The following is a 922,746-nucleotide window of genomic DNA, read 5'->3' as shown; positions in this document are numbered from 1 at the left end:
ACGTCGTTGGCCGACACGGCACCGGCCTGGTCGAAGGAGCCGCCCACCATCAAGCCCGGGAGCGCGGCGGAGACGCCCGATCGCCAGGCGAAGGCGGATTCGGCACGCAGCGCGGCGAGGTCCTCGGTCAGGATGCGCAGAGGCGGTCCGGAACTGCCGCGTACCTCCATCCGCAACGTCCCCGCCGCCTCCGCCGGGAGCGCCAGATTGAGCAGGTTCACCCCGGCGGAGAGAGCGTGGTCGGCGACCAGCAGCCGGGAGGTGCGCTCCGTGGTGGCCAGGCTGACCCGCAGGTGTACGCCTGCGTCGCCCGTCCAGTCAACCGCCAGCCGGGACCGGTCGGCCCGTTCGGGACCGGGCAGCAACGTGGCCGTCAGGCCGGTCCCGGTCCCGGCTCGGGCCGCCACCGGCACCTGGGCGCCCGCCGCTCGGCCGTGCACCAGCGCGGAGAGGCAGGTCGCCGCCAGTGCCAGCAGCACGGCGGCGCGTCGACGGGTCGTGGCCCCGCGTCGATGACTCATGCTCGGGTTCCCTCCACCAGGTCGGACGGTGCCATTTCGGCACGGGACACGGTGACAGGGGAACCCGCCGCGGTTTGGCTCGGCTCGAAGCGGCACAGCTGATCCCAGATTCCCCCGTGTACGCACCGCCAGCAGCGCGCAGATCGATCCTCCACAATTTCTCGATCGCCTGTCAAGAAATAGCTGGACCTGCCATTCGGAGGCGACCTGACTTTACGTTGACATGAACTGGCCGACCGGAATAACTGCCCACCACGAGTCCGACGAAGAGGTACTGGTCGAGCGACGGGCCCCATTTTCCGAGAAGCACACAGCCGGCTTTTCCCGTACCGGCACCGGGCAGCGTCGCCGCCGTCGCCCCGCGCCCGCCCCCTGCCGGCCCGGTAGGCTTCCCACCTGCCCCGACGACCGGAGTGAACCGTGACGACGCCCAACCGACCCCCGACCGCCGAGCAACTCGACCTGGCGCCACATCCGGAGGGCGGCTGGTTCCGCGAGACCTGGCGCTCGGCACACGCCTTCACCCCCGACGGGTACGCCGGCCCGCGCGCCGCCGCGACCGCGATCTACTTCCTGCTGCAGCCCGGAGAGCGGTCCCGTTGGCACGTCGTCCGCTCGGACGAGCTGTGGCTGTGGCACTCGGGCGGTCCGCTGCGACTCCGGCTCGGCGGCGCGGCCGAGGTGCCGGCGACGACGCCGGCCGAGATCCGGCTCGGCCCGGACGTGGCCGCCGGTGAGCGGCCGCAGGCGGTGGTCCCCGGCGGTGTCTGGCAGTCGGCCGAGCCGGCGGGCGACCAGCCGGTCCTGGTGAGCTGCGTGGTGGCGCCGGGCTTCGACTTCGCCGACTTCCGACTGGACTGACCCTGAACCTGAGGCTGGGCGCGCCCCTGACGCTGGGCCCGACCCTGAGGCTGGGCCCGACCCCGAGCCTGACCCGACCGGCCTGACCCGACCGCCCGCCCGTCGCCTGCACCGAACGGACATGCAGGATTATTCCGCACGTCCGATATCTATCGCCATCTATTGATTGAGCCGGCCGGTCGTGCTCCAATGGAGCATATCGCCGCAGTACGGGGGCAACCGTGCTGCGTGTGTGGGATCCGGGCTAAACCCAGTATCCGGTGACCGGGTGTGACGAGATGCCACCACCACGCCCCGCACGCCCCACCGGAGTCGCCCGACCGCGCCGCCCGACGACGAACTCCCGCCGGCAGCGGTCGAACAGAAGGGATCAACTCGTGAAACTCCTGCGCAGACTGACGGTCGTCGGTGTCACCGCCGTACTGGCCGGCGGACTCCTGGCGGTCATCTCGCCGAACCCGGCCAACGCACACGGTGCGCTGATGGTCCCGGCGAGCCGGACGTACGCCTGCTACCGCGACGGCCTGACCCCGCAGGGCAACATCGTGAACCAGAACCCCGGCTGCGTCGCCGCGGCCAACGTGAGCGGCGTCTCCCCGCTCTACAACTGGTTCAGCGTGCTCCGCTCGGACGGCGCCGGCCGGACCCAGGGCTTCATCCCGGACGGCCAGCTGTGCAGCGGCGGCAACGCCACCTTCCGGGGCTGGGACCTGGCCCGTGCCGACTTCCCGAAGGCGCAGGTCAGCTCGGGCGCCAGCATCGAGTTCCGGTACAGCAACTGGGCCGCACACCCGGGCCGGTTCGACCTGTACGTCACCCGGAACAGCTGGAGCCCCACCCGCCCGCTGGCCTGGAGCGACCTGGAGCCGACGCCGTTCTCCTCCGCCACCAACCCGCCGCAGCGGGGCAACGTGGGCAGCAACGACGGTCACTACTACTGGACCGGCCGGCTGCCGTCCGGCAAGAGCGGCCACCACATCATCTACTCGGTGTGGACCCGGTCCGACAGCACGGAGACCTTCTACGGCTGCTCGGACGTCACGTTCTGACGCACCGACACGCTTGACGCACCGATGCCGCTGACGCACCTGCCGGGGCTGTTGTGACTGCCCTGCCGACGTATCGGTTGGTCCGGCGCGGTCGGCATGGGCGGGCCGCGGGCACATCACCCGCGGCCCGCCACCGGCCACCCTCCCCACCGGCCACCCCCGCCACCGGTACGTCCGGGTGGCACCGGGACGGCACGCTTGTCCCATGACGACCGCAGCCCCGCCCGGCACCTCCTACCACCGGCTGGCCCGCACCGAACGACACCGCTGGTGGCGCCCGCTGCTCGGCAGCCTGCTGGTCCTCGGCGGCACCTTCCTGGTGCTCTGCCTGCTGATCGGGATCGGCACCGCGATCGCCACCGCCACCGGACGTCCGACCGGTCCGGACGGCCTGCCGGCACTGGGCGCGCTCGGCGACCTCGTACTGCTGCTGGCCTCGATCGGCGCCGCCCTGCCGTTCGTACTCCTCGCGGCCCGCTGGGTGCAGGCCCGTCCGGCCGGCACGGTCTCCTCGGTACTCGGCCGGCTGCGCTGGCGCTGGCTCGGCTGGTGTGCCCTGGTCTCCATACCGGCGGTGCTGCTGTTGCTGGCCGGCAGCTTCGGACTGCTCGCCCTGACCGGCAGCGCGGACGGCGACGCCGGGGCCGCCGACACCGGTTGGCCGGGCTGGGCCGGTTTCCTCGGCGCACTGGCCCTGCTGCTCCTACTGGTGCCGTTGCAGGCCGCCGCCGAGGAGTACCTCTTCCGGGGTTGGCTGTTGCAGGCCGTCGGGGCGTTCCTCCGCACACCGTGGCCGGCGGTCGCCCTCCAGGCCCTGCTCTTCGCCTCGGCCCACGGCTGGGGCACCGGATGGGGCTTCGCCGACCTGGCGGTGGCGGGCGGCGTACTCGGCTGGCTGACCATCCGGACCGGCGGCTTGGAGGCGGCGGTCGCGCTGCACGTCGTGAACAACCTGGTCTCGTTCGCCGGCGCGGCGGCCCTGGGACAGCTCGGCAGCGATGAGACGGCCGCGGACGGCCCCTGGGAGATGTTGGTGGTGAGCCTGCTGGTGCACGCCGGGTACGCCGTCGTGGTGCTCCGGCTGGCCCGCCGCCGCCGGTTGCCGACCCGCTCACCCGAGCAACCGGCCCCCGCACCCGGAGATCCGGCGGCGATCGCCGATCCGGCTCCAGCCGGGTCGGCGCCGACGGGCCCGGCACTGACGGGCTTGGCACCGACGGGCCCGGCGCCGATGCCAGCACCAGCGCCGTCAGCTGGGGAAACACCCGGCCGACGGTGAGGTGGGGTCGCCACCACGGACCCCTGACACCCGACGGGATGGTTCCGGACCCTCAACTGCGGGGGTTGCGGCTCGGCCTGTCCCGGCCGGCGGGCAGGATGGACGCCGTGGACGGGAACGAGATGCTGCTGTCCCCGGCTGGGGTGGACCAGGTCCGGACGGCACTGACCAGGGCGGGCTACACGTCGAGCGGCATCGCCGACCGCCTCGGCCCGGCGGCCACCAGCGGCCTGGCCCGCAACGACTTCCGGGCGGCGCTGCGGGCCACCGACGACCGCGACCCGCTCGCCACCCTGATCCGGCTCTTCGTCTGCGCCCAGACCGAGCCGGAGCCGGCGGTACGGGCCGCCTTCGCCCCGCTGCCACTCGCCGAGGCGCTCGCCGGAGGGCTGCTCGAACGGGTCGGCGACGGCTTCCGCCAGGGCATCGACCTGGAGCCGTACGGCGACTCCTGGTGGATTCTCTCCGACGTGCCGGCGAGCGCCCGGCCGGGCCAGCCGCTCGCCGCCGACCACGTGCTCGGGATCGGCGGGGCGACCACCACCCTGGTCGGGGCGACCGTCCGACGGCCGGTCGGCACCGCCCTCGACCTCGGCACCGGCAGCGGTGTGCAGGCTCTGCACCTGGCCGAACACGCCCGCTCGGTGACCGCCACCGATGTCTCCGACCGGTCACTGCGGTTCGCCGCGACCACCGCCGCGCTGAACGGCCACCACTGGGAACTGCTCAAGGGTGACCTGGTCGGTCCGGTGGCCGGCCGCCGCTTCGACCTGGTGGTGAGCAATCCGCCGTTCGTGGTCGGGCCGGGCACCACCACGCACAGCTACCGGGACTCGGGCCGGGTCGGTGACGGGATCGCCGCCGAGCTGGCCGCAGCCGCACCGGGGCTGCTCACCGAGGGCGGCACCATGCAGTACCTGGCCAACTGGCTGCACGTGACCGGGGAGGACTGGGGCGAGCGGGTGGCCGGCTGGTTCGCCGGTACCGGCCTGGACGCCTGGGTCGTCCAACGCGAGGTCGCCGACCCGATGGCGTACGTCGACCTGTGGCTCGCCGACGCCAGCGAGGCGGCCGACCCGCACCGGGTGGCCGCCTGGCTGGACTGGTTCGACGCGCAGAAGGTGGAGGCGGTCGGCTTCGGCGTGGTGAGCCTGCGCCAGGGTGGGCACGCCGACCCGGTGGTACGGGTCGAGGACCTGCGGCAGGCCGTACAGCCGCCGATGGGGGAGCAGATCGCGGCCTGGTTCGACCGGCAGGACTGGCTGCGCAGCCGGGACGACGACGCGCTGCTGGCCACCCGCTTCCGGGCGGTCGACGGGCTGAAACTGCGCCAGGAGGCGTCGATGGGCTCCGACGGCTGGGTGGTGGACCGGCAGGTGCTGGCCCAGTCGCACGGGCTGCGCTGGACCGAGGAGGTGGATCCGCTGGTGCTCGCCCTGGTCGGCGGGGCCAACGGCCAGGTGCCGCTGCGCGAGCAGCTCGCGGTGCTGGCGCTGGCGCACGACGTACCCGCGGAGGATCTTGCCGACGCGGCCGGGCCGATCGTCGCGCACCTGGTGGAACGCGGCGTCCTCGCACCCGTGGCAGACTGACCGCCGTGCGGGCGGTGGTGCAGACGGTCAGCCGGGCCAGCGTGACTGTCGACGGCGAGGTGGTCGGGGCGGTCTCCGACGGGTTGCTGGTGCTGCTCGGGGTGACCCGCTCCGACACCGCGGTCACCGCCTCGACGATGGCCCGCAAGGTGCACGAGCTGCGCATCCTGGACGGCGAGCGGTCCGCCGCCGAGGTCGGGGCACCGCTGCTGGTGGTCAGCCAGTTCACCCTGTACGGCGACGCCCGCAAGGGCCGCCGGCCCAGTTGGGGCGCGGCGGCCCCGGCCGAGCTGGCCGAACCGCTGGTGACCGCGTTCGTCGAGGCGCTGCGGGACCGGGGCGCGAAGGTCGAGACCGGCCGGTTCCAGGCGCACATGCTGGTGGAGAGCGTCAACGTCGGCCCGCGCACCGTGCTCCTGGAGCTGTGAGCCGCCCCGCCCCGGCGGCGTGGAACAGCTCGGAAGAACGCGGAACAGGTCAGAAGAAGAGGCCGCGCTTCTGCATCGACTGGCGCAGCCAGCCGTCGAGCTGACGGACCCAGTCGGTCCGGTCCACCGTGGCGTGGTCGACGACGAACCGGCCGAACGCGTCACGCCCCTCGGTGAAGAGGCCGCCCCGCTTGTCGATCTCCAGCACGATCTGCAACTGCTGCGGTGTGGCCACGAAGGTCAGCTCGAGCTGGTTGATCGCCCGGGCGTACTGCGGGCCGGGGTAGAACTCGATCTCCTGGTAGAACGGCAGGCTCTGCTGTACGCCGTAGATGTGGCCACGCTCGACGTCGGCCCGGCTGAACCGGAAGCCGAGCTGGAGCAGGGCGTCGAGGACCCGCTCCTGGGTCGGCAACGGGTACACCGCCACCGGGTCCAGGTCGCCCTTGTCCACCGCCCGGGCGATCTCCAACTCGGTACGCAGTCCCATGGTCATCCCGTGCAGGTGGTGACCGCTGATCTCGGTCAGCGGCGTCTCCCACGGCACCTCGAAGCGGAACGGGATGTCGTGGCGCTGGCCGCTCTCCAACCGGAACGGGCCGGTCACCCGCTGCCGCTGGAACTCCTGGGTGGTGTTGTACTCACTGTCACCGCTCTCCACCTCGACCCGGGTCACCAGGCCGAGTGCGACGTACTCGACGTCCACCGGGTGGTCGCCGCCGGCAACGTGGATCTGGCCCTCCAGATGACCGCCTGGCCGGCAGTTCGGGTTGCTCAGCACCGTCTCGACCGACGGACCGCCGACACCCATCGCCTGCATCAACCGCTTGAAGACCACCACGTCCTCCATCCGTCGTCGATCTCGATCCCGTCTCGCACGGTAACCGCCATCGGCAAGTACCGCCCGGCACCGCACACCTTCGCGCTGCCGGGCCGAGCCGGGTCCGGTCGACCGGCCGACCGGCCGACCGGCTGACGGCTGACGGCTGACCCGGCCCGACTACCGATTGGTCGTCGGCCGACCGGCCCGGGCAGATGATCTATCGGATCAAGGGCAGGAAACCGGGACGAACCATCCCGGACAGCCTCCCGGTTTCATGCCAACCGGACGCTCTCCTCACCTCGGCTTCACGCCCTACCGGCCAAGCTATGTGTCACCAGCGCGATTGTCCGCTGGGACGCGCCACATTGTCGAAGCGGGGAGGCGACAGATGATGGTCCTGCAGCACAGCGAGAGCCACACTCACCCGGCCGGCGCGGCCGGCGCCGAGAGCGAGCCGGCGGGGGACGGTGGGCAGGTCGTGGTCGACCTCGACGCCACCGACGAGCGCGGCGCCTCGGCGGACCTGGTCCGGGCCTACCTGAACGGTATCGGCCGGACCAAGCTGCTCACCGCCGTCCAGGAGGTGGACCTGGCCCGGCGGATCGAGGCGGGGCTCTACGCCGAGGAGAAGCTGAACACCGACACCCGGGGCGAGTTGCCGGCGGAGCTGCGCGCGGATCTGGAGATCATCGCCGCCCAGGGGCGGGCCGCGAAGAACCACCTGCTGGAGGCGAACCTGCGGCTGGTGGTCAGCATCGCCAAGCGGTACACCGGGCGGGGGATGGCCTTCCTCGACCTGATCCAGGAGGGCAACCTCGGCCTGATCCGCGCCGTCGAGAAGTTCGACTACACCAAGGGCTACAAGTTCTCCACCTACGCCACCTGGTGGATCCGGCAGGCGATCACCCGGGCCATGGCCGACCAGGCCCGCACCATCCGCATCCCGGTGCACATGGTCGAGCAGGTCAACCGGATGGTCCGGACCCGACGCGACCTGGCCACCCAGCTCGGCCGGGAGCCGGGTGTGGCCGAGGTCGCCGCCGCGCTCGGCGTACCGGAGTTCCAGGTCATCGAACTGATCTCGTACGACCGGGAGCCGGTCAGCCTCGACCAGGCGGTCGGCGAGGACGGTGAGAGCGCCCTCGGTGACTTCGTCGCCGCCGTCGACCCCCGGGAGGAGCCCGGTGACGCGGTCTCGGCGGGCATGCTGCGCAACGAGGTGGAGATCGTGCTCGCCACCCTCTCGCACCGCGAGCAGGCCGTGATCCGGCTCCGCTTCGGCCTGGACGACGGCCGGCAGCGCACCCTGGACGAGGTGGGCCGGGAGTTCGGGCTCTCCCGGGAGCGGATCCGGCAGATCGAGAAGGTCACCCTGCTCAAGTTGCGCCACCCGTCCCGGGCCGACCGCCTGGAGGCGTACGCGAGCTGACCCGTACGACGCGCGGAGCCCTCGCCACCTGGTTCGACAGGGGCGAGGGCTCGCGCGTCGGCCGGGCAATGCGGACCGACAGGTCCCGGCGGATCGGGAAACTCAGCCGGGTGAGAGGCTCAGCCGACGGACGCTAGCCGATCGACAGGTCCCGGCGGCGGAAGCCGGCCAGGCCGAGCCCGGTCAGCGCGACCGCGACGGCGAGCAGCACCACAAGCGGCGTGCCGCTCGGGTCGGCGGCCGGCACCGCCGGCAGATGGGTGAACGGCGACAGGTTCAGCACCGGCTGCGGAAGCTCCAGCAGCGCACCGAGCTGGCCCAGCAGCACGCAGAGCAGGAACACCGACCAGGACAGCGCCACCGACAGCCGGGGCAGCAGCCCGAACAGCAGCACCACCAGACCGGCCAGGACCAGTGCCGCCGGTGCCTGCACCAGGCCGGCCACGGTGAGCCGGGCCGTCTCGCCGAGCACGTCGCCGCTGACCAGGCCGTAACCGACCCCGGTACTCGCGCCGGCCAGCGCCAGCAGCACGACCGTGCCGAGCGCGGCCCAGAGCAGGTGGCCGAGCAGCCAGCGGGGCCGGCTGACGGCGGTGGCGAGTACCCCCTCCAGGGTTCCGGCCGCCTCCTCGGACCGCAGCCGGAGTACCGCCTGCACCGCGAAGCCGGCCACCGCGAGCGCGAACATCGCCATCATGGTGCCGAGGAACGCGTCGATCAGCCTGTCGCTGCCGCCGAGTTGGGCGATCAGCTCGCTGGCTGCCTCGTTCTCGCCGACCAGGTCGTCCACCTCGTCGCCGACGGAGCCCATCGACAGTCCCATCACCACGACGCCCACCGTCCAGCCCAGCACCACGCCGCGCTGCAACCGCCAGGCCAGGCCGCTCGGCCGGAGCAGGCCCCGGGCTGCCGTCGCCGGCCCCCGGCGGACCGCCAGCACCCCGCTGCCGAGGTCGCGGTGGGCGGTCAACACGAACGCGCCGCCGACGGCGAGCAGCGCGAACCCGACGGTCAGGGCGAGCACCGGCCAGCGGTTGCCGTCGAACGCCTTGACCTGGTTGGCCCAGCCGAACGGGGAGAGCCAGGACGGCCAGGCGCTGACCACCCGCATCCCGTCGGCGGTGACGGTCCCCCAGGCGTCCCCGGCGGCCCTGAGCAGGAAGGCGAGCCCGACGAAGGCCGCCGCCATGCCGTTCGCGCCGCGCGCCGTACCGGAGAGCTGGGCGGTCACCGCGGCCACCGCCGCGAACGCCACCCCGATGCCGGCGATCGCCGCGCCGAGGGCGAACGAGCCGGCCACCGGCAGGTCGACGGCGACGAGTGCCAGCGCCAGCAGCGCCCCGCTGAGCAGGTTCGCCGCGACCGTGACGAGCAGGGCGGCGGTGAGCGGGGCGTGCCGGCCGACCACCGCCGAGCCGAGCAGCTCCGCCCGGCCGGTCTCCTCGTTCTGCCGGGTGTGCCGGACCACCGCGAAGGTGCTGAGCAACGCGGCGAGCAGGGCCAGCATGGTGTACGACTCGGCGGTGACCACCGACCCGAGGCTCGGCCCCGAGACCGGCCCGTTGAACGCCCGCGCGACCACGCTCGCGGCACTGGTGGTGGCGTAGCCGATCCGGTCGGCCTCGGTGCCGTAGAGGCCGGCGACGCTCTGCGCCACCGCCACGGTGACCCCGGGCACCGCCAGCGCCCAGACCAGCAGCTTCACCCGGTCCCGGCGCAGGGCCAGCCGGGTCAGCCGGGCGGTGCCGGTGAAGGCGCTCATCGGACGGCCGCCGGCACCGCAGGCCGGGCGGTGGTGGCCTCGCCGGCGTCGCCGTAGTGCCGCATGAACAGCTCCTCCAGCGTCGGCGGCGTACTGGTCAGGGTCCGTACCCCGAACCGGGCGAGGTGGGCCAGCACCGGGTCGAGCGTGCCGGCCTCGACCTCGAACCGGGTGGTGTCGCCGGAGACGGTCACCTCGTGCACCCCGGCGAGGTCGGCGAGGCCGTCCACCGGGCGCTCGGTCTGCACCGTCATCGGGGTCCGGGTCAGGTGCCGCAGCTCGGCCAGGGTGCCGGACTCGACGGTACGGCCGGCCCGGATGATGCTGACCCGGTCGCAGAGCGCCTCCACCTCGGACATCACGTGGCTGGAGAGCAGCACGGTCCTGCCGGCGTCGCGCAGTTCGGCGACGTACTCCCGGAACACCGCCTCCATCAACGGGTCCAGCCCCGAGGTCGGCTCGTCGAGGATCAGCAGTTCCACGTCGGAGGCGAACGCGGCCACGATGGCCACCTTCTGCCGGTTGCCCTTGGAGTAGGTCCGGCACTTCTTGGTCGGGTCCAGGTCGAACCGCTGCAACAGCTCGTCCCGGCGGGCCCGGTCCAGGCCGCCGCGCAGCGCGCCGAAGAGGTCGATCGCCTCGCCGCCGGAGAGGTTGGGCCAGAGGTTGACGTCGCCGGGCACGTACGCCAGCCGGCGGTGCAGCGACACGGCGTCCCGCCAGGGATCACCGCCGAGTACCCCGACCTCGCCCGCGTCCTTGCGGAGCAGGCCGAGCAGGATCCGGATGGTGGTGGACTTGCCGGCACCGTTCGGCCCGAGGAACCCGTGCACCTCGCCGGACCGGACGGTCAGGTCCAGCTCGTCCAACGCGCGGGTGGTCCCGAAGGTCTTCACCAGGCCGGCCACCGAGATCGCGGTCATGGCCCTCCCTTGCTAGTCGCCGATTGCCCTGTCAGTTGTCGAATGACCCGTGGACCGTGGGGTGCCCGGCGATGGTCCGCCCACCGCTTCCGACCACCGTCGATCCGCAGAGGTTGTCTCGCCCTCAGTGTACTGACCGATGGTAGGACGACGGTCACAGATGCCTGATCATCGGTCAGTGGCCGGTACGCTGGCCGGATGGACCGTCCGCCCGTGCCAGACACCCGGAGCCGGATCCTGCGTACCGCGCTGGACCTGTTCGGCGCCCAGGGCTACCAGCGCACCTCGCTGCGGCAGATCGCCGAACGGCTCGACCTGACCAAGGCGGGCATCCTCTACCACTTCCCCAGCAAGGAACACCTGCTGGTAGCGCTGGCCGAGCCCCTCGTCTCGGACCTGGAGGCGGCGCTGGACCGGGCGGCCCGGCTGCCCTGGCCGGCGGCCCGCTGGGCGGCGCTCGAGGGCTGGCTCGACACCCTGCTACGACACCGCCGCCCGCTGGGGACGCTCTACCACGACATGACCCTGCTCGCCCGGGGCAGCACGTACGCCCGGATCATGCGCCTCGCCACCCGGGCGTACGACCTGGTCGCCGGTCCGGGTGCGACCCGGGCGGAACGGATCCGGGCCATCCAGGCGACCGGGATGCTCGGCGACCCGATCGTGTTCTTCGCCGAGGTGCCGGACGGGGAACTGCGGGCCGCGCTGCTCGACGGGGCGGTCCGGCTCCTCGCCGAGCCGGCGCCACCGCCCGGCGGGGTTCGGTCGCAGTCGGCCCGGCCGTCGACCCGGAGCGAGCCGGCTCCTCCCGACGGCCCGCCGGGCGGCCGCCGGGACGGCCCCGCCGGAGACCGACAGGACGGCGCCACAGGCGACCGGCAGGACGGCACAGCCCTGGGCCGGCAGGACGGCACAGCCCTGGGCCGGCAGGACGGTCGGGAGAGCGGCCCGGCGGGCCGGGCGGCCGGTCCGGAGCGGGTCCGGCCGGGCCGGCGGCGGCGGGCGGGACGGCCACCCGGACTCGACCCGGAACAGGTACGCACGGCCCGTGCCATGCACGACGCCGGGCTGTACACGGTGGACCAGATCGCGGCCGGGCTGGGCGTCTCCCGGGCCACCCTCTACCGGCACCTGCGGGCCGCCGACCCGGCCCGGCACGTGTCATAACGAGACAGTTTCAAGACTAATTCGAGACGATTTTGCGACAGCCTGGCGAGGGGCGCGTCGGCCGTGGCGCCGCCCGGCTCAGAGCGCCGGATCCTGCGGGTCGAGATCGTGCAGCGGGAAGACCGCCTTGCGGGTCGCCATGATCGCCCGGTCGACCGCGTCCGGCTCGCCGCTCGGCTGCCACGGCTCGTACGAGCCGTCCGCCTCGTCGGTCATCCGCAGCGGCACCTCACGCTCCGGGCGGCGGTCCCTGGCCAGCGCCCGCCAGGCCGGCGGGGTGAGCGCGTCCGGCGCGACCGGCTCGCCGGTGGCCACCGCGAGCAGGTGCGTCCAGGCCCGGGGCACCACCTCGACCAGCGCGTAACCGCCGCCGCCGGTAGCCACCCAGCGGCCCTCGCAGAGCTCGTCGGCCAGCGCCCGCAACGCCAGATAGCTCGCCCGCTGCCCGTCCACGCTCAGCCGCAGGTCCGCCAGCGGATCGAGCCGGTGGCTGTCCGCACCACACTGGGTGACCAGGATCTGCGGCCGGAAGGCGCGCAGCAGCGCCGGGACCGTGGCGTGGAAGCCGCGCAGCCAACCCGCGTCACCGGTACCGGGGGGCAGTGGCAGGTTGACGGCGCTCCCCTCGGCGCCCGGACCTCCGGTCTCGTCGGAGAAGCCCGTGCCCGGAAAGAGGGCCAGCGGCGTCTCGTGCAGGCTGACCGTCAACACCCGGGGATCGGTGTAGAAGACCTCCTGCACGCCGTCACCGTGGTGCACGTCGACGTCCACGTAGGCCACCCGCTCGGCGCCCAGGTCAAGCAGCCGGGCGATGGCCACCGCCGGGTCGTTGTAGACACAGAACCCGGCCGCCCGGCTCGGCATCGCGTGGTGCAGCCCACCGGCCACGTTCACCGCCCGCCGGGCCTCGCCCCGCCAGACCGCCTCGGCCGCCGCCAGGCTCGCCCCGGCCACCAGGGCACTCGCCTCGTGCATCCCGTCGAAGATCGGATTGTCCGGTGTGCCGAGGCCGTACCCGGAGAAGAGCGGGTCACTCGGCGCCGCCCGCACGGCGTCGAGGTAGTCCGGCCGGTGCACCCGGGCCAGGGCCGCGTCGTCGGCCGGGGAGGGCGCGACCAGACGCACGCCGGGGCGGTCCAGCACGCCGAGTTCCCGGGCCAGGGCCACGGTCAGTTCCACCCGTACCGGATCGAGTGGATGGTCGCCCAGGTCGTACGCCAGCAGACTCTCGTCCCAGACCACCACCGTGTCGTCCGACATGTCGCTCATCGTCGCACGGCGCACACCGACGGGCCGTGATCGCGTACCGGAGCGCCGCGCGCCGCCGGTGCGACCGGCAGCCGGTTACGGCCCGGGGTTCGGTCGGCTGCCCCGGCCACCGTCCCGGTCTCCGACCTGCGGCTACCGGCGGGCCGGGGCCGGATCGCCCGGATCGGCGCCGAGCGCGACCGGCCGATCGGGATCGGTGATCCAGTTGCTCCACGAGCCGACGTAGAGGGCCGCCCCGGGACAACCGGCCCGGTGCAGGGCGAGTACCGCCTGCGCGGCGGTCACCCCGGATCCGCAGTACGCGCCGACCCGTACCCCGGGCCGGACGCCCGCCTCGGCGAACCGGGCCCGCAGCGTCTCGGCGGCGGGTAGCCGGCCGTCCGTGCCGACGTAATCGGTGGCCGGCACGTTCACCGCGCCGGGAATGTGTCCGGCGACCGGGTCGACCGGCTCGGTCTCGCCCCGGTAGCGGGCCGCGGCCCGGACGTCGACCAGGACTCCGCCGGCCGCCACCTCGGCCGCCGAGCCGGCGTCCAGCACCGGCATCCCGCCGGGGCGTACCGTCAGGTCCCCCGTGCGGGACGACGGCGGCCCGGTGCTGACCGGCAGCCCCGCCGCCGTCCAGGCCGGGAAGCCGCCGTCGAGTACCCGGACCTCGGCGTGTCCGGCCCAGCGCAGCGTCCACCAGGCCCGGGCCGCCGCCATCCCGTCGCCGCCGTCGTAGACCACCACCGGCTCGCCGGTCCGGACGCCGGCCGCGCGGAGTACCCGCTGCAACGCAGCCGGGTCCGGCAGCGGGTGCCGGCCGCCCTCACCGGGCGGCCCGGACAGCTCGGTGTCCAGGTCGACGAAGACCGCGCCGGGCAGGTGCCCGGCCAGGTAGTCGGTGCGGCCGGGCGGCCCGACGAGCCGCCAGCGGACGTCGAGTACGGTCGGCGGCTCGGCCGAGGCCAGTGCGGCGGCGAGCCCGGTCGGGTCGACGAGAAGGTCATCCGGTACGGACACGGCCTCCAGTCAACACCATCCGGTACACAACCGCCGGTTCGGCGGCACTGAATATCGGTGTCCCGAGGTACCATCGTGACCGGGAGGACCACTGACGTGAACGACCTAGTCGACACCACCTCGGGGTTCGTGTACCTCACCAAGAGTGACCGGGGATGGTGATTAAGATCAACGATCTAGTCGACACCACCGAGATGTATCTCCGCACCATCCTCGAGCTGGAAGAGGAGGGGGTGCCGCCGCTGCGTGCCCGGATCGCCGAGCGGCTGCGCCAGAGTGGTCCGACCGTCAGTCAGACCGTGGCCCGGATGGAGCGCGACGGCCTGCTGACCGTCGAGGACGACCGCCACCTCCAGCTCACCGCGCTCGGCCGGACGCAGGCGATCTCCGTGATGCGCAAGCACCGGCTCGCCGAGCTGCTGCTCGTCAACGTGATCGGGATGCCCTACGAGGAGGCCCACGACGAGGCCTGCCGCTGGGAGCACGTGATGAGCGACTCGGTGGAGAAGAAGGTCTACGAACTGCTCGACCGCCCGACCCGGTCGCCGTACGGCAACCCGATTCCGGGGCTGGAGGCGTTCAGCGCCAATCCGGACGTAATGGTCGAAACAGTCACCGAAGGTGAGCGGAACCTCGCCTTCCCCGGCCTGAGCGGCCCGGTGGTGGTCCGGCGGATCTGCGAGAGCGTCCAGAAGGACGGCGACGTGCTGCGGCAGTTGCACGCCGCCGGCGTCGACCCGGGCGCGATGGTGACCGTGGCCCAGGAGCGGGACGGGGTGACGATCGACCGCTCCGGCGACAAGGTACGCCTGCCCCGGGAGGTCGCCTCCCGGGTCTTCGTCGCCGCGCACTGACCGTCGGCTGACACCGGCGTTCTCAGAGACTGCTGGCGTCGATCTTCTTCGCCAGGTCGATCATCTTCGGTGCGAGGGCGTCGGCCTCGGCCTGCTCCTGCCCGGCCGGGAAGGTGAAGCGGAGGCTGACCAGCCGGCCGTTACCGGTGAGCCAACCCACCTCGATCGCACTTCCGGCACTCTTCGCCGGGGCAGTCGTGCTGCGATAGGCGGCCTTGCCCAGCCCCTTGACGGTCTTGCCGCCGCTCGGCACCACCTCGTCGGTGAAGATCGCGGCGTCGGCCGTGGTCGGCGTCACCGAGAGCGCCAGTTCGGGCCGGGCCTCCGCCTCGCCGCGCAGTACGCAGGTGTCGGTCCTGCCGTGCCGGCTGGCCGCCGCCACCTCGAACCGGGTGCCGATGGCCTCCTCGACCGCCGGATACTCCAACAACCGGCAGGCACCGCCGGCAGCCGACGCCGGCAACCGGACCACCTTCGGGGCCGGCCCGACCGGCTGCGGTGTGTCGGCCTCCTCGGCGCAGCCGGCGAGCACCAGCAGGCCGACACCGATCAGGCAGACTCGTCCGCGCACCTCGCACCTCCCGCCCACCCGGCTCGACCGCCGGGAAGTCCGTCGGACACCGTACGGGTTCGACGCGTCCGGCGAAAGCCCGTGCCGGCAGCCGCCGCACCCCGGCCGGTGGCATCGGCGGCAGCCGACCAGATCGACACCTGGGCAACAGGACCAGATCGACTGCGGACGAGGTGTGGCTGGTTCCCGGGCAGCCGGCTCAGCCGGTCGCGGGGGGTGCCGGGTCGTCCACGTACGGGCAGTGCCGGCAGCCGCGTCCGCAGCAGGTGCCCCGCCGGGCCAGGAAACCGGCGGTGAGCACGAAGAGCCCGGTCGCCGGGTCCCGGTAGCCGGCCTCGCCGGCCGCGAGCGCGGCGGCGTGGGCCGCCAGGATCCGCACCCGGTCCGGATGCGTCGACGGAAGCCGGGACGGATGCGGCTGGTCGAGGGGCCGAGGCGCCAACGGCAGCCGCCGCCCGCCGGTCTGCTCCCCCACCCCGTCCATCGCGTCGACCCTACGACACCCCGACCGACAGCTCACGCCGGCAGCCTGCGGCTATCCGAACCAGGTCATCGCCTGGCCGTGTCCCCGGGTCCAGGCCAGCGGCCGGCCGTCCAGTGCGAGCACGTTGTGGAACCCGTCGCCCGGCTCCGCCGGCAGGCCGTCGTACGGCAGCACCTCCGGCGCCTCGTTGGCGATCCAGTGGCCGGGCAGTCCGCGTACCAGTTCGACGAAGGCCGCCCGGCGCGGTGCCGGCACCTGGTAGAGCACGGCGGTGTGCAAGACCACCAGGGTCGCGCCGGCCGGCGCCCGCGCGGCGAGCGCCGGCAGGTCGTCCACCAGGTCGCCACGAAGCAGCAGCGGTGGGTCGGCCGCCGCTACCGCTGCCGCGGCCCGCAGCCGGGCGCGCCGGTGCGCGTGCTCCGGCCAGATCGTCGCGTCGAGCCAGGCGAGGTCGGCGGGTACGGTCACGTCCAGCGGGTTCAGGTCCAGGCCGGCCCGCCACACCACCTCGGGCAGCCGGTCCGGCGGCTCCGTCCCGGTGAGCGCGCAGTCGAGCACCGGTTCGCCGTCGCCGAGCGGCCGGTCGTCGTAGCGGTAGGCGTAGCGGTCCGGATAGAGGCAGAGCCCGGCCGAGGCGCCGACCTCCAACAGTGCGAGCGGCTGCGGCAGACGCGCGAGCACCGGCAACAGCAGGGCGCAGCGGCCGACCTCGTTGGTCTGGGTGGCCCGGTCGGCGACCTCGGCGGCGATCACCGGCCAGTTCTCCAGCACGTAGTCGTGGAAGGCGCCCGGGTCCTCGACCGGGCCACCGAGCAGGCGTACGACGCCGAAGAGCAGGTTCGGCTGCTGCTTGGCGGGCGGCAGCGTACCGATCAGGTCGAGCAGTTCGTCGTCGCGGGCGACCGCGAGGGAGAGCCGCTCGTAGGCGGGCGAGACACCCCGCGCCTCGCGGGAGCCGAACTCGACATACCGGCTGGCGATCGTCATGTCCCGATGATCGCAGCCGGCCAGGTGGCGGTCCGTCCCTCTCGGGTGTGGCGGGGAGGTGTCCCTGCTCACCCCTCCGGCCCGGTGTGCGGCGCGGCTAACTGACCCGACGCTGGACGCGCCACAGGCCGACCGCCGCCAGTAACGCGCTGGCACCGAGGTAGAGCGCCAGTTCGACCCATTGGAACGGCCAGAACCGCCGGTTGGGTTGGTAGGCGATGTCCACGTGCAGGTCGAGCCTGCCGAGGCACGCCGCGGTGTCACCGAACGTGCCGGTGGCGCCGGTCTTCGGGGCGTTGCTGAAACACGCGTCGAACGCGTCGTCGGAGAGTGGACGGCCGTCCCGCGTCAGGAGCTTGCTGGTGTCGGTGACCCAGGCGTCCGGCACCTCCAGCCCTCCGACGACCGGCCCGCCGGTGATGCTGCCCAGCGACCGGGCCCGGTTGACGACGTCGGCGGTCATCGACACGGTGACCCGCTCGGCCGGCAGGTAGTGCGGTCGCACCAGGTTCGGTACGGCGAACTGCGTCGCGATCACGGTCAGGAACACGATCGCCATCGCCGGTAGGGTGCGGCGCACCAGCAACCCGGTGACGGCGCCGAGGGTGAGGGCGAAGGCCGCGTAGCCGATCGGCACGATACTCCGCGCGCCGAACAGGAGCGCGCTGAACCGGTCGTCGGTCGCCTGGTCCACCGGAGCCGCCGCCCAGGTCAGCAGCGCGCTGAGCGTGCCGGCGACGGCCATGCCGGCAAGGCCGAGCACCGCCAGTTTGATCGCCAGCCAGCGGCGGCGGGGAACACTCTGGTTCCACACGAGCCGATGGGTGCCGTTCTCCAGCTCCCGGGCGAGAAGTGGCGCGCCCCAGAACGCGCCGAGGAACGCGGGTACCAGCCCGGCACCGGCGGCGAGGAACAGCATCGTCTGTGCGTACCGGTTCGGGAGCTGGGAGGGGTCGCGAACGGCGCGGATGTCCACGCCGAGACGCACCAGGTAGATGGCTGCCAGCACGAGCAGGACCACTCCGACGAACGCCTGGGTGCGGAACTGCCGCAGGCTCATCCTGATCATCGCGACACCGCCGTGTCCGCGCGGGGCGTGCGAGCCGCTCCGGCGGCTCGCGACATGTAGGCGAGGACGAGGTCCTCCAGCGTGGCCGGCACGGTATCCGGGGTCGCCGTACGGCTGGCCACCGCTGCGTCGCCCCGGACCACGACGTGGTCGTGTTCGGCCCAGACGACCTCGACGCCTGCGGGCGTCGAGGCCGGACCGTCGGCGATCCTGTGGTGCGAGGCGAGCAGATCCGGTACCGGACCGGCGACCTGGATGCGCGAGTCGCAGAGTACGACGAGGTAGTCGCAGACCTGCTCGACATCGCTCAACAGGTGCGAGGAGAGCACGGCGCTGGCGCCGAGTTCGGCTACGAACTCCACCAGGCTGTGCATGAAACTCCGGCGGGCCAAGGGGTCCAGTGCGGCGGCGGGCTCGTCGAAGATGAGCAGTTCGGGACGCTTGGCGGCGGCGATGGCCAGCGCGAGTTGCGCGCGCTGGCCGCCGGAGAGCCGGCCCGCCTTCTGCGCGGGGTCCAGGCCGACCTCGGCGATCCGCCGCTCGGCCAGCGCCGCGTCCCAGGACGGATTCAGCCAAGCGCCCATCCTGAGGTGCTCGGCGACGCTGAACGACGCGTACACCGGAGTGTCCTGGGCGACGAAGCCGACCCGGGCCAGGTGTGCCGCGTTGGCCGCCGGTCTGGATCCGAGGACTGACAACGTGCCCGAGGTCGGCGAGATCAGCCCGCAGGCCAGTTGCAGGAGCGTGGACTTGCCGGCGCCGTTCGGGCCGACCAGCCCGACGACATGGCCACGCGGAATCCTCAGGTCGCAGTCGGTCAACGCGGTGCGGCGACCGTACCGTTTGGTCAGCCGTTCGGCGTGCAGCACGAGTGGTGTTCGCATGAAGCTATCCTGCGAACGGCGGATGGGCCGGGCATCGGTCCAAAGCAGGGGCCGGTGAGGACGGCGCCCCTACTTTCGGCTGGTTCGGACACCGGTGGCGAGTTCATAGCGTCGTCGGCATGAACACGGCATACCGGAGCGCGGTGAATGTCACGCTGGGACTGGTCTTCGTGGTCGGGGTCGGGCTGACGGCGTACCTGATCGCAGACAGTTGGGGTGGGCTCTACTGGCTGTTCGACTGCCTGGCCGGGGTGGTGGCAGGAGTGCTCGCCCTGCTGCGCGGGCCCCGTCGGAGCTGGCCGGTGGCGGGTGGGCTGGCGGTCGCGGCGGTGGCCGTCGTGGTGGCCCGGATCTTCGATCTGCCGCAGGAGCCGGGACCGGTCACCGCGCTGGCCGTGGCCGTACTCGTCGGATCGGGAATCCGAACCCTGCCCGGACGACGTGCCGCGACCGTCGCGGCGGGCGGATTCGCGATCGTGCTGGGTACCTGGCTGACGGCGCTCCCGGACGCGGCGGGCTTTACCGTGATGACCCTCGTGAACCTGGCCAGCTGGCTGGTAGCCGTGGCGCTCGGCGTCGCCATGCGGGTGGCCGGGCGGACCTCGTAGCTTGAACAGGGTGAACATCTGGGACCGGCTGTTCGGGGCCACGGCCAGCGCCGCACCGGCCGCCGTATTCGCCGTCGCGATCGGCGTCCAGGCGGTGGCGGTCGCCCAGTCCTGGGGCATCCGGTACTGGCTCGTCGGCGGTGCGGCCGCCGTCGTGGTCTGTGTGCTGGCGCTGGCACGGCGGTGGCAGCGGACGTGGCTGGTGGTCGCCGGTCTCGGCACCGCCGGACTGGCCGTCGCGGCGGCCCGGTTGTTCCACCTTCCGACCGAGCCGGGACCGGCCATGGCGCTGGCGCTCGCCGTCCTCGTCGGGTCGGCGGTGCGGGCGTTGCCTCCCGTACCGGCCGGTTCGCTCGCCGCCGGCGGGTTCGCGGTGGTCGTCGGGGCCTATCTCGCCGCTCGGCCGCACTCCTCGGGCGCGTCGGCGGTCGTGGCGGTCAACGTCGCGGCCTGGCTGGGCGCGGTCACGGTCGGGCTGGCGCTGCGGCTGCTCGACGGCCGCGCGGCGGCCACCGCCGAGAGGGTACGCCGGGACGAACGGCTCGAACTCGCCCGGGAACTACACGACGTGGTGGCCCACCACATCACGGGCATGCTGATCCAGACGCAGGCCACCCAGGTCATCGCCCGGAAGAACCCGGGGCAGGTGACCGAGTCGCTGACCGGGATCGAGACCGCCGGCGCCGAGGCGCTGCGCGCGATGCGCCGGGTGGTCGGGCTGCTGCGCGACACCGAGGACGCGCCACCCGCCTCGGCCGGGCCGGAACAGCTCGGCGCACTCGTCGAGCGCTTCAACCGGCAGGGTCCGCCGGTGCGGCTACGGGTACCCGACGAACGCGCGGCGTGGCCGCCGGAGGTGACCAGCACCGTGTACCGGATCGTCCGGGAGGCGCTGACGAACGTGGCCCGGCACGCGCCGCACGCCAACACCGTCAGCGTCACCGTCGACCAGGATCCCGCCGGCATCAGCGTCGAGGTGATCGACGACGCGCCACCGGGTCCCGCCCGCGCCGCCCACCGCAGTGGCTACGGCCTCGTCGGCATGCGCGAACGCGTCGAGACCCTCGGCGGTACGCTGCGGGCCGGTCCCCGCCCCGGCGCCGGCTGGTCGGTACTGGCCACGCTGCCCACCCGTTCCGAATGGCCGCGATGACCATCCGCGTACTGATCGCCGACGACCAGGCCATGGTCCGGAGCGGCCTGAAGCTCATCCTCGAGGACCAGCCGGACATCGACGTCGTCGCCGAGGCCTCGGACGGCGTCGACGCGATCGCCCGAGCCCGCCGACTGCGCCCCGACGTCTGCCTGGTGGACATCCGGATGCCCCGGCTCGACGGCATCGAGGTGACCCGGGCACTGGCCGGGCCCGGCGTACCGAACCCGCTGCGGGTTATCGTCGTCACCACATTCGACCTCGACGAATACGTGTACGGAGCACTGCGCGGCGGTGCGGCCGGCTTCATCCTCAAGGACGCCGGGCCAGCCCTGCTGGTCGAGGCCGTACGCGCCGCCCACAACGGCGACGCGCTCGTCTCCCCGTCGATCACCGTGCGGCTCCTGCGCCACCTCACCGCACCGGCACCACGACCCGACAGGTCCCTACCGGCTCTGTCGGAACGCGAGATCGAGGTGGTTCGGAAGATCGCCCGCGGTCGCACCAACCTGGAGATCGGAGCCGAACTGTTCATCACCCTCAGTACCGTCAAGAGCCACGTCTCGACCATCCAGACCAAGCTCGGCCTCCGCAACCGCACCGAGATCGCAGTCTGGGCCTACGAGAACCGGATCGTCGAAACCGCATGAAGGCGACGTAGCCGTTCGCGGCACGACAGGGACGGGATCGGGCCTGCGGCCCGATCCCGTCCCTGTACAACATCAACCTGCTACCCGCACCTGCGGAACAGCATCAGACACACTTCGCCGAGTCAGCTGCAACCCGAGGTCGAGCCGCAACCCTCGCAGACGTAGCAACTGCCGGCGGGACGCATCTTCGTGCCGCAGGTGAAACAGAGCGGGGCGTCGGCCGCGGTGCCGAGTACCGCTTCGAGCAGTTCGGTGGAGGAGCCGGCCTGCACCGCCGGGCGGTCCGGCGTCGTGTCGACCGGCTGCTCCGCCGCCGGCTCCGGCTTGGCGGTCTCCACCGGCGCCGAGGCGGCCATCGCGGCGAGGTCAACCCCGCTCTCCGCCTCGGCCTCGGCCCGCAGCTGCGCGGCCCGCTCCTTGGCGGTGAAGATGCCCAGCTCGGACCGGCGCTCGTAGGGCAGGAAGTCCAGCGCCAGCCGGCGGAAGATGTAGTCCATCACCGAGGCGGCCATCCGGATGTCCGGGTCGTCGGTCATCCCGGCCGGCTCGAACCGCATGTTGGTGAACTTGCTGACGTACGTCTCCAGCGGAACGCCGTACTGCAGGCCGATCGAGATGGCCACCGAGAAGGCGTCCATCACCCCGGCCAGCGTCGAGCCCTGCTTCGACATCTTCAGGAAGACCTCGCCGAGTCCGTCGTCCGGGTAGGACGAGGCGGTGAGGTAGCCCTCGGCCCCGCCGACCGAGAACGAGACCGTCTCGGAGGGACGCTTCTTCGGCAGCCGCTTGCGCACCGGCCGGTACTCGACGACCTTCTCGACCGTCTTCTCCACCGCGACCGGCTCGACCGCCTTCTCCGGCTCCTTCTTGGCGGCGGAGAGCGGCTGGCCGACCTTGCAGTTGTCCCGGTAGATCGCCAGCGCCTTCAGGCCGAGCTTCCAGCCCTCGAAGTAGATCTCCTCGACCTCCTCGACGGTCGCCGACTCCGGCATGTTGACCGTCTTGGAGATCGCGCCGGAGATGAACGGCTGCACGGCCGCCATCATCCGGACGTGCCCCATCGGGGCGATCGAGCGCTGGCCCATCGCGCAGTCGAAGACGGCGTAGTGCTCCGGCTTCAGCCCCGGCGCGTCGACCACGTGGCCGTGCTCGGAGATGTGCTCGACGATCGCCTCGACCTGCTCCTCGGGGTAGCCGAGGCTGCGCAGGGCGCGCGGCACGGTCTGGTTGACGATCTGCATCGAGCCGCCGCCGACCAGCTTCTTGAACTTGACGAGCGCGAGGTCCGGCTCGACCCCGGTGGTGTCGCAGTCCATCATCAGGCCGATGGTGCCGGTGGGCGCCAACACACTGGCCTGGGCGTTACGCCAACCGTGCTTGTCGCCGACCTTGTTGCCCTGGGTCCACTGCCTGGTGGCCTCCCGGACGATCTCGGTGGCGACGGCACCGGTCGGCCTGATCGCGTCGTTCGCGGCGGCGTGCTTGCGCATCACCCGCTTGTGCGGCTCGGCGTTGCGGGCGTACCCGTCGTAGGCGCCGACCACGCCGGCCAGCTCGGCCGAACGGCGGTACGCGGTGCCGGTCATCAGCGAGGTGATCGCGGCGGCCACCGACCGTCCGCTCTCCGAGTCGTACGGGTGGCCGGTCGCCATCAGCAGCGCGCCGAGGTTGGCGTACCCGATGCCGAGCTGCCGGTATGCCCGGGTGGTCTCGCCGATCTTCTCGGTCGGGAAGTCGGCGAAGCAGATCGAGATGTCCATCGCGGTGATGACCAGCTCGACCGACCGGACGAACCTGGCGACTTCGAACCCGCCGTCGGCACGGAGGAACTTCATCAGGTTGAGCGAGGCGAGGTTGCACGAGGAGTTGTCCAGGTGCAGGTACTCCGAGCAGGGGTTGGAGGCGGTGATCCGGCCGGTCTCCGGGCAGGTGTGCCAGTCGTTGATGGTGTCGTCGTACTGCAGGCCGGGGTCGGCGCACTCCCAGGCGGCCTGGGAGATGGTCCGGAACAGGCCCTTGGCGTCGATGGTCTCGATCACCGCGCCGTCCAGCCGGCCGCGCAGGTCGAACTTCCCGCTGTCCTGGACCGCCCGCATGAACTCGTCGGAGACCCGAACCGAGTTGTTGGCGTTCTGGTACTGCACGCTGACGATGTCGGAGCCGCCGAGGTCCATGTCGAAGCCGGCGTCCCGCAGCGCGCGGATCTTGTGCTCCTCCCGTGCCTTGGTGAGCACGAACTCCTCGACGTCCGGGTGGTCGACGTCCAGGATGACCATCTTGGCCGCCCGCCGGGTCGCCCCGCCGGACTTGATGGTGCCGGCACTGGCGTCCGCGCCGCGCATGAAGCTGACCGGGCCGGAGGCGGTGCCGCCGCTGGAGAGCAGCTCCTTGGAGGAGCGGATCCGGGAGAGGTTCACCCCGGAACCGGAACCACCCTTGAAGATCAGCCCCTCTTCCTTGTACCAGTCGAGGATCGAGTCCATCGAGTCGTCGACAGCGAGGATGAAACAGTTGTGCACGCGAAGGTTGTCGGAAAGGTACTCCCCCGACTCGGTCTGGATGTCGTAGACCTCCATCGGGCCGAGCCGTTCGATCCGGTCGATCTGCAACCGCTTGGTCGGCTTCGCGGCCCGACCCGGCTTGCCGAACCCCTGCTCCAGCCGGTCCGACTTCCAGACATCGACGAACCCGATTTCGTCGGCGAAGATCTGCCGATCACCGTCGTTCTGAATCCCGAGCGACCAGCAACCGAGACGATCTTCCCGCTTGTCGGCCTTGTAGGAGACCCGGGAGAAGATCCCGAAGCGCAGCAACAGCCGTTGCAGGCCACGGACCAGCTTCTCGGACACCATGTCGACCGCCACCCGGGTGGAGCCTTCCCGCGCCGAGACGTACCCCTCGGCCTGGAAGATGCTCTTCAGGTACGCGGCGACCACCGGCAGCGGTGCCGCGAAGAGGGCGGTCGGCACCTCCATCGCGGTTCCCCGGTCCAGCAGGCCCCACTTGTCGACGAAGGGCCGCAGGTGCTCCCCGTAGAGGCGGGTACGCCGGCAGTCCAGGTTCTCGTCCTGGGTCGCGACCTCGCGCTCGTGTCGGTGTGCTCCCGGGAACACCTCGTCGATCGCGGTCACCACCCAGTCGAGCTCGTAGTCGTTCACCGTGATGGCCTCGATGGTCAGCGACCGGTTCGTGCCATGCGAGTACTGCCCCACGAAGCCGTCCGACTGCATCCATCCGGCCAGCGCCGCCTCGGCGATCTCCCGCAGTTGGATCTCGTCCTCGCCGTGTGCGTCCCGGCGGTGCCACTGGAGCGCGTCGCCGCCGACGAGCGTGCCGGCGGGCACGAACTCACCGCTCTCCTCACCCGTCGACTTCCAGACCAGATGGTCGGCGGTGACATCAAGCGTGTAGCCGGCCTTGGTGTGCAGCCGCAACACGTCCTTCACGCCGTTGGCCTTGACCGCGAGGATCCTGGTCAGCCCGTGGGCGTCGTAGACCTTGGTGCCGACCGCGTTCTCCTCGACGAGCCGGCCGATCGGCACCAGACCGCCGGGGGTACTCACCAGCGAGTCGTAGGGCTGACAGGCACTGACCTGCTGCGGCGACGCCGTACCGACGTTGAACCAGACCGGCGAGTTGAAGCTGAACACCTGGTGCAGCAGCATCCAGGTCAGCTCGTGCGCGAAGACCTCGGCGTCGGCCGGGCTGGCGAAGTAGCCGTGCCGCTCCCCCGCCGCCCGGTACGTCTGCACCACCCGGTCGATGAGCTGCTTGAGCGACCACTCCCGCTCCGGCGTGCCGACCGCACCCCGGAAGTACTTGGTGGTGACGATGTTCGCCGCGTTGACGCTCCACGACTCCGGGAACTCGACGCCCCGCTGCTCGAAGTTGATCGAGCCGTCCCGCCAGTTCGTCATGACGACGTCCCGGCGCTCCCAGGTCACCTCGTCGTACGGGTGCACCCCCTCGGTCGTCCAGACGCGCTCGACCCTCAGGCCGGCCGCCGCCGACGTCGCCCGACCACGTGACCTGCTCGCTGTCACACCTTCCCCCGACATCTCATCCGCCCCCTCACGCACGCACGACTCTTCCCGTCGTACGGCTTCGCTGATCTTTACCCGAAAGAACTAGTCGACCGACTGGCCCTGGCCCGCCGGCTGGACGGCCCCGCCACCGTCCTGCACCGGCCGGCTCCGAGCCACCGCCGCCGCCCGCAGCGAGTCGATCTCCCGCTCGAAGTCGTCGAGCGACTCGAACGACCGGTACACGCTGGCGAAGCGCAGGTAGGCCACCTCGTCCAGCTCGCGCAGTGGGCCCAGGATGGCCAGCCCCACGTCGTGACTCGGGAGTTCGGCCGCGCCCTTGGCCCGGACGGTCTCCTCCACCCGCTGGGCCAGCAGGGCGATCGCGTCGTCGTCGACCGGACGGCCCTGGCACGCCTTGCGCACCCCGCCGATGATCTTCGTCCGGCTGAACGGCTCGGTGACACCGCTCCGCTTGACCACGGCCAGCACGGGCTCCTCGACCGTGGTGAACCGCTTGCCACACTCCGGGCAGGCCCGCCGGCGCCGGATCAGCTGACCGTCGTCGGCCTCCCGCGAGTCGACCACCCGCGAGTCGGCGTGCCGGCAGTACGGACACCGCATCGCCGACCTCCTTCGCACCGCCGGAACCACCCGCCGGAGCACCACCGCGCCCACCGCCGCCCAGCGCGCGGACGACCCGCCCACAGGCAGCCGGCACCGGCGGTCCGACCACGACCGTGGCGCCCGCGATGTCGGGTGGTCCTGAGAGCTGTGGGTAGTGGAACCCCAACTTCTAGGCGACTTACACCCATGTCACTACTACATCTAGGGGTCGACCGTATGTCGCCGAACAGCCGAGGTCAAGTTGAACAGGCGTGGCGCGGCCCGCAAATCTTCCAACCGCGGCACCGGGGACGCGGTTACCGCCTCGCCGGCAGGATCAGCCGCTGACCGGGGTGCACCGTGTGGTCCTCCAGCCCGTTGAGCCGGCGGATCTCGTCGATCACCGCGAACGGCCGCCCGCCGGGCCGGTGCCGCTCGGCCACCGACCAGAGGGTGTCACCGGGCAACACCACCGCGGTCTCCGCCGGCCGGGCCGGGTCGGCCGCCCGGGAGGCCGGCGAGAGGACCGCCGCCAGCCCGGCCACGAGAAGCAGCAGCAGCACCGTCACGACCAGCCGGCCCCGGCGGGTCAGCCGCAACCGGCCGGCACCCCCGGAAGCCCTCGGGTACCCCGTCGGACCCATCGCGACCTCCAAGATCGAACATAAGTTCGAACGAACGGACGTACGATGGTTTATCAGAACAGGCGTTCGATGTCGAGCCGGCGGAAGCGACACGCCGCGCGGAATGTCGTACAGATGTTTGAAACTATGTGATCTCACCTATACGGTTTTGCACATCGACACCGGGACCGCGTGGCACGCGGCACCGGTGCCGAGCCTACGACGCACCACGAGCCGCCAAGGCACCCACCGCCACCAGGAGGACGACGTGTCGACCGACGACCGGACGAGCCGGCAGAAGCCCCAGAAGAGCGGCGCACCGGGCAGCCGGGCCAGCCGACGTACGGCCGCGCCGCGCAGCCGGGAGGGCGGCCCGGCCCTGCGTGCGGTCACTCCGGTGGTGAGCGCCTTCCCCGACCTGGTCTCGGCCGACCTCACCGCCCGGCAGCGGCGCATCCTCGAGTTCATCCGCGACTGGGTGGAGCGCTACGGCTATCCGCCGAGTGTGCGGGAGATCGGCGAGGCGGTCGGCCTGGTCTCTCCGTCGAGCGTCGCTTACCAGCTCAAGGAGCTGGAGCGGAAGGGCTTCCTCCGACGCGACCCCAACCGGCCCCGCGCCGTCGACGTGCGCCCGCCGAGCGAGCTGATCGACGACGAGACCGCCCGCGCCCAGCGCCCCACCCCGGCCTACGTGCCACTGCTCGGTCAGATCGCCGCCGGTGGCCCGATCCTCGCCGAGCAGGCCGTCGAGGACATCTTCCCGCTGCCCCGGGAACTGGTCGGCGAGGGCGAGGTCTTCATGCTCCAGGTCAAGGGCGACTCGATGCTCGACGCGGCGATCTGCGACGGCGACTGGGTGGTCGTCCGCCAGCAGCCCACCGCGAACTCGGGCGAGATCGTCGCGGCGATGCTGGACGGCGAGGCGACGGTCAAGACCTACCGCCGCCGCGACGGGCACGTCTGGCTGATGCCGGCCAACCCGGCCTTCGACCCGATCCCCGGCGACAACGCCACAATCATGGGCCGGGTGGTGGCGGTCCTGCGCCGAATCTGACGCCAGCGGATCAGCGGTAGTCGTAGTCGTCCGGGGGCCTGTTGGAGCGCTGCCGGGGCTGGCCGTACTGGCCGCCCCGGGGCGCTCCGCCACGCGGCCCGGCGCCCTGACCACTGCGCGGCTGGTCGCTCCACTGGTCGTCCGGACCGGGGCGACCACCCCGACCGTTGCCGTTGCCGTAGGTGCCGCCGGAGGGCTGCCCGCCGTAGACACCGCCACCACCGCCACCACCGGCCCGGGGGCGACCGGCCGGGGCGCCGCCGCTGCCGCCGTACACGCCGCCGCCCGAGGGACGGCCGGCGCCGCCCTGGGAGCGTCCGCCACCTCCGCCGCCCTGGGGACGGCCACCGGCACCCTGCGGTCGGCCACCGCCCTGCGGTCGGCCACCGCCCTGCGCACGGCCGCCGCCGCCCTGGGGGCGTCCGCCGCTGCCGCCGTACACGGCGCCGTCGCCGGCCGGCTTCGCGCCGCCGTAGCCAGCACCGCCGGCCGGCTTCGCGCCGTACACGCCGCCGCCCGAGGACCTGCCCCGGCCGGCCGGCTCGTAGTCGTCCGCCGGACGGTCCGAGCGGTAGCCGTCGTCGTACCCGCCGGAGCGCGCCGGCCCCCAGTTCGAGTCGTCGTCGTAGTCCGATCGCCGGCCACCGGGCTGCTCCCGGTCGCCGCCCGGCACCCGACCCCGGCCCGCCCTCGGGTCGACGTCGTCACCGTCCGGCCCGACGGCACCCAGACCGTCGTCCCTCGGCCGCTTGCGAGCCCGCACGATCCCGAAGATGCCGAGCCCGACCAGCAGAGCGCCGAGCACCCCCACCGCCGCGATCAGGTAGGTGATGTCGTCCAGGGTCAGCGAACTGGTCCAGGAACCCGCCGACTTCTTCGTGTCGGCCTCGGATCCGCCGGCGCCCGCCGCCGCCAACTCCTTCGCCGGGGTGTAGCTCAGTACCGTCACCTCCGCGTCCTCGTCGTTGAGCGAGGCGACGTCGGAGACGGTGAGGAAAGTCTTGCCGTCGGGGGTGTAGGCGATCGCCTCGCCGAACGGGTCGGCCAGGGCGGTCATCCGGGGCTTCCCGGTGGTCAGGGTCTTGACCAGGTCGTCATCCTGGACATCCCACTCGAAAGCGTCCGCGTACGTCCGCAGCACCACCCGGCCGCCGTCCGGCGAGCGGGCCGCGCCGGTGACGGTCACCCGGCCCGCCCCGCCGAACGGGTTGGCGGTGGTGGACTTCGGCAGGCTGATCTCACCGGCCTTCGTCAGCGGCACGCCCTCCTCGTTGTTCTTCTCCAGGGCCGCGCTCGGCTTGAAGATCTCCGCCTTGCCGGACGTCTTGGTGATGATCAGCGGTACGTCGTCGGCGCCGATCAGCAGCGCCTCCGCGTCATGCCGCTTGTTACCGGGAAAGGTGAGCCGGTGCAGGACGGGCTTGGACGCCCCGCTGACCGGCATGCTCCAGAGCACGACGCTGGAGCGCCGCTCGGAATCGTTGTCCCCCGTGTCGGCGATCCAGACGGTCTTGCCGTCCGCCGAGAGCGCGAGATCCTCCGGGTCGCGCGGATTGCTCGCGAACTGGACGGCCTTCTTCAGCTTGCACCTGGTGTCCAGCAGGAAGACCCGCTCCCGGGAGGCGTCCTCGCTCCCGTCGTTGACCAGCACGTAACCACTCGACGTAGCGATCATGCCGGAGAGTTCCGTCATCCGCTCGTCGGTGATGGTGCAGACCTTCTTGCCGGCAGCGGCGGAGGCCGCGACAGCTCCGAACCCGAGGCTGGCTCCGAGCAGGCCAAGGGTCAGCCCGAGCAGGCCGGAGGCAACCAGCACCATGGAGAGGACTCGCCGCATCCGCCCAGTGTCGCATGCGGATGCCGCCAACCGGGGAGGCGGCGTGATCGACGCTCCGTCACCGTCCAACGGTACGCGGGGTCATCCCACTACCTCCCCGTACGGGGCCAGCTCCGCGGCGAGCGCCTCGTCCACCCGTACGTGCAGTTTCGTCCCCTCCGGCAGGTGTGCGGTGCCGAGCACCTCGCCCCGGCGGTGCACCCGGGCCACCAGGTCACCCCGGTCGTACGGCAGTACCGCGCGGACCTCGACCGCCGGGCGGGGCAGCCGGGCCTCGATGGCCGCCCGGACGTCCTCGACACCGCCCCCCGTACGCGCCGAGACGAAGACCGCCTCCGGCCACGCCCGCTTCAACCGGAGCAGGGTCTCCTCGTCCGCCGCGTCGGTCTTGTTGACCACCAGCAGCTCGGGGAGCTTGTCGGCGCCGACCTCGGCAAGCACCTCGCGTACCGCCCGGACCTGCTCCTCCGGGTCGGCGTGCGCCCCGTCGACCACGTGCACGACGAGATCGGCGTCGGCCACCTCCTCGAGGGTGGAGCGGAACGCCTCGACGATCTGGTGCGGCAGGTGCCGGACGAAACCGACCGTGTCGGCCAGGGTGTAGATCCGCCCGTCGGCGGCGTACGCCCGGCGGGTCGTCGGGTCCAGCGTGGCGAAGAGAGCGTCCTCGACAAGTACCCCGGCATTGGTCAGCCGGTTGAGCAGGCTGGACTTGCCCGCGTTGGTGTAGCCGGCGATGGCCACCGCCGGTACGTTGTTGCGGACCCGCCGGGCCCGCTTGGTGATCCGGGCCGTCCGCATGTTCTTGATCTCGCGACGGAGCCGGGAGATCCGGATCCGGATCCGCCGCCGGTCGGTCTCCAGCTTGGTCTCACCGGGACCGCGCAGCCCCACCCCGCCGCCGGCGCCGCCACCACGGCCGCTACCACCGGCCTGCCGGGAGAGGCTCTCACCCCAACCACGCAGCCGGGGCAGCAGGTATTCGAGCTGGGCCAGCTCGACCTGCGCCTTGCCTTCCCGGCTCTTGGCGTGCTGGGCGAAGATGTCGAGGATCAGCGCGGTCCGGTCGACGACCTTGACCTTGGTGCGCTGTTCCAGGTTGCGCAACTGGGACGGGGACAGCTCACCGTCGCAGATCACGGTGTCGGCGCCGGAGGCCAGCACCACCGAGCCGAGGTCGTCGACCTTGCCCCGGCCGATGTAGGTGGCCGGGTCCGGCCGGTTGCGCCGCTGGATCAGGCCCTCGAGCACCTGCGAACCGGCGGTCTCGGCGAGCGCGGCCAGCTCGGCGAGGGAGTTCTCCGCCTCGGTCACCGAGCCTTCCGTCCAGACGCCGACCAGGACCACCCGCTCCAGCCGGAGCTGCCGGTATTCGACCTCGGTGACGTCGGCGAGCTCGGTGGAGAGGCCGGCCACCCGGCGGAGCGCCTGGCGGTCCTCCAGTTCCAGCTCGCCCGTGGTGACGTCGTCGCCATCGATGACGATGGCGTCAAGGTCCTCGTCCGCCAGCCGAACGAAGCTTTCCTGGTCTCGCAAGCCGTTCCTCCTGATCTCGTCCTGTCCGTCCAGCCCGTCCGCTCGCCGTCCGGCTGTCACCTTCCGGTGGTCGGCCCGGCCGGTCGGAAGTTGGCGGGTTCCGTACCCGCCACGCGCGCCGGGCGACGTTCGTCGCACTTGTCACGCTCTGCGCGCTGGTCGCAATCAATCGTTACACGCGCGCTCCCCGGACGCACCCGCTATATGCCCGGCTTCCGCCGGGTCGCCCGTGCCTCGCGGCGACGCTCACCCGCCCACCGCCGGAACTCCGCCAGGCACGCGGCCACCCAGCGGCCGAGGACGCGCAGGCTGGGCTGGACGGCGTTCGCGCCGACATGCTCCGCCAGCAGGCAACCCAGCAGGACCGGAACGAGGGCCAGCGCGAGCAGCACCCCCGGCCACCAACCGGTGGCGGCGTACCCGGCGAGCAATCCGACCATTCCGAGCGAGGTGAGCAGGCCCAGGCCGAGTGCCCCGCGCAGTAGTGGCGACACCAGCGGCAGGCACCGCCACGGTGTGCGCCCGCCGTGGCGCAGCAGCCGGCTCCAGAAGACGACCGGGACCACGACGATCAGTGCGGCGGCCACCCGTACCGGTACGGTGGCCGGCTCCGGCAGCACCGCGGCGGTGAGCGGAGCGGCCACGGCGAGCAGGCCGGCGCCGGCGGTCAACCACAGGCTCGGCCCGGCAAGCGCCCGGCGCACCGGCCAGATCATGGCCAGCGGGCCGGTGCCGGCCGGGTCGTCGGCGGCGAGGCCCTTGACGGTACGCATGAAGCCGTCGACCCGCCCCCGGTCGGCGTGCAGGAGCGCCAGCAGGCGGCGACCCTCGACGTTGTCCGGATCGCGCCGCAACGCCGCCCGGACCGCCGCCTCGGCCGCGGCCCAGTCGCCGGCAGCCCGTTCCACGTTGGCCAGGGTCAGCAGCGAGAAGACCGAGTCCGGGTCGCCCGCCAACGCCTGCCGGGCCGCCTCCCGCGCCCGGTCGTACTCCTTTTCGAAGGCGAGCGCGCGGGCCAGCGTCCGGTAGCTCCGGGATTCCTGTGGATCGAGTCGAATCCCCTCGGTGGCGGCCCGCACCGCCGCCTCGCCCCGGGAGAGCGCGAGCAGGCACTCGGCCCGTTCGACGTACGTGTCGGGGTAGTCGGGCGCGACGGCCACGGTGGCGGCGCAGACGGCGAGGGACTCGGCGTACCGCTCGCACATCCGGAGCAGGTATGCGAGCAGGACCAGCAGCTCCGGGTCGTCGGGCGTGGTGACCAGCCCGGCCCGGATCTGCCGCTCGGCGTCGGCGTACCGGCCGGACTCGAGGAGCAGCCGGGCCCGCTGACGCACCTGCGCGACCGGTTTCGATACCTCGGACATCAACACATCTTGCCGGTCCCACCGACGGTCCGCGCGGGGCAGGTCCGAGCACCTGCCCGGACCTCGGAGTCAATCATCTAGTGTGGTGCGGACTCGCCGGGCGTCGGCCGGCCGACGGACGATCCGGCCCGCGGGCGAGAATGTTACGGCGGCAGCGAGGCCGCGGTAGGACGACGGAGGACCACGTGGCGATCACCCGACTGCCGAGTGCCGGTTTCTCGATCACCATCCGGATCAGCGTAACGGCGGACGCCTCGGCCATCGGCCGGCTGACCACCTGCGTCGGCGAGGCCGGTGCGATCGTCACCGCACTCGACGTGGTCGACTCCGACCCCACCACGGTGGTCGTGGACCTCACCTGCGACACCGCCGACGCCACCCACGCCGACCAGGTGGTGAAGGCCCTGACCGCGCTGGACGGGGTGGACGTCCGGAAGGTCTCCGACCGCACCTTCCTGCTGCACCTCGGCGGCAAGATCGAGGTTTCCCCGAAGGTGGCGCTGCGCAACCGGGACGAGCTGTCCCGGGCGTACACCCCGGGTGTGGCGCGGGTCTGCCTGGCCATCGCGGAGAACCCCGCCGACGCGCGGCGGCTCACCATCAAGCGGAACACCGTGGCGGTGGTCACGGACGGCTCGGCCGTACTGGGACTCGGCAACATCGGCCCGGCCGCCGCACTGCCGGTGATGGAGGGCAAGGCCGCGCTCTTCAAGCGGTTCGGCGGGGTGGACGCCTGGCCGGTGGTGCTGGACACCCAGGACCCCGACGAGATCGTCTCGATCGTCCGGGCGATCGCACCGCAGTACGGCGGGATCAACCTGGAGGACATCGCCGCGCCGCGCTGCTTCGAGATCGAGAACCGGTTGCGCGAGATGCTCGACATCCCGGTCTTCCACGACGACCAGCACGGCACGGCGATCGTGGTGCTGGCCGCGCTCACCAACGCGCTCCGGGTGGTCGGCAAGAAGCTCGCGGACGTCCGGGTGGTCGTCTCCGGTGCCGGCGCCGCCGGTACGGCGATCATGAAGTTGCTGCTCCGGCAGGGCGTCGGCGACATCATCGCGTACGACCGCCAGGGTGCCCTGCACCGCGGCCTGGACGGGCTGAACCCGGCCTGGCAGTGGCTCGCCGAGAACACCAACCGGGACGGCTTCTCCGGTGACCTCAGGGCGGCCCTGAACGGCGCGGACGTCTTCATCGGGGTGAGCGCCCCCAACCTGCTCACCGGCGACGACATCGCCGGGATGGCCGCCGGCTCGATCGTCTTCGCGCTGGCCAACCCGGACCCGGAGGTGGACCCCCGGGAGGCGCGCCGGCACGCGGCGGTGGTCGCCACCGGCCGGTCCGACCAGCCCAACCAGATCAACAACGTACTCGCCTTCCCTGGCGTGTTCCGCGGCATGCTCGACGCGCACGCCGAGGAGTTCACCGAGGAGATGGCGATCGCCGCGGCCCGGGCCATCGCGGACGTGGTGGGAGCCGAAAAGATCAATCCCACGGTCATCGTGCCGAGCGTCTTCGACTCCCGGGTGGCCCCGGCGGTGGCCGCCGCGGTGCGGGCCGCCGCGCAGCACCCGACGCCCCCGCCGGCCGCGGATCCCGGGCCGGCCGACCTCCCCGAGATCGCCGCCAAGGAAGCCGCCCCGGCCAGCCCGCTGTCGGGCTGACCTGCTCCGGAGCGGAAGGCGCCGACCTGTTCGGAGTGGGAGCGCTCAGGCGGCGAGCGTGGCCAGGTCGACCTCGCCGTGCGCGACAAGCACAGCCGGGCCGGCCAGCCAGCAGCTCTCGTCACCGACGGTCACCGTCAGCCGGCCGCCGGGCACGTCCACCGCCACCACTCCACCGGTACGCCCGGCGTCGCGCAGCGCCACCGCCGCCACCGCACAGGCGCCGGAGCCGCAGGAGAGCGTCTCGGCCGAGCCGCGCTCGTAGACCCGCATCCGCACGTGCACATCGGCACCGTCGACCGGCTCGGCCGGAGCGACGAACTCGACGTTCACGCCGCTCGGGAAGGCCGCCGGGTCGAAGCCGGGTGCCCGGGTCAGGTCGAGCCCGCCCAGCTCGATGCTTGCCGGCAGTACGCAGACCAGGTGCGGGTTTCCGCAGTCCACGGCGGTACCCGCCAGGGTCAGCCCGCCGAGCGTCGCCACGGCACCCCCGGTGATCCGGGGCGCCCCGAGATCCACCGCGATCTCCCCGGCCGCCACCTCGGCCCGGACCACTCCGGCCCGGGTGGCGATCGGCAGGCTGCCGTCGACCGGCTCGGCCAGCCCGTTCGAGATCAGATATCTGGTGAAGACCCGGACCCCGTTGCCGCACATCTCCGCGACGGAGCCGTCGGAGTTCCGGTAGTCCATGAACCACTCGGCCGCGTCGGCGTACCCGACCGCGTCCGGGTGCTTCGCCGCCCGGACGACCCGCAGTACCCCGTCCGCGCCGATACCGCGACGGCGGTCGCAGAGCGCCGCCACGATCGACGGGGTCAGGTCGAGCTGGCTGTCTGGGTCGGGCAGGAGCACGAAGTCGTTACCGGTGCCGTGGCCCTTGGTGAACCGCACCCGTCCATCATCCCCGAGCGGCCGTCGGCCCCACCGGGCACCCTCGCCCGCCGCCGTCATATCAGCGGGCCCGACCGACTCTTCCACCCCGTCCGTCCCAGCCATCCGGCCCGTCACCACTTCCTCACCGCCGGGCCCGGGCCCGGCGACCCGGCCGGCCACGGCGGGTCAGCCGGCGACGCTGGACCGGCCGGCGAGGACGGGTCGGCGGGTGACACCGGGTCGGCCGGCGGCGGGTCGGCCGGCGGCGGGTCGGCCGGCGGCGGGTCGGCCGGCGGCGGGTCGGCCGGCGGCGGGTCGGCCGGCGGCGGGTCGGCCGGCGGCGGGTCGGCCGGCGGCGGGTCGGCCGGCGGCGGGTCGGCGAGGAGTGCCAGGGCTGCCTCGACCAGGTCGTCCCGGGCGCCGTCCAACCAGTGGATCCGCCGGTCGCGCCGGAACCAGGAACGCTGCCGCCGGACGAAGCGCCGGGTCGCCCGGACCGTGTCGACCCGCGCCTCCGGCTCGGAGATCTCGCCGTCGAGCAGCCGGAGGACCTGCTGGTAGCCGAGCGCCCGGCTGGCGGTCCGCCCCTCCCGCAGGCCCTGCTCCACAAGCGCCCGGGTCTCGTCGACCAGACCGTCGGCCCACATCCGGTCCACCCGTACGGCGATCCGCTCGTCCAGCTCGGCCGTCTCCCGGTCCACTCCGAGCTGCATTACGTCGCCGTAGTACGGCGTCGGGTGCGGCAGCGCGGCGGTGAACGGCGCGCCGGTCAGCTCGATCACCTCCAGCGCCCGCACGATCCGCCGCCCGTTGCCGGGCAGGATGTTCTGCGCCGCCGTCGGATCGGCGGCCCGCAGCCGGGCGTACAGCGGAGCCGGCCCGGACTCGGCGAGTTCCGCCTCCAGCCGGGCCCGGACCAGCGGGTCCGTTCCGGGGAACTCGAACTCGTCGAGCACCGCCCGGACGTAGAGTCCCGAGCCGCCGACCAGCAGCGGTACCCGTCCCCGGGCCAGGATGTCGTCGACCGCCGCCCGGGCCAACGCCTGGTACGCCGCCACGCTGGCCGGTTCGGTCACCGCCCAGATGTCCAACAGGTGGTGCGGTACCCCGGCCCGCTCGGCCGGGGTCAGTTTGGCGGTGCCGACGTCCATCCCACGGTAGAGCTGCATCGAGTCCGCGTTGACCACCTCGCCACCGAGCGCCTCGGCCAGCGCGACGCTCAGCCCGGACTTGCCGGTGGCGGTGGGGCCGACGACTGCGACGACCCGGCCACGCCCGGTCATGCCGACGCTCCGTCCGGCCCAGCGGATGGTGGCGGGGTCGGCGCCGACGGCAGCCAGTTCGCCACGAAGTAGCTGACCCCGTAGGGCGCGGCATAGTAGGTGAGGTCGCCGTGCCAGGGTGACCCGCTGCCGGCGGCGGCGAGTACCTGCCAGGGCGCCCGGCCGGCGACCAGCAGCCGGGTCGCGAGTTCCGGCTCCAGGCCGAGCAGGGCGGAGCAGTCGGCGTCCCGCAGTGCCGCGGCCGTCCGGTCGTCGTAGGGGCGGGCGCGCGGGTCGTCGTACCCCGGGGACCGCTCGCCCCGGCAGGCCGACCCGTCCCCCGACACCAGCAGCGCGACCCGCTCGGTCGGATTCGCGACGAGTTCGGCACCGATCCGCCGGCACTGCTCGACAGTGGCATCGGCGGCGACGACGCGCCCCCGGTGCGGCCCGGTCGCACCCGCCCGGTTCAGCAGCCAGGCCCCGACAAGCAGACTGAGCGGCAACCCGGGCCGGCCGGTCCGGGCCTCGCCGGGTGCCAGCCGTACCTCCCGATCCAGCCCGTACGGCCGCAGGCTGCCGAAGTCGCCGGGCCCGTAGTGGTCGCTCCGCTCCCCCGCTCCCACCAGGACGACGACGTCCGGCCCGGCCGTCAACATCCGGCCGACGGCCTCGACACAGGCCGTACGGAGATCATCCAGCTCACCGGCCGCGGCGGCGGCAAGTTCCGGAACGAGCAGCGGAGGATGTGGGCAGACGGCGGCGGCGACCAGTGGCACGCCCCCACCGTAGCGGGGGAGCGAACCTTACACCCGCAGGGCGGACGATCCGGGTGCGCTCTAGGACACCGTATGGTCACGGTCGACGATAGGCGCTCGACGCGGACCGGGTTGGACCTGTGACAATGCCGGGAGGAACTTCGCTGCGCCGTGGCGGCGACCGCCGGGGACCCCCATCCCCGGCAGCGCCGGGAGAACGAGGATGGGCTCATGAGTGACTGGACTGCCTTTGGACGGGTGGATGCGGACGGGAACGTCTACGTCAAGACGGCCGAGGGTGAGCGGATGGTCGGGTCCTGGCAGGCCGGTGCGCCGGAGGAGGGTCTGGCCCACTTCGCCCGCCGCTTCGCCGACCTGGTCACCGAGGTCGACCTGACCGAGGCCCGACTCAACTCCGGGGCGGCGGACCCGTCCGGATCGCTCGCCACCATCCGGCGGCTGCGGGCCTCGCTCGCCGACGCGCACGTGGTCGGTGACATCGACGCGCTCGCCACCCGGCTGGACCGGCTGGCCACCCTCGCCGAGGGCAAGGCCGGCGAGGCGCGGGCGGCCCGGGAGACCGCGCGGGCCGAGGCGGTGGCCAGGAAGACCGGTCTGGTCGAGGAGGCCGAGAAGCTGGCCGCGGAGTCCACCGGGTGGAAGACCGCGGGCGACCGGCTCAAGGAGATCCTGGAGGAGTGGAAGACCATCCGGGGGGTCGACAAGAAGACCGACGGCGAGCTGTGGAAGCGGTTCGCGGCTGCCCGGGACGGCTTCACCCGGCGCCGTGGGGCGCATTTCGCCACCCTGGACGCCCAGCGCAAGCAGGCTCAGGCGGCCAAGGAGGAGCTGGTGGTCGAGGCCGAGTCGCTGGCCGACTCGACGGACTGGGCCGCCACCGCCAACCGGCTGCGGGAGCTGATGGCCGAGTGGAAGGCCGCGCCGCGTGCCTCGAAGGAGGCCGAGGAGCGGCTCTGGGAACGCTTCCGCGGTGCCCAGGACAGCTTCTTCTCCCGGCGTAGCGAGGTCTTCTCGGCGCGGGACGCGGAGCAGCGCGGCAACCTGGAGCGCAAGCAGGCTCTGCTCGCCGAGGCCGAGGCACTCGACGTCGACGGCGATCCGCGTGGTGCACAGGCGAAGCTGCGGGAGATCCAGGGGCAGTGGCACGAGGCGGGTCGGGTGCCCCGGGAGGCGGCGGCCAATCTGGACCGCCGGCTGCGCGCGGTGGACGAGAAGGTCCGCCAGGCGATGGACTCGGCGTGGCGGCGTACCGAGCCGTCGGCCAACCCGCTGCTCGCGCAGATGCGCGACCAGGTCGCCGAGGCCGAGCAGCGGCTGGCCCGGGCTCAGGCGGCCGGTGACGCGAAGCGGATCCGGGAGGCCGAGCAGGCCCTCGTCGCCAAGCGCCGGTTCCTGGAACTCGCCGAACAGGCCAGCTGACCGAACGGGCCAGCTGACCGTCCACGCAGGACGGGCCGGCTGAGCGCCGCGGACGGGTTGGGTCCGCTGGAGCGGACCGTGGCCGCTGGAGCGGACCGTGGGGACGGACAGCGTCCGCGCCTGAGCGGGTGCACCGTCTCACCGGGCCGCCCGGTACGTCCGGGCGGCCCGCCGCGCTCCGGCCCCCGGTTCGTTCCGGGTGGCCTTCCCGTTACCGCCGCCCGGACGTACCGGGTGGTCTTTCCGTTCCGGGCGTCCGGCCGTCCGGCCATTTACAACCATCGAAGACCGTGATTCCATCTTGAGGAAAGCGCTTGCCTTCGCGGGTCGCCAGAACCGGCCGCCGTACGGAGGTGGCGCGGGCGTGGGAGCCATCGTCTCGAAACACGGCTTGGATCCGCGGCGCGGGTCGGCCGGCCACCGGGCGCCGCCGGGCAACGGCACCCGAGGTGACCGGTGCGGCGCGCGTGCGTCCGAACGAGAAGGAGAGCACGATGCTCGTACGACGGCGCCGGACGGCGCTGATCCTCGGCACTGCCGCCACCACCGCCGCGCTCGCCGGAGCGGGTGTCATCACCGCCGTCTCCGCCTACGCCGCGGTCGGCTGTTCGGTCAGCTACTCGGTCGGCTCACAGTGGCCGGGCGGCTTCAACGGCAACGTCACGATCACCAACCTCGGTGACCCGCTCAACGGCTGGACACTGCGCTGGTCCTACTCGGCCGGCCAGGCGGTGACGCAGGCGTGGAGCGCGAACGTGACGCAGAGCGGCAGCCAGGTCACCGCGACGAACGTCGACTACAACGGCAGTGTCGGCACCAACGCCAGCGTGTCGTTCGGGTTCAACGGCAGCTACTCGGGCTCCAGCAACCCGGCGCCGACCAGTTTCACCGTCAACGGCGTGACCTGCACCGGCAGCACCAACCCGGGTACCCCCGGACCGACCGCGACCACCCGGCCGCCGACCACCCCGCCCACCACCCCGCCGACCAGCGGCCCCACGCTGCCGCCGCAGACCGGGCTGGTCGGCTGGGCCACCCAGAACGGCGGCACCTCCGGCGGCGGCAACGCCGCGGCCACGACGGTGACCAGCGCGTCGGCGCTGACCAGCGCGGTCGGTTCCAGCAGTGCGGCGGTGATCAGGGTCTCCGGCACCATCTCCTGCTCCGGGATGCTCCGGGTCCGCTCCAACAAGACGATCGTCGGGGTCGGCTCCGGTGCCACCATCTCCGGCTGCGGGCTCAACATAAACGGCGACCGCAACGTCATCATCCGCAACCTCAACTTCCGGGGCTGGGACGACGACGCGATAAACGTGCAGGAGTCGGCGACGAACATCTGGATCGACCACAACAGCTTCACCAGTGGGTACGACGGAGCCGTGGACATCAAGCGCGGCTCGGACTTCGTCACCGTCTCCTGGAACCGGGTCTACGGCCACGACAAGTCGATGCTGCTCGGGCACAGCGACGACAACGCCAGCCAGGACCGCGGTCACCTGCGGGTCAGCTACCACCACAACTGGTTCGACGGGTCCAACCAGCGGCACCCCCGGGTCCGGTTCGGCAACCCGGTGCACGTCTACAACAACTACTACAACAACATCGGCGGCTACGGTGTCGCCTCCACCGAGGGGGCCGGCGTACTCGTCGAGGGCAACTACTTCGAGAACACCGACGACCCGTACCACCTCGGTGAGGGCGACTCGGGGCCGGGCAGCCTGGTCGCCCGGAACAACCACTTCGTGAACTCCGGTGGCGGGCAGACCGGCGGCAGCGTGGCCGGCATCCCGTACTCGTACCAGCTCGACAGCGCCAGCAGCGTGAAGTCGATCGTCACCAGCGGTGCCGGCACCGGCCGCATCGGCCTCTGACACCCGCAGCGGGCAGGGCTGCCGCCGTCGCCCGTCAGGAGGCGGCGGTGGCCCTGCCCGACAGACTCAGCCGTTGCAGGCGGCGGCGGTGGGCAGCGGCGGCGGCACACCGATGGTGGGCAGGCCGAGCGACACCCCACCGGTACGCGGTGCCCGCCCCGCCTCGGCCGCGTCCCCGGCCCGGGTACGCCGGTGGGCCAGCGGCTCCCCGTCGGCGTTCAGGTGGTGCGGTGCCGCGTAGCTGACCGTGGTGTGCACGATGTCGCCGGGCCGGATCCTCCCCTCGTACGAGCCGGCGGCGAAGTGCACCAGCCGGCCGTCCCGGGCCCGCCCGGAGAGCCGTCCGGTCCGCTCGTCCTTGCGGCCCTCGCCGACCGCGACAAGCACCTCGACCGGGCTGCCGACGAGCTTCCGGTTCTCCGCCCAGGTGATCTCCTCGACACAGCTGATCAGCCGCTCGTAGCGCTCCTGGACGACAGGCTTGGGCAACTGGTCCGGCATGGTCGCGGCCGGGGTGCCCGGGCGCTTGGAGTACTGGAAGGTGAACGCCGAGGCGAACCGCGCCTCCCGGACCACGTCCAGGGTGCGTTCGAAGTCGGCCTCGGTCTCGCCCGGGAACCCGACGATGATGTCGGTGGTGATCGCCGCGTCCGGCATCGCCGCCCGGACCTTTTCGATGATCCCGAGATAGCGGTCCGCCCGGTACGACCGGCGCATCGCCCGGAGCACGTCGTCCGAGCCGGACTGCAACGGCATGTGCAGCGAGTGGCAGACGTTTGACGTCTCGGCCATCGCCGCGATCACGTCGTCGGTGAAGTCCTTCGGATGCGGGCTGGTGAACCGGACCCGCTCCAGCCCGTCGACCTCGCCGGTGGCCCGGAGCAGCTTGCCGAACGCCAGCCGGTCGCCGAACTCCACGCCGTACGAGTTCACGTTCTGGCCGAGCAGGGTGACCTCCAGCACACCCTCGGCGACCAGGGCGCGTACCTCGGCCAGGACGTCGCCGGGACGGCGGTCCTTCTCCCGACCACGCAGGGCCGGCACGATGCAGAAGGTGCAGGTGTTGTTGCAGCCCACCGAGATCGACACCCAGCCGGCGTACGTCGACTCGCGCCGGGTCGGCAACGTGGAGGGGAAGACCTCCAGCGACTCGAGGATCTCCACCTCGGCGGCGGTGTTGTGCCGGGCCCGCTCCAGCAGCACCGGCAGCGACCCGATGTTGTGGGTGCCGAAGACCACGTCCACCCAGGGCGCCCGGCGGACGATCTCGCCCCGGTCCTTCTGCGCCAGGCAGCCGCCGACCGCGATCTGCATGCCGGGGTGCTTGTCCTTGACCGGACGCAGGTGCCCGAGATTGCCGTAGAGCCGGTTGTCGGCGTTCTCGCGTACCGCACAGGTGTTGAAGACCACGACGTCCGGATCGTCGGAGTCGGCGGCGCGCACGTAGCCGGCCCGCTCCAGCAGTCCGGAGATCCGCTCGGAGTCGTGCACGTTCATCTGGCAGCCGTAGGTGCGCACCTGATAGGTACGCGGGCTGCCGGGGGCTGCGGTAGTCATGACAGTGACAGAGTATCCGCAGGACCCGGGAAGCCCGATCCCCCGGGACGTCCACCCCTGCCCCGACGGGAAGGTAGCGCCATGTGCCGGAGCATCAAGACCCTTCGCCAGCCGTACGCCGAGGTCGTCACCGAGACGGACATCGAGGCGGCGGCGTTGCAGTACGTCCGCAAGATCTCCGGGTTCCGGGCCCCGGCCGCGCACAACGCGGCGGCTTTCGACGCCGCGGTGGCCGCCGTGGCCGAGGCGACCCGGAACCTGCTCGACCAGCTCGTGGTGAAGGGCGGCACCGGCCGCCCGGCGCCGACCGAGCAGGCCGCAGGCTAGCGACCAGGCCGCCCGGCGCCAACCGACCAGAACGCCCGGCAGGCGAGCGGGCCGCGCCGAGAAGGGCGACCGGGCGACCCCGGGTCGGGGGTCAGGCGGCGGCGAGGGCCGGGATCACCGAGTCCGGGACCCAGCGCGACCGCTGGCAGGGCGACCAGCCGCGGCAGCGCGGGCTGAGCACGGAGCAGAGCCGCTGCTCGGAGAGGACCTCGCCGTCCTCGTTCTCCCGCACCTCGTGGTGCACCGGTCGGATGGTGCCGTCCGCCGCCACCAGCAGGTGCCGTCCGGCGTCGAGGGTGTCGTCCGGCAGCAGGCAGGCCCGGCCCAGCCGCCGGGCGAACGCCGCGACGGCGCCCACCTCCGGCAGCCCCGCCGGCACCCCGTAGCAGTCGACGGAGGTCGGAAAGTCCCCGGGACGGTGCCACACGTCGACAAGCAGCGCGCCGGACGGCACCCGGGCCGGGTCGACCCCGCCGAGCGGCAGCACCGGTACGTCGAGCGCGTCGGCAAGCGCGAGGCGGATCTCCGAGGCGGCGACGCGCCTCTCCGTCCTCCAGTTCCACAGCTCGATCATTGCCGCCTCCTCGCCGTAATCGTTCGTGGCTGGATGCCGGTCCCACCTCGGGCATCCCCCGTCGGGCCGGATCACCCCTGGTGCCTGGGTGTAACGGCCTCACCCACGATGGTGCCGGGCACACCGGGTCGAGAGCGGCTAAGTTACCGGTCTGTGACCATATCCGCCGAAATAGACGAGCCTTGACTACCTATTGTAGTCGGAGCGGCACCTCGTTCCGGTGCGGCCTCGCCGGTGACGCTCACCCAGCGTGGCCTGTGTCGCCGGCCGGTCGGGCACCGGACAGTTCCTCAACCGACCATGCTCCGACCTGGACGGGTGCCGGAGCCGGGCTCCTCGGTCCGACTGGCGACCCGGGGACGACTGCTGAGATCCACGACACGCCCGACACACCATCTGGTGTTGCCCATCTGCCATCACACCCAGATATGGTGTTGCCCGCAGCTGGTTCGGCCGTCCTGACTGGTCGGTCGAGGCAACAGGGAACCCGGTGGAAGTCCGGGACTGCCCCGCAGCGGTGAGTGGGAACGACCGCCGTCAACCAAGCACTGGACCAGCCGGTCCGGGAAGCGACGGCCAGTAGGCGACGCCCCGGCGTCCTGCCCACGAGTCCGAAGACCTGCCAGCGCGCCGTACGCCGACCGGTGTGCGGCGGTCGGAGGCCGCGCGGGACGGCCGACGCCGGAGCCGGACGCGGTTGTCGCCGCGGGCCGGTGGCGTCCTCCCGCGCGCCCGACGACCTCGGGCGAGGCGTGAGGAGAGGGCCATGACGGTCGCGCAGGAGCAGACCGCTGTGCCGGAGCAGGATGCCGTTGGTTCGGGGCAGGCTGCGGGGCGGGAGCAGGTCGTGGTGCCGGAGCAGCGCCGGCAGGTCATGCGGGTCCGCAAGCGGAACGGCGACCTGGAGTCGGTGGACGTCAACAAGATCGTCCGGGCCGTGCAGCGCTGGGTCGACGACCTGGCCGAGGTGGATCCGCTGCGCGTGGCGACCAAGACGATAAGCGGGCTGTACGACGGGGCGACCACCGCCGAACTGGACAGGCTCTCGATCCAGACGGCGGCGGAACTGATCGGCACGGAGCCGCAGTACTCGAAACTGGCGGCCCGGCTGCTGGCCGCGTTCGTGGACAAGGAGGTACGCGGCCAGGGGGTGGCCAGCTTCAGCCAGTCCATCCGGTACGCGCACGGCCTGGGCCTGATCGGCGACGACACGGCCGCGTTCGTGGCCCGCCACGCCCGCAAGCTCGACGACGCCGTCGACCCGGACGGCGACCGGCGGTTCGAGTACTTCGGGCTGCGTACCGTCGCCGACCGTTACCTGCTGCGGCATCCCGAGACCCGGCTGGTGGTGGAGACGCCCCAGCACTGGCTGCTGCGGGTCGCCTGCGGACTGTCCCGGACGCCGGGCGAGGCGATCGGGTTCTACCGGCTGATGTCGTCGCTTGCCTACCTGCCGAGTTCGCCGACGCTGTTCAACTCCGGCACCCGGCACACCCAGATGTCGTCCTGTTTCCTGGTCGACTCGCCGCGCGACGAGCTGGACTCGATCTACGAGCGCTACCACCAGGTGGCGAAGCTGTCCAAGTTCTCCGGTGGCATCGGCATCTCCTGGTCCCGGGTGCGGGGTCGGGGCGCGCTGATCCGGGGCACCAACGGGCGGTCGAACGGAATCGTGCCGTTCCTCAAGACGCTCGACGCCGGGGTGGCGGCGGTGAACCAGGGCGGCCGGCGCAAGGGCGCGGCCTGCGTCTACCTGGAGCCGTGGCACCCGGACATCGAGGAGTTCCTGGAACTGCGGGACAACACCGGCGAGGAGGCCCGGCGTACCCACAATCTCAACCTGGCGAACTGGATCCCGGACGAGTTCATGCGCCGGGTCGAGTCCGACGGCGACTGGTCGCTCATCGACCCGTCCGACGCGCCCGAACTGCCCGACCTGTTCGGGGACGCCTTCGACGAGGCGTACCGGGCGGCCGAGAAGAAGGCCGTGCGGACCGTGCAGGCCCGGGAGCTGTACGGGCGGATGATGCGCACCCTCGCGCAGACCGGCAACGGGTGGATGACGTTCAAGGACGCCTCGAACCGGCTCTCCAACCAGACCGGCGAGCCGGGCAACACCATCCACCTGTCGAATCTCTGCACCGAGATCCTGGAGGTCAACAGCGACACCGAGACCGCGGTCTGCAACCTCGGCTCGGTCAACCTGGCCGCGCACGTCACCGCCGAGGGGGTCGACTGGGCGAAGCTGCGCGACACCGTACGCACGGCCGTGGTGTTCCTGGACCGGGTGATCGACATCAACTACTACCCGGCGGCGCAGGCGGCGGCGTCGAACCCCCGCTGGCGGCCGGTCGGGCTCGGGCTGATGGGCCTGCAGGACGCGTTCTTCACGCTGCGTCTGCCATTCGACTCACCGCAGGCCCGGGAGCTGTCGACCCGGGTCCAGGAGGAGGTCTTCCTTACCGCGTTGGAGACCTCGGCCGGGCTGGCGGAGCGGTTCGGGCCGCATCCGGCGTACCCGCAGACCCGGGCGGCCCGGGGTGAGCTGCACCCGGAGCTGTGGGGTGCGGAGCCGGCCCAGGCCCAGCGGTGGGCCGCGCTGCGGTCGACGATCGCCGCGCACGGCCTGCGCAACTCGCTGCTTGTCGCGATCGCCCCGACGGCGACGATCGCCTCGATCGCCGGCTGCTACGAGTGCATCGAGCCGCAGGTCTCCAACCTGTTCAAGCGCGAGACGATGTCCGGGGAGTTCCTCCAGATCAACACCTATCTGGTACGCGAGCTGAAGGCGCGCGGACTCTGGACGGCGCCGATCCGCGACCAGATCAAGCGGGCCGACGGCTCGGTGCAGGGCATCTCCGAGCTGCCGGCGGAGGTACGGGAACTGTTCCGCACGGCGTGGGAGCTGCCGCAGCGGGCGCTCATCGACCTCGCCGCCGCCCGCGCGCCCTACGTCGACCAGTCGCAGTCGCTGAACCTGTTCATGAGCGCGCCGACCATCGGCAAGCTCTCCTCGATGTACCTGCACGCCTGGAAGTCCGGGCTGAAGACCACCTACTACCTGCGGTCCCGACCCGCCACCCGCATCCAGCAGGCCACCGTCGCCGTCACCCCGGTCGTCAAGCCCCTTGTGACCATGAGTGACGACGAGGCGCTGGCCTGTTCCCTGGAAAACCCCGAGAGCTGCGAGGCATGCCAGTGACCACCACTCCCGATCTCCGTACCAGCACCGACACGAGTGAGCGGCGGATGCTGCTCGACCCGGGAATGGACCTGACGCTGCGGCCGATGCGCTACCCGCAGTTCTTCGACCGGTTCAAGGACGCGATCAGGAACACCTGGACCGTGGAGGAGGTCGACCTGCACTCCGACCTCGCCGACCTGGCCCGACTCTCGCCCGCCGAGCAGCACCTGGTCTCCCGGCTCGTCGCGTTCTTCGCCACCGGGGACACCATCGTGGCCAACAACCTGGTGCTGAACCTCTATCAGCACGTCAACTCCCCGGAGGGCCGGCTCTATCTCTCCCGGCAGCTCTTCGAGGAGGCGGTGCACGTCCAGTTCTACCTGAACCTGCTCGACACGTACGTCCCGGACGAGCGGGAGCGGTTCGCGGCGTTCGCGGCGGTGGAGAACATCCCGTCGATCGCCCGCAAGGCCGAGTTCTGCTTCAGGTGGATCGACTCCATCTTCGAGCTGCGGGAGTTGCGGACCCGCGAGGACCGGCGGGCGTTCCTGCTCAACCTGATCTGCTTCGCCGCCTGCATCGAAGGACTGTTCTTCTACGGCGCCTTCGCGTATGTCTACTTCCTGCGCTCCCGGGGGATGCTGCACGGGCTCGCCTCCGGCACCAACTGGGTGTTCCGGGACGAGTCCATGCACATGGCGTTCGCCTTCGACGTCGTGCAGACCGTACGCGCCGAGGAGCCGGAACTGTTCGACGCCGAGCTGGAGCAGCAGGTGCGGCAGATGCTGGCGGAGGCGGTGGAATGCGAGGTGCAGTTCGCCGAGGACCTGCTCGAACAGGGCGTCTCCGGTATGTCGCTTGCCGACATGCGCGAGTACCTCCAGCACGTCGCCGACCGCCGGCTGGCCGTACTCGGCATCGAGCCGATCTACGGCAGCCGCAACCCGTTCGCGTTCATGGAGTTGCAGGACGTCCAGGAGCTGTCGAACTTCTTCGAGCGGCGGGTCTCGGCCTACCAGGTCGGGGTGACCGGCTCGGTCAGCTTCGACGACGACTTCTGATCGGGGAACGTGTGGCCTGACGAGCACCGCGTGATCTGACGAGGGCCGCTGACCTGTCGAGCCGGACCGGTCGGCGGTCCTCGTCGTAGGATGGCGGTGCTCATTCGCCACGGTCGTACGCCCGGGCGTCGACCCTCTTCACGGTTCAGCCGCGCGGTACGCAGAGGCGCGGCTAGGCCATCGATGTCCAGCAGCGGCGCCGCATCGCGCCCATCGAGCCGGTCACCGCTCGCCGCGCATGAGCTGGTCAAGCTCATCAGACTTGATCCGGATCCGGGGCTTCTTCTTGCCAGTGCCGATCGGCACGGCGCTAAGCCGGCCCGCGTACACGAGGCGGTAGACCGTCGACGCCGACGCGTCGAGCAATGCGGCGGCCGCCTGGACCTTCAGCAGTCGGTGAGCCATGCATCGAAGTTGCATGTTCCTCGCTACCCGGACCGGACACCTTGTCTGAGGTCGCAGCGTCACGATCACTTCGCCGGGCGGTCAACGGACAGCGAGTCCGAATCCGGCTTACATAGTCCCAATAGCGTGCTGCGACCGGCGAATTCCGAGCCCGGAGGGTCGCCCATGACGTCGTCGCCCCGAATCGGGAGCAGCAGCCCGCAGGGAATCGCGTAGGAGGCGCTGGGACCAGGGTGACGCTTCGGTTCTATGACTCGACCGGCCAGGCGTGGGAGCGAGTAGACAACGGTGAGCCGGTGCGGGCAGGTGGTCTGCTCCCCGGTGGCCTCACCGGGCTGTCGTAAGCCGAGGCTCTACGGCAGCGGCAGCACGAGCACGTCCATCGGCGGGATCAGCTTCGGCCGGATCATGCCGTGCTGCTGCCAGCCCATCCGCTCGTAAAGCTGGCGGGCGGGCGCCGCCGGATTGCTCGCCAGGATCGCGTACGGCTCCGGCCGGCCGTCGAGCAGCATTGTCAGCAGCCGCCGACCGACGCCCTGGCCCCGGTACGGCCGGCGCACCATCCACTCCGGGATCGTCAGCTTCGGCACGCCAAGCAGGTGCTCCGGCGGTTCGTCGGCCCGCGGCTCCATCCACTCACCGGCCGGCATCGTGTGCCCATAGGCGGCACCGATAATCCGGTCCCCGTCCATCGCCCGGGCCAGGCTGAACCCGGGTTGCCGGCGCTGTGCACGGAACCAGCGCCGGAACTGGGCGGTGTGCTCCGGCCCCTCCTCGTACGGCGGTTCCGCGTACACCTCGGCGTACAGGCGCTCCAGCTCCATCGAGAGCGGGCGGGCCTGGTCGGCGTCGACCAGTTCATACACCAGGTCAGGCATGGTTGGCAGCCTACCGACCGGGCAGGGCAACCAGCCGGTCCCGAAGATCCTCGGCCTCGACCCGGCGCCGTTCGGTCTCGGGCACGGTCGCGACAACCTGCCGGGCGACCTGGTACAGCAGCGCGTTGTGCTGGTCGACGGGCAGGTCGTCGAGGACGTCGGCGGCGTACCGGAGTCCGTCGGCGACGTGTCCGGACTGGATCAGGCACGACGCGCGGTGCATCTGCAACTGCGCCCGCTCGCGTGCCAGGTCGACCGGGTACAGCTCCAGCGCCCGGTCCTGCGCGGCCATCGCCGCCGTCGTGTCGCCAACGTGCGTGTGCATGTATGACTCGGTGTAGCGCAGCCGGACTTCCGGCCAGCCGAACATCGAGTCCGCGTCGGCGACCACGGCGGCCGGGAGCCGGTCCGTGACGTCGCTGAGCGCCTGGAGTGCGGTAGCCGCTTCTTCAGCGCGGCCAGCGACGGCGAGCGCCTGAGCCCGGCCGGACAGCACTCCGGCGGTTCCCCGGCATGGCCGACCGCTCGCCAGCGTCACCGCCTCGTCGGCCAGGGCGAGGATCTGCGGGATGGGTCGGCGCTCGTAGGTGCCGTTCACGGTTTCCCAGTCCCGGGCCCAGAGCCGGGTATCGAGGTCGCCGGACTGGTCGGACTGCCGCCTGGCGGTGCGCCACCACCGACGGGCCATCGCCACCTGGCCGGTGGAGGCGAGCGCCATCGCCATGACGACCGCGAGCTGCCCGGCGGCCCGGAGTAGGTCGCGGTTGGCGGGTTCGGCCGACAGCATGTGCTGCAGCATGGTTAGGTCCAAGCCGAGCTGCTCGACCAGCAGGGCCGGTGGGGTTGTGTAGAACTCGCGGGCGTAGTCGGTGGCGATCTCGTGCCACTCGTCCGGGCCGGCGCCGATGCCGCTGTCGAGCCCGTGCCGGAGCGCCTCTACCGCGACCGCCGGGGACGACGCGCCGAGCGCCAGCCCCATCAGCACCGTTCGCCGCCGCACGTCGACCCCCGTTCCCGCCATGTTCTCCGTCCGGTGGGCTTCCACGAGCGCGCCGCCGGCACCGACCGTCTGATCGCAGATCTCCGCCCACTCCGGCGAGCAGCGGCGTTCTCCCCGCTCGATCTGCCCGACGTATCCGAAGTCGATTCCGGCGATTTCGGCAAACCGGCGCAGCGACATGCCGCGTTCCTGCCGGAGGCGACGAAGCATCTGCCCGAAGTGTTCCACAGACCCTCCCGGGGTGGTGTGGGCTGCTGTAGGGCCCACGCCGGACCACTGCTCACTGCTCGCGATCACGCTCGGTACCTGTGACCGTACCCACACGGAACAACGAGTGGTATCCCCAGGTCGGCGTGGTGACGGTCGGGCTGTCGGTTACCACCCCGCGTTCCGGCCGGTCCGGGCGGGGTTCCCCGCGCCATGCCCGGACCGGTCCCGCCATCCGCCCACATGAGCGGCGCTCGGAGATCAGTGATCCCGGGCGCCGTGGCGCACCCCCGGAGGTGACCGTGCTTCTGTGGCGTACCCGAGGTTGGATCTGGCGCCGAGCCGCCAGGGTCCACGACTACCGATGGGATCCGCAACTACGTCAGTGGATCCGCGTGCCGGGACCGACCCGATGACGTCCATGTTCGACGGCTGGTCGAGCACCCTCGAAGACCTGACCGCGCGTCGGTTCCTCCACATGCACCGCAACGGCGCCCACTGCTGGCAGTGCGACCCGGGTGGGCAGTGCCGCTTCCTGACCTGGGCCGTCGACTACTTCGCGACGGCTGGTGACCCGGTGCCCGCCCAGGCGACGGAGATCCTCGCCCGCGCCGCGCACCCGGACAAGGTGACACCGGCCGAGCTGCGTCAGGTGGCGCAGGAGATGCGCGGACGGCTCGCCGATGGCTGAGACGACGGTCTGCATGCCGTGCTGGCTGGCCGAGCAGTCGCCGACAACCACGCACGACTGCCGCAGCCGGATCACGACGGGCGCGCCCCGGGGCGGCTGTCTCGTGCTGCTCGCCGCCGTACGCCGCCGGGTCGACCGGACCGGCGCCGGGTCCGGCCTCGGGCGGCTGATATGAGCATGGTCCCGGAGTCCGCACCGGGCCTGGCCGTCGATTGGGCCTGGGCCACGATCACCGCGCACGCCGAGGGTCGGGACTGCAACGGCTGCCGGGGCTCGTGGTGCCCGACCGCCGAGTGGGCGCTCTGGGTCGTCATCACCGACCGGCTCGTTGGCCCGGACCCGGAGCGGCGTCGGCTCGTCACCGTGGTGGCCCGGCAGGTGATGATCGCGCACTGGCCGCGCACGGTCGACGGTTGCCGGCCGTGCGGGCTGGCGGAGTGCGGTCGGGGCCAACTCGCCGGGACCTGGCTCAACGTGGTCGGCGAGGTCGCGGTACCGAATTCGGTCAAGATCCTCTGGTCGACACCGCCGACGGTGCGGGAGCTGCGCCGAATCACCGGCCTGGACTGATCCGGTCCGGTCCGGTCCGGTCCGGTCCGGTCCGGTCCGGTCCGGTCCGTTCTGTTCGGTCCGTCCGGTTGGTCACGTCCCGCAGAACCTCCCGAACGGCGCGGCGCCTACGATCAGGGCTGGAACATCCAGCTGGTCGCGGAGGCGGGCAGGCGCCTGGTGGTCCTCACGGTCTTCAAAACCGATGCGACCGAGCAACTCGGTCGGGCGGGTTCGATTCCCGTACGCCTCCGCCAGCTTTACTCCCCGCACGGACCGCTCGCCCGGTTCGGGTCGCGCCCGAGCAGCGGACCGAGAAGGCGCAACTACCCGCAGTCAGATCGCTTTTACGGGCAGCGAGGATCATTGACCCTGGTGTTATCGCCCCGTGATGAACTCGATTACATTCCAGCACGTCAGGTCCCCTACAGTTGCGTAACCGATTCGGCCTGAATCCGGTGCGACAGCTCATGGGACGAGACAGGTGGGGGCATGACCGAGCGGAGCGAGGCGGGCGAAGTGGCCGGTGCGACGACCGACCGGCCGCTCATCAGGCTTGACGGGGTCAACAAGTGGTTCGGCCCGCTGCACGTGTTGCAGGACGTCAACCTCTCCGTGCACCGGGGCGAGGTCGTCGTGGTCATCGGCCCGTCCGGCTCCGGGAAGTCGACACTGTGCCGGGCGATCAACCGGCTGGAGCCGATCAACTCCGGAACGATCACGTTCGACGGCCAGCCGCTGCCGGCCGAGGGTCGGGCGCTGGCCCGGCTGCGCAGCGAGGTCGGGATGGTCTTCCAGTCGTTCAACCTCTTCGCCCACAAGAGCATCCTGGACAACGTGACCCTCGGCCCGATCAAGGTCCGCAAGGAGAAGCCGGTCGCCGCCCGAGAGCGCGCGATGCAGTTGCTGGAGCGGGTCGGCATCGCGAGCCAGGCGGAGAAGTATCCCGCCCAGCTCTCCGGCGGGCAGCAGCAGCGGGCCGCCATCGCCCGGGCCCTGGCCATGCAGCCGAAGGCGATGCTCTTCGACGAGCCGACAAGCGCGCTGGACCCTGAGATGGTCGGCGAGGTGCTGGAGGTGATGACCTCGCTGGCCAACGACGGCATGACGATGGTCGTGGTCACCCACGAGATGGGTTTCGCCCGGCACGCCGCCAGGCGGGTGATCTTCATGGCCGACGGCCAGCTCGTCGAGGACGCGCCGCCGGACGAGTTCTTCGGCAATCCGCGCAGCGAGCGGGCCAAGGACTTCCTGTCGAAGATCCTGACCCACTAGGTCGAACACCGGCCCCGAGCCTTTAGGTCCAGTGTGGAGCGTCGCTGCGGGCGCCGCTCCGTGAAGAGGAGGAGAAAGATAATGCGTATCGCACGCATGGCGGCGCTTACCGCGATGGCGGCGCTCGCCCTGTCGGCGGCGGCCTGTGGCGAAGAGGGCACGCCGACGCCGAGCGGCGCCGGCAACGGTTCCGACGCCCCGAGCACCGACACCTGCCAGACGTCCGGCACGACCTTCACCCCGGCCTCCAACGTGACGATCACGGGCAGCCCGACCTACGACAAGATCAAGTCGGCCGGCAAGGTCACCGTCGGCGTCAAGTTCGACCAGCCCTTCCTCGGTTACAAGGACGCCCAGGGCACCCGGTGCGGCTTCGACATCGAGATCGCCCAGTACGTCGCGAGCAAGCTCGGCGTCGACCCGGCGAAGATCGAGTACAAGGAGATCCCGTCGGCGAACCGGGAGACCGCGATCAAGGGCGGCGAGGTCGACTACTACGTCGGCACCTACTCGATCACCGACAAGCGGAAGAACGACATCTCCTTCGCCGGCCCGTACTACGTCGCCGGGCAGGCGCTGCTGGTCCGCAAGGACGAGTCGGCGATCACCGGCAAGGACACCCTCAAGGGCAAGAAGGTCTGCTCCGCGACCGGATCGACCCCGATCCAGAAGGTCCGGGACGAGGGCCTGACCGAGCCGGAGAACATCGTCGAGTTCAAGACGTACTCGGAGTGCGTGTCGCAGCTGCTCGACGGCAAGGTGGACGCGCTCACCACCGACGACGCCATCCTCAAGGGCTACGCGGCCCAGGCCGCAGGCGAGCTGAAGGTCGTCGGCGAGCCGTTCAGCACCGAGAAGTATGGCATCGGCCTGCCCAAGGACGACAAGGCGCTGCGGGACTACGTCAACGACCAGATCGAGGCGGCGTTCACCGACGGCACCTGGCAGAAGATCTACGACGGCACGCTGGGCAAGTCCGGCTCCGCGGCGACCCCGCCGACCCTGGAGCGGTACTGACAGTCGGGCAACCGCAACTGATCTGCTGACGACGCCGGGCGGGGAGTCCGCTTCCCGCCCGGCCCGGCGAGAACTGAGAGTGAGGCATGGGCGAGTTCTTCCGCGTGCTGACGGACAACCACAAACTGTTCGTCGACGGGTTCACCACCACCGTCCAACTCTTCCTGATCTCCGCCGTCTTCACCCTCCTGCTCGGCACCCTGCTCGGTGCGATGCGGGTCTCCCCGATCCCCGCGTTGCGCGCGTTCGGGGCGACGTACGTGAACGTGCTGCGCAACACCCCGCTGACGCTGGTCTTCGCCTTCCTCGTCTTCGCGGTGCCGAAGCTCGATGTCAACATCGACTACTTCCCGGCCGCCTGCATCGCCCTCACGCTCTACACCTCCGCGTTCGTCTGCGAGGTGGTCCGCTCCGGCGTGAACACCGTGTCCGCCGGGCAGGCCGAGGCGGCCCGCGCCCTCGGCATGACCTTCGACCAGGTACTCGGGCTGATCGTCCTGCCACAGGCGTTCCGCTCGATGGTCCCGCCGATGATGAGCGTGCTGATCGCGATGCTCAAGAACACCACGATCGCCGCCGGATTCTCCGTGCTGGAGGCCGGCGCCATCCCGGCGTACATGGCCGAGCGGGGTGAACCGCAGTTCGCCGTGCTGCTCTGGATCACGATCGGCTTCCTCATCCTCATCCTTCCGCTGGTCTTCCTGCAGCGGTTCCTCGAGCGCAAGTGGACGGTGGCACGGTGAGCCAGGCGACGGTTCTCTACGACCTTCCCGGGCCGAAGGCACGCCGCCGCAACGGCCTGATCGGGATCCTCACGATCGTCGGCATCGCCGGCCTGATCGCCTTCGTCGGCTACCGGCTCTGGGAGACCGGCCAGTTCGAGGCGCGCAAATGGGAACAGTTCAAGTTCGAGGCCGTCCAGATCGAGCTGCTCAACGGGCTCTGGGCCACCCTCAAGGCGGCCGGCATCGCCGCCGTACTGGCACTGCTCTTCGGCGCCGTGTTCGCCAGCGCCCGGCTCAGCGACAAGTGGATCCTGCGCGCCCCGGCCAGCTTCGTCGTCGAACTCTTCCGAGCCATTCCGCTGCTCATCCTGATCTTCTTCGGCTACTACGTGCCGTTGCAGTACGGCTGGCCGATCGACAAGCTCTGGGCCCTGGTCATCGGGCTGACCCTCTACAACGGCTCGGTGCTGGCCGAGATCTTCCGGGCCGGCCTGAACGCCGTGCCCCGGGGCCAGTCCGAGGGCGCGTACGCGATCGGCCTGCGCAAGAACCAGGTGCTGCGGCTGATCCTGCTGCCCCAGGCGGTCCGCTCGATGCTGCCGGCGATCGTCAGCCAGCTCGTCGTGCTGCTCAAGGACACCGCGCTCGGTTTCATCATCACCTATCCGGAGCTGCTCTACGTCGGCAGGACGATCGGCGGCCGGCTGTCGTTCGGGCTGCCGTACGTGCCGACGTACCTGATCGTCGCCGCCATCTACATCTCCATCTGCGGCCTGCTCTCGCTGCTGGCCTGGTGGTTGCAGAAGCGGATGACGCGTACTCCGAAGACGGCCGCCCCGCTGGTGCAGGCCGGTGACGACGTCGGCAAGCCCGCGAGCGGCACCACCACCGGCACCGTCTGAGACGGAACCAGCCCGCACGCGGGGGCGCTCCGTCGGGGCGATCCAGCCTCCCGCAGGCGGCGCCCGTGGCGGCGATCCAGCAGCCTCCAGGCAGCAGCCTCCAGGTGCGGGTCGCGGCGGACCAGCCCCGCAGGCAGCGCGTGTCGCGGCGGTCGGTCCGGTCAGCGGGCGATCTCGGTGACCCGGGACTCGCGTACCACTGTCACCCGGATCTGACCCGGATAGGTCAGCTCCTCCTCGATCTGCTTGGCCACGTCCCGGGCCAGCACCGCCGCACCGATCTCGTCGACGTCGTCCGGCTTGACCATCACCCGGATCTCCCGGCCGGCCTGCATCGCGAAGACCTTCTCCACCCCGGACTTGCCGGCGGCGATCTCCTCGATCCGTTCCAGCCGCTTGACGTACGCCTCCAGGCTCTCCCGGCGGGCGCCCGGCCGGCCGCCGGAGCAGGCGTCGGACGCCTGGGTCAGCACCGCCTCGATGGTCTGCGGCTGCACCTCGTTGTGGTGCGCCTCGATCGCGTGCACCACCTCCTCGGTCTCGCCGTACTTGCGGGCCAGGTCGGCGCCGATCAGCGCGTGGCTCCCCTCGACCTCGTGGGTGAGCGCCTTGCCGATGTCGTGCAGGAAGGCGGAACGCTTGATCAACGGTATGTCCAGGCGCAGCTCGGCGGCCATGATCCCGGCGATGTGCGCGGTCTCGATCAGGTGCTTGAGCACGTTCTGCCCGTACGACGTCCGGTAGCGCAGCCGGCCGAGCAGACTGACCATCTCCGGGTGGATCTCGGTGATCCCCACCTCGACCAGGGCGTCCTCGGCGGCCCGCTGGCAGAGCCGCTCCACCTCGTGCCTCGCGGTCTCGAAGACCTCCTCGATCCGGTGCGGGTGGATCCGGCCGTCGAGGACCAGCTTCTCCAGGGTCAGCCGGCCGATCTCCCGGCGTACCGGGTCGAAGCAGGAGAGCAGTACCGCCTCGGGGGTGTCGTCGATGATCAGGTTGACCCCGGTGACCGACTCGAAGGCCCGGATGTTGCGCCCCTCGCGGCCGATGATCCGGCCCTTCATCTCGTCGCCGGGCAGGTGCAGCACGCTCACCACGCTCTCGGCGGTCTGCTCGCTTGCCACCCGCTGGATGGCGTCGACCACGATGTGCCGGGCCCGCTGCTCGGCGGTGTTCCGGGCGTCCGACTCGATGTCCCGGACCAGGATCGCCGCCTCCCGCTTCGCCTGGCCCTCGATCGCCTCCACCAGCTCGACCCGGGCGGACTCGGCGGTCAGCCCGGCGATCCGCTCCAGCTCCCGCCTGCGCTGTTCCTCCGCCTCGGCCAGCGCCTTCTCCCGGGCGGCCAGCGCCGCCTTGCGGGCGGCCAGCTCGGCGGCCATCGCGGTCAGCCCGCGCTCCCGCTCGGCGAGCCGCTCGACCTCCTCGGTGTGCAGCCGCTCCCGCTCGTCCATCCGCTGTGCCCGGCGCTCCACCTCGGCCGCCTGTTCCCGGGTGGTGGAGGCGAGCAGCGAGATCTCCCGTTCGCCGCTGCGCCGGGCCGCCGCGCGTACCTGCTCGGCGTCCGCCTCGGCCTGCCGGTGCGCCCGGTCCAGCACGGTGTCGGCCTCGGCACGGGCGGCGTCGAGTACCCGCTGCGCCTCGGCACGGGCCGCGCTGGCCTCTGCCTTCGCGGCGGCGGCGTCGGCTCGGGCGGCAGCCGCGGCCGACTTGGCCGTGTCGACGCTCGACGACGCCTCGTCGGCGGCGGTACGCAGCGCCGCCAGCGACTGCTCCTGCCGGTCCTTCTCGGCGACGAAGGCAGGGTCGTCGGCTGCCGGCGCGGCGGTCACGGTCCCGATCCGGCGCAGCGCACGGGCGCCCAGGCTGATCGCGACGACCACCAGCGCGGCCAATCCGACGATGGCGGCCAGCAGCGCCCATTCGAGGCCACTCATGCCGGCACTCCGCTGCGCCGCGTGCCGCCATGAGGCACATCCGCACTGAACCGGCTGATTCGCTCGCGTAGCTCGGTCATGCCGGCACCCCGGCGTGACTGCACCCGCTACCGATCTTGGCCCGCTCGGTCATGGCCGCCTCCCCTGTGCCGTCCGCGCCGGAGGTCACGTCCATGGGTGAGACGTGCCCCTACGGCTGTCACGACGCCCGACCGAGGCGGCTGGCCGAGGGTACGGCCACCGGGCAGTGCCCCCCGGGGACACCGCCGACGACCGGGTGCTGCTGGTGCTGCGGTCACCGGACCGGCCCGTCCGGTGACCGAATATCTGGCCGGGTGAACCCGGCCGAAGTGATGCCGTACTGTTACGCGATCTATGTTGTGCGCTTAGCCTGCGATGGTCGGGAAAACTCGTCTAAGGCGAGGCTAGGTCGCGATGGGGCATTCGGTCAAGAAACTCATGATCCAGGCCTTCGCCTGACGGAGGGCGACGGCACGCTCACCACTCGCTGTTAGCGGGGCGGGCATAAGGGGGCGAGTCCGAAATCCGACTCCACCGTCGGGGCCGGCGCCGCTCGACTTTCGGTCGTCCCGAGGCCCGACGTTCGGCCGTGCCGAGAGCCCGGCCCTTCGCCTCTGGCTGGCGACCCGAGCTCTGCCGCGGTGCCGGCGCGGTCAACCGGCGCCCAGCGCCACCGCCGCCGCGACCAGTTCCGCGTTGCCGGCCGCCGGTGAGCCGTCCGGCAGGGTACGGATGTCCTCCAGTCCCATCCGGGTGGCGAGCCCGCGCCGGACCGCCTCGGCCAGCACCGCCCAGGTCGCCGGGCCCTCGCCGTGCAGCAACACCGGTGGGGCATCGACGGGGAGCGTGCCGAGGATCGCGGCGGCGTCGGCCAGCGCGTCGGCCGGCTCCGGGCGCATGCACTCGACCAGGACCCGCAGGCAGGGCACCCGCCACCGCCGATAGTCCGCCGCCGCCTCGACCGTCCAGACGCCGGCCTCGACGCCGACACCCCGCTCGTGCAGGGCGCCGGCCACCAGCTCGGCACCGGGCTCGTGCGCGTTCACCGAGGCGAAGTCCGGCAGCACCGTCCAGCCGCGTACCGCCGCCACCCGGGCGGCCGGTTCCGGCTCGATCCAGGCGCCGGTGCTGACCCCGACGGGCAGGCCGGGGCAGGCTCGGCGGATCGCGTCGACCGCCGCCGCGATGTCGGGGCCGGCCAGCGACTCCCGCCCGTCCCGATCCCGGGGGTGGACGTGCACCGCGAGGGCACCGACGAGCCGGCAGCGGGCCGCGTCGGTGGCCAGCTCGGCGGGGGTGATCGGCACGGCGGGGTGCTCGGCACGGCGTACCCCGCCGTTGAGGCATGCCTTCAGCAACACGGGAGGTCCCTAGAGCGCGTCTCGATCGGGTTCCGCGCCGGCTTCGGCCAGCGCGTCCGCATCGATCTGGTCGGCGAACTCGGCCGCCTCGGCGTCCCGGTCGGCCAGCGCGTCCTTCACCGCCCGGATCGCCACCCCGGGCGGGTAGCCCTTCCGGGCCAGCATCCCGACCAGCCGCCGGAAGACCGCCTCCGGCGAGCCGGTGGCGGTACGCAGTTTCCGGTCGACAAGTTGCCGGGCGGTCTGCGCCTCGGTCGACTCGTCCAGCTCGCCGAGTGCCTCGGTGGCGATGTCGGCGTCCACGCCCCGCTGGCGCAACTCGTTGGCGAGTGCCCGGCGGGCCAGCCCCCGACCCTGGTGACGACTGCTCACCCAGGCTCGGGCGAAGGCGGCGTCGTCGATGATGCCGACCTCGTCGTAACGGTCGAGGACCTCGTCCGCCACCTCCGCCGAGATGCCCCGCCGGGCCAGTGCGGCGGCCAGCTCGGCCCGGGTACGCGGGCGTACGGCGAGCTGGCGCAGGCAGATCTCCCGGGCCGCCTCCGCCTCGTCACGCGGCTTCGTCGGCGGCGACTCGGCTGCCCCGTCACCGGCCCCGGATGCTTCGCCGGGCCCGGCGCCCCTGCCGGGCCACCGCCCTGAGCCGGCCCCCTGGCCGGATGCTGCGGCCGGGTCACCGGACCTGCCTCGGCGCGAGCGGCCACTGCCGCCCGTACGGGCCGACGGGGCGGCATCCCACCCCCGGCCCGTACGGGCACCACGTCGTCCTGCCACGTCGATGTGGAGTCAGTCGACGTCAGAAGTCCACCGGCGGCAACTCCGGCCCGCCGGCCGCGTCCGCGCCGGAGGCCACCCCGACACCGAGCTTCTCCAGGATCTTCTTCTCGATCTCGGCGGCCACGTCCGGGTTCTCCCGGAGGAACTCGCGGGCCTTCTCCTTGCCCTGGCCGAGCTGGTCACCGTCGTAGGTGTACCAGGCACCGGACTTGCGGATGATCGACTGCTCGACGCCGACGTCGATCAGCGAGCCCTCCCGGGAGATGCCCTTGCCGTACATGATGTCGAACTCGGCCTGCTTGAACGGGGCCGCGACCTTGTTCTTCACCACCTTGACCCTGGTCCGGTTGCCGACCACGTCGGTGCCGTCCTTGAGGCTCTCGATGCGTCGCACGTCGAGCCGGACCGAGGCGTAGAACTTCAGCGCCCGCCCACCGGTGGTGGTCTCGGGGCTGTTGTGCACCATCACACCGTCAACGAAGTAGTTGTGGTTGCCCTCGACCTCGATGTCGAACCGGTTCATCGATCGGGTCTTCGGCTTGACCCGCACGTCGATGATCCGCGCCGGCACCGGCGTCAACTCCGCCGGCACGAACTCCGGCTGGACGACAGACCCGCCACGGAAGCGCGGAAGCAACTTGGACTCCATTGCCATCGGCACGTACGGCGCAACGATCTCCTGGAACCTGGCAGAGGCCGCAGTGGTGAACTGGATGAACGCGATACGCCGAGCACCCCGGCTCACCAGCTTCACATCCAGCTCGTATGCGTCCCGCAGGTGTTCGACAAGCCTTTCCCGGGTTCCCTCGGCCATCGCCTCGACGCAGATCTCGATCCGCCCCGAGCCACCCTCGGTACGCTGCTGGAGCCCCTTGGACCGCAGCGTGAAGCAGCCGTCGTCCATGTACCACACCGCGAGCGCGAGCGGCGTCAGAACCTTGAGGTAGTCCCAGCTCAGGTGCTTCTTCCCGTCGCCGAGGTAGACCGCCCGACGCAACTCGTCCAGCTCGGGCAGCGGTGTGAAGTCCGCGAAGACCGCTCCCCGGGCGTCGGTCCGACGCGAGTTCGGGATGTTGCCGAGCAGCGACACCTTCCAGTCGAGGTAGCCGGCCTGCTCGGCGCCGTGGCCGAGCCGGAACCGCACCCCGGACCGGTCATGCCGGTTGGGCGAGAGGTTGCCGTCACCCATCAGCGAGCCGAGCACCACCTGCCACTGCTGCTCGCTGAGCCGACGCTGCTCGGCAAGCATCACCCGGTCTCCGGCGATCAGCTCGCCGGCCTCGCGCCAGCCGCCCGGGGTCCGGACGAGGTGGTTGGCGGTGGCGGCGAACTGCGCCCGCCCGTTGCCACCGGACTTGGCGACCGTGAACTGGAGAAACTCCTCGGCCGGTCCGTTGTTGAACCAGTTGACGATCCGCTTGGGCTCCACCCGGTCGGTCTCCGGGTCGTAGGAGAGCACCTCCACGTCCATGCGCTGGTTTACGATCTTGCCGATCTTCTCCTGCGTGCCGTCCGCGAGGGTGACCCTCGTCGAGTAAGACATGCAGCCGAACATGACACCGATCTTTTCCCGGAGCTGGTTGATGAAGATCGCGGTGGTGCCGGTGTGGCTGAGCACACCGGTGATCTTCCGTAGCGCCTGGCTCATCAGCCGGGCCTGGAGGCCGACGTGGCTGTCGCCCATCTCACCCTCGATCTCGGCGCGCGGCACAAGCGCGGCGACCGAGTCAATCACGATGATGTCCAGCGCGCCGGACCGGATCAGCATGTCGGCGATCTCCAGCGCCTGCTCACCGGTGTCGGGCTGGGAGACGAGCATCGCGTCGGTGTCCACGCCCAGCGCCTTCGCGTACTCCGGGTCGAGGGCGTGCTCGGCGTCGATGAACGCGGCGATCCCGCCGGCCTTCTGCGCGTTCGCCACCGCGTGCAGCGCGACGGTGGTCTTACCGCTGCTCTCCGGACCGTAGATCTCGACGACCCGGCCGCGCGGCAGGCCGCCCACCCCGAGCGCCACGTCGAGCGCGATGGAGCTGGTCGGGATCACGGCGGTCTGGATGACCGGCCGCTCCCCCAGCCGCATCACCGAGCCCTTGCCGAACTGCTTGTCGATCTGAGCGAGAGCAAGGTCGAGTGCCTTCTCCCGGTCAGGTCCTGCCGCCATGGTTGCCACCCCTGCCTTCGCCGGCTGCTTCGCTGAGCTTTTCGTCACGCGCACACGCTAGGCGCTCGGTCCGACAGAAAACAGCCGGCTGGCCGCGACCTGTGGACGGGCACCCCGCTGTGGACAATAGCCGAACAGGTGTACGACTCGACACACGACACGCCAAACTACCGTAAGTGCCCAATCGATCACGTGGAGACGTACGTCGATCGACGGATCAGCGTAGCCGAGCCGGCACCCGGTCGGGGTACGCCGCGCAGACCGCCCGCCACACCACCACGGTCTCCTCGCCGGCGTCCAGCGCCTCCCGGACGGTCCGGCCGCCCAACTGCGGCAACACCTGGTCGGCGGCGATGCTGCCGGCGTACGCCGGACCGAACGCCTGCTCCAGCCGCGCCCAGAAGTCTGTCAGCCGCACCGGGAACTCCCCCTCCACCCCGGGCCCGCCGGCCCGGTCGCCTCACCCGTCGGCGCCTACCCGCGGCAGCGCCGTCCGCAACGCTAGCGCCAGCAGCGGCACCACGGCGACCGCCGCCAGCAGGTTGAGCACGGGATAGCCGGCCACCTGGATGACAAACCCGCTCAGCGCACCGGCGAGCGCCCCGGCCAGCCCCATCGTCAGGTCGGAGAGCCCCTGCACCGCCGGGCGCACCTCGACCGGCACCGACTCCGACAGCAGGGTCGAGCCGGCCACCATCGTGCCGGACCAGCCCAGCCCGAGCAGGGTGAGCCCGATCGAGATCCGGACCGTGTCGTGTCCGGCCGTCCCGGCGACCGCGCAGGCGGCGAGGAGCAGGCCGAGTCCGCCGAGGATCACCGCCCGCCGGCCGAGCCGGTCGGTGAGCCAGCCGACCACCGGGGCGAGCGCGAACATCCCGGCGATGTGCAGGCTGAGTACCAGGCCGACCACCCGGAGCAGGTGGGCGTCGGAGTGCCACTCGCCGAGGCGTACCGGGGTCATCACCATCACCCCGACCATCACCAGGTGCCCCGTCGCGACGGCGGAGATGCCGAGCCGGGCGGCCGGCAGGTCCCGGACCACCCGCAGCGCGCCGCGCAGCCCCTCGTCCCGCCGGACCGGCGCTCCGGAGCCCGCAGCACCGTCGGCAGCGGCGCCGGCCTCGGCGGGGATGGGGGCCTCGGCGGGTGTGGGGGCCGCGAGCCGGCGCGCGGTCAGCAGCGGGTCGGGCCGGAGGAACACCAGGAGTACGCCGGCAGCCAGCACGAAGGCCAGCACGCTGAAGACGAACGGGCCGGCCAGCACGGGTACCCCGGTCCAGGCCAGCGACCGGTCGGCCGGCGCTGCCAGGTTCGGGGCGGTGACCGCGCCGATGGTGGTGGCCCAGACGGCGATCGACAGGTGCCGCCCCCGGCGGGTCGGCTCGGCCAGGTCGACGGCGGCGTACCGGGCCTGGAGCCCGGCGGTCGTCCCGCCGCCGAAGAGCACCGCACCGACGAAGAGCAGCGGTACCCACGCAAGCATCGCCGCGACGACGATCAGGACCCCGCCCAGCGCACCGGCCAGGTACGCCACCGCCAGCCCCGACCGCCGCCCCCCGGTACGCATGATCCGGCTCACCGGCACGGCGAGCAGCGCGCCGCCGACCACCGAGGCGCTCTGCACCAGGCCGGAGACCGCGGTGCCGCCGAGCCGGGCACCGAGCAGCACGCCGACGGTCATCCCGATGGTCATTCCGGTGCCGCCGATTATCTGGGTGAGGCAGAGCAGCAGCAGCGTGCGGCGCTGGACCCGGCGTACGTCGAGGGGTGCCGTCCCGGCGGGTCGGCCGTCGACTCCGGTGTGCAGTTCCGTCGTCATGCAGCCCGCTCCCGTCCCCCGTCCGGACCCGCCACCGCCAGGCGCCGGGCGGCGCCCGTCAGCCGCGGCAAGGAGCGGTGGGCGGGGCCATCCTTACCCGCGGATCGAAGCACGCCCACCGGGAACTCTTCAACCCCGATTCGCCGAGGGCGCAACCCGGTCCGGCCGCCGTCACAGCCCCAGACCGCGGCCGATGATCTCCTTCATGATCTCGGTCGTACCGCCGTAGATGGTCTGCACCCGCCCGTCCAGCCAGGCCCGGGCGACCGGGTACTCCAGCATGTAGCCGTAGCCGCCGTGCAGTTGCACGCAGCGGTCGGCGACCCGGTTCTGCAACTCGGTGGTCCACCACTTCACCTTCGCCGCGTCCACCGCGGTCAGCCGGCCGGCGTTGTGTTCGGCGACACAGTGGTTCAGGAAGGTCCGGGCGACGGTGACCTCGGTGGCCAGCTCGGCGAGCAGGAACCTGTTGTGCTGGAACGCCCCGATCGGCTGCCCGAACGCCTCCCGGGACCGGGCGTGTTCCAGGGTGACCGCGAGCAGCCGCTCGGCGGCGACGACCGCCGCGACCGCGATGCCGAGCCGTTCCCGGGGCAGGTTCGCCATCAGGTGCTGGAAGCCCCTGTTCTGCACACCGAGCAGGTTGGCCGCCGGCACCCGGCACCCGTCGAAGAAGAGTTCGGCGGTGTCGTTGGCCTTCAGGCCGACCTTGGCCAGCCGGCGGCCCCGGGTGAACCCGGGGGTGCCGCGCTCGACCACCAGCAGGCTCACCCCGTGCGCGCCGCGCTCCGGTGCGGTCTTCGCCACCACCACGACCAGGTCGGCCAGTTCGCCGTTGGTGATGAAGGTCTTCTGGCCGGTCAGCACGTAGTCGTCGCCGTCCCGGGTCGCGGTGGTGCGGATCCCGGCCAGGTCGGAGCCGGCGCCGGGCTCGCTCATCGCGATCGCGGTGACGGTGTCGCCCGTGCAGAAGCCGGGCAGCCAGCGCGCCCGCTGCGCCTCGGTGGCCAACTCGTTCAGGTACGGCGCCACCACGTCGTTGTGCAGCCCGAACCCGAGCCCGGAGCAGCCACTGGCGACGATCTCCTCGACGAGTACGGCGTTGAACCGGAAGTCGCGCTGGCCACCGCCGCCGTACTCCTCGGGGATGTCCATCCCGAGCAGTCCGGCGGCACCGGCCCGGCGCCACACCTCGCGGTCCACGATGCCGTCGGACTCCCACCGGTCGTGGTGCGGCACCGCCTCGCGGGCCAGGAACGCCCGGCACAGCTCGCGGAAGTCGTCGTGCACGGACTCGTAGAGGTGCTGTTCCATGCCGGTCAGTCTGCCCGGTGACCGTCGGCGGCCCTGACCCTTGCCCCACCTTGACGCCTCGGCCGGCCCGTCGCGCCGTCAATCGGGGTCGGGCTGGCGCTGCGCCGCCGCCGGGTCACGCAGGCTGCCCGCGTCGGCGCGGTCGCGGAGGGCGGGAGCACCACCGCCGCCGGGCCGGCGCCGGTAGTAGCGGGACACCCCGGCGGCGAAACCCGGGACCGGGGCCGGGTTCGCCAGTTCCCAGTCGAGCGTGGCGAGGATCAGATCCGGGTCGTCGGCGCGTCTGGCGACGAGCCGGGCGGCGTGCTCCACGTCGGCATCCGTCGCATAGCCCAACGCCGCCAGTCGGCGATAGAGCTCGACGCCCCAGACGAGTCGTTGCCGGGACACACCCGGCCGGACATGCGCGAAGTAGGAGATCGACATCCGGTCGACATCGCCGCTGCCGCCGTCGGCGTCCACCCAGTGGATCGGGGTGTGCAGCCGGGGGTGCTCGATCTCCAGGAACTCGCAGACGTTGCCGTAGATCCAGTCTCCCCGCGGCACCGGCACCGGGACCTGCCGGCGATGGTCCCAGAAACGCAACTGCGAGTCGGTGCTGTGCACCTGCCAGGTCCAGTGGCCCATGTCCCGGTGGGGTCCGACCCTCACCACCCGGGACCGCCGACCACCGTCTGCCAGCAGTCTCCCGCCGACCGGAATCCGACCTCCGTCGACGTCGACCAGGGCGACCTCGTCGGTTCCCGCCGGCAACGCCGGATACCACTGGAATCGGAGCAGCCGCTCACCCATCGCCATCGGACCGGCGATGGCACCGAACGACAGCCCGAGATGTTCCTCGATCCGCTCCATCGTCTCCAGCGTGAGCAGGTCGAGCACCCGGTGCAGTCGGCGGGCGTCGGCCAGCCACGGTTCGGTGCCGGGAATCGTCAGGTGGTCGCCGTAGAACGTCGGCACGAGGAACGCGAGCGGATGCGACTCGGGAAGCGCCTGATTTATCACCAGGTGGCTGCGCACCTCGCGGAGTGCCACGGCACTCTCGTCGCCGTCCCTGGTGAAACCGTACTGGCCGGTGGAGGTCAGCTCCGCCTCGTCCGGTCGGCCCGCCGTCATCAACCGGGTGAAGTTCCTGGCACAGCTTTCGCGCAGCTCGAGCAGCTCGCGCATCAGGGGATCGTCGCCGAGGCTGTCTAGCCGGAGCCAGCCGAGTTCCGCCAGCGAGCCGACCTGCTCGGCCATCTGCTATCCCTTCACGAGCCAGGATGCCGTGGGTGCGATGTCGAAGGTTGCCTGCGCGCCGGTAACGATACCACCTCGGTCGATCTCCTCCCGGGTGGCGAAATAGATCCCCTCCACTGGCGAATACCTGTGGCGTTCCCTGAGCCGGCGCAACGCCGCCAGTTGCCGCTCGGTCGGCTGCAACTCGTAGATCTCCCCGACGATGAGCTGTTTGAGGCCGGAGTACCGGTCGTACCGCAGCGGCAGGTGGCGGGTGCCCAGGTAGGCGCAGTCCGTGAACGGGAAGTCAGACTGGTCGAGAATCTTTGTCGCGATCAACTCCTCATAGAACTCCCGTGTCGGAAAGAGCTCCCGGTCGCGGCGGGACTCGAACCAGCGCAGCAGCCGGTGCAGGTCCCTGCCGGGAAGGCGGAGGCGCAGGTCGCTCGAGCTGAGCTGGTCACGGGTGAAGCGGCTGTCGGGGCGGGCGTTGAACCGCCGGCTCAGTTCGCTGTCGGATAGCCGGTATTTGAACACCCCGCCAACCGGTTGGTACTGGGTGGTGATCCGGTGCCCTCGCACCAGCAGTTGTGTCTCGTCGACCGGAATGGCGATCAGGTAGGAGATGGAGACCCGCAACTCCCGGCGACGATAGATCGTGCCGGCGAGCAGGGTCGGCCAGAAGTATCGCGGCTCGAAGATCGCGATTCGCGCGACAATGTTGGCCAGGGCTATTCCGGCAATGCCGATCGACACTTCCAGAGCATACGCATCGTCCCGCCGCAGATAGCCGAAAAGCAGCGACGCCGCCAGCACCAGAGTGTTGAAGACGGCCATTACTCCGGCCATCCCTCGACGAAGGCGGTGAGCCGGTCCGCACACCGCCGACGAACGTCGTCGAGACTGGTCGTGGTCTCCAACGTGAACACCGCCGAGGTCGACGCGGCCAGCTCGCCGAGCAGTTTCGGTGAAATGTGATCGCTCATTTCTCGTAGGTTCTTCTCCGACACCCGGTCGCGGCCACGGCGGCGGTTGCGCGCGACCCGCACCTCGACCGGGGCGTGCAGGTATATCAGCAGGGTGCGCCGGGCCAGCGAGGAGTTGCGGGACAGCGCTGCCAGCCACTGCGGGACCAGCGGCACCTCGACAAGGGTCGGCGATGCGTGCGACAGGTCCAGTTGCCGGGTCAGGTCGGCCAGCGCGCGCTCCACCGCCACCTCCCAGGAGCTCAGGATCAACGCGGCGTCGTCGCCGAGCACCGCGCAGCCCACGAGCAGGCCACGCCGGTACATGTCCCGCAGCACGTCGTCGATGCCCAGCTCGAGGACTGCCGAGCGCTGTTGCAGGATCGGCCGCAGGACCTCCCGGACGGAGGTCTTCCCGACGGCCGGCGGACCGGTGACGACGACCAGCGGTTGCCCGGTCACGGCAGCTCGAAGACGAGCCGGGGCCACCGTTGCCGCCACCCCTTGGCGACCACTCGACGCTCGACCAGGGCAACCGTCTCCGGGTCGGTCGCGGTGGGGCGGACGACCAGGGAGAACAGGTCGGAGAGCCCGAACGGTGCCAGTATCTCGACGCCGTCGCGCCATGCCACCCCGAGGGCGGTACAGGTCTCCGGCCACCTGGTGATCGAATCGCCGGTGTCGGCGTACGGCGGATGGCCGTTGCGGCGATGCATCCGGGCCTGGTTCTTCACCGAGAAGTTCTCGGCAGGAAAACGCTCCCGCAGCGCCGCCTCGAACCGGCGGTCCACCGCAGGCTCGGTCAGTCCGGGGTTGAAGTAGACCACGTCGATGTCGTTCAGCTGCACCAGGCCGAGCCGCCCGTGCAACCGGTCCCACACCAGGTTCCGGACGAAGCCAGCGGCCAGCCAGCAGTCCGGCAGATCCAGTTCGCTGACGGCCGTCAGCAGCTTCCGATGACGTTCGTCTCCCAGCACCAGCTCCGCGAGCCGCATTTCGTGCGCGGGTACCTGTGAGGTCAAAGGCGATCCTTCGGACGACCCGGCCGTGGAAGTCTCCGATCAGGATAGTCGGCTCCGGACAGCCCGGATACGGCCGAGAGCGGCACGGCGCTGCCCGGTCCGGCCGGTCCCGCGCACCGTGGCCGCCGGGCGCTGGTGGGCTGATCAGCCGAGGGCGCCGGCCACCACCTTCAGGTCGGCGACCAGACCGGCGTACGCGGCGTCCCGGTCGTCGGCGCGCAGCACCGCGGACGGGTGGATGGTGGCGACCAGCCGGGTCGGTGCGACCGACTCCTGTTGCCCGGACGGCCCGACCGGCACCTTGGCGAAGTCCTGCGGTCGCTGCGCCGACTCGGGCCAGGGCAGGAGTACGCCCCGGGACTGGGTGACCCGGAACGACGGGCCGAGCAGCGCCTTGGCCGCGGTCGCGCCGAGCACCACCACGACCTCGGGGTGCAGCCGGGCGAACTCGGCGACCAGCCAGGGCCGGCAGGCGACGATGTGCACCCGGTCCGGCGTCTTGTGCAGCCGTCGCTTGCCGCGCATCTCGAACCGGAAGTGCTTCACCGCGTTGGTGATGTAGAGCTGGGTCGGGTCGATGCCCGCCTCGTCGACGGCCCGCCGCAGCAGATGCCCGGCCGGCCCGACGAACGGCAGTCCCTTCTGGTCCTCCATGTCGCCGGGCTGCTCGCCGACGAAGACCACCCGGGCGTGCTCGTCGCCCCGGCCGAAGACCGTCTGGGTGGCGTCCCGGTACAGCTCACAGCCCTGGCAGCCGCCGGCCGCGTCGCGCAGCTCGGCCAGGCTGCCGGCGTCGGCCGGGATGAACTCCTGCGCTCCGGGAGCGGTATCCGTCTCAGACATAGCGCATGTTCTACCCGCTACCCGCCGCCGCACGCACCAAGCCCGCCCGGCGTGGCGGGCAGTCAAGATTCTTGTTGATCCGTGGCGAGCTGCCGACCATGCTTCAACAAGAATCTTGACCAACCGAGGCGCGGTCAGGCGCTCAGCGGGGTGGGGGCGGTGGGTGCGGTGGCCCGGGCTATCGCGTCGGCCAGTGGCTCGATGTCCGGCTCGGCGAGCGGGCTCACCGTGATCCGGATGCCCGGGGCGCTGGCCAGCCGGAACAGCGAGCCGGGCGCCACCACGTAGCCGGCGTCGCGCAGCGCCGCGACCGTCCGGGTCTCGTCGGGGACCGGCAACCAGACGTTGATCCCGGTACGCCCGTGCCCGGTCAGCCCCCGCTCGGCGAGTGCGGCACGCAGCGCGGTCACCCGTCCGGTGTAGCTGGCCCGGGCCAGCGCGATCCGTTCGGCGACCGCCGGGTCCCGCCACAGCGCGAGGGTGAGCCGTTGCAGCAGCGTGGAGACCCAGCCGGAGCAGACCCGCAGCCGCCCCGCCACCCGGGCCACCGTCACCTCGTCGCCGGCCAGCACGGCCAGCCGCAGGTCCGGCCCGTACGGCTTGCTCGCCGACCGGACGAAGGCCCAGCTTCCGGTGGCGCCGGCCAGGGGGTGCAGCGGCTCGACGGAGAGCTCGGCGGCGTGGTCGTCCTCGACGAGGAGTACGTCCGGGTGGCCGGCCAGTTCCGCCCGCAGCGCCGCCGCCCGCGCCGCGGTGACCACCGCCCCGGTCGGGTTCTGTGCCCGGCTGGTCACCAGCACCGCCCGGGCCCCGGCGGCGAGTGCGGCGCGCAGACCGGCCGGGGTGGGACCGGCGTCGTCGACAGGCATCGGCACCGCCCGCAGTCCGAGCGTGGCGACCAGGTCGAAGGTGTTGGCCCAGCCCGGGTCCTCGATCGCGACCGCGTCGCCGGGGCTCAGGTTGCCCAGCAGCAGCAACTCGATGGCGTCCGACGCGCCGCCGGTCACCGTCAGCGCGTCGGCCGGCACCCCGTCGGCGGACAGCCGCTCCCGGGCCGCCTCGACGAGGTCCGGGAGCAGGCCGCCGCCCCGGTAGTTGACCGGGGCACCCGCGGTCTCGGCCAGCGCCGCCAGGTGCGGCCCGATCGGCGGCAGTAGCGCCGGGTCGGGCTCGCCGACCGACAGGTCGAGGGCGCCCGGCGGCGCGGGCAGCCGCAGCGCGGCCCGGCGGCCGGTGACCGGTGGCGTCGGGCGGACCCGGGTGCCGTTGCGCCCGGCGGTCTCCACCACGCCGCGCTGACGGAGTCCCTGGTACGCCTTGGCGACCGTCCCCGGGCTGACCCCGAGCCGCTCGGCGAGCGCCCGGACGGCGGGCAGCCCGGCACCGGCCGGCAGCTCCCCGGTGCGGACTCCCGCCTCCACGCTCGCCGATATCTCGGCTGCCGTCGTCCCACCGATCTGATAATGTGCTGTCACAGTTGACAGATTGTACTATAACAAAAGGCGGACGCAAGATGACCGAGCAGCCACAGCCGGGTGACGGGTCCGGGTCCTATCCGCAGACCGGGCGGACCATCGCCAGCCGGGGCAGGTCCAAGATGGACTACCGGCGGGACGCCGCGCACGACCTGCTCGACGAGGCATACCACTGCCATCTCGGGTTCACAGTGGATGGTGAGCCCCGGATCCTGCCCACCCTGCACGTACGGGTCGGCGAGACGCTCTACCTGCACGGCTCGACCGGCAGCCGGCCGCTGCTCGCCGCCCGGGGCGACGCCGGACTGCCGGTCTGCGTCGCGGTCACCCAACTCGACGGGTTGGTCTACGGACGGTCCCAGTTCCACCACAGCGCCAACTACCGGTCGCTTGTCGCACACGGCACCGCCCACCTGGTGACCGACGAGGCGGAGAAGCGGAACGTGCTCACCGCCCTGGTCGAGAAGGTCGGCCGGGGGCGCGCTGCCGACAGCCGGCCGCCGAGCCGCCGGGAACTCGCCGAGACAGCCGTACTGGCGCTGCCGCTGTCCGAGGTGTCGCTGCGTACCCGCACCGGGGGCGTACGCGACGAGCCCGACGACTACGACCTGCCGCACTGGGCCGGGGTGCTGCCGCTGCGTACCGTCGCCGGGCGGCCGGAGCCGGACGCCGGGGTGACCGCCCCACTGCCGGCGTACCTGTGCCCGGACCGCTCCCCCTGGCACACCCCGGCACCGATGCAGGGCAGCCACGTCCGGCTCGCCCCGCTGGCCGAGTCGCACGTCGACGCCCTCTACGCCGCCAGCCGCGACCCGGAGGTCTGGCCGCACCTGTCCGCCGCCCAGCCGGCCGACCCGGCCGGGATGGCCGGGATCGTCCGGACCGCCCTGGACGCGCACTGGCGGGGCGAGCGGGTGCCGTGGGTGCAGCTCGACGCGACGACCGGCGAGGTGGTCGGGACCACCTCCTACTACGAGATCGACCCCGAGCACCGCCGGGTCGCGATCGGGCACACCTGGCTGGGCCGGCGCTGGTGGCGTACCGGGGTGAACACCGAGGCGAAGCTGCTGCTGCTGGCCCGGGCCTTCGACGAGCTGGGCGCCGAGCGGGTGGTCTGGCACACCGACATCCGCAACGAGCGCTCACAGCGCGCCATCGAGCGGCTCGGCGCCACCCGGGAGGCGGTGCTGCGGCGGCACCGGATCCGGCCGGACGGCTCGTGGCGGGACACCGTGCAGTACGTGATGCTCGCCGACGAGTGGCCGAAAGCACAGGTCAGGCTGCGGGAAAGGCTTCGCGCGGCGGTCCCGGCGGGGCGATGATGACCGGCGTGCTGGGGATCACCGACATCTGGACCTACGTGCTGGGCACGGTCGCCATCATCCTGCTGCCCGGACCCAACTCGCTCTACGTGCTGACCACCGCCGCGAAGACCGGGGTACGCGCCGGCTACCGGGCCGCCGCCGGGGTCTTCCTCGGCGACACCGTGCTGATGGTCCTCTCCGCCGCCGGGGTGGCGTCGCTGCTGAAGGCGTACCCGCCGATCTTCCTGGTGATCAAGTATGCCGGTGCGGCGTACCTGGGCTATGTCGGGCTGACGATGCTGCGCGGCGCGTGGCGGCGCTGGCGTAGCCGGAACGACCCGGCGGTCGCGCCGCTCGTCGACACCCGGCCGGCGGCGGCCGTCCGGCCGTTCCGGCGGGCGGCGGTGATCAGCCTGCTGAACCCGAAGGCGATCCTCTTCTTCATCTCGTTCTTCATCCAGTTCGTCGACCCGGCCTATCCCTACCCGGCGCTGTCCTTCCTGCTGCTCGGCGCGATCGCCCAGGTGACCAGCGTGATCTACCTGACCATGCTGATCTTCGCCGGCACCTTCCTGGCCGCGCAGTTCCGCAGCCGCCGGCGGCTGGCCGCCGGGGTGACCACCGGGATCGGTGCGCTCTTCCTCGGCTTCGGTCTCAAGCTCGCCACCGCCAGCGCGGGCTGAGCCCGGCGGGCGCCACTGCGGGGCACGGCGCCCCGGCGATCCGGCACCCCCGCAGGCACCGGCACGGCGAACAGGAGCCGTCAGGTGCCGGCCCGGCGAGCCGGAGACCCTCAGGTGCCGCTGCCGCCACCGCCGCCGGCGGCTCCGCCCGCACCTCCGCCGATGCCGCCCTCGCCGCCGCCGATCGGCCGCAGCCCGCGCTCCGGGTCGTGACCCGCGGCCGGTGCGGCGCCGGACGGTTCCTCGCCGGCCGGGGTGCTGTCCCTGGTGTCGGTGCCGGACGGGCCGGTGTGCGACTTGTCGGGGTCACTCGGCCGGGGTGGCGGCGACGGGCGGCGCTCGGTGAACACCTGGTAGCCGGCGGCGGTGGCCGCGTGCCGCTGTACGGCGTACCGCAGCCAACTGTCCAGCACCGTGATCCAGTCCAGTTCGGCCGCGCCCCGGTGCGCCGCCCGGAACCGGCTGAAGCTGACGTGCCCGGCGCCGGCCAGCGCCACCCGGCGGTCCAGCGCGAAGAGCACCTCCACCCGCTCCGGGTCGGTGAAGAAGGAGACCTCCAGCTCGCTGAACGGGCCGCCGTACAGCGGCGCGGCCCAGTACGCGATCTTCTGGTGGAACGGCAGCCGCTGGTCGATCCCGGGCAGCCGCTCGGCGAGCAGCCCGACCTGTCGCAGCTCGAAGCCGAGTTCGGCAAGCGCGCCGAGCACGCCGGCCTGGGCGGGCAGCGGATGCACGTACACCGGCCGCAGGTCGCCCCGGTCGAGCAGCGCGCTTACCGCGACCTCGGTGCGCAGCCCCATCCGCAGGTTGAGCAGGCAGTGCCCGTCGACCACGGTCACCGGGGTCTCCCAGGGCACCGGCAGCTCGAAGTCGAGGACCCGGCGCTCGCCGGGGGCCAGCACGAACGCACCGGCGGCGGGCACCCGGTGGAACTCGACCGGCTGGTACTCCACCGCGCCGCCGGCCGGCTCGACCCGGGTGACCAGGCCGAGGGTGACCCGATCGACGGTTGCCGGCGACCGGCCGGCGGTGACGGTGACCCGGCCGGGCAGCGACAGCCCGGGCCGGGTACTCGGGTTCGGCAGCGTGGTCCGCACGGTAAGTCCCGCAGCCGGCGGAAGTTCCCCGAGACCCACCGTCACCACCTCCGGTGCTCAGCGCAGGCGGCGACCCCGCGGGATCGGGTCGGTCTCGTCGTCGAACTCGCCGATGACCTCTTCCAGCAGGTCCTCCAGGGCCACGAAGCCGATCGGGCGGCCCGCGCCGGCACCGTTGCTGACCAGCGCCAACTGCACCTGTTCGGCCCGCATCGCGGCCACCGCCTCGGTGACGGTCGCGGTCGCCTCCAGGGTGAACGGGACGGTCATCAGCTCCCGTGCCGTCGCCGCCCGGCCGGCGGTGGTGGCCCGGACCGCCTCCCGGACGTGCACCAGCCCGGCCACCTCGCCCGGCGAGTCGAAGACGGCCAGCCGGGACCGGCCGCTGGACCGGCACACCTCCTCGATCCGCTCCGCCGAGTCGTCGGGGCGTACCGAGACGATCGTCGCGACCGGCTCCATCACCTGTTCGACGGTGGTGCCCTGGAGTTGCAGCATGCTGGTCAGCATCTCGTGCTGGTCGGCGGCGAGCAGGCCGTGCTCACGGGACTGCTGGATCAGCATCCGCAGCTCCTCCGGCCCGTGCGCCACCGCCAACTGCTCCTCGGGGCGTACCCGGACCAGCCGCAGTGTCACGTTGGCCAGCCCGTTCAGTGCGGAGAGCACCGGCCGGGCCACCCGGGCGAACGCCCGGAACGGCAGCGCGAGCAGCAGCGCGGAGCGCTCCGGGTCGGTGATCGCCCACGACTTCGGGGCCATCTCGCCGACCACCAGGTGCAGGAAGGTGACCAGACCCAGCGCGAAGACCAGCGCGATGATGTGGCTCGCCGTGTTCGGCAGGCCGACCGCGTGCAGCGCCGGGCTGAGCAGGTGTTCGATCGCCGGCTCGGCCAACGCGCCCAGCCCCAGGGTGCAGACGGTGATGCCGAACTGCGCGCCGGCCAGCATCAGGGTCAGCTCGCGTACCCCGTCCAGGGCCGCCCGGGCGGCCCGGCCGCCGGACGCGGCGGCCTGTTCGAGCCGGTAGCGCTTCGCGGCCAGCAGGGCGAACTCGGCGGCGACGAAGAAGCCGTTCAGGGCGAGCAGCAGCAGCGAGATCAGCAGGGCCCAGGTGGCGCTCACGAGGACCGCTCCGCCCCGCCCTGCGGCACCAGGATCCGCAGCCGGACCGAGTCGGCGACGTGCCGGTCGACGGCGAGCACCTCGACGTGCGCCCGGGGCAGCATCGCCTCCTGCTCCGGTTCCGCCTCGGCGGAGAGCCTGATCTCCAGCCGGTCGCCGACCTCGGGGATCCGGCCCAGCTCCCGCATCACCAGCCCGGAGAGGGTGTCGTATTCGGGTGCCTCCGGCAGGGTGATCCCGGTGCTGTCGGCGACCTCGTCGATCCGCCAGCGGGCCGGCACCACCCAGGAGCCGTCGGCCTGCCGGACCGGGGCCCGCTCCGGCGGGTCGTCCTCGTCCCGGATCGGCCCGACCAGTTCCTCGGCGATGTCCTCCAGGGTGATCACCCCGGCGAAGCCGCCGTACTCGTCGACCACGCAGGCGAGCTGGCGGTGCCCGGCCCGGAGCCGGTCCAGCACCGTCGGCAGCGGCAGCGTCGCCGGCACCAGCAGCGGGGGTACGGCGACCGCCTCGACCGGGGTGCTGGCCCGCTTGGCCGGCGGCACCCCGAGTACGTCGGCGATCCCGACCACCCCGACGACGTCGTCCACTCCCTCGGCGCCGCGGACCGGGAAGCGCGAGTGTCCGGTGTCGAGCAGCTCGACCAGCCGGCTGAGCGGCTCGTCGGGCCGTACGGTGTGCACGTCGACCCGGGGCACCATCGCCTCGGCGGCGGTGAGCTGCCGGAAGTCGAGTCCCCGGTCGAGCAGGGTGGACATCTCGGCGTCCAGGTGCCCCTCCTCGCGCGACTCGGCGATGATCTGTTCCAGGTCCTCCGGCGTCGCACCGCTGGGCAGTTCCTCGACCGGTTCGATGCCGACCCGGCGCAGCAGCCGGGTGGCGGCGGCGTCGAAGAGCCGGATCACCGGCCCGGCGACGGCGAGGTAGAACAGCGTGGAGCGGGACAGGGCCCGGGCCAGTGCCTCGGCCCGGACGATGGCCAGGTTCTTCGGGGCGAGTTCGCCGAAGACCATCTGCACGACGGTGGCGATCACCAGGGCCAGCGCGACCGCGATCGGCGTGCTGACCGCGGCCGAGACGCCGGCCACCCCGAGCAGGTCGGCGAGGCCGTCGCCGAGGTACGGCTCGGCGACGTAACCGACGAGCAGGGCGGTGACGGTGATCCCGAGCTGGGCACCGGAGAGCATGAAGGAGAGCCGTCCGGTGACCGTCAGGGCGCGTTCGGCGGCGACGTCGCCGTCCTGGGCGAGTTGGCGCAGTTTGTTGCGGTCTGCGGCGACGTAACCGAATTCCTGGGCGACGAAGTATCCCGTAGCCGCGGTGAGCACGATGATCAGGACAAGACCGAGGGCGATCAACACGGGGGTCTCAGCGCTCCCCGCTGTCGCGGCCGGTACGAAAGGCGCCGGGTCCGACCCGGCTGGCTACAGCTGCCCTCCTGGACAGTTGAGTCGATCACCAGACCATCCTACCGAGCCCCGCCGGCCGCTGCCGGGCAACCGCCACGGGCTGTGACCAGCCGTTTCCCGGACCTCCGACCGGGTAGAGACGCCTGTCCCGATCTGCTTCGACCCGAGAACCCAAGGCCGGGCAGCCGAGAAGGGAGGCTCGTGTTGGGACGGGAGTGGTGCAACTGGTCGGGCAGTCTTCGGTTCACCCCTCGGGAGTTCGCCATGCCGGAGCACGAGGACGAGGTCCTGGCGCTCGTCGACCGGGCCAGGCAGACCTCGACCAAGCTGCGGCCGGTCGGCTCCGGCCACTCGTCCAGTCCGCTGGTCCGCACCGACGACGTACTGGTCAGCCTGGCCGGTCTGCCCCGGAGCGTTCGCCGGCACGACGACCCGGAGCTGGCCACGGTCTGCGGCGGGACGCCGCTCGGCGAGTTGGGCGAGTCGCTCTACGAGGCCGGGCTCGCCATGGACAACCTGGGCGACGTCGACGTGCAGTCGATCGCGGGTGCCACCGCCACCGGCACGCACGGCACCGGTCTGCGGTTCGGCAACCTCTGCACCCAGGTGGCCGGGGTCCGGCTGGTCACCGGCACCGGCGAGGTGTTGGACATCTGCGCAGAGCGCAACGCCGAACTGCTGCCGGCGGCCCGGCTCTCCCTCGGCGCGCTCGGCGTGGTGACCGAAGTGACCCTCCGGCTCACCCCCACCTACCAGCTGCGGCGACGCAACTGGTGCTCGTCGATCTCCTGGACCATGGACCACCTGGACCAGTTGCAGCGGCAGAACCGCAACATGGACTTCTACTGGTATCCGCGCACCGACACCACCCAGATCCGCACCCTCAACCGGGCCGGCGAGGAGCCGGAGGTGACCCCGCCCGGCGAGCCCCGGATCATGGAGACCGGCCCGAGCCACCGGACCATCCCCCGGCACCGGGACCTGCGCTTCGAGGAGATCGAGTACGCCCTACCGTCGGAGGCCTTCCACGCCTGCTTCACCGAGATCCGGCGCCGGGTCCTGGAGCGGCACCGGACCGGGGTCGCCTGGCGGGTGCTGGTCCGCACCATCGCCCCGGACGACATCTGGCTCAGTCCGGCGTACGACCGGGCCACCACGACGATCGCCTGTCTGCAGAACAACTCCCTGCCGCACGACGAGTACTTCACCGACGTCGAGGCGGTGTTCCGGGAGCACGACGGCCGGCCGCACTGGGGCAAGAAGCACTCACTGACCGCCAGGGACCTGCGCCGGGTCTATCCGTGCTTCGACAGCTTCCGGGAACTGCGCCGCCGGCTCGACCCGGACGGGGTGTTCCTCACCCCCGATCTCGCCCGGTTGCTGGAGTACGGCTGATGGCCGGGCTCGGCGGGCGGGTCTGGGTGGTGCCGGGCGGCCGGATCCCGTTCCCCAGCCACGGCGAGGAGCCGGAGTTCACCGGCTTCGACCAGTTGTCGGTGCTGAACACCGGGGACGAGCCGGCGCATCTGAAGATCACCGTCTACTACCAGGACCGGGAGCCGGTCGGCCCGTACCCGGTCACGGTCGGCGCCCGGCGGATCCGGCACGTACGCCTCAACGACCTGGTCGACCCGGAGGCGATCATGCTGGCCCGGCCGTTCGGCTGCGTCGTCCGCTCGCCGGTACCGGTGGTGGTGCAGTTCCTCCGCCAGGACACCCGGCTGCCCGGCTCCGTCGGGTTGACCGGCACGATGGCCTTCCCCGCCGAGCCCTGACCGTCGCCGCCGCACCCGCGGTACCCGCTCCGCCGCGGACTCCGACCGGAGATCGTCCGGCCCGACCGTTCAATCCACCGTGCCCGGCGCACGGTCCCGGTCGGCCAGTTCGTCGGCGTCCAGCGACTCCCGGCTGAACCGCCCGGTGCGGTAGGCGGCCCGGCCGATCATCTGCGCCGCGAGCGGGGCGGTGGCGAGTTGCAACCCGCCGATCAGGACCAGCGTGGCCAGCTCGGCGCCGTCGCGCAGGCTCACCGCGAGCGCCAGCAGGATCAGCAGCACGCCGAGCACCTGCGGCTTGGTCGCGGTGTGCATCCGGCTGATCACGTCCGGAAAACGGACCAACCCGATCGCCGCGACCAGGCTCAACAGCCCCCCGGCGACCAGGAAGATCCCGGTCAGCACGTCCAGCGCGACGGTCCAGCTCACGCCTCCTCCCCGGCGGCGAAGCGCACCAGGGCCACCGAGCCGACGAAGCCCAGGGAGCTGAGCACGATCAGGATCGGCAGTGTGGTGGCGTGCCGGTTGACGGCCGCCTCGGCGCCGAGCGCCCCGATCATGATCGAGATCAACACCTCGGCCGCGACCACCCGGTCCAGCAGGGCCGGGCCGCGTACCACGCGGAACAGGGCAAGTGCCGCCGCGCTCGAGAGCAGGAGGGCGACGAGGATGACGGCGACGATCACGATGGTCCTCCCGGTTCGGCGTTCTCGACCGTCGACCCGAGCAGCCTGAGCTCGGCCCCGGATCCGACGGTACGGACGATGCGGGCCTCCAGGGCCAGGACGCGCTCCCGGCTCCGGGCCAGGTCCTCGGGACCGCGCACGTCCAGCACGTGCACGTAGAGGGTGCCGCTGTCCCGGTCCGCCTCGACGATCAGCGTGCCCGGTACCAGCGACAGCACCTCGGCGGTCAGCGCCAGGTTGAGGTCGGTACGCACCCGCAGCCGGACGGCGACGATCGCGTTGCGGGGCCCCGGCCCGGGGCGTACGGCGACCCAGCCGACGTGCACGCTGGCGACCACGAGTTCGGCGACGAACCGTACGACGAACCCGACCAACGCCAGCGGCCGGAGCCGCCCCCCGAAGGTCACCCGGGGCAGCGGCAGGAAGACCAGGATCACCCCGGCCACCAGTACGCCGCTGACCAGGTTGCCGAAAGTGAACTCGCCCCAGAGCAGGCTCCAGGCCACGACCAGCCAGCCGACGGTGATCAGGTGGTCCCGCCAGCGTCGCCGGTCCGGAAGCCGGTCCCGCAGCGCCCGCCAGCGCAGCCGCACGGCGCCGGTCACGGCTTGCCCTCCGGTAGCACCGCCCGCACGTACGGAAGACGTTGCCGCAGGTCCTCGGCGGCCTCGCTGCTGACCTCGAAGAGTGGCCCGGCCGCCGCCGTCAGCCCGAGCCCGATCAGCACCAGCAGGGTGGTGGCGCCGACCATCGACCGGGGCAGCCGGGTCGGCTCCTCGGGATCGGCCAGCCGGGGCTGCCGCCAGAACGCCAGGCTCCACACCTTCGTCGTCGCGTAGAGGGTGAGCAGACTGGTCAGGGTGCCGCCAGCGACCAGCAGCCAGGGCATCACCCCGCCGGCCGACACCCCGGCCTGGATCAGCCCCAGCTTGCCGAGGAAGCCGGACAACGGCGGGATGCCGGACAGGCTCAGCGCCGGCACCAGGAACAGCACTCCGAGCAGCGGGGCGACCCGGGCCAGCCCGCCGATCCGGTCCAGGTGGGTGCTGCCGGCCCGCCGCTCGACCAGCCCGGCCGCCAGGAACAGCGTGGTCTGCACGGTGATGTGGTGCACCACGTAGTAGATCGCGGCGGCCAGCCCGGGTCCCGAGGTCAGCGCCACCCCGAAGAGCAGATAGCCGATGTGGCTGACCAGCGTGAACGACAGCAGCCGCTTGATGTCGGACTGCGCGATCGCGCCCAGGATGCCGACCAGCATGGTCAGCAGGGCCAGGGCCAGCAGCACCTCGGCGGCGCGGCCGTCCGGGAAGAGCAGCGTCTCGGTCCGGATGATCGCGTAGATGCCGACCTTCGTCAGCAGGCCGGCGAAGACCGCGGTGACCGGTGCCGGAGCGGTCGGATAGCTGTCCGGCAGCCAGGCCGCCAGCGGGAAGACCGCCGCCTTGATGGCGAAGGCGAGCAGCAGCAGCCCGTGCAGCGCCAGCCGCAGGTCCGGGGGCAGGGCGTCCAGCCGGCCGACCAGCTGGGCGAGGTTCAGGGTGCCGGTGGCGGCGTAGACCAGACCGATCGCGGTGAGGAAGATCAGCGACGAGACCAGGCTGACCACGACGTAGGTGGTACCGGCCCGGATACGCTCCTCGGTGCCGCCGAGGGTGAGCAGTACGTAGCTGGCCGAGAGCAGCACCTCGAAGCCGACGAAGAGGGTGAACAGGTCGCCGGAGAGGAAGGCGTTCGTCACTCCGGCCGTCATCACCAGATAGGTGGGGTGGTAGATGACCACCGGGGCGTGCACCCCGGGATCGGCCTGGTCCTCGCCGATCGAGTAGAGCAGCACGCAGAGCGTCACCGCCGCCGAGACCGCCAGCATCAGCGCGGCCAACTGGTCGGCGACCAGGACGATGCCGAGCGGGGTCGGCCAGCCACCGAGGCGTACGACAAGCGGGTCGTGCCAGTGCGCCTTCGCCAGCAGCAGGAGCGCGACGACCAGGGTGATGGTCAGGACGCCGACGCTGATCGCCCGCTGCACCACCGGCCGGCGGGCCAGCACCAGGGTCAACGCGGCACCCAACAGCGGCATCACCACCGGCAGCGGTACGAGGTATCTCATCAGTCCGGCCCGTCGTCGAGCCGGCGCGGCGGCGGCTCCGGGTCGACCTGCTCCGGGTCGGCACCGGGTACCCCGCCCGGCGGCGGCCACGGTCCCTCCCCGGCGTTGTCGTCCGGACCGGCGAGCTCGTGCCGCTCGGCGCGGCGGACGATCCGGCGGTCCTCCGGGTCGTCGCGTACCTCGTCGTGGCCGGTCAACTGCCAGCTCCGGTACGCCATCGCCAGCAGGAACGCGGTCAGGCCCAGGGTGATCACGATCGCCGTCAGCACCATCGCCTGGGCCAACGGATCGCTCATCTCCGCGGTCGGGGTGACCCCGAGGATCGGTGCCCCGCCGGACCGGCCGCCGAGCAGGATCAACAGGTTCGTGCCGTTGGTGAGCAGGATGGTGCCGATCAGCACCCGGCTGAGGGTGCGTTCCAGCAGCAGGGCGACCCCGCAACCGAAGAGCACCCCGACGACCAGCGCCAGCACCAGGTTCGGTCTCACCGCCGGCCCTCCTTACCGGCCGGTCCGGGGCCGGCGGTCGGGTCGGCACCGCCGGTCTGACCCGGGGCGGCGGCCGGTCCGGGTCGGCCGGCCGGGCCTGGTTCCGGGCCGGCCGGAGCGTCCACCGACCGCGGCGCCGGTCCCGGCGGCCGGTCCGTGCGCAGCCCGGTGCCCGGCTCGTCCTCCACCTCGATCTGCCGGTCCACCTCGGCGCCGAGGCTGCGCAGGATGTCCAGCATCAGGCCGACGACGATCAGGTAGACGCCGATGTCGAAGAAGAGCGAGGTGACCAGGTGCAGCTCGCCGACCAGCGGCAACTCCCACTCGAACTTGTTGCTGCGCAGGATCTCCCCACCCGTCGTCATGGCCAGTAGGCCGGTGCCGACCGCGACGAAGAGGCCGACCCCGAGCAGCATCCCGGCGTCGACCGGGGCCGCCTGGTCGAGTTCGTGCCGTCCGCTGGCGAGGTAGCGGACCGCGAGCGCGAGTCCGGCCACCAGACCGGCGACGAAGCCGCCACCGGGGGCGTTGTGTCCGGAGAAGAGCAGGAAGATCGAGAAGAGTACGACGGTGTGGAAGATCAGCCGGACGACCACCTCGAAGACGATCGACCGGCTTCTGGTCCGCAGCGTGGGCCCGGCCCGCAGCCAGACCCGCTCGGCACCGGGCGGCGGAAGTTCCTCCGGCCGGACCCGCTCCGGGCCGCGCCTCCGCTGGAAGATCAGGCTGGCCACCCCGGTCGCCGCCACCACCAGCACGGCGATCTCACCCATCGTGTCCCAGGCGCGGATGTCCACCAGGGTCACGTTCACGATGTTGCGGCCGTACCCGAAGGACTCCGCCGGGCCGGGAAACTCGGCCGCGACCGGCGGTGCCCGCCGGGCCCCGGCCGCGACCACCGCCGTCGCGCTCACCACCGTCGCGACCGCCACCCCGAGGGCGACCCGGAACCACCGACTGCGCCGCAGCGGGCGCACCGAGAACCGTTCCGGCAGCCGGCGCAGCACCAGCACGAAGATCACGATGGTGACGGTCTCAGCCAGGAACTGCGCCAGTGCCAGGTCGGGCGCGCCGTGCAGCACGAACAGGACACCGACGCAGTACCCGGAGACACCGGTCAGGATCACCGCGGTCAGCCGCCGTCGCGCCTTGACGGCGAGCACCGCGGCGACGGCCAGCACCACCCCGACGACGGCCTGGAGCGGGTCGTCCCAGGTGCCGACGTGCGCCGGCCACGAGCCGCCCAGCAGCGCGCCGCCCAGCACCAGCAACAGGGTCAGCAGGATGACACCGAGGTACTGCGGCAGCGAACCGCGCTGGGTCGCCCCGGTCACCACCACGGCGAACCGGTCGAGCCCCCGGCTCAGCACCTGGTAGGCGGTGTCCCCGTCGAACGGCGCCCGCACCCGGGCCTGCACCGCCCCGACCGGAGTCCGCAGCAGGAAGAGCAGCAGGCCGGTGAACAGCACCAGCAGCGACAGGACGATGGTGAGCCCCGATCCGGGCAGCAGGGCGAGTTCGTGCGGGATCGGCCCGAAGAGCCGGGGATAACCGGCGAGCGCCTCGCCGACCGTCCCGGCCAGTACGCCCAGCACCACGATGGCGACGGCGAGCACCGCGGCCGGGGCGAGCAGGATCGCCTCGACCGGCCGGGACGGGGTCGGCTCCGCGTGCGGCCGGCTCCCGAACGCCCCCCAGGCGAACCGGATGCTGTACGCGGTACTCAGTGTCGACCCGATCGCCATGACGGCGAGCAGTAGCGGATCGCCGGTGAAGGCGGTCAGGATCGCCTCCTTGCTGACGAACCCGAACAGCGGCGGTATCCCGGCCATCGAGGCGGTGGCGAGCAGGCCGGTCGCGAAGACCAGCGGCATCCGCCGCCAGAGCCCGGAGAGCACGGTCAGGTCCCGGGTACCGGCCCGCTTGTCGATCACCCCGACCACCAGGAACAGAGTCGCCTTGAGCATGGCGTGCCCGAGCAGCAGCGCCATGCCGGCGAGCGCGGCGTCCGGGGTACCGGCACCGAAGAGTACGACCAGCAGCCCGAGCCGGCTGACCGTGCCGTACGCCAGCAGCAGTTTCAGGTCGACCTGGCGCATCGCCGCCCAGCCGGCGGCCAGCATGGTGACGATCCCGGCCAGGTAGACGATCGGGCGCCACGGGCCGACCTGGGCGTAGACGGGGGCGAACAGGGCGACCAGGTAGACGCCGGCCTTCACCATCGCGGCGGCGTGCAGGTAGGCGCTGACCGGGGTGGGTGCGGCCATCGCCGCCGGCAACCAGAAGCTGGTCGGGAAGATCGCCGACTTGCTCAGCGCACCGACCAGGATCAGCACCAGCGCGATTCCGAGATACCCGCCGGACGGCGGGGGCCGGGCGGCGATCTCCGACCACCGGTACGTCCCGGCGTGCTGGCCGAGCATGACGAAGCCGACAAGCATGGCCAGGCCGCCGAGGGTGGTGACCAGCAGCGCCTGGTTGGCCGACCGCCGGCTGGCCTGCTGCTCCGGATGGTGCGCGATCAGCAGGTAGGAGAAGACGCTCGTCAGCTCCCAGAAGACGTAGAGCAGCAGCAGGTCGTCGGCGACCACCACCCCCAGCATGGCGCCGGCGAAGCCGACGAAGACGGCGGCGAACCGGCCGAGTCCGGGCTCGTCGGCGTCGAAGTAGCGGACGCAGTGGACCAGCACCAGTGCGCCGATCCCGCCGACCAGCAGCACCATCAGCCAGGAGAGGGTGGTGATCCGCAGGGCCAGCCCGAGGCCCAGTTCCGGCACCCACGGGTACGCCTCGACGACCGCCCCGCCGGCCGTGACCGTACCCGTCTGCCCGAGCGCCCAGCCGAACGCGGCGGCCGGTGGCAGCGCCAACGGCAGGAAGGCCCCCCGGCCCCACCGGTGCACCAACGCGGGCGCCAGCGCCGCAGCCACCAGGTGCAGCGCCAGCAGCATCAGCATGCGTACTCCAGGTAGGTGCCGGCACGGCCCGGCGGCGAGGACGTGGACTCAGACAGATCACACGGCGAAGTCCGGCTCGGCGCGCGAAATGGCGCGAAACCACCCGAGCGGGGCGGATCGGTGCGCGTACGACCAGCCGCTCCCGCCAAGAGGTCGGCGACCGGCGGCCGGGTGCTGGCCAGCCAAGGGCCCCCTGGCGCGGGCTCCCCTGGCGACGGGCTCCCCTGGCGACGGGCTTCCCTGGCGACGGGCTTCCCCCGCTGCGGGCTCCCCCGGCGCGGGCTCGTCTGGCGCGGGCTCCCCTGGCGCGGGCTCCCCTGGGGCGGGCTCCCCTGGGGCGGGCTCCCCTGGCCGAGAGCTGGCCGACCGGAGGCCCGCCGTCCGGAAGCCGCCGGAGGAGGGGCCGCCGGTTTGGCGAGGGCTACCGGGCCGGAGTCAGCCGACGGTGCACGGGGAGTCGACGGCGGGCGCCGGGCTGCCGTCGAGACGGGTCGCGGCCGCGCGGCGGTCGAGGCGGGAACCGGCGGCGGTGTCCTCGGAGGCGTCCGGTGTGGACGGCACCACCAGGTCGGGACGGCCGAGTTGCCGGACGATCTGGTTGATCACCTGCTGGGCGGCGCCGAGGGACCGCTTGGGCAGCACCCGGCCGCGCGCCGCCCGGCGCAGCACCAGGGCGTGCACCGCGGCCCGGACCCGGGCCCGGTCCGCCGCGCTTGCCGTGGCGGTGGCGGCGACCAGCTGGCGGAGGCAGTCGGCGAGCCGTTCGGCGAGTTCGAGGTCGTCGCCGCGCAGGCCGGCCCGCGCAACGGTCAGATAGGTCTCGACCCGACGGGTCAGCACGTCCGTGGTGGCGGGGGCGTCGCGCGGAACGCCTGTCATCCGGACCCCCTCTGGCGCCGAGCTTGGGTTTCCGAGAAGTTACTGTAAGTTGCACATCATTCGCAAGCAGTTAAGTGAGACTTAGCCCGCATCTCAGCCGAAAACAACGATCAACCGGGCATGCGGACAACCGTTCCGGTGAACCTGTCGGACCGACCGGGCACGATAGGCCGGTGAGCGATGTGCTGGCGGCGTTCGGCGCGGCGACCCGGGAGTGGTTCGGCGCCGCGTTCGCCGCACCCACCGAGGCCCAGGCCGGGGCGTGGCGTGCCGTCGGCGCCGGCCACAGCGCCTTGGTGGTCGCGCCGACCGGCTCCGGCAAGACCCTCGCGGCGTTCCTCTGGTCACTGGACCGGTTGACCCGCGAGCCGGCCGCGGCCGACCCCCGGCAGCGTTGCCGGGTGCTCTACGTCAGCCCGCTGAAGGCGCTCGCCGTCGACGTCGAACGCAACCTACGCGCTCCGCTCACCGGCATCAGGCACGCGGCGGCCCGGCTGGGCCTGCCGCCGCCCGAGATCACCGTCGGGATGCGGACCGGGGACACCCCGGCCGACGAGCGGCGGGCGTTCGCGCGCACCCCGCCGGACATCCTGATCACCACGCCGGAGTCGCTGTTCCTGCTGCTCACCTCCGCCGCCCGGGACTCGCTGCGCGGCGTGCGGACGGTGATCGTGGACGAGGTGCACGCGGTCGCCGGGACAAAGCGCGGCGCCCACCTGGCGCTCTCCCTGGAGCGGCTGGACGCGCTGCTGCCCGCCCCCGCCCAGCGGATCGGGCTCTCCGCCACGGTCCGCCCGATCGACGCCACCGCCCGGTTCCTCGGCGGCACCCGGCCGGTGACCGTGGTGCAACCGGAGACCGCGAAGACCATCGAGGTCAGCGTGCAGGTGCCGGTCGAGGACATGACCCGGCTGGACGAGCAGGAGGCGCCGGACGACGAGTTCGGCACCCCGCGCCGGGCGTCGATCTGGCCGGCGGTGGAGGAGCGGGTCTACCACCTGGTCCGGTCGCACCGGTCCACGATCGTCTTCACCAACTCCCGGCGCGGCGCGGAGCGGCTCTGTGCCAGGCTCAACGAGCTGGCCGCCGACGAGGCCGAGCTGGCCCCCGACCCGGGCGGCGCACCCGCCGCCGGCCCGGGCAACGCACCCGCTGCCGGCCCGAGCGACGCACCCGCCGCCGGCCGGAACGGCGCACCGGCGGTGCCGCCCCGGCTGCCGGCGGAGATCATGGCGCAGTCCGGGGCGGCGGCCGGGGCGGCACCGGTGATCGCGCGGGCGCACCACGGCAGCGTCTCCCGGGAGGAACGCCGGCACATCGAGGAGGCGCTCAAGTCCGGCCAGCTGCCGGCGGTGGTCGCCACCTCCAGCCTCGAACTCGGCATCGACATGGGCGCCGTCGACCTGGTGGTGCAGATCGAGGCACCGCCGAGCGTCGCCGCCGGGCTGCAACGGATCGGCCGGGCCGGACACCAGGTCGGCGCGGTCTCCCGGGGGGTGGTCTTCCCCAAGCACCGGGGCGACCTGCTCTCCTGCGCGGTGGTGGCGGAGCGGATGACCGACGGCGCCATCGAGGAACTGCACTATCCGCGTAACCCGCTGGACGTGCTCGCCCAGCAGATCGTGGCGATGGTCGCCCTCGACCCGTGGCGGGTCGCCGACCTGGCCGCGCTGGTACGCCGCACCGCCCCCTTCGCCGAGCTGCCCGACTCGGCCCTGCACGCCGTACTCGACATGCTCTCCGGGCGCTATCCGTCGACCGCCTTCGCCGAGCTGCGTCCCCGGCTGGTCTGGGACCGGGCCGCCGATCTGCTCACCGGCCGGCCGGGCGCGCAGCGGCTGGCGGTGACGAGTGGCGGGACCATCCCCGACCGGGGACTCTTCGGTGTCTTCCTGGCCGGAGCCGCGACTACTCCGGGTCGCGGCGCGGCGTCAGACGCGCCGAGCCGGAGTAGTCGTAGGGCCGCCCGGGTGGGCGAGCTGGACGAGGAGATGGTCTACGAGTCCCGGGTCGGCGACGTCTTCCTGCTCGGCTCGTCGTCCTGGCGGATCGAGGACATCACCCCGGACCGGGTGCTGGTCTCCCCCGCGCCGGGCCAGGCGGCCCGGATGCCGTTCTGGAAGGGCGACCAGCTCGGCCGCCCGGTGGAGCTGGGTCGGGCGCTCGGCAGCCGGCTGCGTGGCCTGGTCCGGGCCGACGACGAGGCGGCCCGTGCCGCGCTGCGCTCCGGTGGGCTGGACGACTGGGCCGCCGGCAACCTGGTGGCGTACCTGCGCGAGCAGCAGGACGCCACCCGCTCGGTGCCGGACGACCGGACGGTGCTCGTCGAGCGGTTCCGCGACGAGCTGGGCGACTGGCGACTGGCCGTGCACTGCGTGCTCGGCGCCCGGGTCAACGGCCCGTGGGCGCTCGCCGTCGCCCGCCGGCTCACCGAGCGGTACGGCGTCGACGCCCAGGTCGTCCCCTCCGACGACGGCATCGTCGTCCGGTTGCCGGACACCGCCGACGACCCGCCCGGCGCCGACCTGGTCGTCTTCGATCCCGACGAGATCGCCGCCGTCGTCGAGGAGTCGGTCGGCACCTCCGCCCTGTTCGCCGCCAGGTTCCGCGAGTGTGCCGCCCGCGCCCTGCTGCTGCCCCGCCGCGACCCGCGCCGCCGCCAGCCGCTCTGGCAGCAACGCCAGCGGGCCGCCCAGCTGCTCGACGTCGCCCGGGAGTACGCCGACTTCCCGATCACCCTGGAGGCGGCCCGGGAGTGCCTCCAGGACGTCTTCGACCTGCCCGGCCTGGTGGCGCTGATGCGCGAGGTGGTCACCCGGAAGGTGCGGCTGGTCGAGGTGGAGACGCCCCGGCCGTCGCCGTTCGCCCGCTCGCTGCTCTTCGGCTATGTCGGCGCGTTCCTCTACGAGGGCGACGCCCCGCTTGCCGAGCGGCGGGCCGCCGCGCTGGCGCTGGACTCGGCCCTGCTCGGTGAGCTGCTGGGCCGGGTGGACCTGCGGGAGCTGCTCGATCCGGCGGTGGTGGTCGAGACCGAGCGGCAGCTGCGCTGGCTGACCGAGCAGCGCCGGCCCCGGGACGCCGAGGACACCGTCGAGCTGCTCCGGCTGCTCGGCGACCTGACCGACGACGAACTCGCCGGGCGCGGCGTCGAGCCGGACTGGTTGACCGGGCTGGCGGAGAGCCGACGGATCCTCCGGATCCGGGTCGCCGGGCGGGAGCGCTGGATCGGCGTCGAGGACGCCGGCCGGTACCGCGACGCTCTCGGGGTTGCCCTGCCGGTCGGCGTCGCGCAGGCGTACCTCGAACCGGTGGCCGACCCGCTCGGTGACCTCGTCGCCCGCTACGCCCGGACCCACGGCCCGTTCGCCGCGACCACCTGCGCCGCCCGGTTCGGCCTCGGGGTCTTCGTGGTGGAGCAGACGCTGCGCCGGCTCGGCGCCGCCGGCCGGGTGGTCTCCGGCGAGTTCTCGCCGACCGGGGCCGGTCCGGAGTGGTGCGACGCGGAGGTGCTGCGGCTGCTGCGCCGCCGCTCCCTGGCCGCACTGCGCCGGGAGATCGAACCGGTACCGGGTCAGGCGCTGGCCACCTTCCTGCCCCGCTGGCAGCAGGTCGGCGCGGCGGCCCGGGGCGTCGAGGCGGTGGCCGCCGTGGTGGAGCAGTTGCAGGGTGTCGCGGTGCCGGCGTCCGCGCTGGAGAGCCTGGTGCTGCCCGCCCGGGTCGCCGACTACTCCCCCGGATACCTCGACGAACTCTGCGCCAGCGGCGAGGTGGTCTGGGCGGGCTCCGGTGCGATCGGCCGGGGCGACGGCTGGATCACCCTGGCGTACGCCGACAGTGCCGCCCTGCTGCTGCCGCCGCCGGACGAGGCGCTGGCGCTGACCCCGCTGCACGAGGCGGTGCTGGCGGCCCTCGACGGCGGGCAGGCGCTGTTCTTCCGGTCGCTGGCCGAGCGGGTCGCCACCGACGAGCGGATCACCGGCTCGGTCGGCGGGCCGGGCACCGGCTCGGCCGGCGGGCCGGTCGAGGACGCGACGCTCGTCGGTGTCCTCTGGGACCTGGTCTGGGCCGGCTGGCTCAGCAACGACACCCTCGCCCCGCTGCGGGCCGTGGTCGGCGGCGGTGGTGCGCACCGGCCGCGGAGCGCAGCGCCCCGGACCCGCTACCGGCGGCCGGGTCGCCAGGCGCTGCCGGCCCGAGGTGGACCGCCGACGGTCGCCGGCCGCTGGTCCCGACTTCCGGTACGCGACACCGACCCGACCCGCCGGGCGGCAGCGCTCGCCGACGTACTGCTGGAACGGCACGGGGTGGTCACCCGGGGAGCGGTCGTCGCCGAGGGGGTGGCCGGCGGTTTCGCCGCGGTCTATCCGGTGCTGGCCGCGCTGGAGGAACGCGGGGCGGCCCGCCGGGGCTACTTCGTGGAGGGGCTGGGTGCGGCGCAGTTCGCGGTTCCCGGTGCGGTGGACCGGCTGCGGGCGCTCGCCGAGCCAACCGAGTTGCGCCGCCCGGGCGGTGCGGCCCGGGTGCTGGCCGCCACGGATCCGGCGAACCCGTACGGCGCCGCCCTGCCCTGGCCGTCCCGGGTGGTCGACTCCGGCGACGGGACCGTCGGAGTCGACACCGGCACGACCGGCGGTACGCCTCCGGCGGGCAGCCCGGCCACCGTCGGCGGTACGGCCGCGACAGGTGGCCCAACCACCGCCGGCGTTACCGGCGCGCGGGCGGGTTCCGGCGTTACCGGCGCGCGGGCGGGTTCCGGCGCCGGCGGTACCGCGACCGGACACCGGGCCGGGCGGAAGGCGGGTGCCCTGGTGGTGCTGGTGGACGGCGCACTGGTGCTCTACGTCGAGCGGGGCGGCCGGACACTGCTCTCGTTCAGCGACGACGCCGGGGCGCTGGCCGCCGCCGCCTCGGCGCTGGCCGCCGCGGTCGCCTCCGGCGCGCTCGGTGCCCTGGCGGTGGAACGCGCCGACGGCACCTCGGTGCACGCCTCGCCGCTGCGTGACGCACTCACCGCGGCCGGCTTCCGGACCACACCACGCGGGCTGCGGCTACGCGGCTGAGCCACTGGCGGCTGAGCCGCTGAGGGAGCCGGGGCGTCGGCGGGACGAAGATCCGGTCCCCCGCTGACTTTACCGCGAGGTTAGGCTAACCTAACGAAGCGCCGCACTCGTCGTACCTGCGGCGACGCGTACCGAGAGGTTGGCCGATGACCGAGTTGTCCACCGCACCGTCGCTCGTCGCCCCGTGGCGGCTCTTTCCGGCCGAGGTCGTCCGGCTGCACCGGCTGAGCCCGTCCTTCCTGCGGGTGACCTTCACCGGCGACGACCTCGACACCTTCGCCGACCCCGGCTACGACCAGCGGATCAAGCTCGTCTTTCCGCTTGCGGCGCACGGCTTCCGACACCTGCCGACCGGTCCCGACTGGTACCCGCACTGGCGGTCCCTCCCCACCGAGTTGCGCAACCCGTTCCGCACGTACACCACCCGGGCGGTACGCCGGGAGGTCCGCGAGGTCGACGTCGACATCGTGCTGCACCCCGACGGCGGCCCGTACGGCGCGCACGGCCCGGCGGCCCGCTGGGCCGTGACCGCCGCACCCGGCGACCAGCTCATGATCATGGGACCGGACCACGGCTACCTCGGCGACCACGGCGGCCGGGAGTTCCAACCCGCACTGGCCGACCGCACGCTGCTGCTGGCCGGGGACGAGACGGCAGTACCGGCGATCGCCGCGATCGTCGAACGACTGCCGGTCGACAGCCGCGGCGAGGTACTGCTGGAGGTGCCGGAGCCGGCCGACGTACTCGATCTGCCGGCCCCACCCCTGCTGGCCGTCACCTGGCTGCCCCGGGCGGGCGCGGCGCACGGCAGCCTGCTGGTCCCGGCGGTCCGCGCCGCCGCCGAGCGGCTCCTCCCGGCGGACCGGCCGACCCAGATCGACGGGCCGGACGACGCCGCGGACGACGAACTGTGGGAGGTACCGGTCGGCCTCTCCGGCGGCGGGCACTACGCCTGGCTGGCCGGCGAGTCGGCCGTGATCCGGGCGTTGCGCCGGCATCTGGTCGCCGAGCGCGGCCTGGACCGCGAGTCGGTCGCCTTCATGGGCTACTGGCGACTCGGCAGGGCGGACGACGCTGCCTGACCACCCCACGCGGCGCTCACGGCCGGGCGTCCGCTCGGACCCCGGTCCAGCGCAGGTCGGTCGGCAGGTGGCTCATGTCGTTGAACATCACCAGGGTGGGTGCCAGGCCGGTGCGGTACTCGATCATCGTGAGTCCCGTGTTGGCGCTGTCCAGACTGAGCCATCGGATCGGCGGGGCCTGCAGGGCATCGCGTACCAGCCAGGCGATCGGGTACGCGTGCGTGACCAGGACCTCGTAGCTGTCGGGTCGGCCCGGCTCGGGCACCCGCGCGAACCGGTCGACCAACGCCGCTGCCACGCGGCTGCCCGCCGCCGCCTCGGCCTCGTCGTAGCCGTCGAAGAAGCCGGCCCAGGACCGGGGCATCTCGGCCACGCCCGGCACGTACGGCACGTGGTCGACGAGTTCGGCGGCCTCGGCGACCGGGACACCGGGCAGGTACCGGGCAAGCTCGTGGGCGCTGGCCGCGGCCCGTGGCAGCGGGGAGTGCCAGATGTTGTCGATCGGCAGGCCGGCGAGTCGTTCGCCCAACAGGGCCGCCTGGCGACGTCCGGACCCCTTGAGCTCCCCGAACGCGTCCGCGGCGCCGTGCCGGGCCAGGTAGAGGTGTCGGGTCGGCACCGCGGCGACCTACCGGGTTCCCTGTTCCGCGCCGCGGGCGATGCCGAGCGTCGAGAGCAGGTCCTCGTGCAGTTCCATCCAGACCGCGTGACACGATGCGACGCCGACCCCGGCCACCCACCCCGGCTCTCCCGCCCGGGCCCGGGCCAGGGCCAGGGCGAACCTCTCGTCGTAGCCGCCGAACCGGGCCAGCACCGCCGACAGGTCACCGACGACCCGGGCCAGTTCCCGGGCGAGCGTGGCGAGTTCGTCGAGCACCCGGGCGTCCCAGGCCGGATCGCCGTGGTCGTTGGCCGCCAGCCGGTCGCCGTGGCTGGGCCGCAGCTGCCAGTCGGTGCACGCCTTCACCAGGCGCCCGTTGAGCGACTCGAACTCCTGGTGCGCCCGCCGCACGACGGTCCGGGCACCGGCCCGGTCCAGCTCTCCGGAGAGCCTTGCGGAGTCCTCCTGGCGGCCCCGCTCGGTGAGCGTCCATCCGCCGGTACCGGCGAACTCGGCGTGGGTCACCCAGCCGTACGCCTCGTAGTCCTTCAGGAGTTCCGAAACCGTCTCCGGGTCGACACCGGTGCGCCGGGCGACGGCCGCGTCCTCGGCCAGTCCGGTCACCCGGACGGTGTGCAGGACGAGCAGTTCCGGTGTGGAGGCGTGCGTCATGACAGCGAGCATCCCCGCCGAGAGGGCGGAACGCCAACAGCCTCGTCGGGGAGACCGGTCACGGGACCGACGGCGAGACCCGACGGCGACGGCAGCGTCGCCGATCCCAGGTCGGGGTGGTCGACCGCTAGAGTCTGCGGTGTCCGGTCGGGTCACCGGTCCGGCAGGGAGAACCGGCAGGGAGAACCGGCAGGGAGACCTGGTGCTCATCGACCTGGCTGACGCCGAACCCGCGACGTCGGGCGGCAAGGCCGCCGTCCTCGGCCGGCTCCTCGGGGCGGGACTGCCGGTACCACCGGGATTCGTGGTGCCGACAGCCGTCTACGAAGCGGCGGTCGCCGGCCTGGACCTCGGCGGGCCCGGCACCGCGCGGCGGCGGATCGGGAAGTTGCCGCTCGCCCCCGCGCTTGTCGAGGCGATCTCCCACGCCCTCGCCCGGCTCCACCACCGGTCCGTCGCGGTGCGTTCCTCGGCTGCCGGTGAGGACACCGCCGACGCCACGGCGGCGGGACAGCACGACACGTTCCTCGGCGTCAGCGGGACCGAACGGGTGGCCGGCGCGGTACGCGGGTGCTGGGCCTCGCTGTGGTCCGAGCGTGCCGTCGGATACCGGCGCTGGCAGGCCACGCACGGGCCGGACCGGCCGCCGACGATCGCCGTGCTGGTGCAGCGCCTGGTGGACGCCGACGTCGCGGGAGTTCTGTTCACCGGGTCGGAGGTCCGGATCGAGGCGTCGTGGGGGCTGGGCGAGAGCGTGGTCGGCGGGCGGGTCACCCCGGACTCCTGGACGGTGCACGGCGACACCGTGCTCCACCGGGCACTCGGCGGCAAGGAGAACCGGCTCGACCGGGTGCAGGGCCGGGTCGTCGCCCGTGCGGTGCCGCTCGCCGACCGGGAACGCTTCTGCCTGACGGACGAGCAGGTCGCCCGGCTGGTGGCACTCGGCCGCGACACGGCGGAACTGCTCGGTGGGCCGCAGGACGTCGAGTGGGCGATCACCGACGGTCGGATCTGGCTCCTGCAGGCCCGCCCCGTCACGGCCGCGCCGCCGGCCGCGCCGGCAGCACACCCTGGACGACCGCGGCACGACCTCTTCCGGGCGGGAAACGGCGCCCTGACCGGTACGCCCGGCAGCCCGGGGGTCGCGGTGGGGCCGGCCCGGGTGGTCGACGGGCCCGGCGACTTCGCCCGGGTACGCCCGGGCGACGTACTCGTGTGCCGGACGACCGATCCGGCCTGGACACCGCTGTTCGGCGTGGTCGCCGCAGTGGTCACCGAGACCGGAGGCGTACTCTCGCACGCCGCCATCGTGGCGCGCGAGCAGCGCCTGCCGGCCGTGCTGTCGGTACCCGGGGCGATGGCCGCCCTGCCGGACGGTGCGACAGTCGAGGTCGACGGCAGCACCGGCCGGGTCACGTCGGTCTGATCGGCGTGAACGCCGTTGCCGGCGTCCCCTGCCGGGAACGGTCGCGAGATCGTGGCGGGCGGGTCAGAGCCGCGGTGCCACCTCGGCGGCGATCAGGTCCAGGTGGTCCAGGTCGGCGATGTCCAGCACCTGGAGGAAGATCCGGCTGGCGCCGTGCCGGGCGTACGCCTGGATCTGTTCGACGACCTGTTCCGGCGTGCCGGCGACGCCGTACGAGCCGCGCATCTCGACCGGGTCGCGACCGATCGCCTCGGCCCGGCGGCGCACCTCGGCGTCCGACCGCCCGCAGATCACCGCCAGTGCGGCGGAGAGCACCAGCGGGTCCCGCCCGGAGTCCGCCCGACCGGTCCGCTCGGCGGCCCCGGCCACCGCCGCGTAGCTGCGGGCCACCTCGTCGGCCGAGCTGAACGGCACGTTGAACTCGTCGGCGAACCGGGCGGCCAGCATCGGGGTACGCCGAACCCCCTTGCCACCGACGATCACCGGTACGCCCGCCGCCTGGACCGGCTTCGGCAGGGCGGGCGAGTCGGCGAGCCGGTAGTACGTGCCCTGGTGGTCGAAGGTCTCGCCGACCGGGGTACGCCACAGCCCGGTGACCACCTGCAACTGCTCGGTGAGCCGGTCGAACCGCTCGCTGAGCGGCGGGAACGGGATGCCGTACGCCAGGTGTTCCTCCTCGAACCATCCGGTGCCGAGGCCGAGTTCGACCCGGCCGCCGCTCATCTCGTCCACCTGCGCGACGCTTATCGCCAGCGGTCCCGGCAGCCGGAACGTCGCCGAGGTGACGAGCGTGCCGAGCCGGATCCGGGTGGTCTGCACTGCCAGGGCGGCGAGGGTGAGCCAGGCGTCGGTCGGACCGGGCAGCCCGCTGCCGCCCATCGTCAGGTAGTGGTCGGAGCGGAAGAAGCCGTCGAACCCGCACTCCTCGGTGTGCCGGGCGATCCGGAGCAGATCCCGGTAACCGGCACCCTGCTGGGGTTCGGTGAAGATACACAAGCGCATACCGTCACCTTGCCAGGCTCGGCTCGGGACGGGCCGGCCGCCCGGCTAACCTTCCGGCTGTGTCCGGATACGCATGGCTCAGCCTGACCACCGACTACGGCCTCTCCGACGGGTTCGTGGCGGCCTGTCACGGCGTCGTCGCCCGGATGGCGCCGGCCGTCCGGATGATCGACGTGACTCACCTGGTGCCGCCCGGCAACGTCGCCCGGGGCGCGGCGGTGCTGGCCCAGACGGTCGGACACCTGCCGCCGGCCGTACACGTCGGGGTGGTCGACCCGGGCGTCGGGACCGCCCGGCGCGGTGTCGCGCTGGGTACGCCCGGCGGTGTCCTGGTCGGGCCGGACAACGGCCTGTTGCCACCGGCCGCGTCGGTGCTCGGTGGTGTCACCGGGGCGGTGGAACTGACCAGCCCGGAGTGGTTCCCCGACCCGTCCCGCACCTTCCACGGCCGGGACGTCTTCGCCCCGGCCGCCGCCCGGTTCGCGCTCGGCGCCGCACTTACCGAGGCCGGTCCGGTGATCGACCCGGCGACCCTGGTGCGGCTGCCCGAGCCGGTGTTCGTCGAGGGTGCCGGCTGGCTGGAGGCCGAGGTGCTGACTGTCGACCACTTCGGCAACGTGCAGCTTGCCGCCCCCGGCTCCGCGCTGCGGCGGCTCGGTCCGGTGGTCCGGATCGGCGCACGGCGGGCGGTCCGGGGCGGTACCTTCGGCGACGCCCCGACCGGTGACCTCGTCGTGTTCGCCGACTCGGCCGACCGGCTGGCGGTCGCGGTCAACGGCGGCCGGGCCGACGCCCTGCTCGGCGTCACCCCGGGCGACGTACTCCGGCTGGAGTGACCGCCCCGGCCCGGCGCTCCCGGCCCGGCGGGGCGGCGGAGGATGGCAGAACCGTCTACTGTGCCCGTGCCGGGGCGCTGTGAAATGCTTACCCGCGTGGGGAAACACTCGATCGATGTCGCCGCCTGCCCGTGCTGCGCGCACCGGACCGGCGGAGGCACCTGCCCGGTCTGCTTCTGGACCGACGACGGTTCCACCGACCAGAATGCCGGCATCGCCCGGGGCGGCCCCAACGGTGACCTGAGCCTGTCCGACGCCCGGCTCAACTACGCCATCTACGGCGCGAGCCACCCGCGTTACCAGGACGCCGTCCGTCCGGCCCGTCCCGAGGAGTTGCCCTGATCCTGGGTGGACGGCGCCAGGCGGGCCGCTGGCGTCCACCTCGCCGTCCACCCGATGGGCAAGGTCATCGGATGTTTCGGGCGCGGTGCCCCGGCAGCGGTGTGCCGCTCGGGACCGCCCGAGGGCCGCTGCGGCTCCCCTGATCGCGGCAGATCAACTCTTCCCGGCCCCCGGTGCCGCTGGCACAGCTCCGCGCACCTTCGATAAGACGTCATACCAATTACGTTCAAGTTGTTCTATGATTTCGGCGCGGTGCTCGCCGGGCTCCTACCACACGAGGAACCAGCATGAACGTCTTGAACCTCCGCCGCGGACGGCTGGCGGCGATCGGCGCGCTAGCGCTCAGCATGGTCGGTGGCTCCGTCCTGGCCACCCAGGTACACGTCGCCGTCGCGGCGCCGGGCCCGTCCCCGGCCGCGGCCATCGTTCCGGGCCAGAGTGCACCGATCACCGGTGTCGCGTCCGGCCGGTGCATGGAGGTGCCGAACGCCAGCACCACCAACGGCACCCAGACACAGCTCTGGGACTGCACCGGCGCCACCAACCAGACCTGGACCTACAGCACCGACAAGCAGTTGACGGTGTACGGCAACAAGTGCCTGGACGCCAGCGGCGGCGGCACCGGCAACGGCACCCAGGTGATCATCTGGGACTGCCACGGCAACGCCAACCAGCAGTGGAACGTCAACACCAACGGCACGATCACCAGCGCCCAGTCCGGACTCTGCCTGGACGCCAACGGCGCCGCCACCGGCAATGGCACCAAGCTCATCCTCTGGTCCTGCCACGGCGGTGCCAACCAGCAGTGGAGTTCACCGTCGACGCCGCCGACCCCCACGCCGACGGTGACCCCGCCGCCGGCCGGCTCCCTGCCGTGTGACATCTACGCGGCCGGCGGCACGCCGTGCGTGGCGGCGCACAGCACGACTCGGGCGCTGTACGCCGGCTACCGGGGGAACCTCTACCAGGTGCGGCGCTCGTCGGACAACAGCACCCGGGACATCGGCCTGCTGGCCACCGGCGGCACGGCCGACGCGGCGACGCAGGACTCGTTCTGCGCCGGCACACAGTGTGTGATCACCGTGGTCTACGACCAGTCCGGCCGGGGCAACGACCTGTGGTACCAGGGCTCCAGCGTCGTCCCGGGCTCGCCGCAGAGCCGGCCCGCGATCGCCACCTCCGAGTCGTTGAGCATCGGCGGCAGCAAGGCGTACTCGCTGTACATCAATCCGGGCAACAGCTACTGGCGCGACGGTCACCTCACCGGCGTGCCGACCGGTGCCGCACCCGAGGGCATGTACATGGTGACAAGCGGCACGCACGTCAACAACGGCTGCTGCTTCGACTACGGCAACAGCGAGACGACCCGCAAGGCCGACGCGGCCGGGGCGATGGACGCGATCAACTTCAGTACCCAGTGCTGGTTCGGCGGCTGCTCCGGGACGGGGCCGTGGGTCCAGGCGGACCTGGAGTGGGGCCTCTTCCCCGGCGGCAGCCAGTCCTGGAACCCGAACCAGCGGGCCTTCCCGCACAGGTTCGTCACCGCCACCCTGAAGAACAACGGCACCACCCGCTTCGCCATCAAGGGCAGCAACGCCCAGTCCGGCAGCCTCTACACGCTCTACGACGGGGCGCTGCCGCCGGGATACAGCCCGATGAAGAAGCAGGGCGCGATCATCCTGGGCAGCGGCGGCGACTGCTGCAAGCCCGACGGCGGGGCCAACCTCAGCGCCGGCACCTTCTACGAGGGTGCGATGGTCGCCGGCTACCCCTCCGACGCCACCGAGAACGCCGTGCACGCCAACATCATCGCCGCCAACTACCGCTAGGCGGTCCCGCTACCACCCCGACCACCCGAACCACCCCGACGATCCCGACGATTTCCGCACCCGGTGGCCGGCGTTCCGTCCCGAGCAGGGCGGCGCCGGCCACCACCATCGGGAGACCCCCGCCCGCCCCGGCCAGGCCAGGCCCGGGGCGGCCCGCCCGTCGGCGCGTACGCGGCTTCCAGCGGTGTCGCTGGAGGAGGATGGTCGGGTGCCCGAAGGCGACACCGTGTGGAACACCGCCCGCGCGCTGCACCGCGCCCTGGCCGGTGACCGGCTGACCGCCAGCGATTTCCGGGTACCGCAGCTCGCCACCGCCGACCTGACCGGGGCCACCGTGCTGGAATCCGCCGCCCGGGGCAAGCACCTGCTGCTGCGGCTGCTGCCCCCGGACGACGGGACCCGGCTCACCCTGCACTCGCACCTGCGGATGGACGGCGCCTGGCGGGCGTACACCCCCGGGGAACGCTGGGCGGCCCGCCCCGCGCACACCATCCGGGTGGTACTCCGCACCGCCGCGGCGGTGGCCGTCGGCTACCACCTGCACGAGCTGGCCCTGCTGCCGACCGCCGACGAGCCGTCCCTGGTCGGGCACCTCGGACCGGACCTGCTCGGCCCCGACTGGGACCCGGCCGAGGCGGTACGCCGGCTCGCCGCCCAACCGTCCCGGAGCATCGCCGAGGCACTGCTCGACCAGACCAACCTGGCCGGGATCGGCAACCTCTACAAGTCCGAGCTGCTGTTCCTGCGCGGCGTCTCGCCGTGGACGCCGGTCCGGCAGGTCCCCGACCTGCCCGGCATGGTGGCGCTGGCGCACCGGCTGCTGATGGCGAACCGGGGCCGGTGGACGCAGAGCACCACCGGGTCGCTGCACCGGGGCCGGACCAGTTACGTCTACGGCCGCCGGGCCGAGCCGTGCCGCCGGTGCGGCGCGACGATCCGGAAACGGGACCAGGGCGAACGGGTCACCTACTGGTGCCCGAACTGCCAGCCCGAGCCGGGCCACCGCCCGGCCACCGGCCCCGGCCGGCCCGCCCACTGAGGTCCGCTCGATCCCGGCCGGATCGAGACGTTTTCAGCTGCCTGGCGACCGTATCCAACACTGGCCGTACGCGGTTGACTGCTTACGGATCGTCAGCAGCCCCGGGCCCGGCCGGACAGTACCGTCCGGGCTCCCGTGGCGCTGGCGGACGGAGCGATCCGGTCGAGCTGATCTTCCCGGAAAGGGGTGCGGTCATGTTCAGGAGGTTCGCGGCAAGCCTGGCGGTCCGGGCGGGACAGGCCAGGCGACCGAGCGGGGACAGCCCGCAAGCCGGCACCGGCCGGACCGCTGCGACGGTGGTGCCGGCCGCCCGGACCAGCGTAGACGCCCTGCCGGCGGCCACCCTCGACCCGACCGCTCCGCCGGACTACTTCGGGTTCGTGCCGAACTACGCCTACAGCCCGCTGCCGGTCTGCGACGCCGCCGGGCGGGTGGCGCCGGGCACCGGCGTCCGCAAGTTCGTCGCCGCCCTCCCCCGGCCCGGCGACGTCCCGAACGAACTCGGCAACCTGATCCCGGTCGCGGTGCCGGACACCATCACCTATCCGGGCTGCGACTACTACGAGATCGGGGTGCAGGAGTACCAGCAGCAACTGCACCCCGACCTGCCGCCGACCCGGCTGCGCGGCTACCGGCAACTGAACAACGGCACCGACGACACCGGGCACAACACGGTGGCGCCACCGCCGCGGCCGTACCACCTCGGGCCGCTGATCCTGGCCCGGCAGGACCGCCCGGTCCGGGTCAAGTACGTCAACCGGCTGCCGGTCGGCCCGGCCGGGGCGCTCTTCCTGCCGGTGGACCCGACCGTGCCGGGCGCCGGTACGGGTCCGCTCGGCGGCACCGAGCACTACCCGCAGAACCGCTGCGCGGTCCACCTGCACGGCGGGCGTACCCCGTGGATCAGCAACGGCGGCCCGGCCCAGTGGACGACCCCGGCCGGCGAACCGACGTCGTACCCGCGCGGCGCCGGTTTCGCCGCCGTACCGGACATGCCGGAGCCCGGTGCCGGGGCGAGTACCGCCTACTACCCCAACCAGCAGAGCGGGCGGCTGCTCTGCTGGCACGACCAGTCCGAGGGGATCGCCCGGCTGACCGTCTACTCCGGACAGCTCGGCCTCTACCGGCTGGACGACCCGGTGCAGCGTCGCCTGGTCGACGACGGCGTACTGCCGGCCGAGGAGGTCCTGCTGGTGCTCCAGGACAGGACCTTCGTGCCGGACGAGACCCAGCTCGCCGCCCAGGACCCGACCTGGGACGTGGCCCGCTGGGGTGGCCCGGGGAGCCTGTGGTTCCCGCACGTCTACATGCCGAGCCAGAACCCGTACAACGAGTCGGGGACGAACCCGATGGGGCGGTGGGACTACGGGCCGTGGTTCTGGCCGCCGTTCACCGGGCTCACCCATCCGGCGGCACCGAACCCGCACCACGACCCGCTGGCCCGGCCGTGGCAGCCGCCGGTCCAGCCGGGCACCCCGACCCCGTCGGCGGTACCGGACGCCTTCGGCGACACCCCGCTGGTAAACGGTGCCGCCTACCCCTACCTGCGGCTGCGGCCGGCGGCGTACCGGTTCCGGATCCTCAACGCCTGCAACGACCGCAGCCTGAACCTCCAGCTCTACTACGCGGCCTCGAACGCGCCGATGTGGGGGCCGGACGGCTCGCTGCTCGACGGCGGGGCCGGCGAGGTGCCGATGGTCCCGGCCCGGCCGAACCCGGACTTCCCGCCGGGCTGGCCCACCGACGGCCGGGATGGCGGGGTGCCGGACCCGAACGCGACAGGTCCGGACTGGATCCAGCTCGGCACCGACGGCGGGCTGCTGCCGGCGGTCGCGGTGCTGTCCAGCCAGCCGATCGACTACCGGTACGACCGGCAGGACGGCGCCGTGCCCGAGGTGACCGGGCACGCCCTGTTGCTCGGCCCCGGCGAGCGCGCCGACGTGGTCGTCGACCTCTCCTCCGTGCCGTCCGGGTCGAACCTGGTCCTCTACAACGACTGCCCGGCGCCGCTGCCGGGCGGTGACCCGCGCAACGACCAGTACACCGGCGCCCCGGACCGGACCCCGTCGGGCGGGCCACCGGGCACCCGCCCCGGTTACGGCCCGAACACCCGGACCCTGCTCCAGATCCAGGTGGTGGGGACGCCGGCCCCGCCGTTCGACGTCGACCGGCTCCGGGTCGCGCTGCCGGCGGCGTACGCGGCGAGCCAGCCGCCGCCGATCGTGCCGCAGCCGGCGTACGACCTGGCGTTCGGCACCGCCACGCCCCCGGACGGGTACGCCCCGGCCGAGGCCGGCTCGCTCACCTTCGTCCCGTACGGCGGCGGCACGCCGGTGACCCTGCCGTTGCACCGCAAGGCGATCGTGGCCGAGTTCGAACCCGGGTACGGCCGGCGGACCTCCCTGCTCGGCACCGAACTGCCGCAGTCCGGCTCGCTGGTGCAGACCACCATCCCGCTGACCAGGATCGACCCGCCGACCGAGGTGCTGCTCCCCTCCGATCCGGCCGCCCCGGTCGGCTCGCCCGGCGACAACAGCCAGCTCTGGAAGGTCGTGCACCACGGCGCGGAGACCCAGTTCGTGCACTTCCAGCACGTCGACGTCCAGTTGGTGAACCGGATCGGCCGGGACGGCACGGTCCGGCCGCCGGAACGCAACGAGTTCGGCTGGCGGGACACCGTCCGGGTGCATCCGTTCGAGGCGGTGGTGGTGGCACTCCGGCCGACGCTGCCACCGGCACTGCCGTTCACCGTCCCGGACAGCGTCCGGCTCGCCGACCCGACCCGCCCGGCCGGCGAGTCCGAAGGTTACGCCCAGGTCGACCCGCTGACCGGCGAACCGGCGGCGATGGCCAACCGGCGGCACGACCTCGGCTGGGAGTACCTCTGGCACTCGCGACTGCTCGGCCACGCCGAGGGCCGGATGGCCCGGCCGCTGGTGCTGCGCTTCTCTCCGGCGGCGCCGACCGGGCTCGCCGCCCGGCCGGAACCCGGCTCGGCGAGCGTGCTCCCGGCGATCGTCCTGGCCTGGACGGACAACTCCCGGCGCGGCGGCGCACCGGGGCCGCGCGCCACCGGCTGCCGGGTGCAGCGGGCCGTCGACCCCGGCTTCAGCCGGGACCTGCACACCTTCGTCGTACCGGCCGGGCAGAACCGGTACGACGACTCGACAGTCGTCCCCGGAGTCACCTACTACTACCGGGTACGGGCCGAGAACGCCGTCGCCCACTCCGGGTACTCGAACACCACGAGCGCGCAGGTGTGGCTGCGGGCGCCGACCGGACTGGTCGCCACGGTGGCGAGCGGTCCGCCGCTGCGGGTCGACCGGGGCTGGGTGAACCGCTCCTTCGCCACCACTGTGGAGCTGCAACGGGCCACCAACCCGACCTTCAGCAGTGGGCTGGTCACCAGTACCCGCCCGGTCACCGGCAGCTGCCCGGACACCCGGGTGACCCCGGAGACCACCTACTACTACCGGGTGCGTACCGGCTATCTCGGCGCGTCGTCACCCTGGTCGAACGTCTGCACGGTGGTTGTCCCGGCGGTGCCGCCGACGCCTACCGACCTCACGGTGACGCTGGACGGCACACCGGGGCCGGGCGGCGGCAGCGTGGTGCTGACCTGGCGGGTCCCGTTGACGAGCGTGGTCGGAAGTTTCCGGCTGCACCGGGCCGCCGACGCCGGTTTCAGCTCGGCGCTGGTGACGTCCCGGCTGCCGGGCACGGTCCGCTCGTTCACCGACACCGGAGTCGCCCCGGACACCGTCTACCACTACCGGATCCAGGCCGCCAATCCGGCCGGTACGTCGGCGGTCAGCGGCGCGGTCTCGATCCGCACCCCGAGCTGAGACCGGTCGGGTGTCAGGCCGCCCCGCCCCCACCACTGTCGGGTCGGGTCAGGACATCGCCTGGGTCGGGCCGGTACGGGAGCGCAGCTCCGCCAGCCCACCGGCCACCCCCCGGAGCAGGTCGGTCGCCTCGGTGAGCCGGGTCACCGACGAGTGGTCGTCGTACTCGCGGCCCTCCTCGGCCACGAAACCGGCCGCCGCCGCCACCAGCCGCTCGTACGCCGACACACCGCTGTCGAGCTGCGCCGTCAGGTGCCGGTGCGCGGCCTCCAGCTCGGCGCGGGTGTCGGCGGGCGCCACCCGTACCGCCCGGTCCACACTGGCCACCCGCTCGGCGAGGTCCCGGAGGGACTGCTCCGCCACCGTCGCCTCCAGCAGGGCGGGGCCGGCCGGGCCGGTGAGCCGTCCGGCGAGCCCGGCCATCGTGACCGCGGCCCGGTCCAGCCGGGCCCACGGCCCGGCCGCCGTCGAGCCGCGCAGGGCGACCCGGGCGCGCTGCCGGCGTACCTCGGCGAGGGCCTGCCGGCCGGCGGGCAGCCGCTCGACCGCGGCGACCAGCCGGGCACCGACCTGTTCCGGGGTGATCGGTTCGGGGGCCGGCGGCACCGGTTGGGCGGCCAGCTCGCGAAGGTCGGCCCAGCGCCAGACCGCCAGCATGACCGAACCACCGGCCGCCGCCGCCCAGGCCGCGTCCGGCAGGCCCAACCCCTGGTAGGGGGTGAGGACCGCCGCCGCCCCGCCAAGACCGCCCGCGAGCACGCTCCACCGCCGCACCGACCGGCGCAGGCTACGCAGCCGGCGCAGGTGGCGGGTACGCAGATCCGCCATCTCGACCCCACTCCCCGACGACCGCCGGCCCGGCCGACGGCTCCGCTGGTCGTTTCCCCCGCCGCTCCGCCTCCGGCCCGCCGGGTCCTGCCGGTCAGCCGGCGGCGCTGCTGCCGCCGCCGGTCTGCTTGTCCCGGCCCAGGCTGGCCCGGATCTCGTCCAGCCGGGCCACCCCGGCCGGGTCCGCCGCCGGGGGTGCCGACTCGACCGCCGGGTTGGCGGTCCCGCCGGCCAGCTTCTCGCCGGCCATGCTGGAGCGGATCTGCTCGAGCCGGGAGGCGCCGGCCAGGTCGAGGGTGGACTTCTGGATCTCCAGCATCCGCCCCTCGACCGAGTTGCCGGCCAGCTCGGCCCGGCCCATCGCGTTGGCGTAGCGCTGCTCGATCCGGTCCCGCACCTCGTCGAGCGAGGGAGTGTTGCTCGGTGCGGCCAGCGCGGACATCGACTCCAGCGACCTGGCCACACTCTCCTGCATCTTGGCCTGTTCGAGCTGGCTGAGCAGTTTCGCCCGCTCGGCCAGCTTCTGCTGGAGGATCATCGAGTTGTTCTCGACCGCCCGGCGGGCCTGTGCGGCAGCACCGATCGCCTGGTCGTGCAGGGTCTTGAGGTCCTCGGTCGACTGCTCGGCCGCGACGAGCTGGGTGGCGACGGTCTGCGCACTCTGCTCGTACTTGGTGGCCTCGGTCTCGTCACCGGCGGCCCGGGCCCGGTCGGCGAGCACCAGGGCCTGCCGGGCCATGCCCTGGAGCCGCTCGACCTCGGACATCTGCCGGGACAGCCGCATCTCGAGCTGACGCTGGTTGCCGATGACCGCCGCAGCCTGCTGGACGAGCGCCTGGTGCTGGCGCTGCGCCTCCTCGATGGCCTGCTGGATCTGCACCTTGGGATCGGCGTACTCATCGATCTTGGCGCCGAACAGCGCCATCATGTAGCGCCAGCCCTTGACGAACGGGTTCGCCATCTCCCGGTATCCCCTCAGTGTCATCAGTCCGGTGGCCGTGTCGGCCGGCCCGGTAAAGCGCCCGCACGACAGGATCTCCATCGTCCCAGGATCGCGCCACCCCGGCCTACGACCTCAGGGGGATATCCACCGGATATGCCGCTGGGGCCCACCGTAACGCGGTAGGCCCTCGGCGAGCCACACTTCATCGCCGCCGGGCTCGGCGCGGGACGGATCAGCCGGCATCGCGGCCGGTCAGCCGACGCAGACGACGTCGCGCTCGGGGCTCGCGGTGGGGCGGATCCGGCGGGTGGTCCGCAGGGTCGTCTTGAGCGGCGATTCCTGCCGTACCGTCACCGAAACGGTGCCGTCGGTCGCTATCTGCCGCACCGGCTCGGCGCCGAGCGGGTGCACGCCGCCGTCGGCAAGGGTGCGCACGGCCCGGTCGGCCAGCGCCGGACCGACCAGGGACGCCTCGACCAGCGCCGACTGGGCGGCGGGCTCGGTACGCGCCGGCTCGGCCGCCGCGGCCTGCCGGGCCGGCTCGGCGGTCCCGGCCTGGCGGACCGGCTCGGCCGCAACCTGGCGGGTCGGCTCGGCCGCCCCGGACTGTCGGGCCGGTACCGGGTATGTCGGAGCGGACCGGCCAGCCTCCTCGGCAGGTCCACCCGACTCCGGACGCTTCGCTCCGGCCCGCCCGGTGTCCGGGCTCTCCTGGACCGGCATCAGCACCCCGGGCAGTCCCTCGGCCAGCTCGACCGTGTCGCTGACGTCCCGGAGCAGCTCGGAGAGCCGGGCCCCCAACGCGTCGCAGATGGCGGCGAGCAGCTCGCTCGATGCCTCCTTCTGACCGCGCTCGATCTCGGAGAGGTAGCCCAGGCTGACGTTGGCGGCGGAGGAGACCTCGCGCAGGGTCCGGTGCTGCCCCTGCCGACGCGCCCGTAACGCGTCGCCGATCACCCGGCGTAGCAGGACCATCGCACCTCCCGTGTCGCGGGCTCAGACTCTCCCGGACGTCGGACCGGCGTCGTCACGTCGACCCCGCCGCGCTGCGGCGACACCGACCTCGCCGCGGGTGCGGCGCGCCGATCCGGCCGCGATGCGGGGGGTACCGCGACGTCGACTGCCCGAGCCTTCCCGCAACCGTACCCGCTACGGCCGCCGACGACATCCCGCCCCGCCAGTCGGGTTACGGCCGCCGGTCGGCCGCCGACCGACCGGCGGCCGTGGCTTCGAACGTGTCGGCGCTGGTCGCGAGGCGCCGGGCCGCGTCCGGGATGCTGCCAGGCCGCGTCCGGAATGCTGCTGCCGGGCCGCGTCCGGAATGCTGCCGGGCCGCGTGGTGCGGTGCCCGGCGGCCGTGCCGGGAGACGAGGTGAGATCAGCGGGCGCCGCCGACCGGGGTCCCGTCGACCTCGGCGTGCAACCGCTCGCTGAGCAGGTGCAGGGCGCCACTCACCGCCTCGATGCGGATCCGTAGCCGGTTGCCGCCGATGTCGAGCCGGCGCACCTCGGTGCCGGTGGGTCCGGCCGCCGCCACGAAGACGAGCCCGACCGGCTTGCCGTCCTGCGGTTCGGGACCGGCGACTCCGGTGGTGGCGAGGCACCAGTCCGCGGCACAGCGCTGCCGGCCGCCCTCGGCCAGCGCCACCGCCACGTCCGGGTCGACCGCGCCGCGCTGGTCGAGCAGTTCGGCCGGTACGCCCACCAGCGACGACTTCAACTCCGTCGCGTACGCCACCACGCCGCCCCGGAACACGCTGCTGACCCCGGCGATGTCGACGATCGTGGCGGAGAGCAGGCCGCCGGTGAGCGACTCCACCACCGCGAGCGTGGCACCCCGGTCGGCGAGTGCGTGCACCACCGCCGCCGCCGCGTTGTCGGCTGCCCGTGCGGGATCCTCCGCCATCCGGTCCTCCTGTCGATTCTCGGCCGGAACGTGCGGCCGGTACTGCTGTGCGTGCCCCGTCCTGCGGCGGCGGTCAGCGTGCCGGGCGACGCAGGCGCAGTGCCCGGACCACGTAGTCCAGCCCGGTCACCACGGTCACCACCACGGCGACGCCGAGGATCCACGGTCCTACCCAGGCGACGCTCTCCGGAACCGGCCAGAGGTACCAGACGATGGCCAGGATCTGGACAGCGGTCTTGACCTTGCCGCCCCGGCTGGCCGCGATGACGCCGTACCGGATCACCCAGAAGCGCATCAGGGTGATACCGAACTCGCGTACCAGGATGAGCATCGTGATCCACCACGGAATCCGGTCATACCAGGACAATAGAACTAGAGCGGTGCCGGTCAGGGCCTTGTCGGCGATCGGGTCGGCCACTTTTCCGAACGAGGTGACCAGCGCCCAGCGCCGGGCGATCCATCCGTCCACCAGGTCCGTCACCGAGGCGACGGCGAAGGTCAGACAGGCGGCCACCCGCCAGCCGGGGTGCACCATCGCGGAGGCGACCACCAGACCGACGAAGACGGGTACCAACGCCAGTCGGAGCGCGGTGAGCCCGTTGGCCGCGTTGACCAGCGGTACCGGGCCGACCCGTCCGGTCGGCACCGGATCGGCCACCGGGTCGGTCCGCACCGGATGGGCCCGCGTCGGGTCGCCGCTCGCCGGATCGGCATCCGCGGCGGCCCGCCCGGCCGGTACCGCCGACGCCGCCGCGCCCGGCACCGCCGCGCCCGGCACCGCCGCGCCGGGCACCGCCGACGCCGCCGCACCCGGTACCGGATCCGCCGCCCCGGTCACGACGGCGTCCCGCCGTCGGCCCGGCGGGACATCCCCGGCGGGGCCGTCGCTGCCACCGGGGTCACCCCGCCCCACGCGGCGCCGCCGAGATCATCTCCTCCGGCACGGCCACCAGGTCCACGCCCTCGGTGCCGGTGACCCTGGCCCGGACCAGGTCGCCCGGGCACAGCACGGCCAGGTCGACCCCGCCGCCGGTCGGCGCGACCAGGGTGGTCGAACCGTCCACCTCCGGGGCCTGGTGCGCCGCCCGGCCCTCCACGACGCCGTCGTCCACCGAGTCGACGAGCACCTCGACGCTGGAGCCGAGCCGCTCCTCGGCGCGCTGCGAGCAGAGCTCGTCGGCGAGCGCGGAGAGCCGGTCGTAGCGCCGCTTGACCGCGGCCGGCGACACCTTGCCCGACAGGGTGGCGGCCTCGGTGCCGTCCTCGTCGCTGTAGTCGAAGACCCCGATCGCGTCCAGCCGGGCGGCGGTGAGGAAGCGCTCCAGTTCCGCGACGTCCGCCCGGGTCTCGCCGGGGAAGCCGACGATCACGTTGCTCCGGGCTCCGGCGTCGGGCGCGAACCGCCGGACCGAGGCGAGCAGGTCGAGAAACCGGTCGGTCGAGCCGAACCGGCGCATCCGGCGCAGTACCGCCTCGCTGGAGTGCTGGAACGAGAGGTCGAAGTAGGGCGCCACCCCGGGTGTGCTGGCGATCACCTCGACCAGCCCCGGACGGGTCTCCGCCGGCTGGAGGTAACTGGCCCGGACCCGGACGATGCCGTCGACCGCGGCCAGCTGCGGGAGCAGCTTCTCCAGCAGCCGGGGATCGCCGAGATCCTTGCCGTACGAGGTGGAGTTCTCACTGACCAGCACCAGCTCCCGTACGCCCGAGCGGGCCAGCCACTCCGCCTCGGCGAGCAGCTCGTCCGGGGTACGCGAGACGAAGGCGCCACGGAACGCCGGGATGGCGCAGAACGCGCAGCGCCGGTCACAGCCACTGGCCAGCTTCAACGAGGCGACCGGGCCCGAGTCGAGCCGGTGCCGGAGTACCGGACGCAGGTGCGCCGGGGTGTGCTCGTCGGCCACCAGCGCACCGCCGGCCGGACGGCTCGCGGGGCCGCCCGGCACCGGCTTGCCCTCCGGCCCCGACACCGCCGCGTCGCCGGTCGGGCGGCCGGCGGCGTCGCCGTGTCCGGGCACCACCACGGTGCCGCCGTGCCGGGCCACCGGGGTCAACGGCAGCAGTTCACGCCGGTCCCGGGGCGTGTGTGCGGGAAGCTGCTTGCCGGCCAGTACGTCGTCCAGCCGGGCGGAGATGTCGGGATAGTCGTCGAAGCTGAGCACCGCGCCGGCCTCGGGCATGCCGTCGGCCAGCTCCCGGCCGTACCGCTCGGCCATGCAGCCGGCCGCCACGACCTTGGCCCCGGTGTCGGCGGCGGCCAGCAGGGTCTGGATCGAGTCCTGCTTGGCCTTCTCCACGAAGCCGCAGGTGTTGACCAGCACCACGTCGGCGCCCTCGCCGTCGGTGGTCACCTGCCAGCCGTCGGCGTCCAGCCGGGCGGCCAGCTCCTCCGAGTCGACCTCGTTACGGGCACAACCGAGAGTGAGCAGCGCGACCCGGCGCCGGGAGGAGGAATCGGCAGACACCATCCGAGCCTACCGGGAGGGTGGCCGGGCTCCGGCACGGCGCCCGGCGGAGCGCACGGTCCAGCCGCGCCCGGAGCGCTCGGGGCACCCCGGCCGGCGGCTCCGGTCACCCCCGCGCGGTGTTCCGACCCGGCACCGCCGCACGGACCGCCTCGACCGGAACCGAATCCGTCGGCTCGCCCGGCACCGCACCCGTCGAACCGACCATGGCGGCACCCGTCGAACCGACCGGGGCGGCACCCGTAGAACCGACCGGGGCGGCACCGGTCGGCGGCCTCCGCCCCGGCCTGGTCAGTCGATCGAGCAGGAACGCCTCGGCGCCGGCCAGGCCGACCGAGCAGAAGACCGTCACCTGGTCCGCCGTGGTCCGGCCGGGCAGCGCGCCGGCCAGCACCCCGCCCAGCGCCCGGAACCGCCCGGCGTACGCCCCGACGGTGCCGAGCATCGGCGGGTCGTACGCCCCGGCCTGCTCCGGCGACTCGGTGACCAGCAGATCCGCCCGGTCCAGCAGGTCGGGGCCGAACTCGGACCGACCCACCTGCTTGGGCCCGACGGCGTTGAGGTGGCAGCCGGGGCTCAGGTCGGCGGCCGAGATCACCGGCGTGCGGCTGGTGGTGGCGAGTACCACGATGTCGCGGTCGCGTACCGCCTCGCGGCCGGTGGACGCCGGCCGGGCCGGTATGCCCAGTTCGGAGCGGACCCGGGCGGCGAACTTCTCCCGCCCGGCGGGGCTACGGCAGAAGACCGTCACCTCGCGCAGCCGGCGCACCGCCGCGACGGCCCAGACCTGCGCCCATGCCTGCCCACCGGCACCGAGCACGCCCAGGGTGGCCGCGTCCGGCCGGGCGAGTGCCCGCACCGCCGCCCCGCCGAGCGCCCCGGTACGCCGGGACCCGATCTCCGCGCCGACCGCGATCGCCCGGACCCGTCCGGTACCGGCCTCGTGCAGGGCCACCACCTGCTCGCCCTCGCCATGCCCGAAGGTGTCGTACGAGCCGTAGCCGTACCACTCGCCGGTGAGCTGGCCGGCGGCGAGCACCAGTCGACCACCCGCCAGCGGTACGGCCGCCCTGGGCGGGGCGACGAACCGGCCCCGGTACGCCGCCAGCAGGGCGTCCCGGATCGCCTCCACCGCGGTCGCCGGGTCCAGCCGGGCCGACACCTCGGCGTCGGAGATGAACTGGGTCATCCCCCGATTCTGGAACTTCAACCACGATTGAGGTCAACCGCAGGAGATCGATCGCACAGGCAGGTCAGGCGCGCAGGAGGCCTCCCGCTCAGTCCTCCGGCCGGAGTGCGGCCAGCGCCTCCTCCAGCTCGTCCGGCTTGACCAGCACGTCCCGGGCCTTCGAGCCCTCGGACGGCCCGACGATGCCCCGGGTCTCCATCAGGTCCATCAACCGGCCCGCCTTGGCGAAACCGACCCGCAGCTTGCGTTGCAGCATCGAGGTCGAGCCGAACTGCGAGGTCACCACCAGCTCGATCGCCTGCACCAGCAGGTCGAGGTCGTCGCCGATCTCCTCGTCGACCTTCTTCTTGGTGTCCTGCGCCGGGGTCAGCACGTCGGGCCGGAACTCCGGCTCCCGCTGGTCCTTGCAGAACTTGACGATGTCGTTGATCTCGCCCTCGGTCACCCAGGCACCCTGGATGCGTACCGGCTTGGATGCGCCCATCGGCAGGAACAGCCCGTCGCCCCGGCCGATCAGCTTCTCCGCGCCGGGCTGGTCGAGGATGACCCGCGAGTCGGCGAGCGAGGAGGTCGCGAAGGCGAGCCGGGACGGCACGTTCGCCTTGATCAGACCGGTCACCACGTCGACCGAGGGGCGCTGGGTGGCCAGCACCAGGTGGATGCCGGCGGCACGGGCGAGCTGGGTGATCCGGACGACCGAGTCCTCCACGTCGCGCGGCGCCACCATCATCAGGTCGGCCAACTCGTCCACGATCACCAGCAGGTACGGGTACGGCCGGATCTCCCGCTCACTGCCCGGCGGCGGCTTGATCTGCCCGGCCCGGACCTTGCGGTTGTAGTCGTCGATGTGGCGTACCCCGGCGGCGGCGAGGTCGTCGTAGCGCATGTCCATCTCACGCACCACCCAGTCCAGCGAGTCGGCCGCCTTCTTCGGGTTGGTCACGATCGGGGTGACCAGGTGCGGAATCCCCTCGTAGTTCGTCATCTCGACCCGCTTCGGATCGATCAGCAGCAGCCGCACCTCGTCGGGCGTGGCCCGGGTCAGGATGGAGACGAGCAGGCTGTTCAGGCAGCTCGACTTGCCGGCACCGGTGGCGCCGGCGATGAGGATGTGCGGCATCTTGGCGAGGTTGGCCACCACGAAGCCACCCTCGATGTCCTTGCCGAGCGCCACCAGCATCGGATGGTGGTCACTCGCCGCCGCCCGGGACCGGAGCACGTCGCCGAGCGCCACGTCCTCCCGGTCGCTGTTCGGGATCTCGACGCCGACCGCGCTCTTGCCGGGGATCGGGCTGAGAATCCGGACGTCCGGCGACTTGACCGCGTACGCGATGTTGCGGGAGAGCTGGGTGATCCGCTCGACCTTCACACCGTGCCCGAGTTCGACCTCGTACCTGGTGACGGTCGGGCCCCGGGTGAAGCCGGTCACCGCCGCGTCCACGTCGAACTGCTCGAAGACGCCGGTCAGCGCCGCGATCACCTCGTCGTTGGCCCGGCTGCGGGTCTTCGGTGCACCACCCGGACGCAACAGGTTCGCCGGCGGCAGCGCGTAGTCGCCGGCCAGCCCCGTGATCGCCAGCTGCTCGGCCCGGGTCGGTGCGGGCGAGTGCTCCGGCGGCTCCGGCGTCTTCCGGGCCGCCGGCACCTTTCCCTTCGACCGGCGCGACAGTTGCACCGCCTCGGCCGCCGGAGTGTCGATCTCGTAGCCGGGCTCGTCCTCCTCCTCGTCGGCCGGACCGGACAGCGGCGACGGGCGGCGCCGGGACGGGCGGCGGCCCTCGGTGCCGCGCGTCGATCCGGCTTCGGCCTCCTCGTCGGCCTCCGGCCGGCCGAGCACCGCACCGGCCAGCAGGCCGAGCCGCTCCGGCACCTTGTTGATCGGGGTCGCGGTCACCACCAGCAGGCCGAAGAGCAACAGCAACACAAGCAGCGGTACGGCGACCCAGGCGCTCACCGCGCTCTCCAGCGGGCCGCCGACCCCGGCTCCGATCAGGCCACCGGCGTAGTCCCGCTCGGCGTTGTTCACCGGACGGGTCCCGATGTGCAGCAGGGCCGCCGTACCGACGATCAGCGCGGTCCAACCGACCAGGCCCCGCCCCCGGTGCTCCGGCTCGGTGGGTGTCCGCATCAGCCTGACCGAGCCGATGAGCAGCAGGACCGGCAACACGATCGAGATCGCGCCGAAGAAGAGCCGGATGGTGTCGGCGAGCTGGCCGCCCAGCGGCCCGGCCGAGGAGAACCAGACCGCGACGGCACTGAGGATCGCCAGGCCGAGCAGGAGCAGGCCGGCGCCGTCCCGGCGGTGCTCCGGGTCGAGGTCGCGGGCGGTCGCCGCCTGCCGGCCCGCCGCCCGCATCGCCCAGCCGACGCCGTGCGCCAGCCCCATCCAGGTCGCCCCGATCGCCCGGCCGACGTAGACCGCCGGACTGGTCCGGGTCGGCCGGCGGGCGGCGGCGGCCCGGCCCCGGGTCGGCTGACGTGCCCGGGTGTTGCCCGCCCGGGTACCGCCGGTGCGGGAGGTCGACCCGTTCCGGCGCCGGTTCGCCTGAGAGGAGGCACGGCCCGCCATAAGTTCACACGTTAGCGGTGGGTGCCGGAGATTCCCCGCTTCTGCGGGTCGTGTCGGCCCGGTTACCTCGCGGATCACAGCCGGTTCCGTAACGAGGAAATCACGCTGGGTAGACTCACCGCCGGCCGGACCCCGCCGACGAAAGGCACTCGCCATGACCCAGCTCCGGGCGGCGGTCGCGTGACCTCCGACGAGATGGCCGCCGCACTGGCGGACGCCCGGGACCGGCCGGACGACGCGGCCAAACTCGCCGACCTGGACCGGATCGTGGCGTACGCCGACGCGGCCGGGGACCTGCGGCTCGGCTTCACGGCCCGGCTCGCCCTGGTCGAGGTGCGGCAGCAGATCCAGCCGTGGCGGATGCTCCCGCCGCTGCGATGGTGCCTCGATGTCGTCGACCGGGCACCGGAGACGGTCGAGCGGCTCGACGCCGACCAGCTGCCCCGCTACCACCGGGCGGCGGTGGCCGCCCTCTGTGCCACCCCCCGGGTGGGACTGGCCGGCGCCGAAGCCGCCCTGGACGACCTGGAGCGGCGGCTCGGAGCAGCCGGGCGAAGCCGACGTCCGGCGTACGCGCTGCGCTGCCGGATCGCCGACCACGTCGGCGACGAGCCGGCCGCCCGGCGGTGGCTGGTGCGGTGGCGGGCGGCATCCCGCGACGGCTGGAGCGGTTGCGCCGGTTGCGAGGCGGTCGAGCAGGCGAGGCTGTTGACCGGCTGGGGCCGGTGGACCGAGGCGGTGCGGATCGTCGAGTCGGTGCTCGCCGGCCGGCTGGACTGCCCCGACCAGCCGGAGCGGGCACTCGGCACCGTCCAGGTGGCATACCTGCGCCTGGGCCGCTACGCCGAGGCGGCCGACGCGCACGTACGCGCACACCGACGGCACCGGCGGGAACGGACCGGGTTCGGGTTCCTCGCCGACCACCTGCGGTTCTGTGCGCTCGCCGGGCAGCACGACCGTGGACTGACGATCCTCGCCCGGCACCTGCCCGAGCTGGACCGCCGGCCCGACGAGGCGTCCGCGCTGGAGTTCGCCGCCGCCGGTGCGCTGCTCTGCCGGCTGGCCGGCGAAGCCGGCTCCACCCGGCAGCGGCTGCACCGCCCCGGACACGCGCGACGGCACCCCGCCGAGCTGACCGTCGCCGCGCTCGGCCACGAACTCACGGCCACCGCCCAGGACCTGGCCGGCCGGTTCGACGCCCGCAACGGCACGCGCCACCAGTCCGGCCGGGTCGCCGGCTGGCTGGCCGAACCCCCGGTGCCCGGCCCGGTGTCGCTGCCACCGGCGCCGACCGGCGACCTGCGACCTCCCGAGCAACCGGGCGATCGACGACCCGCCGAGGGAACAGGCGATCATCGACCCGCCGACGGATCGGGCAATCGACGACCTGTCGACAGATCAGACGCTCATCGACCTGTCGACGGATCGGGCGGAGCGCGGTGTTCGCGGTCCGGTCGGCACGATCGGGGACCGGTGGCCTGACGCGCTGCCCTGATCCGCGGCGCCGGCTCCTGGGCCGGGCCGAGCCGGTGCGCCGGGCGCAGCCGCCGGCACAGACCGAGCCGCTGCGCCAGGCCGAGCCGGTGCGCCAGGCCGAGCCGGTGCGCCAGGCCGAGCCGGTGCGCCAGGCCGAGCCGGTGCGCCAGGCCGAGCCGGTGCGCCAGGCCGAGCCGGTGCGCCAGGCCGAGCCGGTGCGCCAGGCCGAGCCGGTGCGCCAGGCCGAGCCGGTGCGCCAGGCCGAGCCGGTGCGCCAGACCGAGCCAGGAGATCAGGATCAGCACCGCGACGAGGGTCTGGGCGAGCGCGGCGTACCGCTCGGGATAGACCACGCCCTCGATGTAGCGGTCGATGAACCCCTGCCCGACGCCGGACTCACCGGCCCGGCGCCGCGCCCAGTGTTCGAGGTAGGTCAGCGGGCAGGCCAGTCGGGCGGCGACCACCAGCACCGCCCAGCTGGCAGCCGCCAGGTGCGGCCAGATCGTTCTCGGCCAGCGCCAGGCGAGGAATCCGCCGAGCACCAGGTAGGCCAGGAAGCCGAAGTGCAGCGCCAGCGCCAGCGTGACCAACATCCGGTAACCCATCGCCCGCCTCCCGGGGCAAAGGCTACCCAGTCGGGCGGCCGGCGGACCGGGTACGCATACCCAGCCCGCCGGCCGGCGCTGTATCGACCCGGCCCCGGCGCCTGTGTCGGCGCCGGAGTCGGGGTCGGGGCAGACTCAGCGCACCGAGAAGCCCAGCGTGTAGTCGCCGGAGCCGCGCCGCGCCTCGACCCGGTAGCGGTAGAAGCCGGCGCCGCCGGTGAAGGAGATCCGCTCGTCCGCGGTCGGCCCGGCGGAGACGGCCACGGTACGCCAGCCACCCCGGCTCCACCGCTGGAGTACCAGGTCGAAGTTGGCCCCGTCCGGCCCGTCCAGGCAGCCGGTCTGCCGGCCGTGCCCGGCCCGGAAGTAGCGGCCGGCGGGCTGCACCTGGCGGCGCCCGGCGCCCAGGGTGGCCGCCTTCAACGCCCTGTGCCCGGCGCACTCCGAACCCGGCGGCTCCTCGACCGCTGGCGGGTCCTCGCCGGCCGGCGGCTCGGTGGGCGCCGGCGGCTCGGTGGCCGGCGGCTCGGTCGCGGCGGGCGGCTCGGTGCCGGCCGGCGGCTCGGCCGGCGGCGTCGCGCCGTTGGCGGTGGTGACCAGGGTGAGCTGGTTGACCTCCAGGATCTCGGTCAGCGGCTGGAAGAACGTGGTGCCGCCCACCGTGCAGTCGCCGGAGCCACCGGAGGTGACCCCCTGGGCCTGGTCCCCGGACATCCACGAGCCGCCGGAGTCGCCCGGCTCGGCGCAGACGTCCGTCCGGGTCAGCCCGGTGACCGTGCCCTCCGGGTAGACGACCGTGGCGTTCAGTGCCTCGACGACGCCGCACCGGGCCCCGGTGGTGGAGCCGAAGCGGCAGATCGAGCTGCCCACCGGTGCCTCCTGGCCACCGGCCACGGTGATCGTGCCGCCGTCGAAGTCGTTCACCACCGGCTGCGGCACCCAGTCGTCGTTGGTCTGCACCACGCCCCAGTCGTCACCGGGGAACGAGGAGGCCGAGACGACACCCTGGGCCACCCCGTCCGGGCTGCTGGTGGTGGCACCCTCCGCTCCACAGTGTCCGGCGGTGACGAAGCCGCCGACCACGGAGAACCCGACCGAGCAACGTGCCCGCCCGCCGATCAGGTACGGGTCACCGCCCCGCACGTCGATGAGCGGCACCGGCGCCTCCGCCGAGGCGACCACCTCGACCGCGTCCGCCGGCGCGCCACTGGCCCGGACGAAGCGCCGCACGTCGGCCTCGGTTCCGGGCTGGGCGCGTACCACGACGCGGTTGTCGGAGACGTCGACGTACCAGCCGGCGACGTCCGGGGTCGCCTCCCCGGCGATCCGGTCGAGGCTCGCCTTCACCGTGTCGAGCTGTCGGGCGTTCCGGGTGACAAGCTTCGGCTCGGCTCCGGCGGCGCGTACCCGCGCGGCGGTCCCCTGGTCGGTCACCGCCACCATCAACCGGTTGCCGTCGGCGGTGAACCAGGCGCCGCCGTACCCGGCACCCAGCTCGGTACGCAGCTGTCGGGTGGTGTTCCGGGCCCACCGCTCGCGGTCGAGGCGGGCGCGCGCCTGCGCCTCGGTAAGCGACAGGTCCCGGCGCAACGCGTCGACGAGCTGGCGGGACGGGCCGGCCGGTTCCGGTCGCGGCGGATCCTCGCCGGCCAGCGCCGGCCAGGTCACCGCCGCCAGACCGGCGACGGTCGCCACCGTCACGCCGATCGCGATCCCCCGCCGCTGTGCCGTACTCCGCCGACTGACCGTGCCTCGCCGGCTCCGCGTCGCGCGTCCGCGATCCATCGATCGCCTCCTTCACCATCGGGCAGCCCGCGGGAAGGTACGGCCGACGACCATCCGGCGATGAACGATCGGCGATGGGCAATCTCACACCCGACCGACTGAACCGACAGCGCCACGGATACGTAGAAGAGGGCCCCTTCTTGTCGCTTCGCGTTGGGGAAGGGGCCCTTCCTCACACCTGAGGCGGAAGTGGTCAGACCTCGACCACGGTCGGGACGATCATCGGGCGGCGTCGGTACGCGTCGTTCACCCAGCGGCCGACGGTGCGGCGGACGATCTGCTGCAACTGGTGCGGGTCGGTGATCCCGTCGGTGGCCGCCCGGCCGAGCGCCTCGGTGATCAGCGGGATCACCGGGTTGAACGCCTCCGGGTCGTCGGAGAAGCCCTTGGCGGAGATGGCCGGACCGCCGACCACCTTGCCGGTGACCGAGTCGACCACCACGGTCGCCGAGATGAAGCCGCCGTCGCCGAGAATCCGCCGCTCGGTGAGGAGCGACTCGCCGACGTCGCCGACGGCGAGGCCGTCGACGTAGACGTACCGGCTCTTCAGGTGACCGACCACCCGGGCGTGCCCCTCGACGAGGTCGACGACGTCGCCGTCCTCGCAGAGCACCACCCGGTCCGGCGAGACCCCGGATTCGATGCCGAGCCGGGCGTGCGCCCGCAGGTGCCGCCACTCGCCGTGCACCGGCATCAGGTTGCTCGGCCGGACGACGTTGAGCAGGTAGAGCAGCTCACCGGCCGGGGCGTGCCCGGAGACGTGCACCTTGGCCACGTCCTTGTGGATCACGGTCGCGCCGGCCCGGGAGAGCTGGTTGATCACCCGGTAGACCGAGGTCTCGTTCCCCGGCACCAGCGAGCTGGCCAGCACGACGGTGTCGCCGGGGGCGACGGTGATGTGCCGGTGGTCGCCGGTGGCCATCCGGCCCAGCGCGCTCATCGGCTCGCCCTGGGAACCGGTCGACATCAACACGATCCGGTCCGGCGGCAGCGCGGTCGCCTCGTCCAGCCCGACCACCAGGCCCGGTTCGATCCGGAGCAGCCCGAGGTCGCGGGCGATGCCCATGTTGCGCACCATCGACCGGCCGATGAAGGCGACCTTGCGGCCGTGCTCGGCGGCGGAGTCCAGCACCTGCTGCACCCGGTGCACGTGCGAGGCGAACGAGGCGACGATGATCCGGCCGCGCGCCTTGGCAAAGATCGAGTCGAGTACCGGCCCGATCTCCCGCTCCGGGGTGACGAAGCCGGGGATCTCGGCGTTCGTCGAGTCGGAGAGGAGCAGGTCGACGCCCTCGCCGCCGAGCCGCGCGAAGCCGGCCAGGTCGGTGATCCGGCCGTCCAGCGGAAGCTGGTCCATCTTGAAGTCACCGGTGTGCAGTACCAACCCGGCCGGGGTGCGGAGCGCCACCGCGAGGGCGTCCGGGATCGAGTGGTTGACCGCGAAGAACTCGCACTCGAACGGGCCGAGCCGCTCCCGGCCACCCTCCCGGACCGTCAGGGTGTACGGCTCGATCCGCCGCTCGGCCAGCTTCGCCTCGACCAGGGCGAGGGTGAACTGCGAACCGACCAGCGGAATGTCCGGTTTGTGGGCGAGCAGGTACGGCACCGCCCCGATGTGGTCCTCGTGCCCGTGGGTCAGCACGATCGCCTGTACGTCGCCGAGCCGGTCCAGGATCGGCGCGAAGTCCGGCAGGATCAGGTCCACCCCGGGCTGTTCGACGTCGGGGAAGAGCACCCCGCAGTCGACGACCAGCAGCTTGCCGTCGTACTCGAAGACGGTCATGTTCCGCCCGATGGCGCCGAGCCCGCCCAGCGGCATGATCCGCAGCCCGCCCTCGGGCAGCTCCGGCGGCAGCTCCAGCTCGATTCCCGGCTGACTCATGCCGCCGCTCCAGAACGCCGTGCCCCGGTCCGCCCTGGCGCCGCGGCGACCCCCTCTGCCCCGGTCCGCCCCTGTGCCCCGGTGCGAAGCCGGGCCCCGCTCTCCCCGCGCGCGCTCACGGCAGCTCCAGCCCGGCGTCGGCGCAGTCGGCCCGCAACTGGGCGACCTCGTCGGCGGTTGCCTCCACCAGCGGTGGGCGCACCGGGCCGGCGGGCAGCCCCCGGGCGGCCAGGGCCGCCTTCACCAGGATGGTGCCCTGGGTGCGGAAGATGCCGGTGAACAGCGGCAGCAGCCGCCGGTGCAGGGCCAGCGCCTCGGCGGTGGCCCCCCGGTCGTACGCCTCGATCATCTGCTTGGCGAGCGCCCCGGTCAGGTGGGTGGAGGTGCCGACCAGGCCGATCCCGCCGATCGCCAGGGCGGGCAGCGTCAACGCGTCCTCGCCGGAGTAGTACGCCAGGTCGGTCCGGCCGGTCACCACCGAGCTGGCGACCAGGTCTCCCTTGGCGTCCTTCACCGCGACGATCCGCTCGTGCTCGGCGAGGCGCAGCAGGGTCTCGGTGGCGATCGCCACCCCACTGCGGTGCGGGATGTCGTAGAGCATCACCGGCAGCGCGGTGGCGTCGGCGACCGCGGTGAAGTGCCGGACCAGCCCGGCCTGCGGCGGCTTGTTGTAGTACGGCGTGACCACCAGCAGCCCGTGCGCCCCGACCTTCTCGGCGGCACCGGCCAGCTCGATGGTGTGCCGGGTGTCGTTGGTGCCGACCCCGGCGACCACCCGGGCCCGGTCGCCCACCGCCTCGACCACCGTGCGGACCAGCTGCTCCTTCTCCGCGTCGCTGGTGGTCGGCGACTCGCCGGTGGTCCCGTTCACGACAAGCGCGTCGTTGCCCTGCTCGTCCACCAGGTAGGCCGCGAGCCGGGCCGCACCGTCGAGATCCAGCGAGCCGTCGGTGGTGAACGGGGTCACCATCGCGGTGAGCAGACGGCCGAACGGGCGGGGTGCGGCCCGATCGGCGTTGACAGGGTGGTGGGTCATGCGAACAACCTATCGGACTGCCGCCGCCCGACCGGCGGGGAAGGGTTCAGGACAACTGGGCGTACGGGCTGGTGGCGATCTCGGTGCCGTCCGGCAGCGCGTTGATGGTGAAGTCGCCGAAGACGTTCGGGGCGACCCGCTGGAGTTGCCGCAGGCATTCGACGGCCAGCTCGCGGATCTCGACGTCCGCGCCCTCGGTGGCCCGCATCGCCACGAAGTGCCGCCAGGCGCGGTAGTTGCCGGTGACCACGATCCGGGTCTCGGTGGCGTTCGGCAGCACCGCCCGGGCGGCCTGCCGGGCCTGCTTGCGGCGCAGTGTCGGGTTCTCCACGTCGGCGAACCGCCGCTCCAGCCCCTCCAGCAGGTCGTTGTACGCCCGCAGGCTCGCCTCACCCGCCTCCACGAAGCGCTTGTGCAGCTCCGGGTCGTCGGCGATCACCGCCGGCTCCACCATCGCGGCCTCCCGCTCCGGCACGTACCGCTGGGAGAGCTGGGAGTAGGAGAAGTGCCGGTGCCGGACGAGTTCGTGGGTGAACGAGCGGGACACCCCGGTGAAGTAGAAGGTCACGCTGCCGTGCTCCAGCACGGAGAGGTGCTGGCTCTCCAGGATGTGCGTGAGATAGCCCGCGTTCGTCGCGGTGGCCGGGTTGGGCTTGCGCCACGACTGGTAACAGGCCCGGCCGGCGAACTCGGCGAGCGCCTGGCCGCCGTCCGCGTCGGTCGACCAGGGTACGTCCTCCGGGGGTTCGAAGTGCGTCCACGCGATGACCTTGACCTGGGGGACCACCATCTCCGGCATTCCTCGGACTCTAGTCCGCCCCCGCCGCCGGCCGGACGACCCCCTGCCGACCTGTCGGCCGGCACGTGGCGGAACAGTCGCCGGGGACGGCAGCGCGGCCACGGCGGACCGGGTCTCAGCGTTGGCCGGGGCGACGGGGGTCGGGGCGGCCGGGGCCAGGATGTGGGCGGGGGCCGAGAGGCGGTCGTGCGGGCCGGCGGCGGTGCCGTGGCCGGTACCCGGCGGGTGGACGGTCGCCGGCACCGTCCGGCCCGCTCGACCCGTCCGGCCCGCTCGACCCGTCCAGTCTGCTCGACCCGTCCGGCCCGCTCGACCCGTCCGGCCCGCTCGACCCGTCCGGCCCGCTCGACCCGTCCGGCGCGTCCGGCCCGCCGGGCCCACTCGGCCCGCTCGGCCGGCGCAGCCCGCCCGGCCCATTCGGTCCGCCCGGCGCCGGTTCGTCCGGGCGGGGCGCCGGGGGACGGCACCGGCGCAGCCAGGCCCGAGCGGTCGCGGTCGCCACGGCGGTCCCGAGGAGCAGCAACCCGGTCCCCCAGAGTCGGGCACGATGAGGCATTCTGTCATCGACCTTCCACGATCAGTGATCTTCCCAGTGGTGGTCCTGCCGCAACCGGCGCGGGCTTGCCGACCGGCCGGCGCGACAGGACCACGGCACGCCCGCCAGCCGAACCGACCGGCGAGGAACCGCAGGTACTCTCGCCGGCCCGTCGGCTGTCGGAAAAGAGCAACCGCGCCCTACCCCCGCGTTTCCGACAGCGCGCCGATTGTCGGGAACACCCACACCCGGCAAGGACGACCGACATGCCCCCCGGACCTCCCGGCATCGATGACGACACGATCCGCGCCCGCTGCGCCAGTACCGAGGCGGCGGCGTACACGCTCTACGTCCGGCGGCTGGCCGGCCGGCCGGAGCTGGCCGGCGGGCAGGCGGAGGTGCTGCGCAGGGCGGCTGCCCGGGGCGTACTGCCGGCCCGTTTCGGCAGGCAGACCCTCTCCGAGCACCTCTCCGGGCGCTACCGGCACGGGCCACCGTGGCAGACCACGGAGATGATCATCGAGTGCCTGCCGGCGGACGTACCCCGGGACCGCGTCCGGGCCGAGGCCGCCGCCCTGCACCGCCGGGCCGAGGCCGCCGCGGCACGGCACCGGCCCACCGCCCGGCAGTCCGCCCGGCGCCGGACAGCGGCGCACACGAGTGCCGACAAGCCCGGTCCCGGTTCCGACAAGCCCGGTCCCGGTTCCGACAAGTCCGGTCCCGGTTCCGACAAGTCCGGTCCCGGTTCCGACAAGTCCGCTTCCGGTTTTGACAAGCCCGGTCCCGGTTCTTCCGACAAGCCAGGTCCCGACAACCCGTCCGAGCCCGGTCGGACAGCGGCACGGATCAGCTCGGACGAAACCGGACCGGACAACCCGACCGAGCCCGACGGGCCGCCCCGCCCGGACGGCCCACCCCAGCCGGACGACGCCGGTGCGGGCCCGGCCGGTTCCGGCGGCTCCGTCGACCGCCGCCCGGTCCCGAACCGGGCCGGGCCGGGAGTACGCCGGCCGAACGCCCCCGGGCCGGGCCGGCACACCGCACCCCCGGCCGGGCGTACCCGGAACAGCGCACCGGTCGCCGACGGCAGGCCGGACGCCAACCAGCCCCGGGGGCAGTACGGGTCGGCAGCGGATCGGGGTGGGCCCGGCCGTGACGTCGCGGTCGACATCGCGGACCTGCGGGCCGACTGTGCCCGGCTGACGGTGCAGGTGCTGTTGCTCGGGGAGCACGGCGGCCGTCCGGACCACCGGGCCGCCGAGCTGTTCGCCGCGCTCCAGGGGCGGCAGCGCGGCCCGCTCGGCCAGCTCTCCCGGCACATCGCCCCGGCCGCGCCACTGCCGCTGCGTGCCCTGGCCCAGTACCTGTGCGTGTACGCCGAACTGGGGCGCTGCACCGTCACCGAACTGGCCGTCCGGACCGGGCTCTCCGTGTCGGCGGTGGCCGAGGTCCTCGCCGCCCGGCGGCCGCCGACCGAGACCGAGCTGCACGTCCTGGCCACCGTGCTCGGCGCGGACGCCGGGGTCGTCCGGCAGCTCGCCGGTTACGCCCGCGGCGTCCGGGCCGGCGGACCCGGGGCACACCGGTAGATCCACCCTGGCCAGTCCCGGTGATCCGGGGCCACCCGGTCCTTTTCGGACGATCGAGCCACCAGCTGATCATCTCAATCTATGGGCGTCAATGTTGCCGCTTCTTCGACGATGTGTTTCGGTCGATGTGCAGCCGTGCCGGTATGACCGGTATCCAGGGGAGGCACACCATGAATCCAGTTAAAAGGCTTACGTGGGGAGTAACGGGTCTCGCCCTGCTGATCACGTTCGCCGTACCGGGACCGCCGGCCGGCTCGGCTGCCCTGGCGGCACCGCCGGGACAGACCGGGCACGCGGCAGCGGCGCTGAACGGTCTCCCGGCACCGGCCGGCTCGCCGACCCCACCCGGAACCGGCCAGCCCGACCCGGCGGCGGGTACCGGCGCCCGGACGGTCAGCCTGGTCACCGGTGACCGGGTCACCGTCACCACCGACTCCAAGGCCAGCGTCGAGCCGGGACCCGGCCGGACCGACGTCGGGTTCCTCACCCGCCGGGTCGGCGACCGGCTGCACGTGATCCCCACCGACGCCCTCGCCCTGGTCCGGGGCGGGCGGCTGGACGAGCGGCTCTTCGACGTCACCGCCCTGCTGGAGTTCAACTACGACCGCCGGGGCGACCTGCCGCTGCTGGTGACGTACGCCGGTGCCGACGACCGGGCGCAGGGCGAGAGCGCGCTCGTCGGAGCCGGCGCCCGACTGGTCCGCAACCTGCCGCCGGTGGCCGGGCAGGCGGTGACGGTGGACCGGGACGGGCTGCCCCGGTTCTGGACCGGTCTGACCGGCGCCGAGCCGACCCGGCGCACCATGGCCGCGACGGTGCGCACCGTCTGGCTCGACGGACTGCGCCGGCCCGCCCTCGCCGAGAGTGTGCCCCAGGTCGGCGCGCCGGCCGCCTGGGCCGCCGGTTTCGACGGCAGCGGGGTGACGGTCGCCGTACTGGACACCGGGATCGACGAGACCCACCCCGATCTCGCCGGACAGGTGACCGGGCAGCGCAACTTCACCGACGGCGTCGAGGACGACCGGGACACCATCGGGCACGGCACCCACGTGGCCTCCACGGTGGCCGGTACCGGCGCGGCCCGGTTCACCGGCGTCGCACCCGGCGCCCGGCTGCTGGACGGCAAGGTCTGCGCGGCCAGCGGCTGCACCGAGTCGGCGATCATCGCCGGGATGCAGTGGGCGGCCGAGTCCGGCGCCCGGGTGGTGAACATGAGCCTGACCGGCACCGACACCCCCGTAATCGACCCGATCGAGCAGGCGCTGGGGCAGTTGACCGGGGCACACGACACCCTCTTCGTGGTCGCCGCCGGCAACATCCCCGGTGCCGGTACCGTCGGCTCGCCGGGCACCGCCGACGCCGCCCTGGCGGTCGGCGCGGTGAGCAAGTCCGACGGGCTGGCCGGCTTCTCCAGCCAGGGCCCCCGACTCGGCGACGGCGCCATCAAGCCCGACCTGACCGCGCCCGGTTTGGAGATCGTCGCCGCCCGCAGCGTCGACTCCGGGCCGGACGTGGCGGAAGGAAGCGGCATCGCCATGTCCGGCACCTCGATGGCCGCCCCGCACGTCGCCGGGGCCGCCGCGATCCTGGCTCAGCAACGCCCGGACCTGCCGGCACCCCGGCTCAAGGCGACGCTGATGGCCGCCGCCCGGCCCAACCCCGAACTCGGGGTCTTCGCCCAGGGCGCCGGCCGGCTCGACGTCGCCCGCGCCGTCGACCAGCAGGTCACCGCCGACCCGCCGAGCCTGAGCTTCGGCCGCCAGTCCTGGCCGCACGACGACGACACCCCGATCCGGCGTACGGTGCGCTACCACAACGCCGGCAGCACGCCGGTGACGATGCAGGTCGGGGTACGGGCGGTCGCGCCGGACGGCGTCGCCGTACCGGCCGGGATGTTCACGGTCACGCCGAGCAGCGTCACCGTGCCGGCCGGCGGCACCGCCGAGGCGACGGTCACCGCCGACACGGCCGGCAACGGTGGCCCGCTCGGGCAGCTCACCGGCCTGCTCACCGCGACCGTGAGCGGCGGTGGCGGCAGCGTGCCCACCCCGCTGGCGCTGGACCGCGAGGTGGAGAGCTACGACGTCAAGGTGGCGCACCTCGGCCACGCCGGCGAGCCGACCACCGGCTACCTGACCATGCTGGCCGGACTGGACGGGTCGCACGCGGTCTCGATGCCGGTCACCGGCGACGGCACGGCCACGCTGCGGGTGCCGAAGGGGCGCTACTCGGCCCTCACCGCCATCACCAGCCCACTCGACGGGGCCTACCTGACAAGCATCCTGGCCCAGCCGGAGCTGGACGTCGACGGCGACCGGAGCGTCGTCCTCGACGCCCGGCTGGGTCGGCCGCTCTCGGTGACCGTGCCGACCAGCGGTGCCCGGCAGGTCTTCGCCGAGCTGGCCACCAGCGTGCTGGCCGCCGGACGCACCGTCGAGGTCGGCACCCTCGGCAGCACCTTCGAGCGGCTCCGCACCGGCCGGGTCGGGCCGGACCGGGCCGCCGCCGGGTTCGTCTCCCGGACCACCGCCACCTTCGCCCCGCCGGAGCCGGCCGACCACTCGTACGCGTACCTGCTCTGCTGGCTGGACGAGGGGCGGATGGGCAGCGGCTTCACCCGGCAGGTGACCGCCGCCGAGCTGGCGACGGTCCGGGCCGACCACGGTCACGAGTCGTCCGGGAGCAGCGGCCGGAAACTCGCCTGGGCGGTGCTGCCGGAGTCGGTGATGGGCGGCTTCGCACACGCGATGACGTTCCCGCTGCCGTCGACCCGGACCGAGTACTACAACACCGACGGCCGGGCACAGTGGTTCCGGTCGGTCGACGAGACGACCGGCTCCGGTGCGGAGCAGGCGTACCTGACCAGCCTGGTGGCGCCGCCGATGACGTACCGGCCCGGACAGGCGTACCAGGAGCAGTGGAGTCGCGGGGTGTTCGGGCCGACGGTGGCGGCACCGCCGTACGAGCACCAGTGGGTGACCCGGCTCGGCGACACCCTCACCGTGCAGGCCCCGCTCTACGGCGACGGTGTCGGCCGGGCCGGCTTCTCCTCGCTCGCCACCGGACGGATAACCCTGGAACGTGACGGCAAGGTGGTCAGCGACCTCGACGGCCTGTACGGGACGATCGAACTGCCCCCGGAGACCGGCGACTACCGGCTGACGATGACGGCCGAACGCGGCGGCCCGGCAACTCTCTCCACCAGGGTCGGCGTCACCTGGACCTTCCGTTCCGGGCACGTCGACGGCGAGACCCCGAGCCGGTTGCCGATCTCCACCGTCCGCTTCTCGCCCCGGGTGGACAGCGACAACAGCACCCCGGCCGGGCAGACCGGCACCGTCCCGGTGACCGTGACGACCCAACCCGGGTCGGGAGCCGGCGCCAACGAGGAGCTGACCGTCGAGGTGTCCTACGACGACGGAGTCGGCTGGGCTCCGGCCGAGGTGACGGCCGGGCAGGCGGTACTGCGGCATCCGGCCGAGCCGGGATACGTCTCGCTGCGGGCCAGCGCCACCGACACCGCCGGGAACACGGTCACCCAGACGGTGATCCGGGCGTACAAAATCGGCTGACAGCGACGGAGCGGGGCGGTTGACGGACGGCCGGGCCACCGGGGCGGCCCGGTCGTCTCCTACTCAGCTGGGCGGCTCGACGAGGAGGGACCGCCGCTCGCTCCACAGCCAGTGCAGGTACTGCCGCAGCTCGTCCAGGCTGGCGACCCAGCCCCGCTGCTGGTAGCTGAGGATCCGGACCGCCTCGCCGGGAAGCAGCTCGTAGGCGCTCGCCCCGGTCTCCGGTACGGCGCTGCCCGGCGGGACCGGTGTCGGGTCGGGGACGAGGGGCACCCGCACACCCCGCCGGCCGAGCGCCTTGAGCACCGTGAGATAGACCCGGGGCAGGTGGTACGCGGAGACGCTGAGCCCGAGGCTCGCCAGGCCGAGCAGGTCGACCTGCTCGGCGATCCATCCCGCCTGTAGTCCGGTGTTGGGGGCCGGCTCGGCCTGTAGGTGCACGCCGTCGAGCCGGCGCAGGCCGAGCCCGCGCAGGTAGTCGAGGGTGATCTCGGTGTAGGTCTCCTCCGCCGGGTTGCCGTTCGCGACCAGTAGGTGGCCGATGTCCCGGTTGGTCTCCCAGCGCCGGATGGCGTGCCGCAGCCGGCCTTCCTCGCCCTGGCCGACCGGCACGACGAGGGCGTCGACGCGGTCGACGGCCGCCCGCGGTAGGGCCAGGATCGTCGTGAAGGCCGCCAGCACGTCGGTCAGCTGGGCGGCCGTGAAGCCGGCGAGATCTTCGGCCGGCGTCACCCGGCGGGGCAGTGTGGTCAGCGGCACCGGAGGTGGCTCTCCCGTCTCGGTTCTGGACCTGTGCGAACGTCGGTCCTGGACTTGCCTGGAACGCGTGCAGGTTAGCGTGCGGGTCGGTGCGTCGAGGTACGGTCCCGGAGATTCGTACCCCGAAATCCGGCGAGGATGCCGGGCCGACCGACTGGAGGACGCCGATGACCGGGCCTGTCACCTTCGACCGGGTCGCCCCGGTGGTGCCGGTACGCGACCTGGACGCCGCGCTCGACCGCTACCGGCGGCTGGGCTTCACCGTACGCCCGTACCCGGGTGGCGACCGGTACGGCTTCGTCGAGCGCGGTGCGGTCTGCCTGCACCTGACCGAGTGGGCCGATCACGATCCCGCCCGGACGGCCTCCGCGGTCTACCTCTACGTCTCGGACGCCGACGCCCTGCACGCCGCCTGGGCCGGGGCGGGCGTCGAGGGCAGGCTGGGCGAGGTGTACGAGACCCCCTACGGGCTGCGCGAGTTCGCCTTCGTCGACCCGGACGGGACGCTGCACCGGATCGGCTCCCCGAGCCCTACCGCCAGCACGGGCGTAGCAGGCCGGGCCGACTAGACGTAGAAGGCGTCGAAGGGGGCCCAGGGCAGGTTGCGCAGCACCGAGAAGACACCCCAGGCGGCCAGGAAGATGCCGATCGTCTTCGGAGTGATCTCCAGTTGCGGCAGCCGCCAGCCGAAGATCTGCTTCCCGGCCCAGGCGACGTAGAGGTAGAGCAGGAAGGGCAGGGCGAAGACGAAGAGCAGGTGGTGCCGGGCGGCTGCCGGCAGGTCGCCGTTCAGGACGTACCAGAAGGCACGGGTGCCGCCGCAGCCCGGACAGTCCAGCCCGGTGGTGAGCTTGAGGATGCAGGACGGGGCGGCGTCGGGAGCGCTGCGGGTCGGGTCGGTGAAGAGGGTGAAGCCGACGGCACCGGCCAGGCAGCCGAGCGCCGCCACCGGGGCGAGCCAGCGGGGTGCCCGCGCCTGGATCCGGTTGACGAACCGGGTGAGCCGGTCGGGTTCGGCGGCGGCGTACGGCGGCACCGCATAGCCCTGGTAGCCCGGATAGCTCTGGTAGCCCGGATAACCCGGATGGTCCGGGTGCCCGGTGCTCCCGGCAGGCTCGGACCGGGTCTCGTCAACGCTTGTCACACCGTCTCGTCCGTCACCGGTTCCGTCCACCACCTCACCGTACCGCGAGTGTGCCGGCGAGGGCGGTGGCGAGCGGCCCGGCCAGGTCTCCCCCGGCCGGCGGCGCCACCGCGGCCAGGCCGAGCCAACCGGCCAGCCGGTGCAACTCGGCGGCGAGCGCCCCGGCCGTCTCGACCGGGTCGGTGCCGGGCTCGGCCCAGGCCGCCGGCACCAGCAGTGTCCCGGTCTTGCGGTCGGCCTTCAGGTCGACCCGGGCGACGAACCGGTCGCCGAGCAGGAACGGCAGCACGTAGTAGCCGTGGACCCGCTGCGGGGCGGGCACGTAGATCTCGATCCGGTAGCTGAACCCGAAGAGGCGTTCGGTGCGGGACCGTTCCCAGATCAGCGGGTCGAAGGGGCTGACCAGGGTGCTGGCCCGGACCCACCGGGGCAGCCGGGCGTCCCGGTGCAGATAGGCCGGCAGCCGCCAGCCCCGCACGGTGACCGGGCGCAGCTCGCCCGCCTCGACCAGCTCGGCGAGGGCGGTCCGGGCGGCGGCGACCGGCAGCCGGAAGTAGTCCCGCAGCTCCGGCTCGGCCGCCACCCCGAGCGCCTGGGCCGCGATCCCGACCAGCTGCCGGTAGGCCTGCGCCGGCTCCGGGGTCGGGGTGGCCAGCACCTCCGGCGGCAGCACCCGCTCGGGTACGTCGTAGACCCGGGCGAAGGAGCTGTTCCGGGCGGCGGCGGTCAGCTCACCGGCCCAGAAGAGGTATTCGCAGGCGCGTTTGACCGCCGACCAGTTCCAGCCCCAGTTGCCGGTCTCCCGGGGGGCGTCGTGCTCGATCTCGGCGGCGGTCATCGGGCCACCGGCGCGTACCTCGTCGAGGACCCGGGCGACCAGGGCCGGCTGCTCGACCGCGATCCGGCGCATCCCGCCCCAGGCGTCGGTGTGCGCGGCGGCCATCCGCCAGCGCAGCGCCGGTTGCAGGTCGACCCGGACCAGTGACGCCTCGTGCCCCCAGTATTCGAAGACGTCCCGGGGGCGCCGGTAGGCGGACCGGTCCAGCAGCCCGGTCGGATAGGGCCCGAGCCGGCTGTAGAGGGGCAGGTAGTGCGCCCGTTGCAGGACGTTCACCGAGTCCATCTGGAGCAGCCCGAGCCGGCCGAGCACCCGGCGCAGGTGTCGGCGGGTCGGCACGGCTCCCGGAGCGGGGTCACCGAAGCCCTGGGCGGCCAGCGCGATCCGCCGGGCCTGGGACAGCGACAAAGATTCGGGTACGGCCATCGCTGTAGGACCCTAGCCGACAGGTCCGACACCGTGCTGGACCTGACCGCCGGAACCGGATAAAACCGTCATGTGCCAGCTATCAGTCCCGAACTTCCCGCCGACGCGCCGGCCATCGCCGAGGTGCACGTGCGCAGCTGGCAGGCGGGTTACGCCGAACTCATGCCCGCCGAGGTGCTGGCCCGGCTGAACGTCGCCGCCTGGGCACAGCGCCGCCGTGACCTCGGCACCGCCGAACCCGACCACCCGTTCCGGACCCTGGTGGCCCGGGACGGCGACGGCGAGGTGCTCGGCTTCTGCACCGCCGGGCCGTACCGGACCGAGCAGGACCCGGACCGCCTCGACCACCGGTACGCCGAGATCCTCGGCCTGCACGTCCGGCCCGACCGCTGGGGTGCCGGGGTGGGCCGGCGCCTGCTGGCCGCCTCCGTCGCCGAACTGACCGCCCGCGGCTGGACCGAACTGCGGCTCTGGGTACTCGCCGGCAACCTCCGGGCCCGCCGGTTCTACGAGCGGGCCGGGCTAGTCGCCGATGGCGAGCGGTCGACCTACGAACTGCAACGGTCGGGGGGACGGTCGCCGCTCGGGCTGCTCGAACTCCGCTACGCCGGCCGCCTCGGCGAGCTGGCTCGGACCCCGCACGGGTAGCACCAACAGCAGCGCGACGCTGATCCAGACATAGAAGTTGCTGCCCAGAAAGCCGAGCAGGCCGTCGAAGCGGCGCTCCCAGACCCAGACCAGCCGACTGATCAGCACCAGGTACGCGAAGACGGCGAACCGCAGCAGCCAGCGCCGCCGCCCGCTCCCGGCCGGGGCGGCGTACGCGTTGTCGACGAGCAGGATCAGCGCCGGGATCAGCCAGACCAGGTGGTGCACCCAGGTGACCGGGCTGACCAGGCTCTGCACCACGCCGGTCAGGGCCAGCCCGGTCGCCTCGTCACCGACCGCGGCCGTGGCCCGTACCCGCCAGATCCAGACCGCCACCGTGGCCGCCACCAGCGCCAGCCAGAGCACCGTGTTCGGATGGTCCGGATCCAGCCGGGCGACCACACCCTGCCAGGACTGGTTCGAGATGAACGACAGCGAACCGACCCGGTCGGTGTCCCAGAGTGCGGTGGTCCAGAACTCCCGGGACGCGTCCGGGGCGACCGCGGCGGCGACCAGGGTCGCCCCGGCGGCGCTGCCGCTGGCCACCAACGCCGCCCGCCAGCGCCCGGTGACCAGCAGGTAGACGATGAAGATGCCCGGGGTCAGCTTGATCGCCGTGGCCAGCCCGATCCCCACCCCGGCGAACCGGCGGTACCGTTCCGGCAGCCGCCGCCCGAACGGGGTGACCGGGGCGACCAGCCAGAGCAGGTCGGCGCCGACCAGGAAGAGCAGCAGCATGTTCACCTGGCCGAAGTTGACCGTCTCGCGCATCGGCTCGAAGGCCGCCGCCAGGCAGAGGGCGACGGCCAGGGTGAACCACCGGGTCCAGCCCGTCCGGCGGGCGATCGGGTCGACGAGCCACCAGATCAGCAGCGCGCTGGCCAGCACGGTCAGGAGAACGCTGATCACCATCGCCGCCGGCCAGTTCAGGTACGCCAGCGGCAGCATCACCAGCGCGGCGAACGGCGGATAGGTGAAGCCGTACTTGCTGTCCGGCTTGAGCCAGTCGTAGATCTGGCCGTCGGCGCGTACCCAGTGGTGCAGCGCCCCGTAGTAGACCCGCAGGTCGAAGAAGCCGTGCCGGGCGGCGGCCACGGAGAGGAACCCGGCGACCAGTACGGCGAGTGCGATCACGAACAGCACCTGGTACCGGGTACGCCAACCGGCACCCTGCGCCATTACCGCCCTCCCTGCCCTGCGTAGGCTTCCCACTCATGGCTCTCGGGTACGTCCGCCCGGCGCGTCCGTCAGACGCCGGCGAGATCGCACGCATCCAACTCGCGACCTGGCGGGTCGCGTACCGCAGGATGCTGCCCAAGCACGTGCTCGACAACCTGGACGAGGAGTGGCTCGGTCGCCGGTGGAGTGCGGCGGTCGAGGCGCCACCCTCCGAACGGCACCGCGTCCTGGTCGCCGTCGAGCAGGCCGAACAATCGTATCTGGTGGGATTTGCCGCATCCGGGCCCCCCGACGAGCAGGCGCTTGCCCCGCAGGAACCAGCCGAGGCGCTCGGTCCTGGTGTGGTCGCCGTGACGGACCTGCTGGTCGAGCCGCGCTGGGGGCGGCGCGGGCACGGCAGCCGGCTGCTCGCCGCCAGCGTCGACCTGTGGCGTACCGACGGCTTCGACACGGCGGTGGCCTGGGCGTTCGACGCCGACGCCGCGACCCGGAAGTTCCTCGGCGGTGCCGGCTGGGAACCGGACGGCGCCGCCCGGGCGCTCGACGTCGACGACCTGCTGGTCCCGCAGCTCCGGCTGCACGTCTCGCTCGCCGCCGAACCACCGGAGCCGGGGTCGGAGCCGGCGCCGGGCTGAGCCAGCCCCGGGCCGGGCTGAGCCGGGCCGGCTGAGCCGAGCCGGGCTGAGCCGAGCCGGGCCGAGCCGGGCCGGCTGAGCCGAGCCGAGCCGGGCCGAGCCGGCCGGGCCGGGCCGGGCCGGGCCGACGCGACGGGGGCAGTGCGGGCCGTCGGGACAGAGGACCTTCCGACGAGACTGTCGAGCTGCCCCGCTGATGCGCCCGACCGGCCGCGCGGCACAGTGCCCCGCTTGTGCACCCAGCTCGACAGCCTGCGCGACAGACTTCTCCGCCCAGGCCGGAAGCCTGGTCAGTCAGCAATTGGCCGGCCGCGCGGCAGACCCGGGCCCCGCAAGCGGGACCTCAGTCCAGCAGCGGGTCGATGCCGACGGTCAGCCCGGGGCGGTGCGGCACCGCGCGCACCGCCAGCAGTACGCCGGGCATGAACGACGCCCGGTCGTACGAATCGTGCCGGATGGTCAACGTCTCACCGGCGGTACCGAACAGCACCTCCTGGTGCGCGACCAGGCCGGTCGCCCGGACCGCGTGCACGCGTACCCCGTCGACGTCGGCGCCGCGTGCACCCGGCAGCTCGTCCTTGGTGGCGTCCGGCACGGCGCCGAGGCCGGCCTCGGCGCGGGCCTGGGCGATCAACCGGGCGGTGTGCGTGGCGGTGCCACTGGGCGCGTCGAGCTTCTTCGGATGGTGCTGCTCGACGATCTCGACCGACTCGAAGTACCGGGCCGCCCGCGCCGCGAACTGCATCATCAGCACCGCACCGATGCCGAAGTTCGGCGCGATCAGCACGCCCACCCCGCGACGGTCGGCGAGCCAGTCGCGCACCTGGTCGAGCCGCTGGCCGGTGAAGCCGCTGGTGCCGACGACCACGTGGATGCCCTGCTCGACGCACCAGCGCAGGTTGCCCAGCACCGCGTCCGGGTTGGTGAAGTCGACCACCACCTCGGCGCCCGCGTCGGCCACGGCGGAGAGCGGGTCGTCCTGGTCGACCCTGGCCACCAGGTCGAGGCCCTCGGCCGCCTCCACCGCCCGGCACACCTCGAGACCCATCCGGCCCCGGGCACCCAGCACGCCGACCCGCAGCGGCCGGCCCGTCGCGTCGTTCACAGCTTCACGCTCGTCGCTCACGGGCCACAACCTATCCCACCGCGACACCGACCCAGGCTGCTCACCACGCCCGGCAGGAGCCCGTCCGACACGGGCGGACCGCGACCGGCGGGCCGGGGCGTCAGCCCGGGGCGATGGAGAAGTCGTCGCCGTCGAACGGGCCGACCACGGCCAGCGACATCGGCCGGGCGAGCAGGTCGGCAGCGAGCGCGTTCACCTCGTCCGCGCTCACCGCGTCGACCCGGGCCAGCAGTTCGTCGACCGGCAGCAGGTCGCCGAAGAGCAGCTCGCCCTTTGCCAGCCGGCTCATCCGGGACCCGGTGTCCTCCAGGTTGAGCACGTAGGAGCCCTTCGCCATGCCCTTGCCCCGGGCCAGCTCGGCCTCGGTCACACCGTGCGCGGCGACCTCGGCCAGCTCGGCCCGGACCAGTTGCAGCACCTCGTCGACCTTGCCCGGGGCGCAGCCCGCGTAGACGGCGAAGAGGCCGGTGTCGGCGTACTGGCTGGCGTAGGAGTAGACCGAGTAGGCCAGGCCGCGCCGTTCGCGGATCTCCTGGAAGAGCCGGCTCGACATGCCGCCGCCGAGCACGTTGTTGAGTACCCCGAGGGCGAACCGCCGGTCGTCGAGCCGGCCGATGCCGGGGCAGCCGAGCACCACGTGCGCCTGCTCGGTCTCCTTGTGCTCGACCACGCTGCCCGGCCGGCTGGTACGTACCCGGGTCCCGGCCGGACGCAGCGGGGCCGGGGCGGCCGGTTCACCGTCCAGGGACGTACCGGCCAGCGCCTGCCGGACCAGCTTGACCACGTCGGCGTGGTCCAGGTTGCCGGCGGCGGCGATCACGATCGACGGCGCGGTGTAACGGCGCCGGTAGAAGCTCTGGATCTGCCGGCGGGACATCGGGGAGACGGTCTCCTCGGTGCCGGAGATCAGCCGGCCCAGCGGATGGTCGCCGTAGACCGCCCTGGCCAGCAGGTCGTGCACCTCGTCGCCGGGCTCGTCGTCGTGCATGGCGATCTCTTCGAGGATCACCCCGCGCTCGGTCTCCACGTCGGCGGCGGCCAGCACCGAGTCGGCGACCAGGTCGCACATCACGTCGATGGCCAGCGGCAGGTCCTGGTCGAGCACCCGGGCGTAGTAGCAGGTGTACTCCTTGGTGGTGAAGGCGTTCGTCTCGCCGCCCACCGCCTCGATCGCCGCCGAGATGTCCAGCGCGCTGCGCTTGCGGGTGCCCTTGAAGAGCAGGTGCTCCAGGAAGTGCGAGACACCTGCCTGCGAGCCGGTCTCGTCCCGGGAGCCGACCGCCACCCAGATGCCGAACGAGACGCTGCGCATCGCCGGGATCGCCTCGGTGAGCACCCGCAGCCCGCTGGGCAGCACGGTACGGCGTACGGTGCCGCCGAGCGGGTCGCTGTCCACCACCCGGGTCACCGCCCGGCCCGACGAAACCCGACCGGACGAAACCCGACTCAACGGAACCCGACTCAACGGAACTGGCTCCTCGCTCGACGTCGACGCACGTGGCGTACGCCGCTCCTGGCACTCGTGCGGCAGCCGTACCCGGAATCGGTCCGCCTGCCGCGCGCGCCGCGCCGGCCGGGCCAGAGTGCGTGCCCGGCCGGCGCGGCGCGGTCGGTCAGCTGTGCCGGTTGCGCCGACGGCGCGGCGCGTCGCCGCCACCGCCCTCGCCGCCACCCTCGCCACCGTCCCGGTCGCCGCGGCTCGGGCCACGGTCGCCCCGGTCCCGGTCGCCGCGGTCGCGCGGGCCCCGGTCGCCCCGGTCCCGGCCGGCCGGACGCTCGCCGCCGGACGCCTGGGCCGGCGCCTCCTCGCCCTCGGGCCGGACCTTGTCCAGGTAGATCTTGCCCCGGGCGTCGATGTCGGCGATCTGGACCTCGACCTTGTCACCGACGTTGAGGAAGTCCTCGACCCGCTCGACCCGCTTGCCGTCGCCCACCTTGGAGATGTGCAGCAGGCCGTCCCGGCCGGGCAGCAGCGAGACGAACGCACCGAACGCGGCGGTCTTGACCACCGTGCCGAGGAACTTGTCGCCGACCTTCGGCAGCGTCGGGTTGGCGATCGCGTTGATCCGCTCGACCGCGGCCTCGGCCGACGGGCCGTTCGTCGCGCCGACGTAGATGGTGCCGTCGTCCTCGATCGAGATCTCGGCACCGGTCTCGTCCTGGATCGCGTTGATGGTCTGGCCCTTCGGCCCGATCACCATGCCGATCTTGTCGACCGGGATCTTCACCGTGGTCACCCGGGGGGCGTAGTCCGACATCGTGGCCGGACCCTCGATCGCCTCCTGCATGACCCCGAGGATCACCTGCCGCGCCTCGTACGCCTGCTGCAGCGCCGCCGCCAGCACGTCGGACGGGATGCCGTCCAGCTTGGTGTCGAGCTGGAGGGCGGTGACGAACTCCCGGGTGCCGGCGACCTTGAAGTCCATGTCGCCGAAGGCGTCCTCGGCACCGAGGATGTCGGTGAGCGTCACGTACTGCGTCTTGCCGTCGACCTCGTCCGAGATCAGGCCCATCGCGATGCCGGCGACCGGCGCCTTCAGCGGCACACCGGCGCTCAGCAGCGCCAGGGTGGAGGCGCAGACCGAACCCATCGAGGTCGAGCCGTTCGAGCCGAGCGCCTCGGAGACCTGGCGGATCGCGTACGGGAACTCCTCGCGGCTGGGCAGCACCGGGATCAGTGCCCGCTCGGCCAGCGCCCCGTGTCCGATCTCGCGCCGCTTCGGCGCACCCACCCGGCCGGTCTCACCCGTCGAGTACGGCGGGAAGTTGTAGTTGTGCATGTAGCGCTTGGTCTTCTCCGGGGAGAGGGTGTCCAGCGCCTGCTCCATCCGGAGCATGTTCAGCGTGGTGACGCCGAGGATCTGCGTCTCGCCACGCTCGAAGAGCGCCGAGCCGTGCACCCGGGGCAGCACCGCGATCTCGGCGGTCAGCGGCCGGATGTCGCGGGGACCGCGGCCGTCCATCCGGACCTGCTCGCGGAGCACCCTGGCCCGAACCTCGGACTTGTTCAGCGAGCGGAACGCCGCGCTGAGCTCCTTCTCCCGGCCCTCGAAGTCGCCGGCGAGCTGCTCGACGACCCGGTCCTTGATCCGGTCCAGCGCCTCCTCGCGGTCCGCCTTGCCGGCGATCTTCAGCGCCTCGCCGATCTCGGCGCGGGCCACCCCGGCGACCGCCTCGTAGACGTCGTCGTGGTAATCGAGGAAGACCGGGAAGTCGGCGACCGGCTTGGCCGCCACCTCGGCGATCTCGCTCTGCGCCCGGCACAGCTCCCGGATGGCCGGCTTGGCCGCCTCCAGGCCGCTCGCCACGACCTCCTCGGTCGGCGCCGGGGCGCCCCCGGCGACGAGCGCCACGGTGTGCTCGGTGGCCTCCGCCTCGACCATCATGATCGCGACGTCGCCGTCCGGCAGCGCCCGGCCGGCGACCACCATGTCGAAGGTGGCCCGGGACAGCTCGTCGACGGTCGGGAAGGCGACCCACTGGCCGTCCACGTGCGCCATCCGGGTCGCCCCGATCGGGCCGGAGAACGGCAGGCCGGAGAGCTTGGTGGAGAGCGACGCGGCGTTGATCGCCACGACGTCGTACGGGTGCTGCGGGTCGAGCGCCAGCACGGTCTCGACGACCTGCACCTCGTTGCGCAGCCCCTTGACGAAGGAGGGGCGCAGCGGCCGGTCGATCAGCCGGCAGGTGAGGATGGCGTCCTCGCTCGGCCGCCCCTCGCGGCGGAAGAACGAGCCGGGGATCCGGCCCGCCGCGTACATCCGCTCCTCGACGTCGACGGTGAGCGGGAAGAAGTCGAACTGCTCCTTCGGCTGCCTGCTCGCGGTCGTCGCGGAGAGGACCACGGTCTCGCCGAGCTGGGCGAGGACGGAGCCGGCGGCCTGCCTGGCGAGCCGCCCGGTGGAGAAGGTGACCTCACGGGTGCCGAAGGACCCGTTGTCGATCACGGCGGTGCGGTGCTGGGTGCCCAGCGTGTTGGTGTTGGGGTTGGACGTTTCGGTCATGGTGCGGTAGCACTCCTTCGATCGGGGGCCGCCCGCGACTGCCCTGTCGTGCCGGTGCGCACCGGCACGGGACCGTGCCCAGCGGAGCTGCTCAGACAACCGGTCTTCGATCGAAGCGCCCGGGGCGCCGGCGGTGCCGGCCGGCCCGGGGGCCACTACCGAGGACCGGTGCGTCGACCGGCTCCCATCGGGAGGTCGCGCTGGCCCCTGGTTACGGGTTCGGCGAACTGGGCGGGTGGAGCGGCTGGCCGCGTTCCGGACCGGCGACGTCGCGCCGCCGGGCCGGCACCGGGACGGCCACTCCCCCGCTCAGATCACCGCCGCAGGCCGAGCCGCTCGATGAGCGACCGGTAGCGGCTGATGTCCTTCTTCTGCATGTAGTTGAGCAGCCGCCGACGGCGACCCACCAGCAGCAGCAGACCACGACGGCTGTGGTGGTCGTGCTTGTGCACCTTGAGGTGCTCGGTGAGGTCGGCGATCCGCTTGGTCAGTACCGCCACCTGCACCTCGGGCGACCCGGTGTCACCCTCGACGGTCGCGTACTCCTGGCGGATCTTGGCCTTGGTCTCCTGGTCGAGCGCCATTTCTCCCTGTTTCTGGATTGTCGTCTCCGCCCGTGGCCGGTCGGTGGACCGGCCGGGCGACCTCGCACCCGCGGCGTCGTGCAGGCACGCGAGGCCACGCCGGTAACCCGACGTTCCCGTCAGGTTACCAGCCTGCTCCGGCCCGGCCGAGTCAAGGGCACGCCGGCGCCGGGCACACCCGGTCAGCCGAGGATCTCGCGGGTCTGCTCGACGTCCGCGTTAATCTGCGCGACGAGCGGCTCGATCCCCTCGTAGCCGCGCGTCTCCCGCAGGTAGGACACGAAGTCCAGGGCGAGCCGCTCGCCGTAGAGATCACCGGTGAAGTCCAGCACGTACGCCTCGATCCGGCGCTCCCGGCCGGAGAAGGTCGGGTTCGTGCCGATCGACACGGCGGCGGGGAGCCGCTGCCCCCCGTTCCCGGCCCGACCGCCGCCCCGGCGGATCAGCCAGGCCGCGTAGATGCCGTCCGCCGGCACCGCCGCGTACCGGTGGCAGAGCAGGTTGGCGGTGGGGAAGCCGATCTCCCGCCCCCGCTGGTCGCCCCGGACCACCACACCCTCCAGCCGGTGCGGCCGGCCCAGCGCCGCCGCCGCGGCGGTCACGTCACCGGCGGCGACACAGGCCCGGATGTAGGTGGACGAGAAGACCGTCTCCGCGTCGGCTACCAGCGGCGCCCCCTCGACCCCGAAGCCGAAGGTACGGCCGAGCCGCTCCAGCAGCGCCACGTCCCCGGCGGCCCGGTGGCCGAACCGGAAGTTCTCCCCCACCACCACCAGCGCGGCGTGCAACTGCTCCACGAGTACGTCGTGCACGAACGCCTCCGGCGAGAGCCGGGAGAAGTCCGGGGTGAACGGCACCACGCAGAGTACGTCCACCCCGAGCGCCTCGATCAGCTCCGCCTTGCGGGCCGGTTCGGTGAGTACCGCCGGATGTGAGCCGGCCCGGACCACCTCGGCGGGATGCGGGTCGAAGGTGACCACCACCGACTGCACGCCCAGGTCCCGGGCCCGCTTCACGGCGTGCCCGATGATCGCCTGGTGCCCCTGGTGTATCCCGTCGAAGACCCCGATGGTGACCACCGAACGGCCCCAGCCGACCGGCGCCCCGTGGTACCCCCGCCACCGCTGCATCCTGATCCGCTTCCTCTCCTGGCGTTCCTGCCACCGCCTGGCGTTCCTGCCACCGCCTGGCGTTCTGCCGTCGTTGCCCCGCCGCGCGCATGCTCCGCCGTCGTCACCCCGGCCCGCCGCGCGCACGCGCGCTCAGGCCGGGGCGAGCACGATCTCCGCCCGCGCCCGGCCGTCCCGGTCGCTGACGATGGCGATCAGGCCGCCCGCCGGATCGAAGACCGCGTACGGCCCGACGATGCCGGCCGGGTCGAGCGGGCCGCCGTGCGAGAGCACCTTCGCCTCGTCGACGGTGGCCTGCCGCTGCGGGAAGAACCGCCGGGCCGCCGCCTCGACCGTGAGGTTCACCACGTCCGGGGACCGGTCCGCGAGCTCGGGCAGGGTCGCCGCCTCGGCCAGGGTGAACCCGCCCACGGCGGTACGCCGCAGCGCGGTCAGGTGCCCGCCGACCCCGAGCGCGGCCCCGAGATCCCGGGCCAGCGCCCGGATGTACGTCCCGGAGGAGCAGTCCACCGCCACGTCCACGTCCAGCACGACCGCCCCGTCGACGGTGTCGCGACGAAGGTCGAGTACGTCGAAGCGGGAGACGGTGACCCGGCGCGCCGCCAGCTCGACCGCCTCGCCGTCGCGTACCCGCTTGTAGGCCCGCTGTCCGTCGATCTTGATCGCGCTCACCGCGCTCGGCACCTGGTCGATCTCGCCGGTCAGCGGCAGCACTGCGGCGCGTACCGCCTCCTCGGTGACCCCTGCCGCGTCGGCGGTGCCGACCACCTCGCCCTCGGCGTCGTCGGTGACCGTCGACTGGCCGAGCCGGATCGTCGCGGTGTAGCTCTTGCCGGCCCCGATCACGTAGGTCAGCAGCCGGGTCGCCCGGCCGACCCCGATCACGAGTACCCCGGTGGCCATCGGGTCCAGGGTGCCGCCGTGCCCGACCCGGCGGGTCCGGGCCAGCCGGCGGATCCGGGCCACCACGTCGTGCGAAGTCATGCCGCCGGGCTTGTCGACCACGATCAGACCGTCACCGCTCACGGGATACCAGCCTGCCAGAACCCGGCGGCGCACCGGCAGGGCGCCCTCGACCCGCGGAGCGTTGCCTGCGCGGGACCGAACGGGGCTTTGCGGCCAGGAGATATAAGAGGCTTCCGGGAGTTTCCGGACAACTCCACCCGCGGATAGTGGAACCGCAGCCCGGACGCCCCGCCCTCCGCGAGTGGCTGGCCGGGGTTGCCGGGGTTGTCAGCGCGTCAACGTGAACGTGGGTGTACCCGGCAGTTGGTGTGCAGGTATCGGGCAGCACCGTCGGCGAAGTCGTAGATCGCGACCGTCTGGGTGTCCTCCAACGGGTCTGCCGGTGGCATCAGGAAGTGTGTCTCGCTTACCGGCTGGAGTTCGTAGTTGATGCGGTCGGGTTTCTGGAGGAACTCCGCCTGCATCGGGTCGAGGACCAGGGTGAGACGGAGCGTTCCGCTGTCGGCGGACAGTTCGAAACGGGCGCCGGGGCGCTCGTAGACGCCTTCGTACCTGGACAGGTCGAGGTGCTGCGTCGGGTCCGGTACGGGCAGATCCGGGATGGTGACCGTGCCGAGGTCGACCAGGATCTCGTTGAACACCTTGCGGTAGAAGCTCTCCCGCGGTCCGCCGTTGGTCAGCATCGCGATCGCGGTGTTCGAGTCGGGCAGGATCCGGAGCCGGGCGTTCTGACCGATCGTGCTGCCGTCGGCAGCGTAGACCGTTTCGCCGTGCCAGTCACACACGACGAGGCCGAGCGCCCACTGCGGTCCGAACATGTACGGATCCGGTACGGGAACTGTCGAACGCGTCATCTCCCGGATGCTTTCGGCCGAGACGATGCGCTCTCCGTTCGGTGCTGTGCCTTCGTGGAGCAGGACATGCGCCATCGCGAGCACGTCCGGGATCGTCGAGGTGATGTTGCCGCCGGGGCCGAAGGCGCGTGGCAGGTAGTCCACCGGCGTGACGATCGGACCCTCGTCCAGGGAGCGGATCAGGTGCCCGGTCGCGGCCCGGGTTTCGTCCACCTGCTCGCGCCAGCTGCATGTGCTGGTCAGACCCATGGGGGCCAGGAGACGATCTCGCATGATGTCGTCCCAGCGTTTGCCGTCGAGTACCTCCAGGATCCGGGCGAGGATCGCGTATCCCAGGGCTGCGCTGTAGCCGTGGGTGTGGCCGGGTGGGAAGACCTGGGGCGCGTCGACGACATTCTCGACCATGCGCTCGTAGACGTCGTCGTCCTCGCCGGGATCGCCGTACGCATCTTCGATGCCACTGGTGTGGTGGAGCAGGTGACGCGGGGTGACCCTGGTGCTTGCCTCGGGATCGGCCACCCTGAAGCCGGGCAGGTAGGTCCGCACCGGCTCGTCCAGGTCGACCTTCCCCTCGTCGACGAGTTGCAGGAAGGCCAGCGCCGTCCAGGTCTTGGTCATGGAGCCGCACTGGTAGACGGTGTCGATCGTCGCGGCTTCCCCGGTTTCCACGTTCTTGACCCCGACCGCGAACTCGACGACCTTCCCGTGGTGGAGCACACCGACGGCGGCGCTCGGGATGCCGTACTCCGCCAGGAGTTCGGCGACCCGGGTCTGAATCCGCGGCACGTCGGGCGTCATCGCGGGAGACCCACCGCGTTCGCCGCGTCCGCTTCGAAGTACTCCATCGTGGCGTAGGCGCCCGCGTGCGCCTCGAAGAATTCCCGCAGGCCCTCGACGGATTCGTGGGTGATGATGTTGACCGCCTTGGCCCCGTCCCTGCTCGCCACCGCCACCTTCCACTTGGCGCCCTTGGGAAGTGCGGCGTGCGCCTTCTTCAGACCACTCCAGAACCTGCTGTTGTCCGACAACGTCGATACGACCAGCACGTGTACCATTCTCGATCCCTTCTCTTTTCGGCACACAGAAAGCTACGTTGCACTTCGGGTCCCGTCAACATAGTAGGCGGGCGTAACCCGAGCTGAAGGCCCAATAGTTGCAACAACCTTGTGAATGAATGCAATTGCCTCAACCGAGGTGTTGCAATGTACTGTGAATGAACGCAAGTAAGGGGGTGCCGATGCCAGGAGCCAGGCTGACCCACGAGGACCGCAGCCGGATCGCGGTGTGGCTGGCCGACGGACTCGGGTACGCCGAGATCGGCCGCCGGCTCGGCCGGCCGACGTCGACGATCAGCCGCGAGGTTGCACGCAACGGCATGCCTGGCGCCTACCTGCCCGAGCACGCCCAGCAGGCCGCCGGCCACCGTGCTCGCCGGCGCAGGCCCCGACCGTGCGAGGCGACGACCGACGAGCAGGCCGCCGAGGTGGTTCGGGACTTCGTGGACCGGTTCGCAACCCTGCTGGCCGCCACCGGACTACCCCGGATGACTGCCCGGGTGTTCGTCTGCCTGCTCACCGCCGACGCCAGCGGCCTGACGGCCGCCGAGCTGGTCCACCGGTTACAGGTCAGTCCGGCGTCGGTGTCCAAATCCATCGGTTACCTGGAAACCATGGACCTGCTGGTGCGCCGACGGGACGCCGGTGGACGCCGGGAGCGGTACGTCATCGATGACGACGTCTGGCTCCGGGCATGGCAGTCGGACACCAGCGCACATGGCGAGATCGCCACGGCGGCGCAGCAGGGCATCGAGGTTTTCGGGGCCGAAACGACCGCCGGAGTTCGGTTGGGCAGGATGGGCCGGTTCTTCGCCCGGCTCAGCCAGCAGATGAGCGGCAGCATGCTCGCCGAGCCCGCCGATGATGACGCGCTGACCGTGTTCGCCGCACTCGTGCACGCCGGTCGACCGCTCACCCTCAGCACACTGGCCACCGCGCTCGACTGGACCCGGGACCGCCTCACCGCCGCCCTGGAGGCGATCCGACTTCATCCGGCAATCGCCGATCCGCTCGTCCTGCGGACCACCGAGCACCAGACCTACACCATCGCCACCGGACCGGACCGCCTCAGCCCGGCGCAACGCCGAGCCCTCGAAGACGTAGGTCCACACGCGGCGCGGCAGCTGCAGACCGGACCAGACAGCTCCCGCCGTCGACCAGACGCGCCGTGAGCGCGATGGCCCGCGAAGTCGAGCGTGGCCTCGAGTTCATCACCCGCCCGGCGGAGGGTCGTGCGGAACACGATGAGATTTGTGGACGAACGGTGGCGGTGGCGAGGCTGCGGTTCGGCCACCGAGGCAACACAATGCGTACATGGCCAATCACGACAGGTCGGTGCCTGATCACCTGCTAATCAAGATCGAGCAGCCGGACGACCCCGTCTCGATGATCTCGGAGGACGACGCCCGACGTCGCTCGCTCGCCTATCCCAAGACCATGTGGGGTGCCCCGATCTTCGGCCTCGCCGAAGAACTGGACGCCGGCCGGTGGCGGATCATCCGGCTCGACGCCGAAGAGCCGCAGTATGCCCGGGACAGCCTCGCCCACCACCTCCGCACCCGGCACAGCGAGACACCGGACACCCCCGAGAACGCGACCGAGCGGGCCGAATGCGAGGCCGCCTACGAACTGCTCGACTGGGAACCCGTCGACGACCTCACCGTCGCCGGCCGCCGATACCGGATCATCCGCGCCCAACCGTTCATCCGGATGGGACCGGACGGGCCCGAGCCACCCCGACCCACCGACCCCGACCCTTACCCGCCCGGCCAGGCGGAGAAAGCTCCGTCCCAGCTGGAGGGGTTCGTCATCGACCCGACCGCCGGCACCGGGCTCACCGACGGAATCGTCCGGATGGAGATGACCTCCGCCTTCCACCGTGCGGAAACCGTCCCCGACGAGGTCCGCGCCGACTCCTACCGGGCACTGGACACCCACCCCAACGTGGTGCTGCTACCGGTCGGTTTCACCATCGGCGGACACGTCGACGGCACTTGGCGACCCAGGTCCTTCGACGCCTATCCGACCCCACAGGCTGCCCGGGACGCCGTCTCCTACTCCGTCGTGCGCCCCCGGATGGACGAGAACACCACGATCGAGGAGTTCCTGGCGACGTGCGAGCGCGCCCGCGCGGCACACCAGCCGCCGCGTACCGACGACTTCGAGCTGAACGGCGTGCGGTGCCGGGTCACCCGGATCGAAACCTTCGTCCGGGTCGGCCCCGACGGGCCGGAAGGGCCACGCCCCTCCGACCACGACTCCCAACCCCCACCGGCCCGACACGTCGCCGACCTCCGCGCCCAGGGCCTGATGCCCGAGCCGGACTGACCGACGCCGGGTGGGCGTACGGCCGGAACCGCCGTTGGACGTTCGCCATACGCCGCATGCCCAGCCGGTCCGCCGGTGCGGTCGGTCAACGTACCGACCACAGTGCGGATCGGCCCCCCACCGCTCCTCGACGGCCGTACTCAGCGGGTGGCGCCGAGTACGGCCCAGCGGCCGGAGCGCATCCGGAGCAGCAGTCCGACCAGCCGGGCCAGCACGAAGAGGCTGAGCCCGGCCCAGATCCCGCCGAGGCCGAGGTCGAGGGCGTAGCTGAGCCAGATCGCCGGCAGGAAGACGCCGAGACCGCTCAGTACGGTCAGGTCGCGCAGGAACCGGATGTCGCCGGCACCGATGAGTACGCCGTCGAGGGCGAAGACGACGCCGGCCAGCGGCTGCATCCCGACGAACCACGGCCAGGCGATCATGGCCTGTTCGCGTACCTGTGGGTCGTCGCTGAACCAGCCCGGTACCACGCCGGCACCGGCGCCGATGACAAGTGCGAAGGCGATACCGCAGATGCCGCCGTAGATCGCGATCCGCCGGCCCAGCAGCCGGGCGCCGGCACCGTTCCCGGCGCCGAGGGCGGCTCCGACGAGTGCCTGGGCGGCGATGGCCAGCGCGTCGAGCAGCAGTGCGGTGAAGAACCAGAGTTGCAGGGCGATCTGGTGTGCACCGACGGCGGCCACCCCGAACCGGGCCGCCACGGTGGTCGCGGAGAGGAAGCTGACCTGGAAGGCGGCGCCCCGGATCAGCAGGTCACGGCTGAGCACGAGTTGCCGGCCGATCACCCTCGGGCGGGGTGCCAGCGGAACCCGCTCGGCGACCAGCGCGGCCGCGAAGAGCAGCCCGGAGAGGGTCTGCGCGATCGCGTTGGCGATCGCCGAGCCGACCAGCCCGAGGCCGGCGGGATAGACCAGCAGCGGGCAGAGCAGCGCGGAGAGCAGGTTCGGCCCGAGCACGAACCAGAGCGGTCGCCGGGTGTCCTGCACCCCGCGCATCCAGCCGTTGCCGGCCGCGGCCAGCAGCAGGCCGGGGGCGCCGATCGCCGCGATCCGCAGCCAGGCCGCCGCACCGTCGGCCACCTCGGGGGATCCGCCACCCGCGACGGTACGCGCCAGCGGGCCGGCCGCGAACTGCATGGCGACCGCCAGCAGCGCTCCGGCGGCGAGGGCGAGCCAGGACGACTGGACGCCCTCGGCGACGGCTGCCGCCCGGTCGCCGTACCCGAAGCGGCGGGCCGCCCGCCCGGTGGTGCCGTACGCGGTGACGGTGCCGATCCAGACGACCAGGGTCATCACCGGCCCGCCCACGGCGAGCGCGGCCAGCGGCACCGCGCCGAGGTGTCCGACCACGGCGGTGTCGACGAGTACGTAGAGCGGCTCGGCGGCGAGCACCAGCAGGGCCGGCAGGGCGAGTCCGAGGATCCGCCGCCCGGACGCGTCGACCGTCCCCGACGCCGGTGCACCCTCGGGCGCCGGCCCGGCTTCCGGGGCCGGTGCGGCCTGCGGAGTTGGGGCGGCTCCCGGGGTCGGCGCGGCTTCCGGGGTCGGCACGGGCGGCTGGCTCATCGGGACCGATCCTGGCACGGCACTTGTAAGGAATGCAAGGCATCTCGACACTTACGCCGACAGCTCGACGGATCGCCGCGGCGCGCGTCGCACTGGCCCGATCAGCGACCGGTGCCTATGCTCCGGAACCGTGTCGAACCACGGCGGGGGGCCGGGCGCGGGCCGGGCAGGGCTGGGCGCCCGACTGTTGGCAGTGCCGCTGCGCTGGCTGGGGGTCGGCACCGGCGTGGCCGGGCTGGCCGCGTCGAGCCTCTTCGGCGGCCTGGAGACGGTGGCGAAGCCCGAGGTGCCGACGGTCGAGGTCGGCCAGCGGGTCGACGGCGGACCGTGGCAGGTGACGGTGACCGGCAGCAGCCTGGTCGGCAAGCTGCCGAGGCTCTACCTCGCCGACGGCAAGCGCTGGCTCACGGTACTGGCGACGATCGAGAACACCGCCGACGAGAGCCGTACCGACTTCGACGACGCGGTCCGGTTGGCCGGTGTCGGCGGAGTCACCCGGGAACAGCCGAGCCACGTCGTGCTGGTACGCGACGGAACCAAGCCGGACTATCTCAACCCCGGACTGCCGGAACGACTCGCGTTCCTCTGGGAACAGGACGACGGCACCGCCGTGCCGGAGACCGTGACGGTGCAGGTCTGGGGTACGACCCGCCGCCTCGACACCGTCGGGGACAGGTGGGAGTGGCTCGATCCCGAGCGTCGGGCCGAAGTCCGGGTGCCGGTGCGGGACCGGAGGGCCGGATGACCGCGGCGACCGGGCGACCCGACTCCGATCCGGTCGCCAGTCACCGGGCGCCGCCCGGTCCCGTGCGGCGACTGGGCCTGCGAGCCGGCGCCGGCACCCTGATCGTCGCGGCGCTGGCGGTCGGCGGGGCCATCGCGAGCTGGCGGCCGGTCAACGGCGGCGGGGCCGAGTCGCGGGAGCGGCCGTTCGTCCAGGCGGGGCGGTTCGGCGAGCCGGTGTCGACCCGGGTCTTCGAGGCCACGGTGCTGGACGTCCGGGGCGCCGGCAAGGTCGCCGACGGGCGCACGTCGTACGACACCGCCGGGGTCTGGATCATCCTGCGGGTCCGCCTGGTCATCCGGGACCGGGCGACAAGCATCGGGTACGCGGCACTGCGCGACGAGCGGGACCGGGAGTTCCGGGCCACCACCCGGTTCAGCCAGTCGCTCGTCGGTGCCGGCCGGGTGCTCCAGCCCGGGATACCGGTCGAGGGCGACCTCGCCTTCGAGGTGCCCCGGGACGCGGCGACGCGACTCTCCGCGCACTTCGCGGAGCAGCTGATCGACACCCGGATGGACGACCTCGCCGAGGTGCCACTGCCCAGCGTGGACCGGGCGCGGGTGGACGAGTGGGCGAGCGCGCCCGAGCCGGTGGCGTTGGCCAGCGCACGACCGGTGGAACCGTGACCCGGCCACCGCGGGCCCCCGATCCGCAGAGCCCGGACGCACTCCCACCGCCGCCACGGTGGACCGGCCCGCCGACGGTGGTCCTGCGCTACGCCGAGGTCGACACGGCAGTACTGCCAGTGGTCGCTCCCGGCCCACCACCACAACCCGCCCCACCACCACAACCCGCCCCACCACCACAGCCCGGCCCGGCAGCAACCCCTGTCAAGGGTGCGCCGGTGACACCGCCCGCCCGACCCGAGCCCGCGGCGCCGGACCCACAACACGAGCCGGCGGCACCGGCCGGGCCCGTCGGCTCGCCCGCCGGGCGGACAGGCTGGTGGCGGAGCAACCGGTGGGGACTGCTCGCCCTGCTGCCGGCCCTCTTACTCGCCCTCGGTCCGGGGGTCAAGGACGGTTACCAGCGGTACTCCCGGGCGGAGTACCTCGAACCGGTCATCGCCGGGGCCGACGGTTGGGTGACCTTCGCCGGTGCCCGGATCCGGCTGGTCGAACTTGTCGAGCTGCCTGCCGTTCCGGCACGCGGCAGCCGTCCGGTCACCCTGCCCGCCGGGGTACGCCTCTGGCGGGCGAAGCTGGCGCTCGAACTGACCACTCCGGAGGCGCTGACCGGCTGTCAGCCCTATCTGGAGGACCGGGACGGGCGGCTGTTCAGCGCGAATCCGGTCGAGCTGATCGGCGCCCGGTTGCCGACCACCCGATGCGTTCCGGACGACCTCGCGCAGCGGTCGTTCCAGACGGAGGCATACTTCCTGCTCCCCCGCCCGGCCACCCCGGTGGCGGTGCGGATCCACAAGCCGACCCAGCGCCCCCGCTACGCCCAACTACCGGCCGGCTGACCCCGGCCGGCTGACCCCCGGCCGGCTGACCTCCGAGCGGTTGACCCCCGGCCGGCTGGTTCCCGGCCGGCTGGTCTTCGGCCGACGACTCGCTGCCGGTGGTGGTGGCGTCGGGGGGCGTCGGTGGCTGGATCCGCAGCACCCGGTCCACCGCGGCGCCGAGCAGACAGGCCAGCAGCACGGTGCCGACCGCCTCGTTGAGCAGACTCAGCTGCCCGGAGAGCGGCATCCACACCGACTCGAGATCCTGCCCGCCGATGATCAGCCGCTCCGCCTCCCACAGCCATTCCCGGGCGGTCTGGGCCAACAGGAAGGCCAGGCAGAAGAGCAGCATCGGCGCCAGGCCGGCCCGCGCCATCAGCCGCAGGCCGTGCACCATCGGGCCGAACCGTTCCCGCAGGTCGGCGCCGAGGCTGGTGCCGACCGCGCGTACCGGTCGGGGCAGTGCCCGCCATCGCCGGGTGGCCCGTTCCACCGGGTCGCCAGCGCCCGGCGGGGGCGGGGTGAGCCGGTGGCCGTAGACGACCGCGCCGACCGTCAGCCAGGCCAGCGGTACGACGACGGCCACCTGGACCGAACCGGCCGCGCCGACCAGGACCGTGGTGGCGGCCCGGACCGGCCCGGACAGCGGCCCGAGTTGGTCGACGAGCGCGTGCCAACCGTCCAGCAGCCAGACGACCACGCGACGCTCCAGGAGCCACTGCCAGAGTGGATCCTGCACCTGGGCGATCGTGCCGGCGACGACGGAGATCCAGACGATCTCGACGTAGGCGCCGGGTATCCCGAGCCAGCCCATTCCGGGCCGCTCCTGCCACCTGCCGAGCAGCCAGCGCAGCACCACCGCGACGGCCACCACGGCGACGATCGCGCTGGTGATGTCGAGTGGGACGCGACGCTCCGCGTCCACGGCCACCTGGTCCGGGTTGGTGAAGATGGCCGCGTCGGAAAGGTAGGCGTCGACGAAGATCCGGTAGAAGTAGTCGCTGAAGTCCTGCTGGAGGTATCCCCAGGACGCGTAGACGGCGAGGAACGGCACCAGCGCACTGCCGAGGTGGTCGACGAGTCTCCGGCGGCGTCCCGTCTGGTGGCCGCCGTCCCCGGCCGGCGCGCCCACCACCGACGGCCCGGGCGGATCGCTGGTGGCGGCCGAGAGCCAGGGCAGGGACGGGCGCAGCGCGCGCAACATCAGCACCAGGGCGGTCAACGTGGCGATCGGTCCCAGAACGACGACGAGCAACCCCAGAATTCCGTTGACCTTGCTGACCTGCACCGCGCCGAGTACGACGAACTCCCGGGCCGCCGCTCCGGCGAAGTAGAGCGCGAACAGCACCGGCCAGTGCCGGACCAGCAACCGCAGCGAGGTGCCGAGCACGGCGACGGACTCCAGCACCGCCGCGCCGAGGGTACGGCGTCGTCGTGCGGGCCGGCTCCGGGTCGGGGAGGTCACCGCCGTCGCGCCCGGGTCGCCAACGATCACGGGCCACAGGGTACGGTGCGCGGCCCGTCCCCGTGGTCCGTGCCGGCGGCTACGGGTGCGCCGCCGCTGCACGGGTTCGCCGCCGCGGAACGACGGTTGCGCCGTCGCTGCACGGGTGCGCCGTCGCTAAACAGGTTCGCCGTCGCTAAACAGGTGCGCCGTCGCTAAACAGGTTCGCCGTCGCTAAACAGGTGCGCCGTCGCTAAACAGGTGCGCCGTCGCTAAACAGGTGCGCCGTCGCTAAACGGGTGCGCTGCACGCACCCGGCAGCCACTCGTCGGGCGGGATGGCGGCGCGGAGCCGTTCCAGGTCCCCCAGCAGCGAGTCCAGCCGCCGCGCGCCGTATTGGAGGTATTCGAGTACGGCGGTCTGGAAGGCGTTCGCCATCGCGCTCGGCATCACATCCGAGGCGTCGAGGCAGAGTGGACTCCGGCTCGCCGTCAGAGTCTCCGCGATCCTCCTGGTCACCTCCGGCCGCCGGTCCAGGGTGCCCGGCCTGGCGGTGTCGTCGTCGGGCCGGACCTCGCGGTTGACCGAGAAGAAGCTGCCGGCACTGCCACCCTGCCAGATCCGTTGGGCCTGGTCGGTGGCGAGGAACTCGATCAGCCGCCGGGCCGCCGGCTTGTCGCTGAACAGACCGGCGAAGTCGGCCGACGCCATCGAACCGTCCCGCCCGGCCGGGCCGGCACCGCCGAAGACCGGGAAGGGGAAGTAGTCCGCACCGAGCACGTCCGCCGCCCGGACGGTGCCGCCCGACTCCCCTTCGAGATAGCCGGCCCGCATCCCGATCACGAACGACGCCTGGTGTTCGAGGAGGCAGCCGGGCGATCCGGTGAACATCGGCCGGCCGGCGTCGGTGAACTCGGTCAGCAGGGCGGCGGCACTGCCGCCCCGGACCATCCCCGGGAAGCCGATGAGGTCGCCCCAGGCGTCCCAGGCCGCCCGTACCTCGGCTGAGGTCCAGCCGAGCCGCCCGGCCGACCAGTCGTCGTAGGCCGCCACGCCCGAGCGGTGCAGCAGGATGTCCTCGATCCAGTCCGTTCCCGGCCAGCCGGAGCCCGGGGTGGCGCTCATGCCCAGACACCACGGGGTCTGCCCGGCCCGGGCCAGCGCGCGGCTGGTCTCGACAAGCGCCGCCCAGTCGCGCGGCGGCCCGGCCGCGCCGAACGGCACCCGCCCCGGGACATACCAGACCAGGCTCTTCAGGTCGGCCTTGATCGGCACCACGTCCAGCCCGCCACCGCCGTTGAGTTGGGCCAGTGCGCGCCACTGCGGGCTCATCGACGAGGCGGGATCGGCGTCGAGCGGCCGGAGTACGCCCCGGCGCAGGTACGCCGCCAGTTCGCTCACCGTCGGCAGTACGGCGACGTCCGGCGGGGTGCCCTTCTGCACCTCGGCCAGGAGGATCTGCCGGACCGCCCGGGTGCCCCGGTAGTCGACCTCGACGCCGAACCGTTCCTCGAACTCGCGCAGCACCGCCCGGAAGCTCTCCTCCTCGGCGCCGGTCCAGGAGGCCAGGACGGTGACCGTCTCCTCGTCGGGCTGGCCCAGGCAGCCGCCGAGGCCCAACCCGACGGCGAGCACCGGCAGCAGGACCAGCTGGGCGAGTCTTCGTCGCATCCGTTGCCTCATCTCGACCGGTACCGGTATTCCTCGATCCGCGGCCGCAGCCCCAGCCAGACGAGGAAAACGATCGGCGACGTCAGCAGCAGTACGACGAAGGCACCCGAGGTCGCCCCGGTGGCCAGTGCGGCCTGGTCGTCGACCTCCTCGGCGCGGCGCAGCACGTCCGGATCCGCCACCGGGGCGGCCGGGGACGACGCCGCCTCCGGCGAACCGGCGGCCGTACCGGTGCGGAACACGTCGCTGGTGACCTGGCAGCCGTCCGACGGCGGGCAGAAGTCGGCGAGCAGTTCGTCGAGGGCGGCGATCCCCTCCCGGTCGGCGCCGGTGGACTGCTCCGCCGACAGCCGGCGGACCTCGGCGAGTTCGGCGTGCGCGTCGGCGAGCTGGCCCTTCGAGACCAGCACGAACGACGTGCCGGCGGTGAGCACCACGAGCAGCACCGTGGCGGCGGCCAGTCCCCAGTTCACCGCCCGGCGGAACCGGCGGCGCAGGAAGACCTGGGTGCCGACGAGCAGGGCGAGCAGCAGCAGCGCCGGCACCGCCCAGAGCAGCGTGGCGGCGGGGCTCAGCCAGCCGGACGAGAGGCTCGCCTCCAGCGCCTCGCTCTGCGCCGCCAGCAGGCTGTCGAGCAGGGCCAGGATGCCGCCGTCGGAGTGCAGCAGCCGGGATGCGTACCAGGCGTAGGCGGTGGCGAGGCCGCCCGGCCCGCTCTGCCGGTAGTGCGCGTCCGCCTGCCCCATCAGCCCGACGTACGTGACGAGCAGCCCCTCGACCACCTGGATCTGCCGGCTGCCGGCACCGCCGGAGCCGATGTCCTCGGCGGCCTGGGCCAGGCTCTGGCTGGCGGCGGCGATCTGGTTCTGGTACTCCTCGCCCGGCCCGACGAGTCCGGCCTGCCGGGTCTGGAAACTGGTGATCGCCGCCGTGTCGGCCCGGACCAGTGCGGTACGCACGGCGGACAGCTCCATCACCGATGGCAGGCTCCGGCCGCGCACGGTGTCGGCGGTGCGGTGGGTGCCCCAGACCACGGCGAGCGAGCCGGCCAGCACCAGTGCCGTCACGCCCAGCAGGGCGCCGAGCAGGCGCAGCAGCGTGCGCCGGGTCGTCATCCGTCGCACCGCACCGCCCGCTGTGGACTCCGCCATCAGATCCCCTGACTGCCGGCTGCCGGCTCGCCGAACGGCCGGCCACACGCCTCGCACACCCGCGCGTCCGGCGGCGAGACCCGGTTGCAGGGACACACCCGGTCGGCGGCGTCCGGCCCCGGCTCCGCTGGCGCCGGGAGCGGGGACCGTAGCGGCTCCGGTGGCGGCGGCAGCGGGGACCGGAGCTTCTCCGGACCGGCCATCACCGAGCTGACGGCGACCCGCAGCAGCGCACTGCGGGTCCAGTCCTCCTTCAGCCGTACCGGCCGGTCGGAGTCGCCGGTGAGGTCCACCAGGCCGGCCAGCCGGTGCAGGGTCTCGGTGTTGCCGAGCCGCTCCGCCAGCACGACGGCGAGACCGAGTTGCGCCTCCGCGGTCTCCCGGTGCCCCGCCTCCAGGGCGTCGCAGCCGGCGGCCACTGCGTCGCACAGCTCCTCCTGCCCCAGGTGCCGGGCGACCAGCGGCTCGATCCGGGTCGGCGCCACCCGGTCGCTCGTCCAGTGCAGCACGATCGACCGTGGGGCGGCGCACTGCCCGGCCGCCGCCAGCAGGTCCACCCGGGCCGCCTCGATCTCCTCCTCCAACGGAGCACAGTCGTCATCCGACCCGTAGTCGATCGCCAGGTCGACGAGGAAGTCACGGCTCTCGTCGCCGGTCCAGGAGCCGGTGTAGAACTCGACGGTCCGGTCGTCCAGCGCTGTCGCGTGCTCGGTGAGATCGGTCAGCGTCGGCGTTTCCTGGCGTACCGACCGGACCCGCACCCTGGCCGAGGTGGTCAGGCGAATCCGTAGATCGGGAACCTGCTTGCCCATCGCTCTGTCCATGATGGACTCGAAATCGGCGACCAGGTCTTCGACCTGCTCGATCGCCTCGGCCGTGCCGCGCAGCACCGAGGTGATCCGCAGCAGCTGGCGGTGGTCCCAGTCCTCGCCGATGCCCCGGGCGTCGCAGACGAAGGTGCCCGCGCAAGCCGTCAGCACCTCTTCGAACTGCTCCGGCGTCTCGTGCTCGTTGCGGCCGTCGGTCAGCAGGATCACGTGCCGCACCAGGTCCGGATACGACCGCAGCAACTGGTCCGCCAGCCGCAGCCAGCGGCCCATCATGGTGCCACCGCTGGCGTAGAGGTGCGCGATCGCCTGCTTCGCCGCCGCCCGGGTGCTGTCGCTGGCGACCACCGTCGCCGCCCGCTCGGGATAGACCATCCGGGCGGTGTCGGTGCCGGCGACGACGGCGAATCTGCTGCCGTCCCGGATGGTGTCGATCGCCGCCTGGGTGGCCCGCTTCGCCGCCGACATCTTGGCCTGCGGATAACCCATCGAGCTGGAGCAGTCGACCAGCACCACCACCCCCGCCGAGATCGGCGCCGGCAACGCCGCCGACCCGGCCGGCGACCGCGCCGTCACCCTGAGCACCACCGCCATCCCGGTGTCCGAGGTCGACCGGTACGGGTTCTGCACGACCTCCAGTTCGAAGGCGTGTGGCGGGCCGCCCCCGCCGGGTCCTGTCGTCACGCCAGCACCTCCCATCGGATCGTCACCACGGGGTCCTCGGCCGTACCGCGTTCGCGAGGTCCACCAGCGCGTCGTGGTCGGCACGCGTCCGGGCCTGCCCGGCCAGCGTCCGCATCGACTCCTCCAGTCGCCGCCGGAGGTCGTGCTCGGTCGGCTCCGCACCGAGCACATCGTCGCCGTCGCCGAGCCCTTCCCCGGCGCCGTTCCGGAGCAGGTCGAGCGCCGCCGCCCGGACCAGCGCGGTCAGCCGGTCCCTGGACTCCCCGGTCTTGTGGCCGCCGTCGAGACGCAGCGCGGGCAGCCGGCGTACCGCCTCGGCGACGTCGTCCACCGTCGGCCCACCGTCCGGCAACCGGCCACAGAGGATGCGCACCGCGGCGACCCTGGCCCGCTCGTAGTCCCGGGTCTCCCTGGGTACCTCGTCGAGAACCCGCACCGCGCCGGCCCGGTCTCCGTAGGGCGGCCGGAGCCGCAGCCGGGCCAGCCCGAACGCGGCGCTGCCCTCACTCCGGTCCCGTGCCCAGATCGCCCGGTAGCAGTGCTCCGCCAGCTCGTATTCGGCCAGGTGCTCGGCGCAGAAGCCGAGCGCGAACTTCGGGGCGATCTCGCCGGGACATGCGGAGTAGACGGCGTCGAACTCGGTCCGGGCCGCCGACACGCCCTTACCCGGCCCGGTGGACGGCTGGTCGTCGTGCCCCGCCAACTCGAGCAGCCCCTGGTGCCAGCGGATCCGCCAGTCGTGTCTGGCCCGCCCGCCGAGGTCGGAGACCGCCGCCTTCAGGGCGCCGGCCGCGCTGTCCCGGTCGCCGGCTTCCAGGTACGCGCGGCAGAGCGCGAGCCGGACCTCGACCGAGCGCAGGCCGGAGGTGAGCAGTTTCTCGATCAGCCCGCGCGGGTCCGCCGCACCAGCGGTCGCCAGCAGGTCCACCGCGGCGTCGCCCGGATCCACGAGCGGCAGCGGCAGCCCGCCGACCGCCTGGCGCGGCGGTGGCGGCGCCACGTCGAGCAGCTCGATGGCGCCCGTGATCCAGGCATCCAACCCCGGCACCGCACCGAGCCCGCCGTCCAGCAGCAGCGGTGTCGGGGCGAAGACCGCCGACCGCACCGGGTGTGGCCGGCCGGTACGCATCGAGAGTATCTCCCGGAGCACCCCCTTGAGCTGCTGGGACATCTCCGCGGCGGTGGCGAACCGGCGGTCGTGTTCGGCGTAGGCCCGCTCGACCAGCCGGGCGAACGACTCCACCTCGAACGGGCGCTCGGGCGGGTGTTCGGGCGGCTCGATCAGGTACCGCCGGCGTTCCTCCGAGCCGGCCTGGAAGAGCACCTGAAGTGTCCGGCCGACGGTGTGGATGTCCCACCGTACGGTCGGCCCGTACCGACGGATCTCGCGCTCCGGAGGCTCGTAGAACGGGGTGTGCGTGACCTCCCTGTCGTGGTCGTCGACCCGGCGTACGCCGCCGATGTCGATCACCTTGATCCGGTCGGGGCAGCGGATCACGTTCGCCGGCTTCATGTCGCAGTAGAGCAGACCCCGGTCGTGCAGGTACCCGATCGCCGCGAGGATCTCGTGCCCGTATGCGAGCACCTGCTCGACCGGCAGCGGCCCGGTGTCCTGTGTCGCCTCCAGGATCTGCTGCAACGACTCTCCGTTGAGGTACTCCATGACGATGTAGCCGGTCTTCTCGTCGGCCCGCGGATCGAAGTGGGAAACCGCGTTGAAGATCCGGACGATGTTGGGGTGGTCGAGGACGGTCAGGAAGCGACGCTCGGCAACCGCCAGCCGGAGCGTCACCTCGTCATTGCTGATCAGTCCCTTGAGGACCACCGGATTCTTGTCCAGGTGGGTGTCCCGGGCCAGGTAAACCCAGCCGAGGCCGCCCCGGGCCAGGCAGCCGTCGACCTCGTACTGTTCGGCCACCAGGTCGCCACGACGTAGCATCGGCGGGAACGAGAACGGAGTGCCGCACAGGCGGCAGAATCCCTTCAGCAGTTCGGGCTGGCCGGCGCGAGCCCGGCCGACCTCGGCGCCGCACCTGCCGCAGACCCGGCTCGGCTCAGGCGCCCCGGTGCCGGCGGGCAGCCGGCTGACCGGGTCGACGGGCTCCAGCTCCGGCATCGGCACCAGGCCGCCGATCACCAGGGACGGGCCGTGCGAGCCCGAGGAACCGGTGACGGTGGTCGGCGGCCCGGCGGGCCGGGGCGGCAGCGGCCGGCGGGCGCAGCTGTCGCAGAAGCCGGTCTCTCCCACCATCCCGGTGCAGCCCGGGCGGTTGCACCTCGTCGTCACCGCGCCGCCCCCGGTCGCTCGTTCCGGCCGTCGCGCGGCCCTGGAGCATCTGCGGCTCGGCGGTGTCCCGCCCCTGACTCGGCCGCACGTCGGCGGATCACCTCGCCGTACCGGTCGACGAGTAGGCCGCAGGCCGCCAGGTCCGCCGACCCCGCCCAGAGGGTCTCGTGTGCCTGCCGGTACAACTCGGTCAGCTCCCGGTCCTCCCGCAGCGGTGCCGGTACGCCCGACAGGTAACCGTCGAGCCGGTCCCGCAACCGGTCGCGTTCGCCGAGGAGCGCGTCCAGCTCCCGAACGTCCCGCCTGGCGGCGTCGAGTGCCCGGTCGGCCTTCCTGCGACACGACTCGACGACGGGCAGCAGCGGCGTGCTGCCGGGCCGTGCGGCGGCGGCCCGCAGCGCGGTCAGCCGCAGCCGCAGCCCCGGTTCGTGCGACGCGGGTGCCCGCGCCCCCGCGACCCTGGCGGCGACGTACCCGTACCGGTCCCGCGCGGCCTGTTCGGCGGCCCGTACCTCGACGATCCGGGCGGCCAGCAGTTCGATCGCGGCGTACGGCAGGCTCGGCGCGTCGGGGTCGTGGAAGGTCAGCAGCAGCCGGAGGTTCCGTCCGGCGACCCGCTCAGCTATCGGCCGGACCACCTCGGCGACCAGCCCCGCCGGGTCGGTCGCCCGGTCCACCCCGTCGAGTAGCAGGTTCATCGGCGGCGGCTCGCCGGCCATGCTGTCGGCCAGCGACTTCTCCAGGTCGGCGCCGACGCTCATCCAGTTGACGATCCGGCTGCTGACCTCCGCCACCGTCCGGCCCGACACGTCGAGCGCCAGGTCGATCCGGCCCGGTGAGGACTGTCCGGAGGTTGCCGGTGCTGCCCCGGACCGGTCGGGGCCGATGGGTCGGAACTCCCGGCTGGCCTTCGACACCACGTCGCGCAGGGCGGCGTGCGCCGCGGACCCGGGTGCGGTGACGATGATCCGCGAGTCCGGTGGGGCGCCGGGAGCGAGGAAGTCGGTGAGCTGCCGGACCATCATCTCGTCGCCGTGTACCGGACCGACCGGCGCGGCGAGGCTGGCGTCCACCGCCGAGTCGCCGCTGACCCACTCGCGCACCTGGGGCAGGTACCTGATGATCGTCTCGACCGGGATCATCCAGGACAGCGTCGAGCCCTGGCCGGCGAGGTAGCTGACCACGATCCCGAGCACCTGGTCGGTCTCCTCGTCGAAGACCGGCGCACCGCTGAAGCCGGGCTCCACGGCCTGACCGGTCGGTTCGGAGTCGAGCTGGATCCACTCGCCGCCCGGTCCGCCGTCCCCGGCGAGCCAGGCCCGCGCCCAGACCCCGGTCGGGACCATGTCGGGAAAGCCGAACATCCGTACCGCCCGCCGGGCGCCCGACGGCAGCCGGCGCAGCACCTGACCGGTCCCGTCCGGCAGCGGCTCGGCGAGCCCGAGCAGGGCCAGGTCGGCCCGCTGGTCATCCTGCGGCGGCTTCCAGCAGCCGTCGACCACTCCGGCCCGGATCGGCGCCACGGCGGGGTGTCGCCCGACGAGTTCGACCTCGAAGTCTCGGACGGGCCTGACGTGCGCGGCACCCGGCTCGCCGTGCGGTGCCGGAAGAAGGATGTGCGCACAGGTCAGCACGTGCCGGTCGCCGAGGACGAGGCCGGCACCGCGAACCCCGGCATGATCGTCTCGGATGCATGTCCGCCACTGTGCGCGGCCCGAATGCGACACACGGCAACGTTAGGCGCAGGTGTCGGATCACTGCCACCCGGAATGGGGTCGGAAATCGGCCACATCTCGGCCTGGCGGCTGCTGTCGGACACCGGGGACCGTCCACCGAGGTCAGCGCCGGTCGAGGCCGAGGGCGGCGAGCGCGCCCGGCAGGGTCGGTGCGGTGCAGAGTCGGCGTACGCCGTCGCGGTCGTGCAGGAGAAGCTGACAGACGAGGCCGGCATAGTGGACGGCGACGGGTTGACCGACGTGCTGCCGGGCGAGCCGGCGGATCAGTGGCACGGGGTCGTCGACCTCGACCGGGACCGGGGTCTGCGGCACCGGGATCGGCTGGGCGGGGTCGTCGGGGACCCGCCGGGCGACGGCGATTTCGAGATGTTCGAGGCAGCGTGCGATCGCGGCTTCCGGGGTGGGACCGACGGGCAGGGCGTCCGGGGCGACCGGCAGCCCCGGCGGTTCGACGCCGACGTCCCACCCTTCACCCTGGACGAGGCGGGGATCTCCCGCGTTGTCGCCGTGGTCGACGAGGGTGACCGTGACGGTGAGTCGAAGTCCGAGGAGGAGCCGGACCAGGTCGGCCAGGGGCGGCACGTCGGGCCGGCGCGCGAGCACGAACAGCCGGGCACCGGGCCGGCCTCGGGACGCCTGGCGCAGGTGTTCGGCGAGCGGGTCGGCGCCGGCGTACGGCACGGTGACGGTCCCGTCCAGCAGGCCCTGGCCGATCGAGCCGCCGCCGTCGAGTTCGGTGAGGTCGTCCGGGCGTACGCCGAATCGGCCGGCCCAGGTCGCCAGCCGGAACGGGTCGGGAAGCTGGTGCACCGGCTTGCCGCCGGGTTGGGTCGCCACGTGCGGCGCCGAGATCCGTTCGCCGGCCTGCCAGCCCTGCTCGCCGGCTGCCGAGGGGTGCGCGTCGCCGTGCCAGGTGAGGTCGCCGGCCCGCCAGCCGTGCCGGTCGACCTGCCAGTGCAGGTGGGTGACCCGGTCGGCCAGGTCGGTGAGCGTGACCGTCAGGCTGTGGTGGATGCGGTGGCTGTCCCGGCAGGTGTCGCACGGCAGCGCCGACGGCCGGCGACCGGCACCGGAGCACTGCGGGCAGTCCGGGTCGGCCCGGCCGGTGAACAGGACGCAGTCACAGCGACGGAGCCGGCTGTGCGGATCGCAGTGCGGGCAGTCGACGTACGGGATGGATGGTCCCTGCCACGACGGTGTCGGCGGCTGCCAGCCGCGCCGCAGGATGCTGGTCTCCCGGAGATGGATCTGCCCGGTGTCCCATTCGCTGAACGTCTCGGCGGTGCCGGCGATCCGCAGACTGGTGTGCCACCAGCGACGGTCGCGCCAGATCGCCTGCGCCCCGGCGGTCGGCGCCCCGGTGCACAGGTCGGTGCAGTCGGCGAGCATCCGCCGTTCGAGCTGGTCCAGGTCGACGTCAGGTGGGCCGGCCGGCGGCGGCACACCGCCGGTCAGGTAATGGGCCGGGGCGGTCCGGCCGCGCGCCTCGAGGTCGTAGAGCGCGTCGAGATCGGTGGTGGTGACGATCGCTCCGGTCAGGTCGTCGGCACCGCCGCACACGTCATTCGGGACCGGCCCGCCCGGCACCTCGTAGCGGAGCTGCCAGGTCGGGTCGGCGTCGGGGTGCCGACGGCGGGCCTCCAGCACCAGGTCGAGGCGGAGCAGGTCGGCCAGCCGGCAGCGCCGGACCAGGTCGCGGGCGGGGTCAGGGAGCGGCTCGGCGGCGGTGCGACCGAGGTAGAGCTGCCAGGCGAGATGGCCGTGCGACGCGATCGCCTCCGCCTCCAGCGCGGCCCGGGTCTCCGACGGCAGGTCCGGCCGCCAGCGGGACGGCAGCAACAGCAGCGGCCCGTCGGGTGAACCGGGCGGGTTGCGCGCCTCGACCCAGCACCCGGCGCCGACGCTGGCGGCCAACTCCGCCAGGATCGGCGCCAGCGGCAGATGCCAGGTTCCGCCGTCGCCGGGCCAGGGCGCCGGTTCCACCACCCCGGGTACGACGTTCGCCGAGGCCACCGCCCCACTGTCGACGTTCGCCACACTCAGCACTAGCTGGCCGCGCAACCGCCCCGCCTGCCGGCAACGGTGACAGGGGCGGGGCAGCGTGCCGACGCCCCGGCAGAGCTGGCAGTCCTGGTATGCCTTTCCATCGCCCTGTTGCCCCGCGTCGACGATCATCCGGTCACCGCCGCTGGTGCACGGGCAGGCGTCGAGGACATAGGTGAGCCGGTGGCAGCCGGGACAGTCGATCACCGGCGGACCGGCGCCGGGCAGCACCGCCCCGGTCACCGGTCCAGCTCCACGCTCGCGCACGGCACCTGGTGCTCGGCGCGCAGCGCACAGCGCCGGCCGGCGCCGAGCAGCCGGTCGCAGAAGAGCCGGGACTGCACGGTCTGGTCGTCCTCGGCCGAGACGGTCGCCTCGGCCCGGTCGACCTGCGGCTGCTGGCCGAGCGTCCGGGCCAGCAGCCGGGCCGTCCGTCGGGCCGCGTCCTGATCCGGCGCGGTGAACGGCACGTGTACGACGTAGCGGCCGGTCATCAGCGATCCGCCAGCCGGTGTGCCGTCGTCGCCTGGCGGGACTGCCAGCGGCGCAACGCGTCCTTGATCCGGGCGTTCTGCTCCCGGACGGTCGCCAGGTCGTTGTAGGCCCGAGCCAGGTCACCGGCGACCTGTTCGAGGAAGGCTGTCACCTCGACCGGATCGACGCCCCGCCGGGCGAAGCCGACCCGGGTGAACCTGCGCATCCTGACCTGTGACGGCAGGAGCGGCCGGTACGTCGCCGACCGGTACGCCTGGCCGAGTTGCCGGGGCGGCCTCCGGTCCCGCCGGAACAGCCGTCGAAGCAGCACCCGCACGACACCACCAACCTTTCCGGAGCAGGTCAGGACGTGGATGGGCGGTGCCGGCCCGGATCCCCTCTGCTGTCGGGCCGGCACCGCCCCGCCCCACCGCCGCAGCCGGAGGCAGGTACGGCAGCAGGGCGTGACCCGGGGGTCGGGGCGGACACCTCGTACGGGCCGACCGCCCCGACCGGGAGGTGAACGCCCCGCGTGCCATGCAAGGAGCGCTCGGGAACAAAACATAGGCGCGTAGGGCGCCTATGTCAACGAAAGCTTGTCGGGATCTCGCTCTTCGTGATCAAATCGGGGTGCCATGCAAGGAGTTGCCCCATGCCGACACAGCCGGACTATGTTCGGATCTCGAATGCCTACGCGTCAGCGATCGTCGACGGGAAGCTGAAGCCCGGTGACAAGCTGCCCTCGATCGCCGAGATGACAGGTCGCTACGGCGTCGGCGCGACGACCATCAAGATGGTGCTCGTGCGACTCGAGGCGCGCCGCCTCGTCCGCCGCCACCAGGGCAAGGGGACGTTCGTGGAGCCGCGCGAGAAGTGGCTGCTTCCTGACGACGAGGACGAGCCGATCATCGAAATCTAGCGCTCTGCGTCTCCCCCGGACTCACAGTCAAGTCCAGGCCGGCACGACTAGACCATCTCCGATAGTGTTCGATCGGCCACGCAGGCGTCATGCACAGGCGCGGTGGCGCGGCTCTGCCACGCCAGCGTTTCCGGTAGTTGGGGAGGACCGAATGGCCAGCATCGAGGAAGTCAAAGCCGCACTGGCACAGGCCGCCGAGCAGGGCAACACCACGCTCAACCAGATCCGGTCGTCGATCGAGAACACCGAGCAGGTGCTGGCTCGTCTCCGGGCGGTGGCCGCCGGCACCAACCACGCCATGATCGCCGAAGCGATCCAGCGTGCGGAGCAGAGCAAGCAGCGCCTCACCGAGGCAGCCACTCTCATCCAGGGCAGCGCCGCCGCCGCTCGCCAGTACGTGAGCGTCCTGGGCTAACGGGGTCGCCGCCATGACCGTCAACGAGGTCAAGGAAACGATCCGCGCGGGCAACCAGGCGGCCCGAGAGTCCATGACGATCCTGGAACAGGTAGGCGCGGAAGCCGACTCGGCAGCAGGACTCGCCCGTCTCACGATTCGTGGCAGCCAGGATCGAGATGCGCAGGACGGCTTGCGGATCCTCGAGAGCCTTGGTCGTGAGGTCGAGTTGGCGCTACGTCGCATCGACGCCGCCGTCGACCACGCCGATGCCTATCTCAAAACTCTCGGATGACCGAGCCCATGGCCGAGGTCGTGGCGCAGTTGCACGAGGTACGCCAACGCCTCGCCGCCGCCGCAGTCACCGCTACACGCGCCCAAGCCGACGCAGAGCACGCCCAGCGGCGATACGCCGAGGCCGCATCCGGCACCGAACACCCTCACATGCAGGAGGCTCTGCGGGACATCCGAACAGCCGGTGAGAAGGCAGCGAGGATAGCCCGCCTGCTGACGAACGCACGATCACACTTCACCAGCTACCTGGGCAGGATCGCGCCCGGGTCCGCATCCGATCCGGACGTGTCGGAAGCAGAGACGCCATCGGGCGATCGCCTGCTGAGCGAAGCCGAGCGACGGGGACGCAAAGCAGACATCATCTGGCGCAAGCAGATGCAGAAGGCGGAAGACACCGATTCCACCTTGAAGCAGATCGAGGACGCCGGGAAGGCGGTCTTCAAGTACTTCAGGCAACAACAGAATCCGCCCGGAACAACAACCACCGGCACGGCGGCACCGAAGCCTCCGTCTCACCAGGAACGCCCACAGATCGACAACCCGGTGACCGCCAGCATAATGGCTACCGGTGCAATCGCCGTCGCAGCAAAGTCGGTCTGGAACAACGTCAGAAAGCAACGAGAGAAGAAGCGACATGACGATCAAACCTGAGCTGCCTGCGTACATCCGGGCTCTTGTTCGAGGCGACAACGAAGCCCACGACAGGATCCAAGCCCAACTCGACAGCGAGGGTTGGGACGGGTTCCCTCGTTTCCTCGCTTCGCTCTGCTTCCTTGCGGTCGACCGACGATTCGGGGATGACGCAACGTCAGCAGACGTCATCAAGTTCGTGGCGGATCTTCGCGCCGGACTGGCAGACGGTGGACCTGAGATCAACGCCGAGGATGCCGAGGCGCTGATCCGGGCCAACATCGACCCGGAAGCCGATTACGACATTGCACCCAGCATGATCGGCAAGATTCAAGCTGCCGTCGTGTACAAGGTCTTGACCGACGAACACATCACAGACGAGGACCTTGATGCCGTTCTGATCGAAGCGGCTCAGCTCGCCACTCGCTCCTGACTACGAAAGAAGTCCATGGACATTGGTCGGCCCCCGTCGGCGCCGGTTCGTGGACAGCCGGTCCCGTGGCAGCCCACCGGGCCCCCGTCCGGAACCGTCCCCGGCAAGCGCCGAAAGCTCGGCCTGGGGCTTGTCGCGGCCGGGCTGGCCGTGGTCGTACTCTGCTGCGCCGGGGCGGTGACGCTGGCCTTCGTGGCCCGGGATCAGTTCCGTTCCGGCCCACCCGGCAGCACCACGATCCGTCTGGAGGCGGTAGGGCCGGCGGGGGCGGTCCCCGATGAGGCCGCGATCGATCGGGCTGTGCAGATGCTCGACGACCGGGCCAGGGCCGCCGGGCTGACCGAGCCGTCGGTGCAGCGCGCCGGCAGCCGCCAGATCGTCGTACGGGTGGCCGGGGTGGGCCAGGAGGAGCAACTGCGCGCCCTGGTGGCCGTCGGCGACCTCCGGTTCCGTCGGGTACTCGCCAGCACGCCCGAGTCCGACGCCGGAACCACCGGCGCACCGACGAGGCCGACTCCAGGAGACGTACCCCCGCCCAGCCGGGACCAGGTGATCGCCAAGCTCGGTCCGGCGTACCAGGTCGCCGAGTCGCTCGCCCGCAAGCTGCCAGCCTCGACCCGGCCCGACCCGGCGGCCTCGGAAGCGCTGCTGCCCTTCGCGGCGCTCTCCGCCGCCGAACTCGCGGTCCTGCCGGCCGGGGTGCGGTACGTCGTCCCGACGGTCACCTGCGCGCAGCTGCTGGGTCGTCCGGTCGGGATGCCCGGTGCGCCCGGTGAGCGCACCGCCACCTGCGGCCGCGAGCACCCACCGGTCAGGTATCTGCTCGACGCCGCCGTACTGTCGTCGGCCGACGTGCGGACCGCCGAGGCGACAGCCGACGAGACTGCCGGCTGGATGGTCACCGTCGGCTTCACCCCGGACGGGCAGCAGCGGTTCACCGAACTGACCCGGGTGGCGTCGACTGCTCCGGAGGGCTTCCGCCAGGTGGCCATCGTCGTCGACGACGTGGTGATCTCCGCGCCCGAGGTGGTCGGGGTGATTACCGAGGAGGTCCAGATCACGGGTGACTTTTCCCGGTCGGCAGCGGAGGCGCTGGCGGGTCAACTCCGCTCCGGGCCGCTTCCGGTCGCGCTCCGGGTCGTCGACCTGACAAGCAGCCCGGACTGACCAGCAGCCCGGACTGACAAGCAGCCCGGACTGACAAGCAGCCCGGACTGACAAGCAGCCTGGACTGACAAGCAGCCCGGGCGACGGCCGTTACGCCGACCAGGGGACGCCCTCGTCCCGACGTCGATGGTGGTGTCAGGGCTTGAGCGCGTACCGACCGCGTACTCCGCCCTGGCTCACCTCGCGGCGCCGGATCCACCGGTTCTGGCGGGACCTGTCCCAGCGGATGGTGCCTTCCTGGCGGAGATGAGCCCGGCCGGTTCGGTCCGAGGCGGGCGCCGCCACTCACCGACGACCGCCTCGGCTCCGACCTCCACCACCCCCGGACCCCGCACGGCGTACTTCACCCCGAACGCGATCCTGCCGTCCACCCGGCGGTAGCCGGCCAGGGTACGCAGCGGTTCCGGGCCGGTCCGCCTCCCGGTGCACTGCTCGACCGTGGTCACCGCGCAGCGGTCGGCCAGCTTCGCGTACGCCAACTCGACGGTCCCGACGACGAGCCGCCCCACCCGGTCCTCGGTGTGCGGGTCGGGCCAGCCGTCCAGCACGATGTTCGGGCGGAACCGGCTCATCGGCACCGGTGCGGCGTCCCGGTCCAGCAGCCGCTCGTTGAGCAGGTCCAGAGTGGACCGCGAAAGCAGGTGCACTGCGCAGCTGTCGGCGTACCCGGAGGTGCCCGGGGTCTCGCCGTCGGTGACCCGGTGGTGTTCCGGCGGTACCCGCACCAGCCGGCTCGGCGCCCCGAGCACCTCCGACAGCCATCCGGCGACCGTGTCCCCCTGGTCGATGCCCCGGTAAGGGGTGTCGAAGAGCAGCACGTCGCGGCGGGCCGCGTCGAGTTCCACCGCCATCTCCAGCGGAGCTGTGCCGGGGGCGCGCAGCGTCAGCCGGGTGCCGGCCGCGTCGACCACCGGCCGGACCAGCGCCAGCCGGGGATCCCGGCGCTGGCTGCGGAAGACGCCGCCGGGATCGACGACCATGAAGCTGCGGTCGTGGGCGAGGCCGGCGGGAGTCACCTGGCTGCGGGTCACCGGCATCCCGGCGCAACCCTTGATCGGGTACGAGATGAGTTCCCGGACGACGGCCTGCGGGGCGCGGTGGACGGCGGGGTCGGGCATCGGCGGCTTCTCCTCCTGACGGAGGCGCCCTTGTCCCGGTGGGATTCCGGGCCGAGCGTGGCGGACAGGGGTCCGTCGCAGCGCCTCTCGACCCGACGTCGCCAGTCTGCGCAGCCCCGCCGCCGACCGTCAAGGCCAATACGTGCGGGTGCCGTTGACCGTCAGAGCCGACCTGTACCGGACCGGTGGTCGGTGCCGGCTGCTGGGCCGCGGCTACCTCGGGTCGGGGGTGCCGTGTTGCCAGACGCAGGGCGAGCTGCCGATCAGGTAGACGTCGACCGAGCCCGGCGCGCGGTGGTGGACGGTGACGCTGACCCGGTAGCCGTCGGCCGGGTCCTGCACGGTCAGCCGCGGATCGCTGCGGTCCCGCAGGTCGTTGACGACCTGGTAACCGCGCCGCTGCCAGTACGCGGCCAGGGTGGGCAACGCCTGGTCGGCGGGCCAGTCCGTCGGGAAGACCAACTCGTACTGCTGCTCCACGAAGACCCGGCCGGCCGGGCCGCCGTCGGTCGGGTCGTCGCAGGGCAGTGTCCCGGTGTGGCCGAACGGCTTCAGCTCGGCCCCGGGTGGAAGCTGCGCGGAGGCGTCCCGCAGGACCTCCTCGACCCGCTGGGCCGCCTGGGCGGCGGTGACGGTGGGCTGCACGTCGTCGTCTCCTCCACATGCCGAGGTCGCCAGGACGGCCACCAGAGTCGCCACCGGTACGCCGACCGACAGTCGGCCCACCGCCATCAACGAACCTTGTCGCTCTGCCCGGTCACGATGTACGCGATGTTCTCCCGGGCCAGGTTGCCGGGATCCCAGTACGCCGAGTGGGTCGCCACCCAGTCTTCGGGGTTGCCGGGGTCGCTGCCGAACACCCGCCCGCCGAACCCCGGCTCGGTCGGGTCGATGCCGTGCACGAAGTCCGGCGACCATCCGGCGATCTCGTCGTGTCGCGCCCGGGTGGCCCACACCTCGTGTGCGGGGACGCCGCGCACCTCCGGTGCCGCGTCGACGCCAACCCCGGGTGCGCCGACGAAGACCACCGCGTCGGCGTCGATCCCGGCGGCACTGCCGGCGTGCCCGATCACCAGCGAGCCGTAGCTGTGCCCGAGGACGACGTTGCGGGACTGCTCCCCCTCGTGGCTGACCCGCAGGCCGTCCTGGAACCGCTGGAGTTCCCGGGCACCGGCCTCGGCGTAGCTGTCCGAGCGCGCGTCGACGACGGCGTCGTCCGGTGCGTCGTAGCCGAGCCAGTACAGCGACGCGGTCTCCTGGCCCGGGTCGACCCGCCTGGCGTCCAGGGCCATCCGGTCGGCCCGTTCGATGCCGGTCTCCACCCCGGCCAGCTCGGCCCCGACCCCGGGCACGTACGTCAGCACGTTGTCGGCGGTGTCCGGGTTGCCGACCGAGACGATCGCCCGGCCGTCGTCGGCGGTGGAGAGCCCGATCAGGTACGCCCGGGGTTTGTCCGGGTCCGCCAGCCGGTCGTCGATCGGCCGGAGCCCACGCAGGGCGTCGTCTATGTGCCCGCGCTCGTCGGCGATCTCGCGGAGTTCCCGTTGCGCCAGGAGCGTGCCCGGGTGGTTCACGTTCGGATAGAGCTCGGCGGCGCGACCCTGCTCCAGCATGGCCCGGATGTGCGCCTCCCGGGCGTCCAGCTCGGCCCGGCGCTCGGTGCGCCCGTCGATTTCCCGGTCCAGCACGATCCGGTTGGCGATGTCCCGGCTCGCCACCGGTACCCCGTCCAGAGCCCCGACGAGTTGCGGATGTTCCGAGACGGCGTAGCGACGCTGGGCCGGGGTGAGCGAGTCCCACCACCTCTTCACCTCGGCCGGCGGAGTGCCCCTGGCCGGCACGCTGGAGCCGTCCACCCTGGCCGCGGGCGTACCCGAGGTCGTCGCGGTGTTCTCCGCGATCACCCGCGCGGTCCGCGCGTCGAGTTCGGCGGCCTCCCGCAGCAGCGCGTCCCGGGCCGAGACCAGCGCGGAGAGCGCTCGGGCGGTCGCCTCGGTGGCGTGTGCCGGATCGACCGTCATCGAGCCATCCGGATGCACGGTGACCTGGGCGGCCCGGCCCTGCTCGACGAGTTGCCGGGCCCGGCCGCGCAGTTCCGCGACGGTGTTGCCGTGCTGGGCGAGGGCCTGGGCGATCAGCAGCACCGGCGGGAACGCCGCATCGAGTTCCCCGCACAGGCCGTCGCAGTGTGCCCCGGCCGCCGCGGAGGCGGGGCCCGACTCCCAGACACCCGGCAGCCGCCGCTTCGACCGGACGAGCGCGTCGGCCCGCTCGTCGACCGACCTGCCGAGCCGGTCCCAGTCGGCGGCGGCCCGGTGCCATGGTTCGGGATCGACGCGCAGCAGCAGTTCGAAGGAGACTCCGGCCATCCGGGTCACCCCACGGTGCCGAGTCGGCTGCCCGGACCGGCTGTTCCGGGCGCTCCCGGTGCCGTCATCCGGCGGACCCGGGCGACCCGCTGCACGGAGCGTTTCTCGGACTCCTGGTAGTTGTCGGCGGAGCCGACCAGCAACGTGCCGGTCGCCTCGATCCGTTGGCCGAGGCCGTCGAGATAGGCCCGCCAGCCCGCCGAGGCCCTGGCGGTCGCGTCGAGGCTGCGCCAACCGTCCACTCCGGATCCGGCCGGCGGAGTCAGCCGGCCCTCGGCCGCGACGACGTCGCGGCGCAGTCCGGCGCCGTGGCCGGCGATCTCGTCGCCGAGCCTGCGCAACCCGGGAACGTCGACCCGTACCGGCTGCGTCATCGCGCCTCCCCGCCCCGCCGTCGGTCCCGGGACATCACCCGGTCGACCAGGCTCCGATGGGAGAGCAATATAGCAACGTCGACGTACCGGTCAGCGGACGGCGACCGTCCTCGACCGGGATACGACCGCACCGGCTCTCCGGGACGGATCGGGACCGTCCGGCGGGCCGGTGCGGGTGAAGCGGTCCGGTTCGGTCACTGGCGGGTGTCCATCGACATCTGGAGTGCCCGGCGGGCCTGCTCGCGGGCGTCGTCGGTGTTCTCCGGCTTGGGTTTGGTCGGCTTGGCGGCCATCGGTGGCTCCTTCCAGGGCGGGTGGCACCGCACGGGCGCGGTGCACCGCGACAGGGGTCCTGCTGATCGGCCGGGACGGCGGGGTCCGGGATCGCCGGACGGGACGGCCGGGACGGCGTGAGCCCCGGGTCGGTTGACCCTGGCAGGCAGCTGGGCTGCGGGTTGACCCGCCCGGTCACGGGTGGGACCGGTGCGACCGCAACCCTAGCTATCGTTCAGTTCCCTTACCCAAGTTATCGTTCAGGTCCACATCGTGTGCAGCATTCCCGGCATGCGGGACAGCATGTCAGGCAGATGTGCGGCGGGAGCAGCGCTCGATGGCGACCGTCAGCGGGCGAAGAAGTGCCAGCCGATCCACCACCAGAACCCGAAGAGGGCGATCCGGCCGACCGGCACCGGGCCGACCTCGTAGCGCATGACGTAGGCGCAGACGTCACCGAAGGTGGGAATCCGGGACCCCTCCCGGCGGGCGGCCCACTCGACCACCACGAAGAGCACAAGCGCCACGGTGAAGCCGGCGATCGCGACGTACCTCATCGGCGCACCAGCACCCAGAAGGCGGAGAGCCAGCCGAAGTAGGCGACCGAACGGACCAGCGGGTCGTCCAGCAACGGGTCGGCGAGCTTGGAGAAGGTCGGGAAGTCGTCCCGGGAGCCGAGCATGAAGGTGCTGGCCTCGAAGACCCCGAAGACGAGTACCGGCACCAGCCACCAGCCGGCGCCGGAGCGCAGCCGGTGCGGCACCGGCCGCCGGGGCACCCGGTTGGCGAGCCCGAGCCAGACCAGCGCACCACCGGTGCCGATGGCGTAGACGTTCGCCTGCGTCGAGAAGGACGGGAACTGCCCGCCGATCAGGGACAGAACGGTGAGGGTCGGAACCGTGACGACCGGTCGGTCCCAGGCCCGGGGCACATCCGCAGAGAGCTCCGGCTGCTGTTCCATGCACCGATTGTCCCCGGGCCACCGCCCGGCGGAAAGCACGACGCCGCTACGGTTGCCCCTGATCTCGCCCGGCGGCGTCGCCCCGCCCGGCCACCGCCGTGGCCCGGTCCAGCTCCGACCGGATCGCGTCGACGACCTCGGACACCGGGCCGTACCCGGTGAAGCCGGCCGCCAGCCGGTGCCCGCCGCCGCCGAGCGCCACCGCCACCCGGCTCACGTCGGTGCCGCCCTTGCTGCGCATCGAGACCGCCCACTCCCCCTCGGCGACCTGCTTGAGCACACAGCTCACGTCCGCCTCGGCGGTGCAGCGCACCGAATCGATCAACGGCTCCAGAGTGTACGGGCGCTGCCCGTGCCGGCTCAGATCCTCAAGCGTCGCGTACGTCCACACCAGTCCCAGCCCACCGGCCCCCGACGGCTCCAGCTGGGTACGCCCCAGCACGTCGCCGTAGAGCCGGACCGCGCCGAACGGCCGGGTGTCGAAGATCCGCCGGGAGATCTCCCCGGGGCGGATGCCGGTGGCCAGCAGCCGGGCGGCCATCTCGTGCACCGCCGGAGTGGTCATGTCGAACCGGAACGAGCCGGTGTCGGTGGCCAGCGCGATGTAGAGGCACTCGGCGATCCCGGCGTCCAGCGGCACCCCGAGCCGGACCAGCAGCTTCTCCACCACCACCGACGTCGCGGCGGCGTCCGGGTCGACCAGGTGGATCCCGCCGAACCGGGTGTTCGAGGCGTGGTGGTCCAGCACGATGGCGGCGCCGGCCCGGTCCAGCCGGTCGGCCAGGTCGCCGAGCCGGGAGACGGCGGCGACGTCGAAGCAGATCACCAGGTCCGGGTCCGGGTCGGCCGCGGTCGCCGGGACCAGCAGGTCGAGGCCGGGCATCTCGCGGAACGGCTCCGGCACCTCGGGGCGGCCGGGGAAGGTGGCCTGGAGCTGGCGTACGCCGAGCCGGCGCAGCCCGAGCCCGAAGCCGAGCATGCTGCCCAGCGCGTCCCCGTCCGGGTTGACGTGGCAGATCAGCAGGATGCGGCCGTCGGCGGGCAGTCGGGTGATGGCGGAGACCGCCGCCGCCCACTCCGCCTCGGTCGGCTGTTCCGGTGCCGGCTGGGACACGGCGGCGAGCAGTGTGTCGCTCACGGCCGGTCTCCACCGTTCCCGGCGCTTCCGGCCGGCGGCCGGCCCTCGTCCCGACCCTCGTCCGCCCCGTCGTCGCCCTCGACCTCGTCGTCGTCGTCGGACTCGAGCCTGTACGGCTGGGGCTCGCCCGCGTACTCGGCCCGGGCGGCCAGCCGCTGCACCTCCGCGTCCGCGGTACGGGCCGCCGCCAGCAGCTCGTCGATCTGCTTGACCTGGTCCTGCACGTCGTCGAGGACGAAGGTCAGGCTCGGCGAGTGCCGCAGCCCGAGGGCCTTGCCGACCGTGCTCCGCAGCAGCCCCTTGGCGCTCTCCAGCGCGGCGGCGGTGGACGCCTGGTCGGAGGCGTCCCCGAGCACGGTGTAGAAGACCGTGGCGTCCCGCAGGTCCGGGGTGATCCGGGCGTCGGTAATGGTGATCATGCCGAGCCGGGGGTCCTTGATCTGGGTACGCACCACCGACGCCACCAGCTCCCGGACCCGCTCCGCATGCCGACGCACCTTGGCCTGGTCCGTCATCTCCGCACCTCCACGCCCATCCGCGCTTCCGGGCCGGACCGGCGACGCTGGCGCGTCGCGGCCGGACCGGCCGACCTGGGAAACACTACCCGCGCATCCTGCGGCCTCGACGCCGCCGTCGGCATCGGCCGTACCGACCGTTTACCCCGTTGGCGGCGGGGTGATTCAGTCTTCCTCGCCGTGCAACCGCCGCCGTACGGAGAGCAACTCGATCTCCGGTCGACCGGCGACCAGACGCTCGCAGGCGTCCAGCACGGTACCGACGTGGGCGGGTTCGGAGGCGACCAGGGCCACCCCGATCCGGGCCCGGCCGTGCAGGTCCAGCGAACCCACCTCGGCGGCCGAGACCTCGAACCTGCGCAGTGCGGCGACGATCGGGCGGACGTACGACCGCTTGGCCTTCAGCGAGCGTGAGTCGCCGGGCAACAACAGGTCGAACACGACGGTTCCGGTATACACGGCCGGTAAGGGTACGCCATTCCAGGTACCCCGTTCGAGGCGTTTCCGCGCCGGACGGTGCGGGGTCCCGTCGACGACCCCCGCACAGGCCGGTGGCCGGAACCCCGAAGGGCTCCGGCCACCGGCATCGAACTCGCTCAGGCGCGCGGCTTCTCGCGCATCTCGAACGTCTCGATGATGTCCCCGACCTGGACGTTGTTGAAGTTGCTCAACGTCAGACCGCACTCGAAGCCCTCGCGGACCTCGGTGGCGTCGTCCTTGAACCGCTTGAGCGAGCTGATCGTGACGTTGTCGGCCACGACCGTCCCGTCACGCAGCAGCCGCGCCTTGGCGTTGCGGCGGATGACACCGGACCGGACGATACAACCGGCAATGTTGCCGATCTTGGACGAGCGGAAGACGTCGCGGATCTCCGCGCTGCCCAGCTCGACCTCCTCGAACTCCGGCTTGAGCAGGCCCTTGAGCGCGGCGTCGATCTCCTCGATGGCCTGGTAGATGACCGTGTAGTACCGGATCTCCACACCCTCGCGGTCGGCGATCTCCCGGACCTTGTTCGAGGCCCGGACGTTGAAGCCGATGATCGTGACCGCCTCGGACGAGGCGCTGGCCAGCATGACGTCGCTCTCCGTGATCGCACCGACGCCCCGGTGGATGATCCGCAGTTGGACCTCCGCCGGAATGTCGAGCTTGAAGAGCGCGTCCTCCAGCGCTTCCACCGAGCCGGAGCCGTCGCCCTTGAGCACCAGGTTGAGCGAGGTCTTCTCGCCCTCCTTGAGCTGCTCCATGATCGTTTCGAGGCTGGGCCGCCGCTGCGAGTTGGCGAAGCTCGCCGCCCGCCGCCGCGCCTGCCGCTGCTCGGCGATCTGCCGGACCGTACGGTCGTCCTCGGCGGCCAGGAAGGTGTCACCCGCTCCCGGCACCGCGGTCAGACCGAGCACCATGACCGGACGCGCGGGGCCGGCCTCGGTGACCGGCTTGCCGTTCTCGTCCAGCATGGCCCGGACCCGGCCGTGCGCCCCACCGGCGACGATCGAGTCGCCGGCCCGCAGGGTGCCCTTCTGCACCAGCACCGTGGCCACCGCACCGCGACCCTTGTCCAGGTGCGCCTCGATGGCCACACCCTGGGCCGGCCCGTCGATCGGAGCGGTCAGCTCCAGCGACGCGTCGGCGGTGAGCAGGACCGCCTCCAGCAGCTCCTCGATGCCGATGCCCGGCTTGGCCGCCACGTTGACGAACATGGTGTCGCCGCCGTACTCCTCGGCGACCAGACCGTATTCCGTCAGCTGCTGCCGGACCTTGTCCGGGTTGGCCTCCGGCTTGTCGATCTTGTTGACCGCCACCACGATCGGCACGTCCGCCGCCTTGGCGTGGTTGAGCGCCTCGATCGTCTGCGGCATGACGCCGTCGTCGGCGGCGACCACCAGCACCACGATGTCGGTGACCTGGGCACCACGGGCACGCATGGCGGTGAACGCCTCGTGACCCGGGGTGTCGATGACGGTGAGCGCCCGGTCCTCACCCTCGTGCGGCACGTGCACCTGGTAGGCGCCGATGTGCTGGGTGATGCCACCGGCCTCGCCCTCGACCACGTTCGCCTTGCGGATCGCGTCGAGCAGCTTGGTCTTACCGTGGTCGACGTGACCCATGACGGTCACCACCGGCGGCCGGCTGACCAGCCGGTCCGTGGCGACCTCGGCGTCCAGGTCGATGTTGAACTGGGCGAGCAGCTCGCGGTCCTCGTCCTCCGGGCTGACGATCGAGACCTCGAAGCCGAGGTGCTCGCCGAGCAGCAGGAGGGTGTCGTCGGAGACGGACTGGGTCGCGGTGACCATCTCGCCCAGGTTGAACATCTCCTGGACCAGCGAACCGGGGTTCGCATTGATCTTGTCCGCGAAGTCCGACAGCGACGCGCCGCGAGGCAGCCGGATGACCTGACCCTGACCGCGCGGAGCGCCAGAGCTCATGGTCGGCGCCGACAGGTTGTCGAACTCCTGTCTGCGCTGCTTCTTGGACTTGCGACCCCGGGTCGGCTTGCCACCCGGACGCCCGAAGGCACCCGCCGCACCGCCGCCACGGCCACGGCCGCCACCACCGGGGCGACCGGCACCGCCGGCCGGCGCACCGCCACCGGGACCACCCCGGTAACCGCCGCCACCGCCGCCGCCACCGGGACCACCCCGGTAGCCACCGCCACCGCCGCCGCCCCCACCGGGACCGCCGCGGAAGCCGCCACCGCCGCCGCCCCCACCGGGACCGCCGCGGAAGCCGCCGCCCCCACCGGGACGACCGGCACCGCCACCGCCGCCGGGACGGCCGGGGCCGCCGCCGGGACGACCGGGCCGCTGCGTCGGCATGGACGCGGGGCTCGGCCGGGGCGGCATCGAGGCCGGGCTCGGCCGGGGCGGCATGTTCGCCGGGTTGGGCCGGGGTCCACCCGGAGCGGCCGGACGCTGCCCGCCCGGCGTGATGCCGAACGGGTTGTTACCGCCGCTGCGTCCCGGCGGCCGACCACCGGGCCGGCCGGGGCCGGGCGTCGGTGCGCCGGGCGGCGCGGGACGGGCCCCCGACGGGGTACCCGGACGCGGCGGAACGGCGTTCGGACCCGGCTTCGGCCGGTTCGTGGGGCCGCCCTCGGCCGGCGGTTCCCGCCGGACCGTGTCGTTGCGCTGCTGCCGAGCCGCCTGGGCGGCCTTGACGGTCGCCTCCTGCTCGGCCTTGAGCGCGGCCGCCCGCGCCTCGGCGGCGGCCAGTTCGATGTCGTGCGCGCTCGCCGGCTTGGCGACCGGGGCCGCCGGCTGCGGCGGACCGGGCACCGGCCCCTTGGGCCTGGCCGGCGGCGTCGGCCGTCGGGGTGGTCCCGGCTTGGCGGAAACCCTGGGCTCGCCCGGACCCGGCGCCGGAGCCGCCTTGGGCGCCGGCGGCGGCGTCGGGGCGGCAGCGGGTGCCGCCGGTTCCGAGGACGCGACGAAGGCGCCGCGCAGCCGTCGGGCCACCGGGGCCTCGACGGTGCTCGACGCTGATTTGACGAACTCGCCCATTTCCTTCAGCTTGGCGAGAACGGTCTTGCTTTCGACCCCGAGCTCCTTAGCCAGCTCGTGTACGCGGGCCTTGCCTGCCACTGCACTCCTCACTCCGAGGTCGTGCGGGCAGCACCCGCAGCGACCTCACTCGTGCACTTGAAGCCTGGTCATTTCTGGGACTTCATCGTGTGCTCATGTCGGTCGTCCTACCTTGCTCGGGTTCCGTTGCGTCGATCCCGCCCGGCCGGATGACCGGTCGTGGTCGTCGACGCCTTGGATGTGCTCGGCCAACTCACTCACCTCGGGTACGCCAGCGACACGCAGCGCGCGCCCGAAGGCCCGTCGCCGCACTGCCAGCGTGAAGCAGGCCGGGTCGGGATGCAGATGCGCTCCCCTCCCCGGCAGCTTACGGGTCGGATCGGGTCGGAGGCTGTGACCAGTCTCATCGCCGACCGCGACGATCCGCAGCAGCTGGCCGGCCGGCGCCCGTTGCCGACAGCCCACACAGGTGCGCTCCGGCTCCGCGCGTCGTACCACTGGGAAAGTCTACCCCTACCCGGCCGAGATCGCTCCGTCCGCCTCGGCCGCGTGATCAGGACCGCCCTGCCGGCCGGCCGGCGCCTGGCTCGGCATCTGCTCGGTGTCCGGCCGGATGTCGATCCGCCAACCGGTCAACCGGGCAGCAAGTCGGGCGTTCTGCCCCTCCCGCCCGATCGCCAGCGAGAGCTGGAAGTCCGGCACCGTCACCCGGGCGGTCCGGGTCGCCGCGTCGACGACCTCGACCCGGAGCGCCTTGGCCGGCGACAGCGCGTTTCCGACGAACTGCGCCGGATCCTCCGACCAGTCGATGATGTCGATCTTCTCGCCGTGCAGCTCGCTCATCACCGCCCGCACCCGCTGACCCATCGGGCCGATGCAGGCGCCCTTGGCGTTCACCCCGGCGACGGTCGAGCGGACCGCGATCTTGGTGCGGTGGCCGGCCTCCCGGGCGATCGCGGCGATCTCCACGGTGCCGTCGGCGATCTCCGGCACCTCCAGGGCGAAGAGCTTCTTCACCAGGTTCGGATGCGACCGGGAGAGGGTGATCTGCGGGCCGCGGAAGCCCTTGACGACGTGTACGACGACGCACCGGATCCGCTGGCCGTGCTCGTACAGCTCGCCGGGGACCTGCTCGGCCTGGGGCAGTACGGCCTCCACCTTGCCGAGGTCGACCGAGACGATGCCCTTCTCGCTGCGCGCCTCGTGCGCCTGCACCACCCCGGTGACCAGGTCACCGTCCCGGCCGGCGTACTCGCCGAAGTGCACCTCGTCGGTGGCCTCGCGCAGCCGTTGCAGGATGACCTGTTTGGCGGTCATCGCGGCGATCCGGCCGAAGTCGTGCGGGGTGTCGTCGAACTCCCGGATCACCGTGCCCTCGGCATCCTGCTCCTGGGCGTAGACCAGGGCCGCGCCGGTCTTGCGGTCGATCTCGACCCGGGCGTGCGCCTGGGCCCCCTCGGTGTGCCGGTACGCCGTCAGCAACGCGGTCTCGATCGCCGCGAGAATCGTGTCGAACGGGATCTCCCGTTCGCGCTCCAGGGCGCGCAACGCCGCGAGGTCGATGTTCACCGCTCCTCGCCCTCCACATCTTCGTCGTCGCCGTTCCCGACGTCGTCATAGTCGTCATGGTCGTCATCGGTCAGGTCGTCGTCGCCGGCAGCGGTGTCGTCGTCGCCGAGCTCGTCGAGCCGGCTGAACTCCACCTGGACCCGCCCCGGCCCGAGGTCGGGGTACGCCCAGCCGACCGGTCCGGCCTCGGTCTCCAGCACCACCCGCTCGTCGTCGGCGGCGACCAGCCGGGCGGTCAGCTGCCGGTCCCCCGACGCCGCCGGCCGCTCGTCCGCACCGTCGGTCGACGGCTCGCCGGCAGCGCCGGCCGGCGGTCCCGGGCGCTGGCCCGGACCGCGCACCGTCACCTTCACCAGCCGGCCGACGTTGCGCCGCCAGTGCCGGGGCAGGGTCAGCGGCCGGTCCACGCCGGGCGAGCTCACCTCGAGCTGGTACTCCCCGGCGACCAGGTCGCCACCGGTCTCCTCCGCCTGGTCGAGCGCCTTGGACAGCAGCCGGGACACGTCCGCCACCGCGTCGAGGTTGACCCCGCCGTCACCGTCCACCACCACCCGGACCACGTACCGCCGGCCGGCCCGGGAAACCGAGAGGTCCTCCAGGTCGTAGCCGGCGGCGGTCACCACCGGTTCGATCACGGCACGGAGCCGGAGCCGACGCGCGGACTGGTCCTCCCGGGGACGGTCCGGAGCCCGGCGACCCGCTCGGGGCCGACCGGTGTTCCGGCCACGCTGCGTCATCTCCGCACCTCTCTCGGAATCGCCGGCTCCGCCCGGCGGCCATACCAGGGTGCCACCGGACTGACGCGCCCGGCGGCTGCGCAGAGCGTAACGCGCTGGCCGCCGGAGAGCCCGATCGGCGCACCGACGAGCCACGCGGACCGGGCTGACCCCGGCGGCGGCACCCATGGTGTTGACTTGCCGGGTGCGCACCGGCAGGACGAAGCAGACGATCGGCGGGCCGGGGCGGTCCCGGCGCGAGGTGGTACGGGCCGCCGGCCTGGTGGCGCTGGCCGGAGTTGCCGGCCCGCTCACCGGCTGTGGCCTCTTCGGCGGCGAGCCGGACCCGCCACCCGCACCGGACCCGCTGGCCCCGTTGATCACCGGCGCGCTCGACCTCGCCGCCCGGTACGACGCCGCGGTCGCCGCCTTCCCGGAGCTGGCCGACCGGCTCCGCCCGGTGGCCGAGGCGCACCGCGCGCACGCCGCCGAACTGGCCCGGGTGACCGGCACCGCGCTGCCGAGCGCCGGCGCCAGCGCACCCGCTCCGGGCACCGGAACGCCGGCCGGCAGCTCCGGCCAGGCCCTCGGCGAGCTGCGGGAGGCCGAGCAGCAGGGCCGGGACGCCGCCGCGAAGGCCACCGCCGAGGCGCCGGCCAGCCGGGCCGCGCTGGTCGGCTCGATCGCCGCCGCGCGGGCGACACACCTGGAGGTGCTCCGGTGACCGGGCACGGCGGCGGAGCCCGGGAAGGGATGGGCTGATGTCCGAGGCACTCGCGGCGGCGCTCGGCGCGGAGTACGCGGCGATCTACGCGTACGGGCTGATCGGGGTACGCCTGAAGGGAGACGCCGCCGAGCAGGCCCGTTCCGCCGAGGCGGCGCACCGTGGCCGGCGGGACGCACTCGTGCTGCTGCTCACCGAGCGGGGCGGTCCGGTGCCGGCGGCCGAGCCGGCGTACGCGCTGCCGTTCCCGGTCACCGACCGGGCGGGTGCGCTCCGGCTGGCGGTCGAGGTCGAGGAGCGGACCGCGGCGGTCTGGCGGGCCGCGCTGCCGGCCACCGAGGGTGCCGAGCGGACCCGGGCGTTGGACGGGCTCACCGACGCGGCGGTGCGTGCCACCCGGTGGCGCCTGGCGGCCGAGGTCACCCCGGCCACCGTGCCGTTCCCGGGCCGCCCGGCTTGACCCCGCGCCGGCCACCGGCCTGTCCCGGGCCGCCCGGGCTGCCCTGACCGCCGCCCCGGCCGGATCGCCGCAGTGCACCGCCGCCTCGGCCACCGCCGCCTCGGCCACCGCCGCCTCGGCCACCGCGCCGATCGCGCGCCGCTTGCCCGACCGCCTGGCGCCGGGCCGTGGCGGAGACGGTGTGCGTGGGACGGGACGGACGGCGCCGGGCAGACTGTAGCGATGTCCGCTCTGGGAAGACCGGTCTCCGCCGTCGGCCGGGCCGTACGCCGGCTCGGCCACTCGCGCTGGTTCGCCGCCTGCACTCCGCTGCTCGTCCCGGCCGACCGGCTGGTGGCCCGGCTGACCCGGGGCCGGGTGGTGGCGCTCGGCCTGGTGCCGTCGCTGCTGATCACCACCACCGGGCGGCGTTCCGGGCAGCCGCGCAGCAACCCGCTGCTCTACGTGCCCGACGGCGACGCCTTCGTGGTGACCGGCTCGAACTGGGGTCGGCCTGAGCAACCCGCCTGGGCGCTCAACCTGCTCGCCGACCCGACCGCCACGGTCAGCCTCGGCGGCACCCGGATCCCGGTCCGGGCCCGGCTGGCCGAGGGCGCCGAGCGGGAGCGGCTCTGGGGGCTGCTGGTGGCCGAGTGGCCGGCGTACCGGACGTACCTGCGCCGGGCCGGCGGTCGCGACATCCGCGTCTTCCGACTCGAACCGACCGCCGCACCCGGTCGGAGGTGACCACCCGGACGCCATAGGCGTAACGCGGCCGCTGTAACGCCTCTGGCGTCCAGGTGAAGACGTACCCGGCTCTGGCGGGGGTGGGTCAGCCGACCCCGACGCCGATCAGCCGGCCGACCAGGTACGTCGCGGCGGCGGCCGCCGCACCGAGCAGCAGTTGCCGGCCGCCGCTGACCCACCACCGCCGTCTGGTGAACCGGGCGACGACCGCACCGGCGACGAAGAGTCCGAGGCCGCCCACCCCGAGCGCGAGCCACAGGCTGGAGAAGCCGAGCAGATAGGTGATCAGCGGGATCACCGAACCGACCGAGAAGCAGAGGAACGACGAGAAGGCGGCGGTCCACGGACTCGGCCGCTCGTCGGCGTCGACGCCCAACTCCTCCTGGACGTGCACCCGGAGTGCCTCCTCCGGGTTGTGCCGGAGTACGTCGGCGACCTGCTCGGCCAGGTCCCGGGGCAGTCCCCGCCGCACCCAGGCGTCGGCGAGTTCCCGGGCCTCGCCGGCCGGGTTCCGCGCCAGCTCGCGGCGCTCCTTGGCGACCTCGGCGGCCACCTGCTCGTTCTGCGACTGCACGCTGGTGTACTCGCCGAGCCCCATCGAGATCGCCCCGGCGACCAGCCCGGCGAAGCCGGTGAGCACGATTGTGCGCGGCGCGACGCCGCCGCCACCGACGCCCGCGATCAACGCGATGTTGGTGACCAGGCCGTCCATCGCGCCGAAGACGGCGGGGCGCAGCCAGCCGCCGGAGACGTCGGCGTGGTGGTGTTCGCTGACCGGGGTGGCCGCGTCTGTCACAGGAAGCCGCCCGCTGTCACCGGGAAGCCGCCGGTCACGGCAGGGTGAGGATCTCGTGGCCGTCCTCGGTGACCAGGATCGTGTGCTCGAACTGCGCGGTCCAGCGCCGGTCCTTGGTCACCACGGTCCAGCCGTCGTCCCACATGTCGTACTCGTGGGTGCCGAGGGTGATCATCGGCTCGATCGTGAAGGTCATCCCCGGCTCCATCACGTCGGTCGGCCGGGGGCTGTCGTAGTGCGGCACGTAGAGCCCGCTGTGGAACGCCTCGCCGATGCCGTGCCCGGTGAAGTCCCGCACGACGCCGTAGCCGAAACGCTTGGCGTACGACTCGATCACCCGGCCGATCACGTTGATCTGCCGGCCCGGGGCGACCGCCCGGATGCCCCGCATCATCGCCTCGTGGGTCCGCTCGACAAGCAGCCGGGCCGGCTCGGCCACCTCACCCACGCAGAAGGTGGCGTCGGTGTCCCCGTGCACCCCGTCCTTGTACGCCGTCACGTCGACGTTGATGATGTCGCCGTCCAACAGCACCGTCGAGTCCGGGATGCCGTGGCAGATCACCTCGTTGATGCTGGTGCAGCACGACTTCGGGAAGCCCTTGTAGCCGAGGGTGGAGGGGTAGGCGTCGTTGTCGACCAGGAACTCGTGCACCACCCGGTCGATCTCGTCGGTGGTGACGCCGGGCTTGCAGTGCTCACCGGCGAGCTGGGTGGCCTGGGCGGCGATCCGGCCGGCGACCCGCATCTTCTCGATCGTCTCGGCGGACTGCACGTGCGAGCCGCGCCACTGTTTCGGCCGCTTCTTGCCGACGTACTCGGGGCGGACGATGTGGGGCGGCACCTGGCGCCACGGGGAGAGCGTGCCGGGGGTCAACGGCGCACGGACGGTCATGACCTCCAGCCTAACGTCGGCGCCCCGGAGCGCTCACACATCGGTGACCCGTACGACAGCCCGGCAACCGGACGAGTTCACAGCGGGGTGACGTACGCGCCCGTTATGCCGCCGTCGACCACGAACTGCGCGGCCGTCATGAAGGAGGCGTCGTCGCTGGCCAGGAAGGCGACGGCGGCGGCGATCTCGGCGGGTTCGCCGAACCGGCCCATCGGCACGTGCACCAGTCGCCGGGCCGCCCGCTCCGGGTCCTTGGCGAAGAGTTCCCGCAGCAGCGGGGTGCCGATCGGCCCCGGGCAGAGCGCGTTGACCCGGATCCCCTGCCGGGCGAACTGCACGCCGAGTTCCCGGGTGAGCGCCAGCACCCCGCCCTTGCTCGCCGTGTAGGCGATCTGCGAGGTGGCCGCCCCCATCAGCGCGACGAAGGAGGCGGTGTTGACGATCGAGCCCTTGCCCTGCCGGAGCATGTGCGGGAGCACGTACTTGCAGCAGAGGTAGACGCTCGTGGTGTTGACCCGGAGCACCCGCTCCCAGGCGTCCAGGCCGGTGGTCAGGATCGAGTCGTCCTCCGGCGGGGAGATGCCGGCGTTGTTGAACGCGACGTCGATCCGGCCGCGCCGGGCCGCGACCCCGTCGAAGAGATCGCGTACCTGTGCCTCGTCCGCCACGTCGCAGGCCACGAACTCGCCGCCCACCTCGTCGGCGGCGGCCTGCCCGGCCTCGGCCGCGACGTCGACGCAGACCACGTACGCGCCCTCGGCGGCGAGCCGGCGGGCGGTGGCCAGCCCGATCCCGCTGCCCGCTCCGGTCACCACCGCCACCCGTCCGGCCAGTCGGTCACTGATCATCGCCGTACTCCTCCCGAGGCGGGTCGGTGGCCAGGAAGACGTTCTTGACGTCGGTGAAGGCGTGCAGGGCGTCCGGTCCGAGTTCACGGCCCAGGCCGGAGCGCTTCATCCCGCCGAACGGGGTCCAGTACCGCACCGAGGAGTGCGAGTTGACGCTGAGGTTGCCCGCCTCGACGCCCCGGGCCACCCGGATCGCCCGCCCCACGTCCCGGGTCCAGATCGAGCCGGAGAGGCCGTACTCGGTGTCGTTGGCCAGGGTCACCGCCTCGGTCTCGTCGTCGAAGGGGAGCACCGAGACGACCGGACCGAAGATCTCCTCCCGCCAGTGCCGTTCGGCCGGCGACCGGGCCAGCAGCACGGTCGGGGCGTACCAGAATCCGGGGCCCTCGGGGCAGCCGCCGGTGAAGGCGATCTCGGCACCGTCGAGGTAGGACGCGACCGACTCGCGCCGCCCGGCCGAGATCAGCGGGCCCATCTCGGCCGTCTCCAGCGCCGGATCCTCCACCCGGAACGCCTTGACGGCCGGCTCCAGCAGTTCGAGGAACCGGTCGTACACCTGGCGTTGCACCAGGATCCGCGACCGGGCGCAGCAGTCCTGGCCCGCGTTGTCGAAGACCGCGTAGGGCGCGGTCGCCGCCGCCCGCTCCAGGTCCGCGTCCGCGAAGACCAGGTTGGCGCTCTTGCCGCCGAGTTCCAGGGTGAGCCGCTTCACCTGGGCCGCGCAGCCGGCCATGATCCGGGTACCCACCTCGGTCGAGCCGGTGAAGCAGATCTTCCGGACCGCCGGATGCGCGACGAACGCCTCGCCCACCACACCGCCCCGGCCGGGCAGCACGGTGAGGACGTCCGGCGGCAGCCCGGCCTCCCGGGCCAGCTCGCCGAGGCGGATCGCGGTCAGCGGGGTCAGCTCGGCCGGCTTGAGCAGCACGGTGTTGCCGGCGGCGAGTGCCGGGGCGAAGCCCCAGGCGGCGATCGGCATCGGGAAGTTCCACGGCACGATCACCCCGACCACGCCGAGCGGTTCGTGGAAGGTGACGTCCAGCCCGCCCGGGACCGGGATCTGCGCCCCGGTCAGCCGCTCCGGCGCCCCGGCGTAGTAGTCGAGCACGTCCCGGACGTTGCCGGCCTCCCAGCGGGCGTTGCCGATGGTGTGCCCCGCGTTGCGCACCTCCAGCTCGGCCAGCTCCTCGACGTGCGCGTCGACCACCGCGGCGAACCGGCGCAGCAGCCGGGCCCGGTCCGCCGGCGCCACCCGCCGCCACGAGCCGTACGCCCGGGCGGCCCGGTCGATCGCCGCGTCCGTCTCGGCGGCGGTGGTCCGTGGCACCGTCGCCACCACCACCCCGGTGGCCGGGTTGCGCACCTCGGTGCCGGCACCTGTGGCGTCAGAGTCGTTCGAACCCACGTCGCAACTCCCAGTCCGTCACCGCCGCGTCGAAGGCGGCCAGCTCCACCCGCGCCTGGTTGGCGTAGTGCGCCACCACCTCGGCCCCGAACGCCTCGGCGGCCAGCGGCGAGGCCGTCCAGCGGTCGACGGCGGTCCGCAGGCTGGCCGGCACCCGGGGCGCGGACTCGTCGGCGTACGCGTTGCCGGCGAACTCCGGTTCCAGCTCCAGTCCCGCCTCGATCCCGTGTACCGCCCCGGCCACCAGCGCGGCGATCGCCAGGTACGGGTTGACGTCCGCACCGGGCAGCCGGTTCTCCACCCGCATCCCCTGGCCGTGCCCGACCAGCCGCAGCGCGCAGGTGCGGTTGTCGGTGCCCCAGCGCAGCGCGGTCGGCGCGAACGAGCCCGGCTGGTAACGCTTGTACGAGTTGACGTTCGGCGCCATCAGCAGGGCGTACTCGGGGATCGTGGCCAGCAGCCCGGCCAGCACCCGCTGCCCGGTGTCGGACAGGCCGGCCGGCCCGTCGCCGAGCATCGCCGAGCGGCCGTCCCGGCCACGAAGCGAGAAGTGGATGTGGCAGGAGTTGCCCTCCCGCTCGTTCGGCTTGGCCATGAAGGTGATCGACATGCCCTCCTGCGCGGCGATCTCCTTCGCCCCGTTCTTGTAGACGACGTGGTTGTCGGCACAGGTCAGCGCGTCGGCGTAGCGGAAGGCGATCTCGTGCTGGCCGAGGTTGCACTCCCCCTTGGCGCTCTCCGGGGTCAGCCCGGCGCCGGCCATCTCGGTGCGGATCCGCCGCAGCAGCGGCTCGACCCGGGCGGTGCCGAGCAGCGAGTAGTCCACGTTGTAGAGGTTCGCCGGGGTCAGCTCGCGGTAGCCCCGACGCCAGGCGTCCTCGTACGAGTCGCGGTAGAGCACGAACTCCAGCTCGGTCCCGGCGTACGCGGTCAGTCCGTGCGCCGCCAGCCGGTCGAGCTGGCGGCGCAGGATCTGCCGGGGCGAGGCGAGCACCTCCCCGGTGCCGTCGAGCCAGCGCAGGTCGGCCAGCAGCATCGCGGTGCCGGGCTGCCAGGGGACCCGGCGCAGCGTGGTCAGGTCGGGGACCATCGCGAAGTCGCCGTAGCCGCGCTCCCAGCTCGACATCGCGTACCCGTCCACCGTGTTCATCTCGACATCGACGGCGAGCAGGTAGTTGCAGCCCTCGCTGCCGTGCGCGAGCACCTCGGCGAGGAAGTACGGCGCGTGGAACCGCTTGCCCTGCAACCGGCCCTGCATGTCGGTCAGGGCCAGCACCACCGTGTCGATCTCGCCGCCGTCGACCGCCACCCGGAGCGCCTCCAGGCTCAGCGCCGGCGCCCGGGCCGTCATCCGCGCTCTCCGCCGGCCGCGCCCACACCGCCGGCCGCGCCCGCACCGCCGGCCGTGCCGGCCCGCCCCGGCCCGGATCCCGCCGGGTCGGCGGCGGCGTCCGGCACCGCCGGGTCGGTGACCGCCTCCGGTACGGCCGGATCGGCGACGGCCTCCGGTGTCCCGCGGTCCGGGTCCGGGTCCGGTGTCCCGGGAGCGGGGTCCGCGTCCGGCTCGGGGTCCGGTGTCGCGGGCTCGACGGCCGGGTCCGGTGTACCGGCGTCGGGGGCCGGGTCCGGAATCTCCGGGTCGGGCTGTGCGACGGTCGGCACGAGGTTCTGCCGGGGACCGGTGAACCAGTGCCGGGCGCCGAGCAGCCACCAGAGCCAGGCCGCGCCGAGCACCACCGCGACCGCCACGATCGTGTAGTTGAAGGTCGACGGGGTGACCGGCGAGGTCGTCGGGAGGACGAAGAGTACGCAGATCACCCCCACCCAGCCGATCGCCAGCCAGCCGACCAGCGGGCTCCACCGGCCCAGGTGCCACGGGCCGGGCCGGAAGTCGGGGCTGCGTCGGCGCAGGAAGACCGGCCCGACGTACGCGATGTAGAGGCCGATCACCGCGATCGAGGTGGCCGCCAGGTAGGCGGTGGTGTTCCACAGCGACGGCAGCACCAGCAGGGTGGAGCAGGCCACGCAGAGCCAGATGGAGTTGGTCGGCGTACCCGTGCGGGGGTTGACCCGGCGCCAGATCGCCGAGCCGGGCAGCGCGCCGTCCCGGCTGAACGCGTACGCCATCCGGGAGTTGGCGGTGACCGAGGCCATCCCGCAGAAGAACTGCGCCACCACGCAGATGAAGAGCAGGAAGGTGCCCGTCGTCTGGCCGGTGGCGTCGATGAAGATCTGGGCCGGCGGCAGCCCCAACTCGGTCTGCCGCTGGGCGTCGTAGTCCTGGATCGCCCAGGTGATCGCGAAGAGCAGGACGAAGCCGGCGACCACCGAGACGACCACCGACAGCACGATGCCCCGGGGTGCGGCCCGGGCCGCGTCGTGGGTCTCCTCGGCGACGTGCGCGCTGGCGTCGTAACCGGTGTACGTGTACTGCGCCATCAGCAGGCCGATCAGGACGGCGTAGACCGCCGCGCCGGAGAAGTCGAAGCCGGTGGCGTTGCGTACCTCGAAGAAGACCTCGGAGATCGGCTTGTGCTGGTCGGGCACCACCGCCAGCACCCCGACGATTACCGCCACCCCGACCAGGTGCCACCAGGCGCTGACGTCGGAGAGCACCCGGACCAGGTTGACCCCGAAGGTGTTCAGCAGGCCGTGCGCGACGATGATCACCAGGAAGACCACGAAGGTGCGTTCCGGGGTGACCGCCAGGTCGAAGGTGAGGCTGAGGAACGCCGAGGTGGTGATCGCGGCACCGAAGTCGATCGCGGCGGTGACCGCCACCTCGCCGAGGAAGTTGAACCAGCCGACGAACCAGGCCCAGGCCGCCTTGTTCCGTCTCGCCAGGGCGGCCGCCCACCAGTAGAGCGCCCCGGCGGTCGGGTAGACCGAGCAGATCTCGGCCATGGCGAGGGCGACCAGGGTCACCATGCCGCCGACGACGAGCCAGCCGAGGGTGATCGCCAGCGGGCCGCCGGCGGTCATCGCGATGCCGTACGACGTGATCGCGCCGGCCAGGATCGAGATGATCGAGAACGAGACCGCGAAGTTGGAGAAGCCGGAGAGCTTCCGGCGCAGTTCCTGCTGGTAGCCGAGTTCGGCCAGGCGCTGCTCGTCGAGGTCGGCCTCGACCAGCACCGGGGTACCGGCCGGCCGGGTGGATGCGCTCATCGGTGTCTCCTGCCATCCGGGGGGATGGAGACTGTGACCGTCGTCACGCCTCTGTCGAGATCGTCCGCCGCGCCGGGATCCACGTCAACCGATCATCGCCGACGCCGCGCCGGGCGGGGGCGGTCCGGGGCGGAGCGTGGCGTGTCGGCACTTGATTTCGGCAACATCATCCGGGGCATCCGCTAGGTTTTCCCGCATGGGCTTGCTGGACGACGCGGTGGCGGTACTCGACGAGCGGGGCGTACTCGACCGGCTGGGCCGGTTGATCCAGCAGGTCTACCGGCGGGCGGCCGACCGGCACGAGCCGGAACTCGGCGACGACGCGATGAGCTTCGGCACCACGGTGTGGCGCAACCTGACCAACCTGGGCAAGGCCGAATTCGACGCCCTGGACGGGATCGGGGTCCGGCTGGAGGACAACTCTCTGGAGATCCTCTGCGCCGGTTACGTCGTCCGGCTCTACTCCCTGCAGGGCGGGATCGAGTCGATCCGCTGGGAGGGCAGCGAGGCCCGGCTCGGCGGCGCCGTGGAGAACAGCCGGCACGGGCAGCTCGCCTTCGACGACACCGAACAGTTCGCCGAGCTCTTCGCCCGGGTGGCACCGCCGAAGCGGCACATCCGGATCGCGCACACCGGCGACATCGTCACCGGCGAGCCGGTCGCGTACATCGGGCTGCCCCGGGACAACCGGGACGGCGGCTCACCCTGGTTCGAGGTGCGCCTCTGGTTCGGCGAGCCGGCCACCGCCGCCACGCCGCTGCCGATTGTCGACGGCGCCGTGCCGCAGCCCCGCACCGACGAGCTGCCCATCCCCGAGCTCGACCTGCTCGCCCTCCAGCTCGACGAGCACGGCAGCTCGTTCGATGCCCGGGGGACCGGGCTCGACGGCCGGACCAGCCGGCCCGGCGCGGCTGCTGGCCGGTCGACCGAGCGGTCGGCGTGACAGGTCGGCTCCGCCCGCCGGTACCCGCCGCCGCAGCCGCCGCCGCGTTCGCGCCACACGCCCTGGCCCTGGCCCGCCGGTGGCGGCGGATGCGCAAGAACGAGCTGGCCCGGCAGGTCGGGGTCACGGCGGCGGCGGTCAGCCAGTACGAGCTGGGCCAGGCCCGCCCGTCGGCGGCGACGCTGGCCCGGCTGGCCCTGGCGCTCTCGATGCCTGTCGAGTTCTTCGCCGCCGGCTTCTCCGTCCCGGTCACCTCCGGGCAGGCGCACTTCCGCAGCCTCCGCACGACCAGCCAGGCCGAACGGGACCAGGCGGAGGCGTTCGGCGAACTCGCCTGGCGGGTGGTGGAGGTGGTCGAACGGCAGCTCCGGCTCCCCCGGCTGCGGCTGCCGCACCTGGAGCTGGCCGAGCCGACCGGCCCGGCCGAGGTACGCGCCGCCGCCGGCACCGCCCGGGACGCGTTCGGCCTCGGTGCCGCTCCGGTACCGCACGTGGTGCGGCTGCTGGAATCCGCCGGGGTGATCGTGCTGGCCCTACCGGACGTCTCCGAGCGGGTCGACGCCTTCTCGCACTGGTACGGCCAGCGCCCGTTCGTCTTCCTCAACCCGGGCAAGGACGACCACGCCCGGTCCCGGATGGACGCCGCGCACGAGTTGGGCCACCTGCTGATGCACCACGACGCCGAGCCGGGCAGTCAACTGCTGGAACGGCAGGCCACCGCGTTCGCCTCCGAGTTCCTGGCCCCGAGCGTGGCGCTGCGCGACGAGCTGCCGCCCCGGCTCGACTTCGACCGGCTGCACGAGCTCAAGCGTCGCTGGGGGATGAGCCTGAAGGCCCTGGTCTACCGGGGGCACGACCTCGGCGTCTACCGCGAGCACACCTACCGGCGCGGGATGGCGCTGCTCGCCCAGTGGGGCTTCCCCGAGCCGGGCGACCTCGGCCCGCGCGAGCAGCCGTCGCTGCTCGGCAGGGCCGTGCAGCTGCTCGGCGGGCAGCAGGCCGCCGTGCACCGGCTGGCAGCCGGCGCCGGACTGCCGCCGGGGCTCACCGGGGACGTACTCGCCGCCGGCACCGAGCACGTCCCCGAACTGGACGTCACGCCCGGCTGACGCCGGCCGACCGTGACCCGGCCGCCCCGCCCGCTGGACGTCGACGCCGGTAATTGCGTTGCCGACCCGCTGTCAGGTCGGCATGATTCAAGGCGTGACAGGGCAGGAATCGCACACCGCGTGCCGTCGACGTCGGCGCGCCGGGTCGCTGGCCTGACCGGACGACTTCGCGCGCGATCCCGCGCGCCGGTCCGGCCCAGCCGGACCTGACGGGCTCCACGGCAGGGGCCCGACGCCGGGTTCTCGGAAGACCCGGCTTCCCGCGGCGGCGCGGGGCGCGGTCACCTCTCTCTCCGGCCACGACGCCTGTCGTGCCAGCGCCCGCCCCGCGCCGCCGCAGCACACGGTCCACGGTGACCGGCGACCCGGCACCACGCTCACAGTCAGGTGAGGACGAGGCCGATCAGCCAGACGCCGGTGATGCCGAGCGCCGCCGCCAACTCGACCAGCAGGGCCAGCCCGACCGCGGACAGCGCGTGCCGGGTGGACGGCCACGCCTGCTTCGCGTCCCCGAGCCGGGCCAGCTCGGCGAGCCAGAGCCCGAGTACGAAGCCGAGCACCAGCCCGACCACCGGCACCACGAAGAACCCGACCAGCCCGAGTACGCCCCCGGCGAGCAGGGACATCGTCGGCACCCCGCTGCGCTTCAGGTTCCGCCCCGGCCAGAGGTACTTGACGACCGTGCCGACCGCCGCGATCACGGTGGCCAGGCCGAGCACCACCCAACGGCCGAAGCCCTCCCCGTCGCCGAAGAACGACCAGACCAGCACGCCCAGCCAGCACAGGATCAGCCCCGGGATGATCGGCACGATCACCCCGCAGACGCCGACCAGGATCGTCACGCCACAGAGCAGGGTCACCACTGACTCGGTCTCGGTCATGTCCACGCCTCCCAGCCTGCCCTACCGGCCCCGGTACCGCCGCATCCGCCACCCGACCTCCGCTCGGGTCGATCTCGGCGCGGACGGCTGCCACCCGGCGTCAGGCCGTGCGGCGCGGACGTCAGGCGGTGCGGTCCCCGGCGGGAAGGCCGTCCCGGCGCCGCTCGGCCCGGGCGGTGAGCCACTTGGCGATCTGGCCCTCCGCCGACGGTGCGGCGAAGTAGCGGCCCTGGGCGGCGTCGCAGCCCAACGCCCGGAGTTGGTCGGCCTGGCCGAGCGTCTCCACCGCCTCGGCGGTGACCGTCAGCCCGAGGGCGTGGGCCAACCGCACCAGCGCGTCCACGATCCGCCCGTCCACCAGGCCCTGCCGGTCGCTGGACCGGATTCCCTCGACGAACGGGCCGGCGAGCTTGAGGTTGTGGATCGGCAGCCGGCGCAGGTACGCCAGGTTGGAGTACCCGGTGCCGAAGTCGTCGATCGCCAGCCGTACCCCGAGGGCGGCCAGCCGGCGCAGCGCGGGCAGCGGCTCGCCCGCGGTGGCCATCACCGCGCTCTCGGTAAGTTCGAGTTGCAGCAGGTCGGCCGGGAGACCGGTCTGCCGCAGCACCTCCGAGACCGTGCCGACGACGGCCTGGTCGCGGGCCTGCCGGGCGGCCAGGTTCACGCTCACCACCAGTCGGGCCTCGGGGAACTCCCGGTACCAGCGGCTGGCCGCCTCGCAGGCCCGGGTCAGCACCCAGCGGCCGAGTTCGACGATCAGCCCGGTCTCCTCGGCCAGCCCGATGAACTCGTCCGGGCCGAGCAGGCCCAGCTCGGGATGCTGCCACCGGACCAGCGCCTCCACCGCGCAGATCGTCTCGTCCGCCAGGGTCACGATCGGCTGGTACTCGATGGTGAACTCGTCCCGCTGGAGTCCCGCCGACATGCCGGCGACCAGGGCGGACCGGTTCTGTTCCCGGGCCCGCCGGGCCGGGTCGTAGCTCACCCACCTGTTCCGGCCCTCGGCCTTGGCCCAGTAGAGGGTCACGTCGGCGGCCCGCATCAGTTCGGCGACCGAGGTGGTGCCGAGCGGCCCGGAGACGACGCCGATGCTCGCCGACACCGAGAGCCGGTGCTTGCCGATCTGCACCGGCTCGGCGACGGCCGCCAGCGCGAGGTCGGCCACCGCCTTGACCGCCCGGCAGCCGGCGTCGTGGTCGAGCAGGATCACGAACTCGTCGCCGCCCATCCGGGCCACCAGGTGCCCCTGCCCGGCAACGCAGTCGGCCAGCCGCCGGGCCACCGTGACCAGCAGGTTGTCCCCGAGGTCGTGGCCGAGGCTGTCGTTGACCGCCTTGAAGCCGTCGAGGTCGAGGAAGCAGATCCCGACCCGGTCGTCCGGCCCGCCGGCCGCGAAGACCTCACCGAGCCGCTCGAAGAAGAGGGTACGGTTCGGCAGCCCGGTCAGCGGGTCGTGTGACGCCTGGTAACGCAGCCGCTGCTGCAACCGGTGCCGTTCGGTGATGTCCTCCACAATCGCCACGGTGAACCGGGGCCGCCCGTCGTCGTGCCGGATCAGCGAGACGGCGAGATCCGTCCAGACCGCGCTGCCGTCCTTGCGGTAGTAGCGCTTCTCCACCCGTACGGCGTCCCGCTTGCCCTCGATCAGTTCCTGGTACAGCTCCCACATCCCGGCCGCGTCGTCCGGATGGAACAGTGCGGCCACGTTGATCTGCCGCAGTTCGGCGACCGAGTAGCCGAGCAGCTCGGCGAAGGCCCGGTTCACGTCGATGACCTGGCCGTCGATGCCGGCGATGCCGATCCCGATCGCCGCGTCGACGAAGACCGCCCGGAAGCGCGCCTCGCTGTCCCGCAGGGCCCGCTCGACCTCGTCGCGGGCCTCCCATGCGGCCCGGGCGATCCGCTCCTGCTGGTGCAGGGTGCGTTCGCGCAGCGCACCGGCGAATCCGGCCGACAGGGCACCCTGGAGAGCGGCGATCCGGGTCGCCGCCGCCGGCTCGGGCAGGGTGGGCAGCACGAGGGGGCGGAACTGCTCGCCGAGGGCGCGTACCGACCAGTCCAGCATGCCCGGCTCGGCCAGGTGGGCTTCGACCAGGGACCGGCCGGCGTCGTACCCGGGCTGCGCGCTGAACGGCTCGGCGAGCACCGCACGGGCCAGCCGTACGGTCTTGGCCAGCAGCAGCCGCTCGGTCTCGGCGGTACTCGTCGGCACGAAGCCGCGGTGCGACACCTCGCGGGCCCAGCGTCGCGCGTACCGCTGCGCCCCGGACCGGTCGAACCCGGATCCGGGCTGCCCGGAGCCCTCGGCGTGCCCGGAGTCGGCGGGCTGCGCGGGTTCCGGGTCGACGGGGTGCACGGTCTCCGGGACGGCGGTGGCGACCGGCGACTCGTCCCCAGCGGCTCCGGTGACGGGGGTCGACACCGCTAGCCCGCGCCCCGGTCGTGCCGGCCCACGCCGCCGAACGCGCCGAGCCGCTCCGGGTGCTCCCCCGGGTCGGCGGGGTCGTCGGGCCGCCACAGCGGCATGGCCACCAGACCCGGCTCGACCAGCGTGAAGTCGCCGAAGAAGGCGGCGATCTCGACCCGGGAGCGGAGCGTGATCTCGGTCGCGGTCCGGGCGGAGAGGCGTTGCGCGTCGAGCATCTCCGGCGGCTGGTCCTCGTGGGTGGAGTGGGAGAGCAGCAGATAGCTGCCGGGCACGGTGGCGGCGCGCAGGGTGGCCAGGATCGAGTACGGGTCGTCGCTGTCCGGGACGAAGTGCACCACCCCGGCCAGCAGTACGGCGACCGGCCGGTCCAGGTCGAGCAGGTTCAGCTTTCCGACCTCGGCCAGGATCCGCTCCGGCTCCCGCAGGTCCGCGTGGACCACCCCGGTGTACCCGTTGCCGGCCAGGATCGATCGGCTGTGCGCCACCGCCACCGGGTCGATGTCGACGTAGACGATCCGGGCCTGCGGGTTGACGGCCTGGGCGACCTCGTGCACGTTGCCGACGGTGGGGATGCCGGAGCCGATGTCGAGGAACTGGTCGATTCCCTCGCCGACCAGCATCCGTACGCCCCGGCGCAGGAACGCCCGACCGGCCCGCATCGTCTCGGCCAGGTTCGGTGTCGTCCCGGCGATCTGCTCGGCGAGCTGCCGGTCGACCTCGAAGTTGTGCGCGCCGCCCAGGAAGTAGTCGTAGACCCGGGCGGCGCTGGGTCGGGTCAGGTCGATGTCCGCGGGTAGCCCGTCCGGGAGTCGCATGTCCGCCTCAGCTCGTCGCTCCGGCCCGTGCAGGGGCTGTGGTCGGCCACGACCGGCACCGGCAGGCAGCGCCGACCGTCCCGGCGGGATCGTGGTGATCGACCCACACTTTAGGGCCTGCCCAACGGATCTTCTACCGGCTGCCGGGCGGCGGGATAGGTTTGGCCACATGGTGCAGGCACACGTCCTCCGGGAGACCGACGTCGATGGCCCGGTCGTCGGAGGGGCCGGCGCCCAGCGGTGACGGCGGTCGATCGGCCGGCCGTCGCGTTCGCCGCCGCGGCCTGCACGCTTGCCGGCACGGTCGCGGTGGCCGTCGCGGTCTTCGCCGGTCCGGCCCCGGACCTCGCCGGGTACGTCAGCGAGGCCGGCGCCTCGGGCAGCGGCACGGTGTGGCCGTACCGGATCGGCCTGCTGGCCGTCGCCGCCGGACAGGTACTGCTCGGTGCGGCCCTGCCCCGCTGGCTGCGGCTGGCCTCCGGGCTGCTGCTGGCGAGCGCGGTCGCGACGGCGCTCTCGGCCGGGGTGAGTTGCCGGGACCGGTGCCCGTTGCCGCCCTTCGACCGGGTGACCCTGGCCGACCTGGTGCACGGCGGTGCCAGTATCGCGGCGGTGGCCGGCACGGTCTTCGCGATACTGGCCGTCGCCGGAGTGCCGCGCAATCTGTTCCCGGCCCCCCGGGGCGTCACCGGCACGGGGCCGGGCCCGGTCGGCGGGTCGCCGTCCCTGGCCGACGAGGTCGGCGCGGGCGGGCCGGTCCCGGCGCTGCGCCGGCTCTCGGTCGTCGCCGCCGCGGTCGCGCTGCCGCTGTCGGCGGTCGCCGGTCTGGCCCTGCTGCTGGTCGGCCGGGGCGTCCTGACGGGCGCGGTCGAGCGGCTGCTCCTGCTGGACCTGGCCGCCTGGGGGGTGGCCACCGGGCTCGTCCTCGGACTCGCCCGGGAGCCCGTCGCGGCCCGGGACCCCGCCGCGCCGTCCGGCACTGCCGGGGCGGGCCCCCGAAGAGGTACCCCCAATGACAGCCGGCCCGGATGACAGCCGGACTGCCGGACAGCCGACCCTGCCGGACAGCCGTCCCAGGTGAGCTGTAAGGCGTCTCACCAAGATCTGTCCTTTCGTTGCCGGCTCCGGCGTCGTATCGTCAGCGGACGATGACCAACGTCTGGTTCCTGACCGTGCGCCTGTATGTCGACCTCCGACTACAGGCCAGCGGTTGCTGTCGCGGCTGACGCGTACCCGCAGATCGAAGAACGCCTCCGGCGCAGCTCACCGATCGCGTCCGGCGTAGATCACGGATCAACAGATCACAGATCACAGATCCACAGATCCACAGATCAGATCACCGACCGCAGCCCGCCGATCCGGCGCCCTCGGCGGCCACCGCCGCGCCCGCCGGATCCAGACGTCTGGACTTCCGATGATTACCGCACTCCGCAGAATTCCGTTCTCCGTACAGATCCTCGCCGGTCTGGTCCTCGGTGTCGCACTGGGCTATCTGGCTCGGGCCGCCGACATCTCCTGGCTCGGCACCACCCTCGACCAGATCGGTGGCATCTTCGTCCAGCTGCTCCGGCTCGCCGTGCCGCCGCTGGTCTTCACCGCCCTGGTGGTCAGCGTCGTCAGCCTGCGCGGGGTGGCCAACGCCGCCCGGCTGGCGTTGAAGACCCTGCTCTGGTTCGGCATCACCGCGCTGATCGCGGTGAGCGTCGGCATCGGGCTGGGTCTGCTGACCAACCCGGGCCGGGGCGTCACGCTGGACGTCACCGGCGCCGAGGCGCCGGAGCGGACCGGCTCGTGGACCGACTTCCTCACCGGGATCATCCCGGAGAACCCGGTCGGCGCGTTCGTCGAGAACAACGTCCTCCAGATCGTCTTCCTGGCCGTGGTCGCCGGCATCGCCGCGCTGCTGGTCGGCCAGGCCGCCGAGCCGTTCGTCAACTTCAACCGGGCGCTGCTGGCGATCACCCAGAAGGCGCTCTGGTGGCTGATCCGGCTCGCCCCGCTCGGCACCCTCGGGCTGATCGGCCACGCCGTCGAGGCGTACGGGTGGGACCTGCTGGCGCCGCTGGCCAAGTTCACCACCGCGGTCTACGTCGGTTGCGCGATCGTGCTGCTGGTGGTCTACCCGCTGGTGCTGCTCGTCGCCGGCAGGCTGAACCCGCTGCGCTTCTACGCCGGCACCTGGCCGGCGATCGAACTCGCCTTCGTCTCCCGCTCGTCGGTGGGCACCATGCCGGTGACCCAGCGCTCGGTGGAGCGGATCGGCGTGCCGCGCGAGTACGCCTCGTTCGCGGTGCCGTTCGGCGCGACCACCAAGATGGACGGCTGCGCCGCGATCTATCCCGCGCTGGCGGCGATCTTCGTCGCCCAGGTCTTCGGGGTGACCCTGAGCCCGCTCGACTACCTGCTGATCGCCTTCGTCTCGGTGGTCGGCTCGGCCGCCACCGCCGGACTGACCGGCGCGCTGGTGATGCTCACGCTGACCCTGAGCACGCTGGGCCTGCCGCTGGCCGGGGCGGGCCTGCTGCTCGCCATCGACCCGATCCTGGACATGATCCGCACCGCCACGAACGTCGCCGGGCAGGCCCTGGTGCCGACCGTGGTCGCCGCCCGGGAGGGCGTACTGGACCGGGCCGCGTACGACTCGGCCGGCCGGCGGGAGCTGCTGGACGAGGAGCCACCGACCGAGGAGCCGCCGACCGAGCGGCCGACCCGGGACCGGGACCCCGCTCCACAACCGGCCTGACGCAGGACCCGGCCCGGAAACCACCCGTGGGTGGCGCGGAGGAAGAGGCGAGGATGAGTGTGCTGTTCAGTCCGTTGACGCTGCGCGGCCTGACGCTGCCGAACCGGATCGTGATGTCGCCGATGTGCCAGTACTCGGCCGGGCCGGACGGCTTGCCGACCGACTGGCACCGGGTGCACCTCGGTGCCCGGGCGGTCGGCGGGGTCGGGTTGGTGATCAGTGAGGCGACCGCGGTCGTGCCGGAGGGCCGGATCAGTCCCCGGGACACCGGGCTCTGGTCGGACGCGCACGTCGACGCCTGGCGGCCGGTCACCGGGTTCGTCGCCGCCGCCGGGGCGGTACCGGCGGTGCAGCTCGCGCACGCCGGCCGCAAGGCGTCGACCTACTGGCCGTGGTCGCCGACGAAGGGCGGGGTGCCGGACGCCGAGGGTGGCTGGCCGCCGGTCGGGCCGGGAACCGAGCCGTTCGCACCGTCCTACCGGACCCCGGCGGCACTGGACCGGGCCGGACTCGACCGGGTCGTCGAGGCGTTCGGGCAGGCCGCCGGCCGGGCGCTGGATGCCGGGTTCCGGGCCGTCGAGGTGCACGCGGCACACGGCTACCTGCTGCACGAGTTCCTCTCCCCGCTGGTCAACGAGCGCACCGACGACTACGGCGGTGACCTGGCCGGGCGCAGCCGGCTCGCCGTCGAGGTGACCCGGGCGGTCCGCTCGGCGGTCGGCGACGCCGTGCCCGTGCTGGTCCGGATCTCGGCCACCGACTGGGTGCCGGGCGGCTGGACGCCGGCCGACAGCGTGCTGCTGGCCGGGTTGCTCGCCGAGGCCGGCGCCGACCTGGTGGACTGCTCCTCCGGCGGGGGCGTGCCGGCGGCCGATATCCCGCTCGGTCCGGGCTACCAGGTGCCGCTTTCGGCGCGGGTACGCCGGGAGAGCAAGGTGCCGACCGGCGCGGTGGGGCTGATCACCGCGCCCGAGCACGCCGAGGCGATCGTGGCGGGCGGGGACGCCGACCTGGTGCTGCTGGGCCGGGAACTGCTGCGCGACCCGTACTGGCCGCGCCGTGCGGCGCAGCGGCTGGGCGCCGCCGTGCACACCCCGGAGCAGTACCTGCGGGCCTGGTGACCACCTACACTGCTCAGAACAGCACGGTCGCGAAGGTGCCGACGGAGCGGAAGCCGCAGCGTTCGTAGACCCGGCGGGCCGGGACGTTGTAGTCGTTGACGTAGAGGCTGACCGTCGGGGCGACCCGGGCCAGCGCGTCCCGGACCACCGCCGCCATCGCGGCGACGCCGATCCCCCGCCCCCGCCAGGCGGGATCGACCCATACGCCCTGGATCTGCGCGGTGCGCCGGGTGACGACCGCCAGCTCGGCCTTGAAGACCACCTGGCCGTCGACGATCCGGGCGTACGCCCGGCGGGCCCGGACCAGCTCGGCCACCCGCTGCCGGTACGCCCGTCCGCCGTCCTCGGCCAGCGGCGACACGCCGACCTCCTCGGTGTACATCGCCACCGCCGCCGGGAACAGCGCGTCGATCTCGCCGGTGCGCACCGGGTGCACCTCCGGGTCCGGCGCCACCTGCGGCACCGAGCCGGTCATCAGCAGCGGCTGGTTCGGGCGTACGTCCCGGGCCGGTCCCCACCGCCCGGAGAGCCGCTCCCAGAGCCCGAGCACCCCGTCGGCCCGCCCGACGATCGACGAGCAGGTGCGTTCCTCGGCACCGAGCGCCTCGGCGAAGGCGGCGATCGCCGGCCGTCCGGCGCAGACCGGGGTGACCTGCCCCCCCAGCCAGCAGACGGATTCGAGGTTGTCCCGGGTGCCGTAGCCGAGCACCCGACCGTCGGCCCGCCACCAGGACAGCCCGTTCGCGGCGACCCGCTCGGCCACCTGGGCGGCGGCGAAGGGGTCGAGGTCGAGGATCCGCTCCACCGCGCCGCGCTCGGCCTCTCCGAGCTGGCGTACCGGCACCATCAGCACGCCTTCCAGCGTGCCAGATCATCGAGCGCGGAACGGGGCGGATCACCGTGCCGGCCCCGGGCAGGTCCGGACATCCCGGTCGTTACGCGGACTCCCGGACCACCAGCTCGGTGGGGAGGATGACCGCGGCGTGCGAGTCGCCGGCCAGGTGTCCCAGGAGCAGCCGGACCATCTCGGCGCTGATCCGGGCCCACGGCTGCCGGATCGTGGTCAGCCGGGGTACCGAGGTGGTGGCGACCTTGGAGTCGTCGAAGCCGCCGACGGCGACGTCGTCGGGTACCCGTCTGCCGGCCCGGTGCAGCGCGGCGATCGCGCCGGTGGCCATCAGGTCGGAACTGACGAAGACGGCGTCCAGTTCGGGCGCCTGGCGCAGCAGCCGCTCCATCGCCGCCTCGCCGCCGTCCGAGGTGTAGTCGCCGGCCACCACCAGCCGGGGGTCGGTCTCGCCGAGCACGTCGTGGTAGCCGGCGAGCCGGTCGACGCCACCCGAGGTGTCCAGCGGGCCGGTGATGGTGCCGATGGTCCGGTGTCCCCGGGAGCGCAGGTAGCTGACCATCTGCCGGGCCCCGCCCCGGTCGTCGGCGGCGACGTAGCTGACCTCGCGGTCCCAGCCCAGCGGGCGGCCGACGGCGACGAAGGGCAGCCCCCGGGCGTCCAGCTCGTCCAGCAGCGGGCTGCCGGCGTGGGTAGAGATCACCAGCGCCCCGTCCACGTGCCCGGCGGTGACGTACCGGCCGACCCGCTTGCGGTCCTCGGAGGTCCCGGCGATGGTCAGCAGCAGGGTGATGTCGTGCTCGGCCAGCTCCTGCGTGCAGCCCCGGAGCAGGATGTTGAAGTTCGGGTCCTCGAAGAGCCGGTCCTGCGGCTCGGAGAGGATGAAGGCGACCGAGTCCGAGCGCTGGGTGACCAGGCTCCGGGCGTGCTGGTTGAGCACGTACCCGGTCTTGCGGATCGCCCGGCGGACCGCCTCCAGCGCGGGACCGCTGACGTTGTGCCCGCCGTTGAGCACCCGGGAGACGGTGCCCCGGGAGACGCCGGCCACCGCCGCCACGTCGTCCATGGTCGGGCGGGGCCTCGTCCGGCGGGTACGGCTGCGGTCAGGCGCGGTCACCCTGTCATTGTCCCTGCGTCCGCACCCGGCGGCGGCACCGGAGCTTGTGACACGGCTCGCCCCCGCCCCGCCACCCGCTGGCACGCCGCCCCGTCCGCCGCCACGCCCCGGCACGCCCGTCACGCCTTGGTCACGCCGGAGAGCAGGTCGATCCGCCAGTAGCGTTGCAGCGACAGGAAGAGCGCCACCAGCGGGATGATCGACACCAGCGACCCGGCGATCACCAGCCGGTAGAGCGCCGGTTGGGTGTTGCCCTGGTTGAGCAGCGTGTAGAGGCCGAGCGTCACCGGGAAGCGCTCGTCGTTCGCGAGCATGATGAACGGCAGCAGGAAGTTGTTCCAGATCGCCACGAACTGCAACAGGAAGACGGTGACCAGGCCGGGCACCATCATCGGCAGCGCCACCCGGCGGAAGATGCGGAACTCGCCCGCCCCGTCGACCCGGGCCGCCTCGACGACCGGGTCCGGCACCGCCGCCGCCGCGTAGATCCGGGCCAGGTAGATGCCGTACGGGCTGACGATGCTGGGCAGCAGCACCGACCAGTACGTGTCGGTCATCCCCACCTTCGCCAGCAGCAGGTACTGCGGCACCGCCAGGGTGATCTGCGGCACCAGCACCCCGGCCAGCAGTACGTTGAACACCACCGCCCGGCCCGGGAACCGGAACTTGGCCAGGGTGTAGCCGCTCAGCCCGGAGACGGCCGCGGAGAGCGCCGCACCGACCCCGGCGTAGAGCAGGGTGTTCAGCATCCACCGCCAGAACAGCCCGTCCCGGTACGTCGACAGGTCGGCGAGGTTGCCCGGCAGCGCGTCGCCGGGGGCGAAGGTGGAGCTGGTGAAGAGGCTGGCCGCGTCCTTGCTGGCGGCGACCAGCACCCAGGCCACCGGCAGCAGGCAGTAGAGCGCCCCGACCAGCAGCACCACGGTCGGCACCAGCCGGCCTGCCGCTCGTCCGGCCATCACTGTTGCTCCGGTCCGAAGGCCCGCCGCTGCACCAGGCGCAGGAAGCCGAGCGAGAGCACCAGGGTGAGCGCGGCTAGCAGCACCGAGGTGGCCGCGGCGGCGTACCTGTCGTCGGTGGCGAAGGCGTCCCGGTAGACCTTCATCAGCGGGGTCCAGGTGGACGGGATCGAGTTGGTCATCGGGGCCAGCGTCATCGGCTCGCTGAACACCTGCAACGTGGCGATCATCGTGAACAGGGTGGTCATCACCAGGGCCGGCGCCAACAGCGGGATCTTGATCCGGAGGGCGATCTGGATCTCGTCACAGCCGTCCAGCCGGGCCGACTCGTACAGCTCCGGCGGGATCGCCCGGAGCGCGGTGTAGAGCACGATCATGTTGAACCCGACGCCGCCCCAGAGCGCGATGTTGACCACCGAGTAGAAGACCGCGTCGGTGCCGAGCAGGTCCGGCTCGGGCAGTCCGAACCGGGCCAGCAGGTCGTTGAGCGGACTCGTCGCCGGCAGGTAGAGGAAGCCCCAGAGCAGGCTCGCGATCACCGCCGGCACGGCGTACGGCAGGAAGATCGCGGTACGGCTGAACCGGGCGAGCTGGGCCCGGGGCCGGTCCAGCAGCAGCGCGAAGAGCAGTGCCAGCCCCAGCATCGTCGGCAGCAGCAGCGCGCCGTAGCCGAGTACCCGCAGCACCCCGGACCAGAGTTCGGCGTCGGTGACCGCGGTGCGGTAGTTCTCCAGCCCGGCGAAGACCTCGGTCCGGGAGCCCCGGCCGAGCCCCAGCCCGGAGACCCGGACCTTGCGCAGGCTCAGGTATCCCGCGTACCCGATCGGGGCGAGGAAGAAGGCGAGGAACAGGATCGCCGCCGGGGCGAGGAAGACGTACGGGATGCCGGTACGCCCTCCCCGGCGGCGCACCCCGGGGGTGGCCGTTGGCATCGAAGCTCCGTTCGGTCAGCCGGCGATGGTGAAGCCGTTCTTGCGCATGTCGTCCACGGTTGCGGTCTGCATCGCGTCCACCGCCGCGCCGAACGGCGATCCGGCGGAGATCGCCCTGCCGAACGCGTCCTGGTAGGTCTCGTAGGTGACGTTGACGTTCGGCCCCCAGGTGACCCCGGCGGCGGTGTCGGCGATCTGCTTGGCCAGCGGATAGAAGTCGGCCTGGTTGGCGAAGAAGTCGGGCGGCGCGGCGAGCGCCGGGCCGGACTGGGCGTCCCGGGCGGCCGGATAGACCGCGCAGTCCCGGACCAGCATCGTGGTGGCGGCCGGGTCGGTGTTCAGCCAGGTGGCGAAGCGGACCGCCGCCGCCCTGTGCTTCGAGGCGGCGGTGACCCCGGTCGAGGAGCCGCCCCAGTTGCCGGTCCGGTTCTCACCGGCGGTCCACTGCGGCAGCGGTGCCATCGCCCACTTTCCCTTGGTGGCCGGCGCGTTGCCGACGAGTACGCCGGGGGCCCAGACCGCGCTCGGCCAGGCCAGCAGGGTGCCGTCGTTGAGCGCCTTGTTCCACTCCGGGGTGTACATCGGCCTGCCGTCGACCACGCCCTCGGCGACCAGCCCGCCCCAGTAGTCGGCGACCTTCTTCGTGCCGGCGTCGTTGACGGTGACCCGCCAGGACTCGCCGTCGATCGACCACCAGTTCCCGCCGGCCTGCTGGGCCAGCCCGGCGAACCAGCCCGGGTCGGTGGCCGAGAAGGTGGTCAGGTGGTGCTTCTTCGTCCTGCCGCGCAGCGTACGGGCGGCCTGCGCGAACTCCTCCCAGGTCTTCGGCACGGTCAGCCCGTACTGTCCGAAGAGGTCGGCGCGGTAGTAGAGCATCATCGGCGCGGCGTCCTGCGGGATCGCGTAGACCGCGTCGGTGCCGAGGGTCACCTGCTGCCAGTTCCCCTCGGCGAACTTCTCCTGAAGCGGCTTGGCCTGCTCGGCGATGTCGGCAAGCACGTCGTTGCTGACCAGGGTCGGCAGGGACTGGTATTCCACCTGGGCGAGGTCCGGCGGGTTGCCCGCCTTGGCGGCGGTGAGCAGCTTGGTGACGATGTCCCCGCCGCCGGCCTGCTTGCTCAGCATCACCCTGGTCTCCGGATTGTCGGCGTTCCACCTGTCGACCAGCTTCTCCATGTTCGGCGTCCAGGACCAGAAGGTCAGCTCGACCGGGCCGGACGGCTCGGTCGGGTCGTCGTTGGACGATGAGGTGCAGGCGGCGACCAGGCTGGCGCCGAGAGCCACCGCGAGGATCTTCGCGCCGAGCGTACGGGTCATCTCAACCTCTCAGTTTCGGTGGTGTCATCGGCTGGTGATCGACCGGAAACAACTGGGAGCGCTCACAGTCTTGAACCGGCGATCGATCATGTCAAGACACGGTTCAGTACGTGCTCGCCTTGTAGATCCGTGTGCAATCATGCGCACTACTGTTGGGAGCGCACACAGTACGGAGAGCCCGCATGAGTCAGACCCCGCAACTCGTGGCCGCCGCCGGGGACTCCGCCGGCCGGGCCGGGCCGCTGCCCCGACTGGCCCGGCTGGCCTACGGCGGCGACTACAACCCCGAGCAGTGGCCGGAATCCGTCTGGGTCGAGGACGTCGAGCTGATGCGGGTCGCCGGGGTGAACCTGGTGAGCGTCGGAATCTTCGCCTGGGCGCTGCTCGAACCCGCCGAGGGAGAGTTCGAGTTCGGCTGGTTCGACCGGCTGCTCGACCTGCTGCACGACGGCGGGATCGGCGTCGACCTGGCCACCCCGACCGCCGTACCGCCGGCCTGGTTCCGGCGCCGTCACCCGCAGGCCCGGCTCGTCGACCGGCACGGGGCGACCCTCGGCGGCGGGGCGCGGCAGTCGTTCTGTCCCAGCTCGCCCGCGTACGCCGAGGCGAGCGCGCGGATCACCGAGCAGCTCGCCCGCCGCTACGCCGGGCATCCGGCGCTGGTGCTCTGGCACTCGCACAACGAGTACGGCGGCGCCAACGCGCTCTGCTACTGCGCCACCTCGGCCGAGGCGTTCCGGGCCTGGCTGCGCGACCGGCACGGCGACGACCTGGACCGGCTCAACGCCTCATGGGGCACCACCTTCTGGGGCCAGCGCTACTCCGACTGGGCCGAGATCGAGCCGCCGTACGCCGCGCCGACCTCGGTCAACCCGACCCAGCAGCTCGACTTCCTGCGTTTCTCCTCCGACGCCCACCTGGCCAACTTCCGGCGGGAGCGGGACATCCTGCACCGGCTCTGTCCCGGCGTGCCGGTGACCACCAACTTCATGATCGCCAACTGCAAGACGATCGACTACTGGCGCTGGGCCGCCGAGGTGGACGTGGTCTCCAACGACCACTACCTGCGGGCCGAGGAGCCGGACAACCACATCGAGCTGTCCATGTGCGCCGACCTGACCCGGGCGGTGGCCGGCGGCCGACCCTGGCTGCTGATGGAGCACGCCACCTCGGCGGTGAACTGGCAGCCGCGCAACATCGCCAAGCGTCCCGGCGAGCTGCGCCGCAACAGCCTGGCCCACCTGGCCCGGGGTGCCGAGTCGGCGCTCTTCTTCCAGTGGCGGGCGTCCCGGTTCGGTGCCGAGAAGTTCCACAGCGCGATGCTGCCGCACGGCGGCACCGACACCCGGATCTGGCGCGAGGTGGTGGCGCTCGGCGCCGACCTGCCCAGCCTGGAACCGCTGCGCGGCACCCGGGTGGTCGCCGACGCGGCGGTGCTCTGGGACTGGGAGTCCTGGTGGGCGCTGGAGCTGGACTGGCGGCCCTCGGTGGACCTGGACTACCGGGAGCGGATGGCCGCCTACTACGAGCGGCTCTGGCGGGACCGGCTCACTGTCGACTTCGCGCACCCGGAGCGGGCGCTCGACGGCTACCGGCTGGTGGTGGTGCCGAGCCTGTACCTGACCACCCCGGCCGCGGCGGAGAACCTGCGCCGGTACGTGGCGGGCGGCGGCACGCTGCTGGTCTCGTACTTCTCCGGCATCGCTGACGCCGACGACGCCGTCCACCCCGGCGGGCACCCGGGGGCGCTGCGCGAGCTGCTCGGGTTGGGCGTGCAGGAGTTCCTGCCGCTGCGGTCCGGCGAGACCGTCCGGCTCGGCGCCGACGGCGACGACCCGGCCGGGGAGCTGGTCGGGGACGTCTGGGCCGAGGTGGTCGTGCCGGACGGCGCCACACCGGTGCTGAGCTATCTGGACGGTCCGGCCGCCGGCGGGCCGGCGGTGACCCGGCACGCCTTCGGGTCCGGGCACGCCTGGTACGTCTCCACCCGGCTCGACGCCGCCAACCTGGCCCCGGTGCTCCGGGCGGCGTACCGGGACGCCGGACTGGTCCCGCCGGACGGGGCGCCCGCGGGGGTGGAACTCGTCCGCCGGGCCGGAGCCGACGGCAGCCGGTTCCTGGTCGCGATCAACCACACCGACCGGGAGGTGGAACTGCCCGGCACCACCGGCACCGACCTGCTGGACGGCTCCTTCCACCGGGGCGCCTGCCGGGTGCCGGCCGGCGGCGTACGCGTGCTGCGCGGCTGACCAGGCGCTCGCACCGTTACCTCTTGACATCGATCCACCGTGATGGTTCCGTGAGCGCTCACAACGCACTTCGTCGATATCCTTCGGAAGATCGTCGGTACTGCCAGTTCAGGACGAGAGAGAACGGGCTGTGAGCGCTCCCAGCCAGTTGCCGGGACAAGCACGCGTCGCCCCGGTGTCCGTCGAGGAGGAACGTGCACTGATGCCGAAGAGCAAACTCGCCCTCGGGGCCCTCGCGCTCGTCGCCGCCGTGGTCGTACCCGATCCAGGTCGAGCGGCGGCGGCCGAACCCGGCAGTCCGGCGGCGGTACTGAATCCGGGGTTCGAGGCGGTTGCCCCCGACGGGTCCCCGACCGGCTGGTCCGCGCGTGGCCAGCGCTCCGCCAGCTTCGTCGAGCCGGGCGGCCGAAGCGGGGCGAACCGGCTCACCCACCGCTCCGACCGGCCCTACCGGGTCGAGACCTACCAGCGGCTCACCGGGTTACGCCGGGGCGACCACACGCTGCGGGTCTCGGTACGCGCCAGCGGCGGCCAGCGCGACGGGTACGTCGCGCTGACCGGCTGCGGCGGCCCGGGCCGGCGGGTTGACCTGCCCCGCACCGGTCCCGAGTGGTGGGTGGAGGTGGCCGTCACCACCCGGGTCAGCACCGGCCGGTGCACCGTGGCGCTGGTCTCCGACGGCGACGCCGGGGACTGGGCGCACTTCGACGACCTCACCGTCGCGCCGGCCAGCCGGCCGGCCGGTGCCCCCGCGCTGCGGATCGCCGGAGCCGACGTCTCGCACCTGACCAAGAACGAGCACCACGGCGCGGTCTACGCCGATCGCGCCGGGCGGCCCGGGGACGCGCTGCGGATCCTCGCCCACAACGGGGTCAACCACGCCCGACTGAAGGTCTGGGTGGACCCGGCCGACGGGTTCAGCGACAAGGCGGACGTACTGACCAAGGCCCGCCGGGCCAGGGCGCTCGGCATGGGGCTGCTCGTCGACTTCCACTACTCGGACACCTGGGCCGACCCGGGCAAGCAGTTCAAGCCGGCCGCCTGGGCCGACCTGCCCTTCGACCAGCTACGCGAGGCGGTCTACGCGCACACCCACGACGTGGTGGAAAGCCTGCGCCGGCAGGGCACCCCGGCCGACATTGTGCAGGTCGGCAACGAGATCAACGGCGGGATGCTCTGGCCGGACGGGCGCTGGGACAACTGGGACGGGCTGGCCGCGCTGCTCACCGCCGCCAGTACCGCGGTCACCGACGCCGCACCGGGCACGACTGTCGCACTGCACCTGGCCGAGGGCGGAAACAACGGTGGCCACCGCTGGTGGTTCGACAACGCGGTCAGCCGGGGCGTGCCGTTCGACCTGATCGCCGTCTCGCACTACACGTACTGGCACGGCCCGCTCGGCGCGCTCCAGGCCAACCTCCGCGACCTGACCGCCCGGTACGGCAGGCCGGTGCTTGTGGTGGAGACCGGGTACGGCTTCACCCTTGCCGAGCACGACCACCAGGCGAACATCTTCGACGCCGCTCTGCAACAGGCCGGCGGTTATCCGGCCACCCCGACCGGGCAGGCCGAGGCGATCCGCGACATGGTGAACACCGTCGCCGCCGTGCCGGGTGCGCTCGGTCTCTTCTACTGGGAGCCGACCTGGACGGCTGTCGACGGGGCCGGCTGGGATCCGGCCGACCCGTCCTCCGGGGACGGCTGGGAGAACCAGGCGCTCTTCGACTACTCCGGTCGGGCGCTGCCCGGACTGCGGGTGCTCGGCGGCGCCGCCCGATGAGGACCACCTGATCCCCTCGACGGAAGGAATCCCGATGAGCGGTCCGTCCCATCCGCTCCGTACGGCCGCCGCCGTACTGCTCGCCGCCGGTCTGGTCGCCGGTCCCGCACCGGGTCCGGTGCGCGCCGCCGCCACCATCGGCAACCCGGGCTTCGAGTCCTCCGGGGCCAGCCAGAGCCCGCCGGGCTGGTCCGAGTCGTCCGGCTCCGGCCAGCAGAGTGCCAGCTTCACCGAGGCCGGTGGGCGCTCCGGCAACTACCGGCTGTCGCACTGGGCCTCCGGCGCCTACCGGGTCGAGACGTACCAGCAGCTCACCGGGCTGGCCTCCGGGTCGTACACGCTGCGGGCCTGGATCCGCTCCGGCGGCGGCCAGGTCGCCGCGTACCTGGCGCTGCGCGACTGTGGCGGCGCCGAGCAGCGGGCGAACATCCCGACCACCTCCAACTGGACCCAGATCTCGGTGACCGCCCAGGTCAGCGGCGGGCGGTGCACGGCGGCGGTGGTCTCGGACGCCCGCGCCGGCAACTGGATCAACGTGGACGACGTGGAGTTCACCGGGGGCGGCACCGGCAATCCGGGCGGCAACATCTCGATCCGCGGCGCCGACGTCTCCACCCTGCTCAAGAGTCAGGACCGCGGCGGGGTCTACCGGGACGCCGCCGGCAACCAGCGCGATCCGCTGCAACTGCTGCGCGCGGGCGGCGTCGACTACGCCCGGCTGAAGGTCTGGGTCAACCCCGCCGACGGCTACAACAACAAGGCCCGGGTGCTGACCATGGCCAGCCGGGTCAAGGCGCAGGGGATGCGGCTGCTGATCGACTTCCACTACTCGGACAGCTGGGCCGACCCGGGCAAGCAGAACAAGCCCGCCGCCTGGAGCGGCTACAACTTCAACCAGCTCCGGGACGCGGTCTACAACCACACGTACGACGTGCTGAACGCCCTCAGGGCGCAGGGTACGACGGCCGACATGGTGCAGGTCGGCAACGAGATCAACGACGGCATGCTCTGGCCGGACGGGCGGAGCGACAACTGGGCCAACCTGGCCGCCCTGCTCACCGCCGGCAGCAACGCGGTGAAGGCGGTGAACGGCTCCACCCAGGTGCTGCTGCACCTCGCCGAGGGCGGCAACAACTCGCAGCACAGGTGGTGGTTCGACCAGGCCACCTCGCGGGGTGTGCCGTTCGACGTGATCGGGGTGTCGCACTACCTGTACTGGCACGGCTCGCTGGGCAGCCTGCAGGCCAACCTCAACGACCTCGCCGCCCGGTACGGCAGGCCGGTGCTGGTCGCCGAGACCGCGTACGGCTTCACCCTGAACGCCGACGACGGCGAGCCGAACATCTTCAACTCCTCGCTGCAACAGGCCGGCGGCTATCCGGCCACCCCGCAGGGCCAGGCCGACGCGTTGCGGGCGGTCTTCGACGTCGTCCGTTCGGTGCCGAACGGCCGGGGCCTGGGAGTCTTCTACTGGGAGCCGACCTGGACGGCGGTGCCCGGCAACGGCTGGGACCCGACCAACCCGTCCTCGGGCAACGGTTGGGAGAACCAGGCGCTCTTCGACTACGGCGACCGGGCGCTTCCGGGGCTGTCGGTCTTCGGCTCGGTCTGATCCCGGGGCCGACCGGTCCGGCCGGACCGGCGTAACCCGATCGCGGCGGCCCCCGCCCGGACCCACCCGGGCGGGGGCCGCCGTCCCGGTTGGCGGGAGGTGACCCTTAGGATAGACAAGGGTGAATAAAACCTGTTACAAGGTGTTAGCGAAGGTCACGGGTCAGTATCGAAGCCCTTCAATGTAATCTGGTAGCCGGCGTCCGTTTACCTACCGGCCACCGGATGATATCCAGGAGGACAGGACCCATGCCCCAACTCGCCCTCTTTGCGGCGGACATCGTCGCAGTGATCCTGCTCGTGTTCGGGCTCTACTTCCCCCGCCACCGGCGCCGAGACCTGGTCGCCGCGTACCTCGGTGTCAACATCGGGGTGATGGCGGTGGCGAGTTCGCTCGGCACCAGCAGCGCCGGCACCGGCCTGGGCCTCGGACTGGCGCTCTTCGGGGTGCTCTCCATCATCCGGCTCCGCTCCACCGAGCTCGACCAGCACGAGGTGGCGTACTACTTCTCCGCGCTGGCCCTCGGCATCCTCTCCGCCCTCGGCGGCGGGCCGGCCTGGCAGGTCCCGACCATGATGGCCCTGATCCTGATCGTGATGTTCGTCGGCGACCACCCCCGGCTGTTCCGCAGCTACCGGCGGCAGAGCATGTTCCTCGACTCGGCCATCACCGACCACGTCGCGCTGGTCGCCTACCTCGAACAGAAGCTCGGCGCCCGGGTGCACTCGGCCAGCGTCCAGCGCCTCGACCTGGTCAACGACACCACCCTGGTCGACGTGCGGTACTCCTACCCGGCGGTCCAGCGGGCGGTCCGCAACGTCGAGGTGGCCACCAGCGGGGTGTCGCGATGACCACCGCCGCCGGCTGCGCCCCACCGGCGCACCTGAAGTCGATCGGACTCGCCGAACTCACCGAACGCGCCGCGTTGCAGACCCGGGTGGACCGCAAGTACGTCCTTCCGATCGACGAGGCGCGGTCGGTCATCGGCCAGGTCGGCTCGGACACCATGGTCCTGGAGATCGCCGGGCAGCGCTGCTTCGGCTACCGCTCGGTCTACTTCGACACCCCGGAACTGACCAGCTACCTGCTCACCGCCCAGCGGCGTCGCCGTCGGTTCAAGGTACGCACCCGGACCTACCTCGACTCGGCGGAGTGCTGGCTGGAGGTGAAGACCCAGGGCCCCCGGGGCAACACCGTCAAGGACCGGCTGCCGTACCGGCCGGACCACGAGACGAGCCTCTCCCCCGGGCGGCAGTTCGTCGACGACGTACTGGCCAGGGAGTCGATCGAGGTCGGTGACCGGGTCTTCGCCCCCGTCCTGGTCACCCGCTACCGGCGCAGCACGCTCTTCCTCGCCGCCACGGTGAGCCGGGTGACAATCGACACCGACCTGACCTGGGAGGGCGACTCCGGTCCGCTCCGGCTCCCCGAGCTGGCGGTGATCGAGACCAAGACCGGTTCCACCGCGTCCTGCGTGGACCGCCTGCTCTGGGCGCGCGGCCACCGGCCGGTACGGATCTCCAAGTACGCCACCGGACTGGCCGCACTCCGACCGGAGCTGCCGTCCGCACCCTGGCGCCGAACCCTGCGCCGGCACTTCACCCTTCTCGGGGCCCCCACCGACGGCCAGGCTGCCCGGTCCGAAGTCGAACGGGTCGACTTCAGCCTGGTGGCGAGCACGGTCCGTCCCCCGAGCAGCACCGGAACGGAGTAGCGAAAATGCGCAGATTCGGCTATCTGCTGGCGGGCGTCCTGGTCGCCGCCGCACTGGGCCCGGCGGCCGGACCCGCCCAGGCCCGCGAGGACCGACCGGTCCAGACCGCCCAGGACACGTCGGCGCGCAGCGGCGGCGGGGCGGCCGCCCCGCCAGCGACCGACGCGGCGGTCGCGGCCCAGGCCGACCCGACCGGCGACATCACCTTCTCGGTGCCGAGCGGCACCTTCCAGGGCCAGGTCTCGGTCGCGCTGGGCAGCACGGTGGCCGGGGCGGAGGTACGGTACACCACGAACGGCCAACCGCCGGCCGCCAGCTCGCCGGTCTACTCCGGCACGCCGCTGACCTTCACCCGCAGCACCCAGGTGCGGGCCCAGGCATACCTGAACGGTGCCCCGACCGGCGAACCCGGCACCGCCATGTACGTCGCCCGCGCCGTCAACACCGCCCACGACCTGCCGGTACTGCTCCTCGACGCGTACGGGGCCGGCGCACCGGGGCGGGAGTACGTCGACACCGCCGTCATGCAGTTCTCGCCGGTGAACGGAACGACGTCGCTCTCCGCCGCGCCGAGCCTGGTCAGCCGGGGCGGCTTCCACCTGCGCGGACAGTCAAGTGCGACGTTCCCGAAGACGCCGTACCGGCTGGAGTTGCGGGACAACGCCGACGACGACGTCGACCTGCCGCTGCTCGGCATGCCGGCGGACTCGGACTGGGTGCTGCGCGGGCCGTACACCGACAAGGCGCTGATCCGGGACGCCTTCGTGCACGGTCTCGGCCAGGACATGGGCCTGTACGCCTCCCGCTACGCCTTCGCCGAGGTGTACGTGAACACCGACGCGAACCCGGTGGCCGCGAACGACTACCTCGGGGTCTATCTGATCATCGAGACCATCAAGAACTCGAAGAACCGGCTCGACCTGAAGCAGCTCGACGAGGAGGACGTCACGCTGCCGAAGATCACCGGAGGTTACATCTTCAAGTTCGAGTGGCTGGCGGCCGAGGAGCCGATCCTGCCCTGCCAGGGCGCCGACGCCACCTGCTGGCACTACCTCGAGGTGGTCGACCCGGACCCGCTGCAACCCGCCCAGCGGGAGTGGCTCCGACAACACCTCCAGCAGTTCCACGACGTGTTGCGAAGTCCCAACTTCGCCGATCCGGCGACCGGCTATCCCTCCTTCATCGACGTCGACTCCTGGGTGGACATGCTCATCGTCAACGAGCTGACCCGGGGCATGGACGCGTACCTGCGCAGCGCGTACTTCTACAAGGACCGGGACAGCAAGATCGTCGCCGGCCCGCTCTGGGACTTCGACCTGACCTTCGGGGTGGGTGGCTACTTCCAGAACGACCAGATCGCCGGCTGGCAGTACCTGCAGACCCGTAGCCCGAGCGCGAACGACTGGTTTCAGCGGCTGATCCAGGATCCGGGGTTCGTCGACCGGGTGAAGGCGCGCTGGCAGGAACTGCGTCGGGGGCTGTTCTCCAACGCTCAACTCCAGGCCCGGATCGACCGGCTGACCGCCCCGCTGACCGCGGCCGCACAGCGCAACTTCCAGCGCTGGCCGAACCTGAGCACCCGGATGCTCGGCCCGTTCATCACCCCGACCTCGCCGACCTGGCAGGGACAGGTGCAGTACATGCGGGACTGGATGTTCCAGCGGGCGAACTGGCTGGACACCACCGGCGGTTGGGGCACCGGCGGGCCGACCAGCCCGCCGACCACCCCGCCGGCCACCACCAGGCCGCCGACCCCGCCGGCCACCACCCCACCGGCCTCCGGCCGCACGTGTACGGCGGCCTACAGCATCGTCAGCCAGTGGACCGGCGGCTTCCAGGCCAGTGTCCGGGTCACCGCCGGTTCGTCAGCGATCAGCGGCTGGCGGGTCAACTGGACGTTCGCCAACGGCCAGACGGTCAACCAGTCCTGGGATGCCACGGTCACCAGCAGTGGTGCGGCGGTGACCGCGACGAATGCCGCGCACAACGGGGCGTTGGGAGCCGGTGCCAGCGCCACGTTCGGGCTCCTCGGCACCTGGAACGGCACCAACAGCCTGCCCACCGCTGCCTGCACGGCGTCCTGACCGCCGCAGGAACCGGGTAAGCGAAACGCCCTCTGCCGGCGTCGACCCCACTGGGGCCGGCGCCGGCAGTGTGATTTGGGTCACCCATCTCTCTTCGCTGGATCGATGTGTTGTCGCCGATAGTCTGCCGATATATCGTCGAGGTATCAACGACAGTCTTGAGGAGGCTCAGATGGGTTGGCATCGAGGGTTCCACGCGATGCACGAGACACGGATGCGAGGTTTCGGCTTTCCGCCGGGCGGCCCCGGTTGGGGCGGCGGACATGGTCGCGGCCGGGGACGCGGCGGCGGCCGCGGCCGGCGGCCGAACGTCCGGGCCGCCGTACTGGCCCTGTTGACCGAGCGGCCGATGCACGGCTACGAGATGATCCAGGAGTTGGACTCGCGCACCGGGGGTGCCTGGCGACCGAGTCCGGGGTCGATCTATCCGACCCTGCAACTGCTGGAGGATGAGGGCCTGATCGCCGGCACCTCCGACTCGGGCGGCGGACGGCGCCGCTTCGGGCTCACCGAGGCCGGGCAGGCGGAAGCGGCCCAGGCCGCCGCGCAGCCGCCGTGGGCGGAGTTCGCCCAGGACACCATCAACAGCTGGCACGACATCCGGGAGGCCGGCTTCCAGGCGATGAACGCGCTGCGTCAGGTCATGATGACCGGCACCGACGACCAGCGCGAGCGGGCCGCTCAGGTGCTCGACGAGACCCGCCGCAAGCTCTACGCGATCCTCGCCGAGTCGGAGCCGGAGTCGGCGGAATAGCTCCCCTGCCGAAGCCGGGCGGCGGGACGAGGTCGGGCCTGGCGGCGGTGCCGCGGTGTGTCGGTGCGCCGCCCGGCCAGGATGGTCGACCGGACGCAGGATGGTCGACCGGCGCATGATGGTCGGCCGGCGCATGATGGTCGGCCGGCGCATGATGGTCGGCCGGCGCATGATGGTCGGCCGGGAGACTGTAGAGCTGCCCCGCCTGTGCTATCGGGCTCGGTGCGGTCGATAGACGGTGGACGGCGGAGGGCGCGGCGCCACCGCCAGGTCTGCCCGGCGGCAGCGCCAGGGTCAGCTGCTGCGGTCTGCAACCGCCCCCGGGGTCGGCTGCTGCGGCCGGCAGTATGCCCCGGGGTCGGCTACTGCGGTCTGCAGCACGGCCCCGGGGTCGGCTACTGCGGTCAGTGCACCGTCACGGTGGGCTTGACGACCAGGTCGCGCAGCTCTTCGGGCAGTTCGGCCCCCATCTCGTCGGCGAGCCGGACGGCCTCCTCGATCAGGGTCTCCACGATCTGCCCCTCGGGCACAGTCTTGATCACCTGGCCCTTGACGAAGATCTGCCCCTTGCCGTTGCCGGAGGCGACCCCGAGGTCGGCCTCGCGGGCCTCGCCCGGACCGTTCACCACGCAGCCCATCACCGCCACCCGCAGCGGCACCGGCAGTCCTTCCAGACCGGCGGTGACCTCCTCGGCCAGCTTGTAGACGTCGACCTGGGCCCGGCCGCAGGACGGGCACGAGACGATCTCCAGGCCGCGCTCGCGCAGCCCGAGCGACTCCAGGATGGCCGCGCCGACCTTGATCTCCTCGACCGGCGGCGCCGAGAGCGAGACCCGGATGGTGTCACCGATCCCCTCGGCGAGCAGCGCGCCGAAGGCCACCGCCGACTTGACGGTGCCCTGGAACGCCGGCCCCGCCTCGGTCACCCCGAGGTGCAGCGGATAGTCGCACGCCTCGGCGAGCTGCCGGTATGCCCGGATCATCACCACCGGGTCGTTGTGCTTGACCGAAATCTTGATGTCCCGGAAACCGTGCTCCTCGAAGAGCGAGCACTCCCACAGTGCCGACTCGACGAGCGCCTCGGCGGTGGCCTTGCCGTACTTGGCCAGCAGGCGCTTGTCCAGCGAGCCCGCGTTGACGCCGATCCGGATCGGCGTACCGGCAGCCGAGGCCGCCGCCGCGATCTCCTTGACCTTGTCGTCGAACTGCCGGATGTTGCCCGGGTTGACCCGGACCGCCGCGCAGCCGGCGTCGATCGCCGCGAAGACGTACTTCGGCTGGAAGTGGATGTCGGCGATCACCGGGATCTGCGACTTCTTGGCGATCGCCGGCAGCGCCTCCACGTCGTCCTGGGACGGCACCGCCACCCGGACGATCTGGCAACCGGAGGCGGTCAGCTCGGCGATCTGCTGGAGGGTGGTGTTGACGTCGGCGGTCAGCGTGGTGGTCATCGACTGCACCGACACCGGCGCTCCACCGCCGACCAGCACCGAACCGACCTTGATCTGTCGGCTGGCCCGCCGGGTCGCCAGTGGTGGCGGCGGTACGGCGGGCATGCCGAGGCTGACGGCGGTCACTGTCTTCACCTCTGGATCAGGGTTATCGGGTTGACCACGTCGGCGGTGATGGTGAGCAGCGTGAAAGCACCGCCGATCAGGATCAAAGCGTACGTTACGGGCATCAGCTTGAAATAGTCGACCCGCCCCGGGTCGGGCTTGCCGAGCCGGGCGAAGAGCCAGGACCGGGCCCGTTCGAACCAGGCGATGGCGATGTGCCCGCCGTCCATCGGCAGCAGCGGGAGCAGGTTGAACACGCCGATGAAGAAGTTCAGCGAGATGAAGAGGAGGACGAAGACCTCCCAGAGGCCGTGCTGGACGGCCTCGCCGCCGAGCCGGCTCGCCCCGACCACGCTGATCGGGGTGTCGATGTCGCGCTCCTCGCCGGTGATCGACGCCCACAGGGCCGGAATCTTCTGCGGAAGCCGTTGGATCGCCCTGGCGGTGTTCACCGCCATGTCGCCGGTGAAGTCGGCGGTGGCGCCGAAGGCGCCGATCGGGCTGTAGGTGATCGTCGGCGGGGTGCCGAGCCCGACGCCGAGCGCCGAGACCGGACCGACCGGGCCGTCCGCCTGGTCCTGCGGCGGACGCTGCACCTCGGCCAGGTCGACCCGGGTGGTCTGGGTCGCGCCGTCGCGCTGGAAGGTCACGTCCACCGGTCCCGGCCTGGTGGCCCGGATGGCGTCCAGCATCTGGCCCCAGTTGGCGATCGGGATGGTGCCGATCGCCGTGATCACGTCGCCGTCGCGCAGGTTGGCCTGGGCCGCCGGGCTGGCCGGGTCGCCGGGCTGGCAGGCCCGGGCCTCGTTCTGCTGGACCACGCAGGGCGCCAGCTCGATCCGGGCCGGCTCGTTGCGGATCTCGGCGGTGTTCGTCGGGTAGTCGGGATTCGGCAGTCCCATGAAGATCGCGGCGAACCAGAGGGTGACGATGGCGAGGATGAAGTGCGCCACCGAGCCGGCGGCCATCACCGCGGTCCGCTTCCAGAGCGGGTACCGCCACATCACCCGGGGCTCGTCCGCCGGGTCCACGTCGTCGTCCTGCGGCGTCATGCCGACGATCTTGCAGAAGCCGCCCAGCGGGATGGCCTTGAGACCGTACTCCGTCTCGCCGCGCCGGAAGGACCAGACGGTGGGGCCGAAGCCGACGAAGTAGCGGGTGACCTTCATCCCGAACCGCTTGGCCACGAGCATGTGCCCGGCCTCGTGCAGGCTCACCGAGATCAGGATCCCCAGGGCGAACGCCACCACCCCGAGCAGATACAGCATCAGGCTCCTTCCACCGCTTCCGCGATGATCTCCTGGGCGTGCGCCCGCGCCCAGGACTCGGCGGCGAGCACTTCCTCGACGTTACCCGGTTCGGCAAAATCCGGGGCCGCCTCCAACACCCGCTCGAGCGTGTCGACGATGCCGAGGAACGGCAGCCGGCCGGCGAGGAAGGCGGCGACACACTCCTCGTTCGCCGCGTTGTAGAGCGCCGGACGGCAACGGCCCGCCACCCCCGCCTGCTTGGCCAGGCGTACGGCCGGGAACGCCGACTCGTCGAGCGGGCCGAAGTCCCACTGCTGTCCGGCGGTCCAGTCGACCGCTCCGGCGGCGTCCGGCACCCGCTCCGGCCAGCCGAGGGCGAGCGCGATCGGCAGTCGCATGTCCGGCGGGCTGGCCTGGGCCAGGGTGGAGCCGTCGACGAACTCGACCATCGAGTGGATCACCGACTGGGGGTGCACCACCACGTCGATCCGGTCGTACGGCACGCCGAACAGCTCGTGGGTCTCGATCATCTCCAGCGCCTTGTTCACCAGGTTGGCGCAGTTGATCGTGATCACCGGCCCCATGTTCCAGGTCGGGTGCGCGAGGGCCTGCTCGGGCGTGACCCGGGTCAGCTCGTCGCGCCGCCGGCCCCGGAACGGGCCGCCGCTGGCGGTCAGGAGCAGCCGGCGCACCTCGGCCCGGCTGCCGCCGCGCAGGCACTGGGCCAGTGCCGAGTGCTCGGAGTCGACCGGCACGATCTGGTCCGGGCGCTGGATCGCGGCCCGCACCACCGGACCGCCCGCCACCAGCGACTCCTTGTTGGCCAACGCGAGCGTACGCCCGGCGCGCAGCGCGGCCAGGGTCGGCGCCAGCCCGAGCGAGCCGACGACGCCGTTGAGCACGATGTCGCCGGGCCACTCGGCCAACTCGGTCATCGCGTCCGGCCCGGCGATGATCTTCGGAAGCTTGAAGTCGCCGCTGGACCAGCCCCGCTTGCCCGCCTCGGCATAGAAGGCCAGTTGCAGGTCCTGCGCGGCGGAGGCTCTGGCCACCCCGACCGCCTCCACCCCGAGTTCGAGGGCCTGGGCGGCGAGCTGGGCCACGTTGCCGCCACCGGCACCGAGGGCGACCACCCGGAACCGGTCCGGGTTGCGCCGGACTATGTCGATCGCCTGGGTGCCGATCGAGCCGGTCGAGCCGAGCAGGACGATCTCGCGCGGGGAACTCACCCGGCCATTCTCCCTGACCGCCGCCGGACGTCCGTCGCAGCCTCTGCCCTCTGCCGCCGAGGCACCTCTGCCGGCCTGGTCGAGCGGCAGGCAGGGGACCACGTCCGGCCGGGTGCCCGCTCCTACGTCCTCGCCGTCAGAGTTCGTCGGTGGTGATCAGGCCGTCCTGCAACGCGCGGGCGACGAGGGCGGCCTTGGTGGGTGCCTCCCGGCCGACGTTGGCGTACTTGATGCGTACCCGTTCGAGGCAGGAGTTGACCCGATGGACGGTGAGCCGGAGGCGGCGGGCGACCATCTCCTTCGACTCGGAGTGGAACCACTCGATCAGCACCTGCTGCTCGCGCGGGGAGAGTCGCGGACGCTGGGGACGCTCGTCGGTGCCAAAGGCACCGGCCAGGGCGGGCGGGGTGTACGGCGTCCCGGCCGCGGCGGCCGTGACGGCGGCCACCAGGTGCTCCTCCCCCTCGGCCTTGGTCAGATAGGTGAAGGCGCCGATGTCGAGGGCGGTCAGGACGCTGTCCCGGTCGCTGCGCATGCTGTAGACGACGACCTGGCGGCCAGCGTCGACGAGTCGCTTCAGGTCGCCGTACGCGGGGCCGGTGACGTCGAGCTGGAGGTCGAGGACGACGACGTCGGCCCGGTCGCCCGGGGCGAGCCAGGCGACGGCGACGGTCGGACCGGCGGCGACGACGCTGATCGGCGGATCGGCCAGCGCACACCAGGCACGCACCCCGGCGAGAACCACCGGATGGTCGTCCACGACTACCGCAGTGATCATCGTTCTCCCTGCCAGGCGGCCTGGATCCACAGGCGATCTCCGACGACGGTGGTGGACTGCCGGACCCCGTCGCCGTCGGGCATCGACGGTGGGGCCGCGCACGCGGCGACGACGCTGACGGTCACCGTCTCGCGGATGCTGTCGACGGTCACCGTCTCGCGGGTACTGGCGACCGTGAGCCGGGCCTTGCCACGGGCGGTGGCGAGGGCGGCGATGGCCGGCTCGACGAGCCGCTGGCAGACCAGTGGCGGCAACTCGGGGCGGGTGCCGCACTCCGCGAAGGAGACCGCGACGCCGTTGCGCTCGGCCTGCTCGATGCAGGCCCGCAGCTCGTGCGAGAGCGAGTCGGCGGCGGCGTCGGTGGCGATGAGCCGGCGCATCCGGGCGGCTTCGGCCGCACACATCCGGCGCACGGACTCGTCACCCGGGTCCAGCTCGCCGGAGGCGAGGCCCGCCAGCAACGGTACGGCGGTGGCCGCCAGCCCGGAGAGTCTGCTGGTCCGGTCGGCGTGCAGGTGCCGGGCGACCGCGTCGGCGGTACGCACCCGTTCGGCGGCGCGCAGCGCCTGGGCGGACGAGGTCGCCATGCCCCGCAGGACGGCGGCGATCATCGCGATCGCGAGCTGGTAGGCGAGCACGGCCCAGGTGGCGCTCACCGCCCCGGCAACACTCAGGGCGGCCTGGCCGGCTCCGGCGGCCTGGCCGAACGTCAGCAGGTAGTGCGCGGCGAGGACGGCGACGAACGCGGAGATCCGGCCGTCCATCATCAGCAGTACGACCTGCCAGCCCGCGTCCCCCTCCGACCAGTGCGCGGCGCCGAGCAGGTATTCCGGTCGCACCGACGCGGTCGCCAGGGCGGAGAGCGCGAAGACCAGCACGAGCAGCGCCGGACGCCACCGGCCGAGCGGGCGGTCGCGCCAGGTGGCCAGGGCGACGGCCAGGGTCACCGTGACCAGACCGACCCAGGTGACGAGTTGGGGCCAGAACGCGGTGTACGCCTCGCGGCTGGACAGCAGCCGTGGCAGGTCGAGGAACAGGAGAATCGCCAGGGACATCACGACGACGGCCCAGCGCAGCCCGCGCTGGAACGAGCCGGCGATGATCTCCTCGTCGTTGCCGCCGAGGTCGGGGGCGGCACGGGGACAGCTGAGGGTGACGGTCGTACCCTGGCCGGGACGGCTCTGGATCCGCGCCGCGCCGCCGATCCGGATCATGCGCTCCACGAGTGATCGGGTCACCCCGTACCGGTGGCCGCCGACCCGGGCGGGGTCGAAGCCGCGGCCCCGGTCGGTGATCTGCACGGTGACCCGCTCGGGGTCGTGCTCCACCCGGATCTCGGCCCGGTCGGTGCCGGCGTGCCGGGCGACGTTCGTCAACGCCTCGCGCACGCCGCGACTGAGCGAGACCGCGTCCGCGGCCGGCAGCATCAGGGAGTCGGGAGTCTGCCAGGCGATGTGCGGAAGAGTGTTGTCGGCGACCTCGTGCAGCAGCGGGACCAGGTCCGCCTCGCCGTGCAGCACGTCCTCGGAGCGCCGCAGTTCCCGCAGGTCGCGGCGGGCCTGCTCGGCGAGCCACGGCTCGGTCCGGGCGACCACGCCGCCGCCCACCATCAGCAGTGTCGCGGCCGCGGTGTCGTGCAGTGCCGCCAGGTACTCGCGTTCGTCGCGCCGCCGCGCCGCCGCGACGACGGCGGCGTGCCGCAGCTCCGCGGCGCGTTCGACAGTGCGGTCCGCGGCGCGGGCACCTCGCCGGACGAACCGGTAGAGCCCCCAGGAGAGCGCCGCCTCGGCGGCCGTCCAGGGCCCGATCGACGGGTCGACGAGCCAGCCACCCGGATCGGCAAGCGTCGCGCCGACGTAGTAGGCGGTCACGACCGAGAGCGTGGCCCCGACGAGCAACCGCCAGCCGAGCTGCCACGGATAGGTGACGACGACCAGGTTCACGGCGACGAATATCCAGGTCCCACCCCCGCGCGGGTCGGAGGTGACCGTCCAGGGCTGGGTCAGGCAGGCGGCGCAGACCGCGGCGACGTCGGCGAGCGGCAGCCAACGGCGGACCGACCCGGAACCCCGCACCAGGACGGCGGCGTAGCACAGGCTCCAGCCGTTGAAGGCGGCCACCACGGTCACCGCCACCGCCCGGTCGGGCACCGGAGCGAGCGCCAGGTAGGCCGCACTGGACAGACCGATCACGACGACGCGCAGGCCGAGTGCGTAGACCAGCCCTTGACGCAGGAGCCTCTGTTCCACCGGGCCCGGCACGTGGCTGATGGTATCGCCGCAGGGTCACATTCCGGGTGCCGATGGTGGTCGAACGACCACCACCACCCCACCGCCGCGATCGATACGCTCGATGACGCAGGTAAAACAGTGTGTAGTTGGGGGTGCCATGACGGGTGGGGTGCCGTACCCGGCCGCTCCGGTCCCGCCCCGGCCGTCGAAGCCGTTCCGCTGGGCGACCGGGCTGCGCTGGGCCGCCGCACTGGCGGCCACGGCCGTCCTGATCGGACTCGTGGTGGTCGTCGTCCGGCAGGCGGGACAGCTCGACAGGTTGCGCGGTGACGTGGCCCGGGCCCAACGCGACGCGGAGAGCGTCGCGGACGGGACCGACCAGCGGCTGGACAGCCTGGACGGCCGGCTCTCCTCGGTCGAGAAGCAGAACGAGCAGGCCTTCGACCCGCAGCGGGTCGCGGCCGCCGTGCTGCCCAGCGTCTTCCAGGTGATCGCCGACGACTTCACCGGCAGCGCGTTCGCCGTCGGGAAGGCCGGCGCGACCGGGCGTACCAACGTGTTGACGGCCTTCCACGTCATCGAGGCGGTCTGGTCGCGCAACGGCAGATCGGTGAAGCTCGAACGTGACGGCAAGCGGTACACCGCCCAGATCACGGACGTGGACCAGTCGCAGGACATCGCCCTGCTGAGGGTCGACACCGTGTTCACCGGACTGCCGGCGGCCGCCGAGGATCCCGCTCCCGGCGAGAACGTCCTGGTCGTCGGCACGCCACTCGGTCTCTCCCAGACCGTCACGACCGGCGTGGTCAGCGCGGTGCGTGAGCGTACCGACGGCCCCGGGTCGATGATCCAGTTCGATGCCCCGGTCAATCCGGGCAACTCCGGCGGGCCGGTCGTCAACACGCGCCGGGAGGTCGTCGGGATCGCCGACGCGAAGGCCCGGGACGCGGAGGGCATCGGGCTCGCCGTGCCGATCCAGACCGCCTGCGCGACCTTCCACGTCTGCTGACCAAACCCGCGGAGGAACCCATGTCGTACCCGTCGTACGGGCCGGAGGACACCCAGTACCGTCCCCCAGCCGCACCTCACCAGCAGCCGCACCAGCCCTACCCGGCCGCCGGCTACCCGGCCAGTGGCTACCCGCCGGCTCCCGCCCAGCCGGTCCCGCCGGCACCTTCGCTGTCGCCTGCGACGGCACCACCGACCTCCGCGCCACCGACCTCCGCACCACCGACGTCCGCACCACCGACGTCCGGGCTACCGGCGTCCGCACCGCCCACGTCCGGGCCGCCCACCTCCGAGCCGCCGACGCAGGCTTTTCCCGCCCAGCAGGCATATGCCCCGGGCCCTGCTTTCGCGCCCGGCACGCCGAATACCCCCGGTATGCCGTACGCCTCGGGTATGGCAGCCGCCGAGGCTCAGGCGCCGCCGTACGCGCCGGGGTCGCCGGCCGTGTTCAGAGGGCGTGGCACGCTGCTCCTCGCGGTCCTGTCGGTTGCGCTTCTCGTCCTCGCCGGAGTCGGGTTCGGCCTGTACCTCAACGAGCGCGGTGAGCTGCGCGAGACCAGGTCCGACCTGAACACCCAACTTCAGGAACAGCGCGACACTGTCACGCAGCGGGACGCGAAGATCGCCGAGACCGAGCAGAAGGTGAACGATCTCACCACCGAACTGACCACCACGAAGGACAACCTGTCCGACATCACCAAGGAACGCGACGTGTTGCTGCCGTGCATGCGGCGGGCGCAGGACATGTTCGACGCTGCCCGCGACCAGAACGAGAGCAGGCTGCGCACCGCACTGCGCCAGGCCGACACCGCGTGCAGCAAGGCCCAGTCCGGCATCGACTGAGCCGCACGCCGGAGGTCCGGCCGGCGTGACGACCCGGCCGGCGTGACGACCCGGCCGGCGTAACGACGCCGGCGGAAGCGTCGGGCTGCTCCGGCAGGCTCAGCGAGCGGTGAGGGCGCGCACGAAGGAGCGCCAGGCCGGCGGGGTGAAGGCCAACACCGGACCGGACGGGTCCTTGCTGTCCCGCACCCCGACCACCTCCGGCAGGTTCCCCGCCACCTCAACGCAGTTGCCGCCGTGGCCGTTGCTGCGGCTGCTCTTGCGCCAGACGGCACCGTTCAGGTCCATGACTCCGCCACTTTCCGGATCATCTCGATGGACTGCTGATGGGACAGCGCCTCGGCCCGGACCGAGTCCCAGAGCTGCTGCACGGTCTTGACGTCCCCGACACGCGCGACGAACCGCCCGTCGAGTTGGTCGTCGAGATAGGCGACGTCGTCGCCGCCGGGATGGGTCACGATCACGAAGGGGCCGTTCAGGCCAGCGTACGCGCCGACGCTTGTCGGGACGACCTGGAACCTTGTCCGGGGCTGCTCGGCGCAGAGCGTCGCGATGTGCCGGAGTTGCTCGCGCATCACCTCGGCGCCGCCGACCGGCTGGTGCAGCACCCGCTCGTCCAGCACGGCGGTGAACATCGGCGGATCGGGACGGGTCAGGATCTCCTGCCGGGCCAGCCGGGTCGCCACCTGCTCCTCAACCCACACCCCGGTCCCGACCCGGCGGCGCTGTTCGCCCGCTTCCTCGGCTGGGTCCGGCCGCTCCGGACACGCTGATCGAACCCGGGTCAGGGGCGGCTGAGCCGGAAGGTTTCCAGCTCCTCGCCGCCGTACCAGTCGGTGCGCCGGCCGATCGAGGCCATCCCGAGCCGACGGGCCACCGCCATCGACGCCTCGTTGCCGGGCGCCACCACGGCGTAGATCTCCGGCACTCCGGCGGCGAAGGCGCGCTCGACCGCGCCCCGGGCCGCCTCGGTGGCGTAGCCGTGCCCCCAGGAGTCGGGGTGCAGATGCCAGCCGACCTCGATATCGTCGGTCAGCTTCGCCTCGTCGCGTCCGGGCATCGGCTTCAGCAGTACCGTGCCGACCACCCGGCCGTCGTCCCGGCGCTGCATCGCCCAGATGCCGTAGCCCGCACCGAACCCGGCGTTGCGGGCGTGCCACCGGCGTACCGTCTCGGCGGCGTCGTCCGGCTCGCGCAGCGGCAACCAGGGCGCGTTGAGGAAGCGGGCCACCTCCGGCCGGGAGTACGTGTCGTAGACCCGGGCCAGGTCGTCGGGCTCCAGCGTCCAGTCGCGGACCACCAGCCGCTCGGTCTCGTAAATCGTCACGCGGCCGGATGCTAGTCAACCGGCATCCGGTCGGACAGCCATTTGCGGCCCGACAGGCGGGGCACACGGCACGACGGGCGCGGCGCGATCCCTGCGCACCTGGGTGAACCGTCCAGGGCTGAGCCGGCTGTCATCGGGGTACCACCCTGCAAGAATCCGGCGAACCCTGCACCGGACGCGATCCAGGCGTACAGGAGTGCGACATGTTGCTGATCTTCGGTTTGCGCACCAGGTCGGAGCGGCTGGGACTGGCCCCGATGGTCTGCCGGGTCTGCAACCACTCCGGCGGCATGCTGCTGGTGCGCGAGATCACCCGGTTCAGCCTCTTCTTCGTACCGCTGTTCCGGGTCCGGACGAAGCACGCCCTGCACTGCACCAACCCGCTCTGCGGCGCGCGCACCGAGATCGGAGCGGGCGAGGCCCGCCGACTGCTTGCCGCGTCGCCGCGCTGACCGGTCGCGCAGACGCGCGGCTGGGCGGCTGGCGGCTGGCAGACGCCTGGCCGGGTCGCCGGCCGTGCCCGGCGGACGTTCCCGACGAGTTGGAGCTCGTCCAGGACATCGCGGATGCTCTCGGCCCGTCCGGAGCGAACAGGCCGCCTGCCGGCTCGAACGCGTCGCCCTTGGCCAGGCGGTAACGAGAACCCTGACGAAGCGGTCCTGGACACGGCACCGGTTGGCCCGTGCCGTGGATCAGGACTGGGACGCCACGGTGAGCTTTGCGAGGTCGGGGGCATAGACGGTCATCCAGTGCGGATGCAGCCGGTAGTAGACGACGTCGTTGTCCCAGTCGAAGAGGTCGTCGCCGTAGAAGTCCTTCAGGTACGCGAGCACGTCCGGCCAGTCCGTGGCCTGGTCGCCGTTGCGGGGGTTGAGGATCTCCACCGTGCCGTGCGTGAAGACGCCGAGGTCCTCACCGCGCATATGTGCGACGCTGGCGGCGGGTCGCGCCGCGAGGTGGCGTGCCTTGGCTGCGTCGCGCGCCGTGCCGAAGTACCACCTGCCGCGCAGGAAGTGCCCGTCCACACCGCTGATCCGCGGCTCACCCTTCGCCGTCACGCTGGACAGAGCGAGGGTGCACATGCCGGTGAGGACCTGGGTGAGCTGCTCCGCGTTCAGTGTGCGCGTGGTGTTGATGATCGAGCGGAGGTGGGAGGTGGAGCGGGCGAGGGAGGCGTCAAGGAGAGCCTGGAGCTCTTCGAGATCTTCCGGGGTTTCGCGCATGGGCGTCCTTGTCTTTCCGAGTCTGTCTGTGCCGCCCGGTCCGCGCCTATCACCGGCGCCGACCGATGAAACTATGCTCCACCCAAAACCTGACACCTTGCGTCGTATTTCTTCAACTGCCTCTGCGGACGCCAGCGTGCCGCGCGACAGCCGGCGCGAGAGGCCGGGCCGTCTGCGGAGACGGCGATCGCGTGGGCGACGCCGGGCGCTGCGCGACGTGAACGGCTCCCGGCCGGCGACGCGGACGCTCTGCGACTGACTCGAGAATGATGAGCGGGTGGGCAGGCGGCATCATCGGGGCTCGACATCACCCGCCAGCGCGAGGACACCGGATTCGAGCCCCACCACGACACCGCCGCCGGGGTTGGCCGACCACGTCGCCTGGTTCCGCGCCGGAAACCCGCCGGGACACCCGACCGAAATTTCCGGGGGATTTCCGGAAGTTGTTGACACTGTCGCGGACTCGACCGAATACTGTGACTCGGCCCCATACATCGACTCTCATCACTGGATCGGCTCCCGGGCTTCCACACTGGTCGGCCGGCCGAGGCAGGAGTACAGATGACCGAGATTCCCGTCAGGCCGGTGCGCCAGCGGGGTGGCCGAGTGCGGCCGCTGCTCGGTGGCGCCTGCGCCGTCGTGCTGGCCGTGACCGCGGTGACCATGGCCGGAACCGCCCACGCCGAAGCCGACCGGACCGTCACCGCCAACGAGGAGGGCACACACAACGGGTACTTCTTCTCGTACTGGAAGGACAGCGGCAACGTCACGATGACGCTGGGCGCCGCCGGCAACTACCGGGTCCAGTGGGCCAGCGACACCAACAACATGATCGTGGGCAAGGGCTGGAACCCCGGCGCCCGCCGCGTGATCACCTACTCCGGCACCTGGCGCAGCAACGGCAACAGCTGGCTGGCGCTGTACGGCTGGACCCGCAACCCGCTGACCGAGTACTACGTGGTCGAGACGTTCGGGACCCTGATTCCCACCGCCGGCGCCAGCCGGCTCGGGACGATCCAGAGCGACGGCGGCACCTACGACATCTACCGCAGCCTGCGGGTGAACCAGCCGTCGATCGACGGCATCGCGACCTTCTACCAGTACTGGAGCGTCCGGCGGCAGAAGCGCGTCGGCGGCACGATCACCGCCGGCAACCACTTCGACGCGTGGGGGCAGTCCGGTCTGCAACTGGGCACGCACCATTACCAGATCCTGGCCACCGAGGCCTACCAGAGCAGCGGCAGTGCCACCATCACCGTGAGCGAGGTCCTGGGTCCGCAGCCGACTGCCAGCACCCCCGGACCGGAGCCGTCGACCCCGCCGTCGAGCACGGCGGAGGCTATCGGGTGACCAACCCGCAACGGCACCCCTGCGGCTGACACCGTGACGAAACGGCGGGCATGCGGGCTGCAGGGGTTCCGTCGACTGCGGCCCCGGCCCACCGGCCACGCCGTCCCTCGCCACCGGCGGCGTCCGTGGTGCGTCGGCCCCCTCTGCTTCGGCCGGCGAGGGCGGTCCGGGTGGCTCTCCAATCGGAAACCCGGGTCGATCAGAACGACACGACGATGCCGACCATCGGGGGACGGCGTAACCGCAGCAGGCGAGCGAACCAGTTCCCTGCCCGTGACATGACGTATCGGCGGGCCAGCAGCTTGCGGGCCAGCGCCGTCCCGTCGCCGTCCAGCAACCGGGCCGTTCCCGTCACGCTCGGCGCATCCGGCGCCACCGTTCCGCGTACGGAGCACGGCCGCACACACACCTGCGGGTTGTTCCGGATCCGCTTGACCTTGCCCGAGCCCGCTTCGGTCACGATCCAGAGTTCAGCACCGTGCGGTACGTGCCAGACCGGCGTGCTCACCGGGGTGCCGTCCTTGCGGTAGGTGGTCAGACTGACGTACCGGCTACGGACGATCTCGTCGGCCACGGTCATCCTGCCAGCGTAACGAGCCGCCCCGGGCCGCGCCCCCAGGGTTGAGAGCAACTGGCCGGCAGGAAGGCTTACCCGCGCCCTCCGCCAGGCCAGCGCAAACGGCTGATCCAGCCCGGACATGCTGATCCAGCCGACAGACGAGTCCCTTCAAACCCACGCTCCGTCACCGCCGTCAGCGCCCTCGGCGCGGCAGATCAGTGCACTGGGGAATCACCGCGAGTGAACATGCGTTGGCCGACGCGGGGTGCCGGCCACGGGGCGTGACGGCTCCCGGCTGCGCGCCCGGACGGCGGTAAATCCGGATGTCGGATCATGACGGTTCCAGGCATCATCAGCGTGTGGATGCCCACAGAACGATCGTCCTAGTTGATGACCTTCGTTCGTTCGTGGATGGCCGTGGCGCCCAGGTGGCCCGTACCAGCACCGCCGGAATTGAACTCCTCGAGCGGTACCGGGGCCGGCGCCTGGACGAGCTGTGGCTGGACCACGATCTCGGCGGGGACGACACGATCTGGCCGGTCGTGGAGGTCCTGGAACGCGCCGCCTTCGACAGGCGCCCCTTTGACGTCGGCGTCATCAACGTGCACTCCGCCAACCCGGCCGGCGCCGCGAAGATCGCCCAGGTCTTACGGCGCTGGGGGTATCGCGTCCGCGTCGCTGCGGGTTCGACGGACGTCGGCTATCTCGACGGCCGTGTGTGAGCCGACGGGCTCGAACGCGCCCCCCGACGGGCGCCGCGATCGGACGGCGGCAGATGTGCGCATCCGAACTCCTCCTTCGGCGACCAGTGTCACCTCAGCTCAGGTGTCCGGGGAACCGGGGGAAGCTCGGTGACGACGCCACGCACGTCCGTGTGCCCCGTCAGCGGCCGGCAGATGAGCGGGCGGTCGCGCCCAGAGTGGTACGTCGTGTGAGTCGGTGTGGCAGGGTTGCCCGGTGTCCTCGAGTCCTCACCTGCCGCCAAGTCGTGATCAGATCGAGGCAAAACTCCTGGCGCTCCTGGACGGAAGCCAGTCACGCGACGAGGTCGATCGATGGGCTGCTCAGTGGGTCACCGATCCGTGTGGCGCCGGTGTAGAAGATGAAGATGTCTGGTGGGCGCTGACTCGGCTGTACGGCATCGACCTGCGCCACGCGAAAGACGGCCCGTACCTGCACGACGATGAGCAGCTACGACAGTGGCTCCACGGATTCCGTGCGCGCCGTCCCCGGACGTCCTGACCGCGGACACGCCCGACATGCGGCAGATCTGTGCACTCGGCGTCCGGCAGCGGCTCGGCTACCGCTTTGTCTGGTCCTGGAGGACCTCACGGACTTGCATAAGTGCGAAGCCGAGCAGGTTGAGGCCCTGCCACCGATTCGGATCGGAGGCAGCAGGGTCGTCGCAAGTCAGCCCGATGCCCCAGACCCGGTCCACCGGACTCGCCTCCACCAGGACCCGTTGTCCGGTGCCGCGCAGGAACACGCGCAGGTCGGCGTGCTGGCCGAACTTGGCCAGGTTGCCGACCACCACGACGTCGAAGCGGTGCGCGTCCCACGTTTGTTGGTCGAAGTTGGCAACCCGGCCGCCGAGCGCCTTGGCCGCGTGCGGGTGCGGGGCGGCGAGGATCCGCTCGGCGATCGCGTCGTCGCCGAACAGGATGGCCTTGCGCCACATCATGTAGTGCTCGGCGGTGTCGAAACCAAGACCGTCTACTGTGAATGGCGCCGGCCACCACTGGCTCAAGCATCCGGCGCCGACGCTGCCGTCACGCTCCGGCTGGTGTCCCCAGAAGTACAGGAACTTGATCCGTTCTCCACGCGCCTGCGCGGCGAGTAGATCAGGTACGCTACGCCAGGAACCCAGCATGATCACGAGTGTGCTCGACCATGACCGCAACCGCCAGCGATTTCGCCTGAGGCGGAGTGCGATGAGCTGGTCGGCTTGCCCCCCGGCCGTCGCGGTTCGTATGACGCCTGGCGCGCGCCTGGCGGCAATCAGGATGGCCGATCATAGGGTTCGTCAATCACCCGAAGCTCTTCTTCGGTGCCCGGTGCACGCAGATCACGATCGGCGTCCTGCTGTTGGCCACCGCCGTCGTCACGACCGATCGTTGAGAGTCGGATCTCCCGTCGACCGTCTACGGCAGGACTCCCTCAAGGGCGCGGTCTCCTCAGCTCGCCCGCTCGGCGGCATGAGCGAGCATTCGGCCAGGGCTGGCCAGGCCCCCGCCGGGCGATCTAGGCTCCGGGCGCACGGATGCAACCACGAGGGATCCGCGTTGGGCGATACGCAGTCGATAGGCGGGGCTGGGAGACGGGGCGGCGATGAGCGGTGAACAACGAATCGAACATGCCCGGCTGCTCTACGAACGAGCCGTCTTCGGCGGCGACGCCGACGCGCTGGGGATCGCCGAGCGGGAACTAAACGGAGTCGAGGCAGATCTCGCCCTGGCCCGTGGCCGGATCCTTCATGCGCGGTTCCTTGAGGACGGTAACGAGGATCCACACGAGCTAGCGCTATTCGAGCGTGCGGCGCAGCTGTATCAACTGCTCGGGGACGTGCGCGGCGAGGCCGAGGCGCTGTTCTGGGTCGGCACCTTCCACCAAGTGGTCAGGCGTGACAATGACGGCGCGGTTCCGCCTCTTGCGCGGTCGTACGAGCTGGCGACGCAAGCCGGTGACAAGCTGACGCTGTCGTATGCGGTTCGGCACCTCGGCTTTGCGAACATGGCCGCCGGAGCCGGTAGTAGGGCCCGTGAGCAGTTGGAGGAATCTGTACGGCTTCGCCGGGAGATCGGGTTCTCAGCTGGTGTCGCCGCGGGCTTGCTCGCGCTGGCCTACCTGACCGCCGGAGAGGGACAACGCGACGACGGGCTGGCGCTGGTCGAAGAGGCGGGCGCGATCGCGGAGGCCTGCGATGCACAGGGTGTTCTCCGGTGGGTGAAGGAGGCACGGACGCAGCTGCAGGCGTCCGCCGATCGTTGTGCCCCGGACAGCGCGCGCTCATCGGTACGACCGGAAGCACTCGGGCCCGGACGTACCACCGCTGCCGGTCACGAAGGGTGATGAGCGTCCCGGCATTCTGTCGCTACGCCTCGACCTCGGATACCGCTCGTCTTGAGGGGTCACGAACCCTTACGGGCCTGCGTACGTTGCCGTACATTGCCGCCGTGACCATCGACGTGCGGGGGCTGCTGGAGCAGTTTCGGACGGCCGGTCAGTACGAGCGCACCGACGTGCTGGGGATGTTCGCTCCGAACGATCCCGCGACCCGACAAGCACTGCTCGCGGTGCGCCGGCACGGACCGGGCAGGCTGCGCGCGAGCGCGCTGCAGGCCCTCGCCTACCTGGCCGGCGAGCCCGGACTCGACCCGGCTGACGTGGCCCTCGTCGAGCGTCTGGTCCGCGTCCGCCTGCACCTGGACTCTCCGCGCCTGCTCTCCGGTTGCTGGCTGCGGTGGTGGTGCGTGCGCAGCGACGACCAGGCCGCCGTCGTGGCGTCGATCGGGTTGCACGACCCCCGTCCGGTGACCGTCGGGCTCGCCGAAAGCGTCCTCGGAACGATCGAGCACTGCCGTGCGGGGCAACCAATGGTCTTCGTCGGCCCGGCGCGCCACGGGTGGACGACGATCACCGGACCCTGGTGTGACGTGTTCAACGAGCTGCCGGACCATCCCGCCCGTCCGGCCGGGGCCCGCGCCACCGTCGAACGGTTGAGCGCGGAGTTCGGCGAGGCCCACGCGTTCTACGACGGCGAGCGGGATGGCGGGTCGGCGTGGTTGGTCGCCCGGAACGGCACGACCGTACGCACCTTCGACCTCAACGACGCTGCGGGCTGCACCGGCGAGCCGCTGGCGTTCGAGCGAAAGTGGATGGACGCCAACGGGCTGCCCGGCCGGCCCGAGGACCATTTCGACGACGTCGACCTGCCCGAGCCGTTCTACGACTTCTTTCCCGCGCCCGTCGTCGCCGCCGAGATCAGCGACATCCCCTGTTGGTCCGTACCGGCCGATCCACGGCTCGGCCTGCCGGTGATCGCCACACTGCCCGGGTTCAGCGGCGCCGCACCGTTCCCGCCGACCGATTACACGATCTGACCGTCCGATCCGACGGGGCAGGAGGTGTCCCGACGGGCAGAGTGCTCGCATGGGCGCATGGGCGCATGGGCGCGATTCAAGACGGTGACAGCATAGGTCTGCGAAAAGTCAAACGCCCCGAAGGCGTCTCTTGGTTTGATCTTCAGCCGATCGCCCAGGACCGGAACGAGCCCTGGCAGGAAGGCAGGTGGCATATTGCCGCCGCGCCGAACCGACGGGCGGATGGCCGCTACCATCCCGATCATGACACCCGTTGACCCCGAACGCGGGACATCGGCGTTTCGGGATGTCCGGGGCCATCGCCGGCAGCCTGGCGATCTATTGGCCAGGCTGTGGCTCCTGCTCATACTCTGCCTGATCTGCTGCGGGCTGGCCGGCTATCAGATCGCGGTCCGATCCTTGGTTCACCACGTAGGCGTCGCACGGGGCCTCGGACTCGCCGTCCTCGTACTCGGGCTCATAGTGGTCGGACTGTTCGGGTGGCGGCTGGCCGCGGCTCGCTTACTAAACCGGTGGTGCGCCCGCAACGGCTGGTCGCCCGCTGCCGAACGCGCTACATGGCCCTGGACAGCCCAGCAGGCGCAGCCGGACGCGGTCACCGTACAGTTTGCCACCGTCAAGACTCTGCAGGGCCTGTCGGTCACGGTCGGCGCGCTGTCCTGGACCCGTGACGGGCTCGGCGGCAGCGTGGAGAAGTCGAACGGGGCCGGCGTCTTCACCGTGGTGCGGCTACCAAAATCCTATCCCGCCACCGCTGTACAACGACGCCGAATCGTCCGGCATCGCCGAACCGGAGAGGACGAGTTCCTCCGGAGATTCCGTTTCATCGTCGACAAACCGTACTTCGCCCGGCAACTTGCCGATCCCGCGCTACGCGTCGCCCACCTGACCGGACGCGTTCCCCCGTGGGCGATCGTGGACGACGAGCTCTACACGGTCGTCGCCTCTCGGCTTCCCCTGCGCCCCACCCAGGTGGTCACGGCGTCGGAGCAGGCACTGCATCTGTCACGATTACTGGGCGTCCGGCCGCCCGAATCCCAGTGACCACCACTTTCGGCAGACTCGTCGAAGGGTGCCCTTCGCATATCCAGATCGGACGCTGCTCGCGACCGAGTCCCTCCGGGCAGATCCGCGCACTCGATGACATCACCCGGTGGGCTCGATACGCAGGACGGCGACGGTATCGCCGATCTTGACGACCTCCAGGCCCATGACGTCGTTGATGGTCGCGACGGTTCCCACCTTGCAGCTCATCCGGACACCGCCACCGCCCTGCGACGACACGCCGCCGCCACCGGAGCAGCCCGAAACGCTGTAGCCCGACCCGGTCAGCGGCGCGACCATCTCGACCTCGGCGGCGGTGATCGCCGTAACCTCGATCGGCCCGAGGCCGTACCTTTCCGGCACGGCCACGACGTCGCCCACGGCGACCTCGACCTCGCACGTCCCGTCAGCGCACGGCCCGGTTGGCGCGGGCGAGGGTGTGGTCGCCTGACTGGGCGTCGACGTGCCGTCGGACGCCGACGACTCGGGGCCGGAGCCGTCCGAGGAATCCGCCGAACAGGAGGTTAGAGCAGCGAAAACGACAGCAGCAACAACGGCGACGATCGCGGCCGACGGCCTCTTCCGCATCACGGTAGCCACGCGGCCCAGGCTACCCCGGCCCGACCGGGAACCCGGTCATCGACCATTTGAGACCGACGCCCGACGGTGGACCGCCACTGTGGGAAGGTGGGCGGTATGGGCTTCTTCGACCGTCCGCCCGTCGCGCCGGACCCCGAGCCGGAACCGCCCGACCCGCCCCGTCCTGCCTGGATGAAGCCCGAGTCGGTGTTTCCCGGCGTCGTGGCCGAGCAGCGTCTGCTGGCCCACACCGACAAACGCGGCAATCATGATCGGCAACCTGCTCGCCTATCCCACCGGCTTCGAGTTCACCGTGACCGCGGTGCTCCGGGCCCCTGACCGCCGGCCGGACTTTCCGCATCACCGCATTCACCGGGTGGGGTACCGGGCAGGCCGACACGTGCCCGACGAATTCCTCCGCGTGGGGGTGCAGTTCGCGGACGGAAGCAGCATCACCAACCTGGACCGGCACGCGTTTCCACCGCTGGACGCCGAGCCGGCCGGGCCGGTGCTGTTTTCCGGCAGCGCGGAGTCGGACGACCGGCGACACGTGGCCCGGTACTGGGTCTGGCCGCTACCCCCGTCCGGACCGGTCGCCTTCGTCGGCGAGTGGCCGGGGTACGGCATCCCCGAGTCACGGGTGGAGGTCGACGGCCAACTGCTCATCGACGCCGCCGCACGGGCGATCCGACTCTGGCCCGAGACCCACGAAGCAACCGACTGACCAAGGTCCCGAGCCCTGGGCCCGACCGGGCGAAGTCGGCATGTTGTGCCGCTTCGATGGAGCTCAGGTCATCTCTCGTGACCACCGGCGAAATCGGGCGCCGGCTCGCGGATGCCGTACCGCCGGTAGACCTTGGCCAGCGGACCCGGCGCCCACCAGTTCCACCGGCCGAGCAGCCGCATCGTGGCCGGCACCAGCAGCGCCCGCACCAGCGTGGCGTCGACGACGATCGCCACGATCATCCCGATCCCGATCAGCTTGACGAAGACCACGCCGCCGGTGGCGAAGCCGGCGACCACCACGATCAGCAGCAGCGCGGCGGCGGTGATGATCCGCCCGGTGTGCTGGAGGCCGGCGGTCACCGAGGCGGTGTTGTCGCCGGTGGCGTCCCACTCCTCGCGTACCCGGGAGAGCAGGAAGACCTCGTAGTCGGTGGCGAGTCCGAAGAGGACCGCGAGCATCAGGATCGGGTTGCTCGGCTCGATGAAGCCGGTCGGGGTGAAGTCGAGCCAGTCCGCGAGGTGCCCGTCCTGGAAGATCCAGACCACCACGCCGAACGACGCGCCGATCGAGACCAGGTTCATCAGCACCGCCTTGATCGGCAGCAGCACCGACCCGAAGGCGAGGAAGAGCAGCACAAGCGTCGCCGATGCCATGATCAGAGCCATCAGCGGGATCCTGGCGGTGAGGCTGTCCAGCAGGTCCACGTCGAAGGCGGGCCGCCCGCCGACGAGTACCTCCGCGTCGGCCGGTGTCGGCAGGTCCCGGATCTGCCGGACCACCCGCTCGGCCACCGGGCCGGTCGGCTCGCCCGGATAGGTCACCGAGAAGAGCGTGGAGTCGCCCCGGTTCGCGGTCGGCTGCACGCCGGTCACCCCGGGAAGCCGGCGGAGCGTGTCGGCGAACCGCTGCGCGTCGGCGGCGGGGGCGCCGGAGAGGAGTACCTCGACCGGGCCGACGTTGCCGTCCGGGAAGTCGGACTCGATCCGCTCGGCCACCACCCGGGGTACCGCGTCGGCCGGGAGTACCCGCTCGTCGAAGCCGCCGGCCTCCATCCGCAGCGAGGGGGCGGCCAGCACGGCCAGCACCGCGAGCACGCCCAGCAGGTAGAGCACCGGTCGCCGCATCACGCTGTGGGCCAGCCGGGCCCACGCACCGGAGCCGCCGATCCCGGCCGATCCGCCGGTCCCGGCCGTGGCGTCCGGACCCCGGTCGGTGCCGTCCGCCCGGCGGCGCCACGGCAGGCGTACGGCCAGGGCGTTGATCCGGGTCCCGAGCACCGCCAGCAGGGCCGGCAGCACGGTCAGCGCGGCGAGCATCGCGACGAGGACGGCGGCGATCCCGCCCAGTCCCATCGAGCGCAGGAACGCCTGCGGGAAGATCAGCAGGCTGGCCAGTGCGGTCGCGATGGTGAGCCCGGAGACCAGTACGGTCCGGCCGGCGGTGCTCATGGTGCGCTGGATCGCCTCGGTGCCGGACCGGCCGGCGGCGAGTTCCTCGCGGAACCGGCTTACGATGAAGAGGGCGTAGTCGACTGCCATGCCGAGGCCGATCAGCGTGATGATGTTGATGGCGAAGACGGAGACCTCGGTGAACGTGCCGATCAGGCGTACCGCGACGAATCCGCCGAGGATGGCCAGCCCGCCGACCAGCAGTGGCGTCGCGGCGGCGACCAGTCCACGGAAGATCAGGATGAGCAGCACCAGCAGGATCGGCAGGGAGAGCATCTCGGCCCGGGTGATGTCCTCCTTGCTCTGCTCGTTCGCCTCGTCGAGGAAGGCCACGGTGCCGCCGGCCTCGGTGCGGACTCCGGGCGCGTCCAGGGCCGGCCGCAGTTCCCGGTACGCCTCGGCCTGCTCGTCGGGGTCGGTCGCCCGCAACCGCACCGCCGCGTAGGTGGCGTGCCGGTCGGTCGAGAGCAGCGCCGGAGCCTGCGTCTCGTACCAGCTCGTCACGCTGGCCACCTCGGGATGCCGGCGGAGCCGGTCCAGGGTGGCGGTGACCGGGTCGCGGAAGGCGGGCTGCTCGGCGGTGCTGTCCGGGCTGGAATAGAGGACGAGCAGGTCGACGCTCTGGTTGCCGAGCTCGGCGGTGATCCGCTCGTGGGTGCGGACCGACTCGCTGCCCGGGTCCTCGAAGCCGCCGCCGGTCAGCGAGCCGAAGACCCCGGTCCCCCAGGTGGCGCCGACCGTGACCAGCACCAGGCCGGCGGCGAGCACCGCCCAGCGGAGTCGGACCACCGCCCCGCCCCACCACGTGAACAACGCCGGCACTCCTGTCAGCCGCTAGGGTCTTAACGGCGGTAACCAAGTTTCAACCCGGTAAACGCCGTTTACTATTGCAACGCCGTTCTCTTTCGTCAAGGGAGTTCGCGATGACGGCACCGACCCGCCGGGAACGCCTGCGCACCGCCGCGGTCTCCGAGATCAAGGACGGTGCCCGACGGCTGCTGGTGACCGGCGGCCCGCAGGCCATCTCGCTGCGCGCCATCGCCCGCGAGATGGGCATGACCGCTCCCGCCATCTACCGGTACTTCCCCAGCCTGGAAGCGCTGATACTCGACCTCGCCAGCGACCTGCTGGACGAACTCTGCGAGCACCTCGAAGCGGCCCGGGACACCGCCGGCACCGAACCGGTCGACCAGCTCGTCGGCACCGCCCGGGCCTTCCGGCACTGGTCGGTCCGGCATCCGACCGAGTTCCGACTGATCTTCGGCAACCTCGTACCCGGGGTCGACGCCTTTCCGGAGGACGGCCTCGACCATCCGGACGACCCCGGCGCCCGGCTCGGCGAGGTCTTCATCAACCCCCTGGTGGAGCTGTGGCGGCGCAGGCCGTTCCCCGTGCCGCTGGCCGGGCAGGTGGACGACCGGCTGGCCAGCGCACTCGCCCCGCTGCGGACGAACTGCCCCGAGCTGCCGGTGGAGGTGGCCTGCCTGATCCTCTCCGGTTGGACCATGCTCTACGGCCTGGTCTCGATGGAGGTCCACCACCAGCTCCGCTGGGCGGTGACCGATCCGGAGGCGCTCTTCGAAGCCGAACTGGCCGCCTTCCTCCAGCAGCTCGACACCACCCCCGGCCAGTAGTTACTCCACGCCGGCCCGGCCAAGGCCGCACCCGCGGCGGCCGGGGCGAACTAGGCTTGCCGAGCATGACCGCCGAGCTTCCCTTCCGCGCCGAGCCTCCCTCCCGGGCCGGGCTCCCCTCCCGGGCCGAGCCTGTCGCCCACACCGAGCTGCCCGCCCGCGCCGACGTCGTGATCGTCGGCGCCGGCCACAACGGCCTGGTGTCCGCGGTCCTGCTGGCCCGAGCCGGCCTCGACGTGGTGGTGCTGGAGGCCGCCGGAACGATCGGCGGAGCCGCCCGCACCGAGCACCCGTTCCCGAAGGTGCCGAAGCTGCGGCACTCCACCGGCTCGTACCTGCTCGGCCTGATGCCGCCGGAGCTGATCCGGCTGCTCGGCGTGGAACTGCCGGTGCTGCGCCGGGACCCGCACTACTTCCTGCCCACCCCGGGCGGCCCCGGCTCGCCGTACCTGCTCTTCGGATCCGACCGGGAGGCGACCCGGCAGCAGATGGAGCGGCACTTCTCCCGGGCCGACGTGGCCGCCGACGACGCGATGCAGGCCGAACTCGCCGCGCTCCGCGACGACCTGGCGCCGGCCTGGCTGGCCGAGCCGCTGCCGGTCCCGGAGACCGCCGACCGCTACGTCCGGCCCGCGCTGCGCCAGGTCTTCGTCGACCTGGTACGCGGCTCGGTCGCCGCCTACCTCGCCCGGTTCGACTTCCGCTCCGAACTGCTGGTCTCGATGTACGCGGTCACCGACGGCCTCTCCGGGCTGAACGCCGGACCGGACGACCCGGGTACCGGCTACAACTTCCTGGCCCACAACATGTGCCGGCTGCCCGGTGCGGGCGGCACCTGGATGATCGTGGCCGGTGGGATGGGCACCGTCAGCCGGACCCTCGCCGACGCCGCCCGGTCCGCCGGAGCGAGGATCTTCGCCGGTACGCCGGTGAGCGCGATCACCCTGGACCGCGGCGCCGCCAGCGGAGTCGTACTCGACGACGGGCGCAGCGTCGCCGCCGAGGTGGTGCTCGGCGCCGGTGACCCGTACCGGCTGATGGAGCTGGTGCCGGACGGCGCGGTGCCGGCCGCGTTGGCCGAGCGGATGGAGTCGGTCCGGCGCACCGGCACCACTCTCAAGGTCAACCTGGCGCTGGCCGGGCTGCCCGACTTCTCCTGCCTGCCCGAGGGGGCCCCGAGCCCGTTCGGCGCCACCATCCACCTGCTGCCCGGCTCCGACACGCTGCTGCCCCGCTCGACCGGGTCCGGTGGCGCGGGCGGTACGGGCGGCTCGGGCGGCGGCTCGCCGATGACAGCGGGTGGCTCGCCGATGACGGCGCTGCGCGGCATGTGGGCCGACGTCCAGGCCGGCCGGCTGCCGGACGAGCCGACGATCGAGTGGTACCTGCACACCACCGTCGACCCGTCGCTCCAGGATCCCGCCGGACACCACTCGTCGGCCCTCTTCGTGCAGTCCGTGCCCTACGCCCCGACCGGCGGGGACTGGGCCGACCTGCTGCCCGGCTATTTAAACCGGCTGCTGGAGATCTGCGACAGGTACGCACCCGGCACCAGCGGGCTGGTCGCCGACGCGGTGCCGCTGACCCCGCCCGGCATCGAGACGCACTTCGGGATCACCGGCGGGCACATCCACCACGTCGACAACACCGTCTCGTTCACCGACCGGATGCCGTACCCGACCGGGATCGACGGGCTCTATGCCGGCGGCGCCGGCTGCCACCCGGCCGGCAGTGTGATCGGCGCGGCCGGGCACAACGCCGCCCGCCGCATCCTCACCGACCTCGGCCGGGTCCTCTGAAAGGAAGGGCCCCCGCTTTTCGCGGGCGTCGTCCGTTGTAGAGGGGGCCCTTCCTAACCGGCTTCGGCAGCGGCGTCGGCGGAGGCGGATTCGCCGACCCGGTGCGCCCGGATCGAGTGCCCGACACTTGTCAGGCAACGGCCACTGGCCAGGTCGAACCGCCAGCCGTGCAGCTGGCAGGTGAGCTGGCCGTCCTCGACGATGCCGAACCGGGTCAGGTCCGCCTTCAGGTGCGGGCAGCGCCGTTGCAGCACCCAGTCGCCGATGGTGATGTCCTCGGCGTCGGTGGCCCGCTCGTGCTCGTCGTACCAGCCCTCGGCGTACTGGAGGCGCTCCTCGGAGAGACACTTGAAGAAGGCGTAGACGAACTCGTTGTACTGGCCGATCCGGGCCGCCGAGAAGCGGCAGGAGAGGAAGAGCGAGTTGACCCAGTCCACCTCCCCGATGTGCAACAGGTGCTCGACAAGCGCCCGCTCGGTACGGAACCGGTAGCGGACCTTCTCGTCGGCGTACGGCCGGACCTGCTTGCCCGGGAAGTCCACCAGGATCGATTCGATGGTCTCCGCGCCGGCTTCCCCGGAGGGTCCGACCAGGTCGAACCGGACCGGTCCGCCGACCCCCTTGGCGAGATAGATCGACTCGTCCAGCAGCGGCTCGATCCGCCGCTTCATCTCGGCCAGTACGTCGATCTCCGGGTGCCGCCAGGACGCCTTCGCCGCCTCGATCACCGGCCGCGCCCGCTCCTGGTACTCCCGCAGGTGCTCCTCCTTGCGGTCGAAGAACTCCCGCACGTCCGGCACCGGGTGGCTGGTGTGCACGGTGTCGGCGCCGACCTCGGCGACGCTGCCGGGAAGCAGGATCACGCCGTTGTCGTAGCCGAGCCCGGTGTAGTGGTCGAGGAAGACCTGCTGGTCCGGGAAGATGTTCCCCTCGTCGCCGTGGATGTCGTTGAACTGCCACAGCTCGTCGTCGAGGAAGCACGGCGGGCCGGCGATCGGGAAGACCCAGGACGCCTTGAGGTCGTCGATGTAGCGGATGGTCCGGTCCATCTGCCGGTCCCGCTTCTGCTTGCCGAACGCGGTCTTCGCGGCGGCGGGCAGCTCGTAGACCATCGGATACCAGATCGCGCCGGAGAACTGGAGCAGGTGCGCGTGCACGTGCCCCAGCTCGGCGAAGACGCCCAGGTCGGTGGGGCGGGCGTCGTTCTGGTTCAGCACCCGGACGCCGTCGTACTCGACCCAGAGCGAGGAGTCGCCGATCGGGCCGTCGGTGGGGCTGGTCAGGGCCTGGATCATCACCTTGAGCCCGCCGTCCAGCTCCACGACCTCCTCACTCCTGGTACGCAGGAAGCTGGTGAAGCCGAGTTCCCGCAGCTCGTCCTCCAGCTCCGAGGTCGGGTACTCCGGCAGCAGGACGGTGGCCTTCTTCGAGACGTACCGCCTGAGGTGGGCGGCGTCGAAGTGGTCCCGGTGCAGGTGGGAGACGTAGAGGTAGTCGACGTCGCCCAGGCTCTCCCAGTCGAGCTGTGAATTGTCCGGGAAAGGGAACCATGAGGCGAAGTAGGCCGGGTTGACCCACGGGTCGCACAGGATGCTGCCCGCACCCGTGTCGATCCGCATGCTCGCGTGCCCCGTACCGGTCAGACGCACCGCACAGTCCCCCTAGACATAGACAACTTCGTCCCTCGCCGCAGGCGATCAAAGGCGTACGCCCAAACGCTACCGGAGGCGCCGTACCGGCCGTCCCGCGACGCCGGGTTGTGCCACCCGATCACGCTCCGGCGCGTACTCCGAGGCGTCCTCGCGGTCGGGCCGGGGCCGGGCGTTGCGGGCCGGGGCCGGCTGCGGACCCGGTCGGAGCCCGGTCCCGGGCGGGCCGGCCGGGCGTCGGGGTCCGGCCCGTCCGGCGTACGTCCGGCGGCACATGCCAGACTTACCAGCATCCGATCGTGAGGAAGGACCGGAAAGTGGCTGGAAGCGAGCCGGTGACGTCACCCGACCAACGCAAGCCGGGGCACCGCAGGGCGGGCCGGATCGGCGCGATCCTCTCCGCGGCGGCGCTGGTGCTGATGATGTTCAACAACAACGAGGTCAGCGGCACCGCGCGGATCTGGCTCGGTGCGATCGCCGCCGCCCTGGTGCTCGCCGTCATCGGAGACACGGTCCTGCGCCGCAACGGCCTGCGTTCCTGACCCCTGACAGCGACGTCGAACTGTTCGGACGCGGTGGCGGCCGGTGCCGGGCGGCACCGGCCGCAGCCGTCGGACCTGATCTCCTCCTACCGTCGCCGGAGCCCTCGGTTGGCTAACCCCTCCGCTCGCGGCTGACCCACGCTGCCACTCGCGGCTGGTCACCCTGCCACTCGCGGCTGGTCACCCTGCCACTCGCGGCTGGTCACCCTGCCACTCGCGGCTGGTCACCCTGCCACTCGCGGCTGGTCACCCTGCCACTCGCGGCTGGTCACCCTGCCACTCGCGGCTGGCCCAGCCTGCCGCTCACGCGGCAGGTCACGCGGCACCGCCGGCAAAGCCAGGCCACTCAGTGACCGAGCAGCAGGTCCTTGACCTCCTTGAGCGCGGCGTCGACCTCGGCCTCGAAGTATCCGCCGGGAACCAGCCCGAACCGGGTGGTGTCGAGATCGGCCGGGTTGATCGGCATCGGCCCCCGGCCGGCCATGCTGCCCAGGATGCCCTCGAACAACCGGTCGACCTGGTCCGGGTCGTAGCCGCTGCCGAACCGGCGTACCTGGAAGGAGCGCCGGATGTGGTCGATGCGGGCCATTTCACTGCCGGGCGGCCCCATCAGCGGCGGCCCGCCCAGCCCGGGACCGCCGGCCGGTGGGCCAGCCATCGGCGGAACGCCGGCCGGTGCGGGCATCGGCGGCAGGGCGTCGCCCATCCCCCGCCCCGGGCCGCCCCGAGGGTCGCGGTCCGGCATCCGGATCTCGGCCGTCATGTCCGCCCGGGTCGGCCGCCCCGCGTCGAACCCGTCGAACCGCTCGTTCGGCCCGAACGAACCGGGCGGGCCACCCGGACCCGCCGGAACGCTGGGCGTACGCGGCGGAAGCGGTGGGCCGCCCTGGCCGCGCTGCGGCTCGAACGCGCCCCGCTGCGGCGGCTCCATCCCAGCACGCTGCGGATCGAAGCCACCCCGCTCGGGCGGGCCACCCCGCTGCGGATCGAAACCACCGCGCTGCGGATCGAAACCACCGCGCTGGGGATCGAAGCCACCCCGGTCCGGCGGACCACCCCGCTGCGGATCGAAACCACCGCGCTGCGGATCGAAGCCACCCCGGTCCGGCGGACCACCGCGCTGCGGATCGAAACCACCGCGCTCGGGCGGGCCACCGCGCTGCGGATCGAAGCCGCCCCGCTCGGGCGGGCCACCCCGCTGCGGATCGAAGCCGCCCCGCTGCGGCGGCTCCATCCCACCGCGCTGCGGGTCGAAACCGCCCCGCTGTCCACCGAAGCCGCCGCCGAAGGTTCCGGTCGGCTCGTCGTACTGGCCGTAGGGGTCGTTCGGCGGACCTACCTGAGCCGGCATCGGTCGCGGCGGAAGCTGGCCGGGCGGAAGCGCCCGGTCGTCACGCATCGGCGGTCCCATCCGGTCCGGCGGCCCCTGCGGTGCCATCCGGTCCGGTGGCCCCATCCGGTCCGGCGGGCGCATCCGGTCGGGCGGTCCCATCCGGTCCGGCGGGCCGAGCCGGTCGGGTCCGCCCCGGTCGGTCAGCCGCGGATCCCCGCCCCGACCGCCGCCGCGCTCCTCCAGCTCGGCGATCTGCCGCTCCACCCGGTCGAGGTGCAGGTCCACCTGCCACTCGTCATACCCGCCGAAGCGCACCCGGAAGACGACGTCGTGCACCTCCTGGGAGGCGACGGGCGCGCCCAGCGGCTCACCGGCGAGCGTGGCCTCGACACGGTCCAGGAACGTGTCCACCTCATCGACCTTGTAGCCCCGCCGGAGCGCCTTGCGCCGGAAACGCTGACCCTGACTCGCCACTATGTCTCCTGGTTCGCTCGCTCGCTTCGCTCGCTCACGCCGCCGCCCCGCCACGCGCGTCGGCGCCGCAAGCGGCACTACTAAGCCTGTCGACCCGGTCGCTCACCGCGTCACCGTCGCGGCGGCCAGCTGGCCGCACGCCCCGTCGATCTCGCGCCCCCGGGTGTCCCTGACGGTCGTCGAGACACCGGCCGCGCGGAGCCGCCGGACGAACTCCCGCTCTACCGGCTTGGGGCTCGCGTCCCAACGGCTCCCCGGAGTCGGGTTGAGCGGGATGAGGTTCACGTGGGTCAGTCGACCGGCCAGCAGTCGACCGAGGAGATCGGCCCGCCACGGCTGGTCGTTCACATCCCTGATCATCGCGTATTCAATGGACACGCGACGCCCCGTCCGTTCCGCGTAGTGCCATGCGGCGTCCAGCACCTCGGCAACCTTCCACCGCTGGTTGACCGGAACCAGTTCGTCGCGCAGCTCATCATCGGGCGCATGCAGCGACAACGCAAGGGTCACCGAGAGTCCCTCGTCGGCCAGCCTGCGCATCGCCGGAACCAGACCGACGGTGGAGACCGTGACGTGCCGCTGGGACAGGCCGAGCCCCTCCGGGGCGGGAGCTGTCAGCCGCCGGACCGCGGCCACCACCCGGGAGTAGTTGGCCAGCGGCTCGCCCATGCCCATGAAGACCACGTGGGACAGCCGGGACGGAGATCCGGCGATCGCGCCGGATGCGGCCACCCCGGCCAGGTACACGGCCTGGTCCACGATCTCGGCGGTGGAGAGGTTCCGGGTCAGTCCGGCCTGTCCGGTGGCGCAGAACGGGCAGGCCATGCCGCAGCCGGCCTGACTGGAGATGCAGACGGTGACCCGGTCCGGGTATCCCATCAGCACGCTCTCCACCAGCGATCCGTCGTGCAGTCGCCAGAGCGCCTTGCGGGTCGCGCCGTCGTCGGTGGCGACCTCGCGCACCGGGGTGAGCAGGTTGGGCAGCAGCTCGCCCGCGATCCGGTCCCGCGCCCCGGCGGGCAGGTCGGTCATCCGGGCCGGATCCCGGACCAGTCGCCCGAAGTAGTGGGTGGAGACCTGCCGGGCCCGGAACGCCGACTCCCCCAACCCGGTGACCACCGCCTGCCGCCCGGGCAGGTCGAGGTCGGCGAGGTGGCGGGGCGGCATCGTCGCGCGGCGCGCCGGAGACCCGGTGGGGTCGTCCGGTGCGATCGGGATCAAGGGCAGGCTCGTCATGGCCCGTCCAGTCTCCCACGTCGGCGCGACAACGCACCTGGCCGGAGGTGCCGAACCCGTGACCAGGCACGCGACCGACAGATGCGCCGACCCGCCGCGCGGACGGGCAGGCTCGGGTCACCGGGACAGCGGCTCATCGTGCCGCTCACCCGGCCGGGGCGAAGATCGCCAGCAGGAGATAGGCGGTGGGCACCGCGAAGAGGATCGAGTCCAGCCGGTCCATCAGCCCACCGTGCCCCGGCAGCAGGTTGCTCATGTCCTTGACCTTGAGATCCCTCTTGATCATGGACTCGGCGAGGTCGCCGAGAACGGCCGCGACCGAGACCGCGATCCCGAAGAGGGCGCCCCACCAGAACGCGACGTCGAAGAGGACGGCCAGCAACACCGCGCTGCCCACGGCAGCCGCCGCCACCGAGCCGGCGAAGCCCTCCCAGGACTTCTTCGGGCTGACCGACGGAGCCATCGGATGCCTGCCGAAAGCCACCCCGGCGGCGTACCCGCCGGTGTCGGAGAGGACCACCGCGGCCAGGGTGACCAGTACCCGCAGGTCGCCGTCTGCCGGCTCGGCGGCGAGCAGCGCGGCGAACCCGCCGAGGAAGGGCACGTAGACCGCGATCAGGGTGGCCGCGGTCATGTCCCGCTGGTATCCGGCCGGCCCGTCGCCGAGCCGCCAGACCATGGTGGCCAGTACCGTCACCAGCAGCCCCAGGCTGAGTGCGTCCGGGCCGGCCCACCAGGCCAGTCCGACCATCAGCAGGCCGCCGGCGACCAGCGGCACCAGCGGTGGGTGCATCCCGCCGGGGCGTACCGCCCGGGTCATCTCCCAGATGCCGATGGTCACCGCCAGCGCGACCACGACCAGGAAGGCCGGGCGGAAGAGGAAGAGCGGGACGACGATCGCCGCGCCGAGCCCGAGCCCGACGCCGATCGCGGCCGGCAGGTTCCGGCCGGCCCGGGACTGCCCGGCGGGTTTGCCGGACCGGGTCGCCCGGCGGCGTCCCCGGCCGGTCGCCGCCTCGTCGGGCTCGGGGCTCGGTTCCGGATGCGGGTTCGGATCGCCGACGAGCGGCCAGCCGACCGGATTGGTCGGGGCATCCGCACCGACCGGGACCTCCCCCGGCCGGGCGTCGGCGGGGACGCCCCTGGCGGGGCGATCGGTCCCGTTCCGGTACGCCGCCGCGTCGTCGCCGGGACGGCCCGGCCGACCGGACGGTTCGGGGCTGCCCCACCCCGCCGCCGGATCCGCCACGCCCTCCGGCGGCGAACCGTTGCGGTACGCGGCCGAGCGGTCCAGCCGTGGCCCCACGCCGGAGTGCTCGTCGACCACCCCCGGATAGCTCTGGGAGGCGGCCGGGTAACCCTCGGAAGCGGCTGGATAGCCCTGGGAGGCGGCCGGATAGCTCTCGGACGCGGGCGGGTAGCCCTCGGTCGGGATCGGGTGGCCGGTGGGCGCCGGTGGGTAGCTCTCGGACGCGGCCGGGTAGGTCGCCGCCGCTCCCGGGTAGGCGTCCGCCGGGGCCGGGTAGGCGTCGGGCGCGACACCGCCGTGCCGCGCCCGTGCCCAGGCGTCGTCGTCACCGGCCGGCCACCGTCGGCCCGACGGCCCGTTCCGGTCTCCGGGGTCGGGGGACCACTCCGGGCCGCGCGTCTGCTCCGGCCGCCGCCGGCCGCGCGGCTCCGAGGTAGCGCCGTAGGGGTCGACGTGGGACATCAGACCTCGAGCAACTCGGTTTCCTTGTGCTTCACCAACTCGTCGACGTGGGACACGTACCTGTGGGTGAGGTCGTCCAGTTCCTTCTCGGCCCGCCGGCCGTCGTCCTCACCCGCCTCGCCGTCCTTGACGATGCGGTCGAGCTCCTCCTTGGCGCGCCGACGGACGTTCCGGATCGCCACCTTGGCTTCCTCGCCCTTGTGCCGGGCGACCTTGATCATGTCCCGCCGCCGCTCCTCGGTCATCTGCGGCAGCAGGATGCGCAGCTGGGTGCCCTCGTTGTTGGGGTTCACGCCGAGGTCGGAGTCACGGATCGCCTTCTCCATGGCCTGCAACTGCGACGCGTCGTACGGCTTGATGATCGCCATCCGCGGCTCGGGCACCCCGACGGAGGCCATCTGGGTCAGCGGGGTGGGACTGCCGTAGTAGTCGATAATGATCTTGGAGAACATCGCCGGAGTGGCCCGCCCGGTACGGATCGCGCCGAACTCCTCCTTGGCGTGCTCGACCGCGCGCTCCATCTTCTCCTCGGCCTCGAGGAGGGTGTCGTCGATCACCTGCTCCTTCGCCTCCCTCTGCTGGCTGGTGCTCTGCGGAATACTCCATCCGGACCCCACCCGCCGGCCCGGCTCCCTGCCCCACTCAGGTCGTGATCAACGTGCCGATCGGCTCGCCCGCGACCGCCCGGATGATGGTGTCGTCGCCCTCGGCGCCGAAGACCAGCATCGGCAGGCCGTTCTCCTCGCAGAGGCTGAACGCGGCGGCGTCGGCGACCCGGAGGCCACGACGCAGCACCTCGGAGAAGGTGATCTTGTCGAGCTTGCTGGCGTCGGGGTCGGTGCGCGGGTCGGCGGTGTAGACGCCGTCCACTCCGTTCTTGCTCATCAGCACCACGTCGGCGCGGATCTCCAGAGCGCGCTGGGCGGCGACGGTGTCGGTGGAGAAGTACGGCATGCCGGCGCCCGCGCCGAAGATGACCACGCGGCCCTTCTCCAGGTGCCGGATCGCCCGCAGCGGGATGTACGGCTCGGCCACCTGGGCCATGGTGATCGCGCTCTGCACCCGGGTCTCGATGCCTTCCTTCTCCAGGAAGTCCTGCAGGGCCAGGCAGTTCATCACCGTGCCGAGCATGCCCATGTAGTCGGCCCGGGCCCGGTCCATGCCGCGCTTCTGCAACTCGGCGCCCCGGAAGAAGTTGCCGCCGCCGACCACCACCGAGACCTGCACACCCCGGCGTACCACGGTCGCGATCTGCCGCGCGATCGCCTGTACGACGTCCGGGTCGACGCCGATCGCCCCACCGCCGAAGACCTCACCGGAGAGCTTGAGCACCACCCGGCGGGCCCGCCCGGGCGGCGGTGCCGTCGGGTCGTCCGCCGCCAGGGTCCGGTCACTCACAACCTGCGTCATCCGACCCGCCTTTCCCACGCCGGTACGCCGGCGCCCAGTTCAGCCAACCTGCCGCTGCTGACCCTACGTGACGAGGAGGCCGCGGTGTCCGTCACGTACACCTGCGGCCTCCCGTCCGTGTCGACTCGTCGCGGGCCCGGGTCGCGGCGATCCGGGCCCACGGTTGCGTTCAGGCCTGACCGACCTCGAACCGGACGAACCGGGTCACCTCGATGCCGGCCTCGGCCAGCACCTGCTTGACCGACTTCTTGTTGTCGGCCACCGACGCCTGCTCGATCAGGACGTAGTCCTTGAAGAACGCGTTGACCCGCCCCTCGATGATCTTCGGCAAGGCGGCCTCCGGCTTGCCCTCCTCGCGGGCGGTCTGCTCGGCGATGCGCCGCTCCGAGGCCACGGTCTCGGCCGGCACCTCGTCCCGGGTCAGGTACTTCGGACGCATCGCGGCGATCTGCATGGCGACACCGCGCGCGTCGGCGTCACCCGCCTCGTCGGTCTTACCGGCGTACTCCACGAGCACGCCGACCTGCGGCGGCAGGTCCTGCGCCTTGCGGTGCAGGTAGACGGCGACCGTACCCTCCACCGCGGCGAAGCGGTTGAGCACCAGCTTCTCGCCGATCTTGGCCGACTGCTCCTGTACGGCGTCGGCGACGGTCCGGCCGTCCGGCAGGGTGCTGCCGAGCAGCGCCTCGGCGTCGGCGACCCCGGCCTGCGCGCCGTGCTCCACCAGGAGCTGCGCGAACGCGACGAAGTCGTTGTTCTTGGCGACGAAGTCCGTCTCGCAGTTGAGTTCGAGCAGCGCCTTGCCGGAGTGCGCCACCAGACCGTTGGCGGCCGTCCGGCCGGCCCGCTTGCCGACGTCCTTGACGCCCTTGACGCGCAGGATCTCGACAGCCTTGTCGAAGTCGCCCTCGGACTCGGTGAGGGCCTTCTTGCAGTCCATCATGCCGGCGCCGGTGAGGTCCCGGAGCTTCTTGACGTCCGCGGCGGTGAAGTTGGACATGACTCTCTCTTCGGTGTGTAACGCGGCTGGTTCGTGGTCTTCTGCTGGATTACCCGGATCGGGATCCACCGTGCCTCGTACCGGGTCGGGAACCGCCGGCCGGAACGATCAGCCGGCGGATCCCGACACCAGCGGTCACTCGGCGGCGACGCCCGCCGGCTCGCCGGCCTTCTGCTCCGCGTCGCCGGCAGCCTTCTGCTCCGCGTCGCCGGCCGCCTTCTGCTCCGCGTCGCCGGCCGCCTTCTTCTCGTTGTCCTCGATCAGCTCGCGCTCCCACTCGGCGAGCGGCTCGTCGGCGCCGACCACACCCGGCTCGGGCTTCTCGTCGGCACCGCGGCGCTTACCGGAACGGGCGATCAGACCGTCACCTACGGCCGCCGCGATGACCTTGGTCAGCAGCTCGGCGGAGCGGATCGCGTCGTCGTTACCCGGGATCGGGAAGTCGACCTCGTCCGGGTCGCAGTTGGTGTCGAGCACGGCGATGACCGGGATGCCCAGCTTGCGGGCCTCGTCGACGGCGATGTGCTCCTTCTTGGTGTCGACCACCCAGATCGCGGCCGGGACCTTCTGCATGTCCCGCAGACCACCGAGGGTGCGGGTCAGCTTGTCCTTCTCGCGGGAGAGCTGCAGCGTCTCCTTCTTGGTGTAACCCTGCGCGGTGCCCGACAGGTCGCCGAGGGCCTCCAGCTCCTTCATCCGCTGCAGCCGCTTGTAGACCGTCTGGAAGTTGGTGAGCATGCCGCCCAGCCAACGGTGGTTCACGTACGGCTGGCCGACCCGGGTCGCCTGCTCGGCGATCGCCTCCTGGGCCTGCTTCTTGGTACCCACGAAGAGGATGCTGCCGCCCTCGGCGACGGTCCCGCGCACGAACTCGTACGCCTTCTCGATGTAGTCGAGGGTCTGCCGCAGGTCGATGATGTAGATACCGTTGCGCTCGGTGAAGATGAAGCGCTTCATCTTCGGGTTCCAGCGCCGGGTCTGGTGCCCGAAGTGGACGCCACTCTCCAGCAGCTGACGCATGGTCACTACGGCCATGGTGGGGTGCTCCCTAGTTGTCCCTGGTTGTCACGCCGGGCCGGCGGCCTGGCGTCCTGGCGCCTGATCGCCGGCCATGGCGGACCCGACCAGAATCGGGACCAGGGGGCCGTCGCTCCGCGGACGGACCGTGGAGAGGGCGCGCGAGGTCGACCGCGCGAGGCGGTCGCCAATCGCCAAGTGTACGCCCCGCCGTACCCATCAGCACACAAACCCCCACCCCGCACCGCTCACCGGCGGATCCGGCCGAACCCGGTCGACGGCGAGGCCCGGTTGTCCGGTTTTCGGCGCTCCCGGGGCGGGTCGTCCTCCTTCCGGCCGGCTGTCCGTATCCGGCTTCCGGCCGGCTGTCCGTATCCGGTGGCTGCCGGTCCCGCCGGCCAGCCGCCATGGGCTGGTGACGAGCCCGGTGTCAGTCGGAGGTGAGCACGGTCAGCCGGTGGCGAGCCGGTTGTCAGCGAGTGGTGCGCCCGGTTGTCAGCCGGTGGTGAGTTCAGTTGTCAGTCGGTAGTGAGCGCGGTCAGCCGGTGGCGAGAGCGGCTGCGACGAAGAGCACGAGGCCGATGGTGAGATAGCCGGTCGGCGGGCGGAGCCAGGCCCGGACCGGATCGGCCAGGGCGGCGGTGCTGGTGGCGAGTCCGTACAGGCCGGCGGCGAAGGCTGGCAACCCCAGCACCAGGAAGGTCCCGGAGAGGACCACCGACGGCCGGAGCGGATCGCCGAGGGCACCGTCGAGGAGCAGGCGTACCGCCGGCACCTCGAAGACCACCGCGAGCACCGCGAGGACCACGGCCAGGGCGGGCCGGCGGGTCCGGTACACGCCGTCGCCGGGCGGCAGCCCGAGGCCGCCAGGCCCCCCGGGGCCCACCGGGCCGGGCGTGGCTACGGTTGCGCCGGAGGCTCCCGATCCGCCGGTGGCGGCGGGCCGATGCGGAGCCGCCGGCCCCACCGGGTCGGCGTGCCGGTCCGGCGGGTCGACACCGAGCGGTACGCCGCCCGAACCGGCTCGCGGATCGACCTGCGGTACCAGGTTCGTCGGCTGGTCGAGCGCGCCGACTGATCCGTGATCCGGCTGCCCGACATCAGCACCAGGGGACGGCTGCCCGGCGCCGGCCGCCCGGTGCGGTTGCACGACCGGGTAACCGGCCAGTGGTGACCTCGCCGGGTCCCCGGGCGCGGGTGAGCCCGCCGGGCCGTTGCCGCGTAGGAGCGCGCCGGGTCCGCTGCCGCGGACGAGCGCGCCGGGTCCGTTGCCGCAGAGGCGCGTACCGGGTCCGTTGCCGCGGACGAGCGTGCCGGGTCCGTTGCCGGGGACGAGGGCGCCGGATTGGCGGACGTGGCGAACGGTTGACCCGGTTCGACGGCCGGGACGCCGTGTCTGCCGCCCCCGCGAGCCGCGTCCGTCGCGCGGGCCACCGTGTCGGGTCCCGTGCCGGCCGGGATGCCGCCCGTGCTCTCCGGCATGGCGTCGTGCCGACCGGTGACGGCGTTCGCGCCGGAGACGGTGCCCGGGATCGGGCCCGTCGGATCCGTTCCGGCCGGATCCGGGGCCCAGGCGGCGGACGGGTACGGCTGGGTCGCGGGCGGGTACGGCTGAGTCGCGGGCGGTGCGGCGCCGAAGCTCGGCAACGGCACGTCCAGGGAGTGCCGGGCCTGGTCGGAGCTGTCCGCCGGAACGAAGCCGGGATAACTGCCACCGTCGAGCGGGTTTCCGCCGCGCGGCTCCGGCGCCGCGTACCGGTCACGGCCGGACTCCGGTACGCCGAACCGGGTCGGGTCGGCGTACCTGTCGGTGCCGGTGCCGAACCGCTGCCCGTACCCACCGTCCGGTGTCGCTGTGTGCGCGGAGGTCGGTGCGGGCACCGTGGGTGTCTGTGCGGACACCGGCATACCGTGCTGTGTCGGGGCTGCCGGCTGTTCGGTACCCGGGTGACGGTCCTCGCCGACGCCGCTCCAGCGCTGGTCGGCGTAGCCGCGGTCGTCGGCCCGCCAGCGGGCGGCCGGCTCGTCCGGGAAGTTGCGTTGCTGCTCCACGGTCACGCACCGTATGCGACCTGCCGGGTACCCGCCAGTCGAGCCTGTCGGACCGGCGCCGGAACCCTGGCACAACCAGCCGGGCGCTGTGTGACCAGAGCGCGCTTATAGCAGACCTCCGGCTTGATCGTCCGTACGTCCACAGCACCCTCCGATATCCACAGCCGCGCACTTCGCGGTTGTCTCCGGGCACCGCACAGGGCCAGGGTCCAGCCATGACAGCGGCGAGACGGGCGATCGGCGCGTACGGGGAGCGGTGTGCCGTACGGCATCTGGTCGAGGCGGGGCTGCGGGTGGTGGCCCGCAACTGGCGGTGTGCGCAGGGCGAGATCGACATCATCGCCTGGGAGGGGGACGTCCTCGCCTTCTGCGAGGTCAAGACCCGGCGGGGCGACGCCTTCGGCACCCCGGCCGAGGCGGTGCTGGGTAGTAAGGCACAACGGCTGCGCCGGTTGGCCGTCGAGTGGCTGCGGAGCAGTGGTGTGCACCCGGAGCAGGTCCGGTTCGACGTCGTCGAGGTGTACCCGGCCCGCAGCGGTCCGGCCCGCGTCGAGCACCTGCGTGCGGCGTTCTGAGCACGGCCTCGTCCTGTTGCAAAAGAGTGGCAACAAGACGAGACTCGCGCAATGCCCGCGTCCGAGCCCCGAGCATCCGCCGACACCCACACCGACACCGAGCCGACGATCCGGCGGTCGCTGTTCCTGCACGCACCGCTGCACCGGATGCCCCGTACGGTCCTGCGACGGATGCTCGACCGGGTCGGTGCCGACACACCGCCGGGCGGACCCGACGCCCCGGTCGCGCAGCTGGAGAGGCGGATCGCCGACCTGTTCGGTACGGAATCGGCGCTGTTCTTCCCGACCGGCACGATGGCGCAGCAGGTGGCGCTGCGCGTCCATGCCGAACGGCGTGGCCGGCATGCCTTCGCCGCCCACCCGCAGACCCACCTGGACGTGTGGGAGCAGCGGGGCTACCAGGTCGTACACGGACTGCGGTTCCATCCGGTCGGCGATCGCCACCGGCTGATGACCGGGGCCGCACTGGCGTCGATCGGCGAACCACTGGCCGCCGTGGTCTGGGAGTTGCCGCAGCGGGACATCGGCGGGCAGCTTCCCGAGTGGGACGACCTGCGCGACCAGGTCGCGGCCGTCCGCGCCCGGGGTGCGGCGGCGCATCTGGACGGTGCGCGGATCTGGGAGGCGCAGACCTACTACCGCCGGCCCTTCGCCGAGATCGCCGGCCTGTTCGACACCGTCTACACCTCGCTCTACAAGGCCCTGCTCGGCGTCCGGGGCGCCGTCCTCGCCGCCGACGCCGCGACCGTCGCGGAGGCGGCGGTGTGGCGGGCGCGGCTCGGTGGGGCGATCCACGACGCCTGGCCGCTGGCGCTGGCCGGCCTCGCCGGCCTGGACGACCTGCTGCCGAGGATGCCGCTGTTCCGGGAGCACGCCATCGCGATCGCCACCGCGATCAACACCGACGGGGTGGCCCTGGCCTGGCCCGATCCGCCGCAGACACCGATCTTCCACGTCCACCTCCCCGCGTCGAAGGAGGACGTCGAACGGGCCGGCGCGGAGCTGCTCGCCGCGCACGGAGTGCAACTCTTCCCCAGGCTGCTCAGCGCGGCGGACCCGAGGAGGTGCAGCTTCGAGGTCACGGTGGGCGAGCAGGCGATGGCCTTCTCCCCGGCGGAGGTGGTCGAGTTGCTGCACGAACTCCTCGACCGGGCCGGATCCGGCCGGTAGCCGAGCCTGCGGGCCAGGATCGCTCGCGCGTTCCCTCGTGTCGGCACGACGGTCGCATAGCACAGTCCCAGCTTGATCGTCCGTTCGTCCACAGGGCCCCTGGTTGTCCACAGGCGACCGTGCCGGGCCCGCCGGCCGGCGCCGTTCCGGGCACTGTCGAAACCATGTCGATACCGCGAGACAGCTCTCCCGGGCAGTGCCGATGAGCTACGCCAAGGTGCTCTGCGTGGGGCTGGTCGGAGTGGCCGGGCATGTCGTCGAGGTCGAGGCCGACCTGGCCACAGGTCTGCCCACCGTCGTGCTGTCCGGCCTGCCCGACACCGCGCTCAACGAGGCCCGCGACCGGGTACGCGCGGCGATCGTCAACTCCGGCCAGCGCTGGCCCAACCGCAGGATCACCGTCAACCTGCTGCCGGCGACGCTGCCGAAACACGGCTCGGCTTTCGACCTCGCGATCGCGGCGGCACTACTCGGTGGCTCGGGCGAGCTGCCGCTCGCCCCGCTGGACGGGGTGGCCGTCCTCGGCGAGTTGGGACTCGACGGGACGGTCCGACCGGTCCGGGGCGTACTGCCGATGGTGGCGGCGGCGGTCCGGGCCGGTATCACCCGGGTGCTCGTACCGCTCGGCAATGCCACCGAGGCCTCGGTCGTACCAGGAGTGCGGGTCCGGGCCGTCGACACGCTGCACCGGCTGGTGACCTTCATCCGGGACGGCACACCGCTGCTCGACCCGCCGTCGTCGCCCCCGGTCCCACCCCTGCTCGGGCCCGATCTCGCCGACGTGGCCGGGCAGGGGCTCGGGCGGCGTGCCGTGGAGGTCGCCGCGGCCGGCGGGCACCACCTGGCGCTGCTCGGCCCGCCCGGGGCTGGCAAGACCATGCTGGCCGAACGACTGCCCTCGATCCTGCCCGAGCTCGACGACGAGGCCGCCCTGGAGGTGACCGCGCTGCACTCGATCGCCGGTCTGCTGCCGCCGGGCGGGCAACTGCTGCGCCGGCCGCCGTTCCAGGCCCCGCACCACACGGCCACCATCGCCTCGCTGGTCGGCGGAGGATCCGGGCTGGCCCGGCCCGGCGCGGTCTCGTTGGCCCACCGAGGGGTCCTGTTCCTGGACGAGGCTCCCGAATACGCCCGCGGGGCGCTGGAGGCGCTGCGCCAACCGCTGGAGAGCGGCCGGATCGTCCTGACCCGGACCCGCGGCGGCACCGAATATCCCGCCAGGGTGCAACTGGTGGTGGCGGCGAATCCCTGCCCCTGTGCGAAACCCTCCGGCGACATCTCGTGCGAGTGCACGCCACTGGCCCGGCGCCGCTACCTCGGCCGGCTTTCCGGTCCGCTGCTGGACCGGCTGGACGTACAGGTGACGGTGAGTCCGCTGCGGGCGGCGGAGCTGATGGCCGCAGAGCAGACCGTCGAGTCCTCGGCGGTGGTCGCCGAGCGGGTCGGCAAGGCCCGGGCCGCCGCGGCCGCCCGCTGGGCGGCCGGCGGTTGGCGGGTCAACGCCGAGGTACCGGGGCCGCAACTGCGCCAGCCACGGTGGCGGTTGCCGGCAAAGGACACCTGCGCGCTTCGCCGACTGCTGGACAGCGGCGTGCTTTCCGCCCGTGGCTTCGACCGCGTGATCCGGGTCGCCTGGAGCATCGCCGACCTTGACGGTCGGCAACGTCCGGACGCCGATGACGTCCACGAGGCGACCCAACTTCGCACCGGGAGCATCTGATGACCACACCCGCACACCCCGCACCGCACCCGGACGCAACCGACCCGGACAGGGTCGCCCCGGGCAGAGACGAGCCGGGCAGAGAACAGGCGTCGGTAATGGACGATCCGGCGGCGACAGAGGAGGACAGGCTGGCACGCATCGCTCTGAACTGGCTCTTCGAGCCCGGCACCCGGGCGGTGTTCCGCCTCGTGGCCCAGTTCGGAGCGGCCGGGGCACTGCGCCGGCTGCTCGCCGGAAAGGTGCCGGACCATCGCCTTCGCTCGACGGTCGAGTCCCGGCTGGCGGCCGGGGACCCCTGGCAGGTCGCGCTCGCCGCTGCCGAGCAGACCGAGCGGCTCGGTGCCCGCCTGGTGACTCCCGCCGACCCGGAATGGCCGGTCCGGCTGGGCAGCCTGAGGCGGTTGAGTCTGCCCAGCGCCGACCGCAGGGTCGACCAGGAGACGGCGCCGCCGCTCTGCTTCTGGGTACGCGGCGCCTGGTCGCTCGGGGAGGCGTTCCAACGATCGGTGGCGGTGGTCGGATCCCGGGCCGCCACCCCGTACGGACTGCACGTCGCCACCGAGATCGCCTTCGGGCTGGCCGAGCGGGACTGGAGTGTCGTCTCCGGTGGCGCGTTCGGCATCGACGCGGCGGCGCACCGGGGCGCCCTGAACGCGGGCGGCCTGACCGTGGCAGTACTCGCCTGCGGTGTCGACCGGCCCTATCCGGTCGGCAACACGGCACTCTTCGACCGGATCGCCGACGTCGGCGTGCTGGTCAGCGAATGGCCTCCCGGGGCGGAGCCGCTGCGACCCCGGTTCCTGATCCGCAACCGGGTGATCGCCGCGGCGACCGCCGGGACCCTGGTGGTCGAGGCGGCGGCCCGCAGCGGCGCCACCCAGACGATCCGCCGGGCGATAGCGATGAAGCGACCGGCGATGGTGGTTCCCGGGCCGGTCACCTCCGCCATGTCGGTCGGCGCGCACGAGCTGCTCCGCGAGTATCCCGAGACGCGGTTGGTCACCGGCGTGTCGCACGTCCTGGAGGAGGTGGGCCGGATAGGCGCCGACCTCGCTCCGCCGGTTCGTGGCCCGGAGCGCCCTCAGGACTCACTCGACGACGAATCCGCGCTGATCCTGGAGGCGGTGCCCCGACGCGGCCCGCTCGGACCGGACGTCCTCGCCGCACGTGCCGGCCTCGGTCTGCGCACCACCCTGCGCAAGCTCTCCCTGCTGGAACAGTTGGGTCTGGTGGTACGCCGTGACGAGGGGTACGCACTCGCGCCAGCGGCGACCCGGCGAGCCGGCTTGACCTGACCGACGACCAGGGTCCACCGTCGCGGGTGATGAGTCAGCCCCGTCGCAGTACCCGTGCCCGGCACGAGGCCCTGACACCGGCCCTGCGGGAGAGCGTCGACGACTTCGCCCAGCATCTCGCCTCGGTCGAGAACCGGTCGACGCACACCGTCCGGGCGTACGTCGCGGACTTGGTCTCCCTGCTCGACCATGCTGTCCGGATGGGCTGTTCCACACCCCGCGACCTGGACATCACGGTGTTGCGGAGCTGGCTGGCGAAGCTGCGTACCCTCGGTGCCGCCCGCGCGTCACTGGCCCGCCGGGCCGCGTCCGCCCGCACCTTCACCGGCTGGGCGCACCGGGCGGGGTTACTGGACACCGACGTGGGAGCGCAGCTGGCGAGTCCCCGGGCGCACCGGGAACTGCCGGCGGTGCTCCGGGCCGACCAGGCGGGCGAGCTGATTGATTCGACCGGCGAGGGCGGAACCGCACTGTCGCACCGGGACCGGCTGGTCCTCGAGCTTCTCTACGCCACCGGCATCCGGGTGAGCGAACTGTGCGGCCTGGATCTCGGCGACGTCGACCCGGCTCGGCGGGTGATCCGGGTGCTGGGTAAGGGCGCGAGGGAACGGACGGTCCCCTACGGGTTGCCGGCACAGCGGGCACTCGACGACTGGCTCCGAATCGGCCGGCCACGCCTGGTCGGGCGGGACAGCGGTGAATCGCTGCTGCTGGGGGTACGCGGCGGACGGCTTGCGCCCACCGTGGTACGCCGGATCGTCGCCGACTACGCCCGCGCGGCCGGGCTGCCCCGGATCAGTCCGCACGGGCTGCGCCACTCGACCGCCACCCATCTGCTGGAAGGTGGCGCCGACCTGCGCACCGTGCAGGAGCTGCTCGGACACGCCACGCTGTCGAGCACGCAGATCTACACCCACGTCTCGACCGAGCGGCTGCGGGTGGCATATCGCCAGGCGCATCCACGGGCCTGACCACCTCCGACCTCGGCAGCCCGACCGCCGGACTCCTCGCAGCTCGGGAGGCGGCGATACGAGAACGCCGCCCAGCCGTGCGGCGGCGACCTCCGGGTGTCTCTTGGCGCGCCGGCTCGGCACAGCTGCGGCCCGGTCGCCTCGCGCTGTCGTGCCGATCACGGGTCGGGGAGAACGGAGGAAAGACCGAGCGCCACGTCGCGACGCCGGCACCGGGCGGTGGCTGCGTCGACCGTAGGATCGGAGGTGATGCACGAGACACAGCTGACAGTTCGGCCAGCGACCTTGGCGGATGTTCCCGCACTGGTGGAGTTGCGCCTGGCCAACGCCGAGGCGCACCTCGCGCTCGACGCCGGCACCTACCGGGTTCCGCAGCGTGCGGCGGTGGTTCGCCACTTCGCAGACAGACTCGCGGACGACGCGGGGCAGGACGGCATCCTCCTCGCCGAGGATCACGACGGCCGAGTGGTCGGCATGGTCGAGGTGTTGCCGCAACCCGCTCCGCCGGAGCATCAGATCCTGCGGCCTGTGCCTTCCGCGCAGGTGCACACGGTGGTGCTGCCTGATGCCAGGGGACTCGGGAGGGGGTCCGCCCTGCTGCACGCGGCCGAACGCTGGGCGGCCGAGCGGGGAATCCGGTACCTGTCGGCGGGCATCCACCACCGCAACCTCGACGCAGTTCGCTTCTACAGTCGGCACGGCTACAGCGAGGCCGGCCTGTCCCTCGGCAAGAGTGTGGACTAGCGCCGGCGATGCCGGTCGTCGGGGACGGACGGTGCCGTTCATCGGGCTCGGACCGTGCCGGCGCTCGACCTGGCCACTTCCCCACCTGGCCGCTCCCCTGGCCACTTCCACACCTGTTAGACCCCTCCGTGGCTGGACTGGCCGGCGGCTGCCGGCGGGCACGTTTCCGCTCGGTAGCCCATCGGTACCCGGTTACGATCACCGAATGAGCATCGCCGGGCCGTTGCCGCCCGTGCCGATCCCCGGCGCCCGCCTGCTGTTCTCGCTGGATCCCGGCGTCGCCCACCTGAACCACGGCTCGTACGGCGCGGTGCCGATCGGCGTGCAGCGCGCCCAGCAGCGGCTCCGGGACGAGACCGAGGCCAACCCGATGCGGTTCTTCAACCGGGGACTGATCGACCGGATCACCCACGCCCGTCGGCACCTGGCCAGTTTTCTCGGCGCCGATCCGGACGGGACGGCGCTGGTCGGTAACGTGAGCATCGGAGCCGCCACCGTGCTCCAGTCGTTGCGGCTGGAACCCGGCGACGAACTGGTCGACACCGACCACGGGTACGGCTCGTTCGCCCTCGCCGTCGAGCGCGAGGCCCGCCGGACCGGGGCCGTCCGGCGCACCCTGACCGTGCCGCTGACCGCCTCCGACGAGGAGATCGTCGAGATCGTTCGGGCCGGGATCCGCCCCGGACGCACCAAGCTGCTCGTCATCGACCAGCTCACCTCCGCCACCGTCCGACTCTTCCCGGCGGCGGCGATCACGGCGGTGGCCCGGGAGCGTGATGTGCCGGTACTCGTCGATGGTGCGCACGCGCCCGGAATGTTGCCGACCCCGGTGCACAGCATCGGCGCCGACTTCTGGGTCGGCAACCTGCACAAGTGGGGGTACGCCCCACGGGGCAGCGCCGCACTGGTGGTGGCGCCCCACTGGCGGCGACGGATCGAGCCGTTGGCGGTCTCCTGGCAGGAGGAGGCCGGCTTTCCCAGCCGGGTCGAATGGCAGGCGACGCTCGACTACACCGCCTGGCTCGCCGCACCGGTGGGCGTGTTCACGCTGCGTACGCTCGGCTTGGACCGGGTCCGGGCGCACAACGCCGAGCTGGCCGCGTACGGGCAGGGGGTGGTCGGCCGGGCACTCGGGATCGCGCCGGCCGACCTGGTCGACCCCGGCGGGCCGATGGTGTCGATGCGGATTCTTCCCCTGCCGGGCGGCGTCGCGACCAGCTATCCGGACGCGGTGGCGCTGCGACAACGGATCGCGGACGAACTCCACACGGAGGTGAACGTCAATCCCTGGCACGGCCGGGGTTGGCTGCGACTGTCCGGCCAGGTCTACAACCGGGCGGAGGAGTACGACCGGCTCGCCGAGCGCCTACCGGCCCTGCTCGCCTCGCTTTCCTGATCGACTCGGTCGCGTGTCCGGTGCGGCCGAGGTCCGGCCGGACTAGGGGACCGGCCGGCTGCCCGCCAGCGGAAGCAGGCGGACTCGGCCGAGGCCCAGCAGGAGCAGAGGATCGAGATACTCGTCACCGCGCCGCAGGCCCCAGTGCAGGCAGGCCGATCCGGCTCCTGGGCAACCCGGATGACCGTCCAGCAGCACGCCGAGTGGGTCACCGGCCCGAACCGGCTGTCCGGCAGCCAGCCCTGGCCGGACCGGCTCGTAGGTGGTGCGCAGCCCACCGGCATGGGCGACGCTGACCAACGGGCGGCCGGCCACCGTACCCGCGAAGAACACCACTCCCGGGCCTGCCGCCCGGACCGTCGCGCCGGATGGGGCAGCCAGATCGACACCCCGGTGTCCGGCCGCCCACGGCTGCGGGGGCGGATCGAACCGGCGGGCGACCGGAGGCGTCCCGTCGAGCGGCCAGCGGAACCGCCGCGCGGCCGGTTGGAGCGCCGGCGCCGACCGGCGCGACAGCTCGGGTGTCGATCCCGCCCACGCCAGGCTCGCGGCCGCGATCGGAGCCAGGGCCACGACCTGGGCGGCCGGGCTACCGACCGAGCTGCCGACCGAGCTGCCAGCCGGGCTGCCAGCCGGGCTACTGACCAGGCTGCCGGCCGAGCCCGTGACGGCCCGAACCGAAGTCGCGGGTGAAACCGCGGTTGCCCCGACCCACCTGTCGGGCGGGGCGGCGCCGGCCCGAACGGGCGGTGGACCCACCACCAGCAGCGACACCGCGAGCAGGATCACCGGCCCCGGGCTGTGCCATCTCCTCGTCATGGTCATGCAGCGTCACGGCGGCAGGCGCTCCGCGCAACGCCCCGACCCATTCCCTGTGCACAACCAGCACCGCTGTGGAAAACGTCCGCACTTCCCGATGATCTGCTATGCGCCGACCAGCCTCCGGGTGCCTACCGAGCGACTGGCCTACCGATCGCACCAGCCTGCCGGGCAACCGGCCTACCCGACGCCGACGCACCAGGCTGCCGAGCAACCGGCTACCCGACCCGGGCGGTCCGCCCCGGCCCTGTTCACACCGCTGCGGTTCCGCCCACCGGGCTCGCCTAGGCTGACGGCCGGGAGGCGGGACCCGCTCGCCGCCAGACCGACCGAGGAGCGGCCATGACCACAGTGGACGATGTCAGCCGACCTTCCCGGCTGGCCGGTCCCGACGAGGGCATCAGCATCGAGGAGCTGGCGCTCGCCGCGCGCAACCACGCCCTGCCGCTGGAGGCGCTGCGCTACGACGTCACCCCGGTGGGCCTGCACTACCTGCTGATCCACTACGACATCCCGGAGCTGGACGCGGACCGGCACCTGCTGAATGTCGACGGCCGGGTCGACCGCCCGCTGACCGTCGATCTCGCCGCCCTGCGTGCCCGGCCCCGGGTCACCCGGCGGGTCACCCTGGAGTGCGCCGGCAACGGCCGCGCCCTGTTGACGCCCCGGCCGGTCAGCCAGCCGTGGCTCTCCGAGGCGGTCGGCACCGCCGAGTGGACCGGGACGCCCCTGGCTCCGCTGCTGCGCGAGGCGGGGCTGTCGACCGACGCCGTCGACGTGGTCTTCACCGGCGCCGACCACGGGGTGGAACGGGGCGTCGAGCAGGACTACCAGCGCGGCCTGCCGGTCGCCGAGGCGCTGCGCGAGGAGGTGCTGCTGGCGTACGAGATGAACGGCGCCCCGCTGCTCCCCCAGCACGGCGCGCCGCTGCGCCTGGTGGTGCCGGGCTGGTACGGCATGGCGCACGTCAAGTGGCTGACCCGGATCACCGTACTGGACCGGGAGTTCGACGGATATCAGAACGCGGTCGCCTACCGGCTGCGCACCTCCGCCGACGACCCCGGGGTTCCGGTCACCCGGATCGAGCCCCGTGCCCTGGTCCAGCCGCCCGGCTTTCCGGACTTCATGTCCCGGACCCGGGTGCTACGTCCGGGACCGTGCACCGTGCGGGGCCGGGCCTGGTCCGGCCACGCGCCGGTCACCTCGGTCGAGGTGACCACGGACGGCGGTCTGACCTGGGCTGCCGCCAGCCTCGCCCCGGCCACCCCGGAGGGTCAGAACGGGCAGGACAGGCCGGACGACGACGGGCGCTGGGCGTGGCGCAGCTGGCGGTACGAGTGGCCGGCGACCCCGGGGCGGTACACGCTCGGCGCGCGGGCCAGCGACGCGTCCGGGCGTACCCAGCCGGTCGAGCAGCCGTGGAACCGGGGCGGGTTCGCGAACAACCTGGTGCAACGGGTGGAGGTGGTGGTCACCGGGGAGCACTAGGGTCACCGGGCAACCCGCTGTCCCGTCGATCAACCACCGAATCCGGAGTCAGCGGGAAGGGAGATGTCCGGCTTTTCGAGTTCTTCGACGTTGACGTCCTTGAAGGTCATTACTCGGACATTTTTCACGAAGCGCGCCGGCCTGTACATATCCCAGACCCAGGCGTCGTGCATTTCCACCTCGAAGTAGACCTCGCCGTCGGAGTTCCGGACGTGCAGGTCGACCTGGTTCGCCAGATAGAACCGCCGCTCGGTCTCCACGACGTAGGAGAACTGGCGCACGATGTCGCGGTACTCCCGATAGAGCTGCAGCTCCATCTCGGTCTCGTACTTCTCGAGATCTTCCGCGCTCATCCCACTCCGCCTTCCATGGCCACATCTTCCCCCACCAACGCCGACGGCCGAAGCCGCTCGCCCAACGCCACGCCGACGGTACTCCCTGCCCGGCCTCCGTGCGCCATCGACTCGATTCCGCCGAGGTGCGCCGGACGCCGGGATCGCGGCGGCCGGCCGGCCCGGCCGGACACGGTGGCGACGTTGACGTACGAAAAGCGATGTTCCGGGCACGGACCGTGTCGTTCCAGCGCGGCGCTGTGCTCGGCGGTGATGTATCCCTTGTGCTCGGCGAAACCGTAACCGGGGTGCTGGTCCTCCAGCTCCACCATGATCCGGTCCCGGGTGACCTTGGCCAGCACGCTCGCCGCCGCGACACAGGCCGCGACCTGGTCACCCTTCCAGACGGCGAGGCCCGGCACCCCCAGCCCGTCCACCCCGAAGCCGTCGGTGAGCACGTAGTCCGGCACGACCGCCAGTGAGGCCAGCGCCCGGCGCATCGCCGCCAGGTTGCACACGTGCAGCCCCCTGGCGTCCACCTCGGCGGCCGGGATGACCACCACGGCGTACGCCAGGGCCCGGGCCACCACCTCGGCGTAGATCCGCTCCCGGGCGGCCGGGGTGAGCAGTTTCGAGTCGGTAAGCCCGTCGATCTCGCCGCGCCGGCCCTCCGGCAGCACCGCGGCGGCGGCCACCAGCGGCCCGGCACAGGCTCCCCGGCCGGCCTCGTCGGCACCGGCGACGTGCGGGAAGCCGCGCCGGCGCAGGGCCCGCTCCATGGCGTAGATGCCGCCCTCGCGGCGGATCACCGTACGGGGTGGGGTCAGCACGGGGCTACTCGCTCTCCAGCGCCCGGCGCAGCAGCTCGGGCAGGTCGGTCGGATAGAACCGTTCCGTCGTCCGGTCCAGCTCGTCGGCGGACCACCAGCGGTGGGTGTCGATCGTCTCCTGCTCGACCGCGTCGAACCCGGCCGTGTCGACGGCCCAGGCGGCGACCCGGACCAGGAAGAAGTGCTGCTCCTGCCGGTACCAGAGGCCACCGAAGCTGAACTCGGTGACCTCCTGCCGGACGGCGGCGCCAAATTCGGCGGGGCGCAGCCGCAGTCCGGTCTCCTCGGCCAGCTCGCGGGCGGCGCCGGCCGCCGGTGTCTCGTCCGGATCGAGGCCGCCGCCCGGGGTGAACCAGTAGCGGAATTCGGGGCGGGCCGGATCCCAGCCGTGGAACAGCAGCACCCGGCCGTCGGCGTCGACCAGGAGCACCCGCGCGGCCTGGCGGGGGGTGAACACGGTCACCCGGTCAGCCTAGCCCCGCCCGCGCCGGACCCGCCGCCGACGCCGGCGTGCCGCCCCCGGACCGCCGCTGATCGGCATGGAGCGCCGCCGATCGGCATGGACCGCCGCGGTGGGCGCCCGCACGCACGGACCACCCCGGCTGCCAGGAACAGCGTCCACCCCACGACCGCCGTCGGCCCGGACGAAGCAGCTTCAGCCCTGTGGGTCGGGGACCGCGCCGTAGGGATCGGGTACGGAGAGCCAGGTGGCCCGGCCGACCGGCCAGAAGACGGTGAAGGCCCGACCCACCACCGACTCCTCCGGAATCGTCGCCAACTGGATGTCCTTGCGGCTCTGCTGCCAGTGCTCCAGCGAGTCGCCGGAGGCTGAGCGGTGGTCACCCATCACCCAGAGCCGCCCCTCCGGCACGGTGATGTCGAACTCCTCGTCGGCCGCCGGGTCCCGCACCCCGTTCTCGGTGAAGATGTACGGCTCGTCCAGCGACTGCCCGTTGATCGTCAACCGGTCCTGCTCGTCGCAGCAGACCACCCGGTCCCCGCCGACCCCGATCACCCGCTTGATGAAGTCCTCACCCTTCGGGTTGCCGGTCCACTGGGTGGGCGCCTTGAAGACGATGATCTCGCCCCGGTGCGGCGACCGGAAGTCGTAGACCAGCTTGTTGACGAGCACCCGGTCGTAGATGTCGAGGGTGTGCTCCATCGACGGCGACGGGATGTAGAAGGTCTGCAGCACGAACGCCCGGACCAGCACCGCGACCAGGACGGCCACGCCCACCAGGATGGGCAGCTCCCGCCAGAAGGAGCTGCGGGGCTTGGACTTGTCGGTCTGCTCGTCAATCACGGGTGGAGCCTACGATGCCGGGTCCGACGGAAGCGCCGGGAACGCGCGGTGACGAGCAGCGAGCCCAAGATTGGCATAGCAATTGCTGTTTCTCCCGTGTCTGCGCTGTTCTGCGGGGTGTCCGCCGGGCTGTGCCGCCCGGTGTCGGCAGGCGGTCCGCCGGGCGCGGGCGCCGCCGCCGGTCTGGGCAGTTCGTCGAAGGTGTCCGGCACCGGCAGCGAACTCCAGTGCGCGAACGGCCAGACGACCACGAAGGCCCGGCCGATGACGTTCTCGATCGGTACCGGTCCCTGGCAGCGGGCGTCCTGCGACACCAGCCGGTGATCGCCCATCACGAAGATCTGGTCCGGCGGGACCACCACCTCGTCGAACCGGCGCGACCGGCACTCCTGGCGGTTCGGCGGTACGTCCAGTGGGGAGTTCTCCAGCACGTACGGCTCGTCGATCGGGGTGCCGTTGACGGTGACCCGCCCCTGGTCGTCACAGCAGAGCACCCGGTCGCCGGGAAGTCCGACCACCCGCTTGATGAAGTCCTTCTCGCCCGGCCGGCTCACCCCGACCAGGTCGCCGATGGTTCGGCCCAGCTTGGCCACGAACCCCGGATCGGCCTCGTCGCGGACCTCGGGCGCCCAGGCGGCCGTACCCCGGAAGACCACGATCTCGCCGCGCACCGGGTCGCGCACGTCGTAGACGATCTTGTTGACCAGGACCCGGTCGCCGATCAGCAGGGTGTCCTCCATGGACCCCGAGGGGATGAAGAACGCCTGGAGCAGGAAGGTCCGGATGAGCACCGCGAGGCAGAACGCCACGATCAGCAGCAGCGGCAGCTCCTGCCACAGTGGCATCTGCTTACGGGTGCGTCGGGACCGTCGCCGACGACGCCACGGTTCGACATCGTCCTCGTCGTCCACCCTACGCACCACGCAACTCCCCGGTCCCGAGATATCGCGCCGTCACCCGCTGGCCGGGCGACGGGCACCGCGAGCGGAAGCGCGGGGTGACAGGCGACCCCGGCGGTTGCCGGGGTCGCGTCGTCTCGCGTCTGCCCGTGCGGCCAGCGTAGTCGGCGTTGGCCGGGACGGCACCCCGCGATCGCTGTCGGCGTGCCCGACGGGAGGGTCAGCCGACCCGCTTCTCGCGACGCTCCTTGATCTTGGCCTTCTTGCCGCGCAGCTCACGGAGGTAGTAGAGCTTGGCCCGGCGGACGTCACCACGGACGGTCACCTCGATCCGGTCGATCGCCGGGCTGTTCACCGGGTACGTCCGCTCCACGCCGACACCGAAGCTGATCTTGCGGACGGTGAAGGTCTCCCGCAGGCCCGCGCCGTGCCGCCGGATGACGACGCCCTCGAAGACCTGCACCCGGGAGCGGCTGCCCTCGACGACTCGGGCGTGCACCTTGACGGTGTCACCGGCCCGGAACTCCGGAATGTCGGTCCGCTGCGACTGGGCGTCGAGGGCGTCCAGGGTGTTCATCGCTGCATCCTTGAAGGCTCACGGCGCACCGGGCGTCGGCGCGCGGATGGGTGATTCTGATCTCCACGGCGAGGCCCGGAACGGCGACCCCGGCGGAGATCCTCGCAGCCGTCCGTGGCACGGCCGACTGCGGCAACCCCCCTACTTTGCCATATCGCCGGCCGGAGGCTGAAATCCGGCCCCGGCCAGCGCGCTGACGTCCCGCTCGTCCAGCCGCTCGGCGGGCAGCGCGGCAAGCATGTCGGGCCGACGCCGGGCCGTCCGGACCAGCGCCTGGTCGCGCCGCCAACGGGCGATCCGCCCGTGGTCGCCCGAGCGGAGGATCTCGGGTACGTCCTGACCGCGCCAGCTCGGCGGCTTGGTGTAGACCGGTGCCTCCAGCAGCCCGTGCGCGTGCGACTCCTCGGCCAGCGAGTCGGCGTTGCCGAGTACCCCCGGCAGCAGGCGGGTCACCGCCTCCATGATCACCAGTACCGCGACCTCGCCGCCGAAGAGCACGTAGTCGCCGAGCGAGACCTCGGTCACCGGCATCCGGGTGCCGGCGTGGTCGAGGACGCGCTGGTCGATCCCTTCGTACCGGCCGCAGGCGAAGACGAGGTGGGACTCGGCGGCCAGCTCGTGCGCCATCGGCTGGTCGAACGGGACTCCGGCCGGGGTGGGTACCACCAGGCGGCTCCCGGACTCCCGGCCGGGCGGCGCCAGGGCGTCCAGCGCCTCCCCCCACGGCTCGGGCCGCATCACCATGCCCGGCCCGCCGCCGTACGGGGTGTCGTCGACCGTACGGTGCACGTCGTGGGTCCAGGTCCGCAGGTCGTGCACGACGACGTCGAGTACGCCGGCCGCCCGGGCCCGCCCGATCAGCGACAGCTCCAGCGGGGCGAGATAGTCGGGAAAGATCGACACCACGTCGACGCGCATGCGGGGCAGCAGCCCTTCCTCTCGCTCGCCGGACCCGGAAGGAGCCTTCCTCACAGGTCCAGCAGGCCCGGCGGGGCGTCCACCACCACCCGGCCGGCGGCCAGGTCCACCTCCGGGACGATCGCCCGGACGAACGGGATCAATGCGGTACGCCCCTCCGGGCGGCGCAGCACCAGCAGGTCGGAGGCGGGCGCGTGGTCGATCCGGGCCACCTCGCCGAGGGACTCGCCGGCCGGGGTGACCACGGCGAGCCCGACCAACTGGTGGTCGTTGAACTCGTCGGGGTCGTCCGGCGGCGAGAGCTCGGCGCTGTCCACCACGAGCAGGGTGCCGCGCAACGCCTCGGCGACGTCGCGGTCGTAGACGCCGTCGAAGCTGACGAGCAGCCTGCCCTGGTGCCACCGGGCGGCCTCGACGGTGAGCCGGTCGGGCACCCGGAACAGCTCTCCGGGCGCGCCGTCGACAGGTGCCGGTGGGCGGCCGGCTGCCGCCGCCGGGTCGGTGCGCAACACCGTCCCGACGGCGAACCGCGTCTCGGGCTCGTCGGTCCGCACCTCAACGGTCACCTCACCGCGGATGCCGTGCGGACGGCCGATCCGGCCGACGGTCAGCAGCATCGAGGGGTCCGCGGGTCAGTACGAGTCGACGATGTCGACGCGTACCCCGCGGCCGCCGATCGACCCGATCACCTGGCGCAGTGCCTTCGCGGTACGGCCGCTGCGGCCGATCACGGTGCCCAGGTCCTCGGGGTGCACCCGCACCTCCAGGCGCTTGCCACGCCGGGAGTCGACCATCCGGACCCGTACGTCGTCCGGGTGGTCGACGATGCCCTTGACGAGGTGTTCGAGCGCTGGCCGGAGCGCCACGTCAGGCCTGCTCGCCGGAGTCCGCACCGGCCTGCTCCTCGGTCTTGGGCGCCTCGGCCTTGGGCTCCTCGGTCTTGGCGGGTGCCGCCTTGGCCGCCTTCTTCGCCGGCTTGGCCGACTCGGTCAGCCCGGCCGCGGCCTTCGCCTCGGCCTCGTAGGCCGCCGTGCGGTCGGCCTTCTCGGGCGCCACAAGCAGCGGCGGCGGGGCCGGCAGGCCCTTGAACTTCTGCCAGTCGCCGGTCTTCTCCAGCAGGCGCTGGACGGCCTCGCTCGGCTGGGCGCCGACCGAGAGCCAGTACTGCACCCGCTCCGACTTGACCTGGATCACCGAAGGGTCCTCCTTCGGCTGGTAGATCCCGACGAACTCGATCGCCCGGCCGTCCCGCTTGGTGCGCGAGTCGGCGACGACAATACGGTACTGCGGGTTGCGGATCTTACCCATCCGCAGAAGCCGGATCTTTACGGCCACAGTGTGTTCGCTCCTGTTGCGATTCTCACCGTCCCGGACACGGGCGGTGCGCGGGTGAGAGCCGACCGGCACAGTGGGGTTTGAGCCGGGGACTGCTCGATGGACTGGCGACGCGCCCGGGTTAGAGGGCGCCGGACGCGCGCCGGATACCAGCGACCTATTGTGCCAGACCCGGCCCGGAAAGCTCACACCGGCCGGCGAACTCGCCGGCCGGTGTGCGCTGGTGGGTGATCGGGGCAGGCCCGATCCTGACGGCGGACCGCCCCGTCACCCCTTGACCGCGCCCTGGAGACCACCGACGATCTGCTTCTCGGCGAACGTGAAGAAGGCGAGTGCCGGCAGCATCGCCAGCGAGGTGAAGGCGAGAATTCCCGCCGTGTCCGCGGTGTACTGGCTCGAGAAGTTCTGCACGCCCAGGGGCAGGGTGTGCAGATTGACGTCGCTCAGCACGAGCAGCGGCAGCAGGAAGGCGTTCCAGCTCGCCACGAAGGCCAGGATCCCGACCGTGACGAGCGCGGGACGGGACAGTGGCAGCACGATCAGCCAGAGGAAGCCGAGCCGCCCGGTGCCGTCGATCGCGGCGGCGTCCTCCAACTCGCGGGGGATCGCGGCCAGGAACGGTCGCAGGATCACGATCGTGAGCGGCAGGGCGAAGGCGATCTGCGGCAGGATCACCGCGTAGTAGGAATTGACCAGGCTCAGGTCGCGCAACATGAGGTAGAGCGGCAGGATCGCCGCGCCGGCCGGGAAGAGCAGACCGAGCGTGAAGAAGGTGTAGAGCGCCTCGCGGCCGCGGAAGGTGTACCGGGCCAGCACGTACGCGGCGCAGACGCCGAGCACCACCACCCCGAGCGTGGTGCCGAAGGCGATCACCGCGCTGTTGAACACCTGGCCCCAGAAGTCGCTGCGGCCCAGCACCCTGGCGTAGTTGTCGAACACCCACGGGTCGGGCAGGCCGGCCGGGTTCGCGACGATCTGCGGGGTGGTGCGGAAGCCGCCGACGATCACGTAGACGACCGGGGCGATTGACACGGCCGCCACCGCGAGCGCCAGCGCGTAGGTGAGCGGGTTACCCCACGACACCGGCCGGCGCTGGGACGGTCGGGGCAGGGCTGCGTTCGCGGCCACGGTCATTTCACCCTTCTGGTGGTGATGGCACCCTGGATGTCACGGCGGAGCAGGAACCGCTGGAAGAGCAGCGCCGCGACGAAGGAGATGACGAAGAGGATCACGGCGACCGCGTTGCCGTAGCCCCACAGCCGGGCGAAGAAGCCGTTGTCGACCATGTAGGTCGCCATGGTGGCCGACGCGCCGAGCGACCGAACCGCGGGCACCGAGGTCACCCAGATCACGTCGAAGACCTGCAACGAACCGATCATCGACAGGAACATCCAGATCCGGATGGTGGGGCCGAGCAGCGGGAGCGTGATGTGCCGCTGCACCTGCCACCAGCTCGCCCCGTCGATCGCGGCGGCCTCGCTCAGCTCCGGCGGCACGTTCGACAGGCCGGCGAGCAGCAGGATGATGGCGAAGCCGACGTACTTCCAGGTGAGGACGAAGAGCAGCGTCCAGATGACGATGTCGAGGTCGGCGAGCCAGGCCTGCACGAAACTGCCCAGTCCGAGCGAGCGCAGCAGCGCGTCGACCGTCCCGCCGTCGGTCAGGATCAGCTTCCACATGATGCCGACGGTGACCTCGGCGAGCACGTAGGGCACGAAGACCAGCAGCCGGAACACGGTGCGCCCGCGGAAGCGGCGGTTGAGCAGCAGGGCGACGGCCAGCGCGATCGGACCCTGCACCAGCAGCGACCCGACCACGACGATGGCGTTGTTGCGCAGCGCGTCGCGGAAGATCGGGTCCTCGAAGGCCAGCATGTAGTTGTCGAAGCCGACGAAGTCGGTGGGTGCTCCGACCCCACGCCAGCGGAAGAGGCTGTAGTAGACCGCGAAGCCCATCGGCACCAGCACGAACATCACGTAGACGATGACCGCCGGCGTGGTCAGCCCGATGATCTCGTACCACTTGCGTCGGTTGTCGGCTCCGCGCGAGGACGCCCGCCGTCGTGCGGGCCGGGCGCCCGCCGGCGGCGCGGAAGCGCCGCCGGCGGGGTTCAGGGTGGGGTTGGTGGCGGTCACTTGCGTGCGGCCGCCTTCATCGCTTCGACGACCTTCTCCGGCGTACCGTTGCCGGCGAAGATGGCGACGATCGCGTCGTTCATCGCGGTGCCGACGGTGCTGCCGAACGCCGTGTCCAGCCAGAGCTGGACGTAGGTCGCGTTCGCCGTGGCCTCCAGGATGGACTTCAGCGCGGGGTCCTCGACGGCGGAAGCCGCGTCCTTGGTGACCGGCAGGCCGGCGCCGGTGGCGGCGTAGCCCTTCTGCACGTCGGGGCTCAGGATGTACTTGAGGAACTCGACGCACTCGGCCGGGGCGTTCTTGGCGCAGGAGAACCCGTCGCCACCGCCGAGGGCGGCCTTCGGGTCACCCGCCGAGCCGGAGATCGCCGGCACCGGGAACCAGCCGAGGAACTTGGCCAGCGCCGCCTTGTCCTCGGCGACGGACTCCAGGGTGCCCTTGTTCCAGTCGCCCATCAGCTCCATCGCGGCCTTGCCGTTGGCCAGCAGGCCGTTCGCACTGGTCGGGTCGTGTTGGCCCGGGGTGGCGATGAAGTTGGGCTGGAACGGGTTGGTGTCGATGAAGGCCTTCAGGTCCTGGCCGGCCTTCACGAAGCACGGGTCGTCGAAGACGGTCTCGGTGGAGGCCTTCTTCAGGGTGTCGACGGAGCAGGCGCGCAGGGCGAAGTTGTACCACCAGTGCGCGGCGGGCCACTTGTCACCGGCGCCGAGGGCGATCGGCACCACGTTGATGGCCTTGAGCTTGGTGACCGCGTCGTTCAGCTCTTCGAAGGTGGTCGGCGGCGCGGTTATGCCCGCCTGGGCGAACATGTCCTTGTTGTACCAGATGCCCTCGATGCCCATCCGGTACGGCAGACCGTACTGCTTGCCGTCCACCGCCCAGATCTCGGTGGCGCTGCCGATGTTCTCGACCTCGGTCTTGGTCTGCTCGGTGATGTCCTTCAGGTAGTCGGCCTCCACCTGCTCCCGTACCTCGCCACCACCCCAGGACGCGAAGATGTCCGGCGGGTCGTTGCTCAGCAGGGCGGCCGGGATCCGGGTCCGCTGGAGCTGGTTGGTCTCGATCGCCTCGATCTCGATCGTGACGGTCGGGTGCAGCGCGGAGAAGTCCTTGGCGACCTTCTCCCAGTAAGTTTTGCCAGGCCCGTCCTGTGACTGGTTGTGCCACCAGGTCAGGGTCACCGGGTTCTTGTAGAGCTCTTCCTCAGCGGGCGCTTCTTCGCCGCCGCCACTACATCCGGCAGCAAGGAGTGCGCTGGTCGTAAGCAGCGCCAGGACGGTGCCCGCGCGGCCTTTCATCGCCATCGAATGTCTCCTCGACTATCAGTCGCGGTACTCACCTGAACGGCGAGTTTTACAGCCACGTAACGCGGTGTCAACCGTTGTCGATAACGTTTTCGACTCCCCTGTCACCGGGCGCTCACCGCCCTCTATCATCGTCGGCGTGGCGTTCCCGAGGCGTGTCAAGATGTCGGACGTGGCCCGTACGGCCGGCGTCTCCGTCGCGACGGTATCCAAGGTGGTCAATGGCCGGTACGGCGTGGCCCAGGCGACAGTGGAACGCGTGCAGCAGGTCATCCACCAGCTCGGGTACGAAGCCAGTCTCGGGGCGCAGAGCCTGCGCAGTCACCGCACCAACGTGCTGGGCATCCTGGTCGCCGAGTTCGAGCCGTTCTCGACCGAACTGCTCAAGGGCGCGTCGCGGGAGGTGGTCGGCACCGGCTACCAGCTGCTGGCCTACTCCGGCGGCGACGGCGCCGGCACCGCCATCGGCTGGGAGCGGCGGTCGCTGGCCCGGCTGTCCGGAACGCTCATCGACGGAGCCGTGATCGTCACGCCGACCGTGGTCGAGACCAACCAGGGCTTCCACGTCGTGGCCGTCGACCCGCACACCGGCCCGTCCGGGCTGCCCACCGTCGACTCCGACAACTTCGCCGGCGCCGTACTCGCGACCAACTACCTGCTCTCGCTCGGGCACCGCCGGATCGGGCACATCAGCGGCCGCTCCGACCTCGAGTCGGCCCGGCTGCGCGAGGCCGGGTTCCGCAAGGCGATGGCCGACGCCGGCGTACCCGTGGACGAGCGGCTGGTCCGGGTCGGCGGCTTCCGCACCGCCAGCGCCGCCGGCCCGGCCGCCGAACTGCTGGCCCTGGCCGACCGGCCGACCGCGGTCTTCGCCGGAAACGACCTCTCGGCCATCTCCACCCTCGACGTCGCCCGGCACCTGGGGCTGCGGGTGCCCGACGACCTCTCCGTGATCGGTTTCGACAACGTACCGGAGTCGGCGCTCGTCAACCCGCCGCTGACCACCATCATGCAGCCGCTGCAACGGATGGGAGCCGAGGCGTTGCGCCTGCTCATCGACCTGGTCGGCGGCATCGAGCGGGACACCCACATCCGGCTGCCCACCGAACTGGTCATCCGGGCCTCCTGCCGCCCGTACGCCCCTCCCCGGCAGGCGGGACCGGCACTGTCCGCCAACGTCGCACCGGCCGGCAGCTGAGCCGGACCGGCGGACGAGCCGAGCCGGGCCGGCATCGGTCGGGATGCTCGGCGGTCGGGGGTTCAGCGCACGGGCGGGCGGTCCCAGCCGGGCGGCAGCTCCGGCGGCGTCCAGGCCGGGTCGGGAACGAAGTCGCACCAGGTGCCGTCGAACGGAAACTGCGCCGCCTCGACAACCTTGATCACCCGCTCGCCCTCGGCGCGTACCGCCGCCGCGTCCGGCACCCAGTAGTGCTCCGGGAGCGCCAGCCGCTCGGCGAACTCCTCCTCGTCCTTCCACGCCCAGGAGTGGTCGGGCCGGACCACCACGTCGAGGTCCTGGTCGACCATGTCGACCCCGGCCAGGCCACCGTCGTCCCAGCGGACGCCGTGCTCCTCCAGGTTGACGTACCAGCTGGCGAACCGGTCGGCCTCGTCCCGGAAGAACCAGACCGAATGGTCCGCGCCGGCCGGCAGGAACTTCAGCACCGGCGGACCGGCCCAGGTGGCGACCCGCAACCGGTAGTGGTCCGAGGCGACCCACTCGGCGAACGGCATCGCCCGCATCCCCCGGCCGTCCGCGCTGACCTCGCTGGCCACCTGGGTGCCCCGGGCAACCCAGAGCAGCAGCCCCCGATCGTCGTCGCTCACCACCCGGGCCGGGCGGACCCAGCCGATCCGCCCCCGCCGGACGTTGCGGTGCACGACCACTCGGCCCGGCGAGAAGCGCATCGGAGGCACACCCAGCCGGATCAGTAGGAACGGGCCAGGATGGCGGTCAGCTCCGGCTCGTCCTCCGAGTCCGGCACCGAACCGTCGGCCCGGCGCAGGCAGCGCACCGTCACGCCCTGGGCGTTCGCGGTCGCCTCCCCCTCGACGCCGACCGCCGACCACGGTACCCGGGCGAAGCCGGTGCCGGCCGCCTCGATCGCCTCGGCCAGCGAATCCACGGAGACGGTGTGCGACTCGCGCCGGGCCAGCGCCTCGTCGTAGAGCGCCTGCTGGTCGGCGTCGAGTGCGGCGAGCACCCCGGCGACCACGTCCGGCACCGGGACCGGGGTCTTCGCGCCGGTGGTCCGGCGGACCAGCACCGCGTTGCCGGCGGCCAGGTCGCGGGGACCGAGCTCGACGCGTACCGGATAGCCCTTGAGCTCGGCGTCGACGGCCCGGCGGCCGAACGGGGTGTCCACCCGGTCGTCCAGGGCGACCCGGACCCCGGCGTCGCGCAGCGCGTCGCAGAGCTTCGCGGCCGCCTCGGCGACGCCGTCGCCGGCCTTCACCACCATCACGTACGCCTGCACCGGCGCCAGCTTCGGCGGCACCCGCAGCCCGTTGTCGTCGCCGTGGCACATGATCAGGCCGCCGAGCATCCGGGTGGAGCTGCCCCAGGAGGTGGTCCAGGCGTGCTCGACGCTGCGCTCGGCCGAGGTGTAGGTGATGTCGAAAGCCCTGGCGAAGTTCTGTCCCAGCTCGTGCGAGGTGCCCATCTGCAACGCCTTGCCGTCACCCATCATGCCTTCCAGGGTGTACGTGCGGGTGGCACCGGCGAACCGCTCCCGGGCGGTCTTCAATCCGACCAGCACCGGGATGCCGAGCACCCCGACCATGAAGTCCTCGTAGACCTCGTGCAGGATCTTCCGGGCGTACGCCCGCGCATCGGCCTCGTCGGCGTGTGCGGTGTGCCCCTCCTGCCAGAGGAACTCGCTGGTCCGCAGGAAGACCCGGGGACGCAGCTCCCAGCGCACCACGTTGGCCCACTGGTTGAGCAGCAGCGGCAGGTCGCGGTAGGAGTCGACCCACTTCGCCATGAACTCGCCGATCACCGTCTCGCTGGTCGGCCGGACCACCACCGGCTCGGCGAGCTGCTTGCCGCCACCGTGCGTGACCACCGCCAACTCGGGCGAGAAACCCTCGACGTGCTGCGCCTCCCGGCGCAGGTAGCTCTCCGGGATGAAGAGCGGGAAGTACGCGTTCTCCGCGCCGGCCAGCTTGATCCGGGCGTCCATCTCGGCCTGCATCCGCTCCCAGATGGCGTAGCCGGCCGGTCGGATGACCATGGTCCCCCGCACCGGGCCGTTGTCGGCGAGCTGCGCCTTGGCGATCAGGTCCTGGTACCAGCGGGGGAAGTCCTCCGCACGGGGAGTGAGCACGCGTGCCATGAGGGCACATCCTATGCGCCGTCGCCGGAGCCGACGCGCCCGACCCAGGCGCGGAGGGAAGGGCCCCTTCTCCTCGCCCTGTCGCAGGAAGGCCCTCGCTGCGGCGTAGTCCGTCGACGGTGCCGTCGCCGTAGACCCCGGGCCGGTGAGGCTGGATCAGCGCAGCAGCCGGCCGCGCAGCACGATCCGCTCCGGTGCGCGCACCACGCGCAGGTCGGTGCGCGGGTCGGTGGGATAGACCACCAGGTCGGCGAGGCCGCCCTCGACCAGGCCGGGGAAGCCGAGCCAGTCCCGGGCCCGCCAGGAGGCGGCGGCCAGCACGTCGACCGGGGACATCCCGGCCCGCTCGTGCAGCAGCAGCATCTCCTCGGCGGCCAGCCCGTGGTCGATCCCGCCGCCCGCGTCGGTGCCGACGTAGATCGGCACGCCGGCCTCGTACGCCGCCCCGACCACCGCCGGGAAGTTGTCGCGGAGCGCGAGCATGTGTTTGGCGTATCCGGGGAACTTCGCGGCGGCCCGCTCGGCGATGTCGCCGAAGGTGGCGATGTTGATCATCGTGGGCACCAGTGCGGTGCCCCGCCGGGCCATCTCGTCGACCAGGTCCGGACTGAGCCCGGTGCCGTGTTCGACCGAGTCGACCCCGGCCCGGACCATCAGCTCGACCCCGACCTCGGAGAAGGTGTGCACCGCGGCCCGCGCCCCGGCGGCGTGCGCGGCGGCCACCGCGGCGGCCACGGTCTCCGCGTCCCAGGACGGCGCCAGGTCGCCGACCTCCCGGTCGATCCAGTCGCCGACCAGCTTGACCCAGCCGTTGCCGGCGCGGGCCTGCTCGGTCACCGCCGCCGGCACCTCGGCCGGCTCGACCTCGACCGCGATGCCCCGCAGGTAGCGCCTCGGCGGCGCGACGTGCCGGCCCGCGCGGGCCAGCCGGGGCAGGTCCGGCTCGTCCTCCAGCTCCGGGTACGCGAACGGCGAGCCGGCGTCCCGGATCGCCAGCACCCCGGCGTCCCGGTCGATCCGGGCGAGTTCCCGGGCCTGGTCCAGTGAGGTGATCGGCACCGACCCCGGGGCGATCCCCGGGTGACAGTGCGCGTCGACGAGGCCGGGGAGCACGAAACCGCGGTCGGCCACCGTCACCGCACCGGGCACCGGGGTGAAGGTCACCCGGTCACCGACCAGCCACAGGTCGCGGACCTCGTCGTCCGGGAGCACGACCCCTCGTACGTGCAGCGCCATGCGCACATTCCTACCCGATGGAAGCCCGGCGCACCGCCGGCGCCCCGGCACGGCCCGCCGGGGATCACCGCTCGGCGCGGTCCCGCAGCCCGGCCCAACGGCTGGTCAGGGCCGGCAGGTCGACGGTGACCTTCCACGGCCGCTCGGTGGTGAAGACGTCGTCGGTGTGCGCGGCCGGCTCGTACTCGCCGGTCGGGCCGAGCACGAACTCGGTGAGGGTCATCCGCTCGTGCAGCGGGTCGACCACCCAGTAGGTCGGCACCCCGGCGTGGCCGTAGACCCGGGCCTTGTCGTACATGTCCCGGAAGGTGGAGTCGGGCGGGATGACCTCGACCGCGAGGACGGCGTCCCGCACCGGGACCGGGCTGCGGGTGACGTGCTCCGGGCGCAGTGCCACCACGTCGGGCCGGGGCTCGTTGCGCCGGTCGACCCGCATGGACAGATCGATGCTGACCACATACTCCGGCGGGCAGTTGGCCCGTAGTGCGAGCAGGATTTCGACACAGAGGTCCTGGTGCAGGTGGGTGGGGGACGGCACGATCAACCTTCCGTTGATCAGTTCGTACGGAAGGTCCTTCGGCAGCTCGCCGAGGTCGTCAACCGTCCACTCCTGCCGCTCCGGCAGCATCGGCGCCGCGGTCATGACCACTCCTTCCCGGTGACGCCGTCACCCTACGCGGTCAGGCTATCGCCCACTGTCCCGAACGACGGACAGCGTGTCCGTCGCCGCTGGCGTCCGGGTCGGCCGGCCGCCAGTCGTGCCGTCACTTGTCGTTCGGGCGCTTGCCGAGCTTGTTGAAGTCCAGTTTCGGCAGCTTAAAGCCGGGCGGCAGGCCCTGGCCGCCGCCCGGCAGCGCGTTCGGGTCCAGCCCCGGCGGCAACTGCGGCATGCCGCCCGGGAAGCCGCCGGCCGGACCGCCGACCCGGGGCCGGCCGCCGCCCTTGGTGCCCTTGCGCTTGTTCTTCGGCGACTTGGTCGCCTTGCGCCGGCCGCCGGGCAGGCCCATCATGCCGCCCATCTGCTTCATCATCTTCTGCGCGTCGGCGAAGCGGTTGAGCAGTTGGTTGACGTCCATCACGGTGACCCCGGAGCCGTTGGCGATCCGGGCCCGCCGCGAGCCGTTGATGATCTTCGGATTGGTCCGCTCGCCGGGGGTCATCGACCGGATGATCGCGGTGACCTTGTCGAAGTGCTTGTCGTCGACCTCGGCCAGCTGGTCCTTCATCTGCCCCATCCCGGGCATCATGGCCAGGACGTTGGCGATCGGACCCATCCGGCGTACCGCGATGAGCTGGTCGAGGAAGTCCTCCAGGGTGAACTGCTCGCCGCCCATCAGCTTGGCGGTCATCTTCTCTTTCTGATCGGCGTCGAAGGCCTGCTCGGCCTGCTCGATCAGGGTCAATACGTCGCCCATGCCGAGGATCCGGCTGGCCATCCGGTCCGGGTGGAAGACGTCGAAGTCGGCCAGCTTCTCGCCGGTGGAGGCGAAGAGGATCGGCTGGCCGGTGACCTGGCGTACCGAGAGCGCCGCACCGCCGCGGGCGTCACCGTCGAGCTTCGACAGGACCACGCCGGTGATCCCGACACCGTCCCGGAACGCCTCGGCGGTGCGTACCGCGTCCTGACCGACCATCGCGTCGATCACGAAGATGACCTCGTCCGGGTCGACCGCGTCGCGGATCGCGGCGGCCTGCGCCATCATCTCGGCGTCGATGCCGAGCCGGCCGGCGGTGTCCACGATGACGATGTCCCGGGCGGCCCGCCGGGCGTGCTCCAGCGACGCCTTGGCGACCTGGACCGGGTCGCCGACCCCGTTGCCCGGTTCCGGCGCGAAGACCTCGACCCCGGCCCGGCCGCCGAGCACCTGCAACTGGTTGACCGCGTTCGGCCGCTGGAGGTCGGCGGCGACAAGCATCGGCTGGTGTCCCTGCCCCTTCAGCCAGCCGGCCAGCTTGCCGGCCAGGGTCGTCTTACCCGAACCCTGGAGACCGGCGAGCATGATCACCGTCGGCGGCTGCTTGGCGAACTGCAACCGGCGGCCCTCGCCGCCGAGCACGGCGACGAGTTCCTCGTGGACGATCTTGATCACCTGCTGGGCCGGGTTGAGCGCCTGGGACACCTCGGCGCCCCGGGCCCGCTCCTTCAGGCTGGCGATGAAGGACTTGACCACGGGCAGGGCGACGTCCGCCTCCAGCAGCGCCAGCCGGATCTCCCGGGCGGTGGCGTCGATGTCGGCGTCGGTGAGCCGGCCCTTGCCGCGCAGCTTGGTGAAGATCCCGGACAGGCGGTCACTCAAAGTGTCAAACACGGCGCAGCATCCCGTTTGTCGTATTTACCCGAGCATGGCAGGGCCGAGACACGGGTTCCCGGCCACCGCAAGGGTAGCCGCCCGCATCCTCCGGCGCCTCCACCCCGTCCGAGCCGCCGACGCCGGCCCGTACGCACAGCCGGGGCAGCTCGACACTCCGGCGACGAACTCCGACCGGGCCGTCGACACCTGGCGGGCGCACAACCGGGGCAACTCGACAGCGCCGTGGGCGAACATCCCCGACCGGCCGGGCCGGGGAGCCGGGCCGGCCGGTCGCGGCCGTGCCGGCGGGTCAGGGCTCGACCAGACCCGACTGGTACGCGTACACGACCAGTTGGGCCCGGTCCCGGGCGCCCAGCTTGACCATCGCCCGGCTGACATGGGTACGCGCGGTCGCCGGGCTGACCAGCAGCCGCCCGCCGATCTCGTCGTTGCTCAGTCCCTCGCCGACCAGCCCGACCACCTGCCGTTCCCGGTCGGTAAGGGTGTCCAGCCGAGGGTGCGGGCGGAGCACCCGGGACGGCCGGGTGGCGAACTCCCGGACCACCCGACGGGTCACCGACGGGGAGAGCAGCGCCTCGCCACCGGCAACCAGCCGGATCGCCCGGAGCAGTTCCACCGGCTTGGTGTCCTTGGTCAGGAAGCCGCTGGCACCGTGCCGGAGCGCCTCGAAGACGTACGAGTCGAGTTCGAAGGTGGTCAGCACCACCACCCGGGTACCGCCCAGTTCCGGGTCCGCCACGATCCGCCGGGTCGCCTCGATGCCGTCGATGCCGGGCATCCGGACGTCCATCAGCACGATGTCGGGTCGTTCCCGCCGGGCCACCGCCAGCGCGCCCAGCCCGTCGGCCGCCTCACCGACCACCCGCAGATCCGGTTCACTCTCCACCAGTGCCCGCAGGCCCAGCCGGACCAGGTCCTGGTCGTCCGCGATCAGCACACCGATCGTCGTTCCGCTCTCCCCGGTCGCCCCGCTCTCCCCGGTCGCCCCGCTGTCCCCGGTCATCCCGCTCTCCCCGGTCGTCCCGCTGTCTCCGGTCATCCCGCTGTCCTCCCGGACGGTCCTCGATCAGTCTCGTGCCGGCGCGGGCAGCCGCGCGAAGATCCGGAACCCGCCACCGGGACGCGGCCCGACCTCCAGGGCGCCGCCGAGGGCATCGAGCCGCTCCCGCATTCCGGTCAGCCCGTGCCCGGCGCCCGGCCCGGCCGCCCCCGCAGCGCCGTGCCCGGTGTCCAGCACCTCGACGGTCACCTCGGCCGGCAGGTATCCGATCCGCACCGTCGCGCTGGCGGCACCGGCGTGCCGCAGCACGTTCGTCAACGCCTCCTGCACCACCCGGTACGCGGCCAGGTCGACCGCCACCGCCAGCGGCCGGCGGTCACCGGCGATCTCCAGGGTGACCGGCAACCCGGACCTGCGCAGCCGGTCGGTAAGCGCCGCCACCTGGTCCAGTCCGGGCACCGGCGCCCGTTCGACCGCGGCGTCCCGACGGACCACCGAGAGGGTCACCCGCAGTTCGTCAAGCGCCTCCCGGCTGGTCCGGCTGATCGCGGTCAGCGCCGTCTCCGCCTGCTCCGGCCGCTTCGACAGCAGGTGCAGGGCGATCTCGGCCTGCATGTTGATCGCGGCGAGCCCGTGCCCGACAACGTCGTGCACCTCCTGGGCGATCCGGAGCCGTTCGTCGTCGGCGATCCGCCGGGCCTGCTCGACCCGGGCCTGCGCGGCGGACTGCCGGTTGACCCGCACGGTGGCGCCGACCGCGAACGGTACGACCGCCCACGCCGAGCCGGGCAGGAGCCCGACCAGCCCCTGTGGGGTGCCCCGGACCGACAGCACCGTGTGGGCCAGCAGCACCACCAGGGACACGGCGGTGCCGACCGCCGCCGGACGTACCGGCAGGTGCGCCGCCACCGTGTAGACCGCGACCAGATAGCTGAGCAGCATCGGCCCGTACGGGTAGCCGACCACCAGGTACGTCGAGACCGCCAGGGTGCAGAGCGCCAGCGTGCCGAGCGGCCGGTAACGGCGTACCGCCAGGCTCAGCGTGCCGAGCGCGATCAGCAGGTAGCCCCAACCGTCCACCTCGGTCGCGCCGGGCAGGTTCCGGCCGATCACCGTGCTCGCCGGAACGGTGATCGCGAGCAGTCCGACCGCCAGCGCGCCGTCGGCCAGCCGGACCCACCCGCCCGGCCCGGCTCCCGCCGTCGGCTCGGTCGAGGTCATCGGCGCCGCGTCCGGGTCATCGGTGCCCCGTCCAGGTCATCGGTTCCGCCTCCCGGGTCATCGGTTCAGAGGATGTCACGCCGACGGAGCACGGCACCGGCCAGCAACGCGAATCCGACCAGGTAGCCGGCGACGGTCAGGGCCGCCTGCCCGCCGCCGACGACCTGCTCGACCCCGGGCGTGCCGGGACCGGCGCCGAGCGCGGCGACCAGGGAACCGGCCGTCGGTCCGGGCAGCCCCTTCTGCGCCTGCGCCACCCAGTCGAGCAGCGGCGCGGCGAGACTGGCCAGCAGGTTCTGCACGGCCAGCAGCCAGACCAGTCCCAGCCCGACCGGCAGCGCCACCCCGCGCAGCAGTACGGCCAGCAGCACCCCGAAGGTCGCCCACATCATCGCGACCAGCCAGCCCGCGCCCACGCCGACCGCCAGCTCGCCCGGCGACGGCCAGTGCACCGGCTGCCCCTCGATGCCGGCGACTCCCGCGCTGGCGGCGGCACCCGAGACGAAGATCGCCAACACCGTGACCAGGGTCGCCACGGCCAGCGTGCCGAGCTTGCCGGCGTACCCGACCAGCCGGGGCGGGCCCTGGGTGAACAGGGTCTTCCAGGTGCCCCAGCCGTACTCGCCGCCGACCGTCAGCACGCCGAGGATCAGCATGATCGCGCCGAGGAAGATCGCCAGGCCGCCGATCGAGTTGCCGACCAGCTCCGCCGGCAGCAGTCCGGTCAGCCCGTCCCCGGCCGCCTCCACCGGGCCGCCAGAGCCAGAACCAGAACCTGGGCCGGGGCCGGCCGGCTCGGCGCCGTCGACGTATCCGGCGTACGGGACCAGGTAGGTGAAGGTCAGGCTGAGCACCAGGGCCACCGCCAGCAGCAGCCAGTTCGCCGGCCGGCGGACCAGCTTGACCAGCTCGGCGGCGAGTACGTCAGGCAGTCGCCGGAACGCCATGTCCGATCTCCTTCGTCGTCCGGTCGGCACCGGCGGCCTCGGTGCCGCCGGTGAGTTCGAAGAACACCTGCTCCAGATCGCGTTCCCGGGGACGCAGCTCGCGTACGGCCAGCCCGGCCTCGACGAACGCGGCGTTCAGCCAGGCGGCCCGTTCGGGTTCGACCGCCAGGTCGAGTCCGCCGTCGACCACCCGGACCCGGTCCGGGCCGAGCAGTACCCGGGCGCGCTCCTCGGCGGCGCCGAGCGGGTCGACCAGCACCCGCAGGCTGGCCGTGCCGCGCAGCTCGGCGACGGTGCTCTCGGTGACCAGCCGTCCTCGGGACACCACGCCGACCCGGTCGCAGATCTGCTGTACCTCGCCGAGCAGATGGCTGGAGAGCAGCACGGTGCAGCCGCCCGAGGCCAGTCGGCGGACCAGCGCGCGCATGTCGGCCATCCCGGCCGGGTCCAGCCCGTTGGTCGGCTCGTCGAGGATCAGCAGCCGGGGATCCTTCAGCAGCGCGGCGGCGACCCCGAGCCGCTGCTTCATCCCGAGCGAGTAGGTGGCGTACCGGTCACCGGCCCGGTCCGTCAGGTCGACCAGTTCGAGCACGGTGCGGATCCGGATCGGCGGAACGCCGGCGTACCGGGCCAGCACCCGCAGGTTGTCCCGGCCGGAGAGGTAGGGGTAGCAGGCCGGTCCCTCGATCAGCGCGCCGACCCGGTCCAGTTGACCGGGTGCGCCGGGTGGCCGGCCGAAGAGCCGGACGGTGCCGGCGGTGGGGCGGACGAGGCCGAGCAGCATGCGCAGCGTACTGGTCTTGCCGGCGCCGTTCGGGCCGAGGAAGCCGTACACCTCGCCGGCCCGCACGGTGAGGTCGAGCGAGTCGACGGCGACGAGTTCGCCGTACCGTCTGCTCAGGCCGATGGTCTCGACCGGATGGGATGGGGTTTCCGTCATGGCTCCGACGATCCCGCCCGGCGGGCCCGCCGGCATCGCCCGGCAGGCGGCCCCGCGACTACGTCCGCTGACGTAGCCGCACCGGCCCGCCGTTCCGTGCCCGCCGTTCGGTGCCTGCCGTGCCGTGCCCGCCGGGGCGGGTCAGCCTGCGGCGGCGGCCAGCACCGCGGCCTCGACCCGGTCCCGCTCGGCCTCGTCGGGCCAGCTTCCGACCAGGTAGAAGGCGTCGACCACGTCGCCGCCGAGGGTGGAGATCCGGGCGGCCCGGACCTGGGCACCGGCCTCGTCGAGTGCGCTGGTGACCCGGTAGAGCAGGCCGCCCGCGTCGGCGGCGCGCAACTCCAGCACCACGGCGTCGGTGGCGGCGGCCCGGTGCCAGACCACCCGGGGTGGCGAGCCGCCGCCCCGGGCCGCCAGTGCGCGCCCGCGCAGCCGCTGGGTCACCGAGACGTCCCCGGTCACCGCCCGCCGCAGGTCGGCGGCGAGCGCGACCGGGTCCGGCGGGGTGCCGTAGCGCGGTTGCACCAGAAACTCCACCAGGGCGGTCTCCTCGACCATGCAGGCGTCGGCGGCCAGCACCTCCAGCCGGTGCAGGGCCAGGCAACCGGCGACCGCGGCGAGCAGGCCCCGCCGGTCCGCCGCGGCCACCGCCACCCGGTCCCCCTCCAGGTGTACGGCCGGCAGCGGCCCCGCCACCAGCGCCGGGTCCGGGTTCGGCGGCTCGGGAAGCTGGCCGGTGTCGAGCCGGGTGTGCACCCGGCGGACCAGTTCGGCGATCAACCGGGCCTTCCAGTCCGACCAGGCGGCCGGCCCGGTCGCCCGCGCGTCGGCCCGGGCCAGCGCGTGCAGCAGGCTCAGCGTCGTGCTGTCCTGCACCGCCTCGGCCACCCCGGCGATGGTGACCGGGTCGGCGAGGTCCCGCCGGGTCGCCACCTCGGGCAGCAGCAGGTGCAGCCGGACCAGCTTCTCGATCAGTTCGACCTCGGCCGGCGGCAGTCCGATCCGGGCGGCGATCCGGGCCGCGATCGGCGCACCGACCTGGCTGTGGTCGCCGCCCAGCCCCTTGCCGACGTCGTGCAGGAAGGCGGCGAGCAGCAGCAGGTCGGGCCGGTCGACCTCGCGGGCGTACCCGGTCGCCTCGGCGGCGGCCTGCACCAGGTGCCGGTCCAGCGTGTAGCGGTGCACCGGATTGTGCTGCGGCAGGCTGCGCATCCGGGGCCACTCCGGCAGCCAGCCGTCGACCAGGCCGTACCGGTCACAGGTTTCCCAGGTGGTGACCAGGCCGGGACCGGCGCCGAGCAGGGTGATCAGGGCGGCCCGGGCGGCCGGCGGCCACGGTGTCGGCAGCGGCGGGCAGTACGCGGCCAGCCACTCGCAGGTGGCCCGCGCGATCGGCAGCCGGGCGCTGGCCGCGGCGGCGGCGACCCGCAGCGACAGGCTCGGGTCGGGGCGGGCTCCGATGGCGGTCCGGGCGAGTACGAGTTCGCCGTCCTGCTCGACGACGTCCCGGGCGACCGGGCGGCGCAGCGGCCGGCCGTCGGCGCCCCGGCGCCGCCCGGAGCGGAGCCGGTCGGCGGCCCGCCAGGCGTCGTCCAGGGCGTGGCTGATGGTGCGGGCGTCCCCGGCGACCTGGCGCAGCAGCGCGTCACCGGGCTCGGCGGTCCCGCCCACCGGTTCGGCCGCCTCGGGCAGCAGTTGGCGGGGCGGACCGTCGGCGCCGCCGCGCCGGGGCGGACCGGCGCCGCGCTGACCGCCGACAACAGCGTGCTGACCGCCGCCGGCGCCGTGCTGACCGCCGCCGGCGCCGTGCTGACCGCCGCCGGCATCGCGCTGGCCATCGCCGACGCCGCGCTGGCCGTCACCGCGCCGGGGTGGGCGCAGACCGAGCAGGTCGGCGACCGCGGCCCGCTCCTGGGCGAGCAGCCGGTCGACGCGGCGGCCGACCGAGGTGTGCAGGGCGTCCCGGGTGTCGAGCATCCGCAGATGCGCGGCCCGGACCGCCGGGCGGAGCGTGTCGCTGATCCCGGCGAAGGCGATGGCCCGGAGCAGCGCGACGTCCCGCAGGCCGCCGGCCGCCTCCTTCAGGTCGCCCTCCAGCAGGAAGGCCAGTTCGCCGTGGGCCTGCCAGCGGGTCGTGGTGACCTCGCGCAGCGCCGGCAGCGCGCGTACGGCGGTCCGCCGCCACTGGTCGGCGGCGGCGCCGACCAGCCGGGCGGAGAGTTCGCGGTCCCCGGCGACGTGCCGGGCGTCGAGCAGGCCGAGGGCGACCTTGACGTCGTCGTGCGCGACGGAGAGCGCCTCGGGGATGGTCCGCACCGAGTGGTCCAACCCGAGCCGGGCGTCCCAGATCGGATACCAGAGCGCGGCGGCCAATTCCTCCATCCCGGGCACTCCGGCGTGCAGCAGCACCAGGTCCAGGTCGCCGCAGGGCGCGCACTGCCGGCGGCCGAGTCCACCGACCGCGACCAGGGCCACCCCGTCGGTCGCGGTCGGGTCCGTCCCGCCGCGCCGGCCGGCGGTCTCCCGCAGCCCGGCCGCGAGCAGCCCGGTCAGCCAGGCGTCGAGCGCCGCCGCACGCTGCTCGCGTGCGGCGGCGCCGATGCCGGGGATGACCAGGGGCTTCGAATCGACCTGACCGGTGGTCAGCGGCACGGGTCCCCTGGTCATCAGTGATGATCTCCCTAGAGCGCGTCGAGGCCGCGCTCGCCGGTCCGGACCCGGATGACGTCCTCGACGCCGGTCACCCAGACCTTCCCGTCACCGATCTTGCCGGTACGGGCGGCGGTGACCACCGCGTCGACCACCTTGTCGACGTCGATCTCGTCGGTCAGCACCTCGACCCTGATCTTCGGCAGGAACTCCACCGTGTACTCGGCACCCCGGTACACCTCGGTGTGGCCCTTCTGCCGTCCGTACCCCTGGACCTCGCTGACGGTCAGGCCGGCCACGCCCAGGGCGTGCAGCGCCTCCTTGACCGCGTCCAGCTGGTACGGCTTGATGACCGCAGTCACCAGCTTCATATCCAACCCCTCCATCGCAGAAACGTTAGCCGGCGACCTTCTCGCTGACCGGGGCGGCGGGCTCGGCCGCCGGGGTGCTGCTGTTCGGCGTGCCGATTCCGGCCATGGCGAACGCGCCGCCACCGCTGCCGGAGGCCGTGGAGAGGTCGTACCCGCTCTCCGCGTGCTCCGCGATGTCGATGCTGTCGACCTCGGCCTCCTGGGAGACCCGGAAGCCGATGGTCTTCTGGATCACGAAGGCCAGCAGCGCGGCGACGGCGAAGGACCAGACGGTGACGATCAGGCCGGCCAGGGCCTGCCGACCGAGCTGGGTCGCGCCGCCACCGTAGAAGAGTCCGTCCGACGCACCGATCACGTCGGTGATCGCGCCGTTGACGCTGTTGGTGGCAAACAGGCCGAGCCAGAGCGAGCCGATCCAGCCGCCGACGAAGTGCACGCCGACCACATCGAGGGAGTCGTCGTAGCCGAGCTTGTACTTCAGGCTGACCGCCAACGCGCAGACCCCGCCGGCGACCAGGCCGAGGAGTACCGCCGCCCAGGGGGCGATGAACCCACAGGCCGGGGTGATCGCCACCAGGCCGGCGATGGCGCCGGAGGAGGCGCCGACCAGGGTCGGCTTACCGCCCTTGATCCACTCGACGATTATCCAGCCGAGCACTGCGGCGGCGGTGGCGAGCTGGGTGTTGATGAAGGCCAGGCCGGCGACCGAGTCGACGGTCAGCTCGGAACCGGCGTTGAACCCGAACCAGCCGAACCACAGCAGACCGGCACCGAGGGCGACCAGCGGGATGTTGTGCGGCTTCATGACCTCCTTGGGCCAGCCGAGCCGCTTGCCCAGCACCAGCACCAGGCCGAGCGCGGCGGCACCGGCGTTGATGTGCACCGCCGTGCCACCCGCGAAGTCGAGCGCCTTCAGGTGCCCGTCACCGGCACCGATCAGGCCACCGCCCCAGACCATGTGCGCCACGGGGAAGTAGACCAGGGTCGCCCAGCCGAACGCGAACAGCAGCCAGCCGGCGAACTTGGCCCGGTCGGAGATGGCGCCGCTGATCAGCGCGACGGTGATCACCGCGAAGACCATCTGGAACGCCATGAAGACGTAGAGCGGGACGCCGATGCCGCTGGGGTTCTCGGCGGTCGCTCCCCACAGGTCGGTCTCGGCGAGGAAGGTCTTGGTGCCGAGGTACTGGCCCGGGTCGCCCCAGAAGCCGTTCACGTCCGTGCCGAACGCCACGCTGAAACCGTAGAACCACCACAGAACAGAGATGAGCCCGATGGCGGAGAAGCTCATCATCATCATGTTGAGCACGCCCTTGGACCGGTTCAGGCCGCCGTAAAACAGCGCCAGACCGGGCGTCATGAGCAACACGAGCGCCGTCGACACCAGCAGCCACACGGTGTTGCCGGAGTCGATCGTCGGTGCTTCAGGCACGCTGGCCTCCTAAAGTTGGTTACCCTCCTTCCCGGCCCACGAAAGGCAGCATCGCCCGTACGCCGGTTGCGCGGAAGCTTCCTGGCTGGAGGTTTCACGCGTGGTGCCCACTTGGTTTCCAAGGGGTCACGGGTTGTTTCCAACGTGTGAAGAAGTCCGCACTATCGATGGAACGGACAGGGGCATACCAGCCGAATAGCCCGGCATGGATGTACGGAAAGCGACAACGGCTACCTGAGCGCGTACTCCAGGGTGTGCCGTTCGTAGTCGAGCAGCCGCAGATCGCGCATCGGCCGCCGGAGGTGGCCCTTGTGCACGATCCGGACGAACGCCGGGTCGCCGGCCGCCGCCATCCGGCGGATCCCCTCCACGTGGTCCACGATCCGCTTGCGGATGGTCCGGACCAGCCGGTGCCGGTCCCGGGGGATCAGCCCGTACGCGTCGGCGAAGAGCCGCAGCCGGCGCGGGCGGTTCGGGCGTTGCCAACCCAGGGTGTAGGAGTCCCGGTCGGAGAAGAGCGGCACCCAGGTCCAGGCCGCGTACGCCACGTCGTAGATCCGGGCACCCGGCGAGGCGAGGTCGAAGTCGATCAGTGCGAGGGTGCCGTCCGGCCGCCAGATCACGTTGTGCGGGGCGGCGTCGTGGTGGCAGATCACCTCGGTGTCCGGCGGCGGCGGCCCGAACGACCGCCAGACCGCGTTCGGCGGCGGCTGGAAGCCGTACTGCGCGTCGTGGAACATCCGCAGCATGGTGGCGACGGTGACCAGCGCCTCGTCGGTGACCCAGTGCGGGGCCAGCGGGTACTCCCCGCACTCCCCCTCCAGGTACGACAGCACCTCGCGGTTGCGCGAGTCCATCCCGAGGGCCCGGGGCGAGCCGGTGAAGCCGACGTACTCCAGGTGCCGGAGCAGGGCGTGCACCGACGGGGTCCACGGGCCGGCGTTGCGCCGGACCGTGTCGCCCACCCGGACGACGGTGCTGACGTTCCCGCCGTGCAGCGGGATCTCCTGCGAAGTCACGTACGTCTCTCCTGTGCAGCGGCGCTGGACCAGCGTCACCGGACCCGCCCGGGGCAACCGGGCGGGGTTTTGCGGGGCAGTCCCCCGAGATTACGCGTCCACGCCAAGCGGCTCGGTGCCGAGGAGCGCGTCGACGAACTGCGCCGGATCGAAGGGGGCGAGATCGTCCGGTCCCTCGCCGAGCCCGACCAGCTTGACCGGGATGCCGAGCTTGCGCTGCACCGCGATCACGATTCCGCCCTTGGCGGTGCCGTCGAGCTTGGTCAGCACCACGCCGGTGACGTCCACCACCTCGGTGAAGACCCGGGCCTGCTCCAGACCGTTCTGCCCGGTGGTGGCGTCCAGCACCAGCAGGGTCTCGTCCACCGGGCCGTGCCGGGAGACCACGCGCTTGATCTTGCCCAGCTCGTCCATCAGGCCGATCTTGTTCTGCAACCGGCCGGCGGTGTCGATCAGCACGGTGTCGACGGACGACTCGATTCCGCGCTGCACCGCGTCGAAGGCGACGCTTGCCGGGTCCGCCCCCTCGGGACCCCGGACCACCTCGGCACCGACCCGGCCGGCCCAGGTGGTGAGCTGCTCGGCGGCGGCGGCCCGGAAGGTGTCGGCGGCGCCGAGCAGTACCGTACGGCCGTCGGCGATCAGCACCCGGGCCACCTTGCCGCAGGTGGTGGTCTTGCCGGCACCGTTCACCCCGACCACCAGCAGCACCGCCGGGGTCTCGCCGTGCCGGGTCGCCCGCAGCGACCGGTCCAGGGTCGGGTCGAGCACGTTCACCAGCTCGGCGGCGAGCAGCGCCCGCAGCTCGGTCGCGGTTCGCGTGCCGAGCACGGCGGTACGCTCGCGCAACCGGTCGACGATCTCCCGGGTCGCCTCGACCCCGACGTCGGCGCCGATCAGGGCATCCTCGATCTCCTCCCAGACCTCCTCGTCGAGGTGGTCCCGGGAGAGCAGGCTGAGCAGGCCCTTGCCGAAGACGTTCTGTGACCGGGAGAGCCGGGCCCGCAGCCGGACCAGCCGGCCGGCGGTCGGCTCCGGCCGCTCCACCACCACCGGCGCCTCGACCTCGGTCGGTGCCGGTGGCGCCTCGGCGGGCGGGGTCAGCACGTCCGTCGGCACCGGAGGGCTGGGGGGCACCGGCGGGACCGGCGGGGCGGGCGGGATCGGCGGCAACGGCGGGGCGGCCCGACCGCCCCGGCGGGTCACCACCAGCCCGACCGTCAGGCCCACCGCGAGCAGCACCAGCACGCCGGCCACGACCAGCATGACGACGAGGTTGTCCATACGGCCGATCCTGTCAGACGGCGGGCGTCTCGGCGCAGCCGCCGCACCTGCGCGGGGGTGTCACCGCCGAGTAGGCTCGCCGCGAAGCTCCGCTGGTGCCCCTGACCAGCGGGGCGGCACGATTCGCTCCACCACCCCTCGTCCGCTCGGAGGTCCGCCATGTCCAGCGCCCGGCTACTGATCGGCCCGGTCCTGCGCCGGGTGGTCGGCTCCAGGGCCACCGTCTGGGTGGAGACCAGCGGGCCGGCCCTGGTCCGGGTCACCACCGAGGACGGCGCGGCCGGCGAGGCGGCCACCTTCAGCGCCTTCGACCACCACTACGCACTCGTCGTGGTGGCCGGGCTGGAGCCCGGCAGGATCACGCCCTACCAGGTCTTCCTGGACGGCGACCAGGTCTGGCCGGAGCCGGACGGGAAGTTCCCGCCGAGCATGATCCGGACCCGTCCGGCCGGCGACTCCGACGCCCGGCTGATCTTCGGCTCCTGCCGGGAGACCACCCAGCACGCCACCGCCCGCAAGCTGCCGCCGGACGCGCTGGACGCGTACTCCCGGCGGTTGATGGCGGCGGTCCGGGCCGGTCGACCGGGCGAGGGTGGCGGGGCGGCGGACGGCGGTGACGATTGGCCGGACCTGATGGTGCTGCTCGGCGACCAGGTCTACGCCGACCAGACCTCGCCGACGGTACGCAAGCTGCTGCGCCGCCGTCGCAACCGCACCCCCGACGCCCCGGCCGACCAGGTGGTCAGCTTCGACGAGTACACCAAGCTCTATCTGGAGTCGTGGCGGGATCCGGAAATCCGTTGGCTGCTCTCCTGCGTGCCGAGCGTGATGATCTTCGACGACCACGAGATCATCGACGACTGGAACACCTCGGCACCGTGGCGCACCGAGTCGCACCAGGAGTCCTGGTGGTCGGAGCGGATCGCCAGCGGACTCGCCTCGTACTGGGTCTACCAGCACCTCGGCAACCTGGAACCGGACGAGATCGCCGCCGACCCGGTGTACGCGAAGGTGGTCGCCGCCGAGGACGCCAGCTCGGTACTGCGCGAGTTCGGCGCGCGGGTCGACGCGGAGGCGAGCGGCTACGACGCGGCGCTGGGCGAGGGTAAGTCCCCGGCCGAGGCCAGCCCGCCCGGCCGCTACCAGTGGAGCTACTCGCTCGACGTCGGGCGTACCCGGGTGGTGGTGCTGGACAACCGGTGCAGCCGGGTGCTGGACCGGCGGCACCGGGCGATGCTGCCGCCGACCGAGTGGTCCTGGTTCACCGACCAGGTGCACGGCGAGTACGACCACCTGGTCGTCGGTTCGTCGCTGCCCTGGCTGCTGCCGCCGGGAATCCACCACCTGGAGTCCTGGAACGAGCGGGTCGCCGACTCGGACCGGCCGCTGCTGGCGGGCTTCGCCGAGCGGCTGCGCCGGGCGCTCGACCTGGAACACTGGGCGGCGTTCCGCCGATCGTTCGACGCCCTCGCCCAGGTCTTCGTCCGGCTCGGCAGCGGGCCTGCGGGGCAGCCGGGCGACCGGGTGGGCGCCGGTCCGGCGTATCCGCCACCGGCGTCGATAAGCGTGCTCTCCGGTGACGTGCACCACTCGTACGTCGCGCGGGCCAGGTTTCCCGGCGGGCCGGCCACCACGCCGGTGCACCAGTTGACCTGTTCGCCGATCCACAACCAGATCCCCGGGCCGATGCGCCCGCTGCTCCGGCTCGGCTGGTGGCACGGCCCGTCGGTGGCGGCCCGGCTGCTGGCCCGCTCGGCGGGGGTGCACCACCCGCCGGTGCGCTGGCGCAAGCTGGACGGCCCGTACTTCGGCAACGCGATAAGCACGCTGCGGCACGCGGGACGCGCCGCCGAGGTGACGATCGAGGGCACCGCGCCGAACGGCAGCCTGCGCACGGTCGCCCGGCGCAGCCTCACCGGCTGACCGCCGCCCGCCCACGCCCGCCGCCCGCCCACGCCCGCCGCCCGCCCACGCCCGCCGCCCGTCCACGCCCGCCGGGCGCCGCTCGCCCTCGGCCACGCCGAACCCCGTCGACCCACCGGCCGCCGCCCGCACCCGCTGCCGAGCCCGGCGTCGGGTGCGGGCCGCCAGCCGCGCTGCCCTGTTCAGCCGGTGACCGGTGCGGCCAGTGCCGCCGGTCGGGGCGGCTGGCCGGCGTCGGCGGCGATCCGCAGTGCCTCGACGAGTTCCCGGTAGAGCTCGTCGCCGGCCAGCAGTTCGGCGTGGCTGCCCCGGGCCCGGATCCGGCCGCCCTCCATCACCACGATGGTGTCCGCGTCGATCACGGTGGAGAGCCGGTGTGCCACGGTGACCACCGCCGCCTCGGCGGCCCGGGCCTGGATGACGTCGTGCACGGCCGCCTCGGTCAGCCCGTCGATCTGCGCGGTCGCCTCGTCCAGCAACAGCACGTCCGGGGTACGCAGGATGGCCCGGGCCAGCGCGATCCGCTGCCGTTCGCCGCCGGAGACCGACGACGAGGTGAGCGGGGTGTCCAGCCCGTCGGGCAGTGAGTCGATCTTGCCGGTCAGCCGGACCTGGGCGAGTACCCGGCGAACCTCCTCCTCGCCGGCGTCCGGATGGGTGAAGAGCAGGTTCTCCCGGATGGTCCCGGGCACCACCGGGGTCTCCTGCTCGACGTACGCGAGCCGGCGGCGCACCTGCGCGTGGCTGTACTCCCGGTACGGCCGGCCGTCCAGCAGCAGCTCGCCCTCCTGCGGTTCCAGGAAGCGCAGCACCAGGGAGAAGAGGGTGGTCTTCCCGGCGCCGGAGGGCCCGACGATCGCGGTGTGCCCGCGGCGCGGTACGGCCAGGTCGATGCCGTGCACCGCCGGTGCGGCGTCCGGCCCGTACCGGGCGGTGACGGCGCGCAGTTCGAGTACCGGGCTGTCGGGATCGGCCGGGGAGGCAGGGCCGGCCGGGGCGTCGGGGTCTGTCGGGGAGTCCCCGGTGCGGGGGCGGGCGGGTCCGGGCGCCGGCGCCTCCACCTCGATCGCGTCGACCTGGCGGATCCGGCCGGCCGCCGCGATCCCGGACTGCAACGCGGTGACGTTCTGGCTGACGTCGGTGATCGGGCCGAGCAGGCCGAACGCGTAGAGCAGGAAGGCGATCAGGCTGGAGACCTCCAGGTGGCCGGAGTCGACCCGCCAGGCCCCGATGCCGAGGATCATGATGATCGCCAGTTGGATGCCGGACCAGACGATCGTCCAGGCGGTCGCCTCCCGCCGGGCGGCCCCGACGCTGAACCTGGCCACCTCGCCCGCCTCGGCCAGGATCCGGGTGGACTGCCGCTCCTCGGCCCGGCTCGCCTTCACGGTCCGGACCGCCCGCAGCGTCCCCTCCAGCAGGCCGCCGAGCCGGCCCAGGTGCTCCTGTGCCCGCTCGTGCGCCTTGGCGATCCCCGGCATCAGCAGGCCGAAGAGGATCGCGACCACCACCACCGCCCCGACGGTGGTGCCGAGCAGCACCAGGTCGAGCACGCCCATCAGGACCAGGGTCCCGGCCATCATCACCACACCGTTGATCAGACCGATCAGGCTTCCGGAGGCGGCCTGGTGCAGCAGTACGGTGTCCGAGGTGACCCGGGCGACCAGTTCGCCGATCGGCCGGCGGGTCACCTCCGGCACGGTGGCCCGGAACAGCCGGCGGACGATCGACCCGCGGGCGTCCAGCACGATCCGCTGGCCCAGCGTGCCGAGCAGGATCCACTGCCAGAGCCAGATCACGCTGCCGACCACGAGCAGGACGGCCAGCGCGGTCACCGGCCCGGCAAGTGACGTCGCGCCGCCGAGCGAGTCGAGCACCCACTTGGTGACCATCGGCGACGCCAGTCCGGTCGCCGAACCGACCAGGGCCAGCAGCAGGCCGAGGAGGAGTTTGCCGAGGTGTGGTCGCGCGAACGACCAGAGGATCCGAAGTCTCGCCCAGGCGAGTTGATCACTGCCGGTCTCTTCCGCAACAGTCATGCTCATTAGTGGAGCATGACTGTTCCAGTAGAGGCAACCAGTATTCAAGAAGGGAGGCACCCTGTCTAAACTCCTCGGCATGGCGGACCAGAGCACCGACGCCGAGAGCCGGGTCCGGGCACGCACCCGGCGGGCGATCCTCGACGCCGCGATCACGGTCCTGGCGCAGCACAGCACCGCCTCCCTCGGCGACGTCGCGGACGCGGCCGGGGTGGGCCGGACCACCCTGCACCGCTACTTCCCGGAACGCGCCGACCTGCTCACCGCGCTCAGCACGGACGTACTGGCCCGGATCGACGCGGCCGCCGAGCGGGCCGAACCCGAGCGGGGCCCCGCCCCGGACGCCCTGGAACGGATGTGCCAGGAGTTCTTCGAACTCGGCGACATCCTGATGTGCGTCTTCTCCCAGCCGGAACTCGTGAACACCCCGACCTGGGAGGAGTGCAGCGAGGCGGACCGGACACTGCTCCGGCTGGTCCGGCGCGGGCACGCCGAGGGCACCCTCGATCCCGCCCTCGACCCGGCCTGGGTCCAGCAGGTCCTCTGGTCCATGCTGTACGCCGCCTGGCAGCACACCCGGGAGAACTCCGTCTCCAAGCACCGCGCGCTGGACCTCTGCCTCCGCAGCCTCCGCAAGGTCGTCGCACCACCCGGCTGACCACCGGACGGGTCATGCGATGATCAGCCGATGACCTGGACCGCTCCCGACGTCGACCGCCACCGGGCACCCGTGGTCGCCGACGAGCGCACCATGCTCGAAGGCTGGCTGGACTTCCACCGGCAGACCCTGCTCACCAAGTGCGCCGGACTGACCGCCGAACAGCTCCGCACCCGCAGCGTCGAGCCCTCCGGGCTGACCCTGCTCGGCCTCGTCCGGCACTGCGCCGACAACGAGCGGTACTGGTTCCGCCAGCAGTTCGCCCAGCTCGACGTGCCGTGGCTGTACTACACCCCGGAGCGGCCGGACCGTGACCTGGAGGAGGTCGCCGACGCGGACCCGGCCGTCGACCTCGCCGTCTTCGCCCAGGAGGTCGAACTCGGCCGGCAGGCCGTCGCCGGCCGCAGTCTGGACGACACCTTCGTCAGCACGCGCGGCAACGACGTCAGCCTGCGCTGGGTCTACCTGCACATGATCGAGGAGTACGCCCGGCACAACGGCCACGCCGACCTGATCCGCGAACGCCTCGACGGCACGACCGGCGAGTAGGTCGAGCAGACCGGAGTTGTCCACAGCCACCACCCACGGGGCTCCGAGGTTCGCCCCGAACCAATAAGGTGCCGGGCAACGGCAAGGGTTAGCAGCTGATGGCATGGTGGTGGTCAAGAGTGTTCGGTAGTGGACCGTAGTGGTCTTCGTGAACTTGAAGGAATGGGCAGCGACTACCGGGATCTCCTACGCGACGGAACGTCGACGCCACGAGTCCGGGACACTGCCCGTTCCGGCCTATCGGCTTGGCCGCCTGATCATGGTCGGGGTGCCAGTCGCCGGCCCGTCGACTGAGGCCGGGCAGACGGTGGTGTACGCCCGGGTTTCGTCGGCCGATCAGAAGGCCGACCTGGACCGGCAGGTCGCCCGGGTCACCGCGTGGGCCACCGGGCAGAAGCTTGGCGTGGACGGTGTGGTAACTGAGGTCGGGTCTGCGCTCAACGGGCATCGCGAGAAGTTCCTCGCCCTACTCCGCGACCCCCGGGTGTCGACCATCGTAGTCGAGCACCGCGACCGGTTCGCACGGTTCGGCGCCGAGTACGGTGTGGCTGCTCTGTCTGCGCAGGGGCGACGTCTGCTCGTGGTCGACCCGGCCGAGGTCGATGACGACCTGGTCCGCGACGTGACGGAGATCCTGACGTTGTTGTGCGCTCGGCTCTACGGCGGGCGCGCTGCCGCGAACCGCGCCCGCCGCGCGGTCGAGGCCGCTACCGAAGGCGGTCCGCCGTGAAGACGATCCAGGCGTACCGGTTCGCCCTTGACCTGACTCCCAGCCAGGAACGTGATGTTCTGTCGCATGCCGGCGCTGCCCGCGTCGCGCATAACTGGGCTCTCGCTCGGGTCAGGGCGGTCATGGACCAGCGGACCGCAGAGCGCTCCTACGGCGTGCCCGAGGAATTGCTGACGCCGTCGTTGTCCTGGTCGCTGGCCGGTCTGCGTAAGGCGTGGAACCAGGCGAAACCCGACGTCGCGCCGTGGTGGGGCGAGGTGTCGAAGGAGGCGTTCAACAGCGGCCTCGACGCCCTCGCGCGCGGGTTGAAGAACTGGGCCGATTCCCACACCGGGAAACGTGCCGGTCGGCCGGTCGGGTTCCCCCGGTTCAAATCCCGCCGACGGACCACGCCCAGCGTACGGTTCACCACCGGCGCGATCCGCGTCGAACCCGACCGGATGCACGTCGTGCTGCCTCGGCCGGGCCGGTTGAAGCTGCACGAATCCCCCCGTAAGCTCGCCCGCCGTCTCGAACCGGGCACGGCGCGGATCATGTCCGCGACCGCACGGCGTGACGGCGGACGCTGGCACGTGGCGTTCACCGTCGAGGTCGACCGGGCCGAACGCGCCCCGGCCCGGCCGCGATCGGTGATCGGTGTGGACGTCGGGATCAAGCACCTTGCCGTGCTGTCCACCGGCGAACTGATCGACAACCCGCGTCACCTCGTGACCGCCCAGCAGCGGATGCGGGCGCTCGGCCGGGCGCTGTCGCGTAAGACCGGCCCGGACCGACGTACCGGCCGCCGGGCGTCAAAGCGGTGGGAGCGAGCGGCGGCCCGCCTCGGCCGCACGCACGCCCGGGTGGCGAACCTGCGCCGCGACGGTCTGCAGAAGCTCACCACCCGAATCGCGCGCGAGCACGGCACGGTCGTGGTGGAGGACCTCAACATCATCTGCATGCTGCGTAATCGACGGCTGGCCCGACACATCGCCGACGCCGGGTTCGGCGAGATCCGCCGGCAGTTGGCCGACAAGACCGAATGGAACGGCGGCCGGCTGGTCGTGGCCGACCGCTGGTATCCGTCCTCGAAAACCTGCTCGGGCTGCGGCACGGTGAAAGCCAAACTCGCCCTGTCCGAGCGTGAATATCAGTGCGAGGCGTGCGGTCTGGTCGTCGACCGGGACCGTAACGCCGCGCTCAACCTGGCCGCCCTCGCGGCGCAGCTCGACACCGCCGGGAGTGGCCCGGTGGCAGCATGTGGAGCCGACCAGAAGACCCGCGCACGCGGGCAGGTGGCTGTGAAGCGTGAACCCGGCACGACGCCAGTCGGTCAGACCGGGACCGTCCCACCGCAAGGCGGGACTACCAACCAACCGTGTGCTCACTAAAGCGCACTGAGAGGTAACGGAAGGCTGGCAGATGGTACGGGTGGACACCGCCGCGTTGCGGACGGCGGCGAAACAACTCCGCGACGAGGCGGCGGACGTGGTCGGCGAGGCGGTCCAGGCCACCGGGAACACCGAGGGCCGCACGGTGCTGGGCTTCGCCTTCGACCAGTACGGCAGCTACGACGGCTACCAGAGCGTCGCCAAGGCGTGGCGTAGCGAGCTGGGCTGCCTCGCCGAGGCGCTGCGCCAGCTCGCCGAGGCGATGGAGCAGGCGGCCGACAACTACGACCGTTCCGACGAGAACGCCAGGACCCGGATGGGCGGGGCAGGGTGACGGCCGACGACAACACGCCGCTGCCCCGGCTCAAGGACCTCGAGCGCGACGTCGCGGAGCAGAACGGCATCTGGAACGCCGGCGCCCTGCACTACTCGATCCGGAACGCCCTACAGGTCGCCGGACCCGCCGGCACACCGTCCACGCTGGACGAACTCGCCGCCGACCACGCCAGGGCGGAGCAGCACCTCGACGCCGCCCTGCTGGCGGTCGGCCGGCTGCGGCGCACGACGCTGCCGACGATCTGGGCCGGCGACACCCAGGTCGCGGCCGGGGACGCGCTGGCCGCCGCCGAGCGCGGACTGGAACGCGGCGTCGAGGTGCTCGGCAAGGTCGCCCAGGGACTACGCGGACTCGCCGACGCCATCGAGGCCGGCAAGTCGCGGGACACCGCCGCGCTGGCCCCGCTGCGCGAGGCGTACGAGCTGACCGAGGAGATCACCGCCGGCCCCTTCGTCGACCCGCTCAACTACGACGGCGACACGATGCACCGGGCACACCAGCTGGCCAAGGGCGGGATGGCGGAACGGGTCGCGGCGCACAGTGCCGTCGCGGAGGCGTCCCGGGATGCGAGCAGCACCTTCCACGACCTCGCGTCGCAGGCCCGGTTGCAGCGGCTGGCCGACTCCCCGCTGTCCGCCCTGGACGAGCTGCTGCTGACCGACGCCGGCAGCACCGGCGACAGTGTCGACACGGCCATCCTCTCCGCCGCGATGGCGGACCGGGCGGCCGACCGGCTGGCCGGGATGAGCGAGGCGGACCGGGCCCGGATGGAGCAGCTGCTCGGCTCGGCCGGCAGCCCGGAGCACCGGGCCTACCTGATGCGTGCCCTGGCCGCCGGCTACGACATCGACCGGATCACCGAGTTCAACCGGCTGATCGGCCCGTACGGTGACGACCCGGCCTGGCTGCGGGAGCACCTCAACCCGCTGGGCGCGGGCGGCCCGATGGGCGGGCAGCAGCCCACCACGTTCGACGGCACGGAGTGGACACAGGGGCAGTACCCGACATGTGTCGCCTCCTCCACGGTCACCGCCCGGGCCGCGGTGGACCCGCTCTACGCCCTGCAGCTCACCACCGGTGGCCATCCGGGCGACCCGGCGTACGACAACGGTGCCGCGTTCGCCGAACGGCTCCGCGACGAGCAGGTGCGGGTCTACGACGGCGAGCGCTCCTGGGTGCAGGACCTGCCGGTGCTGGGCAGCGACGGGATGACGAACGACCAGTCGGAGACCATCGCCGACCAGGAGATCGGTGTGCGCACCGGTGCGGACTACGAGAACCGGGACGTGGACAACAGCGACGAACGCCGTGCGGTGCTGCCGGAGATCGAGCGGGCGGTGGACGAGGGGCACGCCGTACCCTTCTCCAGCCACGACGACAGCGGCGGGCACCAGATGCTGATCATCGGCCACGAGGGCGACAAGCTCCAGGTCTACAACCCGTGGGGCTACACCGTCTGGGTCGATTCCGACGACTTCGTCAACGGCCGGCTCGACTCCATCGGCAACGGCGTACCGACCGAGTTCACGAGCGTCCGGCTGCCCGGCTGAGGAGTGTTGCGATGACCTACCCGAGGACCGACGAGGACGAACTGCGGCGCGTCGACGTACCGGCCGAGTTGGCCGCCTGGCTGCGGGCCGGCCGGCCGCCGGCCGGCGAGGTGACCGTCGCCGCCGCACTGGCGGCGGACCGGCTCGGCGCCCAGCCCCGGTCGCTGACCTTCCTGGCCGAGGTGGTCCGGCGGGGCGGGGCCGGCTACGCCGGTACCCTGCCGGAGCCGCTGCCGACCCCGGAGCAGGCGGCGCTCGCCGCGACCTGGCTGGCCGCCGCGAACGGCGTCGAGGTGCCGGAGCGCCGGCCCGACCACGACGAGACGGTGGCCCGCTGGCTGGAGAACGTGGCGCTGGTGGTGGCGGCCCGCCGCCGTGCCGGAGCGGCTGCCGGCTGAGGCAGCGGCCCGCCCAGGGGACGCCTGATCAGGAGACGCCTGATCAGGCAGTGTCCACTCAGGAGACGGCGCCCACTCAGGAAACCGCGTCCACTCAGGAGACGGTCACCGTCCAGGTGACCGTCTCCGACGCCGCCCTGGTCCGCTCGCTGCCACAGCCCTGGAAGCAGTTCGCCAGGGTGATGGTGACCTGGCCGGACCGGCGGGCGTCGAACAGGAAATAGCGGTTGCCGCCGCCGCCCCCGTCGGACGGTCCGAAGATCCGGTCCGTCAGGCTGCCCGAGATCAGCTCGTCCTCGACCAGCGCCACCGCGTCGGCCGGCTCGGCGGTGGCGGTCCAGTTGTCGCCGACCGAGGCCCCTCGGTCGGGGACCCGGATCGAAAAGCGCTCCCCGGACTCCACGGTGGCCGAGGTCGCCTGCCGGTCCAGGACGGTCCCGTACCGGGCGTCGCGCCGGATCCTCAGCCCGACGACCGTGGCCAGACCGACCACCAGCACCAGGGCGAGGGCGGCACCGACGAGCACGAACCCGAGACGTTTAGGCGAGGACACAGCGGACGACGATACCGGCCAGCGGCCACCCCGCGGGTACCCGCCGGCCGGGGCCGCTCACCGGCCCAGCGCGGCGCGCAGGTAGCGCAGGTCCGCCGGCCCGTTCCACCGGTACGCCGACAGCCCCGCCACCCGGGCGCCCCGGACCGACCGGTCCGAGTCGTCCACGAAGAGCACCTGGGCCGGCGGGGCGCCGAGAGCCAGGCAGGCCTGCTGGAAGTATTCTTTGGCCGGCTTGGCCACGCCCAGCGTCGAGGAGTTGACCACCACGTCCACCTCGTCGGTCAGGCCGAGCAGCGCCAGGTCGGCGTCGAGCAGGTCGGTGGCGTTGCTGGCCAGCCCGACCCGGATCCCGGCGGCGCGTACCTCCCGGACGAAGCCGAGCACGTCCGGGTCGACACTGCCCCGGTCGGCCTGCCACTCCTGCACCGCCGACCGGGCCCGCTCCGCCCCGCCGGCCGGTTCGGCGAGCGCCTCGACGACCCCCTCCAGCCAGCCGGCGTGACTGAGTCGACCGGTGACCGCCGGTTGCAGCAGCGACCACCGCATCGCCGTGTCGTAGAGCGCCCCGGCCGGCAGCCCGTACCGGCGCTCGACGGCGGCACCGGTCTCCGGGTCCCAGCGGCGGAGCACCCCGTCCAGGTCCACCAGCAGGGCGGTCGGGCGTTCCCGCCGGGCCATTCAGTCCTCCTCGTTGCCGAGCCGCTGGCTGATCACCTGGGTGACGCCGCTGCGCATGGTGACCCCGTACAGGGCGTCGGCCACCTCCATCGTCCGCTTCTGGTGGGTGACCACGATGAGCTGGCTCTTCTCCCGCAACTGGGCCATCAGGGTGATCAGCCGGCCCAGGTTGACGTCGTCAAGCGCCGCCTCGACCTCGTCCATGATGTAGAACGGGCTGGGCCGGGCCCGGAAGATCGCCACCAGCATCGCCACGGCGGTCAGCGACCGCTCACCGCCGGAGAGCAGCGACAGCCGCTTGATCTTCTTGCCCGGCGGCCGGGCCTCGACCTCGACGCCGGTGGTGAGCAGGTCCTCCGGGTCGGTGAGCACCAGCCGGCCCTCGCCGCCGGGGAAGAGCACGGTGAAGACCTGCTCGAACTCCCGGGCGGTGTCGTGGTAGGCGCTGGCGAAGACCTCCAGGATCCGGTCGTCCACGTCCTTGACCACGGTGAGCAGGTCCTTGCGGGTCGCCTTGAGGTCCTCGAGCTGCTCGGAGAGGAACTTGTAGCGCTCCTCCAGGGCGGCGAACTCCTCCAGGGCCAGCGGGTTGACCTTGCCGAGCAGGGCCAGCTCGCGTTCTGCCTTGGCGGCCCGCTTCTCCTGCACCGGCCGGTCGAACGGCACCGGCTCCGGCACCGGCCGCTCGTCCCGCTCGGCGGCGGCGATCTCGGCCTGGCTGGGCGGTACGGGCTGCTGCGGGCCGTACTCGGCGACAAGCGTCTCCACGTCCAGCCCGAAGTCCTCGGCCGCCTTCGCCTCCAACTGCTCGATCCGCAGCCGCTGCTCGGCCCGGGCCACCTCGTCCCGGTGCACCGCGCTGGTCAGCCGCTCCAGGTCGGCGCCGAGCCGCTTGGCCGCACCGCGTACCTCCTGGAGTTCGGCCTCGCGGGCGGACCGGGCGGCCGCGACCTCGTCCCGGGTCTGCTCGGCCGAGGCCAGTGAGACCGCGAGCCGGGTCAGCGCCTCCCGGGCGCCGAACTCGACGGCGCGGGCGATCGTGGCGCCCCGGGCCCGGGCGGCCCGCCGGGCGGCGGCCCGCTCCCGGGCGGCCCGTTCGGCGGCGGCCTGCCGGGCCAGCGAGTCGGCCCGGCCGGCGATCGAGGCGACCCGCTCCTCGGCGGTACGCACCGCCAGCCGGACCTCCATCTCGTTCTGCCGGGCCTGCGGCAGGTACGCGGCCAGCTCGTCCCGCTCCTCGGTGGACGGGTCGGCGTCGATCGGGGTCGACTCAGCCAGCCGGAGCCGCTCCTCCAGCTCGGCCAGCCCGGCGAGGTCCCGCTCCCGGGCCTGCTCGGCCCGCCCCCGCGACTCGGCCAGCCGGTCCATCTCGGCCTTGGCCGACCGGGCGGCGGCGCCCAGCTCGGCGAGCCGGCGGGCGGCGGCGTTGCGCTGCCCCTCCGCGTCCCGCTTCACCGCCGCGGCGGCGGCCACCTGCTGCTTGCGTTCCGCCACCTCCTCGCGGGCCTCGCCGAGCTGTTCGCGCAGCTCGGCGATGGTCTGCTCGGCGGTCGCCCGGTTGGTCCGGGCCTCCTCGACGGCGGCCTGCACCTCCAGGAAGCTCGGCGCCTTGGCCGAACCGCCGGCCGCCGCGTACCCGCCGACCACGTCACCGTCGGCGGTCACCGCGCGCAGTTCGGGGTTGCCGGCCACCAGCCGGGTCGCCGCCTCAAGCGTGTCGACGAGTACGACGTCGCGCAGTGCCCGGTGTACCGCCGGGCGTACCTCGTCGGGGCAGCCGACCAGGTCGGGTGCCCAGCGTGCGCCGTCCGGCAGGGCGGGGCGGAGCGCCTCCGGCGAGCCGATCATGCCCGGCCCGGCCTGCCCGCCGACCAGCAGCTCGGCCCGGCCGGCGTCCTGGATCCGCAGCCAGCGCATCGCCTCGGCCGCCTCGTCCACCCCGGCCACCGCCACCGCGTCGGCGAGCGAACCGAGCGCGGCGGCCAACGCCGCCTCGTGCCCGGGCGCGACGGTGAGCAGCCCGGCCAGGCTGCCGAGCAGCCCCGGCACCTGGTCGGCGCGGGCCAGCAGCGCCCCGGCGCCGTCCTTGCGGCGCAACCCCATCGCCAGCGCCTCCTCCCGGGCCTTCCAGGTCGCCGCGTCCTTCTCGGCGGCCCGTTCGGCGTCGGAGAGGGTACGCACCCGGGCCGCGGCCTCCTCCTGGGCGGCGACCGCCTCGGCGTGCCGGGCGTCGAACTCGACGTTGTCGCGGTCCGCCTCCGAGGACTGCTCGGCGACGGCGTCCAGTTCGGCCTGGGTCTGCTCGGCCCGCAGTTGCGCGTCGGCGTGCGCGGCGGCGAGCCGTTCGATCTCCTCGGCCGCCGAGCCGGTACGCGCCCGCGCCGAGTTGACCTGCCCGGTCAGCTTGGCCAGCCCCTCCCGCCGGTCGGCGATCGCCTTGGCGGCGGCGACCAGCGCCCGTTCCGCCTCGGCGAGCTGCCGTTCGAGCTGCTGGCGGCTCTCCACCGCCTCGGCCAGCCGGATCTGGTCCTCGGTGAGCGCAGCGCGCAGCTCCTCCTCGTGCGCCCGGACCTCCTCGGCCTCGGCTTCGAGCCGGTCCGGGTCCCGGCCGGGGCGCTCGTCGTCCGGTGTGGCGCTGAGGTGGCGCAACCGCTCCCGGGCGAGCTGCTCGGTGGAGCGGAACCGCTCGCTGAGCGCGGAGAGCTTGTACCAGGTCTCCTGGGCGCGGGCCAGCAGCGGGGCGTCTTCGGCCAGCGCCTCCTCCAACTCGGCGAGCCGGGACTGCACCTCGGTGTGTTCGGCCTCCACCTGCTCGCGGCGCTGCCGCAGGGCCGCCTCGTCGGCGATCTCCTTGTCCAGGGTCGAGCGGAGCGTGGCGAGGTCGTCGGCGAGCAGCCGCAGCCGGGCGTCCCGCAGGTCGGCCTGGATGCCCTGGGCCCGCCGGGCCACCTCGGCCTGCCGGCCCAGCGGCTTGAGCTGCCGGCGCAGCTCGGCGGTGAGGTCGGTCAACCGGTTCAGGTTGACCTGCATCGCGTCGAGCTTGCGCAGGGCCTTCTCCTTGCGCTTGCGATGTTTGAGTACGCCCGCCGCCTCCTCGATGAAGGCCCGCCGGTCCTCCGGCTTCGCGTGCAGTACGGCGTCGAGCTGGCCCTGTCCGACGATGACGTGCATCTCCCGGCCGATGCCGGAGTCGGAGAGGAGTTCCTGGATGTCCAGGAGCCGGCAGGAGTCCCCGTTGATCTCGTATTCGCTCTCGCCGGACCGGAACATCCGACGGGTGATCGACACCTCGGTGTAGTCGATCGGCAGCGCGCCGTCGGTGTTGTCGATCGTCAGGGTGACCTCGGCCCGACCCAGCGGCGCCCGGCCGGCGGTGCCGGCGAAGATCACGTCCTCCATCTTGCCGCCGCGCAGCGCCTTGGCACTGTGCTCGCCGAGCACCCAGGCGATCGCGTCGACGACGTTGGACTTGCCCGAGCCGTTCGGGCCCACCACGCAGGTGATCCCCGGCTCCAGCTTGAAGGTCGTGCTGGAGGCGAAGGACTTGAAGCCCTTCACCGTCAGGCTCTTGAGATACACGTTCCCGATCCTCGTCCGGCGCGGCCACCGGGCAGACTCAGCACTTCCCGGCCGTCCCGCTCCCCCTCCTCCGGCGCGGTCCCGACCGGGTCGCCAGCCTCCCGGCCGCACCCGGACTCGGCGGAAGGGCCCGCGCCCGCGGCGGGAGCCTGGTCAACCCGCAGGGTAACCCGGGCCGGCCGCCCGGCTCGACGCGGCACGCGCCGGCCAGCCTATCGGATAGCCGAGGACCACCCCTGGTGGCGCGGGTGCCGCCGGGGGACTGCGGGTCGTCCGTACCCCGAGTGATTGCCCGGAAACAGAACTGCGCGCCGCCACAGGTGTGTCGGCGCGCTTTTTCTGGTGCGATTCAGTTGTCAGGCGGGGGCGCCGGTTTCCCGACGCCCGGCAGCTCAGGTCAGCGCGGGCTCGGCCAGCCGCAGCAGATCGTCTGCCTCGGCCGCCGCCGCCGCGAGCCGATCGTTCTCGGCACGCAACCGCGTCGTCTCGAACTCCAGTGCCTGAACCCTGGCACGCAGTCGGGTGACCTCGTCGAGGAGGCGCCGGTCGGGCGCCGCACCAACGTGGCCGTAGAGGGCCTTCGCCATATCGTCTCCTTGTAATGCGCTGCCGGAAAGGCCGGCCAACGCGCGCCCAACTCGAACGCGACTGCCTGCCCGCAGGCTCACGCGGGCATGGTCGGGCGCGACTGGCGACACTTATATAGTGTGCCGATGTCCCGGCTTAGTCAAGTTTCACCGGGGCACGGGCCAGCTGTGCCGTCGGCCACTCGCTGAGCGAGGGCTTGCCGCGCGGGCACGAACCGGGTCGCTGTTCGGACGGGAAGAGTCTAGCCCCTGTCGATGTCCGCCGACGGCGTCGGCCCAGGCCAGCCGCAGGATCCCGCCGGCGGGTCCCCTCTTATATCTTCCTTAGCCACGTTGCCCCCGCCGGACGGGCCCCGTAGCGTCCGCACGGTCAGCGACCAGGCGATAACCGGGAATCGGCGGCAACGGAGGCGCAGCGTGCAGGGGTGGAACGAGCAGACCGACTGGGAGGACGGCGGCGACTGGAGCAGCCGGCCCGACAACGGTGCTGCCTACCCGGCCGCCCGCGCCGGTCATCCGGACGACCCGTCGGGCCCGGCCCGGCAGCCCGGCCCGGCCGGCGAGGGTGGCGGTCCCGACCACGACTGGCTGGACGAGCCGACCGGGCGGCGGCAGCAGGCCGCGGCCCGCTGGGCGGACGAGCCGGCGGACCTCGGCGCGTTCGAGCTGAGCCGGGAGGCCGACGGCACCCCCGGCCGACGGGACCGTCCCGGCGACCGCCACCCCGCCGGCGGGCGAGCCGACCGGGGCGGTGCCGGCCGGCACCGCCGGCCGACCCCGCTGCGCGGGCCGGTGGGCCTGGGTGTCGCGGTGACCGCACTGCTCGGCGTCCTCGGCGTCGGCGCGGCACTGCTGCCGCCGAGCCTCGCCGACGCGCCGGCCGGCAACCGGGGCGGCCAACCGGCGGTCGACGCGGCCGGTCCCGAGGATCCCACCGATCCGGCGACGGACCCGGCCACCGCCACCAGCCAGCCGGCCCCGACGCCGACCGCGACCGCCACCCGGCCGGCCCCGAAACCCAAGGTCACCACCACGGCGCCCAAGCCGCCCCGGACGACCAGCCCGGCCGCCCGGCGCACACCGGCCCGGTCGTCGGGATCCGGCGCGAGCACCGCCGGAAGCAGCCAGGAGGCGCAGGTACTCGCGATCGTCAACCGCGAGCGCGCCGACGCCGGCTGCGGTGCGGTGGCGCTCAACGGCGACCTGACCGAGGCGGCCCGGCTGCACAGCCAGGACCAGGGCGAGCACACCAACATGTCGCACACCGGCAGCGACGGCAGCGACTTCGTGGAACGCGCCCGGCGGGCCGGCTACGACCGGCCGATCGGCGAGAACGTCGCCATGGGCTACCCGAACGCCGCCGCCGTGATGGACGGCTGGATGAACAGCTCCGGACACCGGGCCAACATCCTCAACTGCGACGCCAGGGCGATGGGGGTCGGGGTGGCCACCGGGGCCGACGGCCGGCTCTACTGGACCCAGGTGTTCGGCTCCGTCGCCTGACCAGCCGCACCCCGATCGCCGCCGGGTCACTTCCCCGCGCCGCCGTGCCCGGCGTACGGGCTGGCTCGTTGGCCGGTACGAGGGGGTGCGCGGGCGTGTTCAGCGCTGCGGGATGAGGTGTCCGGGCTGCGCCGGGGCGCCGGACTGCTCCTCGCGGTCGCGCTGCTGCTGCCGACCGGGGGATGCCGCTCCCTGCTGGACCGGTCCGCCCCGGTGCCGCCCTGGCCCGGCGGCCCGACCCCGAGCTGGCAGTGGCAGCTCACCGGTCGACTCGACCCGACGGTCGACGCCCAGGTGTACGTGCTCGACGGCTTCGACACGACGCTGGAGACCGCCCGGCGGCTCCGGGCCGACGGGCGGCGGCTGGTCTGTCACGTGGAGGTCGGGATCCTCCTGGAGACCCGCCCGGACGCGGGAAGGTTCCCGGCCGGCGTCCTCGGCGCACCGGCCCGGGTACCCGGCCAGCCCTCCGGTGCGCCGCGCGGCCGGTGGCTCGACGTCCGGCAGTGGTCGGTCCTGGAACCGGTGCTCGCCGACCGGTTCCGGCTCTGCCGGGGCAAGGGTTTCGTCGGCGTACTGCCGGTGGGGATGGACGGCTACGCGCACCGCTCCGGCTTCCCGCTGACCTTCGACGACCAGCTCGCCTTCAACCGGCGCATCGCCGACCTCGCCCGGCAGACCGGGCTCGCCGTCGGCCTGACGAACGACATCGACCAGGTACTGGCGCTGGAACCGTACTTCGACTTCGCGGTCAACGAGGAGTGCGTACGGCGTACCGAGTGCGGCCGGCTGGTGCCGTTCACCGCGGCCGGCAAGCCGGTCTTCCACGTGGAGTACCAGGGGTCCACCGACGACTTCTGCGGTACGTCGGTCGGGTACGGCCTCACCTCGATCCGCAAGGACCGCGACCTCGGGGTACGCCGGGACGTCTGCCCGCCGTAGCCGGGGCCGCCACCACCGGCGGGCGGACGTCAGCGGGCCGGGCGGGCCGCCCGGGGCCGGGGCTGGCAGCGGGGACAGCTGAACGACGACCGGTTCATGAACGCCTCGCGGCGGATCGGCGTACCGCAGCGGCGGCAGGGCAGGCCCTCCCGGCCGTACACGTTCAGTTCACGGTCGAAGTAGCCGCTCTCGCCGTTGACGTTCACGTAGAGGGCGTCGAAGCTGGTGCCGCCCTGCTGGATCGCCTCGCCGAGTACGTCCCGGACATGGCCGAGCAGCCGGCTGACCGCCGGGCCGGTCAGCGCCTCGGTCGGCCGGGCGCCGTGCAGGCCGGCCCGCCACAGCGCCTCGTCGGCGTAGATGTTGCCGACCCCCGAGATCAGGGTCTGGTCGAGCAACGCCCGCTTCACCTCGGTACGCCGTCGCCGGGTCGCGACCACGAACCCGGCGTCGGAGAACTCCGGATCCATCGGGTCCCGGGCGATGTGCGCGATCTCGCCGGGCAGGGTGGCGCCGCCTTCCGAGACCGCCAGGCCGCCGAAGGTGCGCTGGTCGACGAAGCGCAGGTCGGTGCCGCCGTCGTCGAAGGTGAACCGGATCCGCAGGTGGGTCTCGTCGGCCGCCTCGGTCGGCCGGACCAGCAGTTGCCCGGACATCCCGAGGTGTCCGACGATCGCGTCGCCGCTGTCCAGCGGCAGCCAGAGGTACTTGCCGCGCCGCCGGGCGGCCAGGATCGTCCGTCCGGCCAGGACCGCGGCGAAGTGCCCGGCTCCGGGCAGGTGCCGGCGTACGGCGCGCGGATGGCGCACCTCGACGGCCGCGATCCGCCGGTTCGTGACCCAGCGGGACAACCCTTCCCGGACCGTCTCCACCTCGGGCAGCTCAGGCATGTGCCACCTTCGTTCAGTTGGCGGCCGGCTCGCCGGCCGTACCCGCACCCTCGACCGCGAGCCCCGCGTCGTCGGCGGCCAGCACCTGGCCGTCGGCAGCCGGCACCGGACCGTCGGTGGCCAGTACCGGGCCGTCGGCGGCCGGGCCGGCGGCGATCCCCGCACCGGCGGCAGCGGCCGGGCCCGTGACGGGCTCGTTCTGCTGCTCGGAGAGGGTCCGCCAGGCGGCCTCGGCGGCCCGCTGCTCGGCCTCCTTCTTGCTGCGACCGTCGGCGCCGCCGTACTTGCGCCCGGCCACCACCACCCAGGCGGTGAAGGTCTTGGCGTGGTCCGGCCCGGCCTCGTCGATCCGGTACTCCGGAACCCCCAGCCCGAGCGCGGCGGTCAGCTCCTGGAGGCTGGTCTTCCAGTCCAGCGCGGCTCCCCGGCCCGCCGACTCGGCCATCAGCGGGTCGAAGAGCCGGTGGATGACGATGGCGACGGTGTCCAGCCCGTACTGGAGGTAGATCGCCCCGAGCAGCGCCTCCAGGGTGTCGGCGAGAATGCTCGCCTTGTCCCGCCCGCCGGTGCTCTCCTCGCCCTTGCCGAGCAGCAGGTACGGTCCGAGCCCGGCCGGGCCGAGCCGCCGGGCCACGTCGGCCAGCGCCCGCATGTTCACCACGCTCGCCCGCAACTTGGCCAACTGCCCCTCGGGCAGGTCCGGGTGGTTGTGGAACAGGGCGGTGGTGATCACCACGCCCAGCACCGAGTCGCCGAGGAACTCCAGCCGCTCGTTGGTCGGCAGGCCGCCGTTCTCGTAGGCGAACGACCGGTGGGTGAGGGCCCGCTCCAGCAGGTCGGGGTCCATGGCCACCCCGAACGCCGCCTCAAGGTGCGTGATCGGCGGCCGCCGCCGCTTGTCCTTGGTCATGCCGTCTCCTCGCTTCGCCCGCCGCCACGACCCGGACGGCTGGGCTGGCTGATTCGCTCGACGCGCTCGCGCACGCCGTCTGGCCCGCCGCACCGGTCTCCCCCGCCCCACCGGTGCCCGTGCCACCTCCGGCCCCCGGGCCGGCAGGTCCGGCCCCCGGGCCGGCTGGTCCGGCCCCCGAGCCGGCTGGTCCGACCCCCGAGCCGGCAGGTCCGACCCCCGAGCCGGCTGGTCGGTTCGCTGTCGGCCGCGGGGCGCCCGTCCGGCCCGTTCACGCGGTCACCTCCGTGTCGGTGGCCCGGCCGGCGGCTGCGGTGAACTCGGCGAGCAGCGCGGACACCGCCGGGATCGTCCGGCGGCGGTGCAGGTGGGCGGCGAGTGCGATGCCGGAGGCGACGTCGTCGGGCCGGGCCGCGCCGTGGCAGACCACCACGGCACCGGCCACCCCGAGCAGGGCGGCGGCCCGGGGTGCCCCGCCGCGCTCGGGCGGGCCGCCGGCCATCGCGTACGCGCCCTCGATCCCCTTCAGCAGGACGTTCCCGGTGAACCCGTCGGTGACGACGACGTCGGCGCGGCGGCCGTTCGACACGTCGTACCCCTCGACCAGGCCGACGTAGCCGGCACCGGCCGGCATCGCCTGCTCGGCGAGGACCGGGTCGGCGGCCCGGCGGATCCGGTCCCCCTTGCCCGGCTCGGTACCGATCGACAGCAACCCGACCCGGGGCTGCGACACCCCGTGGGTGACCGCGGCATAGGCCGCACCGAGTACGGCGTGCCGGGCCAGGGTGGCCGGTCGGGCCTCCAGGGAGCCGCCGACGTCGAGCAGCACGACCGAACCGTCCAGGGCGGGCACGGTGGCGACCAGCGCCGGACGGCGTACGCCGGGCCAGCGGCCGAAGCCGAGTACCGCGGCCGTGACGGTCGCACCTGTGGCACCGGCCGAGAGCACCGCGTCGGCGGCACCGGAGACCACCGCCGCGACCGCGGCCTGGATGGTGGTGTCGGTGCGGACGATGGCCGCGGGGTCACCGTTCATGGCCGCGACGTCGCGGACCGGCCGCACGGCCACCCGGTCCCGGTCGGCCGGGCGGAGCACGGCGATCAGCCCGTCGGCCACCTCGGCGGGGCCGACGAGCAGAAGACGCAGGTCGGGATCGGCGCGGAGCGCCCGCAGAGCGCCGTCAACCACGACGGCGGGAGCATCGTCCCCGCCGAGGAGGTCGACGGCGATCCGCACGGTGCCCGGCTCCACGGGAACGCCGGCCGTCGATTGTCGGTCGGCGTCGGCGGGAGCCGGTGCACCGGGCAGTCGCCAGGGCGGGTGCGCCGCCGGACCGGAGGTCGGTGGCGTCACTCGAGTTCCAGCGGGTCAGACCTCGATGACCTGGCGGCCGTTGTAGGTGCCGCAGACGCTGCAGGCCGCGTGCGGCAGCTTCGGCGACTTGCACTGCGGGCAGGCCACGGTCGCGACCGCCGTGGTCTTCCACTGCGCCCGGCGGGACCGGGTGTTGCTGCGCGACATCTTGCGCTTGGGGACGGCCACGGTTCTTCCTACTCCTCTTGACGGGTCAGTTGCGACAGGCCCGCCCAGCGCGGGTCGACCTGCTCATGGCTGTGCTCAGCCGGCAGCTCGTCCCAGTGCACCCCACACTCGGGGCACAGTCCTGGGCAGTCCTCCCGGCACACCGGGTTGGTCGGAAGTGCGAGCACCACCGCGTCCCGCAGTGCCGGCTCCAGGTCGATCAGATCGCCCTGCATCCGGCCCACCTCGTCCTCGTCGGTCGTCTCGTCCGTGGTGCTGTGCTCGTAGGCGTACAGCTCCTGGATCGGGACGGTCAGCGAGTCCGTGATCGGGCGCAGGCAACGGCCGCACTCGCCCTCGATTGGACCGGTGACGGTCCCCGAGACGAGTACGCCCTCGGACACCGACTCGAGTCTCAGGTCGAGGCTCAGGTCCGCGCCCTCCGGCACGCCGATCAGCTCCACGCCGAGGTCCGCCGGTGCCGCCACCGTCCGACTGACCGCACGCAGCACTCCAGGTCGGCGCGGCAGGTCCCTCGTGTCGAGGACCAGCGGCGACCTGGGGTTGAGGTGGGTCGGCAGATGTTTGGGCATAGTCAGACTCCGGCCTGTGCGTGGCCGACGAAACAGGTTACCTGAGCAGCGGGCTTAGCGTCGAACCGGGGCGAGCCCGCCGGGCCCCGCCGGGGCCGGCGCCGTCCCGCCCGAGGGCCGTTCCGTCCGTCGCCGAGCCGCGCGGGGTCGGGCGCCGGCGGACGGGCCGCCGTTCCGGACACCGCGCTCAGAACGGCAGCGGGCGCTCGTTCTCCTCCCCCGCGAAGGTGCCGATCTCGCGCAGCGCGTGCATCTTGTCCCGGCCCCGCTCGATGGAGGCGAGCGCCCGGGTCAGGAACTGCTCGAAGTTGGCCAGCGCGGTGTCGACGTAGTCGTCGACCTCCTCGCGCAGCCGCTGCGCCTCGGCCCGGGCCTCCGCGACGATCCGGGCGCCCTCGTGCTCGGCGGAGACGGTGATCTCGTTCACCGAGACCAGCCGGGCGTGCTCCGCCTCGCCCTCGCTGATGATCCGGTCCGCCTCGCGCTTGCCGGCGTCCATGATCTTGTCGCGCTCTTCGAGCAGCGCCGCCGCCCGGCGCAGTTCGACAGGCAGCTCGACGCGCAGTTCCTCAAGGGCACCGATCATCTCGGCGCGGTCGACCATGGCGTTGTTGCGGGACATCGGGACGGATCGCGCCGTCTCCACCATGCCGATGATCTCGTCTATGCGATCGAGCGGGTCCACCGGTACCTCACTCCCGTCGTTGCTTCGGTCGACATACATGATGGGGTGTCGGACCGGATTACTGCTCAACCAATGATGCGGTGCGGTCCGTACCCGGCCGCTGATCGACCCGGAACCGGCGCGTCGCCGGAGGCCCGGAGCTGGCCGGTAGCGCCGCCGCCCCCGGCTCCGACGGCTGCGCCGGCGCCCTGCGCGGCGGCGGCCGGGCGATGTCCCGCGGTGGCCGCGGGGCGCCGCTCGGCGCGGTGGCCGGTGGGTGCGGTCAGGAGCCGGGGCGGACGAGTCGCTCGCGCAGCCGCTCGCGGACCACGTCCGGCACGTGCGGCGAGACGTCGCCGCCCCACTTCGCCACGTCCTTGACCAGGCTGGACGAGAGGAACGAGTGCAGTGGGCTGGTGGGCATGAAGAGGGTCTCGACGCCGGCCAGCCCGATGTTCATCTGGGCCATCTGCAACTCGTAGTCGAAGTCGCTCACCGCGCGCAGCCCGCGCACCACGACGCCGGCCTGCTGGGCCCGGCAGAAGTCGACGAGCAGGCCCTGGAACGCCTCCACCCGGACGTTGCCGTAGGAGCCGGTCACCTCGCGGAGCATGTCGATCCGCTCGTCGACGGTGAACAGCCCGCGCTTGGACTCGTTGATCAGCACGCCGACGATCACCTCGTCGAAGAGCCGGCTCGCCCGGCCGATGATGTCGAGGTGACCGTTGGTGACCGGATCGAAGGAGCCGGGACAGACCGCACGTCTCACGATCGGCGACCGTACCAAAGAGTGGTCTCGCCGTACCGGCGGCTGCGCTGCGCAGTGATCCCCTGCACCCAGTCCACCGCCGGAGTCCGGCTGGACCGCTCGATCACCAGCAGGGCGTCCGGGGCCAGCCAGCCCTGGTCGCGCAGCGCGGCCTGGACCACCGCCAGCTCCGCATCGGGTACGGCGTACGGCGGGTCGGCGAAGACCACGTCGTACGCGCCGCCCTCGGGTGGGGTGCCGAGCACCTGGGCCGCCCTGCCGGTGACCAGCCGGGCGGTGCCGTCGGTCGGGCCGTCCCGGCCCGGGCGCAGCGCGGCGAGGTTCTCCCGGATGGTCCGGGCGGCCCTGGCGTCGGACTCGACCAGCAGCACGTGCGCGGCACCCCGGGACAGCGCCTCCAGCCCGACCGCCCCGGATCCGGCGTAGAGGTCGAGGAACCGGGCACCGGCCAGTTCGGTGCTCGCCTCGATCGCGCTGAACAGCGCCTCCCGGACCCGGTCACTCGTCGGCCGGGTACGCCCACCGGGCGGCGCGGCGATCCGGCGGCCACCGAGCACCCCCGCCACGATCCGGGTCATCCCGGCACCCCCGGCATGGACGTCTCCCGCATGACAGCGACGCTACGCGACCCGCCGCCCGGGCCGGTTCGCCACATGGCAACCGTGCCGGTTCACCCCCTGGCGACCACGAAACCCTTCGGGCGTGCGGCGAGACACCTCAGCCGGACCGCACCCTTCAGCCGGACCGCGACAGCCTTCCGACCGGCGGCACCGGCTTTCCGATCATCGGCACCGGACGAACGGGCACGCCGCGCGCACCGAGGGAGATAGCTTCACTACCCCTAGTGCATCAATCATCTCGAATTGACAACATCATCGTTAGCGGACCCTGAAGGGTGTTCCTGTACCACCGTAATCGCTAAGGTCGTGCGCTGTGCCGGCTGCGTCTTGCCGGCCTACGACGTCGGGGAGGCAGTTCTCGCAGGTCGAGCGCCACCCCCAACGGCGCCCCTGCTTGTCACCCCACGTCGTACCCTGACGCCCTCATCTCCCAGGAGCACGCGTGATCCGTCCTAAGCTGCCGCTCCGGCGGCCGCTCGCCATCATCGGGGCCGTGGTCGTCGGCCTCGGCGCGGCACTGTCCATGGCCGCGCCAGCGAGCGCCCATCATCCTGAGATCAAGGGCACGGTGGTGTGCCCGCCGGGGTCCAACGAAAAGGTCATCACCTGGACCATCTCGCACAGCGAGCGGGACAAGACCGCCACCATCCTCGGCATCACGAGCACCCCCGACACGGACGTGACGACCGCCGAGGGCAAGGTGCTCACCAGGATCGGCCAGGACGGCAACGCCGACACCGCGCAGCCGGTGCTGCGCAAGAAGGGCAAGGAAGGCGACTCGGTCACCGTCACCCAGAAGGTTCCCGGCACCACTACCGGCTTCGCCAAGATGCGGATGTCGATGAAGTGGAGCAAGGGCGGCAAGACCGTCCTGGAGCTGACCACCGACGACAGCCGCGACGGCAAGGTCAACCTCGGCAACAGGACCTGTGGCGAGCAGCCGCCGGTCTGTGTGGACGCGGCCAAGGCCCAGTTCAAGCACACCTTCGACGGCCCTGGCGGCAAGGCCACGGTCGAGCTGGAGGGCAACCTGCCGCTCTGCGGTGAGGCTTCGCAGCCCTTCACCCTGGTCTCCTACTTCGCCCCGCGCCCGCAGTTCGACGTCCCGCAGTACCTCTTCGCGCAGGACACCGACGTCATCAAGGCCGGCACCACGAAGATCGATCTTCAGGTGGAGGTGCCGGACTGCAACACCCAGGTCGACCTGATCTGGGGCGACGAGTCCGAGATCATCAAGGAGATCGTCGAGGGCGGCCCGCGTTACGGCAACAAGAAGCTCGGCAGCCCGGGTGCGCCCGGCAACCGGTCCAAGGGTCCGGCCGGTTGGTACAACGGCGGCACCAAGGCCTGCCAGCAGCCCGCCGCCGACTTCGTGTCGAGCTGTGACGGCAGCGTCGCGGTCAAGCTGAGCAACGACGGAAAGACCAGCAAGTACCCGGTCGAGTTCACCGTCACCGCCGGTGAGTGGGTCAAGAAGGTCAAGGTCGAGGCCGGCGCGGGCGACACCGTCGAGGTGCCGGCCGAGCACGCCGCCGAGATCGTCGTCACCGCCGACGGCTTCGAGACCAAGAAGGGCGGCTGGCAGCGTCCGGAGGACTGCGAGCTGCCGGAGGTCCTGGTCCACGCCGACTGCGAGACCTACGCCGTCGGGGTGCTGAACCCGGAGGGCAACACCCCGCTCAAGGCCGAGGTGACCTACGCGGGTGAGACCAAGACCGTGTCGGTGCCGGCGGGCAACAAGGAGCCGGTCGTCGTCACCTTCGAGGCGGGCGACGCCACCACCGCGACGATCGTCTTCCCCGAGCTCGACCTGGAGCCGCTGGAGGCGACCTTCGAGAAGCCGGCCAACTGCGGTGGCGGTGGCGGTGGCGAGGAGCCCGGCCTGCCGGTGACGGGTGCCGCCGCCGGCGGCATCGCCGCAGGCGCCCTGGCCCTGCTCGGACTCGGCGTGTTCCTGTTCATCATGGCCCGCCGCCGTCGGGTGACCTTCACCGCCTGATCGCGCAACCGCAACCAGGCAGTTCAGCGCACGACTGAGTGACACCGAGGGCGCGTCGACCGGAAACGGTCGGCGCGCCCTCGGCGTTCAGATCACCAGACTCGGCCGGTTTCCGGGTCAGCCCTTCTCCAGGTACTCGGCGCGTTCCTCGTCGACCAGCGCCGCCACCGAGGCGGCAAGTGCCGGATGCCGGTCCAGCTCCGGATCCTCCTCCACCAGGGTGATCGCCTCGACCCGGGCGTCCCGGATCAGCTCCGTGTCGCGCAGCAGCGACAACAGCCGCAGGTGCGAGCGCCGCCCCGACTGGGTGGCGCCGAGGACGTCGCCTTCCCGCCGCTGCTCCAGGTCGAGTTCGGCCAGCCGGAAACCGTCGGTGGTGGAGGCGACCGCGTCCAGCCGTTCCCGGGCCGGCGTACCCTCCACGGCCTCGCTGACCAGCAGGCAGAGACCGGCGGCCGAACCACGGCCGACCCGGCCGCGCAACTGGTGCAGTTGGGAGACGCCGAACCGGTCCGCGTCGAGCACGATCATCACGGTGGCGTTCGGCACGTCCACACCGACCTCGATCACCGTGGTCGCCACCAGCACGTCCAGTTCGCCGGCCGCGAAGGTACGCATCACCGAGTCCTTCTCGTCGGCCGGCAACCGGCCGTGCAGTACGCCGATCCGCAGGCCGTGCAGTGGACCCTCGGCGAGCAGCGGTGCCACCTCGGCGACCGCCAGCGGGGGGCGCCGACCGTCCTCGCCGACCGCGCCCACCTCCTCGGCGGTCGCCGCCTGGTCACCGATCCGCGGGCAGACCACGTACGCCTGGTGCCCGGCGGCCACCTCCTCACGCAGCCGGCGCCAGGCCCGGTCCAGGTACGCCGGCTTCTCCGCCGCCGGTACGACGTGCGAGGCGATCGGCGACCGGCCGCGCGGCAACTCGGAGAGGGTGGAGATCTCCAGGTCGCCGTAGACGGTCATCGCCACGGTGCGCGGGATCGGCGTCGCCGTCATCACCAGCACGTGCGGCGGCTGCTCGGCCTTGGCCCGCAGCGCGTCCCGCTGCTCGACCCCGAACCGGTGCTGCTCGTCCACCACCACCAGCCCGAGGTCGGCGAAGTCGACGCCCTCGTAGAGCAGGGCGTGGGTGCCGACGACGATGCCGGCCTCTCCGGCCGCGACGGTCTCCAGTGCCCTGCGCCGGGCCGCCGCGCCGAGCGAGCCGGTGACCAGGGCCAGCCGGGTGCCCTCCGGGTCGCCGTCCAGCTCGCCGGCCCGGCCGAGCGGGCCGAGCAGGTCGAGCATGCCCCGGTAGTGCTGTGCGGCGAGTACCTCGGTCGGGGCCAGGAGCGCGGCCTGGCCGCCCGCGTCGACCACCTGGAGCATCGCCCGCAGCGCGCAGACGGTCTTGCCGGAGCCGACCTCGCCCTGGAGCAGGCGGTGCATCGGATGCGCGGTGGCCAGGTCGGCGGCGACCTCCTCGCCGACCCTGCGCTGCCCGTCGGTCAGCTCGTACGGCAGCCGCCCGTCGAACGCGGTGAGCAGCCCGCCCTCGCGTCGCGGGCGGGGCCTGGCCGGCCAGGCCGCCGCCCGGTGCTTGCGCTGCACCAGGGTCAGTTGCAGGGCGAACGCCTCGTCCCACTTCAACCGGTGCCGGGCCCGGTACAGCTCCTCCTTGCTCGCCGGCCGGTGGATCTCACGCAGTGCGGTGGCCAGCCCGACCAGGTTGCGGGTGGCCCGCAGCGTCGCCGGCAGCGGGTCCTCCGGCGGCGCGACCGTGTCCAGCACCACCCGGACACAGCGGGCGATCACCCAGGTCGGCACCGCCGCGGCGGCCGGGTAGACCGGGATCAGCGCCCCGGCGAACTCCTCGATCTCCTCGCCCAGCTCGCCGCCGCCGCCCGGCTGGCCACCGTCGCCGCCGTCGCCACCACCGTCGCCGAGCAGCACGTAGTCCGGTCCGTTGAGCTGCCGCTTGCCCCGGAACTCGGTGACCTTGCCGGCGAACATCCCCCACCGGCCGGGCCTGAGGTCCCGCTCCCGCCACACCTGGTTGCCGAAGAAGGTGAGCGTAAGTACGCCGCCGGAGCCGTCCCCGACGGTCACCTCCAGGAGGTTTCCCCGGCGCTGGCGCATCGGCCGGACCGCCGTCCGCTGCACCTGGCCCAGCACGGTGACCTGCTCGCCGACCTCCAGGGAGCGGATGTCGGTGTGCTCGCCCCGTTCGTCGTAGCGACGGGGGAAGTGGTAGAGCAGGTCGCCGGCCGTCTCCAGCGCCAGGTGGCCGGCCAGCGCCTTCGCCGTCTTCTCCCCGACCAGCTTGCGCAGCGGCGTCTCCAGCCCGACCGGCGTCGCCGCCGTCGCGGCCGAGGTCGGTTCGTTCGCTGTCATCAGCCCCCCACGAGCGCTGTCATCCATCGGTCCTCCACCGGCACGGCACCGCAGCCCGGACCGGCACCGCAGCCCGGACCGGCACCGCAGTCGGTCCGAGACGGCACCGCACTGCGGACCGGCGGCGCACTGCGGACCGGCGGCGCGGTGCGGACCGGCGCCGTCCACCGGCTTTCCCCGGCGGGGTCACTCGACGCCCACCAGCAGGGGGTAGAACGGCTGCCCGCCCGCGTAGTGGTGCACCTCGACGAAGGGCCAGCGGCGGGCGAGATGTGCCCGGAGCAGCTCGGCCAGCTCGTCCGGGGCGTCGGCGCCGAGCAGCAGGGTGACCAGCTCGCCACCGCCGCCGAGCATCCGGTCGAGCAGCGCGGCGCAGGTCCGCACCAGGTCGCCGCCGATCAGGTGCACCTCGCCGTCCACCAGCCCCAGCACGTCGCCCGGCTGGCAGCGGCCGGCGACGGTCAGCGCCTCCCGGCCGGCGTGGCAGACCTCGGCGTACCGGCAGGCGCCGGCCGCCTCGGCCATCGCGATCACGTCGTCGGCGAACCGGCGGGCCGGGTCCCGGACGGCGAGCGCGGCCAGCGCCTGCACCGGGGAACGGGTCGGCACCACGCTCACCGAGATCCCGAACCGCTGCGCCTCCTCGGCCGCGATCCGGGCCACCGCCTGGGTGTTCGGGTCGTTCGGCAGCACCACCACCCGGGACGCGCCGGTGGACCGGACCGCCGCGAGCAGCTCCCCGGCCGACGGGTTGCCATCCAGTACGGTCGCGCCCTCGGCCTCGAAGATCGCGGCCAGGCCGGGCCCGGACGCGACCACCACCGCCGCGCGCTCCGGCGTGTCCGCCCCGGCCGCCTCCACCGGGGCCGCCTCGGGAAGATGGTCCTCGAACCGGGTGACCGTGATCTGGTACGGCCGGCCGGCCAGCACCCCGGCCTCGATGGCCGCGCCGACGTCGTTGACGTGCACGTGCACGTTCCAGGTCGACCTGCCGGCCGGGTCCGCCTCGTCCCCGACCACCACCAGCGAGTCGCCCAGCCGGGCCAGCTCGGTGCGCAGCCGGCGTACCGCCGCGAGGTCGGCGTCGAGCAGGAACTGCACCTCGTAGGCGTACTCGGACGAGCCGGTCTCCCGGGCCGCCGCCAGCGGCCGGCGCGGCGGTGCGGGGTTGGCGCCGGGCCGGTCCGGAGCGGCACCGGTGACCACCTCGACCAGCGCGTCCAGCAGGACGCAGAGCCCGCGCCCGCCGGCGTCCACCACGCCGGCCCGGGCCAGCGCCGGCAACTGCTCCGGGGTACGCGCCAACGCCTCGGCGGCGGCGGCCGCGGCGGCCCGGGTGACCGCCGCCAGATCGTCGGTGTCGGCCCGTTCGGCGGCGGTCGCGGCGGCGTCGACGACACTGAGTACGGTCCCCTCCACCTGCTCGGCCACCGCACCGTAGGCCGCCGTGCTGGCCACCCGCAGCGCCGCCGCGAGGGCCCGGCCCCGGACCTCGGGGGTCTCGCCGAGCGCGTCGGCCAGGCCGCGCAGGATCTGCGAGACGATCACGCCCGAGTTGCCCCGGGCTCCGAGCAGCGCGCCCCGGGCCAGCAGCCGGAGCACCCGGGCGTGTGCCGGCCGGTGGTGGCTGCCCGGATCCTCCCGCTCCATCCGGAGTGCCTGCTCGGCGGAGGTCATCGTGAGCACCAGGTTGGTGCCGGTGTCGCCGTCGGGAACCGGATAGACGTTCAGCTGGTTGATCTCGTCCTGGTGCCGCTTGAGCGCGGCCAGCCCGCCCGCACACCACCGGTGCAGGGCCGCGGCGTCGAGGGTCTCCAGCACGGCGAGAAGCCTACTGGCGTACCCTGACGCCCCGCTGGCACCGCTGCCGGTCGGCGCCGTCGCGACGGCTGCCCGACCGGGACGCCGCGGAGCCGATTCGCCGGGCGGGCAGACCATCGGGTACCCTGGCCAGGTTGCCCGGCCAGCACCCTGCCGGCAACCTGACGACGATCAATCCCAGGAGTATCCCGTGGCTAGCGTGTGCGACATCTGTGGCAAGGGGCCTGGCTTCGGCCACAACGTGTCCCACTCGCACCGGCGGACCAACCGTCGCTGGAACCCGAACATCCAGTCGGTGCGGACCCCGGCGGGTGGCGGCACGACCCGCAAGCTCAAGGTCTGCACCTCGTGCATCAAGGCGGGCAAGGTCACCCGCGCCTGAGCCTGGGCAACCGAAAGCACGGAAAGCCGCCGGAGCACATCGCTCCGGCGGCTTTCGCCGTGCTCAGGTGAGGGTGTTCAGGGATACGGCCTTCGCCGTGCTCAGAGGGTACGGCCGAAGGAGAGCACGCCGGGCGCGTCGCGGTAGTAGCCGAAGTCCGGGATTCGCTGGTAGCCGCTGCTCTGGTAGAGGGCGATCGCCTCGGGCTGCCGGTCGCCGCACTCCAGGATCAACCGGCGGCGCCCGTGTTCCCGGGCGGAGTCCTCGACCGCCGAGAGCACCCGCCGGGCGACACCGCGACCGCGAGCCTGCGGGGCGACGTACATCCGCTTGAGTTCGGCCACCTCGCCGGTGTCGCCGTGGGTGCGCCATCCCGCGCAGCCGACCGGCACCTCGGCCAGGTACGCCACCAGGAACGCCCCGGCCGGCGGGCGGAACTCGCTCGCCGCCACCGGAGTCTCGTCGCCCTCGTCGCCGCCGTACCGCCGTGCCAGGTCGGTCAGCGCGGAGACGACCAGCCGCTGCGCGACCGGGGAGTCGTAGGGTACGACCCGGATGTCCAGCTCAGTCACGCGGTGAAGGGTACGACCCCGCGCCCGCCCCTTACCTACCACCCTCGGGTCCGGCCGGCTGCGGGCCGCGCGCCCCGGCGGACCGGTCAGCGGAAGTGCTCCCAGCCGCCCGAGCCCTTGTACGCCCGCCCGTCCACGGTCACTCCGGCCCCGTGCACCACGTGACCGATCAGCCGGAAGCCGCCCGGCAGCGGCTGGTCCTCCGGGAACGTCGCCACCAGCGCGTGGTCGTCGCCACCACCGAGCACCCAGGCCAGCGGGTCCACCCCGAGCGCGTGTGCCGCGTCCCGCATCTGCTCCGGCACCTCGAACGCGCCGCCGAGCAGGTCGATGCCGACCCGACTGGCGGTCGCCACGTGCCCGAGGTCGTTGAGCAGCCCGTCCGAGATGTCGATCATGGCGGTGGCACCGAACCGGGCCGCCGCCGGACCGGCCGGATACGGCACCTCCGGCCGCCGGTACGCCTCGACAAGTACCTTCGGGGTGCGGAACCCGCGGGACAGCACGGTGTAGCCGGCGGCGGCGTAGCCGAGCCGGCCGGCGAGCGCCACGACGTCACCGGCCCGCGCCCCGCCACGCAGCACCGGGGGCTGGCCGCCGAGGTCGCCGAGGGCGGTCACCGCGATGGTCAGGGTGGGACTTGCCGACATGTCCCCGCCGACCACGCTCGCCCCGACCCGGGCCGCCTCCGCCGCCAGGCCGTCGGCCAGCTCCTCCGCCCACCGCACCTCCAGGTCGGGTGGCATGCAGAGCGCGACGAGCAGCGCGGTGGGCACCGCACCCATCGCCGCGACGTCGGCCAGGTTCGCCGCCGCCGCCCGGTGCCCGATGTCCACCGCACCCGCCCAGTCCCGGCGGAAGTGCCGCCCCTCGACGAGTACGTCGGTGGAGGCCACCACCCGGCCGTCGGGAGCGTGCACCAGCGCCGCGTCGTCGCCGGGGCCGAGCAGCGTGGCGGGTCCGGTGCCGAGCCGGGCGGTCACCCGGGCGATCAGGCCGAACTCACCGGCCCGCGCGACGCTCACGCCGACCTCCGGGCCGGCTCGGCGGCCGGGACGGTCGGTTCCGTCCCCGGTCCGGGTCGCCGGTCTCCGGGTACCTCCGGACCCGGCACCGCACCCGCGCCGGGTCGGCCGCTTCGATCGCTCATCGTGTCTCCTCCGACCACCGATCGGGATCCGACCTGCTCCGTACGGTATTTTCACGGTCTAGCCGCTCGGCGGCGGACGGGAGGCGGGTAGTGGTCCAGGCGTACATCCTCATCCAGACCGAGGTCGGAAGGGCACGTGACGTGGCCGCGCACATCTCGGATATTCCCGGAGTCGTCCGCGTCGACGCCGTCACCGGCCCGTACGACGTGGTCGTGCTGACCGAGGCACACACCGTCGACGAGCTGGGCAACATGATCGTCAGCAAGGTGCAGTTGGTGCCCGGCATCACCCGTACGCTCACCTGCTCCGTGGTCCGGTTGTAAGTGATCCGGAGCACCAGGTCCGACCGGCCGGACGCGGCGGACAAGACCACCGAATCCGACCGGCCGGACGCGTCGGACAAGACCACCCGCCAGGCGGCGCTCTGGGCGACGGTGGTCGCCCTGCCGCTGACAGCCCTCGTAGCGGTGCTGCTCTTCGGCCAGCTCAGGCCGGATCCGGTACGACCGCCCGCCGCGACGCCGACCTCGGCCGCGCCGCAGCCGGGCACGCCGGTGCGGATGGCCGCGCCCGTACTGGCCGAGCGGCCGGCCACGGTCTGCCGCGCCCTGCTGTCCCGGCTGCCCGCCACCCTCCGCACCGCCGGCCAGCGCCCGGTCACCGCCGGTCCGGAGCAGAACGCCGCGTACGGCGACCCGGCCGTCACGGTCGCCTGCGGTGTGGCCGAGCCGGACGTGCCGGACGTACCCGACCTGTGGGTGGTCAACAAGGTCTGCTGGCTCGCCGAGCACCGGGACGGCGGACTGGTGTTGACCACAGTGGACCGTGAGGTGCCGGTCCGGCTCAGCGTGCCGGCCGGGCAGGAGCAGACGGTGCAGTGGGCGGCTCCGGTCTCGGAGTCCCTGGTCGCCTCGGTGCCCTCGGTGCCGGAGATACCGGGCGGCTGCGCCGAAGGCTGACCGGAACCGGCCCGCACAGGACGGACAGCGGCCCGCACAGGACGGACAGCGGCCCACACAGGACGGACGGCGGCCCACTCGGGGCGGTCGGTCCGGGACCCGACGGACCGCCCCCGGACGGGCGGCGGGCAGACGACTGTCAATGCAGACCGGTGCCTCGACGCAGCGCGGTCCGGATCAGCCGGTTGACCAGTTTGGGGTATTCCAGCCCGGTTGCCGCCCACATCTGCGGGAACATCGAGGTGGGCGTGAACCCCGGCATGGTGTTGATCTCGTTGAGATAGACGTCCAGCTCCGGTGTGACGAAGAAGTCGACCCGGGCCAGCCCGGCACAGTCCAGCGCGGTGAACGTACGGCAGGCGTACTCCTGCACCTGCCGGGTGACCCGGTCCGGCAGGACGGCCGGGATGTCGAAGTCGCTGGCGTCGAGGTACTTCGCCTCGAAGTCGTAGAACTCGTGCTCGGCCACCCGGATCTCGGCCAGCAGGGACGCCTCCGGGCCGCCACCCGCCTCGGCCTCCAGCACCCCGCACTCGATCTCCCGGCCGATGATCGCCGCCTCGACCAGCACCTTCGGGTCGACCTGCCGGGCCAGTGCGACCGCGTCGTCGAGATCCGCCCAGTCGGAGACCTTTGTGATCCCGACCGACGAACCCGCCCGGGACGGCTTGACGAAGACCGGCAGCCCGAGCCGTTCCTTCTCCTCCTCGGTCAGGCTGACCCCGCTGCGCAGCACCGCGTACGGCCCGACCGGGATACCCTCGGCGATCGCCAGCTTCTTGGTGAACTCCTTGTCCATCGCCGCCGCCGAGGCGAAGACGTTCGCGCCGACGTACGGGATGCCGGCCATCTCCAGCAGCCCCTGGATGGTGCCGTCCTCGCCGTACGCGCCGTGCAGGGCCGGGAAGACGACGTCGACTCCGGCGAGTGCCTGGGGACCCTGTGCGGGGTCCAGCACCATCAGGCCGTCCCCGGTCGGGTCGGCCGGGAGCACCACGGTGGAGCCGGCCGCGGCCGTGATCTCCGGCAGTTGCCGGTCGGTGATGGCGAACCGGGCCGGGTCGCCGTCGGTGAGCACCCACTGGCCGGCCCGGGTGATCCCCACCGGGACGACGTCGTACTCGTCCGGGTCGAGGGCGCCGAGGATGCTGCCGGCACTGACGCAGGAGATCGCGTGCTCCGTGCTGCGGCCGCCGAAGACGATGGCCACGCGGGTCTTGCCTGGGGTGGTCACTCCGGTCACCTTTCGTTTCGCGTCACCGCTGATCGTTCGCGTCACGAGAGCTGATCGAGCGGGTCGAGGCGGTGCGCCGAATCGAGCCGGTTCGCCCCGGTCGAGCCGCTCGATCCGATCGGCTCCGCCGGCACTCCTCGTACGCTCACCGGGTGACCCTACTCTGCGTGGCCAAGTCCCGGGTCCACACCCCTTTTCACCCCCGGGAAACCTTCACCGGAGTGAGCGTGCCGAGCACAGCGGGTAACCGGTGATCTACCGGCACCGAAGATGCCGCCGAGACCGAAGTTGCAGGTGTGTCGCCGAGGCCGGCCAGGGGGTCTAGGCTGCTCGTCTTGTGAGTTCCGATTCCGTCATCGACAGCCTGACCGCGGCGGTCAACGCGCACCCGGAGGACGTCCCGCTGCGGCTCCACCTCGCCGGGCTGCTTCTCGACTCCGGCCGTCCCGCCGAGGCGATCGCGCACGCCGGGCAGGCGCTGGCCCGGAACCCGGCCGATCCGCAGGCGCAGGCCCTGATGCAGCGGGCCCTAGGCGCTGGCGCCCCCGGTGCGTCTGCACCCGACCCCGGCGGCGCCGCCCCCGGGACGCCCGCCCCCGACACGTCCGCACCCGACCAGCCACGGCCGGCGCCGCCGCGCGGCCCGAGCCGGTCCGATGCCGATCCGCTCGCCGCCTACGAGCAGGAACTCGCCGACGTGGTGCCGCCGCGCTTCTCGCCGGCCGGCGACGAGCCCGAGCCGGTGACCGGGGACGCCGACCGGATGTTCGACGTCGAGGTCTCCACCGTCCGGCTCGGCGACGTCGGCGGGATGACCGAGGTCAAGGAGCGGCTCGAACTGGCCTTCCTCGGCCCGTTGCGCAATCCCGAGCTGCGCCGGCTCTACGGCAAGAGTTTGCGTGGTGGCCTGATGCTCTACGGCCCGCCGGGCTGCGGCAAGACGTTCCTGGCGAAGGCGATCGCCGGTGAGATGGGGGCGAAGTTCATCTCGCTGTCCATCGTGGACGTTCTGGACATGTGGATCGGGAACTCCGAGCGGAACCTGCACGAGCTGTTCCAGACCGCCCGGCGGAGCGCGCCGTGCGTGCTCTTCCTGGACGAGGTCGACGCGCTCGGGCACAAGCGTTCCAAGGTGACCTCCAGCGGGATGCGGACGATCGGCAACCAGCTGCTCGCCGAGCTCGACGGTGTGGAGGGGAACAACGAGGGCGTCTTCGTGCTCGCCGCCACCAACACCCCCTGGGACGTAGACCCGGCGCTGCGCCGGCCGGGCCGGCTCGACCGGGTGGTGCTGGTCCTCCCGCCGGACGCGCCGGCCCGATCCTCCATCCTGGAGTACCACCTGCGGGACCGGCCGATCGCGAACATCGACGTACGCCGGATCGTCGCCGCCACCGACGACTTCTCCGGCGCCGACCTGGCCCACCTGTGCGAGTCGGCCGCCGAGTACGCGATGGCCGACTCGATCCGGCGCGGCGAGGTACGGATGATCGAGCAGCGCGACTTCGACCGGGCGCTGAAGGACGTGCGCCCCTCCACGAAGCCGTGGTTCGCCACCGCCCGCAACGTGGCGATGTTCGCCAACGAGGGCGGCATGTACGACGACCTGGTCGGCTACCTGAAGCGGCGGAAGCTGCTCTGACGACCGCCGGGGCCGGCGTCGCCGCCGGTCACCCCGGGCGACCCCGTCGGCTCACCCCGGCCGACCCGTCAGCCGCTCGACGGTCGGTCAGCCGGTCAGCGGGCGTCGGCGGCCGACCGCGAGTACCTTGACCCGCTGCCGTCCGGCCCGCACCATGCCGAGTGCCGCGAACGCGGTGGCGATCCGGTCGGCCGCCTCCCGGCTGGTGGCACCGACGACCTGGCGGCGCCTTTCCGGCTCGATCCGCTCGTCCCGGCCCTGGTTGCTCAGCGGCCGTACGTCGGTGAGCACCACGAGAAACCGGGTCACCGCGACCGCTCCGGCCAGCACGGGGTCATCTGTCACCTCCAGGTCCGCTTTGCCGGCGGGAGGGACACGGCGATCGGGTACGGGAAGGTCCGATCGCCGTGCGCCTCATTCCCCTTCGGTCACCCACAGCCACCGTCGACACGACCACCGGCGGTGAGGACGTGATGACAGATTGCCAGCTGTGAACCCGTGAATGCAACTCTCACGTAGCTTCTCTCATGCACACATTCCCGATTACATGTGACAGGATCGATGCATGGCTCCGAAGTCGTTCCGCGCCCGCCGTCTCGGCATCGCGCTGCGCCATGCCCGGGAGGCGGCCGGCCTCACCCTGGAACAGGCCGCCGACGAGATAAACAGCACCCGCAGCACGCTCTCCCGCTACGAGAACGCGCAGACGATGGTCAGCCCGGCCTCGGTACGCGCCCTGCTCACGCTCTACCGGCGGCCGGAGAGCGAGCTGGAGGAGATGGTGCGGCTCGCCAAGGAGGCCCGGAAGCCAGGCTGGTGGGTCTCGTACTCGTACATCCTGGACCGTCGGACGATCGACTTCATCGCCGTCGAGGCCGAGGCCACCGCGATCGCCAACTTCGAGCCCTCGGTCGTCCCGGGCCTGCTCCAGACCACGGAGTACATCCGCGCGATCATGCGCGGTGGCCCGCACACCCTCGGTGACGAGGAGGTCGAGCAGCGGGTGCAGATCCGGATCGGCCGGCAGGAACGGCTGAAGGAGACGAACCCGCCGATCTTCGACGCCATCGTCGACGAAGGTGCGCTACTGCGCCCGGTCGGCGGCGAGGCGGTGATGGCGGCCCAGATTCGGAGCCTGCTCAAGATGTCCGAGCTGCCGAACGTGACGATCCAGGTCATCCCACTGAGGGCCGGCTACCACCGGGGTACCCGTGGTTCCCTGCACATCCTCGAGTTCGCCGACCCGGAGGACCCGATCCTCGCCTCGGTGGAGACGGTCGCCGGGCAACTGATCCTCGACCGGCCGGACGACCTGCGGACCTGTTCGAAGATCATGGAACACCTGCGCGCCGTGGCGCTGAGTCCGGCGGAAAGCCGCGACACCATCTACCGCCTCCTGAAAGGACTGTGAGATGTCACCGGAGACGACCGACCTGCTCGGCAGGGCCCCCTGGCGCAAGAGCAGCCACAGTGGAGACCAGGGCGCCTGTGTCGAGTTCGCCCTGGTCGCCGGGGCCACCGACGACGCGGTGGCCGTCCGCGACTCCAAGGACACCACCGGACCGGTGCTGCTCTTCGCACCGGCCGCCTGGACCGCATTCACCACCGCGCTGCCCACCTCCCCCACTCTCCCCTGACCTCGGGGGAGGTTCGGCGGTCACCGAGCTGCGTCCCCCCGGCACGGCTCGGTCCGCCCAGCTCCGGTGCCCCACGCCCCCTGTTCCGCCGATCCGGGTCGGCGGGCGGGGGGCGTGGCGGTGGCACGGTCACCCGGAGGCACGGCCGCCGGTGACCCGGTGCAGCCGGACGACCAGGACCGCGAGCAGTGCCATCTCGACAAGGACCAGGATCCGCTCGACCAGACCCATCATCACCCGACCACCGGGAAACGCGACGTAGTAGAGCGCGAGCAGGGCGAGCACGCTGGTTCCGGCCAGCACCCGCAGCGGGCGTACGGCGGCCCGCCAGCGCGGGTCGACGGCGAGCCGCCGGACCGCCACCAGCGTGGCGACCGGCAGCGCGACGAAGGCGGCCACCGAGACGTACCGGTGCAGATAACCCTGGGTACTCAGCTCGGCGGTCCCGATCGGGTCGGTCGGGACCAGCGCCGAGCTGATCAGCCCGAGGCACCAGACCAGCAGCAGTACCTCGGCGAGGCGACCCACCTCGACCCGGGCGGCCCGCAACGCCAGCGGTACGGCCAGCGAGGTGACGCCGAGGACCAGGATCGCGAGGTTCATCGGCCAGCCGTTGTTCGACACCGCGTAGTCGCTGATCGTGAGCGACAGCGGACTCATCCCCGGGTCGGGAGCGAGGTGCGCCACGACGCCCAGAGTCGCCGTCGCGACGATTCCGAGGGCGGCGACCAGGGTGAGCGGTCGGGCGGTCCACGGCTGGGTCAGGGATCTGGACGTCATGTGACCAGGGTCGTCGCGCCGGCGTGGTGGCGAATCCGGCGTCATCCCGGACCGATCCCGGGGTTCTGCGACCCTGAGCCGGTCAGGGTGGGGCCTCCCCTACCGCCGGCTCTCCCGGTTACCCGACCGTCGGAGCGGCGGCTCCGTCCAGCAGCTTCAGCGCGGCGATGGCGGCGCCCCGGGCCCCGGCCATGTCGAGATCCGGTACCAGCGCGAACCGGGCCCGTTCGGCCTGCTCGGTGCGGAGCGTGGTGTGCTCCCGGACGGTGGCCAGGAACCAGTTCCGGAACTCCGGCGTCGCCTCCACCACGCCGCCGCCGACGAAGTACCCGTCCGGGTCGGTGAAGTTGGCGACGATCGTGAAGAGTCGGCCCAGCGCCATCGCCTGCTGCTCGAAGATCCGCAGCGCCATCGGGTCACCGTCCACCCCGTAGGACCGGACCTGCCTGGCGGCGCCGACCGGGTCGAGTTCGGCGAGCGGGTGTCCGGCATACCGACCCAGCCAGTACGGCAGCAGGTTGCGCCGGATGCCGGTCAGCGAGGCGACACTCTCCACGTCCCCGACGAACCCGCAGTTGCAGACCGGCACCGGCTGGCCCTCGGCGAGCAGGCCGAACATCGGGATGTGCACGTGGCCGAGTTCGCCGGCCATCCCGGCGGTGCCGGTCACCACCCGCCCGTCGACGACCACACCACCGCCGAGCCCGGTCCCGACGATCGCGGAGACCGAGGAGCGCCCCGGCGCCTCGGCGCCGAAGTAGCAGTGGTGGGCGTAGAGCGCCGCCGCGTTGCCGTCGTTGTGGTAGACCACCGGGACGCCGAGCCGGCGTTCCAGGGCGCCCCGGATGTCGAATCCGCGCCAGGCCGGCTGGGAGAAGTTCGTCGAGCCCCTGGACGAGATGACCCCGGTCGCACTGGCCGGCCCCGGGGTGTCCAACCCGACCGCCCGGACCTGCTCCCGCCCGGTGCCGGTGCGCGCCAGTACCTGCTCCAACGCCGCCGCGAGCGCCTCGACCGCCGCCTCCGGCCCCTCCAGCACCCGGCACGGGGTCTCGACCAGCTGGTCGACCAGGAACCGCCCGGTCGCGTCCAGCACGGTGGCGTTGTTGCTGTTACCGCCGTTGTCAAGCCCGACCACGACCGGTATCTCCGAGTTCGCCATGGTGTGCCTCCCCGGTGCGACGGCCGACCGATCTCCATACCCTGCCCTACCCGGGGTAGTCCCGCACACCCCTCACCGCCCGTGGGACAGCGGAACGGGTCGCCCGACGACGGGCGGCAGTACCTCGCTTTGGAGACTGTCGAGCTGCCCCGTCTGTGCGCCCAACCACGCTGCCCGCCCGTCCACCCAGACACGCCGCCCCGCCTGCGCCCAGACACACACTGCCTCGCCTGCGCGCAGACACAACCTGCCCCGCCTGCACCCAGACACACTGCCCCGTCTGTGCACCCAGCTCGACAGTCTCCCCGGCGGGTAACCCCGACCGGGCGCGACGCGTCCGGTCCATTCGCCCGGCCCTCGACCGACGCTCCCCGCCCCCGCCTCCGGCCGCCCAACCCCCGGCCCGGCCCACGGACCCCCGGCCCACGGCCCACGGACCCCGACCACGGACCCCGGACCCCGGACCCCGGACCCCGGACCCCGGACCCCGGACCCCGGACCAGGATTCTGGGCGGCCGCGCCCGGCCGGACAGCGTCGAGTCGGGACGCGTCAGGCCGGGCCGGCCGCGTCCAGCGCGGCGGTCAGGTCGGCGACCAGGTCGGCGGCGTCCTCGACTCCGCAGGAGAGCCGGACGAATCCGGGCGACACGTCGTCGCCCCACTGGGCCCGCCGGTCGGCGCTGGTGTGCAGGCCGCCGAAGGAGGTCGCCGCGAAGACCAGCCGGCTCGCGGTCAGGAACCGCGCCACCCGGCCGGCGTCGCCGAGGTCGAACGCGACGATTCCGGGCACCCGGCGGAGCTGCCGGCTGGCGATCGGGTACGCGGCGTCGTCGGCCAGCCCCGGCCAGCGTACGGCCAGGACGTCGGAGCGGGCCCGCAGCATCGCCGCCACCGCCGCCGCGTTGGCGCTCTGCCGGGCCAACCGCAGGTCCAGGGTGGCCAGTGAGCGGTGCGCCAGCCACGCGTCGAAGGCTCCCGGGATGGAGCCGGTGGTGGTCCGCCAGCCCCGGATCGTGTCCAGCAGGCGCGCGTCCCGGCCGGCGACGTAGCCGAGCAGCAGGTCCGAGTGCCCGGTCAGCGCCTTGGTGCCGGAGGCGACCACCAGGTCCGCGCCGAGGTCCAGCGGTCGCTGGCCGAGCGGCGTGGCGGTGGTGTTGTCGACCGCGAGCAGGCTACCGGCGGCGTGTGCCCGGTCGGCCAGCTCGGCGATGTCGCAGACGTCCAGACCCGGGTTGGCCGGCGTCTCGACAAGTACCAGGCGCACCCCGTCGAAGGACGGGTACGGGCCGGCGGTCGGCACGAACTCGACCCGTACGCCGATGCCGCGTAGCGTCTCGGTGGCGAACGCCCGCACCGGGAAGTACCCGTCGGTGGGTAGCAGCACGGTGTCGCCGGGCCGGAGCACCGCCAGGAGCAGCGCGGTGATCGCCGCCTGCCCGCTGGCGAAGGCAAGGCAGTCTCCACCTTCCAGCTCGGCGATCGCCGTCTCCAGCCCGCGCCGGGTCGGGTTGTCCGGCCGGCCGTACCCGTTCGGGGCCGTGTCCGGGCCGGCCGCCGGGTCCAGGTGGTAGGGGGCGGCGAAGACCGGACCGGGCAGGAACGGCTCTCCCGGCACCGGTTCGGGCAGGCCGGCGTGCACGCACCGGGTGCCGTCGCCGTAGTCGGCCCGGCCGTCCGGCAGGCCGGCTCGTACCCCGTCCGCCCGCTCGGGGATACCCCCCGGCCGCGGCCCGGTGCCGCTCACTCCGCTCACTCCGGCCTCGGTTTGCGGCTCATCAGGGCCGCCATCGCGGTGTGCGGGTCGGCGCCCTCGTGGCAGACCCGCTCGACCTGCTCGGTGATCGGCATCTCCACACCGTGCGCCCGGGCCAGGTCCCGGATCGCCAGGCAGCTCTTCACCCCTTCGGCGGTCTGCCGGGTCGCCGTCTGCGCCTCCTCCAGGGTCGCCCCCCGGCCCAGCTGCTCGCCGAATGTCCGGTTCCGGGCCAGCGGCGACGAGCAGCTCGCCACCAGGTCGCCGAGACCGGCCAGCCCGGCGAAGGTGAGCGGGTCGGCGCCGAGCGCCACCCCGAGCCGGGCGGTCTCGGCCAGCCCCCGGGTGATCAGGGTCGCCCGGGTGTTGTCGCCCAGCCCCATCGCGGTGGTGATGCCGTACGCCAGCGCGATCACGTTCTTGACCGCGCCGCCCAGCTCGCAGCCGATCACGTCGTCGTTGGTGTACGGCCGGAAGTACGGCGTGTTCACCGATGCCTGCACCAGGGTCGCCCGGTCGGTGTCGGTGCAGGCGACCACTGTCGCGGCAGGCTGCTCGGCGGCGATCTCGGGGGCGAGGTTGGGGCCGGAGACCACCACCACCCGGTCCGCCGCCACCCCGGCGGTCTCCACGATCACCTCGCTCATCCGCTTCGTGGTGCCCAGCTCGATCCCCTTCATCAGCGAGACCAGCGTGGAGTCGGGCTCCAACTGCCCGGCCCACTCGGCCAGGTTGCCGCGCAGGGTCTGCGAGGGCACCGCCAGCACCACCAGGTCGGCACCGGCGATCGCCTCGGCGGGCTCGGCGGTGGCGCGTACCGCCGCCGGCAGGTGCAGCCGGGGCAGGTAGTCGGGGTTGCAGCCGGTGCGGCGGATCGCCTCGACCACCTCCGGTCGACGGGCCCAGAGCCGTACGTCCCGGCCGGCGTCGGCGAGCACCTTGGCGAAGGCCGTACCCCAGGAGCCGGCCCCGAGCACGGCGACATGGCTCATGCCGGCTCTCCGGTCCGCCGGTTCTGTTGGGCCGACCAGAGCGGCGGCGGTGTCCCGCCCCGGACCTCGGCGAGCATGTCGCGCAGCCGCAGCATGATGGCGTCGGTCATCTCGTCGAGTACGGCCTTGGTCGGCACCGCGCCGCTCCACCGGCCCAGGTCCACCGGCGGGCCGGCGACCACCGTCACCGGGGTACGCGGACGCAGGCTGAACTTCTTGGTGCGCGGGTCGAAGATCCGCTGCGGGCCCCACATCACCACCGGCACCACCGGAGCGCCGGTGGCCAGGGCCAGCCGGGCAGCGCCGGTCTTGCCCCGCATCGGCCACAGCTCCGGCTCCCGGGTGGTGGTCCCCTCCGGGTAGATCACGACCGCCGCGCCGGACCGGACCGCCCGCTCCAGCGTCTCCAGCGACCTGGCCGCGTCGACGGTGCCGCGCTCCACCGGGATCTGCCGGCACTTGCGCAGGATCCAGCCGATCACCGGGACCTTGAAGACGCTCGCCTTGCCCAGATAGCTGGGCCAGCGGCCGGCATCGTAGATGAAGTGCGCCGAGACCAGCGGGTCGAAGTGGGAGAGGTGGTTCGGGACGATGATCATCCCGCCGGACGGCGGGAGGTGCTCCATGCCACGCCATTCGCGCCGGGTCCAGACGGTCAGCACCGGCTTGACCACCATGACGGCGAACCGCCCCCAGAACCCCAGCCTGCGCCGTCCCACTCTGCCTCCTCGTCGCCCCAACCCCTGGCACGGCCCGGCCGGGTGCCGCCGCCCGCAGCGAAATCATGCCTGTTCGCCCCGGGTACGGCCAGCCAGGGGTGCGCACCGGGCGGGGTACGCCACCGGACGGGCGACCGCCGCGAGCTGGCAGGATTGTCCCGTGGCGGAGCGGAACTGGACCGTGGTGGTGCCGGTCAAGCGGCTCTGGTCGGCGAAGAGCCGGTTGCGCGGCGCGCTGGACGGCGTACCGCACGAGGTGCTGGCACTGGCGCTGGCCGAGGACACCGTCGAGGCGGTGCTCGGCTGTCCGGCCGTCCGGCGGGTGCTGGTGGTGACCGGCGATCCGGTGGTCGGGCGTACCCTGGGCCGGCTCGGTGCCCGGATCGTGCCCGAGCCGCCGGCCGCCGGGCTCAACCCCGCGTTCGCCCGGGGCGCGGCAGCCGCCTCCGGCGGCCCGGTCGCGGCGCTCACCGCCGACCTGCCCGCGCTGCGTCCGGCCGAACTGGCCGAGGCGCTGCACGCCGCGAACGAGCCTGCCGGGGTACGCCGGTTCGTCGCGGACGCCCCCGGCACCGGCACCGTACTGCTCACCGCCGCCGCCGGAGCGGCCCTGGACCCCCGGTTCGGCCCGTACTCGGCGGCGGCGCACGCGGCCTCCGGCGCCGGCCCGCTGACCGGCGGCTGGCCGACGCTGCGCCGCGACGTGGACACCCCGGCCGACCTGCGGGCCGCCGCCGCACTCGGGCTCGGCCGGCACACCGCCGCGCTGACCCGGCGGTCGGCACCGGCCCGCATTCGCGCCCGCCGGTGTACGGTGCTGGGCATGCAGGGCACGGTGGCCGACTACGACCCGGAGACCCGGACCGGCACGCTGCTGCTCGACGACGGCACCCGGGTCGGCTTTCCGGCGGCCGCGTTCGACGCCTCCGGGCTGCGCCTGCTCCGGTTGGGCCAGCGGGTCCGGCTGGAGCACGACGGCGCCGGCACGCTGGTCCGGATCACGCTGCCGACCTTCCCCTGACCGGCTGGGCCGAGTTCATTTTCCGTTAACCCGCAGCGGGGAATGATGATGTCGTGAGCACACCGCCGTCCCGCCGCCCGACCCCGCAGCCGGGGACCGACGCCAGCCGTACCCCGAGGACCAGTCGCACGACCCGGGCCGGCCGGGCCGGCGGCGAGCGCCCGACTGCCGCCGGCCGGGCCGGCCGGCCGAAGGGGCGGCCGGAAGGGCACACCGACCGCGAGCCGGCCGCCGAGCCGGACGGCACCGTCGAACCGGACACCGGCGCCGAACCGGACCGTTCGGCCGCCGTGGACCAGGCCGCGGACTCGGCCCGCGCCGCGACCGGCGGGCCGGACCGCGGCCCGGCGACCGGCCTGACCGACAACCCGGAGCGGGGCCGGCGCGGCGGGCCGGCGACCGGGCCGGGCAGTCCGGTACCGGAGAGTGGCCTGGCCGCCCGCCCGGCGACGACCGAGCCGGCCGCCGAACCCGTGGCGGAGCCGGCCGAACCGCTGCCGTCGGAGCGGTTCCTCAACCGGGAGCTGTCCTGGCTGGACTTCAACGCCCGGGTGCTGGCCCTGGCCGAGGACCCGGACACCCCACTGCTGGAACGGGCCAAGTTCCTCGCCATCTTCGCCAACAACCTGGACGAGTTCTACATGGTCCGGGTCGCCGGGCTGAAGCGGAGGTTGCAGGCGGGACTGCCGGTCCGGGGCGGCGACCAGATGCCGCTGACCACCCAGCTCGAACTCGTCTCCGAGCGGGCCGCCGACCTGGTCGCCCGGCACGCGGCCTGCTTCGTCGACGAGGTGATGCCGAAGCTGGCCACCGAGAACATCGCGCTGCTGCACTGGGCCGACCTGCCCACCCCGGAGCGGCAGCGGCTGCGGACGTACTTCCGGGAGCAGATCTTCCCGGTGCTCACCCCGCTCGCCGTCGACCCGGCGCACCCGTTCCCGTACATCTCCAGCCGGTCGCTCAACCTGGCGGTGGTGGTACGCGACTCCGACGGCGGGTCGGAACTCTTCGCCCGGGTGAAGGTGCCGAACAACGTACCCCGGTTCGTCCGGGTGGAGCGGGACGCACCCGGCTACCGCTACCTGCCGGTGGAGGACCTGATCGCCGCCCACCTCGACCAGCTCTTCTCCGGGATGCAGGTGGTGGAGTGCCACCTGTTCCGGGTCACCCGCAACGCCGAGGTGGAGGTCGACGAGGACCGGGACGAGGACCTGCTGCAGGCCCTGGAACGGGAACTCGCCCGCCGCCGCTTCGGCCCGCCGGTACGCCTGGAGGTGGCCGCCTCCGTCTCCGACCACGTACTCGAACTGCTGGTCCGGGAACTCGACATGGACAGCCAGGACGTGCTGCGGGTGCCGGGGCTGCTCGACCTGACCGCGCTCTGGCAGGTCTACAACGAGTCCAACCGGCCCGAGCTGAAGGACCCGCCGTTCGTGCCGGCCACCCATCCCCGGCTGGCCGAGGGCGAGGTGCCGCGCAGCGTCTTCGCCACCCTGCGCGACGGCGACATCCTGGTGCACCACCCCTACCACTCGTTCTCGACGAGCGTGCAGCGCTTCATCGAGCAGGCCGCCGCCGACCCGAACGTGCTGGCCATCAAGCAGACCCTCTACCGCACCAGCGGGGACTCCCCGATCGTGGACGCGCTGATCGACGCGGCCGCCGCCGGCAAGCAGGTGGTGGTGCTGGTGGAGATCAAGGCGAGGTTCGACGAGGTGGCGAACATCGGCTGGGCCCGGGTGCTGGAGCGGGCCGGCTGCCACGTCGTCTACGGCCTGGTCGGGCTGAAGACGCACTGCAAGACCGCGCTCGTGGTCCGGCAGGAGGGCAACCAGATCCGCCGGTACTGCCACATCGGCACCGGCAACTACCACCCGAAGACGGCCCGGCTCTACGAGGACTTCGGGATGCTCACCGCCGACCCGGAGATCGGGGCCGACCTGACCGACCTGTTCAACGTGCTGACCGGGTACAGCCGGCAGACGTCGTACCGGCGGCTGCTGGTGGCGCCGCAGGGGGTCCGGCGCGGCCTGATCGAGCGGATCGACGGCGAAATCGACCGGGCCCGGGAAGGGCTGCCGGCACTGGTCCAGTTCAAGGTCAACGCGCTTGTCGACGAGGCGATCGTGGACGCGCTCTACCGGGCCTCCCGGGCCGGGGTGCACGTGGACCTGCTGATCCGGGGAATGTGCACGCTGCGGCCCGGTGTCCCGGGACTGTCGGAGAACATCCGGGTCCGGTCGATCCTCGGCCGCTTCCTCGAACACTCCCGGGTCTTCCGGTTCGGCACCGGGCTCGCCGCCGACGCCTCGGACGGCGGTGTCGAGTTCTGGATCGGCTCGGCCGACCTGATGCACCGCAACCTGGACCGCCGGGTGGAGGCACTGGTGCAGGTGACCGACCCGACCGCGCGGGCCGAGCTGGACATGCTGCTGACCACCGCGATGAGTCCCGGGGTCGAGGCGTTCGAGTTGACCGGGGAGGGCCGCTGGATCAGGCACGCGGGCAGCCCGGAGGCGCCGCTGGTGAACCTCCAGGAGGCGCTGCTGCGCCGGGTCGCCGGTGGTGCCAAGTGAGCCGGTGGTGCCAAGTGAGTCGGCAGAGCCGGGCCGCCCGGCGGCGGCCGCTCGGCCGGACCGGCATGCCGGACTAGGCTTGGCCGATGCTGGAGGAGGAGCGGAAGTACGACGTCGAAGCCGGTTTCACCCTGCCCGACCTAGCCGCGGTCGTGCCGGACGGGATCCGGGTGGTGCGGATGCCGCCGGTGACGCTCGCCGCCAGCTATCTCGACACCGCCGACCTGCGGCTGGCCCGCGCCGGGGTGTCGTTGCGGCACCGCAAGGGCGACGAGTTGCCCTGGACGGTCAAACTTCCCGCCGACAGCCCCGGCGTCCGGCACGAGATCTCCCGCCCGGGCCGGCCGAAGAGTCCGCCGGCCGAACTGGTGGGGCTGGTCACCGCGTACTCCCGGGGTGCCGAGCTGCGGCCGGCCGTGCTGGTCCGCACCGTGCGCCAGGCGTACGAGCTGCGCGACGGCGCCGACCGGGTACTCGCCGAGATCGCCGACGACGCGGTGCAGGTACGCGACGGCAAGCAGGTCCGGTCGACGTTCCGGGAGATCGAGGTGGAGCGCAAGGAGGGCGGGCCGGAACTGCTCGACGTACTGGAGTCGGCGCTGACCGCGGCCGGCGCCCGGGCCGGGAACTTCGTCCCGAAGCACGTCCGGGCGCTCGGTCCGGCGGCCGAGGCCACACCCGACCTGGTGCCCCCGGGTGAGCTGCCGGCGCGGCCCAGCGCCGGCGACGTGGTCACCGCGGCGGTCCGCCGGGGGGTCGGCCGGCTGCTCGGGCACGATCCGCTGGTCCGGTTGCGGGCGCCGGTGGGCGACGACGACACCGCCGTGCACCAGATGCGGGTCGGCTGCCGGCGGCTCCGCAGCGACCTGCGCACCTTCGGGCCACTGGTCCGCAAGGCGTGGGCGAAGCCGCTGCGGGACGAGCTGAAGTGGCTGGCGGGGATACTGGGCCTGGCCCGGGACGCCGAGGTGCTGCGGGCCCGGCTTTCCCGGACGGCCGCCGCCGACCCGCTCGCCCCGCTGGACGCCGCGGCGGTACGCCGGATCGACGCGGTGCTGGTGGCCCGGCACGAGGCGGCACTGGCCGCCGTCGACGAGGCGCTCGGCTCGCAGCGGTACCGCGACCTGGTCGAGGCGCTCGTCGACGCCACCCGGGCACCGCAGTTGACCGACCGGGCCGACGCGCCGGCCGACAAGGTGCTGCCCCGGCTGGTGGCCCGACCCTGGCACCGGCTCACCGACGGCGACGACGAGGTCGACGGCGCCGCCGACCTGGACCCGGCCGCCCCGGACGAGCGCTGGCACGCGGTACGCATCAACGGCAAGCGGGCCCGCTACGCCGTCGACGCCGTCGCCGGGGTCCTCGGCGGCGACGCGGCGAAGCTGGCCAAGGCGCTGGCGAAGGTGCAGGACCTGCTCGGCGAGCACCAGGACGCGGCGGTGGCCGCGCAGACCTGGCTCGGCATCGCCGAGCAGGAGCCGGGCGACCACGCCGTCGCGGTCACCGCCGGCCGGTTGGCGGAACGGGAGCGGGCGGCCGTCCGCACCGCCCGGACGGCCTTCCCGGCCGCGTGGCGCCGGGCGAGCGGGAAACGCCGGACGGCATGGCTGCGGTGACCCCGGTCCGGGCGGCCGGCGGGGTGGTCTGGCGCCACTCGCCCGACGGCGTACGGGTCTGCCTGGTGCACCGCCCCCGTTACGACGACTGGTCGCTGCCGAAGGGCAAGCTGGATCCCGGGGAACATCCGCTGACCGCCGCGGTGCGCGAGGTGGCCGAGGAGGCCGACGTGCTCGGGGTGCCACAGGTGCGGCTGCGCCCGGTGCACTACCTGATGCGCGACGGTGCGCCGAAGACCGTCGAGTTCTGGTCGATGCGGGCCGCCGGCAGCGGCGGTTTCCAGCCGGGGACCGAGGTGGACGACGTACGCTGGCTGCCGCTGGCCGAAGCCGTCCGGTTGGCCAGCTATCCGCACGACGCCGGGGTGCTGGAGGACTTCGCGGCCCTGCCGCCGGTGGGCGCGGAGTTGGGCCTGGTCCGGCACGCCTCGGCCGGCAAGCGGGGCACCTGGTCCGGGCCGGACACCGCCCGGCCGTTGGACGACGCCGGGGTGGCGCAGTCCCGGGAGTTGGCCGGACTGTTGGCGCCGCTGCACCCGGTACGCCTGCACTCGGCGGCCCCCCGGCGTTGCGTGCAGACGTTGCAGCCGCTGGCCGAACTGCTCGACCGGCCGATCGAGGTCGATTCCGCGTACGACGAGCCGAAGCCGGGGCAGGACGAGGAGGAGAACGCCCTGGCCGCCGCCGCGGCTCTGCTCGAACTGGCCCGCTACGGCGAACCCGCGGCGGTCTGTAGCCAGGGAAAGGTGATCCCGCAGGCGTTGCTCCGGTTGGCCGCCGCGTCCACCGCCCGGCCCGGTGCGGCCACGGCCGGCGATTCCACCGGTGCGGTCGGCCCGGTGCGGCTGCCCGGCTCGGTGCAGGAGTTCCGGACCGCGAAGGGCACCGGCTGGCTGCTCGCCTTCGGCGGGGACCGGCTGGTGGCGGCCAGCCGGCTCGACCCCGCCGACCGCTGCGCCGCCGTCGCGTCCTGACCGGCCCGGACGCGGCTCTGCCGGGCCGACCCGCGCACGGGTAGACCCGAACCTCGGCCTGCGGGTTTCGCGCCGTCCTGGAGCCGCTGAGCGGCGTCAACGCCCCCGTCCACGGCCGGGCGGGCCGCTGTCCGGGCCGGGATTTCCGGTACGGACAACGTGAAGGGCGCCCCCGGACGGACCGGAGGCGCCCTGGCGATAGCCGGATCAGCGCTTGGCGGCCTTCTTGGCCGGCGCCTTCTTGGCCGTGCCGGCCTTCTTGGCCGCCGTGCTCCTGGTCGCCGTGCTCTTGGTCGCCGTCTTCTTCGCCGCCGTGCTCTTCTTGGCCGCCGTGGTCTTCTTGGCGGTGGTCGTCTTCTTGGCTGTGGTGGCCTTGGTGCCGCCCGCCTTCTTCGCCGTCTTCTTCGCCGCCGCCTTGGTGGCGGTCGTCTTGGCGGGCGCCGCCTTCTTGGTCGTCGTCTTCTTGGCGGTGGTCGACTTGGCCGTCGACGCCGTCGCGGTCTTCTTCGCCGCCACGGTGTTCTTCGGGGCCTTGCCGCTGGCCACCATCTCCTTGAACCCGGCGCCCGGCCGGAAGGCCGGAACCGATGTCTTCTTCACCTTCACCGATTCGCCGGTGCGAGGGTTGCGGGCTGTTCGAGCACCGCGCACGCGCTTTTCGAACACCCCGAACCCGGTGATGGCCACCCGGTCTCCCTTGGTGACCGCCGCCTGGACCTCCGCGAGGACCGCGTCGAGCGCCGACGTCGCCGTCTTCCGGTCTCCCAGACGAGCGGCGAGAGCCTCGATGAGCTCGGCCTTGTTCACGACTTCCCTCCCAATGTGCAACTGGACTCAACGCGAGCCATTCTGCGCGCACGGTATGCCCTGTGCCACCGGGACACAAACATCTGCTCGAAAAAACCCATTGTGTCGCAACGGATTCGCCCCCGCCGGGTGTACCGGCGGGGGCGAAAACGACTGTGCGGTCGGCGGTTCGGCCTATGCCACCACGGGCCGGAAGGAGGATCGCCGGGCCTCGTACGCCGCGATGTCCGCCTCGTGCCGGAGGGTGAGTCCAATGTCGTCCAAACCCTCCATCAGCCGCCACCGGCTGAAGTCGTCCATCGGGAAGGACCAGGTGTCCTCGCCGGCCCGGACCTCCCGGGCGGTCAGGTCGACCGTGATCCGGGCCGTCGGGTCGGACTCGACCAACTCCCACAAAGCCTCGACAGCCTTCAATTCAAGCTCGACCGGCAGGAGCCCTTCCTTGAGCGCGTTCCCCCGGAAGATGTCCCCGAAGCGGGGGGCGATGACGGACTTGAACCCCCAGTCGCGCAACGCCCACACGGCGTGCTCGCGGGAGGAGCCGGTGCCGAACTCGGGGCCGGCGACGAGAATCGATGCCCCGGAATATGAGGAATCGTTGAGAACGAATGTCGGATCCTCCCGCCAGGCACTGAAGAGGCCGTCGGCGAAGCCGGTCCGGGTCACCCGCTTGAGGTACACGGCGGGGATGATCTGATCGGTATCCACGTTGGACCGGCGCAGCGGGACCGCCGTACCGGTGTGCACGGTGAACTTGTCCATCTCAGGTCAGCCCCTTCACAGATCGGCCGGCGCGGCCAGCCGGCCCACCACGGCGGTGGCGGCGGCGACCGGTGGCGAGACCAGGTGGGTACGCCCGCCCCGGCCCTGCCGGCCCTCGAAGTTACGGTTGGAGGTCGAGGCCGAGCGCTGGCCCGGCTTGAGGGTGTCGGGGTTCATGCCCAGGCACATCGAGCAGCCGGCGAACCGCCACTCGGCGCCGGCCGCGGTGAAGACCTTGTCCAGCCCCTCCTGCTCGGCCGCCTCGCGGACCGCCGCCGAACCGGGTACGACGAGCATCCGTACCCCGTCGGCGACCCGGTGCCCGCGCAACACGTCGGCGGCGGCCCGGAGGTCCTCCAGCCGGCCGTTGGTGCAGGAGCCGACGAAGACAACGTCCACCGGTACGTCCCGGAGCCGGGTCCCCGGCTTGAGGTCCATGTACTCCAGCGCGCGCCGGGCGGCGGTCTGTTCGGCGTCGGTGACGAACTCCTCCGGATCCGGAACGGCGGCGTCCAGCGCGGTGCCCTGGCCGGGGTTGGTGCCCCAGGTGACGAACGGGCTGATCCGGCTGGCGTCCAGCACCACCTCGCTGTCGAACGTCGCGCCCTCGTCGGTCGGCAGGGTCCGCCAGTACTCGACGGCGGCGTCCCAGTCGGCGCCCTGCGGGGCGTTCGGGCGCCCCTTCAGATAGGCGAAGGTGGTCTCGTCCGGTGCGATCATCCCGGCCTTGGCGCCCCACTCGATCGACATGTTGGCGATGGTCATCCGGCCCTCCATGGAGAGCCGGCTGATCGCCTCGCCCCGGTACTCCACGATGTGACCGCGCCCGCCGCCGGTGCCGACCTGGGCGATCAGCGCCAGCACCAGGTCCTTGGCGGTGACCCCCGGTCCCAGCTCGCCGGTCACGGTCACGGCCATGGTCTTCGGGCGGTTCTGCGGCAGGGTCTGGGTGGCGAGGACGTGCTCGACCTCGCTGGTCCCGATCCCGAAGGCCAGCGCGCCGAAGGCGCCGTGGGTGGCGGTGTGTGAGTCACCGCACACGATGGTCAGCCCCGGCTGGGTCAGCCCGAGCTGCGGCCCGATCACGTGCACGATGCCCTGGTTGTCGTCACCGAGCGGATGCAGCCGGAGGCCGAACTCGGCGCAGTTGCGGCGCAGCGTCTCGATCTGGGTCCGTGAGGTCGGGTCGGCGATGGTGAGCAGGTCACCGCGCCTGGACCGGAACGACGGGTCGTCGTAGCCGGTCGGGGTGTTGTGGTCCTCGGTCGCGAGCGTGAGGTCGGGCCGGCGGACCTTCCGGTTCGCCAGCCGCAGCCCGTCGAAGGCCTGCGGGCTGGTCACCTCGTGCAGCAGGTGCAGGTCGATATAGAGCAGATCCGGCTCACCGTCAGCGGATCGCACCACGTGAGCATCCCAGACCTTCTCGGCCAGGGTCCTGGGCGAGGACGGCTCCGGAGTGACTCCCACCATCTGGACATCCTAAATTCTGGGAGGTAGGTTTCGGCTTGTGGGACACAGTATGAGCGGTGTCGGCGTTCTCGACAAGGCGGTGGTCATCCTGGCCGCCTGCGTCGACGGCGCCAGCCTGGCCGAACTCGTCGATCGCACCAAGCTGCCCCGGGCCACCGCACACCGGTTGGCCCAGGCCCTGGAGATCCATCGAATGCTGGTCCGGGACACCCAGGGACGCTGGCGCCCCGGGCCGCGCCTGGGCGAGCTGGCGAACGCCGCCCCCGACGTGCTGCTGACCGCGGCCGAGCCACTGCTATCGGCGCTCCGGGACGCCACCGGCGAGAGTGCCCAACTCTATCTGCGCCGGGCCGACGAGCGGATCTGCGTGGCCGCCGCCGAGCGGGCCAGCGGGCTGCGCGACACCGTACCGGTCGGCTCGGTGCTGCCGATGACCGCCGGTTCCGCCGCGCAGATCCTGCTGGCCTGGGAGCCGCCGGAGGCGGTCATGCCACTGCTGCCCCGCTGCAAGTTCACCGGCCGCACCCTGGCCGAGGTACGCCGCCGGGGTTGGGCGCAGAGCGTCGCCGAACGGGAGGCCGGGGTGGCGAGCGTCTCCTCGCCGATCCGGGACCGGACCGGTCGGGTGATCGCCGCGATCAGCATCTCCGGACCGATCGAGCGGCTCGGCCGGCGCCCCGGCGACCGGCACGCGATGGCTGTGGTCCGGGCCGGCCAGCGCCTGAGCGGCCTCTAGACCACGGCGGCGGACCAGTACATGGCCACACGCCGTCGGACCGCCCGCTCGCCTTGACCGCCGCCGGACCGCAGACCGCCGACTCGGCCGCCCACCGCCGGACCGCAGACTCGCCCACCGCACCGCAGACTCGCCGCCCAGTCGGCCGGACACCTCTCGTCGGCAGACTGTCGAGCTGCCCCGCCTGTGCGCCCACTCACCGCGCAGGTTCAGGGACGGCGTCCGGAGAGTTCGGGAACGACGTGCGGAGCTTGCGGAACGGACGCCGGGCTGACCGGCGTAATGCTGGAATTGTCGCGCCCCATTCGCGCACCCAGCTCTACAGTCTGCGCGTCGAACCATCCCTGCCCGGGCTGGACGGGCCGATCCGTGTGCCAGCGGCCCCAGGCCAACCACCCAGCTGGTCGCCACGTCCGGCACGCCGGGATGTCGGCACCTCCGGCACGTCCGGCACGTCGGTACCTCCGGCACGTCGGCACCTCCGGCACCTCCGGCACGTCGGCACCTCCGGCACGTCCGGCACGTCGGCACGTCGGCACGTCGGCACCTCCAGCTTTCGCCGGACGTGGTCAGCGGTTTCGGGTGCCCGCTCGCGGGTGGTGTGCGATGCTCGACATCGGGGACCGACCCCGGCGCACCCGAGCCGGGCGGCGAAGGCTCCTGGCTGGCACGGGCACGGGTCCGGGTGGCGTGAGGACGAGAACGGCCCGCGCCACCGGAGTGACACGGGCCGTCGATCGTAGCCCCGACCGGATTCGAACCGGCGCTACCGCCTTGAGAGGGCGGCGTCCTAGGCCGCTAGACGACGGGGCCAGGACTTTCCGTTGTTGACCTTGCGATCAACGCTGCTGAACTCTATCAGAGACCAGCTACCGGCGCCCTTTCGGGCTTCGGTGGCTGGGGTACCAGGACTCGAACCTAGACTAACTGAACCAGAATCAGTCGGGCTGCCAATTACCCCATACCCCATCGGTGCTTGCCGCACCGAAAGCGAACTTTACCGGACCCGGCAGTGGAGACCAAATCGGGTCGGTGCCGGGCGACGGTCCCACCGCCATCCGGCCGTCGTGCCCTCAGTCGAGGGCCACCACCGGGTTCGACAGCTCGCCGATGCCGCCGACGCGGACGGTGACGGTATCCCCGTCGACGATCGGACTAACCCCCGCCGGGGTGCCGGTCAGCACCACGTCGCCGGGCAGCAGCGTCATCACGTGCGAGATATAGGACACCAGGGTCGGAACGTCGAAGACCATGTCCTTGGTCCGGCCGAGCTGGCGTACCTCCATCTCGTCGGCACCGCGACCCACCTCGCAGCGAACCTCGACGTCGCCGACGTCGAGGCCGGTCGAGATCCACGGCCCGAGCGGGCAGAACGAGTCGAAGCCCTTGGCGCGGGTCCACTGGCCGTCCGAACGCTGCAGGTCCCGCGCGGTGACGTCGTTGGCGCAGGTGTAGCCGAAGACCGCGCGGGCAGCGGCGGCCCGGTCGGCCCGACGGGCACCGGGCGGCCCGATCACCACGGCCAGCTCGGCCTCGTGCTCGACCTGCTTGGACTGGGCCGGCAGCCGGATCGCGTCCCGGGGACCGATCACCGAGGTCGACGGCTTGAGGAAGAGCAACGGCTCGGCCGGGACGTCGTTGCCGAGTTCGGTGGCGTGCTCGGCGTAGTTGCGTCCGACACACACCACCTTGCTGGGCAGGATCGGCGAGAGCAGCCGGACGTCCGCCAGCGCCCAGCGCGCGGTGGTGAACCGGATCTCACCGAACGGATGGCCCTCGATCTCGGCCACCGTCAGGCCCTCGGGACCGGCCTCCGGGTCACCCTCGACCACGCCGAACGACATTCCCTTTGCATGAGCGAAACGAGCGATACGCACGGTGCCAATCTATCCCCACAGCCAGCGGGCACCGCTGGCGCATACGGCGGGTCGGCACCCTACCCGAGCGGCGGGGCCACCGGCGGAGCTTCGATCCTTCCCGGCCGGCCGGCCACCCGTCCGGCTTAGCGTCTGGGCGGGAGGAGACTTCGTGATGCCTGCATCGATCCGACTACGTGCGGTGGGGGCGGTGATCGCGGCTTGCCTGCTGACCGGTACGGCGCCCGGCGCCCCGGCCCAGGCGGCCGAGACCCCCGCCCAGCCCAGGGCCGCCGCCCCGGTCCGGCCGACCGCCCCGCTGATCACCCTCGCGATGGCTACGTCCGGCGATCCGGCACCCCGCTACGACATCCGGGTGCGCAACGGCACCGACGGCATGGTGAAGACGACCGTCCGGCAGGAGCTGCCGGCGGGGGCCACCCCGGCGCTGATCAGCCAGGGCGGCCTGGCCAGCCCGCCCGGCACCATACCCGGACAGCTCGGCACCGAGGTGGTCTGGCAGGTGCAGCTCGGCGCCCGCAGCAGCGCCCTGCTGCACACCACCCTGGTACCCCCGGCGCGCGAGGTCGACGTCACCGCTCCGGCCTGTGCCTTCGTCGCGGGTGGCAACATGCCGTACGACTGCGCGACAGCGACCTGGAACCGGGCCCGGGCGGCCGCCGCCGCTCCGGACGAGCCGACCCAGGCGCAGGCGGCCGCCTCGCCGCCCTGGTGGCGCCGGGGCGGCCTGCCGGCCACCGCGGTCGCCGCGCTGCTGCTGCTCGTCGCGGCCGGCGGTGCGCTCTGGTGGTGGCGGTTGCGCCGACGGCGGGCCGCCGGCCAGGTCGACGCCGCACCCGTCGACCGGGTCGACCGCCGGGCCGCGAAACGGGAGGCGAAACGCCTGGCGGCGGAGCGGCGGGCCACCGAGAAACAGGCCGCCGGGGCGGCCCGACGGGTCCGCAGGTCGGGCAGCCCGATCGCCCGGGCCAGGGCGCGGGTACGCGGGGACCACAAGATCCCGGTCCCGGAGAGCGTACGGCGGGCCACCGGCCACCCGCGGATCGGCGGCGCGGCCGAGCAGTCCGCCCCGGCACCCGGCACCGGCGCTCCGCTGGGCGGGGCCGGTGCCGGTCCCCACCCGGAGCAGCGCCGACCGGCCGACGACGGGGTACTCGACGACGGCCGGCTGCTCCGGGACGGCGGACTGGCCGGTGCCGACGAACCCACGACCAGAGCTGACGGGACGACCGAGCCGGGCGGACCGGAGCCGGGCGGACCGGAGCAGGGCGGCCACGAACCGGGCGGTCTGGTCGGCATCGCCGGCGGAGCCCGGTACGTGGGCCGGGCACCGATACCGCCGCGCACGCCCGTGCCGGACGGCGACGAGGAGCCGGCCGGGGAGGTCGTACCCGAACCACCGGAACCGACCGCCGAGGACCTCGCCCCGGTCGTCGGCCGGGCCCGTCCCGCCCCGCATCCGGCGGCCACCTACCGGCCGCCACGCAGGCGTCCGAGGCCACCCGCGTGGGCGGCGGTCGGCTTCGCCGCCCTGCTGGCGGTGGCCCTGGCCGGTCTCACCGCGTGGACCGGGTCGAGCCAGGTCAGCGCGATCAACGGCGACCGGCAACCGTCCAGCGGGGCGTGGATCGGCAAGACCGTGGCCGGACCGCTCGGTACGGGGCTGCGGGAGAGCGCCTTCGAGTTCACCGTCTACCGGCTGGTCTGCCCGCCGGCTCCCGGTGGCTGCCAGGCGATCCTCGGGGTACGCAACCTGACCGACAAGAGCCAGCAGTGGCACGGCACACTGCAGCGGGCGTACCTGCCCAGCGGGGACTGGGTCGGCGCCGACCTGCCGGCGACACAGGTCGCCAACGCCGGCAGGGACCCGTTCGCCGAGCCCGTACCGGCCGGCCAGCGCATGATCACGCCACTGGTCTTCGCCTCGACGGGTGCGGCCGAACCGACCCGGATCGAGCTGCGCAGCGCCGTCTTCTCCGCCGGGGTCAGCGTCGACGTGCCGCACTAGGCGGCGCCGTACCCTGGAGCGGTGACCGCCGCGCTCGCCCGTACCGTCGTGCTCGACCCGGCGCGGTGGCGGCGACGGCGGGCGGCCCACGAGCGGCGGGTGGACGAGTGGCTGGCGCCGCACCTCGCCCGGCGCGGCACCGGCGCCCGGCACCCGGTGGAGGACTTCCTCTTCACCTACTACTCGCACCGGCCGGCCCAGCTGCGCCGCTGGCATCCGGGGGCCGGCGTGCTGCTCCGGGACGCCGACCCGACCGAGTTCGGCCGCGACTACCGGGCCGGGGACGGCGGCCTCACCCTCGACACCGAGGCGGTACGCCGGCGCCGGGGCGACTCGGTCGACTGGATCCGCACCCTGCTGAGCCGTACCGCGCAGCGGCCCGGCCAGTTCGGCTGCTTCGGGATGCACGAGTGGGCGATGGTCTACCGGCAGACCCAGGCGGAGGTACGGCACGACGCCTGGCCGCTGCGGCTGGACCCCGAGCAGACCGCCCGGGTGGTGGAGGAGAACCGGATCCGGTGCAGCCACTTCGACGCGTACCGGTTCTTCACCCCGCCGGCCCGGCCGCTGAACCTGCTCGCCCCGAGCCGCCAGGCGCAGCACGACAACGAGCAGCCGGGCTGCCTGCACGCGAACATGGATCTCTACAAGTGGGCGTACAAGCTCTCCCCGCTGGTGCCGAGTGAACTGGTCGCCGACGCGTTCGCGCTGGCCCGGGAGATCCGCGCCCTGGACATGCGGGCCAGCCCGTACGACCTGGCCGCGCTCGGCTACCCGCCGGTCCGGGTGGAGACCCCGGCGGGCCGGGCCGAGTACGCCGCCGCCCAGCGCGGTTTCGCCGAGCGGGCCGCGCCGCTGCGGGCCCGGCTGATCGCCGCGCTGGCCGTCGCCGTACCCGGCTGACGATCCGCACCGCCGGCCAGCCAGCCGACCGGGTCGGCCAGCCGTCGGTCGGAGTAGTCGGGTGGTCGGAGTGTCAGATGATTCCGCCGTTGGCGCGCAGCACCTGGCCGTTGACCCAGCGGCCGGCCGGGCTGACCAGGAAGGCCACCACCTCGGCGATGTCGTCGGGAGTGCCGAGCCGCTCCAGCGGGGGCTGCGCGGCGAGCTTGGCGACCCGCTGCTCGTCGTTGGCCCGCAGGAACAGGTCGGTGGCGGTCGGTCCGGGCGCGACGGCGTTGACGGTGACGTCCCGGCCGCGCATCTCCCGGGCCAGCACCATCGTCATCGCCTCGACCGCACCCTTGCTGGCCGCGTAGGCGCTGTAGTTCGGAAAGGCGAGCCCGACGACCGAGGAGGAGAAGTTGACGAGCGCGCCGCCGGGGCGGAGCCGGCGTACCGCCTGCTGGTCGACGACGAAGGTGCCCCGGATGTTGGTCCGGTGCAGGTCGTCCAGGTCGGCCAGGTCGAGTTCGGCCAGTGGCGCCAGCGGCATCCGGCCGGCGGCGTGCACGACCGCGTCGACACCGCCGAAGGTCCGCTCGGCGGTGTCGAAGAGTGCCCCGACGGCCTGCTCGTCGGCCACGTCGGCGCGTACCGCGACCGCCCGGCCGCCGGCCGCCTCGACCTCGCCGACCGCGGCCTCGGCCTCGGTCCGGTTGCCGGCATAGCCGACCAGCACGGCGAAGCCGTCCGCGGCGAGCCGGGTGACCACCCGGCGGCCGATGCCGCGGGAGCCGCCGGTGACCACAGCGGTACGGTCGGTCCGGGTAGCGGGGACGTCTGGATTGTTCGGGGTGGACACAGTCGATCTCCTTGCTGTATCGGGCATTCCTGCGCCGGTCCAGGTGGGCCGGGTCATTCGGTGCCGGCTCGGTCGGCGAGCCGGGTCAGCCACTCCAGCAGCAGGCCGGTCTCGGCGGGCGAGAGCGGGCTGTCCGGCGCCGCCCGCAGCAGCGCGCCGAGGTTCGCGGCGGCCACCGCGACCCCGCCGCCCGGCCCGGCGGGCGGTTCCGGGCCGGCGGTCGGCTCCGGGCCGGCGGTCGGCTCCGGGGTGACGATGGCGCCGACGATCGCCTCGCGGACCCGGGTCGCCACCTGGGTGACGTCGGGGTAGAGGCTGGGCCGGGTGATCAGCAGCAGGGCGACACCGGCGTTCGCCGGCATCACCATCTGGGCCGCCAGCTGTGGACTGATCCGGAGCCGTCCGGCGGCGGCGCAGCGTTCCAGCACACCGAGCAGCAGGTGGTGCGCCTCGGCGGCGGCGGCCGGCGGGGTGGAGAGGCCGGGCGAGTACATCAGTCGGTAGAAGTTCGGGTTCTCCAGCGCGAAGGCCACGTGGTTGTCCCAGCCGTCCCGGAGGTCGCGGACCGGGTCGCCGGAGGGGACGGCCGCCCGCTTGCCGGCCAGGTACTGCTCGAAGCCGAAGTCGACCACCGCGGCGAGCAGGCCCTCCTTGTCCCCGAACTGCCGGTAGAGCACGGGTGCGCCCACCCCGGCCGCCTCGCAGACCGCCCGGGTGGAGACGTCCGCCTCCGGGGAGCGGGCCAGCAACGCCGCCGCGGCGTGCAGTATCCGTGTTCTCGTATCCATGTAAGCGACGATAACACCACTGCCATACCACTGCTACCGCTGCGGTGTAATCGTCGTTACACAGCCGGTGGACGCCGGTACTACGCTTGTCGGGTGGATCTCGACCAGGCGCGGCAGTTGTGGAAACCGGAGCCGGGCTGGCTGAACACCGCCACCTACGGCCTGCCACCGGAGCCGGCCTGGGAGGCGCTGCAGGCCGCCCTCGCCGACTGGCGGACCGGGCGCATCTCCTGGGAGAGCTGGGAAGGCTCGACCGCCCGGTCCCGGGCCGCCTTCGCCAAGCTCGTCGGAGTAGCCGTCGAAGACGTGACCGTCGGAGCGACCGTCTCCCAACTGCTCGCCCCGGTCGGCGCCGCACTGCCGGCCGGCGCCACCGTACTGGTGCCCGAGGTGGAGTTCACCTCCAACCTCTTCCCCTGGCTGGTGCACACCGACCGGGGTGTCCGGGTCCGGACGGTACCGCCGGAGCGACTCGCCGAGTCGGTCGACGCCGACACCGACCTGGTCGCCTTCAGCCTGGTGCAGTCGGCGGACGGCAGCCTCGCCCGGTACGACGAGATCCTGGCCGCCGCCGAGGCGCACGACGCGCTGACCGTGGTCGACGCCACCCAGGGCTGCGGTTGGCTGCCGTTCGAGGCGGGCCGGGCCGACGTGGTGGCGGTCGCGGCTTACAAGTGGCTGATGGCGCCGCGCGGGGCGGCCTTCGGCTTCCTCGGCCCCCGGGTCCGGGACCGGCTCACCCCGCTGGCCGCCAACTGGTACGCCGGGTCCGACCCGCACGCCTCCTACTACGGACCGCCGTTACGGCTGGCCGACGACGCCCGCCGGTTCGACCTCTCCCCGGCCTGGTTCTGCTTCGTGGGCGCCGCTCCGGCCCTGGAACTCCTGCTCGAGGTGGGCCTGCCGGCGGTCCGGGAACACAACGTCGGGCTGGCCAACCGGTTCCTGGCCGGCCTCGGCCAGCCGCACCGGGACAGCGCGATCGTCACCGTCGACGTACCCGGTGCGGCGGAGAAGCTGGCCGCGGCCGGGGTCCGGGCGGCGGTCCGGGCCGGTCGGGTCCGTGCCTCGTTCCACCTCTACTCGTCCGAGCACGACGTCGACCTGGCCCTCACCGCCCTGACCTCCTGAACCGCCGCGACGGCACGGCATCGGACGGTGCGCCGGTCAGTCCGCGTCGTCGCGGCGGCGCGACTGTTTGAGCTGGCCCCGGCGCTTCTTCTCGGCGAGCCGGCGCTCCTTGGCACCGCGACTCGGCTTCGTCGCCCGCCTCGGCGGCGGTGGCGGCGCGACCGCGTCGGCCAGCAGCGCGGCGAGCCGGGCCTGTGCGGCCTCCCGGTTGCGCAGCTGGGCGCGGTGCTCCGACGCCGAGATCGTCAGTACGCCGTCGACGAGCCGGCCAGCCAACCGGTCCAGCGCCCGCGCCCGCAGCCGCTCCGGCAACGCCGTCGAGTTCGCCACGTCGAAGGAGAGTTCGGCCCGGGAGTCGGTGGTGTTCACGCCCTGCCCACCCGGGCCGCTGGACCGGGAGAACCGCCAGCTCAGTTCCGCCTCCGGGATGACGAGGCCGGGCCGGATGGTCAGGGGTGCCATGGCGTCAACCGTACGGCCCTCAGCCGCCCTTGCCGATGATGGTGTCCGCGGTCTGCTGCACCTGCTCGATCGGGATGGCGAACCCGATCCCGATCGAGCCGCTGCCGTCGATGGTGGCGATCGCGGTGTTCACCCCGACCACCTCGCCCCGGGCGTTGACGAGTGGGCCGCCGGAGTTACCCGGGTTGATGGAGGCGTCGGTCTGCACCGCGCTGTGCCGGTTGTCGCCCAGCTTCACCTGACGGTCCAACGCACTGACGATGCCGGCGGTCACCGTGCCGGCCAGGCCCAGCGGGGAGCCGACCGCGAGCACCGGTTCGCCGACCCGGGTGGCGCCCGGCCTGGCCAGCGGCAGCGCCGTCAGTCCGGCCGACGGCGGCACCCGGAGCACCGCGATGTCGCTGCCGGAGTCCCGGCCGACCAGCCGGGCCGGGAACTGCCGGCCGTCCGAGGTCTCCACCATCACCGCCGCGTCGGGCTCCCCGCCGCCGCCCCGGGCCACGATGTGGTCGTTGGTGACGACATGCTGCATGTCGTCGATGGCGAACCCGGAGCCGCTGGCCGACTTGCCGTCGCCGGCCACCGTCACCGATACGACGCCGGGCACCACCTGGGCCGCGGCGGCCACCAGGTCGGCCGGTATTGCGGCCTGCGCCGCACTGCCCCGCTCTCCCGGGGGCGCCTGGCTGGCCACCCAGCCGCCGGCCAGGCCGCCGGAGCCGACCGAGAGCGCGACCACCGCGAGCGCGGCGAGCAGCGCGCGACGCCGCCGGGCAGCCCGGTCGACCACCCCCGCCTCGGGTACGTCCGGAAGCCGGCGCCCGTCCGGTTCGAGTTGCGGTGAGATGAACCATGGGCCGCGGGGTTCGCCGAGCCCGGTCTGCGTTGCCATAGCTCACTCCTCGTCAGTCCACTCGTCGGATCGGGGCATGGCCGGTCGTGCCGGAGGCGGTCCGGCCTACGGCAGCCGGGAGAACCAGGCCATCGAGCCGCCCGCCGCCGCCAGTGCGAACAGCAGCCCGATGCCGATGAACCGGGCCGAGATGTCCTGCTTCTCGGTGCGGTAGCCGACCGAGGTGCCGATGTCCTCGTAGACGGCGCGCAGCTCCGCGCTGGTGCCGGCCTCGTGGTAGCCGCCCTTGGTCTGCTCGGCGACCGCCCGCAGGGTCTGGCCGTCCACCGGCACCCGGATCGGCCGCCCACCCCGGGCCACGTAACCGGAGGCGGTGCCGAACGAGATGGTGTGCACGGGTACGCCGACCTGCACCGCCTCGTCGGCGGCGGCCATCGGGTCGCGGCCGGACGTGTTCGCCCCGTCGGAGAGCAGCACGATCCGGGCCGGTGGCGGGTGCTTCGCGGCCTGCGAGTCGAAGGTCCGGATCGCCTCCAGCGAGGTGCCGATCGCCTCCCCGATGGCGGTGCCCTGCACCCCGGTACTGCCCTCGGCGAGCCGCCTGATCCCGGTGTGCAGCGCCGACCGGTCGGTGCCGGGTGGCACGAGTACCGCCGCGCTGCCGGCGAAGGCGACCAGCCCGACGTTGAACTCGTCCGGCAGCGTCTCGGCGAACCGGTGCGCCGCCGACTTCGCCGCCGCCAGCCGGTCCGGTTCGACGTCGGTGGCGAGCATCGAGGTGGAGACGTCCACCGCGAGCATCACGGTGGCCCGTTCCCGGGGCACCCGTACTTCCGCCTCGGGCCTGGCGAAGCCGACGACGAGCAGCGCCAGCATCGCCAGGAAGAGTCCGGCCGGCAGGTGCCGGCGCCATGACGGCCGGTCCGGTGCGACCCGGTCCAGCAGCCGCAGGTTCGTGAAGCGGACGGCGTACCGGCTGCGGCGGCGTTGCAGCAGCAGGTACCAGATGCCGAGTCCGACCACGCCGAGCAGCAACAGCAGCCGCTCCGGAGACTGCCAGCTCATACCGCCCCTCCCCGTACCGCTGCCGCCGGTGGGCGGGCCGCGCCGGCCAGCCGCCGCTGGGTGTGTACGTGCCGGACGACGTCCGCGACCCAGTCCCGGTCGGTACGCAGCGGCAGGTGCGCGGCACCCGAGCGGCGCAACGCCTGCCGGACCAGTTCGCGCTGGCCGGCGGCTGCGGCGGCGTACCGCTCGCGGAGCCGCCGGTCCGCCGTGCCGACCTCGCGCCGCCGGCCCGTCTCCGGGTCCACCAGCGTGATCAGCCCGACGTCCGGCAGCTCCAGTTCGCGCGGGTCGACCACCTCGACCGCGAGCACCTGGTGGCGTACGCCGAGCCGGCGGACTGCCGGCTCCCAGTCCGGCGTACCGCCCTCGCTGTCCGGCAGCCCGTCGAGGAAGTCGGAGACCAGCACCGCCAGGCCCCGGCCCCGGGCGGCCCGGTGCAGCGTGGTCACCGCGTCGGCGAGCGACGGGGCCGGGCCGATGGTGTCCCGCCGGGGCGCGGTGAGCAGCAGGTTGAGCAGGCCCAGCAGGTGGGTGCGGCCGGTCCGGGCCGGCAGGCGGCGGATCCCGGTGCCGTCGAGCAGGTGCGCGCCGAGCCGGTTGCCGGTCCCGGCGGTGAGGAAGCCGACCGCCGCCGTCGCGGCCACCGCGAGTTCCCGCTTGTCCAGCTCGGCGGTGCCGAAGTCCATGCTGGGGGTCGAGTCGACGAGCAGCCAGGTGGTCAGTTCCCGGTCGGCGTCCACCTCGCGGACGTGCGGCAGCGTGGTCCGGGCGGTGACCGCCCAGTCCATCCGGCGTACCTCGTCCTCGCCGGGCCGGTATTCGCGGGCGCCGGTGAACTCGCTGCCGGGCCCCGGGAGCAGGCCGAGGTGCTGGCCGTGCAGCAGCCCGTCGAGCCGGCGGGTGACAAGCAGTTCCAGCCGGCGCAGCCGGTGCTCGGGAGCGAGCTGCCGCAGCGTCGGCCCACCGCCGAACCGGCTCGGCTCGCCCGGCACGGCGCCGTTCGGCTCGCCCGGGACGACTCGGTTCGGCTCGCCCGGCACGACTCGGTTCGGTCCGGGGGCGCTGGGCCGGCTCACGCGACCGCCAGGTTGCGGCGCGCTTCCTCGCGGCTCGGCGCGATCCGGGGCGGCGGGACCGCCTCGACCAGCCGGCGTACCACGGCCTCGGCGGGAACGCCGTCGGCGACCGCGTCGAAGGAGAGCACCAGCCGGTGCGCGATCACGTCGGAGGCGAGGTCGCGTACGTCGTCCGGCAGCACGTAGTCGCGGCCCCGCAGCAGTGCCTGGGCGCGGGCGGCGGCGACCAGCCCGAGGGTGGCCCGGGGACTCGCCCCGTAGGCGAGCAGTGGCGCCACCTCCGGCACCCCGAACCGGGCCGGGTCCCGGGTGGCCAGGATCAGCCGCACCACGTACTCGGCCAGGGCGTGGTGCACGAAGACCCGGGCGGCGCGGTCCTGGAGGGCGCGCAGCCGCTGCGGGTCGAGTACCGCCCGTGCGGTGGGCCGCTCCGCGCTCATCCGGTAGAGGATGGCCAGTTCGTCGGCGTCGCTCGGGTAGTCGACCAGGATCTTGAGCAGGAAGCGGTCGCGTTGTGCCTCGGGAAGCTGGTAGACCCCCTCGGACTCGATCGGGTTCTGGGTGGCCAGCACCAGGAACGGCTCCGGTACCGGATAACTGCGCCCGCCGATCGAGACCTGCCGCTCGGCCATCGCCTCCAGCAGCGCCGACTGCACCTTCGCCGGTGCCCGGTTGATCTCGTCGGCGAGGACCAGGTTCGCCATCACCGGGCCCAGTTCCACGTCGAAGCTCTCCGCCGAGGCCCGGTAGATCCGGGTGCCGACGATGTCCGACGGCACCAGGTCCGGAGTGAACTGGATCCGCGAGAACCGGCCACCGACCGCCACCGCCAGGGTCTGCGCGGCGAGAGTCTTCGCCACCCCGGGTACGCCCTCCAGCAGGCAGTGCCCGTCGGCCAGCAGCGCGGTGAAGAGCCGCTCCACGAGCCTGTCCTGCCCGACGATCACCCGCTTGACCTCGAAGAGCGCCTGTTCCAGTTCGGAACCGGCGTCCGTTCCGGCCGGACTGGGGCGGGTGGCCACCGTGTCTGACATGTCCGTCACGGTGCGGGCTTCCCGAGGTCGCCGACGGCAAACCCCCGGCCACCGCGGCGTCACGACAAGTTCCGGCACAGGGACCACTCGGGATGCCGAAAACCTCTGCCGTACCAATAAAATCATCGGCACGCAAAAGCGTCAGGCGCGCCGGGACGGGACGAACGGGGAGGCACTGTGATGCTGCGACGGTGCGGGGCGATACTGCTGGCGACGGCCGCGGTGCTGGCGTTCGCGGCACCCGCGGCGGCGGCCCCCGACCCGGTGCCGCCGCCGAGCTACGCGGGTTTCCGGCTGGTCAAGGCGATCCCCGGCGAGCCCGGTACGCCGCGGATCACCCTGCCGGTCGGCTACGAACTCGTACCCGGCGCCGCGACCCAGGTGGCCAGCCGGGCCGAGTACTACTCCTTCGTCCGGGGGCCGCGCAGCGAGGCGGTCACGGTCACCGTGGACTGGCCGGGCACCTGGGTCGGTTCGGTGGTCGCCACCGACACCCGGCCGGCGATCCGCCGGCACGCCGGTGCGCCGTACCGGATCAGTTTCACCCTGCCGGTGACCTGGTCGTCGGTGAACGCCAACCAGGCGACGGTGCAGGTCTGGAGCATGCTCAGCCCGGACACGTCGAGCGGGCTGCACTGGCGGATCGAGCACAACGACCCGGACCGGGTGGCCGGGCCGTGGACCGCTGTGGACTGGCCGGCGGCACAGGCCGGCGCGGTGATCAACTACATGATCGCCAGCGAGGCGGTGCTCCGGGACTCCGGGCTGGTCGCCGAGGCCCGGCGCAAGGGACACTTCTTCTCGCTGATGGGCTTCGAGACGAACAACGTGCTGCACCCGGACAACCCGCCGCACTGGCATCTGGCCTACTACCCGGGCCTGACCTACTCGGCACCCCGGGCGCACGTGCCGCACTTCTGGGTCGACGCGCAGGGCCGGACCTTCTACAACGGGATGGACATCCAGGGCCAGGGCCGTTCCCGCTTCTACGCCGGTGACCCGGCGCAGATCCACGACCCGGAGAACAACCTGGTGGTCACCCTCACCATCCGGGCCGACGGCGGCCTGGACGTCGACCCGCCGGCCGGGCCGCGCTACTCGATCACCGCCCCGGACGGAAACTTCGCGAACCAGGTCGACGTGTCCCGGGACGGCGTGCCGTGGCGCTCGGTGGTCAGCCGGGACCACGTGAAGATCGGCGTACTGGTCAGCCAGGTGAAGGAGCACCAGGCGGCCGGGCGGCACCGGACCACCGTGTACCAGTACGACGCGCTGACCGGGGTGCTCGGCAACACCTGGCCGACCCCGAACTAGCCGCACCGCCGGCACGCGTTCTTCACCGGACGCGCACATCGGACCGATAACGTCCCGGCGTGGACCTCGATCTCGCCCCGGGCCAGTCGCCGCCGCCCGGCCCGCCCGCTCCGCCCGCTCCGGCCGACCGGACCGACCCGGCCGACCAGCCCGCTGCGGCCGACCGGACCGACCCGGCCGGGTCGGGCGGGCCGGGGCGACGGGCACTGGGTCGACTGGTACCGGGTCGACGGGCACTGACCGGACTCTGCTGGCTGTCGCTGCTGCCCGTGCTCGGCCTGCTGGCGGCACGACTGGTCGGCCTGGAGTACGGGCCACTGGTGCAGTTGCTGGCCTTCACCCCGTACCTGCTGCCCGGCGCACTGCTCCCGCTCGGCCTGGCGGTCGCCGCCCGGCGCTGGTGGACGGCGTCCGCCGCGGCCGTCGCGGTGCTCGTCCTGGTCGTCCTGGTCGCCCCCCGCGCGCTGCCGGACCGGCAGCCGGCCGCCAGTGGCCCTCCGCTGCGGGTGCTCACCGCCAACCTGCTGGCCGGGGCGGGCGAGCCGGCGACGCTCGTCGCACTGGTCCGGACCGAACGCGTCGACGTGCTCGCCACCCAGGAGTTCACCCCGGAGTCGGAGGCGACACTGGACCGGCTCGGCCTGGCCGAACTGCTGCCGCACCGGCAGGTGAACCCCGAGGTCGGCACGACCGGCTCGGCACTGTACTCCCGGCATCCGCTGCGGGACGCCGGCATCCGGCGCAACGGCGGCGGCTTCTCCCAGGCGTACGCGACGGTTCAGCCTCCGGGCGGGCCGGCGGTGCTGGTGGAGTCGGTGCACCCGATGGCGCCCGCCTCGCTGGCGTGGCTGGCGGACTGGCGGGCGGACCTGCGGGCCCAGCCACCGGCCACCGTGGACGGTCCACTGCGGATCCTGGCCGGGGACTTCAACGCCACCGCGGACCACGCCCCGCTGCGCGACCTGCTCGACACCGGCTACGCCGACGCCGCCGACCGGGTCGGGGCCGGGCTGGTCGGCACCTGGGGCCCGTACGACGGCGACCTGATCCCGCCGGTGACCATCGACCACGTCCTGGTGGACCGGCGGATCGCCGTCGTCCGGGTGGCGGTGCTTCGGCTGCCCGGCTCCGACCACCGCCCGGTACTCGCCGACCTGATCCTGCCGGCCACCTGACCGGGCGGGGGCCGGCGCCCCGACCGGACGCCGCCGGCCCCCGTGCCCGTTCGCGGGGACACGGAGGCCGGCGGACACCGGGGGGATCAGGGCAGGAACACTGCCAGGTGGAAGCTCCGGTTGGCCGGCTGGTTGGAGGCGTTCCAGGTCTGCACGAACACGCCCTGGGCCAGGTTGGTCCGGCCGACCACGGAGATCAGGCCCGACGGCGAGGTGCCGACGCTGCCGGTCAAGCCGATCGTGGCCACGAACGCCCCGGTGTTCACCGGCACGTTGAAGACCACCTGGTAGACGCCGAGACCCAGCGAGGTCGCCGAAACCGCCTGGCTGCCCCGGATCAGGCCGCCGTTGGCGCTTACCACGGCGAAGAGTTGCGCGCTCGACGCCTGCACGGCCGCGTCGCCCTTGAGCAGCGCGGCCTTGGCCAGGTCGATGTCGGCCTGGGTCACCGGCGGCTGCTGGACCACCTTGCCGGCGACCCGGACCGCGTCGGGGTCGGCGCGGTGGCCCGGTCCGGCGACGGCGATGCCGCCACCGGCGAGGGTCAGCGCGAGCACTCCGACGGCTAGCAGGATCGTCTTACGTCCGAAGATTCTGGCCATGACGTCATCTCTTTCTTCTACCCAGGTTGGTGATGGTCTCTGGCGACTGTGGAGACGGCCGAGCTGTCGACCTGCTTTTCCGGGTACGCTTCCGCCCGTCCCACGTACGCTTCCGCCCGCTTCCACTTACCGCCGAAACGGAATGCCCGACAATTTCTGCGAACGTTCTCGAAGGCGGATAACCGGACAGGTGGAGGCTGCGTCAAGTCATTGACGCACGATTGTGTCGCTCGTTGAACGCCCGGTCGACGCCGACCGGAGCCCCGCGCTCACCAGCAGATACTACTCAGAGTGGCCACTCGACAACCACGAGCGAACATAGCATTCGGCAAAGCAGCAGGTCAATAGGGGTGCCAGCCGAACGCACTGTCCACTGTGGTCCGTTTCACGACCCGCGCGTCGATGGCACCGATCCAGAACACAAGCCGCTCTCGGATTTCACCTTCCGGTCCCCCCGAATTTCGGCAACACCGGTGCAGGCGCATCCGGAAATGCGACGGCCCCGCGTGCGGTCGTAGCCGCGGCGGGGCCGTACGTCGGGTCGGCGGCTCAGACCTCGGCCGGAGTACGCGCCATGCCGTACGTCAACGCGTCGACGAGCGCGTGCCAGCTCGCCTCCACCACGTTCGGGTGTACGCCGACAGTGGTCCAGTCCCGGCCGGCGCTGTCGGCCGTCTCCACGAGTACCCGGGTGACCGCACCGGTGCCGTGGCTGCCCTCCAGGATCCGTACCTTGTAGTCGGCCAGCTCGAACCCGCGCAGCTCCGGATAGTGCCGCAGCAGCGCGATCCGCAGCGCCTCGTCCAGGGCGTTGATCGGCCCGTTCCCCTCGGCGGTGGCGATCACCCGCTCGCCGCGTACCCGGAGCTTCACCGTCGCCTCCGAGACGACCGCACCGTCCTCGCGGTGCTCGACAAGCACCCGGTACGACTCGAGCGCGAACGGCCGGGGCGCGGTCATCCCGGGCAGCTCGGCGCGGACCAGCAGCTCGAACGAGGCGTCGGCGGCCTCGAACGACCAGCCGCCGGCCTCCAGCTCCTTCACCCGCTTGGTGACCCGGGCGGCGGTGTCGGGATGGCCGGCCAGGTCCAGACCCAGCTCGCGGCTCTTCAGCTCGATGCTGGCCCGGCCGGCCATCTCCGTCACCAGGATCCGCATGTCGTTCCCCACCACGGCGGGGTCCACATGGTTGTAGAGCAGCGGATCCACTTTGATCGCACTCGCGTGCAGCCCCGCCTTGTGGGCGAATGCGGCGGCCCCGACGTAGGCCTGGTGGGTGTCGGGGGCGATGTTGGCGATCTCGGCGATGGCGTGCGAGACGCGCACCATCTGTTCCAGGCACCCGTCCGGTAGGACCGGTAGCCCGAGCTTGAGTTGCAGGTTGCCGACCACGGCGAAGAGGTCGGCGTTGCCGGGCCGCTCGCCGTAGCCGTTGGCGGTGCCCTGGAAGTGGCGTACCCCGGCCTCGACCGCGGCGATTGTGTTCGCCACCGCGCAGCCGGTGTCGTTCTGGGTGTGGATGCCGAGCCGGGCCGGCGAGATGCCGAGCCGCTCGGTCAGCTCGCCGATCGCCGCGGTCACCTGGGAGGGCAGCATCCCGCCGTTGGTGTCGCACATCACCACGACCTCGGCCCCGGCCTCCAGCGCCGTCTCCACCACCGAGGCGGTGTACGCCGGGTCGTACCGGAAGCCGTCGAAGAAGTGTTCGCAGTCCAGGAAGGCCCGCCGCCCCTGGGCGACGAGGTGCGCCACGCTGTCCCGGACCATCGCCAGGTTCTCGGCCGCGCTGGTCCGCAGCGCCCGCTCGACATGCCGGATGTCGGACTTGGCGACCAGGCAGACCGCCGGGGTCTCCGCGTCCAGCAGTGCGCGCAGCTGTTGGTCGGCGTCGACGGCGACGCCGGCCTTGCGGGTGGCCCCGAAGGCGACCAGGACGGCATGCTTCAGGTCCAGCTCGGTGCGGGCCCGACGGAAGAACTCGGTGTCCTTCGGCATCGCCCCCGGCCAGCCGCCCTCGATGAAGCCGACACCGAACTCGTCGAGCAGCCGGGCCACCGCCAGCTTGTCGACGACCGAGTAGCTGATCCCCTCGCGCTGCGCGCCGTCGCGCAGCGTCGTGTCGAACACCTGGTAAGTCATCTGGATCTCCTTCAGCAAGGGCGCGGCCCCTGCTCCGGTGTGTGCCTCCTGGCCCGACAAACAAAATGACCCCCCGCGAATGCGGGAGGTCTGCGCGCTCGGCGGGAAGGATGCCGGCGCGCTAGCTGCCAATAATGAGTGCGGAGCAGGTCACGGAACGTATGGTGCCATGGTCGCGAGGATGTGGGAGGGAAAATCCACATCGCGGGACGGGCTGGCAGGTCGGTGTAGGAATCCATCACCCCGGGTAGATGTCCCCTCGACAGCGGAGAACGTCGAGACAGTCGAGAAGAGGAGTGATAGCCAATGGACAGGCTCGATCCTCAGACGACCCCGCAGCAGACGCCGGATCCTCTGGTTCACGGCGGTGGTGGAGCGTTCGCGGGCGGCACGCCCGCAGGCGACTTCGACCCGTGGCGCTACCGGGACGAGGCCGGGGTGACCGGTGCCGACCTGGTGGGCTACAAGGTGGAGGCGACCGACGGCGGCATTGGCAAGATCGACAGTGCCAGCCACGAGGTGAACGCCAGCTACCTGGTGGTGGACACCGGACCGTGGATCTTCGGCAAGAAGGTCATGTTGCCGGCCGGCGTGGTGAACCACGTCGACCACGACGGCCAGAAGGTGTACGTCGACCGGAGCAAGGACCAGATCAAGGCCGCACCGGAGTTCGACGGCGCCGGATACGAGGACCCGGCCTACCGGGACAAGCTCGGTGGCTACTACGGCGGGACGTACGGCCCCTCGGGCTGGGGCATCCCGCCGGGCCGCGCCATGTGACGCGCGACCCGCGGTCAACTGGCCGGTGGGGCTTCCGCCCCGCCGGCCAGCGGCGTCTTCCGGCCGGGCACTACGGTGGAGGACGTGGACGGATCTTCGGCGCGTACGGCGGCGGTCTTCGAAACCCTCTTCAACTTCCGGGACGTCGGCGGGGTACCCGGGCTCGACGGCCGGCTCGTCCGCCGGGAGCGGCTCTACCGTTCGGACTCCCCGCACCGGATCGACGGCGTCGACCGGCAGGCGTTCCAGGCGCTCGGCATCCGCACCGTGGTCGACCTGCGCCGCCCCTCCGAGGTGCGCCAACACGGCCGGGTCCCCGCCTACGACGGCCTGGTCTACCAGCACATCCATCCCGAGCACGCGTTCTGGGAGGTGTCCGGCTGGTCCGAGGAGGTCGGGCTGGGCCGCTGGCTGGCGGACCGCTACCACGACCTCGCCAGCACCGGCTCGGCCGGCCTGGCGGCGGCGGTCGAGGTGATCGCCGACGCCGAGGCGGCTCCGGTGCTGGTGCACTGCGTGGCCGGAAAGGACCGGACCGGCGTGGTCTGCGCGCTGGTCCTCTCGGTGCTCGGCGTCGCCGACGAGGACATCGCCGAGGACTACGCCCGGAGCACCGCCGCCTCGGCCCGGTTCAGCGAGTGGCTGGCCAGCGCGATGCCGGGCGAGCCGCCACTGCCGGCCCCGTTCCTCGCCTCACCGGCCGAGGCGATGACGCTCTTCCTGGCCGAGCTGCGCGACCGGCACGGGTCGGTACCGGACTACCTGGTCGGCGCCGGTCTTCCGCCGGACCGGATCGAAGCCCTCCGCACCCACCTGCTGCATTGAGGGGCTCCGGGACCCGTCGCGGGGCGGCCGCGACAGGACCCGTCGCGGGGCGGCCCGCGATCGTCCCGGAGCCGTCGAGCCGCCCCCGACCCGGTTCAGCCGATCCGGTGGATCCAGCCGTTGCTGTCCCCGGCCCGGCCGCGCTGGATGTCGACAAGCTTCTGCCGCAGCCCCATGGTGACCTCGCCAGGACTGCCGTCCGCGATCGAGAACTCGCCGTCCGGGTGGCGCACCCGGCCGATCGGGGTGATCACCGCGGCGGTGCCGCAGGCGAAGACCTCGCGCAGCCGCCCGCTGGCCGCGTCGGCCCGCCACTCGTCGAAGGCCACCGGCCGCTCCAGCACCGTACCGCCGGACTGCCGGACGAGGGTGATCAGCGAGTCGCGGGTGATGCCGCGCAGGATGGACCCGCCGAGCGGCGGGGTGACCAGGGTGCCGTCGTCGTAGACGAAGAAGATGTTCATGCCGCCGAGCTCGTCGACGTAGCGGCGCTGCACGGCGTCGAGGAAGACCACCTGCTCGCAGCCGTGCTCGCTCGCCTCCGCCTGGGCCGCCAGCGAGGCGGCGTAGTTGCCGCCGCACTTCGCCTCGCCGGTGCCGCCGGGCGCGGCCCGGGTGTAGGTGGGCGAGACCCAGACGTTCACCGGCTGCACCCCCCGGGCGAAGTACGAGCCGACCGGCGAGGCGATCACCAGGAAGAGGTACTCGTTGGCCGGGCGCACCCCGAGGAAGACCTCGTTGGCGAACATGAACGGCCGCAGGTAGAGGCTGCCCTCCTCCGACGTCGGCAGCCACTCCCGGTCGATCTGGACCAGGTGCCGCAACGAGTCCAGGAACACCGCCTCGGGCAGCTCCGGCATGGCCATCCGGCGGGCCGAGTCGTTGAACCGGGCGGCGTTGGCGTCCGGCCGGAACATCGTGACCGAGCCGTCCGCCGCCGAGTACGCCTTGAGCCCCTCGAAGATCTCCTGGGCGTAGTGCAGCACCGCGCTCGCCGGGTCCATCGGGATCGGCCCCCGGGCCTCCACCCGGGCGTCGTACCAGCCCTTGGTCTCGGCGTACCGGATCGTGACCATGTGGTCCGTGAAGACCCGACCGAATCCCGGGTTGGCCACCAGCGCCGCGCGCTCGGCGGCGGCTACCGGCTGAGGATTCGGACGGATCTCGAAGTCGAGCTTGTCACCACCGCTCATCGTGCTGACCTCCAGAGAAGTGACCCGGCGCCCGGAACAGGGGACGGGCCGGAACATGGGAGTTGTGCCTGAAACTTACCCGAACGGTCGTTCATCCTCGACCCTCCGTGCGGACCGACGAGCCGCACCACCCGCGCCTTCACCCAGAACCGACGGCCCTGCCGGGGCCGTCGGAGGCGGCCGGGACGAGCGGTGGACCGGTCGGGGCGAACACCCGGGTAGGTGCCCGGTGACGTCCAGAAGCCGCTCGGCGGCGCTCAGCCGGCCGCGTGGGCGGCGAGCCGGTCCCCGACGTCGGCGGTGCGCCGCGGCGAGCCGGTGCCCCGGGAGGCGAGCTCGGCGGCGACCGCCTCGGTTACCCGGCGGGCCGCGTCGGGGTGGCCGAGGTGGTCGAGGAGGAGCGCGGTGGAGAGCACCGCGGCGGCCGGGTCGGCGATCCCCTGGCCGGCGATGTCCGGCGCCGAGCCGTGCACCGGCTCGAACATCGACGGGTACGCCCGTTCGGGGTTGATGCTGCCGCTGGCGGCCAGCCCGATCCCGCCGGTGACCGCGGCGGCGATGTCGGTGAGGATGTCCCCGAAGAGGTTGTCGGTGACCACCACGTCGTAGCGCTGCGGCTGGGTGACCAGGAACATCGCGGCGGCGTCGACGTGCTGGTATTCCGTCTCGACGTCCGGGTGCTCGGCGGCGACCGCGGCGAATGCCCGGGCCCAGAGCGAACCGGCGTGGGTCAGCACGTTCGTCTTGTGCACCAGCGTGACCTTGCGGCGCTCCCGGCGGCCGGCGCGGGCGAAGGCGTCCCGGATCACCCGCTCGACGCCGTGCCGGGTGTTCAGGCTCTCCTCGGTGGCGATCTCGGCCGGGCTGTCCCGGTGCAGCGTGCCGCCGGCACCGGCGTACAGCCCCTCGGTGCCCTCCCGGACGACGACCAGGTCGATCTCGTTCGGCTTGACGCTGGCCAGCGGGCCGGTGGTGCCCGGCCAGAGCCGCGACGGCCGGAGGTTGACGTACTGGTCGAACTCGAAGCGGAGCTTGAGCAGCAGGCCGCGCTCCAGCACCCCCGGCGGGACGCTCGGGTCGCCGACCGCGCCGAGCAGGATCGCGTCGTGCCCGGCCAACTCGGCGAGCACCGAGTCGGGCAGCACCTCGCCGGTCCGGTGGTAGCGGGCGGCACCAAGGTCGTATTCGGTGGCCTCGACCCCGGGCAGTACGGCGTCGAGGACCTTGCGGGCCTGCTCGACCACCTCCGGCCCGATGCCGTCGCCAGCCACCACCGCGATCCGCGCCACCGCCACGTCCCAGCTCCCTTGCCTCCGTCGTGTCTAGGGAACGTTAAGGGACCGTCCCGGCTCCCGGTACGCCGCTCCCATCATCTGGAAAGCCAACCGCACAGGAGCTTCTCAGCCAGTACTCATGCTCCGGCCATCTTCGCTTCCTATGGTGAGCGCGGAGAACGGGTTCGCGGGCCGGGGGGAACGGGCCGCGGGCCGGGGGCAGGAACGGATCCAGGGGGTCGACGTGCGGATCCAGGGGGCGAACATGCGAATCCCGGGCAGCCGGGGCCGGGGACAGCGCAGCCGGGGCCTGCCGCCGGCGCCCGCCGTGGGCCGGGGACGGCCGGATCTGCGGCTGGGCGCCGGCTGGCGCAACGTCCGGCCCGGTGCGACCCTGGCCGACCGGGTGGTCGCCCGGCACACCGTGCAGACCTCGATCGCCGACTACACCCTGGTGCTCAACGGCGTGGGTGCGCTCGGCTGGCGCGGGGTAGGCGACGCACTGCGGGACGCGGTCGCCGAACTGCGGGCGATCGACCTCACCTACAGCCCGGCCCGGCCGACCAGCCTGGTGTCGCGGCTGCGCCGGGGCGAGATCGCCGCCGACGCGTACCCGCCGCTGGCCGACATCGTGGCCCGGTGCGCCGCGATGCGGGCCGCCACCGACGGCTGGTTCGACGCCTGGGCGGTCCCCGGCGGCTTCGACCCCGGCGGCCTGCTGGTCGGCTGGGCGGTGGAGCGGGCCGCCGCCCGGCTGCGCGCCGCCGGCATCGAGGACTACGCCGTGGTCAGCGGCGCCGACCTGGTGGTACGCGGCCACGCGCCGCACGGCGGCCCCTGGCGGGTCGCGGTGCACCACCCGACCCAGGCCGACCGGGCGCCGACGATGCTGGAGCTGACCTCGGGAGCGGTCGGCACCTCCGGGGTCGCCGGGCGGCGCGACCACGTCGTCGACCCGCACACCGGGCAGCCGGCCGACAAACTGGTCGCGGCCACGGTCACCGGCCCGGACCTGGCGGTCGCCGACGGCTATGCCACCGCGCTGTTCGCCGCCGGCCGCACCGGCCTGGACTGGTTTCCCACCCGGGACGGCTACCGGGTCCTCTTCGCCGCCTCCCGCTGAGCACACCCTCTTCCGGGGCCGCCAGCAACGCGATCGGCCCCCGCGATCTCGGCAACGATCGCGAGGGCCGATCAGCGACGAGTGCGCGTGGCTCGCGCACACGGGGGTGCTGGCTACCCGGCCGGCGCGACGCCTCATCACCCGAAGACGAGTCCACGCCCAGGAACTCGCCGGGTATCCGCGTCAATACGCTATCGACCCGGCGCGAGTCCCCGCAAGAGCGTCCGTCCCGCGTGTCGCCGGGGTATCCGAGAAAAGGTCACCGGGTCAGTGGCACCCTGTACCCCCGTGAGTTCTGATCTGTCAACCCTGATGGGACACGGGAGCCCGGTGTGAGTTTCGATCTGATCGTCTGGGCGCTCGGGCCCGGCGCCGCCGCCGAGGACGTACGCGCGGCCCACGCCCGCTGCCGGCAGGGTGCCCACCGCGAGGGGAGCCCGGACCCGCGAGTCGTCGCGTTCTACCGGGCCATCACCGCCGGCTATCCCGACCGGCCGGGTCCGGACACGCCATGGGCGGTGAGCCCGTTGCACGCCGCCGCCGACCACGTCGAGATGAACCTCGACGAGTCCTGTCCGGACCAGGTGCTGCTCGACATCGAACGGCTGGCCGGGCAGCACGGCCTGATGCTGCTCGACCCGCAGGACGGCTCGGTCTATCCGCCGCCGGCCCCGGTGCGCGGCTGACCCGGGCGGGGCGGCGGGCGGCGCCCCGCCCCGTCCGGGCTACCGGGTCAGATCCCAGTCACGCCTCCTCGTCGCGCAGGTCGGCGGCGCTCGCCGCGACCGCGCCGATCGAGTCGGCCGCCGAGCTGAGCAGTTCCGCCGCGGTCGCCGAGTCCACCGTCAGGGTCATCAGCGCCTCGCCGCCGGCGGACCGCCGGGCCACCTGCATCGCCGCGATGTTGACCCCGGCCTCGCCGAGGATCGACCCGATGGTGCCGACCACGCCGGGCTTGTCTACGTAGCGGAAGAAGAGCAGGATGCCGTCCGCGCCCAGCTCCAGGTCGAAACCGTCCACTTCGGTCAGCTTGAGCACGTCGCGGGTGCCGGCGTGCACGGCGGTGCCGGAGACCGAGACGGTACGCCCGTCCGGCAACGCACCGCGCACGGTGACCAGGTTCGGGTGGTCGATGGTCTCGGCGTGCGTGGTCAGGGCCACCGTGACGCCCCGGTCGGCGGCGAGCAGCGGCGCGTTGACGTAGCTCACCTGCTCCTCGACGACCGAGGTGAACAGACCCTTGGTGGCGGCCAGCTTCAGCACCGAGACGTCGTTGGCGACGATCTCGCCGCGTACCTCCACGGTGACGCTGGCGGCGACCCCGCCGGCCACCGCGGTGAAGACCTTGCCCAGCTTCTCGGCCAGCGGCAGCAGCGGCCGGACGTCCTCGGCGACCACGCCGCCGGCCTGCACGTTCACCGCGTCCGGCACGAACTCGCCCTGGAGGGCCAGCTTGACGCTGCGGGCCACCGCCAGCCCCGCCTTGTCCTGCGCCTCGGCGGTGGAGGCGCCCAGGTGCGGGGTGGCCACCACGTTGTCGAAGGCGAACAGCGGCGAGGCGGTGCAGGGCTCCTTCGAGTACACGTCGATGCCGGCCCCGCCGACCCGGCCCTCGGCGATCGCGTCGGCCAGCGCCTGCTCGTCGATCAGGCCGCCCCGGGCCGCGTTGACGATCCGGACGCCCGGCTTGACCAGGGCGAGTTCCTTCTCGCCGATCAGGCCGACCGTCTCCGGGGTCTTCGGCAGGTGGATCGAGATGAAGTCGCTCTCCCGGAGCAACTCCTCCAGCCCGACCAGGCGTACGCCGAGCTGCGCCGCACGGGCCGGCTGCACGTACGGGTCGTACGCGATCAGCCGGGTGCCGAAGGCGGCGATCCGCTGCGCGAAGAGCACCCCGATCCGGCCCAGCCCGACCACCCCGACGGTCTTGCCCTGCACCTCCACGCCGGTGTACCTGGACCGCTTCCACTCCCCCGCCTTCAGCGCCGAGCTGGCGCTGGCGGTGTTCCGGGCGACGGCCAGCAGCAGCGCGACCGCCTGCTCGGCGGCGGAGACGATGTTCGAGGTCGGCGCGTTGACCACCATCACACCCCGGGCCGTCGCGGCGGGGACCTCGACGTTGTCCAGCCCGACGCCCGCCCGGGCCACCACCTTCAGCCGGGGTGCGGCGGCGATCGCCTCGGCGTCGATCTGGGTGGCGCTGCGTACGATGACCGCGTCGGCCTCGGCGAGCGCGCCGAGCAGGGCAGGACGGTCGGTGCCGTCGACGTGGCGTACGTCGAAGTCGTGCGCGAGCACGTCGATTGCGGCGGGAGCGAGCTCTTCTGCGATCAGTACGACGGGAGTCATTGGTCCTCGTATATGTCGGCCGGGCGAGGTCTGTGGCCACGTGGGCGCCGCACTGCGTCCCGCGCTTCCGCCAAAACCGGTGCTTCCCTCCGGTGCGGACGCACCTGTTCTGCCGATGGTAGGCGTCCTGCTGCGCACGGTGCGCCGCCGAACCGCGTGAGTGCCCTCACAGGCTCCACCGACCTGCGTCGGCAGGGTCACGTCGACGCGGTCACGGTTCGGCGACGGCGGCTCAGGCCGAGGTGAAGACCCCGGGTTCGGGCAGCGCGGGCCGGGGCCGCAGCAGGCTGGCCGGCGACCGGGTGCCGAGTTGCCGGAAGGTCCCCGCCTCGGTCTCCAGTACGTCGCGCAGCAGGTCCAGGTCGAGCGAACCGACCGGCGGGTAGATCCGCTCCCGGGGCGGCTCCTCGCCGGGTGCGAGCGCCCCCTGGGCGACCATGAAGTCGAGGATCGCCTGCCGGACGGCGGGCAGCGCGACGGGCGAGTGGTAGAGCACGTTCAGCGCCTGCATCCGCATGCCCTGCACGTGGTCCTCGCCCTTGTTGTCGTGGAAGTGCGGGTTGCGGGTCTCGATCTGGAGCACCGGCACGGAACTCGCCATCACCTCCGGATGCGCGGTGTCGAGTATCCCGCCGAACTGCTCGAAGAGTTCGACGAACTCGAACGGTTCCACGGCGAAACCGCCGGCCAGCCGCATCCGCAGCCCGAGGTCGAGACTGAGCGCGTGTTCGCCGGCATTGCCGGTGGCGATCACCTCGGTGCCGAACCCGGAATACTCGGCGACCAGCCGGTTGAGGAACTCGTTGGTGATCTCGGAACTGCGGCCGCGGCGGCTGAAGAAGAGCCGGCCGTCGCGCAGTTTCGGCTTCGAGTGCCAGGAGATCCGGACCATCGCGTACGGGTTGGCGGCCAGGTGCAGGCCGGCGGCGTAGACCTTGACGTACTCGTGCACGGCACCCGGCACATAGTTGTCGGCGTCGATATAGCCGAGGTATTTCCGGCCGGTCAGCGCGGCGACGGCCATGCCGATCAGCATCGCCTCGCCCTTGCCGGCCCGGACCAGCCCGTCGGAGTCGATCAGCTCGGGCATCCCGGCGGCCTTGACCGCGGCGGCCAGCCCGGGATCCCGCTGGTGCACCATGATCGCTGGCCGTTCGGCCGCCCGGCAGTGCTGCTCCAGGGTCTGCGCTTCCATCTCGTAGCGGTCGACCGGCTGCCGGGCGCTGTTCGAGACCAGCACGATCAGACAGTCGTGCGGAATCCCCGAGAGCACGCCTTCGATTACTCTGCGTGTTTCATTCATGCAGGGAATGACGATGACCATCTGCCGCTCGATCGCGCGCAACGCCGCCTGCGGAACGATCCCCTCGCCGGTGGTGCCCGTGGCGTCCCCCGAGTCCAGCTGTACGACACGCTGGAGTTCGTGGATACGGACGGCGCCGAAACGCTCGGTGCGGTGCGATTGCTCCAGACGCATGCGGCGACAGTACCCGAGCCGACGCATTAACCGCCCGTAACCGCCGACCATTTCCTGCCGCCGCCGGCCGGGGTACCGACCGGACGTCGAATGGCAATGATCCGGTAACTCGCCGGTGGATGATCCGGTAACGAGGGGGATCTCCACCGGCAGGGATCTCCACCGGCGGGAAGACGCCGCCCCGGGCCGGAGGTGAAGCACCGGCCCGGGGCGGGAAACAGCGTCATGCGGTCTCGGTGATCGGCGGGTCGATCACGCGGTCTCGGTGATCGGCCGATCGACCCAGCTCATCATGCCGCGCAGCTTCTTGCCGGTCTCCTCGATCGGGTGCGCCGCGCCCTCGGCCCGCCACTTGGTGAAGTTCGGCCGCCCCGCGTCGTCCTCGGCGATCCACTCCCGGGCGAACTCGCCGGACTGCACCTCGGCGAGGATCTTCCGCATCTCGTCCTTGACCCGGGCGTCGACCACCCGCGGGCCGCGCGAGTAGTCGCCGTACTCGGCGGTGTCGGAGACGCTGTAGCGCATCCGGGCGATGCCGCCCTCGTACATCAGGTCGACGATCAGCTTCAGCTCGTGCAGGCACTCGAAGTACGCCACCTCGGGGGCGTAGCCGGCCTCGGTGAGCACCTCGAAACCGGTCTGCACCAGCGCGGCGGCGCCGCCGCAGAGCACCGCCTGCTCGCCGAAGAGGTCGGTCTCGGTCTCCTCCTTGAAGGTGGTGCGGATCGCACCGGCCCGGGTGCCGCCGATCGCCTTGGCGTAGGCCAGCGCCAGCGGGAAGCCGGTGCCGGTGGCGTCCTGCTCCACCGCGACCAGGCAGGGCACGCCCTTGCCGTCGACGTACTGCCGGCGGACCAGGTGACCCGGGCCCTTCGGGGCGACCATCGCCACGTCGACGTCGGCCGGCGGGGTGATGAAGCCGTACCTGATGTTCAGGCCGTGGCCGAAGAACAGCGCCTTGCCGGCGGTCAGGTGCGGCGCGATGGCGTCGGCGTAGAGCGACCGCTGCGCGGTGTCCGGCGCCAGCACCATGATCACGTCGGCCTCGGCCGACGCCTCGGCCGGGGTCAGCACCCGAAGGCCCTGCTCCTGCGCCTTGGCCCGGCTCTTCGAACCCTCCGGCAGACCGATCACCACGTCGACGCCGGAGTCGCGCAGCGACAGCGCGTGGGCGTGGCCCTGGCTGCCGTACCCGAGCACCGCGACCTTCTTGCTCTGGATGAGCCCCAGGTCGGCGTCGTCGTCGTAGAACACCTCAGCGGTCATGACTTTCCTCTCCTGCGGCGCGACCCGGCCGGGCCCGCCGTTGCCAATCGTTGTGCGGTAACGCCGTGCTCAGGCGGCCCGCAGCGCGGAACCGGTGGTGATCGAACGGGAGCCCCGCCCGATGGCCACCAGACCCGACTGCACCATTTCCTTGATTCCGAACGGTTCGAGATCGCGCAGCAGCGCGTCCAGCTTGTCAGCGGTGCCGGTCGCCTCGATCGTGAGGGTGTCCGGCGCCACGTCCACCACCCTGGCCCGGAACAGGTTCACCGTCTCCAGCACCTGGGCCCGCTGCGAGCGGTCGGCCCGGACCTTGACCAGCACCAGCTCCCGGGCGACCGAGACACCCGGATCCAGCTCCACGATCTTGAGTACGTTCACCAGCTTGTTGAGCTGCTTGGTGACCTGCTCCAGCGGCGAGGTCTCGGCGTTGACCACGATGGTGATCCGGGAGACGTCCGGGTTCTCCGTCTCGCCGACCGCCAGCGAGTCGATGTTGAAGCCCCGCCGGGAGAAGAGCCCGCTGACCCGGGCCAGGACACCGGGCTTGTTCTCCACCAGCACGGACAGCGTGTGCTTGCTCATCGTCGCGGCCTCACAGCTCGTCGTCGTCGAAGGCGGGGCGGACCCCACGGGCGAACATGATCTCGTCGTTACTGGTCCCGGCGGCCACCATCGGCCAGACCATCGCGTCCTTGCCGACCACGAAGTCGACCACCACCGGCGCGTCGTTGATCTCCATCGCGGCCCTGATGGTCTTGTCCACGTCGGCCTTGCTCTCGCAGCGCAGCCCGACGCAGCCCAGCGCCTCGGCCAGCTTCACGAAATCCGGGATGCGGTGCTTGTGCGTGCCCAGCTCGGTGTTGGAGTAGCGCTCGCCGTAGAAGAGCGTCTGCCACTGCCGGACCATGCCCAGGTTGCCGTTGTTGATCACGGCGATCTTGACCGGGATCCCCTCCAGGGCACAGGTCGCCAGCTCCTGGTTGGTCATCTGGAAGCAGCCGTCGCCGTCGATCCCCCAGACCACCGTGTCCGGCTTGCCGACCTTGGCGCCCATCGCCGCCGGCACCGCGTACCCCATGGTGCCGAGGCCACCGGAGTTGAGCCAGGTGTACGGCTTCTCGTACGAGACGAACTGGGCCGCCCACATCTGGTGCTGCCCCACCCCGGCCACGTAGATCGCGTCCGGGCCGGCGATCGCGCCCAGCCGCTCGATCACGTACTGCGGTGCCAGGGTGCCGTCGGTCGGCTCGTCGTAGCCGAGCGGGTAACGGTCGCGCAGGTCGTCGAGCTGCGCCCACCACTCGGTCCGGTCGACCGGCGCGGTCTGCCCGGCGGCGGCCGCCCGGACCGCCTCGATCAGCTCGTCGATGACGTACTTCGCGTCGCCGACGATCGGCACGTCGGCGGCCCGGTTCTTGCCGATCTCCGCCGGGTCGATGTCGGCGTGCACGATCGCCGCCCCCGGGGCGAACGAGTCCAGCTTGCCGGTGACCCGGTCGTCGAACCTGGCTCCCAGCGCGACGATCAGGTCGGACTTCTGCAACGCGTAGACGGCGGCGACCGTACCGTGCATGCCCGGCATGCCGAGGTGCTGCTGGTGCGAGTCCGGGAAGGCGCCCCGGGCCATCAGCGTGGTCACCACCGGGATGCCGGTCAGCTCGGCCAGCTGGCGCAGCCCCTCGGTGGCACCGGCCTTGAGCACCCCGCCGCCGACGTAGAGCACCGGGCGGCGGGCCGCGGTCATCAGCCGGGCCGCCTCGCGGATCTGCTTGCCGTGCGGGTGCAGGGTGGGCCGGTAGCCCGGCAGGTCCAGGGTGGGCGGCCAGGAGAAGGTGGTCTGCGCCTGCAGGACATCCTTGGGGATGTCGACCAGCACCGGTCCGGGCCGGCCGGTGGCGGCCAGGTGGAACGCCTCGGCCAGGATCCGCGGGATCTCCTCGGCGGTCTGGATCAGGTAGTTGTGCTTGGTGATCGGCAGGGTGATGCCCTGGATGTCCGCCTCCTGGAAGGCGTCGGTGCCGATCGCCGGCTTGGCCACCTGACCGGTGATCGCCACCATCGGCACCGAGTCCATGTAGGCGTCCGCGATCGGGGTGACCAGGTTCGTCGCGCCCGGCCCCGAGGTGGCCACGCAGACCCCGACCCGGCCGGTGGCCTGGGCGTACCCGGTGGCGGCGTGCCCGGCGCCCTGCTCGTGCCGGACCAGGATGTGCCGGACGGTCGAGTCGTAGAGCGGGTCGTACGCCGGCAGGATCGCCCCGCCCGGGATGCCGAACGCGACCTCGACGCCGAGCGCCTCCAGCGACTTCACCAGCGAACCGGCCCCGGAGACCTGGACCGGCGCCACCACCTGGCCACCGGTCGGCCGGGCCGGCTCGGCGGGCGGGCCGGGCTGCTCGCCGGCCGGCTGGGCTCCCGGGCGGAGTCGGCGGGGGAACTGGTCCGCAGGGCTGTTGCCCCCCTCGGCGGCGGGGCGGTGCCGGCGCGCGCTGTTGGCCAGCGTCTCGGGCGTGGGTCTCGTCATGGCTATTCAGGCCTTCGCTCGGAGCAGTTGTTCTGTCGAGGTGTGCGGGGAGGGTGCGGACGGGCCGCCTCGCACCGGACGTCGCGCCGGGCGGGGACCGGTCCATCCGAACCGGCAGGGACCGGTACGCCGACGACGGTGACCGCCCTGCCAACGCGGATACGTGGCCAATAAAAACGGCCCTCGTGCTGATGCACGGGGCCTGCGCACTCTCGGAGGTCGAGAGTGCGCTCAGATAAGTACTCGGAAGGACCTGGTCGCAGACATGCGGCTAAGCCTGACGCATCTCACGCGATGAGTCAACTGATCCCGCATTCTGGGCACGATCGGTTTCCTGGTCCGTCGACGCCTCGACCGGCCGGCGCTGCCGGGGCGCACTCCGGCTGCTGGCGCTGCCGGGGCTGGCGCTGGCGGGGCTGGCGCTGGCGGGGCTGGCGCTGCCGGGGCTGGCGCTGCCGCTGGCGGGGCCGGCCGGGTTGCCGGTGGTCCGGGAGGCGGATCTGCCCCGGTTGCCGGCCGGCGGGCGGGGCTCCGGACCACTCCCCTCCGGCGGGCTGGCCGCCTCCAGCATCGCCTCCAGGTGCTCGGCCGGCACTCCCCAACCGAAGAGCTGGCCCTGCCCGAACCGGCAGCCCGCCTCCACGACGGCGGCCAGCTCGGTCGGGTTCGTCACCCCCTCGGCGATCACCTCCAGCCCGAGCTGGTGGCCGAGCCGCATCACCACGTCCACCATCGGAGCGAAGGCGCGACCCTGCGGCGGCCGGACCGGCTCCGGGCCGGCGACCAGGCTGTGATCGATCTTGAGGATGTCGATCGGCAGCCGGCGGAGCTGACCCAGCGAGGAGTAGCCGGCGCCGAAGTCGTCGAGCGCGATGCGTACCCCGGTCAGCCGGAGCGCCCGCAGCCGGCGGATAAGCTCGTCCAGGTCGGTCGCCACGGCGTGCTCGGTCACCTCCAGCACCAGCCGCTGCGGTGGCACCCGGTGGGCGCGCAGCGCCTCGGTGACCTGGACGACGTACTCCGGTGCGTGCAGCTCCCGGGGCGAGACGTTCACCGAGACCCAGACGTCGTGCCCGGCGGCCAGCCAGAGGGAGAGCTGGTGACAGGCCCGGTGCAGCACCCAGGCGCCGAGCTTGGCGATCATCCCGCACTCCTCGGCGAGCGGGATGAACTCGTCCGGGCCGACGTTGCCCAGCTCGGGGTGGTGCCAGCGGAGCAGCGCCTCCGCGCCGACCGGCCGGACCGACGGGACCGCCACCACCGGCTGGAAGGCGAGGTGCAGCTCGTCCCGTTCGATCGCCCCGCGCAGCTCGTGCTCCAGGGTGGTGCGCCGGCGCAGCAGGTTGTCGTAGGCGGCGTCGTACCGCTCGACCCGGTTCTTACCGCGCTGCTTGGCGTAGCGCAGGGCCAGGTCGGCGTTGCGCAGCAGCGTCTCCACGTCCTCCGCGTCGGCGCTGTCCGCCACGCCGATGCTCACCGACAGGAAGACCGACCCGGCCTCGTGCCGGTACGCCGAACCGACCACCCCGAGCAGCCGCTGGGCGATCCGCTGCGCCTCGGCGGGCCGGGCCCGCATCAGTACGGCGAACTCGTCGCCGCCGAGCCGCGCGGCCAGGTCGCCGGGGCGCAGGTTGGTCTTCAGCCGCCGGCCGACCTCGATCAGCACCGCGTCGCCGACGTCGTGCCCGCGCATGTCGTTGACGTTCTTGAAGCCGTCCAGGTCGAGCCCGAGCAGCACCCAGGGGGTCTCCGGGTCGGCCTGCTGCTGCACCGCCCGGAGCAGCCCCCGGCGGTTGGCCAAGCCGGTCAGCGGATCGGTGTGCGCCAACTCCCGGAAGTGCGCCTCCCGCTCGGCCAGCCGGGTCGCGTAGGCCCGCACGTCGCCAAGCGCGAGGTACTGCCGGGCGACCAGGCCGAAGCCCTCGACGATGCCGGCCACCACCGCGAAGATCCGGAAGTCGCCGCCGACGAGCAGGTGGTAGACGGCGGAGACGGCCATCGCCACCATCGGCAGCACGGCGTAGGTGCCACGCCGGATGACGTCGCCGTCCGGCCCGCCCGCCGGCCCGGGCGCCCGGCCGCCGAGCGCGACCATCAGCAGGCCGACCGGCAACAGCAGCGCGCCGACCAGCGCGACCAGCGGGCCGGCCTGGCAGATGCCGGCGGAGATGAGCAGCCCGGCCCCGGTCACCAGGTTGACCCCGACCCCGGTCAGCAGCAGTCCGCGTCGGGGCGCCCGGGCCCGGGCCCCGACGATGAAGGTCACCCCGACCGCCACCGCCGCCGTGACGGTGGTCACCAGGATCGCCAGGCATCCGTTCGGGGTGAGGTCGCCGAGCACCCGGGTCGGCTCGGCGAGCAGCACCCAGCCGACGAACCAGAGCGCCGCCCCGATCACCAACCCGTCCAGGACCAGCCGGAACGCGGCGGCACCGGTCTCGGCGACGCCCGGCAGCCGGAGCAGACCGGCGCAGAGCAGCGCGCCGCTGACCGCCATCCCGACCGCGATCGCGGTGGCCAGGCCGATCCGCTGGGCCTGCTCGTGCTGCCAGTGCTCGACCATGGTGACCAGGGCGAACAGCCCGAGTCCGGCGCTGGCCGCCGCGAGCGCGCCGCCGGCGGCGAGCAGCCAGTGCCCGACCCGGCGGGCACCGCTGTGCCGGTGCGCCGACAGCGCCAGCATGACCGGCCCGCAGCAGGAGGCGAGGCCGGTCGCGACGGCGAGAACCGGCGTACCGGAGGCGAGTTGCACGGAATCACTCTGCCGGATCGACCGCACTCCATGGGGTAGCCCGCGCCGGTTCCTCGATCAGAGGCACAACCCGCTTATTCGGGCATCCGGTGTAAGGAAGGGCTCCCGCATATCGTTCTCTGTTGTAGCGGGGGCCCTTCCTTACCTGCTCGGCGTCTCGGTGGGTGGGCGGGGGTGGGGATCGGGGGGTGCGGGGTGCGGGTGGGAGTGCCAGACTTGTCGGATGCCTGACCTGCGGTCGAAGACCTCCACGCACGGCCGGACGATGGCCGGCGCCCGCGCTCTCTGGCGGGCCACCGGGATGACGGACGACGACTTCGGCAAGCCGATCGTCGCCATCGCGAACAGTTTCACCCAGTTCGTACCCGGGCACGTCCACCTCAAGGACCTCGGCGGCCTGGTCGCCGACGCGGTGGCCGACGCCGGCGGGGTCGGGCGGGAGTTCAACACCATCGCCGTCGACGACGGCATCGCGATGGGGCACGGCGGGATGCTCTACTCGCTGCCCAGCCGGGAGCTGATCGCCGACGCCGTCGAATACATGGTCAACGCGCACTGCGCCGACGCCCTGGTCTGCATCTCCAACTGCGACAAGATCACCCCGGGGATGCTGCTCGCCGCGCTCCGGCTGGACATCCCGACCGTCTTCGTCTCCGGCGGCCCGATGGAGGCCGGCAAGACGGTGGCGATCGAGGGGATCGTGCACGACAAGATCGACCTGATCGACGCAATGATCGCCTCGTCGAACGACGCGGTCACCGACGACCAGCTCGGCGCGATCGAGCGTTCCGCCTGCCCCACCTGCGGCTCCTGCTCCGGCATGTTCACCGCCAACTCGATGAACTGCCTGACCGAGGCGATCGGGCTGGCGCTGCCGGGCAACGGCTCGGTGCTGGCCACCCACGCGGCCCGCAAGGCGCTCTTCGAGCGGGCCGGCCGGCTCGTCGTGGAGATCGCCAACCGCTGGTACGCCGGGAACGACGCCTCGGTGCTGCCCCGCTCGATCGCCTCCCGGGCCGCGTTCGAGAACGCGGTCGCCCTGGACGTGGCGATGGGCGGCTCCACGAACACCGTGCTGCACCTGCTGGCGGCGGCCCGCGAGGCGGAACTCGACTTCGGCGTCGCCGACATCGACGAGATCTCCCGCCGGGTGCCCTGCCTGGCCAAGGTCGCCCCGAACTCCCCGAAATACCACATGGAGGACGTGCACCGGGCCGGTGGCATCCCGGCGATCCTCGGCGAACTGGACCGGGCCGGCCTGCTGCGCCGGGACGTGCACGCGGTGCACTCGACCGACCTGGACGGCTGGCTGGCCGACTGGGACATCCGGGGCGGCAAGGCCGGCCCGGAGGCGATCGAGCTGTTCCACGCCGCCCCGGGCGGGGTACGCACCACCGAGCCGTTCTCGACCGACAACCGCTGGTCCAAGCTGGACACCGACGCGGCCGAGGGCTGCATCCGGGACCGGGAGCACGCGTACACGGCCGACGGCGGGCTGGCGATCCTGCACGGCAACCTCGCCCCGGACGGTGCCGTGGTGAAGACCGCCGGGGTGCCGGCCGAGTGCCTCACCTTCCGGGGCCCGGCCAAGGTATACGAGTCGCAGGAGGCCGCCGTCGACGCCATCCTCGGCAAGCAGGTCGTCGCCGGTGACGTGGTGGTGATCCGCTACGAGGGCCCGAAGGGCGGTCCGGGGATGCAGGAGATGCTCTATCCCACCTCGTTCCTCAAGGGACGCGGCCTGGGCCGGGAGTGCGCCCTGATCACCGACGGGCGGTTCTCCGGCGGCACCTCCGGGCTCTCCATCGGGCACGTCTCCCCGGAGGCGGCCGGCGGTGGGCTGATCGCGCTCGTCGAGCCCGGCGACGAGATCGTCATCGACATCCCGAACCGGAGCATCGAGCTGGCGGTGTCGGCCGAGGTGCTCCAGGCCCGTCGGATCGCACAGGAGAAGCGGGACCGGCCGTACACGCCGACCGACCGGGAGCGGCCGGTCTCCGCGGCGCTGCGCGCGTACGCCTCGATGGCGACCTCGGCCAGCGACGGCGCCTACCGGCGCGTTCCGGAGTGAGCTACCCGGTGCGTGCGGGTCACCCGGCGATCGGGGTGACCCGCGCGCACCGGTCGCAAGGGCGTAGATCGCGCACAGGGGTGCCGGTCGAGCGGGACGGAAGGTCCTACCTGGACACCGAGGCCCCACCTGTACGGGCAGGTCCTATCCGGACAGGAAGGTCCGGATCAGGTCGGCCAGTTCGCGCGGGCGCTCGACCACCATCGCGTGGCTGGCGCCGTCGAGTTCGACCACGTCGAACGACGGGTTGTCCCGGACGGCCGCCAACCGCTCCAGGTTCCGGCGCCGGTGTGCGGCGTAGAGGTCGTGGAAGGGGCGCTGTTCCGGCAGGTCCTCGGTGGCCAGCACCAGCAGCAGCGGGCAACGGACGTCCCGGTAGACCGGGATCAGGTCCACCGACGCGATGGCCGCGCGCAGCTCACCGACCAGCGCCGGCAGCAGACGCGACCGGCTCGTCCCGGCCTCGGCCGGCACCAGGTTACGCCGGAAGCCCTCCTCCCAGACCTCCTCGTCGGCACCGTACCGCCGGGCCTCGGCGCGCTGTCCGGCAACCGCCGCCGCCACCTGTTCCGGGGTCAGCGGCTGGGCCATCCCGGCGGACATCCGGTCGAAGACCTCGGCCAGCCGGTCGAGTTCGGCGGCGGCCCGCTCCGGCGCCAGCCCGGCGAGGTCGTCGGGGCGGCTCGGCGGCGGGTTGCCGTCCAGGCTGACCGCCCCGGGGCAGTCCGGATACCGGGCCGCCCAGAGGCTGGCGAGCATCCCGCCGAGGGAGACACCGACCACCGCCGGCCGGTCCAGCCCCAGGCCGTCGGCGACAGCCGCGAGGTCGTCGAGCACCTCGTCCCACTTCCACGGGCCGTCGCCGGAACGCCCGTGTCCGCGCAGGTCCACCGTCACCACCCGGTACGCCGAGCGCAGTTCCCCGGCCAGTCCGGCCAGCTGCACGAGGTTGCCGCCCGCGCCGTGCAGCAGCAGCATCGGATGGCCGGACCCGCCGTGGTCCCGGGCGACGATCGGCACCGGACCGGACTCGATGGTCGTCTCGCGGCCTCGGATCGTTGTCCCGAGGTCTCCGGTGGCTGTCTCGCGGCTTCCGATCGTTGTCTCGCGGTCGCCGGTGGTCGCCTCGCGGTTGTGGGACGGGTCAGACACGGCGGGGCCGCCCTTCGCTCAGTAGTCGGTCTCGGACCGAGGAGGGCAGCACACCACCTTCCGGATGACGGGCCAGCTTGCCCCGGTTGACCAGGTCGTGGACCCCCTGCCGGGTGATCCCGAGCATCGCGCCGGCCACCGCGTACGTCACCGCGTCGGCGGTCGGATGGCCGACCCGCCGCGCGACGATCTGGCCCAGCGGACTGCGCCACCAGTCGAGCGGCGGCTCGAACGGACTGTCACCGGGGTAGAGCGTCGAGACGATCCGCATCGCGGTGCCGACCGCCTCCCGGTCGGCTCCGTCGAGCAGCCGGTGCGCCCAGTCCTCGGCCCGGACCCGCACCACCGTGCGCAGCGCGTCGACCACGTCGTCCCCGTCGAGCAGGATCTCCAGGGGATCGAGTAGCCGGATGTCCATCGTCCGGAGCAGTTGCTCGACCAGGTCGTCACGCGTCGGTGGCACGCCGCCCTCCTCACTTGACGACTATCGTCAAGCACTTGACGATCGCTGTCAAGTGCTTGACGGGCGGGCCGGCGGACCGGTCAGTAACCGGGAAAGACCTGACGCAGGTCGTCCAGGCTTAGCCGGCCGGTCACGGTCATCGTGTCGGGGGTGTGCTCCGGTGCCAGCCGGCCGGCGGCCAGCCGCAGGAACGCCTCGGCCGGGCCCGAGATCTCCCCGGCCGGCTCCTCCGGCAGCTCCACCAGCTCGACCCGGTCGGTCAGCCGCAACCCCAGGGATCGGTCCGGGTCGGTCAGCCGCAGCGCCAGCTCCACCGGCCGCTCGCCGACCGCCTCCGGCCGGCCGATCCAGCCGAGCAGGCCGGCGAGCCGGTCGAGCAGCAACGGGACCGCCGCCGGTGCCACCGTCGCGTACCGGTTGAAGGCGACCTCCACGTCCCACTCGTGCAGGGCGAACTCGCTTAGCCGCATTCCGGCGGCGGTCGCCAGGTCGACCGGCTCGGGCAGGAAACCGAGGTCGATGCGCAGGCTGTTCCGGGTCGCCGCGTCCAACGACTCGTACCGCTCGACGAGTCGCCGGTTGGCCTCCAGGAACCCCTCGGCGTGCTCGATCGGGCTCATCGCGTCCCAGCGGGCCCAGACCTGCTTGTTGAAGTCGGCGTCCAGCGCGGGGGCATCGCCCAGCGCCACGTTCAGGGTCGCCTCGTTGATCTCGGCGCCGCTGCCGAGATGACTGAGCACCTGCGACACCTGCCACTCGCTGGCCCCGGACGGCCGGGTCAGGTCGGTCGGACCGAGGTCGCGGACCAGCGCCGCGAGTTCGTCGTGGCCCGAACGGAGGGCGGCGATGGTCGTGTCGGCAGAAGTGGCCATGTCTTCCTGTCTCCCAGGTCGTACGTCGCCGGCACCCGATCGGCCGGCGCGACACCCGCCCATCATGCCCGCTCGCCCCGCCCGCCCGCCGTCCCCACGACGAGCTGCCCCGACCGGCGGGCCGCACGACGAGCAGGCTTCACGACCGTCGCGGTCACGCCGAGCAGGGGTCACGCCGAGCGGGCGTCCCGGCAGGCGGGCGTCACGAGTGTCCGGTCAGGCGGCGCACTCCTTGTCGATCTTCGTGCCGACCTTCACGAAGTCGCTCTGCAGGTACTTCACCGGGTCCTTGGACTTCGCGCCGGACTCGATGTCGGCGACGATCTCCTCGACCAGGGCCTTGACCTCCGGGTCGGTCGCCTTCACAGCCTCGGCCTCCAGCTGGTCGGCCAGGCCGGCGAGCGTGGTCTTGAGCTGCTTCGCCTGCTGCGCCACGCTCAACTGCTTCTCGATCGCCTTCACCGAATCGTCGGCGATCTTGACGCTGCCGTCCACGAAGATGTCGGTGACCGCCGCGCAGACCTCCCTGGTGTTCGGTGCGGCGGTCGGGCTCGGCGCGGCCGTACTCGGAGCGGCGGTCGGCGTACCGGCCGCCTCGGTGCCCGGCTTCTCCGGCTGGCAGCCGGTGCCGAGTACGGCGACGGTGGCCAGGGTGAGCGTCACGAGTCCGGTACGGACAAATCCAATAGTCATCTACAGGAACCCCCGTTGTCGGCGATCATCGGCGGGGAGCGTAGCAGGGCCAATCCATCCAGGTCGGCCCATTTAGTCGTCGCCCGCGTCCAGCCAGGCTTCCAGCAGCAACCGGTCGATCGAGTCCGGGTTGCCGAGCCGGCCGCGTGCCGCACGCCGCCGGCGCAGGTCCGCCCGGCTGAACCACCGGGTCTCCAGCAACTCCTCGCCGTCGACGGTGGTGGCCGCGTCGTGGGCGGTGGCCAGGAAGCCCACCATCAGGCCGGCCGGGAACGGCCACGGCTGGGAGGCGAAGTACCGCACCGCGTCGACGGCGACCCCGGCCTCCTCGGCCGTCTCCCGCCGGACCGCGTCCTCAAGGCTCTCCCCGACCTCCAGGAAGCCGGCAAGCAGCGCGAACGAGTCCTCGCCCGCACCGGCGTGCCGGGCCAGCAGGCAGCGGGCCGGCGGTCCGGGCAGCTCCACCAGCATGATCACCGCCGGGCTGATCCGCGGGAAGAGAAGCTCACCGCAGCCTCCGCACCGCCGGGCCGCGCCGCCGTCGACGGGTCGGGCCGGGCTGCCGCACGCCCCGCAGAACCGCTGGTTGCGGTGCCAGTGGCAGAGACCCCGGGCGTACCCGAGCAGCGCGGCCTCGGCCGGGTCGAGCCGCTGCACCAGCCGGCGTACGTCCACGGTCCGGTCCGCCCCGACCGTGCCGAGCGCATCGGCCTCGGCGAGCTCGCTGAGGTCCACCGCGAAGACCGGCCGGTCGCCGTCGAGCCCGAGGAAGACCGGCTCGTCGAGCCCGACCGGCAGCCGTCGCCGACCTCCGCCGGTCAGCCGGGGCACCGAGTCGCGCACGACCAGGCAGCGATCCCGCCACAGCGGCACCACCTCGGCCCGGTCGCTGTCGAACAACCGGCGCAGGCGCCCAGGGTCCCGGCGCAGCCCGGCCGCGCGGTCGAGCGCCCCGCCCGCGTACGCCGCGACGACGCCCCCGGCGAACCGTCCGGCGCCGGCGCCTACGGCGGTCTCGCCACCGAAGCGGCCGGCACCGGCGTCCTCGGCGGTCTCGCCAGCGGGCGGTGGGGGGCCCTGTCCCGGTGCTCGGCCATCCCGACCGCGTCCAGCGCCTCGGTCACCAACGGGCCGACCGGGTGGCACAGCAGTCATGATCAGCATCGTAGGCCCCGCCGGCCCGGCACCGGGGTTTCCGGGGGCGCAAATGGCTGGACAGCGGCAGCATCATGAATGCGTGACGGCGCGGCTCGCGGGCGGGGTGGTCGCCGGGACGGGCCAGCGGATCTGGACCCTCGACCCGGCGGGCCGGGCCGGCTGTCCCGGCCCGGACCCGGATCCCGGCAGCCCGGTCGCGCTCGGCCCGCGTTCCGCCGGCACGGACGCCGTCGAGCGGGCGGTCCGGGAACTCGCCCGGCTGGTCGCCGCCGGTGGCCCACTGGTCGCCGGGGCCGGCGTCGACCTCGGGTACGGCTTCCGGTCGGCCCGCACCGAGGGAGCCGCCGGAGATCGCCGGGACGCCGTACTCGCCGCCCTGATGGTGCCGGGGCTGGCCGGCCGGCTCGGCGACCGGCGGGCCGTACTCGTCGCGCTCTTCGGTCCGGACGCGACGAAGCCGCTCGGCGCCGCCGCGCAGGCGGTGATCGACGAGGGTCGCTGGCCGGCGCTGCGCCTCGCCGTCGCCGCCAGTGACGTACTCGGGCCGGAACAGCTGGTCCGGCTGCTCGAACTGCGCGCGCCGGAGGCGGTCGACCCGTTCCCGAACGGGTTGCCCTCGGTGCTGGGTGGGCAGTTGTCCCGGCTGCTCCGCGAGGTCCCCCGGCCACGCCGGGTGGCCCTGTTGACCGATCTCTGGCAGCAGGTCTGCGCGCACGGCTCGAACCGGCTGCGCCGCGAGCGGCTGCGCGCCTCGCAGGCGCGGCAGGAGCGCACCGCGGAGCTGACCGCCCGCTACCGGCGGTACGAGGACGACGAGCTGGCCGGACAGTTGCGCTGGGAGCTGGGGCCGGAGCCGACGGTGCTGCGGGCCGCCCGCTGGCAGCCGTCGGCCGGATACTGGCTGACGGCGGCGGAGCGGATGCTCCGGGACGCGCTGGCGGCGACGGTGCTGGCCCGGGTCGCGGTGCGCGCGGTCGACACCGGCCTCGACGCCGCCCTGGCGGCACACCGGCACGAGATCGAGGCGGCTCTCGTCGACTGGTCCCGGCCGGAGGCGTCGATGTCGGCCCGGCGGATCCCCGGCCTCGCCGGCCTGCCGGCCCGCCCCGGCTCGTACCTGCGGGACATCCTCGCCCGGAGCCGGCCCGGTGTGCCGCTGGACGCCGCCGGGGCCAGCCACGTCCGGCAGCGGTTGGCGCGGGCCGGTGACTACTGCCGGGTCACGCTGGCCGCAGCCGACCGACTCGTCAGCACGCTCGGCTGGCAGGACTCGGTGTCGCTGCGCGGACAACTCGCGGCCTGGGCTCGCGGATCGCTCGCCGACTGGCGTGACCGGGTCGGCTACCTGTCGCCGGACCGGGTCGACAACTGGGATCAGCAACCGTTCCTCGGCACCGCCGACCAGAACGCCCCGGCGAGCGCGGAACCGCCCCTTCCACCGCTGGCCGAACGGCTGCGGGCCGCCGCGGGGACGCCGGCGGCCGAGGTCGAGGCCATCGCCGACCTGCTCTGGTACGCCGAACTCGCCGACGCGCTCGCCCGGCTCAACGGCCACCGGCAGGCGGTACTCTCCGCACACCGGCACGCCGCGCCGGACGTCGACGCCGATCCGGCACCGCCGGACGAGCCACTGGTGCCCCGGCCGGAGTCGATCCCGCTCGCCGTGGCCGCCGCCGCGCAACTGGTAGACCTCGGCGCGACGGTCCCGCCCCGGTGCCGGAGCTGGCCGGACCTCGTCGCCGGGCTGGTCGGCGACGCCACCGTCGCCGCCGCGCTGACCGGTACCTTCGCGGTGCCGGCGCCGGTCGAGCGGTACGACGGTACGGTGCTGCCCGGCACCGACGCCCGGATCGAGGTGGCCCGGACGGCCCGACAGCTGGCGGACTGGTCGCAGTACATGGGCAACTGCATCGCCGGCCCGCACTACGCCGAGGACGCCACCCGGGGCCGCAGCGTCCTGATCGCCCTGCGCGGGCCGGACGGCCGGATCCTGGCCAACGCGGAGCTGCGGCCGAGCGCCCGCGGCTGGCGGCTGACGGAGATCAAGGCCCGGTTCAACGGGGACCCGGAGCCGGCACTCCTCCGCCGGACCGGTCAATGGCTGGCCACCCTCACCCCGCCCGAAGGCGCCGTCGCCCAGCCCCGCCGGTCGGTCGCGACCGACGAGAGCACCCTGGACCGGCCGGCCCGGGTCACCCGGCGCCGCCCCGCCGTGCGGGTACTGCGCGATCTCGGGCGCCCGCTCGACGAACTGGCGACGGCGACGCTCGCCGAGCCCGCGGCGGTACGGGCGGCCGAGGTGCTGGCGGTGCTGGCGACCCGGCTCGCCGGTGCGCCGGTCAGCCCGGCGGCGGATCCGCACGACGCGCTCACCGCGCTGCGCCGGGCCACCCCGGCCGGCGTCGCCCGAGCCTGCCGGCTCGTCCTGGCCGACCCGGGCGGGCCCGGCCTGGTCGCGCTCTGGGAGGCGAGCGGGGAGCGGCCACTTGCCCACGCGGTGCGGAACGGTTCGCTGGAGGGACTCGCCCCGCTGCTGGTCGACGCTCCCCTCCCCGGTGCACTCCGGCCGCTGGCCCGGCTCGGGCAGGTCGCCGTCGCCCGCACCGCGGACCTGGTCGCGCTGCGGGTGCGCGCCGCGCTGGGTGCGCTGCTCCGCCAGGACGCCGCCGAGCTGGCCGAAGCGGTACGGGCCCGACCGCACCTCGGACTGATCCGGGCCGCCGCGCTGACGGTGACCTCCTGGGGCGGCCTCCACACCGGGCCTCCCGACGACCGGCCGCGCAGCGCAGACGTCGCCGTCGTGGTGCCGCGCCGCCGGGTGCGGGTACCCGGCTTTCCGCAGTCGTCGCTGAAGGACGGGAGCTGGCAGTCCGGCTGGCCCGACGCGATCGAGCTGGGTGGCGTACCCGACGGGTTCTGGGACCGGATCGCCGCGCACGGCCTGCTGCTGCCGTCGTCGTGGCTGCCCGACGGCGGCTGGGTCTCCCTCTGGTCCCGGGCACAGAGTCGGCACCGCCGGCCGGCAGGCGGGTCCGGTCGCCCGGCACACGGCCCGCCGTCCGGAGTGGAACGGCGGTCATCCGGAGTGTAACGACGTCCGTCCGGGGTGGAGTGCGGTCGCGAGGATGGGGCGGACGAGGACCGGCGCCGCCGCTACGGGCGGACGAATCCGGCGCCGGTGCTCTCCAACTCCTGCTCCGGCGGCGAGGTGAACCGCTGCCGACGCTCGTCCAGGACCAGCAGCAGACCGGTCGGGATGTCGAAGAAGAGACCCTGCACCGACACCCGCCCCGGCTCCACGCCCCGGGCGGCGAGGAACTCCCGGAGCACCGCCACCTGACGGGCCACGTTCACCATCGCCAACTGGTCGACCTCGGCCCGCCCATCCTCGGCGGCGGCCACCCCGACCGCATCCCCGGCCCGCCACGCCGAAAGGCTCGGCCGCCCCCAGCGCAGCCACCGCCCGAGATGGCTCTCCTCCTCGGTGCGGCCACCGAGCAGCCCCTGCATGGCCCCGCAGCCCGAGTGCCCGCAGACCAGCAGCGCCGGCACCCGGAGCACCTCGACGGCGTACGAGACGGCCGCCGCCACCGAGGACTCCGCCGAGTGGTCGGCGGGTACCAGGTTGCCGACGTTGCGGACCGTGAAGAGGTCGCCCGGTCCGCTGCTGGTGATCACGTTGGGCAGGATCCGGGCGTCGGCACAGGTGAGGAAGAGACTGTGTGGGGCGTGCCGGCCGTCCAACTCGGTCAGGAAGGGCAGCAGCCGGGCCGCCGAGCGACGGTGGTATTCGCGTACTCCGACGTGCAGCGGCCGGAGCGCGGCGTGTGGTGCGCCGGACTGGTCGGACTGGTCGGTGTGGTTCGGCTCGCCGGCACCGTCCGGATGCCGGGCCTGCCAACTGGACCACGGTGAGAACCAGCGCGGCGGCACCAGGGCGTGGATCCGCCGGGACGGCCGGGGCTGGTCGCCGCGCAGGGCCGCCGGGCCGATCTCGTCGAGCCGCACCCGCCCGCCGGTGGTCTCGTGCTGGCGTACCCACCCGTCGAGGTGGTCGAAGGCCGCGTGGTCCAGGAAGTCGGTCACCAGTTCCAGGTCGACGGTGCTGCCCGGCGGGACCCGCCCGAGGACCATGGCCAGCCTCGGAACGGCCAGGAAGCTGAGCGTCCCCTCGACGTGTACAGACCAGTGCTCCCGACCGGCCGGACAGGCCCGTACCCGTTCGGCGTGCACCCTGGCCCAGACCACCCTGCGGAGGATCAGCACCACCGCCAGGGCGAGCCCGACGAGTACGCCCTGCAGCAGGTTCGTGACCACCACACCGAGGGCGGTGGCGACGTAGACGGCCAGTTCGCGGTGCCGGCGTACCCGCTTGATGTCCGAGATCTTCACCAGTTGCAGGCCCACCACGACGAGCAGACCGGCGAGTGCCGCCATCGGGATCCGCTCGACGAGCACCACAAGCAGTACCGCGAAGAGCAGCACCCAGAGCCCGTGCAGTACGGCCGAGCCCCTGGTTCGGGCCCCCGCGCCGACGTTCGTGGAGCTGCGCACGATGACGCCGGTGACCGGCAGCCCACCGAGCAGCCCGGAGACGCCGTTCGCCAGCCCCTGCCCGATCATCTCCCGGTCCAGGTTTGTCGGAGTCGTCGGGCGGTCGCCCCTGGCGGCCCGGTCGGCGGCCAGCCGGTCGACGGCGGTGGCCGAGAGCAGGCTCTCCACGCTGGCGATCACGGCGACGGTCAGCACCGCGGCGGCCACCGCCGGCCAGTCCCGGTCGGGCAGCGCCGGCAGGTGTACGGCGGCGAGCAGCGAGCCGGGCATCTCCACCCGGGCCAGGTCGACGTCGTTCCAGACCACGGCGGCGAGGGTGGTCAGGGTGACGGCGACGAGCGGGCCGGGGATCCGGCGGACCGGGCCGGGCAGCCGGGGCCAGAGGACCAGCAACCCGATCACGGTCAACCCGATCAGCGCGGCGTGGTCGTGCCGGGTCGCCAGCTGGGCGGGCAGGTCGAGCAGGTTGCGGATCGGCGTGCTGCCGGGCTCGCCGCCGAGCAGTACGTGCAGTTGGCCGAGCACGATCGTGACGCCGATGCCGGCCAGCATCCCGTGCACGATCGCCGGTGAGAGGGCGAGGGCGGTCCGGGCGACCCGGCACAGCCCGAACGCGACCTGCAGCAACCCCGCCGCCACGGTGATCGCGCAGGTGGCCGCCCAGCCGAACCGGCCGACCAGCTCGGCGACCACCACGGTCAGGCCGGCGGCCGGACCGGTGACCTGGAGTGCAGACCCGCCGAACAGCCCGGCGAGGATTCCGCCGACCACTGCCGCGATCAGGCCGGCGGCGACCGGGGCGTCGGAGGCGGCGGCGATGCCCAGCGACAGCGGCACGGCGACCAGGAAGACGACGAGCGAGGCCGGGAGGTCGTAGCGCAGGTCGCCACGGACCCACGAGCGGAACCGCTGCGCAACGTCGGCCGGGCGGGTCGGGGTGGGCGACATGCTGCCTCCTCCGGCTCCGCCGGCACGATGACGGCGAAGGCGTGATTGCCGGGCCGGCGCGGACCGGCGCGGGTCCGATTCCGGGCTCCGCTGATCGGGCTGTGGAGGGGTAACGTCGCTGTTCGGCGAAATTGTAGCGTTAGGTAGTGGTCAGCTCCTATATCGACGATTTATCACTTTTGTGGCTGCACCAAGCGGCTGGTGAGGAAGGGACTGGGCGCACCGTGCCAGAGGACGGCGAGCTCGTCGCGGGCCCGGGTGGCCGCGACGAACAGCAGCGACCGCTCGCGCTGCCGCTCCCGCTGGTATCGCCGGGGGTCGGTCTCCCGGTAGCGGCCGATCGCCTGCCGGGGCACCAATCCGTCGGCGACCCCGGCGATGATCACCCGCTGGTACTCCAGACCCTTGAACCGGTGCATCGTGCCGACATGCACACCGTCGGGACGCTTCGGCCCGTCCGGGCCGATCTCCACCGCCGGAATGCCGTCCGCCTCCAGCCGGGTCGCGACCTGGGCCGCGAGATCCCGGGTAGGTACGGCGATCGCCACCGACCCGTCCGTAAGACCTCCCCATGCGGCCAACTGCCCCACGATCAGCTCACGTTCCTGATGCCAGGACGTCGCGCCCCGGAAGATCGGTGGGCCGCCCCGGAGCAGTGAGCGGTACCCGGCCAGATCCTCCGCGCCGCCGTCCAGGTCGTCGTACGTCTCGCCGCTCATGATCTCGAGCGCGGCGGCGAGGATCTGCCGGGTGGTCCGGTAGCTCAGGGTCAGCCGGGCCGAGCGACCCCGGATGTTGATGCCCAGGCTGCCGAGCGTCACGTGGTTGTCGTAGATCCGCTGGTGGGTGTCGCCGGTCAGGAACAGGTCGTCCGGCCCGACGGCGACCATCGCGCGCAGCATCTTCCAGTGCGCGGCGCTGAGGTCCTGCGCCTCGTCCACCACGATGTGCCGGTACCGGTGCCGCAGAAATCCGCCCGAGTCCTCCGGCGGCAGGCCGGCACTCTGCTCGGCCCGGTCCATCTCCAGCCGGGCCGCCCGCTCGGCGACCTGCCGCCAGGTCCACCTGCCCTGGTCGTCGAGCCACTTGGTGAACCGCTCGGTGAGCTGCCAGATCTGGTCTCGCTCGGCACGGCTGAGCGAGCGACCTCGGCCGGGGCGCCGGGCGTTGAAGTAGTCGGTCCGGGACCGCAACACCTGCCCGAGGATCACCTGGGTCCACTCGGCGGCCAGGAACTCCGCCTCCCAGCGCGACTCACCGGTCTCCAGCAGGTACTGCTGCCACAGATCCGGCACCGAGTTGTCGTCCACGACCCGTTTGCCGACGCCCGCCTTCGCCTCGGCGACGACCCGACTCGCCAGCCGGTCGATGTTGACGATGTCCACCCGGGACACCAGCTCCTGACCGCCGAGGGCGATCAGCCGGGTTCGCAGGTCCGCCGCCAGGTTCCGGTTGAAGGTGGTCAGCAGAATCGGCTTGTCCACCCCGGGCGGCAGCTTCCGGACCAGGTGGGCGACCCGGTGCAGCGCCACGATCGTCTTGCCGGTGCCCGGTCCGCCGCCGACCCGGGTCGGCCCCTTGTAGTGCTTCTCGACCAGGCTGCGCTGGGTGGGGTGCAGGAAGATCTGCCAGCGGTCGAACGACTCGGCGAGCATCGCCTGCAACGCCTCGTCGTCGGAGAACACCTGGGTGGCCGGCCGTTCCACCGCCCGCCGGTAGTCGTCGGGGTCGACCACCTCACCGGCCCGTACCGGTTCGGTGACGTGGGTGCGCACGTACTCGTACGACCTGCCGTCGTGCAGTGACAGCAGTACGTCGTCGGTGAGCTGGGGAGCCCGTTCGGCCAGTTCCAGCAGCCCGGTCTCGGTGGTCAGGTCACGGATCTGCGGCAGCAGCGGTTCGGCGACCCCCAGCTCGACGAGTTGCGTGTCGGTGAACCGCCCGAACAGTGCCACCCGCTGCCCCGGCTCCACCGGTCCCGCCGGTCCCACCGGTCCCGCCGGTTCTGCCTGCTCTGCCGGCCCTGCCGCCGCTGCCTGCTCCGGCGGGCGCGGCGCGGGCACGGCCACCGACGAGTCGGGGGAGACGACCCGACCGACGATGCTGTCCCCCACCGGCTCCAGGTCGATCACCTCGATGCCGCCGGTCACCCGGTTGATCCGGTACGAGTAACGGTCCAGGTTCTCGTAGACGTCCTTGCGGTGCCGGACCGCGACCAGCAGGTAGTCCTGGTCGGCGATGTGCAGCAGCAGGGCCCGGTGGTCCTGGTTGATCCGCGCCGACCAGAGCCGCGAACTGCCGGAGAGCTGCTTCAACCGCAGCCCCGGGCTGGCCGGGTTGTGCCGGAACTTGTGCATGAACTCGTAGACCGCCCCGATCTCCGGCCGGGAGAGCCGCATGACCTCCTTGTCGGCCCGGTCCAGCATCCGCAACGTCGCGGCCTTGGCCATCACTGACGCCCTCCCCCATCTCTCGTCGCCAGCCGACCGGTCAACTCGTCGGCCGACCACTCCCGCGCGGTGCGGACCCACCAGCCCGCCTCGGCGTACGCGCCGTCGCGGTCGTGTACCTCGGGGTCGTCGTCGACGCCGGAGAGCACCACCGCGACCCGCTCCTCCGGCCAGGCGAGTTCGGCCTGCCAGCCCTGTTCGCCAAGCTCGTAGCCGACGACCGGCGCCGGCAGGTCGCGCCGGATGAGTGCCTGCACCAGCGCTTCCAGTCCGGACTCGTCCCGGTTGAGGTAGCGCAGCACCTCGGCCCAGGGCGAGTCGGCGTCGGCGACGTCGTCCGGCGGCGCCGCCTCGGGGGACAGCTCCAGCCAGCCGGCCGTCTCCGCGTCGACCGGCGCCGGCCGCTGGGCCAGCCGCAGACCGGTGCCCTCGGTGACAGCCATCGAGGCGGGATCGAACTCGTCCAGGGCGGTCCGGGCGAGCTGGGCACCGTCGCCGCCACCGTCGGTAAGGAACTGGATGACGTTCGACCAGGCCAGCCAGCCGGTCCAGCGCCGCCGGTGCTGCTCCCGCCCGGTGTCGGTGGCCGCGTTCACCGTCTCCGGCCGGTCGTCGACCACCGTCAGCGCCGACCAGACCCGTTCGGCACCCCGGCCGTCGACCACGATTGTCACCGGGCAGCCTGCGGCGTCGACCGACCGGACCAGGGTGATCCGGCCCGGCCGGGCCGGTGGCAGCGGCTCGCCGCGCAGTGAGGCCATGATCCGCTCCCCGATGCCGGCGGAGTCGGCCGTGCTGGGCTTCTCCGTCGCCTGGACGAGCAGGCCGGCCAGCGCGGCCTCGGCGCGACGCCGCCACCGTCGCGGGTCGGGCTCGGCCAGGAAGCGCAGCAGCAGCTCGACCGGGTTGGTCCAGACGTACCGCTCCAGGTCGGCGGGGTCGGCATCCGGTACGGACTGCCGGTACAGGTCACGGGCACGCTGCTTGGCCAGCCCGCCGTACGGCTCCCAGCCCGCCTCCGCCCCGTGCGTCCCGCCCCGCCAGCCGTCCACGTCGTCCCAGGTGATCCCGAAGACGTGGAAGTCGTGTGCGCGCAGCCGGTTGCGCTTCTCGGCGTCGTCGGCGAGCCGGTTGTACTGCGGCGACGCGTGGTATTTGAACCCGTCCAGATAGACCGCTATCTCCGGCGAGGCCGCGTCAAGCCGGCGGAAGTGCACGTCCGGCCGGGTGCCCCGGATGGTGTTCTGCAACTTCATCTGCCAGTGCGTGACGTCCACCCCGTTCGGGGCGCTGAACCGCAGGTCGGCGATCCGGGCACCGTCGTGGTCGGTGCGCCGCTCGATGCGTACCCCCGAGCCCGGCTCGTCGGCCCAGGCCAGCAGCTTGTTCAGGAAGCGCATCTCCAGCTCGCTCTCCACCTGGTGGATGAGCGATATCTCGTCGGTGCTGCGGGTGCCCGACCGCACCGCCCAGGTGTCCAGCAACCGGCTCAGCATGCCCAGCGCCTCGTCCCGGCTCATCAGGTTGAACTCGCTGTCCCGGGCGTACCGGAGCAGACACCGGTGGCAGGCGGCCCGCCCCTCGTGCCGGCAGACACAGTTGCCGATGATCTGTCGCGCCCGGCCGAGGATCTGCCGGAACTGCTCCGGGTCGGCGAGCCGGTGCAGGTAACCGGTGCCCTGTGGCTGGGTGTCGTAGACGACCACGTAGTTGCGGGTCGCTCCGCTCTGCGTGTCGGGCATGGTGCCCTGGAGTACCCGCAGATGGGCCGGATCCCCGCCGTACTCGGCGGCGATGCCGAGTCGCACGGCGGCGGCGAACGAGACGACCCGCTCCTCCACCAGGGCGGTCACCGCCGGGATCAGGATGCGCAGCGCCTCGGTCCGCAGCTCGTGCGCCAGGATCAGGGCTACGTGGTTGGCCGTCCCCGGCGACCGGCGGTGCGGGCACCAGGGCCGGTGGTGTTCGGCCTCCTTCGCCACCGCCGAGCCGGCGAGGTGCGCGGCGACCTCCTGGCTCACCGTCGGCTGCCCGTCCACTGTCGTGCCGCCGCAGGAGTCGCAGGTGTGGAACGGGTTGACCCGGACCTCGTCCCCACCGAAGTACTCGCTGGCCCGGTCGTAGCGCTGGGCGCCCAGGTTGTAGTGCCGGATGACCGCCTGCCGGGTGTAGTCGACCCCGAAGGTGTCGCCGGTGTGCTGCCAGGACGAGTCGATCTGCCCGGAGTCGACGTCGACGGTGATGGGTGTGACGTAGAAGCGACGGTCGCGGTCGTCGCTGTCGTCCCGGATCCGCGCGTCGTCCCGGCGGTCCCGGGTGAGCACCCGGGTCGGTTGCAGCACGTTGAAGAGGCGGCTCTGGTCGGCCAGGCCCTCGTCGCCACAGCGCGGACAGGGGCTGGTGTCCTCCTGGGCCAGGTGGGTACGCGCGTAGCCGCACCGGGCGCAGATCCGCCACTGTTCGTAGGCCGGCCGGTTCGCCGGACCGAGGTCCAGACCGGAGATCTCGTGCTTGTAGCCGCGCACGTAGTAGGTGTTGCCGGGGGCGATCTCGACCAGGGCCTGCCGGGCCGGGCGATCGTACTCGCGCAGCTCGGTGTGGAACCGCCGGCTGCCGTCCGGCATCTTCTCTTCCCAGGTGAGGGTGGCGTCCAGCAGCGTCCGGTTGTCGATCAGCGCGTAGTTCGGCAGCAGGCCGAACTCGACAAGCGTGCCGTGTGCGGCGGCTCCGGCGATCCGGTGCAGCAGCTTGCGCACCTCCCGGGCCTCCGACCTGAGCATCTTCAGCTCGCGGGCGTGGTCGGGGTCGCTGGCCACAAGCGTTCCGGCGACGGCGTCGATGCCGGCCAGCCGCCGTTGCAGGTCGCCCCGCCGGTCCTCCCAGGCCGCGTCGGCCCGCTTCACCCGGTCGGTCAGGCCGGCGTCGGCGAAGTGCCGGAGCTGGTCGGCGGCGACGTCCGAGACCTTGTCGCCGAAGAGTCGGAGGAATCCCTCCACCAGCCGGGCACCGTCGTGCTGCCCGGCCTCGGCCAGCGTGGCCAGCCAGCCGGTGGCGCCGAAGAGCAGGTGCGCGCGCCGGGGCAACGGCAGTACGCCGGGCAGCCGCCCCCGGGCGGCCAGGTCGATCAGGTGCGCAAGGTATTGCCGGCGCAGGATCTCCACCGCGGAGAGGAAGCAGCCGGGCGGGACGATCTGGCCGGCGATCATGTTGCGCGGCTCGGTGAGGTAGTAGCGGTCGCGGTCGGAGCGCCCGACCAGGGTCAGCACCAGGGCGTTGCCACTCTTCCGGCCCGCCCGGCCGGCCCGCTGGACGTAGTTCGCCGGCCCGGTCGGCAGCGACGCCAGCACCACCGCGGAAAGTGCCCCGATGTCGATCCCCATCTCCAGCGTCGGGGTGCAGGAGAGCACGTTCGGGTCGGTGTACCGGTCACCGGTGCGGAAGCGCTCCTCGACGGTCTCCCGCTGTCCCGGGTGAGCATGCCGGTGTGTTCACCGGTGACCACCCGGAACACCGGACTCTCCAGGTAGAGCCGCCGGTAGTAGTCGTCCGGCGCGGTCTCGTCCGGCGCGGGCCGCAGCCGCCCGCCGCACCGGTACTGCCGGCACGGCTGCCCGATCCAGTCGGTCACCCGGTCCGGGTGCTCGGTCTGCTGCCAGTGGCAGGTGTCGCAGCCGACCCCGGCCAGCACGGCGGAGGTGTCGTCCAGCAGTGTCACCCGGAGGTGGCCGGGCAGCAGTCCGTACACCCGGTTGCCGTCCTCGGTGTCCCGGGCCGCGACGATGCCGGCGGCGGCCAGCGCCGGAAGCAGCCGGGCGAGATATCCGGCGGCGCCCGCCTGGTCCAGGCCGAGACAGCGGCCGACCCAGTCCTGGTACCAGTTGCCCTTCGCGGTGACCGCGTCGAACTCGGAGCGCGGCTTCGGGGTGTCGAGCAGGAACGCCGGCCCGGAGAGCCCGCGCGGGAACGCCGGCAGCCCTTCCGGGCGACCGCCCCAGATCTGCCAGCGGGCGCCGCCGCGCCGCAGGTAGGGCACCAGCCACTCGTGGTAGACCGCTCCCCGGGTGCGCAGCCGCTCCAGCAGCCCGCGCAGGAGCGCGAGATAACGGGCCTCGTCCGGCAGCGGGCCGTCGGGCCCGGCAGGCCCGGTCAGGTGTACGTCCCGGCACAGCGCCGCCGCCCCGGCCGGGTCGTCGAGCAGCACCTCGACCGCGACGGTACGGGTCAACTCCAGGGTTCGGCCCTGCCGGGCCCGCAGCCCGGTCTCCAGTACGGCGGCGAAGGCGAGCCGCTCGGCGACGAGTGTCCACGCCTTCCGGTCCCGGAGGTTGTCCCCGGCCAGCAGGCCGTCGACGCCCGGCTGGTCGTGCAGGTCTGGCGGGACGACGGTGCAGAGGATCTCCGGCTCGACGGCCGCGCCGACCATGTCCACGATCAGCTCGTCCAGCCCGACCGACTCGCCGGGACGGAGTTGGCTGGCCAGCAGCGAGCGCAGCGAGAACGCGTACGACCGGTTGGCGACGAAGCCGGCCCGGTGTGCGGCGTCCTGCACCGAGTCGTTGAAGAGCAACGTCCTGCGTTCGGCGCCGGTCAGTTCCCCGCCGGTGAAGAGTTGGGTGATCGCCACCGAGGCGAGGGTGGCCAGGCCGGCGCCGAGGTAGCGGATGCCGTGGTCGAGTTCGCAGGAGGGGCAGCGGTCCTTCTCGGCGGCGTCGAGCCCGAGCAGGTCGCCGAGGACGACGACCGACTCGTCGCCGAGCCTTCCGGCGCGGTCCCGGGTCGGGTCGAACGGCCGGACCCGGCGGCCGTACTCCAGCACCAGCAGACCCCGGTCGCGGTGCTGGATCTCGTCGGCGGTGGCGGCGACGAACGCCCGGACCCGGCGTTTGTCCCGACCGACGGAGCCCCGGTAGATGCGGTCCGGGTCGATCTCCAGCTCCTGCGGGTCCTTCTCGGGCGAGAGCGCCGCCCAGCCGGAGCGCCCGCAGTGCCGGCAGTAGATCGCGGGAAGTCGCCGGTAGCGGGTGTCCGCCACCACCTGGTCGACCTCCGGCGCGAACGGGTCGGCGTCCCGCTCCGGCTCGCCGTACCAGCCGAAGGTGGTCTCGGGGCCGACGCCGCGCAGCAGCCGGGAGACCGCGCGCACCCAGAGGTGGGTCTCGATGTTGAGCAGCGGGCGGCCCGGCGCGTCCGGGTTCTCGGCGCGGGCGAGCAGGCCGACGAACCGGGCCAGCGCCTGCGCGGTGACCTCGGGTCGGGTCTTCATCGCGCTGCCCCAACCGGTGGCGTTCTTGCGCGGCAGCACCTCGATGACCTCGGCGAGGGTTCGCGGCTCGGTGCCGAGCGCGTCGAGCACCGCCTTGGTCAGCGGATGCCGGCGCAGCAGCGCGCCGAGCTGCGCCGGATCGGCCGGCACCCTGCCCAGCAACAGTTCGGCCACCCGGTCGGTGAGCCGCCCGGAGTCGCGCCCGTCGAGCGCGGTGATCTCCTCCGGATCGGGCAGCGGCAGGTCGAAGTCCTGCTCGGCGAGGAACTCGGCCGGCTCGTAGCGGTCCTCGCCGATCAGGGCCTCCGGCGCGAACGGCACTCCGAAGACCTGCTCGGCGACCTCCCGGATCGCGGCCCGGCCGTCCCGGGCGCCGCCGGAGCCGAGGGTCGCGGAGGTGGCCACCGGGCAGATCGGCCCGAGCGGGCGGTCCGGGGTCGACCGGCCGAGCGCGGCGGCGAGCCGCCGCAGCAGGATGGCGACGTCCGTGCCCTGGGCGCCGTCGTAGGTGTGGAACTCGTCGAGTACGACGTACGCCGGCTCGGCGCCCTCCCAGAGCGGCAGGTCGTCGGCGCGTTGCAACAGCAGGTCGAGCATCTTGTAGTTGGTGATCAGGATGTCCGGCGGGGTACGCCGCATCTCGGAGCGTTTGGTGAGCACCCGGGGATACTCGACGGCGGCGACGTCGCCGATGTAGAGGCCGGCGGTGACCTGGTGCAGTACGGGATTCTCGACAAGCAGGTCGTTGAGTCGCTTGGTCTGGTCGGTGGCGAGCGCGTTCATCGGATAGAGCAGGATCGCCTTGACGCCCGGCCCCTGCTGCCGTCGTATCCGCTGGCAGTGGTCGAGCAGCGGGATCAGGAACGCCTCGGTCTTGCCGGAGCCGGTGCCGGTGGTGATCAGGGTCGGTTCGGCCGCCTTGCCCAGTGTGGACAGTCGGCGGAACGCCCTCGCCTGGTGCAGGTACGGCGTGAAGCCGGCCGGTGCCCATTCCAGCGCGGACCGCCAGTCGGCGGTGGCCGGCCGGAACGGGGTACGGATTCGCAGGTACGGGCCGCGGAAAATACCCTGCTCGGGGTGGGTGAGGAACGCTTCCAGGCCACGCCGGACCGGCTCGTCGGTCAGTCCGAAGGTGGTGGTGAGGTATTGGGTGAGCGTCCTGCGAAGGGTGTCGGCGGCGATCGTCGGCTTCATGAGCAACTCACCGCAGGCATGCTACTCGTCTATGTCTAGCGTGTTCTGTCGTGATTGCGTCTACCTTAGATGGACGATCGGTGGCGGTATGGCTACTATCGGCCCCCTCCGGGTCGCCCCGCCGCGCGAACTCTCGACGCACCAGCCGATCTTCCTTGAACTTCCTTCGCCACCGTCAGTAGTATTCCAGCCCCCTACCGTGTTCGTCTCCTGGAGCGGCATTCCTCATGTCCCTGAGCCCCGCCTCGTCTCGGACCCGCCGAGAGATCCTGATCAACGGTCGTCGGGTGCGCCTCTCCGACCTGTTGGAGGCCGGGCTGCTCAAGCCGGGTCAGGAACTCTACTTCCAGCAGCGGCTCGGTGAGAGACCCCACGAGGCGACAGTGATCGAGCCGGGACGGCTCAGGTTGCCCGACGGTCGGGAGTTCGGCACGCCGTCCGCCGCCGGGAGTGCCGCCAGCGGGCTGGTCGCCGTGCCCGGGTGGGAAGCCTGGCGGGTCGGCAGAGGCGGCCCGACGCTGCATGAGCTGCGCCAGCGGCTGCTGGAGTCGGTCGCGAACGACCCGGTCCCGCAGGACAGCGCCACCGGGGAGGAGCCAGACCAGGAAGCAGCCCGGGAACGGTTCGTCCGTCTGGACCTCGCGCGCCAGAAGGCCAAGGCCGGCGAGCCGGAAACCATGACCGTACGCCAGTTGCTCCGCTGGTGGGGTCACGAGGACCGGGATCGGGACGTCATCCGGCAGATCGACGGCGACCTGGCGAACCACAGTCTGACCACGGCGCCCGACTTCCGGGCGGTCAGCCTCGACCGGACGATCCGCCTGATCACCCCGCCGGAACCGGCTACCGAGGTCCAGCCCGGCTCCTCGATCCCGGATGACTCGAGTTCACTTCAGGCCGACCGGGTAGAGGAGAGCGAAGCCGAGATCGGGTTGACGCTCGGCAACCTGCTCTCCGGAGAGGACACCCTCGTCTCCGTATCGCCGTCGGCATCGCTGGAAGAAGCGATCACGGCCATGCTGCTGAACGACTTCTCGCAGCTCGCGGTGCTGACCAACCCGTACACGCTGCATGGCGCGGTGAGCTGGAAGTCGATTGCCCAGGCCCAGCACGCCGACCCGAACGCTTCGTTCAGCAGCATGATCGTGCCGGCTCAGGTCTTCGACTACGACGCACGGCTGCTGCGGGCGCTCGACACGCTCCGACGGGAGGAGTTCATCTTCGTCCGCGACTTCGACCGGAAAATCTCTGGCATCATCACCGCCGCTGACGTGGTGGACAAGTACGACGAGACGGCGACGCCGTTCCTGCTGATCGGCGAGGTCGACCAGGAGCTGCGCCGGTTGATCCAGGCCACCTTCGACGTCGAGACGGTGCGGGAGGTGTGCGCCGCCGCCGGCCAGACCTTCAGGTCGTTCGCCGCGATGACGATGGGCAACTACCAGGCGGTGCTGGACAACCCAGCCTGCTGGGAGCGGCTCGGCTGGCCGCTGCACCGGCGGGTCTTCATCAGCCGACTCGATCACCTGCGAAAGGTGCGCAACGGCGTGATGCACTTCAACCCCGACCCGGTGAAGCCAGCCGACGTGCACAAGCTTCGACACTTCCTGGACCTGATCCGAACCTTCAACAAGTGAGGGGTACGACTTCCGGCACGGACGGTCAGCCGACCGGCGCGCGCTCGGCGGCAATTCGAGCCAGTATGTCGATGGCTTCCCGCGCGGAGTAGTTCGACAGCCAGGTGCTCACCCCGAACGTCGCCCGGTCAGCCCTATGCTGGTCGGGCGGGCGCAGCGTGGCAGGCAGGTCCTTCACCCGGACCACAAGCGTCCAGGATCCACCGGAGATCCCCGTACGACTGGTCTGGATCGCGAAAATCGACTCGACGTGATCCCACGGCACCCGGACCGCGAAGGCGTCCGTACCGGCACGACTCCGTGCCCGCACCCAGACCCCGCCCGGGTCGGCGGCGAGCCAGATTCCGGTCACCCTGGAGATGACGCGCAGGATTGCGAATAGCACCACGATCAGGAAGGGCAGGACCAGGACCAGCAGCGTCCACGGCACCCCGGACGGACTGACGGCCGGGATGCACAGCGGCGACAGAATGCCCAGCCACACGACGGGTTGCAGAGCCAGCACCCACACGAGCGCCCTGCGACGCAGGGCGAACGGGTGGTCCTCGTCCGGGATGCTCGGTGCGCTCCGGAAGACCTCGTCGTCAGCCACCGAACAACTCACGGGAGAGCCGGCCGAGCACGGCCGGTCCGTCCCGGCCGTCCAGGGCACCGGGGTCGATGCTGAGACCGGTGATCCGTTGGTACTCCGCCTGGGCGGTCCGGCTGAACTCGGCCTGCGCCTCGGCGATCAGCGCCAGGACCGTCTGGGCGATGGCCCGACCGTCACCCCGGCGGAGGGCCGAGTCGGCGATGTGGAGGTCCACCACCTCCCGGTCGGGACCGATCGTGACCTCGACCGACCGATCGTCACTCTGTCGCGTCACCCGGAGCCGCGAGACGGCGTCACCGGCCTCCAGGATGCGGGCCCGGGTCGCCTCGAAGTTGTGCACCATCTCGTCGAGTCGGGCGGCAAGGTCGTCACGCACAACTGCTCCTAGGTGTTCGGATCCGCGGTCTTCGGGGTCCACCCCGCCGAGCGGCCGTCGATGCTGGGCAGCGCGTCGACGGGAGAGGTGGAGTGCCGGCCCTTGCCGTCGAGCGTGCTCTCGTGCTTCGCCAGCAGCTCGACGCGTGGCCTCGCCATGGACAGGTAGGTGATGACTCCGGAGGCGAGTCCGCCGATCAGCCCGAGCAACGAGACAACGATGTTGCCGGCTCCGACCAGGCTCGCCACGCTCAGGACCAGGCCGACGGCGGTCAGCACCGCACCGACCATCTCCAGCCAGGTGAGTTCGATTCCGTCCGCCACCATCACGAGCGCGCCGCCGACGATCGGAATGCTGTCGGCCTCCTGGTGCAGCGCCGCCCTGACCTCGCCGAGATAGCGTTCGTACGCCTCGCTGGCGGTGCCCTGCCAGCGGTCTTCGACAGTACGCAGGAACTCGTCCACCAGCCGCTCGGCGTGGTTGTTCAGCGCCGCTGAAGTCGGCGAGGAGGTGGGGCTGATACCCCAGACCTCGGTGGCCGCACGCCGGAGTTCGTCCGTGTCGACGAACTGCTGGAACTCCTTCAGCATCGCGACAGGGTCGTCGACGCCGACCAGCCGGGCGACCCCGCTGAGGACGTATGCCGCCTCCGGCAGTGCGAGGGTCATCGGCCAGCCGCCCCGGCCCGGCCGGCAGCTCCCCGGTCGCTGCGGTCGTACTCGTCGGCCGCCTCGCCGAGCAGGCGACCAGCTTCCCGGACGGCGTCCCGGATGCGTCGCAGTCGCCACTCCGTTCCGGACTGCGCGTCAGTGTAGGCGTCCCGAAAGGCGCGGAGCTCGTCGGCCATGAGGTGAAGCCATCCGGTACGGCTGCTGAAAGCCTCGATCGGGATCGTGGCCGGCCCTCCGATGGCGAACCTCTCCTGTAACGGCTTGAGATCATCCGCAACCTGATCGAGATGGTTCGCGTAGTTGCGCATGACATCCGTGTCGGTACCGAATCCGTCTGGATTCAACATTCCAGATTCCTCCCCGCTATCCCGCGCCCGACGATAGCAGTCAATCTACTGATCAAGCCCATCCGCGCGCTTCAGCCTGCTCGCCGTCAGGGGAACTGACCTGGAGCTGATCGCGCAGACGACGGAGTTCGGACATTTGTCGGATGTCGAAGTCGATCATTTTCGTACGACGCTCTGACGCCTCCAATCGACCGGAGGGCGACGTGGAATACCGGATGGGCAGACATGTGGCGGTCACTGCCGCGCGTCCCTCCTGGTATGTCGACTTCACTGACGAGCACCCGCAGATCGATCAACGCATCCAGTCTGTAGTTCCTCGGCGCTCTCAAGGCCGTGGCCCAGTTCGTCGGGCGAGCGTGCCGGTTCCTCGTCCGAGCACTTGACCTGGAATTCCCGGAGACACGATCGGTGTACATCAGGGCCGAGGAGTCCGTTGTCGGCTCCGTGCCGATCACCGCGCTCTTCATCACCGGCAAGACCGAGGCCGCGCCCAGACCACCCCGGGAGGCCCTACAGGCTCAGGTGCCGCCAGCCGTCCAGCCTTCCCTACTGCGGGTTCGGCGTGCCGTTGCGCCAGATGCAGGGTGAGGTGGCGGAGAGGGTGAACTCGTAGGAGGCGCCCCGGTCGTAGCGTCGGACGGAGACGAGATATCCGTCGGCGTTCTCGACGGTGTAGCGGGGGTCGGGTCGGTCCCGCAGGTCGTGCCTGACCTCGAAGCCCTGCTGCTGCCAGTACGCGACAAGCGGCGGTATGACCTGGTCGGTCTTCCATGCGCCGAAGCTCTCGGACGAGACGACCCAGTGGCGGTGCTCGACGATGATCCGGCCGGCGGGACCGTTGTCGGTGGGATCGTCGCAGGCAGCCTCGTTGCTGCGGTAGTCGTCCTTGAGGGTGGTGCCGGCGGGCAGTTGCGCGTACGCGTCCTGGATCAGTTTCTCCACCCGCTCGATGGCGGTGGCTTGGGTCTCGGTGGGCTGCAAGCTCTCTTCCTTCCCCCCGCACGCGGCGAGAGCCAGGCTCATCGCCGTAACCATCACGGCCGACACGGCTCGTCTCATGTTCATGTCAACTTCTCAGTCTGGCCGGTGGCAACGAACGCGATGCTGTCACGGGAGACGTTTCCCTCGTCCCAGTATTTGGAGTGGGTCGCGGCCTCGTCGTCGGGGTCGCCGGGGTTGCTGGCGAAGACGTTGGCGCCGAAGTCGTCCCGGGTGGGATCGTTGCCGTGGATGATGTCCCAGTCGGGGATCCGGGCGATCATGTCGTGTTCGGCCCGGGTGGCGTACACCTGGCTGGGATGCACGCCGGTCAGCTCGTTGGCGTGGTTGACGTCGACTCCCGGCGACCCGACGAAGACGAGCGCGTCCGCGTTGATGCTGCTGCTCATCGCACCGTGACCGATCACCGTGGAGCCGTAGCTGTGCCCGAGCACGGTGTTGCGGGATGGAGTCTCGCCCTCGTGGGTCACGCGCAGCCCGGTCTGGAATCCCCCGAGGTCCTTGCCACCGTCCTCGGCGAATCCGCTCTGGCCGGCCTGCGGGATGCTGTTCGGGGCGTCGTAGCCGAGCCAGAACACCGCCGCGGTCGTCGCCGAGCGGTCGGCGGCGTTCGCGTCCAGGGCCATCCGGTTGGTCCGCTCGATGTCGCCGCCGACCTTGGACAGCTCGCTGCCGGTGCCGGGAACGTACGTCAGGACGTTGTCGGCCAGGTCGGGGTTGCCGACCGACACGATCGCCTTACCGTCGCCCTCGGTGGACACCCCCAGCAGGTACGCCCGAGGCTGGTTCGGATCCTCCAGCCGGCTGTTGATCGCGTCCAGGCCCCGGAGCTTGCCCTCCAGCTCGGATCGCTGGTCGGCCAGCCGCATCAGCTCGGCCTCCGCGGCGGTCACCGGGTCGCTGGCGTCGGGATACAGCTCCCAGATGCGGCCCTGCTCGCGCATGCTGCGGATGAGCTCTTCCCGGCTCTTCGTCTGGTCGAGGCTGGCCTGGGCGGTCTCCTGCGCATGGTCGAGCGCGAGCCGGTTGGCGATGTCGCGGCTGGCGGCCGGCACCCCGTCGAGCCAGCCGATCTGCTCGAAATTGTTCATGAGCAGATAGCGCTGTTGTTCCGGTGTGAGGGAGTCCCACCAACGTTTGACGGCGGCCGGGTCGGTGCCCCGGGCTGGGATGCTCTTCGGGTCGACGAAGGCTGCCGGCGTGCCCGCGGCCGTCGCGGTGTTCTGGGCGAGGACGCCGGCCAGCCGGCCGTCCAGTTCGGCCGCGCGTTGCAGGATGCCGTCGCGGACGTGCACGACCGAGTTCATGCTCTGCGCGGTGGAGGCGTTGGCGGAACCCGGGTTCATGCTGACCGTGCCGTCGGCGGCGACCGTGATGCCGACCCGCTGCGCGTCCGCGACCAGCTCCTGCGCCTGACCCTTCAGCTCCGAGATGCCGTCGGCCCACTCGGCCAGGGCCTGCGCGATCGTCGACATCGGCACGTACGCGTTGTCCAGCTCGCCGCGCATCCCGTTCAGGTGCTTCGCGGCGGACTCCGACGCCGGCCCGGTCGGCCATACCTCCGGCAGCTTCCGGGAGCTGGCGGCCATTGCGTCGGCCTGGTCCTCAAGGGTGGCGGCGAGCTTGTCCCAGATGGGCGCCGCCTGCCGGACCGGCCCGACGTCGGCGGCGAGCAGCGCCTGCCAGGTGACGCTCATCGGCCACCGTGCCGGCCCGAGGCCCGCTCGTCCGCCGCCTGGTATAGGTCGGCCGCCGTCACCAGCGACTGGCCAGTCTCGTTGACCCGCTTGGCCAGGCCGCGGAGATAGTCCGACCATCCGGTGGCGGACCGGTCCGCCTGGGCCAGCAGTGCCCAGGGTGAGCCTTTCGCTCCCGCCGGGGCCAACTGCGGCACCGCCTCGGACACCGTACGTGTCAACGTGTCGCCCTGCTGCCCGACCCGAGTCCCCAGATTGCGCAGCTCAGGCGGGTTGACCTCAAACTGGCTCATGTCACTCCATGCGCCGATCCCCGAAAGCACGAATGCTATCAATCTTCCGCCACTGTCGGTGTCCTCTTGATCAACAGGTCGTGATCAACTGGTCAGAGACCGAGGGTGCCGAGGGCGGCGGCGAGGGTGGCTGCGGTGGCGAGCTGGCGCACGTCGCCGCGTTCACGGAGCCAGATTTGGCAGGTGACGCCGTCGTAGTGCACGGCGACGGGGTGCCCGGGGTGGTGGCGGGCGAGTCGGCGGAGTAGTGGGATCGGGTCGTCAACGACGATCGGGACCGGGGTCTGCGGCACCGGGATCTGCTGGTCGGGGTCGACGGGGACGTTGCCGGCGATGGCGAGTTCGAGATATTCGAGGCAGTGCGCGCTCGCGGCTTCCGGGGTGGAACAGGTGGGCGGGTCGGCCGGTGCGGGCAGTCGGCCGAGGGTGTCGATTGTGACGTCCCAGCTCTCGCCCTGGATGAGGCGCAAATCGCCGGCATTGCGGATGTGGTCGACGAGGGTGATCGTGACCGTCAGGCGGAGCCCGAGGACGAGCCGGACCAGGTCGGCCAGTGGTGGCACGTCGGGCCGGCGGGCCAGCACGAGGAGCCGGCCACCGGGTCGACCCCGGGCGGCCCAGCGCAGATACTCGGTCAGCGGGTCGGCGTCGGGCCGGTGCAGGGTGACGGTGCCGTCCCGGAGACTGTGGTCGAGGCTGCCGCCGCCGTCGAGTTCGACCAGGTCCTCCGGGCGTACGCCGAAGTGGTCGGCCCAGCCGGCGAGCCGGAAGTGGTCGGGAAGCTGGTGCAGCGGCTTGCCGCCGGGGTGGGTTGCCACGTGCGGCGCCGGCACCTGTCGGCCGGTCCGCCAGGTCTCCTCCCCCACCGGCCGGACCCGGCCGTCGCCGCCGGGTCCGGCGCTATCGGACTGGTGTTCGGCGGGGTCGTCCTGCCAGGCGAACTCACCGGTACGCCAGCCGGCGGCGTCGTAGCGCCAACTGAGGTGTACGACCCGGCCGGCGAGGTCGGTGATCGTGATCGCCGCCTCGGCGTGGAGTCGGCGGCTGCCCCGGCAGGTGAAGCAGCGCAGCAGCGACGGGCTGCGCCCGGAGCCGGCACACTTCGGGCAGTCGGGGTCGGCGCGGTCGGTGCCGAGTCGACAGTCGCAGCGGCGGAGTCGACTGTGCGGGTCGCAGTCGGGGCAGTCGACGTACGGGATGGGCGAGTCCTGCCACGACGGTGCCGGCGGCTGCCAGCCCCGGCACAGCTTCGTCGCACGCCGGCTGTAGATCTGCCCGGTCGACCACTCGGTGAGGGTTTCGGTGGTCCCGGCGGTACGCAGGCTGGTGTGCCACCAGCGGCCGTCCCGCCAGATCGCCTGCGCCCCGGCGGTCGGGTCGCCGGTGGCCAGGTCGAGACAGTCGGCGAGGATCCGCCGTTCGAGCTGGTCCAGGTCGATCGTGGGTGGGTCGGGTGGCGGCTGCCCGAGGGTGACATGGTGGGCCGGTGCGCTCTGGCCGCGCTCATCCAGCCCGTCGCAGGCGTCGAGGATTGTCGTGGTGCTGATCGCGGTGGTCAGGTCGTCGGCGTAGCCCCGGGCCTCGGACGGCACCGGCCCACCCGGCACCTCGAAGCGGATCGCCCAGGTCAGCCCGGCCGTGGCGATCAGGCGGCGGGCCTCGACCACCAGGTCCAGGCAGAGCAGGTCGGCGAGTCGGCAGAGCCGGCCCAGCTCGGCCGCCGCGTGCCGGGGCGGCGCGACCGTTGACCGGCCGAGGTAGAGCCGCCACGCGTCGGTGCTCTCCCCGGCGATCGCCTCCGCCTCCAGTGCCGCGCGGACCGACGCCGAGTGCTCCGGCCGCCAGGCGCGGGGCAGGAAGACGGGCGGGCCGTCCGGATCACCGGGCTGGCGGACGTCCGTCCACGAGCCTTCGCCGACACCGACGGCGGCGGCCAGGTCGCGGAGCAGCGGGGCGAGCGGCAGATGCCAGCTCCCACCGCCGTCGCCGGGCCACGGCGCCGGTTCCACTACCCCGGGTACGACGTTCGCCGAGGCCACCGCCCCGGTGTCCAGGTTTGCCATCGTGAGGACGAGTTGGGCGCGGCGCCGGCCGGTCTGCGCGCAGTCGAAGCAAGGGCGGCCGACCGTGCCGACCCCCTGACACTCCAGACAGTCCTGGTACGCCTCACCCGCCGACCGCCGGGCCGGCTCGCTGTCGCTGTCGTCGACCAGGAGACGGTTGCCGCCGTAGGTGCAGCGGCACAGGTCGAGGGTGAAGGAGAGGCCGTCACACGAGCGGCACTGCACCACCGGAGGTCCGGCCATCAGCGCCGCGCCAACCCGTGCGCCGCCGACACCTGCCGGGACTGCCACCGCCGCAACGCGTCCTTGATCCGGGCGTTCTGCGCCCGGACGCCGGCCAATTCGGCGTACGCCCTGGCGAGGTCGGCGGCGACCTGGTCAAGGAACTCGGTCACCTCGTCCGGATCGACTCCCCGCCGACCGAAGCCGACCGGGGTGAACCGGCGCAGCCGGACCTGCGACGGCAGCAACGGGCGGTACGCCACCGACCGGTACAGGTACGCCGAGCCGAGTCGCCGTAGCGGGTACCGCTCCCGTCCCTCCTGTCGGAACAACCAGCGGAGCAGAGCATGCATGATCTCTCACCAGCCTCTCGGAGAACAGGACGCGGGTGGGTGGCCCCGGCCCGACACTCCGGTGCGCTCACTCCAGGCCGGGGCCACCCCGCCCCACCGCCGCAGGCGCGGCAACACGTACGGCGGCAGGGCGTGGCTCAGGGCTGGCACGGCCAGCAGGGAGAGATCGCTAACCGTGCCAGCAGGGATGCCCAACCGGAGGGCCGGTTGCCTACCAGGCTTTCCGTTGCCAGGCGTCCCGCAAAGGGAACTTACAATGCAAAGCATGTGAGGACAAGCACTAATCATGCAAAGCAGGCGAAGTCTTGAGGCGTCGTTGGCGATCATGAGAAGATGCAGGGGCCTACCAGGAAGTTGCCATGCCCCGAATCTCAGATCGCCAGCGCATCGCACAGGACATCCGCGACAAGATCGCGTCGGGCGAGTACAAGCCCGGCGACAAGCTGCCGTCGCTCCGCGAGCTGATCGCGATCTACAACGTGTCCGCCGAACCCGTCCGCTCAGCCTTGCTAATCCTGCAAGCGGAGGGGCTCCTGGAAGGCCACCAGGGCAAGGGCGTCTTCGTGACCGAGCCGAAGTAGGGATTGCCACGATCTCTTGACGAGCCGACGACGAGCCAATGACAGCTTCCTGGTCGAGGTTGGCTCGCTCGCCGAGCAGTAGAGCAAAGAGTGCGATCAGCGCCCCCCAGCAAGCAGGCGGCCTAAGTTGACCTTGAGTGACCCGCCGGAGTCTGACTTTGACATTTTCGAACTTTTTGGCAGTAATGGATGGCTGCCGTGCCATATTTGACTGTCTATCATCCGACTACATGCGGTATTGATCGATCGTTGGATCATCGGCATGATACTCGGTTGGCATAGACAAAGGCTAAGAGTGGGACGTCGAGTTTAGCGATTTGGCGAGGGTATGGGGTCTGACTTCTTCATCAGCTACACGAGTGTGGATGATCCCTGGGCGCAGTGGATCGCCGTTGAGTTGGAAGCTGCCGGCTACTCCACGGTGCTACAAGCTTGGGACTTCACCCCGGGCACTGATTTCCTGCACGAGATGCACAAGGCAGCCAAGTCAGCGCAGCGGACGGTTGCGGTGCTGTCCCCTGACTACTTCGGCTCGGCGTTCAGCGAGGCAGAGTGGCGGGCGGCGTTCGCTAAGGATCCCAGTGGAGAGCTAGGGCTGCTGGTGCCAGTACGAGTACGAGATTGTGAGCCGCCCGGATTGTTGGCAACTCGAGTGTGGGTGGACCTCGTCGGGGCACGCGAGCCAGAGGCCCGCGACCGGCTCCTGACCGGTGTAGACCGCAACCGGCCGCGACCGACCTCGGCTGTCTTTCCCGGCGAGCAGCCGCCATCGGGCAGTGTGGACCAGTCCCGCGCACCATTTCCCGGGCCGCGTGACGATCCGGTAGCAGGAGCTTCGGCGCCCCAGCGACCCGCTAGCCCCAGAGCCATCCTTTTAGCGCTAGCACTAACTGCCGCATTAGCAGTATCTTGCTGCTCTAGCGTCCTGAAGGATACGCCTGAAGTAAAATCGTCTTTTCCTGTTGAAAACGGCATCCGCCCCGCAGGCGCAAATGACGAGGAAGTTCTCAACACCACAATCGCCACCCTCCAGGCATGCAGTCAGGTCAAAGCTCTCAGCCCCGTGCACTGCCCACAATCCGTGGATGACAAGATAACAAGCGATGTCGAGGACGTGCAATGGCGCCTTCACGGCGACCCAAAAGACGGAGCCCTTATTCGTTACAACGGAGAAGAGGGACGATTTCATGTCTTAGGCACAGCCGTAATGACGGTGTCGTACAAGGAGATGCGAGGACTGCCCAGGCTCAAACTTAGAGTTGTGCATTATTGGGCTAGAGTGGAATGGGCTGACAGTCGCGCAAAGGTCATCGAGATCCGCAGGTTCGACGACTCCCCTAAGCCATCGACCGCGAAGCGGAACCCGAATTTGTCAGAGGATGCACTGCGCGCGCTTGTACGAGCCGCCTTTGAACGCTGCGCCTCAGTGAAATCTTCCCCCATGCCGCCTGAATGCCCGACCGGCAAGGCTCCCGTTACGAGCGACAGAGCCATTTGGACCCTCAAGGGTAATCCGACCATCAACGCACAAGCCACATTCGACCCACCTTCCGGCCTAATCCATGTTGTGGGGAACTACACATTGACGGTTGAATACAACGCCTTCCTCATTGGCCACACGTCTCAGCAGGAAGGCGGCGAGTACGACGCCACGATCTCGGTGGACAACTCGAAGCCCGTCGTGCTACGAATTCAGAGAAAAGAAAGTTAACTTCTCCCTCTACCAAATCCTTAAGTTTGTTCCGCGAGCCGCCGAGCAAACTTAGTGTGCGCCTGCTCGTACTCCCTCTCGCGATCTGCCCGGTAGAACGGAAGCTTGTACCCATCAGGCACCGGATTGCGGTCCGGATCCTCAAGATGCGCCATCAGATGCTCGTACGAACCCTGCCGTTGCCCCACCCCTCGGGCGTAGTAATCACGTGTAATCCGTCGTCCCGTAGAATCGAACCACATCGCCGATTCATAGCCCGCAAGGACCGAGAAACGCGCGCGATACATAGAGAGCAGCTCGTCGAGTTGAATTCCGAGGAAAACCGCAACCAGGGCGTCTATTTCCACAAGCGCCGCCCGTCGGGCACGCTCTGTCCTCAGCGGTGTACCGCGTTCCCAAACCGGAGCCACATTTCCAAGATCCTGAGCTTCCGGCAGGGATTCCCACTCCATAGCCCAACGCTCCCGCTGCCAAACTGGGCTGAATAGTTCGCTCCACAGCGGAGCGTAAGCAGAAGTAAGACAGTTCAGTCGCAGCGCCCGAAGCAATAGGGCCACAGCAAGGGGATGATCCGGGTCAGGAATGGGCATGGCATTCGCCTCCGATACGTCCAGATGGCCCCTTCCGGAGATTCGCAGCAGGTAATCCAGGGGTAGAGAGGCCCAAAACCCAGCGTTAAGGGCGGTCTCCCGGTTGGACCCGAACGCCATCGAGCGAACTCCATGGACGTGCGTGGGTCCTGGAGGTATCAACGCAGCAAACAAGCTTCGCTCGGTGCTCAAGGGCACCATTTCTCGCCAGGCAATTCGGAAATACGAAGTATAACTGGCAGACCTCCACAAGCTCTTTGCGCCGTCGTATGTCGCGATATCCGTCGCACGCCGGTAGTTGGTTCGTGGGACCGCAGTTGAACTCATAGCAGGCAGATAGAATGCCTCGTAATCTTTGTTGCTTTTACAAGGCATATTTGGATGCTTTGCAAGTGGGTTGGCAACATTCAAGTGAGGTCCTTGCAGGACAACTTCGCCCCAGTCACCAGGGTCCGAGGTGTCCCAGCGTATCAACCCGACATCCTTGGCACCCTTTTCATGAAGCCCGGAGCTGATCATTGGCGCGGCATCTACGACGCGTCGTTCGACTTTGCCAAGCGCAAAGATAGCTTTCTGTTCGGCAACCGTCACGGGATATATAAGCTGCGTCATCTCAAGTGGTGCGTCTGAGCCGAGAAAAGATTTCCAAATAGCAAGGGTCTCGACAGTCACTGTCAGCACCCGCCCAAGATGCGGGCGCAAATCCCAGGACCCCTCATACTTCATCCCTGGAAGGTCTCCATCCCCGCTATGCTCCAGCGATTCCGCGAGAGTTTCGGTCGCATAGAGCCAACTCAAATGCTTGAACGAAACAGTCCCGCGATCACACCCATAGAGATGAATGCCGAACTGCTTGTTCCAGTCCACCTCGGGAAACAAAAGGCGCATGTTTTGAAAGTGGGCATGGAGGCGAAGGTGGTTATAGGCGACCGATCGGAGTCGACCTTCCTTGACTCCACCAAAATGGGAGTCTGGATGGATGAGAGCGCCGATCCCTGACGGGCTAAGGTTAGACCACACTCGGCACATGAACGCTCGATAGTAGTCCGGCTGCGTTCCAGCCAGAAGCTGATATGCAGCGGGAGAGGTCAGAAATGCTACTGTTCCCAACGTCGCGATTAGTTCGTTTAGGTAGAAGGGATCGTTGGCTAGCGCAAGGGCACTTCTTCGGGTTTGCCAAAACGACGGCACAACCTTGTCCACGAGAGCAAACCAGGGATCCCGTTCAGCAAGAACAAGGCTCTCCAGCCACCTAGGCCGCACCCATGGCGGGTTGCCGACCTGAAGGTCGAAGCCGCCCTTGCCGAACGCCTGGGCGAAGGTCAGTTCCCAGTGAAAGAAGCCCTGCTGGTCTGCGATCCGTTCGGCGGCGAGCAGCCAGGGAAAGCGCTCGGCGAGAGTCCAGGGCGAGTCGACCCCGATCAGAGCGTCGAGGCTGCCCTCGAAGTCGTCCATCTCAGCCAGACTGTCGAATTTCCGGCCCCAGAACCGCTCGGTGTCCTCATCCATGTCCCGTCGGCCGACAAGCGCCTCGGCAAAGGTCAGCCAGTCGTCCAGGCTGGCCAGCGCCACCTGCTGACGGAGCTGCTCGGCAACCGTCACCCGGCGTGTTCCGGTCGGCCGAACAGGCATCTTCAACTGCTGCGACTCCACCTGGCCGAAGATGTCCGCAACCTCGTAGACCGCCGGTTCGCAGTAGGCCGGCTCCTCCCGAACATGAGTGACCTCGACCGGCGTAGCCGGGTACGCCGCCGAGTCGGAGCCATCGAGCAGGCCGACCTTGTCTAACGGCCAGAACCAGAGCGAACACCAGACGTCCATCAGGGTCTTCAGCCGCCAGTACGGCGTGCCGTGTGCGGTCAGGTCGGCCAGAATCTTGTCCCTGGTCACCGCCTCGGTCACCTCGGGCAGGTCGTCAGCGCCCCAGACCTTGATGTCCCGGCGGATCTCCCGTTCAGAGATGGCCAGTCGGTCCTGCACCAGCTTCCACAGGAACTCGACCCGCCCCGCCAGCGCCTGCAACCGCGCCACCTGCGACGGCTGCTTCTTCGTCCCCTTGGCCGACGGCACGCGCTTCATCGCCGTACGCCATCGTTTTAGCTTTTCGGTTTCGGCCGGCGCCAGCTCGCGGGCCTCCTTCTCACCCGCGACCGCGCCCCACCCGTCGGCCGGGAGCAGGAAGTGGTGGATGGTCCCCGGCTGGATCGCCCCGTCCCGGAACGGCCGGTCCTCCGGCGCCGTGTTCAGCCACGACTTGTCGGCGAGCTGCTCCGGTCGATAGAGCCGCCGCCCGCCGCCGATGAGCGAGTTGCCCCGCTTGAGGTGCAGCCCGAACCACGGCGCCTGCAACCCGACATGCATCACGTTCAGCCACAACGAAACCTCGGCCAGCTCGACCGCGGTCCGGTTCAGGTCGACGCCATAGCAGTTGTGCAGCGCGATGTACGCCTTCACCCGCTGCAACTCCAGGTGATAGTCCTCCGGTTCGAGGGCGGTCTCCAGCTCCTCCTGGCGCCGCCGCAGGTATTCGGCGGCCACCTGGTTGATCGCCTCGTTCAGGAAGGCGCCGGAGCCGAGCGCCGGCTCGCAGATCGTCCAGTCCAGCAGGTCCCGGGCGCGCAGCCCTTCCCCAGCTTCCTCGATCCGATACTTCAGCGCGAGCTGGACGGTGACCTCGGTCAACGACTGCGGCGTGTAGTAGGAGGCGCTGGTCTGCCGGTCCCGCCCGGCGAGCCGATAGACGAACGACCCCGGCTCGTACGGGATCCGGCTCTTCGCCCCGGTGACCGGGTTTTCCTTCAACACGAAGACGTCGTCGTCGTAGTCGTCCACCTTCGACTCGGGGATCATCCACGAGCCGTCCTTCGGGTCGCCGTGCTTCGCCACCTCATACAGTCGCTCGGTGGCGACGAATCCGGTGTACGACATCAGCCCCTCGTAGACCGCGCCGAGCTGGTTGATCCCCAACTGGGCGTACGAGATGAAGCCGCCACGCTTCCGCTTGCCGCCCTTGGTGATCATCAGTCGGCGCAGCACCTGATAGAGGGTGCGGTTGCGCAGCCGGGTGTCCAGCTTCGGCGCGTCCGGGCCGTCGAGGTCGTCCGGGTCGTCGTCCTCGTCGCTGCCCGGCTGCGGGATCTGCCGGCCGATCAGCTTGATCGCCTCCGGCAGGAACAGGTCCGACCGCATCGGCTCGAACCGCAGCCCCACGTCCTCACTCGTCTGCTCGCCGACCTCCTCGCCCGCCCCGCGCGGCCGGTGGCCCTCGTTGACCATCCGGCAGAGCAGGTCCAGCGACTCGTAGAGGTGGAAACCCTCCTCGGCCGAGGGCGGCAGCCGCCGCGAGATCAGGTCACCGAGCCGGGCCAGGCTGTAGCCGGAGACGTACTCCGGATCGTTCACCGGCAGCACCCCCAGCTCGGGCCGGGCCTCGGCATAGAGCAGGAAGAGGATCCGATAGAGATAGCGCAGCGCCTCCCGCCCCAGGTCCCGGGCCAGCTCGTCCAGGTCGGCGACCTGCTCCGGCCGGTAGCCGGCCTCGCGGATCCGGTCCAGCACCTCGTTGGCGATCAGCTCGACCGAGGTACGCAACCCTTCCCGCAGCTCGCCGCTGACCCCGACCGCGTGCTGCCGGGAGCCGGCGACCAGCTCGGCCAGCGGCTCGCTGCCGCCCTCGGCGGGCGGGCGTAGCGAGTCCGCGCCGAAGAGCGCCGCGACGACGTCCAGCTCCCGTTCGTCGTTCCGGCCGTACGCCACGTCGAGGCTGACCGCAAGGTAACGCCCCTCGCCCCAGACGCTCCGGTCGGCGAGGGTGATCACCCCACCGCTCATGATCAGCACGTATCGCGGCGGGTCCTCGGCGGCGAAGAGCCAGGAGGCGAGCTTGGCCCCGGTCTCAAGTCGCTCCCCGCCGGCCAGCTCCACCGGGTCGAGCAGCCGGCCCGCCTCGGTCGGGTCCTGGGCGGCGTCGGTGTCGACCGCCCAGCCGCAGTCCAGCGCGACGATGCCGTGCCCGGCACCACCCGGCAGCTCGGCGTGCGCGACCGGGATCTGCTGCTCCTGCCCGGCCCGCTCCACCGTGATCGTCTGCCGCTGCGGGTCGCCGAATCCGAGCACCTTCAACAACTCGAAGTGCAGCTTGCGCAGCCGTTCCGGGTCGAAAAGCTCCGGGTCGGCCAGCTCGATCTTCCGGTCGAAGTAGTCGCGCCGGAAGCCGCGCAGCCCGGCCCTCGGCGTCACCCGCCCGCCGCGCTCCTGCTCCGACCAGCGGGTCACCAGCCCTTCCCGACCCTTGAGGGTGCTCGGCAGCACCTCGGCCAGGTAGTGCGCGGAAAGATACTCGCCCCGGTTGGTAAGCGACTCGAAACTCATGCCACACCCTCCGCACTTCCCGCGGCGTCGTCGACGAGGACGGCGAGCACCCGCAGCAGCGGCTCGCCGACGGTTTCCAACCGGGCGACCAGGTCGGTCTGCTCCCGTACGGTGCGGTGCACCCGCTGCCGGCGGCGCTCCCGCTGGGCCGGCGCCAACTCGCCGAAAAGGCTGTCCTGCTCGAACCGCTCCAGCTTGCGGCGGTGCTCGCGCAGCGGCGCGGCGATCTCGGCGTCCCACTCGGCCCGCCGGGCGGCCAGGTCGACCCGGGCCGCCGAGACGGCGGCCGGGACCAGCGCTTCGAGGCGGTCGAGTGGGATCCGCCGGCCCGGGTTCGCCATGTTCGGCCCGACCTTCGCGTCGGCAAGCGCGTCGAGCATCGGGCCGACCCGGGGCGCGTCCGGCAGCCCGGAGACCGCCATCCACTCCACCACCGTCGGCTGGCCGAGCCGGTTGCACCAGACGCCCTGAACCAGGAAAACCGGTTCGGGTACGGCTGCCGTCAGCACCAGCGCCTGCTGCCGGCCGAGCCGGGACAGCACCTTGTCGACAAGCCACTCCACCATCGGATGTACGTCACTGAGAAAGGCGATCTCCGGCCAGGTCGCCTTCGACAACTCCCGGGCCTCGTCCAGTTTCCGCTGCGCGAGGCGCCGGTCGAAGGTCACCTTCAACCGCAGCTCCTCCCCCTCGGCGTGCGCCCGCAGATAGGACCGGGGCAGGTCACCGAGCCGCTGCACCAGGTCGGCCGGGGCGAGGAACGACATCAGCTCGTCCTCCCGGCGCAGCCCGATCCGGTCGTCGGGCCGGTCGTCGTAGATCTCGGCCAGCGCGGTGTCCACGAAGTCGCTCGTGGCGGCAAAGAGCTTCGGCACCTGCACCCGCTTCGGCTCGGCACCGACCGGCGCCTCCCCCACCGCCGCCATCAGGTCGGCGAGCACGTCCACCTCGGCCGCAGCGGCGGCGTAGGGATCATCCGCCGTCTTGCCTTCCAGCAGGGCCCGGACCAGCCGGTCCTCCTCCAGCCTGGCGTCGTACTGGCCGGTCATCGCCTCCACACTGCCGAGACTGCGGTGTGCCGCCTCCTCGCGGTCGAGCAGCTTCTCCGCCACCGTCCGGTCGTCCTTGGCATCCTTGACGTTCGAGGTGAGCAGCAGCGCCCGGAACTGCGGCTCGTGCCGCTGGCCGTACCTGTCGATCCGGCCGTTGCGCTGCTCGATCCGGATCAGGCTCCACGGGATGTCGTAGTGCACCAGGTGGTGACACTGCTGGTGCAGGTTGACCCCCTCCGAGGCGACGTCGCCGGTGAAGAGCAGCCGCACGCCGCTGCCGGCCAGCTCGAACTCCTGCAACACCTGCTGCTCCTCGGCGTCGGTCAGCCCGCCGTGCAGCACACGTACCGCCGAGGGTTTCAGGCCGAGCCGGCGCGGCACCACCTCGGCCAGCCACTTCAACGTCGGCACCCGCTCGGAGAAGACCACCGCCCGGACCGGGCTGCCCGGCCCGACCCCGACCTCGTCCCGCAGCACCTCGACCAGCCGGGCCAGCTTGCTGGAGTCGTCGTCGGTCATCGCCGCCGTCAGCTCCGCGAGCCGGTCCAGCGCCGCCCGCTCCCGACCCACCGCCTTCGCCGCCCGGCTCCGGACCGTCGCCGCCAGCGCCACGTGCGAGGAGAGAAACGACTTCAACAGGGTGTACGGGAAGAGCCGCTCCTGCCCCCGGATCGGCCCGTCGGTCCACTCGCCGGCCAGCCACACCCCGGTCAGCTCGGCGAAGATCCGCTCCTCGGCGGCACCAGCCGGACAGTGCAGTGCCTGGGACGGTCCGCGGTCGGCCCAGCGGTTGCCGATCTGGTCCCGTACCTCCGGGCTGATCTTCGTCCGCCGCAGGTAGAGATGCGCGATGTCCTCGGCCGAATAGTTGTCCGGGTCGGCGATCGCCGCCGGGTCGAGCAGCGAGATCAGCTCGGCGAAGGACCGCTTGTCCCCGTTGTGCGGGGTGGCGCTGGCCAGCAGCAGCGCGTCGGTCCGGGCGGCGAGCCGGCGGGCCAGCTCGTTGCGCTGGGTCCCCTTGTTGATCAGGTTGTGCGACTCGTCGATCACCACCGCGTCCCACTCGATCGCGTCCAGATGGTGGCCGAACTGCCCGGCATCCTTGAGGGTGTCGACCGAGATGATCGCCCGCTTGAAATAGGTGAACGGATTCCGCCCGGCTGGGATCTCCTGCTGGATCCGCTGGATCCCGGTCGAGTCCAACCGGACCAGCGGGATCGCGAACCGGGTCCACAACTCGCGCTGGAACTGCTCCAACACCTGCTGCGGCGACACCACCAGAATCCGGTCACCCCGACCCCGCCGGATCAACTCCGCCAGGATCAACCCGATCTCCAGCGTCTTGCCGAGCCCGACCACGTCCGCCAGCAGGATCCGTGGCCGCAGCCCGGCCAACGCCAACTCCGCCGGCCGCTGCTGATAGGTCAACGGATCGAGCAGGAACCGGTCGGTCAACGCCAGCCCGCGCTCCGACTGCGGCAACGGGGTACGCCGGAGCACCGCCTCCAGGAACAGCCGGCTGCGCCGGAACCGTGCCGAGGTGTCCTGGACGAGCCTGGTCTCCTCCGGCACCATCGCCCGGATCGTCTCCAGGCCGGTGAAGAACGTCGCCTCGACGTCCTGGACGAACTCGGAAACCCCGACAGCCTTCACCAGCACGCCGTCCCGGACCGGTCTGGCTGTCCGGACCAACCATTCCTCGTCCCGGACCAGGATGCGCGAACCAGGTGCGTACTGCGGGATGGCTGCCGAAGCAGCGGGCGGCGACGTCATGGGGTGGTGGCGTCCTTCGCGGGAGGGGTCTTCGGTTGTCGAGGGAGTTCAGGGCCCCGGCCGGACCGGTGCGGCCAGGCGTCTCGGGCCGGTGCGGTCAGCGGGTGCCGGAGCCGGCGCGGTCAGAGGGTGCCGCGTCGGGCGTACTGCCGGCGCAGTTGGTCGGTCAGCCAACCCACCTCGGCCCGTGGCCGGTCCGGCGGGTCGGGATCCACAAGTGTCGTCGGCAGCCGTCGGGGCGGGTTCGGATCGACCCGGGTGTCCGGCCCACCATCCGCACGATCGCCGGCGTCACCGTCGCCGCGATCGTCGACGTCACCGTCATCGCTGCCGCCGCCACCAGCGACACCGTCCTCCGGGTCCTGGATCGGGTCGGCGAACTCCGGCGGCACCATGATCTCGGTGCTGCCGTCGAAGGTCAGCTCACCCACCCGACGCCGCATCTCGGTCACCGGAACCCCGCCGGAGGTGGCGACCGCGAGCAACCGGGTGCGGACCACCGACAGGCTGGGCCGGGCGGACGGATCGTGCGCCAGCATCGCGCCGAGCAACGGCACCACCTCGACCGGGACGCCTGACAGATCCGGCAGCACGTCCGGATCGCCGATCTGGATCATCAGCCCGTGCACCCCACCGGCGGCGGAATAGAGGTTGTGCCCGGTGAGCGCGAAGACCAGGGTGGCGGCGAGCGCGTAGATGTCCGACCCGGCGGCCTGGTCCCGTACGCCCTTGATCCGCTCCGGCGACATGTAGTGCGGGGTCCCGATCACCCCGCCCGGGTCGGTCAGATAATCGTCCCGTTCGCTGAGCACCGCCAGGCCGAAGTCGATGAGCACCGGCCCGTCCCGACCGAGAATGATGTTGGCCGGCTTCAGATCCCGGTGCAGCAGACCGGCCTGGTGCACCCGGTCCAGACCGTCGGCGAGCATCGCCCCGATCATCGCCACCAGCGGCAGCGGCAACGGCTCGCGCTGCTCGACGTACTGCGACAGGGTCGAGCCGGGCACGTACTCGACCGCCAGCCAGGCCGGGTCGCCCAGCGGGTCAGCGCCTTCGAGGCGGGCGACCCGAGACCCCCAGACGACCCGCAGGCTCTCCACCTCGGCCGCGAACCGCCTCCGGACCGTCGGATCGGTGAGTAGATGCTGCTTGATCACCTTTACCGCGACGCGGTCCGCCGTCGGCGACACACCAAAGTAGACGTCGCCCATCCCACCCGCCCCGAGTGAACGGATGAGCCGGTAGTCGCCGAGCTGCTGGATCGCGGGTGCCACACTCACTCGCCGGATCGCCTCCCCTAACGATGGGCTCACCGAACATTACCGGCGATCACTCTCCCGATGGCCCGTCTCCGCTCCCCCGTTGCGGCGTAATGTTCCGACCCGGACGGTACGGCGGAGGCGGCAGATCATCCGATGGCGGTAGTCCGATCGCCTCCTGCCATCGGTCGAGTGCAGGCAGCGAATCCCAGCCGACCTCCCGCCGCCAGTAGGCGGCGTTGGCGCAGCGCGACCGCCAGGAAAGCTGGTCTTCCAGCAGGTCCGGCCCGGTGAGTTCATTCCGCAACCGCACGAGTGCCCCGAGCGAGTGCTGAAAGGCCAACCACTCCCGCGCCTGCTCCGAACGGCTGAAGATCCAGTCCAGGTCACGTCCGCCGCAGGTCGGACAGAGGCATCGCCAGATGTCCGTGTCCGGGTGTCGCCGCTTCGTCCTCGCCACCACGGACAACCGCTTGTAGGACAGGCACCGTGGCACGACGACCGACGGCATCGGCGGCGACGGCCGGCGCCGGATGGACGGCCGGTACCTCGGGTAGAGGTGCCGGAGCGCGGCCCGGGTCCCGACGGCCGCCGCGAAAGCTCCACAGCAGAGTGCCCCCAACGCGGAGACATCACAGCGCAACAGCATCACCGGCACCGCACACCCGATCAGCTCCAGCAGGCCGTCGACGGTGCCCCGTACCCCGATCGGATCTCTCGGGTGCTCGATCGCTATCGCCACCGGGACACCGAAGCCGCGGACCAGGCGGAGTAACGTCCGTCGCGCCTCCGGCACGGTGAACCAGGACAGGTGCAGTGGCAGCACGGCAACCACGTCGCCGATCTCCGCTGCCTGGCTCAGGATCCTGGTGACCCCGGCGACGTCCCCGCCTTCGGCGTATCCGGAGTCGGTCAGCACCGGCAGTCCCATGTCCCGCTGGCGGGAGAGCCAGTCCCGGCTGAACGGGATGGTGGCGGGCATCCGGCGATTTCCGCCGTACCGGTTGGCGTCCAGCAGAAGAGGTTGGCTGAAACCGGTCTCGATCAGGTTCCGCGCCGACTGGTAGACACTTCGCAGGTTGCCCAGCCGTGCCGTGATGACCAGGCCGGTGCCGGGTTGGCTGACGACTTCGCGGACGGCCCCGACATCACCGATTCCACATTGGGCGAGCAGCGTCCGATCGATCCCCTCGACGATCCGGGGCGGAGGTCGAGACAGTCGCATCTTGTCGCGCACCACGTCGTCCCCAATCGACGACCCTAAGTGTCTGTAACGCAACTTAGCGCGATTGGATCTGGTCGTCGACCGTCTCCCGGGCCATCTATCCCGAGGACTGGACGGACCGGTACGCGTCCCTGGTCAGAGACCGCGCCGGCTGCACCCCTGCGACCGTAGTGGGATCATCGGCTGGTGCTTCCCCAGGTGGTCGACGCGGTGGCCCGGTGGCGCGGCCGGGGGCCGAGCCGGCCGACCCGCGTCTGCTGGTCCCTCGCCCTGCTGGCCGGCTACGCCGCATGGTCCTGGGCCGTGCACGACTGGGCCGTCGACCACGGGCACGACGGTCTCGTCGAAGGCTGGCGGCCCTGGTATCTCGCGATCGCGGGGCTCACCTACTGGCCACCGGCGTGCCTGCTCTGGTGGGCCCTGTTCCGTAGCGGCGGGTTCGCGCCCTGGCAGCGGAGCGGCAGCGTCTGACGTCCGAGTTGCCGGTCAGAGCGGTCCCAGCACCACGTCGGGATCGGCGTCCAGCGCCAGGGACTCCAGCACCGTCAGAAGCTGGCGTTCCTCATACCTGAAGTGCGACTCCATGATCGCCGCCACGCCCTCCAGGTGCCGCTCCAACTCCGCCTGCGGGGCGGCCCGGTCGACGGCGGCCTGCAGGCCGGCCAACAGGTGCCCGATCATCGAGTGGTCCTGCCGCAGTTGGCGAAGCGTCTCCCGCAACTCGGGATGCTGCTGCGCGATCGCCGGGAACAGGTCCCGGTCCTCGCCCTCGTGATGCGCGTTCAGGGCGGCGCAGAAGCCGTGGCAGAAGAGCAACAGCTCTCTGGTCGCCGGCTCGGCCGGCTCGCCGTCGGCCAAGGCCTGCTGGCTGACGCTCAGCGCCTCACGCAGCCGCCCGTGGACGCGGCGCAACTCTCGACTCCAGGCCACCAGCCTGGTCTGCTCGCCCTCACCCACAGGTGGAGGGCGAAGGGACGACAGTCATAGTCGTGTTCCCTTCGGTCCGGCGCCTCCATGCCTGACACGGTCTGCCACCGGCACGCGACGCTGGAAGCGAAGCTACCACGCCCACCCGAAGGTAGATCCGCCGAGGCGGGCATTCCGCCCCCCCGGGGACGCTCTCCGGGATGCTCTCTTAGCGGAACCTAAATTCCTTCTGTCGATTGATCCCGCGCCCCCTCCCGCTCCGTTTCCATCGGTGCGCGCCACTGGTCGCGCCAGAACGGTGCCCTGTTGTGCCGCGTCGGCTCCGCCACGTGGCCGGATTCAGTGAGGTGAATGTGGCAAGAAGGGGTAGGGTCCGCCGCACGAAATTCCAGGAAGCCCGCATGATGGCGGCGATGGTCGGGGTCGCCGCCGTCGGTGCGGTCGCCGTGGGCATCATGGCAGCCAGTGCCGGCGAGTCCTCGCCCGGCACGGCTGCCGGGGAAACCTCACCCGGCACGGTGAGCTGCCCGAGCGTGGTGGACAAGCTGCCGTTGGTTCCGGCCGCCGCCCGCGCCGAGGTCGACCGGGAACTCGCCGGACTCGAACGACAGATCCAGGAAGCCAATCAGCGAATTGTCAGCTCCCGGGGTCAGGGTGGACCGAACCTCGTGCAGAATGCCGTCCTCGGCCCGCTCAAGGACAAGCGCTCCGCCGCCCTGGAACGGATCGCCATCGCCATCGGCCGACAGGGCGAGCGACCGGCCGGCCTGGAGGCACTCGCGGCCTGCACGCTGAGCCAGGACGGTTCCGACCAGGACAACGGCAACGAGGGCGCGGCGAACCCTGACGACAGCACCGGCGGCGATGCCGCAGGCGGGAACAACGCAGAAGGCGACAACGGCGGTAGCGACAACGCAGGCGGCAGTGAGAACGCCGGCGGTAACGACAACGCAGGCGGCAGTGAAAACGCCGGCGGTAACGACGACACAGGCGGAAACAACGGCGACGGAAACAACGGAGCCGTCCCGACGGTGAACTGCCCGAGCGTCGCCGACAAGCTGCCGACGGTGCCGGCCGGCGCGCAGGCCCAGGTCGACCGGGAACTCGCCGGACTCGAAACGCAGATCCGGGAAGCCAACCAGCGGATCGTCAGCACCCGGGGCCAGGGCGGACCCAACTTCGTGCAGAACGCCATCCTCGGACCGCTGGAGGACAAGCGGTTCGCCACCCTGCAACGGATCATCCAGGCCATCGACCGGCAGGGCGACCGGCCGGCCGGTATGGAGGCACTCGCCGCCTGCACCCTCGACAACTGACAGTCGCGTCCCGCGACGCCTGACCGGGCCGTTTCAGAGCCGGTCAGGCGTCGCGGGACCGGCACGCCCCGACCGACTCAGAAACCCGGGACCAGGTCGTTCACACAGCGGAGTACCGGACGGGTGGTGAGTGCCGTCGGGTCCAGTGACATCCCGGACCGTACGGTGAACGTCGTCGACTCCCCCGGCAGCAGCGTGACGAGTGCTTCGTCCACCTCGGCCGCCGGGTCGAGCCGGTCCGGGGCGAGTACCAGGTCGCGCAGGATCGTCCGGGCGGTGACCCGGACCCGTACCCCGTCCGGTGCGGGCTCGACAGTGGCGTCGTAGCCGGCCGACGGGTACGCCAACTCGTGGTCCTCGGCGAAGAACCAGAAGCTCCGCCCGCCGTCCCCGCCGTCCCCGCCGGGGTCGGCGACCAGCAGTTCGGCGCGCGGATCGTCGGCGGTGGCGACGTCCGCCGGCAGCGCCCAGCGCATCTGCGAGTACGGCGGCACCGACAGCTCGACCGACGCCTTGCCCCTCGGTTCGCCGGCCAGGGTCAGCCGGGTCACGTCCACCCGACCGGTCCACGGTGCACCACCGTCGTTGACGGCCACCAGGGCCAGCCCGTCCTGCCTCGGCTGGATGGTGAGCAGCCGGTCGGCGTAGGCGCGGCGCAGCGCGTACCAGAGAGGTTTGCGGCGGCCGTCGCCGTCGACGGCGGCCCAGGACGTGACCGGCCAGCAGTCGTTGAGCTGCCAGACGACGCTGCCCATGCAGATCGGCCGGTACGACCGCAGGTGCTCCACCCCGACGCTCATCGCCCGCGCCTGGTTGAGCTGGGTCAGGTAGTGCCAGTCGTCGAAGTCGCGCGGTGCCGGCAGGTGTGCCGCCAGGCCCCGGGTGAGCTTGAGCTGGCCGTCGCCGGCCTTCTGCCGGTGCGCCATCGCCGCCGAGTCGACGGCCAGCCCGCCCGGATCGGAGATCGCCCGGCGCAGCGTGGCGTAGCTGGCCGGGCCCTGCCAGCCGAACTCGGCGACGAACCGGGGCAGGTAGTCCCGGTAGTGCGAGTAGTCGATCTGGTTCCACACCGTCCAGATGTGCGTGCTGCCGTGTGCCGGGTCGTTCGGGTGGATCTCCGGCCGCCCCGACCACGGGCTGCCCGGCCAGTACGGGCGGGTCGGGTCCAGTTCGGACAGTAGGCCGGGCAGCAGCTCGAAGTAGTAGCCGGCCCCCCAGCTCCGGTCGGCCAGCTCCTGCCGCCAACCCCAGTCGTGCCAGCCCCAGATGTTCTCGTTGTTGCCGAACCAGAGCACCAGGCTCGGATGGCTGGCCAGCCGGACGATCTGCTCGGCCGCCTCGGCGCGTACCTCGGTGCGGAACGGCTCCTCCTCCGGATAGGCGGCACAGGAGAAGAGGAAGTCCTGCCCGACCAGCAGGCCCAGCTCGTCGGCGAGGTCGTAGAAGTCCTCGGACTCGTACCGGCCGCCGCCCCAGACGCGCAGGAAGTTGACGCCCGCGTCGCAGGCCTGGCGGAGGCGTTCGGCGTAGCGCTGCCGGGTCACCCGGTGCGGGAAGCAGTCGTCCGGGATCCAGTTGACGCCCCGGGCGAAGATCGGCAGGTCGTTGACGACGACTGTGAACGCCGAGCCGTGTTCGTCGGTGCCGGTCTCCAGGCGTACCGAGCGGAAGCCGATCCGCCGCTGCCAGGTGTCCAGCTCCCGGTCCCCGGCGTGCAGGGTGACGGTGAGCGGATAGCGCGGCTGGCCGCCGTACCCCCGGGGCCACCACAGTTCGGGGTCGGCGACGGTGACGGCCGGTTCGGCGGTGCGCTGCCCGGGTGCCAGCACGACCTCGGCGACCTCGCCGGCCACGGTGGCCCGGACGGTGAGTGGGCCGGCGGCGGTCCGGTCGTCGGCGAGGTCGACGTCGACGCGTACCGTGACCCGGCCCTCGGCGCCGGCGACGGTGACCTGCGGGCGGACCTCGGCCAGCCGCGCGGTCCGCCAGGTGCGCAGCCCGATCTCCTGCCAGATTCCGGCGGTGACCAGCTCCGGCCCCCAGTCCCAGCCGAAGTTACAGGCCATCTTGCGGACGAAGTTGAACGGCGTCGGGTACGCCTTCGGCCGCGCGCCGAGCCGGCGCTGCTCCGCCTCGGCATACCGGTACGCCGAGTCGAACCGCACCCGCAGCACGTTGGCGCCGACCCGCAGCACCGGCCGGACGTCGAAGGAGTAGCCGCGGTGCATGTTGGCGGTGCGCCCCAGCTCGACGCCGTTGAGGGTGACCGTGGCCACCGTGTCCAGACCGGCGCAGACCAGCTCTACCCGGCCACCGTCAGCGCCACTGCCGTAGCCGGGCCAGTGGAACGTGGTTTCGTAGCACCAGTCGGTGTGGCCGATCCAGCCCAGTTCGAGTTCGTGCTGGTCGAGATAGGGGTCCGGGATCAGTCCGGCGGCGAGCAGGTCGGTGTGCACGCAGCCGGGCACGGTGGCCGGAACCCGGGCCGACGCGACCGCCGCCGGGATGTCCGGGTCGTCGACCGCGGTCAGCGACCAACCGTCGTGCAGGCTCTGCCAGGACGTCACGGGCACCTCAACTTCCTCGGGTCGTGACCGGATCTCCTCGGTCGCGACCGACCACGACCGGATTCCCTCAGGTCGCCACCGACTACGACCTCGGCGCGAACCCCCTGGTAGAGAGCGCCGTCGCCGCACCGGGAAGCCCACCGAAGACATCGAAAGACGTCGACTGAACCGGATAAGTAACGTCACCGTACGGGCGCCCTCCGACGCTGTCAACGACCGCCGAATCGGCTCGAATGCCCGACGATCGATCTCCGGGTGACCATCCCGCATCGCTATGCTTAACCGGAAAAGTTCCCGCCCGTGACCTGCGTGAGCCCTCCCGGCCCGCGCGACGGCACGACACAGCGCGCAGGTGACCCGACCGGCCCACCCGAGCTCGGGTCGTCGCAGACGAAGGAGCGCCGGTGAAACGGCCGACAATCGCGGACGTGGCCCGCCGGGCCGGTGTTTCCAAGGGTGCGGTCTCCTACGCCCTGAACGGACAACCCGGCGTCTCGGACGCCACCCGGCAACGCATCCTCGCCATCGCCCGGGAGATCGGCTTCAATCCCAACAGCGCCGCACGGGCACTCTCCGGAGCCACCGCCAACGCGGTCGGGCTGGCACTCTGCCGGCCGGCCCGGATCCTCGGCGTCGAGCCGTTCTTCATGGAGCTGATCAGCGGGGTGGAGGCGGAACTCTCCGCCCGGTCGTACGCGCTGACCCTCCAGGTGGTGGCCAGCCCGGAGGCCGAGATCGCGGTCTACCGGCGCTGGTGGGGCGAGCGGCGGGTGGACGGCGTACTCGTCTGCGACCTGCGGGTCGACGACCGCCGGGTCCCGGTGCTGGCGGAGTTGCGCCTGCCGGCGGTGGTGATCGGCGGGCCGGGGGGCGGCGGGCTCGACCACGTCTGGTCCGACGAGTCGGCGGCCCTGACCGAGGTGCTCGAATACCTCGTCGCGCTCGGCCACCGGCAGATCGCCCGGATCGGCGGACTGCCCGGCCTGCGGCACACCGAGATCCGCACCGAGACGTTCGGTGTCGTCTCCCGCCGGCTCGGTCTGGAGCGTACGGTCACCGTCTCGTCCGACTACAGCGGTGAAGAGGGCGCCCGGGCCACCCGGCGCCTGCTCAGCTCCGCCGACCGACCGACCGCGATCGTGTACGACAACGACGTGATGGCCATCGCCGGTCTCGCGGTGGCCCAGGAGATGGGGTTGGCCGTCCCCGCCGACGTCTCCATCGTGGCCTGGGACGACTCGCCGCTCTGCCAGCTCGTCCACCCGTCGCTGACCGCACTGCACCGGGACATCCCGGCGTACGGGGCGCACGCCGCGGGCCGGCTGCTGGCCGCCATCGCCGGGCAGCCGCTCGGCGACTACCAGGACGAGACCGCCCACCTCATCCCGCGCGGCAGCACCGCACCGCCCCGCCACCCCTGAAGGCACCCCGCCGGGCGAGGACGGGCCTCGACCATCCGAGAACCCGCCCTCGCCCCACCCACCCATCCATCGACGGGAGGGCGACGGTCAATCGTTGGTGGCCGCCTCGGTCGCGGCCCGGTCGCTAGCGACGATGAGATCGAGCAGATCCTTGCCCAGGTCGGCCGGGACCCGGACACGTCCGCCCCCGGTCGAGATCGCCTGCGGACACGTCGCGTCGCCCAGCACCACGGTGACCTCGCCAAGACTGATTCCGATCGCACCGGGCTTCTGCAGGGTGCATTCCTCACCGGCGGGCACCGTCTCGCGCAGCTCGGCGAGCTTTGTCCGAATCCGGGTCACCGTCACGGCATCCGCCGCGGCGACCATGGGGCCGTCCTTCTCGCTCACGGCGCTGCTGATGCGCGCCGGGAGCGCCAGACCGCCGGAAGCAGGAGCTGGTGGGCCCGCAGGCCAGGTGACGCGCTCGAGTAGCTGCTCGCGCCCCTCCTCGTCGCCGGAGATGAAGACCGTCGGCGCCAGTGCCTCGCCCTCGCTGAAGGCGTGGTAGGCCCACATGGACGCGACGTTGCGGACAAGGTTCTGCTCGACCTGGATCACCTGCTTGTCCTCGACCACCAACCGGCTCGGGCTGAGGCGCTTGCCAACGCCCCTTCCCACGACAGCCATCCACGTCTGACCTTCTGACGTGCACTGCGGTGGTATGCCCCCGGGGCGGAGATCCTTCGTTCGGTCGACCCGCCAGCGCGCGGCGAGATAGATGGTGCGCGGCTGCGCGGTGCAGGGTTCGAAGGTGTCGACCCGGCTGGTCCGCCAGCCCTCCGGCACGGTGACCGACAGGTCACCCACGCGCACCGTTGTCCCGGGCGCCCCGGCCGCCTTCGACCCGGTCGGAGTCGTCGTTCCAAGGGGCAGTGCCATGGCGGCCGAAACCGCAGCGGCGACGGCGACGCCGCCAGCGGTTCCCCAGGCCCGGCGGCGACGCTGCACCGAGCGCCGCCCGAGGCTGACCAGCCGGGAGGCGGGATCGGTCTCGGAGGGTGTCACGGACGCTGCCGCGCGTTCGAGCAGTTCCCTGGCATGGTTGGGATTCATGAGGTCTCCTTGGAGGATTCGACGAGTAGGCCGCTGCCGCGCAACGTCGCCAGGGCACGGGACGTGCGGCTCTTGACCGTTCCCACCGGGACACCGAGGATCCGCGCGACCTCGGCCTCGGAGGCATCGGCCCAGAACCGCAGGACGAGCACCATCCGCTGGTCGGCGGGCAGCCGGCGCAGACTTTCGAGCACCTGCACGCTGAGCTCCGCCTGATCCGCGAAACCATGACCGGACGCCTCCGGCAACGCCTCGGTCGGCACCTCGTCGCGCCATCGCCGGCGCCTGGCCCGCATCGCGGCACGGACCATCACCTGCCGGACATACGCCTCCGGTCGCCCGTCTGGCAGGCCCAACCGATGCCACGCCCGATAGGCCGCGATCAGACCCTCCTGGGCAAGATCCTCGCCCAGGCGGCCGTCCCCGGTCAGCAGCGCGCCGAAGCGGACGATCTCCCGGTACCGGCTGGCGACAAAGTCCTCATAGCCTGCGGGTTCCGCCCTCCGAAACAAGCCCATACCTACCTAAGGGACCTGGACCCGTCGGAACGTTCCCTGTCTGGACCCAACGACAGGGCCCGACAGGACAAATCTGGCGCGGACGACGGCCGTGCGACGTCGGGCCACCCCGTAGGGTGCGCCGCCGGCCACCGGCCGGAAACCCGATAGCATCGGCGGCGAGGCGGAGCCCAGCCAGGAGGACAATCACCGTGCACGTACCCGCGATTCCCAGCCTGACCGCCGCCGACCCGGAGTTGGCGACGCTGATCGAGTCCGAGGCGACCCGGCAGCACGACAAACTGCGGATGATCGCCTCCGAGAACTACGTCTCGACCGCGGTACTCGAAGCCAGCGGCACGGTGCTGACGAACAAGTACTCGGAGGGCTACCCCGGCCGCCGCTACTACGAGGGTCAGCAGTTCGTCGACCCGATCGAGACGCTCGCGGTGACCCGGGCCCGGGAACTCTTCGGGGTCGCGCACGCCAACGTGCAGCCGTACTCCGGCTCCCCGGCCAACCTCGCGGTCTACCTGGCGTTCCTCTCCCCCGGCGACACCGTGCTGGGCATGGCGCTGCCGATGGGCGGGCACCTGACGCACGGCTGGTCGGTCTCGGCCACCGGCAAGTGGTTCAACCCGGTCCGCTACGGCGTCTCGGCGCAGACGGGCAGGATCGACCTGGACGAGGTCCGCGACCTGGCCCGGCGGGAGCGGCCGAAGCTGATCTTCTGCGGCGGTACCGCCGTGCCCCGGACCATCGACTTCGCCGGCTTCGCCGAGATCGCCCGCGAGGTCGGCGCGGTGCTGGTCGCCGACATCGCGCACATCGCCGGTCTGGTCGCCGGTGGTGCCCACCCGTCGCCGGTCGGACACGCCGACGTGATCACCACCACCACGCACAAGACCCTGCGCGGCCCGCGCGGCGCCATGATCATGACGACCGCCGAGCACGCCGCCGCGGTCGACAAGGCCGTCTTCCCCGGCCTACAGGGCGGCCCGCACAACCACACCACCGCCGGGATCGCGGTCGCGCTGCGGGAGGCCGGCACCGAGGAGTTCCGCCGGTACGCCCACCAGGTCGTCGCGAACGCCAGGGCGCTGGCGGCGGCCCTCGTCGAGCGGGACTTCACGCTCTCCTCCGGCGGCACCGACAACCACCTGATCCTGGCCGACCTGACCGGCAAGGGGATCGCCGGCAAGCCGGCCGCGCAGGCGCTGGACCGGGCCGGCATCGAACTGAACTACAACACGGTGCCGTACGACCCGCGTAAGCCGTTCGACCCGTCCGGCATCCGGTTCGGCACCCCGGCGCTCACCACACGGGGGCTGACCGAGGAGCAGATGCCGCAGGTGGCGGCCTGGATGGACGAGGCGGTGAGCGCGGCGGTCAAGGACGACGAGGCGACCCTGGACCGGATCGCCGGCGAGGTCCGGGACCTGCTGGCGGCGTACCCGATGCCGGGCTACACCGCCGGCTGACGCCCGACGGGCACCGTCGGACTCCGCCGGGCCGGCCGCGGACGCGGGTCAGCGGGACGGGCTGGGAAACTCCTCCAGGTACGCCTCGACCCGCTCCGCCGGGGCGGGTCGGGACAGCGCGTACCCCTGACCGAGTTTGCAGCCCGCCCGGCGGGCCTGCTCCACCTGCCCCGGCGTCTCCAGACCCTCGGCGATGATCTCCAGGCCGAACCGCTTGCCGAGACTGACGAGTACGTCGATGAAGGGCTTGTGCTCGCCCTCCCGGGTGCCGCCCTCGGTGACCAGGGTCCGGTCCACCTTGAGGAAGTCGACAGGCAGCCGGCGGAGCTGGGCCAGCGACGCCTGACCGCTGCCGAAGTCGTCGAGCGCGGTCCGTACGCCGAGCGCCCGCAGCCCGGCGAGCTGGGTCACCACCGTCGGCACGTCGACGGCGCCCCGAGGCTCGGCGATCTCCACCACCAGCCGCTCCGGCTCGACCCGGTGCTCGGCCAGCGAGGCGCTCACCCAGCTGACGAAATCGGGCGCGATCAGCTCCCGGGACGAGATGTTGATCGACATCCAGAGCGGGCGGGGCCGCTGCGACCAGGCGGCAAGCTGTCGGCAGGCGTTGTCCAACACCCAGCGGGCCAGCTCCTCCAGCAGCATCAGGTCCTCGGCCACCGGCAGGAGTTCGGCCGGCAGCACGGTGCCGAGTGCCGGGTTCCGCCAGCGCAGCAGCGCCTCGGTGCCGACCGGCTGCTGGTCGTCGAGGTCGAGCACCGGCTGGAAGACCAGGTCCAGCTCGCCCCGCCGTACCGCACCCGGCAACTCGCGTTCCAGGTCGAGCCGGCGGGTGAACTGCTCCTCCAACTCGTCGTCGTACCACTCGACGCGGTTGCGGCCGAGTTGCCGGGCGCGCAACCGGGCCAGGTCGGCCCGGCGGAGCACGTCGTCGACACCGTCCCCACCGGAGAGGTCGGCCAGCCCGATGCTGGTGCCGAGGTGCAGCACCGCACCGGGCATCGGGTACGGCGCGGTGAGTGCGGTGAGCAGCCGGGTCCCCGTCGCGTACGCGAGTACCGGCCGGTCCACGGTCACCACCGCGAACTCGTCCCCGCCCAGCCGGGCCACCACGTCGGCACTGCCCACCCCGGACTTCAGCCGCCGCCCCGCCTCGGCGAGTACGGCGTCGCCCATCTGCCGCCCGTGCGCGTCGTTGATCCCGGACATCCCGTGCAGGTCGATCACCAGCAGCGCCCCGGTGTGCCCCGCCACCGCCCGCTGGGTGACGATGGTCCGCATCAGTTCCCGGCGGTTGGCCAGCCCGGTGAGTTCGTCGGTGAAGGCCAGCTCGTTGAGCTTGCGTTCCAGCCGCTGCCGTTCGCTGACGTCCCGGACGTGCACCACCAGTGCGGCGACCTCGGGCACCGCCCGCTGGTCGCTGACCGTGGACTCGGTGTCCCGCCAGCTGCCGTGCCCGTCGCGCAGCCGGGCGGTGACGAGTTGCGGACGCCCGCTCGGCACCTCGCGTCCGGCGAGCACGTCGGTGAGCACCCGGGTGACGTCGGCGGCGTCGTCCGGGTGCATCAGGTTCGGGAACGCCCGGCCCAGCACGTCGGCGTCGGAGAGCCCGAAGAGCCGGGCGGCGGTCGGCGACTGCCAGCGGATCAGCAGGTCCGCACCCACGATCATCGTCAGGTCGTTGGCGCCGGAGACCAGCGAGCGGAAGTGCGCCTCCTGGGTCGCCAGCCGCCTGGCGTACCGGCGGATGTCCAGCATCACCAGTACCTCCCGGACCACGAGCGTCGGGATCACGGCCAGGCCGAGCAGGATGGAGGTGGCGTCGAAGGCGCCGACGGTGACCAGGTGCCAGAGCGCGGAGAGCGTCGCCAGGATCGCCGGGATGGTGAGCAGCGGATAGGCGCTGAGGGTGGTCTGCGGCTCGCCCGGGACGGCAGGGGGCTGACCCGGTGGCCTGGCCCGGCGGGCACCTGCGGCGATCAGGGCCGGGCCGACGACAAGCGAGACGGCGAGCAGCGGCAGCGCCTCGGCCGACGCGCCGGAGCCGAGCAGCACGGTGATCAGCGAGTGCCCGAAGACCGCCAGTCCGGCGCCGGTGCCGCAGAGCGCGGCGGACCGCCGGTACTCGTACGCCCGCAGCGTGGTGATGGTGACCACCGGAAGGCCGACTACGGCGAGCAGCGCCGCGATCAGGGCGAGCGGCGGCAGCGGCGCTGGCGGGATCACCCAGGCCGAGAAGGCGAGACTGATGCCGAGGCTCAGCCCGTCGAAGGCCCGGCGCAGCCGTACCCGCACCGTGCCGGCGGCGCCGGGCAGCATCGTCATGCCGAACAGGTAGAGGGCGAACGCCAGCACCAGGCCCCCGAGCGCCACCATCGGCCTGGCGCCGGCCGGCGCCAGGAGGAGGGCGGGCGAGGAGAGCGCGCTGGCGACCATGCCGAAGCCGAGGAAGCCCGCGCCCCGGCACGGGCCGAAGCCGGTGCCGCCGGTGTGCAGGCGGACGGCCAGCCGGACCAGCCGGGCGGCAGCCACCGCGGCGGCCGTGCCGACGGCGACCGCCATGGCGGGATAGGGCGACAGCGCGCCGAGGTGAGCCGCGAGAAGGACGCCCACGGCGAGCAGTGGGACGCCGATCTCGATGGTCCGGACTACCAGCCGGCGGGCTCGGCCATCCGGGATGTGCGCCACGAACATGGCGGGGATGCCTTCGCAGAGGGGGCACGGACGTGGTGCGGGTCAGACTGGGCCCGCTCCGGGCGCAACCGCCGAAACGAGTCCTACCAACCCCCAACGATCGGCCGGGGGCATGGTTACGTGACGGACCCTTTCCACCTTCCCGGCACAGCCCGTGGTCGCCGCGACGGGTGACCGGGACGCACACCCGCGCCGGGCAGGTCGAGAGGGTCCACCGGTAGGGATCTCCCACTTCGGTTGCTCGCCGAATCTTCCCGCAACCGGTCAAGGCCGCTCCACCCCGGCCCGGCCAGCGGTTCCGACCGGCCGGAGGACCCCACTCGGCCCGGCCGGTCCGAGGCCCCCGGCCGGGCGGACGGGCCGGGGTGCGAAAATCGCCGGGTGGGTAAGACCGGCACACTGCGCTTCCGGCACAGCCAGGCGATCTGGGTGGCCGCCGTCCTCGGGCTCCTCGGCGCCCTTCCGCTGGCCACCGCCCGCTGGTACCTCCTTCCGCTGCTCCTGGTGCCGGTGGCGATCGGCGTCTGGGCGTGGCGGGCCGGCACCGACGCCAGCCCGGCCGGGATACGGATCCGGGCCCTGCTCGGCCAGCGATGGATCCCCTGGACGGAGGTTGCGGAACTGGCGCCCGACCCGCGCGGTCAGGCGGTCGTCCGACTCCGCGACGGCCGTACGGCGACCCTGCCGGCGGTCCGGGCCGCGGACCTGCCCGGTCTGGTCGCCGCCAGCGGCCAGCCGCTCGACGGGTCCCGCCGCACCCCGGATCCGACCGTCGACTGACAGAGCGGCTGGTGGGGTCGCCCCGGATGACGCCCGGTGGTGGCCGTCGACTGACTGACCCGACCGACCCGGGCCGACGCTCAGTAGCCGTCGACCACCTCGTTGACGAGCGGCTCGCCGGCCACGAAACGGCGCAACTGCTCGCCGGCCAGCCGGTAGCCCCGGGGCAGCAGACCGCGTACCGAGCCGCCGACGTGCGGGGTGAGCAGCACGTTGGGCAGGTCCCAGAGCGGGTGCCCGGCCGGCAGTGGCTCCGGCTCGGTGACGTCCAGTGCCGCCGAGATGCGGCCGGTCACCAGCTCGGCGACCAGCGCGTCGGTCTGCACCACCGGCCCGCGGGCGGCGTTGACCAGCAGCGCGCCGTCCCGCATCGCGGCGAGGAAGCCGGCGTCGACGAGTCCCCGGGTGGCGTCGGTGAGCGGCACCAGCAGCACCACCACGTCCGCCTCGGGCAGCAGCGCCGGCAGGTCGTCGACCCCGTACACCCCCTCGGCGGGGCGGGCGGTCCGGGCGACCATGGTCAGCTCGACCTCGAACGGCGCCAGCCGGGCCCGGGTGGCCGCCCCGATCGAGCCGGCGCCGACGACGAGTACCCGCTTGCCGGCCAGTTCGTCGGTGGGGTTGACCCGGTCGTACGACCACTCGTGCCGGGACTGGGCGAGCGCGAAGACCGGGAACGACCGCAGGTACGCCAGGGTCGCCGCGACCACCCACTCGGCGGTGGAGGAGTCGTGCACCCCGCGCCCGTCGCAGAGCATGACGTGCTCGGGCAGCCGGCCGACCCAGACGTCCGCCCCGGCCGAGAGGAGCTGCACCACCCGCAGGTCGGGCAGCTTGGCGGCCATCGGCACGGCGGCGGCCTGGGCGAGGAACGGCGGTACCCAGAACCGGACGCCGGCCGGATCCGACGGAAGCTGCTCCGGCGTCGGGGCGACCTCGACGGTGACCCCGGCCGGGATCTCGCCGAGCAGCTCCAGTCCGACGGGATGGGGGATCCACACCTTCACGGACGCCGACGATAGTCCCCGGCGACGGAACCCGGACGGCCGACCGGGTGGTGGGCGGTACGGGACGAGATCGGACTACCCTGGTCCGGGTGAGCGCTCGTCCGTACCCCAGATCCGGCCGTCGGCGCGCGGCGGTCGCGCTCTGCGCGGCGGCCGCCCTCCTCACCGGCGGTTGCGCCCTCGGCGAGCCGGAACCGGACCCGGCCGGCGAGCCGCCACGGTTCCCGACCCCGTCCAGCACGCCCAGCCAGAGCGGCGCGGAGCAGCAGGTCGCGGCAACCGTGCTGGCCAGCGGGCTGCGGGTGCCCTGGGGGATCGCGTTCCTGCCCGACGGCGGTGCGCTGGTGACCGAGCGGGACAGCGCCAGGATCCTCAAGGTCGGGCCGGAGTCCGACACGAAGGGGCTCAAGGTCAGCACGGTGCAGACCCTCGCCGAGGTCGACGCGGCCGGCGAGGGCGGCCTGCTGGGCATCGCAGTCTCCCCGGACTACCAGCGGGACAAGACGGTCTTCGTCTACTACTCGACCGCCGAGGACAACCGGATCGCCAAGCTGACCCTGGGTTCCAGGCCGACGCCTATCGTCACCGGCATCCCGCTCTCCGGCATCCACAACGGCGGCCGGCTCGGCTTCGGCCCGGACGGCTTCCTCTACGCCACCACCGGGGACGCCTCGGAGCGCGGGCTCTCCCAGGACCTCGGAAGCCTCGGCGGCAAGATCCTCCGGATGACGCCGGCCGGCAAGCCGGCCCCGGGCAACCCGTACCCGAACTCCCTGGTCTGGTCCTACGGGCACCGCAACGTGCAGGGCATCGCCTGGGACGCCGACAAGCGGCTCTACGCCACCGAGTTCGGCCAGAGCCGGTGGGACGAGGTAAACCTGATCACACCGGGCAAGAACTACGGCTGGCCCGAGGTCGAGGGGCGCGGCACGGACACCGACGCGGAGAAGTACGTCGACCCGCTGGTCACCTGGACCACCGCCGAGGCGTCCTGCTCGGGCGCGGCGATGATCGACCGGGTGTTCGTGGCGGCCTGCCTGCGGGGGATGCGGATCTGGCTCGTCGAACTCACCGCCAACGGCACCGTACTCGGCCAGCCCCGTCCCCTGCTGGTCGGCGAGTACGGCCGGCTGAGGACCGCGGTCGCCGCACCTGACGGCTCGTTGTGGATCTCCACCTCCAACCACGACGGCAAGCGCGATCCGGCGCCCGACGACGACCGGATCCTCCGGCTGGTCTTCTCCGGCGGCGCGGCCGGCAAGAGCTGAGCCTCGCCGGCCGGAGTTGAGTCTCCCGGTGCTGCCGGCGAGTGGCAGCCTCCCGGGAGAGCGGGCTCATACCCCCGGTGGAAATGGGGCGGGACCTGCGGCGGGTTTTGATGATGACACTTCGGGCAGGTGATGATTGAGCATGGACAGGCGGAGGAACGACACCGGAGCCGCCGGGGGCACACCGCCCCCGGCGGCTCGGCGTGTGCCGTTCCCGGCGGCGCTGTGGCGCTTCGGGCGGATCGCCGTACGAAGCGGTTGGGCGGTCCTGACGTCGCGACCGAGCCGCCGGGCCGGACTCGCCGTGTCGGTGATCGGCGTCACCGTGCTCGGGATCGTGCTCGGCGTCCTGCTCGGCGGGCGGATGCAGACCGACATCGGCCCGTTCCGGGCCGAGATGGCGATCACACCCTCCGTGGACGGTGGCACCACTGTCACCATCCCGCCGCTGGGCGCACTCCAGCTCAGCAGCCACGCCGGCCCGGCACACCTCTCGGTCCGGCTCGGCTCGCTCGACCAGCGCCGCACCGAGGCGCTCATCGACGACCCGGCCAACATCAGCCGGGCCAGCCAGTCCGCCGTCGGCGACGTCGCCAACGGGGTGATCCGGGTCGGGGTACGCACGGTCGCGGTCTCCGTACTGGCCAGCATGATCCTGGCCGCGCTGGTCTTCCGGCGTACCCGCCGGGTGGCCTGGGCCGGCGGCCTGGCCCTGGTGATCACCGGCGGCAGCCTCGGCATCGCCGCGCTGACCTTCCGGCCGGACTCGATCGAGGAACCGCGCTACGAGGGGCTGCTGGTGAACGCCCCGGCCATCGTCGGTGACGCCCGGCGGATCGCCAACGACTACGGCCGGTACGCCGACCAGCTCCAGCGGATGGTCGGCAACGTCAGCCAGCTCTACACCACGGTCTCCACCCTGCCGATCTTCGAGCAGGAGCAGGGCACCGTACGCGTACTGCACGTCTCCGACCTGCACCTGAACCCGACCGCCTGGCAGGTGGTCCGGACCGTGGTCGAGCAGTTCAACATCAACGTGGTGATCGACACCGGGGACATGACCGACTGGGGCAGCGAGCCGGAGGCGTCCTTCGTCGGCTCGATCGGCCTGCTCAAGGTGCCGTACGTCTTCATCCGCGGCAACCACGACTCGCCCGCCACCGCCGCCGCCGTCAGCCGGCAGCCGAACGCGATCGTGCTGGACAACGCGATCTTCAGCGTCGCCGGGCTGACCATCGCCGGGATCAGCGACCCCCGGTTCACCCCGGACAAGGAGACCTCGCCGGCCGGGTCCGGCAACCTGCCGGAGACCGTCGACCAGGTGGCCGGGGCCGGAAAACTGCTCGCCGCCACCATCCGGGCCTACAACCGGCCGGTCGACATCGCCCTGGTGCACGATCCGGCGTCGGCAAACGGGCTCTCCGGCGTCGTACCGCTGGTGCTGAGCGGGCACACCCACCACCGCGAGGTACGCGAGCTGCCCGAGGTGCCGGGCGCGATGCGGACCCAGCTCCAGGTGCAGGGTTCCACCGGCGGGGCGGGACTGCGCGGGCTGGAGGGCGACAAGCCGACCCCGCTGGCGATGTCCGTGCTCTACTTCGACCAGCAGCGGGCACTCCAGGCGTACGACGACATCATGCTCGGCGGCACCGGCGAGGCCCAGGTCAACCTGGAGCGACACGTCGTCAACAAACCGGAGCCGCCGGTCCCGGCCACCCCGAGCCCGGGTTCGACCAGCCCGGCCCCGGGTGCCCCCACCCCGGCCAGCCCGGTCCCGCCGGCCGGCGCCCCGCCCCCCGACCCGACACCCACCGGCTGACACGCACGGGCAGGAGCTGCCGCTCGCGGGCGAGGAGCTGCCGCTCGCGGGCGAGGGCCACCCGTCAGAAGCCGGAGGGCCCCTCCCCGACGCGGGCCGCGCCGGTTGGGAGCCCCTCCGGCGACGATCAGCCCTCGACGCCGAGCCGGGACAGGATCAGCGAGCGGACGGTCTTGGCGTCCGCGCCCCGGGTGCTCTTCATGACCGCCCCGACCAGGGCGCCGGCCGCGGCCACCTTGCCGTCGCGGACCTTCGCCGCGATGTCCGGGTTGGCGGCGATCGCCTCGTCCACCGCGGCGGTCAGCGCACCGGTGTCGGAGACGACCTCCAGGCCCCGGGCCGCCATGATCTCGCTCGGCGAACCCTCGCCGGCCACCACGCCCTCCAGCACGGTACGGGCCAGCTTGTCGTTGAGCTTGCCCGCGTCGACAAGCTTCTGCAGCTCGGCCACCTGGGCCGGGGTGGCGCCCACGGCGGCCAGCTCGACACCGGCCTCGTTCGCCCGCCGGGACAGCTCACCCAGCCACCACTTCCGGGCACCGGCCGGGGTGGTGCCGGCAGCCACCGTCTGCTCGATCAACTCGACCGCACCGGCGTTCAGCACCGACTGCATGTCGTGGTCGTTCAGCCCCCACTCCTGCTGCAACCGGCGCCGGTGCACCCGGGGCAGCTCCGGCAGCGCCGCCTTCAGCTCGGCGATCCAGGCCGCGTCCGGGGCCAACGGCACCAGGTCGGGCTCCGGGAAGTAGCGGTAGTCGGTGGCGGTCTCCTTGGACCGGCCCGGCGTGGTGTCCCCGGTGTCCTCGTGGAAGTGCCGGGTCTCCTGGACGATCCGGCCACCCGAGTCGAGTACGCCGGCCTGGCGCAGCATCTCGGACCGGACCGCCCGCTCCACCGAGCGCAGCGAGTTGACGTTCTTGGTCTCCGTCCGGGTGCCCCACTCGGCGGAGCCGGCCGGCGACAGCGACGTGTTCACGTCGCAGCGCAGCGAGCCCTCCTCCATCCGCACGTCGGAGACGCCCAGCGAGCGGATCACGTCCCGCAGCTCGGTGACGTACGCCCGGGCCACGATCGGGGCCGCCGCGCCGGTACCCGGGATCGGCTTGGTGACGATCTCGACAAGCGGGATGCCGGCCCGGTTGTAGTCGACAAGCGACTCGGTCGCACCGTGGATCCGCCCGGTGGCGCCGCCCACGTGCAGCGTTTTGCCGGTGTCCTCCTCCAGGTGCACCCGCTCGATGCCGACCCGGAACAGCTCGGGCTGGCCATCCTCGCCGACGACCTCCACGTCGAGCCAGCCGTCCACGCAGAGCGGCTCGTCGTACTGGCTGATCTGGTAGTTCTTCGGCATGTCCGGATAGAAGTAGTTCTTCCGGGCGAACCGGCTCCACGGCGCGATCGAGCAGTTCAGCGCGAGGCCGATCCGGATGGTCGCCTCGATCGCGGCCTTGTTGGCCACCGGCAGCGACCCGGGCAGGCCGAGGCAGACCGGGCAGACCCGGGTGTTCGGCTCGCCGCCGAAGTCGGTCGGGCAGCCACAGAACATCTTGGTCTTCGTGCCCAGCTCGACGTGGGTCTCCAGGCCGATCACCGGGGCGTAGCGCTCGACGACGTCGTCGTACGAGGGCAGGACGGTCGTGCTCATCAAGACTCCAGCTCTCGGGCGGCAGCCGGCCCCCCGGCGGCATCCGGACAGAATCCTGCAAGCCTAGTCGTTGCGCCGGTCCGGGCTCGTCCGGGTTTCGCCGCCGGGGCGGACCAGCCCGGTCTCGTACGCCACGATCACCAACTGGACCCGGTCCCGGACCCCGAGCTTGCTGATCGCCCGGCTGATGTGCGTCTTGGCGGTCAGCGGGCTGATGAAGAGCCGCCCGGCGATCTGTTCGTTGGACAGCCCGGTGGCGACCAGCCGGAGCACCTCCCGCTCCCGCTCGGTGAGCACCGCCAGCCGGGCCCCGGTGTCGGTCGCCGTCACCGGCCGGTGTGCGAACTGCTCGATGACCCGGCGGGTGACGCTCGGCGCGAGCAGTGCCTCCCCGGCGGCGACGATCCCGACCGCCTGGCGGAGCTGGGCCGGTTCGATCTCCTTGGTGAGGAAGCCGCTGGCTCCGGCGCGCAGTGCGGCGAAGACGTACTCGTCGGTCTCGAAGGTGGTCAGGATGACGACCCGGCAGCCGGCCGTCACCGGGTCCGTGACGATCCGCTCGGTGGCGGCGAGGCCGTCCAGGCCCGGCATCCGGATGTCCATCAGCACCACGTCCGGCCGCAGGCTCCGGGCCAGCCGCACCGCCTCGTCCCCGCTGGCCGCCTCGCCCACCACCTCGATCTCCCGGTCCCGGCGCAGCAGACTGCGGAATCCGGCCCGGACCAGAGCCTGGTCGTCGGCGAGCAGCACGCTGATGGTCACGGCCGGAAGCCTGTCACAGGAATTGTCGCGCGGACCGCGTAGCCGCCTCCGTCGGCCGCACCGGCGCTGAAGGTGCCCCCGAGGGCGGCGACCCGTTCCCGCATCCCGTTGAGGCCGTGCCCGGGCACGGCCGCCGGGGCGGGACCGGTGCCGTCGTCGCGTATTTCGACCCGGACAGCGTCCGGATCGACCGCCAGCCGTACCGTCGCCCGCCGCGCGTCCGCGTGCTTCACCGTGTTGGTCAGGGCTTCCTGGATCAGCCGGTAGCAGGCCACCGCCACCGGCGCGGCGACCCTGCCCGGCTCGCCGGTGACGTCGAGGGTGACCGCCAGACCGCTGGCCCGGGTCCGGGCGGCGAGTTCGGCCAGGCCGCTCAGGTCGGTCTGCGGGGCCGGGACGGTCTCCGGGGTCGGCACGGTCCGCGGGGTCGGGACCGCGTCGTCCGGGTCCGGCCGGTCGCCCGGCGCACGCAGCACGTCGATGAGCGACCGCAGGTCGGCCACCGCCTTCCCGCGGACCTCCTGGGCGGTACGCAGCGCGGCCCGCGCGTCGTCGGTCGAGTCGTCCAGCGCCTCGTCCACCACCCGCAGCTGCACGCCCACCACGGTGAGCGTGTGCGCCACCACGTCGTGCAGCTCGCGGGCGATCTGCAACCGCTCCTCCGCGCTCCGGCGCTCCGCCTCCAGCCGCCGCTCCTGCTCGGCGTGGGCCAGCCCGGCGGCGAGTTCCGCACGCCAGCGCAGCCAGTTGCGGAACGCGACCGCGACCGCGATGGTCAGGGCCAGCCCGAGCGCCTCGCCGCCGACCTCCCCGATCGCCCGCTGCACGTCCTGGCCCTCGACCGTCCACTGCCAGTTCACCGCGAAGGTCAACTGGAACAGTCCGGCGCCGACCGCCCAGCGCAGGCCGTGCCGCCGTGGCGTGTCGTCGGCGGCCAGCAGGAAGAAGATCACCGACGCCGGCCAGGTCCAGCCGGCCTCGGTGAGTCCGGCCCCCCGGAACGCGGTGATCACCGCCAGGCTGGCCAGCAGTACCGCCACCGGCCAGCGGCGGCGTAGCAGCAGGAGGAGGCCGAGCCAGGTGGCCAGTGGCAGGGTTCCCGGGTAGGTGATCGGGGCCCCCGCGACGGCGGTGCCGATCGGCACCCCGAGCACGGTCAGGGCGACCGGGGCAAGGGTGTACCAGATCCCCGGCCGGGCCAGGTCCGGTGCCTGTGGGATCGCCGGCGTCATCTCGGCCTCCTCCTCCGTCACTTCCGCGTCACGTCTGCGTCGCGTCTGGTCGCGGCGCTGCTGTCTGTGGCGCGGCGCTGTCGGGTCTGCGGCGCGGCGCTGTCGGGTCTGCGGCGCGGCGCTGTCGGGTCTGTGGCGCGGCGCTGCTGTCTGTGGCGCGGCGCTGTCGGGTCTGCGGGACCGACGCTAGGCGGCCGGGGCGGCGGCCGGCGTCCGCCCAGGACCGACATTCGCGGCTGCCCGTCCGGAGTACCGCCTACGTCGGACGGAGTACCGGGCCGGGGCCCGGGATGTCGAGGGGACGGCATATGCCCGGTGAGCGTGATACCACAGAGTCATCATGATGACCTGGTGGTATCACCGCTGAACCGGAAGTCCCCGCTCGGCCCGGTGGTGGCCGGCCGGCAACAGCACCGGAATTTCCAGGCATGACCGGGGCCGGCTCCGGGCCGGTTCGACTAACGGGCCGGGGGCATCAAGGGGCCGGCGGTGGCTCAGGCGGGGGCGGCGGCGTCGAGCAGGACGGCTACGAGCAGCACGCAGAGCAGCCCGACCGGCAGGCCCCAGCGAACCAGCAGGATCCGCCGGTCGGGGCGGCCTGCCGCAGCGCCGGAGGTCGGCACGGCAGCCCGAAACGGAAGCAGCCGACCGGACACGAGCGGCCACCAGGCGGCCATTAGCAGCAGTACACCGATCGCGAGCGGCAGCCAGCCGGGCAGCCGGAGCAGCCCCTGTGGCCAGAGCAGCACCGGAACCGCCGTGACGGCGATCGCGACCGCCCCGACCAGCCCGAACCGCCAGTCCGGAGCCGGCCGGTACGCCCGTCCGGGCCGGAACAGCAGCGCGACGGCGAGGACGATCCCGGCCACCCCGGCGAGTACCGAGACGAGCTGGCCGACGGTGACCTCCGCGGTGCCGTACCCGCTGACCGCCTCGACCCCGGCGAGCAGCGCCATCACCCCGACCAGGGTGCTGGCGGCGACGAAGCCGCCCAGCCAGGGTGACCGCCGACCGGCCCGGTCCGGTTCCGCCGGCCGCGGCCCCTCGGCGAGTGCCGTGGCGTACCCGGCCGGCTCCCCGAACGCCTCGACCGGGTCCGTCGCCGGATCCGCGCAGTACACCTCGACCTCGGTCAGCGCTGCGCGGATCTCGGCGCGGGGCAGCCCACGCCGCCGGGCCTCGGCGGTGAAGGCCGTGCGCCAGTCGTCGAACGGCGAACGTGACATGGTCGGGTTCAGCCGCCGAGGGCGTCGCGCAGCTCGCCGGCCCGCTGCCGGCCCATCCGGAGCGGGCCGGTCAGCTCCAGCCAGGAGCCGTCCCGGAAGCCGACCCGGAGCCGGGCGCCGTGCAGCCGGTGCCAGCGCCGGCTGGCGCTGCTCACCTCGGCCCGGGAGACCGACCAGAGCGGCTTCAGCTTCGCCGCCACCACCGGTTTGGCCGGCTTGCCGAACGGCCGCACGCCGGTGGTCCGCCCGACCCGGAACACCACGATCCGCCGCTCCGTGACCACCACCAGCAGCTTGGCGTCGGCGGGTACCGCCCGGACGTAGTCGGCGGCGACCGAGTCGATCCGACCGCGCGCGGCCCGGCCGAAGAGCAGCCGGACCAGCCAGTCGGTCGGACCCCCGCCGCCGATGTTGTCGATCGCCTCGATGCCGCTGAGCGCCACGTTCGCCAGCCCCATCCCGGCCACCGCCGGCCCGTCGCCAGGCGCGGGCGCAGGCGGTCGCGGCGGCGGGTCGGGAGCCAGGCCGCGCGGCCGCTTCGCCTCGGTCAGCGCGACGATCGTCTCGCCGGGTTCGAGCTTGCTGCCGGCCGCGTCGGCATAGCGGTGGCGGTAGTCGGTGGGCATCGCTCAGCCCAGCGGATAGTCGTCCGCGGCGCTGCCCAGCACCTCCCGCATGGAGTCCTGCAACCGCCGGGTCGCCTCCCGCTGCGCCCGCCGGATGGTGCCGGTGATCTCCGCGCCGAGCTGATCCGGGCTGTATCGCATCCCCCGGGAGGTGATGTCGACCCGGTCGACCCGGCCCCCGTGGTCGACAGTCACCCGGACGGCACCGCTCTCGCTCTCCAGCTCCACCGGCTGCGCCTGGAGTTCCTCGATCCGCCGGTTCATCTGGAACTGGAGGTCGTCCAGGCCGCTCGCGAGCTGCTCCAGCCGATCCAGCGCGGGATATTCCGCCACGTCGTCCTCTCCTGCCCTCGTCCACTCCGCCGTGCGGGCGGCCGGTCCGTGCAGCGGCCGGTCAGCCCACCGAGTCGATCAGATCCTGCACGCTCTTCGTGTACGGTCCGATGTCCTGCCGGTACGTGCCGTCGGTCGCGTAGTTGCGGTCCTTCTGGCCGTCCGAGATGTCGTGCATGCCGACGGCGGTGTCCAGCGCCGCACCGCCCTTGCCGCTCAGGTTGACCGGCGAGATCTGGTTGAAGACGAACCGGGGCACCCCGACCTTGAGGCTGTGCTCGGCAAGGATCGCCCGACCCTGTGCGGTCCGGCCCTGCCGCTTCCAGACGGCGTACTCCTTCTTCAGCTTGCGCAGCTCCATCACCCGCTGACGGTAGCGGGTGAGCAGCGCCTTGACGTCGTCCAGCTTGCGGGCCAGCTTCACCAGGATCCGGACCAGCTTGCTGATGATCCGGGCGCCCCGGCCCAGGGTCAGCGCCAGCCGGGCCAGCCAGCGCACGACGAACGCGGCGATCGACGCGCCGAAGCTGAGGAACGCCGCGGCGGCGGCGATGATCGCCTCGATCAGGAAGGCGGTCAGGAACTCGAAGATCAGTTCGCAGAGCAGGTTGAACGCGTCGACGGCCGCGTTCGCCGCCTCGACGAGCACCTCCTTGGCCGCGTTCAGGCCCTCGGCGAGCTGCCGGACGGTCTGCTCGACGTTCGTCAGCCCGGTCTGGAACGCCTCCTGGGCGCTGCCGCCCCAGGCCGGCGGCTGGAGCTGGGCCCGGTCGGCCTGCTGCTGCGCCGCGATGCCGAGCACGTCGTTCGACGCGGCGAGGCAGCGCTCGGCGCCCCGCATCAGGTCGTCGGGATCGCCGGCCACCTGTTCGAGCAGCTGCTCGAACGGCGACAGCACCGTCCGGGTGAACCCCTGGAGCGGCTCCGGTACGGAGCCGACGAACTGCTCGAAATACGTCTTGCTGCGTTCGAGCGCGACGGTCGACACTGCGCCCTCCCCCTTCGTGGTCTTCGGTGTGCTGCCCCGCCTCGGCGGACGCGGTCGTAACCCGGCTCAGCCGCCGAACCGGGCCTGCGCGGCGGCGTCGCTGTTCAGGTACGCGTCCCGCTCGGCGGTGATCGCGTCGCCGATCACCTCCATCACCTCGACCCCGTCGGCCAACGCCTGGAGACACTCGTCCAGACACGACTCGTACTGCTCGTAGAGGGAGAACGAGGCGGGCATGATGCCGAAGGAGGAACGGCCGACGGCACCGTCCCGGAGCCGGCCACGGATCTCGTCGAAGTCGTCCGCGCGGGCGTAGCTGGTCTTGGAGAAGCTCTCCAGCGCCGTCGGGTCTACCGTGAACCCGTCCCCTGAACCGCCAGTCATGACAAGGCACCCTAGTAGATCACCTCGGTCCGCTCCGGCCCGTCTCCCGCCGGCCCGGCAACAATTCGGTCGAGCTTTCCACCGGCCGACACGGGCCGGCACCGAACCGACACCCGACGTGGTCGATCGGCTGGTCTGGGCGGGTTTCCGGCACCGTCCAGCGTGGATGGTCGCGGGTCGCGGAGCACGGATCGCCCGGATAGGCTCGCCCGATGTAGACCCGGGCGAGCGAGGAGCGATGATGGGCCGAATTGCGGTTGTCGGTGACGTCGGCGGCCATCCCGAGCAGCTACGCGGCGCCCTGCACGCGCTCGGCGTGCCAGCCGACCGGCCCGACCTGCCCGACGACCTCACGGTGGTGCAGGTAGGCGACCTCGTCGACCGTGGCCCGGACAGTGCAGCGGTGCTGGAGCTGGTCGACCGGTATCTCGACCACCAGCCGGAGCAGTGGATCCAGCTCGCCGGCAACCACGAGGCGCAGTACCTGCCCGGTGGCACCCCGTTCTGGCCGGATCCGATCGCCGACGGCGACGCGGACCTGCTCCGCTCCTGGTGGGCGGCGGGCCGGCTGCGGGTGGCCGTGGCGATCCGGACGGCCGATGGGGAGGATCTGCTGGTCAGCCACGCCGGATTGACCGTCGGCGCCTGGCGGCGGCTCGGCGAGCCGTCGACCGCCGCACTCGCGGCCCGGCTGCTGGACGACCGCCCGCCACTGATCTTCCGGGGCGGGGAGTTCGGCGTGGACCGGGCGGCCGGGCCGTTCTGGGCCGAGGCGGGCTGGGAGCTGCACGAGCCGTGGTTGGAGCACTACGCCGGAGGCGGCTTCGTCCCGTTCGGCCAGGTGCACGGACACTCCCAGGTCGTACGCTTCGCCGACCGCACCTGGCGGTGCCCCGGCCGGGTACGCCAGCGGGCCACCGCCGACTGGACCGCCCGGCACGTCCGGGTGCGCATCGGCGGCCGGACCGTCACCGGGATCGACCCGAAGCACGGGCGTACCGGTGCGGCCCACTGGGAGCCGCTGGTGCTGGCGGGCGCCCGGCTGCTCACCGGCCACGAACTCCCCGAGCCGCGCTGAGCGTCGGGCGCCGCGCCGGCCGACGCCGGAAGATCCACCAAGCGATCGACAGACTTAACCGGCCGGTCAACTGTGGCTACCGGCGAGTTGCCGGGCGGGTTGTGCACTGTCCGGCATGACCCACACGCACGCGGAGACCGGACACACCCCCACCGGTACCAGCCGACGTACGCTTGTCGCCGCTGCCGGCGGACTGCTGACCCTCGCCGCCGCACCCGGAACCGCGTACGCCGCCGCCGTCCCCCGGGCGGCCGGGCCGAACCAGGCCGCGGGCAGTGGCGCGTCGCGGACGTCCCTGATCACCCAGGGCACCACGCTGGTCCACGCCGACCTGCACAACCACACCCTGATGTCGGACGGCGACGGTGATCCCGCGCTCGCCTTCGCCTCGATGCGCGACGCCGGCCTGGACGTCGCCGCACTCACCGACCACAGCACGCTCTTCTCGATCGAGGGGCTCTCCCGGTCGGAGTGGGACCGCACCGGTCAGCTCGCCGACGCCGCCGACGACCCGGGCCAGTACACCGCGATCCGGGGCTTCGAGTGGTCGCATCCGCTGCTCGGGCACGTCAACGTCTGGTTCACCGGCAACTACACCGACCTGCTCCAGTCGTCGAGCATGAGCCGGCTCTACAACTGGATCGGCAGCTCGGGCGGGGTCGCCGGGTTCAACCACCCCGGCCGGGAGGTGGGCCGGTTCGACAACTTCAGGTACGTCGCCGGGGTCCGCGAGCCGATGATCGGGCTGGAGATGTTCAACCGGGGTGACGACTACCTCTTCGACGGCTGGGGCAGCGGGCAGACGTCTCCGCTTGTCGCCTGCCTGAACGCCGGTTGGCGGCCCGGTCTCACCGGGGTCTCCGACGAGCACGGCACCGACTGGGGCTTTCCGGAGGGCAAGGGCCGGACCGGCCTGTGGGTCACCCAGAACACCCGGCAGGAGGTGCTGGCCGCGATGCGGGCCCGGCGGTTCTTCGCCACCCGGGTCTCCGGGCTGCGTCTGGACGCGACCGCGGACGGGGTCCGGATGGGCGGGGTGCTGCCGGTCGGCCGGGCCGACGTGACCTTCTCGGTGGACCTCGACCGGGGGCCGGACTGGGTGGGCAGGCCGCTGCGGATCCAGGTCCTCCGGCCGGGCAGCGACGCGCCGGTGGTGCCCGAGGTGCTCGACATCGAGGCGGGCCGGGGCGTCACCAGCTTCACCGTGCCGCTGGACATCGCCGACGGGCACTGGGTGGTGCTGCGGATCTCCGATCCGACGCAGCCGAACGCCAGCCCCGGGCCGGCGAACCACGCGTGCAACGACTGGGGCGTGGCCTACACCAGCCCCTGGTTCCTCCAGCCCTGAGCCGCCGGAGTCCGTCGGGGGTCGGCCGCTGTCGGCGCGCCGGCTCCCGCTGCCGCACACCCGGATCGGTACGTCCGCCAGCGTCGATACCCGCCCGGAAACCACCTGACTGCGGGCACGATGAGAAGAAAGGGGCAGATCGGGGGATTACATGATCGGCGGAGTACACCACCGGACGGCGACGGTCGACGGGATGGAGGTCTTCTACCGCGAGGCCGGCCCGCCGGACGCGCCGCCGCTGGTCCTGCTGCACGGCTTCCCGACCAGCTCGCACATGTTCCGGGAGCTGATCCCGGCGCTGGCCGACGACTACCACGTGGTGGCGCCGGACCACATCGGCTTCGGTTATTCCGCGGCACCGCCCCTGGGTGAGTTCCCGTACACGTTCGATGCGCTCGCCGACGTCACCGTCGGGCTGCTGGACCAGCTCGACATCCGCCGGTTCGCCGTCTACATGCAGGACTACGGGGCGCCGATCGCGCTGCGCCTGCTGCTGCGACGACCGGAGAGCATCTCGGCGATCGTCAGCCAGAGCGGAAACGCCTACCAGGAGGGATTCGTCGAGGAGTTCTGGGCACCGCTCTTCACGTACGCGAGCGATCCCGGACCGGAGCACGAGGCCGCCGCCCGGCGTGCCTTCACCGAAGCGGAGGTCCGGGCGCAGTACGAGACCGGGGTGCCGGACGTCAGCCTGGTCAACCCGGACGCCTGGCACCACGCGATGGAGGTCCTCGGCCGGCCGGGCAACCACGAGAACCAGCTCCAACTCTTCCGGGACTACCGGACGAATCTCGACCTCTATCCCCGGGCGCAGGAGTGTTTCCGGCAGACCCGGGTGCCGTTGCTCGCGGTCTGGGGCGCCAACGACCCGATCTTCGGCCCGGACGGGGCCCGGGCCTTCCGGCGGGATCTGCCGGACGCCGAGGTCCACCTGCTCGACACCGGCCACTTCGCCCTGGAGACCCACGTCGACGAGATCGCCGCGCACATCCGGGAGTTCCTCGGCCGCACCCAGCGTCAGCCGGCGATGGCCCGATAGCGTCGGCGCCGTCCGGAGCGGGCCATCGCACCGGCCCGCCCCGGACAGCGCCTTGTCGCTGTCGATCCGCTCGACGGTCAGAGGTTCCTGGTCTGGTTGTAGAGGTTCAGCGCGGTGTTGTCGAAGAACGGCGACATCATGACCGTCGGGCCGACGATCCGGTCGATCCGGCTGTTCACGCCGTACAGGAAGCCGAAGTTGCCGTCCCAGTTGAGCAGCCAGCCGCCGCCGCTGGAGCCCCGGGTCATGTCGCAGGGGATCCGGACGGTCTGGGTGGCCCCCGGCGACTCCGGCTGGGAGTTGCCGGAGCAACGCAGCAGGTTGCCGCCGTCGAAGGGCGCCTCGGCCGGGTAGCCGAAGGCGTTGATCGCCACGTTCATGCCCCGGTTGACGTCCAGCCCCTGCCCGCCGAGCCGGGTGACGATGTGCTGGCCGTTGAGCGTGTTCATGATCGCCACGGCCATGTCCTCGCCGAAGTTGGAGCTGGCGGTCCAGCCCGGCGCGGGGATCAGCCGGGCCGCCGTCCAGGTGCCGAACGGCCGGGGGTTGGCCAGGTCGTCGTCGAAGGCGGGCACGAAGGACCAGTTGGTGGCCAGCGCGCCGCCCGGCCCACCGGGGTGGGTGCAGTGCCCGGCGGTCCAGACCGTGTCCTGACCCTCGGAGTTGATCACCGTTCCGGAGCAGACGAAGTTCCCGCCGCCCATGGTGAAGAAGACCTTGCCGCTGGTGCGCGCGGTCGGGTGGTTGGCGGCGAAGTTCGGGTTCAGGGCGGCCGGCACCGGGCCGCTGTCCGGGGTGCCGAGTTCACCGGCGGCCGGTGGGACGGTCAGCCGGGCGCCCCGGTCGGGTGCCACCCGGTGGGCCGCCTGTCCACTCTCGACGTATCGCCTGACCGCCTGCCGGTAGGCCGGTGACTCCTCGGCCGGCCGGGCCGCCCGCATCCGCTCCGGCGTCCAGTACGCCACGATCGCCTGGTGCTCGGTGACGTCCGCCCCGTACACCGTCCGGCCCGCCGCCCACGCCTCGGCGCTGGCGCCCGGGTCCAGGCCGGGCGCGGCTGCCGCACCGGCCGGCTGGCCCAGCACCAGCGCGGGCACTGCCGCCATCGCCAGGGCGAGCGCCACCGACGCCGCCCGGCTGGCCCGCTTCGCTAGGACTCTCATACCTGCTTCCTCCTCGCTAGACGCCTGCGCCGGACCCCGCCGGCGTGGCTGTTGGAGGAGAGAGTCGTCGATGTCCGGTCGCGCCGCCGGCCATCCTGGACCCGGTTGGACACGGCTGGACACGCCGCTGCGGCTGGATCCTCGGCGGATTGCCGGGGAAGCACGCTGGGGCTACTGCCCGGGACGGTACGCCCCGGCGACGTCGGAGCGGACGACCCAGCCGAGGCTGCGGTAGAGGGCGCGACCGTCGTCCGTGGCGACCAGGATTCCGGTACGCAGTCCGCGGGCCGCCGCCCGGCCGGCGAGGGTACGCAGCACGACGCTGCCCAGCCCCCGGCGCCGGTGCACCGGCGCGGTCTCGACCTGGTCGACGACACCGAACTCGCCGGCCGGTGCCAGCCGTCCGGTTGCCGCCCGCTCCCCGGCCTCGTTCCGCACCGTCGCGACCAACGCCCCGCTGCCCGGCTCGGTGTCGACCCGGACCGTGTATCCCGGGGGCGACTCGACCGGCTCGGCACGGAACGGCACGGTCATCAGGTAGCCGGGGATATCAATGGTCCAGCCGGCGGGCAGGGCGGCCCGGAAGCCGGCCGGGTCGCCGGTCACCTTGATCCAACTCCCGGGTGCGGTCAGGTCCGCACCGAGCCGACCGAGCGTGTCGGCCCGATAGGTGTGCAGCACGTGGCGTACCCGATGGCCCGGCAGGCCGACGTCGACCCGGAAGCCGCCGGGGACCTCGACCGGCGCGGGCGTGGCCCGGGAGACCGCCCAACCACGGCCCCAGGCCATCACCAGTTCCGGCACCGACATGGAACACCCCCGTGGCGGAACGACCGGATCCCTGCCAGCTTATTGCGAACTCTGTGCAACAAGCTTCCGACTGTGACCCGCGCCTCGCCTCCCGGCCGCCCGTCCGGCCGGAAACCGCCCGGTCAGAGCTCCGGCGCGGTGAGGGTGCCGATCACCGACTCCAGCGCGGCGCCGACCCGGTACATCCGGTCGTCCGCCATCGTCGGCGCCATGATCTGCAAGCCCACCGGCAACCCGTCGGAGAGCCCGCACGGCACCGAGATGCCCGGTCCGCCGTAGAGGTTGGTCGGGATGGTGAAGAGGTCCGCCAGGTACATCTGGTAGGGGTCGGAGGTCCGCGAGCCGAACGGGAACGCCACGAACGGCGTGGTCGGCGAGATCAGCACGTCGGCCTGCTCGAACGCGGCGGTGAAGTCGCGGGTGATCAGGGTACGCACCTTCTGCGCCTGCCCGTAGTAGGCGTCGTAGTAACCGGAGGAGAGCGCGTACGTCCCGAGCATGATCCGGCGCTTGACCTCGGGGCCGAAGCCGGCGTCCCGGGTCAGCGACATGACCTCCTCCAGCCCCCGGTTGCCGTCGTCGCCGACCCGCAGCCCGAAACGCACCCCGTCGAACCGGGCCAGGTTCGACGAGCACTCGCTCGGCGCGATCAGGTAGTAGGCCGGCAGCGCGTACTGGAAGTGCGGGCAGGAGACCTCGACGACCTCGGCACCGAGCTTGGTCAGCGCGTCGACGGCGTCCCGGAACGCGGCGACCACGCCCGGCTCGGCGCCCTCGCCGGAGAACTCGGTGACCAGGCCCAGCTTCACCCCGGTCAGGTCGCCGGAGGCACCGGCCCGGGCGGCGGCGACCACGTCCGGCACCGGCGCCGGGATCGAGGTGGAGTCCCGGGGGTCGTGCCCGCCGATCGCCTCGTGCAGCAGCGCCGCGTCGAGGACGTTACGCGCGCACGGGCCGGGGGTGTCCAGTGAGGAGGAGAACGCGACCAGGCCGTACCGGGAGGTGCCGCCGTAGGTCGGCTTCGCCCCGACGGTGCCGGTCACCGCGCCCGGCTGCCGGATCGAGCCACCGGTGTCCGAGCCGATCGCCAGCGGCGCCTCGTACGCGGCCAGTGCCGCCGCGCTGCCCCCGCCGGAGCCGCCCGGGATCCGGCCCAGGTCCCACGGGTTCCCCGTCGGCCCGTACGCCGAGTATTCCGTGGAGGAGCCCATCGCGAACTCGTCCATGTTGGTCTTGCCCAGCATCACCGTGCCGGCCGCCCGCAGCCGCCGCACGATCGTCGAGTCGTACGGCGGGCGCCAGCCTTCGAGGATCTTCGACCCGACGGTGGTCGGCACGCCCTTGGTGGTGAGCACGTCCTTGACCGCCACCGGTACCCCGGCCAGCGGGCCCAGCTCCGCCCCGGCGGCCCGCTTCGCGTCGACCGCGCGGGCGGCCTCCAGCGCACCGTCGGCGTCGACGTGCAGGAAGGCGTGCACCCGGTCGTCGACCGCGGCGATCCGGTCCAGGTGGGCCCGGGTCACCTCGACCGCGGACGCCTCGCCGGAGGCGATGAGGGCCGCGATCTCGGTCGCGGTCATCCTGGTCAGCTCGGCCATGGTGGTCACGCGTTCCCTTCCGCCGGGCCCTCACCACGGGGGCTCGGCGGCTCGTCGGGGTCCAGGATGCGCGGCACCCGGAACCGGTCCTCCTCGCTGTCCGGCGCTCCGGCCAGCGCCTCCGCCCGGGTCAGGCCGGGCACCACCACGTCCTCGCGGAGCACGTTCGTCAGCGGCACCGAGTGCGAGGTGGGCGGGATGTCCGCGGCGGCCACCTCGCCGACCCGCGCGACAGCCTGGAGGATCACGTCGAGCTGGCCGGCGAAGGTGTCCAGCTCCTCCTCGGTGACGGCGAGCCGCGACAGCCGCGCCAGGTGCGCGACCTCCTCGCGGGAGATGGCGGACATCGGTGCCCCCTTCATGCTGTGACCTCTGCGCGGCTTCCGCCGTCGACTTCCCGGCGCAGCGTGGCACGCGCGCGGTGACCTGAGCGAGTCTATTTGTCACCCCGAGCCGCGCCGCCCCCGACTCCCCCGGTGCCAGTCCCGGCCCGCCTCGACGCCGGCCGGCCCGGCTCACTCCACGCTCGGATGCAGCCTGGCAGCCGCCGCGTCGACCCTGGCCGTTCCCACGTCGACCCTGGCCGCCCCCGTCTCCACCGGAGCCGCCCCCGTCTCGACCGGAGCCGCCCCCGTCTCGACCGGAGCCGCCCCCGCCTCGACCGGAGCCGCTCCCGCCTCGACCGGAGCCGCCTTTCCGGCAGCCGGCACCGCCCCGTCGGGTTCGGCGACCGCCGGCGCGGTGCCGCCGAGCCGGGGGGTGGGGCTGACCGGGCGGTACCGGGCGAGCCAGGTGACCAGGTCCTCCGCCGGCATCGGCCGGGCGAAGAACCACCCCTGCGCGACGTCGCAGCCGGCCTCGTGCAGCAGCCGCCAGGTCCGCTCGTCCTCCACCCCCTCGGCGACGACCCGCAGCCCCAGGGCGCCGGCCAGCTCGATCACCGACCGGACGATCGCCGCGTCGTCGGCGTCGGCCGTCATCCCGAGTACGAAGGAGCGGTCGACCTTCACCTCGGCCAGCGGCAGCCGCCGCAGGTGCTGCATCGACGAGTACCCGGTGCCGAAGTCGTCCATCGAGATGGCCACCCCGATCCGGTCCAGCCGGGTGATGGTGGCCAGCACCCGGCGCGGGTCGGCCATCAGCGCACCCTCGGTCATCTCCAGCTGGATCCGCGACGCCGGTACGCCGTACTGGGCGAGCCGTTCCGCGATCTGGTCGGTGATCTCGCCGGTGTGCAGGTCGCGGACGCTGACGTTCACCGCCGCCCGCAGCTCCAGCCCGGCGGCGGACCACTTGGCGAGCTGCTCCACGACGTCGTCGACGACCCGGCGGGTCAGCAGCCGCATCACCGCACTCTGCTCGGCGACCCGGATCAGCTCCTCCGGGTCGACCATGCCGCGCCGGGGGTGCCGCCAGCGCAGCAGCGCCTCCACCCCGACCACCTCGCCGGTGGCGATCGCGATCTGCGGCTGGTAGTAGAGGGTGATCTCGCCGGCGTCGTCGGCCCCGGTCTCCAGCACCCGGCGCAGGTCGGCGAGGAGGCTGAGCCGCTCCGCCGAGTTGTGGTCGGACTCGGCGGCGTAGACCGCCACCGGGTCGCCCCGGTGTTTCGCGTCGTACATCGCCACGTCGGCGTGCCGCATCAGGGTGGCGAAGTCGCCGCCGTGCTCCGGATAGAGCGCGATCCCGATCGAGCCGCCGACGTCGAGCGGCAGCCCGTCCAGCGGTACGGGGTCGGTCAGCTCCCCGACCACCGCGTCGGCGACCCGACGGGCGTCGGCCACCCCGTCGAGCCGGGTGGCCAGGATCGCGAACTCGTCCCCGCCGAGCCGGGCGATCACGTCCGGTGGGCGTACCACGGTGCCCAGCCGGCCGGCGACCTCGACCAGCAGCCGGTCCCCGACGGCGTGCCCGAGGGCGTCGTTGACGTGCTTGAAGCGGTCCAGGTCGAGCAGCAGCAGGGCGAGGTGACCGCCGGGCGCCTGCTTGCCGGCGAGTTCGGCGTGCGCCGCGACCTGCTCGGTGACCTCGGCGCGCAGCGCCGCCCGGTTGGGCAGTCCGGTCAGCGGGTCCAGCCGGGCGAGCTGTTCCCGCTCGGCGGAGAGCCGGGCCATCCGGGAGACCGCGTAGAGCGGCAGCACCATCATCGGTACCAGCGCCGGGCTGGTCCGGGCGGCGGCGACAAGCACCGGGGCGAGCAGCAGCAGCGACCCGGTGGCGAGCAGCTCGAATCCGAGGCCCTGCCGGATCCGGGTCCACCACCGGCCGCCGAAGCGCAACCGGACGGCGGTGGCGACCAGGCCGTGGTTGACGGTGAGCCAGGCGCCCGCCGCGCCGACCGCGACGAGTACGTCCAGCGGCCGGAGCCGGCCGGTGGCCCCGAACCCGTCGCCGGGGACGAGCCGGACGACCGCGTCAGCGGCGACGAGCGCGCAGGCGTACTGGGCGATGTTGAAGATCGTGCGCCAGGACGCGTACCGCATCCGCCAGCCGGAGACGAGCACGGCGGCGGCCTGCACCGCGATGGCCGGGCCGGGCCCCCATTCCAGGGTGATGGCGAAGGTGAAGCAGATCGACGGGAAGACGGACATGCTGCGCCGCTCGGCGTGCGGGCTGAACGGGCGGGCGTCGAAGCTGACCGCGAGGGCCGCCATCAGCCAGAACGCCAGCGGCAGCCGGGGCAGCTCGGCGGGGAGGGCGAGCAGCGGCACCGCGCACACCCCGACGGCCAGCCCGACGACGGCCCAGACGAAGCCGAAGAACGGCGTCGTCCGATCTGGAGGAACGGAGTTCCGCAGCGCGGCGGCCTCCATGTGACCTCCCGAGCCTCTCGGTCTGGGCGTGGCGGCTGCCACGCGACGTGCCTCCCATGAAACGCCCTGACCCGCGCCGGACGGGAGGCGACAGACGCGAATCGGGCCTAGTCGTGACTAACTTGAAATACGGCGCATCTTGCCCAACGACTTCTGTTACGGAGAGCTGATCGATCCATCACTAATCGTCACTTAGTGCGAGCCTACCCGCCGCCTCCGGACCCTCGGCGAGCAGCGCGGCGAAGCCGGTCTCGTCGAGCATAGGCACCTTCAGCGCGGCCGCCTTCTCCGCCTTGGACCCCGGGTTGTCGCCGACCACCACGAAGTCGGTCTTCTTCGAAACCGAGCCACTCACCTTGCCGCCCCGGACCCGGATCTCCTCGGCCGCCCGGTCCCGGGTGTACCCGGCCAGCGTGCCGGTCACCACCACCGTCAACCCGTCCAGCGGGCGCGGGCCCTCCTCGACCCGCTCCTCCGCCATCCGCACGCCCGCCCCGGCCCACTTGCGCAGCACCTCGCGGTGCCAGTCCACCTCGAACCACTCCCGCAGGCTGACCGCGATCGTCGGGCCGACACCGTCCACCGCCGACAGTTCCGGCTCACCGGCCGCCTCGATCGCCGCCACCGAGCCGAACTCCCGGGCCAGCGCCTCGGCGGCGGTCGGGCCGACGTGCCGGATCGAGAGCGCCACGAGCACCCGGGACAGTGGCCGGTCCTTCGCCGCCGCCAGGCTCTCCAGCAGCTTCTCCGCGTTGCGGCCCAGCGTGCCGTCCTTGCGGACGAAGAACGGCACCCGGGCCAGCCGCTCCGAGTCCAGATCGAACAGATCGCCCTCGTCGGTGAGCACGCCCGCGTCGAGCAGCGCACCTACCGCCTTGAAGCCGAGCACCTCGACGTCCAGCGCCTCCCGGCCGGCCAGATAGAAGATCCGCTCACGGAGCTGGGCCGGGCAGGTGCGGGCGTTCGGGCAGCGGATGTCGACGTCACCGGTCCGGGACGGCGCCAACGCGGTGCCGCAGGCCGGGCAGCGGGTCGGCATCACGAACTTCCGGGCGTCCGCCGGCCGCAGCTCGACGATCGGCCCGAGCACCTCCGGGATCACGTCGCCGGCCTTGCGGATCACCACCGTGTCGCCGATCAGCACACCCTTGCGCTCCACCTCGTGTGCGTTGTGCAGGGTCGCCCTGGCCACCGTCGAGCCGGCCACCTTCACCGGCCGCAGCTCGGCGAACGGCGTCACCCGCCCGGTACGCCCGACGTTTACCTCGATCTCCAGCAGCTCGGTGGTGACCTCCTCCGGCGGGTACTTGAAGGCGATCGCCCAGCGGGGTGCCCGGCTGGTGGAGCCGAGCCGCCCCTGGATGGCGACCGGGTCGACCTTCACCACCACCCCGTCGATCTCGTGCTCGACGTCGTGCCGGTGCTCGGCGTAGTGGTCGACGTACTCCCGGATGCCGGCCAGGTCCGGCACCACCCGCCAGCGGTCACTCGTCGGCAGCCCCCAGCCGCGCAGCGCGGCGTACGCCCCGGACTGGGTGACCGGGGCGAACCCCTCCCGCGCGCCCAGCCCGTGCACGACCAGCCGCAGTGGCCGGCTGGCCGTGATCCGGGGATCCTTCTGGCGCAGGCTGCCCGCCGCCGCGTTGCGCGGGTTGGCGAACGGCGGCTTCCCCTGTTCGACCAGGCCGGCGTTCAGGTCGGCGAAGGCGGCCACCGGGAAGTAGATCTCCCCCCGCACCTCGAGCAGCTCGGGTACCGGCTCGGTGCCGTCGGTCAGCCGCTCCGGCACCTCGTCCAGGGTCCGCACGTTCGCGGTGACGTCCTCGCCGGTCCGGGTGTCGCCCCTGGTCGCGGCCCGGACCAGCCGGCCACGCTGGTAGGTGAGGTTGATCGCCAGCCCGTCCACCTTCAGCTCGCAGAGGTACTCCACCGGACCGCCGGCGTCCCGCTCGATCCGCTCCACCCAGCCGGTCAGCTGTTCCTGGGTGAACGCGTTGTCCAGCGACATCATCCGTTCGATGTGCGGGACCGGGGTGAAGAGCGTGGAGAACGTGCCGCCGACGCGCTGGGTCGGCGACTCCGGGGTACGCAGCGCCGGATAGCGCTCCTCCAGCGCCTCCAGCTCGCGCAGCAACGTGTCGAACTCGGCGTCCGAGACGATCGGCGCGTCGAGCACGTAGTAGCGGTACTGGTGGTCGGTGATCTCGGTGCTCAGCTCGGCGTGCCGGTCCCGGGCCCCGGCCGTGGGCTCCTCGCCGGCCGCCGCCTCCTGCTCGGCACCCACCTGCTGCGGGATCGCTTCCTCGGACACTCGCTGACCTCCTCGAACCTCTCCGCCAACCTAACCGGCCCGGCTCCGGCGCACCGGCCGCCCGGAACACCGGCCGCCCGGAACACCGGCCGCCTGGGACACCGGCCGCCCGGGACACCGGCGGTCAGTCCCAGGCGGTGCCGAGGGCGACGAGCTGGTCGGCGTACTCGATCCGGTCGGACCAGCCGGCGGGCCAGGTCGGCATGCCGTAGGCCGCGCCGACGAACGCGCCGGCCAGGCAGGCGATCGAGTCCGAGTCGCCGGAGGTGGTGGCGCCGCGGGCCAGCGCCGAGACCGGGTCGTCGGCGTGCCGGATCGCGCAGAACAGGGCGGTGGCCAGCGCCTCCTCGGCGATCCAGCCCGCACCGGTGGCCGCGCACGGATCGGTTCCGTGGTCGGGCGACGCGAGCGCCGCGTCCAGCGCGTCGAGTGCGTCGAGGCACTCGTCCCAGCCGCGGCCGACGAAGGTGACCGGGTCGGCGACGCCGGGCCGCTGCCACAGGTCGCCGAGCCAGTCCGCCCGGTAGACGGTGCGCTGCCGCAGCGCCCGGTCCCGGAGCAGGCCGGGCAGCTCGGCCAGCGCGGCGCCGTCCCGGAGCACCCGGACCGCGTACGCGGTCAGCTCGCTCGCGGCCAGCCCGGTCGGATGCCCGTGGGTCAGCCCCGCCTGCAACTGGGCCACCCCGGCGAGCGTGTCCAGATCGTAGCCGGGAACCAGGCCGACCGGGGTGACCCGCATGTTGGCGCCGCATCCCTTCGAGCCGGCGACCGTCGCCGCCTGCCAGCGCAGTCCCTCGGCCAGCCCGCCGCAGGCGCGCAGGCAGGTCATCCCGGGCGCGCGATTGTTCTCCGGACTCCGCGCCCAGGCCACGAACCGTGCCCGGAGCAGCGGCTCCAGCACCTCGGGGGTGACCGCCGGCCCAGCCTCGCGCAGCGCGTGGCCGACGGCCAGCGCCAGCTGGGTGTCGTCGGTGACCCGGGCCGGCTCCCCGACCAGTTCGCGGGGACCGGTCGGGCCGTACCGCCGGTGGATCTCGGCGAGCGGCAGGAACTCGGTCAGTGCCCCGAGCGCGTCACCGTAGGCGAGCCCGAAGAGTGAGCCCGAGGCCCGGCCGGCGACCGCCACGGCGACCTGATCATGCATGGCGGCCATCCTCCCCGAGCCGCCCCAGCATCGCCACCCGTTCCCCCCGAAGCCGCTCGGTCAGGCCAGCGCCGGGCCGGTCCCGGCCAGCGCTGGGCCAGCACCGGACACCCTGGGCCAGCGCCGGGCCGGTCCCGGCCAGCGCTGGGCCAGCACCGGACACCCTGGGCCAGCGCCGGAGCGGCGGCGGTCAGTCGTCCCAGCAGAGGCAGAACGGGTGGCCGACCGGGTCGGCGTAGACCCGGAAGCCCTCGCCCGAGCCGGGCAGCCGGGTGGCGCCCAGGGCCAGCGCCCTGGCCTCGGCCGCCTCGACGTCGTCGACGGTGACGTCCAGGTGGAACTGCTGCGGCCGGTTCGGGTCGGGCCAGCGCGGCTCCCGCAGGTTGACCGCCTTCTGGAAGGCGAGCCGGGGATGCTGGCCGGGCTCGCCGCCGAGCACCACCCAGCTGTCCTCGTCGTCGACCTTCCGGTCGTCGACGGGCAACCCGAGCAGCTCGGCATAGAAGGTGGCCAGGGCTCGAGGCTCCGGGCAGTCGATGACGACGGAACGCAGTTGACCGATCATGCGCCCATCCTGCCCGTGGACTGTGACAGGAAAACCTACTCCTCGGCGAGTCGGCGGCCGGCGTCCCGGCAGGCGGTGAGGACGGTCCGGGCGTACCCGTCGGTGGCGCCGGCCAGCCCGCAGGCCGGGGTCACCACCACCTGCTCGGCCAGCCGGGCGCGCGGGAAGCCGAGCCGGTCCCAGAGCTGGCGTACCCGTTCGGCGAGCTGGGCCGACGACGGCCCGCGCCCGCCGGGCGGCGGCAGCGTCGGTGCGACCCCGGCGAAGAGGCCGAGTCCGGCGTCGATCGCCTCGCCGAGCGGGTCGAGCCGGTCCACCAGGGCCAGGTCGAGCGCGACCGCCGACGCGCCGGTGGAACGGACCAGTTCCAGCGGTACGTCCGGGGCACAGCAGTGCAGCACGACCGGCACGTCGACCGCCGACACCACGCTGCCGAGCAGCCCCGTCGCCGTCCCCGACTCGACCGGCCGGTACGTCCCCAGCCCGCTCTCGGTCCGGATCCGACCGGCCAGCACGGCGGGCAGCGCCGGCTCGTCCAGTTGCAGCAGCACCGTGGCCCGGGGCAGCCGGCGACGGACCTGTGCCACGTATCCGCGCAGCCCCTCGGCGAGCGACCCGGTCAGGTCCCGCACCGCACCCGGGTCGCGGAGCAGCCAGCCGCCGACCGGCAGCTCGACGTTGGCGGCCAGGGTGAGCGGACCGGCCGCGGCGACCTTGAAGGTGCCGGTGAACTCGCCGGCCTGCTCGGTCATCTGGTCCAGGTCACGTTCCAGCAGGTCGCGGGCGCGACGCAGGTCACGACCCGGGCGGGCGGCGATCCGCCACCGGGCGGCGTACAGCTCGACCGGCAGCTCCACCAGCAGTCCGGCGCCGCGGCCCACCAGCTCGGCACCGGGACCCCGGGCGGGCAGTTCGGGCAGGTACGGCACGGCCAGCTCGCCCAGCGCGATCCGCTGCGCCTCGGCGATGTCGGTGCCGGGCATCGACCCGATGCCGGACGCCGCCCCGGCCGGCCAGGGCCAGCGCGCTGCGTCGGTCCGCTCCGGCCGCTCCGGCTGTTGTTCATCTGCCCGCGCCGGCTGCTGTTGATCGGTCACCCCGGCAGGTTATCCCGGCCCCGGTCGCCGTCCCGCCGCCGACCGGGAACGAGGGCGTAGCCGAGGATGACGGCGAGCAGGAACGCGGCGCTGACCATTCCCACCGCCAGTGGCGGCAGCCGGACCAGGCCGGGTGTGGCGGCCAGCAGCAGTACCAGCGCGGTGCTGGCGCGCCACACCGGATGCCTGTAGACCAGCCGGCCCAGCAGGGCCCGCCCGAGCAGGAACAGCACGGTACCGCCGACGATCGCCAGTGACCAGGAAGGGCGTGCCGGATCGAGCGGGTGCATCAGCATCAGCTCGGCGCCAACACCGCTGAGCACCGCCCCGGCGACCAGCAGCGCGTGGCCGTACGCCGCGAAGACGCCGCCCCGGGGCTGGTTGCGCTCGATCGCCCCGCCCAGCGAGCCGCTGAGCGGCACGAAGTAGATCCACAGCATCAGACCGGCCTCGACGAAGATCACGGCGACCGCCGCGGTCTGGGCCAGCCCCATCCCCACCCGGGCGTACGTCAGACCGGTGACCAGGATGATCTCGCCGAGCGCGATGATGAAGATCTGCCGGTACCGCTCGGAGAGGTGCTCGCCGACCACCCGCAACTGGGCCGATGGCACCCGCCCGAGCCAGGGCACCGGCCAGCCCACCAAGGGGACGGAGTAGTCCAGCCCGATCGCCACCAGCCAGAGCACCTGGCGGGCCATCCCGGTGACGAAGCCGCCGGCGATCCAGAAGACCGCCGAGACGGCGAACCAGAGCGCCACCAGCAGGCTCCGCCGCTGGATCGGATGACCGCGCAGCGCCGGCAGCAGCAGCGCGGCCCGACCGAGGTGCACCAGGGCGTACGCCCCGGCGAAGATCAGTCCGTGCTCGCCGTACGCCTGCGGGGTGGCGGCGGTGGCCAGCAGCCCCACGAACATCACGCCGAGCACCAGCCCCCGGATCAGTGGCTGGTTGGGGTCGTACCAGTCGGTCGACCAGGCGGTGGCGACCCAGATCCACCACATCGCGGCGAGCAGGATCGCCGTCTGCCCGGCGTTGCGCCAGTCGAGGTCGCCGGCCAGCCGGTTCGAGAGCAGGGCGAACGAGACGATGAAGGCAAGGTCGAAGAAGAGTTCGAGAAACGACGCCTGACGGGAGTGCGCACTCTGCCGGAGCAGCCGCTCCGGTCCCGACCGCTCCGTCCGCCGCTCCGTCGCCAACTTCCCCGCCCCGCCCGGTTCGTCCCGGTATTCGTATCACGGAGCAACCGTCCGTCTCCGGCGGAAGACGGATTTCCCGACGACGGCGCTGACGCCTCGACTCAGCTGCCGGCGCTGACGCCTCGACTCAGCTGAGCCGCGCCGGCCGGGCGCGGCTCAGCTGGCGGCGCTGATGGTGGCGGAACCGAGCACGACGTCGCCGTCCGGGTCGGGGCGGTAGGCCACGATCGCCTGCCCCGCCGCGACGCCCCGGACCGGCTCGCGCAGTTCGGCGCGCAGCCCCGGGTCCCCGTCCAGCCGGACCGTGGCCGGCACCACCTGGCCGTGCGCCCGCAACTGCACCTCGCAGTCGAACGCGCCGACCGGCGGCGGGCCGGCTGTCCACACCGGACGCTCGCCGGTGACCGTGCGGACCTCCAGCGCCTCGGCCGGGCCCACCGTCACGGTGTTGGTCTTCGGCGTGATCGAGAGCACGTACCGGGGCCGGCCGTCGGGAGCCGGCACCCCGAGCGCCAGTCCCTTGCGCTGCCCGACCGTGTAGGCGTACGCGCCGCTGTGCGCGCCGACCACGGCACCGGTGCGGACGTCGACGATCTCACCGGGGGCCTCACCCAGCCGGTCGGCGAGGAAGCCCCGGGTGTCACCGTCGGCGACGAAGCAGATGTCGTGCGAGTCGGGCTTGTCGGCCACCGCCAGCCCCCGCCGGGCCGCCTCGGCGCGCACCTGCGCCTTGGTCGAGTCGCCGAGCGGGAAGATCGACCGGTCCAGCTGCTCCCGGGTCAGCACCCCGAGCACGTACGACTGGTCCTTGGCCAGGTCGACACTGCGTCGGAGCAGCCCGTCCGGGCCGAGCCGGGCGTGGTGACCGGTGACCACCGCGTCGAAGCCGAGCGCCACCGCCCGGTCCAGTACGGCAGCGAACTTGATCTTCTCGTTGCAGCGCAGGCAGGGATTCGGAGTGCGCCCCGCCGCGTACTCGGCGACGAAGGTCTCCACCACGTCTTCGTGGAACCGGTCGGCCAGGTCCCACACGTAGAACGGGACACCGAGCACGTCCGCCGCCCGCCGGGCGTCCCGGGAGTCCTCCAGGGTGCAGCAGCCCCGGGCACCGGTCCGGTACGTCTGCGGATTGCGCGCCAGCGCCAGGTGCACCCCGGTGACGTCGTGGCCCGCCTCCACCGCCCGCGCGGCGGCGACCGCAGAGTCGACCCCGCCGGACATCGCTGCCAGTACCCTCACCCTGACGAGGGTAGCCGGTCAGGAAGGGCCCCTTAATATCGCCTTTTGCACATGCGGGGGTCTTCCTAACGACCAGCCTCCGTCAGCTCCGCGCGGACTTGACTGCGCCGGCCCGGCGGGCCCGCTCGACCACCCCGGGCAGCGCGGCGACAAGTGCGTCGATTTCCTCGGCTGTCGAGGTGTGCCCGAGCGAGAAGCGCAGCGAGGAGCGGGCCCGGTCGTCGTCGGCGCCCATCGCCAGCAGTACGTGCGAGGGCTGGGCCACCCCGGCCGAGCAGGCCGATCCGGTCGAGCAGGCGATGCCCTGCGCGTCCAGCAGCATCAGCAGGGCGTCGCCCTCGCAGCCGGGGAAGGAGAAGTGCGCGTTGCCGGGCAACCGGTCGGTCGGATCGCCGTTGTAGAGCGCCTCCGGCACCGCCTGCCGGATCCGGGCCACCAGGTCGTCCCGGAGCGCGGCGACCCGGGTCGCGTACTCCTGCTGGGTCTTGACCGCGGTCTCGACCGCGACGGCGAAGGCGACGATCCCGGGGGCGTCCAGGGTGCCCGAGCGGACGTCCCGCTCCTGCCCTCCGCCGTGCAGCACCGGGGTGCAGCCGACGTCCCGGCCGAGCAGCAGCGCGCCCACCCCGACCGGGCCGCCGAGCTTGTGCCCGGTCAGGGTCAGCGCGGCCACCCCGCTGGCGGCGAAGTCGACCGGGATCTGGCCGACCGCCTGCACGGCGTCGGTGTGGAACGGGATCCCGTACGACGCGGCCACCTCGGCCAGCGCGGCGACCGGTTGGACCGTGCCGACCTCGTTGTTCGCCCACATCGCGGTGACCAGGGCGACCTCGTCGCCGTACGCGTCGAGAACGGCCGCCAGCCGGTCCGGGTCGAGCCGACCCGACCTGTCGACCGGCAGCCACTCGGCGGTCGCCCCCTCGCGGGCGGCCAGCCACTCGACCGAGTCCAGCACCGCGTGGTGCTCGACCGCGCTGGCGACCACCCGGTTCCGCCCCGGCCCGGCGGCCCGACGTGCCCAGAAGATGCCCTTGACCGCGAGGTTGTCGCTCTCGGTGCCGCCCCCGGTGAAGACCACCTCGGAGGGCCGGGCGCCCAGGACGGCGGCGATCCGCTCCCGGGACTCCTCCACCCGGCGCCGGGCGTGCCGTCCGGCAGCGTGCAGCGAGGACGGGTTGCCGACCTCGCGAGCGGTCGCGAGGTACGCCTCCAACGCCGCGTCGAGCATCGGAGTGGTCGCCGCGTGATCCAGGTAGTTCATCAGCGTCCAGCCTAGTGCCAGGGTTCGCCGTCACCGGGCCGGGCGGCGGCCGGCGGAGCCGGCCCGGCCCGGCCGCCGACGCCGTCGATTCCGCGCTGGCCAGCGACGGAACCCGGCCGGGCGGCCGCGTGGCGACCCGGCCGGGTATCGCAGGTCACACCTGCCGTCGCCGGTCGGCTACTTGCGCTTGCGGATCTCCTCGGCGGCCTGCGGTACGACCTTGAACAGGTCACCGACCACGCCGAAGTCGGCCAGCTCGAAGATCGGCGCCTCGCCGTCCTTGTTCACCGCGACGATCGTCTTCGAGGTCTGCATCCCGGCCCGGTGCTGGATCGCGCCGGAGATGCCGAGCGCCACGTAGAGCTGCGGCGAGACGGTCTTGCCGGTCTGGCCCACCTGGAACTGGTGCGGGTAGTAGCCCGAGTCGACGGCCGCCCGGGAGGCGCCGACCGCACCGCCGAGCAGGTCGGCCAGCTCCTCGACCAGCTTGAAGTTGTCGGCGTTGCCGACGCCGCGACCGCCGGAGACCACCACCGAGGCCTCGGTCAGCTCCGGTCGGCTGCCCTTCTGCTCGGCCACCCGGTCGACCACCCGGGCCAGCCGGTCGGCGTCGCCGAGCGTCACGTCGAGTTGCTCGACGGCGGGCGTCGCCGGGGCGGGGCTCGGGGTGACCGAGTTCGGTCGCAGGGTCACCAGCGGCAGGCCCCGGGTCACCTTCGAGGTGACGATCGTCGAGCCGGCGAAGGCGACCTGACTGGCGGTGCCGTCGGCGGCCAGTCCGACCACGTCGGTGAGCAGGCCGTTGTCCAGCTTGACCGCCAGCCGACCGGCGATCTCCTTGCCCTCCTGGCTGGAGGCGAGCAGTACGGCGGCCGGCTGCACCCGGCGGACCAGTTCGGCGAGTACGGTCGCTTTCGGCGCCACCAGGTGGCCGTCGATCTCCTCGTGCTCGGCCGCGTAGATCTTCGCCGCGCCGTACTCGCCCAGCTTGTCGCCGAGCGCGGCGGCGGCGCCGGGACCGCCGAGCACCACCGCGGCCGGGGTACCCAGCTCGCGGGCGAGCGTGAGCAGCTCCAGGGTCACCTTCTTGACGCCGAACTCGCGGGTCGCCTCGACGACGACGAGAACCTCGGTCATGACTTTCTCCTCCTGATTCCCTGTCGCGTCGCTCAGACGAACTTCTCGGCGGCGAGGAACTCGACAAGCCGCGCGCCGCCGGTGCCGTCGTCGGTGACCCGCTCGCCGCCGGAGCGCTCCGGGCGGCGGCTGTGCTCGACCACCGTGCTGGTGGCTCCGGCGAAGCCCACCTCGTCGGCGGCGACGCCCAGGTCGGCCAGGGCGAGCGTCTGCACCGGCTTCTTCTTGGCCGCCATGATGCCCTTGAAGGAGGGGTAGCGCGGCTCGTTGATGGTGTCCCAGACCGAGACCACGGCCGGGGTGGCGGCGGTGACCACCTCGTAGCCCTCCTCGGTCTGCCGCTCCACCGTGAGGTTGCCGCCGTCCACGGTCAGCTTGCGGGCGCCGGTCAGCGCGGCGATGCCGAGCCGCTCGGCGAGCATGTGCGGCATCACCTGCACCCGGCCGTCGGTCGACTCCGCGCCGCAGAGCACCAGGTCGGCGTCGAGCTGGCCGAGGGCGGCGGCGAGCACCTTGGAGGTGGCCACGGCGCAGGAGCCGTGCAGGGCGTCGTCGAGCACGTGCACGGCCTTGTCCGGGCCCATCGACAGCGCCTTGCGGATCGACTCGGCGGCCTTCTCCGGACCCATGGTCAGCACGGTCACCTCACCGCCGTGCGCCTCCTTGATCCGCAACGCCTCCTCGATGGCGTACTCGTCCATCTCGTTTATGACGTTGTTTGCCGACCCCCGGTCGACGGTGTTGTCGTCACTGCGCAGGCTACGGTCCGCGCCCGAGTCGGGCACCTGCTTGACGAGTACGACGATGTTCATCGCGCTTCGACGACCCTCCTGTGAATGGCGATCCCCGCTGATCGTGGCGATCGGCACCGGTTGCTCGGGAGCAGCCTCCCGCGTTCCTTAACGATCGGTCAACCGAAGTCCGGAGCGCTGGTACGCGCCGGGGTGTGGCATTACTTACGGTCAAGGTTACCCGCAAGTAGCTTAGTGTCCCCGGCACCGGCGGAGTGACCCGGCTCACCGGCCGGAACGGCAGTCCCGTCCGACGGGACGATCGGCAGCCAGACCGGCGGTCGGTCTCAGTCGGCCGCGTCCAGTGCCTCCCGTACCGTCGCCATCATCGCCGCCTCGCTCGGGCTGATCCCCGCGTGCGCCCGGGCCACCTCCTCGGTGGCCCGCAGCACCGCCGACCGGTAGCTGGCCACCTCGCCGGGTGCCTTGCGACGGAGGATCTCCACCGACCGGCGCAGCGCGGGCAGCACCGTCGCCGGCACCTCGGTCGGCGACCCGCCCGGCAGGCGCGGCAGTGCACCTGTGGTGAGCAGCTCCCGGACCAGGCCGGTGGTACCGGCGAACGCGTTCGACGCGGCCAGACTCTCCTTGATCATCGAGAGGGCGCCCGGCTCGGCGTTCGACACCAGGAAGACCGCACCGAAGGCGGCACCCTTCAGGGTCGCCCGCTCCTCCTCGGTCAGCGGCTGTGTCACGGGGTCGGAGTGTAGACGTACGGCGTGGTCGTGGTGACCGGGACGAAGCCGAGCCGCTGGAGGATCGGCCGGCTGTCGTCCGAGGCGTCCACCTGCAACAGGGTGAAGCCCCGGGCCTCGGCCAGCCGGGCCCGGTGCGCCACCAGTGCCCGGTAGATGCCCCGGCGGCGCCAGTGCGGCAGGGTCGCCCCGCCCCACAGGGTGCCGAACCGGGTGCCGGACACGAACCGGATCCAGGCGGCGCTGACCAGCTCGTCGTCGGTCTCGGCCAGCACGATCGTCAGCGGCGGCTGGTCCAGCCCCGCGCCGGCCGCCAGCTCCCGCTCCAGCCCGTCGGCCAGCCAGCGCCCGTCGTCGGCACCGCCCCAGACCCGGGCCTTCAGCTCCGCGATCCGGTCCAGGTCCGCGCGGCCGGTCACCTCGCGCAGGCGTACCCCGTCGGGCGGCACCGGCAGGGTGGCCGCCAGCGGCGCGACCGGGCCGATCACCACGGTCTCCCGTTCCTCCGGCACGAAACCGGCGGCCAGCAGCCGGTCCGGCAGGTCCGCCGGCTCGTCGTGGCCGTGCAGCTTCCACTCGACCTGCTGGCCCAGCCCGGCGAAGAAGTTCCGCTGCCGGACGATCAGCTCGTCCAGCTCCGCCCCGGTCAGCCCGCCCAGATCCCGGTACGTGACGAAGCCGCCCCGGTCCAGGCCCTGGATCCGCAGCAGCGGGCCGTCCCGGTCCACCGTCACCCCGGCCGGCACCGGCTCCGGCGGGCGGGCCCGCAACTGGTTGTCGTACGCGGCACGCAGCACATCGGCGTCGAGATCACTCACCCGCCCAGGCTACGGGCCAGGTCCACCCGATAACCTGGCGAACGTGTACCAGGCCGTCCGGCGGTGGTTCGACCCGCGCGAACTGCGGGAGGTCGGCGAGACGCCGGACTACCGCTTCTCGCTGGCCAACGAGCGGACCTTCCTGGCCTGGCTGCGTACCGGGCTGGCGCTGGTCGCCGGTGGGCTCGCGGTGGCGCAGTTCCTGCCCCCGATGCCGGTCCCGCACCTGCGCGAGGCGCTCGCCGTGGCCCTGCTGCTGCTCGGCGGGACGGTGGCGATCCGCGCGGTGGACCACTGGGCGCGTACCGAGCGGGCGATCCGGCTCGGCCAGGAACTGCCCGCCTCACGGTTCCCCGCCGTACTCGCCCTGCTGGTCGGGCTCGGCGCCGTACTGCTGGTGGTGGCGGTGCTGGTGCAGGCCGCCGGAAACCGATGAGCCGGCAACGGGCCGGGCCGGGACACCCGCCGCCGGGACGGGACGCCGGGCTGGCCGTCGAGCGGACCCGGCTGGCCTGGCGGCGCACCGTACTCGCCGCCGGCGTGGTCGCGGTACTCACCGCGCGGCTGGCCCTCTCCGGCGGCACCGTCGGAGCGCTCGTCGCCGCGCTGGCCGGGCTGGGCTGGCTCGGCGTACTGCTGGCGACCTTCCCCCGGCTCGCCGGCCGGCGGGACCGGTCCGGCCGGGCGCTGGCGGTGACCGCCCTGGTCACCGCCGGTTTCGCCGCGCTCGGCCTGCTCCTGCTGCTGGCGCCGGTGCGCTGAGCGGGATCGGGTACGTCATCATGGCGGGATGGTCCGCCTCTACGCGCTCCTCGCCATCGGACAGCTCATCCTGGCCGTCGTCGCGCTGATCAGCTGCCTGTCGGCCGAGGAAGACGAGATCCGCGCCCTCCCCCGGTTCGCCTGGGTCCTGATCATCCTGTTCTTCCCGCTGGTCGGCTCGATCGCCTGGTTCGTGGCCGGACGGCCGGCCCGCCCCGAACGGCCGGGCGCCGCCGGTCGGCCGAGCGCCGGTCGGGAACGGCCGCAGCCGCTGGCCCCCGACGACGACCCGGAGTTCCTCCGCTCCCTCGACGACGAGCAGTCGAGGCGGGACCGCGAGCTGCTGGACCGCTGGGAGCAGGACCTCCGCCGCCGGGAGGACGAACTGCGTCGCGGCAACGGCGAACCGCCCCGCAAAGAGGACAAGCCGGACGTCTGACGTCGCAGAGACGGTCGAGCGGGAGCAGAAGGCCGGGAGACGCTCGCCCCGGCCGCCTCCGGCGGACCCGCCCGGACGGCCCTGCCGGACCGCCGGGACCCTGCCGGACCGCCGAGACCGTGCCGGGCACAATCGACGGCGTGCGGATCGCCATGCTCGGGCCGCTGGAGGTCACCGCCGACACCGGGGCACCGGTACCGGTAAGTGGTGCCCGGCTGCGTCGGCTGCTGATCCTGCTCGCACTCGACGCCGACCGGGTCGTCGACACCTGTCGACTGACCGACGGACTGTGGGAGGGCGAGCCACCGGCAGGTGCCGCGAACGCGTTGCAGGCCCTTGTCTCCCGGCTCCGGCGGGCCGTACCGGACCTGCCGGTCGAGTCGCACCCGGCCGGCTACCGACTGGCGCTCGCACCGACGTCGGTGGACGTGCGCGAGTTCGAACTACAGGTCGCCGCCGGACGCGCCCTGCTCGACTCCGACCCGTCCGGCGCGGCAGCGGTACTGGCCGACGCCCTCGGCCTGTGGCGCGGCCCCGCGCTGGCCGACGTGGCGCAGGCCGGGTTCGCCCGGGGACCGGCGGCCCGGCTCGACGAGTTGCGGCTGACCGCCGTCGAGGAACGGACCGAGGCCCGGCTCGCCGCCGGAGAGGCCGCCGCACTGGTACCCGAACTGCGAGCACTGGTCGAGGCCCACCCGCTCCGGGAACACTTCACCGGGCAGCTCATCCGGGCGCTCCGAGCCATCGGCCGGTCCGCCGAGGCGCTGGCCGCGTACGCCCGGCTGCGGCGCACCCTGGCGGAGACCCTCGGCACCGAGCCCGCCCCGGAACTCGCCGCGCTGCACCTCGAACTGCTCCGGGGAGCGGAGCTGGTCGCCGGGGCGGCGAACCCGCCGGTCGGCGGCGGCCGGACGCCGACGGTCCGCCCGACCGGCAACCTGCCGACCCCGCTGACCAGTTTCGTCGGCCGGCGCCTGGACATCACCCGGGTCACCGAGCTGCTCTCCGGATGCCGGCTGGTCACCCTCACCGGCCCCGGCGGCGCCGGCAAGACCCGGCTGGCCGTCGAGTCGGCCCGCACCCTGTCCGGCCGGGACCACGACGCCGGATGGCTTGTCGAACTCGCCCCGGTGACCGACGGCGCCGAGGTGGCCCAGACCATCCTCCAGGTACTCGGGCTGCGCGAGCAGGGCATGCTGGCCGCCCGCAACCGGGTCCCCGACGCCGAGGCCGCGGACCCGGTCAGCCGGTTGGCCGGGGCGATCGGCTCGCGGCGGATGCTGCTCCTGCTGGACAACTGCGAACACGTCGTCGAGGCGGTCGCCCGGGTCGCCGACCGGCTGCTCGGCGCCTGCCCGGAACTGCGGGTGCTGGCCACCAGCCGGGAACCGCTCGGCATCACCGGCGAGACGCTCTGCCCGGTCGAACCGCTGCCGCTGCCGCCGCCGGGCGCCGAACCGGCGGAGGCGATGCGCTACCCGGCGGTCCGGCTGCTCGCCGACCGGGCCGGCGCGGTACGCCCGGATTTCGCGGTGGACGACGACACCGTGGACGCGGTGACCCGGATCTGCCGGTCGCTGGACGGCATGCCGCTCGCCATCGAGCTGGCCGCCGCCCGGCTGCGCAACATGACCGTCGGCCAGGTCGCCGCCCGACTGGACGACCGGTTCCGGCTGCTCACCAACGGCAGTCGTACCGCGTTGCCCCGGCACCAGACCCTGCGCGCCGTCTTCGACTGGAGTTGGGAGCTGCTCGACGACGCCGAGCGGACGCTCTGGCGGCGGTTGGCGGTGTTCGGTGGCGGGGCGACCCTGGACGCCGTCGAGCGGATCTGCGCTCCGGACGGCGCTGGGCGGCACCGCGGGCGGCGCGCCGGCGCGCTCGACCGCGCCGGGGTCTTCGACCGGCTCTCCGCGCTTGTCGACAAGTCACTGGTGGTGGTCGGCGGCGGCGACGAGCCGCGCTACCGGATGCTGGAGACCATTCGGGAGTACGGGCTGCACCGGCTGGCCGAGGCCGGTGAGGTGGATTGGATGCGGCGGGTGCACGCCGAGGACTTCCTCGCGGTCGCCCGGCTCGCCGACGCCGAACTGCGCGGCGCCGACCAGCTCCGCTGGCTCGGCTGGCTGGTCGCCGAGCACGACAACCTGCACGCCGCGCTGCGCTGGGCGATCGGCACCCGATCCACCGGTACCGCCGTCGGACTCGTCGCCGCCCTCGGCTGGTACTGGTGGATGCGCGGCCTGCGGGTCGAAGGTGTCGAACTGGCCCTGCTGGCGATGTCCCTGCCCGGGATCGACCGGTTGCCACCGCCGGAGGTGGCCACCGCCGAGCTACTGACCGGGATGAACCTGCGCGCCGTCGGCGGCAGCGTCGCCGAGAGCGGCGAGTGGCTGGCCAGGGCGGCCCGGACCGCCCGGGGGCACGAAGCTGCCCGACCGCTGCTGCGGCTGGTCGAGCCGATGTCGGTGATGTTCGAGTCCCACCGCTCCGAGCCCGCGTTCGAGGTGCTGGTCACCCGGTTCGACGACCCCGATCCGTGGGTGCGGGCGACGGCCCGGATGTTCCACGCCTACACGGAGATCAACAGCGGTGGGCCGATCGGTGCCGCCGAGGCCGGCATGACGGCCGCGCTGGAGGGGTTCCGCTCGGTCGGCGACCGGTGGGGGGCCGCGTACGCGCTCTGGGCACTCGCCGAGCTGGCCGGTCAGGACGGCGAACACGGCCGGGCCGCCGGCTACCAGTCGGCGGCGTTGGAGCTGATCCGGCTGGTGGGCGCCGCCGAGGACCTGCCGGTGATGCAGGTCCGGCTGGCCCGCGAGCTGTGGCTGCTCGGCGAGCAGGATCGGGCCCTCGATCTGCTGGTCGACGCCGAGCGGCAGGCCGAGCGGATCGGCGCGGACGAGTGCCGGGCGGCGGTCGCCCACGAGTACGCCGAGATCCTGCGCAGCCGGGGCGACCTGGTCGGCGCCCGAGCGCGGCTCGACCAGGTCGCCGGACTTGTCGACGCGCGGACCATGTCGCCGCAGTGGCGGGCGATGCTTGCCTCCTCGTACGGGGCGGTGACCGCCGCGCTCGGCGACCTGCCCGCCGCCCGGCACCACCACGAGCGGGCGCTCGGCCTCGCGCTGGAGTTCCGCGATGCCCCGGTGCTCGGCGGCGTGCTGGTGGGCTTCGCGGACCTGGCGCTGCGGCTCGGCCGCCCGGTCGAGGCGGCCCGGCTGCTCGGCGCGGCGGACCGGGTACGGGGCGGACCGGACCATTCGCTGCTGAGCGCGGGACAGGTCGAGGCGGCCGTCCGGGACGCGCTCGGCGCGGCGGGCTTCGTGACCGCGTTCGGGCAGGGCCGGCAGGCCGTCACCGCGCCCACTGCCCTACCCGACCTGGTCCGGCAGGCCGTCACGGTGCCCACCGCCCTACCCGACCTGGTCCGGCAGGCCGTTCCCGGCCACCGCTCAGGTCCGCCGGATGACCGCCCGGACGGCGAGCGGGGCGAAGACCGCCGCGATACCGACCGCCCAGACCAGCGAGGTCACGATCGGCCCCGATTCCGGACCGGAGACCAGCAGTCCGCGTAGCGCGTCGGCGAGCGTGGAGACCGGGTTCACCTTCACCCAGGCCTGTAGCCAACCGGGCATGCTCTCGGTCGGCACGAAGATGTTGCTGGTGAAGGTCAACGGGAAGAGCAACGTGAAACCGAAGATCTGCACCTTCTCCGGCTCACTGGCCAGCACCCCGACCAGTACCGAGATCCAGGCAGCGGCCAGCGAGAAGGCCAGCAGCAGCGCGAACGCGCCGAGTACCCCGAGCGGGCCGGTGCCGATCCGGAAGCCGAGCACCATCCCGACGCCGAGCAGCAGCGCTATCGACCAGGCCTGCTTGACCGTGTCGGCGACGATCCGGCCGGCCAGCGGCGCCCAGCGGGCGATCGGCAGCGAACGCAGCCGGTCGAAGACCCCCTTGGTCAGGTCGGTGTTCAGCCCGAACCCGGTGGTCATGGTCGCGAAGAGCGCATTCTGCACCATGATGCCGGGCAGCATGAAACGCAGGTAGTCGACCGGGCTGTCGGCGATCGCGCCGCCGAAGACGTAGGTGAAGAGCAGCACGAACATCAGCGGCTGGATGCTCAGGTCGAGCAGTTCCATCGGGTTGTGCTTGATCTGCACCAGGCTGCGCCAGGCGAGGGTCATGGTGTGCCGGATTCCCACCAGCGGGCCGACCCGCCCGGTGGGCACCGGCAGCGGGGTGTCGACAGTCGTCATGCCGGTACCTCCGCCCGCTCGGTCCCGTCCGCGGAGCCCTCGGCCCGGTGCCCGGTCAGCGACAGGAACACCTCGTCCAGGCTCGCGCCGCGCAGCGCGAGTTCGGCGACGGTGACCCCGGCCTCGTCGAGCCGGCGCACCACGGCGGGCAGCACGTCCCCGTCGCTGACCGGCACGGTCACGGTCTGCTGGTTGCGCTCCGGCTCGGCACCTGCCACGTCCCGCAGCACGCCGACCACCACCGGCAGGTCGGCGGGCTCGGCCGGGCGGACCACCAGCGCCTGCCCGCCGACCTTCGCCTTCAACTCCTCCGAGGAGCCCTGCGCGATCACCCGGCCGTGGTCGATCACCGCGATCTCGTCGGCGAGTTGGTCCGCCTCCTCCAGGTACTGCGTGGTGAGCAGCACGGTCACCCCCGAACCGACCAGCTCCCGGACGATGCCCCAGAGTTCGGTACGGCTGCGCGGGTCCAGCCCGGTGGTCGGTTCGTCGAGGAAGAGCACCCGGGGTCGGCCGACCAGGCTCGCGGCCAGGTCCAACCGCCGCCGCATCCCGCCGGAGTACGTCTTCGCGGCCCGGTCCGCCGCGTCGGAGAGGTGGAACTCGGCCAGCAGTCGCCGGGCGCGGTGCCGGGCGTCGGCCCGGGGCAGCCCGAGCAGCCGGCCGATCAACAGCAGGTTCTCGGCGCCGGTGAGCGTCTCGTCGACCGAGGCGTACTGGCCGGTCAGTCCGATCATCTGGCGCACCTGGTGCGCCTGGCCGAGTACGTCGTACCCGCCGACCGTGGCGGTGCCGGCGTCGGGTCGGAGCAGGGTGGCGAGGATCCGTACCGCGGTGGTCTTGCCGGCCCCGTTCGGGCCGAGCAGCCCGAAGACGGTGCCGGACCGCACCGCCAGATCCACTCCGGCCAGCGCGGTGGTCTCGCCGAAGCGTCTGACCAGCCCTTCGGCCCGGATGGCGTAGTCCATGAACGTTCTCCCGTCGGTTCTCGTCGTGCACCCACCCTGCCCAACGGCGCTGAACCGGGACTGACACCGGGCCGCCGCGCGCTGACATCCCGCTGACGTGGTCGGCGACACGACCGTTGCACCCGACCACCGGGCCGGCGCGGAGGCACCCGGACGGCGCGCGACCCGTGTGGAGTCCACCGTTCCCGGGACCTGTGCGCGACAGCGGCCGTAGCATGGCCGAAACCGGTGCCACCACCCCTCGCACCGCTGGTCGGCGCGGTCGCGCCCGGGGCGAAGGACGACAGGAATGGCACACGGGGTGGTGGCCGGACCGGCATGCCCGACGGACGCGTCGGCGGAACCCGACGGCCGCCGGCCCCGGGGGCGGCGGACGAGCCTCGGTGTGCTGACCTTCGGGCTGACCCAGGCGGTACTGCTCTTCTGGTGGGCCGCCCGCTATCCCGGTCTGTTCAGCCCGGACTCGCTCGACCACGTCTGGCAGGCCACCACCGGCAACTGGAACACCCACCATCCGATCAGCTACACCGCCCTGGTCTGGCTGTCGGTGAAGCTCACCGGCGGGATCGGTGCGCTGACCCTGGCCCAGACCACCGCGCTGGCGGCCGGGTTGGCGTACGCGGTCACCGGCCTGCGCCGGCTCGGCGGCCCGGCCTGGGGCTGGACCACCGCCGCGGTGGTGGTCGTCGCGCTGCCGCCGGTCGGCACCTTCGCGGTATGCGTCTGGAAGGACGTGCCGTTCGTCGTCTGCCACGTCCTGCTGCTGGGCACGGTGGCCCGGCTGCTGGCCCACCGGCGCCCGCACGCCGCCGACGGCCGGCGGCAAGCCGGGAACGCCACCGTCGAGGTACCCGAGCCGGACCGGCGACGCCGACTCCCCCGGAACCTGCTCGCCGCCCTGGTCGCCGAGCTGACCCTGGTCTGCCTGTTCCGGCAGAACGGCTTCGTGGTGGTCGCGATCGTCACCGTGCTGCTGGCCCTGCTGCTGCGGCGCGGGGCGGCGATCCGGCTGCTGCTCGCCGGGGTACTGGCCGGCACGGTCGCCCTGCTGACCAACTGGGCCCTGCTACCCGCCCTCGGGGTACGCGACAGCGGGTCCATCGTGGCCTACGAGGCGGTCATCGCCGACCTGGCGGTCGGGTACGCCAGGCACCCGGCCGAGTTCTCCGCCGCCGACCTGGCCCTGCTGACGAGGCTGGCCCCGCTGGCGCACTGGCGGCAGTCGGCGGCCTGCTACACGGTCGACTCCACCGTCTACCACCCGGACTTCGACCGTGCGGCGGCTGCCGCGCACACCGACGAGCTGCTGTCCGCCTGGTGGCGGCTGGTGCGCAGGTCTCCGCAGGTCGTGCTGGACGCCCGGCTGTGCCGGGGCTCGATCGCCTGGCGGCCCGCCCCGGCCGGCGGGTTGCGGGCCAACCCGACCGCCTGGGCGCTGCCGATCTACCTGGAACGTGATCCGAGATTCCAGCGGCCGGAGGTACTCGCCGTGGCGTACAGCCGGCCGCTCGGCGAACGGACGGCTGAGGTGGCGGACCTGCTCGCCCGCCGGGTCGGCCAGCCCGAGTGGTTGCTGTGGCGGGGCGCCACCTGGGCCTATCTGGCGTACCTGACGGTCGGGCTGCTGGCCTGGCGCCGGCGCGACCCGGCCCTGCTCGCCCTGGCCACGCTCAGCCTCGGCAACCAGCTCTCGGTACTGGCCGTCAACAACGCGCAGGCTGCCCGCTACATGACGGCCCCGTACGTCCTCGGCGTACTGCTGCTGCCGCTGCTCGTCGCCCGCGACCCGGATCGTCCCGACCCGGCCGGCCGGAACCCGGGGCGGGCATTCGACGACCGGGCGGGCCGGGCCGGGCATCCGCCGTTGCGGGTCACCGAACTGACCGTGGTCGCCGAACCCGCCGCCACCGGACTGTCCGCGCAACCGGACCCGGCCACCCGACCCGACCTGGCCGCCAGCCGCCCCGCCCCGGCCACCCGGCCCGACGAGGCCGGGCCGCCCGCGCCACCGTTCGGGCCGGCCGACTGGTGGATCGACCCGACCCAGCGGCTCGCCGACCGCCGACGGAGCACCGGTTAGCTGTTCTGCCCGTGGGCCGTTCTCGCCGGTCAGGCGAGGTTGGACGAGCGCGGGTAGGCGTCGGCGGGGTCGGTCAGCACGTTCACCAGGTACGGCACGCCGGCGTCGAAGGCCCGTTCCAGGGCCGGCCCGAGGTCGGCGGCCTTCGCCACCGTCTCACCGGCACCGCCGAGCGCGGTCACCACCTGGTCATAGCGCAGCTCGGGCTGGAGGTCGGCGGCGACGTCGTAGCCGTACATGCCGCGCATAGGGTGCTTCTCCAGGCCCCAGATGCCGTTGTTGCCGACCACGATCACCACGGGCAGCTTCTGCCGGACCAGCGACTCGACGTCCATCAGCGAGAAGCCGGCCGCACCGTCGCCCATCAGCACGCAGATCTGCCGGTCCGGGTAGCTGATCCGGGCCCCCATCGCGTAGCCCATGCCGGTACCGAGGCAGCCGTACGGGCCGGGGTCGAGCCAGGTGCCGGGCTGGGCGGGCTCCAGGTAGCGCCCGGCGTACGAGACGAAGTCGCCGCCGTCGCCGATGGTGACCGCGTCCGGGGCGAGGATCCGGCGCAACTCGCCGTAGACCCGGGCCGGCCTGATCGGGTCGCTCTCCGCCGCCATCGCCGCCGCGTCCCTGGCCCTGGCGGCCTCCTCGGCGGTACGCAGCCCGTCGATCCACGACTCGTGGTCGGCCCGTTCGCCGGAGTGGTCGGCGAAGGCGGTCAGGATCAGTCGCAGGTCACCGGCGGGGCTGACGGCCGGCGCGACGTGCCCGGCCCGCTGGCTCGGCGCGTCCACCACGTGCACCACGGTGGCGTCGCCGAAGTCGCCGAAGCCGAGCCGGAAGTCGAGTGGGGTGCCGACCACCACGACCAGGTCGGCGCCGCCGAGTGCCGCCCGGCGGGCCTTGGCGAAGCCGAGCGGATGGCCGGGCGGCAGGGCGCCCCGGCCCATCCCGTTGGTGAAGACGGGCACCCGGAGCGCCTCGGCGGCGGCCCGCAGCGCCTCGACGGCGTTTCCGGCGTACACGTCGGAACCGGCGATGATCACCGGGCGTTCGGCTCGGGCGATCAGCCCGGCCGCCTTCGCCACCTCGTCCGGGTCCGGTTCGAGCGGCGTGATCTCCGGTCCGGCCGGCGGCTCGACGTCACCGGTGGAGAAGATCACCTCCAGCGGCAGGTCCAGGAAGACCGGGCCCCGGTGCGGGGTCAGCGCGGCGGTCAGCGCCCCCGCGACCGCAGCCGGTACGTCGTCGGTCGACCAGACCGTGCCGGCGTGCTTGGTGACCGGTGCGACAAGCGGCACGTGGTCGATCTCCTGGAGGCTGCCCGCCCCCCACCGGAAGGCCGGGGCGCGACCGCCGAGCACCAGCACCGGAGAGGCGTTGAAGTACGCACTCGTCAGCCCGGAGATCCCGTTGGTGACCCCGGGCCCGGCGGTGAGGACGGCCAGCCCCGGCCGGCGCTGCAACTTGGCGACCGCCTCGGCGGCGAAGACCGCCGACTGCTCGTGCCGGACGTCGTAGATCGGAAAGTCGGTACGGTGCGCCGCGTCGTACAGCGGGAAGACGTGCCCACCGGAGAGGGTGAACATCTCCCGCACCCCGTACGCCCGCAGGGCCGCCAGGGCCAGGTCGCCGCCGTGTCCTTCGATCCGTTCCGTCATCGCCGCTCCTGAGGTCTGCCGGTCTGCCGGGTCTGCCAACCTGCCGGATCTGCCCGGTCTGCCGGATCTGCCCGGTCTGCCGAATCTGTCAGCCTGCCGGGTCTGCCGGGTCCCGCTCGTCCGCCGTGGTCCCTGCGAGGTTACCGGCCGGTCGGATAGAACGTGAGTAACACTCATCTGTTCCGGGTGGGTGTTACCCCGCCTTCTCGGGCGACGTCACCGGCCGGTGAAGTCGGGGCGGCGCTTCTCGACGAAGGCGGCCATCCCCTCCCGCCGGTCGTCGGTGGCGAAGAGCGCGGCGAAGAGCTGGCTCTCCCAGGCCAGTCCCGAGGCGAGGTCCATCTCCAACCCGCCGTCGACGGCCAGCTTGGCCGCCCGCAACGCCTGGGCCGGGCCGGTCAGGTACGGCCGGACCAGGGCCACCGCCTCGGCGTACACCCGGTCGGCCGGGACCACCCGGTCGGCGAGGCCGATCCGGAGCGCCTCGGCGGCGTCCACCATCCGCCCGGACATGATCAGATCCTTGGCCCGAGCCGGTCCGACCAGTCGGGCGAGCCGCTGGGTGCCACCGGCACCGGGGATGATGCCGAGTTTGATCTCCGGCTGGCCGAGTTTCGCGTCCTCGGCGACCACCCGCCAGTCACAGGCCAGGGCGAGTTCGCAGCCGCCGCCGAGGGCGTAGCCGGTGATCGCCGCGACAACCGGCTTCGGGATCCGGGCGAGCGCACCGAGCGCACTGGAGAGGTCGGCGGCCCGCTGCGCCATGTCGACGTACGACATGTCGGCCATCTCCTTGATGTCCGCGCCGGCCGCGAAGACCTTCTCCCCGCCGTACACGATGACCGCGCGGACGTCGGGATCGGCGGAGACGACGGTGGCGGCGGCCCGCAACTCCTCCTGCACTCCGGTGTTCAGGGCGTTCATCGGCGGCCGCTCCAGCCGGATCGTGCCGATGCCCTCGTTGGTCTCCACCCGGACGAAGTCGCCCACAGCCCACCTCCACGTCGAAGTCGCGAGGCTCACCCTAACGGGCGTTCGTGCAGGCCCGGCAGGTCGGTGTGGATTCCCGGCGACCCCGGCGGGGTACGTTTACGGATACGCTGAGCAGGTCCGACCGGCAGGTGGAACGGCGATGACCACGTACTACGACGACCGCACGATCCGGATCACCTCGGAGGCGATCCGGGTGGACGGCCGGGCCTACCCGCTGGTCGAGGTGGTCCGGGTCTGGCACGTCCGGGGCGCCCGGTCGTGGGGCACCCTCGCCGGCCGGGGCGCGCTGCTGGCCGCGCTCGCCGGCCCGCTGCTCGCCGCCGCGGTCGGCATCCTGGTCGCGGTACGCCTGCACACCTCGGTCACCGTCACCATCGCGATCGTCGGCGCCTCCGTCCTGGTCGGGCTGGCCGCCGCTCCGGTCGCCGACTACCTGCTGGAGCACGTCGACCGCACATACACCCGTGGCGCGCACCGGCTGGAGATCTGGGCGCAGTGGCGCGGCAGGCCGGTCCGGCTGCTCAGCACCGGCGACGCGCTGCGGTTCGGCCAGGTCTACCGAGCCCTGGAACGGGCCGTCGAGCAGACCACCCACGCGGGAGCCACCGCGAGCCGCAACCGCTGACCGGGCGGCGGCGGCCCGGCTCCGGCAAAGGGTCACCCCGGACATCACCTGGAGTGTCGTACCCGTCTCGTAACGTGCCCGCCATGCCCAGTGCCGAGCACGAGTCCCCGGTCGCCCTGGCCAAGCTCGACCCGAGCCTGGTGGCCTGGCTGCTCACGAACGTGTTCAACGTGAAGGTGCCCGACTACCACCACGCCCGCGCACACCCCACCGACGTCCGGGTGCTGGTTCCGCGCACCTACCACGCGGACGGCATGCTGCTCTACTGCGACCCGGCCGACCGGCCACTGCTCGCCGTGGTGCTGGAGATCCAACGTCGCTGGGACGCCACCAAGCGACGCACCTGGAAGCTCTACGTCGCCCAGCTCGAAACCGAGTTGGACGTCGACGCCGCACTCCTGGTCTACTGCCCCGATTCCCGGACCGCCCGACGATACCGTGGACTCTTCGAGTTCGACGGGCTGAGCCTGACACTGCGGCCGTTCATCTTCACCCCGAACGACGTACCGCTGGTCGTGGACGTCGAGCTGGCCCGGAGCAACCCGGCGCTGGCCGTGCTCTCGGCCATCTGCCACGGACACGATGCCCAGGTGGAAGCCACATTCCCGGCGTTGATGGAGGCACTTCGCGCGGTCGGCCGGAAGACCGCGATCTTGTATTATGACGTCGTACTGGCCGGACTGCCGGCGGCGGCCCGGACTCGCTGGGAGGCCTTCATGACCACCACCGCGGAATACGAATACCGCAGCGAACTGCTGCGTGAACTTGCCGCCCGTCACGAAGAGCAGGGCGAAGCCCGGGGCGAGGCGCGGGGCGAGGCCCGGGCCATCCTGACCGTGCTCGACGGGCGCGGTGTCGCCGTGCCGGCCGAGGCCCGCGAGCGGATCCTCGGCTGCACCGACCTGGCCCAGCTCGACACCTGGCTCCGCCGCGCCGTCACCGCCCCTACCGTCGACGACGTCCTCGGCGGATAGTTCGCCGTCGCTGTTGCTGCCTGCCGGGGCTCGTCGCCGCGCCTGACCCGAATCCGACCCTGCGTGATGGTGGCGGGCAGGCCGCAAACCGCGCTTTGCTGGAACGGTGACGCTCTATTACCGGGACGACACGGTACGGGTAACCTCCGAGACGATCCACGCGAACGGGCGCACGGTGCCGGTCGCCGAGGTGTCGTACGTCTGGCACGCCCGAGGGCCCGGTACGGCCCGGACCCGGGGCCGGCTCGCCGGGCGGGGCGTACTCATCCTCCTGCTCTCGATCCCGCCACTGGTGGCGATGGTCTGCGTGCTGTCGCTGGCGTACTCGGCCCAGGACCGGGGGCAGTGGCAGCTCGCCGCGATCGTGCTGGCGGCCTGTGTGGTCGGGGTGCTGGCGCTGCTCCCGTTCCTGGAACTGCCGCTCTACTGGCTCGACCGGTCGTACGAGCGGGGCGTCAAGGTGCAGGAGCTGTGGGTGCAGTACCGGGGCGGCGAGGTGATGTTGCTGCGCAGCTCGGACGCGCTGCGGTTCGGGCAGATCTACCGGGCGGTCCAGCGCGCCGTCGAGCAGCACGCCCCGGAAGGGTGAGCCTCGATGCCGGATCAGGCATCTATTGATCTAAGTTCTTGACCCTCTTCCGCCGATCCTCCTAGTGTTGCCGACAGGTTTCGTGCGCGGATCGGCCGTTGCGAAGCGGTGGTCGGTCACTTCCGCAGCGGCGCGAGGAGACACGATGGCGACTGCACAGCCCGGCCGAACCGTTCCCCCGATGTCTTCCCCGCACACGCCGGGTCCGCTCAGCCGACGCCGCCTGCTCGGTGTCGCCGGGTCCGCAGCGGGCGCGCTGGCCCTGCCGGCCGGGCTGGCGGCCTGCGAGAAGCCTTCCGAGGGCGGCAGCGGCGGCGGCGCGGTGACCTTCGGCTCGAACTACTCCGACGAGGTGCCGAAGAAGGCGATCGCCGAGGTGCTGGCCGGGTCCGGCCTCGACGTGAAGATCAACACCGTCGACCACAACACCTTCCAGGAGAACATCACCCGCTATCTCCAGGCGACGCCGGACGACATCTTCACCTGGTTCTCCGGGTTCCGGATGCAGTACTTCGCCGCGCAGGGCCTGGCCACCGACATCTCCGACCTCTGGCAGTCGATCGGCGGCGACTTCTCGGCCGCGATGAAGCAGGCTTCCACCGGCAGCGACGGCAAGCAGTACTTCGTGCCGTTCTACTACTACCCGTGGGCGGTCTTCTACCGGAAGAGCGTGTTCCAGGAGAAGGGCTACCAGGTCCCGAAGACCTGGGACGACTTCAAGGCGCTGGCCGTGCGGATGCACTCGGAAGGGATGATCCCGATCGCCATGGCCGACAAGGACGGCTGGCCCGCGATGGGCACCTTCGACTACATCAACATGCGGGCCAACGGGTACGACTTCCACGTCAGCCTGATGGCCGGCAAGGAGTCCTGGGAGGACAGTCGGGTAAAGCAGGTCTTCTCGCTGTGGCGGGAGCTGTTGCCGCACTGCCAGCCGGGGGCGAACGGCCGGACCTGGCAGGAGGCGGCGCAGTCGCTGGGCCAGAAGAAGACCGGGATGTACCTGCTCGGCATGTTCGTCGGCCAGCAGTTCCAGGGCGAGGTCGCGGCCGACCTTGACTTCTTCCCGTTCCCGCAGATCGTCGAGGCGCACGGGCAGGACGCGGTCGAGGCGCCGATCGACGGCTTCATGATCTCCAGCAAGGCGAAGAACGTCGACGGGGCGAAGCAACTGCTCCGCTACCTGGCCGGTGCCGACGCGCAGAACGCGTACCTGAAGAGCGACCCGAACAACGTCGGCACGCACAACGGCACCGACACCAGCGGCTACAGCGCGCTGCAGCGCAAGGCGGTCGAGCTGGTCGGCGGGGCGAAGCAGATCTCCCAGTTCCTTGACCGGGACACCCGGCCGGATTTCGCCAGCACCGTGATGATCCCGTCGTTGCAGAGCTTCCTGAACTCACCGAACGACGTCGACGGGCTGTGTCGACGGATCGAGGCGCAGAAGAAGACCATCTTCGCCTCCTGAAGCGACTGGCTCCGCCGGTGACTCAGACGCCGATCCCGACGCCGACTCCGACGGCCCGGCCGGTCGAGGCAGGACGGGCTGGAGACGTACCCGGATCAGCCGGCCGGCGACGACGGCGCCGCATCGGCCGGTTCACGCCGCGCGACGTCGCGGTGGTCGCGCTGCTGCTCGGCCTGCCGCTGCTGCTGGAGCTGGCGCTGATCTGGGGTCCGACGCTCGCCTCGATCGGGCTGTCCTTCACCTCCTGGGACGGGCTCGGCGAGATCCGGCCGGTCGGGCTGGACAACTACGTCAATATCACGAGCAACTATCCGCCGTTCTGGCCGGCGGTCCGGCACAACCTGCTCTGGCTCGCCTTCCTCGGCCTGGTCGCCACCCCGTTCGGGCTCTTCCTGGCGGTGCTGCTGGACCGCGAGATGCGGTTCACCCGCTTCTACCAGACCGCCTTCTACCTGCCGGTGGTGCTCTCGCTCGCGGTGGTCGGCTTCATCGCCCAGCTCCTCTTCTCCCGCGACTACGGTGCGGCGAACGCGATCCTCGGCCGGACGGACAACCCGGTCGACTGGCTCGGCGACCCGTCGATAAACCTCTGGTCGGTGCTGCTGCTCGTCGGCTGGCGGCACGTCGGTTACGTCATGCTGCTCTACCTGGCCGGGCTGAAGGCCGTCGACCCGACGCTGAAGGAGGCCGCCGCGATCGACGGGGCGAACGAGGTGCAGACCTTCTTCCGGGTGGTGCTGCCGACGCTCCGCCCGGTAAACGTGATCGTGCTGGTGATCACCGTCATCGAGGCGCTGCGGGCGTTCGACATCGTCTACGCGATCAACCGGGGGCGGAACGGCCTTGAGCTGCTCTCGGTGCTGGTCACCGACAACATCGTCGGGGAGGCCAGCCGGATCGGGTACGGGTCGGCGATCGCGGTGATCCTGCTGCTGATCTCGACCGGCTTCATCGCGGTCTACCTGGTGCAGGTCTTCCGGCGGGGGGACGAGGCGTGAACGTCGACCGGAGCGCGACTGGCGCGACTGCTACCGCTGGCAGGGCTGGTGCGGCTGTCGGCAGGCGCGGCCGGCGGCCGGTGGGGCCGTGGCGGGTGGCGATCCGGATCTTCCTCTGGGTGGTGGCGCTCGGCTGGCTCGTCCCGCTGCTGCTGCCGCTCTACGCGTCGCTGCGGCCGTATGCCGAGACCGCCGCCGAGGGATACTTCTCGCTGCCGAAGACGCTCAACTTCGACTACTACATGCAGGCGTGGCAGGGCGGCAACCTGCCCCGGCACTTCCTGAACACCCTGCTGGTGGCCGTACCGGCGGTGGTGTTGACGCTCTTCTTCGCCTCGTTCGTGGCGTTCCTGATCTCGCGGCGCCGGCTGCCGGGTGGGCGGCTGCTACTGATCCTGTTCACCGCCGGCAACCTGCTGCCGCAGCAGGTGGTGCTGACCCCGCTCTACCTGATGTACACCAAGCTGCCGCTGCCGTGGTGGATGAGCTGGCCGTCGGAACTGGTCTACGACTCGTACTGGGGGATCATCGCGATCCACGTCGCCTTCCAGACCGGGTTCTGCGTCTTCGTGCTGAGCAACTACATGGACACCGTCCCGCGCGAGCTGATCGAGGCGGCGACGGTGGACGGGGCCGGGGTGTGGCGGCAGTACTGGCAGGTGGTGCTGCCGCTGGTCCGGCCGGCGCTCGGTGCGCTCGGCACCCTCGAGTTCGCCTGGATCTACAACGACTTCCTCTGGGCGGTGGTGCTGATGTCCACCGGCGACAAGTTGCCGGTGACAAGCGCGCTGAACAACCTGCGGTCGGTCTACTTCACCGACTACAACCTGCTGGCGGCCGGGTCGATCCTGGTGGCGCTGCCGACCCTGATCGTCTTCTTCGTGTTGCAGCGGCAGTTCGTCGCCGGACTGACCCTCGGCGCCAACAAGGGCTGATGCCTGCCGGGTGGTCATATCCATTCCTCGGGCTGACCCGAATCCGAATGTGGTCATCGGTGGCGCCGCCACGGGGCGTCGCGCTTTGCTGGAACGGTGACGCTCTATTACCGCGACGACACGGTACGGGTTACCTCCGAGACGATCCACGTGCACGGGCGGTCTGTGCCGGTCGCCGAGGTGTCGTACGTCTGGCACGCGCGGGGTCGGGGTACGGCCGTGACCCGGGGACGGCTCGCCGGGCGGGGCGTACTCATCTTCCTGCTGTCGATTCCGCCGCTGGTTGCGATGGTGTGCGTGCTGTCGCTGGCGTACTCGGCGCAGGACCGGCGCAAAGGTGCAGGAGCTGTGGGTGCAGCACCGGGGTGAGGAGGCGATGCTGCTAAGCAGTTCGGACACGTTGCGGTTCGGACAGCTCTACCGGGCGATCCAGCGCGCGCCATCGAGCAGCACGGCGGCGACCGCTGACCTGCACGACTTCACACCAACGGTTATCAGTCAAGGCCGTCCTCGGCTGCCGGACGGCCACCTCTGATCTGCCAAGACCGCCACCTCGCGACAACGACTGCAGGACCTCGGACCGTCTGGACTCATCGAACGTCGAGCGCAAATACGTCTATCACTTTCGCAATTCTTTGGATCTCTAGCACGCGCGAGCAACTCCATAGCCCGATGGTTACCTTGACCGATCACACCCAGCCGACACATACGTTGCAATGTACTGCCCATCCCGCAGATGAAAGACAGATTTCAGAAGATCCGCTCCCCCAAAGGGCAGTTGGGACCCTCAACGAGCACGCCGTTGAGTTGCTACCAAAGCGCAGCCGAATTTCCTGACAAACCCCCCGAAAGAACAGTCCGCAATTGATTCAACATTGACCTGAAAGACCGATCATCAAGATCATGACCAAACCACCAATCGGTGCTTGATCTCTCGTCGAGCAAGACCAGGACAGCCCGCTCAGCGATTTCCATAAGCTCACGAGTGGGAGGGGGAATGGGATTTGATGGGCCACAGATCACCGACTTGAAGTCATCACCACCTTTCAACCCGCGGGCAACCAGCGCGGCTGCGGCGACGGCATGGACACCATCGCGTCCCTCAAAGCGACACCCCTTCGAGGCAACCGCCTCAAGCGCCGACTTCAAGCAGGCCGTCCGATCTTCCTCGCCGAGGTCATCGAGCCGATAGGAGAAGTTCGCCGCCTCGTCATCATCAAATATGCGCTCACCCCAGCTACCCACCACGTACACCTACGATAGTTGGCAAGAATATCGTAATCATGGCAATCAGCTCTCCCCATCCGGCATGCGAAAAAGGGGTTTTTGGATAAATCGCCGAAGACTATTATAAACGTTCCTGGTGTTTGGCTCAATTGGACTACTTAGCTTCAGTCCGTATTCTTGCAATTGATCTTTGATGATAAACTCCATAACCTTGAGATCGTCTTCACTGCCGCATACATGGATGCAGATGGCATCCTTGGGATCACTCAGTCGCCCCTTGCCCATGTGCTCACCGAGGCGCCTCCTGAAGTTGTTAGTTTGCCCGACATACACGTGATCCGGCTTACTCACATCGTCAAAAATATAGACGCCCTGATTCTTGTTGCAGTTGTGTACCAGGACCGGGGTGCCGCCCGCCATCACATAATACGTGTGGACCTCGGCAACGGTAAGGTCGCGCATCTCCGCCGTGCCGTCCCAGGCACTGACCGAGAGGACGGCTGGGGCCATCACCCTCCCCGGAGATGCGAGCCGGTCGCCTGACCGTAGGCCCTTGGCGTCGGTCCATGTCTCTGCTGTGTCGTTCCAGAACGGGTGCGACTGGGTCGTGTGCAGGGTGGCCCTGGCCCCAGTCTTCGGATCGACGACGGTGACGTCGGCGAGATCCTTGTCGATGTTGACGTGGGTAGCGACGACCTTCTTCCCAGTCGTCTCGCCTGTCTCGGGATCAGTCGCGAGGACCCTGTCGCCCGTCTTGACGTCCTTGATCGGCTTGGTGCTGCCGTCGGCCATCAGAACAGGCGTGTCGGGATCGAAGCTGTGTTTACAACCCTTGCCGACGATGTTCTTGACCTCGTTCTTGAAACCGTTGGCGAATCCGCCGGCTCGCCCGCCGATGCCAGCCCCGACGGCCCCCTTTACACCCGCACCGACTGCCGATAGGGCGCCACCAGTCAACCCGCCGAGCAAAGCTCCGGCCCCGGTCATGAGGGCCAGGTCCCAGCCGCGCTGGCCGTCCATCCAGCCGGTGACGAACGAACCCACCGCTCCAGCAGCGGCGCCGCAGGCGACCGCACCCGCTCCGGTCCAACCGATCGCCAGCCCGCAACCGACCCCGACCACGATGCCCGCCGCCGCACCAGCGATCTTGCCCTGTTGCGGCACCAGAAACTCGCCTGGCACTTGTTCCGCTTACGGATCCCGTCGAGCGCCTTGTCGTACTGCTTCTTCTGCTCGCCGGTCAACTCCGGACCAGGCCCGATGCTGGTGCTGCCATCGGGATTCGTGCAGCTGGTCCAGCCCGTCCCGCCACCACAGTCGAACTTCAATCCCGTGGGGTCGCTGAAGGTGACCGGGTTGTTGTTGGAGTAGGTGTAGCCGTGCATCTGCTGCGGGTCGGTGAGGTCCATGATCGGGTCGACCGAGATGAACCGGCCGATGGCCGGGTCGTACTCCCGGGCCCCGATGTTCACCAACCCCGTGGTCGAGTCCTGGTTACCGCCGACGAACCCCTTCTCCGAAGGCCACTGACCAGGGGTGGGCTGAGCGCCGCGCGCCTCACCGAACGGCGTCGACCGCCGGTGCACCACGCCGCCGGCAGCGTCGACCGACGCCTGCCCGGTGCCGTTGTGGTCCGGTGCGATGTAGGACAGCCCGTTGATCCGGCGGACGATCGTGCCGCCACCCGGGACCTGGTAGTAGCGGGTTCCGTCGACGACCCGGGTGGTGTGGTCCAGCCGCAGTTCCATGCCGGGCAGGTAGAGCGTGGTAGCGCCGGGCTCCTTGCGGAGCATCCGGGAGCCGTCGACGTCGTAGACGAAGCTGGTCGTCTTGCCCGCCTCGGTCACCGAGGCCAGATTGCCCTCGGCGTCCCAGACCAGCGTCTGGTCCTTGCCCGGAGCGTTACGCCTGGTCGTGTTGCCGGAGTCGTCGTACTCGTAGTCGTGCAGCCGGCTTCCGGTCGCGTCCGTCTCCGTCATCCGGGTCAACGTGTGCGGCTGCGGCTGCCCCGGCTGCGGGTACTCGTAGTTCCTCGTCCGCTGCGCCGAGCCGGCTACCGCATGCTGTGTCTCGGTCTTCCGGTTGCCGACAAGGTCGTAGGTGTACGAGTGGTGGTAGGGGGCGATCCCACCGACACCGGTGGTGGTCGGGCCGCCGGCACACGGGTCGGTCGCGGTGCTGGCCGAGGTCCAGGCCCGCTCCATCCGGCGCAGGTAGTCGTAGCTGAAGCACTGGACGTCCCGGGTACCGCTCGGCGTGTCCGCGATCCGCTTGATGTTGCCGGCCGGGTCGTAGTCGTAGCGGGCGTCGATGTCGACGATCGGTGCCGCGCTCCGGTCGAGCCGCTGCCGGCTCAGCCGCTTGGTGCCCTGCTCGAACTCGTACGTCGACCAGACCCTCTTCGTTCCGAACGACACCTCGGACTGCAGGACGTCGCCGGTCCCCGAGTAGTCCACATGGGTCAGGTACGGGTCGTCGCAGGTGAAGGACGTCAGACGCTGCAGGTCGTCATACGTGTAGGCGATGCTCTCGAACGGCAACCCACCGCCGTCGGACATCCCGGTCGACTGGATCGTCCCGTCGCGGTTGTACATCACTTCGAAGTCGTAGATGCGGGCCAGCTCCTCGCCCGCCGCCTGCGGCACCTCGTAATACGTGGCCCGTGCCCGGTAGAACTCGTCGTAGGCGGTGTAGTACGTGGTGAAGGGCGCGCCGTCGACGCACCGGCTGTTGGCGGGGAGGGCACCCTCTGGTAACCGGATCGTCCGCACCACCCGAACCGGGTCGGCCCGGGTTCATCCATCGCTCGTCGACGAGCAGGCCCGAGTCCGCACGAGGTTATCCACAACCGCCCGCCTGATCACGAGCCGGGCGGCCGCCGCGAGCGGGCCGGCATCCCGGGCCGTCATGACGACTCTGGATAGCTCTCGGCATATAGGGTGTCGATCTCGTCCCGGCTGGGCAGCGCGGTGGAGGCACCGGGCCGGCGGGCGCAGGCGGCGCCGGCCGCGCAGGCCCAACGCAGCGCCGCCGTCACCGTCGCCGGCTCGACCGGACCGCGACGCTGTGCCCAGGCCACCGCGAACGCGCCGGTGAAGGCGTCTCCGGCAGCCGTGGTGTCCACCGCCTCGACAGCGGGCGCCTCGACAGCCAGCCGCAGGCCGAACCGGTCGGCGTAACCGGCGCCCCGGGCGCCGAGAGTCAGCACCACCCGGGGGACCCGGGCCAGCAACGCGTCCAGCAGGGCGTCGACGGCGGTGTCGGCCGCCAGTCCGGCCACCATCGCCGCCTCGACCTGGTTGACCACAAGCACGTCGACCGCGTCGAGCAGCTCCGCCGGCAGCCGCCGGGCCGGTGCGGCGTTCAGCACCACGGTGGTACCCGCACTCCGGCCCCACCGGGACGCCTGGGTGACGGCCGGCAGCGGCACCTCCAGCTGGCACAGCAGCACGTCCGCCGCCTCCACGGCGGCCCGGTCGTCCGCGTCCAGGCTGGTCAGCTCGGCGTTCGCGCCCGGTGCCACCACGATCAGGTTCTCCGCGTCGGCGTCCACCGCGATCAGGGCCACCCCGGACGGCCCCGGCACGGTACGCAACCGCCGCAGGTCCACCCCGGCGTCGGCCAGGTTTGCGCGGAGTTGGTCGGCGAAGCCGTCCTGCCCGACCGCGCCGAGGAAGTCGCACCGGGCCCCGGCCCGGGCCGCCGCCACCGCCTGGTTGGCGCCCTTGCCACCGGGAATGGTCCGCAACGCGCCGCCGAGCACCGTCTCGCCCGGCCGGGGCAGCGTCGGAGTCGACACCACCAGATCCAGGTTGGCGCTGCCGACCACCGCCACCCGGACCTGGTCCGATCCACCCGTCATGCTGATCCACCTCCGGCGGAACCCTGCTCCGCTGCCCGCGACCCGTCAAGACCCCGTTACGAAACCGTTTCGTCCCTGCTCAACGCTGTGCCGGCCGGCGCGGATCGACGCTGCGCCGGCCGACGCGGAAAAATCCGTGCGGTGGTGGTGTCGATTCTGCCGGGTGCCGAACGTGTAGATGTGGAGAGGCCGCCGGCAGGGTGCCGGCGGCACCGACCGGGAGGTTCGCGGACATGCAGCAGTACCTGCTCAGCATCTACCAGGGCGACGGCGACCCGCCGGGCCCCGAGATCCTCGACCCGATCATGGCGAACCTGGCGGCCCTGAACCAGGAGATGAAGGCCGCCGGTGCCTGGGTCTTCTCCGCCGGTCTGCACCCGGCGAGCACCGCGACGGTGCTCCGGCCGCGCGACGGCGAGGTGCTGGTCACCGACGGGCCGTACACCGAGGGCAAGGAGCATCTCGGCGGCTTCACCGTCATCCAGGCTCCCGACCTCGACGCCGCGCTGGAGTGGGGCGCGAAGCTCGCCCGCGCGATCGGGCTGCTGCCGATCGAGGTACGGCCACTGGCCGACGAGGCCGACAGTTGCGACCCACCCGGTGCCTGAACCACCCGCCAAGGCGACCGTCGCCGACGTCGAGCAGGCGTTCCGCGCCGAGTACGGCCGGTCGGTCGCCGTCCTGATCCGCGTCCTCGGCGACATCGACCTCGCCGAGGACGCGGTGCAGGACGCCTTCGCCACCGCGATCCTTCGGTGGCCGGTCGACGGGGTGCCGGCGAGCCCGGCCGGCTGGATCATCACCACCGCCCGGAACCGGGCCGTCGACCGGCTGCGCCGGGAGTCGACCCGGGCGGAACGGCACGTCCAGGCCGCCCTGCTGCACAACCCGGACGAGCCGGCAGCGTACGCCGACGGCACACCCGCCGAGGAGGATCCCGTGCCGGACGAGCGGCTGCGACTGATCTTCACCTGTTGCCATCCGGCGCTCTCCCCGGCCGCCCGGGTCGCGCTTACCCTGCGTCTGCTGGGCGGGCTGAGCACCGCGCAGATCGCGCACGCCTTCCTGGTCCCCGAACCGACGATGGCGCAGCGACTGGTACGCGCGAAGGGCAAGATCCGGGCCGCCCGCATCCCGTACCGGGTGCCGGCCGAGGCTGACCTGCCGGACCGGCTTCCCGGGGTACTCGCCGTGCTGTACCTGGTCTTCAACGAGGGGTACACCGCCAGTGCGGGCGACCGGCTCGACCGGCCGGACCTCGCCGTGGAGGCGATCCGGCTCGCCCGGCTGCTCGCCGACCTGATGCCGGACGAGCCGGAGGTGCTGGGGCTGCTCGCCCTGATGCTGCTCGTCGAGTCGCGCCGGCCGAGCCGCACCGATCCGGACGGCGCCCTGGTGCGCCTGGCCGAGCAGGACCGTACCCGCTGGGACCGGCGGCTCGTCGCGGAGGGGCAGGCACTCGTCCGGCGCTGCCTGCGGCGGGACCGGCCGGGGCCGTACCAGATCCAGGCGGCGATAAACGCGGTGCACAGCGAGGCGGCGACCGCCGCCGAGACGGACTGGGGTCAGATTCTGCGGCTCTACGACCACCTGATGGCAATCGGTCCGAGCCCGGTCGTGGCGCTGAACCGCGCGGTCGCGCTCGCCGAGGTCGCCGGGCCGGCCCCGGCACTCGACCTGGTCGACACCCTCGACCTCGACACCTACCACGTCTTCCACGCCGTCCGGGCCGACCTGTTGCGCCGGCTTGGCCGTACCGCCGAGGCAGCCGCCGCCTACGACGCGGCCGCCGCGCTGACCGGCAACGCCGTCGAGCGCGACTTCCTGCGCCGCAGTCGCGCCGCACTGCCCGGCACCGCCTGACCCGGCACCGGGCGGACCGGACCGCCGCCCGATCCGGCCGCCCTGCGGGGGACGGCGTCAGGCGCACCGGACCGCCGCCCGACCCGGCCGTCCGATGGGCGGACGGCGTCAGCTCGCCGGAACCGAGGCGGTCGTCGTTCCCGGCCGGCGGAGGTCGTCGACCTCCATCACCTCGCGGCCGAGCGGCCAGAACGCCGCCGGGACCAGCTTGAAGTTGGCGATGCCGAACGGGATACCGATGATCGTGACGCAGAGCGCGATCCCGGCGACGATGTGCGCGAGTGCCAGCCACCAGCCGGCCAGCACCACCCAGAGCACGTTCGCCAGCCCCGAGCCGAGCCCGGCACCGGGCTTCGCCACCAGGGTCCGGCCGAACGGCCAGAGCGAGTAGTAGGCCAGTCGCAGCGCGGCGACGCCGAACGGGATGGTCACGACCAGCACGAAGCAGATCAGGGCGGCGATACCGTACCCGATGGCGAGGGCGATGCCGCTACCGAAGATCAGCCAGAGCAGGTTGAGCACGAATCGCACCATGCCTCCATCGTGCGCCCTCCGATCAACCCCCGAAGCCGGTGTGCGTCCGGGATCAACCCCCGGCGGCATAGAGGGAGTCGATCTCGGCCCGGAGTGGCAGCGAGACCGAGGCGCCGAGCCGGCGGGCACAGGCGGCACCGGCGGCGCTCGCCCAGCGCACCGCGTCGAGCGGCTCCCGGCCCTCGCCCCAGGCGACCGCGAGCGCGCCGGTGAAGGCGTCACCGGCGCCCGTGGAGTCGACCAGGTCCACCTTGACCGCGGGTACGTGCACGGCGGTGCCCTCGCGGTCGCCGTACCAGGCACCGTGCCGGCCCAGGGTCAGCACCGCCCGGGGCACCACGGCCAACAGCGCCGCCGGGTCCTCCTGACCGCGTCCGGTGATCGCCCGTGCCTCGGCCTCGTTGACCACCAGCAGGTCGACGCAGTCCAGCAGCTCGACCGGTACCGGCTGGGCGGGCGCCGCGTTCAGCAGCACCCGGGTACCGGCGGAGCGGGCCGCCCGGGCCGCCGCGGTCACCGTACCGACCGGGATCTCCAGCTGGGCGACAAGCACGTCCGCCTCGCGTACGGCGGTCAGCTCGCTCTCGGTCAGGCCGGTGAACGCCGAGTTCGCGGCCGGGGTGACCACGATTGTGTTCTCGCCCTCGGCGTCGACGGTGATCACCGCCACCCCGGAGGAGCCGTAGACCACCCGGACCCGTTCGGTGTCCACCCCGGCGGCCGAGATCCGGGCCTTGAGCGTCACGCCGAACGAGTCCGACCCGATCGCGCCGAGCAGCGCACCGTCGGCACCGGCCCGGGTGGCCGCGATCGCCTGGTTGGCGCCCTTGCCGCCGGCCACCATGACGAAGTCGGTGCCGAAGACCGTCTCGCCCGGCCTCGGCAGGGCACCGGTGGTGACCACCAGGTCCATGTTCGCGCTGCCCATGACTACGACCCGAGGCCGGCTCACCGGCGGCACCTCCCGATTCGGCGACGGGTCGAGTCTAGAACCGGCCGTCGTCGGTGTCGTCTGGCAGGCTGCCAGACATGGGTCAGATGCCGATCGGCGTGATGTACCGCTGCGACAACGCCCCGGAGCAGCTTCCGGCGTACGCCCGGCTGGTGGAGCGGCTCGGCTACGACGAGCTGTGGGTGGTCGAGGACTGCTTCTTCGGCGGTGGGGTCTCCAGCGCGGCCGTGGCCGCGGCGGTGACCGACCGGCTCAGGATCGGCATCGGCATCCTGCCGGCGGCGTTCCGCAATCCTGCCGTGACCGCGATGGAGCTGGCCAACCTCGCCCGGCTCTTCCCGGGGCGGATCCTGCCCGGCTTCGGCCACGGCATGCCGGACTGGGTCCGCCAGGTCGGCGCCGCCCACCCGTCGCCGCTGGCGGTGCTGGCGGAGACCGTGGCGGCGGTACGCGCCCTGCTGGCCGGGGAGCGGGTCAGCGTCGCCGGCCGGCACGCCCGGCTGCGCGAGGTGGCGTTGGAGTTCCCGCCGGAGCAGCCGCCCCCGATCGCCACCGGCGTACGCGCCGAGAAGTCGCTGCGGCTGTCCGGCCGGGTGGCGGACGGCACCATCCTGGCCGAGGGCGCCAGTCCGGCGTACGTGCGGTGGGCCCGGGGGCTTATCGACGAGGGGCGGCGGGAAGCCGGCCGTACCGACGACCACCGGCTGACCGTCTACGCCCACCTCGACTTCGACGAGGGCCGGGCCAGCGCCCGCCGGGAGTTCGCCGCCCAGCTCGCCGGCGGCTGGGCGCTGCCGGCGGCCGACGCCGAGCTGGCCGACGAGATCACCGCGATGCTGGCCGGCTCGTCCGGCGCCGAGGCGCTGGCGGCGGCGCTGCCCGAGCACTATCTCGACCGGTTCACCACGGCCGGCGACGTCGAGCAGTGCGCGGCGACGGTGACCCGGCTCCGGAAGGCGAGCGCCGACGCCGTGGTCTTCGTCCCGCCCCGGGACGCCCAGTCGGCGGTCGCCCAGATCACCCTGGCCGCCGACACCCTGCTCCCGATGATCCGCAGCGCCACGGCGACAGCACCGGCCACCACCCGCTGACCCGCGCTCCGGCGCGGGTGGCCCGGGCGGTGCCGGTCAGGCGGCGCGGGCGGTGTAGCGGTCGCCGGAGCGCTCCACCACCAGCGGCACCCCGAAGGTCTTGGAGAGGTACTCGCCGGTGACGGTCTCGGCGAGCGGGCCCTGCGCCACGACGCCGCCCTCGCGCAGCAGCATGGCGTGGGTGAAGCCCGGCGGGATCTCTTCCACGTGGTGCGTGACCAGCACCATCGCCGGAGCGTCCGGGTCGTGGGCCAGCCCGGCCAGCCGGGCCACCAGGTCCTCCCGGCCGCCGAGGTCCAGCCCGGCCGCCGGCTCGTCGAGCAGCAGCAGCTCCGGGTCGGTCATCAGCGCGCGGGCGATCTGGGTCCGCTTCCGCTCGCCCTCGGAGAGGGTCCCGTAGGAGCGGTCGGCCAGCGGCAGCACGCCGAGCTGGTCGAGCAGGGCGTTGGCCCGGGTCTCGTCCATCGTGTCGTACCGCTCACGCCAGCGGCCCACCACCGACCAGGCGGCGGTCAGCACCACGTCGCGGACCCGCTCCTCGCCGGGGATCCGCTCGGCCAGCGCCGCCGTGGTCAACCCGATCCGGGTACGCAGCTCGGCAAGGTCGGTACGCCCGACCCGCTCGCCGAGCGCGTGCACCAGGCCACTGGTCGGGTGCAACCGTCCGGCCGCCAGGTTGAGCAGTGTCGTCTTGCCCGCGCCGTTCGGCCCGAGGACCACCCAGCGTTCGTCCGGCCACACCCGCCACGTCACGTCACGCAGCAGTGCGGTGCCGGAACGGAGTACGGCGACCCCGTGGAAGTCGATCACCACGTCCGGGGGTACCGGTGCCGGGGAGCCGGCGTCGGCGGGGACGGAAACCGGATCATCACGCACCCGACCATCCAACCACGCAGCGGCGCTCCCCCTGCGGGCAGCGTCCGGGCCGTAGGCTGGGGCGCCGTGTCGGATGTCACTCGGCAGGGAGGTACGACGTGCCTGCGGTGATCGAGATCGACCGCCTGCGCAAGACGTTCAGCAGCGTGCGCCGGGGCCGCCGGACCGCGCTGGACGGGTTCGACATGCTCGTCGAGCCCGGTCAGGTGCACGGCTTCCTCGGCCCGAACGGGTCCGGCAAGACCACCACACTGCGTACGCTGCTCGGGCTGGTCCGCGCGGACAGCGGCCGGATGACCCTGTTCGGCGAGCCTGCGCCGCAGCGGCTGCCCGCCGTGGTCGACCGGTTCGGGGCCATCGTGGAGAGCCCGCAGTTCTTCGGCAACTTCACCGGCCGGCGTACGCTGCGGCTGCTCGCCGTCGCCGGTGGCGTGCCACCGGCCCGGGTGGACGAGGTGCTGACCCGGGTCGGGCTCCGGGACCGGGCCGACGAGCGGGTGAAGAGCTACTCGCTGGGCATGAAGCAGCGACTGGCGGTGGCCGGCGCGCTGCTGAAACGGCCCGAGCTGCTGATCCTGGACGAGCCGGCCAACGGGCTGGACCCGGCGGGCATCCGGGAGATGCGGGACCTGATGCGCGAGCTCGCCGCCGCCGGGGTGACCGTGCTGGTCTCCAGCCACATCCTCGGCGAGGTACAGCAGGTCTGCGACCACGTGACGATCATCTCCCGGGGTCGGCGGGTCGCCGCCGGCCCGGTCGGCGAGGTGCTGGCCGGCTTCGACCACCGCGAGTTCCGGGTCCGGGTCGCCGCCGACGACCGGCCCGGGGCTGCCGAACTCGTCCGGGCGGCCGGGTTGCCGGTGGCGGTGCACGCCGACCACCTGGTGGTCTCCGAGCTGGACGATCCGGCCCGGATCAGCCGGCTCCTCGCCGAGCAGGGCATCTGGCTGCGCGAGCTGACCCCGCTCACCCCCGATCTGGAGAGCGTCTTCCTGGAACTGACCGGCACCCGCCCCCGGCCCGGACTGCCCCGCCAGGTGGACGAGTCGGTGCGGCCGGAGAACCCGCCGGACGACCCGTTGGAGATCAGCGTCGGCGACGACGGCGGGCGGGCGGACTCGTGAGGCTGGTACGCGCCGAGCTCGGCCGGCTCGCCGCGCGCCGCTTCGTGCAACTCATGGTGGTGCTGCTGGCCGCCGCGTTCGGGATCACCGTCGCCACCACGCTGGCCGGGTCGCACCAGCCCAGCGCGGTGGAGATCCGGGTGGCCGAGGAGCGGGCGGAGCGGCAGCGGGCGGAGGCGGCGCGCTGGTACGCCGACTGCCTGTCAGCGCGCCGCAGCGGCGAACCCGAGCTGGAGCTGAAATACCAGGCCGGTTGTGCCGAGCTGGCTCCGGACCGGGTGGACGCCTCCGACTTCCTCACCGGTGTCTTCGTCTTCGACCGGCAGATCCTCGACCTGACGTACTTCCTGGTCGGTTTTCTCTGCCTCTTCGGCTTCCTGGTCGGCGCCTCCTACATCGGCGCGGAACTCACCTCCGGCGGGATGACGAACCTGCTGCTCTGGCGCCCGCGCCGGATGGTCGTACTCGGCACCAAGCTCGGCACGCTGCTGGCCGGCGTACTGGGGCTGTCGGTGGTCTCCGCCGCGCTCTATCTCGGCACGTTCCGGCTCATCGCGGAGGTGCGCGGCCTGCCCGGCAGCCCGGACGGCGCGTTCTGGACCGACCTGACCGCCACCGCCGTCCGGGGACTGCTGCTGGTGCTGATGGTTACCGCGCTGGGCTTCGCCACGGCCACGCTGGGCCGGCACACCTCGGCGGCGCTCGGCGTGGCTGCCGGGTACGCGGTGCTGTGGGAGGCGGGCGGCCGGATCGTGATGGGAATCGTCGACGTCGCCCGGCCGGACAGGCTGATGCTGAGCAGTTACGTGATCGCCTGGGTAGGCGGCGAGATCCGGCTCTGGGGTCTGACCGGCGACTGCACCGGATCGGTCGGGTCGGGCTCCTGCGACCCGTCGTACTCGATCCTCTGGCCGGCCGGCCTCGTCGTGCTGCTCGGCCTGACGGTGCTCGCCGTCGCCGCCGCCTTCACCGCCTTCCACCGCCGCGACCTCGCCTAGCTGTGTGTAGGGAAGGGCCCCCGCTCCAACCGGAACGCCAAGCGGGGACCCGTCCCTACCACTCAGACCCGGCTGACCCGGATGGCGTCGGCGATGACCAGGCCGGTGCCGCCGGTCCACCGGCTCACCGCCACCCTGTTCGCGTCACCGGCGGCGAGGGTGAAGGTGCCGAGGTTGCGCCAGGCGCCGCCGCCGGAGCGCTGGTCGACGTAGACGGTCTGGTTGCCGGTGGTGGTGGCGATGATGTACGGCGCCGAGCTGTTGTAGCCGGGGTCGTCCGGATACCACGCCTCCACCCGGTAGCTGCCGGTCTCCGGGATGGCCACCCTGTACCAGGCCGGGTCGCTCGCCTCGACCGGGTCGGCGAACCGGTAGTCCGCGCCCTGCTTCTGGGACGAGTACGTCGAGGTGCCCCAGCCGGTGCTGGCGGTGAACCGGCCGGCGGTGGAGTTGTCGACGGTCTGCGACCAGCCGGTCGGCGGTGGGGTCGAGCCGGTGACGAGCTGCATGTAGTAGGTCCAGTTCCAGTGCGGCCCCGGGTCGGTGTGGGTGGCGCCGGGCACCTGGTTGTGCCCGATGATCCGGGACCGGTCCTTCGGGATGCCGTACCTGTCGCAGAGGTGCCGGGTCAGCGCCGCCGAGGAGCGGTACATGGCGTCGGTGAACCAGGAGGGCTGGCTGACGTAGCCCTCGTGTTCGATGCCGATCGACTGGGTGTTGTAGGTCCAGTTGCCGGCGTGCCAGGCGACGTCCTTCTCCCGCACCGACTGGGTCAGCGCGCCGTCCGAGGAGCGGATCGTGTAGTGGGCGCTGACCTGCGAGGCCGGGTTCTGGAACCAGCTTATCGAGCCGGCGTACGACCCCTGGGTGACGTGGATGACGACGTAGTTGATCGGGTACGTCGACTCGCGGTTGGCGACCGTGTAGTTGGCCGAGTGTGCCGGCGCCCAGGCCGCCGGCCCGTAGTCGGTGCTCATCACGCCCATCCCGGCGGGGCTGCCGAGCGGGGCGACGTCGCGCAGGGCACCCCGGTCCGGGGCGACGGCGCGGGCGGCTACCCGTACCGGCCCGTCGGCGGTGGCGGCGTCGATGCCGGAGCCGAGCAGGTCGTAGACGGTGTCGGCGTAGAGCCGGGCGACGGCCGGGGTGCTGGCGCCGCCGTACCGGACGACGGTGCCGTACCAGTGGTCGACGTCGCGGCGCTGGGTCGGGGTGAGTCCGGCGGCGTCGGCGTAGGAGCGCAGCACCGCCGCCGCGCCGGTGACGTTGGCGGCGGGGTCGGTGCGCAGCCTGTCCCGGTGCAGGCCGGTCAGGGCCACCGCCTCGTCCAGGGTGCGCAGCTTCGGGTTGCTGGTCAGGTGCATGACGCCGTAGCCGCCGGAGGCGCTGGGCGCCCCGGCGTGCCCGTCCAGGTGCGTCTCTGCGTAGCCGAGCGCCACCAGCAGGTCGCGGGGCACGTCGTACCTGGTGGCAGCCGTCTCGAAGGCGGCGGCGAGTTTCCCGGTCGCCGCCGTGTCGAGGGCGGCGGCGGATTTTCCGGTCGCCGTGGCCGGGCCGGCGGCGGCCGGCGGGTCGGCGGGAGCAGGTCGGCCGGCCAGCGCGGGCTGACCGGTGAGGCCGATGGCGAGGGACGCGATCAGGGTGGCGCCGAGCAGCTGGCTCGGGCGCGGATGGGGGTACCGAACGGTCACCGTCACTCCTCCCCGGAGCAGGGACGTCCCGAGGGTCGGGACGCGGTGGCCGTACGGTATAGCCTCACAATCGTCTATGTCGAGACCTTGCATATGACCGGCAGGTAACGAAAGATATCTTCATGCCAGCGCGACGCGTCTCCGGGATGGGCACCCGACGGTGCGGCGGTTCAGCCGAGCGTGGAGCCGAAGACCTCGTCCCGGACGGCGTCCAGCGCCATCCGCAGCGCCCCGCGCAGCACCGGCTCCTCGGTAAGCCCGGTCGGCACCACCCGGGGCGTGACCAGGGTGATCGCGGCGACCTCGTGCTGCACCCGCTCGGCCAGCGCGGTGCCGCCGGCCTGACCCACCTCGCCGGCCAGCACCACGAGCGGCGGGTCGAGCACCACGCAGCTGCTGGCCACCCCGAGCGCCAGGCGCCGGGCGACCTCGTCGAGCACCGGACCGCCCTCGGTGCCGGCCGCGATGGCGGCCCGGATCGCGTCCGGCGCCGAGCCGGCCCGGAAGCCGTGCTCACGGGCCACCGCCCGGAGGGCCTCGGAGCCGGCAAGCTGACCGAACGCCGGTTTCGCCCGCCGGGAGGCGTCCCGGGGGATGTCGGCGCCGGGCACCGGCAGGTAGCCGATCTCGCCGGCCGCGCCGGTGCTGCCGTGGTGCAGCCGGCCGCCAAGAACGATGGCCAGACCGACGCCGACCCCGAGCCAGACGAGTACGAAGTCGTCCACCCCGCGCGCCGCGCCGGACTCCGCCTCGGCGACCGCGGCCAGGTTGACGTCGTTGCCGAAGACCACCGGGGTGTCCAGGTCCTCGCGGAGTGCGGCGAGCAGCCCCCGGTGCCAGCGGGGCAGGTTGAAGGCGAAGGTGATGTCCCCGGTGGCCGGGTCGACCAGGCCGGGCGTGCCGAGCACCACCCGGCGGACGCTGGGCAGCTCCGCCCCGGCGTCGCTGGCCGCCCGGACAACCGCGTTGTGCACCACCCCCACCGGGTCGTCGGTGTCCCGGGTGGACTGCTCGACCCGACCCATCACCTCGCCGGTGATGTCGGCGCAGGCGGCCACCACCCGGTCCGGCCCGACGTCGACGCCGACCACGTGTGCGGTGCCCGGCCGGACGGCGTAGAGCTGCGCGTTCGGGCCGCGTCCGCCGGCCTGCTCACCGACCCGGCTGACCAGCCCCCGTTCCTCCAGTCGTTCCACCAGCTGGGACGCGGTGACCTTGGACAACCCGGTCAGCTCGCCGAGCTGCGCCCGGGTGAGCGGCCCGCGCGAGAGCAGCAGCTCCAGCGCGGCCCGGTCGTTGAGCGCGCGGAGCAGGCGGGGGGTGCCAGGTAGCCGGGTGCTCGCCATGCATCGTCCTCTGGTCGTGGCCCTCTTGCTTAAGAAGCTTTCCTAATAGCTAGGCTAACTTTCGGGGAAGTAGCCGTAGCGTAGTGGGCCGACGAGCCGCGGGTGTTGAGCCGATCCGGTACCGCTTGGCCACGAGACGGCCCACCCCGGTGCGACACTCGGAGCCGGGGAAGGGCCGAAGGGGGAGGAACGTGCCGACCGATCCAGGAGTACGCCGGCTGGTGCTGGGTACGCTGCTCGCCGCCTTCCCGGGCACCAGCCCGCCCGACTGGGCACTGGACCTGGTCGCCGAGGGACTGGCCGGACACACCCTGTTCGGCCGGAACGTCGAGCATCCCGACCAGCTCGCCGAGGCCACCGCCGCGCTGCGGGCGGCCCGGCCGGACGTACTGATCGCGATCGACGAGGAGGGCGGCGACGTCACCCGGCTGGCGCACGCCACCGGCAGCCCCTACCCGGGCAACGCCGCGCTCGGCGCGGTGCACGACGTCGGGCTGACCGAGCGGGTCTACCACGCGATCGGCAACGACCTGGCGGCGGTCGGGGTCAACCTCGACCTCGCACCGACCGTGGACGTCAACACCGCCGACGACAACCCGATCATCGGCACCCGGGCGTTCGGCGCCGACCCGACCCGGGTCGCCGGGCACGCCGGCGCCGCGGTCACCGGGCTCCAGTCGGCCGGGGTGGCCGCCTGTGCCAAGCACTTCCCCGGACACGGCGCCACCGTCGCGGACTCGCACCTCGAACTGCCCACTGTGGACGTACCCGTGGCGTTGCTCAGGGATCGCGACCTGCCGCCCTTCGCGGCGGTGATCGCGGCGGACGTCAAGGCGATCATGACCGCGCACATCCGGGTACCCGCGCTCACCGGCGACGCCCCGGCCACGTTCAGCCCCGCCGTGCTGGGCGACCTGCTCCGCTGCGAATACGGCTTCACCGGCACGGTGCTCACCGACGCGCTGGAGATGCGGGGCGCGGCGGTGGCCGCCGGTGGCGTCGGGCCGGGTGCGGTCCGGGCACTCGCCGCCGGAGCCGACCTGCTCTGCATCGGCGCCCAGGTCGACGCCGAACTCGTCGAGCTGGTGGTCGCCGAGGTCACCGCCGCGCTGCGCGACGGCCGGCTCGACCTCGCCCGGGTCGAGCAGGCCGCCGGGCGGACCGCCGCACTCGCCGCCTGGACCCGGGCCGCCGCCCCGGTCCGGGCCGCCGGAACAGACCTCGGGTACGCCGCCGCGCGCCGAGCCGTCCGGGTCGAGGGCAGCCTCGACGGGCTGGGCGTACCGCTCGTGGTGCAGCTCTTCTCCACCGCCACGATCGCGGAGGGCCGGGTGCCGTGGGGGCTCGGGCCGCACCTGGACGGCGCCGAGCAGCTGCGGGTGGTCGCCACCGAGACCGACCCGGAGGCGCTGCGGCAACGGGCCGCCGGCCGGCCGATCGTGCTGGTCGGCCGGCACCTGCACCGGCTGCCGGGCGGCCCCGAGCTGGTCGAGGCGCTGGCCGGCAGCCATCCGGTGACAGTTGTCGAGATGGGCTGGCCCTCCGGCTGGCGCCCGGCCGGCGTACGCGCCTTCGTCACCACGTACGGCGCCAGCCACGCCAACGGCCGGGCCGCCGCCGAGGCCCTCCGGCTCACCGCCACCGCCACCGCCTGAGACGGCCACGACGACTGCGACGGCGACGGCGGGGGTGGCCCGTACCGACCGTCACCGGCGGGCGGGGTGCCGACCGGGCGCATACCGCACATATCTTGATCCCCACCAGGGCGGATCCGCCGAACGGGCACTTCGGACAGGTCCACCGAAGTCTTGTCGCGATCGGCGCGGCTACGTAGCGTTATCTGCACCACCGACGGTGCCACCCACTGGACGGGACCTCGGCCTGGGAGAGCCGCGGACCGTGGACCCCGGGCGCGGGTCCACGGTCCGTGCGGCCGACCGCGACCGTCCCCTTCGGACGGACGTGGGTTCACGGGGCCTGGTTCACGGGGCCTGGTTCACGGGGCCGGCGGCCGGTCCACCCGCTCCAGCCCGTAGGCGGACCAGCCACGGTCGGCGAAGCCGGCGGCCTCGGCGACCCGGGCCGACGCGACGTTGCCGGGATCGTGCAGGTACGTCGGCACGGCCCCCTCGTCCAGCACCCGCCGGGCCGCCTGTGCCACCAGCCGGCGGGCCAGCCCCCGGCCCCGGCCCGCCGGTTCGGTGCCGACGGCGATCTCGTGCCCGTAGCCGTCGTGCCGCTTGATGCCCGCTCCGGCGAGGTAACCGCCGTCGGAGTCCCGCGCCACCAGCACCTCGCCGCCGAACGGGCGCAGCCAGCGCGGCACCACCGGATCCGCCGCGTCGACCCACTCCCCGTGGTCCGGCAGCGGCGTCGGAGCGAGCGTGTGCCGGAACACCGCCCGGTAGCCGACCCAGCCGGGCAGACCGACCACGGCGGGCAGTTCGGCCAGCAGCGCCGCCATCGACCGGGGGCCGAGCGCGCGTACCGCGACGGCCCGGTCCGGCGGCACCGAGAGGACGACCCCGAGCGGACTGCCCACCGCGACGACCGGATGCGGCTCGCCGTCCCAGCCCGGCTGGACCCGGCGCTCGGAGCCGACCACGTCCAGCGCCCCGCCCGCCGGCCACTGGCCCAGCCAGGTCACCAGGTGATGGTGCAGCCGCTGGTCGAGCATCCACCCGCCCCCGATCGAACCTCCGGCCCGACAGGCCGGTCCGGACAACCCAATCTCAACGAAGGCTATCAATGCCAACCGGCCCCGTCCGTGCCCCGCGCGTCCCGGCACCGGGACCGGCCGCAGTGGACGTACCCGGGCGGGTGGATGCGCCGCCCGGCTCTGATCAGCAGGCCAACCGCCCGGGAGGGGCCAAAAAGGTGATCTTCGTTCAAACCGGGGGTTGAGGCATCACACCGGGCGCTGCTAGCGTGCGCCGGGTACTCGAAGATCGCGGCTGCGACCAAGGGCGCCCGCGACGCCAGAAACATGGCGAGTGATCGATCAATCGGCCTTCGACCGGCACGGGACGGTGTAATGGGCTTTCGTGCTTCGCGCCTGCGTACCAAGGTTGTCGCCCTGCTGGTCACCCTGACCCTGCTCTGGGCGTTCGGCGCCTGGGTCACCCTGCGGGACGGCTTGAACCTGGTCTGGGTGCAGACCCTCGAGGCCCAGGTGTACGCCCCGACCGAGCCGCTGGTCCTCAACCTGCAGAACGAACGGCGGCTCTCCCTGCGCTACCTCGGCGCACCGGAAGCCCCGAGCCGGGAGCAGCTGGAGACCGAGCGCCGCAAGGTGCTCGCGGATGTGGCGATCTTCCGGGCCGACGCGCGGCACTGGTTCGCCGAACTCGCGGCCCGGCCGGAGTTGGAGCGGCGGGTCGCCGAGGCGCTGGCCCGGCTCGACGGGCTCGCCGCCGTCCGGGAGGCGGTCGACGCCCGCCGGATCGACCGGCTGTCCGCGGCGGCGGCGTTCACGGAGGCGATCGAAACGATCTTCCGGATCTACGGTTCGCTGGGCAACCTGGACGCCGGTGACATCGACCGCCGGGTGGAGAACCTGATCCGGTTCACCAAGTCACGGGAACTGGCCTCCCAGGTCGACGCGCTGCTCTCCGGCGCGTACGCCGCCAACCGGATCAGCCCGGCCGAGCACGCCCGGGTGATCCAGCTGATCGGCACCGAGCGGCTGATCGCGGACGAGGCGATGGCCGAACTCCCCCGGGCCGACCAGGACCGCTACCGGCAGGCGCTCCAGCAGGGCCCGCTGGCCCGGCTGCGCGCCGCAGAGGACCGGATCGTCGCGAACGGACGACCGAACGGCCGCCCGGCGGTCTCGGCCGAGGAGTGGCGCGGCACCATCGACCCCGGTCTACAGGAACTGCTCCGGTTGCAGGTCGCCGGCGGCGACGAGGTGGTCAGGGCGGCCACCCCCGGCGCCATCGGAACCATCGTACGAGTCCTGATCATGGCCATCCTCGGCCTGGTCGCCGTCGTCATCTCGGTGAACACCGCCCGGTCGATGGTGCGCCAACTCGAACAGCTGCGCACGGCGGCCCTGAAGCTCGCCGACGAGCGCCTGCCGGAACTGGTCGGCCGGCTCGGCCGGGGCGAGACGGTCGACGTCCGGGCGGAGGCACCGCCGCTGCGGGCCGGTCCGGACGAGATCGGACAGGTCGCCCAGGCCTTCAACGTGGCCCAGGAGACCGCCGTACGGACCGCGGTGGAGCAGGCCGAGCTGCGCCGCAGCGTCCGGGACATCTTCCTCAGCCTGGCCCGGCGCACCCAGGCGCTGATCCACCGGCAGCTCACCCTGCTGGACACGATGGAGCGCCGGGAGAACGATCCGGAGGAGTTGGAGGACCTGTTCCGGGTGGACCACCTCGCCACCCGGATGCGGCGCAACGCCGAGAACCTGATCGTGCTCTCCGGCTCCACGCCGGGCCGGGCGTGGCGGCGGAACGTCCCGATGATCGACGTGCTCCGCGGCGCGGTGGCCGAGGTGGAGGACTACGCCCGGGTCACCGTACTGCCGGCCGGTGAGGTGGAGCTCGCCGGCCGGGCGGTCGGCGACGTGATCCACCTGATCGCCGAGCTGGTGGAGAACGCGCTCTCCTTCTCACCCCCGCACACCGCGGTGCAGGTCAGCGGTCAACTCGTGGCGAACGGCTACGCCGTGGAGATCGAGGACCGGGGCCTCGGGATGAACGCCGAGGACCGGGCCGCCGCCAACGAGCGGATCGCCACCCAGCACGAGTTCGCCCTCACCGGCGGTGCCGCCCAGCTCGGCCTCTACGTGGTCAGCCGGCTCGCCGAGCGGCACGGCGTACGGGTGCGGCTGAAGGAGTCGCCGTACGGCGGCACCACGGCGGTGGCACTGATCCCGCCGAGCCTGGTCACCGACCGCAGCGGGGACGGCGACCAGTTCACCGGCCCGGCACCTGTCGAGCGACTGGCGGCGAGTGGGGTCGGCGGCACCGTACGCCGGCCGTCGGGCCAGGAACTCGGCCGGTTGCCGGAACTGGAGTCACTCCGAACCGTGGGAACGGAGTCGGGGCGGCTGTCGGACCGGGGGCCCGGGGCGGCAGCGGAGTCGCAGCGGACCGCCGACCGGATGCCCCCGGCACCTTCCGAGGGCGGCGCCCTGCCCGGGCCGACCGGTCGTCCCCCGGGCGCACCGCCGAAGCCGGACCTCGCACCGCCACCCCGGGACTTCCCGCCGCTTCGGGACTTCCCGTCGCCGCATGGCCTCCGGCCGCCGCAGGACCTCCCGCCAACACAGAGCTCCGCCGTCACGGCGCCGGGCCCCGGCTCGTCCATGCCCGGCTCGTCCATGCCCGGCTCGTCCACACCCGGCTCGTCCATGCCCGGTCGTCCGGCTCCGCTGCCGGAGTACCCGCCGGTCCCGCCGGACGCGGCGGGGTCGGGCGCGGCCGGCACACCGGCCGGCTCCCCCTCGACCGGGACCGGGTCGGGTCCGGCGCGCGGGTCGGCCTCGCTCACCCCGTCCGGGCTGCCGGTCCGGGTACGGCAGGCGAGCCTCGCCCAGCCGCTGCGCGGCGGGAACGACCGGCCCGAGCCGGAACCGGCGGAGGAAGCCACTCCGCGTACCCCTGAACAGATCCGCCGGATGATGAGTGCCTATCAATCGGGCACCCGGCGCGGACGGTCCGACGCCGAGCGCCCGCCGGACGACGATGGCAGCACCGGACCGGCTCCGGCCGGGGCCTGAGCGCGCACCGTCTGGCGAGACGGCGAGATCACCGGTAGAGAGAGGGACCAACCCGTGCAGAAGACAGCGTCCAACCTCGACCTGACCTGGTTGCTCGACGACCTGGTCGGTCGGGTGAAACAGACCCAGCACGCCATCCTGCTCTCCGTCGACGGGCTGTTGATGGCCTCGTCGCGGGAGCTCGACCGGGACGACGCGGAGCACCTGGCCGCGGTCGCCTCCGGGGTGCAGAGCCTGGCCCGGGGGGCCGGCAAGCGGTTCGGCGGTGGGCCGGTGCAGCAGACCATCATCGAGATGCGCTCGGCTTTCCTGTTCGTCACCGCGGCCGGGCACGGCGCCTGTCTCGCGGTACTCGCCTCGGAGGACGCGGACGTCGGGCTGATCGCGTACGAGATGGCCATGCTGGTGACCCGGGCCGGCAAGTACCTCGCGTCGAGCAGCAGGGCACCCGACGCCCCCACCCCGCGGCAGTGACCCCGGACCATGACCGAGTACGAGGAGCCTCCCGAGGTCCACTGGGTCGACGAACAGGCCGGGCCGGTGGTCCGGCCCTACGCGGTGACCCGGGGTCGCGCCCGGCCGGTGACCGGCAAGTTCGACCTGATCTCACAGGTCAGCACGGTGCGGGCGCTCGCCTCCCGGGACTTCGGGCTCGGGCCGGAGCACCTGGCGATCGTCGCGCTCTGCCGGCGGCGGCTCTCGGTCGCCGAGGTCGCGGCACATCTGGACCTGCCGCTCGGCACGATCCGGGTACTCCTCGGCGATCTGCTCGAACGACAGCTCGTCCGGGTCTTCGAACCACGACCGGCACCGGTCCTAACCGATGACAGCATCTTCGAACAGGTGATAAATGGGCTACGCGCACTCTGACGGTGCCGACCTCGCCGGAACGTCCGGCGAACCGCTGCCGACCGCCGTCAAGATCCTGATCGCGGGAGGCTTCGGCGTCGGCAAGACCACCCTGGTCGGGGCGGTCAGCGAGACCCGTCCACTCCGGACCGAGGAAGTCCTCACCGAGGAGGGGGTCAGCGTCGACGACCTCTCCGGGGTGGAGGCGAAGACCACCACCACGGTGGCGATGGACTTCGGCCGGATCAGCATCAGCGACGACCTGGTGCTCTATCTCTTCGGCACACCCGGGCAGGACCGGTTCTGGTTCGTCTGGGACGAGTTGGCGCTCGGCGCGCTCGGTGCGGTGGTGCTCGCCGACACCCGCCGGCTCGCCGACTGCTTCCCCTCGGTCGACTACTTCGAGAAGCACGGCACACCGTTCATCGTGGCGGTCAACTGCTTCGAGGGTGCCCGGCAGTACCAACTCGAAGAGGTGACCCAGGCGCTCAGCCTCGACCCGGGCGTACCGGTGATGCTCTGCGACGCCCGGAAGCGGGAGTCCGGCAAGCAGGTGCTGATCGCCGTGCTCGAACACGCGATGCGCAGTCACCGGACGATGTCGTCGGCCAGCCCCGGCTGAGCCGCCACACCGGGAACTCCGGAACCGGCCGGTCCGGGCCGCCGTCGGGTGCGGGGCCCGGACCGCCGTCTTCGCGGACCGCCGGAGCCGGATTCGGCGGCCGCCGTGGACCCGTCAGGCCGCCGTGGACTCGTCAGGCCGCCGTGGACTCGTCAGGCCGCCGTGGACTTGTCAGCGCGCCGCCGCCGGGGTGGTGCGGGTCAGAAGACGTACCGCTCGGCGAGGCCGGGGTAGTCGAACTGCTCGTCGGCACCGAACCACAGCTCGGACTCGTACTTCGCCTCGTCGACGCTGCCGGAGGCGTGCACCAGGTTGGCGATGGCCTTGCCGGTCGCCTCGGCGTAGGCCTTCGACATGTGCGCGAAGTCGCCCCGGATGGTGCCCGGTGCCGCCTGCCCAGGGAAGGTCGGGCCGATCATGCGGCGGACGTTCGCGACCGCCTCGACGCCCTCCAGCAGCAGTGCCACCACCGGCCCCTGCTGCATGTAGGTGGCGGTGGCGTCGTAGACGCCCTTGCCGAACCGCTCCTCCAGGTCGAAGTAGTGCCGGCGGGTGAAGTCCGGGTCCAGCTGCTTCATCTTGATGCCGACGATCTTCAGGCCGGCGTCCTCGAAGCGCTGCACCAGGCGTCCGGTCAGCCCGCGCGCCACCGCGTCCGGCTTGAGCAGGACAAGAGTACGTTCTATGGCCGCCACCGTGGCGCCTCCTCGATCATCGGTCGGGCCTCGACGAGCTGGCCGCGTGCCGAGCCCGGTCCCTGGCCGCCGGGTGCCCGCTCCAGCGACAGGCCGCTGAGATCACGATAGTAGTCGGCCCGGTTCGGTCGGTTCCGCGCTACCGCCGGCCCGGTGCCCCCGGCCGCCCGGCCGCGCCGGCGGGCGGTTGGGCGGTTGGGCGGCCGGTTGGGCGGTTGGGCGGCCGGGCGGGTGCGCGGGGGCGTGCTGGCCACCGTCGGTCACCGCCGCACCGGTGCTCCGGGGGTGGCCAGCGGAGTCTGCCGGTAGCTGAGCCGGCGGAGCAGCACCTCGGCCGGACCGCGCCGTCCCGCCCGGGGCATGGACTCGGCCAACAGCACGGAGCCCAGCCAGACACCGAGGGCCACCGCCGAGGCGGCCGCGTCGCCGAGCCGCCCGCCGAGCCCGCCGGCCCACGGCGAGAAGACGGCCACGGACGCCACGGACCGGAGCAGGTGGCAGGTGAGCGAGCGCTGCCCGCAGGCGCCGCCCCGGATGGTAGGTCTCAGCGCCGCTCGGGCACCGTCATCTCGCCGAGGATCGACCAGTCGTCCTGCGGGACGGTGGTGTTGACGATCCGCGGCGTCTCGGCCAGGTACTCCGGCAGACTCCGCTGCGCCTGCCGGAAGTGCTCCGACCCCACGTGCGCGGCACCCGCGTCGCCGTCCCGGAACGCCTCGACCAGCACGTACTCCGTCGGCTCCTCGACGCTACGCGCCCACTCGAACCAGAGGCAGCCGGGCTCCGCCCGGGTCGCCCGGGTGAAGTCGGCGGCGATCTCGGGCCACCGCTCGGCGTACTCGGGGAGCACTCGGAACTTCGCGGCGATGAAGATCAATTGGAACTCCCTCGTACGGCGGGACGGCTACCGGCGACCGGGGTCGCGTCCGCCGATCCTAGTGCCCGAATCCGTACGCCGGGCAGGGCCGATCGCGGCCTTTCTCCGGTTATGGCCGGCGTCCGGGCGGCCCGCGTCCGACCCGTGCCGAAGCACCCGCCGACCAGCGTCACGCCCGACCGGGCAGGGACTAGGCTTGCCCGCGTGATCGAGGCGGACAACCCCGGAGCCGACGAGCGGCTGCGCCGGATCGAGGCGGTGACCGACTCGGCGCTGTCCCAGCTGGAAGTCGGCGACCTGCTCGACGAACTGCTGGCCCGGATCTGCGGACTGCTCGGGGTCGACACCGCCGTGATCCTGCTGCTCGACCAGCACGCCCAGCAGCTCGTGGCCACCGCCGCGAAGGGGCTGGAGGAGGAGGTCCGGCAGGGGTTCCGGATAGCCGTCGGCCGGGGGTTCGCCGGCCGGATCGCCCAGGACCGGCAGCCGGTCGTGCTGGAACGGGTCACCCCGGCCGAGGTGGTCAACCCGCTGCTGCACGAGAAGGGCATCCGGTCGATGCTCGGGGTACCCATGTTCGCCGGCTCCGAGCTGGTCGGTGTGCTGCACGTCGGCACCCTCACCCCACGCCGGTTCGGCGCCGACGACATCCGCCTGCTGCAACTCGTCGCCGACCGGGCGAGCCTGGCCAGCCAGGCCCGGACGGGCAGCATCGACCGGACCGCCGCCCTCGCCCTGCAACGCAGCCTGCTGCCGACCCGGCTACCGGAGGCGGTCGGCGTCGACATGGCCGCCCGGTACGTCCCCGGGCACCACACCGGGATCGGCGGCGACTGGTACGACGTCTTCACCCTCCCCTCCGGCTGGCTCGGCATCGTCGTCGGCGACGTCTCCGGGCACGGCCTGCCGGCGGCCGTGGTGATGGGACGGCTGCGCAGTGCGCTGCGGGCGTACGCCCTGGAGTGCGACGACCCCGCCGACGCGCTCACCCGGCTCGACCGCAAGATCCAGCACTTCGAGGCGGGCAAGCTGGCCACCGTGCTCTATGCGCTGACCAGCCCCGATCGGACGGAGCTGCGGATCTCGCTGGCCGGGCATCTGGCCCCGATGATGGCCCGGCCCGGCGAACCGGTCGACACGGTGCCGCTCCCCATCGACCTGCCGCTCGGCACCGGGCGTCCGAGTGCCCGCCGGAGCACCACCGTCGAGTTCCCGCCCGGCGCCCTGCTGGTCTGCTACACCGACGGTCTCGTCGAGCGGCGGAACGAGCTCATCGACATCGGGCTGGATCGGCTGCGCGCGGCGATCCGGCCCGGACCGGCGGAGACGGCCTGCGGCAAGATCATGGCCAGTATCGGCGTCGAGCAGCCGGTCGACGACGTGGCCCTGCTCGCCCTGCGCCGCACTCCCGCCGCCGCCGACTAGCCGACCAGCCGACCACCGTCAGCGGCCCGGACGCGGGTAGCAGGGTCTACAGCGGCGGCAGTCCCAGGACCTCGTCGACCCGGTTCAGCACCGCGACGTCGTCCGCGCCGACCCCGCGGAGCAGATCGATCGCGGTCGCCCGGATCTGGCCCACGATCATGATGATCGGCAGCGGAGGCGTCCGGGTGAGCAGCCGCCCGGCGCTGCGTACCGCCGCCAGGGCGGCGGCGTCGGTCCGCTCGGCGTACCTGTCGGCCGCCTCGTCCTGCCCGCTCAGGTCGGCGGCGAGCGCCTCGCCGGCGCACCGCATCGCCTCGGCGAGCGAGTGCAGCGCCTCGGGCAGTTCCGGCGGGCTGGCCACCGGCAGCCGGGTCAACGCCACGCCGGCCCGGGCCAGTACCCGCAGGTTGCGGACCGCGTAGTCGACCTGCCGGCTGGACGCGTGCAGCGCGTGTACCCGGCCGATGTGCCGGTGCCGCCGTACGTGCAGCCGCAGCGCCTCCCCGGCGGCCAGTACCGCCGTCTGGAGCCGGTCCACCGCGGCGTCCAGGCCGCGGGCCCGGGCGAGTGCGGCGAGCGCCGCCGGCTCGTCGCGCCGGTCCAGCGCGTCGCTGATCTCGACGAGCAGTCCGGCCAGCGCGGCGAAGGTCTGCCGCGACTCGGCCAGCAGCGGGGCGAGCGGCTGCCGGGCGCTGGCCAGCTGACTCGCGGCCAGTGCCACCACCCCGCCGATCAGGGCGTCGACGAAGCGGAACGGCACCAGCGAGTCGGTCGTCGGCGGCACCACCACCAGATAGAGGGCGGAGACCGTGGCCTGCACCACCGAGACGTTGCTCGCGCCGATCGCCGTGGCGAGCCCGACGGTCAGCAGTACGACGGTGAGAACCGTCCAGGTGGTCCGGCCGAGAGCCTGCACCACGAGGTCGGCGACGAGTACTCCGGCGGCGACCCCGAGCACCACCTCGACGGCCCGGCGCATCCGCTGCCCCCGGGCCTGGCCCAGCACGATCAGTGCCGCCGCCGGGGCGAAGAACGGCTGCGGGTGGCCGAGCAGGGCCGCCGCGACCGCCCAGGAGACGGTGGCGGCGAGCGTCGCCTCGACCACCGGTACCCAGCCGTGGCGCAGCCGGTCCACGACGGGCCGCAGCCATCCCACCGGAGAAACACCTCGTCCCGCACGCTCGTTTCCCGCACGATATCCGCTGCCAGAACGCCCGCGCGCCGGCTGCCGGTCGTCCCGGTGCGGCGGGGACGGGTAGCCTCCTCGCCGTGACCGGTGTCCCACACTCGCACTGCTCGTACTGTGGCACCGCCTACTCGGTGCTCGCCTGGCCCCGGGTCTGCGGGTCCTGCGGCCGGACCACCTGGCGCAACCCGGCCCCGGTGGCGCTGGCGATCCTGCCGGTGCTGACCGGGCAGGGCGTGGGTGTGGTGGTGCAGCGCCGCGACATCGAACCCGGCCGGGGGCTGCTGGCGCTGCCGGGCGGGTTCATCGACTACGGCGAGGACTGGCGCGACGCGCTGGTCCGGGAACTCCGCGAGGAGACCGGCCTGGTCGCCGAGGCCGGCACGGCGGAGCTGTACGCGGTGCACAGCGCACCGGCCGGCGGCACGATCCTGATCTTCGGCGTACTGCCGGCGCGGCCGGTCGACTCGCTGCCCGCCTCGGCACCGACCGAGGAGTCCACCGAGTGGCTGGTGCTCACCGAGCCGGCGGAGCTGGCCTTCGACACCCACACCCGGGTGCTTGCCGACTTCCTGGCCGCCAACCGCCGCTGACCCCGGCAGTTCCGGTCAGGCGTCGCCGAGCGCGGCCCGGACGATCGCGGCGGCCAACTCCCGGGCCTGTTCGGGGCCGACCTCCCCCGGCGGGCCGCTGACCAGCGTGAAGAGCGCGCCACCGTAGAGCGTGACGAGGGTCGGCACGGCCTCCGGCGGAATCCGCAGCCCGAGATCGGCGTGGTGCCCGGTGGTGAACGCGACCGAGCGTTGCAGCAGCCCGCGCAGCGCCTCCGCGAGGGCCGGCCGGCGCAGACTCTCCAGCCGGAGTTCGAAGATCGCCAGGTACCGGTCCCGGTAGGTGGTGGCGGCGGTGAACAGCGAGCCGGCGATCAGGTCCACGGCACCCTCGCGGCTGCCCGCCGAGGTCGGCCGGTACGCCGATCCGGCCGCGTCCATGTCGGCGTAATGCAGCTCGCCGACCCGGTCCGCCACCGCGACCAGCAGCGCCTCCCGGCTGCGGAAGTAGTTGACCGCCGTACCGGTGGGAAGACCGGCCCGCCGTTCGACCGCGCGGTGGGTGACTCCGTGCACCCCGGTCTCGGCCAGCAGCGCGATGGCGGCGTCGGCGAGTTCGGCCCGGCGCCGGGGATTGGGTGGTGGCACACCCGGATACTATGCCAACATACGTAGTACAACGATCGTAGTGAACGGAGTGTGCCGTGCAGGTGCCGAGTGTCGTACAGGTGTCGGGTGTCTCGTCATGCAGGTGTTGATCGTCGGCGCCGGCGTCGGCGGGCTGGCCCTGGCGAACGGTCTAGTGGCCGACGGACACCGGGTCCGGGTGCTCGAACGGTCCGCCGGACCGCGCACCGACGGCGCGGCGGTGACGATCTTCAGCAACGGCGCGGCCGCCGCCGCCGGCCTCGGCGTACCGCTGGACGGGCTCGGTGGTGACGTCGAGACGCTGGAGTTCTGCACTCCCGACGGGCGCCCCTTCGCCCGCGCCGACCTGCGGGTGCTGCGCCGTGACACCGGCTACGGGGTGGCCACCGTGCCGCGCGCCGCGATCCTCGAACGGTTCGCCGCGGCACTGCCGCCGAATACCGTCCGGTACGGCTGCCCGGTTGCCGACCTCCAGGTGCGGCCCGACGGCGTGACCGTGGCCGGTGAGACCGGAGACGTACTGGTCGGCGCCGACGGCTACCGGTCGGTGGTACGCCACACCGTGCTGGACGAGTCTCCGGCCGTCCGGAACGGCTGGGTGAGCTGGCAGGGGCTGACCAGGGCACTGCCCCGGCTCGCCGGTGACGTGCACGCCCGGTGCCTGGTCGGCCCCGCCGGACTGTGCGGGCTGATGCCGGCCGGGTCCGGCCTGCTCCAGTGGTGGTTCGACGTATCCGGACCAGCTCCGCGGGACCGTCCCGTGCTGGAGTGGCTGCGCGACCGGTTCGCCTCGTACGCCGAACCGGTAGGCGAGCTGCTGGCCGGGCTGTCCGGGTCGGACGTGCAGGCGTACCCACACGTGCTGCACCGGGTGCCGACACGTTGGGGAACCGGCCCGGCGACCCTGCTCGGCGACGCGGCGCACGCGTTCCCGCCGTCCCAGGCCCAGGGCGCCAACCAGGCGCTGGAGGACGCCTGGCTGCTCCGCCGCGCACTGCGGACCCCGGACGACCCGGTCGACGCGCTGCGCCGGTACGAGCGGACCCGCAGCCGCCGGGTACGCCGGATCTCCCGGCTCGCGGCGAGTGAGATCACCAACCGGCCGCCCGGGGTGCTGACCCGACTCGCCGGCCGGGCGCTCAGCCCGACGCTCACCGCACGGTTGCAGCTGGCGAGGATCCGGTCGTGCAGCAGCGTCCTGAACGACGACGACGGCTGACCACCGACCGGCCGGGCGGATCAGTGGATTCCGAGCGGCTCAGCAGATTCCGGGCGGCTCGGCAGATTCCGAGCGGCTCAGCAGATTCCGGGCGGCTCATAGGTCGAGCGCGCCGAGGTCGAGCCGGGCCAGCCGGTCGGGGTCGGCGAGCACGTCGACGGCGACGATCCGGTCGTCCGCGACGGTGAAGGCCATCACGAACAGCGGCCGGCCGTTCGCCGCCACCACCACCCCGGCGGCGCCGTTGACCAGCGCCGGCCGGACGAACGGCGAGAGCCGTCCGGAGGCGAGCGCCTGTCCCGCGACCGCCCGGGGGCCGTTCAGCACGAAGGTCAGGCGCGGCCGTGCCGTACCGCCGTCGGAGCGGAGCACGATCTCGGGGTCGAGAAGGGCCAGCAGGGCCTCGAAGTCGCCGTCCCGGGAGGCGGCGAAGAACGCGTCGACGACCGCACGCTGCCGGGCGAGGTCGGGATCGGGGGTCGGGGCCTGGCCGCGTACCCGTCGGCGGGCCCGGCTGGCGAGCTGCCGTGCCGCCGCCGGAGTCCGGTCGAGCATCGGGGCTATCTCCTCGAACGGCACCCCGAACAGGTCGTGCAGCACGAAGGCGAGCCGCTCGGCCGGGTTCAGCGTCTCCAGGACCACCAGCAGCGCCAACCCGACCGAGTCGGCAAGTACCGCCTCGTGTTCCGGATCCGTCCCCGTCGCCGGGTCGACGATCGGGTCCGGCACCCGTACGTCCAGCGGCGCCTCCCGGCGCGTCTCGCGGGACCGCAGCGCGTTCAGGCAGACCCGGGCCACCACCGTGGTCAACCAGCCGGGCAGGTTCTCCACCCCGGCGGAGCCGGCCCGGCTGACCCGCAGCCACGCCTCCTGCACCGCGTCGTCGGCCTCGGTGACCGAACCGAGCATCCGGTACGCCACCGCCCGCAACCGGCCGCGCTGCTCCTCGAACCGGTCCGTCAACCACTCGTGCTCGTCCACCCGGGTTACCTGTCCTTCCTCGCCGGGGTCACCGTAATGACCCGCCGGCCCCGGCCGGTGTGACGGGCGGGCGGTGCGCCACCGATCCTGCGGGGTGGCTCGCGGGTGCGGCAGGCGGTAGGCTGCTCGGCGATGACTACCTCCTTGTGCAGATTGGGGGTCCGGTCCACGCAAGGTGAGTGCTGATGCACTCGACCGTGGACGGGAACTCCCGACTCTCCTTCTGGCGGCGGGTGCGCGAGTTCGCGGTGCCGCCTTCCGTGATCGAACTGGCGACCGCCCGTCGTACCTCCGGCGACTGGGCCGGAGCCTGTGCCGCCGCACGCGTCGACGTGGAACTGCGACCACGCTCCGTGGCCCGCACCCACGGTCGCGAGCTGGCCGCCCAACTCCGCACCGACCTCGCCCATCTCGCTCCTGACCTGCTGCGCTGGCACCTGCCCCGGGTCGCACCGGACGGGCTGCTCCGACCGGGCCTGACCATCCCGCTGGCCCGGTACGTCGCACCGGACGGCAGTACCCCGCACCTGGTGGTCCGGACCCCGCCGAGTTGGGCGGACGCGGGGCAGCGGATCAGCCTCGCGCTCTGGGACCCGAGCCGGTGCCCGGCGTCCGGCCGGCATCCGCATCCCCGTCCGGACCGGCTGTACCGGCTCGACCTGCACCGGCACCTCTGGGACGTACGCCGGGCCGGAGAACTGCGGGTCCGCTCCGGTGCAGCCCAGCCGACCACGACCGACCAGCCGACCACGACAGGCCGCTCGGAGTCGGCAGGCCGGGCGGCGTCGGCAGCCCAGCCGACCACGACCGACCAGCCGACCACGACAGGCCGGGCCGCCACGCCGACCTGGCCGACCACGGCAGGCTGGCCGATGTCGCCGGAGCCGGCGGATCCGGCGGCCACGGTGGACCCCGCCGGTCTGCTGCCCGACCTGCCGGGCGGGTTCGACTGCGCGGTGTCCCGCTGGGCCGCCGAGGCGCGTTTGCTGCTGGACGCGGAGGGGGCCGACGGCAGCACCGTCGCCGTCCGGCTCGGCTCCCGGCACCGGCTGCTGCTGGACCTGGCACCGCAGCAGCACGGCGATCCCGGTCGGCTGCGGATCCGGGCGGTGCCGGCGCGCCGACGCGGCCGTGGGCTGTCGACCCGGCCGGTGCTGCCCGACGCGGCGACCTGGGTACTACCCGACCTGGCCCTGCTGCGGGCCGGGCTGATCCGGGTCGACCAACTGCACCCGCTCGTCGCCGCCGCGCTCGTCCCGGACCCGCCGGGGCATTCCCGGTGCACCGTGCCGACCGAGCCGGTCGAGGACGTCACCGTTCGCGGTGCGTCACCGGCCCGCGATCCGGTGCCCGTGCCGGCTCGGCCGGTCCCCGGGAGCCCACCGGCTGGCGGCGGCGACCCGCCGGAGCGGCTCGTCCGGTGCCGGGGCGGATGGCACCGGATCGGCCTGCGGGACGGGACGCTTGTCGCGCTGGACCACGACCCCGCCGAGATCCGTCGCGAGGAGCTGCTGGCCGCGCTGGCCGGAACGCCGCTGCCGTGTCTGGACATGATCGACCGGGCACACCGGCAGCCCGAGGACCTCGACGACATCCGGGCCCGACTGGACCACGGCGACACCGACGGCGCCGTGGCCGCCGTCGAGCGGCTACTCGGACCGGAGGCGCTGCTGCGGAGTGGCGCCCTGCGGGACGAGCTGGCGACGGCGGCGCTCCGCCGGGTCTCACACGGGCTCTACCGGGCCGGGCTCGGCGAGTGCCTGCCCCATCCGGCCAGCGGCCTCGCCGGACGCGCTCGCGAGCTGTCCCGGCAGGCCGTCTGTTCCTCGCGTACCTCCCGGGCTCGTCCCCGGCACGCCAGTTTCCGCTGACCCACTCCGCGCCTGTCTCCTCTTCCGCGCCTGCCTCCGTCCAGGCACCCGTCCGGGGTGCCCCGACTCGACCTCAAGGTGATCCGACATGCGAACCTCCCTGCCGTCCGCCCACTCCCCCACCGACCTTCCCCAACTCGACGTCGCCGCCGACCTCCTCGCGCTGCTTGGCGACACCTCGACCGAGCCGCGTCCCGACCCGCAGCTCGAGGCGCTGACCCTGGCGGTCGCGGCCGACCTGCCGGTGCTGCTCTGGGGAGAGCCGGGCATCGGCAAGACCGCCGTCCTGCACCAGCTCGCCGCCGCTCTCGACCTGCCGCTGACCACGGTGATCGCAAGTGTGCACGAGCCGTCCGACTTCGCCGGCCTGCCGGTGGTCGGCGACGACCCGGCGGTGCAGGGGGTGCCGATGGCCCCACCGGACTGGGCCGTACGCCTGGTCCGGGCCGGTCGGGGACTGCTCTTCCTCGACGAACTCTCCACCGCGCCGCCGGCCGTGCAGGCGGCACTGCTCCGGGTGGTGCTGGAACGGCGGGTCGGTGCCCTGCGGCTGCCGCCCGGCGTGCGGATCGTGGCCGCCGCCAACCCCCGCTCCTCGGCGGCCGACGGCTGGGAGCTGAGCCCGCCGCTGGCCAACCGCTTCGTCCACCTACAGTGGACGTACGATCACCAGGTCGTGGTCCGGGGTCTCGGCGGGACCTGGCCACGGGCCGCCCTGCCCCGACTCGCCCCGGAGCGGCTGCCCGAGGCGGTGACGTTCGCCCGGCGCGCGGTCTGCGGGTTCCTGACTGCCCGCCCCGGCCTGGTGCACCGGCTGCCGGACAACGAGGCCCGGCGGGGCGGACCGTGGCCCTCACCGCGCAGCTGGGACATGACCCTGCGACTCGTCGCCTTCGCCACCGCGGCCGACAGCTCCCGGGAGGTGCTCTCCATGCTGGTCCGGGGGACCGTCGGGGACGGCCCGGGGCTGGAACTGCTGGCCAGCCTCGACCGGTTGGACCTGCCGGACCCCGAGCTGCTGCTGGCCGCCCCGGGCCGGGCCGACCTGCCCGAGCGCGGCGACCTGCGGCAGGCCGTACTCGACGCGGTGGTGGCGGCCGTCCGCGAGCGTCCCGACCGGTCCCGCTGGGACGCGGCCTGGCAGCTGCTGGTCCGGGCGCTGGAGACCGGCGCGCCGGATCTGGTGGTGGTCCCGGCGACCACCCTCGCCGCGCTCCGCGAGCCGGACTGGGAGCTGCCGGAGTCGATCGAACGGCTCGCCGGTGTGGTGGCACTCCGCCAGCGGGCGGACGAGGTCGCCACCCGGGTCGCCGCCACCGCCGGGGCCGGCCGATGAGCCTGCCGACCGGGGTGCTCGACACCGACAAGCTCTTCACCGCCCGGCTGCACGCGGCCCAGGTCCGGCCCTACCTGGCGACGGCGCTCTTCGCGCTGCATCCCGTCGAGTCCCGGCGGGTGCCGACGATGGCGGTGGACCGGCACTGGCGGTGCTACGTCTCGCCCGGGTTCGTGGACCGCACCCCGCTGGAGGAACTGGCCGGGGTGTGGGTGCACGAGGTCTCCCACCTGCTCCGCGACCACCACGGCCGCGGCGACCGGGTCGCCGCGGAGCGTGGACTGGTCGGGCCGGGCGAACGGCTCCGGATGAACATCGCCGCGGACTGCGAGATCAACGACGACGTCTACGGCGACGGGCTGGCCCGCCCCGAGGGTGCCGTCGAACCGGCCCTACTGGGGCTGAACCCCGGCGAGCTGATGGAGGACTACCTGCGGCAGTTCCGGCTCGGGCCGTACACCCAGGACTTCGTCTGGCTGGACTGCGGCAGCGGCGCCGACGGGCTGGCCCGGGAATGGGACCTAGGCGCCGACGGCGCGCACGGGCTCACCGCGCAGGAGCGGGACGCCGTCCGGTTCCGGGTGGCGCAGGGCATCACCGGCCGGCCCGGCACGGCGCCGAAAGGTTGGCAGCGGTGGGCGGAGGAGGCGTTCCATCCGCCGCAGCCGTGGCGGGACCTGCTCGGCGCGGCGGTGCGCTCGGCAGCCGCCAGCAGCGGCGGCGGCGAGGACTACACCTACGGCCGACCGGCCCGGCGCTCCGCCAGCCTGCCCGGAGTGATCCTGCCGAGCCTGCGCCGCCGGCCACCCCGGGTCAGCGTGGTGATCGACACCTCCGGCTCGGTCAGCGACGCCGAACTCGGCAGCGCGCTGCTGGAGGTCGCCGCGATCGGCCGGGCCCTCGGCGGCCGGCGTGAGCTGGTCAGCGTACTGCCGTGTGACGCTGTGGCCCGGACCGTGCACCAGCTCTGCCGGGCCGAGGGGATTCCACTGCTCGGCGGCGGCGGGACGGACCTGCGTACCGGTTTCGCGGCGGCGCTGCGGGTCCGACCCGCGCCGGACGTCGTGGTGATGCTCACCGACGGCCAGACACCCTGGCCGACCAACCGGCCGGCCTGCCGGACGGTGGTGGGGTTGTTCCCCCGGCAGCGCCCGACCTGGTCCGAGACGGATCCCGAGTACGTGCCGGACGGGCCGCCGGACTGGGCCCGGGTGGTCGAGATCGGCGCCACCGACGCCGGCCGTTCCGCGCACCGTTGACCCGGCGGCCCGGGTCGGCTCAGGGCAGTGCGCTGGCCGGGACGCTGAACAGCACCCGGCCACCGGGCCCGGTCGGGTTGTCCCGGGACCACTCGGTGGTGGACCACACCTCGCCGGTCGACCACCAGTAGGTGACCGCCTCCGGATGCAGCGACCAGCAGAGCGGGCTGGTGGCACCGCCCACCGTGCAGGTGCTCGACCGTCCGTTACCGCCACCGGGGGTGAATCCCCAGAGCTGGCCGTGCAGCGTCGCCGAGCTGTGCACCACGTACCAGCGGTTGTTCAGCGCCAGGACCCCCTGCTGGTTGCCGACCCCGCTGGCGTACGCCTCGACCGGGGTGGCGCTGTTCGGCAGCCGGAACTCCGGCCCGAACGAGTACCGGGCGAGCCGGCCGCGCCTGCTCTGGTCGCTGAAGTACTCGGCGGTGACCAGGCTGTCCGGGCTGGTGCTGCGGTCCAGCGACAGCGACGAGAAGCAGGGGATCCCGGTGTCGCTGTCCATGCTGCACGCCCCGCCGCTGTACGTGTAGTACCCGATCTGCGGCATCACGTACTTGTAGCCGTACGCCGCCCAGCCGTCGCCGACCCTGCCGATGTCGGAGGCGCCGGAGGTGGTCTGCAGGATGTGGCTCATGCTGAACACCCGCAGCGCCACGGTGCCGTTGCCGACGGCGTTGACGATCAGCTTGTCGCCGAACCAGATCATGCCGCCGATGTGGGTCTTGGCGGCGCCGAAGTCGCTGCCGGTCGAGTTCGGGTCGACCAGGTAGACCCACCGGTACTTCGGCGCGGCCGGGTTCGTGTAGTCGATGAACGCGACCCGCGCGTCGTTGCGGCGGGTCCCGCTGCCCCAGGACCAGCCGGAGAGGATCGCCCGCTTGGCACCCCAGGCACCGTCGTCGTCCGCGTCTCCGGAGCTGGTGATGCCCTGTGGCGACCAGTTCAGGTCGGTCGCGTCGGCGGTGTTGAAGCACCACCTGACGGTCGCCACGGGCGCGAGCGGCAGGGCGGCCAGCTCCTCGCTGTTGCAGGTGGTCATCGCCCGGTTGCCGTCGTCCAGCACCGTCGCGACGCCGACGTTGGGCAGCGCGTCGTCGAGGGCCTTGATCGCCGCCGCCGGCTCGGCGTGCCAGGTCAGCCCCATCGGCGCCGTACTGGTCGCGACGAGCGGGTCCGCGTAGGCCGCGGCGGCGGGTGCGGCCGGCCAGGCGAGCGTCGCCAACACGACGCCGAGCGCGAGAGCGCCGGCGGTAAACCTTCGTCCAGCCATCATCCCTGCCCCCGTGCAGACCGATTCGACGGCGGAACTATAGCGATCACTGCGGCACCCCGCCGCCCCGATCGGTGCTGCCGCCGATCCGGCGGGCCAGCCAATCCATCCACTCAGGCTCCCGGTCGGGCCGGCTGGTCCCGCCACGGCAGCGGTCGGGAGACCCGCTGCCACCACCAGCGGTCGGCGCGGTGCGGCACGTGCTGCGCCGGCCCCAGCTCCGCCGCGAGCGCGGCACCCTCGTCCTCCTCGGTACGCGCGACGAACTGCTGGTCGACCTCGCCGAGAGCGATCGCGAACGGCGTGCGGGCGGGCTCCGGCAGCGCCTGACCGAGCTGTCCGAGTTCGTCGCGGAGTTCCAGGTCCTCGCGGTAGTACGACGCCGGATACCAGCCGTCCGGCGGCCACCCGGCGGCCATCCGGGCCACCATGCCCTCCCAGGCACCGAGCCGGGTGCAGGCACGCCACACCGCCTGCGACACCGCCGGGACGTCCGAGTCCGACCACGGCTTCAGCTCCGCGCGCAGCCGGTCGGTGACCGGGGTGGGCATCCGGTGTTCCCGGATCACCTCCGGCAACGCGGCCACCGCCAGGTCCGGGAAGACCGCCACCGGATGCTCGACAGCCTCGATCCGGTAGATCGACTCCTCCGCACCGCCGTCGTCGACGATCCGCGCCCGGGTACGGCGACCGTCCGGGGCCACCAGCCAGTACGCGCTCGGCAGCGGCTCCTGCCCCGGATAGACCACCACCGTGCCGAGCTGCTGTGCCAGCACCACCGCGACGACCGACTCGGGCGGCTGCGGGACGATCGTGTCGGTGGGATAGATCTCCAGCTGCCAGTGCAGGTGACCGGTGACCGGTGCGACGGTGCAGATCACCTGCGCCGACCAGTTGCGGTCGGCGTCGTCGGAGTCCCCGACGTCGACCTGCTCGACGGGCAGCGCGAAGAGCGTCGCCAGCGCCGAGACGAGCCGGTCCCGGTGCAGTTCACCGAAGATCATCAGGTAGTACGTCACGGCTCGTACGTCCCGTCGTAGATTTCCTTCGCCTTCGCGACCGCCTCCGGGTTGTTCAGGAAGCGGGGATTGTTCTGCAACTGTGGCGACTGTGCCGGGTCACCACCGACCCTGGTTATCTCCTTGAGCGCCGCGTACTCGTTACGGTCCAGCTTTACCACACCGTCTCCTGAGTCGGGGAAGACCGTGCCGTTCGACTCGACACCGTACGACCGGCCGTTCACCTCGTACCGCTGGGTTTCCGGGTTCCACCGCGCGTTGCCGGCGGCGATCTGCTCCACGTCGCCCCGGGCCGCGTCCTCGTACCCCCGCAGGTAGACGGTGCTGGGATCCTTGACCTCGCCGTTGCGCGACCCGGCGACGGTGTGCCGGGGGTGTGGAACCCGCAGGTCCCGGCCCCGGGCCGGACCCGGCACGTCGTCGCCGGCCCGGAACTGCTGCCTGCCGCGATCGCCCGCGCCGCCCGGCCCGCGTCCGCCGCCGCCGGCACGACCGCCCTGCATGCGTTGCCAGGCCTGGTCCTGGCCCTTTGCGACGCTCGCCGGCACACCGCCGGAATCTGCACGCTGCCGGGGGACGTTCCCGTCGCCTCCACCACCGTCGTCGCCACCCCGTGGCTTCCCCGTCATGGTCGCCCTTCGGCCGTTCAGGTTGGTCCGGTACCGCAGGTCGGACACCGATCCGCGCCTGCTGCCGCAGGGCGGAGCCCACCCCCAGCCGCCACACCGGTCAGGGCCGACCCGCGCGTTCCGGTGGCGCGGTGCCGACGGCGTAGGCGCAGGGCAGAGCCGTCCTGCGCCCGCAGTCTATGGGTACCCGGGAACCGGCGCCGACCGCCGTGCGAGCGGACCGCCTCCACCGCTGCCCGCCGCACCACCGACGCCCACGCCCTCGTCGCCCGGACCGTCGCCGCCCACTCCCACGCCGTCATCCTCCGGTCGCCGGGCCGGTGCCGTTCGGTCGGACGCAAGGTCGGACATGGCCACCGGCAGCCCTACCGTGGCACGCTCGACCTGTCCCGGGCGCTCTACCATGGGCCGGAGCATCGATCATCGGAGGTGGCGGGTGGTGTTCGGTCCACAACCCGGCGGGGGCGGCATCCTGGACCCCGACGGGGCCATGGAGCACCTCGCGGCGTGGAAGGGACGCATCGACCGGCTGGCCGCGGACACCCGGACGATGAGCGACCGGCTCCAGCAGTTGCGGGTCACCGCCACCTCCGCGGACCGGATGGCCGAGGTAACCATCGACCACACCGGAGCCCTGCTCGAACTGCGGCTCGACCAGCGGATCCAACGGGTGGCGCCGGAGGCGGTGGCAAGGGTGATCATGAGCACGATCGCCGACGCCCGCCGGAAGGCCGCCGCGCAGGCCCGGGAGATCCTCGCCGACACCGTCGGCACCGACTCTCCGGCGGCCCGGGCGATCGCCGCCCGGGTCGACCAGCAGTTGCGCGACCTCCAGACCGGAGAGAGCACACCCGACCGCGACCCCAACCGGTGGTGAGACGATGGGCGACGGCTACGACGTCGAGGTGAGACAGATCCGCTCGCATGCCGGGCACGTCGAGGACCTGGCCGAACGGTTCGGCGCGGTCAAGGGCGCCAGCGCGCACATCAGCCAGGACGAGTCGGCGTACGGGTTGTTGTGCGGATGGATCTCCGGGGTGCTGGAGAGCAGGCACACCAGGCAGGACGAACTCGTCGCGTACGTGGCGGAGAACCTGTCGCTGGCCGCCGAGAGCCTCCGCTCGGCCGCCGACAACTACGAGAACTCGGACCTGCGGGCCGCCGACTCGTTCGACCGGCTGGGCGCGCGGATGCCGGACGGCGTTCCCCGATGACGGACACCTCACTCGTCGCACCGGTCGGCTCCACCCGGGAGGTCTGGACGGGCTCCGCCCTCGCCGACAGCGTGGAGGGCCTGGTCGACGCCATCCGCAGCGAGAGCTGGGTCGACGACCTGCTGGCCGGCGCGACGCTCGGTGTGGAGGTCGCGGCGACCGTACTGGATCCGTTCAGCGCCCTGCTGGCGAACGGCCTCGGCTGGGCGATGGAGTACTTCGAACCGCTGCGGCAGGTCCTGGACGAGCTCACCGGGATGCCCGACGTGGTCGCCTCGCACGCGGCGACCTGGGACAACATGGCTGCCGAGCTACAGCGGATCTCCGGGGACCTGCAGGCCCGGGTCACCGGGGACCTGGCCGGCTGGCGGGGCGACGCCGCCGAGGCGTACCGGAGCATGATGGCCTGCAACGTCGACGCCATCGGCGGGCTCGGCGGGATCTCGGCGGCGATGGCGGCCGCCACCCAGGCGGCCGGCAGCCTCGTCTCGTTCACCCGGGACATCGTGCGCGACCTGATCGCCGACCTGGTGGCCCGGGTGGTCGTCTGGGCCGTCGAGGCGATATTCGTGGTGACGATCCCGGTGATCGCGGCCCAGATCGTGACCGCGGTGGTGAAGTGGAGCGGCCGCATCCTCACCTACATCGGGGCTCTGATCACCAGCCTGACCAACCTCTCCCGGCTGCTCAACGGCTGACGTCCGGCGTCGTGCCGGCGGCCGGGGGGCGCCGCACCCGACCGGGGACCCGCGGCCCGGGACGTCGCTCGAGCTGCCGCGCCGATCCGGCGGCGGTTCTGATCCGTACTCCCTGCCGGAAACGCCGGCGTCCCCGGCGGATCGACGGGAGGTACGACAGTGGAGCGCGCCGCTGGCACCGACGGGTTCACCGACGACAAACCGGATGCCGGACCCCGCCGGCCGGATCCACCGCAGTCGGCTCCACACCAGCCGGCTCCGCAACAGCCGGCTCCACAGCAGCCGGATCCACAACAGCCGGATCCACAACAGCCGGATTCGCTCGGGCCGCCGGATGCCGGCCCGCCGGACCAGCGAGCCGCGTCTCCGGTGCCGACCGGAGCCCTCGACCAGCGCAGCTACCTCGACGACGCCTATCTCGACGACGGCTACCTCGACGACGGCCTTCTCGGCGGTCGCCGGCCAGGAACCGTCCCGCCCGAGTGGACGCGGCCCTCAGGCGGGCGAGTGAGGGCCGGAGCGCCGGGCACCGGGCGGCCGAGTTGGGACCAGGACACCCTTGACGCGATCGTCCCCGTCGCACCGCGCGGCAGGGCATCGGCCGGCGCATCGCCCACCACCGACGCCGCGATCCCGGGGCCGGGCCATCCCGAGTCGGGGGCGCCGTCCCGGTGGCGGTCCCGGTTCGCGCTGTCCCTGATCGCGGTACCCGTCTTCGTCGCGGTCACGATCGGCGTCTTCGCCCTGCTCTCGAACAGTTTCGGCGGGGCGGGTGTGCCGCGTACCGCTGCCCCCGGCGACCCGGCCGCACCGCCGCGGGTGGTGGAGCCGGTGCATGCCGGCGAGGCCAGTGCCCCGCTGGACGGCCGCGCGGAGGCGACCTTCGACCTGGTCACCGACACGACCTCGGTCCGGCTGGGCGCGGCCGACCTCGGCGATCTGCTCTACCGGATCAGCACCCCGCCCGGGGCGAACGTGCTGCCGAGACCCGAGGTCCGCACGGATCGGGTACTGCTGCACCTGGTGCCGAGCGGCACGAGCGGGCCGGGCGCGGTCGACATCGAGTTGAACTCCCGGGTGCGCTGGGAACTGCGGTTCAGCGGCGGTGCGGCGGAGCGCTCGCTGGACCTCGCCGGAACCCGGCTGACCGGGGTCGAGTTCGTCGGCGGATCCACCCGGATCGACCTGACGCTGCCGGCGCCGGAGGGCACCCTCGCGGTACGGATGTCCGGCGGGGCCAACCAGTTCCGGGTCCGCGCGCCGGCCGGCCCGCCGGTCCGGGTACGGCTGGCCAGCGGCGCCGGCGCCGTGACGGTGGACGGCGACCGTCGCTCCGGCATCGCCCGGGGTACCGACCTCACCCCGCCCGGTTGGGAACGGGCCGACAAGCGCTTCGACCTCGACCTAATTGCCGGAGTGGCCCTGCTGACCGTCGAGCGGCACCGGTAGTCGTCGCCAGCGGGTCAGCGCGGCCGGTACGGCCCGTAGCAGTCAGCGCGGCTCGTAGGTCTGGCAGTCCGCGGCGTCCTGTCGGGGACCGACCCGGATCGACGGGGCACTGCACTCGAGGTCGGCGTTGTAGCGGCAGTCGTCCCGCTTGCAGGCGCCGACCTGGGCGATCACCCGGTCGAGACCGCCCTTGGCGGCGGTGTCGATGAAGGTGGCGCAGTTCGCCGTCTGCTGTCCGATGGTGATCGCGAAGGCGTGACAGCCGTCGTGGTTGTAACCGCACTCGGTCACCGTGCACTCGTGTACGCGCGGCATCTCCAACATGTCCGTCATTGTCAGCTCACCCTTTCGTTGACAAATACAGACGATGGCATCTCAAAATTCGACATTACACGCCGCCGTACGTGTTCACCATTCAACGAGCCGACAGGATTCGTTAGGCAAGCCTTTCCTACTTATCGCACAGGATGCACGGTATTGGCTTGCCTAACCTATCCAGAAGGGCACCAGCCCCATTCACGGCGAAAGGGCCGGGCCGGCCGCGCGTACGCGGCCGGCCCGGACATCGGAGCTTTTCAGACGAGGTCGAACCGGTCCAGGTTCATCACCTTGTACCACGCGGCCACGAAGTCCCGCACGAACTTCTCCTTGGCGTCGGAGCTCGCGTAGACCTCCGCGTTCGCCCGCAGCTGGGAGTGCGAGCCGAAGACGAGGTCGACGGCGGTGGCCGTCCATTTGACCTCACCCGTGGCGCGGTTCCGGCCCTCGTACACGTTCTCCGCCGACTCGGCCGCCTTCCACTCCGTGTCGACGTCGAGCAGGTTCACGAAGAAGTCGTTCGTCAACGACTCGGGCCGGTCGGTGAAGACGCCGTACGGGGCCTGCCCGGTGTTGGCGTTCAGCACCCGCAGGCCGCCGATCAGCACCGTCATCTCCGGGGCGCTCAGGTTGAGCATGAACGCCCGGTCGAGCAGCAGGGTCTCCGGGGAGAGCTTCTCTCCGGGGCGCAGGTAGTTGCGGAACCCGTCGGCCCTCGGTTCGAGGACGGCGAAGGTCTCCACGTCGGTCTGCTCCTGCGACGCGTCGGTACGACCCGGCGCGAACGGGACGGTGACGTCGTGCCCGGCGTTCCTGGCCGCCTGCTCCACGGCCGCGGAACCGGCCAGGACGATCACGTCGGCCAGCGACACCCTCTTGCCGCCGGACTGCGCGGCGTTGAAGTCCCGCTGGATCCGTTCCAGCGTTTCCAGCACGGTCGCCAGCTCGGCCGGGTTGTTGACCTCCCAGTCCTTCTGCGGGGCGAGGCGGATCCGGGCCCCGTTGGCGCCGCCGCGCTTGTCGGTGCCCCGGAAGCTGGCCGCCGAGGCCCACGCCGCGCGGACGAGCTGGGCGACGGAGAGCCCCGACTCCAGGACCTTGCCCTTGAGTACGGCCACGTCCTGCTCCGAGACCAGTTCGTGGTCCACCGCGGGGATCGGGTCCTGCCAGAGCTGCTGCTCCGGCACCCACGGGCCGAGGTAGCGGGAGATCGGACCCATGTCACGGTGCAGCAGCTTGAACCACGCCTTGGCGAACGCCTCCTCGAGCTGGTCCGGGTTCTGCCAGAACCGCCGCGCGATCGGCTCGTAGATCGGGTCGATCTTCAGCGCCAGGTCCGAGGTGAGCATCATCGGGGCGTGCCGCTTCGACGGGTCGTGCGCGTCCGGCACGGTGTCGTCGGCCGAGCGGTCCTTCGGCCGCCACTGCTTCGCGCCGGCCGGGCTGGCGGTGAGCTCCCAGTCGTACTTGAAGAGGTTGTCCAGGTAGCCGTTGTCCCACGTGGTCGGCGCATTGGTCCAGGCGCCCTCCAGCCCACTGGTGAGGGTGTCGGCGCCCTTGCCGCTGCCGTACGAGTTCTTCCAGCCGAGGCCCTGCTGCTCGACCGGAGCGCCCTCCGGCTCCGGGCCGAGGTACTGCGGGTCGACCGCGCCGTGCGCCTTGCCGACGGTGTGGCCGCCGACGATCAGCGCGACGGTCTCCTCGTCGTTCATCGCCATCCGGGCGAAGGTGGCCCGGATGTCACGGGCGGAGGCCAGTGCGTCCGGGTGGCCAGCAGGTCCCTCCGGATTCACGTAGATCAGGCCCATCTGCACGGCGCCGAGCGGCTCGGCGAGGTCCCGGTCGCCGCTGTAGCGCTCGTCGCCGAGCCAGGTGTCCTCCGGGCCCCAGAAGATCTCCTCGGGCTCCCAGACGTCCTGGCGGCCGAAGCCGAACCCGAAGGTCTTGAACCCCATCGACTCGTACGCGCAGTTGCCGGCGAAGACCAGCAGGTCGGCCCAGGAGATCTTGCGGCCGTACTTCTGCTTGATCGGCCAGAGCAGCCGGCGGGCCTTGTCCAGGCTGGCGTTGTCCGGCCAGCTGTTGAGCGGCGCGAACCGCTGCGCACCGCTGCCGCCACCGCCCCGGCCGTCGGTGATCCGGTAGGTGCCCGCGGCGTGCCAGCTCATCCGGATGAAGAGCGGGCCGTAGTGACCGTAGTCGGCCGGCCACCACTCCTGCGACGTCGTCATCAGCTCGAAGATGTCCCGGCGGAGCGCCTCGACGTCGAGCTTCTTGAACTCCTCGGTGTAGTCGAAGTCCTCGCCCATCGGGTTCGACCGGGTCGAGTGCTGGTGCAGCACCGAGAGGTCGAGTTGGTTGGGCCACCAGTCCCGGTTGGTCCTGGGCCTGGTCGACTTGACGCTGGGTGCGGGGATCGCGGGATTTTCGCTTTCGCTGACGCTCTCGGTCGCGGCTTTCTTGTCAGACACGTCTGTCCTTTCCGGTTTCGGTCTGCTGACCGGTTCGTGCGGTCGGTTGCTTCGGGTCCGGGTGCTGCGGTCGGTTGCCGAGGGATGTCGGTCCAGGTTGCTGCGGTCGGTGCTGCGGTCTTGTGTTTTCGGGGCCGGGCGCACGGGCCTCGGGCCGGGCGCGGGTGTCGAGCCGATGTGTCGGACCTCACTCGTCGGGCGTTCCGGCGATCCCCCCGTCGGGCCTTTCCGTCGTCATCCGGCCGGCGTGCCGGCGGTTGCCGCGACACACCCGGGGCACCTGCCCCAGTAGACGACCTCGGCTTCGTCGATCAGGTAGCCCGAGTTCCCGGTGGGGGTCAGGCAGCCGGTGTCGCCGATTGCACCGTCGACGTCGACGATGGCACCGCAGGACCGGCAGACGAGGTGGTGGTGGCTGTCCCCGGTCCGGGTCTCGTAGCGCGCCACCGAGCCCATCGGCTCGAAACGCCGGAGCAGGCCCGCGGCGGTGAGTGCGTGCAGCACGTCGTACACGGCCTGGCGGGAGACCTCGCCGATGTCCGCGCGCACGACGCCGACGATCGAGTCCGTGTCGGCGTGCGGGTTGGCGTGCACCGCGGAGAGCACCGCCACCCGGGGACGTGTCACCCGCAGCGCCGCCCCCCGCAGTGCGCTCCCGAACTCCGACGTCGTTGGCACGCCGTGAAGTCTTGCGCTTTTTTTGGAATGAATCAAGTATCGGGAGCCACTCGCGTCTCGTCGGCCGAGAGCATCATCACCCAAAAATGTCCTCGCCGTTCCCATTGCCTGGTACGTGGAGTTTCGCCGTCGTACCGGTCGGCAGGGGGAAGCCTCCGGGTTCCGCCGGCGACATCCGGATGGAGTCGATCTCGGTCTCGGCGATGCGCCGCGCCTTGGGCTGGAGCCGCTCGTGGGTCCGCCGGAAGATCTCCTGGGCCGTCACCGCCGGCCAGTCCGGAGGAAGGTGGCGCAGCGGAATGCGCGGGTCGTCCCGGAGCAGCAGCAGCCATTCGCTGAGCAGCCACAGATGCCGGGCGAGGTCGTCCGGGGCGGTCGGCAGCGGCGCGGGGGTGTCCCACCGGCGCAGGAACTGGTGGTAGCGACCGGCGATGGCGGGCAGGTCGTAGGCGTCGCGTACCACCTGCCGCATGGCGGCCGGTTCGGCCGGCTCGGCCCGGAAGACCACCAGGTGGTCGTTGAGCCGCAGGTCGGTCAGGAGCGCGTCGACGTCCACCGTGCCGGGCGCGATCCACATGCCGCTGCGGAGCAGCCCGAACCCGGCCCAACGCAGGCGCGAGCGCAGCAGGTGACGCTCGTCGCGGCGGGTCTCGGGCAGCGAGAACCCGAGCAGGGTCCACCGCCCGTCGGTGTCCTGGTTGACCGCGCCCGCCCGCCACATGCGCTCCTCGCCCTCCCGCAGCACGGCTGCCGCCCGGGGGGTCAGCCCGAGGTACACCCGGCGGCCCCGGCGGTGCCGGACCAGCAGGTGCCGGTTGACCATCCGGGTCAGCGTGGACCTGGTGGCGTGCTCGGAGACACCCATCCGGTCCATCACCGCCGTACAACTGCCGGAGAAGATCGCCACGTCCCGGCCGAGCACCGCACTGCCGAGGAGGGTGAGCAGGAGCGTCTGCGGGCGTACGGCGGACACCTGCTCGGGCGCGGTTTCCGAACGCGTCCCGGTGCGGTCGCTGACGGTCGTCATCAGGCCAGGATATGTGCCGGCCGCCGCACCCCATGTTGGGCGTTGGATTGACGGTCGTCAGCGAGATGCCTAATGTGATGGATAAACGCTCATCGATGGAGGTGTCATGTCACGAATGAAGACGGTGCTGGTCGGGCTGGCCAGCGCTCTGGTCCTCGCGACCGGCGTCGTCGCCCTGTCCCCGCCGGCATCCGCCGCGTCGCTGGTCGAGGTGACCAACTTCGGCAACAACCCCGGCGGCATGCGAATGCACATCTACGTACCGGACAACCGCCCCGCCAACCCACCGATCGTCGTCGCCATGCACGGCTGCGGCGGCTCCGGACCAGGCTTCTACTCAGGCAGCGAATTCGCCTCACTGTCCAACCAGTACGGCTTCATCGTCATCTACCCGAGCGCCATGCAGGAAGCCGGCTTCGGCAGATGCTTCGACACCTGGTCAGACGCATCCAAACGACGCGGCGGCGGCAGCGACCCCGTCTCCATCGAATCCATGGTCAACTACGCCCGCACCCAACACGGCGGCGACATCAACCGCGTCTACGCCACCGGCAGCTCCTCCGGCGGCATGATGACCCAACACATGCTCGCCGTCTACCCCGACCTGTTCAAAGCCGGCGCCTCCTTCATGGGCGTACCCTTCAACTGCTTCGCCAACGCCGCCGCCTACCCACCCGGCGGCCCCTGCACCAACGGCACCATGAACCGCACCCCCCAACAATGGGGCGACATGGTCCGCGCCGCCCACCCCGGCTTCACCGGCACCCGCCCACCGATCCAACTCTGGCACGGCACCAACGACACCCTCGTCCCCTACTCGCTGCTCCAGGAATCCATCGAGCAGTGGACCAACGTCCACGGACTCAGCCAAACCCCCACCTCCACCGACACCCCACAGGCCAACTGGAACCGCCGCCGCTTCGGCACCCAGGTCGAGGCATACGCCATCCAGGGCGCCGGACACAGCCTCCCGTCCACCGGCATGGCCCGAGCCGCCATCCAGTTCTTCGGCCTCGACCGCGCCGCACCCACCACCCCACCGGGCAACCCGACCACGCCCCCGGGCAACCCGACCACGCCGCCCGGCAACCCGACCACCCCGCCCGGCAACCCGACCACCCCGCCTGGCAACCCGACCACCCCGCCGGGTGGGGCCGGCTGCTCCGCCACGGTGTCGCTGAACCAGTGGACCGGCGGCTTCGTCGCGACGGTACGGGTCACCGCAGGGTCCGCCGGCACCAACGGCTGGAGCGTGAGCATGACCCTGCCCGGTGGTGCCAGCGTCACCGGCGTGTGGAACGCCAACCGCAGCGGCAACAGCGGAACCGTCCAGTTCAGCAACGTCAGCTACAACGGCCGGCTGGGTTCCGGCCAGAGCACCGAGTTCGGCTTCCAGGGCAGCGGCAGCGGCTCCGGCATGACGCCGAGCTGCACCGCCAGCTGATCCTGGCCGGGCCGATCGTCGATCGGCCCGGTCCGGGCTGACGCCGGGGGCGGGTCCGGACGCCCCCGCCCCCGGTACGGCCTCACCCACGGTGTCGGGCCGGAGTCACGGCGAGCCAGCCGCCACTCCGGCCCGACGCCGCGTCAGCGGTCCGGTCGGACAGCGCTCCTCAGCGGTACGGCCAGGTAGCGCTCGCCAGCGGTCCGGTCGGACAGCGCGCCTCAGCGGTCCGGCCAGGTAGCGCTCGCCAGCGGTCCGGTCGGACAGCGCCGGGAACTCCGGCTCACACCTCGGCCAGTCCGGCGCCCAGCACCCTGGCGCCGGACCGGTCCAGGCACTCGAAGCGGTATCCCGACCCGTCCGCCCAGACCAGGGTGCGCAGCGTGTCACCCGGAACGATCGGCCTGGTGAACCGGCAACTCAGCCGGGAGAGGTCGGCACCGGCCGGCAGCACGGTCCGGCCGGCGATGGCTAGGCTGGCCAGCCCGTGCACGATTACCCCGGGCAGCCCGGCCGCCCGGGCGACGTCGTCGTCCAGGTGGATCGGGTTGCGGTCACCGGACGCGTCGGCGTAGCGGCGGGGCAGGTCGACGGGGAGCGGACTGTCGACGGTACGGACCGGTTCCCCGGCCGGCGGCTCGGCCGGCAGCACGGGGGCGGCCCGGCCCACGTCCAGGTCACTCGGGACACCCCGGTAGAACTCGGTGACGTACTGCTCGTTGAGCAGCTCGCCGCCCGCGTCCCGGGTCTGCACCCCGATGGTGGCGACCGTGCCGCTGCGCTTGCCGTGCAGGCCGAGGACGGCGGCGCGTACCGTCACCTTGTCGCCGGTCGGCAACGGGCGGTGGAAGAGCAGGTCCTGCTGACCGTGCACCACCCGGGCCCGCAACTCGGCCGGAGCCGCGGTCGCGGCGACCGCGAAGACCAGCTCCATCGCCGGGACGACCGCGTAGACCGGCGAGGGGCCGCCGACGGCCTCGGCGTACGCGGCCACACCCTCGGGCGTGACCTCGAACCACCGCTCGTCGCTCCACCGGCCGACCACCGACTCGTCGAACCCGGCCATCAGTCGGTCACCTCCACCACGACGGCGCCCGCCGTGTCGCCGGCCGCGCAACCGGTGAACAGTCCACGTCCGCCGCCCCGGTCACGTAGCGCCGCGACGAGTTCGGCGACGGCACGCATCCCGGTCGGGCCCTGCGGGTGCCCGTAGACGAGGCTGCACCCGTACGGGTTCATCCGGTCGAGGGGAAACCCGGTCTGCCGGGAGAAGTAGATGTCGTTGACGGCGAACGGGTTGTGCGTGGTGACCACGTCGAGGTCCCGGACGTCGAGGCCGGCGTCGGCGAGCGCGGCGCGGGCGGCCGGCACCGGGGCCTCCGGCATCCGGGCCCGCCCCACCCGGGCGAACGCCACCGCGTGGATCCGGGCCACCCCGGCTCCCCCGGCCAGTTCCCGGGCCCGGTCGACGGTGCTGAGCACGAGCCCGGCGGTGCCGTCACCGGGATGGGTCTGCGACCCGTAGCTGACCACGCCGTCGGGCCGGACCGCGGAGAGCTTGGCCAGCCCCTCGGCGGTGGTGTCGTGCACGCCGGTGTCGTCGGCGACCACGACCTCGCCCCGGCGCCCGGGTACGTGCACCTCCACCAGGTAGTCCCGGGGCCCCGAGCGGGCCGCGCGGTACTGCTCGTGGCGGAGTAGCGTCACCTCGTCGATCTCGGCACGGGTGTAGCCCTGCTCGGCCGCGACGTTCTCGGCGGTGTCCAGCATCGAGCCGCCGGTGTTCGGGTCGTGCTTCATCGGGTCGAGCACCCAGTGCTCGGTCCGCGGCGCGGCTCCGGGGGTGGCCTGTGCCGACCACACCATCAGCGGGCCGTTGCTGGTGCGGTCGGTGGTCAGCGCCAGCACCGTACGGTGGGCGCCGAGTTCGACCTGTACGGCCGCCGCCTGCACCACCGCCGCCGAGGTGGCGCAGGCCTGGGCGATCGTCGGACCGGTCACGGCGGCCAGCCCGAGCCGGGGCGTGACAGTGGTGGCGCCGTAGAACGAGGTGGGTTGCGGGACGGTGGTGCCGAAGGCGACGTGCCCGACCTCGCCGACGTCGAAGCCGCGTGCGGCGAGCGCCCGGTTGGTCACGTCCACGACCAGGTCGACGCTCGACATCTCGGCGAGCGCGCCCTGCCATCGGCAGAACGGCGACGACCAGGCCAGGCCGAGCGGGATCGCCACGTTGGACAGCTGCACGAAATCTCCTTGTCAGTAGCTCATCCCCTCGGCCTGGCCACCGGCGACGGTGATCACCTGACCGTGGATGAAGTTCGACCACGGTGTGCAGAGCAGGAAGATGCCGCCGGCCGCGTCGGCGGGGGTGGCGCCGCGACCGACCGGGATCCGGGCGGCGGCCTGCTCGCGTACCTGGGCCGGGATGCCGAGCGGGATCTGCCGGTCGCCACGGTCGAAGGTGCCCGCCTCGGCGGTCTCCGCGGTCAGCCGGGTCTCCACGAACCCGAAGGCCACCGCGTTGACGTTGATTTTGAGTGGTCCCCACTCCTTGGCCAGCGTTTTGGTGAGCCCGACGAGCCCGGACTTCGCGGCCGAGTAGTTGGCCTGGCCGACGTTGCCCATCGTGCCGGAGATCGACACCACGTTCACCACCTTGCGGAAGACCTCGCGCCCCTGCGCGGCGTCCCGCTTGGCCGCCTCGCGCAGCACCGGCGCGGCGGCGCGCAGCAGCCGGAACGGCGCCACCAGGTGGATGTCGAGCATGGCCGCGAGCTGGTCGTCGCCCATCTTGTGGAAGATGCCGTCCCAGGTGTAGCCGGCGTTGTTCACCACGATGTCGAGCTGGCCGTACTCCCGCACCGCCCGGTCCACGATCGCAGGCGGCGTGTCCGGGTCGGTCAGGTCGGCGGCGACGGCACTGCCCCGCCCGTCGAGCAGGGCGAGGGTCGCCTCGAGCGCACCGGCGTCGAGGTCGCTCGCCACGACCCGGGCGCCGTGCTCGGCGAGCAGCAGCGCCGTCGCCTGCCCGATCCCCCGCCCGGCGCCGGTGACCACCGCCACCCGACCGTCCAGCACTCCCGTCACGACTTTCCTCCGTTGGGTGTGAGAGCTGCCAACCTGTCCTGCCACAGCGCGCGGGCGCGCTTCTTGTCGAACTTCCCGGTCGCCGTGGTGGGCAGGTCGGCCACGAACTCGACCACGTCCGGCACCCACCAGCTCGCCACCCGGGAGCGCAGGTGCGCCCGCAGGGTCTCGGCGTCGACCTCGGCACAGGTGACGACGAGCGCCGCCGGTCGTTCACCCCAGACCGGGTGCGGCACCGCGATGACCATCGCCTGCGCCACCGCGTCGTGGTCCATCAGGTGGTTCTCCAGGTCGATCGAGCTGATCCACTCGCCGCCGGACTTGACCAGGTCCTTGTCCCGGTCGATCAGGTGCAGGTAGCCGTCCGGGTCGATCGTGCCGACGTCGCCGGTACGCAGCCAGCCGTCCCGGAACCGGGTCTCGTTGGCGTCGTCGTCCGGCCGGTGGTACGCCTCGGTGACCCACGGCCCGCGCGCCTCGATCTCGCCCGGGGAGACCCCGTCGTGTGGCAGCACCTCGCCGTCCGGCGCGACGACCCGCAGCTCCACCCCGGGGGTGGCGAAACCCTGGGTGGCGTGCAGCGCCAACCGCTCCGCCTCGGGCCGGTCCGCAAGGTGGCCGCGGACGACGGTCAGGCTGCCGGAGGGCGACATCTCGGTCATCCCCCAGCCCTGCTGCATCTCGACGCCGCGCCGGTGGTAACGCTGGATCAGCTCCAGCGGGATCGCCGACCCGCCACAGAGGATCCGGCGCAGCGTGCCGAGGTCGTCGGCGCCCGGCCCCAGCTGGTCGACGGCCAGCCAGAACGTCGGCACCCCGGCCGCCACGGTGACCCGCTCCTCGCGGACCAGCCGGAGCACCGCCTGCGGGCTGGTGTCCATTCCGGCCAGCACCAGCCCGGCACCGGCGAGCGCGGCGGAATAGGGCATGCCCCAGGACGTCGCGTGGAAGAGCGGGGTCAACGGCAGCAGGACGTCGCTCTCCCGGATCGCGAAGGAGTCGGCGAACAGGCCGCTCATCGCGTGCAGGGTCAGCGACCGGTGCGAGTAGACGACCCCCTTGGGCCGGCCGGTGGTGCCGCCGGTGTAGCAGAGGCACGCGGCGGTCCACTCGTCGACCTCGGCCGGCTCCTCGTCGGGGGCCCCGGCGATCAGCTCCTCGTAGTCGACGGCGTCGGCGAAGTCGGGATGCGGCTCGGTGCCGTCCGGCACGACGACGTACCGCCGTACCCCGGTCAGCTCGGGACGGATCTCGGCCAGCCGCGGGGTGAGCGCCGCCTCCACGAAGACGACCCGGTCCTCGGCGTGCGCGGCGATCCAGGCGATCTGGTCGGCGAAGAGCCGGACGTTGAGCGGTTGCAGGACGGCACCGGCGATCGGCACCCCGTAGAACAGTTCCAGGTGCCGCAGGCTGTTGCAGGCGAAGGTGCCCACCCGGTCGCCCGGGGCCACCCCGAGCGTCGGCAGCGCGGCGGCCAGCCGGCGGGCCCGCTCGGCGAGCTGCGGCCAGGTCTGCACGCCGCGGCCGGCGGCGGTCACCCCGACGAGCCGGGCGTGCGGTCCGGTCGCGGCGGCCCGGCGCAGCATCATCGCCACGGACAGCGGCATCGACCCCATCGTGCTGCGCATGGTCAGCCCTCCTGCGGGCCCGCCGCGGTGAAGAGTTCGCGGATCTCCTCCGGCCAGGGTGCGGTACGCCCGGTGGCCGGGTCGTACCAGGCGATGGTCAGCGATCCCCGGGCCACGTCGACGCCGTCCCGGGCGATGCTGAACGCGTACCGCAGGGAGCTGCGGCCGACGTGCTCGACGGCCAGGGCGGTCTGCGCCACGTCCGTGTGGTGCAGCGGGCCCAGGAAGTCCACTGTGACGTTGACCCGCGGCATCCGGCGCAACGCCTCCATGCCCACCCCGAGCCGCTGGTGCAGCGACGTCTCGGCGTGCTCGACGAAGCGCAGCGCCGTGGAGTAGTGCCACCGACCCATCGGATCGGTTTCGGACCACTCCAGCCGCCGGCTGGTCACGATCGACGCGGGCTCAGCCATGGATCCCTCCCTCGCCCCGCTCCTAGATTTGCTTCTCACGCTCCCGTCGTCAAGACATATGTCATACGTGGGTTGGGGCGGCCCGTGCGCGACGGCAGCGGGAAGGGCCGGCCGGACGACCGTCCCGGGTGCTCACCCGGGCAGGTCGTGGCAGCGGCTGGTGTGGCTGCGCACCAGCGCCGCCAGCGCCGCGTCGTACTCGGCGACCACCTGGACCACCCGCTGCTCGGCCAGGCCGGCGAGGCCGTCGTACAGCTCCACGAAGAGTTCCCGGGCGCGCGAGCGGGGCCAGCGCGCCGGCAGCAGTTCGGTGGGCAGTTCCGGATCCAGGCTCGGCATGGTCCGCCAGTCGTCCATCAGGGCGGTACGCGCGACCAGCGCCTCCGCCGTGCCGATCCGCCCACCGCGCCAGCGCAGCCGCACCGGCTCGTACGCCGCCAGCAGCCGCTCGTAACCGGCCCGCAGCGCGTCGAGGTCCCACGCCTTGACGGGATGCCCGCCCACCGGCCCGCCCTCGGCGAGTTCGGCGGTGAAGACCGTCGCCCGGTCGATGCCGAGCTCGGTCAGGATCCCGGTCACCTCGCGGACCCGCTCGTGCGGGGAGACCCAGAGTCCGTCGTAGAGCGGGGCGAAGCCGTACCAGCCCAGCCGGGTGCGCAGGGCGTGCCGCCGGGACCTGTCGTCCTCCGGCACCGAGAACGCGGCCACCGTCCAGCGCCCGGACCACTGTGCCCGCCCGGTGCCGAAGGAGAGGATGTGCCCGCGCCCCTCGGTCAGCACCTCGGCGGCACGGGCACTCAGCGCGTAGGAGGTGCGCCGGCCGGTGCGGGAGAGTTCGAGCAGCCCGCGCCGGGCCAGCCGGCTCAGGGTCGCCCGCGCGCTGACCTCGGTGATGCCGAACTCGCCGAGCAGTGCCACCAGGGCCGCGGAGGGCAGCGGCGCCCGCTGTCCGTACCAGTAGTCGCCGAGTAGGGTCAGCAGCAGGTGTTGCGGGCTGCCCCCGGCCTGCACCCGCGGCAGGTCGGCGGCGGGCGCCGAGGGCTGGACCGCCATGCTGGTCACTATACAGATTTCGGACCGGCCGCCAGCGCCACAGCCTCGCCACGAGCAGTGACCGCCGCCGCCGCGATTCGTCGCCGGCCACCAAACATTCGGCAGCAATATTGACCGGCGTGCAACAAGTGTCTAGCGTCCTGGTAACAAGCTGTCCCCTCGCTGCGGGAGGCACCCGTGCGACGTACCGCTGTAACCGCCGCCGTGCTCGCCGTGGTCCTCGCCACGGCCGCCTGCGGACAGGACTCCGAACCCGGTGGTGGCGACGGGCCCCTGATGGTGGGCCAGATCGTCTCGCTTACCGGCAACTACGCACCACTCGGCACCGAGAACGAGAAATCCGTGAAACTCGCGGTGGAGCAGGTGAACGCGGCCGGCGGAGTGCTCGGCCGCAAGATCGAGCTGCTCGTCCGCGACGACAAGAGCCAGCCCGACCAGTCGGTGCTGGCCTTCAACGACCTCAAGGGCAGGGACGTCGCGGCGGTGATCGGCTCGCCGTTCTCCAACTCGGCCCTGGCCACCATCCCGCTGGTCGACCGGGAGAAGATCCCGTACGTCTCGCTCACCCCGGCCGACGAGCAGGTCGACCCGGTCCATCCGTACGTCTTCGTGGTGCCGGCCACCTCCGGCACGTACGCCGACCGGATCCTCCAGTACCTCAAGGCCCAGAACATCACCCGGGTCGCCGTGGCCTACGACGGCAAGAGTTCCTACGCCCGGGCCGGCTTCAACGGCACCAGGGCCAAGGCGGCCGGGTACGGCATCACGCTCACCGCGACCCCCGAGTTCCAGACCACCACGACCGAGTTCTCCGCGGTCTTCAACCAGGTGCGCTCCTCCGGCGCGCAGGCGCTCGTCGTCTGGGCCACCGGGCCGCCCGGGGTGGCGCTGGCCAAGCAGTACCCGACCGCCAACCTCGGCGTCCCGGTCGTCTTCACCGGCGCGCAGGCCAGCAAGCTCTGGCTGGAGCCGGTCGGCCCGGCCGCCGAGGGCATGGTGGTGGCCAGCTCCATCGGCGTGGTCGGCGACAGCCTGCCGGACGGGGCCCTGAAGAAGGCCATCGCCGAACTCGCCGAACCGTTCGAGAAGCAACACGGCTATCCGCCGCCGCAGTTCGCCCAGGACGGCTACAGCGGGGTGAAGCTGCTGGTCGCCGCGATCGAGAAGGCAGGCAGCACCGAGCCGGAGAAGGTCCAGGCCGCTCTGGAGGGGCTCACCGCGACCACCCCGAACGGCACCTACACCTACAGCGCCACCGACCACGCCGGGTTGAAGGCCGACTACATCTCGATCAACACGGTAAAGGGCGGTGCGCTGGTCCCGACCGAGTGGGCGGCCGAGCAACTGGCCACGGTGGCGGCCAGGTGACCGAGCCGCTCCTGCGGGTCGCCGGCGTGTCCAGGGCGTTCGGCGGCGTCTACGCCGTGCGCGACGTCGACCTCGACGTCGCGCACGGCGAGCTGCGCGGCATCATCGGGCCGAACGGCGCCGGGAAGTCCACTCTGTTCAGTCTGATCGGCGGTCACCTGCCGGCCGGAGCCGGCACGATCACCTTCGCCGGCCAGCGCGTCGACCGGCTGCCGGCGCACCGGCGGGCCCGGCTCGGCATCGCGATCGTCTTCCAGGGCGCCCGCATCTTCCGCGGGATGACCGCCCTGGAGAACGTGATGGTCGGGGCGCACGCCACCACCCGCAGCGGCTTCACCGAAGCGGTGCTGCGGCTGCCCCGGCACCGCCGGGAGGAGCGGGAGATCCGGCACCGTGCGCGGGAGTCGCTCGACCGGGTCGGGCTGGCCGACTGGGCGGACCGGCCCGCCGAGTCGCTGCCGCTCGGCCAGCAACGGGCGCTCCAGGTCGCCCGAGCGCTCTGCGGCCGACCGCGCCTGCTGCTGCTCGACGAGCCGGCGGCGGGGCTGCGGGCCGCCGAGCGGGAGTCGCTGGCCCAGCTGATCGAGGAGCTCAAGGCCGGCGGACTGACCATGATCAAAATCGAGCACGACGTCGCGTTCGTGACCCGGCTGGCCGACCGGGTCACCGTGCTCGACCTCGGCCGGGTGATCGCCGAGGGAACGCCGGCCGAGATCCGGAGCCACCCGGCGGTGGTCGCCGCCTACCTGGGCACGGAGGTGACGGCGTGATCACGGTGGACCGGCTCACCGTCCGGTACGGGGTGGCGACCGCCCTCGACCGGGTCAGCCTCGACGTCCGGCCGGGCGAGATGGTGGCGCTGATCGGGCCGAACGGGGCCGGGAAGTCCACCCTGGTCGACACGCTCTCCGGCATCCTCCGCCCGGCCGGCGGCACGGTCACCGTCCAGGGTCGCCTCGCGCACGTGCCCGAGGGCCGGCAGGTCTTCCCCGACCTGAGCGTGGACGACAACCTGCGACTCGGCGGCTGGCGCATCCGCAACCGGGACACCGCCCCGATCTACGAGGTGCTGCCGGCGCTCGCCGCGCTGCGCCGCCGCCGCGCCGGCCGGCTCTCCGGCGGCGAGCAGCAGATGGTGGCGGTGGGCCGGGCGCTGATGGCGCGCCCGGACGTACTCGCGGTGGACGAACTCTCCCTCGGCCTCGCCCCGCTCGTCGTCGCCGACCTCGCCCGGCACCTCGCCGCGCTCAACGCCGAGCGAGGGCTCGCCGTGCTGCTCATCGAGCAGAACGCCCGGCTGGCGCTGGAGCTGTGCTCCCGAGGGTACGTGCTGGAGGCCGGCCGGATCGCCACCGCCGGTACCGCCGCCGAACTGGCCGCCGACCCCCGGGTCGCCGCCGCCTACCTGGGGGCGGGAGCATGAGCGAACTGTTGCAGTACCTGATCACCGGGCTCGGCGGCGGTTGCGCGTTCGCGCTCGTCGGCAGCGGGCTGGTGGTGGTCTACCGGGTGACCCGGGTGGTCAACTTCGCGCAGGGCTCGTTCGCGGTGATCGCCGCGATGACCGCCTCGACGCTGCTGGCCGGCGGGCTGCCGCACGGGCTGGCCGAGGGGCTCGCCGTGGCGGTCGGCGCCGTCGCCGGCCTGCTGGTGGGACTTGTCGCGATCGGCAAGCCGGGTACCCCGCCCGGAGCCTCGCTGATCGTCACGCTCGGGCTCGGCGTCTTCGCGTACGCGGTCGAGGTCCTGCTCTGGGGCGACCAGCCGCGCTCGTTCCCCGGCGTGCCCGGTGCGGTCGAGTTCCTCGGCGCCCGCTTCCAGGCGCACTACCTGCTGATCATCGGCGCCACCCTGGCGGTCTTCGCCGGGCTCGGCGGGCTCTTCGCGCGCACCGACGTCGGCCGCGCCCTGTCGGCGTGCGCCTCCAACCCGTACGCCGCCCGGGTGGTCGGGATCGACGTCAAGCGGATGGGCCTGCTCTCCTTCGCCATCGCCGGTGCGCTCGGCGGGCTGGCCGGGGTGCTCGTCACCCCGATCCAGCTGGTCACCTTCGACTACGACGTGACCCTCGTCGTCGGCGGCTTCGCCGCCGCCATCCTCGGCGGCCTGCTGCGACCGGCCCTCACCCTGGTCGGCGGCCTGCTGCTCGGCGTCGCGCAGGCGCTCGTCGCCGGGTACGGCGGCGGCGCGTACCAGTTGGAGGTCGCCCTGGTCCTGATGCTCGCCGTGATGATCTGGCAGGCGGCGCGCCAACCGGTAGTACAGCAGGAGGTGGCGTGAACCCGGCCCGGGACATGATCCGACGGCTTCCCGTCGTGCTGGTGGCGGCGGGGACGTTGGCGTTGCCTCCGCTGCTCTCCGGCAGCCACCTGGCCGTCTACATCCTGCTCGGGCTGGCCGCGATCGTCACCATCGGACTGTCCATGCTGATGGGTTACGCCGGGCAGGTGTCGCTGGGGCAGGCGTCGTTCTACGCCATCGGCGGCTACACCGCCGGGCTGCTCGCCGTGCACGGCGTACCGTCGGTGGCGGGCCTGCTCGTCGCGCCGCTGGCCGCCGCCGCGTTCGCCCTGGTGGTCGGGGTGCCGCTGCTCCGGCTGCGCGGCCATCATCTCGCCTTCGCCACGCTCGCCATGCAGCTCATCCTGCTCTCCCTGGTCAGCCAGGCCGACTGGGCCGGCGGTGCGATCGGGTTGCAGGGCATCCCCCGGCTCTCCGTCGCCGGCACCGAGTTCGCCGACGACATCTCCTACGCCTACCTGGTCTGGGTCGCGGTGGCGGTGACCCTGCTGGTGGCCCGCAACGTGGTGGCGTCCCGCCCCGGGCGGGGACTGCGGGCGCTGGCCACCAGTGAGACGGCCGCCGCCGCCAGTGGCGTACCGGTCGGGCGGTACCGGCTCGCCGTCTTCGCCCTGTCGGCCGCCTTCGCCGGCCTGGCCGGCGGGATCTACGCCTTCTACCTGGGCTACATCGCTCCCGGTTCGTTCCCGGTGCTGCTCTCCATCGAGTACGTCGTGATGGCGGTGGTCGGCGGGCTCGGCACGCTCTGGGGCGCACTCGTCGGCGCGACCGCGATCATCCTGCTGGTGCAGGTGCTCAACACCGTCGGCACCCAGCCGGGGATGCCGAGCTACGCGCCGAGCGTGCTGTCGTACGCCGTCTACGCGCTGCTGCTGGTGCTGGTGGTGCTCTTCCTGCCGCACGGGATCGTGCCGGCCGTCCGGGACCGGCTGGCCCGGCTCGGCTCCGCCCGGCCGGGGCGTCCGCCGACGCCCGCCCCGGCGGACGCGGGGACGGACGGGGCGTCCACGACGACGGACTCGTCCACGACCACGGGCACGACGACCACAGGCACGACGACCACGGCCTCGGGCACGGCGACAACGGGCACGACGACAGCGGCCTCGGGCACGGCGACCTCGGGCACGGCGGTCACCGAGGCGGCGGCCACCGACGCGCCGGCCGGCCCGGCGGGCGACGCCGCACGGTCGGGGGTCACCCGGGACGGATGACCCCCGACGCGCCCCACGGCGGTGCAGGGTCGGCGGTGCCTGGTTCAGCCGGCGCCACAGGTCGGGGTGATGCCGGACCCGCTGCCGCTGCCCTGGAAGCCGAACTCGGTGCTCTGGCCGGGGCCGAGCCGGCCGTTGTAGCCGACGTTGCCGAACCGGACGGTTCCGGTGGTCCCGCTGGCGGCGGCGTTCCAGGTGTTCGTCACCGAGGCTCCGGCCGGCAGTGTCAGGCTGACCGTCCAGCCTTCGGTGCCGGCCGAGCCCGCCGTGACGCGTACCGTGGCGACGAACCCACCGGTCCAGGACTGCACCGAGACGGCTGCCGAGCAGCCACCGGCGGCCGGCGGCGTGCTGCCCGGCGGGGTGGTCGGGGTCCCGGGCGGGGTGGTCGGATCGACCGGCGGGGTGGTCGGCGTCGCCGGCGGGGTGGTCGGGTTGCCCGGCGGGGTGGTCGGGTTGCCCGGCGGTGTCGTGCCGGGTGGCGTCGTCGGCGCGGTGGCGCCGTCCAGGGCGAGGAACCGGACCGCCTGGGCCGCGTCGAACGGGATCGAGTGTCCGTACCCCTGGAAGCTGATCGCCTCGACCGGCGCCGTGCCGCCAGTGCCGCCGTAGCGGGTCCGGGTGGCGCTCGACTGCGGATGGTCGGTGTACGTCGGCGTCTGGGACAGGCCGTGCAGGTTGGTCCACTGCTTGACCTGCTCGCCGAAGTTGACGTAGCTCAGGGTGGTGTCCGTGCTGCCGTGCCAGACCTGGATCCGGGGACGCCGGCCGGAGTAGCCGGGATAGGCGTTGCGGACCAGGTCGCCCCACGCCTGCGGGGTACGGGTGATCCGTCCACCGGAACAGTCGCTGTTCCACTCCGAGCCGTTGGTGGTGGCGAAGCAGCCGAACGGTACGCCGGAGGAGCTGACCCCGGCCTCGAAGACGTCCGGATAGAGCCCGAGCATCACGTTCGTCATCATGGCCCCGGAGGAGAGCCCGGCGACCTGGATGCGGTTCGGGTCCACCGGATAGCGCTGCCGGACGTGGTCGACCATCGACTTCAGGCCGACCGGGTCACTGCCGCCGTCCCGGCGCAGGGCCTGCGCGGACGAGACGTCCCAGCACCTGCTGCTCCGGGTCACCGACGGGTAGATCACGATGTAGCCGTACCGGTCGGCGAGCGAACTGAACCCGGTCCCGGTGTGCAGGGCCGGCCCGCTGCCGGTGCAGTAGTGCAGGGCGAGCAGCAGGGCCGGCCGGGCGGCCACCCGGTCCGGCACGTAGAGGTGCATCTGCAGGTTCGTCGGGTTGCTGCCGAAGTTCGTCACCTGGGTCAACGTGGCGGCCTGGGCCGGCGCGGCGAGCAGTGCCGCGGTGCCCAGCGCGGCCACGGCCGAGGCCAGCGCGGCGGTAAGCAGCGTGCTTTTCGATCTCATCGGCGCTTCCTCACCCCAGATTCGACGGCGGGAACCCGGATTGGACGGCGGAGAGTCGGGAGCCGACGCCCGCCCCGGCCGGTCGGCGTCGCCGAACCGGGGCAGGCGTCGGCCGGTCCGGCCCGGCCCGGATCGGCGAAGCCCGGGCCGGGCCAGCTGGTGGATCAGCTGGCGGTGCAGGTGGGCGTCATCCCGGATCCGCTTCCACTGCCCTGGAAGCCGAACTCGGTCACCTGACCGGCCGCTAGCTGACCGTTGTAACTGACGTTGCTGAACCGCACCGTGCCGGTGCTACCGCTGGCGGTGGCGCTCCAGGTGCCGGTCACGCTCGCCCCGCCGGGCAGCGTCATCGCCACCGTCCAGCCCCGGGTGCCGCCCGATCCGGCGGTGACCCGCACGTTGGCGACGAACCCGCCGGTCCACTGGTTGAGCGAGACCGTCGCCGTACAGCCCGCCCCGCCGGCCGGCGGGGTGGTCGGGTTGCCGCCCGGAGGCGTCGTGGGGTTGACCGGGGGCGTACTCGTCGGCGGGACGCCGGTGCCGGCGTTCAACTCGGCGAGCACCGCGTCGTACGCCGGCTTCTTGTTGTTGTTGCAGTCGAAGAGCAGCGGGTTGGCGCCGGTACGCCACGACTCGCAGTCCCGTACGCCCCAGACCGTGATGCCGGTGCAGCGCGAGATCGCCATGCAGGCCCGGGTCACCGTACGGTAGATGTTCGCCTGGTTGGAACCCTGCTGCACGTCCAACTCGGTGATCTGCACGTCGACCCCGAGGTCGGCGAAGCGTTGCAGGTTCGCCTGGTAGTCACCGGCGATCGTGGTGCCCAGGTGCGACTGGAACCCGACGCAGTCGATCGGCACCCCCCGGGCCTTGAAGTCACGCACCATGTTGTAGATGCCCGTCGACTTCGCGTTGATCCCGTCGGTGTTGTAGTCGTTGTAACACAGCTTCGCGTTCGGGTCCGCGGCGTCCGCAGCCCGGAACGCCGCCTCGATCCAGTCGTTGCCGGTGCGTTGCAGGTTCGAATCACGCCGGCCGCCGCTGCCGCCGTCGGCGAACGCCTCGTTCACCACGTCCCAGGAATGGATCTTGCCGCGCCAGTGCGACGCGACCTGGGTGACGTGGTTGATCGCGGCGCTGCGCAGGTCACTGCCGGACAGACCCTGCGCCCAGCCGGGTTGCTGCTGGTGCCAGAGCAGCGCGTGCCCGCGCACCAGCATCCCGCGGGACTGCGCGTGCGCGACGAGCTGGTCGCCACGGGTCCAGTTGAACTGGTTGCGCTGCGGCTCGGTGGCGTCCCACTTCATGCCGTTCTCGTTGGTGAGCTGGTTGAACTCGCGGTTCAGCACGGTCATGTAGCCGGAGTTGCTGAACATGTGCGGGTCGGTGGCGGTGCCGAAGTAGCGGCCCTTCTCGGCCGCCGAGGCACCCAGCGTGGTGCCGGCGCTGGCGGAGGTGGCCAGTGCCACCGTCATGCCGGCCACCAGCGCCCCGGCGACGGCGACCGCCGCCGTCAGCTTCAGCCGTCTTGTGCTAGCCATGATTCTGCCTTCTCGGTGTCGGTTCCTACGGTGGTCGTTCATCTGCCCGGACTCCCGCGCGGAACGTCAGGGGGTGGTGATGTCGAACCGGCGTACCGTGACGGAGCCGCCGAGTGCCTGCGTGGCGTGGTTGAAGATGCCGAACCGGTAGCCCATGAAGAACTGCCAGGCGTTGTTGAGGGTGAAGGCCGGCCCGAGGCTGGTGAACGTGCTCCCGTCGGTGCTGTACGAGAAGCGCGCCTGCCGGCCGCTGCCCGGCCGGATGTCGGCGTTGACCCGCAGCCAGATCCGGCCACCGGAGACGTTGGCGGAGGCGCGTTCGGTGCCGGTGCCGGTGGTGGCCCAGCTGCTGTTCATGGTGAGGCCGTCGGTCATCACGACCCGGGTGTTGCCGTTGTCGCGTTTGATGCCGATCCAGGCAGACTGGTCCCGCAGCATGGCCAGCCCGGACCGGTCCCCGTCGCGCATCGTGGAGTAGTCCAGCTCGATGGTGCCCGTCGAGGACGGCCCCTGGATCCGGTGGGTCAGCGTGTTCCGGGCGCTGTACAGGTCGTTGGTGACGGTGGCGGTCTGCAGCTGCAACCCGTTGTTGACCGACCAGCGGCTGTTGTCCGGGACGTGGTTCCACTCGTACTGCGGGCCCAGCGTGGTGCCGGCGAACGTGTCGGAGCCGGTGAGCGGCTTGACCGGCCGCAGCGGCAGCGGGTTGGGGTAGTTGACGCCCCAGCCACCGTTCACGGTCTGGATGCTCGGCCAGCCGTCGCCGCTCCAGGTGATCGGGGCCAGCGCCGGGACCCGGCCGCCGGGGTAGGCGTCGACGAAGCTCATGTAGTACCAGGCGCCGTTCTGGGTCTGCACCAGGCCACCCTGGTGCGGTACGCCGCCGCCGGAGATCGGGCCGGGCATGTTGAGCAGCACCTGGCGCATCTCGTACGGGCCCCACGGGTTGTTGGCCTTGAGCACGTACTGGCCGTTGGCCGGTTTGGTGAGCCAGATGTAGTAACTGCCGTTGCGCTTGTAGAAGCGGGCGCCCTCCAGGGTGCCGACGCTGGACGGGGTCTGGAACACCTGCTGCGCGCGTACCTGGGACATGCCGTCGGCGGAGAGCTGCGCGACGCTGATGGTGCCGTTGCCGTACGCGACGTACATGGTGTCGTTGTCGTCGACGAGCAGGCCGGCGTCGTAGTAGCAGTTGTTGATCCGGGACCGCTTCGTCCACGGTCCTTCCGCCGCGGCGGCGGTGTAGACGTAGGTCCGGTTGAACTCGGTGCAGCCGATCCAGTAGAAGGTGTTGTTGCTGCGCCGGTGCCCGAGGGTGGACGCCCAGATCCCCTTCACGTACGCCCGCCCGCCGTTCATGCTGTAGGCGCCGTTCTCGAAGTCGGCCAGGCTCGGCACGGAGTGCCCGATGAACTCCCAGTTCACCAGGTCGTAGGAGCGCAGCACCGGCGCACCCGGGGAGTAGTGCATCGTCGACGCCGTCATGTAGTAGGCGTCGTTGACCCGGATGACCTCGACGTCGGCGAAGTCCTGCCAGACCACCGGGTTCGTGTAGTTGCCGCTGGCCGGCGGGGTGGTCGGCGGTGGCGTGGTCGGGTTGCCGCCGCCGTCGACCCGGACGAGCTGCCACTGCTGGTTGGCGCCGTTCCAGTCGTCGTACTGCACGATGTTGCCCCCGTCGGCCGTCGAGGCGTTCTGCACCTCCACCACCTTGTTGCTGTTCCGGTTGACCAGCCGCACGTAGCCGCCGTCGGAGTCGGCCAGCCGGAACTGCTGGTTGGTCCCGTTACCGTCGGCCCACTGCACGATGTTCGCGCCGTTCGCCGTGGAGAAGTTGTAGACGTCCAGCACCTTGCCCGACAGCCGCGACTTCACCCGGTAGTAACCACCACCGGAGTCCACGAACTGCCACTGCTGCTGGTTGCCGTTGTTCCTGGCCCACTGCGTGATCCGCGCACCGTCGTTGGTGGCCAGGTTGTAGACGTCCAACGCCTTGCCACTGTTCCGGTTGACCAGCACGTACCACGCGTTCGTGTCGACCGTCGCCGCGGCGGCGGGTGTCGAGACCACCGCCACCGCACCGGCGCCCGCCAGTACCACCGCCGCCGCTGCGGCCACAATTCGTGGCAGCCGTCTCCGCCGTACTGGCGGGGGCGCCGACGACCCACCGGAAAATTCCATTGTCTTTCCCTCCAACTGGCGATACTCGGGGCAACCGCTCGAGTTCCGGACCTGCCGGGGACGCCGCGAGCGGAGTTGTCCGCGCTGTCTTGACCTGGACAGCCACCCGGCGTGCGCATGCCCTGGCGCACGCTCCGGGCACGAGGTACGGCGGGTGGCTCGCCCGGTGAGCCGGCTCCGCGTCGGTCCTCGTCCATCGACTGTGAGCGATAACATGCGAGGCGTCAAGTTGTAACGCCTCGGCAAAACCGATGAAGTCTCTCGGCTTGCGGCCGGGTAGACCCCGGTGTATGTTACCGCTCACATCGATAGCTCGCCATGACATCGCTGACCTCCGCCCGTCCGCACGGAGAAAGGCGACGACTTCGGCCCGAGCGGTCCAGAAGCCACGGCCGGCTCGCCGGCCCCCGGCACGCTGCGTCGCGCGCAGCACCGGGAGCGCCTCGAACCCCGCTCCGCCCCGAGGATCCGCCGCCCGCCGCGACAGGCTCGGGCACGAGGGAAGTCCACACCGCCGTCGCCCGGACCGGCTGCCCGGCAGTCCGGCCCACGGCCCGCCTCGACCGCCCAGGGGCCACCGTCCCACCCGGCCCACCGCTCCCGCTGAGATGGAGAACCACCGTGTCGTTCCCGCCCGTGAGCCGACGCCGACTGCTCCAGGCCGCCGGCGCCGCCACCGTCGCCACCGCCGTCGGCCCCGGAATCGCCCAGCTGGCCGCGGCGGCCGCCGTGCCGCCGGCCCGCCCGGACATCGGCGTCTCCGCCTACCCCTTCGAGCTGGGCCAGGTGCGGCTGACCAGCAGCCGGTGGCTGGACAACCAGAACCGGACGATGAACTACCTGCGGTTCGTCGACGTCAACCGGATGCTCTACAACTTCCGGGCCAACCACCGGCTGTCCACCAACGGCGCCGCCACCAACGGTGGTTGGGACGCACCGAACTTCCCGTTCCGCACCCACATGCAGGGGCACTTCCTGACCGCCTGGGCGCAGGGCTGGGCGGTGCTCGGCGACACCACCTGCCGGGACAAGGCCAACCAGATGGTGGCCGAACTCGCCAGGTGCCAGGCGAACAACTCGGCCGCCGGGTTCAACACCGGTTACCTCTCCGGCTTTCCGGAGTCCGACTTCACCGCCCTGGAGGCGCGCACCCTCAGCAACGGCAACGTGCCGTACTACGCCATCCACAAGACGATGGCCGGGCTGCTGGACGTGTGGCGCCAGCTCGGCAACAACCAGGCCCGGGACGTACTGCTCGCGCTGGCCGGCTGGGTCGACTGGCGTACCGGCCGGCTCAGCGCCAGCCAGATGCAGAACATGCTCGGCACCGAGTTCGGTGGCATGAACGCGGTGCTCGCCGACATCTACCAGCAGACCGGTGACGCCCGTTGGCTGACCGTGGCACAGCGGTTCGACCACGCCGCCGTGTTCAACCCGCTGGCCGCCAACTCCGACCAGCTCAACGGGTTGCACGCCAACACCCAGGTGCCGAAGTGGATCGGCGCCGCCCGGGAGTACAAGGCGACCGGCACCACGCGCTACCGGGACATCGCCAGCAACGCCTGGAACATGACGGTGAACGCGCACACCTACGCGATCGGCGGCAACAGCCAGGCCGAGCACTTCCGGCCGCCGAACGCCATCGCCGGCTACCTCCGGCAGGACACCTGTGAGCACTGCAACACCTACAACATGCTGAAGCTGACCCGCGAGCTGTGGCTGCTCGACCCGAACCGGGCGGCATACTTCGACTTCTACGAGCGGGCCCTGCTCAACCACATCATCGGGGCGCAGAACCCGGCCGACAACCACGGGCACATCACGTACTTCACCCCGCTGAACCCGGGTGGCCGGCGCGGCGTCGGCCCGGCCTGGGGCGGCGGCACCTGGAGCACCGACTACAACTCGTTTTGGTGCTGCCAGGGCACCGGCATCGAGGTCAACACCGCACTGATGGACTCCGTCTACTTCCACAACGGCAACACCCTGACGGTGAACCTGTTCCTGCCGTCGGTGCTGACCTGGAGCCAGCGCGGCATCACCGTCACCCAGACCAACAACTTCCCGGTCGGCGACACCAGCACGCTCACCCTGGCCGGCAGTATGAGCGGCTCGTGGAGCATCCGGGTGCGCATCCCCGCCTGGACCAGCGGCGCGACGATAAGCGTCAACGGCACGGTGCAGGACGTCGCCGCCACCCCCGGCAGCTACGCCACGCTCACCCGTACCTGGGCCGCCGGGGACACCGTCACCGTCCGGCTGCCGATGCGGGTGGTCATGCAGGCCGCCAACGACAACCCGAACGTCGCCGCGGTGACCTACGGCCCGGTCGTGCTCTCCGGGAACTACGGCAACACCGCCCTTTCCGCCCTGCCGGCGCTGACCGTCTCGTCGGTCAACCGGACCGGGACGAACTCGCTGGCCTTCACCGCCACCGCGAACGGCAGCACGGTCAACCTCGGCCCCTTCTACGACGCGCACGGGCACAACTACACCGTCTACTGGAGCACCAGCGGCGGCAGCAACCCGGGGGGCACCAGCTACCGGCTGGTCAACGCCGGCACCAACCTGGTGCTCGGGATCCAGAACATGTCCACCGCCGACGGCGGACTCGCGGTGCAGTGGGGCGACAGCGGCACCGCCGACCACAACTGGGTCGTGGTCACCGAGGGCAGCGCGGTCAAGCTGCGCAACGTGCACAGCGGCAAGGTGCTCGGCGTGGAGAACATGTCCACCGCCGACAACGCCCGGGTGCTCCAGTGGGCCGACAACGGCACCGCCGACCACCTCTGGACGCTGCTGGACCAGGGCGACGGGACATACAAGATCCGCAACGTGCACACCGGCAAGCTGCTCGGCATCCTCAACGGCTCCACCGCCTGGGGCGCGCAGGCCGTGCAGGACCCGGACAACGGCAGCGCCGACAACCGCTGGCGACTGGTCCGCAACTGAGGAACCCGTTCCCCGGGCCTGGCGCGACGACCACCACAAGGATTGGAGAGGCAATGCGTACCCGTACCAGATGGCTGGCCGCGCTGACCGTGGCGCTGGTCGCGGCCGGCGTGACAGTGGTCGAGGCGGTCTCCTCGCCCCGACCGGCGAGCGCGTTGAACAACGGAGTGGGCCGCACTCCGCCGATGGGCTGGAACAGCTGGAACACCTTCGGCTGCAACATCAACGAGACGCTGATCCGGCAGATGGCCGACGCCATGGTCAACTCCGGCATGCGCGACCTGGGCTACAAGTACGTCGTCGTCGACGACTGCTGGATGAACTCGACCCGGGACGCCCCGGGCAACCTGCAGGCCAACCCGAGCCGCTTCCCCAGCGGCATGAAGGCGCTCGGCGACTACCTGCACTCCCGCGGCCTGCTCTTCGGCATCTACCAGGCCCCGCTGGACCGCACCTGTGCGCAGTACTTCGGCTCCTACCCCGGTGCCACCGGTGCGCAGGGCCACGAGGCGCAGGACGCCCGGCAGTTCGCCGCCTGGGGCGTCGACTACCTCAAGTACGACTGGTGCTCCCCCACCGGCACCATCAACGAGCAGGTGGCACGGTTCGCCCTGATGCGTGACGCGCTGGCCGCCACCGGCCGGCCCATCCTCTACAGCATCAACTCGAACAGCATCCACGAGAAGACCGGCCCGATGCGCAACTGGGGCGACGTGGCGAACATCTGGCGTACCACCGAGGACATCACGAACGCCTGGGACACCGGCCAGACCAACGGCTACCCGATGGGCATCCAGAACATCGTCAACGTGACCGTGCCGCTGGCCCACTACGCCAGCCCCGGCTCGTTCAACGACCCGGACATGATGGAGGTCGGCCGGGGCGGCATGAACGACACGGAGATGCGCAGCCACTTCGCCCTCTGGGCGATCATGGCGTCGCCGCTGATCGCCGGCAACGACATCCGCAACATGGACGCGGCCACCCAGACCATCCTGAAGAACCAGAACCTGATCGCCATCAACCAGGACTCGCTGGGCCTGCAGGCGACCCAGGTGTCCAACGACGGCACCCGGCGGGTACTGGCCAAGCGGCTCGCCGACGGCGACGTCGCGGTGGCCCTGTTCAACCAGGGCTCCTCGACGACCACGGTCAGCACCACGGCGGCGGCGATCGGCAAGTCCGGCAGCTCCTTCACCCTGCGGGACGCCTGGACCAACGCCACCTCCACCAGCACCGGCTCGATCAGCGCCTCGGTGCCCGCGCACGGCACCGTCGTCTACCGGGTCAGCGGCGGCGGCACCAGCACCCCGCCGCCGACCACCACGTTCCGGCTGCGCAGCGAATCCAGCGGCCGCTGCCTCGACCTGGACAACGGCAACACCGCCAACGGCACCGGCATGCTGATCTGGGACTGCCACAGCAACGCCAACCAGCAGATCACCCAGTCCGGCCAGTCCCTCCAGGTGCTCGGCAAGTGCCTGCAGATCCCGACGAACGCCACCGCCGGCACCCGGGCGCAGATCTGGGACTGCAACGGCGGCGCCAACCAGCGGTGGACCTTCAACGCCAACGGCACCATCGGCAACGGGCAGTTCCCGTCGCTCTGCCTGGACGTCAACAACAACGGCACGGCAAACGGCACCACCGTGATCGTCTGGACCTGCCACACCAGCGCCAACCAGCGCTGGAGCCGGGCGTGACCGTCCGCTGACGAAACAGCTTCGAACGGGCGAGCCGGTGCGGGTCCCGCACCGGCTTCCCCGTTTCTCCAGGTAGTCGACCGAGATACATTAGATGTCTGGGCCGGTCGGCATGGTTCGGGCGTTGACGGTGTGGACGAATTCTCCGTACACTTCCGTAGTCATCAGATCTTTTGGTCAGCGCACCCGAGGACCGCATGCCGCAGATCACCGCCGTGACCGTCGAGGACGTCCGCTTCCCCACCTCCCTCACCGCCGACGGCTCCGACGCGATGAACAAGGACGGCGACTACTCGGCGGCGTACGTCGTCCTGCACACCGACGGCGTCGACCCGCTCGGCGAACCGCTCGCCGGACACGGGCTGACCTTCACCATCGGCCGGGGCAACGACATCGTCGTCGCGGCGGCGGTGCACCAGGCCCGCCGCCTGGTCGGCCGGGACGTGCACGCGATGGCGGCGGACATGGGCGGGGTGTACCGCCACCTCACCTCCGACTCGCAGCTGCGCTGGCTCGGCCCGGAGAAGGGCGTGGTGCACCTCTCGCTGGCCGCCGTGCTGAACGCGTCGTGGGACCTCGTCGCCCGCCACGCCGGCAAGCCACTGTGGCGGCTGCTCACCGAGATGTCCCCCGAGCAGCTCGTCGACATCGCCGACCTGCGCTATCTCTCCGACGCGCTGACCCGGGCCGAGGCACTGGAGATCCTGCACCGGAAGGCGGACACCCGGGCCGACCGGGTCGCCGAACTCGCCCGTACCGGCTATCCCGCCTACACCACCTCGGCCGGCTGGCTCGGCTACGACGACGACAAGCTGCGCCGGCTCTGCCAGGAGGCGGTCGACGCCGGGTACGGCCACGTCAAGCTCAAGGTGGGCGGCGACCTGGACGACGACATCCGGCGCTGCGCCATCGTCCGGGAGATCATCGGCCCGCAGCGCAGCCTGATGATCGACGCGAACCAGGTCTGGGACGTCGGGCAGGCCGTCGAGTGGGTCCGGGCGTTGGCCCGCTTCGAGCCGCTCTGGATCGAGGAACCGACCAGCCCGGACGACATCCTGGGACACGCCGCCGTCCGCCGCGCGGTCGCACCCGTCGGGGTCGCCACCGGCGAGCACTGCCACAACCGGGTCATGTTCAAGCAACTGTTCCAGGCCGGGGCCGTCGACTTCTGCCAACTGGACACCGGCCGGCTGGCCAGCATCAACGAGATCGTCGCCGTGCTGCTCCTCGCGGCCAAGTTCGACGTGCCGGTCTGCCCGCACGCCGGCGGGGTCGGGCTGTGCGAGATGGTCCAGCACGTCTCCGTACTCGACTACGTCGCCGTCTCCGGGGACCTGCGCAACCGCGTCACCGAGTACGTCGACCACCTGCACGAGCACTTCACCGACCCGTGCCTCGTCCGGGACACCGGCTCGGGCAGCGCCTACCTGCTGCCGGCCCGGCCGGGCTACTCTACGCAGATGCGTCCTGAGTCCGTGGAACGGTACCGGTTCCCCGACGGCAGCTACTGGGCCGGGTCGGCTTCCGCACGGGCGGCCGCCGCGACCGGGTCGTACCCGGCGTGGGACGCCTCGGCCGCACCCGCCGGCCGCTGAGGAACCCGCCCGTCATGTCCCGCACCGACGACGTGGTGAACGGCATCAAGCGGATGATCCTGGAGGGGGTGTTCCGGCCCGGCGACCGGCTCCCCGTCGAGAAGGACCTCGCCGAGTCGCTCGGCGTCTCGCGCGGCTCACTGCGCGAGGGGGTGTCGGCGCTGTCGATCCTCGGCATCGTCAACACCCGGCAGGGCGACGGGACGTACGTCACGAACCTCGACACCACCCAACTGCTGGCCCCGATGGGTTTCGTGGTCGACCTCCAGGGCCAGGGCGACGCGCGGCACATCCACACCGTCCGGCGCCTGCTCGAATGCGAGGCGGCCCGGCTGGCCGCCACCAGGATCACCGACGAGGCGCTGGCCCAGGCCAAGGACCTGCTCGACGAGGCGGCCCGCTCGGTCGGCCAGAGGCCGCCGGACCACGAGCGGATCATCGAGATCGACATCGCCTTCCACCGCATCATCGCGGCACACAGCGACAATCCCGTACTCGTCGGCCTGATCGAGGCATTCGCCGGGCGTACCGTCCGGGGACGGCTCTGGCGCAGCCTGCACGAGGAGGGTGCGGACCGGCGTACCCACGAGGAGCACGTGGCGATCTGGACCGCGCTCGTCGCGCGCGACCCCGAACGGGCCAGGATCCGGATGGCCAACCATCTGGTCGGCGTCGAGGAGTCGCTGCACGGGCTGCCCGAGGACCCCGACCCGGTCTCGGAGTTGCCGGCCGGCTGAGCGGCCCGGAGCGCCCGGTCGGTCGAGCGGTACCGGAGCCCGGCGGCCGGCTCAGCGGTTCGGCGGCGCCCGGCCGGCTCAGCAGTTCGGCAGCGCCCGGCCGGCTCTGTGTGCCCGAGCACCCGGCCGGTGCGGCGGTAGGCACCACCGGCCGGGTGCCACGGTGGACGGGGCGGTTGCCGTCAGTTGTCTTCCGGTTCGCTGGTCCGGGCGCCGGTCATCGCCGCGACCAGGTCGTCCGTGCCGACCTCGTCGGCCCGGAACCGGGCCGTCCGGCGGCCGAGCCGCAGCACCTCGATCCGGTCGGCGATCTCGAGCACCTGCGGCATGTTGTGGCTGACCAGCACCACTGACATGCCCGCGTCCCGGGCCCGCCGCACCACGTCGAGCACCCGCCCGGTCTGCACCACGCCGAGCGCCGCGGTCGGCTCGTCCAGGATGACGACGTTCGTCGCCCAGATGATCGCCCTGGCCACCGCCACGCACTGCCGCTGCCCGCCGGAGAGCATCGCGATCGGCGTGCCGACCCGGGGGATCCGGACGCCCAGCTCGTCCAGCGCGGCAGCGGCACCCCGCCGCATGGCGGGCTTGTCGAGCAGTCCGAGCCGCCCCAGCAGCCCGGGGCGGGAGATCTCCCGCCCCAGATAGAGGTTGGCGGCGACGCTCAGGTCGTCGGCGACGGCGAGATCCTGGTACACCGTCTCCACGCCGGCCCGGCGGGCGTCGATCGGGCTGCCGAAGTGCACGGCCCGGCCGCCGACCCGGATCTCCCCCTCGTCCGGGGCGTGCACCCCGGACAACGCCTTGACCAGGGTGCTCTTGCCGGCCCCGTTGTCGCCGATCAGCGCCACCACCTCCGCCCGGTGCACGGTGAAGTCGGCGCCGCGCAACGCCTCGACGTGCCCGAACCGCTTGACGACGCCGCGCGCCTCCAGGACCGGCTCCGCGGCGGTGCCCGGTGCCGGCTCGGTGGCCGTGCCGGTGACCGGCGTCGCTCCCATCACTGCACCGGAGGGTTGTCGCAGTTCGGCTCGAGTACCGCCTTGGACTCGGCGGCGTCGATGTTCTCCTTGGTCAGGAACGTGACGCCGGTGTCGGCCGACGCCAGCGGCGCCTTGTCGCGGAGGTGCTTCACCATGCTGTCCACCCCGAGGTAACCCATCTTGAACGGGTTCTGCACCACGAGCGCGGAGATCTGTCCGCTGCGCAGTCCGGCGATCTCGTCGGGGGCGGCGTCCCAACCGATGATGACGACCTTGCCGGACTTGCCGGCCGCCTGGATGGCCTGCGCGGCGCCGAGCACGCTCGGCTCGTTGGCCGCGAAGACGCCGGCGAGCCGCGGGTTGGCGGTGAGGATGTTCTCGGTGACCCGGCGGGCCTCGTTGACGTCGCTGTGGCTGGGCTGCTGTCCCACCAGCTTCAGGTTGGGATACTTCGTCAGACCCTCCTTGAAGCCCTCGACGCGCTCGGTGTTGGTCTGCGAGCCGGGCTGGAACTCGATGAGCGCCACGTCGTGGTTGCCGGTGCCGAGTTCGTCGGCGAGCATCTTGGCCGCCTGCACGGCCGCGGCCCGGTTGTCGGTGGCGTACAACGGCACGTTGTCCGGCTGCGGGTTGGTGCCGGAGTCGATCATCGCGACCGGGATCCCGGCCGTGACGGCCCGTTCGGTGGCCGGAGCCAGCGCGGCGGAGTCGGTCGCCGCGTAGACGATGCCGTCCACCTTCCTGGTGACGAAGTTCTGCAGGAGGTTCACCTGTCCCTCCACGTCGGTCTCGGCGGTCACGCCGTCCCACTGCACCGTGACGTCCCCGGCCCGCTTCGCGGCGCACTCGGCACCGGCCCGTACCGTGTTCCAGAACTCGTGGCCGACGGCCTTGGGCACCACGGCGACTTCCAGCGGCCCGCTCTTCTCCTGTGGCGCACCGTCGTCGCCGTCCCGGACCTCGACACTTCCGCACGCGGTGAGGACCGACGTCGCCAGGAGGGCGACCAGAAGTGCCCGGCCGTACGGGCGGCGCGGGCCCACCCGCCGGCTGCTCGTGCTGGGGTATGACATTTGGTGTGTCCTTCCTCGTCCCGGGTGGCCGGAGCGGGGCACGTCAACCACGTGCCTCCAGACGGCGGCGGCGGTACTGGTCGAAGTAGACGGCGGCCCAGATGATCAGACCGACGATCACCTGCTGGTAGTGGATGCTGATGTCGAGCAGGACGGCGCCGTTGCGCACCAGGGCGATCAGGAAGGCGCCGATCATCGTCCCGACGATCCGGCCCTGCCCGCCGAAGAGGCTGGCTCCGCCGATGACGGCCGCGGCGATGACGTCGAGTTCGAGTGCGATCCCGTAGTTGGGCTGACCGGAGTTGACCCGGGAAGCGGCGATCATGCCGCCCAGTCCGACCAGCACGCCGGCCAGTACGTACACCCCGGTCAGGTACCGTCCGACCGGGATGCCCGAGCGCCGGGCGGCCTCCGGGTTGGAGCCCATCGCGTAGGCGTACTGGCCGAACCGGGTCTGGGAGAGCAGGAACGCCACCCCGACGGCGACCACGGCGGTCAGCAGTACGGCGAACGGGACCCCGAACAGCTCGCCGTTGCCGAGCAGTTGGAAGGACCTGGGCAGCGAGTAGACCCCGACCGCCCCGGTGACGATGAAGACGAGACCGCGTCCCACCGACATCGTGCCCAGGGTGGCGATGAACGGCGGGATCCGGGCCACCGTCACCAGCAGCCCGTTCAGCAACCCGGCCGTCGCCCCGACCGCGACCGCGACCCCGGTGGCGGCCCAGACGGAGAAGCCCAGGTCCCGGACGGCCATCGCGCCCAGGACGCCGGCGAGGGCGGCGACCGACCCCACCGACAGGTCGATCCCCCGGGTGATGATCACCATGGTCTGCGCCGTGGCGATGATCGCGATCACCGCGGTCTGTGCGCCGATGTTGAACAGGTTGTCGGCGGTCAGGAAGTGTGGGCTGGCGAGGCTGAGCGCGACGAAGAGCACCACCAGCGCGACGGCGGCGGTGAACTCCGAGACGGCGTGCGAGATCCGCTGCCGGAACCAGTCGGCCAGCCTTCCCCGCGTCTCGACGGACTGCTCGACGGTAGTCATCGCCGAACCCGACCTCCCCAGCTTCGCCGCACACCGTCCGGATAGGTCAGATGTTTCCAGCCGACCTGGCGTTACCCTGCCACGCGGGCCGACCGTTGCCAAGGTCCTTCGAGGAGGTTTCGACATCGTTGCGGCCCCAGGAGCGTTCGGACGATCCGTGGACCGATCCGACCGGTCAACACTCCCACTACCGCTCGTAACATCAGATGTATGGCTACGCAGTAGCGGGTGGACCGCAGCGATGCCGCGGTCCACCCGCTGCTCCGGACGGCGGGGTCGACTACGGGCTGGTGCAGCTCAACGACGGCGTCGAGGGGCTACCGCCGGCGATGAAGCCGAACGTCGTCGAGCCGCCCGCCGCGAGAGCGCCGTTGTACGACGTGTTCCGGACGGTGACCGTGGACCCGCTGGTGCTGGCCGTACCGTTCCAGACCTGGCCGACCGACTGCCCGGCGCCGAGGGTCCAGCGGACCGCCCAGCCGTCCACCGGCGCCGATCCGGCGGTCACCGTCACCTCGGCCTGGAAGCCGCCCGCCCACGAGTTGGTGGTGCGGTACGCCACCGTGCACGCCTCGCCCGCCGGCGGAGGAGGAGTGGTGGTCGCGCTCGCGCTCGGGGTGGGTGCCGGCGGCGTGGTCGTGCTGGGCTGCGGACTCGGCGGCGCGGTGGGGGTGCCGCGGGCGCCGAACTGCCACCAGTCGACGTTGAACAGGTTGCCGCTGCCGCCGGTGAAGCGCAGGTAGAGGTCGTGGGTGCCGCTGACGTTGCTGACCGGGCAGCTGACGGTGGTCCAGGTCTGCCAGCCACCGGTGCCGGGGACGGTGCAGGTGCCGACGACGGTTCCGTTCGCGCTGCCCAGCCGCACCTCGATCCGGCCGCCGCTGGTCGCGGAGGCCACCCGTGCGTTGAAGGTGGCGGCACCGGCGCCGAAGCCGACGCCCTTGACCTTGATGTAGTCGCCGTTGCCGATGAAGGCGACGTTCATGCCACCCGCGCTGGAGACCTCGGTCTCCACCCCGCTGCTCCAGGCGATCGTCTCGGCCTCCTGCCGCGAGTACGGGTCGAGGACGCCGATCTGTGGTGCCCCGGCGCTCGTCATGTTCATCGTCGGGATGGTCCCGTCGGCGTTGTAGCTGAACTTCTCGACCGCCACCGAGCGGGTGTATCCGCTGCCGCCGGGCAGCGCCCCGTTGTGGTAGAAGAAGTACGAGCCGCCGTTGAAGTCGATGATCCCCGGATGGTTGGTGAAGCTTGCGCCCTGCCGGGGCATGATCGTCCCGCGGTACGTCCACGGCCCGGTCGCCGACGGTCCGGTGGAGTAGGCGATGAACTCGCTGCAACACTCCGCCGCGAAGATCATGTAGTACTGGCCGTTGCGCTTGTACACCCACGGCGCCTCCTCGTAGAGGGTGGGCCGGCTCGTGTTGCCGGACCGGGCACCGAAGCCCGCCGTGGTCAACGGGATCTGCGTCGGTCCACCCGAGAAGGAGATCATGTCGGCGTTCAGCCGCACGTACCACAGGTTCGGGTTGCCCCAGTACAGGTACGCCTGGCCGTTGTCGTCGATGAAGGCCGCCGGGTCGATCTCGCCGTTCTCCACGAGCGGCCGGCCCAACGCGTCCCGGAACGGGCCGGTGGGGCTCTCCGACACCCCGACCCCGATCGCCATCCGCCCGGTCGACCGGTTCTTCACCGGCACGTACCAGTAGAACTTGCCGTTGCGGTAGATGGTGTGCCCGGCCCAGGCGTCCGCTGAGGCCCAGGCGAAGGTCGCCAGGCTCATCGGCGAGCCGTGGTCGGTCCAGTTCACCATGTCGGCCGACGAGAACACCCGCCAGTCACGCATGGTGAAGTACGTCGAGCCGTCCTCGTCGTGGCCGGTGTACAGGTAGACCCGTCCCTGGTGGACCAGGGGTGCCGGATCGGCCGTGTAGATCGTCTGCACGATCGGGTTGTCCGCGCGGGCCGGCTGTTGCACCACGGCGACCAGCGCCGTGGCGCAGACCAGACTGGCGAGCCAGGCGACGGCCCGGCCGAACCTGTCGACCGTGCGGGCTGCGGGTACCTGTTCCACAACGACCCCTCGGGATGAGTGGCCGGGCACGCGGCGGCGTGCCCGGCCGGACGGATGGTTCGCCACTACGTCCGGGCGGCTGTCGGGCTGGGCCACCGGGGACCCGACGGCGGATGCCCGTCTCGACATCACACAACTCCCTCTGCCGACGCACCGTTGCCCGGTAATACGACGCCACACGGCCGCCGTCACCCATCGATGGACGTCGCTGTCAACGTAGAATCGTAATCTGATGAATGTCAACGTGTAAACCCGGGCCAATCAGCACAAGTGCCCTCACGTTCCCTCGGCGGGCCGCCTGGACTGTCGCATTAGTCCGATGAACGGACCAGCACGGCGCGACAGGCGAGACGGACACGGCGACGCGCCTGCGGTCGCGGGCAACGATGTTAGCGCTCACATCATCGCGCGCACTGCACCCTCGGCTCCCGACCGTCGAGCCGGGCGGCCCGGTTGCCCGCCGCTCCCCTCACATGGACTCTGGCCGATGTCACCGACATCCGTCAAGATGTGTCGGCGAGGTTTCGCGAAAGTGACCATCGGACACCGGGCTCCCGTCGACCGTCGAGGTCCGGCACCGGATCCGCCACGGAGCCATCACACCACTGCTGACCTGCCTATCGGCCCCCAGCCCCGGCGCCCGGCGCGAGGAGCAGACCGGGCGAGGCAGGCGGACCGGGTAGGCGGTACGAAATGTGGCCGCTAACATTCGTAGCGTCGTCCCAGGTCAGCGCCGCCCGCCGGACCTCTCGACCCCGCCGGGACCGTTCGCGGTCGCCGTAGACTCCGGGCGTGCTGGAGGAAGGCCGACAGAGACGCCGTCAGGCTCGACGCCGTGGAGACCTGCCCATCGCGACGATCGCCGAACTGGCCGGCGTGTCGCCGCCCACCGTCTCCAAGGTGCTCAACGGCCGGGCCGGGGTGGGCGAGCAGACCCGGCAACGCGTGGAGGCCCTGCTGCGCGACCACGGTTACCGCCGCCCGTCTCCGGCCCGGACCGCACACGGCCTAGAGGTGGTGTTCCAGCAGATGCTCGGCTCCATCGCGATCGAGATCATGCGCGGTGTCGCCGGAGTCGCGGCGCTCCGCGACTGCACCGTCGGATTCACCGACGTGGGCCCACGCGCCTCGGCCGGCGAGCTGTGGGTCGAACCGCTCCTGCTACGGCAGCCCGCCGGAGTCATCACCGTCTTTCCCGGAGTCACCGCCCGGCACCGCGAGATGCTCGCGGCCAGTGGCGTTCCGCTGGTGGCGGTCGACCCGATCGGCGACCTCTTCCCGACGCCGGCCGTCGGGACGAACAACTGGAGCGGCGCGGTCGCGGCCACCCGGCACCTGCTCGACCTCGGGCACCGCCGGATCGGCGTACTCGCCGGCCCGGCCAGGGACCTGTCCGCACGGGCCAGGTTGGACGGGATCCGGGCCGCCCTCGACCACGTCGGCATCCCGTTCGACGACGGACTGCTCCGGCACGGCGAATTCACCTTCGAGGAGGGCCGGGACCTCGGCCGGGAGCTGCTGACCCTGCCGGCGGCCCCCACCGCCGTGCTCTGCGGCGACGACCTCCAGGCGATGGGCGTCTACGAGGCGGCGCGGCAACTCGGCCTGCGCATCCCCGACGACCTCAGCGTGGTCGGCTTCGACGACGTCGAGCAGGCCGGCTGGCTCGCCCCGGGCCTGACCACCGTGCGCCAGCCGTTCGCGGAGATGGGCGCCACCGCCGCCCGGCTCGTGCTGGCCCTCGCCGAGGGCCAGGCCCTGGCGCAGCACCGGTACGAGTTGGACACCACGCTCGTACCGCGCGGCAGTACCGCAGCACCCCGTCCGCGATAGCTCCGGAAGCGACGACCGCGGTGCGGCGGAGCGGACCGCCGGACAGCTGCCGATGGCCGACGCCGGGAACCGGGCCCGGGTGCGGACGGGGGTGCCGCACACCGGGGCCGGGGCACTGCCGGGTGAGTCCACCGGGGAGACCGACCGGTGCGGGCCGCCCTCGGCTGTCTCGCTAAATCGAGTTAGCACGTACTCTCGCCATCCGCGCCGCCGGTGTCAAGTCGCGGCCCCGCTCTGCGGCCGGACGGACGGGTGGTCCCTTGACAAGGGTGACCGGCGCCGAGCATCCTCCCGCTAAATCAATTTAGCGACTCGCTTCACAGAGGCCCGCCGCAGGGCGCGGGCTCCGCGCCGGTGCCGGGGAGCGACCGGGCGCCGGCCGGGCGGGCCGCGTTCCGCGAGGAAGGGAAACCGGATGAGGCTACGAAGAGGGGTGGTCGGCACGCTCGCCTCCGTGCTGACACTCGCCGCGGCGGGTACGGCGGCGTACGGCGGCCCGGCCGACCGGGGAGCCCCGGGAACCGGGATACGCAGCGTCACGCCGATCACCAGCGTCTACACGTACGGCCAGAAGGTCTCCGCGGTGGCCGTCGAGTACGGCGCCACGGTCAACCCGCGCACGCTCGACAACACCACGTTCCGGGTCTCGGACACGGTGTACAACTTCCGGTTCAACCCGATCGAGGACCTGCCGAAGCTGGCCGACCGGAGGGTCACGCACACCTACACCAACAGCACCCCGGCCCCCCGCGCCGACCGCCGGTCGGTGCCCGGCAGGTACGTCGTCGTCGAGTTGGACCCGGCCGACAGTGGCGGTTGGACGGTCGTGGTCTCCAAGTGCCCGACGTTCCTGTGCACCGTGAAGGTGAACCCCGAGCTGCCGACCCGGGTGGTGCAGCGCGGTGACGTGCACGGCCTGCCGGGGCGCGGGCACGGCAAGGGGCCGGTGCTGGCCAGGGGCGCGCCACACCGGTCGCTCGGGGTCACCGAGAAGCCGGTGAACCTGCTCGTCGACGAGTTCCGCTACGGCTCGTTCCTGAGCGACGGCATGGTGCTGCCCTACCACTACCACCTGCCCAAGGGCTACCAGCCGGGCCGGAAGTACCCGCTGGTGGTGGTCCTGCCCGGCCACGGCATGGGCTGGGACGGCGACAACCTGGGTGTGCAGCTCGCCGCCGACATCCCGGCGACGGCATGGTTGGACCCGAGCTGGACGGGCAGCCGTACCGACGTGATCGTGCTGGCCCCGCAGCACCAGCGGGTCGGCGCCGCCGCCGAGGCGGACCTGCTGGTCAAGCTCCTCGACCAGTTCGTCCGCGACTTCGCCGTGGACACCGGACGGGTGTACGCGAGCACCGTCTCCTACGGCTCGCGGCTGCTCTGGGAGGCGTTCGCGAAGCGGCCGGACCTGTTCACCGCCGGCCTGGTGACCGGCGGATTCCAGGTCAGCCCGGAGCAGGCCGCCGCGATCGCCGCGGCCGAGATCCCGATCTGGATCACCCACGGCGTGCACGACCACCTGCTGAACGTCTCGCTGGCCCGCAACTCCGCCGCCGCGCTGCGCGAGGCGTACGCGGCGCGGGGCCGGACGCCGGAGCAGGTCGCCGCGCTGCTGCGGTACACCGAGTACCAGGACGACGCGTTCACGCTGCCGGACTACCACGCGGCGTTCGGCCCGACGTACTCCGACAGCGGCATCCTGCGCTGGCTGCTCGGCCGGACGAAGCCGCCGGCCTGACCGGATCCGCCCGGCCGGCACGGGTCGTCCGTGCCGGCCGGCGGTCGCGTCACCCGGCCGTGGTGATGCCGCCGGTTTCCCGACGTCCTGACCGGCCGGTGTCCCGGACGTCCCGGACGAGCGCGGCGGGCGAACCCGACGGCTCAGCCCTTGACGGACCCTTGGAGCAGCGCCTTGATGAACTGGCGCTGGAAGATCAGGAACACCACGAGGGTCGGGGTGAGGATGAGCAGCGATCCGGCGCAGAGCAGCACCAGGTCGGTCCCCCACTGCCCCTGGAACGCACCGAGGGCACCGGCCATGGTGCGTTTGGTGGCATCGTCGACGAGCACGATGGCGAGCAGGAACTGGTTCCAGGTCCAGAGGAACAGCAGAATGGTCAGGGAGGCGATCGCCGGCCGGGCCAGCGGCACCTGGATCCGCCAGAACAGCTGCCAGGTGGTGCTGCCGTCCACCCGGGCCGCCTCGGAGAGCTCGGTCGGCACGTTGGCGAAGTGCGCCCGCATCCAGAAGACCGCGAACGGCATGTAGAGCCCGATCAGCGGCAGCACGATGGCCCAGCGGGTGTTGAGCAGCCCGAGGTCGCGCATCTGGTAGTAGATCGGGGTGACCACCGCTTCGAAGGGCAGGGTCAGGCCGAGCAGGAACAGGCCGAACGCCCACTTCGCGCCCGGTACCCGCAGGTGGCCGAGCCCGAAGCCGGCCATGGTGGCGATGACCACGGAGATCGGCACCACGCCGACCACGATCAGCAGGCTGGACCGGAGCAGCGCGGCCATGTTCGCCGCCGTGAAGGCGTCGACGAAGTTCCCCCACTGCGGGTCGGACGGCCAGGCCAGCCCGGTGGGCACCGTGCCCCGGGGCTGCAACGCCGCCGACAGCATGCTCACGAAGGGCAGCAGGGTGACCAGGACCAGCGCGACGAGGAAGAGCCGTCCGGTCAGCCACTCGCGTCGGCTCAGGTTCATCCCTTTTCCTCCCTGGTCATTCCTTCTCCTCCCTGGTCAGCCGCTGGATCGGCAGTACGCAGGCCAGCACGAGCAGCATGAGCACGACGGCGAGCGCCGAGGCGAGCCCCACCTGGCGCTGCGAGAAGGCGAGCCGGTAGATCTCCAGGCCCGGCACGGTGGTCTGTAGGCCGGGGCCGCCGCTGGTGGAGATGTAGACGATGTCGAAGCTGGCCAGGGCCGCGATCACGGTCACGGTCAGGCACACCCCGATCTCCCGGCGCAGGCCGGGCAGGGTGACGGCGAAGAACTCGCGTACCGGTCCGGCGCCGTCGATCCGGGCCGCCTCGTAGAGCGCGGGATCGATCTTGCTCATACCGGTGACCAGCAGGATCGTACAGAGGCCGAGCAGCACCCAGGCGCCGATCACCCCGACCGAGGGCAGCGCGGTGTCGAAGTCGCCGAGCCAGGCCCGGGCCAGCCCGCCCAGGCCGACCGCCCGGAGCGCCTGGTTGACCAGGCCGTTGGACGACAGCAGCCAACTCCAGGCGATACCGGCCGCCACCAGCGGGATCACCTGCGGCAGGAACAGGATGGTGCGGACGGCGTTGCCGAACGGACCCGTGGTGATCCGGCGGACGAGGCTGGCCACCAGCAGACCCAGCCCGACCGGGACGAAACTGAAGAAGACGATAAGGACGAACGCGTTCGAGATGATCTTCAAAAGGTCGCTGTCGGTGAAGACCGTGAGGTAGTTGTCCAGCCCCGCCCAGCGGGCCACGCCGATCCCGTTCCACTGGTAGAGCGAGTACTGCACGGTGAGCGCCAGCGGGCGGAGCACGAAGACGGCGTACATGACCAGGGCCGGCAGCACGTACAGCCAGCCGCTCCACCGGGCCGTACGGCCCCACCGGCGTCGGTGGGGCCGTACGGGGGACGGTCGGTTCGGCGAACGGGTCGCCGCCTGCCCGCCCGGAGCGCTGCCGAGGGCAGACGTCATCGGGAGAGTTCCTTCGCGTACTCCGCCTGGACCGCCTGCACGTATCCCTCGGGAGTCTGCTGGCCGGCGACCAGCTTCTGCATCTCCGGCGTGATCGCCGCGGCGAAGATGCCGCCGGTGGCGTTCGCGGTGAAGTCCACCGCCCCGTTCTCCGCCCCGAGCTGCTGGGACGCGGCCAGGGTCTGCGCCAGCACGCTCCCCTGCGGGGCGGCCGGCAGGGACAGCTCCGACGGACCGCCGGGGTGCGAGCCGCCGACGGTCACCGAGATCTCCCGGGCCTTGTCGTTGGTGTGCGCCCAGTTCAGGAAGAACGCGGCGGCGTCCGGGTTCTTGGCCTTCGCGCCGACGCCGAAGGTGTTGGGCGCGGACATCGCCACGTGGTTGCCGCTGCCGGACTCGGTCGGGAAGAGGAAGAAGCCGACCTTGCCGCTCATCGACTTGTCGAGGTTGCCCGACTCCCAGTCGCCGTTGAACATGAACAGGCCGTTGCCCTTCTGGAACTCGCCCATCATCGCGGTGTAGTCCAGGGCGTTCGCGTCCTTCGGGAAGTACCCGGCCTGCGCCCACCGCTGGATCACCTGGGTGGCCTTCAGCGCCGCCGGGGTGTCGAAGGTGGCGCCGGGCTTCTGGAAGATCCAGTCGGCGATCTGGGCCGGGTCGCCGTACTGGTTCTGCAGGGCCTGGTGCGGGAAGTTGATCCCGGCGGTGTTCTTGTTGAACTGCATGATCGGCTGCACGCCGGCGGTCTTGGCCTTGGCCAGCAGCTCCTCGAACGCGGCGATGGTCTTCGGCGGCTCGGTCATGCCGACCCGCTCGGCCAGGGTCTTGTTGTAGAAGACCCCGGTCACGCTGTAGCCGAGCCCCATCCCGAACAGCGAGCCGGTGCCGCGCGGCCCGCCGCCCTCGGCGACCCGCAGCTGCACCAGCTGCGAGGCCGGGAACCTGTCCCAGCCGTAGGCGGTGAAGTACGGGTCGAGGTTCTTCAGCAGGCCGTCCTTGACCAGGTCGACCATGGTGGGCAGCCGGATGATGTCCGGGGCGTTGTCCGAGGCGAGCACCCGGGGTGCGTTCTCCACGATCACCGTGAACTGGTCCTCCCGGACGTTGAACTTCACGTTCGGGTGCTGCCTGGTGAACTCGTCGGCGAGCGCCTTGGCCAGCGGGAAGCCGGTCTCCGCGTACATCTCCAGGGTGATCTGCTCGGTGCCCAGGGCGGTGCTGACCGGCGCGGCGGTGCCACCCTCGGATGCCGGGTCGGCACCTGGCGCACTACAGGCAGCGGTCACGACGACAGCGGACAGTAGCGAGGCGCAGACGGTCGCCAGCCTGCGTCGCGGGTATCTCTTCGACAATCCGTACACTCCTACGGCTCCTTGACTCCTCTGCGCACTTCCCGGTCGGCGGTCGGGCGTACCCGGTCCGGACGGACCCGGCACGACGGCCTGCCGGCGTCGCCCGGATCGCGTCGCGGGCCGGTTGCCGACCTGGGCGCGCGGTAACCGACCATGGCCTCTTCCCGGCCGGGCGTGGGTGCGCCCGGTGGAAACAAAACGTCCCGCTAAACTGATTTAGCAGAGCATGCGCGCGGCGCACGGAGCTGTCAAGGAGGGGCTTGGCAACGGCTCGGAAACGGCCGGTTCACACGACCGGGACCCACCCGGGCCCATCCGCCGGCCGAGCACCCGGGCCCGAGACCCGAGCCGGCAGCGGCCGAGCCCGGAGCCCGGACCGGTTCCGACCCGGACCGGGCCGGCACCGATCCGAACCGGGCCGGCACCGGTACTGGACAGCGGCCGGCGACCCAGCATGATTGGCGGGGCGGTGCGGACCGACCGCTGGCGATTCGGAGGATTCATGGCCCGCAACAGAGCAACTCTGGCCGACGTCGCGCGCCGCGCCGGGCTGTCCAAGACCGCCGCGTCGATGGTGCTGAACGGGCGCGAGGGCACCCGGCTCTCCGCCGAGGCGCACCAGCGCGTCTTCGCGGCCGCGGAGGAACTCGGTTACCGACCCAACGTCGCCGCGCGCAGCCTGCGTACCCGCAAGACCGCCACCATCGCGTTCGTCTCCGACATCGTCGCCACCACCCGGTTCGCCGGCGGCCTCATCCGGGGGGCGCTGGACGCGGCCCGCGAGCGTGACCACGTGCTGCTCATCACCGAGACGCAGGGCGACGCGACGTTCGAGCGGTACGCCATCGAGGCGATGCTCGACCGCCAGGTCGACGGCGTCGTCTACGCGGCGATGGCGACCCGGCGGCTCAGCGTGCCGCCGGCCATCCTGAACGGTCCGGTGGTGCTGCTCAACGCCACAAGCGCGGAGGACCTGCCCTGCGTGCTGCCCGACGACGAACGGGCCGGCCGGACGGTCGCCACCGCACTGCTCCAGCGCGGTCACCGCGACCGGATCGCGCTGATCGGCCGCAACCGGCTCAAGGAACGCGACCCGGAGGTGTCGCTCGCCGCGCGGGCGCGGCTGCGCGGGATCCGGGAGGCCCTGGCGGAGGCCGGCACCGCGCTGCTCGCCGAGACGTTCTGCGGGGACTGGCTTCCCGAACACGGGTACGCGGCCATGCGCCGCCTGCTGGGCGGGCCGGACCGGCCGACGGCGGTCATCTGCATGAACGACCGGCTGGCCTTCGGCGTCTACCAGGCCCTCGGCGAGGCCGGCCTGGCCGTGCCCACCGACATCTCGGTGGTCTCCTTCGACGACGATCCCATCGCCGCCTGGCTGCGCCCCGGCCTGTCCACCGCCGCCCTGCCGCACGAACAGATGGGCCGGCACGCCGTGGAGATCCTGCTCGACGGCCGCAGCAGTGGGCCGACCCTGGTGCCGATGACGCTGCGCCGACGGAGGTCCATCGCCGCACCCTCTTGCTAAACCGATTTATCTGGTAACTTGCCTGCCATGCTACGTCTGCCGGACCACTGGGTGTGGGACAGCTGGTACGCGCGGGACGACGACGGGCTCTGGCACGCGTTCTTCCTGCGCGCCTCCCGCGCCCTGCTCGACCCGCACCGCCGCCACCTGCGCGCCGCCATCGGGCACGCCGTCTCCACCGACCTGCGCTCGTGGGAGCTGGTCGCCGACGCACTTGCGCCGGCCGACGCACCGGGCTGGGACGACCTGGCCACCTGGACCGGCAGCACCGTACGCGGCCCGGACGGCCGGTGGTACATGTTCTACACCGGGGTCGGCCGCGCCGAGAACGGGCTGGTCCAACGCATCGGCCTGGCCGTCTCGGAGGACCTGGTCAGCTGGCACCGGCACGGCACCGGGCCACTGGTGGAGGCCGACCCCACCTGGTACGAACTCCTCGACCCGGAGGTGTGGTACGAACAGGCCTGGCGCGATCCCTGGGTCTTCCCCGACCCGGCCGGCGCCGGCTGGCACATGCTCGTCACCGCCCGCGCCAACCACGGCGCGGCGAACGAGCGCGGCGTGGTCGGGCACGCCACCTCCGACGACCTGGTCAACTGGACGGTCCGGCCGCCGTTGTCCAGCCCCGCCGGGTTCGGGCACCTCGAGGTCCCCCAGGTCGCGGTCGTCGACGGCCAGCCCCTGCTGCTGTTCTGCACGAACGTCGGGGCGACCGCGGAGCGGGCCGAGCACCGGATCTGGACCGTCACCGGCGCCACCGTGAACGGTCCCTGGGACGTCGCCTCGGCACGGCCGTTCCCGCACCCGCACCTGTACGCGCCCCGCCTCGTCGACGCCGCCGACGGGTGGTCCATGATCGGCTTCCTGGACCACGTCGACGGCGAATTCGTCGGCGAACTCACCGACCCGCTTTCCGTTCGCTACCGCCCCGACACCGGCCTGGTCACCGCCGAACTGAGCCCGACGCGCCCGGCTCCGGTGCGGTAGCGACACCGGAGGCCGCCGAGCCCGACCCGCCCGGCTCCGGTGCGCTGGCGACATCCGAGTTCGCCGAGCGCCGCGCTGGTGCCGGACGCGGCCGAGGGAGCAGCAGGCTGACCGTCGCGATAGCGAGACCGATCCCGGCAGCAAGCAGGAAGACCAGGTCGTAGCCGGCGGCGAGGGCGGGTGAGCCTGTGTCGGGAACATCCGTACCGGCCGTGGCGCCGGCAACCGCGCCGGCCCTGGTACCAGCGGCCGCGGCGAGGACGGCCAGGGCCACCGCGCCGCCCACCTGGTTGGCGGTGCTGGCCACGCCGCCGACCACGCCCAGGTCGGCGGCGAGCCGGGCGACCACCACGAACGTCACCGCTGCGGGTGTCTGCCCGAGTCCGGCCTCCAGCGCGCCGTAGCCATAGACGATCAGATCCAGCGCGTTTCGCACCGACGGTCGTGGGGCGCCGCCGCCGAGAGTTGCGGCACCCGGTACGGGGCCGACATCGAGACCGCGGCGCGGATTACCGGGGAAGGCCGGCGGCGGTGGCGGCGGAGCGCATCTGGTATTCGAAGAAGCCCTGCCGGTCCTCGTCGACGGAGTTGTGGAGCTGGCCGAACAGCTCGCCGCTGACCGCGCCGCAGAGCTGGAAGAAGAGCATCAGGGTGCCGGCCACCACGCGTACCGGGGTGTCCGGACCGAGCGCGTGGGCGACCCGGGCGAGTTCTTCGGCGTACCGGCCGGTGAGCGGCTCGGCGGGTGCCAGCCGCCCCGCGTGGTGGGCCGCCAGCAGGATCCGCCCGATGAGCAGCAGCACCCGTGCGCCCGGCCCGATGGTGTCCTCCGGGGCGCGGTAGCCGGGCACCGGGCTGCCATAGATGAGCGCCCACCGGTGCGGCTCGGCCAGCGCCCAGGCGCGGACCGCCGAACTGACCGCCAGCCAGCGCTCCAGCGGGTCCGCCCCCTCGGGCAGCGCGGCCTCGGCGGCGTCGCCGACCGCGTTGTACGCATCGATGATCAACGCAGTGAGCAGGTCGTCCCGGCTGGCGAAGTAGCGGTAGATGGCCGACGGGGCCATGCCCAGGTCCCGGGCAACCGCCCGCAGGGAGAGGTTGGCCCCGTCGGTGGCGAGGTGGCGGTGCGCCACCGACTTGATCTCTTCGGTGAGCTCTGCCCGTATCCGGGCACGCACTCCTGGAGCACTCATTGGAGCAGTGTGCCACAACGAGAACACTGTTCTTGACGCGACCGGCCGACATGTGCGACTGTTGCTCCGGAACGAGAACACTGTTCACCAAGGAGAACACCATGTCGAATTCTGTGGTCGTCGGCGCCGGTCCGGTCGGTTCCCGGATCGCGCTGCTCCTCGCCGAGCAGGGCGAGCGGGTCCGGCTCGTCACGCGCGGCGGCGGCGGGCCCGAGCACCCGATGATCGAACGGGTCGCCGCCGACGCCAGCGACGCGCGCCGGCTGACCGAACTGACCGACGACGCCGAGGTGCTCTACAACTGCGCGAACCCGAAGTACACCGAGTGGGAACGGCTCTGGTTCCCGATGAACGACGCGATGATCGCGGCGGCCAGGTCCGCCGGCGCGGTCTACGCCATCACCGGCAACCTCTACGGCTACGGCCCGCAGCCGGACGGGCGGATGACCGAGCACACCCCGCTGGCCGCCGTGGGCCGCAAGGGGAAGGTACGCGTCAAGATGTGGCGCGACGCTCTGGCCAGCGGAGTACGTACCGTCGAGGTGCGCGGCTCCGACTACGTCGGCGCCGGTGCGGTCGGCGTCTTCTCCGCGGTGATCCTGCCGGCGGTCAGCCGGGGTGCCACCGCCTGGGTGCCGGGCGACCCGGACCTGCCGCACACCTTCACCTACACCGGGGACATGGCCCGCGCCCTGGTCACGCTGGCCCGCGATCCGCGCGCGCACGGCCAAGCCTGGCACGTGCCGTCACCCCCGCCGGCCACCGTCCGGCAGCTGGCCGACCGTTACTGCGAGCTGACCGGCAACCCGCGGCTGAAACTGCGCAAGCTGCCCCGGTCCGCCATGCGCGCGGCCGGTCTGGTCGTGCCGATGGCCCGCGAGATGGCCGAGATGGACTACCAGTTCTACGCGCCGTTCGTGCTGGACAGCACCCGCACCGAGACCACCTTCGGGCTCACCCCGACCAGCCTGGACCAGACGATCCAGGAGACCGCCGACGCCGCCCGCACCACCGCCGCCCGACGGATGTGAGCACGGCGGTGCCGTGTGTCCGTCACCGGCGGACATCGTGGCGGCTCTCCGGAGACAGCAGATCCGCCACCCGCCGTAGGACAGCGGACAGCCCGGTTCGTCGCTCCCGCGGTGCCAACCGGGGATGATGTCCGGCAGCCAGGGTGGGTGTTCGGTGGCCGGAGTGGATGTCCGACCCTGCCCGACCGGCGCTCGTTGGAAGCGACAGCGGAGGAGAACGGAATGGCTGACTTCGTCGGCGCGGTGGACCAGGGCACGACGAGTACCAGGTTCATGGTCTTCGACCACGGTGGCAACGAGGTGGGGCGCCACCAGTTGGAGCACGAGCAGATCCTGCCCAGGGCCGGCTGGGTCGAGCACAACCCGTTGGAGATCTGGGAACGCACGTCGGCGGTGATCCGTACGGTGCTGAACAACCACGGTCTCGACGCCGCCGACCTGGTCGCGCTCGGCATCACCAACCAGCGCGAGACGACGCTGGTGTGGAACCGGCGCACCGGCCGCCCCTACCACAACGCGATCGTCTGGCAGGACACCCGCACCGACCAGATCGCCGCGGCGCTCGACCGGGACGGGCGGGGCGACGTCATCCGGCAGAAGGCCGGCCTGCCACCCGCCACCTACTTCGCCGCCGGCAAGATCCAGTGGATCCTGCAGAACGTCGACGGGGTACGCGCGGCGGCGGAGCGCGGCGAGGCGGTCTTCGGCACCATCGACACCTGGCTGCTGTGGAACCTGACCGGCGGGGTGGACGGTGGCGTGCACGTCACCGACGTCACGAACGCCAGCCGCACCATGCTGATGAACCTGGAGACGCTGGACTGGGACGACGAGCTGCTGTCGTTCTTCGACATCCCCCGGGTGATGCTGCCGCAGATCCGCCCCTCCTCCGACCCGGGCCGGTACGGGACGACGCTGCGGACCGGTCCGCTCGGCGGCGAGGTCCCGCTCACCGCCGCCCTCGGTGACCAGCAGGCGGCGACGGTCGGACAGGTCTGCTTCGCCGAGGGCGAGGCGAAGAACACCTACGGCACCGGCAACTTCATGCTGCTCAACACCGGTAACTCGCCGGTGCGCTCGAAGTCCGGCCTGCTCACCACCGTCTGCTACAAACTCGGCGACGCCCCCGCCGTGTACGCGCTGGAAGGCTCGATCGCGGTGACCGGCTCGGCCGTACAGTGGCTGCGCGACCAGCTCGGCATCATCAGCGGCGCGGCCCAGAGCGAGGCGCTGGCCGCACAGGTCGAGGACAACGGGGGCGTCTACTTCGTACCCGCCTTCTCCGGCCTGTTCGCCCCGTACTGGCGGTCCGACGCGCGGGGCGCGATCGTCGGGCTCTCCCGGTACAACACGAACGCCCACCTGGCCAGGGCGACCCTGGAGGCGATCTGCTACCAGAGCCGCGACGTCGCGGTGGCGATGGAACAGGACTCCGGCGTACCCCTGGACGTGCTCAAGGTCGACGGCGGGGTCACCGCCAACCGGCTCTGCATGCAGCTCCAGGCCGACATCCTCGGCGTGCCGGTGAGCCGTCCGGTGGTGGCCGAGACCACCGCGCTCGGCGCCGCGTACGCGGCCGGGCTCGCGACCGGTTTCTGGCAGAACACCGACGAGCTGCGCCGGAACTGGAACGAGAGCGAACGCTGGTCGCCGACCTGGTCCGACGAGCAGCGCGCCGAGGGGTACGCCGGGTGGAAGAAGGCGGTACAGCGGACCCTGGACTGGGTGGACCTCTGACGGTCGTCCCTCCGGCGCCCAGGCGCGCGCCGGGGTGGGGTGGTCCGGGGCCGGGCAGGTTCGGCCCGGCCCCGGACGTGCCGGTCAGTTGCGCCGGCTCCACTGCTGGTTCGCGCCGCCGTTGCACGACCAGAGGATGATCTTCGTCCCGTTGGCGGAGGCGGCGCCGTTGGCATCCAGACACAGCCCCGACTGGGCATTCGTGATGGTGCCGTTGGCGTTGACGTTCCACTGCTGGTTGAGCCCGCCGTGGCAGTCCCAGATGATCACCTGGGTGCCGTTGGCGGTGCCCGAGCCGGAGGCGTCCAGGCACTTGTTGCCGTAGACGGTCAGTTGCCTGCTCGCGGTCTGGGCCCACCGCTGGTTCGGGCCGCCGGAGCAGTCCCACAACTGCACCTGGGTGCCGTTGGTGGTGGAGGAGTTGGGCACCTCGACGCAGCGGCCCGACTGGCCGCCCACGATCTGTGCGTTCTGCTGCCCGCCGCCGCTCTGCTGCCGGACGATCGACCTGGACTCGGCGGACCGGTTGCCCTGGGCGTCGAGAACGTAGAGCCGGTATTCGCCCGCCGTCGTCGGGACCGCGATCGAGGTGGCCGTGCCGCTCGCGCTGGTCATCGTCGGGCCGGCCGCGAAGCTGGTCGTGCCGGCGGGAGCCAGCCAGACCGTCCTGGTCGCGTCGCCGCTGCTCCGGATCGGCACCGACGCCGTTGCGCTGGTGACGAAGGTACTGGCCGGCAGGACGTAGTCCGGCAGGGCGACGTTACCCGCCGGCACGATGTCCCGGAACGAGTCCTGTAGCCCGGAGTTCACCGCGATGCCGTAGGCCGGCGCCGGCCAGACGTAGTCGGCGGAGACGATGATGTCGTGGATGGTGCTGTTGGGCAGGTTCTTGTTCGAGACCTTGTTTATCGGGCCGTAGATCTGCGTGATGCTCAGGTCGTGCTTGCGCCCGAAGTCGTCCGAGTTGATCAGCCAGGTGACGTTCTTGTCCACGCTCAGGACGTTGTCCCGGAAGGTGATGAACGCCGACCCCTCGTCCGGGTGCAGCCCGTACTTGTGACCCGCCGGAACGCCCTGTAGGTAGTTGTCGGTGACCGTGGTCCCCGGCTGGCTGCCGAGCGTGTAGATGGGCGCCGTGTCGCTGAGCCGCTGCACCGTGTCGATGATGTGGTTGTGGCTGATGTTGTTGTTCCTCGCCGTGGTGGTCGGCCGGTTGGGCACGATCGAGCCCGACGACCCGTCGAAGTTCCACCATCCCCAGCCGAGCGTGATGCCCGACCACGGCGTCTTCTCGATCCGGTTGTACTGGATGTTGAGGCTGTCGACGAAGTACGCCGAGATGGGGCTGTGCCCGTTGAACAGCACCGCACTGTCGTAGAGGTAGTTGTTCTCGATCTCGATGTTCCTGGGCAGCCCCTCGACCTGCGGGGAGTACTTCTCGCGGTTGGTCGAGGTGTGGTCGCCGATGTAGACGTGCTGGGGATGCCCGACCGTGACGGCGGAGCCGGCGATGTCGTTCGTGTAGTTCCCGATCAACTGGCTGTTCTGCACGTCGTTGACCATGTTGATGCCGTCGGCGCCGGTGTGCTGGACCCGGTTGCGTTGCAGGACGATGCCGTCGGCGTTCTGGACGTGGATGATGCCGGGGGTCACGTCGACGTTGCGGTAGTAGTAGACGTGGAAGTTGCCCTTCGCGTACGCCTGTGCGCCCAGGTTGCCCTGCTGGGCCTGCTTGAAGGCGGCACCCGCGACGTTGAACAGGTTCCAGTCGGAGTGCGCGACGGTGAGACCGGAGAACGTGAGGTTACGCGCGTGGCTGCTGGTCGAGGTGCCGGCGATCCGCAGCAGGGTGGACACGTTGTTCGGCGCCACCACCGTCGCGGTCGACATGTTCTCGCTGCTGGCCTTGTAGTAGTACAGCGTCCGGCTGGTCTTGTCGAAGTGGAACTCCCCCGGCGCGTCCAGGAACTCGTAGGCGTTCATCACCTTGTGGCTGCCGCCCACCTGGGCGTTGCCGTTGAACGCCCCCTGGGCGATGGCCGCGCCCGGCTGCTGGAACAGCGCGACACGATTCTGGCCGTCGGAACTCGTGGTCACCTGGCGGACGCCCACGATCGCGGTGGTCCAGGTGGTGCCCGTCTCGATCTCGATGTCGTCGTGGTTGCGGGAGACGGCCGGGAAGTCGCCCAGGTTGTACCTGGCGCCGTCGCACTGGGACCCCGACTCCCAGGCCCACGCGGCCTGCCCGGCGGTGATGTTGTATGTGCCGTAGCAGCCCGCCGAGTTGATGGTCTTCGCGGCCATGTAGGCACGCTTGTCGTTGACGTAGAGCGCCCGCAGCTTGTTGGCCCGGTCGAGCGGCGCCTTCCAGATGTTGCCGCTGTGCTGCGTCCATCCGGTCACCCGGACGCCTCCGTCGAGGACCGGTGTCTCACCGGGGTACGCGGCGTAGACCACCCGGTGGCCGTTGCTGCCCGAGTCGCCCGACCCGAACTCGATGGTGCTGGTCACCGGATAGTTTCCGCCGCGGAGGTAGACCTGGATGTCGCCGGTCATGTTCGCGTTCACGGTGCGCACGACGTCCCGGGCGCGTTGCAGGGTCCGGAACGGCGACGTGATCGTCCCCGGATTGCTGTCGTTGCCGTCCGGCGCGACGTAGTAGGTTTCCTGGACGGCGGCCGAGGCCGGCCGCTGGTCTGCGACCACCGCCGGCAACGCGGCGGAGACGAGCACCGCGACTGCCAGCAGAGAGGTTTTGATGGTGGGGCGGGATGGATGCACGTACGTTCCTTTCACTTGCCGCTGACAAGCGTGATCGCCGGACGGCCGTCCCCACGACGCGACGGCCGGGTCTCGGCGCGGGTCGTGGGTGGGTGGGACACCGGCCGTCCATCCGCTGGTACCGCAGCCGGACGTGCGGAACGACGACGCGGCAACGCCGAACGACGAACACCGACCCTGTGCTTCGGAGTCGTCGGACTGGGTTCAGCGGCGCGAAGTCATGGTGCTCGTCAGACGGGCGGACGGGCCTCCAGCGGTCAGAAAGATCGTGTTAGCGATCACATCGATGACCTTAAGGCTGGCAGACCGGCCCGGGTTTCTCAAACGAAAGTTTCGGTTATCTGCCGGCACCCTCGAAGGTCCGGTCGCGTTTCCGGCACGGAGGACCGCGACCGGTGCCCGCCCCGGCGGGAAGCAGGGCGGGCACCGGCGAGGCCCGGCAGTCAGCGGAGGCCGGCGAAGAACTCCCGGATGTCGGCGACCAGCACCTCGGTGGCCTGGTGGGCGGCGTAGTGGCCGCCGACGTCGCCGCGCCCCTCGACGTCCGCCCCGTACGCCGTCCAGCGGACGATGTTCGAGTGGTCCCGCTCGGCGAAGCGGCGGATCGACTGGAAGTCGCCGGGGAACATCGCGAGCGCGGTCGGCACGGTGGTCGGGCCGGCCGCCGGCTGCTCGGCGTGCGCCTCCTCCCAGTAGAACCGGATCGCCGAGGCCGCGGTGCCGGTGAACCAGTAGAGCGCCACGTTGGCCAGCACGAAGTCGACGTCCAGGCTCTCGTCGAAGAGCTGGGCGTTCCAGGCCAGCAGCCCGACCGGTGAGTCGGCCAGCCCGAAGGCGAGGGTCTGCGGCTGCTGACTGTGCACCTGGTTGAAGGAGAACTTGTTCTCGTAGAACCACTGGAGGTGCTTCAGCGCGGCCTGGTCCGCATCGGAGAGGTCGGCGAACTCCGCCGGATCGCCGGACGGGAACGAGAAGAGCTGGGTGACGTGCACACCGAGCACGTGCTCCGGGTCGATCCGGCCCAACTCCGGCGCGACCATCGAGCCCGCGTCGTTGCCGACCGCGCCGTAGCCGGCGTACCCGAGCCGGTTCATCAGCTCGGCCCAGGCGCGGGCCGTGCGGTACCGGTTCCAGCCGGCGCTGCGGGTCGGGCCGGAGAACCCGAAGCCCGGCAGTGACGGGACGACCACGTGGAAGGCCGGCGCCTCCGGGTCGGCCGGCTCGGTGAGCGGGTCGATCACGTCCAGGTACTCCAGCACCGAGCCGGGCCAGCCGTGGGTGAGCACCAACGGGGTGGCGTCCGGCCGGGACGACCGGACGTGCAGGAAGTGGATCCGCTCGCCGTCGATCTCGGTGACGAACTGCGGGTACGCGTTGAGCCGGGCCTCGACGGCCCGCCAGTCGAACCCGTCCCGCCACCGCTCGACCAGCGCGCGCACCCGGTCGGTGCCCATTCCGTAGGTGTCGCCGGCGCCGGGCAGCTCGGCCGGCCAGTTCGTGCGGGCCAGCCGGGCGGCGAGGTCGTCGAGGTCGCCCTGCGGGATCTCGACGCGGAACGGGCGGATCGCGGTGCCGCTCATCTCGGAACTCCTTCGGAACGGAATCTTTCGTTCTGCTTCCAGGGTAGCAGACCGGAACGATCCGTTCCACTGTTAGTCTTCGGCCATGCCGACATCCCCCGGGAGACCCGAAGCGCCGCTGGCCGGGCGCCGTGCCCAGGCGACCCGGAACGACGAGGTGATCCTCGACGCCGCCCGCGCGGTCTTCCTCGAAGACCGCAGAGCGCCGATCGCGGCCGTCGCCGAACGCGCCGGCGTCGGCATCAGCGCCCTTTACCGGCGGTACGCGGGCAAGGAGGACCTGCTGCGCCAGCTCTGCCACGACGGGCTGCGCCGGTACGTCGCCGAGGCCGAAGCCGCCCTCGCCGAACGGGACGGCTGGGCGGCGTTCACCGGATTCCTGGCCCGGGTGGTCGACGCCGACGTGCACTCGCTCACCGTCCACCTGGCCGGCACCTTCACCCCCACCGAGGAGATGGGCCGGGACGCCGTACGCGCCGGTGAGCTGGCGAACGCGCTTGTCGAGCGGGCCCGCGCCAGCGGGCGGTTGCGCCCCGACGTGGTCGTGCAGGACCTGGGACCGTTGCTGGAGGCGTGCGCCGCCGTGCGCGTACCCGATCCGGAGCGCACCCGGCAACTGCGCCGCCGCCAACTCGCGGTGCTGCTGGCCGGCCTGTCGACGGTGCCGGACGCGGACCCGCTGCCCGGACCGGCTCCGGCGCCCGGCGAGTTCGACTGGCGGTGGCGGCGGTGATGAGTTCTCGCGCCCGCACCCGTCACACCTACGACGGACCCGACGAGGCGGAAGGATGACGAGATGAGTGCGGACAGGCGACTGGCGGAGCCGGGCGGGAACGGTCTGGGCGAGGTCGACGAGTCGGCGTTCTCGGGGCTGGCGGAGCGGCACCGGCGGGAGCTGCACGTGCACTGCTACCGGATGCTCGGGTCGTTCGAGGACGCCGAGGACACCGTGCAGGAGACCTTCCTCCGGGCCTGGCGGCGGCGGGAGACCTTCGAAGGACGGTCGACGTTCCGGGCCTGGCTCTACCGGATCGCCACCAACGCCTGCCTGGACCTGCTCGCCAGGTGCCGCCCGCAGCCCGCGACCGGCGGCGAGGTGCGGTGGTTGCAGCCCTACCCGGACCGGCTGCTCGACGAGCTGCCGGCAGGTGACGCGGACGAGCCGGAGACCGTAGCCATCGCGCGGGAGACGATCGAACTGGCGTACCTGGTCGCGGTCCAGCATCTCGCGCCGCGCCCGCGGGCCGTGCTGATCCTGCGGGACGTGCTCGGCTGGCCGGCGAAGGACGTCGCGGAGCTTCTCGGGGACTCCGTGAACTCCGTGAACAGCGCACTGCAGCGAGCCCGCGCCGGCATGCGGGAACACCTGCCCGCGCAACGGCAGGACTGGACCGGCGGCGAGGAGGACGCCCAGACCCGGGAGCTGGTACGCCGTTTCACCGACGCCAGCGTGGCCACGGACATCGACCGGCTCGCCACGATGCTGCGGGACGACGTCCGCTGTTCGATGCCGCCCACGCCGGGCCTGTACGTCGGCCGCGACGCGGTGCTGGACAACTGGGTCGCCGACGGCTTCCCGGGCATGACGGGGCTGCGCGCGGTCACCACCTCCGTGAACCGGCAGCCCGCCGTCGCGTTCTACCACTGGCGGGAGCGGGAGGGTGCGTACCTGCCGCTGACGATCGACGTACTGCGCATCACCGGCGGGGCGATCAGCGAGATCGTCACCTTCCACGACGACCGGTTCCCGCGGCTCGGGCTGCCGGACCGACTGCCGGCGGACGGTACGGAGTAGTCCAGGTACGCCGATCGCGCTGCGCCGTGGCGAGCGGATCGCGGTGGCCCCGGGCGGAGCGGCGCCACACGTTCGGTGTCGTCACCCACGGGCGGGCGCAGCTGAAGTTGCGGTGCCAGTCGGTACACGCCGTACGTCGCCTGCCGGGACGCTCCTGTCCGGGTCGGCGGACCGCGGGCCAGGGGATCCGGATGCCTGGGCTGGCTGGCCGGCCGGCCGGCCGGGTCACCCTCGTGGTGCCGCCTCCCCGGGGCGGGTCTGCTGGACGGCGTGGTGCAACGCGGTGACGAAGGCCGTGGTGGCCGGAGAATCCGGCGGGTCGCCGTAGGTGGCGAGATAGACGCGTCGGCGGAAGTCGGGCAGCGGGGTGGCTTCGATTCCGGGTGCCCGGTGCGTACGTGGCGTCAGGCCGGGCTCGGTGGTCACCTGCTGTCGGTTGCTGGCTCCTCCTTGTGCTTACGCAGGTCGGCGAGGAGCAAGTCGATGCTGTCGGCGAGGTCGGGATCCGGTTCATGGGCGGGCGCCCCGTGGCGAAGTGCGATCAGTCCGACCACGGTCAAGGTGGCATGTTCCGCGGCCAGCGTTTGCTCCTCCTCGTTGATCGCTGGTGCGCCGCCAGGGACTCGAACCCCGGAGCAGCGGATCAAAAGCCGGCGTCAGCGGTGCACGACTGTCCACGGAAAGCGGTCCTGTGAAGCCGAGCGGGACCGGTCCGAGCCGGACCGGTCCCGCTGTGGTGTGTCCTTCCGCAGATCAGGCCCTTGCCCAGCGTTGGTTGGGGTTGCTGTGGCAACTCCATACGATCACTGCGGTGCCGTTGGCGGTGTTGTTGCCGTTGACGTCCAGGCACAGTCCGGTCTGGGCGTTGCTGATCGTGCCGTTGCTGTTGAGGACCCACTGCTGGTTCGCACCGCCGGTGCAGTCCCAGATCTGCGCCCGGGTGCCGGCGGCAGCGTTGTTCGGCACGTCCAGGCACTTGCCCATAACCTGCAACGCTCGCCCGTTCTGGGTGAACTGCTGGTTGGCCGCACTGTGGCAGTCCCAGATGAGCATCTGGGCGCCGTTGGCCGAGCTGGCGCCGTTGACGTCCAGGCACCGGCCGGACGCCTCGTTGCGCAACCTGTTGCCGGTCGGGGGATTCGGGTTCGTGCCGCCGTTGAGGGCGTCGAGGACCGCCGTGTACGCGGCCTTCTTGTTGCCGGCGCAGTCGAACAGCAGGGCATTGTCGCTGCCGCGCCAGGAGTCGCAGTCCCGTACGCCCCAGACCGTGATGCCGGTGCAGCGCGAGATCGCCATGCAGGCCCGGGTCACCGTACGGTAGATGTTCGCCTGGTTGGAACCCTGCTGCACGTCCAACTCGGTGATCTGCACGTCGACCCCGAGGTCGGCGAAGCGTTGCAGGTTCGCCTGGTAGTCACCGGCGATCGTGGTGCCCAGGTGCGACTGGAACCCGACGCAGTCGATCGGCACCCCCCGGGCCTTGAAGTCACGCACCATGTTGTAGATGCCCGTCGACTTCGCGTTGATCCCGTCGGTGTTGTAGTCGTTGTAACACAGCTTGGCGTTCGGGTCCGCGGCGTCCGCGGCCCGGAACGCCGCCTCGATCCAGTCGTTCCCGGTCCGTTGCAGGTTCGAATCACGCCGACCACCGCTGCCGCCGTCGGCGAACGCCTCGTTCACCACGTCCCAGGAATGGATCTGGCCTCGGAAGTGGGTGGCCACCTGGGTGACATGGTTGATGGCGGCGTTGCGCAGGTCACTGCCGGAGAGGTTCTGCGCCCAGCCGGGCTGCTGGGCGTGCCACAACAGGGTGTGCCCGCGTACGGTCATGCCCTGCGCTCGGGCGTGGCTGACGATACGGTCGCCAGCGCTGTAGTTGAAGCCGCCCCGCTGCGGCTCGGTCGCGTCCCACTTCATCTCGTTCTCGGCGACCAGGCTGTTGAACTCACGGTTCAGCACCGACATGTACGTGCTGTCGGAGAACTTGTACGTACCGACCGCAGCGCCGAAGTAGCGGCCCTTCTCCGCCGCCGAGGCGCCCAGGGTGGTGGCCGCCTGGGCGGCGCCGGCGGGCACCAGCACCATGCCGGCGGCCAGCAACCCGGTCGCCAGCGTCGACAGCATCACCCCGGTCCGCCCTGGTCGCCGCGGAGAACCGCTCGAACGTAAGAGGTCTTTCATCTGCGTCAGCCCTTCCGGAGACGAACCGGGTACGGTGTGTGTTAGCGCTAACATCACTAGCCAGGAAGATGCCCGGCAAGCGGCGCAGGAGGCGGGGAAAGCGCTACACGTCGATGAATCTGAGGTTGCCACAAAGTTTCAAGACATTCAAGTAAATCGTTGCTGTGCGCCGGGGTGGCAGCTCGTCGGACCACCCCTGCCGTCCGCCGCGAGCCGTGCTCACCTCGGACGGACTCGGGATGGTCTCGACATTCCCGCCGTCTCCGGCGCCGCTCAGCTGCGGCGCCGTCGGTCCGCAACTGGCCATGGCCCGGATGCCACGCTGGTCCCGGTGGCGACGCCAACACCAAGCCGCGCCCGGACCTGCCGGTCTGGAAGCAGGTCCCTACGTTCCAGCGATCTCCGGCGACTGTGACCAGGGCACGCAGCGGGACCGGCCGCGACGACCAACAGCGGTAGAACGCCAGAACCGGGCTACCGGTACTAGGCAATTTCTGCCGACGCGAACCCGGGCAAACCGTTGGCAGGATCAGCTCTGTGAACATTTGGCGCTACGCATAGGAGGATCCGGATGCGAATGTCCCTCCGATCAAGAGCTGTCGCTGGTGTCGCGGCGGCGGTCGCCGTCGTCCTCGGGATCACGGCGACCCCGGCCAAATCGGCCTGGCCCGGCCCGGCCGGGCCGGGCCAGGCCGCGGAGGTTCCGGCGTCGCCGGCGGACTGTCTGTTACCCGCTGCCGACGTCTACAACGAGCATGAGGGGCCGACCGACTACGGACGCTGGCTCCAACCGACCGGTACGTTGCGGGGGATCGTGCTGTTCGTGCGGTTTCCTGAGGTGACTCCGCCCAGTGGCGAGCTGGCGCAGCGGACGAGCCTGTTGTCGGGGGCGCCGGCCTGGTTCAGCCAGTCCTCGTACGGCGGGATTACGCTTCAACTCACCTTCGACACGGTGTGGCGTCAGCTGCCGAATTCCAGACCACGTACAGCGGGTACAACGTGGACTTCAACGTCCAACGGGCGTACGTGCAGGACGCGGTGAACGCCGCGGACGCGGCGATCAACTTCAGCCAGTACGACCTCGTTTACGTGGTGGCCCCGAGTAATGCGTCGTCGCTACCCAACTCGCCGTCGTTCATCGCGAGCGTGGGTTGGGGTGCGTGGGCCGACGGCGTCGAACTGCGCCACGGAGCCACGTTCGGCCAGGACCTGTCCCACTGGGGCTACAAGGTCCTCAACCACGAGACGGGGCACGTCTTCGGGCTGCCGGACCTCTATGCGTACGCCGCCGACCAGCACCAGGCGGCCGGCGGCTGGGACCTGATGGGGCTCATCTCCGGTCCCGCGCCCGATCTGCTCGCCTGGCACAAGTGGAAGCTCGGCTGGCTGGCCGACAACCAGATCGTCTGCCAGGACGGCTCGGGTAGCACGATCGCCACGCTGACGCCGCTGGGCGCGAGCGGCGGGACCAAGGCGCTGGTGGTCCGCACCGGCGAGCGCGACGCGGTCGTGGTCGAGAACCGGCAGGTCAGCCAGCTCGATGTGTCCTCTTCCTGCTTCCAACCGGGGGTGCTCGTCTACCGGGTGACCACGACGGTCGGCGGGGGCGGCATCCCGCCGGGCAGCAACACCCCCGTCCCGGGCGGCCCGCGACCGATCCGGGTCGCCGACAGGCTGCCCAACTCGACGGTCGCGGGCTGCGACGCCCGTGCGGCCGAACTCGCCAATGCCACCCTCACGGCCGTCAACCACGCCGTCACCGTCGCCGGCGTGACGGTCCGGGTGACCGCGCACTCCGGGTTCAACCGCAGCGTCCAGGTCACCGTCCCCTAACGGGGATAGCCGCTGGTCCGGCCCACCTGGGATGCCTTCCTGGGTGGGCCGGACGACGTGCCCTGGCCAGCCGCCGGGAGTCATACGCCGGGGGACGACGAGGCCGCAAACGAGCCAGAATTCGGCAGCGTGTCTATGCGCGCACCCCCGGCGGAAACTGTACACCGTCGTATCCGGTATCCGGCTGTTAGGCATTCCAGAACTCACTTGCAAACCCACCAGCGCCCTGTCCCGCGCATGGCGCTCTGCTGTCGAACCTAAATCGTGCCTGGCGCCACCCTGCTGCAATCCTGCTCGACCAAAGTGACGGCAGACGAGGCAGGAAGCGTCTATCAGACATCCGACAGCGCCGGCATCGAACATGGACAAATGCTGTCCAGCAGGCAAAACGCCGCCAGATGCCCGGAATGCCGGAAGTTAAGTAGCCGGATCCCTAGCACAACCCCATTGGCGCTCGCCATCCCATATCGTATGGTGATCGATCAGTTACGTTGAGCGCAACGGACTGGGTGGTGATTTGCGGATGTTGACCAACACCCACAGAGCAAACTGCGCCAACGCCCAAAGGCCGGGCTGCACATGCTCCGGTTGCGGGGGCTCCCAACACGGCTGGCAAGGATGGACGGCTCTCGCCGCCGGCCAGCCAGAGGGACGCGACGACCGGCGGCGCGAACTCAAGGACCAAGTAGAAGCCGACCAACGAACCGGACGACAGAAATTCAACGCCAACAACCGACAAATATACTTCGACCTCGCCCGTCTGGATATCGCCGATTATCTGTGGGCGTCCGACAGTCGACCGAAGCCCAACGGTCGACTGCCACGCGACGTCGAACCAACCTCGGTCTCATCCGACCTTGGCCAAGTCGACACCCTCGGCCGAACCGTCATGGAGGACACGTGGCCCGAGATTTCTCTCGGCGTAGACAGCCTCGTGCGGAATGAGTCTGACGCCAGGGAGGTCAAGAAGCGCTTGGCCGATCACACCTGGTGCAGTCTGCTGGTCGCCCTGATTCAATTGATCGAGAGGATCAACAAGGCCCTCGACCTACTCACTGATACCGCCAAGCAGTTCGTCAGGGATGCGTTGTCGCGGCGTTTCGATTCGGGGCTGCCGCGGTTGGTGACCGACGCCATCGTCCGCCTCGTCGTAGACAAAGTCTGGTCAGCCCTGGTGAGGCTGCTGGAAGCTCACTTCCCCCTCCTGGGAACAGACACCCTGCGCGCCCTCCGGATGCTGGCCATCTTTACCTGCCCCTCGGTCGATCACCACCCGGAGGTCTACAAGCACGCTGTCAGGCCGCTCGTGGGAGACGCGCACGGGATCATCACTGCCGAAATCAAGGAGCATGTCGTAACCCTCTTCACCGTGTGGTGGCGGCGGCGTGCTCCGGAAGCCCTTGCTTAACGCCGGGCACAGACCACACGTCCGGTTCGTCACTGCGCCAGCCAGCGCCACGCCATCCGACCCGTCGAGCGACTACGAGGCGAGACCAGTCAGCGGCGTGAGCGACACCTCCGTGAGGGCTGCGATGGTCCACCGAGGCCAGTTCGGTCCAACGGCTTCCGGGCACCCACCGAGCGACCATCCGCCGTCGCCGGACACGAAAAGACCCCGACCGGCACAGTAGTGCCAGGTCAGGGCCTTGATCGTTGGTGCGCCGCCAGGGACTCGAACCCCGAACCCGCGGATTAAGAGTCCGCTGCTCTGCCAGTTGAGCTAGCGGCGCTCGCTGACAACGGGTGAAACCTTAACACGCCCCCAGCAGGAGGTTCCAACCAGTTCCCCGCACGCTCGTGATCAGCATCTCCGCGCAGACAAACCGGGCATTACACCCATAAGTTTCGCCATCCGGGGTCAAAAGCGTGGCCCCGATAGTGCACGATGTCTTCCGGGATCGAGTGGACCGAGGTGGGGATGGGCAGGAGCACACGCAACTGGGCGATGGTCGTCGCTCTGGCGGTCGTCACGCCGCTGGGTGCGGCGGCGTGTGGCGACGACGGAGCCAAGAAGCCGCAGTTCGTCAGCGGCAACGGCGGTTCAGGGGCGGAAGCGGGCGCCACCCCGACCCCACCCGCCGAGCCGTTCGAGTTCGCGGTGACACCGGCCAACGGCGCCAAGAAGCAGCCGGTGAGCGTGGAGATCGGCACCAGCGTCAAGGGCGGGAAGGTCAGCAACGTCAACCTGACCCTCGCCGGAGGCAGCGCGGTCCGCGGCGAGATGCGGGCGGACGGCTCCTCCTGGGTGCCGGCGGCCCCACTGAAGTACGGAAAGACCTACACCGCCCAGGTCACCGCGACCACCGAGGCCGGCCAGACCGAGACCAGGACCACCTCGTTCACCACCATGGCCAAGCCGAAGTCGGTGATCGGCTCCGGCCTCTACCTCTTCGACGACAAGACCTACGGCGTGGCCATGCCGGTGGTGGTGGAGTTCTCCCCGGGGATCGCCAAGAGGGACCGGGCCAAGGTGCAGCAGCGGATGTTCGTCGACTCCGACCCGCCGCAGCCCGGCGCCTGGCACTGGGTCTCCAACGGCACCCAGGCGTACTACCGCGCCCCGGAGTACTGGCAGCCCGGGACGACGCTGCGGGTCCGGATCGGGCTGGAGGGCATCCCGCTGAGCAACGGCCGGTACGGCAACGTCGACCGCAAGGCGACCGCCAAGATCGGCAGCAGGTTCGAGATGAAGGTCGACAACAAGACCAAGAAGATGACCGTCCTGGAGAACGGCAACGTGGTCCGGACCATCCCGGTGAGCCTCGGCAAGAAGAGCACCCCCTCCTCCAGCGGAACCATGGTGGTGATGGAGAAGAAGGAGTCCACGGTCTTCGACACCCGCGACGACCCGGACCCGGCCAACCGCTACGTCACCGACATCGACTTCGCCCAGCGCCTGACCTGGGGCGGTGAGTACATCCACGCCGCGCCGTGGTCGGTGGGCGACCAGGGGCGACGCAACGTCTCGCACGGCTGCGTCAACGTCTCCACCGCACACGCCCGCTGGCTGTTCGAGAAGACCAAGACCGGCGACCCGGTGACGATCACCGGCACCGAGCGCAAGCTCGCCTCCGGCAACGGCTGGACCGCCTGGAACCTGCCCTGGAAGGAGTACGTCAAGGGCAGCGCCCTGCCGGTTCCGGCCGACCTGGGCACCTGACGGGTCAACCGGCCGATGGGTCGACCGACCGAGCGAATCGAGGATGATCGCCGACGCATTTGCCACTTAACCGGCTAAACCGACCTCATCGTTTTCGTGTTCTACGGCACGCGGGGAAACGAAAACTTGCTCACGGACGTCATTGGGAGAGGATGACCGTGGGGACCGAGTGGGTACAGCTGTGGGAACCAGCAGTGTGAGGGGATCATGCGACCAGGCCGAGACCAGTTGATCCGTCCCGCCTCCGACCGGGGTGGAACGGCGCGACGACGACCCGCGCCGTTCCGCGCTCTCGCCTCGGTCCTGCTCGCCGGGGCCCTGGCGGTCACCGCGACCGCCTGCACCGACGACGGCGGCAAGGGCTCCGGGCCGTCCTTCCAGGGCGGCAGCGAGGCCGAGCAGAAGCCGAAGGCGTCCGCGACGATCACCACACCGGCGGCGGACGCCAAGGACGTGCCCGCCGCCACGGAGATCGCCTTCAGCAGCAAGGACGCCGTCGAGACCACCGTCGAGGTCAAGAACGCGGCCGGCGAGGCCGTCAAGGGCGCGCTGACCGCCGCCGGGACGTGGCTGCCGGAGAAGGCGCTCGACTACGGTACGACGTACACGGCGACCGTGACCGCGACCGGCGACGACGGCAAGCCGGCGACGACGACCAACACCTTCACCACCATGGCCAAGCCCGACAAGCAGATCCGGGTGACCAGCTTCCTCGGTGACGGCCAGACGGTCGGGGTCGGCATGCCGCTGATCGTCAAGTTCGGCCGGGCGGTCCCGGAGGACTACCGGGACGACGTGCAGCGCCGGATGACCGTCCGGGCCACCCCGGCCCAGGAGGGGATCTGGCACTGGGTCAGCCCGACCGAGGTGCGCTACCGACCCAAGACGTTCTGGAAGGCGAACAGCAAGATCTTCTACAAGATCCAGGCCGGTGGGCTGCCGATGGGCGACGGCTGGTACGGCCGGGCCGACCTGACGGTCGACATCAGGACCGGACCGGCGGTAATGATGACCGTCGACAACAGGACCAAGAAGATGACGGTCAAGCGGGACGGCAAGGTCGTCAAGACCATCCCGGTGAGCCTCGGCAAGAAGAGCACCCCCTCCTCCAGCGGCACGATGGTGGTCATCGAGAAGCTGAAGGAGACCGTCTTCGACACCCGCGACGACCCGAACCCGGCCAACCGCTACGTCACCGACATCGAGTACGCCCAGCGGCTCACCTGGGGCGGCGAGTTCATCCACGCCGCACCCTGGTCCGTCGCCAGCCAGGGTCGGACGAACGTGTCGCACGGCTGCGTCAACATGTCCACCGCCAACGCGGCCTGGCTGTTCAACCAGACCCGGGTCGGCGACCCGATCGTGGTCAAGGGCACCGAACGCAAGCTCCAGAACGGCAACGGCTGGACCGACTGGAACATGAGCTGGGACCAGTACGTCAAGGGCAGCGCGATCCCGGTCGGCGAGACGGCGACCCCGCCGGGCACCGACCCGCCGGGCACCGGGCCGAGCGCGGGCACCGTCACCGGCTGACCCGGCTCCGAACCCACCCCCGAAACGATCGAGACCCCCTCGCAAGAGGGGGTCTCGCCTGCGGATCTGTCGATCCGATCGTGGGGTGACTGATGGGATTTGAACCCACGACACCCGGGACCACAACCCGGTGCTCTGCCAACTGAGCTACAGCCACCATGTTCAGTTTGATCAGGAACATCAGCCGACACCGGATCAGCGGATCCGGCGGGGCGACGACCAATGATAGCCATATCCCTCCGCCCGCCGTCGACCGGGTTACACCCCCCGAACCCCAACCCGAACCCGAGACCGGCAGCCGGTCCGCCCGAGGGACGAGCCGGCCGTCAGAGTTCGGCGGCGATCGCCTTCGCGGTGTCGACGTCCGGGCCGGGCAGCGGCACGAAGATCGTCCGCCGGTAGTACTCCAGCTCCCGGATGCTCTCCCGGACGTCCGCCAGGGCCCGGTGCGCCAGCCCCTTCGCCGGCTGCCCGAAGTAGACCCGGGGATACCACCTCCGGCACAGCTCCTTGATCGACGACACGTCGATCATGCGGTAGTGCAGGTGGGCGTCGAGTCGCGGCATGTCCCGGGCCAGGAAACCCCGGTCGGTGGCGATCGAGTTGCCGCAGAGCGGTGCCGTACGCGGGTCCTTGACCAGTGAGGTGACGTACTCCATCACCATCTCCTCGGCCTCGTGCAGGCTCACCGCCGAGCGGCGTACCTCCTCGGTCAGGCCGGAGCGCTCGTGCATCGCCCGCACGATCTCGGGCATCCCGGCCAGCGCCGGCTCGTCGGCGTGGATCACCACGTCCACACCCTCGCCGAGCACGTTGAGGTCACGGTCGGTGACCAGCGCCGCGACCTCGATCAAGGCATCCTTGCCGAGGTCGAGTCCGGTCATCTCACAGTCGACCCAGACGAGAAGATCAGCCACGACGATCAGACTACGCGCAGCCCCGGGACCCGCGCCTCAACGCTGTGGACAGAACGGCCCGCTAGGGTTTTCCCGTGCCAGCCGATCCTGCCGCACCATCCGCCACCGACGAGGACGACCCCGGCGGCCGCACCGCACGCCAGATCATCGTCGTGGTGCTGGTCACCGCCGCGGTTCCGCTGCTCTACCTGCTCAGCACCCCGCACAACTTCTACGATCTCAAGATCTACATGAGCGCGATGCGCTGGTGGGCGGACGGGAACCCGCTGTACGACTACGCGCAGGCGGACGATCTGCAGGGCCAGCTGTTCTTCACCTACCCGCCGTTCACCGCCCTGCTGCTGCGCCCGTTCGCCGAGCTGCGGATCGGGGTCACGGTCGTCGTCTTCACCGCGCTGACCGTGCTGGCCCTGCTGGTGACCACCTGGTGGCTCGTCGCCTCGGTCGCCGACCGGCACGGGGTGTCCCGGTGGTTCGCCGCCGGACTCGCCGTGCCACTCGTCTTCGCCGTGGAGAGCACCCGGGAGACGATCATCTTCGGCCAGATCAACATGCTGCTGGTGGTGCTGGTCCTGGCCGACCTGCTGCTCGCCGTACCCCGGAACTCCCGCTGGGCCGGCGTCGGGATCGGCCTGGCGACGGCGCTCAAGCTCTATCCGGGGATCTTCATCGTCTACCTGCTGGTCACCCGGCGGTGGCGGGCGGCGCTGGTCTCCAGTGCGGCGGCGGCCGGCGCCACGCTGCTGGCGGCGGCGATCGCCCCGACCGAATCCTGGCGGTTCTGGACCCACGAACTGTGGCTGACCGACCGGGTGGGTCGGCCCGACTACACCGGTAACCAGTCGCTTTTCGGGCTGCTCAGCCGGTTCACCACCCCGGGCGAGCCGAACCAGGTCCTCTGGCTGGTGCTGGTGGTCGCCGCCGGGGCGTACGGGCTGTGGCGGGCGGTGCAGGCTGCCCGGGCCGGTGACGAGATCGCCGGCCTGGCCCTCACCGGCCTGGTCGCCGTCCTTGTGAGTCCGATCACCTGGACCCATCACGCGTACTGGTTCTTCCCGGCCGTGGTGGTGCTCGTCGACGCCGGGCTGCGGCCCCCTGACCCGGCCACCGGCCCGGCCGGGCGCCGCCGCCGGGTCGCGCTGCTGGTGCTCGCCGCGCTGGTCACCGCCGCGATGGTGTACGGCGTGGTCTCCTACTACGACTGGGGGCGGGACTACGAACGCACCGACGCCCCCGGCGAGTTCCTGCTGCGCAACCTCTACGTGCTCTTCGCGTTGCTCCTGCTTGTCGCCCTACCGATCCGGCGGGACCCGGCGGGACCTCCGGCGGAGGCGGCCCCCGAGGCCGCGAAACATGAACCGAGCAGCCGGCAGTAGGAGAAGTTGCACCAAATGGACAGATCTATCTAGTACGCCTGGATGCGGTTAATCTAGGGACAACATATGAAACGTCCCTTCGGTACACCGATCCCCCGGTGAAGGTGGCCCCCCGTGTCGGCAGCGCGGGGGGCCACCTGCTTCAGCACCTACCGTCCGCCCCCGATCGGGCCGGGTCGAGTGGATCGTCAGCGGGGCGTCGGGTTCGGGCTGGACTGCCTGATGGCCGCGCCCCGGCTCACCGACTCGTCCGTCCCGGCCGCGCCCTGCCGGTACCCGGGTCCGGTGTTGCCGCCGCGTCGCCCCAGCGCCAAGTCCATCGCTGCCGACCTGGTCATCGGCTCGTACCCCTTCGGCCGGTTCAGGCCGCTACCCGCCGTACCCGGCTGTCCGGCCTCGAACGCGGCTACCCGTGGGGTCGCCGGACGTAACGGGATCTGCCCCGCCCCGCTCGATCTCGTCTGGTTTTCGGTGCTCGGCTCCGCCAGGGAGTCCACCGGAGGCGCGGGCAACTCCTGCGGCGCACCGGCCGGTCGTGCGTCGGCGGTGGCCGCCGGAACGGGTACGGGTCTGGGCGGCGCCGGCATCGGCGGAGCCGGGACCGGCAGCGGCGGTGTCGGCGAGGGTGCCGGCACCGGGGCGGGCGGCGGTGCGGGTACCGGCGCGGGTGCGGGAGCAGGGGCGGGCGCGCGGGCCGAACCGGCCGGTGCCACCGCGCCCGGCGACTGGGCGGGACCGGCCGGGGCGGCGGTGGTGGCTTCGGCAGCAGGCGTCGTCCCGGCGCCGGACCAGCCACTGACGGCCGGATTTATCGGTGGCCAGACCAGGCGCCCCGCCGGTCCGGCCGATCCCGCCTGTCGGGCACCGCCGCTCTCCGGAGCCGCCCCAACCTGCGGAGCAGACACGACCTCCGCAGCCGCCCCAACCTGCGGAGCAGACACGACCTCCGGAGTCGACACGACCTGCGGAGCAGACAGGTCCGGCGGAGTCAGCACGTCCGCAAGCGTCGCCGGCCGGCCCGACGCCATCGGTCGGCTCGACGGAACCACCCTGGTCCGCACCGCCCCCGACGACGACGCGTGCCGACCCTCCAGGACTCCGATCCGAGGCTCCCGGTCCTCGCCCCGGAGCTCCCGGTCCTCAGCCGGGCCGGGCTGCGCTCCGTGCCGCGGCCGCCGGTCACCCGCCTGGGCCGGGACGGTTCCGGCCCGTTCCGGCGGGCTTCCGGGCTGAGCCGGCATCTCGACCCTCCCTCGTCCCCTGCTGCCGGGCAGGTCAGACTGCCCGCGACCGGCAGCGCGGTCAGGATGGTCAGGGTCGTCCGAGCGTCCGACCCCGTCGAGGCTGGCCACACCCAGCTTGGCGGCGAGCGCCGGGACCTGACTCGGCTCGACCACGAAGACCACCTCGCGGGGGCGGACCGGCCGGGCCAGCAGCAGTATTCCGAACAGCGCCAGCAGGCTGCCGAGGCCCAGTGAACTCCAGACGACCGGTTCGAGCCAGCCGACGCGTACCTCGGCACGCAGGTCGGCGGCGACGTTCGCTCCGGCGTCCGGGCGCATGACGACCAGGGCGAGCCGGGGTGCGCGTAGCTCGTCGGCACTCAGTTCCAGTGTGCCCAGGCCGCTGCGGATCCAGAGTGCCTGCCCACCGGGAGGTGCCGGCACCGCCGCCGGTCCACGCTCACCGGCCGGGCCGCGCCCATCGGACCGGCCGTGCTCGTCGACGATGCTCGTGCGTACCGGCAGGCTGCCCCGGGTCACGCTGACCCGGTCGATCCGGGCGTGCGGCGCCGCAGCGAGGTAGTTGGCGACCTCCGCCGCCGGCGCGAGGCCGAGAAACGCCGGCTCGGCGCCGATCCTGCCGACCACCCGCAACCCGGTCCGGCCGGCTGCCAGGAAGGGCGCGTCCCGGCGCAGCATGGTGGCCAGATCGGGTACGACGACGGCGCGCCCGCCGGTCTCGATCCGGTCCAGTTTGCCGGCGAAGGCGCCCGTGCCGCCGCGTTGCTCGGCAACCATCCACAGTGCACCACCGAGGAGCAGCACCGGCAGCCCGATCGTGAGCAGGAGTGTCCCGGCGATCAGCCGCACGAAGCGCATAGAGGTCTCTTTCTCTCCGGTTGCGACTACCCGCCGTCGGAGTCACGCACCGGCGGCGGGTCGCAGTACCCGCAGACCATACCGAGCGAAATCCCTTCAACACGGATTATTGACCAAAAACGCCGCTGGCCCGTCGGCAGCTCTGCCGACGGGCCAGCACGGGACACCGTTGTGGACGCGGAAGCGTCCGGAACTCAGGCGGTAGGCGGTGCGGCCTGCCGACGGGTACGCACGAACGCCAGACCGCCCAGCGCCAGACCGGCGAGGCCGGCGACCAGACCCGCGATCCCCAGCCCCAGCGCGGCCGAGTCGTCACCGTCCTCGTTCGACGACGACGTGGGCTGCTGTGCCACCGTCGGTCCGCTGGTCGCCGGTGCGCCGGCGCCGGCTGCCGGAAGCAGCTTCAGCACCGGGGCGGGGTCGTTCTCCGGTTCGCTGCCGTCCGCGGCCGGCGGCTCGATCCAGCGAGCCGTCTTGCCGTCCGAGTAGTGCTGGAGCACCCGGAACACCAGCCGGTCTGCCTCGGGCAGCGGTCCCATCGAAACCGGGAACTCCTGGAACTCGCCCGGCTTGATCCCGGCGTCCGCCGCCGCCGTCCAGGTGATCTTCGAGACCACCTCGCCGACCTGGCTGCCGTGTACCTCCACCGGCGGGTCCACCTTGCGTTTCTCGACTGCCGCCGTCCAGCCGGGCACCGGCATGGTGGAGACCGAGGCGAGCGGCGCGTCGTCGGGGAAGGTGACCTCCAGTTTGACGGTCGACGCGGTGTCGCTCTCGGTCGGCACCCGGAACGCCACGCGACCGTAACCGCCCTGGTTCGCCTCCCTCGGGTTCACCGTGACGTGCGCGGAGGCAGACGAGGCCAGCCCGAACACGCCGACCACGGCGGCTCCGAGGACGAGGGCGGCGGCACGCGCGGCCCGACGGTGACGGATCATGTTGTACCTCTCTAGTTGACGGGCACGGTGCTGGTCACCGTGGCCTGGTCGATATCGGATATCCGGACCGTGAAGCTGAGCTGCCAGCTCCCGGCACGCGGCAGGCTGATCTCGCCGGTGGCGTGGTTGTCGGTGAGCGGCAGCAGGGGAATCTCGATCGGCTCGATGCCCTGGTCCGGCAACGCCGCCGTGGCCCGCCACTCGACCACGGGCAGCGGCTTGTTGTCCGGGGTGTACGCGTACAGGTGGACCGAGTTGCTTCCGGTCCTGGCCGGGTCCACCTCGACCTGCAACGAGTAGACCGGACTGGTGAGCGTGGTGGTGTAGTACCCGGGACCGCCCGCGTCGCCGTACTCGCCCGCGGTCCGGGCCGGCGGGGTCTGCACCAGTACCGCGGAGAGGGCCAGCACGACCGCCGTGATGGCGAGTTCCACCCAGATCGCCCGGCGCAGCCGCCCGGCCGAGGCGACCGGGCCGGGCGGTTCGGTCGCGACCAACTCCTGGTGCCCGCCTCCTTCCCGGCCTGCCCGTACACCCAGGTCGGTCCCATCCGCGTCGTCCGCGTCGTCCACGCCGTCCGCGTCGTCCACGCCGTCCGCGTCGTCGACCTCGCCCGCGCCGTCGACCTCGCCGAGGACGCCCGCGTCATCCGCGTCGTCGGCGTTCACGTCGTCGGCGTCGTCCACATCGTCCGGGGCGCCCGCGAGGAGGCGGCGTCGGACCAGTTGCCGGGAGTAGGCGGCCACCGCGATCACCACCGCGAAGAGCACCGTCTTGGCGATGATCAGCCGGCCGTAGGTGGTCGAGACCAGCGCCGACAGCGTGGCCACCTCGATCAGGGCCTGGACGATCCCGGCGAGCAGCAGCGCGGAGACGGCGACGGTTGCCCAACGGGACCAGACCGGCAGGATCGCGTCGAGTTCCCGGTCGTTCGCGCGGCGCAGCAGGAACCCGCCGAGCATCACCAGTCCACCGAGCCACACCGCCATGCCGGCCAGGTGGACGGCGTCGACCACGACCGAGACCGCCGGCACCGGTGAGGCCGCCGCGTGCCCCGCGATCGGCCAGGTGCCCAGCCCGGCCACCCCGAGCACGGTCAGCAGGATCTGGTCGCTTCGTCCGGCCCGGCCGGTGACCACGGGGCGGAGCAGGATCGCCGCTGCCGCCAGGATGCCGAGCCGGACCAGATGGGCCGCGCCGAAGGTACTGCCGAGGACGTCGCCGAGGGCGCTGCCGTCGACCTCGAACGGCCCGCCGCCGGTGGTGTACGGCACCTGGAGCCAGAGGCCGCCGAGGGTGGCGAAGGCCACCAGCCCGATCCCGACCCAGATCAGCCTGGCCGGGCCGCTCCGGTCGAGTCGCCGGGGCCAGAGCAGACTGAGCACCATCACCGGGCCGACCACCAGGAGCAGACCGGCGTAGCCGACGTACTTGAAGACCCGTACCGCAGCGCCGACCGCCGGGTGCACCTCGTCGGCACCGCTGTCCGACGGCGGTGTCGAGGGGGCACCGACGGAATAGGTGTACGCCCCGGTCACCGGATGGTTGTCCGCCGAGATCACCCGGTAGCTGACCAGGTAGGTGCCCTGGGCGCCGGACGTCTCCACCGGGATGGTGATCACCGCACCGTTGAACGTCGGGTCGCCCCGGTCCACCCGGTTGCCGTCCGGACCGAGGACGCGGATCTTGTCCGGCACCTCGCGGACGCTCTCGCTGAAGGTCAGCACCACCTCGGCGGGCGAGTTCGGCAGCACCACGTCGGCAGCCGGGCTGCTGCTGACAAGTATCGCGTGCGCGCTGGCCGGGGCGGCCGGGCCGAGCAGCAGGGCGAGGGCGGCCAGCAGCAGGCCGACACCGGCACCGGCGCGGGCCAGCCATCGACGATTCGCAGCAATCATGCCCGATATCGTGGCCGACCGTCCCGACCGCGCGCGACCTCGGGTCACGCCTCGTCCGCCTCGGTCACACCGACCCGCGGCGGACCGTCGGCTGCTCGACGCACGAGTCCGGCCCAGTGAGCTGTCACGGATCGATAGTCGGCGGCGTCGCGGGAAAAGTTCCCGACCTGTCGTCGGTGTTGCCGCCACCACCGACCCCGATCAGTCGACGACCGGTAGTTCTGACCGGTAATGCCCACCAGAGCCCGTGATGCCCCATACGGTGGGTGAGCATGATCCCAGCGGTACGGCGCCGGATGACCGACGCCACACCCGAGCCGGAAACCCTTTCGCCGACCAAGACGACTAATGACTGTGACTGAGCGGACCACAGCAAGCACCCCGGCGCCGGGTCGCGGCCGTTGGCTGGTCGCCCGCCCGTGGCTCGGCCTCGCCGCCCGGCTGGGACTGGCTGCCGTCTGGCTGGCCGCCGGGGCCTCCAAGGTCGGTGACCTGGCCGCCTCCGGCCGGGCGGTGAACGCGTACAAGATCTTCCCGTACGACCTGGCGGTGGTGATCGGTGCCGCGCTGCCGTTCGTGGAACTGGCGCTGGGGCTGATCCTGCTGGTCGGGCTCGCCACCCGGCTCGCTGCCGGGATCTCCGCGACACTGCTGGTGATCTTCATCGCCGGGATCGTCTCGGCCTGGACCCGCGGCCTCTCCATCGACTGCGGCTGTTTCGGCAGCGGTGGCGACCTCGCCGCCGGCCAGGACCCGACGTACGGCACCGAACTGCTGCGCGACGTGGGCTTCCTGCTGCTCGCGGGCTTCCTCCTGGTCTGGCCACGCACCCGGATCTCGGTGGACGCGGCATTGGGTCGGGACACCCGCGAGGAGGAGAGCGAGGAGGAGGACGACGATGAGTGACCGCAACCGCAAGGGGCAGCGCCGGCCCGCCCGGGTGGTGCGCGAGCAGATGGCCCGGGAGCGGCGCCGCAAGCGCACGCTCTGGACCTCGATCGGCGCGGTCGTCGTGCTGGTCATCGCCGGTCTGATCGGCTGGGGGGTCTCGGCCAGCCGGGATGCCGGCGACTTCACCCCGCCCGCCGGGGCCAATCCGGAGGGTACCGGCATCGTGATCGGCTCCGGGCCGGTCAACATCGACGTGTACGAGGACTTCATCTGCCCGATCTGCCGCACCTTCGAGCAGCAGGCCAGCGGCACCCTCGACCAGCTCGTCGCCGAGGGTAGGGCACGGGTCACCTACCACCCGGTGGCGTTCCTCAACCGCTTCTCCAGCACCGACTACTCGACCCGGTCGTCCGCCGCCTCCGGCTGCGCCGCCCAGAGCGGCAAGTTCCGGGAGTACGCAAGGGCGCTGTTCGACCGGCAGCCGCCGGAGGGCGGGGCCGGGCTCAGCGACGACCAGCTCGTCGAGATCGCCAGCAGCGTGGGGCTGGACGGGGCGAGTTTCCGCAACTGCGTCGAGGAGAATACCTTCGAGAAGTGGACCGAGCACGTGACCGACGAGGCGGCCCGGGCCGGAGTGACAGGTACGCCGACCGTGCTCGTCAACGGCAAGCAGGTGCAGGCCAGCGCCGAGGCGATCACCGCGGCGGTGGCGGCGGCCGGCGGGTGACCCGCCTGCCGTCGACCCGGGTGCTGACGACCCGCCTGCTGTCGGGTCTGCTGGTCGGGCTGGTCGGGGTGCTCGGCTCGGCTACGCCGGCCGCCGCACACGCCGCCGACGCCCCGGACGGCACCGACTACCGGACCGAGGTGACCGGGGTGGCCCCGGCCCTGCCCGGACTGCGGGTGCGCGTGCTGGAGGGCGGGGCCCGGCTCGAGTTGGAGAACCGGACGGGACGCACGGTCGAGGTGCTCGGCTACGCCGGGGAGCCGTACCTGGAGGTCCGCCCGGACGGGGTCTACGAGAACACCGCCTCCCCGGCGACGTACCTGAACCGGACCCTCGCCGGGGACACTCCGGTGCCGGCCGGGGCCGACCCGACCCGCCCGCCGTCCTGGCGACGGGTCGGCACCGAGCCGGTGGCCCGCTGGCACGACCGGCGCAGCCGCTGGCTGGAGGAGGCCCCGCCGCCGGTGGTCGCCGCCGATCCGGACCGGCCGCACCGGGTACGCGACTGGGTGGTGCCGCTGCGCGACGGACTGCGCGGGATGGAACTGCGCGGCACCCTGGACTGGCTGCCGCCGCCCGACCCGCTGCCCTGGTGGAGCGGCAGCCTGCTCGGTGCGCTGGTGATCGGGGCGCTGGGGGTGCTGCCCCGGAACTCCCGGCCGGGCCGCCGGGTCACCGCCGCGCTGGCCGTACTCGCGATCGTCGGCGGGCTGGCGGCGCTGGGCTTCGCGCTGGCCCGGGGCGCCGACGCCGGGCCCGGCGGGATGCTGCTCGGACTCGTCACGGGGCAGCTCTGGCCGACGGTCACCGGCGCCGCCGCACTCGCCGCCGGGGCGTACGCGCTGACCCGCCGGCCGGCCGGCGACTTCGCGCTGGCACTCGCCGGCACCTGCCTGGCGCTCTTCACCGGCGTCACCAACTCGGCCGTCTTCCTGCGTTCGGTGGTCCCGCTGCCCTGGCCGGCCGGCTGGGCCCGGCTCCTGGTGGCGGTGGTGATCGCGGTCGGCGGCGGCCTCGCCGCGGCCGGGATCCTCCGACTGCGCGCCACCGGCCGCGCCACCGGCACCGGTCCGGCCGGGCCGTCACACCGTGCGGCGGCCCGGCCGACCGGCGGCGCCGCGTCGCGACGGCCGGCCCGCCGCTGGTCTGTCAACCTGCGCTGACTCAGCCGTTGCCGGCGAGTTGGCGGGCGGCAACCGCCGGGTCGAAGCCGTACGGCAGTTCCAGCCGGTGCCGGGCCAGCAGGTCGGCGTCGGCGAGGATGTCGGCGGTCGCCCCGTCGGCGACGATCCGGCCGGTGTCGAGGACCACCGACCGGTCGCAGAGTTCCAGCGCGTACGGCAGGTCGTGGGTGACCATCAGCAGGGTCACCGGCAGCCGGCGCAGGATCCCGGCCAGTTCACGCCGGGCCGCCGGGTCGAGGTTCGAGGAGGGCTCGTCCAGGACCAGGATCTCGGGCCGCATCGCCAGCACCGTGGCGACCGCCACCCGGCGGCGCTGCCCGAAGGAGAGGTGCTGGGGCGCCCTGTCCCGGTGCTCGGCCATCCCGACCGCGGCCAGCGCCTCGGTCACCCGCTCGGCCAGCTCGGCGCCGCGCAGGCCGAGGTTCGCCGGCCCGAACGCCACGTCCTCGGCGACGGTGGGCAGGAAGAGCTGGTCGTCGGGGTCCTGGAAGACGATGCCGACCCGGCGGCGGATCTCGGCCAGGGTGGTCCGGTCCCGGTCCACGGTCAGCCCGCCGACGGTGACCGTGCCGGCGCCGCTGCCGAGGATCCCGTTGAGGTGCAGCACCAGTGTGGTCTTGCCGGCGCCGTTCGGGCCGAGTAGCGCGACCCGCTCGCCGGGTAGCACGGTCAGGTCGACGCCGCGCAGCGCGACCTGCCCGTCGGGATAGCTGAACTCGACGCCGCGCACGTCCAGGGACGGCGGGTCGGCGCCGGGAGCTGGTTCCACGTACCCGATCATCCCAGCACGACGGCGACGGCGGCGATGCCGGTGGCGGCGAGCGGCACCGTCGCCGCCACCAGCCAGTGCCGGGTGGTGGCCGCACCCGCGCCGAGCCAGGGCGCCGGCATCCGCCCCTGGTAGCCCCGGGAGACCATCGCCAGATAGACCCGCTCGCCCCGCTCGAAGGCCCGGAGGAAGAGCGCGCCCACCCCGGCGGCGAAGCCGCGCAGCTGCCACAGGAACCGGGGATCGTCGCCCCGGGAGATCCGGGCGACCCGCATCCGCCGCGCCTCGCCGACCATGACGTCCAGGTAGCGCAGCATGAAGGTGGCGATCTGGGTGAGGATCTGCGGGCAGCGCAGCCGGTCCAGCCCGATGATCAGGTCCCGCATGGTGGTGGTGCCGGCGAGCAGCAGCGAGGCGAGCACCCCGAGGGTGCCCTTGGCCAGGATGTTCCAACCGCCGTAGAGGCCGTCCACCGAGAGGTCCAGCCCGAGCCAGCTCACCCGTTCGCCGGTGCCGAGGAAGGGCAGCGCGAACGCGAACAGCACGAACGGCAGCTCGATCAGCGACCGGCTGGCCAGCCAGCGCAGCCCGACCCGGGCGATCGCCGCGACCAGCAGTACCAGCAGGAAGTAGCCGCCGAACGCCCAGAACGCCTCCCGGGGGGTGGCGACCACGGCGAGGGTGAAGACCACCATCGCCGCGATCTTGACCTCGGGCGGCAGCCGGTGCACCGCCGACGTCCGGTCCCGGTAGAGCACGTGCGCGTGCCCGGCTCCCATCTCCGGTCGTCCCCTACCCGGTCGTGCCCTCGGCCCGACTCCGACCGGCGGCCGGCACCGTCGGCGCCTCGCTCGGGGCGGTGGCGGAGCGGCGGCGGGTCAGCCAGAACAGGCCGCCGCCGACCGCGAAGGTGATCAGTACGCCGAGCACCCCGGAGAGCCCGGTGGAGAGGAAGGCGTTGTCCACCCCCCGGACGCCGTAGTCGGCCAGCGGCGAGTCGGCGAGTTCGTGCTCCCGGGCCTCCTGGGCCGGGCAGCTCCCGCCGGTGATGTTGTCGTCCGCGTCGAAGGTGCACCCCTCGCGCAGCGAGGAGTCCAGGCCGTCCGGGTGGGCCGAGGCGAAGTTGCTCACCACTCCGGCCAGCAGGAGCGCGACAAGCAGGCCGCCGAGGATGAACGCGCCGGAGCGCTTCGAGATCCGGGTTCCGCCGGTCGTCTTGCCGCCGGTCGTCATCGGGCACCTCCGGTCACCGGGATCGGGTTGGCGCCCGGCAGCGGACGCAGCGAGCGCAGCGCGTAGACCAGGTCGGGCCGGACCTTCGCCACGGTCAGCACGGTGGTCGCGGTGATCAGGCCCTCGCCGATGCCGATCAGCAGGTGCACCCCGGCCATCGTGCCGGCCAGGGCGCCGAGGCCGCTGCCGAGGTCGGTGGTGCCGCCGAGCCAGTACTGCAGGACGAAGCCCTGGGAGGCGACGAGGACGCTCAGCACCGAGGCGACGAACGCGGTGCCGGCCAGTCCGGTCGCCGTACGGGGCAGGAGCCGGAGCAGGAGCGCGACCAGCAGGTACGCGACCGCGACGCCGATCAGCGCCATGTTCGTGACGTTCAGGCCGAGCATCGCCACCCCGCCGTCGCCGAAGACGAGCGACTGCACGATCAGCACCACCGCCACGCAGAGCGCGCCGACCCAGGGCCCGACCAGGATCGCGGCGAGTGCTCCACCGAGCAGGTGACCGCTGACCGCGCCGGTGAAGATCGGAAAGTTGATCATCTGGACGGCGAAGATGAAGGCGGCGACCAGCCCGGCCATCGGGGCGAGCCGGTCGTCCAGGTCCTGCCGACCGCGGTGCACGCAGAGCGCCAGCGCCACCAGGGCGACCGCCCCGAACGCCGCCGCCACGGGACCGTCGACGATCCCGTTCGAGATGTGCATTGCCAGGTTGTCCACGCCACCTCCCCAGAGCTGCCGGCGCGGGATCCGCCGAACCGGCCGGATCAGCGTAGGAGCCGGCCATGGTTGTTGCCAAGATTTTGCAAGAGCTGTGTGCCAACCGCAATCTCCGGTCCACCTGGCGATAGGGTCACCGTCATGACCTCGCCGATCCGCCTCGCCGCCGGGGACGACGCGCCCGACTTCACGCTGCCCACCGACACCGGAGAAACCCTCTCGCTCAAGGAACTGCGCGGCCGCAAGGTGGTGCTCTACGCCTACCCGAAGGCGATGACGCCGGGCTGCACCAAGCAGGCCTGCGACTTCCGCGACTCGCTCGCCTCGCTCCAGGCCGCCGGCTACGAGGTGGTCGGCATCTCACCGGACTCCCCCGCCGCGCTGGCCAGGTTCCGGGAACGGGACGCCATCACGTTTCCGCTGGTCTCCGACGCGGACAAGGCGGTCCTGGTCGCGTACGGGGCGTACGGCGAGAAGCAGTCGTACGGGCGGACGATCACCGGGGTGATCCGGTCGACGTTCGTCATCGACGCCGAGGGCCGGATCGAGCGGGCGCTCTACAACGTCAAGGCCACCGGGCACGTCGCCAAACTCCGGCGGGACCTCGGCCTGGACTGAGCTCGCAAGCGGTCTAGACTTTGACCGCGAGCGGGAGTGGTGTAATGGCAGCCACGCAGGATTTAGGTTCCTGTGCCTTCGGGCGTAGGGGTTCGACTCCCCTCTCCCGCACAACCGTCACCGGCGACCGAACGACATGGGCGTCAGCCGCAACCGGCAGGCGCCGGGCCGCCGGCCGCGCCGGCCACCGGGGCTGCGGTCGGGGACGTCGCCGGATCGTCGGACGGGGCCGCGCCGGTCGCCGTGCCCGGGGTCGGCGTGGGGGCAGCGGTCGGCGCGTTACCCGGAGCGGGCGGGCCCGGTCGGGTCGGCGAGCCAGCCGCCGGTCCGGACCCGTACATCCGTACCGTGCCGCGCTGCACCTGCCGGGGCGCCAGCCGGATCCCGGTGGCGACCGCCTGGTGGCCGTATACGTCGACCACCCGGATCGAGTACGGCCCCGGGCCGAGCCCGCCGTCTACCACCCAGTAGTTGTCGGAGCCACGCTTCGCCACCCGCCAGCTCGAACCGGCGCGCCTGGCCGCCACCGAACGCACCGGATTGCCGTGCTGGCCCACCTGCACGGCGAACCAGTACTGCGAGACGCCGCCCTTGAGCCGGAAGGTGAGCGGTCCGGGCAGCGGCGGGTCCACCACCGCCCGGTAGCGCACCGGGACGATGCCCTGGGAGAGGTCGGCGATCTTCGCGAACGCCTGCCGGGACAGATCGATCTTGTTGTTCGCACAGCCCGCGCAGCGGTCCAGCACCATCACCCGGACGGTGCCCCTCGGACCGGTCACGTCCAGGAAGCTGCCGCAGGCGGCCGAGCCGGCGTACTGGGCGGAGCCGAGTGCGGCGTAGAGCCGGTTGGCGGGCGGGCCGGGCAGCGAACAGTTGCCGCCCGAGTTCCCTCCGTCGTAGTGGGAAGCCTTTCCCTTGTAGACGGTCGTACCGGACGGCGGCGTCATCCCCTGCACCGGCAGCCCGGCCCGCTCGGCCGGCGGCACGGCGAGCGCAGCCGCGCAGGCGGCCGGTTCGGAGAACTGCCAGACGAGCAGCAGCCCGACGACGACGGCGAGTACGGTGGCGGACCCGCCGGCCAGCCAGCGCCGCCCCCGCCGCCGTCGCACCGGCCCGGCCGCCACACCACCGCCGCCCACACCGTCAGCAGCACCGTCGCCCGTGCCATCCGGAGCGCCGCCGCCTCCACCGTCAGGAAGATCCACCTCGGTCACCCGGGGCATGTTGCCGCAGCCGTTCCGACTTCCGCAAGATTGCCGGGCTGCGGCGCGCGCCGTCGATGCGGCGCGTCCGGGCTGCTCAGCTCAGTCGAGCAGCCGCACCAGGTCGCCGACGGTGAGCGTGTCGGGCGCTCCGGGCGGGCCGGCCACCGGGACCAGGTTCTGCCCGAAGACCAGCTGCCGGTTGATCCGCCGGTACTTCGCCAGGGTGCGCAGCGGCTCGCGGCCGCGTACCCCGGTCTCCTGGTCGGTGGTGGTGACCAGGCACCGGCCGCAGGGCTTGGCCACCAGGAAGGTCACCGGACCGATCCGGAGCCGGCAACCGGTCCAGTCGTCCTCGGCCCACGGCGCGGCACCGCCGACCACCACGTTCGGCCGGAACCGGGTCATCGGCAGCGGCGCCCCGACGTCGCCCGACTCGGCGAGCGCGGCGTTCAGCGCGGCCAGCGAGGCGTCGTTGGCCAGCAGCAGCGGGTAGCCGTCGGCGAAGCTGACCCGGTCGGCCGGGTCGACCAGGTCCGCGTCCGGGATCGGCCGGACGGACGGGTCGCCGAGCCAGACCAGCCGGACCCTGCGGTCGAGCAGCCGGGAGAGCCAGTCGTCGGCGGCCGGGTCGGCCCGCCGGGCCGGTGCGGCCGCCAGGTTCGAGAAGACGCGTACCGCGACCTGCTCGCCGTCGGTCGGCTCGGTGACCTCCAGGGCGGGCCGGCCGGCGGCGTGCAGCAGCAGTCCGCCGGGGCGGGGCTCCGGCCGGATGGCCACCAGGCCGGTCACCTGGCGCTGGGTGACGCCGATCCCGTCGTCGTCCACGATCATCCAGCGCCGGTCGCCGGCCAGGCCCCACGGTTCGACCCGGGCGGCGGGCAGGTCCCGCCGGTAACAGCCCTTCACCGGGTACGTGTGCAGGGAGACCAGCCGCATGCCGTTCACAGTGCCACAGCGTCACCGGCCGCCGGACGGGGGTTTCCGGCGCTGCCCACGGACGCGTCGAAGGGCTCGCTACCAGGCCATCCCGATCCCGTCGCCGGGATACCAGTGCCGGGCCGGGGTCTCCCGGTAGGCGAGGAACCGCCGGCCGGTCCGCTCGGCGTGTTCGGCGAGCACGTTCGTCACCGTGACGTTGTCGGTGAGCAGCCGGGCGCCGGGTGCCAGCTTCGGCTCCACCGCCTGGAACTCCCGGCGTTCGTGCCCGGCGCTGTGGTCGCTGTCGTGCAGGAAGAGGTCGACGGGGCGGTCGGTCGCCCGGATCGAGGCGAGCGAGTCGCCGACGACCAGGTCGACCACGCCGGCCCACGGTTCGGCCCTGGCCAGGTAGCCGGCCTCCGGGTTGACGTCCAGCGAGGTGACCCGGCCGGGTACGCCGTCGGCCGCGTTGCGCAGCAGGGCCGAGGCGAGTACGCAGGTGCCGAGTCCCTTGTCCACCCCGGTCTCCACGACGTGCCGCGGCCGGGTGGCCCGGACGATCGAATACCAGCCGATCCGGCGGGCGTACCGGACACGCCGGTCGGCCAGGCCGCGCCGGTCCGCGCCGGCGGTGGCCCGCTCGATGTGCCGGCGCAGCGGCTCGTCCCGCTCGATCTCGGTGAGGTACGCCCGCACCTGCCCGACCGGCACGTCGCAGGTGACGCTGACGAACCAGGCGAGGTGTTCCCGGCTGAGCCTGGTCAGGTCGTAGGTGTAGTTGTGGTGCTCGCGGGAGGTGAGCAGCCACCTGGCCGACAGGCCGAGCACCCGCGCGTCGTGCCGGGCCACCCGCAGCAGCCGCTTCGGGAACGCCGCGACGGGAGCGAGCCGGGTACGGACGACAGCCCGGCGGAGGCTTGTACCATTCACCCGAATTGTTCTACCATGTTCAGCACAGCCATTGCCCTCTGAATTGTTTCATGCATAAAGTCTTCCTGTGAATGACAGCGCTGTCATCGCGGCGCCGCCGGTGGACCGCGTACTCGACCTGTTCCAGGGCATCCGGCTGACGCCGACCCAGCGACGGATCGCGCACAGCCTCGTCCAGCACGCCGCCTCCGCCGCCTACCTCTCGGCCGCCGAGGTCGCCGAGCTGGCCAAGGTCAGCCAGCCCTCGGTCACCCGGTTCGCCATGGCGCTCGGCTACGACGGCTACCCGGCACTGCGCCGCCGGCTCCGGGAGATCGCCGCCGCCGGCCACGGCCGCGCCGACCTCGGGATGCCGGCCGGCAACGAGATGCAGCGGGCGATCCGCGCCGAGGCCGACAACCTGGACCGGCTCGCCGAGCAGCTCGCCGACCGCGACGGGGTGACCGCCGCCGGGACCCTGCTGGCCGGCAGCCGCCCGCTCGTCGTACTCGGGCTGCGCGCCGCCGCGCCGCTGGCCGGGTACTTCGCCTACTTCGCCGCGAAGGTGCACCCCGACGTACGGGTACTCGACTCCGGCGGCACACTCCTCACCGACCGGCTGGAACAGGCCACGGCCGCCGGGGCGAGCGCACTGCTCGGCATCGTGCTGCCCCGGTACCCCCGGGAATCGCTGGACGCGCTCGCCACCGCCCGCGCGGCCGGGATGTCGGTGGTGGTGATCAGCGACTCGGCGGTCACCCCGGCCGCCGAGTACGCCGACATCGTGCTGCCGGCGGCGGTCGGCGCCCAGCTCGTCTTCGACCTGCACACCGCACCGATGGCGCTGTCGATGGTGCTGCTCCAGGCGATCTGTGACGCCGCACCGGCCGACGCGCAGCGCCGGCTGGAGGAGTTCGAGCAGTCCGCCGCCCGCCGCCAGCTCTTCGTCGGCTGAGCAGCCGTCGGTTCCACCGCAGAACGCACACCACAATCCGCACCACCGTCCCACCGCAGGAGGAGTTGCCATGCCCGAGCCGATCCGCGCCGCCCGCGGCACCGCCCGGACCGCCGTCGGGTGGCCGCAGGAGGCGGCGCTGCGGATGCTGATGAACAACCTCGACCCGGAGGTCGCCGAGCGCCCCGACGACCTGGTCGTGTACGGCGGGACCGGCCGGGCCGCCCGGGACTGGCCGTCGTACCACGCGCTGGTGCGTACCCTCGGCACGCTCGCCGACGACGAGACGATGCTCGTGCAGTCCGGCCGACCGGTCGGGGTGCTGCGGACCCACGAGTGGGCACCCCGGGTGCTGATCGCCAACTCCAACCTGGTCGGCGACTGGGCGACCTGGCCGGAGTTCCGCCGGCTCGAACAGCTCGGCCTGACCATGTACGGCCAGATGACCGCCGGCTCGTGGATCTACATCGGCACCCAGGGCATCCTCCAGGGCACCTACGAGACCTTCGCCGCCGTCGCCGCCAAACGGTTCGGCGGCTCGCTGGCCGGCACGCTGACGCTCACCGCCGGCTGCGGCGGGATGGGCGGGGCACAACCGCTCGCGGTGACCATGAACGGCGGCGCCTGCCTGGTCGTCGACGTCGACCCGGAGCGGCTGGCCCGCCGGGTCGCCACCCGCTACCTGGACACCGTGGCCGGCTCGCTCGACGAGGCGGTCGAGCAGGCGCTGGCCGCCAGGCGGGAACGCCGGGCGCTCTCGGTGGGTGTGGTCGGCAACGCGGCCACGGTCTTCCCCGAGCTGCTCCGCCGGGGCGTCGAGATCGACGTCGTCACCGACCAGACCAGCGCACACGACCCGCTCTCGTACGTCCCGGAGGGAGTGGAGCTGGCCGAGGCCGCCGAACTGGCCCGGGCGAAGCCGGCCGAGTACACCGAACGGGCCAGGGCCGCCATGGTGAAGCACGTCGCCGCGATGGTGGGTTTCCTGGACGGCGGTGCCGAGGTCTTCGACTACGGCAACTCGATCCGGGGCGAGGCACAGCTCGGCGGGTACGACCGGGCGTTCGCGTTCCCCGGCTTCGTGCCGGCGTACATCCGGCCGCTGTTCAGCGAGGGCAGAGGGCCGTTCCGCTGGGCGGCCCTGAGTGGCGACCCGGCCGACATCGCCGCCACCGACCGGGCGGTACTCGACCTCTTCCCCGAGAACGAGTCGCTTGCCAGGTGGATCCGGCTGGCCGGCGAGCGGGTCGCCTTCCAGGGGCTGCCGGCCCGGATCTGCTGGCTCGGGCACGGCGAGCGGGACCTGGCCGGGGTCCGGTTCAACGAGATGGTGGCCAGCGGCGAGCTGACCGCACCGGTCGTCATCGGTCGGGACCACCTGGACGCCGGGTCGGTCGCCTCCCCCTACCGGGAGACCGAGGCGATGGCCGACGGCTCGGACGCGATCGCCGACTGGCCGCTGCTCAACGCGCTCGTCAACACCGCCAGCGGCGCCTCCTGGGTGAGCATCCACCACGGCGGCGGGGTCGGCATCGGCCGCTCCGTCCACGCCGGCCAGGTCTGCGTCGCCGACGGCACCCCACTGGCCGGGCAGAAGATCGAGCGGGTACTCAGCAACGACCCGGCGATGGGCGTGCTCCGGCACGTCGACGCCGGCTACCCGGAAGCCGCCGCCGCCGCCACCCGCGGCAACCTCCGCATTCCCATGGCCGAAGTGTAAGGAAGGGCCCCTTGTTATCGGATTCTGTTGTAGAAGGGCCCCTTCCTTTCGAGCGGGTGTGGGCGGAGATCGCGCCGATCGGGCGGGATTCCGGCACCGGCGGCTATCTGCGGTACGGCTTCAGCGAGCCGGTGCGTGAACTGGAGCGGTGGTTCCGGCACGTCGCCACCGCCGACGGGGCGCACACGGTCGAGGAGGACGGCAACGGCAACCTGTTCGCCTGGTACGGCCCGCCGCCGGAGCGGGGCGACGCCGTGCTGGTCGGCAGCCACTTCGACTCCGTGCCGCACGGCGGCGGTTACGACGGCCCGCTCGGCATCGTCAGCGCCCTGCTGGCGGTCCGGGCGCTCCGGGAACAGGGGCGGGAGTTCCGCCGGCCGGTCGGGGTGGTGGCGTTCGCCGAGGAGGAGGGCTCGCGGTTCGGCGTACCGTGTCTCGGGTCGCGGCTGCTCACCGGGGCGCTCGATCCGGATCGGGCGGCGGCGCTGACCGACCGGAACGGGATCAGCCTGGCCGAGGCGGCCGGCGGGCGGCCGGCCGGGGCCCGGCCGGAGCTGCTGGCCCGGATCGGCGCCTTCGTCGAGCTGCACGTCGAGCAGGGCCGGGCGCTGGCCGACCTCGGCGCCCCGGTCGGGGTGGCCAGCGGGATCTGGCCGCACGGCCGCTGGCGGCTGGACTTCACCGGCGAGGCCAACCACGCCGGCACCACCCGGATGGCGGACCGGCGCGACCCGATGCTGACCTACGCCTTCACCGTGCTGGCGGCGAACAAGGAGGCCCGGCTGCGCGGTGCGCACGCCACGATCGGCCGGGTCGAGGTGGAGCCGAACGCCACGAACGCGATCCCGGCCCGGGTCCGCGGCTGGCTCGACGCCCGAGCCGCCGACGCCGGCACCCTGGAAGCGCTGGTCGAGGGGGTACGCGGCAAAGCCACCGACCGGGCCACCCGGGACGGTACGACGCTCACCGTCACCCGCGAGTCGCTCAGCCCGGCGGTCGAGTTCGACGGCGGACTGGTCGGCGCGTTCCGCGAGGTGCTCGCCGAGGGTGTGCCGGTGCTGCCGACCGCCGCCGGGCACGACGCCGGGATCCTGGCCGAGCACGTGCCGACCGCGATGCTGTTCGTGCGCAACCCGACCGGGGTGTCGCACTCCCCTGCCGAGACGGCAAGCGACGACGACTGCGCCGAGGGCGTACGCCGACTCGCCGACCTGCTCACCCGACTGGCCGCCGGATGACCGCCCCCGGTGCGACGACGACTCCGGCCGGGCCGGAGCGGATCCGCTACCACGCCGAGTACGCCTGGTTGCCGGATCGTGCGGAGCCGGACGCCGACGTGCTGATCGAGGTGGTCGACGGGCGGTTCGGCGCGGTCACGCCCGGGGTGCCGGTGCCGCCGGACGCCCGCCGGCTGCCCGGGTTGACCCTGCCGGGGCTGGCCAACGCGCACTCGCACGCCTTCCACCGGGCGCTGCGCGGGCGCGGCCACGGCGCCCGGGGCGACTTCTGGTCCTGGCGCGCGGCGATGTACGCGGTCGCCGACCGGCTCGACCCGGACAGCTACCTCGCACTGGCCCGCGCCACGTACGCCGAGATGGCGCTCGCCGGCATCACGGGCGTCGGCGAGTTTCACTACCTGCACCACCGTCCCGGCGGCACCCCGTACGCCGACCCGAACGCGATGGGCGCGGCGCTTGTCGAGGCCGCCGCCCAGGCCGGTGTCCGGCTCACCCTGCTGGACACCTGCTATCTGACTGCCACAGTGGACGGTGACCCGCTGGCCGGGCCGCAGCTGCGGTTCGGGGACGGCGACGCGGCGCGCTGGGCGGAACGGGCCGGCGCGTTCACCCCGGCCGGCGCACACGCCCGGGTCGGCGCCGCGATCCACTCGGTCCGGGCGGTCCCCGCCGACCAGCTCGCCGAGGTCGCCCGCTGGGCCGCCGACCGGGCCGCCCCGCTGCACCTGCACCTGGCCGAGCAGCCGGCCGAGCACGAGGCGTGTCTGGCGTACCACGGCAAGAGCCCGACCGCGCTGCTGGCCGAGGCCGGCGTCCTCGGCCCGGCCACCACGGCGGTGCACGCCACCCACCTGACCGGGTCCGACATCCGGGCGCTCGGCGGCAGCGGCACCGGGGTCTGCGCCTGCCCGACCACCGAGCGGGACCTGGCCGACGGGGTGGGTCCGTTCCGGGAGCTGGCCGACGACGGCGTTCCGCTCAGCCTCGGCAGCGACAGCCACGCCGTGCTCGACCTCTTCGAGGAGGCCCGTGCGGTGGAGTTGAACCTGCGGCTGGCCACCCTGGCCCGGGGGCACTTCACCCCGGTGGAGCTGCTGCGGGCCGCGACCGGGGCCGGGCACGCCGCGCTGGGCTGGCCGGACGCCGGCCGGCTGGCTCCGGGCGACCGGGCCGACCTGGTCACCGTCCGGCTGGACAGCGCCCGGACCGCCGGTACGCCACCGGTCGGGGTCTTCTTCGCGGCCGGTGCCGCCGACGTGACCGACGTGCTCGTCGACGGCCGCCCGGTGGTCCGGGAGGGCCGACACCGGACCGTCGACGTACCGGCCGAACTGGCGGCGGCGATCGGGGCGGTGACGGCGGCATGAGGCTGCGACGGCCGCCCGGTGGTCCGGGAGGGCCGGCACCGGACCGTCGACGTACCGGCCGAACTGGCGGCGGCGATCGGGGCGGTGACGGCGGCATGAGGCTGCTTGTCGGTGTGGCGCGTGACGGTGTCGACCTGTCGACCGGGGTGGTGCCGGTCCGTGTCGACCTGACGACCGGGGCGGTGACTGCGGCATGAGGTTGCTGATCGACAACATCGGCGAGCTGGTGACGAACGTCGCCGGGATCGGCGAGGGCGGGCCGCTCGGCATCCGGCGCAAGGCGGCGCTGCTGGTCGAGGAGGGCGAGGTGGCCTGGATCGGGCCGGCCCGGTACGCCCCGGCCGCCGACCGGCGGATCGACGCCGACGGCCGGGCGGTGCTGCCCGGCTTCGTGGACAGCCACTCCCACCTGGTCTTCGCCGGTGACCGGGCCGCCGAGTTCGCCGCCCGGATGGCCGGCGAGCCGTACACCGGTGGTGGGATCCGGACCACCGTCGCGGCCACCCGGGCCGCCGACGACGACCAGCTCCGGGACACCGTCGCGCGGCTGCGCGCCGAGGCGGTCCGGCAGGGCAGCACCACGATCGAGATCAAGAGTGGGTACGGGCTCAGCGTCACCGACGAGGCCCGCTCGCTGCGGATCGCCGCCGAGTTCACCCCGGAGACGACGTTCCTCGGCGCCCACGTCGTACCGCCCGAGTACGCCGACCGCCCCGACGACTACGTCGGACTGGTCTGCGGGCCGATGCTCCGGGCCGCGCTGCCGTACGCGAGGTGGATCGACGTCTTCTGCGAGCGGGGAGCCTTCGACGCCGACCACGCGCGGGCGATCCTCACCGTCGGGCAGGCGGCCGGGCTCGGCGTACGGGTGCACGCCAACCAGCTCGGCCCGGGGCCGGGAGTGCAGCTCGGGGTGGAGCTGGGTGCGGCAAGCGTCGACCACTGCACCCATCTGTCCGACGAGGACGTCGACGCGCTGGCGATGTCGGAGACGGTGGCGACGCTGTTGCCCGGGGCCGAGTTCTCCACCCGGTCGCCGTACCCGGACGCGCGCCGGCTGCTCGACGCCCGGGTGACGGTGGCGCTGGCGACGGACTGCAACCCCGGATCGTCGTACACCTCGTCGATGCCGTTCTGCATCGCGCTCGCGGTCCGCGAGATGGGCATGACCCCGGCGGAGGCGGTCTGGGCGGCCACCGCCGGTGGCGCCCGGGCGCTGCGTCGCCCGGACGCCGGGGCGCTCCGGCCGGGCGTACCGGCCGACCTGAGCATCCTCGACGCGCCCTCCTACCTGCACCTGGCCTACCGGCCCGGTGTTCCACTGATCAGCCAGGTCCTGCACAACGGAGTACCGCAATGTCAACCGTGACCCGAACCGTCGTCGTCCAGCCCACCGGGGTCTCCCCGGCCGACGTGCTGGCGGTGGCCCGGGGCGCCGCCGGCGTCGCCCTCGATCCGTCCACTCTGGATGCGATGGCGGCCAGCCGGGCGATAGTGGACCGGATCGAACAGACCGGCCGCCCGGTGTACGGCGTCTCGACCGGCTTCGGCGCGCTCGCCAACACCTTCGTCGCGCCGGACCGGCGGGCCGAGTTGCAGCACGCGCTGATCCGCTCGCACGCCGCCGGAGTCGGCGCCCCGATGCCCCGCGAGGTGGTCCGGGCGATGATGCTGCTGCGGATCCGTTCGCTGGCGCTGGGCCACTCCGGGGTACGCCCCGAGCTGGCCCTGGCGCTCGCCGACCTGCTCAACGCCGACATCACCCCGTGGGTGCCGGAACACGGATCGCTCGGCGCCTCCGGCGACCTGGCCCCGCTGGCACACTGCGCTCTGGTGCTGCTCGGCGAGGGCTGGGTGGTCGGCCCGGACGGCAGCCGGCAGGACGCCGCTGTCGCGCTGCGCGCGGCCGGGCTGCGCCCGGTGGAGCTGGCCGCCAAGGAGGGGCTGGCACTCGTCAACGGCACCGACGGGATGCTCGGGATGCTGCTGCTGGCCGTCGCCGACGCACGGCACCTCTTCACGATGGCGGACGTGACGGCGGCGCTGGCCATCGAGGCGATGCTCGGCTCGGAGCGTCCGTTCCTGCCGGAACTGCACGCGATCCGCCCGCATCCGGGGCAGGCGCTGTCGGCGGCCAACATCCACCGGCTGCTGCAGTCGTCGTCCATCATGGACTCGCACCGGGACGACCTGTCGCACGCCGTGCAGGACGCGTACTCAATGCGCTGTGCCCCGCAGGTCGCCGGGGCGGCCCGGGACACCCTCGCCTTCGTCGAGCAGGTGAGTGGCCGGGAACTGCTCTCGGTGGTGGACAACCCGGTGGTGCTGCCGGACGGGCGGGTCGAGTCGACCGGAAACTTCCACGGCGCCCCGCTCGGCTTCGCCGCCGACTATCTGGCGATCGCCGCCGCCGAGGTCGGGGCGATCGCCGAACGCCGGGTCGACCGGCTGCTCGACGTGACCCGCTCCCGGGACCTGCCGGCGTTCCTCTCCCCGGACGCCGGGGTCAACTCCGGGCTGATGATCGCCCAGTACACCGCCGCCGGCATCGTCGCGGAGAACCGGCGGCTGGCCGCACCCGCCTCGGTCGACTCGCTGCCGACAAGCGGCATGCAGGAGGACCACGTCTCGATGGGCTGGGCCGCGACCAAGAAGCTGCGTACCGTGCTTGCGAACCTGACCAGCCTGCTCGCGGTGGAGCTGATCGCCGGGGTACGCGGACTGCAGTTGCGGGCCCCGCTCACCCCGTCCCCGGCCGGGCGGGCGGCGGTGGCGGCGCTCCGGGACGCCGTCGGCGAGCCGGGGCCGGACATCTTCCTCGCCCCGGTGATGGAGGCGACCAGTGCGGTGATCGCCGGTCCCGAGCTGCGCGCGACGATCGAGGCCGAGGTCGGACCCCTGGGGTAGGGCACTCACACCAGGTTACGAAACGAACTGGTTTGGCAGGATCGGTGCATTCCCACCGCTGCACCGGCGCCTCAATCCGCTTCCTGCCAGGTTCGCCGAGGTTCGCCCTGGCTGGGACCGAACTGGCGTCCCAGTCAGGGCCTACATGGTCAGAGAAGCTCGGCGGCCAGCGTGTAGAGAACGAAGTTCAGCAGTACGACCGCCAGTAGTAGTCTTCCCATCGAAATACGAAAGCCTCGGCCCTCCGGCACAGCGGTGAACCACTGGTCGTCCGGCGGGCGTTCGTTCGGGCGGAGGCGCCTGCGAATCAGTCGCCACGCAAGATCCGCCCCCAGCAGGGCGACCATGAGGAACGCCCCGCCGAGAAAGAGCGTCGAGCCGAGAAGCAGCATGGACACCATACCGAGCACCGGGACGAGCATCCCGACCAACGGATGACCGCCCCGACCGAACGTACAGTCATCCGGGTCGGTGCGGGAGCAATGGCCCTCCAACCGCACCGGACCGCCCCGATCCTCCGGAGTGACGATCGAATGTCCCAGGACCGTCACCACCTGGCGCGGACCAGGCAGTGAGACGGTGACCTCACAGTCCCACCAGTAGCCGAATCCGTATTCGCTGATCGGGCCGCTACGTGCGCACTCCCCGATCCGCGCAGTGCCGGTCACCTCCGCACCGGAAGCGAGCGGCGACTCCCCGGCGTACAGGTTCTGTACGCCGAGGAGCGCCGCGCAGATCGCCAGGCCGACCGCGTAGACGACCGCAGCAAAGGCGAAACACTGCACACGCAGCCTCACAGAACGACCGTCGCCTTAGGTAAACAGGCCGCCGAAGAATGCGGACACCCCGTTGTTCGGGTTCCACGTGTCCAACTTTTTCCAATCGTCTGGACCCGCCGGAAGGTGCCCGCCAAAGAAGCCTGACGCCACCGACTTAGGAAGGCTTGCCGTCAGCAAACCGGAATAGATGCCAGCCCCCATGCCACGACTCCTGCCCCCGAACTGCTCCGAACGGAAGACAAGCCGACCCGGCCGAAGCAGATTCTTGTGCATGACGGCCAGGGCCTTCATCTCACGCGGCTTGTACTGGTAGAACTTGCCCAAGGCTGATACTTCCTGCTTGGTCGTCTTGCCGAGAGTTTTGAACAAAGTCTTGCCGGCCGCCTTCACCCCACTCGAGACGGCGCTCGCTTTCAGCCCTGCCTTGACAACCGTACCGACCAAGGCGCCCGTGGCCGCCACCGCCGCACTCGCAACCGACGAAGCGATGACGCCTCCCACACCTGCACCGGCGGCGCCGTACACCGCCCCGATACCTGCCTTTCTTAACACGGTCCCCAGTCCGTCGCCCTCCAGATGCGAGGTCAACCCGGAGCTCACGGCGCCGGCCAGCGCACCGCAGGCCAGGGTACCGAACCCGAGCGTGAAGGCAGAACAGCCGAGGCCAATGCCGATGCCGACAAGCGCGCCGGTGCCCGCCGGGGTCTTCGCCCACCTGACGCTGGCGTCCCAGCCCTTCTTGGCCTTGCACAACATGCCGCACTTCTTCTTTTTCTTCGGCGCACCTCCCTTGTCGCCGCCGCTCTTCTTCGGCGGGCGCGGCGGGGCGTGCCAGCCGTTGGCGGCGTTGTTCGTCGCATTCTCGGTGGCGTCCGGTGAGTTGTCGACGTTCGCGGCCCCACAGTTGTACCTGGCGCACGGTGTCTGGCTGTCGTAGGCGTTCGTTCCGCCCGGGTCGGATCGGTTGACCGGATCATCGCCCGCGTAGGTGTATCCACCGATCTGGTTCGGATCCTCGGTGTCGAAGATGGGGTCGACACTGATGAACCGTCCCGCACCCGGGTCGTAGTGCCGAGCGCCGAGCACGGTGAACCCGGTGGCGCTGTCGGTCGGCTTGCCCAGATAGCCACGGGTGTTCGGCCAACTGGTCGGGACCACGCCCCGCGGTGCGCCGTAGGGGTCGAACGCCCGCCACTTCGGGTTGGTGCCGTTGTTGTCAAGGGTCAGGGTCGCGGTGCCGAGCCGGTCGTTGACCAGGTAGCTGTACGCCCCGGCGGTGGTGCCGCTGCGTACGCAGGTCGTGCCGTCAGGTCCGGAGTAGAACCGCCGACCGCTGACCGTGCCACTTGCCGTGCTGAGGGTCAGCTCCTGACCGGGTAGGTAGAGGGTGGCGGTCTTCTCCTTCAGATTCCGCTGGAGCAGCAGTTCACCTGCCGCGTCGTAGACGTTGGCGGCGTCCGTGGTTGCTCCGGTGCGAGCCTTGGTGAGCCGGCCGTCACTGCTCCAGTCGAGGGTCTGGGTGCCCCGTTCCGGGGTGATTCGGGTGATGGTGTTGCCGAGCGCATCGTATTGGAAACTCCGGGTCGCCGTGCCGCCCGGTCCGGTGACCTGTTCGGACCGAACCGCGTGCGGCTGCGCGCCGCCGGCCGCCGGATAGGTGTACGTCGTGGTGGTGTCGCCAGCGCCCCCGGGCACCCCGTGCTGCACCTGCTTTGTGCGGTCGCCGACGTCGTTGTAGGTCCAACTTGTCCAGTACGGACTGATTCCCCCGACGGTGGCGTTGGTGCCCCCAGTCGAGAGGTCAACCGCGCAGTTGTCCGTCGCGGTCCAAGCGGTGCTGAGCCTGCCAAGCAGGTCGTAGCGGAAGCACTGGGTCTCCCGCTGCGCACCCGCGTTACGGACGTCGGTGACCTTGGTGATCTTCCCCGACGGCTTGTAGTCGTACGACACGTCGTTCGTCCGGGAGGTGCCGGCACCGGTCCGGTCGACGTAGGTGTTGCGCAGCCGGGAACTGTGTTCGTCGTAGATGTAGGTGGTCCAGGCCGTGTTTGTGGTGCCGAAGCCGAACTTGCTCTGCGAGATCTGCCCGAACGGGGTGTACTTCGTCGAGTCGACGTAGTTGCCGAGCGAGCTGCCTATCCCGGACGGCAGGTCCATCGCGGTGTAGGTGTGGTTGACAACCTCGGCGGGTAAGCCACCACCAGCCGGCAGCACGGTCTTCTTCAGCAGGCCGCTGGTGGCGGTGTATTCATTGGTGAAGGTGTAGGTGCCGGCCAGGGCGCCGTTGTCAGCGCTGGTCGGAACGGCTACGGTCGTGCCAAGTTCCTGCCCCCAACTGTTGTAGCCGGTCGGCCTGACGACGTAGGGCAGCCCATTGTCGTAGCTGGTCTCGCTGGCGACCTCGCCAAGGCCGTTCGTGATGGTGGTCGAGTCGAAGGTCCAGATCGCCCGCGGCGGCGCGGCGGTGCTGGTGCCGTCGTACTCGCCCGTTTTGCGGTCGAGCGAGTCGAACGTGCTGGTGATGGTCCGGCCGAGCGCGTCCCTGGTCGAAGTCAGGTTGCCGTTGGCGTCGTAGCGCAGATCCGTCGTTCCGGAGTCCGGATCCACCTTCTTGACGGCCCTGCCCAGCAGGTCGTATGTGGTGGTCCAGGAGTTGCCGTCGTCGTCGGCGACCTGGTCCTGGAAGCCGCGGCGGTCGTACCGATAACTGATCTTCACAGGGTTGCCGCCACTGACCACCGAGCCGGTGACGGTGGGCATGGACCGGTAACTCAGCTTCGCGGTGGTGCGCCCCCGGGCGTCCGTCACCGTGGTGGTGGGGGTGCCACCGTCTGGCGGGATCGTGGTGATCCGGTCGCCGCCGAACACCGAATGCGTCTGCCACTTGGTGACGCCCTTGGATCGCGACACGATCAACGTCTTGCGACCCAGGCCGTCATAGGTGATGAGGTCCTGGTTCGGAATTTGCTGGTCTTTGCCGACCATGTTCAGCATCGTGCTGTTCGGCGTGCTGGACGTGTCGTGGTACTGGTTGTTGGACATCCGCAGCCAGCCGCGTGAGTCGTAGAACGAGTCGGTAACCAACCGACCTCCGACCGGGCTGGACGCCTGCACCTGCCGGGGCCGGGCGAGCGAGTCGTAAAACTCAACCTGAGCCCGGTATGACCCGTCGTCGTTGAGGTTCGACGTCGTGACCGTCGACGGTACCGTCGTCGAGACCGTGTATGCGTACTTCTCGTTTGCGCCCTGGCTGAGGTCCCGACCGGGCAGCCACAATCCGACGAGCCGACCCAACGCGTCGTACCGCTGGGTGGTCTTGTGCCGGTTGACGTCCTCCTCCCCGATTTCCTGACCTCGGGTCGGTTCGAGCGTGGCCGTGGTGACGTGGCCCTTCGGGTTGGTGGTCTTGATCGCCGTGGTCAGGCCGTTCGTCATCGTGTATTCGGTGGTGGTCTTGTTGCCGTTGGCGTCGAACGACTCCAGCGGCCGGCCGTACACGTCGTTCTTCGTCTTGGCGCTGGTAAGAAAGCCGGTCTCGGTCGCCTGCTGGACGACGTTGACGTCGCCGATGGTCGGCGCCGGCTGCGGCCAGCTGGTGGCGTAGGTCGGGGTGTCGAAGAACGCCCGGGTGCTGGAAATCACGTCGGCGGGACGGCTCACCGAGGCCGGCGCGGTCTGCCCGTTGGTGCCGGACCCGCCACACGGCAACGCGAACGTCTCGGTCTGGGCGACCTTGTCAACGATGTGCGCCGTGGTGTTCGTCGGCGCGTACGTGGTGACCGCGCAGGTGGCCTGACTCGGCTGGCTCACGTCGCCGTAATCGTAGGACACGGTCGGCAACCCGGTCGTCGTGGAGTGCGTGGTGTCGACCCGGGTGGTCCGCCAGCTGGTGGGGCTGGTCGAGGTGATCGCCGAGGTGGTCTTCGTCGACGCGGTGCGCACCATGTGCGCGGTCAGATCGCCCACGGTCGTCGACCGCTTCCGGGTCGCGGTGGCTGGGCTGACCCAGTAGTCGGTGACCGTGCTGTCATGCACCGGCCCGCCGTCACCGTTGTACCGGATGGTCTGCCGGACCGAACCGGCGAGTTGCTTCTGGTCCGGCACCTCGACCGTGGCCCCCGGCACGGTCACCGCCGTGGAGAGCTTCACCTTCGCGACACGCCGGCCGCTGTTAGGCAGGCGGTCGCCGTCCATCCCCCGGTAGTAGATCTCCTCGCTCAGCGTCTTCTGGTCGGCACCGGCACCGACCCGGGTCTGCACCCGGCCGAAGCCCCGCCACTGCCCGTAGGTGCGGTGCTTGTCCTTGACCACCTCGCTGTCGTCGAACGCCCACGCGCCGCCGTCGAGGTAGTCGTACTTCGTGTAGACCGGTGTGCCACCGCCGGTGGTGTCCTGGTCGGTGACCTCGGTGACCACGTACTTGTGGAACCAGTCCCGAGTCTGGTTGTCCGCTCCCTCCTTGGTCCAGTAGACCGGGTAGCAGAGCTTTGTGTTGCTCTCCGGCGCGAGCGAGACCGGCGCCGCGCACTCGGTGCGGTAGCCGATCCCGACCACCTCACCCAGTTCGGTGGTGATGGTCGAGATCCGGTTGTGGTTCATCGGTGGTGCGCCGTCCAGCCCGTCGGCCCGGTTGGGCAGCTTGGTCGGCTCGAACGTCACCGGCGGCAGGGTGATGGCGCTCGTACCGGTGCCGCCCGTGTGCTGGATCGAGGCCAGCCAGAGCGCCGGGGTCGTGCCGTCGCCCGGCGCCGGGAAGGTGTGGGTCAGCTTGTGCGTGTCCACAGTGGTGTGGCCAGAGCCGTTGTTGACCTGCGTGGTGATGCCGGTGAGCCGCAGCCGACTCCAGAAGGTGACCGTGTGCATATAGCAGTCACCTGTCGACTTGCAGTTCAGATCCCACGGTGTGTCCGGCCACTTGCTCTTGTTGGCGTCGATGTTGGCCGGGGCGCAGACCGTCGCCGACTCCACACACCGCTCCGCGTATGTGAAGTCGACGCGAGCCGGAGAGCGGCCCGCGTACGGATTCGGGTCGCGGAGCCCGTAGTCGATGTAGTCGAGGTAGCCGCCCCGGGTGTACTTGTCCGGGGTGAAGCTCTTGTTCGGCCCGTAGTAGCCGGTCTCGGTGCCGTAGTAGTACGCGATGGCGTTCTTGTGCGGGTCGACGACGTAGTCGAGATTCCACTTGTAGGCCATCTCGCAGTGCGAGTTGGCGAAGCCGGTCGACTTGTAGCAGGGGTCGCCGGAGCGGGGGTGGTAGACCCGCTGCGTCCAGGCCGAGTTCGTGACGGGGTTGGTGCCGCTGTGCCCGGGCAGCTTGTTCTTTCCGAAGAAGTACTGCGTACCGTCCTGGGTGGTGATTTTCCAGTGCTCGCCGCCGTGGCTGCCGTTGTCGGCACCGGTCAGCAGCTCGACCCGGGCGCCGTTGTCGCTGGAGAGCCGCCACTTGGTCGGCACCGTCGGGTCGTAGACCAGATCACCGGAGCCGGCCCCGAACGACACGCTCACGATCGGGCCGGCCCAGCACGAGTCGTTCACCTTCGGCGCCGCCGAATCGTCGGAACAGGTCCGGTAGGTGCGTTCCACCGCACCCGGCGAATAGTCCCAGCCGTCGCCGATCGCCGACGACTGGTTGTTGGTGGAGACCTGCTGCCCGTCGACCGACTGGGACGAGTAACTCAGCTCGACCGACGGCGCCAGGTCACCCGGCACCGGCGGCAGGTCGACCGGGTAGGTGTAACCGAAGTCGCCCGAGCTGCCACCGGCCGTCCAGGAACCGGACGGCTTGAGCGGGGTCGCGCTGTAGTCGCCGGTGTCCCCGGCCGCGCCGGCCGTGACCGCGAAGACGGCCTCCGTGGCGGTCGCGCCGGTCCGGTCGCCGCCCGTCGAACCTCTGCCTGGCAAATTCAGTTCGGCGGTGAGTTGCCCGTTCTCCCACCGCGTCTCGAGCGGGGTCGGCACCCGGCAGGCCGGGTCGGTGGAAACGGTCGCCGCACACGCCGGCAAGGAAACCAGACGCAGCCGGCGAGCCCAATCCCCGCCGTACTCCCCGACGACGCTCGACGGGTCGACCCAGACCCGCACCCGGCCGGGCTTGTCCGCGCCGGCGACCGGGGCGGCCCGCAGCAGCAGTCCGTTCACGCCGGCGCGCTCGGCGGTGGCCCGGTCGGCCAGTGTCAGTCGCAGTCCGGATGGACCCTCCGGGCTCGCCTTGGCGACGCGTACCGGCAGCTTGCCGGCGGGTACCCCGGCAGACCGGTCGGCGGAAGGCGCGGCACCCAGCTCGACCGTCGCGGAGCCGCCAGCCGGCCAGTCGACCCGGGGCGCCGCCCAACGCTCGCCGAAGTTCGGCGTCCGCTTCGGCGCCGGTGGCATCGGGGTACCCCGGACGCTTGACCAGCGCTGCTCGGCCGGCGGCTCGGCTGCGGCCGGAGCCGGAGGTAGGACGGCCATCCCGACCGAGGCCAGCATGACGGCCGCGATGGCGGAGCCGGTCGCCCGGCGTACGGCCACGTTGTGGTGCCGGTGTCCAGGAAAGGCTCCCAGGCGGGCTCGTGGCCGCCGGTCGCGCACCCCTGCGAGATAGCGATGAAGCGATCGCACAGTACTCGCCATGCTGAATACCCCCGAATTATCGATACGGTGGCCGGACCCTACGGTTCCGGGCTTCAAGAATTCTGCAAAGGAGACGAGTTTTCTCTCCAAACAGAAGTGACTCGACTTTCCTGCGTCTGAGTCGTATGGTCCGAGCCGCAGGTCACACTCCGACCCTGCCCCATATCCGAGCTAATCGGACAGACAGTCGAACTATTCGAAGTTAGCCCGCAACGGGGGACCGAATGGCTGACCATGCCTTCAAAAAATTCCGTCGGACAGCATCCGCGCTGACGCTCTTCGGATGCGTCCTGGCCGCCTCGGGGGCGGTGGCGCTGACTCCGGCCGCCGCGCGGGGCGAGCTGGCGCCGGTCCAGTCACCGACCCCGCTCGCCCGCCTCGACGACACGGGCCGCGCTGCCGTCGAGGCGCGGCGTACCGGCAAGCCGGTCGAGGTCGGTACGGCGACCACCGCGACCACCCGCACCCTCGCCAACCCCGACGGCACCCTGTCGATGGAAGTGACCCCGCAGCCGGCACGCGTCAAGCGGGACGGCGGATGGGTGGCGCTCGACCCGACCCTGCGCCGCAACCCGGACGGCAGCTACAGCCCGGTCGCCGCACCGTACGACCTGGTGCTCTCCGGCGGCGGCACCGACCCGTTCGCGATGGTCACCAACGGCGACAGCCAACTGGGCCTACGGTTCCCGGCCCGGCTACCGGCGCCGACCGTGTCCGGCGCGACCGCGACCTACCCGGCCGCGCTGCCCGGGGTCGACCTGGTGGTCACCGCCAACGAGCATGGTGGCTTCTCGCACGCGCTAGTGATCAAGAGCGCCGCGGCGGCAGCGAGGCCGACAGTGCGGAACCTCACCCTTTCCCTCGTCACCCGTAACGCCACCCTCCGTACCGCACCCGGCGGCGGTCTGTCCGCCGAGGACCGGCACGGCCGGACCGTCTTCACCGCCCCGACCCCGGAAATCTGGGACTCCAGCACCGCCCCGTCCGGACCGGCCGGCGCGTCGACGGCCGGCGGCGAGGCGGCCCCCGGCACCGCCTTGCGCTCCACCGCCACCGAGCCGGGCTCTGCCGCGAAGCGTGCCAGGGTCACCGCCCGGGTCAGCGGCAACGCCCTCACCCTCTCGCCGGACCCGGCTCTCTTCGCCGACCCGGACGTGCGCTACCCGCTCTTCCTGGACCCGGCGTGGAACCCGAACTCGACCGCACCCGCCCGCAACGCCTGGACCTACGTCGACAGTAGCCGCACCAGCACGTCCTACTGGAACAACAGCGGTCGGGCCCGGGCCGGTTACAACGGCTGGGAGGCGCAGTACTACGTCGCCCGGTCGTACTTCCAGTTCCCGATATCGAGCGGGCTCTGGAACGCGAACATCATCAGCGCCACCCTGCAGACCAAGTCGGTCTGGTCGGCCAACAACAGCGACGACTACTACTTCAAGATCTTCCGTACCGGCGTGATCAGCAGCTCGACGACCTGGAGCAAGCAACCGGTACGGTACGAGCAGATCGACTCTCGGAAGCTTCCCGGCAACTGGCGCAGCGACGGCAGCGAGAACCCGATGCAGCACGATTTCAACGTGCTCGCGCTGATCCGCAGCGCCGCCGCCGGCAAGTGGTCCACCGCCACCCTCGGTCTGATCAACAACCACGAGGGCGACAAGTACGCCTGGCGCAAGTTCCAGAACAACCCGACGATCTCGATCACGTTCAACTCGCTCCCGCGTACCCCGGACCGGTACGTGACCAGCCCGAACGTGCCGTGCAACAGCGACCCGGTCGGCCAGATCGGCAACACCTCGGTGACCTTCTCGGCGAACCTCTCCGACCCGGACGGCACCCAGACGCAGCTCGAGGGCCAGTTCAGCATCGTCAACGAGACCACCGGCGCCACCGTCGCCGCCCCCAAGGTCACGGTCAGCAACAACAGGGTCGCCTCGGTCACCCTGCCCGCCAGCTCGTTCACCGACGGTCACCGGTACGCCTGGAACGTCAAGGCATACGACGGCCGCGACGCCAGCCTGCCGAGCCCGACCTGCCGGTTCGTTTTCAACAGCCGCCAGCCGGCCCCACCAGCGGTGACCTCGACGACCTACCCGGACGGGACCACCGGAGCACCGGTCGGCACCCCCGGCAGCTTCACCTTCACCCCACCCTCCGGCACCGACCCACCGATCAGCTACGTCTACAGCCTGAACACCCCGCCCCCGGCAACCGTGCCGCAGTCCTACGGTCCGTTCCGAGGCGGGACGCTGCTCCCGGCACAGTCCGGCGGCGCGGCCACCAGTGCGAGCATCACCCCCCGCCGGTTCGGCCCGAACATCCTCTACGTCTACGCCATCAACGGCGCCGGAAACCCCGGCCCGGTCAGCATCCACCGCTTCACCACCGACGCACCCACCACACCGGCCCCGGCAGGTGACTTCAGTGGGGACGGCCGCCCCGACCATGTCGCGGTCGGCACCGCCTTCCGGCCCGGGGCATGGCTGCACGTCAGCACCGACGGCACCGGCAAGCTGAACAGCGGGGTGCAGGTCGGTCCCGACGGTCCCGGCGGCGCCGGTGGCACCGGCGCGCTCACCGACTGGACCGGTTCGACGGTCAGCCCGCTGGAACTCAACGGTGACGGCGCCCAGGACCTGCTGGTACGGCTGCCGCGCAGCGATGCCGACGGCAACGTGCACGTACTGCCCGGTGCCGGCGATGGCAGCCCGTTCGACCCGGTCGACCGGATCCGCGTCCTCCTGCCCCGGATCGACGGCGAGCCGGGCAACCAGACAGTCGACCAGATCGTCGCCTCGCCCTGGCCCAGCCTCACCGGCTCACCACTGCCTGACCTCTACGTGATCGTCGGGGACACCCTCTACCTCTACCCACCGGGCTTCCCGCCCGGAGCCTACGACGCGCCGACCCTGCTCAGCACCGGCTGGACCGGCCGGACCATCACCGCCGCCGCGGTCGGGGCCGACCCGGCGCTCTTCGCCCGGACCAACAGCACCGGACGACTGGAGCTACTCACCGGAAACAAGACCACCGGCACTCCCGCCGGCATCACCGGAAGCCCGGCAACCGTCTACGCCACCAGCGGCTTCGACGCTGCCTCCACCCCGACCATCGACGGCACCGACATCAACCGCGACGGTCGCCCCGACCTCTGGACCAACCGGGGCAACAGCACCGTCAACGGCCATCTGAACACCGGCAGCAACACCCTGGCCGCACCGTTCGCCAACGCGGGCGGCAACCAGGGCCTGCTCCGCGTCGGTGCGGCCGGCTACTGCCTCGACAACTACAACAGCGCCACCACCAACGGCAACGCCATCTCGGCATACCAATGCAACGCGGGTCCCAACTCGCAGATCTGGACGATCGTCGGTGACGGCAGCCTCCGGATCGCCGGCAAGTGTGTGGACGTGGCCAACGGCGGCACCGCGAACCGGAATCCGGTCCAGCTCTACACCTGTAACGGGACCGCCGCGCAGCGCTGGCAACCGGGGCCGAACGACTCGCTGGTCAACCCGGTATCGGGCCGTTGCCTGGACGCGGAGACACCGCTCACCAGCGGCAGCCAGGTCTACATCTACGACTGCCACGGCGGCGCCAACCAACGCTGGACCCTGGACACGACCGGGATCGGCCTCATCCGATCGGTCTTCGCCGGCAAGTGCCTGGACAACGACCGGGGCCAGATGACCAACGGCAACAAGGTCCAGATCTGGGACTGCAACAGCGGCGCCGCCGCGCAACGCTGGGCGATGCTCGGCGGCGGACAGATCCAGATCGCCAACTACTGCCTCTCGGTCGCCAACGGTGCCACCGCCAACAAGTCGCCGGTAAACCTTTATGTCTGCCAGGCAGGTGCCGCCACCCACCAGCAGTGGGTGATCGGACCGAACTTCAGCCTGGTCAACCCGGCGTCAGGGCGGTGCCTTGATGTGCCGAACGGCAACACCACAAACGGCACCGCACTGTGGATCTACGACTGCAACGGCACCATCGCTCAGCGCTGGCTCACGTCCTGAACTGAGCACCTCCGGGCAGGTCCGAGTCGCCGCTTCCCGGCTTCGGACCTGCCCGGCCAGGCAGACTCGGCGGTCAGTAACGGGCGGCGTAGTGGGTCGGGGGCTCGCCGAACATCTTCCGGAAGTCGCGGGCGAAGTGCGCCTGGTCGGCGTAGCCGAGTTCGGTGGCGAGGGCGGCCCAGTCGACCGGCTCGCCCCGGGCCAGCCGCTCGGTCACCTCGTGCAGACGGTATCGCCGGATCACCCACTTCGGACCGATCCCGACGTACTCGGCGAAGAGCCGCTGCACGGCCCGGACGCCCGTCCCGAGCCGCTCGGCCAGCACGTCCACCCGGTTGATCCCGGGGTTGGCGGCGATCGTGCCGACGATCCCGGCGACCTCCTCCGCCCGGGGATCGGGCTCGGGCCGGCGCCGCCGCAGGTAGTCCTCCACCGCCGGCACGTCGAGCGGACCGGCCGCGTCCGGCGGACCGCCCAGGCTCGGCGCATTGGCCAGGCTCGGCGGGTCACCGGAGAAGATCTCGGCCGCGTCGATCGAGCGGTCCGTGATGGTCGAGACCGGGGCGCCGAGGAACGGGCGGAAACAGCCGGGCCGGAATGCCACCCCGAACACCCGGCCGACGCCGGCCAGCACCCTGACCTGGTGTCCGCTGCTGACGCCAGTCACCGTCCCCCGGCCGCCGTGGAAGGTCAGGTGCACGTTCGGGTACGGAACGATCAACTGTCGGTACGGCTCCGCGTACTCCCAGGACACGACCCAGTACCGCTCGACGTACCGGGCGAGATCCGGTGACGGGGTCGGGAAGGCGTGCCGCTGGTGTCTCGTCCACGCGCCGCCGAGTTCGCGTGCGTCCCTGGCCACGCCCGCCAGGTTATGTCGCGTTCGTTCAAGACGTGACAGCCACCTCGTGCTTTGCTTGCCGGCATGTCTGACCCGCAGTTGGTGGCCCGGGCGGCCGCTCCCCTGGTCGAGATCATCCGACACGTCGAGCCCGGCCAGCTCGACTCCCCCACCCCGTGCGCCGAGTACGACGTCCGCAAACTGGTCAACCATCTGCTCTTCTGGGGCCCGTCGCTTGCGGGTGCCGGGCGGAAGGAGACCGTACCGCCGCCGGCCGGCGACCCGACCGAGCTGGACCTGACCGGGCCCGACTGGGCCGCCGCGTTGACGGCGCAGGTGCAGCGGATCGTCGCGGCCTGGGCCGAGCCGGCCGCCTGGGCCGGCACCACCCACATGGCCGGGCCGACCGAGCTGCCCGCCGCGCTGGTCGGCGGCATGGTGGTGAGCGAGCTGGTGGTGCACGCCTGGGACCTGGCCCAAGCCACCGGGCAGCGGCCGGACTGGGACGGGGAACTGCTCGGATACGTGCACGACGAGGTGGGCAGGACCGCGGAGCAGGGCCGGCAGATGGGTGTCTACGGACCCGAGGTCGAGGTGCCGGAGACCGCGCCGACCCTGGACCGGATCCTCGGGCTGGTCGGCCGGGACCCCGGTTGGCGCCGCTGAGCGCGCTTCCGGCCTGGTCGTCCGGTTCTCCCGGCACCCGGCTGGACCGGTCCCGGCGGAGATGGAGGATCCGTTGCGACGACCGGCCGGGGCCGGTTATGTTGAACGCGATGTGAGCCGCTGACACTTCCCGCGCCCGCGCCCGAGGCACCTCTGCCCGGCGGGCGAAAGGCTCGATTTCCGCACGGTGGTGTCGCGATGTCCCAGTCTGCCCTGCTCGCCCATGACCTCGTCCGTACCCTCGGTGGCCGCCGGGTGCTCGACGGCGTCTCCCTGACCGCCGCGCCCGGACACCGGATCGGGTTGATCGGCGAGAACGGCGCCGGCAAGTCCACCCTGCTCCGGCTGCTCGCCGGGGCGGACGAACCGGACGGCGGCGACGTCGTCCGGCCGCCCGAACTCGGCTTCCTGCACCAGGAGATGCCGTTCGAACCCACCTCGACGATCACCGACGTACTCGACGACGCCCTCCGGGAGGCCCGTGCGGACCTCGCCGAACTCGACCGGCTCAGCCAGGCGCTCGCCGACACCCCCGACGACGCGGCGGGCTATCCCGACCTGCTCGGCTGCTACGGCGAGCGGCTGGACAGCGCGGAGCGGCACGCGGCCTGGGACGCGGACCGGCGGGCCGAGATCGTTCTCGCCGGGCTCGGCCTCGGCGACCTGGCGCACGACCGCACTCTCGCCTCGCTCTCCGGTGGGCAGCGCGGCCGGCTCGCCCTGGCGGCGCTGCTGGTCCGCCGCCCCGGCGCACTGCTGCTCGACGAGCCCACGAACCACCTCGACGACGCCGCCGCCGTGTTCCTGGAGGAGCAGTTGCGCGAGTTGCCCGGAGTGGTGGTGGTGGCCAGTCACGACCGGGCCTTCCTGGACGCCGTCTGCACCGACCTGCTCGACCTCGACCCGTCGGTCGACGGCCCGACCCGGTACGGCGGCAACTACACCGACTACCAGGCGGAGAAGCGGGCCGAACGGGACCGCTGGCAGCGGCGGTTCGCGCAGGAGCAGGAGGAACTCGCCGAGCTGCGGCACTCGGCCGCGGTGACCGCGCACCAGGTGGCACCGGGCCGGGCGAAGCGGGACAGCGAGAAGATGGGCTACGGCCACACCACCGGCCGGGTGCAGCAGCAGATCTCCCGCCGGGTACGCAACGCCACCCGCCGCCTCGACGAACTCGAACGCGACCAGGTGCGCAAGCCGCCGGAGCCGCTGCGGTTCCGGGCCACCGGGCTGGCCAGCAGATCGCCGGACGGGATCCTGCTGTCGCTGCGGGACCTCCGGGTGCCCGGCCGGCTCACCCTCGACCGGCTCGACGTGCAGGCCACCGACCGGCTGCTGGTCACCGGGCCGAACGGCGCCGGCAAGTCCACCCTGCTGGCGGTACTGGCCGGACGGCTGCCCGCCGAGGGCGAGCTGCACCGGCGCAGCGGCCTGACGGTGGGGCTGCTCACCCAGGACACCGTCTTCGACCGCCCCGACCGTACGGTGCGGGACACCTACGAGCAGCTGCTCGGGGCGGCCCGGGCCGAGGCCGTACCGCTGCGCTCGCTCGGCCTGCTCGGTCCGCGTGACCTGGCGCGGCCGGTCGGGGAACTCTCGGTCGGCCAGCGTCGCCGGCTCGCGCTGGCGCTGCTGGTGGCGGATCCGCCCGCGCTGCTGCTGCTCGACGAGCCGACGAACCATCTCTCGCCCCGGCTCGCCGACGAGCTGGAGGAGGCGCTGGGCGGCGGGCCGGGCGCGATAGTGGTGGCCAGCCACGACCGGTGGCTGCGCTCCCGCTGGCCGGGCCGGGAACTCCGGCTGTGAACCCCGGACCGTCCGGGGTGCCGACCGGAACCCCGGGCGACGCTCCTATGGTGCGTCAAGTGGTTGGGGTGGGGTTTCGAGGCGTCGGTAGAGCTCTCGGGTGATGTAGCGCTTGAGGCAGCGTTTGATTTCGCGGTCGGTTTTGCCTTGGGCTCGGCGGCGGTCGGCGTAGGCGCGGGTGCGTTCGTCGTAGCGGAGTCGGGACAGGGTGATGGTGTGTAGGGCGCGGTTGAGTTGGCGGTCGCCGGATCGGTTGAGGCGGTAGCGGATGGTTTGGCCGGATGAGGCGGGGATGGGTGCGGTGCCGGCGAGCATCGCGAAGGCGGCGTCGTCGCGGCAGCGGCCGGGGTGGGACCAGGCGGTCAGGACGGTGGCGGCGACAATCGGGCCGACCCCGGTCAGGGTGAGTAGATCCGGTCGCCAGGACCGCACGATGGTGCGGATCGCCGCCTCGTGGCCGGCGGCTTCGGTTTCCAGGGCGCGGATGCGTCGGGCGAGGTCGCGCAGCACTGTCAGCGCGGTGGTGATCTCGATGTCACCGGCGGTGGTCGTGGGTCGTAGCCGGACAGCGGTAGTGATCATCGCCCGGGTGGTCTGGCTGCGGAATCGGGCACGGACCGCCTCGGGGGAGGTGATGACCATCGCCTGTAGCTGCCGCTGGGCGGCGGTGGCGGCCTCAACCGCGGCGCGGCGGGCGGTCAGCCGCATCTGCCACGCGGCCCGTTCGGGTCCGGTTTTAGGCTGGGCCAGGTGGGTGCGGGCGAGGGCGTCACGGGCGGCGCGTTCGGCGTCGATCGGGTCGGACTTCGCCCCAGCCCGGCGGGCGGGCCGCTTCGGCCGGTCCAGTTCGACGACCAGCTCACCGGCGTCGGCGAGGTGGCGGTGCAGGCCGGCGCCGTAGCCGCCGGCGCCTTCCATCGCCCAGGCCCGCAACCCTGAGTGCCGCTCGGCCAGGTCAAGCAGCTCGGTGTACCCGTCCGGGTCGGTGGTGACCGTCGCCCGGTCCAGCACCGCGCCGGTACGGGCGTCGAGGATCGCGGCGGTGTGGGTGTGTTTGTGGGTGTCGACGCCGATGACGACCTCGACCAGTTCTGTCAGCATGGACATGCGTTCTCTCCTCACCCGTGGGGACGCGACGGTCCGGTCCGGTGCGGAGATGGCAGGACTGTGATGAGACACGCCAGCCGCTAACTGGCGGTCAAGCTCCTGATCAGGCCAAATATCTCCCGCCGGGCCGGCGCCGGCAGCAGCGGGCGGACAAGTCGCGTCAAAGGCACAGAGCCAGTCAGACGAAGGGTCACGCCCACTACTGCCGACTATCAGCTCACCACTGATGAACCGACCCCGCCATGCTCACAGTCAGAGGAACGTCGAGAGCAGCCAGAAGAGCCCGACATTGAGTGCGACCACCGCGAGCAGAAACCGCCCGCCGGACCTCTGGAACCAGCTCTCCGCCGCGTCGGTGCCGGCGTCCGGGGCCGCCTCGACCCGCAGCACGCCGGAGGCGGTGGCGTCGGCCGGGGCTTCGTACTCGACGACCGTCTCGATGCCGTCGAGCACGGTCACCGTCGCGGTGACCCCGCCGATCACGGCGCCCTCCGGGAGCACGGCGGAGACCGCCACCGGGTGCGGTCCAGGCGCCAGCCGGAAACGGTGGGTGGACCAGTGAAGGACGTCGAGGTCGGTGCCGCCGACCGACAGCTTCGGTCGGCTCTGCTCGTAGACCGCCGCGAGCGGATCCGGGTACCGGAAACGGATCAGCAGCGAACCGGTTCCCGGGGCCATCGGGCCCAACGGCTCGTACGGCGAGTCGACGGGTGACGGTTCGGGCGGCGGAGACCGCGGGGTCTGCTCCGCCCTGGGCGAGCGCCTGCCGAACCAGCGCACGGCCCGGGTCGGGCCGAGCAGACCGATCAACAGGGCGGTGCCGCCGACAAAGGCGGTGATCGTCAGCACCGCCAGCGACAGCAGTGCGGCGATCCAGCCGAGAATGCCGAGGAGCAGGTTGCGGCCTTCCCGGGTGAACGAGCAGTCGTCCGGCTCCATCCGGGAGCAGTAGCCGACCAGGGTGGGAGGCCGGTCCCGGTCGTCGGGTGTGACGACCGACGGGCCGACGACCGACGACACGGTACGCCCGTCCGGCAGGGTGACCGTGACCTCGCAGATCCACCAGTAGCCGAGGCCGGCGGCGCTGACCGGACCGACCCGGTCGCACGCGCCGACCCGGGCGGTGCCGGTCACCCGCTCACCGGAAGCCCGGGGAGGCTCCCCGGCGTACAGGTTCCGTACGCCGAGGAGCATCCCGCAGACGGCCAGACCGACGACGTAGCCGACGATCGCGGCGAGGAGCGCCCGCCAGCGTGTCCGCACCGGACCGATGTTACGAGAAGAGGTTTCCGAGGAACCCGTTGATCCCGTTCAGCGGGTTGAACCGACCCAGATTCTTGAAGTCGTCATAGTTCGAGGGCACATAGCCGCCGACCGTACCACCCACGACCATCATGGTCGGATCCGACGAGAGCACCCGCCTGGTGACCCGGGGACCCATCTTGGTCTTAGCGAGGGTGTTGAACGCTCGCATCGTCTGGCTCCGCTCACTGAAAGAACTCTTTATGTGAGACGGAGTGAACCCCTTCTTGATTTCGTGGCCGATCGTCCTGATCGAAGGCCGGACCTTTCCTCGGCCGGCCTTCTGCCAACCTTCGCTGAGGAGGCGCGACGCCCCGACTTTGCCTGCCATTTTGCCCACGCCCGCCTTGACGATTCCGCTCACCAGGTTGGTGGCCCCGGCGCCGAACGCGCCCATGAGGGCTCCGACACCCGTGTTCAGCACGATCTTTCCGAGGCTGTCGCCCTTGAGATAGGAGGACAGGCCCGAGCCGACCGCACCCGCAGCGGCGCCGCAGGCCAGCGCCGCTGTCCCGAGGGTCACTGCCGTGCAGGTCAGGCCGACGGTGACCCCGGCGATGACCCCGACGAGGTCCGGGTTCCGCTTCGCCCAGCGGACGCTGGCGTCCCAGCCGCCCTTGGCCTTGCAGAGCCAGTTGCACTTCTTCTTCTTCGGCGGCGAGCCCTTGTCGTCGCCACCGCCGCCACCGCTCTTCTTCGGCGGGCGAGGCGGAGCCTTCCATCCGTTGGCGGCGTTGTTGGTGGCGTTCTTGGTGGCGGTCGGCGACCTGTCGATGTTCTTCGGACCGCAGTTGTACTTCGCACACGGCGTCTGGCTGTCGTACGCGTTCGTGCCACCGGGATCGGACCGGTTCACCGGATCGTCACCCGCGTACGTGTATCCGCCGATCTGGTTCGGGTCCTCCGTGTTCAACAGCGGGTCGACGCTGACGAACCGCCCCGCCGCCGGATCGTAGTGCCGGGCACCGAGCACGGTCAGCCCGGTCGCCGAGTCGGTCGGTTTGCCGAGGAAGCCCCGGCTGTTCGGCCAACTGGTCGGTGCCGTCCCGCGCGGCGCGCCGTACGGGGTGAACGCCCGCCACTTCGGGTTGGTGCCGTTGTTGTCCAGGCTCAGCGTGCCGGTACCCAGCCGGTCGTTCATCAGGTAGCTGTACGCGCCGGCGGTCGTGCCGGTGCGGACGCAGGTGGTGCCGTCCGCTCCGGAGTAGTAGCGCCGGCCGCTGACCGTACCGTTGGCCGTGTTGAGCGTCAGCTCCTGGCCGGGCAGGTAGAGGACGGCGTTCTTCTCCTTCAGGTTGCGCTGGAGCAGCAGTTCGCCGTCGGCGTCGTAGACGTAGCTGGCCTCGGTGCCCGAACCGTTGCGGACCCCGGTGAGCCGCCCGTCGGTGTCCCAGTCGAGGGTCTGGGTACCGCGCTCCGGAGTGGTCCGGGTGGTGGTGTTGCCCAGGGCGTCGTACTGGAAACTCCGGGTGGTGGTGCCGGCCGGTCCGGTGGTCTGCTCGGTGCGTACGGCGTGCGGCTGGCTGCCGCCGGCCGCCGGGTAGCTGTACGTCGTGGTGGTGTCACCACTGCCACCCGGCAACCCGTGTCGGACCTCCTTGGTCCGGTCACCGACGTCGTTGTACGTCCAGCTCGTCCAGTACGGGTTGATCCCGCCGACGGTGGCGTTGCTGCCGCCGCCGGAGAGGTCGGCCGCGCAGTCGTCGGTCGCGGTCCACGCGGTGCCGAGCCGGCCGAGCAGGTCGTAGCGGAAGCACTGGGTCTCCCGCTGCGCCGCCGAGTTGCGGGAGTCGACGACCTTTGTCACCTTGCCGGACGCGTTGTGGGTGTAGACCACGTCGTTCATCCGCGAGTTGCCGGTGCCGTTGCGGTCGACGTACGTGTTGGCCAGCCGCTTGCTGTGCTCGTCGTAGACGTAGGTCGTCCAGGCGGTGTTCGTGGTGCCGAAGCCGAACTTGCTCTGCGACACCTGCCCGAACGCGTTGTACCTGGTCGAGTCGACGTAGTTGCCGAGCGAGCTGCCGACTCCCGAGGGCAGGTCCAGCGCGGTGTAGGTGTGGTTCACCGTCTCCGCCGGCAGGCCACCGCCGGCCGGGAAGAGCGACTTCTTCAGCAGCCCGTTGGTCGGGGTGTACTCCCGGCCGAAGCTGTAGGTGCCGGCGAGGGTGCCGTTGGCCGGGTCGGCCGGGATGGTGACGTTCACCCCGACCTCGTCACCCCAGACGTTGTAGCCGGTCGGTGCGGTGACGTACGCCTTTCCGTTGTCGTAGCTGGTCGAGCTGGCCAGCTCGCCGATGCCGTTGGTGATGGTCGTCGAGTCGTAGGTCCAGATCGCTCTGGGCGGGGCCGTCGCGCTGGCGCCGTCGTACTCGCCGGTCTGCCGGTCGAGCGCGTCGTAGGTGCTGGTGACCGTCCGGCCGAGCGGGTCCCTCGCCGAGGTGACGTTGCCGTTCGCGTCGTAGCCCAGCTCGCTGGTGCCGGCGTCCGGGTCCGTCGTCCGGATCGCCCTGCCCCGCAGGTCGAAGGTGGTGATCCAGGAGTTGCCGTCGTCGTCGGTGATCCGGTCCTGGTTGCCCCGGCGGTCGTACCCGTAGCTGATCTTCACCGGGTTGCCGCCGCTGACCACCGAGCCGCTGACCGCGGGCACCGACCGGTAGCTCGACCGCTCGACGGTACGGCCGCGGCCGTCCGTCACCACGGTCGTCGGGGTCCCGCCGTCCGGCGGGATGGTGGTGGTCCGGTCGCCGCCGTAGACCGACCGGGTCTGCCACTTGGTCTGGCCCTTGGACCTCGACACGATGAGCGTCTTGCGGCCCACCCCGTCGTAGCTGATCAGATCCTGGTTGGGGATCTGCTGGTCCTTTCCGACCATGTTCAGCATCGTGGTGTTCGGGGTGCTGGCGCTGTCGTGGTACTCGTTGTTCGCCATCCGCAGCCAGCCACGGGAGTCGTAGAACGAGTCGGTGACCAGCCGACCGCCGACCGGGCTCGAACTCTGCGTCTGCCGCGGCCGGGCCATCGCGTCGAAGAACTCCACCTCGACCTGGTAGGACCCGTCGTCGTTGAGCAGCGAGGTGGTGACCGTCGACGGAACCGAGTTGGAGACGACGTACGCGTACTTCTCGTGCGCGCCCTCGCTGAGACTGCGACCGGGCAGCCACACCCCGGTCAGCCGGCCCAGCGCGTCGTACCGCTGGGTCGTCTTCCGTTGGTTCTCGTCGATCTCCTCGATCTCCAGCCCGCGGGTCGGTTCGAGGACGGTCCGGATGACGTGGCCCTTGGGATTGGTGCTCGCGACTCCCGTGGTCAGGCCGTTCGTCATCGTGTACTCGGTCTTGGTCTTGTTGCCGTTCGCGTCGAACGACTCCACCGACCGGCCGTACTCGTCGTTCTTCGTCCGGGCGCCGACGACGTAGCCGCCCTCGGTGTAGTACTGGACGACGTTCACGGTCCCGGTGGTCGGCGCCGGCTGCGGCCAGCTGGTGGCGTAGGTCGGGGTGTCGAAGAACGCCCGGGTGCTGGAGATGACGTCCCCGGGGCGGCTCACCGTGCCGGGCGGGGTCTGCCCGTTGATCCCGGACCCGCCACAGGGCAGTGCGAACGTCTCGATCTGGGCGACCTTGTCGACGATGTGCGCCGTCACGTTCGTCGGCGCGTAGGTGGTCACCGCGCAGGTGGCCTGGCCCGGCTGGCTGACGTCTCCGTGGTCGTACGTCACCGTCGGCAGCCCCGTCGAGGTGGCGTAGCTGGTGTCGACCCGGGTGGTCCGCCAGGTGGTGGGGCTGGTCGAGGTGATCGCCGTGGTGGTCTTCGTCGACGCGACACGCACCATCTGCGCCGTCAGGTCGCCCACCGACCGCTTCCGGGTGGCGGTGGCCGGGCTGACCCAGTGGTCGGTGACGGTACTGTCGTGCACGGCGCCACCATCACCGTCGTACCGGACGACCTGCCGGACCGAACCGGCCAGGTGCTTGTTGTCCGGCACCTCCACCGCCGCTCCCGGCACGGTCACCGCCGTGGAGAGCTTCACCTTGGCGGTGCGGCGGCCGTTGTTCGGCAGCCGGTCGCCGTCCATGCCCCGGTAGTAGATCTCCTCGCTCAGCGTCTTCTGGTCGACGCCGGCACCGACCCGGGTCTGCACCCGGCCGAAGCCCCGCCACTGCCCGTAGGTGCGGTGCTTGTCCTTGACCACCTCGCTGTCGTCGAACGCCCACGCGCCGCCGTCGAGGTAGTCGTACTTCGTGTAGACCGGTGTGCCACCGCCGGTGGTGTCCTGGTCGGTGACCTCGGCGACCACGTACTTGTGGAACCAGTCGAGGGTCGGCTTGTCCGCGCCCTCCCTGGTCCAGTAGACCGGGTAGCAGAGCTTGGTGTTGCTCTCCGGCGCCAGGGTGACAGGTGCGGCGCACTCGGTGCGGTAGCCGATCCCGACCACCTCGCCGGTCTCGGTGGTGATTGTCGAGATCCGGTTGTGGTTCATCGCCGGAGCCCCGTCGAGCCCGTCGGCCCGGTTGGGCAGCTTGGTCGGCTCGAACGTCACCGGCGGCAGGGTGATGGCGCTCGTACCGGTGCCGCCCGTGTGCTGGATCGAGGCCAGCCAGAGCGCCGGGGTCGTGCCGTCGCCCGGCGCCGGGAAGGTGTGGGTCAGCGTGTGGGTGTCCACAGTGGTGTTGCCGGTGCCGTTGTTGACCTGGGTGACGATGCCGGTGAGCCGCAGCCGGGTCCAGAAGGTGACCGAGTGCATGTAGCAGTCACCTGTGGACTTGCAGTTCAGGTCGTACGGGGTGTCCGGCCACTTGTCCTTGTTCTTCTCGATGTTGGCCGGGGCGCAGACCGTCTCCGACTCCACGCACCGCTCCGCGTAGCTGAAGTCGACCCGGGCCGGGGCCCGCCCGGCGTACGGGTTCGGGTCGCGCAGCCCGTACTCGATGTAGTCGAGGTAGCCGCCCCGGGTGTACTTGACCGGGGTGAAGCTCTTGTTCGGCCCGTAGTAGCCGGTCTCGGTGCCGTAGTAGTACGCGATGGCGTTCTTGTCCGGGTCGACGACATAGTCGAGGTTCCACTTCCAGGCCATCTCGCAGTGCGAGTTGGCGAAGCCGGTCGACTTGTAGCAGGGGTCGCCGGAGCGGGGGTGGTAGACCCGCTGCGTCCACGTCGAGTTGGTGACCGGCTTCGTGCCGCTGTGTCCGGGCAGCTTGTTCTTTCCGAAGAAGTACTGCGTACCGTCCTGGGTGGTGATCTTCCAGTGCTCGCCGTTGTGGCTGCCGTTCTCGGCGCCGGGCAGCAGCTCGACCCGGGCGCCGTTGTCGCTGGAGAGCCGCCACTTGGTCGACACCGTCGGGTCGTAGACCAGGTCACCTGAGCCGGCGCCGAAGGAGACGCTGACGATCGGGCCGGCCCAGCACGAGTCGTTGGTCTTCGGCGCCGCCGAGTCGTCGGAACATGTCCGGTAGGTCCGTTCCACCGCACCCGGCGAATAGTCCCAGCCGTCGCCGATCGCCGACGACTGGTTGTTCGTGGAGACCTGCTGCCCGTCGACCGACTGGGACGAGTAGCTCAACTCGACATCCGGTGCCAGGTCACCCGGCACCGGCGGCACGTCGACCGGATAGCTGTACCCGAAGTCGCCCGAGCTGCCGCCGGCCGTCCAGGAGCCGGACGGCTTGAGCGGGGTCGCGCTGTAGTCGCCGGTGTCCCCGGACGCCCCGGCGGTGACCGCGAAGACTGCGGTCGTGGCGGCCGGCGCGGTCCCCTCGGCACGCTGGCCGGCAGGCAGCTCCAGCACCGCGCTGAGCTGGCCGTCCTCCCATCGGGTGGGTAGCGGAGTGCGGGTCCGGCAGACCGGTTCGGCCGGGGTGGTCGCGGCACAGGCCGGCAACGAGACCAGGCGGAGCCGGCGCGCCCAGTCCCCGCCGTACGCCCCGGCGATGCCCGACGGATCGACCCAGACCCGCACCTGGCCGGGCCTGTCGGTGCGCTCGCTCGGAGTGGCCTCGAGCAGCAGGCCGTCGATGCCGGCACGCTGGGCGGTCGTCCGGTCCGCCAGGGTCAGCCGGAGCGCCGACGGGCCGTCCGGGGTCTCCTTCGCGACGCGTACCGGCAACTTGCCGGCGGCCACCGCGGCGTCCTGGCCGGCGGATCGGCCGGCAGCCCCGGGGGCGGCGTCCAGCCGCACGGTCGCGGTGCCACCGGCCGGCCAGTCGACCCGTGGCGTCACCCAGCGCTCGCCGAAGTTCGGTGTGCGCTTCGGCGCCGGAGGCATCGGGGTACCCCGGACGCTGGACCAGCGCTGCTCGGCCGGCGGGGCGGCCTCGGCGGGGTCCGGGGACAGCGCCACCGCACCCAGCGTGGCCAGCATCACCAGGCCGAGGCCGGAGCCGGCGTACCGCCGGAGCGACTGGCGCGGGCGCCCGGCGGCCGGAAAGGCACCCCCTCCGGCCCGCGTGCGCCCATGGCAGATGATTGACGTAAATCGATGGATTCGGCGCTGGACTGCTTTCGTCATCCTGACGACCCCCGTGGTCTGCGATGCGGTGGCCGGACTCTACCGCCCGGAAATCCAAATAGGAAACTCTCGACTTTTCAGCGGTGGAGCCATATTGTGCGGCCCGCAGGGTCCACATGGTCCTGTCGCAATTGTTGCCCTATTCGGACAGACGGCCGCAATCAATCTATGTCGGCATCAACGGGGGATTGAATGGCTCACCATGTCTTCAGACGACGACTTCTTCGACCGGGGACCGTAGCGGCGCTGGGTCTGCTACTGGCCGCCTCGGGAACGGTGGCGCTCGCACCGGTCGCCGCGCAGGCGGGACCGGTACCCACCGGGCCGGCGAACCGGACCGACCGACCCGGCGACCCGGACCGCGCCGTCGCCAGAGCGAAACTGACCGGCCAATCAGTCGAGGTCAGCTCGGCGACCACGGCCACCTCCCGCACCGTCGCCAACCCGGACGGCACGTTCACCATGGACCTGAGCCCGCGGCCCACCCGGGTCAAGCGGGACGGCGGATGGGTGGCGCTCGACCCGACCCTGCGCCGCAACTCCGACGGCAGCTACAGTCCGGCCGCCGCACCGTACGACCTGGTGCTCTCCGGCGGCGGCACCGACCCGTTCGCGCTGGTCACCAACGGCGACAGCGAACTCGGCCTGCGCTTCCCGTCCCGGTTGCCGGCACCGACGGTCGCCGGCGCGACCGCGACCTACCCGGCAGTGCTGCCCGGGGTCGACCTGGTGGTCACCGCCAACGAACAGGGCGGCTTCGCGCACGCACTGGTGATCAGGAACGCCGCGGCCGCCGCCGACCCGGCGGTGCGGAACCTCACCCTCCCGCTCGTCACCCGCAACGCGACGGTACGCACCATGCCCGACGGCGGCCTGACCGCCGAGGACCGGCACGGCCGCACCGTGTTCAGCGCCCCCGCCCCCGAAATCTGGGACTCCGGCGTCCCGACCGGGGAACAGGCGGTCGGAACGGGCAGCCCACAGCGCTCCACCCCCACCGAGGCCAGCCCTGCGGCGAAACGCGCACCGGTGACCGCCCGGGTCACCGGTGACGCCCTCACCCTCTCGCCGGACCCGGCCCTGCTCGCCGACCCGGACCTGCGCTACCCGCTCTACCTGGATCCGGCGTGGAACGCCAACTCGACCGCGCCGACCCGCAACGCCTGGACGTACGTCGACAGCGCCCGCAAGGACAACTCGTACTGGAACAACTCCGGACGGGCCCGCGTCGGCTACAACGGCTGGGAGTCGCCGTACTACGTCGGCCGGTCGTACTTCCAGTTCCCGGTCGCGAGCGCGCTCTGGGACGCCAACATCATCAGCGCGACGCTGCAGACCAAGTCGGTCTGGTCGGCCAACAACAGCAACGACTACTACTTCAAGATCTTCCGGGTGGGCGTGATCAACAGCTCGACCACCTGGAACAAGCAGCCCACCCGGTACGAGCAGATCGACTCCCGGCAGCTCGCCGGGAACTGGCGCAGCGACGGCAGCGAGAACCCGAAGCAGCACGACTTCAACGTGCTCCCGCTGATCCGCAGCGCCGCCGCCGGCAAGTGGTCCACCGCCACCCTCGGTCTGATCAACAACCACGAGGGTGACAAGTACGCCTGGCGGAAGTTCCAGAACAACCCGACCATCTCCATCACCTTCAACTCGATCCCGCGTACCCCGGACCGGTATGCCACCAGCCCCTCGGTGCCGTGCAACAGCGACCCGGTCGGCCAGGTCGGCAACACCTCGGTGACCTTCTCGGCGAACCTCTCCGACCCGGACGGCACCCAGACGCAGCTCGAAGGCCAGTTCAGCATCGTCAACGAGACCACCGGCGCCACCGTCGCCTCGCCCAAGGTCACGGTCAGCAACAACAAGGTCGCCTCGGTCACCCTGCCCGCCAGCCAGTTCACGAACGGGCACCGGTACGCCTGGAACGTGCGGGCGTACGACGGCAGGGACACCAGTTCGGCGACGCCGACCTGCCGGTTCGTCTTCAACAGCGCGCAGCCGGCACCACCGAGGGTGACCTCCACGACGTACCCGGACGGGACCACCGGGGCTCCGGTCGGCACCCCCGGCAACTTCGTGCTCACCCCGCCCGCCGGCAGCGACCCGCCGATCAGCTACGTCTACAGCCTGAACACCGCGCCGCCGGCGACCGTGCCGCAGTCCTACGGTCCGTTCCGGGGTGGCACCCTGCTGCCGGCCCAGCCGAACAACGCGGCCACCACGGTCAGCATCACGCCGCGCCGGTTCGGCCCGAACATCCTGTACGTCTACGCCATCAACAGCGCCGGCAACCCGGGCCCGGTCAGCAGCTACCGGTTCAGCACCGACGCACCGGGTACGCCCGCCCCGACCGGTGACTTCACCGGCGACGGCCATCCCGACCACATCGCGATCGGCACCGTCTACCGGCCCGGGGCGTGGCTGTACGCCGCCACGGACGGCACCGGGAAACTGGCGACCGCGGTCCAGGTCGGCCTGGACGGCCCCGGCGGCGCCGGCAGCACCGGCGCACTCACCGACTGGACCGGCGCGAAGGCCAGCCCGCTCGACCTCAACGGCGACGGCGCACAGGACCTGCTGGTACGCCTGCCGCGCAGTGACGCCGACGGCAACGTGCACGTGCTGCCCGGCAACGGAGACGGCAGCACCTTCGACCCGGTCGACCGGATCCGGATCCAGCTGCCCCGGGTCGACGGCGAAGCCGGCAACCAGACCGTCGACCAGATCGTCGCCTCGCCCTGGCCCAGCATCACCGGCTCGCCGCTGCCGGACCTGTACGTGATCGTCGGCGACGTCCTCTACCTCTACCCGCCGGGCTTCCCGCCCGGGGCGTACGACGCGCCGATCCTGCTCAGCACCGGCTGGACCGGCCGGACCATCACCGCCGCCGCGGTCGGGGCCGACCCGGCGCTCTTCGCCCGGACCAACAGCACCGGCCGGCTGGAGCTGCTCACCGGGAACACCGCCGCCGGCACCCCGGCCGGGGTCACCGGCGGCCCGGTCACCGTCTACGCCACCAGCGGCTTCGACTCGGCGTCGACCCCGGTTATCGACGGCACCGACGTCAACCGGGACGGCCGGCCGGACCTCTGGACCAACCGGGGTAACAGCTCCATCGAGGGCCGGCTGAACACCGGCAGCAACACCCTGGCCGCGGCGGTGGCCAACTCGACCGGTGGCCAGGGCCTGCTCCGCTCGGCGGTCGCCGGCTTCTGCCTGGACAACAAGAGCGGCGCCACGACCGACCGGAACATCATCTGGGCGTACTCGTGCAACGCCGGACCTCCCGCGCAGGTCTGGCACGTCGTGGACGACGGCACCATCCGGATCGCCGGCAAGTGCCTGGACGTGACCGGCAACGGCACCGCGAACAAGACCCTGGTGCAGCTCTACACCTGTGCCGGGACCACCGGGCAGCGTTGGCAGCCCGGCCCGAACGGATCGCTGGTGAACCCGTCCTCCGGCCGTTGCCTGGACGCGCCGACCCCGGTCGGCAACGGCGCGCAGATGTACATCCACGACTGCAACGGCGGGTCGAACCAGAACTGGCGGCTGGACGGGACCGGCATCGGCTGGATCCGGTCGGCGTTCGCCGGCAAGTGCCTGGACAACAACCGGGGCGTCCTGGCGAACGCGAACAAGGTGCAGATCTGGGACTGCAACACCGGCACCTCGCAGGTCTGGGCGATGCTCGACGACGGCCGGATCCGGATCGGGGGGACGTACTGCCTCGACGTCGCGAGCTATGCCACCGCCAACAAGTCACCGGTGCACCTGTACGCCTGCCAGGCGGGTTCACCCACCAACCAGGAGTGGCGGATCGGGCCGAACTTCAGCCTGGTCAACCCGGTGTCGGGGCGCTGCCTGGACGTGCCGGACTCCAACACCACGAACGGGACGGGATTGCAGATCCACGACTGCAACGGCACCAACGCGCAGCGCTGGATGCCGTCCTGACCACCGCACCGCGGTAACTAGTTCACGTTGAGGGTCCTGGCCATCACCTTGGCCAGGGCCCGCAACGCCTTGCCCCGGTGGCTGATCGCGTCCTTCTCCGCCGGGGAGAGTTCGGCGTTCGTCCGGTCCTGCCCGTCGGCGAGGAATATCGGGTCGTAGCCGAAGCCGCCCTCGCCCCGGGGTGCCCGGAGCAGCCGCCCGGCCTGCCGGCCGTCGACCAGGTGCTCCTTGCCGCCGGGCAGCACCAGGGCGGCGGCGCAGACGAAGGCGCCGCCCCGGTGCTCGTCCGGCACGTCCGAGATCTGGGCGAGCACCAGTTCCAGGTTGGCCCGGTCGTCGCCGTGCCGGCCGGACCAGCGGGCGCTGAACACCCCCGGCATGCCGTTCAGGGCGTCCACCGCCAGCCCGGAGTCGTCGGCGATCGTCGGCAGGTTGGTCCACTTGACGCCCTCGCGCGCCTTGAGCAGGGCGTTCTCCCCGAAGGTCAGCCCGGTCTCCGGGACCTCCTGGTACTGCTCGACGTCGGCCAGCCCGACCAGTTCGACCCGCCGAGCCCCGAGGGCCTGGTCGAGGATCCGCTGGAGTTCGGTCAGCTTCTTGGCGTTGCGGGTCGCCAGCAGTACCCGGGTCATCCGGCCAGCGCCTTCCGCTGGGCCTCGGCCAACTCGGCGCAGCCGGCCACCCCGAGGTCGAGCAGCGCGTCGAGCTGGTCCCGGGCGAAGACGCCGGCCTCGCCGGTCCCCTGAACCTCGACGAAGTCCCCGGTGCCGGTGCACACCACGTTCATGTCGACCTCGGCCGCCACGTCCTCGACGTAGTTCAGGTCCAGCCTCGGCTCGCCCTCCAGCACGCCGACGCTCACCGCCGCCACCGATCGGTGCATCACCTTCGCCGGCTTACCGGCGAGTGCCTTCCGGTCGGCAAGCCAGTCCACCGCGTCGTGCAGTGCGACGTACGCCCCGGTGATGGCCGCGGTCCGGGTGCCGCCGTCGGCCTGCAGCACGTCGCAGTCCAGCACGATCGAGTTCTCGCCGAGCGCCTTCAGGTCGATGCAGGCCCGCAGGCTCCGGCCGACCAGCCGGGAGATCTCGTGGGTCCGGCCGCCGACCTTGCCCCGGACGCTCTCCCGGTCCGACCGGGTGGTGGTGGAGCGGGGCAGCATCGAATACTCGGCGGTGACCCAGCCCAGGCCGGAGCCCTTGCGCCAGCGCGGCACCCCCTCGGTGACGCTGGCCGTGCAGAGCACCCGGGTGTCGCCGAACTCGACGAGAACGGATCCCTCCGGATGGATGCTCCAGCGTCGGGTCAGGGTCACCGGTCGGAGTTGGTCGGGCCGCCGCCCGTCAGGTCGCGCCATCCCCGCAGCCTATGTGTTCGCCCGGACGCCCCGTCCGAGGGTGTCCGGATGACGGATCCGGCGGGTCAGCCGATCCGGCGGGGTCCGCCGACCCGACCACGTTGCCGATTCGACGGCGCTGCCGGCCAGACAAGATTGCCGACCCGACAAGGTTGCCGACCCGACGGCGTTGCCGAGCCGACGGGTTCGCCGGCCTGACCGCGTTGCCGATCCGTCGGCGGCGGGCTAGACGTCGTAGCGGGCGCCGGGGCGGACGATCTCCACCGGGCCGGCGAAGGCGCCCAGGGCCTCCTCGTGGGTCACCGCCTCGCTGCCCCAGGCGGCGACCAGGTGGGTCAGGAGCAGCCGCCCCACCTCCGCCTTGGTGGCGATCTCGCCCGCCTCGCGCCCGGTCAGGTGCAGGTCCGGCGGGTTCTCCACCCCGTCCAGGTAACTGGCCTCGCAGAGGAAGATGTCGGCGCGGTGGGCCAGCCGGAGCAGCGACTCGCAGGGGGCGGTGTCGGAGGAGTAGCAGAGGGACCGGCCGCCGTGCTCCAGCCGGACCCCGTAGGTCTCCACCGGATGGTTGACCCGGTCGACGGTGACCGAGAACGGCCCGATCGGAAACGTCCCGGGTTGCAGGCCGTAGAAGGTGTAGACGTCGTCCAGCACCCCCTCGTCCAGGCTGTACGCGCTGGCGAGCCGGTCCGGTGCGCCGCTCGGGGCGTACACCGGGAGGGCTGGATAGGGGCCGTCCGGGGCGTACCGGCGCACCACGATGTAGGGGATGGCGTCGAGGATGTGGTCGCCGTGCAGGTGGGTCAGCAGGATCGCGTCGACCGCCTTGAGCCCGACGTAGCGCTGGAGGGCGGAGAGCGAACCGGAGCCGAAGTCGAGCAGCAGGCGGAAGCCGTCGGCCTCGACCAGGTAGGCGGAACAGGCCGATTCGGGACCCGGAAAACTGCCCGCGCAGCCGAGAATGGTCAATCGCATCAAGTCGTCCCGCCATTACTGATGGTCACGGACAGCCCGCCGACCAACACGTCGATGATCAATGCCGGAAGGTCTGTCACGGTGCGCAGCCTACGCCGCGACACCTGGGCACAAGAAAGATCTGCACTCAGTTGTCGCCAACGTGACATCCGGTCCGGGCGACCCCGCCCGGTACGGGCCAGACGCCGCAATCGGCCCTACCGTTACGTTCCGTCACCTTCGGCGGGCATGTCGGTATCCAGGGTCCGGCCGGTCAGCCAAACACCCTCGGTCACCGCCGTCAGAGGCAGCACCAGCAGTAGAGACCGTCGCCCTCGGACCGGGCCGCCCGAGCCAGCGCGGCCAGATCGGTGAGGACCGACTCCGCCATCTCCCGGTCGGGTCCGAAGACGCTCAACTCCTCGATGCCGATCCACCGGGCGGCCAGCCCCGGCACCCGCTCGCCGGTCACCCCGGCCAGTGCGTCCCGCGCCCGCTCCCCCACGGTCAGCACCCACGGGCCGTCGTGGTCGCCGCCGTCCGTCTGCTCCGGCGCCGGCCAGACCAGGTCGCCCGGCACCAGGCCCGGCTGCCACGGCTCGTCGAGGACGAAACCGACCAGCCGGCCGAGGACGACAGTCGGATCGAGGCCCTTCAGGGCCAACACACCCGTCCACGGATGTGCCGTCGGGTCCGGCGAGCAGCCTCCGGTCGCGGCCATCAGCGCCCGCACGGCGTCGTCGTCCGGCGCCCGGAAGTAGTCGTAGAGCACGCCCACCAGAACCTCCCCGCCGGCCTCGCGCGCCCCTCGCGGTCGGCCGGGGACATCAGACCAGCCGGGTACGACAACAGCGGCCGGAGCGCCGCCGGCCGGGTCGGAGCGGATCGTCCGCCCCGATCCGGCCGGCCGGGATCAGTCGGTCACGCCCAGAGTTGCCCGTCCAGGGCGTCCTCGGCGTCGGCGAGTGTGCCGCCGTAGGCGCCGGTCGACAGGTATTTCCAGCCGCCGTCGGCGACCAGGAACGCGACGTCGGCCCGGCGGCCGGCCTTGACCGCCTCGTGCGCCACCGCGAGCGCGGCGTGCAGGATCGCCCCGGTGGAGAAGCCGGCGAAGATCCCCTCCACCTCGACGAGCTGCCGGGTGCGGAGTACGGCGTCCCGGGTGCCGACCGAGAAGCGCCGGGTCAGCACGGTGGCGTCGTACAGCTCGGGGACGTAGCCCTCGTCGATGTTGCGCAGCCCGTAGACGAGTTCGCCGTACCGGGGCTCGGCGGCGACGATCTCGATTTCGTCGACCTTCTCCCGCAGGTAGCGGCCGGTCCCCATCAGGGTGCCGGTGGTGCCGAGCCCGGCCACGAAGTGCGTGATGGTGGGCAGGTCGTGCAGCAGCTCCGGACCCGTGGTCTCGTAGTGCGCCCGCGCGTTGCCACCGTTGCCGTACTGGTAGAGCATCACCCAGTCCGGGTGGTCGGCGGCGATCTGCTTCGCCGTCGCCACCGCCTGGTTCGAGCCACCGGCCGCCGGCGAAAAAATGATCTCGGCGCCGTACATCCGGAGCAGTTGCACCCGCTCCGCCGAGACGTTCTCCGGCATCACGCAGACCAGCCGGTAGCCGCGCAGCTTCGCCACCATCGCCAGCGAGATCCCGGTGTTGCCGCTCGTCGGTTCGAGGATGGTGTCACCCGGGCGGAGCCGGCCGGCCTGCTCGGCCTCGCGGACCATGAACATCGCCGGCCGGTCCTTGACGCTGCCGGTCGGATTCCGGTCCTCCAGCTTCGCCCAGAGCCGCACCGGCGGTGCCCCGTCGGGCACCGTCGGCGACAGCCGGGGCAGCCCCACCAGCGGGGTACCGCCGCACGCGTCGAGCAGGCTGTCGTACCGCGTCATCGCGGCCGCCTCAGCCCGCGGCGGCCGGGGCCGGCACCGACGTGCCGTGCCCGGGGATCGCGGCGGACGCCGCACCGGGCCCGGTCATCGCGGCTGCCGCCGCGCCGTGCCCGATGATCGCGGCTGCCGCGGCGAAGCCGAACGCGCCGCCGGCCACCGCCGGCAGGATGGTGACGGTGTCCCCGTCGGAGAGCTTGGCGTCCAGCGCGCCGAGGAAGCGGACGTCCTCGTCGTTGACGTAGACGTTGACGAAGCGGTGCAGCGCGCCCTGCTCGGTGACCAGCCGGCCACGCAGGCCGGAGTACCTGCCGTCCAGGTCGGACAGCAGGTCGTTGAGCGAGTCGCCGGACCCCTCGACGACCTTGGCGCCGCCGGTGTAGCTGCGCAGGATGGTGGGGATGCGAACCTCGATAGCCATGACTTGGGTGCTCCTTGGGAGAACGACGGAGTGCGGAACGGACTACGACAACGGCTGCTGAGCTGTGGAGGTCAGCGGCCGGAACACTCGTAGTCGACCGTCGCCGGGCTCTGCCCGAACATGTACGACTGCACGGCGTTCGGATCCACCGTGGCGTCGACGACCCGGACCGGCTCCTCGGTCACCACCCCGTCCACGATCCGGAACGACCGGATCTCCGCGGTCTCCGGGTCACGCGTGGAGACCAGCAGGTAGTGCGCGCCCGGCTCACCGGCGAACGAGATGTCGGTGCGGGACGGATAGGGCTCGGTCGCGGTGTGCGAGTGGTAGATGACCACCGGCTCCTCGTCGCGATCGTCCATCTCCCGCCAGACCCGCAACTGCTCCATCGAGTCGAACTCGTAGAACGTCATCGAGCGTGCGGCGTTCACCATCGGGATGTGCCGGGTCGGGGTGTCGGCGCCGGCCGGGCCGGCGACCACGCCGCACGCCTCGTCCGGGTGGTCCCGGCGGGCGTGCGCGACGATCGCCTCGACTATCGACCGGTCGATGCTCAGCACAGGCCCAGCCTACCGCCTGTCCGGCCGCCCCGGAGCGGTCGATCCCGGCCGGCGGGAGTGGCCGACCTCACGTGCCCCGACCGGGCGGACGGAGCCGGCCTGTGGCAGAAAGAGGCGGAAAGAGCAGAGACAGGCGACTGCGAGGAGGCAGTGCGATGAAGTTCCGCCGCATCGGAAACACCGAGGTGAGCGCCGTCGGTCTCGGCGGCATGCCGATGTCGATCGAGGGACGCCCCGACGAGGAACGATCGGTCCGCACCATCCACGCCGCGCTGGACGCCGGTGTCACCCTGATCGACACCGCGGACGCGTACCACCTGCACGCGGACGAGGTGGGGCACAACGAGTCGTTGATCGCCCGGGCGCTGGCCAGCTACGGCGGGGACACCTCCGGGGTACTGGTCGCCACCAAGGGTGGGCACCTGCGCCCCGGCGACGGGAGCTGGACCGTGAACAGCTCACCTGACTACCTGCGGCGTGCCTGCGAGGCGTCGTGCAAGCGGCTCGGGGTGGAGGCGATCGGGCTCTACCAGCACCACCGCCCCGACCCGAAGGTCCCGTACGCCGACTCGATCGGGGCGATCCGGGAGCTGGTCGACGCCGGCAAGGTGCTGATGGCCGGCATCTCCAACGCCGACCCGGAGCAGATCCGGCTGGCCCGGGAGATCCTCGGCGACCGCCTGGTCTCGGTGCAGAACCAGTACTCGCCGGCGTTCCGGAGCTCGGAGCCGGAGCTGGCACTCTGCGACGAGCTGGACCTGGCCTTCCTGCCCTGGTCCCCGCTGGGCGGGATCGCCCGGGCCGGCGAGCTGGGCAGCCGGTTCGCGCCGTTCGCCGAGGTCGCCGCCGCCCGGGGCGTCAGCCCGCAGCAGGTCTGCCTGGCCTGGCTGCTGGCCAGGTCGCCACGGGTGGTCCCGATCCCCGGATCGAGCCGGCCGGAGACGATCCGGGACTCGGCGGCCGCCACCGAACTCCAGCTCGACGCCGACGAGCTGGCCGCACTCGATGCGGCCTGAGCCGCCGCCGTTCGGTCGGGACGGGAGTGCCGTTCAGTCGACAAGCGCGGTGAGCAGGGACTCCTGGAGATAGCCCAGGTAGGCGTAGATGGAGAGCTGGAAGGCGCGGGTCGAGGTCGGGTCGTGCAACACCGCGTCGTCCAGCTCGTCGCCGAGGTCGGTGTCGGCGGAGATGTCCAGGCGTACGCCCATCGCCAGCCGGGCGTCGTTCAGCGCCCGCAGCCACGCCTCGGCCGCCTCCGCGTCGAGGCGTACCTCGCCGCCGGTGGGCGGCGGCAGCGCGGCGAGTACCGCACCCGCCTGGTCGATCTTGGCGGTCTTCAGGTCACCCTCGGTGTACTGCCGGAACTCGGCCGAGTCGCCCGGGCTCTCCGGATAGGTGTCCGGAAAGAGCCGCCCGACGACCGGGTCGGAGTGGTCGAAGCCATCCGTGAGCAGGCCCACCACCTCGGAGGCGACCTTGCGGAGCACCCGCACCTCGTCGGCACCGAAGGTGGCGACGCAGTGCTCGCCCTGTCGACGGAACGTGCTCACGCCCGGTCCACCGTCGCCCACAGCCCGTACGCGTGCAGCTGGGAGGCGTCGTGCTCCATCCGCTCGCGGGCGCCGCTGGACACCACCGCCTTGCCCTTGTGGTGCACGTCGAGCATCAGTTTCTCGGCCTTCTCGTGGCTGTAGCCGAACAGTTTCTGGAACACCCACGTCACGTACGACATCAGGTTGACCGGGTCGTCCCAGACGATCGTCACCCATGCCCGGTCGGCGACCGGCACCTCTTCGGTGTCCGGCGCGTCGACCGGTGCAACCTGTGGAGCGGCCATGCCCCCCATCGTGCCACCGCCGGCCGGGAAGCGAGGAACCGGAGCGCCGCCCGGCCCGCAGACGGGTCGCCTCAGGCGAGCAGGCGGCCGTGCCGGACCGCCTCGGCCAGCACGCCGGCAAGCGACCCGGCGATCGCCTCGAAACGCCGGGACACCTGGCGGCACAGCTCCAGCTCGGTGCCCCGCAGCGCCTGCCGCAGCCAGGACCGGGCCCGGATCGGATCGGCCCGGAACGGGCGGCACCAGTACTGGTAGCAGCCGCCGGAGAGGCCGACCCCGAGCGGCGGCAGGATGGCTCCGCCGGTACCGCCGGGATAGCCGGCGAGCATGGCGACCGCGCCGAGCCCGTACACCGTCTCGACCTCACCGGTCTCCCGGATCAGGAGTACCCGGTCGAAGTCCCGGGCGCCCCGGTCGGCGGCGAGCCCCCAGCCGACCGCCGCGGCGGCACGCAGCCGTACGCCCTCGTCGGGCACCTCGCCGAAGACCCGGGCGAGCGACTCACCCAGCAGCTTGTCGACGCCCGCGTCGCAGCTCGCCACCACCTCCAGGGAGAGCGCCTCGACCTCCCGGTCGAGCAGACCGGGCAGCCCCGGTACGCCGGCTCCGCCGACCACCTCCCGTACGCAGCGCAGGTGGATGGCGGCGATCTCCAGCGCGATGTCCTGGCGGAGCCGGTGCGCCAGTTCCCGGGAGCGCCGGTCCAGCTGCTCGGCCCAGTCCGAGGTCCGGGCGGCGGGCGCCACCGGAACCGTCCGGGTGGCCCCGGGCGCCACCGGCGAGGTGAGGCTGGCCCGGCGCAGTCCCTCGGCACTGGCCCAGTCGACGAGCGCCCGGCGCAGGTACGCGGTGTCGGCGGCGGCCGGATCGAGGTCGATCCAGTCCACCCCGGCGAGCGCGGGCACCGCCGCCACCAGGGTGGCGCGGCGCGCCTCCAGCCAACTCTCCGGCCCGTGCTCCGACGGCGGTTCCGGACCGTAGGAGTCGGACGGCGGTTCCGGACCGTAGGAGTCGGACGGCGGTTCCGGACCGTCGGTGCCGCGGGTGCGGACGGCGGGGTCCGGCCCGGCGGACCGGCCGGGGTCGGTGCCCGGGGTGCCGACCAGGAACACGGCGGTCTCCTCCGCCACCTCGGCGAGCAGGTCCAGCTCGGCGGCGGCGACCGGCTGGTCGTCGGGGAGGACGTAGAGCAGCGCGCCACCCCGGCGGACGGCGTCGCGGACCACCCGGACGCCCGCCACGCCGAGCGTGCCGGTGTCGGGCGCGTCGACAAGGGTGAAGTGCCGCAGCAGCGGGTCCGGCACGGTCAGCTCGACCCGGCGCGGCGGGCGGGCCAGCGCGGGGCCGGCGCCGACCGGCTCCGGCCGGTACTCCCGGGGAGAGCGCAGCCCGGGTACGTAGGCGGCGCCCCCCGGCGTCGACGCGTGGTCGACCACCAGGAAGCTGCCCGCCGGCACCCGCAGCGGCGGGGCGGCCGGACCGAGCAGTCCGGCGAGCACGGCGCGGCGGTCCTCGGCCGACGGCCCGACCGTGACCACGGCGAGCGGTTCGTGCGGCGGGGGCTCGACCAGTGCCGGCTCCTCGCCGCAGTTACGGCGGGGGTTCCGGGTGCCGGAGCTGCCCGGCGGCCCGGGGACGGGGAGCGAGCGGAACTCCATCGCGGTGTGCACCTCCCAGCGACCGGAACGCTCCGGCCGGGACCGCTGCCGTCGGCGGACCACTGCCGTGGTCGGCACCACTGCCGCTGTCGGACCCGCCGGCGGCTGCCGTCGTCGGCACCGCAGCCGTCGTCGGGATCGACAGGTGGTGGTGGCGGCAGGGCGCCCGCCGAATATCGGAACGCTACGTGTCGATGCCCGTACACTACGAGCACCAACGATACTCATGGATGGCCGGCGAGCTACTCAAATTCATTCAGTCACCAGGCGCGCGCGGATGGCATCCGGTCTATATGCTGCCCCGATGAGGCGGTGGGGCTTCGTTGGTCGAACGGATGAACTCAGCCGGTTGGTGAGTGCCGCCACCAGTCCGGGAAGCCGAGGAATCTTCTTCAGCGGCACCGCCGGAGTCGGCAAGAGCCGGCTGCTCGCCGAGGGGTTGGCCGGGCTGTCCGCACACGACTGCGCCGTCTGGTCCGCCTCGGCCAACATCGCCACCGCCGGCATCCCGTTCGGCGGCCTCGCCCAGGTGCTTCCGGCCGACCAGCCCGCCGGCCTCACCCCGGCCGGCATCATGCGCTGGGCCGTCGACGCGCTGCACCAGCAGGCCGCCGGCCGGCGGATCGTGATCGGCATCGACGACGCGCACCTGCTCGACCCCTCCTCGGCCGCCCTGGTCTACCTGATCGCCCGCTCCGACAACGCCACGGTGCTCGGCACGCTGCGCAGCGGCGAGGCGGTGCCGCTGCCGATCCGCGCGCTGTGGACGGACGACCTGGTCGACCACGCCGAGCTGAGCCCGCTGACCGAGGCCGACAGCAACGACCTGCTCACCGCGATGCTCGGCGACCCGATGGACGCGCCGTCGGCGGACCGGCTGTACCGGCTCTCCGCCGGCAACGCCCTGATGCTCCGGGAGCTGGTGATCGCGGCACATGCCGGCGACGAGCTCACCCGGACGTACGGCGTCTGGCGCTGGACCGGCCGCAGCCAGCTCTCGCCCAGCCTGGACAAACTGATCGACGCCCGGATCGGCCAGCTCGACCCGGGGGTACGCGCGGTGGTCGAGCTGGTCGCCATGGGCGAGCCGATCGGGCTGACCCTGCTGCACCGGGCCACCGACAGCTCCAGTGTGGAGACCGCCGAGGAGCGCGGCCTGATCCGGGTCGACGTGCACGACCGCCGCTCGAACGTCCGGCTCGCCCATCCGCTCTACGGCGAGGTGGTCCGGCGCCGGTGCCCGGTGACCCGGGCCCGCCGGCTCAACGCCCACCTAGCCGAGCTGGTCGAGCAGGCCGGCACCCGGCGCCGCGACGACCTGCTCCGGGTGGCGGTGTGGCGGCTGGACTCCGGCACCGCGCAGGATCCCGCCCTGCTGCTGCGCGCCGGTGGTCAGGCGTTCAGCCAGTTCGACGTACCGCTCGCCGCCAGGCTGGCCCGGGCCGCGCTGGAGGCCGGTGGCGGATACCAGGCGGCGGAGTTGCTGGCCACCATCCTGATGTTCGGCGACCAGGCCGAAGAGGCGATCCGGGTGCTCGACTCGGTCGCCGACCAGATCTCCTCCGACGAGCGGCGCAGCCGGTGGCTGACCGTACGCGGGATGGTGTCGTACTGGGGACTCGACCGGGAGTCCACGGTGGCCGAGATCGCGGCGGACGCGCAACGGCTGACCGACCCGGCCGACCGGGCCCGGGTGACCGCCTTCGAGGCGATCATGCGGCTGCACCGGCTGGAGTGCGCCGAGGCGCTGCGGCTGAGCCGCTCCGTGCTGGACCGGCCGGCCGCCACGGTTGCCGCCCGGGGCCTGGCCCGGTGCACCATCGCGCACCTGCAGGCCGCCCGGGGCGAGCTGACGCTCAGCGGCCGGGCCGTGGACGGGGTGGCCGCCGAGGCCGCGCAGTGGCGGGCCGAGATGCCCTATCTGCAACTGGCCCTGGAGCTGGCCCGGGGCACCCGGCTGGCGCTCGCCGGTGACCTGGCCGGGATCGACGCGATCGTCGCCGCCGAGTTCGCCGACCTGGCCGACGCCGGGGACTTCCGGCTCGGCTCCGGCTACCTCTCCATCCTGCGGGCCCAGGCGGCCCGGTTGCGGGGCCAGACCGGCGAGGCGCTGCGGACCAGTCTCGGCGCCTGTGCGGTCCTCGCCACCAGCCGGGTCTTCGCCGGACTGGCACACGCGGAGCGGGCCCAGGCGGCGGCGATGCGCGGCGACGTCGTCTCGGCGGCGGAGGCGATGGCCGAGTCGGACCGGTCGCAGACCTCCGGGATGGCCGTGCTCTATCCCTGGCTCGAACAGGCCCGGGCGACCGTGCAGGCCGCCACCGGTGAGCTCGCCACCGCGGTCGGCACGCTCCGCGAGCTGGTCCACCGGCTCGAGGCGGACGGCTTCGCCGGCCACGAGGTGCTGGCCCTGCACGACCTGGTGCGACTGGGCCGGGCCGACATCGAGGTCGGCGAGCCGACCGTCACCGGCCGGCGGCGCACCGTCGCCCAGCGGCTGACCGAGCTGAGCGAGACGGTCGACGGCCCACTGCCGGCGCTTGTCGCCCGGCACGCCCGGGCCGAGTACGGCCACTCCGGCGACCAGTTGCTCGCGGTCGCGGACGGCTTCGCCGAACTCGGCCTCAACGTCTTCGCGGCCGAGGCGACCAGCCGGGCGGTGACCCGGTTGCGGGCGGCCCGGTCGAACCGGTCGCACGAGGCGAACCTGCGGCTGGCCGGGCTGCTCCGGCGCTGCGACGTGCTGCGTACGCCCGCGCTGTCGGTACGCCAGCCGGCGCTGACCGACCGGGAACGGCAGATCGCCAGGCTGGCCGCCCGGGGCCTGGCCAGCCGGAACATCGCCGAGCAGCTCTACATCTCCACCAGGACCGTGGAGAACCACCTGCAGCGGGTCTACAACAAGCTCGGGGTGGCCGGCCGCGGCGAGCTGTGGCCCGCGTTGAAGGCGATACCGGAGCAGGAGGGCGAGCCGGACCGCTGAGCCGGGCGGCCTGCTCGGCCGGGCGGAGCAGCGTGTGTGCGGCGGCGCGGCACGCTTAGGCTGGCCTGGTGCACAGTTCCCGCCCCGCGTTGCTCACCGACCACTACGAGCTGACCATGGTCAGCGCCGCCCTCCGGGACGGCACCGCCGACCGGCGCTGCGTCTTCGAGGTCTTCACCCGCCGGCTGCCGACCGGCCGCCGCTACGGCGTGGTCGCCGGCACCGCACGCCTTGTCGAACTGCTCGCCGACTTCCGGTTCGACGAGGCGGAGATCGCCTTCCTCGAGCAGACCGGGGTGGTGGACCGGCCGACCGCCGCATGGCTCTCGAGCTACCGGTTCGGCGGCGACATCGACGGGTACGCCGAGGGCGAGCTGTACTTCCCGGGATCGCCGATCCTGACCGTCTCCGGCACCTTCGCCGAGTGCGTACTGCTGGAGACGCTCACGCTGTCCGTGCTCAACCACGACTCGGCGATCGCGGCGGCGGCGGCCCGGATGGTGACCGCGGCCCGCGGTCGTACCCTGATCGAGATGGGGTCCCGGCGGGCCAACGAGGCGGCGGCGGTGGCCGCGGCCCGGGCCAGTTACCTCGCCGGGTTCGGCTACACCTCCAACCTGGCGGCCGGACAGCGCTACCGGATTCCGACCGCCGGCACCGCCGCGCACGCGTTCACCCTGCTGCACGACGACGAGCCGGCCGCGTTCGCCTCGCAGGTCGCGGCGCAGGGCAAGAGCACCACGCTGCTGGTCGACACCTACGACATCGCCCAGGGCATCCGGAACGCGATCGCGGTGGCCGGTCCCGACCTGCGGGCGGTGCGGATCGACTCCGGCGACCTCGCCGTGCTGGCCCAGCACTCCCGGGAACTCCTGGACTCGCTCGGCGCCACCGAGACCAAGATCATCGTCTCTGGCGACCTCGACGAGTACGCCATCGCGGCGCTCGCCGCCGAACCGGTCGACATGTACGGCGCCGGCACCGCCGTGGTGACCGGCTCCGGCGCACCGACCGCCGGGCTGGTCTACAAGCTGGTCGAGGTGGACGGCCGCCCGGTGGTCAAGCGCTCCGAGCACAAGGCGACGGTCGGCGGGCGCAAGACGGCCGTCCGCCGGCACAAGCCCAGTGGCACCGCCACCGAGGAGGTCGTCGTCTCGCAGGGCGCGCCCGAGCCGCGCCCCGGGGACCGGGCGTTGCAGCGGCGGTACGTCACCGGCGGCGAGCCGGGACCGCTGCCGAGCCTCGCCGAGTCCCGGGAGCACCTGCGGCAGTGCCTGATCTCCATCCCCTGGGAGGGACTCAAGCTCTCGGCGGGCGACCCGACCGTCCCGGTCACCGTCGTCCCCGCCGACCAGCTGGAAGGGTGACAATGAGCCGAGCACTGATCATCGTCGACGTGCAGAACGACTTCTGCGAGGGCGGCTCCCTCGCCGTGACCGGCGGAGCCGGGGTGGCGGCCGGAATCTCCCGGCTGCTGGCCGCCGAGCCGGACCGCTGGGAGCACGTGGTGGCGACAAAGGACTACCACGTCGATCCGGGGGCGCACTTCGGTGACCCGCCCGACTACGTGGACTCCTGGCCCCGGCACTGCGTCGCCGGCACCGAGGGCTCGCAGTTCCATCCGGACCTGGCCACCGACCGGATCGAGGCGGTGTTCCGCAAGGGCGAGCGGGCGGCGGCGTACTCCGGGTTCGAGGGGACCACCGAGCCGGCCGCGGGGGCGCAGGGGCTGGCGGACTGGCTGCGGGAACGGGCGGTCGACCGGGTCGAGGTGGTCGGGATCGCCACCGACCACTGCGTCCGGGCCACCGCGCTGGACGCGGCCCGCTCCGGCTTCGCCACCACCGTACTGCTCGACCTGACCGCCGGGGTCGACCCGGGCACCACCGACGCGGCGCTGGGCATGCTCCGGGAGGCCGGCGTGACCCTGCGGGGTACGCCCGTGACCTGACCCGGCGGGGTACGGCCTCGGGCCTGAGCCGGCGTCGTCACCGGGTACGTCACACCGGCCGGGCAGGATGGCGGCCGGAGGTGACCCACCCGAGATGACACTCACGCCCTACCGGGAGGCCCTGGCGCTGCCCGGAGTCCGGTCCCTGATGCTGCTCGCCCTGCTGGTCCGGATCCCCAAGACGATGACCCTGCTGGCGCTCACCCTCTACGTGGTGACGCAGCTCGGGCACGGATACGCGGCGGCCGGGCTGGCGGGTGCGGCGATGACTGTCGGATCCGCGCTCTCCGCCCCGGTGCTGGGCCGGCTGGTGGACCGGCGGGGTCTCCGGCCGGTACTCGTGCTGACCACCGTCGCCGAGTCGGCGTTCTGGCTCGGCGCGCCCCTGATGCCGTACCCGGTGCTGCTGGGCGGGGCGCTGCTGGCCGGGCTGCTGACCCTGCCGGTCTTCTCGGTGATCCGGCAGTCGATCGCCGCGCTGGTGCCGGAGCAGCGGCGCCGGCCGGCGTACGCGCTGGACTCGATGGGGGTCGAGCTGTCCTTCATGGTCGGCCCGGCCGTGGCGGTGCTGCTGGCCACCAGCGTGTCGCCCCGGGCCGCCCTGCTGGTGGTCGGCGCCGGCATCCTGCTTGCCGGCGGGGCGCTGGTCTGGCTCGACCCGCCGACCCGGGACGGCGGCGAGCCGGCGGCACGCGGGGCAATGCCGGCCCGCCGGGAGTGGCTGACACCCCGGCTGGTCGGGATGCTGGCGATCACCGGTGCCGCCACCCTGGTGCTCGGCGGCACCGACGTCGCCGTGGTGGCCGTGCTGCGCGACGCCGACCAGGTGCACTGGACCGGGCTGGTGCTCGCCTTCTGGGCGGTCTGTTCCCTGGTCGGCGGCTTCGCGTACGGCATGCTGACCCGGCCGGCCCCGCCGCTGGCCATCGTGGTGCTGCTCGGGATCTGCACCGTACCGGTCGGGCTCGGCGGCGGGCAGTGGTGGACGCTCTGCCTCGCCCTGCTGCCGGCCGGGCTGCTCTGCGCACCGGCGCTGGCCGCCACCTCGCACGCGGTGAGCCAGCTCGCCCCGTCCGGGGCCCGGGGTGAGGCCATGGGGTTGCAGAACTCGGCGCTCACGGTCGGGCTCGCCCTCGGCGCGCCACTTGCCGGCGCGGTGATGGACGCCTCCGCACCCGCCTGGGGGTTCGTCGCCACCGGTCTGGTCGGCGCGCTGCTCGGGCTGGCCCTGCTCCCCGTCGAACTGCGGCACCGCCGCCGTGCCGCAGCCGACCGACCGGCCCCCGGCGATGCCACCGAAGCTGCCGATGCCGCCGAAGCCAGCCGGCCGGCTACTCCGACGAAGGCGTGAAGACGCCTGCGGCCGAAAGCGTCAGACGGCGGGAGGCGCGCGGCGTCGGGAAGCGCGAGAACGCCGGCGGCCGGCACCGGAGTTCTCCTGGTGCCGGCCGCGAGATCGGACGGGGTGTGGACTACCGCTCGTCGACGTTGCTCGCGGTGTCCTCGGTGTAGCTGGCGCCGTGGTCGGATTCGCTGGTCAGCGGCTTGGCGCCACCCTCGGGCGGGCCGGCCAGCGACTGCCCGCCGGCAGCCAGCTCCGGGTACTTGTGGTCGAACGCCGGCCGCTCGGAGCGGATCCGGGGCATCCGGTCGAAGTTGCGCAGCGGCGGCGGGGAGCTGGTCGCCCACTCCAGCGAGTTGCCGTGCCCCCACGGGTCCTCGACCTCGACCACCGGACCGGCCTTGTACGACTTCCAGACGTTGTAGAGGAACGGCAGGGTCGAGATGCCGGTGACGAACGAACCGATCGTGGAGATCATGTTCAGCGTGGTGAAGCCGTCGATCGCCTGGTAGTCGGCGTACCGCCGGGGCATGCCCTCGGCGCCGAGCCAGTGCTGCACCAGGAACGTGGTGTGGAAGCCGATGAAGGTCAACCAGAAGTGCACCTTGCCGAGGCGCTCGTCCAGCATCCGGCCGAACATCTTCGGGAACCAGAAGTAGATGCCGGCGTAGACGGCGAAGACGATGGTGCCGAAGAGCACGTAGTGGAAGTGCGCCACCACGAAGTACGAGTCGGAGACGTGGAAGTCGACAGGCGGGCTGGCCAGCAGTACGCCGGTGAGGCCGCCGAAGAGGAAGGTGACCAGGAAGCCGATCGACCAGAGCATCGGGCTCTCGAAGCTGATCTGGCCGCGCCACATCGTGCCGATCCAGTTGAAGAACTTCATGCCGGTCGGCACGGCGATCAGGAAGCTCAGGAACGAGAAGAAGGGCAGCAGCACCTGGCCGGTGGCGAACATGTGGTGCGCCCAGACGCTCATCGAGAGCGCCGCGATCGCGATGGTGGCGCCGACCAGGCCCTTGTAGCCGAAGATCGGCTTGCGGGAGAAGACCGGGATGATCTCGCTGATGATGCCGAAGAACGGCAGCGCGACGATGTAGACCTCGGGGTGCCCGAAGAACCAGAAGAGGTGCTGCCAGAGCATCGGCCCGCCGGTCTCGGCGTCGAAGACGTGCGCGCCGAGGATCCGGTCCGCGGCGAGCGCGAAGAGGGCCGCCGCGAGCAGCGGGAAGACCATGATCACCAGGAGGCTGGTGACCAGGATGTTCCAGGTGAAGATCGGCATCCGGAACATCGTCATGCCGGGCGCCCGGAGCGTCAGGATCGTGGTGATCATGTTGACGCCGCCGAGGATCGTGCCCAGACCGGAGATGGCCAGGCCGACGATCCACATGTTGGCGCCGACCCCTGGCGAGTGCTCGACGTTGCTCAGCGGGGTGTACGCGAACCAGCCGAAGTCGGCCGCCCCGCCGGGGGTCAGGAAGCCGCCCATCGCCAGCGTCCCGCCGAACAGGTAGAGCCAGTACGCGAAGCTGTTCAGCCGGGGGAACGACACATCCGGCGCGCCGATCTGGATCGGCACCACGAAGTTCGCGAACGCGAAGACGATAGGCGTCGCGAAGAAGAGCAGCATGATCGTGCCGTGCATGGTGAAGAGCTGGTTGTACTGCTCCGGCGACAGGAACTGGAGTCCCGGCCGGGCCAGCTCGGCGCGCATCAGCAGCGCCATCAGGCCACCGATCATGAAGAACGCGAACGCGGTGACCATATACATGATCCCGATCTGCTTCGCGTCCGTCGTACGCAGCAGCCGCGTGAGTGCCGAGCCCTTGACCGGCTGGCGGACCGGCCAGGGCCGGGTCACGATCGGCTTGGGTGCGACGGTGGTCACGAGTGGCCTCCGGTTCTCGTTAGTCCCACTCGGCACGCGCTGTTGATCTGCGAGCCGTACCTCGCAGGCAGAATAGTCCCCGGCAGCGGCGGGTCCCTCCTCGGGTACGCCCCGACCCGCCGGGGCCACTCCACCAGGCCGCCCGGCACGGCCACACCCGGCCGGCCCGGCACCGCAGCGGGGCGCCGGACGCCGTCCGGTCGCACCGGGTCCACGCGCCGTCAGGCCCGGTCCGGGTCCACGCGCCGTCAGGCCGGGTCGACGAGGAGTCGGTAGTGCTCCTGGAAGATCTTGCCACCCCGGATCCGCAGCAGCGGGTCGCGCAGCGGGGCGGGGACGTTCCGGGTCCGGTCCCGGTCCCGGGTCCGGTCCAGCACCCACTTGATCCGGGGGCGGCGCCGGCACTCGTAGCCGTACAGCGCCTCGGGCACGCTCGCCGACCGGGCCAGGCAACGGGCCAGCACCAGGGCGTCCTCGCAGGCCATCGCGGCACCCTGGGCCAGCGTCGGCGCGGTGGCGTGCGCGGCGTCGCCGACCAGCACCACCCGCCCCCGGTACCACGCACCCAGCTCCACCTCGTCGGCACGGGTCACCCGCACCTGCTCCATCGCCTCCAGGATGGCCGGCACCGGGCCGCCGTACCCGCCGAAGAGTTCCCGGACCCGGGCCAGTGGATCGGCCGGCGCCACGCTGCCGACCTCGTCGGCGTAACAGTGCAGCCGGCCGGCGCCGATCGGCACGGCCACGAACGCGGCCCGCTCGCCGAGCACTCCGGTCCACTCGGCCAGCGGCGGCCCGCCGCTGACCACGCTGCGGTAGCCGATCTGCCCCGCCGGCCGGGCCGGGCCGCCGAGCGCGGCCAGCGCCCGGACCGCCGAGCGCCGCCCGTCGGCACCGACCACCAGGTCGTACTCGTGCTGGCTGCCGTCGCCGAAGGTGACCGTGACGGCGTCCCGGTGCAGCTGAAGGGCGCGGACCTCGGTGTCGTACCGGACCTCGCCACCGGCCCCGCTGAGCAGTACCCGGTGCAAATCGGAACGGGGCAGCCCGCGACACTCGCCGACGCCGGACCAGAGCTTGTCGAGGTCGACCTCGCAGAGCTCCCGGCCCTGCGCGTCCAGGAACCGCTGGCAGCGGATGACCTGACCGAACGGCCGCACCGGATCGTCCAGCCCGATCTCCCGCAGCGCCCGTTCGGCGTTGCCCGGCAGGAAGAGGCCGATCTCGGGCGCGTCGGGCCCGGACGACCGCTCGGTGACGTCCGGCCGGAACCCGGCCAGCCGGAGGGTACGCGCGACCGCCAGGCCGGCGATCCCCGCACCGACGACGAGCACGCGCAGCTGGGATGCGGCCATCTGGTGACGCCTCCGGAGGGATCGACACGCGTTGAAGGCAAGACACTACTCCGCGCTATCGCCCCAGCGGAAGATCCGATCGGATGTGCCCAGCTCATCCGGTCACCGGCTTCAGCGCTGCACCCGGGCACCGGCTCCCCGGACCAGCGCCTCGACCTCCTTCAGACTGGCCATCGAGGTGTCGCCCGGGGTGGTCATCGCCAGCGCGCCGTGCGCGGCGCCGTACTCCACCGCGCTGGCCAGGTCCCCGCCGGCCAGCAGCCGGTAGATCAGCCCGGAGGCGAAACTGTCGCCGCCGCCGACCCGGTCCAGGATCTCCAGGTCGGCCCGGTGGGTCGCCTGCACGAAGCCGCTGCCGGCGGACCAGGCGATCGCCCCCCAGTCGTTCACCGTCGCGCTGCGTACGGTGCGCAGCGTGGTCGCCACCACCCGGAAGTTGTCGTACTCCCTGGTGACCGCCTCGATCATCCGCTGGAAGTTCGCCACCTCGAGCTCGGCGAGCGAGGCGTCGGTATCCGGCACCTCGAAGCCGAGCGAGGCGGTGAAGTCCTCCTCGTTGCCGATCATCACGTCGACGTACCGGGCGAGGCGCCGGTTGACCTCCTGCGCCCGGCTCTGCCCGCCGACCGCCTTCCAGAGGCTGGGCCGGTAGTTCAGGTCGTACGAGATCAGGGTGCCGTGCCGGCGCGCGGCGCTCATCGCGGCCTCGATGGTCTCCGGGGTGGTCTCGGAGAGCGCCGCGTAGATGCCTCCGGTGTGCAGCCAGCGCACGCCGAGGGTGCCGAAGAGGTGGTCCCAGTCGACGTCGGCCGGGCGGAGCTGGCTGGCCGCGGTGTGCCCCCGGTCCGAGGTGCCGACGGCGCCGCGCACCCCGAAGCCCCGCTCGGTGAAGTTGAGCCCGTTGCGGACGCTCCGGCCGATGCCGTCGTACGGCACCCACCTGACGAAGGAGGTGTCCACCCCGCCGGTGAGGACCAGGTCCTCCAGCAGCCGGCCCACCTCGTTGTCGGCGAACGCGCTGACCAGCGCGGTACGCAGTCCGAAACACCGGCGCAGCCCCCGGGCGACGTTGTACTCGCCACCGCCCTCCCAGGCCCGGAAGGTCCGCGCCGTGCGCACCCGGCCCTCGCCCGGGTCGAGCCGGAGCATCACCTCGCCGAGCGAGACGAGGTCGAATCGGCAGTCGTCGGCGGATCGGATCGGCAACATGGATGGACCTTTCGGGCGAATGGCTCGACGTTCGGTGCGGCTCGACGTTCGGTGCGGGTCGACGTTCGGTGCGGGTCGGTTGGTGGCGGGCGCGCGAGGATCGGCCGCGAGGATCGGCCGCGAGGATCGGCCGCGAGGATCGGCCGCGAGCGCCGACGGCGGGTCAGCCGGCGGGACGGCTGGCCGCGACGGCGGCGGCGGTCAGCCGGGTGACCTCGTCCCAGCGGCCCTCGGCGAGCAGCCTGGGGGCGACCATCCAGGTGCCGCCCACCGCGAGCACGGCGGGCAGCGCCAGGTAGTCACCGAGGTTGCCGGTGTGCACGCCGCCGGTCGGGATGAACCGGACCGACCGGAACGGTGCGGCCAGCGCCTTGACCATGCCGACCCCGCCGAGCTGCTCGGCCGGGAAGAACTTGACCGTGTCCAGCCCGGCGTCCAGGGCCAGCTGGATCTCGGTGGCGGTGGCGGCGCCGGGGAAGACCGGCAGGCCGCGCTCCTGGCAGTGCCGCACCACGGCCGGGGAGAAGCCGGGGCTGACCACGAACCGGGCGCCCGCCTCGGCGGCCTGGTCGACCTGAGCCGGCGTCAGCACGGTGCCGGCGCCGACCAGCAGGTCGGGTCGCTGGGCCATCAGCCGGATCGCCTCGGCCGCCGCCGCCGTCCGGAAGGTCACCTCGATGGCCCGCAGGCCACCCTCGGTGAGCGCGGCGGCCAGCGCCGGTGCCGAGGAGGCGTCTTCCAGGACCACGACCGGCAGGATCCGGGTCGCCGCGATGGTCTCGGTCACCCCGGCTGACTGTTCATCATCTTGAACGCTGGTCACATAGCCGACCCTACTGTCCGCCCGGACGCTGTCAACCCGACTAGAGTGGCCGGCATGACGACGGGTACCGCCAGCGACGCCGGACCGGGCGCGGCGGTGCAGGCGTTCCAGCCGGTGAAGTCGGCCGGCCGGACCCTCGACGTGCTGGAGGCACTGGCCGACTCGCCGCAGCGCCGTTCCCTGGTCGAGCTGGCCCGCGCGCTGGAGATCCCGAAGAGCAGCCTGCACGGCCTGCTCCGCACGATGATCCAGCGCGGCTGGGTGGAGGCGGACGCCACCGGCACCCGCTTCGGGTTGGGCGTACGCGCCCTCCAGGTCGGTGCCGCCTACCTGGAGGCGGACGACGCCACCGGCCTGCTCGCCGGGGTACTCGACGAACTGGCCGGCCGGTTCGGCGAGACCGTCCACCTGGGCCGGCTGGACGGGCCACACGTCGTCTACCTGGCAAAGCGGGAGTCGGTGCACCGACTTCGCCTGTACAGCGCGATCGGCCGGCACCTGCCGGCGCACGCCACCGCGCTCGGCAAGGTGCTGCTGGCCCAACGTGGCGACGAGGCGGTGGACCGGCTGCTGAGCTGGCCGCTGCCGGCGCTCACCCGGCACACCATCACCGACCCGGAGCTGCTGCACGCGGAACTGGCCACCGTGCGGGACCGGGGTTACGCGGTGGACCGCGAGGAGAACACCGAGGGGATCGTCTGCTTCGCGGTGGCGGTGCCGCTGCACAACCCGGCGGTGGACGCGATAAGCCTCTCGGTCCCCGCGACCCGGCTGGACGCGGCCACCGAGGAACGGATCGTCGCCGCGCTGCACGGCGCGGTCGGCCAGGTGCGGGCCGCCCGCGCCCTGCTGGCCGGCGGCTGAACCCGGCCACCGCCGGTCGCTCGCCCTTCTTCTCCCATACGCCGTTCAGCTCGGCAGCGCAACTGGCATAACCGGGCCCACCGTCACGAAAACCCCCGGGCCGACGCGCGCCCAGTTGCGTTCCGATTTCAAGCATGTAAATGTGTGCTAGCTGCCATGGGAGCGCTCCCTCGGATCACCACCCTCGCCGCACGCCCGTTACCCAGCGGCACCGCACCACTTCCACTCCACGGACCCACCACGTTCAAGGAGCATCATGAGACGTTCCGTCCCCGCCTTCGCGGCGGTCGCCGGCCTGCTGGTCAGCGCCACCTCCGCCGTACTCGTCGCCGCCGGTCCCGCCCAGGCCGACGTCCAGATCTGTGAGCAGTACGGCTCGACCACCATCCAGGGCAGGTACGTGGTCCAGAACAACCGCTGGGGCACCACCGCCCAGCAGTGCATAAACGTCACCGACAACGGGTTCTCGATCACCCGGCAGGACGGCCAGGGCAGCACCAGCGGCGCTCCGGTGTCGTACCCGTCGGTCTTCCTCGGCTGCCACTACACCAACTGCTCGCCCGGGACCAACCTGCCGATGCAGGTGAGCCAGATCAGCAGTGCCAACAGCAGCATCAGCTACAACTTCGTCGGCGGCGCCACCTACAACGCGTCCTACGACATCTGGCTGGACCCGTCCCCGAAGCGCGACGGCGTCAACCAGATGGAGATCATGATCTGGTTCAACCGGCAGGGCTCGATCCAGCCGATCGGCTCCCCGGTCGGCAACGCCACGATCGGCGGGCGCACCTGGGAGGTGTGGCGCGGGAGCAACGGCTCCAACAACGTCATCTCGTACGTCTCGCCGTCCCCGATCAGCAGCTGGAACTTCAGCGTGCTGGACTTCATCAACGACACCCGCAACCGGGGCGCGATCACCAACTCGTGGTACCTGACCAGCATCCAGGCCGGCTTCGAGCCGTGGATCGGCGGCACCGGCCTGGCGGTCAACTCGTTCTCCGCCTCGGTGAACGGCGGCGGCAACCCGCAGCCGACCAACCCGTCCACCGGGCAGCCGACCAACCCGCCGGGTGGCTCCTCCTCCTGCCGGGTCGCCTACACGGCGAACTCCTGGAACAACGGGTTCACCGCCTCGGTGACCATCACCAACACCGGCTCCAGCACGATCAACAACTGGTCGCTGACCTACAACCTGCCCTCGGGTCAGCAGGTCGGACAGGCCTGGAACGCCACCGTCACGCAGAGCGGATCGGCGGTGACGGCCCGGAACATCAGCTGGAACGGCACCATCGCACCGGGCGGTACGGCATCGTTCGGCTACCAGGGCACGCTCAGCGGCGCGTACTCGTCGCCGACGTCGTTCAGCCTGAACGGCACCGCCTGCAGCCGGGCCTGACCCGACCCGCTCCGTCCTGACGCACTCCCAGTCAGCCGCCCGTACCGGGCGTACCGCGCACCACCCCGGGTGCTCCTACCGCCTCCAGCAGGGGCGGTAGGAGCACCCGCTTCTCGTCAGCGGGCATCCGCAACCCGTCAGCGGGTGGCGAGTCCCGGGCCGAGGTCGAGGTCGAGGCGCTGGCCGGGAAGCTGCCGGTGCACCGCACGCGGATCGGCGAAGACCACCCGGCTCAGGTCGTGCCCGCCCGGGTCGCCGGCCAACACCCCGGGCACCGCCGACAGCATCGACGACCCGGCGGGCGGGACGGTGGGCAGCGCACCCGGTTGCCCGGGCGGCAGCACCGGGGCCAGGGCGCGGAACACCTCGCGTACCCGGTCGGCCTGGTAGTCGGCCGGATCGTCGGTGGCCCGGAGCAGCAGGCCGCCGTGCCGCAGCGGGCGTACCTCGGCGAAGGCGCCGGTGGCCCGGAGCCGCTCCGCCCCGCCGAGCGTGGCGGCCAGCTCGCGGGGACAGATCGTCACCCACTCGTAGCCGCGCAGCCGGGTCCGGCACTGCTCGGCCGAGGACTCGGCGGAGCGGCCGAGCGCCGCGTCCAGCATCGTCGCCGGGGGCAGCAGGCCGGCGTTGGCGACGATCTCGCCGTACGCCGGGTCGGTCGCGTCGCCGACCAGCCGGGCCAGCTCGACCAGGGCCGGCAGCACCAGCGGCAATCCGCCGGAGCGCCCCTCGAAGCCGACCGAGATCTGCAACCGGACGTGCCGTCGACCGGCGAACCGGGCCAGGAAGACGTCCAGCTCGGAGGCGATCGCGGTCGGCGCGACGTCGAACCACCGGGCCGAGAGCTGGGCACACTCCTCGGTCAGCCCGTCCGCCCAGCGGGCCGGCCGGCGCCGTCGCCCGCGCCCGGCGGCGTCCTGCTCGAACGCGGTGAGCGAGACGGCCGGTGCCGCCGCGCCGGCCGGGCTGACGAACGGCAACAGCAGCCGGCACACCTCGTCGTGCCACCAGTGGGCCAGCGAGGCGAGCCAGCCCTGGTCCTCGGCCCGGTCGAGATAGACCAGCCAGGTGACGAAGTCCGGCTCCGGCCCGTTCTCCTCCGGGCCGGGCGGCCCGAGGCCCCCGCCGAGCAGCTGGTCGTACATCCCGCAGCCTCCCCTCGCACCGCCACGCACCCGGTGCACGGCCCGGGGCGCCGGACGGCGCGGTACGCGCGGGCGCCCCGGGTGGCGGTTGCCGGTCAGGGTAGTCGCTCGGCCCGACGCCGGCTCGGCGGCCCGGCTGGCAACGCCCGGGGCCGGGAGCAGAAGTAGCAGGTCAGCGGCAGGACGGGACCGAGCGCCCGGATCGCCTGCCAGGCCGGGTCAGCGACCCATCGCATCGAGCTGGCTCAACTCGTCCTCGGTCAGTGTGAAGCCGAAGAGATCGAAGTTCTCCCGGATCCGGGACGGGGTGCCCGACTTGGGAATCACCACCACGCCGTGGTCCAGGTGCCAGCGGAGCACCACCTGGCCCGGGGTGACCCGGTATTTCCGGGCGATCTCCCCGAGCACCGGGTCGGTCAGGTCGGTGGTCTTCAGCGGGCTGTACCCCTCCAGCACCACCCCGCGCTCCCGGTGCTCGTCGAGCCGGCCCGGGTCGTGCAGTGCCGGACCCCAACGGATCTGGTTCACCGCCGGAGCCTCGCCGGTCGCCTCGACGAGCGCGTCGAGCTGGCCGGTGCCGTAGTTGCTCACCCCGACCGCCCGGGCCGCCCCCTCGTCCCGGACGGCCAGCAGTTCCCGCCAGCTCGCCAGGCTGGCCCGCTCCGACGGCGGGGGCCAGTGGATCAGCCACAGGTCGACGTAGTCGGTCTCCAGGGCGGCGAGGCTCTCCGCGATGGTCCGCCGCTCCTGACCGGCCCGCTCCGGCGGCAGTTTGGTGGTGACGAAGACGTCTTCCCGGGGCACCCCGCTGTCCCGGATCGCCCGGCCCACCTCGGCCTCGTTGCCGTACATGGTGGCGGTGTCGAGGTGCCGGTAGCCGACGTCGAGCGCCTCCCGGACCGCGTCGTACGCCCGGCTGCCGCGCAGCTGCCAGGTGCCGAAGCCGACCATCGGCATCCGGACGTCACCGGGCAACGACACGCGGGGCTGGTCGATCGCAGAGGTCATGTCGAAGTTCTACCCGGACAGGCCGGCGGCATGCATCCGGCGGGCGCCGCCGGATCGGCGCAGAATGGCCGCATGGCCGACCGGCTGGACGAGTACCGGCGCAAGCGCGACCGGACCCGCACGCCCGAACCGGTGCCCGAGCCCGGACCGGAGTCGGTACCGATCGCCGAGCCGGGCCAGGACGCCGCGCCGGGGCCGGGTGCGCAGCCGGCGGCGCCGGGGAGGCAGCCGGCGGCGGGGCGGGACGGCGCCCGGTTCGTGATCCAGCAGCACCACGCCCGCGCGCTGCACTGGGACCTGCGACTGGAGCGGGACGGGGTGCTCGCCTCCTGGGCGGTGCCGCGCGGACTGCCCCGCGAGCCCGGGCGCAGCCACCTCGCCGTGCACACCGAGGACCATCCGCTGGAGTACCTCGAGTTCGCCGGCGAGATCCCGGCCGGCGAGTACGGCGGCGGGCGGATGACGGTCTTCGACCGGGGCGAGTACAGCTGCGAGAAGTGGCGCGACGACGAGGTGCTGGTGACGCTGCGCGGCGGGCGGGTCGCCGGGCGCTACGTGCTGTTCCGGGCCGGTCGGGGCGGTGGGCCGGACAGGGCCGACGGCCGGCGCGGCGGCGGGGACCGGGACTGGATGGTCCGCCGGCTCGACCCGGCGCCGCCGGGCTGGCAGTCGATGCCGGACCGGGTCCGCCCGATGCGCGCGGCGGTCGCGGCCGAGCTGCCGGCCGACGACCCGGCCTGGGGTTACGAGATGCGCTGGAACGGCCTGCGGGCCATCGGGTACGTCTCCGGCGGCCGGCTCCGGCTGCGCTCCGCCGACGACGAGGACCTCACCCCGGCGTACCCGCGGTTGCGGGAGCTGGCCGAGGAGCTGGCCCCCGTCGAGGCGGTACTCGACGGCGAGCTTGTCGACTTCGACCGGTCCGGACGGGTACGCCCGGCGGCACCCCCGATTGCCGGCCGACGGAACCCGGGGCGGGACGGCAGCCAGTACCTGATCTTCGATCTGCTCTGGCTGGACGGGACGAGCAGCCTCGACCTGCCGTACGCCCAGCGCCGGGAGCTCCTCGACGGGCTGGCCCTGTCCGGGCCGCACTGGCAGACCCCGCCGTACTTCCCCGGCGGCGGCCGGTACGCCCTCGACGCCAGCCGCGAGCAGGGCCTGCCCGGGGTGCTGGCCAAACGACTGGACGCCGGCTACCTGCCGGGGCGGCGCAGCCGCCGCTGGCTCGCCGTCGACAACTGATCCCGCCCACCGAATCCGGCCCACCGATCCGGCCCACCGATCCGGTCCACCGATCCGTCCTGCGGGCGGCCGACCTGCGGCGGTTACCTCGCCGGCTGGGCGCCCGGCAGGGATCATGGAGGAAACCGAGGTCCCGGAGGCCGCCGCCGTGTACCTGACCCACCTGCACTGCCCGCGCTGCGACCGCAGCCATCCCGCCGACCGCCCGCAGAACCTCTGCCCGTGCGGCTCGCCGCTGCTGGCCCGGTACGACCTGGCCCGGGTACGCGAGGCGGTGGACCCGACCGCGCTGGCGGGACGCCCGGCCGACCTGTGGCGATACCGCGAACTGCTGCCGGTGGCCGAGGACCGGCACGTCACCACCTTCGGCGAGGGCTGGACCCCGCTGCTGCCGGCGGCCCGGTACGGCGAGTCGGTAGGCGTACCGGGACTGCTGGTCAAGGACGAGGGGCTGGTGCCCACCGGGTCGTTCAAGGCCCGGGGTGCGGCCGTCGGCGTCTCCCGGGCCCGTGAGCTGGGCATCCGGCACGTGGCGATGCCGACCAACGGGAACGCGGGTGCGGCCTGGGCCAGCTACGCCGCCCGGGCCGGGCTGCGGGCGACGATCGCGATGCCGCTCGGTGCGCCGACCATCACCCGTCGGGAGTGTGTGGCGGCCGGCGCGGAACTGCACCTCGTCGACGGCCTGATCGGCGACGCCGGCCGGTACGTCGGGCAACTGGTCGCCGAGCGGGGCGGCTCCCCCGGTGGGGAGATCTTCGACGTGGGCACCCTCCGGGAGCCGTACCGGCTGGAGGGCAAGAAGACCATGGGATACGAGATCGTCGAGCAGCTCGGCTGGCAGGTGCCGGACGTGATCGTCTATCCGACCGGCGGCGGGGTGGGGCTGATCGGCATCCACAAGGCACTGCACGAGCTGCGGGAACTCGGCTGGATCGGCGGGACCCTGCCCCGGCTGGTCGCCGTGCAGTCCACCGGCTGCGCCCCGATCGTGCGCGCCTTCGCTGCCGGGGCACCCCGGGCGGAGCCGTGGGCCGACGCCTGGACGGTCGCCTTCGGCATCAACGTGCCGGCGCCGCTCGGCGACGAACTCGTCCTCGACGCGCTCCGGGACACCGCCGGTACCGCGGTCGCCGTCGACGACGAGGCGATCCTCGCCGACCTGCACGAGTTCGGCGCCCGGGAGGGCCTGCTGCTCTGCCCGGAGGGTGCCGCCTGCCTCACCGCCGTACGGCAGCTCCGGGCCGGTGGCTGGCTCCGCGCCGACGAGCGGGTGGTGGTGCTGAACACCGGCGCCGGGTTGAAGTACCCGGAGACGGTGGACGTGGACAGCCTGCCGGTGGTGGCCGGGTGGACCGAAAGTTGACAACGACGGCGTACCGGCACCAGGCGTTGAGTGGTTATGTCCTCCACCGCGAAGCGCGGCCGGGCAACCGGGTCGAGCGGATCAGCTGACGTCCCGGCCCACCTCGGCGAGGCCGACGCCGGAACCTGGCGTGGCGCTGCCGCGATCCTGGCCGCCAATTGGACCGGTAGTCACACCGTGCCGTCCCGGACCCTCTATCCGCACCAGTGGAGCTGGGACGCCGGCTTCATCAGCGTCGGGCTGGCCCACGTCGCCCCGGACCGGGCCTGGCGTGACCTGCGCAGCCTCTTCACGGCGCAGTGGCCGGACGGTCGGGTGCCGCACATCGTCTTCGACCCGGGAGTCACCGAACGCGACTACTTCCCCGGCCCGAGCTTCTGGACCGGCAACCCGGAACCGCGGCAGCGCCCCGACACCCCGAACGACAGCGCCACGGGCAACGGCACCCCGAACGACAGCGTCTCGGGCAACGGCACCCCGAACGACAGCGTCTCGGGCAACGGCGCCACGAACGACAGCGTCTCGGGCAACGGCGTCTCGGGCAACGGCGCCGGGGCGGCGAGGGCGACCAGCGGGATCGTCCAGCCGCCGGTACACGCCGTCGGCGCCTGGGAGGTCTACCGGCGCAGGCCGGACGAGGCGGCCACCGGGCAGCTCCGCTGGCTCTATCCGCGACTCGTCGCCCAGCAGGAGTATCTGGCCACCGCCCGGGACGTGGGCGGTGCCGGGCTCGCCGCGATCGTGCACCCGTGGGAGTCCGGGCTCGACAACAGTCCGTCCTGGGACGAGGCGCTGGCCGCCGTACCGGTGGCGGTGGACGTACTGCGCCGGTACGCCCGGCGGGACAACCAGGTGGTCTCCTCCGCGCACCGTCCCACCGACGCCGACTACGCCCGCTACCTGAGCATCGCGCTGTCGTACCGGGACGGCGGCTACCGCGACACGGACCTGGCGGTACGCCACCCGTTCCTGGTCGAGTGCCCCGGGTTCAACGCGCTGCGCGGCGCGGCCGAGCTGGCGCTGGCCCGGATCGCCGAGGTGGTCGGCGCCGACCCCGCACCGCACCGGGAACGGGCCAGCGTACTGACCCGGCAACTTGTGGACCGGCTCTTCGTCGCGGAGACCGGCATGTTCCACGCCCGGGACGTGCGGACCGGCCGGCACAGTCGGGCCCGCTGCGTCAACGGACTGCTGCCACTGGTCCTGCCGGGGTTGCCGACCGCGCAGGTGGTGAGTCTGGTGGCCGCGCTGGAGTCGGCACGGTTCGGGATCTGGCCCGTGCCGGTACCCAGCTACGACCGCTCCGCCGTCGACTTCGACGCGTACCGGTACTGGCGGGGTCCGGTCTGGTTCAACATCAACTGGCTGCTCCGGGCCGGCCTGCGTACGCACGGACGGCACGGACTGGCCGAAACGCTGCGCTCGGCCCTGCTCGACCTGGCCCGGCGCTCCGGCCACTACGAGTACTTCCATCCCGACAGCGGCGCCGGGATCGGTTCCCCGGCCTTCAGCTGGACGGCCGCGCTCACCCTCGACCTCCTCGCGGAGCGGTCGGACTGAACGCGGCCGTTTGTCAGTTGGTCGGAACGACCCGCACCGGCGGAACGCCGGTTCAGCTCGTCGGCGGCTCGTCCTTACCGGCCTCCTCCATCGCGTCGGCCTCCTCCTTGGTGTGGTGCACCGCCTGGTCGGCGTGCTCCGGAGGGCCGTAGATGGTGTAGAGCACCAGCGGGTTTGGGCCGGTGTTGACGAAGTTGTGCTTGCGACCGGCCGGTACGACCACCAGGTCACCCTGGGCCACCTTGCGGGTCTGGCCGCTGACCCGGGCCTCACCGGTGCCGCTGACGAAGGTGAGGATCTGGTCGATCTCCTCGTGCACCTCCTCGCCGATCTCGCCGCCCGGCGGGATCGTCATGATGACCAACTGGGTGTGCTTGCCGGTCCACAACACCCGGCGGAAGTCCGGGCTCTCCTCGGCGACGGTAGCGATAGTGAAGTGCTCCATGCCGTCTTCCTTACCCAGAAACCGGTGCGTTGATTCCGGGCAGATTGCGACGGATGTGACCGCTGGGACCTTCGGATCGGGCCGGTACCGCCGGCTTCTACCAGGTCCGACGAATGACCGGGTTTGCTTTCGGCCGGGGTGGGGAACGCCACATCCAGCCGGAACGACCCGCAGGGCGGACCGGTCGAGCCAGGTCCCCGCTGGGCGTACCGCCGATTGGCTGCGCGGGCGGGAGACGGCCAGAGCGCGGCGACGCCACGATGCACCGGCGGCGCCGCGCGCTCGTGGTCGGCCCCAGCCCGCCGGCTAGCACCGCCGAGCGACGATGGCCGGGCGCCCTGCAGGACTGCGTGCCGGGCCGCGCACCCCCGGAACTGCGCGGGCCGGAGTCGGGATTGTCGGGACACCGCGCGCGGCGCGGCTGGCCCGGAAGCGTCGAGCCAGCCGGGCGCCGACGGGACGCACACGGGCCACGCCCGTAGGACCGCGGCGGGGCCGGTCCCCGCGGCGCCGGGCCGCACCGCGGGGACCGGGGCCAGGCGATCAACGCCTGGCCGGGGACGCCCGGCCGGTGGCGCGCCGGCCGGACGTCCGGGGATACGCCGGTCAGGACGAAACGTGCAGGTGGAACGAGCGGTCGGCGGGTACGCCGGCACTTGTGAACGTCTGCACGAAGACCCCGTTGGCGTTGCCGGCCCGGCCGACCACGGCGATCTCGCCGGGTGGCGAGGCGCCGAGGCTGCCGGTCAGGCCGAGCGTGGCGGTGAAGGCCGACCGGACCACACTCTGGATGAAGACCACCTGGTACTGGCCGGTGGTGATCCGGCTGGACGAGAGGACGCCGAACCCTCGGGCAAGGGTCCCGTTGGCGTTCACCACGGCGAAGTGGCCCTGGGCGGTGGCCGGCAGTCCGGCCGCGGTGGCGGGTACGGCCGCTACCCCGGCCCCCTCGTCGATGCCCTCGGCGGGTGGTTGTTCGCCGACGGCGTCGGCCGGCAGTTCGTCTTTGCTGAGCCTGGCCTCGGTGTTTTCGGACATGGTGGTGCTCCTTGCTGGGTCGGGCCGGCTGCCGGCCCGTGGACGAGGGATTGCGAGCGTGGCCACGGCGGATGGTGGCCGTGCCCAGGAGGGCGGTACCTACCCCGCCGCCGACATTACTCTCCGTCAACACATGACCACACTTAGTACGCCTGTCCGATCGAGGACACCGGTCCTGGACAGCCACACATCGACATAGTTAGATAGTTCTGCCGGGACCGGGCGTTTCCGCAGTCGTACCTCCAGAAAGGCTCTCGCCATGCCCGGACGCATCCTGCCCGCCCTGCTACGTACCGCTCTGCTCGCCGTGGCCCTACTGGCCCTGTCGGCCACGCCCGCGCAGGCCGATCCGCTGATCCCGCTGCCGTCGCCCGGTCAACCGGTGGCCACCGACATCACCCCGACCGGTGCCACCCTGACCTGGACCCGCCCCACCGGCCCGGTTTTCCGGTATTCGATGCAGCGGCTGGTCGACGGCGAGTGGCAGGGCTTCTCCTCGATGCCGTTCAACACCGTCACCTTCGTCGCGCTGACCCCGGACACCGAGTACACGGTGGCGGTCCGGGCCGCCGCGCTGGTTGGTTCGGGTTACACCATGAGCCCGCTCTCCGAACCGCTCACCTTCCGCACCCCACCGGCCGACGCGGCGGCACCCGCCTGACGGCGCACCGGCGCCGCGCACCGCACGGACGGCCCACCCTGCGCCGCCCGGACGGCCCAGCGTGCGGCGCGCACGGACGGCCCACCCTGCGGCGCGCACGGACGGCTCAGCCCGGGCACCCGTTCGCCGCGGCGGCGTACGGCGAGGCAGCATGGAGGGGTGGACGACCCGAGCGCCGGAGGATACGCCCCGCTGGCCCGACTGCTGGCCGGCGGCGACGTCGTGGTGCTCAGCGGTGCCGGCCTGTCGACCGACTCCGGGATTCCCGACTACCGGGGGCCGAGCGGGGCCTTGCGCCGGCACACCCCGATGACGTACCAGACCTTCGTCGGCGAGCCGCTGGCCCGGCGCCGGTACTGGGCACGCAGCCACCTCGGCTGGCGGACCATCGCCCGGGCCGCGCCGAACGTCGGGCACCGGGCGGTCGCCGAACTCGACCGTCGTGGGCTGCTGGCCGGAATCCTCACCCAGAACGTGGACGGGCTGCACCAGGCGGGTGGCGCCAGTTCCGTGCTCGAGCTGCACGGCAGCCTGGCCCGGGTGGTCTGCCTGGGCTGCGGCGAGATCACCGACCGGGAGACGCTGGACCAGCGGTTGCGCGCCGCCAACCCCCGGTTCGCCGCCCGGGTCGAGACCGTCAACCCGGACGGCGACGTCGAGCTGCCGGACGAGCTTGTCGACGGCTTCCGGACCGTGGACTGCCGGTCCTGCCCAGGTGGCATGCTCAAGCCGGACGTGGTCTTCTTCGGCGAGACCGTACCGGCGGACCGGGTCCGGACCTGCTTCGACCTGGTGGAGCGCGCCCGGCTGCTGCTGGTGCTCGGCTCGTCCCTGACGGTGATGTCCGGCCGCCGGTTCGTGATCCGGGCCGCGAAGCTCGGCATCCCGGTGGTGATCGTCAACCAGGGCCCGACCCGGGGCGACGACTACGCCGAACTGACCCTCGACGCGCCGCTCGGCGAGGTGCTGCCGGAGCTGGTCCGGCTGGCCGACCCACCCGGGCCCACCACCAAGGCCGGGCCCACCGCTCCGACCGAACCCGTGCCGCAGGCCGAGCCCGTTGCACAGGCCGAGCCCGTTGCACAGGCCCGGCCCACCGGGCGGGCCCGGCCCGTCGCCCCGGCGGGCGCAGGCGCGCGCAGCGGTCAACCGCCGCGCACCGCCGGTCGCGCACCGTCCGGCGCGGGCGAGACACCGGCACCGTCCGGCGCGGGCGAGCCACCGGCACCGTCCGGCGCGGGCGAGCCACCGGCACCGTCCGGCGCGGGCGAGCCACCGGCACCGTCCGGCGCGGGCGAGCCACCGGCACCGTCGGGCGCGGGCGGCCCGCCGGTGGGTGCCGTCGACACCGTCAGCCGGTAGCCCCGCATCCGGTACTGTCCGATGCGCGGGTCGTCCGGCCGGCGGTGGCCGTCGTCCACCCAGCCGTTGCGGGCGTAGAAGCGGCGGGCCCGCTCGTTGAAATCCCAGACGAAGAGCCGGGCGGAGTCGACCCCGGCCGCCCGCCACCGGTCGACGCACCGGGCGAGCAGTCGGCCGGCCGTGCCCCGGCCCCACTGCCCGGGGTCGACATGGATCTTGTAAAGCTCGACCGTGGTGCCGGGGAACGGGTCCGGATGGTTGACCGGGCCGGCGAGGGTGAAGCCGACCACCCGATCACCGCGTACCGCGACGCAGCCGTCGACCTCCGGCGAGCCGAGCAACGCCCCGTAGTAGCTGTCCCGGCGCTCCCGCAGCACCGCGTCGGTCGCGGCGATCTCCGCCGCCGGCCGGACCGCCCGCTGGTACGCCGCACGGCTGCGCAGGTGCAGTTCGAGTACCGCGTCCGTGTCGGCCGGAGTCGCCGGGCGCAGCACGATCGGCGGCTCGGTCATCGTCTCCCGCTCCCTCGTTCCCGCCCGGGACCGTCACCGCCCGGGACCGTCACCGCCCGGGACGGCGCCGGGCGGGGACGGTTCGTGGCTCCGTCCGACTCTACGAGGCCCGGTCGGCTCCCGCCGCTCGTGCGGGGACGGCTCGGTCGACTCTGCCGCGGGCCTCCGGTGCGCGGGCGGCGCGCAGCACCGCCGTACCCAGCAGTGCCGCGCCGAGCAGGCCGGCCGGGCCCAGCCGGTCGCCGAGGAGCAGGGCGGCCAGCACCGCCCCGACCAGCGGCTCCAACAGGACCAGTAGCGCCGCCGTGCCGGGCTGGACGGTGCGCAGCCCCCGGAAGTAGCACAGGTACGCCACAGCGGTCGGCCCGATCCCGAGCGCGACAAGCAACCCGAGGGCGGCCGCACCGGGCTGGAAGCCGAGCCCGACGGTGCCGGCAGCCACCGGAACCAGCAGCAGCCCGCCGAGGGTGAAGCCGTACCCGGTGCCGGCGAGTTCGTCGAGTCCCGCGACCGGCCGGGCGCCGACCAGGGTGATGGCGGCGAAACCGGCGGCCGAGACCAGTGCCAACGACGCGCTGCCGAGTACGGCGAGTCCGCCGAAGTCGCCGGCCGGCAGCCCGACCAGCAGCAGCCCGGCCACCGCCAGCGCGCAGGTGCCGGTGGTCCGCCGGTCCAGCCGACGCCGGCCGGTGACCGCCTCCACACCGAGCACCAGCAGTGGCGCGGCACCGATGGTGACCAGGGTGGCCAGGCTGACCGAGGTCAGCGACACCGCGCCGAAGTAACAGGCCTGGTACAGCGCGGCCAGTACGCCGAGGACGGCGATCCGGGCCCAGGCCGCCCGGCCGCGCGGCGGGCGACGACCGGTGAGGACGAGAAACGTCACGATCAGGGTTCCGCCGACGGCCAGCCGGTAGCCGGCGACCGCGACCGGGGCGAGTCCGGTGTGCCGACCCAGCAGGCTGCCGGTGAGCCCACCGGTGCCCCAGAGCGTGCCGGAGACGACGAGAAGCCACAGGCCGGCACCGGTGTGCCGGCGCACGGGGACAAACGGGGTTGCGGAGGTGTGCATGAGGGTTCGCGCTCCTGCGACGGGAGAAGGGATCGGTCGCGGAAGCGGGGCGAGCCCGGGTCAACCAGGAAACGGCGCGTCGGCCGGATCGGCACGACGCGCCGGGGTCGTCGCCCCGCTCAGGGGCGCGGCGGCGGGGTGATCGGGAAGCACCGGTGCACAGGTGGACAGTACCGGAACGCCGGCCGGATCTCCCACCGGCGATCCCAGCCGGCGGGAGACCCGGCCCTGGCGTGGCTCCGGGTCTACGGCGTCAGTTGTCGGCCCGGCCCGGGTCGGACGATCGAGTCCTGGCTCTGCTCAGAGCGTCGGGACGGGGGCCCGGGTCAGCCGGTCGGGCCCTGGCTCGGGTCAGCCGGTCGGGCCCTGGCCCTGCTCCGGGAAACCGCCCTGGCCCTGCTCGGCGAAGCCGAACTGCACCGCGCCCTGCGCGTCCACGGCCGCGTCCAGGGCCTTGTCGTCGAGGATCTGCGCGGCCTGCGGGTCGAGGAAGACCCGGGCGCCGTCGCTGTCCACCACCTGGTCGCCCTGGGCGGGGCTCTCCGCCAGGGTGAGGTTGAGCGACCCGGCGGAGAGGTCGCTGGCGATACGCAGGCCGGCGCCGTTCGGCACCTCCTGCCGGGCGGTCAGGTCCCGGATCACGAGTACGGCGTTCTCGGTCATGGTGAGCATGCGGACTCCTCGTGGATTGTCGTGTGCTCGGCCCGTACGCCCGACGGCGGGCTGTCCCGGGCATCCGCGTCAGGCCGGCTGCGGCCATCGGAGATCGCGGTGGCATCGGTCATGTAGCCAGCCCGTTCGTCTGGTCCACACACTGCTGCGGACCGGGCTGACGCCTGGGTACGGCCGCTGCGGGTCACCCCGGGCACTCGGCACGGGCGACGGGCCGTACTTGCCCTACGTTGCCGCTTCCAACCCGATCCGTCAAATGCGGCGAGTCGTCCGGCGGGTCGTGCTACGGGCCGCACCGGCCCGCACAGTCCGGACGTTTCAGCAGTTCAGCGCGGTGTTTCGGCGGGAGCCCGGTGCCGGTCGAGCAACTGCCGGATCTCCCGTACGGCGGTCCGGCCGGCCCGGTTCGCGCCGATCGTGCTCGCCGACGGCCCGTACCCGATCAGGTGTACCCGCTCGTCGGCGACCACCCGGGTGCCGTCCATCACGATCCCGCCTCCCGGGCCGCGCAGTCGCAGCGGCGCCAGGTGGTCGAGTACGGCCCGGAAGCCGGTGCACCAGAGGATGACGTCGGCGGCGAACCGGGTGCCGTCGGCCCAGACGACGCCCTCGGGGACGATCCGGGTGAACATCGGCAGCCGGTCCAGCAGGCCGCGCTCCCGCATCCGGCGCAACTGGTCCGTCCACACCAGACCGGTGGCCGCGACGACGCTCGTCGGCGGCAGGCCGGCACGTACCGTCGCGTCGACCCGGGCCACCGCGGCCCGGCCCCACTCCGGGGTGTACCTCCCCTCGGCGATCACCGGCGGTCGCCGGGTGACCCAGCGGGTCTCGGCGGCGACCGTGGCGACCTCGTCCAGCAGTTGCAGGGCGGAGGTGCCGCCACCGACGACCACCACCCGGCGGCCGGCGAACTCGGCCGGTCCCCGGTAGTCGGCGGTGTGCAGTTGCCGGCCGGCGAACGACTCCTGCCCGGGATAGTGCGGCCAGAACGGGTGCCGCCAGGTGCCGGTGGCGTTGACCAGCGCCCGGGTCCGCCACTCGCCCGCGTCGGTCTGTACGGCCAGCCGGCCGTCGGGTCGGTCGTGCACCCCGGTCACCCGCACGGGTCGGTGCACCGGCAGGCCGAACTCCCGCTCGTACGCCGCGAAGTAGCCGGCGACCACCTCGGCGGCCGGGCGGTCCGGGTCGACCTCGCCGAGCGGGCGGCCGGGCAGGTCGTGCACCCCGTGCACGGCGGCCATCCGCAGCGTCGGCCAGCGGTCCCGCCAGGCGCCGCCCGGCCCGGCGCCGCCGTCGAGCAGCACGTATCCGGTCTCCGGGGCGAAGCCGGACCGGCCCAGGAAGTAGCCGGCGGACAGCCCCGCCTGACCGGCGCCGACCACCAGCACGTCCACGTCCCGACCGCTCACGTCGTGCAAGTCCCGACCGCTCACGTCCCGACCGCTCACGTTTGCGGTAACCGCGCCGGGCCGGCGATCCGTACCGGGCACGGTGGTTCCGTCGGTCACAGTTCGGTGCGATCATCTAGCCATGCCGATACGTAGATATTCTCCACGCCTGGCCGCCCGGTCGGCACTCGTCTTCATACTCGCCGCCGGCACGCTACCGCTGCTGGGCGCCGGCCCGGCCGCCGCCGCCGAGCCGGATCCGACGATGAACGACGCGGTCTTCAATCGCCCGACCGGCACGGCCGCCCAACAGAACGCCATCTTCGTCCAGCTCGCCCGGATCATCGACCGGGTACCGGCCGGCGGCGAGATCCAGATGTCCTGGTTCGGGTTCGGCGTCACCGACGTCACCGACTCGGCGACCACGCCCGACCTGCCCGGCCGGCTGCTGAACGCGCACCAGCGGGGGGTACGCGTCAAAATCATCCTGGACCACGAGCAGGTCAGCCAGCGGCCGTACCAGCGGCTGCTGCCGGTGCTCGGCAACAACGACACCGCCGGGTCGTACATCGTGCACTGTGCCGACAAGTTCCCGAACGCCGACCGGGGCTGCATCGGTACCCGACGGATCGACTACACCGACTCGTCGGTCACCGCCTACAACCACAACAAGTTCCTGACCGCCTCCAGCATCGTGCGCAACGACGGCTCGACGGTGTCCAACGTGGTCTTCCAGGGCTCGGCGAACCTCGGCTGGTGGGACGCGAACGAGGCGTACAACAACGGGTTGACGTTCAGCGACGCCACCACCTACCAGGCGTACCGGCAGTACTTCGCGGACCTGCGGTCCCACCGCTACAACTCGGCCGGGAACAACGACTACTACTGGGGCACCCCGACCGGCAGCACCTACCGGGCGTACTTCTTCCCCCGGCGGGAGCGCTCCGGGCAGCCGGTCAGCGACCCGGCCACCGACACCGTCGTCAGCGTGCTCGACTCGGTCGCCTCCTGCTACTACGACGACAACGGCACCCGCCGGCAGACCGACGTACGGGTCAACATGTTCTCGTTCAACCGCCCCGAGGTGGCCAAGAAACTCACCGCGCTGCGCAACGCCGGCTGCTGGGTCGACGTCGTCTACAGCGAGGCGAACAGCGGGGTGCTGAACGCGCTGGGCAGCAACGTCCAGCTCACCAAGTGCCACTACAACGTAGGGCCGGGCCGGGACATCCGGACGCACAACAAATACATGATCATCGACGGCGCGTACGACGACGACATCGTGCCCCGGGTCTTCACCGGCAGCCACAACTACAACGTATCCGCGCTGCGCCAGGCCGACGAGGCGATGCTCCGGATCATGGGCCGGGGCATCCACGACGACTACCTCGCCGACTTCTGGCACGTCCGCGACACCTGCCGCGCCAACGGCGGCGCCATCCGCTGAGGTGCCAGGAAGGGCCCCTTCCTATACAAAAAACGATAAGAAGGGGCCCTTCCTTTCCGGCCCGGCGCACGGCGCGCCGGAGCGTGCGGAGCGCCGTACCCTGACCCGAGGGATCACCAACGAGGAGGTCGGCGATGAACCTGCCGGATGGCGTCCAGGTCACCGGACCGATGAGCGACCGCTATGCGGAGATCCTGACCGGCGAGGCCCTCGACTTCGTCGCTCGGCTGCACCGGTCGTTCGACGGCCGCCGCCGGGAGTTGCTGGCCCGCCGCGACGAGCGGGCGGCGGAGCTGGCCGACGGTGGCACCCTGGACTTCCTGCCCGAGACGGCGGACGTCCGGGCCGGGGACTGGCGGGTCGCCGAGCCGGCACCCGGGCTGGTCGACCGGCGGGTCGAGATCACCGGGCCGACCGACGCCAAGATGACGATCAACGCGCTCAACTCCGGCGCCAAGGTCTGGCTCGCCGACCACGAGGACGCCAACACGCCGCTCTGGCAGAACGTGATCGAGGGACAGCTCAACCTCCGGGACGCGATCGCCCGCAAGCTGGAGCTGCACACCCCGGAGGGGAAGCACTACCGGCTGCGCGACGGCGAACTGGCCACCATAGTGGTCCGGCCGCGCGGCTGGCACCTGCCGGAAAAGCACATCCTGGTCGACGGCGAACGCACCTCGGGCAGTCTTGTCGACTTCGGCCTCTACTTCTTCCACTGCGCCCGGCCGCAGCTCGACGCCGGCTCCGGCCCCTACTTCTACCTGCCGAAGCTGGAGAGCCATCTGGAGGCGCGGCTCTGGAACGACGTCTTCGTGGCCGCCCAGGAGCAGCTCGGCATCCCGCGCGGCACGATCCGGGCCACCGTACTGATCGAGACCTTCCCGGCCGCGTTCGAGATGGACGAGATCCTCTACGAGCTGCGCGAGCACTCCGCCGGGCTGAACGCCGGACGCTGGGACTACATGTTCAGCGTGATCAAGAAGTTCCGCACCCGGGGCGCCGAGTTCCTGCTGCCGGACCGGAACGCGGTGACGATGACCGCGCCGTTCATGCGGGCGTACACCGAACTGCTGGTCCGGACCTGCCACCGGCGCGGCGCGCACGCGATCGGCGGGATGGCTGCCTTCATCCCCAGCCGGCGCGACCCGGCGGTCAACGAGACGGCACTGGCCAAGGTCCGCGACGACAAGACCCGGGAGGCGAACGACGGCTTCGACGGCTCCTGGGTGGCCCACCCCGACCTGGTGCCGGTCTGCCGCGAGGTCTTCGACGGCGTACTCGGGGACCGGCCGCACCAGCTCGACCGGACCCGCGAGGAGGTGGCGGTGAGCGCGGCGCAACTGCTGGACGTGGCGGCCACCCCCGGCACACCGACCGAGGCGGGGCTGCGCAACGACGTGAGCGTCGGGATCCAGTACCTGGCGAGCTGGCTGGCCGGTTCGGGTGCGGTCGCCGTCTTCAACCTGATGGAGGACGCCGCGACCGCCGAGATCTCCCGCTCCCAGGTCTGGCAGTGGCTGCACAACGACGTCACCCTGGACACCGGCGTCCGGGTCACCCGGGAACTCGTCGAGCGGATCGCCGACGAGGAGATCGCGAAACTCGGCGCCGACCCCGGCCGGTACGCCGAGGCACGCGGCCTGTTCATGGAGGTCGCCGCGGCCGACGAGTTCGTCGACTTCCTCACCCTGCCGGCCTACGAACGGATGCCCTGAGCCCGATGCCCTGAGCCGGATGCTCTGGGCCGGCGACGAGCGGATGCGCTGACCAGCGTGGAGACGACCGGAGGTCGACGATGGCCGCGACGGTGATCGAGAGGTTGGCCGGTGAGCTGCGCGGCGCGCTCGGCGCCGAGCAGGTGATCGACGACCGGGCCCGGTTACGGACCTACGAGTGCGACGGGCTGGCCCAGTACCGCGTGGTGCCAGCGCTCGTGGTGCTGCCGGGGACCGCTCCGGAGTGTGCTCTGGTGGTCCGGGCCTGCGTCGCCGCGGGCGTGCCGTTCGTGGCTCGGGGCTCCGGCACCGGGCTCTCCGGCGGCGCCCTGCCACATCCCGACGGGGTGCTGGTCGTCACCTCCCGGCTGCGCGCCATCCGGGAGGTGCTGCCCGCCGACGAACGGGCGGTCGTCGAGCCGGGCGTGATCAACCTGGCGGTGACCCGGGCCGCCACCCCGGACGGCTACTACTACGCCCCGGACCCGTCCAGCCAGCAGATCTGCTCCATCGGCGGGAACGTGGCGGAGAACTCCGGCGGGGCGCACTGCCTCAAGTACGGCTTCACCACCAATCACGTGCTCGGGCTGGAGGTGGTCACCCCGGACGGCGACCTGGTCCGGCTCGGCGGCGCGGCACCGGACAGCCCCGGTTACGACCTCGTCGGCGCCTTCGTCGGCTCGGAGGGAACCCTCGGGATCGCCACCGAGGTCACCGTGCGGCTGGTCCGGTTGCCGGAGTCGGTGCGTACCCTGCTGGCCGCCTTCCGCACGACGGACGCGGCCGGTGCGGCAACCTCGGCGATCATCGCCGCCGGGGTGGTGCCGGCGGCGGTGGAGATGATGGACGCGCTCGCCATCGAGGCGGCCGAGGCGGCGGTGCACTGCGGCTATCCGGCCGGGGCGGGGGCGGTGCTGATCGTCGAACTTGACGGCCCGGCCGCCGAGGTCGAGGCACAGTTCGCCGAGGTGGAGCGGCTCTGCCGGGCCAACGACGCGTTCGAGATCCGGATCGCCGCCGACGACGTCGAACGGGCGCTGTTCTGGAAGGGCAGGAAGTCCGCCTTCGCGGCGGTCGGCCGGATCAGCCCGGACTACATCGTGCAGGACGGGGTGATCCCGCGTACCGCCCTGCCCGAGGTGCTGCGCCGGATCGACGAACTCGCCGCCGAGCGGGGCATCCGGGTGGCGAACGTCTTCCACGCCGGGGACGGCAACCTGCACCCGCTGGTGCTCTTCGACGACGCCGTCGACGGGCAGGCCGAACGCGCCGAGGAACTCTCCGGCGCCATCCTCGACCTCTGCGTCGAGTACGGCGGGTCGATCACCGGGGAGCACGGGGTCGGGATGGACAAGGCGAAGTACCTGCCCCGGATGTACACCGAGGACGACCTGGACACCATGCAGTTGCTGCGCTGCGCCTTCGACCCGCGCTCGCTGGCCAACCCCGGCAAGATCTTCCCAACCCCCCGGCTCTGCGGCGAGGTGCCCGGCCGGCACCGGGGCGCGCACCCGCTCCAGGAGGCCGGTCTCGCGGAGGTGTTCTGAGCGATACTCCCGGAGGTGTTCTGAGCCATGCTGCCGCTCGACCCGACCACCGACCAGCTGGAAGACCCGACCACCGACCAGCTCGACCCGACCACCGACCGGCTCGACCCGACCACCGACCGGCTCGATCGGCTCCGGGCCGCGCTGACCGAAGCTCGCACCGCCCCGCCGGACGAAACCGGCACCGCCCCGCCGAACGAAGCCGACACCGCCCCGCCGGCCGGGCCGGACGACGCCGGAATGGTGCCGATGGTCCGGGCGGGTGGGCCGGCGGACGTGCTCGGCGGGGTACGGGCCCGGATCGTGGCGGCGCCCGGATCGACCGCGCAGGCGGCGGCGCTACTGCGGGCCGCCGCCGAACTCGGGCTCACCGTCGGGTTCCGGGGCGGCGGTAGCCGGTCGGACTGGGGCAACCCGCCGCGCGCCCTCGACCTGCTGGTGGAGACCCGCCGGCTCACCGGAGTGGTCGAGCACGCCGCCGGTGACCTGATCGCGGTGGTCCGGGCCGGCACCCCGCTGGCCGACCTCCAGCGGGCGCTCGCCCCGGCCGGGCAGCAGTTGGGACTGGACGACCCGGTCGGCGGCGCCAGCGTCGGCGGCGTGGTCGCGTGCAACGGCAGCGGGCCGCGCCGGATGCTCTACGGCACCGTCCGGGACCTGCTGATCGGGGTCACAATGGTCCGCGCCGACGGGGTGGTGGCGCACGCCGGGGGCAAGGTGGTGAAGAACGTCGCCGGCTACGACCTCGGCAAGCTCGTCACCGGGGCGTACGGCACGCTCGGGCTGGTCACCGAGTGCGTGTTCCGGCTGCACCCGGTGCCTGTCGCTCGGGCGTACCTGCGCTGCCGGGTCGACGCCGGACGCGGCGACGCCGTGCCGGACGGACTGGCCCGGGTCGGGCGGCTGCTCCGCACCGTACTCGGCGCCCAACTGGTGCCGGCCGCCCTGGAGGTCGACGCGCCGCCGGAGGGCGGTCACGAGGTCGTGCTGCTGTTGGAGGGGACCCCGGCCGGAGTCGCCGGCCGGGCCGAGGCCGCCGCCCGGCTGCTCGGCACCGACGAGTCGCCCGGCCCGACTGCGCCACCCTGGTGGGGGCGGTACCCGTGGCGGCCCGGCGACACCGGGCTGAAACTGACCGGGGTGCTCTCCGGAGTACCCGACCTGCTGGCGGCAGGCCGGGCGGCGGCGGACCGGCACGACGTGCCGGTCGGGGTGCGCGGCTCGGCCGGCACCGGGGTCCTCTACGCCGGCCTGCCGGCGGCGGCCGACCCGGACCGGGTGGCCCGGGTCGTCGACGAGTTGCGGGGTGCCGCCACCGAGGCCGGCGGGCACGCCGTGGTGCTGACCGCGCCGGAGCCGGTCCGGGACCGGGTCGACCTGTGGGGGCCGGTGGAGGGACTGGAGTTGATGCGCCGGGTCAAGCAGCGGTTCGACCCCGACGCCCGGCTGGCGCCGGGACGCTTCGTAGGAGGAATCTGATGCCTTCGCCCGCCGCATCCACCCCCGACCCGGGCATCTCGGACAACGATCTGGACGCTGGGCCCGGTGGGCCGCCACCCGCTCCCGATTTGCCATCGCCCGGCGGCACCCGGCCGGCGAGTGTGCCCCGGGACGTGCTCGGGCTGCTCGGGCCGGCACCCGGCGGACCGGCCTTCGACGGGCACCGGCCGCCGCCGGCAGGCCTCGTCGCCGACTGCGTGCACTGTGGATTCTGCCTGCCCAGCTGCCCGACGTACGTGCTGTGGGGCGAGGAGATGGACTCGCCACGGGGGCGGATCCACCTGATGCGGCAGGGGCTGGAGGGCGAGCCGCTGGGCGAATCCATGGTCGGGCACTTCGACGCCTGCCTGGGCTGCATGGCCTGCGTCACCGCATGCCCGTCCGGGGTGCGCTACGACACGCTTATCGCGCGCACCCGGCAGCAGGTCGAACGCCGGCACCGCCGCCCCGCCCGGGAGCGCGCGCTGCGGGCGGCCATCTTCGCACTCTTCCCGTACCCGAAGCGGCTGCGGCTGCTGCGCGGGCCGCTGTGGGCGTACCAGGCGAGCGGGTTGCGGGCGTTGCTCGGGCGCAGCGGGCTGCTGCCCCGACTGGCGCCGACGCTTGCCACCCTGGAGTCGCTGGCCCCCCGGCTGACCAGGGCACCGAAGGCTCCGGACCGGGTACCCGCGTACGGGCCGCGCCGGGCGGTGGTCGGGATGCTCACCGGCTGCGTGCAGAGTGCGTTCTTTCCCGGCGTGAACGCGGCGACGGCCCGGGTGCTGGCCGCCGAGGGCTGCGAGGTGCTGCTGAACCCCGCCCGGCAGGGCTGCTGCGGCGCGCTGAGCCTGCACAACGGGCGGGAGGAGGAGGCCCGCCGGTTCGCCCGGGACCTGGTCGACGCCTTCGACGGCACCGGCATCGACTACTTCGTGGTCAACGCCGCAGGCTGCGGCTCGGCCCTGAAGGAGTACGGCGACCTGCTCGCCGACGACCCGGCGTACGCCCAGCGGGCCGCCGCGTTCGCCGCCCGGGTACGCGACTTCTCCGAACTCCTCGTCGAACTCGGCCCGGTTGCCCGGCGGCACCCGCTGCCGGTGAGCGTGGCCTATCACGACGCCTGCCACCTCGGGCACGCCCAGGGCATCCGCAGCCAGCCGCGGGAACTGCTGCGGGCCGTTCCCGAGCTGGAGCTGCGGGAGATCGCCGACCCGGAGCTGTGCTGCGGCTCGGCCGGGGTGTGGAACGTGCTCAACCCGGAGCCGGCGGCCGAACTCGGCGAGCGCAAGGCCCGCAACGTGCTCGGCACCGGCGCCCGGCTGCTGGTGACCGCCAACCCGGGCTGCCTGATGCAGATCGCCGCCGCGCTGCCCCGGGCCGGCGGCGGCCGGATCGGACTGGCACACACCGCACAGGTGCTGGACGCCTCCATCCGGCGCCTGCCGGTGCGGCACCTGCTCTCCTGACCGCCGACCGGCGCCGATCGTCCGGGGCGCCGGGCGGGGCTTCAGCCCTGGTAGAGCCGGCGGGCGTACTGCTCGCCGTAGTAGCGCTCCAGTTCCTCCAGCGACTCCTCGGTCTTCTGGACCCGCTTGACGATCTGTGCCTGCGGCGGCAGCACCTCCGGGTGCCAGCTCTCCGGCCGCCACAGCGACGAGCGCATGAACGCCTTGGCACAGTGGAAGAAGATCTGTTCGATCTCGACCACCAGGGCCAGGATCGGCCGGTGCCCCTTGACCACCATCTGGTCGAAGAACGGCGCCTCGCGGACCAGCCGGGCCCGGCCGTTGATCCGCAGTGTCTCGCCCCTGCCGGGGATCAGGTAGACCAGCCCGACGTGCGGGTTGGCCAGGATGTTGCGGAAGCCGTCCGCCCGCCGGTTGCCGGGACGTTCCGGGACGGCGATCGTGGTGTCGTCGAGCACCAGGGTGAAGCCGGGCGGGTCGCCCTTCGGCGAGACGTCGCAGTTGCCGTCCCGGTCGGCCGTCGCCACCAGGCAGAAGGGCGAGGCGGCCAGCCACTCGCGGTCGATCTCGTGCAGGCGTACCCGTTCCTTCGTCACCGCCCGGGGGATCGGTTCGCCGAGCAGCTCGCGCAGCTCCGCCTCGGACGCAATCTCCACCAGCTCCGCCGGTGCCACCATCGCCGCCTCCCCCGTCAGACTTCAATCCCCTCCAAACTACGCCCGTGCCGCGCGGTTGGTAAGGACCCCATGGCGGGGTGGGACTTCGGCGGGCCCGGCCGTCAGGGGGCGATGCGGAGCCGGCGGATCACCTCGTCGTCGTACTCCGAGAAGCGGAAGCGGAGGCCGGCGAACGGGCTGCCGGGGAAGTCGCCGCTGATGGCGGCGGTCACCACCGTTCCGGCCGGGGTCTGCTCGACGTCGGTGATCTCGTAGCTGACCAGCGGCACCTCGCCCCGCCAGCGGCGGATCTCGGCGATGCCCCGGTATTCCTTCCCCTCGTCCTCGACCACCGCGTCGTCGGCGAACAACCCGAGGTACGCCTCGGTGTCCGGCTGCGACGCGTACGCGAAGTACCGGCGGATGATCTCGGGGGCCTGGCCGGCGCCGGTCATGACCTGTCTCCTGAATCTCTTTCCGACCAAGGAACTGGAAGTCGGTGGACGCTACTGATCCTGCACGACACCCCCGACAGGTGCCCACCGTTCGACCGGTTCCGAGCGAACCCGGGGACGTCGCCCAGCAGCCTGACCAGCGGCTCAGGACCCTTTACCGACAGCGTCGGTCAGAGGCCGAGTGCGCCGATGGCGGCGGGAAGGGTGGCCGCGGTGGCGAGTTGGCGTACGTCGTCGCGCTCGCGGAGCCAGATCTGGCAGGTGGTGCCGTCGAAGTGGGCGGCGACGGGTTGGCCGGGATGATGGCGGGCGAGTCGACGGAGCAGGGGTACGGGGTCGTCGACTGTGCCAGGGGTCGGGTTCTGTGGGACCGGGATCGGCTCGGTCGGATCGTCGGGGACGTTGGCGGCGATGGCGAGTTCGAGGTATTCGAGGCAGAACGCGGTCGCGGCTTCCGGGGTGTGGCGGGTAGGCGGGTCGGCGGGGGCGGGCGGACGGCCTGGGCGGTCGATCGTGACGTCCCAGCTCTCGCCCTGGATCAACCGGAGGTCGCCGACATTGTGGCGGTGGTCGGTGAGGGTGATCGTGGCCGTCAGGCGCAGCCCGAGGACGAGCCGGACCAGGTCGGCCAGGGACGGCACGTCGGGTCGGCGGGCGAGCAGGAACAGTCGGCCACCGGCCCTGCCCCGGGCGGCCCAGCGCAGGTGTTCGGTGAGCGGATCGGCATCGGGCTGGTGCAGGGTGACGGTCCCGTCCCGGAGATGCTGGTCGAGGGTGCCGCCGCCGTCGAGTTCGACCAGGTCCTGCGGGCGTACGCCGAAGTGGTCGGCCCAGGCGGCCAGGCGGAACTGCTCGGGAAGCTGGTGTAGGGGTTTGCCGCCGGGGTGGGTCGCCACGTGTGGTGCGGGGACGTGTCGACCGGTCCGCCAGTGCTCCTCCCCCGCCGGCCTGGTCGGCTCGTCGCCCAGCCCGTCGGGGCTGGTGTGCCAGATGTGTTCGCCGGCCTGCCAGCCGGCCGGGCCGGTCCGCCAGCACAGGTGGACGACCCGGCCGGCAAGATCGGTGATGGTGACCGTCACCTCCGGGTAGCGACGGTGGCTCCCCCAGCAGGTGTGGCAGCGCAGCAGGGACGGGCTGCGACCGGAGCCGGCGCACTGCGGGCAGTCGGGGTCGGCCCGGTTGGCGCCGAGTCGGCAGTCGCAGCGCCGGAGTCGACTGTGCGGGTCGCAGTCGGGGCAGTCGACGTACCGGACGGGCGGGCCCCGCCACGAGGGGGCCGGCGGTTGCCAACCCCGCCGCAGCACCGGCGTACGTCGGCATTGGATCTGTCCGGTGGTCCACTCGGTGAGGGTTTCGGTCGTGCCGTCCGTGCGGAGGCTGGTGTGCCACCAGCGGCCGTCGCGCCAGACGGCCTGTGCTCCTGGAGTCGGGGTGCCGGTGTCCAGGTCGGTGCAGTCGGCGAGGATCCGCCGTTCGAGCTGGTCCAGGTCGACCGTCGACGGTTCATCCGGTGGTCGGTGTCGGATGCTGGAACTGGTGGGCGGGGACAGTCCGGCCACGTTCGTCCAGTCCATAGCAGGCGTCGAGGTCGCTGGTGGTGCTGATCGCGGCGGCCAAGTCGTCGGCGTAGCCGTACGTCTCGGCTGGCACCGGCCCATCCGGAAGCTCGAACCGGACCGCCCAGGTCAGGGCGTCGGTGGCGGCCAGGCGGCGGGCCTCGACCACCAGATCCAGGCAGAGCAGCCCGGCCAGCCGGCACCACCGGCCCAGCTCGGCAGCCGCGTCCAGCCGTGGTGTGCCGGCGGTGGTGCGGCCGAGGTAGAGCCGCCACGCGTCGAGGCTCTCCCCCGCGATCGCCTCCGCCTCCAGCGTCCTGCGCACGGGTGCGGGCTGCTCCGGACGCCAGGCGCGGGGCAGCAGGACCAGCGGCCCGTCCGGATCACCCGGGGCCCGGACGTCCGTCCACGAGCCGGCGCCGACCAGGGCAGCCAGGTCGTGCAGCAGCGGGGCGAGCGGCAGATGCCAGCTCCCACCACCGTCGCCGGGCCACGGCACGGGTTCGACGACTCCGGGTACGACGTTCGCCGAGGCGACCGATCCGGTGTCCAGGTTCGCCATCGTCAACACGAGCTGCGCCCGACGCCGGCCGGACTGCCGGCAGTCGTGGCACGGCCGGGCGAGGGTGCCGACGCCCTGGCACTCCCGGCAGTCGCGGTATGCCTCTCCGGCAGGCCGGTCCCCGCCGTCGTTGTCGTTGACGAGGAGTCGGTCGCCGCCGTAGGTGCAGCGACACGGATCAAGCGTGACCGCGAGGCCGTCACACGATCGGCACGACACGTACCGGTCGGCCATCAGCGCCCCGCCAGTTCCTGCGCCGACCGCACCTGTCGGGACTGCCACCGCCGCAACGCGTCCTTGATCCGGGTGTTCTGCTCCCGGACCCGGGCCAGTTCGGTGTACGCCCTGGCCAGGTCATTGGCGACCTGATCCAGGAACTCCGTCACCTCGTCCGGATCGACTCCCCGCCGGCCGAAACCGACCGGGGTGAACCGGCGCAGCCGCACCTGCGACGGCAAGTAACCAGCAGCACGACGCCGGTTGGCGCGACAGCAGGGCTGCACGCACTGACCCCTCTCCGATAGTGTCCGATCGACTACGCAGCCCCGATGATTCGAGGGACACATCCGGTGGACATCACCCAGGTGAAGACGACCATCAGCCGGGGCGACCAGGCCGCCAAGGATGGCATCGTCGTTGTGCTGGGAGTCCGGGACCGAGCCAACCAGGCTCAGACGTCAGCCGCCGCAACGGCCCACGACAGCAGACACGACGAGGTCGGGCGGCTCTCAAGAAGCTCAAGGAAGCGACGAAAGAAGCAGCCCGGGTCGCCGATCTGTTGCGCTCCGGATCTGAGGCCGCGAACGAGTACGCCTCGAGGCTCTGATGGCCGACATCTCCGTGGGCGATGTCGTGGCAGGGTTCCGTACGGCGCTGGGAGTGATCGACGAGACTGCAGTAAGCGCAAAACGGGCCCAGGAGCAGGCCGAACAGGCACTCGCCGCCTATACCGAGGCCGCCCGGGGAACCGCCGACAGGTTGATGAAGAAAGCGGTGGTCGACTCCCGGACTGCGGCAGAGAAGGCAGGCAAGACCGCACGGCTGCTTTCCGAGGCTGCCGATCACATCACTACCTACCTCAACGTCATCGCGCCCGGCACTGTCCCACCTCGCACTTCAGCGCCAGAGGCTGACGCCTCTGGCGAGCACATACTCGCTTCCGCAGCCGGCCAGGGCCCCCTCTCGTCAAAGCTGCTCGGCCGTACAGCAGCGGTCCGGAACGCCGACGACGGACTTCAGCACGCGAAGAAGATCGCCACCGCCATCAAGGACGCGACGGGCTCGGGCGGAGTTGTCGTCCCCAGGTCTCCCCAGCCAGCGATCTCAGCCGCCAGAACTCATGATGCGTCGGCCGGAGATGCGCTACTCGCCGCGTTCACGGTCGCACTCCTCGGGATCAAGGGCGCCGAGGTGGCCGCCAGACTTCGCGGCAAAGCCAGAACCAGAAACACTCAGCACAAGAAACAGAAGGGCGATGGAAATGGACGAAAACACGAAGTTTCTTAGGGCAATCCTTCGGCAAGATTGGGAGGCGTACGACGCGCTCCTGGCAGAGTTCGAGAGTCAGGGCAAGGGAACGCCGATGGCTATCATCGGCTTCGCCTTCAACATTGCCGTACAGCGGCGATTCGGGCAGCGCAAGGACATGAACGAGATCATCCAGTTCGTCGCCGACGCGCGCACCTTCCTGTCCGAAGGCCGCGATCTCCCCGCGAAGGAGGCCGAGGCGCTGATCTGCGCCACACTCGACCTTGATGCGCCAGAGGTTGCGGAGACCATCGATCGACTCGACATCGGCACGATCACCGAAATCGAGGCACAACTGCTGTTCAAACTCATCGCAGACGAGAATCTGTCGGAGCAGCAACTAGACGACTTTCTGGCGCAGGCAGAGGCTCTCGCCGCGCAGTGGCAGAACAGCGCCACGCCCTGACCAGCAGGCAAATACCTATCAGACTTCCTCGTCGTCGCCTTGCCGACGGAACGCTCGCTCGGCGATCCGGTTGGAGAGCTGGCCTGTTGCCGATTTGGCCCGGTCGAGGGTCTCGTGGCCGAAACGCCTGGCGGCATCAACACGGTCGGTCCCTGTCTCAAGCGCCTTGTCCCTCACCTCCTTGGCCGCATCCGCCAACCGTCGCGCCTCCGATGACTCTCGAGCGCACTCGATCCCGAGCCGCCCCTGAAAATCGACGATGGCGAACGAGATCTGGTTGCTCGACCGGACCACAGCCGGAGCAATAACGGCCAAGCCATCACCGTCGCTGATCAGCTGTATCTCGTTATCCATCGTCGACTCCTGACGAGCGGCGGAATTTCGTAATCAATGGTGGCTTCGATTAGTCCGATAGCTCCCGCTGGACCACAGCGATCGCGTAGACACGCTCATGACACCAAGAGGGCATGTCAAGCTTTTCGGAGATCCTTGTGGCCTCCCTCGCCACGGAAGGCCCTTACCGCATCCCGTATCGCGTCAGCGTGAAGATATATATCATCAATGGCGTCGATCAGATGACGGGTTTCGTTCTTGTTGGCATCGAACGTTCCGACATACTTCCGGGCCTTGCCGTTGAAATGCAGTCGCGCGATGGGTTTCCGGTTATTGTCGTCAAGGATGACCGCGAAGTAGGACTTGGCATCACGCCCCACAATGCGTTGGGGCCTGACCTCGCTACACGCGATCGCCTTGACGATTTGATAGCCGGTAAGTTCTTCCAGGGTGGTTTCCACCTCCGTGTCACGGGCGACATCGCTCAGCGCGACCTCTTCACTCTCGAGCACTTCGGAGGGGGCCTCGATGGTCTGCTTGGGAAGGTTCGCGTGGAGTGCGCCCTTTAACCGTTCATTCACCTGATCTCTGACGAACTGCGAAGCAGCCTTGGCTACGAGCGACCTGAACTGCTCGCGTCTCTTCTGAGTGAGCGAACCATCATATACTTTCGTTGCGAAGAACCTGACCCACTCCTCGTCAGGCTCTTTGAACTGCGTCGCCATCGAACGCTTTATCTGACCGAGATACTTCAACTCTTCGGCTGCACTGATGATTGAGTCGAGATCGAATACTTCCTTCGTGAGCTTACGTAGCTCCGGCAGGAGAGCGTCATCGATATCCTCCAAGTCAAACACCAGGAAGGGCTTGGCGTCCATCTTGTTGGGAGCGTCGAGATCTGTGTAGAAATGGTAGACCTGCCCATTGGTGAGGACCGCGACCCGCGCATTTGTAACGGAAAAGTATCGATAAAGCTGGGATGCATGTTCGACCTTCAAGGAATCACGCGGTTGTTTGCATTCAATGAGGATCTGCACCTCACCGCCACGCATGATCGCGTAATCGACCTTTTCTCCTTTCTTAACCCCAACATCAGCGGTGAACTCAGGTATGACCTCCAGTGGATCGAAAACGTCATAGCCGAGGATCATCGAGATGAACGGCATGACGAAAGCATTCTTAGCAGCCTCTTCCGTCTGAATCGCGTCTCGCTGATTGCGAACTTTAGTGGCGAGCGCGGCGACCCGTTCATCAAACTCCATTAAGCACTCTCCTCCATGTTGACAGGCCAAAGGCACCTACGCATGCCTCCGCATTCCCAACTTCTGGAGGGTCGGGGATCCAGGGCAACGACCGGATGCTACCGAGCGATGACACAGCGCAAAGCCGCGAAAAGGGCTGATTGCCCCCTCCTTTCGTCGGTCCGGTGCGACGAAAGGAGGGGTTTGCAGTGTTAGGGCGCGAGTAAGGTGCACTGCCGACCCTACCCACTCCCATATCTCGCAGCCCTGACAATCTCGGAGCCGGCGGAACTCGTCGTCACCCAGCCCAACGCGCTACGAGGCATCGGTGCCGCAGTATCTGGCACCAGGGATATTGCAGACAAAAACGACGTTCGCAAGCCCGACGCTTCGAATCGCAAGCCGCCGCACGCTCGACCTGGACACCAGAGGCGTTACGCAGGGCCGGTAACGCCTCTGGTGTCCAGGTGAGCGGTCAGGCAACCGCGCTCGGCGGATCAGCGAGCGCGGGACGGATCAGCGGGCGGGCTGACGGGACGGTCTGCACGATCGAGCCGGCCGCCCGGTCGTGCAGGCGCACACTCGTACGCCTCACGGCTGCGACCGCGGTCGACCTGACCTGCAATGACCCGATCGGCGACCAGTGCGGGCCTGGCGACGGCGACTACGGACGCCGTAAGGATTCACGCCCCGGCGGTCCGGGTACGTCGCCAGTAGCCCAGCGAGGCCACCGTCAGCCCCAACCCCCAGAGCAGGTACGCCGGCATCGAGACCCAGAAGAACCAGAGCGGGTACCGCCCGTCGCCCGGATCCCAGCTTCCGGTGGCCGTCTCCACCGCCAACTGCCCGGTGCCGATTCCGAAGTAGACCACCAGCAGCAGCCCGAGCCCGAGGCCCGGCCCGAGCGGCAGCCAGCGCGGCACCCGCCGCCCGGCGAGCAGCGGCACCCAGCCGGGGAAGACCCGGCCCCAGTCGTGCACCAGGGCCAGCGGCAGCAGCAGCCCGGCGAGCAGGAATCCGACCTCGAAGACCAGCACCGCCGGGCCGGCCGCGAACGGGACGTCGGCCATCCCGACGGCTGCCTGCGCGCCGAGCCGGACCAGGCAGCCGGCCGCCGCCAGGTAGGCCGCCGCGTACGCCCAGCCCGGGGTACCGGTGAGCGGGCCGCCGAGCAGCGGGCGGTCGCCCCGGACCCGCCGCCGGTAGCCGTCGGTGGCGACGGCGAGCAGCAGCCCGCCGGTCAGGCAGCCGAGCCGACCGACGATCCCGGCCGGGTCGACGGCGAGGCCGAGGCCGGGGACGAGCACGGCGACGACGTCCAGCAGCAGCAGCGGGCAGAGCGTCACCAGGGCCGCGCTCACCGCCCAGGCGGCCCCGGCCAGCGGCCACCGCCAGCGCGTCGCACGACGCAACGCGACCGCCAGCGGCGCCGCCGCGCCGACCAGGGCGACGGAGCCCCAGCCGGCCACCGGGAACAGATCGGTACCCAGCGGCGGGAACTCCGGGGCGTTCCCCGCCGCCCAGTAGACCCGCAGCCCCCCGTACCCGATCGTCCAGAGCAGCACCGCGGTCGGTGCCGCGTTCGCGGCCCGGCCGCGCCATCCCCTGCCCATGTCCGCAAGCCTCGTCGCCGCCGGCCGCGCCCGGATCCCCCGCCCGGCGGGCCCGGGTCCCCCGCTGGCGGGAGGTGGGAAAGAAAGCCCTGGTGGCAACGGTACGGAGGGAGGCCAATGGTACGAACGAGAACGGGCATTCCGGACCTGTGCCGTTACCACGATCTCTAGCCTGGAGGTGCTGAATCGTCGCCGAAAGGGGACCGACCGAGCACCATCGGTGGCCGAGATGCCTCATCGAGCAAGAAGAACGTCGCACGGTATCCAGCGATCCGAGCAGTGGGAGCAGCCAGCGCCCCGGCGGATCGGCCGGGAGTCCCGGGCCGCGCCCGCCGCGCTGCCGGTCCCCCGGACCGGTCCGGCACTCGGCTGGCAACTGCTCAGCAGCCTGGCCCTGCTCGCCGCGCTGGTCTGGATCGGCCGGACCCAACTGCGGGCCGGTCGGCCCGACACCTGGCTGCTCAGCCCGCTGGACGGTCTCGCCGTCGCGCTCGGCGGCGACGGGGCGCACCCGATGCGGCAGCGGCTCGGGCTGCTGGTGATCGCCCTGGTCTGTTTCGCCGCCTGGCGGCACCGGCGCCGGGTCCGGCTCGCCTACCGCCCCGGCCCGGTCGACGTGCACGAGTTCACCGACGCCACCCCGGGCCACGACGCCCCGGTCGACGACCTGAAGAGCCAGTTCTGCCAGCGGCTCTCCGAAACGCACATCTACCCCCCGTACGCCGGACCCGCCGACCCGCCGCCGGAGACCTTTCTCGACGTGGCCAGCGGAATCGATCCGCGCAGCGGCAACCCGCTCGTCATGCTGCTCCAGATGCTGCCCCGGCTCTGGCCCAGGATCGGCTACCGGGTGACCGGGGTGTTGCAGGTCCGGGCCCAGGAACCCTGCTACGGCGTATCGGCGACCGTCACCTCGTTCCTCGGCGGCGGCCGGAGCGCGATGACCACCCAGTGGGGCGGCACCTGGGAGGAGGCGACCGGGCGGGCGGCGTACTGGGTGCTGGCGACGATCCTGCCGGTGACCCGGCTGGGCCGGGCCGCACCGTGGCGGAACTGGTACGGCCGGGAACTGCCGGCGGCGCTCTTCGCCGCGTACAACCGGGGTAAGGAGTCGCAGGACCGGCGGCAGTTCGACGAGGCGTTGCGCTACTACGGCGAGGCGCTGGGGCTGGACCCGTTCAACGCCGACCTGCGGGTGATGGTGGCCAGCGTGCAGGAGGAGATGGGACTCTTCCTGGACGCGCTGGACACCTACCAGTCGGCGCTGGTGCTGCGTGAGCAGGGCGGCTGGTACGACGACCACGTCTGGACCACCCGCGCCGACCGGCTGCGCCACCTGCCCCGGCACCTGCTCGGCACGCTGCGCTACCTGCGCCGCCGACCCGACTCGATCCGGCTGCGCTACCAGTACGCCTGCACGCTCGCGTACACCGAGCGGACCGTGCACCAGTGGTTCAAGTCCGACGGCGTCGGCGACCGGGAGAAGGTGCGCCGGCAGATGCGGCAGCGCCTGGAGAAGGCGTTCGTCGACAGGTACTGGCCGGTGGTGGTCACCTTCGCCGACTCGCCCGGCGAGCCGGCCGCCAAGGAGTGGCTGCGCCGGACGCTGCGGGAGTATCCGGAGGCGACCCGGGTGGTCTTCCAGATCGCCGCCGCGCAGGAGCTGTACCGGCTGCGCGAGGACACCGTGCTCGCCTGGTTCGTCCGGGCCACCCGTTCCGAGGTGACCCACTCGGCGCTGCTGCTGCTCCGGGACGTCTGGGCACCGCTGCGGCTGGCCAGGGCCTGGCACGACTGGGCCGCCGCCGGCTGGCAGCCGGCCCGGCCGGGCACCGCGACCGGACCACCGCCCGACCCGTCCGCCGACGGTGGGCGGCGGGCCGGCTGCCCGCACGGAGCGAGCCGCGACCCGCACAGCCGGGCCGGCGACGGTGCCGGGCTGTCCGGCGACGGTGGGCGGCCGGTCGCGTCGGTCGGTGCCGGCCGGCAACCGGCCGGGCCGGTCGGGCCGTTCGAGGACGGAGGCTGCCTGGCGGGGTGGTGGCGGCGCGGTCCGCGTACCCGGGCCCGGACGCTGAGCCGGGAGTGGCCGTGTGGCGGGGTGCTGCTGGACCGGGCGATCCGGCGGGCCCAGCGCCGGCGCTGGCCGAGGCAGCCACTGCGGTCGTTCGACTTCTACAACGCGGCCTGTACCTACGCCTTCGCCCTGAAGGGGTACTTCCCGGAGCGGGAGCACCCCGTTCCGGCGCACCTGTCGGCGGCCGGCCGGGCACTGTGGCGGGGCCGCCGGCTGATCGCCGACGCGCTGCCGCTGGCGTACCCGCCACGCTGGCACCGCCGGACCGCCGCCCCGCCGGCCATTCCCGTGCCCCAGCCGGCCGGCCCGACCGCGCCGGCCAGCCCGGCCGGGTCGCCGGACGGCGCGGGCGGCCGGCCGGACGGCGCCGGCGGCGCGGAGTCGGCGGAGCCGAGCCCGCACCCGCTGCCGCCGCCGGTCGCGTCGCTGGTGGCGAAGGCGGTGGAGCAGTTGCGGGCCGCACTGGCCTGCACCGAGAGCGGGGTCGCCGCCGACCGGCTGCGGCGGTGGATCCTGAGCAGCGAGCCCGACCTGGCGCCGCTGCGCCGGTTGCAGGACTTCGGGTACTTCGAGGAGGAGGTCTACCCCAGCCTGAAGGTGGTGCTGCCGCGCCCCGACAAAGTGATCAACTCCAGGATGTCGGCGTACGCCAAGGAGCTGCTCTGTCAGGGTGCCGTACTCCTCGAACAGACCTGGCACGACCGTGCCCTGCCGCCGCAGACCGCCGACCCGCACCAGCTCATCGGCTGGCTCGACCTGGATGCAGAGACCTGGGACACGCTCTGCCGGATCGCCCTGGACCACGCCCGGTACTGGCGGGACCGGGCCGAGTTCATCCGGCTGCTGCGCCGGGCGGTCGACCCGGTACGCCTCGCCGAGGCCAGGTTCCCGCCCTCGATCCCCCGCTACGACGATCTCAGCCTGGCCGGCGCCGACCGGCTGGTCGGGGACGGCAGCCGGCCCGAGGAGAACATCGAACGGCTGGCCCGGCACAACATCGCGCTCGTCGACCGCCGGCTCAACGCGATCTACCAGACCGTGGCCGAGCACGCCGGGGACGGCAGCCTGCGCGCCCGGCGCCGACTGGCCGAGTTGGACTACCGGGGCGAGCCGCTGCGCGGCGACGAGGCGCAGGGCATCTGCACCCGGCAGGCCGGCCGGTGGCACCAGGTCGCGGAGCGGATGCGCGAGACCGGTCCCGTGGTGGACACGAGCGGCCTCGGCGTCCTGGAGCCTCGCAACTGACACCTGACACGCGATAGGGTGCCGTCGGTCGTCCGGGTCGCGTGGGGAGTACGAATCTTGTCGAGGTTGCCCCTGCGTGCCGACGACCCGGAACACCTCGGCGGCTACCAGCTGGTGGCCCGGCTCGGTTCCGGCGGGATGGGCACCGTGTTCCTGGGCCGCTCACCGCAGGGCCGCCCGGTGGCGATCAAGATGGTCCGGGCCGAGTTCACCCACGACCCGGAGTTCCTCGGCCGGTTCCGCAGCGAGGTCAACCGGGCCCGCCAGGTGCCGCCGTTCTGCACCGCCGAGGTGCTCGACGCCGACCTCGACCACAACCCGCCGTACCTGGTCGTCGAGTACGTCGACGGGCCGAACCTGTCCGACGTGGTCCGCGAGCGGGGGCCGCTCTCCCCCGGTGCGCTGCACAGCGCGGCGCTCGGCATCGCCACCGCACTGGCCGCGATCCACGGCGCCGGGGTCATCCACCGCGACCTGAAACCGGGCAACGTGCTCTTCGCGCTGGGCGGCGTGAAGGTGATCGACTTCGGCATCGCGCGGCCGCTGGAGGCGACCAGCCAGCACACCCGGACCGACCAGATCGTCGGGACGCTCGCCTACATGGCGCCGGAACGCTTCGACGAGCAGCCCGGCCTGCGCACGAGTACCGCCTCCGACATCTTCGCCTGGGGTGCGGTGGTCACCTACGCGGGGACCGGCCGGACCCCGTTCGTCGCCGACTCGGCCCCGGCCATGGCGGTGCGCATCCTGACCCAACCACCGACGTTGACCGGGCTCCCCGCACCGCTGCGCGACATCGTCGCCCGGACCCTCGCCAAGGACCCGGACGAACGGCCGACGGCCCGGGAACTGCTCGACCTGCTCCTGGCCGTCGACCCGTCGAGCGCCGCGGCACCGACCCGGCCGTTGCCCGCGGTGCCGGCCGCCCCCGCCCGGCCGGCAACCGTCGACCCAGATCCGCCGGTGCGGGGCAGCGGCACGGGGCCCGCACGACCGCGCCGAAGCACGGCCGTCCGGGCAACCGTCGCCGTGGTCGCCCTCGGCGCCCTGCTGCTGGCCGGTCTCGTGGGCTACAACCTGCTGTCCGAGAGCGGGTCCGGCCCCGATACGTCGCGGAACAGCCCGCCGGCAGTCGCCACCGGAACGTCGACGGGGGCACCGCGGCCGTCGTCCACCGGCACCCCCAGCGCGTCGGCCGGTCCGGGCCGTCCGGCCGGGAACGACGCCATCCTCGCCGGCACCCGGCGGACCCTCATCCACTTCGTGGAAGAGGACCGGGATCTGGCCCTGCCGCTGCCCGACAAGGTGGTGCCGTCCGACGGCACCAGCGCCGAGGCGCTCTTCGCCCTCGTCCCGGTCGGCGTCGACTACATGATCAAGTCGATGCAGCCCAACTACGGCTACCAGCCGTGTCTCGGGGTGAAGATCAGCCCGACCGAATGGGCCACGCTGGTCGGAACCGAGTGCCGCCCGAGCAAGGCGACGCTCTTCTCGATCACCTCCACCGGCCGCAAGGACGACAAGGGCCGGCCGACCTACACGATCTTCAACGAGGACGAGGGTCTCGTTCAGTGGTCCGAGTCCAAGAAGGAGATCTACGTGCAGTTTCCCGGTGACGCAGATCCGAACGCGACTTTCAGCTTCGTCGACCGGGGCCCGCTCGACGGGTAGCCGTTCGACGGACAGCGCCTCGACGGACGGAGCCTCGACCGACAAGGCACGGCTCAGACCAGGTCGGCGTCGTGGACCAGCAGGGCCACCTGCACCCGGTTGTTCAGCTCCAGCTTCGCCAGCAGCCGCGAGACGTACGCCTTCACCGTCGCCACGCTCATGAACAGCGCGGCGGAGATCTCGGCGTTCGACCACCCCCGGCCGATCGCCACCGCCACCTCCCGCTCCCGTTCGCTGAGCCCGCCGAGCAGCCGTACCGCCCGGGTCCGGCGCAGGTCGGCGTCGCGGTGGGCCGGCGTACCCGCGCCGGTCACGTGCGCGATGAGTCGACGGGTGACGGTCGGCGAGAGGGTCGCCTCCCCGGCGGCCACCCGGTGGATCGCCTGCACGATCTCCACCGGTGGGGTGTCCTTGAGCAGGAAGCCACCGGCACCGGCCCGCAGCGCCCGGAGCACGTACTCGTCGGCGTCGAACGTCGTCAGCACCAGCACCTCCGGCGGGTCCGGCGAGCGTCGCAACGCCTCCGTGGCGGCCAGCCCGTCCATCCGGGGCATCCGGATGTCCATCAGCACCACGTCCGGCCGGTACGCCCCGACCGCCGCCAGCACCTCGCTGCCGTCGGAGACCTCCCCCACCACCCGCAGGTCCGGCACCCCGCCGATGATCATCGACAGTCCGGCCCGGACCAGTGCGTCGTCGTCGACGACAAGCACCCGTACCGGCGCCCCGGTCCCCGGTCCCGGGGCGGTGGTCCGCTCGTTCACGACGGCCACGGTAGCCAGGCGGCGAGCCGGAAGTCGTCCGAGTCGGTACGCCCGTGTTCCAGCCAACCGCCGAGCAGCGCGGTCCGCTCGCCCAGCCCGACCAGGCCGGTGCCGGCACCCGGAATCTCCGGTCCCGGCACCTGCCCGACCGGCCGGCGGTTCCGGACCTCGACACTCAGCCCGAGCCCCGGCCGCCCCCGGGCGGTCACCGTGACGACGGTCCCCGGAGCGTGCTTCCGGGCGTTCGTAAGCCCCTCCTGCACGATCCGGTACGCCGCCCGCCCGAGCCCGGCCGGCGCCGACTCCGTCATGGTCAACTCGGTACGCAGGTCCACCCGCATCCCCGCCTCCCGGGACTCGGCCACCAGGGCCGGCAGGTCACCCAGGGTCGGCTGCGGTCGCTCGGGAACGGATCCCGCCAGTTCCGGCACCACGCGCCCGGCCACGGGGGTACCACCCGCCCCGGTCCCGCCCGGCACCGGCGGGTACGGCGGATCCGGCGGGTACCGGGCGGCCCACCGGTCCGTCCCGGGGGCCGGCACGGTCGGGTCGAGTTCCGTGATCGCCTCCGGCGGGTCCTCCCGGAGCACGCCGATCACCTCGCGCAGGTCCTGCAACGCCTGGTGGGCGCTGGTCCGGATCACCCCGGCCGCTCGGGCGATCTCCTCCGGCGGGGCGTCCGGGCGGAACTCCAGCGCCCCGGCGTGCAGGCTGAGCAGCGAGATCCGGTGTGCCAGTACGTCGTGCATCTCCCCGGCGATCCGGGCCCGTTCCAGCCGGCGGGCCGCCTCGACGCGCAACCGCTGCTCCGCCTCGGCCCGGTACGCCCGGTCCCGCCAGGAGAGCACGAGCTGCCGCCGGGCCCGGATGAACATCCCCCAGGCCAGCACCGAGCCGGTCAGCACGAGGCTGAGCACCATGCCCACCCACGGCCCCTCGGTCGGGTCGGGATTGCGGTACTCGTAGAGCACCGCGACCCCCAGGTGCGCCGCGAGCAGCGGCGCGGCCACCGAGAGCGGCCGGTGCACCACAAGGGTCAGCAGGATGATCAGGACGGCGATCCCGGACGGGGTGGAGAAGAGCGCCACCGGCAGGGCGGCCAGGGCCAGCGCGACCGGCCAGCGGCGGCGCACCCAGAGCGACAGGCAGAGCGCGCTGCTGACCACCACGTCGATCGCGACCGCCAGCTCGGAGTCGGCCCGGTCCGCCACCAGGGTCGGCTGCGGGCGCAGCACGTCCCAGAAGGCGGCGGCGGCGTAACCTGCGGCGAGCAGGAAGCAGATCGTGTCGACGATCCAGTCCCGGGTCGACCGGCGAGGCCGGCGCCGGCCGGCGGCCGGATCGGCGGTCAGCGCGGCAGGCAGCAGCCAGGGATGCTCGGGTCGGGCCGCCACACCGGTCATCAGACAACTGTACGAAGCCGCGCCGGCACCGTACACCGACCAAAGTCGACGTCCGGAACTAGCCGAAGGTCGCCGGAAGTCGACGGCGGGCCGCAGCGCCCGACCGGTCGGACCAGACACGCTCGATCCCATGATTGCCGTCGAACACCTGACGAAACGGTACGGCCGGCACACGGCGGTCGACGACGTCTCTTTCAGCTGCGAACCGGGCACGGTGACCGGGTTCCTCGGCCCGAACGGGGCCGGCAAGTCCACCACCATGCGGATGATCTGCGGCTTGACCCCGCCGACCGAGGGCAGCGCCACTGTCGAATCGGTGGACTACCGCCGGCTGCCGAACCCGGGCCGGCGGGTCGGGCTGCTGCTCGACGCCGGTGCCCAGCACCCGGGCCGGACCGGGCGGGAGACGCTGCTGCTCTCGGCCCGCACCATGGGAGTGCCCGGCCGCCGGGTCGACGAGTGCCTGGACCAGGTCGGGTTGACCCCGGTCGCGGCCCGGCGGCGGGTCCGGGCGTACTCGTTGGGGATGCGGCAGCGGCTCGGCCTGGCGCAGGCGCTGCTCGGCGATCCCCGGGTGTTGATCCTGGACGAACCGGCGAACGGCCTGGATCCGGAGGGCATCTTCTGGATGCGTGGCCTGCTGCGGGACTTCGCCGACCGGGGCGGCACGGTGCTGCTCTCCTCGCACCTGCTACGCGAGGTGGAGGCGGTGGCCGACCGGCTGGTGGTGATCGGTGCGGGCCGGGTGGTGGCGCAGGGCAGCAGGGACGAGTTGCTGGCCGGCGCGGGGGCGCTGGTCCGGGCCCGGGATCCGGAGGCGCTGCGCGGCGCCCTGGACCGGGCGGGGCTGCCGGTGCGGTCCGGCACCGACGGCGGTCTGCTGGTCGGGGCCGAGCCGGGCGCGGTCGGCCAGGCCGCCGCCGACTCCGGGGTGGCGCTGCTGGAGCTGCGGCCGGCGGAGAGCGCCGGCCTGGAACAGATCTTCCTCACCCTGACCGCCGGGAACTCGATCCGGGAGGCCCAGAGATGACCGTCGACGACATCGCGCTGCCCGCCGCTCCCAGCCCGGCCGGCGGGCCTCCCGGACAGCCCCACCGGATCGCCCGGCCGACGCTGCTCCGGCTGACCCTGGTCGAGCTGCGCAAGCTCGCCGACACCCGGGCCGGCTTCTGGCTGCTGGTCACCATCGGCCTGGTCGCGGCCGCCATCGTGGCCGTGCTGCTGCTCACCGCGCCCGAGCCGGAGCAGCGGTTCGAGAACTTCTTCGCACTCGCCCAGTTCCCGGTCGGCATCCTGCTGCCGATCCTCGGCATCCTGCTGGTCACCAGCGAGTTCTCCCAGCGCACCGTGCTGACCACCTTCGCGCTGGTGCCCCGGCGGCAGCGGGTGGTGGGGGCGAAGGTCGGCGCCGGAGTAATCGCCGCGCTGCTCTCCGTCGCGGCCACGCTGGCGACGGCGGCCCTCGGCACCGTACTGGCCGGGCTGGCCGGCGACGGCGGCTCCTGGTCCACCGGCGTACCGGCGTTCGTCGGCGCGGCCGTCTTCCAGATCGGCAACGTGCTGCTCGGGATCGCGTTCGGCCTGCTGTTCCAGAGCACCCCGCTGGCGATCGTGCTCTCCCTGGTGCTGCCGATCGCCTGGTCCATCCTCGGCGGGATGGTCGAGCGACTGCACCGGGCCGCCGAGTGGCTGGACACCAGCCTGACCATGGCCCCGCTGATCGAGCCGCCGAACCCGGGCGACCTCGACGGCGGCCAGTGGGCCCGGCTCGCCGTCTCGGCCGCCGTCTGGGTGCTGCTGCCGCTGCTCGGCGGCCTGCTCCGGACGGTACGCCGGGAGGTGTCCTAGGTGCCCGCCGAGCTGATCCCGCCGGACGGCACCCGGTCACCGGTCGTCGGCGGGTCGACCGTGGTGGCCGAGCCGGCCTGGCTGGTGGCAGTGGTCTGGGTGCTCTGCCCGGTGCTCGGTGCCGGCCTGCTCTGGCTGGTGCAGGCGTGCGCCGGCTGGGTGGCGTCGCTGCGCTGGATCCCGATGCGCGGCCCGTTCATGCTGATCGACGAGGTCGCCGACGCCGAACCCTGGGCCAGTCTCGGCGCGCTGTTCCTCGGCGCCCTGGGTGGGCTGCTGGTGGCCGCGATCGCCGCCGCCGAGCGGCTGACCGTCACGGTCGCCGGGGACGCGGTCACCCTGCTCCGGGACGGCACCGCCCGGCGGGTCGACCGGGCGGAGATCGCCGGGGCGTTCCGGGACGGCAAGCGGCTCGTCCTGCTCGGGCCCGGCGGCGGGGAGGTCGCCCGGGAGTCCTCGGACCTGCCGGCGGACCGGCTCCGCGCCGCCTTCGAGGCGTACGGCTACCGCTGGCACGCCGACGGTGACCCGTACGCGGCGGATTTCCGGCGCTGGACCGACGGCGGCCCAGGGCTGCCGCCCGGGGCGAACTCGCTGCTCAAGGCCCGGCAGCGGGCCCTGGACAAGGACGACCGGGCGGATCTCGCCGAGCTGCGGGCCGAACTGAGCCGGCTCGGCGTGGTGGTCCGGGACGAGGGCAAGCGGCAGTACTGGCGCCCGGTCCGACCGTCGGGCCGGCCGTAGGACGTTCCGACCCGACCGCCTACCCGAGCACCCGGCCAGCCGTCGGACGGCTCGACCCACCGCCGGGCCAGCCGCAAGTTGGCCCGACCCCACCCGCCCGGCCAGCCGCAGGACGGTCCGACCGGCCGGTCCGGTGGTCGTTGCCGGCTCTTCCCGGGCGGCAGTAGGGTTCGGCGAATGAGCCTCCAGCGCAGCGTCGACCCTGATCAGGTCGGCTTCGACCCGGCGCGGCTGGCCCGTGTCGACGAGCACTTCGCCAGGTACGTCGACGCGGGGCAGTTGGCCGGTTGGCAGATCGTGCTGACCCGGCGGGGCGAGATCGCGCACTCCTCGACCTACGGGCTGCGGGACCGGGAGGCGGGGCTGCCGGTCGACTCCGACACCCTCTGGCGGATCTACTCGATGACCAAGCCGGTCACCTCGGTCGCCGCGATGATGCTCTGGGAGGAGGGGCGGCTCCAGCTCACCGACGAGGTCAGTCGCTGGCTGCCGGAGTTCGCCGACGTACGGGTCTACGACCGGGGGTCGGCGCTCAAGCCGTACACGGTGCCGGCGGTCGAGCCGATCCGGGTCTGGCACCTGCTCACCCACACCGCCGGGCTGACCTACGGCTTCCTGCAGACCTCGGTGGTCGACGGGCTCTACCGGGCCGCCGGATTCGACCTCTATCCGCCGTCGCACCTCGACCTGGCCACCGCGAGCGAGGGGCTGGCCCGGTTGCCGCTGCTCTTCCAGCCGGGTACGGCCTGGGGCTACTCGGTCGCCACCGACGTGCTCGGCCGGCTGGTCGAGGTGGTCTCCGGGAAGTCGTTGGACGTCTTCTTCGCCGAACGGATCTTCGGCCCGCTCGGCATGACCGAGACCGGCTGGTGGGCCGAGGGCGCCGCCGCCGACCGGCTGGCCGCCCTGTACGCCGCACACCCGGCGACCGGCCAGGCGGTCCGGTACGACGAGGTGGGCGCGCTGGCGCGCAAGCAGCCGGCCCTGCACTCCGGTGGTGGCGGACTGCTCTCCACCGCGGCCGACTACCACCGGTTCACCCAGTTCCTGCTGCGCGGCGGGGAGCTGGACGGGGTACGCCTGCTCGGCCCGCGCACCGTCCGGTTCATGACCCGCAACCACCTGCCGGAGGGGCAGGACCTGGGGCGGCTCTCGACCGGCGGCTTCGCCGAGACCAGCTTCGACGGGATCGGTTTCGGGCTCGGTTTCGCGGTGGTGCTCGACCCGGTGCCGAGCCGTACGCCGAGCAACCCGGGCGAGTTCTACTGGGGCGGGATGGCGAGTACGGCGTTCTGGGTCGACCCGGTCGACGAGATCACCGCGCTGCTCTTCACCCAGCTCGTTCCGTCCAGCACCTATCCGCTGCGCGCGGAGCTGCGCCAGCTCGTCTACGCGGCCCTGGTCGACTGACCGCCGACCACCGCCCGGTCGGCCGGGGCGCCGCGACGCGGGCGCCGACCGGAGGTCGGCACGGTGCTGGGCCGACCGGAGGTCGGCACGGTGCCGCCCGGCAGGGTTGGCGTGGCAGGAGTAGCGTGTTGACCGCACTTCGGGGGAGGTTCGTCCATGGCGATGAGGGCGAAGCGGGTGAGTCTGCTCGACATCGGACTCGACTCGTCGTTCGACGCGGCGATGACGTTCGTGCAGTCCACGTTGCAGAACATCAACGCCGAGCACCAGCAACCGATCGTCGACATCGACTTCGTCCGCTCCCGGGACCCGGACACCGTGCTGACCGCGTTCACCGCCTCCTGCGACGTACTGCACGTGATGGCGCACGGTGACCGCAGCGACACGCCGACCTTCGCCAGCAGCGACGGCCGGACGAAGATCTCGCTGGAGGCGCTGGGCGAGGAGGCCGCCGCCCGGGGTCGGGGCATCTCGGCGCACGCGATCCTCGCCGACGGCTGTCGCACCGGCACCGGCGCCTGGCAGAAGGCGGTCCGGGACTGTCTCCAGGACGAGGTCACCTACATCGGCACCTCGGCACAGGTCGGCTGGCACGAGAGCGGGGTCTTCTGCTCCGCCTTCTACGGCGCGCTGTTCCGCAACCGGGGTCGCGGGATGACCCCGGCGGAGCAGGCCCAGGACGCGGCCGAGCGGGCGATCGAGGCGTACACGCTGCTCACCGACCGGCACTGCCCGTTCCGGGTACTCACGCTCAGCCCGAGCCGCTGGGCCCGGATGGCGCTGGCCTGACCGTCCGCACGGTGTCGTCGGTTCGGCGGTGCCGAGCTGACGGCTGGCAGCGGTGGGGCGACCTCCGCACCTACCGGTCAGGCTGCCGAGCGCGGGGGCGTCGCCCGGGAGAACCGGCTCGTCCCGCCGGCCCGGCGCCCGGCCGGAGCCGGTGTCCGGGAGATGCCCGGCGGAGCCAGCACCTGCTGCCAGTGGTCGAGCATGGGCAGCAGATCCCAGCCCACCTCGCGGCGCCGGGAGGTGGCGGCGGCGCACCGGGCCCGCCAGCTCCACTCGTCGAGCTGCGCCGAGGGCCCGGTCAGCTCGGCACGCAGGTCGAGCAGGACGTCGACGGAGTGCCGGAACGCCGTACGGCTCCGCTCGCCGTCCGGCCGGTCAAGCAGCCAGCCCAGCCCCCGGCCGGCGCAGGTCGCGCAGCCGCAGTGCCACATGCCGTTGTCCGGGTACCGCCGCAGGGTGGCCTCGATCTCGGTGAGTGGCGCGTACGACAGGCACTGCCGGACCACCGCCGACGGTCGGGGTACCCCGGCCGGTGGCCGGGCTCCGGCGGGCCGGCGCGGGTCGAGCCGGCGTAGCCCAGGTTCGGTGCCGACCGCCACCGCGGCCGCGCCGGAGCAGAGCAGGCCGAGCGCCGGCAGGTCGGCCCGGAGCAGCAGCACCGGTACGCCGCAGCCGAGCAGCTGGAGCAGGCCGCGCACGGTACTGGCCGGGCTGAACGGATTCGCCGACTCCTCCACGACCACCGCCACCGGTACGCCGACCGCGGCCACGTAGCGGAGCAGGGTCTGCCGGGCGATCCGGTCGGCGAGCCAGCACGGGTGCATCGGCAGCAGCGCGATCGCGTCGCCGAGCCGGGCGGCCCGTTCGAGGATCCCGGCCAGGCCGGCGCTGTCGTCCCGGTCCAGGTAGCCCGAGTCGGTGAGCACCGGCAGGCCGAGGTCCCGCTGGCAGTCGATCCAGCGCGGGTCGAAGGGGGCGGCGGCGGGCAGTCGGTTGGCACCGGCGTACCGGGCGGCGTCGAGCAGCACCGGCCGCCGGTAGTGGTCGACCTCCCGCAGGTGCCGGGCCCGGCTCAGGCAGCCGCGCAGGTTGCCCCGGTCGACGGTGACGACCAGGCCGCCACCGCTCCGGTCGGCCGCCTCGGCCGCCTGGGTGACCTGGTTGGTCCGGCAGTGCAGCAGCAGACTCCGATCGAGGTCACCGATCCGCCGCCCTGTTACGCCTGATCGCCTGTCAAGGTCCCGCGCCACGAACCCTCACCCCGCTGATCGTCACCAAGACATTGATCACCATGAGTGGTTAGATGGTAACTTGGCGCAACCGCCCAAGGTAATGGGCTGCCATTCCTTTGGCAGATTGCGGAAAGTGCCTTGGCCACCGCGACATGTTCCGGTATCGGGTGCGTACGCCGCCCGGTTGGACCCGCAACTCCGCGTCGACGGGTGACCCTCACCCCTCGAACGGGATACCGCTTCTCGGATCTGTACGGATCGCGAGCCGCTGGACAGTTCTGCGCGACCAACCGGACGGCGGTCGACTCAGAGCACCATCTCTCGCCAGCCCGCGCGTCCACCTAGCCAGGCGTCCGCGAGGATGCGCGCGGACGCCTCACCGGGACACTGCTGCACCTTCGAGCGCCCTTGGGCGCCCCCGACCTGGGCCTCGACTTCCCATCGTTGCCCATCCGTACGAATGTAGACGTCGCGCCGTGAGCGCGGACCCCGATCGCCGTTCCACCAGTGCCGCTCGACTCTCACCCGGCCACGGTATAGCACCGATGGACCCGCTGGTAATCCTCGATAAGCAAACCTTGACCTCCCGGTTACCGTCCTGGCCCGATCGGCGTCGGCCAAGTCGGCCCGATCCGACCGCAAACCCACCAATCGGCCGGACGAGGAGGGCCACACCGAGCACGGCCGGGGCGATTCCGGGCACGCGGTCGGCGGGGCTGCGGCCCGACGGCGCCGGCTCGGGAGTTGCGGCCCGACGGCGCCGGCTCGGGAGTTGCGGCCCGACGGCGCCGGCTCGGGAGTTGCGGCCCGACGGCGCCGGCTCGGGAGTTGCGGCCCGACGGCGCCGGCTCGGGAGTTGCGGCCCGACGGCGCCGGCTCGGGAGTTGCGGCCCGACGGCGCCGGCTCGGGAGTTGCGGCCCGACGGCGCCGGCAGAGACGGGTCGGCAGAGACGGGTCGGCAGAGACCGACCGGCCGCAGGCGGAGGGTCGGAGGAATCGGCACCGGGGCGGGCTGGACCGGCCGTCAGCTACGGGGGAAGGTGACGGCCGGGTTTGCGGGCGCCCGCCCCGGGCCTGTTCGGGGTCGGCCACCGACGAGGTCACCCCGGTGACCGACCCTCCACCGGTCCGCCGCCACGTCGGCGGAGGGCGGCCCGCCGGCGTCGGGTCGCGCGGCGGACCGACAAGCGAAGCATGTCGTCGCCCCGGACCCCGCCGTCGGACAATCCGTCCGGCTACCCGCGAACCGCCGGCTACCCGCGAACCGCCGGCTACCCCGGTCCGAACCCGGCCCCTCCGCCGGCCGCCGGGCCTCCGCCGGCAGCCGGTCAGCCCTCGGTCGCGCGGAGGATCTCGGTGCGACCGATCCGGGCCGCCCAGACCTGCAACAGATACTCCTCGGCCCGGTCGGCACCGGGCCGGCCGGCGCAGGGGTGCCGGCCCCGGGCGTGCACCCGGATCCGGTAGCTGCCCGGGCCCCGGAAGCTGACCCGGGGAAAGTCGCTACGGCCGCCGCGCGCGGACCGCACGTGCGACTGGCCGACCGCCGTCCGGTACGAGATCTCGACCGCCTCGTCCCAGCCGGCCGTCTCGACCACCGGCGGTTCCGGGTGCAGTTCGACGGTCAGGTCGACCCAGCCGCCACCGCGGCCGGTGCGCACCAGCATCGCCCCTTCGGTCGCTCCGACCAGGCCGTTGTCCCGGGCGTTCGCCTGCCAGTGCCATCGTGGCGGCGGATCGGGGTCGGTCAGGCAGAAGCAGAACCGGGCGACGGGTACGACCCCGGCGCAGACCCACGTCGCGTCCGTCACCCGGTATTCGAGTAACGATCCGGCCCCGAGGGGTATCAACGTCGCTCACCCGAACCTCGTCGGGCGGTGCTGGGCAACACCGCGCTTCTCCCCGCGTCAGCGCATCAAATAGTTGCGTCCGTAGATATCTCCGCCTTGCACTCTGACACAGTGCCCCGATGTCGTCCACTCCACCGCGGGGGTGACCTGGGAAGCGCACGTGCATTTGTGGTTTGCAGACGCCACGTGCAATCACCCTGCGTTCTGATTACTGTGCGCAGTGGCGCGATGCGTAGAACGACCGCCCATGCCGCGCAACATCGGTCGTATCGCCCTGTTCCCTCGCGGACGGGTCAACAGTAAGTTAGCTGCACAGACAATTACCTGTCTCGCGAGATGCAACTTGCACCACGGCATGCGACCCTCCCGGAAGGAGCAGCTCGCGCGTCAGACCGGCCGCCGCCCCGACCCGCCGTCCCGCGACGACGGCGATACGGGCAGTGACGCTCACAGAAGAATGGAGGCGCTGTCAGTGGCGAACCACCACCTGATCCGGCCGCTGAGTTCCCGCGCGGGCGAGGCACCCTTCCGGCATGCCGCTCCGGCCGCTCCCGCGTCCGCCGCCCGGCACACGCGCAAGGTCGAGGAGCGGTGATGACCGTGACGCAGTTCCAGCCCGCCAGTGGGGACCTGTCCGAGACCCCGCTGCCCCGGCGCTCACCGGGGGCCCGACTCGACAGCGGCGGCGAGGAGTTCCTGCCCGAGGGCGCCTTCGACCAGCCGGGGTTCGCCGCCCCGCCCCGACCCGGCCAGTCGGCCGTACACGCCGAGTTGAGCCTGCTCCGGGACCGGGTGCCCGGGGTACGCGGCGCCGTGCTCGCCGGTGTCGACGGGCGACTGCTCGGACACGACCTCACCGCCGGCCCCGAGCCGCTCGACCTCGCCGCGCTCGCGGCGACGACGTTCGGGCTGGGCCGGCAGTGCGGGCTGACCCTCCAACAGGGTCCGCTGCGCGAACTGACGGTGCACAGTCACCAGGGCTACTTCACGGTGTACGGCGTCTCCGACCAGGTCCTGCTCGCCGTACTCGGCGACGACCGGTTGAACGTGTCGTGGCTGCACCTGGAGGCCGGACCGGTCGCGGAACGGATCGCTGACCTGCTGCACGTCGGCGGCACCACGTAGCAGCATGGGCTGGGGCCGGCGTCGGGTTCTCCCGGCGCCGGCCACCCGCCAACCTCCCGACGGACCGGACAGCCGTCAGCCGTCAGCCGATCATCAGGTACCGGGTCACCACCCCGGCGGCGGCGGTGACCGCCTGGCGCAACGTCGCGGCCGCGTCCACGATCCCGGCGTCCAGCGCGCTCACGTAGCTGCCGGCGACCACGTCGAAGGTCATCCACGGTCCGCGCCGGCCCAGGTCCGCCGGCCCGGCCGCCGGGTTCCGCCCGGCGTTGCGCATCAGCTCCTCGTACGGCGCGACGAGCGCGTCGACCACCACCGCGTAGCCGAGCGCCTCGTCGCCGCCGGGTGGCAGCCGGACCCCGATCCGGCCGGCGACGGTGATCAGCGCCGCCCCGCCACCCGGGACGAGTCCCCACTCGACGGCCGCCTTCGCGTTGCGTACCGCGTCGTCGATCTGGCGTTTGCGCTTCTTGAGCTGCCCCTCGGCCGACTCGCCGACCCGGATCACCGCCACCCCGCCGCCGAGCCGGGCCAGCCGTTCCCGCAGCAGCTCCCGGTCGTGTCCGGCGGACCGCCGCTCCAGCTCCGCCCGGAGTCCCTGCGACCGGCGCCGGGCCAGCGCGGGGTCGCCGGCCCCGTCCACCACAGTGGTGTCCCGGCGGGTGGTGATCACCTTGCGGGCGCCGCCGAGCACCTGGGCGGTGGCGGCGGCCAGCCCGCCCCCGTCGTCGCCGACCACCTGGGCCCCGGTCAGCAGCGCCAGGTCCGCCATCACCGTGCGGCGCTCCTCGTCCGGCCAGGGCAGCCGGACGGCGACCGAGTCGAGGGTGTGCCGCATCTTGCCGACGATCAGGGCGGTCAGCGCGGCGTCCCGGACGTCCCGGGCGAAGACCGCCAGCGGCCGGCCCGAGCGGCCGACCTCGTCCAGCAGCGGCTGCAACTCGGGTACGGCGGAGAGCCGCTGGTCGACGATGAGGATCGACGGGTCGTCGAGTACCGCCTCGGCCTCCTCCGGGTCGGTCACGAAGTACGGCGAGACGTGCCCGGCCGGCACCCGGGTGCCCCGGGTCAGTTCGAGTTCGAGTCCGAAGAGGTTGCTCTCCTCCACGATCACCACGCCGTCCTTGCCGACCCGTTCCATCGCGGTGGCCAGCAGGTCGCCGATCACCTCGTCACCGGAGGCGATCGTGGAGACCATCCTGAGCTGTTCCTTCGTCTCCACCGGTACGGCCAGGTCACCCAGTTCGGCGAGGACCGCCAGGGCGGCCGACTCGATCCCCCGGCACAGCGCCACCGGGTTCGCCCCGGCCCGCAGCGCCGCCGAGGCACCGTCCAGCATGGCCTGGGCCAGCACCACGGTGCTTGTCGCACCGTCGCCGACCCGGTGCCGTACCCCCTCCACGAGTTCCCGGACATAGCCGGCGCCGATCGCGTCCCGGGTGTCGTAGGCGGTGAACAGCCGCACCACGCTCGCCGCGTCGGCCAGCTCGTGGTACGCCCCGGCGGCGTCCTCGACGAGTACCCGTCGACCGAGCGGCCCGTAGGTCCGGCGCACCAGGTCGGCGCCGGCCCGGAAGCCGCGGGCCACGATCGCCTGGTGCCGGGTGTAGTTGCTGGGCCGGGGCGGCGCCGCCCGGTCGGACCCGGCCACCTCGCCGGGTTCGGTGCCGGTGCCGGGCAGGTTCGCCGTGGGCGGGACGGTGGCCAGGTAGATGTGCGGTTCGGCGTTGTACGCGCTCCACTTCGGCTTCTGGTCCGGCCGGCGGCGCACCACCCCGTCGTGGACGTACCGGAACAGCTCGTCGGCACCGACCCGCCCGTCGCCGTCCAGGTCGGCACCGCCGGTGGCCAGCCCCTCCAGCAGCACGTCGGTGAAGATCGAGCCCCGGGGCGCGGACTCGACCAGGCCGTCGGACTCGAAGGCGTACTCGTAGCTGTCGCAGGCGCTGATCACCACGTACCCCCGGCCGACCTGGCCCTCCAGCGCACCCTGCGGGGCCGACTTGAAGCCCTCGGCGAAGGCGCCGGCGAAGCAGCAGTCCAGCACGAGCACCTTCGCGGCGGCCCGGCACGCCTCCAGCTGCTCGTTGACGAAGGAGCGGGAGATGGCGGTGCTGGCCGGCCGGGTCCGCACGGTGTTGGCGGCGGCGAAGTAGAGCCGGTGGAACGGGTCGACGATGCCGTGGCAGGAGAAGTAGAGCAGCACCAGGTCGTCGTTCACCCGGTCGGTGAGCAGGTCCTCGACCTCCCGGCGTACCTCCTGGTCGGCGGGGTCCTGCAAGGTACGGACGGTGAAGTTGCCGACCGACGGGTCCTCCAGGACGGCCGCCAGCCGCTCCACGTCCTGCTCCGGGGCACGGAGCTGGTCCAGCGACGGATCGTCGTACTCGCCGACGGCGACGAGCAGTGCGTAACGCCCGGCCGGCGGGTTAATCGGCACCGGAGTCGGTGCCACTCTGTGTCGGCGGCACGCCGAGCCACTCGACCACCATCTGCTCGGTGTCCTCGCCGGGGGCGCTTATCGTCAGGGTGCGCCGGCCGTCCCGCAGGGTGATCCGGCGGGCGGCGCCGCGTTCGACGAAGGCGACCGCGACCTGGGCCAGTGCCGCGACGGTGGTGGCCGAGAAGAGCCCGGTGACCACGAGTTCGGCGAGTGATCCGGGCCCGCCGCCCTTGTGGCTGGGTGCCGGGTCGGAGCGGCCGGGCCGGGGTGGCGGGGCCGGGTCGGGCGGCCCGGCGGGATCGTCGACACCGGAGCGGACGACGTGCAGGATCGTCCGGGTGTGCAGTTCCCGGGCCAGGGCGGAGGCGGACTCGGCGTCGCCGCGCGGGCTACCGGGGACCGGCCCGGAAACCATCAGGGTGAGCACACCAGCATTCATAGAGTAATGGTGTAGTGACGATGAGTAATCGACTGTCGGGTTGCCGTCACTGTCCCGTCAGCCTGCCGACACCGCTGTCCCGGCCGGGGCTGCGGAGCCGCCGGTGGGCACGGCCGGGGCGGTAGAGCTGCCGGCGGACCGCGGCGGGGCGGTGGTGGGCTGGCCGGGGCGACGGCGGAGCAGCATCGAGAAGAGTGCGGCGGCGGCACAGAGCGCCCCGGCGGCGTACCAGGCCAGGGTGTAGCTGCCGAGCTGGTCCCGGATCAGCCCGGCACCGGTCGCCGCGACCGCCGCGCCGAGCTGGTGGGCAGCGAAGACCCAGCCGAACACCACGGCGCCACTCGACCCGAAGTACTCCCGGCAGAGTGCCACGGTCGGCGGAACGGTGGCCACCCAGTCCAGCCCGTAGAAGATCACGAAGACCAGCATGCTCGGCCGGGCCGAGTCGCCGAACAGGCTCGGCAGGACCATCAGCGACAGCCCGCGCAGCGCGTAGTAGGCGGCCAGCAGCACCCGGCTGTCGAACCGGTCGGTCAGCCAGCCCGACGCGATGGTGCCGGCGATGTCGAAGAGCCCGACCAGGGCGAGCAGGCCGGCCGCCGCGGTCTCGGTCATCCCGTGGTCGTGCGCGGCCGGGATGAAGTGCGTACCGACCAGGCCGTTCGTCGACATGCCGCAGATCGCGAAGCCGCCGGCGAGCAGCCAGAAGGCCGGGGTCCGGGCGGCGGTGCGCAGCGCACGCAGCGCCCGGGTGGCCGCCCCGCCGGTCCGGGCCGGCGCGGGCACGACCTCGGTCGCGCCGTAGGGAGGCAGCCCGAGATCCGCCGGGTGGTCGCGGAGCAGCCACACCACCAGGGGTACGACGGCCAGCGTCGCGCCGGCCACCACGAGCGCGGCGGCCCGCCAGCCGTACGCCGCGACCAGGTTCGCCAGCAGCGGCAGGAAGACGAGCTGCCCGGCGGCGCCTCCGGCGGTGAGTACCCCGGTGACCAGCCCCCGGCGCCGGACGAACCACCGCCCGGTCACCGTGGCCACGAAGGCGAGTGCCATCGACCCGGTGCCCAGCCCGACGAGTACGCCCCAGCAGAGGATCAGCTCGGCGCTGGTCCGCATGAACACGGTGAGTCCGCTGCCGGCGGCGACCAGGGTCAGCGCGGCGGCCACCACCCGCCGGATGCCGAACCGGTCCATCAGGGCGGCGGCGAAGGGTGCGGTCAGCCCGAACAGCAGCAGGTTGACCGAGACCGCGGCGGAGATGGTGGCGAGCGGCCAGCCGAACTCGGCGTGCAGCGGGTGCAGCAGCACGGACGGGGTGGCCCGGAAGCCGGCGGCGCCGACCAGCGCGACGAAGGCGACGCCGGCGACGATCCAGGCGGGGTGCAGGCGGCGGCGAGGACTCACCGGACGAGTGTGCGGGCCGGATGGGTGCGGGGACGAGTGGCCGGAGAGCCATGATGCGCAATAATCGGGCCAACGTCCTCGGCAGAGCGGAGCAGCGGGTGACCACAGTCACGCCAGGGATTCGACCGGTGCGGCCGCACCGGGTGGTGGTGCTCGCCCTGGACGGTGTGGTCGGGCTGGACCTCGGCACCCCGGCCCAGGTCTTCGGCACCGCCCGGAACGCCGACGGCGAGTCGCTCTACACCATCACCACCTGCTCGGTCGGCGGCCGGCCGGTCCGCAGCACCGCCGGATTCCAGGTGTTGCCGGACCACGGGCTGGAGATCCTGGCCGGGGCGGACACGATAGTGCTGCCCGGCATCCACGACGGTGCGCCGCTGACCGTGGGCACCGTCGACCCGGAGATCCGGGCGGCACTGCGGGCGGCACACGAGCGGGGCGCACGGATCATGTCGATCTGCACCGGTGCGTTCGTGCTCGCCGCCGCCGGCCTGCTGGACGGCCGCCCGGCCACCACCCACTGGGCGTACGCGGCCCGGTTCCGCCGGTTCCACCCGAGCGTACGGCTGGATCCGGCGGTGCTCTTCGTCGACGACGGCGACCTGCTCACCTCGGCCGGGGTGGCGGCCGGGCTCGACCTGTGCCTGCACGTGATCCGGACCGACCACGGCAGCGGGGTGGCGAACCGGACGGCCCGGCGCTGCGTGGTGCCCTCCTGGCGGGACGGCGGGCAGGCGCAGTACATCGAGCGACCGCTGCCCGAACTGACCGCCACCGGCACCGGCCGGACCCGGGAGTGGATCCAGGCCCGGCTGCACGAGCCGCTGACCCTGGCCCAGATGGCCGGGCACGCCAGCATGAGCGTCCGGACCTTCACCCGGAGGTTCCGCGAGGAGACCGGGCTCAGCCCGGCACAGTGGCTGCTGCGGCAGCGCACCGAGCAGGCCCGGATCCTGCTGGAGAGCACCGACCTCGGCGTCGACCAGGTGGCCCGGCGGTCCGGCTTCGGCACCGCCGCCGCGCTGCGCCAGCAGCTCCACCAGCGGATCGGCGTGCCGCCGAGCACCTACCGCCGCACCTTCCGGGCACCTTCGGGCTGATGAGGGGACCCCCGCCACAACCGGGGGCGGGAGTCCCCTCTCCGTCGGGCTCAGCCGCAGGTGTTGCCGTTCAGGGTGAAGCTGGTCGGTGCCGGATTCGGGCCGGTGTTGCTGGCCAGGAAGCTGAACGTGACGCTGCCGCCGGGCGGGATGCTCGGGTTCCAGCTCGCGTTCCGGGCGGTCACCACCGCGCCGGACTGGCTGCCGGTGGCGTTCCAGAAGGTGCCGGCGCGCTGCGCCCCCGGGAAGGTCCAGCCCACCGTCCAGCCGCTGACCGGCTCGGTGCCGGTGTTGGTGACCGTCACGGTGGCGTTGAAGCCGGTCCCCCACTGCTGGTCGACCCGGTAGCCGACCAGGCAGGCGGCCGGCGGGGCGGTGCTGCCGAACTCGATCCTGTGTAGCTGGCCGGGCAGGTCGTTGACCAGGTACAGCTCGCCGTTCGCGTCCTGGCCGAGGCTCGTCGGCTGGATGGTCAACTCGGTGAGTGCCCGGGTGGCGTACGCACCGCCGGGGCTGGCCGGGGGCCGGACCACGAATGCCGTACCGGAGCAGTAGTCGGTGGCCAGGTAGGTGCCGGTGGCGATGTCGGCGTACTCCTGGCCCCGGTAGACGTACCCGCCGATCACGGCGCAGCCGTCGGTGGAGGTGCGGTACGAGTAGACCGGCTCGACGTACTGCGCGCCGGCCTGGCAGCGGTCGGGGTCGAAGACCTGCGGCCCCTCCCGGCACGACCAGCCGAGGTTGGCGCCGCCCTGGTCCGCCCGCAGGTGGTCGATCTCCTCGTAGGTGCCCTGGCCGACGTCGGCGATCCAGAGCGACCCGTCCCCGCCCAGGTCGTGCGAGAACTTCCACGGGTTGCGCAGCCCGTACGCCCAGATCTCCGGCCGGGCGTTCGCGGTGCCCACGAACGGGTTGTCGGCGGGTACGCAGTACGGCCGACCGTCGCAGGAGCGGCTGACGTCGAGCCGGAGGATCTTGCCGAGCAGGGTGTTCAGGTTCTGCCCGGAGTTGAGTACGTCGTCCGAGCCGCCGCCGTCGCCGAGACTCCAGTAGAGGTGACCGTCCGGGCCGAAGGTGACGTGCCCGCCGTTGTGGTTGGAGTACTCGCTGTGCGGTTGGCTCAGAATCACCTGCTCCCCCTCCGGCGGGATCGGGTTCTGTCCGGCCGAGTCGAGGGTGAACCGGGAGAGCGTGACCGCGCCGTCGGGCAGGGCGGTGTAGCTGACGTACAGCGTCCGGGTCTGCGCGAAGTTCGCCGGGGTGGCCAGGCCGAGCAGGCCGCGCTCGTTGCCGGAGGTGTCGACCCGGTCCCGGATGTCCAGCAGCGGCGCGGCGGCCAGCCCGGTCTCCGGGTGGTAGACCCGGATCGTCCCCTGCTTCTCGGCGATCAGCAGCCGGTCGCTGCCGTCGTCGAGGCCGAAGATCGCGGTCGGCCGTTGCAGCCCGAAGGCGAGCTGGGTGGTGCTGACGGTGAGCTGGTCCAGCGGGACCGCCGCCGCCGCGACGCCGCCCGGGGCGGCCTGCCCGGCGAGGGTGGCGGCACGGTCCGGGGCGGGCTGGCCGGCCGCTGGCGGCGCGCCGAAGGTGACGAGCGGGGCGATCAGGGCGGCCGTACCGGCCAGGCAGAGCCGCCCGAAGAATTGACCACGCAGCATATTTACTCCCATCGGTTAACAGGAAGGTAATGCTGCGGGTGATTTCTAGATCATGACGTCCCGGATTATGGGAACGCTCCCACCGTCAGCCGTTCGGCCGCCGGCCGCGCCGGGACCGCAGGTAGTCCGAGACGACGTACTCGCCGAGGTCGTCGAGGTCCGGGGTAAAGACCCGGCCGCCGCAGCGTCGCGCCATCGCGTCGACGAACCGGCGCAGCCCGGGGTCCTCGCCGAGCATGAAGAGGTTCATCGTGGCGCCGTACCGGGTCAGCTTGTCCACCTCGGCGACCGTCAACTGGATGGTCTCCGGCAGCGACGGCCAGTTGAAGACCCCGCCGCCGAGTTCCGGATCGAGGTGTGCGGTCGGTTCGCCGTCGGTGACCACCAGCACCACCGGCTCGGCGCCGGGATGCCGGCGCAGGTGCCGGCCGGCCAGCATCAGCGCGTGTTGCAGGTTGGTGCCCTGCACCATGTCCGGCTCCACCCCGGCCAGCTCCTGCTGGGTCAGCGGCATCGCCTCCCGGCCGAAGCCGATGATCTGCAACGCGTCCTGCGGGAAGCGGGTGGCCATCAGGTGTGACAACGCCAGCGCGGTCTGCTTCATCGGCCCCCAGCGCCCCTCCGAGATCATCGAGAAGGAGAGGTCGACGCAGAGCGCCACCGCCGCCGAGGCGCGCCGCTCGGTCTCCACCACCTCGAAGTCCTCGACCGCCAGCGCCACCGGCACCCCGGCACCGCCGCGCCGGACCGCGCGGGCCAGCGTACGCACCACGTCGAGCGGCTGCTCGTCGCCGTACTCCCACGGGCGGGAGGCGCCGGTCACCTCACCGGCGGCACCGGCCGAGCGCAGTTCGTGCTGCCCCTGCCGGCCGGTGGAGAGTTCGGCGAAGATCCGGCGCAGGGCGGTACCGCCGAGCCGGCGCAACGCCTTCGGGCTCAGGGCCAGCCCGTCTGCGCCCCGGGTCAGCCAGCCCTGCCGGCGCAGCTCCCGCTCCAGCTCGCGCAGCCGGCGTACGTCGTCGGCGGCGTCCCGGCCCAGGTTGCGCCGCACCGACTCCACGTCGATGTCGTCCAGGGTCGCCCCCGGGTGCTCCTGGCCGAGCTGGTCCAGCAGGTCGTCCAGGTCGGCGATCTCACCGAGCGCCCCGGCCGCCTCGCCGTAGCCGAGCGGCTGGTCGCCCCGGACCCGCTCCCGGCGGTCCCAGGCCAGGTCGGGGCGGAGCGAGCGCAGGTTGGCGTCCAGCGCGGAGAGCTGCCCGGCCAGTTCCGGGCCGAGCGAGGACTCCATCAGCCGGGAGAGCTCCTCGCGCTGGGCCGGCGACAGCGAACGCATCAGCCGCTCCCCCGCGGCGGCCCGCCGGGCCAGCGCGTCGACAAGCTCGTCCACCGTGCCCGGATTCTCCGGAAAGAACTCGCCGTGCCGCCGCATGAACTCGGCGAACGCGTCGGTGGTGTCCTCGCCCCGGTCGTGCCGGGCCAGCAGGTCGTTGAGGTCGCCGAGCATCTCGGCGAGCCGGCGCTGGGCGGCCGGGTTCGCGGCGGCGCCCTGCATCGCGTCGCGCAACCCGCTGAACCGCTGCTCCAGCACGTCCCGGCGCAGCCCGTCGAGGATCTGCTGGTAGGCGGCCCGCGCCTCGTCGCTGACCCACTCGTAGCCGGCCAGTTCCTCCACCGCCCGCGCGGTCGAGGAGGGCAGGTTGTCGAGTACCGCCTCGGCGAACCGGGCGTCGTCGTCGTCCCGGCCGCGCAGCTCGTCGCGCTCGGCGGCCAGCGCCTGGTCGAGCAGGGCCCGGGACCGGGTCACCGCGCCGTCCAGGTCACCCCGGCGCAGCGCCTCCCGGCGCAGCCGCCGGGCGCGGGCGACCAGGTCGTCCAGGCCACCCCGGCCCTGCGGGCCGCGCCGCAGCAGGTTGCGCAGCGCCTCCCGCAGGCTGCCGCCGGACAGCACCTCGGAGCCGACCGAGTCGACCGCGGCCCGCACGTCGTAGGGCGGGGCGAGCGGGTCGGGACCACCGCGCCAGGAGCCGTACCGGAAACGGTTTCCGCCGGCCACGGTCAGGCCCAGTCGTCGTCGCGGGCCGAGCGCTCGCCGGGGCTCCGGCCGCCGTCGGGGCTGCGCCCGCCGTAGCGGGTACGTCCCTCGTCGGTCACGTCCTTGGCCAGCCGCCGGGTCAGGTGCAACCCTTCGAGTACGAACTCGATCCCGGCCGCCGCCTCGGCCGGCGTCGGCGCGTCGCCGAGCCCGAGCCGGTCCAGCGCCTTCGCCAGCCCCGGCACGGTGCCGACCTGCCTGAGCAGCTCGGTCGGGCCGACCAGCTCGCCGGTCTCGACGACCGCACCGTCGGCGACCAGCGCGGTGAAGCCGGAGACGTCCAGCCCGGCCAGCCGGGCCCGGAAGGTCTCGGCGGTGGCGGTCCGGAGCAGGTGGCCGAGGATCTCGACCTCCCGGCCCTCCTCGCCGCTCTCGAACTCGACCTTGCCACGCAGGGTGCTGGTCACCGAGACCGCGTCGCCGACCCGGGCCACCGGTTCGGTGTCGGCCGGCGCCGCCGGCTGCCCGTCCGGGCCACCGGCACCGAGCAGCCCGGCCCGGCGCAGTGCGGCGGCCGAGACGGTCTCGGCGGCGGCGATCGCGAACCGGGCCGAGACGCCGGAGCGCGGGTCCACGGCCGGGGACTCCCGCACCGCGCGGGCGAACCGGGCCAGCACCTCGATCACGTGCTCCGGCACCGCCGCGACCAGCTCCGCCTCCTGCCGGATCAGCTCCAGCTCCAGCTCCAGGTCGAGCGGGTAGTGGGTGCGGATCTCGGCGCCGAACCGGTCCTTGAGCGGGGTGATGATCCGGCCCCGGTTGGTGTAGTCCTCCGGGTTGGCGCTCGCCACCAGCAGCAGGTCCAGCGGCAGCCGGAGCTGGTAGCCGCGTACCTGGATGTCCCGTTCCTCCAGCACGTTGAGCAGCGCCACCTGGATCCGCTCGGCCAGGTCGGGCAGCTCGTTGACCGCGAAGATGCCCCGGTTGGTCCGGGGTACCAGCCCGAAGTGGATCGTCTCCGGGTCGCCGAGGGTACGCCCCTGGGCCACCCGGATCGGGTCCACGTCGCCGATCAGGTCGCCGACGCTGGTGTCCGGGGTGGCGAGCTTCTCGCCGTACCGCATCGACCGGTGCAGCCAGCCGACCGGCAGTTCGTCGCCGGCCTCCCGCACCGCCCGGCGGGCCGCCGGGGTCAGCGGGTGCATCGGGTGCTCGTTCAGTTCCGAACCCCGGATCACCGGGGTCCACTCGTCGAGGAGCTGGCCCAGGGCGCGGATCAGCCGGGTCTTGCCCTGGCCGCGCTCGCCGAGCAGCACCATGTCGTGCCCGGCCAGCAGCGCCCGCTCCACCTCGGGCAGCACGGTCTCGTCGTAGCCGACGATGCCCGGGAAGCGGGGCTGCCCGGTCCGGAGCCGGGCCAGCAGGTTGTCCCGGAGTTCCTGCTTGACGGTCCGGTACCGGTGCCCGGCGGCGCGCAGCGCGCCGAGGGTGCCCGGCAGCTCGGCCGGCGGGGTCGGTGGGACCTGGGAAGTTTCCGTCACGCACCTACGCTAGCTCTCGATCGTGTCGATCGCGGGTCGCGCACCGAGCTGTCAAGATCAGCCGGTACCGCCGGCCCGTTCACGAAACGGGGAGGGTCATGAGCACACCAAGCGAAACCGGGACGAAGCTCGGCATCGCGATCGGCCTCGGGGTGTCCGCCGGGGTGCTGTTCGGGCTGCTGATCGGCAACATCGGGCTGGGGATCGCGTTCGGTGTGCTGGGCGGTGTGATCGTCGGCACGTTGCTCTCCCAGCGCGGCGGCGACTGAGCGGGTCCCCGCCGCCGGTCGGCCGCCGCGCTGGTCAGCAGTGGGCACAGGCGCCCCGGCGGCGCAGGTGGTAGGCGAGGGTGGCGGCGCCGAGCGCGATCCCCCAGACCGGCCAGAGCGCCATCGGGATCAGCGTCAGGCTGCCGCCGCCCAGTTCGGCGAGGAGTTCCGGCTGCCCGTAGAGGGCCAGCCCGGCGGCGGTGACCGCCACCGCGACCCCGGTGGCGGGGACCACGGCCAGCTTGACCGGCACCCGCCGGCCGGCCAGCCCGACCATCCAGCCCGGGAACCGCTCGCCCCACCGCTGCACCAGCCCGAGGGTGAGCACCGCACCGACCGCCCCGAACGCGGCCAGGCCGGCGCCGGCCCAGACCAGCCCGGTCCGGTGCATCTCGCGGAGGAACCCGTCGGTGATCCCGAGCGGGATGCCGGCCGCCCAGGCGAACCTGGTGACCGCGTAGAGCACCGGGATCAGCGCCGCTATCCCGACGGCCCACCGCCCCCAGCGGGCCGCCGACTCCGCCGAGGTCCAGCCCGCCCCGCCGGCCCGGCGCCCGCACCACGGGCAGGCTCCGGCGGTACGGAACTGCCAGGCGAGTACGGTCCGGGCCAGCAGCAGCCCGGTGGCGACCGAGAGCACCTTGTAGCCGAGCGCCAGGGTGAACAGTTCGGAGTGGTCCACCGGCGGCCAGCCGAACGGCAACCCTCCGATCAACATCGGGGCGTACCCGAGATAGGTGAGCACCTGCACGTCCGGCACGACGAGCAGCAGTACGGCCACCGCCAGCCAGCCGTAGCCGAGCAGCGCGCGCCGGGCCGCCCCGGGCGGGCGTACCGCGTGCGGGCCGGTCGTCGCCAGCGCGGTGACCGCCGCGCCGAGCAGCAGTACCGCGAAGAGCGGCGCACCGACCTCGGCCGGTACCCGCCAGAGCAGGCTGCCGGCCCCGTCCGGGTCGGCGGTGCCGAACGGGTAGCCGCGACCGGTGACGGTCCAGACCAGCGCGAGCGACCCGAGCAGTGCGCTGCTGCCGGCGGCCAGGTAGCCGGTCCGGTACCGGCGCCGCTCGGCGGTCCGGTCCTCCGCCCGGCCGACCTGTTCGACGTTGACCATCGTGGTTGCCTCCTCGACGTAGCCGGGCCGCACCCGCTGGCCAGCCCCGATGTCCCCACCATCCGGGCCCGCGCCCCCGCCCACCTCACGTACCGGAGTGACCCGCTTCCCCCACCGGAGGGAACGGGTTGACCTCAACCACCATTGAGGTACGACGATGGTGTCCTCCGAGCGGACGAAGGAGTTGTCGAGGTGAGTACCAGTTGGGCGTACATCTACGGACAGCCCGGCGCCGATCCGGTCGCCGACCGGGTGGTGCTGGACCGCGCCGGCCAGCGCACCACGCTGGTGCCCGTACCGGACGAGTCGCTGGCCGCGTCGATCGCCCTGGAACTGGTCGAGGAGGGCGTCGGGCTTATCGAACTGTGCGGCGGCTTCCCGGTGCCGGCCGTCGCCCAGGTGATCGAGGCGGTGGGCGGGCGGGTGCCGGTCGGGCACGTCACCTTCGGCGCCGAGTCGGTGGCCGGCGCCGCCGCCTACAGCGCCCAGTTCGACCCGACGTCACGGGGTTGAGCCCGACCCGCAGTCCGGGGTGATCGAAGACGCGTGGGGCGGTCGCATCGCCGCCGGGTGCAACATAAGCACTCGCCTGCTCGTTGAGCCACTAGTACGGAAGGCCCAGTTCGTCGGCGACCACCCGAGCTTCGTCCAGCACTATGCCGTGCGGTCGGAACACGGCGTCGATATCGCGGGTCGCCCGACGGGCATCGTAAGCCAGGGCCATGGCCGCGCCACCAAAAACGTACAAGTCTGCAACAACCCCGCGCCGGGCCAGCCGATCTCCCAGCCGGCGAAAGGCATCCTCGATCGCAGCACGATCCAACAGCGGATCGGCAGCGCTCACGCGACGTTCAACTCCTGGGCGGCAACGTATACGCCGCGACGTCGAAACGCGGCTGGGGCGTGCACCATCGCATCGACCCGGGCCGCTCGGGTATTGAAGGGAAACCAGAGCCGCCGCAGCGAACGCGACTCAACCCACCGCGGCGCACCGCGTCCGTCTTTCGCCGACAGATGCTCTGCCAGGGCTGCGAGAAACACGTCCCAGCGCTCGTCTCCGGTGGGAGCCGGCTCCGTCGTCAAAAGATCTCGGCGAGAGTCGACTGGTTCCCACCGGTATTCTTCCAGGAACTCCGCCACGAGCCGCCACCGCCGCACCTCGTCGGCCCCGGCGAGCAGTACGCCGAGGCGCTCCAGCGTCAGGGGTTCGTACGGGGAGATGCGATTCGTCACAGCTCTGACGCTAGTACACGGGGGTTTGCTGGGCTCGGAGAGGACGGCGCAGCGCAGTTCGAAACAGCCACCCAGTGCTGAACGACCCGCTGGGCCGCAGGCCAGCGTGCGGTACCTTCGGTCGCTGAGATGATCGAACTGTCGTCCGCCGTGCTGGTGCTGACCGGGGCAATGGCCACCGGCAAGTCCACCGTGGCCCAGCGGCTCGCCGAGCGGCTGCCCCGGGCCGCGCACGTCCGGGGTGACGCCTTCCGCCGGATGATCGTCTCGGGCCGTCGGGAGTTCACCCCGGAGGAGCCGGACGAGGCCGCCGGGCAGCTCCGGTTGCGCTATCAGCTCGCCGCCGCGACCGCCGACGGCTACGCCCGGGCCGGCTTCACGGCGGTACTCCAGGATGTCGTCCTCGGTCCCGTCTGGGCCGACTACCTGGGCCTGGTCGCCACCCGGCCGCGCTTCGCCGTCGTGCTGGTGCCCCGTCCGGAGGTGATCCACCGCCGCGAGCAGGGCCGGACCAAATCGGGGTACGGCGCGTGGACGGTGCGGGCGCTCGACTCGGCCGTGCGCGACGGCACACCCCGGCTCGGCCTCTGGCTGGACAACTCCGACCAGACGCCGGACGAGACGGTGGACGAGATCCTGGCGAAACTATCCCTCGCCCGGCTGCCCGACTGAACCGGACGGGTCGGCGGGGCCGGCGGGATCGGCGAAGCCGGACGCCTGCTCCCGCCGCCGGATGATCTCCATGCGCGGAGCGACCCAGCCCAGGAACCGGGCGTACATCCGGGCCGGGTCCGGCCCCGGCTCGGGATTGAGCAGGTAGAGGTCCCCCATCGCCGCCGCGAACGCCTCGGCCAGGCAGGGCCACTCCACCCCACAGGCCCGGCAGAGCCAGGCCGGCCGTTGCGGCAGATGCGCCCGTTCCGGCCGTCCGTCCGCCTCCCGACCGGTACGTCGACCGCCCGGCGCGGGCCCGGTCACCGCTTGCCGCCCCTTGACCAACCGGTGTGGCGGGACGGCTCGATCTTGGCCGGCACCCGACGGCCGGCATGCCGAGCGCCGTTCACGCCGGTCGGGACGTTCCAGTCCCGCAACTGCCCCTGGTTCGCCGGCCGTACCCGCCCACGCACCGACGGCCTCGGCTCGGGCGGCACCGGAACGGGTGGCGGCGACGCCGGGACCTGCGGCGGGAGCAGACCGAGACACCCCCAGCGGTGCCCGCACCGGCAGTACCGCCAGAGCCGCCGCCAGTCCCGACGGTGGATTCTCGGGGTACGTCGAAACCAGCTCACGCCCGGCACCTCCTCGTTGGGTGGAGCGGGGGCCGCCTCGGGTGGGGAAGGGAAACCGACGGCCCCCGCGCGGTTCCGCCCGTCCTTTCCGAGGCCATGGCTCCGAGCGGTTCCGCTAGTGACACTCTGCTGTGCGGAGCACTACGCTGGGGAGCTTCTCGATCGGTACGAGCAGTGCGTATCCGAGCCTGTCCCGCCAGGTATGCCGCCGTCATGGAGGGGTCATAGTGGAACGATCTCCGATGCTCGAACACTTCGCCGAGGAGTTACGCCTCGCCCGGGCCGCCGCCGGCATGTCCCAGGCCGCGCTGGCCGAGACGATCAACTACTCCCAGCCGATGGTCGCCAAGGTGGAGGGTTGCGAGCGCCGGCCGAGCATCGACTTCGCCCGCCGCTGCGACGCGGTCTTCAACACGGACGGCCGTTTGGTACGCATCCAGAAGCGGATCAGCCGGGAGATCGTCGTGCACTACTTCCGGGAATGGGCCGGCGTGGAACAGGAGGCGAAAGCCCTGCGGTCCTTTGAGCCGGCCTACGTGCCGGGTCTCCTGCAGACGGAGGCGTACGCCCGGGCGGTCCTCTCCGGACCGGGGCTGCTCTCCGCCGAAGAGGTCGAGGAGCAGGTGACCGCGCGACTGGACCGGCAGGAGATCGTCGCGCGGGCCAAGCCGCCGCTGCTCACCTTCGTGCTCGACGAGTACGTGCTCCGTCGCCCCGTCGGCGACCGGGCCGTGATGCGCGAACAGTTGCTGCACCTGGTCAAGACCGGCACCAACGTGCCACAGGTGCGGATCCACGTCGTGCCGGCCTCGGCCGGCGCCTACGCCGGGCTGGACGGTTCCTTCGTGCTGGCCACCTCACCGGCCGGCGAGACGCTCGTCTACTTCGACGGGCACCGGCACGGCCAGATGGACGACCGCGCCGAGTACGTCAACTATATGATCGACGTCTGGGAGACCGTCCGGAGCGTGGCACTGCCGCACCAGCAGTCGCTCGACCTGATCGCAGAGGTGGCGGAGACGTGGATCTGACCGGAGCCAGGTGGCGCAAGTGCACCCGCAGCAACAGCACCGGCGGCAACTGTGTCGAGGTGGCCGACAATCTGCCGGGCGTCGTGGCCGTGCGGGACAGCAAGGACCCGGGTGGACCGGTGTTGGCCTTCGGGCCGGACGCGTGGCGGGCCTTCGTCAGCGAGCTGACCCGGCGGTAGTTCGAGTCGCGCGGTCAGCGCGCGGGGAGTACTCAGGGCTTGCGCAGCACAGCGCCGTACTCCATGACCCGCCGGTTCTTCCTGCTGGCGCCCAGGAAGGGGCGCAACGGCTCGTCGACCTGCGCCAACGGCGGCTGGTCCGGGTCGGGATGCCAGTCGACGACCTCGACCAGACCGGGCTCCACCAGGTCCATCCCGCGCAGCAGCTCGGCGACCTCTTCCGGGGTACGGTTCCGCCACACCAGCCCCAGGTTGCGCGACATCTCGTTCCCCTCGTCCACCGCCGCCCGGTCGATGCCGCACATCTGGGAGAAGACGAGATAGCTGCCGGGGGCGACCGCGTCCCAGACGGTCCGGAGCATGGTCCGCAGGATCCCGTCGTCGACGATGGAGTGCCCGATGGAGAGGAAGAGCGTGGCCACCGGCTCGGAGAAGTCGATCAGCCGCCGCGTCTCCGGGTCGGTGAGGATCGGCTCGGTCTCGGTCATGTCGGCCGCGATGACCGTCGTGCTGTGTTCGTCGGCGAGCAGCGCCTGGCCGTAGGCCAGCACGATCGGGTCGTTGTCGACATAGACCACCCGGGCGTCCGGCTGGAACTGCTGGGCGACCTGGTGCACGTTGGCCTGCGTCGGCAACCCACTGCCCATGTCCAGGAACTGCCGGATGCCGGCGTCCCGGGCCAGATAGCGGACCACCCGATAGAGGAAGAGCCGGTTGTTGCGGGCCGCGTCCAGTCCCTCCGGGAAGTGGCTGGAAACGACCTCCATCGCCTCCCGGTCGACGGCGAAGTTGTCCTTGCCGCCGAGACAGTAGTCGTACATCCGGGCCGAGGTGGGCACGTCCTGTTGGATCGCGGGCCGGTTTCCGTAACTGGGCGAGGTCACGACATCAGCTCCACAATCGGCAAGACGCTGAACATACCGGGTTGCGGCCGAGAGTTTACCCGGTGAGCCTCACCGGCACGGTGCCCGGAAGCGGCGGCAGGACCGCTGAGCCGGGCACTGTCGGTAGGCTGGCCGGGTGAATCAGCCGCAGGCCCAACCGCCGCCGCACGGTCCCGTCCCGCCCGCTCCGGCGTACCAGACGGGGGCGCCACCGAAGCCGAACCGGCGCCCGCTGGTGATCGGGCTGGTGGCCGCGGCGGTGGTCGCCGTGCTCTGCCTCGGCGTCGGCTGCGTCGGCGCGGTGGTCTTCTACCTGCGCGACGGCAGGCTGGACGCGGGCGGCGGCGGCACGGACACCCCGGACGGGCCGGGCACCACGTCGGCGCAGTGCGCCGGCACCGTCACCCAGCCGCACGCCCAGACGAAACCCGTCGGGCTGCCCGACTTCGACGGGGCGCCGGCCGCCGGCACCGCCACGATGCGGATGAGCACGAACCTCGGCCAGATCGAGATCAGCATGGACCGCTCGCGCACCCCGTGCACCGTCGCCAGCTTCCAGCACCTCGCCGACCGGAAGTTCTTCGACGGCAGCAGTTGCCACCGCCTCGTCACCGAGGGCATCTTCGTGCTCCAGTGCGGCGACCCCAGCAGCACCGGGCTGGGCGGCCCCGACTACCGGTTCACCGACGAGAACCTGGGCGGCGCGCAGTACGGCCGGGGCGTGGTGGCGATGGCGAACACCGGCGAGCCGGGCAGCAACGGCAGCCAGTTCTTCATCATCTTCCGGGACAGTTCGAGCGGGCTCCAGCCGCTCTACACCCCGTTCGGCACCGTCACCACCGGGCTCGACGTGGTGGACCGGGTGGCCGCCGGTGGCCACGACAACTCGATCTCGGCCGGCGGCGGGAAACCGAACCAGGAGATCACCATCCAGACCCTCTCGGTGGGCTGACCCACCGACCCGAGGCCACCGAACCGGCGAAGCAGCCCGCCCCCGCTGTCTGACCAGCGGGGGCGGGCTGCTCGCTTCGACACGTCCGCCGGCCGTCAGCGGACGTTCAGCGGTTCCCAGTGCCAGCCGTCGGTCGAGCCGTAGCTGACGTCGCCGTCGCCCCGGGCGTAGAGCCAGCCGTCCGGGGTACGCCGCACCGGGCTGAAGATCCGGGGCAGGCCGGCGAGTTCGACCGGTCGGTAGTCCGGTGCACCCGGCCGGGCGGCCCAGAACCGGTACGTGCTGCCCGGACCGGCCCGGCCGACGGGCGCCTGGTAGACGACGTGGCTGCCGTCCGGGGTGACGAACGACCCGGAGTCGGCGCCCTCGTACGGGATCCGGTCCGCCGCCTCGCGTCGCTGCCAGTCCCCGGCCGTGGTGTACCGGTAGACCGCCCGGTCCCGCCCGTCCGTCAGCATCGCGTGGTCGACCCCGCCGGGGCCGGTGGCCACCTGCACCATCGGACAGTTGTCCGCGCCGCACTCCGACGCCTCGGTGAAGATGTGGCTGGACCAGCTCCGGCCGCCGTCCGTACTCGTCACGATCGACGGCCGGTGGGACTCCCGGTCGTAGCCGGAGACCCGGAGCCGGCCGTCGCCCTGCTCGATCACCTGGCGGTCGACGAGCGTCGACGGCGGCTGGACGGCCAGCGGCGAGATCCGGTTGGCGACCGGGTCGAAGGCGTACACCCGGCACGGTTCGGTCCCGGGGATCGGCTCCGACGAGCCCGCGTCCGCTGTCGCGTCGGACCCGTCGTCGGACCCGCCCTCGGACCCGACGTCGGGTCGGCAGACGGCGTGGCTGCCCGGTGCCACCGCCGGCACCGCCGGACCGGTGCCGGTGGCCCGCCAGGTCCGCCCGCCGTCCCGGCTCGCCAGCAGCGTCCACGCCCCGGCTCCCGACGGATCCGCCGGCCGGTCGACAAGCAGCAGCCCGGGGCCGAACACCTGCATTCCGATGAACCATCCGGGGTCGCCGCGCTCGGTCCAGGTCCGGCCGCCGTCGTCCGTGCCGACCAGTTGCCAGGTGGTCTTGCACGGGCCGCCCTGCTCGCAGGTCGACAGCCCGAGGTAGACGTGCCGGGGATCGGCGGCCCAGATCGACTGGGTCGTTCCCTGGTGCGGCAGTCGACCGGGTTGCCCGGCGGTGCCGGGCGCCGCCGCCTGTTCGGGCGGGGCCGGCGTGCTTGCGGGCAACGCCACCAGGGCGGCGGTGGCGGCCACCACCGCGGTCGCCCCGAACGCGGTACCGGCGGCTGCGGCGCGTCGGCGGCGCAGCCGGCGCCGGCCCGCCGCGTACACCTCGTCGGCGAGCAACCGGGTCGGTGGCGGCGCCGGGGCCGCGTCCTCGAAGAGTTCCCGCAGCTCGGTCATGTCCTCTGGTGCTCCTCTCCTCCGCCCGGTCATCTCCTGCCCTCCGCCGGCACCGGGACCAGCCTCTCCGCCGGCACCGGGACCAGCCTCTCCGGCGGTACGGCGTCGCCGAGCAGCCGGCGCAGCGTGGCGAGTCCCCGGGCGGTCTGGCTCTTCACCGTCCCCTCCGAGCAACCCAGCACGGCGGCCGTCTCGGCGACGTCGAGCTGGTGGTAGTAGCGGCAGATCAGCGTCACCCGCTGCCGGGGCGGCACCTCCCGCAGCGCGCGGGCGAAGACCACCCGCCGGGTGGCGCGCTCCGCGTCGTCGTCCGGCCCGGCCAGCTCGGGTGGCTCGGCGACCACCCGCTCGCGGCGCCGCCACACCCGCCTGGTCTCCGCCAGGTACGACCGGACCAGGCAGGTGCGCAGGAACGCGTCCAACGCCTGCGGGTCGCGTACCCGGTGCCACGCCGACGCCAGCCGGATGAACGCGGCCTGGGCCAGGTCGTCGGCCCAGTGCCAGTCCCCGCACATCAGGTACGCCGACCGCCGCACCGTGTCCCGCCGCGCCGCGAAGTACTCGCTGAACTCGCGCCGATCCTCGTCGTCGCCTCGCATCCCGCTCCTCTCACCGGTTAGGTGCGCGGCGGGACCGGAACTGGTTGCCCGGGACACCGGGAAAATCCGGCGGGTTCTCAGCCTCCCGGCGACGGCACCACGAAACCCGCCTCGTACGCGGCGATCACCGCCTGGGTGCGGTCCCGGGCACCGAGCTTGGCCAGTACGTTGCCGACGTGCGTCTTGACGGTCTCGACGCCGAGCACCAGTTCGGCGGCGATCTCGGCGTTGGACAGGCCGGTGGCCATCAGCCGCAGCACCTCCGCCTCCCGTTCGGTGAGCCGGGCCCGGTCGAGCCGGTCGCCGGCCGGGCCGGTGGCGTGCGTCGCGACGAGCCGGCGCAGCGCCGCCGGGAAGAGCAGCGACTCCCCCTTGGCGACCACCCGGATCGCGTCGACGATCTCGGTCGGGCGGGCCCGCTTGAGCAGGAAGCCGTGTGCGCCGGCCCGGAGCGCCTGGTAGACGTACTCGTCGTTCTCGAAGGTGGTGACCACCAGGATCCGGGGCGGTTCGGCCGAGGTGGCGAGCAGGTGCCGGGTGGCCTGGATGCCGTCGATGGCCGGCATCCGGACGTCCATCAGCACCACGTCGGGGCGGAGTCGGGCGACAAGCGGCGGCACCTCGGCCCCGTCTGCGGCCTCGCCGACGACTGTCAGGTCCGGCTGCGCGTCGACGATCGCCCGCAGGCCGACCCGGATCAGCTCGTCGTCGTCCACGACCAGCACCGTGACGGTCACGTCCGCTCCAATCCGCGCCGCTCAGCCGCGTCCTGCCGGCCCGCTCGCATGCCGGTGCCGGTGCCGGTGCCGGTGCCGGTGCCGGTGCCGGTGCCGGTGCCGGTGCCGGTGGGCAACGAGACCGCGATCCGCCAGTTGCCGTCCTCGGGCCCTGCGCTGACCCGGCCGCCGAGCAGGACGACCCGTTCCCGGATGCCGGCCAGCCCTCGGCCCCGCCGCCCGGGTCGCCGCTGTACCGGTGCGGACGCCTCGCCTGGCACGTCGACCGGTCCGATCGGGTTGACCAGCTCGATCTCCAGGGTGTCGTCGTGGGCCGCGACGCGCAATCGCACCGGCCGGCGGTTGGCATGCCGGGCGGCGTTGGTGAGTCCCTCCTGGACGATCCGGTAGCCCTCCCGGGACACCACCGCCGGCACCGCGCCGAGGTCGCCGGCCAGCTCGGCGCTGACCGCGAGGCCGGTCGCCCGGGTGTCGGTCACCAGCCGGTCCAGCTCGTGCAGGGTACGCTGCGGCGCCCGGGGCGGCCCGGCACCGCCGTCGGCGGTCTCCGCCGCACCGGCCGGCTCGGCCTCGTCCCGCCGGAGCAGCCCGAGTACGTGGTCCAGGTCGGCCATCGCCGACCGGCCGGTCTCCTCGATCGCCCGCAGCGCCCGCCGGACGAACTCCCGGTCGGTCTCCAGCAGTTCGCCGGCGGCTGCCGCCTGGAGGGTGGCGACGGTGAGCGCGTGCCCGACCGAGTCGTGCAGTTCCCGGGCCAGCCGGTTGCGTTCGGCGAGCCGGGCGGCCTGCTGTTCGAGCGCGGCGATCCGCTCGGTCTGGGAGGGGCCGAGCAGTACCGGCGCCATCAGCCTGGCCAGCGCGCCGAGCCCGGCGACCGCGTAGCCGAGCAGCACCAGCACGCCCAGCCCGACCAGGCTGAGCCAGCCCCGGTGCCAGTCGGCGAGCGGGCCGATCCGCGCTCCGTCGAGGGCCTCGGCGCCGATGCCGAGCTGGACGAAGAGGAAGACCAGCGCCATCGGCAGTGTGGCGATCAACGCGAACCCGACCAGGCCGCCGGAGACCAGGTGGACGCCGATCCAGAGGGCGCTGCGCAACCGGGTCTCCCGGTCGATCCGGCCGTCGGCCACCGGCTCGGCCAGGTCGGCGTCGAGCAGGGTACGCGCTGCGGCGATCTCCAGCGCCCGGGTACCGCGCAGGAACAGCGGTACGGCGGCGATCACCGTGGCGGCCGCGAGCAGCAGCAGTACCGCCGGACGGGGCACCTCGGAGCTGCCCAGCATCTCGGCGAAGACCGTGCCCAGCAGCAGGTACGGCAGCATGAGTACGCCGCCGAGCAGCAGGAACACTCCCCGGCGGTAGGTTGCGCCACTGGTCAGTGGTGCCAGGGCGGCCCGGAGTGTCACCCGGCCATTCTCCCCCGGGCGGGCGGATCCGCTCCGCCCCGGGCCACACACCTGGCCCGATAGGCGTGGAAGATCCGATTTTGCTGCCTACTAGCGAAAGTATCGCCATAAAGGACAGAATTCCCCGCATGGCTGTTGGAGAGTTCCAGACGCAGGTCGTCCGGCGTGCCCGGGGGATCAGCGCCGCCCTCAGCACGCCGCCGTACGTGAAACCGGGCCACTTCTACTCGCCGGCCACCTCGCCGACGGACCGGAGCACCGCGGTCGGCTGGCGTGAGCTGTCCCCGGTCGGTGTGGACCTGCGGGAGGCGGAGCAGCTCCGGCTCGCCACCCGGCTCGGTCCGCTGATGGGCGACCTGCCCAGCGACCGCTGGCACGACCACAACGGCATGTACGGTCGCGCCGACGCCGCCGTGCTGCACGCGATGCTCCGGCACCACCGGCCGGCCCGGCTGATCGAGGTCGGCTCCGGCTACTCCACCGCGGTCGCCCTCGACGTCGCCGACCGCTACCTGCCGGAGCTGCGGATCACCTGCGTCGAGCCGCATCCGGAGCGGCTGCGCTCCCGGCTGCGCCCGGGTGACCGGGTCGACCTGGTGCAGCGCCGGGTGCAGGACGTCGACCGGTCCAGCTTCGCCCGGCTGGACTCCGGGGACATCCTGCTGATCGACTCCACGCACGTGGCCAAGGCCGGCTCGGACGTGGTCTGGCTGCTGCTGCACGTACTGCCCACGCTGCGTCCCGGGGTGATCGTGCACGTCCACGACATCCACTGGCCGTTCGAATATCCGGAGCGGTGGCTCCGGGAGGGCCGGGACTGGACCGAGGTCTACCTGCTCCGGGCGTTCCTCACCGACAACGCGGCCTGGCAGGTGCTGCTCTTCACCTCATGGCTCTGGTCGCGCCATCCGGAGGTGCTGCCGGCCGACCTGCGTGGCCTGCCCACCGGGGCGTTCTGGATGCGCCGGACCGCCGGCGCCGGCTGACCGGGGCGGCTCCGTCCGACCGGCGACGAAGTCACCAGACCAGGTCGCGGTGCGGCTCGGTCGCCTCGACCGGCAGGATCGGCCGAGGGCAGCGCGGCGGGTGCGACCGGGGCTGCCACTCGCGCGGATAGCCGAGCGACACCTCCTCGAAGCGGACCCCGTCGAACCAGTTGACCCGGGGGATGTGCAGATGCCCGTAGACCACGGCCGCCGCCCGGTAACGCCGGTGCCAGTCGGCGGTGTGCACGGTGCCGCACCACTGGGCGAAGACCGGATAGCGCAGGATCGAGGTGACCTCGCGGACCAGCGGGAAGTGGTTGACCAGCACCGTCCGGGTGTCGGGGGCGAGGTCGGCCAGCCGGCTCTCGGTGTGCGCCAGCCGGGCCGCGCACCACTCCTCCCGGCTGGCGTACGGGTCGGGATGCAGGAAGTACTCGTCGGTGCAGACGACCCCGGCCTGCTCGGCCAGCGCCAGCCCCTCCGCCTTGTTCCGCGCGCCGTCGGGTCGGAAGGTGTAGTCGTAGAGCAGGAAGAGCGGCACCACCGTCACCGGCCCGTCGGCACCGGTCCACACCGGGTACGGGTCCTCCGGGGTTACCACCCCGATCCGCCGGCACATCTCGACGAGCAGCTCGTACCGGGCGACTCCGCGCAACCGGACGGAGTCCTGCCGGGGTGTCCACAGCTCGTGGTTGCCGGGCACCCACACCACGGTGCTGAACCGCTCCTTGAGCAGCCGCAGCGCCCAGTAGATGTCCTCCACCCGGTCGGCGACGTCACCGGCGACCAGCAGCCAGTCCTCGTCCGAGTTCGGCACGAAGCTCTCGACCAGTCTGCGGTTCTCGGCGTATCCGACGTGCAGGTCGCTGACGGCCAGCAGGTCGCCGCCGGGACGCGAGGTGGCCATCGGGCGATCCTACCGACCCCGGCCGGCCGGCGGCGTGCGCGTGCACGACCTCCCTGGGCGGAACAGCTAGGCGGTGATCGCTCTCGCCCAGGGTACGAGCAGCCGCTCGACCGCCACCACCAGATAGAACAGTGCCGCGCCCATCAGCGCCAGCAGGGTCAGTGCGGCGAACGCGAGCGGGGTGTCGGCGGAGTTGCCGGAGCTGACGATGACCGCCCCGAGTCCCCGGTCGGGGTTGACCACCTCCCCGATGATCGCGCCGATGATCGCCAGCGAGATCGCCACCTTCAACCCGACGAAGATCTGCGGCAGCGCCCAGGAGAGTCGTACCTTGAGGAAGGTCTGCCACCACGAGGCGGAGAGCGAGTGCACCAGCTCGCGCAGGTCGCTCGGGGTCGAGGTGAGCCCGGCCATCGTGGAGACCACGATCGGGAAGAAGCAGACCAGGACCACCATGACGATCTTGGGTTCCGGGCCGAATCCCATCCAGACCAGCAGCAGCGGCGCGAGCGCCACCTTGGGTACGGCGTTGACCGCCGCCATCAGCGGCATGGTCATCCGCTCGACCGTCCGGGAGACCGCCAGCAGCAGCGCGACCAGCAGCCCGGTGCTGGCGGCGATGCCGAACCCGACGACCGTCTCCAGCAGGGTCACCCAGGTCTCCGCGAGCAGATAGCCGGGCAGCCGGAGGAAGGCGTCGACCACGTCCGGCGGCGCCGGCAGGAAGAACGACGAGATGTCGAAGAGTTCGGCGGTCGACCACCAGATGCCGACCGCGAGCACGGCGCCCAGCAGGGGCAGTCCGGCGTCGGACCAGAGTCGGCGCGGGCGGCTGTTCGTCGACGTACCGGTCATCACGGCCTCCTGAGGATGCTGCCGGGGCGGCGGTCGAAGCAACCGCCGCCCCGAGGTCCCGACCGGTCAGGACTTCGGCACGAACCCGAAGTCGACGACCTTCTCCGGGGTCAGTCCGCCGGGGATCAGGCCGGCGCCCTGCATCACGGCGATGGTCCGCATCACCCGCTGTTCGTCCATGAAGCCGACCGGCGCACCGCCGACCGGTGCCACGTACGGCGTCATCGCCTTGATCTCGCCGACCCCGGACGGCACGGCGTAGCTCGGCTCCGCCCTGTTGAGGATCTGCGCCGCCTCCTCGGGGTGCTCGATCGAGTACTGCAGGCCCTTCAGCAGTGCGCCGGTGAACCGGCGGACCAGGTCCGGGTCCTTCTCGATCAGGCCGGGAGTGGTGATGATCGCGTTGCCGAAGAGGTCCCGCAGGTAGTCGCTGTACGGCAGCACCACCACCTCCTTCTTCGAGGCGGCGCCCAGTGCCGTGCGGCTGAGCAGGAAGGTGCCGAGCGCGTCGACCTGCCGGGACGCCATCAATCCGTTCAACGCGGTCGCCTGCGCCGGCTGGATCTTCACCTTCGTCGCGTCGATCCCGGCCAGCCGGGCGTACGCCGGGAAGAGCAGTTCGGTGACCGAGCCCTTGCCGGTCGCCACGGTCTTGCCCTCCAGGTCCTTCGGGGCGCTGATGTTGGTGTCCTTGGTGGTCATCACCGCGACAAGCGTCTGCTGGTGTACGGCGGCGACCGCCCGCCAGTCGGTGAACTCGCCCTTGCCGGCCTGGATCACCGCACCGGTGAAGTCCAGGGCGGCGAACTGCACCTTGTTGGACTTCAGCGCCGTCAGGTTCGGGACGTTGCCGGCGCCCTTCTGGATCTCCACCTCGATGCCGGCCTCGGCGAAGTAGCCCTTCTCCTTGGCCACCCAGGCGAAGGCGTCCCGGCCGACCGCGCCGAAGGCGGTGATGTACCCGACCTTGTCGGGGTCCTTCTTGGACGCCTCGGCCTCCGACCCGGAGTCGCCGCCGCACCCGCTGGTGACCGCCAGTGCCGCCGACAGTAATGCCGCGGCCAGCAGGCGTGAACGTCTGGTCATCTCTGTGCCTCCCGCTTGTGGATGGACCCGAGGGCGGGCGACCGACGCCTCCCACTCGGACAGCGCGCCGCGACCCCTCGGCACGTGTCCGGTCCGCCGGCCCTCGTTCGGTCGAGAATCGTAAATGAGTGGTGTCCGAAATGTCATCGACAAGATCCGGTCAAGATTCTGGCAAGAGAGCGCACAATCGTTTCCGCCTGCCGGATATCAGCAGCTCAGCGCGTTGCAATGAGATATCGACAGCTTCGGGTCTGTCCGCAATATTGTTGATAATCTGGAGACAATGTTGCGGTCAGCCGTACCGAGCTGGGAGGTGACGGGGTGCCGGGTCCGGACGACCCGACCGGCACCGGCCGCGCCGGGCCGGCGTACCGCCCGGTTGGGCGGCGCGCTCCGGCTAAGGTCCGACGCGTGCATATCCCCGTCGACAGGGTGGACCTCGCGGACCCGACGCACCAGTCTTCCCGGCCCGATCGATTCCGTCTCGACCGTCACGGAAATCGCCCAGATGTTGACCGACGGTGGGCGTCGGACAGACTTCCGCCCGGATCCGCCCGGTCGGGCGGGCTGTGGTGACCACATCATGACCGAATCCACGGACCGGCCGACGAACGCGGCCCGGGGCCGCCCCCGGGTCGTCGGGCAGCGGCCGCCGACCGGCGACGACGCGGCATCGCCCTCCACTGTGGAGTCCGCGACCGGCGGTCGACGGGTTCCGGCCCGCTCCGCCGACGAGGCGTACGACCAGCTCCGGCAGGAGATCTACCGGGGCGAGTTGATGCCCAACGAACGGCTGATCGAGATCGAGCTGGCGACCCGGTTACAGGTCAGCCGGGCGGTGGTCCGGACCGTACTGGTCCGGCTCGGTCAGGACGGGCTGGTCGTGCTCACTCCGAACCGGGGCGCACACGTGCGGCTGGTCAGCGAGGAGGAGGCGGTGGAGATCCTCCAGGTGCGGGCCGTACTGGAGGCGCTCACCGCGCGGCAGGCGGCCCGCAACGCCACCGCCCGGGAGATCGCCGGTATCCGCCGGCAACTCGCCCGGATGGCCCGGAAACTCGACGCCGACGACCTGCTCGGCTACTCGGAGGGGAACGCCGCGCTGCACGCCGCGATCATCGCGGCGGCCCGGCACGAGACCGCGTCCCGGCTGATCACCGGGCTGCGGGCCCAGCTCGTCCGGTTCCAGTACCGCACCATCCTGGTGCCCGGCCGGCCGGCCCGGTCGCTGGCGGAGCACACCGCGATCGTCGAGGCGATCGCCGCCCGGGACCCGGACGCCGCCGAGGCGGCGATGCGGCACCATCTCGGGTACGTCGAGTCCACTCTGGCCAGAACCGCGACGGCGATCCGTCGCCGGGGCGGCCGGCCCGACCCCACCCGTCCGGGTTGACCGGCCGCCGGTCCGCCCCGCCCCCTCAGGAGCGTCCTTGTCCGAGCACCCCGTCCCCTCCGCCCGCGCCCGTGCCCTGGTCGCCGGGGCGTACGACACCCACGTGCACGTCGCCCCCGACGTGATGCAGCGGCGCGTCGACGACCTCGACCTGGCCGCCCGGTTCGCCGACGTCGGGCTCGCCGGCTTCGTGCTCAAGTCGCACTACGTGCCGACCGCCGAGCGGGCGGCGGTGGTCCGCAAGGTGCATCCCGGGGTCGACGTGCTCGGCGCGGTCACCCTGAACGGCTCGGTGGGCGGGATGAACCCGGCGGCGGTCGAGATCGCCGGTCGGCAGGGCGCCCGGGTGGTCTGGATGCCGACCGTCGACTCCGGCAACCAGCGCCGCAGCAGCGCCACCGACCTGCCCGGAGCCAAGCCGGCGATGTGGGGAGCGCTACAGGCCGACCTGCACGCCCAGGGCATCGTGCCGGACGTGGTGGAGGTGGTGGACCCGGACGGACAGGTGCTGGAGCGGGTCCGCCAGGTGCTCCGGGTGATCGCCCGGCACGACCTGGTGCTCGCCACCGGGCACCTGTCCGGCCCGGAGATCCTGGCCGTGGTCCGGGCCGCCGCCGAGCATGGGGTACGCCGGATCGTCGTCACCCACCCCGAGTTCACCTCGCAACGGCTGCCCGCCGCCGAGCAGCGCGAACTCGCCGAGGCCGGCGCGCTGCTGGAACGCTGCTTCACCACGCCGTACACCGGGAAGGTCGGCTGGTCGGAGCTGTTCGCGAACATCCGGGCCGTCGGGGTCGCGCACTCGGTCCTCTCCAGCGACCTCGGGCAGCCGTTCAACCCGCCGGTGGAGGACGGGCTCGCGCTCTTCGCCGACCGGCTGCTGGAGGCCGGCTTCTCCGAGCCGGACGTCCGGACCATGGCGGTGGAGAACTCGCGCCGGCTGGCGACGACGTCGTCCGACCGGGTGCCGGCCTGACCGCCGGCGGGCGGGGCACGGTTCAGCCGCCGGCCGCGACCTCGACGACGGGCTCGTGGCGGACCGGGAAGTCGACCGAGCTGGCGATGAAGCAGAGCCGGTGCGCCTGCTCGTGCAGCTCGGTGGCCCGCCGGACCATCTCCGGCGCGGCCACGGTCACCCGGGGCCGGAGTACGACCTCGGTGAACGAGCCGCCGCCGTCCCCGCTCTCCACCATCGTGCCGACCGCCTCGTCGACGTACCCGGTGACCACCACCCGGCCCCGGGCGCAGAGGCTCAGGTAGGACAGCATGTGGCACTGGGCCAGCGCGGCGACCAGCAGCTGTTCCGGGTTCCACCGGGCCGGGTCGCCCCGGAACGTCGGGTCCGCCGAACCGAGCAGCGGTGCCGGGCCGTCGGCGGTGACCCGGTGGTCCCGTCCGTAGTCGCGGTAGTTCACCGTGCCCGCCTCGCCGGCCCCGGTCCAGGTGACGGTCAACTCGTAGTCGTGGCTCCTCGGCACCGGTTCTCCTCCTCGGCTCGCGTTCCGGAGCCGCGCCTTCCGCCGGCCCCGCTTTCCCGGAACCCCGCTCGGCGTGGCCCGTCATCCGAAGTATCGACCCGACCGGCGGGTGGTCGGCGGACACCCCCGGCGGGCAGGTGACGGGCCACACGTCGGCGACGACCCGCAGGTCATCCGGCGCTCGGTGCCAGAGCGGCGGTCCAGAAGGCGGCGTACCGGCCGCCGCGGCGGAGCAGCTCGTCGTGGCCGCCCTCCTCGACGATTCCACCACCGTCCAGGAAGACGATGTGGTCGGCACGCCGCACCGTCCGCAACCGGTGTGCCACCATCACCACCGTCCGGCCGGCCACCAGCCGATCGATCCCCTCGTGTACGGCCGCCTCGTTCACCGGGTCCATCGCCGAGGTCACCTCGTCCAGCAACACGACGGGAGCGTCCTTCAACAGCGCTCGGGCGATCGAGACGCGTTGACGCTCACCGCCGGAGAGCAGGCTGCCGCCCTCGCCGACCCGGGCCGCCCATCCGCCGGGCAGGCGCTCGATCACCTCGTCGAGTTGCGCCGCGGTCGCCGCGGCCCGCACCTCGGCCGGGTCGGCGCTGGGTCGGCCCAGCCGGACGTTCTCCTCGATCGTGCCGTCGAAGAGGTAGACGTCCTGCGGGACGATGGCGAGCTGCGCCATCAGCGTCTCGCTGTGCATGTCGCGTACGTCCACGCCGCCGACCCGCACCGCGCCGCCGTGCACGTCGTAGAAGCGGGCCAGCAGTTGCAGCAGGGTGCTCTTCCCCGCGCCGGACGGTCCGACGACGGCGAGGCGCCGGCCCTGGGGTACCCGCAGGGACAGGTTGTCGAGAACCCTGCGGTTGCCGTGGCGCAACGTCACGGAGTCGAACTCCAGACCGTGGCCGTTCGGTCGGGCGGGTTCGGAGGGTTCGGGCAGCGGCTCGGTGCGCAGCACGGTGTCGAGCCTGGCCAGTTCGGTCCGGGCGGCCCGGAGCTTGCCGCTGATGTCCGACAGCGAGAGCAGCGGGTCGGCACAGCGGGCGGCGAGCACCAGGATGGTCAGCACCTCGGCCGCACCGACCTCGCCGCGCAGCGCCAGATAGGCGCCCAGGACCAGCAGCCCGGTGAAGATCGTCTGGACGGTCAGGGCCAGCCCCACCGCACCGGGCAGGGTGGCCAGGACGGTACGCCGGGAGGCGCGTCGCAGGTCCCGCAGCGCGTCGTCGAGCAGCCCGAAACTCTCGCCGCTCCGGCCGCCGACCCGGAGTACCGGTTGGGCCCGGAGGAACTCGACGACCCGGTCGGTGGCCTCGCTGTCGCGTTCGTGGCGTTCGGCGTCGGCCGCGCTCGTCGAGCGGGCGGACCAGGCCTGCACCGCCGCGACGAGGGGTACCGCGGCCAGCGCGGCCAGGCCGAGCTCCCAGTTGAAGGCGATCGTCACGGCGACGATCGTCAGCGGGGTGACCAGGGCGGCGACGAACGGTCCCAGCAGATGCGCCGCGACACCCATCACGTCCAGCAGACCCCGTCCCGCCACCACGGACACCTCGCCGATCCGGCCGGAGTCGTACCAGCCGAGGGGCAACCGGGCCAGGTGGTCACCGAGCCGGTGGTACATGCCGCGCAGCATCGTGGTGCCGACCCGCATGCCGGACAGGTCACTGCGGTAGCGCAGCCCGGCGTAGAGCGCGACCGTCCCGCCGAACGCGACCAGCCAGGGCACGGCGTCGGCGGGTGTACTCCCGAACAGAGCCCGCAGCACCGGGACCAGCAGGGCGTAGGAGAGGCCCTCGACCACCGCGGTGACCGTCATCCGGGCCACGGTGCGACGCATCGGCCGGGCGTACTCGTCGCCGAGCACCCGGAGCAGCATCCGGATCATCGGGCCCCGCCGCCCTGTCCCGCCCCGACCCGGACGGCGGACCCGTCGCCGCCCGACAGTTGGCGGGATCTCCAGAACTCGGCGAATCTTCCGTTCCGCGCCAGCAGCTCGGCGGGTCGACCGCGCTCGACTATCGACCCGTCCTCCAGCATCACCACCGTGTCGGCGTCGACGACGGTCTCCAGACGATGCGCGATGACCAGGATGGTGCGGTCGCCGCGTCCCGCCGTCAGAGCCCGCCGGACCACCTGCTCGGCCTGCGGGTCGGCGAACGAGGTGGCCTCGTCGAGTACCAGGACCGGCGCGTCGGCCAGCAGCGCGCGGGCGATCGAGATCCGCTGCGCCTCGCCACCCGACAGGTTCGCCTCCGTCCCGAGCACCGTCTCGTACCCCCGGGGCAGTTCCAGGATGCGGTCGTGGATGGCTGCCCGTTTCGCGGCCCGGATCACCTCGCCGCGCTCGCTGTACGGAACCGCGAGCGCGATGTTGTCCGCGACCGACGCACGCAGCAGCCGGACGTCCTGGAAGACGAAGGACACCCGTCGATAGAGTTCCCGGCTGTCGATGTTCCGCAGGTCGACGCCGCCGAGCAGGATCGAGCCGTGGGTCGGGTCGAAGAATCTCGGCAGCAGCTGGACCAGGGTGGACTTCCCGCCGCCCGACGGGCCCACTATCGCGGTGACCGTCCCCGGCTCCAGCACCAGGTCGATCCCGCGCAGCACCTCGCGACCGTCCTCGTAGCCGAAGCGGACCTGCCGCAACTCCACCCGGTGCCCCCGGGGGACGATCGGCGCGGCCGGCTCCGGCAGCAGGCGTACGTCGAGCAGCTTCCTGATCCGGCCGAGCGCGCGGCCGGCGGCCGTCAGGTCGTCGAAGCCGTGGCCGAGGGCCGCCACCGGAGCGGTCAGGCCCAGTCCCAGGAGCAGGAAGGGCAGCAGGTCGGCCGGGGCCAGGGAACCGGAGACGATCAGAGCCGTACCGCCGGTCAGCACCGCCAGCAGCACGAAGGGCGGCGACAGCGCGACCTGCATGCCGGCGGCGACCGCCGACACCCCGCGGACCCAGTGCGTGAAGATGCCGACGAAGTCGTCGGCGGCCGTGCGGAAGCTGCGGTGCGCCCGTTCCGACCCGCCGAACGCCTTGACCACTGCGATGCCCTGCACGAACTCGACGACAGAATCCGCGATCCGGCCCAGCGCCGCGTCGAACTCCTGCTGCTCGCGTACCCGGGAGGGGAGCATCAGCAACGGCACCAGCGCGACGGCCAGCAGCACCGGGATCAGCGTGATCAGCGTGAGCCGCCAGTCGACGCCGAACAGGTAGACCAGCGAGACCAATGGCACGACGAACGCGGCGGCCAGCTCGCCCGGAGCGTGCGCGATGAACGGGTGCACGGCACTCACGTCCTCGCCCACCACCTTCGCCAGCTCGCCGGTGCGGCGCCGGTGCAGCCAGCCGATCGGCACCCGCGCCAGGCGGGCCGCCAACTCCCGGCGCAGCGTCAACTGCACCTGGCCGTCGAGCAGGTGTCCCAGGCCGGACGAGGCGGCGGTGCAGAGCAGCCGGACGAGCAGTCCGACGGCGCCCACGGCGACGGCGGCCCAGGCCCTGTCGTTGTCGACCGGACCGGGCGTCAACAGGGTGCGACCGAGTTCGACGACCGCCAGCAGTGGCGCGAGACCGGCGATCGCACCGATCACCCGCAGGACGGCGACAGCGGCGAAGGTCCGCAGGTGCGGGCGCAGCAGGGCGCTGCCGCGCAGCCGGTTCCTTCTGATCGCCTCGGTCATGTCGCCTCCCGCACCCCGGATTCCGCCACCGCCAAAAAACGATACTAGCAGTAGCGTAATAGGTGCCGGGAGGTCAGAAGTCGTCCGGGGTGCGGATCCGGTCCCGGATCCAGACCCCCGCCTCCTTCAGCCGGGCGGTGCCGCCGAACGCGCCGGCCGCGCAGGTGCCGGTGGTGAAGACCGCGCCCGAACGGAAGTCGTCGGAGAAGTTCCAGTTCACCCAACTGATCTTCCGGCTGGCGAAGAGGTCCAGATAGCGCTGGGCCATCACGAAGTCGTTCGGGCCGTCGCCGGAGTAGTCCTGGGTGCCGAACTCGGTGACGAAGAGCGGCAGCCGGTCCGCGGCGCTGCGGACCGTGTCCAGGTAGTAGTCGTCGTGCGAGGCGGCGTAGAAGTGGAAGACGTACATCACGTTGCCCGCCTCGACCGGGTTCGCCGCGATCACGTCCGCACCGCCGCCGCTGCCCGATGCGCCGAGCGAGGACCAGTCGGGGGTGCCGACCAGCACCACCGCGTCGGCGTCCCGGCTGCGGATCACCGGGATGACCTGGTCGGCGTAGCTCTTGATGGCGCTCCAGGCCACCCCGTTCGGCTCGTTGGCGATCTCGTAGATGACGTTGTTCTTCGCCCGGTGCCGGTCGGCGATCTCGGCGAAGAAGGTACGTGCCCGCTCCAGGTTGTGGTTCGGGTCGCCGGGGGTCAACATGTGCCAGTCCACGATGGCGTACATGCCCCGGGCGGTGGCCAGCTCGATGTAGTTGTGCACCATGTCGGTGAACCGGCGCGGGTCGGTCTCGTACCCGTCCTCCTGGATGTACATCGAGATCCGCAGTACGTCGGCCTGCCACTCCCGGGCGAGCACGTCAAGCGAGGCCGGGGTAGCGCAGTTGGCGTACCACTGGAGACCGTGGGTGCTCATCCCGCGCAACTGGATCGCCTTGCCGGCGGCGTTGCAGAGCTGCCGGCCGCAGACCCGCAGCTGCCCGTTCGCCGCCACCGGGTTGCTGCCACCCGGCGGGACCGTCGGCGGGACCCCGGTCGGGGTCGCCGTCGGGGTCGGGGTCGGTGCGGTGCCGCCAGCGCAGGGCTGGCCGTTGAGCAGGCAGCCGTTCGGCGCTCCGGAACCGGAGCCGATGAAGCCGAAGCTCACCGAGGCACCCGGGGCGATCCGGCCGTTCCACGAGACGTTTCCGAAGGTGTGCCGCTGGCCGCTGCTGGCCAGCGTCGCGTTCCAGTGCGAGCCGACCGTCGTGCCGGCGGGCAGCTCGAACTGCACCTGCCAGGAGGTGATCGCGCTGCTGCCACCGTTGGTGATGGTGTAGCGGCCCTCCCAGCCCGACCCCCAGTCGGAGACCTTGGCGAACGAGGCGGTCGGGGTCGCGGCGGCGGTCACCGCCGCCTGCGCGACCACCGTCACGGGCGCGGCCGCGACCGCCGCGACGAGCCCGGCCAGCAGCAGCAGTCCGCGGGTACGCCTCACGATTCCTCCGGGCACTCGACGGCGGTGGCTCGGCCGACACCCGGCAAGCCATCTACTTCTGTCGAACTATAAAGAGGACTAACTGTCCCCCGCAACAGAACGGTGCCGGCACCGGCCGGTCAGCCCGCGGTGCCCGTCCGGGCCGGTCCGCCCGACGTCGACCCGGTCCGTTCCGCCAACCCGGTCCGTTCCGCCAACCCGGTCGGTTCCGCCGGGCCGGGCCGGTGTGGTCGGCCGGGCCACCAGAACCGTTCCCCGCAGAGCGTCGCGATGGCCGGGACGAGCAGGGTGCGCACCAGCAGCGTGTCCAGCAGTACGCCCACCCCGACGATGATGCCGATCTCGGTGAGCGTGACCAGCGGCAGTACGCCCAGCACGGCGAAGACCGCGGCGAGCAGGATCCCGGCACTGGTGATCACGCCACCGGTGGCCGCGAGCGCGGTCAGCACTCCCCGGCGGGTGCCCTGGCCGACCGCCTCCTCCCGGGCCCGGGTGGAGAGGAAGATGTTGTAGTCGACCCCGAGGGCGACCAGGAAGAGGAAGGAGAGCAGCGGAACCCCGGTGTCCAGCGCCGCGTAGTCGAGTACGTGCACGAAGAGCAGGTTGCCGACGCCGAGCGCCGCGAAGTAGGTGGCGACCACCGTGCCGACCAGCACGAGCGGGGCGACCAGGGCACGCAGCAGAAGTACCAGGATCACCGTCACCACACCGATGACCAGCGGCACCACCCGGCGCAGCCCGTCGATCGCCGCCGTGCGGTTGTCCAGGTTCGCCGCGACCGCCCCGCCCACCAGCGCATCGGCGTCCGGTACGGCGTGCACGGCAGTACGCAGCGCCTCGATCGTGTCGTAGCTCGCCCGGCTGTCCGGCTCGGCCTCGAGTACCACGTCGACGGCGACCAGGCCGTCCCCCTGCTCGGCCGGACGGGCCTGCGCGACGCCCGGCGTACCGGTGACGGCGGCCAGCACCTCCGCCTGCCGGTCCGCCCGGGCGACCACCACGGTCGGGTCGGCGGCACCGGCCGGATAGTGCCGGCTCAGGGTCTCCAGCGCCTCGATCGACTCGGCCTGCACCCGGAACTGCTCGGTCCGGCTGAGCCCGAGCCGCGCGTCCGCGACCCCGGCCGCGAGGATGGCGAGGAAGACGAGCGAGAGCGCGGTGATGGTGCGGGGTCGGCGGGCGACCAGGGCACCGGCCCGGGCCCATACCCCCTGGTGCCGGACCGGCTCGCCCGGCCGCGGCACGAACGGCCAGAACAGCCCCCGGCCGCAGACCACCAGGGCGGCCGGCAGCAGGACCAGCCCGAACGTGGCGGCGACGGTGATGCCGACCGCTCCGGCGACACCGAGGCTCCGGTTGGTGGTCAGCGGGGCGGCGAGCAGGGTCAGCAGGCTCAGCGCCACCGTCATCGCGCTGGCGGCGATGGCCGGCCCGGCCGAGCGCAGGCTGCGGCGCATCGCCTCGCGCCGGTCGTCGTGCCGGCGCAACTCCTCCCGGTAGCGGGCGATGAGCAGCAGCGCGTAGTTGGTGCCGGCGCCGAAGACGAGTACGTCGACGATGCCGATCGTGGACGGGTCCAGCCGCAGTCCGGCTTCCCGGCTGAGCAGTGCGAGCAGCGAGTTGGTGGTCAGGTCGGCCAGGCCGACGACGGCGAGCGGGACGAGCCAGAGCCACGGGCTGCGGTAGGTGACAAGCAGCAGCGCCGCCACCACCAGCACCGTGATCACCAGCAGGGTCACGTTCGCCCCGGAGAACGAGGAGGCGATGTCGGCCCGGAACCCGGCACCGCCGGTCACCTGTGCGGTCAGCCCGGCCGGCAGCCCGGCGGAGGCGATCTCGCGTACCTCGGTGACCTGGTCGACGGTCTCCTGCACCGGCCGCTCGGCCGGCATCGGGATGGGGACCAGCACCGCCCGCCCGTCCTCGGCCGGCACCTGCGGTCCGACCCGGCCGCCCTCGGCGATCGCCGCGAACCGGGCCGACTGGTCGGCGATCACCTGCCGGTCCGCCTCGGTCAGCGGGCTGCCGTCCCGGGCGTAGACGACGAGTGCGGGGTTGAGCTGCCCACTGGGCAACCGGTCGCGAAGCGCCTCGACCCGGGCGGACTCGGCGTCGGCGGGCAGCCCGCCGGCCGGGTCGTCGTCGGTGCTGGCGCTGCCGCCGACGACGATCAGCGCGGCGGCGGCGGCCACCACCACGGGCAGGACCAGCCAGGCGCCCACCCGCCCGGTGATCGTTCTCAGGATCGCGCTGGCCAACCGTCCGACGCCCACTAGCCCTCCCGACCGATAACCTCGACAGGAAAGCATCTTGGCACACAATTATCTCGCTTGCAGAGATAGTCTGCCGACGAGGCGATTTGCCCGGCGGTATAGTGTCGGCGGCCGGAGAGGGGGCAGGTGTTGGCCGAGAGCGTCTTCCAGCGGCCTGACCAGCCCCGCGCCCGGCTGATCAGCTCGATAGTGAGCCAACTGCGGCTGTACGTCTCGCACGCCCAGCACATCGGCGAATCCTTCGCCGCCCACAACGCACTGGGCCACGCCGACCTGCACGCGCTGCTGGTGGTGATGGAGGCCGAACTCGCCGGTCAGCCGGTCACCCCCGGCGACCTGCGTGCCGAACTCAACTTCTCCTCCGGCTCGGTCACCGGGGTCGTCGACCGCCTCGAAGCCGCCGGCCACGTCTACCGGGACCGCGACACGGCCGACCGCCGCAAGATCTTCCTCCGGTACGCCGAACCCGGCGCCGCCGTCGCCCGGGAGTTCTTCGCCCCGCTGGCCCGGCGCACCGAGCAGGTGATGCGAAACTTCAGCGACCAGGAACTCGAAGTCGTCAAGCGGTTCCTCGGTTCGATGGTGGAGACCACCCGGGAACACCGGGACGAACTCCGGGCCGGCGCACCGGCACCCCTACGGAACCGCTCGCGACGGCCCCAGCGGCCGGGCCCGACGGAGCCGGCAGAATTGGCGGAGCCGGCGGAATCGGCAGAGCCGACGGAGCCGACGGAATCGGCGGAGCCGACGGGATCGGCGGAGCCGACGGGATCGGCGGCACCGTGACCTCGACCTGCGGCGGCTGGCGCAGCGAGTTGTGCACCGTGCAACGGTCGATCGCCGCCTCCAACGGGGCGCGCAGCTCGGGCGGCACCCAGCCGGGCGGGGTGACCCGGATCGCGATCCGGCCGACCCGGGCAGGTTCGCCGGCCCGCATCCTCCAGTCACACTCGACCCGGAGCCCGTCGAACGGCAGGCCGTGCCGGCGCAGGAAGCGCTCGGCGTAGAAGCCGACACAACTGGCGAGGCTCGCCACGAAGAGTTCCACCGGCGTGACGCCGGCCTCGTCGCCGGTAGGGTTCTGCTGGTCCACCAGCAGGTTGTGGCCCCGCACGTCGACCCGGAACGCGTCGTCGGTCAGATGGGTCACGGTCAGCAGCGACATCGCCAACCACCTCCACTGAGCCGAACCTACGGTGCGGGTCGGGCGCTGGTGCAGAGCACTCGGTCCCGAACCCCGGCGCCGGTCGGCCCTACCGTCGATCGGCCGCCGAAGGATTCCTCGCCGGACCGGATATCCAAGTCATCGACGACGGTATATTGCCCCCATGGCTCTCCCCATACGTTCCGCAGCACTGGCCCTACTGGCCGTGTTCAGCATGGCGCTCGGCGCCGCACCGGCGAGCGCGGCGTCGACCACCGCGTCGGCGGATCCGGCACTCTGCGACGTCACCACGACGACGAACGCCTGGGCCTCCGGCTTCACGGTGAGCGTCACCATCGAGAACACCAGCGACGTGACAATCACCTGGCGGGCCACGTTGACGCTGACGAACGGGACCCTCAGCACCGCGTGGGGTGTGACCACCACCTACGCCAACGGCAGGCACACCGTCGTCCCGGAGCGGTACGGCGAGTTCATCGCCCCCCGGCAGAGCTACCGGTGGGGTTACAACGGGACCGGACACCCCGCGATCCCCGAGATCGTCTGCACCCCCGCCCGCCCCTGACACGGTCGGCACCGGAGCGGGCATCGAGGGCGACGACAGACATCTCGCCGCCCTCCCGCCCGTCGCCAGGTGTGCCCGGTCAGACCGGCTGGCTGACCCGCTGCCGCTGCGCGATGTCGTCGGTGATCGACCGCACGATGTCGGCGAGGCCGAACCGCGGGGTGTACCCGATGAGCTCGCGGGCCAGCGACAGGTCCGGCATGCGCCGGCGCATGTCCTCGAACCCGGCCCCGTAGGCGAGGTCGTACGGCACCAGGTTGACCTCGCTGGTCGAGCCGGTGAGTTCCTTCACCAGCTCCGCCAGCCCGGAGATGGAGATCTCCTGACGGCCGCCGAGGTTCACCGCCCGCCCGTGCGCCGCCGGGGTGTGCAGCAGCTTCACCATCGCGGGTACCACGTCCTGCACGGCACCGAAGCAGCGGCGCTGCGTGCCGTCGCCGTACACCGTGATCGGCTCGTCGGCGAGCGCCTGCGCGACGAACCGGGGCAGCACCATGCCGTACCGGCCGGTCTGTCGCGGGCCGACCACGTTGAACAGCCGGTAGGTCACGCACGGGGTGCCCGTCTCGGCCGCCCGGGTGTGCGCCACCAGCTCGTCGAGACCCTTGGCCGCCGCGTACGACCAGCGGCTGAGCAGCGGTGAGCCGAGGATCCGGTCCGAGTCCTCGGTGAGCCCGTCGGCGTCGTTCTTGCCGTACACCTCGCTCGTCGACGCGACACTGAACGGCACGCCGTGGGCCACCGCCGCCTCGACGACGTTCTCGGTGCCGTGCAGGTTGACCCGCAGCGAGTGCAGCGGTTTGTCGATGATGGTCTGTACGCCGACGGCGGCGGCGAGGTGGAAGACCGCGTCCTTGCCCCGGACACACTCCCCCACCACGGCCGGGTCGAGGATCGACCCCTGCACCAGGCGTACCGCCCCGGCGTCCACCAGGCCGGCGATGTTCGCCGCCGAACCGGTGGAGAGGTCGTCGAGCACGGTGACCTCGTGGCCCTGGCCGATCAGGAATTCACATAGGTGGGAGCCGATGAACCCGGCGCCCCCGGTGACGAGAGTTTTCATGGGTTCCTTTCGACGGTGCGGTGAAGACGGCGTGCCGGTCCGGCAGGCCGTCAGGCCAGGTTGCGCATGATGTGGTACCCCTCGGCCAGCGGCACGCCGGCCTGCATGCCGCGCAGTACGGCGAGGCTGCGCAGCGTCTCCTCCGAGCGGGTGTGCGGGTGTTCGTGGATCTGGGTGGCGTACAGCCGCAGCGCCTCCAGCTTGCTCTCCAGGTTCTCCTCGGCGAGCTCGACCAGCAGGTTGGGCATCGGGGCCGGATCGTACCGCCACTGGTCCGCCGCCTCCTCGTAGCCGAGGACCAGCGCGGGGTGGTGCCGGACCCGGCCGTTGGACGGCCGCATCGCCGTGTGCGCGGCCTCCGCCACGGCCTGGTGGTCCTGGTTGTAGCTGGTCCGGTGCGGGGCGATCACCACCGTCGGGCGCAGTTCGGCGATGGAGAGCGGGCTCCGCTGCTCGATCATGTTGGCGAGTTCGACCCGGGGGATCCGGTCGAGCCGCAGGTGGTACTCGTCGCCCGGGAAGGCGATGTGCCAGTCGTCCCACTTCTGGTGGTCCGCGACCCGCTCGATCTCGACGTTGCGTTGCTCGGGCGTGGTGCTCACCGACGAGGACCGGTCGGTGGTGTGCCCGACGGTGAGGAACTGGACGAAGACCTCGGCGCCGGCGATCTTCGCCTTGTGGATGAGTCCACCACAGCCGAGGATCTCGTCGTCCGGATGTGGCGCGAGGACCAGGATGCGCTGCTGTGACCAGGTGACCGTCATCGTCTCGCTCGTCCTTCGTGAGTGGTGTGCAGGGAGGGTTGCAGGAACCCGCTGTCCGTCGCGGGTACGGCGTCGACGGTTCAGAGCCGCTCGACGTTCTGGTGCCGCGCCATCAGCCCGCGGGTGTCGAGCACCAGCCGGGCCCGCTGCGCGATGGCCTTGAGGTCGAACGCCGAGTGCGCCTGGAGCAACACCACGGCGTCGCAGTCGCCGACCGCCTGCAGCGGAGCCTCGACCGCGGGAACCGGCACTCCGTCGACGGCCCAGCTGCGCACGTACGGGTCCGCGAAGCACAGCTCGGCACCGAGCTTGCGCAGCTCGCGGGCGAGCGGCAGGGCCGGGGTCTCCCGGTCGTCGGCGATGTCCGACTTGTAGGTCACCCCGAGCAGCATCACCCGGGCACCGTTCACCGACTTCCGCTCCCGGTTGAGGGCCCGTTGCAGGCGGCTGACGACGTACTTCGGCATCCGCCCGTTGATCTCCTGTGCGGTCTCGGCCAGCCGGAAGGCGTAGCCCAGCTTGCGGACCGTGTGCGAGAGGTAGGAGGGGTCGACCGGGATGCAGTGCCCGCCCACGCCCGGCCCGGGAAGGAACTTGTGGAAGCCGAACGGCTTGGTGGCGGCGGCCTCGATGGTCTCCCACAGGTCGATGCCCAGTTCGTCGCAGAAGATGGCCATCTCGTTGACAAGTGCGATGTTCACGTTGCGGTAGGTGTTCTCCAGCAGCTTCGCCATCTCGGCCTCGCGCAGCCCGGAGGTGAGCACCACCTTGGAGACGATCTTCCCGTAGAGGGCCGCGGCCCGGTCCCGGCAGCTCTCGGTGAGCCCGCCGACGATCTTCGGGGTGTTCCGCAGGCCGTACTCGTCGTTGCCCGGGTCGATGCGCTCGGGCGAGTACACCAGGCTGAAGTCGCGTCCCGCGACGAGGCCCGACTCCTCCAGGATCGGCCGGACGACCTCCTCGGTGGTGCCCGGGTACGTCGTCGACTCCAGCGCGACAAGAGTGCCCGGCATCAGGTAGCTGGCCACCATGCGGGCCGCGCTGCGCACCGCCGACAGGTCCGGAGCGTGGTCGTCGTTGAGCGGCGTCGGCACGCAGATGACGATCGCCGCGCTCCGGGCGAGCAGTGACGGGTCCGTCGTCGCCGTGAAGCCGGCGGCGAGCATCTCGCCGATGTCGTCGGCGGAAATGTCGTCGATGTACGACCGTCCGCTGTTCAACATCTCGACCCGGGCGGCGTCGGTGTCGATCCCGACAATCCGCAGTCCGGCACCGACCGCCTCCCGCAGCAGCGGCATGCCGACGTATCCGAGCCCGACGACCGCCAGGTCGTACGCCACCCGGAAGCTTTCCTCCGTCGATTCGGTCAATACCGAAGCAGGTGAGTAGGCCTCTCCGACCGACCGATGCGTCCCCGCACCGTTCAATACCATGGAAATAGTGGACTCTTGTCCCATGACCGCCCCATCTCGACCAGACTTGTTTCCCGTCCGGCGGCCCGCGTACCCGCGACCCGGCCGTGCGCCGGCGGCGCCCGAGATCCTGGCGCACGCACCGGACCTGCCTCGACAGCAGCCCACGGCCAGGCGCCGACCTCCCTTGCGTGGCCTGCCGGGGGTTCGGCACCCCTGGCGGGCCGTCGAACCATGTCTCGTCCGTCCACTTCGTCTATCGTCGCTACTCGATGAGTCGACGATTCGGAGAGCGCTAATCCGAATCGGCTCCCCGGGCGGACGCAACGCGATCCCGACCCTTCCGCGATATCGTTTTATTCGTAGCAAGAACGTACTCCGGCCGTGGTACCTGTTCCGATGGTCCGGCTACTCAAGAGGCTCCGGAGAACTGCTCATTGGACTCGCAGACCACTACTTTCACCCGGTCCTTACCCGCCGGCACAGGGCCGGCGGTCACCGACTCGGTCGACGAACCGCCGGGCGTGGGCCGGCGGGCATGCCGAACCCCCCGGCGCCGTTGCCGGGGGGTTCGGTCGGTGGTGACCCGCGGGCGAGCTGGTGGCGGTGGCCGGCGGTCGGGCCGGCCGCGCGCCACCGGCGCCGCGGTCGTTCAGTGGGTCAGCTTCCGACCCCGGATGACGTCGTTGAAGACGAAGAAGTTGATGGTCGGCACGATCTCCAGCAGCCGGGTGATCGGCGTGTCGTACTTCTGGGCCATGTACTTGTAGTTGGCGATGGCGTCGCCGTGCAGCTCGTCCCAGTCCCGCGGATGCGGCCAGTGCAGCGCCATCGCGTCCCGGTTGAGGAACATCCGGGCCCCGTCGCGGTGCAGCCGGTAACCGAGGTCGACGTCCTCGCCGCCCCAGTTCCGGAACGCGTCGTCGAAGGCGCCGACCCGGCGGAGCTGGTCGGTGCGCACCGAGGCGTTGAAGGTCCAGTACATCAGCCAGGGTGCCGGCGCCGTGGCGAAGTCGTCGCCCTCCCGCTCGAAGAAGTCCTCCCGGATGTCGCGGTACATCCCCTTCTTCCGCCACAGCTCGATCGTCCCGTCCACGTCGGCCAGGTCGGCCTCGGAGATGACCCCCTCGGCGGTCTCGTTGTTCAGCGTGTAGCCGAAGACGTACCCGCAGACGGCGGCCGGTCCCTCGACCGCCTCGTGGCTGGCGAGGTGGGCCCGCAGGCAGCTGGAGTGCGCCATCACCCCGGCGTCCATGAAGACGGTGATGTCGGACTTGACGTTACTGATACCGAGGTTGCGCGCCCCGGCGGCCCGGTAGCCCTCGTCCTCCTGGAAAAAGTAGCGAACGTTCATCAGGTCCATGTACTTCTTGACCACGTCCGAGGTGTCGTCGGACGATCCGTCGTCGGCCACCAGCACCTCGAAGTCATCGTGATTCAGGTCCTGGCGGACGAGGGACTCAAGCGTGAGCCGCAGAATGTCCGACCGGTTGTAGGTCGGGATCACGACGGAGCACTTCATGGCTTCTCCTTCTCTTGACGATCGATTCGTGGCAGATCAACAACGTGAAGGCCGCCGCCGTCAGCAGTCCGCCGACCAACGGGATGACCCGGACCCCGGTCGCCGCCAGCAGGCCCGCCCCGACGAACGAACCGGACGCGAGGCCGAGGTTGAACGCGACGCTGAGACTCGCCGAGGCGATGTCGGTGGTCGAGGGAGCCACCTGCATGATGCGGTGCTGGATGCCGGCCATCACCGAGCTGAACGACATTCCCGCCACGGCCAGCAGCGGGATCGTCAGCAGCTTGCTGGTGCCGACCGCGTACAGGCCGATCATCGCGGCGCTGATCAGCCCGAGAAGTCCCAGCACGACACCCAGGGGGAACCGGTCCAGCACCCGGCCGACCGCCCAGGTGCCGGCGACCCCGAAGGAGCCCTGGACGAAGAGCAACGCCCCGAGTGAGGCCGCGGCGAACCCGCTCACGTCGAGCAGGAAGACCGTCATGTAGGTGAAGGCCCCCATCGCGCCGGTGACCGCGAGCACGGTGGCGACGAGCAGCACCACGAAGCGTTGCCGGTCCGGCAGCGCCCCGACGTCGCCCGAGTTCTCCTGCGGCCTGGTGTTCGGCACCAGCACGGCCACCGCGACGCAGGTGACCAGGCTGAGTACCGCCATCGCGACGAAGGCGGACCGCCAGCCGGCCTGCCCACCCACCCAGGTGCCCAGCGGTACGCCGAGGACCGGGCCGAGGGCGTTGCCGATGGAGAGTCGCGCCACGATGCGGCCCCGGATGTTCGCCGGGAACATCGAGATCGCCACCGGGAACACCACCGACCAGAAGACGCCGTTGGTGGCCGCCGAGATCAGCCGGGCGGCGAGCAGCATCTCGTAGGAGGTCGACAGGGCCGACACCACGGTCGCCACGGTGAACACGCCGAGGGCGCCGGCCAGCAGCGGGCGCCGGGGCATCCGCCGGGTGATCCGGGTCAGCGGAACCGCGACGATCATGACCACCAGGGCGTACCCGGTCACCAGCAGACCCGTTTCGGACCTGGACCGGTCGAGGTCCGGCGCGATCAGGGTGAGCAGCCCGATGGGGAGCACTTCGGTGGTGACGTAACAAAAGGTGGCGACGGACAACGCGGTGAGGGCATAGACCGCCCGCCGTTGCTCCATCATGAGCTACCTCCTCCAGTCCTGGACAATGTGTAGCAACCGACCGTCACCCAGTCGGTAGCGAATCGATACTCGACCATCTCGACGGCGCTACTCAATCGCTGCGCGCGTCCGGTGATGCAACCGGCTAACTGACGTTTGATGGTAGCGTAGGCCATGTGCCGCCCGATGTCACCGATCGACAGCCGACAGACCATCACAGACCCGGAAGAGCGCAGAGTTCTAACTGTTCAGTGGGGGTGTGACGACAAGCTCGGCAGGTCGACGCCGCGCGTGTCGGCCGGCACGAGCGCACGGGCGGGCGGTCTCCGCCGCGCACCGAGCGAGGTCGCCCAACGCTGTTTGCTACCGGCTAAGCCAGCTATGGAGGAAGCCGACTGTCTCAGCATAGACCCGTGCCCGTCAGGGGTGGTCGTTCACGCTCCGCTAGCGCGACGGCCGGACGGGGACCTGCGAGGTCACCGGGAGCCGCCGTCGGCGACCGTGGACGCCTCGCCCCGGAGTACCGGTCGACGCGTCCGGAGTGCCGTCTCGACGACGTCGGCGGCCCGCCCGGTGCCGTCCAGTTCCGCGATCCGGCGCCGGTACTCCAGGGCCCGGCTCCGGTAGGCCGGGTTGCCGCGCACCTTCTCGATCGCGGCCCGCAGCCTGGCCGCGCTGGCCCGGTGCGCCGGGATGAACTCCCCCACCCCGAGATGCCTGACCCGGGCCGCCACGCCGGGCTGGTCGTTCGCCACCGGCAGGGCGACCATCGGTACGCCGTGGGCCAGCGACTCCAGCGCCGTGTTGATCCCGGCATGCGTGACGACCAGGGACGCCCGGGCGAGCAGTTCCAGTTGCGGCGCGTACCCGACGACCACCGGATCACCCGGCAGCCCGGTCGGCACTGCCGTCTCCCGGCTGCCCAGGGCGATCACCAGTTGCGCGTCGAGACCGGCGCAGGCCGCCGCGATCGCCTCGAAGGTCCGGGGTACCCGGTTCTGCAGGGTGCCCATCGAGGCGTAGATCAGCGGGCGGCCGTCCAGCAGTTCCCAGGGGAACGAGGCCGGCTCGCCACTGCCGGAGTCGTGGAACGGCCCGGTGTAGTGGAAGCAGTCCGGCAGCTCCCGGCGCGGGAAGTCGAAGAACTCCGGCTGCTGGGTTATCTGGGCAAGCTTCGAGCCACCGTCGTTCAACCCGCGCGCCCTCGGCAGGCCCCACTCCACCCGGCGCCGGTTGGTCAGCTCCACCACCGGCCCGATCACCCGGTCCATCACCCGGTAGCCGAGCCTGTTGCGCAGCCGGGCCGCCGCCGAGTCGTGGTACGGCCAGGCGGTCATGAAGGGCGGTACCCCCGGCTCGGTGTTCAGTGCCAGCGCGTTGCACACCGTCACGGCGGGGAGGTCCAGCCGTTCGGCGACGCTGTTCGCCGCCCCGTAGACCTGGTCCACCAGCAGCCCGTCCAGCCCGGCGGTCGCCAGCAGCGGCGGCAGGTCGCGCAGCAGCACGTCGACCTCGCGGACGTAGGTGCGGACCATGAAGCGGATCGCCGCGAGGCCGCGCAGCCGGCCCATCTCCTCCGAGAACCTGGCCAGGGCACCGGCCGGGAACTCCCGCTCGCCGAGCGGCACGAACCCGAATTCGGCGACGTACGGCTTCGGCGCGGCGTCCGGCAGGGAGTAGAGGGTCACCCGGTGCCCCCGCCGGACCAGCTCGCGGCCGAGCGTCGACATCGGACTGAGGTGGCCGGTGTAGTCCGGGCAGACGATGCCGATGTGCACGGGTCTCTTCCTCTCCTGCTTCGCTCAGACCACCGTGGTGAGCTGCGCCGGGTGTACCGAGAAGGTGGCCGGGGTGTACCCGACGATCTCGCCGTCCACCTCCACCGGCAGCGGGGTGTCCGCGTCGACCGCGACGGTGCGGACCTGGCTGCGCCGGATCGCGGGATGCCCTGCCGCGCTGCCGCGCAACACCCGCCACATCAGGCCGAGCACGCCGGCCCGGCCCAGCCCGAGCACCGCCACGACGTCGAGCTGCCCGGCCTCGGCCGGCCGCGTCGAGCCGAAGGTCAGACCGCCGGCGAAGTACGGCACCTTCAGGACCGCGAGGTTTGTCAGCGGATGCCGGGACGCTTCGCCGTCCAGTTCCAGCCGCGCCCCGACCGGTTTCCAGCCGGCCAGCGTCCGGGCCCCGGAGGCCACCTCGGCGAGTTGCAGGTCGATCCGCTTGAGCACCCGGTTCACCGGCGTCTTCTCGGTGAACCGGGCCCCGATGGTGCTGATCAGCCCCACGGTGCAGTTGACCAGGAAATAGCGGTGCCCGGAGCTGCCGTCGGCGCGGGTGAAGGTCACCGCGCCGACGTCGGTGGCCCGGTCGCGGCCACGGTCGAGCAGGTCGCCGAGGTCGGTGACCGGGTCCCGGCCGCGGACGAAGTCGTTGCAGGTGCCGGCCGGCACGTAGGCCAGCCGCACCTTCTCGTCGCCGGCCGCCAGTATCCCGTTCGCGACGTCGGAGAGGGTGCCGTCCCCGCCGATCGCGACCACCGTGCGGTAGCCGTCCGCGACGGCCTGCCGGCCGAGTTCGACGGCGTGCCCGGGGTGCCGGGTCGGCCAGCGGTCGGCACCGGGCAGCTCGACGGCGAGCCGCTGCTCGATCAGCCGCCGGCGCTGGACCCCGGAGGTCGGGTTGACGATGCAGACGACCCGTTCACCGTCATCCGCGGCCATCTGCCCGCACCCCCTCCGGTGCCCGCCCCAGCCCGGCGAGGGTGCGGCGCAGCGCCTCCGCCAGGTCCACCCGGGGCGTGTAGCCGAGCGACCTGATCCGGTCGAGCCGGTAGCGCATCCCGCCGGCCACGGACCGCACGGCGTAGCGGGTGAGCATCGGCCGTCCGGAGCCGGTGCCGATCCCGGCCAGCCCGGCCAGTTCGGAGAGGGCCGCCACCGCCAGCGCACCGCGCATCGGGACCGAGCGGGCCGGCGGCACCGCCCCGACCCGCTCGGCGAGCCGGTCGAAGAGCTGCCCCACGGTGAGGCCGTAGGAGTCGCCGACGATGAACCGGCCGCCGGCCGCCCCGGGCGTGGTGCCGGCCAGCACGATCGCGTCGGCCAGGTTCTCGCTGTAGGTGAGTTCGATCGGGGCGGCACCCCGGTCGATCCGCACCAGCTTGCCGTCGCGCAGCCCGCGCACCAGCTCCGGCACGAAGTGCCGGTCACCCGGGCCGAAGATCCAGGTCGGATAGACGACGGTGACCTCCAGTCCGTGCCGCTGGTACGACCAGGCGATCTCCTCCCCGGCCAACTTCGACCGGGAGTACGCGTACGGCGGTACCCGCTTCGGCGACGTCTCGTCGATGACGTCGCGGGCGTCGAAGCCGAAGACGTCGACGGTGCTCAGGTAGACGAAGCGGCGTACACCGCAGCGCAGCGCCTCGTCCAGCAGGGCCCGGGTGCCGTCCCGGTTCACCTGCCAGATCCGGCGTCCGGGCCGCCAGTCGCTCAGGTCGGCTGCCGCGTGCACCACCAGCTCGACACCCTCGCAGGCGCCGCGCAGCGACGCCGGATCGGTCAGGTCGCCGAGCTGTTCGGCGTACCCGACGGCTTCCGGCGAGGGCGTGCGGGCCAGTCCGCGTACCGGCCAGCCCCGCTCCCGCAGTGCGGCGGCGACCGCCCGGCCGACGCAGCCGGTGACCCCGGTCACCAGCGCCACGCCCCGCGCCATCACACCCCTTTCGCCAGCAGGTCGAGCAGGTCGGTGAGGAGTCCTCCGGAGGGGTCGATGGCCCGGACCCGCGGCAGCAGCTCCCGCAGGTCCCGGCGGGTGCCGGACTCGTCGGCGAGCAGCAGCTCCGGGCCGGTCGTCAGCTGACCGACCCGGATCGCGGTCAGGCCCCGTTCGGCGAGCGCCCGCGCGCTGCGCTCCCCGTCGGCGGCGTCGACCGCGTACAGCAGCTCGAACTCGCCCCACTCCCCGGCCGCCATCAACCAGCGGGGCAGTCCGAACGAGTCGGCGAGCGCCATGGTCGCCGGGTCGTACGCCTCGGCCCGCAACACAACCTCGACCCCCAGCCCGTTGATCTCGGCGAGGCCGACCGCCGCGTTCAGCAGCCCGTCGCTGGTGTCGATGCACGCCCGGGCGTACCCGCGGAGCACCTCGGCGGCGACCACCCGCGCCTCGGGCAGCCACGGCTGTTCGTCACCGAGGGAGCCGAGGGCGAGCCGGCGGAACCCGGCACAGTTGCCGGCGCCGACCGGGCCGGTCACGTAGAGCGCGTCACCGGGCCGGGCGCCGACCCGGCTGAGGAACCGGCCACGCCGCAACGTGCCGATCGCGCAGGAGGTGAAGCTCTCCTCGGCCGCCCAGTTGGTGTCGCCGCCGACGATGTGGCAGCCGTACCGCTCGGCGGCGTCGGACGCACCCCGCCCGAACTCGCGGGCCTGGTCGTTGGTCCACCCGTCCCGGGGCAGCGAGCAGGAGATCAGCACGGCCACCGGGTCGGCGGCGACGGCCGCGAGATCGCTCACGCTGACCGTGGTGGTCAGCCAGCCCTTGGCGTACGGGGTGGACGCGGTGGCCAGCTCGGCTCCGCCGTTGAGCGTGTCGACGGTCACCGCCAGCAGTCCGGCGGGGCCGAGGTCGAGCAGTTCGGCGTCGGCCTCGAAGGCGGCGTTGAGCTGGCGCGGTGACCTGGCCATCCCCTCGCGCATGGCGGTGATGAGGCTGCCCTCGGCCGCGTCGAGGTAGAGCCGGGCCCAGTCGACGGAGGTCACGATCACGCCTGCCGGGAGGAGGTCGTCGCGCGCAGCGTCAGCTCCAGGTAGAGCATCATCGGCACGGCTGCGACCAGGAAGAACGTCGGTCTGTGCAGGGCGCCGAGAGAGAGGGTGAAGAGCGTGGTCGCCCGGGTGAACCAGAGCAGCGCCTCGTACGCCCGCTCCTGGGGTGCCCGCAGCACGCTGCTCAGGCTGCGGACGAAGGCCAGCGAGGCGGCGGCGAGCAGCAGCAGGGAGGCCGCCACCGGATAGCCGCCCCGGTCCGCGTCGGCCAGCACGCCGGCCAACGCGCCGAGCACGGCCACCACCGGGAAGGCCACCGCGACCCGGCCGGCGACCCGGGTGCCGACCGCCACCGGCAGGGTGCGGTAGCCGGCGATCCGATCCCCGTCGATGTCCTTGAAGTAGCCGACCAGGCAGAAGCCGGCCAGCACCACCGCGACCAGCGCCGTCTGATACCAGGTCGTCGCCGGGATGTCGAGCCAGCCGGCGTCCGGCCGGACGGCCACCGCGCCGAGCACGGTGAACAGCGACATGTCGACACCGTTGGCCAGGTTGCCGGCCATCGGGATGCCCTTGGTCCAGGTGTAGACCAGGTGCCCGGCGATCGCGATGGCACTCCAGATCGCCAGTGCCGGCGCGACGACCACGGCCACCAACAGGAGCGACCCGGAGAGCAGCAGCGTCAGGCCGAGCCCGACGTGCGGGTTGATCAGCCCGGCGACGAACGGCCGGTCCGGTGCGTTGACGGCGTCGGCCTTGCGGTCGAACCAGTCGTTGATCACCACGCCGACGCCGTAGCCGAAGACGCAGAAGAGCAGCCCGATCACCACAGTGGTGGTGGTGGCCCCGGCCGACGGCGCCGTCGTGCCGACCAGGCCGGCCGAGAGCGACAGGGGTACGAAGTGGAACCGCCACATCCGGGCCCACGCGACCGCCCGGTCACGCGGTCGGATCGCGGGCTGGACCTGGGTGACGCTCATCTGGCCTCCGTTCGCGTGGCTGACACACCACCGTGCCTGGTCGGGTGGCGCGGATCGTCCGTCACCGGGGTCGGGCACCCGGTCCCCGGCGGGCTCACCGCGCGCCCTGCCCGACGTGTTCCGCGAGCGACAGGTCAGCCAGCGACCAGTCCGGCGGCGTCAGCTCGCGGACCTCGGCGAACGCGGCGACGGCCCGCTTGAGCTGCTCCGGGGTGTGTGTCGCGGTGAAGCTGGCCCGGACCCGGGGCGACGCCGCCGGCGGAATCACCGCGTTCACGTAGACGCCCCGGTCCAGCAGGCCCCGCCAGGTGAAGACGGTCGGGACGACGCCGTCGATGGGTACGCAGACGATCGGCGTCTCGCTCGGCAGCGGCTCGTAGCCCAGGGCGGCCAGCTCGCGGTGCACGTAGGACGCGTTCTCCAGCGCCTGCCGGCACCGCCACGGCTCGGCCCGCAGGATGCGCAGGGCGGCCTGGGCGGCGGCCAGGCTGGCCGGCGGGGCGGCGGCGCTGAAGATCAGACTGCGCGCGTGGTGCCGCAGGTATTCGATCACGTCCACCGGGCCGAGCACCGCTCCCCCGATCGACGCCAGCGACTTGCTGAAGGTCACGGTGACCAGGTCGACCTGCTCCGTCAGGCCGAAGTGCGCGGCGGTACCCCGGCCGTCGGCAAGTACGCCGAGGCCGTGCGCGTCGTCGACGAGCAGGCGGGCGCCGTACTTCTGGCAGAGCCGCACGGTCTCCGGCAGTGGGCAGAGGTCGCCGGCCATCGAGTACACCCCGTCGACCACGACCAGCCGGCCGGCGTCGGGCGGGCAGGCGGCCAGCCGCCGTTCCAGGTCCGCCATGTCGTTGTGGGCGAACCGGCGCACCTTCGCCGCGCTGAGGCCGCAACCGTCGTATACCGACGCGTGCGCCTCGCGGTCGATGATGACCACGTCGTGCCGGGACAGCAGTGCCGCGATCGCCCCGAGGTTCGCCTGGTAACCGGTCGGGAAGACAAGCGCGGCCGGCATGCCGACGAAGTCGGCGAGCTCCCGCTCCAGTTCCTCGTGCAGCGGGGTGTTGCCGTTGAGCAGTCGTGACCCGGTGCGCGACGAGCCGTACTCCTCGATGGCCGCCTGCGCGGCGGCGGTCACCCGTGGATCGGAGGTGAGTCCGAGGTAGTTGTTGGAGCCACACATCAGCACGTCACCGGCCGCCGTCCGGGCAACGGTCGTGTCCGAGCCCTCGAAGACGGTAAAGTACGGGTAAATTCCTGCCGCCTGCGCCACCCGCGCTTCTGCATAGGATCGGCATCGCTCAAAGATGTCCGTTGTCACCACGGTATTCCTGAGCCCCCCTCTCATGTGGAACCGTGATTACCCGATTCACGACACGCTTTGACCCACGGCGTCAGTTGCCGGCCATTGTGGTGACCATGCCCCTGACCGCGTCGCCACCCCGTTCTCGCTGGTCAAGGACGATTTCGACAGGATGACATCGACAGCGTCCCAATGTGCGTACGTCGTCGGGCCAGGCACCGAACCGACGCACGAGGAAATGGCGCATCGGGCGGATCAGGGCGCATTTGCACTACGCATGCTTGACCACCGATGGATCCCCGTGTGTCGCCTCAGATGCTCTCTTCCGTTGATCGAGTTTCTCTGGGCTGCCTACACCTTATCCACCGTGTCAAGGGCACGACAGGGCGAATGGTCCAATGAGGACGGCCGACCGCACCCCATTGCCCATCACCATGGCCATTGAACTGCACTGATTCAAACAACGTCGACGGTCGACGGCTGCGTCCGGTGTCGGGACGCCGCCCGCGCCGCCACGTGGACGAGGCGCCCCCGCCGCAGCCGGAGCTGTTGCAGGGGCGCCTCGACCACCGGCGGGGCACCGGAGGGGTTACGGCTGTCACGACCCCGGGACGTGCTCCCGGGTCCGGTCGGGCAGCGGACCGCGCCGCCTCACACGGTGCCGACCAGCGCCGGTTGCAGCGCGGGGCGGCCGGGAGCGACGTAGTTCCATCCCGCGCGGAGCCACCGCGCCGGGTCGAGCGCGTGCCGGGCGTCCACGATGTTCCGGCTCCGGACCACCTCGCCGAGCTCGTCCGGGTCGACGGTGCCGAACTCCGGCCAGTCCGTGAGCACCGCGACCGCGTCGGCACCGCTCGCCGCATCCAGCACGCCGCGCTCGTACACCAGGTTCGGGAAGACCCGGCGGGCGTTCTCCATCGCCTGCGGGTCGTAGACCGCGACCTCGCCCTCCTGCTGGTTGATCAGGTTGGCGACCCACAGTGCCGGCGAGTCCCGGACGTCGTCCGTGCCGCCCTTGAAGGCGGCACCGAGCACCGCGATCCGGCGGCCGGTGAACGCCCCGCCGCACTGCTTGCGGAGGTACTCCACCACCCGCTCCCGGCAGCGCAGGTTCACCGCGTCGACCTCGGCCAGGAAGGCCAGCGACTGGCCCACGCCCAGTTCGTGCGCGCGGGCCTGGAACGCCCGGATGTCCTTCGGCAGGCAGCCGCCGCCGAAGCCGAGCCCGGAGTTGAGGAACTGCCGGCCGATCCGGGCGTCGTAGCCGAGCGCGTCGGAGACGACCGTCACGTCGGCGCCGCTCGCCTCGCAGAACTCGGCGATCGCGTTGATGAACGAGATCTTGGTGGCGGTGAAGGAGTTGGCGGCCGTCTTGATCACCTCGGCGGTCGGCAGGTCGGCCACCACCACCGGCACCCCGGCGTCGATGATCGGGGCGTACACCTCGCGCAGCACCTTCTCGGCCTGCTCGTCCGGCACCCCGAGCACCAGCCGGTCCGGATGCAGCGTGTCCGACACCGCCTTGCCCTCGCAGAGGAACTCCGGGTTCCAGGCCACCGAGATGCTCTCGCCGGCCGGGGCCAGGACGCGCAGCATCGAGGTGATCCGGGCCGCGGTGCCGGCCGGTACCGTGGACTTGCCGACGACCAGGCACTCCTTCACCAGGTACGGTGCCAGCGTCTCCACCACGGCGTCCAGGTAGCGCATGTCGGCGGCGGTACCGTCGCCGAGCTGCGGCGTGCCGACGCAGATGAAGTGCACGTCGGCGGTGGCCGCCTCCTCGTACGAGGTGGTGAAGCGCAGCCGCCCGTTCGCCAGGTGCCGGGCGATCAACTCGTCCAGACCGGGCTCGAAGAACGGCGACCGCCCGCCGGCCAGCGTGGCGATCTTGGCCGCGTCCACGTCGACGCCGATGACCTGGTGGCCCAGCTCCGCCATGCCGGCCGCGTGCGTGACACCGAGGTAGCCGCAGCCCACTACGGAGATCGTGCTCATCGCTCCTCCTCGCGTTGCGTACCGGCGCCCGGGATGAACGGGCTCTCCGGATCTCTGGCCTGCCGTTCCCGCCGTGCCGCCTCCACCGTGCGGCGCAGCCCCTCCCGCAGCGGGACCCGCGGCTGCCAGCCCAGCTCCCGCTTCGCCCGGCTGATGTCGGGGCAGCGCTGCCGGGGGTCGTCCGCGTCCGCCTCGATGTACTTCAGCGCCGGCGGGGCACCGGCGACCTCGCACACCAGGAGGGCGAGGTCCTTGATGCTGATCTCCTGGGTGTTGCCGATGTTCACCGGCCGCCCGTACTCGCTCTCCGCGATCGCCAGGATGCCCCGCGCGGTGTCCTCGGCGTAGCAGGGCGAGCGGGTCTGACTGCCGTCACCGTGGATCTCCAGCGGCAGCCCGTCGACCGCCTGGGCGACGAAGCCGCAGATCACCCGGCCGTCCGGCCGCATCCTCGGCCCGTAGCTGTTGAAGATCCGGGCGATGCCGACGCTCAGCCCGTGCTGCTTGGCGTACGCCGTGGTGAGCGCCTCGGCGTACCGCTTCGCCTCGTCGTAGACCGAGCGCGGGCCGATCGGGTTGACGTTGCCCCAGTACTCCTCGTCCTGTGGGTGGCGCAGCGGGTCGCCGTACACCTCGGAGGTGGAGGTGAGCACGAAGCGCGCGCCGTGCCGGTGCGCCAACCGCAGGGCGTGGTACGTCCCGGCGCCGCCGACCAGCATGGTCTCGATCGGCAGCCGGTAGAACTCGGGGATCGAGGCGGGCGACGCCATGTGCAGCACCAGGTCGACCGGCCCGGAGACCTCGATCCCCTCGGTGACGTCCGCCTCGACCAGCGAGAAACGGGGATCGCTCACGAGATGCTCGATGTAGCTCCAGTGTCCGGTGGAGAAGTTGTCGATGGCGACGACCTCCACGCCGGCGGCGAGAAGCTGCTCGCAGACGTATGAGCCGAGAAAGCCACCACCCCCGGTGACCACGGCCCGGTGGAATCGGCTGCTTGCTGACATGTGAACCTCCTCAACTGCATCGGATGCGGGCTAGGAAGGTGCGGCGGGATTCCGTTGGCATCGACCTGGACCCTCTTACAGGAATGGATTCGGTGTCACCGTCCGAAAAGGAACTCTGAGTTTCCGGGCCGAGCGGACGGGACGAGGTGACGCGGTGCGACACCGGCGACGAAATCGTCGCCACCGCCGCCTTCCCCACGTCCTTCCGCCCATTCCGGCGGCGACGGGGAGGCCCTTGTCACCCGGCACCCGTGTGACAGGACGCGCCGCGATTCACATAGTCCGAGCCGTCTGTCCCGCTGCAGAGAACGTACTCCGGTGGCGATACTCTCTTTGCCGGCCGACCACCACTCGATCGGCCCTCCGGGCCTACCTAACCGGGCCCCTGTCAATTCATGTCCGGGCTCGGAAGGTCCCGGACCGGTCACACCCCGGGGCCCGGTGCCGGGCGGTCGGGACGCCTCGACCGCGCCGGAGCCGGTGGCGCCGACAGCTGCCAGCCGACGACGACCGACCGCCCCACGAACGCACTCGGCACGCAATCCGGCCGGGGAACCGGATGGGTCCCGCCATTGGCGGAGTGAACGTGAATCCGGCGGCTTTCACGTCGATCGACGCGCCCGGATGGGCTGCCGAGGTACCGGAACGCACCGCCGGCCGGGTCGCACCGGCCCGGTGACGGGTCGGGTCAGGCCGCCTCTTGGCGGATCTGTTCGAGCAGTTCGTGCGCGACCACCCGCCCCGAGGACGCCTGGAGCTGGTCGAAGAGCGTGATCGCCTGCGAGGCCCACTCCATCGCCGACGGGTACTGCCGCTGCGCGCGGTGCAGCCGGGCGAGCGCGAGGCAGAACCGGGCGGTCGCCAGCCGGTCGCCGTTGCGGGACGCGATCGCGTACCCGTGGTCGAGGGTGGCGGCGGCCCGGTGGTGCAGTCCCTGGCGCAGCCGCAGCATGCCGAGCCCGTGCAGCACGTGTGCCTCGCCCGCCCGGTCCCGCCCCTCCTGCACCAGCTTCAGGGCCTTGACCAGCTCCTCCTCGGCCTGCGCCAGGTCGCCGTTGTCGAGGCGCAACTCACCGAGCCGGTGCAGCACCATCGCGTGCACCCGGGTGCTGTTCGCGGCGGTGGCGGTACGCAGCGCCTCCTCCAGCATCTCCGCGGCCCGCTCCCGGTCCCCCGCCTCCAGCCTGGTGCTGGCCATCCCGGTGAGGATGTGCGCCTCCGCCGCCCGGTCGCCGAGCGGCCGGAGCACGGAAAGCGCTTCCTGGTAGCGGCGCCAGGCGCTGTCCAGGTCGCCGCGGACCCGGTCCAGGAAGGCGAGGTGCCGCAGCGCGAGCGAGCGGCCGTGCGCCTCGCCGATCCGCTCGAACATGCTCAACGCCAGCATGAGCCGCGAGGACGCCTCGCCGAACCGCTGCTCGACGATGTTCAGCGCGCCGAGGGAGTAGAGCATCACCGCCTCACCCCGGCGGTCACCCGCCTGCTGTGCGGTGTGCAGGGCGAGCTCGTGGGTGCTGCGCCAGTCGTCGAGATAGCTGCGACTCTCGAAAAAGGCCACCATGGTGATGGCCAGGTCCCAGCAGTAGTCGGCGATCCCGGCCCGCGACGCCAGGCCGACCGCCGCGACCGCGGCCACCCGCTCGCTCTCGAACCAGGTCAGCGGGTCCTGCAACAACTCCTGCACGAGGCGCTCGGGCAGCTCCCAACGGGACGCCGCACCGTGGATCACGGTGTAGTCGCCGCCGTAGAGTGCCCGGTGCCCGGACTCGACCAGGAACAGCCAGGCGCCCAGGAAACGGTTCAGCGCGTCGAGCCGCTCGCCGACCTCCTCGTCGGCGCCGAGCCGCTCCCGGGCGTACACCCGGACCAGGTCGTGCAGCCGGTAGCGGGTGGCGGCGCCGGAACCGCCGACGACGTCGACCAGCCGGGCGTCCACCAGGATGTCCAGCGCGTCGGTCGCGGTCGTCAGCTCCACACCGAGCAGCGGGGCGGCCACCCAGCCCTGGAAGTCCTGGGCGTCGAGGAGACCGAGCCGGCGCAGCAGGCACTGCGCGTCGTGGTCCAGGGCCTCGTAGCTGAAGGTGATGCTGGTCCGGACGTCCAGGCCGCCGTGGGCCAGCTCGTCCAGCCGCCGGTTCTCGTCCGCCAGCCGGCTGGTCAGCTGGGAGACCGTCCAGTGCGGACGGGCGATCAGCCGGGCCGCCGCGATCCGCAGCGCCAGCGGCAGCCGGCCACAGAGCTGGACCAGCCGCTGAGCCTCGGCCGGCTCGGCGGCGACCCGCTCCTCGCCGACCATCCGGGCCAGCAGCTCGACCGCATGGCGCTCGTCGAGCACCCCGACCTCGACCAGCCGGGAGCCCGGGATGCCGGCCAGCCGTCGCCGGCTGGTCACGATCACCCCGCAGGTCGGTGCGCCGGGCAGCAACGCCCGCACCTGCCGCTCGTCCACCGCGTCGTCCAGGACCACGAGCACCCGGGACCCGGCGACCCGGCTGCGGAAGGTGGCCGCCCGGGCTTCCAGCCCCTCGGGTACGGCCGAGCCCGGGATGTTCAACGCGCGGAGGAAGCGGTCCAGGATCTGGGCCAGCCCGTCGCCGTTGCCCCGCCCGCCACCCAGCTGGACGAAGAGCTGCCCGTCCGGAAAGTCACCGGCCAGCGCGTGCGCGAGGTGTACCGCCAGGGTGGTCTTGCCGACCCCGCCCCGACCGGTGATCGTCACCACCGGTACCGCGTCGCTGTCCGCCCGGGTCGCGGGTCTTCGCAGGAAGTCGCAGAGCTCGTCGACCAGCTCGCGATGACCGGTGAAGTCCGGCACCGCGGCCGGCGTCATCCGGGGCGCGGGGATCAGGGTCTCCTCGACCTCCGCCGGCGCCACGTCGGCGGTCAGCGCGGGATCGGCGTTGCCGGTCAGGATGGCGCGCTCCAGCGAGCGCAGCGACTCGCTCGGCTCCAGGCCCAGGTCGTCCACTGACGCCTGGCGGGCCGACTGGTACGCCGCAAGCGCGTCGGCCTGCCGGCCGGACCGGTAGAGCGCGGTCATCAGCTGGTGCCAGAGCCGCTCCCGCAGCGGGTATTCGGTGACCAGGGCCATCAGCTCGTCGACGAGCTCGCGGTGCCGGCCGAGTCGCAGCTCCAGTTCGAGGTACTCCTCGGCCGCGACCAGCCGTCGTTCGGCGAGCCGGGCCGCCGCCGCCCGCACCAGCCGACCCTCCACACCGGCCAGTGGCTCGCCCTGGTGCAGCGAGAGGGCCCGCCGGAACGCCGAGGCGGCCGCCTCCAGCCGGTGCTCCCGGACCGCGGCCCGCCCCTCGGCGAGCAGGTCGTTGAAGGCCCGCAGGTCCAGTTCGCCGTCGGCGACCCGGATCAGGTAGCCGGCCGGTGAGGTGACGATCCGGTCACCGAGACCGGCCTGACCGAGCGCGCGCCGGATCGTCGAGATGCAGATCTGGATCTGGCCCTTGGCCGTGGCCGGCGGCGCGTCCTCCCAGACCGCATCGATGAGCCGGCCGACCGGGACCACCTGGTTGGCCTCCAGGAGGAGCATCGCGAGTACGGTCTGCTGGCGGGACGCGGTGATATGGGCATCCACGACGTGGAGCGGCCCCAGGACGCGAAAGACGTGCACACTTCCCCCCCGTCACGACCGGCCGAGCCCGCCCGCTCACTTTCTAGCTGTCAGAAGATCGTCTCCAGCTGGTCAGAAAGATCGTCAACGTCCCGTACCGGCACCGCTACATCGTAGCGAAGGTGCTCATGGACGGCCAGAAGAGTGTCGATGTCATTGCCCGCAGAACCCCTAGGCGTGCTCCCAATACATCGCGAAGCTGGCCGTGCTGAGATACACCACCAGGCGCACCTCGGTTGCGGTATCACGCACATGGATGGCCACCGCGAAATCGCGGTACGGCGCCAGCGCGCCGAGCCCGGCGAAATAACCCGACGCGTCCACGGTCAGCAGATGTGCGCCGTACTCCACCTCGTGTGTCTCCATCGCGGGCAGCCGGCCGTCGTTGACGGTCGTCCCGGAGACCACCGGCCGCCAACCCCGATCGTCGCGGAACTCGAGCCGCAGCAGAACACCGGGGGCCGGCCGACCGCACATGCCATCGAGCACGCGAAGGGAAATCGTAGCCATCACTGCCTCTCAGAATTGTAGAGGTGAAGTCTTCCACCTCGCGCTGTCGTTGCGTTATCGAACCGCTAAATGATCGGCAACAAACGACGAAAGCGAGCGAAAGGCGGGCCGACAGTGAGCGCCGGTGAACTGTCCTCACACAAAACAAACCCGGGAAGGCGGAGATTACGATGCGGGACACGAACTGGGGCTGAACCCACACCACACAGGCGTCAAGGCGTCCCTCGACATTACATGTCGGAGGGACGCCTTTTTCATTCCGGAGAACACCTTAGCTGCCAGGAAATCAAAGCTTCACGATTACGGAACGGACGTGGGAGGCCAGCACCTTCTCGACGATCGGGTCGAGAATCCGGTCGTAGATCGGAACACCCACGTCGTAGCTGGCCTCGAACGACACCTCGCAGCCGCCGTCGACCGGCGAGATCCGCCACCGCCCGGTGAACTCGCGGAAGTCGCCGTCGACCTGCGCGAAGCCGACCGTACGCCGGTCCGGTGCCGGCTCGCAGGCCTGCGTCCAGCGGATACCGTGGCCCCGGAACGGCACCCGCCAGTCGGTGTCCAACCCCAGCAGCGCCTCGTACGCCCCGTCGGGGCTGGTCGCGATGGTCTCCCGTACCCGCACCGTCCTCATCGCATCCCCCTTCTCGACACGGCCTGCAGATGGGTGGTCCGCACCGCCATGTAGCTGGCCTCGCCGAAGACTCCCCCGGTCAACCCGGTGCCGCCGTGCGAGGGCAGGTAGGGGTAGAACCCGCAGTGGGACTCGTCGTTGACCTTGATCACACCGCCGTTGACCACCCCGGCCAGGAACCGGTCCACCACCGCGTCGTCGGTCGACCAGAACGAGTTGCGCAGCCCGTACGCGTTGCCGTTGACGAAGTCGACGACGTCGGCCAGCAGCGCGTCGTCGTCGCGCCCCGGCTCCGGCACCACCACCGGCAGCAGCGGGAAGAAGGTCTCCTCACGCACCGCCGCCACCTCCCGGCTGCGGACCAACCCGTCCACCCGCAGCACGGTCGGCTCCACGAAGTAGCCGGTCTCCGAGGGGGAGCCGTCCACCTCCAGCCGGCGCCCGCCGCAGACCAGCCGGGCGCCCCGCTCCAGCGCGTCGTGCAGCGTCGCGAAGTACGCCTCGGCGGCGAGCACCGGCGTCAGCTCCACGCCCTCGACGTCGGGGAAGCCGGGCCGGATCCGCCCGGCGGCGACCCGCAGCCGCTCCAGCAGCTCGTCGGCGACCGCCGGATGCACCACCACCTGGTTGGGGATGTTGCAGATCTGCCCGGAGGCGTTGAACGCCTCGGTAAGCGCCCCGACCGCCAGGTCGAGGTCGGCGTCCCGCCAGACCACCGCGCAGTCGTTGCCGGCGAGTTCCAGGATCGGCTTCTTGCCGGCCGCCACGCAGTCGTTCTGCAACGCCAGCCCCTTGGCGCTGCCGCCGAAGTAGATGACGTCGTCGACGTGCGGGCTGGCCAGCCAGTCGTCGAACATCGGCGGCCCGCACACCACGTTCACCGTGCCGGGCGGTGCGCCCACCTCGTCCAGCGCGGGCGCGACGATCTCCCGGATCGCGTACATGACGCCGAGCGGGAGGCTGCGCGGTGCGCGTACCACCACCGCGTTGCCGGCGAGCAGGCTGGCCGCGCCGTAGATCGCGTTGGAGTGCGGCGCGTTCTGCGGCGGGGCCACGCAGACCACCCCGTCCGGCCGGCGGCGCAACACGATCCGCTTGCCGCCGTGGCTGAACTCGCGGTGCAGCAGCTCGCCGCACCAGGCGAGGGTCTGCTCGCTGAAGATGTCGAGCAGCCCGTCGACCTCGCCGCTGGCCGCCGTACGCGGCCGGCCCTCGGCGACCATCACCTCGACGAACTCGTCACGGGTCTCGACCAGCCGCCGACGGATCGCGTCGCCGAACCGCAGCCGGGTGCGCAGCGGGGTGGCCCGCCACTCCGGTACGGCGGCAGCGGCGGCGGCCAGCGCCTGCCGGCTCGTCTCCCGGTCGGCCAGGGCGCAGCGGCCGGCGACCCGGGGGTCGTCCTGCCCCGCACCCTGCCCCGACTCCAGTCGGCGCTTGAGCGCCAGACCGTCGAAGGTGTCGGTCAACAGTGCCCGCGCGGTGATCCCGTAGACGTGCCGGTCCGCCTCGACGTCCTTGCCCCCGATCAGGGACGGATAGTGCCTCATGGCGCGTACTCCCTGCCCAGCATCGAGCGCGCCACGACCAGCTTGGTGGCGTTCGCGGTGCCGTCGGCGAGCTGGGTACCGATCAGGTCGCGCAGGCGCTGCGCCAGCGGGCGCTCCTCGGAGTACCCGTAGTGGCCGAGGGTCAGCAGCGCCTGGTGGGCCGCCTCGACGGCCACCTTCGGCGCCCACCACTTCGCCATGTTCGCCTCCACCCGGTGGTCCAGCCCGGCGTCGTTGCGCCACAGCGCCTCGTAGGCCAGCAGCCGGGCCGCGTGCAGATAGGTGGCGTGCTCGGCGAGCGGGAAGGCGACGCCCTGGAACCGGCCGAGCGGCTGGTCGAACGCCTCCCGGTGCCGGGCGTGCGACACCGCGTCCGACAGCGACAGGCTGGCCACGCTCACGCACATCAGCGCGATGAGCGCCCGCGAGTAGTCGAAGCCGCGCATCCCCTGTGCGAAGCCGAGGCCCGCCCCGCCCACCGCGTCGAACGGTTTCACCGGCAGGCCGTCGAAGACCAGGGTGGCCCGGCCACCGGAGCGGTTGCCGAGGTCGCGCAGGGTCGAACGGGCCACGTAGCGGTCGTCGAGCCGGGCGTAGAAGGCGGTGACCCCGCGGGCCCGGGGCGCGTCACTGGTCCGGGCGAAGATCATCCCGTGCGTGGCGTACCCGCCCAGCATGATCGAGGTCTTCTCGCCGCTCAGCCGCCAGCCGTCGCCGCGCCGCTCGGCCCGCAGCTCGACGGCGGCCGCGTCGGTGCCGTGACCGGGCTCGGTCATGCAGAAGGCGACGAGCGAGTCACCCCGGGCGATCGGCGGCAGCCAGCGTTCCCGCTGCTCGGCACTGCCGTTCGCGGCCAGGATGCCGGAGACCAGGGCGGCGTTGAGCACCGGCCAGCAGGCGGTCAGGTCACCGGCGGCCAGCTCCTCCAGTGCCACGCCGGTGCTCACCGCGTCCAGCCCGAGCCCGCCGTACTCCTCCGGGACGCGCAGCGCGAACAGCCCGGCCGCGGCCAGCTCGGTGACCAGCGAGTCGCGGAACCGCCCGGAGCGGTCACTGTCCTGGGAGTACGGTGCGATCCGCTCCTTGGTGAACGCCCGCACCTTCTCGCCGAGCGCGCGTTGCTCGTCGGTAAGTAGAAAATCCATCATGCCGCCTTAAGCTGGTCACGGAGGATGAACTTCTGCACCTTGCCGGAGGGTGTCTTCGGCAGCTCGTCGACGACGCTGATCCGCTCCGGCCAGTACGGCTTCGCCATGCCCAGCGTGGTCAGGTGCGCGCGCAGGTCGTCCAGGGTCGGCGCCGGCCCCTCCGGGACGATCACCGCGCACGCCCGCTCGCCGAGCCGCGGGTCCGGATAGCCGACGACCGCCACGTCGCGGATCGCCGGGTGCCGCAGCAGCGCGGCCTCCACCTCGGCCACCGGCACCTTCTCGGCGCCCCGGGCGATGATGTCCTTGACCCGCCCGGCGATGCGGATCCCGCCGTAGCCGTCGTCCCGGGCCAGGTCGCCGGTGTCGAACCAGCCGTCCGGGGTGAGCGACTGCCGGTACAGCTCCGGCCGGCGGTAGTAGCCCAGGCACTGGTTCTCGCCGCGCACCTGGAGCAGACCGACCTCGCCGGCGGTGACCGGCTCGCCGGTGGACTCGTCGACGATCCGCACCCGCATCCCGGGCACCGGCGTGCCGTCGCTCTCCGCCGCCCGCATCAGCGGGTCCTCCGGCCGGGTGACGGTGACGCAGCCGTTCTCGGTCATGCCCCAGACCGCGTACACCCGGCAGCCGAGCACGTCGCGGGCCTGCTCCACCAGGACCGGTGGCACCGGCGCGCTGCCGGTGCCGAAGGCCCGCAGCGCGCTGATGTCCCGGGGCCACTGCCGCTGCTCGCGGATCAGGTCCATCAGGAACGTCGGTGCGCCGTAGAAGAACGTCACCCGTTCCGCCTCGAAGATCCGCAGCATCAGGGTCGGGTCCCAGGCGTCCACCTGGACCGCGCTGGCGCCGAGCATGATCGGCATGACGAAGTTCCAGGTGTAGCCGCCCTGCAGGGTCGTCGGTGACCCCATCGCGGTGATCTCGTCGGGGGTGAGCCCCAGCACCTCGATCTGCCTGCGGTTGATCGCGTAGAGGGTCCGGTGGCTGTGCATCACCCCCTTCGGCTCGCCGGTGGTGCCGGAGGTGAACATCACCTGGGCCAGGTCGTCCGGCCCCGCCTCCAGGTCGTCCAGCTCACCCGGGGCGAGGTCGTCCTCCCAGGCCCGGCCGAGCAGGAAGGCGTCGAAGTCGAGCGCGCCCTCGGTGGTCGGGCCGCCGAGCAGGACGCGGTGGCGCAGCGTGGGTACCGCCCGCGCCACCTCCGCGCTCATCTCGTCGTACGAGTAGCCCCGCAGACTCGTCACTCCGACGTAGACGGGGCTTTCGGTGAGCCGGGTCATGAACTCCAGCTCCCGTCGACGCATGATCGGTGCCACCGGCCCGGCGGCGGCACCGATCCGGGCGCAGGCGAGGCTCAGTGCGACCAGCTGCCACGAGTTCGGCAGTTGCAGTGTCACCACGTCGCCCCGCCGTACGCCCAGCCGCGCCAGTGCCGCGGCGAGGCGCTCGACCGTGGCGGACAGCTCGGCGTAGCTGCGCCGCTCGGCCGGTCGGCCGTCGGCGTACCAGCAGATCGTCGCCGACCGGTCCGGGTACCGGTGCACGGCCTCCCGCAGGTGGTCGAGTACGGTCCGGCCGTCCCGCAGGCCGGTGCCGGCCCGCGAGGCGGGTGCCGAGCTTTCCACTACGGACATGACGCCCCTCCGAAGCTAGACCCCGACCGGGGTGAACTGGTCGAGCTGACCGATCGGGCGCTCCGGCCGCCAGGTGCCCGGCACCAGGTGCGCGTTGATCAACTTTCCGTCCGAGCGCAGCACCGAGTACGCCGGGTGCCGCATGTGCAGCAGCGGCTCCTCGTACGCGTCGTACGCCGCGTCGAAACCGAAGCGGTAGTTGAACTCGATGTCCTCGCCGCCCCAGCCCTGGTAGCGCTCGTCCATCCCGCCGACCCGGTGGTACAGCTCGGCCCGGGCGAAGAAGCAGAGGCCCGGCCCCCGGCGCAGGGTGAACCCGCGCACCTTGTTCATGTCGGCCGCCGGCGCCCCGCCGTGCAGCCGCTCCCGGATCGCCCGCCAGGTGGACGGGAAGTCCATCGCCAGCATGTCCCGGTACGGCAGGTGCCCCATCGTGCCGGGCCCGAGCATCCGTTCCACGTTGCGGGTCAGGAAGTCCCGGTCGGCCAGCACGTCGGCGTCCATGTGGCAGATGATCTCGGTGGGGCCGGGGCTGTGCACCACACCCGCGTTCATCGCCCAGGACTTGTTGAACACCCCGTCCTTGCGGGCGAAGAGGTAGTTGTCGGCGAACGGGCTGATCACGTCGCGCCAGCGCGACTGCTCGTCGCTCTCCACGACGGTGACCTGGTAGTGCTCGCGCGGGAAGGACTGGTCGCGCAACGAACGCAGGCAGGCCAGCAGGTTGCGCAGCCGGTCCCCGCCGCCCTCCAGCCGGCTGTGGAACGGGATCACGACCAGGACCTCGGGCTTGGCGCCGGCGGGCAGCGGCGTACCCGGATCGAACGCCTTCATCTCCTCCACCGTCACCGGCGTGGAGTCCCGGTCGTAGCCCTTGTTCAGCACGTGGCCGAGCCGCGAGTTGCACTCGGCCCGCCAGCCGAGGTGCAGCAGCTCGTCGATCTCGGGCTGCTTGCCCTGCCGCTCGACGAGCGCCGCGTGCAGCTCCCAGTAGCGGCGGTGGTCCGTCGGCTCGGCCAGCAGGCCCTCGCCGAGGGTCCGGATGGTCGGGTCGGTGCAGGCCCGGACCGCGTCGACGACCTTGTCGCGCCAGGGCCGGGAGATTTCCCAGTAGTAGAGCCCGGAGGCCGGTGCGTCAGGGTCGACCGCGACGACGAGGTTGTCGGTGACCGCCGTCGCCAGCACCGCGGGATCGGTAGGCTTCGTGTACGACATCTGCGCCCCTCTTCACGAGAGCTGGAATTCGGGTGAGCAAGCTTGCCGGCACCGGCGACGATACGAGGGCAGCACTGCTGAAGTGGCAGGTCCGGGGCTACCCCGCTTGCGAACGACTGCTACTCAACCGCTCCGACGGCCGCTACTCAGCGCAGCCGGCCGGGCTGCGGTGCACGGGGGGCCGCGACCTCCAACCGCCGCCGCGGTAGGGTACGGGCCGCCGCCACCAGCGCCAGCGTGCGCCGCATGGCCGATCGAAAGCCAGTCGATAGCCGCCGAGCTGACGCTGACGCGGTGAGGAATACGACCATGGGGGACCGGCTGCGGCAGGTGTTCGCCGGCCGACAAGCCGAGCTGGCCCGGATCGCCGCCGCGATGGCGAACGACGACATCGCCGGGGTGGCACTCACCGGCGCCGAGGGCGTCGGCAAGAGCCGCCTGCAGGTAGAGGCGGCCGGCCACGCCGACCCGGCCACCCACCGGGTCATCCACGCCGCCACCACGGCGGCCACCGCCAACGTACCGTTCGGCGCGCTCGCCGAGCACCTACCCTCCGCGCTGCTCAGCGCCCCGTTCACCGGTGACTCGCTACGGCTGGCCGCCGAGTCGCTGCGCAAGCACGCCGGCCGGCGCCGCCTGGTGCTGGTCGCCGACGACGCCCACCTGCTGGACGAGGCCTCGGCCGCGCTGGCGGTCCGGATGGCCCGGCGCGGCGAACTGTTCATCCTGACCACCGTGCGCCAGGGCCGCCGGTTGCCGCGCCCGATCGTCGAGCTGTGGACCGACGGGCTGGCCGAGTGGATCGAGGTCGACGCGCTGACCCGCGACGAGGTGCAGCAGATCCTCACCGAGGCGCTGCACGGCCAGGTGGACGGGGCGCTGGTGCAGCGCTTCTGGGAGGCCACCGCCGGCAACGCGCTCTGGGTACGCGAACTGCTCACCGCCCAGCTCGCCGCCGGCCGGCTGGTCGCCGACCAGGCGGCCGGGATGTGGCGGCTGACCGGCCACTTCGCCGTGCCGTCCTGGCTGGCGGACCTGGTCGACGAGCGGCTCGCGGCGGCACCCGCGGAGTGCCGGCCCGCCCTGGAGCTGCTCGCCTTCACCGAGCCGATCGACCCGCTGGTGGTGGGTGAGCTGATCGCGCCCGACGTGCTGGAGGCCGCCGAGGCGCACGGAGTGGTCCGGATCGAGCGGTGCGACGACCGGGACCAGGCGCGGCTGGCGTACCCCATCTACGGCGAGGTGCTGCGCGCCGTCACCCCCCGCTTGCGCGCCCAGCGCTGGCTGGACCGGTGCGCCGGCATCGTCGAGGCGACCAGCCAGCATCCGGTGGAGCTGGCCCGGGCCGCCCGGTGGCGGATGGAGAGCGGCCGGCGGCCCGGCCCGGAGGACGGCGGAAGCACGGTGACGGCCGCCCGGGGCGCCTGGGTGGCCATGGACCTGGAACTGGCCGAGCAGCTCGGCCGGCGGGCGCTCGCCGCCGGTGGCGGTGCGCCGGTCGCGGAACCGCTCGGCTACAGCCTGCTCTTCACCGGCCGGCCGGTCGAGGCCGAGGCCGCGCTGGCCCAGCTCGGGATACCGGAGGACGACGACGACCGGGCCCGGGTGGCCGCGGTACGCGCCTTCACGCTCTTCTTCGGCCTGGACCGTCCGGTCCAGGCCGAAGCGCTGCTGCGGGCCACCGCCGCCGAGCTGGCCAGCGAGCCGGCCCGCGACCGGCTGGTCGCCCGGCAGGCGCTGCTGCGCGCCCTCGCCGGCTCCGCCGAGTCCGCCCTGGAACTCGCCGGCACCGTGCCGGGCGAACCCGAGGCCCGGGTCGCGGCCGGCCTGTCGATGGTCTTCGCCGGCCTGGCCGGCGAAGGCGTGGCGGAACTGGACGGCGAGTGGCCGTCCGACGCGCCCTGGCTGGCGGTCCTCGCCGACCTCGGCGTGGTGCACGGCCAGTTGTGGACCGGCCGGTTCGAGGCCGCCGAGCAGCGGGCCCGGGAGAGCTACGAGCGGGCACTGGCCGGCAACTGGCCGTTCGGCCTGGCCATGGCGTGCCTGCTGCGCGGCCTGGTCGCCCGGATGCGGGGCCGGCTACGCGAGGAGATCTCCTGGTCCCGGGAGGGCGTCTCGATCGCCCGCCAGTACGGCCCGAGCAGCATGCTGGCCGTCCTGCTCGGGCTGATGGCCCACGGTCACGCCCTGACCGGCGACACGGAAGCGGCCGGGGAGAACCTGGCCGAGGTGGACCGGCTGCCCGCCGCCTCGATGCGGCTGCTGACGCCGTGGATCGAACTGGCCCGCACCTGGGTCGCCGCCGCGCAGCACGGTGACGGCGTGCCGCTCGCCCAGCGCGCCGCCCGGCTCGCCCGGTCCGCCGGCGCGGTCGGGTTCGAGGCGCTCGCCCTGCACGACGTGGTCCGGCTGGGTGCGGCGGAACGGGCCGCGGACCGGCTGCGGGTACTCGCCGACGACTCCGGGCACCGCCTCGCCGAGCTGTACGCCAGCCACGCCCGTGCGGTGGCCGACGGCGACGCCGGCACCCTGGCCCAGGTCTCGGCCGGCTTCGCGGAGCTGGGCAGCTCGCTGCTCGCCGCCGAGGCCGCCGCCGAGGAGTCGATCCGGCACCGCAACGGCGGCCAGCTCGCCCTGGCCTCCGCGGCCACCGCCCGGGCGCTCACCCTGATCCGCCGCTGCGAGGACGTGCCGCGCTGCCCGGCACTGTCCATCCTGGAGGCTCCGCACATCACGCCCCGGGAGAGCGAGATCGCCGAACTCGCCTCGCACGGCCTGTCCAGCAAGGAGATCGGCCGCCGCCTGGTGCTGTCGGTACGCACCGTGGAGAACCACCTGCACCGGGTGTACCGCAAGCTCGGCATCAGCACCCGAGCCGAGCTGGGCGCCCTGCGGGTGCTGCTCACCGAGACCGTCAGTTGACCGAGCCCGGCCGGGCCCCGAACGAACCCGGCCGGGCCTCCTCAGCCGAACCAGCCGGATCACGCGGACCAACCGGACCAACCGGACCACGCGAACCAGCCGAACCAGCCGGATCACGCGGACCAACCGGACCACGCGGAGCAGCACGTGAAGACGCCGGCGCCGCCCCCTCGCGGGAGCGGCGCCGGCGTCGGTCCGGGTCAGTTGACGACCCCGGCACCGACCGTCAGGTTGGTCGCCTCGTCGATCAGGATGAACGCGCCGGTGAGCCGGTTGCGGGAGTACGGGTCGCAGAAGAGCGGCCGGGTGACCCGCAGGTGCAGCCGGCCGATCTCGTTGCACCGCAGCTCGGTGGCGTCCCCGTCCCGGTGCAGGGTGTTCACGTCCAGCCGGTAGCGCAGGTCCTTCACCACCGCCCGGGCGGTCCGGGTGGTGTGCTTGACCAGCAGCCGCTGGCCCGGCCGGAGCGGCCGGTCGGTCATCCAGACCACCAGGGAGTCGAGGTCCTGGGTCGGGGTCGGTGCGTTGTGCGGCCGGCAGATCATGTCGCCCCGGGAGATGTCCAGGTCGTCGGCGAGCCGCAGCACCACCGACATCGGCGGGGCGGCCTCGTCCACCGGGCCGTCCGGACCGTCGATCCCGGCGATCCGGGTGGTCAGCCCGGTCGGCAGGTGCAGCACCTCGTCGCCGGGGCGCAGCACCCCGCCGGCGACCTGGCCGGCGTAGCCCCGGTAGTCGCGGTAGGCGTGCGACTGGGGCCGGATGACGTACTGCACCGGGAAGCGGGCGTCGACCAGGTTCCGGTCCGAGGCGATGTGCACGTTCTCCAGGTGGTGCAGCAGCGGGGCGCCGCCGTACCAGCCCATCTCGTAGGAGCGGCTGACCACGTTGTCGCCGCGCAGCGCGGAGATCGGCACGAACGTCACGTCCCGGGCCGAGAGCTTCGAGGTGAACGCCGAGAACTCCGCCCGGATCCGCTCGAAGACCGCCTCGTCGTAGCCGACCAGGTCCATCTTGTTGACGCAGACCACCAGGTGCGGCACGCCGAGCAGGCTGACCAGGAAGGCGTGCCGGCGGCTCTGCTCGACCAGCCCCTTCGTCGCGTCGACCAGGATGATCGCCAGATCCGCCGTGGAGGCCCCGGTCACCATGTTCCGGGTGTACTGGGCGTGCCCGGGGGTGTCGGCGATGATGAACTTCCGCTTGGGCGTGGCGAAGTAGCCGTACGCCACGTCGATGGTGATGCCCTGCTCCCGCTCGGCCCGCAGGCCGTCGGTGAGCAGGGCCAGGTTCGTGTACTCGTCGCCACGGTCCCGGCTGGCCCGCTCCACCGCCGCCAACTGGTCGGTGAAGGTGGACTTGGAATCGTAGAGCAGGCGGCCGATGAGGGTGCTCTTGCCGTCGTCCACCGAGCCGGCGGTGGCGAACCGCAGGATGTCCATGGTCAGAAGTACCCTTCCCGCTTGCGGTCCTCCATGGCGGCCTCGCTGACCCGGTCGTCGGCCCGGGTCGCCCCGCGCTCGGTGATCCGGGTCGACGCGACCTCCCTGACGATGTCGGCGACGGTGCGCGCCCCGGACTCGACGGCCCCGGTGCAGGTCATGTCGCCGACCGTGCGGTACCGGACGGTGGCCTCGACCACCTCCGCGCCCGCACCGGGCGCCTGGTACGGGTTCTCGGCCAGCAGCATGCCGTCCCGCTCGAAGACCCGGCGGCGGTGCGCGAAGTAGATCGACGGCACCTCCAGCCCGTCCCGGTCGATGTACCGCCAGACGTCCAGCTCGGTCCAGTTGGAGAGCGGGAAGACCCGGATGTGCTCGCCGCGCCGGATCCGCGTGTTGAACAGGTTCCACAGCTCGGGCCGCTGGTTCTTCGGATCCCACTGGCCGAACTCGTCCCGGAAGGAGAAGATCCGCTCCTTGGCCCGGGCCTTCTCCTCGTCCCGGCGGGCCCCGCCGAACGCGGCGTCGAAGCCGTACTTGTCGAGGGCGTCCAGCAGGGTGGTGGTCTGCAACCGGTTGCGGCTGGCCCGCGGCCCGGTCTCCTCGACCACCCGGCCGGTGTCGATCGACTCCTGCACCGAGGCGCAGATCAGCTGCACCCCCAGCTCGGCGACCCGCCGGTCCCGGTAGTCCAGCACCTCCGGGAAGTTGTGCCCGGTGTCGACGTGCAGCACCGGGAACGGGATCGGCGCCGGCCGGAACGCCTTCTCGGCCAGCCGGAGCATGACTATCGAGTCCTTGCCGCCGGAGAAGAGCAGCACCGGTCGCTCGAACTCGGCCGCCACCTCCCGGATGATGTGGATGGCCTCCGCCTCCAGTACCTCGACGCTCATCCGATCCCCCTGGTGTTTCCGCCGTCGACAAGCAGCACGGTGCCGGTCACGAAGCCGGCGTGCCGGCTGGCCAGGAACGCGGCCAGCGCCCCGAAGTCGGCGGGCTGCCCGATCCGGCCGAGCGGCACCTCGGCGGCGATCTCCTTCAGCGCGGTCTCCCGGTCCACTCCGGACCGCTGCGAGTGCGCCGCGACGAACCCCTCGAACGCCGGGGTCTGGTGCACCCCGGGAGCGAGGACGTTCACCGTGACGCCGCTGGCGCCCAGCGAGTGCACCAGCCCCTTGGCGAAGCCGAGTACGCCGAGCCGGGCGACCGCCGACATGGCGGTGCCCGGCAGCGGCTGGCGTACCGCCTCGGAGGTGATCATCAGGACCCGGCCCCAGCCGGCCTGCCGCAGGTACGGCAGGGCGGCCAGGGTGAGCGCGACGTGCGGCAGCGTGGCGCCGCCGAACGCCTGGCGGTAGTCGTCCACCGCGAAGGCGTCGGCCTTCCCGTGCGGTACGCCGGGCGAGTTGGTGACCACCACGTGCAGCGCGCCCAGCTCCTCGGCGGTACGCCGCACCCAGCCGGCCGCGGCCGCCTCGTCGGTGACGTCGACGACCGTGCTGAGCACCCGGCCCGGGCCGGCCCGGTCGACCTCCTCGTGTGCCCGGGCCAGCCGCTCCGGGTCGCGGGCGGAGATGGAGACGTCCGCGCCCTCGGCGGCCAGCGCCCGGGCGACCGCCAGACCGAGTCCGCTGCTCGCGGCGGCGACCAGGGCCACCCGGCCGGTCAGACCGAGGTCCATCACGCCGCTCCCTTCGCCCGCAGCGGATACCGGTAGCGGCGCAGCAGCGGCAGCGCGAGCGCGGTGCTCACCGCGGCGTGCCCGGCCGGCAGCTCGGTACGCCACCGCTCGTCCGGCCGGATCGCCACGGTGCCCTGGCCGAGCCGGTCCGGGTTGCCGGTGACCGTGTGGTTGACCCCGAGGGTGACCTTGCCGTCGTCGTCCACCGGCGGCTCGTCGTCCAGCCCGGCGAACCGGAGCACCTCGGCGACCACCCGGCGCGGCTCCCGGGTCAGGTCCTCGTGGCGGACCCGCAGGTAGCGCCCGTTGGAGGCGTTGCCGACCAGTTCGGAGGCCAGGTTGAAGCCGACCCAGTTCGAGGTGCTGGCCGCCGGGCTCATCGGGTCGATGTACCGCTTCGCCCGCAGGTACGAGTACGCGGTGGCCCGCGGGTCGCGCACGATGTGCACCAGGCGCAGGTCGACGTCCGGCCGGTCGAGCAGGGCCGCCGCCTCGGCCGGGTACTTCGAGCTGTCCACGATCGCCCGCGACGCCCCCCGCTCCGCCAGGGCCCGGTAGAGCGCGACCGTCCGGTCCACCACCGCGCGGGCCTGCTCCGGGGTGTTCGCCAGCCGGGCCCGGGTGTGCCGGGTACGCAGGGCGCCGCGCTGCCACCGCATCATCTGGGTGGCCAGCCGGGACAGGTCCGGCGCGTCGAGGGTGGCCACCACCGACGACCAGAGCGGGCACGCCTGGACCTGCTCGCCGCAGCCGCAGAGCGAGTTGGTGCCGTGCCGCAGCACCCCGTTCTGCCACAGGTAGTGCAGCTCGCCGACGTGCAGCACCCCGGGCAGCTCGTTGAGCACGTTGCCCAGGATGGTGCTGCCGCTGCGCAGCCACCCGGTGATGTAGACGACCTTCATTCCCGGTCACCTCCGAGCAGCAGGAAGTGCTGCGGCAGGTGCACGGCGAGACCGGCCCAGGTGCGGGCCTCGATCGCGTCGCCGACGATCGCCAGCGACGAGTTGCCCGGGTCGAGCAGCGTGACAGCCGCCCGGAAGTCGCCGAGCAGCGCCTGACCGCGCGGCATCATCCGGGTACGGGACACCTTGATGCCCGCCTCGCCGAGCCGGCCGAGGTAGCCGTCCCGGACCAGTTCCCAGTAGTGCGCGGGATGCACCACGATACCGTCGCAGGAGCCGCCGGTCTCCTCGACCGTGCCGGCCGCCTCGGTCAGCGCGGCACCGAGGTCTCCGTGCAGCGGCGCCCGGCGGATCTCCGGCAGGTTGAGCAGACCCTCGATCCGGTGGTCGGCGGTGCCGTGCAGCAGCGCCTGGTTCTCCACCACCCCGAGCCGGACCAGCACCCGGTAGTCGACGAACGCGGCGAGCAGGGCCGGATCGTGGCGCAGGCCGTCGGGTACCGGCACCGTGACGGACATCTCGGTCAGTTCGGCGTACTCGACGCTGGGCCGGAAGCCGGACTCGGGTGTGGTCGCGTAGGTGTTGCCGGCGGCGCCGTACCCGGCCTTCGGCGCCTCCCGGACGAACGCGAGGGTGCGGTCGGAGACGGAGGCCACCTTCAGCAGGTGGCGGACCGTGTACCGGGGTCGGGTCGCGAAGAGCGGGAACGAGGCGGTCAGGTGGGCGCGGATCGGCACGACGACGTCCGCGCCGTCCTTCTCCTGCGCGACCGCCCAGGCGAACTCCTCACCCGGACTGCGCCGGGTCAGCGACGGATCGGCCAGCGTCTGGCGGGTGACCTCCAGCGCGGTGGCGCTGGGCTGCATGGTTGTAGCCACTCTAGATCTCCTTTGACGGCTCGCGGAACGGCGGATTCGACTCGGCCTCCCCGAACAGCCGGTTCGACCCGGCTTGCTCTGCGGCCGAGGTCAGGCGGCTTGCAGTACGGCGGATACGGTCAGGCCCAGCGCGGCGAGGGTCTCGTCGTGGCTGCCGCCCTCGGTCGGCCAGTCGGTGCCGGCGTTCACCCCGCGCACGTCCCGGCCGGGCAGCATCAGCGCCAGCGTGGCGGCGACGCTGCCGGCCCCGCGGTGCTCCTCCACCACCACCAGCCGGCGGGCGCCGGCCAGCTGCGGTACGACCTCGGCGAGGCTCTCGGCGTCCACCCAGCACAGGTGGGCGTGGCCCAGCTCGGGCCGCTGCTCGGTGGCGGCGGCACAGAGTTCGGTCGGCTTCTCTCCGATCGAGACCAGGCAGGTCCCCTCGGTGAGCGGGTTGAGCCAGCTGACCGTGCCCCGGGCGGCCGGCACCAGCGGGACGTCGAAGACGTCGTTGCGGGCCAGCCGCACGTAGCACGGCCGGTCGCCGGCCGCCGCCGTGCGGATCACCTCCCGGGTCTCCGCCTCGCCGGCCGGTACGGCGATCCGCAGCCCCGGCAGGCTCTGCGCCACGGCCAGGTCCTCCAGGCAGTGGTGGGTGGGCCCGAACCAGGCCCCGGACACCCCGCCGTACGGGCAGACCAGCACCACCGGCGCACCGAGGTAGCCGAGCCCGAGCTTGACGCTCTCGGCGGCCCGGAACATCGCGAAGGTGGCGAAGGTGCTGAGGAACGGTCGCAGCCCGGCCGAGGCGAGCCCGACCGCGATGTCCACCGCCGACGCCTCGGCGATGCCCAGGTTGAGGAACCGGTCCGGGATCCGCTCCTGGAAGCCGTGCTTGGCACCGCCGAGGTCGGCCTCCAGGCAGACGATCCGCGGGTCGGCCTCGGCCAGCTCGGTCAGCTCGGCCTTGTACGCGTCTCGTGCCGACATCATGGCCGGATCGCCGCCTTCCACTGCTTGGCCCGGGCCGGGCTCACCTTGACGTAGTGCGAGCCCGCCTTGCCCTCGGTCGCCGGCACGCCCTTGCCCTTGACCGTGGCGGCCAGCACCGCCTTCGGCCGGTCGGTGGGCGCCATCGCCGCCATCAGCTTGTCGATGTCGTGGCCGTCCACCTCGATCACGTCGAAGCCGAACGCGGTCAGCCGGGCCGGCAGGTCGGTCAGCGGCGAGATGTCCGCGACGTAGCCGTCGTTCTGGCCGCCGTTCACGTCCACCACCACGGTCAGTCCGGTCACCCGCTTGGCGTGGGCGACCTGGAGCGCCTCCCAGACCAGGCCCTCCTGGAGCTCACCGTCGCCGACCACCGCGATGGCGCCGCCGGGCTGCCCGAGCAGCTGCCGGGAGAGCGCCCAGCCGACGGCGTAGGCGAGGCCGTGCCCGAGGCTGCCGGTCGGGAACCGCACCCCGGGGACCTTCGGACCCGGATGACCGGTGTACGGCGATCCCGCCTGGCCGTAGCGCGGCGCCGGGTTCTCCGTGATCACACCGTTCTCGTGCAGTACCGCGTAGAGCGCGGCGGCGGCGTGCCCCTTGCTCAGCACCACCTCGGTGCCGGGCCGGGACCTGGCGACCGCGTACGCGGCCACCAGGATGTCCAGCACGGAGAGGCTTCCGCCGAGGTGGCAGCCGACCGGGCTGCCGGCCATCTCGACCACCAGCCGGCGGGCCCGGGCGGCCTGTTCGTTGAGCAGATCGGTCTCGTTCATCAGCGCTTCCACCAATCCCGTACCGCTGCGGACAGCACCGCCCTGGCCTGCCGGTACTCGCCGGCCGAGATCCGCTCGTCCGGCGTGTGGTCGAGGCTGGCGTCGCCCGGCCCGTACGCCACCATCGGCACGCCCCGCCAGGTGGTGGCGAGGGTGTTCATGTCGCTGCTGCCCTTCTTGGCCAGCAGCCGGGGCGGGCCCCCGGTGACCGCCCGCAGGGCACGGGTGAAGGCCCGTACCAGCGGGTCGGTCCGGGACGTACTGACCGCCGGGGTGGCCAGCAGCAGTTCCGCGTCGCCGAAGGCGGGCAGCAGTTCGTCCACCTCGACCTGTGGCGGCACCCGCACGTCCAGGACCGCCGAGGCGGTCTGGGTCGCACCGGAGCCGCCCGCGGCCAGGCCCAGCACCGCGAAGAGTGCCTCCGGGCTGCGCTTGCCGACCTCGGTCTCCGCCTCGCCGATCGCGTCGACAAGCCGGCTGCCGGCGGTGCGCCGGCCCTGCCCGGCGGTGTGCCCGGCGGACTGCTCGACCCGGACCCGCACCTTGCAGACCCCGTGGTAGCCGATGGTGACCGCGCCGGCACCGCTCGGCTCGCCGACGATCACCGCGTCCGCCGGGTAGTGGTCCCGGGCGAAGAGCGCACCGGCCGCGGTGCGTTCCTCCTCGACCGTGCCGACGACCCGCACCGTCACGTCCTCGGGTATCTCCAGCTCGGCCAGGGTCTCCAGGAAGACCGCCAGGCTCGCCTTCGCGTCGACGCAACCCCGGCCGGTGAGCGTGTCACCGTCCCAGGCCGCCGGCCAGCGGTACGGCACGGTGTCCATGTGCCCGATCATCAGCAGGGTGCGCGGGCCGGAGCCGCGGGTCGCGACCAGGTTGCCGGCCGCGTCCAGCATCGCCGGCACCTTCCGCTCGGTGAGCCAGTCGAGCAGGAACAGCCCGAGTTCCCGCTCGTCGCCGGAGACCGAGGAGATCTCCACCATCCGGGCCAGCAGGTCCAGGTCCGGCGCCGGTGCCGGGGCCCGCCAGAACCGGGTGGCCCGGTACGCGTTCACGGTGTGCGGCCCGGTGATCGCCACGTCCGGCGTACCGGTGAGGGCCAGCTCGGCGGCGCGGACCTTCTGCCGCATCCGCCCCTTGGCGTACGTCATGCCGTCGCCCCGGCCCAGGTGTGGCAGCGTGCTGGACCGGTCGGCCGGATCGGCCAGCAGTCCCGGCGTACCGGTGACCAGTCGCAGGTGGTCGGCGTCGAGCGCGCGGGCGAGTTCGGCGGCGAGCACGTCCGCGTCGACGTTTATCGGCGCACCCCCGTCGTCGGCGGCGACCGGCGGCGAGACGCAGACCACGTCGAACGCGGTGAGCAGCGCCGTCAGCCGGGACGCCGCCACCTCGCGGACCACCCCGGCCCGGTGGTCCCGGACCAGCCGCTGCCGGCCGCCGTCGACGACCCGCAACGGGCGGTTCGGCGTGCCGCTGACCAGCGCCTCCGCGCTGGCGGTGTCCCCGAAGACGGTCAGGCCGCGCCTGGTCAGTTCGTCGCGTACCCGGGGCAGCGTCAGCCGCTCGTAGGCCGCGACGATGTACGGCATCTCGTCGGGCGGGCAGTACCGCACCTCGTCGCCGCCGGCCAGCGTCACCGTCCGCATCGGACGGTCGAGGCTGGCGTAGTAGTCGGCGATGTCGGCGGCACCGCCGCAGACCAGTAGGATTCGGGCACCGCCGTCCCGCAGGACGGCGAGTTCGTCGTAGATCGCCGTATGCCGCAGACTCGCGCTCCCCACCTTCACCACGTAGAGCGGCGAGTACGGGGAGACGGCCGACAGACCGGCGTTGTTCATCACGGCCATCCGCCTGCCTCCGGAAGTCCCAGTCGTTCGTCCAGGCCGTAGACGCGGTTCAGGGCCTGCACCGCCTGCCCCGCACCGCCCTTGATGAGGTTGTCGAGCGTGCAGACCGACACCCAGCGGTCGTCCTCGACCGCCACGCCCACCTCGGCGACGTTGGAGCCGACGACCGTCTTGAGCATCGGCAGCGCCATCGGGGTACGCCCGTTCGCCATCCGTACGAACGGCGTGTCCGCGTACGCCCGCGCGTACGCCCGCCGCACGTCGCCCACCTCGGCGCCCGGGTTGAGCCGCCCGTAGGCGGCGACCATGACGCCCCGGGCGACCGGCAGGCTGAACGTGGAGAACTGGATGTCCGGGGTGTTCCCGGTCAGGTCGGTGATCGCCTGCCGCACCTCGGGGGCGTGCCGGTGCCCGTGCAGCCGGTGCACCCGCACGTTCCCGTCGCGTACCGCCGGGTGCTCGACGCTGCCGCTGCCGCTGCCGCTGGACCCGGTCTTGGCGTCCACCACCACCTGTGGTGCGGCCACCCCGGCCTGGAACAGCGGATAGAGCGCGTAGATCGTCGAGGCCGCCATGCAGCCGGGCAGGTTCAGCACCGGCTCGGTCGGCTTGGCGCAGAACTCCGGCACCCAGTACGGGATCGGGTGCCGCCAGCCGCCGGCCGACTCGGGATAGTGCTTGGCGATCTCGTCGGGTTGGCGCAGCCGGTAGTCACCGGCCACGTTGACCACGAGGTCGGCGTTCGCCGAGACCTCCTCCAGGACGGTCGGCAGCGTGCCGTTGGGCAGGCAGGCCACCGCCACGTCGACCTTGGGCATCTCGTCCAGCGCCCGCATCCGGTGCTCGCCCACCGGCGAGTTCCGCAGTCCCGGCACCACCTGCCCGACCCGCTGGCCGGCGTGCCGGTTCGAGGAGACGAACCTCGGCTCGACCTGCGGGTGCGCGGCCAGCAGCCGCATCAGCTCGGCGCCGATGAACCCGCTGCCGCCCAGGACCGCCACGGTAATCCGGTTGTCGCCCATCAGGCCGCCACCCCCGTCGGAATCGTGGCGAACACCCGGTCCCGGACGTACTCGGCGACGTGGCCGGGGATGTCCACCCCGTGGATCTCGGAGGAGCGGGCGAAGTCGGGGTTGGTGTTGACCTCCAGCACCCACATCTCGCCGGTCTCCACCGACTCCACCAGGTCGATGCCGTAGAAGCCCGGCCCGAAGCAGTCGACGACCCGGTCGCAGAGTTCGCGCGCCCGGTCCGTCACCGGCACCGGCTGCACCGCGCCACCCTGGTGGGTGTTGGTGCGCAGCCCGGGGCTGACCTGCCGGTACGCCACCACCGGCCGGTGGCCGACGACGTGTACCCGCAGGTTGTAGCCGGGCTTCGGCACGTACTGCTGCACCACCACCGGGAAGTGCGTGCCCCTGGGGTCCAGCCCCTCCCGGCCACCGGCCCAGGCGTCCAGCTGGGCGGCGTCGGAGACGCGCACCACGCCCCGACCCCACGACCCGCTGATCGGCTTGAGCACCGCGTCCCCGCCGAGCGCGGCGACGTACTCGCCGACCTGCTCGACGGAGAACGCCACGTGTGTCGTCGGGTGCGGTACGCCGGAGCGGGCGAACGCGATCGCCTGCAGGTCCTTGGAGAGGCAGAGGCGTACCGCCCCCGGCGTGTTGAGCGTCTCGATGCCGGCCTGCTCGAACCGGTCCGACATCGCGGCCAGTTCCCGGTGCGAGACGTTGCGCAGCAGCACCGCCCGCGGCGGTGGCACGGCGCCGTTGAGGATCGCGGCGGTGTGCCGGGGCGTCACCGACCGCGCGGTCAGCCCGGTCGCCCGGAGCGCCCGGAGGAGCAGCCGCTCCTCCGGACGCACGATGGTGACCGAGACCAGCACATCGGCGGTCTCATTCACCCCAGTCCTCCTCCACCTCGGGCGCGCGGTCGAGCCGGATCGCCGGGTCCAGGTCGATGACCTCGTGCTCCTGCCCGCAGCCGCGGCAGGACAGGATGTCGCCCAGTTCGGTCTCGTCCGGTACGGCGATGTCGGTGTCGCACGCCACGCAGGCGGGTGCCGTCGTCACATTCACCATGGGAATCCCTCCGGATTTTTCAGGCCCGCTCGAAATCGACAATCATCATGTCCCGAATGGCGGTCGACGAACCGCCCGGGACGATGGGCGTAACCTCGTGCTCCATCGTCCGGTCGTCCAGCACCATCGTTTCCATCGGGGCCAGCAGCGTGTGCTCGAACACCGGCACGTCCTCGCCTTTCCGGAACAGCCGACTCAGCCCGCCGAGGCAGTTCTCCCGACCGATGAGGTGCATGATCACGTAGTCGTGACCGTCGCTGTGACGTCCCTCCGGCGCCGGCGCCGAAGCAGCGTCACCGGTGGCTATCACGCGAATCGCGTGCACCGTGATGACCCACTCCGTCTCCTTCTCCTCCACCTGCCGTACCAGATCGAGGTCGTGGGCGATCGTCGCCTGGAAAGTCGCGTTGTCAAGCGTCTTCCCCAGCAGCGGCTCGAACACCCTGACCTGCCCGCCGTAGACCCGGTTGACGTCCTTACCCTGGACGAACGCCCCGGTCGGCAGGCGCTCCACCGAGCCGTCGCCACGCGCCAGCAGCCGCCCCAGGCGGCGGTACCGTGACGTGCGGTGACTCGGTCTGACGTACGGGTCGATCGGCAGATCGTCCCAGGCACTCGCGAATTCCTGCCAATCGGCATTCGCGGATACCGGTAGTCGTCCGTGACTCCATCCCTTTTCCGCGATATCTTGCGATCGCGGCAGGACAGCATCCTCTGTGCGCATTGCCGAACCTCCCTTATCGGCCAGATTTGAAGCTAGTCGGGAGGCGGTACTCCGATGGCCGGCCGCGCACTACTCAATGCCCCCGGAAGATGCACCTATCTCCCGGTGCCGACTGCCTAGCCGTCATCGACGCTGGTCAGTCCACTGGAAGCGGCGCGGAGGCTGCTCGGAGGCAGCTGGGCGCGGCCTGGAAGCAGCCTGGGAACTTGGCCGGCACCGGTGTGCCGGGCAGCGACGGCCGTCACCACGGCAGCCGTGCCGACACCGCCAGCCCCGCACCCCCTCGACGCCCCGCCACGCCGGGCCGCCACCGCTCGCCTGCCGCCGCTCGCCTGCCGCCGCTCGCCTGCCGCCGCTCGCCTGCCGCCGCTCGCCTGCCGCCGCTCGGCCTCGACCTGGACACCAGAGGCGTTACCGAAGGGCGGTAACGCCTCTGCTGTCCAGGTCGAGGGACGCGCAGCCGCGCCGACGGCGCCTCGGTCGAGGACCATCGACGGTAGGGCGGGATGGCGGCGGGCTGCCCGGGACGACAGCGGGCGGCATCGGATGCCGGCGCGCGTGCACCCTGTGCTCCAGCGGGATCGTCGGTCAACGACCGGTCGAGGTGGGTCGACGACGGGTGGGATGCCGTCGGTGACATGTCCGGACGGCGATCGGCGTGCCGATCGACCTACCGGGTGACGGCCCGCGCGGCGCGGCGACGCTCGGTGAGTCGTCGCGACTTGACGGCGCTGCCACAGTCGGCCATCCGGCACCAGCGGCGGGAGCCGTTGCGGCTCTGGTCGAGGAAGAGCCAGCCGCAGCCGCCCTCGGCCAGCGGACATCGGCGCACCCGGGTCAGGTCCGACGTCAGCAACACGTCGAGGACACTCTCGACGATCCGGTCGGCCACCAGCATGGTCGGCACGCTGCCGTAGGCGAGGCGCACCTCCGGCGGGTCACCTCGGTCGAGCACCAGCGTCGCGCGGGCGGCGGCCCCGGACCACCGCTCCTGCAATCCGACCAGGGCGGCACCCGCCGCGATCGGATCACCCCAACCGGGGCCGCCCTGCGCACCCGCTGCACCGCCGTCGGCGTCCGGGATCGACGCGAGCAGCACCAGGTGCAGCTCTTCCCGGATGTTCCGCACGGCAGTCAGACCCGCGTGTGCCGCCCCCGGATCGTCGCGCCACGCCCGGCCCACCCGGTCGGCCTCCGCGTCGCTGACCAGACCCACCCGGGTTGTCCAGCGCAGCAGTGCGGAGGTGTCGGAGAGGAAGTCGTGGGGCTGGTAGCCGTCCACCGGCGGCGCCCCACGCTCGAGCGTGTTGACCAGATCGAGTGCGGGGTGCCCGCCGACCAGCGGCAGTTGGCACACGTCGAGTGGCATGAATGCAGGCTACCATCTACAGCATCATCAGAGGTAGCAGAAAGACGCTTGTTTGTTGAGTACCCTCCGGCCGGGAGTTCGCCGAACACACGCTGCCCTCGGCTCGATGGCCACTGTCGACGGTTACAGCGGACGATGCGGCAACCGGTTTCATACCTGACGGTGGATGCCGCGGCCGGACACGACGACCCAAGGCGCAGCAGAGCAAGGGACGCGTCCGCAATGCGGCATTCAGCCGTGAAGCGCCTTGGTTGCCACTGATGCGAACGCCCGTGGCGGTTCGGGCGATCATCACCTGGTCGAAACTTTTACCAGCCGCGTAACCCTGCCGCCCCACGGCCCGCTGCGATGTACTGGCGGTATCCGGGTCCTCTCCTGGTGACCGAGGGCACGGTGCAGCCGGGCGTCCAGAGAGGTGCAATGGGGTGTATGAGCAGAACCCGGACCGGCGAGTGACGCGGTGAGATGTGCCGTGCCGACCCGCACCACGGGTCTCGTCACCGACCCAGGCAGTACCGCGCCGGGTACGTCGGCTTCCGTCCCGCCCGCGACCTATCGGCAACTCTGGGCGGTCGAGGCGATGACCGTAAGTCCGCACGACCATCTGCTGGAGATCGGCTGCGGCCGAGGGGTTGCCGTCTCGCTGGTCGCCAGTCGGCTCGCCACCGGCCGGATCGTCGCGATCGACCGGGCGGCGACGATGACGCGGCTGGCGGCCGCCCGCAACGCCGGACACATCAGCGCCGGCACGGTCGAGATCCGCTGCGCCGACTTCGACTCGGCGGACCTACCGAACCGGTACTTCAACAAGATCTTCACCGTGAACGTCAACCTCTTCTGGCTGGGTGCCGCCACCCGGCAGATCGACCGGATGCGGCGGCTGCTGACCCCGGGCGGCCGGCTCTACGTGTTCGGCGAGCGACCGGTCTCCGGGCACCCGAGGGCGAACCTCAGCGCCACCGAGCAGTTGCTCCGGTCCAGGGGGTTCAGCACCACCAGCTCGATCGAGGCTCGCGGCCGCGGCCGGGTACTCACCTGCGTCACCGCGAGACCGACGGCCTGAGCCGGCCAGGGTTGAGGAGTGAAATCTACGGCGATGTCGGCGTAGCTGAGCGGGATCGCGGGCATTGCTGGTCCTCCCGGGTTGGCACCCGGCGCGACACCTCGACCCGGACCAGGCCCGCACAAAAACGTTCGGCACCCGCTGGCGCGGCCTCGACCCCGTCCAGGTGTACGCCTACCTGCGCCGACTCGCCGCCGAGATCACCCGGCTCCGCCGGGCCGAGTCAGCCGCCCGGACCGAGGCGGACCGCCTCCGCACCGAACTGCACCAATGGCAGGCCCGCCACGCCCGCTGCTGGTTCGTCGACCCGCACCGCCACACCCTCCCCGGTACGCCCAACCGAGCGGACGCACAGAGCGGCCCGCTGGAGCGACTGCACCTGTCCTGAATGCCCCCGTCTGCTCCGCCACGAAACGCCAGAGACGACCGGTGCGACCGGCCCGACTCCGCCGGTGCGATGATGGCTCGATGCCCGGCCGGACCGAATCCTCCGCGCAGCCCTTCGCCCACCTGCAAGCCCAGAACGCCCCGCTCTACCGCGCGATCCTGTCGACCTTCGTCCGGGCGAAGCAACGCTTCACCGTGCACCTGCGTCCCGAGGACGTCCTCGCCGAACTCGGCGCCGGTACGCCGGCCGAGGCGGTCACCGCCGCCCTGACCCAGCTCGCCGAGTGGGGCAACCTGCGGGCCGACCCGGACACCGGCCGGGTCACCACCGTCGAGGACTTCCACCGGGCCCGCTACCTCTACCAGCTCAGCCCGGAGGGGCACGCCGCCGAGCAGGCGATCGCGGTCTACTCCGAGGCGGTGGCGCGGCGCGGGGCACTCCAGTCGGTGGCGCTGTCGGACATCGCCGCCCAGTTGCGCGCCCTGCTCGTCGTCGCCACCGAGGCGAACCCCGGCGACTCGGGACCGGGGATACCGCCGGACCCGGCCAAGACTCACCTGCTGCTGATGAGCCTGGTCGACCGGTTCACCGGGCTGGCCGACAACGCGCAGGCGTTCATGGCCTCGCTGCGCCGTACCGTCGACTTCGCCGACACGGAGGTGGACGTCTTCCTGGCGTACAAGGAGCAGCTGATCTCGTACATCGAGCGGTTCATCGCCGACCTCGCCAACCGGGGCGCCGAGATCGCCGCGCTGGCCGGCCGGATCGAGGCGGCCGGCGTGCTGCCGCTGCTGGAGGTGGCGGCGCGACGCGAGGCAACGGATGCCGCCCCGGCCGACGAGGCCGACGAGCACGCCCGGCAGGCCGCCACCGATGCGGCGCTGGCCGCCTGGCAACAGCGCTGGCGTGGCCTGCGCGACTGGTTCGTCAGTGCCGACGGTGGCGGGCGGCAGTCGCAGGCCCGGCTGCTGCGGGCTGCGGCGATCGGCGCGATCCGCCAACTACTCGGCACCGTGACGGCGATCAACGAGCGCCGGGCCGGCCGCTCCGACCGCTCGGCCGACTTCCGAACGCTGGCGCTCTGGTTCGCCCAGGCTCCCGACGACGAGTCCGCGCACCGGCTCTGGCACACCGCCTTCGGCCTCTCGCCCGCCCGACATCTCACCACCACCACCGAAAGCCTGGCCAGCGCCGAGGAGCGGCCGGTGGCCAGTTCCACGCCCTGGGCCGAAGCTCCGCCGCTGGAGATCAGCCCCCGGCTGCGGCGCACCGGCTCGTACGAGCGGCGCGGCTCCCCCAACCGGGTCGTCGACCGCTCCGAGCAGCGCCGACTCCTCGCGGATCGGGCGGAACGCCAGGCTGCGGAGGTGGCCCTGGCCCGCGCCGCGCTCGTCACCCCGGGGCCGATCACGCTCTCCCGGCTCGGCGAACTGGACAGCGCCGAGTTCCGGCTCTTCCTGCATCTGCTCGGCGACGCGCTCGCGGCCCGGCGGCCGGACGCCGACGAGGTGGTGACCACCACTTCCGACGGCACCCTGCTGGTCCGGCTCGCCCGGCTGGCGGACGCCCCGCAGGTGCGCATCGTCACCGAGGACGGCGTGCTCACCGGCCCCGACCACCTGATCGAGATCACCGATCTCGTCCCGACCGGCAGCCTGACCGCAGCATGAGAAGGACCCGGATACCGGCCGCCGACGAGCCGGCGGCCCGGCTGCGGCAGGCGGCACGGATCCTGCTCGCCCGCCCACTGCTGGTCGCCGGTCTCACCGACGACGGGGAGTTCCGGCTGGTCCGGGCGTGTGCGGCGGAGTTGCGGGAGTGGTTCGAGCGGGAGACCGGCTGGCGGCTCGTCGCCGACGCGCAGACGATCCGGCTGCTGAAGCTCACCGCCGACCCGTACGACGGGACGCACCCGGCCCGCGACCCCAGGGCGAAGACCCCGTTCTCCCGGCAGCGGTACGTGCTGACCTGTCTGGCCCTGACCGCACTCGAACGCACCGACGGCCAGGTCACCCTGGGCCGGCTGGCCGAGGAGATCGTGCTGGCCGCCGCCGAGCCGGCGCTCGCCGACACCGGGTTCGCGTTCACCCTCGACCGCCGGGAGCGCCGCGCCGACATGGTGGCCGTGGTCCGGCTGCTGCTGCACTGGGGTGCGCTGCGCCGGGTGGCCGGCGACGAGGAGGCGTACCTGGGCACGGGCGGGGACGTCCTCTACGACGTGGACCGCCGGGTGATCGCCGGGCTGCTCGCCGCCGCCCGTGGCCCGTCGATGATCTCCGAGGCCACGCCGGAGGCGCGGCTGGACGCACTGACCAGCGAGGTGTTGCTCGATCTCGACGACTCCCGGAACCGGGCGCTGCGGCACCGGCTCACCCGGCTGCTGCTGGAACAGCCGGTGCTCTACTACGACGACCTCTCCGAACCCGAACGCGCCTACCTGACCAGCCAGCGGTTCGCGCTGCTCAACCGGATCACCCAGCTCACCGGCCTGGTCGCCGAGGTGCGAGGTGAGGGCATCGCGATGGTGGATCCGGCCGACGAGCTGACCGACGTGCGGATGCCGGCCGAGGGGATGCAGAGCCACCTGACCCTGCTGCTGGCCGAGCGGATCGCCGCCGCGGGTCCGGACGGCGTGCGGGTCGGCGAGCTGCACCGGCACACCCGGACGCTGGCCCGGGAACACCGGTCCTACTGGCGCAAACACGCCACCGACCCCGGCGCCGAGGTCGACTTGGTGGCGACCGCGCTGGAGGCGCTGCGCGCCCTCAAGCTGGTCACGGTCGAGCCGGGCACCGATCCGCTGGTATGCGGCCGCCCGGCGATCGCCCGGTACGCCCTGGCCGAACCGACCATCCGCGAACGGGCCCAGCCCACCATCCCCGAACAGAAGGAAACCCTACGGTGACGGTGTCCCCGCCCCCGGCACTGCCGACCCGGACACTGCCACTGCCGCAGCAGGAACGATGGCAGCCGCTCCGGGCCGGTCTGGTCGACATCTTCTACTACGACCAGGAGGAGTTCCACTTTCACGGCGGCAGCCTGCTGCTGCGCGGTAACAACGGCACCGGCAAGTCGAAGGTGCTGGCGCTGACCCTGCCCTTCCTGCTCGACGGCGAACTCGCGCCGTACCGGGTCGAGCCGGACGGCGACCCGAACAAACGGATGGAGTGGAACCTGCTGCTCGGCGGCCGGCATCCGCACCCCGAACGGCTCGGCTACACCTGGCTGGAGTTCGGCCGCCGCGACCCCGACGGTCGCCACCACTTCCGCACCCTCGGGGCCGGGCTCAAGGCGGTCGCCGGACGCGGCATCGCCCGGCACTGGTTCTTCGTCACCAGCCAGCGGATCGGCGAGGATCTGCACCTCGTCACGCCCGCCGGCACGGCCCTCGCCCGGGAACGGCTCCGGGACGCGCTCGGCGGTGCCGGCATGGTCTACGACCGCGCCGGTGACTACCGGCGCGCGGTCGACGAGGCACTCTTCGGGCTCGGCAACCGCTACGAGGCGCTGATCTCGCTGCTCATCAAGCTGCGCCAGCCACAACTGTCGAAACGGCCCGACGAGAAGAGCCTCTCCCGGGCACTCGGCGACGCCCTGCCGCCGCTCGACGAGAACCTGATCACCCAGGTCGCCGAGGCGTTCCGCAACCTCGACGACGAGCGGGAGACGCTGCGGGAACTCGCCGAGACGAAACGCGCCGCCGACGACTTCCTGGCCCGCTACCGGCGGTACGCGCAGGTGGCGACGAAGCGCAGGGCAGGCGTACTACGCCAGCGGCACAGCCGCTACGAGCATCTCGGCCGCGACCTCGTGGAGGCGCAGCGGGCGTACGCGGAAGCGGACGAACGGGTCCGGCAGGCACACTTCCGGCTCGCTGAGCTGGAGCACCAGAGCCGGGAGCTGATCGCGCGCCGCCAGGCTCTCGCGGAGAGTCCGGAGGCCCGGACGGCGGAGCACCTGCAGCGGCTGCGGGAGATCGCCGAGGAGCGGACCCGGCTCGCCGAGCGCCAGCGGCAGCACCTGCGCGATGTCGAGTCGGACGTCGCCCGGCACCGGCGCGTCCTCGACGAGGCGGCGGCAGAGCTGCGGCACGCCGAGGAGGTCGAGGCGGCCACCCGGCGAGAGGTGACGGAAGGCGCGGAGCGGGCGAGGATCGCCGACCGGCACCGGGACCAGGTGGTGGCGGCGCTACCGCCCGGCCCGCCGAGCGGGGCGAGCCACAGCGCCGAAACGGCCGACCCGCGCCGCGCCGCCGAAACTGCCGACCCGCGCCGTGCCGCCGAGGTGACCGGGGCGCGCCGCGCGGCGGTCGAGCTGGTCGAGGCGTGGACCGGCGCGCTGCGTACCTTGGACCGGCTGGGCGAGGCGGCCGGGATCGCCCGGGGTCGGGCTGACCGCGCCCGGGGCGAACTCGACCGGCTCGACGGGGAGACGGCCGCCGCCGACCTCCGGACCGGTGAGGCGGAGGCGGCGGCGACCCGGCAGGGCGAACTGCTGGTCGACCAGGTCCGGGAATACCTCGCCGGCCTGGTCGAGCTTCCGGTCGCCGAGCCCGACACCCTGCTCGCCCGGCTGGAGCAGTGGGTCTCCGGGCTGGCCGGGGAGAACCCGGTGAGCCGGGAGGTGACCCGCGCCGCCACCTCGGCCACCGGGACGCTCGCCCGACAGGACGCCGCGCTGGAGGCCGAGCAGCGCCGTACCCGGGACCGGCTGGACGAGATCGACGCGGAACTGCGCCGGCTCGCCTACGGCGTACACCAGCCCCCACCGACCCCGCACACCCGGGAACCGCGGGTACGCGCGGAACGCGCCGGCGCACCGCTGTGGCGGGTGGTGGACTTCGCGGAGGGCGTACCGGAGGCGGACCGGGCCGGTATCGAGGCGGCGCTGGAGGCGGCCGGCGTACTCGACGCCTGGCTCGACCCGGACGGCACGCTACGCGACCCGGTCTCCGGCGACACGGTGCTGCGACCGGCCGGCGCGGACCCCGGCGCCGCCGTGCCGGACCTGTCCCGCCCCCGGCCGGCGACCCTCGACGGCCTGCTCCGGCCGGCGATCGACACCGCCGATCCCGCCGCCGCCGCGCTGACCGACCGGCTCGTCGCCGACGTCCTTCACGCGATCGGGTACGGCGCCGACTCGGCGGCGGTGACCTGGGTCGACGCCGCCGGCCGGTACGGCAGCGGTGTCCTCGCCGGGCGCTGGACGAAGCCGGCGGCGGAACACATCGGCGACGGCGCCCGGGCCGCGAGCCGGCGCGCCCGGATTGCCCGGCTGCGCCAGGAGGCCGCCGAACTGTCGGCGCTGGCGGACCGCCTCGCCGGTCAGCGCGGCACTCTCGACGAGCGGCGCCGACGGGTCACCGACGAAGCCGACTCGCTCCCCTCCGACCAGCCGGTCCGCGAGGCGCACACCCTCGTCCGGACCGCCTACGACCACCGCCGGGAGACGCTCGCCCGCCGGGACCAGGCGCGGGCCGAGCTGGAGACCGCCGCCCGGGTGGCCGCCACCGCGCTCGCCGAGGCCACCGACTTCGCCGACGACGTCGGGCTGCCGTACTCCACAGAGGAACTCGCCGGGGTACGCGACGGGTTGCAGGCGTACCGGGTGGCGCTGGCCGCCTGGTGGCCGGCGGTGACCGGCATCTGGACGGCGGCCCGACGGCACGGCGAGGCACGGGGGGCCTACCAGGAGCGGCTGACCCGACTCGAACCCGCGGCCGAGGAGGGGGCCTCGGCCGAACAGCAGGCGACGGCGGCCCGGATCGAGTTCGAGACCCTCGACGCGACCGCGGGCGCCTCCGTCGCCGAGTTGCGCCGGCAGCTCGCCGAGGTGGCCGGGGCGGTGACCCGGTGCGAGGAGGCGCAGCGGCAGACCCGCGAGCAGGAAGGCGTCGCCCGGGACGCACGGGGTGCCGCCAGCGGCCGGCGCGACGGTCTCGAACGGGAACTCGACGAGGTCGGCCGGAACCGGGACGAGGCGGTGGCGGCGCTGCGCGCCTTCGCCGGCACCGGACTGATCGACCTGGTCTGCCCAGGGCTGGAGCTACCTGATCCCGGGCAGCCCTGGGCGGCCACCCCGGCGGTGGCGGTCGCCCGGGGCATCGACCGGACGCTCGCCGAGGTCGACACCGAGCAGGCCCGGTGGGAACGCCTCCAGCAGCAGGTGAGCGTCGACATCAAGCTTCTCGCCGACGACCTCTCCCGGCACGGTCACCAGGTGCTGCCCGTCGTACGGGAGGAGACGATGATCGTGGAGGTGGTGTTCCAGGGGCACACCCGCAGCGTCGCCGAGCTCGCCACCGCGCTCGTCGGCGAGGTCGAGGAACGGCAGCGGGTGCTCTCGGCACACGAGCGGGAGGTGTTGGAGACCCATCTCGTCAACGAGGTCGCTGGTGCGCTCCAGGAACTCGTCGCCGGCGCCGAACAGCAGGTGGAGAGCATGAACGCCGAGCTGGAGGCGCGGCCGACCTCGACCGGAATGCGGCTGCGGCTGCTCTGGCGGCCGACGAGGGACGCCCCGGAGGGCCTCGCCGAGCTGCGCGCCCGGCAGCTGCGGCAGAGCACCGACGTCTGGAACGACGAGGACCGGCGCACGGTCGGCGCGTTCCTGCAACGGCAGATCGACCGGGAACGCCTGCGCGACGAGGGGGCCACCTGGACCGAGCAGCTCACCCGGGCCCTGGACTACCGGGCCTGGCACGAGTTCGCCGTGCAGCGCCGCCAGGACGGGCAGTGGCGCCCGGCGAGCGGCCCGGCCTCCGGCGGCGAGCGGGTACTCGCCGCCAGCATCCCGCTCTTCGCGGCCGCCTCCTCCTACTACGGCTCCGCCGGCAACCCGTACGCGCCGAGACTGATCGCCCTCGACGAGGCGTTCGCCGGGGTCGACGACGACTCCCGGGCCAAGTGCCTGGGTCTGCTCGCCACCTTCGACCTGGACGTGGTGATGACGAGCGAGCGCGAGTGGGGCTGCTACCCGCAGGTCCCGGGTCTCGGCATCGCCCAACTGGCCCGGCACGAGGGGATCGACGCCGTACTCGTCACGCCGTGGCGCTGGGACGGGCGGGAGCGGCACCGGCTGCCCCGGCACACCCCGCAGCCACCGCCCCGACAGCGCGCCCCGGACGCCGCTTCCCCGCCCGGCGGGGAGATCGACGGGCAGGTGCCCGGGCTCTGGAACGGCGACTGATGGACCCCGAGCGGCTGCACCGTCAGCTCGGCGGGCCGGAGACCGCCCGACTCGTCCAACGGCTGCGTTCCCGGCTGGCACACGGCCGGGCACTGACCGGCAGCCTCTCGCTGGCCGAGCCGACCGATGCGGAGCGGCGGGCGGTCGAACGGCTGCTGGGACGGCGACCCGGCCGGGGCAGCTCGCTCACGGTCAACCTCGACGATCTCGACCGGGTCGTCCGGCGCAGTGGCATGCACGTCGACGGGCTGGCCGCCGCGGTCCAACTGCTCGGCGGCGAGGTCCGGGTGCTCGCCGACGTCCGGGCCGCCGAGGCCGCCGCCTGGCGCGACGCACTCTCCCCGCTGCCGGCGCTCGGCAGCCGCAGCGCGGAACTCGCCGGCTGGTGCGCGGACCCCGGCACAGCCGCGCTGGTCCGCCGGCTCGGCCGGACACCGGAGGCGGCGGCCCGGCTCACCGCCGACCTGGTCGCGGTGCTCGGGGAGCTGCCCGCCGCGGGAGTACCGCTGGCCCGGCTCGCGGCCCGCAGCGTCGGTGACGCACACGCCCTCGACGCCGACAGCCCGGTCGCGACGCTCGTGCTCTCGGCCGTCCGGGCCACCTGGTGGCGTGCCGGGCCGCTGCCCACCTCCGCCGCCGAGCAGCGACGCGCGCTCTGGGACGTCGCCGGCGTACTCGTCGACGAGCTCTCCTCGACCGTGCTCGTCCTCAACCTGCCCGCCGCCGCCGGCAGCCGGCTGCAGGACCTCACCGCCACCGCCGCCGAACTCGGCGAGCCGGTGGTCCTCACGCTGCGGCAGATCGGTCGGGACCGGCTCCGCTTCCGCGCCACCCCGGTGTACGTCTGCGAGAACCCGACAGTCCTCGCCGCCGCCGCGGACCGGCTCGGCCGGGCCTGCCCACCGCTGGTCTGTGCCGGCGGCCAACCCTCCACCGCGGCGGTGCGCCTGCTGTGCGGTCTCGCCGAGCAGGGGTGCCAACTGCGCTACCACGGCGACTTCGACTGGGGTGGGGTGCGGATCGCCAACCTGCTCCGATCCCGCATGCCGTGGCGGCCGTGGCGGTACGACGCCGCCGAATACCTGGCCGCCGCCCCGGCCGCCGCATCCGACTCGCTGCGCGGCACACCTGTCGACGCGATCTGGGACCCGGAGTTGACGACGGCAATGCGGCAGCGCGGGGTACGGGTCGAGGAGGAACTCGTCCTCGACGACCTCCTGCTGGACCTGGCGGACGGCCGGGGCTGACGCGGTTGCGCTGTCGCGGGACGGCAGGTCAGGCCGGCGGGTTCTGCGGGCGGGGAACGAGCAGCCGGAGTTGCAGCATCGCCGCGAAGCGTTCGTCGGGGTCACGCAGGTTGATGTCGCCGACCTCGGCGAGCCGGCGGAGCCGGTAGCGGAAGGTGTTCGGGTGCACGTACGACGACTGGGCCGCCGCCGCCACGTCGCCGTAGTGGTCCAGCCAGGTTGCCAGGGTGTCGACCAGGCGGGTGCCGTGCCGGCGGTCGTACTCGATAAGTGTGCGGATGCCGCCGGTCGGGCCGTCGCCGCGGGCCGCCGCCAGGTCCCGCAGTTCCAGCAGCAGGGACTCGACGTGCACGTCGTCGATCCGGGCGGTCCGCCGGCCGCCCCGGGCCTGGACCAGCACCCGCAGGGTGCGGTCGACGCAGGTGCGGGCGTGCACCAGCTCGCTGACGTCCCGGGCCACCGGGCCGATGCCGACCACCGGGCGGTACCGGTCGCCGATTCGGTCCAGGAAGTCGGCCGCGAGGCGCTGCCCCCGGGCGTCGGTGTCGCCCGGCGCGCTCGGCAGCAGGCCGTACGCGATGCCGCCGACCAGGGCCGTGGTGCTGCGCGGCTGGACCGCGTGCAGGTACACCGCGAAGGCGTCGCCGAGCCGCTGACGCTCCTGGACGAAGGCGGGATCGTCGGCGCCCGACCCGCCGCCCGGGGAGAGCGCGGCACCGAGCAGCAGCAGCGGCTGGCCGGCCAGGCCGAGCCGTTCCAGGGCCGAGCGGGCGCCCGCGCCGCCCTCCAGCGCCGAGCTGAGCAGGTCGACCCGGAGCCGCCGCTGGACGTCGGTGCCGGCCCGCAGCCGCATCAGGTGCAGCGCCACCAGCTTGGCCGCGTCCCGCAGGGCCTCGGCCCGCTCCTCGGTGAGATCCTGGCAGGTCGCCGCCCAGATGGAGCCGAGCACCTCGTCGCCGGCCCGGACGGAGACCGCCCAGCGTGGCATCGAGTACCCGTGCCGGCCGTCCCCGATCGGGTCGATCCGCACCGGCTGGTCGGTGCGGAGCAGTTCGCGGAAGACACCACGCTCGGTGAGCACCTGCATGTAGCGCTCGGGGACCTGGCGGCCGAGGATGACCTCCACCCGTGGCGCGTCCGCCTCCTCCTGCCGGCCGGAGAAGGCGAGCACCCGGGAGCTGCGGTCCTCGATGGTGATCGGGGCGTCGATGAGGGCCGCGATCGCGTTGGCCACCGCGAACAGGTCACCGGAGGGCAGCCCCAGCAGCGACTCGGACTCGGCCACCCCGACCTCGCCCTCGGCGAGCAGCGAGCGCAGCATCGCCGCGAGGTGCGCCCACGGTGCGCCCCGACGCAGGCCGAGCAGGACCACCCCGGCCTCGTCGGCCGCCGCCCGTACCGGTGGGGTGGCCGGGACCGACGAGCGCAGGATGAGCGCGACGGCCTGCTGCGCGCCGACCTGGCCGATCAGGTCGACGATCACCGCCGGGTCGCTGACGCCGACGCCCAGCACGAGTGCGCGGGGCGGCAGCACCGGGTTGTCGTCCGGGTCGTGGATAGCCACGGCGCCGACCGGCTCGGCCCGCTCGGGATCGCCGTGCACCAGCTCCAGCAGCATCGAGCCGAGGTCGTCCAGCACGCGACCGAGGCTGGCGCGCGGTCGCGTCGACGGGACGGGGTTCGCGGTGATGGGGCACTCCCTGACCTGGGCCTCCTCGCTACGACGATAGAGGCCCGGGGTTGCCCCCGACAAACGGACGACGCCGACCGGCACGGGGCTCCGCGACGCCCGGAACTCCGCCGGCGACCTGCGGAACCTCCGACGGGTCAGACCGGGATCCACTCCACCCGGTCGGTGCACCCGGCCAGCCGGTCCGGGTCCGGGACCACGCCCAGGCCCGGGCCGGTGGGCACCGGCAGGTGTCCCCCGTCCAGCACGAACGGCTCGGTGATGTCGGCGGCGTAGTAGCGGCCGGACGCGGAGGTGTCGCCGGGCAGCGTGAAACCCGGCAACGCGGCCAGGGCCACGTTCGCGGCCCGGCCGAGGCCGGTCTCGAGCATGCCACCACACCACACGGGTACGCCGTGCGCGGCGCAGACGTCGTGGATCCGTCTCGCCTCCAGGTATCCGCCGACCCGTCCCGGTTTGACGTTGACGATCCGGCAGGCGCCGAGCCGGATCGCGGCGGCGGCGGAGGCGGCCGAGGTGATCGACTCGTCGAGGCAGACCGGGGTGCGGATCAGGCGGGCCAGGTCGGCGTGCCCGAGCACGTCCTCCTCGGCCAGCGGCTGCTCGATCAGCAGCAGGTCGAACGGGTCGAGCGCGGCGAGGTGCCGGGCGTCGGAGAGCGCGTACGCGGCGTTCGCGTCGGCCTGCAGGAGCAGCCGGTCACCGAACCGCTCGCGTACGGCGCGTACCGGCTCGACGTCCCAGCCGGGCTCGATCTTCAGCTTGATCCGGACGTACCCCTCGGCGAGGTAGCCGTCGACGGCGTCGAGCAGGGCGGGAACGCTCTCCATGATCCCGACGGAGACGCCGCAGGGCACCCGGTCCCGTACGGCGCCGAGTTCCCGGGCGAACGAGCGGCCCTCGGCCCGCAGTTCGGCGTCGAGGACGGCGGTCTCCAGCGCCGCCTTCGCCATCCGGTGCCCCTTGACCGGGGCGAGCGCACCGGCCACCGCCGGGGTGTGCGTGGGCTTCGCCGCGGCCAGCGCCGGGACGAGGTGGTCGCGCAGTACGGCAGCGGCCGCCTCGGCGTACTCCGCCGAGTAATACGGGTCGGCCATCGCGACACACTCGCCCCAGCCCTCGGCGTCCTCGGTGACGGCGCGGACCAGCAGCACCTCGCGGCTGGTCGTGGTGCCGAACGAGGTACGGAACGGGGCCACCAGGGGCATGGTGATCCGGCGCAGCTCGAATCCGGTGAGTTTCATCCATTCCTCCGCAGCACGTATCCTCCGGTCCGGTCGAACCCGACCACCGTGGCGCCCTGCGCCAGCAGGGCCGCCATCGCCTCGCGTACGGCGGCACGCCAGCGGGCGGCCAGCACGGGATCGGTGCCGCGCAGGCCGGCGATGTCCGGCGGGACGGCCACCAGACTCGTCACCCCGTCGAGGCGGCCCGGCTCGGGCGAGCCGTCCGCCGCGATGCCCAGCGCCACCACCGCGCCGGCAGCCGGACCGGGCCCGGCCGGCGGGCGGGGTGGCGGCGTACCGCCATCCGCCCGGGCGCAGGCCGCCGCGACGGCCGGATCGCGCAGCGGCCAGTGCACGAGCAGCCGGTCGGTGTCGCTGTTCTGGTTGACCCCGTCCGCCATCAGGCCGTAGAAGTTCGGCAGGTACTCGACCGGCCGGGCGGCCAGCTTGACGATGTTGAAGAAGGCGTTCCGGGACACCAGCGGGTCGAAGGTCCAGGTGATCTGGTCGACGCCCCGGCACATCGTCCAGGCCCGCTGGTGCAGCTTGAGGGCGAAGCCGACGCGCCGGCCGACCAGCTCGGGCGAGACGCCGGCGATGTGGCTGTGCAGGGTGTCCTCCGCCGGGGCGTGGAAGAAGCCGACGCACGCCCCGACCAGCTCGTCGGCCACGAAGGCACCGCCGACGTAGTTGCCCGCCTTGCCGAAGGCCCGCAGCAGTTCGAGGCTCATCGGCGGGTTGGCGTCCCGGCCCCAGATCCGGGCGAGCAGCCGGACGACCCGCTCCAGGTCGCGCAGCTCGGTCACCTCCCGCACGCCGACCCCGGCCGCCTCGGCGGCGTGCCGGGCACTCGCCACCGCCTCCTCCACGGCGTCCCGGGCGCTGCCGACCGGACCGTCGTACCCGGGCCGCGCATCCCGCGCATCCGGGACGGCGGCGGTGTCGCACGGCGGGGCACCGACGCCGTCCGGGTTCTCCGAACTCGTCATGGTCACCGGGGATCCGTCGTTCCGGGTCGGACCGGCGCGGCGGAGCGCAGCTCGGCGATCAGCGAGCTGAGCAGCGCCGTACGACCGGGAAGGAAGTCCAGCAGGACGTGCTCGTCGTCGGCGTGGGCACCGCCGCCGACCGCGCCGAGACCGTCCAGGGTGGGCGTACCGGTGCCGGCGGTCAGGTTGCCGTCCGAGGCGCCGCCGACGGCGGTGCCGACCAGCGGCGGCAGCCCGAGCGTGCCGGCCAGCTCCTGCGCCCGGGCGAACAGCGCGGCGGAGGCGGCGGCCTCCATCGGCGGCCGGTTCGGTCCACCGGTCACCGCCAGGACGGCGCCGGGCAGTACGGCCGGAAGGCGCCGCATCGCGTCGTCCACCCGGTCCTGCTCGGCCGCCGACCGGACCCGGACGTCGACCGCGACGCTGCCGCCGGCCGGTACCGTGTTGGCGCTCGTGCCCGCCCGGGACAGTGTCGGCGTCACGGTCGTGCCCAGGCCAGTGTCGCCGAGCGCGGCGATCCGCAGCACCTGGTGGGCCAGTTCGACGGTGGCGTTGATCCCGCGCTCCGGGGCGAGCCCGGCATGCGCGGCCCGGCCGGTGACGACCAGCTCGTAGCGCGACACGCCCTTGCGCTCGGTCTTCAGCCCGCCCCCGTCGGCAGCCGCCTCCAGCACCAGCGCCGCCCCGGCCGCCTGCGCCTCGGACTCGACGAGCTGCCGCGAGGTGGGCGAACCCAGCTCCTCGTCGCCGGTCACCAACAGGGTGATCCCGTCCCGGCCGGGCAGCCCGGAGATCGCCTGGAAGGCCATCGCCACACCCGTCTTCATGTCCAGGCAACCGGGGCCGCGCAGCACGCCGCCGGAGACGTCGTACGGGATGCGTTCGAGCGTCCCGACCGGCCAGACGGTGTCGTGGTGGCCCAGCACCAGCACCCGGGACGGCCCGGGGCCGAACCGCCAGCGCAGGTGGGTACGGCCGGCCACGACGATCCGCTCCGGTGGCGGCCCGCCCAGCCGGGCGGCACCGACCCGGGCGACCACCTCGGCGCTGCGCGCGACGGCGGCGAGGTCGGTGGAGGGCGACTCGCACTCCACGAGTGCCCGGACGTCGGCCAGCAGTGCGTCGAGCATCTCAGGCCACCCTCGGGGTGGCCCGGGCACCGAAGTGCACGTACCGTTCCCCGGTCGCCAGCTCGTAGAAGGTGACCGGATACCAGGTCGTGCGCTGCGCGGGCGTGGTCAGGAACAGGCCCGGACCGGCCGGGACCAGCGGCTGCACCTCCACCGGGTCCGGCACGAGCGCGGCCAGCGGCCCGGTGAGGGTGGTCCGGATCCGGGGCCCGGAGTCGCCCTCCCCGGCCAGCACCTCGATCCGCACCGAGGCGCGCTCGTAGGTGCCGACGTACGGGGTGATGTCGGCCGGCACCGGTTCGGCCGGCGGGGTGACCGGCTCCGGCATCCGCACGCCGGCGAGCTCGGCGAACAGCTCGGCGAAGAGGTCCTGGTAGAGGTCGCGGGCGCTCTCCTTGTTGGTCAGCAGGGTGACCGCCAGCCCCTGCTCGGGCAGCACCCGCAGGAACGCCGCCTGCCCGATGGTGTTGCCGTCGTGTCCGAGCAGCCGGTGCCCGTCCCAGCCGAAGCGGATCCAGCCGAGGCCCCACGAGTCGCCGAGCGACAGCTTGTCCGGCAGCTCGGCGTGCCGGTCGGCCATCGCCGCGACCGACCCGGCGGCGAGTACCCGTTGACCATCCGGCCCGAGGCCGCCGGTCAGGTGCAGCCGGGCGAAGGCCAGTACGTCGGCCGCGTTCGCGCTCACCATCCCGGCGGGTCCGATCGAGCGGGGCAGGTGCCACACCGGCGCCGGGACGACCTCGCCGTCGTGCTCGACGTGACCGGCCGCGGCCGGATGCAGGAGTACGTCCTCCGGCAGGGTCGCCGTCGCGGCCAGGCCGAGCGGGGTGTAGAGCCGTTCCCGCATCGCCTCGTCCCAGCTCTGCCCGGTGATCTCCTCGATGATCCGGCCGAGCACCGTGTAGCCGGCGTTGCAGTACGACCAGGTCGCGCCGAGCGGATGGTTCTGGGTCTGCTCGGCGAGCAGGTCCACGTAGCGCCGCAGGCAGTCGTCGCCGCGCCCGGTGTCGGTGAAGACGTCGCCGTCGATGCCGCTGGTGTGCGTGAGCAGGTGTCGGGCGGTGACCCGGGCCGCCACCTCCGGGTCGGCGAGCCGCAGCCCCGGCAGCACGTCGGCGACCGGGGCGTCCAGGTCCAGCCGTCCCTCGTCGACAAGCTGCATGACCACGGTCGCGGTCCAGACCTTTGTGACCGAGCCGATCTGGAAGAGGGCGCGCGGCGTCACCGGTCGCCCCGAGGCGGTGTCCAGCACGCCGGCGCAGACCTCTACCTGTTCGTCCTCGTCGCCGGGCTCGGTGGCCAGTCGCAGGATGCCGAGCTGGGCGCCGGGCACCGCATACCGTTCGGCGAGCTGGGCGAGGCGCCGCTGCCAGTACCCGGCGTCGACGGGGGCCCGGCCACCCCGGCGGGTGTGCTGTTCGACCCAGTCCACCACCCGCCGGTTGTAGTCGATCCGCTGCGACGGCGGCCCGGCCAGCAGGAACACGTGCGAGGCGTCCGGATAGCGCACCAACCGGGTCGGCACGCCCCGCTGCCGCAGCGCCGTGTGCCACTGCTGTGCCTGGCCGGCCGGGCAGGTGAGGTCGTCGGCGCCATGCAGCAGCAGGGTGGGGGTCCGCACGTCGGCGACCCGGGTGAGCGGCGACATCTCGGCGTACCGCTTCGGCTCCTGCCAAGGCGGGCCACCCAGCTCGTACGCGCTGAGGAACTGGCCGTCGTCGCAGGTGCCGGCCATGCTGACCAGGTCGGCCACGGTGCCGCCCGCGACGGCCGCCGCGAACCGGTCGTCGTGCCCGGTCAGCCAGCAGGTCATGAACCCCCCGTAGCTGTATCCGGTGACGGCCAGCCGGTCCGGGTCGGCGATCCCCTCGGCGACCAGGGCGTCGACCGGTTCGAGCAGGTCGGGTGCGTCGGCCACCCCCCAGGCGCCGTTCACGGCGTCGTAGGTCGCCGCGCCGTACCCGTCGCTGCCGCGCGGGTTGACGATCAGCACGACCCAGCCGCGCCGGACGAGTTCCTGGTGGTAGAGGTGCACCTCGTCGGCCGCGCCGTTCCACGCGTTGTGCGGCCCGCCGTGGATGTCCAGCAGCAGCGGTCGCGGTCCCGGGGCGTCGCCGTCGCGGATCAACCAGCCCTGCACCGTGTGGCCGTCGGAGATCCGGAAGCTGCGCTCCTCCCTGGTGAAGAGTTCGACGTCGGCGAGCGCGCGGCCGTGCCCGGTCAGCACCCGCTCGGCCCCGCCGGCCAAATCCAGCACGGCGATCTCACCGAACGAGTCCGGGGTGGCGAGCACCAGCGCGGCGCGGCCCGACCGGACCGAGAGGCCGTCGACGACCCGGCCCGCCCCGGCCAGCACCGGGCGCGGGTCGGTGCCGTCGACGGCCACCGACCACAGGTGCGTGCAGCCCTGGTCGCGGAGGCAGAACAGCACCCGCCCGTCGTGCTCCTGGGGCAGCCCGCCCGGGTACGCGATGCCACCCGGCATGACGTTGCGGTCCACCCCGCCGGCGAGGTCCACCGGCTCGCCGCCGTCCAGCGGTACCCGGAACAGCCCGGCGTGCCCGACGGGGTCGCCCGGCCAGCCCACCACGAGCAGGGCGGACCCGTCGGCGGTGAAGCCGACCGTGCGGGCCACCCCCTCGGCCGACCCGACCGTCCGGACAGCCCGGTCCTCGACCGCCAGCAGGTGCACCGCCGCGCGGAACCGCAGGTCGCTGTCGTCGCCGACGGCACGCACGAAGGCCAGCTCCGTGCCGTCCGGCGACCAGACCGGTGTGCCGGCGTCGTGCGGCCCGTCGGTGAGCACCCGGCACCGCCCGGTGTCGACGTCGACCACGTGCAGCTGCCGCCGCACCGCACCGAACATGCCGGCGCCGTCGGCCTGGTAGTCCAGCCGGTCGGCGACCAGCGGCGCCGCCGCGTTGCGGGTCTCCGCTCCCGGGTCGACGGGGGCGGCGAAGGCGAGCCGGCTGCCGTCCGGGCTCCACGCCGGGGTGCCGGCCGGCCGGGACAGCTCGGTGAGCACCCGCGGTTCGCCGCCGGCCGTCGGGGCCACCGCGACCTGCCCGGCGCGCAGGAACGCCAGTTGGCTGCCGTCCGGGCTCCACACCGGCGACGTGTCGTCCGGACCGGCGGTCAACCGGCGGGCGCTTCCGCCGCCGGTGGGGACCACCCACAGCTCCCGGACGGCACGGTCCGCCGTCCCGTCCTGGCCGCGCAGCACGTACGCGACGTGCGAGCCGTCCGGCGCCAGGGCCGGCTCGGCGGGCACGGCCAGGGCGAGGAGGTCGTCGATGCGCAGCCGTCGGGTCGCGGGTTGGTCCGTCGCGGGTTGGTCCGTCGCGGGTTGGTCCGTCGCGGGTTGCTCCGTCGCGGGTTGGTCCGTCGCGGGTTGGTCCGTCACGGGTTGCTCCTAGCGGTGAGGCGGTGGCCGGGGACCGCGTCGAGCAGTGCCCGGGTGTACTCGTGGGAGGGCGCGGTCAGCACCTGGTCGGCGGGACCCCGCTCCACGATGCGGCCGCGCAGCATGATCGCCACCTGGTCCGCGACGTACCGGACCACGGCCAGGTTGTGCGAGATGAACAGGATGGAGAGCCCGAGTTCGCGCTGTAGTTCCCGGACCAGGTTGAGGATGGCGCCCTGGATCGACACGTCCAGCGCGGAGGTGATCTCGTCGGCGATCACCACCCGGGGTCGGCCGGCGATCGCCCGGGCGAGCGCGACGCGCTGCCGCTGCCCGCCGGAGAGCTGCCCGGGGTACGCGCCCGCGCGCGCCGGGTCGAGGTGCACGAGTTCCAGCAGCCGGGCCACCTCGGCCCGGCGCCGCGGGCGCGACACTCCCGGCGGCATCGCCTCGGCGACGGTCTCGCCGATCGTCATCCGCGGGTCGAGCGAGGAGTAGGGATCCTGGAAGACCATCTGCACCGGTCGGGGCCGCCCCCGGGCCGGGACGGGCCGGCCGTCCAGCAGGATCCGGCCGCCGGTCGGCGGCACCAGGCCGACGGCGGCGCGGGCCAGTGTGGACTTGCCGGAGCCGGACTCACCCACCAGCCCCAGCACCCGGCCGGCGGGCACCCGCAGGGTGACGGCGTCGACCGCCGTCGACCGTCCGTACCGGACGGTCACCTCCTCGAAGCTCAACTCGCTCGTCACCTCTGCACCGCCTGGGCGGAGGACGGTGGCGGCTGTACCGCCGGCTTCGGTTCCCGGGTCTCCCACTCGTCGTGCGGCGTCGGCGCCGTGGGCGGGCGGGCGTGCCAGCACGCCACCCGGTGTCCCGACGGATGCCGCCGCAGGGGCGGATCCTCGTCCCGGCAGCGCTGGGTGGCCAGCGGGCAGCGGGCAGCGTACGCGCACCCGTCGGGCAGTTCGGCCGGGTCCACCGGACGTCCGGGGATCACCGGCAGCGGCCGGTCCAGCGGCGAGTCCATCCGGGGTACCGCCCCGACCAGCGCCCGGGTGTACGGGTGCAGCGCGCCCCCGGCCAGCCGCTCGGTGGGCAGGTCCTCGACGACGCGGCCGGCGTACATCACCAGTACCCGGTCGCAGACCTCGCTGACCACCGCGACGTCGTGACTGATCAGCAGCAGCGCCACGTCGTCGGCGGCCCGGATCGCGGTCAGCAGGTCCAGTACCTGCCGCTGGACCGTGACGTCCAGGGCGGTGGTCGGCTCGTCGGCGACGATGAGCGCCGGGCTGCCCATCAGACCCATGCCGATCATGGCGCGTTGCCGCATGCCGCCGGAGAACTCGTGCGGGTACTGCCGGGCCCGGCGCTCGGGGTCGCCGATGCGCACGGCCCGCAGCCGGTCCACCGCCCGGGCGAACGCCTCGCGACGGTTGCGCCCGTGGTGGTGCCGGGACACCTCGGCGAGCTGGCCGCCGATCCGCCGGGTCGGGTTGAACGAGCTGGCCGGGTCCTGGAACACCATCGCGAGCGAGCTGCCGAGCAGCCGGCGTTGCACCGCGGAGTCGGGTGCCCGCAGGTCGGTGCCGAGCAGGTGCAGGCGTTCCGCGTCGACCTGTCCGGCCGGGTCGGTCAGCCGGGAGACGGCGAGCGCGGTGAGCGACTTGCCGGAGCCGGACTCGCCGACCACGGCGACCGCCTCGCCGCGCCGGATGGTGAACGTCACGCCCCGGACCGGCCGCACCGGGCGGTCCGCGCCGGGGAAGCTGACGGTGAGGTCCCGGACGTCGAGCACCACGTCGTCGGCCGGCTCCTCGGCCGGCTCATCGGCGGCTCCGTCCATCGTGGACCGGCGCTCGCCGCCCGCCGCCCGCCGCTCCGGCCGGCCGGCGGGCAGCACCGGCGCCCCGGCGAGGCCGACCAGCGCGGCCATCCCGAAGCCCTTGGCCACCGCCTCGCCGAGCAGGTTGAGCGCCAGGCCGGCGACCAGCACCGCCAGTGCCGGGGCGATCGCGGCGGCCGGGTTGAGGTAGAGCACGCCGACGCCGTCGTAGAGCAGCCGGCCCCAGTCGTACCCGGGTGCCTGCACGCCGAGGCCGAGGAAGGAGAGGCCGGCGAAGGCGAGCAGCGCGCCGCCGGCACCGATCGTCGCGTTGACGACAAGCGGCTCGGCGATGTTCGGCAGCAGGTGGCGCAGCAGGACGCGGAACCGGCCCACCCCGGCGACCCGGGCGGCGGCCACGAAGTCGCGGGCCGCGACCCCGGCGACCAGGGTCTGCACCAGCCGGGCGAACATCGGCGCCCCGGCCAGCCCGATGGCCAGCACCGCACCGGTCGCACCGACCCCGAAGACCACCGCGAAGAAGAGTGCGAGCAGCAGGCCGGGGAAGGCGATCGCGATCTGCACGGCGCCCGAGACGAGCCGGCCGGCCCGCCGGCCGAGCAGCCACGGCGCGGTGCCGAGCAGCAGCCCCACCAGCACGGTGAGGGCGGTGGCGGCGAGCGCGAGGCCGACCGACAGCCGGGTCGCCTCGAGTACCCGGAACGCGATGTCCCGGCCCAGGTTGTCGGTGCCGGCCCAGTGCTCGGCCGACGGTCCGGCGAGCAGGTTGCCGGTGTCCACGGCGTTCGCCCGCCCGCTCCACGGCGCCGGACCGATCACGGCGAGCACCAGGATCACCAGCACCAGCCCGGCGGCGGTCCGGCCGGTCGGGGTACCCAGCACCCGGAGCCAACGGTTTCCGGCGGGTTTACCCGGCATCCGAAGCCAGCGGTTCTGCACCTCAGTCCTCCCGGATCATCGACCGAGGGTCGAGCAGCGCGAGCGCGACGTCGACGGCGGTGTTGACCAGCAGCACGCCCAGGCCGTAGACGAGCACGATGGCCTGCACCAGCGGGTAGTCCTTGCTGAGGATCGACCGCACGATGGTGGTGCCCAGGCCGGGCCAGGCGAAGACGTTCTCGACGAGTACGGTGCCGGCGACCATCGAGCCGAGGAGCAGGCCGCAGAGGGTCAGTGCGGCGGTGGCGGCGTTGGGCAGGGCGTGGCCGAGGTAGAGCGAGCGGGCCGGCAGCCGCTTGGCGCGGGCCGTACGCAGGTAGTCGGCGTCCAGCACGCTGACCATCTCCACCCGCAGGATGCGGGCCAGGACCGCCGCCGGCCCGACGGCGAGGGCCAGCACCGGCAGCACGTACCCGGCGGCGCTGGTGTTGCCGGCCACCGGCAGCCACTGCAGGGTGACGCCGAGCAGGTAGACCAGGCCGACGCCGAGCAGGAAGTCCGGGATCGCGCCGAGCACGACACTGCCGGTGGTGAAGGCCACCTCGGTGCGCCGGCCGCGACCGCGCCGGGTGAGTACCCCCATCGACACCCCGATCGGTACGGCGAGGGCGACCGCGGCGACGAAGGCCAGTACGGCAAGGGTCAGGGTGGCCGGCAGCCGCTGGCCGACGACCTCGCTCACCGGCAGCCGGGTCTGGATCGAGATCCCCAGATCCCCGGCGAACAGCCCCTTCAGGTACCCGAGGTACTGGGTCAGCAGCGGGTCGTCCAGGCCCAGCGCGGCACGCCGCTCGGCCACCAGTGCCGCCGGGGCCGTCGGACCGAGCGCGGAGCGGACCGGGTCGCCGGGCACCAGGTGGATCATCAGGAACGAGGCGGTGACGAGTACCCAGAGCGACACCAGCAGCCGGGCGGCCCGGCGCAGCGCGAACCGGAGCCAGACGTTGCCGGCGATCCGGCGGGCCGGCGGCGGTGCGGGCGCTGGTCCCTCCCCCTGCACCGCCGCCGGCTCCTCCTCCCCCTCCGCCGGCTCCGGCCGGACGGATGCGGCGACCCTGCCGATCCGCCGCGTGCCGAGCCGGTCGGCGGTCATCGGTCGAGCATCCGGATGCTCGTCGGAACGAGCTGGCCGGGCATGGCGAACCGGGCCTTGACGCCGTACGTCGGCACCTGCTGGTTCGCGAACGGCACCACGTCGGCGGCCCTCACCAGTGCGGTCTCGGCTTCGAGCCAGCTGGCGCAGCCGGCTACGCCGTCCAGGGTGTTCGCCTTCTTGACGGCCTCGTCGTACCCGCTGTTGCTGATGCCGGCGAAGTTGGTGCCGTTCGGCACGCTCGGCCCGGACAGGAACGGCACGAGCTGGTCGGGGCTGTTGACGTTGATCGACACCCAGGCGATGTCCCAGTCACCGCTGCCGAAGAGGGTCTGGTTCAGCACGTCCGCGCTCTGCGGCTTGGCGGTGACCTCGACTCCCGCGGCCTTCCACTGCTGCACCGCGAGTTCCGCGGCGGCGGTGACCGCGCTGCCCCCGGTGGTCGGGTACGCGAAGGTCAGCGGCCGGCCGGCGACCTTCTTCAGCGCCTCGGTGGCCGCGGCCTGGTCGCGGGCCGGCAGCGCCGAGCCGAGGTCCCCGCCGGGGCAGGCGAGCGGCTCGAGCGCGGCGAGCGCGGTGGGCGGGGTGCCCTTGCCGGCGGAGAGCACGGTCCGCAGCTCGGTGAGGTCGAGCGCCTGGGTCAGGGCCAGCCGGACGGCCGGGTCGGCGGTGGCCCGGCCCTGCGCCTGGTTGTACCACTGCTCGCCGAGCACCGCCGTGGTGCGCGCCGCGAACAGGCCGGCCTTCTCCAGCCGCTCGGCGTCCGGGCCGGTGACCTGTGCGCTGTTCAGTTCGCCTGCGAGCAGCAGGTTCGCGGCGGTGGCGGGGTTCTCCACGATCTTCACCACGACGGTGTCCGGCATCCCCGGGGTGGCGGTAGTCGCGCCGTCCGGCCCCCAGGTGTAGCCCTCCCGGATGGCGTACGTGTAGTGGTCGCCGGGCACCGCCTCGGTCAGGGTGTACGGCCCGGTGCCCGAGGTGCCCTTCGCCAGCGTGTCGCGGTCGGCCATCCCGGCCGGGCAGACGATCGGCAGGCTCGCCAACCCGTTCAGCACGAACGGTGCCGGCGCGGCCAGCTTCAGGGTCACCGTGCGGGTGGCGTCGTCGCCGGTGGCGGTCGCCCCGACCGGCAGGAACGTGCCGAGGAACGGGCTCTTGTTCTCCGGGTCGCCGACGTAGCCGAGGTTGTCGCTCACCATCTTCGCCGTGACCGGGGTACCGTCGGCGCAGGTGACGCCCTTGCGCAGGGTGAGGGTCACCTCGGCGCCCTGCGCGGTCCACTTCTCGGCGAGCTGTGACCTGATCTCGCCGCTCTCCGGGTCGACGCTCACCAGCGTGTCGTAGCCGAGCTGGCTGACGGTGAACAGCGCCGTGGCGGCCGAGGACTGCGGGTCGAGGTTGCCCGGGTCGGCGCCGACCGCCATCGTGAAGGTGCCGCCGTCCACGACCTGCCCCTGGGCCTGCTGGCCGTTGCCGCCTCCACCGCCGCAGCCGGCCAGTGCCAGCGAGACGCAGATCCCTGCGGTACCGACGGCTCTCGTGCTGTTCGGAAGTTTCATCTCCAGGAGTTCCTTTCAGCTGCCGGCTCGACGGGGTGGGCGTGGTGCGGTCTGGGGACGGCCCGGCGCGTCCGGCTCAGCCGGCCGGTGTGGTGGCGTCCGCCCGGGTTCAACCGGCCGGTGTCGTGGCGTCCACCCGGGTTCAACCGGCCGGTGTCGTGGCGTCCACCCGGGTTCAACCGGCCGGTGTCGTGGCGTCCACCCGGCGGACGGCCCGGCCGACGTGCAGGAACCGGGCGCGGCCCGCGCCGTCGTCGCCGACGAACGCGTGCGGTAGGTGGATACCGTGCTCAGGCTCCAGCGGGATGAGGCTGTCGCCCCGGTAGTGCACGAGTTCCCGGCGGGACGGCTGCCCCACGAGTTCGGCGATGTCGCCCCTGGGTGTCTGCTCGATCCAGATCCGGCCGTCCTCGTCCTGGCTGACCGCCAGCTCCGCCACCTGCGACGTGTACGTCCCGACGAACCGCCGCGCGTCCACCGGCTCCGGATGCTCCGGTGGCCGCGGCAGGTCGGGCAGCCCGACGCTGCCGAGTTCGCCCAGCACGAGCCGGAAGACGTCCCGGTAGAGCGACATCGCGTCCCCGCCGTTGGTCAGCAGGGTCACCGCGAGCCCGTCCTCGACGACGATGCGCAGGAAGGCGGCCTGTCCGATGGTGTTGCCGTCGTGCCCGACCAGCGCACCGGTCGGGGTGTCGAAGCGTTCGAAGCCCAGCCCCCACGAGGTGCCCATCAGCCCGAGGTCGGGCAGTCCCACCTCGCGTTGCCGCATCCGGGCCGCGGTGCCCGGCGCCAGCACCTGCGTGCCGTCGGCGGCCCGGCCGTCCGCGAGGTGCATCCGGGCGAAGCCGAGCAGGTCGCGGGGGCGCATCGCGAGCATGGCGCCGGCCGGGGCGTTGGACCGGGCGAGTGCCCAGACCGGCGCCGGACGCGGATCGGCGCCCGGCTCCGGCGCCAGGTGCCCGACCGCGACCCGGTGCAGGATCGCCTCGTACGGTCCGGTCGCCGCGTGGGTCAGGCCGAGCGGCCCGATCAGGTGCCGTCGCAGGCACTCGTCGTACGGGATTCCGCGCACCACCTCGACGAGCCGGCCGAGCACGCAGTACCCGGCGTTGTTGTACGAGAACTGCTCGCCGGGTGCGAAGAGTTGCGGGACGTCGTGCAGGGTGTCGACGAACCTGGCCAGGCAATCGTCGCCGACGCCGGTGTCGGTGAAGATGTCGCCCTCGAAGCCCGCCGTGTGGTTCAACAGTTGCCGGGTGGTGACGACGGCGGCTGCCGCCTCGTCGCCGATCCGGAACTCCGGCAGGTACGTCCGGACCGGCTCGTCCAGCTCGACCCTGCCCTCGTCGACCAGTTGCAGCACGAGGGTGCTCGTCCAGAGCTTCGTGATCGAGCCGATCTGGAAGAGCGAGTCGGGCGTCGCCTCGACCCCGGTGCCGGTGCTGAGCAGCCCGGCGGCACCGTCGACGATCTGGCCGTCGTGCAGGACGGCCCAGGCCGCTCCCGGTATCCGGTGTTCGCGGAGGAGTTCGGGAACCCGGGCCGCCAGGATGGCCTGGACCTCTGTGACCGTCGCCATATCGCGATCGTAAAGTTCGAGGTCGGGCCCGGTGTTTGTCGATCCGGACGAAAGTTCAGGCCTGCCCTGGTCCGATCGCACAACCAGGGAGCGGTCTTCGCCCACAAGTACCTGCCGGTGAGCGGGATCACGCCAGGTGCTTGACTGGTCAATTTTCCGCGCGTAAATTTTACGTACGTCAATATGTTCCGCTGGAAGTAGGTGAAGCTTGTTGAAGTCCCTCGCTGTCGCCGCAGCCGTCGCAGGCGTGCTGGCCACCGCATCTCCCGCCTCGGCGGCGACAAACTCTGCAGCAGGTTACGGAATCTGGCCGCCCGGGAACTGCGCGCAGGGCACGTTCTGCGGTTGGGCCAACACGGATCACCCGGCGGAGGGTCCCACCGCGCCTCCGTCCCTGGTGACCACCACCGACTGGTCCGGCAACGTCACGGTGTTCAACTTCTACAACTACACGTCCCGCAACGTCGACATCACCTGGACCGCCACGTGGTCCGGGACGGTCTACACCGGCACCCTCTGCGCCACCTCTGGCGACGGGCACCTGTACGTGCCCATGACCGTGACGAGGGTGGCCTTCCACACGCGCAACTGCATCTGATCTTCCGCTCGCGTTCACCGACTACCGCGAAGGCCGGTACAAGCCGGCCACCGACAAGGGCGAGCGGATCGTTCCCTGACTCCTCCGACACGAACTCCGAGTTCCTCAGGGGTGGTCGGAGTTCGTGTCGGAGGAGTCGCGCCGAAGGTCCATCTCGCGGTCAGTTCACCTACCGGGGTGTCCGGGTTGCGAGGACAGCGATCGTCGAGCTTCGACAACAGGATCGGGCTGTCCGATGAGACCACCCCTCAGGGATGCCGCCGGCCGCGTTCGAGTCGGCCCGCCACCGCCCGGACGAGATCGTCGGACGGAGCCGTCCGCGTACCCGAACCATGGATTCCCCGGCGATCAGGCCGGCGCCGGCCGGCGGCGCAGCTCGCGGATGACGCCGTGCCGCTTCAGTGCCCAGGCCAGGCGGCGGGCCGGGCGGTGCCGCAGGAGCAGCAGCGCCACCTCCCGGACCAGGGTCAGCCGGTGGCCACGGAACTCGTCCTCCAGCACCTTCCACACCAGGGTCCGCATCCCCGGTGACTCGAGTGCGTCCCGGATCTCGGCGCGGACGGCGGGATCGTCCAGAGCGGACCGGATCGACGCCGCGAGATCCGGGCGGTCGGCGAGGTTCTCCGCGATCGCGGCGGCGAGGCTGTGCCGGATGTCGTCGGTCTCCACCAGCAGCAGGACCGCGGCGCGGATCTCCGCCGTCTCCAGAGCCGACCGCAGCAGCTCCATCGCCCGGCGCCGCACCTCGTCGTCGGGATGGTCGGGATCGTCGACGGCCAGCGCGGCGAGCAGCGACGTCACCTCGTCAAGGTCGATCAGGTGCCGCAGGCCAGCCCGGAAGTCGGGTCGTTCCCAGGCGGCGAGCAGCACCCTGACCACACTGCGATCCATGGCCCTCACCTACCCGGTCGCCACCCGGCTCGAAACGGACGGGTTAGCGGTGACCGTCGGGATCAGTGGATCGTGGCGACCAGGCGTCGCAGGGCGGCCCGGGCGGGTGGGCCCCAGCTGGGCTTTCCGCCGGGGCGGCCGTTGACGCCTGCGTCACCGATGAGGATGCCGGCGAGGGCGCGCGCCATCGCCGCGCCTCGGGCACGGCGGATCGTGGCGGTGTCCGCGCTGGGCTGGTAGGCCGCGTGGAAGCGCTCGGTGGCGTCGTCGTCCGGTAGCAGCAGCCAGGCGGCGGCGAGGTCGTACGCCGGGTCGCCCACGCAGAGGTCGCCGAAGTCGATCACGCCGCAGAGGGTGCCGTCGGCGGTGAGGACGTTGGCCGGGTGCAGGTCGGCGTGCAGCCACAGCGGCGGGCCGGTCCACCGGGGTGCACCTACCGCGTCCTGCCAGACGGCGAGGACGGCCTCCGGGTCGTCGACAAGCCCTCGTTCGGTGGCCGAGGCCAGCCCGCTGACGAACCCCTCGGTGTGCTCGGCCAGTGGCCCGCCCCGGTCCCGGCCGACCGGCGCACCGTCGGGAGCGGGTTGGTGCAGAGCCGTCAGGAAGGCAGCCAGGGTCTCGGCCGCGTCGCCGGCTCGGGTGACGGGGACCTGGTCGGCGGGTGTGCCCGGAACCCAGGTGGTGACGATCCAGGGTCGAGGAAACCGTTCGGAGGGCTCACCGAAGCGCTGCGGAACGGGAATCGGCAGCGGAAGCCGTGGGGCCAGCGTCGGCAGCCAGGCGTACTCCTTGCGCAGCAGCGCGTCCGCGTGTCCGGTCGCCCAGGGAAGCCGGACGGCGAGGTCGGCACCGAGTCGCCAGAGCTGGTTGTCCCAGCCCCGCGCACCGAGCCGGACCGGGCGGTCGGCCAGGTCGGGGTGCTGGTCGCCTACCAGCTCCCGGACCAGCTCCGCGGTGATCTCGGTCTCGACGTGGGCCACGCTGAGCCACAGTAGTACCAGCTGGGCGAGAACCGCTGACCCCGCAGCGTGAACGCGGGATCCGTGCCCACCTGCTCGAGATGGCCGGCGCCCCGGCCGGCGGCTCAGCTGAGGCCTGCCCGCTTGCCGGGACTCCCGGGTGGGCTCTAGGTGGCGGTGGCCACGTTGGCGCGGTGTTGCCCGGGCCGGGACCGTGGATCGGTGCGGTTGCGGCGCCCTGGCATGAGGACGGCGGTGAGTAGGGCGCCGACGAAGACGATGATGGCGCACGCGATGAGGACGTGGCCCATGCCGTCGATGTAGGCGGCCTGGGCGTCGGCGGCGAGGGCGGGGTTGCCGGTGCGGGTGGCGATGCCGAGGGCGCCCGCGAGTGAGTCACGGGCGGTGCCGGCGGCCTCGGCGGGGAGGCCGGTGAGGTCGAGCCGGTCGTGGTAGGTCTGGGAGAGCAGGCTGCCGAGGAGGGCGACGCCGAGTGCGCCGCCGGCTTGGCGCAGGGTCATGGTGATGGCGGTGCCGGATGCGGAGCGTTCGGGGGGTAGGACGGCGAGGACGGCGTCCATGGAGGGGGTGAGGGCAGAGCCGATGCCGAGCCCGGTGATGGCGTACCAGATGGCGGCGAAGCCGAATCCGCTGGTGGTGTCGGTGTTGACGCCGATGGTCAGGCCGATGCCGGTGAGGAGGAGGCCGGTGGCGATCGGGATCTTGTGCCCGATCCGTCCTGCGATGCGGGTGCCGGCGCCGACGCCGACGACGAATCCTCCGATGAGGGGCAGCAGGCGTATTCCGGTGGCGAGGGCGTCGTAGCCCAGGACGAACTGTAGGTAGAGCGGGACGACGAAGAGCAGGCCGAACAGGGCGAAGCTGACGAGTGTGGCGTTGATGCTGCCCCAGAGGAACTGCCGGCCGCGGAACAGTTTCAGGTCGATCATGGGCTGGCGGGTTCGCAGTTCCCACCAGCCGAAGGCAGCGAGGAGGACGACGGCGCCGGTCAGGGTGGTGAGGACGACGGGGTCTGTCCAGCCGCGGTTGGGTGCCTCGATGGTGCCGTAGACGAAGGCCAGCAGGCCGGTGGTGGACAGCAGCCCGCCGAGTAGGTCGGCGCGGGGTGGGGCGGGGTCACGGGATTCGGGCAGGAGCAGCGCGATCGCGATCACGGCGGCGGCGATGATGGGGACGTTGATGAGGAAGATCGAGCCCCACCAGAAGTGTTCGAGCAGGTAGCCGCCGATGATGGGGCCGAGGGGGATGCCGGCTCCCATGCCCATGACGACGACGGAGAGGGCTTTGCCACGTTCGTCGGGTTCGAAGAGGACGGCGATCGTCGCGAGGGTGGTGGGCATGATGACCGCCGCGCCGACGCCGAGGGCGGCACGGGCGGCGATGACGGCGCCGGTGGTGTCCGACCAGGCGGCGAGCAGCGACGCGGCGGCGAAGACGGCCAGGCCGACCAGCAGGAGCAGGCGGCGGCCGAAGCGGTCGGCGATCGCGCCGATGGGGAGCATGAGGCCGGCGAAGAGCAGGATGTAGGCGTTTACGATCCACTGCAGTCCGTCGGTGCCGGCGGCCAGTTCCGTCGCCATGGTCGGCAACGCGACATTCATGATCGTGATGTCGAAGCCGATGGTGAGGACCGCCAGGGTGAGGGCGCCGACGGCCAGCCAGCTCCGTCGTTGGGACGAGCCTGCCATCATCTACCTCCGCTCGTGGCCCATCGGCCGCGTGACGTGTCGCTGGGACGCTTCGTGTTCCGAGGTTGCCGCCGGTGACCCAGGCGCAGAGTACAGCGTAGCGTGAATACACGGAACAATGTACTATCTGAGATGCTGTCCTACGGCCGCTGGCCATGGGTGGACTGGTCGATCGTTGGAACGGAGGCATCCGTGCCGGTGCCCGTCGGGCCGGCCGCCGGGAGGACCGACCGGTCGCCGTTGTCGTACTGCCGTTCGAGGTGGTTCTTGAGGCTGCGCAGGGTGACCTGGATGGACTCGCGGTTGTGGGTGGCGCGGTCGCGGATGCCGGAGACGATGACGGCGATGGCGCGCCTGAGCCGGCCGCGGTTGTCGTGCCATGCCTCCGTGGCCAGGACGGTGGCGCCGGTGCGTTCGGGCTGAAGCGCCCCCAGCGGGTGACGTCGATGACGGTGTCGTAGACCGGGCCCGGTGGCGCGGCGATGTCGTTGGTCTCTTCGACGTGGATGTCGTATGCCAGGTCTGCTCGCTTGTTCTCGTCGAGTGGCTATCAGGGGTGGCGGTAGCGGGACGCGTGCCGGATCAGCGGTTCCCGCCCGGTGTGCCGGGCGTCCCGCACGGTGCCGATGACGATGGCGTGGTCGCCGCTGGTGTAGGTGTGCCGGTGGTGGCAGGTCAACCAGGCGACGCGTCGGAGACCACGGGTAGGTCGCCGAGAGTGGTGAACACCTCGGTGGCGGTGGTGTGGTCGCGTGGCCGGGCGAAGGTGTCGGCGAGGGCTTCCTGGTGGGCGGAGAGCACGCTGATGGCGAAACGGCCGTGTTCGGCGAGGAATTCCAGCGCTCTCGACGCGCGGTGCAGGCAGACCAGCAACAGGGGTGGGTTCAGTGACAGGGAGGTCAGCGAGCCGACGCCAAGCGTCACTCCTGGCTTCCAGCGTGACTGGCATAAATGTCGAGGAGCGCCAGGAAGGCGTTCGCCGCGGGCGTACGGTCGAACCGACTCCAGATGACGTACTCGACGCGGGCCGGCGCGTCCGTGACGTCGACGGTTGTCACGCCGGTGAGCTGCGGCGCGTACGCGGAAGGGAGCATAGCCACGGCCAGTCCCTTCTCGACCAGCCGGGATATGAGGTAGGCGGTGGTGACCTCGAAGGCGACATCGCGGGTGAGGCCGGCGGCCGTGAATGCCTGATCGGACTGGATTCGCCCGGCGGTTTTGGCGGGTAGGTCCACGAACACCTCGGAGGAGAGCCGACGCAGGCTGACCGTTTGCTTGGCAGCGAGGGGATGGTCCGGGGCGACCACGGCGACGAGCCGGTCGCGGGCGAGTTCTCGGGCGTTGACGCCTTCGAGCCGCGCGGTGGTGGGCAGCCCGAGGAAGGCCACCTCGACGACGCCCTGCTTGAGCTGCTCGACGAGTTCCTCGCTCGCGCCCACGCGGAGGTCTATGCGCACCTCCGGGTAGCGCTGGCGGAAGTCCCGCAGCACGCTGGCGAGGTCGACGGCGGCGACTGTGGGGATCAGGCCGACTGTCAGCCGTCCGCGCACCTCACCGACGGCCGCGGCGACCTCGGCGACCGCGCGTTCTGCGGCGTCCAGGCATTGACGGGCGGCGGGCAGGAATGCGACGCCGGCCGGGGTCAACCGGACACGCCGGCTGGTGCGCTCGAAGAGCTTCGCGCCCAGTTCCCGTTCCAGGCGCGCGATCTGGTGGCTGAGCGCGGATTGCACCACCAGGCACCGCTCGGCGGCCCGGGTGAAACTGTTCGTCTCGGCGACCGCAATGACGTAGCGCATCTGCTGGAGTTCCATGGATCGATCGTGGTTCACGATCGATGAGATGACAAACATGCGTTGGACTGATTGATCAGTTCCGGGTCAGACTTCGAACAAGACCGGTACGGCCAGCTGCAATCCGGGCCGGATCCCTATGTCGGGCGCGGTCCTTCGCGGAACCTCAGCGTCGATGGCCGCCGGCAGCCGACGGCAACGCATCTCATTCGAGGAGACGACCCTACGATGAACATCACTGTACCCGAGCAGCCAACCCAGACGGTCGCTGACGTGTGGGTCGACCCCCGTTGCCCGTGGGCATGGATCGCCGCCCGCTGGCTGTTCGCGGTCGAACAGGTCCGATCCATCGAGGCGCGCTTTCACGTGATGAGCCTCTCGGTGCTCAACGAGGGTCGCGAGGTACCGGAGAAATACCGAACGGCGATGCGCGAGGGCTGGGCCTCAGTCAGGGTCTGCATCGCCGCCGAGCAGCAGCACGGCCCGGAGGCTCTGCGGAAGCTCTACATCGCGATGGCCACCCGGATTCACCAGAGTAGGGCCGGTCTGGGCCGGGACATGATCCTTGCCTCGCTCGCCGACGTCGACCTGCCAGGGGGACTCGCCGACGCAGCGGAGACGACCGACCATGACAAGGCGCTGCGGGAGAGTCATCACGCCGGCATGAACCCGGTCGGCTCCGAGGTCGGCACTCCTGTCATCCACGTTCCCGGGTCCAGCGGCGAACTCATCGCGTTCTTCGGTCCGGTGATGTCTCCGGCACCGCGCGGCGAGGCCGCCGGCCGGCTCTGGGACGGCATCCTCGCCCTGGCCGGCACCGACGGCTTCTTCGAGCTCAAGCGGACTCGAGACCGCGATGCCCGCTTCGACTAGCAGCAGGTCGAACGTCCACCCCTGCCGGGCAACCGGCGTCGGCGCCCGAGTCCTCGAAACGGAAGGCGGTCCGGCATGAGCGACGGCCGTCGATTCCGCACTGCGGGCGTCACGGCGCTGGCGCCCGCGATCTGGGGGAGCACGTACCTGGTGACGACCGAATGGTTGCCACCTGACCGGCCGCTGCTCGCCACCACCGTACGAGCGCTGCCCGGGGGCCTGATCCTGCTCGCACTCACTTGCCTGCTGCCGACCGGGGCGTGGTGGTGGCGGTCATTGGTGCTCGGCACGCTCAACATCGGCGCGTTCAACGTTCTGCTGTTCGTCGCGGCCTACCGCCTGCCCGGCGGCATCGCGGCGATGATCATGGCGGTACAGCCGATGATCGTCCTGATCCTGGCGGCGTCGCTCGTCGGCGACAGGATCAGGGGGACGCACATAGTGGCCTGTCTCCTGGGCGCGGCCGGTGTCCCGATGCTTGTCTACCAGGGGACAGTGGCCCTGAACACCGTGGGCGTGCTCGCGGCGCTCGTCGCGGCAGCCTGCATGGCCGTCGGCATCACCCTGACGAAACGGTGGGGGCGCCCGGACCGGGTGGGACTACTGCCCTTCACCGGGTGGCAGCTGATCGCGGGCGGACTCGTGTCCCTGCCGTTCACCCTGATCCTCGAAGGGCTGCCGGCCACCCTCACCGGGTCCAATCTCCTCGGGTTCGGCTATCTCACCTCTCTCGGCGCCGTGCTCAGCTACGCACTGTGGTTCCGCGGGATCGAGCGCCTACCCGCCCCGGCGGTCTCCTTCCTCGCCCTGGGCAGCCCGATCGTCGCGACCCTTCTCGGATACCTGTTCCTGCGCCAGACGCTCTCGATCGTCCAGATGGTCGGCACCATCGCGATCATCGTCGCCGTGCTGCTCGCGCAACGACCGCCGCCCAGGTCGTGGCGGCGTCCCGCCGACTTCCCGGACAGCGACAACCTCACGGTGTCAGGACCGGCTTCGCCGCCGACGGTCAGCGCACGCCGCCGATGACACGTGTGCCATCGAAGACCTCGAGCCGATACGACAAGAAAGAAGAAATGGTCACTACAGATGCGCATACGCACCCGACCCGGAGGTCGTGGCTGGGTGTCGCCGTCATCACCGCCAGTCTGTTCACCTTCGTCACCACCGAGCTGATGCCCGTGGGCCTGCTCACCCCGGTGAGCGCGAACCTGGACGTGTCCGCCGGCGTCGCCGGGCTGATGGTCACGCTGTACGGTCTCTCCGCCGGGCTCGGGGTACCGTTCATCGTCGCGGGGACCAGGCGCATCAACCGACGTGTCCTGCTGTCCGCGCTCCTGGCGATCCTGGCCCTGGGGAACCTGCTCACCGCAGTCTCGCCGAACTTCGCGCTGATCCTCACGACCCGGCTCGTCATGGGATTCGCCAACGGCGTCTTCTGGGCCATCGGCGTGAGCATGGCAATGCGCCTCGTCCCGGAACGCCTCGCCCCCCGAGCATCGGCGATCGCGCTGTCCGGCATCTCGATCGCCGCGGTGGTGGGCATTCCGCTCGGCACCTTCCTGGAAAGCCTCACCAGCTGGCGCACCACCTTCCTCATCTGGGCCGGTCTCAGCATGCTGGTGTTCCTCGCGGTCACCCTGGTCATTCCCTCGTTACCATCGGAGAACACCGTCCCGGTCCGGGAGGTCTTCCGACTCCCGCTCCAACACGCGCAACTGCGGCTGGTGATGGTCGCCGTGACGCTGTACGTGCTCGGCCATTTCGGCGCGTACACCTTCATCCGGCCATTCGCGGAGGAGCACTCGTCCGCCTCCGCCGCCTTCATCAGCGCGTTGCTCATGATGTACGGCGTCGGCGGCGCCGCCGGCAACTTCATCGCCGGCCACACGGTGACCATGAATCCGCGGGTCAGCTTCGTCGTCGCCTGCACAGGGCTCGTTACCGCGATGCTGCTGCTGCTCACAATCGGGCACACCCGACCGGGGCTGACCCTCGCCGTGGCCCTCTGGGGAGTGTCCTTCGGCGTCGCGAACCTTTGCCAGATCAACCTGATGCTCGGCGCCGCACCCGACAGGTTCGAGGCGGCCATGTCCATCAATACGATGGGCTACAACACGTCCATCGCGCTGGGCGCGCTGTTCGGTGGATGGTTCGCCGACACCCTCGGCGTTGACAGCGCTGTCTGGTTCGGTGTCGCGCTGACTGGCGCCGCGCTGCTCGTCGCCATCGGCACCCGCCGGAAGACCACCGCGGCGGTCTCCACCGAGGACGAGTTGGCCATCACCCGGTGATCCGTGGACCTCGCTGGGCACCTGCCCTCCAATGCGTGCCCAGCGAACACCCGGGCTGTCCGCTTCTACGGCTACGGTGGGCGCGGCCGGGCCACTCCCACCGCGACGGCACTCCTGCCGTTGCGGTGGCACATCACCGGGACCGGCGTCAGCCCCAGTTTGTTCCTACGGGCACCCGGATGGCTCCGACGATGTACGAAGCAGCCTCGGAGCCAGCCACCGAGGGTGCCGCCAACCGCAAGAGCGGGTGGATGCCTCTGTCACCGCCACCACCGCCCGCACGGCGGAAACACCACGCCACGCGGGCAACTCGGCCGTCGTCGTCCCGCTCCGACAGCGGTCGGCAATACGAGCGTAGGTCGCGCTCCGAACCTCGGGCGGACGGAGTTGTCTCAGAAGACATCGGTGCGTCTGCAGAAGGACGGCCGCCGTCACTGGAGCAGTCAAGGAGTCGCAGCCAGCATGACACGGGAACGGTCAGATGATGCGCCGAAGGCGCCGGCAAAGAGGCAGCCGCCGTTGGGACAGTGTCCGTCAGGGGCTGGCTCGCGGTGGTGGGCCCGTGTTGAACGCTCTTAGGATCCAGGCATGCAACGACGGATAGTCTCCTCGGGCGGACCCTACGAAGACGTCTACGGTTACAGCCGGGCTGTCCGCGCGGGCGGGCAGGTGCATGTTTCCGGCACGACGGCCCGGGACCCCGACCTCGATGCCGATGCCTACGGACAGGCCCGTGCGGCCTGGCGGATCATCGAGGACGCCCTGAGGCAGGCGGACAGCGGCCTGCAGGCTGTTGTCCGCACGGTCACCTACGTCACGGACATCGCCGACGCGGACCTGGTCGCCCAGGCGCACCGCGAGGTCCTGGGCCAGGTCCGCCCCGCGGCAACCCTCGTAGCGGTCAGCGCATTGCTCGACCCACGAATGCGCGTGGAAATCGAAGCCTATGCCGTCGATCCGCCGTAACAGACCGCCGGGCGAGTCCAGTCCTGAGCCGCCCCGGACGTGCAGAGACTTCCCGCTCGGGAAGGATCGAGAGATGGCAGGAACGAAGCCGTGTCCGCAGGAGTTGCGGGAGCGGGCAGTGCGGATGGTCGCGGAGGTGCGGCCGAACTACCAGTCGAACTGGGCGGAGATCACGGCGGTGGCGGCCTGGCTCGGGATCGGCGAGGCCGAGACGTTGCGCAGGCGGGTCCGACAGGGGCAAATCGACGACGGCCAGCGGCCGGGGGTGACGTCGGAGGAGCCGGCGGAGCTGAAGCGGGCGGCGGCGGGAAACCGCCGAGTTGCGGCGCGCGCATGAGATCTTGAAGGCCGCGTCGGCTTTCTTCGCGGCCGAGCTGGACCGGGCTACGACACTCGTCGGCGTGGTCGACTACGTCGCCTGGTTCCGCGCCGGGAATCTGCGGTGACATCCGACCGAAATTCCAGAAGATTTCCGGAAGTTGTCGACGCTGTCACGCTGCACGACACCCGGCACACCTGCGGCACCCTGATGCACCTGCGGAACGTTTCCCGCCGCCGTGATCTCGGCCTGGCTGGGCCACGCCAATGTGGCCTTCACCATGAAGACCTACCTGCACTCCAGGACGAGGCACTGAAGCCTGCGGGAGGCACGCTCGGGGCCGGTGTACGGCACTACGGAGAAGGAGGCGGCAGCGGACGGCACGGAGCAGGACAACGTGACACGCGAACCCGATGTGAGAGAGTGTGAGAAAAACGGGCCGGAGAACGAATCAGCGGCCCAGTCGAAGATCGCTCGACCAGGCCGCTGACCTGCTGTTTCCAAGGGTGGAGCCGAGGGGACTCGAACCCCTGACCCCCACACTGCCAGTGTGGTGCGCTACCAGCTGCGCCACGGCCCCTTGTTCCACTGCCTGCCCGGTCTCCCGGGCACCCGCGCAATAGTACACACCCTCGGGACCCCGGTCATCCGAGGGGGCACCGTGCCGCCGGGGGTCAGTTCAGCAGTACGTCCGGTGGGAAGTGGGCCACCGCGGCCATGATCCCGCCCTGCCGGCGCAGCACCATCGGCCACAGGTCGTCGGGGCGCTCCATGAACGCGTCGCCGGGGAGCGCGTCCAGGACGAACCAGGAGCCCCGGGCCACCTCCTCCTCGACCTGCCCGGGTGACCAGCCCGAGTAGCCGGCGAAGACCCGGATCCCGGTGACCGCCTCTCGCAGCCGGTCCGGGTCGACCGAGAGGTCCACCGTGCCGACCGCCCCGGTGACCTGGTGGATACCCTTCACCCGCTGGTTCGGGGTACGCATCCGGGCCAGGCAGATCGCCGACTCCGGCTGCACCGGACCGCCCTCGAAGAGCACCGCCGGGTCCCGGGCCAGCCCGCCCCAGGCGCCGAGTACCTCGGAGACCGGCACCTCGGTGGCCCGGTTGAGCACCACGCCGAGGGCGCCGCCGGCCTCGTGGGCGACCAGCAGCACCACGGTCCGGTCGAAGTTCGGGTCCTTCAGCGCGGGGGTCGCGACCAGCAGCTGCCCGGTCATCGACTCCATCGACCGTCCCCCGATCGCCTGCCCCTCGCCGAACACGCCTGCCACCGTTACTCGGCCGGGCAGAGGGCCAGGAACCGCTCCCCGGGCCGCCGCCGTGTCTCGTCGTCGGTCACCCCGACCCGGCCCTTCACCGGCCTCGCCGGATCCACAGGATCGATGGTGATCCTGCGCGCAGTAAACGCCATGCCACGCACCATAGCTTGCGGCACTGGTGCTGGTTAAGGTCTGTAGGGCTAGTCCACAGAGCGCTTTGACGACAATTGGCGAGCCGGACGAGAGCTGAGCAGGAGAGGCGGGGGCATGGGTCCGCAGGCGGAACTCGCGGTGATCGGCGGATCCGGGCTCTACGCGCTGCTGGAAGACGCCACCGAGCATCGCGTCGAGACACCGTACGGACCGCCGTCCGATCCGGTCACCGTGGCGCGGGTCGCCGGTCGGACCGTCGCGTTCCTGCCCCGGCACGGACGGGACCACCGGTTCCCGCCGCACCTGATCCCGTACCGGGCGAACCTGTGGGCGTTGCGATCCCTCGGGGTACGCCAGGTCCTGGCCCCCTGCGCGGTCGGCGGGCTGCGGCCGGAACTCGGCCCGGGGACGTTCGTGGTCCCGGACCAGCTCGTCGACCGGACGAGTGGCCGGGCGCAGACCTACTACGACAAGGGCGCGGTGCACGTGTCGTTCGCCGACCCGTACTGCCCGAGGGGGCGGAAGACGGTGCTCGCCGCGACCGCCGCGCACGGGATCGGGGCGCACGACGGCGGCACGATGGTGGTGGTGGAGGGGCCGAGGTTCTCCACCCGGGCGGAGTCTCGCTGGTACTCCGCGATCGGTGGCGCGGTCGTCAACATGACCGGGCACCCCGAGGCGGTACTCGCCCGCGAGTTGGCGCTCTGCTACACCGCCGTGGCACTGGTCACCGATCTCGACGCCGGAGTGGAGGGCGGGCACGCGGTGACCCAGGAGGAGGTGTTCCGGGTGTTCGGCGAGAACACCGCGCGGCTGCGCGAGGTGCTGCTCGACGCGCTCGGCCGGCTCTCCACCGACCGCGACTGCCCGTGCCCGCACAGCCTGGACGGCATCAAGCTGCCGTTCGACCTGCCCTGAGCAGCACCGAGGCGCATCGGCCCAGCCGTCGCCACAGCCGGGACAGGCATCCGGCCGTTGAGACGGCTGCGCCCCGGTCCGTCCGGACCGGGGCGCAGCCTTGTTGTCGTGGAGGTGCCGGGAATCGAACCCGGGTCCTTCGTCGCCTTGCCAGGGCTTCTCCGAGCGCAGCTCGCTGTGCCTCTACTCGGCCCCTCCGATCACGCGAGCGAGTCGGTGTGACGGGCCCAGTCGCTGATTAATCTCGCCGCACGGACCCCGCGACCGGGTCCGGTTGGCCAGCCTCCTAGCTGATGCCGGCTAACTGGGTCGAAGGCACTCCCAGGCCGACAGACTTGCTACCCGCCTCAGGCGGCGAGAGCGAAGTCAGCGCGATTCTGCTTGGCGCTTATTGGTTTCCGACGAACGATTCTCGAGACGACGTCGGCTTCCTCGGCTCGCTTCCCCTGCCGCAACGTACGAAGTCGAAACCAGTCACCCCCTGTGTCCGACCGGTGCCGCGTGCGCAGACACCGGTGGAGTTTCTCGGCACCGCCGGTCGGCGGTCCACCCCAAGCCTAACGCCTCGCCCCGCCGACTTCATTCCAGATACCCGCCCGCCACACCGGCCGAACCGGACGGCACGCCGGTAACGTGCGTCACAGGCACAGTAGGGACGATCGGAACCGCTGGCAGAGTCCGACAAGATCGGAGCGTCAGGACATGCCCTTGCCACGCCGGCCGGCGACCCGGGAGATCTCCCGGTCCGCGTCCCGCTTGGCCAGGTCCTGCCGCTTGTCGTACGACTTCTTGCCCTTGGCCAGGCCGATCTCGACCTTGGCCCAGCCGTCGGAGAAGTACACCGAGAGCGGCACCAGGGTCAGTCCGCTCTCCTTCAGCTTGCCGATCAGCCGGCTGATCTCCTGGCGGTTCAGCAGCAGCTTGCGGGTGCGCCGGGGTTCGTGGTTCGTCCACGTCCCCTGGGCGTACTCCGGGATGTGCATGCCGTGCAGGAAGATCTCGCCGTCCCGCTCCTGGGCGAAGGCGTCGACCAGGGACGCCCGGCCGGCGCGCAGCGACTTGACCTCGGTGCCGGTCAGCGCCATGCCCGCCTCGTAGGTGTCGAGGATGGCGTAGTCGTGCCGCGCCTTGCGGTTGGAGGCGACGACCTTCCGCCCCTGCTCCCGTGGCATCGGCGCCACACCCCTTTCCTCGTCGCACCCGGTTGTGCCCGGACCGTCGTGCCCGTGCACAACCGCGCAATGCTACCTCGCGACGCAGGGCCCCTGGCGCGCGCTTTTCCACGCGTACCAGGGGCCCTGCGGTCGATCGTTCGACGGCCGCGACGGCGGCTGCGGAGAGCTACCCCCTCGGGTGACGGAGCTAGACCCGCAGGTAGAACCGGAGCGTCACCCAGGCGGTGATCGCGCTGACCAGACCGCCGACCCCGGCCATGAACGGGAACATCAGCAGCACCGTGCTCCACTCGATCGGGGTGAGCAGGTCGGTCAGGTCCCGCAGTGAGCCGTCCAGCAGGAAGATCTTGCCCAGCACCAGGGCGCCGAATCCGATGATCGCGCCGAGCATGCCGGCGACCACCGCCTCCAGCACGAACGGTGCCTGGATGAACCAGTTGGAGGCGCCGACCAGCTTCATCACCGCGACCTCACGGCGCTTGCTGTACGCGGCCACCTGGATGGTGTTCGCGACCAGCAGCAGCGCGGCGATCGCCATCACCGAGGCGGAGACAAGTGCCATGTTCTGGATCGCGCCGAGGATGTTGAAGATCTGTTCGAGCAGCCGGCGCTGGTCGATGATGTCGTCGATCCCCTCGCGGCCCTTGTAGGTGTCGAAGATCTTCTGGTACTGCTCCGGGTCGACCAGGTTGACCCGGAACGACTCGGGGAGCTTGTCCGCCTGCACCGCCTTGACCAGGTCCGGCGAGTCCGCGAAGAGCTTCTGGAAGCGCTCGTACGCCTCCTGCTTGGACTCGTACTTGACCTCCCGGACGAGCGGGTCGCCCTCAAGGTCGGTCTGCAACTGGGTGCGCTGCTCCTCGGTCACGCCCGCGACGAGGAAGATCGAGACCTCGATGTCCTTGTAGTACGCGTCTTTCATCGCGTCGACCTGTAGGTACATCAGACCGCTGGCACCGAGCATGGTCAGTGAGACCGCCATCGTGATGATCATCGCGATGGTCATGGTCACGTTGCGCCACAGCCCGACCAACACCTCGGACAGGACGTATTTCAAGCGCATCGGGGGGTTCCTTCCGGATCTCCGCAGGAGTCGTTCGTCGTCGAATCAGGGCCGGTGCCGGGCCGGACCGGGGGGCTGGTCGGTGCCGGCACTGCGGGGCGTGGTCAGCCGTAGACGCCCCGGGCCTGGTCACGCACGATGCGACCACTCTCGATCTCGATGACGCGACGGCGCATCTGGTTGACGATGTTGGAGTCGTGGGTGACCATCACGACCGTGGTGCCGGTGCGGTTGATCCGGTCCAGCAGACGCATGATCTCGATCGAGGTGTCCGGGTCGAGGTTTCCGGTGGGCTCGTCGGCCAGCAGGATCAGCGGCCGGTTGACGAAGGCCCGCGCCACCGCGACGCGCTGCTGCTCACCGCCGGAGAGTTCGTGCGGGTAGCGGTGCTCCTTGCCGCCGAGCCCGACCAGCTCCAGCACCTCGGGGACGACCCGACGGGCGACCGCCTTGGTCTTGCCGATGACCTCGAGGGCGAACGCGACGTTCTCGTAGGCGGTGCGGTTGGGCAGCAGCCGGAAGTCCTGGAACACGCAGCCGATCGAGCGCCGGAAGTGGGGGATCTTCCAGGAGCGCATCGAGGTGACGTCCTTGTTGTTGACCATCACGCGACCCTTGTTCGGGGTCACCTCGTGCAGCAGCAGCTTGATGATCGTCGACTTGCCGGAACCGGAGGGACCGATGAAGAAGACGAACTCACCCTTCTCGATCGAGACCGACACGCTGTCGAGCGATGGCCGGGACGCCTTCGGGTACGTCTTCGTCACTTGCTCAAGCTGAATCACGGGTGGTGAGTCTACGCGTCGTAACGGAAAGGCCAAGCCCGGAGCCCGGCCTGTCCGGGCGACATTTGTCGCGAAGCTGCACTGCGTCCGGTGTCCCTCACGCCCCGCACACGGAAACCGTCACCGCTGTCGACGCAACGCAGCGACGCGGACGCGAGCCGTGTTCACGCGGCGTCACCGGCGAGCTGCCGCTGCTTCCGCCACCGGATGCCGGCCTCGATGAAACCGTCCAAATCACCGTCGAACACCGAGGACGGGTTCCCGGTCTCCTGCTCGGTACGCAGATCCTTCACCATCTGATACGGGTGCAGGACGTACGAGCGCATCTGGTCGCCCCAGGAGCCGGCGGCGTCGGTCTTCAGGCCCTCCAGTTTGGCCTGCTCCTCCTGCCGCTTGCGCTCCAGCAGCCGGGCCTGGAGCACGCGCAGCGCGGAGGCCTTGTTCTGGAGTTGGGACTTCTCGTTCTGGCAGGTGACCACGATCCCGGTCGGGACGTGCGTGATCCGGACCGCCGAGTCGGTGGTGTTGACGCTCTGTCCACCCGGACCTGACGATCGGTAGACGTCGACCCGCAGTTCGTTCTCCGGAATGTCGATATGGTCCGTCTGCTCGGTCACCGGCAGCACCTCGACCCCGGCGAAACTTGTCTGCCGGCGACCCTGGTTGTCGAACGGACTGATCCGGACCAGCCGGTGCGTGCCGGCCTCCACACTCAGCGTGCCGTACGCGTACGGGACCTTGACCGCGAAGGTGGCCGACTTCAGGCCCGCCTCCTCGGCGTACGACGTCTCGTAGACCTCGGTCGGGTAGCCGTGCCGCTCGGCCCAGCGCAGGTACATCCGCAGCAGCATCTCGGCGAAGTCGGCCGCGTCCACCCCGCCGGCACCCGCCCGGATCGCCACCAGCGCCTCCCGGGAGTCGTACTCCCCGGACAACAGGGTACGAACCTCCATCTCCTGGATGGCCTTGCGCAGCCCGCCGATCTCCGTCTCGACCTCGCCGAGCACGCCCGCGTCACTCTCCGCCTCGGCGAGCTCCAGCAGCACCCGGGCGTCGTCGAGCCGACCGCGCAGGCTCTCCAGCTTGCCGATCTCTCCGTTGACGTACGAGAGCTTGGAGGTCACCTCCTGGGCTCGGGCCTGGTCGTCCCACAGGTCCGGCGCGGAGGCCGCTTCCTCCAGCTCTGCCTTGGACCGGCGCAGCCGATCGACATCGAGGACGGCCTCGATGTTGCGGAGCGTGGCGTCAAGATCCTTGAGCTGGTCGGCGTATTCGGCAGCGGTCACGACAGTCAAGAGTACTTGTCGTCCGCGGGACCGGGTCGTCGCCGGCCGCCAAGCGCCCCGGCGCGTCCACCGTCGTCGCCGGACCGGTCCGTCGACGTGCCGGCGCGACACGGAATCGACACCGGGCCGGGCCGGGTTGAAACGCGGGCCGGACCGGGCCGAGACGCGGGCCGGACCGGCTGACATGCGGGGCCCCGGGGCTCGCGAGTCACCGAACCGGTAGGCCGGCCGGGCTGGTGAGCCAACCGGGCTGGCTGGTGGGTCGGCCGGGCCGGCCAGCTCAGACCGGTGCCGTCTTCAGCCAGGACAGGGCCGCCTTGTGGTACGCGACCGCGAACTCCAGGGCGGCGGCCCCGTACGAGTCACCGGCCTTCTTGGCGTCCCGGGCCTGCTCCCGGGCGGCCGCGAGCGCCTCGGTGTGGTATTCGTTCGCGCTGCTCACCAGATTGCGCAACTGGGTGGCCGAGTGCTGCGGGCCGAACGCCACCCGGAGGGCGGTCGGGTTGCGCACCGTGTCCCGCCCCGGCATCTCGGTGAGCCAACGGGAGAACGTCCGCTTGCCGGCCGCCGTGATCGCGTACGGCTGGCTGGACCGGGGGCCGGGTTTGCCGAGCCGGACCAGTCCCTGCTCGGCAAGTGCCGGCAACTCCCGGTAGACCTGGCTCCGGGTCATCGACCAGTACGGCGCCAGGCGCCGCTCGGCGGCGGCCATCAACTGGCCGCCGGTCATCGGTCCTTCGTGGAGCAGCCCGAGCAGGGCTGCCGCGGTGGGATTGATAGCAACATCCGCCATGGCCTCCACGCTGCCACTTTGCTGGCGCCGCGTCCAGGATTTGCCACTATCCGCCCGGTTGTCGTCTCCATTGTGCACTGTTCTGGGACGACAGTCGGATGAGGACGATCGATGGAAGGGGTTCGACGGGCACGGCGGAGCCGACCGTCGGCGGGGCGACCTGTGACCGTCGGCGCCGGCACGGCCACCGTGGGCAGCCCGCAGCGCCCGGAACGGGCGACGTCACTTGGGGAGGCTAGTCAAGTTTCACCGTTTATGTGGGCTTTTGCCGGAAACCTGCCCTCGGCCCGCTTAGCGCTCCGGCATCCGCCGCCACCGTACCCAGGAACGCGACGGCGACGATCGCACCCGCGCCGGCCAGCACCGCCGCCTCGCCCCGCCGGTGGTGGTGACCTCGGGACGGCAGCGCGGGTGGGTCGGGCGGTGCGCCGGTCCCGGTCGAGCTGGACCAGCGCCCGGGACCGCGCACCGGAGCCGAGGCACGGCCGACCGGAGCCGAGGGGCGACCCGTCCAGACCGAGGGGCGACCCGACCGGTCCGAAGGGCCGTCGACCGAGACCGACGAACGCCCCAGCGGAGCCGAGGAAGGCCCCAGTGGAGCCGAGGGGCGGGCGACCGGAGCCGAGGGGCGGGCGACCGGAGCCGAGGGGCGGGCGACCGGAGCCCGCCCGGTGGCGGTGCCGGTCGACCGGGGCCACCAGGTGACCAGGTCGGGGGCGGGCCGGGGCAGCGCGGTCAACCCGTCCAGGGCCGGCTCCATCCCACGCAGCCGGGCGGCGGCCCGCACCGCGTCGGGGCGGTCTGCCGGATCGGCCGCCAGGCAGTCCTCGACGAACTGCCAGACCACCGGCGGCAGGCCGGGCGGCGGCACCGGCCGGCAGGTCCGGTGCCGGTGGAGTACCTCGGCCGGCGATCCGCCCCGGTACGGGCTCAGCCCGCTGACCAGCTCGAAGAGCAGGATGCCGAGCGCGTACACGTCGCTGGCCGGGGTGGGCGCCCCGCCGGCCACCACCTCCGGGGCGACGTACTCGGGAGTTGCCTGGGTCTCCGGCCAGGACGGCCCGGCACCCACCCGACGGGCGGCACCGAAGTCGACGAGCCGGACCAGGCCGCCGTCCGCCGGCACGACGAGATTGCCCGGCTTCACGTCACCGTGCACGATGTCCCGGCCGTGCAGGTAGGCCAGCGCACCGGCGAGCTGCGCGGTCACCTCGGCCGCGATCGCCGGCGGGACCGGCCCGGTGCGGCGCAGCCGCCGCCGCAGGTCCTCCCCCTCGACCAGCTCCATCACCAGCGCCCGCTCCCGCCCCTGCCCGAGTACGTCGCGGGCACGTACCAGGCAGGGATGACGCAGGCCGGCGACCAGCTCCGTCTCGGTGACGAACGCGGCCACCAGGTCCGGCCTGGTGGCCGCGTGCGGGCGCAGCATCTTGACCGCCACCGGTGCGCCGTCGCGCAGGTCGACGGCCCGCCAGACGATCCCGGTCGCGCCGGAGGCGACCTCCCGGACGAGCCGGTACCGGCCGACAAGCACCCGATCCACCATGTGCCCTCCCCTGCCCCGGGTCGCCGCCCGCCCCACCGACGCTTGTCGACGGATGGTCACCTTCCGCTGTCCGGAAGTGACGCTAGGACGAACGGGCCGGGCCGGGCGCCGGCCGCGACCGGGCTGGCACGAACCCGGGACGCCGGCCGCTGCCGCTCGGCACGAACCCGGGACACCCGGACGGTCCCGTCCGGCGGGAGCCTTCCGGCGCACGACCGGGTCCGGCCGACAGGAGCCCGCAGGTGCGCGCACGCTCCCGCCCGACGCCGACCCCGTGGGCACGCGAACGGTCCCGTCCGGCGCGGAACCCATGGGGGCGGCCGAACGGGACCGTTGGCGCAGGGCCGGTCAGCCCATGTGCGGGTAACGGTGGTCGGTCGGCGGGGCGAAGGTTTCCTTGACCGTGCGCGGCGACATCCACCGGGCCAGGTTGTGCCACGAGCCGGCCTTGTCGTTGGTGCCGCTGGCCCGGGCACCGCCGAACGGCTGCTGTCCCACCACCGCACCGGTCGGCTTGTCGTTGACATAGAAGTTGCCGGCCGCGTACCGCAGGGTGTGCGCGGCCCAGTCGATCACCCGGCGGTCGGTGGCGAAGATCGATCCGGTCAGCGCGTACGGCGCGATCGACTCGGCCTGCCGCACAGTCTCCTCGAACTGCGCGTCCTCGTAGACGTGCACCCCGAGGATCGGCCCGAAGTACTCGGTGGTGAAGGACTTGTGTGCCGGGTCGGTGCACTCGAAGAGGGTCGGCCGGACGAACCAGCCGACCGAGTCGTCGGCGGTGCCGCCCGCCAGGATCCGGCAGGCGGAGTCACCGGAGATCATCTCGAGTGCGGTGGTGTGCCGGGCGAACGCCTTCGCGTCGATCACCGCACCGCCGAAGTTGCCGAAGTCGGCCACGTCGCCGTACGCCAGACCGTCGGCGGTGGCCGCCAGCCGGTCCCGCAGCCCACCCTCCCAGAGCGAGCGGGGCAGGTACGCCCGGGACGCGGCCGAGCACTTCTGCCCCTGGTACTCGTACGCCCCGCGGACCAGTGCGGTGTGCAGCGCGTCCACGTCGGCGCTCGGGTGCGCGACGACGAAGTCCTTGCCGCCGGTCTCACCGACCAGCCGGGGGTAACCCCGGTAGTTCGCGATGTTCTCCCCGACGCCCTGCCACAGTTTCTGGAACACCTTCGTCGAGCCGGTGAAGTGGATGCCGGCCAGGTCGGGGTCGGCGAGGGCGACCTCGGAGACCGCGATGCCGTCCCCGGTGACCATGTTGATCACGCCGGGCGGCAGGCCGGCCGCCTCGAAGAGCCGCATCGTGAAGTGTGCCGCGAACTGCTGGGTCGGCGCCGGCTTCCAGAGCACGGTGTTGCCGACCAGCGCGGGTGCGGCCGGCAGGTTGCCGGCGATCGCGGTGAAGTTGAACGGGGTGACCGCGTAGACGAAGCCCTCCAGCGGCCGGTGGTCGAACCTGTTCCACACCCCGCTCGACGACAGCGGCTGCTCGGCCAGGAGCTTGCGGGCGAAGGCGACGTTGAAGCGCAGGAAGTCGATGAGCTCACAGGCGGAGTCGATCTCGGCCTGGATCGCCGTCTTGGACTGGCCGAGCATGGTCGCCGCGTTCAGGGTGTCCCGCCACGGTCCGGCGAGCAGGTCGGCGGCCCGGAGGAAGACGGCAGCCCGCTCCGCGAAGGACAAATCACGCCACATCGGGGCGGCTTGCTTGGCGGCCGTCACCGCCGCCTGCGCATCCCCGTTGGTTGCGTTGTGGGTGACCCCCAGCACATGCTGGTGCCGGTGCGGCGCTACGACGTCGATCGCGGCACCCGCGCCCATCCGTTGCGTACCGCCGATGGTCATCGGCAGTTCGAGCCGCTCGGCGGCCAGTTCGGCGAGCCGGCGTTGCAGGCTGGCCCGCTCGGCACTGCCGGGCGCGTAGTCGCGGACCGGCTCGTTGTGCGGCTCGGGTACGGAGAGAACGGCGTCCATGGGATTCTCCTGGGCGATCTCGACAGCGACGGCGAAACCAGACCCGCCGGTGCCGACCGGTCGGCCGGGCACCTCGACCCCGAGCCCCGGGTGTACCGGGAGTGCGGGGGCGGGACCTGCGCCAATCCTTGCATGGTCGGCACCGCCGACTTCCCGTATGGTGGGCGGCCCCGACCCGCCGCATGGTGGGCGGCCCCGACCCGCCGGCGCCGGGCAACACCGACCCACTGGTGCTGGGCGTACCCGACATCCGCGACGCCCCGGGAGCGCGAGCGCGGCACCGCCCCGGCCGGTCCGGCACCGGGGCGCCGCTCCGGCCGGCCCGCGTACGCTGAGGGACCGGCGGCCCGGCCACACCGGCACAGCCCCGTCGCCGCCGCCGGCCACCTGCTGAGGGGGAGATGATGACAGACGAGTCCGGCCCCACCGCGACCTCGGCTCCCGACCAACCGGTCGAGCCGGAGGCGCCGGTGACGGCCACCCCGGCGCCGGCGCCCGGCGCGCTCGTCCTCGCACTGCTCGCCCTCGGCTGGCTGACCGCGATGCTCTGGTCGGCCAGGGCCGCGATCTCCTCGGCCGGGTTGAGCAGCATGGAGATCACTCTGGCCGCGTACTCGCTGCCGGGGCTGATCTCGGCGAGCCTGGTCGGCGGTGCGGCGGTCAGCCTCGTCCTGGGCAACCTGATGACCCGGCTCGGGATCTGGCGGAGTACGCCCCGGTTCCTCGTCTCGCTCGTCGCCGGTCTCGCCACCGGTTTTCTCGCCGCGCTGGTGGTGACCCTCAGCTCCGGCGAGGGCTCGGCGATCATGGTCCTGGCCGGTACGGCGGCGGCTGCCGCCACGGTCGGCGGGATCGTCGGCGGCCTGCGCAGCACGCTGGTGGTGGCCGCGATCGTCGCCGCCGGTCTGGCCGTCTTCGCGGTCGGCTTCGCCCTGAACTACTTCAAGGACCCGCTGCTCGACCTCTACGGCTTCGGCGAGACCCAGGAGTCCCGGCTCACCGCCGTCCGCTGGTTCGCCCGGACCGTCTCGGTGACAAGTGCGCTGGCCACCGGGCTGCTGGTCTTCGGCTACCTCCGGACGGCCGGGCGGCGGGTCGTCGAGCAGGGCACCGGCGCGGTGCCGGCACTGCGCTGGCCGGCCTACCTGATCGCGGGCGCCGGGCCGGGGCTGCTGCTGCTCGTCACCGAGATCCTCACCCGGACCGCCGGAGCCGAGGTGATCAGACTGGCGGGCGCGATAAGCGAGGCCGACCAGACCGTGCAGAGTGATTTCGGCGGCTCCCGGGTCAACCACCTGCTGCTGGTGCTCTTCGGCGGTGCGCTCACCGCGATCATCGCCTTCGGCCGTACGCTCCGGCCGGCCGAGGAGGCGACCTCGTCGCCCTCCGACCCGCGGGACCCGGACCGGGACGGTGCCGAGGGCGACGGGCCGGAAGACGGCGCCCGGGAGGACGCCGGGACCGAAGCCCCGGACGACGCGGACGCCAGGTCGGAGGTTGACGGACCGGCGCCGGCCACGGACGGCGGCACCGGGACGGCCACGGCCAGCGGGACGGACACGGCCAGCGGGACCGAACCTGGCAAGGAACATCAGCCTGCGGACCGTCCCGAGCCGGTCGCCGGCCGCTGACCTGCCCGGCTCCTCGCTCCTGGCCAGCTCGACCGGGCCAGCACGCCACCGCCCTGGTCACCAGACCGACCGCACACCAGGCCGACCGCAGGATCAGGCCGACCGCAGGATCAGGCCGACCGCAGGGTCAGGCCGACCGCAGGGTCAGGCCGACTCGATCATCGGGCGGCCCAGGTAGTCCCCCTCGCCGGTGCCACCGGGCAGCAGGAAGTAGTAGCCGCCGCCGAACGGCAGGGTGTACCGCTCCAGGGCCTCGCCGGCAAGCCGGCGCTGGATGGTGGCGAAGCCCCGCTCCACGTCCCGCTGGAAACAGATGAAGATCTGCCCGACGTCCTCGGCACCCGCGCCCCGGCCGGTACGGCGGTACGAGTAGCCGCGCCGCAGGATGCGGTGCCGCTCGCTCTCCGGGGTACGCGGGTTCGCCCGGCGGATGTGCGCGTCGAGTGAGATCAGCCGGCCGTCCGGGTCCGCCGCGTAGTCGGGCTCGTCCGCCTCGTGGTGCCGGCCGAGCGGCGCACCGCCGGTCTTCGCCCGGCCGAAGACCCGTTCCTGATCGGCGACCGGCTCGGCTTCCCAGGTCGGCACCGCCAGTCGGATCAGCCGGACCACCTGGTAACTGCCGCCGACGCACCAGGCCGGCTCGTCGTCGCCCGGCCGCACCCAGACGAGCCGGTCCATCAGCTCGTCGTCGGTCGGGTCGGGGTTGCCGGCACCCTCCCGGAAGCCGAACAGGTTGCGCACCCCGGAGCCGCCCGGCGGGTGGAAGCCCTCCATCCGCCAGCGTTCGCGCAACCCGGGAACCGGTCGGCCGAGCAGCATGGCCGGCCGCTCCGGATCGTCCGCCGAGACCTGCACCAGCAGGTCGCCGTGGCACCAGTCCGGGTCGAGCAGGTCGGCCCGGAAGGCCGGCATCCGGGTGAGCAGCCGGGGTGCGGTCAGCTCGTACCGGCGGTCGAAGAGAGAGGCGCCGACCGCAACGGTGGCAGTCGCATCCGCGATCCGGGTGGTGACAGCCCGCAGCGCGGTGGCCAGCCCCGCCCGGTCCACCGCCTCGACGTCGTACGCGACCAGCAGCGTCGTGGCCGGCGCGGGCCGGACGATCGCGGTCTGCCGGGCCGGTGCCGCCGCGGGTGTACCGGCGGGCGGCGGCGCCGGGTCCGCACCGTGACCGCCACAGCCGGCCGCACCGGTCAGCCCGGCCGCGCCGACGGCGGTGAGGAAGGCCCGCCGGCTGACCGCCTCGGGACGGTTCACGGGATTGGGCGGGCCGGCGGGTCGACGACCTCGGGAGCGTAGAGGAACCGGTTCGGTGAACCGCGCAGACTGGCCGGACTGATCGCCCCCGGTGTCGACCGGCCCACCAGTACCGCCGCCACCTGGGCCGGTGTCGCGGTGGGATATTCGGCGAGCACCAGGGCGGCGGCACCGGCGACGTGCGGTGCCGCCATCGAGGTGCCCCGGAGCACCCGGGAGGCGAGGTCTGTGGCGTTGTGCGCCGAGCGGATGCTCTCCCCCGGTGCGAAGAGATCCACGCAGCTTCCCCAGTTCGAGCCGGGCTCGCTGCCACCCCAGCCGGTCGCCCGTTCGCCGTTCGGGTTGCTCGCCGCGACCGTGATCGCGGCCGGCGCCCCGGCCGGACTCTGGAAGCAGGCGTCCTGGTCCGAGTTGCCCGCCGCCACCACGTAGGTGACGCCGGAGGCGATGGAGGCCGTGACGGCGTCGTCCAGCGGCTGGTATTCCCGGCCACCGAGGCTCATGTTCGCCACGGCGGGACGCTGCGGTTGCTGGGTGACCCAGTCGACCCCGGCGAGGATCTGGCTCATCAGGCCGAGGTTGTTGCAGGCCAGCACCCGCACCGAGACCAGCGAGACCCGGTTGGCCAGCCCGTACGTGGCACCGCCGATGGTGCCGGCTACGTGCGTGCCGTGGCCCTGCTCGTTGCAGTCCTGGCCGTTCCAGCCGTCGCCGATCGCGTCGAACCCGGCACTGGCCCGGCCGCCGAACTGGCTGTGGCTGGTCCGGATCCCGGTGTCCAGCACGTACGCCGTCACCCCGGCCCCGGCACTGGCCGGATAGGTGTAGGCGTCGTCCAGCACCGACGAGCGCTGGTCGACCCGGTCGAGGTTCCACAGCGGATACCAGCGGGTGTCCTGGCCGCGCACCAGCACGTCCGGGTCGACCCGCGCGACCTGTGGATCGGCGGCCAACCGTCGGGCCTGCGCCTCGGTCGCGGCCAGCACGAACCCGTGCAGCGCCTTCTGGTACGTCCACTCCACCTTGCCGCCGTACCGGCTCGCCACCCTGCCGGCGGCGGACTGGATCGACACTCCGGCCGGCCCCTTCAACTGCACTATGTAGCGGCCCTGCACCACCGTCGCGTCGGCCGGCACCTGGACCGGCCCGTCGGCCGGCGGCGCGGCCCACGCCACCTCGGCGCCGCCGGACAATGCCATCGCCGTCACACCGGCGAGCGCTGCCGCCAGCAACCGCCGTCCCCCGTCGGCTACGTCCACTGCGCGTCTCCTCACGCTCGCCGGCCGCTCAGGCGCCCTGGGTCACATTCCATATCTGAAAACGAAGTCTGGCCGGACGCGTTTCTTCGTCACCGGAAATCCGCAGACGGGACGAGCCGGGGTGGTCTGTTGTTATCTTCAATCTGACGTCCTCCACTGGATCATGAAGGACGAACTGCCCCTGCAATGAGTCGATACGCCCGTCGAAAATGGCGACATCGAGTGACAGTTCCGGAGAGTCATCCTCGTAGAGGTCGACCTCAACCGGGCCGTCCACCGGATGTTGAACGCAGATATAGATGGAGTCGGCGACCGCGTGGGTCACGGTATCCCACCTGTAATCAGCGTGGGTGTCGGTCGAGTTCACGTCGCGAAAAATAAGAAGCCCATTACCGACGAACGCGCAGAACGAACCGAGGAACTCTTCATCCTCGTCCTGATACATACACGACACCTCCTTTCCCAGCCGGTGGGCGGCGACAGCGGAGCACAGCTACCACAGGGTCGGCCGGCCACAAGAGCGATCCACAGCCGCTACGGGACCGGCGGGAAGTCGTAGTTTCCCTGAGAGAGCTGGCTCATGATGCCGCCCTGTTGCGGCTGGCATCCGGACCGCCCACACTGCGGATATCCCGTTCCTCGGTACGGCCTGGAAGGGTCGACGGCCGTGACCGCGGGCTGGTGGTCGAAGATCCACTGGCCGTTCCTGGTCGCCGGCGTCGCACGTCCGCAGGTGTGACACCCGTATGCAATGCCGTTGATTTGGTTATCCACCCACTCGGGGTCACTTCTCGTCACCTTCCGCTTGGTGGTGGCGACACCTTCCCTGGCGTACGGACCAGCCCCCAGCGTCTGGCGACATATGTCTTCTTCGTCGATGTTGTGGACGAGGACGGGTTCGCTGCCGGCGAGCACATAGTACGTGTGCAGGTCGTCCACGGTGAGGTTGTGAACCCGTTGCACCGCGTTCCGCTGCGCCGCCGCGACGACCTGGACGTACGTCCCGGCGGCGGTGCGGAGCAGGTCACCGGCCTTGAGTTCCTTGGCGTCACGCCACTGCCGTGGGCCGGCCACCCAGAACGGGTGCTCATCGGTGGCGGTCACCTGACCGTCCGAGACACCGTCGCCATTGTTGTCGACCGCGACGTCGACAAGTTGTTTCCGGCCCTCTCCGACTATCGTCGCGGTGACCTTCCGGCTGCCGGTCCGGCCGGTTTCCGGGTCGGTCGCCAGCACCATGTCGCCGACCTCGACGTCGGCGATCCGCTGCCGCGAGCCGTCCGCCATCCGCACCGGCGTGTCCGGGGTGAAGCTGTTGGGCGAGCAGCTCCTGCCACCGGCCCGGGCCGGCTTGGTGCCCATCGGGTCGGTCAGCGCGGTCGGGTGGTTGAAGACGTAGGCGTACGGGTTCGCGTCGCCGGAGGCGATGCCGATCGGGTCCTCGCTGATGAACCGTTGCAGGGTCGGGCTGTAGTAGCGGTTCCGGTAGTAGTAGAGCCCGGTGCCGTCGTCCTCCCGACCGGTGTACCGGTACGGGTTGCCGCCGTCGTCGCCGGTGACGGTCGTCGCGCCGAACGGCTCGTAGGCGTACGTCGTACCGGCTCCGGCGTTGTCGACAAGCCCGAGAGTGCTGCCCAGCCCGTCGGTGAGGTAGCGCTTCGTCGTGCCGCCGGACTCGCGCAGTTGCCAGCCGTCCAGCCCGGCGCTCGTGTTCGTCGCGGTGACCGCCCCGTTCGTCTTCTCCTGCACCGGGTTCAGCCCGTCGTACAGGTAGTTGACCGTGCCGCCGTTGACGGTCCGGTCCCACCGCCGGCCGTCGGTGGCGTAGCCGAAGCTGGCCGACAGCCCGGTCCGGGACAGCCCGGCGAGTTCGCCCCGGGCGTTCCAGGTGTAGCTGGTGGTGCCGTCGAAGCTCAGGTTGCCGTCGGCGTCGTGCCGGATCGTGGTGCCGGCGAGGGTCTCGATCCGGTTCGCCGCGTCGTAGCTGGCCGGCCCGAACGGTTCCGGCAACTGCGTCCGGGAGTACGCCCCGGTGGTCCGGACCGGCTGGCCCGCCGGGTCGTACTCGTAACCGAGGTCGCCCAGGACCGTCGTGCCGGCCCGGTAGGTGATCAGCCTGACCTGGCCCGCGTCGGTGTAGGCGTAGGTCTGGCTGACCCCGGAGCCCGGCGCGCCGACCCGCTCGGGGCGGCCGACCGCGTCACGGCTCACGACGGTCACCACGGTCCCGCCCTGGTGGATCTCGGCGAGTTGCCCGTTGGCGTCGTACAGGTGCCGGGTCGGCGTCCGCCCGGCGATCGTCATGGTCCGGTCCCGGACCGTCGGGCTGTACTGGTACGACACCGTGCCGTGCGGGGTCGTCTCCCCGGTGACCCGGTCGAGGTCGTCGTAGTCGGTCACGGTGAGCCCGGCCACCGAGTCCTCGGTACGCCGCAGCCGGTCACCGGCGTCGTAGGTGTAGCTGACGGTGGCCTCGGTGCCGATCACTTTGGTCTTCGGCCGGTCCAACTCGTCGTGGTCGTGATCGGTGAGGATGTCCCGGCGGCTGGTGTGCTTGTCCAGGTTGCCGTTGAGGTCGTAGCTGAAGGACTCGACCGCACCCTTCGGATCGGTGATCGTCTCGACCCGGTCCATGTCGTCGTAGTCGAAGACTGTCGAACCCTGGCGCGGATCGATGATCTCCGTCTGGTTGCCGTTCCTGTCGAATTCGAAGCGGGTGACGCGGCCCAGCGCGTCGGTCACCGAACGGACCTGGTCGACGGCGTCGTAGCTGGTCTCGGTGGCCGCACCCCGGCCGTCCACGGTCCGGACCTGCCGGCCCAGGGCGTCGAATCCGGCCCGGCTGACCCGACCGAGCTGGTCGGTGAACCGCACCGGGTCGGCGCCGACGAAGTCGATGGTCACCGACTTCGTGGCCGGATCGGTGATCTTGGTGATCTGCCCGCTGCCGTTGACCGTGTACGTCGTCTTGCGGTTCATCGGGTCGGTGACGCTCTTCAGCGCGCCACGCGGATCGATCTCGTAGATCGTCGACTTGTTGTAGGAGTCGGTGCTCTTGGTCAGCTCGGCGTACGGGCCGTTGAACTCGAACGTCTCCGTGCGCGCCGCTGCCGTGTCGGCAAGTGCGACGACCTTGTTCACCTGACCCTTGGCGTTGTAGCCGAAGGTGGTGCGCCGGTTCAGCGCGTCGACGGTCGCCTTCCTGCGGACCCCGTCGGCCTCGTACTCGTGCGCCGTGGTCTGGGCCAGCGGGGTGCCGTACGCCCGGGTGTCGGTGAGCACCGATCCCTGGGCGTTGAAGGTGAACCGCCGGACGTGCCCGCGCGGGTCGGTCATCCTCGTCTCGGTGATCACGTTGTCGACGGCGGTGTAGTCGAACCTGGTGATGCCGCCGTCGGCCGCCTTCTGGGTGAAGACCCGGCCGGCGCTGTCGTACTCGTTGTCCAGGTAGGTGATCTCCCGGGGGTCGGTGATGGTGTCCAGCCGGCCGCTGCTGTCCCAGGTGTAGGCGGTGACCCCCTGCTCCGCGTTCGTCACGAACCGGAGCCGGTTCGTCGAGTCGTACGTGTAGCCGACCTTGCGGCCGAGGTTGTCCTCGATGCCGACCACCTTGGGCGGGCTGGCCGCGTCGTAGCTGAACCTGACCCAGCGGCCGCTCGGCGAGGTGATCTGGGTGATCGCACCGTTCTGCCGCACCTTGCCGTCGGTGCCCGGCGCGGCGGTGGCCCGGGTGATCGTGGTGGTGTTGCCGTACTTGTCGCGGATCTCCTGCACCGGCGCCTCGTCGCCGAGCACGTAGACGGTGCCGTCCCGCAGCTTGACGTCCCAGCCGTCGCCGTTCCAGGCCACCGTGGAGCCGGCGTACCTGGTCGGGGTCGGGTCGGCGGCGAAGACCGCCCCGGCGTAGTCGTTGCCCGGCGAGGTCCGCCGATAGTGGATCTTGCTGCCGTCCGGTTGCACGAAGTCGAACTGCTGGAAGTCGAAGTTGCCGATCTGCCCCGGCGACCACGGGAACATCCCGTAGTCGAAGTTCATCCCGACCCCGAAGGCGCGGACGTCCTGGTCGCCCTGCTGGTAGGTGCGCGTGATCTCGATCGGCATCACGTCGTCGACCACGAGGTCGACCTGCTCGTCCACCAGCAGCCCGGTGGCCGGGTCGACCGGGTCGGCGACCCGCGTCCCGTTGGCCCGGGGCGCCAGCGCCGGCGGGTTCATCCCGGGTACCGCGGTCATCGCCCCGGTCAGCCGGTAGAACCTGACCTCCGGGTCCGGGATGATCTGCCTGCCGTCGGCGGAGACCCTGCCCAGGCCGTAGACGTGCCAGCCCTTGCCGTCCGGGTCGTAGTTCCAGAACTGGGTCCGGGTGCCCGGCGCTTCCTTCGTGTAGTTCGGATAGATGATCCGGGCGCCCTCCGGGAAGAGCACCCCGCCGCCCGGCTGCACCGTGAAGTAGACCGGGACCTTCGTCGGCGGCAGCGGGAACGGCGGCCGGTCGATCGGGATCGGGGTCAGGTTCAGTTCGGTGGCGACGTTGCCGTCGGCGTCCCGGATCACCGTGCCGGCCGGGACGTGCACCTCCAGCCCCGGGATCGCCCGGGTGGTGAGCACCACCTCCCGGGTGGTCGGGCTGGCCACCGACACCGTGTTCGCCGTGTCCAGCCTGGGCAGGAACACCGTGTACGGCAGCACCAGCACCTCGCCCCGGGTCAGTTCGACCCCGATGTCGAAGACGCCGTACCGCCGCTGTGCCGTGCTGGCCGAGCGGCCGTCGACGCGCAGCGACAGGTGCCCACCGGGTACGCCGGCCAGCGCGAACAGCCCGTCCGCGTCGGTGGTGGTCGACTTCCCGCCGCCGCTGACCGTCACCCTGGCCAGCGGCTGGTCGGCGGTGTCCAGCACCCGGCCGACCACCCCGGTCAGCCCGACCGGGAACTGGAGCGCACGATCCCGGGTCGGCACCGGCTCGCGGCGGGTGGTCCAGTCCGCACCGCCGAGGTTCCGCTCGTCCGGCGCCCAGCCGGCGTCCACGCAGCCGGGGACCGGGTTCGGCGCCGGCTCCGGCTCCGGCTCGCCGGCCGGCTGGCCGAGTGCGGGAGCGGTCGGCGCGGTCACCCGGGCCGGCTCGGTGTCGCAGCCGGGCCGGACCGGCTCGGCCGGTTCCGTCCACTTCCGGCCCGTCGGTGCGGTCCGGGGTTTGACGGTGATGTCGAACTCGCCGGTGGCGCCCTGCGGCGGGTCCATCACCAGGGTGTGTGTGCCGGTCGCGGTGAGGGTCGGCAGGATCTCCCGGTCCCGGCTCATCCACCACCGGGTCGCCAACGCCCGGCCGTCCGGGCCGTACAGGGCGAAGTAGAACCGGTTGTTGCCGGTCAGCGCCCAGCGGGTGACCTGGATGTCGAGCCGGTCGTTGGCGTTGCCGACGAAGGTGAGCCGGCCGTTCTGCGCCGGCCGGGGGATGGTCACCGTCAGCGCCGGGCCACCGACCGTGGCGAGTCCGGCGTCCGACTCGGTGGAGAGATAGAGGGTGAGGTCGCCGGTCTCCCGGTTGAGCGCGCTGACCTCGATCCGGTGCTCGCCGGCCACGGTGAACGCCGGCAGGTCCTGCCCCCAGAGCGGGTCGACGGTCCCACTCCAGAAGAAGCCGCCGGTCGGTGTCGTGACCCGGACGGAGAGGCCGGCGAGCGTGGTGCTGCTGCCCAGGCTCAGCCGCTGCCCCAGCTGCGCGTTGATCCGCCCGACGACCTTCTGGCCGGGCAGGTTTATCGGCGCCGGTATCGCGGTGTCCAGGGTGATCAGGCCGAGGTCGACCGGCTCGGCCGCGTACACGTGCACCGCGCCGGTGCCGGACGCCTCCGGGTCGACCTGCAACCGGTAGCGGCCGGTGTCCGGCAGCGACGTGACGTCGATGGACCGGCCCGTGCCGAGGCTGACCAGATTGCCGTTCGGCCGGTAGAGCCGGAGGGTCACCTCACCCGGCACGGAGTTGTTGATCGTGCCGAGGGCCAGTGGCCGACCCTGCACACCGTCGACGTCCAGCCAGGCGTCCCGGCCCGGCCGGTCGATGGTCACCGTCTTGCGGGTGTTGACCGCGAGGGAGCCGCCCTCGATCGCCGTGGAGAGCCAGGTCCGAACCGAACCGACCGCCTGCCAGCCGGTGATCAGCAGCGAGTGCTGGCCGTTCTTGCGCAGTGTCGGCAGGTTGCGCGCCTCCGGATAGCCGCCGCTGAGCAGCTCCCGCTGCACCTCGTCAGGCTCGATCAGCAGCGCACCCGGGTACGCCGGGCGGTCGTTCTGCTGGAGGGTGTTCTCGGAGTAGCCGAGTTGCAGCACCTGCCCGGTGGTACCGGCGAACGGCAGCCGTACCGACTGGCCGGGCCGGTCGATCCGGATCCGGGCGTCGGCACCGTTGATCCCGAGCGTCGGCCCATTGATCACCGCCGACAGCCAGACCTTGCCGAAGCCCAGCTCGTTCGGACCGAAGGTGACGGCCAGCCGGTACGTACCGGTGAGCGTCGCCTTGTAGATCATCGTCGGGATGTACTGGGAGAGCGGGTAGTCCCAGGTCTGCGACCGGTTGTTCGGGTCGGTGATGGTGACCACGAACCGGTTGCCCGGCTCGCTCAACTCGGTCAGGCCGAGACTCAGCCACTCCCCGGCGGCCGCGGTGAACGGGAAGACTGTCGTCTGCTGCGGCACCGTGATCTGGAACGGCACCCCGGCACCGTCCTTGGTCAGGGTCAGCCCGGCCAGCGTGTTCGAGACGGTGACCCGCAGGGTGCCGCCCGCGTCGTCGTTCGGCTTGATCACCATGGCGTACGTGCCGGTGGTGGGTAGCGCGGGCAGGTCCTGGGTGAGCCGGCCACCGGCCCAGACGTCGATCGGGTCGCCGAGCGAACCCCGCCCGAAGTTCCCGCCGTACGGGGTGAACAGCCAGAGCGCCGAGCGGACCGGCACGGTGTTGTTGTCCACTGTGACGTTCACCCGTTCACCGGCGGTACCGTCGAGCAGCAGCAGCGCGGCCTTGCCGGCCGGGACGGTGGCGGTGACCGCCGGCCGCCCGGCGGCGACGGTCCCGGCGTACGCCAGGTTGCTCATCACGAATCCGCGCGGCGCGACCAGGAAGTCGGTGCCGCTCTGCGCGGTGCCGCCCGGGGTGCGCACCGAGATCCGGCCGGACGACGCCGCCGCCGGGATCCGGACGGTCAGGCTGGTCGGCGTCGCCGTCTGCACCTGGGCGACGGTGCGGTGGAACATCACCACGTTGCGGGCCCGGTCCGGGTCGAAGCCGGTGCCGGTGACGGTGACCAGTTCGTTCCGGTTGCCCCGGTCGGTCGAGACGGCGGTGATGGTCGGCACCGGCGTGCCGGCCTGCACCCGGAACGGTCGTGGGCTCTGCGCCGAGCGGCCGTGCACGGCCACCTCGACGACCCCGTCGCCGGCTCCGGCCGGTACCGCGACGGTGAGCCGGTTCGCGGTGGCGGCGGTGACCGGCGCCGCGATGCCGTCGACGGTCACCGTGTTGGTCGCCGCGGTGGCGGAGAAGCCGACGCCGCTGATCTCCACCGTGGTGCCCACCGGTCCGCGCTCGGGTACCAGCGCGAAGACGGCGAGCGCGTCGGCGGCGAGGCGCCTGGTCTCCAGCAGGTTGCCGGCTTCGTCGTACGAGTAGCTCGCCGCCCCGGTGGCCGGGTCGGCGACGCCGACGAGCTGCCCGGCGGCGTCGTAGAAGTGTTCCCGGGGTCCGGCCGGCGCGGGTGCGGCGGCGGGCACCGGCCGTTCGGCCCGTTCGACAGGCAGGTCCGGCCGCTTGGCGGCGGCCGTGCCGGCCGGTAGTCCGGCGGCGAGGACAAGTGCCGCGATCGACGTTCCGAGTAGGCGTCCGGGCATGCGGACAAGACGCTTCGCGCGCATTGATCCCCCCGTAGATCATCTGCGGTCGTCAGCCGGTCGATGCCGGAATCCACCTCACGACATCGACGGAGCCGACTGTATTCGATGCGGACAGTGATCGGAACCGTGCGGGTCAGGCGTGCCGGCGTCCGCGCGCCGCACCGACACCGCCCGGCGGCGCCCGGACCGGTGACACTTCCGGCAAGCCGCACCGGCACCCAGCAGCCACGACACGATCGTCCACGGTGGAGTGGCGGTAAGATCGAAGTACATCCATCGGAAACAACTAATTAACAATGCCCGATTACCGACAACGGACGGCCAGCCCCTGCCGGGCGGTCCGCCCGGACCCCGACGCCGCCGGCCGGACCAGCGCCGACGGACCCGGCAGGCATAGACTGGGGTCGTGGTTAGATTCCGCAGAACGGCTGTCGGCGCCCTCGCCGCGCTGGGGCTCGCCCTGGCCCTGACCGGCTGTTCCGACTCCGGTCCCGACCGTGACGACGTGGTGGCGAAGATCCGCACCGATCCGCGCATGGCGGGTAGTCCCGACCGGGCGGTCGACTGCCTCGCCGACTGGTACATGGAGAACGCGACGGTCGAGCAGCGCGAGGCGTTCGTGGCCGGCGAGTCGGTGACGAATCCGGACGAGATCGCGGCGGTCGACGGCGCCGTGCTCAACTGCCTCAAGCTGGCGGCCGGCACACCCTGACCCGGCACCCGCCCGCCGCCAGCTGAACCGGCCCGCCCGGCCGGACCCGCCGTGCCGGACCGGCCGATCGGCCTCCGGCGGTCAGCCATCGCCGGTAAGTGCCGGTGGGCCCTGGTCAGCGCCGGTCAGCTCGGGTCAGCCGGTGGCGCCGGAGACCGCATCGAGCTCGGAGGGGTCGTACCACTCCAGTTCGTGGTCCTCGGCTCCGTCCACGGTGAACTGCGCGTCCGGGTCGCCGGCCAGCGCCTGCTCGACCACCTCGACCGCGGCTCCGACGTCCTCCGACGCGTCGACGCCGTCCACGTGGATCGCGGCGACGGCGTCGATCCCGATCCGGCCGCCCAGCCGTACCGCGCTGGAGCCGAGTTCCGGGTCGGGCCGGCGCACCGTCCCGGGCGGCAGGTCCACGGCGACCACCACCCGACGCCGGGGCGCCTCCGGATCGGCCCTGAGCAGCCGTAGCGCCTCCTGCGCGGCCCGGGTGAAGGCGACGTACTCCAGTTCCTCCTCGTCGCCCTCGGCGTACCACTCGCGCAGCTCGGGGGTGACCGCGTGGCCCTGGGCGGCCATGATCCAGCCCTCCTGGCGCAACTCGGCCAGCATCGGCAGGGTGGCCGGGACGTACACCCGGACGAGCTGCTCTGTCACCTGAGGTCTCTCCCGCTCGACGCCTGCCCGCGACGGCGCCCGGTCCGGGCGACGGCGTCGCGCACTCACCCGCGACGGTAGTACACCGGCGGCCCGGTGAGCGGCAGCGGACCCGGGTCGGCCGGCCGGGCCGGGCTGGGCCGGGTCAGTCCCGCACCAGCCCGGTCGGCGGATCGGTCAGTCCCGCACCGGCGCGGTGAGCGGATCGGCGGGCCGGGTGACCAGATTGGCCTCGGCGACCCGGACCGGGAAGCCCTCCCGGATCCAGTACTCGATGCCGCCGATCATCTCCTTGACCCGGTAGCCCCGGCTGCTCAGCGCGTGGGCCGCCCTGGTCGCGCCGTCACACCCCGGCCCCCAGCAGTAGGTCACCACCGGCACGGCCGGATCGAGCAGCCGCGCGGCACGCAGCGGGATCATCCGGGTGGGCAGGTGCACGGCGCCGGGGACGTGCCCCTGCCGCCAGGCCGCCAGGTCCCGGGTGTCCAACAGGACGAAGCCCGGGTCGCCGCCGGTGAGCGCGGCGTGCACGTCGGAGACGTCCGTCTGCGCCGCCAGCTTGGCGGCGAACCAGGCGGCGGCCTGGTCGGGTGCGGCCGGCGGCACCGCCAGCACCGGGTTCGAGGTGGTCGTCGTCATGCCGAAACGGTACGGCCGCAGCCCGGCCAACTGAACAGAAGTTCCCCGGCACTTGACGACAATCGCCGTTGTATCGACGCTATCGTGATCCGATGACCGCTGATTCCCCGCCACTTGACCCGACCGACTGGCGGATCCTCGCCGAGCTTCAGCGGCACGGCCGGGCCAGCTTCGCCGAGTTGGCCCGACTGGTGGCGATGTCGCCGAGCGCCGTCACCGAGCGGGTGCGCCGGCTCGAGGAGGCCGGGGTGGTCGCCGGCTACCGGGCGGTGGTGGTGCCGGAGCGGATCGGCCTGGAGATCCTCGCCTTCGTCCGGCTCCGCTATCCGAGCGGCAACTACCGTCCCTTCCACGCGCTGCTGGAGAGCACCCCCGAGATCGTCGAGGCGCACCACGTGACCGGCGAGGACTGCTTCGTGCTCAAGGTCGTCGCCCGCTCGATGCGCCACCTGGAGCAGGTGGCCGGCCGGATCGCCGGGCTCGGCCCGGTCACCACCAGCGTGGTCTACTCCAGTCCGCTGCCCGGACGGGACCTGACGGCGGAGGCGACGGCGCCGCGGTCGATGGCAAACTGAGGCAGCCACCGACTACCGGGAGTTCTCCGTGGAACCCAGGTTCCTGCTGCTGTCCGACGTCGCCGCCGAGCTGAACGTCTCGGACTCGCAGGTCTACCACATGGTGCGCAGTGGCGAGCTGCCGGCGATCAAGATCGGCGGCCGGGGCCAGTGGCGGGTGGAGCGCACCCGGCTGGAGGAGTACATCGAGCGCAAGTACGCCGAGACCGCCGAGTGGGTGGCCGACAACCCGCTGGTGGAACGCCTCCCCGAGTAGTCGCCGGAGAGACGTCCCGGGCCGGCCTGTCAGACCGCCCGGCTAACCTCCGCACCGAGATCCCACCTCCGCAGAGCGCACACGAGACCGCGGCGACCTGCACACCCCGGAGCCGTCCCGACTTCGGGGCAAGTCGTCGTGCCCGCATCCGTCCGGGCGAGCGACGGTCGGGTTCCGGTCATTGACGGCGCCGAGTGGATCCGCTACAAATTAGCCCGTCGGAGGCAAACGAAAGCAAACGCAAGATCAAGGAAGGAACGAGATGCCTCTCGCCCGCACCCGGCCGGCTCTCCGGCCTGCCGTGCGCCTGCGCCCCGCACCGCCTCTTGATCCGCCCTTCGACGACGAACGTGTCCCGGAGACCTGGGTCAACCTGACACCCGCGCCCGGTGCCGTCCCGCCCGCCGCCCAACAGCCCCGGCCGGCCCAGCCGAGCACCTCACACCCGCACTCCCACCGGCCAGCCAACTCCCCGGCACCGGGCACCTCCCGAACGGTCCCCACTCCGGCACCGGGCACTGTCCGAGCGACCAGATCCCGGGTCCCGGGCACTGCCGAGGCGGCCGGGTCCCCGACCGCGGACACTGCCGGAGTGGCCAGACTTCCGGCCGCGGCCACCTCCGGGGCGGCCGCCCGGCCGGCGCCGCGGTCCTCCCCGGCGGGCGCCCAGCCGGATCGACGGACCGTCCGGGCGCCAGGCGTGGCGTTGGCCGCGGATGCCGTGGCCGGCGCAACTCCCGAGGCGAAGCGGGCGGCGAAGCGGTTCCTGGACACCTGCCTGGAGATCGTCAACGGCTACCGTCCGGCCGGACACGTACGGGCCCTGGCCAGTCCGCCCGACGCCGCCGGCATGGTCGCGCAACTCGCCTCCGCCACCAGCCGGGTCTCCGGGCGGCGCCGGCCCGGCCAGCCGGTCCGGACCGTACAGCTGCGCCGGCTGCGGGTCTGTGAGCCGCGGCCCGGGGTCGTCGAGGCGGCCGCCGCCGTCGGCGTCGCCGGGCGCACCTGGGCGATGGCGTTCCGGATCGAGCGGCGCCGGGGAAGCTGGGTCGGCACCTCCGTGGCCCTGCTCTGACCCACGTCGGTGCCACCCGGGGCCGGAAACAGCGTTGCCCCCGACCGCCGGGCCGGCGGTCGGGGGCAACGGGGACGATCAGGCGCCGCCGGGCGCCCCGTGGCAGCGCTTGTACTTCCGGCCCGAGCCGCAGGGGCAGGGGGCGTTCCGGGACGGGGCGTTGGCACCGACCGCCTGGCCCGAGGCGGGGCGCCGGGTTGCCGACGGCGGCGGCGGGCCACCCACGCCGAGCGCCGGGGCCTGCGGCTGCGGGCGCTCGACCGCCACCCCGCCGGTCGCCGGAGCCTCGCCGTCGATTGTCGGTGCCGAGTACTGGAGGCCCTGGGTCCGGGGCGCCCGGCCCAGGCCCTTGGCCCGGATCTCGACCGGCGACTCCGCAGGCATCGGCATCGGCGCCGGACCGGCGGGGACCTCGGCCGGAGCCGGCTTCGCCTCCTCGACCTGGACCTCCAGGTTGTAGAGGAAGCCGACCGTCTCCTCCTTGATCCCGTCCATCATGGTGGCGAACATGTCGAAGCCCTCACGCTGGTATTCCACCACCGGGTCGCGCTGGGCGTACGCGCGCAGGCTGATGCCCTCCTGGAGGTAGTCCATCTCGTAGAGGTGCTCGCGCCACTTGCGGTCGATGACCTGGAGCAGCACCATCCGCTCCAGTTGCCGCATCGCCTCGGTGCCGAGTTCCTCCTCGCGCCGCCGGTACGCCGCGAAGGCGTCCTGCTTCAGCTGTTCCAGCAGGAAGTCGGGGTCCAGGGAGTTCCGCTCGCCGCCGGACTCCTCGACGATGTCGTCGACGGTCACACCGATCGGGTAGAGCTGCTTGAGGCTGGCCCAGAGCTGGTCGAGATCCCAGTCCTCGGCGTAGCCGTCCGCGGTCGCGCCGGTGACGTACGCCGTGACCACGTCGTCGATCATGTTCCGGACCTGGTCGTTCAGGTCCTCGCCGTCGAGCACCCGCTTGCGCTCGGCGTAGACCACCTGGCGCTGCTTGTTCATCACCTCGTCGTACTTGAGGACGTTCTTGCGGATTTCGGCGTTCTGCCCCTCGATCTGGGCCTGGGCGCTCTTGATCTGCCGGGTCACCATCTTGGACTCGATGGGGACGTCCTCCGGGATGTTGAAGCGCTCCATCACGGCCTCGACCGCACCGGCCCGGAACCGCTTCATCAGCTCGTCCTGGAGCGACAGGTAGAAGCGGGACTCGCCCGGGTCACCCTGCCGGCCGGACCGGCCGCGCAGCTGGTTGTCGATCCGCCGGGACTCGTGCCGTTCGGTGCCGAGCACGTAGAGGCCGCCGACCGAGGAGACCTCCTCGGCCTCGGCGTCGCACGCCTCCTTCCAGCGCGGCAGGATCTCCTCCAGCGCCTTGGCGTACTCGTCGGCGTGCTCCACCGGGTCGAGGCCGCGCTGCCGCAGCTCGGTGTTGGCGAGGTATTCCGGGTTGCCGCCGAGCAGGATGTCGGTGCCCCGGCCGGCCATGTTGGTGGCCACGGTGACCCCGCCCTTGCGCCCCGCCTGGGCGATGATCTCGGCTTCCTTGGCGTGGAACTTGGCGTTCAGCACGGCGTGCGGGATGCCCCGGCGGCGCAGCAGTTGGGAGAGCACCTCGGAGTTCTCGACCGAGACCGTGCCGACCAGCACCGGCTGGCCGAGGGCGTGCCGCTCGGCGATGTCCTCGACGACCGCGTTGAACTTGGCCCGCTCGGTCTTGTAGATCACGTCCGGCCGGTCGATCCGGATCATGTCCCGGTGGGTCGGGATGGTCACCACGCCGACCTTGTAGACCTTGTTGAACTCGCCGGCCTCGGTCTGCGCCGTACCGGTCATGCCGGAGAGCTTGTTGTAGAGCCGGAAGTAGTTCTGCAGGGTGATCGTGGCAAGAGTCTGGTTCTCCTGCTTGATCTCCACGCCTTCCTTGGCCTCGATCGCCTGGTGCATGCCCTCGTTGTAGCGGCGGCCGTGCAGGATCCGGCCGGTGAACTCGTCGACGATCAGGACCTCGCCCTCGTTGACGATGTAGTCCTTGTCCCGCTTGTAGAGCTCCTTGGCCTTGATGGCGTTGTTCAGGTAGCCGACCAGCGGGGTGTTCACCGACTCGTAGAGGTTGTCGATGCCGAGCCGGTCCTCCACCTTGGCGACGCCGCTCTCGGTCACCGCGATGGTCCGCTTGGCGTAGTCGACCTCGTAGTCGCCCTCGCCGTCCTTGACGGGCTGGAGGCGGGCCACCACGCCGGCGAACTCCGAGTACCACCGGGCGGAGTGCTCGGCCGGGCCGGAGATGATCAGCGGGGTCCGGGCCTCGTCGATCAGGATCGAGTCGACCTCGTCGACGATCGCGAAGTTGTGCCCGCGCTGGACCAGGTCGTCCCGGCTCCAGGCCATGTTGTCCCGGAGGTAGTCGAAGCCGAACTCGTTGTTGGTGCCGTAGGTGATGTCGGCCTCGTACGCGGCCCGGTGCTCGCTGGCCGGCCGGTTCGGCAGGATCACCCCGACGGTCAGGCCGAGGAACTCGTGCACCCGACCCATCCAGGCGGCGTCCCGCTCGGCGAGGTAGTCGTTGACCGTGACGATGTGCACGCCCTTGCCGGAGAGCGCGTTGAGGTAGGCCGGCAACACCGAGGTCAGGGTCTTGCCCTCACCGGTCTTCATCTCGGCGATGTTGCCGAAGTGCAGTGCCGCGCCACCCATCACCTGCACGTCGTAGTGCCGTTGGCCGAGCACCCGCGACGCCGCCTCGCGTACCGTGGCGAACGCCTCGGGCAGCAGGTCGTCGAGGGTCTCGCCGTCGGCCAGCCGCTCCCGGAACTGGTCGGTGAGGGCCCGCAGCTCCTCATCGGTGAGGTTGACGTAGTCGTCCTCGATCGAGTTGACGGCGTTGGCGATCGCCTTGAGGCGGCGCACCATGCGCCCCTCGCCCGCGCGGAGGACCTTTTCCAGAATCGACACGGATCAACGCTCCCCTAGACAGTCTGCCGAACCATCGTAGGCGCATCACCGGCCGGATCGTCAGTCGCGCCGCCCCTCCGGTCCAACGAACCGGACATTCTGTCCGATAGCAGCCTTGAGAGCCGGTAAATCCGGTTACGCCCAGCGCGAACCCTCCGGCACGATGGCCCGATGAACGAGTACAGCCGGCCGGACGGGGTCGAGATCGTCGAGGCGGGGCTGCTGTTGCGGCCGTGGCGGGCCGAGGACGCCGCGGACGTGCACCGGGCGTGCCAGGATCCGGAGATCCAGCGCTGGACCAGGGTGCCCAGCCCGTACGAGCTGGAGCACGCGGTCGAGTTCGTCGGCAAGCGCGCCCCGCAGATGTGGGCGGACGGCACCGGGGCGCCCTTCGCGGTCTGCGACGCGGCCACCGGCGAACTCCTCGGCTCCTGCGGGCTGGTCGGCATCGACCCGGCCCTCCGGTCCGGAGAGGTCGGCTACTGGACGGCTCCGCAGGCCAGGGGCCGCGCGGTGGCGGTCCGGGCCACCCGGGCGGTGAGCCGGTGGGCCCTCACCGAGCTGGGGCTGCGCCGGATCGTCTGGCAGGCCGAGGTCGGCAACCACGCGTCCCGGCTGGTCGCGCTGCGGGCCGGCTTCACCGTCGAGGGGCGGCTCCGGCTCGCCGACCCGCATCCGCGGGGCGCCCGGGACGGCTGGGTGGGTGCCCTGCTGCCGGAGGACCTGGCCGGCACCGACCCGGCCGGGGAGGCCGACACCGACCCGGCGGCCGGCCCGGCCGGCCGGGGTTCGCTCCAGGCCCGCCGGGCGGCCGTCTTCGCCGTACCGCAACCGGTGCTCTTCGCCCGCGCCGCCGACGGTACGGAGTTGCGGCTGCGCCCGCTGCACGAGCCGGACCTGGACTCGATCGTGCGGACCTGCCGGGATCCCGAGGCGGTCCGCTGGACCACCGTGCCGGACCCGTACCAGCCCTCGGACGCGGAGTTCTTCGTGCACGAACACGGCCCGACGGTGTGGCGGCGCGGCACCGGCGCGGTCTTCGCGATCGCCGAGGAGTCCGACAGGTACGCCGGGGTCGTCGAACTGCGGATCTCCCCGGGCGATCCGCTCGTCGCCGACCTGGGATTCGTGGTCGCGCCGTGGGCGCGCGGGCGTGGCTACTGCCCGGCGGCGGTGCTGGCGGTCTCCGCCTGGGGCTTCACCGCGCTGAACCTGGCCCGGATCGAGTGGCGGGCCAACGTGGGCAACACCGCCTCGCGGCGGGTGGCGGAGAAGGCCGGCTTCACGCTGGAGGGTACGGCGCGGCACGCGCTCAACCACCGGGGCGACCGGATGGACGCCTGGGTCGGCGCCCTCCTGCCGGCCGACCTCGGACTGTCGACGACCACGGGCAGCCGGAGCGGCGAACGGGGATGACGGTCGTAGCCGCCGGCCCCGGGGACGCTGCCCCGGGGCCGGCGGGACCCGATCGGACTCAGTTGGCCAGGGCGATGATGCCGTAGTCGTAGCCCTTACGCCGGTAGACGACGCTGGGGCGGCCGGACTCCTTGTCCAGGAACAGGTAGAAGTCGTGGCCGACGAGTTCCATCTGGAACAGCGCGTCGTCGACCGTCATCGGCTCGGCGGGGTGCACCTTCTCCCGGGCGATGTGCCAGGGCTGCGCGTCGTCGTACTCGTCGTACTCGGGATCGGCGGTCGCCCGGCCGTTGCCGTTCGACTGTGCGGGGGCGGTCAGGGTGGCCAGGGCCGGTCCGCCGGCGTCGACGACCGGCAGGCCGGCGGTGGCAGCGGCGACGGAGACCGGGGCGTGTCGGCCACGGTGCACCCGACGCCGGTCAGCGGCCCGGCGCAGTCTGGTGTCGAGCTTCGAGATCGCGGCGTCGAGGGCACTGTAGAAGTCCTTCGCGCACGCCTCCGCGCGGACCACGGGTCCCCGGGAGATGCAGGTAATCTCGATTCGCTGGCAGTGATCGGACTGTCGCGGATTGCGTTCGTGAAACAGCTCCACGTCGATCCGAATAAGCTTGTGGTCGTAGCGCTCGATCTTGGCGAGCTTCTCGGCTACGTGCACCCGGTAATGGTCCGGCACCTCGACGTTACGGCCTTTGACCACGAGATCCATGCGTGACCTCCCTGCGCCATCGGAGAGTCTGCGGAAACAAGAATGCCGGTCAGCCCGCCCCTGGAGTGTCCATTCGGCTTGACCGGCTGGGGAACAACGGCGATGCCTCCCTCCGGGTTGCGTCCGCGGGGCGATGGAACCACCGTCATACCCCCGGTAAACAAGACGCTAACCCCAATTGACCCGCCCGTCACCCCGCTCGGCAAGACCAGTTCGAGATTATTTGCAGAAAGTGCGCGACCAGCGTCAATCCACTGGCACGCAGCGTGAAGTCGTGAACGAAGCTCAGTCAGCCCGGCCACGCCGGACGGTGGCGGCCAGCACCGCTGCCCCGTGCACCGGGATGCCGGCACCGGCCAGGTGCCGGGACACCGCGGCCAGCGTGACCCCCGTGGTCACGATGTCGTCCAGCAGCACCACCACCCGGCCGGCGGCGAGCCGGCGGACCGGAGCCAGCCGACCGGGCCGCAGCCGGAACGCGTCCCGGGCCGCCGCCGCCCGGCCCGCGCTGTCCAACGTCGCGGAGTCCGGCCGGGGCACCGCCCGCAGCGGATGGGCCACCGCCACCGGCCAACCGGCGTCCCGCAGCCGGCCGGCACAGTGCCGGGCCAGCCGCCGCAGGTGGTCACCGTGCCGGGCCCGCACCGCCCGCGCGGTCGACGGCACCGGCACCAGCAGCACCGCCCGGCGGCCGCCGGCGGCCTCCGCCACCACCTCCGCGAGCAACCGGCCCAGCGGCCGGGCGAGACCGTGCCGGCCCCGTTCCTTGTACGCCAGCAACGACTCCCGCAGCACCCCCTGGTAACTGCCGAGCGCCACACAGTCCGGCAGCCCCGGCGGCGCCGGAGTGGGGCGTACCGCCCTCGGACGCAGTGCCCCGAGCAGGGCGGCGCAGGCCGGGCAGGCGCCCCGGCGCAGCGGCAACCGCTCGCCCCGACAGCCCGCGCACTCGGCCGGCAGCAGCAGGTCGGTCAGCTCGGCCCAGACCCCCGCCAACACCACGTCCTCCGGCCCGGTCCCGTAGGGACAGCTCAGTAGAGATAGAAGGAGGCGGTCGCCGAGTTCACGTTCGCCGGAGGCTCGCCCGACCCGGGTGCGATCTGGCTGCGCGTGACGATCGTGTCGGAGACGAAGGCGACCTCGTTCGCCTCGTACGTGAGTGGCAGCGGCCGGGCCTCCAGGAAACTGGGATCGGCGGCCAGCGCCTCGACGGGAGCCGCGCTGACGTACCTGATCTGCTGCGACTCCAGCGCGCCGTCGACGTTTATCCGGTTGATCGCCTTGGCGTCCTCGCCGTCCAGGCCGGCCACCACCAGCAGGTTCTCGCCGAACCAGTCCACCGCGCTCAGCGAGTGCAGCGAGGTGGCCAACTGCCGGGGCGGTTCGACGTTCAGCCCGTTGTCGACCGGCCGGATCCCGGCGACGTAGAGCCGGCCGCCCGAGACGAAGGCGATCCGGTTGCCGTCCAGCGACGCCGACACCGCCGACACGCCCAGCTCGGCCCCGGAGAAGGTGACCGGGGTCAGCTCGGGGTTTCCGGCGGTGAAGGTGTGCAGCCGGCCCTGTGCGACGACCAGCCCGATCGGCCCGCCGACGCCCGCCTCCTTGAGCCACACCGGCCGCTCCAGGTCGGGGTAGCTCTTTGCGCTGGTCACCAGGCTGCCGGCCGCCTGCGGTCCGGAGCCGACACGCAGCCGGAACGAGTCGCCGTCCCGGGTCACCAACGCCACCGCGACGTCCTCGCCGTTGCGGCTCAGCCCGGCGGTGACGATGTCGTGGTTCTCGGCGGCGGGGATCGGCAACGGCTTCGGTTCGCCCGGGTTGGTCAGCGGATAGATCCGGCCCGCGAAGACGCCGTACCGGGCGGCCGGGCCGGCGAGCTGGTAGAGCGGGTGGTCCCGTCGGTAGTCGTCGGCGACCTCGACCATCCGGCTCTGGTTCTGGATCTTCAGCTCCAGCTCGTCGTCGAGCAGCTGGTTGGTCCGCAGCGACCAGACGATCTGGGTGAAGAGCTTCCGCACGTCGAGATCGGTCTCCAACGCACCGGCCTTGACCGCGAGGTTGATCTCCAGCCGGCCGCCCTCCTCCGGCGCCGGGACGTTGCCCACCGAACTGGTGCCGTCGGGCAGCGCGACCGCCGACTTGAGCCACTCCGACGGGCCGTCGATCAGCCAGTCGCGCACCGCGGTGGCGTGCCGCTGCACCGGCACCGTGCTCGGCAGGTAGCGCAGGTCCGGCACCAGCGAGGTGCCGTTGGCGTTCCAGAAGTAGATCGTGTTCTCCTGGTAGTAGTCCCGGAGAGCGTCGTCGATCATCAGCAGCACCGGCGGCGGCTTGAGCACCCAGAGCCCGCCACCGGTGCCCGGATCGGTCGGCGCGGCGCCGACGACGAATTCGTACTCCGACTCCTGCTGCACCGGTGCACCCATCGAGCCGTTGGCCCGGAGTACCCCGATCTGCTGGACCTTCACCGACACCAGACTGGTGCCGTCCTTGTTCTGGGTGACCCCGATCCCGCCGCCGTCGACGTCGACCCGCACGACGTTGATTTCGCCCTTGTCGTCCGGCTTCGGCTTCAACCGCTCGCCCGGCCGGATGTACTCGTTGACCCGCTTGTACGCCTCGCCCGCCTCGCCTGCGGCGGCGGTGAGGAAGTTCCTGGCGAACGCCTCCGGTTCGCTGCCGCTCGCGGTACGGCCGGGCGGCTGCGCCGCCGGACGGTCGGCCGGAGCGCTGTCGGCGACCGGCCCCCGGCCGTCGACCCGCACGTCGGTCTCGCCAGGGATGCCGCAGCCGGCCAGCCCGGCCAGGAGCACCGCCACGGCCCCGAGCGCGATGCCACGCCGGCTCATCCGGTCACCTCGCTCCGCTCGATTTCGACCGGGCTCCTGGGGTTCGCCAACCGGTCCCGACCCGGCCCGACGCCCTCCGCCCCGCCCCCGGCATCGTCGGCGGACAGCGCGGACGACGACACCGCCGGATCGTCGGTCGGCTCGGGACGGCCCGCGTCCCCGCCGGTTCCTTCGCCGTCGGCCGGAGCCGGGACGGTCCAGGTCAGCCCGTCCGTGATCGCCAGCGGCGCGTCGGGCGGTACCAGTCGCAGTGGCGACGAGGTCAGCCGGTCACCGGCCCGGGCCGGCAGGGTCAACCGGAACTGGGCACCCTCGCCCGGTGCCCCCCACGCCTCCAGCCAGCCGCCGTGCAGCCGGGCGTCCTCCAGACTGATCGAGAGGCCGAGGCCGGTGCCGCCGGTCTGCCGCGCCCGGGACGGGTCCGCCCGCCAGAACCGGTTGAAGACCAGCTTCTCCTCGCCGGGTCTGAGCCCGACGCCATGGTCCCGGACCGTGATCGCCACCGCGGTCTCGTCCGCGGCCAGCATCACCAGGACCGGCTTGCCGGCGCCGTGTTCGACAGCGTTGCCGACCAGGTTGCGCAGGATCCGCTCCACCCGGCGCGGGTCGACCTCGGCGATCACCGGGGTCTCCGGCACGGTCACCCGCAGCGGCGTACCGCAGCGGCTGGCCAGCGACTCCAGCCGGTCGACCACCCGGTGCACCACCGGCACCAGGTCGGTGGGCTCGGCGTCCAGCATGGCGAACCCGGCGTCGAAGCGGCTGATCTCCAGCAGGTCGGTGAGCAGGTCCTCGAAGCGGTCGAGTTCGGCGTGCAGCAGCTCGGCGGTCCGGGTCACCGCCGGGTCGAACTCGTCCCGCTCCGCGTAGATCAGGTCGGCCGCCATCCGTACGGTGGTGAGCGGGGTACGCAGTTCGTGCGAGACGTCAGAGGTGAACCGCCGTTGCAGCCGGGACATCTCCTCCAGCCGGACGATCTGCCGTTGCAGGTTGGTCGCCATCTGGTTGAAGGAGGAGGCGAGCATCGCCAGGTCGTCCTCGCCGTTGACCACCATCCGCTGGTCGAGCAGCCCCGCCGAGAGCCGCTGGGCGGTGCGGGCGGCCACCCGTACCGGATTGACCACCAGCCGGGTGACCAGCCCGGAGAGCAGCCCGAGCAGGACGACCAGGGCGAACCCGGTGGCCAGCACGGTGGCCCTCGAACCGTCCGCGATCTGGTCCCACCGGGTCAGCGGTACGAAGTAGTAGAGCTCGACCTGGCCGAACTGGGTCGGCACCGGCGAACCGTAGACGAGATATTTCGTCGGACCCTTGTCGAACAGGTCGCCGGTGCGGAACTGGTGGGCGATGTCGCCGCTGCGGACCGCGTTCTCCAGGCCCGGCGTGAGGATGCCGCTGACGTCGACCTGCGGCGAGGTGGCCGGTGCGACGCCGGTGACCCGCAGCGACACCACCACGCCGCCGAGCTGGGCCGGGTCCCCGCCGGCCAGGTAGTTGACGGTGTTCTCCAGGGTGGCCCGCAGGCCCTGCTCGGCCACGGTGGTGTGGTTGCTGAGCTGCTCGGAGGCGTACTCCTGGCCGTCGTCGAGCCGGGCCTTGACGTCCGTGGTGGCGTTGTCCAGCACGATCTCGGTGATGTTGTCGGCGACCAGATAGGCGAACCCACCGACCAGCAGGCTGGACGCCACCAGGGTGATGGTGACGACCCGGACCTGGAGCGAGCGCCGCCAGGTGCGGTGCAGGCCGCTGGCCGCCCGCGCCAGCCGGACCGAACCGACACGCCGCAGCCCCCGGCCGGTCGCGACGGCACGGCCGAGCAGCGCGGAGGAGGAGGTCAGGGTACGGGCCACAGTGCGACCCAGGTTATCCGGTGCCCGCCTTGTAGCCGACTCCCCGCACCGTCAGGATCACCTCGGGTCGCTCCGGATCCGGTTCGATCTTGGCGCGGAGCCGCTGGACGTGCACGTTCACCAGTCGGGTGTCGGCGGCGTGCCGGTAACCCCAGACCTGCTCCAGCAGCACCTCCCGGGTGAAGACCTGGCGCGGCTTGCGAGCCAGCGCCACCAGCAGGTCGAACTCCAGCGGGGTCAGCTTCACCTCTTCGCCGTCCCGGCTCACGGTGTGCGCCGGCACGTCGATGTTGATCTGGTTGCCGGGCGGGCCGATGGTCAGCATCTCCGGCGCCGCGTCCTCGCCCCGGCGCAGTCGGGCCCGCATCCGGGCGACCAGCTCCTTGGGCTTGAACGGCTTGACCACGTAGTCGTCCGCGCCCGACTCCAGCCCGAGCACCACGTCGACGGTGTCGCTCTTGGCGGTCAACATCACGATCGGGATGCCCGACTCGGAGCGGATCGCCCGGGCCACGTCGATGCCGCTCATCCCTGGCAGCATCAGGTCCAGCAGGACGATGTCGGGCCGATTCTCCCGGAACGCGGCCAGTGCCCGTTCTCCGTCGGCGACGAAGGAGGGCAGGAACCCCTCACTACGCAGCACGATGCCGAGCATCTCGGCCAGCGCGGGATCGTCGTCGACGACCAGTACCCGGGCTCTCATGACACTAATATTCCACCCTCTTCTCCACCCCGCCGTCCCGGCGCCGCCCGGCGCGGCGTACCGCCGGACCTTCCCGGGCCGCGAGGCGCAGAAGCTTACCCCGGCCATCCGCCCCGCACCAGGGACGACCCGCGCTGATCAGCCCCGCCCCGACGCACACCGAACCGTGACGTGCGAACCGGCCCAGCGGCTCCGCCAAGGGTGAGCCGACGTGTCACCATGACTGCTGCGGTGCGTTCCCCACCTCCCTCGTAGCCCGCCAGGAGTACGCTTGCCCGCCCCCGGCCCGACCGCCGTACTGCCGCTGCGGCCGCTCACCGTCGGTGAACTGATCGACTCGGCGGTCCTGCTGCTCCGCGACCATGCCCGGGTGCTGATACCTGTCGCCCTGGTGCTGGCCGGGCTGGAACAGCTCCTGCTGCACCCGTTGCGGCTGGTCGCCGAGGTCACCCCGCCGGCCTACCTGCCGAGGCTGGACGGGCTGCCGGCGTACTGGTTCCTGCTGGCCGTCGGCGCCGGCTGCGAAGCGGTGGTCGTCGCGCTGCTCGGCAACCTCTCGGCCCGGGCCGCCGGTACGGTGCTGCTCGCCCCCGGCACCCGGGCCCGTCGGCTGCTGCACCCGGCCGGCGCCCGACTGCCGGTGACGGTCCTGGCCGCCCTGCTGGCCGGTGCGCTGATGTTCGTGGCGTCCCTGGTCATGCCGCTCTGGCTGGTCGGGTTCGCCCTGCTCGGCGGGGTGGCGCCGGCGATCGTGCTGGACCGGACCGGGCCGTTCCGGGCACTGTGGCGCTCCGCCACGCTCGCCCTGCGCACCAGCGGCCGGGGGGCGGCGGTACGCCTGCTCGGCTACCTCGTCTGGTGGCTGTTGCGGATCGGCCTCGCGGTCGGCGCCGTCACCGGCCTGACCTCGATCGGACTGCTCGCGCCGGACTGGCAGCTGCCGGTCGCGCTGGCGGTCTGGGCGCTGGTCAACAGCATCGCCTATCCGGCGCTGGCCTGCCTCGACGCGGTGGTCCACCTGGAGGCCCGGATCCGCACCGAGGGGCTGGACATCGCCGTCAGCCGGGCCGGCCGGACCGGAGCCCCGCTCCTCGGCACGCCGGACGGCACACGAATCCTCGGCCTGCCGGACGGCACGCCGGTCCCCGGTCCGCCGGACCGGCTGCCGGTGCCGGGTCCCGGACGGCAGACGGCGGGCCGACGGTGACCCTCAGCCGCTGGTGGACCGAGACGACGGCCGCGCTCGGTGACCGGATGCCGCTCTCCCTGGTGGCGCTGCTTCTGGTGCTCTCCGCCGTGGTCGTCGCGCTCGGCTGGTTCCACTACCCCGCCTGGGTGCCCCGCCGCCTGCCGCGCTGGCGCCTCTCCCGGTGGTGGCGACGGCGGCGCCCCCGTCCGACACCGATCCCGCAGCCCGAACCGGAGACCGCCGCCGAGGATCCGGAGCTGCCGGACGTACCCGCGGAGACGCTTGTCGCCCTCGCGGACCGGCTGGCCGCCGACGGCCGGTACGCCGAGGCGGCCCGGGAGCGGTTCCGGGGGATGGTCCGGGAACTTGTCGACCGTGGGGTGCTGGAACACCGGCCCGGGTTCACCGTCACCGAGCTGGCCACGGCTGCCGCCCGGAACCGGCCCGAGGTGGACCGGCCGCTCGCCGAGGCCGGCCGGGTCTTCTCCGACCTCTGGTACGCCCAGCACCCGGCCCGGCGCGAGCACGACGACCGGATGCGCGCGCTCGCCACCGAACTGTCCCGGACCCTCACGAACAGCGCACCGCCCCGGACCTCCGCGGACAGCACACCGGACCCCGAGGCGGTCCGCGGATGAACCCCGACCCGACACCACGGCCGACGCCCGACCCGGCATCCCGGCCGGCGGCGCGCGGCCGGCGTCGCTGGCACCGGATCGCGATCCCGCTCGGCACGGTCGCCGTGCTGCTCGCCGTCACCGGGACCACCCGGGCGGTCGACCAGCCCGACCCGGCCTCGCCCGGCTTCCTCTCCCCGGTCGAAACCGGTGCCGAGGGCGGGAGCCGGCTCGCCGAGCGGCTCCGTGCCGAGGGCGTCCGGGTGGAGCGGTTCACCAGCACCCGGAGCGCGCTGCTCCAGGCGACCACCCGGGGGTTCACCCTCTTCGTACCCGCACCCGGGCTGGTGCACCCGCTGTACCTGCCGTACCTGGCCGAGCCGGCCGACCGCGCCCGGGTGGTGCTTGTCGACCCACCGCAGCGGGTACTGGACGGCGCCGAACTGCCGCTGGCCGCGACCGACCGGCGATGGGCCGCCGGCGCGGTCGGGGCCGACGCCGACGGCCGGCCCTGCGCGCTGCCCGAGGCGGCCGGCGCCGGGCGGGCCGCCGCACTGTTGCAGCGGTACGCCAGCCCGCCCGACCTGGCCGGGAGCACCGACTACTGCTACTCGGGCGGGCTGGTCCGGACGCAGCGGCGCGGCAGCGAGGTCGTGGTGATCGGCGCCAGCGACCCGTTCCGGAACGACCGGATAGCCGAGCGAGGCAACGCCGCGCTGGCCACCGGACTGCTCGGCCGGCACGACCGGGTCGCCTGGCTCGACCTGGCCGGGCCGGAGCCGCCACCGCCGACCCATCCCGACGGTGAACTGGACCCGTGGACGTCGACGCCGGACGACTCCGACAGATACGGCGACGGCACGCCGGAGGCGACCGACGACGTCCCGGAGGAGTACGACGACGGCGAGCGACCGCCGCCGTCCGGGCAGGACGACCGGGCCGCCCCGCCCGAGCGGCGCAACCCGCTCTGGGACGCCTTCCCGCCCTGGTTCTGGGCCCTGCTGGCACAGCTCGCCCTGGCCCTGCTGCTGGTGGTGCTCTGGCGGGCCCGCCGGCTCGGGCCACCGGTCGCCGAGCCGCTGCCGGTGACCGTGCCGTCCGCCGAGACGGTCTTCGGGCGTGGCCGGCTCTACCAGCGGGCCCGGGCGTACGGGCCGGCGGCCGGGACACTGCGGGCGGCGGCGCTGCACCGGCTGACGCAGTCCCGGGGCGTACCGGCCGACGCCGGGCCGGACGAGCTGGCCGCCGCCGTGGCCGCGCGCACCGGACGGGGCGCGGCCGAGGTGCACGACCTGCTGTACGGCCCGCCCCCGGAGACCAACCAGGAGCTGCTCGACCTGGCCCGGTCCCTCGACGACCTGACCGGCTCCCCCGGCACCGCCCCACCCGAGCAACCCCGGTCCCCCGGCACCGCCCCACCCGACCAGCCCCGGCTCGACCGACCCGACGAAGGAGTTTCCCGGTGATCCGACCAGCCGGAACCACAGATCCGCGCTACGCCGCCGTGCCCTACCCGGCGCCGGCCCAGGGCGGCAGCGGCCCGATCCAGGGTGGTGATCCGGTCCAGGATGGCGGCGGTCCGGTCCGGAGCGGCGGCCCGGGGCACGCCGACGAGGCCCGGGCGGCGCTGCACCGGCTGCGTACCGAGGTCGCCAAGGCGGTCGTCGGGCAGGATGCCGTGGTCACCGGGATGGTGATCGCGCTGCTCTGCCGGGGACACGTGCTGCTGGAGGGCGTGCCAGGGGTGGCCAAGACGCTGCTGGTGCGGACCATCGCGGCCGCCCTCGACCTGGACTCCAAGCGGCTCCAGTTCACCCCGGACCTGATGCCCGGCGACGTCACCGGGTCGCTGATCTTCGACCCGCGCACCGCCGCCTTCACCTTCCGGGAGGGGCCGGTCTTCACCAACCTGCTGCTCGCCGACGAGATCAACCGGACGCCGCCGAAGACCCAGGCCGCGCTCCTGGAGGTGATGGAGGAGCGGCAGGTCTCGGTGGAGGGGAACCGCCGGCCGCTGCCGGACCCGTTCATCGTGGCCGCCACCCAGAACCCGGTCGAGTACGAGGGCACCTATCCGCTCCCCGAGGCACAGCTCGACCGGTTCCTGCTGCACCTGACGATGCCGCTGCCGAACCGGGACGAGGAGCTGGGTGTACTCCGGGCGCACCACGCCGGCTTCGACCCGCGCGAACTGGCCGCCGCCGGGGTACGCCCGGTGGCCAGCCCCGCCGACCTGGCGCTGGCCAGGGCTGCGGTCAGCCGGGTCGGTGTCGCCGAGAGCGTGCTCGGCTACCTGGTGGACCTGTGCCGGGCCACCCGGGCCGCGCCCGCACTCGAACTCGGCGCCTCGCCCCGGGGCGCGATCGCGCTGCTTGTCACCGCGAAGGCGTGGGCCTGGCTGGCCGGTCGGGACCACGTCACCCCGGACGACGTCAAGGCGATCGCCCGGCCCACCCTGCGACACCGGCTGCGGCTGCGGCCGGAGGCCGAACTGGAGGGCGTCACCACCCGGTCGGTGCTGGACGCGGTGCTCAACACCGTGCCGACGCCCCGATGACAGGACGGCCGGCATGTGACGGGACGGGCGGGACGAGGACGGGACGGGCGGGACGATGACGGGACGGGCGGCGGTGCTGCTCGGCGCGGGCGCGCTGACCCTGCCGCTCTGGCCGGCGCCGTGGCTCGGTGTGCTGGTGATGTCCGGGGCGGTGCTGGCGCTCACCGTCCTCGACTGGTGGCTGGCCGCCCCGCCGGGCGCGGTGCAGGCGAGTCGGGACGGCGACCGGGCCGTCCGGCTCGGCGACACCGCCACCGTCACGCTGCGGCTGCACAACACCTCGGACCGGCCGCTGCGGGCGGTGCTCCGGGACGCCTGGGTGCCGTCCGCCGGGGCCCGCTTCGACTTCCCCGGCGCCCCGGCGGTACGCGTCGAGCCCGGCGAGCGCGTGGAACTGCCCAGCCGGCTGACCCCGACCCGGCGCGGTGACCGGCCGGCGCTGCGGTTGACGCTGCGCTCGTACGGGCCGCTGGGGCTGGCGTTCCGGCAGCGGACCGGGCGGCCGGCCACTCCGGAGTGGACGTTGCGGGTGCTGCCCCGGTTCGAGTCCCGCCGGCATCTGCCGGAGAAGCTGGCCCGGCTGCGGATCATCGACGGCACCGAGGTGGCCCGGGGGCGGGGCCAGGGCACCGAGTTCGACACCCTGCGCGAGTACGTGGTCGGCGACGACGTGCGCTCGGTCGACTGGCGGGCCAGTGCCCGGCGGGCCGACGTACTGGTCCGGACCTGGCGGCCGGAGCGGGACCGGCGGGTGGTCTGCGTACTCGACACCGGACGGACCAGCGCGGTACGCGTCGGCGACGAGCCCCGGCTGGACGCCGCGATCGACGCCGCCCTGCTGCTGGCGGCGCTGGCCTCCCGGGCCGGCGACCGGGTCGACCTGCTGGCCGTGGACAGCGCGGTCCGGGTGGCGTTGACCGGCGGTGCCCAGTCGACGCTGCTGGCCCGGCTTGTCGACGCGCTCGCCCCGCTCCAGCCGAACCTGGTGGAGACCGACTTCGACCTGGTCGCCGGGGAGATCCTCCGGCGGGAGCGACAGCGCTCGGTGGTGGTGCTCTTCACCGCCCTGGAACCGGGTGCCCTGGGCGAGGGGCTGCTGCCGGTGCTGCCCCGGCTGGCCGCCCGGCACCGGGTGATCGTGGCGTCGGTGCACGATCCGGTGCTTACCGGGTTGACCGGCCGGAGACCGGAACGGGTCGAGGACGCCTACGCGGCGGCGGCGGCCTGGCGGGCGCTCGGCGACCGGGACCGGGTACGCGCGGCGCTGGCCCGGCACGGCGTGACCGTGGTGGACGCCCCGGCCGACCGGCTGGCGCCGGCGGTCACCGACACCTACCTGCGACTCAAGGCCCTCGGCCAACTCTGACGAGGGGCCTGCTGTACCACCCCACCCGCGATCACGCCGCGGCGACCCGGCCGGCTCTCTCCCGGACCGCCGCCCGGCGCCCGAAGTAGCCGACGTAACCGAGGAAACCGAGCCAGGCGAGCACGCCGATGCCGATCCGGATCCCGGTCGGGACCGCCGCCGGGGTGACGAACGCCTCGATGAGCCCGGCGACCGCGAAGAGCCCCACCAGGCCGACCGCGACCCCCACACCGGCCCGCCCGGCCCGGGCCACCGCCTGGCCCCGGGTCAGTTCGGGCGGCGGCGCGATCCAGGCCCAGCCGATCCGCAGGCCGACCCCGGCCGCCACGAAGATCCCGGTCAACTCCAGCAGGCCGTGCGGCGTGATCATGCTGAAAAAGACGTCGGTACGGCCGTAGGCGGCGAGCACCCCGCCGGTCACACCGATGTTGAGGGCGTTGTGCCACAACAGATAGAAGACCGGCAGCACCAGGATGCCGGAGGCGAGGCAGCGGGCGGCGACCCAGGCGTTGTGCGTCCACAGTTGGAAGGCGAAGCTCGGTGCCGAGTACTCGCTGTAGTAGCCGACGAACCGGGCCTCGAACGCCTCGGCCGCCGCGTCCTCGCCGATGAGTGCGGCGGCGGACTCCGGGTGCCCGGCCGTCCAGTACATCAGGAAGCCGGCGACCAGCACGAACCCGGCGCCGACGGCGGCGCACCACGGCCAGGCCCGGTAGACGGCCGACGGGAAACCGGTGGAGAGGAACCGGCCGACCGCAGCCCAGGAGAATCCGGTCCGGCCGGCCAGCCGGCCCCGGGCCGCCAACACCAGCTGGGAGAGCCGGGCGACCAACACCGGGTCGGGCGACCGGCTGCGCACCACCGACAGGTGCGTGGCGGCCCGCTGGTAGAGGGCGATCAGCTCGTCGGCCTCGTCGGCGTCCAGCCGGTACCGTCCGGTCAGCTCGGCCAGCCGCCGCCACTCCCGGTCGTGCTCGGCGGTGTACGCGTCGAGATCCAACTCACTCCCCCAGGGTTCGCGACCATAGTGTTCACTGTGCGGGTGACAGCGCAACCGCCGAGGTCCGCTCCGGGACGGCCGGGCCACCCGACCGGGTACGGCACGGACGCCGGACTGGTCAGCGGCGAGGCGGTCGAACTGGACATCCGGGCCGCCCGGCTCGGCTCGCGGATCCTCGCACTGCTCCTCGACGTCCTGGTGCAGTTCACCCTGGCGGTCATCCTGGTCACCTCCGCGTCACTCCTGCTCAGCGGACTTGTCGGCGCCGCCGTGCTGGACCGGGCCGCCCTGGCCGGGTTGCAGACCGTCGGCATGGTGCTGCTGCTGGTCGGCTACCCGGTCGCCTGCGAGACCCTCAACTCCGGCCGTACGCTCGGCAAGCTGGCGGTCGGGCTCCGGGTGGTACGCACCGACGGCGGCCGGGTCGGTTTCCGGCAGGCGCTGACCCGCAGCCTGGTCGGGGTCGCGGTCGAGTGGCCCGGACTGGTGCTGCCGCTGCTGACCTGGGTCGTCGGCGTGACGGTGATGCTCACCGATCCCCGGGGACGGCGACTCGGTGACCTGGCCGCCGGCACCCTGGTCATCCACGACCGGAGTCCGACCGGCACCAACTACCTGCCGACGATGGTCCCGCCGCTGGCCGGCTGGGCGGCCACCCTCGACCTGACCCGGCTGGACGACGACCTGGCGCTGGCCGTACGCCAACTGCTCAGTCGGACCTCGACGCTGACCCGGGACTCCCGCCGCCGGCTGACCCGGTCACTCTGGGCGGAGGTGGCGGCGGTGACCTCACCACCGCCCCCGCCCGGCGTGCCCGAGTGGGCCTACCTGGCCGCCGTACTGGCCGAGCGGCATACGCGGGCGCGACAGCGGCTGGCGGGCACCCGCTCGGCGGCCGCGACCCTCTGGCCGGAACTCGCCGCACCGGCCACCGACCCCCCGACCGTGGTCCGACCGGCGGTCCCGGCCGCAGCCGCCCCGCCCGCAGGTGTCCCGGCCGCCGCCGTCCCGAGTGACACGGTCGCGTTTCTGCCAGCGCATCCGGTGCCGCCCCGGCCAGCACTGGTCCGCCCCGCGGCGGTGGTCGATCCCGCCGTGCCGGAGAGGTCGACGCGGTGAAGGCGTTCCTGCCCTGGCTGCTGGTGCTGGCGCTGGTGATCGCGTTGAACGCGCTGCGCCTGCGTCCGCTCGCCACGGCGGTGGCGATCGCCTGGCTCGGCTACTGCCTCTGGAGCTGGTTCCGCCCCCGCCGCCGACCCTGACGAGCGAGCCCGGACCGGCAGCCCCCTGCCGACCCGGGCTCGTCGGTCGTTCACCCGGTGGCGCCGCCGGACCGGTGGTCCGGCGGCGAAACCCGTTGCTCAGTAGCGGTAGTGCTCCGACTTGTACGGCCCCTCGACCGGAATGCCGAGGTAGCTGGCCTGCTCCTTGGTCAGCTCGGTCAGCTTGGCGCCGAGCGCGTCCAGGTGCAGCCGGGCGACCTTCTCGTCCAGGTGCTTCGGCAGCGTGTAGACGCCGACCGGGTACTGGTCGGTCTTGGTGAAGAGCTCGATCTGCGCGATGGTCTGGTTGGCGAACGAGTTCGACATCACGAAGCTCGGGTGCCCGGTGGCGTTGCCCAGGTTGAGCAGCCGGCCCTCGGAGAGCACGATGATCGAGTGGCCGTCGTCGAACTGCCAGACGTCCACCTGCGGCTTGATGTTGATCCGCTGCACGTCGGAGCGCTTGGCCAGGCCGGCCATGTCGATCTCGTTGTCGAAGTGGCCGATGTTGCCGACGATCGCCTGGTGCTTCATCCGGGCCATGTGGTCGTTGCGGATCACGTCGAAGCAGCCGGTGGCGGTGATGAAGATGTCGGCGGTCTCCACCACGTCGTCCAGGGTGGCGACCTGGTAGCCGTCCATCGCGGCCTGGAGCGCGCAGATCGGGTCGACCTCGGTGACGATGACCCGGGCACCCTGGCCACGCAACGACTCCGCGCAGCCCTTGCCGACGTCGCCGTAGCCGAGCACGACCGCGGTCTTGCCGCCGATCAGCACGTCGGTGGCCCGGTTGATGCCGTCGATGAGCGAGTGGCGGCAGCCGTACTTGTTGTCGAACTTGCTCTTGGTCACCGAGTCGTTGACGTTGATGGCCGGGAAGAGCAGCGTGCCGTTCTGCTGCATCTCGTAGAGCCGGTGCACGCCGGTGGTGGTCTCCTCGGTGACGCCCCTGATGCCGGCGGCGACCCGGGTCCAGCGCTGGCCGTCCTGGGCGAGCGAGCGGTGCAGCAGGTCGAGGATGACCGCGTACTCCTCGGAGTCGGCGGTCTCCACCGGCGGCACCGCGCCGGCCGCCTCGAACTGGGCACCCCGGTGCACCAGCAGGGTGGCGTCACCGCCGTCGTCGAGGATCATGTTCGGCCCCTGGCCGTCCGGCCAGAGCAGCACCTGCTCGGTGCACCACCAGTACTCCTCGAGGGTCTCGCCCTTCCAGGCGTAGACCGGGACCCCGGAGGGGGCGTCGACGGTGCCGTCCGGCCCGACGACGATCGCGGCGGCCGCGTGGTCCTGGGTGGAGAAGATGTTGCACGAGGCCCAGCGGACCTGTGCGCCGAGCGCCACCAGGGTCTCGATGAGCACCGCGGTCTGGATCGTCATGTGCAGCGAGCCGGTGATCCGGGCACCGCGCAGCGGCTGCTCGGCGGCGTACTCGCGACGGATCGACATCAGGCCGGGCATCTCGTGCTCGGCGAGGCGGATCTCCTTGCGCCCGAACTCGGCGAGCGAGAGGTCCGCCACCTTGTAGTCGCCCTCGGCGACAGAGCCGGGGCGGGACGCGGCGGACGAACCACCCGCGGTTGCCGGGAGAGTGCTGGTCATGAAGGCTCCTGTCGTACGGTCTGCGGCGCGACTCTCCACGTTACGCCCCGGGCGTACGGCGACGGACCCCGGCCGGGTCACAAACTGGACAGAGCGGGCGGATCGGCGGCCACCGGGGCACCTGCCCGCTCCGCCACCGCACCGCCACCGCCGCCGGGACAGCTCGCGCACCCCCGGAGGCTCGCGCACGCCGGGACAGCTCGCGGGCACCGGACAGCGCGCGGGGCGGTCGGCTCCGGGCGGTGTTCCGCCCAGCCTCCGGCCGCCCCGCGCATCCCCCCGGTTTGGTTCCCCGCGCGTGTCTCGGACCTGCGTCGCGATAACGCTGCGTACCCATAGCGTCACACTGCGCAAAGTTGATGTCAAGCCGATTCGAGATTCCCGCGCATTCGACCGGGAAAGCTCGCGCAGTGTCGCGGCAGGAGTCCCACGTGCCCGGACCGAGGCCACTACTTCCGGGACGTAGTGCGATCTCGCGTGTCGCGGGGCCGCGTCGGGGGCCGCACAGGGGTCAACGCGGGGCGCCGACCGAGGCCAGGTAGAGGTCGCCCTCGCCGGTGACGGTGACGGTGCCGCCGTCGGCCCGGCCGATCGCGGCACCGCCCTGCCCGAGCAGCGTCGAACCGGCGGCGTCGGCCACGGTCACCTCGCCGGCCAGGCAGAGCGCGATCCGGGGACCTAGCAGGTCCAGCCGGGCGGACCGCACCCCGCCGTCGAGGCGTACCCGGTGCAGGGCGAAGTCGTCCACCGGCACCGGCCAGGTGACCACCCCGGGAGCAACCGGCACCGGGCTGACCACCGGGTCGGCCAGCACCTCGAAGCGGAGTACCCGGAGCAGTTCCCGGACGTCCACGTGCTTCGGGGTCAGCCCGCCACGCAGCACGTTGTCGCTGGCCGCCAGGATCTCCACCCCGGCACCGTGCAGGTAGGCGTGCAGGTTGCCGGCCGGCATCCAGATCGCCTCGCCCGGGGCCAGGCTGACGTGGTTGAGCAGCAGTGCGACAAGTACCCCCGGGTCGGCCGGATAACGTCCGGCCAGGTCGCGGGCCAGCTCCGCCGAGCCGGCGAACTGCTCGCCGACCTCCGCCGCCAGCACCGCCGCGACCAGCTCGGCCCGCTCGGACGACGGCCAGCTGAGCAGGGCACGCACCGCCGCCGGCAACCCGTCGACGCCACCGCGCAGCGCGGCGACCACCGGCGCCAACGCGGGTACCCCGAACGCGTCCAGCAGGTCCGCCGAGAGCTTGGGGTCGCGGAACCCGCACAGCGCCCGGAACGGCGAGACCGCGACGAGCATCTCCGGCTTGTGGTACGGGTCGACGTAGTTGCGGTGGGTCAGCTCCGGGTCGGTCGTCTCGGCGGCGTACCCGGCCCTGGCCTGCTCGGCGTCCGGGTGCGCCTGCAACGACAGCGGCGCCTCCGGGGCAAGCACCTTGAGCAGGAACGGCAGCCGCTGGCCGAACCTGTCGATCACGTCGACGCCGAGCCAGCGACCCGGGTCCTCGGCGAACGCGTCGACCAGGTTCCGTGGCGCGCCGTCCCGATCCAGTGTGGACGGGTCACCGGGATGGGCGCCGAGCCAGAGTTCCGCCTCGGGGCCGTCGCTCGGCACCGGGCGGCCCTGCAACCGGGCCAGGACGGTCCGCGACCCCCACGCGTAGTCGCGGATCCGACCGTGCAGCGGCTCCACCTGCTCAGACCTCCTTGAGTTCCGCCACCCCGTCGGCGGGCTGCTCCGCGTTGCGGTAGATGTCCGGCTCCAGGTAGATCACCCGGGCGATCGGCACCGAGTTGCGGATCCGCGCCTCGACCGAGTTGATCCCCTCGGCCAGTTCGGCCGCCGAGGCGTACGGCCGGACCGCGACCTTGGCCGCGACCAGCAGCTCCTCCGGGCCCAGGTGCAGGGTCTTCATGTGGATGATCCGCTCGACCTCGGACCCTTCGGTGATCGCCTGCTCGATCCGGCGGACGTCGTCCGGGTTGGCCGCCTCGCCGAGCAGCAGGCTGCGGGTCTCGATCGCCAGGATGACCGCGATGGCCACCAGCAGGATGCCGATCGCGGCTGTCCCGGCCGCGTCCCAGTAGCCGTTGTCGGTGATCAGGGTCATCGAGACGCCGACCAGGGCGAAGATCAGACCGAGCAGCGCGCCCAGATCCTCCAGGAGCACCACCGGCAACTCCGGGGCCTTGGCCCGGCGGACGAACTGCGTCCAGGACGCCTTGCCCCGGACCGCGTTCGACTCCACGATCGCGGTCCGGAACGAGAACGACTCCAGGATGATCGCGACCACCAGCACGACCACCGGCAGCCACTGCCAGGACTCGATGCCTCCCGGGTGTATCTGCTGCTCGTGCCACTTGTGGTACGCCTCGTAGAGCGCGAAGAGACCACCGAGGCTGAACAGCACGATCGAGACGATGAACGCGTAGATGTAGCGCTCCCGGCCGTACCCGAAGGGGTGTTCCGGGGTGGCCCGGCGGCGGGCCCGGCGCCCGCCGAGCAGCAGCAGCGCCTGGTTGCCGGAGTCGGCGACCGAGTGGATCGACTCGGCAAGCATCGACGACGAGCCGCTCAGCGCGAACGCGACGAACTTGGTGACCGCGATGCCCAGGTTGGCCAGCAGCGCGGCGACGATGGCCCTGGTGCCGCCGCTCGCGCTCACGACCGGCCCCCCGCCGGAGCGGTCGGAGCCGGCGCCACGGCGGCGCCGGCCCGGGTGTTCTGCTCGGTCACGGGTTCGCAAGCTCCTTCATCTCGGTGATCGCCGGTACGGCCATCGGGTCGAGGCCGTGCGCCAGCGCCAGGTAGATCGAGGCGAAGTCGGGGACGGCGACCAGCGAGGCGAGCCGTTCCAGCGCGGAACCACCCTCGGCGGTCACCACGTCGCAGCGCACCCCGCGCCGCTCGGCGAGGGTCTGCACGGCGTCGGCCCGGCGTTCCTCCACCACCAGCGGTTCGTCGGTGTCGTCCTCGGCGTTCAGGCCGCCGTCCCGGAGCAGCACCAGCCGCAGCCGGGTACCGCTCGGCTCGTCGTCCGGGTCGGCGAAGATGTCCCGGCTCGACTCGCCGAGACCGCCGAAGACCCCGTCCAGCAGGCCGACCCGGCCCCGGCCGGCCTCGCCGAGCGCCCCGGCCACCACCGGGTAACGGGCGTTCGCCGAGAGGGTGTCGCCGAACCGCCGGGCGGCGGCGGTGGCCAGCGGCGACGAGCCCCAGACGATCGGCACCGAGCCGGCCAGGCCCAGCGCCAGCGACTTCGCCGGGTTGACGAACGACTCGGCGGACGGGCGGCACCGGTCGGCGTCCGCGTCCAGCCGGGCCGCCGTCTCGGCCAGGTCCGCCTCGTTCACCTTGACCAGGCCGAGCGCGCGGGCGGCCAGCAGCACCGGCACGGTCAGCGCCCAGAGGCTGGCCCGGGCCGGCGCCCGGCGGGGCACCGGGACGAACGGGGCACGGACTCCCTCGGCGACCGACTGGAGCTGCGAGTCGGGTGCGCCGACCGCGACCAGCCGGGCACCGCGCCGGGCGGCGGCCTCGGCCGCGCCGAGCGCCTCGGGACTGCGTCCGGAGGCGCTGACCGCGATCACCACGTCCGCCGCGCCGACCCAGCCGGGCACCCCGGCGCTGCGGTGCTGGATCACCGGGACCGGGCAGCGTGGCCCGGCGACGGTGGCCAGCACCTCCCCGGTACGCGCGGCGGTGCCGATGCCGGCGATCACCACCGCCCGGGGGCGGCCCTCGTCGGCAAGCGCCCCGAGGTTGGCCTCGGCGGCCAGCGCGGCCGACTCCCGCACCTGGGCGCCGCCCGAGGCGGTGTGCCGGAGCATCCCGCCCGGGTCGCTCTCGTTCATCGCCGCGACGTCGTCGAGCAGCGCCTCGTCGGCGACCGCGCGTCCGCGCAGACCGGCCGTACCGTCCATCACCGCTGGTCCGTGCCGACGCCGGGAACCGCGTCCGAACCACCGGAGGCGGGTTCCGGAGCGGCCGAGGGGGCCTGCGTATCGCTCACCCGGACGCCGGCGGAGACGTCCGCCGGGCCGGCCGCGGCCGGACCTCCGGCGGCCGCCGGGCCGCCGCGCGCCTCGTCCAGCAGCAGCACCGGCACGTCGTCGCGTACGTCGAAGATCCGCGCGCACTCGGTGCAGGTCAGGGTCTGCGCCGCCGGGTCGTAGTCCAGCGGTGCGTGATGGGTGTCCGGGCAGGCCAGGATCTCCAGCAACTGCGGGTCGAGGGCCACCGTGCGGCTCCTTCCACTCCTCGGGCGACAGGTCGGGTACGCCGGGTCTCCGACCAGCGCGATGGATCTTATCGGCGAACCAGTCCGAGCACCTCGTCGCGGAGCGCCACCATCCGGTCCGGGGTGGGTGCCTCGACGTTCAGCCGCAGCAGCGGCTCGGTGTTGGACGGGCGCAGGTTGACCCAGGCGCCGTCCGGGAAGCGCAGCGTCAACCCGTCCAGCTCGTCGGTCTCGGCGTCCGGGTAGGCCGCCCGGACCTCGGCGAGCTTGGCCCGCTGGTCCGGTACCGTCGAGTTGATCTCGCCGGAGGCGGCGTACCGCTCGTACGCCCGGCCGAGCTCCGACAGCGGGCCGTCCTGCTCGCCGAGCGCCGCCAGCAGGTGCATCGCGGCCAGCATGCCGGTGTCGGCGAACCAGAAGTCCCGGAAGTAGTAGTGCGCCGAGTGCTCGCCGCCGAAGGCCGCGTTGGTGCGGGCCATCTCGGCCTTGATGAAGGAGTGCCCCACCCGGCTGCGCACCGGCTCGCCGCCGTGCTCCCGGACTATCTCCGGCACCGCAGTGGAGGTGATCAGGTTGTGGATGATCGCCGCGCCGGGGTGCTTGGCCAGCTCGCGTACCGCCACCAGGGCGGTGATCGCCGACGGGGAGACCGGTTCGCCCCGCTCGTCGACCACGAAGCAGCGGTCGGCGTCGCCGTCGAAGGCGAGCCCGAGGTCGGCGCCGTGCTCGCGTACCGCCGCCTGGAGGTCGACCAGGTTCGCCGGGTCGAGCGGGTTCGCCTCGTGGTTGGGGAAGGAGCCGTCGAGTTCGAAGTAGAGCGGCACGATCTCCAGCGGCAGCGCCGGCAGCACGGCGTCGCCGAGCACCGCCGGTGCGGTGTGCCCGCCCATCCCGTTGCCGGCGTCGATGACCACCTTCAGCGGGCGGATGCCGGTCAGGTCGACGAGGGTGCGCAGGTGGGCGGCGTACGCCGGCAGCAGGTCGCGGTGTTCGAGCGGCGGCAGCGGCTCGTCGGCCGCGCGGGTCTCGCCCTTGTCCAGCATCGCCTGGGCCCGGTCGCGCAGCTCGGCCAGCCCGGTGTCCTGGCCGATGGGCCGGGCGCCCGAGCGGCACATCTTGATCCCGTTGTAGGCGGCCGGGTTGTGGCTGGCGGTGAACATCGCGCCGGGCAGGTCGAGGCTGCCGGAGGCGTAGTAGAGCAGATCCGTGCTGCCCAGGCCGAGGTGGAGCACCCCGAGTCCCTCGGCCCGGACCCCGGCGGCGAACGCGGCGGCCAGCCCCGGTGACGAGTCCCGCATGTCGTGCGCGACGGCAACGGTCCCGGCCGGCTCCCCGGAGGTACGCAGGAGTTGCGCGAAGGCCGCGCCCAACGCCTCGGCGGCCCGCTCGTCCCACTGCTCGGGTACTGTGCCCCGGACGTCGTACGCCTTGACGATTGCGGACAAATCAGACAAGATCCCGCCCCTCAGCCGGCCACTCGGTCAACGGCCTGAGCGTATCGGAGCCTGGCCCCGCGCCCTGCCCCAAGGCGATCCGCCAACGACGAACAACCCCCTTCACCCCCGCCGACCTCCCCCAGCACCCCGACACGCCGCCACCGGGCGGGTGTGGCGGGGCAGCGCGGCGAAGTCAACCCGGTGGGGTCCGGCGCGGCGGGGCCAACCCGGTCGGGCCAGCGCGGTGGGCCGATTCAGTCGGGTCAGCGCGGTGGGCCGATTCAGTCGGGCCAGCGCGGTGGGGTCCAACACGGTGGGGTCAACGCAGTCGGGTCAGCGCGGTGGGCGGCGGGAGGGCGGCAGGATCAGGGTGGCGTCGGGCCCGCCGGTCGCGGGCGGCTCCGTGGCTGCGGCGGCGTCCGGTCCGGTCTGCCCGGCCGGCACCTCGCCCGGATCGGCCGGACGACCGGCCCCACGCGGCGGCGCCGGGGTGCCGTCTGCCTGCCGGGGCGGGGTCGTCCCGCTCGGTCGCCGCGGGCTCGTCGCCGAAACGGGCAGGATCAGCGTCTGGTCGCCACCGGCCATCCCGCCCGGCGAGACCTGACCGGGCACGGCAGGCGGCGGAACCTGACCGGGCACGGCGGCCGGCGGAACTGGAGCGGGAGCGGTGGGCTGCGCGAGTGGCCCACCCGGAGGGGCGGACTGCGGGCGTGGCCCGGGGGCGGTGGGCTGTGCGAGTGGCCCGGGGGCGCCGGCCGGCGGTGTCGCGCTGCGGAAGACCGGGCCGGCCGGTGGGATCCGGGTGGTCGGTTCCGCGCCGGTCGGCGGGATCCGGGTGGTCGGCTCCGCGCCGAGCAGGACGATCCGGGCGGTCTGTTCGGCGCCGGTCGGGTCGGCGGCAGCGGCGGACGGCGTACCGGCCCGGGCCCGCTCCGCCCGACTGCGGCGGACCAGCAGCACGATCAGGGCGATGCCGATCCCGACCATCACCACGCCGACCACCATCACCATGCCGCCGAGCCCGAGCGACCCGCCGGAGTCCTCGGCGGCGGCGGGCCGCACCGGCAGCGCGGCTGCGACATCCTGGGGCGACTCGGCGTCCGCCGCCTCGGTGGCCTGCGGGGTCGCCGACGGGGTCACCGGTTCGGGGGTACGCTGCGGGACCTTCCCGGTCCGTCCGGTCACCCGGGCCGCGTCGCCGCCCCGGCCGAGCAGCCGGCCGCCCGCCGCGTACGCCTCGGCGACAAGCGTGACCCGGCCGCCCGGCGCTCCCTCGGCCAGGTTCACCCGGTAACGGTTGGAGACGTTCTTCCGCGCGCAGAGTTCGGGCCGCTGCGGGGCGGTGCGTTCGGTGACGAACAACCCGTCCCCGGCCGCCGAGACCGGCACCCGCCGCCAGTCGCCGCCGGCGGGGATCCGCACCTCGACCCGGTCGGCGGTCAGCCCCGGCAGCTGCACGGCGAGTGCGGTACGGACGTTCACGCAGTCGCCGCCGCGCATCGAGACGTTCACCGTCACCGAGGCCGCCGAGCCGCCCGCGCTTATCGAGTTCGGCGCGCGCACCTTCACCTGTTCGCCCTCGGCCTGGGCCGGGGCGGGTGCGAGTGCCACCGCCACGCCGGCCAGCAGACCGACGGTTCCCAGCCAGGTCGCGCCACGCCGTACCGACATGTTTACCTCGCTCGTCGCAGTGCAAGATCAGGGAACAGGCTACCGGTGTGCCGGCAACCGCCCTCTCTTCTGCCCGGCCGGCCCCGCGCCGAATCCTCCGCCGGTGACCGGAGGTGAGCCTCCCGCCCTTCGAAACGAGCAGGCGTCCCGCACCGTCACAGTCCGACGGATCCGCGGCACCGTCACACCCCGACGGATCTGCCGCACCGTCACACCCCGACGGATCTGCGCAGTTCGGCCCGGCATGCCCGGTCGGCCTGCCGGGTGGTCTCCGGCAGCCGGTAGCGCGGGGTGAGCCGGAGCACCTGGGCGCAGGCGTTCGCCAGACCCATCCGGTGCCCGACCGAGACGAAGACCGGCTTGACGTCGTCCCGGGTCCGCAGCACCCGGCCGACCTCGTCGGTGCCGTCCCGCAGCGGGGTCCAGGAGCCGCGCCGCCGGTCCGGCTCGGACCAGGTGCCGACCAGCGGGGTCTTGCCGACGCCGATCGCCGGACGGTCGGTGAGCACCCCCAGGTGGCAGGCGAGGCCGAACCGGCGCGGATGGGCCAGCCCGTGCCCGTCGCAGACCAGCAGCTCCGGCTCGACGGTCAGCCGGGCGAGCGCGGCGAGCAGGGCGGGTAGTTCCCGGAAGGCGAAGAGCCCGGGTACGTAGTCGAAGGCGGCCCGGCCGGTGACCACCGCCGTGTCGAGTACCGCCAGGGTGGCCGTGTCCAGCACGGTCACGGCGGCGGCGAGCCGGTCGCCGTCCTCGGCGTACGCGACGTCGAGTCCGGCCACGGTGCGGGGTGCGGCCGGCCCCGGCCCGGTCAGGTCGGCCAGTGGACGCAGCCGGTCCTGCACCGCCACCGCCTCGGCGACGGTGCCCGGGAGCTCGACGGCGGCGGAGACCGTGGCGAGGGCCGGCGGCCGGCCGGTCACCACTCGATCCCGCTCAGCACCAGCACCCGGGACTCGGTGTAGTCCCGCATCGCGCTGCGTACCCCCTCCCGGCCGACGCCGCTGCCCTTCGTACCGCCGTACGGCATCTGGTCGGCCCGGTACGACGGCACGTCGCCGACGATCACACCACCGACCCGCAGCGCCCGGTACGCCGCGAACGCCGTCTCCAGGCGGTGCGTGAAGATCCCCGCCTGCAACCCGTACGCCGAGTCGTTGACGGCGGTGAACCCGGCCGCGTCGTCCGGCACCGGCGCCACCACCAGGACCGGCCCGAAGACCTCCTCGGTGCTCACCCGGCAGCCCGGCGGCACCCCGGTCAGCACGGTCGGGGCGTAGCTGGCGCCCTCCCGCCTACCGCCGAGTTCGACGGCGGCGCCGGCGGCGACGGCCTCGTCCACCCAGCTCTCCACCCGGCGGGCGGCGGCCTCGTCGACAAGCGGCCCGACCTCGGTCGCCTCGTCCGCCGGGTCCCCGGTGGCCAGCGCGGCGACCGCCGCGACCAGCCGGGGCAGGAAGGCGTCGAGCAGCCACTCGTGCACGAAGACCCGCTGCACCGCGATGCAGCTCTGCCCGGCCTGGTAGTTGCCGAAGGTCGCGATCCGGCGCGCGGCGTGGTCGAGGTCGTCGGTGCCGGCCCAGTCCGCGCAGACCAGCGCGGCGGCGTTGCCGCCCAGTTCGAGCGTCACGTGCTTCTCCGGGACCGAGCGCCGGATCGCCGTGCCGACCGGCCCGGAGCCGGTGAACGAGACCACCGGCAGCCGGGGGTCGCGGACCAGGTCGCCGGCCCGGTCGTCGGGCAGCGGAAGCACCGAGACCAGCCCGGCCGGCAGCCCGGTGCCGGAGCCGTCCGGCTCGGTCACCTCGGCCAGCAGTTCACCGAGGAGCAGCGCGGTCAGCGGGGTGGCCGGGGCCGGCTTGACGACGATCGGCGCCCCGACCGCGAGTGCCGGGGCGACCTTGTGCGCCACCAGGTTCAGCGGAAAGTTGAACGGGGTGATGCCGAGCACCGGGCCCCGGGGCAGCCGCCCCACCAGGGCGAGCCGGCCCTCGCCGGTCGGTTCGGTGTCCAGTCGCTGCACCTCGCCGGACCAACGCCGGGCCTCCTCGGCGGCCCACCGGAAGGTGCCGATTGCGCGGGTCACCTCGACCCTGGCCCACCGGACCGGCTTGCCGCTCTCGGCGGTGATCAGCCGGGCGATCTCCTCGGCCCGCTCGGCGAGCCGCCGGGAGACGTGGTCGAGGGCGCCGGCCCGGACGTGTGCGGGCAGCGCGGCTGCCCGGTCCGCCACCGCCGCCGCGGCGGCCACCGCCGCCTCGACCTGCTCCGGGTCGGCGAAGCTGGTCCGGCCGACCTCACGGCCGTCGTACGGATGCCGGACCACCAGCGGGTCGGCACCCTGCGCCGGCCGGCCGGCGAGGAGGAACGGCACGGACTCCACGCCCGGCAGCCTATCTCCGGGTACCGGCCGACAGCGCACCGCTCGCCGACGAACCCGGAGCGGAGCCAGGCCCGCCGCCCGGTGCGGCAGCGGCGAGTCGGCCGGCGGCAGCGGTCAGTCGGCCGGTGCGTCGGCGGTCAGGTAGTCGTGCAGCCGGCTCGACCCGGCCAGCATCGCGGTGGCCCGCCCGGTCAGCTCCTGCCGGCGGCGGGCCACGGCGGCCCGGAGCGCTGCGGTGCTGCCGGTGCGGCGCAGGCCGTCCAGGATCGGCCGGATCTGCGGCAGCAGGTAGCGGCTCCGGCGCAGCATGTGGATCATCTGCGCGTCCCGGATCTCGGCCGGGCCGAACCGGCGGTACCCGGTGTCCGGCTCCCGCTCCGGCACCAGCAGCCCGGCCGCCTCCCAGACCCGCAGCGCGGAGGTACGCACGCCGAGCCGGGCCGCCAGCTCGCCGATCCGCAGCGTCAGCCGGGGTACGGCCGCCGGCTCGGTTTCCTGCCCGGCGACCGCCTCCAGCGCGGCGGCGGTCCCGGCGAGTGCCTGCCGCTCCTCGTGCAGCCCCGCGTGGCCGGCGTCGACCAGGGCCAGCGCCGACGGCAGGTCCCCGGCGTGCACCGCGTGCATGATCGCCCTGGCTGTCTCCCATCCGTAGCCGGCGGCCAGCGCCCGATAGGTGAGCAGCGCCCGGCGGTGCCGGTCGTCGAACTGGCGGTATCCGGCGGCGCTGCGGGGCGCCGGGGGCAGGACTCCGGCGTCGAGATAGTTGCGCACCTGCTGGGTGGAGATGCCGGCCAGCCGGGCGAGGTCGACGGGACGCAGCCGCCGCGCCGCCCCGCTCACCACCGGGCCCCGCCCACCACACCGCCCCCGCTCAGCAGACGACCCGCAGGGCTCGGGCGCCCCACCCGGCCGGGTCGGCTCACCAGGTTGAGGGTTTCCGGGCCCATCGCCCCAGGATATGCCAGGACAACGCGGAAACCCTCAAGCCGGTGCCGGATAGCGCTGGAGGGCCGGTGGCCGGTCGGTCAGGCACCGGCGGCGTCGAGCCGGGCGAGCTGGTCGCCGCTGAGTTTCGCGCCGAGCGCCGGCAGGGCGGCCTCCAGCTGTTCGAAGGTACGCGGGCCGATCAGCGGGACCACCCGGGGCGAGGTCTGGTGCAGCAACCAGGCGAGTACGAGCTGGTTCGGGGTCAGGCCGACCTCGCCGGCCACCTCGGTCAGTACGGCGATCCGGGCGTCGGCGTCCGGGCCCTCGTAGGGAGCCATCGCCCAGTGCCCGGCCCGCTTCGCCGGGTCGTCGTAGATGCCCTTGACCAGTGGCGAGAACGACACCAGGGTCAGGTCGTCGTGTTCACGCAGGTAGTCGAGCTGTTCGTCGTCCACGATGGAGAAATTGTCCAGCCCGGCCCGGCGGCGCAGGTACGAGTGCTGCTGCTGCACCGCCACCGGGGCGGGCCAGCCGTGCCGGGCGCAGAGCTGCCGGATCCGCTCCAGCCGCCAGGTGCGTACGTTCGACCAGCCGATGTGGCGTACCTTGCCGGCCCGGACCATCCCGGCCAGCGCCTCCAGGGTCTCCTCCAGCGGCGTCGAGCGGTCGTCGACGTGCACGTAGTAGAGGTCGACGTGGTCGACCCCGAGCCGTCGCAGGCTCTCGTCCAGGGCGTTGCGCAGGGTGTCGCCGCCGGCTCCCTCGAAGTTCTCCCGGGCCACCGACCAGTCCGGGTCGGGTCCCTCGCCCCAGAGCAGTTCCGGGTTGCGCTGCATGGCGCTGCCCTTGGTGGCCAGGAAGACCCGGTCGCGTACGCCGGACCGGCGTAGCCACCGGCCGAGCAGTTCCTCGCTCTCCCCGCCGTAGCTGCCCCGGTTGGGCCACCAGGCGTAGCAGTCGGCGGTGTCGACGAAGTTGCCGCCCTCGTCGAGATAGCGGTCCAGCATCCGCACCGAGGTGGCCTCGTCGGTGAGCGTGCCCATCAGCATGGCGCCGAGCGCGAGCTGGCTGACCTGCTCACCGGTCCGACCGAGTTCTACCGTCTGCACAGTCCGTCCTTCCTGTGTCGGCCGGTTCCGCCGGCCGTGGGGTCCAACAGGTTCCGTGGATCGTCGCCAGCCGCCGGACAGCCGCCGGCCGTCAGCCGCGGGCCGAGCCGCGCCAGGCGCCGGCCGAGAGGCGCCAGGCGTCAGCCGTCAGGCGTCAGGCGTCAGGCGTCCGCGTCTGGGCGTACCAGCAGGAGGGCGGCGATCAGCAGTGGGGGCAGCAGCATCGCCAGGGTGGTGTGCTGGTAGACCATCGTCGACTGCCAGCCGCAGTTGAGCACGGCCAGGGCGTGCACCGCCAGCGCGGTCCGGTGGGTTGTGGGCGTACCGGGCAGCCGGCGGAGCAGTCTGGTGCCCACGACCGCCAGCAGCACCACGCCGGCCAGCGAGAACCACATCAGCTTGATGTCCAGCCGGCTCACCCCGGTGGCGGCGAGTTGTCCCTCGCTGGACTGGAGCGTGGTGACCCAGAGCGCCGTGTACCCGGCCAGACAGGTCGCGACGACCAGGTGCACCCGGGCGACGACCCGGGCCACCCGCAGCGCGGCGGAGGGTCGGGTGCCGGTAGCGGCGGTATCCAGGGCTGCTGCGGTCATGGTCTGCCTCCAGACTTCGAAGATCGGGCGCCGTCGGCGCGGTGTCCGGCGGGCGCGTGTCGACCGGCCGGCGCGTGTCGACCGGCCAGGATGGCGCGGTCAGCTGTTCGGCGCGGCGAGCGAGAGCTGCATCCGTTGCAGGGCATGGTCGGAGCGTCCGCGCGGGTCGACCAGGTCGTACTCGTGCACGGTCAGTCCGGGGGTGGTGAACGCCCGGTCCACCCGCCACAGTTGCAGCGGCCCCTGGGTCTGCCAGGAGACCGGGTAGAAGGAGCGGTCGGCCCGGATCGCGTCCTCGACCAGCCCGTCGAAGTCCCGGGTCTCGCTCATCGAGGGCGAGGTGTTGAAATCACCCACCACAAGCGACTGGTTCGGGTTCGCCGCCACGTCGTCGGCGATCGCCCGGTACTGCAACCGGCGGTTGTCGAAGCGGCCCCGGGAGTCGCGGATCAGCTCGACCGGCTCCGCGCTGGTGTCCACCGACACCTGGAGGTGCACGTTGTAGACCGACAGCGTCCGGTCCCCCACCGCCAGGTCGGTACGGATCGTCTTGACCTTCCAGTAGTCCGGCCACTCGTTGCCCAGCTCGGGCATCTCGGCGTCGACCCAGAGCGGCCGGCTGGCCGAGATCGGGAACCGGGAGAGCGTGACGAGTTCGCCGACCGCGTAGATGTGGTAGCCGGGGAACTCCTGGCGCAGCCGGGCCAGGTCGTCGTACTCGACCATCCACATCCGGTCCGGGTCGTGGTAGAGGTACTCCTGCAACACGTAGACGTCGGCGGGCTGGCTCTTCACGAAGGTGTAGAAGTCGGCCGGGTCCTCGCTCTGGTGCCAGTAGCTGGTGTTCCAGGAGACCACCCGGATCGCGCCGGGCGGGGCGGGTGGCGGCGGGTCGCCGAGGGCGTACCAGTTGATCCCGAGATTGCCGGCACCGGCGACCAGGCCGGCCGCCGCGACCAGCGCGACCAGCCGCCGGGCGCCGCGCGCCGTCCAGGCCAGCGCCGCCAGGAGCAGCGGTACGAGCAGGAAGACCAGCGGCGGGGCCAGGTCGGGCAGTTGCATCAGCCACCAGCGGCCGGAGAGCACCGGCTGGAGCAGCGCGTACCCGAGCCAGAGCACCGCCGCCACCAGCAGCCCCCGGGTACGCCGGGACCAGCGCGGCCGCGCCCCTGCCGTTCCGGGGTCCGGCACCCCTGTCGTCCCGGGGTCCGGCCCCGGCTGCGCCGTCGTCCCCGGGTCCGGCCCCGGCTGCGCTGTCGTCCCGGGGTCCGCTCCGGGCGCCGATCGGATCGCTGAGGTCGTCATGGCCCGAAGCTACGGCGGGAACCCGGAGCCGGACTCTAGGAAACCTCGACTACCGAGCGTGTCCGCTCGACCCCGCCGGCAGCCACGTCACCGGAGCGGGCCACGTCCGGCAGCGTCACCGGAGTGGGCCGCCGTCCGGGTCGATCAGTCGGGCCGCGGTGGCCTTCCGGATCGCGTCGACCCGGGAGACCGCCTGGAGTTTGGCGTAGATGTTCGTCAGGTGGCGTTTCACGGTCGCCTGGGTGATGTGCAACCGGCTGGCGATCTGGGCGTTGCTGAACGCCTGCGCGGTCAACGTCAGCACCTCCAGCTCCCGGTCGGTGAGCGGGCCCGCCGAGCTGCCGGCGCGGTCCCGCTGGTTGTCGAGCTGCGACACCGTACGCCGGGAGACCGAGAGCAGCACCGTGTCGGATCGGTTCGCCACCGAGCGGACCGCGACCACCAGCTCGTCCCGGAGGATCGTCTTGACCAGGTACGCGGCGGCGCCACAGTTGAGCAGGTCGCGCACCACGTCGGCGTCGTCGTGCATGGTCAGCACCACGACCTGGGTCTGCGGGCGGACCCGGCGCAGTTCCCGGATCACCGGGCCGGCGCCGGGGCCCGGCATCTCCACGTCGAGCAGCAGCACGTCGGGGCGTTCCGCCAGCACCAGCCCGACCGCGTCCGGGCCGGTGGCCGCCTCGCCGACCACCTGGATCCCCGGGTCGGTGGAGAGCATCTCCCGGATGCCCTGCCGGAACAGCGTGTGGTCGTCGGCGAGGGCGACCCGGATCAGGCCGGCGGTCACAGCCGCTCACCGCGCAGCGGCACCTGTACGCCGATCCGGGTGCCCTGGCCGAGCCGGCTGTGCAGGTCGAGCTGGCCCCGGAGCAGATCGGCCCGCTCCCCCATGGACGGCAGCCCGCCGCCCTGGCTGAAGGCCACGTTGCCGGGTTCGAAGCCCCGGCCGTCGTCGACCACCGTCGCCCGGACCAGCAGGTCGGTGACCTCCAGGTCGATGGTGATCCGGGTCGGCGCGGCGTGCCGGAGCGCGTTGCGGACCGCTTCGCGCAGGATCAGGTACAGCTCCTCGCTGACGTCGGAGGGCAGCAGTTTCGCGTCCCCCGTCACCTGGAAGGTTGCCTGCACCGTCGCCGGGACGTTGGCCCGCAGGTACGCCCGCAGCGCCCGTTCGATGCCGTCCGCGCCGACCGAGCGGCGCAGTTCGGCCGAGAGCTGCTGCACGGTGCGCAGTGCCTCGCCCAGCGACGCGACGGCGGCGGCGAGCTTGACCTCGGCGCGGTCGGGGTCCTGCGCGGCGTAGAGCCGGTGCAGGTCGAGGTGCTGCAACGCCAGGCCCATGCCGTGGCCTACCCGGTCGTGCAGCTCCCGGGCTATCCGGCGGCACTCCTCCTGGCGGGACGCCTGGAGCTTCTCCATCAGGAAGCTGACGTAGGCGAGCGAGGCGAGGGCCACCCGGTCCATCACCGCCCGGTGCAGGGCGGCGCTCAGCACGAGCGGATCCGTGCCGTCGGGCCGGCCTCCCGGCCCGACCAGCACCGGCAGGGCGGCGTCGAACAGCGCCGACGCCGCCCGCAGCGACTCCACCGGGTGTACGCCGCGCAGTGCCCGACTGGCCCCGATCTGCACCGCCAGCGGCGTTTCGGCCACCGGTTCTCCGAGATCGTCCGCAACCTCCTCCGGGCTGTCCGGAGTGGCTGGCGGATCGGACCGGCCCAGCACTTCGGTCACGATCGAGGCCACCTGGCGGCGCAGTTGGCGTACGGTGTCCGGGCTCTGCATCAGTACGCTGTTCTCCGCCTCCAGCCGTTCTCGAAATGTGTCGAAAATCTGCCCGGCAAGGACAGCAGTGTCGCCATGCGACTCGTCGTCCGGCTGCCTCGGCTCCAATCCGGCCTCCCCCGAAAGGCATACTGACGGCTAACGGTCAGCCATCCGGATGACCGTACCGAATTTGGATCAGAAAGACAGTGGCGCAGGTCAACGGCTGGGCCCTTTTTGGGAGCGCTACCACGGTAGCACCACTCAGAGCAGGCACTGCCCCAGTACGGTGCCGTGCACGCCGTACTGGGTGACCATAAAGGCCCGGTACGGGAGCCGGAGCCGGTTTCGTCCGAACTGGAGGGACGGCCCGCCCGGCCGGCCACCCGGCAGCGCCGCGAGCCGGGCCGGCAGCGACGCCCCGGACCGGTCCGGCGGCACGGGCAGGGCGAGGCAGCTCGCCACCGTACCGCCGCCGAGCAGCAGCAGCACGCCGGCCGGCAGCAGCGCCGGCACCCTGGCCGAGGCGACCAGGCAGAGACCGGCGCCGACCCCGATCGCGAGCACGGCCATCAACCGGCGCGCCCGCCGGTCGCCGAGCACCACCGGCAGGGTCCGCCGGCCGGCCGCCCGGTCTCCGGCGACGTCGGAGAGGTCCTTGGTCATCCCGCCGAGGCTCATCCAGAGCGACATCGCCGTGGCCAGCACCACCAGCGGCAACGGCGGCAGCGGCGGCAGGCCACCGCCGAGCGCGGCGACCCCGCCGGCCGCCAGCCAACCGGCCAGGTAGGTGAGCAGGCCGCCGGCGGTCACCACCAGGACGAAGCCGTACACGTTCGCCTTCTGCGGCCGGGGTCCGGCGGAGTACGCCCAGCCGAGCCCGAGCATCCCGAGCACCACCAGCACCATCGGCCAGGAGAGCAGCGCGGCGCAGCCGAGCGCCGCCACCGCGAGGCCGGCGGCGACCGTCCGGGCGGCCCGCATCGGCAGCGCGCCGCTGGCCAGCGGGCGGCCGGACCGGTTGTGCCGGTCCTCGACCTGGTCGCAGAGGCCGTTGAGCAGATAGATGTGCCAGGTCGCGCAGAGCCAGGCCAGGGCGCCGATCCCGACCCCGGCCAGCGCGCCCGGCGTCAGCACCCGACCGGGTGCGGCGGCGAAGCCGGCGAGGCCGAGCAGCGCGCCCGCCAGGAAGCGGAGCTGGAACATGACCTGCACCGTCGGGCGCGACTCGATCCAGGCCAGCCGGACGGTCCGGAACAGCTCCCGGAACACGGCCGCGGACAACGGAGCGGGCGACACCTCGGAAAGAACGCTCACGACAATCCCCCCAGGTCATGAATCGCCGACGACCCCGGTCGGGGATTCGATTCGGCGTGGTTGGGGAAATGGTGGTCCCACCCCCGGTGGCAGACGCTTCGAACGTTGATCGAGCCACGTCTACCACCTTGGTCGTACGACCCTCTGCGACCTTGGTACGAACTCTGCCCGCCAGGGGCTCTGCGTCCTGTCGCCGGCCGCCTCGACCGGCCTAGGGTCACGCCACGGCCGGCACCCGCCGGTCGCCCCGACCCGGCGCGCAGGAGGACCCGCCATGCCCGAACTGATCACTCTGGATCAGGCCGAAGAGTTGACCGTGAAACAGGTCCACGACCTCTACCGGCGATACGTGAATCGCAGCCAGGTCAATCTGATGACGTCATTCGGTTTCGGCCGGGAACTTGTCGACCACGCCGAGGGCGCGATCGTGCACACCCGCGACGGGCGACAGATCCTCGACTTCACCGGCGGGGTCGGGGTGCTCAACCACGGCCACAACCACCCGCGCATCCTCGCCGCCCGGCAGCGCTTCCAGCAGCAGCGGCGGATGGAGGTGCACAAGACGTACTTCTCGCCGTACCTGGCCGCGCTGAGTCACAACCTCGCCGCCGTGCTCCCCGGCGACCTGAACATGTCGTTCCTGCCCAACTCGGGCGCGGAGGCGGTCGAGGGGGCGGTGAAGCTGGCGTACAAGTACCACGGCGGGCGGCGCAACACGATCATGCACGCCGACATCAGCTTCCACGGCAAGCTGCTCGGCTCCGGCAGTCTCACCGGCAGCGCGCAGAACCACTTCAAGTTCCCCGGCATCTCCGGCACTGTCGCCTACCCGTACGGCGACCTGGCCGTGCTGCGCGAGCAGGTGGCGGCGGCCCGGAACGCCGACGGCGGGTGCGACGTCTACGCCATCCTCGTCGAGCCGTTCAGCGCCTCCACCATGCGGCACTGCGACGAGGAGTTCCTGCGCGGGCTGCGCCAGCTCTGCACCGACGAGGACATCGTGCTGATCTTCGACGAGATCTACACCGGCTGGGGCAAGACCGGCACGCTCTTCTACTTCATGCGCTACCCGGGGCTGATCCCGGACGTGGTGACCACCTCCAAGTCGTTCGGCGGCGGCAAGTCGTCGATCTCGGCGTACGTCGCCCGGGAGCCGGTCTTCCGCCGGGCGTACGACAGCCTCAACGACGCGCTGTTGCAGAGCACCAGCACCACCTACTACGGCTTCGGCGAGGAGGCCGCGACCGCGATCGAGGCGATAAACATCGCGGTCGAGGAGGACTTCCCGGCCCGCGCGACGCAGATCGAACGGGTCCTCGCCCCCGGGCTGGCCCGGCTGGCCAAGGAACACCCCGAGGTCATCTCCGACGTGGCCGGGGTCGGCGCGCTCTGGGGGGTCTTCCTGCACCGCGACTCCGCGCTGCTCAACCTCGCCGCCAAGCTCGCACCCGGCGGCTTCGCCAAGGACCCGCAGTTCGGCACCAAGCTGATCACCTGCGCGGTGATCGAGACGCTCTACCGCGAGCACGGCATCTACACCTACTACACGCTCAACGGGCGCAGCCCGCTCGTCGTCGGCCCGCCGCTGGTGGTCTCCGACGCCCAGGTCGAGTACTTCCTGAACTGTCTCGACGCGACCCTCGCCGAGGGACTGCCGAAGCTGCTCACCCGCTTCGTCCAGGGGAAGGTGTCGGCGCTGTGGTGAACGTGGTGACGGTGACCGGCGGCAGCGGCATGCTCGGCGCCAGCCTGGTACGCCGGCTGCGCGCCGAGGGACACGTCGTGCACAGCGTCGACCTGCGCGAGCCGGACGAGCCGGTGGCCGGCGTCCGGTACAGCGTCGCCGACGTCCGGGACCCGGTGGGGATCGGCCGGGCGGTGGCCGACGCCGACGTGGTGGTGCACACCGCCGCGGCGCTGCCCAGCTATCCGGCCGACGAGATCCGCTCGATCATCGTCGGCGGGGCGCAGACCGTGCTGGAGGCGGCCCGGGCGCACCGGGTCGAGCGGGTGGTGCAGATCTCCTCGACCGCCGTCTACGGCCTGCCCAGCGTGGTCCCGACGACCGAGGCGTACCCACGGGAGCCGGTGGACGCGTACAGCGCGGCGAAGGCCGGTGCCGAGGAGGTCTGCGAACGGTTCCGGGACGCCGGGATGTGCGTACCGATCCTGCGGCCGAAGACGTTCCTCGGGCCGGGCCGGATGGGGCTGTTCGCGATGCTCTTCGAGTGGGCCGAGGAGGGGCGCAACTTCCCGATGCTCGGCTCCGGAGACGTCCGGATCCAGATGTTCGCCGTCGAGGACCTGGTCGACGCGGTACTCGTCGCGATGCGGGCACCGGCCGACGTCGCCAACGACACCTACAACCTGGCCGCCGCCGAGTTCGGCACGATCCGGGAGGACTTCCAGGCGGTACTCGACGCCGCCGGGCACGGCAAGCGGGTGGTGCCGATACCGGCCCGGCCGGCGGTCGCCGTGCTCGACCTGCTGCAACGTGCCCGGCTCTCCCCGGTGTACGGCCGGCTCGTGCACAAGCTGCTCGCCGACTCGTACGTCAGCATCGACAAGGCCCGCGACCGGCTCGGCTTCCGGCCGCGTTACTCCAACCAGGACGCGATCCTCGCCACCTACCGGTGGTGGCGGGCGCAGCAGGCGACGGCCCGGAACACCCGCTCCGCCGGCCGGACCAGCCGGGAGCCCTGGCGTCAGGGAGCGCTGTCGCTGGCCAAGGCCTTCTTCTGACCCGCCGGCATCTTCTCCGGCGGTCTCCTCCACCGAATGGGGATCCCGCAATGCAGACAGTGGACGCAACGCAGACAGTGGACACCTCGCCTCCGACCGCATCCGGCGGACCGCTCGTCGTACAGCCCGCCGGAGTCGCCCCGACCGTCCTGCCGGCGCCCGTGCTCGCGCCGCCGCCGGCCGGGCTGTTCCGGGACCTGCTCCGGCTCGCCCGGCCGCACCAGTGGCCGAAGAACCTGCTCGTCGTACCGCTGGCGCTGATCGACGCGCCGGGGCTGACCCTGGCCGGGCTGGCCAGGGTCGGCTGGGCGGTGCTCGTCTTCACCCTCGCCTCAGCCCTGGTCTACGTCTGGAACGACGCGGTGGACCGGCACCGGGACCGGGCACATCCGGTCAAGCGGCACCGCCCGATCGCCTCCGGCCGGATCGGGCTGCCGCTCGCCTGGGCGTACGGCGGGATACTCACCGGGCTGCTGCTGGCCGCCGTCTTCGCCGGGCCGGCGGTGCCGTGGTGGCCGCTGGCCGCGTACCTGGTGCTGAACGTCGCCTACAGCCGCTGGTTGAAGTACGTGCCGCTGGTCGACGTCTTCGTGGTCGCCGCCGGCTTCGTACTCCGGGCCGTTCAGGGGTACGTCGCCGCCGGCACCGACATCTCCTCCTGGCTGCTGATCGCCGTCTTCGCGCTCTGCCTGCTGCTGATCCTCGGCAAGCGACGCAACGAGCTGGCGGTCTCCGGCACCGAACACCGCCCGGCCCTGAGCGCGTACTCGGCGCAGTACCTGGAATACCTGATCGTGCTCTGCGCCACCCTGGCGGTGACCGCGTTCCTGTTCTACCTGGCCGACGGCGGGCTGGTCACCCCGTACACGGATGTCGCGCTGCTGGTCTCGGTGCCGTTCGCGACCTTCGGGCTGGCCCGCTACCTCCAGGTGGTCGTGGTGCACCGGGAGGGCGGCGACCCGGTCCGGGTCCTGCTGCGGGACCGGATGATGGTGGTCAACGCGGTGCTCTGGGCCGCCCTGCTCGGCCTGGTCGTGCTGGCCGCCCGCTTCCCGGCTCTGGTCGAGGTGCTGCGATGACCGCGGGTGTCCTCGACCTGGTTCCGGCCGCGCCCCGTGCGGAGGGGGGCGCGGTCCGGATCCGCCTGCTCGGCACGATCGGCGCCGAGCGGGACGGCCGGCCGGTCTACCTCGGCCCGGCCCGGCAGCGCGAGCTGCTCGCCATCCTCGGGCTGCGCCGGGGCGGCCCGGTCTCGGTGGAGCAGCTCGTCGACGACCTGTGGGGCGAGGACGCCCCGCGCAGCGCCGACAACCTCCTGCACACCTATCTCGGACGGCTGCGCCGGGCCCTCGGAACCGGGCCCGGCGACCGGCCGGTACTACGGTCCCGCTGCCCCGGCTACCAGCTCGACGTACGCGCCGAGCAGGTCGACTCGGAGCTGTTCGAGCGGCGCCTGGGGCAGGCCCGCACCGCGCTCGCCACCGGTGACCTGGAGGCCGCCCAGGCGCTGCTGCACCGGGCGCTGGCCGGCTGGTCCGGGCCACGGGCGATGGACGGCGCCACCGGGCCGCTGGTCGCCGCTCAGCGCTGCCGGCTCGGCGAGTTGCGGCTGGACGCCACCGAGGACCTGCTGGCGGTCCGGCTGGCCCGGGGCGACAGCGCCGGAGTGGTGGCCGAACTGCGTGCCCTGGTCGCCCGCCATCCGCTCCGGGAACGGCTCTGGGCGCTGCTGCTGGCCGGGCTGGCCCGCAGCTCCCGCCGGGGCGAGGCGCTGGCCGCCTTCCACGACGTGCGGGGAATCCTGACCGAGCAGCTCGGCGTCGACCCGTCGACCGAACTCCAGCAGAGCTACCGGTCGCTGCTGCACGGCACCGCCCCCGCCATCCCGCTGGGCGTAGCCGGCACCACGTCCGGCGCCGGCACCGCGCCGGGCTACGTACCCGTCGCCGCCGCCCGTACCCTCGTCGCCACCGCCTGACCGAGGGCGGCCCGGCGTGCCGCCCTCGCAGGTGGGGGTACCTTCCAGATCTAGATGACTTGTGGTTGCCGCGGCAACCACAAGTCATCTAGATCTACTTTGTGCCTGAGCGCGCATGCGCCGAGACGACCGCGACAGGCGGCCCGGGACCGCCGCCCGGGGCGGGAGCAAGGGGGTGGCGGCTTCGGGGTGGCGGCTTCGGGGTGGCGGCTTCGGGGTGGCGGCTTCGGGGTGGCGGCTTCGGGGTGGGTCGGCCGGCCCCGGAGGGCCGGCCGGTTGCGGTCGTCAGGCGGCGGCGCGCAGGGCGGCGACCCGGAGGCGGTCGCCGGCGGCGGCCCGGAACGCCTCCTCGTACGCGTCGATCGAGACCGTCACCCCGAACCGGGCCTCCGCCCGGCGGGCTCCCTCGACCCGGTCCGCCGCCGAGGTCGCGCCAACCCGGACCAGCGCCTCGGCGATGGCCGCCGGATCGCGCGGCGGCACCAGCTCGCCGAAGCCGGTGAGCTGGACCGGTACCCGCATCCCGGGCAGGTCGCTGGCGACGGACGGCACACCGGAGATCATCGCCTCGGCCTGCACGATGCCGAAGGACTCCTCGGCCACCGAGGTCAGCGCGAAGACGTCGATCGAGGCGTACAGGTCGCTGATCTCGGCGTCGGTGAGCCGGCCCAGGAAGCGGATCCGCCGGTCCCCGGCGGCGCGGGCCCGCAGCTCGCCGATCACGCTGCCGCCGGCCACCGAGCTGTGGTCACCGGCGACCAGCAGCCTGGCCTCCGGGTCGTCGATCAGCCGGAACCCGTCGACCAGGTGGGTCAGCCCCTTCTCCGCGGCGATCCGGCCGAGGAAGCCGACGTGCAGCCCGGACGAGCCCCGGAACGAGGGCCGGCCCGGCGGCCGGTGTACGCAGGGCGGCGGCACCGCGTGCACGGCCCGGTCCCGCATCACCGGCCAGTGCCGGGAGTGCTGGGCGTGGTCCACGTTGTTCACCATCACGCCGACCGAGCGGCGCAGCGCGGCCCGGACCGAGCGCTCCACGAGGTCGATCTGGGCCCGCGCGACCAGGCCGCCCGGCACCCAGACGTCGTCGTGGTGGTTGCAGACGATCGGGGTGTCGCCGGCCAGCCGGGCCACCAGGCCGGCCTCCAGCATCGGCAGGTGCAGGTTGACCACCGCCGAGTCCCGGGCGATCCGGCCGGCCAGGGCGGGAAAGCCGGGGCAGATCACCCCACGGCCCACCCGGGCCAGCACCGGGGCCCGGAACACCTGCACCCCGTTGCGTACCTCGTGCCTGGGCAGTGCCGGGTCGTGCTGGGAGGCGACGACCGCCACCCGCCAGCCCCGGGCGGCCAGCCCCTCGGCGACCACCCGGGCGACCTCGGTCAGCCCGCTGAGGTACGGGGTGTAGTAGGTGAGTACGACTGTCAGGTCGAAGCGCTTCATCGTGACCTCCAGATTGTGATGGGCGAAGCAGCCGGGAACTGGGCAGAGGAGTCGGGAACTGGGCAGAGGAGTCGGGAACTGGGCAGCGGAGTCGGGGGCCGGGCGACGGAGCCGGGATCAGTGCACGGAGATCGCCAGCTGCTGTGCGCTGTGGTCGGAGAGCCCGTCGTCGCCGGTCAGCCGGTATTCGTGCACGGTCAGCGCGCCCCGGGTGAAGGTCCAGTCGAGCCGCCACAGCCGGGGCAGCGGAACGCCCCTGGTCGGCCAGCTCGCCGGCAGCGGGGAGCCGGCGGTCGGGTCGTGCCGGCGCAGCCCGGCCCCGATCCGCCGCAGGTCGCGCATCAGGCTCGTCGAGTTCAGGTCGCCGCTGAGCAGTACCCGGTGCGGGTTCGCGGCCAGGTCGGCGTGCAGGGCGCGCAGGTGGGCGTCCCGGCGGTGGAACTGGCTGCGGACGAATTCGTAGAAGTCCGCCCGCAGCGGGCTACGGTCGATCTCCACCTGGACCGCCAGGTGCACGTTGTAGAACGACACCACTTCGGCACCGACCCGCACGTCGGTCCGGAGCGTCTTGCCGGTCCAGTACTCCGGCCAGTCCGTACCGGCCGGCGGGGTGCTGCCGTCGGCGGCCGAGAGCCAGCGGCTGGCGTCGACGGTCCGGCTGGCCAGCACCGGCAGCCGGGAGAGGGTGACCAGTTCACTGCCGACCACCACCTGATAGCCGGGGAACTCGGCACGCAGCCGATCCAGCGCGTCGATGCGTACCGGGCGGTCGGTGTAGTGCAGGTACTCCTGCAACAGGTAGACGTCGGCCCGCTGCGCCTTCAGGTAGGCGTAGAACCGGTCCGGGTCGTCGTCCTGGTCCCAGTACTCGGGGTTCCAGGAGAAGACCCGGACGGCGTCCGCCGGGGTCGCCGGGTCGGGCAGGGGCGCGGCCGGGGTCAACCCGGACCGGGGCGCGCCGAACAGCAGGGTGGCGACCAGCAGCACCAGCATCGGCGCGCGTACCGGCCGGGCGGCCAGCGGCACCGCGCCGAGCAGCACCAGCGGAACCAGCAGGAGCAGGATCGGCGGTGCCGTCTCGACCAGCAGCCAGAACCACCACCGTCCACTCAGGAAGGTGTGCAGCAGCAGGAGCACCGCCCAGCCGAGCCCGCCGCCGACCAGCAGCCGGGTACCGAGACACCACCGCCCACCACCACCCGCACCCGGCGCGGCGGTGCCCGGCGCCGTGCCGGGGTCCGGGAACGGGGCGCCGCCCGGTGCCGTGCCGGGGTCGGCGGGCGGGGTGACCGACGGTGGGCGGGGGGTGTCGAGGTCGGGCAGCATCAGGCCCGGCCCGAGACGGTGGCCGGGGCGGGCCGGGCGAGGTGCCGGGGCCGGACCAGCCAGCGCAGGGCGCCGACCGCCATTCCGGCCACCAGCACCAGGTGCACCAGCAGGTGCACGCCGAGGAAGTAGGCGGTGAACCGCAGGCCGCGCTGGGCGTACACGAAGCGGGGCAGCGCCGGGTCTGCCACGCAGAACGCCAGCGCCAACACCGCCGGCAGCGCCGCCAGCCAGCCCGCGAACGCCGGGGTGAGCGGGGCGAGGACGGCGAGCGGCAGGCTGCCCAGCAGCAGCGCGGCGGCGAGCACCCCGAGCGGGTGGTTGGCCCGCTCCAGGCGTACCCCGTCGGTCCGGCCGGCGGCCAGGGCCAGCGGGACCAGCGGTACGGCCCGGCGCCACTGCTCGGTCAGGATCGGCCAGAGCCGGCTGCCGTCGTCGTGCCGACCGACCACCGAGCCGGTGAGTACCACCCGGGTGTGCCGGGCCAGCCGGCTGCTGTACTCCACGTCCTCGCAGTCGCGCAGCCCCTCGTGCAGCGGGCCGACCGCCCGGAGTACGTCCCGGCGCAGCGCCGCCAGCGCGAAGATGACGGTACGCACCTCGCCGACGTGCCGCCGCCGCCAGTGCACCGCGTGCAGGATGCGGTACCGCTCCACCGGTCCGTCGTCGATCAGCGGCTCGGTGTCGTACGTCCCGTGCACCGCGCCGACCGCCGGGTTCGTCGCCAGGATGTCGACGGCATTGCCGAGGGCGTCCGGGGCGAGCGCCACGTCGGAGTCGAGGAAGAAGACCACCTCGCCCCGGGTGGCGGCGACTCCCGCGTTGCGGGCTGCCGAGACGCCCCGGTTCTCCGGTTGGCGCAGCACCCGGCAGCCGAGTTCCGCCGCGATCTCCCGGGACTCGTCGGTGCTGCCGTCGTCGACGAGGAGCACCTCCACCGGCCGGTACGTCTGCGCCAGTACCGACCGCAGGCAGGCGCGCAGGGTCCGCGCCGCGTTGTAGCAGGGTACGACCACGGAGACGGTGAGTGGCCCGGAGGCCGTACCGCTGATTCCGGTCCTGGTTCCAGTCATGGTCGCGGACGCTAGCCGCCGATGGTGGAGTCCTCCCCGACTACCGACCGTCGCCGCCGGTGACGGTGCGCGCTAGGGGTTTCCTCCAGCCCGACTACCCGGTCCGGCCCAGGTCGCCCGCCTAGCGTCTGCCGTCGACGGACCGCCCGGCGTCCCGATCGAGAGGCCCGAACGCAGTGGACACGACCGAGATGGACACGAGCACGATGGACACGACTGCCGGCACGGTCTCGGTGGTCATCCCCAGCTATCGCTCGGCGAAGACCCTCGCCGCCTGCCTGGACGCCGTCTACGCCCAGTCGCACGCGCCGCTGGAGGTGATCGTGGTGGACGACGCCAGCTCCGACGACTCGGCCGCGATCGCCCGCCGCTATCCCTGCCGGCTGATCGTCGCGCCGGTGAACCGGGGCGTCTCGGCGGCCCGGAACACCGGCGCGGCGGCCAGCCGGGGCGACGTGCTCTTCTTCGTCGACTCGGACATCGCACTCGCCCCGGACGCGCTGCGTTCCGCCCTGCGGGTGCTGGCCGGCGACCCGGAGTGCGCGCTGGTGCAGGGCATCTACGACTCGGAGCCGCTCTTCGCCGACGGCCCGGTCGAGGAGTACAAGACGCTCTACGAACACTTCTGGCGACGCCGGGCCGCCGGGCCGGTCACGGTTACGCTCTTCGCGCTCACCGCCGTCCGGCGGGAGGTCTTCGATCGGGTCGGCGGCTTCGACGAGGGGCTGCGGGACGGCGAGGACGTCGAGTTCGGCACCCGGCTGCCGGCCGGGGCCCGGATCGTGATGAGCGCCGAGGTGGTCGGCCGGCACGACGACGTGGACCGGCTCCGGCCGCTGCTGCGCGAGCAGTACCGCCGGGCCACCCTCTTCGCGGTCAACCTGGCCCGGGGACTGCGCCGGGGCGGGCGCGCCGGGGTGGCCACCGCCCGCACCGACGCGCTCGGCCCGGCGGCGGTGTTGAGTTGCGCCGCCACCCTGGCCAGCCTGCCGCTGCCGATGCTGGCGCTGCTCTCCGGTCTCGGTACACCAGGGCTCGGCTCCGGTGCGGCGCCGCCGCTGGTCGACCTGCCGGCGCTGCCGCTGGCGCTGCTCGGCCTGCCGGCGCTGGCCGCCGCCGCGTTCCTGGCCGCGAACCGGGAGCTGCTCGGCTTCGTCCGGCGGGTCCGGGGGGCCCGCTTCGCCTGCCGTTTCGCCGGGCTGCACTTCCTGCTGACCGCCGCGACGGTGTTCGGCACCGGCGTCGGGCTGCTCCGGTTGCTCCTCGCACCGTGGCGCTGGCCGACGGCCGGCTCCGCCGCACCCGCCCGGGTCGCGTCGGGAGCCCTCCGATGACCGCCGACATCCTCCGGGTACGCCTCGGCGTGCTGCGCCGGGTCGCCACCGTACTCTTCGGAATCGCCCTGGTGGTCGGCGTCGCGGTCGCGCTGCGCGACGCGGACTGGGCCGCCGTACGCGACCTGGCCGGGCCGGCCGAGCTGAGCCTGCTCGGGCTCGCCCTGCTGGTCAACTCGGTGGGGCTGGTGCTCGGGATGCTCTCCTGGCGCCACCTGCTCGCCGGTCTCGGCTCGCCGGTCGGGGTCTGGACCGCCGCCCGGATCTTCTTCGTCGGCATGATCACGAAGTTCGTGCCGGGCCGGTTCTGGGCGCTGATCGCCAACATCAGGATGGGCCGGACCGCCGGGGTGACCCCGGCCCGGATGGCCACGGTCTACGTGCTGAACATCGCGGTGATGTCGCTGACCGGGCTCACCGTCGGGCTGGTCGCCGCACCGAGCGTGCTCGGCGGGCGGGGCGGCTGGCTGCTGCTGGCCGCGCTGCCGGTGCTGGCCTGCGCGATCCGGCCCGAACTGGCCAACCGTTGGGCGGCGGCGCTGGCCCGGCTGCTGCGCCGGCCGGCACCCGCGCCGGCCGGGCACCGCGACCTGCGGTACGCGATCGCGGCCCAGGCGGTCTCCTGGCTGGTCGCCGGCCTCCAGTTCTGGCTGGTCGCGGTCGCCGCCGGTGCCCCGCCGGCAGCCTCGTTCCCGGTCTGCGTCGGCGCGTTCGGGCTGGCTGCCGTGGTCGGCAGTTTCGTGGTCTTCGTACCCGACGGCATCGGGGTGCGCGAGGGCATCCTGATGGTGGCGCTGACCGGACTGCTGCCGTTGCCCACCGCCGGGGCCGTGGTGCTGGTCAGCCGGCTGATCTGCACGGTCAGCGAGATCGCCTCGGCCGGCGTGGCGCTGCTGGCCGCCGAACTGATCCGCCGCCGCGCCCGACCGCCGGCCCCGGCCGTGCCGGCCGGCACAGAGTCGCCGGCCGGCACGGAACTGCCGGCCAGCGTCTGAACCCGCCGGCTGGTCGCGGTCATCGGAGCCCGCGACCGTTCACGGCTCGGCCGGAGCCCGCAACCGTTCACGGCTCGGCCGGAGCCCGCAACCGTTCACGGCTCGGCCGGGGCCCGCGACCGTTCACGGCTCGGCCGGGGCCCGCGACCGTTCACGGCTCGGCCGGAGCCCGCAACCGGTCGCGGGCCATCCGGATCTACCCCGGTCCCGGGCCCGTCCGGATCCCGCGCGCTCACGCACCATCCGGATCCCGCCCGGTCGCGACCGGGCGGGCCCGGCCGGGCGGCTCAGCGGCGGTTCCGGTTGCGGGTCCGCAGCTCGGTCATCAGCTCCCGCCACCGGCGGGGAATGCCGATGTCGAAGTACTCCGACTTCAGGCCGATGATCTTCATCTCCCGGTCGCTGAGCAGCGACTTCATCGCGGAGTGCAGCTCGGCCAGGAAGGCCGTCTCGCCGAGTCGCCGGATGCTGCCCGGCTCGATGTCGACGTTCCACTGCATCAGCCCGTAGGTGCGCACCCGCACCGCACCACCGGCCGACACGCCCTCACCCTCGATGGCGTTCAGCTCCACCTCGTACTGCCGCCGGTACGGGTCGTCGCTGGGCCGCTCGGCGTCGGCGAGCTCGTCGGAGCTGAGCCCCTGGGACAGCCGGTACGCCTCGGAGCGGGCCCGGTGGTACGCCACCCAGGTGGTCACCCCCAGCCGGGCGAGCTGGTGGCTGAGCTGCTCCTCGTCGTACCTGTCGAAGGCGCCGGGCGCGAAGGTGATCTCCACGTCGTGATAGTTGGAGACGCGTGCCCGGATGCGCTCGTCGGGAGAGTCCACCGTGACAACCATGTTGTCGAGGTACTCACCGATGTGGGGCATGTCGCTCCTTCCGATGGGAAGCGTCTGGCGGCGTCACCATAAACCTTCCACGCACGAGGATTCGACCACTTGGTGTGCTGTGGTAGACAAAGGTCCATGCTTTCACCACGTCGGGTCGCCGTGCCGCTCGCCGCGCTCGTGATCGGGGCCGCTCTGGTCCCGCCCCCTCCGGCATACGGCGGGGCGGTCGATGTCGACGTGTTCGCGGGTACCGGAACGGCCGGGGGGACCGGGGACGGCGGTCCGGCCTCGGCGGCGGCGCTCGACCGTCCCGCCGGGGTGGCGGTGGCCGCCGACGGCTCCGTCTACCTCAGCGACGCCGGCAACCGCCGGGTCCGGAAGGTGGCCCCGGACGGCACCATCTCGACCGTCGCCGGCAGCGGTCGGGCCGGCACGCCCGGCACCGAGGTGACCGACGGTACGCCCGGCACGGAGGTGGACCTGGCACTGCCGCAGAGCCTGGCGGTCGGTCGCGACAACACGCTCTACATCGCGGACACCGGTCTGGCCCGGGTGTTCCGGCTCGCTCCGGACGGCCGGCTGTCGGTGGTCGCCGGCACCGGCGTGCCGGGCCCGATCGGCGACGGTGGGCCGGCGGCCCGGGCCTCCTTCGGCCAGCTCGGCGGCCTCGCCGTCGCATCCGACGGCACCGTCTACGTCGGAGACCTCCGTAACCACCGGGTCCGGGCGGTGACGCCGGACGGGACCATCAGCACGGTGGCGGGAAACGGGAACAGCCAGCTCGTCGCCGCGGGCGGGGAGGCCACCACTGTCCCGGTGCCGAGCCCCGGAAGCCTCGCCGTGGACGGCGGAGGCGACCTCTGGATCGCCGACGGGCTCGTGCTGCACAGGCTGACCGGCGGCAAGCTCGGCACGGTCACCCTGCCCGACCAGCCCGACGGCGCACGGTGGGAGCTTTCCGAGGCGGGAAACTGGCCGCCGCCGGAGCCGCCGATGAACAACGTCGCCGCCGTCAGCGCGGCCGGCGACCAGGTCTACGCCCTCGACCAGTCGGCCCGGACACTGCTGCGGCTGGGCGACGGCGCCGCACTCGGCACCGTGGCCACCCTCGACGCGGCCGGGAGCCCGGTGGTCGGTCCGGTCGCCGTGAGCGCCTCCGGCGTCGGCTATCTCGTCGACAACGCCGGACACCGGGTGTATTCGTTCCGCCTGTCCGCGCCGAACGCGGAGACCCCGGACGGCGACTCGTCGGTGCCGTGGTGGCCGTTCGCGGCCGGCGCCGTCCTCGTCGTGGTCGTCGTCGTCGGCTGGCTGGTCAGGCGACGGTCCCGCTGAGCCGGGACCCCTCCGCGCGTCCGCGCAGTACCCGAATTCCACAGCGAAACAGCCGAAGGAGCCCTTGATGGCAGAGATCGTCGGTGGCGACCTGTACCACCTCTGGCGGGTGTCCGACGTACACCTGCCCCGGATCGCGGACGTCTACTACGACGCCAGCCGCAGCCTCGGCGGCGCGACCGGTGACGACGGCGGCGGGTTCCGGGCCAACACCCCGACCGGGCCGGGCGGCACCATCATGTCCAGCGCCGGAGCGGCGGCCTGGGCCGCGCTGCGCGACGAGATGCAACGGATGTACACCCAGACCGGCGGGACGATCCTGAACGCGGCAGAAGCGCTCCGGATGGCCCGCCAGGCGTACGTCGACGCCGACATGGCCAGTGCCGACGCCCTGTCGCAGTACCTGGCGGACCCGGCGAACCACGACCCGAACGACCCGGCGTCGAACCCGCCCGCCGAGGGCGCCGACGACCATCCCGGCGAGCCCTACCAGGGCTGACCGGGCGGGGCGACAACCGCACAGACCTGGATCCGCAAGCCGACGCCCCGAACGGGGGGCAGTTGAAGGAGCGTCAGCAGTGAGCAGCCAAGTTGACACGCCGGCAGACCTGGCCGGCGGGACGTACAAGGGTACGGTCCGGGAGAAGGCTTCCCAGCTCAAGCAGGAGCTGATCCGGCAGACCCTCGACGACATCGAGTCCTGGCGCAAGGCCGTGGACCTCGAATGGGCGCAGACGCACCCCGAGTCCCCGCACTCGCCGATCCCGCCGGAGGAGATCGAGGGATACCGGAACACCGTGCGCAACGAGTACTACGAGTGGGTCGAGCCGGCCTTCGAGAAGTACCTGGAGCCCGATCCGGACGCCACCAACCCGATGATCGCCTCGCTGCGTACGATCGAGAGCTCCTTCGGAGGCAGCCAGGACGACGCGGGCAACTTCAGCGGCGCCAACTCGGCGCTGTCCCGGATCAACGACGTCCGCACCGACATGAGCCAGTGGCAGGGCGACCTCCAGGTCAACTTCATCGACAACTTCGTCAGCCCGTTGCAGACCGCGTCGATCAACCAGGCAGCCGTCGCCAAGGTGGTACGCGAACAGCTCGAGTGCAACAAGATCCTCTACATCCGCTACCGCAAGGGCATCATCGAGTTGCTCGACAAGTCGATCCAGGCGGTGCAGACGCTCAACAACGGCAAGGATCCGAAGAGCTTCACCTGGGGCACCCTGGTCGGCATCGCGGTCGGTACCGGCCTGACCCTCGGCCCGGCCGGCTGGGCGATCGCCGGTGCGGTGCTGATCGCCGGCAGCACCCTGTCCCAGGGCCTGGTCCCGGACCCGCCGAAGACAAACGAGTTGAGCGCCCCGACGGCCCAGGAGGTCGCGGTCAAGGTCTCCGAGGCGATGATCAAGATGGACGGCGACATGGTCGAGGAGGAGCGGAAGGTCGAGCAGGCGCTGAAGAACCTCCTCGACACCATCGGCGACGCCCGCACCGCCTCCGGCCCGCTCGCCGTGCCGGAGCCCGCGATCAGCTCCGCCCGGCCGGGTGAGATCACCGACGGCTCGCTGCGCCCGCACGACTGAACCGTCCCGTCCCCGATCTCAGCGGCGACGGGGGACCCAGTAGAGGATCTGGCTGGTGACCAGGGCCGGGTGTGTGTCGGGTAGTGCTTCCAGGGCCCGGGTGAGGTGTGCGGCGAGGTACATCAGCAGGCCCACCCGGTCACCCCGGAAGCCGATCAGCAGGGCGAGTCGGGCCGGCGCGCACGGCCACGGGTCGGAGCAGCTCTGGCAGCGGTACGCCTGGGCCGGCAGGTGCCGGCCGGTCGGATAGCGTCGCGGGTTGCGCCGCATGTGCCGGTACCAGCGTTCCTGCGGCCCGATCACGGCTCACACCTGCTGCCGCTGCCGGGAGCGCGCGGTCTGGGCCGGGGTCAGCGCCCCGGGCCGGCCATTCGCCTGGAAGGAGCGGGTCGGTGCGTCCAAGCCGGGGCGGCGGTTGACCGCCCGGGGCCGGGCCGGCGAGGGTGGAGCGTCCGGCTGCGCTGTCGGCGTCGCCGCGCCGCGCCGGGCTGTCCGGTACGCCGTCCCGGTCAACGGCGGCACCGTCGGCGCGTACGGCATCGGCACCGGCTCGACCGAGTCCGGGCAACGCCAGCGGAAGCCGCACCGGCAGTACCGCCAGAGCCGCCGCCAGTCCCGGCGATGACGGTTCTTCTTCGTTCCGCGACCGAACATCATCCGGCCCTCCCATCCGTGGAAATTGCGTTCTCCGATCACCGGTGGCGGGTGCGGTGGACCCACCGAAAGTGTCGGTTCCACCTTGGACGAGCAGGCCCTACGCTGGGAACGGCTTATCCGCCGGTGGGTGCGGCTGACAGATTCAGGCAGTGCGTGAATGGCCGGTGGAGAGCTGTGAATAATTGATCTATCTCCTGGGGAATCCTGATGACCGAAGTACCGGAACCACTTGCCGCATTCATCGTTTCCGAGATCCGCCAGGGCAGGCAGAGCACCGGAACGACGCAGGAGGCGTTCGGGCGGGTGGCGAACTTCTCCGCCTCACACGTCAGCGCCGTCGAGAAACGGACCCGGGCCCTGACGATGGCCTTCATCGCCGGTGCCGACCGGGCCCTGAAGACGGGCGGGGTGTACGAACGCCTGGTCACCGCGCTCGGCACCCCGACCTGGCTGCGCGAGTGGATCGACCAGGAACGCGAGGCGGTCGCCCTGCGGTCCTTCCAGAACGCGGTCCTGCCGGGCCTGTTCCAGACCGAGGCGTATGCGCAGGCGCTGCTCAGTGGCGCGCTGCTCACCGACGAACAGTTGCGGCAGAAGGTCGCCGAGCGGCTCGACCGGCAGTCCATCCTGACCCGGGACGACCCGCCGCAGGTCATCGCCGTCGTCGACGAGTGCGTGATCCGCCGGGTGATCGGCGGGCGCGAGGTGATGCGGGACCAGTTGGCCCACCTGCTCAAGCTGAGCGCGACTCCCCTGGTGCAGATCCAGGTAGTACCGGCCAACATCGGGTCGTACCCTGGACTTGGCGGGCCGTTCGTGTTGGCGACCCTGCCGACCAACGTGGACGTGGGCTATCTCGACAACCAGTTGCACGGGCAGGTGGTCGAGCAGCCCGCCGAGGTGTTGCGGTTGCGTCGGGCCTGGGATGCCATTCGGGGCAGCGCACTGGCGGTACCGCAGTCAGCCGACCTGATCAGGAAAGTGATGGAGCAGCTATGAACCTGAGCGGCGCCCAGTGGCACAAGAGCACGCGCAGCAGCACGAACGGCGGGGACTGCGTCGAGGTGGCCCGCAACCTGTCCGAGGTCGTGGCCGTACGGGACAGCAAGGACACGACCGGACCGGTACTGGCCTTCGCCCCGGCAGCCTGGCGGGCCTTCGTCGACGAGGTCACCCGACGCCCGTAACACGATTGCCCGCAACACCTGTCGCACCGACACCGACGCACTGGCCGAAATGGACAACCTGTCACCTGCTCAGCCCCAGCGGGCCAGCAGGGCGGCGCAGTAGGCGTCGACGTCCTGCGGCTGACCGGGGTGCGCCGGTGTTCCACCTCGGCCACCGCGTCGGCCACCGGTTCCGCCCACTGGCGGAGGAAGATCGAGCCCCCGACGTGTGACTGGTGCCGTACCTCGCCGGTCGGGCGGCGCACTGTCCAAAGCATCGACGGATGGCTATCAGGAATCGGCCCACCGCAACGTCCCCGAAGTGCTCCGGCACGGGCCGTAAGCCGAGCACCCCGAATTCCCGCGACAAGCACTCCTTTCCGCGGTAGCACGCGCGACCCCAGCACAGACAAATCACCGCCGAACTCCACTCTGCACATCTGAATGGTCCTTATCGGTCGACGGTTGAACCCCGGTTGTACGCTGACGGCATTCCCGGGGGGGGGGGGGGGGGGGGGGAGTGACTATCGGCGAATGAGGGCGCGGCACCGAGATGAGGGCGGATGGGTAAGCAGCGGACCCGACGGCGCAACAGGCGCGGACAGACGGAGGCAATGGTCGAGCGAGTCGACCCGGGCCCGCCGCGACAGCCGAGCCGCCGCACGACGACATCCGACCGTGGCCGTTCCACAGGAACCGATTCTCGCCGTTCGACGACAACCGGGCCGGCCGAAGCCGAGGCGTCGCAGTACAACCTCATAATGGAAAAGGTCGCGCAACCCGGGCCGGTGTTGGCGGTGCTGCTGATCTCGGGGCTCATCGCAGCGGGCTGGCTGGCTCCCCGTTACGTCGCCGACCCCACCACCATTGCCGGCCCGGCGCGCTACGTGGTCGCGGCCGGCCTGGCGGTCATAGCATTCCTGTCGTTCTCGACGCTGAACCTCGTGGCCTACTGCCTGATCGTGGCGAGGCAGTCCGAGCCGACGAAACGGTTCGTCTCGGCGGTCGGAAACCGCGCCGCCATAGGCGCGATCCTGGGTACGCTGCTGGGCCTGCGCATGGCGAGCATGATGGTCGAGCGGCCGGCGACGAACCCAGCCGTCCAGCCGACGACCTTCCTGGAATTCGAGAGCAACCTGAGCAACACGATCACGCTCGTCACACTGGCGCTGATCGGCACCGCGTGGCCCTACTGCTGGGGCCCGGTCAGGGCCTCGATGACCGCCTTCGCATCGAAGCCGCCGCTGGCGGCCCACGCCGGCAAGTTGGGTTTCGCGCTCGGGGCGACCTTGCTCCTCAGCAGTCACTTCCTGGGATTCGGCGTGGCGCTGGCCGTGTATCGCGGCGTCGCCAATCCGTAGCCGGTCGCCAATCCATAGCCGGTCGGCAAACCACAGCCGCACGCAGGGAAAATCCCTGCCACTACCAACATATACCGCACCCCCGGACTTGCGGCAAGACCCCCGTCGTGGCGCACAATCGTCGGCCGAAGACAACAAGCGGCAACCGGGGGGATTCCATGTTCGATGTCATCGTCGTCGGCGGTGGCCCGACCGGCATGATGCTGGCGAGCGAATTACGACTGCGCGGCGTCGACGTGCTCGTGCTGGAAAAGGAGACCGAGCCGCCGCCGTTCGTACGATCGCTCGGGCTGCACGTACGCAGTATCGAGATACTGGACCAGCGGGGCCTGTTGCAGCGGTTCCTCGACAACGGCAAACAGCACCCGATCGTCCCCGGCGCCGTCCGAGGATTCTTCGCCGGCATCGAGAAGCCCGCCCCCACCGGCCTGGACACCGCACACGGCTACGTTCTCGGCATCCCGCAGACGCTCACCGACCGGCTGCTCGCCGAGCATGCCGCCGAGGTCGGCGCCGAGATCCGGCGCGGCACGGCGGTGGTCGGACTCGAGCAGCACGACGACGGCGTCACAGTCCTCGTGCGGAACACACCCGGGGAAGACGAGTCCGCGGGGCCGTTGCGGGCACGGTTCGTCGTCGGCTGCGACGGTGGACGCAGCACGGTTCGGAAACTGCTCGGGATCGGATTCCCCGGTGAGCCGTCGAGGATCGACACGCTGCTGGGCGAGATGGAGGTGACGGCCTCCCCGGACGATGTCGCCGCGGTGACGATCGAGGTGCGCAAGACCGAGAAGCGGTTCGGGATCGGGCCGTCGGGCAGGCCGGGAGTGTTCCGGGCGGTCGTACCGGCGGAGAACGTCGCCGAAGACCGCTCGGTGCCGCCGACGATCGAGGAGTTCAGACGCCAACTGCGCAGGTACGCCGGGACCGACTTCGGCGTGCACTCCCCTCGCTGGCTGTCCCGCTTCGGCGACGCGACCCGGCAGGCCGAGCGCTACCGGGTCGGCCGGGTGTTCCTGGCCGGAGACGCCGCACACGTCCACCCGCCGATGGGCGGGCAGGGGCTCAATCTCGGCATCCAGGACGCGTTCAACCTCGGCTGGAAGCTGGCGGCGGCAGTCCACGGCTGGGCACCGGACGACCTGCTGGACAGCTACGAATCCGAGCGGCATCCGGTCGCCGCCGACGTGCTCGACAACACCCGCGCCCAGCTGCACCTGACCGTCGACGAGCCCGGACCGCAGGCGGTTCGGCGGCTGCTGGCGCGGTTGATGGACCTCGACGACGTCAACCGGTTCCTGGTCGAGAAGATCACGGCAATCGGCGTCCGGTACGACTTCGGCACCGGCCATCCCCTGCTCGGCCGGCGACTGCGCGACGTCCGCTGTCAGCACGGGCGCCTCTTCGAGCTGATGCGCACCGGCAACGGGCTGCTGCTCGACCAGACCGGACGGCTCTCGGTGCACGGCTGGACCGACCGGGTCGACCGGCTCGACCACGGCCCGGTCGCGGCGCACGGCAGGGACGGCGTGAGCGGCGCGGACGGCGCGAACGACCCGGACGGCAAGGACGACCCGGACGGCAAGAACGACCCGGACGGCAGGAACGGCTGCGACGCGTTGGGCGTACCGGCGGTGCTGCTCCGGCCGGACGGGTACGTCGCCTGGGTCGGTGACGATCAGCGGACGCTCGACGTCGCGCTGGCCAGGTGGTTCGGCAGCGCAGGAACCCTTGCCGCGGGCTGAGCGGACGCTGCCGAGGACTGCGACACTCCCCGGGATGCCCGGCGCACGGAAATCCGGTACACCCCGGGGCCGCACTTCCGGATACCCTGGCGCCGTGGCCAGTCCTGCCGACGCGGCGTACCCCGACCTCTCCGGTCGGCTGGTGTCCTCGGCGTACCCCACTGTCAGCCGACGGCGTCCGGTGGCTCGTTCCCGAGCCCGCCGAGACCGCCTGGGCTGACCACTCCGATCACCACCGGCGGAATCGATCCGCCGGTGCCGCCGTACGCGATCGATCCGCTCCCAGCACCGGTGGTCCGGTCAACGGACCGGAGCGAGGAAGGCGTACCCGGATGAATCTCGAAAGCCTGCTCAGCGACCGGCTGGCGCGGTCGTTCGCGGCCGTCGCCGCAGCCGGCCCGGTGGACCCGGTCGATCCGACGGACCTGCCGGATCGGTTTGTGGATCCGGTGGTCCGGCGCTCCCGGCACGCGGACTTCCAGGCCGAGGCGGCGCTGTCCCTGGCCCGCCGGCTCGGCCGGCCACCCCGGGAGATCGCCGCCGAGGTGGTCGAGCGGGCCGCACTGGCCGACCTCTGCTCGGCGGTCACCGTCTCCGGCCCCGGCTTCGTCAACCTCACCGTCTCCGACCGCCTGCTCGGCGACCTGGTGTCGACGATGGCCGCCGACCCCCGACTCGGCGTGCCCGTCACCACCACCCCCGAAACCGTGGTGGTCGACTACTCGGCCCCGAACGTGGCCAAGGAGATGCACGTCGGCCACCTCCGGTCCACCATCATCGGCGACGCCGTCGCCCGGCTGCTCGACTGGCTCGGGCATCGGGTGGTCCGGGCCAACCACCTCGGCGACTGGGGCACCCCGTTCGGGATGCTGATCGAGCACCTGGTCGACCTCGGCGAGTCGGCGGCGGTGGCCGAGCTGTCCATCGGCGACCTGGACTCGTTCTACAAGGGAGCGCGAGTCAAGTTCGACGCCGACGGGACGTTCCGGGAACGGGCCCGGCAGCGGGTGGTCGCACTCCAGGGCGGCGACGAGGCGACGCTGCGGCTCTGGCGGCTGCTGGTCGCCGAGTCGGAATCGTACTTCCTGGCCGTCTACGACCGGCTCGACGTGCTGCTGACCCGGGCCGACTTCGTCGGCGAGAGCCACTACAACCCGATGCTCGGCCCGGTCACCGACGAACTCGACCGGCTCGGCCTGCTCGTCGAGAGCGGCGACGCGGCCTGCGCCTTCCCGGCCGGCTTCCCCGGCCGGGACGGCGAGCCGGTCCCGCTGATCGTGCGCAAACGGGACGGCGGTTACGGGTACGCCGCCACCGACCTCGCCGCGCTCCGCCACCGGATCGGGGAACTCGGCGCCACCCGGCTGCTCTACGTCGTCGGCCTGCCGCAGCGGCAACACTTCGAGATGGTGTACGCGGTCGCCCGGCAGGCCGGCTGGCTACGTCCGCCGGCCCGTGCCGAACACGTCGGCTTCGGGCTGGTGCTCGGGCCGGACGGCCGGAAACTGGCCAGCCGGTCCGGTGACTCGGTGAAGCTGGTCGAACTGCTGGACGAGGCGGTGGACCGGGCGGCGGCGCTGGCCCGGCAGAAGAACCCGGACCTGGACCCGGCGACCGCCGCCGCCCTGGGCCGGGCGATAGGCGTCGGCGCGGTCAAGTACGCCGACCTCTCCGCCGACCGGACCAGGGACTACGTCTTCGACTGGGACCGGATGCTCGCCCTCTCCGGCAACACCGCCCCGTACCTCCAGTACGCGCACGCGCGGATCAGGTCCATCTTCCGGCGGGCCGGACAGCCAGCCCCGGCCGGCGTACCCGTCGCGGTCGTCGCGCCCGCCGAACGGGCCCTGGTACTCGAACTGCTCGCCTTCCCGACGGTCGTCGACACCGTGGCGGAGACGCTCGAACTCCACCGCCTCGCCGCCCACCTCCACGCGGTGGCGGTCGCGTTCAGCGGCTTCTTCGAACACTGCCCGGTACTCCGCGCCGAGCCGGCCGTCCGGGACAGCCGGCTCGTCCTCTGCGACCTCACCGCCCGGGTCCTCCGGCACGGCCTGCACCTGCTCGGCATCGCCACCCCGGACCGGATGTGAGAAGCCCGCAAGCCCTCACCCGGGCGCCTCGGTTCGTCGGTGGGCTCTTCGCCTGCCGACGAACCGCCGGCACCACCGGACGAACCAGCCGAGCACCGGGGCCAGCACCAGACCCGCCGACAGCAGTGCCCACCACTGGGCGGCGAACGGGGACGGACCCGGGGACGGACCGCCGAACCGCCCCGCCTCGACCAACTGACGGGGCACCGCCATCCCGGTGACCTCGTCGGCCGCGTCGACAAGCAGCTCCAGCTCGCCGTTCCGGTTCACCGCCACCAACACCGTGTGCCGGGACGTCAGCTCGGCACCGGGGGTGTACGACAGCACCGGCTCGACCCCCGCCCGCCAGCCGAGTACCTCGCCCGGCCGGCCCGGCAGCGCGATCGGTGCCCCGGCGCTCGCGCCCGTACCGGCGTCGACGAACTCGATCCGCCAACGCTGTGCCGCGAGTCCGCTCTCGTCGCAGAAATCGGTGCAGCCGTCGACCGCGAGAATCGCCAGCCGCCTGCCGTCCGGGCTCCATGCTCCGGTACCGCCCAACTGCCGGTGGCCGAGGTCCAGGCTCCACCGTTCCCGTCCCGTGGCGACGTCGAGCACGGCGAGCCGCCGCTCCCCGTCGACCGCGTGCTGGCTGGCGACCGCCACGGAGGCGCCGTCCGGGGAGTACGCCGCCGTCCCGTACGCCTGTTGGCCGCCCTTGACCAGGTCGCGGAACTCCCCGGTGGTGGTGTCCACGGCGACGAGATCGTCGGGGTGCTCCGGATCGTTCAACTGCTGCCCGTCCGGGCCGTACGAGATGCCCTCGTCGTCGTTGTTCCGCCCGCACACGAGCCAGCGCCCGTCCGGCGACCAGGCCAGCGGGGTGAGGCCCCTGCCGGACGCGGACGAGGAGCGGGAGCCCGATCCGGAGCCGGATGCGCGGCCGAGCTGGCGTTCGTCTCCGGTGGCCAGGTCGAGCAGGGCGGGGCCGAAACGCGCGTAGTACCGACCGTCCGGGGAGAGCACTCCCCGGGTCTCGCCGATGTCGAGGTACACCAACCGGTAGGCGCCGTCCCGCCCCACCACCACCCCGGTGTCCTCGAAGTAGCGGGTCGCACCGGTGAAGAACATGATCGTCGCCGGCCCCGGCGCCCACTGCCGGGCGGTGGCCTGCCACAGCCACGGCACCTCCACCCGACCGGGTACCGCAGGCTCACCTGCCGCCGAGCCGTCCCCCACCACCCGAGAGGGCCCCGGCGACGATCCGGTGAGCAGCGACGGCGCCAGCACCGCACCGGCCAACAGCACGGCGGCACCGGCCACGGCGGCGAGCCGGACCCGTCGCCGACGCCGCCCGCGACGCCACAGGTCGTCGGGCAGCCGGACCGGTGCCATCTCGTCGGCCTGTGCGGTAAGCGCGCCACGTATCCGCTCATCCATTGTCGGCACTCCTCTCCCCCGCCGGCACCTGAAGTGCTGGCCCGGCTCCAGGAGGCCGGCCGGGCGCCCGAACGCCGTCCAGGTCGCGGACGCCGTCCAGGTCGCGGACGCCGTCCAGGTCGCGGACGCCGTCCAGGTCGCGGACGCCGTCCAGGTCGCTCAGCTCCGGTGCCATGGCGCGCAGCCGGGCCAGCCCGTCCCGCACCTGGCTCTTGACCGTGCCGACCGAGCAGCCGAGCACCTCGGCCGTCTGCGCCTCGGTCAGGTCCTCGAAATAGCGCAGCACCAGCGCGGCCCGCTGTCGCGGCGCGAGTCGGGACAGCGCCCGGCGGATCACGATGGAGGTGTCGAGTTGACCGGTGCCGTCCGGCACTACCCGGTCCGGGACGTCGGCGTGCGGGATCGCCAACGGACGCCGACGCCGCCACCACGAGACGTGCTGGTGGTAGAGGACCCGCCGGACGTACGCCTCCGGATCGCCGGAGGCCACCACCCGCTCCCAGTGCCCGGCCACCTTCAACAGCGCCGACTGGACGAGATCCTCCGCGAGATGCCGGTCGCCGGTGAGCAGGTACGCCACCCGGGACAGCGCGGTTAGCCGCGCTCCGACGTACGCGCGGAAGGACTCCTCAGCGTTCACACCCACCCCCTCATCCCATACACGCCTGACGGCGCCGGTCCGGAGGGGTGCCAACTTGCGGCAGGACCGTGCTCGTTCCGGGGAGGGGGCCCTCACGACCGGCGGAGGTCACGCCTTCCCAGGAAGAGCACGATCCTGCGGGGTGGCGGAGCCTGGCGGAACCGGGTCGGCGGGTCAGGGGCGGTTGGGCCGGGGGATGGCGTGTAGCCGCCAACCGAGGGCGAGGGTCAGCAGGACCATGGCAACAGTGACCAGGTAGTTGGTGTGCCAGGAGCGGCCGGTGGCGAACTCGTCGGTGAGGAGCGAGTTCGGTGCCGCATGCTGGGCGACCACGAAACCCGCGAAGAGTGCCGGGGTGACCACGACGGAGGCCAGCGGGCCGAGCGTCAGGCACAGGATGGCGCCGAGGCATGCGAAGACGACCACGTTGCCGATCAACCCGTGCAGGGGTGGGAACTCCTCCTCGGGATGGCTCAGTCCGATCACCCAGTACCAGGTCGGCAGGACGGTCAGGGGTGCGGCGAGCGTGGCCCCGGAGTAGGCCAGGTGCCCGATCCGGGCCGACAGTCCGGCGGTGAGTTCGCGGCTGTCGAATCGCGGAACGGTGATGGCGGGAAGGACGCTGGCCAGTGCGACCGCGACGATCTCCGGCGTGCCCACACCCCGGGCCGGCAGGTCGAACACCACACTCACCGAGAGGCTCAGCTCGGGAAACAACGCCGTGAACAGCAGTGCGGCAACGATGACGGTCATCGCGAGCGGGCCACCACGGACGTGCCACAGTCCTGCGGCGCGGATTCCCGTCACCCGAGAACGGCGGACAGCCGGCACGAGCTGATCAACTCCTGGTTGGTCTGGACGAATGCGCCGATCTGCTCGGCGTCCATGGTGGTCAGCTTCCGCGCCTCCGGTGACGGTTCGGCGGGGCCGAAGGCGCCGGCCAGCTCCTCGAATCCGGCCAGTTCGAGAACCCGTGCGTAGAGGACGGTGGCGGCGTCGTAGCTTTCGGCGGTCTGGCCGGGCCGGAGGCAGCCGCCGAGCGTGACGGCTTCGCTCACCTGCAGGGCAACCTGGTCGGGAATCGTGGTGGCGAGGAACCTTCGGTCCCGTGGGCTCGGGTCCAGGTTGACGAGGGCCTCTCCAGCGCGTGCGGTGTCGTGATCGGATACGGCGACATCGGTCACCCGGTGCAGCATCGGAGCCAGTCCGGCGACCCGCAACCGCGCCACGACATCGACGGTACGGGCCATAGCCGGCTGGTTCGCCGCGTGCAGGCACACCTCTGCGCCGTCGACCTGCTGGCACAGGCGGGGTACGGGACGGTCCACCACCGTGAGCGCAGGACGCCACGCGAAGGCGATCGCGGTCAGGGCACCCAACACGGCCAGCCAGGTGACCAGCCGCCGGCCCTGTCGGTGAACCGATCCACGGGACGCGGCCCACGACGCGAGAGAGGCGGCAAGCAGGCAGATCCCGATGGAGGCGACGACGGCGAAGGCGGCGGTCGCGGGGTTCGTCTCGAACCTGGGCGAGCTGGGAGTCCACTGCCGCACCGGCAGCAAGAGCCCGATCGGCATGAACAGCGGCTCGTTCGGCAGACCCATCACCGCGAAGGCCAGAACCGCGACGGCAGGGGCGATCACCCAGTGCCGGACGGCAGCACCGGCGCAGAACCCGAGCACCGCCAATGTGGTCACCCCGGCCAGACCGACGAGCACGTCCTGGGGGGCCAACGCACCGGCGGTCGCCTCCCGCGCCGCGGCGAGGTGCGCCGGGGCCAACCCGAGGGTATGTCCCAGGCAGAGCCAGAGCGCCAGGGCGAGCCCGTGGACGAGGAACAGGCCGCCGCCCACCCTCGGCCGCAGCGCCGCGGCCACCGGTGACGCCCGGGGGAAATATGTCGCGCCGAGCGCGGCGGCCACCCCGGCCAACAGTGATCCCGGGATCCAGAGCGACTCGTGCCAGGAGGTTGCGACAGCCGACCAGGTGACGTAGTCGGATCCGACGACGTCCCTGGTTGCCAGGAACGAGGCGGTCGCCTGAACAGCGCCCGCGGCCGGGAAGACCCACACGGGCCCGGGCCAGCCGAACAGCAGGCGCAGGCGTCTCATTCGGAGCCGCCGAGGGAGACGATCAGATCGTCGTAGGCGCGCTCGAACGGCGACCCCGGACGGCCGTCACCGGACGCCTCGGGAATGCTCAACTGCGAGATCGGGCCCTGGTACTGGATCTTTCCGCCGACCAGGACAGCGACCGAGTCCGCGAGGTGTTCGACATCCTCGGTCATGTGGGTCGACAGCACGACCGGCCGCTCGACGGCGAACTGCTGGATCACCTGCCGCACCTTGAGCCGCTGCCCCGGGTCGAGACCGACGGTCGGCTCGTCCAGGACGAGGATGCGCGGATCGTGCACGATGCCGGTGGCCAGTGCGACCCGTTGACGCTGCCCGCCGCTGAGGGTGCGGATCCTCCGGGATGCCAGGTCCGAGGCCTGCATCCTGCGCAGTGCAATCTCGACCGCATCGTCCGTCCGCGCCGCTGCCAGCCCACTCAGCCAGGCCGCATAGCCGACGAGGTCGCGCACCTTCGCCAGCCCGGGAAGCGACGGGTTCTGCGGTACGTACCCAAGTAACGCCTGCGCCGCCTTACCGTCGCTGACGTCCCGACCATCGATGATCACTTGACCGTGGCTTGGGCGTGCCAGACCCACCATGCACTTGAGCAATGTGGTCTTTCCCGACCCGTTCGGACCCAGCAGGGCGGTCACCCCCGGACCGATCGTCCAGGAGGCGCCGGTCAAGGCCCGACGCCTCCCGTACGAGAATGACAGGTTTCGAACCTCGACGATCCCGGTCACTCATACCTCTTGCCGTCGTAGTAGTGGGACTCGCAGTGAAGCTAGCAGCGGGTGGCGCGCGACGACGCCGCCGACGCCCCGGTGCTCGACTTGAAATCAGAGTAGTAGCTACCACGGCCGTTGCCGCAGGACCCGTTGACCGTCTTGGTGCCCCAGCCACCGCCGGAGATCGAACCTACGGTGTCGTCGGGCCAGGCGTTTCGGTCCTCCCTGATGCGGCCTTCGCCGTCGACCGTGTTGGAGCAGCCTTCACGACCCACGACCGCGTCGTTGTTCGAGTTCGGTACGTCGGCCCGGAGGGTGCACGCCAGAGCCGAAGAGGAGTCGGCAACTGCCACCCCGGCCGCCACGCCGACCAGGCCGAAAGCCGCAACGCCGGTGATCAACGCCTGTGAGATCTTCTTCCGCACGAAACTCTCCAGATTCGGTAGATTGTTGCAGTGCCGTAGAGATCAGAAACAATTTGTGCAGTGGCTGCGCTTCCTCGGGGGAGCTATCGGTGACGGTGTCGACCCTCTACACAGGGCGGAGCGCGCGCAATGACGAGACCACCTCCCCGGCTTGGTCGGATGTCGTCGCGAGGTTGAAGCGCAGCCCAGCGCGGCACGTTTGGCAACGCTTCGGGTGTTCGCTCAACATGGGAGCAGGGCGCGCACATTCTGATCACGGATGGAATGATCCGGTGCCGGCAGGCTAACCCTTGTTCTGGCCCCGCGACGATCTCTAAGAACAGCGATCCTAGGCAATTTGACCCCCCGTCGGTCACAGCCTTTGCCAGGCTGTCACATCCAAGGACGTCAGTCAACTAATTGGCCCTCGACAAGGTTCGGCAGAAAGTGTCCCATGATCCCGCGTCTTATCCGAGGCGCGTCGACGCTGGCCGGCGTCAAGATCGTACTTTGCGGGAAGCAGTCTCCTTACGAACGGCGAACGCCATTCTCTGCTCGAGAGAGCACGATCTTGCGAGCGGGAGCGAGGTGGGTGGATGGTGCGGGGCGGCCAGTCAGCTGAGTTCGGCGAGGATGCCCTCGCAGCTGCGTACCACGACGCGGGCGGCGCGGCGCTGGTCGACGCCGCGCAGCGGGTCCTCGGCCAGGTCCTGCCAGCGGCGTACGGCCGTCGAGCCGCGGGCCCACAACTCGTCGCCGGTGGCGTCGTGCTCGACACCGAGCCGGGCGGCCAGGCTCGCGCCGTCCCCGCCGATCAGCCGCTGCGCCTCGGCCGACAACTCCGGGTCGAACCGCAACCGGCCGCCGAGCAGCGCCGCCGAGAGCCGCAGCTCGCGGAACTCGTGCGCGCCGGCGAGCACCTGCTCCAGCCGGGCCAGCAGCTCGGCCGCGCCCGGCCGGGGTTCCGACCGGAGCAGCGACTCCAGCGCCATCAGCACCGCGCGGGCCTTGAACACCGGGGCACGGTCGACGAAATACCTGGTCATCGACTCGCGCAGCTCGGTCAGGCCACTGCGCCGGACCAGTTCGGCGGCGAGCCGGGCCCGGCTGTCGGAGCCGGTCCGGACCAGGGTTGTCGACAGGCGTACCCCGAAGATGCCGAGCCGGTCCAGCAGCCGGCGCCGGGTCTCCAGATCGAGCGGGATCGGGAAGTCGGCGGCGAGGAACCGGTCGGTGGAGAGCAGCAGCCGGTCGGTCTCCGCCCGGGGCAGCCCGGCGAGCGCGGCCAACGCGGCGTACTCGGGCTCGCTGAGCATCCGGCCGGCGAGCGCGACCAGTCCGCCGACCGCGACCACGCTCAGGCAGCGCGCGCTGACCCGGGGGTCGCGGCGGTGCCGGCGGGCGAGTTGCCGGGCGGTGAGCAGCGCGTCGACCCGGCCGCCGGCGAGTTCGTCCACTCTGGACAGCACCAGGAGTACGTTCACCGGCGCGGCCCGGGCCACCGAGCCCGACTGGGCCGCCTGGAACGCCGGCAGGTCGTCGCCGCTGCCGTCCCGGCTCAGGTACAGCACGGCATCCGCCTCCCGGACGATCCGCTGCACCGTGGCGGCCGCACCGGCACCGCCGACCAGCTCGGCGTCCCCACCTGCGGCCGGACCCGCACCGATCGCCGGCCGCCCGGTCCCGCCCCGGCTCTCCGGACCGACCGTCCGCGCCTCGGCACCGGACGCGACCGCCGGGGTGTCGATGAGTACGGCGTGCCGCAGCGCCCTCGTCGGCCACTGCACCACGATGTCGTCGACCTGGTCCCACCGCCCGCCGCCGAGATCCACCCGCATCCCGCTGGCGGTACGGGTCACCGCCAGGTCCCGGGGCGCACCGTTGGCCGGGTACGCGGTGACCCGGGGTTCGGGGCCGTCCTCGTACCAGGTGAAGACCTGGCGGCCGTCGGCCACCTCGACCGGCGCGACCGCCTCGCCCATCACGGCGTTGACAAGCGTCGACTTGCCGGAGCGCCAGGGGCCGGCGACGGCGATCCGCAGCGGCTCCTCGAACCGGGTGAACTGCCGGTGCAACTGCTCGACGGCCCGCGGGTCGTTGCCGTAGACCTCCAGCGCCTCGTGCACCAGCCCCCAGGCCGCCTCGTCCAGCCGTCCCACCCGACTCATCAGCCGGCTTCCAGGCCGACCGGGCCGACCGAGCTGATCGGGGCGGAGGTGCCGACGGGCTGCGCGCCGGCCAGCACCTGTGCCTTCTCGTAGAGGTCGGCGAGCCGCTTCATCTCCAGGGCGAGCCGGCGCTGCCGCTGGTCGCGCTCGGCCGCGTCGGCCTCGGCGGCCTGCTTGGCGGTCCGGAACGACCGGACGATGCCCTCCTGCAACTCCTCGGTCAGCGCGGTGAAGTGGTCCCGGAGCATCCGCTGCACCTGCCGGGCGGTGTCCTTGCAGTCCTTGCTCAGCCGGAGGAAGAAGTCGTCGACGTGCCGCTGGGTCGCCGTCTTGACCGCCGCCTGCCGGCGCTTGAGCAGTGACTTCCCCTCGTCGCGGACACTCTTGCCGCCGAACAGCGCACCGGCGCCGAGCGAGATCGGGTTGATCAGCGGCATCCCGGCCAGCGTGGTGGCCAGGCCGAACATCAGCACCCCGCCGTACGAGCCGCGCAGGCCGGTGACGAGTTTCTGGGTACGGGTGAACTTCTCCACTGTCGGCTGTTCCATGATCTGGATCCGGTCGCTCAGGTTCTCCGGCACCCGCACGGACCAGCCCGGCAGCGCGTCGAAGCCGTACCTGTCGAACTGGCTGGCGACCCGGTTGGCGATCCAGCCGCAGCGCTCGGCCAGCCAGGCGTAGTTCGCCTCCGCCGCGTCGGTGAGGTTCTCCGTCAGCCACTCCTGGAAGGTCTCCCAGCCGGTGAGCGGGTCGGCCTTGTCGAACGCCTCGTCCACCTTGCGGAGGATCTGCCGGGTACGGTCCCGCAGGTCGTACTCGACGTCGGAGATCAGGTCGGCCATCTCGTCGTTGAGGGTGTTCTGCCAGCGCACGGAGCAGCGGCGCAACTCGTCGACCTCGCGCTGGGCGGCGTGCAGTTTCGAGATCGGGCCGGAGTGTTCGTCGGCGGCCTCCTTGGCGACCTCCAGTTCGGCCCGGAGCGGGGCGGCGAGCTGCTCGACGACGGTACGGGTGGTCTGCGCGACCGCCGCCCTGGCCAGCGCGTCGGCCTTGCCTGCCTGGTCGCGCTTGATCCGGCTGATCAGCTCGGGAAAGTGCGACTCGGCGTTGAGTTGCTTGTCGTTGCTCCGGGCCGCCTGTAGCCGCAGTGTCGCGGAGACCGGGATCAGCGCCGCCACCACTCCCGCGTCGGCGAGGTGCTGCCGGTTGCGCTCCACCACGCTGCGCCAGTGCGGCACCATGTCGATCTTGCTCTGCACCACGGCCAGGTTGGCGTGCGACCGCGCGATGTGCAGCAGCAGGTCCAGCTCGGCGACGGAGAGTTCCCGGGTCACGTCCGAGACCAGCAGCACCAGGTCGGCCTGGCTCGGGGTGGCGGCCGGACTGATCGCCCGGCCCGGATCGGTGCCGTCCGCTCCCGGGGTGTCGACGAGCACGAGTCCGGAGGCGAGCAACGCCCGGGGGATCCCGATCTCGGCATGTTCCAGCCCGCCGCCCGGACGCCGTCCGGACCCGCCGGCACCGCCGACCGTACGCCCGCCGCCGCTCGGTCCGGTGCCGGCCGGGCCCGGGTCCGGGATCCCGCCGCTGCGACCGCTGATCCGGGCCGCGATCTGCTCGATCGGTACGGCGATCCGGTGTGCCTGGCTCGGCACCGCAGTACCCGGGCGGGTGGCGGCCAGCGGAGGCGTGGGCGGAGCGACCGGACCGCGTCGCTCCGGCGTCCCCTCCGGGCCGGACAGCCGCCGGGGTTGCTGACCGTCGGCGGGGCGTCGCGCCGGCTGTTCGGCGACCGGTGGCGGGCTCCAGACCAGGGCGGCGGTCGGGGTCTGCGCGTGTCCGACCACGGTCGGGATGGTGGTGCTGATCCCCTCGCCGACCGGGCAGACCGAGGCGTTGAGCAGTGCGTTCACGAGTTGGCTCTTGCCCTGCTTGGCTTCGCCGACGACCAGTACCCGAAGTCTCGGGTCCAGCAGTTGGGCCCGGCGACGCCGGAGCCACGAGGTCAGGTCGCCCCGGCCGTGCGAGCCGGAGACCCGCACGACCTCGTCGAGTACGTCAAGCCAGCTGGGCGCCATCACGCACCAAGTGTGCCGGTTGCGTCGGAATTATCAAGAGGACCGAAGGCCGGACCGTGGGACCACGGTCCGGCCTTCGGCGGGCCTCACGGACTTCCTGCGCTCAGAGAAGGTCGTCCGTGATCCCCAGGAGGCCGCCGGAGGTGGAGGCGTCTACTTCTCCGGCGGTGCCGCTGTTGCCGAGGACACCCGAGGTGGTGTCACTCAGAGTGTTGCCGAGGTTGTCGGTCAGCTCGGTCACCCCGGCGGTGGTGCCGTCCAGCACCGGCGAACCGGTGGAGTCGAGTGGTTCGAGGTCCAGCGCGTCACCGACCCCGGTGACCGTGCCGGTCACGCCACCCACCGTGTCCGTGACGCCGCCGACGGTGTCCGTCACGCCGCCGACCGTGCCGCCGACGCCGAGCGAGCCGACCAGGCCGGTCACGCCGTCCAAGGTGCCCTGCACGGTGTCACCGGCGAAGTCGACCAGCCCGAGCTGGTTGCCGTCGACGGTGCTGCCGACCGGGCCGTCGGTCGTGCCGACCGCGTCGGTGGCGTCGGTGAGCACCGGCTCGGCCACCTCGGAGTCGAGGGTGTCGGCGACGTCCACCTCGGTCGGCACCAGCGGATCGACCAGACCCAGCGGATCGGAGAGCTGGTCGGCGCCGAGCCCGGGCAGGACCCCGCCGAGCGCGCCCGGCGCAACGCTCATCGCGCCCAACGTCGCCGCGTTGACGTCCGAGGCCGGCGAGTGTGTGCCGACCCCGAGCTGGGTGGCGACGCTCTGCAACTGGCCGATGACGCCGCTCGGGTCGAGCTGGAACTGCCCGAGGCCCGGGTCGTCGCCGACCGGCGCGAACGAACCGAGACCCTGCACCGGGGCGTAGTCCACCACGAGCGGCACCACGTCCTGCACGTCCGCGACGCTGATGTCGGCCAGACCGGCCTCGCGCAGCGTCCCCTCCGGGTCGATCTCGAAGGCCGACCGGGCGTCCGGATTGGTCAGCAGGTTCAGCACGAAGTCGTGCAGGGTCTGGGGCGAGCCCATGTGCCGGTCTCCTCGATGCGGTCCGCACACCGGCGCGGATCCGGTGCGACGAACGGGGCGGCGGGTCCGCTTCCGGTCGGAGCGGGCCCGTCAACTGGTGCGGCGGAGCCTACGTCGGGTGTTGCGATGAAGCCAGGCGTCACCGGGAGCCGGACCTCGTCTGGTGCGGTTGTTACCTGTTACCGACCTCCGGCGGCGACGCGCTGCGTTGCGCCGCCGCCGGATGTCGTCATCGACGCTAGCCGCGCTCCTCCGCTGCGGACATCGGGGACGACGCCGAGGTCGTCCGCCATGCTCCCTAGGGCCACGCCTTAGATCTGCGTTAGGGGCATAGGGGATGCGTTCCGTCGGAGTTAGGGTCCCGATGGCGGATAGATCTCTGGTACGAAAAGATGACTCCCCTAACGGCCCACCGGACGATCCCAGCCGCCCCGGGTTGCCCCGGCTGAGGCCACGACATGTACGCGCCGTCCCGGCGAAATGACTCGCGGTGGAGGAATGGTCGGATGCCCTACGTCCTCGGAATCGACATCGGCAGCACCGCAACGGCTGCCGCTGTCGCGCGACTCCGGGGCAACAGCTGGGATCCGCCCGAGCCCGTCCGGCTCGGCCCGGCCGGCCACGCCGTCCCCTCCGTACTGCTGATGTCGTCGAACCGGTCGATCACCGTCGCCGACCCGGACGAGTACGACGGTCCGGTCGACAGCGGCTGGGTCGCCCGCGACTTCGCCGGCCGGATCGGCGACGGCGTACCGCTGCTGCTCGGCGGCGAGGCGTGTTCGGCACAGGCGCTCACCGCCATGCTCGCGATGTGGGTGGTCGAGCGGGTGATGGAGCAGGAGCGCGAAAATCCCGACTGGATCGTGTTGAGCCATCCGGCGGGCTGGGGCGACCACCGGCGACACCTGCTCGGCGAGGCGCTCTGGGACGTCGGGCTCGGCGACGTGTCCCTGCTGCCGGCACCGGTGCTCGCCGCCGCCAGCCACGCCGCGCACGGCTTCTCCGGGCGTACCCTCGCCGTGCACACCCTCGGCGGGCAGACCTGGTCCACCGCCGTCGTCGACCGGGCCCAGCCGCTCGGTTTCGAGCTGCGCACCGGACACGTCGGCGCCGAGCCGCTCGGCGGGGCGGACTTCGACGAGGCGCTCGTCGAACACGTCCGCTCCGGTCTGGCCAGGGAACTCGCCGACCCGGCCGACCCGCTGGTCCGGCAGGCACTGCTCGGGCTACGCCGGGAGAGCCGCCGGGCCAAGCTCGAACTGACCCTCGCCGACAGCGCCGACGTGCCGGTCCGGCTTCCCGCCCGACAGACCCGGGTGCCGGTACGCCGGGCCGAGTTCGAGGACCTGATCCGGCCCGCCGTCACGCTCACCGTGCAGGAACTGGTCCGTACCGTCCGGTCCTGCGGCCTGGCACCGCACCAGCTCGACGGCGTCCTGCTGGCCGGCGGCTCGGCCCGGATCCCGCTGGTGCGGGAGCTGGTCGCCGCCCGCTTCCCGGTGCCGGTCGAGGTCGAGGCCGACCCGCAGCTCACCATCGCCGCCGGTGCCGCCGTCGCCGGCTGCCAACTGCTGGACCGGCAGCGCGGCAACCGGCCACCGCCCCGCCCGCCGGTGATGCGCCCACCCCGGCCCGGTGTCCGGCGCGGCGAACCACCGGCCCGCCGGCAGCGCGGCCGGTCCGGCGACGGTCGTGAACCCGGCCGGTACGACGACGGTCGCGAACCCGGCCGGTACGACGAGGACCGGTCCCAACTGCCGCCCCGCCCGCCGATCCGGATCACCCCACTGGAGTTGCCGATGCGAAAGCTGTCCCGCTTCGCCTCCGGCCGGGACACCACCGTCGTCGGCCTGGCGGCGCTGCTGGTCGCGCTCGGCGTGCTGCTCGGCGGGATCGGCGGATCGGATCCGCTCACCGTCGCCGCGTCGGGGTGGGGCTGGTGAGGACCGCAGTCATGCCGCGCACCGACACCGAGATCCCGCTCGTGCTCGACGAGCAGACCAGCGCCTTCCTCGACCGGGTCGACACCGACCCGCAGGCACCGCTGCGCACCGCGATACAGGCGGTCGGCGGGCACGGCAAGACGGCCGTACTCGCCCGGCTGCGCCGCGCCTACCAGCAGGCCGGCGTGCCGGTGGCGGGCGCGTGGCGGGAACCCCCCGACCCCGACCCCGACCGCGTCGTGCTCGTCGACGACGCGCATCTGCTCGACGCCGCCGCACTGACCGAGCTGCGCCGGCTCGCCGAGAGCGGCCGGACCCGGCTGGCGGTCGCGTTCCGCCCCTGGCCCCGCCCGGCCGGGCTGACCGAACTGGCCGAGGTACTGCACCGGGGCGGCCCGCCGGTGGTGCTCGGCCCGTTCACCGAGCAGCGCACCGCGGCGTACCTCGGCACCGCGTACGGGTCTGCGCTGCCGCCCGGGGTCGCCCGGCTGGTACACGAGCAGACCGGTGGCGTACCCCGGTTCGTCGAGTGGCTGGCCCGGGCGCTGCGCCCCGCCGACCGCCGGCCCGGCCGCGCGGACCGGTCGGCCACCGACCGGCCGGCACCCGCCGCGCCGACCCTGGAGATACCCCGGTCGGTACTGCTCCAGTTCGCGCCCGAGCTGGAGAGCCTGGAGATCGAGGTACGCCGGCTGCTGCTGGCGATGGCCGCCGGCCCGGCGCTCCCCACCGACCTGCTCGGGGCGCTGCTCAACCGGCATCCGGAGGAACTCGACGAGCCGCTGGCCGCCGCACGGGCCGCCGGGCTGCTCGGGCCGGACGACCGGCTCGCCCCGATCGTCCGCCGGGCCATCGCCGCGCTCAGCCCGGCGAGCCAGCGGGCGGCCGTCTGGCAACGCCTCGCCGAGCTGCAACTCCAGCGCGGCGGACGGGTACTCCCGCTGGTCCGGTCGATGCTCGACGGCGGCTTCGGCGCCAGTTGCCCGGCCGGCGTCGCCGAGGCCGCCGGTGACGAGGCGCTCGGCGAGGACCCGGCACTGGCGGCCCGGCTCTTCGCCGTCGCCGGCGCGGCCGGCCGGCCGGTGGCGGCCCGCCGGGCGATGGCGGCGGCACTCTCCGCCGACCTCGACTCCGCACTGCGCCTGGCCGACCGCCTGATCGCCACCCCGGACTCGCCGGACCGGGCGGACGGGGCGGCCGTCGCCGCCACCGCGCTGGTGCACCGGGGTCACCCGGACCGGGCGGTCGAGCTGTACCGCTGGTCCGGCACCCCGTCGTCGGTGGCCTTCGCGGCCCTCGGCGCGGCCGGTGCCGGCCGGGTCGACCAGCTCGACCGGATCCTCGCCGACCCGCCGGCGGACGGTCCGCCGACGATGCTGGCCAGCGCGGCGCTGCTGATGGCCCGGGGGCTGAAGGAAACCCTCTCCGGCCCGCCGACCGCCGCGCTCTCCACCCTGGTGCAGGCGTCCGCGCTGCTCGAACCGGCCGGTCGGTCGGTGCTGCTGCCGGAGACCCCGGCCGCGCTGGCCGCCCTGGTGGCCCTGCACTCCGGTGAACTCGACATCGGCGAGCGGGCCCTGGACCGGGCCACCGCCGCCGGCCTCGGCGGGGCGCTGACCGCCCGCCGGCACCGGCTGCTCCAGTCCTGGCTGCTGATGGTCCGGGGTCGGACCGGCGAGGCCGCCGCGCACCTGGCGGCGGTCACCACCGGCCCGGTACCCCTGGAGTCCCGTGACCTGGTCTTCGCCGCGGCGCTCGACCTCGGCATCGCCCGCCGCAACAGCGACCTGCCGGGCCTGCAACGCGGCTGGGAACGCGCCCGGGAGGCGGTGGTACGCCACCCGGTGGACCTGTTCACCCTGCTCCCGCTCGGCGAGTTCGCGATCGCCGCCGCCCGGCTCGGCGAACTCGACCGGCTCGCCCCCTATCTCGGCGAGGCCCGGCACCTGCTCGCCCGGCTCGGCGACCCGGCACTGTGGACGACACCACTGCACTGGAGCTGCCTGCACGCCGCGATCCTGGCCGACCGCCCGGCCGTGGCGGACGAACACGTCGCCGCCCTCGCCGCCGCCACCGGACACACCCGGTACGCCTCCGTGGTGGCCGCCGCCGGACAGAGCTGGGTCGAGGTGCTGCGCGGCACCGTCGACCCGGTACGCGTGGAAGCCGCCGCCCGGGGCCTGCACGGCATCGGACTGTGCTGGGACGGTGCCCGGCTGGCCGGGCAGGCCGCGATCCGTACCTCCGACCGGAAGGCGATGACCACCCTGCTGGACTGCGCCCGGATGCTCCAGGGCCGGCCGGCCGGTGCGAAGGGCGGCACCCGGCCGGCGGGTACCGACAGCACCCCGGTGGCCGACGCGATCGCCGCGCCTACCGAGGACCGGCTCAGCGAGCGGGAGCGGGAGGTGGCCGAGCTGGTGCTCAGCGGCCTGACGTACAAGCAGATCGGTGACCGGTTGTTCATCTCGGCCAAGACCGTCGAACACCACGTCGCCCGGATGCGGCAGCGGCTCAACTGCGCCAACCGCAGTGAGTTGCTGGCCCGGCTCCGGACGATCGTCGAGGAGCGGTCCGCCGGCCGGCCGGCCGGCTCCGCCTGGCCGCAGCGGACGGCACGGTGAAGGGGGCGGGGCGCCGGATAGCGGCGCTGGGTGCCGGACTCTGGCGAGGAGGACCCGTGCGTACCCCGGCGGACGCCGCACCCGTCGACGGTCCCGTCGACCCGGCGGTCCCGACGGACCAGCCGGGCGACCAGACACGACCCGGGGAACAGCGAAGCGACCCGGCACGAGCCGCAGGACAACCTGCCGACCGACCACGACCGGTCGAACGCGCCACCGACCGACCACGACCCGCGGAACAGCGGAGCGACCGGGTCCGACCGGCCGAGCGGGCGGACGACCGTGTACGGCCCGGCCAACAGCCCGCCGAGCGGCCACGGCCGGCGGGACAACCGGCGAACCGGCCAGGTCCGGCGGAGCAACCGACGCACCGGGCACGCCCCGCCCAGGGGCCGGCCGATCGGGCACGTCCGGCGGAGCAACCGACGCACCGGGCACGCCCCGCCCAGGGGCCGGCCGATCGGGCACGTCCGGCGGAGCAACCGACGCACCGGGCACGCCCCGCCCAGGGGCCGGCCGATCGGGCACGTCCGGCGGAGCAACCGACGCACCGGGCACGGCCGGCGCAGGGGCCGGCCGATCGGGCACGTCCGGCGGAGCAACCGACGGACCGGGCACGGCCGGCGGAGCAACCGGCGCAACGCCTGCGGGGGGCCGCGCAACCAGTAGACCGGGCTCGGCCAGCTGAGCAGCCGGCGAATCGGCCACGGCCACCCGAGCACCTGGCGAACCGGCCACCGCTGCCGGAGCGCCAGGTGCCCGGCGGTGGCAGGTCCGGTCCGGGCGTGGGGCCGGCCGGACCCGGTGCCCTGGGACCGGAACGCGGCGGGCCTCGGCCCGGACCGGCGCAGCGTGGTGACGCCGGGACCGGTCCGGCAGGACGCGACGGCCCCGACTCCGGACCGACACGGGGCGAAGGCCCGGCCGCCCGGCCGACCGACCGCAGCGGCTCCGGCTCGGTGCATGCCAGGCCCGGCGCTGACCCCGGACCGACAGCACGCACCGGATCCGGTCACGGGCCGACGACATCCGGTCAGGGGCCGACGACACGGACCGGCTCCGGCCCCGGACCGTCAGCACGGCCCGGATCCGGTCACGGGCCGACGACACGGACCGACGCTGACCCCGGACCGACAACACGCACCGGATCCGCTCAGGGGCCGACCGCACGGACCGGATCTGGTCCCGGACCTTCCGCGCGCCCCGGACCTGGTCCCGGGCCGGTACCGGCTACCGGGCCGGCGGGGCGTGCCGGGGCCGGGCCGGCGGGGCGTACCCGGGCCGGGGCGGCTGAGCAGGTGAGGTCCGGGGCGGTGAAGGCTGAGGCGCGGCCGGAAGCGGCCGGGACCGGCTCGGCCGGTGCGGCCGGTGCGGCCGGTGCGGCCGGTGCGGCCGGTCCAGTCGCCGGGAAAGATGCAACCGGCGGGAAAGATGCAACGGGCGGGACCGGGGCAACCGGCGGGACCGGGGCGCCGGAGAGGCTGGGAGTCGCCTCGAAGGCACCCGGCAGGATCGTGGCCAAGGTTGCCGCGCTGCTGGTCGTGCTGACCGTGCTCTGGGCGTACGCCAGCTACCTGACCGCACGGGACGCGATGGACCTGCTCGCGGTCCGTACCCTCGGTACCCAGCTCGGCCAACCGACCGACGCGCTGATCCTCGACCTCCAGGCGGAACGCCGGCTCAGCATGGTCGAGTTGGCCGCACCGGGCCGGCACCGCGCCGCCCTGCTCGAACAGCGTGCCCGCACCGACACGGCGGTCGAGGCGCTGCGTCGGTTCACCGGACGGACGGACCTGCGGCTGGCCACCGTCGGCGCGGTCCGGGACCGGGCGGCGGAACTGGTCCGGCGGCTGGACGAACTCGGGCCGCTCCGGGCGGACGTCGACGGCGGCCGGGTCGAGCGGGCCGCCGCCGCCGCGTCCTACGGAGACATCATCGATGCCGGCTTCGCCGTGTACGGCTCGCAGTGGGCGAGCCGGCGCAGCGAGCTGATCGAGGAGACGCGTACCCTGCTCGCGCTCTACCGGGCCGCCGAGCTGCTCTCCCGGGAGGACGCCCTGGTGGCCGGTGCGCTCGCCTCGCCCAGGTTGACCGGGGCGGAACACGCCCGGCTGGTCGATCTGGTGGCGGTGGCCCGGTTCGTCCGGGCCGAGGCGGCGGCCGGACTTCCGGAGTCGGAGCGGGTCGGCTACGACCGGCTGGTCAGCGGTCCGGTCTTCGCCACCCTGCACGCCGTCGAGACGGAGCTGCTGACAGCCGACTGGGACGGCGGGAGCCCGCCGGTGCAGCCCGCCGGATGGCAGGCGACGACCGAACCGGCCCTGTCCGAGCTGCGCGCTCTGGTCAGCACCGGGGTACGCGACAGTGTCGACCGGGCCTCCCGGGGTGCGGCCGGAGTGGTTGTCCGGGCCGGGCTGGTCGGCGGTCTGGGGCTGGTGCTGCTGGTGGCCGCCTTCGTACTCGCCCTGCGCGGCACCCGACGGGTCGTCGCCCGGCTCGACGAGTTGGGCACTGAGAACGCCACCCTGGCCGACGCCCGGGACGGCCTGACGGCGGAGCTGACCGCCCAGCGGAACCGGGCGGCCGAGCTGACCGACCGGGCAGCCAGGCTGACCGACCGGGCGGCCGAGCTGACCGCCCAGCGCAAGCGGCTCACCACCCAGCGGGAGCAGCTGGTGGTGCAGACCGGGCAGCGGCAGGCGGAGGCCGACCGGGTCACCGAACGGGCCGCGCAGATCGCCGCCCGGCTCGCCGCCCACCAGCGGGCCCGGGAGGTCAACGCCTGGTTGACCCGGGAGAACCAGAGCCTGCTGCACCGGCAGATCGGCCTGCTCGACGCGATGGAGCGCCGGGAAACCGACACCGAGGAACTGGCCGAGCTGTTCCGGCTCGACCATCTCGCCACCCGGGTCCGACGCAACGTTGAGCAGATGATCAGCCTCTCCGGCGGTACGCCCGGCCGGCGCTGGCGGCAGCCGGTCCCGCTTGTCGACGTCGTACGCGGTGCGGTGGCCGAGGTGTCCGACTATCCCCGGGTACTTGTGGCTCCGCACTGGTCCGGGGCGGTCGCCGGGCGGGCGCTGCCGGACCTGATCCACCTGCTCGCCGAGATCGTCGAGGCCGCGCTGCACGGCTCGGCCCCGACCACCACCGTCCGGATCGCCAGCGAGGCACGCGCCGACGGCCGGGCGATCATCGTCAGCGACGACGGCGTGGGACGGAGTCCGGCCGAGCTGGACGCCGTCAACGAGCTGCTCCGGGACACCCCGAACACCGGCCCGCTCAACGGCGCGGTCGGGATGTACGTGGTCGGCCGGCTCGCCCGCCGGCACGGCGTCACCGTCGAACTGACGGCCGGCCCCCGGGGCGGAACCGCAGCGATCGTGCTGGTGCCGGCTACTCTGCTGGTCGAGACATCCGAACCCGAACCGGCTCCCGCCCCGGACACCACCGTCGCACCGGGGCGACCGACCGACACCGCCGTCGGACCGCCGGCCGGTGCCTCCCGACCCGGGGCCGCACCGGCGCTCCCGGTCCGGGTCCGCCGTCCGGACCCGGGGAATCCGGTCGGCATTCCGAGCCGGACCGCCGGCTCCGCGCAGAACGGCGCGCCCGTCCGGCGTGCCGCAACCGACTGGTCGGCGACGATGGAGCTGCCGGTAGCGCTCCCGGCACCCGGCGACGGCCAAACCGAGAGCAGCGGAAGGACGACAGGTGACTCACGCAGTGGTCACGACGGATAACCTGGTCCGGATACTCGACGAGTTCGTGGACCGGGTCTCGGCGGCCGAACACGCCGTCGCGCTCTCCCCGGACGGGCTGCTGCTCGGGGTCTCCCGGGGGGTCGGCGGCGAGCTCGCCGAGCAGCTCTCCAGTGTGGTCGCCGGGTTGCAGGCGCTGGCCCAGGCCGCGGCCCGCTACTCGGGCGACGGCGCGGTGCGCCAGGTCATCGTGCAGATGCAGAAGGCGTTCCTGTTCGTCGCCGCGACCCGGGGCGGTGCCATCCTCGCCGTACGGTTCGCCGGGGACGCCGACGTCGACTCGATGGCGTACGAGGTGGCGTTGGCGGCCGGCCGGGCGGACACGCACCTGCCCACCTTTCCGGTACCGGCCGATGACCTGACCGGGGGGTGACACGCGGTGCGCACCGGTGCAGGAGGTCGGCACGAGGACGCCTGGTACGACCAGGACGCCGGACCGGTGGTCCGCCCGTACGCGATGACGCGGGGCAGGACGCAGCCGATCCGGGGACAGTTCGATCTGATCTCTCTGGTGGTGGCCCGCTGGCCGGTGCCGCAGCGTTCCGACCTGACGCCCGAGCAGTCCGAGATCCTCGTGCTGTGCCGCCAGCCGCTCTCGGTGGCCGAGGTCGCGGCCGCGCTGGACCTGCCGGTCGGCACCGTACGGGTGCTGCTCGGCGACCTGCTGGACGCGGGCCTGATCGACACCCACGAGCCGTCGGTGCTGAACGTACCTTCGGAGGACCTGCTGGAGGCTGTGCTCGCCGGGTTGCGGGCGCTCTGACCCGCCCGGCCCGGGCCTGACGGGCGGGGGCGGCACGGCGTCGCCACCCGTGCAGCGAAAGGGAAGTCACGTGCGCAATGATCGACAACGTCCGGCGCGTACCCTGCCGGTCGCCATCCTCGACGCGCTGCTCGCCGGTGCCGCGGCGGTGCGGGCCCCGGTCCGCCGGCTGGCCCGGATGCTGCCGGCCCGCCGTGCCGACCGGGCGGTGGCGAGCGCGATCGGGGCTGCGGCACTTGTCGTGGTCGTCGGCACCGGATTCCTCGTCTTCGCACTGCTCCGGACGCCGGACCAGTTCGCGCCGCTTGGTGTGGCGCCGCCGCCCTCCGCCGAAATCGAGGTGGACCCCGGGGACGGGGCGGGCGACGCGACCGGCAGCGCGACCCCACCCGCCTCCTCGCCACCGGCCGGGTCACCCGCACCACCGGGCAACGGGTCTCGGAGCCGGCCGCAGCGGCCCGCCTCCCCGTCCCCCGCCCCGCCGCCGACCCTGGCCGCCCGGTACGCGACCGAGGACGTCACGCTGCTCAACTACACCGCTTCGGTGACCATCACCAATCCCGGCCCGGGTACGGCCAGCGGGTGGCGGCTGGTCATCACCCTGCCCCGGACGACCCAGTCGGTCGCGGCGGTGGAGGGCGCCGAGGCCAGCCGGGACGGTGCCACCTGGACCTTCGTGCCGACCGGGGCGACCAGTCGGGTGCCGGCGCGCGGCTCGGTGCAGGTGCGGTTCCGGGTCGACGGCGCCCTGATCGACGGCGAGCCGACCGCGTGCACGATCGACAACCGCGCCTGCCAGGCATGACCAGCGGCGCTCGACCGAATGGTGAAGCGGCCGACTGGTGATGCGGCCGACTGGTGAAGCGGCCGAATGGTCGGGCGGCGAGCTGGTCGAGCGGCGGGCCTGCTCCGGTTTCGGTGCTGGCGGGTCGGGGCACTAACAGGGCAACGGAGCGTATGCACCACGGCCATTAGTGGAGGACACCATGGGCATCGGAGACAAGATCCGGCACAAGGTCGAGGAAGTGACCGGCGCGGCCAAGGAGAAGGTCGGCGACGCGACCGACAACGAGCGGCTTCAGGCCGAGGGCGCGACCCAGCAGACCGAGGCCAACGTCAAGCAGGCCGGTGACCACGTGGGCGACGCCGCCCGCGACACCCGGGACGCGTTCCGGGGCTGACTTCCGTTCCATCCGGCGGGCCCGGGTGGTGGGTGCCTCGACCCTGGCACCCACCACCCGGGTCCGTTCGTCTGCCGCTGCCCCGCCGCTCGTGCCCGCCGCCAGCCGGGCCGGCGCGACCCGGTGCTCTCCGGGACGCCGGCTCGGTGACGCGCCGGACGCCGACACGCGGTCCGTGATCGGTGGGCAGATTTCCATTCCGCGCTGGGCAAGGCTAATCTTCCGCTAGGTAAGCCTTACCTTAGTGGAAAGAGGGACGCCGGGTGGCACCGCCGGAGGAGACTCGTCCGTGCGGCTCTACCTGACGGCGCTCAACCCGACCGACTCGGTACTCGACGGGTTCCTGCCGGCGGCCGTCCGACTCGGACTGCCGGTGACCGTGTTGACCGACCAGCCCGCCGCGTGGCGGGTGGAGCCGGTGCGACGGTCCGGGGTGGAGATCCGGGGCGCGGACGTCCGCGACGTGCGCGGCGTACTTGACGCGGTGCAGCAGGGCGAGCCGCCGGTCGCGCTGCTGTCCAACAGCGACCACCTACAGACCGCGACAGCGCTCGCCGCCGAATACCTGGGACTGCCCGGCAAGGACTGGCGGGCCACCCTGCGCGGCAAGGACAAGGGACTTACCCGGCGTACCGTCGCCGACGCCGGACTGGACCGGGTGGCGGTGGTGGCGCTGCATCCGGACGACCCGGCGGAGCGGGCCGGGAACGTCCCCTTCCCGGCGGTGGTGAAGCCCCGGGAGGGCGTGGCCAGCGAGGACGTCTACCTGATCGAAGACATGGCCGAGCTGCGACGCCGGGTCGCCGAGATCCGCACCCGGCGCCCCGGCCAGGATCTGCTGGTCGAGGAGTACCTGGCCGGCGAGCTGCACACCCTGGAGACGCTGGGCGACGCAAGCGGCAGGGCGGTGCTGGGCGGCTGGCGGACCAGCCTCGGGCCGCCGCCGACCTTCACCGAGGAGGCTCTGGACTGGGCCCCCGAGTTGCCGGCGCCGGTACTCGGCCAGGTGCTCGCCCAACTCGACGCGCTCGGGGTCGGCTTCGGCGCCTGCCACACCGAGTTCGTTGTCACCGACGACGGCCGGGCCCGGCTCGTCGAGGTCAACTACCGGCTGGTCGGCGACCGGGTCGACCTGGTGATGGCCGACCTGCTCGAGCTGCCGCTCTTCGCGCACGTCATCCGGATCCACGCCGGAGATCCGCTGCCGCCGCTGCCCGACCCGGTGCACCTGGCCCGGCACGCCCGGGTCGAGTGGGTATGTGCCGACCGCTCCGGGACGCTTGCCGCCGCGCCGGGACCGGTGGATGCGACCGGACCGGCCGGGGTCACGCTCGGCATCCGTCCACTCCGGACCGTCGGGACGACCGCACCGCTAACCGGCACCAACCGGGACTACCTGGCGGCGCTGCACGGGATCGGACCCGACCCGGCGACGGTGCGCGCCGCGCTGGCTCGCTTCCGGGCGGCCCACCGCTGGAGGATCGAGGGATGACGACGCGACGCCCGGCGGAGCCGACGAGCCCGGCCGGCGGCGGCTCGCGCGCACGACAGCACCGGACCACCCACGACATGGTGCGCGGAACCGCCGCCGACGCCGCCGAGCGGCAGCTCTTCCAGCGGGTACTGGACGCGCTGCTCCGCGAGGACCACCTCGGCCTGGCCAGCAGCGGGCGGGCCGGGGGTCGGTGGTGGCTGACCCGGATCCCGGGTGCCCGGTTGGCACTGCCGGTCCGCCCCGACGGCTTCCAGCACGAGCTGCGCACCGCGGCAGCGGAACTGCTGGTACTACCCGACCCCGACTCGGAACCGGAGCGGGAGCGGGAACGGGAACGCGTTCCGGAGCCGTCGGCGGCACCTGGTGGCAGCGCCGGCTCCGATGTTCCGGTGCGCGTGGTGCGGGACCTGGACGGGCTGCTGGACGTACTCGCGCCGGTGGGCGATCCGGAGGCCGAGCAGGGGTGGCGGGTGTTCCGCGCCGAGTGCCGGGACGATCTCGGGGCCCGTCGACTCGCCGACCGGACCCGGAACAGGGTGTACGCCGGACTCCTCGCCGCCCGCGCCGGTACGCCGGACGGGATGGCCGGTGCGCTGCTTGACGACGTACTGGCCGCCCGGACCGATCACCCGGTCTATCCGACCAGCCGGGCCCGGATCGGGCTGGACCATGCCGACCTGCTCGGGTACGCCCCGGAGCACGCCCCGCGCTTCGCACTGTGCTGGCTGCCGGTGCCGCGTGCCGAACTGACCCTGGCCGGCACGCTGCCGCCCTGGTGGCCGGCGTCCGGACGGCCGGAAACCGTGCTGCTGCCGGTGCACC

765 protein-coding genes, 7 tRNA genes, 1 other RNA gene, 26 pseudogenes and 1 riboswitch (2 of these 800 running past the window's edge) are annotated in these 922,746 nt (G+C 72.3%); of the genes and pseudogenes, 298 read left to right on the top strand and 501 right to left on the bottom strand.

Translation table 11 applies throughout. From position 1 onward, the window contains the following. Positions 1-521 carry the start of a hypothetical protein gene (locus tag ACN28A_RS24315; RefSeq protein ID WP_421398383.1) on the bottom strand. Its footprint begins 1,000 nt before the window's first position, so only the first 521 of its 1,521 coding nucleotides appear in the window; it begins with the start codon at positions 519-521; the stop codon falls past the left edge of the window. Positions 522-941: 420 nt separating this feature from the next. Between ACN28A_RS24315 and ACN28A_RS24310 the strand changes: the two genes are divergently transcribed. The 5 genes and pseudogenes from ACN28A_RS24310 (at position 942) to dtd (ending at position 5,730) form a co-directional block, all read left to right on the top strand. Then, positions 942-1,382, top strand: a complete 441-nt coding sequence (locus ACN28A_RS24310; protein ID WP_421398380.1) for a cupin domain-containing protein — start codon at positions 942-944, stop codon at positions 1,380-1,382. A 377-nt stretch (positions 1,383-1,759) separates the two neighbouring features. Further along, a pseudogene (locus ACN28A_RS24305) lies at positions 1,760-2,428 on the top strand (lytic polysaccharide monooxygenase auxiliary activity family 9 protein); the annotation flags it as partial. A 208-nt stretch (positions 2,429-2,636) separates the two neighbouring features. Next, positions 2,637-3,710, top strand: a complete 1,074-nt coding sequence (locus tag ACN28A_RS24300; protein ID WP_421398377.1) for a CPBP family intramembrane glutamic endopeptidase — start codon at positions 2,637-2,639, stop codon at positions 3,708-3,710. 107 nt (positions 3,711-3,817) lie between these two features. Then, positions 3,818-5,302: a DUF7059 domain-containing protein gene (locus tag ACN28A_RS24295; protein WP_421404626.1), complete on the top strand. Its 1,485-nt coding sequence runs from the start codon at positions 3,818-3,820 to the stop codon at positions 5,300-5,302. A 5-nt stretch (positions 5,303-5,307) separates the two neighbouring features. Further along, a complete protein-coding gene (gene dtd, locus ACN28A_RS24290) occupies positions 5,308-5,730 on the top strand; it encodes a D-aminoacyl-tRNA deacylase (protein WP_421398375.1) in 423 nt (140 codons plus the stop codon). 49 nt (positions 5,731-5,779) lie between these two features. Here dtd and ACN28A_RS24285 read toward each other — a convergent pair whose 3' ends face one another. Next, a complete protein-coding gene (locus ACN28A_RS24285) occupies positions 5,780-6,568 on the bottom strand; it encodes a sporulation protein (protein ID WP_421404624.1) in 789 nt (262 codons plus the stop codon). Between the two features lie 376 nt (positions 6,569-6,944). Between ACN28A_RS24285 and sigB the strand changes: the two genes are divergently transcribed. Beyond that, positions 6,945-7,982 carry an RNA polymerase sigma factor SigB gene (sigB, locus tag ACN28A_RS24280; RefSeq protein ID WP_421404622.1) on the top strand — a complete coding sequence of 346 codons (1,038 nt, stop codon included), beginning with the start codon at positions 6,945-6,947 and terminating at the stop codon, positions 7,980-7,982. A gap of 133 nt (positions 7,983-8,115) precedes the next feature. On the opposite strand, the gene ACN28A_RS24275 is transcribed toward sigB, so the two are convergent. Together ACN28A_RS24275 and ACN28A_RS24270 are read right to left on the bottom strand one after the other, a co-directional pair. Further along, positions 8,116-9,744 carry an ABC transporter permease gene (locus ACN28A_RS24275; protein ID WP_421398372.1) on the bottom strand — a complete coding sequence of 543 codons (1,629 nt, stop codon included), beginning with the start codon at positions 9,742-9,744 and terminating at the stop codon, positions 8,116-8,118. Continuing rightward, entirely contained in the window at positions 9,741-10,667 is a 927-nt protein-coding gene (locus tag ACN28A_RS24270) for an ATP-binding cassette domain-containing protein (RefSeq protein WP_421398370.1), read from the bottom strand. The genes ACN28A_RS24275 and ACN28A_RS24270 overlap by 4 nt, the downstream gene beginning before the upstream one ends. Before the next feature lie 213 nt (positions 10,668-10,880). Here ACN28A_RS24270 and ACN28A_RS24265 point away from each other — a divergent pair, with 213 nt between their 5' ends. After that, positions 10,881-11,834, top strand: a complete 954-nt coding sequence (locus tag ACN28A_RS24265) for a TetR family transcriptional regulator (RefSeq protein WP_421398368.1) — start codon at positions 10,881-10,883, stop codon at positions 11,832-11,834. Positions 11,835-11,912: 78 nt separating this feature from the next. Here ACN28A_RS24265 and ACN28A_RS24260 read toward each other — a convergent pair whose 3' ends face one another. Both ACN28A_RS24260 and ACN28A_RS24255 read right to left on the bottom strand, forming a co-directional pair. Next, positions 11,913-13,094 carry an acetoin utilization protein AcuC gene (locus ACN28A_RS24260; RefSeq protein WP_421404620.1) on the bottom strand — a complete coding sequence of 394 codons (1,182 nt, stop codon included), beginning with the start codon at positions 13,092-13,094 and terminating at the stop codon, positions 11,913-11,915. A 141-nt stretch (positions 13,095-13,235) separates the two neighbouring features. Beyond that, positions 13,236-14,108 (bottom strand): sulfurtransferase, encoded by an 873-nt coding sequence (locus tag ACN28A_RS24255; protein ID WP_421398365.1) that lies wholly within the window; start codon positions 14,106-14,108, stop codon positions 13,236-13,238. Positions 14,109-14,263: 155 nt separating this feature from the next. On the opposite strand from ACN28A_RS24255, the gene ACN28A_RS24250 reads away from it, so the two are divergent. Then, positions 14,264-14,962: a metal-dependent transcriptional regulator gene (locus tag ACN28A_RS24250; RefSeq protein ID WP_421398362.1), complete on the top strand. Its 699-nt coding sequence runs from the start codon at positions 14,264-14,266 to the stop codon at positions 14,960-14,962. A gap of 22 nt (positions 14,963-14,984) precedes the next feature. Here the strand turns inward: ACN28A_RS24250 and ACN28A_RS24245 are convergent, their stop codons facing one another. The 5 genes from ACN28A_RS24245 to ACN28A_RS24225 form a co-directional block, all read right to left on the bottom strand. Continuing rightward, positions 14,985-15,533 carry a hypothetical protein gene (locus ACN28A_RS24245; protein ID WP_421398361.1) on the bottom strand — a complete coding sequence of 183 codons (549 nt, stop codon included), beginning with the start codon at positions 15,531-15,533 and terminating at the stop codon, positions 14,985-14,987. A gap of 199 nt (positions 15,534-15,732) precedes the next feature. After that, positions 15,733-16,017, bottom strand: a complete 285-nt coding sequence (locus ACN28A_RS24240; RefSeq protein WP_421398358.1) for a DUF5522 domain-containing protein — start codon at positions 16,015-16,017, stop codon at positions 15,733-15,735. Positions 16,018-16,068: 51 nt separating this feature from the next. Next, positions 16,069-17,004, bottom strand: a complete 936-nt coding sequence (locus ACN28A_RS24235; RefSeq protein WP_421398356.1) for a DUF2332 domain-containing protein — start codon at positions 17,002-17,004, stop codon at positions 16,069-16,071. A 97-nt stretch (positions 17,005-17,101) separates the two neighbouring features. Beyond that, positions 17,102-18,073 (bottom strand): transmembrane transport protein, encoded by a 972-nt coding sequence (locus ACN28A_RS24230; RefSeq protein WP_421398354.1) that lies wholly within the window; start codon positions 18,071-18,073, stop codon positions 17,102-17,104. After that, entirely contained in the window at positions 18,070-18,957 is an 888-nt protein-coding gene (locus tag ACN28A_RS24225; RefSeq protein ID WP_421398352.1) for an ABC transporter ATP-binding protein, read from the bottom strand. Before ACN28A_RS24225 ends, ACN28A_RS24230 begins: the two co-directional genes overlap by 4 nt. 119 nt (positions 18,958-19,076) lie before the next feature. Between ACN28A_RS24225 and ACN28A_RS24220 the strand changes: the two genes are divergently transcribed. The 3 genes from ACN28A_RS24220 to ACN28A_RS24210 are packed head-to-tail and all read left to right on the top strand — an operon-like array spanning position 19,077 to position 21,368. Further along, a complete protein-coding gene (locus tag ACN28A_RS24220; RefSeq protein WP_421398351.1) occupies positions 19,077-19,565 on the top strand; it encodes a hypothetical protein in 489 nt (162 codons plus the stop codon). Between the two features lie 10 nt (positions 19,566-19,575). Next, positions 19,576-20,718 carry a sensor histidine kinase gene (locus ACN28A_RS24215; protein ID WP_421398348.1) on the top strand — a complete coding sequence of 381 codons (1,143 nt, stop codon included), beginning with the start codon at positions 19,576-19,578 and terminating at the stop codon, positions 20,716-20,718. Beyond that, positions 20,715-21,368, top strand: a complete 654-nt coding sequence (locus tag ACN28A_RS24210) for a response regulator (RefSeq protein WP_421398346.1) — start codon at positions 20,715-20,717, stop codon at positions 21,366-21,368. Before ACN28A_RS24215 ends, ACN28A_RS24210 begins: the two co-directional genes overlap by 4 nt. Positions 21,369-21,490: 122 nt before the next feature. Here the strand turns inward: ACN28A_RS24210 and ACN28A_RS24205 are convergent. The 5 genes and pseudogenes from ACN28A_RS24205 to ACN28A_RS24185 form a co-directional block, all read right to left on the bottom strand. Next, positions 21,491-23,890: pseudogene (locus ACN28A_RS24205) on the bottom strand (vitamin B12-dependent ribonucleotide reductase); the annotation flags it as partial. A 177-nt stretch (positions 23,891-24,067) separates the two neighbouring features. Then, positions 24,068-24,940, bottom strand: a pseudogene (locus tag ACN28A_RS24200) (LAGLIDADG family homing endonuclease); the annotation flags it as partial. Between the two features lie 9 nt (positions 24,941-24,949). Then, positions 24,950-25,426: pseudogene (locus tag ACN28A_RS24195) on the bottom strand (vitamin B12-dependent ribonucleotide reductase); the annotation flags it as partial. A 69-nt stretch (positions 25,427-25,495) separates the two neighbouring features. Then, positions 25,496-26,014: a transcriptional regulator NrdR gene (nrdR, locus tag ACN28A_RS24190; protein WP_421398345.1), complete on the bottom strand. Its 519-nt coding sequence runs from the start codon at positions 26,012-26,014 to the stop codon at positions 25,496-25,498. A gap of 299 nt (positions 26,015-26,313) precedes the next feature. Further along, positions 26,314-26,640 (bottom strand): LysM peptidoglycan-binding domain-containing protein, encoded by a 327-nt coding sequence (locus ACN28A_RS24185; RefSeq protein WP_421398342.1) that lies wholly within the window; start codon positions 26,638-26,640, stop codon positions 26,314-26,316. A gap of 247 nt (positions 26,641-26,887) precedes the next feature. Here ACN28A_RS24185 and lexA point away from each other — a divergent pair, with 247 nt between their 5' ends. Then, a complete protein-coding gene (gene lexA / locus ACN28A_RS24180) occupies positions 26,888-27,673 on the top strand; it encodes a transcriptional repressor LexA (RefSeq protein WP_421398340.1) in 786 nt (261 codons plus the stop codon). A gap of 10 nt (positions 27,674-27,683) precedes the next feature. Here lexA and ACN28A_RS24175 read toward each other — a convergent pair whose 3' ends face one another. The 3 genes from ACN28A_RS24175 to ACN28A_RS24165 all read right to left on the bottom strand — a co-directional run bounded on the left by ACN28A_RS24175 (position 27,684) and on the right by ACN28A_RS24165 (position 32,410). After that, a complete protein-coding gene (locus ACN28A_RS24175) occupies positions 27,684-29,510 on the bottom strand; it encodes a hypothetical protein (protein ID WP_421398337.1) in 1,827 nt (608 codons plus the stop codon). 81 nt (positions 29,511-29,591) lie between these two features. After that, positions 29,592-31,046 (bottom strand): GTPase HflX, encoded by a 1,455-nt coding sequence (hflX, locus tag ACN28A_RS24170; protein WP_421398335.1) that lies wholly within the window; start codon positions 31,044-31,046, stop codon positions 29,592-29,594. A gap of 200 nt (positions 31,047-31,246) precedes the next feature. Further along, complete coding sequence (locus ACN28A_RS24165) at positions 31,247-32,410, bottom strand: tetratricopeptide repeat protein (RefSeq protein ID WP_421398334.1); 1,164 nt, start codon at positions 32,408-32,410, stop codon at positions 31,247-31,249. A 140-nt stretch (positions 32,411-32,550) separates the two neighbouring features. Here ACN28A_RS24165 and ACN28A_RS24160 point away from each other — a divergent pair, with 140 nt between their 5' ends. Continuing rightward, positions 32,551-34,077, top strand: coding sequence for an NAD-dependent malic enzyme (locus tag ACN28A_RS24160; protein WP_421398332.1), 1,527 nt, complete (start codon positions 32,551-32,553; stop codon positions 34,075-34,077). A gap of 45 nt (positions 34,078-34,122) precedes the next feature. Here ACN28A_RS24160 and dapF read toward each other — a convergent pair whose 3' ends face one another. The 3 genes and pseudogenes from dapF to ACN28A_RS24145 all read right to left on the bottom strand — a co-directional run bounded on the left by dapF (position 34,123) and on the right by ACN28A_RS24145 (position 36,991). Then, positions 34,123-34,968, bottom strand: a complete 846-nt coding sequence (gene dapF / locus ACN28A_RS24155; protein ID WP_421398329.1) for a diaminopimelate epimerase — start codon at positions 34,966-34,968, stop codon at positions 34,123-34,125. A 371-nt stretch (positions 34,969-35,339) separates the two neighbouring features. Then, positions 35,340-36,233 (bottom strand): annotated as a pseudogene (miaA, locus tag ACN28A_RS24150) (tRNA (adenosine(37)-N6)-dimethylallyltransferase MiaA); the annotation flags it as partial. Beyond that, a complete protein-coding gene (locus ACN28A_RS24145) occupies positions 36,230-36,991 on the bottom strand; it encodes a class III extradiol dioxygenase subunit B-like domain-containing protein (RefSeq protein ID WP_421398326.1) in 762 nt (253 codons plus the stop codon). The gene ACN28A_RS24145 and the pseudogene miaA, both read right to left, overlap by 4 nt. Before the next feature lie 210 nt (positions 36,992-37,201). On the opposite strand from ACN28A_RS24145, the gene ACN28A_RS24140 reads away from it, so the two are divergent. After that, entirely contained in the window at positions 37,202-38,410 is a 1,209-nt protein-coding gene (locus ACN28A_RS24140; RefSeq protein WP_421398324.1) for a DUF349 domain-containing protein, read from the top strand. 494 nt (positions 38,411-38,904) lie between these two features. Then, entirely contained in the window at positions 38,905-40,281 is a 1,377-nt protein-coding gene (locus tag ACN28A_RS24135) for a cellulose binding domain-containing protein (protein WP_421398322.1), read from the top strand. A gap of 66 nt (positions 40,282-40,347) precedes the next feature. On the opposite strand, the gene miaB is transcribed toward ACN28A_RS24135, so the two are convergent. After that, positions 40,348-41,838, bottom strand: coding sequence for a tRNA (N6-isopentenyl adenosine(37)-C2)-methylthiotransferase MiaB (miaB, locus tag ACN28A_RS24130; RefSeq protein WP_421398319.1), 1,491 nt, complete (start codon positions 41,836-41,838; stop codon positions 40,348-40,350). Positions 41,839-41,919: 81 nt separating this feature from the next. Between miaB and ACN28A_RS24125 the strand changes: the two genes are divergently transcribed. After that, on the top strand, positions 41,920-42,165 hold the full coding sequence (locus ACN28A_RS24125; RefSeq protein WP_421398317.1) for a DUF2277 family protein: 246 nt from the start codon (positions 41,920-41,922) through the stop codon (positions 42,163-42,165). Positions 42,166-42,256: 91 nt separating this feature from the next. Here the strand turns inward: ACN28A_RS24125 and ACN28A_RS24120 are convergent, their stop codons facing one another. Further along, complete coding sequence (locus tag ACN28A_RS24120) at positions 42,257-42,739, bottom strand: hypothetical protein (RefSeq protein ID WP_421398315.1); 483 nt, start codon at positions 42,737-42,739, stop codon at positions 42,257-42,259. Between the two features lie 428 nt (positions 42,740-43,167). Continuing rightward, a riboswitch (cobalamin riboswitch) is annotated at positions 43,168-43,380 on the top strand. 125 nt (positions 43,381-43,505) lie between these two features. Between ACN28A_RS24120 and ACN28A_RS24115 the strand changes: the two genes are divergently transcribed. Both ACN28A_RS24115 and ACN28A_RS24110 read left to right on the top strand, forming a co-directional pair. After that, positions 43,506-45,941, top strand: coding sequence for a ribonucleoside-diphosphate reductase subunit alpha (locus ACN28A_RS24115; protein WP_421398313.1), 2,436 nt, complete (start codon positions 43,506-43,508; stop codon positions 45,939-45,941). Next, positions 45,932-46,984: a ribonucleotide-diphosphate reductase subunit beta gene (locus tag ACN28A_RS24110; RefSeq protein WP_421398311.1), complete on the top strand. Its 1,053-nt coding sequence runs from the start codon at positions 45,932-45,934 to the stop codon at positions 46,982-46,984. The genes ACN28A_RS24115 and ACN28A_RS24110 overlap by 10 nt, the downstream gene beginning before the upstream one ends. A gap of 222 nt (positions 46,985-47,206) precedes the next feature. On the opposite strand, the gene ACN28A_RS24105 is transcribed toward ACN28A_RS24110, so the two are convergent. From ACN28A_RS24105 to ACN28A_RS24095, 3 genes are all read right to left on the bottom strand, one after another. After that, on the bottom strand, positions 47,207-47,389 hold the full coding sequence (locus ACN28A_RS24105) for a helix-turn-helix domain-containing protein (protein WP_421398309.1): 183 nt from the start codon (positions 47,387-47,389) through the stop codon (positions 47,207-47,209). Positions 47,390-47,742: 353 nt separating this feature from the next. Then, positions 47,743-48,267: a GNAT family N-acetyltransferase gene (locus ACN28A_RS24100; RefSeq protein ID WP_421398307.1), complete on the bottom strand. Its 525-nt coding sequence runs from the start codon at positions 48,265-48,267 to the stop codon at positions 47,743-47,745. Positions 48,268-48,277: 10 nt separating this feature from the next. Further along, positions 48,278-49,477 carry a helix-turn-helix domain-containing protein gene (locus ACN28A_RS24095; protein WP_421398305.1) on the bottom strand — a complete coding sequence of 400 codons (1,200 nt, stop codon included), beginning with the start codon at positions 49,475-49,477 and terminating at the stop codon, positions 48,278-48,280. A 409-nt stretch (positions 49,478-49,886) separates the two neighbouring features. Between ACN28A_RS24095 and ACN28A_RS24090 the strand changes: the two genes are divergently transcribed. The 8 genes from ACN28A_RS24090 (at position 49,887) to ACN28A_RS24055 (ending at position 54,633) form a co-directional block, all read left to right on the top strand. Then, a complete protein-coding gene (locus ACN28A_RS24090) occupies positions 49,887-50,165 on the top strand; it encodes a hypothetical protein (RefSeq protein ID WP_421398302.1) in 279 nt (92 codons plus the stop codon). Next, the gene (locus tag ACN28A_RS24085) at positions 50,158-50,340 is read left to right on the top strand and encodes a hypothetical protein (RefSeq protein WP_421398300.1); all 183 of its coding nucleotides are present in this window, start codon (positions 50,158-50,160) and stop codon (positions 50,338-50,340) included. The genes ACN28A_RS24090 and ACN28A_RS24085 overlap by 8 nt, the downstream gene beginning before the upstream one ends. Next, a complete protein-coding gene (locus ACN28A_RS24080; protein ID WP_421398298.1) occupies positions 50,337-50,735 on the top strand; it encodes a hypothetical protein in 399 nt (132 codons plus the stop codon). The genes ACN28A_RS24085 and ACN28A_RS24080 overlap by 4 nt, the downstream gene beginning before the upstream one ends. Positions 50,736-50,875: 140 nt before the next feature. Then, positions 50,876-50,971: transfer RNA gene (locus ACN28A_RS24075), tRNA-Sec, on the top strand. Between the two features lie 235 nt (positions 50,972-51,206). Beyond that, positions 51,207-51,989, top strand: a complete 783-nt coding sequence (locus ACN28A_RS24070) for an amino acid ABC transporter ATP-binding protein (protein ID WP_421398296.1) — start codon at positions 51,207-51,209, stop codon at positions 51,987-51,989. Between the two features lie 81 nt (positions 51,990-52,070). Beyond that, positions 52,071-53,006 (top strand): glutamate ABC transporter substrate-binding protein, encoded by a 936-nt coding sequence (locus ACN28A_RS24065; protein WP_421398294.1) that lies wholly within the window; start codon positions 52,071-52,073, stop codon positions 53,004-53,006. Between the two features lie 86 nt (positions 53,007-53,092). Beyond that, a complete protein-coding gene (locus tag ACN28A_RS24060) occupies positions 53,093-53,749 on the top strand; it encodes an amino acid ABC transporter permease (protein ID WP_421398291.1) in 657 nt (218 codons plus the stop codon). Continuing rightward, a complete protein-coding gene (locus tag ACN28A_RS24055) occupies positions 53,746-54,633 on the top strand; it encodes an amino acid ABC transporter permease (protein WP_421398289.1) in 888 nt (295 codons plus the stop codon). Before ACN28A_RS24060 ends, ACN28A_RS24055 begins: the two co-directional genes overlap by 4 nt. A 161-nt stretch (positions 54,634-54,794) precedes the next feature. Here the strand turns inward: ACN28A_RS24055 and rny are convergent, their stop codons facing one another. From rny to ACN28A_RS23980, 15 genes and pseudogenes are all read right to left on the bottom strand, one after another. Further along, positions 54,795-56,570 carry a ribonuclease Y gene (gene rny / locus ACN28A_RS24050; RefSeq protein ID WP_421398286.1) on the bottom strand — a complete coding sequence of 592 codons (1,776 nt, stop codon included), beginning with the start codon at positions 56,568-56,570 and terminating at the stop codon, positions 54,795-54,797. Positions 56,571-57,244: 674 nt separating this feature from the next. Next, positions 57,245-57,952: a 3-keto-5-aminohexanoate cleavage protein gene (locus ACN28A_RS24045; protein WP_421398283.1), complete on the bottom strand. Its 708-nt coding sequence runs from the start codon at positions 57,950-57,952 to the stop codon at positions 57,245-57,247. Positions 57,953-57,961: 9 nt separating this feature from the next. Then, positions 57,962-58,726: a regulatory protein RecX gene (locus ACN28A_RS24040; protein ID WP_421398280.1), complete on the bottom strand. Its 765-nt coding sequence runs from the start codon at positions 58,724-58,726 to the stop codon at positions 57,962-57,964. Between the two features lie 22 nt (positions 58,727-58,748). Next, on the bottom strand, positions 58,749-59,252 hold the full coding sequence (locus ACN28A_RS24035) for a hypothetical protein (RefSeq protein ID WP_421404618.1): 504 nt from the start codon (positions 59,250-59,252) through the stop codon (positions 58,749-58,751). 171 nt (positions 59,253-59,423) lie between these two features. Continuing rightward, positions 59,424-59,996: pseudogene (locus ACN28A_RS24030) on the bottom strand (LAGLIDADG endonuclease); the annotation flags it as partial. 42 nt (positions 59,997-60,038) lie between these two features. Continuing rightward, positions 60,039-60,890, bottom strand: a pseudogene (gene recA, locus ACN28A_RS24025) (recombinase RecA); the annotation flags it as partial. Positions 60,891-61,107: 217 nt separating this feature from the next. Next, positions 61,108-61,308, bottom strand: a complete 201-nt coding sequence (locus tag ACN28A_RS24020) for a DUF3046 domain-containing protein (RefSeq protein WP_421398278.1) — start codon at positions 61,306-61,308, stop codon at positions 61,108-61,110. 42 nt (positions 61,309-61,350) lie between these two features. Next, entirely contained in the window at positions 61,351-62,709 is a 1,359-nt protein-coding gene (locus ACN28A_RS24015) for an MFS transporter (RefSeq protein WP_421398276.1), read from the bottom strand. A 171-nt stretch (positions 62,710-62,880) separates the two neighbouring features. Further along, positions 62,881-64,023, bottom strand: coding sequence for an acyl-CoA dehydrogenase family protein (locus ACN28A_RS24010; RefSeq protein ID WP_421398273.1), 1,143 nt, complete (start codon positions 64,021-64,023; stop codon positions 62,881-62,883). A 78-nt stretch (positions 64,024-64,101) separates the two neighbouring features. Beyond that, positions 64,102-65,262, bottom strand: coding sequence for a hypothetical protein (locus ACN28A_RS24005; protein WP_421398271.1), 1,161 nt, complete (start codon positions 65,260-65,262; stop codon positions 64,102-64,104). Between the two features lie 3 nt (positions 65,263-65,265). After that, a complete protein-coding gene (locus ACN28A_RS24000) occupies positions 65,266-66,078 on the bottom strand; it encodes a hypothetical protein (protein ID WP_421398268.1) in 813 nt (270 codons plus the stop codon). Then, positions 66,078-66,668, bottom strand: a complete 591-nt coding sequence (locus ACN28A_RS23995; RefSeq protein WP_421398266.1) for an AAA family ATPase — start codon at positions 66,666-66,668, stop codon at positions 66,078-66,080. The genes ACN28A_RS24000 and ACN28A_RS23995 overlap by 1 nt, the downstream gene beginning before the upstream one ends. Continuing rightward, positions 66,665-67,228 (bottom strand): nucleotidyltransferase family protein, encoded by a 564-nt coding sequence (locus ACN28A_RS23990; RefSeq protein WP_421398264.1) that lies wholly within the window; start codon positions 67,226-67,228, stop codon positions 66,665-66,667. Before ACN28A_RS23990 ends, ACN28A_RS23995 begins: the two co-directional genes overlap by 4 nt. 144 nt (positions 67,229-67,372) lie before the next feature. Next, complete coding sequence (locus tag ACN28A_RS23985; protein ID WP_421398263.1) at positions 67,373-68,071, bottom strand: UdgX family uracil-DNA binding protein; 699 nt, start codon at positions 68,069-68,071, stop codon at positions 67,373-67,375. 134 nt (positions 68,072-68,205) lie between these two features. Next, positions 68,206-69,546, bottom strand: a complete 1,341-nt coding sequence (locus ACN28A_RS23980) for an aminotransferase class I/II-fold pyridoxal phosphate-dependent enzyme (RefSeq protein WP_421398261.1) — start codon at positions 69,544-69,546, stop codon at positions 68,206-68,208. Positions 69,547-69,584: 38 nt separating this feature from the next. Between ACN28A_RS23980 and ACN28A_RS23975 the strand changes: the two genes are divergently transcribed. Together ACN28A_RS23975 and leuE are read left to right on the top strand one after the other, a co-directional pair. Next, a complete protein-coding gene (locus ACN28A_RS23975) occupies positions 69,585-70,868 on the top strand; it encodes a bifunctional pyridoxamine 5'-phosphate oxidase family protein/GNAT family N-acetyltransferase (RefSeq protein ID WP_421398258.1) in 1,284 nt (427 codons plus the stop codon). After that, complete coding sequence (leuE, locus tag ACN28A_RS23970) at positions 70,865-71,533, top strand: leucine efflux protein LeuE (RefSeq protein ID WP_421398256.1); 669 nt, start codon at positions 70,865-70,867, stop codon at positions 71,531-71,533. The genes ACN28A_RS23975 and leuE overlap by 4 nt, the downstream gene beginning before the upstream one ends. 110 nt (positions 71,534-71,643) lie before the next feature. On the opposite strand, the gene ACN28A_RS23965 is transcribed toward leuE, so the two are convergent. Genes ACN28A_RS23965 through ACN28A_RS23955 form a run of 3 tightly spaced genes read right to left on the bottom strand, consistent with a single transcriptional unit; the run spans position 71,644 to position 75,113 of the window. Beyond that, positions 71,644-72,669: a sporulation protein gene (locus tag ACN28A_RS23965; RefSeq protein WP_421398254.1), complete on the bottom strand. Its 1,026-nt coding sequence runs from the start codon at positions 72,667-72,669 to the stop codon at positions 71,644-71,646. Between the two features lie 18 nt (positions 72,670-72,687). After that, the gene (locus ACN28A_RS23960) at positions 72,688-73,752 is read right to left on the bottom strand and encodes a hemolysin family protein (RefSeq protein WP_421398253.1); all 1,065 of its coding nucleotides are present in this window, start codon (positions 73,750-73,752) and stop codon (positions 72,688-72,690) included. After that, positions 73,749-75,113, bottom strand: a complete 1,365-nt coding sequence (locus tag ACN28A_RS23955; RefSeq protein WP_421398251.1) for a hemolysin family protein — start codon at positions 75,111-75,113, stop codon at positions 73,749-73,751. Before ACN28A_RS23955 ends, ACN28A_RS23960 begins: the two co-directional genes overlap by 4 nt. Before the next feature lie 312 nt (positions 75,114-75,425). Between ACN28A_RS23955 and ACN28A_RS23950 the strand changes: the two genes are divergently transcribed. Both ACN28A_RS23950 and ACN28A_RS23945 read left to right on the top strand, forming a co-directional pair. After that, positions 75,426-76,556 carry a D-arabinono-1,4-lactone oxidase gene (locus ACN28A_RS23950; protein WP_421398249.1) on the top strand — a complete coding sequence of 377 codons (1,131 nt, stop codon included), beginning with the start codon at positions 75,426-75,428 and terminating at the stop codon, positions 76,554-76,556. Continuing rightward, the gene (locus ACN28A_RS23945) at positions 76,556-76,936 is read left to right on the top strand and encodes a sensory rhodopsin transducer (protein WP_421398247.1); all 381 of its coding nucleotides are present in this window, start codon (positions 76,556-76,558) and stop codon (positions 76,934-76,936) included. Before ACN28A_RS23950 ends, ACN28A_RS23945 begins: the two co-directional genes overlap by 1 nt. 69 nt (positions 76,937-77,005) lie before the next feature. On the opposite strand, the gene mnhG is transcribed toward ACN28A_RS23945, so the two are convergent. The 7 genes and pseudogenes from mnhG to ACN28A_RS23910 all read right to left on the bottom strand — a co-directional run. Next, entirely contained in the window at positions 77,006-77,365 is a 360-nt protein-coding gene (gene mnhG, locus ACN28A_RS23940) for a monovalent cation/H(+) antiporter subunit G (RefSeq protein WP_421398245.1), read from the bottom strand. Then, on the bottom strand, positions 77,362-77,622 hold the full coding sequence (locus tag ACN28A_RS23935) for a monovalent cation/H+ antiporter complex subunit F (protein WP_421398243.1): 261 nt from the start codon (positions 77,620-77,622) through the stop codon (positions 77,362-77,364). The genes mnhG and ACN28A_RS23935 overlap by 4 nt, the downstream gene beginning before the upstream one ends. Then, a complete protein-coding gene (locus ACN28A_RS23930; RefSeq protein ID WP_421398240.1) occupies positions 77,619-78,227 on the bottom strand; it encodes a Na+/H+ antiporter subunit E in 609 nt (202 codons plus the stop codon). Before ACN28A_RS23930 ends, ACN28A_RS23935 begins: the two co-directional genes overlap by 4 nt. After that, positions 78,224-79,729 (bottom strand): Na+/H+ antiporter subunit D, encoded by a 1,506-nt coding sequence (locus ACN28A_RS23925; protein WP_421398238.1) that lies wholly within the window; start codon positions 79,727-79,729, stop codon positions 78,224-78,226. Before ACN28A_RS23925 ends, ACN28A_RS23930 begins: the two co-directional genes overlap by 4 nt. After that, the gene (locus ACN28A_RS23920) at positions 79,729-80,217 is read right to left on the bottom strand and encodes a Na(+)/H(+) antiporter subunit C (protein WP_421398235.1); all 489 of its coding nucleotides are present in this window, start codon (positions 80,215-80,217) and stop codon (positions 79,729-79,731) included. The genes ACN28A_RS23925 and ACN28A_RS23920 overlap by 1 nt, the downstream gene beginning before the upstream one ends. Beyond that, positions 80,214-83,174, bottom strand: coding sequence for a Na+/H+ antiporter subunit A (locus ACN28A_RS23915; RefSeq protein WP_421398232.1), 2,961 nt, complete (start codon positions 83,172-83,174; stop codon positions 80,214-80,216). The genes ACN28A_RS23920 and ACN28A_RS23915 overlap by 4 nt, the downstream gene beginning before the upstream one ends. Before the next feature lie 543 nt (positions 83,175-83,717). Continuing rightward, positions 83,718-84,053, bottom strand: a pseudogene (locus ACN28A_RS23910) (hypothetical protein); the annotation flags it as partial. A gap of 182 nt (positions 84,054-84,235) precedes the next feature. Between ACN28A_RS23910 and ACN28A_RS23905 the strand changes: the two are divergent. The 3 genes and pseudogenes from ACN28A_RS23905 to ACN28A_RS23895 all read left to right on the top strand — a co-directional run. After that, a pseudogene (locus ACN28A_RS23905) lies at positions 84,236-88,654 on the top strand (ATP-dependent helicase); the annotation flags it as partial. A gap of 159 nt (positions 88,655-88,813) precedes the next feature. Then, a pseudogene (locus ACN28A_RS23900) lies at positions 88,814-89,113 on the top strand (hypothetical protein); the annotation flags it as partial. Between the two features lie 146 nt (positions 89,114-89,259). Next, on the top strand, positions 89,260-90,195 hold the full coding sequence (locus tag ACN28A_RS23895; RefSeq protein WP_421398230.1) for a siderophore-interacting protein: 936 nt from the start codon (positions 89,260-89,262) through the stop codon (positions 90,193-90,195). 16 nt (positions 90,196-90,211) lie between these two features. Here ACN28A_RS23895 and ACN28A_RS23890 read toward each other — a convergent pair whose 3' ends face one another. Then, positions 90,212-90,814 (bottom strand): histidine phosphatase family protein, encoded by a 603-nt coding sequence (locus ACN28A_RS23890; protein ID WP_421398228.1) that lies wholly within the window; start codon positions 90,812-90,814, stop codon positions 90,212-90,214. A 9-nt stretch (positions 90,815-90,823) separates the two neighbouring features. Then, entirely contained in the window at positions 90,824-91,468 is a 645-nt protein-coding gene (locus ACN28A_RS23885) for a transcriptional regulator (protein ID WP_421398226.1), read from the bottom strand. A 202-nt stretch (positions 91,469-91,670) separates the two neighbouring features. Between ACN28A_RS23885 and ACN28A_RS23880 the strand changes: the two genes are divergently transcribed. Next, on the top strand, positions 91,671-92,894 hold the full coding sequence (locus tag ACN28A_RS23880) for a PEP/pyruvate-binding domain-containing protein (protein ID WP_421398224.1): 1,224 nt from the start codon (positions 91,671-91,673) through the stop codon (positions 92,892-92,894). A 63-nt stretch (positions 92,895-92,957) separates the two neighbouring features. Here the strand turns inward: ACN28A_RS23880 and ACN28A_RS23875 are convergent, their stop codons facing one another. Then, on the bottom strand, positions 92,958-93,896 hold the full coding sequence (locus ACN28A_RS23875) for an LLM class F420-dependent oxidoreductase (RefSeq protein ID WP_421398222.1): 939 nt from the start codon (positions 93,894-93,896) through the stop codon (positions 92,958-92,960). A 59-nt stretch (positions 93,897-93,955) separates the two neighbouring features. Here ACN28A_RS23875 and ACN28A_RS23870 point away from each other — a divergent pair, with 59 nt between their 5' ends. From ACN28A_RS23870 to ACN28A_RS23850, 5 genes are all read left to right on the top strand, one after another. Continuing rightward, on the top strand, positions 93,956-94,732 hold the full coding sequence (locus ACN28A_RS23870) for an SAM hydrolase/SAM-dependent halogenase family protein (protein ID WP_421398220.1): 777 nt from the start codon (positions 93,956-93,958) through the stop codon (positions 94,730-94,732). 96 nt (positions 94,733-94,828) lie between these two features. After that, the gene (locus ACN28A_RS23865) at positions 94,829-95,074 is read left to right on the top strand and encodes a CPCC family cysteine-rich protein (RefSeq protein ID WP_421398218.1); all 246 of its coding nucleotides are present in this window, start codon (positions 94,829-94,831) and stop codon (positions 95,072-95,074) included. 287 nt (positions 95,075-95,361) lie between these two features. Then, positions 95,362-96,903, top strand: coding sequence for an arabinofuranosidase catalytic domain-containing protein (locus ACN28A_RS23860; RefSeq protein WP_421398215.1), 1,542 nt, complete (start codon positions 95,362-95,364; stop codon positions 96,901-96,903). A gap of 208 nt (positions 96,904-97,111) precedes the next feature. Continuing rightward, positions 97,112-97,942: a DNA-formamidopyrimidine glycosylase family protein gene (locus ACN28A_RS23855; protein WP_421398214.1), complete on the top strand. Its 831-nt coding sequence runs from the start codon at positions 97,112-97,114 to the stop codon at positions 97,940-97,942. Positions 97,943-98,136: 194 nt separating this feature from the next. Continuing rightward, the gene (locus tag ACN28A_RS23850; RefSeq protein WP_421398211.1) at positions 98,137-101,787 is read left to right on the top strand and encodes a hypothetical protein; all 3,651 of its coding nucleotides are present in this window, start codon (positions 98,137-98,139) and stop codon (positions 101,785-101,787) included. 48 nt (positions 101,788-101,835) lie between these two features. Here ACN28A_RS23850 and pspM read toward each other — a convergent pair whose 3' ends face one another. The 8 genes and pseudogenes from pspM to ACN28A_RS23810 all read right to left on the bottom strand — a co-directional run bounded on the left by pspM (position 101,836) and on the right by ACN28A_RS23810 (position 111,687). Beyond that, complete coding sequence (gene pspM / locus ACN28A_RS23845) at positions 101,836-102,615, bottom strand: phage shock envelope stress response protein PspM (protein ID WP_421398208.1); 780 nt, start codon at positions 102,613-102,615, stop codon at positions 101,836-101,838. 94 nt (positions 102,616-102,709) lie between these two features. Continuing rightward, on the bottom strand, positions 102,710-103,576 hold the full coding sequence (locus ACN28A_RS23840; protein ID WP_421404616.1) for a PspA/IM30 family protein: 867 nt from the start codon (positions 103,574-103,576) through the stop codon (positions 102,710-102,712). A gap of 684 nt (positions 103,577-104,260) precedes the next feature. Beyond that, positions 104,261-104,533: pseudogene (locus tag ACN28A_RS23835) on the bottom strand (helix-turn-helix domain-containing protein); the annotation flags it as partial. A 403-nt stretch (positions 104,534-104,936) separates the two neighbouring features. Continuing rightward, on the bottom strand, positions 104,937-105,464 hold the full coding sequence (locus tag ACN28A_RS23830; protein ID WP_421398206.1) for a CinA family protein: 528 nt from the start codon (positions 105,462-105,464) through the stop codon (positions 104,937-104,939). A gap of 73 nt (positions 105,465-105,537) precedes the next feature. Beyond that, positions 105,538-106,122 carry a CDP-diacylglycerol--glycerol-3-phosphate 3-phosphatidyltransferase gene (gene pgsA, locus ACN28A_RS23825; protein WP_421404614.1) on the bottom strand — a complete coding sequence of 195 codons (585 nt, stop codon included), beginning with the start codon at positions 106,120-106,122 and terminating at the stop codon, positions 105,538-105,540. A 241-nt stretch (positions 106,123-106,363) separates the two neighbouring features. Next, a complete protein-coding gene (rimO, locus tag ACN28A_RS23820; protein ID WP_421398204.1) occupies positions 106,364-107,932 on the bottom strand; it encodes a 30S ribosomal protein S12 methylthiotransferase RimO in 1,569 nt (522 codons plus the stop codon). A 283-nt stretch (positions 107,933-108,215) separates the two neighbouring features. Then, positions 108,216-109,118, bottom strand: a pseudogene (locus tag ACN28A_RS23815) (ornithine cyclodeaminase family protein); the annotation flags it as partial. An 88-nt stretch (positions 109,119-109,206) separates the two neighbouring features. After that, positions 109,207-111,687 carry a DNA translocase FtsK gene (locus tag ACN28A_RS23810; protein WP_421398202.1) on the bottom strand — a complete coding sequence of 827 codons (2,481 nt, stop codon included), beginning with the start codon at positions 111,685-111,687 and terminating at the stop codon, positions 109,207-109,209. 180 nt (positions 111,688-111,867) lie between these two features. On the opposite strand from ACN28A_RS23810, the gene ACN28A_RS23805 reads away from it, so the two are divergent. Continuing rightward, positions 111,868-113,169, top strand: coding sequence for a YbjN domain-containing protein (locus tag ACN28A_RS23805; RefSeq protein WP_421398199.1), 1,302 nt, complete (start codon positions 111,868-111,870; stop codon positions 113,167-113,169). On the opposite strand, the gene ACN28A_RS23800 is transcribed toward ACN28A_RS23805, so the two are convergent. From ACN28A_RS23800 to thyX, 5 genes are all read right to left on the bottom strand, one after another. Continuing rightward, positions 113,094-113,768 (bottom strand): DUF2784 domain-containing protein, encoded by a 675-nt coding sequence (locus ACN28A_RS23800; RefSeq protein ID WP_421398198.1) that lies wholly within the window; start codon positions 113,766-113,768, stop codon positions 113,094-113,096. The two genes, ACN28A_RS23805 and ACN28A_RS23800, sit on opposite strands and share 76 nt — an antisense overlap. A 135-nt stretch (positions 113,769-113,903) precedes the next feature. After that, on the bottom strand, positions 113,904-115,553 hold the full coding sequence (locus ACN28A_RS23795) for a S1 family peptidase (protein ID WP_421398196.1): 1,650 nt from the start codon (positions 115,551-115,553) through the stop codon (positions 113,904-113,906). Positions 115,554-115,746: 193 nt separating this feature from the next. Further along, positions 115,747-117,435, bottom strand: coding sequence for a ribonuclease J (locus tag ACN28A_RS23790; protein WP_421398194.1), 1,689 nt, complete (start codon positions 117,433-117,435; stop codon positions 115,747-115,749). A 115-nt stretch (positions 117,436-117,550) separates the two neighbouring features. Next, the gene (dapA, locus tag ACN28A_RS23785; RefSeq protein ID WP_421398191.1) at positions 117,551-118,471 is read right to left on the bottom strand and encodes a 4-hydroxy-tetrahydrodipicolinate synthase; all 921 of its coding nucleotides are present in this window, start codon (positions 118,469-118,471) and stop codon (positions 117,551-117,553) included. Positions 118,472-118,517: 46 nt separating this feature from the next. Then, a complete protein-coding gene (thyX, locus tag ACN28A_RS23780) occupies positions 118,518-119,261 on the bottom strand; it encodes an FAD-dependent thymidylate synthase (RefSeq protein WP_421404612.1) in 744 nt (247 codons plus the stop codon). An 810-nt stretch (positions 119,262-120,071) separates the two neighbouring features. Between thyX and ACN28A_RS23775 the strand changes: the two genes are divergently transcribed. Continuing rightward, entirely contained in the window at positions 120,072-121,394 is a 1,323-nt protein-coding gene (locus ACN28A_RS23775; RefSeq protein WP_421398189.1) for a hypothetical protein, read from the top strand. Positions 121,395-121,564: 170 nt separating this feature from the next. Next, positions 121,565-124,966 (top strand): S8 family serine peptidase, encoded by a 3,402-nt coding sequence (locus ACN28A_RS23770; protein ID WP_421398187.1) that lies wholly within the window; start codon positions 121,565-121,567, stop codon positions 124,964-124,966. A 63-nt stretch (positions 124,967-125,029) separates the two neighbouring features. Here the strand turns inward: ACN28A_RS23770 and ACN28A_RS23765 are convergent, their stop codons facing one another. Continuing rightward, positions 125,030-125,725 (bottom strand): hypothetical protein, encoded by a 696-nt coding sequence (locus tag ACN28A_RS23765; protein WP_421398185.1) that lies wholly within the window; start codon positions 125,723-125,725, stop codon positions 125,030-125,032. A gap of 167 nt (positions 125,726-125,892) precedes the next feature. Between ACN28A_RS23765 and ACN28A_RS23760 the strand changes: the two genes are divergently transcribed. Next, complete coding sequence (locus ACN28A_RS23760; RefSeq protein ID WP_421398183.1) at positions 125,893-126,294, top strand: bleomycin resistance protein; 402 nt, start codon at positions 125,893-125,895, stop codon at positions 126,292-126,294. On the opposite strand, the gene ACN28A_RS23755 is transcribed toward ACN28A_RS23760, so the two are convergent. Together ACN28A_RS23755 and ACN28A_RS23750 are read right to left on the bottom strand one after the other, a co-directional pair. Beyond that, positions 126,291-126,869 (bottom strand): DUF2752 domain-containing protein, encoded by a 579-nt coding sequence (locus tag ACN28A_RS23755; protein WP_421398182.1) that lies wholly within the window; start codon positions 126,867-126,869, stop codon positions 126,291-126,293. The genes ACN28A_RS23760 and ACN28A_RS23755 overlap by 4 nt on opposite strands. Before the next feature lie 34 nt (positions 126,870-126,903). After that, complete coding sequence (locus tag ACN28A_RS23750; protein ID WP_421398180.1) at positions 126,904-128,133, bottom strand: winged helix-turn-helix domain-containing protein; 1,230 nt, start codon at positions 128,131-128,133, stop codon at positions 126,904-126,906. A gap of 72 nt (positions 128,134-128,205) precedes the next feature. On the opposite strand from ACN28A_RS23750, the pseudogene ACN28A_RS23745 reads away from it, so the two are divergent. Beyond that, positions 128,206-128,646: pseudogene (locus ACN28A_RS23745) on the top strand (GNAT family N-acetyltransferase); the annotation flags it as partial. A 9-nt stretch (positions 128,647-128,655) separates the two neighbouring features. On the opposite strand, the gene ACN28A_RS23740 reads toward ACN28A_RS23745, so the two are convergent. Further along, on the bottom strand, positions 128,656-129,960 hold the full coding sequence (locus tag ACN28A_RS23740; RefSeq protein ID WP_421398177.1) for a glycosyltransferase 87 family protein: 1,305 nt from the start codon (positions 129,958-129,960) through the stop codon (positions 128,656-128,658). Between the two features lie 35 nt (positions 129,961-129,995). Here ACN28A_RS23740 and ACN28A_RS23735 point away from each other — a divergent pair, with 35 nt between their 5' ends. Further along, on the top strand, positions 129,996-130,595 hold the full coding sequence (locus ACN28A_RS23735; RefSeq protein WP_421398175.1) for a GNAT family N-acetyltransferase: 600 nt from the start codon (positions 129,996-129,998) through the stop codon (positions 130,593-130,595). 343 nt (positions 130,596-130,938) lie between these two features. On the opposite strand, the gene dapB is transcribed toward ACN28A_RS23735, so the two are convergent. The 8 genes from dapB to ACN28A_RS23695 form a co-directional block, all read right to left on the bottom strand. Beyond that, complete coding sequence (gene dapB, locus ACN28A_RS23730) at positions 130,939-131,700, bottom strand: 4-hydroxy-tetrahydrodipicolinate reductase (RefSeq protein WP_421398173.1); 762 nt, start codon at positions 131,698-131,700, stop codon at positions 130,939-130,941. 121 nt (positions 131,701-131,821) lie between these two features. Beyond that, on the bottom strand, positions 131,822-133,171 hold the full coding sequence (locus ACN28A_RS23725) for a M16 family metallopeptidase (RefSeq protein ID WP_421404611.1): 1,350 nt from the start codon (positions 133,169-133,171) through the stop codon (positions 131,822-131,824). Between the two features lie 163 nt (positions 133,172-133,334). Continuing rightward, positions 133,335-135,725 (bottom strand): polyribonucleotide nucleotidyltransferase, encoded by a 2,391-nt coding sequence (locus ACN28A_RS23720; protein WP_421398171.1) that lies wholly within the window; start codon positions 135,723-135,725, stop codon positions 133,335-133,337. Between the two features lie 314 nt (positions 135,726-136,039). After that, positions 136,040-136,309: a 30S ribosomal protein S15 gene (gene rpsO, locus ACN28A_RS23715; protein WP_278060365.1), complete on the bottom strand. Its 270-nt coding sequence runs from the start codon at positions 136,307-136,309 to the stop codon at positions 136,040-136,042. Positions 136,310-136,491: 182 nt separating this feature from the next. Beyond that, positions 136,492-137,439 (bottom strand): bifunctional riboflavin kinase/FAD synthetase, encoded by a 948-nt coding sequence (locus ACN28A_RS23710; RefSeq protein WP_421398168.1) that lies wholly within the window; start codon positions 137,437-137,439, stop codon positions 136,492-136,494. Between the two features lie 132 nt (positions 137,440-137,571). Next, positions 137,572-138,504 carry a tRNA pseudouridine(55) synthase TruB gene (gene truB, locus ACN28A_RS23705; RefSeq protein ID WP_421404609.1) on the bottom strand — a complete coding sequence of 311 codons (933 nt, stop codon included), beginning with the start codon at positions 138,502-138,504 and terminating at the stop codon, positions 137,572-137,574. Positions 138,505-138,680: 176 nt separating this feature from the next. Further along, positions 138,681-140,045: a serine hydrolase domain-containing protein gene (locus ACN28A_RS23700; RefSeq protein WP_421398166.1), complete on the bottom strand. Its 1,365-nt coding sequence runs from the start codon at positions 140,043-140,045 to the stop codon at positions 138,681-138,683. Positions 140,046-140,053: 8 nt separating this feature from the next. Further along, entirely contained in the window at positions 140,054-140,314 is a 261-nt protein-coding gene (locus ACN28A_RS23695) for a hypothetical protein (protein ID WP_421398163.1), read from the bottom strand. A 182-nt stretch (positions 140,315-140,496) separates the two neighbouring features. Here ACN28A_RS23695 and ACN28A_RS23690 point away from each other — a divergent pair, with 182 nt between their 5' ends. Then, a complete protein-coding gene (locus ACN28A_RS23690) occupies positions 140,497-141,486 on the top strand; it encodes a helix-turn-helix domain-containing protein (protein ID WP_421398161.1) in 990 nt (329 codons plus the stop codon). A 142-nt stretch (positions 141,487-141,628) separates the two neighbouring features. Further along, positions 141,629-142,642: a DUF5954 family protein gene (locus ACN28A_RS23685; protein ID WP_421398159.1), complete on the top strand. Its 1,014-nt coding sequence runs from the start codon at positions 141,629-141,631 to the stop codon at positions 142,640-142,642. A gap of 140 nt (positions 142,643-142,782) precedes the next feature. Here the strand turns inward: ACN28A_RS23685 and ACN28A_RS23680 are convergent, their stop codons facing one another. Then, positions 142,783-144,207 (bottom strand): MATE family efflux transporter, encoded by a 1,425-nt coding sequence (locus tag ACN28A_RS23680; RefSeq protein ID WP_421398157.1) that lies wholly within the window; start codon positions 144,205-144,207, stop codon positions 142,783-142,785. Positions 144,208-144,337: 130 nt separating this feature from the next. Between ACN28A_RS23680 and ACN28A_RS23675 the strand changes: the two genes are divergently transcribed. Together ACN28A_RS23675 and ACN28A_RS23670 are read left to right on the top strand one after the other, a co-directional pair. After that, positions 144,338-144,952 carry a hypothetical protein gene (locus ACN28A_RS23675; protein ID WP_421398155.1) on the top strand — a complete coding sequence of 205 codons (615 nt, stop codon included), beginning with the start codon at positions 144,338-144,340 and terminating at the stop codon, positions 144,950-144,952. After that, complete coding sequence (locus tag ACN28A_RS23670; RefSeq protein ID WP_421398153.1) at positions 144,949-145,617, top strand: hypothetical protein; 669 nt, start codon at positions 144,949-144,951, stop codon at positions 145,615-145,617. The genes ACN28A_RS23675 and ACN28A_RS23670 overlap by 4 nt, the downstream gene beginning before the upstream one ends. A gap of 651 nt (positions 145,618-146,268) precedes the next feature. On the opposite strand, the gene ACN28A_RS23665 is transcribed toward ACN28A_RS23670, so the two are convergent. The 9 genes from ACN28A_RS23665 to ACN28A_RS23625 all read right to left on the bottom strand — a co-directional run bounded on the left by ACN28A_RS23665 (position 146,269) and on the right by ACN28A_RS23625 (position 159,092). After that, positions 146,269-147,933 (bottom strand): hypothetical protein, encoded by a 1,665-nt coding sequence (locus ACN28A_RS23665; protein ID WP_421398151.1) that lies wholly within the window; start codon positions 147,931-147,933, stop codon positions 146,269-146,271. A 240-nt stretch (positions 147,934-148,173) separates the two neighbouring features. Then, positions 148,174-149,553 (bottom strand): ABC transporter substrate-binding protein, encoded by a 1,380-nt coding sequence (locus tag ACN28A_RS23660; RefSeq protein WP_421398150.1) that lies wholly within the window; start codon positions 149,551-149,553, stop codon positions 148,174-148,176. A gap of 8 nt (positions 149,554-149,561) precedes the next feature. Continuing rightward, positions 149,562-150,668, bottom strand: a complete 1,107-nt coding sequence (locus ACN28A_RS23655; protein WP_421398148.1) for a hypothetical protein — start codon at positions 150,666-150,668, stop codon at positions 149,562-149,564. Positions 150,669-150,703: 35 nt separating this feature from the next. Continuing rightward, the gene (locus ACN28A_RS23650) at positions 150,704-152,215 is read right to left on the bottom strand and encodes a vWA domain-containing protein (protein WP_421398145.1); all 1,512 of its coding nucleotides are present in this window, start codon (positions 152,213-152,215) and stop codon (positions 150,704-150,706) included. Between the two features lie 22 nt (positions 152,216-152,237). Further along, on the bottom strand, positions 152,238-154,466 hold the full coding sequence (locus tag ACN28A_RS23645; RefSeq protein WP_421398144.1) for a tetratricopeptide repeat protein: 2,229 nt from the start codon (positions 154,464-154,466) through the stop codon (positions 152,238-152,240). 32 nt (positions 154,467-154,498) lie between these two features. Continuing rightward, the gene (locus tag ACN28A_RS23640) at positions 154,499-156,229 is read right to left on the bottom strand and encodes a trypsin-like peptidase domain-containing protein (RefSeq protein WP_421398141.1); all 1,731 of its coding nucleotides are present in this window, start codon (positions 156,227-156,229) and stop codon (positions 154,499-154,501) included. Between the two features lie 111 nt (positions 156,230-156,340). Continuing rightward, a complete protein-coding gene (locus tag ACN28A_RS23635) occupies positions 156,341-158,524 on the bottom strand; it encodes a hypothetical protein (protein WP_421398138.1) in 2,184 nt (727 codons plus the stop codon). Further along, positions 158,521-158,775 (bottom strand): hypothetical protein, encoded by a 255-nt coding sequence (locus ACN28A_RS23630; protein ID WP_421398136.1) that lies wholly within the window; start codon positions 158,773-158,775, stop codon positions 158,521-158,523. The genes ACN28A_RS23635 and ACN28A_RS23630 overlap by 4 nt, the downstream gene beginning before the upstream one ends. Then, on the bottom strand, positions 158,775-159,092 hold the full coding sequence (locus ACN28A_RS23625; RefSeq protein WP_421398134.1) for a DivIVA domain-containing protein: 318 nt from the start codon (positions 159,090-159,092) through the stop codon (positions 158,775-158,777). Before ACN28A_RS23625 ends, ACN28A_RS23630 begins: the two co-directional genes overlap by 1 nt. Before the next feature lie 315 nt (positions 159,093-159,407). Between ACN28A_RS23625 and ACN28A_RS23620 the strand changes: the two genes are divergently transcribed. From ACN28A_RS23620 to ACN28A_RS23595, 6 genes are all read left to right on the top strand, one after another. Beyond that, positions 159,408-159,674 (top strand): winged helix-turn-helix domain-containing protein, encoded by a 267-nt coding sequence (locus ACN28A_RS23620; protein WP_421398131.1) that lies wholly within the window; start codon positions 159,408-159,410, stop codon positions 159,672-159,674. A 151-nt stretch (positions 159,675-159,825) separates the two neighbouring features. Next, on the top strand, positions 159,826-160,089 hold the full coding sequence (locus ACN28A_RS23615; RefSeq protein WP_421398129.1) for a hypothetical protein: 264 nt from the start codon (positions 159,826-159,828) through the stop codon (positions 160,087-160,089). 13 nt (positions 160,090-160,102) lie between these two features. Beyond that, positions 160,103-160,363 carry a hypothetical protein gene (locus tag ACN28A_RS23610; protein WP_421398127.1) on the top strand — a complete coding sequence of 87 codons (261 nt, stop codon included), beginning with the start codon at positions 160,103-160,105 and terminating at the stop codon, positions 160,361-160,363. Next, positions 160,360-161,013, top strand: a complete 654-nt coding sequence (locus ACN28A_RS23605) for a hypothetical protein (protein ID WP_421398125.1) — start codon at positions 160,360-160,362, stop codon at positions 161,011-161,013. Before ACN28A_RS23610 ends, ACN28A_RS23605 begins: the two co-directional genes overlap by 4 nt. After that, entirely contained in the window at positions 160,997-161,425 is a 429-nt protein-coding gene (locus tag ACN28A_RS23600) for a hypothetical protein (RefSeq protein ID WP_421398123.1), read from the top strand. The genes ACN28A_RS23605 and ACN28A_RS23600 overlap by 17 nt, the downstream gene beginning before the upstream one ends. A gap of 15 nt (positions 161,426-161,440) precedes the next feature. Then, positions 161,441-162,592: a SecDF P1 head subdomain-containing protein gene (locus ACN28A_RS23595; protein ID WP_421398121.1), complete on the top strand. Its 1,152-nt coding sequence runs from the start codon at positions 161,441-161,443 to the stop codon at positions 162,590-162,592. A 176-nt stretch (positions 162,593-162,768) separates the two neighbouring features. Here the strand turns inward: ACN28A_RS23595 and ACN28A_RS23590 are convergent, their stop codons facing one another. The 13 genes from ACN28A_RS23590 to rimP all read right to left on the bottom strand — a co-directional run bounded on the left by ACN28A_RS23590 (position 162,769) and on the right by rimP (position 175,164). After that, positions 162,769-163,710: an MOSC domain-containing protein gene (locus ACN28A_RS23590; protein WP_421398119.1), complete on the bottom strand. Its 942-nt coding sequence runs from the start codon at positions 163,708-163,710 to the stop codon at positions 162,769-162,771. A 213-nt stretch (positions 163,711-163,923) separates the two neighbouring features. Then, positions 163,924-164,442 (bottom strand): hypothetical protein, encoded by a 519-nt coding sequence (locus ACN28A_RS23585; RefSeq protein WP_421398116.1) that lies wholly within the window; start codon positions 164,440-164,442, stop codon positions 163,924-163,926. Beyond that, positions 164,442-166,079 carry an alpha/beta hydrolase gene (locus ACN28A_RS23580; RefSeq protein WP_421398114.1) on the bottom strand — a complete coding sequence of 546 codons (1,638 nt, stop codon included), beginning with the start codon at positions 166,077-166,079 and terminating at the stop codon, positions 164,442-164,444. Before ACN28A_RS23580 ends, ACN28A_RS23585 begins: the two co-directional genes overlap by 1 nt. A gap of 5 nt (positions 166,080-166,084) precedes the next feature. Further along, the gene (locus ACN28A_RS23575; protein ID WP_421398112.1) at positions 166,085-166,453 is read right to left on the bottom strand and encodes a hypothetical protein; all 369 of its coding nucleotides are present in this window, start codon (positions 166,451-166,453) and stop codon (positions 166,085-166,087) included. Positions 166,454-167,073: 620 nt separating this feature from the next. After that, complete coding sequence (locus ACN28A_RS23570) at positions 167,074-167,283, bottom strand: DUF6186 family protein (RefSeq protein WP_421398110.1); 210 nt, start codon at positions 167,281-167,283, stop codon at positions 167,074-167,076. After that, positions 167,280-167,687, bottom strand: a complete 408-nt coding sequence (locus tag ACN28A_RS23565; protein WP_421398108.1) for a hypothetical protein — start codon at positions 167,685-167,687, stop codon at positions 167,280-167,282. The genes ACN28A_RS23570 and ACN28A_RS23565 overlap by 4 nt, the downstream gene beginning before the upstream one ends. A 46-nt stretch (positions 167,688-167,733) precedes the next feature. Further along, positions 167,734-168,813, bottom strand: coding sequence for a DHH family phosphoesterase (locus tag ACN28A_RS23560; protein WP_421404607.1), 1,080 nt, complete (start codon positions 168,811-168,813; stop codon positions 167,734-167,736). 8 nt (positions 168,814-168,821) lie between these two features. After that, on the bottom strand, positions 168,822-169,340 hold the full coding sequence (rbfA, locus tag ACN28A_RS23555) for a 30S ribosome-binding factor RbfA (RefSeq protein WP_421398106.1): 519 nt from the start codon (positions 169,338-169,340) through the stop codon (positions 168,822-168,824). Positions 169,341-169,505: 165 nt separating this feature from the next. Further along, complete coding sequence (locus tag ACN28A_RS23550; protein WP_421398105.1) at positions 169,506-169,799, bottom strand: DUF503 domain-containing protein; 294 nt, start codon at positions 169,797-169,799, stop codon at positions 169,506-169,508. A 137-nt stretch (positions 169,800-169,936) separates the two neighbouring features. Then, the gene (gene infB, locus ACN28A_RS23545; protein WP_421398102.1) at positions 169,937-172,918 is read right to left on the bottom strand and encodes a translation initiation factor IF-2; all 2,982 of its coding nucleotides are present in this window, start codon (positions 172,916-172,918) and stop codon (positions 169,937-169,939) included. 93 nt (positions 172,919-173,011) lie between these two features. After that, complete coding sequence (locus ACN28A_RS23540) at positions 173,012-173,323, bottom strand: YlxR family protein (RefSeq protein WP_421404605.1); 312 nt, start codon at positions 173,321-173,323, stop codon at positions 173,012-173,014. Between the two features lie 48 nt (positions 173,324-173,371). Further along, positions 173,372-174,427 (bottom strand): transcription termination factor NusA, encoded by a 1,056-nt coding sequence (gene nusA / locus ACN28A_RS23535; protein WP_421398100.1) that lies wholly within the window; start codon positions 174,425-174,427, stop codon positions 173,372-173,374. Further along, on the bottom strand, positions 174,424-175,164 hold the full coding sequence (gene rimP / locus ACN28A_RS23530) for a ribosome maturation factor RimP (protein WP_421398098.1): 741 nt from the start codon (positions 175,162-175,164) through the stop codon (positions 174,424-174,426). Before rimP ends, nusA begins: the two co-directional genes overlap by 4 nt. Positions 175,165-175,348: 184 nt before the next feature. Between rimP and ACN28A_RS23525 the strand changes: the two genes are divergently transcribed. The 3 genes from ACN28A_RS23525 (at position 175,349) to ACN28A_RS23515 (ending at position 177,053) form a co-directional block, all read left to right on the top strand. After that, on the top strand, positions 175,349-175,867 hold the full coding sequence (locus ACN28A_RS23525; RefSeq protein WP_421398096.1) for a hypothetical protein: 519 nt from the start codon (positions 175,349-175,351) through the stop codon (positions 175,865-175,867). Positions 175,868-175,904: 37 nt separating this feature from the next. After that, positions 175,905-176,327 (top strand): ferritin-like domain-containing protein, encoded by a 423-nt coding sequence (locus tag ACN28A_RS23520; RefSeq protein WP_421398094.1) that lies wholly within the window; start codon positions 175,905-175,907, stop codon positions 176,325-176,327. A 222-nt stretch (positions 176,328-176,549) separates the two neighbouring features. After that, complete coding sequence (locus ACN28A_RS23515) at positions 176,550-177,053, top strand: nitroreductase/quinone reductase family protein (protein ID WP_421398092.1); 504 nt, start codon at positions 176,550-176,552, stop codon at positions 177,051-177,053. Between the two features lie 85 nt (positions 177,054-177,138). On the opposite strand, the gene ACN28A_RS23510 is transcribed toward ACN28A_RS23515, so the two are convergent. From ACN28A_RS23510 to ACN28A_RS23485, 6 genes are all read right to left on the bottom strand, one after another. Then, positions 177,139-177,849 carry a VIT1/CCC1 transporter family protein gene (locus ACN28A_RS23510; protein ID WP_421398090.1) on the bottom strand — a complete coding sequence of 237 codons (711 nt, stop codon included), beginning with the start codon at positions 177,847-177,849 and terminating at the stop codon, positions 177,139-177,141. A 34-nt stretch (positions 177,850-177,883) separates the two neighbouring features. After that, positions 177,884-178,741 carry a type I methionyl aminopeptidase gene (gene map / locus ACN28A_RS23505; RefSeq protein WP_421398088.1) on the bottom strand — a complete coding sequence of 286 codons (858 nt, stop codon included), beginning with the start codon at positions 178,739-178,741 and terminating at the stop codon, positions 177,884-177,886. A 77-nt stretch (positions 178,742-178,818) separates the two neighbouring features. Then, a complete protein-coding gene (locus ACN28A_RS23500; protein ID WP_421398085.1) occupies positions 178,819-179,589 on the bottom strand; it encodes a 3-oxoacyl-ACP reductase in 771 nt (256 codons plus the stop codon). Next, positions 179,579-180,952: an aldehyde dehydrogenase family protein gene (locus ACN28A_RS23495; protein ID WP_421404603.1), complete on the bottom strand. Its 1,374-nt coding sequence runs from the start codon at positions 180,950-180,952 to the stop codon at positions 179,579-179,581. Before ACN28A_RS23495 ends, ACN28A_RS23500 begins: the two co-directional genes overlap by 11 nt. Before the next feature lie 22 nt (positions 180,953-180,974). Next, a complete protein-coding gene (locus tag ACN28A_RS23490; protein WP_421398082.1) occupies positions 180,975-182,345 on the bottom strand; it encodes a glutamine synthetase family protein in 1,371 nt (456 codons plus the stop codon). Then, positions 182,342-184,162 (bottom strand): amino acid permease, encoded by a 1,821-nt coding sequence (locus tag ACN28A_RS23485; RefSeq protein ID WP_421398079.1) that lies wholly within the window; start codon positions 184,160-184,162, stop codon positions 182,342-182,344. The genes ACN28A_RS23490 and ACN28A_RS23485 overlap by 4 nt, the downstream gene beginning before the upstream one ends. 196 nt (positions 184,163-184,358) lie before the next feature. On the opposite strand from ACN28A_RS23485, the gene ACN28A_RS23480 reads away from it, so the two are divergent. Both ACN28A_RS23480 and ACN28A_RS23475 read left to right on the top strand, forming a co-directional pair. After that, positions 184,359-185,105: a hypothetical protein gene (locus tag ACN28A_RS23480; protein WP_421398077.1), complete on the top strand. Its 747-nt coding sequence runs from the start codon at positions 184,359-184,361 to the stop codon at positions 185,103-185,105. Then, positions 185,102-186,214 (top strand): XRE family transcriptional regulator, encoded by a 1,113-nt coding sequence (locus tag ACN28A_RS23475; RefSeq protein WP_421398075.1) that lies wholly within the window; start codon positions 185,102-185,104, stop codon positions 186,212-186,214. Before ACN28A_RS23480 ends, ACN28A_RS23475 begins: the two co-directional genes overlap by 4 nt. Positions 186,215-186,597: 383 nt before the next feature. Here the strand turns inward: ACN28A_RS23475 and ACN28A_RS23470 are convergent, their stop codons facing one another. The 3 genes from ACN28A_RS23470 to ACN28A_RS23460 form a co-directional block, all read right to left on the bottom strand. After that, the gene (locus ACN28A_RS23470; protein ID WP_421398073.1) at positions 186,598-187,101 is read right to left on the bottom strand and encodes a DUF456 domain-containing protein; all 504 of its coding nucleotides are present in this window, start codon (positions 187,099-187,101) and stop codon (positions 186,598-186,600) included. Positions 187,102-187,216: 115 nt separating this feature from the next. Beyond that, positions 187,217-189,517: a putative bifunctional diguanylate cyclase/phosphodiesterase gene (locus ACN28A_RS23465; RefSeq protein WP_421398070.1), complete on the bottom strand. Its 2,301-nt coding sequence runs from the start codon at positions 189,515-189,517 to the stop codon at positions 187,217-187,219. A gap of 2 nt (positions 189,518-189,519) precedes the next feature. Further along, positions 189,520-190,338 carry an SAM-dependent methyltransferase gene (locus ACN28A_RS23460; protein ID WP_421398067.1) on the bottom strand — a complete coding sequence of 273 codons (819 nt, stop codon included), beginning with the start codon at positions 190,336-190,338 and terminating at the stop codon, positions 189,520-189,522. A gap of 240 nt (positions 190,339-190,578) precedes the next feature. Between ACN28A_RS23460 and ACN28A_RS23455 the strand changes: the two genes are divergently transcribed. The 3 genes from ACN28A_RS23455 to ACN28A_RS23445 all read left to right on the top strand — a co-directional run bounded on the left by ACN28A_RS23455 (position 190,579) and on the right by ACN28A_RS23445 (position 194,202). Next, positions 190,579-191,370, top strand: coding sequence for a DUF998 domain-containing protein (locus ACN28A_RS23455; RefSeq protein WP_421398065.1), 792 nt, complete (start codon positions 190,579-190,581; stop codon positions 191,368-191,370). Positions 191,371-191,752: 382 nt separating this feature from the next. Next, positions 191,753-193,081, top strand: a complete 1,329-nt coding sequence (locus ACN28A_RS23450; RefSeq protein ID WP_421398062.1) for a dicarboxylate/amino acid:cation symporter — start codon at positions 191,753-191,755, stop codon at positions 193,079-193,081. Positions 193,082-193,134: 53 nt separating this feature from the next. Then, entirely contained in the window at positions 193,135-194,202 is a 1,068-nt protein-coding gene (locus ACN28A_RS23445) for an NADH:flavin oxidoreductase/NADH oxidase (RefSeq protein ID WP_421398059.1), read from the top strand. Positions 194,203-194,215: 13 nt separating this feature from the next. On the opposite strand, the gene ACN28A_RS23440 is transcribed toward ACN28A_RS23445, so the two are convergent. The 5 genes from ACN28A_RS23440 to ACN28A_RS23420 all read right to left on the bottom strand — a co-directional run bounded on the left by ACN28A_RS23440 (position 194,216) and on the right by ACN28A_RS23420 (position 199,374). After that, positions 194,216-195,055, bottom strand: a complete 840-nt coding sequence (locus ACN28A_RS23440; protein WP_278060310.1) for a DUF4081 domain-containing GNAT family N-acetyltransferase — start codon at positions 195,053-195,055, stop codon at positions 194,216-194,218. 82 nt (positions 195,056-195,137) lie between these two features. Continuing rightward, positions 195,138-196,166 (bottom strand): LacI family DNA-binding transcriptional regulator, encoded by a 1,029-nt coding sequence (locus ACN28A_RS23435; RefSeq protein ID WP_421398057.1) that lies wholly within the window; start codon positions 196,164-196,166, stop codon positions 195,138-195,140. Positions 196,167-196,285: 119 nt separating this feature from the next. Then, positions 196,286-197,125, bottom strand: a complete 840-nt coding sequence (locus tag ACN28A_RS23430; RefSeq protein ID WP_421398055.1) for a carbohydrate ABC transporter permease — start codon at positions 197,123-197,125, stop codon at positions 196,286-196,288. Next, a complete protein-coding gene (locus tag ACN28A_RS23425) occupies positions 197,125-198,057 on the bottom strand; it encodes a carbohydrate ABC transporter permease (protein ID WP_421398052.1) in 933 nt (310 codons plus the stop codon). The genes ACN28A_RS23430 and ACN28A_RS23425 overlap by 1 nt, the downstream gene beginning before the upstream one ends. Before the next feature lie 15 nt (positions 198,058-198,072). Further along, entirely contained in the window at positions 198,073-199,374 is a 1,302-nt protein-coding gene (locus ACN28A_RS23420) for an ABC transporter substrate-binding protein (protein WP_421398051.1), read from the bottom strand. A gap of 182 nt (positions 199,375-199,556) precedes the next feature. Here ACN28A_RS23420 and ACN28A_RS23415 point away from each other — a divergent pair, with 182 nt between their 5' ends. The 7 genes from ACN28A_RS23415 (at position 199,557) to ACN28A_RS23385 (ending at position 209,567) form a co-directional block, all read left to right on the top strand. Beyond that, complete coding sequence (locus tag ACN28A_RS23415) at positions 199,557-201,623, top strand: beta-galactosidase (protein ID WP_421398049.1); 2,067 nt, start codon at positions 199,557-199,559, stop codon at positions 201,621-201,623. A 202-nt stretch (positions 201,624-201,825) separates the two neighbouring features. Then, positions 201,826-203,403: a glycoside hydrolase family 53 protein gene (locus ACN28A_RS23410; protein ID WP_421398046.1), complete on the top strand. Its 1,578-nt coding sequence runs from the start codon at positions 201,826-201,828 to the stop codon at positions 203,401-203,403. A gap of 34 nt (positions 203,404-203,437) precedes the next feature. Further along, positions 203,438-205,015, top strand: coding sequence for a glycoside hydrolase family 53 protein (locus ACN28A_RS23405; protein WP_421398044.1), 1,578 nt, complete (start codon positions 203,438-203,440; stop codon positions 205,013-205,015). Positions 205,016-205,263: 248 nt separating this feature from the next. After that, positions 205,264-205,866, top strand: a complete 603-nt coding sequence (locus ACN28A_RS23400) for a DUF4956 domain-containing protein (RefSeq protein ID WP_421398042.1) — start codon at positions 205,264-205,266, stop codon at positions 205,864-205,866. Further along, on the top strand, positions 205,863-206,729 hold the full coding sequence (locus tag ACN28A_RS23395) for a polyphosphate polymerase domain-containing protein (RefSeq protein WP_421398040.1): 867 nt from the start codon (positions 205,863-205,865) through the stop codon (positions 206,727-206,729). The genes ACN28A_RS23400 and ACN28A_RS23395 overlap by 4 nt, the downstream gene beginning before the upstream one ends. A 5-nt stretch (positions 206,730-206,734) precedes the next feature. Beyond that, on the top strand, positions 206,735-208,813 hold the full coding sequence (locus tag ACN28A_RS23390) for a CotH kinase family protein (protein ID WP_421398038.1): 2,079 nt from the start codon (positions 206,735-206,737) through the stop codon (positions 208,811-208,813). A 172-nt stretch (positions 208,814-208,985) separates the two neighbouring features. Continuing rightward, on the top strand, positions 208,986-209,567 hold the full coding sequence (locus ACN28A_RS23385; RefSeq protein ID WP_421398036.1) for a PadR family transcriptional regulator: 582 nt from the start codon (positions 208,986-208,988) through the stop codon (positions 209,565-209,567). 404 nt (positions 209,568-209,971) lie between these two features. Here ACN28A_RS23385 and ispG read toward each other — a convergent pair whose 3' ends face one another. The 5 genes from ispG to ACN28A_RS23360 form a co-directional block, all read right to left on the bottom strand. Beyond that, complete coding sequence (ispG, locus tag ACN28A_RS23380) at positions 209,972-211,144, bottom strand: flavodoxin-dependent (E)-4-hydroxy-3-methylbut-2-enyl-diphosphate synthase (RefSeq protein ID WP_278060299.1); 1,173 nt, start codon at positions 211,142-211,144, stop codon at positions 209,972-209,974. Positions 211,145-211,149: 5 nt separating this feature from the next. After that, entirely contained in the window at positions 211,150-212,391 is a 1,242-nt protein-coding gene (locus ACN28A_RS23375; RefSeq protein ID WP_421398033.1) for a M50 family metallopeptidase, read from the bottom strand. Further along, positions 212,391-213,602: a 1-deoxy-D-xylulose-5-phosphate reductoisomerase gene (gene dxr, locus ACN28A_RS23370; protein ID WP_421398031.1), complete on the bottom strand. Its 1,212-nt coding sequence runs from the start codon at positions 213,600-213,602 to the stop codon at positions 212,391-212,393. Before dxr ends, ACN28A_RS23375 begins: the two co-directional genes overlap by 1 nt. A gap of 136 nt (positions 213,603-213,738) precedes the next feature. Next, positions 213,739-214,380, bottom strand: a complete 642-nt coding sequence (locus tag ACN28A_RS23365) for a response regulator (RefSeq protein ID WP_421398028.1) — start codon at positions 214,378-214,380, stop codon at positions 213,739-213,741. After that, positions 214,377-216,629: an ATP-binding protein gene (locus ACN28A_RS23360; RefSeq protein ID WP_421398026.1), complete on the bottom strand. Its 2,253-nt coding sequence runs from the start codon at positions 216,627-216,629 to the stop codon at positions 214,377-214,379. The genes ACN28A_RS23365 and ACN28A_RS23360 overlap by 4 nt, the downstream gene beginning before the upstream one ends. Before the next feature lie 139 nt (positions 216,630-216,768). Here ACN28A_RS23360 and ACN28A_RS23355 point away from each other — a divergent pair, with 139 nt between their 5' ends. Continuing rightward, on the top strand, positions 216,769-217,620 hold the full coding sequence (locus ACN28A_RS23355) for a S1C family serine protease (protein ID WP_421398025.1): 852 nt from the start codon (positions 216,769-216,771) through the stop codon (positions 217,618-217,620). A 392-nt stretch (positions 217,621-218,012) separates the two neighbouring features. Continuing rightward, the gene (locus ACN28A_RS23350; protein WP_421398023.1) at positions 218,013-218,462 is read left to right on the top strand and encodes a hypothetical protein; all 450 of its coding nucleotides are present in this window, start codon (positions 218,013-218,015) and stop codon (positions 218,460-218,462) included. A gap of 99 nt (positions 218,463-218,561) precedes the next feature. Here the strand turns inward: ACN28A_RS23350 and ACN28A_RS23345 are convergent, their stop codons facing one another. The 3 genes from ACN28A_RS23345 to ACN28A_RS23335 all read right to left on the bottom strand — a co-directional run bounded on the left by ACN28A_RS23345 (position 218,562) and on the right by ACN28A_RS23335 (position 219,789). Continuing rightward, the gene (locus ACN28A_RS23345; RefSeq protein WP_421398022.1) at positions 218,562-218,750 is read right to left on the bottom strand and encodes a DUF397 domain-containing protein; all 189 of its coding nucleotides are present in this window, start codon (positions 218,748-218,750) and stop codon (positions 218,562-218,564) included. Continuing rightward, complete coding sequence (locus tag ACN28A_RS23340) at positions 218,741-219,166, bottom strand: DUF5753 domain-containing protein (protein WP_421398020.1); 426 nt, start codon at positions 219,164-219,166, stop codon at positions 218,741-218,743. The genes ACN28A_RS23345 and ACN28A_RS23340 overlap by 10 nt, the downstream gene beginning before the upstream one ends. Positions 219,167-219,246: 80 nt before the next feature. Then, on the bottom strand, positions 219,247-219,789 hold the full coding sequence (locus ACN28A_RS23335) for a GNAT family N-acetyltransferase (protein WP_421398017.1): 543 nt from the start codon (positions 219,787-219,789) through the stop codon (positions 219,247-219,249). Between the two features lie 203 nt (positions 219,790-219,992). Here ACN28A_RS23335 and ACN28A_RS23330 point away from each other — a divergent pair, with 203 nt between their 5' ends. Continuing rightward, positions 219,993-220,241, top strand: coding sequence for a zinc-ribbon domain-containing protein (locus ACN28A_RS23330; RefSeq protein ID WP_421398015.1), 249 nt, complete (start codon positions 219,993-219,995; stop codon positions 220,239-220,241). Positions 220,242-220,481: 240 nt separating this feature from the next. Here ACN28A_RS23330 and ACN28A_RS23325 read toward each other — a convergent pair whose 3' ends face one another. Beyond that, entirely contained in the window at positions 220,482-221,012 is a 531-nt protein-coding gene (locus ACN28A_RS23325) for a pyridoxamine 5'-phosphate oxidase family protein (protein ID WP_421398013.1), read from the bottom strand. A gap of 561 nt (positions 221,013-221,573) precedes the next feature. On the opposite strand from ACN28A_RS23325, the gene ACN28A_RS23320 reads away from it, so the two are divergent. Next, complete coding sequence (locus ACN28A_RS23320) at positions 221,574-222,362, top strand: glycoside hydrolase family 11 protein (protein WP_421398011.1); 789 nt, start codon at positions 221,574-221,576, stop codon at positions 222,360-222,362. A gap of 199 nt (positions 222,363-222,561) precedes the next feature. Here ACN28A_RS23320 and ACN28A_RS23315 read toward each other — a convergent pair whose 3' ends face one another. Continuing rightward, positions 222,562-222,942 carry a PPOX class F420-dependent oxidoreductase gene (locus tag ACN28A_RS23315; protein ID WP_421398009.1) on the bottom strand — a complete coding sequence of 127 codons (381 nt, stop codon included), beginning with the start codon at positions 222,940-222,942 and terminating at the stop codon, positions 222,562-222,564. A gap of 338 nt (positions 222,943-223,280) precedes the next feature. Here ACN28A_RS23315 and ACN28A_RS23310 point away from each other — a divergent pair, with 338 nt between their 5' ends. Further along, positions 223,281-223,643 carry a cyclic-phosphate processing receiver domain-containing protein gene (locus tag ACN28A_RS23310; RefSeq protein WP_421398007.1) on the top strand — a complete coding sequence of 121 codons (363 nt, stop codon included), beginning with the start codon at positions 223,281-223,283 and terminating at the stop codon, positions 223,641-223,643. Positions 223,644-224,221: 578 nt separating this feature from the next. On the opposite strand, the gene ACN28A_RS23305 is transcribed toward ACN28A_RS23310, so the two are convergent. Further along, complete coding sequence (locus ACN28A_RS23305) at positions 224,222-224,791, bottom strand: NADAR family protein (RefSeq protein ID WP_421398004.1); 570 nt, start codon at positions 224,789-224,791, stop codon at positions 224,222-224,224. A gap of 458 nt (positions 224,792-225,249) precedes the next feature. Here ACN28A_RS23305 and ACN28A_RS23300 point away from each other — a divergent pair, with 458 nt between their 5' ends. The 3 genes from ACN28A_RS23300 to ACN28A_RS23290 all read left to right on the top strand — a co-directional run bounded on the left by ACN28A_RS23300 (position 225,250) and on the right by ACN28A_RS23290 (position 228,065). Then, positions 225,250-225,990 (top strand): tetratricopeptide repeat protein, encoded by a 741-nt coding sequence (locus ACN28A_RS23300; protein ID WP_421398001.1) that lies wholly within the window; start codon positions 225,250-225,252, stop codon positions 225,988-225,990. Positions 225,991-226,094: 104 nt separating this feature from the next. Next, positions 226,095-227,021 (top strand): hypothetical protein, encoded by a 927-nt coding sequence (locus tag ACN28A_RS23295; RefSeq protein ID WP_421397998.1) that lies wholly within the window; start codon positions 226,095-226,097, stop codon positions 227,019-227,021. 243 nt (positions 227,022-227,264) lie between these two features. Next, positions 227,265-228,065: a hypothetical protein gene (locus ACN28A_RS23290; RefSeq protein WP_421397996.1), complete on the top strand. Its 801-nt coding sequence runs from the start codon at positions 227,265-227,267 to the stop codon at positions 228,063-228,065. Between the two features lie 102 nt (positions 228,066-228,167). Here the strand turns inward: ACN28A_RS23290 and ACN28A_RS23285 are convergent, their stop codons facing one another. After that, the gene (locus ACN28A_RS23285) at positions 228,168-228,665 is read right to left on the bottom strand and encodes a hypothetical protein (RefSeq protein ID WP_421397994.1); all 498 of its coding nucleotides are present in this window, start codon (positions 228,663-228,665) and stop codon (positions 228,168-228,170) included. Between the two features lie 247 nt (positions 228,666-228,912). On the opposite strand from ACN28A_RS23285, the gene ACN28A_RS23280 reads away from it, so the two are divergent. Further along, positions 228,913-229,368 carry a hypothetical protein gene (locus ACN28A_RS23280; protein WP_421397992.1) on the top strand — a complete coding sequence of 152 codons (456 nt, stop codon included), beginning with the start codon at positions 228,913-228,915 and terminating at the stop codon, positions 229,366-229,368. Positions 229,369-229,436: 68 nt separating this feature from the next. Here the strand turns inward: ACN28A_RS23280 and ACN28A_RS23275 are convergent, their stop codons facing one another. Continuing rightward, the gene (locus ACN28A_RS23275; protein WP_421397990.1) at positions 229,437-231,632 is read right to left on the bottom strand and encodes an MMPL family transporter; all 2,196 of its coding nucleotides are present in this window, start codon (positions 231,630-231,632) and stop codon (positions 229,437-229,439) included. A 110-nt stretch (positions 231,633-231,742) separates the two neighbouring features. On the opposite strand from ACN28A_RS23275, the gene ACN28A_RS23270 reads away from it, so the two are divergent. Then, on the top strand, positions 231,743-232,453 hold the full coding sequence (locus ACN28A_RS23270) for a TetR/AcrR family transcriptional regulator (protein ID WP_421397988.1): 711 nt from the start codon (positions 231,743-231,745) through the stop codon (positions 232,451-232,453). Positions 232,454-232,518: 65 nt separating this feature from the next. Then, entirely contained in the window at positions 232,519-234,252 is a 1,734-nt protein-coding gene (locus ACN28A_RS23265) for a phytoene desaturase family protein (RefSeq protein WP_421397985.1), read from the top strand. 53 nt (positions 234,253-234,305) lie between these two features. Here ACN28A_RS23265 and ACN28A_RS23260 read toward each other — a convergent pair whose 3' ends face one another. Next, on the bottom strand, positions 234,306-235,901 hold the full coding sequence (locus tag ACN28A_RS23260) for a Rieske 2Fe-2S domain-containing protein (RefSeq protein ID WP_421397982.1): 1,596 nt from the start codon (positions 235,899-235,901) through the stop codon (positions 234,306-234,308). Positions 235,902-236,218: 317 nt separating this feature from the next. On the opposite strand from ACN28A_RS23260, the gene ACN28A_RS23255 reads away from it, so the two are divergent. After that, a complete protein-coding gene (locus ACN28A_RS23255) occupies positions 236,219-236,443 on the top strand; it encodes a hypothetical protein (protein WP_278060268.1) in 225 nt (74 codons plus the stop codon). Between the two features lie 346 nt (positions 236,444-236,789). On the opposite strand, the gene ACN28A_RS23250 is transcribed toward ACN28A_RS23255, so the two are convergent. The 8 genes from ACN28A_RS23250 to ACN28A_RS23215 form a co-directional block, all read right to left on the bottom strand. Next, a complete protein-coding gene (locus tag ACN28A_RS23250; protein ID WP_421397980.1) occupies positions 236,790-238,250 on the bottom strand; it encodes a DivIVA domain-containing protein in 1,461 nt (486 codons plus the stop codon). Between the two features lie 102 nt (positions 238,251-238,352). After that, positions 238,353-239,486 carry a 23S rRNA (adenine(2503)-C(2))-methyltransferase RlmN gene (rlmN, locus tag ACN28A_RS23245; RefSeq protein ID WP_421397978.1) on the bottom strand — a complete coding sequence of 378 codons (1,134 nt, stop codon included), beginning with the start codon at positions 239,484-239,486 and terminating at the stop codon, positions 238,353-238,355. A 145-nt stretch (positions 239,487-239,631) separates the two neighbouring features. Next, positions 239,632-241,197, bottom strand: a complete 1,566-nt coding sequence (locus ACN28A_RS23240; protein WP_421397976.1) for a phosphatidate cytidylyltransferase — start codon at positions 241,195-241,197, stop codon at positions 239,632-239,634. Continuing rightward, positions 241,197-241,754, bottom strand: coding sequence for a ribosome recycling factor (gene frr / locus ACN28A_RS23235; RefSeq protein WP_278060265.1), 558 nt, complete (start codon positions 241,752-241,754; stop codon positions 241,197-241,199). Before frr ends, ACN28A_RS23240 begins: the two co-directional genes overlap by 1 nt. Before the next feature lie 85 nt (positions 241,755-241,839). Then, complete coding sequence (gene pyrH / locus ACN28A_RS23230) at positions 241,840-242,607, bottom strand: UMP kinase (protein ID WP_107258475.1); 768 nt, start codon at positions 242,605-242,607, stop codon at positions 241,840-241,842. Positions 242,608-242,776: 169 nt separating this feature from the next. Next, a complete protein-coding gene (gene tsf / locus ACN28A_RS23225) occupies positions 242,777-243,607 on the bottom strand; it encodes a translation elongation factor Ts (RefSeq protein ID WP_421397973.1) in 831 nt (276 codons plus the stop codon). Positions 243,608-243,742: 135 nt separating this feature from the next. Continuing rightward, on the bottom strand, positions 243,743-244,642 hold the full coding sequence (rpsB, locus tag ACN28A_RS23220) for a 30S ribosomal protein S2 (RefSeq protein ID WP_421397971.1): 900 nt from the start codon (positions 244,640-244,642) through the stop codon (positions 243,743-243,745). Positions 244,643-245,162: 520 nt separating this feature from the next. Further along, positions 245,163-245,510: a hypothetical protein gene (locus ACN28A_RS23215; protein WP_421397969.1), complete on the bottom strand. Its 348-nt coding sequence runs from the start codon at positions 245,508-245,510 to the stop codon at positions 245,163-245,165. Between the two features lie 60 nt (positions 245,511-245,570). Between ACN28A_RS23215 and ACN28A_RS23210 the strand changes: the two genes are divergently transcribed. The 8 genes from ACN28A_RS23210 (at position 245,571) to ACN28A_RS23175 (ending at position 254,550) form a co-directional block, all read left to right on the top strand. Continuing rightward, positions 245,571-245,702: a hypothetical protein gene (locus ACN28A_RS23210; RefSeq protein ID WP_421397966.1), complete on the top strand. Its 132-nt coding sequence runs from the start codon at positions 245,571-245,573 to the stop codon at positions 245,700-245,702. 1,189 nt (positions 245,703-246,891) lie between these two features. Beyond that, on the top strand, positions 246,892-247,251 hold the full coding sequence (locus ACN28A_RS23205; RefSeq protein ID WP_278060261.1) for a YraN family protein: 360 nt from the start codon (positions 246,892-246,894) through the stop codon (positions 247,249-247,251). A gap of 51 nt (positions 247,252-247,302) precedes the next feature. Continuing rightward, positions 247,303-248,421, top strand: coding sequence for a threonine aldolase family protein (locus tag ACN28A_RS23200; RefSeq protein WP_421397963.1), 1,119 nt, complete (start codon positions 247,303-247,305; stop codon positions 248,419-248,421). A 202-nt stretch (positions 248,422-248,623) separates the two neighbouring features. Further along, positions 248,624-250,141, top strand: a complete 1,518-nt coding sequence (locus ACN28A_RS23195; RefSeq protein ID WP_421397961.1) for a YifB family Mg chelatase-like AAA ATPase — start codon at positions 248,624-248,626, stop codon at positions 250,139-250,141. Positions 250,142-250,239: 98 nt separating this feature from the next. Beyond that, positions 250,240-251,439: a DNA-processing protein DprA gene (locus ACN28A_RS23190; protein WP_421404601.1), complete on the top strand. Its 1,200-nt coding sequence runs from the start codon at positions 250,240-250,242 to the stop codon at positions 251,437-251,439. Positions 251,440-251,468: 29 nt separating this feature from the next. Further along, on the top strand, positions 251,469-252,410 hold the full coding sequence (locus ACN28A_RS23185) for a tyrosine recombinase XerC (protein WP_421397958.1): 942 nt from the start codon (positions 251,469-251,471) through the stop codon (positions 252,408-252,410). Positions 252,411-252,659: 249 nt separating this feature from the next. Further along, positions 252,660-253,154 carry a GNAT family N-acetyltransferase gene (locus ACN28A_RS23180; protein WP_421404599.1) on the top strand — a complete coding sequence of 165 codons (495 nt, stop codon included), beginning with the start codon at positions 252,660-252,662 and terminating at the stop codon, positions 253,152-253,154. A 205-nt stretch (positions 253,155-253,359) separates the two neighbouring features. Further along, positions 253,360-254,550 (top strand): aminotransferase class V-fold PLP-dependent enzyme, encoded by a 1,191-nt coding sequence (locus ACN28A_RS23175; RefSeq protein ID WP_421397955.1) that lies wholly within the window; start codon positions 253,360-253,362, stop codon positions 254,548-254,550. A 42-nt stretch (positions 254,551-254,592) separates the two neighbouring features. Here ACN28A_RS23175 and ACN28A_RS23170 read toward each other — a convergent pair whose 3' ends face one another. Next, on the bottom strand, positions 254,593-255,369 hold the full coding sequence (locus ACN28A_RS23170) for a peptidoglycan DD-metalloendopeptidase family protein (protein ID WP_421397953.1): 777 nt from the start codon (positions 255,367-255,369) through the stop codon (positions 254,593-254,595). A 342-nt stretch (positions 255,370-255,711) separates the two neighbouring features. Here ACN28A_RS23170 and ACN28A_RS23165 point away from each other — a divergent pair, with 342 nt between their 5' ends. Continuing rightward, positions 255,712-256,857, top strand: a complete 1,146-nt coding sequence (locus ACN28A_RS23165; protein WP_421397950.1) for a sulfite oxidase — start codon at positions 255,712-255,714, stop codon at positions 256,855-256,857. Positions 256,858-256,886: 29 nt separating this feature from the next. On the opposite strand, the gene ACN28A_RS23160 is transcribed toward ACN28A_RS23165, so the two are convergent. From ACN28A_RS23160 to ACN28A_RS23100, 13 genes are all read right to left on the bottom strand, one after another. Next, positions 256,887-257,210 (bottom strand): DUF2469 domain-containing protein, encoded by a 324-nt coding sequence (locus tag ACN28A_RS23160; RefSeq protein ID WP_007075222.1) that lies wholly within the window; start codon positions 257,208-257,210, stop codon positions 256,887-256,889. Next, positions 257,207-258,019, bottom strand: a complete 813-nt coding sequence (locus ACN28A_RS23155) for a ribonuclease HII (protein WP_421397945.1) — start codon at positions 258,017-258,019, stop codon at positions 257,207-257,209. The genes ACN28A_RS23160 and ACN28A_RS23155 overlap by 4 nt, the downstream gene beginning before the upstream one ends. 4 nt (positions 258,020-258,023) lie before the next feature. Next, positions 258,024-258,482: an NUDIX hydrolase gene (locus tag ACN28A_RS23150; protein ID WP_421397943.1), complete on the bottom strand. Its 459-nt coding sequence runs from the start codon at positions 258,480-258,482 to the stop codon at positions 258,024-258,026. Between the two features lie 192 nt (positions 258,483-258,674). Beyond that, positions 258,675-259,322 (bottom strand): signal peptidase I, encoded by a 648-nt coding sequence (lepB, locus tag ACN28A_RS23145; RefSeq protein WP_421397941.1) that lies wholly within the window; start codon positions 259,320-259,322, stop codon positions 258,675-258,677. Then, positions 259,319-260,245, bottom strand: a complete 927-nt coding sequence (lepB, locus tag ACN28A_RS23140; RefSeq protein ID WP_421397938.1) for a signal peptidase I — start codon at positions 260,243-260,245, stop codon at positions 259,319-259,321. The genes lepB (ACN28A_RS23145) and lepB (ACN28A_RS23140) overlap by 4 nt, the downstream gene beginning before the upstream one ends. Positions 260,246-260,441: 196 nt before the next feature. Continuing rightward, entirely contained in the window at positions 260,442-260,798 is a 357-nt protein-coding gene (gene rplS, locus ACN28A_RS23135) for a 50S ribosomal protein L19 (protein WP_278060222.1), read from the bottom strand. A gap of 141 nt (positions 260,799-260,939) precedes the next feature. Beyond that, a complete protein-coding gene (trmD, locus tag ACN28A_RS23130) occupies positions 260,940-261,716 on the bottom strand; it encodes a tRNA (guanosine(37)-N1)-methyltransferase TrmD (RefSeq protein WP_421397935.1) in 777 nt (258 codons plus the stop codon). Positions 261,717-261,766: 50 nt separating this feature from the next. After that, the gene (gene rimM / locus ACN28A_RS23125) at positions 261,767-262,330 is read right to left on the bottom strand and encodes a ribosome maturation factor RimM (protein WP_421404597.1); all 564 of its coding nucleotides are present in this window, start codon (positions 262,328-262,330) and stop codon (positions 261,767-261,769) included. Positions 262,331-262,348: 18 nt separating this feature from the next. Then, the gene (locus ACN28A_RS23120; protein WP_199853371.1) at positions 262,349-262,609 is read right to left on the bottom strand and encodes an RNA-binding protein; all 261 of its coding nucleotides are present in this window, start codon (positions 262,607-262,609) and stop codon (positions 262,349-262,351) included. Further along, positions 262,584-263,051 (bottom strand): 30S ribosomal protein S16, encoded by a 468-nt coding sequence (gene rpsP / locus ACN28A_RS23115; RefSeq protein ID WP_421397933.1) that lies wholly within the window; start codon positions 263,049-263,051, stop codon positions 262,584-262,586. The genes ACN28A_RS23120 and rpsP overlap by 26 nt, the downstream gene beginning before the upstream one ends. A 267-nt stretch (positions 263,052-263,318) precedes the next feature. Further along, positions 263,319-264,185: a carbohydrate ABC transporter permease gene (locus ACN28A_RS23110; protein WP_421397930.1), complete on the bottom strand. Its 867-nt coding sequence runs from the start codon at positions 264,183-264,185 to the stop codon at positions 263,319-263,321. Then, complete coding sequence (locus tag ACN28A_RS23105; RefSeq protein WP_421397928.1) at positions 264,182-265,186, bottom strand: carbohydrate ABC transporter permease; 1,005 nt, start codon at positions 265,184-265,186, stop codon at positions 264,182-264,184. The genes ACN28A_RS23110 and ACN28A_RS23105 overlap by 4 nt, the downstream gene beginning before the upstream one ends. Then, positions 265,183-266,490: an extracellular solute-binding protein gene (locus tag ACN28A_RS23100; RefSeq protein ID WP_421397925.1), complete on the bottom strand. Its 1,308-nt coding sequence runs from the start codon at positions 266,488-266,490 to the stop codon at positions 265,183-265,185. Before ACN28A_RS23100 ends, ACN28A_RS23105 begins: the two co-directional genes overlap by 4 nt. 139 nt (positions 266,491-266,629) lie before the next feature. Between ACN28A_RS23100 and ACN28A_RS23095 the strand changes: the two genes are divergently transcribed. After that, positions 266,630-267,688 (top strand): LacI family DNA-binding transcriptional regulator, encoded by a 1,059-nt coding sequence (locus ACN28A_RS23095; RefSeq protein ID WP_421397922.1) that lies wholly within the window; start codon positions 266,630-266,632, stop codon positions 267,686-267,688. 62 nt (positions 267,689-267,750) lie between these two features. Here ACN28A_RS23095 and ACN28A_RS23090 read toward each other — a convergent pair whose 3' ends face one another. The 15 genes and pseudogenes from ACN28A_RS23090 to ftsY all read right to left on the bottom strand — a co-directional run bounded on the left by ACN28A_RS23090 (position 267,751) and on the right by ftsY (position 284,236). Next, a complete protein-coding gene (locus ACN28A_RS23090; RefSeq protein WP_421397920.1) occupies positions 267,751-268,398 on the bottom strand; it encodes a DUF402 domain-containing protein in 648 nt (215 codons plus the stop codon). A 20-nt stretch (positions 268,399-268,418) separates the two neighbouring features. Continuing rightward, positions 268,419-269,825 (bottom strand): proline--tRNA ligase, encoded by a 1,407-nt coding sequence (gene proS, locus ACN28A_RS23085; RefSeq protein ID WP_421397917.1) that lies wholly within the window; start codon positions 269,823-269,825, stop codon positions 268,419-268,421. Positions 269,826-269,981: 156 nt separating this feature from the next. Then, positions 269,982-271,061, bottom strand: a complete 1,080-nt coding sequence (locus ACN28A_RS23080; RefSeq protein ID WP_421397914.1) for an amidohydrolase family protein — start codon at positions 271,059-271,061, stop codon at positions 269,982-269,984. A 64-nt stretch (positions 271,062-271,125) separates the two neighbouring features. After that, entirely contained in the window at positions 271,126-271,704 is a 579-nt protein-coding gene (locus ACN28A_RS23075) for a Uma2 family endonuclease (RefSeq protein ID WP_421397911.1), read from the bottom strand. A 121-nt stretch (positions 271,705-271,825) separates the two neighbouring features. Then, entirely contained in the window at positions 271,826-273,370 is a 1,545-nt protein-coding gene (gene ffh, locus ACN28A_RS23070; RefSeq protein ID WP_421397908.1) for a signal recognition particle protein, read from the bottom strand. A gap of 292 nt (positions 273,371-273,662) precedes the next feature. After that, positions 273,663-274,376, bottom strand: coding sequence for a response regulator (locus ACN28A_RS23065; RefSeq protein WP_421404595.1), 714 nt, complete (start codon positions 274,374-274,376; stop codon positions 273,663-273,665). Positions 274,377-274,439: 63 nt separating this feature from the next. Continuing rightward, on the bottom strand, positions 274,440-275,594 hold the full coding sequence (locus ACN28A_RS23060; RefSeq protein ID WP_421397906.1) for a sensor histidine kinase: 1,155 nt from the start codon (positions 275,592-275,594) through the stop codon (positions 274,440-274,442). A gap of 65 nt (positions 275,595-275,659) precedes the next feature. Continuing rightward, positions 275,660-276,541, bottom strand: coding sequence for an ABC transporter permease (locus ACN28A_RS23055; protein WP_421397903.1), 882 nt, complete (start codon positions 276,539-276,541; stop codon positions 275,660-275,662). Then, entirely contained in the window at positions 276,519-277,481 is a 963-nt protein-coding gene (locus ACN28A_RS23050) for an ABC transporter ATP-binding protein (RefSeq protein WP_421397900.1), read from the bottom strand. Before ACN28A_RS23050 ends, ACN28A_RS23055 begins: the two co-directional genes overlap by 23 nt. A 141-nt stretch (positions 277,482-277,622) precedes the next feature. Continuing rightward, a pseudogene (locus ACN28A_RS23045) lies at positions 277,623-279,164 on the bottom strand ([protein-PII] uridylyltransferase); the annotation flags it as partial. Between the two features lie 186 nt (positions 279,165-279,350). Beyond that, a pseudogene (locus tag ACN28A_RS23040) lies at positions 279,351-280,148 on the bottom strand ([protein-PII] uridylyltransferase); the annotation flags it as partial. 14 nt (positions 280,149-280,162) lie between these two features. Next, positions 280,163-280,501, bottom strand: coding sequence for a P-II family nitrogen regulator (locus ACN28A_RS23035; RefSeq protein WP_196205300.1), 339 nt, complete (start codon positions 280,499-280,501; stop codon positions 280,163-280,165). Positions 280,502-280,526: 25 nt separating this feature from the next. Then, positions 280,527-281,933 carry an ammonium transporter gene (locus ACN28A_RS23030; protein WP_421397897.1) on the bottom strand — a complete coding sequence of 469 codons (1,407 nt, stop codon included), beginning with the start codon at positions 281,931-281,933 and terminating at the stop codon, positions 280,527-280,529. Between the two features lie 230 nt (positions 281,934-282,163). Further along, positions 282,164-282,991 (bottom strand): aminoglycoside phosphotransferase family protein, encoded by an 828-nt coding sequence (locus tag ACN28A_RS23025; protein ID WP_421397894.1) that lies wholly within the window; start codon positions 282,989-282,991, stop codon positions 282,164-282,166. 51 nt (positions 282,992-283,042) lie between these two features. Further along, the gene (ftsY, locus tag ACN28A_RS23020; protein ID WP_421397892.1) at positions 283,043-284,236 is read right to left on the bottom strand and encodes a signal recognition particle-docking protein FtsY; all 1,194 of its coding nucleotides are present in this window, start codon (positions 284,234-284,236) and stop codon (positions 283,043-283,045) included. A gap of 159 nt (positions 284,237-284,395) precedes the next feature. Between ftsY and ACN28A_RS23015 the strand changes: the two genes are divergently transcribed. Then, positions 284,396-286,159, top strand: coding sequence for an alkaline phosphatase D family protein (locus ACN28A_RS23015; RefSeq protein WP_421397889.1), 1,764 nt, complete (start codon positions 284,396-284,398; stop codon positions 286,157-286,159). 182 nt (positions 286,160-286,341) lie between these two features. Here the strand turns inward: ACN28A_RS23015 and ACN28A_RS23010 are convergent, their stop codons facing one another. Further along, entirely contained in the window at positions 286,342-288,198 is a 1,857-nt protein-coding gene (locus ACN28A_RS23010) for an ABC transporter ATP-binding protein (RefSeq protein ID WP_421397887.1), read from the bottom strand. A gap of 79 nt (positions 288,199-288,277) precedes the next feature. On the opposite strand from ACN28A_RS23010, the gene ACN28A_RS23005 reads away from it, so the two are divergent. The 7 genes from ACN28A_RS23005 to ACN28A_RS22975 all read left to right on the top strand — a co-directional run bounded on the left by ACN28A_RS23005 (position 288,278) and on the right by ACN28A_RS22975 (position 293,790). Then, the gene (locus ACN28A_RS23005) at positions 288,278-288,856 is read left to right on the top strand and encodes a TetR/AcrR family transcriptional regulator (protein ID WP_421397884.1); all 579 of its coding nucleotides are present in this window, start codon (positions 288,278-288,280) and stop codon (positions 288,854-288,856) included. 30 nt (positions 288,857-288,886) lie between these two features. After that, a complete protein-coding gene (locus ACN28A_RS23000) occupies positions 288,887-289,405 on the top strand; it encodes a DinB family protein (RefSeq protein ID WP_421397881.1) in 519 nt (172 codons plus the stop codon). 148 nt (positions 289,406-289,553) lie between these two features. Then, positions 289,554-290,135, top strand: a complete 582-nt coding sequence (locus ACN28A_RS22995; protein ID WP_421404593.1) for an IS607 family transposase — start codon at positions 289,554-289,556, stop codon at positions 290,133-290,135. Next, positions 290,132-291,505, top strand: a complete 1,374-nt coding sequence (tnpB, locus tag ACN28A_RS22990) for an IS607 family element RNA-guided endonuclease TnpB (protein ID WP_421397878.1) — start codon at positions 290,132-290,134, stop codon at positions 291,503-291,505. The genes ACN28A_RS22995 and tnpB overlap by 4 nt, the downstream gene beginning before the upstream one ends. Positions 291,506-291,536: 31 nt before the next feature. Then, the gene (locus ACN28A_RS22985) at positions 291,537-291,839 is read left to right on the top strand and encodes a WXG100 family type VII secretion target (protein ID WP_421397877.1); all 303 of its coding nucleotides are present in this window, start codon (positions 291,537-291,539) and stop codon (positions 291,837-291,839) included. After that, positions 291,836-293,392, top strand: a complete 1,557-nt coding sequence (locus tag ACN28A_RS22980) for a hypothetical protein (RefSeq protein ID WP_421397875.1) — start codon at positions 291,836-291,838, stop codon at positions 293,390-293,392. The genes ACN28A_RS22985 and ACN28A_RS22980 overlap by 4 nt, the downstream gene beginning before the upstream one ends. Positions 293,393-293,403: 11 nt before the next feature. After that, positions 293,404-293,790 carry a hypothetical protein gene (locus ACN28A_RS22975; RefSeq protein WP_421397873.1) on the top strand — a complete coding sequence of 129 codons (387 nt, stop codon included), beginning with the start codon at positions 293,404-293,406 and terminating at the stop codon, positions 293,788-293,790. 94 nt (positions 293,791-293,884) lie between these two features. Here the strand turns inward: ACN28A_RS22975 and ACN28A_RS22970 are convergent, their stop codons facing one another. The 4 genes from ACN28A_RS22970 to ACN28A_RS22955 form a co-directional block, all read right to left on the bottom strand. Beyond that, entirely contained in the window at positions 293,885-294,343 is a 459-nt protein-coding gene (locus ACN28A_RS22970; RefSeq protein ID WP_421397871.1) for a protease inhibitor I42 family protein, read from the bottom strand. Positions 294,344-294,400: 57 nt separating this feature from the next. Next, the gene (locus tag ACN28A_RS22965) at positions 294,401-295,024 is read right to left on the bottom strand and encodes an HAD-IA family hydrolase (RefSeq protein ID WP_421397869.1); all 624 of its coding nucleotides are present in this window, start codon (positions 295,022-295,024) and stop codon (positions 294,401-294,403) included. After that, positions 295,025-298,603, bottom strand: a complete 3,579-nt coding sequence (smc, locus tag ACN28A_RS22960; protein WP_421397867.1) for a chromosome segregation protein SMC — start codon at positions 298,601-298,603, stop codon at positions 295,025-295,027. A gap of 392 nt (positions 298,604-298,995) precedes the next feature. Further along, positions 298,996-299,190 carry a hypothetical protein gene (locus tag ACN28A_RS22955; protein ID WP_203858414.1) on the bottom strand — a complete coding sequence of 65 codons (195 nt, stop codon included), beginning with the start codon at positions 299,188-299,190 and terminating at the stop codon, positions 298,996-298,998. A 417-nt stretch (positions 299,191-299,607) separates the two neighbouring features. Between ACN28A_RS22955 and ACN28A_RS22950 the strand changes: the two genes are divergently transcribed. Together ACN28A_RS22950 and ACN28A_RS22945 are read left to right on the top strand one after the other, a co-directional pair. Beyond that, complete coding sequence (locus tag ACN28A_RS22950) at positions 299,608-300,693, top strand: CAP domain-containing protein (protein ID WP_421397865.1); 1,086 nt, start codon at positions 299,608-299,610, stop codon at positions 300,691-300,693. A gap of 117 nt (positions 300,694-300,810) precedes the next feature. Further along, complete coding sequence (locus ACN28A_RS22945) at positions 300,811-301,635, top strand: endo alpha-1,4 polygalactosaminidase (protein ID WP_421397863.1); 825 nt, start codon at positions 300,811-300,813, stop codon at positions 301,633-301,635. Positions 301,636-301,664: 29 nt separating this feature from the next. On the opposite strand, the gene mutM is transcribed toward ACN28A_RS22945, so the two are convergent. From mutM to rsmD, 8 genes are all read right to left on the bottom strand, one after another. Beyond that, positions 301,665-302,525 (bottom strand): bifunctional DNA-formamidopyrimidine glycosylase/DNA-(apurinic or apyrimidinic site) lyase, encoded by an 861-nt coding sequence (mutM, locus tag ACN28A_RS22940; protein WP_421397861.1) that lies wholly within the window; start codon positions 302,523-302,525, stop codon positions 301,665-301,667. Between the two features lie 13 nt (positions 302,526-302,538). Next, the gene (gene rnc, locus ACN28A_RS22935) at positions 302,539-303,435 is read right to left on the bottom strand and encodes a ribonuclease III (protein WP_421397859.1); all 897 of its coding nucleotides are present in this window, start codon (positions 303,433-303,435) and stop codon (positions 302,539-302,541) included. A 271-nt stretch (positions 303,436-303,706) separates the two neighbouring features. Continuing rightward, positions 303,707-304,687: a phosphate acyltransferase PlsX gene (locus ACN28A_RS22930; RefSeq protein ID WP_421404591.1), complete on the bottom strand. Its 981-nt coding sequence runs from the start codon at positions 304,685-304,687 to the stop codon at positions 303,707-303,709. Between the two features lie 117 nt (positions 304,688-304,804). Further along, positions 304,805-304,978: a 50S ribosomal protein L32 gene (gene rpmF / locus ACN28A_RS22925; protein WP_089254967.1), complete on the bottom strand. Its 174-nt coding sequence runs from the start codon at positions 304,976-304,978 to the stop codon at positions 304,805-304,807. Between the two features lie 8 nt (positions 304,979-304,986). Beyond that, positions 304,987-305,550, bottom strand: a complete 564-nt coding sequence (locus ACN28A_RS22920; RefSeq protein WP_421397857.1) for a YceD family protein — start codon at positions 305,548-305,550, stop codon at positions 304,987-304,989. 187 nt (positions 305,551-305,737) lie between these two features. Continuing rightward, positions 305,738-306,235: a hypothetical protein gene (locus ACN28A_RS22915; RefSeq protein ID WP_421397855.1), complete on the bottom strand. Its 498-nt coding sequence runs from the start codon at positions 306,233-306,235 to the stop codon at positions 305,738-305,740. Positions 306,236-306,497: 262 nt separating this feature from the next. Further along, positions 306,498-306,983, bottom strand: coding sequence for a pantetheine-phosphate adenylyltransferase (coaD, locus tag ACN28A_RS22910; protein ID WP_278060147.1), 486 nt, complete (start codon positions 306,981-306,983; stop codon positions 306,498-306,500). After that, positions 306,980-307,561: a 16S rRNA (guanine(966)-N(2))-methyltransferase RsmD gene (gene rsmD / locus ACN28A_RS22905; protein WP_421397853.1), complete on the bottom strand. Its 582-nt coding sequence runs from the start codon at positions 307,559-307,561 to the stop codon at positions 306,980-306,982. Before rsmD ends, coaD begins: the two co-directional genes overlap by 4 nt. A 484-nt stretch (positions 307,562-308,045) precedes the next feature. Here rsmD and ACN28A_RS22900 point away from each other — a divergent pair, with 484 nt between their 5' ends. Beyond that, positions 308,046-309,602 (top strand): cell wall anchor protein, encoded by a 1,557-nt coding sequence (locus ACN28A_RS22900; protein WP_421397851.1) that lies wholly within the window; start codon positions 308,046-308,048, stop codon positions 309,600-309,602. Between the two features lie 117 nt (positions 309,603-309,719). Here ACN28A_RS22900 and recG read toward each other — a convergent pair whose 3' ends face one another. Together recG and ACN28A_RS22890 are read right to left on the bottom strand one after the other, a co-directional pair. After that, on the bottom strand, positions 309,720-311,978 hold the full coding sequence (recG, locus tag ACN28A_RS22895; RefSeq protein WP_421397849.1) for an ATP-dependent DNA helicase RecG: 2,259 nt from the start codon (positions 311,976-311,978) through the stop codon (positions 309,720-309,722). Positions 311,979-312,164: 186 nt separating this feature from the next. After that, positions 312,165-313,799, bottom strand: a complete 1,635-nt coding sequence (locus tag ACN28A_RS22890) for a DAK2 domain-containing protein (protein WP_421397847.1) — start codon at positions 313,797-313,799, stop codon at positions 312,165-312,167. A 190-nt stretch (positions 313,800-313,989) separates the two neighbouring features. On the opposite strand from ACN28A_RS22890, the gene rpmB reads away from it, so the two are divergent. Beyond that, positions 313,990-314,181, top strand: a complete 192-nt coding sequence (rpmB, locus tag ACN28A_RS22885; protein ID WP_278060137.1) for a 50S ribosomal protein L28 — start codon at positions 313,990-313,992, stop codon at positions 314,179-314,181. Positions 314,182-314,282: 101 nt separating this feature from the next. On the opposite strand, the gene ACN28A_RS22880 is transcribed toward rpmB, so the two are convergent. From ACN28A_RS22880 to ACN28A_RS22870, 3 genes are all read right to left on the bottom strand, one after another. Continuing rightward, positions 314,283-314,753: a GNAT family N-acetyltransferase gene (locus tag ACN28A_RS22880; RefSeq protein WP_421397844.1), complete on the bottom strand. Its 471-nt coding sequence runs from the start codon at positions 314,751-314,753 to the stop codon at positions 314,283-314,285. Between the two features lie 86 nt (positions 314,754-314,839). Next, positions 314,840-315,778, bottom strand: coding sequence for a thiamine-phosphate kinase (locus tag ACN28A_RS22875; RefSeq protein ID WP_421397843.1), 939 nt, complete (start codon positions 315,776-315,778; stop codon positions 314,840-314,842). Further along, positions 315,775-315,903, bottom strand: coding sequence for a hypothetical protein (locus ACN28A_RS22870; RefSeq protein WP_421397841.1), 129 nt, complete (start codon positions 315,901-315,903; stop codon positions 315,775-315,777). Before ACN28A_RS22870 ends, ACN28A_RS22875 begins: the two co-directional genes overlap by 4 nt. Positions 315,904-315,993: 90 nt before the next feature. Between ACN28A_RS22870 and ACN28A_RS22865 the strand changes: the two genes are divergently transcribed. Beyond that, positions 315,994-316,227 carry an Lrp/AsnC ligand binding domain-containing protein gene (locus tag ACN28A_RS22865; protein ID WP_421397839.1) on the top strand — a complete coding sequence of 78 codons (234 nt, stop codon included), beginning with the start codon at positions 315,994-315,996 and terminating at the stop codon, positions 316,225-316,227. Further along, on the top strand, positions 316,228-316,863 hold the full coding sequence (locus tag ACN28A_RS22860; RefSeq protein WP_421397837.1) for a DUF3515 family protein: 636 nt from the start codon (positions 316,228-316,230) through the stop codon (positions 316,861-316,863). A gap of 139 nt (positions 316,864-317,002) precedes the next feature. On the opposite strand, the gene ACN28A_RS22855 is transcribed toward ACN28A_RS22860, so the two are convergent. Beyond that, positions 317,003-318,097, bottom strand: a complete 1,095-nt coding sequence (locus tag ACN28A_RS22855) for a D-alanine--D-alanine ligase family protein (RefSeq protein ID WP_421397836.1) — start codon at positions 318,095-318,097, stop codon at positions 317,003-317,005. Between the two features lie 337 nt (positions 318,098-318,434). Here ACN28A_RS22855 and ACN28A_RS22850 point away from each other — a divergent pair, with 337 nt between their 5' ends. Next, positions 318,435-319,739, top strand: a complete 1,305-nt coding sequence (locus ACN28A_RS22850; protein WP_421397833.1) for an AAA family ATPase — start codon at positions 318,435-318,437, stop codon at positions 319,737-319,739. Positions 319,740-319,826: 87 nt separating this feature from the next. Here the strand turns inward: ACN28A_RS22850 and ACN28A_RS22845 are convergent, their stop codons facing one another. Beyond that, positions 319,827-320,048 (bottom strand): hypothetical protein, encoded by a 222-nt coding sequence (locus ACN28A_RS22845; protein ID WP_421404589.1) that lies wholly within the window; start codon positions 320,046-320,048, stop codon positions 319,827-319,829. 256 nt (positions 320,049-320,304) lie between these two features. Here ACN28A_RS22845 and ACN28A_RS22840 point away from each other — a divergent pair, with 256 nt between their 5' ends. Together ACN28A_RS22840 and ACN28A_RS22835 are read left to right on the top strand one after the other, a co-directional pair. Next, positions 320,305-321,150, top strand: coding sequence for a helix-turn-helix domain-containing protein (locus ACN28A_RS22840; protein ID WP_421397831.1), 846 nt, complete (start codon positions 320,305-320,307; stop codon positions 321,148-321,150). Between the two features lies 1 nt (position 321,151). Then, entirely contained in the window at positions 321,152-321,376 is a 225-nt protein-coding gene (locus tag ACN28A_RS22835) for a DUF397 domain-containing protein (RefSeq protein ID WP_278060116.1), read from the top strand. Positions 321,377-321,505: 129 nt separating this feature from the next. Here the strand turns inward: ACN28A_RS22835 and ACN28A_RS22830 are convergent, their stop codons facing one another. From ACN28A_RS22830 to ACN28A_RS22810, 5 genes are all read right to left on the bottom strand, one after another. Beyond that, positions 321,506-322,156 (bottom strand): DUF998 domain-containing protein, encoded by a 651-nt coding sequence (locus ACN28A_RS22830; protein ID WP_421397829.1) that lies wholly within the window; start codon positions 322,154-322,156, stop codon positions 321,506-321,508. A 118-nt stretch (positions 322,157-322,274) separates the two neighbouring features. Further along, a complete protein-coding gene (locus ACN28A_RS22825) occupies positions 322,275-323,318 on the bottom strand; it encodes an ROK family protein (RefSeq protein ID WP_421397827.1) in 1,044 nt (347 codons plus the stop codon). Positions 323,319-323,868: 550 nt separating this feature from the next. Next, positions 323,869-324,999: a cystathionine gamma-lyase gene (locus tag ACN28A_RS22820; protein WP_421404587.1), complete on the bottom strand. Its 1,131-nt coding sequence runs from the start codon at positions 324,997-324,999 to the stop codon at positions 323,869-323,871. Between the two features lie 68 nt (positions 325,000-325,067). After that, complete coding sequence (locus tag ACN28A_RS22815) at positions 325,068-326,063, bottom strand: NAD(P)H-dependent glycerol-3-phosphate dehydrogenase (RefSeq protein WP_421397825.1); 996 nt, start codon at positions 326,061-326,063, stop codon at positions 325,068-325,070. After that, positions 326,060-326,782, bottom strand: coding sequence for a lysophospholipid acyltransferase family protein (locus tag ACN28A_RS22810; protein ID WP_421397822.1), 723 nt, complete (start codon positions 326,780-326,782; stop codon positions 326,060-326,062). The genes ACN28A_RS22815 and ACN28A_RS22810 overlap by 4 nt, the downstream gene beginning before the upstream one ends. A 160-nt stretch (positions 326,783-326,942) precedes the next feature. On the opposite strand from ACN28A_RS22810, the pseudogene cofC reads away from it, so the two are divergent. The 4 genes and pseudogenes from cofC to ACN28A_RS22790 all read left to right on the top strand — a co-directional run. Beyond that, positions 326,943-327,572, top strand: a pseudogene (cofC, locus tag ACN28A_RS22805) (2-phospho-L-lactate guanylyltransferase); the annotation flags it as partial. Between the two features lie 662 nt (positions 327,573-328,234). After that, complete coding sequence (locus ACN28A_RS22800; protein WP_421404585.1) at positions 328,235-330,379, top strand: RNA degradosome polyphosphate kinase; 2,145 nt, start codon at positions 328,235-328,237, stop codon at positions 330,377-330,379. A gap of 86 nt (positions 330,380-330,465) precedes the next feature. After that, a complete protein-coding gene (locus tag ACN28A_RS22795) occupies positions 330,466-331,995 on the top strand; it encodes a CHAD domain-containing protein (RefSeq protein WP_421397819.1) in 1,530 nt (509 codons plus the stop codon). Next, on the top strand, positions 331,983-332,969 hold the full coding sequence (locus tag ACN28A_RS22790) for an NUDIX domain-containing protein (protein WP_421397816.1): 987 nt from the start codon (positions 331,983-331,985) through the stop codon (positions 332,967-332,969). The genes ACN28A_RS22795 and ACN28A_RS22790 overlap by 13 nt, the downstream gene beginning before the upstream one ends. Before the next feature lie 207 nt (positions 332,970-333,176). Here ACN28A_RS22790 and ACN28A_RS22785 read toward each other — a convergent pair whose 3' ends face one another. The 3 genes from ACN28A_RS22785 to leuC form a co-directional block, all read right to left on the bottom strand. Next, the gene (locus ACN28A_RS22785) at positions 333,177-333,776 is read right to left on the bottom strand and encodes an HU family DNA-binding protein (RefSeq protein ID WP_421397813.1); all 600 of its coding nucleotides are present in this window, start codon (positions 333,774-333,776) and stop codon (positions 333,177-333,179) included. Between the two features lie 174 nt (positions 333,777-333,950). Next, on the bottom strand, positions 333,951-334,538 hold the full coding sequence (gene leuD, locus ACN28A_RS22780; protein WP_421397810.1) for a 3-isopropylmalate dehydratase small subunit: 588 nt from the start codon (positions 334,536-334,538) through the stop codon (positions 333,951-333,953). Between the two features lie 15 nt (positions 334,539-334,553). Further along, entirely contained in the window at positions 334,554-336,008 is a 1,455-nt protein-coding gene (gene leuC / locus ACN28A_RS22775) for a 3-isopropylmalate dehydratase large subunit (protein ID WP_421397807.1), read from the bottom strand. Between the two features lie 49 nt (positions 336,009-336,057). On the opposite strand from leuC, the gene ACN28A_RS22770 reads away from it, so the two are divergent. Further along, complete coding sequence (locus tag ACN28A_RS22770; protein WP_101370253.1) at positions 336,058-336,744, top strand: IclR family transcriptional regulator; 687 nt, start codon at positions 336,058-336,060, stop codon at positions 336,742-336,744. A gap of 740 nt (positions 336,745-337,484) precedes the next feature. Here the strand turns inward: ACN28A_RS22770 and ACN28A_RS22765 are convergent. The 3 genes from ACN28A_RS22765 to ACN28A_RS22755 form a co-directional block, all read right to left on the bottom strand. Further along, a tRNA-Glu gene (locus ACN28A_RS22765) sits at positions 337,485-337,557 on the bottom strand. Between the two features lie 81 nt (positions 337,558-337,638). Next, a tRNA-Gln gene (locus tag ACN28A_RS22760) sits at positions 337,639-337,713 on the bottom strand. A gap of 104 nt (positions 337,714-337,817) precedes the next feature. Continuing rightward, a complete protein-coding gene (locus tag ACN28A_RS22755) occupies positions 337,818-338,621 on the bottom strand; it encodes a fumarylacetoacetate hydrolase family protein (RefSeq protein WP_421397804.1) in 804 nt (267 codons plus the stop codon). A gap of 154 nt (positions 338,622-338,775) precedes the next feature. Here ACN28A_RS22755 and ACN28A_RS22750 point away from each other — a divergent pair, with 154 nt between their 5' ends. Together ACN28A_RS22750 and ACN28A_RS22745 are read left to right on the top strand one after the other, a co-directional pair. Then, on the top strand, positions 338,776-340,629 hold the full coding sequence (locus tag ACN28A_RS22750) for a hypothetical protein (protein ID WP_421397801.1): 1,854 nt from the start codon (positions 338,776-338,778) through the stop codon (positions 340,627-340,629). 21 nt (positions 340,630-340,650) lie between these two features. After that, entirely contained in the window at positions 340,651-341,532 is an 882-nt protein-coding gene (locus ACN28A_RS22745; protein WP_421397799.1) for a 3-methyladenine DNA glycosylase, read from the top strand. Between the two features lie 73 nt (positions 341,533-341,605). On the opposite strand, the gene ACN28A_RS22740 is transcribed toward ACN28A_RS22745, so the two are convergent. Both ACN28A_RS22740 and ACN28A_RS22735 read right to left on the bottom strand, forming a co-directional pair. Next, positions 341,606-342,373 (bottom strand): SDR family oxidoreductase, encoded by a 768-nt coding sequence (locus ACN28A_RS22740; RefSeq protein ID WP_421397796.1) that lies wholly within the window; start codon positions 342,371-342,373, stop codon positions 341,606-341,608. 53 nt (positions 342,374-342,426) lie between these two features. Beyond that, complete coding sequence (locus ACN28A_RS22735; protein ID WP_421397794.1) at positions 342,427-343,161, bottom strand: TetR/AcrR family transcriptional regulator; 735 nt, start codon at positions 343,159-343,161, stop codon at positions 342,427-342,429. A gap of 93 nt (positions 343,162-343,254) precedes the next feature. On the opposite strand from ACN28A_RS22735, the gene ACN28A_RS22730 reads away from it, so the two are divergent. Then, the gene (locus tag ACN28A_RS22730) at positions 343,255-344,292 is read left to right on the top strand and encodes an aminotransferase class V-fold PLP-dependent enzyme (protein WP_421397791.1); all 1,038 of its coding nucleotides are present in this window, start codon (positions 343,255-343,257) and stop codon (positions 344,290-344,292) included. A gap of 36 nt (positions 344,293-344,328) precedes the next feature. Here ACN28A_RS22730 and arfB read toward each other — a convergent pair whose 3' ends face one another. The 5 genes from arfB to ACN28A_RS22705 all read right to left on the bottom strand — a co-directional run bounded on the left by arfB (position 344,329) and on the right by ACN28A_RS22705 (position 348,794). Further along, the gene (arfB, locus tag ACN28A_RS22725) at positions 344,329-344,754 is read right to left on the bottom strand and encodes an alternative ribosome rescue aminoacyl-tRNA hydrolase ArfB (RefSeq protein WP_421397788.1); all 426 of its coding nucleotides are present in this window, start codon (positions 344,752-344,754) and stop codon (positions 344,329-344,331) included. A gap of 19 nt (positions 344,755-344,773) precedes the next feature. Beyond that, positions 344,774-345,646 carry a S1C family serine protease gene (locus ACN28A_RS22720; protein WP_421397785.1) on the bottom strand — a complete coding sequence of 291 codons (873 nt, stop codon included), beginning with the start codon at positions 345,644-345,646 and terminating at the stop codon, positions 344,774-344,776. 66 nt (positions 345,647-345,712) lie between these two features. Then, positions 345,713-346,672 carry a VWA domain-containing protein gene (locus ACN28A_RS22715; RefSeq protein WP_421397782.1) on the bottom strand — a complete coding sequence of 320 codons (960 nt, stop codon included), beginning with the start codon at positions 346,670-346,672 and terminating at the stop codon, positions 345,713-345,715. Continuing rightward, positions 346,669-347,667 (bottom strand): DUF58 domain-containing protein, encoded by a 999-nt coding sequence (locus ACN28A_RS22710; protein ID WP_421404583.1) that lies wholly within the window; start codon positions 347,665-347,667, stop codon positions 346,669-346,671. The genes ACN28A_RS22715 and ACN28A_RS22710 overlap by 4 nt, the downstream gene beginning before the upstream one ends. An 80-nt stretch (positions 347,668-347,747) precedes the next feature. Continuing rightward, positions 347,748-348,794, bottom strand: a complete 1,047-nt coding sequence (locus ACN28A_RS22705) for an AAA family ATPase (protein ID WP_421397779.1) — start codon at positions 348,792-348,794, stop codon at positions 347,748-347,750. Positions 348,795-348,962: 168 nt separating this feature from the next. Here ACN28A_RS22705 and ACN28A_RS22700 point away from each other — a divergent pair, with 168 nt between their 5' ends. Next, entirely contained in the window at positions 348,963-350,099 is a 1,137-nt protein-coding gene (locus ACN28A_RS22700) for a hypothetical protein (protein WP_421397776.1), read from the top strand. 206 nt (positions 350,100-350,305) lie between these two features. After that, the gene (locus ACN28A_RS22695; RefSeq protein ID WP_421404581.1) at positions 350,306-351,274 is read left to right on the top strand and encodes an endonuclease/exonuclease/phosphatase family protein; all 969 of its coding nucleotides are present in this window, start codon (positions 350,306-350,308) and stop codon (positions 351,272-351,274) included. An 86-nt stretch (positions 351,275-351,360) separates the two neighbouring features. Here ACN28A_RS22695 and ACN28A_RS22690 read toward each other — a convergent pair whose 3' ends face one another. Then, entirely contained in the window at positions 351,361-351,876 is a 516-nt protein-coding gene (locus ACN28A_RS22690; protein ID WP_421397774.1) for a hypothetical protein, read from the bottom strand. A gap of 549 nt (positions 351,877-352,425) precedes the next feature. Then, a complete protein-coding gene (gene cimA / locus ACN28A_RS22685) occupies positions 352,426-354,015 on the bottom strand; it encodes a citramalate synthase (RefSeq protein WP_421397772.1) in 1,590 nt (529 codons plus the stop codon). 306 nt (positions 354,016-354,321) lie between these two features. Here cimA and ACN28A_RS22680 point away from each other — a divergent pair, with 306 nt between their 5' ends. Then, a complete protein-coding gene (locus ACN28A_RS22680; protein ID WP_421397769.1) occupies positions 354,322-354,795 on the top strand; it encodes a PRC-barrel domain-containing protein in 474 nt (157 codons plus the stop codon). 75 nt (positions 354,796-354,870) lie between these two features. Further along, positions 354,871-355,620 carry a tyrosine-protein phosphatase gene (locus ACN28A_RS22675; RefSeq protein ID WP_421397766.1) on the top strand — a complete coding sequence of 250 codons (750 nt, stop codon included), beginning with the start codon at positions 354,871-354,873 and terminating at the stop codon, positions 355,618-355,620. A gap of 95 nt (positions 355,621-355,715) precedes the next feature. On the opposite strand, the gene ACN28A_RS22670 is transcribed toward ACN28A_RS22675, so the two are convergent. Together ACN28A_RS22670 and ACN28A_RS22665 are read right to left on the bottom strand one after the other, a co-directional pair. Beyond that, positions 355,716-356,813: a branched-chain amino acid aminotransferase gene (locus tag ACN28A_RS22670; RefSeq protein ID WP_421397764.1), complete on the bottom strand. Its 1,098-nt coding sequence runs from the start codon at positions 356,811-356,813 to the stop codon at positions 355,716-355,718. 257 nt (positions 356,814-357,070) lie between these two features. Beyond that, the gene (locus ACN28A_RS22665) at positions 357,071-358,102 is read right to left on the bottom strand and encodes a 3-isopropylmalate dehydrogenase (RefSeq protein ID WP_421404579.1); all 1,032 of its coding nucleotides are present in this window, start codon (positions 358,100-358,102) and stop codon (positions 357,071-357,073) included. Positions 358,103-358,352: 250 nt separating this feature from the next. Between ACN28A_RS22665 and ACN28A_RS22660 the strand changes: the two genes are divergently transcribed. Together ACN28A_RS22660 and ACN28A_RS22655 are read left to right on the top strand one after the other, a co-directional pair. Beyond that, on the top strand, positions 358,353-359,210 hold the full coding sequence (locus ACN28A_RS22660; protein ID WP_421404577.1) for an FAD:protein FMN transferase: 858 nt from the start codon (positions 358,353-358,355) through the stop codon (positions 359,208-359,210). 332 nt (positions 359,211-359,542) lie between these two features. After that, on the top strand, positions 359,543-359,896 hold the full coding sequence (locus ACN28A_RS22655; RefSeq protein ID WP_421397763.1) for a hypothetical protein: 354 nt from the start codon (positions 359,543-359,545) through the stop codon (positions 359,894-359,896). A 58-nt stretch (positions 359,897-359,954) separates the two neighbouring features. Here the strand turns inward: ACN28A_RS22655 and serA are convergent, their stop codons facing one another. The 6 genes from serA to ACN28A_RS22625 form a co-directional block, all read right to left on the bottom strand. Continuing rightward, the gene (gene serA, locus ACN28A_RS22650) at positions 359,955-361,559 is read right to left on the bottom strand and encodes a phosphoglycerate dehydrogenase (RefSeq protein ID WP_421397761.1); all 1,605 of its coding nucleotides are present in this window, start codon (positions 361,557-361,559) and stop codon (positions 359,955-359,957) included. 232 nt (positions 361,560-361,791) lie between these two features. Continuing rightward, positions 361,792-363,036 carry a mannosyl-3-phosphoglycerate synthase gene (gene mpgS, locus ACN28A_RS22645; protein WP_421397759.1) on the bottom strand — a complete coding sequence of 415 codons (1,245 nt, stop codon included), beginning with the start codon at positions 363,034-363,036 and terminating at the stop codon, positions 361,792-361,794. A 252-nt stretch (positions 363,037-363,288) separates the two neighbouring features. Next, complete coding sequence (gene ilvC / locus ACN28A_RS22640; protein ID WP_421397757.1) at positions 363,289-364,302, bottom strand: ketol-acid reductoisomerase; 1,014 nt, start codon at positions 364,300-364,302, stop codon at positions 363,289-363,291. Between the two features lie 69 nt (positions 364,303-364,371). Beyond that, positions 364,372-364,887, bottom strand: a complete 516-nt coding sequence (gene ilvN, locus ACN28A_RS22635; RefSeq protein WP_101370234.1) for an acetolactate synthase small subunit — start codon at positions 364,885-364,887, stop codon at positions 364,372-364,374. Positions 364,888-364,897: 10 nt separating this feature from the next. Beyond that, positions 364,898-366,829, bottom strand: coding sequence for an acetolactate synthase large subunit (locus ACN28A_RS22630; protein ID WP_421397754.1), 1,932 nt, complete (start codon positions 366,827-366,829; stop codon positions 364,898-364,900). Between the two features lie 271 nt (positions 366,830-367,100). Further along, a complete protein-coding gene (locus tag ACN28A_RS22625; RefSeq protein WP_421397753.1) occupies positions 367,101-369,581 on the bottom strand; it encodes a putative bifunctional diguanylate cyclase/phosphodiesterase in 2,481 nt (826 codons plus the stop codon). A gap of 223 nt (positions 369,582-369,804) precedes the next feature. On the opposite strand from ACN28A_RS22625, the gene ilvD reads away from it, so the two are divergent. Further along, complete coding sequence (gene ilvD / locus ACN28A_RS22620) at positions 369,805-371,652, top strand: dihydroxy-acid dehydratase (protein WP_421397750.1); 1,848 nt, start codon at positions 369,805-369,807, stop codon at positions 371,650-371,652. A 144-nt stretch (positions 371,653-371,796) separates the two neighbouring features. Here ilvD and ACN28A_RS22615 read toward each other — a convergent pair whose 3' ends face one another. The 5 genes from ACN28A_RS22615 to nudC form a co-directional block, all read right to left on the bottom strand. Beyond that, positions 371,797-372,672, bottom strand: coding sequence for an alpha/beta fold hydrolase (locus ACN28A_RS22615; protein WP_421397749.1), 876 nt, complete (start codon positions 372,670-372,672; stop codon positions 371,797-371,799). Positions 372,673-372,796: 124 nt separating this feature from the next. Beyond that, the gene (locus tag ACN28A_RS22610; protein WP_421397747.1) at positions 372,797-373,267 is read right to left on the bottom strand and encodes a hypothetical protein; all 471 of its coding nucleotides are present in this window, start codon (positions 373,265-373,267) and stop codon (positions 372,797-372,799) included. A gap of 80 nt (positions 373,268-373,347) precedes the next feature. Beyond that, positions 373,348-374,139 carry a maleylpyruvate isomerase family mycothiol-dependent enzyme gene (locus ACN28A_RS22605; protein WP_421397744.1) on the bottom strand — a complete coding sequence of 264 codons (792 nt, stop codon included), beginning with the start codon at positions 374,137-374,139 and terminating at the stop codon, positions 373,348-373,350. A 216-nt stretch (positions 374,140-374,355) separates the two neighbouring features. Then, positions 374,356-374,832 (bottom strand): hypothetical protein, encoded by a 477-nt coding sequence (locus ACN28A_RS22600; RefSeq protein ID WP_421397741.1) that lies wholly within the window; start codon positions 374,830-374,832, stop codon positions 374,356-374,358. Positions 374,833-374,904: 72 nt separating this feature from the next. Then, positions 374,905-375,987 (bottom strand): NAD(+) diphosphatase, encoded by a 1,083-nt coding sequence (gene nudC / locus ACN28A_RS22595; protein ID WP_421397740.1) that lies wholly within the window; start codon positions 375,985-375,987, stop codon positions 374,905-374,907. A gap of 82 nt (positions 375,988-376,069) precedes the next feature. Here nudC and ACN28A_RS22590 point away from each other — a divergent pair, with 82 nt between their 5' ends. Beyond that, positions 376,070-379,081: a hypothetical protein gene (locus tag ACN28A_RS22590; RefSeq protein ID WP_421397738.1), complete on the top strand. Its 3,012-nt coding sequence runs from the start codon at positions 376,070-376,072 to the stop codon at positions 379,079-379,081. Positions 379,082-379,143: 62 nt separating this feature from the next. Here the strand turns inward: ACN28A_RS22590 and ACN28A_RS22585 are convergent, their stop codons facing one another. The 5 genes and pseudogenes from ACN28A_RS22585 to ACN28A_RS22565 form a co-directional block, all read right to left on the bottom strand. Next, positions 379,144-381,492, bottom strand: coding sequence for a SulP family inorganic anion transporter (locus ACN28A_RS22585; RefSeq protein WP_421397736.1), 2,349 nt, complete (start codon positions 381,490-381,492; stop codon positions 379,144-379,146). Between the two features lie 173 nt (positions 381,493-381,665). Further along, positions 381,666-383,942 (bottom strand): UvrD-helicase domain-containing protein, encoded by a 2,277-nt coding sequence (locus ACN28A_RS22580; protein ID WP_421397734.1) that lies wholly within the window; start codon positions 383,940-383,942, stop codon positions 381,666-381,668. Then, complete coding sequence (locus ACN28A_RS22575) at positions 383,942-387,148, bottom strand: Zn-binding domain-containing protein (RefSeq protein WP_421404575.1); 3,207 nt, start codon at positions 387,146-387,148, stop codon at positions 383,942-383,944. Before ACN28A_RS22575 ends, ACN28A_RS22580 begins: the two co-directional genes overlap by 1 nt. A 135-nt stretch (positions 387,149-387,283) precedes the next feature. Then, a pseudogene (locus ACN28A_RS22570) lies at positions 387,284-387,358 on the bottom strand (hypothetical protein); the annotation flags it as partial. Positions 387,359-389,649: 2,291 nt separating this feature from the next. Continuing rightward, positions 389,650-390,399, bottom strand: a pseudogene (locus tag ACN28A_RS22565) (DEAD/DEAH box helicase); the annotation flags it as partial. Between the two features lie 227 nt (positions 390,400-390,626). Here ACN28A_RS22565 and ACN28A_RS22560 point away from each other — a divergent pair. After that, positions 390,627-392,036, top strand: coding sequence for a CBS domain-containing protein (locus ACN28A_RS22560; RefSeq protein WP_421397732.1), 1,410 nt, complete (start codon positions 390,627-390,629; stop codon positions 392,034-392,036). A gap of 25 nt (positions 392,037-392,061) precedes the next feature. Here the strand turns inward: ACN28A_RS22560 and ACN28A_RS22555 are convergent, their stop codons facing one another. The 9 genes from ACN28A_RS22555 to ACN28A_RS22515 form a co-directional block, all read right to left on the bottom strand. Next, the gene (locus ACN28A_RS22555) at positions 392,062-392,628 is read right to left on the bottom strand and encodes a hypothetical protein (protein ID WP_421397730.1); all 567 of its coding nucleotides are present in this window, start codon (positions 392,626-392,628) and stop codon (positions 392,062-392,064) included. Next, positions 392,621-393,004, bottom strand: coding sequence for a YbaB/EbfC family nucleoid-associated protein (locus ACN28A_RS22550; RefSeq protein ID WP_421397728.1), 384 nt, complete (start codon positions 393,002-393,004; stop codon positions 392,621-392,623). The genes ACN28A_RS22555 and ACN28A_RS22550 overlap by 8 nt, the downstream gene beginning before the upstream one ends. A gap of 8 nt (positions 393,005-393,012) precedes the next feature. Next, positions 393,013-393,672, bottom strand: a complete 660-nt coding sequence (locus ACN28A_RS22545) for a WXG100 family type VII secretion target (protein WP_421397727.1) — start codon at positions 393,670-393,672, stop codon at positions 393,013-393,015. Next, the gene (locus ACN28A_RS22540; RefSeq protein ID WP_421397725.1) at positions 393,669-393,983 is read right to left on the bottom strand and encodes a hypothetical protein; all 315 of its coding nucleotides are present in this window, start codon (positions 393,981-393,983) and stop codon (positions 393,669-393,671) included. Before ACN28A_RS22540 ends, ACN28A_RS22545 begins: the two co-directional genes overlap by 4 nt. 585 nt (positions 393,984-394,568) lie before the next feature. Beyond that, positions 394,569-395,003 (bottom strand): hypothetical protein, encoded by a 435-nt coding sequence (locus ACN28A_RS22535; protein ID WP_421397722.1) that lies wholly within the window; start codon positions 395,001-395,003, stop codon positions 394,569-394,571. Positions 395,004-395,083: 80 nt separating this feature from the next. After that, the gene (locus ACN28A_RS22530) at positions 395,084-396,718 is read right to left on the bottom strand and encodes an alpha/beta hydrolase (protein ID WP_421397720.1); all 1,635 of its coding nucleotides are present in this window, start codon (positions 396,716-396,718) and stop codon (positions 395,084-395,086) included. Next, the gene (locus tag ACN28A_RS22525; RefSeq protein WP_421397718.1) at positions 396,715-397,011 is read right to left on the bottom strand and encodes a hypothetical protein; all 297 of its coding nucleotides are present in this window, start codon (positions 397,009-397,011) and stop codon (positions 396,715-396,717) included. Before ACN28A_RS22525 ends, ACN28A_RS22530 begins: the two co-directional genes overlap by 4 nt. A 92-nt stretch (positions 397,012-397,103) precedes the next feature. Next, positions 397,104-399,317, bottom strand: coding sequence for a hypothetical protein (locus ACN28A_RS22520; protein ID WP_421397715.1), 2,214 nt, complete (start codon positions 399,315-399,317; stop codon positions 397,104-397,106). Continuing rightward, positions 399,317-399,649, bottom strand: coding sequence for a DivIVA domain-containing protein (locus tag ACN28A_RS22515; protein ID WP_421397713.1), 333 nt, complete (start codon positions 399,647-399,649; stop codon positions 399,317-399,319). Before ACN28A_RS22515 ends, ACN28A_RS22520 begins: the two co-directional genes overlap by 1 nt. 359 nt (positions 399,650-400,008) lie before the next feature. Between ACN28A_RS22515 and ACN28A_RS22510 the strand changes: the two genes are divergently transcribed. Both ACN28A_RS22510 and ACN28A_RS22505 read left to right on the top strand, forming a co-directional pair. Beyond that, on the top strand, positions 400,009-400,230 hold the full coding sequence (locus ACN28A_RS22510; RefSeq protein WP_331207227.1) for a winged helix-turn-helix domain-containing protein: 222 nt from the start codon (positions 400,009-400,011) through the stop codon (positions 400,228-400,230). Positions 400,231-400,558: 328 nt separating this feature from the next. After that, positions 400,559-401,941: a toll/interleukin-1 receptor domain-containing protein gene (locus ACN28A_RS22505; RefSeq protein ID WP_421397711.1), complete on the top strand. Its 1,383-nt coding sequence runs from the start codon at positions 400,559-400,561 to the stop codon at positions 401,939-401,941. 20 nt (positions 401,942-401,961) lie between these two features. Here the strand turns inward: ACN28A_RS22505 and ACN28A_RS22500 are convergent, their stop codons facing one another. The 4 genes from ACN28A_RS22500 to ACN28A_RS22485 form a co-directional block, all read right to left on the bottom strand. Continuing rightward, positions 401,962-406,902, bottom strand: a complete 4,941-nt coding sequence (locus ACN28A_RS22500) for a class I SAM-dependent DNA methyltransferase (protein WP_421397708.1) — start codon at positions 406,900-406,902, stop codon at positions 401,962-401,964. Further along, positions 406,899-409,727, bottom strand: a complete 2,829-nt coding sequence (locus ACN28A_RS22495; RefSeq protein ID WP_421397706.1) for a helicase-related protein — start codon at positions 409,725-409,727, stop codon at positions 406,899-406,901. The genes ACN28A_RS22500 and ACN28A_RS22495 overlap by 4 nt, the downstream gene beginning before the upstream one ends. Before the next feature lie 122 nt (positions 409,728-409,849). Then, positions 409,850-411,007 (bottom strand): serine/threonine-protein kinase, encoded by a 1,158-nt coding sequence (locus ACN28A_RS22490; protein WP_421397704.1) that lies wholly within the window; start codon positions 411,005-411,007, stop codon positions 409,850-409,852. Positions 411,008-411,056: 49 nt separating this feature from the next. Then, positions 411,057-412,211, bottom strand: a complete 1,155-nt coding sequence (locus ACN28A_RS22485; protein ID WP_421397702.1) for a hypothetical protein — start codon at positions 412,209-412,211, stop codon at positions 411,057-411,059. A gap of 186 nt (positions 412,212-412,397) precedes the next feature. Between ACN28A_RS22485 and ACN28A_RS22480 the strand changes: the two genes are divergently transcribed. After that, positions 412,398-412,682, top strand: coding sequence for a hypothetical protein (locus tag ACN28A_RS22480; protein WP_421397699.1), 285 nt, complete (start codon positions 412,398-412,400; stop codon positions 412,680-412,682). A gap of 15 nt (positions 412,683-412,697) precedes the next feature. Here the strand turns inward: ACN28A_RS22480 and ACN28A_RS22475 are convergent, their stop codons facing one another. Beyond that, on the bottom strand, positions 412,698-413,168 hold the full coding sequence (locus ACN28A_RS22475) for a hemerythrin domain-containing protein (protein ID WP_421397696.1): 471 nt from the start codon (positions 413,166-413,168) through the stop codon (positions 412,698-412,700). A gap of 206 nt (positions 413,169-413,374) precedes the next feature. Here ACN28A_RS22475 and ACN28A_RS22470 point away from each other — a divergent pair, with 206 nt between their 5' ends. Continuing rightward, positions 413,375-414,454 (top strand): hypothetical protein, encoded by a 1,080-nt coding sequence (locus tag ACN28A_RS22470; RefSeq protein ID WP_421397693.1) that lies wholly within the window; start codon positions 413,375-413,377, stop codon positions 414,452-414,454. Positions 414,455-414,531: 77 nt separating this feature from the next. Here ACN28A_RS22470 and ACN28A_RS22465 read toward each other — a convergent pair whose 3' ends face one another. After that, complete coding sequence (locus ACN28A_RS22465; protein ID WP_421404573.1) at positions 414,532-417,021, bottom strand: glycoside hydrolase family 2 protein; 2,490 nt, start codon at positions 417,019-417,021, stop codon at positions 414,532-414,534. A 404-nt stretch (positions 417,022-417,425) separates the two neighbouring features. Here ACN28A_RS22465 and ACN28A_RS22460 point away from each other — a divergent pair, with 404 nt between their 5' ends. Next, positions 417,426-418,442 carry a LacI family DNA-binding transcriptional regulator gene (locus ACN28A_RS22460; RefSeq protein WP_421397691.1) on the top strand — a complete coding sequence of 339 codons (1,017 nt, stop codon included), beginning with the start codon at positions 417,426-417,428 and terminating at the stop codon, positions 418,440-418,442. A gap of 87 nt (positions 418,443-418,529) precedes the next feature. On the opposite strand, the gene ACN28A_RS22455 is transcribed toward ACN28A_RS22460, so the two are convergent. Both ACN28A_RS22455 and ACN28A_RS22450 read right to left on the bottom strand, forming a co-directional pair. Then, positions 418,530-419,537: a hypothetical protein gene (locus ACN28A_RS22455; protein ID WP_421397689.1), complete on the bottom strand. Its 1,008-nt coding sequence runs from the start codon at positions 419,535-419,537 to the stop codon at positions 418,530-418,532. Beyond that, positions 419,534-420,055, bottom strand: coding sequence for a SigE family RNA polymerase sigma factor (locus ACN28A_RS22450; protein ID WP_421397687.1), 522 nt, complete (start codon positions 420,053-420,055; stop codon positions 419,534-419,536). The genes ACN28A_RS22455 and ACN28A_RS22450 overlap by 4 nt, the downstream gene beginning before the upstream one ends. A 191-nt stretch (positions 420,056-420,246) precedes the next feature. Between ACN28A_RS22450 and glyA the strand changes: the two genes are divergently transcribed. Next, the gene (gene glyA / locus ACN28A_RS22445) at positions 420,247-421,515 is read left to right on the top strand and encodes a serine hydroxymethyltransferase (RefSeq protein WP_421397684.1); all 1,269 of its coding nucleotides are present in this window, start codon (positions 420,247-420,249) and stop codon (positions 421,513-421,515) included. Between the two features lie 48 nt (positions 421,516-421,563). On the opposite strand, the gene ACN28A_RS22440 is transcribed toward glyA, so the two are convergent. After that, complete coding sequence (locus ACN28A_RS22440) at positions 421,564-424,209, bottom strand: EAL domain-containing protein (RefSeq protein ID WP_421397681.1); 2,646 nt, start codon at positions 424,207-424,209, stop codon at positions 421,564-421,566. 381 nt (positions 424,210-424,590) lie between these two features. Here ACN28A_RS22440 and ACN28A_RS22435 point away from each other — a divergent pair, with 381 nt between their 5' ends. Continuing rightward, complete coding sequence (locus ACN28A_RS22435) at positions 424,591-424,989, top strand: PH domain-containing protein (RefSeq protein WP_421397679.1); 399 nt, start codon at positions 424,591-424,593, stop codon at positions 424,987-424,989. A gap of 80 nt (positions 424,990-425,069) precedes the next feature. Here ACN28A_RS22435 and ACN28A_RS22430 read toward each other — a convergent pair whose 3' ends face one another. After that, positions 425,070-425,996, bottom strand: a complete 927-nt coding sequence (locus ACN28A_RS22430) for a 2-hydroxyacid dehydrogenase (RefSeq protein WP_421397678.1) — start codon at positions 425,994-425,996, stop codon at positions 425,070-425,072. Between the two features lie 89 nt (positions 425,997-426,085). Between ACN28A_RS22430 and ACN28A_RS22425 the strand changes: the two genes are divergently transcribed. Both ACN28A_RS22425 and ACN28A_RS22420 read left to right on the top strand, forming a co-directional pair. Then, complete coding sequence (locus tag ACN28A_RS22425; RefSeq protein ID WP_421397675.1) at positions 426,086-427,264, top strand: PQQ-dependent sugar dehydrogenase; 1,179 nt, start codon at positions 426,086-426,088, stop codon at positions 427,262-427,264. A 142-nt stretch (positions 427,265-427,406) separates the two neighbouring features. Further along, complete coding sequence (locus tag ACN28A_RS22420) at positions 427,407-429,083, top strand: metallophosphoesterase family protein (RefSeq protein WP_421397672.1); 1,677 nt, start codon at positions 427,407-427,409, stop codon at positions 429,081-429,083. A gap of 127 nt (positions 429,084-429,210) precedes the next feature. On the opposite strand, the gene gatB is transcribed toward ACN28A_RS22420, so the two are convergent. The 8 genes from gatB to ACN28A_RS22380 form a co-directional block, all read right to left on the bottom strand. Then, a complete protein-coding gene (gatB, locus tag ACN28A_RS22415; protein WP_421397670.1) occupies positions 429,211-430,728 on the bottom strand; it encodes an Asp-tRNA(Asn)/Glu-tRNA(Gln) amidotransferase subunit GatB in 1,518 nt (505 codons plus the stop codon). Between the two features lie 63 nt (positions 430,729-430,791). Beyond that, on the bottom strand, positions 430,792-431,490 hold the full coding sequence (locus tag ACN28A_RS22410) for a response regulator (RefSeq protein WP_421397668.1): 699 nt from the start codon (positions 431,488-431,490) through the stop codon (positions 430,792-430,794). Then, entirely contained in the window at positions 431,487-432,722 is a 1,236-nt protein-coding gene (locus ACN28A_RS22405) for a sensor histidine kinase (RefSeq protein ID WP_421397666.1), read from the bottom strand. Before ACN28A_RS22405 ends, ACN28A_RS22410 begins: the two co-directional genes overlap by 4 nt. A 494-nt stretch (positions 432,723-433,216) precedes the next feature. Further along, positions 433,217-433,948, bottom strand: a complete 732-nt coding sequence (locus ACN28A_RS22400) for a hypothetical protein (protein WP_421397664.1) — start codon at positions 433,946-433,948, stop codon at positions 433,217-433,219. An 8-nt stretch (positions 433,949-433,956) separates the two neighbouring features. Further along, positions 433,957-434,574, bottom strand: coding sequence for a hypothetical protein (locus ACN28A_RS22395; RefSeq protein ID WP_421397661.1), 618 nt, complete (start codon positions 434,572-434,574; stop codon positions 433,957-433,959). Between the two features lie 3 nt (positions 434,575-434,577). Further along, positions 434,578-434,907: a YbaB/EbfC family nucleoid-associated protein gene (locus tag ACN28A_RS22390; RefSeq protein ID WP_421397659.1), complete on the bottom strand. Its 330-nt coding sequence runs from the start codon at positions 434,905-434,907 to the stop codon at positions 434,578-434,580. A gap of 61 nt (positions 434,908-434,968) precedes the next feature. Further along, complete coding sequence (locus ACN28A_RS22385) at positions 434,969-435,895, bottom strand: WXG100 family type VII secretion target (protein ID WP_421397657.1); 927 nt, start codon at positions 435,893-435,895, stop codon at positions 434,969-434,971. A gap of 66 nt (positions 435,896-435,961) precedes the next feature. Beyond that, positions 435,962-436,279: a hypothetical protein gene (locus ACN28A_RS22380; protein ID WP_421397654.1), complete on the bottom strand. Its 318-nt coding sequence runs from the start codon at positions 436,277-436,279 to the stop codon at positions 435,962-435,964. A 241-nt stretch (positions 436,280-436,520) separates the two neighbouring features. On the opposite strand from ACN28A_RS22380, the gene ACN28A_RS22375 reads away from it, so the two are divergent. The 3 genes from ACN28A_RS22375 (at position 436,521) to ACN28A_RS22365 (ending at position 439,744) form a co-directional block, all read left to right on the top strand. Further along, positions 436,521-437,357 (top strand): metallophosphoesterase, encoded by an 837-nt coding sequence (locus tag ACN28A_RS22375; RefSeq protein ID WP_421397652.1) that lies wholly within the window; start codon positions 436,521-436,523, stop codon positions 437,355-437,357. Positions 437,358-437,472: 115 nt separating this feature from the next. After that, positions 437,473-438,705 (top strand): CehA/McbA family metallohydrolase, encoded by a 1,233-nt coding sequence (locus ACN28A_RS22370; RefSeq protein WP_421397649.1) that lies wholly within the window; start codon positions 437,473-437,475, stop codon positions 438,703-438,705. A 151-nt stretch (positions 438,706-438,856) separates the two neighbouring features. After that, positions 438,857-439,744, top strand: coding sequence for an alpha/beta fold hydrolase (locus ACN28A_RS22365; RefSeq protein WP_421397646.1), 888 nt, complete (start codon positions 438,857-438,859; stop codon positions 439,742-439,744). Between the two features lie 77 nt (positions 439,745-439,821). On the opposite strand, the gene ACN28A_RS22360 is transcribed toward ACN28A_RS22365, so the two are convergent. The 16 genes from ACN28A_RS22360 to ACN28A_RS22285 all read right to left on the bottom strand — a co-directional run bounded on the left by ACN28A_RS22360 (position 439,822) and on the right by ACN28A_RS22285 (position 458,385). Then, positions 439,822-440,907 carry a trypsin-like serine peptidase gene (locus tag ACN28A_RS22360; RefSeq protein WP_421397644.1) on the bottom strand — a complete coding sequence of 362 codons (1,086 nt, stop codon included), beginning with the start codon at positions 440,905-440,907 and terminating at the stop codon, positions 439,822-439,824. 171 nt (positions 440,908-441,078) lie between these two features. Further along, positions 441,079-441,717 (bottom strand): GNAT family N-acetyltransferase, encoded by a 639-nt coding sequence (locus tag ACN28A_RS22355; protein ID WP_421397642.1) that lies wholly within the window; start codon positions 441,715-441,717, stop codon positions 441,079-441,081. A gap of 122 nt (positions 441,718-441,839) precedes the next feature. After that, positions 441,840-443,315 carry an Asp-tRNA(Asn)/Glu-tRNA(Gln) amidotransferase subunit GatA gene (gene gatA, locus ACN28A_RS22350; protein ID WP_421404571.1) on the bottom strand — a complete coding sequence of 492 codons (1,476 nt, stop codon included), beginning with the start codon at positions 443,313-443,315 and terminating at the stop codon, positions 441,840-441,842. Between the two features lie 5 nt (positions 443,316-443,320). Beyond that, on the bottom strand, positions 443,321-443,662 hold the full coding sequence (gene gatC, locus ACN28A_RS22345; protein WP_421397640.1) for an Asp-tRNA(Asn)/Glu-tRNA(Gln) amidotransferase subunit GatC: 342 nt from the start codon (positions 443,660-443,662) through the stop codon (positions 443,321-443,323). A gap of 168 nt (positions 443,663-443,830) precedes the next feature. Beyond that, positions 443,831-446,128 carry an EAL domain-containing protein gene (locus ACN28A_RS22340; RefSeq protein ID WP_421397638.1) on the bottom strand — a complete coding sequence of 766 codons (2,298 nt, stop codon included), beginning with the start codon at positions 446,126-446,128 and terminating at the stop codon, positions 443,831-443,833. Between the two features lie 181 nt (positions 446,129-446,309). Continuing rightward, positions 446,310-448,439 carry an NAD-dependent DNA ligase LigA gene (ligA, locus tag ACN28A_RS22335; RefSeq protein WP_421397637.1) on the bottom strand — a complete coding sequence of 710 codons (2,130 nt, stop codon included), beginning with the start codon at positions 448,437-448,439 and terminating at the stop codon, positions 446,310-446,312. Positions 448,440-448,563: 124 nt separating this feature from the next. After that, positions 448,564-449,583, bottom strand: a complete 1,020-nt coding sequence (locus tag ACN28A_RS22330) for an ADP-ribosylglycohydrolase family protein (protein WP_421397636.1) — start codon at positions 449,581-449,583, stop codon at positions 448,564-448,566. 190 nt (positions 449,584-449,773) lie between these two features. Then, positions 449,774-450,148, bottom strand: a complete 375-nt coding sequence (locus ACN28A_RS22325; protein WP_421397634.1) for a VOC family protein — start codon at positions 450,146-450,148, stop codon at positions 449,774-449,776. A gap of 35 nt (positions 450,149-450,183) precedes the next feature. After that, positions 450,184-451,131 (bottom strand): methionine synthase, encoded by a 948-nt coding sequence (locus ACN28A_RS22320; RefSeq protein WP_421404569.1) that lies wholly within the window; start codon positions 451,129-451,131, stop codon positions 450,184-450,186. A gap of 110 nt (positions 451,132-451,241) precedes the next feature. After that, the gene (locus ACN28A_RS22315; protein ID WP_421397633.1) at positions 451,242-452,444 is read right to left on the bottom strand and encodes a low temperature requirement protein A; all 1,203 of its coding nucleotides are present in this window, start codon (positions 452,442-452,444) and stop codon (positions 451,242-451,244) included. Between the two features lie 156 nt (positions 452,445-452,600). After that, entirely contained in the window at positions 452,601-453,683 is a 1,083-nt protein-coding gene (gene mnmA / locus ACN28A_RS22310; protein ID WP_421397632.1) for a tRNA 2-thiouridine(34) synthase MnmA, read from the bottom strand. 82 nt (positions 453,684-453,765) lie between these two features. Continuing rightward, on the bottom strand, positions 453,766-454,944 hold the full coding sequence (locus ACN28A_RS22305; RefSeq protein ID WP_421397631.1) for a cysteine desulfurase family protein: 1,179 nt from the start codon (positions 454,942-454,944) through the stop codon (positions 453,766-453,768). Positions 454,945-455,121: 177 nt separating this feature from the next. Further along, positions 455,122-456,081 (bottom strand): electron transfer flavoprotein subunit alpha/FixB family protein, encoded by a 960-nt coding sequence (locus tag ACN28A_RS22300; protein ID WP_421397630.1) that lies wholly within the window; start codon positions 456,079-456,081, stop codon positions 455,122-455,124. A gap of 32 nt (positions 456,082-456,113) precedes the next feature. Further along, a complete protein-coding gene (locus ACN28A_RS22295; protein ID WP_421397629.1) occupies positions 456,114-456,893 on the bottom strand; it encodes an electron transfer flavoprotein subunit beta/FixA family protein in 780 nt (259 codons plus the stop codon). A gap of 266 nt (positions 456,894-457,159) precedes the next feature. After that, positions 457,160-457,567, bottom strand: coding sequence for a hypothetical protein (locus ACN28A_RS22290; protein ID WP_421397627.1), 408 nt, complete (start codon positions 457,565-457,567; stop codon positions 457,160-457,162). Continuing rightward, positions 457,564-458,385: a GNAT family N-acetyltransferase gene (locus ACN28A_RS22285; protein WP_421397625.1), complete on the bottom strand. Its 822-nt coding sequence runs from the start codon at positions 458,383-458,385 to the stop codon at positions 457,564-457,566. Before ACN28A_RS22285 ends, ACN28A_RS22290 begins: the two co-directional genes overlap by 4 nt. 43 nt (positions 458,386-458,428) lie before the next feature. On the opposite strand from ACN28A_RS22285, the gene ACN28A_RS22280 reads away from it, so the two are divergent. The 4 genes and pseudogenes from ACN28A_RS22280 to ACN28A_RS22265 all read left to right on the top strand — a co-directional run. Beyond that, positions 458,429-458,821: a YidH family protein gene (locus ACN28A_RS22280; RefSeq protein WP_421397623.1), complete on the top strand. Its 393-nt coding sequence runs from the start codon at positions 458,429-458,431 to the stop codon at positions 458,819-458,821. Continuing rightward, on the top strand, positions 458,818-459,147 hold the full coding sequence (locus ACN28A_RS22275; RefSeq protein WP_421397622.1) for a DUF202 domain-containing protein: 330 nt from the start codon (positions 458,818-458,820) through the stop codon (positions 459,145-459,147). Before ACN28A_RS22280 ends, ACN28A_RS22275 begins: the two co-directional genes overlap by 4 nt. A gap of 28 nt (positions 459,148-459,175) precedes the next feature. After that, the gene (locus ACN28A_RS22270; protein WP_421397620.1) at positions 459,176-459,586 is read left to right on the top strand and encodes a PLD nuclease N-terminal domain-containing protein; all 411 of its coding nucleotides are present in this window, start codon (positions 459,176-459,178) and stop codon (positions 459,584-459,586) included. 152 nt (positions 459,587-459,738) lie between these two features. After that, positions 459,739-460,431: pseudogene (locus ACN28A_RS22265) on the top strand (AfsR/SARP family transcriptional regulator); the annotation flags it as partial. Positions 460,432-463,041: 2,610 nt separating this feature from the next. Here the strand turns inward: ACN28A_RS22265 and ACN28A_RS22260 are convergent. Continuing rightward, positions 463,042-463,848, bottom strand: a complete 807-nt coding sequence (locus ACN28A_RS22260; RefSeq protein WP_421397619.1) for an ABC transporter permease — start codon at positions 463,846-463,848, stop codon at positions 463,042-463,044. Beyond that, positions 463,845-464,816: an ATP-binding cassette domain-containing protein gene (locus ACN28A_RS22255; protein WP_421397618.1), complete on the bottom strand. Its 972-nt coding sequence runs from the start codon at positions 464,814-464,816 to the stop codon at positions 463,845-463,847. The genes ACN28A_RS22260 and ACN28A_RS22255 overlap by 4 nt, the downstream gene beginning before the upstream one ends. A gap of 289 nt (positions 464,817-465,105) precedes the next feature. On the opposite strand from ACN28A_RS22255, the gene ACN28A_RS22250 reads away from it, so the two are divergent. Continuing rightward, positions 465,106-466,896 carry a DUF6020 family protein gene (locus ACN28A_RS22250; RefSeq protein WP_421397617.1) on the top strand — a complete coding sequence of 597 codons (1,791 nt, stop codon included), beginning with the start codon at positions 465,106-465,108 and terminating at the stop codon, positions 466,894-466,896. Between the two features lie 29 nt (positions 466,897-466,925). Here the strand turns inward: ACN28A_RS22250 and ACN28A_RS22245 are convergent, their stop codons facing one another. Both ACN28A_RS22245 and ACN28A_RS22240 read right to left on the bottom strand, forming a co-directional pair. Next, complete coding sequence (locus tag ACN28A_RS22245) at positions 466,926-468,548, bottom strand: acetolactate synthase (RefSeq protein WP_421397616.1); 1,623 nt, start codon at positions 468,546-468,548, stop codon at positions 466,926-466,928. Between the two features lie 216 nt (positions 468,549-468,764). Further along, positions 468,765-469,538 carry an enoyl-CoA hydratase-related protein gene (locus tag ACN28A_RS22240; protein WP_421397615.1) on the bottom strand — a complete coding sequence of 258 codons (774 nt, stop codon included), beginning with the start codon at positions 469,536-469,538 and terminating at the stop codon, positions 468,765-468,767. A 142-nt stretch (positions 469,539-469,680) separates the two neighbouring features. On the opposite strand from ACN28A_RS22240, the gene ACN28A_RS22235 reads away from it, so the two are divergent. The 7 genes and pseudogenes from ACN28A_RS22235 to ACN28A_RS22205 form a co-directional block, all read left to right on the top strand. Then, positions 469,681-470,166 (top strand): DUF6232 family protein, encoded by a 486-nt coding sequence (locus ACN28A_RS22235; protein WP_421397614.1) that lies wholly within the window; start codon positions 469,681-469,683, stop codon positions 470,164-470,166. 83 nt (positions 470,167-470,249) lie between these two features. Next, positions 470,250-471,140, top strand: coding sequence for a hypothetical protein (locus tag ACN28A_RS22230; protein ID WP_421397613.1), 891 nt, complete (start codon positions 470,250-470,252; stop codon positions 471,138-471,140). A gap of 106 nt (positions 471,141-471,246) precedes the next feature. Next, positions 471,247-471,729 (top strand): DUF6232 family protein, encoded by a 483-nt coding sequence (locus ACN28A_RS22225; RefSeq protein ID WP_278059884.1) that lies wholly within the window; start codon positions 471,247-471,249, stop codon positions 471,727-471,729. Between the two features lie 181 nt (positions 471,730-471,910). Further along, positions 471,911-473,197, top strand: a complete 1,287-nt coding sequence (locus ACN28A_RS22220; protein WP_421397611.1) for an ABC transporter substrate-binding protein — start codon at positions 471,911-471,913, stop codon at positions 473,195-473,197. A 17-nt stretch (positions 473,198-473,214) separates the two neighbouring features. Beyond that, positions 473,215-474,195 (top strand): carbohydrate ABC transporter permease, encoded by a 981-nt coding sequence (locus ACN28A_RS22215; protein ID WP_421397609.1) that lies wholly within the window; start codon positions 473,215-473,217, stop codon positions 474,193-474,195. A 95-nt stretch (positions 474,196-474,290) separates the two neighbouring features. Further along, the gene (locus tag ACN28A_RS22210; RefSeq protein ID WP_421397607.1) at positions 474,291-475,130 is read left to right on the top strand and encodes a carbohydrate ABC transporter permease; all 840 of its coding nucleotides are present in this window, start codon (positions 474,291-474,293) and stop codon (positions 475,128-475,130) included. 96 nt (positions 475,131-475,226) lie between these two features. Beyond that, a pseudogene (locus ACN28A_RS22205) lies at positions 475,227-475,584 on the top strand (DUF6232 family protein); the annotation flags it as partial. Positions 475,585-475,940: 356 nt separating this feature from the next. Here the strand turns inward: ACN28A_RS22205 and ACN28A_RS22200 are convergent. The 4 genes and pseudogenes from ACN28A_RS22200 to ACN28A_RS22185 all read right to left on the bottom strand — a co-directional run bounded on the left by ACN28A_RS22200 (position 475,941) and on the right by ACN28A_RS22185 (position 480,219). Next, positions 475,941-476,378, bottom strand: a complete 438-nt coding sequence (locus tag ACN28A_RS22200) for a DUF4259 domain-containing protein (protein WP_421397606.1) — start codon at positions 476,376-476,378, stop codon at positions 475,941-475,943. Between the two features lie 42 nt (positions 476,379-476,420). Continuing rightward, positions 476,421-477,401 (bottom strand): polymorphic toxin-type HINT domain-containing protein, encoded by a 981-nt coding sequence (locus tag ACN28A_RS22195; protein ID WP_421397605.1) that lies wholly within the window; start codon positions 477,399-477,401, stop codon positions 476,421-476,423. 260 nt (positions 477,402-477,661) lie between these two features. Beyond that, positions 477,662-479,104 (bottom strand): annotated as a pseudogene (locus ACN28A_RS22190) (RHS repeat-associated core domain-containing protein); the annotation flags it as partial. A gap of 158 nt (positions 479,105-479,262) precedes the next feature. Then, complete coding sequence (locus tag ACN28A_RS22185) at positions 479,263-480,219, bottom strand: ribokinase (protein WP_421397604.1); 957 nt, start codon at positions 480,217-480,219, stop codon at positions 479,263-479,265. 233 nt (positions 480,220-480,452) lie between these two features. On the opposite strand from ACN28A_RS22185, the gene ACN28A_RS22180 reads away from it, so the two are divergent. Both ACN28A_RS22180 and ACN28A_RS22175 read left to right on the top strand, forming a co-directional pair. Then, complete coding sequence (locus tag ACN28A_RS22180; protein ID WP_421397602.1) at positions 480,453-480,827, top strand: YciI family protein; 375 nt, start codon at positions 480,453-480,455, stop codon at positions 480,825-480,827. Continuing rightward, positions 480,820-482,082: an RNA polymerase sigma factor gene (locus tag ACN28A_RS22175; protein WP_421397601.1), complete on the top strand. Its 1,263-nt coding sequence runs from the start codon at positions 480,820-480,822 to the stop codon at positions 482,080-482,082. The genes ACN28A_RS22180 and ACN28A_RS22175 overlap by 8 nt, the downstream gene beginning before the upstream one ends. A gap of 108 nt (positions 482,083-482,190) precedes the next feature. Here ACN28A_RS22175 and ACN28A_RS22170 read toward each other — a convergent pair whose 3' ends face one another. Together ACN28A_RS22170 and ACN28A_RS22165 are read right to left on the bottom strand one after the other, a co-directional pair. After that, the gene (locus tag ACN28A_RS22170) at positions 482,191-482,616 is read right to left on the bottom strand and encodes a YccF domain-containing protein (protein WP_421397599.1); all 426 of its coding nucleotides are present in this window, start codon (positions 482,614-482,616) and stop codon (positions 482,191-482,193) included. Between the two features lie 52 nt (positions 482,617-482,668). Further along, a complete protein-coding gene (locus ACN28A_RS22165) occupies positions 482,669-483,568 on the bottom strand; it encodes a ribokinase (RefSeq protein ID WP_421397597.1) in 900 nt (299 codons plus the stop codon). Positions 483,569-483,645: 77 nt separating this feature from the next. Between ACN28A_RS22165 and ACN28A_RS22160 the strand changes: the two genes are divergently transcribed. After that, positions 483,646-484,659: an LLM class flavin-dependent oxidoreductase gene (locus tag ACN28A_RS22160; protein ID WP_421397595.1), complete on the top strand. Its 1,014-nt coding sequence runs from the start codon at positions 483,646-483,648 to the stop codon at positions 484,657-484,659. A gap of 36 nt (positions 484,660-484,695) precedes the next feature. Here the strand turns inward: ACN28A_RS22160 and ACN28A_RS22155 are convergent, their stop codons facing one another. Then, positions 484,696-485,535, bottom strand: coding sequence for an ABC transporter ATP-binding protein (locus ACN28A_RS22155; RefSeq protein ID WP_421397593.1), 840 nt, complete (start codon positions 485,533-485,535; stop codon positions 484,696-484,698). 98 nt (positions 485,536-485,633) lie between these two features. On the opposite strand from ACN28A_RS22155, the gene ACN28A_RS22150 reads away from it, so the two are divergent. Then, complete coding sequence (locus tag ACN28A_RS22150) at positions 485,634-486,659, top strand: ATP-binding cassette domain-containing protein (protein ID WP_421397591.1); 1,026 nt, start codon at positions 485,634-485,636, stop codon at positions 486,657-486,659. Continuing rightward, positions 486,656-487,657 carry an ABC transporter permease subunit gene (locus tag ACN28A_RS22145; protein ID WP_421397589.1) on the top strand — a complete coding sequence of 334 codons (1,002 nt, stop codon included), beginning with the start codon at positions 486,656-486,658 and terminating at the stop codon, positions 487,655-487,657. Before ACN28A_RS22150 ends, ACN28A_RS22145 begins: the two co-directional genes overlap by 4 nt. Positions 487,658-487,719: 62 nt before the next feature. Here the strand turns inward: ACN28A_RS22145 and ACN28A_RS22140 are convergent, their stop codons facing one another. Beyond that, positions 487,720-489,348, bottom strand: coding sequence for an N-acetylmuramoyl-L-alanine amidase (locus tag ACN28A_RS22140; RefSeq protein ID WP_421397587.1), 1,629 nt, complete (start codon positions 489,346-489,348; stop codon positions 487,720-487,722). A 170-nt stretch (positions 489,349-489,518) separates the two neighbouring features. Continuing rightward, on the bottom strand, positions 489,519-490,694 hold the full coding sequence (locus tag ACN28A_RS22135; RefSeq protein WP_421397585.1) for an ROK family transcriptional regulator: 1,176 nt from the start codon (positions 490,692-490,694) through the stop codon (positions 489,519-489,521). Between the two features lie 191 nt (positions 490,695-490,885). Here ACN28A_RS22135 and ACN28A_RS22130 point away from each other — a divergent pair, with 191 nt between their 5' ends. After that, positions 490,886-492,349 (top strand): glycoside hydrolase family 3 protein, encoded by a 1,464-nt coding sequence (locus ACN28A_RS22130; RefSeq protein WP_421397583.1) that lies wholly within the window; start codon positions 490,886-490,888, stop codon positions 492,347-492,349. 341 nt (positions 492,350-492,690) lie between these two features. Here the strand turns inward: ACN28A_RS22130 and ACN28A_RS22125 are convergent, their stop codons facing one another. After that, positions 492,691-493,371: a GNAT family N-acetyltransferase gene (locus tag ACN28A_RS22125; RefSeq protein ID WP_421397582.1), complete on the bottom strand. Its 681-nt coding sequence runs from the start codon at positions 493,369-493,371 to the stop codon at positions 492,691-492,693. Between the two features lie 357 nt (positions 493,372-493,728). Here ACN28A_RS22125 and ACN28A_RS22120 point away from each other — a divergent pair, with 357 nt between their 5' ends. From ACN28A_RS22120 to ACN28A_RS22105, 4 genes are read left to right on the top strand one after another with little or no spacing between them, the layout of a single operon-like run. Continuing rightward, positions 493,729-496,422: a nitrate- and nitrite sensing domain-containing protein gene (locus tag ACN28A_RS22120; RefSeq protein WP_421397581.1), complete on the top strand. Its 2,694-nt coding sequence runs from the start codon at positions 493,729-493,731 to the stop codon at positions 496,420-496,422. 54 nt (positions 496,423-496,476) lie between these two features. Further along, positions 496,477-496,896 carry a roadblock/LC7 domain-containing protein gene (locus ACN28A_RS22115; protein ID WP_421397580.1) on the top strand — a complete coding sequence of 140 codons (420 nt, stop codon included), beginning with the start codon at positions 496,477-496,479 and terminating at the stop codon, positions 496,894-496,896. A 9-nt stretch (positions 496,897-496,905) separates the two neighbouring features. Then, positions 496,906-497,292 (top strand): DUF742 domain-containing protein, encoded by a 387-nt coding sequence (locus tag ACN28A_RS22110; protein ID WP_421397578.1) that lies wholly within the window; start codon positions 496,906-496,908, stop codon positions 497,290-497,292. Further along, positions 497,273-497,893 carry a GTP-binding protein gene (locus ACN28A_RS22105; RefSeq protein WP_421397576.1) on the top strand — a complete coding sequence of 207 codons (621 nt, stop codon included), beginning with the start codon at positions 497,273-497,275 and terminating at the stop codon, positions 497,891-497,893. The genes ACN28A_RS22110 and ACN28A_RS22105 overlap by 20 nt, the downstream gene beginning before the upstream one ends. Before the next feature lie 200 nt (positions 497,894-498,093). On the opposite strand, the gene ACN28A_RS22100 is transcribed toward ACN28A_RS22105, so the two are convergent. The 3 genes from ACN28A_RS22100 to ACN28A_RS22090 all read right to left on the bottom strand — a co-directional run bounded on the left by ACN28A_RS22100 (position 498,094) and on the right by ACN28A_RS22090 (position 499,465). Then, entirely contained in the window at positions 498,094-498,588 is a 495-nt protein-coding gene (locus tag ACN28A_RS22100) for a nucleoside-diphosphate kinase (RefSeq protein ID WP_421397575.1), read from the bottom strand. Between the two features lie 260 nt (positions 498,589-498,848). Continuing rightward, positions 498,849-499,124: a DUF418 domain-containing protein gene (locus tag ACN28A_RS22095; protein ID WP_421404567.1), complete on the bottom strand. Its 276-nt coding sequence runs from the start codon at positions 499,122-499,124 to the stop codon at positions 498,849-498,851. Positions 499,125-499,132: 8 nt separating this feature from the next. Further along, positions 499,133-499,465, bottom strand: coding sequence for a putative quinol monooxygenase (locus ACN28A_RS22090; protein WP_421397573.1), 333 nt, complete (start codon positions 499,463-499,465; stop codon positions 499,133-499,135). Between the two features lie 204 nt (positions 499,466-499,669). Between ACN28A_RS22090 and ACN28A_RS22085 the strand changes: the two genes are divergently transcribed. Further along, a complete protein-coding gene (locus tag ACN28A_RS22085) occupies positions 499,670-500,890 on the top strand; it encodes a PP2C family protein-serine/threonine phosphatase (RefSeq protein WP_421397572.1) in 1,221 nt (406 codons plus the stop codon). A gap of 46 nt (positions 500,891-500,936) precedes the next feature. Here ACN28A_RS22085 and ACN28A_RS22080 read toward each other — a convergent pair whose 3' ends face one another. Next, positions 500,937-502,046 (bottom strand): FUSC family protein, encoded by a 1,110-nt coding sequence (locus ACN28A_RS22080; RefSeq protein ID WP_421397570.1) that lies wholly within the window; start codon positions 502,044-502,046, stop codon positions 500,937-500,939. Between the two features lie 113 nt (positions 502,047-502,159). Between ACN28A_RS22080 and ACN28A_RS22075 the strand changes: the two genes are divergently transcribed. Next, complete coding sequence (locus ACN28A_RS22075) at positions 502,160-502,669, top strand: NUDIX domain-containing protein (RefSeq protein WP_421397569.1); 510 nt, start codon at positions 502,160-502,162, stop codon at positions 502,667-502,669. A gap of 15 nt (positions 502,670-502,684) precedes the next feature. Here the strand turns inward: ACN28A_RS22075 and ACN28A_RS22070 are convergent, their stop codons facing one another. Beyond that, positions 502,685-503,275, bottom strand: coding sequence for a TetR/AcrR family transcriptional regulator (locus tag ACN28A_RS22070; RefSeq protein ID WP_421397567.1), 591 nt, complete (start codon positions 503,273-503,275; stop codon positions 502,685-502,687). Positions 503,276-503,372: 97 nt separating this feature from the next. Here ACN28A_RS22070 and ACN28A_RS22065 point away from each other — a divergent pair, with 97 nt between their 5' ends. Then, a complete protein-coding gene (locus ACN28A_RS22065; RefSeq protein ID WP_421397566.1) occupies positions 503,373-504,494 on the top strand; it encodes an FAD-dependent monooxygenase in 1,122 nt (373 codons plus the stop codon). 96 nt (positions 504,495-504,590) lie between these two features. Here ACN28A_RS22065 and sigJ read toward each other — a convergent pair whose 3' ends face one another. Next, entirely contained in the window at positions 504,591-505,475 is an 885-nt protein-coding gene (sigJ, locus tag ACN28A_RS22060; RefSeq protein ID WP_421397565.1) for an RNA polymerase sigma factor SigJ, read from the bottom strand. A 185-nt stretch (positions 505,476-505,660) separates the two neighbouring features. Between sigJ and ACN28A_RS22055 the strand changes: the two genes are divergently transcribed. From ACN28A_RS22055 to ACN28A_RS22045, 3 genes are all read left to right on the top strand, one after another. Then, positions 505,661-507,346 (top strand): hypothetical protein, encoded by a 1,686-nt coding sequence (locus ACN28A_RS22055; RefSeq protein WP_421397564.1) that lies wholly within the window; start codon positions 505,661-505,663, stop codon positions 507,344-507,346. A 100-nt stretch (positions 507,347-507,446) separates the two neighbouring features. Further along, positions 507,447-508,682: an AAA family ATPase gene (locus tag ACN28A_RS22050; RefSeq protein ID WP_421404565.1), complete on the top strand. Its 1,236-nt coding sequence runs from the start codon at positions 507,447-507,449 to the stop codon at positions 508,680-508,682. After that, positions 508,679-509,941, top strand: coding sequence for a DUF2201 family putative metallopeptidase (locus ACN28A_RS22045; protein WP_421397563.1), 1,263 nt, complete (start codon positions 508,679-508,681; stop codon positions 509,939-509,941). Before ACN28A_RS22050 ends, ACN28A_RS22045 begins: the two co-directional genes overlap by 4 nt. A 19-nt stretch (positions 509,942-509,960) precedes the next feature. Here ACN28A_RS22045 and ACN28A_RS22040 read toward each other — a convergent pair whose 3' ends face one another. The 3 genes from ACN28A_RS22040 to ACN28A_RS22030 all read right to left on the bottom strand — a co-directional run bounded on the left by ACN28A_RS22040 (position 509,961) and on the right by ACN28A_RS22030 (position 512,859). After that, entirely contained in the window at positions 509,961-511,214 is a 1,254-nt protein-coding gene (locus tag ACN28A_RS22040) for a hypothetical protein (protein WP_421397561.1), read from the bottom strand. A gap of 110 nt (positions 511,215-511,324) precedes the next feature. Further along, the gene (locus ACN28A_RS22035) at positions 511,325-512,230 is read right to left on the bottom strand and encodes a hypothetical protein (protein ID WP_421397559.1); all 906 of its coding nucleotides are present in this window, start codon (positions 512,228-512,230) and stop codon (positions 511,325-511,327) included. Beyond that, positions 512,227-512,859 carry a hypothetical protein gene (locus ACN28A_RS22030; RefSeq protein WP_421397558.1) on the bottom strand — a complete coding sequence of 211 codons (633 nt, stop codon included), beginning with the start codon at positions 512,857-512,859 and terminating at the stop codon, positions 512,227-512,229. Before ACN28A_RS22030 ends, ACN28A_RS22035 begins: the two co-directional genes overlap by 4 nt. Positions 512,860-513,298: 439 nt before the next feature. Here ACN28A_RS22030 and ACN28A_RS22025 point away from each other — a divergent pair, with 439 nt between their 5' ends. From ACN28A_RS22025 to ACN28A_RS22010, 4 genes are all read left to right on the top strand, one after another. Next, positions 513,299-513,736 (top strand): YbaB/EbfC family nucleoid-associated protein, encoded by a 438-nt coding sequence (locus tag ACN28A_RS22025; protein WP_421397557.1) that lies wholly within the window; start codon positions 513,299-513,301, stop codon positions 513,734-513,736. A gap of 4 nt (positions 513,737-513,740) precedes the next feature. Then, a complete protein-coding gene (locus ACN28A_RS22020) occupies positions 513,741-514,073 on the top strand; it encodes a type VII secretion target (protein WP_421397556.1) in 333 nt (110 codons plus the stop codon). Beyond that, on the top strand, positions 514,070-514,771 hold the full coding sequence (locus tag ACN28A_RS22015) for a WXG100 family type VII secretion target (RefSeq protein WP_421397554.1): 702 nt from the start codon (positions 514,070-514,072) through the stop codon (positions 514,769-514,771). The genes ACN28A_RS22020 and ACN28A_RS22015 overlap by 4 nt, the downstream gene beginning before the upstream one ends. A 369-nt stretch (positions 514,772-515,140) precedes the next feature. Further along, positions 515,141-516,220 carry a hypothetical protein gene (locus ACN28A_RS22010; RefSeq protein ID WP_421397553.1) on the top strand — a complete coding sequence of 360 codons (1,080 nt, stop codon included), beginning with the start codon at positions 515,141-515,143 and terminating at the stop codon, positions 516,218-516,220. A gap of 42 nt (positions 516,221-516,262) precedes the next feature. Here the strand turns inward: ACN28A_RS22010 and ACN28A_RS22005 are convergent, their stop codons facing one another. The 4 genes from ACN28A_RS22005 to ACN28A_RS21990 form a co-directional block, all read right to left on the bottom strand. Beyond that, a complete protein-coding gene (locus tag ACN28A_RS22005; RefSeq protein ID WP_421397551.1) occupies positions 516,263-516,553 on the bottom strand; it encodes a DUF1540 domain-containing protein in 291 nt (96 codons plus the stop codon). Between the two features lie 242 nt (positions 516,554-516,795). Next, positions 516,796-519,105, bottom strand: coding sequence for a catalase/peroxidase HPI (katG, locus tag ACN28A_RS22000; RefSeq protein ID WP_421404563.1), 2,310 nt, complete (start codon positions 519,103-519,105; stop codon positions 516,796-516,798). A 138-nt stretch (positions 519,106-519,243) separates the two neighbouring features. After that, complete coding sequence (locus ACN28A_RS21995; protein WP_421397549.1) at positions 519,244-519,687, bottom strand: Fur family transcriptional regulator; 444 nt, start codon at positions 519,685-519,687, stop codon at positions 519,244-519,246. A gap of 76 nt (positions 519,688-519,763) precedes the next feature. After that, positions 519,764-520,714, bottom strand: coding sequence for a PaaX family transcriptional regulator C-terminal domain-containing protein (locus ACN28A_RS21990; protein ID WP_421397547.1), 951 nt, complete (start codon positions 520,712-520,714; stop codon positions 519,764-519,766). Positions 520,715-520,820: 106 nt separating this feature from the next. Here ACN28A_RS21990 and ACN28A_RS21985 point away from each other — a divergent pair, with 106 nt between their 5' ends. Then, positions 520,821-522,158, top strand: coding sequence for a PHB depolymerase family esterase (locus tag ACN28A_RS21985; protein ID WP_421397545.1), 1,338 nt, complete (start codon positions 520,821-520,823; stop codon positions 522,156-522,158). A 283-nt stretch (positions 522,159-522,441) separates the two neighbouring features. Here the strand turns inward: ACN28A_RS21985 and ACN28A_RS21980 are convergent, their stop codons facing one another. The 6 genes from ACN28A_RS21980 to ACN28A_RS21955 form a co-directional block, all read right to left on the bottom strand. Continuing rightward, positions 522,442-523,224 carry a MaoC/PaaZ C-terminal domain-containing protein gene (locus ACN28A_RS21980; RefSeq protein ID WP_421397543.1) on the bottom strand — a complete coding sequence of 261 codons (783 nt, stop codon included), beginning with the start codon at positions 523,222-523,224 and terminating at the stop codon, positions 522,442-522,444. Beyond that, entirely contained in the window at positions 523,224-524,402 is a 1,179-nt protein-coding gene (locus tag ACN28A_RS21975; RefSeq protein WP_421397541.1) for a thiolase family protein, read from the bottom strand. Before ACN28A_RS21975 ends, ACN28A_RS21980 begins: the two co-directional genes overlap by 1 nt. Before the next feature lie 12 nt (positions 524,403-524,414). Continuing rightward, the gene (locus tag ACN28A_RS21970; RefSeq protein ID WP_421397539.1) at positions 524,415-525,245 is read right to left on the bottom strand and encodes an SDR family NAD(P)-dependent oxidoreductase; all 831 of its coding nucleotides are present in this window, start codon (positions 525,243-525,245) and stop codon (positions 524,415-524,417) included. Then, a complete protein-coding gene (locus ACN28A_RS21965) occupies positions 525,242-526,873 on the bottom strand; it encodes a long-chain-fatty-acid--CoA ligase (protein WP_421397537.1) in 1,632 nt (543 codons plus the stop codon). The genes ACN28A_RS21970 and ACN28A_RS21965 overlap by 4 nt, the downstream gene beginning before the upstream one ends. A gap of 2 nt (positions 526,874-526,875) precedes the next feature. Further along, the gene (locus ACN28A_RS21960; protein ID WP_278059781.1) at positions 526,876-527,286 is read right to left on the bottom strand and encodes an acyl-CoA thioesterase; all 411 of its coding nucleotides are present in this window, start codon (positions 527,284-527,286) and stop codon (positions 526,876-526,878) included. Positions 527,287-527,418: 132 nt separating this feature from the next. After that, positions 527,419-528,339, bottom strand: coding sequence for a PaaX family transcriptional regulator C-terminal domain-containing protein (locus ACN28A_RS21955; protein ID WP_421397535.1), 921 nt, complete (start codon positions 528,337-528,339; stop codon positions 527,419-527,421). Between the two features lie 177 nt (positions 528,340-528,516). Between ACN28A_RS21955 and ACN28A_RS21950 the strand changes: the two genes are divergently transcribed. Genes ACN28A_RS21950 through ACN28A_RS21930 form a run of 5 tightly spaced genes read left to right on the top strand, consistent with a single transcriptional unit; the run spans position 528,517 to position 533,219 of the window. Then, positions 528,517-529,707 (top strand): ABC transporter substrate-binding protein, encoded by a 1,191-nt coding sequence (locus tag ACN28A_RS21950; protein ID WP_421397533.1) that lies wholly within the window; start codon positions 528,517-528,519, stop codon positions 529,705-529,707. Then, on the top strand, positions 529,704-530,477 hold the full coding sequence (locus ACN28A_RS21945) for an ABC transporter ATP-binding protein (RefSeq protein WP_421397531.1): 774 nt from the start codon (positions 529,704-529,706) through the stop codon (positions 530,475-530,477). The genes ACN28A_RS21950 and ACN28A_RS21945 overlap by 4 nt, the downstream gene beginning before the upstream one ends. After that, positions 530,474-531,130 (top strand): ABC transporter ATP-binding protein, encoded by a 657-nt coding sequence (locus tag ACN28A_RS21940; RefSeq protein ID WP_421397529.1) that lies wholly within the window; start codon positions 530,474-530,476, stop codon positions 531,128-531,130. The genes ACN28A_RS21945 and ACN28A_RS21940 overlap by 4 nt, the downstream gene beginning before the upstream one ends. Continuing rightward, positions 531,127-531,987, top strand: coding sequence for a branched-chain amino acid ABC transporter permease (locus tag ACN28A_RS21935; RefSeq protein WP_421397527.1), 861 nt, complete (start codon positions 531,127-531,129; stop codon positions 531,985-531,987). The genes ACN28A_RS21940 and ACN28A_RS21935 overlap by 4 nt, the downstream gene beginning before the upstream one ends. Beyond that, the gene (locus ACN28A_RS21930) at positions 531,984-533,219 is read left to right on the top strand and encodes a branched-chain amino acid ABC transporter permease (protein WP_421397525.1); all 1,236 of its coding nucleotides are present in this window, start codon (positions 531,984-531,986) and stop codon (positions 533,217-533,219) included. The genes ACN28A_RS21935 and ACN28A_RS21930 overlap by 4 nt, the downstream gene beginning before the upstream one ends. Before the next feature lie 44 nt (positions 533,220-533,263). Here ACN28A_RS21930 and ACN28A_RS21925 read toward each other — a convergent pair whose 3' ends face one another. From ACN28A_RS21925 to ACN28A_RS21915, 3 genes are all read right to left on the bottom strand, one after another. Continuing rightward, positions 533,264-534,637 carry a PHB depolymerase family esterase gene (locus ACN28A_RS21925; protein WP_421397523.1) on the bottom strand — a complete coding sequence of 458 codons (1,374 nt, stop codon included), beginning with the start codon at positions 534,635-534,637 and terminating at the stop codon, positions 533,264-533,266. A gap of 164 nt (positions 534,638-534,801) precedes the next feature. Beyond that, complete coding sequence (locus ACN28A_RS21920; RefSeq protein WP_421397521.1) at positions 534,802-536,178, bottom strand: endo-1,4-beta-xylanase; 1,377 nt, start codon at positions 536,176-536,178, stop codon at positions 534,802-534,804. Between the two features lie 66 nt (positions 536,179-536,244). Further along, complete coding sequence (locus tag ACN28A_RS21915; protein ID WP_421397519.1) at positions 536,245-538,359, bottom strand: family 43 glycosylhydrolase; 2,115 nt, start codon at positions 538,357-538,359, stop codon at positions 536,245-536,247. A gap of 621 nt (positions 538,360-538,980) precedes the next feature. Between ACN28A_RS21915 and ACN28A_RS21910 the strand changes: the two genes are divergently transcribed. The 4 genes from ACN28A_RS21910 to ACN28A_RS21895 all read left to right on the top strand — a co-directional run bounded on the left by ACN28A_RS21910 (position 538,981) and on the right by ACN28A_RS21895 (position 545,346). Continuing rightward, a complete protein-coding gene (locus ACN28A_RS21910; RefSeq protein ID WP_421397517.1) occupies positions 538,981-541,311 on the top strand; it encodes a beta-L-arabinofuranosidase domain-containing protein in 2,331 nt (776 codons plus the stop codon). Between the two features lie 53 nt (positions 541,312-541,364). Continuing rightward, complete coding sequence (locus ACN28A_RS21905) at positions 541,365-543,014, top strand: ricin-type beta-trefoil lectin domain protein (protein WP_421397515.1); 1,650 nt, start codon at positions 541,365-541,367, stop codon at positions 543,012-543,014. 197 nt (positions 543,015-543,211) lie between these two features. Continuing rightward, positions 543,212-544,609, top strand: coding sequence for an enolase C-terminal domain-like protein (locus tag ACN28A_RS21900; protein WP_421397513.1), 1,398 nt, complete (start codon positions 543,212-543,214; stop codon positions 544,607-544,609). A 14-nt stretch (positions 544,610-544,623) separates the two neighbouring features. Next, the gene (locus ACN28A_RS21895) at positions 544,624-545,346 is read left to right on the top strand and encodes a FadR/GntR family transcriptional regulator (protein ID WP_421397511.1); all 723 of its coding nucleotides are present in this window, start codon (positions 544,624-544,626) and stop codon (positions 545,344-545,346) included. Between the two features lie 182 nt (positions 545,347-545,528). Here ACN28A_RS21895 and ACN28A_RS21890 read toward each other — a convergent pair whose 3' ends face one another. The 4 genes from ACN28A_RS21890 to ACN28A_RS21875 all read right to left on the bottom strand — a co-directional run bounded on the left by ACN28A_RS21890 (position 545,529) and on the right by ACN28A_RS21875 (position 550,524). Next, positions 545,529-546,347 (bottom strand): ATP-binding cassette domain-containing protein, encoded by an 819-nt coding sequence (locus ACN28A_RS21890; RefSeq protein WP_421397509.1) that lies wholly within the window; start codon positions 546,345-546,347, stop codon positions 545,529-545,531. After that, on the bottom strand, positions 546,347-547,402 hold the full coding sequence (locus tag ACN28A_RS21885; protein WP_421397507.1) for an ABC transporter substrate-binding protein: 1,056 nt from the start codon (positions 547,400-547,402) through the stop codon (positions 546,347-546,349). The genes ACN28A_RS21890 and ACN28A_RS21885 overlap by 1 nt, the downstream gene beginning before the upstream one ends. A 43-nt stretch (positions 547,403-547,445) precedes the next feature. Further along, the gene (locus ACN28A_RS21880; RefSeq protein ID WP_421397505.1) at positions 547,446-548,450 is read right to left on the bottom strand and encodes an ABC transporter permease; all 1,005 of its coding nucleotides are present in this window, start codon (positions 548,448-548,450) and stop codon (positions 547,446-547,448) included. A gap of 280 nt (positions 548,451-548,730) precedes the next feature. Beyond that, complete coding sequence (locus ACN28A_RS21875; RefSeq protein WP_421397503.1) at positions 548,731-550,524, bottom strand: family 43 glycosylhydrolase; 1,794 nt, start codon at positions 550,522-550,524, stop codon at positions 548,731-548,733. A gap of 792 nt (positions 550,525-551,316) precedes the next feature. Between ACN28A_RS21875 and ACN28A_RS21870 the strand changes: the two genes are divergently transcribed. After that, positions 551,317-552,357, top strand: coding sequence for a LacI family DNA-binding transcriptional regulator (locus tag ACN28A_RS21870; RefSeq protein WP_421397501.1), 1,041 nt, complete (start codon positions 551,317-551,319; stop codon positions 552,355-552,357). Between the two features lie 415 nt (positions 552,358-552,772). Continuing rightward, complete coding sequence (locus ACN28A_RS21865; protein WP_421397499.1) at positions 552,773-554,095, top strand: hypothetical protein; 1,323 nt, start codon at positions 552,773-552,775, stop codon at positions 554,093-554,095. Between the two features lie 143 nt (positions 554,096-554,238). Here ACN28A_RS21865 and ACN28A_RS21860 read toward each other — a convergent pair whose 3' ends face one another. Genes ACN28A_RS21860 through ACN28A_RS21850 form a run of 3 tightly spaced genes read right to left on the bottom strand, consistent with a single transcriptional unit; the run spans position 554,239 to position 557,328 of the window. Beyond that, positions 554,239-555,063 carry a carbohydrate ABC transporter permease gene (locus ACN28A_RS21860; protein ID WP_421397497.1) on the bottom strand — a complete coding sequence of 275 codons (825 nt, stop codon included), beginning with the start codon at positions 555,061-555,063 and terminating at the stop codon, positions 554,239-554,241. Positions 555,064-555,079: 16 nt separating this feature from the next. Then, positions 555,080-556,042 (bottom strand): carbohydrate ABC transporter permease, encoded by a 963-nt coding sequence (locus ACN28A_RS21855; RefSeq protein WP_421397495.1) that lies wholly within the window; start codon positions 556,040-556,042, stop codon positions 555,080-555,082. After that, complete coding sequence (locus ACN28A_RS21850; protein ID WP_421397493.1) at positions 556,039-557,328, bottom strand: ABC transporter substrate-binding protein; 1,290 nt, start codon at positions 557,326-557,328, stop codon at positions 556,039-556,041. The genes ACN28A_RS21855 and ACN28A_RS21850 overlap by 4 nt, the downstream gene beginning before the upstream one ends. Before the next feature lie 568 nt (positions 557,329-557,896). Here ACN28A_RS21850 and ACN28A_RS21845 point away from each other — a divergent pair. Together ACN28A_RS21845 and ACN28A_RS21840 are read left to right on the top strand one after the other, a co-directional pair. Continuing rightward, positions 557,897-558,922, top strand: coding sequence for a LacI family DNA-binding transcriptional regulator (locus ACN28A_RS21845; RefSeq protein ID WP_421397491.1), 1,026 nt, complete (start codon positions 557,897-557,899; stop codon positions 558,920-558,922). 27 nt (positions 558,923-558,949) lie between these two features. Continuing rightward, positions 558,950-559,909, top strand: a complete 960-nt coding sequence (locus tag ACN28A_RS21840) for a glycosyl hydrolase family 32 (RefSeq protein ID WP_421397489.1) — start codon at positions 558,950-558,952, stop codon at positions 559,907-559,909. Here the strand turns inward: ACN28A_RS21840 and ACN28A_RS21835 are convergent. Together ACN28A_RS21835 and ACN28A_RS21830 are read right to left on the bottom strand one after the other, a co-directional pair. Beyond that, the gene (locus ACN28A_RS21835; protein ID WP_421397487.1) at positions 559,866-560,345 is read right to left on the bottom strand and encodes a hypothetical protein; all 480 of its coding nucleotides are present in this window, start codon (positions 560,343-560,345) and stop codon (positions 559,866-559,868) included. The two genes, ACN28A_RS21840 and ACN28A_RS21835, sit on opposite strands and share 44 nt — an antisense overlap. Before the next feature lie 73 nt (positions 560,346-560,418). Then, positions 560,419-561,102, bottom strand: a complete 684-nt coding sequence (locus ACN28A_RS21830; RefSeq protein WP_421397485.1) for a WHG domain-containing protein — start codon at positions 561,100-561,102, stop codon at positions 560,419-560,421. A gap of 101 nt (positions 561,103-561,203) precedes the next feature. On the opposite strand from ACN28A_RS21830, the gene ACN28A_RS21825 reads away from it, so the two are divergent. Together ACN28A_RS21825 and glpK are read left to right on the top strand one after the other, a co-directional pair. Beyond that, entirely contained in the window at positions 561,204-562,133 is a 930-nt protein-coding gene (locus ACN28A_RS21825; RefSeq protein ID WP_421397483.1) for an NAD-dependent epimerase/dehydratase family protein, read from the top strand. A 222-nt stretch (positions 562,134-562,355) separates the two neighbouring features. Next, positions 562,356-563,870, top strand: a complete 1,515-nt coding sequence (gene glpK / locus ACN28A_RS21820) for a glycerol kinase GlpK (protein ID WP_421397481.1) — start codon at positions 562,356-562,358, stop codon at positions 563,868-563,870. A gap of 84 nt (positions 563,871-563,954) precedes the next feature. Here the strand turns inward: glpK and ACN28A_RS21815 are convergent, their stop codons facing one another. Together ACN28A_RS21815 and ACN28A_RS21810 are read right to left on the bottom strand one after the other, a co-directional pair. Then, positions 563,955-566,651: an RICIN domain-containing protein gene (locus ACN28A_RS21815; RefSeq protein ID WP_421397479.1), complete on the bottom strand. Its 2,697-nt coding sequence runs from the start codon at positions 566,649-566,651 to the stop codon at positions 563,955-563,957. 443 nt (positions 566,652-567,094) lie between these two features. Beyond that, complete coding sequence (locus ACN28A_RS21810; protein ID WP_421397477.1) at positions 567,095-568,231, bottom strand: epoxide hydrolase family protein; 1,137 nt, start codon at positions 568,229-568,231, stop codon at positions 567,095-567,097. A gap of 85 nt (positions 568,232-568,316) precedes the next feature. Here ACN28A_RS21810 and ACN28A_RS21805 point away from each other — a divergent pair, with 85 nt between their 5' ends. Then, on the top strand, positions 568,317-568,964 hold the full coding sequence (locus ACN28A_RS21805) for a TetR/AcrR family transcriptional regulator (RefSeq protein ID WP_421397475.1): 648 nt from the start codon (positions 568,317-568,319) through the stop codon (positions 568,962-568,964). A gap of 63 nt (positions 568,965-569,027) precedes the next feature. Beyond that, on the top strand, positions 569,028-570,026 hold the full coding sequence (locus ACN28A_RS21800; protein ID WP_421397473.1) for an RNA polymerase subunit sigma-70: 999 nt from the start codon (positions 569,028-569,030) through the stop codon (positions 570,024-570,026). Between the two features lie 225 nt (positions 570,027-570,251). Here the strand turns inward: ACN28A_RS21800 and ACN28A_RS21795 are convergent, their stop codons facing one another. The 3 genes from ACN28A_RS21795 to ACN28A_RS21785 form a co-directional block, all read right to left on the bottom strand. Continuing rightward, positions 570,252-570,452 (bottom strand): hypothetical protein, encoded by a 201-nt coding sequence (locus ACN28A_RS21795; RefSeq protein ID WP_421397471.1) that lies wholly within the window; start codon positions 570,450-570,452, stop codon positions 570,252-570,254. Beyond that, positions 570,449-570,586, bottom strand: a complete 138-nt coding sequence (locus tag ACN28A_RS21790) for a hypothetical protein (protein WP_421397469.1) — start codon at positions 570,584-570,586, stop codon at positions 570,449-570,451. The genes ACN28A_RS21795 and ACN28A_RS21790 overlap by 4 nt, the downstream gene beginning before the upstream one ends. 193 nt (positions 570,587-570,779) lie before the next feature. Continuing rightward, entirely contained in the window at positions 570,780-572,150 is a 1,371-nt protein-coding gene (locus tag ACN28A_RS21785) for an endo-1,4-beta-xylanase (protein WP_421404561.1), read from the bottom strand. A 1,011-nt stretch (positions 572,151-573,161) separates the two neighbouring features. Between ACN28A_RS21785 and ACN28A_RS21780 the strand changes: the two genes are divergently transcribed. Continuing rightward, positions 573,162-574,040, top strand: coding sequence for a hypothetical protein (locus tag ACN28A_RS21780; protein ID WP_421397467.1), 879 nt, complete (start codon positions 573,162-573,164; stop codon positions 574,038-574,040). Between the two features lie 523 nt (positions 574,041-574,563). After that, positions 574,564-575,448: a hypothetical protein gene (locus ACN28A_RS21775; protein ID WP_421397465.1), complete on the top strand. Its 885-nt coding sequence runs from the start codon at positions 574,564-574,566 to the stop codon at positions 575,446-575,448. A gap of 246 nt (positions 575,449-575,694) precedes the next feature. Here the strand turns inward: ACN28A_RS21775 and ACN28A_RS21770 are convergent. Next, positions 575,695-575,770, bottom strand: a tRNA-Lys gene (locus tag ACN28A_RS21770). A 188-nt stretch (positions 575,771-575,958) separates the two neighbouring features. On the opposite strand from ACN28A_RS21770, the gene ACN28A_RS21765 reads away from it, so the two are divergent. Both ACN28A_RS21765 and ACN28A_RS21760 read left to right on the top strand, forming a co-directional pair. Further along, a complete protein-coding gene (locus ACN28A_RS21765) occupies positions 575,959-577,200 on the top strand; it encodes an Ig-like domain-containing protein (RefSeq protein ID WP_421397463.1) in 1,242 nt (413 codons plus the stop codon). A gap of 207 nt (positions 577,201-577,407) precedes the next feature. Beyond that, positions 577,408-578,733, top strand: a complete 1,326-nt coding sequence (locus ACN28A_RS21760; RefSeq protein ID WP_421397461.1) for an Ig-like domain-containing protein — start codon at positions 577,408-577,410, stop codon at positions 578,731-578,733. 81 nt (positions 578,734-578,814) lie between these two features. Here ACN28A_RS21760 and ACN28A_RS21755 read toward each other — a convergent pair. Together ACN28A_RS21755 and orn are read right to left on the bottom strand one after the other, a co-directional pair. Beyond that, positions 578,815-578,890: transfer RNA gene (locus tag ACN28A_RS21755), tRNA-His, on the bottom strand. A gap of 169 nt (positions 578,891-579,059) precedes the next feature. After that, entirely contained in the window at positions 579,060-579,656 is a 597-nt protein-coding gene (gene orn / locus ACN28A_RS21750; RefSeq protein WP_421404559.1) for an oligoribonuclease, read from the bottom strand. A 68-nt stretch (positions 579,657-579,724) separates the two neighbouring features. On the opposite strand from orn, the gene ACN28A_RS21745 reads away from it, so the two are divergent. Continuing rightward, a complete protein-coding gene (locus ACN28A_RS21745; protein WP_421397459.1) occupies positions 579,725-581,026 on the top strand; it encodes a glycosyltransferase family 87 protein in 1,302 nt (433 codons plus the stop codon). Between the two features lie 188 nt (positions 581,027-581,214). On the opposite strand, the gene ACN28A_RS21740 is transcribed toward ACN28A_RS21745, so the two are convergent. From ACN28A_RS21740 to ACN28A_RS21730, 3 genes are all read right to left on the bottom strand, one after another. Beyond that, the gene (locus ACN28A_RS21740; RefSeq protein ID WP_421397457.1) at positions 581,215-583,128 is read right to left on the bottom strand and encodes a hypothetical protein; all 1,914 of its coding nucleotides are present in this window, start codon (positions 583,126-583,128) and stop codon (positions 581,215-581,217) included. A 194-nt stretch (positions 583,129-583,322) separates the two neighbouring features. Continuing rightward, positions 583,323-584,066 (bottom strand): YcnI family protein, encoded by a 744-nt coding sequence (locus ACN28A_RS21735; RefSeq protein ID WP_421397455.1) that lies wholly within the window; start codon positions 584,064-584,066, stop codon positions 583,323-583,325. Positions 584,067-584,077: 11 nt separating this feature from the next. Beyond that, positions 584,078-585,973, bottom strand: coding sequence for a copper resistance CopC/CopD family protein (locus ACN28A_RS21730; protein WP_421404557.1), 1,896 nt, complete (start codon positions 585,971-585,973; stop codon positions 584,078-584,080). Between the two features lie 345 nt (positions 585,974-586,318). Here ACN28A_RS21730 and ACN28A_RS21725 point away from each other — a divergent pair, with 345 nt between their 5' ends. From ACN28A_RS21725 to ACN28A_RS21715, 3 genes are read left to right on the top strand one after another with little or no spacing between them, the layout of a single operon-like run. Beyond that, positions 586,319-586,870: a MauE/DoxX family redox-associated membrane protein gene (locus tag ACN28A_RS21725; RefSeq protein WP_421397453.1), complete on the top strand. Its 552-nt coding sequence runs from the start codon at positions 586,319-586,321 to the stop codon at positions 586,868-586,870. Next, entirely contained in the window at positions 586,863-587,582 is a 720-nt protein-coding gene (locus ACN28A_RS21720; protein WP_421397452.1) for a DsbA family protein, read from the top strand. The genes ACN28A_RS21725 and ACN28A_RS21720 overlap by 8 nt, the downstream gene beginning before the upstream one ends. Before the next feature lie 20 nt (positions 587,583-587,602). Next, positions 587,603-588,745 carry a hypothetical protein gene (locus ACN28A_RS21715; protein WP_421397451.1) on the top strand — a complete coding sequence of 381 codons (1,143 nt, stop codon included), beginning with the start codon at positions 587,603-587,605 and terminating at the stop codon, positions 588,743-588,745. 1 nt (position 588,746) lies between these two features. Here the strand turns inward: ACN28A_RS21715 and ACN28A_RS21710 are convergent, their stop codons facing one another. Genes ACN28A_RS21710 through ACN28A_RS21695 form a run of 4 tightly spaced genes read right to left on the bottom strand, consistent with a single transcriptional unit; the run spans position 588,747 to position 591,484 of the window. Beyond that, positions 588,747-589,547: an energy-coupling factor ABC transporter ATP-binding protein gene (locus ACN28A_RS21710; RefSeq protein ID WP_421397449.1), complete on the bottom strand. Its 801-nt coding sequence runs from the start codon at positions 589,545-589,547 to the stop codon at positions 588,747-588,749. Next, complete coding sequence (cbiQ, locus tag ACN28A_RS21705; RefSeq protein ID WP_421397448.1) at positions 589,544-590,314, bottom strand: cobalt ECF transporter T component CbiQ; 771 nt, start codon at positions 590,312-590,314, stop codon at positions 589,544-589,546. The genes ACN28A_RS21710 and cbiQ overlap by 4 nt, the downstream gene beginning before the upstream one ends. A 13-nt stretch (positions 590,315-590,327) precedes the next feature. After that, positions 590,328-590,732 carry a PDGLE domain-containing protein gene (locus ACN28A_RS21700; RefSeq protein ID WP_421404555.1) on the bottom strand — a complete coding sequence of 135 codons (405 nt, stop codon included), beginning with the start codon at positions 590,730-590,732 and terminating at the stop codon, positions 590,328-590,330. Between the two features lie 32 nt (positions 590,733-590,764). Continuing rightward, complete coding sequence (locus ACN28A_RS21695) at positions 590,765-591,484, bottom strand: energy-coupling factor ABC transporter permease (protein WP_421397447.1); 720 nt, start codon at positions 591,482-591,484, stop codon at positions 590,765-590,767. A 141-nt stretch (positions 591,485-591,625) separates the two neighbouring features. Here ACN28A_RS21695 and bcp point away from each other — a divergent pair, with 141 nt between their 5' ends. Both bcp and ACN28A_RS21685 read left to right on the top strand, forming a co-directional pair. Beyond that, positions 591,626-592,102, top strand: coding sequence for a thioredoxin-dependent thiol peroxidase (gene bcp, locus ACN28A_RS21690; RefSeq protein WP_421397445.1), 477 nt, complete (start codon positions 591,626-591,628; stop codon positions 592,100-592,102). Positions 592,103-592,132: 30 nt separating this feature from the next. Next, a tRNA-Leu gene (locus ACN28A_RS21685) sits at positions 592,133-592,213 on the top strand. Between the two features lie 32 nt (positions 592,214-592,245). Here ACN28A_RS21685 and ACN28A_RS21680 read toward each other — a convergent pair. From ACN28A_RS21680 to ACN28A_RS21670, 3 genes are all read right to left on the bottom strand, one after another. Continuing rightward, a complete protein-coding gene (locus ACN28A_RS21680) occupies positions 592,246-593,316 on the bottom strand; it encodes an expansin EXLX1 family cellulose-binding protein (RefSeq protein ID WP_421397443.1) in 1,071 nt (356 codons plus the stop codon). A gap of 90 nt (positions 593,317-593,406) precedes the next feature. Next, entirely contained in the window at positions 593,407-594,243 is an 837-nt protein-coding gene (locus ACN28A_RS21675) for an MOSC domain-containing protein (RefSeq protein WP_421397442.1), read from the bottom strand. 78 nt (positions 594,244-594,321) lie between these two features. Further along, a complete protein-coding gene (locus ACN28A_RS21670; protein ID WP_421397441.1) occupies positions 594,322-595,155 on the bottom strand; it encodes a class I SAM-dependent methyltransferase in 834 nt (277 codons plus the stop codon). Between the two features lie 67 nt (positions 595,156-595,222). Between ACN28A_RS21670 and ACN28A_RS21665 the strand changes: the two genes are divergently transcribed. The 6 genes from ACN28A_RS21665 to hutH all read left to right on the top strand — a co-directional run bounded on the left by ACN28A_RS21665 (position 595,223) and on the right by hutH (position 603,321). After that, positions 595,223-596,089 carry a MurR/RpiR family transcriptional regulator gene (locus ACN28A_RS21665; protein WP_421397440.1) on the top strand — a complete coding sequence of 289 codons (867 nt, stop codon included), beginning with the start codon at positions 595,223-595,225 and terminating at the stop codon, positions 596,087-596,089. A gap of 70 nt (positions 596,090-596,159) precedes the next feature. Then, positions 596,160-597,809 (top strand): urocanate hydratase, encoded by a 1,650-nt coding sequence (hutU, locus tag ACN28A_RS21660; RefSeq protein ID WP_421397439.1) that lies wholly within the window; start codon positions 596,160-596,162, stop codon positions 597,807-597,809. Positions 597,810-597,820: 11 nt separating this feature from the next. Then, positions 597,821-599,047: an allantoate amidohydrolase gene (locus ACN28A_RS21655; RefSeq protein ID WP_421397438.1), complete on the top strand. Its 1,227-nt coding sequence runs from the start codon at positions 597,821-597,823 to the stop codon at positions 599,045-599,047. Beyond that, positions 599,044-600,414 carry a formimidoylglutamate deiminase gene (locus ACN28A_RS21650; RefSeq protein WP_421397437.1) on the top strand — a complete coding sequence of 457 codons (1,371 nt, stop codon included), beginning with the start codon at positions 599,044-599,046 and terminating at the stop codon, positions 600,412-600,414. Before ACN28A_RS21655 ends, ACN28A_RS21650 begins: the two co-directional genes overlap by 4 nt. A gap of 193 nt (positions 600,415-600,607) precedes the next feature. Continuing rightward, the gene (hutI, locus tag ACN28A_RS21645; RefSeq protein WP_421397436.1) at positions 600,608-601,783 is read left to right on the top strand and encodes an imidazolonepropionase; all 1,176 of its coding nucleotides are present in this window, start codon (positions 600,608-600,610) and stop codon (positions 601,781-601,783) included. Continuing rightward, entirely contained in the window at positions 601,771-603,321 is a 1,551-nt protein-coding gene (hutH, locus tag ACN28A_RS21640) for a histidine ammonia-lyase (protein ID WP_421397435.1), read from the top strand. The genes hutI and hutH overlap by 13 nt, the downstream gene beginning before the upstream one ends. 149 nt (positions 603,322-603,470) lie before the next feature. Here hutH and ACN28A_RS21635 read toward each other — a convergent pair whose 3' ends face one another. Next, positions 603,471-604,118: a DUF6346 domain-containing protein gene (locus ACN28A_RS21635; protein ID WP_421397434.1), complete on the bottom strand. Its 648-nt coding sequence runs from the start codon at positions 604,116-604,118 to the stop codon at positions 603,471-603,473. 15 nt (positions 604,119-604,133) lie between these two features. Continuing rightward, positions 604,134-610,610, bottom strand: a complete 6,477-nt coding sequence (locus ACN28A_RS21630; RefSeq protein WP_421397433.1) for an RHS repeat-associated core domain-containing protein — start codon at positions 610,608-610,610, stop codon at positions 604,134-604,136. Positions 610,611-610,936: 326 nt separating this feature from the next. On the opposite strand from ACN28A_RS21630, the gene ACN28A_RS21625 reads away from it, so the two are divergent. Next, on the top strand, positions 610,937-614,731 hold the full coding sequence (locus tag ACN28A_RS21625; protein WP_421397432.1) for a ricin-type beta-trefoil lectin domain protein: 3,795 nt from the start codon (positions 610,937-610,939) through the stop codon (positions 614,729-614,731). Between the two features lie 73 nt (positions 614,732-614,804). On the opposite strand, the gene ACN28A_RS21620 is transcribed toward ACN28A_RS21625, so the two are convergent. Further along, entirely contained in the window at positions 614,805-615,593 is a 789-nt protein-coding gene (locus ACN28A_RS21620) for an AraC family transcriptional regulator (protein WP_421397431.1), read from the bottom strand. A 63-nt stretch (positions 615,594-615,656) separates the two neighbouring features. On the opposite strand from ACN28A_RS21620, the gene ACN28A_RS21615 reads away from it, so the two are divergent. Both ACN28A_RS21615 and ACN28A_RS21610 read left to right on the top strand, forming a co-directional pair. Next, a complete protein-coding gene (locus ACN28A_RS21615) occupies positions 615,657-616,238 on the top strand; it encodes a TIGR03086 family metal-binding protein (RefSeq protein ID WP_421397430.1) in 582 nt (193 codons plus the stop codon). Between the two features lie 198 nt (positions 616,239-616,436). Continuing rightward, on the top strand, positions 616,437-618,044 hold the full coding sequence (locus ACN28A_RS21610) for an ABC-F family ATP-binding cassette domain-containing protein (RefSeq protein WP_421397429.1): 1,608 nt from the start codon (positions 616,437-616,439) through the stop codon (positions 618,042-618,044). Between the two features lie 45 nt (positions 618,045-618,089). Here ACN28A_RS21610 and ACN28A_RS21605 read toward each other — a convergent pair whose 3' ends face one another. The 3 genes from ACN28A_RS21605 to ACN28A_RS21595 form a co-directional block, all read right to left on the bottom strand. Continuing rightward, positions 618,090-619,151, bottom strand: coding sequence for an IS110 family transposase (locus ACN28A_RS21605; protein WP_421397428.1), 1,062 nt, complete (start codon positions 619,149-619,151; stop codon positions 618,090-618,092). 252 nt (positions 619,152-619,403) lie between these two features. Next, entirely contained in the window at positions 619,404-620,414 is a 1,011-nt protein-coding gene (locus ACN28A_RS21600) for a DUF6346 domain-containing protein (protein WP_421397426.1), read from the bottom strand. 10 nt (positions 620,415-620,424) lie between these two features. Next, entirely contained in the window at positions 620,425-626,811 is a 6,387-nt protein-coding gene (locus ACN28A_RS21595; protein WP_421404553.1) for an RHS repeat-associated core domain-containing protein, read from the bottom strand. 423 nt (positions 626,812-627,234) lie between these two features. On the opposite strand from ACN28A_RS21595, the gene ACN28A_RS21590 reads away from it, so the two are divergent. Continuing rightward, positions 627,235-630,921, top strand: coding sequence for a ricin-type beta-trefoil lectin domain protein (locus tag ACN28A_RS21590; protein WP_421397425.1), 3,687 nt, complete (start codon positions 627,235-627,237; stop codon positions 630,919-630,921). 17 nt (positions 630,922-630,938) lie between these two features. Here the strand turns inward: ACN28A_RS21590 and rdgB are convergent, their stop codons facing one another. The 7 genes from rdgB to ACN28A_RS21555 form a co-directional block, all read right to left on the bottom strand. After that, a complete protein-coding gene (rdgB, locus tag ACN28A_RS21585) occupies positions 630,939-631,553 on the bottom strand; it encodes an RdgB/HAM1 family non-canonical purine NTP pyrophosphatase (protein WP_421397424.1) in 615 nt (204 codons plus the stop codon). Continuing rightward, positions 631,550-632,278, bottom strand: a complete 729-nt coding sequence (rph, locus tag ACN28A_RS21580; protein ID WP_421397422.1) for a ribonuclease PH — start codon at positions 632,276-632,278, stop codon at positions 631,550-631,552. Before rph ends, rdgB begins: the two co-directional genes overlap by 4 nt. Before the next feature lie 225 nt (positions 632,279-632,503). Then, the gene (locus tag ACN28A_RS21575) at positions 632,504-633,250 is read right to left on the bottom strand and encodes an MBL fold metallo-hydrolase (RefSeq protein WP_421397421.1); all 747 of its coding nucleotides are present in this window, start codon (positions 633,248-633,250) and stop codon (positions 632,504-632,506) included. Between the two features lie 280 nt (positions 633,251-633,530). Then, positions 633,531-634,007, bottom strand: a complete 477-nt coding sequence (locus ACN28A_RS21570; RefSeq protein ID WP_421397420.1) for a hypothetical protein — start codon at positions 634,005-634,007, stop codon at positions 633,531-633,533. A 143-nt stretch (positions 634,008-634,150) separates the two neighbouring features. Then, complete coding sequence (locus tag ACN28A_RS21565) at positions 634,151-635,116, bottom strand: PLP-dependent cysteine synthase family protein (RefSeq protein ID WP_421397419.1); 966 nt, start codon at positions 635,114-635,116, stop codon at positions 634,151-634,153. 10 nt (positions 635,117-635,126) lie between these two features. After that, positions 635,127-635,534: a MoaD/ThiS family protein gene (locus tag ACN28A_RS21560; RefSeq protein WP_421397418.1), complete on the bottom strand. Its 408-nt coding sequence runs from the start codon at positions 635,532-635,534 to the stop codon at positions 635,127-635,129. A 71-nt stretch (positions 635,535-635,605) separates the two neighbouring features. After that, a complete protein-coding gene (locus ACN28A_RS21555) occupies positions 635,606-636,094 on the bottom strand; it encodes a Mov34/MPN/PAD-1 family protein (protein WP_421397417.1) in 489 nt (162 codons plus the stop codon). A gap of 155 nt (positions 636,095-636,249) precedes the next feature. On the opposite strand from ACN28A_RS21555, the gene ACN28A_RS21550 reads away from it, so the two are divergent. Further along, on the top strand, positions 636,250-637,110 hold the full coding sequence (locus ACN28A_RS21550; RefSeq protein WP_421397416.1) for an aldo/keto reductase: 861 nt from the start codon (positions 636,250-636,252) through the stop codon (positions 637,108-637,110). 33 nt (positions 637,111-637,143) lie between these two features. Here the strand turns inward: ACN28A_RS21550 and ACN28A_RS21545 are convergent, their stop codons facing one another. The 3 genes from ACN28A_RS21545 to ACN28A_RS21535 all read right to left on the bottom strand — a co-directional run bounded on the left by ACN28A_RS21545 (position 637,144) and on the right by ACN28A_RS21535 (position 639,667). Next, entirely contained in the window at positions 637,144-637,665 is a 522-nt protein-coding gene (locus tag ACN28A_RS21545) for a DUF2017 domain-containing protein (RefSeq protein ID WP_421397415.1), read from the bottom strand. Then, the gene (gene clpS / locus ACN28A_RS21540; protein WP_421397414.1) at positions 637,641-637,931 is read right to left on the bottom strand and encodes an ATP-dependent Clp protease adapter ClpS; all 291 of its coding nucleotides are present in this window, start codon (positions 637,929-637,931) and stop codon (positions 637,641-637,643) included. The genes ACN28A_RS21545 and clpS overlap by 25 nt, the downstream gene beginning before the upstream one ends. A 71-nt stretch (positions 637,932-638,002) precedes the next feature. Further along, a complete protein-coding gene (locus ACN28A_RS21535) occupies positions 638,003-639,667 on the bottom strand; it encodes a hypothetical protein (RefSeq protein ID WP_421397412.1) in 1,665 nt (554 codons plus the stop codon). Between the two features lie 226 nt (positions 639,668-639,893). Here ACN28A_RS21535 and ACN28A_RS21530 point away from each other — a divergent pair, with 226 nt between their 5' ends. The 4 genes from ACN28A_RS21530 to ACN28A_RS21515 all read left to right on the top strand — a co-directional run bounded on the left by ACN28A_RS21530 (position 639,894) and on the right by ACN28A_RS21515 (position 645,874). After that, entirely contained in the window at positions 639,894-642,572 is a 2,679-nt protein-coding gene (locus ACN28A_RS21530) for a LuxR C-terminal-related transcriptional regulator (RefSeq protein WP_421397411.1), read from the top strand. A gap of 68 nt (positions 642,573-642,640) precedes the next feature. Then, on the top strand, positions 642,641-643,939 hold the full coding sequence (locus tag ACN28A_RS21525; RefSeq protein ID WP_421397409.1) for a nicotinate phosphoribosyltransferase: 1,299 nt from the start codon (positions 642,641-642,643) through the stop codon (positions 643,937-643,939). A gap of 2 nt (positions 643,940-643,941) precedes the next feature. Further along, the gene (locus ACN28A_RS21520; RefSeq protein ID WP_421397408.1) at positions 643,942-644,523 is read left to right on the top strand and encodes a nicotinamidase; all 582 of its coding nucleotides are present in this window, start codon (positions 643,942-643,944) and stop codon (positions 644,521-644,523) included. 94 nt (positions 644,524-644,617) lie between these two features. Next, entirely contained in the window at positions 644,618-645,874 is a 1,257-nt protein-coding gene (locus tag ACN28A_RS21515) for an MFS transporter (RefSeq protein WP_421397406.1), read from the top strand. A 121-nt stretch (positions 645,875-645,995) separates the two neighbouring features. Here the strand turns inward: ACN28A_RS21515 and ctaD are convergent, their stop codons facing one another. From ctaD to eda, 4 genes are all read right to left on the bottom strand, one after another. After that, entirely contained in the window at positions 645,996-647,756 is a 1,761-nt protein-coding gene (gene ctaD / locus ACN28A_RS21510; protein ID WP_421397405.1) for a cytochrome c oxidase subunit I, read from the bottom strand. Between the two features lie 248 nt (positions 647,757-648,004). Then, on the bottom strand, positions 648,005-649,111 hold the full coding sequence (locus ACN28A_RS21505; protein WP_421397403.1) for an FAD-dependent monooxygenase: 1,107 nt from the start codon (positions 649,109-649,111) through the stop codon (positions 648,005-648,007). A gap of 111 nt (positions 649,112-649,222) precedes the next feature. Then, complete coding sequence (locus ACN28A_RS21500; protein WP_421397401.1) at positions 649,223-650,320, bottom strand: sugar kinase; 1,098 nt, start codon at positions 650,318-650,320, stop codon at positions 649,223-649,225. Positions 650,321-650,483: 163 nt separating this feature from the next. Continuing rightward, positions 650,484-651,107, bottom strand: coding sequence for a bifunctional 4-hydroxy-2-oxoglutarate aldolase/2-dehydro-3-deoxy-phosphogluconate aldolase (gene eda / locus ACN28A_RS21495; RefSeq protein ID WP_421397399.1), 624 nt, complete (start codon positions 651,105-651,107; stop codon positions 650,484-650,486). Between the two features lie 90 nt (positions 651,108-651,197). Here eda and ACN28A_RS21490 point away from each other — a divergent pair, with 90 nt between their 5' ends. Both ACN28A_RS21490 and ACN28A_RS21485 read left to right on the top strand, forming a co-directional pair. Then, the gene (locus ACN28A_RS21490; protein ID WP_421397398.1) at positions 651,198-652,007 is read left to right on the top strand and encodes an IclR family transcriptional regulator; all 810 of its coding nucleotides are present in this window, start codon (positions 651,198-651,200) and stop codon (positions 652,005-652,007) included. Positions 652,008-652,263: 256 nt separating this feature from the next. Further along, positions 652,264-653,403 carry a GH12 family glycosyl hydrolase domain-containing protein gene (locus ACN28A_RS21485; RefSeq protein ID WP_421397397.1) on the top strand — a complete coding sequence of 380 codons (1,140 nt, stop codon included), beginning with the start codon at positions 652,264-652,266 and terminating at the stop codon, positions 653,401-653,403. Between the two features lie 137 nt (positions 653,404-653,540). Here ACN28A_RS21485 and ACN28A_RS21480 read toward each other — a convergent pair whose 3' ends face one another. From ACN28A_RS21480 to ACN28A_RS21470, 3 genes are all read right to left on the bottom strand, one after another. Beyond that, a complete protein-coding gene (locus ACN28A_RS21480; protein WP_421397396.1) occupies positions 653,541-654,548 on the bottom strand; it encodes a hypothetical protein in 1,008 nt (335 codons plus the stop codon). Between the two features lie 95 nt (positions 654,549-654,643). Beyond that, the gene (locus ACN28A_RS21475; RefSeq protein WP_421397395.1) at positions 654,644-654,784 is read right to left on the bottom strand and encodes a hypothetical protein; all 141 of its coding nucleotides are present in this window, start codon (positions 654,782-654,784) and stop codon (positions 654,644-654,646) included. Further along, positions 654,768-655,556, bottom strand: coding sequence for an aldo/keto reductase (locus tag ACN28A_RS21470; protein ID WP_421397394.1), 789 nt, complete (start codon positions 655,554-655,556; stop codon positions 654,768-654,770). The genes ACN28A_RS21475 and ACN28A_RS21470 overlap by 17 nt, the downstream gene beginning before the upstream one ends. Before the next feature lie 72 nt (positions 655,557-655,628). Here ACN28A_RS21470 and ACN28A_RS21465 point away from each other — a divergent pair, with 72 nt between their 5' ends. From ACN28A_RS21465 to ACN28A_RS21455, 3 genes are all read left to right on the top strand, one after another. Then, positions 655,629-656,801, top strand: coding sequence for a DNA polymerase ligase N-terminal domain-containing protein (locus ACN28A_RS21465; RefSeq protein ID WP_421397393.1), 1,173 nt, complete (start codon positions 655,629-655,631; stop codon positions 656,799-656,801). A 148-nt stretch (positions 656,802-656,949) separates the two neighbouring features. Next, complete coding sequence (locus tag ACN28A_RS21460; RefSeq protein ID WP_421404551.1) at positions 656,950-658,167, top strand: threonine synthase; 1,218 nt, start codon at positions 656,950-656,952, stop codon at positions 658,165-658,167. Between the two features lie 36 nt (positions 658,168-658,203). Further along, positions 658,204-659,727 (top strand): MGH1-like glycoside hydrolase domain-containing protein, encoded by a 1,524-nt coding sequence (locus ACN28A_RS21455; protein ID WP_421397391.1) that lies wholly within the window; start codon positions 658,204-658,206, stop codon positions 659,725-659,727. A 52-nt stretch (positions 659,728-659,779) separates the two neighbouring features. On the opposite strand, the gene ACN28A_RS21450 is transcribed toward ACN28A_RS21455, so the two are convergent. Both ACN28A_RS21450 and ACN28A_RS21445 read right to left on the bottom strand, forming a co-directional pair. Then, a complete protein-coding gene (locus ACN28A_RS21450; RefSeq protein ID WP_278059569.1) occupies positions 659,780-660,172 on the bottom strand; it encodes a cupin domain-containing protein in 393 nt (130 codons plus the stop codon). A gap of 606 nt (positions 660,173-660,778) precedes the next feature. Beyond that, entirely contained in the window at positions 660,779-661,210 is a 432-nt protein-coding gene (locus ACN28A_RS21445) for a hypothetical protein (RefSeq protein WP_421397390.1), read from the bottom strand. A 259-nt stretch (positions 661,211-661,469) separates the two neighbouring features. Here ACN28A_RS21445 and ACN28A_RS21440 point away from each other — a divergent pair, with 259 nt between their 5' ends. Both ACN28A_RS21440 and ACN28A_RS21435 read left to right on the top strand, forming a co-directional pair. Then, on the top strand, positions 661,470-661,871 hold the full coding sequence (locus tag ACN28A_RS21440) for a fibronectin type III domain-containing protein (RefSeq protein WP_421397388.1): 402 nt from the start codon (positions 661,470-661,472) through the stop codon (positions 661,869-661,871). 159 nt (positions 661,872-662,030) lie between these two features. Beyond that, positions 662,031-662,849: pseudogene (locus ACN28A_RS21435) on the top strand (NAD-dependent protein deacetylase); the annotation flags it as partial. A 167-nt stretch (positions 662,850-663,016) separates the two neighbouring features. Here ACN28A_RS21435 and ACN28A_RS21430 read toward each other — a convergent pair. The 4 genes from ACN28A_RS21430 to ACN28A_RS21415 form a co-directional block, all read right to left on the bottom strand. Further along, positions 663,017-663,745, bottom strand: coding sequence for a GNAT family N-acetyltransferase (locus tag ACN28A_RS21430; RefSeq protein WP_421397386.1), 729 nt, complete (start codon positions 663,743-663,745; stop codon positions 663,017-663,019). Between the two features lie 100 nt (positions 663,746-663,845). Then, positions 663,846-664,817, bottom strand: coding sequence for a DMT family transporter (locus ACN28A_RS21425; RefSeq protein WP_421397385.1), 972 nt, complete (start codon positions 664,815-664,817; stop codon positions 663,846-663,848). Positions 664,818-665,168: 351 nt separating this feature from the next. Continuing rightward, positions 665,169-665,489: a HesB/IscA family protein gene (locus ACN28A_RS21420; protein WP_421397384.1), complete on the bottom strand. Its 321-nt coding sequence runs from the start codon at positions 665,487-665,489 to the stop codon at positions 665,169-665,171. A 326-nt stretch (positions 665,490-665,815) separates the two neighbouring features. Beyond that, positions 665,816-666,925 carry an NAD(P)-binding domain-containing protein gene (locus tag ACN28A_RS21415; protein ID WP_421397383.1) on the bottom strand — a complete coding sequence of 370 codons (1,110 nt, stop codon included), beginning with the start codon at positions 666,923-666,925 and terminating at the stop codon, positions 665,816-665,818. Positions 666,926-667,022: 97 nt separating this feature from the next. Between ACN28A_RS21415 and ACN28A_RS21410 the strand changes: the two genes are divergently transcribed. The 5 genes from ACN28A_RS21410 (at position 667,023) to ACN28A_RS21390 (ending at position 674,534) form a co-directional block, all read left to right on the top strand. Beyond that, the gene (locus ACN28A_RS21410) at positions 667,023-668,327 is read left to right on the top strand and encodes a phospholipase D-like domain-containing protein (protein ID WP_421397381.1); all 1,305 of its coding nucleotides are present in this window, start codon (positions 667,023-667,025) and stop codon (positions 668,325-668,327) included. A gap of 134 nt (positions 668,328-668,461) precedes the next feature. Continuing rightward, entirely contained in the window at positions 668,462-670,042 is a 1,581-nt protein-coding gene (aceB, locus tag ACN28A_RS21405) for a malate synthase A (RefSeq protein WP_421397379.1), read from the top strand. 80 nt (positions 670,043-670,122) lie between these two features. Continuing rightward, positions 670,123-671,589 carry an FAD-linked oxidase C-terminal domain-containing protein gene (locus tag ACN28A_RS21400; protein ID WP_421397377.1) on the top strand — a complete coding sequence of 489 codons (1,467 nt, stop codon included), beginning with the start codon at positions 670,123-670,125 and terminating at the stop codon, positions 671,587-671,589. 27 nt (positions 671,590-671,616) lie between these two features. After that, positions 671,617-673,068, top strand: coding sequence for an FAD-binding oxidoreductase (locus ACN28A_RS21395; protein ID WP_421397376.1), 1,452 nt, complete (start codon positions 671,617-671,619; stop codon positions 673,066-673,068). Beyond that, positions 673,068-674,534 (top strand): (Fe-S)-binding protein, encoded by a 1,467-nt coding sequence (locus ACN28A_RS21390; RefSeq protein WP_421397374.1) that lies wholly within the window; start codon positions 673,068-673,070, stop codon positions 674,532-674,534. The genes ACN28A_RS21395 and ACN28A_RS21390 overlap by 1 nt, the downstream gene beginning before the upstream one ends. Before the next feature lie 41 nt (positions 674,535-674,575). On the opposite strand, the gene ACN28A_RS21385 is transcribed toward ACN28A_RS21390, so the two are convergent. From ACN28A_RS21385 to ACN28A_RS21365, 5 genes are all read right to left on the bottom strand, one after another. Continuing rightward, on the bottom strand, positions 674,576-675,211 hold the full coding sequence (locus tag ACN28A_RS21385) for a pyridoxamine 5'-phosphate oxidase family protein (protein ID WP_421397373.1): 636 nt from the start codon (positions 675,209-675,211) through the stop codon (positions 674,576-674,578). A gap of 101 nt (positions 675,212-675,312) precedes the next feature. Next, positions 675,313-675,645, bottom strand: coding sequence for a nuclear transport factor 2 family protein (locus ACN28A_RS21380; protein WP_421397371.1), 333 nt, complete (start codon positions 675,643-675,645; stop codon positions 675,313-675,315). Positions 675,646-675,815: 170 nt separating this feature from the next. Continuing rightward, positions 675,816-677,219 (bottom strand): hypothetical protein, encoded by a 1,404-nt coding sequence (locus ACN28A_RS21375; protein WP_421397370.1) that lies wholly within the window; start codon positions 677,217-677,219, stop codon positions 675,816-675,818. Beyond that, positions 677,149-678,045 (bottom strand): hypothetical protein, encoded by an 897-nt coding sequence (locus tag ACN28A_RS21370; protein ID WP_421397369.1) that lies wholly within the window; start codon positions 678,043-678,045, stop codon positions 677,149-677,151. The genes ACN28A_RS21375 and ACN28A_RS21370 overlap by 71 nt, the downstream gene beginning before the upstream one ends. Then, positions 677,997-678,329 (bottom strand): DivIVA domain-containing protein, encoded by a 333-nt coding sequence (locus ACN28A_RS21365; protein ID WP_421397367.1) that lies wholly within the window; start codon positions 678,327-678,329, stop codon positions 677,997-677,999. Before ACN28A_RS21365 ends, ACN28A_RS21370 begins: the two co-directional genes overlap by 49 nt. Positions 678,330-678,588: 259 nt before the next feature. Here ACN28A_RS21365 and ACN28A_RS21360 point away from each other — a divergent pair, with 259 nt between their 5' ends. Together ACN28A_RS21360 and ACN28A_RS21355 are read left to right on the top strand one after the other, a co-directional pair. Then, the gene (locus ACN28A_RS21360) at positions 678,589-679,269 is read left to right on the top strand and encodes a hypothetical protein (RefSeq protein WP_421397366.1); all 681 of its coding nucleotides are present in this window, start codon (positions 678,589-678,591) and stop codon (positions 679,267-679,269) included. Further along, on the top strand, positions 679,238-679,696 hold the full coding sequence (locus tag ACN28A_RS21355) for a hypothetical protein (protein ID WP_421397365.1): 459 nt from the start codon (positions 679,238-679,240) through the stop codon (positions 679,694-679,696). Before ACN28A_RS21360 ends, ACN28A_RS21355 begins: the two co-directional genes overlap by 32 nt. A gap of 18 nt (positions 679,697-679,714) precedes the next feature. Here ACN28A_RS21355 and ACN28A_RS21350 read toward each other — a convergent pair whose 3' ends face one another. The 3 genes from ACN28A_RS21350 to ACN28A_RS21340 form a co-directional block, all read right to left on the bottom strand. Beyond that, a complete protein-coding gene (locus ACN28A_RS21350) occupies positions 679,715-680,050 on the bottom strand; it encodes a hypothetical protein (protein WP_421397364.1) in 336 nt (111 codons plus the stop codon). Between the two features lie 116 nt (positions 680,051-680,166). Further along, positions 680,167-681,291, bottom strand: a complete 1,125-nt coding sequence (locus tag ACN28A_RS21345) for a type I restriction endonuclease (protein ID WP_421397363.1) — start codon at positions 681,289-681,291, stop codon at positions 680,167-680,169. A gap of 662 nt (positions 681,292-681,953) precedes the next feature. Beyond that, positions 681,954-682,883, bottom strand: coding sequence for a hypothetical protein (locus tag ACN28A_RS21340; protein ID WP_421397362.1), 930 nt, complete (start codon positions 682,881-682,883; stop codon positions 681,954-681,956). A gap of 229 nt (positions 682,884-683,112) precedes the next feature. Between ACN28A_RS21340 and ACN28A_RS21335 the strand changes: the two genes are divergently transcribed. Then, positions 683,113-686,205: a hypothetical protein gene (locus tag ACN28A_RS21335; RefSeq protein WP_421397361.1), complete on the top strand. Its 3,093-nt coding sequence runs from the start codon at positions 683,113-683,115 to the stop codon at positions 686,203-686,205. Positions 686,206-686,262: 57 nt separating this feature from the next. Further along, positions 686,263-687,876, top strand: a complete 1,614-nt coding sequence (locus tag ACN28A_RS21330; RefSeq protein WP_421397360.1) for a serine/threonine protein kinase — start codon at positions 686,263-686,265, stop codon at positions 687,874-687,876. 53 nt (positions 687,877-687,929) lie between these two features. On the opposite strand, the gene ACN28A_RS21325 is transcribed toward ACN28A_RS21330, so the two are convergent. Together ACN28A_RS21325 and ACN28A_RS21320 are read right to left on the bottom strand one after the other, a co-directional pair. Next, entirely contained in the window at positions 687,930-688,658 is a 729-nt protein-coding gene (locus ACN28A_RS21325; protein ID WP_421404549.1) for a response regulator, read from the bottom strand. Next, positions 688,637-690,043, bottom strand: coding sequence for a sensor histidine kinase (locus tag ACN28A_RS21320; protein WP_421397358.1), 1,407 nt, complete (start codon positions 690,041-690,043; stop codon positions 688,637-688,639). Before ACN28A_RS21320 ends, ACN28A_RS21325 begins: the two co-directional genes overlap by 22 nt. Before the next feature lie 130 nt (positions 690,044-690,173). Between ACN28A_RS21320 and ACN28A_RS21315 the strand changes: the two genes are divergently transcribed. From ACN28A_RS21315 to ACN28A_RS21295, 5 genes are all read left to right on the top strand, one after another. Beyond that, the gene (locus ACN28A_RS21315; protein ID WP_421397356.1) at positions 690,174-691,073 is read left to right on the top strand and encodes an ABC transporter ATP-binding protein; all 900 of its coding nucleotides are present in this window, start codon (positions 690,174-690,176) and stop codon (positions 691,071-691,073) included. A gap of 11 nt (positions 691,074-691,084) precedes the next feature. Beyond that, complete coding sequence (locus ACN28A_RS21310; RefSeq protein ID WP_421404547.1) at positions 691,085-691,891, top strand: ABC transporter permease; 807 nt, start codon at positions 691,085-691,087, stop codon at positions 691,889-691,891. Next, positions 691,892-692,635 (top strand): YqeB family protein, encoded by a 744-nt coding sequence (locus ACN28A_RS21305; protein WP_421397355.1) that lies wholly within the window; start codon positions 691,892-691,894, stop codon positions 692,633-692,635. It begins immediately after the preceding gene. A gap of 177 nt (positions 692,636-692,812) precedes the next feature. Further along, positions 692,813-694,045: a serine hydrolase domain-containing protein gene (locus ACN28A_RS21300; RefSeq protein ID WP_421397354.1), complete on the top strand. Its 1,233-nt coding sequence runs from the start codon at positions 692,813-692,815 to the stop codon at positions 694,043-694,045. A gap of 156 nt (positions 694,046-694,201) precedes the next feature. Beyond that, complete coding sequence (locus tag ACN28A_RS21295; RefSeq protein WP_421397352.1) at positions 694,202-694,834, top strand: hypothetical protein; 633 nt, start codon at positions 694,202-694,204, stop codon at positions 694,832-694,834. Between the two features lie 77 nt (positions 694,835-694,911). On the opposite strand, the gene ACN28A_RS21290 is transcribed toward ACN28A_RS21295, so the two are convergent. Continuing rightward, positions 694,912-696,084, bottom strand: coding sequence for a hypothetical protein (locus tag ACN28A_RS21290; RefSeq protein WP_421397351.1), 1,173 nt, complete (start codon positions 696,082-696,084; stop codon positions 694,912-694,914). 1,311 nt (positions 696,085-697,395) lie between these two features. Then, a complete protein-coding gene (locus tag ACN28A_RS21285; RefSeq protein WP_421397350.1) occupies positions 697,396-697,878 on the bottom strand; it encodes a hypothetical protein in 483 nt (160 codons plus the stop codon). Positions 697,879-698,374: 496 nt separating this feature from the next. Between ACN28A_RS21285 and ACN28A_RS21280 the strand changes: the two genes are divergently transcribed. Beyond that, positions 698,375-698,512, top strand: a complete 138-nt coding sequence (locus tag ACN28A_RS21280; RefSeq protein ID WP_421397348.1) for a hypothetical protein — start codon at positions 698,375-698,377, stop codon at positions 698,510-698,512. Then, positions 698,512-699,042, top strand: a complete 531-nt coding sequence (locus tag ACN28A_RS21275; RefSeq protein WP_421397346.1) for a roadblock/LC7 domain-containing protein — start codon at positions 698,512-698,514, stop codon at positions 699,040-699,042. The genes ACN28A_RS21280 and ACN28A_RS21275 overlap by 1 nt, the downstream gene beginning before the upstream one ends. A gap of 82 nt (positions 699,043-699,124) precedes the next feature. Here ACN28A_RS21275 and groEL read toward each other — a convergent pair whose 3' ends face one another. Genes groEL through ACN28A_RS21260 form a run of 3 tightly spaced genes read right to left on the bottom strand, consistent with a single transcriptional unit; the run spans position 699,125 to position 703,325 of the window. Beyond that, a complete protein-coding gene (groEL, locus tag ACN28A_RS21270; protein WP_421397345.1) occupies positions 699,125-701,482 on the bottom strand; it encodes a chaperonin GroEL in 2,358 nt (785 codons plus the stop codon). After that, a complete protein-coding gene (locus ACN28A_RS21265) occupies positions 701,472-701,924 on the bottom strand; it encodes a hypothetical protein (RefSeq protein WP_421397343.1) in 453 nt (150 codons plus the stop codon). The genes groEL and ACN28A_RS21265 overlap by 11 nt, the downstream gene beginning before the upstream one ends. A 57-nt stretch (positions 701,925-701,981) precedes the next feature. Next, positions 701,982-703,325, bottom strand: coding sequence for an MFS transporter (locus ACN28A_RS21260; RefSeq protein ID WP_421397342.1), 1,344 nt, complete (start codon positions 703,323-703,325; stop codon positions 701,982-701,984). A 128-nt stretch (positions 703,326-703,453) separates the two neighbouring features. Between ACN28A_RS21260 and ACN28A_RS21255 the strand changes: the two genes are divergently transcribed. Beyond that, positions 703,454-704,425 (top strand): GlxA family transcriptional regulator, encoded by a 972-nt coding sequence (locus ACN28A_RS21255; RefSeq protein ID WP_421397341.1) that lies wholly within the window; start codon positions 703,454-703,456, stop codon positions 704,423-704,425. 50 nt (positions 704,426-704,475) lie between these two features. Here the strand turns inward: ACN28A_RS21255 and ACN28A_RS21250 are convergent, their stop codons facing one another. The 3 genes from ACN28A_RS21250 to ACN28A_RS21240 form a co-directional block, all read right to left on the bottom strand. Next, positions 704,476-706,080, bottom strand: a complete 1,605-nt coding sequence (locus tag ACN28A_RS21250; protein ID WP_421397340.1) for a PQQ-dependent sugar dehydrogenase — start codon at positions 706,078-706,080, stop codon at positions 704,476-704,478. Positions 706,081-706,165: 85 nt separating this feature from the next. Beyond that, positions 706,166-708,133: a vWA domain-containing protein gene (locus ACN28A_RS21245; protein WP_421397339.1), complete on the bottom strand. Its 1,968-nt coding sequence runs from the start codon at positions 708,131-708,133 to the stop codon at positions 706,166-706,168. Between the two features lie 2 nt (positions 708,134-708,135). Then, positions 708,136-709,653 (bottom strand): magnesium chelatase, encoded by a 1,518-nt coding sequence (locus tag ACN28A_RS21240; protein ID WP_421397338.1) that lies wholly within the window; start codon positions 709,651-709,653, stop codon positions 708,136-708,138. 98 nt (positions 709,654-709,751) lie between these two features. Between ACN28A_RS21240 and ACN28A_RS21235 the strand changes: the two genes are divergently transcribed. Continuing rightward, entirely contained in the window at positions 709,752-709,922 is a 171-nt protein-coding gene (locus tag ACN28A_RS21235; protein ID WP_421397337.1) for a hypothetical protein, read from the top strand. Between the two features lie 34 nt (positions 709,923-709,956). Here the strand turns inward: ACN28A_RS21235 and ACN28A_RS21230 are convergent, their stop codons facing one another. Beyond that, the gene (locus ACN28A_RS21230; protein ID WP_421397336.1) at positions 709,957-711,117 is read right to left on the bottom strand and encodes a hypothetical protein; all 1,161 of its coding nucleotides are present in this window, start codon (positions 711,115-711,117) and stop codon (positions 709,957-709,959) included. Positions 711,118-711,225: 108 nt separating this feature from the next. Here ACN28A_RS21230 and ACN28A_RS21225 point away from each other — a divergent pair, with 108 nt between their 5' ends. Further along, complete coding sequence (locus ACN28A_RS21225) at positions 711,226-711,546, top strand: DUF6506 family protein (protein WP_421397335.1); 321 nt, start codon at positions 711,226-711,228, stop codon at positions 711,544-711,546. Between the two features lie 91 nt (positions 711,547-711,637). Here ACN28A_RS21225 and ACN28A_RS21220 read toward each other — a convergent pair whose 3' ends face one another. Both ACN28A_RS21220 and ACN28A_RS21215 read right to left on the bottom strand, forming a co-directional pair. Next, entirely contained in the window at positions 711,638-711,877 is a 240-nt protein-coding gene (locus ACN28A_RS21220; protein ID WP_421397333.1) for a hypothetical protein, read from the bottom strand. After that, on the bottom strand, positions 711,874-712,266 hold the full coding sequence (locus ACN28A_RS21215; RefSeq protein WP_421397331.1) for a hypothetical protein: 393 nt from the start codon (positions 712,264-712,266) through the stop codon (positions 711,874-711,876). The genes ACN28A_RS21220 and ACN28A_RS21215 overlap by 4 nt, the downstream gene beginning before the upstream one ends. A gap of 129 nt (positions 712,267-712,395) precedes the next feature. Here ACN28A_RS21215 and ACN28A_RS21210 point away from each other — a divergent pair, with 129 nt between their 5' ends. After that, a complete protein-coding gene (locus ACN28A_RS21210; protein ID WP_421397330.1) occupies positions 712,396-712,938 on the top strand; it encodes an AAA family ATPase in 543 nt (180 codons plus the stop codon). Here ACN28A_RS21210 and ACN28A_RS21205 read toward each other — a convergent pair. Continuing rightward, positions 712,912-713,244 carry a hypothetical protein gene (locus tag ACN28A_RS21205; RefSeq protein WP_421397329.1) on the bottom strand — a complete coding sequence of 111 codons (333 nt, stop codon included), beginning with the start codon at positions 713,242-713,244 and terminating at the stop codon, positions 712,912-712,914. The two genes, ACN28A_RS21210 and ACN28A_RS21205, sit on opposite strands and share 27 nt — an antisense overlap. Before the next feature lie 538 nt (positions 713,245-713,782). Here ACN28A_RS21205 and ACN28A_RS21200 point away from each other — a divergent pair. After that, positions 713,783-714,586: a helix-turn-helix domain-containing protein gene (locus ACN28A_RS21200; RefSeq protein ID WP_421397328.1), complete on the top strand. Its 804-nt coding sequence runs from the start codon at positions 713,783-713,785 to the stop codon at positions 714,584-714,586. Beyond that, positions 714,577-714,765: a DUF397 domain-containing protein gene (locus ACN28A_RS21195; protein WP_421397327.1), complete on the top strand. Its 189-nt coding sequence runs from the start codon at positions 714,577-714,579 to the stop codon at positions 714,763-714,765. Before ACN28A_RS21200 ends, ACN28A_RS21195 begins: the two co-directional genes overlap by 10 nt. A 32-nt stretch (positions 714,766-714,797) precedes the next feature. Here the strand turns inward: ACN28A_RS21195 and ACN28A_RS21190 are convergent, their stop codons facing one another. After that, positions 714,798-715,649 (bottom strand): SAM-dependent methyltransferase, encoded by an 852-nt coding sequence (locus tag ACN28A_RS21190; RefSeq protein ID WP_421397325.1) that lies wholly within the window; start codon positions 715,647-715,649, stop codon positions 714,798-714,800. Between the two features lie 136 nt (positions 715,650-715,785). Here ACN28A_RS21190 and ACN28A_RS21185 point away from each other — a divergent pair, with 136 nt between their 5' ends. After that, the gene (locus ACN28A_RS21185; protein WP_421397324.1) at positions 715,786-716,601 is read left to right on the top strand and encodes a peptidylprolyl isomerase; all 816 of its coding nucleotides are present in this window, start codon (positions 715,786-715,788) and stop codon (positions 716,599-716,601) included. A 95-nt stretch (positions 716,602-716,696) separates the two neighbouring features. On the opposite strand, the gene ACN28A_RS21180 is transcribed toward ACN28A_RS21185, so the two are convergent. The 4 genes from ACN28A_RS21180 to ACN28A_RS21165 form a co-directional block, all read right to left on the bottom strand. Next, positions 716,697-718,013, bottom strand: a complete 1,317-nt coding sequence (locus ACN28A_RS21180; protein WP_421397323.1) for a hypothetical protein — start codon at positions 718,011-718,013, stop codon at positions 716,697-716,699. Positions 718,014-718,042: 29 nt separating this feature from the next. Beyond that, complete coding sequence (locus tag ACN28A_RS21175; RefSeq protein WP_421397321.1) at positions 718,043-718,612, bottom strand: SigE family RNA polymerase sigma factor; 570 nt, start codon at positions 718,610-718,612, stop codon at positions 718,043-718,045. Positions 718,613-718,689: 77 nt separating this feature from the next. Beyond that, on the bottom strand, positions 718,690-719,349 hold the full coding sequence (locus ACN28A_RS21170) for a response regulator (RefSeq protein ID WP_421397320.1): 660 nt from the start codon (positions 719,347-719,349) through the stop codon (positions 718,690-718,692). Beyond that, complete coding sequence (locus ACN28A_RS21165) at positions 719,346-720,752, bottom strand: sensor histidine kinase (protein WP_421397319.1); 1,407 nt, start codon at positions 720,750-720,752, stop codon at positions 719,346-719,348. The genes ACN28A_RS21170 and ACN28A_RS21165 overlap by 4 nt, the downstream gene beginning before the upstream one ends. Before the next feature lie 128 nt (positions 720,753-720,880). Between ACN28A_RS21165 and ACN28A_RS21160 the strand changes: the two genes are divergently transcribed. Beyond that, positions 720,881-721,738 (top strand): class I SAM-dependent methyltransferase, encoded by an 858-nt coding sequence (locus ACN28A_RS21160; RefSeq protein WP_421397318.1) that lies wholly within the window; start codon positions 720,881-720,883, stop codon positions 721,736-721,738. 31 nt (positions 721,739-721,769) lie between these two features. Here ACN28A_RS21160 and ACN28A_RS21155 read toward each other — a convergent pair whose 3' ends face one another. The 3 genes from ACN28A_RS21155 to ACN28A_RS21145 form a co-directional block, all read right to left on the bottom strand. Continuing rightward, complete coding sequence (locus tag ACN28A_RS21155) at positions 721,770-722,645, bottom strand: metallophosphoesterase family protein (RefSeq protein WP_421397316.1); 876 nt, start codon at positions 722,643-722,645, stop codon at positions 721,770-721,772. 66 nt (positions 722,646-722,711) lie between these two features. Then, on the bottom strand, positions 722,712-723,500 hold the full coding sequence (locus ACN28A_RS21150) for an ABC transporter permease (protein ID WP_421397315.1): 789 nt from the start codon (positions 723,498-723,500) through the stop codon (positions 722,712-722,714). Positions 723,501-723,566: 66 nt separating this feature from the next. Continuing rightward, positions 723,567-724,586 (bottom strand): ABC transporter substrate-binding protein, encoded by a 1,020-nt coding sequence (locus ACN28A_RS21145; RefSeq protein ID WP_421397313.1) that lies wholly within the window; start codon positions 724,584-724,586, stop codon positions 723,567-723,569. Positions 724,587-725,169: 583 nt separating this feature from the next. Here ACN28A_RS21145 and ACN28A_RS21140 point away from each other — a divergent pair. Both ACN28A_RS21140 and ACN28A_RS21135 read left to right on the top strand, forming a co-directional pair. After that, positions 725,170-725,979, top strand: coding sequence for a GntR family transcriptional regulator (locus tag ACN28A_RS21140; protein ID WP_421397311.1), 810 nt, complete (start codon positions 725,170-725,172; stop codon positions 725,977-725,979). A 37-nt stretch (positions 725,980-726,016) separates the two neighbouring features. Then, positions 726,017-726,955 (top strand): DUF6282 family protein, encoded by a 939-nt coding sequence (locus ACN28A_RS21135; RefSeq protein WP_421397310.1) that lies wholly within the window; start codon positions 726,017-726,019, stop codon positions 726,953-726,955. A 22-nt stretch (positions 726,956-726,977) separates the two neighbouring features. Here ACN28A_RS21135 and ACN28A_RS21130 read toward each other — a convergent pair whose 3' ends face one another. From ACN28A_RS21130 to ACN28A_RS21110, 5 genes are all read right to left on the bottom strand, one after another. Next, a complete protein-coding gene (locus ACN28A_RS21130) occupies positions 726,978-727,457 on the bottom strand; it encodes an OsmC family protein (RefSeq protein WP_421397309.1) in 480 nt (159 codons plus the stop codon). A 170-nt stretch (positions 727,458-727,627) separates the two neighbouring features. Then, the gene (locus ACN28A_RS21125; protein ID WP_421397307.1) at positions 727,628-729,340 is read right to left on the bottom strand and encodes an ABC transporter ATP-binding protein; all 1,713 of its coding nucleotides are present in this window, start codon (positions 729,338-729,340) and stop codon (positions 727,628-727,630) included. After that, complete coding sequence (locus ACN28A_RS21120; RefSeq protein ID WP_421397305.1) at positions 729,337-731,130, bottom strand: ABC transporter ATP-binding protein; 1,794 nt, start codon at positions 731,128-731,130, stop codon at positions 729,337-729,339. The genes ACN28A_RS21125 and ACN28A_RS21120 overlap by 4 nt, the downstream gene beginning before the upstream one ends. A gap of 73 nt (positions 731,131-731,203) precedes the next feature. Then, entirely contained in the window at positions 731,204-732,589 is a 1,386-nt protein-coding gene (locus ACN28A_RS21115; RefSeq protein WP_421404545.1) for a cellulase family glycosylhydrolase, read from the bottom strand. Positions 732,590-732,729: 140 nt separating this feature from the next. Continuing rightward, complete coding sequence (locus tag ACN28A_RS21110; RefSeq protein WP_421397303.1) at positions 732,730-734,883, bottom strand: MMPL family transporter; 2,154 nt, start codon at positions 734,881-734,883, stop codon at positions 732,730-732,732. Positions 734,884-735,009: 126 nt separating this feature from the next. On the opposite strand from ACN28A_RS21110, the gene ACN28A_RS21105 reads away from it, so the two are divergent. Next, positions 735,010-735,669: a MarR family winged helix-turn-helix transcriptional regulator gene (locus ACN28A_RS21105; RefSeq protein WP_421397301.1), complete on the top strand. Its 660-nt coding sequence runs from the start codon at positions 735,010-735,012 to the stop codon at positions 735,667-735,669. Between the two features lie 10 nt (positions 735,670-735,679). Here the strand turns inward: ACN28A_RS21105 and ACN28A_RS21100 are convergent. Continuing rightward, positions 735,680-736,048, bottom strand: a pseudogene (locus tag ACN28A_RS21100) (OsmC family protein); the annotation flags it as partial. 163 nt (positions 736,049-736,211) lie between these two features. Between ACN28A_RS21100 and ACN28A_RS21095 the strand changes: the two are divergent. Continuing rightward, on the top strand, positions 736,212-736,613 hold the full coding sequence (locus ACN28A_RS21095) for a cellulose binding domain-containing protein (protein ID WP_421397299.1): 402 nt from the start codon (positions 736,212-736,214) through the stop codon (positions 736,611-736,613). A 79-nt stretch (positions 736,614-736,692) separates the two neighbouring features. On the opposite strand, the gene ACN28A_RS21090 is transcribed toward ACN28A_RS21095, so the two are convergent. The 20 genes from ACN28A_RS21090 to ACN28A_RS20995 all read right to left on the bottom strand — a co-directional run bounded on the left by ACN28A_RS21090 (position 736,693) and on the right by ACN28A_RS20995 (position 762,885). Continuing rightward, positions 736,693-737,676 carry an NAD-dependent epimerase/dehydratase family protein gene (locus ACN28A_RS21090; RefSeq protein ID WP_421397297.1) on the bottom strand — a complete coding sequence of 328 codons (984 nt, stop codon included), beginning with the start codon at positions 737,674-737,676 and terminating at the stop codon, positions 736,693-736,695. A 50-nt stretch (positions 737,677-737,726) separates the two neighbouring features. Further along, on the bottom strand, positions 737,727-738,440 hold the full coding sequence (locus ACN28A_RS21085) for a PIG-L deacetylase family protein (RefSeq protein WP_421397295.1): 714 nt from the start codon (positions 738,438-738,440) through the stop codon (positions 737,727-737,729). An 80-nt stretch (positions 738,441-738,520) separates the two neighbouring features. Further along, on the bottom strand, positions 738,521-739,810 hold the full coding sequence (locus ACN28A_RS21080; protein WP_421397293.1) for a nucleotide sugar dehydrogenase: 1,290 nt from the start codon (positions 739,808-739,810) through the stop codon (positions 738,521-738,523). 694 nt (positions 739,811-740,504) lie between these two features. Then, positions 740,505-741,374 carry a glycosyltransferase gene (locus ACN28A_RS21075; RefSeq protein ID WP_421397291.1) on the bottom strand — a complete coding sequence of 290 codons (870 nt, stop codon included), beginning with the start codon at positions 741,372-741,374 and terminating at the stop codon, positions 740,505-740,507. Next, positions 741,313-742,533, bottom strand: coding sequence for an MFS transporter (locus ACN28A_RS21070; protein WP_421397289.1), 1,221 nt, complete (start codon positions 742,531-742,533; stop codon positions 741,313-741,315). Before ACN28A_RS21070 ends, ACN28A_RS21075 begins: the two co-directional genes overlap by 62 nt. Before the next feature lie 455 nt (positions 742,534-742,988). Then, complete coding sequence (locus ACN28A_RS21065) at positions 742,989-744,290, bottom strand: glycosyltransferase (RefSeq protein ID WP_421397287.1); 1,302 nt, start codon at positions 744,288-744,290, stop codon at positions 742,989-742,991. A gap of 24 nt (positions 744,291-744,314) precedes the next feature. Next, positions 744,315-745,235: a diacylglycerol/lipid kinase family protein gene (locus ACN28A_RS21060; RefSeq protein WP_421397285.1), complete on the bottom strand. Its 921-nt coding sequence runs from the start codon at positions 745,233-745,235 to the stop codon at positions 744,315-744,317. After that, positions 745,222-746,229, bottom strand: coding sequence for an NAD-dependent epimerase/dehydratase family protein (locus ACN28A_RS21055; RefSeq protein ID WP_421397283.1), 1,008 nt, complete (start codon positions 746,227-746,229; stop codon positions 745,222-745,224). Before ACN28A_RS21055 ends, ACN28A_RS21060 begins: the two co-directional genes overlap by 14 nt. Continuing rightward, complete coding sequence (locus tag ACN28A_RS21050; RefSeq protein WP_421397281.1) at positions 746,229-747,278, bottom strand: thiamine-phosphate kinase; 1,050 nt, start codon at positions 747,276-747,278, stop codon at positions 746,229-746,231. The genes ACN28A_RS21055 and ACN28A_RS21050 overlap by 1 nt, the downstream gene beginning before the upstream one ends. 2 nt (positions 747,279-747,280) lie before the next feature. Beyond that, positions 747,281-748,264 (bottom strand): UbiA prenyltransferase family protein, encoded by a 984-nt coding sequence (locus tag ACN28A_RS21045; RefSeq protein ID WP_421397279.1) that lies wholly within the window; start codon positions 748,262-748,264, stop codon positions 747,281-747,283. Between the two features lie 94 nt (positions 748,265-748,358). Next, positions 748,359-749,537, bottom strand: coding sequence for an aminotransferase class I/II-fold pyridoxal phosphate-dependent enzyme (locus ACN28A_RS21040; protein WP_421397277.1), 1,179 nt, complete (start codon positions 749,535-749,537; stop codon positions 748,359-748,361). 681 nt (positions 749,538-750,218) lie between these two features. Continuing rightward, positions 750,219-751,553: a UDP-glucose dehydrogenase family protein gene (locus tag ACN28A_RS21035; RefSeq protein ID WP_421404543.1), complete on the bottom strand. Its 1,335-nt coding sequence runs from the start codon at positions 751,551-751,553 to the stop codon at positions 750,219-750,221. 5 nt (positions 751,554-751,558) lie between these two features. Next, entirely contained in the window at positions 751,559-752,569 is a 1,011-nt protein-coding gene (locus tag ACN28A_RS21030; RefSeq protein ID WP_421397275.1) for a GDP-mannose 4,6-dehydratase, read from the bottom strand. A gap of 688 nt (positions 752,570-753,257) precedes the next feature. Further along, a complete protein-coding gene (locus ACN28A_RS21025; RefSeq protein ID WP_421397273.1) occupies positions 753,258-756,155 on the bottom strand; it encodes a BTAD domain-containing putative transcriptional regulator in 2,898 nt (965 codons plus the stop codon). Positions 756,156-756,362: 207 nt separating this feature from the next. Further along, positions 756,363-756,680 carry a hydroxyisourate hydrolase gene (locus ACN28A_RS21020; protein ID WP_421397272.1) on the bottom strand — a complete coding sequence of 106 codons (318 nt, stop codon included), beginning with the start codon at positions 756,678-756,680 and terminating at the stop codon, positions 756,363-756,365. Between the two features lie 307 nt (positions 756,681-756,987). After that, positions 756,988-757,335 carry an SRPBCC family protein gene (locus ACN28A_RS21015; RefSeq protein ID WP_421397270.1) on the bottom strand — a complete coding sequence of 116 codons (348 nt, stop codon included), beginning with the start codon at positions 757,333-757,335 and terminating at the stop codon, positions 756,988-756,990. Then, on the bottom strand, positions 757,332-758,885 hold the full coding sequence (locus ACN28A_RS21010; protein WP_421397268.1) for an aldehyde dehydrogenase family protein: 1,554 nt from the start codon (positions 758,883-758,885) through the stop codon (positions 757,332-757,334). The genes ACN28A_RS21015 and ACN28A_RS21010 overlap by 4 nt, the downstream gene beginning before the upstream one ends. Then, entirely contained in the window at positions 758,882-760,030 is a 1,149-nt protein-coding gene (locus tag ACN28A_RS21005; RefSeq protein WP_421397267.1) for an acyl-CoA dehydrogenase family protein, read from the bottom strand. Before ACN28A_RS21005 ends, ACN28A_RS21010 begins: the two co-directional genes overlap by 4 nt. Beyond that, entirely contained in the window at positions 760,030-761,670 is a 1,641-nt protein-coding gene (locus tag ACN28A_RS21000; RefSeq protein WP_421397265.1) for an AMP-binding protein, read from the bottom strand. Before ACN28A_RS21000 ends, ACN28A_RS21005 begins: the two co-directional genes overlap by 1 nt. Before the next feature lie 15 nt (positions 761,671-761,685). Then, positions 761,686-762,885, bottom strand: a complete 1,200-nt coding sequence (locus ACN28A_RS20995) for a glycosyltransferase (protein ID WP_421397263.1) — start codon at positions 762,883-762,885, stop codon at positions 761,686-761,688. 294 nt (positions 762,886-763,179) lie between these two features. On the opposite strand from ACN28A_RS20995, the gene ACN28A_RS20990 reads away from it, so the two are divergent. Further along, positions 763,180-765,807, top strand: a complete 2,628-nt coding sequence (locus ACN28A_RS20990) for a LuxR C-terminal-related transcriptional regulator (RefSeq protein WP_421397261.1) — start codon at positions 763,180-763,182, stop codon at positions 765,805-765,807. A 200-nt stretch (positions 765,808-766,007) separates the two neighbouring features. Here ACN28A_RS20990 and ACN28A_RS20985 read toward each other — a convergent pair whose 3' ends face one another. The 13 genes from ACN28A_RS20985 to ACN28A_RS20925 all read right to left on the bottom strand — a co-directional run bounded on the left by ACN28A_RS20985 (position 766,008) and on the right by ACN28A_RS20925 (position 778,482). Next, positions 766,008-767,249 carry a sulfate adenylyltransferase subunit 1 gene (locus ACN28A_RS20985; protein WP_421397259.1) on the bottom strand — a complete coding sequence of 414 codons (1,242 nt, stop codon included), beginning with the start codon at positions 767,247-767,249 and terminating at the stop codon, positions 766,008-766,010. 2 nt (positions 767,250-767,251) lie between these two features. Next, positions 767,252-768,142, bottom strand: coding sequence for a sulfate adenylyltransferase subunit CysD (gene cysD / locus ACN28A_RS20980; protein ID WP_421397257.1), 891 nt, complete (start codon positions 768,140-768,142; stop codon positions 767,252-767,254). Then, positions 768,139-768,930: an SDR family oxidoreductase gene (locus tag ACN28A_RS20975; protein WP_421397255.1), complete on the bottom strand. Its 792-nt coding sequence runs from the start codon at positions 768,928-768,930 to the stop codon at positions 768,139-768,141. Before ACN28A_RS20975 ends, cysD begins: the two co-directional genes overlap by 4 nt. Continuing rightward, positions 768,930-769,832 (bottom strand): sulfotransferase, encoded by a 903-nt coding sequence (locus tag ACN28A_RS20970; protein WP_421397253.1) that lies wholly within the window; start codon positions 769,830-769,832, stop codon positions 768,930-768,932. Before ACN28A_RS20970 ends, ACN28A_RS20975 begins: the two co-directional genes overlap by 1 nt. After that, positions 769,829-770,710: a family 3 encapsulin nanocompartment shell protein gene (locus ACN28A_RS20965; protein ID WP_421397251.1), complete on the bottom strand. Its 882-nt coding sequence runs from the start codon at positions 770,708-770,710 to the stop codon at positions 769,829-769,831. The genes ACN28A_RS20970 and ACN28A_RS20965 overlap by 4 nt, the downstream gene beginning before the upstream one ends. Before the next feature lie 90 nt (positions 770,711-770,800). After that, the gene (locus ACN28A_RS20960) at positions 770,801-771,685 is read right to left on the bottom strand and encodes a transketolase family protein (RefSeq protein ID WP_421397249.1); all 885 of its coding nucleotides are present in this window, start codon (positions 771,683-771,685) and stop codon (positions 770,801-770,803) included. Next, a complete protein-coding gene (locus ACN28A_RS20955) occupies positions 771,682-772,458 on the bottom strand; it encodes a 1-deoxy-D-xylulose-5-phosphate synthase N-terminal domain-containing protein (protein WP_421397247.1) in 777 nt (258 codons plus the stop codon). Before ACN28A_RS20955 ends, ACN28A_RS20960 begins: the two co-directional genes overlap by 4 nt. Next, entirely contained in the window at positions 772,458-774,305 is a 1,848-nt protein-coding gene (locus ACN28A_RS20950) for a M20/M25/M40 family metallo-hydrolase (protein WP_421397245.1), read from the bottom strand. The genes ACN28A_RS20955 and ACN28A_RS20950 overlap by 1 nt, the downstream gene beginning before the upstream one ends. Then, the gene (gene argC / locus ACN28A_RS20945) at positions 774,296-775,327 is read right to left on the bottom strand and encodes an N-acetyl-gamma-glutamyl-phosphate reductase (protein WP_421397243.1); all 1,032 of its coding nucleotides are present in this window, start codon (positions 775,325-775,327) and stop codon (positions 774,296-774,298) included. Before argC ends, ACN28A_RS20950 begins: the two co-directional genes overlap by 10 nt. After that, entirely contained in the window at positions 775,327-776,211 is an 885-nt protein-coding gene (locus ACN28A_RS20940) for an ATP-grasp domain-containing protein (RefSeq protein ID WP_421397241.1), read from the bottom strand. Before ACN28A_RS20940 ends, argC begins: the two co-directional genes overlap by 1 nt. After that, positions 776,204-776,389 carry a lysine biosynthesis protein LysW gene (locus ACN28A_RS20935; protein WP_421397239.1) on the bottom strand — a complete coding sequence of 62 codons (186 nt, stop codon included), beginning with the start codon at positions 776,387-776,389 and terminating at the stop codon, positions 776,204-776,206. Before ACN28A_RS20935 ends, ACN28A_RS20940 begins: the two co-directional genes overlap by 8 nt. A gap of 19 nt (positions 776,390-776,408) precedes the next feature. Next, a complete protein-coding gene (locus tag ACN28A_RS20930) occupies positions 776,409-777,113 on the bottom strand; it encodes a 2OG-Fe dioxygenase family protein (RefSeq protein WP_421397237.1) in 705 nt (234 codons plus the stop codon). A gap of 670 nt (positions 777,114-777,783) precedes the next feature. Then, positions 777,784-778,482 carry a CGNR zinc finger domain-containing protein gene (locus ACN28A_RS20925; RefSeq protein ID WP_421397235.1) on the bottom strand — a complete coding sequence of 233 codons (699 nt, stop codon included), beginning with the start codon at positions 778,480-778,482 and terminating at the stop codon, positions 777,784-777,786. Positions 778,483-779,062: 580 nt separating this feature from the next. On the opposite strand from ACN28A_RS20925, the gene ACN28A_RS20920 reads away from it, so the two are divergent. The 6 genes from ACN28A_RS20920 (at position 779,063) to ACN28A_RS20895 (ending at position 788,368) form a co-directional block, all read left to right on the top strand. Continuing rightward, the gene (locus ACN28A_RS20920) at positions 779,063-779,545 is read left to right on the top strand and encodes a class I SAM-dependent methyltransferase (protein ID WP_421397233.1); all 483 of its coding nucleotides are present in this window, start codon (positions 779,063-779,065) and stop codon (positions 779,543-779,545) included. 64 nt (positions 779,546-779,609) lie between these two features. Continuing rightward, complete coding sequence (locus ACN28A_RS20915; protein ID WP_421397232.1) at positions 779,610-779,933, top strand: DivIVA domain-containing protein; 324 nt, start codon at positions 779,610-779,612, stop codon at positions 779,931-779,933. 80 nt (positions 779,934-780,013) lie between these two features. After that, complete coding sequence (locus ACN28A_RS20910) at positions 780,014-781,603, top strand: TIGR02677 family protein (RefSeq protein ID WP_421397231.1); 1,590 nt, start codon at positions 780,014-780,016, stop codon at positions 781,601-781,603. Next, the gene (locus tag ACN28A_RS20905; protein ID WP_421397230.1) at positions 781,600-782,838 is read left to right on the top strand and encodes a TIGR02678 family protein; all 1,239 of its coding nucleotides are present in this window, start codon (positions 781,600-781,602) and stop codon (positions 782,836-782,838) included. The genes ACN28A_RS20910 and ACN28A_RS20905 overlap by 4 nt, the downstream gene beginning before the upstream one ends. Beyond that, complete coding sequence (locus tag ACN28A_RS20900) at positions 782,835-787,121, top strand: TIGR02680 family protein (RefSeq protein WP_421397229.1); 4,287 nt, start codon at positions 782,835-782,837, stop codon at positions 787,119-787,121. Before ACN28A_RS20905 ends, ACN28A_RS20900 begins: the two co-directional genes overlap by 4 nt. Continuing rightward, positions 787,121-788,368, top strand: coding sequence for a TIGR02679 family protein (locus ACN28A_RS20895; RefSeq protein ID WP_421397228.1), 1,248 nt, complete (start codon positions 787,121-787,123; stop codon positions 788,366-788,368). Before ACN28A_RS20900 ends, ACN28A_RS20895 begins: the two co-directional genes overlap by 1 nt. A gap of 28 nt (positions 788,369-788,396) precedes the next feature. Here ACN28A_RS20895 and ACN28A_RS20890 read toward each other — a convergent pair whose 3' ends face one another. The 10 genes from ACN28A_RS20890 to ACN28A_RS20845 all read right to left on the bottom strand — a co-directional run bounded on the left by ACN28A_RS20890 (position 788,397) and on the right by ACN28A_RS20845 (position 803,822). Further along, positions 788,397-790,007 (bottom strand): PucR family transcriptional regulator, encoded by a 1,611-nt coding sequence (locus ACN28A_RS20890; protein WP_421397227.1) that lies wholly within the window; start codon positions 790,005-790,007, stop codon positions 788,397-788,399. A gap of 188 nt (positions 790,008-790,195) precedes the next feature. Beyond that, positions 790,196-791,302, bottom strand: coding sequence for an o-succinylbenzoate synthase (gene menC / locus ACN28A_RS20885; protein WP_421397225.1), 1,107 nt, complete (start codon positions 791,300-791,302; stop codon positions 790,196-790,198). Continuing rightward, a complete protein-coding gene (locus tag ACN28A_RS20880) occupies positions 791,299-792,273 on the bottom strand; it encodes a GNAT family N-acetyltransferase (protein ID WP_421404541.1) in 975 nt (324 codons plus the stop codon). The genes menC and ACN28A_RS20880 overlap by 4 nt, the downstream gene beginning before the upstream one ends. Before the next feature lie 2 nt (positions 792,274-792,275). Continuing rightward, positions 792,276-793,403: a M20 family metallopeptidase gene (locus tag ACN28A_RS20875; RefSeq protein ID WP_421397224.1), complete on the bottom strand. Its 1,128-nt coding sequence runs from the start codon at positions 793,401-793,403 to the stop codon at positions 792,276-792,278. 1 nt (position 793,404) lies between these two features. Then, positions 793,405-796,806, bottom strand: a complete 3,402-nt coding sequence (locus tag ACN28A_RS20870) for a serine hydrolase (RefSeq protein ID WP_421397223.1) — start codon at positions 796,804-796,806, stop codon at positions 793,405-793,407. Further along, complete coding sequence (locus ACN28A_RS20865) at positions 796,803-797,555, bottom strand: ABC transporter ATP-binding protein (protein ID WP_421397222.1); 753 nt, start codon at positions 797,553-797,555, stop codon at positions 796,803-796,805. The genes ACN28A_RS20870 and ACN28A_RS20865 overlap by 4 nt, the downstream gene beginning before the upstream one ends. After that, positions 797,552-799,534, bottom strand: a complete 1,983-nt coding sequence (locus tag ACN28A_RS20860; RefSeq protein ID WP_421397220.1) for a dipeptide/oligopeptide/nickel ABC transporter permease/ATP-binding protein — start codon at positions 799,532-799,534, stop codon at positions 797,552-797,554. The genes ACN28A_RS20865 and ACN28A_RS20860 overlap by 4 nt, the downstream gene beginning before the upstream one ends. A gap of 58 nt (positions 799,535-799,592) precedes the next feature. Then, positions 799,593-800,684 (bottom strand): ABC transporter permease, encoded by a 1,092-nt coding sequence (locus ACN28A_RS20855; RefSeq protein ID WP_421397219.1) that lies wholly within the window; start codon positions 800,682-800,684, stop codon positions 799,593-799,595. Then, positions 800,681-802,243 carry an ABC transporter substrate-binding protein gene (locus ACN28A_RS20850; RefSeq protein ID WP_421397217.1) on the bottom strand — a complete coding sequence of 521 codons (1,563 nt, stop codon included), beginning with the start codon at positions 802,241-802,243 and terminating at the stop codon, positions 800,681-800,683. The genes ACN28A_RS20855 and ACN28A_RS20850 overlap by 4 nt, the downstream gene beginning before the upstream one ends. Before the next feature lie 175 nt (positions 802,244-802,418). Next, positions 802,419-803,822 carry a serine hydrolase domain-containing protein gene (locus ACN28A_RS20845; RefSeq protein WP_421397216.1) on the bottom strand — a complete coding sequence of 468 codons (1,404 nt, stop codon included), beginning with the start codon at positions 803,820-803,822 and terminating at the stop codon, positions 802,419-802,421. 397 nt (positions 803,823-804,219) lie between these two features. Between ACN28A_RS20845 and ACN28A_RS20840 the strand changes: the two genes are divergently transcribed. Beyond that, a complete protein-coding gene (locus ACN28A_RS20840; protein WP_421397215.1) occupies positions 804,220-804,420 on the top strand; it encodes a hypothetical protein in 201 nt (66 codons plus the stop codon). 348 nt (positions 804,421-804,768) lie between these two features. Here the strand turns inward: ACN28A_RS20840 and ACN28A_RS20835 are convergent, their stop codons facing one another. The 6 genes from ACN28A_RS20835 to ACN28A_RS20810 all read right to left on the bottom strand — a co-directional run bounded on the left by ACN28A_RS20835 (position 804,769) and on the right by ACN28A_RS20810 (position 809,793). Beyond that, positions 804,769-805,311 carry a hypothetical protein gene (locus ACN28A_RS20835; protein WP_421397214.1) on the bottom strand — a complete coding sequence of 181 codons (543 nt, stop codon included), beginning with the start codon at positions 805,309-805,311 and terminating at the stop codon, positions 804,769-804,771. A gap of 62 nt (positions 805,312-805,373) precedes the next feature. Further along, entirely contained in the window at positions 805,374-806,291 is a 918-nt protein-coding gene (locus ACN28A_RS20830; RefSeq protein WP_421397213.1) for an aminoglycoside phosphotransferase family protein, read from the bottom strand. Between the two features lie 146 nt (positions 806,292-806,437). Further along, positions 806,438-807,979, bottom strand: coding sequence for a DHA2 family efflux MFS transporter permease subunit (locus ACN28A_RS20825; RefSeq protein ID WP_421397211.1), 1,542 nt, complete (start codon positions 807,977-807,979; stop codon positions 806,438-806,440). Positions 807,980-808,529: 550 nt separating this feature from the next. Continuing rightward, entirely contained in the window at positions 808,530-808,658 is a 129-nt protein-coding gene (locus tag ACN28A_RS20820; protein WP_421397210.1) for a hypothetical protein, read from the bottom strand. Beyond that, positions 808,655-808,903 (bottom strand): flavin reductase, encoded by a 249-nt coding sequence (locus ACN28A_RS20815; RefSeq protein ID WP_421397208.1) that lies wholly within the window; start codon positions 808,901-808,903, stop codon positions 808,655-808,657. The genes ACN28A_RS20820 and ACN28A_RS20815 overlap by 4 nt, the downstream gene beginning before the upstream one ends. Beyond that, positions 808,900-809,793, bottom strand: coding sequence for a LysR family transcriptional regulator (locus ACN28A_RS20810; protein ID WP_421397207.1), 894 nt, complete (start codon positions 809,791-809,793; stop codon positions 808,900-808,902). The genes ACN28A_RS20815 and ACN28A_RS20810 overlap by 4 nt, the downstream gene beginning before the upstream one ends. A gap of 207 nt (positions 809,794-810,000) precedes the next feature. Here ACN28A_RS20810 and ACN28A_RS20805 point away from each other — a divergent pair, with 207 nt between their 5' ends. From ACN28A_RS20805 to ACN28A_RS20785, 5 genes and pseudogenes are all read left to right on the top strand, one after another. Further along, the gene (locus ACN28A_RS20805) at positions 810,001-810,645 is read left to right on the top strand and encodes a disulfide bond formation protein DsbA (RefSeq protein WP_421404539.1); all 645 of its coding nucleotides are present in this window, start codon (positions 810,001-810,003) and stop codon (positions 810,643-810,645) included. Between the two features lie 75 nt (positions 810,646-810,720). After that, positions 810,721-811,674, top strand: a complete 954-nt coding sequence (locus tag ACN28A_RS20800) for an EamA family transporter (protein ID WP_421397205.1) — start codon at positions 810,721-810,723, stop codon at positions 811,672-811,674. A 5-nt stretch (positions 811,675-811,679) separates the two neighbouring features. Then, a complete protein-coding gene (locus ACN28A_RS20795; protein ID WP_421397204.1) occupies positions 811,680-812,939 on the top strand; it encodes an MFS transporter in 1,260 nt (419 codons plus the stop codon). A 588-nt stretch (positions 812,940-813,527) separates the two neighbouring features. Beyond that, on the top strand, positions 813,528-813,905 hold the full coding sequence (locus tag ACN28A_RS20790; RefSeq protein WP_421397202.1) for a RidA family protein: 378 nt from the start codon (positions 813,528-813,530) through the stop codon (positions 813,903-813,905). Positions 813,906-813,978: 73 nt separating this feature from the next. After that, positions 813,979-814,287 (top strand): annotated as a pseudogene (locus ACN28A_RS20785) (IS3 family transposase); the annotation flags it as partial. Between the two features lie 444 nt (positions 814,288-814,731). Here the strand turns inward: ACN28A_RS20785 and ACN28A_RS20780 are convergent. From ACN28A_RS20780 to ACN28A_RS20770, 3 genes are all read right to left on the bottom strand, one after another. Then, positions 814,732-814,804: transfer RNA gene (locus tag ACN28A_RS20780), tRNA-Ala, on the bottom strand. A 94-nt stretch (positions 814,805-814,898) separates the two neighbouring features. Continuing rightward, complete coding sequence (locus ACN28A_RS20775; RefSeq protein WP_278066040.1) at positions 814,899-815,489, bottom strand: YqgE/AlgH family protein; 591 nt, start codon at positions 815,487-815,489, stop codon at positions 814,899-814,901. Between the two features lie 11 nt (positions 815,490-815,500). Further along, positions 815,501-815,638: a hypothetical protein gene (locus ACN28A_RS20770; RefSeq protein WP_421397200.1), complete on the bottom strand. Its 138-nt coding sequence runs from the start codon at positions 815,636-815,638 to the stop codon at positions 815,501-815,503. A 115-nt stretch (positions 815,639-815,753) separates the two neighbouring features. Here ACN28A_RS20770 and ACN28A_RS20765 point away from each other — a divergent pair, with 115 nt between their 5' ends. Further along, positions 815,754-816,557: an S-methyl-5'-thioadenosine phosphorylase gene (locus ACN28A_RS20765; protein WP_421397199.1), complete on the top strand. Its 804-nt coding sequence runs from the start codon at positions 815,754-815,756 to the stop codon at positions 816,555-816,557. A 106-nt stretch (positions 816,558-816,663) separates the two neighbouring features. Here ACN28A_RS20765 and ssrA read toward each other — a convergent pair. From ssrA to pruA, 8 genes are all read right to left on the bottom strand, one after another. Continuing rightward, positions 816,664-817,039, bottom strand: a transfer-messenger RNA (tmRNA) gene (ssrA, locus tag ACN28A_RS20760). 213 nt (positions 817,040-817,252) lie between these two features. Then, on the bottom strand, positions 817,253-817,729 hold the full coding sequence (smpB, locus tag ACN28A_RS20755; RefSeq protein ID WP_421397198.1) for an SsrA-binding protein SmpB: 477 nt from the start codon (positions 817,727-817,729) through the stop codon (positions 817,253-817,255). 190 nt (positions 817,730-817,919) lie between these two features. After that, entirely contained in the window at positions 817,920-818,795 is an 876-nt protein-coding gene (gene ftsX, locus ACN28A_RS20750) for a permease-like cell division protein FtsX (RefSeq protein WP_421397196.1), read from the bottom strand. Positions 818,796-818,899: 104 nt separating this feature from the next. Then, complete coding sequence (gene ftsE / locus ACN28A_RS20745; protein WP_421397195.1) at positions 818,900-819,580, bottom strand: cell division ATP-binding protein FtsE; 681 nt, start codon at positions 819,578-819,580, stop codon at positions 818,900-818,902. Between the two features lie 164 nt (positions 819,581-819,744). Then, positions 819,745-820,866, bottom strand: a complete 1,122-nt coding sequence (gene prfB, locus ACN28A_RS20740; RefSeq protein WP_421397194.1) for a peptide chain release factor 2 — start codon at positions 820,864-820,866, stop codon at positions 819,745-819,747. Positions 820,867-821,146: 280 nt separating this feature from the next. Continuing rightward, entirely contained in the window at positions 821,147-821,659 is a 513-nt protein-coding gene (locus ACN28A_RS20735; RefSeq protein WP_421397193.1) for a helix-turn-helix transcriptional regulator, read from the bottom strand. 253 nt (positions 821,660-821,912) lie between these two features. Then, positions 821,913-823,205: a protein kinase domain-containing protein gene (locus tag ACN28A_RS20730; protein ID WP_421397192.1), complete on the bottom strand. Its 1,293-nt coding sequence runs from the start codon at positions 823,203-823,205 to the stop codon at positions 821,913-821,915. Between the two features lie 348 nt (positions 823,206-823,553). Then, entirely contained in the window at positions 823,554-825,182 is a 1,629-nt protein-coding gene (gene pruA, locus ACN28A_RS20725; protein ID WP_421397190.1) for an L-glutamate gamma-semialdehyde dehydrogenase, read from the bottom strand. Positions 825,183-825,583: 401 nt separating this feature from the next. Here pruA and ACN28A_RS20720 point away from each other — a divergent pair, with 401 nt between their 5' ends. Continuing rightward, positions 825,584-826,813 carry a hypothetical protein gene (locus ACN28A_RS20720; protein ID WP_421397189.1) on the top strand — a complete coding sequence of 410 codons (1,230 nt, stop codon included), beginning with the start codon at positions 825,584-825,586 and terminating at the stop codon, positions 826,811-826,813. A gap of 144 nt (positions 826,814-826,957) precedes the next feature. Here ACN28A_RS20720 and ACN28A_RS20715 read toward each other — a convergent pair whose 3' ends face one another. The 4 genes from ACN28A_RS20715 to ACN28A_RS20700 form a co-directional block, all read right to left on the bottom strand. After that, positions 826,958-828,067: a Dyp-type peroxidase gene (locus tag ACN28A_RS20715; protein ID WP_421397187.1), complete on the bottom strand. Its 1,110-nt coding sequence runs from the start codon at positions 828,065-828,067 to the stop codon at positions 826,958-826,960. Continuing rightward, positions 828,064-829,326, bottom strand: coding sequence for a S8 family peptidase (locus ACN28A_RS20710; protein ID WP_421397185.1), 1,263 nt, complete (start codon positions 829,324-829,326; stop codon positions 828,064-828,066). The genes ACN28A_RS20715 and ACN28A_RS20710 overlap by 4 nt, the downstream gene beginning before the upstream one ends. 28 nt (positions 829,327-829,354) lie before the next feature. After that, the gene (locus tag ACN28A_RS20705) at positions 829,355-829,771 is read right to left on the bottom strand and encodes a hypothetical protein (protein ID WP_421397184.1); all 417 of its coding nucleotides are present in this window, start codon (positions 829,769-829,771) and stop codon (positions 829,355-829,357) included. Positions 829,772-829,860: 89 nt separating this feature from the next. Continuing rightward, the gene (locus tag ACN28A_RS20700) at positions 829,861-837,213 is read right to left on the bottom strand and encodes an RHS repeat-associated core domain-containing protein (RefSeq protein WP_421397183.1); all 7,353 of its coding nucleotides are present in this window, start codon (positions 837,211-837,213) and stop codon (positions 829,861-829,863) included. 409 nt (positions 837,214-837,622) lie between these two features. Between ACN28A_RS20700 and ACN28A_RS20695 the strand changes: the two genes are divergently transcribed. Further along, complete coding sequence (locus ACN28A_RS20695; RefSeq protein ID WP_421397181.1) at positions 837,623-837,928, top strand: hypothetical protein; 306 nt, start codon at positions 837,623-837,625, stop codon at positions 837,926-837,928. A gap of 135 nt (positions 837,929-838,063) precedes the next feature. Here the strand turns inward: ACN28A_RS20695 and ACN28A_RS20690 are convergent, their stop codons facing one another. Both ACN28A_RS20690 and ACN28A_RS20685 read right to left on the bottom strand, forming a co-directional pair. Continuing rightward, positions 838,064-838,576, bottom strand: coding sequence for a DUF6912 family protein (locus ACN28A_RS20690; RefSeq protein ID WP_421397179.1), 513 nt, complete (start codon positions 838,574-838,576; stop codon positions 838,064-838,066). A gap of 177 nt (positions 838,577-838,753) precedes the next feature. Then, positions 838,754-839,215, bottom strand: coding sequence for a rhodanese-like domain-containing protein (locus ACN28A_RS20685; protein WP_421397178.1), 462 nt, complete (start codon positions 839,213-839,215; stop codon positions 838,754-838,756). Positions 839,216-839,307: 92 nt separating this feature from the next. Between ACN28A_RS20685 and ACN28A_RS20680 the strand changes: the two genes are divergently transcribed. The 3 genes from ACN28A_RS20680 (at position 839,308) to ACN28A_RS20670 (ending at position 841,121) form a co-directional block, all read left to right on the top strand. Next, on the top strand, positions 839,308-839,790 hold the full coding sequence (locus ACN28A_RS20680; protein WP_421397177.1) for an Lrp/AsnC family transcriptional regulator: 483 nt from the start codon (positions 839,308-839,310) through the stop codon (positions 839,788-839,790). 28 nt (positions 839,791-839,818) lie between these two features. Then, complete coding sequence (locus ACN28A_RS20675; protein ID WP_278058938.1) at positions 839,819-840,046, top strand: helix-turn-helix domain-containing protein; 228 nt, start codon at positions 839,819-839,821, stop codon at positions 840,044-840,046. Positions 840,047-840,638: 592 nt separating this feature from the next. Beyond that, positions 840,639-841,121 carry an Rv3235 family protein gene (locus tag ACN28A_RS20670; RefSeq protein WP_421397175.1) on the top strand — a complete coding sequence of 161 codons (483 nt, stop codon included), beginning with the start codon at positions 840,639-840,641 and terminating at the stop codon, positions 841,119-841,121. Positions 841,122-841,199: 78 nt separating this feature from the next. Here ACN28A_RS20670 and secA read toward each other — a convergent pair whose 3' ends face one another. Further along, entirely contained in the window at positions 841,200-844,064 is a 2,865-nt protein-coding gene (secA, locus tag ACN28A_RS20665; RefSeq protein ID WP_421397173.1) for a preprotein translocase subunit SecA, read from the bottom strand. Positions 844,065-844,235: 171 nt separating this feature from the next. On the opposite strand from secA, the gene ACN28A_RS20660 reads away from it, so the two are divergent. Beyond that, a complete protein-coding gene (locus ACN28A_RS20660) occupies positions 844,236-845,480 on the top strand; it encodes a GNAT family N-acetyltransferase (RefSeq protein ID WP_421397171.1) in 1,245 nt (414 codons plus the stop codon). A 58-nt stretch (positions 845,481-845,538) separates the two neighbouring features. On the opposite strand, the gene hpf is transcribed toward ACN28A_RS20660, so the two are convergent. The 5 genes and pseudogenes from hpf to mtrA all read right to left on the bottom strand — a co-directional run bounded on the left by hpf (position 845,539) and on the right by mtrA (position 851,591). Continuing rightward, positions 845,539-846,186 carry a ribosome hibernation-promoting factor, HPF/YfiA family gene (gene hpf, locus ACN28A_RS20655; protein ID WP_421397169.1) on the bottom strand — a complete coding sequence of 216 codons (648 nt, stop codon included), beginning with the start codon at positions 846,184-846,186 and terminating at the stop codon, positions 845,539-845,541. Between the two features lie 285 nt (positions 846,187-846,471). Then, a complete protein-coding gene (locus ACN28A_RS20650; protein ID WP_421397168.1) occupies positions 846,472-847,182 on the bottom strand; it encodes a ComF family protein in 711 nt (236 codons plus the stop codon). Between the two features lie 35 nt (positions 847,183-847,217). Continuing rightward, positions 847,218-849,038 carry an LpqB family beta-propeller domain-containing protein gene (locus ACN28A_RS20645; protein ID WP_421397166.1) on the bottom strand — a complete coding sequence of 607 codons (1,821 nt, stop codon included), beginning with the start codon at positions 849,036-849,038 and terminating at the stop codon, positions 847,218-847,220. A 131-nt stretch (positions 849,039-849,169) separates the two neighbouring features. After that, a pseudogene (gene mtrB, locus ACN28A_RS20640) lies at positions 849,170-850,888 on the bottom strand (MtrAB system histidine kinase MtrB); the annotation flags it as partial. A gap of 13 nt (positions 850,889-850,901) precedes the next feature. After that, entirely contained in the window at positions 850,902-851,591 is a 690-nt protein-coding gene (gene mtrA / locus ACN28A_RS20635) for an MtrAB system response regulator MtrA (protein ID WP_278058922.1), read from the bottom strand. A gap of 271 nt (positions 851,592-851,862) precedes the next feature. Here mtrA and ACN28A_RS20630 point away from each other — a divergent pair, with 271 nt between their 5' ends. From ACN28A_RS20630 to ACN28A_RS20610, 5 genes are all read left to right on the top strand, one after another. After that, positions 851,863-852,798, top strand: coding sequence for a hypothetical protein (locus ACN28A_RS20630; RefSeq protein WP_421397164.1), 936 nt, complete (start codon positions 851,863-851,865; stop codon positions 852,796-852,798). After that, a complete protein-coding gene (locus ACN28A_RS20625) occupies positions 852,795-853,418 on the top strand; it encodes a DUF4129 domain-containing protein (protein WP_421397162.1) in 624 nt (207 codons plus the stop codon). Before ACN28A_RS20630 ends, ACN28A_RS20625 begins: the two co-directional genes overlap by 4 nt. Further along, complete coding sequence (locus ACN28A_RS20620; RefSeq protein ID WP_421397161.1) at positions 853,415-854,863, top strand: DUF4350 domain-containing protein; 1,449 nt, start codon at positions 853,415-853,417, stop codon at positions 854,861-854,863. The genes ACN28A_RS20625 and ACN28A_RS20620 overlap by 4 nt, the downstream gene beginning before the upstream one ends. 77 nt (positions 854,864-854,940) lie before the next feature. Continuing rightward, positions 854,941-855,954: an AAA family ATPase gene (locus tag ACN28A_RS20615; protein WP_421404537.1), complete on the top strand. Its 1,014-nt coding sequence runs from the start codon at positions 854,941-854,943 to the stop codon at positions 855,952-855,954. A gap of 55 nt (positions 855,955-856,009) precedes the next feature. Then, entirely contained in the window at positions 856,010-857,320 is a 1,311-nt protein-coding gene (locus ACN28A_RS20610; protein ID WP_421397159.1) for a DUF58 domain-containing protein, read from the top strand. A 31-nt stretch (positions 857,321-857,351) separates the two neighbouring features. On the opposite strand, the gene ACN28A_RS20605 is transcribed toward ACN28A_RS20610, so the two are convergent. After that, positions 857,352-858,320: a stage II sporulation protein M gene (locus ACN28A_RS20605; protein WP_421397158.1), complete on the bottom strand. Its 969-nt coding sequence runs from the start codon at positions 858,318-858,320 to the stop codon at positions 857,352-857,354. A gap of 42 nt (positions 858,321-858,362) precedes the next feature. Between ACN28A_RS20605 and ACN28A_RS20600 the strand changes: the two genes are divergently transcribed. Both ACN28A_RS20600 and ACN28A_RS20595 read left to right on the top strand, forming a co-directional pair. Continuing rightward, positions 858,363-859,439 carry an RDD family protein gene (locus tag ACN28A_RS20600; RefSeq protein WP_421397156.1) on the top strand — a complete coding sequence of 359 codons (1,077 nt, stop codon included), beginning with the start codon at positions 858,363-858,365 and terminating at the stop codon, positions 859,437-859,439. Continuing rightward, complete coding sequence (locus ACN28A_RS20595) at positions 859,436-859,582, top strand: hypothetical protein (protein WP_421397155.1); 147 nt, start codon at positions 859,436-859,438, stop codon at positions 859,580-859,582. Before ACN28A_RS20600 ends, ACN28A_RS20595 begins: the two co-directional genes overlap by 4 nt. 99 nt (positions 859,583-859,681) lie before the next feature. Here ACN28A_RS20595 and ahcY read toward each other — a convergent pair whose 3' ends face one another. The 16 genes and pseudogenes from ahcY to ACN28A_RS20515 form a co-directional block, all read right to left on the bottom strand. Next, on the bottom strand, positions 859,682-861,181 hold the full coding sequence (ahcY, locus tag ACN28A_RS20590) for an adenosylhomocysteinase (RefSeq protein ID WP_421397154.1): 1,500 nt from the start codon (positions 861,179-861,181) through the stop codon (positions 859,682-859,684). Between the two features lie 511 nt (positions 861,182-861,692). Then, positions 861,693-862,871, bottom strand: a complete 1,179-nt coding sequence (gene manA, locus ACN28A_RS20585) for a mannose-6-phosphate isomerase, class I (protein ID WP_421397152.1) — start codon at positions 862,869-862,871, stop codon at positions 861,693-861,695. A 4-nt stretch (positions 862,872-862,875) separates the two neighbouring features. Further along, positions 862,876-863,844, bottom strand: coding sequence for a cation diffusion facilitator family transporter (locus ACN28A_RS20580; RefSeq protein ID WP_421397151.1), 969 nt, complete (start codon positions 863,842-863,844; stop codon positions 862,876-862,878). A 67-nt stretch (positions 863,845-863,911) separates the two neighbouring features. Beyond that, positions 863,912-865,105 carry an SIS domain-containing protein gene (locus ACN28A_RS20575; protein ID WP_278058897.1) on the bottom strand — a complete coding sequence of 398 codons (1,194 nt, stop codon included), beginning with the start codon at positions 865,103-865,105 and terminating at the stop codon, positions 863,912-863,914. 140 nt (positions 865,106-865,245) lie between these two features. Further along, positions 865,246-865,419, bottom strand: a pseudogene (locus ACN28A_RS20570) (Trm112 family protein); the annotation flags it as partial. Between the two features lie 68 nt (positions 865,420-865,487). Next, positions 865,488-866,873, bottom strand: coding sequence for a phosphomannomutase/phosphoglucomutase (locus ACN28A_RS20565; RefSeq protein ID WP_421397149.1), 1,386 nt, complete (start codon positions 866,871-866,873; stop codon positions 865,488-865,490). A 315-nt stretch (positions 866,874-867,188) separates the two neighbouring features. Continuing rightward, entirely contained in the window at positions 867,189-868,526 is a 1,338-nt protein-coding gene (locus ACN28A_RS20560) for a hypothetical protein (protein ID WP_421397148.1), read from the bottom strand. Between the two features lie 209 nt (positions 868,527-868,735). Beyond that, positions 868,736-869,446: an endonuclease V gene (locus ACN28A_RS20555; RefSeq protein WP_421397147.1), complete on the bottom strand. Its 711-nt coding sequence runs from the start codon at positions 869,444-869,446 to the stop codon at positions 868,736-868,738. Continuing rightward, positions 869,443-870,906: an aldehyde dehydrogenase family protein gene (locus ACN28A_RS20550; protein ID WP_421397145.1), complete on the bottom strand. Its 1,464-nt coding sequence runs from the start codon at positions 870,904-870,906 to the stop codon at positions 869,443-869,445. Before ACN28A_RS20550 ends, ACN28A_RS20555 begins: the two co-directional genes overlap by 4 nt. Positions 870,907-871,020: 114 nt before the next feature. Continuing rightward, positions 871,021-871,746, bottom strand: coding sequence for a MerR family transcriptional regulator (locus ACN28A_RS20545; RefSeq protein ID WP_421397144.1), 726 nt, complete (start codon positions 871,744-871,746; stop codon positions 871,021-871,023). A 185-nt stretch (positions 871,747-871,931) separates the two neighbouring features. Beyond that, a complete protein-coding gene (locus ACN28A_RS20540) occupies positions 871,932-872,942 on the bottom strand; it encodes an aldo/keto reductase (RefSeq protein ID WP_421397143.1) in 1,011 nt (336 codons plus the stop codon). A 161-nt stretch (positions 872,943-873,103) separates the two neighbouring features. Next, positions 873,104-873,535, bottom strand: coding sequence for a hypothetical protein (locus ACN28A_RS20535; protein ID WP_421397142.1), 432 nt, complete (start codon positions 873,533-873,535; stop codon positions 873,104-873,106). Positions 873,536-873,634: 99 nt separating this feature from the next. Then, entirely contained in the window at positions 873,635-874,726 is a 1,092-nt protein-coding gene (locus tag ACN28A_RS20530; RefSeq protein ID WP_421397141.1) for an endonuclease/exonuclease/phosphatase family protein, read from the bottom strand. A 229-nt stretch (positions 874,727-874,955) separates the two neighbouring features. Continuing rightward, positions 874,956-875,627 carry a response regulator transcription factor gene (locus ACN28A_RS20525; protein WP_421397139.1) on the bottom strand — a complete coding sequence of 224 codons (672 nt, stop codon included), beginning with the start codon at positions 875,625-875,627 and terminating at the stop codon, positions 874,956-874,958. Further along, entirely contained in the window at positions 875,624-876,730 is a 1,107-nt protein-coding gene (locus ACN28A_RS20520) for a sensor histidine kinase (RefSeq protein WP_421397138.1), read from the bottom strand. The genes ACN28A_RS20525 and ACN28A_RS20520 overlap by 4 nt, the downstream gene beginning before the upstream one ends. Positions 876,731-876,865: 135 nt before the next feature. After that, a complete protein-coding gene (locus ACN28A_RS20515; RefSeq protein ID WP_421397137.1) occupies positions 876,866-877,918 on the bottom strand; it encodes a UbiA family prenyltransferase in 1,053 nt (350 codons plus the stop codon). 373 nt (positions 877,919-878,291) lie between these two features. Here ACN28A_RS20515 and ACN28A_RS20510 point away from each other — a divergent pair, with 373 nt between their 5' ends. From ACN28A_RS20510 to ACN28A_RS20495, 4 genes are read left to right on the top strand one after another with little or no spacing between them, the layout of a single operon-like run. After that, positions 878,292-879,623 (top strand): aspartate aminotransferase family protein, encoded by a 1,332-nt coding sequence (locus ACN28A_RS20510; protein WP_421397136.1) that lies wholly within the window; start codon positions 878,292-878,294, stop codon positions 879,621-879,623. After that, complete coding sequence (locus ACN28A_RS20505) at positions 879,617-880,660, top strand: NAD-dependent epimerase/dehydratase family protein (RefSeq protein WP_421397134.1); 1,044 nt, start codon at positions 879,617-879,619, stop codon at positions 880,658-880,660. Before ACN28A_RS20510 ends, ACN28A_RS20505 begins: the two co-directional genes overlap by 7 nt. A gap of 50 nt (positions 880,661-880,710) precedes the next feature. Then, entirely contained in the window at positions 880,711-881,739 is a 1,029-nt protein-coding gene (locus ACN28A_RS20500) for a UbiA prenyltransferase family protein (RefSeq protein WP_421397132.1), read from the top strand. Then, a complete protein-coding gene (locus tag ACN28A_RS20495; protein ID WP_421397131.1) occupies positions 881,736-882,638 on the top strand; it encodes an AfsR/SARP family transcriptional regulator in 903 nt (300 codons plus the stop codon). Before ACN28A_RS20500 ends, ACN28A_RS20495 begins: the two co-directional genes overlap by 4 nt. A gap of 285 nt (positions 882,639-882,923) precedes the next feature. Here the strand turns inward: ACN28A_RS20495 and ACN28A_RS20490 are convergent, their stop codons facing one another. The 3 genes from ACN28A_RS20490 to ACN28A_RS20480 all read right to left on the bottom strand — a co-directional run bounded on the left by ACN28A_RS20490 (position 882,924) and on the right by ACN28A_RS20480 (position 886,477). Beyond that, positions 882,924-884,078: a glycosyltransferase family 4 protein gene (locus ACN28A_RS20490; RefSeq protein WP_421391311.1), complete on the bottom strand. Its 1,155-nt coding sequence runs from the start codon at positions 884,076-884,078 to the stop codon at positions 882,924-882,926. A 117-nt stretch (positions 884,079-884,195) separates the two neighbouring features. Continuing rightward, positions 884,196-885,404 carry an endonuclease/exonuclease/phosphatase family protein gene (locus tag ACN28A_RS20485; protein WP_421391312.1) on the bottom strand — a complete coding sequence of 403 codons (1,209 nt, stop codon included), beginning with the start codon at positions 885,402-885,404 and terminating at the stop codon, positions 884,196-884,198. Then, complete coding sequence (locus tag ACN28A_RS20480) at positions 885,404-886,477, bottom strand: glycosyltransferase family 2 protein (RefSeq protein WP_421391314.1); 1,074 nt, start codon at positions 886,475-886,477, stop codon at positions 885,404-885,406. The genes ACN28A_RS20485 and ACN28A_RS20480 overlap by 1 nt, the downstream gene beginning before the upstream one ends. A gap of 191 nt (positions 886,478-886,668) precedes the next feature. On the opposite strand from ACN28A_RS20480, the gene ACN28A_RS20475 reads away from it, so the two are divergent. Together ACN28A_RS20475 and ACN28A_RS20470 are read left to right on the top strand one after the other, a co-directional pair. Continuing rightward, a complete protein-coding gene (locus tag ACN28A_RS20475) occupies positions 886,669-887,811 on the top strand; it encodes a glycosyltransferase family 2 protein (RefSeq protein ID WP_421391304.1) in 1,143 nt (380 codons plus the stop codon). Then, entirely contained in the window at positions 887,808-888,806 is a 999-nt protein-coding gene (locus ACN28A_RS20470) for a lysylphosphatidylglycerol synthase domain-containing protein (protein ID WP_421391302.1), read from the top strand. Before ACN28A_RS20475 ends, ACN28A_RS20470 begins: the two co-directional genes overlap by 4 nt. Before the next feature lie 287 nt (positions 888,807-889,093). Here ACN28A_RS20470 and ACN28A_RS20465 read toward each other — a convergent pair whose 3' ends face one another. Then, positions 889,094-889,675: a hypothetical protein gene (locus ACN28A_RS20465; protein ID WP_421391300.1), complete on the bottom strand. Its 582-nt coding sequence runs from the start codon at positions 889,673-889,675 to the stop codon at positions 889,094-889,096. A 96-nt stretch (positions 889,676-889,771) separates the two neighbouring features. Here ACN28A_RS20465 and ACN28A_RS20460 point away from each other — a divergent pair, with 96 nt between their 5' ends. The 3 genes from ACN28A_RS20460 to ACN28A_RS20450 all read left to right on the top strand — a co-directional run bounded on the left by ACN28A_RS20460 (position 889,772) and on the right by ACN28A_RS20450 (position 892,557). Beyond that, positions 889,772-890,971, top strand: a complete 1,200-nt coding sequence (locus ACN28A_RS20460; protein ID WP_421391299.1) for a hypothetical protein — start codon at positions 889,772-889,774, stop codon at positions 890,969-890,971. 67 nt (positions 890,972-891,038) lie between these two features. Next, on the top strand, positions 891,039-891,470 hold the full coding sequence (locus tag ACN28A_RS20455; protein WP_421391297.1) for a type VII secretion target: 432 nt from the start codon (positions 891,039-891,041) through the stop codon (positions 891,468-891,470). A gap of 79 nt (positions 891,471-891,549) precedes the next feature. Further along, positions 891,550-892,557 (top strand): hypothetical protein, encoded by a 1,008-nt coding sequence (locus tag ACN28A_RS20450; protein ID WP_421391296.1) that lies wholly within the window; start codon positions 891,550-891,552, stop codon positions 892,555-892,557. Between the two features lie 18 nt (positions 892,558-892,575). Here ACN28A_RS20450 and ACN28A_RS20445 read toward each other — a convergent pair whose 3' ends face one another. After that, complete coding sequence (locus tag ACN28A_RS20445) at positions 892,576-892,860, bottom strand: flavin reductase (RefSeq protein WP_421391295.1); 285 nt, start codon at positions 892,858-892,860, stop codon at positions 892,576-892,578. Positions 892,861-892,863: 3 nt separating this feature from the next. Then, positions 892,864-893,214 (bottom strand): hypothetical protein, encoded by a 351-nt coding sequence (locus tag ACN28A_RS20440; protein WP_421391293.1) that lies wholly within the window; start codon positions 893,212-893,214, stop codon positions 892,864-892,866. A 207-nt stretch (positions 893,215-893,421) separates the two neighbouring features. Between ACN28A_RS20440 and ACN28A_RS20435 the strand changes: the two genes are divergently transcribed. The 5 genes from ACN28A_RS20435 (at position 893,422) to argS (ending at position 899,579) form a co-directional block, all read left to right on the top strand. Then, positions 893,422-894,213, top strand: coding sequence for a DUF5753 domain-containing protein (locus ACN28A_RS20435; protein ID WP_421391292.1), 792 nt, complete (start codon positions 893,422-893,424; stop codon positions 894,211-894,213). Continuing rightward, a complete protein-coding gene (locus ACN28A_RS20430) occupies positions 894,210-894,401 on the top strand; it encodes a DUF397 domain-containing protein (protein ID WP_421391290.1) in 192 nt (63 codons plus the stop codon). The genes ACN28A_RS20435 and ACN28A_RS20430 overlap by 4 nt, the downstream gene beginning before the upstream one ends. A 740-nt stretch (positions 894,402-895,141) precedes the next feature. Next, on the top strand, positions 895,142-895,741 hold the full coding sequence (locus ACN28A_RS20425; protein WP_421391289.1) for a hypothetical protein: 600 nt from the start codon (positions 895,142-895,144) through the stop codon (positions 895,739-895,741). Between the two features lie 158 nt (positions 895,742-895,899). Then, entirely contained in the window at positions 895,900-897,486 is a 1,587-nt protein-coding gene (locus tag ACN28A_RS20420) for an FAD-dependent monooxygenase (protein WP_421391287.1), read from the top strand. 332 nt (positions 897,487-897,818) lie between these two features. Beyond that, positions 897,819-899,579, top strand: a complete 1,761-nt coding sequence (argS, locus tag ACN28A_RS20415; protein ID WP_421391286.1) for an arginine--tRNA ligase — start codon at positions 897,819-897,821, stop codon at positions 899,577-899,579. 15 nt (positions 899,580-899,594) lie between these two features. On the opposite strand, the gene ACN28A_RS20410 is transcribed toward argS, so the two are convergent. The 9 genes from ACN28A_RS20410 to ACN28A_RS20370 form a co-directional block, all read right to left on the bottom strand. Further along, positions 899,595-900,998, bottom strand: coding sequence for a TolB family protein (locus tag ACN28A_RS20410; RefSeq protein WP_421391284.1), 1,404 nt, complete (start codon positions 900,996-900,998; stop codon positions 899,595-899,597). Continuing rightward, complete coding sequence (locus ACN28A_RS20405; RefSeq protein WP_421391283.1) at positions 900,991-901,638, bottom strand: SigE family RNA polymerase sigma factor; 648 nt, start codon at positions 901,636-901,638, stop codon at positions 900,991-900,993. The genes ACN28A_RS20410 and ACN28A_RS20405 overlap by 8 nt, the downstream gene beginning before the upstream one ends. A gap of 174 nt (positions 901,639-901,812) precedes the next feature. Further along, positions 901,813-902,391: a hypothetical protein gene (locus ACN28A_RS20400; RefSeq protein ID WP_421391281.1), complete on the bottom strand. Its 579-nt coding sequence runs from the start codon at positions 902,389-902,391 to the stop codon at positions 901,813-901,815. Positions 902,392-902,441: 50 nt separating this feature from the next. Continuing rightward, positions 902,442-903,749, bottom strand: coding sequence for a hypothetical protein (locus tag ACN28A_RS20395; RefSeq protein ID WP_421391280.1), 1,308 nt, complete (start codon positions 903,747-903,749; stop codon positions 902,442-902,444). Next, the gene (locus ACN28A_RS20390; protein ID WP_421391279.1) at positions 903,746-904,495 is read right to left on the bottom strand and encodes an ABC transporter ATP-binding protein; all 750 of its coding nucleotides are present in this window, start codon (positions 904,493-904,495) and stop codon (positions 903,746-903,748) included. Before ACN28A_RS20390 ends, ACN28A_RS20395 begins: the two co-directional genes overlap by 4 nt. A 41-nt stretch (positions 904,496-904,536) precedes the next feature. Further along, complete coding sequence (locus ACN28A_RS20385; protein ID WP_421391278.1) at positions 904,537-904,905, bottom strand: hypothetical protein; 369 nt, start codon at positions 904,903-904,905, stop codon at positions 904,537-904,539. Positions 904,906-905,498: 593 nt separating this feature from the next. Continuing rightward, positions 905,499-907,052: a hypothetical protein gene (locus ACN28A_RS20380; RefSeq protein WP_421397129.1), complete on the bottom strand. Its 1,554-nt coding sequence runs from the start codon at positions 907,050-907,052 to the stop codon at positions 905,499-905,501. Continuing rightward, the gene (locus ACN28A_RS20375) at positions 907,052-909,130 is read right to left on the bottom strand and encodes a dynamin family protein (RefSeq protein WP_421404535.1); all 2,079 of its coding nucleotides are present in this window, start codon (positions 909,128-909,130) and stop codon (positions 907,052-907,054) included. Before ACN28A_RS20375 ends, ACN28A_RS20380 begins: the two co-directional genes overlap by 1 nt. A gap of 103 nt (positions 909,131-909,233) precedes the next feature. After that, the gene (locus ACN28A_RS20370) at positions 909,234-910,157 is read right to left on the bottom strand and encodes an IniB N-terminal domain-containing protein (protein ID WP_421397128.1); all 924 of its coding nucleotides are present in this window, start codon (positions 910,155-910,157) and stop codon (positions 909,234-909,236) included. A 506-nt stretch (positions 910,158-910,663) separates the two neighbouring features. Here ACN28A_RS20370 and ACN28A_RS20365 point away from each other — a divergent pair. From ACN28A_RS20365 to ACN28A_RS20325, 9 genes are all read left to right on the top strand, one after another. Continuing rightward, positions 910,664-912,100, top strand: coding sequence for an Hsp70 family protein (locus ACN28A_RS20365; RefSeq protein ID WP_421397127.1), 1,437 nt, complete (start codon positions 910,664-910,666; stop codon positions 912,098-912,100). Between the two features lie 11 nt (positions 912,101-912,111). Beyond that, positions 912,112-914,724, top strand: coding sequence for a LuxR C-terminal-related transcriptional regulator (locus tag ACN28A_RS20360; RefSeq protein ID WP_421397125.1), 2,613 nt, complete (start codon positions 912,112-912,114; stop codon positions 914,722-914,724). 1,514 nt (positions 914,725-916,238) lie between these two features. Continuing rightward, positions 916,239-918,467 carry a nitrate- and nitrite sensing domain-containing protein gene (locus tag ACN28A_RS20355; RefSeq protein WP_421397123.1) on the top strand — a complete coding sequence of 743 codons (2,229 nt, stop codon included), beginning with the start codon at positions 916,239-916,241 and terminating at the stop codon, positions 918,465-918,467. Next, entirely contained in the window at positions 918,439-918,858 is a 420-nt protein-coding gene (locus tag ACN28A_RS20350; RefSeq protein ID WP_421397122.1) for a roadblock/LC7 domain-containing protein, read from the top strand. Before ACN28A_RS20355 ends, ACN28A_RS20350 begins: the two co-directional genes overlap by 29 nt. Before the next feature lie 6 nt (positions 918,859-918,864). Next, positions 918,865-919,248 carry a DUF742 domain-containing protein gene (locus tag ACN28A_RS20345; RefSeq protein WP_421397120.1) on the top strand — a complete coding sequence of 128 codons (384 nt, stop codon included), beginning with the start codon at positions 918,865-918,867 and terminating at the stop codon, positions 919,246-919,248. A gap of 70 nt (positions 919,249-919,318) precedes the next feature. Further along, positions 919,319-920,053: a cellulose binding domain-containing protein gene (locus tag ACN28A_RS20340; protein WP_421397119.1), complete on the top strand. Its 735-nt coding sequence runs from the start codon at positions 919,319-919,321 to the stop codon at positions 920,051-920,053. Positions 920,054-920,234: 181 nt separating this feature from the next. Next, positions 920,235-920,429 carry a CsbD family protein gene (locus tag ACN28A_RS20335; RefSeq protein ID WP_278058831.1) on the top strand — a complete coding sequence of 65 codons (195 nt, stop codon included), beginning with the start codon at positions 920,235-920,237 and terminating at the stop codon, positions 920,427-920,429. Between the two features lie 289 nt (positions 920,430-920,718). Continuing rightward, complete coding sequence (locus ACN28A_RS20330) at positions 920,719-921,921, top strand: ATP-grasp domain-containing protein (protein WP_421397117.1); 1,203 nt, start codon at positions 920,719-920,721, stop codon at positions 921,919-921,921. Further along, positions 921,918-922,746, top strand: partial view of an IucA/IucC family protein gene (locus tag ACN28A_RS20325; RefSeq protein ID WP_421397116.1) — the beginning only. It continues 1,067 nt past the right edge of the window; 829 of the gene's 1,896 nt are visible here — the first part of the coding sequence; it begins with the start codon at positions 921,918-921,920; its stop codon lies off the right edge, out of view. Before ACN28A_RS20330 ends, ACN28A_RS20325 begins: the two co-directional genes overlap by 4 nt.

The sequence above is a fragment of the Plantactinospora sp. WMMB782 genome (genome assembly GCF_049179135.1).
Lineage (GTDB): Bacteria > Actinomycetota > Actinomycetes > Mycobacteriales > Micromonosporaceae > Plantactinospora.
This window is presented reverse-complemented; position numbering and strand designations above follow the sequence as displayed.

Coding starts and splice junctions, on each gene's coding strand:
- ACN28A_RS22720 (WP_421397785.1), bottom strand. CDS start 345,646: ATGGCAACGCAGACCGGGCTCGGCGAACCCCGCGGCCCATGGTTCATC.
- ACN28A_RS21455 (WP_421397391.1), top strand. CDS start 658,204: ATGTCCTCCACCGCGAAGCGCGGCCGGGCAACCGGGTCGAGCGGATCA.
- ACN28A_RS22375 (WP_421397652.1), top strand. CDS start 436,521: ATGGGCCGAATTGCGGTTGTCGGTGACGTCGGCGGCCATCCCGAGCAG.
- ACN28A_RS21295 (WP_421397352.1), top strand. CDS start 694,202: ATGGCGATGAGGGCGAAGCGGGTGAGTCTGCTCGACATCGGACTCGAC.
- ACN28A_RS21030 (WP_421397275.1), bottom strand. CDS start 752,569: ATGTCAGCAAGCAGCCGATTCCACCGGGCCGTGGTCACCGGGGGTGGT.
- rbfA (WP_421398106.1), bottom strand. CDS start 169,340: ATGACGGACCAGGCCAAGGTGCGTCGGCATGCGGAGCGGGTCCGGGAG.
- ACN28A_RS21465 (WP_421397393.1), top strand. CDS start 655,629: ATGGCCGACCGGCTGGACGAGTACCGGCGCAAGCGCGACCGGACCCGC.
- ACN28A_RS21300 (WP_421397354.1), top strand. CDS start 692,813: ATGAGCCTCCAGCGCAGCGTCGACCCTGATCAGGTCGGCTTCGACCCG.
- ACN28A_RS24300 (WP_421398377.1), top strand. CDS start 2,637: ATGACGACCGCAGCCCCGCCCGGCACCTCCTACCACCGGCTGGCCCGC.
- ACN28A_RS23460 (WP_421398067.1), bottom strand. CDS start 190,338: ATGCGACTCCCGGACGGGCTACCCGCGGACATCGACCTGACCCGACCC.
- ACN28A_RS22005 (WP_421397551.1), bottom strand. CDS start 516,553: ATGACGGACATGTTGGAGATGCCGCGCGTACACGAGTGCACGGTGACC.
- pruA (WP_421397190.1), bottom strand. CDS start 825,182: ATGGACGCCGTTCTCTCCGTACCCGAGCCGCACAACGAGCCGGTCCGC.
- ACN28A_RS22485 (WP_421397702.1), bottom strand. CDS start 412,211: ATGCGACTGTCTCGACCTCCGCCCCGGATCGTCGAGGGGATCGATCGG.
- ACN28A_RS24115 (WP_421398313.1), top strand. CDS start 43,506: ATGACGGTCGCGCAGGAGCAGACCGCTGTGCCGGAGCAGGATGCCGTT.
- ACN28A_RS22255 (WP_421397618.1), bottom strand. CDS start 464,816: ATGGACTACGCCATCCGGGCCGAAGGGCTGGTCAGACGCTTCGGCGAG.
- pspM (WP_421398208.1), bottom strand. CDS start 102,615: ATGGCGGATCTGCGTACCCGCCACCTGCGCCGGCTGCGTAGCCTGCGC.
- ACN28A_RS20645 (WP_421397166.1), bottom strand. CDS start 849,038: ATGAGCCGGCGTGGCATCGCGCTCGGGGCCGTGGCGGTGCTCCTGGCC.
- ACN28A_RS23160 (WP_007075222.1), bottom strand. CDS start 257,210: ATGAGCGCGGAAGATCTCGAGAAGTACGAGACCGAGATGGAGCTGCAG.
- ACN28A_RS21985 (WP_421397545.1), top strand. CDS start 520,821: ATGTCACGAATGAAGACGGTGCTGGTCGGGCTGGCCAGCGCTCTGGTC.
- ACN28A_RS23200 (WP_421397963.1), top strand. CDS start 247,303: ATGCCCGCGTCCGAGCCCCGAGCATCCGCCGACACCCACACCGACACC.
- ACN28A_RS20790 (WP_421397202.1), top strand. CDS start 813,528: ATGCAACGACGGATAGTCTCCTCGGGCGGACCCTACGAAGACGTCTAC.
- ACN28A_RS20910 (WP_421397231.1), top strand. CDS start 780,014: ATGCCCGGCCGGACCGAATCCTCCGCGCAGCCCTTCGCCCACCTGCAA.
- cysD (WP_421397257.1), bottom strand. CDS start 768,142: ATGAGCGTCGAGGTACTGGAGGCGGAGGCCATCCACATCATCCGGGAG.
- ACN28A_RS23760 (WP_421398183.1), top strand. CDS start 125,893: ATGACCGGGCCTGTCACCTTCGACCGGGTCGCCCCGGTGGTGCCGGTA.
- ACN28A_RS23325 (WP_421398013.1), bottom strand. CDS start 221,012: ATGCGCGAAACCCCGGAAGATCTCGAAGAGCTCCAGGCTCTCCTTGAC.
- ACN28A_RS23290 (WP_421397996.1), top strand. CDS start 227,265: ATGACACCCGTTGACCCCGAACGCGGGACATCGGCGTTTCGGGATGTC.
- ACN28A_RS22125 (WP_421397582.1), bottom strand. CDS start 493,371: ATGCTCGACCAGCGGCTGCACCATCACCTGGTGACCTGGCTGGGCCAG.
- ACN28A_RS21485 (WP_421397397.1), top strand. CDS start 652,264: ATGAGACGTTCCGTCCCCGCCTTCGCGGCGGTCGCCGGCCTGCTGGTC.
- ACN28A_RS23430 (WP_421398055.1), bottom strand. CDS start 197,125: ATGGCCGGACGAGCGGCAGGCCGGCTGGTGCCGACCGTGGTGCTGCTG.
- ACN28A_RS21610 (WP_421397429.1), top strand. CDS start 616,437: ATGTCCCAGTCTGCCCTGCTCGCCCATGACCTCGTCCGTACCCTCGGT.
- ACN28A_RS23515 (WP_421398092.1), top strand. CDS start 176,550: ATGTCCGCTCTGGGAAGACCGGTCTCCGCCGTCGGCCGGGCCGTACGC.
- ACN28A_RS23670 (WP_421398153.1), top strand. CDS start 144,949: ATGACCGCGGCGACCGGGCGACCCGACTCCGATCCGGTCGCCAGTCAC.
- ftsY (WP_421397892.1), bottom strand. CDS start 284,236: ATGGACAACCTCGTCGTCATGCTGGTCGTGGCCGGCGTGCTGGTGCTG.
- ACN28A_RS23420 (WP_421398051.1), bottom strand. CDS start 199,374: ATGACCCGTACGCTCGGCGCGAAGATCCTCGCGGTGGCTCTCGGCGCC.
- ACN28A_RS20560 (WP_421397148.1), bottom strand. CDS start 868,526: ATGTCGGTACGGCGTGGCGCGACCTGGCTGGGAACCGTCGGTCTGCTG.
- ACN28A_RS23580 (WP_421398114.1), bottom strand. CDS start 166,079: ATGGCCGGAGTCTCCTTCGAACTGCTGCTGCGCGTCGATCCCGAACCA.
- ACN28A_RS22300 (WP_421397630.1), bottom strand. CDS start 456,081: ATGACCGAGGTTCTCGTCGTCGTCGAGGCGACCCGCGAGTTCGGCGTC.
- ACN28A_RS21350 (WP_421397364.1), bottom strand. CDS start 680,050: ATGGATAACGAGATACAGCTGATCAGCGACGGTGATGGCTTGGCCGTT.
- nrdR (WP_421398345.1), bottom strand. CDS start 26,014: ATGCGGTGTCCGTACTGCCGGCACGCCGACTCGCGGGTGGTCGACTCG.
- ACN28A_RS21885 (WP_421397507.1), bottom strand. CDS start 547,402: ATGTCATACCCCAGCACGAGCAGCCGGCGGGTGGGCCCGCGCCGCCCG.
- ACN28A_RS20620 (WP_421397161.1), top strand. CDS start 853,415: ATGAACCCCGACCCGACACCACGGCCGACGCCCGACCCGGCATCCCGG.
- rnc (WP_421397859.1), bottom strand. CDS start 303,435: ATGACCAAGGACAAGCGGCGGCGGCCGCCGATCACGCACCTTGAGGCG.
- ACN28A_RS22545 (WP_421397727.1), bottom strand. CDS start 393,672: ATGACCCTCGCACTGCCGGAGGCGGCATACGTCCTCAGCGGGGTCGCC.
- ACN28A_RS22305 (WP_421397631.1), bottom strand. CDS start 454,944: ATGAACTACCTGGATCACGCGGCGACCACTCCGATGCTCGACGCGGCG.
- ACN28A_RS23915 (WP_421398232.1), bottom strand. CDS start 83,174: ATGCTGATGCTGCTGGCGCTGCACCTGGTGGCTGCGGCGCTGGCGCCC.
- ACN28A_RS22275 (WP_421397622.1), top strand. CDS start 458,818: ATGAGCCGGCAACGGGCCGGGCCGGGACACCCGCCGCCGGGACGGGAC.
- ACN28A_RS21335 (WP_421397361.1), top strand. CDS start 683,113: ATGCCTCATCGAGCAAGAAGAACGTCGCACGGTATCCAGCGATCCGAG.
- ACN28A_RS22735 (WP_421397794.1), bottom strand. CDS start 343,161: ATGGATACGAGAACACGGATACTGCACGCCGCGGCGGCGTTGCTGGCC.
- ACN28A_RS21475 (WP_421397395.1), bottom strand. CDS start 654,784: ATGCGATGGGTCGCTGACCCGGCCTGGCAGGCGATCCGGGCGCTCGGT.
- ACN28A_RS20495 (WP_421397131.1), top strand. CDS start 881,736: ATGACCGCGGGTGTCCTCGACCTGGTTCCGGCCGCGCCCCGTGCGGAG.
- ACN28A_RS22690 (WP_421397774.1), bottom strand. CDS start 351,876: ATGGCCAGAATCTTCGGACGTAAGACGATCCTGCTAGCCGTCGGAGTG.
- ACN28A_RS24060 (WP_421398291.1), top strand. CDS start 53,093: ATGGGCGAGTTCTTCCGCGTGCTGACGGACAACCACAAACTGTTCGTC.
- ACN28A_RS21085 (WP_421397295.1), bottom strand. CDS start 738,440: ATGACGGTCACCTGGTCACAGCAGCGCATCCTGGTCCTCGCGCCACAT.
- ACN28A_RS21560 (WP_421397418.1), bottom strand. CDS start 635,534: ATGGCTATCGAGGTTCGCATCCCCACCATCCTGCGCAGCTACACCGGC.
- ACN28A_RS24175 (WP_421398337.1), bottom strand. CDS start 29,510: ATGCGGCGAGTCCTCTCCATGGTGCTGGTTGCCTCCGGCCTGCTCGGG.
- ACN28A_RS21365 (WP_421397367.1), bottom strand. CDS start 678,329: ATGTGTCCCTCGAATCATCGGGGCTGCGTAGTCGATCGGACACTATCG.
- ACN28A_RS23720 (WP_421398171.1), bottom strand. CDS start 135,725: ATGACCGAAACGTCCAACCCCAACACCAACACGCTGGGCACCCAGCAC.
- ACN28A_RS23080 (WP_421397914.1), bottom strand. CDS start 271,061: ATGGCGCTGCACGTACGAGGGGTCGTGCTCCCGGACGACGAGGTCCGC.
- ACN28A_RS20735 (WP_421397193.1), bottom strand. CDS start 821,659: ATGGCGGATGTTGCTATCAATCCCACCGCGGCAGCCCTGCTCGGGCTG.
- ACN28A_RS24120 (WP_421398315.1), bottom strand. CDS start 42,739: ATGATCGAGCTGTGGAACTGGAGGACGGAGAGGCGCGTCGCCGCCTCG.
- ACN28A_RS23620 (WP_421398131.1), top strand. CDS start 159,408: ATGCCGACACAGCCGGACTATGTTCGGATCTCGAATGCCTACGCGTCA.
- ACN28A_RS23100 (WP_421397925.1), bottom strand. CDS start 266,490: ATGGCGATGAAAGGCCGCGCGGGCACCGTCCTGGCGCTGCTTACGACC.
- ACN28A_RS21430 (WP_421397386.1), bottom strand. CDS start 663,745: ATGACCGAGCCGCCGATCGTGCTGCGCCCGGCGACTCCGGCCGACACG.
- ACN28A_RS22030 (WP_421397558.1), bottom strand. CDS start 512,859: ATGACGGGGAAGCCACGGGGTGGCGACGACGGTGGTGGAGGCGACGGG.
- ACN28A_RS20985 (WP_421397259.1), bottom strand. CDS start 767,249: ATGGACATCCTGCGGTTCGCCACCGCCGGCTCGGTGGACGACGGCAAG.
- clpS (WP_421397414.1), bottom strand. CDS start 637,931: ATGGCCGCTCCACAGGTTGCACCGGTCGACGCGCCGGACACCGAAGAG.
- ACN28A_RS23945 (WP_421398247.1), top strand. CDS start 76,556: ATGGCCGGGCTCGGCGGGCGGGTCTGGGTGGTGCCGGGCGGCCGGATC.
- ACN28A_RS21650 (WP_421397437.1), top strand. CDS start 599,044: ATGACCGCCCCCGGTGCGACGACGACTCCGGCCGGGCCGGAGCGGATC.
- ACN28A_RS22965 (WP_421397869.1), bottom strand. CDS start 295,024: ATGGCCCGGCGGGAACGCCCGACCGCCCTGCTGGTGGACCTGGACGGG.
- ACN28A_RS21145 (WP_421397313.1), bottom strand. CDS start 724,586: ATGACCAGACGTTCACGCCTGCTGGCCGCGGCATTACTGTCGGCGGCA.
- ACN28A_RS23985 (WP_421398263.1), bottom strand. CDS start 68,071: ATGTCTGAGACGGATACCGCTCCCGGAGCGCAGGAGTTCATCCCGGCC.
- ACN28A_RS23330 (WP_421398015.1), top strand. CDS start 219,993: ATGTTGCTGATCTTCGGTTTGCGCACCAGGTCGGAGCGGCTGGGACTG.
- ACN28A_RS22825 (WP_421397827.1), bottom strand. CDS start 323,318: ATGGCGAACTCGGAGATACCGGTCGTGGTCGGGCTTGACAACGGCGGT.
- ACN28A_RS23575 (WP_421398112.1), bottom strand. CDS start 166,453: ATGACGCAGCCGGTACGGGTCGACGTTCCCGGGTTGCGCAGGCTCGGC.
- ACN28A_RS20855 (WP_421397219.1), bottom strand. CDS start 800,684: ATGACCGCCGACCGGCTCGGCACGCGGCGGATCGGCAGGGTCGCCGCA.
- ACN28A_RS22830 (WP_421397829.1), bottom strand. CDS start 322,156: ATGACGTCCAGATCCCTGACCCAGCCGTGGACCGCCCGACCGCTCACC.
- ACN28A_RS20380 (WP_421397129.1), bottom strand. CDS start 907,052: ATGAGTCGGGTGGGACGGCTGGACGAGGCGGCCTGGGGGCTGGTGCAC.
- ACN28A_RS22520 (WP_421397715.1), bottom strand. CDS start 399,317: ATGGCCGGACCTCCGGTGGTGCAGTGCCGCTCGTGTGACGGCCTCTCC.
- ACN28A_RS21720 (WP_421397452.1), top strand. CDS start 586,863: ATGAGTGACCGCAACCGCAAGGGGCAGCGCCGGCCCGCCCGGGTGGTG.
- ACN28A_RS21060 (WP_421397285.1), bottom strand. CDS start 745,235: ATGGCCGCGGATGACGGTGAACGGGTCGTCTGCATCGTCAACCCGACC.
- ACN28A_RS24275 (WP_421398372.1), bottom strand. CDS start 9,744: ATGAGCGCCTTCACCGGCACCGCCCGGCTGACCCGGCTGGCCCTGCGC.
- ACN28A_RS23600 (WP_421398123.1), top strand. CDS start 160,997: ATGACGATCAAACCTGAGCTGCCTGCGTACATCCGGGCTCTTGTTCGA.
- ACN28A_RS22400 (WP_421397664.1), bottom strand. CDS start 433,948: ATGTCACGTTCGCCGTTCGACGACTGGCGCACGGCCTTCACCGCCGAG.
- ACN28A_RS21965 (WP_421397537.1), bottom strand. CDS start 526,873: ATGCGCAGCACGATGGGGTCGATGCCGCTGTCCGTGGCGATGATGCTG.
- leuD (WP_421397810.1), bottom strand. CDS start 334,538: ATGGACAAGTTCACCGTGCACACCGGTACGGCGGTCCCGCTGCGCCGG.
- ACN28A_RS22220 (WP_421397611.1), top strand. CDS start 471,911: ATGTCTTCCCCGCACACGCCGGGTCCGCTCAGCCGACGCCGCCTGCTC.
- pyrH (WP_107258475.1), bottom strand. CDS start 242,607: ATGACGCAGGTTGTGAGTGACCGGACCCTGGCGGCGGACGACCCGACG.
- ACN28A_RS20970 (WP_421397253.1), bottom strand. CDS start 769,832: ATGAAGGTCGTCTACATCACCGGGTGGCTGCGCAGCGGCAGCACCATC.
- ACN28A_RS20960 (WP_421397249.1), bottom strand. CDS start 771,685: ATGATGTCGGCACGAGACGCGTACAAGGCCGAGCTGACCGAGCTGGCC.
- ACN28A_RS23205 (WP_278060261.1), top strand. CDS start 246,892: ATGACAGCGGCGAGACGGGCGATCGGCGCGTACGGGGAGCGGTGTGCC.
- ACN28A_RS23300 (WP_421398001.1), top strand. CDS start 225,250: ATGAGCGGTGAACAACGAATCGAACATGCCCGGCTGCTCTACGAACGA.
- ACN28A_RS22135 (WP_421397585.1), bottom strand. CDS start 490,694: ATGGCGAGCACCCGGCTACCTGGCACCCCCCGCCTGCTCCGCGCGCTC.
- ACN28A_RS23860 (WP_421398215.1), top strand. CDS start 95,362: ATGAACGTCTTGAACCTCCGCCGCGGACGGCTGGCGGCGATCGGCGCG.
- ACN28A_RS21915 (WP_421397519.1), bottom strand. CDS start 538,359: ATGGAATTTTCCGGTGGGTCGTCGGCGCCCCCGCCAGTACGGCGGAGA.
- ACN28A_RS21120 (WP_421397305.1), bottom strand. CDS start 731,130: ATGACCGAGGCGATCAGAAGGAACCGGCTGCGCGGCAGCGCCCTGCTG.
- ACN28A_RS23450 (WP_421398062.1), top strand. CDS start 191,753: ATGATTACCGCACTCCGCAGAATTCCGTTCTCCGTACAGATCCTCGCC.
- rdgB (WP_421397424.1), bottom strand. CDS start 631,553: ATGACCCGGGTACTGCTGGCGACCCGCAACGCCAAGAAGCTGACCGAA.
- ACN28A_RS22505 (WP_421397711.1), top strand. CDS start 400,559: ATGGGGTCTGACTTCTTCATCAGCTACACGAGTGTGGATGATCCCTGG.
- ACN28A_RS21625 (WP_421397432.1), top strand. CDS start 610,937: ATGGCTGACCATGCCTTCAAAAAATTCCGTCGGACAGCATCCGCGCTG.
- ACN28A_RS21075 (WP_421397291.1), bottom strand. CDS start 741,374: ATGAAGTGCTCCGTCGTGATCCCGACCTACAACCGGTCGGACATTCTG.
- ACN28A_RS22575 (WP_421404575.1), bottom strand. CDS start 387,148: ATGATCGCCGGCCAGATCGTCCCGCCCGGCTGCTTCCTCTCCGCGGTG.
- ACN28A_RS21860 (WP_421397497.1), bottom strand. CDS start 555,063: ATGAACCTGAGCCGACGCGAGTGGCTGACCGGACGGCTCTTCCTCGTC.
- ACN28A_RS20465 (WP_421391300.1), bottom strand. CDS start 889,675: ATGCCCCACATCGGTGAGTACCTCGACAACATGGTTGTCACGGTGGAC.
- rph (WP_421397422.1), bottom strand. CDS start 632,278: ATGGCGCGACCTGACGGGCGGCGGCCCGACCAACTCCGACCGGTGACC.
- ACN28A_RS23445 (WP_421398059.1), top strand. CDS start 193,135: ATGAGTGTGCTGTTCAGTCCGTTGACGCTGCGCGGCCTGACGCTGCCG.
- ACN28A_RS23175 (WP_421397955.1), top strand. CDS start 253,360: ATGAGCATCGCCGGGCCGTTGCCGCCCGTGCCGATCCCCGGCGCCCGC.
- tsf (WP_421397973.1), bottom strand. CDS start 243,607: ATGTCCAACTTCACCGCCGCGGACGTCAAGAAGCTCCGGGACCTCACC.
- ACN28A_RS22975 (WP_421397873.1), top strand. CDS start 293,404: ATGACCTACCCGAGGACCGACGAGGACGAACTGCGGCGCGTCGACGTA.
- ACN28A_RS22795 (WP_421397819.1), top strand. CDS start 330,466: ATGCTGGAGGAGGAGCGGAAGTACGACGTCGAAGCCGGTTTCACCCTG.
- ACN28A_RS21980 (WP_421397543.1), bottom strand. CDS start 523,224: ATGGCCGGGTTCGACGAGTCGGTGGTCGGCCGGTGGAGCGACGAGCGG.
- ACN28A_RS20440 (WP_421391293.1), bottom strand. CDS start 893,214: ATGATGTTCGGTCGCGGAACGAAGAAGAACCGTCATCGCCGGGACTGG.
- ACN28A_RS24070 (WP_421398296.1), top strand. CDS start 51,207: ATGACCGAGCGGAGCGAGGCGGGCGAAGTGGCCGGTGCGACGACCGAC.
- ACN28A_RS23975 (WP_421398258.1), top strand. CDS start 69,585: ATGACCGAGCAGCCACAGCCGGGTGACGGGTCCGGGTCCTATCCGCAG.
- ACN28A_RS24250 (WP_421398362.1), top strand. CDS start 14,264: ATGGTGATTAAGATCAACGATCTAGTCGACACCACCGAGATGTATCTC.
- ACN28A_RS21530 (WP_421397411.1), top strand. CDS start 639,894: ATGAGGCGGTGGGGCTTCGTTGGTCGAACGGATGAACTCAGCCGGTTG.
- ACN28A_RS21800 (WP_421397473.1), top strand. CDS start 569,028: ATGAGTGCGGACAGGCGACTGGCGGAGCCGGGCGGGAACGGTCTGGGC.
- menC (WP_421397225.1), bottom strand. CDS start 791,302: ATGAAACTCACCGGATTCGAGCTGCGCCGGATCACCATGCCCCTGGTG.
- ACN28A_RS21140 (WP_421397311.1), top strand. CDS start 725,170: ATGACCGAATCCACGGACCGGCCGACGAACGCGGCCCGGGGCCGCCCC.
- ACN28A_RS21905 (WP_421397515.1), top strand. CDS start 541,365: ATGCGTACCCGTACCAGATGGCTGGCCGCGCTGACCGTGGCGCTGGTC.
- ACN28A_RS21360 (WP_421397366.1), top strand. CDS start 678,589: ATGGCCGACATCTCCGTGGGCGATGTCGTGGCAGGGTTCCGTACGGCG.
- ACN28A_RS20800 (WP_421397205.1), top strand. CDS start 810,721: ATGAGCGACGGCCGTCGATTCCGCACTGCGGGCGTCACGGCGCTGGCG.
- ACN28A_RS20930 (WP_421397237.1), bottom strand. CDS start 777,113: ATGCGCACAGAGGATGCTGTCCTGCCGCGATCGCAAGATATCGCGGAA.
- ACN28A_RS20770 (WP_421397200.1), bottom strand. CDS start 815,638: ATGGCGTTTACTGCGCGCAGGATCACCATCGATCCTGTGGATCCGGCG.
- ACN28A_RS21015 (WP_421397270.1), bottom strand. CDS start 757,335: ATGAGGACGGTGCGGGTACGGGAGACCATCGCGACCAGCCCCGACGGG.
- ACN28A_RS22455 (WP_421397689.1), bottom strand. CDS start 419,537: ATGAATCCCAACCATGCCAGGGAACTGCTCGAACGCGCGGCAGCGTCC.
- ACN28A_RS22045 (WP_421397563.1), top strand. CDS start 508,679: ATGAGCCTGCCGACCGGGGTGCTCGACACCGACAAGCTCTTCACCGCC.
- ACN28A_RS23895 (WP_421398230.1), top strand. CDS start 89,260: ATGACCGAGTTGTCCACCGCACCGTCGCTCGTCGCCCCGTGGCGGCTC.
- ACN28A_RS22245 (WP_421397616.1), bottom strand. CDS start 468,548: ATGACGGAACGGATCGAAGGACACGGCGGCGACCTGGCCCTGGCGGCC.
- ACN28A_RS22325 (WP_421397634.1), bottom strand. CDS start 450,148: ATGATCGGTCAACTGCGTTCCGTCGTCATCGACTGCCCGGAGCCTCGA.
- ACN28A_RS21550 (WP_421397416.1), top strand. CDS start 636,250: ATGAAGTTCCGCCGCATCGGAAACACCGAGGTGAGCGCCGTCGGTCTC.
- ACN28A_RS21265 (WP_421397343.1), bottom strand. CDS start 701,924: ATGAATGCTGGTGTGCTCACCCTGATGGTTTCCGGGCCGGTCCCCGGT.
- ACN28A_RS22340 (WP_421397638.1), bottom strand. CDS start 446,128: ATGGAGGCCGCCGCGCTGCGGAACTCCGTTCCTCCAGATCGGACGACG.
- ACN28A_RS21095 (WP_421397299.1), top strand. CDS start 736,212: ATGGCTCTCCCCATACGTTCCGCAGCACTGGCCCTACTGGCCGTGTTC.
- ACN28A_RS24240 (WP_421398358.1), bottom strand. CDS start 16,017: ATGGACGGGGTGGGGGAGCAGACCGGCGGGCGGCGGCTGCCGTTGGCG.
- ACN28A_RS22110 (WP_421397578.1), top strand. CDS start 496,906: ATGACCGAGTACGAGGAGCCTCCCGAGGTCCACTGGGTCGACGAACAG.
- ACN28A_RS23355 (WP_421398025.1), top strand. CDS start 216,769: ATGACGGGTGGGGTGCCGTACCCGGCCGCTCCGGTCCCGCCCCGGCCG.
- ACN28A_RS22235 (WP_421397614.1), top strand. CDS start 469,681: ATGACCACGTACTACGACGACCGCACGATCCGGATCACCTCGGAGGCG.
- ACN28A_RS23565 (WP_421398108.1), bottom strand. CDS start 167,687: ATGGAACAGCAGCCGGAGCTCTCTGCGGATGTGCCCCGGGCCTGGGAC.
- ACN28A_RS24135 (WP_421398322.1), top strand. CDS start 38,905: ATGCTCGTACGACGGCGCCGGACGGCGCTGATCCTCGGCACTGCCGCC.
- ACN28A_RS23795 (WP_421398196.1), bottom strand. CDS start 115,553: ATGGATCGCGGACGCGCGACGCGGAGCCGGCGAGGCACGGTCAGTCGG.
- ACN28A_RS23585 (WP_421398116.1), bottom strand. CDS start 164,442: ATGGCGGTGGGCCGACTGTCGGTCGGCGTACCGGTGGCGACTCTGGTG.
- ACN28A_RS21840 (WP_421397489.1), top strand. CDS start 558,950: ATGCTACGTCTGCCGGACCACTGGGTGTGGGACAGCTGGTACGCGCGG.
- ACN28A_RS22405 (WP_421397666.1), bottom strand. CDS start 432,722: ATGACGCCGGCGATCCCACAGGCACCGGACCTGGCCCGGCCGGGGATC.
- ACN28A_RS22370 (WP_421397649.1), top strand. CDS start 437,473: ATGACCCACACGCACGCGGAGACCGGACACACCCCCACCGGTACCAGC.
- ACN28A_RS20925 (WP_421397235.1), bottom strand. CDS start 778,482: ATGCCACTCGACGTGTGCCAACTGCCGCTGGTCGGCGGGCACCCCGCA.
- hutH (WP_421397435.1), top strand. CDS start 601,771: ATGTCAACCGTGACCCGAACCGTCGTCGTCCAGCCCACCGGGGTCTCC.
- hutI (WP_421397436.1), top strand. CDS start 600,608: ATGAGGTTGCTGATCGACAACATCGGCGAGCTGGTGACGAACGTCGCC.
- ACN28A_RS20660 (WP_421397171.1), top strand. CDS start 844,236: ATGAACGAGTACAGCCGGCCGGACGGGGTCGAGATCGTCGAGGCGGGG.
- ACN28A_RS21855 (WP_421397495.1), bottom strand. CDS start 556,042: ATGACGTCTGCCCTCGGCAGCGCTCCGGGCGGGCAGGCGGCGACCCGT.
- ACN28A_RS21960 (WP_278059781.1), bottom strand. CDS start 527,286: ATGGCTGAGCCCGCGTCGATCGTGACCAGCCGGCGGCTGGAGTGGTCC.
- ACN28A_RS24090 (WP_421398302.1), top strand. CDS start 49,887: ATGACGTCCATGTTCGACGGCTGGTCGAGCACCCTCGAAGACCTGACC.
- ACN28A_RS23775 (WP_421398189.1), top strand. CDS start 120,072: ATGCCCCCCGGACCTCCCGGCATCGATGACGACACGATCCGCGCCCGC.
- ACN28A_RS23480 (WP_421398077.1), top strand. CDS start 184,359: ATGGGCTTGCTGGACGACGCGGTGGCGGTACTCGACGAGCGGGGCGTA.
- ACN28A_RS21355 (WP_421397365.1), top strand. CDS start 679,238: ATGGAAATGGACGAAAACACGAAGTTTCTTAGGGCAATCCTTCGGCAA.
- ACN28A_RS23190 (WP_421404601.1), top strand. CDS start 250,240: ATGGACGATCCGGCGGCGACAGAGGAGGACAGGCTGGCACGCATCGCT.
- ACN28A_RS20370 (WP_421397128.1), bottom strand. CDS start 910,157: ATGGGCTCGCCCCAGACCCTGCACGACTTCGTGCTGAACCTGCTGACC.
- ACN28A_RS21505 (WP_421397403.1), bottom strand. CDS start 649,111: ATGGCCGCATCCCAGCTGCGCGTGCTCGTCGTCGGTGCGGGGATCGCC.
- ACN28A_RS20835 (WP_421397214.1), bottom strand. CDS start 805,311: ATGGATCGCAGTGTGGTCAGGGTGCTGCTCGCCGCCTGGGAACGACCC.
- hpf (WP_421397169.1), bottom strand. CDS start 846,186: ATGGATCTCGTGGTCAAAGGCCGTAACGTCGAGGTGCCGGACCATTAC.
- aceB (WP_421397379.1), top strand. CDS start 668,462: ATGAACCTGCCGGATGGCGTCCAGGTCACCGGACCGATGAGCGACCGC.
- ACN28A_RS22160 (WP_421397595.1), top strand. CDS start 483,646: ATGGGTCAGATGCCGATCGGCGTGATGTACCGCTGCGACAACGCCCCG.
- ACN28A_RS21410 (WP_421397381.1), top strand. CDS start 667,023: ATGCCGATACGTAGATATTCTCCACGCCTGGCCGCCCGGTCGGCACTC.
- ACN28A_RS24015 (WP_421398276.1), bottom strand. CDS start 62,709: ATGACGACGGAACTGCACACCGGAGTCGACGGCCGACCCGCCGGGACG.
- ACN28A_RS22355 (WP_421397642.1), bottom strand. CDS start 441,717: ATGTCGGTGCCGGAACTGGTGATGGCCTGGGGCCGTGGTTGGGCGGTC.
- ACN28A_RS20475 (WP_421391304.1), top strand. CDS start 886,669: ATGGACACGAGCACGATGGACACGACTGCCGGCACGGTCTCGGTGGTC.
- rlmN (WP_421397978.1), bottom strand. CDS start 239,486: ATGACGAGCCTGCCCTTGATCCCGATCGCACCGGACGACCCCACCGGG.
- ACN28A_RS22295 (WP_421397629.1), bottom strand. CDS start 456,893: ATGAACATCGTCGTACTCGTCAAGCAGGTGCCCGACTCGGGCGCGGAC.
- ACN28A_RS23595 (WP_421398121.1), top strand. CDS start 161,441: ATGGACATTGGTCGGCCCCCGTCGGCGCCGGTTCGTGGACAGCCGGTC.
- ACN28A_RS24005 (WP_421398271.1), bottom strand. CDS start 65,262: ATGGCCGAGCAGGTCGGCTCGCTGGCGGAACTCGGCTGGCTCCGGCTA.
- ACN28A_RS24160 (WP_421398332.1), top strand. CDS start 32,551: ATGTTACGGCGGCAGCGAGGCCGCGGTAGGACGACGGAGGACCACGTG.
- ACN28A_RS20995 (WP_421397263.1), bottom strand. CDS start 762,885: ATGTCGTACACGAAGCCTACCGATCCCGCGGTGCTGGCGACGGCGGTC.
- ACN28A_RS20880 (WP_421404541.1), bottom strand. CDS start 792,273: ATGACGAGTTCGGAGAACCCGGACGGCGTCGGTGCCCCGCCGTGCGAC.
- ACN28A_RS23830 (WP_421398206.1), bottom strand. CDS start 105,464: ATGGCGGAGGATCCCGCACGGGCAGCCGACAACGCGGCGGCGGCGGTG.
- ACN28A_RS22715 (WP_421397782.1), bottom strand. CDS start 346,672: ATGAGCTGGCAGTCTCCGGAGCGGCTGCTGTTGCTGCTCGGCGTGGTC.
- ACN28A_RS21470 (WP_421397394.1), bottom strand. CDS start 655,556: ATGACCTCTGCGATCGACCAGCCCCGCGTGTCGTTGCCCGGTGACGTC.
- ACN28A_RS22770 (WP_101370253.1), top strand. CDS start 336,058: ATGAGCGGTGTCGGCGTTCTCGACAAGGCGGTGGTCATCCTGGCCGCC.
- ACN28A_RS23740 (WP_421398177.1), bottom strand. CDS start 129,960: ATGGCGCAGGGTGCCGGTTGGCGTACCCGGTACCAGGTGCTGTTCGTG.
- ACN28A_RS20360 (WP_421397125.1), top strand. CDS start 912,112: ATGCCGCGCACCGACACCGAGATCCCGCTCGTGCTCGACGAGCAGACC.
- ACN28A_RS22540 (WP_421397725.1), bottom strand. CDS start 393,983: ATGCGCAACTACGCGAACCATCTCGATCAGGTTGCGGATGATCTCAAG.
- ACN28A_RS23490 (WP_421398082.1), bottom strand. CDS start 182,345: ATGACGGCCCGGGCGCCGGCGCTGAGCCTGGAGGCGCTCCGGGTGGCG.
- ACN28A_RS20410 (WP_421391284.1), bottom strand. CDS start 900,998: ATGGATGAGCGGATACGTGGCGCGCTTACCGCACAGGCCGACGAGATG.
- ACN28A_RS23690 (WP_421398161.1), top strand. CDS start 140,497: ATGCCAGGAGCCAGGCTGACCCACGAGGACCGCAGCCGGATCGCGGTG.
- ACN28A_RS21920 (WP_421397521.1), bottom strand. CDS start 536,178: ATGGCTAGCACAAGACGGCTGAAGCTGACGGCGGCGGTCGCCGTCGCC.
- ACN28A_RS23345 (WP_421398022.1), bottom strand. CDS start 218,750: ATGGACCTGAACGGTGCCGTCTGGCGCAAGAGCAGCCGCAGCAACGGC.
- ACN28A_RS22560 (WP_421397732.1), top strand. CDS start 390,627: ATGTCCCTGAGCCCCGCCTCGTCTCGGACCCGCCGAGAGATCCTGATC.
- ACN28A_RS24165 (WP_421398334.1), bottom strand. CDS start 32,410: ATGTCCGAGGTATCGAAACCGGTCGCGCAGGTGCGTCAGCGGGCCCGG.
- ilvN (WP_101370234.1), bottom strand. CDS start 364,887: ATGAGCAAGCACACGCTGTCCGTGCTGGTGGAGAACAAGCCCGGTGTC.
- ACN28A_RS21490 (WP_421397398.1), top strand. CDS start 651,198: ATGACGACGGGTACCGCCAGCGACGCCGGACCGGGCGCGGCGGTGCAG.
- ACN28A_RS24225 (WP_421398352.1), bottom strand. CDS start 18,957: ATGCGAACACCACTCGTGCTGCACGCCGAACGGCTGACCAAACGGTAC.
- ACN28A_RS21515 (WP_421397406.1), top strand. CDS start 644,618: ATGACACTCACGCCCTACCGGGAGGCCCTGGCGCTGCCCGGAGTCCGG.
- ACN28A_RS24100 (WP_421398307.1), bottom strand. CDS start 48,267: ATGCCTGACCTGGTGTATGAACTGGTCGACGCCGACCAGGCCCGCCCG.
- ACN28A_RS23840 (WP_421404616.1), bottom strand. CDS start 103,576: ATGGCGAACCCGTTCGTCAAGGGCTGGCGCTACATGATGGCGCTGTTC.
- ACN28A_RS24140 (WP_421398324.1), top strand. CDS start 37,202: ATGAGTGACTGGACTGCCTTTGGACGGGTGGATGCGGACGGGAACGTC.
- ACN28A_RS21520 (WP_421397408.1), top strand. CDS start 643,942: ATGAGCCGAGCACTGATCATCGTCGACGTGCAGAACGACTTCTGCGAG.
- ACN28A_RS23810 (WP_421398202.1), bottom strand. CDS start 111,687: ATGGCGGGCCGTGCCTCCTCTCAGGCGAACCGGCGCCGGAACGGGTCG.
- ACN28A_RS20955 (WP_421397247.1), bottom strand. CDS start 772,458: ATGAACGAGACCGATCTGCTCAACGAACAGGCCGCCCGGGCCCGCCGG.
- ACN28A_RS21740 (WP_421397457.1), bottom strand. CDS start 583,128: ATGCGCTTCGTGCGGCTGATCGCCGGGACACTCCTGCTCACGATCGGG.
- ACN28A_RS20935 (WP_421397239.1), bottom strand. CDS start 776,389: ATGGTGAATGTGACGACGGCACCCGCCTGCGTGGCGTGCGACACCGAC.
- ACN28A_RS20805 (WP_421404539.1), top strand. CDS start 810,001: ATGAACATCACTGTACCCGAGCAGCCAACCCAGACGGTCGCTGACGTG.
- ACN28A_RS24185 (WP_421398342.1), bottom strand. CDS start 26,640: ATGGGTCCGACGGGGTACCCGAGGGCTTCCGGGGGTGCCGGCCGGTTG.
- ACN28A_RS21805 (WP_421397475.1), top strand. CDS start 568,317: ATGCCGACATCCCCCGGGAGACCCGAAGCGCCGCTGGCCGGGCGCCGT.
- ACN28A_RS21955 (WP_421397535.1), bottom strand. CDS start 528,339: ATGGCGGTCCAGCCCTCGGCGCCCGCCGCCGACCTGCCGCGGGTGCAG.
- ACN28A_RS23265 (WP_421397985.1), top strand. CDS start 232,519: ATGACCGCCGAGCTTCCCTTCCGCGCCGAGCCTCCCTCCCGGGCCGGG.
- ACN28A_RS22420 (WP_421397672.1), top strand. CDS start 427,407: ATGGACAGGCGGAGGAACGACACCGGAGCCGCCGGGGGCACACCGCCC.
- rpsB (WP_421397971.1), bottom strand. CDS start 244,642: ATGGCCGTAGTGACCATGCGTCAGCTGCTGGAGAGTGGCGTCCACTTC.
- ACN28A_RS23005 (WP_421397884.1), top strand. CDS start 288,278: ATGGCGGACCAGAGCACCGACGCCGAGAGCCGGGTCCGGGCACGCACC.
- rplS (WP_278060222.1), bottom strand. CDS start 260,798: ATGAACACCCTGGACGCCCTCGACGCCCAGTCGCAGCGGACCGACATT.
- ACN28A_RS21235 (WP_421397337.1), top strand. CDS start 709,752: ATGAGCACACCAAGCGAAACCGGGACGAAGCTCGGCATCGCGATCGGC.
- ACN28A_RS24220 (WP_421398351.1), top strand. CDS start 19,077: ATGAACACGGCATACCGGAGCGCGGTGAATGTCACGCTGGGACTGGTC.
- ACN28A_RS22495 (WP_421397706.1), bottom strand. CDS start 409,727: ATGACGTCGCCGCCCGCTGCTTCGGCAGCCATCCCGCAGTACGCACCT.
- ACN28A_RS20420 (WP_421391287.1), top strand. CDS start 895,900: ATGTTCGATGTCATCGTCGTCGGCGGTGGCCCGACCGGCATGATGCTG.
- ACN28A_RS22270 (WP_421397620.1), top strand. CDS start 459,176: ATGGTCCGCCTCTACGCGCTCCTCGCCATCGGACAGCTCATCCTGGCC.
- ACN28A_RS21450 (WP_278059569.1), bottom strand. CDS start 660,172: ATGGAGCACTTCACTATCGCTACCGTCGCCGAGGAGAGCCCGGACTTC.
- ACN28A_RS23170 (WP_421397953.1), bottom strand. CDS start 255,369: ATGACGAGGAGATGGCACAGCCCGGGGCCGGTGATCCTGCTCGCGGTG.
- rimP (WP_421398098.1), bottom strand. CDS start 175,164: ATGACGCAGCGTGGCCGGAACACCGGTCGGCCCCGAGCGGGTCGCCGG.
- proS (WP_421397917.1), bottom strand. CDS start 269,825: ATGGCACGCGTGCTCACTCCCCGTGCGGAGGACTTCCCCCGCTGGTAC.
- ACN28A_RS21845 (WP_421397491.1), top strand. CDS start 557,897: ATGGCCCGCAACAGAGCAACTCTGGCCGACGTCGCGCGCCGCGCCGGG.
- ACN28A_RS24260 (WP_421404620.1), bottom strand. CDS start 13,094: ATGTCGGACGACACGGTGGTGGTCTGGGACGAGAGTCTGCTGGCGTAC.
- ACN28A_RS20730 (WP_421397192.1), bottom strand. CDS start 823,205: ATGGTGGATCGGGTGCTTGTCGGCCGGTACCGGCTCGTCCGGGAGGTC.
- mtrA (WP_278058922.1), bottom strand. CDS start 851,591: ATGAGAGCCCGGGTACTGGTCGTCGACGACGATCCCGCGCTGGCCGAG.
- ACN28A_RS23695 (WP_421398163.1), bottom strand. CDS start 140,314: ATGGTACACGTGCTGGTCGTATCGACGTTGTCGGACAACAGCAGGTTC.
- ACN28A_RS22450 (WP_421397687.1), bottom strand. CDS start 420,055: ATGGGCTTGTTTCGGAGGGCGGAACCCGCAGGCTATGAGGACTTTGTC.
- ACN28A_RS21320 (WP_421397358.1), bottom strand. CDS start 690,043: ATGACCGGTGTGGCGGCCCGACCCGAGCATCCCTGGCTGCTGCCTGCC.
- ACN28A_RS22055 (WP_421397564.1), top strand. CDS start 505,661: ATGCACTCGACCGTGGACGGGAACTCCCGACTCTCCTTCTGGCGGCGG.
- ACN28A_RS24125 (WP_421398317.1), top strand. CDS start 41,920: ATGTGCCGGAGCATCAAGACCCTTCGCCAGCCGTACGCCGAGGTCGTC.
- ACN28A_RS22065 (WP_421397566.1), top strand. CDS start 503,373: ATGCAGGTGTTGATCGTCGGCGCCGGCGTCGGCGGGCTGGCCCTGGCG.
- ACN28A_RS20700 (WP_421397183.1), bottom strand. CDS start 837,213: ATGCCCGGACGCCTACTCGGAACGTCGATCGCGGCACTTGTCCTCGCC.
- ACN28A_RS22670 (WP_421397764.1), bottom strand. CDS start 356,813: ATGAGCGGTGGTGACAAGCTCGACTTCGAGATCCGTCCGAATCCTCAG.
- ACN28A_RS21565 (WP_421397419.1), bottom strand. CDS start 635,116: ATGACGCGGTACGACAGCCTGCTCGACGCGTGCGGCGGTACCCCGCTG.
- ACN28A_RS22530 (WP_421397720.1), bottom strand. CDS start 396,718: ATGAGCGTCACCTGGCAGGCGCTGCTCGCCGCCGACGTCGGGCCGGTC.
- ACN28A_RS23210 (WP_421397966.1), top strand. CDS start 245,571: ATGCGGAGCCGCCGGCCCCACCGGGTCGGCGTGCCGGTCCGGCGGGTC.
- ACN28A_RS24210 (WP_421398346.1), top strand. CDS start 20,715: ATGACCATCCGCGTACTGATCGCCGACGACCAGGCCATGGTCCGGAGC.
- ACN28A_RS22680 (WP_421397769.1), top strand. CDS start 354,322: ATGGACAGGCTCGATCCTCAGACGACCCCGCAGCAGACGCCGGATCCT.
- ACN28A_RS23800 (WP_421398198.1), bottom strand. CDS start 113,768: ATGGGTTACCGGATGTTGGTCACGCTGGCGCTGGCGCTGCACTTCGGC.
- ilvC (WP_421397757.1), bottom strand. CDS start 364,302: ATGACCGCTGAGGTGTTCTACGACGACGACGCCGACCTGGGGCTCATC.
- ACN28A_RS21345 (WP_421397363.1), bottom strand. CDS start 681,291: ATGGAGTTTGATGAACGGGTCGCCGCGCTCGCCACTAAAGTTCGCAAT.
- ACN28A_RS24095 (WP_421398305.1), bottom strand. CDS start 49,477: ATGCTTCGTCGCCTCCGGCAGGAACGCGGCATGTCGCTGCGCCGGTTT.
- ACN28A_RS22815 (WP_421397825.1), bottom strand. CDS start 326,063: ATGAGCCATGTCGCCGTGCTCGGGGCCGGCTCCTGGGGTACGGCCTTC.
- ACN28A_RS20905 (WP_421397230.1), top strand. CDS start 781,600: ATGAGAAGGACCCGGATACCGGCCGCCGACGAGCCGGCGGCCCGGCTG.
- ACN28A_RS23075 (WP_421397911.1), bottom strand. CDS start 271,704: ATGACCGCGGCGCCGATGCTGCCGGAGCGGCAGGAGTGGACGGTTGAC.
- ACN28A_RS20825 (WP_421397211.1), bottom strand. CDS start 807,979: ATGGCAGGCTCGTCCCAACGACGGAGCTGGCTGGCCGTCGGCGCCCTC.
- ACN28A_RS22040 (WP_421397561.1), bottom strand. CDS start 511,214: ATGATGGCTGGACGAAGGTTTACCGCCGGCGCTCTCGCGCTCGGCGTC.
- thyX (WP_421404612.1), bottom strand. CDS start 119,261: ATGGTGGTCCCCCAGGTCAAGGTCATCGCGTGGACGCACTTCGAACCC.
- ACN28A_RS23015 (WP_421397889.1), top strand. CDS start 284,396: ATGTCCAGCGCCCGGCTACTGATCGGCCCGGTCCTGCGCCGGGTGGTC.
- ACN28A_RS22985 (WP_421397877.1), top strand. CDS start 291,537: ATGGTACGGGTGGACACCGCCGCGTTGCGGACGGCGGCGAAACAACTC.
- ACN28A_RS21280 (WP_421397348.1), top strand. CDS start 698,375: ATGGAGGCGCTGTCAGTGGCGAACCACCACCTGATCCGGCCGCTGAGT.
- ACN28A_RS22320 (WP_421404569.1), bottom strand. CDS start 451,131: ATGCCCGGCACCGACATCGCCGAGGCGCAGCGGATCGCGCTGGGCGAG.
- ACN28A_RS22515 (WP_421397713.1), bottom strand. CDS start 399,649: ATGCATGCTCTGCTCCGCTGGTTGTTCCGACAGGAGGGACGGGAGCGG.
- ACN28A_RS23885 (WP_421398226.1), bottom strand. CDS start 91,468: ATGACGCACGCCTCCACACCGGAACTGCTCGTCCTGCACACCGTCCGG.
- ACN28A_RS20455 (WP_421391297.1), top strand. CDS start 891,039: ATGGCAGAGATCGTCGGTGGCGACCTGTACCACCTCTGGCGGGTGTCC.
- ACN28A_RS23405 (WP_421398044.1), top strand. CDS start 203,438: ATGAGCGGTCCGTCCCATCCGCTCCGTACGGCCGCCGCCGTACTGCTC.
- ACN28A_RS21380 (WP_421397371.1), bottom strand. CDS start 675,645: ATGACCGGCGCCGGCCAGGCCCCCGAGATCATCCGCCGGTACTTCGCG.
- ACN28A_RS22105 (WP_421397576.1), top strand. CDS start 497,273: ATGGGCTACGCGCACTCTGACGGTGCCGACCTCGCCGGAACGTCCGGC.
- ACN28A_RS22260 (WP_421397619.1), bottom strand. CDS start 463,848: ATGACGACTGTCGACACCCCGCTGCCGGTGCCCACCGGGCGGGTCGGC.
- ACN28A_RS24000 (WP_421398268.1), bottom strand. CDS start 66,078: ATGGCCGTCTTCAACACTCTGGTGCTGGCGGCGTCGCTGCTTTTCGGC.
- rpsO (WP_278060365.1), bottom strand. CDS start 136,309: ATGGCGCTCGACCAGGAGACCAAGGCCAAGATCCGCCAGGAGTACGCG.
- ACN28A_RS22170 (WP_421397599.1), bottom strand. CDS start 482,616: ATGGTGCGATTCGTGCTCAACCTGCTCTGGCTGATCTTCGGTAGCGGC.
- gatB (WP_421397670.1), bottom strand. CDS start 430,728: ATGAGCACGACCGTCCTGCCCTCGTACGACGACGTCGTCGAGCGCTAC.
- hutU (WP_421397439.1), top strand. CDS start 596,160: ATGCCCGAGCCGATCCGCGCCGCCCGCGGCACCGCCCGGACCGCCGTC.
- ACN28A_RS21500 (WP_421397401.1), bottom strand. CDS start 650,320: ATGTTGCCGATCCGATCCGCCGACGACTGCCGATTCGACCTCGTCTCG.
- ACN28A_RS21180 (WP_421397323.1), bottom strand. CDS start 718,013: ATGACCGAGCTGCGGGAACTCTTCGAGGACGCGGCCCCGGCGCCGCCA.
- ACN28A_RS22440 (WP_421397681.1), bottom strand. CDS start 424,209: ATGTTCGTGGCGCACATCCCGGATGGCCGAGCCCGCCGGCTGGTAGTC.
- ACN28A_RS24080 (WP_421398298.1), top strand. CDS start 50,337: ATGAGCATGGTCCCGGAGTCCGCACCGGGCCTGGCCGTCGATTGGGCC.
- ACN28A_RS23925 (WP_421398238.1), bottom strand. CDS start 79,729: ATGAGATACCTCGTACCGCTGCCGGTGGTGATGCCGCTGTTGGGTGCC.
- ACN28A_RS21395 (WP_421397376.1), top strand. CDS start 671,617: ATGCTGCCGCTCGACCCGACCACCGACCAGCTGGAAGACCCGACCACC.
- ACN28A_RS23485 (WP_421398079.1), bottom strand. CDS start 184,162: ATGAGCGCATCCACCCGGCCGGCCGGTACCCCGGTGCTGGTCGAGGCC.
- ACN28A_RS23180 (WP_421404599.1), top strand. CDS start 252,660: ATGCACGAGACACAGCTGACAGTTCGGCCAGCGACCTTGGCGGATGTT.
- dapA (WP_421398191.1), bottom strand. CDS start 118,471: ATGACCCACCACCCTGTCAACGCCGATCGGGCCGCACCCCGCCCGTTC.
- ACN28A_RS20400 (WP_421391281.1), bottom strand. CDS start 902,391: ATGACCGTCATCGTTGCCGCACTGCTGTTCACGGCGTTGTTTCCCGAG.
- ACN28A_RS20365 (WP_421397127.1), top strand. CDS start 910,664: ATGCCCTACGTCCTCGGAATCGACATCGGCAGCACCGCAACGGCTGCC.
- ACN28A_RS20705 (WP_421397184.1), bottom strand. CDS start 829,771: ATGTATCAGGACGAGGATGAAGAGTTCCTCGGTTCGTTCTGCGCGTTC.
- ACN28A_RS23055 (WP_421397903.1), bottom strand. CDS start 276,541: ATGGCGTTCCGGCGACTGCCTGACGTACTCGCCGCCGAGCTGGTCAAG.
- ACN28A_RS20765 (WP_421397199.1), top strand. CDS start 815,754: ATGGGTCCGCAGGCGGAACTCGCGGTGATCGGCGGATCCGGGCTCTAC.
- ACN28A_RS21175 (WP_421397321.1), bottom strand. CDS start 718,612: ATGCGAGGCGACGACGAGGATCGGCGCGAGTTCAGCGAGTACTTCGCG.
- ACN28A_RS23735 (WP_421398175.1), top strand. CDS start 129,996: ATGGCTCTCGGGTACGTCCGCCCGGCGCGTCCGTCAGACGCCGGCGAG.
- ACN28A_RS23090 (WP_421397920.1), bottom strand. CDS start 268,398: ATGCGCTTCTCGCCGGGCCGAGTGGTCGTGCACCGCAACGTCCGGCGG.
- ACN28A_RS23710 (WP_421398168.1), bottom strand. CDS start 137,439: ATGCAGCGGTGGCGGGGGTACCACGGGGCGCCGGTCGGCTGGGGCCGT.
- ACN28A_RS23365 (WP_421398028.1), bottom strand. CDS start 214,380: ATGATCACTGCGGTAGTCGTGGACGACCATCCGGTGGTTCTCGCCGGG.
- leuE (WP_421398256.1), top strand. CDS start 70,865: ATGATGACCGGCGTGCTGGGGATCACCGACATCTGGACCTACGTGCTG.
- ACN28A_RS20510 (WP_421397136.1), top strand. CDS start 878,292: ATGACGTCATTCGGTTTCGGCCGGGAACTTGTCGACCACGCCGAGGGC.
- trmD (WP_421397935.1), bottom strand. CDS start 261,716: ATGCGCGTCGACGTGGTGTCGATCTTTCCCGACTATCTCGCCCCGCTG.
- ACN28A_RS21735 (WP_421397455.1), bottom strand. CDS start 584,066: ATGATCCGTCACCGTCGGGCCGCGCGTGCCGCCGCCCTCGTCCTCGGA.
- glpK (WP_421397481.1), top strand. CDS start 562,356: ATGGCTGACTTCGTCGGCGCGGTGGACCAGGGCACGACGAGTACCAGG.
- ACN28A_RS23660 (WP_421398150.1), bottom strand. CDS start 149,553: ATGCGACGAAGACTCGCCCAGCTGGTCCTGCTGCCGGTGCTCGCCGTC.
- gatA (WP_421404571.1), bottom strand. CDS start 443,315: ATGGCCGAGCTGACCAGGATGACCGCGACCGAGATCGCGGCCCTCATC.
- ACN28A_RS21990 (WP_421397547.1), bottom strand. CDS start 520,714: ATGACGACCGTCAGCGACCGCACCGGGACGCGTTCGGAAACCGCGCCC.
- ACN28A_RS20975 (WP_421397255.1), bottom strand. CDS start 768,930: ATGGACCTCGGTCTGACCGGCCGGGTGGCCCTGGTCGCCGCCGCGAGC.
- ACN28A_RS22360 (WP_421397644.1), bottom strand. CDS start 440,907: ATGAGAGTCCTAGCGAAGCGGGCCAGCCGGGCGGCGTCGGTGGCGCTC.
- ACN28A_RS23110 (WP_421397930.1), bottom strand. CDS start 264,185: ATGACCGTGGCCGCGAACGCAGCCCTGCCCCGACCGTCCCAGCGCCGG.
- ACN28A_RS22365 (WP_421397646.1), top strand. CDS start 438,857: ATGATCGGCGGAGTACACCACCGGACGGCGACGGTCGACGGGATGGAG.
- ACN28A_RS23645 (WP_421398144.1), bottom strand. CDS start 154,466: ATGGTGGGAGAGACCGGCTTCTGCGACAGCTGCGCCCGCCGGCCGCTG.
- ACN28A_RS24230 (WP_421398354.1), bottom strand. CDS start 18,073: ATGATCAGGATGAGCCTGCGGCAGTTCCGCACCCAGGCGTTCGTCGGA.
- ACN28A_RS22185 (WP_421397604.1), bottom strand. CDS start 480,219: ATGACGGGTGGATCGGACCAGGTCCGGGTGGCGGTGGTCGGCAGCGCC.
- arfB (WP_421397788.1), bottom strand. CDS start 344,754: ATGGCACCCCTGACCATCCGGCCCGGCCTCGTCATCCCGGAGGCGGAA.
- ACN28A_RS21155 (WP_421397316.1), bottom strand. CDS start 722,645: ATGGCCACCTCGCGTCCCGGCGGCGACCTGCTGGCCGTCAGCGACCTG.
- ACN28A_RS21340 (WP_421397362.1), bottom strand. CDS start 682,883: ATGGGCAGGGGATGGCGCGGCCGGGCCGCGAACGCGGCACCGACCGCG.
- ACN28A_RS21000 (WP_421397265.1), bottom strand. CDS start 761,670: ATGTCCGTAGTGGAAAGCTCGGCACCCGCCTCGCGGGCCGGCACCGGC.
- ACN28A_RS23270 (WP_421397988.1), top strand. CDS start 231,743: ATGACGGCACCGACCCGCCGGGAACGCCTGCGCACCGCCGCGGTCTCC.
- ACN28A_RS20850 (WP_421397217.1), bottom strand. CDS start 802,243: ATGAAACTTCCGAACAGCACGAGAGCCGTCGGTACCGCAGGGATCTGC.
- ACN28A_RS21440 (WP_421397388.1), top strand. CDS start 661,470: ATGCCCGGACGCATCCTGCCCGCCCTGCTACGTACCGCTCTGCTCGCC.
- ACN28A_RS21045 (WP_421397279.1), bottom strand. CDS start 748,264: ATGAGCGTCACCCAGGTCCAGCCCGCGATCCGACCGCGTGACCGGGCG.
- ACN28A_RS21275 (WP_421397346.1), top strand. CDS start 698,512: ATGACCGTGACGCAGTTCCAGCCCGCCAGTGGGGACCTGTCCGAGACC.
- ACN28A_RS21925 (WP_421397523.1), bottom strand. CDS start 534,637: ATGAGATCGAAAAGCACGCTGCTTACCGCCGCGCTGGCCTCGGCCGTG.
- ACN28A_RS21390 (WP_421397374.1), top strand. CDS start 673,068: ATGCCTTCGCCCGCCGCATCCACCCCCGACCCGGGCATCTCGGACAAC.
- mpgS (WP_421397759.1), bottom strand. CDS start 363,036: ATGCGTCTGGAGCAATCGCACCGCACCGAGCGTTTCGGCGCCGTCCGT.
- ACN28A_RS24065 (WP_421398294.1), top strand. CDS start 52,071: ATGCGTATCGCACGCATGGCGGCGCTTACCGCGATGGCGGCGCTCGCC.
- ACN28A_RS24110 (WP_421398311.1), top strand. CDS start 45,932: ATGCCAGTGACCACCACTCCCGATCTCCGTACCAGCACCGACACGAGT.
- ACN28A_RS23615 (WP_421398129.1), top strand. CDS start 159,826: ATGGCCAGCATCGAGGAAGTCAAAGCCGCACTGGCACAGGCCGCCGAG.
- ACN28A_RS23010 (WP_421397887.1), bottom strand. CDS start 288,198: ATGACTGTTGCGGAAGAGACCGGCAGTGATCAACTCGCCTGGGCGAGA.
- ACN28A_RS22500 (WP_421397708.1), bottom strand. CDS start 406,902: ATGAGTTTCGAGTCGCTTACCAACCGGGGCGAGTATCTTTCCGCGCAC.
- ACN28A_RS20895 (WP_421397228.1), top strand. CDS start 787,121: ATGGACCCCGAGCGGCTGCACCGTCAGCTCGGCGGGCCGGAGACCGCC.
- ACN28A_RS20535 (WP_421397142.1), bottom strand. CDS start 873,535: ATGACCGCAGCAGCCCTGGATACCGCCGCTACCGGCACCCGACCCTCC.
- ACN28A_RS20875 (WP_421397224.1), bottom strand. CDS start 793,403: ATGCTCGACGCACTGCTGGCCGACGTCCGGGCACTCGTGGAGTGCGAG.
- ACN28A_RS23395 (WP_421398040.1), top strand. CDS start 205,863: ATGACCACCGCCGCCGGCTGCGCCCCACCGGCGCACCTGAAGTCGATC.
- rny (WP_421398286.1), bottom strand. CDS start 56,570: ATGAGTGGCCTCGAATGGGCGCTGCTGGCCGCCATCGTCGGATTGGCC.
- ACN28A_RS23315 (WP_421398009.1), bottom strand. CDS start 222,942: ATGACCGTGGCCGACGAGATCGTCCGTAGCCGGTACGTCAGTCTGACC.
- ACN28A_RS20375 (WP_421404535.1), bottom strand. CDS start 909,130: ATGGCGCCCAGCTGGCTTGACGTACTCGACGAGGTCGTGCGGGTCTCC.
- ACN28A_RS22230 (WP_421397613.1), top strand. CDS start 470,250: ATGCCCAGTGCCGAGCACGAGTCCCCGGTCGCCCTGGCCAAGCTCGAC.
- ACN28A_RS21070 (WP_421397289.1), bottom strand. CDS start 742,533: ATGATGGAGCAACGGCGGGCGGTCTATGCCCTCACCGCGTTGTCCGTC.
- ACN28A_RS21010 (WP_421397268.1), bottom strand. CDS start 758,885: ATGAGGCACTATCCGTCCCTGATCGGGGGCAAGGACGTCGAGGCGGAC.
- ACN28A_RS20435 (WP_421391292.1), top strand. CDS start 893,422: ATGACCGAAGTACCGGAACCACTTGCCGCATTCATCGTTTCCGAGATC.
- mutM (WP_421397861.1), bottom strand. CDS start 302,525: ATGCCTGAGCTGCCCGAGGTGGAGACGGTCCGGGAAGGGTTGTCCCGC.
- ACN28A_RS20920 (WP_421397233.1), top strand. CDS start 779,063: ATGACCGTAAGTCCGCACGACCATCTGCTGGAGATCGGCTGCGGCCGA.
- ACN28A_RS21575 (WP_421397421.1), bottom strand. CDS start 633,250: ATGCGATTGACCATTCTCGGCTGCGCGGGCAGTTTTCCGGGTCCCGAA.
- ACN28A_RS23060 (WP_421397906.1), bottom strand. CDS start 275,594: ATGACCTCGACCGAGCCGACGGCGGGAGCCGGGCCGGGCGGGTGGGTC.
- ACN28A_RS24010 (WP_421398273.1), bottom strand. CDS start 64,023: ATGGAACAGCACCTCTACGAGTCCGTGCACGACGACTTCCGCGAGCTG.
- ACN28A_RS21375 (WP_421397370.1), bottom strand. CDS start 677,219: ATGGACTGGACGAACGTGGCCGGACTGTCCCCGCCCACCAGTTCCAGC.
- ACN28A_RS23320 (WP_421398011.1), top strand. CDS start 221,574: ATGACCGAGATTCCCGTCAGGCCGGTGCGCCAGCGGGGTGGCCGAGTG.
- ACN28A_RS23875 (WP_421398222.1), bottom strand. CDS start 93,896: ATGCGCTTGTGTATCTTCACCGAACCCCAGCAGGGTGCCGGTTACCGG.
- ACN28A_RS22955 (WP_203858414.1), bottom strand. CDS start 299,190: ATGGCGAAGGCCCTCTACGGCCACGTTGGTGCGGCGCCCGACCGGCGC.
- ACN28A_RS22180 (WP_421397602.1), top strand. CDS start 480,453: ATGCAGCAGTACCTGCTCAGCATCTACCAGGGCGACGGCGACCCGCCG.
- miaB (WP_421398319.1), bottom strand. CDS start 41,838: ATGACTACCGCAGCCCCCGGCAGCCCGCGTACCTATCAGGTGCGCACC.
- ACN28A_RS20425 (WP_421391289.1), top strand. CDS start 895,142: ATGGAAAAGGTCGCGCAACCCGGGCCGGTGTTGGCGGTGCTGCTGATC.
- ACN28A_RS22020 (WP_421397556.1), top strand. CDS start 513,741: ATGGGCGACGGCTACGACGTCGAGGTGAGACAGATCCGCTCGCATGCC.
- ACN28A_RS20610 (WP_421397159.1), top strand. CDS start 856,010: ATGACGGGACGGGCGGCGGTGCTGCTCGGCGCGGGCGCGCTGACCCTG.
- ACN28A_RS23305 (WP_421398004.1), bottom strand. CDS start 224,791: ATGCTGGGTTCCTGGCGTAGCGTACCTGATCTACTCGCCGCGCAGGCG.
- ACN28A_RS21315 (WP_421397356.1), top strand. CDS start 690,174: ATGATTGCCGTCGAACACCTGACGAAACGGTACGGCCGGCACACGGCG.
- ACN28A_RS20720 (WP_421397189.1), top strand. CDS start 825,584: ATGATGACAGACGAGTCCGGCCCCACCGCGACCTCGGCTCCCGACCAA.
- ACN28A_RS21825 (WP_421397483.1), top strand. CDS start 561,204: ATGTCGAATTCTGTGGTCGTCGGCGCCGGTCCGGTCGGTTCCCGGATC.
- ACN28A_RS20395 (WP_421391280.1), bottom strand. CDS start 903,749: ATGAGACGCCTGCGCCTGCTGTTCGGCTGGCCCGGGCCCGTGTGGGTC.
- ACN28A_RS22380 (WP_421397654.1), bottom strand. CDS start 436,279: ATGACTGGCGGTTCAGGGGACGGGTTCACGGTAGACCCGACGGCGCTG.
- ACN28A_RS20950 (WP_421397245.1), bottom strand. CDS start 774,305: ATGGCCGTGATGAACAACGCCGGTCTGTCGGCCGTCTCCCCGTACTCG.
- ACN28A_RS20680 (WP_421397177.1), top strand. CDS start 839,308: ATGACCGCTGATTCCCCGCCACTTGACCCGACCGACTGGCGGATCCTC.
- ACN28A_RS21250 (WP_421397340.1), bottom strand. CDS start 706,080: ATGCTGCGTGGTCAATTCTTCGGGCGGCTCTGCCTGGCCGGTACGGCC.
- ACN28A_RS21775 (WP_421397465.1), top strand. CDS start 574,564: ATGTTGACCAACACCCACAGAGCAAACTGCGCCAACGCCCAAAGGCCG.
- ACN28A_RS20480 (WP_421391314.1), bottom strand. CDS start 886,477: ATGACTGGAACCAGGACCGGAATCAGCGGTACGGCCTCCGGGCCACTC.
- ACN28A_RS22870 (WP_421397841.1), bottom strand. CDS start 315,903: ATGAGCGATCGAAGCGGCCGACCCGGCGCGGGTGCGGTGCCGGGTCCG.
- smpB (WP_421397198.1), bottom strand. CDS start 817,729: ATGCCACGGGAGCAGGGGCGGAAGGTCGTCGCCTCCAACCGCAAGGCG.
- ACN28A_RS22840 (WP_421397831.1), top strand. CDS start 320,305: ATGGCTCCGAAGTCGTTCCGCGCCCGCCGTCTCGGCATCGCGCTGCGC.
- ACN28A_RS23680 (WP_421398157.1), bottom strand. CDS start 144,207: ATGAGCCAGCCGCCCGTGCCGACCCCGGAAGCCGCGCCGACCCCGGGA.
- ACN28A_RS23520 (WP_421398094.1), top strand. CDS start 175,905: ATGTCCGAGGCACTCGCGGCGGCGCTCGGCGCGGAGTACGCGGCGATC.
- sigB (WP_421404622.1), top strand. CDS start 6,945: ATGGTCCTGCAGCACAGCGAGAGCCACACTCACCCGGCCGGCGCGGCC.
- ACN28A_RS20845 (WP_421397216.1), bottom strand. CDS start 803,822: ATGGCGACGGTCACAGAGGTCCAGGCCATCCTGGCGGCCCGGGTTCCC.
- ACN28A_RS20810 (WP_421397207.1), bottom strand. CDS start 809,793: ATGGAACTCCAGCAGATGCGCTACGTCATTGCGGTCGCCGAGACGAAC.
- ACN28A_RS20460 (WP_421391299.1), top strand. CDS start 889,772: ATGCTTTCACCACGTCGGGTCGCCGTGCCGCTCGCCGCGCTCGTGATC.
- rsmD (WP_421397853.1), bottom strand. CDS start 307,561: ATGACCCGGATCGTGGCGGGGGTGCTCGGTGGCCGCCGGATCGCCGCG.
- leuC (WP_421397807.1), bottom strand. CDS start 336,008: ATGGTGGGAGTCACTCCGGAGCCGTCCTCGCCCAGGACCCTGGCCGAG.
- ACN28A_RS21880 (WP_421397505.1), bottom strand. CDS start 548,450: ATGACTACCGTCGAGCAGTCCGTCGAGACGCGGGGAAGGCTGGCCGAC.
- argS (WP_421391286.1), top strand. CDS start 897,819: ATGAATCTCGAAAGCCTGCTCAGCGACCGGCTGGCGCGGTCGTTCGCG.
- ahcY (WP_421397154.1), bottom strand. CDS start 861,181: ATGACCAGCACTCTCCCGGCAACCGCGGGTGGTTCGTCCGCCGCGTCC.
- ACN28A_RS21765 (WP_421397463.1), top strand. CDS start 575,959: ATGGGCAGGAGCACACGCAACTGGGCGATGGTCGTCGCTCTGGCGGTC.
- ACN28A_RS24035 (WP_421404618.1), bottom strand. CDS start 59,252: ATGAACCGGTTCGACATCGAGGTCGAGGGCAACCACAACTACTTCGTT.
- ACN28A_RS21385 (WP_421397373.1), bottom strand. CDS start 675,211: ATGGTGGCACCGGCGGAGCTGGTGGAGATTGCGTCCGAGGCGGAGCTG.
- ACN28A_RS21210 (WP_421397330.1), top strand. CDS start 712,396: ATGATCGAACTGTCGTCCGCCGTGCTGGTGCTGACCGGGGCAATGGCC.
- argC (WP_421397243.1), bottom strand. CDS start 775,327: ATGGGCGACAACCGGATTACCGTGGCGGTCCTGGGCGGCAGCGGGTTC.
- ACN28A_RS23790 (WP_421398194.1), bottom strand. CDS start 117,435: ATGAGTCAGCCGGGAATCGAGCTGGAGCTGCCGCCGGAGCTGCCCGAG.
- ACN28A_RS22510 (WP_331207227.1), top strand. CDS start 400,009: ATGCCCCGAATCTCAGATCGCCAGCGCATCGCACAGGACATCCGCGAC.
- bcp (WP_421397445.1), top strand. CDS start 591,626: ATGACCTCGCCGATCCGCCTCGCCGCCGGGGACGACGCGCCCGACTTC.
- ACN28A_RS21785 (WP_421404561.1), bottom strand. CDS start 572,150: ATGCTGTCGACGCTGGCGACCGGGTTGCTGGCCGCCGGCATGGTGCTG.
- ACN28A_RS20485 (WP_421391312.1), bottom strand. CDS start 885,404: ATGCTGCCCGACCTCGACACCCCCCGCCCACCGTCGGTCACCCCGCCC.
- ACN28A_RS23415 (WP_421398049.1), top strand. CDS start 199,557: ATGAGTCAGACCCCGCAACTCGTGGCCGCCGCCGGGGACTCCGCCGGC.
- ACN28A_RS23850 (WP_421398211.1), top strand. CDS start 98,137: ATGTTCAGGAGGTTCGCGGCAAGCCTGGCGGTCCGGGCGGGACAGGCC.
- ACN28A_RS21760 (WP_421397461.1), top strand. CDS start 577,408: ATGCGACCAGGCCGAGACCAGTTGATCCGTCCCGCCTCCGACCGGGGT.
- ACN28A_RS23240 (WP_421397976.1), bottom strand. CDS start 241,197: ATGTCCCACGTCGACCCCTACGGCGCTACCTCGGAGCCGCGCGGCCGG.
- ACN28A_RS22630 (WP_421397754.1), bottom strand. CDS start 366,829: ATGACGAGACCCACGCCCGAGACGCTGGCCAACAGCGCGCGCCGGCAC.
- ACN28A_RS21830 (WP_421397485.1), bottom strand. CDS start 561,102: ATGAGTGCTCCAGGAGTGCGTGCCCGGATACGGGCAGAGCTCACCGAA.
- ACN28A_RS22600 (WP_421397741.1), bottom strand. CDS start 374,832: ATGACTATTGGATTTGTCCGTACCGGACTCGTGACGCTCACCCTGGCC.
- ACN28A_RS20335 (WP_278058831.1), top strand. CDS start 920,235: ATGGGCATCGGAGACAAGATCCGGCACAAGGTCGAGGAAGTGACCGGC.
- ACN28A_RS20470 (WP_421391302.1), top strand. CDS start 887,808: ATGACCGCCGACATCCTCCGGGTACGCCTCGGCGTGCTGCGCCGGGTC.
- ACN28A_RS23410 (WP_421398046.1), top strand. CDS start 201,826: ATGCCGAAGAGCAAACTCGCCCTCGGGGCCCTCGCGCTCGTCGCCGCC.
- ACN28A_RS22585 (WP_421397736.1), bottom strand. CDS start 381,492: ATGTCGCCCACCCCGACCCGCCCGGCCGACGTTGCGCAGCGGTTCCGC.
- ACN28A_RS21710 (WP_421397449.1), bottom strand. CDS start 589,547: ATGATCGGGTACGTGGAACCAGCTCCCGGCGCCGACCCGCCGTCCCTG.
- ACN28A_RS21090 (WP_421397297.1), bottom strand. CDS start 737,676: ATGAAAACTCTCGTCACCGGGGGCGCCGGGTTCATCGGCTCCCACCTA.
- ACN28A_RS21890 (WP_421397509.1), bottom strand. CDS start 546,347: ATGGGAGCGACGCCGGTCACCGGCACGGCCACCGAGCCGGCACCGGGC.
- ACN28A_RS23685 (WP_421398159.1), top strand. CDS start 141,629: ATGGCCAATCACGACAGGTCGGTGCCTGATCACCTGCTAATCAAGATC.
- gatC (WP_421397640.1), bottom strand. CDS start 443,662: ATGTCCGCCATCTCCCGCGAGGAGGTCGCGCACCTGGCGCGGCTGTCG.
- ACN28A_RS23630 (WP_421398136.1), bottom strand. CDS start 158,775: ATGACCGGCCGCTACGTCGTACACGTGCCGTTCACCGCGCCGGATCAG.
- ACN28A_RS21810 (WP_421397477.1), bottom strand. CDS start 568,231: ATGAGCGGCACCGCGATCCGCCCGTTCCGCGTCGAGATCCCGCAGGGC.
- ACN28A_RS21445 (WP_421397390.1), bottom strand. CDS start 661,210: ATGTCCGAAAACACCGAGGCCAGGCTCAGCAAAGACGAACTGCCGGCC.
- ACN28A_RS20490 (WP_421391311.1), bottom strand. CDS start 884,078: ATGAAGCGCTTCGACCTGACAGTCGTACTCACCTACTACACCCCGTAC.
- ACN28A_RS22330 (WP_421397636.1), bottom strand. CDS start 449,583: ATGCATGATCAGGTCGCCGTGGCGGTCGCCGGCCGGGCCTCGGGCTCA.
- ACN28A_RS22660 (WP_421404577.1), top strand. CDS start 358,353: ATGCGAATCCCGGGCAGCCGGGGCCGGGGACAGCGCAGCCGGGGCCTG.
- ACN28A_RS24235 (WP_421398356.1), bottom strand. CDS start 17,004: ATGACGATCGCCAGCCGGTATGTCGAGTTCGGCTCCCGCGAGGCGCGG.
- ACN28A_RS23950 (WP_421398249.1), top strand. CDS start 75,426: ATGCCGGAGCACGAGGACGAGGTCCTGGCGCTCGTCGACCGGGCCAGG.
- ACN28A_RS21605 (WP_421397428.1), bottom strand. CDS start 619,151: ATGTCCATGCTGACAGAACTGGTCGAGGTCGTCATCGGCGTCGACACC.
- ACN28A_RS21615 (WP_421397430.1), top strand. CDS start 615,657: ATGTCTGACCCGCAGTTGGTGGCCCGGGCGGCCGCTCCCCTGGTCGAG.
- ACN28A_RS23385 (WP_421398036.1), top strand. CDS start 208,986: ATGGGTTGGCATCGAGGGTTCCACGCGATGCACGAGACACGGATGCGA.
- ACN28A_RS23655 (WP_421398148.1), bottom strand. CDS start 150,668: ATGACGACCCGGCGCACGCTGCTGCGCCTGCTCGGCGCCCTGCTGGGC.
- ACN28A_RS21480 (WP_421397396.1), bottom strand. CDS start 654,548: ATGTACGACCAGCTGCTCGGCGGGGGCCTCGGGCCGCCCGGCCCGGAG.
- ACN28A_RS23375 (WP_421398033.1), bottom strand. CDS start 212,391: ATGCTGTATCTGCTCGGGGTGGTGGCGTTCGCCCTGGGGATCCTGATC.
- ACN28A_RS21895 (WP_421397511.1), top strand. CDS start 544,624: ATGTCCCGCACCGACGACGTGGTGAACGGCATCAAGCGGATGATCCTG.
- ACN28A_RS23400 (WP_421398042.1), top strand. CDS start 205,264: ATGCCCCAACTCGCCCTCTTTGCGGCGGACATCGTCGCAGTGATCCTG.
- ACN28A_RS20430 (WP_421391290.1), top strand. CDS start 894,210: ATGAACCTGAGCGGCGCCCAGTGGCACAAGAGCACGCGCAGCAGCACG.
- ACN28A_RS22250 (WP_421397617.1), top strand. CDS start 465,106: ATGGCACACGGGGTGGTGGCCGGACCGGCATGCCCGACGGACGCGTCG.
- ACN28A_RS23590 (WP_421398119.1), bottom strand. CDS start 163,710: ATGCCCGACCCCGCCGTCCACCGCGCCCCGCAGGCCGTCGTCCGGGAA.
- ACN28A_RS23350 (WP_421398023.1), top strand. CDS start 218,013: ATGGCAGCCGCCGAGGCTCAGGCGCCGCCGTACGCGCCGGGGTCGCCG.
- ACN28A_RS22790 (WP_421397816.1), top strand. CDS start 331,983: ATGGCTGCGGTGACCCCGGTCCGGGCGGCCGGCGGGGTGGTCTGGCGC.
- ACN28A_RS22750 (WP_421397801.1), top strand. CDS start 338,776: ATGCCTGCATCGATCCGACTACGTGCGGTGGGGGCGGTGATCGCGGCT.
- ACN28A_RS22120 (WP_421397581.1), top strand. CDS start 493,729: ATGGGCTTTCGTGCTTCGCGCCTGCGTACCAAGGTTGTCGCCCTGCTG.
- ACN28A_RS24270 (WP_421398370.1), bottom strand. CDS start 10,667: ATGACCGCGATCTCGGTGGCCGGCCTGGTGAAGACCTTCGGGACCACC.
- ACN28A_RS23570 (WP_421398110.1), bottom strand. CDS start 167,283: ATGAGGTACGTCGCGATCGCCGGCTTCACCGTGGCGCTTGTGCTCTTC.
- ACN28A_RS21900 (WP_421397513.1), top strand. CDS start 543,212: ATGCCGCAGATCACCGCCGTGACCGTCGAGGACGTCCGCTTCCCCACC.
- serA (WP_421397761.1), bottom strand. CDS start 361,559: ATGACTCCCGTCGTACTGATCGCAGAAGAGCTCGCTCCCGCCGCAATC.
- ACN28A_RS23195 (WP_421397961.1), top strand. CDS start 248,624: ATGAGCTACGCCAAGGTGCTCTGCGTGGGGCTGGTCGGAGTGGCCGGG.
- ACN28A_RS21425 (WP_421397385.1), bottom strand. CDS start 664,817: ATGCACACCTCCGCAACCCCGTTTGTCCCCGTGCGCCGGCACACCGGT.
- ACN28A_RS21420 (WP_421397384.1), bottom strand. CDS start 665,489: ATGCTCACCATGACCGAGAACGCCGTACTCGTGATCCGGGACCTGACC.
- ACN28A_RS24105 (WP_421398309.1), bottom strand. CDS start 47,389: ATGGCTCACCGACTGCTGAAGGTCCAGGCGGCCGCCGCATTGCTCGAC.
- ACN28A_RS23750 (WP_421398180.1), bottom strand. CDS start 128,133: ATGGCCGTACCCGAATCTTTGTCGCTGTCCCAGGCCCGGCGGATCGCG.
- recG (WP_421397849.1), bottom strand. CDS start 311,978: ATGACAGCGAACGAACCGACCTCGGCCGCGACGGCGGCGACGCCGGTC.
- ACN28A_RS22835 (WP_278060116.1), top strand. CDS start 321,152: ATGTCACCGGAGACGACCGACCTGCTCGGCAGGGCCCCCTGGCGCAAG.
- ACN28A_RS21125 (WP_421397307.1), bottom strand. CDS start 729,340: ATGATCCGGATGCTGCTCCGGGTGCTCGGCGACGAGTACGCCCGGCCG.
- ACN28A_RS23035 (WP_196205300.1), bottom strand. CDS start 280,501: ATGAAGCTGGTGACTGCGGTCATCAAGCCGTACCAGCTGGACGCGGTC.
- ACN28A_RS21400 (WP_421397377.1), top strand. CDS start 670,123: ATGGCCGCGACGGTGATCGAGAGGTTGGCCGGTGAGCTGCGCGGCGCG.
- map (WP_421398088.1), bottom strand. CDS start 178,741: ATGACCGTCCGTGCGCCGTTGACCCCCGGCACGCTCTCCCCGTGGCGC.
- ACN28A_RS23280 (WP_421397992.1), top strand. CDS start 228,913: ATGATCGGCAACCTGCTCGCCTATCCCACCGGCTTCGAGTTCACCGTG.
- ACN28A_RS23050 (WP_421397900.1), bottom strand. CDS start 277,481: ATGACGGAAACCCCATCCCATCCGGTCGAGACCATCGGCCTGAGCAGA.
- rimO (WP_421398204.1), bottom strand. CDS start 107,932: ATGGTGTCTGCCGATTCCTCCTCCCGGCGCCGGGTCGCGCTGCTCACT.
- ACN28A_RS22920 (WP_421397857.1), bottom strand. CDS start 305,550: ATGCCCAAACATCTGCCGACCCACCTCAACCCCAGGTCGCCGCTGGTC.
- ACN28A_RS23390 (WP_421398038.1), top strand. CDS start 206,735: ATGCGCAGATTCGGCTATCTGCTGGCGGGCGTCCTGGTCGCCGCCGCA.
- cbiQ (WP_421397448.1), bottom strand. CDS start 590,314: ATGGGAGCCGGGCACGCGCACGTGCTCTACCGGGACCGGACGTCGGCG.
- ACN28A_RS24085 (WP_421398300.1), top strand. CDS start 50,158: ATGGCTGAGACGACGGTCTGCATGCCGTGCTGGCTGGCCGAGCAGTCG.
- ACN28A_RS22580 (WP_421397734.1), bottom strand. CDS start 383,942: ATGGCCAAGGCCGCGACGTTGCGGATGCTGGACCGGGCCGACAAGGAG.
- ACN28A_RS23165 (WP_421397950.1), top strand. CDS start 255,712: ATGACCACAGTGGACGATGTCAGCCGACCTTCCCGGCTGGCCGGTCCC.
- ACN28A_RS23500 (WP_421398085.1), bottom strand. CDS start 179,589: ATGATCAGTGACCGACTGGCCGGACGGGTGGCGGTGGTGACCGGAGCG.
- ACN28A_RS21005 (WP_421397267.1), bottom strand. CDS start 760,030: ATGGATTTTCTACTTACCGACGAGCAACGCGCGCTCGGCGAGAAGGTG.
- ACN28A_RS23000 (WP_421397881.1), top strand. CDS start 288,887: ATGACCTGGACCGCTCCCGACGTCGACCGCCACCGGGCACCCGTGGTC.
- ACN28A_RS22015 (WP_421397554.1), top strand. CDS start 514,070: ATGACGGACACCTCACTCGTCGCACCGGTCGGCTCCACCCGGGAGGTC.
- ACN28A_RS21055 (WP_421397283.1), bottom strand. CDS start 746,229: ATGGCGCGGGGCGTGGCGCTGGTGACCGGGGTCACCGGCTGCGTCGGC.
- ACN28A_RS23185 (WP_421397958.1), top strand. CDS start 251,469: ATGAGTCAGCCCCGTCGCAGTACCCGTGCCCGGCACGAGGCCCTGACA.
- ACN28A_RS22525 (WP_421397718.1), bottom strand. CDS start 397,011: ATGAGCCAGTTTGAGGTCAACCCGCCTGAGCTGCGCAATCTGGGGACT.
- ACN28A_RS23425 (WP_421398052.1), bottom strand. CDS start 198,057: ATGCCAACGGCCACCCCCGGGGTGCGCCGCCGGGGAGGGCGTACCGGC.
- cimA (WP_421397772.1), bottom strand. CDS start 354,015: ATGACTTACCAGGTGTTCGACACGACGCTGCGCGACGGCGCGCAGCGC.
- ACN28A_RS22605 (WP_421397744.1), bottom strand. CDS start 374,139: ATGGCCACTTCTGCCGACACGACCATCGCCGCCCTCCGTTCGGGCCAC.
- ftsX (WP_421397196.1), bottom strand. CDS start 818,795: ATGCGCTTGAAATACGTCCTGTCCGAGGTGTTGGTCGGGCTGTGGCGC.
- ilvD (WP_421397750.1), top strand. CDS start 369,805: ATGCCTGACCTGCGGTCGAAGACCTCCACGCACGGCCGGACGATGGCC.
- ACN28A_RS21595 (WP_421404553.1), bottom strand. CDS start 626,811: ATGCTGGCCACGCTGGGTGCGGTGGCGCTGTCCCCGGACCCCGCCGAG.
- ACN28A_RS21935 (WP_421397527.1), top strand. CDS start 531,127: ATGAGCGAACTGTTGCAGTACCTGATCACCGGGCTCGGCGGCGGTTGC.
- ACN28A_RS23770 (WP_421398187.1), top strand. CDS start 121,565: ATGAATCCAGTTAAAAGGCTTACGTGGGGAGTAACGGGTCTCGCCCTG.
- ACN28A_RS21865 (WP_421397499.1), top strand. CDS start 552,773: ATGAGGCTACGAAGAGGGGTGGTCGGCACGCTCGCCTCCGTGCTGACA.
- ACN28A_RS22395 (WP_421397661.1), bottom strand. CDS start 434,574: ATGCCCACCGACTACCGCCACCGCTATGCCGACGCGGCCGGCAGCAAG.
- ACN28A_RS21150 (WP_421397315.1), bottom strand. CDS start 723,500: ATGACCGGTACGTCGACGAACAGCCGCCCGCGCCGACTCTGGTCCGAC.
- ACN28A_RS23065 (WP_421404595.1), bottom strand. CDS start 274,376: ATGACCGGGGACAGCGGGGCGACCGGGGAGAGCGGGGCGACCGGGGAG.
- ACN28A_RS20500 (WP_421397132.1), top strand. CDS start 880,711: ATGCAGACAGTGGACGCAACGCAGACAGTGGACACCTCGCCTCCGACC.
- ACN28A_RS21160 (WP_421397318.1), top strand. CDS start 720,881: ATGGCTGTTGGAGAGTTCCAGACGCAGGTCGTCCGGCGTGCCCGGGGG.
- ACN28A_RS23605 (WP_421398125.1), top strand. CDS start 160,360: ATGACCGAGCCCATGGCCGAGGTCGTGGCGCAGTTGCACGAGGTACGC.
- ACN28A_RS20685 (WP_421397178.1), bottom strand. CDS start 839,215: ATGACGACGACCACCTCGAACCCGGTGCTGGCGGTGCCGCCGGCCGCA.
- ACN28A_RS23610 (WP_421398127.1), top strand. CDS start 160,103: ATGACCGTCAACGAGGTCAAGGAAACGATCCGCGCGGGCAACCAGGCG.
- nudC (WP_421397740.1), bottom strand. CDS start 375,987: ATGACTGCTGTGCCACCCGGTCGGCCCGTTGGTGACCGAGGCGCTGGA.
- ACN28A_RS21675 (WP_421397442.1), bottom strand. CDS start 594,243: ATGCGGCTGGTCTCCCTGCACACGTACCCGGTGAAGGGCTGTTACCGG.